The following is a 922,746-nucleotide window of genomic DNA, read 5'->3' as shown; positions in this document are numbered from 1 at the left end:
GCAGGGCGGCCTCCACGGCCAGGTGCCGCAGCACCCGCTCCGGCTCGATCGCGACGACCTCCGAGACGGTGCCCGGATAGTGGGCGAAGTTCAGGCCGTTGCCCGCCCCGATCTCGATCACCCGGCCGGAGAGTCCGGCGAGCAGCCGGTCGCGCAGGGCGCCCACACCCAGACCGGTCTCGGCGTTCACGCTGCAGCGGGCGTAGAAACGGGCGAACAGCGGGTGGTGCACGGCATCCCGCGGCACCTTGTCGGTGCCGGCGGACCGAAGCGGCATGGGAACCTCCCGGGACGGACGGGCCATATCCCGATTGTCCCCCGGACGCCCGCCGCGCACCCCCGCTGTGCGCCCTAGGTGCGCGGGTCAGGCGATGAAGTCGCGCACCTGTTCGTAGACGCCGTAGTCGTTGTTCATGTCGGTGTGCGAGACGCAGCCGACCTCGACGTTGGTCGCCCCGCTGAGGATCGCGGTGGTGTCCGGGGTGAGCGCGTCGTCGCAGTTGGACCAGTAGCTGGCGTACGAGACGCTGCCCGGGGTCTCGTCACCGGAGTTCAGCGCGGTGAGGAAGGAGCTGCCGGTGTACATCTCGGCGCACGAGGTGTACAGCCAGGAGCACCATCCGGCCGTGGTCGTGCCGTGGTTGGTGCCCGCGCTCGACACGAAGTCGTCGACGTACGACGTCCCGCTCAGGTTCTTCAGGTAGTAGCGGGAGCCGAGGGCGCCCATGGAGTGCACGACCAGGTCCACCTTCGCGGCGCCCGTCTGGGTGCGCACGGTGTTGACGTAGGTGGCGAGCTGACGGGCCGTGGTCGCGTTCGACTGGGACCAGTCGTAGGAGAAGGCGTACAGCTCGGAGGAGGTGTAGCCGTCCGCCTTGAAGTCGGCGATCCAGTCGTCCCAGCTGTCGGCGGAACTGCTCAGACCGTGTACGAAGACGACCGGGTTGTGGGTCGCCGCCCGGGCGGGTGTGGGGGAGAGGGCAAGGGCCAGAAGGAGCGAAGCGGCCGCGGTCGCGACGGCCGTGGCGATGCGACGCATGGGGCGCTGCATGGGGGCCTCCTGAGGCGTGTGGGGTTCGCCAGGAGTGTCGGGCCGGGTCTACGCGCGCCGCATCGGTGAAATCGCCGGTCTTTACTGGTCAATTAACTCGCCAGTAACGTCTTTTGTGTGGTGACCCCGGTGAACCCCCAGCCCCTCGACCGCACTTCGGCACCGCAGCTCACAGGCGCCGTACAGCATCCGGCCGCCCGGCCCGTGTCCGAGCCCGTGCGGGTGCGTGTGCTGCGTGCCGTATACGGCGATCCGCGCGCCGCCGCCGAAGCCGTGGGCAGGCTGACGGCGCGGCAGGCGGCGGGACTCGACCCGCTCCCCACGGAACCCGCCGAGCTGGCACCCGCGTGCCTCCACGCGCATCGAGCCGAGATCCGCGCCCTGCCCGACGACACCCGGCTGCTGTTGCTGCTGGCCGCGGCCGACCAGTACCCGGTCGCCACCCACGCCTTCCTGCGCGCCGTGACGGCCGCCCGCCTCGACACCCGCCCGCTGGAGGCCGCGGAGGCGTCCGGGGTGGCCCACTCCGGGGCGCGCGGGGTCGTGTTCCGGGACGCCTGGACCCGGATCGCCGCCTATGAGACGGGGAGTCCGGCGGACCGGCGGGACGCGCACCGGCTGCTGGCCCGGGTGCTGCACGGCGCCGGGGAGACACCTCGGCGCTCCTGGCACCGAGGCGCCGGCGCGCTCGGCCCGAGCGGGCGGCTCGCGGCGGAACTCGGCGACGCGGCACGCACGGCGGAGCAGACCGGACGCCTCACCCTGGCCCGCGCCCTCGCCGAACGCGCCGCCCAGCTCTGCCCCGACCCATCCGAGCAGACCCTGCTGCTCGCCCGCGCCGCCGACCACGCCTGGCAGTCCGGTGACAGCGACCGTGCCCGGCACCTCACCGTCGCCACCGCCGACCCCGCGCTGACCGGCGTCCTGGCCCTCAGAGCGGGCAACGCGACCGACGCCTTCGACACGCTGCTCGGGGAGGCGGGCCGGGAACAGGGCGGACGCGCGACCCACCTGCTCGCCCGGGCCACCGAAGCGGCCATCTACACCGGCGACGTACGGCGGCTGCGGGAGGCGGCCCGGGTCGCCGGGCGGCTCGGCGTCGAGGTGCCCGGCACGCTGGGCGGCCTGGTCGCGGCCTTCGAAGGACGGTACGGCGACGCACGGGAGCTGCTGGAGGCGGCGGCCGGGAGGTGCGGTCCCGGCGGTGACCCCACCCTCCTGATCCACGCCGGCATCGCCGCCCTGCTCCTCGGCGACCACACCCGCGCCGCCGGAGCCACCCTGCGCGCCGCCGAGTCCGCCCGCGCCCGGGGCACGACGGCCGCCGTGGCGCAGGCCATGGAGTTCCGGGTCTACGCCGACTTCTGGACCGGCCGCCCCCGTGCCGGAGAGGCCGCCGCCACCGACGCCCTGTGGCAGGCCCACACCACCGGCCAGGACAACGGGGCCTGCCATCTCCAGGCCGCCCTCGCCATGTTCGCGGCCCTCACCGGTGACGCCGAGGTCTGCCGGGAACGCGCCGCCACTGCTCGCTCGTACGCCTTGGCCCACGGTCTGGGACTGCCGGCGGCGCTCGCACAGTGGGCGCTCGCCTGTCTTGACCTGGGCACGGGGCGGTTCGCCGCGGCGGCGGCCCGGCTGCGCGCGCTCGCCGGGTTCGGCCCGGGGCACGGCCACCGCGCGGTCCGCCATCTGGCCACCCCGCACTATGTCGAGGCCGCCGTCCGCACCGGCGACACGCGCGTCGCCCGGGTCGCCCACGCCGACTACCACCGCTGGGCGAGCACCGTGGGCAGCGCCGACGACCTGGCCCTGAGCGCCCGCTGCCGCGCGCTGCTCGCGCCCGGCGCCGAGGCCGTGGAGCACTACCGCAGCGCGCTCGTCCTGCACGGGCGCGGCACCCGCGACCTCGAACGCGCCCGCACGGAGCTGCTGTTCGGCGGCGCGCTGCGCCGGCTGCGCAGCCGTACGGAAGCCCGAGACCGGCTGCACAGCGCGCTGGAGGCGTTCGAGTCCTTCGGCGCCCCGCACTGCGCCGCCCAGGCCCGAGCCGAACTCCGCGCCCTGGGCGCCCCCTCCGACCCCGCACCCTCCGGCCCCGACGACCCGACCGCCCGCCTCACCGCGCAACAGCTCCTGGTCGCCAGGATGGCCGCCGAAGGCGCGACGAACCGGGAGATCGCGTCCCGCCTGGCCCTGAGCCCGCGCACGATCGACCACCATCTACGGGGGGTGTTCACGAGGCTGGGCATCCGCTCCCGCATCGAACTCGTCCGATTGCTTGCAGAGAAGGACCCGGTGTAACCCACCCCGGGCTCAGCCGGCCACGCGCTCCCGGAAGGCCACCGCGTCCCACGTACCGCCCAGCTCCGCAGCCAGCCAACCCCCCGCCGCCGCACGGAAGTCCGCCGGTGCCAGCGCCCCCGCGCCAGCGGGCAGCGCCCCCAGCAGCGGTGCCCCGGATACCTCCGGCAGGTCCGCCACATTGCAACGGGATGCCAGATCAGGGGCGTCGGGCCAGCTGCCGATCACCACACCGCGGAAGTCCAGGCGCCGGGCACGGAGTTCGTGGGCCGTCAGCTCCGTGGAGTTGAGGGTGCCCAGGCCGGCCGGTGCGACCACCAGGACGGGAGCGGCCAGGAGTTCGGCGGCGTCCGCGAGCGTGCCGCCCGCCTCGTCGAAGCGGACCAGGAGCCCGCCCGCCCCTTCCACCAGCACCAGGTCGTGCTCGGTGGCCAGCTTCGCGGCCGCCTCGGCGATCGCCTGCGGGCGCACCGGCGGCAGTCCCGCCCGGCGCGCGGCCGTCCCCGGCGCCAACGGCTCCGGGAAACGGGCCAGTTCGGCCGTCGTCACCGCACCCGCGAGCCGAGCGCACTCGTCGGCGTCCCCGCGCTCGTCCGGTCCCACCCCGGTCTGGGCGGCCTTCAGCACGGCCACCGTGCGGCCGGCGGCGAGCGCCGTGGCGGCGACGGCGGCGGTGGTGATCGTCTTGCCGATCTCCGTGCCGGTGCCCGTGATCACCAGTACCGACATCTCAGCCCTCCCGCGCCGCCGCGCACACCGCGCGCGCGATCCGCGCCAGGTCCGCGTCGCCCGTGACGTACGGCGGCATCGTGTAGATCAGATCGCGGAACGGCCGCAGCCACACGCCCTCGCGTACGGCCGCTTCCGTGGCCGCCTTCATGTCCACCTGGTGATCCAGCTGGACGACGCCGATGGCGCCGAGGACCCGTACGTCCCGCACGCCCGGCAGATCCGCGGCCGGAGCCAGCCCCTCGCGCAGCCCCGCCTCGATCCGCTTGACCTCCGCCTGCCAATCCTGGCCCAGCAGCAGTTCGAGCGAGGCGCAGGCCACGGCGGCCGCCAGCGGATTGCCCATGAACGTCGGGCCGTGCGCCAGCACCGGCACCTCGCCCTGGGAGATCCCGTCGGCCACGCGCGAGGTGCACAAGGTGGCGGCCAGCGTCATATAGCCGCCGGTCAGAGCCTTGCCGACACACATCACATCCGGCGTCACGGCCGCGTGGTCCGCGGCGAACAGCGCGCCCGTGCGCCCGAAGGCGGTCGCGATCTCGTCGAAGACCAGCAGCACACCGTGCGCGTCGCACGCCTCGCGCAGCACCCGCAGATACGCGGGGGAGTGGAACCGCATCCCGCCCGCGCCCTGCACCACCGGCTCGACGATCACCGCGGCCAGTTCGTCGGCGTGCCGCTCGATCAGGGACCGCAGATGGTCGGCGTAGGACTCCTCGTACTCGACCGGCGGCGGGTCCGCGAAGACCTGGCGCTGGAGCACTCCGGTCCACAGGTCGTGCATCCCGCCCTGGGGGTCGCACACCGACATCGGCTGCCAGGTGTCCCCGTGGTAGCCGCCCCGCCAGGTCATCAGCCGCTGTTTGCCGGGCCGCCCCAGCGAGCGCCAGTACTGCAGGCACATCTTCACCGCGACCTCGACCGACACCGAGCCCGAGTCGGCGAGGAAGACATGCTCAAGCCCCTCGGGCGACATGTCGACAAGGTGCTTCGCCAGGCGTACGGCGGGCTCGTGGGTGAGCCCGCCGAACATCACATGGCTCATCCGGCCGAGCTGCTCGACGGCCGCCTCGTTGAGCACCGGGTGGTTGTAGCCGTGGATGGCCGACCACCAGGACGACATCCCGTCGACCAGCTCGCCCGAGCCGTCCGCCATCCGCAGCCGCACCCCGCTCGCCGACTCCACGACCAGCGGCTCCTGCCGGCCCGGCATCGGACCGTACGGATGCCACACGTGCTTCCGGTCGAGGTCCAGCAGCTCGGGCACGCTCAGGTCAGGCATTGGGCGCGACGTCCGTTCCGGCGCCCCGGCGGCGCACGGCGACGAGATCGCTGCGGACCTCACCGGGCTCGGCCTGTTCGGCCGGCGAGGCCGATGCGGCCGGAACGGAACCGCAGACTCCGCCGCCCTCGCGGGACCCGCAGCCGCCACAGTCGTGGCCTCCCGCGTGCGACCCGCAGCCACCCCCGGCCGCCCGGTGCTCCGGCAGCGTCACCTCGCCCGCGCCCTCCACCTCGAACCCGGCGTCGGCGATCATCTCCAGGTCGGCCTTGCCCGCCTGGCCCTCGGTCGTGAGGTAGTCACCGAGGAAGATCGAATTGGCCAGGTTCAGGGCGAGCGGCTGCATGGTGCGCAGATGGACCTCACGGCCACCGGCGATCCGTACCTCCACGTCCGGACAGACGAACCGCACCATCGCCAGAATCCTGAGGCACCGCTGCGGAGTGAGGTTCCACTCCTTGGCCAGCGGCGTGCCCTCGACCGGGATCAGGAAGTTGACCGGCACCGAGTCCGGGTCCAGCTCACGCAGCGAGTACACGACATCGACCAGGTCCTCGTCGCTCTCACCCATGCCGGCGATCAGACCGGAGCACGCGGAGAGACCGGCCCCGTGCGCCTTCTGCACGGTGTCGACGCGGTCGGCGTAGGTGTGCGTGGTCGTGATGTCCCCGTACGTCCCCTCGGACGTGTTGAGGTTGTGGTTGTAGGCGTCCGCGCCCGCCTCGCGCAGCCGCTCGGCCTGGCCGTCGGAGAGCAGCCCGAGACAGGCGCACACCTCGACGCCCTCGTTCTGGTCCTTGATCGCCCGGATGGTGTCCGAGACCCGGTCCACGTCACGGTCGGTCGGACCGCGTCCGCTGGCCACCAGACAGACGCGCTTGGCGCCGCCCGCGAGCCCCGCGGCGGCCGCCTGGGAGGCCTCGTCGGGCTTGAGCCAGGTGTACTTGAGGATCCCGGCGGTCGAGCCCAGCCGCTGCGAGCAGTAGGAGCAGTCCTCCGGGCACAAGCCGGACTTGAGGTTGACGAGGTAGTTCAGTTTCACCCGACGGCCGAACCAGTGCCGGCGCACCTTGCCGGCTGCGGCCACCACATCGAGCAGGTCGTCATCGGACGTCGCGAGGACGGCCAGGGCTTCCTCGCGGGTCGGCAGCTCGCGCCGCAGCCCCTTGTCCACCAGCGTGTTCAGCAGGTCCATGAGAGCTGATCCTGTCTTACGGAGGGGTTCCTGGCCAAGGAGAGTTCGTACAACTCGGGCGCTTCGAGGTGTGGGTATTGCCACACCCTGGGCGCCGGGTCGTCCCGCTAGTGTCTGTGCGCTGCCTACAAAATCCCCGGAGGACCCATGGCGTTCGGCTGGATCGACGACCAGGCGGAGCTGCGCCGCCGTGCCGGACTCGTCCGGACCCTGCGCCCCCGCCCCGCCGACTCGCCGCTGCTGGACCTCGCGAGCAACGACTACCTGGGCCTGGCCCACCATCCGGAGGTCACCGAGGGCGCGGCCGAGGCGGCGCGGACCTGGGGCGGCGGCGCCACCGGCTCCCGGCTCGTCACCGGTACGACGGAACTCCACACCGAGCTGGAGCGCGAGCTGGCGGACTTCTGCGGCTTCGAGGCGGCGCTGGTCTTCTCCTCCGGCTACGCGGCCAACCTCGCCGCGGTCACCGCGCTCGGGCCGCACGGCTCGCTGATCGTGTCCGACGCGGGCAACCACGCCTCACTCATCGACGGCTGCCAGCTGGCCCGCGGTACGACCCAGGTGGTCGCGCACGCCGAGCCGGACGCCGTGCGCAAGGCACTGCAGACCCATGACGGACCGGCCGTGGCGGTCTCCGACACCGTCTTCTCGGTCGACGGCGACGCGGCCCCGCTGGCCGGGCTCGCCGAGGCGTGCCGGGAGTACGGCGCGGGACTCGTGGTCGACGACGCGCACGGGCTCGGGGTGCTCGGCGACGGCGGCCGGGGTGCCCCGTACGCGGCGGGGCTCGCGGGCGCCGACGACGTCGTCGTCACGGTGACGCTGTCCAAGTCGCTGGGCAGTCAGGGCGGCGCCGTCCTGGGCCCGGCCCGGGTGATCGACCATCTGGTCAACGCGGCCCGGACGTTCATCTTCGACACCGGCCTGGCCCCCGCCGCGGCCGGTGCCGCCCTCGCGGCCCTCCGGCTGCTGCGCCGGGAGCCGGAGCGGGCGGCACGGGCGCGCGCGGTGGCCGGTGAACTGCACGCCCGCCTGACGGCCGAGGGCCATCAGGCGGTGCGTCCGGACGCCGCGGTCGTCTCGGTGCGCGCGCCCTCCCCGGAGGAGGCCGTGCGCTGGGCCGCGGACTGCCGTGCGGCGGGTCTCGCCGTGGGCTGTTTCCGTCCTCCTTCCGTGCCCGACGGCATCTCACGGCTGCGGCTGACCGCCCGTGCGGATCTCACGGACGGCCAGATCGAACGCGCTGTACGGGTCATCGGCGAGACACGACCATGAGTCGGCGTGACACGGCCCTGCCGCCGCGGCGAGAGAACTGATCGATGGATCGAGACGGAACTGATCGGAACTGATCGGTATGGATCGGGAACTGTCAGGACTGGTACGCGGCCGTGAAGTCCGCCCAGCTCTCGGGGGAGAAGAGCAGCGCGGGTCCGGCCGGGCTCTTGGAGTCCCGTACGGCGAGGAGTCCGGCCCCGGGACCGGTCCACGGCCGAGCCGTCTCCACGCAGTTGTTCGCACCCGTGCTGTAGCTGCTGCGCAACCAGTGCGCGGTATGCAGATCGGTACTTGAAGGTACGTGCCGAGGCAGTGCAGACATGGTGCCTCCTTACGCGCCGTCAGCTATCCCGGCGATGTAATCCAACGATTCCTCGGGCGAAAGGGCGTGGATCTGAAGGGTGGTGAAGGCCTCCGTGTACGCCTGGAGGTCTTCTTTCCGTTCGAGGTAGAGGCTACTCGTAAGGTGGTCGAGAACAACCACATCCAGATCAGAAGTGCGCGAAAATGAGAAGACAACGAAAGGCCCCGTGATACCGATGTGCGCCCCCGCGGTGAACGGCAGGACCTGCAAGCACACTTGAGGCAGCCGCCCCGCCTCCACCAGCCGCCACAGCTGTCGGGACATCACCCCGGGACCGCCGATGTCCCGGCGCAGCACCGCCTCGTCGAGCACCGCGCTCAGCTCCAGCGGTGGCATCCCGCGCAGCACGTCCTGCCGGGCCAGCCGCACCTCGACGAGCGCGTCCAGCCGTTCGTCCGTCTCGTCCAGCCCGCCCACCGCGGCCCGGGTCACCGCCCGCGCGTACTCCGGCGTCTGCAACAGCCCCGGGACCACGGAGGTCTCCAGCGTGCGCATCGCGCTCGCCTGGGACTCCAGGCTGATGAAGTCCCGGTAGGTCGGCGGCAGCACCCCGCGGTACGCGTGCCACCAGTGGTGACGTCCGGCCCCGTCGTCGGACCCCGCCAACACCAGCAGCAACTCCCGTAGTTGTGAGTCCCCGACCGCGTAGGCGTCCAGCAGTAACCGCACATCGGCCGGTTTCACCCCGCTGGCACCGGTCTCGATCCGGCTCACCTTCGACTGGTGCCAGCCCACCAGACGCGCCGCCTCACCGCTGGTGAGCCCCGCACCGGTGCGCAACGCACGCAGTTCGGCGCCCAGCTTTCGGCGGCGTACCGCCGGCCCGTGCTGCATGCGCTACTCCTTACTCCAACCGGGCCGCCCAAATACGGTCTCGCGTAGCAGAGTTCACCGCTTCGAGCGACAGATATATGCATATCTTGGTGGATCGCCACCGTGACCGGCGCGGTAATGGCAGTCTGGCGATGAAGCACCAGTCCGGGACCGTACTCGAACCATCCGCTCCGTGTCGGACTGCGGTCCCGTGGGAAAGGGACGACGTCGCCATGGCAGACCATCTGGAAGCATCCGTCACTCTGCCGAGCGATCCCGCCTCGGTCTCCGCGGCGCGTGGCTATGTGGTCAGCACTCTCGCGGAATGGGGATTGCCGGTCGAGACGGACGTGGCCGACACCATCAGGCTCATCGTCTCCGAACTCGCCACCAACGCCGTACAGCACACGCTCGGTCAGTCACCCACCTTCACGGTGGACATCGAGCTGCACCATGACGAACAACTGCGCATCGGGGTCACCGACAGTCATCCGCGGTTCCCCAAGCGCCTGCCCGCCGCCGTCCAGCAGGACAACGGCCGGGGACTGGTGATCATCCGCTGGCTGACCGCCGAGTGCGGCGGCCGCCTCAGAGTCCGGCCGACCCGCGAGGGCGGCAAGACGGTCTCCATCGAACTCCCCTGGACGGCCCCGGCCCGCCCGGTCACCACGGCGGGCCAGCAGGAGCCATAGGGCCATCACCGAATCCCCCCGGCCCGCGCCCGCAGGCCCCTTGTCCAGGCCCTGGCCCCGGTCCAGGCCCCGCAGGAGTCAGGCCCTGGCGAACGCACCCCGCAACAGCGCCCCGAAGGCGTCCACCGCGGGCGTCGCCCCCTCCGCCCGCCGCGCGACCGAGATCGTACGGCGCAGCTCGCCCCCTTCCAGCGCCCGGGTCCCGACCGGAGTGACCGCCGTCCGCGCCACCATCTCCGGCACCACACCGACCCCGAGCCCCGCACTGACGAGCGCGCACACCAGCGCGTACACCGGGGTCTCCACCAGCACCGACGCGGTGGCCCCGGCCCGGGCCAGCACCGCCTCCACCCCCTGCCGGGCCGGATGATCCGGCGCCATGCTGATCAGCGGCTGCCCGGCCAGCTCGCTCAGCGGCAGCCGTGAGGTCGCGTCGGCGAGGGCGTGCCCGGGCGCGGTCACCAGCACCAACTCCTCGACCAGAACCGGCTCCAGCACGACCGACGCGGGCACCGGCACCGGGTCCGCGGGCTCATAGGTGTGGGTCAGCGCCAGATCGATCTCCCCTGCGGCGACCGCGGCGACCCCGGCGGGCGGCTCGTAGTCGGCCACCGTCAGTTCCACGTCCGGGTGGGCCCGGCGGAACGCGCTCAGTACCGGCGGCAGCAGATGGACGCCCGCGGTCTGGAAGGTGCCGAGCCGGAGCGTGCCCCCGGACAGCCCGGTGAGCCGGGCCAGTTCATGCCGGGCGCGCTCCAGTTCGTCCAGCACCCGGCGGGCCCGCGCCACCAGCAGTTCGCCCGCGCCGGTGAGCCGGGCCCCGCGATGGTGCCGGACCAGCAGAGGTGTGCCCGCCTCCCGCTCCAGCTTCGCCAGCTGCTGGGAGAGCGCGGGCGGGGTGTAGCCGAGCCGCTCGGCGGCCCGGGTGATCGAACCGGCCTCGGCGACCGCCACGAGTGCGGCGAGCCGGGTGGGGTCGTACACGGGAGACTCCCTTGGGGCTCGGGCGCCGGGCCGGAGACTAAAGCATTGCTTAAGGCAGACCCAGAATATTCGAAGTACCTGCTGAAGGCTTCCGCACGGCACGCTGGCCGTATGGACGGACAGCTTCTCGCCTTCACCGGGGTCGCCGCCGGCATGGTCGCCATGCCCGGGGCCGACTTCACCGTGGTCGTACGCAACGCCCTGGTCTCGCGCCGGGCCGGGATCGCCTGCGCGCTCGGCATCACGGCCGGGCTGATGCTGCACACCGCGCTGGCGGTCGCTGGGGTGGCGGCCGTGCTGACCGCGGTCCCCGCACTGTTCCGAACGCTTCAACTGCTGGGCGGCGCCTATGTGCTGTACCTGGGCGCACGCACGCTCCGGGCCCTGCGCCGACCGCGCCCGGAAGCTCCCGAGGAGACCTCCGTCGCCGCGCGCCCGCTGCGGCAGGGCTTCGTCACCAACGCGCTCAATCCCAAGGCGCCGATCACGTTCCTCAGCCTGCTCCCGCAGTTCGTGCCGGCAGGCTCTCCCGCGCTGCCCCGGACCCTGCTGCTGGCACTGATCGTGGTGGTGCTCGCCCTGCTGTGGTTCCCGGCCGTGGCGCTGCTGGTGGACCGGCTCGGCCGGTGGCTGCGCAGGCCGCGGGCCGCCCGGCGCGTGGAAGCGGTCACCGGCGCCGCCCTGACCGCCCTGGGCACGGTCCTGCTCCTCGAAGCCGTCACCTGAGCGACCGTCAGGGGCGGCGGCGTGTCAGGACGCCGCCGCCCCCCTCGGGCCGCCGGTCAGCTCACCCGGCCGTACCAGACGCTCTTGGTCCAGATCTTCTGCAGCCTCACCACATCCCCGGTCTTCGGGGCGTGCCAGATCTTGCCCTTCCCGGCGTAGATGCCGACGTGGTAGATGTTCGACCCCGAGTGGAAGAACACGAGGTCGCCGGACTTGCGGCTCTTGGACGAGATGTGGCGCGTCTTGTTGTACTGCTGGGCCGCCGTACGAGGCAGCTTCTTGCCCGCCTTCTTGTACGAGTACAGCGTGAGCCCGGAGCAGTCGAAGCGGTGCGGCCCGACGGCGCCCCACTTGTAGGGGGAGCCCTTCTTGGAGGCCGCGACCTGGAGTGCCTTCGTCGCCGGAGTGGCCGCCTGGGCCTCGGCGGAGAGGCCGGGGGCCACGATCGAACCGCCCACGGCGGCGATGGTGAGCGCCGAAGCCGTACCGGCACGGGCCATCAGCGACGGGACACGATTGAGCGCAGTCATGCGCAACCCTTCGTCAGCCGCCTGTGAAGGATGACCTGTCGGATTCGGGCTGGCGAAGTTGCCCGGCCGCGAAAAGCGGCTTCACCCCAAGGGCTGCTCGGCGCGAACCTCCGTGCCGGCGACCCGTCGTGCCTGGGTCCTCCACTCCTGCCGATCCACTCCTGTCGACCGGTCGTCCGGGCGGCGGCAGGACTCGGCGTCCGCCCGGACCGCCCCGCCGCTGTGGCGGGGGCTTGTCGTCAGACAGGGATCTTGACTCACTGATGTCCGAAAATCCCAATGGAACCGGGGATTTGTGGTGTTACTCACCACTCACCCGTTCGGGTGGACACTGCTCCGTTCGAACGATCGTCGAGGGCCCGGGGGATGCCCGGACCAGGCACGGAACGTCCATTTCGGTCCTGGGGCTACGCGCGTTGCGCAACCCTGACGGGTCGGCAAAAGGAGGCGCGGCTACGCCAAAAGGGGGTACCTCGTTTGGTCCGTTTCAACTCCGGGCCGGACGAGTCGAGATGGCGGCGGGACGCCCGCACCGCGCTCACGTGCGTCAACTGTCCGAGCGCGGCGGCACCGTGACGCGAGCCGCGCGGCGCTGTCCGTCCAGGGCACGCGGCGCTCGCGCCGGCGCGTCCCGCAGTGCCTATGACACCGGGGCGAGTTCCCGCTCCGGTGTCGGCTGGCTCTGCGTACGGGACTTCAGCAGGGCGCCGAGCACCACCGCGCCCAGGCCCAGCGTCGCCCACCACGTCAGTGTCAGCACGGGGCCGGTGGCCGCGGCGCCGTCGAAGAACGCCGTGGAGCGCAGCGCCGTCGCGCCCGCGCCCGGCGGCAGCCACTGTCCGATCGCGCCGACCGGCTCGGGCAGCAGCTCCGGCGCCGAGGGCGCGCCGGAGAAGGGGTTGCCGAACAGCATGACCAGGCCCGCGGTGATCCCGATCCCGGCGGGGCCGATCAGGGCGGCCAGTCCGGCGACGGCGGCGCTCACCGCGAGGGTCGCCAGGCCGAACACCCCTGCCTCCGCCCACCAGTTGCCGTCGACGACCGCCAGCCAGCTGTGGGCCACGGCCGCCGCGGTGAGGCCCACCAGCGCGGCGGAAGCGGCCAGTGCGGCCACCGCCCGGCCGCCGCGCAGGCCGAGCAGGGTCACCACCGCGCCCGCCGCGATACCGGCCAGCGCGAGCGGCAGCACGCCGGCGTTGAAGGCCGCGCCCCGAGGGTCATTGGCGGGCGCGGGCACCACGTCGACGGTCCGGACCTCGCCGCCCGCGGCGGCGGCCTGCTGCTGGAGCAGCTGAGCCACGACCGGACTGCCCGCCGAGGCGGTGAGCAGCGAGGTGCCGTCCGGTGTCACGACGATCGCGCCGTATACGGACCGGTCCTCGACGGCGTCCCGGGCGGCGGCCTCGTCGGCGTAGTGGTGGAGCTCGAACGCCCCCTCGTGCCGGGTCAGTTGGCGTTCCACCTGGGCGGTGGCGGTGGCCGGGCCGGCCACCCCGAGCGGCAGGTCGCGGGGTGCGGTGCGGGCGGCGGGCCAGGCGAAGGCCCACAGGGCGAGGGCGGCGAGGACCGGGACTAGGACGACGACCGCGATCAGTCGGCGGCGGGTGGACATGGTTTCCCCTTGGGTGCGCGGTGGTGCTCACAGGGATCGTTCTTATAGAGAACGATCATTCGTTTTAGTGGAGCCATCAGCGTCTCGCCGCCCGGCGCACTTGTCAAGAAGGAACGTTCGTTTTAAATTGGGGGACCATGGCCCGCGTATCCCAGGAACACCTCGACGCCCGCCGCCGCCAGATCCTGGAAGGCGCCGCCCGCTGCTTCGCCCGCAACGGCTTCCACGCCACCTCCATGCAGGACGTGCTGAAGGAGGTCGACCTCTCGGCCGGCGCGGTCTACCGCTACTTCAGCGGCAAGGACGAGCTGATCGCCGCGATCGTCAAGGGCGTCCTCGCGGAGGTGCGTGCGGCCTTCGAGGAGCTCACCCGGCAGAGCCCACCCCCGCCGCCGGACGTGCTGGTGGGCGAGGTCCTCGGCCGCGCCGTCGGTATCTGGGGCACCCTGTCCGTCGACGACGAGCCCGTCTTCCCGCGGCTGATCATGCAGGTGTGGGCGGAGACCGCGCGCAACCCGGAGCTCGCGGTCGTCATGGACGAGGTGTACGGCGTGGTGACCACGGCCTGGGTCAGGGTGGCCGAGGCTTATCAGGAGGCAGGGATGATGCGGACGGACATCCCCGCCGAGCATGTCGCCCGCACCATGGTCGCCGTGGTCCAGGGCTTCATCGCCCAGCAGTCCCTGCTCGGGGCGGCCCCGGTAGAGGTCCTCCAGGACGGACTGCGCGCCGTGATGAGCATGGCCGAGCCGCGATCGGACGCCTGACCGGATCACAGCTCGGTTAACGTTCCCGAAACTCGGTCCAACTAGCCTCCCTCCACGCCACCAGGGACTTTGCCCGTGGCCGCGGCAACCGGGCCCCGCACGGTCCGGAGCGAGAGGTGAGGTGGGACGTGCAACTGACCCCGCACGAGCAGGAGAGGCTGCTGATCCATGTGGCGGCCGACGTCGCCGAGAAGCGCCGGGCCCGCGGACTCAGGCTCAACCACCCCGAGGCCATCGCCCTGATCACCTCCCACCTCCTCGAAGGCGCGCGCGACGGCCGTACGGTCGCCGAGCTGATGTCCTCCGGGCGCAAGCTGCTCACCCGGGACGACGTGATGGAGGGCGTCCCGGAGATGATCCACGACGTCCAGGTCGAGGCGACCTTCCCCGACGGCACCAAGCTCGTCACCGTGCACGAGCCGATCGTCTGAGGGAGGGCGCTGCGATGATTCCCGGAGAGGTCCTCTTCGCGGACGGGCCGGTCGTGTACAACGAAGGCCGTGAAGTCACCCGGCTGACCGTCCTCAACGCCGCCGACCGGCCCGTCCAGGTCGGCTCCCACTACCACTTCGCCGAGGCCAACCCCGGTCTGGACTTCGACCGCGCCGCCGCCCGCGGCAAGCGGCTCAACGTCGCCGCCGGCACCGCCGTGCGCTTCGAGCCCGGGATCCCCGCCGACGTCGAACTCGTCCCGCTGGCCGGCGCCCGTGTCGTGCCGGGACTGCGCGGGGAGACCGGAGGTGCCCTCGATGCCTGAGATCTCGCGTGCCGCGTACGCCGACCTGTTCGGCCCGACGACCGGCGACCGGATCCGGCTCGCCGACACCGATCTGCTCGTGGAGATCGAGGAGGACCGCTCCGGCGGTCCCGGACTCGCCGGTGACGAGGCCGTGTTCGGCGGCGGCAAGGTCATCCGCGAGTCCATGGGCCAGTCGCGTGCTACGCGCGCAGACGGCACCCCGGACACGGTCATCACCGGTGCCGTGGTGATCGACCACTGGGGTGTCGTCAAGGCCGACATCGGCATCCGGGACGGCCGGATCACCGGCATCGGCAAGGCCGGCAACCCCGACACCATGGACGGGGTGCACCCGGACCTCGTCATCGGCCCCGAGACTGAGGTCATCGCGGGCAACGGCAAGATCCTCACCGCCGGTGCCATCGACGCGCACGTCCACTTCATCTGCCCGCAGATCGCCGACGAGGCGCTCGCCTCGGGCATCACGACGCTCATCGGCGGCGGCACCGGACCGGCCGAGGGCTCCAAGGCGACCACCGTGACGCCGGGGCCCTGGCATCTGGCGCGCATGCTGGAGGCGATGGAGTCCTACCCGCTGAACATCGGCTTCCTCGGCAAGGGCAACACCGTCTCGCACGAGGCGATGCTGTCGCAGATCCGCGGCGGCGCGATGGGGCTGAAGCTGCACGAGGACTGGGGGTCGACGCCCGCCGTCATCGATGCCTCGCTCACCGTCGCCGACCGCACCGGCATCCAGGTCGCCATCCACACCGACACCCTGAACGAGGCCGGGTTCGTCGGGGACACCCTCGCCGCGATCGGGGGCCGCGGCATTCACGCGTACCACACCGAGGGCGCGGGCGGCGGGCACGCGCCGGACATCATGACCGTGGTCTCCGAGCCGCATGTGCTGCCCAGTTCCACCAACCCCACCCGGCCGTTCACCGTCAACACCGCCGAGGAACACCTCGACATGCTGATGGTGTGCCACCACCTCAACCCGGCGGTCCCGGAGGACCTGGCCTTCGCCGAGTCCCGGATCCGGCCGTCCACCATCGGCGCCGAGGACATACTGCACGACCTCGGCGCCATCTCGATCATCTCCTCCGACTCACAGGCCATGGGACGCGTCGGCGAGGTCGTGCTGCGCGCCTGGCAGACCGCGCATGTCATGAAGCGGCGCCGTGGGGCGCTGCCGGGGGACGGGCGCGCGGACAATCTCCGGGTACGGCGCTACGTGGCCAAGTACACGATCAACCCGGCCCTCGCCCAGGGCATCGCCGGGCAGGTCGGGTCCGTGGAGACCGGGAAGCTCGCCGACCTGGTGCTGTGGGACCCCGCGTTCTTCGGAGTGAAGCCGCAACTCGTCGTCAAGGGCGGGCAGATCGCGTACGCGCAGATGGGCGACGCCAACGCCTCGATCCCGACGCCGCAGCCGGTCCTGCCGCGGCCGATGTTCGGGGCGATCGGGCGGGGGCCGGCGACCAACTCCGTGAACTTCGTGGCGCCGTTGGCGATCGAGGACGGGCTGCCGGAGCGGCTCCAGCTCGGCAAGCGGTTCGTCGGGATCGACTCCACGCGCGGTGTCACCAAGGCCGACATGCGCGAGAACGACGCCCGGCCACGTGTCCAGGTCGACCCCGACAGCTTTGCCGTGCGCATCGACGGGGAGCTGGTCGAGGCCACTCCAGCCGCCGAACTGCCCATGGCCCAGCGCTACTTCCTCTTCTGATGTCCAGGGCAGCGCTTCTGGTCCTGGCCGACGGCCGCTTTCCCGCCGGGGGGCACGCGCACTCCGGCGGCGCGGAAGCGGCCGTCAAGGCCGGGCGGGTGACCGGGGCGGCGAGTCTGGAGGAGTTCTGCCGCGGGCGGCTGCACACCGTGGGCCGGGTCGCCGCGGCGATCGCGGCGGCGGCCTCGCTCGGGGTGGACCCGGTCGCGCTGGACGCGGCGGCGGACGCGCGGACGCCTTCCCCCGCGCTGCGGCTCGCCGCGCGGAAGCTGGGGCGACAGCTGATGCGGGCCGCCCGCGCGACCTGGCCCTGCGCTGAACTCGACGCTCTCGCCGGTTCGTTCCCCAAGGGTGCCCATCAGCCCGTGGTGCTCGGGGTGACGGCCCGCGCGGCCGGGCTCGGTCCCGTGGATGCCGCGTACTGCGCCGTGTACGAGAGTGTCAGTGGGCCTGCGTCCGCGACGGTGCGGTTGCTGAGTCTCGACCCGTTCGACGCCACGGCTGTGCTGGCTCGGCTGGCGCCCGAGCTGGACCTCGTCGTGGATCAGGCGGTGGAGGTGGCTCGGGGTGTGGTCGCGGCGGGGGTAGACGCCCTGCCCGCGTCCTCCTCACCTCTCCTGGAGATCGGGGCGGAGGTGCATGCGGCTTGGGGAGTGCGGTTGTTCGCGTCTTGAGATTCGGCCTCATCCCCGAACGCGGGACGGGCTGAAGTACACCTACCGTCAGTTGAGATGGAGCCGTTGCATGCACCTTGACCATTCCTCCCACGGGCCGTCCGCCGTCAGCGCCGACGCCCGTCGTCCCGATGGCGCCCGTCGTGCCCTTCGGATCGGGCTCGGTGGGCCCGTCGGGTCCGGGAAGACCGCTACCGTGGCCGCGCTGTGCCGTGCCCTGCGTGACGAGCTGTCGTTGGCCGTCGTCACCAATGACATCTACACGCGCGAGGACGCCGAGTTCCTGCTGCGGGAGGCCGTCCTGCCGCCCGAGCGGATCACCGCTGTCGAGACGGGCGCCTGTCCGCACACCGCCATCCGCGACGACATCTCCGCCAACCTCGAAGCCGTCGAGGACCTGGAGGACGAGGTCGGGCCCCTGCATCTCGTGCTCGTGGAGTCCGGCGGGGACAATCTGACCGCCACCTTCTCCAAGGGCCTCGTGGACGCGCAGATCTTCGTGATCGACGTCGCGGGCGGCGACGACATCCCGCGCAAGGGCGGGCCCGGCGTCACCACCGCCGACCTGCTGGTCGTCAACAAGACCGACCTCGCCCCGTACGTCGGCTCCGATCTCGCCCGGATGGCCGCCGACGCCAAGGCGCAGCGCGCCGAACTCCCCGTCGTCTTCCAGTCCTTGCGCGGCGAGGACGGTGTCCGGGACGTCGCCGACTGGGTGCGCGCGCAGCTCGCCGCGTGGACGGCGTGACCGCCACCGGGGTCACCGCCACCGCCCGCATCGGCGCACGCGGCGACGGCAGAGGCGGTACGGCGCTGCCCGTACTGGAGGGCGCCGGGCCGCTCGCGCTGCGGCGCACCCGGGCGAGCGGTGCCGAGGCGCGCGTCATGCTCGTCGGCGCCATGAGCGGACCCCTCGGCGGTGACCGGTTCACCGTCGAGGCAGAGGTGGCGGACGGGGCCCGGCTGCACGTCGGATCCGCCGCCGCGACGATCGCCCTGCCCGGCCAAGCCAAGGACGCGGCCCGCTACGACGTACGGCTCACCGTCGCCGACGGCGGCGAACTGCGCTGGCTGCCCGAGCAGTTGATCTCCGCCGCGGGCAGCGACCTGTACGTCACCACCCGGATCGACCTCGGCGCCGGCGCCCGGCTGGTCCTGCGCGAGGAGCAGGTCCTCGGGCGGGTGGGCGAAGAACCGGGACGGCTCACCAGCCGACTGACCCTCCGCGTCGCCGGGCGGACCGTCCTGGACCAGGAACTGGCCTGTGGTCCCGGCACCCCGGGCGGCTGGGACGGTCCCGCCGGGCTTGCCGGGCACCGCGCTGTCGGTCAACTCGTCATCGTACGAACCGAGTTCGAGAAGGCACCGGAGGCCGCTCGGGTGCTCGGCGAACAGGCCGTGCTCATGCCGCTGCCCGGGCCCGCGGTGCTGGTGACCGCCGTCGCGGCGGACGCGCGGGTGCTGCGCCGGATCCTGGACGAGGCGCTGACGTCCCTCACTCCTTGAGCGGCACTTCCTCCGCGCTCACCTCTCGAACCACGCGTCCTCCGCCGCGTAGTCGAACAGGTCCGGGTACACCTTCGCCAGCAACGGGAACGCCTCCCGCCAGTCCCGCTCGGCCAGTACCCGCTCCAGCCACTCCACCGTCTCGGGCAGCGCCTGCGCGTAGGTCGTCACCGGCCGGTAGCCCAACTCCCGTTCGGCGGCCGTCATGTCGCAGACCACCGGGCGCTCCGCCGACCACGGAGTCCGTCCCACGGCGGGGTTCGGGGGCGGGCCGTCCAGCAGGACCGTCTCCGGTTCCACGCCCATCACCGCGTCGACCGCCGCCCCGATCTCCGCAACCGTCGGCGCCTGCGGATCCCCCGCGTTGAGCACCCGCGAGCCCGGCCGGGCCGCAGCCAGCCGGATCAGCTCGGCGAGGTTGCGGGTCCCGGACGGATGGAAGCGGCTCTCCCCCAAGAAGGCGAGCGCCCTTCTGCGGCGGCCGTCCAGATTGCGTTTGACGAAGTACAGCTCGCGGGGGAGCGGGCTGTACGGGCCGTGGACCGCGCAGGCGCGGAGCAGTGTCGTGGGCAACACGTCTGCACAGGAACGGAGTTCGTGCTCCAGCGCCGCCTTGCCCGAACGGTAGGTGTCCCCGTCCGCCCGGACCGTCGGCTGGTCCTCGCGGATGGGCACAGGGTAGGCGGGGAAGCCGTCCGGCTCGGCCATCGTGGCGAAGCCCCGGCCCCGGTCGTCCTCGTACACCTCCGCGCTGGAGATCACCACCGCCGAGCCGATCCGTCCGGCCAGCGCGGTCAACTGGCGGGCGTGCGCGGCGCCGTAGGCCACCACGTCCACCACCGTGTCACAGCCGTCGCCGATCGCCGCGGCCAGCGCGGTGTCGTCGGCGCGGTCGGCCGCCACCACCCGCACCTCGTCCGGCCAGTCCTCGACCCGGGTGCCGCGCCGGGAGAGCGCCGTCACCTCCCAGCCGTCCCCGGCGAGGGCGGCCACCGCCGCACGACCGATCTGTCCCGTCGCCCCGATCACCACCACGCGTCCCATGCGGTGAGGGTACGGTCGTCAACTCGCCTTGATCCAGCGGGACATGCCCTCAGCCAAGCGGCATCTTCGGGAACCTGCGCGCCTTCTGCTCGCGCGCCGCGGCCTGCTCCGCCTTGGCGACGGCCGCGTACTGGTCGACGTACTCCTGCTCGGAGAGGGAGAGGATGGCGTACATGATCTCGTCGGTGATGGCGCGCAGGACGGCCTTCTCGTTCTCCATGCCCGCGTAGCGGGAGAAGTCCAGGGGCTTGCCGAAGCGGATCACCACGGGGTGGATGTTGGGGATGACCTTGCCGGGCGGCTGGGCCTCGAAGGTGCCGATCATCGCGCAGGGGATCACCGGCACGCCCGCCTTGAGCGCCATCACGGCGACGCCGACCTTGCCCTTGTACAGGCGGCCGTCGTGGGAGCGGGTGCCCTCCGGGTAGATGCCCAGCAGTTCGTCCTTGCGCAGGACGCCGAGGCCCTCGCGGATCGCGGCCTGGCCGGCCTCCTTGCCGGAGCGGTCGACCGGGATCTGGCCGGCGCTGCGGAAGAAGAAGGCGGTCAGTCTGCCCTTGAGGCCGGGCCCGGTGAAGTACTCGGCCTTGGCCAGGAAGGTGATGCGGCGCTTGAGGATCGCGGGCATCAGGAAGTGGTCCGAGAAGGAGAGGTGGTTGCCCGCGACGATCGCGGCCCCGGACGTCGGCACGTGTTCGAGGCCCTCGGTGCGCGGGCGGAAGACGAGTCTCAACAAGGGGCCCAGCAACACGTACTTGAGCAGGTAGTAGAACAAGGAGGCGCTCCTCTACTTGCAGGTCAACCGGCGTGTTGTGGGGGTGCCAGTGTAGGCACAGGCAGGTGGGGCCGGAACCGGCCCGGAGGCGACTGGCGCAGACCTTTCCGACGACCTTGACAGGGAACTCACAACCCGTCAGAGCCGGACCACCACCAGCGCCGTGTCGTCGGTGGCGCCACCGGGCGGCAGCAGGTCCAGCAGGACCGCGTCCGCGAGGGTCTCGGCGTCGTCGTGACAGTGCCGGACGAGGGAGTCGGCGAGCCGGGCCAGACCGGCGTAGATGTCCTCCCGTCTGCGTTCGACCAGGCCGTCGGTGTACAGCACGAGGGTGGCGCCCTCGGTGAACTCCGTCTCCGCCTGCGGTCGTTGGATGGGATCGGGGCGCGCGTCGAGCGGCGGATCGGTGGCCCGGTCGAGGAACTCCACCCGGCCGTCGGGGTGCAGCAGCGCGGGCGGCGGGTGCCCGGCGCTGCTGTAGGCGATGGTGCGCCGGTCGAGATCGACGAAAGTGGTGACCGCGGTGGCCGATTCCGCACCGTCGACGACATGCGCGTACCGGCCGAGGACGTCGAGCGCCTGCGCGGGTCCCTCGGCGACCCGCGAGGCGGCGCTCAGCGCGCTGCGCAGCTGGCCCATCACCCCGGCCGCCGCGAGGCCGTGCCCGACCACGTCCCCGACGGAGACGCCGATGCGGTTGCCACCGACCAGGTCGACCATGTCGTACCAGTCCCCGCACACGTTCAGCGCGCCGACCGCGGGCCGGTAGCGCACCGCCACGTCCTGGTGGCGGAGCTGGCGGCGGGCGGGCAGCATCGCCTCCTGGAGAGCGAGCGCGACCTCCCGTTCGCGGGCGTGGGCCTGGCGGAGCCGGTCGTTGAGCTCCTGGAGCTCCCGGGCCCTGGTGTACAGCTCGGCCTCCATCACCCGGGCCCGGCTGCCGGTGGGGCCGCCGCGGGCCCGGATCAGTTCCGTGACCTCCTCGACCCGGTGGACCAGCAGCACCACCTTGCCGTCGGGGCCGAGGACCGGGGCGTTGACCGGGCTCCAGTAGCGCTCCTCCCACTGCCCGGGACGCTCGACGGACTCCACGTCGTAGCGCTGGAGGGCCATCACGTCCCGCTCGCCGGTGGTGACCACCCGCTGGAGGGACGCGGCCAGATTGCGCATGCCGGTGGCGGCGGTGTCGTTGGGGTTGTCGGGGAAGGCGTCGAAGAGATAGCGGCCGACGAGGTCCTGGCGCCTGCGCCCGGTCATGTCCAGGAACTCTTCGTTGACATCCGCGTAGATCAGCTCGGGTGTCAGCAGTGCCACCATGCCGGGCAGGGCCTGGAAGACCGCCGCGTAGTCGATCGCCGTGTCGTTCATGAGTGCCGCCTCATCACCGAGATCACCCCAGTTTGGCATGTTGTGCGGCATATGCGCCGGGGTCGCGGATCACTCCTCCGGTTCCGTCAGCGACTGCTCAGCCCAGATGATCTTGCCCTCGGGTGCGAACCGCGTACCCCACCGCTGGGCGAACTGGGACACCAGCAACAGCCCCCGCCCGCCCTCGTCGGTGGCCCGCGGATGACGCAGATGCGGGGCGGAGGCGCCGCCGTCGAGGACCTCGCAGATCAGCGTGCGCTCCTTGAGCAGCCGTAGCCGGATGGGCCCGGTGGCGTGCCGGATGGCGTTGGTGACCAGCTCGCTGACGATCAGCTCGGTGGTGAAGGCCAGCGGTTCCAGACCCCATTCGGTGAGCTGGCGGGTGGCGCCCTTGCGGGCGTCGGCGACCACCGCGGGATCGCTCGGCAGGTCCCAGTCCGCGACCTGGTCGGTGCCGAGCAGCCGGGTGCGGGCCATCAGCAGCACCACGTCGTCCCGCGGCCGCACCGGGACCAGGGCGTCCACCACGGCCCGGGAGTGCAGCGCGAGGGAGGGCGCGGTCCGCTCCAGGGCCGGGCGCAGCCGGTCCCGGTCCGCGTCCCCGGCCCCGTTGTCGCCGCGGGCCAGCAGGCCGTCGGTGTACAGGGCGAGGGTGCTGCCCTCGGCCAGCACCAGCTCGACCGACTCGAAGGGCGGGCCGCCCACGCCGAGGGGCGGCCCCTGCGGCAGATCGACGAAGGTCACCTCGCCGTCGGGCAGCAGGACGGCCGGGGAGGGATGGCCGGCGGCGGCCATGGTGCACTGCCCGTCGACCGGGTCGTACACGGCGTACAAGCATCCCGCCCCCACGCCCCGCATGCTGTCGGCGCCCTCGGTGTCCGGCGCCGCGCCCTCGTCCCGGGCCGACCTGCCCACCAGGTCGTCGAGATGCGCCAGCACCTCCTCCGGCCGCAGATCCAGCGCGGCCAGCGTCCGTACGGCCGTACGGAGGCGGCCCATGGCCGCGGCGGCGTCGATGCCGTGCCCCGGCACCTCGCCCACCACCAGCGCGACCCGCGCCCCGGACAGCGGCACGAGGTCGTACCAGTCGCCGCCGAGGCCGGTGAGTTCGTCGGCGGGCCGGTAGCAGGCGGCGACCTCCACGGCGTCCTGGTCGCTCAGCCGGTGGGGGAGCAGACTGCGCTGGAGGACCAGGGCGGCGTCGCGCTCGCGGGTGTAGCGGCGGGCGTTGTCCACGCAGACCGCGGCCCGCGACACCAGGTCCTCGGCGAGCCGCAGATCGTCCTCGTCGAACGGCTCCTTGCGGCGGCGCCGGAAGAACGTGGTGATCCCCAGGGTGACGCCCCGCGCGCGGACCGGCACGATCATCACGCTGTGCAGTCCCAGCTCCCGGAAGGTGGCCTCCCGGCCCAGCACGTCCGTGGCCCACTCCCGGGCCAGCGGATCGAGCCGCTCGGCGCGCCAGGACCGGCCACTGGTCAGCGAGCGGATCGGCGGCGAGCCCGCCATGTAGGTGGCCACGGCACCTATGCCGACGGCCGCGTCCTCGTTCTCCGAGCGATGTCCGGCCCGGCGCAGCTGCACCGGCCCGGTGTGGCTCAGCGGCCCGGACGCGGGCTCCCCGCCGCTGAGCACCGAGTCCAGCAGATCCACCCAGACCAGGTCCGCGAAGCCCGGCACCGCCACGTCCGCCAGCTCCTGGGCGGTGTGCACCACGTCCAGGGTGCGTCCGATGTGCCGGCCCGCGCGGTCCAACAGGGCGAGCCGCCGGCGGGCCCGGTGCCGGTCACTGACGTCGACGACCGTGTAGTACACGCCCATCGCCCGGCCCTGGTCGTCCTCGAGCCGGGTGAACGACATCATGTGCGCCGTCTCCCGGTACGGCGCCGAGCGCAGCTGGCCCAGGTGCTCGTACCCGACGATCGGCACCCCGGTCTCCAGCACCCGCCGCATCTGCGTCTCCAGGGCCGCAGCGTCCAGGCCCGGCTGGATGTCCGCGAGCCGCCGCCCCAGTCGCTGGTACGGCGGTCCGCCGCCGTACTCCTCCAGCGCGGCGTTGGACCAGACGAACCTCAGATCGGTGTCCATGATCGCTATGCCGACGGGCGAGCGGGCCACCATCTGCTCCAGCACCGTCCGGCTCATGTCCCAGCCCGGTGCCTGCTCCATCTCCGACAGCAGCGCCAGCCAGCGGGCCGGGCCGTCCTGCTCCGGCGCCGCGACGACCCGCGTCATCACCGGCACCGGGGTGCCGTCCGCACGCCGCGCGGTCAGCAGCCCCGCCCAGCCGCCGTCCCGGCGGCACCGCTCGGCCAACTCGGGGACGCGCGCCGCGTCCTTGTCGGTCAGCAGCCCGGCCACCGGGCGGCCCACCACCTCGCCCGGCCCGTACGCCAGCAGCCGCTGGGCCGCGCTGGTCCAGCAGGTCACCAGGCCCCGGTCGTCGAGCAGCACGGGTACGGCATCGGCCACATCGAACCGATGCCGTGCTGCGGCGCGCTCCTCCTGTGAGCCCACGGCCGACCTCTCCGTCGCTGAGAGCCGCTGAGGGTGGTCCACGTCAGTGGTCTACCACCTCTGATCCCAGTGTTCACCCTCGCAGTGCGAGGGAGAGACGGCCACCGCGGGCGCTCTCCCGCCCTACTTCAGTACCTTCTCCAGCGCGGCCAGCGCACCCGTCAGCTCCTCGGCGGTGATGGTCAGCGGCGGAGCCAGCCGGATCGTGGAGCCGTGCGTGTCCTTGACCAGCACGCCCTCGCGCATCAGCCGCTCGCTGATCTCCCGGCCGGTGCCCACCGCGGGGTCGATGTCCACGCCCGCCCACAGGCCGCGGGCGCGGAAGCCGACCACGCCCTTGCCGACGAGTTCGGTCAGCCCGTCCCTGAGTCCGACGCCGAGGTCGGCCGCCCGGTGCTGGAACTCGCCGGTCTCCAGCAGCTCGACCACGGCCGTGCCGACCGCGGCGGCCAGCGGGTTTCCGCCGAACGTGGAGCCGTGCTCGCCCGGCCGCAGTACCGCGAGCACCTCGCGCTTGGCCACGACCGCGGACACCGGCACGATGCCGCCGCCCAGCGCCTTGCCGAGCAGCAGCATGTCGGGCACCACCGACTCGTGCTCGACGGCGAGGGTACGGCCGGTGCGGCCGAGGCCCGACTGGATCTCGTCCGCGATGAACAGGCAGCCCTTGCGGCTGGTCAGCTCCCGCACCCCGGCCAGATAGCCGTCGTCCGGGATGACCACACCGGCCTCGCCCTGGATGGGCTCGATGAGCACCGCCGCCGTGGTGTCGTCGACGGCCTCCTCCAGCGCGGCCAGGTCGTTGTAGGGGACGACCCGGAAGCCCGGGGTGAAGGGCCCGAAGCCGGAGCGGGCGGTCTCGTCGGTGGAGAAGCTGACGATGGTCGTCGTACGGCCGTGGAAGTTGTCCGCCGCGACCACGATGGTGGCCTGGCCGTCCGGGACGCCCTTGACGTCGTAGGCCCATTTGCGGGCCACCTTGACCGCGCTCTCCACGGCCTCGGCGCCCGTGTTCATGGGCAGCACCATGTCCAGGCCGGTCAGCGCGGCCAGGCGCTCGGCGAACTCGGCGAGTTTGTCGTTGTGGAAGGCCCGCGAGGTGAGCGTGAGCAGATCCAGCTGCCGGTGGGCGGCCTCGATCAGACCGGGGTGGCGGTGGCCGAAGTTGAGCGCCGAGTAGCCCGCCAGCATGTCCAGGTAGCGGTTGCCCTCGACGTCCTCCACCCAGGTGCCCTCGGCGCGCGCGACGACGACCGGCAGCGGGTGGTAGTTGTGCGCGAGGACGGGCTCCTCGGCGCGGATCAGGTCGGCGGAGGAACGGGTGTGCGCGGGTGCGGTCATGAGCGGATCTCCTGGGTGCAGCACTTGATGCCGCCGCCGGCCTTCAGCAGCTCGGACAGGTCGACGGGGACGGGGACGTAGCCACGCAGGGCCAGCTGGTCGGCGAGGGCGGTCGCCCCGGGCGCGATGAAGACGTGCAGTCCGTCGGAGACGGAGTTCAGACCGAACGCCATCGCGTCCTCACGGGTGGCCAGCACCGCCTCCGGGTAGAGCCGCCGGAGCACCTCGCGGCTGCCCGGCGAGAACGCCTCCGGGTAGTACGCGATGTTGTCGTCGTCGAGCACGAACAGCGCGGTGTCGAGGTGGTAGAAGTACGGGTCCACCAGCGTCAGGCTGATCACCGGGACGCCGAAGAACTCCTGCACCTCGCGATGGGCCTCACGGGTGGTCCGGAAACCGGTGCCGGCCAGCACATAGCGGCCCGTCGGGACCAGGTCGCCCTCGCCCTCGCACACCGACTCGGGGCGGTAGACGTCGAATCCGGACGCCTTGAACCACGTCTCGTAGTGGGTGGACTCGGGGCGCCGCTCGGGTGCGTGGAAGAGCGAGCCGAAGATCCGGCCGTCCACGCTGACCGCACAGTTCGCGGCGAAGACCATGTCGGGGAGTCCGGGGACCGGCTCCACGGTGTCGACGGCGTGCCCGTGGGAGCGGTAGGCGCGGATCAGCGACTGCCACTGATCCTGGGCGAGATCGACGTCGACCCGGGTGTCCGGCTGCATCCAGGGGTTGATCGCGTACTGCACGGCGAAATGTCTGGGTTCACAGACGAGGAAGCGCCGCCGGCGCGGCACACGGGATTCGAGCACAGAGGGGTTCCTCCGCTTCCTGCGGTGGGACTGGGTTGACACCAAGGTAGAAAGTGACCCAGACGCCCGACAAGGAACAAGGGCTGCGTGTTCACGCAGGAATGCTGCGTTGTATCCCTGCTCAACGCAGGTCTGCTGCGCCCTCTCCCGTGCCCTCCGGGGCCGGCTGGCTCGCGCCAGCCTCCGGACTGTCCGGGAGGAGATGGGACAGCACCATCACGCTGATCGTCTTCCGGATGAACGGCTCGACGCGGATCCGCTCCAGCACCTCCTCGAAGTGCTCCACATCCCGCGCCCGCACATGCAGCAGCGCGTCCGCGCCGCCCGTCACCGTCATCGCCGCGGTGATCTCCGGATGGTTGCGGACCACCTCCGCCAGCCGCCGCGGCGGGGCCGCGCCCTCGCAGTACACCTCGACATACGCCTCCGTGCGCCAGCCCAGCGCCGACGGCTTCACCGTGGCCGTGAACCCGGTGATCACCCCGGACTCCCGCAGCCGGTCCACCCGCCGCTTCACGGCCGTCGAGGACAGCCCGACGGCCGCGCCGATCTCGTTGAAACTGGTCCTTGCGTTCGCCATCAGGGCGGTGATGATCTTCCGGTCGAGCTCGTCGAACGGCGTGGTCCTGCTGTTCATGGCGGCACCCTACCCAGCGGAAACGTCCACACCTCGGCCCGTGTGCAGGCGTACGAATTGCTCCTACACTCCACGTTCATGCTGCGTGCCCTGGCTGTCGACGACGAACGCCCCTCGCTGGAGGAACTGCTGTACCTCCTGAACGCCGATCCCCGGATCGGCAGCGCGGCGGGCGCCGGGGACGCCACCGAGGCGCTGCGCCGGATCAACCGGGCGCTGGAGTCGGGGCCCGCCGGGCCCGAGGCGATCGACGTCGTCTTCCTCGACATCAACATGCCCGGTCTCGACGGCCTCGACCTGGCCCGGCTGCTCACCGGGTTCGCCAAGCCGCCGCTGGTCGTGTTCGTCACCGCGCACGAGGACTTCGCCGTGCAGGCGTTCGACCTCAAGGCCGTCGACTACGTCCTCAAGCCGGTCCGCAAGGAGCGCCTCGGCGAGGCCGTCCGGCGGGCCGCCGAACTGATCGGCGCCGGACCCCGGATACCCGTGCACGAGCCCGACCCGGACCACATACCCGTCGAACTCGGCGGCGTGACCCGCTTCGTGCCCGTCGAGGAGATCACCCATGTCGAGGCCCAGGGCGACTACGCCCGGCTGCACACCGACAAGGGCAGCCATCTGGTGCGCATCCCGCTGTCCACCCTGGAGGAGCGCTGGCGCTCCCGGGGCTTCGTCCGCATCCACCGCCGCCATCTGGTCGCCCTGCGCCACATAGGTGAACTCCGCCTGGACGCGGGCACGGTCAGCGTCCTGGTCGGCACCGAGGAACTCCAGGTCAGCCGACGCCACGCGCGCGAGCTGCGGGACCTGCTGATGCGGAGGCCGTGACGGTGCCGCACCAGGACCCCGCCGAACGCCGCGTCGTCGTCACCGGACCGCCCCGGCGCACCCGCCCCGCCTCCGGCTACTACCGCCCGCGCACCGAGATCGCCGAACAGACCACCCTCGGCCACACCTACGTCCGCTCCCTGATGCGCTCCCAACTGCGCGCCGCCCTCGCCGTCGTCGCCGTCCTCGGACTCCTGATCGGCCCGCTGCCCCTGCTCTTCGCCACCATCCCGGACTCCGAGCGCCTGGAATGGACCGTCCTCGGCTTCTGCCTCTACGCCCCGCTCGTGCTGCTCGCCCGCTGGTACGTGCGGCGCGCCGAGCGCAACGAACGCGACTTCGTCCGCCTCGTCGAGGACCAGGACCGCTGAGGGCTGTGGAAGGGAACTCCGAACGGCCGTGAACGAGAACTTCGCCGTCCCCGCCGTCGCGCTCGTCGTCCTCGCGACCGTCTTCGTCGGCGCCTTCGGCCTGCGCATCTCTCGCACCACCTCCGACTTCTACGTCGCCTCCCGCACCGTCGGCCCCCGCCTCAACGCCGCCGCCATCAGCGGTGAGTACCTCTCCGCCGCCTCCTTCCTCGGCATCGCCGGACTGGTCCTCGTCCAGGGCCCCGACATGCTCTGGTACCCGGTCGGCTACACCGCCGGCTACCTGGTCCTGCTCCTCTTCGTCGCCGCCCCGCTGCGCCGCTCCGGCGCCTACACGCTCCCCGACTTCGCCGAGGCCCGGCTCGCCTCCCAGGCGGTAAGGAGACTGGCCGGGGCATTCGTCGTCGGCGTCGGCTGGCTCTACCTGCTGCCCCAACTCCAGGGCGCCGGGCTGACGCTGACCGTGCTCACCGGCGCGCCCGACTGGCTCGGCGGAGTGATCGTGGCGGTCGTGGTGGTCGCCATCGTCGCCGCGGGCGGCATGCGCAGCATCACCTTCGTCCAGGCCTTCCAGTACTGGCTGAAGCTGACCGCCCTGCTGGTGCCCGCCCTGTTCCTGGTGCTCGCCTGGCAGAGCGACGGCGCGCCCCACCACGCCTTCGACGAACCCGCCGCCTTCCGCGAACAGCGCACCGTCCGCGTCGACGACAGCCTGGAGCTGCGCCTGGACCGACCGCTGACCGTCACGGTGAGCGGCACCGTCGACGGCCGCGCCCACGAGGAGCGGGAGCTGCGACTCCCCGCCGGCACCCACCGGATCGAGCGCGGCACCCGGCTGACGTTCGCCGAGGGCGCGGCCCTCCCCGAGGCCGAGCGTGACCGCGACGGCGGCCTGTCGCCGTCCCAGGCCGAGAGCCGCGGCGAACGCCCGCTGTACGCCACCTACGGACTGATCCTCGCCACCTTCCTCGGCACCATGGGCCTGCCCCATGTCGTCGTCCGCTTCTACACCAGCCCGCACGGCGTCGCCGCCCGCCGCACCACGGTCGCCGTCCTCGGCCTGATCGGCGCCTTCTACCTGCTGCCCCCGGTCTACGGCGCCCTCGGCCGCCTGTACGCCCCCGAACTCACCCTCACCGGCGACGCGGACGCCGCCGTCCTGCTGCTGCCCGAGCGCATGATCGGCGGAGTCGGTGGCGACCTGCTGGGCGCGCTGGTCGCCGGGGGCGCCTTCGCGGCGTTCCTGTCGACCGCCTCCGGTCTGACCATGGCCGTGGCGGGCGTCCTCACCCAGGACGTCCTCCCCTCCCGCGGCGTACGGCACTTCAGGCTCGGTACCGTCCTCGCCATGGCCGTGCCGCTCGCGGCGAGCGCCCTGGTGGGCGGGCTGCCGGTCGCCGACGCCGTCGGGCTGGCCTTCGCCGTGTCGGCGTCGTCCTTCTGCCCGTTGCTGGTGCTCGGCATCTGGTGGCACCGGCTCACCCCGCCCGGGGCGGCCGCCGGAATGCTGGTGGGCGGCGGCTCCGCCCTGCTCGCCGTGGCGGCGACGATGTCCGGCTACCCCGGCACCGGAGCCCTGCACGCCCTGCTGGCCTGGCCCGCCCTCTGGTCGGTACCGCTGGCCTTCCTCACGATGGTGCTGGTGTCCCTGGCCACCCCGAGCCGAGTACCGACCGGAACGGCGGCGATCCTGGCCCGGTTCCACTTGCCGGAGGAACTGGCGGAGGTGAAGTCATGAGCGGATTCATCGCCGGACTGTGCGTCGCGATCCTCCCTCTGCTGGCGGCCGGGTTCTGGCTCGGGCGGCGCACCGCCCGACCCGAGAGCCAGGGCGGTCTCGGTACCCCCGTCGAGCACGCCACCTTCGAGACCCTGCACACCGCCTCCCTCGCCGCGCCCCCGCTCCGGGCAGGGCTGACGGAGGAGACCGCGCGGAAGTCGGCCCGGCGGCTGCGCTCGCTGCTCGGCACGGACGCCCTGTGCCTGGTCGACCGGAAGGAGGTGCTGGCCTGGGACGGAGTCGGCGCCCATCACCGCGCCGAGATCATGGAACGCCTCTCCGGACCCCTGGACTCAGGCCGCGGCGAGGCCTTCCCGCTGATCTGCGAGACCCCCGAATGCCCCCTGCGCTGGGCGGTCGTCGCCCCCCTCACCGTCGACGACCGGGTCCACGGCGCCCTCGTCGCCTGCGCGCCCCGCGAGTCCGCCGTACTGGTCCGGGCCGCCGGAGAGGTCGCCCGCTGGGTCTCCGTCCAGTTGGAGTTGGCCGACCTGGACCAGTCCCGCACCCGGCTGATCGAGGCCGAGATCAAGGCACTTCGCGCCCAGATCTCCCCGCACTTCATCTTCAACTCGCTCGCGGTGATCGCCAGCTTCGTGCGCACCGATCCCGAACGAGCCCGTGAACTGCTGCTGGAGTTCGCCGACTTCACCCGCTACTCGTTCCGCAGGCACGGTGACTTCACCACCCTCGCCGACGAACTCCACGCCATCGACCACTACTTGGCGCTGGTCCGGGCGAGATTCGGCGACCGGCTTTCCGTCACCCTGCAGATCGCCCCCGAGGTGCTCCCGGTCGCCCTGCCCTTCCTCTGCCTCCAGCCGCTGGTGGAGAACGCCGTCAAGCACGGACTTGAGGGCAGAGCGGCCACCACCGCCGGGAAATGCCGGATCAGCATCACGGCCCAGGACGCGGGCGCGGAGGCCCTCGTCGTCATCGAGGACGACGGGGCCGGAATGGACCCCGCCGTACTGCGCCGCATCCTCGCCGGCGAGGTCAGCCCCTCCGGCGGCATCGGACTCTCCAACGTCGACGACCGGCTCCGTCAGGTCTACGGAGACGACTACGGCCTCGTCATCGAGACCGCCGTGGGAGCGGGGATGAAAGTGACCGCCCGGCTGCCCAAGTACCAGCCGGGCGTGCACTCCGCGGGCCGGCTGACCGGCGCCTGAGGGTCACGTACTGCGCGTGACCACCATGCCGAGAGTGATCAGCCCGAGCACGACCCAGCCGAACCACAGCCAGCCGTTGCTGCCGAGCGCCACCGTGTAGGCGGTCACCACGACCAGTCCGCCGACGGTGAGCACCCCCATCGTCCGCGTAGAGCCGTCCGTAGAACCGGGCATCGCAACACCCTCCTCATGGTTCGTCCCCCTCCATGGTGCCCCCGTTCTGCTTCCGCACGGTGCACACGACGAAATGTGTGCCCGATTTCCAGGGCCCCTGGCTGGTCCACGACCCGGCGGTATAGACGGAAGGGTCGAATCCGAAGTCCCGCGGCGGCACCTCACGGGCACAGGCCGCATCGGACTCGGTACGCGCCTCGGTGAGCGTCACGTCCTCGCCCAGCCGGGTGAACCCCAGCACCTGCTCGTCGTAGGCCCCGGCGCAGGACACCAGCCGCGCCTCCCGATTCGAACGTACGTCCACACAGTCCCGGCGCTGCATGGTCGCCGTGTCCGCGAAGGCCGTACCCGGCTCGCGGTACCCGCCCAGCGGCCCGTACACCGGCCCGTGCGCGCCGAGCACCAGACAGGCCGTACGCCGCCCGGCCGCCTCGAACCCGGCCTCCGTCGGCACCACCGCGAACGCCCGCACATCCGCCAGCCTGCCCCGCAGCTCCTGCGTCCGCTCCTCGCACCGCGCGGCCCCCTCCGCCCGCGCCTGCTCGGCCGACGCGGCCTTCACGAACGCCATCACCTGCCCGTCCGGTGCCTGGTCCGCGCAGCTGGGGTCCACGGTCAGCCGGGGCGTCCCCTGGAAGGCCGCGGCCCCCGGCCAGTCCGCGAGCACACAGTCCCCGCCCTCCAGCGCCCGGGCGAGCCCGACCCCCTCGCCGTACGGCCGCGGGGATCCCTCCTCGTCGTCCTGCCCGGCCACGGCATACCAGACCCCGCCCCCGGCCAGCGCAAGACCCAGCAGCCCGGCGAGCGCGGAGTGCAGGACCCGGCGGCGGGCGTGCCGGGGTCCGGGCGCGGCCGGCGGCGCCGCCCACTGTGGCTGGGAGCCCAGGTCGGTCTGCGTCCGGGAGTACGCCCCGGCCTGCGGCACCACGATCCGCGACAGCGCCGCCTCCGCCTCGGCCGCGGACGGCCGCGCCGCCGGATCCTTCGCGAGCAGTGCGTGCACGACCGGCCCCAGCGCACCGGCGCGCAGCGCGGGCCGCGGCTCCTCCGCCACCACGGCCGTCAGCTCCGCGAGATGCGACGCGCGGGCGAACGGGCCCTGCCCCTCGACCCCGAAGTAGAGCGTGCACCCCAGCGAGAACAGATCGGCGGCCGGCGTGGGCGCCCCGCCTGTGGCCCGCTCCGGCGCCAGATACCCGGAGGTCCCCACCAGCGCGGAGGCCATGGTCCACCTGGTCTCCCCGGTGGACGGCTGCACGGAGATGCCGTAGTCGGTGAGTAGGACCCGCCCGTACGGGGCGCCGGTGCGGTCCGGCGCGAGCAGGATGTTCGCCGGCTTCACATCCCGGTGCAGCACACCCCGCTGGTGTCCCGCGGTGAGCGCGTCCAGTACGGCGAGCCCGATGCGGGCGCACTCCGCCGGGGCGAGCGGGCCGCGCTGCTCGACCAGGTCGCGCAGGTCCACGGCGCCCGCCACGTACTCCATGACGATCCAGGGCAGTCCCTCGTGCTCCAGCACGTCGTGCACGGTCGCCACGTGCGGGTGGTCGCGCAGCCCGGCCGCGTGCCGGGCCTCGGCGCGGGCCCGCGCGACCCGGGCCTCCCGCTCGTGGTCCGCCTCGGCCGGGTCGCGGAACACGATCTCCTTGAGCGCGACCTCGCAGACGAGTCTCTGGTCGTGGGCGAGCCAGACATGCCCCATGCCGCCGCCCCCGAGCCGGTGCAGCAGCAGATAGCGGCCGGCGATGACCCGGCCCACTCCCGACGTCGATGATCCTGAAGGCATCCGGTGACTCCCGGGTCCGCGGGGTTCTACGTGGTCGCGCTGGAGGTGGGGGCGGTGCTGGTGGTGGTGCTCGGCGGGGTGCCGGGCGGGGGAGGGTCGCTGCTGGTGGTCGGGGGAGCGGTGGTGCTGGGCGGGGGCGCGCTGGTGATGGTCGGGGGTGGCGTCGACGTGGGCGGCGGCGAGGTGGTCGCCGGGTCCTTGGACGACGGAGGTGGCGTCGAGGACGGGGGCTCCTCCGAGGACGGCGGTGGCTCGCTCGGGGTCCCGGAAGAACCGGGCGGCCCGGGTGACGAGGGCGCTGTCGCGGACGACGAAGGCACCGGCAGGTCGGGCGGACCGGGCGTGGTCCTCGGAGACCCGGAGCGGGACTCCGCCACGGTCAGCGTCACGTACTCCCCGAACGCCAGCTGAGCCCCCGCCGCCGGATTCGACCCCGTGACCAGCGCACCGTCCGACGGCAGCCCCTCCCCGGCGTACCCGACGGCCAGGCCCTGACCGGTCAGCCGGCCCGCGGCCTGGCCGAACGTCGCCCCCACCACATCGGGCACCGCCCGCCGCCGCTCCGCGTCGAAGACCGTGTCGTCCTCGCCCGCCGTTCCGACGGGCCGGTTGATGCCCCGGGCCGGCTCCTCCACGTCCACCAGGGCGAGCCGCTCCACCTTCCGGGACGCGGGCCGCACGCTCACCACCGAGGCGCGGTCATATCCCTTCCACTTCTCGTTCCCGTCCTCGAACTCGACGGAAATGCGACTGGTGTCGCCCTCGAAAGGCCGCAGCGGATTGCCGCACGAACACTTCACGGCGGGCTGTCCCTGCGCATCGACGAGAAGGGCGATCCCGGCCTGGAGCAAGGAGTCGAAGGGGACGGCCTTTTCCTTTTTGTAGTCGTGGTTCTTCACGAGTGTGTCGTGACGCAGCAGAACCGGTGTGAGCCGGTCCAGATAAGCCGGAATCCCCTCCGTGGTGATCTCCAGCGCCCGCGCCCAGGCCGCGGCCTTCCGCTCGTTGGCGGGGTCCGTCAGAAACCGCTCCAGCTTTCCGACGTCGCAGATCGTCGGCTGCCTGGAGCCGCCGTAGAGCCCCGGAGTATCCCCCCGCTGGAGACCGGCACGCACATCCCGCGACCTGACCCGGGCATCACGCCCCAGCCCGTTGCTCTCGTCGAAGAAGGGCGCGAGCGACGGAACTCCCGCGGCGACCGCCTTCACCGTGAGCAAAGGCGCCGCTCTGTCACACGCGCTGAGCGCAAGAACACAAACCAGCAGAACCCGCACGAACAATCCACGCGTCATCACCGCTCCCCCCGGCGGTTCCCCCGACGCGTTTCATGCTACTGAACGAAAACCGATTCAGGCCGGTTAGTTTCCCCGTGCGTTCAATGAGGCCAAATAGGCGTTGTACGCCTCGAGTTCCTTGTCGCCGTCCCGGTCGGCGGCCCGGTCCTTGCGCTTGGCCTGCCGCTGCTCGGAGCCGTACCACTGGAACAGCAGCGCGATCAGCACCAGTACGGACGGGATCTCGCTGAACGCCCAGGCGATTCCGCCGGCCGCGTTCTGGTCGGAGAGCGCGTCGATGCCGAGCGAGGCGGGCGGGTTCTCGAACGTCTTGACCATGGGGGCGGACGCCATCATCAGCGCGATACCGAAGAAGGCGTGGAACGGCATGCCCGCGAACAGCTCCAGCATCCGCATCAGATAGCCCGGCCGGTGCGGCCCCGGGTCCACGCCGATGATCGGCCAGAAGAACACCACACCGACGGCGAAGAAGTGCACCATCATCGCGATGTGCCCGGTCCTGGAGCCCATCAGGAAGTCGAAGAGCGGGGTGAAGTACAGCGCGTACAGGCTCGCGATGAACATCGGAATGGTGAAGACAGGGTGCGTGATGATCCGCATGTAGCGGCTGTGCAGCAGCATCAGCAGCAGTTCACGCGGCCCCTTGCGGCCCCGGCCCGCGACCGGCAGCGCGCGCAGCGCCAGGGTCATCGGGGCGCCGAGCAGGATCAGGATCGGCGACAGCATGCTGATCACCATGTGCTGCACCATGTGCACGCTGAACATGACCATGCCGTAGTCGTTCAGCTTGGTGCACATCATCAGGGCGACGGACAGCACACCGAGGACGTACGACACCGTCCGCGCCACCGGCCAGGAGTCCCCGCGCCGCCGCAGCCGCACCACACCCCAGCCGTACAGGGCGAGCCCGGCCAGACAGGCGACGAGGAAGAAGGGATCCGCCGACCACTGAAGCCCTCGTCCCAGCGTGAACGGCGGCAGATCCATCATCATGCCGTGCCCGCTGTGATCCATGCGGCGGCTCCTGTTTCGTGGGGGTTGTGCAAGTCTGTCCGGCCCCCACATTAGAACGGCCCCCGGTCACGCCAGTGACCGGGGGCCGATTGTTCCCGTCCGGACTACAGCACGCACTCCGCCTCGGTGTACCGGTCCTCCGGCACCGTCTTCAGCGTCTCCACGGCCTCCGCCAGCGACACCATCACGATGTCGGTGCCGCGCAGCGCGGTCATCTTCCCGAACTCCCCGCGGTGCACGGCCTCCACCGCGTGCCACCCGAAGCGGGTGGCGAGGACCCGGTCGTACGCGGTCGGCGTGCCGCCCCGCTGCACATGCCCGAGGATCACCGGCCGCGCCTCCTTGCCGAGCCGGTGCTCCAGCTCGATGGAGAGCTGCCGCGCGATGCCCGCGAAGCGCTCGTGGCCGTAGACGTCCTTGCCGCCCTCGTCGAACTCCATGGACCCGGCCTTGGGCTTGGCGCCCTCCGCCGCGACAACGATGGCGAACCGCTTGCCCGCGTCGAACCGCTCGCCGACCTTGCGGGCCAACTCCTCGATGTCGAAGGGGCGCTCGGGCACGACGACCGCGTGCGCGCCGGCCGCCATACCGGAGTGCAGCGCGATCCAGCCGGTGTGGCGGCCCATGACCTCCACCACCAGCACCCGCTGATGCGACTCGGCGGTGGTCTTCAGCCGGTCGAGCGCCTCGGTCGCGACACCGACGGCCGTGTCGAAGCCGAAGGTGACATCCGTGACCGCGATGTCGTTGTCGATGGTCTTCGGCACGCCGACGATCGGCAGGCCGTTGTCCGACAGCAGCCGGGCCGCCTTCAGCGTGCCCTCACCGCCGATCGGGATGATCGCGTCGAGCCCGAGTTCCTGCACATGCCCCTTCGCCCGCTCCACACCGTCCCGCAGATGCGAGGGCTGGACCCGGGAGGAGCCGAGGATGGTGCCGCCGCGGGCGAGGATGCCGCCCACCGCGTCCAGGTCGAGCTTGAGGTAGTCGCACTCCAGGAGACCTTTCCAGCCGTCCCGGAAACCGATGACCTCGTCGCCGTGGTCGACGACGGCACGGTGCACGACGGACCGGATGACGGCGTTCAGGCCGGGGCAGTCGCCGCCGGACGTGAGGACACCAATGCGCATAGCCCGAAATACCTTCTCAACGTGGGCCGGGGACCGGACCACGTTGTCCGGCTTGATCCCGGCCACCCTACCGGCGTGAGGGGGTGGCACCGCACCGGGCGTCCGCCTGCTGGACGCGCCCGCACATGTGAGCGGACGTGCCGTCAGGCGGGCCCGATGAGCACGGTGGCAGGGCGCGCTGGAAAGCGGCTTCAGTACCTCTGGAACGCCCAGGTCACGCGGGCTGCTGGGCGGCCGAGATCCGCTCGCTGCGCAGCGCCTCGTACCAGCGGTCATCCGTCGGCGGCAGGGCGTTCACATCCAGCGCCAGCTTCAGCAGCAGATCGGCGATGAGCGGGTTCCGGGCGAGCACCGGGCCGTGCATGTACGTACCGAACACCGTGTCGTTGTACGCGCCCTCGGTGCCGTCGCCGGTGCCGTTGCCGTTGCCCAGGCGGACCTGGGCGAGCGGGCGGGCCGTCGGGCCGAGGTGGGTGACGCCCTGGTGGTTCTCGAAGCCGGTCAGCGGGGGCAGACCGAGCCGCGGGTCGATGTCGCCGAGTACGTCACCGACGCACCGCTCGCCCTCGCCGCGCACCGAGACCACGTCCAGCAGACCGAGGCCGGGCTCGCGCTGGCCGAGGTCGTTGATGAACTCGTGGCCGAGGATCTGGTAGCCCGCGCACACCGAGAACACGATCGCGCCGTTGCCGACGGCCCGGTGCAGGCCCCCGTCGCGGCGCAGCCGCTCGGCCGCGAGGCGCTGCGGCCGGTCCTCGCCGCCGCCGATCAGGTAGATGTCACCGGAGGTCGGGATCGGCTGGTCGCTGCGCACGTCGAGCCGGGCCACGTCCAGGCCGCGCTGCCGGGCCCGGCGCTCCACGACGAGGACGTTGCCCTGGTCGCCGTAAGTGCTCAGCAGGTCCGGATAGACCCAGACGACCCGCAGTTGGTTGTCACTCATGAAGTCACTGTCCTTACGGATACGTCAGTTGCCGACGCGGCGGCGCAGGTCCTGGAACGCGGTGTAGTTGGCGATGACCTCGATCCGGCCGGGCGGGCACAGCTGCACCGCCTGGTCGAGGTTCTCGCAGACCTGGAACTGCTGGTTCGCGACCTCCAGACGCACCGCGAGGTCCAGCTTGCGGTCGCCGATCACGCAGATCGGGTGCCCGGTCAGACGCGTGTAGTCGACGTCCCACAGCCAGGAGGTGTCGGTGCCGTCGGCGCCGCGCGCGTTCACCGAGAGGATCACCGGGGTGGGCGGCGGGTCGATCAGGGAGAACGTCTCGAGCCAGCCCGCCGGGTTCTTCGCGAGCAGCAGCCGGAGGTCGCGCTCCTGGAACTGGACGACGTCGTAGCGGCCGGCCACGGCCTGCACCTGGTACATGCGCTCCAGGGCCACCTGCGGAGGCACCCCGAACACGGCGGCGACGGCGGCCGAGGAGGCGGCGTTGGCCTTGTTGGCGCGGCCCGGCAGCTGGAGGTGGATGGGCCAGGCGGAGCCGTGCGGGTCGAGGACGTGGTCACCCGAGAGCGCCCAGCTCGGCGTCGGACGCCTGAAGCCGCAGTCGCCGCAGAACCAGTCGTCGCCGGGACGCTGCATCACACCGCCGCAGGACGGGCAGGACCAGGCGTCGTCCTTCCACATCTGCCCGGCGGCGACCCAGATCACATTGGCGGAGGAGGACGCGGCCCACACCACCAGCGGGTCGTCGGCGTTGGCCACGATCACGGCCTTCGACCCGGCGAGGCCCTCGCGCCAGTTCTCCGCGAGCATGCGGGTCTCCGCGGCGCGGTCGAGCTGGTCGCGGGAGAGGTTCAGCAGGGCGATGCACTTGGGGTCGGTGTCCCGGGCGACGCCCGCCAGGTACTTCTCATCGACCTCGATGACGCCGTAGCGCGCCTCGGAGCCGCCGGCCAGCGCGGAGGTGATGCCCGCGGGCATGTTGGCGCCGAGCGCGTTGGAGACGACCGGCCCCGCGGCGCGCAGCGCCTCCGCGATCAGCCGGGTGGTCGTGGTCTTGCCGTTGGTCGCCGACACCAGGACGACGTCCAGGTTCTGCGCCAGCCGTGCGAGGAGGTCGGGGTCGAGCTTCAGCGCCACCCGGCCGCCGATCACCGATCCGCTGCCGCGCCCCGCCGCGCGCGATGCCGCCGCGACCGCCTTGCCCGCGGTCACGGCGATCTTGGCCCGCGGAGTGAGCGGGTCCGAGTTGCCTGCCATCAGTCCTCGATCCTCCCAACGTCGTAGGTGGTCAGCCTATCGAGATCCATTCTCACTCCCGAATCGGCCGTAACCTTGCCGCCATGCGACAAGGCTCCATCCCGGGCGCCCACGGGCGTGTCCGGCCTCTCATCCTGCTCGGTGACCCGGTGCTGCACGCCCCCGCCAAGGACGTCACGGACTTCGGCCCCGAACTGGCGACGCTCGTCGAGGACATGTTCGCGACGATGTACGCGGCGCAGGGCGTGGGCCTCGCGGCGAGCCAAGTCGGCGAGCCGCTGCGGGTGTTCGTCTACGACTGCCCCGACGACGAGGACGTCCGGCACCTGGGCCATGTGGTGAACCCGCGCTTGGTGACGGCCGACGGAGTGGTGATCCGCGGCCCCGAGGGCTGCCTGTCCCTGCCGGGCCTGGAGGCCGGGACGGAACGTTTCGACCACGCGGTGGTCGAGGGTTTCACGGTGACCGGGGAGCCGGTGACGGTACATGGGACGGGTTTCTTCGCGAGGTGCTTGCAGCATGAGTGCGACCACGTGGAGGGGATGGTGTATGCGGACCGGGTGGAGGGTTGGCGGCACAAGAGGTTGATGCGCCAGGTGAGCAGAGCGTCTTGGCACAGGGCCAGGTGACTTTCCTAGGGGCGCGGGGAGCTGCGCGATCAGCCCCCACCGGCCCGCAGCGACTCAGAAACCTGGACCGCCCATCTTGTCCCCTGCCGCCGCAAGCCGACCCCACAACAGATCAGCCAGACTCCGAACCAACTCCGCCCGGGTGCAGGGCCGTTCACCCAGCCACCAGTCACCCGCCGCATGCATCATCCCGACGATCCCATGCCCCCACACCCGAGCCAGCTGCTGACTCCCGGGCCCGAGGTCCAGCCGATCCTCGATGACCTGCGCCAACTCCTCACCCATCCGCCGCAGCAGAGGAGCCGAGTGCTTACCGACGTCGAACCCCTGATCCCCGGTCTGTCCACCGTCCGCGGGGTGCATGAGGAACCGGTACACCTGAGGCCGGGCCTCAATAGCGGCGAGGTAGCAGTCCAACGTGGCCTCGACCCGCTCACGCCGCTCCGCCGGAGCATCCAGCGCCGCCCGCAGCGAATCCAGCAACGCGTCCGTGTGCCGCTTCGCCAAGGCCGCGTAAAGTCCACCCTTGTCGCCGAAGTGCCGGTACAGGATCGGCTTGGTGATACCGGCCTCCGCCGCGATGGCGTTCATCGACGCCTGCGGGCCGTCGCGCAGCACCACTCTGTCCGCGGCCTCCAGCAGCTCACGCCGACGGCGATCCGCCGACCGCTGCTGCTCGGTCCGCTGTGTGGTGTCCATGTGCTCTCCCCACCCGTGCTGTTTCGGTGCCGCCTGCGCAAACTAACACTCAATACGGCGCTGACATCGAACGGGCTGCCGACCGGTCATCAGGAGTTGACTTTTCCTACCCGCCGGTAACAGACTTCGGTTACCGCAAGTAACACGCACGTGCGCCGCCGCTGGAGGAGTCATGGCCGAGTTCACCATGGAGCTCAACGACGAACAGAAGGAGGTCCGGGACTGGCTGCACGGTTTCGCCGCCGACGTCATCCGCCCCGCGGCCGCCGAATGGGACGAGCGTGAGGAGACTCCCTGGCCGGTCATCCAGGAGGCCGCGAAGGTCGGCATCTACTCCCTCGACTTCTACGCCCAGCAGTACTTCGACCCCACCGGCCTCGGCATTCCGATGGCCATGGAGGAACTGTTCTGGGGCGACGCGGGCATCGCGCTGTCCATCGTCGGCACCGGCCTCGCCGCCGTGGGCGTCCTCGCCAACGGCACCGAGGAGCAGATCGGCACCTGGATCCCCCAGATGTACGGCGACACCAACGATGTCAAGGTCGCCGCGTTCTGCTCCTCCGAGCCCGACGCCGGTTCCGACGTCGCTTCCATGCGCACCCGGGCCGTGTACGACGAGGCCAAGGACGAGTGGGTCCTCAACGGCACGAAGACCTGGGCGACCAACGGCGGCATCGCCAACGTCCATGTCGTCGTCGCTGTCGTCGACGCCGAGCTGGGCTCCAAGGGGCACGCCTCCTTCATCGTCCCGCCGAACACGCCGGGCCTGTCCCAGGGCCAGAAGTTCAAGAAGCACGGCATCCGCGCCTCGCACACCGCCGAGGTCGTCCTGGAGAACGTCCGGGTGCCCGGCTCCTGCCTCCTCGGCGGCAAGGAGAAGCTGGACGAGCGCCTGGCGCGGGCCCGCGAGCGGGCCAAGGCCGGCGGCGGCGAGCGGGTGAAGAACGCGGCGATGGCCACGTTCGAGGCGTCGCGTCCGGCGGTGGGCGCCATGGCCGTGGGCACCGCCCGTGCCGCGTACGAGGTGGCTCTGGAGTACGCGACGACGCGTGAGCAGTTCGGCCGCCCGATCATCGACAACCAGGGTGTCGCCTTCCAGCTCGCCGACATGCGTACGTCGATCGACGCGGCGCGGCTGCTGGTGTGGCGCGCGTCGTGGATGGCGGTCAACGGGAAGCCGTTCACGGCGGCCGAGGGCTCGATGTCCAAGCTGTTCGCCAGCGAGACGGCGAAGAAGGTCACGGGTCAGGCGATCCAGATCCTCGGTGGCAACGGCTACACGCGGGAATATCCGGTGGAGCGGATGCACCGGGACGCGGCGATCTACACCATCTTCGAGGGCACGAGTGAGATCCAGCGGCTCGTGATCGCCCGGACGCTCTCGGGCATGCCGATCCGCTAACGATGTTTGAGTGGCGTCAGTTGCTCGATGTCATAACGGCTTCGCAGCTCCTCGATCGCCGCGAGATCCGGCGGCCCCCCGCCGCCCAGGATCTCCAGCAACTCCTCGAAGTACCGCTCGTGATCCGGAGGCGGGCTCGCCTGGAAGAACATCTTCGCGGGCTCGTCCGTCGGGTTGGCGAAGGCGTGGGGGCAGCCGGGGGGTACGGCGATGACCGTGCCCGGGGTGGCCCGTACCACCCGGTTGCCGGAACCGGACTGCCAGCGCTGCCAGTTGTCGGGGGTGCGCACCCTCGGCTCGAAGGCGAGGACGTCCAGCTCGCCTTCGAGTACGTAGAACAGCTCCTCGCTGCGGGTGTGCACATGGGCGCCCACGTCGAAGCCCGGGGGCACGATCACCTCGAACGTGGACGCCATGCGCGAGTGGGAGCCGGTGACCTTGAAGGTCACATGCTGGGCCGGGGTCTGCACGACCCGGCCGTGCCCCGGGGGCACCAGCAGCCCCTCCGTCGCCGTCATTGGCCGCTCACCACGTCACGGGCAGAGCCTCGGGCCCACGGATCAACGCGCCCTTCTTGAACGGCACCTTCTCCGGCGGCACCGCGAGCCGCAGTCCCGGCAGCCGGTCCAGCAGCGCGTCCACCAGGAGCTGCGACTCCATCCGCGCCAGCATCCCGCCGGGGCAGTAGTGCGGACCGAAGCCGAAGGAGACATGCGGGTTCGGCGAGCGCGCGAAGTCGATCGTCTCCGGGAACGGGAAGACGTCCGGGTCACGGTTGGCGGCCAGGTACGAGACGTAGATCGCGTCCCCGGCCCGGATCCGTACCCCCCGGATGCCCACGTCCTCGGTGGCGATCCGGGACAGGCCCACCGCGTTGCGGTGCGGGATGTAGCGCAGCAGCTCGTCGATGGCCTGCGGGCGGATCTCCGGCTCGGCGCGCAGCCGTTCGGCCAGATCGGGCCGGGTCAGCAGGATGTAGAACATCTGCCCGCTGTTGTTGGTGACCGCCTCGCCGCCGATCTGGAGGAGCACCGCGAGCCCCACGGCCTCCTCCGTCGTCACCTCGCCCCGGCCCACGGCGGCGCCGAGCAGGGAGGTGACGTCCTCGGCGGAGCTGTTCTCCCGGTCCCTGATGAGCGCGGCGAAGTACGCGCCCATCTCGTTCCTGGCCTTCTCGCTGACGTCGGCGCCGTGCGCGGACGAGAGGATCAGCTGGGTCCAGGTGTGCATGATGTGGCGGTCCGCCGCCGGTACGCCCATCAGCTCGCAGATCACCGCGATGGGGAACGGGGAGAGAACCGTCGCGCTGAGATCGGCGGGCGGCTCGTCCTGGAGGAGTTCGTCGACCAGGTCGTCCAGCATGCGGCGGGACATCTCCCGGATGCGCTCCACGCCCTTCGCGGTGAAGGCGGCGGCCACCGAGCGGCGCAGCCGGGTGTGGTCCGGCGGGTCGAGGAAGCCGACCGCGCCACGGGCCGGGATGAAGTGCGGGGCGAGCCGGGTGACCGGCCGGTCCATGACCGCCTCGCGGCTGAACCGGGGGTCGTTGGTCACCATGCGTACGTCGTCGTACCGGGTGACCAGCCAGGCCCAGCCCTCACCGTTGGGCAGCTGGATCCGGGTGATGGGGCCCTCCCGCATCAGCTCGGTCAGCACCGGGTCGAAGTCGACCCCGGACAGATCGAGCGCCGGCCAGTGCCGGATCGGGGGGAGGATCTCGGTGAGCGTCTCTTCGGTCATGCCGCCTCTTCGTCCATGCGCTGCCAGCGGCCGAGACTCATCTCGGCGGTGATACCGGGTCCGAACCCGGCGAGCAGCCCGCGCGCCCGGTGCCGGGCACCGCCCTCGTCGAACAGCCGGCGCAGCGCGTCCAGGACGACGGCGCTGGCGATGTTGCCGTACTCGGTGAGCGTGGCCCGGCTGAAGCGGAAGGCGTGCGGGTCGACCTGGAGGAACTTGCTGAGGTCGTCGAGTATTCGGGGCCCGCCCGCGTGGACGATGTAGAAGTCCAGGTCGGCCGCGTCCCAGCCGTGCAGCCCCGCGAGGTCCTGGAGCGCCGGGGCGAGCGGCTCCATGGTGGCGGGCACCCGCTTGTCCAGCAGGAAGTGGAAACCGGTGGCCCGGACGTCGTACATGATCCACTCTTCGGTCTTGGGGATCAGGTACGAGCCGTTGCGCTCCAGCTTGATGCCCTCGCCGCCCCGGCCGCGCACCACGGCGGCGGCGATCCCGTCGCCGAACAGTCCGTTGGAGAGCAGGGAGCCGATGCCGAGGTCGGTGGGCTGGTAGCACAGCGAGCAGAACTCGCAGGCCACGATGAGCGCGTTGCCCTCCGGGTAGGCCATGCAGAAGTCGTGCGCCCGGTTGATCGCCGCGCCGCCCGCCGCGCAGCCCAGCTGGGCTATGGGTATCTGGCGGGTGGTGGCGTCGAAGTCCATCTCGTTGATCAGCCAGGCCGTGAGCGAGGGCATCATGAAGCCCGTGCACGAGACGTAGATGATCACGTCGATGTCGCTGGTGAGCAGCTCCGCGTCGTCGAGCGCCCGCTGGACCACGGAGGGGACCCGGGCCTTGGCCTCGGCCACGTAGATCTTGTTGCGGTCCTCGAAGCCGGGGTGCTTCAGCGTCTCCTCGATGGGCTGCACGATGTGCCGGGTGCGTACACCCGTGTTCTCGATCAGCCGGAGCGCCAGCGGCAGTTGAGGGTGGTCGGAGTGCCGGGAGCGCGCCAGCTCCAGCGTCTCCTCCATCGTGATCACATGCTCTGGAACGGACACCGAGGGTCTGCACAAAGTCGCCATGAGCCGTGCCTGCTTTCGCCTCAGAGGGTGGTCCAGTCCACTCTCACCCGAGGCCGCGACGACTTCGCGCGGGACTACTCCGAACGCGGGATTGCCGTACGTACCCAAGGGGCGCGGGGAACTGCGCGACCCGCCACAACGAACCGGCACACGGCGACGTACGAACAACCCCTACGGCGCGCTGCCACTGCTATGAGCAATGCACGCAACATCAATACGATCCGCCAGCTTCGCCAGCTCGATCGTCAACGCGGCCACGGTGTCCTCGTCGAGATCCTCCCCGGCCTCCACAAGATGCAGCCACCGCCCACCCACGGTCCGCAACAGCTTGCTCACATCGGCGGCAGCCACCTGCAACGTCCCGCGGTCATCGACGATCAGAGGCAGAGTCACTTCGCGGTTCACAAACCGGATCGTAGCCGCGCAGCGCTTACGCACCGTGCCAAACAGTAGTGATGTTGCAGAACTCCCGGATTCCGTGCCCGGACAGCTCACGCCCGTAGCCCGACCGCTTGGCCCCGCCGAACGGGAACGCCGGATGGGAGGCGGTCATCCCGTTCACGTACACGCTGCCCGCCTCCAGATCCCGTACGAACCGGTCGACCTCCGTCTCGTCCCGCGTCCACACGTTGGAACTGAGCCCGAACGGCGAGTCGTTGGCGATCAGGACGGCCTCGTCGAGGTCGCCCGCGCGGTACAGCGTGGCGACCGGACCGAAGGCCTCCTCGCGATGGATGCGCATCTCACGGGTGATGTCGGCGAGGACCGTCGGCGGGTAGTACCAGCCGGGCAGCTCGGGCCGGCGCAGCCGGTGGCCGCCGCACAGCGCCGTCGCCCCGCTGCGCGTGGCGTCGTCGACGAGTTCCTCCACATCGGTCCGCCCCTGCTCGGTCGCGAGCGGCCCGACCTCGGTCTCCTCCGCCATCGGGTCGCCGACCTTCAGCGCCTTCATGCCGGCCACGAACCGCTCGGCGAAGGCGTCGTAGACATCGGTGTGCACGATGAACCGCTTGGCCGCGATGCACGACTGGCCGTTGTTCTGCACCCGCGCGGTCACCGCGATCTGCGCGGCCCGGTCGAGGTCGGCGGAGGGCATGACGACGTACGGGTCGCTGCCGCCGAGCTCCAGCACGGTCTTCTTGACCATGTCCCCGGCGACGGAGGCGACCGCGCGGCCGGCGGGCTCACTGCCGGTGAGGGTGGCCGCCTTGACGCGCTCGTCGCGCAGGATCTCCTCCACCGCGCCGGCGCCGATCAGCAGCGTCTGGAAGGCGCCCTCCGGGTAGCCCGCCCGGTGGAAGAGGTCCTCCAGATACAGCGCGGTCTGCGGCACGTTGGAGGCGTGCTTGAGCAGGCCGACGTTGCCCGCCATCAGCGCGGGCGCGGCGAACCGTACGACCTGCCAGAGCGGGAAGTTCCACGGCATCACCGCGAGCACCGGGCCGAGTGGCCGGTAGCGGACCCGGACCCGGGAGGCGCCGGAGTCCCGGACATCGGCGTCGGCGGGCTCCTCGTCGGCCAGGAGCTGCTCGGCGTGCCCGGCGTACCAGCGCATCGCCTTGGCGCACTTGGCGGCCTCGGCGCGGGCCTGCCGGATCGGCTTGCCCATCTCGATTGTCATCACCCGCGCGATGTCCTGCTGGTCCTCGTCCAGGAGGTCCGCGGCCCGGTTCAGCAGCCGGGCGCGCTCGGCGAACGCGGTCGTCCGGTACGTGCGGAACGTGGCCTCGGCGAGCTGGAGGCGGCGCTCGGTCTCCTCGGCGCCCATCGCCTCGTACGTCTTCAGTGTCTCGCCGTTCGCCGGGTTCACCGTTGCGATGGGCATGACTGACCTCCCGGGGAGCTGATGTGCTTCGACCTTCCCGCGCGTCGCCGGTGCCCGCAACGCGGCGTTCAGCCCGAGTGCTCCAGGAGGCGGTCGAGAAACGCGCCCTGGGCCTTGACGATCACCTCGCGCGCGCCGTCCAGGCCGAACCAGGCCACCCGGTCCAGCTCGGGGAACTCCTCCGTCAGCCCCGACTTCGGCGGCCACTCCATCCGGAAGGTCCCCGGGGTGACGCTGCCCGGATCGAGGTCGGCCTCGATGGCCCACACGGTGACGAGCTTGCCGCCCGACTGGCGGACCTCGCCGAGCGGTACGGCGTCACCGTCGGGCGGCGGCAGTCCCAGCTCCTCCTGGAACTCGCGCCGGGCAGCGTCCCAGGCGGTCTCCGACTCCGGTTCGTACTCGCCCTTCGGCACCGTCCACGCCCCCGCCCCGCGCCGGGCGAAGAAGGGGCCGCCCATATGGCCGAGCAGTACCTGGAGGCCCTCGCCGGTGCGGCGGTACAGCAGCAGGCCCGCGCTGTGCTTCACGGCTTCACCTCGGGGTGGGCGGCGAGCAGCGTCTCCACCGTGTCGGCCTCCTCGGAGCGCTTGTCCTCCCGGTAGCGGACCACGCGGGCGAAGCGCAGGGTGACTCCGGCCGGGTAGCGGGTGGACCGCTGGAGGCCGTCGTAGGCGATCTCGACGACGAGTTCGGGGCGTACGGTCACCACGTACTCGCTCTCCTTCACCGCCAGCTCCCTCAGGCGCTTCGTCTGCCAGGTCAGCATCGCGTCGGTCATGCCCTTGAAGGTCTTGCCGAGCATCGCGAAGGAGCCGTCGGCGGTGCGGGCGCCGAGGTGGAGGTTGGAGAGCTTGCCGGTGCGCCGGCCATGGCCCCATTCGGCGGCCAGGACCACCAGGTCGAGGGTGTGCACCGGCTTGACCTTCAGCCAGGAGGCGCCGCGCCGGCCCGCGCTGTAGGCGGCGTCCAGCGCCTTGACGACCACGCCCTCGTGCCCGCGCTCCAGGGTCCGGGCCAGGAAGTCCTCGGCCTGGCCGGCGTCCTGGGGCCCGGACACCAGGAGGCGCCGGACCCGCATCGGCTCCGGGACCAGGCGGGCCAGTTCCGCGTGGCGCTCGGCGAAGGGCAGGTCGAGGAGGTCGCGGTCGTCGACGGAGAGCGCGTCGAAGAAGACGGGGGAGACGGGCACGGCGCGCGCCGCCGTCGCCACATCCACCCGCTTGCCGACCCTCCCGGCGGTCTCCTGGAAGGAGCGGGGCCGCCCCTCCTCGTCGAACGCGATGACCTCGCCGTCCAGGATGAACCGCTCGCCTCTCAATTCCATGGCTGCCGAGGTGAGTTCGGGCAGCCGGTCGGTGATGTCGTCGAGGGTGCGGGTGTAGATCCGTACCGTGTCGCCGTCCCGGTGGAGCTGGACGCGGATGCCGTCCAGCTTCTCCTCGACCGCGCAGGCGCCGAGCTTGTCGACCGCCTCGGACACCGAGGAGGCGCTGTGCGCCAGCATTGGCAGGACCGGTCGCCCCACGGTGAGCCGGAACCTCTCCAGCGCGCCGGGGCCGTCGGCGAGCAGGGCCTCGGCGACGGTCTGGAGCGAGCCGGCCAGCATCACCGCCCGCCGTACGTGCGCCGCCGGGGCACCGGTCGCCTGGGCCAGCCCCTCCACGGCTACGGCGTCCAGGGCGCCTTGGCGGACCTCACCGGTGATCAGCCCGAACAGGAACCGCTGCTCGTCTTTTGTCGCCGAGCCCATCAACTCGCCTACCAGGCGGGCCCGTTCGGCTTGGGATCCGGCGCCCGACACCTTCGCCAGCGCGGAGAGCAGTGCGTCGACCTCGCCCACGGTAAGGGTGGCTTCGGCGGCCGGAGCGACGGGCTGACTGAGCACCTTCCACCCGACCCCGAGCCTGCCCTGCGGCAACCGCCCCGCCAGATACGGGATGACGATCGGCACGTCCGAGGCCGAGGAGTCCCGGAACAACTCCGCCAGCAGGGCAACCTTCCGGGAACGCGCAGAGGTAGCGGCGACCTCCTGGGACACCTGGGCGAGCCGGGTCAACAGCATGCAATCCATGGTGCCCCGGAACCCACGGTTCGGCAGCTCCCCAAGGGGCGCGGGGAACTGCGCGACCAGCCACGACGGCGCCGTACCCGAACCCTCTACGCGTCAAGGTCAGCCATCAACAACTCCCCGTTGATCGTGGCCCCGGCCCGATACCCACCGGCCGCCGCATTCACCACCTGCTCAGCGAACCCCATCGCATTCCCCGCCGCCCACACCCCAGCCACACTCGTCAGCCCCGTCGGCTCAACCACCGGATACGCACCGAACGGCGTCTCCGTCAGCTCCGCCCCCAGCCGCTGAAGCAGAGCCGTCTGCGGCACAGCCCGAGGCGCCACGAACAACGCCTCGCGCGCATGCTCCGAGCCGTCCGCAAGCCGCACACCGACCAGCCGGTCGTCCTCCACCAGCACCTCAGCTACGGCCCCCGGCACCACCTTCACCCCCGCCACTCCCAGCCTGCGCACATCGTCGGCGGACAGCTCGCTCTCGTCGACCTCGTGCAGGAACAGGGTCACGTCCTTGGACCACTGGGACACCATCAGCGCCTGGTGCACGCTCAGCGGGCTCGTCGCGAGGACGCCGAACGCCTGGTCACGGACCTCCCAGCCATGGCAGTACGGACAGTGCAGCGCGTCCCGCCCGAACCGCTCGGCGAGTCCGGGCACGTCCGGCAGCTCGTCCCTCAGGCCGGTGGCGATCACCAGGCGCCGGGCCCGCGCACTCCGCCCGCTCTCCAGGACCACGGTGAAGTCGGAGTCCTTCGTGACGTCCACCGCCCGGTCCCGGACCAGGTCGACGCCGTAGCGGGCGATCTCCTCGCGCCCGATCGCCAGGAACTCGGCCGGTGACATCCCGTCCCGGGACAGATAGCCCTGCATATGGGCGGAGGGGGCGTTGCGGGGTTCGCCCGCGTCGACCACCAGGGTCCGGCGCCGGGCGCGGCCCAGCACCAGGGCCGCGGAGAGGCCCGCCGCGCCGCCGCCGATCACGATCACTTCATAGGTCTCGGTCATGTCGCCACGGTCGCTCCACAGGCGCGGGATTGACAAACATCTTTGCCGATTCTGCAATATGTCCATGAGTACCGAAGACGTTCTCGCCGAGGTGGGCGCCCGGCTGCGGCGGCTCCGCAAGGAGCGCGAGGTGACCCTGGCGGCGCTGTCCGAGACGACCGGCATCTCCGTCAGCACGCTGTCGCGTCTGGAGTCCGGACTGCGCAAACCGAGCCTGGAGCTGCTGCTGCCGATCGCACAGGCGCACCAGGTGCCGCTGGACGAGCTGGTCGGGGCGCCGCCGGTGGGCGACCCGCGGGTGCGGGCCGAACCCCTGGTGCGCCACGGCCGTACCTTCTGGCCGCTCACCCGGCAGCCCGGCGGCCTCCAGGCCTTCAAGGTGCTGGTGCCGCAGAGCCAGGAGCAGCCCGATCCGCGCACCCATGAGGGCTACGAGTGGCTGTATGTGCTGTCCGGGCGGCTGCGGGTGGTCCTGGGCGAGCACGACGTGGTGATGACGGCCGGGGAGGCGGCCGAGTTCGACACCCGGGTGCCGCACTGGTTCGGCTCGACGGGGGAGGGTCCCGCGGAGTTCCTGAGCCTGTTCGGGCCGCAGGGGGAGCGGATGCACGTGCGAGCGAAGCCGACCCGGACGCGTGACCTTCCCTGATCGGCAAGCGACCGCTTAGTATGCGAACCGACCCCGGTCAGACGACGCAGTCCCGTGGAGGCACCGCATGCAGGCTTGGCAAGTGCACGAGAATGGCGAGCCGAGTGAGGTGATGCGGCTCGCGGACGTCGAGCGGCCCACGCCCGGTGACGGCCAGGTCCTGCTGAAGGTGCGCGCCGCGAACATCAACTTCCCGGACGTGCTGATGTGCCGGGGCCACTACCAGGTCCGCCCGCCGCTGCCGTTCACCCCGGGCGTGGAGATCTGCGGCGAGACCGAGGACGGCCGCCGCGTCCTCGCCAACCCTGCCCTGCCCTACGGCGGTTTCGCGGAGTACGCCGTCGCGGACGCCGCCGCCCTGCTGCCCGCGCCGGACTCACTGGACGACGCCGAGGCCGCCGCGCTGCACATCGGCTACCAGACGGGCTGGTTCGGACTGCACCGCCGGGCCGGGCTCGAAGCGGGGGAGACGCTGCTCGTCCACGCTGCCGCCGGAGGGGTCGGCAGCGCGGCCGTGCAGCTCGGCAAGGCCGCCGGCGCCACCGTCATCGGTGTCGTCGGCGGCGCCGAGAAGGCCGCCGTCGCCCGGGAGCTGGGCTGCGACGTGGTGATCGACCGGCGGGCCGAGGACGTCGTGGCCGCCGTGAAGGAGGCCACCGGCGGCCGGGGCGCCGATGTGATCTACGACCCCGTCGGCGGTGAGGCGTACACGCAGTCCACCAAGGTCGTCGCCTTCGAGGGCCGGATCGTCGTCGTCGGGTTCGCCAGCGGCACGATTCCCAGCCCGGGGCTCAACCACGCGCTGGTGAAGAACTACTCGATCCTCGGCCTGCACTGGGGTCTGTACAACACCAAGAACCCCAAGCTGGTCCAGCACTGCCACGAGCAGCTCACCGAGCTGGCCGCCCGGGGCGCGATCAAGCCGCTGATCAGCGAGCGCGTCCCGCTCGCCGAGGCCGCGGCGGCCGTGCAGCGCGTCGGCGACGGCGTCACCACCGGCCGGATCGCCGTCGTGGCCGAGGGAACGGAGGGAGCGGCATGACCGACGCCGCCGAACTGCGCCGCCGCACCCAGGAGTTCCTGGCCGCGCACCCGACCGCCAGCACCGACCGCCTGGACTTCCTCCGGGCCCGCTTCGACGCCGGACTCGCCTGGGTGCACTACCCCGAGGGCCTCGGCGGCCTCGGCGCGCCGCGCTCCCTCCAGGTCGTCGTGGACGCCGAGCTGGAGGCCGCGGGCGCCCCCGACAACGACCCGCGACGGATCGGCATCGGCCTCGGCATGGCCGCCCCGACGATCCTCGCCTTCGGCACGGAGGAGCAGAAGCGGACGTTCCTGCGTCCGCTGTGGACCGGTGAGGAGGTCTGGTGCCAGCTCTTCAGCGAGCCCGGCGCCGGGTCCGACCTGGCCGCGCTCGGCACCCGGGCCGTCCGTGAGGGCGACGACTGGGTCGTCAACGGGCAGAAGGTGTGGACGTCCAGCGCCCATCTCGCCCGCTGGGCGATCCTCATCGCGCGCACCGACCCGGACGTGCCCAAGCACGCCGGCATCACCTACTTCCTCTGCGACATGACCGACCCGGGCGTCGAGGTGCGGCCGCTGCGCCAGATCACCGGCGAGGCCGAGTTCAACGAGGTGTTCCTCACCGACGTCCGGATCCCGGACTCCCGCCGCCTCGGCGCGGTCGGCGACGGCTGGAAGGTCGCGCAGACCACGCTGAACAACGAACGCGTCGCCATCGGCGGGATGCGGCTGCCCCGCGAGGGCGGCATGATCGGCCCGGTCGCCAAGACCTGGCGCGAGCGCCCCGACCTGCGTACGCACGAACTGCACCAGCGGCTGCTGAAGTTGTGGGTCGAGGCGGAGGTCGCCCGGCTCACCGGCGAACGGCTGCGTCAGCAGCTCGTCGCGGGCCAGCCCGGCCCCGAGGGCGCCGGGATGAAGCTCGGCTTCGCGCGCCTCAACCAGGAGATCAGCGGCCTTGAGGTCGAACTCCTCGGTGAGGAGGGCCTGTTGTACGAGGACTGGACCATGCGCCGGCCCGAACTCGTGGACTTCACCGGACGCGACGCCGGATATCGCTACTTGCGCTCCAAGGGCAACAGCATCGAGGGCGGGACGAGTGAGGTCCTGCTGAACATCGTCGCCGAGCGGGTCCTCGGCCTGCCCGCCGAGCCGCGCACCGACAAGGACGTCGCATGGAAGGACCTGGCCCGATGAGCGCACAGCCCGATCTGCTGTACTCGGAGGAGGAAGAGGCGCTGCGCGCTGCCGTCCGCGACCTGCTCGCCGACCACTGCGACGCGCCCGGCGTCATCGCCCGCACCGAGTCGGACACCCCGCACGACCGCGAGGCGTGGAAGGCGCTCACCGACGGCATGGGCCTCGCGGGCCTCCTGGTCCCGGAGGAGCACGGCGGCCAGGGCGCCACGCACCGCGAAGCCGCCGTGGTGCTGGAGGAATTGGGCCGCGCGGTCGCGCCCGTCCCCTACCTCACCAGCGCCGTGGTCGCCACCGAGGCACTGCTGGCCTGTGACGCCCACGACCTCCTCGCCGACCTCGCGTCCGGCCGCAGCATCGGCGCCCTCGCGGTCGCCCTGAGCATCGCTCCGGGCGCCGCCTACCAGGTCGTACGGCATGAGGACGGCGCCCTGCACGGGGAGCTGACGGCGATCGCGGACGCGGCTGTCGCCGACGTCCTGCTCGTGCCCGCGGACGACGGCGGCCTGTACGCCGTGGACGCCGAGGCCGTCACGGTCACCCCGCAGGTGTCCCTGGACCTGACCCGGCCCGTGGCGACGGTGACCCTGGACGGAGCGGCCGGACGCCTGCTCGGCGACGCCGAACCGGCCGTACGGCGGGCTCTGCGCGCCGGTGCCGGACTGCTGGCCTCCGAGCAGCTCGGCCTCGCCGAATGGACGTTGACGGAGACCGTGCGCTACCTGAAGGAGCGCAAGCAGTTCAACCGGCCCGTCGGCGGCTTCCAGGCGCTCAAGCACCGGCTCGCCCAGCTGTGGCTGGAGGTCGTCAACCTCCGCGCCGCCGCCCGCAACGCGGCGGACGCCCTCGCACGTGGCGAGGACGCGGACCTGGCGGTCGCCGTGGCCCAGTCCTACGCGGCGCCCGTCGCCGTGCACACCGCCGAGGAGGCGCTGCAGCTGCACGCCGGAATCGGCATGACCTGGGAGCACCCGGTGCACCTGTACCTGAAGCGCGCCAAGGCGGATTCCCTCGCCTACGGCACCGCGGGTGCCCACCGCGCGGCCCTGGCTGAACTGGTCGACCTCCAGGCCCCCTGACGTAGCCGGGAGTTCACCCGGAAAAGCCCGCCCCGCCTGGGGCGGGCTTTTCCGTGCGGCCGCGCGGACGCAGTGAACGGGTGGCGGCAGTCCGGCCAACTCCTGGCATGTACCGGTTCGTTGAGCGCCTGACCGCCTCATACTCCCTGTGGTTCGGATCGACGTGGTTCGGATCGGCCCCACAGGGAGGCAGAACATGGCGCTCATCACTCGTCGCAGAGCCGTCACCACGGTCGGCGCCGCACTCGCGGGCGTGCTCGCCCCGCCCGTCGGCAGCGCGTTCGCCACCGAGAACAAGCACCGTCCCCGCCCGCTCCGGCGCGCCCACGCCCACAACGACTATGAGCACCCGCGCCCCCTCCTCGACGCGCTCGACCACCGCTTCGGCAGCCTGGAGGCCGACATCTTCCTGGTCGGCGACCAACTCCTGGTCGCCCACGACCCGGAGGACCTCGACCCGGCGCGCACCCTGGAGTCTCTCTACCTCGACCCGCTCGCCGCCCGCGTCAGGGCCAACCACGGCTCCGTCTACCGCGGTTACCGCAAGCCCCTGCAACTGCTCATCGACATCAAGACCGAGGGCTCCTCGACGTATCTCGAACTCGACCGCCATCTCAAGCGCTACAAGCACCTGTTCACGACCTACGCCCACGGCCGCGTCCACCCCGGCCCGGTCACCGCCGTGATCTCCGGTGACCGCGCGGCCCGGGTGCCGATGGAGGCGCAGCGGCTGCGCCGCGCCTTCTACGACGGCCGGCTCGCCGACCTCGGCAGCGCGGCCCCCGCCTCCTTCATCCCGCTGATCAGCGACAACTGGACCAACCACTTCACCTGGCGGGGTGCCGGCGCCTTCCCCGACGCCGAGCGGCAGAAGCTGAACACGATCATGCGGGCGGCCCACTCCCGAGGCCAGCGCGTGCGGTTCTGGGCCACCCCCGATCTCCCGGGCCCGGAGCGCGAGGCGCTGTGGACCGAACTCGTGGCCGCCGACGTCAACCACCTCAACACCGACGACCTCGCGGGCCTCGAAGCCTTCCTGGAGGCCAACGATCGGGGCTGAGAACCCGCGTGACACCACACGTTCGGCGGACAGGTCAGCCGCCCGGACGAACCCTCCGCTACGCCACACTTACGGCCGAACGCCGTGAACCGGACGTGTGCGGCGTGGCGGAGGAGGTTGACGATGGCCGTGTCCATCTCTGTGGTGCTGCTGCTTCTGATCCTGGCGGTGATCTTCCTGCGCAACGGCGGCCTGAAGGTCTCCCACGCGCTGGTGTGCGCGCTGCTCGGCTTCTACATGGCGAGCACGAGCATCGCGCCCACCATCCACAGCGGCCTCACCGCCACTGCCGACATCGTCAGCAGCCTGAGACCGTGAGACCGCCGCGGCGCCGCGTCACGGGGTGGTGAACACCCCGATGCCGTTCGGGACGGCGCGTTCCGCACCGCCCGAGGGATGATTGCGCACCGCGACCCCGGCGGCCCCGGGGGCGCGGGCGACCAGGGTCGAGGACCCGCCGCCGTCCAGGCTGAAGGCGTCGACCGAGCCCAACTCCCGCATGGTGTCAGCGATCTCGGCGATGGTCAGCCCCTTGTACGCTGGCCCGCCGTCGAGCGAGAACAGCAGCACCTGCCTTCCGCCGCCCCCGATGCCCACGGCGCTGCGCACCGCCGCCGTCCGGGCGTCGAGACCCGCGAGCGGCTGTCCGCCGGCCAGCACCGGATACCCGCCGAGCGCGAACCGGTAGGGGATCTTCGAGTCTGCCGCCACCAGCCGGTGCCGTACCTTCACCGGCTGCCCCGGGACGAGCTTGCGCAACTCCTGCGCCCCCGCCTCGCGGCCCACCAGCACCGTGGTCCCGGCCTCGATCGCGCCGCGGCCCGGCGTGTCGGCCGTGGCCACCACCCGGCCGCCCCTGACCGTCACCTCATGGGTGTCCGTGCTGCACGGCGCGGCCCGGTCGGTGTCGGTGCCGCAGGTCGCCCGCACCCGCGAGACCGAGCCCCAGTCGGCGGTGAACGCCCCGACGGAGTTGACCGGCAGCGCGTACTGGTTGAGCCCGCCGAGCCCGAAGTTCCCGATGGCCGTGCGGACCGAGCCGGTCAGCGTCAGGTCGTCCAGCCGGGCCCGCCGGTCCACGCCCATGCCGAGGACGTCCTCGGTGGAGGTGCCGGGCGGCAGCGCGGGCCCGAACCGCTGACCGTTCGGCACCGCCGCCTTGAGCGTACGGCCGCTCGCGACCGCCGGTCCCACGCTCGCGCCGGTCACCTCGACGCCCGGGTGCTGGGTCTCGGTGATGTTGAAGAAGTCGCCGTTCACCCCGGCCACCGCGCCCCGCGCGTCGGCCAGCCGGGACACGGTGTCCCGCGCGGCCACCTTCCCCGGGTACAGCAGATCCAGGGTGACGTGCGGGTTGGTCAGGTCGACGCGCAGCAGGTGGCCGTGGGCGGTGCCCTGGGTTCCCTGGATGTCGAACTGCTCGTAGACCACGCCCGGCGCGATCCGGCCGCCGGGAACGCCGCTGGCCGGTGCCGCCCCCACCAGGGCGGTACCGGCCAGCGAGCCGAGTGCGGTGAGAAGGGTGAGTGCCCTTCTGCCTGCCGTGAACCGTCTCTGACGCTCTGTCACAGTCCCCCCTGAGGGTTCGTCAACTGTCGCAGGACTCAGGGGAAGTGCATCAGATCGAGGCGGTCGGCGGGATGGCTATGCGCCGACGACGCGAGAACGGATGAGAAAACGCACCCCCTCGGGCGCCTCCAGCGAGAACCCGCTGCCCCGGCCCTCGACCACGTCGACGATCAGCCGGGTGTGGCTCCACGCCTGGAACTGGCTGCGCGACATCCAGAACGAGACCGGCTCCTCGATGCCGTCCACGTACAGGTCCGCGAGCAGCACGTCCGAGTCCCCGGTGCGGAACTCGCCGTCCGGGTAGCACATGGGGGCGCTGCCGTCGCAGCAGCCGCCGGACTGGTGGAACATCAGCGGGCCGTGCGCCTCGTGCAGCCGCCGTATCAGATCGGCGGCCGCGGGCGTGAGTTCGACGCGCGGGATCTCCTCGTACATGCCAACCATCCCCAGGGGAACCGGATCCGGATCGACCAGGGGACCACGGGGGAGGTTGCGAGAGCGTTGCAAGGCGACGGCCGTGCGGGCCTACGGCGTCGCGTAGCGCGTGAAGAGGGCCGGGGTGTGGTCGATGGGCAGACCGGGGCGCCAGGCGGTGAGGGCCTGGGCGCTGCACACGAACAGCTCCTGCGGCAGCCCGTCCAGGGCGTACCAGCGCCAGTCGCCGACCTTCTCGCCGGGCTGGTCCGCCGGCTCGCCCCGCCAGTCGGTGACCTCGGCGGCGACGGTGACCCGCACGACCCCGTCGACCTGGTCCAGGAGGGTGCCGAGGAGACGTACGTCCGCCGGGCGGGCGGTCAGACCGGTCTCCTCGGCCAGTTCGCGCACGACCGTCTCCTGGAGCGACTCCCCGGGTTCCACCATGCCGCCCGGCAGCTCCCAGGTGCCGTGCCGGTGACGGCCGAGCAGCAGGCCACGGGGGCCGTGCAGGACGGCGCCGACGCCGAGGGCGGTCTGGGGGAGCGGCGGGAGGGCGGTGCGGGGGCGCGAGGAGACGCGGGCGGGGGGTGTCATCGGGCTCCTGACGTGGTGGGCGCGAAACGGCTCGACGCCTCCGTGGCGGTGTGCCTAGGATGATCGTCGCGGCATCGCGTGTCGGTCACCGACAGGGTGAGGCATGGAGGCGCCGCGGAGATGCCCTTGGAGGCATTCACCTTGTCAGTCGAGTTCAATCACACGGTCGTCCCTTGCCGCGACCGGGAAGAGTCGGCTCGTTTCCTCGCCCGCATTCTCGGCCTCGAGGTCGGTGAACCCGCGGAGCCCTTCCTGCCCGTCGACACCGCGAACGGCGTCACGCTGGACTTCGCGACCGTCCCCGGTGACATCCCGACGCTGCATCTGGCGTTCCTCGTCTCGGAGGCCGAGTTCGACGGGATCCTCGCCCGGCTGGTCGCGGAACAGGTCCCCATCCAGGCCGACCCGCACGCCCGGCACCCGGGCCGTATCAACCGCAACGACGGTGGCCGGGGCGTGTACTTCCACGACCCGTCCGGACACGGCCTGGAGGCCCTCACCCGCCCCTACGGCTCCGACCCGGCCTCGGAGCTGAACGGCGTGACCGAAGAGGTACCCGGCGCGGCCGTGCGCTGAGCCCTGCTGCGAAGGAGGCGGAGATGAGCGAAGACTCCCGCGAGCCGTCCGGATTCTTCGAGGCGGAGACGTCCGCGGAGACCGTCGCCGCCTCCTTCGACGGCGCTCCCGACGAGCGCCTGCGCGAGATCCTCACCGCCCTGGTGCGGCACGCCCACGCCTTCGTGAAGGACGTGGGCCTGACCGCCGAGGAGTGGTCCGAGGGCATCCGCTTCCTCACCGGCACCGGCCAGAAGTGCGACGCCACCCGGCAGGAGTTCATCCTGCTCTCCGACGTCCTCGGGGTGTCGATGCTGGTGGAGTCGCTGAACAACCCGGCGGACGGCCGGTGCACCGAGGCGACCGTGGAGGGCCCCTTCCATCTGGTCGACTCGCCCGCGCGGGAGCTCGGCGACACCATCGACGAGACCGGCGGGAGCGGAGAGCCGTGTCTGGTCACCGGCCGGGTCACCGACACCTCCGGGCAGCCGGTGGCCGGCGCGCGGGTGGACGTGTGGCAGGCCGACGCGGACGGGTTCTACGACGTCCAGCGGCCCGGCGAGATCCCGGAGCGCAATCTGCGCGGCCTGTTCACCGCCGACGCCGACGGCCGGTTCTGGTTCCGGACCGTCGTGCCGCGCCACTACCCGATCCCCACCGACGGCCCCGTCGGCGCGCTGCTGAGGGCGACCGGCCGGCACGCCAACCGGGCCGCCCACATCCACCTCCAGGTCTCGGCGCCCGGGGTGCGTACGCTGACGACCCATCTGTTCGCCGACGATTCCCCCTACCTGGACTCCGACGCGGTCTTCGGCGTCAAGGCGAGCCTGATCCGCCCCTTCGCGCCCACCGACGACGCGGCCCGCGCCGCCGGGTACGGGCTGCCGAACCCGTTCCGGCACGTGGACTTCCCGATCACGGTGCGCCGTATGTAGTGTTCATGTCAGATCCACCTCTCGGCAATCGATGGACGCTCACCCTTCACGCACGCCGGACAGGCTGCGAGACGCATCCGATCATGAGTCGAAGGAGTGTTCGCGTGCCCGAGCCCCGTACCCGCCGACCGCACGTCTTCCTGATGACGGCCACGCTGGTGGCACTCGCCGTGACGCTGCCCGCCCAGGCCCAGGCATCCGCCGAACTGCCCGCGCTCACCCCCAGGTCGGAGACGGCGGCGCTCTACGACGACGAGGCGGGCGGCAACTCCGACGCGGACGACCCGGCGATCTGGCGCAACTCCGCCGACCCCGGCCGCAGCCTGGTCGTCGCCACCGCCAAGGAGGGCGGCCTGCGCGTCTACGACCTCGACGCACGCCTCGTCCAGTCCGTGCCCGCGCCGGCCGGTCCGACGCCCGACGACGCCCCCGGCCGCTTCAACAACGCCGACCTGGTGCACGGCCTGAAGCTGTCCACCGGCCGCGCCGACCTCGCCGTCACCAGCGACCGCGGCAACGACCGGCTCCGCTTCTACCGCATCGACCGCGACCGCGCCGGCGGCCCGCTCACCGACGTCACCGACCCGGCCGCGCCCCCCGTCTTCTCCGCCGACCAGGACGAGATCAACGACCAGACCACCGCCTACGGCCTCGCCACCTGGACCGACCGCGCCACCGGCCGGTCCTACGCCCTGGTCAGCCGCCGCGAGCGGACCGGCGTCGCCCTCCTCGAACTGCTCCCGAGCCGCTCCGGCACCGTCGGCTACCGCAAGATCCGCACCATCGACCTGCCCTCCGCCTTCCGCCTGCCCGACGGCACCTCCTGGACCCCGTGCGGGGAACCCGGCGAACTGCCCCAGGTCGAGGGCATGGTGGTGGACGCCGCCAACGGCATCCTCTACGCCGGACAGGAGGACATCGGCATCTGGCGGATCCGCGCCGACCTCACCGGCACCCCCCGGCTCATCGACAAGGTCCGCGAGTACGGCGTCCCCGGCACCTACGACGAGGCCACCGAGGAGTGCGTCCCGGGCACGGACCCCGGCTACGGCGGCAGCCATGTCTCCGCCGACGTCGAGGGCCTCACCCTGATCCACGAGGCCGACGGCGACGGCTACCTCCTAGCCTCCAGCCAGGGCGACAACACCTTCGCCGCATACGACCGGGAACTGGCCGACGGCAACGAGTACGAGGGCGGCTTCCGCGTCACGGCCGCCTCCGCGACCATCGACGGCTCCGAGGAGTGCGACGGGGCGGCGGCGCTCAACGCCCCGCTCGGGCGCCGCTACCCCGACGGCCTGCTGGTCGTGCAGGACGGCGACGAGACCCCGCAGCCCGACGACCGCACCGCGACGGGCTTCAAGTTCGTCGACCTCGGGGACGTGATGACAGCCCTCCACGACTGACCGGGCCCTATGCCCGGGCTTTGGCCAGCGGGACGAAGAGCGAGCGCAGATCGATCACGGTCCGGTCGGCGTCTCCCGCGGGCTCGACCTTGGCCAGCGGCGCGTAGTGGTACTCCACCCCGTGCGGCATCCGGGGCTCCCGCTTCCCCTGGGCGTCCTCCGGCCACAGCACGTCCCCGGTGACGACCCGGGCGGGGATCAGCCAGTAGTCTCCCGGCCGGTAGACCCGCCGTACGGGCTCGGCGTCCTCGGCGTCCTCCCCACCAGGGACCCCGGCGGGCGGCGGGGCGGGTTCGAACCGCACCTGGACGCCGTCCTCCAGCGTCAGCCATCTGCCCTCCTCGACGGGCAGCGCACCACTGTGCTCGGCGGACTCCGGAGGGCGGTGGTCCCAGCGGCGCAGCAGCGGCCGGAGTCCGGGCGCGGTGCCGAGCCCGAGCTGGTGGGGGTCGAACGCCGGGTCGTTGTCGAGGGTGACCCGGCGGGCGGCGTGATCGATCTCCACGATCCGGTACAGCCGGGTGGCGTCCCGCGGGACCACGTCCCAGGCCGCGCGGGCGACCGAGGCGTCGTCGACCACCTCGACGACATCGCCGAGATCGAGCCCGAGCTTGTCGTCCCGGCCGAGGGTGTCCAGTTCGAAGGTCGCGCCTGCGGCGGACCGCACGGGGAAGACGACCGAGCCGTTCTCCCGCGACCACTTGAACGTCGCCTGGCCGGCCGTTCCCCCGCGGTGCACCTCCACGCGGTACAGCTGGTTCTCCGGCCCCCGGAAGCCGGATTCGGGGGACAGATCGCAGGGGTCGGTCTCGTCCTCGGGGAGCTGGGCGCGGGCGGCGAGCATGCCGCGGGCACCGAACCGCCGGTCGAGCCCTTCCTTCAGGGCCGTGAGGGCGTTGTCGGCCTCGGGAAAGACCTCAAGACCCCCGGGGCCGAGGGACACCCAGTCCAGCTGCCACACGACACGGGTCCGCAGCGTGGTGTCCGGGCCGTGCAGGCCGAGCGCGAGCTCCCGGATCGACGGTTCCTCATGCGCCGTCACCAGGCGCTCCCACACCCGCAGATACACCATGAACGGATCGGCCGGCAGCTTCCGGCTCTCGTCGTGATTCTGGTCGAGATGCCCGTCGGGCTGGCTCCAGTACTCCGCGCCGTCGCACTCGCAGAGCATGCCGTCGACGTACATGTGCCCGGGTGACACCTTCAGCACCCCGTCGGTGAAGTCGACCCGGAAGCCTCCCGGGTCCTCCTCGCCGGCGACCGGACAGGCCGCGGGGCCGAGCACATCGGTGACGAGCCCGCGCAGGTAGTGCAGCAGGATCGCGGTCTGCTCGTTGATCTCGGAGTCGAGCTGGACCCGCCCCTGCTGGGACAGGACGGCCGAGAACCGATGGACCGGGTCGAACGTGACCCGGGAGAAGTCGCCTTGCATATGGATGCGCTCCCTGGCTGGAGAGGTGGATCGGCTCAGGTGACGAAGAACAGGCCGCTGTCGGAGCCCGCCGGGGTGTACTCGTCGAGCCGCGCGCGCAGATTGTCCTCGCGCTGCGGCTGGAAGAGGTCGTGCAACGCGCCGGGCTCCGAGCCGTCCTCGGCACCCCGGCGGACCTCATCGGGGCAGTCGTCGGCGAGCTGGACGTACCCCGGGGTGCCGTACCGGGTGCTGGTGAACCGCGGCACGACGCGCCCGGGGTCGCCGGAGTGCTCGGGCTCGCAGTGGAACCGGGCGGGCGTACGGGAGTCCGGCGGCAGCCAGCAGAACCGCACGCATCCCTCGCCGCGCCGGGACACCTGGACCTCTCCGCAGAGCAGCGAGTCCTCCAGCAGGTCCACGGCGTGGGCGCGCAGGGTCCCGATCACGGTCGTACGGCGGGCCGAGAGCACCGCGTACGCCGGGCGGCCCTCCGGACCGGTCAGCGCCGCAGACGTCCGGCCGGTGGCGTCGAGCACCGAGTCGGCGAGGTCGATCCGGTTCGGCTCGGCGGCCGACTCGTCGTGCCGGACGACCAGGGTGCCGACGACCGAGTGCTCGACGCGGAGGTGGGCCGGAGTGCCGATCAGCTCAAGGCCAGGCTCCTCGGGGTACTTCGGACCGCACTCCTCGTCCAGGTCCCAGCCGGGCACCAACGTGCAGTGCCGCAGCACCACTTCGCCCACCCGGCCGCGCACCTGCACACTGCGCCCGGTCACCATCAGCCCGTCCAGGGTGATCCGGGGCAGCGGGCCCGAGTTCTCCTCCGGTCCGGTGATCCGCAGGGCGTCCGGTCGGTTGCCGGACCAGTCGAGCAGTCGCAGCACCGGCCGTACGCCGTCGGCGGCCCGGAGCGTCAGCCGGTCCCCGGGGTCCAGATCGATGCCGATGATCTCCTGGTAGGTGTCGTTGCCGGTGATCTCGACGACGGCCTCGGCCGGCGCCGAGCCGGACAGCTTGTCGGCACGCCAGTGCTCCAGCGCCTCGGTGATCCGGCCGTGCGGCTTGCCCGGGCCCACCCGGTACGGCTCGGCCCCGGTGACCGTGGCGTGCGGGCGGGCGTACTCGCCGCCGCCGAACTCACCGGCGCAACCGTGGTGATACGTGACCAGGACACCCGTCTCCGGCGCCTCCCGGGACGGGAACGCGATCCGGCCGAGCACCGGATCGACCGCGACCTGACCGGGCCGCGCCCGGTACGTCCACCCCGACAGGTCCGCCGCCACGATCCGCTCCAGCGGCACCGGCTCGCGGTCGGAACCTGTCCACACGCACAGGCTCTTGCCGGGACCGTAGTAGTCGGCCGTCCGCTCCGTCAGGGCGCGCCGCCTGATCGGCGCGGGGACGTTCAGCTCGTCCGCGGTGTGGCAGGGGGACGGCTCCGGCACCGGCCTGGTGAACAACTGCGTGTCATTGCCCAGGATGCTGAAGGTGTAGCGGTACGGCGCCCGGTCGTCGCAGTACGCCGGGGCGCAGGTCACCGAACACGCCGTCAGCCGCCACACGTACAGGCCGACCCCGGTGACCCCGTACGAGCCGGAGCGGTACGGGGCCGCCGTGCGCGGCACCTCCGCCGTGCGCGACAACTCGTCGAACGGCCCGCCGACCCGGTCCAGGGCGTCGACGCGCCGCAGATCGGGCAGCCGGCCGTGGCGCAGCCGCCGCCGGGCGCCCCGGTCGTCGGCCGGGTAGCGGCGGACCGGCTGGGTGACCGCGAGCAACCGCCGGAACTCGACCGCGCGGGCGGGCCAGTTCGCCATGTCGGCGGCGAGGTCCTCCAGCAGCGCGAGGGTGCCCTTGCGGCGCCGGTTGGCGACGGTGTCGGCCACCTCACGGCGCGGCACGGCCGCCGCGAGCCGGCGCCGCGCCTGGGGTGTGCCGTCGCCCGGCGCGGTCGCCGCGCCCGGCAGCATGCGGTGGCCCACCAGGTCCCCGATGTACGGCACGGCCCAGTCCGCGCAGGTCTCGATGAACCAGCCGGCGTAGAGCCGCTCGATGTCGGCCTCCACGAGATCGGCCTGCTCGGCGACGACCGACAGCAGTGCGTGCAGCCGGCGGCCCGTCTGCTCGTCCCGCCGCTGGTGCACGGCGGGCAGCAGCCCGTACAGCTCATCGGGGGTCATGGGATCCTCCGCAGCACGAGGGTCTCGGGGGTCGAGGCGTCGAGCACGGCCAGCTGCGCGGGCCGCAGTCCGCGCCGGACGACCGGTGAGGGGAAGGTGGTCGAGAGGTCGCCCCTGAGCTCGGTGTGGCCGATGCCGGGGTTGAGCCGCAGGAGCTGGTCGACCGTGAGCCCGTTGCGGGTGGCGACCGAGGTGAGCGTGTCGCCGGGGACGGTGCTGTGCCGCAGGGTCCGGAACCCGGCGGGCCGCGCCGCGACACAGGGGCGCGCCGTGGTGAGTTCGCCCGCGAGCCCCGCCAGGCCCACCGGGTCGATGTCGTCGGGGATGCCCGCGAAGACGTCGACGTCGACATGGTCGACTCCGTCCACGGACTGCGCGGCGCGCACGGCCGTGCTCAGGTGGACGGAGCCCGCCAGTTCGGCACGCTCGAAACCCAGGGCGTCGTGGAGTGCGGCGCGGACCGCGGGCGCGACCCCCTCCCAGGTGCGTTCGGACTGCACCCGCACCCCGGCCGACAGGACGAGCAGCACCCGGTCCCGCACGGCCACGCGCACCGGCAGCCGCGGGTCCCCGTACCGGGCCAGCGCCGCCTGGAGCGCGGCCACCAGGGGCGAGGCCGCGGTCAGGGGCGCGTCGTCCGCTGCGGCGACCGTGACGAGCACGAACCGGCGGCGGCCGTCGGTGATGTGCTGGGCGGCCGCCTTGCCGATGCCGGTGAAGGCCCGCGCGAAGTCCTCGTAGTCGCGCAGCGAGACCAGCCGGTCCAGAGCCCGCAGCCGCAGGGGGACCCGGGAGCGGGTGCTCTCCACGCCGTCCGCGTCCGTCCCGCCGGTCGACGGCAGCGGGTTGGTCACGGCGCTCACCCCGAGCGGCCTGCTGACCACATGGTTGACCTGACCGGCGGGGAGGTTGCCCGCGCTGCCCGAGCCGATCCGGTAGCGGGCCGTGACGTTCTCCGTCCCCGTGGGCAGCCGGGCGCCGTGCCGGCCGTCGCCGAACTCCACGGCGGCCGAGCCGTCGGAGCCGGTGCGCAGCCGGTAACCGGGGTCCGTCGGGCCGAGGTCGGTCAGGTCGTCGGCGCGCTGCCAGGCCACGTCCCCGACCCGCACGGTCAGGGTGTCGGCCGCGCCGTCGGGGGTGACGGCCGGCAGGGAGGTCAGCGGCCCCTGCCGCAGCCGGAACGCCTGCCCGGCCTGTCCGGCGTCGCCGCTGCCGAGGACCTCGGTGCGGGTCTCGCCGACGGTGGCGGGAGTGACGTTGCCGTGGATGACCACCGTCTCCCGCAGGTAGCGGTAGGCGAGCCGGGTGGTCAGGACGAGCGTGGTGTGCACCCGGTCGCCCGGACGCAGCCGGTCATGGGTCTGGCGCACCCCGCCGAGCACGACCAGTTCGGTGCCGCGGACGCCGGTGACGAACGGGACGTCGGTGCGTTCGCCGGAGACGATCAGCCACTGGCCGGGGCGCAGCCCCTCGTACGCGCCGTCCAGCGTGATCTCCTGGCCGCCGACGTGGTCCGGGACCGGGACCTCGGCGACCGGCAGGGTCTCACCGGCCGCCCAGACCGTGATCTCGCGGCGTCCGTCGTCCGAGAAGTACTTGTCGGGCAGCCCGCGGGAGAGCACCACCTGGGTCGACTTGACGGCCACCTTGATGCCCATCGCGGCGGGCTGCCGCACTTCGGCCACCTGCCGGATGTGCGGCTTGCGGTCGCCCCGCTGCACCACGATCCAGCTGTGCGGGACGATGGTGTCGTAGACGGCATCGAGGGTGAGCTGGCGGCCCTCCGACGGAGCCGTCGAGCTGTTGCGTTCCGCGCTGTCCACCGCGATCAGGGGCCTGCCCCGGCGGCCGGTCTCCCGCAGCGTGGCACCTGCCGGGGCGGCCCGGACGCGGAGCCACTGGATCTCGACGAGTTCGGCGGGCGCGGACACGGACACGGCGTTCATGGCCCGGTAGAGCTCCCCGGCCAGCTGAGGGCGGGCGGCGGCGAGGATGCGGGGGAGCGCGTCGGACGTGGCGCTGTAGACGTCACCGACGCGGGTGGCGGCGGCACCGTCCGCGGCGAGCGGGCGGGACGGCGAACGACCCAGTGCGGCCAGGGCGGGGGCCAGCCCCAGCAGGGCGGGGCCGGCCTGGTCGCGGCTGCCGGAGGCGCCGGTCGGCACCCGCGGGTCGACGCCCTGGGGCGACCCGGTCATGGCGGCGACCGCGGCCGTGACCGCCCGGCCCCGCTTGACGAGCGGCGCGAGCCACTCCACGAGCGGGGTGTCCCCCTCGGCGCGGGCGACGGCCAGATGCTCGGTGAGCCGGCGCAGCGGCTCCGCGAGCCGCTCCTGGTACAGGTGGAGGTTCGGGGTGTCCGGCGACTCGTCGGGCTCGGGCTCGGGTTCCTTCAGCCGGTCCATCAGACGCTCGGCGAGATCCCTGGCGACCTGTGAGGGCGGCACGTCCGCCAGTGCCACCTCCAGCGTGCGGTGCATCCGCCGCACGGCCTCGACGTACCGCCGTTCGCCGCCCGGGGACTCGAAGAACACGGTGGTGCGGTCGTGGGCGGGGTCGGCCCGGATCTCCCACACCGTCCGAGCGACGTTCTCCCGGGGGTTCGCGAACAGGAACAGCAGCCGGTCGCCCGGACGGATCGAGGGATGCATGCCCGTCAGTTCGAGGCTGCGCATGTCCAGCGCGCGATTGGGTGTGATGCCGGGCGGTCCGGTCCTGCGGACCGGCAGCTCGTTCCATTCGGCGCGGGCGGTGAGGTCCTCGGACGTCTCGAACGTCTGGGGCAGACCACCGGGCAGCGGACTGCTCTTGGCCTGGGAACCGGCCGGGATCGTGGTGCTGTTGCCGGGGTCCAGCGTGTAGGCGAGATGGGCGGCGGCCGCGAGCGCGGGCCGGGGCCGGTGGCCGACGAGCCGCCCGAGCCGGGTCAGCGAGTCCTGCTCGGTGGCGGTGCGCAGATAGCCCTCGTTGGCGATGCGCTCCTGATAGAAGGTCAGGACGTCGGCGATCATCGCCCACCCGTCCAGCAGGGCGATCGCCGGGTCGTCCGGCTCGCGGGTGGTCAGCGCGGCCAGCTCGGGGTGGTCGGTGGCCGACAGCCGGGCCAGCATCGCGTCCAGGAACTCCCGGTGGGTGCCGATGCGGTGGTTCAGCGCGGGCAGCCCGGGGCGGTTCCACACCCCGTCCGGGGCCGGGGCCCGGGTCCCGGCGCAACAGCCGCAGCGGTGCGCGGAGCCGCTCATCGCCCTCCTCGCAGGTTCAGGGTGAGCCGGCCGTTTTCGGGCCGGGCCGGATCGTCGTCGAGCCGCGCGATCTCCAGGGGCCGTAGCCGCAACAGCCCGGAGGCGGGCACCGGTTCGGTCGTCTCCACCGCGGCGTGCAGCCGGCCCAGCCGGGTCACCTCGACATGCCGCACACCGGGCAGCCCCGCGACGGCGGCGACCAGCCGGCTCACCCGCACGGGCGTGCCGAACGTCAGGGTGTCGGGGTCGAAGAAGCCCAGCCGCCCGTCGGGAAGACGGCCCGGGCGCAGCTCCCGCCGTACGTCACGGCGTACGTGCCCGGCGATGTGCCCGGGTTCGACGGTGACGTCGAGGGCGACGTCCAGCGGGACGTGGACGGCCGGTCCGGTGACCACGTCGTGCCCGATGTGCCGGAACCGGTGCAGCTCCTGCCGTACCTCCTCCAGCAGCGGGCGCGGTACGTCGGCACTGCCCAGGGCGTCGAGCGCGATGTCCGCCTCGTACCAACTGCCGGTCCAGCGCAGGGTCGCGGCGGCGCGCTGCACGCCGGGGCGCAGGCCGGCGAGGGCGGCGTAGTCCTCGGCGGTGACGGCCCGGCGCAGCCGGCGGAAGGCCTCCCTCGGCGCGGCGATCCGTACGTCGGCCACCGGTTCGGGGTCGGTGCCGCCGGTGGCGGGGAGCGGATTGCTGACCCGGGTCACCGCCGACAGCTCGGCCGAGCCGGAGGAGACCAGGCAGATCGCCTCCCGGCCGACGTTGCCCGCACGGCCGTTCCCGGTCCGGTACTCGGCCAGGAGCGTCCTGCCCGGCGGCGGTTCGGCGCCCGCTCCGCCCGAGCCGAACCGGAGCGTGAGCACACCGTCGTCGTCGCTCTCCCCGACGAGGTGCCGGTCGCGCGGACCGCTGGAGAGCAGGTCCCGGCGCGGCGTCCAGGACTCGGTTTCTCTCCGGGCCGGACGCGAGTGCTGGGCTTCCGGGCCGCTCGACTCGTCCGGGGCCGTGGCCCACACGCGGACGGCGGGCAGGGCCTCGCGCGGATCCGGGCGCAGGGCGTCGCACGCCGGGCCGTGCAGGGCGCGGTTGCCGGGAGCGAGCAGCGGCCAGACGTCGGCGCCCCAGGTCTGGTCCAGTTCCCAGCCGATGTCGGCCCGGTGGAGGACGTAACCCGAACGGGCCTGCCGGGCCAGGGCCTCGATCCGGCGGATCTTCCCTTCGAGGAGTTCGTCGAACCGGGTCAGCAGGGTGGTCAGCGCGTACTTGGGGTGGTCGTCGAGCCGGACCCGGGCAAGGACGCGGGGCCCGAACAGCGTGTGCAGGAACGCCCGGTCGGCTTCCTCCAGGGTGGTGTCGGAGCCGCGGAGCTGCAGGAGCCGGTCGCGGACGGTCTCCGGCAGCCGGGCCAGCGCGCGGGCCTGGGCGGTGGCGATGTCGGCGGGGCGGGGGCATGGCGCGGACCGGCTGACGGGCAGGCCCCGGAGGGTGAGCGCGAGGCGTCCGGCGGACGGGGTGAGCTCCTCCGGGTCGCCATCGGCCCAGGTGTTGAGCAGACCGTGCTCCACGAGCACCGTGTTGCCGCGGACGACACCGACCTCCCGGTCCGCACCGTCGGGGCCGACGGTGCTGACGCAGAAGGGAAAGGTCAGGGCGTCGTCGGCGGCCCACGCGATGTCCAGGACCGGGATCCGGGACAGCGCGTCGAATCCCGGGGTGACCTCGGTCAGCCGGACGGCCTGCCTGTGGGTCGGGTCGGCGTCCGCGGGGGATCCGGTGCCCGCGCCCAGCACCTCCTCGAAGACGACGACATCGCCGGGGGAGAGCCGCAGAACGCGCCGTGGCTCCTCCTGGTCGGGCCCCGCCTCGTCGGGCCCCGCGTCGCGCAGGGTCGCGGTCGTCGCGCCGGAGGGCAGACAGCAGGCGCCGTCCCCCCAGGTCCACAGGGAGATCCGGTTGTGGGCCCGGCGCAGGACGATCTCCTCGTCCCCCACCGGCTGGAACACGGGGCGCCCGCCGGACCGGAGTTCCCCGGCGGCGACGACCGGCCCCGCGGGCCGCGGGCGCCGCCCCGGCGGCAGTACGGTGAAGGCCAGGTCCGCGCCCGGCAGGGTCACGGTCTCCTGCTCGGTCTCCAGGCAGACGAAGGCGCGGGCCGCGCAGCCGTCGTGCATCGGGTAGTCGACCAGCCGGGCATGCCGACGGACCGAGGTACGCAGCCGGGCGGTGTCGAGATACGCCTCGGAGGCGACGGCGTCCTGCTGGTAGCTCAGCCGGTCCCCGACGTAGGCGAGGAGCTCCACCAGGGTGACGGCCAGATCGGGCACATGCCGCTCGGTCCACTCCGGCATCGTCAGGGAGAACCGGTCCAGCAGCAGCCGACGGAAGCTGGCGTAGTCCTTGGCCAGATAGTCGATGGTCGGTTCCGGACCGCTCGGTCGCGGCGGACAGGCGTCGGCGGCGGGCGCGCAGTCCAGGCCGTCCGGAGCGGAGTGGAAGGTGAACTCCTTGGCGGCGTAGCGGGAATCGAAGCCCCTGACCAGCGCGACCAGCCGGTAGACGGAGGCGTCGCCGCACCGGTCCAGAGTCAGCCTCAGACAGTGCGCCTCCTCCTCGTCCTCCTCCTCGGCCTCGCCGTGCGGGACGACGTCGGTGACCTCGATGCCGGTGACGCGCCGGCCGCCCTCGACGCGGAAGGAGTGCCGGTCCAGACCCGACGGGAGCGTCCCGAAGTACGCCACGGTCAGCGTGCGCCGGTCGGCGCCGACGGTCACCGACTCAAGGCCCGCGAGCCCCTGCTCATGTACCGCGGCCCGCCGCCGCTCGCTGTCGCAGACCGGCATCCGCGCTCCCGCGCCGGGGCTGGCCGCCGCTGCCGTCATCGCGCGGTCCCTCCGTCGATCCGGACGCTGTGCTGGTCGCCGGTGGCGATCAGCCGGTAGGAGAGGGACACGCTCAAGGTGGCCTCCTCGACCGTGACCTCAAGGCGCTCGATCGTCAGCAGGTCCCCGAGCCAGCGCTGGAGGGCGGCTTGCGCGGTCATCTCCACGGTGGCGACCATCTCCGGTCCGGCCGGCTCGAAGACCAGGTCCAGCAGCCCACAGCCGAAGTCCGGCCGGTTCACCCGCTCGCCCGGAGTGGTGAACAGCACCTGCTCGACGAGGTTCTGCACATGGGCGGCGTGGTCCGCGGTCGCGGTCCGGCCGCGGCCGTCGAAGCGGAACGGGAAGTCGACGTTCAGCACGGTCATCGCGGTCACATCCCCCACACCCGGATCTGCATGGCCTGCACCAAGGGCGGCGCGGGCGGGGACGAGGTGCTCAACCCGGCCCCCGGGGAGGGCGGCGGCGCGGGCTGGAGCAGCGCGGGCACGCCGTTGACGAACACCCGGGCAGCGGGCTTGGTCCAGCGGATGGTGGCACAGGGTACGGCCCCCGTGGTGGCCAGCCCGCAGCCGGTGACCAGGAAGGTGTCCGCCGTGGTGGCCACCGGCTGGGCCAGCACCAGCACCCGCTGCTGGGTCGGCGCGGGCAGAGTGGCCAGGCCGGGCGGGTGCGCGCACGTCATGGTGGCGCCGAAGTGGAGCAGCAGCCCCGTCATCTCGTACTCCTCACTGCACCATCAGGGCGCCGCCGTTGACGATGACCTGGGTGCCCATGAGCTTGATGCTGGCCAGTCCCGGCCCGCAGGACAGTTCGATGCCCTTCTCGTCGATCTTGATGAACGGCCCCGCCGGACCGCGCAGTTGCAGCGTGATCCCGCCCAGCGGGGCGCTCTGGTCGCTGATCACCAGCGAGTTCTGGCCGGGGGTGGCGAGGACGATCTGCGGTACGCCGGGCGGGGTGGACTTCGCGGCCGGCGGCACCTCGCCCGCGCCGCCCCGCCAGAACCCCACCCACACCGCCCGGTTGGGATCACCTCCCAGGAACTGCACCCACACCCCGGAGCCCATTACCGGCACCACATACATGCCGCTGGCCGTGCCCGCGAGCGGCGAGAGCGGGGACGCCCAGATGCTGGGGTCGTCCCCGAGCACCTCGGGGACCCGCACCAGAAGCCGGCCCATCTGGGTGGTGTCCACGTTGGACACCACGACGCCTTGGTAGAGGCCTTCCCACTTCTTCGTGGCGGGAGCGGGCGCTGTCATGGGATCACCACCGGTGTCTGGGAGACGAGTCCGTCCCGGCTCAGGGTGAAGCTCTGCTTGTACTCGCCGCGCCGGATGTCGTGCGTGACGCTGCGGACGTAATAGACGCCGTCGTAGGCGAGTCCGGCGCCGCGGACGCCGACGAGGTGGCGGGCGCTGAGGACATGGCCGTAGCGCAGCACGTCGAGCCTGCCGCTGCCGGTCACGGCGTCCGTGGACACGGAGGTGCGGCTCAGTCCGAGCAGCAGCGCCTCGGGGACGGAGCGGTCGGTGAGGTCGGGCAGGGGCTCCTCGCGCAGCGCGGTGGCGGGACGGGCCGCGAGCGGCGGACGCAGCAGACTGATGTCGGGCACCGGAACCTGGAACGTGATCTTGGTGTTCGGTTCGGTGAGCGGGATCGTGTACTGGGTGCGGCGCAGTCCGTCGTAGCCGAAGGACAGCGATTCCACGTTGGTGGCGGCGCCCGAGTCGACGGTGAGCGCGGGCTGGAGGAGCCCGGCGCGGACCTCGGGGCCCCAGTAGGCGATGCTCATCCCGGGGGCCGGGCCCGGTTCGATGAAGAAGACGTAACCGACATCGCCCGCCATCGACTTGAGGTAGGCGAGATCGGTGCCGGACTGGACGGGGATGTCGACCGCCGGGTTCGGCAGGTCGCTGATCACCGGGGGTACCGCGATCGGGACGATGCCGTACTCGGCGTAGCGGGCGCACACCATCATCGCCCGCAGGTTGTGCGGCAGGCCGGGATAGCTGCGTTGAGCGTGCTTCAGGTCCATCAGCAGCGAGAGGTCCTCCCCGGTCACCGTCAGCTGCGAGGTGCCGGGGGAGGTTCCGGGGGTCAGCTCCTGGCGGGTGATGACACCGTCCATGAGCACATGCGGCATCCCCGAGACGACTGCGACGACGACCACCCTGCGCTTGGGGTCCAGGGCCCCCAGCGGCAGCATCACCTGCGACACCGGGGACCGCTTGCCCACGGCGAAGGTCAGCTGGAAGCCGCTCGCCGCGCCGCTGGAGCAGGTCACCTGGACGGACTGGAGGGCGTCCACCAGGGCGGCGGGGGCCGGGACGGGCAGCACATCCCCGGTGAGCAGCATCAGTTGCAGGCTTCGGGTCATGACGGAGCGGCCCCCATGGCAGGCGGCACCCCGGGCACTCCCGCGGGAAGCGTGATGCGCAGCCGTCTGCCCGGGGTCCAGGTCAGCTCGTCCGGCCGCAGCACCCGGTGGGCATCGGCGATCCGCCAGAACTGCTCCGGATCGCCGTAGTGCCGGCCGGCGATCAGATCGAGCCGCTCACCCTCCACCACGACATGCTCGCCCAGCGGGGCGAGCTCCTCGGGCCGCGGCAGGAAGCGCCGCCGGACGTAGGTGACGGTCCGCCCGTCCGGCGCCGTCCAGGTGGCGGTCTCGATGCCGTGGTAGCGGCTGGTGGGCTCGAACATCGTTCGCCTTCCTCGGGTTCGGTGTCGGTGTGTCAGATCGCGCGCAGTCCGACGGCGCCCAGCACCGGGCCGCCGACGAGCGTGGCGAACCGCTCCTTGCCCTGGTGGTAGCGCAGATACAGCGCGCCCGCCTTGTGCTCGAATCCGACGTCGTCGACGGTCAGCGTCCGCACCGACAGCCCGACCTTGGCCCGCACCGGGTTCAGTTCACCGTCGTACGCCTCCTCGGTGACCGTGAACTCGGTGATCCGGACCGGGACCACCCGGCGGGCGCCCAGCACCAGCACCGTCAGCGGGGCCTCGACGGGCGCGATCTCGATCATCCCGGCCGAGGCCATGCTCTCCTCGCGCAGCAACTGCGCGCTGTCCGGGTAGACCGCGCTCTCCAGCGCCGACAGCGCCCCGAACAGTCCGGTCCGGCCCGGCTCGGCGGACCGGCCGCCCGTGGGATCGAGCTGGTCGGCCGCGTCGAACTCGGCGTCGAACTTGAACGTCTCGCGCGGCGGCCCCTTCAGCCGGAGCGCCTCCAGCCGGTTTCCGGCCTCCTCACCGACCCCCTGCGGAGTGAGCGTGCGGGTGAGCGTGTCCGGGTTGTACTGGAACGGAACGACCCGCAGCACACGTCCCTGCTCGGGTTCGAGGAACACGATGCCGCCACGCAGGGCGGGGGTGGTGGGGGGCATGGGGCGGTCTCCGCTCTGGTCGGTGGGGGCTACTGCGGTGCCGGGAGGGTGGTGCCCGGGGGCCGGTCCTGCCCGGGCGCCTGCTCGGCATCCAGCTGGGCGTACCAGGCGTTGAGCAGCTTGACCTGCGTCATCAGCAGATCGTGGTCGACGGAGAGCCGGTCCCTGAGACCCCGCGCGTCCTGCAGGCCGTTGTCCGTGTGGTTCATCAGATGCTGGAGGTCCTCGCGGGTCTTCCACACATCGACGTCGGACGCCGTGCTCGGGTGGATGACTCTCGCGGCCGCGTTCACCTTGAGCAGCAGGTCCGCGGCGTCCCTCCGCTGCTCCGCACGCCCCCGGTACTTCTCCAGCCGGGTGATCTCGGCGGTCGTCTGCCCGAGCCGTGAGTCCAGGGTCGTGGCTGCCGAGAGGAGCCTCAGGGAAGCCCTTCCGATGCCGGCCAGGTCTCCCGACGCCACGATCGCCGGGAGCATCGCGGGCAGGTCGCGCAGGGTCGCGCCGTACGCCTCCTGCTCGACCCTGGCCTCCTTCAGGAAGGTGGCCGCGTCCTTCACCTGCTGTGTCTCGTCGAAGAGGATGAACGGCCGCTGCTTGCCGGCCTGTTCGGCCAGCCACATCCCGTCGACCGTGGCCCGGTAGACCTGGTAGGGACCGGTCATGTAGTCGAGCGCCTTGACCAGCTTGGTGAACGTCGTGAGGACGGCGAGGACGGCCGGGAGCCGCGCCGCCATGGACCCCGTGAACCGCACCCGGCCGAGCGCCGGGCCACGCGAGGGCGGGGGCGTGTCGACCACCAGAACCGTCAGTGGGATACGGCCGAAGCGGGCGCCCTTCCTGGCCAGGTTCGCCGCGTGCTGGATCTCCAACTGGTCGGAGGGTGGCAGTTTGGAGAAGCCCGGCACCTCCACATGCACGAGGAGCCGGTTGGGGTTGGTGAGAATCGTCTTGCTCCAGGTCCCGCTCTTGGGCTTCTTGTTCTCCCACTGCGCGTCGCCCATGGGTTGGAACTTGGCCTTCTCCGGTTCGGCGATCGCGCCGCCGAAACCGGCGACCCCATCGTTGACGTGATCGGTCACCCGCTTCTTGATCTTGTCGACGCTCAGTCCCTTCTCCGTGAGCCGCTTGATCTGGATCCAGGTGCCGCCCTTCACCCGCTCGGTGACCTCGACCCTGCCCGTCTTCGGATCGGTGGTCTGGGCGTACTCCGGTTCGCTGCCTCCCAGGACGAGGTCGATGCCGGGCTGAGCCTGCTGCGGCCGGAAGGCCGGCGGGTAGTAGTAGCCGTGGGTGTCCCCTTCGAGCATCTGGTGGTCCGGGGACCGGTGGACCCCGACCCCCGCACCGACCCGCACCGTCCCGGACGCCGAGCCGTCCCCGGCGAGAGTGCGGGCCTCGGCCTCAGCAGCGGCCGCGCCTGCGGCCCCGGCACGGCCTACGTCCTGCTGGACCACATGCGCCAGTTCGTGAGTGAGTAGCCGGGCCCCGTGCGAGGTGGCGGGCGCGAAACGGCTCGCGGCGAAGGCGATGTGATGCCCGACGGTGAAGGCCCGAGCACCCAGACTGGCGCTGGCGCGGGCCGCTTCGGGATCGGTGTGGACGCGTACGTGGCTGAAGTCGTGCCGGAAGCGCCGCTCCGCGTCCGCGCGCACCCCGGCCGGAAGCGGGGCCCCGGGGCGGCGGACCACATCCCGGGCCGCCTGCGGCAGTCCGTGCTCGGGCACCGGCTGGTCGCCACGGTGGCTGCGCACCAGGGCGAAGTCCCCCGGCCAGACGGAGGCCCGGGGCCGCTCGTCCGCCGCGTCCGGATCGGGCCGATGGGCAGCCGCGTGGGTCGGCACGGCCGCCGGGGCCGTGGTCGGGGTCGCGGGGGCGGCGCCGCGGCGTGACTTCTCGTTCACCGGCCGCCTCCCTGTGACGGCCGGAGGCTTCCGTGTACGGCCTGGGCGATCCCGCGGCCCAGCGCGGCCGGGTCGGACACCGGGGAGAGGGGAGCGGCCGCGGCACGGCGGACGCGGTGGGAGGCGGCCGGGGTGATCGGCGCCCGGGTCAGCAGCTCACCGAGTTCGGCCGTCAGGGCCGCCCGGACGCGCGCCGCGTCACGCGGGGACACCCCCTCCAGGACGACCCTGCCGATGTGCAGTTCGATCCTCATCCCACCGCCCCCCTGACCGTCGCGGCCGGGGCGGGCCAGGCGATGTCGTGCTCAGGCACCGGGGTCTCGGTCTTGTGGAGCTCCGCCCGCGCGGCCTGAAGCAGCGTCGGCATGTCGATGGCCGTCCCCGCGGCGGCCGCGGCGAAAGCCGCGTTGAGGGTGATGTTGCGGATCATGCCGCCGCTCAGCGGAAGCGTCGCGAGACGCTCCAGGTCCAGCTCGCCCACGGGCGCGCTCGACGGGAAGGCACGGGCCCACATCTCACGGCGCTCCGCGGTGCCGGGAAAGGCGAAGGGCACGATGAACCGCAGCCGCCGCAGGAACGCCGTGTCCAGCGCCCGGCGCAGATTGGTGGCCAGGACGGCCAGACCCCGGTACGCCTCCATCTGCTGGAGCAGATAGCTCACTTCGATGTTGGCGTACCGGTCGTGCGAGTCCTTCACCTCGCTGCGCTTGCCGAACAGCGCGTCCGCCTCGTCGAAGAAGAGCACGGCCCCACCCGGCTCGGCGGCGTCGAACAGCCGCCGCAGGTTCTTCTCCGTCTCGCCGATGTACTTGCTGACGGCGGCCGACAGATCGACCCGGTACAGGTCCAGCTCCAGGTGCCCGGCGAGGACTTCGGCGGCCATCGTCTTCCCGGTGCCACTGGGACCGGTGAACAGGGCTGTGATCCCCAGACCGCGGCTGACCCGCTCCGCGAAGCCCCACCGGTCGTGCACCGTGGCCCGCTGGGTCACCTGGTCGGCGATCTGCCGCAGCAGCGCCTTCTCGTGCTCGGGCAGTACGAGGTCGTCCCAGCCGACCCGCGAGTCGAGCCGCTGCGCCAGGGCACCGAGGCGCGGCCGGGTGCGGACCAGACAGCCGTGCCAGGCCAGGCGTGGATCGGTGCCGGCGGCGACGGCCACCTCGTGGATCGCGGAGAGGTCAAGCGTGAACTGGCCGGCCAGCCGGTCCGCCGCGGTGGGCGGGAAGACCTCGCCCCAGGCGGTGGCCCGTTCGGCGGCGGGCGGCGGCGCGATGTCCACGGGCGCCGTCGGGACGGGGAGGTCGGCACGCGCTTCCCGGGTGGCCACGAAACAGGGCCCGCCGCTGCGTTCGAGGAACCGGGCGACCGGCCCGGCCGACTCCTCCGGCTCGCTGTCCGCTTCCAGGTAGAGGGCGAGCGGCGAGAGCCGGGTCTCGCGGTGCCACAGCCGGGCCACGGCGTCGAGGTCCTCGGCGGAGCGGGGGAGCAGGGCGGTCGGCATCCCGTACAGCAGCAGACCCGAGGCCGCCGCGGACTGCCCGGCCACCGACCGCTTGCTCTCCCGGTCCGTGCCGAGCAGCTGGATCACCGGCGGACGGCCGTCCCCGGTGGGCCGGGGATCGAGCCAGTGCCCGAGCACCTCCGCGACGGCCGAGTGCCGGGTGGACAGCGCCGGGCTCTCGGCGGCGACCAGCGGCTGGACCGGCTGGAGCGGTGTCACCAGGGCGTGCAGCCGCTCGTCGAGGTGGTCAAGTCCCTTGAGATGGTTGACGATTCGCTCGTCGACCCGCAGCGGGCTGCTGACCAGCGGCTGCCCGGCCGACCGGTCGACGTCGACGAGCCGCCAGTAGCGCAGCGCCCCGAACGGGGAGAGGGCGTCCCAGGCCGGATCCGGCAGGAGCGAGAAGGCGAGCGCGAACGTGGGGTGTCCGGCGAGATGACCGCCCTGGGCCTCGGCGTAGAGCCCGGCCATGCGGGGGTCGAACTCCGGCGCGGCACAGAGCAGCAGCGTGTCGCGCTCGAACGGGGAGAGCCCGAGCAGTCGGCTCAGGCCTACGAGCGCCGGAGGCCGGGTCTCACCGTCGTCGGCCCACTCCACGTACCCCGTGCCGGTCAGGTCCGACGACTCGGCGGCCGTGATGTGTTCCTGGAGCAGGCGCCGCAGCCGGGCGAGAGCGGCGGCCAGGTACTCGTTGTTGTACGTCTCCCAGTCGCCGTCCGCTGGTTCCACCGCGGACGTCATGACACCACCACCGCCAGGTCGGTCGCGAACTGCGGCTGCTCCGCCGCCCCGTCGGTCAGTGGGCTCTCGACGCCGTCCACCCGCAACCGCAGCGCATGCCGTCCCGGGCGCGCTCCGGCCCACCGGAACCGCAGGGTGCTCGTCACGTTCGCGAACTCGTCGGCGGCCGCCAACGGCCGGTCCCCGACGATCAGTTGCACCCGCTGTCCGGGTCGCACCCGTGGCGTGCACTCCACTTCCAGCAGCGCCGCACCGCTCGCGTCACGGGTCACCTCGATCGGCAGCGTGCCGGTGATCCGCGGGACGATGGCGAACGGGACCTCCCGTGTGGCCCGTTGGGCGCCGTCGGCCGAGGTGAGCACCACTGCCGCGGTCCAGGTGCCCGCCGCGAGATCGGCCGGGAGCGCCGCCCGTACCTCCGTGGCGCCGGCCTGCCCGGCGGTGAGGTCGTCCGGCCCGGCGAGCACCGGATGGGCCAGCCGGACCGTGGGCACCCCACTGTCCAACAGGGTTCCCCCGAGGACCAGTTCGGGATCGGCCCCGGTCAGGTCCACGGTGACGGTGTCCAGCGTTGGCAGCAGCCCGGCGGTGCTCGCGGACGCCTCGGGCCCGCGGTCCTGATCGCCGCGCCCGAGCACGGGCAGGGGTGCGCGTCCGGGCACCGAGCTGTCGAGGAGCACGATGCGCGCCTCGTACGCCACCGATGCCCGGTACTGGCTCTGGAAGGCGGTCCAGAGCTTGGAGATGTCGTCGGTGGAGAAGGCCACCGGAGTGATCCGCACGGCCTCCGGCTGCTGGTGCAGATCGCTGAACGGAGCGGCCCGTCTGATCTCCTCGGCCGTCAGCTGGGCATGGTCGTGCAGGGCCGCCATGGCCGCCCCGAGGATGCGGTGGGCGGTCGAGTCCTGGGCGTCACCGCTCACATAGGGGGTGAGTACGTAGTGCAGGACGAGCGGCAGCGCCGGGCGCCCGGTCTCGCCGGGGCGGGTCCCGTCCGGGTCGAGGCTGCGCCAGGCGCCGTCGATCGTGGTCCGGTACAGGTAGACGTTCAGGGCGGCGGTGGGCCGTTCGGCGGCCACCTCGTCCGGCGGGCGGGCCATCACCACGGTGCCGGGCACCTGCCGGCCCAGCGCGCCCTGGAGGATCGAGCGCAGGGTGTCCGTGACGGCGGCCACGGCGAAGGTGTCGCTCATGACCGCCCCCGCAGATACTCGTCCAGCCCGAGCTGAGGACGGCGACGCGCGGGGCGCGCGGGCGCCTCGGGCTTCGCCTCGGCGGCACGGACTTCGAGCCGGTCGATGGTGATGCGCACGACCGGCTCGACGGCCTCCGGCACGGGGGCGGCCGTACGCGGCGCCTCGCCTCGCAGGGGAGGCCGCATCGGGCGCACGGGATGCGTGGGGCGCACGGGGTGCGCGGGAAGTCCGGGCGACGCGGGAGACCCGGCGGCACGGATCGCGGGCGCCGCCGCTGTGGGGCGCACCGGCTCGCGCGGGTGCTGGGTGGCGGAGCCCGATGCCGCGGATTCCGCTACGACGGACTGCGTTACGGCGGATTCCGGTGCGGCGGACACGGGCGCCGCGACCCCATGGGCGCGGGAGGGCGGGTCCGCAGGGCGGTCGGTCGGACCCTCAGGGGGCGACCCCGCGGCGGTGCTCTGCTGTGCGGTGGGCGGAAGCGGGGCGGGACCGCCGTGCAGCACGGGCGCCGGAGCCCACGGCGAGGCCGTGTCGGGGGCGGCCTCGATACGGTCCCGGGAGGCGGGTGACGCCTCAACGACGTACCCACCGGAGCGAGTTGAAGAGGCTGCACAGGGTGCAGCGATGGAGCCACCACCTGGCGTACGACGCTCCGCGGGCCGGCTCCCGTGCGCGGCGGGCGCCGACGGCAGGTCCTCCGCCACCGGAACGTGATCGCCGTCGTCGGCGCGCAGCCGAGGCGCCCCCGGATCGAACATCGTCGGCAGCTGCGGACGCAGCCTCGGGCCCGGCTCACCGAGCAGTCGGCCAAGGAAGTCGGTCATCCGGCCGCCGCCTCCAAGTAGTACTGCCGCCGCGTGGGACTCACCCCGAGCACCTCGGCCTCCGTCCACCCGTACTCGCGGGCGAGCTGGTGCACTTCGTGAAGCAGCCGGCGGGCGTACGCCTCGACCTCGGTCCACAGGTACCCGGCCAGATCGAACGCCGCGGACCAGGAGTGACGGCAGTACGGGCAGGCGAGCGCTACGGCGGTGTCCGCTCCGGGGTCCAGGGCGGCGAGCCGTTCCGCGACGGCCTCCAGCACCGCGTCGCCGGCCGCCCCGCCGCCGACGAGGCACCGGCGCACCAGCGCGGACCGGGCGTCGGGAGCGTCGGGATCGACGGCCAGGAGGTCCGCCGCGGTCAGCGCGCGGTACGCCACCTCACGTCCGTCCAGGTGCAGCGCGCCGACCGGGACCGGGGTGGAGGGACGGAGGGCGCGCAGTTCGGACGTCGTGACGATGACATCGAGCTGCTCCTCGCAGCGCGGGCAGTCGGTGGCGCAGGGCAGTGCCGTGCCGAAACAGCGCTCCCGCAGTTCGAGCAGCAGGGCGTTGAGCTCGCCCAGGGGGCGGTTCGCCAGCGGCACGGCCGGGTCCGGCCCGTCCGCCAGCGCGCCGAGCAGCAGGGCCCGGTCCGGCGGCCGCTGCCCGGCCCCGGCCTCCCAGATATCCAGGAGCCGCGCCTCCGTCAGCTCGGTCGTCACCGCCGTCATCCTGACGCGGTGTCGCTGAACTCGGTCGGCTGCGGCGGCTCGGTGCGCTCGCGGACCCAGCCGTGGTGTTCGAGCTTGATGTGCTCGAACGCGACGGCGTTGGCGTTGGCGTCCAGGTCCGGGAGCGCCTGGTACTCCGAGACCCAGCACTCGTGCACGGCGTACGACAGCACCTTCTGGCCGCCCTCGTCGAACACGTCGATGATGAGGTCCTGGCGGAAGTTCTTGAGCGAGGTCTCCAGCGAGCCCGTGGCGTTGCGGAAGCTCCAGACCCGGTTCGCCCATTCCTCGAAGACGGTGTCGGTCGTACAACCGCGCTCCAGGGTGACGGGTTCGTACTCGGTCCGGCCCGGGAGCTTTCGGCTGGTGCCGGGGCTGCCGCCGTCGCGATGCTTGATCACCTCGGTGGTCCGCTTCAGGCCGCTGACCTTGCTGACCCCGGCGATGTACTCGGTGGACCCGCTGAACTTCACCCGGAACCGGAAGTTCTTGAAGGGGTCCCTGCGCGCGATGTCCGGCATCGGACGTCCTCCTGCTAGGTCTGGATCTGGCCGGCGAGCTGTTCGATGTGGATGATCACGAACTCGGCGGGCTTGAGCGGTGCGAAGCCGACCTGGATGTTGACGATTCCGCGGTCGATGTCGTTCTGCGGGTTGTTCTCCCGGTCGCACTTGACGAGGTACGCCTCATCGGGCGTGCGGCCCTGGAAGGCGCCCTCGCGGAACAGGGAGTTCATGAAGGCGCCGACGTTCAGCCGGATCGACGACCAGAGGGGCTCGTCGTTGGGCTCGAACACCACCCACTGGGTGCCGCGGAAGAGGCTCTCCTCGATGAAGAGCGCGAGGCGGCGTACGGGGAGGTACTTCCACTCGTCGGAGAGATGATCGGCGCCGCGCAGGGTCCGTGCACCCCATGCCACCGGCCCCAGGCCGGGGAGCTGACGAAGACAGTTGATGCCGAGCGGGTTGAGAAGGCCGTTCTCGGCGTCGGTCATCGGCGTCCGGAGCCCGACGACTCCGGTGAGCGTGGCGTCGGTACCGGCGGGGGCCTTCCACACGCCCCGCTGGGCGTCGGTGCGGGCGAGCACGCCGGCCATCACGCCGCACGGCGGGAAGTTCCTGATCTCGCCGTCCCGCAGCCGGTCGGGGAGCATGACCTCGGGGAAGTAGAGGGCGGCGTTCTTCGCGGCTTCGTCCGGCAGGGGCGGAGTACTGAGTGCTGCCTGCGCGACGGCGTCGGGAGTCTTCTCGGCCCACTCCGATGGAGGATCCACGAGCAGAACGGCGCGCTGTTCGACGCACAGCCTCAGCGCGTCGGGCAGGACCGTCGGCGGACAGCCCGGCAGACACAGCAAGTTGAAGATGTCCGTCTTGCGCAGCTGGTGGATGCCCGACTTCTCCAACTCGCTACCGAGGTAGTCGGTTGCCGTGATCTCGACGGGCTCGTTCTCGGGCTTGCCCGGACGGCTGCTGAGTTGGTCCCCGTCCTCGTCCCCGTCAGCGTCTCCGTCGGGCACCCCGCCTTCAGCGGGCTGGCCTGTCCGCCCTGCCGGCGGACAGGCCAGGAGGTCGTCGGGGGCCGGGTCCGGTGTGTCATGGGCTTGGGGGCGTGCGGTGCCCTCGTCCTCGACCACGACCAGCCGGGAGCCGCTCAGGACCCTTCTCAAGCTGCGTGGGCTGTCCGGGTCGGCGCTGATGGTGCGGTAGCTCTCCTCGAACCCCGTGCCGCAGTCGCGGATGGTGAGGTTGTAGAACTCGTCCCCGGCAGGGAGTTTGTCGTAGTCCACACGAGCGCGGAGGCCCAGCGCCCAGGCCCCGGGACTTGTGGCCTTGAGAAGCGGGCGGTTCTCTCCTTGGGAGTCCTTGCCGACCCGGAACGTCAGTGCCTTGGCGCCGCGCGGCACAAGCCGCACGATCACCGCGTCGGCCCCGCCGTTCAGATAGAACTGTTGGACGGCGTAGCTCATATCGCTGCCCTCGGCGAGGCCGCCGAAGTGGGTCTCGTAGTCGGCCCAGCTCGTGATCCGCACGGGATCGTCGACCGGCCCCCGCGGAGCCGTCCCCACGAACGCCGCGATCGATGTCGGCACACCGGTGATGGTGCGGACCCGGCTCTTGACTTCGTTGATGTAGACACCGGGATACGTGGCGCGCACTGGCATGGGCAGCCCTTTCTCCACAATCGTGTTCGCACCGTAGACACAGCCGCACGCCGACCGCGCGCCGGAGCAGTAGTGCCTCCTTCGAACAGGTGAAGGAGGCGTGCCGATCAGCTCAGGGCGCAGGACGCGGTTAGGGGGAGTAGGGGCTACTGCGTGGCTGGGCCCGGCTCGTAGGGTGGGCGGGATCCGTCCGCATGTCCCGTCGCTCATCGACCGCTGGAGGTACGGCCCGTCATGTCGGCAGTGTCCGGTCAGTTCGACACCTGGTTCCGCCGCTACGAGCCGGTCTCGCCCGGCGCCGTGAAACTTCTCGCGCTGCCGCACGCCGGTGGATCGGCGCCCTACTTCCTGCCGCTGGCGCGGGCGCTCGCGCCGGGGCTGGATGTGCTGTGCGTGCAGTACCCGGGGCGTCTGGACCGGCACCGGGAACCCGCGCTCACCGATCTGCGCGAGCTCGCGGAGCGGGTGTACCGGGCGCTGGTCGCGGCTCCGGCGGGACCCGTGGTGCTCTTCGGGCACAGCATGGGCGCCGTACTCGCCTATGAGATCGCCCGTCGGCTGGAGTCGTCCGGCGGGGGCGAGCTGCTGGGCGTGATCGCCTCCGGGCGGCGGGCGCCGCACCGGTTCCGGGAGGAGACCGTGCATCTGCGGGACGACGACGGCATCGTCGCCGAGATCCGCGAGCTCAGCGGCACCGACCCGGGCGTCCTGGACGACGAGGAGCTGCTGCGGATGGTGCTGCCCGCGCTGCGCGCCGACTACCGGGCCGTGGAGACCTACCGGGAGACCCCCGGGGTGTCGCCGCTCAGCGCGCCGGTGACCGTGCTGACCGGGGAGAGCGACTCCCGGGTGAGCCTGGACGACGCCCGCGCCTGGGAGGAGCTGACGAGCGGGACCTTCCGCTTCCGGTCGTTCCCCGGCGGGCACTTCTATCTCAACGGCCGCCCGGGGGAGGTCACCGCGGCGATCCGGGAGAGCGTCGAGGCCTTCCGCTCCGCGGCCGCGCCGACCTCTTCCTAGCCCCGGCGGCTCACTTGCCGTGTGCGCCCACGGCGGCCAACCGGGTGGCCAGATCCGTGCGTTGCTTGACGTCCAGTTTCCGGTAGATCCGGGTCAGATGCTGTTCGACGGTGCTCACCGTGATGAACAGCTTGCTGGAGATCTGCCGGTTGGTGTGCCCCTGGGCGGCGAGCGCGGCGACCCTGCTCTCCGCCTCGCTGAGCCCACCGAGCGGCTCCGCGCGCTCCGCCTCGGATTCGCCCGCGCACAAGGGCGCCTCCGCCGAGGCCCGGGAGTGGGCCCGCCGCTCCGGCGCGGGGGTGGTGTCACGGCCCGCCGGCTCCGGTCCGGCGGGCCGTCGTAACGCCCGGGTCCGGTCGGTCAGGGCGCGGGCCAGTTCGCGCCGGTCCCCGCAGGACTCCAGGAGCTTCACCGACCGTGCCAGGAGCTGGCGGCCCTGCTCGGCGGGGACCAGCCCGGCCAGCAGCCGGAGCGCCGCGCCCCGGGTGCGCTCGTCGGCGGTGTGGGCGGGATCGAGCTGGTCCTCCAGCAGCCGTACGGCCTCCTGCTGCCGGCCGAGGGCGAGCTGTACCCGGGCCAGATCGAGCCGCCACGGCACCAGGGCCGCGGTGTCCATGCGCCAGGCCGCCATTTCGCGGCGGATCCAGCGCAGATCGTCGGTGGCCGCCCGGCGGGATCCGGCGGCGAGCTGGTAGCGGGCGCGCGCGGCCAGATAGTGCAGGCCCAGCGGGGTGCGGAAGGACTCCGCTGGGACCGGCCGGGCGAGCCAGCGGTCGGCGTCCTCGAAGTGGCCCGCCTCGGTGGCGGCGGCCACCAGCGTGCCGAGCGGCGCGGCCACCGCGGCACCCCACGCCCGCGGGGTGATCACGGTCAGCGCGGCCCGCGCCTGCTCCTCCGCCTCCTGCGGCGAGCCGAGCCGCAGCGCGGCCTCCGCCCGGATCGCGTGCAGCACCGCCTGCCAGGTCGGCGCGTACCGCATCGAGGGCCGGGCCAGCAGCATCCGGGTCCACTCGCAGACCAGGCCGGACCGGCCCGTGTACACCATCACCAGCAGCAGGGTCGCCAGCAGCCCCAGCGCGCCGTCGTCGGCGAGATACCGCTGGATCATCAACTCGGCCTCGGCCGCCGTGTCCCCGGAGGCCCGCGCGGGGTCGAGTGCGTCGGCGAGCAGGACCAGCGCGTCCAGACAGCGGCCGGTGACGGTGGTGGCGGTGCCGGAGTCCGTGAAGCGGCGGGCCTCGTCCCGCGCCTCCTCGCAGTGATCGGGACGGAACAGCGAGATCAGCAGCCGCGCCGCGGCGAGCCGGGCGCGCGTCATGGCGTCCGGGTCGGACATCTGGGCCACCGCCGCCACGATCGAGCGGGCCTTGTCGCTGTGTCCCTGCCACAGCAGCGCCGGAACACCGGTCAGCGCGGCGGGCGGACAGCCGTCGGGCCCGTCGGCGGCGGCCAGCGCCGCCAGGTCGGTGGCGGCGGACAGCGGATTGATCTGCCAGCGGGAGCGCAGCAGCAGACCGTCGTACGGGGTCCACGACCCGGAGTCCGCGCTCTGCCGCTGGGTCAGCCGCAGACAGGCGCTGGTGATGTCGGGACGGCCGGAGGCGGTCGCCTGGTCGGCCGCCCGGTACAGCGCGGGCCGCGCCCACTCCGCCTCTGCCCATTCGGCACCGACCAGATGACGGGCGATCACCTCCGGCTCGGCGCCGTACTCGTGCAGCACCTCGGCCGCCCTGCGGTGCAGCAGACGGCGCTCCTCGGCGGGCAGGTCCGTGAGGACCGCCGGGACGAGCGGCCGCCTGATCCGGTCACCGTCCACCAGCCCGGACTGGCCGAGCAGTTGCACCGCCTGCGCGGTCAGATCGGGGGTCAGGGCGAGCAGCCGGGCCAGCACCGGCAGCGGGGTGGGGTGGCCGAGCACGGCCAGGGTCCGGGCGGTGGCGCGCACCTCGGGCTCGTGCCGGTACAGCGAGCGGAGCACCGCCTGGGCCAGCGGCCCGTCGCTGCCGCCCACCGCCGGGGCGGTCTCGGGCCGCGGGGCGGTGCCGGTTGCGTCCGGGTCGTCCATGAGGGCGCGCATCAGTAAGGGGCTCCCGCCGGTCAGCGCGGGCGCGCGCCGGGCGATCCGGGCGCGGGCCGCGGGGACCGGGTGGGTCTCGGCGAGCAGGCCGAGCGCCTCGTCGGTGAGCGGGGCGAGGTCGATCCGGGAGAAGAAGGGCTGGCTCATCAGCTCGGCCCGGAAGTGCGGATGCGGCGTGCGCAGCTCCGACGACTCGGTCAGCACCACCATGATCCGCTTGTGCCGCAGCCTGCGGACCGCGTACAGCAGACACTGCAAGGACGCCTGATCGGCGTGGTGCACATCGTCGATGGTGATCACCAGGGGGGCCGGGCGGGCCATGTCGAGCAGCGAGGTGAGCATGCCGTGCACGGTGGAGGGCAGCGGCTGCTCGGCCGTCCCGGGCTCCGCCGGGGAAGCGCCGTCGGGCCGCCCGGCGGCCAGCCCCGCGAGATCGTCGGCGGGTGGCGCGATCGGTGCGGTGCGGGCGAGCAGCCGTACGGCGGTGGCGACTTGGCGCATCGAGGCCCGCCCGAGGCCGGAGCTGTCGATGAGCTGGTCCATCACGGCGAACTGGAGATCGCGCTCGGCCCGTGAGCCGACCGCGCGCAGCAGATGCGCCGAAGACTCGGTCACCTCATGGGCGAAGGCCTCCAGCAGCGCGGTCTTGCCACTGCCGACACCGCCCGTGATCAGGCACACCTGCCCGCCGTGCTGGTCGTCGCAGTTGCTCAGTGCCGTGCGGAGCCGGTCCAACTGTGCTGTCCGCTGTATCAGTACCACTCGCGTTGTCCCCCCTGAACGCGATGTCCTGGAGCGAGCTGGCGTATTCCCTGTGCATGTGCGCGGGTGCGCGTCATGGCTCTCCGATGCGGCTGAAACGGTAGTCCTCGCATGGTGGAGTCCGAGTCGAACGGGAGCGGACGGCGGGCTCGTTTACCTCTCGACCGGTGTCGTCGAATGGCGTCCGGGCTGCCACCTTACGACAGATCAAGGGCCGAATTCTTGCCGAATCTTTGCCGTCCCATGGCATCTCCTGGCATCCCCGGTGGGCAATGTCCCCTCGCTCCACCGGCATGACCTGTTCCGGATTTCCTGTGCGCGGCGGGAACCCCTGTTGTTGCGTATAGGGGTTGACGCCACATCACTCCAGCCCAGCGCCGCCGAGGCGACTTTAGGGGTTGGTCGGCCCCCCTCTGTCTCCCTACATTTCGAGACCTGGTCCGGTGCCGACGGAAGGGAAGCCCCAGTGTCGACGAAGCCCAGCCACGGTGCCGTCATCGGCGGCGGACTCGCCGGAATGCTCACGGCGCGGGCCCTGCGCAGGCACCTCGACCGGGTCACCGTCATCGACCGCGACGAACTCCCCGACGGCCCCGAACCCCGCAAGGGCGTACCCCAGGCCCGCCACGCCCATCTGCTCTGGTCGGGCGGCGCCCGGATCGTCGAGTCCCTGCTGCCGGGCACCGTGGAACGCCTGCGCGCCGCGGGCGCCCACCGCATCGGCGTCCAGTCCGACATGGTCAACATGTCCCCCTACGGCTGGCAACGGCGGTTCCCCGAGACCCAGTTCCTCATCGCGGTCGGCCGGCCCCTGCTCGACTGGACGGTCCGCGACCAGGTGCTCGCCGACCCGGCCATCACCGTGCTCGCCCGCACCGAGGTACACGAACTGCGCGGCACCGAAGGACACTTGGACGGCCTCTCGGTCCGCGGCCTCGACAGCGGCGCGGTCACCGAGCTGGACGCCGAACTCGTCGTCGACGCCGGCGGACGCGGCTCACGGCTGCGCCAATGGGTCGCCCCGCTCGGCGTCCCCGAGCCGGAGGAGGACGTGGTCGACTCCGGCATCACCTATTCCACCCGGATCTACCACGCACCCGAACGGGCCGCCGCCCGCTTCCCCATGGTCAGCGTCTACGCCGACTACCGCGCCGGGGAACCCGGCCGCAGCGGACTGATCCTGCCCATCGAGAACGGCCGGTGGATCGTCACCCTCTCCGGCACCCGTGGCGGCGAACCACCCACCGACGAGGCCGGGTTCACCGCCTTCGCCGAGTCGCTGCGCCACCCGCTGGTCGGCCAGGTGCTCGCCACCGCCGAACCGGCCGGGCCCGTCCGTGGCTCCCGCAGCACCGCCAACCGGCGCATCCACTACGACCGGCTGGACCGCTGGCCGGACAACCTGATCGTGCTCGGCGACGCCCTCGCCGCCTTCAACCCCATCTACGGCCACGGCATGAGCTCCGCCGCCCGCGCCGTCGCCGTACTCGACCGCACCCTGCGCCGCCACCGCGGCACACCCGGCCTGGCGGTCACCGCGATGCGCGCGATCGCCGCCGCCATCGACGACCCGTGGATCCTCGCGGCCTCGCAGGACGTCTTCTACCCCGACTGCCGCGTCGAGGCGAAGGACCCGCGGCTCTCCGAGGACCTCCACAGCCGCCAGGACTTCTCCGAACGGGTCGGCACCGTCGGCCTGTCCGACCCGGTGGTCAGCGCCGCCTCCGCCGGAGTGACCACACTCGCCGCGCCCGTCGCCAGCCTCCAGTCACCGGCCGTGCTCAACGCCCTGCGCACCGGACCGGCACAACCGCCGCTGAGCGACCCGCCGCTCACGGACGAGGAGTGGGCGCTGCTGCGCTGAGCCACCGACTACCCGGAGCCGTAGGTCAGTCGCCGGAGCTGGAGGTCAGTCGACGGGCGCCAGATCCGACCGCCCCGCGATGATCCGGGTCTCCGAGATCAGCCCCTCCTCGTTCACCCGCATCAGGCTGACCAGCCGGAAAGCCACCCGGCTGCCGTCCTCCGCACCCGGCACGCCCATCGTCCCGGACACCGCCAAGGTCACGCTCGTCCCGTCCAGGGCCGCCGTCGGCGTGCCCGGAGTCTCCTCGATGCCCGCGGCGATGGCCATGCCCAGATGTCGGCCCAGCGCCTCCCGCCCCACCAGCACCTCGGAGCCCACCGGATCCTCGAACCGTACATCGGGCGTGAACAGGGCCAGGACACCGTCCAGATCACCGGCATTCATCAACCGGCAGTACTCCAGCACCACTTCTTTACGCCTGGCCTCGTCCAGCATTGCGCCGCACCCGCCTTCCTCAGTTCAGAAAACGCACATCCGACCTGCCCCAATAGGCGCGCATCTCCTCGATCAGCCCGCTCGGGCCGACTTCGATGACGAGCATGCAGGTGAACTCCAGACGCGCCTTCTCCGGTTCCTCCGGAGATTCCAGAATTCCGTGCCGCACCATCAAAGGACCGTTCGGCAGGAAATTCATCGTGGAGATCACCGGAACCGCGGCATGCCTCCCGTCGGGCGCCGCCACCGGCTCCCCGTACGCGTCGTGCACGCCCGCGGCCACCGCCCCCGCGATGTGCGAACGCAGCGCGCCATGGCCGACCCGCGGCCCCGAACCCACCGGATCCTCGAACCGCACGGCAGGGGAGTACAGCGCCAGCAACCCCTCGACATCACCGGAGTTGATGCGCTCGCAATGGGCCACGGCCAGCGCCTTGCGCGTCGCTTCGTCGGGCACGGTCCCCGCCCCTCACCGCTCGGCAGCACACGGACCGCAGCAGTGTCACAGCCCGGCCGCGAGCGACGGTACCCCTACCCCTGCCGACCCCTATTCCACGCCTCCCACCGCGGCGAGCACGGCGGAAGCACAGATCAGGGGTTGGGTCACCCCGTCAGGGGTTCCTAGGGTTGAGGTCATCTTGGCCGGAGTTACGGGGTGACGACGCGCTGCTCCGTCGCCCGGACAATGGGGGACCTGGTGGCGAATACGGGAAGTTCTGTCGGACGCACGAACCCCGCGGACGCGCGCTCGGCACACGCGGCACCCCCCGAGCGGATCGCCGTGATCGGACTCGCCTGCCGGCTCCCCGGCGCCCCGGACCCGGCGGCCTTCTGGGAGCTGCTGCGCGAGGGCCGCGAGGCGGTGACCACCACCCCGGCCGAACGCTGGGACGCGGACGCCCACTTCGACCCCGACCTCACCGCCAAGGGCAAGATCAACACCCGGCGAGGCGGCTACCTCGACCACGTCGACCGCTTCGACCCCGCCTTCTTCGGCATCTCCCCCCGTGAAGCCACCGCCATGGACCCCCAGCAGCGCCTGATGCTGGAACTGGGCTGGGAGAGCCTGGAGGACGCCGGGATCGTCCCCGACACCCTCGCCGAGCACACCACCGGCGTCTTCGTCGGCGCCATCTGGGACGACTATGCCGCCCTCCTCCAACGCCAGGGCGCCACCGCCATCGGCGCGCACAGCGTCACCGGCCTGCACCGCAGCATCATCGCCAACCGCCTCTCCTACACGCTCCGGCTCAGCGGCCCGAGCATGACCGTCGACACCGGCCAGTCCTCCTCGCTCGTCGCCGTCCACCTCGCCTGCGAGAGCCTGCGCAGCGGCGAGAGCGACATCGCCCTCGCGGGCGGCGTCAACCTCAACCTGGTGCCCGAAAGCGCCATCGGCGCCGCCAAGTTCGGCGCCCTGTCCCCCGACGGCCGCTGCTACACCTTCGACGCCCGCGCCAACGGCTATGTACGAGGCGAGGGCGCCGGACTCGTCGTACTCAAGCCTCTCTCCCGCGCCCTGGCCGACGGCGACCATGTGCACTGCGTCATCGCGGGCAGCGCGACCGGCAACGACGGCGGCGGCGAGGGCCTGACCGTCCCCACCCCCGAGGGCCAGCACCGCGTCCTCACCCAGGCGTACCGCCGGGCCGGTGTCGACCCCGGCCGCCTCCAGTACGTCGAACTCCACGGCACCGGCACCCGCCGCGGCGACCCCGTCGAGGCCGCCGCACTCGGCGCCGCGGCCGGCACGGCCGCACGCGCCGCGGGCCACTCGGTCGCCGTCGGCTCGGTGAAGACCAACATCGGGCACCTCGAAGGCGCGGCGGGCATCGCGGGCCTGCTGAAGACGGTCCTCGCCCTACGGCACCGCCAGTTGCCCCCGAGCCTCAACTTCACGCAGGCCCATCCCGACATCCCCCTGGACGAACTCGGACTCCGCGTCCACACCACGCTGAGCGACTGGCCCCGCGCCGACGAGCAACTCCTCGCCGGTGTCAGCTCCTTCGGCATGGGCGGCACCAACTGCCATGTCGTGCTCGCCGAGGCACCGCACAGCGAGAACGGGCACACGCCCACCCGGACGGACGGCGCTTCCCCCGCATGGCCGCTGTCCGCCCGTACCGCGACCGCCCTGCGCGCGCAGGCCCGCAGGCTCCGCGAGCACGTCGACACCCACCCCGAACAGACCGCGGCGGACATCGGCCACTCCCTCGCCACCACCCGAACGGCCTTCGTCCACCGAGCAGTAGTCCTCGCCACCGACCGCGAGGACGCGGCCAAGGCGCTCACGGCCCTCGCCGCGGGCCGCCCCTCGCCGGACGTCGCACGCGGCACCGTCACCGAGGGCGGCACCGCCGTCCTCTTCTCCGGCCAGGGCAGCCAACGCCTCGGCATGGGACGCGAGTTGTACGCGACCCAGCCCGCCTTCGCCCGCGCCCTCGACGCGGTCTGCGACCACCTCGACCCCGAAGTACGCGCACTCCTGCTCACCGCTGAACCGACGGCCGCCAACGCCGCCCGCCTCGACCGCACCGCGCTCACCCAGCCCGCACTCTTCGCCGTCGAGGTCGCCCTCTACCGCCTGGCCGAATCCCACGGCCTGGTCGCCGACCATCTCCTCGGCCACTCCGTCGGCGAACTGGCCGCCGCCCATGTCGCCGGCGTCCTCTCCCTCCCCGACGCCTGCGCCCTCGTCACCGCGCGCGGCCGTCTGATGCAGGCCCAGCCCGAGGGCGGCGCCATGGTCGCCCTGGCGGCGACGGAGGCCGAGGTCACGGCCGAACTCGCCGACGGAGGTCTGCCCGTCGAGGGCCACATCACCATCGCCGCCGTCAACGGCCCCGGCTCCTGCGTCGTCTCCGGGGACGCGGACGCCGTCACCGCCTACGCCGCGACCTGGGCGGAACGCGGCCGCAAGACCCACGCCCTGCGGGTCAGCCACGCCTTCCACTCCGCCCATATGGACGGGATGCTGGAGGAGTTCCGCGCCGTCGCGCGCCAGCTCACCTTCCGGCCCCCCGCCATCCCCGTCGTCTCCAACGTCACCGGTCGCCCCGCCACCGCCGCGGAACTGTGCGATCCGGAGTACTGGGTGCGGCACGTCCGCCAGGCCGTGCGCTTCGCCGACGGTATCGACCGCCTGCTCGACCACGGCGTCAGCACATTCCTCGAACTCGGCCCCGACGGTGCCCTGGTGGCCATGGCCCGGGAGTGCCTCGCCGCCCGGCCGGAGGACGGTCGTCCCGCCGACGTCGCCTTCCTCGCGGCGCTGCGGCGCGACCGCGCCGAGGAGCAGACGCTGCGGAGGGCTGTTGCGGGACTGTACGTCCGGGGTGTGGTGCCGACGCCGGTCCCGGTTGGGGGGGTTGGTGGGCGGCGAGTGGCGCTGCCTACGTATGCCTTCCAGCGGAAGCGGTACTGGCTGGCCGGGGCGGAGGCCGAGGTGCCTCCGGCCGGGGACGGGCCCGCCGGAGACGGACACGTTGGGGACGGGCCCGCCGGTGGCTGGCGTGACCGGCTGGCCGGTCTGCCGGGCACGGCCGAACAGACCCGCGCCGTGCTCGACCAGGTCCGTGAGGACATCGCGATCGTCCTCGGCCATGCCACCGACGACGCCGAAGCCATCGACCCCACCTCGACCTTCAAAGACCTCGGCTTCGACTCGTTGACGGCCGTCGAACTCCGCGACCGCCTCGGCGCCGCCACCGGCCTGCGGCTGCCCACGGGACTCCTCTTCGACCACCCCACCCCCGCCGTACTCGCCGACCACCTCCGCGCCGAACTCCTCGGCGACACGGCCGCGCCCCGCACCCCCCACGCCACCACCGTCCACACCGGCGAGCCGATCGCCATCGTCGGCATGGCCTGCCGCTATCCCGGCGGCATCGCCTCCCCGGAAGACCTGTGGCACGTCGTCAGCGACGGACTCGACGTCGTCTCACCCTTCCCCGACGACCGCGGCTGGGACCTGGACGCCCTCTACCACCCCGACCCCGCCCACCACGGCACCAGCTACGCCCGAGAGGGTGGCTTCCTGAAGGACGCGGCCGGGTTCGACGCCGAGTTCTTCGGCATCTCGCCGCGCGAGGCACTGGCCATGGACCCGCAGCAGCGGCTGCTGCTGGAGACCAGCTGGGAGGCGATCGAACGCGCCGGAATCGCGCCCGGCTCCCTGCGCTCCAGTCTGACCGGCGTGTTCGCGGGCGCCATGTCCCAGGACTACGGCGACCGGCTCCACGAGGCCGCCGAACCCACCGAGGGCTTCACCCTGACCGGCAACGCGGCGAGCGTCGTCTCCGGCCGGCTCTCGTACGCCCTCGGCCTGGAGGGCCCGGCGGTCACCGTCGACACGGCCTGCTCGTCGTCTCTGGTGGCGCTGCATCTGGCGGTGCAGTCGCTGCGCAACGGCGAGTGCGACCTTGCCCTGGCCGGCGGTGTCACCGTCATGCCGACGCCCGGGATGTTCGTGGAGTTCAGCCGCCAGCGGGGACTGTCGGCGGACGGGCGCTGCAAGCCGTTCGCCGCGGCGGCCGACGGTACGGGCTGGGCGGAGGGCGTCGGTGTTCTCGTCGTGGAACGGCTCTCGGACGCCCGGGCGAAGGGCCACCGGATCCTGGCCGTCGTACGCGGGTCGGCGATCAACCAGGACGGTGCCTCCAACGGCCTCTCCGCACCCAACGGTCCCTCACAGCAGCGGGTGATTCGCGCCGGTCTCGCCAACTCCGGTCTCACGCCCGCCGAGGTGGACGCGGTGGAGGCGCACGGTACGGGGACGACGCTGGGTGATCCGATCGAGGCGGATGCTCTGTTGGCCACGTATGGGCAGGGGCGGTCGGCTGAGCGGCCGTTGTGGCTGGGGTCGGTGAAGTCGAACATCGGGCATACGCAGGCCGCGGCGGGTGTCGCTGGCGTCATCAAGATGGTGATGGCGATGCGGGCGGGTGTGCTGCCGCGCACGCTGCATGTCGATGAGCCGACACCACACGTCGACTGGGCGGCGGGCGGGGTCCGTTTGCTCACCGCGCCCGTGGAGCTGAGTCCTGAGGACCGTCCTGGGCGGGCCGCTGTGTCGGCGTTCGGGATCTCCGGGACGAACGCGCATGTCGTCTTGGAGGAGGCGCCGCCTGGGGGTTCGGGGCCGGTGGTGGTGTCGGGTCCGGAGGGGTTGTCGGGGTCGCCGGTGGTGCCGTGGCTGGTGTCGGGGCGCAGCGCTGAGGCTCTGACTGCGCAGGCGGGGCGGTTGGCGTCCGTCGCGGGTGATCCGGTGGATGTGGGGTGGAGTCTTTGGGCTTCGCGTACGGCGTTGGAGCATCGGGCGGTCGTATGGGGGCGGGAGGCTGCTGAGCTGACGGCGGGGCTTGCTGCTTTGAGCTCTGGTGGTGTGGCGGGGAACGCCGTGTCTGGTGTGGTGGGTTCGGACTCCGGGGTCGTCTTTGTGTTTCCGGGGCAGGGGTCGCAGTGGGTGGGGATGGGGCGGGGGTTGTTGGGGTCCTCGCCGGTGTTTGCGGCGCGGATTGCTGAGTGTTCTGTCGCTTTGTCGTCTTTCGTGGACTGGTCGTTGACCGAGGTGTTGTCCGGTGACGATGACGTGTGGATGCGGCGGGTGGACATGGTCCAGCCGGTGTTGTGGGCGGTCATGGTGTCGCTGGCCGCTGTGTGGGAGTCGCTGGGCGTCAAGCCCGCTGCGGTGATTGGTCATTCGCAGGGTGAGATTGCGGCTGCGGCGGTGGCAGGTGTGCTCAGTCTGGAGGATGCGGCTCGGGTCGTGGCGCTGAGGTCTGCTGCTATCCGGGATGAACTGGCCGGTCGTGGTGGGATGTTGTCGCTGGCGACGGGTGCTGAGCAGGCGTCGGGGTGGGTGTCGTCGTACGGGGGCCGGGTCTCGGTGGCGGTCTACAACGGTCCGGACGCCACGGTCGTAGCCGGTGATCCGGAAGCTCTGGACGAGATCGCGGCCACTGCTGAAGCCGCTGGTGTACGCGCACGCCGTGTCCCCGTGGATTACGCCTCGCACTCGACGCACGTGGAAGACATCCGGGAGCGTCTGCTGGAGGTCCTCGCACCGGTATCGGCGCGTGCATCCCGTGTTCCGGTCATTTCCACCGTCACCGGTGGGGTGTTGGACACGACCACGATGGACGCCTCGTACTGGTACGAGGGCCTGCGTCAGCCTGTCCGTTTCACCGAGGCGATCCAAGAGGCCCTGAACCAGGGTCACTTCCGCCTGATCGAGGTCAGCGCGCACCCCGTCCTGACCATGGGCGTGCAAGCCATCGCCGAGGCCGCAGAGCAGCCGGTCACCGTCGTCGGGACCCTCCGTCGCGACGAGGACGAGAGCACCCGCTTCATCGCCGGCGCCGCCGAGCTATGGGTTCGTGGCGTGGACATCGACTGGTCGGCCGCGTACGCGGGCCGCGCCGCACGCCGGGTCGACCTCCCCACCTATGCCTTTCAACACCAGCGCTACTGGCTGGAATCCACCACAGCTATTGCCGACGTCAGCGGTGCCGGACTCGCCGCCGCCGATCATCCGTTGCTGGGCGCGGCAGTCAGTCTTGCCGGCGGTGATGGTGCCGTTCTGACGGGGCGGCTTTCCTTGCGTACGCATCCCTGGCTCGCGGATCACGCCGTTGCCGGGACGGTTCTCTTCCCGGGCACCGGGTTTGTGGAGCTGGCCATCAGGGCCGGCGATGAGGTCGGCTGCGGGCAGGTCGGCGAACTCATGCTCCAGGCGCCGCTTCTCATACCCGAACAGGGTGCCGTTCAGCTCCAACTCGTCATCGGCGGACTGGAGTCCGCCGGTCACCGCTCGATCGCCGTCTACTCCCGCCCCGAAGACTCTGAGCCTGATCAGGAGTGGACGCTTCACGCGGAAGGGACCCTCGGCACCGATGAGCCGCAGGCGCCCTCGAACGACCTGGTGGCGTGGCCGCCCGTCGGAGCCGAGCCGGTGGACATCGGTGATCGGTATGCCCGACTGCACACCTCCGGATATCACTACGGACCGGTGTTCCAGGGGCTGCGTGCGATGTGGCGGCGCGGGGACGAGGTCTTCGCCGAGGTGGAGTTGGGGGAGTCGGAGCGGGCTGAGGCGGGTCGCTTCGGGATTCATCCGGCGTTGCTGGACGCGGCTCTGCACGCGGTGTTGCCGGTCGATGGCGGTGGGACCCGGTTGCCGTTCGTGTGGTCGGGTGTGTCGTTGTCGGCGGTGGGGGCGTCGGCGGTTCGGGTGCGGTTGGCTCCGGCTGGTGGGGATGCGGTGTCGGTGTTGGTGGCCGATGCCGGGGGTGCTCCGGTGGCGTTCGTGGAGTCGTTGGCGTTGCGCCCGGTGGCCGTCGAGGAGCTGGGGGCCGCCGTACGGGATGCCCTGTTCCGAGTGGACTGGACTCCTGTCGGGCCTGCTCCGGTGCGAGAGGAACCAGGTTGGGCGCTGCTCGGCGATGCCGATCCGTTCGGCTTCGGGCTTCCCTTCCTGCGGAGCCTGGACGAGTTGGCGGACGGCGCCGAGGTGCCCTCCGTGGTGGCCTTCCCTGTCGATGGCGGTGGCTCCGGGGGCGCCGAAGCCGTTCACCGGACGGTGTTGAAGACCTGGGAGGTGGTCCGGACTTGGCTGGCGGACGAGCGGTTCGCTGACGCGCGTCTGGTGGTTGTCACTCGCGGGGGCACGCAAGGCCCCACCGATCTCGCCGCCTCCGCCGTGTGGGGTCTGATCCGCTCCGCCGAGACCGAGAATCCCGGGCGCTTCGGGCTGCTCGACCTGGACCCGACGGGCGGCGACCTCCTCGCCGCCGCGAAGGGGCTGGCCTCCGTGTCGTCGGGGGAGTGGCAGGTGGCGGTGCGTGGGGGTGAGGTGCTGGCGCCGCGTCTGGTGCGTGCCTCCGGCTCGGAGGCCGCGACTGGGTTTGGTGATGGTGCGGTTCTGGTGACGGGTGGTACGGGGACGTTGGGTGGGTTGGTCGCTCGGCATCTCGTCACCGCGCACGGTGTGCGGGAGTTGGTGCTGATCAGCCGTCGTGGTGCTGAGGCGCCGGGGGCGGTGGAGTTGGTCGCGGAGCTTGCGGATGCGGGTGCGGTTGTTGAGGTGGTGGCTTGTGACGCTGCTGATCGGGAGGCGTTGGCGGCGCTGCTTGCCGAGCGTCCGGTCACCGGTGTCGTGCACCTCGCGGGCGTCCTCGACGACGCCGTCGTCACCGGACTCACCTCTGGGCACTTCGAACGCGTCCTGCGTCCCAAGGTGGACGCTGCCGTCAACCTGGACGAGTTGACCCGCGATCTCGACCTTTCCGCCTTCGTCCTCTTCTCCTCGGTCGTCGGCGTCCTCGGCGGCCCCGGTCAGGCCAACTACGCCGCCGCCAACACCTTCCTGGACGCCTTGGCCGAGCGGCGCCGGTCGGAAGGGCTGCCGGCGACCTCCCTCGCCTGGGGGCTGTGGGCCGACGCCAGCGGCATGACCGGCCATATGGACCGGACGGCCGTCGCCCGCATGGCTCGCGCCGGAATCGTCGGCCTCCCCTCCGACCAGGGTCTCGCCCTCCTGGACGCCGCCCTGGCCAGCGATGAGCCCCTGCTCGTCACCGCACGGCTCAACACCTCCGCTGTCCGAGCCCAGGCCGCCGACGCAGGCGTACCGCCACTCCTGCGCGGACTCGTCCGGAGCACCAACCGTCGTACGGCCAACAGCCTCCAGGGCGAGGCTGCCGCGGGCTCGCTCGGCCGCAGGCTGGCCGGGCTCTCCCGCGATGAGCAGCGGCACGAACTCCTTGCCGTGATCCGGTCCAGCGTGGCTCTCGTCCTGGGGCACGCCTCGGACCGCATGGTCGACACGGACCGGACGTTCAAGGAGTTGGGGTTCGATTCGCTGTTGGCGGTGGAGTTGCGGAATCGGTTGGGTGAGGCGGTGGGGTTGCGGCTGCCGGCGACGCTGGTCTTTGACTATCCGACGCCGGTTGCGGTGGCGGGGTTGTTGGTGGATGAGCTGGTGGGGGCTGTCGGGCCGGTGGGTGGGGCTGCGGTGGTGGTCGCCGGGGTGGATGACCCGGTGGCGATTGTGTCGGCTGCTTGTCGGTATCCGGGTGGTGTGAGGTCGCCGGAGGAGTTGTGGCGGCTGGTGGTGGAGGGTCGGGATGCGGTGGGGCCGTTCCCGGCTGATCGTGGCTGGGATCTGGAGGGGTTGTTCGATCCGGATCCGGGTGCGTTCGGCAAGTCGTATGCGAGTGAGGGCGGTTTCCTTTACGAGGCTGCTGAGTTCGATGCGGGGTTGTTCGGTATCTCGCCGCGTGAGGCGGTGGCGATGGATCCGCAGCAGCGGTTGCTGTTGGAGACGTCGTGGGAGGTCTTCGAGCGGGCGGGTATCGCGGTGGATTCGGTGCGGGGGAGCCGTACCGGGGTCTTCGCCGGGGTGATGTACCACGACTACGCGAGCCGACTGCACAACGTCCCCGAGGAGGTCGAGGGTTACCTCGGCACCGGCAGTTGGGCCAGCGTGCTGTCCGGCCGACTCGCCTACACCTTCGGTCTTGAGGGGCCTGCGGTCTCCGTCGATACGGCCTGCTCGTCCTCGCTGGTCGCGTTGCACATAGCCGTGCAGGCACTGCGGAACGGCGAGTGCGACATGGCGCTCGCCGGGGGCGTCACGGTGATGCCGACTCCGGGCACCTTCTTGGAGTTCAGCCGTCAGCGTGGGCTTGCCGCTGATGGTCGGTGCAAGTCGTTCGCGGCGGGGGCTGACGGTACCGGGTGGGCCGAGGGTGCGGGTGTGCTGCTCCTGGAGCGGCTGTCGGATGCTCGCTGTAACGGTCACCAGGTGCTCGCGGTGGTGCGGGGTTCGGCCGTGAACCAGGACGGGGCGTCCAATGGTCTTACGGCGCCCAACGGGCCCTCGCAGCAGCGTGTTATCCGTGCCGCTCTGGCCAGTGGTGGGCTGAACGCGGGCGATGTCGACGCGGTTGAGGCGCACGGCACGGGCACGACGCTGGGTGACCCGATCGAAGCGCAGGCGCTGCTGGCCACCTACGGTCAGGGCCGGGATGCGGAACGGCCGTTGTGGCTCGGGTCGGTCAAGTCGAATATCGGGCATGCGCAGGCCGCTGCTGGTGTCGCTGGCGTCATCAAGATGGTGATGGCCATGCGGGAGGGGGTCCTGCCCAGGACTCTCCACGTCGACGAGCCGTCTCCGCACGTCGACTGGACGTCCGGTGCAGTTGAGCTGCTCACAGAGGGCATCTCCTGGCCGCAGTCCGGGCGTCCGCGTCGGGCGGGTGTCTCGGCCTTCGGAATCGGTGGCACGAACGCGCACGTCATCCTGGAGGAGGCTCCGCACGCCCCGACTGAGGATTCGTCCGCTCCGGTGGGTGGGCTGCTGCCGTGGGTTCTGTCTGCTGGATCGGCGGAGGCGCTTCGGGCGCAGGCTGAGCGTTTGTCGGCTGTGGCTGGTGCGCTTGAACCGGTCGATGTGGGCTGGTCGTTGGCGGTCGGTCGGGCTGCCCTGGGGCATCGCGCGGTGGTCTGGGGTGCCGAGCGTGAGGAACTGACGGCCGGGCTTGCCTCGGTGGAGTCCTCCGGTGGTCTCGTGGAGGGCCGGCTCGCGGTGCTGTTCACGGGGCAGGGGTCGCAGCGGGTTCGGATGGGTGCGGAGCTGGCTGCTGAGTTCCCGCTGTTCGCACAGGTGTTGGGTGAGGTGTGTGCCGCCTTTGAGGGGTTGTTGCCCGAGCCGTTGGCGGAGGTGCTGGCGGGCGCGTCGGATCTGCTGGATCAGACGGTGTTCACGCAGGCCGGGCTGTTCGCCGTTGAGGTGGCTCTCTATCGGCTCGTGGAGTCGTGGGGTGTTCGCCCGGACTTCGTGATGGGGCATTCCATCGGGGAGTTGGTCGCCGCCTATGTGGCGGGGGTGTTCTCGTTGGAGGACGCCTGCCGTTTGGTGGCTGCGCGTGGTGGGCTGATGCAGGCGCTGCCCGAGGGCGGAGCCATGCTCGCCGTGCAGGCCGGGGTCTCCGACCTGGAGGAAGTCCTCGAATCGGTGGATCTGGCGGCGGTGAACGGGCCGTCATCGGTGGTGGTCTCGGGCCGTGAGGTCGACATCGAGGCCGTACGGCAGCGGTTGACGGGTGTGAAGACGCGGCGGCTGTCGGTCTCGCACGCCTTCCACTCCTCGCTGATGGAACCGATGCTCGCCGACTTCGAGCAGGTCGCCGCGGACATCGCCTACGCCGAACCCCGGATCCCTGTCGTGTCGAACCTCTCGGGTCAGGTCGCGGGCGAGGAGATCCGCACTCCCGCTTACTGGGTCCGGCATGTGCGGGAGGCTGTGCGTTTCGCCGACGGTGTAGGCGCGTTGGCCGAGGCCGGGGTGACTAAGTTCCTGGAGCTGGGGCCCGACGCGACGTTGACCGCGATGGGGGCCGAGTGCGCGGAGGGGCTGTTCGTCCCCGTGACCCGTCGTGGGCACGATGAGGTGGAGACCTTCACCGCGGCCGTTTCCCGTCTCTGGGCGAGCGGTGTCGACGTCGACTGGGCGGCGGTGTTCGCGGGCCGCGGCCCGCGCCGCGTCGACCTGCCGACATACGCCTTCCAGCGTGACCACTACTGGCTGATCGACGACGCCAGGACGGGTGACCCTGCTGGGCTCGGGCTCGGGGAGGCCGGGCATCCGTTGCTGGGCGCGGCGGTTCCGCTCGCGGCCGGGGACGGTGTGCTGCTGACGGGGCGGCTGTCGACCCGCACGCACCCCTGGCTCGCCGACCACGCGGTGGCGGGGGCGGTGTTGCTGCCGGGCACGGCCTTCGTGGAGCTGGCGGTGCGCGCCGGGGACGAGGTCGGCTGCGGGAGCGTACGGGAGTTGGCGCTTCAGGCGCCGTTGGTGCTGCCCGAGCGGGGTGGTGTTCAGGTTCAGGTCGTGGTGGGGCCGGTAGGCCAGGACGGGCAGCGATCCCTCGTCGTCTACTCCCGTCCAGAGGAGTCGGGACCGGACGCTCCCTGGACCGCGCACGCGGAAGGCGTCCTGGCCGAGGACTCGGTCACGCCCTCCGCTGACCTCGCGGTGTGGCCGCCTGCGGACGCGGAGCCGGTGGACGTGTCCGGCTTCTACGCGCAGGCCGAGGCCGCCGGATATGGCTACGGGCCCGCCTTCCAGGGCCTGATCGCGGTATGGCGCCGGGGCGAAGAGGTGTTCGCGGAGGTGGAGTTGGCCACGGAGGCGGGGGCCTTCGGGGTGCATCCGGCGCTGCTGGACTCCGCGCTGCACGCGGTGCTGGCGACCTCCGAGTGGGGTGCGGGGCTGCGGCTGCCGTTCCTCTGGGAGGGCGTCTCCCTCCTCGCGTCCGGTGCTACGGCCGCCCGGGTCCGTCTCGCGCCTCTCGGCCCGGACACGGTCTCCGTCGAGCTGGCGGACGCGAACGGCGCGCCGATTGCCGTCGCCGAGTCCCTGTTGCTGCGCCCGGTGGCCGCCGACCAACTGGCCGCAGCCGCCACGGGCAATGGTCCGGATTCCCTCTACCGGCTGGAGTGGACGGCCGCTCCCGCCACCGACGCCGGCACCGTGAACGCGACTCGGTACGCCGGGATCGACGCCGTACGCGCCGCTCTCGACGCGGGTGAGACGGCACCGGAGGCCGCGCTCGTCGAGGTCTCGGGGGCGGAGTTGGCCGCGCAGGCCACCGCCGAGGTGCTGGCGCTGGTGCAGGGCTGGTTGGGTGAGGAACGGCTGGCCGGGGCACGCCTGGTGGTGCTGACACGGGGCGCGGTGGCCACCGACGGCGGTGACGTCGTCGACCTGGCGGCCGCGCCCGTGTGGGGCCTGGTCCGGTCCGCGCAGTCGGAGAACCCCGGGCGCCTGGTGCTGCTCGACGCCGATCCGGCCGCCGAGGGCGATGACGAGGCTGTGCTGCGGGCCGCGTTGGCCTGCGGTGAGCCGCAGATGGCGGTGCGGGCGGGTCGGCTGCTGGTGCCGCGTCTCGTGCGGGCGGCCGGTACCGGCGAGGGCCTCGTGGTTCCGTCGGACGCTGCCGCCTGGCGTCTGGACACCCCTGGCACCGGCACGCTGGAGGGACTCGGGCTGGTCGCGGCGCCGGGAGCGTCCGCGCCGCTCACGGCCGGGCAGATACGGATCGGTGTCCGCGCGGCCGGGGTGAATTTCCGTGACGTCCTGATGAGCCTCGGGATGTACCCGGGCCGTCCGGTGCTGGGCAGCGAGGCCGCCGGTGTGGTGCTCGAAGTCGGGGACGGGGTCACCGACTTCGCTCCGGGAGACCGGGTCATGGGCCTGGTCCTGGAGAGCTTCGGCCCGGTGGCGGTCGCCGACGCCCGTGTGGTGGTGCCGGTGCCGGAGGGCTGGTCGTTCGAGCAGGCCGCGTGTATGCCGGTGGTGTTCCTGACGGCGTACTACGGACTCGTCGACCTCGGCGCTGTCCAGCACGGCGAGACGGTGCTGGTGCACGCGGGCGCCGGTGGTGTGGGCATGGCCGCGATCCAGCTCGCCCGCCATCTGGGGGCGCGAGTGCTGGCCACGGCCAGTCCGGGGAAGTGGGACACGCTGCGGGCCCTCGGACTCGACGATGCCTCGATCGCGTCCTCGCGGGATCTGACGTTCCGGGAGACCTTCGCGGGCGCGGGCGTGGACGTCGTACTCAACGCCCTGGCCGGTGAGTTCGTCGATGCCTCGCTCGACCTGCTGACCTCTGGTGGCCGGTTCCTGGAGATGGGGAAGACGGACGTCCGTGAGCCTGGGCTGCGGCCTGGGGTCGCATACACGGCCTTCGACATGCTCGACGCCGGCCCTGGGCGGATCGGCGAGATGCTCCGCGCGCTGATGGAGCTGTTCGCGGCCGGGGTGTTGGAGCCGTTGCCGGTGCGGGCGTGGGAGGTGCGCCGGGCGCGGGAGGCGTTCCGGTTCATGAGCCAGGCCAAGCATGTCGGCAAGGTCGCCCTGACGATGCCCGTGCCGGTGGACCCGGAGGGCACCGTCCTGATCACCGGCGGGACCGGGACCCTTGGTTCCCTCCTGGCCCGGCATCTCGTCACCGCCCATGGCGTACGGAAGCTGCTGCTGACCAGCCGCCAGGGGCCGGACGCGCCCGCGGCCCGGGAACTCGTAGCGCAGCTCGGTGAGTTGGGAGCCAGTGTCGAGGTCGCCGCCTGTGATGCGGCCGATCGTGATCAGCTCGCCTCGCTGCTCCATGGGCGGCGGCTGACGGGCGTCGTGCACGCGGCGGGCGTGCTGGCCGACGGGCTGGTCACCTCCCTCACTCCGGAGCAACTCGCCACGGTCTGGCGGCCGAAGGCCGAGGCCGCGATCAACCTGCACGAGCTGACCCACGATGCCGACCTCGCCTTCTTCGCGCTGTACTCGTCGGTGTCGGGGGTGCTGGGCGGCCCGGGACAGGCCAACTACGCCGCCGCGAACGCCTTCCTGGACGCCCTCGCGCATCGTCGGCGGGCCGAGGGTCTGACCGCGACCTCGCTGGCGTGGGGGCTGTGGGAGCAGGCAAGCGCGATGACCGGCGAGCTGGGCCGTGCTGACCGGCAGCGACTGAGCCGGACCGGTCTCGCACCGCTGCCGTCGGCGGAGGGACTTGCTTTGCTGGACCGGGCCTTGGCGACCGCCGAGCCCGCCCTGGTGCCCGCCCGACTCGACCTCGCGGGACTGCGGGGTGCCGAGACCGTGCCCGCCGTACTGAGCGGACTCGTCCGTACCGCGCCCAGCCGTCGTACGGCCGACACCTCGGCCGGAACCCGGGACGCGGGTTCTCTGGTCGAGAGGTTCGCCGGACTGAACCGTGCCGAGCGGGAACGGCGGCTCGTGGAGCTGGTGCGCGGCCATGTCGCCGCCGTGCTGGGGCATGCGTCCGAGCAGCCCGTCGACGTCGAGCGTTCCTTCAAGGAGCAGGGCTTCGACTCGCTGACGGCCGTGGAACTGCGCAACCGTCTCGGCACGGCGACCGGGCTCCGTCTCCCCACTGCCCTCGTCTTCGACCACCCGACGCCCGCCCGCGTCGCCGGCTACCTCCACGCCGAGCTGTGGGGCACGGACGAGAAGACGACCGCGCTCGCCCCGGTGGCGGCCCCGGACGAGCCGATCGCGATCGTCGGCATGGCCTGCCGCTACCCCGGCGGCGTGACCTCGCCCGAGGACCTGTGGCGACTGGTCACCGAAGGCACGGACGCGATCGGGGACTTCCCCGTCGACCGGGGCTGGGACCTGGACGGGCTCTACCACCCCGACCCCGCCCACCCCGGGACGACGTACACCCGTCAGGGCGGATTCCTCCACGACGCCGCCGAGTTCGACCCGCACGCCTTCGGGATCTCCCCGCGCGAGGCGCTCGCCATGGACCCGCAGCAGCGGCTGCTGCTGGAGACCACCTGGGAGGCGCTGGAGCGCGCGGGCATCGCGGCCGGCTCGCTGAAGGGGTCGAACAGCGGGGTCTTCGTCGGTGCCGGATACCCGAGCTACCTGGTCGACCTGGAGCGCACGCCGGACGTGGTGGAGGGCTTCTCCCTCACCGGCAACGCGGCGAGTGTGGTCTCCGGGCGGCTGTCGTACACCTTCGGCCTGGAGGGACCGGCGGTCACCGTCGACACGGCCTGCTCGTCGTCTCTGGTGGCGCTGCATCTGGCGGTGCAGTCGCTGCGCAACGGCGAGTGCGACATGGCGTTGGCGGGCGGCGTGACCGTCATGCCGAGCCCCGGCCTCTTCCTTGAGTTCAGTCGGCAGCGGGGGCTCTCGGCGGACGGGCGCTGCAAGCCGTTCGCCGCGGCGGCCGACGGCACCGGCTGGGCGGAGGGCGTCGGTGTCCTCGTGATCGAGCGCCTGTCGGACGCGGAGCGCAACGGCCATCAGGTGCTAGCCGTCGTGCGAGGGTCGGCGATCAATCAGGACGGCGCGTCGAACGGCCTCACCGCGCCGAACGGCCCCTCCCAGCAACGGGTGATCCGAGCCGCCCTCGCCAACTCCGGTCTCACGCCCGCCGAGGTGGACGCGGTGGAGGCGCACGGTACGGGGACGACGCTGGGTGATCCGATCGAGGCGGATGCTCTGTTGGCCACGTATGGGCAGGGGCGGTCGGCTGAGCGGCCGTTGTGGCTGGGGTCGGTGAAGTCGAACATCGGGCATACGCAGGCCGCGGCGGGTGTCGCTGGCGTCATCAAGATGGTGATGGCGATGCGGGCGGGTGTGCTGCCGCGCACGCTGCATGTCGATGAGCCGACACCACACGTCGACTGGGCGGCGGGCGGGGTCCGTTTGCTCACCGCGCCCGTGGAGCTGAGTCCTGAGGACCGTCCTGGGCGGGCCGCTGTGTCGGCGTTCGGGATCTCCGGGACGAACGCGCATGTCGTCCTGGAAGCGGCCTCTGCGGATGCGGACGCGGGTTCGGTGGTGGTCTCGGGTCCGGAGGGGTTGTCGGGGTCGCCGGTGGTGCCGTGGCTGGTGTCGGGGCGCAGCGCTGAGGCTCTGACTGCGCAGGCGGGGCGGTTGGCGTCCGTCGCGGGTGATCCGGTGGATGTGGGGTGGAGTCTTTGGGCTTCGCGTACGGCGTTGGAGCATCGGGCGGTCGTCTGGGGGCGGGAGGCTGCTGAGCTGACGGCGGGGCTTGCTGCTTTGAGCTCTGGTGGTGTGGCGGGGAACGCCGTGTCTGGTGTGGTGGGTTCGGACTCCGGGGTCGTCTTTGTGTTTCCGGGGCAGGGGTCGCAGTGGGTGGGGATGGGGCGGGGGTTGTTGGGGTCCTCGCCGGTGTTTGCGGCGCGGATCGCTGAGTGTTCTGTCGCTTTGTCGCCTTTCGTGGACTGGTCGTTGACCGAGGTGTTGTCGGGTGACGATGACGTGTGGATGCGGCGGGTGGACGTGGTCCAGCCGGTGTTGTGGGCGGTCATGGTGTCGCTGGCCGCGGTGTGGGAGTCGCTGGGTATCGAACCGGCTGCGGTGATTGGTCATTCGCAGGGTGAGATTGCGGCTGCGGCGGTGGTCGGGGCGCTGAGTCTGGAGGATGCGGCTCGGGTCGTGGCGCTGAGGTCTGCTGCTATCCGGGATGAACTGGCTGGTCGTGGTGGGATGTTGTCGCTGGCGACGGGTGCTGAGCAGGCGTCGGGGTGGGTGTCGTCGTACGGGGGCCGGGTCTCGGTGGCGGTCTACAACGGTCCGGACGCCACGGTCGTAGCCGGTGATCCGGAAGCTCTGGACGAGATCGCGGCCACTGCTGAAGCCGCTGGTGTGCGTGCCCGTCGTGTCCCCGTGGATTACGCCTCGCACTCGACGCAGGTGGAAGACATCCGGGAGCGGCTGCTGGAGGTCCTCGCCCCGGTATCGGCGCGTGCATCCCGTGTTCCGGTCATTTCCACTGTCACCGGTGGGGTGTTGGACACGACCACGATGGACGCCTCGTACTGGTACGAGGGCCTGCGCCGGCCCGTCCGCTTCACCGAGGCGATCACCGCCGCTCTCGGCGAGGGGCATGGCCGGGTCATCGAGGTCAGTGCGCATCCGGTGTTGACCATGGGCGTGCAGGCGATCGCGGAGGCCGTCGAGAAGCCGGTCGCTGTGGTGGGCACGTTGCGTCGGGACGAGGACGAGAACGCCCGCTTCATCGCCAGTGCGGCCGAGCTGTGGGTGCGGGGTGTGGACGTCGACTGGTCGGCCGTCTACTCCGGGCGTGCTGTCACGCGCGTCGACCTGCCTACGTACGCCTTCCAACACCAGCGCTACTGGCTGGAGTCCAGCTCGGCCATGGCCGACGTCAGCGGTGCCGGGCTCGCCGCCACCGATCACCCGCTGCTGGGCGCGGCGGTCAGCCTCGCCGCCGATGGGGGACTGGCGCTGACCGGTCGTCTCTCGCTGCGTACGCAACCGTGGCTGGCGGACCATGCCGTCGCGGGGACGGTTCTCTTCCCGGGTGCCGGGTTCGTGGAGTTGGCGATCCGGGCCGGGGACGAGGTCGGTTGCGGACACCTTGCCGAACTCACCCTCCAGGCACCGCTCGTGCTCGCCGCGGATGCCGCCGTACAGATTCAGGTCGCGCTCGCGGCGTCCGACCGCGCAGGGCGCCGGGCGTTGACGATCCACGCGCGGCCCGACGACGGTGGAATCGAGACGCCGTGGACCACCTACGCCGTGGGCGTGGTGTCGGCCGAGGCGGCAACGGTGGTCCCGGACGGGGAGTTCGTGGTGTGGCCCCCGCAGGGCGCCGAGGCCGTCGATGTCTCCGACTTCTACCCGGCCGTGGCTGCCTCCGGTTATCACTACGGGCCGGTGTTCCAGGGGCTGCGTGCGATGTGGCGGCGCGGGGACGAGGTCTTCGCCGAGGTCGTGTTGACGGAGGGCCAGGAGACGGAGGCCGCTCGGTTCGGGATTCATCCGGCGTTGCTGGACGCGGCTCTGCACGCGGTGTTGCCGGTCGATGGCGGTGGGACCCGGTTGCCGTTCGTGTGGTCGGGTGTGTCGTTGTCGGCGGTGGGGGCGTCTGCGGTTCGGGTGCGGTTGGCTCCGGCTGGTGGGGATGCGGTGTCGGTGTTGGTGGCCGATGCCGGGGGTGCTCCGGTGGCGTTCGTGGAGTCGTTGGCGTTGCGCCCGGTGGCCGTGCGGGAGTTGGGGGCAGGGGTACGGGACCAACTGTTCCGGATCGATTGGACCCCCATCGCGGCTCAGGGCGAGCCGGGTTGGGCGCTGCTCGGTGACGAGGACCGTTTCGGAACGGCGGCCCACCAGGGGCTGGCCGCGTTGGCCGAGGCCGGGGTGCCCCCGTTGGTGCTCTGGACGGCGCCGCCCGCGGCGGAGGGCGTCGGGCTGGCGTCGGCCACTGCAGCCGTGACGGGCGCGGTGCTTGCCATGGTGCAGGAGTGGCTGGCGGACGAGCGGTTCGCCGATGCGCGTCTGGTGGTTGCCACGAGCGGGGGCGCGAAAGCCCCTACGGATCTCGCCGCCTCCGCCGTGTGGGGTCTGATCCGCTCCGCCGAGGCGGAGAACCCCGGCCGGTTCGGACTGCTCGACCTCGACGTGGACACCGACGGACTCCTGCCCGCCCTCGCCGCGCTCGGTGCGGGGGAGTGGCAGGTGGCGGTGCGTGGGGGTGAGGTGCTGGCGCCGCGTCTGGTGCGTGCCTCCGGGGCGGGTGCCGCGACTGGGTTTGGTGATGGTGCGGTTCTGGTGACGGGTGGTACGGGGACGTTGGGTGGGTTGATCGCTCGGCATCTCGTCACCGCGCACGGTGTGCGGGAGTTGGTGCTGATCAGCCGTCGTGGTGCTGAGGCGCCGGGTGCGGTGGAGTTGGTCGCGGAGCTTGCGGATGCGGGTGCGGTTGTTGAGGTGGTGGCTTGTGACGCTGCTGATCGGGAGGCGTTGGCGGCGCTGCTTGCCGAGCGTCCGGTCACCGGTGTCGTGCACCTCGCGGGCGTCCTCGATGACGGCGTAGCAACATCGCTCACCCCCGACCGGCTGGCCACCGTTCTGCGTCCCAAGGTGGACGCGGCCGTCAACCTGGACGAGTTGACCCGCGATCTCGACCTCTCCGCCTTCGTTCTCTTCTCCTCCGCCGCCGGTGTCTTCGGCACGGTGGGTCAGGCCAACTACGCCGCCGCCAACACCTTCCTGGACGGCTTGGCCGAGCGGCGCCGGTCCGAGGGGCTGCCGGCGACCTCCCTCGCCTGGGGGCTGTGGGCCGACGCCAGCGGCATGACCGGCGCGATGACGGAGGCCGACCGGGCGCGTGTCACCCGCCAGGCGATGATTCCGCTTACCGCCACCGAGGGACTCGCCGCGCTCGACGCGGCCCTGGCGCACGACGACGCGCACCTCGTACCGGTCGCCTTCGACCGTGCCGCGCTGCGAACCCAGGCCGGCACGGGCGCACTGTCGCCACTGCTGCGCGCCCTCGTGCCCACGACCGTCCGTCGTGTCGTCCACGCCGACACCACCGAGTCCGGGGCGCCCACCCTGGCCCACCGACTGCTCACGCTCCCCGCAACGGAGCGCGAGCCGTTCGCCCTCGACGCCGTCCGCACCCAGGTCGCCTCCGTGCTCGGCCACGCGGGGACGGCCTTGATCGGGGCCGACCGGACGTTCAAGGAGTTGGGGTTCGATTCGCTGTTGGCGGTGGAGTTGCGGAATCGGTTGGGTGAGGCGGTGGGGTTGCGGCTGCCGGCGACGTTGGTTTTTGACTATCCGACGCCGGTTGCGGTGGCGGGGTTGTTGGTGGATGAGCTGGTGGGGGCTGTCGGGCCGGTGGGTGGGGCTGCGGTGGTGGTCGCCGGGGTGGATGATCCGGTGGCGATTGTGTCGGCTGCTTGTCGGTATCCGGGTGGTGTGAGGTCGCCGGAGGAGTTGTGGCGGCTGGTGGTGGAGGGTCGGGATGCGGTGGGGCCGTTCCCGGCTGATCGTGGCTGGGATCTGGAGGGGTTGTTCGATCCGGATCCGGGTGCGTTTGGCAAGTCGTATGCGAGTGAGGGCGGTTTCCTTTACGAGGCTGCTGAGTTCGATGCGGGGTTGTTCGGGATCTCGCCGCGTGAGGCGGTGGCGATGGATCCGCAGCAGCGGTTGCTGTTGGAGACGTCGTGGGAGGTCTTCGAGCGGGCGGGTATCGCGGTGGACTCGGTGCGGGGGAGCCGTACCGGGGTGTTCGCCGGGGTGATGTACCACGACTACGCCAGTCGGCTCCCGAACATCCCTGAGGACATCGAGGGCTACATCGGCACCGGAACCTCCGGAAGCGTGGTCTCCGGCCGACTCGCCTACACCTTCGGCCTCGAAGGGCCTGCCGTCTCCGTCGATACGGCCTGCTCGTCGTCGCTGGTCGCCCTCCACCTCGCGGCCCAGGCGCTGCGTCAGGGCGAGTGCGACCTCGCCCTCGCCGGCGGGGTCACGGTTATGCCTACTCCGGGCACCTTCATCGACTTCAGCCGTCAGCGTGGGCTTGCCGCTGATGGCCGGTGCAAGTCGTTCGCGGCGGGGGCTGACGGTACCGGGTGGGCCGAGGGTGCGGGTGTGCTGCTCCTGGAGCGGCTGTCGGATGCTCGTCGTAACGGTCATCAGGTGCTCGCGGTGGTGCGGGGTTCGGCCGTGAACCAGGACGGGGCGTCCAATGGTCTTACGGCGCCCAACGGGCCTTCGCAGCAGCGTGTTATCCGTGCCGCTCTGGCCAGTGGTGGGCTGAACGCGGGCGACGTGGACGTGGTTGAGGCGCACGGTACGGGCACGACGCTGGGTGACCCGATCGAAGCGCAGGCGCTGCTGGCCACTTACGGTCAGGGCCGGGAAGCGGAACGGCCGTTGTGGCTCGGGTCGGTCAAGTCGAACATCGGGCATGCGCAGGCCGCTGCCGGTGTCGCTGGCGTCATCAAGATGGTGATGGCCATGCGGGAGGGGGTCCTGCCCAGGACTCTCCACGTCGACGAGCCGTCCCCACACGTCGACTGGTCCGCGGGCCACGTGTCCCTGCTCACGGAGCAGCGGGACTGGGAATCTCCGGACCGCGTACGCCGAGTGGGAATCTCATCCTTCGGCGCCAGCGGGACGAATGCGCACGTCATCTTGGAGGAAGCGCCCGAAGAAGCGGCTCAGGCGCCGTCTGTTCCGGGGAGCGGAGTTCTCCCGTGGGTGCTGTCCGCCGGTTCCGAGGATGCGCTCCGGGCGCAGGCCGAGCAGTTGTCGCCGGTAGTCGGTGCGCTTGAACCGGTCGATGTGGGCTGGTCGTTGGCGGCCGGTCGGGCCGCGCTCGGGCACCGTGCCGTCGTCTGGGGTACGGATGCGCAGGAACTGCGGGCGGGGCTGGGGTCCGTGGAGTCCGCAGGTGGTCTGGTGGACGGCCGTCTCGCGGTGCTGTTTACCGGGCAGGGGGCGCAGCGCGTACGTATGGGTGCGGAGCTGGCCGCTGAATTCCCGCTGTTCGCCCAGGTGTTGGGCGAGGTGTGCGCCGCCTTTGAGGGGTTGTTGCCCGAGCCGTTGGCGGAGGTGCTGGCGGGCGGCTCCGACTTGCTGGATCAGACGGTCTTCACGCAGGCCGGGCTGTTCGCGGTGGAAGTGGCGCTCTATCGGCTCGTGGAGTCGTGGGGGGTCCGGCCGGACTTCGTGATGGGTCATTCCATCGGTGAGCTGGTCGCGGCCTACGTCGCGGGGGTGTTCTCGTTGGAGGACGCCTGCCGTTTGGTGGCTGCGCGTGGTGGGCTGATGCAGGCGCTGCCCGAGGGCGGAGCCATGCTCGCCGTGCAAGCGGGGCCGGATGAGATCGGAGACCTTCTCGGTTCAGTGGATCTGGCGGCGGTGAACGGGCCATCATCGGTGGTGGTCTCGGGTCGTGAGGCCGACATCGAGGCCGTACGGGAGCGGTTGACGGGTGTGAAGTCGCGGCGGCTGTCGGTCTCGCACGCCTTCCACTCCTCGCTGATGGAGCCGATGCTCGCCGACTTCGAGCAGGTCGCCGCGGGCATCGCCTACGCCGAACCCCGAATCCCCGTCGTATCGAACCTCTCGGGCCAGGTCGCGGGCGAGGAGATCCGCACTCCCGCTTACTGGGTCCGGCATGTGCGGGAGGCGGTGCGTTTCGCCGACGGTGTCGCCGCGCTGGCCGAGGCCGGGGTGACGAAGTTCCTGGAGCTGGGTCCGGACGCCACGCTGACCGCGATGGCGGCCGAGTCCGCCGAGGGTCTGTTCCTTCCCGCAACTCGCCGCGACCACAACGAAGTCGAGACCTTCACCACTGCCATCTCCCGCCTGTGGGCCAGCGGAGTCGACGTCAACTGGCGTGCCCTCTACGAAGGCCGCAACCCACACCGCGTAGACCTCCCCACCTACCCCTTCCAACGCGACCGCTACTGGCTGGAGGCCACCGCCTCCACCGGCGACCCCGCCGACCTGGGGCTCGGCGCCACGGAGCACCCGCTGCTCGGCGCGGCCGTGTCGCTCGCAGCTGACGGGGGAGTGGTCCTCACCGGCCGCCTCTCCCTCCGTACGCACCCTTGGCTCGCCGACCACACAGTCAGCGGCACCACTCTCTTCCCAGGGACCGGCTTTGTGGAGCTGGCGATTCGCGCCGGTGACGAGGTCGGCTGCGGCCACCTCGCCGAACTCACCCTCCAGACACCGCTGATCCTCCCCGAGCAGGGCGGAGTGCAGATCCAGGCAGTGGTCGGTGCCGCGGACGACGAGGGACGGCGTTCCCTCACCGTGTACTCGCGTCCGGAGACTGCCGAGGCATGGACCGCGCACGCGGAGGGAGTCCTCGCGGAGGCTGTCGGCACGGCCCCCGCCGACCTCGCCGCCTGGCCCCCGCCCGGCGCCGAACCCGTGGACGTCACCGGCTTCTACGCCGAGGCCGAAGCCGCCGGTTACGGCTACGGCCCCGCCTTCCAGGGCCTGACCGCCGTCTGGCGCCGAGGCGACGAGGTCTTCGCTGAGGTGGAATCGGCCGCCGAGGCGGGCGCGTTCGGGATGCACCCCGCCCTGCTCGACTCGGCGCTGCACGCGATGCTGGCCACCTCGGAACCGGGCGAAGAGCTGCGGCTGCCGTTCCTCTGGGAGGGCGTGACGCTCCTCGCCTCCGGCGCCACCGCTGCCCGGGTCCGCCTCGCCCCCCAGGGCGACGACACCCTCTCCGTGCATCTCGCCGACGGCACCGGCGCCCCCATCGCCGTAGCCGAATCGCTGGCCCTGCGCCCCGTTACGGCGGAGCAGTTGGCGTCGGCCCTCTCCAGTGGCACGGACTCGCTCCACCGACTGGCGTGGGAGCCCGCACCGTCGGCCGCCGAGGCGGTGCCGGATTGGGCGGTGCTCGGGGCGGACGAGGCGCTGCCCGCGCCGGGGGGCAGGTACGCCGACCTCGCCGCACTGCTGGAGGGCGCCGTGCCCGCGCTGGCCCTGTTCGCCCCCACCGCCGGCGGCGACCCTGAGCGCATCACCGCCGACGTGCTCGCACTCATACAGGCGTGGCTCTCCGACGAGCGGCTGTCCGACGCGCGACTGGCGATCGTGACGCGGGGGGCCGTGAGCACCGACGCCGGACATGCCTCCGACGCCGGACAGGCCTCCGACGACGGTCACGCCACCTACGCCGGACACGCCACCATCGCCCGTGACACCATCGACCTCGCGACCGCGCCCCTCTGGGGCCTCGTCCGGTCCGCCCAGTCCGAGCACCCCGAGCGCTTCCTCCTGCTCGACCTGGACCCGACCGCCGATGGTGACGATGAGGCCGTGGTGCGGGCTGCGTTGGCCAATGGTGAGCCGCAGATGGCGGTGCGCGAGGGCCGGCTGCTGGTGCCGCGTCTGGTGCGTGCGGCCGGTACCGGCGAGGGCCTCGTGGTTCCGTCGGACACGGCCGCCTGGCGACTGGACACCTCGGGCACCGGCACGCTGGACGGCCTCGCGCTGCGCCCTGCGCCGGATGCGTCCGCGCCGCTGGAGTCCGGACAGATCCGGATCGCCGTACGCGCCGCGGGCCTCAACTTCCGCGATGTCCTCATCGGCCTCGGCATGTACCCCGGCGAGGCGTCCATCGGCAGTGAGATCGCCGGTGTGGTCGTGGAGACGGCCGACGACGTCATCGAGTTCACCCGGGGCGACCGAGTCCTCGGTCTTGTGCCGCGCAGTTTCGGTCCACTGGCGGTGGCGGATGCCCGAGTGATGGTCCCGATGCCGGAGGGCTGGACCTTCGAGCAGGCGGCGACCGTCCCCGTCGTCTTCCTGACCGCCTACTACGGGCTCGCGGACCTCGGTCGACTCCGGGAGGGTGAGACGGTCCTCGTGCATGCGGGTGCGGGTGGTGTCGGGATGGCGGCGATCCAGCTCGCCCGGCACTTCGGCGCGAGGGTCCTTGCTACGGCCAGCCCCGGGAAGTGGGACGCGCTGCGCGGGCTCGGCCTTGACGACGGGCAGATCGCCTCCTCCCGCGATCTCGGCTTCCGCGAGACCTTCGCAGACCAGCGCATCGACGTCGTACTCAACGCCCTGGCCGGTGAGTTCGTCGATGCCTCGCTCGACCTGCTGACCTCCGGTGGCCGGTTCCTGGAGATGGGGAAGACGGACGTCCGTGAGCCTGGGCTGCGGCCTGGGGTCGCATACACGGCCTTCGACATGCTCGACGCCGGCCCCGTGCGGATCGGCGAGATGCTCCGCGCGCTGATGGAGCTGTTCGCGGCCGGGGTGTTGGAGCCGTTGCCGGTGCGGGCGTGGGAGGTGCGCCGGGCGCGGGAGGCGTTCCGGTTCATGAGCCAGGCCAAGCATGTCGGCAAGGTCGCCCTGACGATGCCCGTGCCGGTGGACCCGGAGGGCACCGTCCTGATCACCGGCGGGACCGGGACCCTTGGTTCCCTCCTGGCCCGGCATCTCGTCACCGCCCATGGCGTACGGAAGCTGCTGCTGACCAGCCGCCAGGGGCCGGACGCACCCGCAGCACAGGAACTCGTAGCGCAGCTCGGTGAGTTGGGGGCCACCGTCGAGGTCGCCGCCTGTGACGCGGCCGATCGTGATCAGCTCGCCTCGCTGCTCCATGGGCGGCGGCTGACGGGCGTCGTCCACGCGGCGGGCGTACTGGCCGACGGGCTGGTCACCTCCCTCACCCCCGAGCAGCTCAGTGCCGTCTGGCGGCCGAAGGTCCAAGCCGCCCTCAACCTCCATGAGTTGACCCAAGGCGCCGACCTGTCCTTCTTCGCGCTGTACTCTTCCGCCTCCGGCGTGTTCGGCGGGCCCGGCCAGGCCAACTACGCAGCCGCCAACACCTTCCTCGACGCCCTCGCCCACCACCGCCGCGACCGAGGACTCCCCGCCACCTCCCTCGCCTGGGGGCTGTGGGAGCAGGCCAGCGCGATGACGGGTGAACTGGACCGGGCGGACCGTCGGCGGATGCGCCGGATGGGCATGGCGCCGCTGCCGTCGGCGGAGGGGCTCGCGCTGTTGGACCGGGCCTTGGCGAGCGCCGAGGCCGCCCTCGTGCCCGCCCGTCTCGACCTCGCGGGACTGCGGGGCGCCGAGAGCGTGCCCGCCGTGCTCCGTGGGCTCGCCCGGACCCCGGTCCGGCGCACCGCCCGCGCCGCATCCGCCGCCGACGCGGGTACGGCGCTCGCGGAGCGACTGGCCGGGCTGAGCCGACCGGAGCGGGAACGGCGGCTCGTGGAGCTGGTGCGCGGCCATGTCGCCGCCGTGCTCGGGCATGCCACCGAGCAGTCCGTCGACGCCGACCGCTCCTTCAAGGAGCAGGGCTTCGACTCCCTGACGGCCGTGGAACTGCGCAACCGCCTGGGCACGGCGACCGGGCTCCGTCTCCCCACCGCCCTCGTCTTCGACCACCCGACGCCCACCGCGCTCGCGGGCCATCTCCACGCCGAGCTGTGGGGTGCGGACGAGCAGGAGACCGCTCCCGCCCCGGTGGCGGCCCCGGACGAGCCGATCGCCATCGTCGGCATGGCCTGCCGGTTCCCGGGCGGGGTCACGTCCCCGGAGGAGCTGTGGCGGCTGGTCGCCGGGGGAGTCGACACCATCGGGGCGTTCCCGGCCGACCGGGGCTGGGACCTGGAGGGGGTGTACCACCCGGACCCGGCGCACCCCGGGACGACGTACTCCCGGCAGGGCGGATTCCTGTACGACGCCGCCGAGTTCGACCCGGAGTTGTTCGGGATCTCGCCGCGCGAGGCACTCGCCATGGACCCGCAGCAGCGGCTGCTGCTGGAGACCACCTGGGAGGCCTTCGAGCGGGCGGGTCTGCCGCCGACGTCGTTGCGGGGCAGCCGTACCGGTGTGTTCGCCGGTGTCGTCGCCACCGACTACGCGGCGCGGCTGGACGAGGTGCCGGGTGACATCGAGGGCTATCTCGGCATCGGGAACACCTCCAGCGTCGCCTCCGGGCGGCTCGCCTACACCTTCGGTCTGGAGGGGCCGGCCGTCACCGTCGACACGGCCTGCTCCTCGGCGCTGGTGGCGCTGCACCTCGCGGCGCAGTCACTGCGGCAGGGCGAGTGCGAACTGGCGCTCGCCGGCGGTGTCGCGGTGATGCCGTCGCCGTACATGTTCGTGGAGTTCAGCCGGCAGCGCGGGCTCGCCGCCGACGGCCGCTGCAAGGCGTTCTCGGCCGCCGCGGACGGTACCGCCTGGTCCGAGGGTGTCGGCGTGCTGGTCGTCGAGCGGCTCTCGGACGCCCTCCGCAACGGGCATCAGGTCCTCGCGGTCATGCGCGGCTCCGCCATCAACCAGGACGGTGCCTCCAACGGGCTGACCGCGCCCAACGGCCCGTCCCAGCAGCGCGTCATACGGCAGGCCCTCGCGGGCGCCGGACTGACCGTGGCCGACGTCGACGCGCTGGAGGCGCACGGTACGGGTACGGCCCTGGGGGACCCGATCGAGGCCCAGGCGCTCCTCGCCACCTACGGCCAGGACCGTGACCCGGACCGGCCGCTCTGGCTCGGCTCGGTGAAGTCCAACATCGGGCACACCCAGGCCGCCGCCGGTGTCGCGGGCGTCATCAAGATGGTGATGGCGATGCGGGAGGGCGTCCTGCCCAGGACCCTCCACGCCGACGAGCCCACCCCGCACATCGAGTGGACGGCGGGCGGCGTACGGCTGTTGACCGAGGAGCGGGAGTGGACGGCGAACGGCCGCCCGCGGCGGGCCGGTGTCTCCTCCTTCGGCATCAGCGGGACCAACGCCCACGTCATCCTGGAGCAGGCGCCCGAGCCCGCTGATCCGGACGCCCCCGCCACCGAGGCGGACGCCCCCGCCGCCGCCCCGGACACCCCCGCCGCCGAGCCCGCTGTCCTCATACCGTGGGTGCTTTCCGGGCGTACCGAGGGCGCGCTGCGCGCCCAGGCCGAGCAGCTCGCCTCGTTCAGCGCCGACCGGCCCGGCATCCCCGCCGACGGCATCGCGCTGTCGCTCGCCTCGACCCGCGCGGCCCTTGACCACCGGGCCGTCGTCCTCCCCGATGCCGACGGGACCGCCGCGCTCGGCCGTGGGCTCGCCGCCATAGCCACTGGCGGCCGCGCCCCCGAGGCCGTCACCGGAGTCGCCGACTCCGACGGCCCCGTCGCCGTCCTCTTCACCGGGCAGGGCAGCCAACGGGTCGGCATGGGGCGGGAGTTGTATGCGGCGTACCCGGCCTTCGCGCGGGCGCTCGACGCGGTGTGCGAGGCGCTCGACGAGCACCTGGAACGCCCTTTGCGCGAGGTGCTGTTCGCGGAGCCGGGCAGTGCGGAGGCGGCCCTGCTGGACCGTACCGCCTGGGCCCAGCCCGCGCTCTTCGCCGTGGAAGTGGCCCTGTACCGGCTGGTCGAGCGGTGGGGCGTGCGGGCCGACTACGTCGCCGGGCACTCCATCGGTGAACTGGTCGCCGCCCATGTCGCCGGAGTGCTGTCGCTGGCCGACGCCGCCGTCCTGGTCACCGCGCGCGGACGGCTGATGCAGGCGATGCCGGAGGACGGGGCCATGCTCTCCGTGCGGGCGAGCGAGGAGGTGGTCCGGGAGACCCTCACCGGTCGGGAGACCGAGGTCGCCCTGGCAGCCGTCAACGGACCCGCGTCCGTGGTCGTCGCCGGGGACCGGGAGGCCCTCACCGCCCTGGACGAACTGTGGCGCGAGCGCGGCCACAAGACCCGGTTCCTGCGGGTCAGCCACGCCTTCCACTCCCCGCACATGGACCGGATGCTGACGGAGTTCGGCACCGTCGCCGCCGCGCTGGAGTACGCCGAGCCCCGCATCCCGGTCGTCTCCAACGTCACCGGCGCGGGCGCGGCACCCGGCGAACTGGGCAGCGCCGCGTACTGGGTACGCCATGTCCGCGAACCCGTCCGCTTCCACGACGGCGTGCGCTGGCTGCGCGACCAGGGCGTGACCACCTTCCTGGAACTGGGCCCCGACGGCGTGCTGACAGCCATGGCCGACGAAAGCCTGACCGACGCCGGATCCCCGCCGCTGCTGCTGTCCGCCCTCCGCAACGACCAGCCGGAACCGGCCGCCCTGCTACGCGCCCTCGCCACGCTCTACGTACGTGGCGGGACCGCCGACTGGGCCGCGCTGCACGACGGCGGCGGCGCCACCCGCCGGGTCGAACTGCCCACCTATCCCTTCCAGCGCTCCCGCTTCTGGCTGGAGTCCGCCCGCACCGCACCTGCCGGCGCGGACGCGGTGGAGGCCCGGTTCTGGGAGCTGGTCGAGAACCAGGACGCCTCCGCCCTCGCCGCCGTCCTCGACCTCGACGGCACCGATGACGGCACCGGCACCCCGGACCTCGGCACGCTGCTGCCCGCCCTCGCCACCTGGCGCCGCGGCGAGCGCGACCGCTCCACCCTGGACGCCTGGCGCTACCGCACGGTGTGGAAGCCCGTCGCCGCCCTCGACTCCGGCCGCCTCGACGGCACATGGCTCGCGGTCCTACCGGAATCCACTACGGATCCCGCGGCCGAGGCGCGACTGCTCGACGCCCTGCGCGCCCTCGGCGCCGACATCGTCGAACTCCGCCCGTCGTTCGACGAGCACCTGGCCACGGAGCTTCGCGAGGCCGCACCGCACGGCGTGTCCGGAGTGCTCTCCCTCGGCACCCACGTCGTCGCCGACTCGCTGACCCTGCTCCAGGCCCACGCCTCCGCCGGGCTCGACGCCCCCCTGTGGTGCGTCACTCGCGGCGCCGTCGCCGTCACCCCCGACGAGCGGATCGCCGACCCCGCCCTCGCCCGGATCTGGGGCCTCGGCCGGGTCTTCGGCCTGGAGCACGCCCCGCTCTGGGGCGGCCTGATCGACCTCCCGGCCGAGGGCGCCGACGACCGGGTCGCCGCCCGGCTCGCCGCGGTCCTGGCCGGAGAGGACGGCGAGGACGAGTGTGCCGTCCGCGCCTCCGGAACCTTCCTGCGCCGCCTCGCCCGAGCCGCCACGATCGGCACCCCGGCCCCCGCCGAGGAGTGGAGGCCCGGCGGCACGGTCCTGATCACCGGCGGTACCGGCGGACTCGGCGCGCACATCGCACGCCGGCTGGCCCGCGACGGCGCCGAGGACCTCGTACTCACCAGCCGGCGCGGCCCCGAGGCGCCCGGCGCGGCCGAACTCACCGCCGAGCTCACCGCCCTCGGCGCCCAGGTCTCCGTCGTCGCCTGCGACATCGCCGACCGGGACGCCGTGGCGGCCCTGCTCGACACGCTGCCCGGACGCCGTCCGCTCAGCAGCGTCATCCACGCGGCGGGCATCGCCCACTTCACCGCCATGCAGGAGCTGACCCGGGAGGAACTCGCGGACGTGCTCGCTGCCAAGGCGGACGGGGCGGATCATCTCGACGCGCTCCTCGGCGACCGGGAACTGGACGCCTTCGTGCTGTTCTCCTCCATCGCCGGGGTGTGGGGAAGCGGGCGGCAGGGCGGATACGCCGCCGCCAACGCGCACCTCGACGCGCTGGCCCAGGACCGGCGTGCCCGCGGCCTCGCCGCCACCGCGGTGGCCTGGGGCGCCTGGGCCGACGGAGGCATGGCCGACGGCGACATGACGGCGCACCTCGCACGGCGCGGCATCCGCGCGATGCGGCCCGAACTGGCCGTCGCCGCGCTCCAGCAGGCCCTGGACCGGGGCGACACGACCGTCACCGTCGCCGACGTCGACTGGGAACGCTTCGTCCCCGCCTACACCGCGGCCCGGCACCGCCCGCTCATCAGCGAACTCCCCGATGCCCAGCCGCACTTGACGGCCGCCGACGCTCCGCCGGCCGACAGCGACCCCGCCCGCACCCTCGCCGGACGCACCCCCGAGGAGCAGGAGAAGCTGCTCACACAGACCGTCCTCACCGAAGTGGCCGCCGTCCTCGGCCACAACGGCACCACGGGCCTCCAACCCGCGCGCGCCTTCAAGGACCTCGGCTTCGACTCGCTCACCGGCGTCGAACTGCGCAACCGGCTCACCACCGCCACCGGACTGCGCCTGCCCTCCACCCTGGTCTTCGACCACCCGACACCCACCGCCCTCGTCGCCCACCTGCGCGCCGAACTCCTGGGAGCGGCAACCGAGGTGCCCGCACCGCCCACCACCCGGGTACGCGCGGACGAACCCATCGCCATCGTCGGCATGGCCTGCCACTACCCCGGCGGGGTCACCTCACCGGAGGACCTGTGGCGGCTGGTCACCGAGGAAGGCGACGCCATCGGCGCCTTCCCCGCCGACCGCGGCTGGCACGTCGAGGCCCTCTACGACCCCGAGTCGCGCCGCCCCGGTACCTCGTACGTCCGCGAGGGCGGATTCCTCTACGACGTCGCCGGATTCGACGCCGAGTTCTTCGGGATCTCCCCGCGCGAGGCCCTCGCCATGGACCCCCAGCAACGACTCCTGCTGGAACTGTCCTGGCAGGCCCTGGAGCGCGCCGGACTGCCCCCGACCGGCCTGCACGGCTCCGCGACCGGACTCTTCGTCGGCTCCAACGGCCAGGACTACGCCACCCTTCTGGGCCGCGACCCCGACGCCGTCGCCGGATACCAGGCTACCGGCAGCGCCGCCGCCGTCGTCTCCGGCCGCATCGCCTACGCCCTCGGCCTGGAGGGTCCGGCGGTCACCGTCGACACGGCCTGCTCCTCCTCGCTCGTCGCCCTGCACATGGCCGTCCAGTCCCTGCGCAACAGCGAGTGCGAGCTGGCACTCGCGGCCGGCGTCACCATCATGTCCACGCCCGGTGCGTTCGTGGAGTTCAGCCGCCAGCGCGGACTCGCCGCCGACGCCCGCTGCAAGCCCTTCGCCGAGTCGGCGGACGGCACCGGCTGGTCCGAGGGCGCCGGTGTGCTCGTCGTCGAGCGGCTGTCGGACGCGGTCCGCAACGGCCACCAGGTCCTCGCGGTCGTACGGGGCTCGGCGATCAACCAGGACGGCGCGTCCAACGGGCTGACCGCGCCCAACGGTCCGTCCCAGCAGCGCGTCATCCGCTCCGCGCTCACCGCGGCCGGGCTCACCGCCGCCGACGTCGACGCCGTCGAGGCACACGGCACCGGCACCACCCTCGGCGACCCGATCGAGGCCCAGGCCCTGATCGCCACCTACGGCAGGGCCCGGAACGCCGAACAGCCCCTGTGGCTCGGCTCGGTGAAGTCCAACATCGGCCACACCCAGGCCGCCGCCGGAGTCGCGGGCGTCATCAAGATGGTCATGGCCCTGCGGGCGGGCGTGCTGCCGCCCTCCCTGCACGCCGCCGAACCCACCAGCCACGTCGACTGGTCCGACGGAACCGTCGCCCTGCTGGACCGGGCGGTGCCCTGGGAACAGGGCCGGACGGGACCGCGCCGCGCCGGTGTCTCCGCCTTCGGCATGTCGGGCACGAACGCCCACGTCATCCTGGAGGAGGCGCCGCCCGCGGTCGCGGGTTCGATGGTGGTCTCCGGTCCGGAGGGGTTGTCGGGGTCGCCGGTGGTGCCGTGGCTGGTGTCGGGGCGTACGGCGGAGGCCCTCGCCGGTCAGGCAGAACGACTCGCCGGAGTGCCGGGCGACCCGGCGGACGTCGGCTGGAGCCTGCTGACCACGCGGTCCCCGCTGGAGCATCGCGCGGTCGTATGGGGTTCCGCGTCGACCGAACTGACCGACGGACTGCGGGCATTGGCTGCCGGAACGGCCACGTCCCAGGCCGTCAGCGGCACGGCTCCCGAGACCGGCGGCGGGACCGTCTTCGTGTTCCCGGGGCAGGGGTCGCAGTGGTTGGGGATGGGGCGGGGGCTGTTGGGGTCCTCGCCGGTGTTCGCGGCGCGGATCGCTGAGTGTTCTGTCGCTTTGTCGCCTTTCGTGGACTGGTCGTTGACCGAGGTGTTGTCCGGTGACGATGACGCGTGGATGCGGCGGGTGGACATGGTCCAGCCGGTGTTGTGGGCGGTCATGGTGTCGCTGGCGGCCGTGTGGGAGTCGCTGGGCGTCAAGCCTGCTGCGGTGATTGGTCATTCGCAGGGTGAGATCGCGGCTGCGGCGGTGGTCGGGGCGCTGAGTCTGGAGGATGCGGCTCGGGTCGTTGCGCTTCGCTCGGCCGCCATCCGCGATGAACTGGCCGGTCGTGGTGGGATGTTGTCGCTGGCGACGGGCGCCGAACAGGCTGCGGGCTGGGTCGCGCCGTACGGGGACCGTGTCTCGGTGGCCGTCTACAACGGTCCGGACGCCACGGTCGTAGCCGGTGATCCGGAAGCCCTGGACGAGATCGCGGCCACCGCCGAAGCCAACGGTGTACGCGCTCGCCGTGTCCCCGTGGACTACGCCTCCCACTCCGCACAGGTGGAGGACATCCGCGAGCGGCTGCTGAGTGTGCTCGCACCGGTCACACCGCACGCATCCCGAGTTCCGGTCATCTCCACCGTCACCGGTGGGGTGTTGGACACGACCGAGATGGACGCCTCGTACTGGTACGAGGGCCTGCGCCAGCCCGTCCGGTTCACCGAGGCCGTCCAAGGGGCCCTGGGACAGGGGAACTTCAACCTCATCGAGGTCAGCGCCCACCCCGTCCTGACCATGGGCGTCCAGGCCATCGCCGAGGCTGCCGAGCAGCCGGTCACCGTCGTCGGGACCCTCCGCCGTGACGAGGACGAGAACGCCCGCTTCATCGCCGGCGCCGCCGAACTCTGGGTCCACGGGGCGGACATCGACTGGACGGCCGTCTACGCGGGCCGTCGCATCACCCACGTAGACCTGCCCACCTACGCCTTCCAACACCAGCGCTACTGGCTGGAGCCCGCCGACGAGGCCGCGCCTGCCGTCACCGAGGACGCCGCCTTCTGGGACGCCGTCGAGAGTCAGGACATGGAGGCTCTGTCCGGTGAGCTCGCGCTCGGCGGTGAGTGGGAGGCGTGGCGGGCGGTGCTGCCGGATCTGGCGTCGTGGCGGCGGCGTCGGCGGGAACTGTCGACCGTGGACGGCTGGCGGTACAAGGTCGGCTGGAAGCAGCAGCCGGACTCCGACGCGCCTGCCGCACTGTCCGGCCGCTGGCTCCACCTCACCGCCGAGGGGGCCGAGGGCGACTGGCGTACGAGCCTCATCGGGCTGCTCACCGAGCGCGGCGCCGAGGTGGTGACCCTGCCTGTGCCGTGGGGCGCCGACCGGGCCCTGATCGGAGGGCTGTTGAGCGAGGCGGCCGGGGAGCAGGGCGTGGCCGGGGTGCTGTCCACCTTGGCGTTGGCCGATGAGCGGCCCGCCCACGGGCACCCCATGGTCGCCGAGGGCGTCGCCGCCACGCTCGCGCTGATCCAGGCCGTCGGTGACACCGGACTCGCCGCCCGGGTCTGGTGCGTCACCCGGGGTGCCGTCGCCACCGGCTACGGCGATGAGATCGCCCATCCCGTCCAGGCCGAGATCTGGGGCATGGGCCGGGTTGCCGCGCTCGAACTGCCGCAGCAGTGGGGCGGCATCGTCGACCTGCCCGCCGACATCGAGGACGAGCGGGTCCGCCGCCGGATCGTGGCCGTGCTCGCCCAGCGCGAGACCGTCGAGCACGACCAGGTGGCCGTCCGGGCGGTCGGGCTGCTCGCCCGCCGGATGGTGCCCGCGCCGCTGCCGACCGACGGGCCGGTGCGGAACTGGAAGCCGCGCGGTACCGCCATCGTCACCGGCGGGACCGGGCTGCTCGGCGGCATCCTCGCCCATTGGCTCGCCCGCAACGGCGCCGAGCATCTCGTGCTCACCAGCAGGCGAGGCATGGACGCACCCGGCGCCGCCGAACTGCGAGCGGAACTGGAGGAGTTGGGGGCCCGGGTCACCGTCGCCGCCTGCGACGTCACCGACCGGACAGCGCTCGCCTCGCTCATCGACGGGCTCGACACGGCGGGCGACGACATCCGCGCCGTCTTCCACACCGCCGTCCGCTACGAACTGGGAGCCCTCGCGGACACCACCCTCGCCCAGTACGCCAACGTCATCGACGCCAAGATCACCGGTGCCCGGATGCTCGCCGAACTCCTCGGTGAGCGGGAGCTGGACGCCTTCGTGGTCTACTCCTCCGTCGCCGCCCTCTGGGGCAGCGGCGACCACGGCGCCTACTCCGCCGCCAACGCCCACCTCGACGCCTGGGCGCTCGGTCAGCGGGCCCGCGGAGTGCCGGTGACCGCTGTCGCCTGGGGTATCTGGGACGCCGTCAACGAGCGCGACAGCCGGGACGCCGCCGAACGGCCCGTCCTCAACCAGCGCGCCCAGCGCCAGGGCCTGCCGCTCATCGACCCCGAACTCGCCCTCACCGCCTTCCAACAGGTCCTCGACCACGACGAGATCACCGTGGCCGTCGCCGACGTCGAGTGGGAACGCTTCACCCAGCTCTTCACCTCCGCCCGGGACACCCACTTCCTGGACGACCTCCCGCAGGCCCGGCCGTACCTCCCCGTCACGGGCGGGACCACCGCCGTCCCCGAGGCGGGCACCTCCGAGCTCCGCACCCGCCTGCGCGGACTGCCCGGCAGCGAACAGGACCGGGAACTGCTGGAGTTGGTACGCGCCCAGGCCGCGGCCGTCCTCGGCCACAGCGGCGCCACGACCATCGAACCGGCCCGCGCCTTCAAGGACCTCGGCTTCGACTCGCTCACCGCCGTCGAACTGCGCAACCGGCTCGGCGCCGCCACCGGGCTCACCCTGCCCACCACCCTCGTGTTCGAGCACCCCACCCCCACCGCGCTGGTCGTCCTGCTCCGCGACGAACTGGCGCTCGACGCCGACACCCCGGGCGGCACCGGGGACGTCCTCACCGAACTCGGCCGCCTCGAAGCGGCGCTGGCCGGGTCCACCCCCGACACCGACACCCGCCTCAAACTCACCCGCCAGCTCCAGACCCTCCTGGTGCGGCTGAACGACGACGACGGAACCGGCGGCACGCAGGCCAGCACCGACAGCGCCGACGAGGACGACCTCGAAGCGGCCACCGCAGACGAGATGTTCGCCCTGATCGACCGCGAATTCGGTACCTCCTGACACCCCGCTCCGGACCCCGACCCCCAGCACAGTGGAGATGTCGACGATGGCGCAGAACGAAGCGAAGGCGCAGAACGAAGCGAAGCTCCTCGACTACCTCAAGCGGGTCACCACCGACCTGCGCCAGACGCAGAACCGCCTGGCCGCCGCGGAGGAGAAGGACCGCGAGCCGATCGCCATCATCGGCATGGCCTGCCGCTACCCCGGCGGCATCGGCTCGCCCGAGGAGCTGTGGCAGCTCGTCGCCGACGGCCGCGACGCCATCGGCGCACTCCCCGACAACCGCGACTGGGACCTGGACCACCTCTACGACCCGGACCCCGACCGGCACGGCAAGACCTACGTCCGCGAAGGCGGCTTCCTCCACGACGCCGACCGCTTCGACGCCGCGCTGTTCGGGATCTCCCCGCGCGAGGCGCTGGTGATGGACCCGCAGCAGCGGATCCTGCTGGAGGTCGTCTGGGAGGCCGTCGAACGCACCGGCATCCCCATCACCTCCCTGCGGTCCACCGCCACCGGCGTCTTCGTCGGCTGCAACCCGCTGGACTACCGCTCCGGAATCCACCAGGTCCCCGAGGGCTTCGAGGGCCACCTCGTCACCGGCAGCGCCAGCAGCATCGTCTCCGGCCGGATCGCCTACACCTTCGGCCTCGAAGGCCCCGCCGTCACCCTGGACACCGCCTGCTCCTCCTCGCTGACCGCCCTGCACCTCGCCGCACAGTCCCTGCGGCGCGAGGAATGCGGCCTCGCTGTCGCCGCGGGCGTCGCCATCATGTCCACCTCCGACGAGTTCACCGGCTGGAGCCGACAGCGCGGACTCGCCGCCGACGGCCGCTGCAAGGCGTTCGCCGCCGACGCCAACGGCATGGGACTCGCCGAGGGCGCCGGTGTACTGCTGCTGGAGCGCCTCTCCGACGCCCGCCGCAACGGCCACCGCGTCCTGGGCCTGCTCAAGGGCTCCGCCCTCAACCAGGACGGCGCCTCCAACGGCCTCACCGCCCCCAGCGGTACGGCACAGCAGCGCGTCATCCGGCAGGCGCTCCTCAACTGCCGCCTCAACCCCTCGGACGTGGACGCCGTGGAGGCGCACGGCACCGGGACCCCGCTCGGCGATCCCATCGAGGCCCGGGCCCTGCTCGCCACCTACGGTCAAGACCGGGAAGCCGAACGGCCGTTGTGGCTCGGCTCGATCAAGTCGAACATCGGGCACGCGCAGGCCGCCGCGGGGATGGCGGGCGTCATCAAGATGGTGATGGCCATGCGGGCCGGCGTCCTGCCCCGCACCCTGCACGTCAACGAGCCCACCCCGCACGTCGACTGGGACTCCGGTGCCATCTCCCTGCTCACCGAACCCACGCCATGGCCCGAGACGGGACGCCCGCGGCGCTCCGCCGTGTCCGCGTTCGGGATCAGCGGGACCAATGTGCATGTGGTGTTGGAGGGGGCGCCGGAGGAGGCGGCGGATCGGGAGCCCACCGGTTCGGGGAGCGGAGTGCTCCCGTGGGTGCTGTCGGCCGGTTCCGAGGACGCGCTCCGAGGGCAGGCCGAGCGGTTGGCGTCAGCGGTGGGGGCGCTCGATCCGGTGGATGTGGGCTGGTCGTTGGCGATGGGCCGGGCCGGGCTGGGGCATCGGGCGGTGGTCTGGGGCTCGGATCGCGAGCAGCTGACGGCGGGGCTGGGCTCCATGGGGTCCTCAGGTGGTCTCGTGGACGGTCGCCTCGCGGTGCTGTTCACCGGCCAGGGATCGCAGCGGCCAGGCATGGGCGCGGAACTGGCCGCGGAATTCCCCGTGTTCGCGCGGGCCTTCCAGGAGACGTGCGCCGCCTTCGAGGGCTTGCTGCCGGGATCGTTGGCGGAGGCGCTGTCGGCGGACACGACGGGACTGCTGGACCGGACGGTGTTCACGCAGGCAGGGCTGTTCGCGTTCGAGGTGGCGCTCTATCGACTGGCCGAATCCTGGGGTGTGCGACCGGACTTCGTGATGGGCCATTCGATCGGTGAGCTGGTTGCCGCGCATGTGGCGGGGGTGTTCTCGCTGGAGGACGCCTGCCGTCTGGTGGCGGCGCGCGGCGGGCTGATGCAGGCGCTCCCGGAGGGCGGGGCGATGCTCGCGGTGCGGGCCACCGCGCCCCAGGTCGAGGATGTCCTCGCCTCCCTCGGCGGCGCGGTGGAGATCGCCGCCGTCAACGGGCCCGCGGCACTGGTCGTCTCGGGGCCCGAGGGCGATGTCGAGGCGGTGCGGGAGCGCTTCGGGCTGGCGGGGATCAAGTGCCGACGGCTGCCCGTCTCGCACGCCTTCCACTCCTCGCTGATGGAGCCGATGCTCGCGGAGTTCGAGCGGGTCGCCGCCGATGTCTCCTACGGCGAGCCGCGGATCGCCGTGGTGTCGAACCTGTCGGGACAGGCCGCGGGTGAGGAGATACGCACCCCCGCCTACTGGGTGCGGCAGGTCCGGGAGGCGGTGCGCTTCGCGGACGGGATCGCCTGGCTGACCGAGAGCGGAGTGGGCAAGTTCCTTGAGCTGGGCCCGGACGCGACGCTCACCGCGATGGGCACGGAGTGCGCGGCGGGCCTGTTCGTGCCGGCCACGCGCCGGGGCCACGACGAGGTCGACACCTTCACCCGGGCCGTCTCCCGCCTGTGGGCGAGCGGCGTGGACGTCGACTGGGCCGCCCTCTTCGACGGACGCGATCCGCACCACGCCGACCTCCCCACCTACGCCTTCCAGCACGAGCGCTACTGGCTCCAGGTCCACGGAGGTTCCGGGGACCCGGCCGGGCTCGGACTGGATGAGGCCGCGCACCCCCTGCTCGGCGCGGCCGTGTCGCTCGCCGCCGACGGCGGAGTGGTTCTGACCGGCCGCCTTGCCACCCGCACGCACCCTTGGCTCGCGGACCACTCTGTCACGGGCACAACTCTCTTCCCCGGCACCGGATTTGTGGAGCTGGCGATCCGGGCGGGTGACGAGGTCGGCTGCGCCCACCTCGCCGAACTCACCCTCCAGGCACCGCTGATCCTCCCCGAGCAGGACGGAGTTCAGATCCAGGTCGTGGTCGAGGCCGCCGACGAGGAAGGGCAGCGCCCCCTCGGCATCTACTCCCGCGCGGAGAATTCGACCCCGGACACCCCCTGGACCGCACACGCCGAAGGCACCCTGACCGGCGCCCGCTCCACCACCCCCGCCGACCTCACCGCCTGGCCGCCGCCCGGCGCCGAAGCCGTGGACGTCACCGGCTTCTACGCTCGGGCCGAAGCCGCCGGCTACGGCTACGGCCCCGCTTTCCAGGGCATGACCGCCGCCTGGCGCCGAGGCGACGAGGTCTTCGCCGAGGTCACCCTCCCCGAGGCCGCCCGCACGGACGCCGACGCCTACGGCCTGCACCCGGCCCTCCTCGACGCGGCCCTGCACCCGCTCGGTGTCCTCGCCGACGCCGAGACCCACACCATCCGCGTCCCCTTCGCCTGGCGCGACGTCACCCTGCACGCCGCCGGAGCCGGACAGGTACGGGTCGCCCTCACCCCCGGTGGCGCGGACGGCGCGTCCCCGACGGTCACCGTCGCCGACGCGACCGGCCGACCGGTGCTCACCGCCGCTGCCCTCGCCCTGCGACCGCTGAGCGCCGAACAGCTCCCGGCCGCGTCCGTCCACGGCGACCGGCTCTTCCGCCTCGACTGGCGGCCCCTCGAAGCCACCGTGCCCGAGTCCCTCCACGACGAGCCCTGGGCTGTCCTCGGCGCCGATCCGTCGGCACTCGCGGCGGAGCTCCAGTACGCCGGTACGGCTGTCTCCGCCTACGACGACCTCGCCGCCCTCACCGCCGTACTCGACGCGGGCGTCCCCGCGCCCCCCGTGGTCCTGCTGCCCTGCGCCGCACCCGGTGGCCCCACCACGCACGACGCCGAGACCGCGCACGACGCCGTCCAGCGCACCCTCGTCACCCTGCGGGAGTGGCTCGCCGATCCCCGGCTGGCCGAGACCCGGCTCGTGGTCGTCACCGCGGGCGCCGTCGCCACCCGTACCGGCGAGGACGTCACCGATCTCGCGCACGCCCCGCTGTGGGGGCTCGTGCGCACCGCGCAGACCGAGCACCCGGACCGCTTCCTCCTGGTCGACACCGGGGACACCCCGGACGCCGAGCTGCTCACCGACGCCGTACGGGCCGCGATGGCCGCCGGTGAGCCGCAGGCCGCGCTCCGCGAGGAGCACGTCCTCGTACCGCGGCTCGCCCGCTGGACGCCGACCGGTGACGGGAACCGCGCGACCCCCTGGCGAGCCGACGGCACCGTGCTCATCACCGGCGGTCTGGGCACCCTCGGCACCCTGGTCGCCCGGCACCTGGCAGGGGAACACGGAGTACGGCGGCTCTACCTCACCAGCCGGTCCGGCGCCGACGCCCCCGGAGCGGCCGCGCTCGTGGCCGACCTCGCCCGGCTGGGCGCGGACGCCGAGCTCATCGCCTGCGATGTCGCCGACGCCGGAGAGCTGGCCGCCCTGTTCGACAAGATCCCCGCGGAGCACCCGCTGACAGCGGTGGTGCACGCCGCCGGAGTCATCGACGACGCCGTCCTGTCCGCACTCACCCCGCACCAGGTGGAGGACGTGCTGCGCCCCAAGCTGGACGCGGCCCTCACCCTGCACACCCTCACCCGCGGCATGGACCTCTCGGCCTTCGTCCTCTTCTCCTCCACCGCGAGCGTCTTCGGCGGCCCGGGACAGGCCAACTACGCGGCGGGGAACGCCTTCCTGGACGCCCTCGCCCACCACCGCCGGGCGCACGGACTGCCCGCCACCTCCGTCGCCTGGGGCCTGTGGGCCGAGAGCAGCGGGATGACCGGCCGCCTCGACCGGGCCGACCTGGACCGCATCACCCGCTCCGGACTCGCCCCGCTCTCCTCCCCGGCCGCCCTCGGCCTCCTCGACACGGCGAGCGCGAGCGACGACGCCCTGCTCGTCGCCGTCGAGATCGCCACGGCCGCCCTCCGACGCAACGCCCAGGCCGGCCTGGTGCCCCCGATCCTGGGCGGCATCGTCCCCACCCCGCAGCGCCGCGCCTCCGCCCGGCCGAGCGACGACGGACCCACGCTCGCCCAGCACCTCGCGGGCAAGAACCCCAAGGAACGCCTGGCCTTCCTCCAGGAACTGGTCCGCGGCCACGTGACCGAAGTGCTGGCACACGGCAGCTCCGTCGCCCTCGACGCCGACCGCGACTTCTCCGACCTCGGCTTCGACTCGCTCACCGCCGTCGAACTCCGCAACCGGCTCGCCGGAGTGACCGGCCTGCGCCTGCCCACCAGCCTTGTCTTCGACTACCCGAGCCCCCGCGCGCTCGCCGCCCACCTCGACAGCCGGCTCGCACCCGACGACACCGCGCGCACCACCGCCCTGGCCGAACTGGAACGCCTGGAGACCGCCCTCACCGCCCGACCCCCCACCCCCGAGGGCCGGACCGCGCTGCTCAAGCGGCTCCAGTCGCTGGTCTGGCGGCTGGAGTCGGACGGGGACGGCGACCGCGCCGAACCCGCCGACGGCACGGCGCGGGAGGCCAGCCCCGCACGCTCCCTCGACAGCGCCTCCGACGACGAGATGTTCGCCCTGATCAACAAGGAACTCGGTCTCGGCTGACGCCCCCGCCCCGCCCCCACCCGTCCCCCCGACCCACACCTCGCCTGGAGACGAAGGCAGATGTCCGGCAACGAAGCCAAGCTCCGTGAGTACCTCAAGTTGGTCACCGCCGACCTCCAGGAGACCCGTCAGCGCCTCCAGCGCACCGAGGCCAAGAGCCGTGAGCCGATCGCGATCGTCGGCATGGCCTGCCGCTTCCCCGGCGGAGTCGCCTCGGCCGAGGAACTGTGGCGGCTGGTCGCGGCGGGCGGCGACGGCATCACACCCTTCCCGGTCAACCGGGGCTGGGCCGAGGACCTGTACGACCCCGACCCGGACGCGTACGGCAAGAGCTACGTCGTCGAAGGCGGCTTCCTGCACGACGCCGACCGCTTCGACGCCGAGTTCTTCGGGATCTCGCCGCGCGAGGCGCTCGCCATGGACCCGCAGCAGCGGCTCCTCCTGGAGGCGGGCTGGGAGGCGTTCGAGCACGCCGGACTGGCCCCCGGCGCGCTGCGCGGCAGCCGTACGGGCGTCTTCGTCGGCGCCTCCGGCTTCGGCTACCTCACCGACATGCTCCACGTCCCCGAGCAGGTCAGCGGCTTCTCCCTGACCGGCAACGCGACCAGCGTGCTCACCGGCCGCCTCGCCTACACCCTCGGCCTGGAAGGCCCCGCCGTCACCGTCGACACCGCCTGCTCCTCGTCGCTGGTCGCGCTGCACCTGGCGGTCCAGTCGCTGCGGAACGGCGAGTGCGACCTGGCCCTGGCGGGCGGTGTGACCGTCATGCCGAGCCCCGGAGTGTTCGTGGAGTTCAGCCGCCAGCGCGGCCTGTCGGCGGACGGGCGCTGCAAGCCCTTCGCGGCGGCGGCCGACGGCACCGGGTGGTCGGAGGGCATCGGCGTCCTCGCCGTGGAGCGCCTCTCGGACGCACGGGCCAAGGGCCACCGCGTGCTGGCTGTGGTGCGCGGGTCGGCCGTCAACCAGGACGGCGCCTCCAACGGGCTGACCGCACCCAACGGACCCTCCCAACAGCGGGTCATCCAGCAGGCGTTGGAGAACGCGCGAGTAGCCGCCACCGAAGTGGACGCGGTGGAGGCACACGGCACGGGAACGACGCTCGGCGACCCGATCGAGGCGCAGGCGCTGCTGGCCATGTACGGCCTGGACCGCGCTGCCGAACGCCCGTTGTGGCTGGGCTCGGTGAAGTCGAACATCGGGCACACCCAGGCCGCGGCCGGCGCCGCGGGCGTCATCAAGATGGTGATGGCGCTACGGGCGGGCATCCTGCCCCCCACCCTTCACGTGGACGAGCCGACTCAGCACGTGGACTGGGCCTCCGGAGAGGTCCGGCTGCTGACCGAGGGGCGGGAGTGGGAGACCGACGACCATCCGCGCCGGGCCGCTGTCTCCTCCTTCGGCATCTCCGGGACCAACGCGCACGTGATCCTGGAGGAGGCCCCGTCCGAGGGCTCGGATCCGCTGGTGGTCCCCGGCCCGGAGGGACTCCCGGCGTCGCCGTTCGTGCCGTGGCTGATGTCCGGGCGTACCGCGGAGGCGTTGGCCGGTCAGGCGGGGCGGCTCGCCGGTGTGTCGGGCGATCCGGTCGATGTGGGGTGGAGTCTTTGGTCTTCGCGCACGGCGCTGGAGCATCGGGCGGTGGTGTGGGGGCGGGAGGCTGCTGAGCTGACGGCGGGGTTGTCGGCCTTGGCGGCCGGTGGTGTGGCGGGCAACTCGGTGTCCGGGGTGGTGGGTTCGGGTTCGGGTGTGGTGTTCGTGTTCCCGGGGCAGGGCGCGCAGTGGGTGGGGATGGGGCGGGGGCTGTTGGAGTCCTCGCCGGTGTTCGCGGCGCGGATCGCCGAGTGCTCCAGTGCTTTGTCGCCCTTTGTGGACTGGTCACTTGTCGAGGTGTTGAAGGGCGATGACGACGCCTGGATGCGGCGGGTGGATGTGGTCCAGCCCGTGCTGTGGGCCGTGATGGTCTCCCTTGCCGCGGTGTGGGAGTCCTTCGGGGTGACCCCGGCGGCCGTCATCGGTCACTCGCAGGGGGAGATCGCGGCTGCGGCGGTGGCAGGTGCGTTGAGTCTGGAGGACGCGGCTCGGGTCGTTGCTCTCCGGTCGGCTGCCATTCGGGATGAACTCGCTGGCCGCGGTGGGATGTTGTCGCTGGCGACGGGCGCCGAGCAGGCATCGGGGTGGGTCGATCCGTACGGGGACCGGGTGTCGGTGGCCGTGTACAACGGTCCGGACGCCACGGTTGTGGCCGGTGACCCGGAGGCTCTGGAGGAGATTGGCGCTAAGGCGGAGGCGGCTGGTGTTCGGGCCCGTCGGGTGCCGGTGGATTACGCCTCGCACTCGACGCAGGTGGAGGACATCAAGGCGAAGCTGCTGGACGTCCTCGCTCCGGTGGCGCCGAGGGTGTCCCGGGTTCCGTTGATCTCCACGGTCACCGGTGAGCCGTTGGACACGTCCACGATGGACGCCACGTACTGGTACGAGGGTCTGCGCCGGCCCGTCCGCTTCACCGAGGCGATCCAAGAGGCCCTGCGCCAGGGCCACTTCCGCCTGATCGAGGTCAGCGCCCACCCCGTGCTGACCATGGGCGTGCAGGCCATCGCGGAGGCGGCCGAGCAGCCGGTCACCGTCGTCGGCACTCTCCGCCGTGACGAGGACGAGAACGCCCGCTTCATCGCCAGTGCCGCCGAACTGTGGGTCCAGGGCACGGACATCGACTGGTCCGCCGTCTACGCGGGCCGCCCCGTCACCCACGTAGACCTGCCCACCTACGCCTTCCAACACCAGCGCTACTGGCTGGAGTCCGGCTCCACCGGCGGCGACCCCGCCGAACTCGGTCTCGGTGCCGCCGCGCACCCGATGCTCGGTGCGGCCGTGAGCCTCGCCGCCGACGGTGGCCTCGTTCTCACCGGCCGACTCTCCACCCGCACCCAACCCTGGCTCGCCGACCACGCCGTCGCGGGGACCGTCCTCTTCCCCGGCACGGGATTCGTGGAACTGGCGATCAGGGCCGGTGACGAGGTCGGATGCGGCCACCTCGCCGAACTCACCCTCCACGCACCGCTGATCGTCCCGGAGCAGGGAGCCGTACAACTCCAGGTCGTTGTCGCCCCCGAGACCGGCGGGCGGCGCGGGCTCGCCGTGTACTCGCGTCCCGAGGACTCCGGCCGGGAGTGGAGCCTTCACGCGGAGGGCGTGCTCAGCCCGGAGCAGGTCACCTCGCCCCATGCCGGTCTCATGGACTGGCCGCCTGTCGGTGCCGAAGCCGTCGACGTCTCCGCCTTCTACGCCGAGGCCGAGGCGGCCGGCTACGGCTACGGACCCGCCTTCCGTGGCCTGCGTGCGGCCTGGCGTCTCGGGGATGACGTCTACGCCGAGGTGGAGCTGCCGGAGGAGCAGCGGGCGGACGCCGCGCGCTTCGGGCTCCATCCGGCGCTGCTCGACTCGGCACTCCAGGCGATCGGCCTCGGCCGGTTCGGTGTGTGGGGCGGTCAGGGCGACGGCGAGCTGCGGCTGCCGTATGCCTGGTCCGATGTGGCGCTGACGGCTGTCGGTGCGGTGGCGGCGCGGGTGCGGCTGAGTCCGGCGGGGCCGGACGCGGTGGCGATCGATGTCGCCGATGGGGCGGGGCGTGCGGTGGCGCGGGTGGGGAGTCTGGCGCTGCGGCCCGTGCGCGCGGAGCAGTTGGTGGCGGCCGTCGGTGCGGTCAACGACGGTTTGTTCGCTCTCCGTTGGAACCCGGTCCCGGCCGCGTCGCCCGGCACGTCCGGTGCCTGGGCGGTGGTCGGCGAGGACACGTTCGGTCTTGCCGCCGCTGTGCAGGTCGCCGGGGTGGCGGTCGACTCGTACGCGGATCTCGCCGGGCTGCGGGCCGTGCTGGAGGCCGGGGTGCCCGCTCCGGGCACGGTGCTGTGCGTGCCGCCCGCCGCGTCCGGTGCGGGGACGGCCCGGGACGCGGAGAGGGTGACGGCCGCACTGCTGGCCCTGGCGCAGGAGTGGCTGGGCGAGGACGCCTTCGCGGAGTCACGGCTTGCCGTGGTCACCCGGGGCGCGGTGGCCACCCGGGTCGACGAGGACATCGACGATCTGGCCGGGGCCGCCCTGTGGGGGCTCGTCCGTACTGCCCAGACGGAGGCTCCTGGCCGGTTCCTGCTGATCGACCTCGACCCCGCCGAGCCGGCCGCCGACGAGGTCGTCGCCGCCGTCGCCGCCGCGCTGGCCGCGGACGAGTGGCAGGTCGCGGTGCGTTCCGGGGAGGTTCTGGCGCCTCGGTTGGCCCCCGCCGACGCGGGTGGCGCGCTGGTGCCACCGGCGGGGGAGCGGGCCTGGCGGCTGGACACGGCCGCGTCCGGCACCCTGGAGGGGCTGCGGCTCCTGCCCGCCCCGCGGTCGGCGGCCGAACTGGCGCCCGGTGAACTGCGGATCGCGGTCCGCGCGACGGGCGTCAACTTCCGGGATGTGCTCATCGGTCTGGGCATGGTGCCCGGTCAGACCGTCATGGGCAGCGAGTGCGCGGGCGTGGTGCTGGAGGTGGGCGCGGACGTCACCCGGTTCGCACCCGGAGACCGGGTCGTCGGGATCGTCGACGGTGGCTTCGGCCCGCTGGCCGTGGCGGACGCGCGGATGGTGGCCCCGGTGCCCGAGGGCTGGTCGTACGAGCAGGCCGCCTCCGTGCCGGTGGCCTATCTGACGGCGTACTACGGGCTGGTCGACCTCGCCTCGGTCCAGCCGGGTGACACCGTCCTGGTGCACGCGGGCGCCGGTGGGGTCGGGATCGCCGCGATCCAGCTCGCCCGGCACTTCGGCGCGACCGTCCTCGCCACGGCCAGTCCGGGCAAGTGGGACGTGCTGCGTGGACTCGGGCTGGCGGACGAACAGATTGCCTCTTCGCGCGATCTCGACTTCCGGGAGAAGTTCCGGGCGGCGGGGGTGGACGTCGTCCTCAACTCCCTCGCCCGCGAGTTCGTCGACGCCTCCCTCGAACTGCTGGCCGACGGCGGCCGGTTCCTGGAGATGGGGAAGACCGACAAGCGTGACCCCGAGCAGGTGGCGCGCGAGCACACGGGTGTCGTGTACCGGGCCTACGACCTGAAGGAGGCCGGAGCCGAGCGCTGCGGCGAACTGCTGGCCGAGGTGCTGGCGCTGTTCGAGCGGGGCGTGCTGCGGCACATGCCGATCACGACCTGGGACGTCCGGCGCGGGCCGGAGGCGTTTCGGCACATGAGCCAGGCCAAGCACACCGGCAAGGTGGTGCTCACCGCGCCGCCCACGCTCGACCCCGACGGCACGGTCCTGATCACCGGCGGTACGGGAACCCTCGGCTCGCTCCTCGCCCGCCACCTGGTCACCGGGTACGGGGTCCGGAACCTGCTCCTCACCAGCCGTCAGGGGACGGAGGCTCCGGGTGCCGCGGAACTGGTCGCGGAACTGGCGGAGTTGGGGGCCGCTGCCGAGGTGGTCGCCTGTGACGCGGCGGACCGGGAGCAGCTCGCCGCACTGCTGGACGGGCGACGGCTGACCGGTGTGGTGCACGCGGCGGGCGTCCTCGCCGACGGTGTACTGACCTCCCTCACCCCGGAGCAGCTCGGCGCGGTCTGGCGGCCCAAGGTCGAGGCCGCCGTCAACCTGCACGAGCTGACCCGCGACTCCGACCTGGCCCTGTTCGTCCTCTACTCCTCCGCCTCCGGCGTCTTCGGCGGACCCGGCCAGGCCAACTACGCCGCCGCGAACGTCTTCCTGGACGCGCTCGCCCAGCACCGCCGCGCCCATGGCCTGCCCGCCACCTCGCTGGCCTGGGGCCTGTGGGCGACGGCCAGCGCCATGACCGGACACCTCGCCGAGGGCGACATCGACCGGGTGGCGCGCAACGGCTTCGTCCCCCTCACCGACGAGACGGGCATCGCCCTCTTCGACGCGGCCGCCGCCCGCGACGGGGCCCACTTCGTCGCCGCCGAACTCGACACCGCCGCCCTGCGCGCCGCCGTCGCCGGAAAACCCGTCCCGCCGCTGCTGCGCGGCATCGTGCGCGGCACCACACGCCGTACCGTCGAGACCGGGGAAGCGGACCGCACCGACGCCCTCGCCGGACGGATCGCCGGACTGCCGCCCGCCGAACGGGAGCGGTTCCTGCTCGACCTGGTCCGCTCCCATGTCGCCGCCGTGCTCGGCCACGCCAACCCCCAATCCCTCGACGCGGAACGGCCGTTCAAGGACCTCGGCTTCGACTCGCTCACCGCCGTCGAACTGCGCAACCGCGTCAACGCGGCGACCGGACTCCGCCTCCCGGCGGCGCTCACCTTCGACCACCCCACCCCGGCCGCCGTGGCCCGGCTGGTCGCGGCGGAGCTGTCCGGCGTCCGGGACGAGGCCGTCACCGCGCACGCCCACGGCGGACCGGCGGACGAGCCCATCGCGATCGTCGCCATGGCCTGCCGCTTCCCCGGCGGAGTCGGCTCGCCCGAGGAGCTGTGGCGGCTCGTCGGCGACGGCCGTGACGCCGTCACCGCCTTCCCCGAGGACCGGGGCTGGGACATGGAGTCCCTCTACGATGCCGACCCCGACGCGCGCGGCAAGACCTACCTGCGCGGCGCCGGACTGCTGACCGACATCGCCGGATTCGACGCCGACTTCTTCGGGATCTCACCGCGCGAGGCCCTCGCCATGGACCCGCAGCAGCGACTCGCCCTGGAGGTGTCCTGGGAGGCCGTCGAACGGTCCGGTATCGACCCTGCCTCGCTGCGCCGCAGCCAGACCGGCGTTTTCGTCGGAGCGCTCAACTCCGAGTACCTCTCCCGGCTCGACTCGGTTCCCGACGAGGTCGAGGGCTTCCTCGGCACCGGCAACATGCTCAGTGTCACCTCCGGGCGCATCGCCTACCAACTGGGCCTGGAGGGACCGGCGGTCACCGTCGACACGGCCTGCTCCTCATCGCTGGTGGCCCTGCACATGGCCGTACAGTCGCTCCGGAGCGGCGAGTGCGACCTCGCCCTCGCCGGCGGTGTGACCGCCGTCTGCTCCCCGGCCGGGTTCGTGGAGATGAGCCGTCAGCGCGGACTGTCGGTGGACGGCCGCTGCCGTGCCTTCGCCGCCGACGCCGACGGTTTCGGCCCGGCGGAGGGCGTCGGCATGCTGCTCGTGGAGCGGCTGTCCGACGCACGCGCCAAGGGCCATCACGTACTGGCCCTCGTCCGTGGCTCCGCCGTGAACCAGGACGGTGCCTCCAACGGGCTGACCGCTCCCAACGGCCCCTCCCAGCAGCGCGTCATCCGACAGGCCCTCGCCAACGCCGGCGTCTCACCCGGCGAGGTGGACGCGATCGAGGCGCACGGCACGGGAACGACGCTCGGGGACCCGATCGAGGCCGCCGCCCTGGCGGCGACGTACGGCCTGGACCGGGACGCCGAACGCCCGTTGTGGCTGGGGTCGGTGAAGTCGAACATCGGGCACACCCAGGCCGCCGCCGGTGTCGCGGGCGTCATCAAGATGGTGATGGCGATGCGGGCGGGCGTGCTGCCGCGCACCCTGCACGTGGACCAACCCACCCCGCACGTCGACTGGACGGCGGGCGGCCTGCGACTGCTGGCCGAGGAGCGGGAGTGGACGGCGAACGGCCATCCGCGCCGGGCGGGTGTGTCGTCCTTCGGTATCTCCGGGACCAACGCGCACGTGATCGTCGAGGAGGGGCCTGAGGGTTCGGGGCCTGCGGTCGTCTCCGGTCCCGAAGGGCTGTCGGGGTCCCCGGTAGTGCCGTGGCCGCTCTCGGCCCGGGGCGCCGCGGGACTCGCCGCTCGGGCCGCGTCCCTCGCCGGGGCGCTCACACAGGCCGACGCCGTGGCCACGGGCTGGGCGCTCGCCGCCGGACGCTCCGCGTGGGAACACCGGGCGGTGGTGTGGGGGCGGGAGGCTGCTGAGCTGACGGCGGGGTTGTCGGCCTTGGCGGCCGGTGGTGTGGCGGGCAACTCGGTGTCCGGGGTGGTGGGTTCGGGTTCGGGTGTGGTGTTCGTGTTCCCGGGGCAGGGCGCGCAGTGGGTGGGGATGGGGCGGGGGCTGTTGGAGTCCTCGCCGGTGTTCGCGGCGCGGATCGCCGAGTGCTCCAGTGCTTTGTCGCCCTTTGTGGACTGGTCACTTGTCGAGGTGTTGAAGGGCGATGACGACGCCTGGATGCGGCGGGTGGATGTGGTCCAGCCCGTGCTGTGGGCCGTGATGGTCTCCCTTGCCGCGGTGTGGGAGTCCTTCGGGGTGACCCCGGCGGCCGTCATCGGTCACTCGCAGGGGGAGATCGCGGCTGCGGCGGTGGCAGGTGCGTTGAGTCTGGAGGACGCGGCTCGGGTCGTTGCTCTCCGGTCGGCTGCCATTCGGGATGAACTCGCCGGTCGCGGTGGGATGTTGTCGCTGGCGACGGGCGCCGAGCAGGCATCGGGGTGGGTCGATCCGTACGGGGACCGGGTGTCGGTGGCCGTGTACAACGGTCCGGACGCCACGGTTGTGGCCGGTGACCCGGAGGCTCTGGAGGAGATTGGCGCTAAGGCGGAGGCGGCTGGTGTTCGGGCCCGTCGGGTGCCGGTGGATTACGCCTCGCACTCGACGCAGGTGGAGGACATCAAGGCGAAGCTGCTGGACGTCCTCGCTCCGGTGGCGCCGAGGGTGTCCCGGGTTCCGTTGATCTCCACGGTCACCGGTGAGCCGTTGGACACGTCCACGATGGACGCCACGTACTGGTACGAGGGTCTGCGCCGGCCCGTCCGCTTCACCGAGGCGATCCAAGAGGCCCTGCGCCAGGGCCACTTCCGCCTGATCGAGGTCAGCGCCCACCCCGTGCTGACCATGGGCGTGCAGGCCATCGCGGAGGCGGCCGAGCAGCCGGTCACCGTCGTCGGCACTCTCCGCCGTGACGAGGACGAGAACGCCCGCTTCATCGCCAGTGCCGCCGAACTGTGGGTCCAGGGCACGGACATCGACTGGTCCGCCGTCTACGCGGGCCGCCCCGTCACCCACGTAGACCTGCCCACCTACGCCTTCCAACACCAGCGCTACTGGCTGGAGTCCACCACAGCCGCCCCCGACGTCACCGGCGCCGGGCTGGCCGCCACCGACCACCCCCTGCTGGGTGCCTCGGTCAGCCTCGCCGCCGACGGTGGGGCCATGCTGACCGGCCGGCTGTCGACCCGCCATCAGCCCTGGCTGGCCGATCACGCGGTCGCGGGCACCGTCCTGCTCCCCGGTACCGGATTCGTGGAGCTGGCGATCAGGGCCGGTGACGAGGTCGGCTGCGGCCACCTCGCCGAACTCACCCTGCACGCACCGCTCGCCGTCCCGGCGGACTCGGGAGCGCACATCCAGGTCGTCGTCGGCGCACTGGACGAGCGCGGGCTGCGTGAACTGGCCGTCTACTCCCGCCCCGAGGGAGCCGAGCACGACCATCTCTGGCTGCGGCACGCCGAAGGGCTGCTGAGCGCGGAACCGCCACGTGTCGAGTCGGGGTTCGACCTCACGTCCTGGCCGCCGCCCGGCGCCGAGCAGCTGGACACGTCCGAGTTCTACCCGACGGCCGCCGCCGCGGGGTACGGATACGGGCCCGTATTCCAGGGCCTGCGTGCCGTGTGGCGACGCGGTGCGGAGGTCTTCGCCGAGGTCGCGCTGCCGGAGGAGGAGCAGGCGGCCGCCGCCCGCTTCGGCATCCACCCGGCGCTTCTCGACGCCGCCCTGCACGCCATCGGCTTCGGCGCCTTCGGAGGCGATCCGACGGCCCTGCGGCTGCCGTTCGCCTGGACCGGCGTCACGCTCTTCGCGGCCGGTGCCGACCGGCTCCGGGTACGGATCGCCGCGGGCCCGGACGGCGACCTGAACGTTCAGGTCGCCGATGCGACCGGTGCCCCCGTCGCCGCCGTCGACGCGCTGGTCCTGCGCACCGTCACCGCCGACCAGCTCGCCGCCCCCGCACCGGACTCCGACTCCCTCTTCGTCCTGGACTGGACGCCGGTACCCGTCCCGGCCGCCGTACGGTCCGAGTGCTGGGTGGTCCTCGGTGCCAAGGTTCCCGTGCCACCCGGCGTGGCCGTCCACGCGGATCTCGCCGAGCTGCCCGAGCCCGCGCCCGAGGTGGTTCTCTGGGCGCCCCCGGCCGCCGGAGCGGGCGCACCCGCCGACGCGGCCCGGCAGGTCACCGAGCAGGTGCTGGCACGCGTACAGGAATGGATGGCCGACGAGCGGCTGGCGGAGTCGCGGCTGGTGGTCGTGACCCGCGGAGCCGTGTCCGCCGGGCGCGACACCGACCTCACCGATCTCGCCGCCGCGCCCTCCTGGGGCCTGATCCGCTCCGCCCAGTCGGAGAACCCGGGCCGCTTCCTGCTGCTGGACCTGGACCCGGCGGACGAGCCGACGCCCGACCAGGTCGCCGCCGCCCTCGCCGCCGCCCTGGAGGCCGACGAGAACCAGATCGCCGTCCGCGAGGGCACACCGCTCGCCCCACGCCTGGTACGTCCCGCCGACGCGAGCGCGCTCGTGCCGCCCCCGGGCGCCGCCTGGCGGCTGGACACGGCCGCCTCCGGCACCCTGGACGGGCTCACCCTGCTGCCGTACCCGGAGGCCGCCGAGCCGCTCGCCGCCGGTCAGGTCCGTGTCTCCGTGCGTGCCGCGGGCGTCAACTTCCGGGATGTGCTGATCGGTCTGGGCATGGTGCCCGGTCAGACCGTCATGGGCAGCGAGGGCGCCGGAGTGGTCACCGAGGTGGGGCCCGGGGTCACCCGGTTCGCCCCCGGCGACCGCGTCCTCGGCCTCATGGGCGGTGCCCTGGGTCCCCTCGCCGTCACCGACGAACGGGTCCTCGCCCCCGTGCCCGAGGGCTGGTCGTTCGAGCAGGCCGCCTCCGTGCCGGTGGTGTTCCTGACCGCCTACTACGGACTCGCGGACCTGGGTGGCGTGAAAGAGGGCGACACCGTCCTGGTGCACGCGGGCGCCGGGGGTGTCGGCATGGCCGCGATCCAGCTCGCCCGGCACTTCGGCGCGACCGTCCATGCCACGGCCAGTCCGGGCAAGTGGGACGTGCTGCGTGGACTCGGGTTGACCGACGAGCAGATTGCCTCTTCGCGCGATCTCGACTTCCGGGAGAAGTTCCGGGCGGCGGGGGTGGACGTCGTCCTCAACTCCCTCGCCCGCGAGTTCGTCGATGCCTCCCTCGAACTGCTCCCGGACGGCGGCCGGTTCCTGGAGCTGGGCAAGACCGACCAGCGCGACCCCGCCCAGGTCGCCGAGAACCACCCCGGCGTCTCCTACGCGGCCTACGACCTCGCCGACGCCGGAGCCGACCGTATCGGCGAGCTGCTCACCCAGATCCTGCGGCTGTTCGCCACCGGAGCGCTCCGGCCGCTTCCCGTGACCGCGTGGGACGTCCGCCGGGCCCCGGAGGCGTTCCGGTTCATCAGTCAGGCCAAGCACGTCGGCAAGGTCGTCCTCACCATGCCGCCCGTCCTCGACCCCGAGGGCACCGTCCTGATCACCGGCGGCACCGGAACCCTGGGCGCGCTCCTCGCCCGGCATCTGGTCACCCGGCACGGCGTACGGAAGCTGCTGCTCACCAGCCGACAGGGGCCCGACGCCCCCGGCGCCGGCGAACTCCACGCCGAACTGACCGAGTTGGGCGCCGAAGTCGAGATCGTCGCCTGCGACACCGCCGACCGCGAGCAACTGGCCCGCACCCTCGCCGCAGCGCACCCGCTCACCGGCGTCGTCCACGCGGCGGGCGCCCTGTCCGACGGCGTACTCGCCGCCCAGACGCCCGAGAAGCTCGCCCAGGTGTGGCGGCCCAAGGCGGAGGCGGCCACGCATCTGCACGAACTCACCCGCGACACGGACCTCGCCCTCTTCGCCCTCTACTCCTCGGCCGCCGGGGCGGGCGGCGGCGCCGGACAGGCCAACTACGCCGCCGCCAACACCTACTTGGACGCCCTCGCCCACCGGCGGCGCGCCCAGGGGCTGCCCGCCCTCTCCCTCATCTGGGGCCTGTGGGAGGAGGCCAGCGCCATGACCGGGCACCTCGACCGGTCGGCCGCCGGCCGGGCCCGCCAGGGTGGACTGGTCAAGCCGATGGACAGCGACACCGGCCTCGCCCTGTTCGACGCCGCCCGACGGCTGGACGAGACGCTGGTCGTACCGCTCCGGCTCGACCTGCCCCTGATGCGTGCACGCGCCCGCACCACCGCCGACATCCGGCCCCTCTTCCGTGCGCTGGTCAAGCCCGGCGGACGAGGCCGCGCCGCCGACGCCCGGCCGGGTGCCGACAGCGCCGCCACGCTCACCGCCGCCCTCGCCGGCCTCAGCGCGACCGAACGCGAACACCGGCTCCTGGACCTGGTCCGCACTCACGCGAGCGCCGTCCTCGGCCACACCGGCGCCCACTCCGTCGAGGCCGGCCGGCCCTTCAAGGACCTCGGCTTCGACTCCCTCACCGCGGTCGAACTGCGCAACCGGCTCGGCGCCGCCACCGGCGTCCGCCTCGCCACCACCGTGGTCTTCGACCAGCCCACCCCGCTCGCCCTCAGCAAACACCTCCTCGACAAGATCGCCCCCGACGGCGTCACCACCCCCGAGGCCGCCGCCGGAGACGCCGAACTGGCCCGCGCCCTGGCCGCCATCCCGCTCCACCGCCTCCGCGAGGCGGGCCTCGCCGAGACGCTGCTCCGCCTCGCCGGGGACGCAGCGGCACCGGACACCCCCAGCGACGACGACGGAACCACCGATGCCATTGCGGACATGGAGGTCGACGACCTCGTCCGGATGGCCCTCGGGGATGCCGACTCCGACTCCTGAGACGACAGACCCGAGAAGACGGAGGCGACATGACCACCTCGACCGGAAACGACCAGCACGACAAGGTCGTTGCCGCCCTGCGCGCCTCGCTGACCGAGGCGGAACGGCTGCGCAAGCAGAACCGGCAGCTCCGCGCGGCGGCCCGCGAGCCCATCGCGATCGTCGCCATGGCCTGCCGTTACCCCGGCGGCGTCCGCTCGCCCGAGGACCTGTGGCACCTGGTGGAGACCGGCACGGACGCCGTGTCCGCGTTCCCCGCGGACCGCGGCTGGGACCTGGACGCGCTCTACGACCCCGACCCCGACCGCCCCGGCACCTCCTACGTCCGCGAAGGCGGCTTCCTCTACGACGCCACCGACTTCGACGCCGACCTCTTCGGCATCTCCCCCCGCGAGGCACTGGCGATGGACCCGCAGCAGCGGCTCCTGCTGGAGGCATCCTGGGAACTGCTCGAACGCGCCGGGATCGACCCCGCCGACCTGCGGGGCAGGCCGGTCGGCACCTTCGTCGGCGGCGGCCACTCCGGCTACGGCACCACCGGTGCCCCCCTGCCCGAGGGCGCCGAGGGCTATGCCCTGACCGGCAGCACCTCCAGCGTCATGTCCGGCCGCGTCGCCTACACCTTCGGCTTCGAGGGCCCGGCCGTCACCGTCGACACGGCCTGCTCGTCCTCGCTGGTCGCCCTGCACATGGCCGTCCAGGCACTGCGCAACGGCGAGTGCGAGATGGCCCTCGCGGGCGGCTCCGCGGTCATGTCCACCCCGTTCGGCTTCATCGAGTTCAGCCGCCAGCGGGGGCTCGCCGCGGACGGCCGCTGCAAGGCGTTCGCGGCGGCGGCCGACGGTACGGGATGGGGCGAGGGCGTCGGCGTACTGCTGCTGGAACGGCTGTCGGACGCCCGCCGCAACGGCCACCAGGTCCTGGCGGTGGTGCGGGGTTCGGCCGTCAACCAGGACGGCGCGTCCAACGGCCTCACGGCACCCAACGGCCCGTCCCAGCAGCGCGTGATCCGCGCCGCGCTGACCAATGCCGGGCTCAACGCCACCGAGGTGGACGCCGTCGAGGCGCACGGCACCGGGACGGCACTGGGCGACCCGATCGAGGCCCACGCGCTGCTGGAGACCTACGGACAGGGCCGGTCGGCGGAACGGCCGCTGCGGCTGGGGTCGGTGAAGTCGAACATCGGGCACACGCAGTACGCGGCCGGAGTCGCGGGTGTCATCAAGATGGTGATGGCCATGCGGGCCGGCGTCCTGCCGCGCACCTTGCATGTCGACGCACCCACTCCGCACGTCGATTGGGCCTCCGGTGCGGTCGAGGTACTCACGCAAGCGCTGCCTTGGGAACGGCACGACCAGCCGCGGCGGAGCGCGGTGTCAGCCTTCGGGATCAGCGGGACGAACTCTCACGTGATCCTGGAGGAGGTGCCGGAAGAAGAGACTCAGGAGCGTTCCGCGCCGGGGAGCGGAGTGCTCCCGTGGGTGCTGTCCGCCGGCTCGGCGGAGGCGCTCCGGGCACAGGCCGAGCAGTTGTCGCCGGTTGCCGGTGCGCTTGAACCGGTGGACGTGGGCTGGTCGTTGGCGACCAGTCGGGCCGGGCTGGGTCATCGGGCCGTGGTCTGGGGTCCGGGGCGCGAGGACCTGACGGCGGGGCTCGCCGGGGTGGCTTCCCCGGGTGGTCTGGTGGAGGGCCGTCTCGCGGTGCTGTTCACGGGGCAGGGCGCGCAGCGCGTACGTATGGGTGCGGAGCTCGCCGCTGAATTCCCGCTGTTCGCACAGGTGTTGGGCGAGGTGTGCGCCGCCTTTGAGGGGTTGTTGCCCGAGCCGTTGGCGGAGGTGCTGGCGGGCGGCTCCGACTTGCTGGATCAGACGGTCTTCACGCAGGCCGGGCTGTTCGCGGTGGAAGTGGCGCTCTATCGGCTCGTGGAGTCGTGGGGGGTCCGGCCGGACTTCGTGATGGGTCATTCCATCGGTGAGCTGGTCGCCGCCTACGTCGCGGGGGTGTTCTCGTTGGAGGACGCCTGCCGACTGGTTGCCGCCCGTGGTGGGCTGATGCAGGCACTGCCCGAGGGCGGAGCCATGCTCGCCGTGCAGTCGGGGCCGGATGAGATCGGAGACCTTCTCGGTTCAGTGGATCTGGCGGCGGTGAACGGGCCCTCGTCGGTGGTGGTCTCGGGTCGTGAGGCCGACATCGAGGCCGTACGGCAGCGGTTGACGGGTGTGAAGACGCGGCGGCTGTCGGTCTCGCACGCCTTCCACTCCTCGCTGATGGAACCGATGCTCGCCGACTTCGAGCAGGTCGCCGCGACCATCACCTACGCCGAACCCCGGATCCCCGTCGTATCGAACCTGTCCGGACGAGTGGCGGGCAAGGAGATCCGCACCCCCGCTTACTGGGTCCGGCATGTGCGTGAGGCCGTGCGTTTCGCCGACGGTGTCGCCGCGCTGGCCGAGGCCGGGGTGACGAAGTTCCTGGAGCTGGGCCCGGACGCCACGCTGACCGCGATGGCGGCAGAGTCCGCCGAGGGCCTGTTCCTTCCCGCAACTCGCCGCGACCACAACGAAGTCGAGACCTTCACCACCGCCATCTCCCGCCTGTGGGCCAGCGGAGTCGACGTCAACTGGCGTGCCCTCTACGAAGGCCGCAACCCGCGCCGCGTAGACCTCCCCACCTACCCCTTCCAACGCGACCGCTACTGGCTCGACGGCCCCCGCACCCCCGCTGCCCACCCCACCGATGCCGAAGAGACCCGCTTCTGGGAAGCCGTGGAGCGTGAGGACGCCACCGCCCTCGCGAAGGCGTTGGACACCGATCACGACGGCGCTCTCCGCGACGCGCTCCCCGCACTGGCGGCCTGGCGTCGGCGCCGTCGCGAACAGCGCGTCGTGGACGAACTCCGTTACTCGGTCACCTGGAGGCCGCTGCCGCCCACGGAGGCGACAGCGACCGGCCGTTGGCTGGTAGCAGTGCCTGAGGACGCCGACAGTGCAGCCACCGCCGTTCTGGCCGCACTCACCGCGGCCGGGATCGAGCCGGTCACCCTTTCGATGCCGCTCTCCGGAGAGGGCCTCGAAGAGCGGCTGGCCGAGCCCGGGTACGCCACCGCCGCCTTCACCGGCGTGCTCTCCCTCCTGGCCTGCGACCCGGCAGCCACCACTCCCGATGCCGACGGGCTCGCCCCCGCCGTCACCGCCACCCTCGCCCTGCTACGGGCGCTCACCGCCGCCGGAACCGACGCCCCCCTGTGGTGTGCCACCCGGGGCGCCGTCACCGCGACGCCCTCCGACGCGGCACCCGACGCGGGGGGCGCCGCCATCTGGGGCCTCGGCAGGGTCGTAGGACTGGAACTGCCCGATCTGTGGGGCGGTCTCGTCGATCTGCCCGCGAGCCTGGACGAGCGCACCGGGCGGCTGCTGGCCAGCGCACTGCTCGGAGCCGGCGGTGAGGATCAAGTCGCCGTCAGGGCCGCCGGGTTGGTGGCCCGGCGATTCGTCCGGGCACCCGGGAGCGTGCGGGTGGAGGGTGCGTGGCCGCCGCGTGGCACCGTGCTCATCACGGGCGGCACGGGAGCGCTCGGCGCTCATGTCGCCCGTTCCCTCGCCGACGCGGGTGCCGAGCATCTGCTGCTGCTCAGCCGCCGGGGGCCCGAGGCGCCCGGTGCCGACGCGCTGGCCGGTGAACTGCGTGCCACCGGTGCCCGGGTCACGGTGACGGCGTGCGACGCCGCCGACCGGGACCGGCTGGCCGAGGTGCTGGCCGCTGTACCGGAGGAGCTGCCGCTCACCGCCGTGGTGCACACCGCCGGAATCGTCGAGGACGGGGTGGCGGCCTCGCTCACCGAGGAGTCGCTGCGTCGTGTGCTGCGGCCGAAGACCGCCGCCGCGCACCATCTACACGAACTGACCGCCGACCACGACCTCGCGGCTTTCGTCCTGTTCTCGTCCGTCTCCGGGACGGTCGGGACGCTCGGCCAGGCCGCGTACGCCGCCGCGAACGCCTCGCTCGACGCGCTGGCCGCGCGTCGGCGGGCCGCGGGACTGCCCGCCACGTCCGTGGCCTGGGGGCCGTGGGCCGGGGCGGGCATGGCGGGGGAGCGGATCGTGGAGAGCGGGGTCCGGCGGGCGGGGCTGGTGCCGTTGGATCCGGGGCGTGCGGTGGCCGCTCTGCGCCGGGCCGTGCTCGGGGGCACCGACCCCGCCGGGGCGGTCGCGGTGGTGGATGTGGAGTGGGCGCGCTTCGCCGCCGCCTTCACCGGCAACCGGCCCAGCCCGCTCCTGGCCGACCTCGCCGAGGTGCCCAAGGTCTCCGGCGGCGACCGTCCGGCCGGTGCCGAGGACCTCGCGGCCCGGCTCGCGGCGCTGCCCGCACGTGACCGGGAGCGGGCCGTGGTGGAGGTCGTACGCGGTCATGTGGCCGGAGCGCTCGGCCATGCCTCCGCCCAACGCGTCGATCCCGAACGGCCCTTCAAGGAGCTCGGCTTCGACTCGCTGACCGCCGTCGACCTGCGCAACCGGCTCATCGCCCACACCGGGCTGCGGTTGCCGACGACGCTCGTCTTCGACTACCCCAGCACCGGCGCGCTCGGCCGTCATCTCCTCACGCTGCTCGTCCCGGACGCGACGGAGGGGAACGCTGACGCCGTACCGGCGGGGGAGCAGGTCGCCGACGACGATCCGGTCGTCATCATCGGCATGAGCTGCCGGCTGCCCGGCGGGGTCGAATCCCCTGAGGCGCTGTGGGAGTTGCTCGCCGACGGCCGGGACGCCATCACTCCCTGCCCGGACGACCGCGGCTGGGACATCGAGGACTACTACGACCCCGATCCCGAGCGGCCCGGCAGCACCTACGGGCGTGAGGGCGGCTTCATGACCGGCGCGGACACCTTCGACGCCGCCTTCTTCGGGATCTCGCCGCGCGAGGCGCTGGCCATGGACCCGCAGCAGCGGCTCCTGCTGGAGACGAGCTGGGAGACCATCGAGCGGGCCGGGATCGATCCGCAGCGGCTCCGCGGCAGCAGGACCGGCGTCTTCGTCGGCCTCGTCGCCTTCGACTACGCCCACGCCTACGGCCCCGGCCAGGAAGATCTGGAGGGCTTCCTCGGCATCGGCAACTCCGCGAGCGTGGCCTCCGGCCGGGTCGCCTACGCGCTCGGCCTCGAAGGCCAGGCCATCACCGTCGATACGGCCTGTTCGTCGTCGCTGGTCACGCTGCATCTGGCGGCTCAGGCGCTGCGGAGCGGCGAGTGCACGCTCGCGCTCGCCGGCGGGGTCACCGTGCTGCCCTCGCCGTCCATCTTCCTGGAGTTCAGCCGCCAGCGCGGGCTCTCCGCCGACGGCCGGTGCCGTGCCTTCTCCTCCGACGCGAACGGGTTCGCCCCCGCCGAGGGCGTCGGCATGCTGCTCCTGGAGCGGCTCTCCGACGCCCGCCGCAACGGCCATCGCGTTCTCGCCGTCGTCAAGGGCACCGCGATCAACCAGGACGGCGCCTCCAACGGGCTGACCGCCCCCAACGGGCCCTCCCAGCAGCGCGTCATCCGTGCCGCGCTCACCGCGGCCGGGCTGGCCTCCGCCGACGTGGACGCCGTCGAGGCGCACGGCACCGGCACCACCCTCGGCGACCCCATCGAGGCGCAGGCGCTGCTGGCCACGTACGGACAGGGGCGATCGGCGGGACGGCCGCTGTGGCTGGGCTCGGTGAAGTCCAACCTCGGTCACACCCAGGCCGCCGCGGGGGTCACCGGAGTGATCAAGATGGTGCTGGCGATGCGGCAGGGCGTACTGCCGAAGACCCTGCACGTGGACACGCCGACCGCGCACGTCGACTGGGACAGCGGCGATGTCGCCCTGCTCACCGAGGCGACCCCCTGGCCGGAGACGGGACGGGCCCGTCGTGCGGGTGTCTCCTCGTTCGGGATCAGCGGCACCAATGCGCACGTCATCCTGGAGGCTCCGGAGGACGTCCCATCGGAGCCCGCACCCATCGCCGGTGAGCCGGTCTGGCGCGGCGGAACCCCGCCGTGGACGCTCTCCGCCCGTGACGCGGACGCGCTGCGCGCCCAGGCCGCCCGCCTCGCCGACCGGCTGTCCGGGACCGCCCGCCTGTCCGGGACCGACCAGCTGTCCGAGACCGGCCGACTCCCCGGCACCGACCCGGCCGATGTCTCCTTCGCCCTGCTGACCCGACGCGCCGCCCTGGAACACCGTGCGGTCCTCCTCGGCCCCGACCCCGTGGGCACGGCACGCTCCCTGGCGGAGGGCACGGACGCCCCCGCCGGGCTGGTCGTCACCGGGCGGGCCAAACCGGCCGCCGGCGTCACGTTCGTGTTCCCGGGGCAGGGCTCGCAGTGGCTCGGCATGGGACGCGAACTCCTCCTCGCCAGCCCGGTGTTCGCGGCCCGGATCGCCGAGTGCGAGGCGGCTCTGGCGCCCTTCGTGGAATGGCGGCTCACCGAGCTGCTCAACGGGCCCGAGACGGAGTCCCGTTGGACGGACTGGACCGAGCACGTCGAGATCATCCAGCCCGTGCTGTGGGCGGTGATGATCTCCCTGGCCGCCGTCTGGGAGGCGCTCGGTGTCACCCCGTCCGCCGTTGTCGGCCATTCCCAGGGGGAGTTGGCCGCAGCTGTGGTGGCCGGGGCGCTGAACCTGGAGGAGGCCGCCCGGATCATCACCGCCCGCGCCGCGCTCGGGGCGACGTTCCTCGGCCGCGGGAGTCTGGTCTCCGTGGCCGAGAGCGCCGAACGGCTGGCCGAGCGGCTGGCGGGCCGGCACGGCACGCTCTCCATCGGAGCCGTCAACAGTCCCACGTCCACCATCGTCGCCGGCAGCCACGAGGCCCTGGACGCCCTGGTCGCCGAACTGGCGGCGGACGGCGTCTGGCACCGCCGCATCGCCCACGCCTACGCCTCCCACTCCCCCCAGATGGACGAGGTCGAAGAGGCCCTGCTCACCGCCATCGGCACCATCAATCCCCGCCCCGGCCGCGCCGTCTTCCTGTCCACCGTCACCGGCGAACCCCACGACACCGCCGCCCTGGACGCCGCCTACTGGTACCGCAACCAGCGCGAACCGGTCTCCTTCCGCGCCGCCGTCGAGACCGCCGTAGCACTCGGCCACACCACCTTCATCGAGGTCAGCGCGCACCCCGTGCTCGTGGCCGCACTGGAGGACACCGCCGCCGATGCCACCGTCATCACCGGCACCCTCCGCCGTGACGAAGGCGGCCCCGACCGGTTCGCGACCTCCGCCGCCACCCTGTGGACCGCCGGAGTCGACATCGACTGGACCGCCCTCCACGCGGGCCGCACCCCCCACCCCGTCGACCTGCCCACCTACCCCTTCCAGCGCCGCCGCTACTGGCTCACCGCCCCCTCCGGCGCCGCGGGCGACCCGGCGGGCCTCGGCCTCACCGACACCGGCCACCCCCTGCTCGGCGCCGTGGTCCGCCCCGCCGACGACGAGGGCCTGCTGCTCACCGGGCGCCTCACCCCCCACGGCCACCCCTGGCTCGGCCAGCACCGGCTGCTCGGCACCGCCCTGCTCCCCGGCTCGGCCCTGACCGAACTGGCGATCCGCGCCGGTGACGAGGCGGGCTGCGGACGGCTGCGCGAACTGGTGCTGGGCAGCCCGCTGGTCCTGCCCGACCGGGGCGGCGTGCTCCTCCAGGTCGCCGTCGGCGCCCCGGCCACCGACGGCACCCGCACCGTCGCGATCCACTCCCGCCCCGAGCACGACGGCGACGACGAGCCCTGGACCTGCCACGCGGAGGGCGTCCTCGCGGCGGAGACCGGCACCGAGCCGGATGACGCCCTCACCAGCTGGCCCCCACTCGGCGCCGAACCCATCGACGTCTCCGGCTTCTACGCCGGCGCGGAGGCGGCCGGTTACGGCTACGGCCCCGCCTTCCACGGACTGCGCGCCGCATGGCGCCTCGGCGAGGACATCTACGCCGAGGTCGCCCTGCCCGACACCCTGCGCGCCGAGGCCCAGCGCTACGGCCTCCACCCCGCCCTGCTCGACGCCGCCCTGCACGCGAGCGCCCTGTCCCTGCCGACCGGACCCGGCACCACGGAACTGCGCCAGCCCTTCGCCTGGTCCGACGTACGGCTGTACGCCACCGGCGCCACCGAACTGCGCGTCCGTCTCACCCCCGACGGATCCGACGGCTCCGACGGCACCCGGATCCTGCTCGCGGACCCGGCGGGCCGGGCCGTCGCCGAGGTCGCCGCGCTGGTGCAGCGCACGGTCGACGCGGGACAGCTCACGGCCGCGGCGCCCGCCGACGCCCTGCTGCACACCGAGTGGACACCGCTGAAGGCGGACCAACCGGCCGAGGACGCGGACGCGTTCGCCACCTGGGCGGTCCTCGGGGACGACCTGCTCGACCTCACCGTCACCCTCCAGGAGGGCGGCCACGCCGTCGTCGGACACTCCGACCTCGACGGCCTGCTCGCGACCATGGAGGCGGGGGTACCGGCCCCGGAGTGGGTGCTGGTGCCGTGCGGCACCTCGGGGACCTCCTGGGCGGCGGCTCTGCTCGACCGCTGGCTCGCCGAAGAACGGGTGAGCGATGTGCGGCTGGCCGTCGTCACCCGCGACTGCGGCACCGACCCGGCGGGGATCGCCGTACAGCACCAAGTGCGCCTCATCCAGGCCGAACACCCCGGCCGCGTGGTCCATCTCGACCTGGACGCCGATCCGGAGCCGGACGTTCCCAGCGCCCTGCACGCCGCGCACGCCACCGGAGAGCCGACCCTCGCCCTGCGCGACGGCTCGCTCCTCGTGCCGCGCGCCCAGCGCGTGCCGGACAGCGGGGCGTACGCGTCCCTGTCCGGCGGCACCGTCCTGCTCACCGCCTCCGGCGACGGCGCCGCGGCCACCGCCCTGGTCCACCACCTGGTGACCGAACGCGCCGTCCGCTCGCTCCTGTTGGCCGCCCCCGCCACCGACCCCCTCACCGAGCTGACCACCGTCCTCGGTGAACTCCTCCGCACGAGCGGAGCGACCCTGGAACAGGTCACGGGCGACCTCTCCGACAGGAGTTGGCTCGCCACGCTCGTCGGGGACCGGCCGCTCACGGCGGTCGTGGACACGGCGGGAGACCCAATGGTCACCAGCCATCTGCACGAACTGACCCAGGCCGACAGCTCACTCACGGCCTTCGCCGTGCTTGCCGCCCGGCCCGATGCCCGCCTCACCGCCCTTGCCCACGAACGCCGAGCAGCCGAACTGCCGGTCGCACTCGCCACGGGAGCGCCCTGGGATGCTCGCTCCGACCTGTCCGAAGGAGCCGGAGCTGCCCTGGCCACCGTCCTGGACCGGAGCCTGCCCCCGCTCGTCGCCACCCGCCTCGACCCGACCGACCTGCGCCGCCGCGCCGCCACCGGCACCCTCCCGCCCGAGCTGCGCGACCTCGCCCCCGCGTCCCCGACCCGTCGCCGAGGCGCCGCCGGTGCGACGGAGGGCACCGACCCGGCCGCCGGAGACGCCCTCGTCCGCAAGCTCGCGGGCCTCGGCGCCGACGAACGCCTCCGGCACCTCACCGACCTGGTACGCCGACAGGCGGCCGCCGTCCTCGGCCACGACTCGGCCGAAGCCGTCGACGCCGAACGGCAGTTCAAGGACATCGGCTTCGACTCGATGATGGCCGTGCAGCTCCGCAACCGCCTGGGCGCGGAGACCGGGCTCACCTTCCCGCCGACCCTGGTCTTCACCTACCCCGCCCCGACCGCCCTCGCCGCCCACCTGGACGAGCGCCTGCGCCTCGCCGACGGCGACCCGGCGGCCCCCGACGACACCGACCGCGTCCTCGCCGAGATCGAACGCCTCGACACCGCCCTCGCCGCCGTGGAACCCGGCATCGACGACCACGCCGCCCGCGCCCGGGTCGTCAAACGGCTGGAGTCGGTCCTCTGGCGCTGGACCACCGGCACCGCACCCACGGGCGACGGACCCGACGAGGGCGTCCTCGACGGCACGGCCCTCGACTCCGTCACCGACGACGAGATGTTCGACCTGATCGACCGCGAGCTTGGAGCCTAGGAGCATCCGATGCCGAACAACGAAGACAAGCTCCGCGAATACCTCAAGCGCGTCACCGCCGACTACTCCCAAGTACGGCAGCGGCTGCGCGAACTGGAGGCCAAGGACCAGGACCCGGTCGCCGTCGTCGGCATGGCCTGCCGATTCCCCGGTGGCGTCACCACACCGGAGGACCTGTGGCGCATGGTCGCCGAGGGCACCGACGGCATCACCCCCTTCCCCACCGACCGGGGCTGGGACGAGGACCTCTACGACCCCGACCCCGACGCCTACGGCAAGAGCTACGTGGTCCAGGGCGGCTTCCTGCACGACGCCGCCGACTTCGACCCCGAGTTCTTCGGGATCTCGCCCCGCGAGGCCCTCGCCATGGACCCACAGCAGCGGCTCCTCCTCGAAACATCCTGGGAGGCGATCGAACGGGCCGGCATCGTCCCCGCCGCCCTGCGCGGCACCCGCACCGGCGTCTTCGCCGGAGCCGTCGCCTCCGACTACGCCGCGCGCCTCGACACCGTCCCCGAGGAGATCGAGGGCTTCCTCGTCACCGGCAACATGACCGCCGTGGTCTCCGGCCGGATCTCCTACGTCCTCGGCCTTGAGGGCCCCGCCGTCACCGTCGACACGGCCTGCTCCTCCTCCCTCGTCGCCACCCACCTCGGCGTCCAGGCCCTGCGCAACGGCGAGTGCGACCTCGCCCTCGCGGGCGGCGTCACCGTCATGCCCACCCCCTCCGGCTTCATCGGCTTCAGCCGCCAGCGCGGACTCGCCCGCGACGGCCGCTGCAAGGCCTTCGCGGCCGCCGCGGACGGCACCATCTGGTCCGAGGGCGTCGGCATCCTCCTCCTCGAACGCCTCTCCGACGCCCGCCGCAACGGCCACCACGTCCTCGCCGTCATCCGCGGCTCCGCCACCAACCAGGACGGCGCCAGCAACGGCCTCAGCGCACCCAGTGAACTGGCCCAACGCCGCGTCATCCAACAGGCCCTGGACAGCGCCCGCCTCACCGCGCGCGACGTGGACACGGTCGAGGCACACGGCACGGGTACGACACTCGGCGACCCGATCGAGGCCCAGGCGCTCCTCGCCACCTACGGTCAGGGGCGCGAGCCGGACCGGCCGCTCTGGCTCGGCTCGATCAAGTCCAACATCGGCCACTCCGGCGCCTGCGCCGGTGTCGCGGGCCTCATCAAGACGGTGATGTCCCTGCGGGCCGGCGTGCTGCCCCGCACCCTCCACGTGGACGAGCCCACGCCACACGTCGACTGGACCTCGGGCGATGTACGCCTGCTCACCGAGGCCCGTGAGTGGGCGGCGGGAGAGGGGCGACCGCGCCGGGCGGCCGTCTCCTCGTTCGGTGTCTCCGGCACCAACGCGCACATGATCCTGGAGGAGGCGCCGCCGACGGACGCGGGGCCGGTCGTGGTTTCGGGTCCGGAGGGGTTGTCGGGGTCTCCGGTGGTGCCGTGGCTGGTGTCGGGGCGTACGGCGCCTGCGCTGGCTGCGCAGGCGGGGCGGTTGTCGGGGGTGTCCTCGGCCTTGGGTGACCCGGTGGATGTGGGGTGGAGTCTTTGGGCTTCGCGTACGGCGCTGGAGCATCGGGCGGTGGTCTGGGGCCGGGAGGCTGCCGAGTTGACGGCGGGGCTTGTGGCCTTGGCGTCGGGTGAGGTGGTGGGACATGGGGTCTCGGGGACTGCTGTTGTCTCCGGGGCGCCGGTGTTCGTGTTTCCGGGGCAGGGCGCGCAGTGGTTGGGGATGGGGCGGGGGTTGTTGGGGTCCTCGCCGGTGTTCGCGGCGCGGATCGCTGAGTGTTCTGTCGCTTTGTCGCCTTTCGTGGATTGGTCGCTCACGGAGGTATTGAAGGGCGACGATGACGCGTGGATGCAGCGGGTGGACATGGTCCAGCCGGTGTTGTGGGCGGTCATGGTGTCGCTCGCTGCCGTCTGGGAGTCGCTGGGCGTCAAGCCCGCTGCGGTGATTGGTCATTCGCAGGGTGAGATCGCGGCTGCGGCCGTGGCAGGTGTGCTCAGCCTGGAGGATGCCGCCCGTGTGGTGGCGCTGAGGTCTGGCGCTATCCGGGATGAACTGGCTGGTCGTGGTGGGATGTTGTCGCTGGCGACGGGTGCTGAGCAGGCTGCCGGCTGGGTGTCGCCGTACGGTGATCGTGTTTCGGTGGCGGTCTACAACGGTCCGGACGCCACCGTCGTAGCCGGTGACCCGGAAGCCCTGGACGAGATTGCCGCTGTGGCGGAGGCCGCTGGTGTGCGGGCCCGTCGCGTCCCGGTGGACTACGCCTCCCACTCCGCGCATGTGGAGGACATCCGGGAGCGGCTGCTGGAGGACCTTGCCCCGGTGGCGCCGCAGGAGTCCCGAATCCCGGTCATCTCCACGGTCACCGGCGGGGTGTTGGACACGACCACGATGGACGCCTCGTACTGGTACGAGGGCCTGCGTCAGCCCGTCCGTTTCACCGAGGCGATCCAAGAGGCCCTGAACCAGGGTCACTTCCGCCTGATCGAGGTCAGCGCGCACCCCGTCCTGACCATGGGCGTCCAGGCCATCGCCGAAGCCGCAGAGCAGCCCGTCACTGTCGTCGGCACCCTCCGTCGCGACGAGGACGAGAGCACCCGCTTCATCGCCGGCGCCGCCGAACTCTGGGTTCGTGGCGTGGACATCGACTGGTCGGCCGTGTACGTGGGCCGCTCCGTCGACCGCCTCGACCTCCCCACCTATGCCTTCCAACACCAGCGCTACTGGCTGGAGTCCGGCACGAGTACCGCCGACGTCAGTGGGGCGGGGCTGGCCGCCGCCGACCATCCGCTGCTGGGTGCGGCCGTGAGCCTTGCCGCTGATGGGGGACTGGTCCTGACCGGCAGGCTGTCGCTGCGTACGCACCCCTGGCTGGCGGACCATGCCGTCGCGGGCGCGGTCCTGTTGCCGGGCACCGGATTCGTGGAGCTGGCGATCCGCGCCGGGGACGAGGTCGGTTGCGGCCATCTCACCGAACTCACCCTCCAGGCACCGCTGATCCTCCCCGAACAGGGCGCCGTCCACCTCCAGGTCGTTGTCGGCGCCCTCGACGCCCAGGGGCAGCGCGGCCTCGCCGTCTACTCCCGGGCCGAGGACTCCGCGCCCGACCAGGAGTGGACACTCCACGCGGAGGGAGTGCTCAGCCCGGAGCCCGTCACGCCGTCCGGCGCCGGACTCACGGACTGGCCCCCGACGGGCGCCGAGAGCGTCGACGTGTCCGGCTTCTACCCGGGCGTCGAGGCGGTCGGCTACGGCTACGGCCCCGCCTTCCAGGGCCTGCGCGCTGTATGGCGGCGCGGCGGCGAGGTCTTCGCCGAGGTGGAGTTGGGGGAGACGGCTCGGGCGGAGGCGGGCCGGTTCGGGATTCATCCGGCGCTGCTGGACGCGGCGTTGCACGCCAACGGATACGGCGAATTCGGTGGCGGCGGTGAGCTGCTGAGGCTGCCGTTCGCCTGGACCGGTGTGTCGTTGTTCGCGTCGGGTGCGGACCGGGTGCGGGTACGGATCTGCGCGGCGGGTGATGACGCCCTGACGGTGGAGGTGGCTGACGCTGCTGGCCAGCCGGTTGCCGAGGTGCGGTCGTTGGTGCTGAGGCCGGTGTCGGCCGGGGCGCTGAGCAGCAGCGAGGGCGAGGAACTGTTCCGTACGGAGTGGACGCCTCTCCCCGTACCTGAGGAGGCGACGGGCGCCGGGGTGTGGGCGGTGCTCGGCACGGCGGACCCGTACAACGTCGGCGCTGCCGTGCAGGGTGCCGGGCTTGCCGTGGATTCGTATCTGGATGTCGAGGGTCTACGGGTCGTGCTGGAGGCCGGTGTCCCGGCGCCTGCCTTGGTCTTCTGGACGCCACCCGTCGTCGAGGGTGATCTGGCCGGCGCCGCCCGTCAGATCACGCAGGCGGCCCTGCAGTTCGTACAGGAATGGCTGGCGGAAGAGGCGCTGAGCGACACCCGGTTGGTCGTTGTCACGCGGGGCGCTGTCGCCGCGCGCGACGGGGAGGACGTACGCGATCTGGTGGCCGCCCCGGTGTGGGGTCTGGTCCGGTCTGCGCAGTCCGAGAACCCTGGGCGGTTCCTGCTGCTGGACCTGGATCCGTGGTCGGAGTCGGGCGTTGACCTCGCTGCCGAGGGTGTCGCTGCCGCGTTGGAGGCGGGGGAGTGGCAGCTCGCGGTCCGGGGCGAGGACGTGCTGGTGCCGAGGCTGGCGCGTGCTTCTTCGGGTACGGCGCTGGTGCCTCCGGCCGGTGAGCGTGCCTGGCGGCTGGACACGGTCGCCTCCGGAACCCTCGACGGGCTGGCCCTGTTGCCGGTCCCGGAGGCCGACGCGCCACTCGAAGCCGGACAGGTCCGGATCTCCGTCCGGGCCGCGGGTCTCAACTTCCGTGATGTTCTGATCGGCCTGGGCATGGTCCCCGACCAGCAGGTCATGGGCAGCGAGGCCGCGGGTGTGGTGGCCGAGGTCGGACCCGGGGCCACCGGCTTCGCGCCCGGGGACCGTGTCATGGGCTTTGTGACGGGCGGCCTGGGCCCGCTCTCGGTCACCGATGCGCGCATGCTGGTGCCTGTTCCGGAGGGCTGGTCGTTCGAGCAGGCCGCTTCGGTTCCGGTGGTGTTCCTGACGGCCTACCACGGGCTCGTGGACCTTGGTCAGGTCCAGCGCGGCGAGACGGTGCTCGTCCACGCGGGTGCTGGCGGCGTCGGTATGGCGGCGATCCAGCTCGCCCGGCACCTCGGCGCGAAGGTCCTTGCCACGGCCGGCCCCGGGAAGTGGGACGCGCTGCGCGGTCTGGGACTGACGGACGACCAGATCGCCTCCTCCCGCGACCTCGACTTCCGGGAGAAGTTCCGAGCGGCGGGGGTGGACCTCGTCCTCAACTCCCTCGCCCGCGAGTTCGTCGACGCCTCCCTCGACCTCCTGCCGCACGGCGGTCGCTTCCTGGAGCTGGGCAAGACCGACATCCGGGATGCCGAAGAAGTCGCCGAGGAGCGGCCCGGGGTCGCCTATCGCGCCTACAGTCCCGGCGACGGCGGCCTGGACCGCGCGAGCGAGATTCTGCGCACGATCGTCGACCTCTTCGCGTCGGGCGCCCTGGAGCCGCTGCCGGTGCGGGCGTGGGATGTGCGCCGGGCGCGGGAGGCGTTCCGTTTCATGAGCCAGGCCAGGCATGTCGGCAAGGTGGTGCTGACGATGCCGCCCGTCCTGGATCCCGAGGGCACGGTGCTGGTCACGGGTGGCACGGGCACCTTGGGCGGACTCCTGGCCCGGCATCTGGTGACCGAGCACGGCGTACGTCACCTGCTGCTCACGAGCCGCTCGGGTCCGGAGGCGCCGGGCGCGGCGCAACTCGTGTCCGAGATAACCGAGTTGGGCGCATCGGTCGAGGTCGCCGCGTGCGACGCGGCCGACCGATCCCAGCTCGCCGCCCTCCTCGCCGGCCGGAATCTGACCGGTGTCGTCCACGCGGCCGGCGTCCTCGCCGACGGGCTGGTCACCTCCCTCACCCCGGAGCAACTCGCCACGGTCTGGAACCCGAAGGTCGAGGCCGCCGTCAACCTGCACGAGCTGACCCGGCACGCGGATCTGGCCTTGTTCGCGCTCTACTCCTCCGCCTCCGGTGTCTTCGGTGCCCCGGGCCAGGCCAACTACGCGTCCACGAACGTGTTCCTGGACGCCCTCGCCCAGCACCGCCGAGCCCAGGGCCTGCCCGGCACTTCCCTGGCCTGGGGTTACTGGGAGCAGGCCAGTGCCATGACCGGGCACATGGAAAGCCGCGACCGGGCGAGGGTGTCCCAGGGTGGCCTGGTCCCGCTGTCCGCCGAGCGCGGACTGGCCCTGTTCGACGCCGCGGTGCGCCTGGACGAAGGGCTGCTCCTGGCCAGCCCGTTGGACATGGCGGAACTGCGTTCGCACGCCGCGAAGGGAGTGCTGCCCACCTTGCTGAGGGGGCTGGTGCGCGCCCCGGCCGCGACGCGGCGAGCGGTGACCTCGGTGGCCACGGCGGACGGCGGTTCGCTGGAGGAGCGGCTGGCGGGGCTGAGCGAGCCGGATCGGGAGCGGTTCCTGCTGGACCTGGTGCGGTCGCACGTGGCCGCTGTACTCGGCCACGCGAATCCGCAGTCCGTCGATGCGGAGCGGCCGTTCAAGGACCTCGGCTTCGACTCGCTCACGGCCGTCGAACTCCGCAACCGCCTCAACACGGCGACCGGCCTCCGCCTCCCCGCGACCCTCGTCTTCGACCACCCCACCCCCACCGCCCTCACCCACCACATCCGCTCCCAGGTGTCCGGACTGCCCGACGCCGCCCGGCGGCAGGCCATCGACGTGCGCCCGGCGGGAGCCGACAGCGGCCGGGCGAACGAGCCGATCGCCATCGTCGGCATGGCCTGCCGCTACCCCGGCGGAATCGAGTCCCCCGAGGAGCTGTGGCGGCTGGTCCTGGCCGGAGAGGACGCCATCACGCCCTTCCCGCAGGATCGCGACTGGGACGATGACCTGTACGACCCCGACCCGGAGGCCCAGGGCAAGACCTACGTCCGGGGCGGCGGGTTCGTGACCGGAGCGGCGCGGTTCGACGCCCAGTTCTTCGGGATCTCACCGCGCGAGGCCCTCGCGATGGATCCCCAGCAGCGGCTGCTCCTCGAAGCGTCCTGGGAGGCCGTCGAGCGAGCGGGCATCGCCCCCGGCTCCCTGCGCGGCAGCCGGACCGGCGTCTTCGCGGGCGCCCTGGCCTCCGAGTACGTGGCCCGCCTCAACACGCTGCCGGACGGCATCGAGGGCTTCCTCGGCACCGGCAACATGTCCAGCGTCACCTCCGGCCGCATCGCCTACCAACTCGGCCTGGAGGGACCGGCGGTCACCGTCGACACGGCCTGCTCCTCGTCGCTGGTCGCGCTGCATCTGGCGGCGCAGTCGCTCCGGAACGGCGAGTGCGACATGGCGCTGGCCGGCGGTGTCACGGTGATGTGCACCCCGACCGGCTTCGTGGAGCTGAGTCGCCAGCGCGGGCTCTCGGCGGACGGCCGCTGCAAGGCGTTCGCGGACGCGGCCGACGGCTTCGGCCCCGGAGAGGGCGTCGGCGTCCTGGTGGTCGAGCGGCTGTCGGACGCCCGCGCGAAGGGCCATCGGGTCCTCGCCGTCGTGCGCGGGTCGGCGATCAATCAGGACGGCGCGTCGAATGGGCTCACTGCGCCCAACGGCCCCTCCCAGCAGCGCGTCATCCGGCAGGCCCTCGCCAACGCCGGAGTGGCGGCGGCCGAGGTGGACGTGGTGGAGGCGCACGGCACGGGTACGACGCTCGGGGACCCGATCGAGGCCCAGGCACTGCTGGCCACGTACGGGCAGGAGCGGGCGGACGACCGGCCGTTGTGGCTGGGCTCGGTGAAGTCGAACATCGGCCACGCTCAGGCGGCCGCCGGTGTCGCGGGCATCATCAAGATCGTGATGGCGCTGCGCGCGGGCGTCCTGCCCCGAACCCTGCACGTGAACGCGCCCACCCAGCACGTGGACTGGTCGGCAGGACTGGTCGAACTCCTCACCGAGGAACGGGACTGGCAGACCAACGGCCACCCCCGCCGGGCCGGCGTCTCCTCCTTCGGCATCTCCGGCACGAACGCGCACATCATCCTGGAGGAGGCGCCGCCTGAGGGTTCAGGGCCGGTGGTGGTCTCGGGTCCGGAGGGGTTGTCGGGGTCTCCGGTGGTGCCGTGGTTGGTGTCGGGGCGTACGGCGGCTGCGCTGGCTGCGCAGGCTGGGCGGTTGGCTTCTGTCGCGGGTGATCCGGTGGATGTGGGGTGGAGTCTTTGGGCTTCGCGTACGGCGTTGGAGCATCGGGCGGTGGTCTGGGGCCGGGAGTCTGCCGAGTTGACGGCGGGGCTTGCGGCGTTGGCGTCGGGTGAGGTGGCGGCACATGGGGTCTTAGGGGCTGCTGTTGTCTCTGGAGCGCCGGTGTTCGTGTTTCCGGGGCAGGGGTCGCAGTGGTTGGGGATGGGGCGGGGGTTGTTGGGGTCCTCGCCGGTGTTCGCGGCGCGGATCGCCGAGTGCTCCAGCGCTCTGTCGCCTTTCGTGGACTGGTCACTTGTCGAGGTGTTGAAGGGCGATGACGACGCCTGGATGCGGCGGGTGGATGTGGTCCAGCCGGTGTTGTGGGCCGTGATGGTCTCGCTGGCAGCCGTCTGGGAGTCGCTGGGCGTCAAGCCCGCTGCGGTGATTGGTCATTCCCAGGGTGAGATCGCGGGTGCGGCCGTGGCAGGTGTGCTCAGTCTGGAGGATGCGGCACGGGTCGTGGCGCTGAGGTCGGCTGCCATTCGGGATGAACTGGCTGGTCGTGGTGGGATGTTGTCGCTGGCGACGGGTGCTGAACAGGCTGCCGGCTGGGTGTCGCCGTACGGGGACCGTGTCTCGGTGGCGGTCTACAACGGTCCGGACGCCACCGTCGTAGCCGGTGACCCGGAAGCCCTGGACGAGATCGCGGCCACCGCCGAAGCCAGCGGTGTGCGGGCCCGTCGCGTCCCCGTGGACTACGCCTCGCACTCGACGCACGTGGAAGACATCCGGGAACGGCTGCTGGACGTGCTCGCGCCGGTCGCACCGCAGACCTCTCGCGTGCCGGTCATCTCCACGGTCACCGGCGCGGTGTTGGACACGACCACGATGGACGCCTCGTACTGGTACGAGGGCCTGCGTCAGCCCGTCCGTTTCACCGAGGCGATCCAAGAGGCCCTGAACCAGGATCACTTCCGCCTGATCGAGGTCAGCGCGCACCCCGTCCTGACCATGGGCGTCCAGGCCATCGCCGAAGCCGCAGAGCAGCCCGTCACTGTCGTCGGCACCCTCCGTCGCGACGAGGACGAGAGCACTCGCTTCATCGCCGGCGCCGCCGAACTCTGGGTTCGTGGCGTGGACATCGACTGGACCGCCGTATACACGGGCCGCCCCGTCACCCAAGTAGACCTGCCCACCTACGCCTTCCAGCGCGAACGCTTCTGGCTGGAGGCGCCGAATACGACCGGCGACCCCGCCGAGCTGGGCCTCGGCGCCGCCGACCACCCGCTGCTCGGCGCGGCCGTGAGCCTCGCCGCCGACGGTGGCCTCGTCCTGACCGGCCGACTCTCCACCCGCACCCAACCCTGGCTCGCCGACCACGCCGTCGCGGGCACCGTCCTCTTCCCCGGCACCGGATTCGTGGAACTGGCGATCAGGGCCGGTGACGAGGTCGGTTGCGGCCATCTCACCGAACTCACCCTCCACGCGCCGCTGATTGTCCCCGAACAGGCCGCCGTGCAAATCCAGGTGATCGTCGGTGCGCCCGACGGCAGCGGCGACCGGGAAGTCACCGTGCACTCCCGCCCCGAGGGCGTGGACGCCTCGTGGACCTGGCACGCCGAGGGCGTACTCGGCGCGGACACCGGGCAGCCGCCCACGACCGACCTCACCACCTGGCCCCCGAGGGACGCCGATCCCCTGGATGTCACCGGCTTCTACGAAGGCGCCGAGGCCGCCGGTTACGGCTACGGCCCCGCCTTCCAGGGACTGCGTGCGGCATGGCGGCGCGGGGGCGAGGTCTTCGCCGAGGTCGAACTCAGTGAGGCCGAGCGGGGGGAGGCGGGTCGGTTCGGGATTCATCCGGCGCTGCTGGACGCGGCGTTGCACGCCAACGGATACGGCGATTTCGGCGGTGACCCGGAGACGTTGCGCCTGCCGTTCGCGTGGACCGGCGTGTCGTTGTTCGCGTCGGGTGCGGACCGGGTGCGGGTGCGGATCTGCGCGGCGGGTGATGACGCCCTGACGGTGGAGGTGGCTGACGCTGCTGGCCAGCCGGTTGCCGAGGTGCGGTCGTTGGTGCTGCGGCCGGTGTCGGCCGGGGCGCTGAGCAGCACCGAGGGCGACGACTTGTTCCGTACGGAGTGGCTGCCGCTGTCTGTGCCTGAGGAGGCGACGGGCGCCGGGGTCTGGGCGGTGCTCGGCACGGCGGACCCTTACAACGTCGGCGCTGCCGTGCAGGGTGCCGGGCTTGCCGTGGATTCGTATCTGGACATCGAGGGTCTACGGGTCGTGCTGGAAGCCGGCGTCCCGGCGCCCGCCCTGGTCTTCTGGACGCCACCCGTCGTCGAGGGTGATCTGGCCGGCGCCGCCCGCCAGATCACGCAGACGGCCCTGCAGGTCGTACAGGAATGGCTGGCGGAGGAAGCCCTGAGCGACACCCGCCTGGTGATCGTGACGCGAGGCGCTCTCGCCGCCCGCGATGGGGAGGACGTACTCGATCTGGTGGCCGCCCCGGTGTGGGGTCTGATCCGGTCCGCGCAGTCCGAGAACCCGGACCGGTTCCTGCTGCTCGATCTGGACCCGGAGCCGGAGGCGGGCGCAGACCTCCTGGCGGAGGCCGTTTTGGCTGCGCTCGGGGCTGCGGAGGCGCAGCTGGTGTTGCGTGGCGAGGAAGCCTTCGTGCCGAGGCTGAGCCGGGCCGAAACGGGCAGCGCACTCGCTCCTCCGCCTGGCGAGCGGGCCTGGCGGCTGGACACCCTCGCCTCCGGCACGCTGGACGGACTGGCCCTGCTGCCCTTCCCGGAGGCCACCGCGCCACTCGAAGCCGGGCAGATCCGGATCTCCGTCCGAGCCGCGGGGATGAACTTCCGCGACGTCCTGATCAGCCTCGGGATGTACCCGGGCCGGCCCATCCTGGGCAGCGAGGGTGCGGGTGTGGTCGTCGAGGTCGGCCCCGGGGTCACCGGGTTCGCGCCCGGCGACCGGGTCATGGGGATCATCCCGCAGGCGTTCGCCCCACTGGTCGTCGCCGACGCCCGGGTCGTGGTGCCGATCCCGGAGGGCTGGTCGTTCGAGCAGGCGGCGTCGGTTCCGGTGGTGTTCCTGACCGCGTACTACGGGCTCGTGGACCTTGGTCAACTCCGGGAGGGTGAGACCGTCCTGGTGCACGCGGGTGCGGGTGGGGTCGGTATGGCGGCGATCCAGCTCGCCCGGCACTTCGGTGCGAAGGTTCTGGCCACGGCGAGTCCCGGGAAGTGGGACGTGCTGCGCGGGCTAGGGCTGACGGACGACCAGATCGCCTCCTCCCGCGACCTCGACTTCAAGGAGACCTTCGCCGGAGCCGGAGCCGGAGCCGGAGCCGGAGTCGATGTCGTCCTGAACTCCCTCGCCCGCGAGTTCGTGGACGCCTCCCTCGAACTCCTCTCCCCCCAGGGCCGCTTCGTGGAGATGGGCAAGACGGATCTGCGCGACCCCGAGCAGTTGGCGCGGGCCAACCCCGGAATGACGTATGCGCCGTTCGAACTCGGCGAAGCGGGACCGGAACGGATGGGCGAGATCCTCGCCGAGGTGATGGCTCTCTTCGCGTCGGGCGCCCTGGAGCCGCTGCCGGTGCGGGCGTGGGATGTGCGCCGGGCGCGGGAGGCGTTCCGTTTCATGAGCCAGGCCAGGCATGTCGGCAAGGTGGTGCTGACGATGCCACCGGTCCTGGATCCCGAGGGCACGGTGCTGGTCACGGGTGGCACGGGCACCTTGGGCGGACTCCTGGCCCGGCATCTGGTGACCGAGCACGGCGTACGTCACCTGCTGCTGACCAGTCGCTCCGGACCGGAGGCGCCGGGAGCGATCGAACTCAGGGACGAGCTTGCGGAGTTGGGTGCATCGGTCGAGGTCGCTGCCTGTGACGCGGCCGACCGATCCCAGCTCGCCGCCCTCCTCGACGGCCGGAATCTGACCGGTGTCGTCCACGCGGCCGGCGTCCTTGCCGACGGGCTGGTCACCTCCCTCACCCCGGAGCAGCTCGCCACGGTCTGGAACCCGAAGGTCGAGGCCGCCGTCAACCTGCACGAGCTGACCCGGGACGCGGATCTGGCCTTGTTCGCGCTCTACTCCTCCGCCTCCGGTGTCTTCGGTGCCCCGGGCCAGGCCAATTACGCGTCCACGAACGTGTTCCTGGACGCCCTCGCCCAGCACCGCCACGCCCAGGGCCTGCCCGGCACCTCCCTGGCCTGGGGCTATTGGGAGCAGGCCAGTGCCATGACCGGGCACATGGAAAGCCGCGACCGGGCCCGCCTCTCGCAAGGCGGCCTCAGGCCGATGTCCTCCGACCACGGACTCGCCCTCTTCGACCGGGCCGTGTCCCTGGACGAGGCGCTGTTCGTGGCCAGTCCGCTGGACCTGGCGGAGCTGCGTGCCCTCGCGAAGGGCGGGGCGTTGCCGGGGCTGCTGCGCGGACTGGTGCGCGCCCCCGCCGCCACGGCACGGCGTACGGCGGCCTCGGCGGGGACAGCCGGTGGGTCCGGCGGGCTGGAGGAGCGGCTGGCGGGGCTGAGCGAGCCCGAGCGGGGGCGGTTCCTGCTCGACCTGGTCCGCTCCCACGTGGCCGCCGTACTCGGCCACGCCAACCCCCAATCCCTCGACGCGGAGCGGCCGTTCAAGGACCTCGGCTTCGACTCGCTCACCGCCGTCGAGCTTCGCAACCGCCTCAACACGGCGACCGGACTCCGCCTCCCCGCGACCCTCGTCTTCGACCACCCCACCCCCACCGCCCTCACCCATCACATCCGCTCCCGGATCACCCTCGCCGAAGCGCCCGACACGGCCCCCGCGCTCGCCGCGGATCTGGAACGGCTGGAGCGGGTCATCGGCGCGGCCAGCACCGACGACGTCGTCAGTCACCGCATCACCGACCGGCTCCGGGCGCTGCTCACGGCCCTGGAAGGCGCGGCGCCCGACACCGGGACCGCCGCGGACGACGACCTCGACGACGCCACCGACGACGAACTGTTCGACCTCCTCGACAGCGAGTTGGGGACAGCGTGAACCGGCCCATCCGACTCGACGTGCCGACAGGAGCCCCTCGATGAACAACGAGCAGAAACTCCGCGATTACCTCAAGCGGGCTACTGCCGACCTCCGCCAGGCCCGCCGCCGGATCAAGCAACTGGAGGAGCAGCCGACGATCGCGATCGTCGGCATGGCCTGCCGCTACCCCGGCGGCGTCCGCTCCCCCGAGGACCTGTGGCGCCTCGTCCTCTCCGGCGAGGACGCCATCGGCCCCTTCCCCACGGACCGCGACTGGGACCTGGACGGCCTCTACGACCCCGACCCGGACGCCGAGGGCAAGACCTACGTCAAGGGCGGCGGCTTCCTGGAGGCCGTCGGCGACTTCGACGCCGAACTGTTCGAGATCTCGCCGCGCGAGGCGCTGGCGATGGATCCGCAGCAGCGGCTGCTCCTCGAAGCGTCCTGGGAGGCCGTCGAGCGCGCGGGCATCGATCCGCACACCCTGCGCTCCACTCCGACGGGTGTGTTCACCGGCGCCCCCTCCTCCGAGTACGTGTCGCGGCTCAACAGCGTCCCCGAAGGCATTGAGGGCTACATCAGCATCGGCAACGCCGTCAGCGTCGCCTCCGGCCGGGTCGCTTACACCCTCGGTCTCGAAGGCCCCGCCGTCTCCGTCGACACGGCATGCTCCTCCTCGCTCGTCGCCCTGCATCTGGCGATCCAGGCGCTGCGCAACGGCGAGTGCACGCTGGCGCTCGCGGGCGGAGTCACGGTCATGCCGACCCCCGCGACCTTCATCGAGTTCGGCCGCCAGCGCGGGCTGGCCGAGGACGGCCGCTGCAAGGCGTTCGCGGGCGCCGCCGACGGCTTCGGCCCGGCCGAGGGCGTCGGCATCCTCGTGGTCGAACGCCTCACCGACGCCGTCCGCAACGGCCACCCCGTCCTCGCGATCGTCCGCGGCTCCGCCGTCAACCAGGACGGCGCGTCCAACGGACTGACCGCGCCCAACGGCCCGTCCCAGCAGCGCGTCATCCGGCAGGCCCTGGCCGCCGCCGGACTCTCGACGGCCGACGTGGACGTGGTGGAGGCGCACGGCACGGGTACGACGCTCGGGGACCCGATCGAGGCGCAGGCGCTCCTCGCCACCTACGGCCAGGACCGTGACCCGGACCGGCCGCTCTGGCTCGGCTCGGTGAAGTCCAACATCGGGCACACCCAGGCCGCCGCCGGAGTGGCGGGCATCATCAAGATGGTGATGGCCCTGCGCGCGGGCGTCCTCCCCAAGACACTGCACGTGGACGAGCCGACCCCGCACGTCGACTGGACGTCGGGCGAGGTCAGACTGCTCACCGAGCCCCATGAGTGGACCACGGTCGAGGACCGCCCACGCCGGGCCGCCGTCTCCTCCTTCGGCATCTCCGGGACCAACGCCCACGTCGTCCTGGAACAGGCCCCCGCCGAGGAGCCCATGGCCCCGGAAGCCGCCCCGGGCGACGGCGGACTCGCCCGTTCCCCGATCCTCCCCTGGCTGGTCTCGGCCCGCACCGCCGAGGCCCTCACCACCCAGGCGGACCGCCTCGCGACCGCCGTGGCCGACACCGACCCGATCGACACCGGCTGGAGCCTGCTGACCACCCGAGCCATGCTCAGCCACCGCGCGGTGGTGTGGGGTTCGGAGTCGAAGGAACTGACCGCGGCCCTTCACGCGGTCGCCTCGGGCGGCATCGCACCCAACGTCGTGACCGGGGCGGCGGGCGGGGACTCCGGGGTCGTCTTTGTGTTTCCGGGGCAGGGGTCGCAGTGGGTGGGGATGGGGCGGGGGTTGTTGGGGTCCTCGCCGGTGTTTGCGGCGCGGATCGCTGAGTGTTCTGTCGCTTTGTCGCCTTTCGTGGACTGGTCGTTGACCGAGGTGTTGTCCGGTGACGATGACGTGTGGATGCGGCGGGTGGACATGGTCCAGCCGGTGTTGTGGGCGGTCATGGTGTCGCTGGCCGCGGTGTGGGAGTCGCTGGGTATCGAACCGGCTGCGGTGATTGGTCATTCGCAGGGTGAGATTGCGGCTGCGGCGGTGGTCGGTGCGCTGAGTCTGGAGGATGCGGCTCGGGTCGTGGCGCTGAGGTCTGCTGCTATCCGGGATGAACTTGCCGGTCGTGGTGGGATGTTGTCGCTGGCGACGGGTGCTGAGCAGGCGTCGGGGTGGGTGTCGTCGTACGGGGGCCGGGTCTCGGTGGCGGTCTACAACGGTCCGGACGCCACGGTCGTAGCCGGTGATCCGGAAGCCCTGGACGAGATCGCGGCCACCGCCGAAGCCGCTGGTGTACGCGCACGTCGTGTCCCCGTGGACTACGCCTCGCACTCCATCCACGTCGAGGACATAAAGGCGAAGCTGCTGGACGTCCTCGCCCCCGTCGCGCCGCAGGCATCCCAGGTCCCGCTGATCTCCACGGTCACCGGCGTACAACTGGACACGACCACGATGGACGCCACGTACTGGTACGAGGGCCTGCGCCAGCCCGTGCGCTTCACCGAGGCGATCCAAGAAGCCTTGAACCAGGGCCACTTGCGCCTGATCGAGGTCAGCGCCCACCCCGTACTCACCATGGGCGTCCAGGCCATCGCCGAAGCCGCCGAGGAGCCGGTCACCGTCGTCGGCACCCTTCGCCGCGACGAGGACGAGAACGCCCGTTTCATCGCCGGCGCAGCCGAGCTCTGGGTCCAGGGCACCGACATCGACTGGTCCGCGATATACGCGGGCCGCAACCCCCACCGGGTCGACCTCCCGACGTACCCCTTCCAACACCACCGCTACTGGCTGGAGTCCACGGCAGCCGCCGCCGCGAACGTCACCGGCGCCGGACTCACCGCCGCCGGCCACCCCCTGCTGGGCGCGGCCGTAAGCCTGGCCGTCGACGGCGGAGTCATCCTCACCGGCCGCCTCTCCACGCGCAGCCACCCCTGGCTCGCCGACCATGCCGTCGCGGGCACGATCCTCCTTCCCGGCACGGGCTTCGTGGAGCTGGCGATCAGGGCCGGGGACGAGGTCGGCTGTGGGCATCTCGCCGAACTCACCCTCCAGGCGCCGCTGGTCCTCCCCGAGCTGGGCGCCGTACAGGTGCAGGTGCTGGTAGAACTGCCCGACGACGACGGACGACGTGCCGTCTCCGTCCATTCCCGGGCCGCGGACGCGGAGGGGGACGCCGAGGAGTGGACGCTGCACGCCGAGGGCACCCTGCTGCCCGAGCGCCCGTCCGACCAGGAACGGTTCGCCGAGGCGTGGCCCCCGCCCGGAGCCGAGGCCGTCGACGTCTCCGGCTTCTACGAGGCCGCCGCCGAGGCGGGTTACGGCTATGGCCCCGCCTTCCAGGGCCTGCGTAGGGTCTGGCGGCGCGGCGCCGACATCTTCGCCGAGGTGGCGCTCCCCGAGGGGCAGCGGGGCGACGCCGCCCGCTACGGCCTGCACCCGGCTCTGCTGGACGCCGCCCTGCACGCCCACGGCTGCGCCCGGACCGAGCCCGCCGAGCCGGAACCGACGGCCACGCTACGGCTGCCCTTCGCCTGGACCGGCGTCACCCTCTTCGCCTCGGGCGCCGACAGGCTCCGGGTGCGGCTCCGGGCCGAGTCCGCCGACGCGGTCCGGATCGACCTCGCCGACGGCGCCGGAGCACCCGTGGCCTCCGTCGGCTCCCTTCTGGTCCGCCCGGTCACCGCGGCCCAGCTCGCGGCGGCCCGCGCGCCACGGACGTACGACATGTTCCGGATCCGGTGGACTCCGGTGCCCTGTGATCCCGAGGCCGTGCGGCACGCCACTTGGGCCGTGATCGGGGACGACCCGTATGGTCTGGGCGCTGCGGTGCAGGGCGCGGGGCTGGCCGCCGACGCCTATCTGGACGTGGCGGGTGTGCGCGGCGTGCTGGAGTGGGGAGTGCCCGCCCCACAGGTCGCGCTGCTCGCGGTGACCGCCACTGGAACGTCCGCCGCGGAGGAGACCACAGCCCGGATTCTCGCCGTGGTCCAGGACTGGCTGGCCGACGAGGGCCTCGCCGATTCCCGGCTCGTGTTCGTGACACGAGGCGCGGTCCCCGCAGGCGGCGACGACACGCTCACCGACCTGGCGGCCGCCCCGGTCTGGGGCCTGATCCGTTCCGCGCAGTCGGAACACCCGGGCCGCTTCCTGCTGGTCGACCTGGACCCGGCGGAGGAATCGGGGGGTGCGGACGCCGAGTTGCTCCCGGCGGCCGTCACGGCGGCCCTGGACTCCGGTGAGGGGCAGGTCGCGGTGCGCGGCGCGGCGACGCTCGTGCCCCGGCTGGTGCGGCCCGGTGCCGAGGGCTCGCTGGTTCCGCCCCCGGACACGGATGCCTGGCGGCTTGACGCCACGGCCAGTGGCACCCCGGAGGGGCTCACCCTGGTGCCCGCCCCCGAGGCGGACGCCCCACTCGCACCGGGCGAGATCCGGGTCGCCGTGCGCGCCGCGGGTGTCAACTTCCGTGACGTGCTGCTGACGCTGGGCATGTACCCCGGCCGCCCGATCCTGGGCAGCGAGGCGGCCGGTGTGGTCGTGGAGGTCGGCGCGGACGTCACCGACGTCGTCCCCGGCGACCGGGTCACGGGCCTGATGACCGAGGGCTTCGGCCCCCGAGCGGTGACGGACGCCCGGCTCGTCGTGCCGATTCCGGAGAGCTGGACCTTCGAGCAGGCGGCGACCGTCCCCGTGGCCTTCCTGACGGCTTACTACGCGCTCGTGGACCTTGGTCAACTCCGGGAGGGTGAGACGGTCCTCGTGCATGCGGGTGCGGGTGGTGTCGGGATGGCGGCGATCCAGCTGGCCCGGCACTTCGGCGCGAGGGTCCTTGCTACGGCCAGCCCCGGGAAATGGGACGCACTGCGTGCCCTCGGCCTTGACGACGGGCAGATCGCCTCCTCCCGCGACCTCGACTTCCGCGAGACCTTCGCCGACCAGCGCGTCGATGTCGTCCTGAACTCCCTCGCCCGCGAGTTCGTGGACGCCTCCCTCGAACTCCTTTCCCCCCAGGGCCGCTTCGTGGAGATGGGCAAGACCGACATCCGTGACCCCGACCAGCTCCCCGGAGTCCGGTACACCGCCTTCGAGTTGAGCGAGGCAGGAGCCGAGCGCATCCAGGAGACCCTGGCCGAGCTCATGCGCCTGTTCGCGTCGGGTGTGTTGGAGCCGTTGCCGGTGCGGGCGTGGGAGGTGCGCCGGGCGCGGGAGGCGTTCCGGTTCATGAGCCAGGCCCGGCATGTCGGCAAGGTCGCCCTGACGATGCCCGTGCCGGTGGACCCGGAGGGCACCGTCCTGATCACCGGCGGGACCGGGACCCTTGGTTCCCTCCTGGCCCGGCATCTCGTCACCGCCCATGGCGTACGGAAGCTGCTGCTGACCAGCCGCCAGGGGCCGGACGCGCCCGCGGCCCGGGAACTCGTAGCGCAGCTCGATGAGTTGGGAGCCAGTGTCGAGGTCGCCGCCTGTGACGCGGCCGATCGTGATCAGCTCGCCTCGCTGCTGCACGGGCGGCGGCTGACGGGCGTCGTCCACGCGGCGGGCGTACTGGCCGACGGGCTGGTCACCTCCCTCACCCCCGAGCAGCTCAGTGCCGTCTGGCGGCCGAAGGTCCAAGCCGCCCTCAACCTCCATGAGTTGACCCAAGGCGCCGACCTGTCCTTCTTCGCGCTGTACTCTTCCGCCTCCGGCGTGTTCGGCGGGCCCGGCCAGGCCAACTACGCAGCCGCCAACACCTTCCTCGACGCCCTCGCCCACCACCGCCGCGACCGAGGACTCCCCGCCACCTCCCTCGCCTGGGGTTACTGGGCGGAGACCAGCGCCCTCACCAGCGGTCTCGGGGAGCAGGACCAGGCGAGGATGGCGCAGGGCGGCATGCTGCCGCTGAGCTCGGAGCGCGGGCTCGCCCTCTTCGACTCGGCCGTAGGGGCGGATGACGCGGTGGCGGTGGCGGCCGTGCTCGACCCGGCCGGGCTGCGTGGCGGCGCGCATGTGCCGCCGTTCCTGCGGGAGTTGGTCACGAAGACGCGGAGACGCCGGGGCACCGCCGCCAACGACGCCGTCGAGTCGGCCTCGGGGCTGGTCAAGCGCCTCGCCGGGCTGGACCGGGCCGGGCGGGAGGAGGCGCTGCGTGAACTGGTCCGCGGCCATGTCGCCGCGGTCCTCGGGCACACCGACCCCGGCGCGCTCGACATGGCGCGCGAGTTCTCCGCCCTGGGCTTCGACTCGCTCACCGCGGTCGAACTGCGCAACCGGCTCGGCACCGTCACCGGACTCACCCTCCCCGCGACGCTGATCTTCGACCACCGCACACCGGAGGCGCTGGCCCGGTACTTCTCCGAGGAGCTGGCGGACGGCGGCACCCCGGTGGCGGTCGCCCCGGTGGAGTCGCGTCCCGCGGATCCGGACTCGCTCAGCGGGATCTTCGTCCGGGCCTGTCGCGAGGGCCGGTTCGCGGAGATCAGCACGGTGCTGCGGACGGCGGCCGACTTCCGGGACTCCTTCTCCGGCCCGGCCGAGCTGGCGAAGCTGCCGCAGCTCACCCCGTTGGCCCGGGGGATCCGGGCGCCCCAGCTGATCTGTCTGCCGACCTTCGCCTGGAAGCCCAGCGTCTATCAGTACCTGCCGTTCGCCTCCGCGCTCAGTGACAGCCGGACCGTCTCCGCGCTGTCCCTGCCGGGCTTCATGACGGGCGAGCCGCTCCCCGCCGACCTGGACGCGCTGGTGCGCACCCTGGCGGAGGCGATCAGGCAGAACGCCGGGGACGAGCCGTACGCCCTGCTCGGCTACTCCAGCGGCGGCCTGATCGCGAGCGCGGTCGCCCGGCAGTTGGAGGACACGGGCTCCGGTGCGGCGGCTGTGGTGCTGGTCGACACCCACTGGTGGGACACGGCCGGCGGGTTCGACCTCGACCCGTGGGCCAACAGTGTGCTCAGCGGGCTGCTGGAGCGGGTCGGGGAGGGCGAGCACCAGGGTGAGAGCTGGGGCGACGCCTGGGTCACCGCCCGCGCCCGCTACCTCTATCTCGCCTTCCGGCAGGCGGAGTTGGCGGCCCCCACGCTGCTGGTCCGCGCGGCCGACCCGATCGGTCCTGAGGGCAACCGGCGGCGGGCCGACTGGAGCTTCGAGCACACCGCCATAGAGGTGCCCGGTGACCACTTCACCCTGATGGAGGCCCACGCGGCGCAGACCGCTCACACCGTCGACGCCTGGCTGCGCGACCTCCCCGCACGGCAGCCGTGACCGCACCATCCGACTCAGCAGCACCGTCCCACCGAACCGCACCACTCCACCGAACCGCACCATCCCATCGACGCACAAGAATGGAGCCGTAGTGCTCGAACTCGCGGGACGGACCGCCTTCATCACCGGCGGCGCCCAAGGCATCGGACTGGGCCTGGCCCGGGCTTTCGCCAAGGAGGGCATGCGGCTCGCCGTCGCCGACATCGACGCGGAGGCGCTCGCCGAGGCCGGTGCCGAGCTGGCGGCCATGACCCAAGTGGCCACCTTCACCCTGGACGTCACCGACCGCGACGCCTACGCCCGCGTCGCGGACGAGGCCGAGCAGCGCCTCGGCCCGGTGTCGCTGCTCTGCAACAACGCGGGCGTGGGCGGCAGTTACCCGGTCAGCGCGATGAGCTACGCGCTGTGGGACCTGATCCTCGGCGTCAACATCGGCGGTGTGGTCAACGGCCTCCAGACCTTCCTGCCCCGCATGATCGCCCGCGGGGAGCCCTCCCACATCGTGAACACCGCCTCCACGGCGGGACTCGCGCCCCAGGGCGGCCAGGGCGGCTATATGTACGAGGGCACCAAGGCTGGGGTGATCGGTCTCTCCGAGGGGCTGGCCCGGCAGTTGGGCCACGAAGGCCATCCCATCGGGGTGACGGTGCTCTGCCCCGGCCTGGTCGCCACCAACCTGGTCGCCTCCAACCGCGCCGCCCGCGGCCGCATCACCGGCGACCTCGGCCTCACCGCCGAACAGGAGGAGGACCGCGAGAAACTCCTCACCGAGCAGGACTTCTATCTGCGCCAACTCGGGCTCTCCCCGGACGCGGTGGGCGAGATGCTGGTCGAGGGCGTACGGTCCGGGAAGCCGTACGTCATCACCGACCGGGGGGTCGCGGAGCCGCTGGCCGCCCGCTCTAAGGCCCTGTTCATGGCGCTGCCCCCGGAGACGGAGCACGACCGGCGCATCGCGCGCCATGTCGCGGCGCAGATGCGGGAGGCGGCCCGTTCGGGGGGCAGGACCCATTGATGCCCTGACACAGACTGTCGTACACGCGGAACGGGGCCACCACACGAGACGGGGGAGCCCGTGTGGTGGCCCCGACGCCGGTGCGGCCCCGGGGGATGTGGGCCGCAACGGCCGGGCCGCCCGGCGGTGTTCCGCGCGGGCGGAGTCGGGTCTCAGGCGATGTCGCGCCGCCTGAAGCCGCCCAGTCCCGCGGCGATGAGCGCGGCGGCGAGCAGCGCGAGCAACAGCAGCGGTGTCGCCTCGAAGTCCGCCGACGGCAGGTCGGGGACATGGGTGAAGGGGGACAGGTTCATGACGGCCTGGTCGAGCTTGAGCACCTCCCCGAACTGCCCGATGACCAGGGCGAGGGCCAGCACGACCCAGGCCACGGCCGTATAGCGGGGCAGCAGCCCGAAGAGCAGTGCGCACAGGCCGATCAGCGTCCATACGGCGGGGACCTGGGCCAGCGCGGCGCCCAGGACCCGGGGTACTTCTCCGGCGACGTCACCGCTGTTGAGTCCGTGGGCCAGGCCCGCCGAGAGCCCGGCCGCGGTGAGCATCACCACCGAGCCGACGGCGGCGACGGTCAGATGACTGCCCGCCCAGCTCACCCGGTTGACGGAGGTGGACAGCACCGGGTCGATCCGGTGGGCGGACTCCTCGCCGGACAGGCGCAGCGCCGACTGGACCGCGTAGGCGCCGACGATGACGGCGATCAGTGAGGTGATGGTGGCGAGGAAGACGTCCACGATGCTGCCGCTGCCGCCGAGGTCGCGCAGCAGCTCGTCGATGTTGGGATTGTCCTCGGCGACATCCACCATGCCGTCCGCCACCCCGCCGAAGGCGGCGCCGACGACCACGAAACCGAGCGCCCAGCCCAGCATCGAGCCCTTCTGGAGCCGCCAGGCGAGCGCGAGGGGCGAACGCAGCGCGGGGTGGGCCTCGACCGGCCCGAGGACGGGCGGGAGCACCCCGGCGCCGATGTCCCGCCGGCCGATGAGCACGACCACGGCCGCGCCGAGAATGATGACGGCGCCGACGAACAGCAGGCCGACCGCCCAGTCCTCCTCGGTGTACGGGCGCATCATCTCGGCCCAGCCGATGGGGGAGAGCCAGGTCAGCCACGTCAGGCCGCTGTCGGTGGCGCTGGCGGCGTCACCGGTGGCGCGCAGCAGATAGGCGAGTCCGAGGGTGGCGCAGGCGAGGCCGGAGGCCGAACGGGAGTGATCGGTGAGCTGGGCGGTGATCCCGGCGACGACGGCGAAGAAGACACCGACACCGGCACAGCCCAGCGCGAAGGCCCATGAGCCCTCGGCGGGCAGATCGGTGTTCTGCAGGCCGAGTCCGAGCAGCAGGGCGATGACCAGGTTCATCCCGGTGACCAGCAGCAGCGAGCTGGCGAGCCAGGCCTTGCGGCCGAGGACCGTGGAACCGGCCAGCTCGGCGCGGCCGCTCTCCTCCTCGGCGCGGGTGTGCCGGACGACCATCAGGATGCTCATCAGGCCGATGAACGTGGCCATGAAGGCGACCAGTTGATAGGCGTTGATCCCGCCGGTGGTGGTCAGGTCGAAGGCGCGTCCGCCGAGGGCGAGCATCGCCGGGTTGGTCTCGACGGTCTTGGCCAGCTCGGCCCGCTCCTCGGGCGTGCTGTAGAGGTCGTTGTTGCTCTGGGCGGACGCCGTGGTGAACAGGACGATGCCCAGGATCCAGGCGGTGGCCCGGACCCGGTCGAGACGGAGGGCGAGGCGCAGCAGCGTCCAGGTGCCCGCGTAGTCCTTCACCGCGCGGCCTCCGCCCGGTTGCCTTCCTTGTCCTGCGCGGTGGTGTAGTGCCGCATGAACAGGTCTTCCAGCGTGGGCGGTTGGCTGACCAGACTGCGCAGTCCGAGGGTCGTCAGATGCTGTACGGCGGTGTTGAGGTCGCCGGAGTCGACGTCGAAGGTGACCGTGCGCCGGTCCTCGCTGTCGATGCGCACGTTGTGCACACCGGGCAGCCGCGTCAGTCCCGCGACGCTCTCGGTCAGTTCGGCGTGGATCGAGGTGCGGGTGAGATGGCGCAGCTCGGCGAGGGTGCCGGACTCCACCGTACGGCCGTTGCGGATGATGCTGACGCGGTCGCAGAGCTGCTCCACCTCGGACAGGATGTGACTGGAGAGCAGCACGGTGCGGCCGCGGCTGCGCTCCTCGCCGATGCAGTCCTGGAAGACCGACTCCATCAGCGGGTCGAGGCCGGAGGTGGGCTCGTCGAGGATGAGCAGCTCCACATCGGAGGCGAGGGCCGCGACGAGGGCCACCTTCTGCCGGTTGCCCTTGGAGTAGGCGCGGCCCTTCTTCTTCGGGTCCAGCTCGAACCGCTCGATCAGCTCGTCCCGCCGCTTCCTGCTCGCTCCGCCGCGTAACCGGCCCAGCAGGTCGATGACCTCGCCGCCGGAAAGGGTCGGCCAGAGGGTCACGTCACCGGGGACGTAGGCGAGCCGCTTGTGCAGCTCCACGGCGTCCGCCCAGGGTTCACCGCCGAGCAGCGACACCGTGCCGCTGTCGTAGCGCAGCAGCCCCAACAGGACGCGGATGGTGGTCGTCTTGCCCGCGCCGTTGGGACCGAGGAATCCGTGCACCTCCCCGGCCTCCACGCTGAGGTCCAGTCCGTCAAGGGCTCGGGTGGGGCCGAACGTCTTGACCAGTGAGGAGATTGAGATCGGAGGAGTCATGATTTTAACAGTACTTGAATATTTTGAAATTTGCGAGAACTGGAAGAACCGTAGTTGGCTGGTTAGGGTGTGTGCAGGAGGTGCCGTACACGTGTCCACAGGCAGAGCAGAATCAGCGAACGAGACGTCCACCGACCCGCAGTGGGCGGCCGAGGGGGAGGCCCGAGCCGTGGAGCGGCTCGCGAGCCGGTTCGCCGAGACCGGACTGCCCCGCATGTCCGCACGCGTCTTCGCCGCTCTCCTCGTCTCCCCGAGCGGCGCCCTGACGGCCGCTGAAATAGGCGAGTTTCTTTCCATCAGCTCGGGTACCGTCTCCACGGCGCTGCAGAGCCTCGTCCGGATCGGCCTCATCAGCCGGGAGAACCAGCCCGGCTCCCGCCGTGACCTCTACCGCGTCCGCGAGGACCCCTGGCCCGACGTCTTCGCCATCCGCAGCCTGTGGCTGCGCGAGTTCGCCAAGGGCTCCATGGAGGACATCGAACTCCTCGCCGAGTCCAACACCGGCGGCCGCGCCCGGCTGATGGACATGCGCGACTTCGGACTCTTCGTCATGCCCAAGCTGGAACAGATCGTGGCCGACTGGCACGAGCACCGGGCCTCCGGTGCCGCGCCGGAGAGCGAGGCTTCCGGCGCCTGAGGTCCGGCGGTTGTCGCCTTCGTCTCGCGGGCGGCCCGGCGGGCCCATAGAGTCGCGACAGGCGGCGATTGAGGAGTGCTCATGTCCGGACAGTTCGAAGCGACGGTGGAGATCGACCGGCCCGCCGAGGCGGTGTTCGAGTACCTCTCCGACGGGCGCAACGATCCCCAGTTCAGCCCCCGGGTGCTCAGGATCGAGCGGGTGCCCGACGCCCCGACCGCGGTGGGCACGGTCTTCCGCAGCACCGTCAAGGACGCCGGCATGAAGACCGGCAGGGAGTTCCGCATCACCGAACTGCAGGCCCCGGCGCGGATCCGCTGGGCCGAGGTGTCGAAGAACATCGTGATGGCCCGCGAAGGCGGCTACGACCTTGAGTCCCTGCCCGACGGCAGGACCCGGGTGCGTATCTTCAACGTCCTGGAGGGCCACGGCCTCGGCAAGCTCCTCGTCGGCCTGGCGCTCACCGCCGCCCGCAAGGACGCCGACGCCTTCGGCGCCCGGATCAAGGCGGCGGCCGAGACGGCCATCGCCGCCCGCTGACCCGGGCGGCCGACGGCCGCGCCCCGCTACCGTTCGCCCGACGGCGACGTCAGCGGCACACCCGTGGCCACCGGCGTGCCGAAGTTCGGTGTGCCGTCCGCGTTCCAGGTGAACTTCTGGGCGCGGGTGCTGCGGTTCATGTCGCAGCCCCCGCTCGCGGAGCTGTTGGCGTGGTAGACCATCCAGTCCTCGGTCCCGTCCGGTGACTTGAAGAAGCCGCCGTGTCCGGGGCCGTACACCCCGCTCGCGTCGGACCGCTGGAAGACCGGGTTCGGGGACTTCACCCAGGACGCGGAGCTGAGCGGATCACCGCCGTTGTAAGTGAGCATGCCCATCTTGTAGTCGGGGGTGGAGCAGTGACTGGCGGAGTAGACGATGAACGTCCTGCCGCCCCGCTGAAGCACCTCCGGACCCTCGTTGACGGCGCCGCCCACGGTCTCCCAGCCGTAGGCCGGGGTCGACAGGACGCGGCGGGTGCCGCTCGCGGTCCAGGGGTTGGACAGCGGACGGATGAACATCGGCTGCGAGCCGTTGTAGAAGGTGCCCAACAGGTAAAGATTCCCGTCGAGTTGAAGGATGCTCGCGTCCAGTTCCCAGGTGTTGTCCTGGGCCGGGTCCAGCAGGTCGGCCTTGAAGGTGTAGGGGCCCATCGGGTCCGTGCCCGCGCTCTCCAGGACGTGGATCCGCTGGGTGCCCAGGTCGTACGGCTCACGCCCTGCCGTGTAGTAGAAGTACCAGCGCTTGCCGTTGGGGCCGTCGAGCAGATGGAACTCCGGCGCCCACATCGTGCCCGCCCCATTGGGCCGGGTGAGCCGGAAGATCACCTGGTCGGGGGCGGTGGCGAGCCCGGCGAGGGTGCTCGCCCTGCGCATGGTGACCGTTGAGTTCCAGGTCGTGGTGGCGAGGTAGTAGAAGCCCTCGTGATACGTCAGCCACGGGTCGGGGCCGTGCTGGGACAAGGGGTTGGTGAAGGTGTTCGCGGCGCCTTCGCTGAACCCGGGCAGCCGCCACACCCTGCCGTTGCCGGTCCCGCACGGCAGTTGGACCAGGCGCGTGTCGGACGCCGACGAACCCCCGCTCGGCGTCACGCACTTGCCGGAGCCGACGGAGACCAGGTGGAAGGTGTTGTCGGTGCCGCTCACCGACACCGGCACCAGCCGCCACCGCTGGTTCGTCCCGCCGTGGCACGGCCACTGGATGATCGCGGCGTTGTCCGCCGTGGAGGCACCGTGGACGTCGACGCACTGGCCGGACCGGGTGGTGATCGTGTACGTGTCGCTGGTCCCGGAGACGGGTGTGTGGGCGAAGTTCTGCTCGGCGGCCGAGGAGCAGGTGAGAGCGCGCAGTTGTGTGCCGACGGTCGTCGAACTGCCCGGCAGGTCCAGGCAGTTGCCGCCGTTCTGGTTCACGCCCGTTGAGGTGAAGGTGACGGCGGCGGACGCGGGCGGCGCCGACAGGAAGGCGGTCGCCAGGACGAGCGGGGCCAGCAGGGCCAGGAGGACTCTGGATCTGGTCACGGTCCGTACACCTTTGCTTCGAGGAGGCCGACGGAGTTCGTGCCGTTGCTCGTGAGCAGCACGCGTAGCCGGGTAGTGTTCGTGGCGGTGAAGGTGATGTTGTTGTACTGGTTCCTGGCGAGTGGGTAGCCGCCGGCACCGGGTACGTCGGCGTAGGTGCTGCCGTTCCAGTACTGGAGTTTCCAGGCGGAGGGCATGTCGATGCCCTGGTCGTCGTCGAAGAAGTACACCTCGGCCCGGTTCAAGCTCCGCGCCGACGGCCAGGTCAGTTCGGCCCACTGCTGGCCGCTCTCCGGCCAGGTGCCCCAGCGGGGGTTGACGGTGTCGTTGGACGACGGGGGATTGACGCCGTCGTTGATCGCGGCGACGCTCTCCCAGGGGGAGGTGTAGGAGGCGGACGGGGTCGCGGATCCGGCCTGGTTGGCGGGGGGTTGGACGCCGCCCCGGTTGAAGACCTTGATCTCGGTCAGGCCCGTCCTGGCGCCGGAGGCGTGGGTGGCCAGCACCCTGATGCGCTGGGCGCTGATCGCCGGGAACCTCGCCAGGTTGTAGTTGGCGCGCGGTGCCGCCGGGCTCTTGGTCTGGCTCGGCACGTCCACCCAGGAACTACCGTTGTGGTACTGGATGGTGTAGGCGGACGGCGCCCGATACGTGCCGCTGGCCGGGCGGCTGTCCTTGAAGTGCAGGCGTACCTCGTTCAGCGTGCGGGCCGTGCCGAGGTTGAGTTCGTACCAGTCCTGGCTGCTCGCGGATCCTCCCGCGCCCCAGAACGGCTCGTTGGTGGGGTAGCCGTCGACTGCTCCGTTCAGGGTGCTGCCGGAACCGGTGTGGGAGGCGGAGGCGGTCGCTCCGGCGGCGAGGTTGGTCAGGTCGGCGGTGAGGTCGACGCCCGCCTTCGCGAGCATGTCGGTCATCTGAGGGCTGTCCTGTACGACCTCGGTGGGCGCCTTCATGCCGGGAACTGCCGTGTGGTGAGTGACGGTTCCGGTCGTCGTGACGGTGCCGGTGGCCGGGTCCCAGGTGAACGGCACCAGGGTACTGACGGTGGCGACGCGGTTGCCGTTGACGTAGATCGAGTAGCCCTCCGGGATGCCCGGGTAGCGCACCACGCCGTCGGCCGGGTCGTCCCAGACGACGGACAGGTCCGCGCCCCGGTAGCGGAGGTTGTTGACGGTGAAGTGGCTCCAGCCGATGTCGATCGGGGAGAGCTCGACCTTCGCGTCATTGCGCGGCCGCAGCCCCGCGACGTCCTCGATCACGGTCCAGTTGCTGCTGCCCAGGATGTTGTGGTGGATCCAGGAACGGTAGTTGATCGAGCTGCCGTTCCAGTCGGCCCAGAACTCGTTGGCGTCCGGCCACTGGGTGTTGCCGCCGACGTACTGCGCCCAGGCGTTCCAGTAGAGGAGCTTCTTGTAGTCGGTCGCGCTCATCCAGGAGTTGGGGTAGTTGCGCAGCACCGAGGAGTAGAGCCGGAACTGGACGGTGGAGTTGATGGTGGAGAAGTTGTTGGAGCCCGGGTTTCCGGCGTCGGCCGCCGCCTGCTTGTCGACCTGGTTGGCCGTGTAGAACGGGAAGACCGGGTAGTGCGCCGGGTCGTCGTATAAGCGCAGCGCCTGCCGGTAGGCGGCGGTGTTGGGGACGGCACCCACGGCGAACGGGTAGTAGTTGTTGATCTCTTTCCAAGGCACCCACTCGTTCGTCGACTTGAGCCGGTGCTCGAACAACTGCCGGTTCGGGTTCCACAGGACGTTGACGATGGCGTCCTTGATCTGGTTCGCGAGCGTGCGCATCTCCGTCGCCTTGGCCGCGTTGCCGCTCGCCTCGTAGGCCTGCGCGGCGGCGAGCGCGCCGCTGTACTGGTAGGCGGACTCGGCCCGGTCCATGGTGCCGGGCTTCCAGTGGAAGGAGATCGCGTCGGCGTCGTTGCCGGTCAGGGCGCCCCAGTCGTACTCGATGAGCTTGTTGTTGTCGTGGTCGTAGTAGGAGAGCTGGCCTTTGACGTCGCCCTCGGCGTAGTGGGCCAGGCTGCGGGCGATGGCCGGCTGGCCGCCGTGGATCTGGTAGCTCTTCCAGGCCGCCTCGGCGATGTACTGGGTGTAGCTGTTGGACCAGTTCTCCGGGTCGCCCGGGTTGTCCAGGAATCGGCCGCCCTTGGAGGTCTGGCCGACGCTCAGCCAGTTCCCGTACGCGTAGGCCGGGTTGCGCAGGTACTTGAGATCGTCGATGTGCATCGGCTGGGTGAGCGCGATCGCGTTGTTGTAGCCGAGGACGCCCTCGGTCGAGGTGGGGAACTGGAAGGTCTGGCCGGGGATGTCGGCGTCGAGGTGGTTGAAGCGCATCAGCCACCAGCGGTAGTAGACGCTCTTCTTGATGGCGGGCTCGGGCACGTCGATGTAGGGCACGTTCTGCGCCCACCACAGGTTGTACGCCCTGACGTGGGTGGCGAAGGCCGTGGCGTTCGAGTAACCCGCGTAGGCGTCGTACTCCGTGCGGGAGGCGGGGATCTCGTCGGTGACGAAGCCCATGACGACCTTGGCGGTGACGGTGGCACCCGGCGCGACGGTCACGGAGCGGTTGAGGCCGCCGCCTGAGACCGTGAAACCGTCGCCGGTCAGGCGCGGCCGGATGGTGGTGAGGTTGTTGAAGGCGTTGACCTGGCCCGTCAGTTCGCTGCCGGTGCCCGTGGTGGCGTAGGGCGAAGTGGCCCGTAGTTGCAGGGTCGTCGAGCCGCTGCCGTTGTTCCTGATCGACAGGTTCGTCACCGCGACGTTGTTGTCGGTGATGAACTTGGTCTGCTCGACCGTGACCGATCCACCGGTGTGCACGCTCTTCCAGTGGCTGGGGGTCTGCCGGCGCTGGGCGACCTGCTCGGTGAAGGTGCCCGGGGTGATCGCCACCGTGTAGGCGCTGTTGTCGCTGATGCTCTCCCAGTACGCGGCTCGGCCGCCGAAGCCGAGAATCGCCGGGTCGTGGGTCTTCATGAACAGGGCCCGACCGCGGCTCATCAGCCAGGGCCCGGCCGGGTCGTTGCCGGAGCGGGCCAGCAGGCGGTCCATCCAGAAGTCGGTGCCCGAGCTCTCCGCGTCGTAGATGGCGCGCATCATGTCGCCGGAGGTGTGGGCGAGGCGGGGCGGGGACGGCGGGGCCGGTGAAGGTGGGGAACCCGATGGTCTGCGCGGCGTGGGCCGGGGGTGCGGCGACGAGGAGACCCAGGAGGAGTGCCAGGGCCACGAGGAGGCGCTGAAGGGCGGGTTCTGTTCGTCTTCGCATCGGAGGCTCCTCCTCGCGCGGAAAGACCTAAAAGGTTTTCGCAACGTAGGAGTGAGCTGATGGAGTGTCAAGAGAGGTGAATGGCGCCAGAGTTGGGCGACCGCATGGTTCAGGACAGGGGCACTGTCGAGCCCCTTCAGGACAGGGGAGCCGTGGATCCCCTGATGGCCAGGCGGCAGGGCAGCGCCTCGACGCCCGAGCGGGCCGCGCCGCCGATCGCGCCGAACAACGCCTGCGCGGCCGTGCGTCCCACCTGTTCCAGGTTCATGTCGACGCTCGTCAGCAGCGGCCGGGAGCCGGAGGTGAGGACCTGCCAGTTGTCGAAGCCCATGACCGCCACATCGTCCGGAACCCGGTGGCCGCGCTCCCGCAGCACCTCGATGACGCCGCGCGCGATCTGGTCGCTGCCGCACAACACGGCGTCCACATCAGGGTGTTGCTCCAGCAGCATGGCGGTCGCCGTCCGCCCCCAGCCCTCCGACCAGGACCCGAACCGGGGCACCCCGACGAGGTGCAGTCCCGCGGCTTCCAGCGCGGCCAGGGCGCCCTCGGCCCGTTCCCGCGCGGCGAGATAGCCGTGGTCGCCGGTGATGTGCGCGATCCGGGTACGGCCGCAGGCCAGCAGGTGCTCGACCGATATACGGCCCGCGTCCACGTTGTCGGGCACGATCGACAGATCCGCCGGATCGTCCGACGGGGCGTAGGCGTACACCACCGGGACCGGGAGTTCGCGGCCGAGGGAAGGGCGCGGGTCGGTGCGGCTGCCGACCACGATCAGACCGTCGACCCGCCGCCCCAACAGGGCGCGGACATGGTGCTGTTCGCGGATCGCGTCGCCGCGGGCATCGCACAGGAACACCGCCACCTCGCCCGCCCCGAACGCGTCCTCGGCGCCCATGAGGATCGGGATGCTGAACCGCCCCTCCAGGTCGCTGGTGAGCAGCCCGACCGTGCCCGTCCGCCCGGCGATCAGACCGCGGGCCAGCTGGTTGGGCCGGAACGACAGCCGCTCGGCCGCCTCGATCACCCGCTGCCGGGTCTCGGCGCGCACCTGGCTGCGGCCGTTGAGGGCCTTGGAAGCGGTGGCGATGGACACCCCCGCCAGCCGGGCGACGTCGCTGAGGGTCGCGGTGTGCGAACGGGAGGGGCCGGTGGCGGGGGTCATGGGTGTCTCCTGTCTCGCGTTCGCGTCCCTAAACCGTACGCGAGAAGTTTCGGCTCGAACCGGAAACTCCTTTTGTGCGCAGGGGATTGACGCTCCCTCAGCTCGCCTCTAGCTTGACGAAAGCCTTTTCGGCCCGTTTCTTCCCAGTGCTCGTCGCCAAGGGAGATCGTCATGGGGAGCCCGACCGGATCACCCGGACCCGTCCGCCGTCTCGTCACCGTCGCCGTCGTTCTGCTCGCCACCGCCGGGCTGACCACGTCCTGCGGATCGGGGGACGACTCCGACGACGCGGGAGGCAAGGGCTCGGCGGCGAGCGCGACCGGCGTCGACGACGGCGCCACCCTCACCATGTGGACCCGGGCCGCCACCCGGCCGCAGAGCGAGGCCCTGGTCAAGGCGTACAACGCGAGCCACGACAACAGGATCGAACTCACCGTCGTCCCCACCGACGACTACCAGGCCAAGGTCGGCTCCGCCGCCGGGTCGGGCGACCTGCCCGACCTCTTCGCCTCCGACGTGGTGTTCGTGCCCAACTACACCTCCAGCAGGCTCTTCGCCGACCTGACCGACCGCATCGCCTCCCTCCCGTTCGCCGACAAGCTGGCCCAGTCCCACATCAAGGCCGGTACGTACGAGGACAAGCAGTACGTCGTGCCGCACACCCTCGATCTGTCGGTGCTCTTCTACAACAAGGACCTCTACCGGGAGGCGAAGCTCGACCCCGCCGCACCGCCCACCACCCTCGCCGAGTGGGACGAGCAGGCGCGGGCCGTGGACGCCCTCGGCGGCGGTGTCGACGGCACCTTCTTCGGCGGAAACTGCGGCGGCTGCGGCGTCTTCACTTGGTGGCCGTCGATCTGGGCCGCCGACGAGGACGTGCTGAACGAGGACGGCACCGCCGCGACCCTCGACTCCGCCACCGCGCGGCAGGTCTACGACACCTACCGCGGCTGGGTGGACGACGGCATCGTCGCTCCCGGCGCCCGCGACGAGACCGGCACGACCTGGACCGGTGTCTTCCCGAAGGGGAAGGTCGGGGTGATGCCCATGCCGTCGACCACGCTCGGGCTGATGCCCAAGGACCTCGACCTCGGGGTCGCGCCGATCCCCGGCCCGGACGGCGGACAGTCCACTTTCGTCGGCGGCGACGCCATCGGCATCTCCGCCACCAGCGACAAGGCCGACCAGGCCTGGAACTTCCTCGCCTGGTCCCTCGGCGACGACGCGCAGGTCGATGTGGTCGCGGCCCACAAGGACGTCGTGGCGCGCACCGACCTGGCCTCCAACAAGCACTCCGACGCGGATCCCCGCCTGGTCACGATCAACGAGCTGGTGGCCAAGGGCCGTACCCCCTACGCGCTGAAGTTCGGCCAGACCTTCAACGACCCCAACGGGCCCTGGCTGACGCTGATGCGCAACGCCGTCTTCGGGGACGGGGCGTCCGTGGAGAAGGACAACGAGGCGGTCAGCGCGTCGCTCGCCGACTGAGCCGCCGACCCCCGCTCTACGACCGACAGGAGAGCCATGCACCCGAGGGCGCCCTTCTGGCGCTCCCGCACCGCCCAGGGGCTCGGCTACGCCGCTCCCACGGCCGTGTTCGTCGCCGTCTTCTTCCTGTGGCCGTTGCTGCTCGTCGGGCAGATGTCCCTCAACGACTGGCCGTTGCTCGCCGGGGACCAGGGCGGCAACGCCCCCGAGAACTTCACCGACGTCACCGACAGCCCCCTGTTCTGGCCGGCCGTCCGCTTCACCCTCCTCTACACCGGGATCGTCACGGTCGCGCTCCTCGGCCTGGCGCTGCTGCTCGCCCTGCTGGTCCAGGAGTCCCGCCCCGGCACCGGCTTCTACCGCACCGTCTACTTCCTGCCCGGCGCCCTGGGGTTGGCCTCCGCCTCCCTGCTGTTCTGGGGCCTGTACAGCCCGACCACCGGCCCGCTCAGCCGCACCCTGGAGAGACTCGGCCTGGTCGACGACCCGGTGTCCTTCCTCGGCTCGCCGACCTCCGCCCTGCTGTCGACGGTCTTCCTCGTGGTCTGGAAGTTCGCCGGGTTCTACATGCTCATCCTGCTCGTCGGACTCCAGCGCATCCCCCACGAGGTGTACGAGGCGGCGCGGATGGACGGGGCGAGCCGCGGCCAGATCTTCCGCCGTATCACCCTGCCGCTGCTGAAGCCGTCCCTCGCTCTGTCGTTGTTGCTGTGCGTGACCGGGTCGCTGCTCGCCTTCGACCAGTTCTTCGTCCTCACCAAGGGCGGACCGGACAACAGCACGGTCACCGTGGTGCAGTTGATCTACCGGGAGGCCTTCCAGCGGCTGAACCTCGGCACCGCGGCGGCCCTGTCGATCCTCGTGCTGGCCGCGCTGCTCCTGCTCAACGCCCTTCAGTTCCGCGGTCTGCGCCGCGTCGACGAGTCATGAGGAGGCGAGTCATGAGGAAGCGAGTCATGTGGGGAGACTCCGTCGTGCTCATCCGCGCCCTCGGCCGGACGCCGTACCACGTCGTCGCCGGAGGACTGGCCGTCATCTTCCTCTTCCCGCTGCTGTGGAACGCCTGGGCCTCAGTCAGTGCCCAGCCCGGCACCGCACAGGAGTCCGGCTACGGCCTCGGCAACTACCGCACGCTGCTGGACTACGACGCCGGACTGTGGCGCTACCTCCTCAACAGCACCGTCGTATCGGCGCTCACCGTCGCCCTGACCCTCGGAGTGTCACTGCTCGGCGGGTACGCGTTCGCCCGGTTCCGGTTCCCCGGCAAGGACCTGCTGTTCCTGCTGACCCTGGCGATCCTCATGGTCCCGTACGCCACCCTCCTCATCCCGCTCTACGTCCTGCTAGGCCGACTCCATCTCCAGAACTCGCTGGTCGGGCTGAGCCTGGTGCTCGCGGTGTTCCAACTCCCGTTCGCCACCTTCATGATGCGGATCTCCTTCGAGGCGGTGCCGCGCGAGCTGGAGGAGTCCGCGCTCGTGGACGGGTGCGGAACGGCGGGTGCGCTGCGCCGGGTGCTGCTCCCGGCGGTGCGACCCGGCCTGATCACCGTGGGGCTGTTCGCCTTCCTCGCGGCCTGGAACGACTTCGTCGCACCACTGATCCTCATCTCGGACAGCGAGAAGGCGCCGCTGCCGCTGGCCGTCGCGAATCTGCGCCAGCAGAGCATGGGCGCCGTCGACTACGGGGCCACCGAGGCGGGCGTGGTCGTCCTTGCCGTGCCCTGCCTGCTCGTCTTCCTGCTGCTGCAACGGCACTACGTACGGGGCTTCATGTCGGGCGCGCTGAAGGGATGATGCGGTGAAGGGCTTTTCCATGGTGCCGGTGGCACCGAGCCGGGGCCGGCTGCGGCCGCTCGGCCTCGACCAGGTACGGATCACCGGCGGCTTCTGGGCCGGGCGCCGGCACATCAACGCGACCGCCACCCTCGACCACTGCCACGACTGGATGGAACGCGTCGGCTGGACCGGCAACTTCCGCGCCGCCGTCGAGGGACGGATCGAACGGGACCGGGGCGGGCGCGAGTTCGCCGACTCCGACGTCTACAAACTCCTCGAAGCCATGGCCTGGGCGGGCGGCCACAGCGCGGCCCCGGCCCTCGTCGAGACCATCGCCGCCGCCCAGGAACCGGACGGCTACCTCAACACCGCCTACGGCCGCCCCGGTCAGCGGCCCCGCTACAGCGACCTCGAATGGGGCCACGAGCTGTACTGCTACGGGCACTTGATCCAGGCCGGCGTGGCCCAGGCGCGGGCCGGGGGCGAGGGCGAGCTGACGAAGGTCGCCCGGCGGGCCGCCGACCATGTGTGCGCCACCTTCGGACCGGACGGCATCGAAGGGATCTGCGGCCACCCGCAGATCGAGACGGCACTGGTCGAACTGGCCCGGCTGACAGGGGAGCAGCGCTATCTCGACCAGGCCGCGCTCTTCGTCGACCGCCGCGGCCACGGCACGCTGGCCGACATCGAGTTCGGCCGCGCCTACTACCAGGACGACATCCCCGTACGCGAGGCCACCGTCCTGCGCGGCCACGCCGTACGCGCCCTCTACCTCGCGGCCGGCGCCGTCGACGTGGCCGTGGAGACCGGCGACGAGTCCCTGCTCGCGGCGGTCGTACGGCAGTGGGAGGCAACCGTCGCCCGCCGGACGTATCTCACCGGCGGCATGGGCGCGCACCACCGCGACGAGTCCTTCGGCGAGGACTTCGTCCTGCCGCCCGACCGCGCCTATTCCGAGACCTGCGCCGGCGTCGCCTCGGTGATGCTGAGCTGGCGGCTCCTCCTCGCCACCGGCGACCCGCGCTTCGCCGACCAGGCGGAGCGGACCCTGTTCAACGTCGTCGCGACCAGCCCGTCCGCGGACGGCTGCTCCTTCTTCTACACCAACACCCTGCACCGCCGTAGCCCCGGCACCGTCCCCCCGGCCGACGCCGAGAGCCCCCGCGCCGAATCGAGCCTGCGCGCGCCCTGGTTCGAGGTGTCCTGCTGCCCGACCAACGTGGCCCGGACCCTCGCCCTGCTGCCCGCCTACCTGGCGACGACGGACGACGACGGCATCCAGCTCCACCAGTACGCGGACGCCGAGATCTCCGCCGACGGCATCGCCCTGCGGCTGCGTACCGACTACCCGGTGGACGGGCAGGTGACCGTACGGATCGACCGCACCCCGGACCACCCGTGGACCCTGTCGCTGCGGGTCCCCGCCTGGACGGAGGGCGCCCCCGCCCGGCTGGTCTCCCCGGACGGCGCCCGTCGGACGGTCGCCCCGGGCACGGCCGCGCTCACCCGCCGCTTCCGGCCCGGCGACGAGATCCGGCTCGAACTGCCCATGGCACCGCGCTGGATCGCCCCCGACCCGCGCATCGACGCCGTACGCGGCACGGTGGCCGTCCAGCGCGGGCCGGTGGTGTACTGCGCCGAGTCCGTGGACCTGCCGGACGGCCACGAGACGGACGCGCTACGGGTCGACCCGTCCACCCGGCCGGTGGACGGGCCGGACGCCACGGTCATCGCCCCCGGCGCACTCGTGACGCCGGACGGGCGGACGGAGCCGCCCTGGCCGTACGGGCCCCTGGACCGGCCCCGCCCGCCCGCCGCCGCGGCCGCCGGCCTCGTCCTGGTGCCCTACCACTCCTGGGCGAACCGGGGCCCGTCGACGATGCGGGTGTGGCTGCCGACGGGCGGTCGGTAGTACCGGGCGTGCGCTACGGCGTCGGCTTCCACCAGGCGCCGGACGCGTCGCGCAGGGTGTTGGTGCCGCAGTGGATCTCGCCCATGCCGAGGTGGTACGTGTACCAGTCATCGACGTACGAGACCTTCATACCGGCGCGGGTGTACGCGGCCGTGACGGCCTCGGTGAAGATGTCCTTGCCGCCGATGACGGGACCCCACTGGCGCGGGGCGAGGTAGCGGTCTCGGGAGAGCAGGATGCCGTTGACAGCGCCCGGGACGTAGGCGCTGGTCGCGACGGTGGGAGCCGGCGGTGCGGCGGAGGGCGCGCGCTCGGCGAGCTGCTGCTGGCCGTACTTCCGGGCGGCCTCCGGGTCGCCGCTGCCACCGAGGCGGCGGAGCAGCGGCATGCGCGTCGTCTCCTCGCTGTCGCCGACGATGCCCCGGGTGTAGAGGGCGGGCACCCGGACGATCTCCTCGTCGGTGACGCCGGTCTCCCGCTTGAGGATGTCCAGGTTGGCGGCGATCTTCTTGGCCGCCATCTCGTTGTCGGACACCAGGTATCGGGAGGCGAGGGCCTCGTCGATGGTCTCCGTGGGGGAGAGGGTGCCGTCGAAGCCGGGGACGGAGAACATCTTCTTCGCGCCGTTGCCGTCGCGCTGCGCGTCGCGCAGGAGCTGAAGTCCGGCCTGCGGGTCGGCGATCCCGATCCGCCAGCCGCGCGGAGTGTCGGCGGGCAGGAACTGCACGAACTCGTCGACGTGCCCCACATGCAGCCAGGAGGTGTCCAGCAGGAGCGGGTCCTGGAGTCCCTGGGACTTCAGCAGGGTGCGTATCTCCTTCGAGGGGCGCACACCGCTGCCGTCCTTGCGCTCGCCCATGATGTTCCGCCCGGCCGGGAACGAGCGGCCGTTGTGCGTGTAGGGCGGGATGGTCTCCAGGTTGCCGAAGGAGTTCAGGGTCTCCCAGCCCTGCATGTCCCGGCCCTTGGCCTGCACGACGCCGACGTTCGGGCCGCGCAGCTTCTCGTACAGCTCGCGGCCCGCCTCGCGGTCCTGGGCGGAGCGCAGCATCACGCGCATCGTCCGCTGGCGTCCGTCCGGACCGGTCATGTTGAGGTAGGCGGGCTCGACGAAGTCCTGGGCCCAGATGTCACCGTACTTCTCGAAGGTCACCAGCGGCTTGGTGATCCCTGCCGCCTTGCCCTCCTTCTCCAGGTTCTTGACGAACGCACGCTGCCGCTTGGCCCAGGGCTCGTTGCCGGGGACCTTGGTGACCAGCAGCTGCTGGGTGTTCTGCAGGGCGTGATGGGTGAGCAGCGGGGCGGCGCGCAGGGTGACGGTGTCGGAGGCGGTGCCGGAGGAGGAGGTCACCTTCAGCCGGATCGAGACGCGTCCGTCCCACTTCGCGCTGTCGCGGATCACGTCCTTGCCCTCGACGCCGAACTCGACCCCGGCGCGCAGCTCGGCCCGCGTCAGCCGGGTCTGGGCGGTGACCAGTTTCCAGGCGCCGTCCCGCTTGACGAAGACCCTGCTCTGCGCGGCCCCCTTGGTGACCTTGACGCTGCCCTTGGCGTCGGACGGCAGGTTCCGCATCGGCACGGAGCGGACCCGGGCCAGATCGGCGGCGTCGGCGCGGCCGTTGACCTTCTGGTCGGTGGCGTCGTTGCAGCCGATCAGCTTGGCGTCGGAGAGCGGGCGGCCGCCCGGACCCGTGGTCGCGCACCGCTTGCTGTCGTCGTCGATGTTGGGCAGGAAGACCGCTCCCCGCCCGACGGCCCAGGTGTCCTCACCGGCGGTGTCGGTGCCGCCGGTCAGGTCGACCCGGCCGTCGCGGTCGACGTCCGCTCTCAGGTCCACGCTCAGCGGCTCCTCCGCGGAGGCAGTGGCCGGAGGCGCCAGCACCGCTCCCGTCGCGGTGAGGGCCAGTACCGCCCGTGCGGCGTGTTTCGTACGCACATCGCGTCCTTTCGTTCCGTGCGGTTGTCCCCGCTGCTGGGGATGAGGCGGAACGGACGCTGTGCGTTGGCTGTACGGGACGAACTCATCCTTGATGATGACGAAGTGGGTGTCCGATTATCGCCGTTCCGCGTTAATTGCCTGGACTGAAACCGCCCTTGACGGGACACTTCCGACTTCCGACCGACGGGAGTGTCATGGGGACAACAGAGACGCGAGGGCCCACGCCGGGCAGGAGCGCGGTCGTTCTGGCGCTCCGCCGCTACGGCCGGGAACTGCTGCGACTACGACGGCTCGCCATCCCCGCGATGCTGCTGCCGGCCATCGGCAACATCGGCACCCGCTACGTCGCTCCCCTGCTGATCGCCAAACTGGCGGCACAGGCAGCCGGTGACGGCGGTGTCACCCTCAACTCGGCACTGCCCTACGTGCTGGGCTTCGCCGTGACGCTGCTGCTCGCGGAGATCGTGTGGCGGATCGGGCAGCACTGCCTGAACCGCGTGGACGCCCTCGGCATGGAGCACCTCTATGTGAGCGGGATGGATGAACTCCTTGCCCAGGACGCGGCGTTCTTCCACGACAACTTCGCCGGCTCGCTGACCAAACGGGTGCTCAGCTACGGCAAGCGCTTCGAGGACTTCGTCGACACGGTGACGTACCGGATCGTGGGCAGTCTCGTCCCGCTGGCGTTCGGTGCCGTGGTGCTGTGGAGCTATGAACCGATGCTCGTGGTCGGCCTCCTGGCGATGATCGCGCTGACCGTGGTGGCCGCGACGCCGCTGATCCGCCGTCGGCAGCGGCTCGTGAACGACCGTGAGGCGGCGATGGCCCGGGTCTCCGGCCATGTCGCCGACAGCCTCATGAACATGGAGACGATCCGCGCGTTCGCGGCCGAGCGACGGGAGGCCGACGAACACCGCAGCCGTGTCGCGGACTCCCGGCGCCTGACGCTGAGGTCGTGGGACTACGGCAATCTGCGCGTCGACACGTTGGTGGCCCCCATGTCCGTGCTGACCAACGTGCTGGGGCTGTTGGTCGCCATCGCCTTCGGCGGTTCGGGCCAGGGGGTCGAGGAGATCGTCGTCGCCTTCACCTACTACTCCAACGCCACGCAGATCATGTTCGAGTTCAACCAGATCTACCGGCGTCTGGAGAGCTCGATGACCGAGGCCGCGCAGTTCACGGAGTTGCTGCTGGATCCGCCCACCGTGCTCGACCCGGCGAAACCCGAACCGCTCGCACCGCGGGACACCGGCATCTGCTTCGAGGCGGTGACCTTCGCCCACGCGGGTGCGACCCCGATCTTCCAGGGGCTCGACCTGGACGTGCCCGCGGGCGCGCGGATCGGTCTGGTCGGCAGGTCCGGCGGCGGCAAGACCACGCTCACCCGGCTCCTGCTGCGCATGTCGGACATTCACGACGGGCGCATCCTGATCGGCGGTCAGGACATCAGCCGGCTGCGCCAGACCGTTCTGCGCTCACTGTTCGCCTACGTCCCGCAGGAACCCGCCATGTTCCACCGCAGCCTGCGGGACAACATCGCCTTCGCCCGGCCCGGCGCCACCGACGCGGAGATCCACGCGGCGGCCGCGGCCGCGCACGTCACGGAGTTCGCCGAACAACTCCCTGATGGCTTCGCCACCTTGGTGGGGGAGCGAGGAGTCAAACTCTCGGGCGGTCAGCGTCAACGCGTCGCCCTGGCCAGGGCGATCCTGCGTGATGCGCCGATCCTCCTGCTCGACGAGGCGACCAGCGCGCTGGACTCGGAGAGCGAACTCCTCGTCCAGGACGCCCTGTGGCGGCTGATGGAGGGACGCACGGCCCTCGTGGTCGCCCACCGCCTGAGCACCGTCGCCGGCATGGACAGTCTCGTCGTCCTCGACCGCGGCAACGTCGTCGAGCAGGGCACCCATGAGCAACTCCTCGCGGTGGAGGGCGCCTACGCGAAGCTGTGGCGGCACCAGTCGGGCGGCTTCCTCGGTGAGAGCACCGAGGAAGCCCTCGAAATCCCTGGACACACGGGACCACCCAGCCAGGACCGGCACTGGCTGGGCAACCTCGCGGAGCCCTAGACGGCCCGCTCCGGAACAGGATCCGGGGATTGCGGGTGCTCTGGATCATCGGCCCGGGAAGCGGCACGCAGCGCCGCTTCGACCCGGCGGTTGCTGGTCATGGTCGCGGTGACGGCGGTCATGGCCAGCAGGAGGCCGGCGGCGGCGTAGAGCGGGGTGCGGATGTCGTAGGCGGTGGCCAGCCAGCCGCCGAGGAAGGCGCCGATGGGGGCGGCGCACATGGCGAGCATGCGGGAGGTGGAGGCGACCCGGCCCATCAGGTGGGCGGGCACGATCGCCTGGCGGAGGGAGGGCCCGAGCACCATCGTGGCGCCCATACCGGCCCCGCAGACGGCGAGCGCGAGGCCGGCGACGTACGGGTTCGGGGCGGCGGCCAGCCCCAGGACGGCAAGCCCCTCGACTGCGGCCGTGCAGGTCAGCGCGGTGCCGGTGCCCAGTCGTCGGCCGAGGTGGGAGGCGATGGCCGCGCCGAGCAGACCGCCGGTGGCCTCCGCGGTGAGGAGCAGGCCGAAGCCGAAGGTGCCGATGCCGAGCCGCTCGTGCGCGAAGAGGGCCAGGACGGTCTCCACGGCGAGGAAGGCGATGTTCCCGACCGCCGGGCGCAGCGCGAGCCCGAGCAGCAACCGGTCCCCGAAGACGTACGAGGCCCCGGCCCGCGCTTGCCGCAGCAGTGACTCGCGGATCTCCGGCATGGGCCGGGGCATCGCGGGAAGCGACCGGACGAGCAGTGCGGACAGTGCGAACGAGACCGCGTCGGCGAGCAGCGGCACCGCCCGCCCGAGCGCGAGCAGGGCACTGCCCGCCGGCGGCCCCGCGAAGCCGGACATGGCTGTCTGGGCCCCGCGCAGGCGGGAGTTGGCGCGCTCCAGGAGGGCGGGGTCACGGCCGAGCAGGTCCGGCAGATAGGCCGTGGCGGCCGTGTCGAAGAAGAGCCCGCCAAGGCCCAGCAGGAAGGCGACAGCCGCGAGCAGCGGGATGCTCAGCACGTCGAGTCCGGCGGCGGCCGCCGGTATCGCGAGCAGCGCCGCACGCGCCGCGTCCGTGACCCACATGGTGCGCCGGCGGTCCCAGCGGTCCACCAGCGCGCCGCCGAGCACCCCGAAGAGCAGCCACGGGAGCGTTCCGGCGGCCGTGACGACGGCGAGCGCCATCGGATCGCGCGTCAGCGTCAACGCGAGCAGCGGCAGCGCGGCGTGCGATACGCCGTCACCGAGCGAGGACACCGTCTGCGCGGTCCACAGCCGTCCGAACCCGGTCGGCAACTTTCGTATGTCTGACGTCACTTGGTGTCCCCCTCGGCCCGCCCGCGCGATGCCGGGTGGAACAGGGCGAAGACCAGTGACGCGTCCGGCAGCGACGGATCGGACAGTGCCCGGTACTCGTCCGCCAGCGCCTCGAGCCGCGCCCCCAGCTGGGCGAACTGCTCCTCGGTGAGCCGCAGATGCGCCATCCGCACATGCCGCTCGCCATTCGCCGCCGACGCCTCCAGGTCGGCCACGGCATGCCGCATCAGCACATCCGGGCCTCCCTCACCCGGATCCGGCAGCACGATCGCCCGTGCGGCCATGGCGTAGTACCGCTCGGTGACCCCCCGCACCTTCCTCGTCCGCACCACCTTCACCAGACCGGCCCGTTCCAGCAGCCGCACGTGATAGCTCGAACTCCCCTTCGCCAGGCCCACCCGCTCGGCGACCTGCGTGATCGTCGCCGGCTCGAAGCGGAGCACGGCCATGATCCGGTGACGCGTGAGGTTGGAAACGGCGCGCAGCTGTTCGTCCGTGGTGACGTGAAACGTCTCTGGAAGATCATCGGTAGGCATGCGAGCAATGGTCAACGACTCTTGACCATTGTGCAAGGGGGTTTCGCGCAGGTCCTGAACCAAGATCGTTTCGGGGCGCGACCACCGCCCGGACTCCACAGGGTGGCGTCCGGGCGGTACGGGGGGTCTGTCACCGAAGTGGCGGCGGCTGCGCGGTTACTGCGTGGACTTGTAGTACACGGCCTGGTACGCCCGCACGACCGGCGCTGTCCGATCGGCATAGGACGACCACGAACCGGAGTTCTTGATTCGGGCGCGATAGGTGCCGTTCTTGTGGCTCTTCAGCGCGGTGTGGCTGATCTCCTTGTCTCCGCTGTCGTTGTACTGGAGCTTGTGCTGCGCACTGATCCACGTTCCGGAACTCGCGGAGACCGTCGAGTCGTCGTAGGACGAGACCGCTGTCCAGTCCGTTCCCATGGCCGACTTGCTGGGAGTCACGGGAAGATTGTCGAGGAAGTCGCTGCCTTGAGCCATTTGCTTGCACTGCGCCGGGAAACCGTAGGCCGCGTTGCACAGGGCGAGTTGACCACCGCTCGCCCCATTGTGCGGCGTGCCGAGTGTGACAACGTCCTCGATATAGAGGTACGGCGGAAAGCCGTCGGTGCCCTTCTTGACGTGGTACAGCGCGGCGCGGACCACGAGGCCGCCCATGGAATGAGCGACCACGTCGACCTTCTGGCCGCCGTACGGGGCGCTGGAGTAGGAGTTGTAGACGCGGTTGGCGAAACTCCTGGCTACCGCCGTGAGGGACGTGTCACGCGTCCCGTAACCACCTGAGTCCTTGTACCTCCAAGTGCAGCCGTCCGAACCCGACTTGTTCTTGTAGTAGCTGTACGTTTTCAGCTGGCTGTCCGTATACCTCTTCGACTTGAAGTAGTTGATCGCGCTCGACCAGTATTCCCGGCAGTTGGTCGCTGCCGTGCCGTCGGGATCGAATCCGTGCACAAAGATCACTGTGCCGCGGCCGTTCGACCGGGCCGGCGCGGCGTTTGCCGGGGCCGCCGCCACGAATGCGATCGCCATGGCGAGAAGTGCGCTGAGGAACAGCTTGGTTGAACTTCGGGCTCTTCGCATAGCCCTACCCCTCCAGGTAATCGGGTTGAATTCCACACTGGGGATTTCCCCGTCGGACGTCCCGGTTCTGGACACTAGGCGGCGGGACCCGTGATGGGCATGTCACGCGAACGCGTGACAACGGGGCGAGATGCCGCGCGCACCTCCCGTCGCCCGCGCTCGGTGACTTAGGTTGAGCGGCGGGTTCCATCGGGACCCGGGGGTAACGGGGGAGACACCATGAGGACTGCGGCCGAAGCCGTCATCTGGCCGGGCGGAGGCGGAAGTTCGCCCGATGGAGGGGGGAGTTCGCCCGATGGGGGCGGCGGGTTACCCCTGGGGGCCGCCCAGCACCAGCTTCAGCGCAAGTCCGCAAGGCTGTCCGCGGTCCTGAGGGCGACCAGCGCTGTCGGAGCGGCCCTGGTCGCCGTGGTCGGCTTCGCGCCGCCCGCACGCCCGGTCTGGGTGACGGTCGCTGTCGTCGGACTGCTGGTGTGGAGCGGCCTGTTCACCGTGGTGATGTTCAGGCCGGGACCGCACCCCTGGCTCTGCGCCGCTGACACCGTCGTCGTCGTGGTGCTCTGTCTGGCACACGGCAGGCTCGTCCCGGCCGAGGTCCTGGAAGCGTCAGCGGGCTCCGGATGGATCGACATGGTCGCCGGCACAGGCGTCTTCATCGCCCAGTTCACGCTGCGGCAGCCCTGGGCGATGGGCGCGGCACTCGCCATCGCGGCGGCCCACGCGATGGGCGCCGGGTTACGAGAGGCCTCCGTCGTCCTGGTGCTCCAGGGACTGCTCGCCGCCGCTGTCGCGGTGCTGCTGCGCCATGGAGCGCGCAGGGCGGATCTCGCACTCGCCGAGGAGGCGTCGGCGCGTGCGTCCGCGCGGGCCCGGTCCGCCGCCCGCGCTGATGAACTGGACCAGCAGCGACTGCTGCACGACACCGTGCTCGCCACGCTCACCATGGTGGGTACCGGCAGCATCACCCGTGACTCCGCCGCGCTGCCGGAACGGGCCGGGGCCGACCTGGCCGTCATCGAAGCCCTGCGGGCGCACCCCGGCGTGGCACGCGGCGTGGCGCACCATCCCGCACCGCTGGATGTCGCGCTGCGCACCGCCGTACTGACGCGCCACGTCGGCCTTCCACCACTGGACATCGAGTTCGACGTGCCGCCGCTGGACCTCCCCCACGAGGTCGTGGCCGCCTTCTCGCAGGGAGCCGCCGAGGCCCTGGCCAATGTGGCCCTGCACGGGGACACGCGCGCCGCCCGGGTCTCGGTCCGACGCGTCGGGCAGGGCGCCACCGTCGAAGTCCGCGACGGCGGAGCCGGGTTCGACCCGGCGGCTGTTCCTCCTCACCGGCGCGGTCTGCGGGAATCGGTCCACGGCCGGATGCGGGCCGTCGGCGGCAGCGCCCGAGTGGTTTCGTCCGCCGGGGCCGGAACCCGGGTCGTGCTGAGGTGGGAACCATGAGCGCCGGCGTCGTCAGAGACATGGTCGCCTCGCGCTTCGCCACAGCCGTCAATATCGGGGTAGTGGCGATCGTCGGCATCTGGCACCTGGGTCTGGACACGCTGCTGATCCTCAGGAACTGGCCGACGTACGAGCCGCAGGCCGCCGTCGCGGGCGCCTGGCTGGCCCTCGTGGTGATCCAGACCGCCGGTTCCGTCCTGCTGCTGCGCTCCGCGCTCGGCGCACGCACCGCGCGGCTGCTCGCGGGGGCGGCGCTGGCCGCCGGTGTCGTCGCGACCGCCACGTACGCGCCGGGTGAGGCGATCGGTGACGCGAGCTGGGCGTGGAACACCGTGGGCTGGTTCGGCGTACTGCTGCTGATGCAGCGCCCGCTGTGGGAGCTGATCACCCTGCTGGTCGCGAACACGGCTGTCACGGTGGGCTTCCTGGCCGCCGACGGCGCGCTCGGCCATGTCACCGTCTCCCGTCTGCTGGCAGCGGTGTACACCACCGCCGGTATCCAGCTCACTTTCGCGTACCTGGCCCGGCAGCTCAACAGCGGTGCCAGGGAAGCCACCGAGGCCGCCGCGGCACACGCGGAGCACCTCGCCCGGGCCGCCGCCGACGAGGCCGTGCACGCCGAACGCCGGCGTCGGTACGAGCATCTGCGCGGCCGAGTGGAACCGCTGCTGCGTGGTCTGACGGAACGCCGGCTGGACCCGGGCGACGCCGACGTACGCCAACGCGCCGCCGTGGAGGCGGCACGCCTGCGGAGGCTGTTCGCGGAGACGGACGACACCCCGCACCCGCTCCTGCACGAACTCCGCTCCTGCGCCGACATCGCCGAGCGGCGCGGCGTACGCGTCACCCTGCTGAGCTACGGTGACCTGCCCGAACTGCCGACACCCGTCCGCCGGGAACTCACGGAAGGTGCCCTGCTGGTCCTGGCCGCCGCGGCCACCGAGGCACGGCTCACCCTGCTGGCGACACCGGAGGAGGTCGCGGTGAGTGTGGTGGCCGACGCCGCGCCGGGGACGGTCGTGCAACCGCCGGGCCCGCTTGCCGTGTCCTTGCTCTACGACCAGGAGGGGGAGCAGCTGTGGTGGGAGACCCGATGTCCGGTGGGACCGGCTCGCTGACCGTTGCCATCACCGACGATCATCCGGTCGTCATCGAAGGCATCCAGACCTGGCTGTCCGAGGAACCGCGCATCTCGGTGGTGTACACGGGCGAAACGGCCGATGTGCCGTCCGGCGTCGCGGATGTCCTCATCCTCGATCTGAATCTGCACGGCAGAATCGTCATCGACACGGTCGCCGCGCTGGCCGCGGCGGGCCAGCGGGTCATCGTCTTCTCGCAGTTCACCGAGCAGCGCGTGGTGCTCGAATCGCTGGAGGTCGGAGCCTGCGAGTTCGTCGCGAAGAACGAGGGACGGGTGCACCTGGTGAACACGGTGCTGGCGGCGGCGGGAGACAGGCCCTACGTCACACCGACGGCCGCGGGTGTCCTGGTGGGTGATCGCGGCGCGAACCGGCCCCAGCTGTCCTCGCAGGAACGCACCGCGCTGCTGTGGTGGTTCCAGTCCATGTCCAAGGCCTCGGTCGCCCGCCGCATGGGTGTGTCGGTCCACACCGTGGACGTGTACATCCGTCGGGCAAGAGTCAAGTACGCGCAGGTCGGCAGAGAGGCGCCGACAAAGGCGGACATGCTGGCCCGCGCGATCGAGGACGGCTTGGTGAAGCCCGACGACATCACCGGCTACGAGTCGGCCGCGGCCGGCGGCTGATGGCCCGAAGACCACCCGTCCGATCCCCCGTCTCTACCGAGGTGCCTCGGTGTCAGGACCACAGTCACTGGCGGAATGGTTTGTCCAGGGATCCAGCGTCCTCGACGGTGCGCTTCCGGCCGGCGTCGGTGAGGGGCTTCGTGGCGGCGGTGGCGCTCGTCTCGTCGACGGGGCTACCGATGACGGTGTCCCATGCGCCGCCGTCGGCGAGGTGCAGCAGCAGGGTCTGGAGTACGGGAGTGGGGGTGGTGCCGGTCGCGGTGTGGTGCCACATGCGGTCGGAGACGGGTGCCTGGTAGGCGGCTCCTACGACCTGGCCGGGCGCCCCGAGTACGGCTCGTTCGCGGCCCCCGAGGACCTGTGACGGCATGCGGGTGGGCCCCCGCCGTGGCATCGGCGGGGGCCCGGGAGGATCAGCCGGCCTCGGTGGCGATCCAGGCGTCCAGCTGTTCGCGGGTCGTCGTGGGATCCGCGATCAGCTCTGCCAGTTCGTCATCGGCGCGGTGACGGGTCGAGACGGCCGGACAGCGCCGGCAGGCCTCGACGCCGCTCTGGCTCCACCACTGGCACCTCGTCCGCAGGTGGCACCGCGGGACGGTGGTTGCGCTCGCCTGGGGCTTCGCGAGCACCCGTTCGACCAGGGTGCAGTCGTCGCCCCGGCGGTTGACGCAGTTGGTGACGCAGTGCGAGGCGAACCGCAGGATTCGCCGCGGTTCCACTCCTTCGGGCACCTCGCCCAGCACCTGTGAGGCCGGCACCGGGTCGGCCAGGTAGACCACCCGGCCCTCCTGTCCGGACCGCACGCCCAGGACGACCGCCTCGGGCGCGTGCGCATCACCGCTCGGACACCAGCTCGCAGGGGACTCGTCCTTGTCCACGGTCCTCGGCCTCCTCGTCTCAGCAGGGGGCCTTGGCGGCCCGGCCGACGGTGTTGTCGCTCAGGGAAAGGCCACCGGCCTCCTGCTCCGCGGCCTGCTGGATGCTCGCCTTCAGCTGTTCCACCGAGGTGATGCGCTCGGCCTCGGCGGGGGCCGCGGTGGCCGTGGCCGAGCCCGCCACCAGGAATCCGGTGGCGAGGAGGGCCGCGGCGACGGTCGCCGCCGTGTGGGACGAGTTCTTCATAACGACTCCTTCTGCTGGGGACACACGGTCCGTGGTCGGACCTCGGATTAGCAGACGCTCACGAATGCAGCAGGCTATGTCCCGGGCCGTGCGGCGAGCGGCAGTTGCGGCGGTGGATGACCGGCAGTCGACCGGTCCCGCGGTTCGGTGGAATTCCGGGGTGGCCGGAATGGCCGAATTCTTTCCCGTCCCGGTGGAAACCCCGGGAGGGTTGCCGATCCGCTTGGTATCACGGTTCCGGCAGTTCCCGTCCGGCAGTTCCGCCACGACGGGCGGACCGCGCGTATTCCTCCCTCATTCGTCCCCCGTCAGCCATCCTCGTGCCACGGCACGGCAACCCGCCTGGAAGCGGCTGCGGGCACCCAGCAGCTCCATGAGGTCGGCCGCGATGCGCCGGGCCGTGCGCGGGGAGACGCCGAGCCGCTTGGCGACCACTTCGTCGGTCAGCCCACGGCTGAGCAGCCTCAGTGTCTCCGCCTCCTGGGGAGTCAGACCGCGCTCATTGCGATCACGGGTCGCCGTGCCGAGGGGCACGGCGTTCTCCCAGATGGTCTCGAAGAGGGCGTTCAGCGCGGTGAGGGTGCCGCTCGCGGTCACCACCAGTGCGCCGGCCCCGCTGTCCGCCTCGTCCGTCGGCACGATGGCCGTGCGATGGTCCAGGATCATGAGGCGGATGGGCAGCGACGGGGCGGTGCGCACCTCGCCGCCGAGGCCGGTCAGCCACTTCGCGTACGTGGTGGTCGCGGGGCTGTTGCGCACGCTGTCCAGATAGACGGTCCGCATCCGCACACCGCGTTCCAGCAGCTCCAGGTCCTGCGGATGGGCCGCGTCCATGTTCTCCGCGGTCTGGGCGCCGTCGGGCGCCAGCGTCATCACATCGGAGGCGACGTCCTTGACGAGGATGCTGATCCGGTCGCGGATCTCCTCGATGCCCTCGAGGTGTTCGACCGCCTCGGTGATGTGCCGCGGCCGCGCCAGCGAGAACTCCGCCGTCAGATGAGCGGCCGCCAGGCGGAGTTGTTCAATGCGCTGCTGCTCCGAGGCCAAACGTTCCTGCTGGCGGGCGATGAGCGCCTGGACACCGATCTCCGGGTCGACGGCGCGGAACGAGTGAGGAGCGTCGAACGACGTCCGGATCAGCGCCAGTTCGCTGAGCTTGTCGAGGGCTGTGCGCAGATCCGCGTCCGAAAGGCCGAGATCTTCCCTCAGTTCGGCCAGGCCCAGCTGTGGGCGGGCCAATAGCGCGCGATAGACGGATTCACAGGTGCGGTCAAGACCGAGCGCAGCCAAAACCATGCTCTCCCCCGGGCCGGTGGCTGTTCGACGACGGGGGCCATCCAAGCACGCATGCTCGGACGTCACCAGTTCCAGGGAAAGTCGTGACGGCTTCATTGCCCCCGCGAGTGGCCCTTTCAGGCCCTTGCAGAAACCGTCCACCTTTCCTGCTTGCTGGTCATCGATTGCTTCCCGAGGGTCGAAGGATGCATCTCATCCATGTGCGCCTGCACACGCCCCGTGACATCCGGGTGCCGGAAGATCTGGCCGCGCAATTCATCGCGCAGGCGACGTCCGCGGAGGGGGTTGAGCATGTGAGCGTCCACCCGGGCGTCGGACAGGTCCTGACCGTCGGGCTCTACGTCGTGGCCGAGTCGCTACTGATGGCGGAGCAGGCGGCGCTCGCGGTCTCGCGGCGCACCGTCGAGCGGGTGCCCGCCCTGCACCGGAGCCGGATCACCAGTTGCTCCGCGGCGATCGTAGGGGCGTACTTCGACCGCCTCCTGGAACGCCCAGGTGGGGATGGACGGACTATGCGGCTGCCGGATGAGGACACGGCCGAGAGCTGACATCTGCCCGCCGCCGGGCCGAGAGTGGTGGCACCGGCAGGCGCCGGACCCCGACCGGGGGGCACGCCACCGGAGGCCGGGGGAGCACAGCGCGGCTCCCGGCTCCAATCCACCGAAACGACACCCGCACTCTCTGTCAGGAGGCCGTTCAATGTCCGCTATGCCCAACATTGTCGCCAAGTTCGCCGCCACGCTCGCGCTGGTCGCGGTCCCCGCCGTCGGTGTCGCCACGGTGACGCTCTCCGCGTCCTCCGGCACCGGTGCCCAGGTCGTCGCCGACGAGGGCGCCGCCACCCCCACCGCCGACCCGACGGCCGGCAAGGACACCACCGGCTGGCAGTGACCGATCGCACCCATCACATCGAGACGGGGGACAGGAATCGTGACCACACTGACCAAGGCCGGCCCGTTCGGATCTCTGCTGCAGTTCCACCGGATCCGGGAGGGGTACACCCAGCAGCAGCTCGCCGACTTCTCGGCGCTGAGCGTCCGTGCCATCCGTGACCTCGAACACGGACGGGTGGAACGACCGCGGCAGGACACCGTGCGTCTGCTGGCGGACGCCCTGCGGCTGGACGAGGAGAGCCGCGACGCCTTCGCCAAGGCCGCCCGCGCCGTCCAGTCGGACCGTGCCGGCGCCGCAGAGTGGACCGCCGTCGCCTCGCGCACCGGGTACGAGTACGCGACCATGCTCCTCGCCTCCCTGTCTGCCGACGCCGGTGACGGCACCTGGGAGACCGCCCTCAACGACATGGCCAAGCAGTCCTGGCGACTCCTCGCCGTGGACCAGGGCGTGGCGTTCCTGGAACGCCGGCTCGACGCTTAATACTTCAGCAGCTTTTCACTATCTGTCCTGGTCAAAGGCGTCGTCGGGAATGTAGTTGGCTGATGGCCCATCAGGGGTGGTCTGACCGCACCGCCCCTCCAAGAAGTGACAGCCTCGCTCATCGCGTGGACGCGAAGTGGCGGGCGGGGCCGGTGTGCGGCGCCAGTTGCCAGGAACCGGCGGACTTCCGCCACGATGAGCGGAACCAGGGTGGAACCGTTTCCGCGTCCCCCTTTTGCCGCCGCCTGCGCCGCCGGCACCGCGAGAAAGGCGTGCGCGAGCAGGGCGCGGACGTAGTCGCGCATGCGGCGTCGCAGGTCGGCGCGGTCGGAACGGTGGCCGATGCGCAGGAAAGGGTCGTCGAGTTCACGGTCCCAGGTCGCGTCGCCAAGGTCGTCGATCACGCGGGGAGGCTGCCCCGGCACAGCTCGGGCCGTGCTCGGTGTCACTCCCTGGAGGGCCTGCCCGACATTCTCCGCGTACTTTGCCGCCCGCCGCGCATCCGTCCGGGGCCGGCCGCGTGTCCTCGGCGGACAGCCGAATGTGGCGTGCCCGCCGGGTAGCCCCGCCCCGCGCGAAGTTCCGCGAATCTGCCGTACGCAACTGCCGATTGTCCGAAAATCCGCGTACTAATCTCACGCTGAAATCAGCCGGAACCGCTGTCGGCCGGGCCCGATCGACCCGGTCGGCACGCCCTTTCAGAGAATCGAGACCTCACATGGCAACGGGCCTGAAGGAAACCGCGGCACTTCATCGGCAACGCCCGCCGGAATCCCCGCAGGCGCATCTCTCCGACCCGGTCACCCGTGATGTCCTGCGCATTCAGCACCGCATGCTGATGGCGATCCGCAGACATCTCGACGAGGCCGGTTTCGTGGAACTGAGCGCCCCGATCATCGGCCCCGTCACCGACCCCGGAGTGCGCGGCGCCAAACAGGTCGACATCGACTACTACGGCCGCCGCTACAAGCTGATGACGAGCGCGATCCTCTACAAGCAGGCCTCCCTGCACGCCTTCGACAAGATCTTCTGCATCGCGCCCAATGTCCGTCTGGAACCCCCGGAGACCGCCGACACCGGCCGTCATCTGGCCGAGTTCCACCAGATCGACGTCGAGGCCGCCGGGCACGGCCGCGAGGAGATCATGCGGGTCGCCCAGGGCATCGTGGTCACCGCGGTCCGCGAGGTCGCCGCCACCATGGGGGAGGAGCTGGCCCGGCTCGGCCGGGACGTGAACCGCTTCCAGGACGTGCTTTCAGGCCCCTTCGACGTGATGTCGCACGCTGACGCGGTCGCGCGGGTGAACGGCGACCCGCACGCCGAGATCGCCTGGGCCGACGAGGCGCGGCTGTCGCGCGAGACCACCCGCCCCTTCTTCGTCACCGACTACCCGAAGGGCTCCCGCGGGTTCTACGACCGCGAGAGCCGTGAGAACCCGGGTGTGCTGCGCAATTTCGATCTGCTGCTACCCGAGGGATACGGCGAGATAGCCAGCGGAAGCGAACGCGAACACGAATACCAGCGGATCGTAACCCGTATGCGGGAGACCGGGGAGAACCCCGCCAAGTACGGCTGGTATCTGGACATGGCCCGCGCCGGAATTCCGGCCAGTTCCGGATTCGGTATCGGCCTGGAACGGCTCACCCGCTATGTCACAGGCGTCGAATCCGTCTGGCAGGCCAGCGCCTACCCGAAACTCCCCGGAATCTACTCGGCCTGAGCCCACGGTCCGTCGGCCGGCCCCCGCAATTCCCGTTCGTGAGATCCGTCAACCCCAGACAAGGTGGAGTGGAAAGCTATGCCGACCCATCGTGACGCGGACATGCCCGACGACGGCATCTCGTCGACCGGAGCCGAGGCCCGGCAGGGCAGCGGCGCGGTGGGCGACGACAACGGCCGTACCGGCCCGGACCGCTTCGGCCACGTCGTGGCCGCGTTCACCGCACAGGTCCGACGGGCTCCCGACGCCGTGGCCCTGCGCGGCGACGGCACACTCCTCACCTACGGCGAACTCGACCGCGCGGCCAACCGGTTGGCGCACCGGCTGGCCGGGCTCGGCGTCGGAGACCGCCCCGAGACCGCCGTGGCCGTGCTGATGGAACGCTCCGCCGACCTGGTGGTGGCCCTGCTCGCCGTCCTCAAGGCGGGCGCCGCCTATGTGCCGCTGCACCCCTCCTACCCGGCCGCCCGCATGCGCGCGGTCATCGACCAGACCGGCGCCCCGGTCCTGCTCACCGACCGCGCCACCCACCCGGGCGACCTCTTCGACGACCTCGTGACCACGCTCGCCGTGGACGACGACCCCGCCCTCGCCGACTGCCCCGACATGGACCCCGGCACGGTCATCGACCCCCTCGGGCTCGCCTACGTCATGTTCACCTCCGGCTCCACGGGTGCCCCCAAGGGCGTCGCCGTGACCCACCGGGACATCCTCGCCCTCGCCGCCGACCACTGCTGGGACGGCGAGGCACAGCGCCGCGTCCTCGTGCACTCCTCGCACGCCTTCGACGCGGCCACCTACGAAGTGTGGGTGCCGCTCCTGGCCGGCCACCAGGCCGTGCTCGCCCCGCCCGGCCAGCTCGATCCGCGCACCCTGCGCCACCTCGCCGAACAGCACGGCGTCACCAGCCTGTTCCTGACCACCGCCCTGTTCAACCTGGTCGCCGAGGAGGACCCCGAGGTCTTCGACCTGGTCCGCCAGGTGTGGAGCGGCGGTGAGGCATGCTCGCCCGAGGCGATCCAGCGCGTCCTCGACCGCTGCCCGCACACCGAGTTCGTCCATGTCTACGGCCCCACCGAGACCACCACCTTCGCCACCTTCCTCGCGCTGCGCCCGCCCCACCGCGTCGGCGCGACCGTGCCCATCGGACGCGCCATGGACGGCATGGCCGCCTACGTCCTGGACGATTCCCTGCGCCAGGTGCCCGAAGGTGCGACGGGTGAGCTGTACCTCGCGGGCGCCGGCGTGGCCCGCGGCTACACGGCCCGGCCCGCGCTTACGGCGGAACGGTTCGTCGCCTGCCCGCACCGCCCCGGCGAGCGCATGTACCGCACGGGCGACCTGGTACGTCTGCTGCCCGATGGCGTGATCGAGTTCGTGGGCCGGGCCGACGCTCAGGTGAAGATCCGCGGCTTCCGCATCGAACTCGGCGAGATCGAGGCCGTACTGGGCCGCCTCCCGGGCGTCGGCCGGCGCATCGTCGTCGTCCGCGAGGACCGGCCGGGCGACAAACGCCTGGTCGCCTACGTCGTCCCGGGAGAGTCCGGCGCACCCGACCCCGACGACCTCGCCGAGCGGGCCGCCGAGGAACTGCCCCCGTACATGGTGCCTACCGCGTTCGTGGTGCTGGACTCGCTCCCGCTCAACTCCAACGGCAAGGTCGACCGCAGGGCCCTGCCCGCCCCCGCCGCCCACACGGAGGGCATACGGCCGCCCCGCACACCCGACGAGGAAGTCCTCTGCCAGCTCTTCGCCCAGATCCTGGGCCTCGAACGCGTCGGCGTCGACCAGAGCTTCTTCCGCCTCGGCGGCCACTCCCTGCTCGGCTCCCGGCTGATCAGCCGCATCCGCAGTGCCCTCGGCGCCGAGATCACCTTCCCCATGCTGTTCGCCGCGCCCACGGTCGCCGAACTCGCCGCCGTGCTGCGCGAGAGCGGCGAGCGCCGGCCCGAGCTCAAGGCCGCCGACGACCGCCCCGACCCGGTCCCGCTGTCCTTCGCCCAGCTGCGCCTGTGGTTCCTGCGGGAGTGGGAGGACGGCGGCTCGACGTACAACATCCCGCTCGCCGTCCGGCTGCGCGGCCCCCTCGACGGCACCGCCCTCGAAGCCGCCCTCAACGACGTGGCCCTGCGCCACGAAGCCCTGCGCACCCTCTTCCCGGCCGTCGACGGCGAGCCACGCCAGCACATCCTCACCAGGCCCGGCCTCACCCTGCGCGTCACCCCCGCGACCGAGGACCGGCTGCCCGCCCTGCTCGCCGACGCCGCCGGCCATGTCTTCGACCTCGCGACCGAACTCCTCCTGCGCGCTGAGCTGTTCGAGATCGGTCAGCAGGACCACGTGCTGATGCTGGTGCTGCATCACATCGCCGGTGACGGCTGGTCCATGGCCCCACTCACCCGCGATCTCGGCCGCGCCTACGAGGCACGTGTGGCCGGCCGTACGCCCGACTGGACCCCGTTGCCCGTGCAGTACGCCGACTACGTCCTTTGGCAGCGGGGCCTGCTCGGCGACGAACGCGACGAGGACAGCCTCGCGGCCCGCCAACTCGCCTACTGGCAGGCAGCGTTGGCCGACCTCCCCGAGGAGCTGGAGCTGCCGGTGGACCGGTCGCGTCCGCCGGTGGCGTCGCATCGGGGTGCGCTGGTGCGGGCGCGGTCCGATGCCGAACTGCATGCGGGTCTGGTGCGGTTGGCGCGGGAGAGCGGGACGACGCTGTTCATGGTGTTGCAGGCGGCGGTCGCGGCGCTGTTGAGCAGGCTGGGCGCGGGCAGCGACATTCCGCTGGGCACGGCGGTCGCGGGACGTTCCGACGACAGCCTCGACGACTTGGTGGGGTTCTTCGTCAATACGCTGGTGCTGCGGACGGATGTGTCGGGTGATCCGACGTTCCGTGAGCTGCTGGGGCGGGTGCGGTCGGCGGATCTGGAGGCGTACGCGCATCAGGATCTGCCGTTCGAGCGGGTGGTGGAGGCGGTCAACCCCGCCCGGTCCACCGCCCGGCACCCCCTCTTCCAGACCATGCTCGTCCTCCAGAACAACATCGACGGGGTCTACGAGTTCGCCGGCACCCAGGCCGCCACACAGCCCCTGGAGCACCGGGTGGCGAAGTTCGACCTGACGTTCTTCGTGGAGGAGGCCGCCGGGGACGACGGCCGTCCGGCCGGGCTGTGCTGGGACGTGGAGTACGCCACCGACCTCTACGACGAGAGCACCGTCGCCACCATGGTCGACCGGCTGACCCGGCTCATGGAGGCCGTCGTCGCCGACGCCGACACGCCCCTCACCTCGGTACCGCTGCTCGACATGGAGGAGCGGCGGGTTCTGGGGGAGTGGAGTGGTGTCGGGTCCGGGGTTGTGGACGGCCGGTCGGTGCCGGAGGTGTTCGAGGCGCGGGTGCGTGCTGTGCCGGATGCGGTGGCGTTGGTTCAGGGTGGTGTGGAGCTGACGTATGGGGAGGTGAACGGTAGGGCGAATCGGCTGGCCAGGCATCTGGTGGATGCGGGTGTTGCGCCGGGTGATGTGGTCGGGGTTCATCTTGAGCGTGGGCCTGAGCTGATCGTGTCGTTGCTGGCTGTGTTGAAGGCGGGGGCGGCGTACACGCTGCTGGATCCGGCGTTCCCGGCGGAGCGTCTGGCCACCGTCGTCACCGACGCCGGAGTCCGTGTCCTCGTCACCCGCGATGATCTGGCCCGCCCGCTGCCCGAGTCCGGGCTGCGCCGTGTCCTGCTCGACCGTGACGCCGAACTGATCGCGGCGCGTGACGACTCCGATCCGGCTGTGGTGTGTGGTGGGTGGGATGCGGCGTGTGTGATGTTCACGTCGGGTTCGACGGGGCGGCCGAAGGGTGTGGTGGCTCCGCATCGGGCGTTGGTGTCGACGTTCGTGGGTCCGGATTATCTGGAGTTCCGGGCGGATGACGTGTATTTGCAGTCCTCGCCGGTGTCGTGGGACGCGTTTGCGCTGGAGGTGTTCTCGGCGCTGTTCCATGGCGGTCGGACGGTGTTGCCGGTGGGGTCGCGGACGGATCTGGATGAGATCGCGGGGCTGGTGGCCGGGTGTGGTGTGACGGTGTTGCAGCTGTCGGCGAGTTTGTTCAACGTGCTGGTGGATGACTATCCGGGGTTGTTCGCCGGTTTGCGGACGGTGATGACGGCGGGTGAGGCCGCGTCGGTGTCGCATGTGGCGCGGGTGTGTGAGCGTCATCCGGGGCTTCGTGTCCTCAATGGGTACGGGCCGGTGGAGTCGATGGGCTTTACCACCAGTCATCTGGTGGCCGGGGTGGTGGGTGCGGCCTCGGTGCCGATCGGTGTGCCGCTGGCTGGTAAGCGGGTCTTTGTTCTGGATGAGCGGTTGCGGCCGGTTCCTGTCGGGGTGCCCGGGGAGCTGTATGTGGCGGGTTCGGGTCTGGCGCATGGCTATGTGGGGCGTGCGGGTCTGACGGGGGAGCGGTTTGTCGCGTGCCCGTTCGGTGGGCCTGGTGAGCGGATGTATCGGACCGGTGATCTGGGTCGTTGGCGTTCGGATGGTGCGTTGGAGTTTTTGCGCCGTGCGGATGACCAGGTGAAGGTGCGGGGGTTCCGGATCGAGCCGCGGGAGGTCGAGGCGGTGCTGACCCGGCATGAGCGGGTCGTGCAGTGCGCGGTCGTGGTGCGAGAGGACCGGCCGGGCGACAAACGCCTCGTCGCCTATGTCGTCCCTGCCGGGGGCAGTCGCCTCGACGCCGAGGAAGTGCGCCGGTTCGTCGGCGGGACACTGCCGGAGTACATGGTCCCGGCCGCGTTCGTGGTCCTGGACGCGCTGCCGCTGACGACCAACGGCAAACTCGACCGCAAGGCGCTGCCCGAACCCCTGGTCGGCGGGGACGCCGAAGGACGCGCACCCCGCACACCCGAAGAGGAAGTCCTCTGCGGACTCTTCGCCGAGGTACTGGGAGTCGACCACGTCACCATCGACGACAGCTTCTTCGGCCTGGGCGGGCACTCACTCCTCGTCACCCGGCTGATCAGCCGCATCCGCAGCACCCTCGGCGCCGAGGTCGGCGTCCGCACCCTCTTCGCCACCCCGACCCCGGCCGGCCTGGCCGCGGGGTTGCGCACCGACGACGCGCGCACACGCCCCGCGCTCACGCCCGCCGAGCCACGCCCCGAACGGATTCCGCTGTCGTACGCCCAGCAGCGGCTGTGGTTCCTGCGGGAGTGGGACGAGAGCGGAGTCACCTACAACGTGCCGGTCGCCGTACGGCTGCGCGGCTCCCTGCGCCACGACGCCCTGCGCGCGGCCCTCAACGACGTCGCCGTCCGCCACGAAGCCCTGCGCACGATCCTCCCCAACCCCGACGGCGAACCCCACCAGTACATCGTCCCGACCCCGGACGTGCCCTTCGAGGTCAAGCCCTGCGGTGCGGACGAGGTGACCGAAGCGGCACGGCATGCGGGCGAGCACGTCTTCGACCTGGCCGTCGAACTGCCCATCCGCGCCACCCTGTTCCAGGTCGCCGAGGACGACCACGTGCTGATGCTGGTCCTGCATCACATCGCCGGTGACGGCTGGTCCATGGCCCCACTCACCCGCGATCTCGGCCGCGCCTACGAGGCACGTGTGGCCGGCCGTACGCCCGACTGGGCCCCGCTGCCCGTGCAGTACGCCGACTACGCCCTGTGGCAGCGGTACCTGCTCGGCGACGAACGCGACCCCGACAGCCTCGCCCTGCGTCAGCTCCGCTACTGGACCGATGCCCTGTCCGGCATGCCGGAGGAGCTGGAGCTGCCGGTGGACCGGTCGCGTCCGCCGGTGGCGTCGCATCGGGGTGCGCTGGTGCGGGCGCGGTCCGATGCCGAACTGCATGCGGGTCTGGTGCGGTTGGCGCGGGAGAGCGGGACGACGCTGTTCATGGTGTTGCAGGCGGCGGTCGCGGCGCTGTTGAGCAGGCTGGGCGCGGGCACCGACATTCCGCTGGGCACGGCGGTCGCGGGACGTTCCGACGACAGCCTCGACGACTTGGTGGGGTTCTTCGTCAATACGCTGGTGCTGCGGACGGATGTGTCGGGTGATCCGACGTTCCGTGAGCTGCTGGGGCGGGTGCGGTCGGCGGATCTGGAGGCGTACGCGCATCAGGATCTGCCGTTCGAGCGGGTGGTGGAGGCGGTCAACCCCGCCCGGTCCACCGCCCGGCACCCCCTCTTCCAGACCATGCTCGTCCTCCAGAACAACGCCGCAGCCACGCCGGCTCTCCCGGGTGTCGACAGCGAACGGCTGCCCCTGGAGCACCGGGTGGCGAAGTTCGACCTGACGTTCTTCGTGGAGGAGGCCGCCGGGGACGACGGCCGTCCGGCCGGGCTGTGCTGGGACGTGGAGTACGCCACCGACCTCTACGACGAGAGCACCGTCGCCACCATGACCCGGCGGTTGCTGGACCTGCTGGAAGCCGTCGTCGCCGACCCGGATCTCCCCGTGGCCGCCATCGGGCTGCTGGGTGAGGGCGAGGAGCGGCGGGTTCTGGGGGAGTGGAGTGGTGTCGGGTCCGGGGTTGTGGACGGCCGGTCGGTGCCGGAGGTGTTCGAGGCGCGGGTGCGTGCTGTGCCGGATGCGGTGGCGTTGGTTCAGGGTGGTGTGGAGCTGACGTATGGGGAGGTGAACGGTAGGGCGAATCGGCTGGCCAGGCATCTGGTGGATGCGGGTGTTGTGCCGGGTGATGTGGTCGGGGTTCATCTTGAGCGTGGGCCTGAGCTGATCGTGTCGTTGCTGGCTGTGTTGAAGGCGGGGGCGGCGTACACGCTGCTGGATCCGGCGTTCCCGGCGGAGCGTCTGGCCACCGTCGTCACCGACGCCGACGTCGAGGTCGTGGTCTCCGACAGCCGGCTGGCCGAACGGCTGCACGCCGGGCCGCGCTTCGTCCTGCTCGACGTCGAGGCAGATGCCGTGGCTTGCCGTTCCACCGAGGACCTGGCTGTGGTGTGTGGTGGGTGGGATGCGGCGTGTGTGATGTTCACGTCGGGTTCGACGGGGCGGCCGAAGGGTGTGGTGGCTCCGCATCGGGCGTTGGTGTCGACGTTCGTGGGTCCGGATTATCTGGAGTTCCGGGCGGATGACGTGTATTTGCAGTCCTCGCCGGTGTCGTGGGACGCGTTTGCGCTGGAGGTGTTCTCGGCGCTGTTCCATGGCGGTCGGACGGTGTTGCCGGTGGGGTCGCGGACGGATCTGGATGAGATCGCGGGGCTGGTGGCCGGGTGTGGTGTGACGGTGTTGCAGCTGTCGGCGAGTTTGTTCAACGTGCTGGTGGATGACTATCCGGGGTTGTTCGCCGGTTTGCGGACGGTGATGACGGCGGGTGAGGCCGCGTCGGTGTCGCATGTGGCGCGGGTGTGTGAGCGTCATCCGGGGCTTCGTGTCCTCAATGGGTACGGGCCGGTGGAGTCGATGGGCTTTACCACCAGTCATCTGGTGGCCGGGGTGGTGGGTGCGGCCTCGGTGCCGATCGGTGTGCCGCTGGCTGGTAAGCGGGTCTTTGTTCTGGATGAGCGGTTGCGGCCGGTTCCTGTCGGGGTGCCCGGGGAGCTGTATGTGGCGGGTTCGGGTCTGGCGCATGGCTATGTGGGGCGTGCGGGTCTGACGGGGGAGCGGTTTGTCGCGTGCCCGTTCGGTGGGCCTGGTGAGCGGATGTATCGGACCGGTGATCTGGGTCGTTGGCGTTCGGATGGTGCGTTGGAGTTTTTGCGCCGTGCGGATGACCAGGTGAAGGTGCGGGGGTTCCGGATCGAGCCGCGGGAGGTCGAGGCGGTGCTGACCCGGCATGAGCGGGTCGTGCAGTGCGCGGTCGTGGTGCGAGAGGACCGGCCGGGCGACAAACGCCTCGTCGCCTATGTCGTCCCTGCCGGGGGCAGTCGCCTCGACGCCGAGGAAGTGCGCCGGTTCGTCGGCGGGACACTGCCGGAGTACATGGTCCCGGCCGCGTTCGTGGTCCTGGACGCGCTGCCGCTGACGACCAACGGCAAACTCGACCGCAAGGCGCTGCCCGAACCCCTGGTCGGCGGGGACGCCGAAGGACGCGCACCCCGCACACCCGAAGAGGAAGTCCTCTGCGGACTCTTCGCCGCCGTGCTCGGCATCTCCCGTGTCGGCGCCGACGAGAACTTCTTCACCATCGGCGGCCACTCCCTGACGGCCACCCGCCTGATCAGCCGCATCCGCAGCACCCTCGGCGCCGAACTGGGCATCGGCGACCTCTTCGCCGCCCCCACGCCCGCCGCGCTCACGGCCCATCTCGGCCATGGCACGTCCCGGCCGAGGCCGGCTGCGGTGGCGGTGCGGCCGGAGCCGCTGCCGTTGTCGTACGCCCAGCAGCGGTTGTGGTTCCTGCGGGAGTGGGAGGACGGCGGCTCGATGTACAACATTCCGCTGGCGGTGCGGTTGCGCGGGCCGGTCGACGAGGTCGCGCTCCAGGCGGCGCTGGACGATGTGGCGCTGCGGCACGAGTCGTTGCGCACGCTGTTCCCCGCCGTCGACGGGCAGCCGTACCAGCACATCACCGCCCGCGCCCGGGTCCCGCTCTCCACGAGCACCGTGACCGAGGCGGAACTGCCCTCCCGTCTGGCCGAGGAGGCCGCGTACGACTTCGACCTGGAGGGGGAGCTCCCCCTGCGGGCAGCCCTGTTCGAGATCGGTGAGCAGGAGCATGTGTTGGTGCTGGTCCTGCATCACATCGCCGGTGACGGCTGGTCGATGGCGCCCCTGGCCCGCGACCTGAGCACCGCCTACTCGGCGCGCGTGACCGGCGGAGCACCCGACTGGGCCCCGCTGCCGATCCAGTACGCCGACTACACGCTCTGGCAGCGGGATCTGCTCGGCGACGAGGATGCCCCCGACAGCCTTGCGTCCCGCCAACTCGGCTACTGGAACGAGGCGTTGGCCGACCTGCCCGACGAGCTCACGCTTCCGACGGACCGGCCCCGGCCCGCCGCACCCAGCCACCGGGCCGAGGCGATCGACCTCTTCGTGCCCGCCGAACTCCAGGCCCGCGTCGGCGGCCTGGCCCGCGAGAGCGGGACGACGCTGTTCATGGTGTTGCAGGCGGCGGTCGCGGCGCTGTTGAGCAGGCTGGGCGCGGGCACCGACATCCCGCTGGGCACGGCGGTCGCCGGGCGCACCGACGACGGTCTGGACGACTTGGTGGGGTTCTTCGTCAATACGCTGGTGCTGCGGACGGATGTGTCGGGTGATCCGACGTTCCGTGAGCTGCTGGGGCGGGTGCGGTCGGCGGATCTGGAGGCGTACGCGCATCAGGATCTGCCGTTCGAGCGGGTGGTGGAGGCGGTCAACCCCGCCCGGTCCACCGCCCGGCACCCCCTCTTCCAGACCATGCTCATCCTCCAGAACACCGACGACGGGGCCTACGACTTCGCCGGACTCGGCACCTCCGCCGAGCCCCTGAGCCACCGTGCCGCGAAGTTCGACCTGAGCATCGGCGTGGAGGAGACCTTCGACGAGGCCGGCAGGCAGGCCGGAATCAGGGCCGAGTTCGAGTACGCCACCGACCTGTTCGACCGTGCCACCGTGGACGACCTGGCGCGGCGCTTCCTCCGGCTGCTTGAGGCGGTCACCGCCGAGCCGGACATGCCCGTCAGCCAGGCGGAACTGCTCACGGCCGACGAACTGCATCGCGTCCTCGACGAGTGGAGCGCCACCGTCCCGGCTGAGGTGTGGCGCGAGCTGGCGGGCGTGTCCGCGCCCGACCGTGCCGCGGCCTACCTCCTCGACGACCAGCTGAGGCCGGTGCCGGCCGGAGTCAGCGGCGACCTCTACCTCACCGTGCCCGGCCCCTCCGCCCCCGCGGGCGACAGGGTCGTAGCCGACCCGCACGGCGGATCCGGAACCGTGATGTACCGAACCGGCAGGCAGGGCCGCTGGCTCATCGACGGGCGGCTGGACATCGGGTCGCCCGAGCGGCCGGAGCCCGCGGACCCGGACGAGCCCGCCCCCACCCGCCGCCCGCGCACCCCCGACGAGGAAGTCCTCTGCGCCCTCTTCGCCGAGACCCTGGGAGCGCCGCACGTCGGCGTCGACGACAACTTCTTCGCCCTCGGCGGCTACTCGCTCCTGGCCACCCGGCTGACCAGCCGCATCCGCACCGTCCTGGGCGTCGAGGTGGGCATCAGGGCCCTGTTCGGCAATCCGACGGTCGCACAGCTCGCGGCACACCTGCGCGCCGAGGACACCACCCGGCCGAGGCCGGCTGCGGTGGCGGTGCGGCCGGAGCCGCTGCCGTTGTCGTACGCCCAGCAGCGGTTGTGGTTCCTGCGGGAGTGGGAGGACGGCGGCTCGATGTACAACATTCCGCTGGCGGTGCGGTTGCGCGGGCCGGTCGACGAGGTCGCGCTCCAGGCGGCGCTGGACGATGTGGCGCTGCGGCACGAGTCGTTGCGCACGCTGTTCCCCGCCGTCGACGGGCAGCCGTACCAGCACATCACCGCCCGCGCCCGGGTCCCCCTGTCCACCTCCCTCTGCCCTCCGGTGGAGCTGGCCGGTCACGTCCGGCGCGCCGCTCGGCACGCCTTCGACCTGGCGACCGAACTGCCGCTGCGGGCCACGATGTTCACCATCGGCGTCGACGACCACGTGCTGATGCTGGTGCTGCACCACATCGCCGGCGACGGCTGGTCCATGGCCCCGCTCACCCGCGACCTGAGCACCGCCTACAGCGCGCGCCTGGCCGGGCGGGTCCCCGACTGGGCCCCGCTGCCGATCCAGTACGCGGACTACGCGCTGTGGCAGCGGGATCTGCTCGGGGACGAGGATGCCCCCGACAGCCTCGCCGCTCGCCAACTCGCTTACTGGCGAAAGGCGTTGGCCGGGCTGCCCGACGAGCTCACGCTGCCGGCCGACCGGCCCCGGCCACCCGTGCCGAGCCATGCCGCCGGGGCCGTCACGGCCGGCGTGCCCGCCGAACTGCATGCGGGTCTGGTGCGGTTGGCGCGGGAGAGCGGGACGACGCTGTTCATGGTGTTGCAGGCGGCGGTCGCGGCGCTGTTGAGCAGGCTGGGCGCGGGCACCGACATTCCGCTGGGCACGGCGGTCGCGGGACGTTCCGACGACAGCCTCGACGACTTGGTGGGGTTCTTCGTCAATACGCTGGTGCTGCGGACGGATGTGTCGGGTGATCCGACGTTCCGTGAGCTGCTGGGGCGGGTGCGGTCGGCGGATCTGGAGGCGTACGCGCATCAGGATCTGCCGTTCGAGCGGGTCGTGGAGGCGGTCAACCCCGCCCGGTCCACCGCCCGGCACCCCCTCTTCCAGACCATGCTGCTGCTGAAGAACGGATCGGGCGGCGGACTGGGACTGGCCGGCACCACGGCCTCGGAACACCACGTCGACGTCCACGTCGCCGAGTTCGACCTCCTGTTCGGCGTCGAGGAGGCCCACACCGACGACGGCGACCCGGCGGGGCTGCGCTGGACGGTCGAGTACGCCACCGAACTCTTCGACCACGGCACGGTGCGGACCCTGACGGACCGGCTGGTGAGGCTGCTCGCCGCGTTCGTCGGCGACCCGGACGCCCCCGTCGGGCAGGCCGACATGATGTCCCTCGCGGAACGGGACCTCGTGCTCGGCGCGTGGAGCGGCCGGAACCCGGCCGCACCGCCGGCCGAACGCCCCGTGCACTGGTACTTCGAGGAGCAGGCCGCCGCCCGGCCCGACGCCGCGGCGCTCGTCCTGAACGAGCGGACGCTGACGTTCGGCGAGCTCAACACGCACGCCAACAGGCTCGCGCACGAACTGATCCGGCGCGGCGCGGAACCCGAGGACCGGATCGCCGTCCTGCTCGACCGGTCCGTCGAGTCGGTCGTGGCCCTGCTCGCCGTGCTCAAGGCGGGAGCCGTGTATCTGCCGCTGGACACCGGGCATCCCGCCGAGCGCATCGCCCACGTCCTGAAGGACGCCGGGGCCCGCCTCGTGATCAGCACGGCCGGGCTCGCGGGCGCCCTCGCCCCCGACTCCGTGCCCGTGCTGCACGTCGACCGGTGCGCGCCGGACGGCGCCGGGCACGACCCGGACGTGCCCGCGCTGCACCCGGCGCACCCCGCCTATGTGCTGTACACCTCCGGGTCCACCGGGCGCCCCAAGGGCGTCGTCGTGGAGCACCGGGCCCTGGTCAACCTGCTGCACGGCCATGAGACAACCCTGTTCGCCGCGCATGTACGGGCCACCGGCCGGCCCGCCGCCCGGGTGGCCGTCACCGCGCCGCTCACCTTCGACGCCTCCTGGATGGGACTGCTCGCCCTGTTCGCCGGGCACGAGCTGCACCTCCTCGACGACGCCACCCGGCGCGACCCGGCGGCCATGGTCGGCTACGTCGGACGGCACGGCGTCGACTTCCTCGACACCACACCGACGTACGGCCTGGAGATGCTGGAGCACGGGCTGCTCGGCACCCCCGGACTCACCCCCCGCACCCTGACCTTCGGCGGCGAGGCCATCCCCGAGCCGCTGTGGCGCAGGCTGCTCGCCGAGCCGGACGTGACCGCCCACAACTTCTACGGCCCCACCGAGTGCACCGTCGAGACGCTGACGACACCCCTGCGCGGCACCTCGACGCCCATCGTGGGACGGCCCGTGGAAGGCGCCCGGGTGTACGTCCTCGACGAGGCGCTGCGGCCGCTGCCGCCCGGCGTCACCGGCGAGCTGTACATCGCCGGGCGGGGCCTCGCCCGGGGCTACGCCGGGCGGCCCGGCGCGACCGCGGAGCGGTTCGTGGCCTGTCCGTTCGCGGACGGGGCGCGCATGTACCGCTCGGGCGACCTGGCGCGCTGGCGGGCCGACGGCAGCCTGGAGTTCTGCGGGCGCGCCGACGACCAGGTGAAGGTGCGCGGCTTCCGGATCGAGCCCGGCGAGATCGAGGCCGCCCTCGCCCGGCACCCGGACATCGCGCACGGTGCCGTGGTGCTCCGCGAGGACCCGCCCGGCGACCGGCGGCTCGTGGCCTACGCCGTGCCCGTGCCCGGCCGCACGCCCGACCCCGCCGGGCTGCGCGCGTTCCTCGCCGGCACGCTCCCCGAGTACATGGTGCCCGCCGCGTTCGTCGTCCTCGACGCGCTGCCTGTCACCGCCAATGGCAAGCTCGACCGGCGCGCCCTGCCCGCGCCCGAGTACGGCGGACTCGGGCGGGCGCCCGAGAGCGAGCTGGAGCGGTCCCTGGCGGCCCTGTTCGAAGACGTCCTCGATGTGCGCGGCACCGGCGTGGACGACAGCTTCTTCGACCTCGGCGGGCACTCCTTCCTGGCCGCCCGGGTGGTCGCCCGCATCCGCGCCCTGCTGCCCGACGTCCTCGGGGACCTGACCCTGCCCGGGTTCTTCCGCACCCCCACCGTGGCCGCCCTCGCCGCCCGCGCCGACGGCCGGGACACCGCCGGATCCGATCTGCTGCTGCCGCTGAGCACGTCCGGTACCGGGGCACCACTGTTCTGCGTCCACCCCGTCACCGGGCTCGCCTGGTGCTACTCGGGACTGGCCGCCGCCCTGGACGACCGGCCGGTGTACGGCCTCCAGACGCGCAGGCCCGGCGCCGACGAACGGGCCCTGCCCGCCCGCTGGGACGCCCTGGTCGACGACTACCTGGGCCGCATCCGCGCGGTCCGGCCGCAGGGGCCGTACCACCTGCTCGGCTGGTCCCTCGGCGGGAACATCGCGCACGCCCTGGCCTGCCGGCTGCGCGCCGAGGGCGAGGAGGTGGCCCTGCTCGCCCTGATGGACTCCTACCCGCTGCGCGGCCCGGCCCTGGACACCCGGTTCGACCCCGACGACATCGCCGGGTTCCTGCGCCGGGAGGGCACCGCCGACGCCGGCCTTGACACCGCGTTCGACGAGCCGTTCGTGGCCTCACTGGCGGCCGCCGCCGCGCACACCGTCGCCCTGGCCGAGGCGGCCGAGCCGGGCGTCTTCGACGGCGATCTGCTCCATTTCACAGCCACCGAGGACCGCGACCCCGCCGCCCCCGTGGCGGACGACTGGCGGCCGCACGTCACCGGCCGGATCGACGGCCATGCCGTCGCCTGTGCCCATCTCGACATGACCCGCCCGCAGCCCCTTGCCGAGATCGCCGCCCTCCTGGTCCGCACCCTGCACCGGGACTGACACCGAGGAAAGAGCCGATCCATGATCGAAGAGACCGTCCTGCAGTACGAGTTGTCCGACGCCGAGGTGTCCCGGATACGCGAGGAGGCCGCCGGCCTGGCCGCCTCCCTGCCCGACCCGGCGGACCCGGCCCGCTACGACGACAACCGCTTCGCCGACGCCGGACTGCCACCGCGCCTGAAGAAGTTCCTGGAGACCTTCCGGCGCACCGAGCCGGCCGCCGGCCTGCTCATCCACGGCTTCCCCGTCGACGACGGCGCCGTCGGACCGACCCCCGGCCACTGGGATCAGCCCACGGACCCCGCGGCCACCCTGGAACAGGAGCTGTTCCTCGCCATGTGCGCCACCGCGCTCGGCGACCCCTTCACCTGGTCCACCCTGCAACTCGGCCGGATGATCCAGAACATCCTGCCGATCCGCGGCGACGAGGAGCGCCAGAGCGGCCACGGCAGCGCCACCCTGCTGGAGTTCCACACCGAGGACGGCTTCCACCCCGGCCGCTGCGACTATCTGCTGCTGTTCGGGATCCGCAACCACGACCGGGTGCCGACCATCCTCGCCTCCGTGCGGGACGTGAAGCTCAGTCGCGAGGACCTGGCCCTGCTGATGCGTCCGCTGTTCCACATCCTCCCCGACGACGAGCACATCCGGCAGCTGCAACTGCGGCACCCCGGCCACCCGGCGCTCGCCCGCATGGAGCAGATGCTGCACTCCCCGGATGCCGTGCCCGTCCTGTTCGGCGACCCCGACCGGCCCTATCTCCGTATCGACCTGCCCTTCATGCGCTGCGCCTCCGACGAGCCGGCGGCCGAACGGGCCGTGCACACCCTGATGGCCGAGCTGGAGCGGGTGCAGCACACGGTCGTCGTGGAGCAGGGCAGCCTGCTGATCGTCGACAACTACCTGGCGGTGCACGGCCGCAAGCCCTACCCCGTGCGCTACGACGGCAGCGACCGCTGGCTGAAGCGGATGATCGTCAGCCGCGATCTGCGCAAGGCGGCCCCCGTGAGCCGGACGACGCGCGGCCGGGTGCTGTTCTGACGCCGGCCGCCGCCCCCTTCTCCTTCCGACCCGCACGTGCCACCAAGGAGTCAGACATGCGCACCGTCGTCATCACCGGCGCGTCCAGCGGCATCGGCCGCGCCACCGCCCTGCGCTTCACCGAGGCGGGCGACCACGTGGTCAACCTGGACATCAAGGCACCCGAACCGGACGGCCACCCGGCCGGACACTGGATACGCGCCGACACCGCCGACTGGGACGCCGTACGGGACGCCCTCGCCGACGTTCACCGCGACACCGGACGCCTGGACGTGGTCATCGCCAACGCCGGCATCAGCGTCCGGCACGGTGTCCTCGACATCCAGGAGAAGGACGCCCGCCGCATCACCGACGTCAACCTCCTCGGCGTCCTGGGCGTCTGGCAGTCCGCCGCCCGCATCATGGCCGGGCAGGGCCACGGCGTCCTGCTCGCCACGGCGTCCGTCAACGGCCGCCGGGGTTACCCCTATTACGCCGACTACAACGCCACCAAGGCCGGCGTCTTCGCCCTCACCCAGACCTTCGCGCTGGAGCTCAGCCCGGTCGTGCGCACCGCCTGCGTCAGCCCCGGCGGTGTGCTCACGCCCATGCAACTCGCCGAGTACACCGACCAGATGCTCGCTGACACCAACGCGCGCATCCCCGCCGGACGGCACGCCGACCCCGCCGAGATCGCCGCGGCCTTCTTCTATCTGGCCTCGGCCGAGGCCGGCTTCCTCACCGGCCAGGAACTCGTGATCGACGGCGGGGAGACCGCCGGTGCCACGACGTCCGCGTACGGCACCGCCGTACGCGCCGGGCACTGACCGGACGGGGGAGCAGTCCGCATGCAGACCACCGCCCCCGGCGCCGCGGGCCCCACCCGGGGCGTCCCGGCCACCGGGCTTGACGTCGTGGTGACCGGCACCTCGTCCGACGCGCACACCTGGAACCTGATCTACCTCGAACTCCTCCTCACCGAGTGGGGCCACCGTGTGACCAACCTCGGGGCCTGTGTCCCCGAAGAACTCGTCGTCACCCGGGCGCTGGCCCAGAGCCCCGACCTCGTCGTGGTCAGCAGCGTCAACGGCCACGGAGCCGCCGACGGACTGCGGCTGATCGCACGGATCCGCGCCGAACCGCGATTCGCCGCGCTCCCCGTGGTGATCGGCGGCAAGCTCGGCACCGCCGAGGAGACCACCCGGGCCTGGCTGCCGCGGCTGCGGGCCGCCGGGTTCGCGGAGGTGTTCGAGGAGAGCGCCGGGACCGCGCCCTTTCGCCGCTACCTCGACACGCTCACGGCCGGGGTGTGCCGCTGATGGACGCCCCGACCACCACCGGGTTCGGCGCGTTCGTCCGCGGCGCGCGCGAACTCGTCGTCCAGCCCCGCATGGGCTTCGGCTCACCGGAGCGGATGCGCCGGGGCCTGCTCGCCACCCGCGACGCGGACGCCACCGCGGTCGGCACGCTCACCCTCGACAGCTACACCAGGGTCGGTGACCTCACCGCCGCCCGCCGTGCCGTCACCGAGGGCACCGACCTCAACGGCTACCCGCTGCTCACCCACGGCCCGGCCGCCACCCGCCGTATGCTCGACGGCATCGACGGCCCCGGATTCCCGGTCCAGGTACGGCACGGGTCCGCCGCCCCGCAGAACATCGTCCGCGGACTGCTCGCGGCCGGACTGCACGCCACCGAGGGCGGACCCGTCTCCTACTGCCTGCCGTACAGCCGCACCCCGCTCGCCGACGCGGTGGACAACTGGACCCGGGCCTGCGAACTGCTCGCCGAGGCCCGCCGGCCGGGCGTCGAACCGCATCTGGAGTCCTTCGGCGGCTGCATGATGGGCCAGCTGTGTCCGCCCGGACTGCTCGTCGCGCTGTCCCTGCTGGAAGGGATGTTCTTCGTCCACCACGGGCTGCGCAGCATCTCCCTGAGCTACGCCCAGCAGACCGATCCGCACCAGGACGAGGAGGCGGTACGGGCGTTGCGCGCGCTCGCCGCCGACCTGCTGCCCGGCGTGGACTGGCACATCGTCGTCTACACCTACATGGGCGTCTATCCACGCACCTCGTCCGGCGCCCGCGCCCTCCAGGACCGGGCGGTACGGCTCGCGGTGCGGGCCGGCGCGCAGCGGCTCATCGTGAAGACCGCTGTCGAGGCGCGCCGTATCCCCACCGTCGCCGAGAACGTCGCCGCCCTGGAGACCTCGGCGCACACGGCTCGCACCGTCCGCCCCGGCGGCCCGGGGGCGCCCGACGACGGCGACCGGGACACCCAGGTGTACGCCGAGGCCCGCGCCCTCGTCGAGGCGGTGCTCTGCCTCGGCCCCGACATCGGCCGGGGACTGCGCACGGCGTTCGGCCGGGGCTGGCTCGACGTGCCGTACTGCCTGCACCCCGACAACGCCGGCCGCAGCGCCGGCTACATCGACGAGCGCGGCCGGCTGGGCTGGAGCTCCGTCGGCGCCATGCCGATCGGGCATGTCGTCACGGCCCGCCCGGCCGCCGCCCTCACCAGCAGCGGCCTCCTCGACGCGCTGCACCACGTCGAGACCCGCCTCGACCTCGGGGAACTCACCGCGACCGGCCCGCACCGCGAGCCCGCGCGGCTCCGCTCATGAGAAACCGGCCGCTCGTGAGACCGGCCCGCGAGCCGTCGCGGCACAGCAGCCCACCCATGCGAGGGAGCGATACGACATGAGCGCACTGCACGCCTCCGGGTTCCCGGAGGACGAGATACGTGCCAGGGCCCGGCAGGGCGCGGCCCGCGTCTTCCCGCCCGCGTCCGCCTACGGCAGCGAACTGTTCGGCGCCGACGGGCGCGGCGGCGACGACGTCCTGGATCGGACCCGGCTGGTGCCGCCGGCCTTCGTGCCGCGCCGGCTGGAGAAGCTGATCGAGCTGGCCCGCGAACCCCTGTACCGGGACGTCGACACGGTCACCGACATCGGCGGCCTCCCGGCCGAACTGCCGGTGTACGTCTCCGCGTTCGGCTCCACCCAGGTCGCCAGCCGCGACCTGGGCGTGGCCGCCGCCCGGCAGGCCGCCCGGCTCGGCATCCCCATCGTCGTCGGAGAGAACATCGGCCCCGTCAACGGCACCGGACGGCTCGGCGAACGCGAGGGCCGCACCCTGCTCGGCCGTATCGCCGCCTACCAGGGCGCCCTGGAGGACTCCGGTGGCGTCGTCGTACAGCAGTCGACCGAGGACGCCGACGCCGAGATCTGGAACCTCGTCTACAGCGACACCTCCGTGCGGCCGCTGGTGGACGCCGGGCGGCTCGCCTTCGAACTGAAGGTGGGCCAGGGCGCCAAACCGGGGCTCGGCGGGATGACCGTCGTCGACGCCGCCGACGCCGAGCGGCTGCAGGAGCAGTACGCCGTCGAGCCCGTGCTCGGCGACGGCACCTCCCGCGTGCTGCGCAGCGGCAGCCCCGGCACCTTCACCGAGGAGATCCTCGCCCACCAGGTCCGTCTGATGCGCAACAACTTCCCCCGGGCCAGGATCTGGGTGAAGCTTCCTCCCGCCCGCGACGTGGGGGAGGCGGCCGCCACCGCCTGGGCGGCCGGCGCCGACTCGGTCACGGTCGACGGCGCCGAGGGCGGCTCCGGCTGGGCCCCGCTCGCCTTCCTCCACGACGTGGGCCTGCCGCTCGCGGAGTGCCTGCGCCGGGTGCGGCCGGGCCCCGAGGAGTGCCTGCTCGTCAGCGGCCGGATCTGGGAGGGCGCCCGAGCTGCCAAGGCACTGGCCGCCGGGGCGCGCGCCGTCGGCCTCGGCCGGGCCGCGCTGCTCGCCGTGGACGAGGACCCCGAGGCGGGACTCGACCGCCTGGTGGCCGCGCTCGCCCTCGAACTACGGCTGATCGTCAGCGCGTTGGGCAAGTACCACCCCCGCGACCTGGACTCCGAGGACCTGTGGCATCCGGACACCTCGTACGCGGCACCACGGTCCTCACTCACCACGACGGCCCGCGTGCCCTGACCGGCCGCGCGACCGCGACCGGCCGCGTGGCCCGGCCAACTCCTCGGCCGGAAGCGAAACTTCCCGCCACCTGCCTGGTCAACTGCCTCTTCGGCGGCCGGGCCGTTCCTACGATCGACGCAGTCCGGGCCGTCGGGCCCGGCACACCGCACCGACCAGCCGTCCGACCCACGACAGACGGGACAGCACCATGCCGAACCCCTTCGAGAACGAGAACGGACAGTACCTGGTCCTCGCCAACGACGAGGACCAGCACTCGCTGTGGCCCGCCCAGATCGCCGTACCGGCCGGCTGGCGCACCGTCCACGGTGTCGACAGCCGCGCCGCGTGCCTGGAGTACATCGAGACCCACTGGACCGACATCCGCCCGGCGAGCCTGCGCCGGGCCATGGACCGGATGGCCGGCTGACGATGACCGGCCAACTGCTCCAGGACACCACGGTGGTCCGGCCCGTACCCCGGCCGGACGCCACCCGCACCCTCGTGTGCCTCGGCTTCTGTGGTGGCGGTACCGGGTCCTACCGGGCCTGGCAGCCGTCGCTCGGCGAGGCCACCGACCTGGCCCTCGTCTGCTACCCGGGCCGCGAGGGCCGCTTCGCCGAGGAGTTCGCCCCGGACTGGGACGCCCTCGCCGAGGACGCCACCGACGCCGTGGTCCGCGCCGCGGCCGCCGCGCCGAACCGCCCCTACCGCCTGTTCGGCCACAGCATGGGCGGCTGGATGGCGTTCGACGTCACCGTGCGGCTCGCCGAGCGCGGCGCCCCGCTGCCCGAGCGCCTGATCGTCTCCTCCTGCAACGCGCCCGACCGCGGCGTCACCGAGCGCGACCGCTTCCCGCGCCTTGAGGACACCGAAGGACACCTCGTGGAGTGGATGCGGACCATCGGGCTGCTGCCCGACTACGCGCTCGACGACCCCGACCTGCGGGAGATGGCGATCGAGCTGATGCGCGCCGACATCACGGTCCGCGACTCCTACCGGCCCCGGCACGGCGTCACCACGTCCGTGCCCGTGCATGTGCTGTACGGCGAGGACGACGCGGTCATCGAACCGGCCGTCGCCGAGCAGTGGGCACGCTGCGCCACCGGTGGACTCCGCGTGGACGCCCTGCCCGGCGGCCACTTCTACACCCCGTCGGTGTGGCAGGCCCTGCCCGATCACTTCGCCGACGCCGACCTGGAGGAGGGTGTGCGATGACACCCCACTGGCTAGAGGAACCCGGTGCCCCGGTCACCGCCGTCGTCGACGGCCTGCCGGACGCGGTCGCCGCCGCGGACTGGATCGACACCCACCGGGACGCGCTGCGCGGCGTGCTCACCCGGCACGGGGCACTGTATCTACGCGGCCTTCCGGTGAGTGACGCCGCCGACTTCGCGCTCGTGCGGGACGCCCTGTTCGCCGAGCGCGCCAAGTACCAGGAGAAGGCCACCCCGCGCAGCGACTTCGGCGACGACGTGTTCTCCTCCACCGATCTGCCGCCCGCGCAGGCCATCCGGATGCACAACGAGAACAGCTACACCCTGACCTTCCCCGGCCTGCTGCTGTTCGGCTGTCTGACCGCTCCCACGGAGGGCGGTGCCACACCGGTCGCCGACGTCCGCCGGGTCCTCGACCGGCTCCCCGCCGACCTGGTCGACCGCTTCCGCCGGCACGGCTGGTCCCTGGTGCGCAACTACGCCGAGCACATCTCGCTGGACTGGCGGACCGCCTTTGCCACCGACTCCCGCGCCGACGTGGAGCGTTACTGCGCCGCCAACGCCATCGACGTCACCTGGGGCGACGACGACACCCTGCGCACCCGGCAGGTGCGCTCGGCGACCGTCCGCCACCCGCGCACCGGCGAGGAGGTCTGGTTCAACCACGTCGCGTTCTGGAGCGAGTGGGCGCTCGACCCCGACATCCGTGACGTGCTGGTCGGCGAATTCGGCGGGGACGGGCTGCCGTTCAACACGGCGTTCGGCGACGGCACCCCGCTGACCCCCGAGGACGTGGCCGTGCTCGACGCGGCCTACGAACACGCCACCGTACGGCGCGCCTGGCAGCCCGGCGACCTGCTCCTGGTCGACAACGTCCGCACCGCGCACGGCCGTGACCCCTTCCGCGGCGACCGGAAGATCGTCGTCGCGATGGGCGAACCGGTCGCCCTCGCCGACTGCACGCCCTCCCTGCCCGTCCCCGCACCCGCCCTGGCCGGCCGCGCCTAGGACCTGTCGTCAAATTCCCGTCTGCCCGGCGACGCCTGGCACGCACGCTCGCCGCGTTGCCGAAACGCCCACGTGACTCCGTCACGCGGACGCTCCGGCGCCTTGCGATCGCACGCACCAGACGCCGCCGGGCCCGCCCTCCGGGCGGACGACGGGAATTTGACGACAGGACCTAGGGCGTGGTGCGAAAGCCCCCGAGAGGAGCCCACCCCATGTCCGCAACACCGCCCGGCGGGTCGTCACCGGCCCGTGGCACGGCCACGGCGGCCGCACCACGGCCGTCGGCACCCGTCGCCGTCGGCATCCGCCCGTGGCCCGCGTCCGCCTCCACCCCCGCCCAGGACCTTCTGCACCGCTTCCAGGAGGCCGTAGCGCGCCACCCGTGGCGGGACGCCGTCGTGGCGGCCGACGGCACCACCGTCGGCTTCGGCACCCTCGACGGTCGGGCACGACGGCTGGCGGCGGCGCTCGTCGGAGCCGGCGTCGGGCCCGGACAGCAGGTCGGTGTCGCCCTGGGACGGGAGCCCGACCTGGTGGTGGCCCTGCTCGCCGTCTGGCGGGTCAGCGCCGCGTACGTGCCCCTCGATCCGGCCCACCCGCAGGCACGCCTCGACGACATGATCGAGGACGCCGGCATCCGGGTCGTCGTGTCCGCCGACCCGGCCCAGACCTGGCCGGACGGGGTGCGGACCGTCGCGCCCGACGCGAGCGCCCTGTTCCCCGTCCCCGACGTCCCGGTGCCCGCCGACGCCCCCGCCTACGTCATCTACACCTCCGGCTCGACCGGCCGGCCCAAGGGCGTCTGCGTCACCCGCGCCGCGGCCGCCCGACTCGTCGCCACCCTGGAGGAGAGCGGCTGCTACTCCGACCGGCCCGCCCGCGTGGCCTGGAACGCCAGCGTGTCCTTCGACGCCTCCGTGCAGCAGTGGGCCCGCGTCTGCCGTGGCGACACCCTGCTGCTGCTCTCCGAGGACCAGCGCGCCGACCCGGCCGCTCTCGCCGCGCACCTGCTCCGCGAGGGCGCCACCGACCTCGACGTCACCCCCTCCCACTGGTCCGTCCTGCGCGACCGGGTCGTCGAGACGGCCGGGCAACTGCCGGACGGACTGCGGCTGTTCGTCGGCGGCGAGGCGATTCCTGCGCCCATGTGGCAGGACCTGGCCGGCCTCGGCGCCCGGGGGGTCGTGCACGCCCTCAATCTGTACGGGCCCACCGAGTGCACCGTCGACTCCACCGCCGGCCGCGTCGAGGGCGCCGAACCCCACATCGGGCCGCCGCTGCCCGGCGTCGGCGCCCACGTCCTCGACGAGGCCCTGCACCCCGCCACCGAGGGTGAGCTGTACCTGACCGGCCCCGCCGTCGCGCTCGGCTATCTGCGCCGTACCGCCCTGACGGCCGAGCGGTTCACCGCCTCGCCCTTCGGGCCGCCCGGCAGCCGGATGTACCGCACCGGCGACCGGGTCCGCCGCCGCCCGGACGGCAGCCTCGCCTGTCTCGGCCGGGTCGACCACCAGGTCAAGGTGAACGGTCTGCGCATCGAACTCGGTGAGATCGAGGCCGTCCTGACGGACCATCCGTCCGTCAGCGCCGCGGTCGCCGTCGTACGGGAGGACGACCGGCTGGGCCGCGTCCTGGCCGCCTACTGGGTCCCCGCCCCCGGGGCGGACACCGACCCGGAGCCGCTGCGCCGCCACCTCGGCTCCCGGCTGCCCGCCCACATGGCCCAGCTGTCACTGACCGCCCTCGGCAGCCTCCCGCTGGGCGTCGGCGGCAAGGTCGACCGCACCGCCCTGCCCGCACCGGCCGAGCAGCAGCACGAGCCGGACGGTGCCGGCGCCGCGCCCGCGGGCGAACTGGAGACACTGATCGCCGGCGCCTGGCAGGACGTCCTGGGCCGGGAACGGGTGCTGGCCACCGACGACTTCTTCGCCCTCGGCGGGCACTCGCTGCTCGCGCTGCGCGTGATCGCCGACCTGAAGAAGCGACGCGGGGTGGTCATCCCCACCCGCATGGTCTACCAGCATCCACGGCTGCGTGATCTCGCCCGCGCGATAACGGACCGCAGCGACCGCTGATCGCCGCCGCCCCTTCCGCCCCTTCCGGAAAGGCCCCGCACCCATGCGGACATCCCCAGCCTCACGAGTCTCGCTGTACGGACTGCTGAGCGCCTACACGGTCTCGCTGTTCGGCACCCGGCTGACCATGATCGCCCTGCCCTGGCTGGTGCTCGTCACCTCCGGCAGCGCGTCGCAGACGGGACTCGTCGTCTTCGCCGAGGCGGTGCCGCTCGTCCTGGGCAAGGCGCTGGCGGGGCCCCTGATCGACCGGTTCGGAGCCCGCAGGTTCAGCGTCGTCGCCGACCTGGTCAGCGCCGCGGTGATCGCGATGGTCCCGCTCTGCCATTGGCTGGGCTTCCTGCCGTACGGGCTGCTGCTGGCGCTGGCGACCCTGCTGGGGCTGGCCCGCGGGCCCGGCGATGTGGCGAAGCGGACCCTCACCCCGGAGACCGCCGAGGCGGTCGGCATGCCACTGGAGCGGGTCAGCGGCATGGTCGGCACCCTGGAACGGCTCGCCGGCACCGCGGGGCCCGCCGCCGGCGGCGCCGTGGTCGCCTTCTTCGATCCGGTGTGGGCCCTGGCGGTCAACGCCGTCACCTTCCTGGTCTCGGCGCTGATCATCGCCGCGACCGGACCCCGTCGCGGCCCCGCGCCGACCGAACCGGCCGAAGCGGGACCCGCAGAGGAAGAGCGCTACCTCGACCGTCTGCGCGCAGGGCTGCGGTTCCTGCGCCAGGACCGGCTGCTGCGGTCCATCGCCGCCATGCTGTGCGTCACCAACCTCATCGACGCGGCGTACGGCTCCCTGCTCATCCCGGTGTGGGCGAAGGAGACCGGCGGCGGCCCGGCCGCGATCGGTGCCCTCGGCTCGGTGTTCGGCATCGCCGCGGTCTGCGGCTCCGCGCTCGCCACCGGGCTCGCGCACCGGCTGCGCCGCCGGCCGACGTACGTCATCGCCTTTCTCCTCGCCGGGCCGCCCCGCTTCCTGGTGATGGCCTTCGACCTGCCGCTGTGGACGGTTCTCGCGGTGGCCGTCGTGGACGGACTGGCCATCGGCTTCGTCAACCCGATCCTCAACGCCGTGATGATGGAGCGCATCCCGCGCCCCCTGCTGGGCCGGGTCTCCGCGCTCACCGACTCCGTCGGCTCCGCCGGTGTCCCTCTCGGGCCCATCCTCGCCGGCTTCCTCGTCACCCTGGCCGGCCTCGGCCCCGTCCTGATCGGCTGCGCCGCCCTCTACCTCGGCAGCACCGTGCTGCCCGCCCTGCGCCCGCACTGGCGCGAACTCGACGACCGGCCGCCGCCCGCGGTCATCCCCGAGCCCGACGACCACAAGGCCCCCGCACCCTGAGCCCGCCCCGCGCACACCCCCGTACCCGGCCGAAGAGCACACCTCCGAAGACACGAGAGGAAAGAGGCACATCATGAGCAGTGGCAACAACCTGAGCGCCGCACGCCTGAAGGGTGACTTCGACGTCGAGCGGCTGCTGGCCGAACTCGCCGTCCTGGAACGCACCCAGTGGGCGGCCCAGCGCACCTACGGCGAGGGCCTGGAACCCAGTGAGGACACCGTCCTCGACTGGCGGGTGCTGCCGCTGCGCAGCCCCGACGGCCGCGCCGACCGCACCGACCCCGGCGGTCTCGGCCTCGTCGAGTACGCGGCCACCCCCTGGCTGGAGAAGACCCCGTACATCCGGTCCATCCTGGACAGCCTGCCCACCGAACTGCGCGCGGTACGGCTGATGTCGCTCGGCGTCGGCGCCGAGGTCGACGAACACCGTGACCAGCCGTACGGGCTCGCGGCCGGCTGGGTCCGGCTGCACATACCGTTCGTCACCAACCCCGAAGCCGTCCTCACCCTCGACAGGCAGCCCCACACCTGGCAGCCGGGCACCTTCTGGTTCGGCGACTTCTCCCGCCCGCACTCGGTGCGCAACGGCGGCTCCGAGCGCCGCGTCCACCTCGTCATCGACGCCTATGTCAACGCCGAACTGCTGGAGCTGTTCCCGGCCGAGTTCCGCGACCGCGTCCGCTGGTCCGAGGTGCTGCTCAACCGTCCGGAGATCCAGCTGCCCGAGGACGAACTGAGCGAATTCCAGAGCACGTTCGCCATCCCCGACGCCTTCCTCTACGGTGAGCCCGAGGAACTGGCCGACGCCAGCGGGCCCGACCGGCCCGCACGGCTGCGGCTCGACGGCGGCCGGCTCGTCCTGGAGGTCGACGACGAGCCACGGGCGGCCCTGGTGCACCTGGGCGAGGGCGAGTTCCGCGCCCTCGGCTGGACCGCCGAACGCACCGTGAAGGCCGAGCGGACCGGCGACGGACTGCGGCTGCGCTTCCGGATGCGCCACGGCAGCCGTATGGAAGAGACCGTCCGCAGCGCCGCGACGGCTGCGGCCTGAGCCGTGCCGTACGCCACCGGCACGCTGCGTGACCCCACACAGGTCCGCGCGTTCGACCCGGCGGCGGTCACCGGCCGGCGGCTCACCCCGCCGGCGGCGGGCGGGCGCGCGCACATCTGGCTGCTGCACGCCGCACGGCACCGTGCGGCCGTGGTGCGCGCGGCGCCCGATGTGCTCGACGTGCAGGAACGCGCCAGAGCCGCGGCCCTGCGCGTGCCGACGGACCGGGAGTGCTATCTGGCCACTCACCTGGGGCTTCGCCTGCTGCTCGGAGCCTACCTGGGCACCGAGCCCGCGCGTGTGCCGCTGACCCGGTGGGCGTGCCCGCTGTGCGGCGGACCGCACGGGCGGCCCGGGGTGGTGGGGGACCCGCTGCACTACTCGCTCAGCCACAGCGGCGGTCTCGGACTGCTGGCCTTCGCGGCCGTCCCGGTCGGCGTGGACGTGGAGGCCGTCCCCTCACCGGCCGCGGTGGCCGAGGCCGCCGACGCCCTGCACCCGCGCGAACGCGACGAACTCGCGCTGCTTCCCCCGTCCGCCCGCCCGCGGGCCTTCGCCCGGGCCTGGGTCAGAAAGGAGGCCTATCTCAAAGGACTCGGTGTCGGCCTCGCCGAGTCCCCGGCCTCCTGCTACGTCGGCACCGGCACCGAACCCGCCGGCACCGACCGGGCCTGGCTCCTCACGGACGTCCCCGTCGGCCGGGGAGCGGCCGGCGCGGTGGCCGAGCTCGCGGTCCGGTGAGCGCGACCGGCCGACGGGACTTGGAGCACCTGACGGAGGACACGGACGTGGACACGGCCCGGCCGACGGCGCCCGTCCACGCCGGGTCCGCCCGGCAGCGGCACATCCGGACAGGACGGGAGGTGAACGACGCTCATGGAACCCACGGCAGAGACATCAAGGCGACCCGGCACCGGGAAGGTCGCGCAGACCGCGCAGCGGACCCGACAGCAGCGGAAGGACCGCCGCCACCAGGGCCCCGGCGACGATCCACATCGTCGGACGCGCTCCCACGGCGGAGTTCAGCGCCCCGGCCGCGACGGCGCCCAGCGGCACCGTACTGAAGTTGATCAGCAGCGCCGTCGAGGTGACACGGCCGAGCAGTTCCTCCGGGCAGTACGACTGACGGAAGCTCACGATGATCACGTTGCAGGCCACGAGCCCGGCCATCGTCACGGTCGAGCCGATCACGAACAGCGCGAGCCGCGGACCCGGCGCCGTGAGGGGGATCAGCAACCCGAAGAGCGAGGAACCGAGTTGGGCGGCCACCAGGGCGCGGGCCGTACCCAGCCGACGCGCGATCCGGCGCGCGCACAGCACCCCCAGTACCCCGCCGACCGCGCCGCAGGAGCCGAGCAGCCCCACCGTGCCCGCACCCAGCCCCACCGAGCGGACCAGGAACACGATGTAGGTCGCCTCATAACCGGCCAGCGCGAGATTGGCCGCCGCGCCGAAGCCGATGACGGCCCGCAGCAGCCGGTCCCGGCCGATGAAGCGCAGCCCCGCGGACATCTCCTCGCGCAGCCGCACCCGGCCGTCTGCGCGCCGCGGCTCGTCGGCCCGTATGCGGCGCAGACACCACGACGACACGACGAACGAGACGGAGTCCAGCAGCAGGCCCGGGACCATGCCGAGCAGCTGCGCGAGCAGCCCGCCCGCCCCCGGCCCGGCGATCCGCGCCAGGTGTTCACCGCCCTGCAACTTCGCGTTGCCCTCCATGAGTTCGGACTTGTCCACGAGGACCGGCAGATAGCTGGAGTACGCGGTCGAGAAGAACACCGAGGCCGTGCCCGTGAGGAAGGCCACCGCGAGCAGCTGCCAGACGGTCAGCACCCCCGACCACCAGGCGGCGGGGACGCTCAAGAACAGCGCCGCAGACACCAGGTTGCACACATGCATGACCTGGCGCCGCGGCCACCGGTCGACCCAGGCACCGGCCGGCAGACCGACCACCAGCCAGGGCAGCCAGGGCGCGGCCGTCAGCAGTCCGACCAAGGCGGGGGAGGCGTCCAGTGTCACGACCGCCGTGAGCGGGAGCAGCACCGACGTGACGCTCGTACCGAACCTGCTGGTGGTCTCGCCGATGAGCAGCAGCCGGAAGTTCCGATGCCCGAACAGGCCGTGCCCGGCCGTGCTCGGGGCCGCGGCGACGAGCGGTCTTCCCTCAGCGGTCATGGTATGCGGTACGCCCTCAACTGCGGTGGCCTACAGAGGAGTTCACGCTACACGAGCCATCCGGCCCACCCGGGCCGGACGCGACGCCCCCTGCCCACGCGAGGAATCCGATGACCGACGGCCCGCCCGACACGCTGACGCGCTTCCTGGACGGCGTCCGGCGCCACCCGAACCGTCCCGCGGTGCTCACCCCCACCGGCGGCCTGACGTTCGCCGGACTGCACGAGCGCGTGGAGGCGCTTGCCGCCGCTCTGCGGTTCGCGGGCGCGGGACCCGGCACGGTGACCGGCGTCGTCCTGCCCCGCTGCCCGGACCTCGTGGCGGCACCCCTCGCCGCCTGGCGCACGGGATCGGCCTTCGCCCTGCTGGATCCCGCCCACCCCGGCACGCGGCTGCGCGCCCTCGCCGAAGGGGCCGGTGTGTCGGTGGTCGTGGCGCCGGACGGCGACGACTGGGCACCGGGTGTGACGAGGGTCGACCCGGCGCTCCCGGCCGGGCGGGGGCCGCTGTCGGAGGCCGCCGTCCCGCGCGACACCACCGCCTACCTCGTCCACACCTCCGGCTCCACCGGCCCGCCCAAGCCGGTCCAGATCTCGCACGCCAACGTCGCCCACCTCGCCGGCGCGCTGGACAGCGCCGGCTGTCACTCCGCAGCCCCCGGCCGCGTGGCGTGGCTCGCCGGCCTGTCCTCCGACGCCTCCGTGCAGCAGTGGCTCAGGATCTGCCGGGGCGACACGCTCGTCCTGCCCGACGACGCGACCCGGCAGGACCCGCGGCGCCTCGCCGCCTTCCTGCGCACGGCGCGGATCACCGACCTCGACGCCACCCCGGCGCTGTGGGCGCTGCTGCGCCCCCATCTCGTACGGCGGACACCCGGTGAACTCCCGCTGCGGCTGCACCTGGGCGGTGAGCCCGTACCTCCCGCCATGTGGAACGACCTGGTGACGCTGGCCGCCGACGGATCGGTCACGGCCCTCAACCTGTACGGTCCCGCCGAGTGCACCGTCGACGCCACCGCCGCACCGGTCGCCGGCCCCGCCCCGGTGATCGGCGGCCCGCTGCCCGGCGTGCGCGCGCACGTCCTCGACGGGCGGTTGCGGCCCGTGCCCGACGGGGAGAGCGGCGAGCTGTACCTCGCGGGCGCACAGGTCGCCCTCGGCTACGCCCGCCTGCCCGCCCTGACCGCCGAGCGCTTCGTCGCGGAACCCGGCGGCCCGGCCGGCTCCCGCATGTACCGCACAGGGGACCGGGTGCGCCGCTCGGCGTCCGGCGCCCTGTCCTACCAGGGCCGCGTGGACGACCAGTTCAAACTGCACGGCGTCCGCATCGAGCCGGGCGAGATCGAGGGCGTCCTCACCGGCCGCGCGACAGTCGCCCGCGCCGTCGTCGTACCGCGCGAGGACCGGCCGGGCGACCGTCGCGTCGTCGCCTACGTCACCGGCCGCGCGGACGCCGGACCGCCCGACCCGGCGGACCTGCGCGCGTACTGCGCCGACCGGCTGCCGCCTGCGCTGGTGCCCTCGGCGATCGTGGTCCTCGACGCGTTCACCCCGGCGCCGGGCGGCAAGGTGGACCGGTCCGCCCTGCCCGCGCCCGACTACGCCCGCGCCGGCCGCGGCGGCGCCCCGGACGGCGACCGCGAACGTCGGCTGTGCCGGCTGTACGCGGACGTCCTCGGCGTGCCGCGTGTGGGCCCTCACGACGACTTCTTCGAGCTGGGCGGGCATTCGCTGCTGGCGATGCGGCTCATCGGCCGGGTCCGCGCCGCGCTGGGCACCGAGGTGGAGATGCGCGACCTGTTCACCGCCCCGACCCCGTCCGCGCTGGCCGGGCGGCTGAGCGCGGCCGCACCCTCCCGCCGGCCCGTCCCGCGCCGGCTCCCGCGGCCTCGGCGCCTGCCCCTGTCGTACGCCCAGCGCCGTCTGTGGTTCCTCGACCGGCTGCACGGGCCCGGCTCCGCCTACAACGAGCACATCGCCCTGCGCTTCCACGGCCCGCTGGACCGGCCGGCACTTCAGAGGGCCCTGCACGACGTCGTCGTACGGCACGAGGTGCTGCGCACCGTCTTCCCCCAGGACGCCGGTGGCGAGCCGTACCAGCACATCCTCGGTCCGGCCGAGTCCCGCCCCCAACTGCCCCTCCTGGCCGTCGGCGAGGACGGACTCGGCGACGCGCTGCGGGAGCGGGCGGGCGTTCCGTTCGACCTGGCCCGGCACGTCCCGCTGCGCGCGGCGCTGTTCCGCCCGGCGCCCGGCACCCATGTCCTGCTGCTGGTCACGCACCACATCGCCAGCGACGGCTGGTCCCTCGGCCCGCTCGCCCGGGACCTGGCCCACGCCTACCGGGCCCGATGCGCGGGCCGTGCCCCCGACTGGCCCGGCCTGCCCGTCCAGTACGCCGACTACACCCTGTGGCAGCGCGAGCTGCTGGGCGATCCGGACGACCCGGACAGTCTCCACGCCCGTCAACTGGCCTACTGGCGCAAGGAACTCGAAGGGCTGCCGGAACGGCTGCGGCTGCCCGGGGAGCGACCGGCGGGTGCTCGGCACGCCGGTGGCCGGAGTGGGAGCGGCCCGGTGGGGAGTGGCCCGGGCGGAACCGTCCCCTTCGTGTGCGGCCCCGAACTCCACAGCGCCCTACTGGAGTTGGCCCGCGAACAGCACTGCACCCTGTTCATGGTGATCCGCGCCGGGCTCGCCGTGCTGCTGACCCGGCTGGGCGCCGGGGACGACATCCCGCTCGGCGTCGCGAGCGCGGGCCGGGGCGACCCCGCCCTCGACGACCTCGTCGGCTTCTTCGTGAACACGCTCCTGCTGCGGACCGACACCTCCGGCGATCCCACGTTCCGGGCCCTGCTGGAGCAGGTCAGGGAGAGCGACCTGGCCGCCGCCGAACACCAGGATCTGCCCTTCGACCGGCTCGTCGAGGACCTCAACCCGCGGCGCGCGGGCCACCATCAGCCGCTCTTCCAGGTCATGCTGGCCTTCCAGAACACCGCACGGGCCGACTGGGGCTTCGGCGCCGGGCTGACGGTGACGCCGCAGGCCGTGGAGCGGGACAGGGCCCGGTTCGACCTGGCCCTGTCGGTCACCGAACTGCACACCGCCCACGGCGCACCCGATGGTCTGCGCGGTGACCTGGAGTACTCCCTCGACCTCTTCGAGGCGGCCTCCGCCCACCGGCTGGCCGCCAGGCTGACGACTGTCCTGCGCACCGCGGCCACGGACCCGGACCGCCGCATCGGCGGCTACGACCTGCTGACCGAGGACGAGCGCCCGCGGCCCGCGGCCCCCGCGCTCCCCGAACCCCGCGCGGCCCTTGACCTGTTCGAGGAACGGGCGCTCGGCGCGCCGGACGCGATCGCCGTGTGCTTCGAGGGACAGCGGGTGACCTACGGCGAACTCGACGCCCGCGCCGACCGGCTGGCCCACCGCCTCGCCGCGCGCGGGACCGGCCCCGACGACGTCGTCGCGGCTGTCCTGGACAGGTCCGTCGAGCTGATCGTCGCGGTGCTCGCGGTGTGGAAGACGGGAGCCGCGTTCCTGCCGGTCGACCCCCGATATCCCGCCGCCCGCATCGCCCACATCCTCACCGACGCCCGCCCGGCGCTGCTGCTGACCGCCGCCCGCACCGCCCTGCCGGACACACCTTCGGTGCCCCGGATGGACGTCCAGGACGGTGCGTGGGAAGCCCCCTCGCACTCCCTCACCGGCCCGCGCCTCACACGGCGCGCGCGCCCCGACCATCTCGCCTATGTGATCTACACGTCCGGCTCCACGGGCACCCCCAAACCGGTCGCCGTCACCCGGGCCGGGTACGCCAACCTCGTCGCCCACCAGGCGGCCACCCTGAACGTGGACACCGGCAGCCGGGTCCTGCAGTTCGCGTCGGCCGGCTTCGACGCCTTCTTCTGGGAACTGGGCATGACCCTCACCGCCGGTGCCGCCCTCGTCCTGGCGCCGGCCGCCCGGCTGCTGCCCGGCCCGGAGCTGGCCCGGCTCGCCGACGAGCACGCGATCAGCCATCTGACCGTGCCGCCCGCCGTCCTCGGCGCCCTGGCGCCCGACGCGCTGCCCGGCGTCACCACACTCGTCGTCGCGGGCGAGGCGTGCGGCGCGGAACTCGCCGCCCGCTGGTCGCGGGGCCGCACACTGATCAACGGCTACGGGCCCACCGAGACGACGGTCTGCGCCACCATGAGCGATGCACTGCGACCCCACGGGCACGTCCCGCCCATCGGCGACCCTGTGCGCGGGACGCGCGTGCACGTCTTGGACGAGCTGCTGCGCCCCGTCCCGGCGGGCGTGACCGGCGAGCTGTACATCGCCGGCGCCGGACTCGCGCGCGGCTACCGCGGCCGTCCCGGCCCCACCGCGGAACGCTTCGTCGCCAACCCCTTCGGCCCGCTCGGAACCCGCGCCTACCGCACCGGCGACCTGGTGCGCCAGACCTCGGACGGTCGGCTGGAGTTCGTCGGACGCGCCGACGACCAGGTCAAACTGCGCGGTCACCGCGTCGAGCTGGGCGAGGTCGAGGCCCGCGTCGCGGCCGCCGAGGGGGTGGCGCAGGCCGCGGTCGTGCTGCGGGAGGACCGGCGGGGCGAGCCCGCGATCGTGGCGTACGTGGTCCCGGAGGCCCCGGCCGGCCCGGACGGCGGCGAGAGCGGACGCGTCGAGGAGTGGCGCCAGGTCCATGACGCCGTCTACGCGGGGCCCGCCGTGGCGCCCGGCGAGGACGACTTCTCCGGCTGGCACGACAGCCGTGACGGCACCCCCATCCCGGTCGAGGACATGCGCGAGTGGCGGGATGCCACCGTCCGCCGCATCCGGGAGCTGCGCCCCACGCGCGTACTGGAGATCGGCGCAGGCAGCGGTCTGCTCCTCACCGAACTGGCGCCGTACACCGCCGAGTACTGGGGGCTCGACTTCTCCGCCGAGGCCATCCGCCGGCTGCGCACGCGGGTGGGCCGGCTCGGCCTGCCCGAGGGCCGGGTCGTGCTGCGGCGGCAGGCCGCGCACGACGCCACGGGCATCCCGGCCGGCCACTTCGACGCGGTCGTCCTCAACTCCGTGGTGCAGTACTTCCCGAGCGGCGCCTATCTGACCCGCGTGCTCGACCTCGCCGGACGGGCCCTGGCCCCCGGCGGGCGGGTCTTCGTCGGCGACATCAGGAACCTGCGGCTGCGCGACCGGGCCCGCCCGGGCGTGCAAGACGTACCGGAACTCCTCGTCGACCCCGACTACTTCACCGCCTATGCGGCCGGCTCCGGCCGGTTCACCACCTGTGACGTGCGGCTGAAACGGGGAGAGCGGATCAGCGAACTCACCGCTCTCCGGTACGACGTGGTCCTGGGCACGGGCGCGGCCCCGGAGGAACCCGAGCCCGGCCCCGTACTGCGCTGGGGCGCCGACGCCCGCACCCCGGACACCGTCGCGCGCTTCGCCGAAACCCGGCGGCCCGCGCGCTTCACGGTCACCGGCGTGCCCAACGCCCGGCTGACCGGCTTCCTCCACGACCCGGGCTGCCCGCGCCGCGCCGCCGTCGATCCCGAACGCCTCGCCCGGCTCGGCGAGAACCTCGGCTACGGCGTCACGCTGCGCTGGTCCGCCGACCCGGACGACACCTGCTTCGACGCCGAGTTCACCGCAGGCGGCACCACCCCCGACCGCCCGGTGCGCAACGCGGTCGGCGCCGGCCTCGCGCGGTACGTCGGCACACCGCGCACCGCGGCCGACGAGCACCGCCTCCGCGCGTCGGTGCGCCGCCAAGTCGCAGCCTTCCTGCCCGACTTCATGGTGCCATCAGCCGTGGTGGTCCTGGACCGCCTTCCCCTCACCCCGCACGGCAAGACCGACCGTGCGGCCCTGCCCGCCCCGCCCACCGCGCGGCCCGAGGGTCCGACGGCCCTGCCCCGCACGGACCGCGAGAAGGCCCTGTGCGCGATGTACGCGGATCTGCTCGGCCTCGACCAGGTCGGCACCGACGAGAGCTTCTTCGACCTCGGCGGCCACTCGCTGCTCGCCACCCGCCTGGTCAGCCGCATCCGCGCCGACCTCGGCCTCGACGTCCCGGTGGGCACGCTCTTCGACGCCCCGAGGGTGGCCGATCTCGCGCCGCGTCTGGACGGCGCGCCCACCTCCCGGCCACCACTGCGGCGCATGCGCCGACCCGACTGAGGCCCGCCCGGCGTGGACTGGACCGCAACCGACCGACAGGGGACCACAGCAATGGACTTCAGTCTCTTCTACTTCGCCGACGACAGCGCCGGAACGCCGGCCGGCGACCCCCGCGGACGGTACGAACTGCTGCTGGAGGGAGCCCGGTTCGCTGACCGCAACGGCTTCACGGCCGTGTGGACGCCTGAGCGCCACTTCCACCCCTTCGGCGGGCTTTACCCCAACCCGGCGGTGACGGGTGCCGCGCTCGCCACTACCACGGACCACATCGCCATCCGCGCCGGAAGCGTCGTCGCGCCCCTCCACCACCCCGCCCGCATCGCCGAGGAGTGGTCCGTGGTGGACAATCTCTCCGGCGGACGCGTGGGCGTCTCCTTCGCCTCCGGCTGGCACCCCACCGACTTCGCTCTCGGCCACACCGCGTACGCCGACCGTAAGACGGTGCTGCTCCAGCGCCTCGAAGAGGTACGACGGCTGTGGCGCGGCGAACCCCTCGACGTGACCGACGGCACCGGGGCGCCCACCACGGTCCGGGTCTTCCCCCCGCCCGTGCAGACGGAGCTGCCGGTCTGGGTGACCAGCGCGGGCGAGGCGGACACCTTCCGAGCCGCCGCCCGGTCCCGGGCCGGGGTGCTGACGCATCTGCTCCACCAGAGCCTCGACGAACTGACCGAGAAGATCGCCGAGTACCGCCGGACGGCCCGCCGCACCCACGACGGCTGGGACGGCCATGTCGTCCTGATGCTCCACACCTACCTCGCCGGGACCCGCGCCGAGGCCCGTGACACCGTACGCGAGCCCCTGCGCGACTACCTCAGGAGCTCCATCCACCTGGTGACCCGTTCGTTCACCGAGGCCGACCCCGACTTCGACGTGGACACCCTGGACGACGAGGACATCGACTTTCTCCTCACCCGCTCCTTCGAGACCTACTTCGACCAGCGGGGCCTGTTCGGATCCGTCGAGGACGCCCGCCGTACGGTCGAGGCCGTGCGCGCCGCGGGAGTCGACGAGATCGCCTGTCTGATCGACTTCGGCGTCGACACCAAGACCGTGCTTGCCGGCCTGCGTCGGATCGGCGAACTCCGCGCTCGCTCCAGCGCCGTCTAGTGCCAGCAACGGCACCAGCCACCCACCGAGCCCGGAGGTCGAGCTCAGCATGATCCCCCTGTCTTTCTCCCAGGCCCGATTCTGGTTCCAGGATCAGCACGGCGGCGACCGTCATGCGTCACCCGCAGCCCCCGTGCTGCTGCGCCTGTCCGGGGAACTGGACACGGCCGCGCTGGAAGCGGCCCTGCGGGACGTGGTGGCCCGGCACGAGAGCCTGCGCACCGTCTTCCCGGTGACCGACGCGGTGCCCCACCAGCGGGTGCTCGGCCCCGACCGGGCGTGCGACCTGGCACTGGCCCACGCGGACGTCACCCCGGAGGGGCTGCCGGACGCGATCGCCGCGGTGTGCGCGCGCCGCTTCGACCTGTCGGGCGAGCTGCCGGTGCGGGCGAAGCTGCTGGCCGTCGGCCCGTCCGAGCATGTGCTGGTGGCGGCGGTGCACCACATCGCCTTCGACGGCTGGTCGGTCGGCCCCTTCGTACGCGACCTGTCGACCGCCTACGCGGCACGCGTGCGCGGCACCGCCCCCGTCCACGACGAACTACCGGTCCAGTACGCCGACTTCACCCTGTGGCAACGGGAGCTGCTGGCCTCGGACGGCTTCGAGGAGCGGGAACTCGACCACTGGAGGAGCACGCTCGACGGCCTGCCCGAAGAGCTGCCCCTGCCCTTCGACCGCCCCCGTCAGGCATCCGGCACCCACCGAGCCGGGCTGATCGAGTTCACCGTCGGACGCCGGACGTCTCACGACCTGTCCGAGGTCGCCCGCCACAACCGGTCCAGCCTCTTCATGGTGCTGCATGCGGTGTTGGCGGGTGTGTTGTCGCGGGTGGGTGCAGGTGGGGATGTGGTGGTGGGCAGTCCGGTGGCGGGGCGGTCGGATGTGGGGTTGGAGGAGTTGGTCGGGTGTTTTGTGAATACGGTGGTGGTGCGGTCGGATGTGTCGGGAGATCCGTCGTTCGGTGCGTTGCTGGGGCGGGTGCGGTCGGGTGTGCTGCGGGCGTTGGAGCATCAGGATGTGCCGTTCGAGCGGGTGGTGGAGGCGGTCAATCCGGTGCGTTCGGCGGGGCGGCATCCGCTGTTCCAGGTGATGCTGAGCCTGCAGAACAACGCGGTGGCACAGGCCTCCTTCCCCGGCCTGGACACACGCTGGGAGTACCCCGCGCCCGCCGGCACCACCGACTTCGACCTGCTCTTCGACTTCCGCCAGGAGGGCGAACAGATCGAGGGACGGCTCCTGTTCGCGCAGGATCTCTTCGACGAGGAGACGGCACGAGCGCTGGCCCGCCGCTTCGTACGGTTCGCGGACCAGGTGGCCGTGGACCCGCAGCTTCGCCTGAACGCCGTCGATCTGCTGGGGCGGGCCGAGCGCGACACCGTCCTCGCCCGGGGCACCGGCACCGCGCCGGCCCCCCTGGACCGGTCGGTGGTGCACCGGTTCGCGGCACAGGTGGCCCGCACGCCCAACTCCCCGGCCGTGGTGGGCGGTACGCACGAGCTGTCGTACCGGGAACTCGACGACCGGGCGGACCGGTTGGCGCGTCACCTGCTGGCCGTCGGCGCCGGCCCGGAGCAGCTGGTCGCGATCGCGATGGAGCGGTCCGTCGACCTCGTCGTCGCGGTCCTGGCCGTTCTCAAGACCGGTGCCGCCTACCTCCCGCTCGACCTGCGCGGCCCCGACTCCCGGCTCGGCGCGGTGCTCAAGGAGTCGAAGCCTCGCGTCCTGGTGGTCGACGCGGCGACGCACACCCGCGCGGCCCTGCGTGACACGGCACCGACCCTGCCGGTGATCCGGGCCGATGAATCCCGGCCCGGCACGGCGGGTGACGCGCGGGAGACGTCGTGCGCCTCCCCTGTGGCCGGAGCCGACCAGATCGCGTACGTGATGTACACCTCCGGCTCCACCGGACGCCCCAAGGGCGTCGCCGTGACCCACGGCAACATCCTCGGCTTCGCGGCGGACACCTGCTGGACGAAGCAGGACCACTCCCGCGTCCTCGCGCACTCGGCGCACTCCTTCGACGCGTCGACCTACGAACTGTGGGTGCCGCTGCTCAACGGCGGCACGGTCGTCGTGGCGCCACAGGACACCTCGGCCGCGGCGCTGGAGCGCGCGGTCGCCACCCACGGGGTGACGGCGGCCTTCTTCACCACCTCACTCTTCAACTCCCTGGTCGCGGAGGGCAGTTCCGTGATCGGAGCCCTCAAGCATGTCTGGATCGGCGGCGAACAGGCCTCGGGCCCCATGGTGGCCGGGGCGCTGCGGCTCTTCCCGCACATCACCGTCACGAACGGCTACGGCCCGACGGAGAACACCACCTTCACGACGTACGAACACCTCACCACCGCCTCGTGCGGACAGGGCGAGAAGCCGTCCATCGGCGGCCCGCTCGACGGCTCCCGGATCTTCGTGCTGGACGAGGCACTGGAGCCGGTGCCGGTGGGTGTGGTGGGGGAGTTGTATGTGTCGGGGGTGGGGGTGGCGCGCGGTTATGTGGGGGCGCCGGGTGTGACGGCGGGTCGATTCGTGGCGTGTCCGTTCGGGGGCGTGGGAGAGCGGATGTATCGGACGGGGGATCTGGTGCGGTGGACGGCGGGCGGGGGGTTGGAGTTCGTCGGGCGCGTTGATCAGCAGGTGAAGGTGCGTGGGTTCCGGGTGGAACTGGGTGAGGTGGAGGGGGTGTTGTCGGGGTGTGAGGGTGTGGGTCAGGTGGTGGCCTCGGTGTGGGAGGGCCGTTTGGTGGCTCATGTGGTGCCGCGGTCGGGGGCGGGTGAGGGGCTGGCGGAGCGTGTGCGCGGGCATGCGGGGGATGCGCTGCCGGACTATATGGTTCCGTCGGTGGTGATGGTCGTCGAGGGCGGTCTGCCGTTGACGCCGAACGGCAAGCTGGACCGGGCCGCCCTGCCCGCGCCCCAGGCCGGGCCGGCCGACGTCACCCGTCGCGAACCCGCCAACGACGTCGAACGGGCCCTGTGCGAGATGTTCGCCGACATCCTGGGCGTGCCGGCGGTCGGAGTCGACGACTCCTTCTTCGACCTCGGCGGTCAGTCGATCCTCGCCGTACGCCTCGTCAGCCGTATCCGCGCGACGCTCGGTGCGGAGGTCGGCATGCACACGATGTTCGACGCACCCACGCCGGCCGGTCTGGCCGCCCGCTGCGGCGGCCCCGCCAAGACGCGCCCGCCGCTCACCCGGCGTCCCCGCTCCGAGCGGGCACCCCTGTCCCCCTCCCAGCGGCGCTTCTGGTTCCAGAGCCAGCTGGAAGAGGGTACGGGCGGCGCGGACACGCGCGTGATCACCACCGCGCTGCGGCTGTCCGGGGAGCTCGACGTGCCGGCGCTGCGGGCCGCCCTGCGGGACGTGGTGGACCGTCACGAGAGCCTGCGGACGGTCCTTCCGGTGACCGGCGGCGTGGCGCACCAGCGCGTTCTGGAAGCCGATGGCGCCGCCGCCATCGAGCTGGAACCCGTGTCGGCCGGTGAACTCAACGCCCATGTCGCCGAGTTGGCGGCCCCGGGCTTCGACCTTGCGCACGAGCCGCCGATGCGGGCGAAGCTGCTCGCGGTCGGACCGAGGGAGCATGTGCTGGCGGTGGCGGTGCACCACATCGCCTTCGACGGCTGGTCGGCCGCCCCCTTCGTACGGGACCTCGCCTACGCCTACGCGGTCCGTACCCGCGTCACCGCCCCGGAGCGGGCCGAACTGCCCGTCCAGTACCACGACTTCACGCTCTGGCAACGCGAACTCCTTCAGAAAGACGGACTGGAGAGGCGTCAACTCGACTTCTGGCGGGAGACGTTGAAGGACCTGCCCGAGGAGCTGACGCTGCCCCGGGACCGGCCCCGTCCCGCCCTGGCCTCCGGCCGCGCCGGCTCCGTACGCCTGCACGTCCCGCCCGAGGAGTGCGCCGGCCTCGCACGGCTCGCCCGTGACCACAGGGCGAGTCTGTTCATGGTGCTGCATGCGGTGTTGGCGGGTGTGTTGTCGCGGGTGGGTGCGGGTGGGGATGTGGTGGTGGGCAGTCCGGTGGCGGGGCGGTCGGATGTGGGGTTGGAGGAGTTGGTCGGGTGTTTTGTGAATACGGTGGTGGTGCGGTCGGATGTGTCGGGTGATCCGTCGTTCGGTGCGTTGCTGGGGCGGGTGCGGTCGGGTGTGCTGCGGGCGTTGGAGCATCAGGATGTGCCGTTCGAGCGGGTGGTGGAGGCGGTCAATCCGGTGCGTTCGGCGGGGCGGCATCCGCTGTTCCAGGTGATGCTGAGCCTGCAGAACAACGCGGTGGCACAGGCCTCCTTCCCCGGCCTGGACACGGAGCCTCTGGACGTCGAGGGCGACGACCGGATCGACTTCGACCTGCTCTTCGACTTCCAGGAGCGGGCGGGCGGCCTGGACGGGCGGCTGCTGTTCGCGCGTGACGTCTTCGAGGAGGCGACGGCGCAACGGCTCGCGCGCTGCCTGGAACACCTCGTCACCGAGGTGACCGCTACTCCACGGCGTCCGCTGAGCGCGACGGACCTGCTCGGGCCGGCCGAGCGCACGGCCCTCCTGACCCGCGGGACCGGGCGGGAAATCACGGCGCAGCCGACGTCCTTGACGGACCGGTTCGAGGCGTGGGCCGCCGCCACTCCGGAGGCCACGGCAGTCGTGTCCGGCGCCACCAGCCTGTCGTACCGGGAACTCGACGACCGGGCGGACCGGTTGGCGCGTCACCTGCTGGCCGTCGGCGCCGGCCCGGAGCAGCTGGTCGCGATCGCGATGGAGCGGTCCGTCGACCTCGTCGTCGCGGTCCTGGCCGTTCTCAAGACCGGTGCCGCCTACCTCCCGCTCGACCCCCGGCATCCGCGGTCCCGCACCGAGTCGATGCTCGCCGACACCTCACCGGTCACCGTCCTCACCGATGCCGGCTGCCCGCCGGGCCTGCCGTCGAACGCCCTGTCGGCCGCCGAACTCGCCCCGGCCGCACGCGCCGACGAGCGCCTGGCCTACGTCATCCACACCTCGGGCTCCACCGGCCGGCCCAAGGGGGTCGCGGTCACGCACGGCAATCTCGCCCGGCTGCTGACGGCCATGGAACGTCATCTGCCGCTGGGCCCGGACGACCGGCTGCTCGCCCCGACCACGGTCTCCTTCGACATCGCCCAGCTCGAACTGCTGCTCCCGCTGCTGCACGGCGCGGCGGTGGTCCTGGCCGGTCAGGAGGACGTACGCGATCCCCGGGCGCTGGCCCGCCTGATCCGGAGGCACCGCGTCACGGCCATGCAGGCGACCCCTGCCCTGTGGGCCGGGCTCGTGTCCGAAGTCCCCGAGGCCGTCGCGGGTCTGCGCGTCCTCGTCGGGGGCGAGGCGCTGCCCGCCGCCCTGGCAGGCCGGCTGCATGCGCTCGCCGCCGAGGTCACCAATGTGTACGGCCCCACGGAGACCACCGTCTGGTCACTCGCGGCCCGTATCGACGACGACAACCACGGGCGCCCGCCCATCGGCGGCCCGCTGGACGGATACCGCGCGTTCGTGCTGGATGCCGGTCTGCGGTTGGTGCCGGTGGGTGTGGTGGGGGAGTTGTATGTGTCGGGGGTGGGGGTGGGGCGCGGTTATGTGGGGGCGCCGGGTGTGACGGCGGGTCGATTTGTGGCGTGTCCGTTCGGGGGCGTGGGGGAGCGGATGTATCGGACGGGGGATCTGGTGCGGTGGACGGCGGGCGGGGGGTTGGAGTTCGTCGGGCGCGTTGATCAGCAGGTGAAGGTGCGTGGGTTCCGGGTGGAACTGGGTGAGGTGGAGGGGGTGTTGTCGGGGTGTGAGGGTGTGGGTCAGGTGGTGGCCTCGGTGTGGGAGGGCCGTTTGGTGGCTCATGTGGTGCCGCGGTCGGGGGCGGGTGAGGGGCTGGCGGAGCGTGTGCGCGGGCATGCGGGGGATGCGCTGCCGGACTATATGGTTCCGTCGGTGGTGATGGTCGTCGAGGGCGGTCTGCCGTTGACGCCGAACGGCAAGCTGGACCGGGCCGCCCTGCCCGCGCCCCAGGCCGGGCCGGCCGACGTCACCCGTCGCGAACCCGCCAACGACGTCGAACGGGCCCTGTGCGAGATGTTCGCCGACATCCTGGGCGTGCCGGCGGTCGGAGTCGACGACTCCTTCTTCGACCTCGGCGGGGACAGCATCCTCTCCATCCGGCTGGTCGCCGGAGCCCGCAAACGTGGCCTGACCGTGTCCGCCAGGGACGTCTTCCGGCACAAGACCGTCGCCGGACTCGCCCGGCACGCCCGCGAACGCGCGCCCGGTACGTCCGCACGTCCGGCGCCCGACGCGGCACCCCGAACGCAGGGCGGCGTCGACCGGCCCGGCACCGGCACGTCCCCGGCCTCCGTACCCCTCACTCCGATCATCCGGTGGCAGCGCGACCGGGGCGGCCCGGTCGACGCCTTCCACCAGTCCGTGCTGGTGCGGGTCCCCGCCGCACTGGAACTCCCCTTCGTGGCCGGGCTCGTACAGTCCCTGCTCGACCGGCACGACTCACTGCGCATCCGCCTCCGGCGCACACCGGAGTGGAGCCTCGAAGTCCTGCCCCGCGGGACCGTACGGGGCAGTGAGCGCGTCCGGCGCGTCGACGCCCGAGACCTCGGCGCCGATCGGCGCGAGGCCACCGTGACCCGTGCGGTGGAAGCGGCGGCGGGGCGCCTGGACCCCGGGAACGGGCACATGCTCGAAGCCGTCTGGTTCGACGCGGGGGACGCCCGGCCCGGCCACCTCCTCCTCGTCGTCAACCACCTCGTCGTGGACGGGATCTCCTGGCGCGTGCTGCTGCACGACCTGCGCGCCCTCGCCACCGGCACCCCCCTCGACGAGCCGACCGGCATCTCCTACGCCCGGTGGGGTGCCCTCCTCCAGGAGCAGGCCGCCCGGCGGACCGCCGAACTCCCCCTGTGGACCGGCGCCGCCCGGGACGCCGACGACGTGCTGCGCACCGCCGCGCTCGACCCGGCACGGGACGTGATGCGCGGCCGCGCCACCGTCACCCGCGTCCTGCCCGCCGACCGGACGGCCGCCGTGCTCACCCAGGCCCCCGCCGCGCTCGGCACGGGCGTCAACTCGGTGCTGCTCAGCACCCTCGGCCGGGCCCTGCGCACCTGGCGCACGGCGCTCTTCCGCGACGACCCAGCGACGGCGGCCGACGCCCCCTTCCTCATCGACGTCGAGGGCCACGGCCGTGAGGAGATCGCCGACGACCTCGATCTGTCGCACACGGTCGGCTGGTTCACCAGCCTCTTCCCCGTGCGGCTGGAGCCGGACGACACCCCCGGCGCCGTCCAGCGCCGACTCGACGCCATGCCGGACAAGGGCCTCGGCTTCGGCATTCTGCGCCACCTCCATCCCGAGACCGCGCCCGCCCTCGCGCGGCTGCCCCGTCGCCAGGTCATCTTCAACTACCTGGGCCGCTTCGATCGTTCGCCCGGCGCGGACTGGACACTGACCTCCGACGCCCCCGCCGTCGGAGGGGGCGGCGACCCGGAGATGCCGCTCACGCACCTGCTGGAGGTGTCGGCCGTGGCGCTCGACGGCAGTGCCGGGCCGGAACTCCATGTGACCTGGACCTTCCCGTGCCGTCTGCTGACCCGGGAGCAGGTGGAAGGGCTCGCCGACGCGTGGTTCGCCGCCCTGCGGGACCTGGAGGAGACAGCATGAGAGGGCACCCGGCCACCGGCACCCCGGACGAGCTCCCGCTGGCGCCACTCCAGCGGGGCCTGTACTTCCACACCGCGTACGACGCGGAGGGCCAGGACATCTACACCACCCAGCTCACGCTCGAAGTCGACGGCGAGCTCGACGCCGTACGACTGCGCGAGGCCTGTCGTGCGCTGCAACGCCGACACGACGGACTGCGCGCCGGGTTCCGCGCGGCGGCGTCCGGAGAGCCGGTGCAGTTCATCACCCCCGACCCGCCCCTGGACTGGCGGCTGTCCGACCTGACCGGACTACCGCCGGACGCGAGGGCGGGCGCGGCCGTGGACGCCGTGCACCAGGAGCGCGCCCGGCGCTTCGACCTCGCCCGCCCGCCCCTGATCCGGTTCCTGCTGCTGCGTCTCGACGAACGGCGCTGGCGCTTCGCGCTGACGAGCCATCACCTGATCCTGGACGGCTGGTCCACGTCACTCGTCGTGGACGAGCTGTGGCGGCTGTACGGGTGGGGAGATGCCGTATGCGAGCAACTGCCGCCGGCGCCCTCCTACACGTCCTACCTGGACTGGCTCGCCGACACCGGTTCCGAGGAGGCGCGGGAGGCGTGGGGGGCCGCGCTGGCGGGCGTCGACGGGCCGACCCTGGTCGCGCCGGAGGCGGCCGGACAGGCCGCGACGATCCCGGAGCGCGTCCTGCGCACCCTGCCCCCCGCCACATCGGCCGCCCTCACTGGTGTCGCCCGCGACTGCGGTGTCACCCTCAACACCGTGGTGCTGGTGGCCTGGGGCCTCGTCCTGCGCCGGCTGACCGGCCGGGACGACGTGCTGTTCGGTATGACCGTCTCCGGCCGCATGGCCGACGTCGAAGGCGTGGAAAGCCTCGTCGGACTGCTCGTCAACACGCTGCCGGCCAGAGTCGCCGTACGCGCCGGGGAGTTACTGTCGGAGCTGCTGGAACGGGTCCAGGACGACCAGATCGAGCTCTTCGAGCACCACCACCTCGGACTCTCCGAGATTCACCGGCTCACCGGCCGGCAGGCGCTGTTCGACACCACGACGGCCTTCGAGAACTATCCGGCGGGCGGCCGGGGCCACGACGCGGCACTCGACACCGGCCTGCGCTGCACCGTCGCGGACGGATACGACGCCACGCACTACCCGCTGTCCGTCGTCTGCACGCCGGGCGACACCCTCGGCGTGCGGCTGGAGTTTCAGCGCGCCCACTTCACCCGCGACCGCGCCGAGCGGATCGCGGACTGGTTCGTACGACTGCTCGCGGGCATCGCGCACGACCCGCACCGCGACGTCGACGCCCTCGCCGAGCAGGCGTTCCTTCCCGAGGACGAGCGCCACCGGCTGCTCGTCGAATGGAACGACACCGCCGCCCCCGTCCCCGCGACCGCGCTGCCTGCACTGATTGAGGCCCAGGCCGACCGGAACCCGCGAGCCCCGGCGGTCATCCACGCGGAACGCACCACGACGTACGCCGAACTCGACGCTCGGGCCAACCAGTTGGCGCGCCTCCTGCTCGACGCGGGAGCGGGCACCGAGACGACGGTCGCGCTGCTCCTGCCGCGCACCCCCGATGCCCTGATCGCCCTGTTCGCCGTGCTCAAGGCAGGGGCCGCCTACCTGCCCCTCGACCCCCGCCAGCCCGCCGACCGACTGGCCCGGGTGCTCTCCGAGGCGCGGCCCCGCCTCGTCGTGACCTCCGCCGCCGTACGGTCCCTGCTGCCGCCCGGCACCGCCCCGATCGTCGTCGACGACTCGGCCACCGTCAGCGACCTCGCGGCACGCGACCGGGCCCGGATCGCGGACCGTGAGCGGGGCGGGCCGATCCTCCCGCACCACGCGGCCTACGTCATCCACACCTCGGGCACCACCGGGACGCCCAAGGGCGTGGTTGTCGAGCACGCCGGTGTCGTGAATCTGATCGGCGCGTACCAGGCCGAGTTCGGCGCCGACTCGGTCGCCCGCGTCCTCGGGTCGATCTCCCTCGCCTTCGACGCACACATCGAGGACACCGTCCTGCCGCTCGCGCTCGGCGGCTGTGTGGAACTCGTGGACGACCTGCTGACGCTCGTCGAACGCGACGGCTGGCGCGGCAGCCTCCTGACCACGGTGCCCTCCGCCCTGACGAGCCTCCTTCCCGCCCTGACCGGCGAACTGGCCGTGCGGCGCGTCCACTTGGGCGGCGAACCGCTCTCCGACGCTCTGGTACGGGAGATCCGCCGCCGCATACCCGGCTGTGCTGTGACCAATGTGTACGGCCCGACCGAGACCACGGTCTTCGCCCTGACCTGGCAGGCCGGCGACACAGGTCCGGAGGGGAATCCTCCAGTCGGCCACCCGATCCGCAACACCAGGGCCTATGTGCTGGACGAGCGGCTGAGCCCGGTGCCCGTCGGCGTCCCGGGCGAACTGCACCTGGCCGGCGCAGGCGTCGCCCGCGGCTATGCGCGCCGGCCGGGCTGGACCGCGGAGCGCTTCGTGGCCTGCCCGTTCGGCGAGCCGGGCGAGCGCATGTACCGCACCGGCGACCTGGTGCGGTACCGGGCCGACGGCGCGATCGAGTTCCTGGGGCGGCTGGACGACCAGGTGAAGATCCGGGGGCACCGGGTGGAGCCCGCCGACGTGGAGGCCGTGCTGCTGCGCCATCCCCTGGTTGTGCGGGCCGTCGTGACGGCACGCGACGACCGCGCGGGGGGCCGCAGGCTGGTCGCCCACGTCGTGGCCGTACGGCCCGGACTCACCCTGGACCACGGGGACCTGCTGCGCCATGCGCGCGCCCTGCTGCCCGACTATCTGGTGCCGTCCGCGTTCGTGCAGACGGAGCGGATCCCGCTGACACCGAGCGGCAAGCTCGACCGTGCCGCCCTGCCCGCGCCGCCGCCTGCGCCCCGCGCCACGGCGGTGGCCCTCGGCCCCCGCGAGGAGATCCTGAGCCGGCTCTTCGCGGAGACGCTCGGGGTGGTCGCGCCGGACCCCGCCGCGTCCTTCTTCGACCTCGGCGGCGACTCCCTGCTCGCGACCCGGCTGATCGGCAGGATCCGGGCGGTGACGGGAGACGCGCTGTCCGTCCGCGCACTGTTCGAGGCACCGTCCGTGACGGCCCTGGCCCGCAGGCTCGGCGACGACCGTCCGGACGCCGGTCCAGGGCGTGGCACGCAAGCCGACCTGGCCCCGCTGCTGCCGCTGCGCGAGGGACCGGACCGGCGGCCGCTGTTCTGCGTGCACGCGGTGAGCGGGCTCGCCTGGCCGTACGCCCGCCTGCTCCCGCACCTCGACCCCGGCCTGCCGGTGTACGGCCTGCAGGCGGCCGACCTCGCGGAGCCCGGATCGGCGCCCCGCAAACCGGACGAGGTCGTGCGCCGGCATGTGGAGTCGATGCGCTCCGTCCAAAGGCACGGTCCCTACCGGCTGTTCGGCTGGTCGCTCGGCGGGCAGCTCGCCCACGCGATCGCCGCCCGGCTGACCGAGGAGGGCGAGCGGGTGGAACTCCTCGTCCTCCTCGACACCCATCTGCCGACGGACCGTCGCGGGCCGGCCGGCGAGGACGACGGCGAGGCGCTGCGGGCCCTGGGCTTCTCTGCCGCGGGGGAGTCTCCGGCCTCCCTCGCCGTGCTGGGTGACGCGGTCGTGACCGGTGTGCGCGCGGCGGCCGGGTCCGCGGCGGAGTTCCTGCGCGGAGGTCCGCCGCCCGTCCTCGGGGGCGGCACCGGAGTCTTGTTCTTCCGCGCAACGGGAGAAGAGGGCGGGGGCGCGGATCCCGCGGCCTGGCAGCCGTACTGCACCGGGCCGGTCGTCCCGTACGACATCGCGTGCGGCCACCATGAGCTGCTGGAAGCCGGCCCTCTGGGACGCATCACGGCCCTGCTGGGGCCGGGGCTGTCCGAGCGGCACCTACTGGGACGTGGCTGACAGCGTGGCCAACGAGGCCGCTTTCGGCCGTCCCGGAAACCCCCGCGGCCGCGACAAGTCCAGCTTTCCCCAGGTGCGGATGGCCTGTCTGATCGAGGTGGGCACCCACCTCGTCCTGGATGCCGAGCCGGCCGGCTGCCGCACCGGCGAAGTCACCCTGGTCAGCCGCCTGCCCCGCTCCTGCCAGCCCGGCGAACTGGTCCTGGCGGACCGGGAGTTCCTCGGCGTGCCGTTGTGGAGGGCGTTCACCGACAGCGGTGCCGATCTGCTGTGGCGGGTGCCCGCCAACCGCATCCTGCCCGTCGCCCGGATGCTGCGGGACGGGTCCTGGCTCTCGCGTATCCACGCCCGCACCGATCCCGATGCCCGTCCTTACCCACCCGACGACATCACCGGCTACGAGTCAGCCGCAGCCGGCGGCTGACCGCCACGGGGCCCGGCTCCTCACCGGCGAGAGCTGCTGACAGCTGCTACCGGGTCACGACGGTGTGCACGGGGTAGATCTTCGGCTCCACGTCAGGTGCCCCGAGCTCGCGCAGGATCGGGACGATGATCTCGCCGAACCGCTGGAAGGCCTCGTCCGACTCCCACACGTCGACGACGAGCCAGCCGTTCGGTGTGGGGGCGGAGGTGTGCGAGATGAGGCCAGGGACGGGCCAGTCGGCGGAGGCGGTCACGGCGCCGCGCCCGCCGGTGACCTTGTCCGCGCTCTGCTCGTACTGGTCACGGGTCATGCCCGGCACCTCGAAAACAGCGACGATCGCCATGATGATCTCCGGTCAGGTGGAAACGGTCACCCCAGTCGATCACTGTGGAAGGCAGGGCGCCCGTTGGCCTGGCCCGAACGGACGCGGCGTGGATACTCCGGTCACCATTGGCCGGACGCCGGTCCCTGGGGCCACGGTCCGTGTGAGCCGCGAAGGGCGCCTGACGGTCATCTGACCTGGTCAGGCGCCCTTCCCTTTGGCTAGAAGAAGCCCAGCTTCCTCGGCGAGTACGACACCAGCAGATTCTTGGTCTGCTGGTAGTGCTCCAGCATCATCTTGTGCGTCTCGCGGCCGATGCCCGAGCCCTTGTAGCCGCCGAACGCCGCGTGCGCGGGGTAGGCGTGGTAGCAGTTCGTCCAGACGCGGCCCGCCTGGATCGCGCGGCCCGCGCGGTAGGCGGTGTTGGCGTCGCGGGTCCACACGCCCGCGCCCAGGCCGTACAGCGTGTCATTGGCGATCTTGATGGCGTCGTCGAAGTCGTCGAACGACGTCACCGAGACGACGGGCCCGAAGATCTCCTCCTGGAAGATCCGCATCCGGTTGTTGCCCTCGAAGATGGTCGGCTGGACGTAGTAGCCGCCCTTGAGTTCGCCGTCGTGCTCGATGCGCTCCCCGCCGGTGAGGACCCGGGCGCCTTCCTGTCGGCCGATGTCCAGGTAGGAGAGGATCTTCTCCAGCTGGTCGTTGGAGGCCTGGGCGCCGATCATCGTGTCCGTGTCGAGCGGATGCCCGGTCTTGATCTGCTCGGTGCGGGCGACCGCCGCCTCCATGAACTCGGCGTAGTGGCCCCGCTGGACGAGCGCCCGCGACGGACAGGTGCACACCTCGCCCTGGTTCAGCGCGAACATGGTGAAGCCCTCAAGGGCCTTGTCGCGGAAGTCGTCGTCCGTCCGCCAGATGTCCTCGAAGAAGATGTTCGGGGACTTGCCGCCGAGTTCGAGGGTGACCGGGGTGATGTTCTCCGAGGCGTACTGCATGATCAGACGGCCGGTCGTGGTCTCACCGGTGAACGCCACTTTCGCCACCCGCGGGCTGGACGCCAGCGGCTTGCCCGCCTCCACGCCGAAGCCGTTCACCACGTTGACGACCCCCGGCGGCAGCAGATCGGCGATCACGCTCAGCCAGACGTGGATCGAGGCCGGGGTCTGCTCGGCCGGCTTCAGCACGACCGCGTTGCCCGCCGCCAGCGCCGGGGCCAGCTTCCATGTCGCCATCAGGATCGGGAAGTTCCACGGGATGATCTGCGCGACCACACCCAGCGGCTCATGGAAGTGGTACGCCACCGTGTCGTCGTCGATCTCGCCGAGCGAGCCCTCCTGCGCCCGGATCGCGCCGGCGAAGTAGCGGAAGTGGTCGATGGCGAGCGGGATGTCGGCCGCCAGCGTCTCCCGGACCGGCTTGCCGTTCTCCCAGCTCTCGGCGACCGCCAGTTGCTCCAGGTTCGCCTCCATCCGGTCGGCGATCTTCAGCAGGATGTCGGAGCGCTCGGTCACCGACGTGCGTCCCCAGGCCGGCGCGGCCGCGTGCGCCGCGTCCAGGGCCCGCTCCACGTCCTCCGCCGTGCCCCGCGCGATCTCCGTGAACGGCTGACCGTTCACCGGAGAGGGGTTCTCGAAGTACTGCCCCTTGAGCGGCGGCACGTACTCGCCACCGATGAAGTGGTCGTAGCGCGCCTGATAGGAGACGATCGCGCCCTCGGTCCCCGGTGCCGCGTAACGGGTCATACCGGCCAGCCTCCTTGCACCAGCGCTGCCCACCATTGGACAGCTCTCGCCGTGAGGCTAGGGACGGGGAGGTTGCAAGGACGTTGCGCGAGGCTCTTCCTGCCAGGGGCGATCGCCGGTCAGCGTGCCCCGCGCCCCGGTGGAGCCGCCAGCTCAGACTCCAGCGCGGTGAGGCGGGAGCGGACCGAGGCGGTCGGGCGTACGGCGGCCAGGGCGCGCCAGACGTCCAGGTCGTCCTCGCCCCAGGGCGCGTGGGCCCAGTCCGCCAGCAGGTCCGGGTCCCGGCGGGCGATCAGCGCCGTGCGGAGCCCGTCGGCGAGGCGTCGTCTGACCCTGGCCACCGCCGGCGCCTGGGAACCGGGCAGCAGGGGGCCGGAGTACGCCGTCGCCGCCGCGCTCACCGCCCCCGCCGCCAAGCGCCGCTCGACGACCGCGACGTCGGACTCGACCGGCGCGGTGAGCCGGTACGGCCGGGACGCCAGCAGACCGGGGCCGAGAATCCGCCGCAGCCGGGCGAGCTCGGCGCGCAGGGTCACTGGCGTGACCGACTCGTCCTCGTACAGCGCGCACAGCAGCTCGTCCCCGCTCAGCCCTTCCGGATGCCGGGCGAGCAGGACGAGGATCTCGCTGTGCCGCCGGCTGAGCCTGATCCGGCGGCCACCGGTGACCAGCTGGGCCTCGTCCCGTCCCAGCGCGGACAGCTGGTGCGTGTCCGCGGCCGGGCTCACCGGGGCGATCAGGGCCAGATGGGACTCCGCCGCCCGCGCGACCGCCTGCACGAAGCCCAGGCTGTGCGGATGCGCGAGCCCGTCGCCCCCGGTGATGTCCACGGCTCCCAGCACCCGCCCGGTGCGCGGATCGTGCACCGGTGCCGCCGCGCACGTCCACGGTTGCACCCGCCGGATGAAGTGCTCGGCCGCGAACACCTGCACCGGCCGGTCGACCGCCACCGCCGTACCCGGCGCGTTCGTCCCGACCGCCGTCTCCGACCAGCGGGCGCCGGGCACGAAGTTCATCTGCATCGCCTGCCGACGGGTCGTGGCGTGCCCCTCGACCCACAGCAGCCTGCCGTGCTCGTCGCACACCGCGAGCAGATGCTCTCCGTCCGCCGCGAACGAGCCCAGCAGCTCCCGGAACAGCGGCATCACCCGGGCCAGCGGATGCTCCGCGCGGTAGGCGCCGAGGTCGCCGTCCGCGAGTTCCACACTCGCCGTGCCGTCCGGCCCGACCCCCGCTCTCGCGGAACGCCGCCAGGAGTCGGCCACCACGGCGCGCACCGGTTTGGGCACGGTGCCCGCCGCGGTGAACGTCTCATGCGCGCGGCGCAGCATGCGTGCGTGCTCGGCAGGGTCGGCCCCCGGCTCCAGGGCCACCCACGGATCCGTCAACTCGGCCTCCCGGACGGCGATGCGGCTGGGGACATCGTCACTCCGGGTACGCGCGCGGACAACCTTTTCGGCAGCGGTCACTCGAACGACGTGCCCCTCATTGTCTCGTTCAGGCGGCCTTGACGAGTGTGAGGTAGCGTTCCCAGTCCCAGTGCGGCCCCGGGTCGGTGTGGTCGGTGCCCGGCACCTCGTGATGGCCGATGATGTGCCTCCTGTCTCTCGGGATGCCGTGTCTGGCGCAGATCGCCGCGGTCAGCGCCGCTGATCGCTCGTAGAGGGCGTCAGTGAAGTAGGCGGGCCGGTCCACCCAGCCCTCGTGCTCGATGCCGATACTGCGGGTGTTGTAGACCCAGTTCCCGGCGTGCCAGGCGATGTCCGACTCCCGGACGCACTGCGCCACGTGTCCGTCGGAGGAGCGGACGAGGTAGTGCGCGGACACCTTCTTCTTCGGGTTCCGGAAGACCCTCAGGGTGCCGGAGTAGTCGGTCTGCGTGACATGGACGATCACCAGGTCGACGGTGTACTCCACGGGCCGGCGGGCGGTGGTGAAGTTGGCGGTGTTCGCCTGCCGCCACGCGGCCGTCGGGTGGTCGGGAGCCTGGACCTGCGCCCCGGCGTGCGGTCCGGGCAACAGCCCGTACGGCACAGCGGCGAGCGCGGCGCCCTGCAACAGCCGTCGTCTGCTGGTCAGTGATCGTGCCCGTTCCATGCGGGGGAGTGGCCTCTCGGTCGTGTCGGGAGTCGAGGGTCGTGGGCCTGGAGTCGTGAGTCCGGAGTCGTGGGTCTGGAGTCGGGTGCAGGTCAGCGCGGCAGGGCCGCGGCCGTCTCGCGCAGGCGGGCGTGCACCCCGCGGTGCGTCTCTCGCTCGGGCAGCCACTGCTTGCGCAGCTTGGCCACGCATGTGTAGTTGGTATCGCACACATTGGCCAACGGGGACTCGACGGCCTGGGTCGCGAACTGGTAGGCGTCCGACTCGCTGAAGCCGTAGTCGCGCACCAGCCACTGCACCAGGTCGAGCTGCGATATCCGGAACGCGTCCTCCAGTGGGCGTGCCGAACCCGTCGAGATGATGTGGGTGTCCGACTCGATGCGCGGCCAGGGGGTGGCGATTCCCTTGAGCAGTTCGACGATCACCACCGTGTTCATCGCGCACTCGACGGCGACACCGCAGGTCTCTCCCTCGCCCTGGCGCGCGTGTCCGTCCCCGAGACTCAGCAGCGCGCCCTCGACGTTCACCCCGAGATAACAGGTGACGCCCGCCCGCATCTCGGGTGTGTCCATGTTCCCGCCGTGCGCGTCCGGCACCAGCGCGGAGCGGACCTCCAGGTTGGCGGGGGCCACACCCACGGTCCCGTGCATGGGATCCATCGGCAGCTCTGCCTCGAAGTCGTTGTCGTGCGCGCGGAAGAGGGCGGTGCGCCGGGTCCTGTCCAGCTGCCAGATCCAGACGGCCTCCGGGAGCGGGGGCTGGAGGGAGGCCGTGGTGTGGGTGGAGGTGAGGGCGCCGAACAGGGGGACAGTGGTGGACGCGGCCCAGTCGCGGGCGGGCTCGATCGAGACGAAGTGCACGGCGACGGTGTCCCCGGGCTCCGCGCCCTCGATGTGGAACGGACCGGTCTGCGGGTTGAGGAAGGGGAACTCGCAGACCTCGGAGACCAGGTCCTTCTCCGACCGCACCCGGCCGCCGAAACAGTCCTCCGTGAACAGGTCGAGCACCGTGCCGGGCGCGATCCGCGCCACGGGCGGCACACCGCCGAACGTCCAGGCGTACTCGCCGGGTTGGGGTCGGACGGTCAGGATCCGGGGGTCGCTCATCGCCGCACAGCTCCGTTCTGCCACAGGTCACGGGGTGGAGGGGCCGGAGAGCGCCCTCGCGTGAATCACGGTACGGCGCGGAGGGGTTGGGGCGGAGGAGACGCCCTGGATCCGTGGACAGGACGCGGGCTGTGGATAAGTCGGTCACCCGGGCAGGTGAAGTCCGTCCGGGGTTGGGGATGTTCCTCCCCGGTTCACGCCCGGCCGACGACTCCGGCCGGATCATCCAGCACTCCCCGCACCACCCAGTGCGCCGCACCCAGCAAGGGCCCCTCGGAACCCAGGCGCGACACGGATACCGGGCAGGCCGGCCCCGCGGTCCGCCCCTCCAGCTCCGCCTCCAGCGAGGGCAACAGCCAGGGCGCGAGCCCGGCCAGCGCCCCGCCGAGCACCACGCTCTCCGGGTCCAGCAGATTCACCGCCCCGGTCAGCGCGACGCCGAGCGCGGCTCCGGCGTCGTGCAGAGCACCTCGTACGGCCGTGTCCCCCTCGGCCGCCCGCCCGGCGAGCAGGCCGACGCGGTCTTCGCCCGGTTCCAGGCCGGCCGCTCGCAGCACGGCCTCCTCGCCCGCGTACTGCTCCAGGCAGCCGCGGCCCCCGCAGGGGCACGCGGGCCCCTCCGGGCGGACCGGCACATGCCCGAGTTCGCCCGCAAATCCTCGGGTCCCGCGCAGCAGTTGGCCGTCCACGACGACGGCCGCGCCGATGCCGATCTCCGCGGACACATGCAGGAAGTCGCGCGGTGTGCCCTCGCCGAGCCAGAGTTCGGCCAGGGCGCCGAAGTTCGCCTCGTTGTCCACGGTCAGCGGGACGTCTCCGGGCAGGAGTGCCCCGAGGTCGACGTCGTGCCATGCGAGGTTGGGGGCGCGGACGACCGTGCGTCCGTCACGCGCCACCAGACCGGGCACCGCCACCGCGAGCCCCGCGGGCCACAGCCCTTCGGCGTCCGCCTCCGCGACGACCCGGTGCACCAGCTCGGTCAGCTCACGGATCACCGGTTCGGCCGAACGCCCCCGGTTCGCGCCGTGCCGTACGGCCCTCGCTCGTATAGCCCCGCGCAGATCGACCGCGCACACCGCGAGGTGGTCGACACCGATCTCCGCGCCGATACCGGCCGGGCCGTGCGCGCTCACCGCGAGCGCGGAGCCCGGCCTGCCCACCCGGCCGGGCCGTTCCGGGCCCAGCTCCTCGATCAGGCCGGAGCGGATCAGCTCGTCCACGAGGGTCGAGATCGCGGCACGCGTCAGACCGATCCGCGAGGCGACGGCGGCACGCGAGAGGGGGCCCTCCGCGCTGACGGTGTGCATCACCCGGGCCAGATTGCGGCGGCGCATGCCCTGCTGGGTGTCGGGCAGCGCGCGCCCGGGACCGGCCGGGTGGGGCTCGTGCAGCGGTGCGGTCATGCCTCCGTCAGTCCTCGATCGGTGTGCGTACGGTCGCCGCGCGGCATCTCACCGGGCCTGCGATCCCCGCTCCAGCAGCGGGGCCGCGTCGGAGAGTACCCCGGCGATCCGGGCCAGGGTCGCCTCGTCCCGCTCCACGGCGTCCAGCACCGGGCCCGCCGCGGTGTTCCAGCGGCGGGCGACCGCGGCCGGATCCTCGCCGGTCAGCAGTCCGGCCGCCTGGGCCGCGGCGCCGAGCGCCACCAGCTCCTTGGCCTCGGGCACCTGCACCGGACGGCCCGACAGCCTGCGTACGGTCTGCTGCCAGGCCGTGCCGCGAGCGCCGCCGCCGATCAGCAGCAGCGGCGCCGAGCGGTCCGCGTCCGCGTCGAGGACCAGGTCCAACGCGCCGAGCAGGGAGTGCACGGCACCGTCGTAGGCGGCCTGGAGGAGCTGGCCGGCCGTCGTGTCGTGGCGCAGGCCCAGCAGCAGTCCGGAGGCGTTCGGCAGGTTCGGAGTGCGTTCGCCGTCCAGGTAGGGCAGGAGCGTGACGTCGGCGGTGGGCTCAACGGCCTCACGGTCCAGGCCGAGCAGAGCCGCCACGCGGTCGACGGCGAGCGTGCAGTTCAGGGTGCAGGCCAGCGGCAGCCAGTCGCCGTGCGCGTCGGCGAACCCCGCGACCGTGCCGGACGGGTCCGCCGGTCGGTGCCTGGACACCGCGTACACCGTCCCGGAGGTGCCGAGGCTGAGCACGGGGGTGCCGGGGCGCAGGCCGAGACCGAGCGCGGCGGCGGCGTTGTCGCCGGTGCCGGGGGCGACCAGGGTGCCCTTGGAGAACGGCAGCTCATGGTGGTCGCGCACGGTGCCCGCCACCTCGCCGGGCCGCACCACGCGCGGGAGCAGCGCGGGGTCGAGGCCGACATGCGCCAGGGTCTCCGCGTCGTACGACTCCGTCCCGGACGCCCACCAGCCGGTGCCGGAGGCGTCGCCGCGGTCGGTGGTGCCCTGGCCCGTGAGGCGCTCGGTGAGGTAGTCGTGCGGGAGTCGTACCGCCTTCGTCGCGCGGACGGCGTCCGGCTCGTGCTCGGCCAGCCAGGCCCACTTCGTCACCGTGAAGGAGGCGCCGGGGACGCTGCCGGTGCGCTCCGCCCAGGCCTTCGGTCCGCCCAGCTCCTCGACGAGACGGCGGGCCTGCGGAGCGGAGCGGACGTCGTTCCAGAGCATCGCCGGGCGGACCGGTTCGCCCCGCTCGTCCAGCGTGACCAGGCCGTGCTGCTGGCCGCCGATCGACACCGCCGCGGCCTCGTGGGCGGCGTCGCCGCACTGGTGCAGGGCCTCGCACAGGGCGTCCCACCACTGGCGGGGGTCGGACTCGCGGCCCGCCCCGGAAGACACCGTGTGCGGGGCCTGGCCGCTCGCGACGACCTCCCCGGTGGCCGCGTCGACGACGAGGGCCTTGGTGGACTGGGTGGACGTGTCCACGCCGACGACGAGCGGTCCTTCGGCTGCTGACATCGGGGCTCTCCTCTTGTGCGGCTCGGCTCCTGCGCTCGGCTCGTGTCTGTGTCCGAGCCAACTGTTCTCTTCCCAGAGATGCCTCGGCATACTAATTTGTAAATCGCCATGACGAAATAGTCGGCAGCAAGCAACTCGCAGCAGGCAAGGAGCCGCGGCATGAACTACCAGCCCACCCCCGAGGACAGGTTCACCTTCGGCCTGTGGACCGTCGGCTGGCAGGGACGGGACCCCTTCGGCGACGCCACCCGTCGCGCCCTCGACCCGGTCGAGACGGTGCAGCGCCTGGCCGAGCTCGGCGCCCACGGCGTCACGTTCCACGACGACGACCTGATCCCCTTCGGATCCTCCGACACCGAGCGCGAGGCGCACATCAAGCGCTTCCGGCAGGCCCTGGACGCCACCGGCATGGCCGTGCCGATGGCCACCACCAACCTCTTCACGCATCCCGTCTTCAAGGACGGCGCGTTCACCGCGAACGACCGTGACGTGCGCCGGTACGCCCTGCGCAAGACCATCCGCAACATCGACCTGGCGGTCGAGCTGGGCGCGAAGACCTACGTCGCCTGGGGCGGCCGCGAGGGCGCCGAGTCCGGTGCTGCCAAGGACGTGCGCGTCGCGCTGGACCGCATGAAGGAGGCCTTCGACCTGCTGGGCGAGTACGTCACCGCCCAGGGCTACGACCTGCGCTTCGCCATCGAGCCCAAGCCGAACGAGCCCCGCGGCGACATCCTGCTGCCCACGGTCGGCCACGCGCTGGCGTTCATCGAGCGCCTGGAGCGCCCCGAGCTGTACGGCGTCAACCCCGAGGTCGGCCACGAGCAGATGGCCGGGCTGAACTTCCCGCACGGCATCGCCCAGGCCCTGTGGGCGGACAAGCTCTTCCACATCGACCTCAACGGTCAGTCCGGCATCAAGTACGACCAGGACCTGCGCTTCGGCGCCGGTGACCTGCGCGCCGCCTTCTGGCTCGTCGACCTGCTGGAGAGCGCCGGGTACGCCGGACCGCGCCACTTCGACTTCAAGCCGCCGCGGACCGAGGACCTGGACGGTGTGTGGGCGTCCGCCGCGGGCTGCATGCGCAACTACCTGATCCTCAAGGAGCGCGCGGCCGCCTTCCGCGCGGACCCGGAGGTCCAGGAGGCGCTGCGGGCCTCGCGCCTGGACGAGCTGGCGCAGCGCACCGCCGCCGACGGCCTTGAGGCCCTGCTCGCCGACCGCACCGCCTTCGAGGACTTCGACGCCGAGGCGGCCGCCGCGCGCGGGATGGCCTTCGAGCAGCTCGACCAGCTGGCCATGGACCATCTGCTGGGGGCGCGTGGCTGAGCGGACACGCGCGCGTGGGGGCGCCGCCTTCGGGTGGCGCGCCCGCGCGGGGTGGTGTCCTCGGATGCTGGTGCCGCGGTCCATGGAATGCACCGGAATCGTGCGGTCCGTGGAATGGCCCGGTACCAACTTCCGCGAGTGGGTCGCGTGATCACCGCCGGAAGGTGACGCTGGGCGGTATGGCCATCCCGCCCGTACCGCCCCAGCCGCCCGGTCCGCCGGGTGACACGCCGCCCCCGGGCGGCGGTTACGGACCGCCGACCGACGGATTCGGGCCGCCGCCCTACGACGGATCGTCCTCCTACGACGGGCCGCCGCCCGATGGCCCGAGGCGGCGGCGCGGTCCGCTCCTGGCCCTGCTCGCCGTGATCCTGGTGGGCGCGGCCGTCGCCCTGGTGGTGCTGCTGGGCTCGGGGAGCGACGACTCACCGGGGGACGAGTCGCCCGCCGAGAGCAGCGCGAGCCCGTCGCCGCGGCCGTCGTTCAGCCTCCCCACCGAACTGCCCAGCAGACTGCCGAGCGACCTGCCCAGCGACATCGAATCGCTGCTGCCGTCCGGGTTCCCCAGTGATCTGCCCAGCGACCTCCCGAGCGATCTGGAGTCGCTGCTGCCGGACTTCGACGACGTGGATCTGCCCTGAGTCGATGGCTGTGGGGTGACAGCACGCGTGCGTGGCCGCTGTGCACGGCCACGCACGCGTGGATGTCCGACGACCGTCAGATGCCGCGCGGCAGACGGACGTAGGTCACCGTCGTCTCGATGCCGCTGTCGACCAGTCGGCCCTGCGCGTCGAACGCGCCCGTCCCGTCGGTCATCCCGAAGTCGTTGTCGTTGATCAGGGCCAGCGTGTCGTGGCCCACGCGCGCGACGCCCTCGATCTTGCCGGGCACCCCGTCGATGGTGCCGAGGTCGACGACCAGCTTCTTGGTGAGGACGGGCACACCGGCGGCGGCCGGGTCGTCGAGCTGCTCCAGCGACGGGGACGTGGTGTCGTCGTCCCAGGAGCCACCGAGGATGTTCGCGTCCTTGTCCAGCCGCACCAGGTGCAGCCGGGCGGCCTTGTCGGTGCGCTCCTGCACCAGCAGACGGTTGCCCCCGACGGCGACCAGCGAAGAGATCTTGAGCTCGGAGGTATCGTCCTCGCTCGGGTCCACCACGTTCACCGCGTCGAAGCGGTAGGCGTACTCGGCGGTGACCGCCTTGTTCTTCGGCGAGAAGCGCAGCAGACGGGTCGTGCGCGAGGCCTCCCCGGCATCCGCGTCCGGCAGCGAGAGCGGGCTCTGCACGGCCATCACGAGGTCACCGCCGGGCAGTTGGGCGAGCCCCTCGAAACCGCGGTTGATCTTGCGGTGCAGCAGCACCGAGGGCAGCGCCTCGACCACCGGGTAGTCGGCACCCGTGAGGTTCAGCCCTTCGGGCACGTACCGCGTGAGCACCTTCCCGCGCGCGGAGACGTGCACGAGCGAGGGCCCGTACTCGTCGACCAGCCAGAAGCTCCCGTCCTTGGCCCGCACGATGCCCTCGGTGTCGAGGCCGTTGGGGTTGTACGACCCCGGCGTGCTCGCGTTGTAGTTGTAGGGGGCCTCGTCACGGCTCGCCTGGTTGGGCAGGCCGGTGACGGGCTTGCCGGACGAGGTGGTGATCGGAATGGCGTCGATCACGCGTACGGTGCCGCCGGAGACACGGATCTTGACGATCGCCGGGTCGAAGCCGGGGACGGGGAAGGTGCGGCGCTTGGTGCCGTCCACCTTGATCTGGCCGTTGGGGCCGCGGTCGGTGACGGTCCAGTACTCGCCCTTGCGGCCGGTCGGGTAGATGTCGCTGCCGATGCCGCCGAGGTCGACACCCCGGTCGTCGGCCACCGTGCCGGGCAGCAGCGCGTTGCTGAACGCGGCCAGGGGTATGTCGCCCAGGGTGGCGGTGCCGATGACCCGGGCGTCGTCGGACGGGGTGCCCGCGGCGGGGCCGGTTGCCGCGAGGACGGCCATGACGGCGAGGGGTACGCCCGCCGCGACGGAACGGTGGACGCGGCGCCGGCCAGTGGCGTGCGGGGACATCAGGGCCTCCTGAGGACCAAGTTCGGTGACAGCGGCCAGATTTGGTCCCCGTGCGGAACGCCGTGAGACGAACACGTGAACGCAGGACGTCGGCCGCTCGTCGACCCGACGTCTCCCCGGTCCGGACGTCAGGACGGCGTCGGCGACAGGAAGACCACGATGTCCGTCCCGTCGCCGGGCGACGGCTCGGGCTCCTGCCAGCCGAGGTGGCGGTAGAACCGCACGGTGTCGTGCGCCTGGTCCCAGGTGAGCAGCCAGGCACGCCCGCCGGGCGCGGTGGAGACGAGCGCCGACAGCAGGCGCCGGCCGAGCCCGGTGCCCCGCGCGCGGGGCCGCACGCCCAACTCGTCCACCTCCGTGGTTCCCATCAGCAACTCGTCGATCCGGGCCGCGCCCAGGCGCCGGGTCACCTTTCCGTAGGCGCGGTCCGTGCGGAACGGTGCCCGGGTCGTCCACCCCGTGGCGAATCCGGCCATCTCGCCGTCGTCCGACCACTCGATGACCGCCCGGAATCCGGGACGTCGCGCATCGGTCTCCAGGCGCTCGCGGAACTTCGCGCGGGTCTCGTCGACGTCCCGCCCGTCCCAGGGCGGCGCCGTGAAGATCTCGACGTACGCTTGGGCGAGTTCGTCGGCGACAGTGAGCACGTCCGGGCCGTAGTTCCGCATGAACGTCAACCTACTGTCGCCGCCCCGCCCTTGGGATCACGCCTCCGGCCCGGTCTCCGCCGAGGCCAGTGCCGTGGCCGGGTCCTGTGCCGGGCCGCCGGCCGGCACCCAGCGGCCCCGCTCCTTCCGGTACGGCCACCAGCGGCCGTCCCGTCCCAGCCGCACCTGCCCGGAAGTGCCGACGGCCGTCCACCGGTTGCCCTTCGCCCTCAACTGCGGCCGTTCCTCCTCTTCCCAGGCCGCCTCCAGAGCCGCACGCGCGCGTACGAGCGTTTCCCCGTCCACGGCCCACTCCTCCTCCAGCACGGCCGTCCCGGCCGCCCCGCCGAACTCCCACGCCCGCACCGCCAGGGCCAACTGCTCCCCGGTACGCCCCGAACCGTCGGCGAGGCGCTCCGCCACGGTCGGCACGGGAGCGCCGAGGGCGAGCCGTACCGCGTCCTGGGCGAGCGGCAGTTCCACGTCCGGCACGGGATCCTGCGGGCCCGCGCGTAGCACGTCGACGAGCAGGTGGTGTGCCTCCGTTGCCGTGCGGGCGGCGAGGTACTCCAGGGACGCGGGATCGGTGCCGGGCGGGGGAGGGGTCTCGGTGTCGAGGGACGGCGGTTCCCCGGGCTCCGCGGGGAGTTCGGGGAGGTCCGGCAGCGGCGGCAGGATGTCCCCGGCCGCGAACGCCTCCGCCGCGTCCACGCCCTCGGGTTCGGGAGCGGTCTCCGCGGCCTCGGCGGGCGCGGTGCTGCGGGCCTGGAGGGCGTCCAGCAGGGCGCGTTCGGCCCGTCCGCGCATCAGCAGCAGCACGAAGGGGTCCTGGTCCAGCAGCCGCGCCACCTGGTAGCACAGGGCCGCCGTGTGCGCGCAGTGGTCCCATGCCCCGCAGTCGCACTCGGGTTCCAGGTCGCCCAAGCCCGGCAGCAGGTCGACGCCGGTGTCCGCCGCGTCCTCGACCAGGTGCGGCGGCATGTCACGGTCCAGCAGCGCCGCCACATGCCCGGCCCGCTCGACGGCCATGTCCAGGAACCGGTCCCACTGCTCCCCGGACAGCTCCTCCAGCAGGACGTCCGCGCGGTGGTGGGTACGGTCGCGGTCCTGGACCACGGCCGTGATGCGCCCCGGGCGCACAGACACCGCGCCCACCGCTCCCGCGCGGGCGAGCCTGCGGCCCGCCTTGAGCTGTGCGGAGTCCAGCGCCGTGTCCTCCAGCGCCTTCAGCCAGGCCTGGCCCCACCACGTCTGCGCGAAGCCTTTCCCGTGCGCGGGAGGCAGCGCCGCGAACGTGCGCTCCAGGTCCTGATCACCGTCGTAGCGACTCATCGCGCGCCCCCTCGCAGCTCCACCAGATCGGCCAGTTCCGCGTCCGTCAGCTCGGTCAACGCCGCCTCACCGGAGCCGAGCACCGCGTCGGCCAGCTCCTTCTTGCGGCTCAGCATGTCGGCGATACGGTCCTCGATGGTTCCCTCGGCGATCAGCCGGTGCACCTGAACGGGCCGCGTCTGACCGATCCGGTACGCGCGGTCCGTGGCCTGCGCCTCCACGGCCGGGTTCCACCAGCGGTCGTAGTGCACGACATGCTCGGCCCGCGTGAGATTCAGGCCCGTGCCGGCCGCCTTCAACGACAGCAGGAAGACGGGCACTTCACCGTCTTGGAACCGGCGCACCAGCCGCTCGCGCTCGGCGATCGGCGTACCGCCGTGCAGGAACTGCGAGTTCACCCCACGGGCCGCCAGATGCCGCTCGATGAGGCGCCCCATGCGCACGTACTGGGTGAAGACCAGAACCCCGGCCCCCTCGGAGAGGATCGTGTCCAGCAACTCGTCCAGCAGCTCCAGCTTCCCGGAGCGCCCGGCGATCCTCGGCCGCTCCTCCTTGAGGTACTGCGCCGGGTGGTTGCAGATCTGCTTCAGGCCCGTCAGCAGCTTCACGATCAGCCCGCGCCGCGCCATGCTGTCGGCCTCGGCGATCTCCGCGAGCGTCTCGCGCACCACCGCCTCGTACAGTCCCGCCTGCTCCTTGGAGAGCGACACCGCGCGGTCTGTCTCGGTCTTCGGCGGCAGCTCCGGCGCGATGCCCGGATCCGCCTTGCGGCGGCGCAGCAGGAACGGGCGGACCAGCCGGGCGAGCCGTTCGGCGGCGGCCGGGTCCTGGCCGCCCTCGATGGACTGCGCGTACCGCGTGCGGAACGTGCCGAGGCGGCCGAGCAGCCCGGGAGTCGTCCAGTCGAGAATCGCCCACAGCTCCGAGAGGTTGTTCTCCACCGGGGTGCCGGTCAGCGCCACACGCGCGCGTGCGCCGATGGAGCGCAGCTCCCGCGCGGTCGCCGAGTAGGGGTTCTTCACATGCTGGGCCTCGTCCGCCACCACCATGCCCCACCGCACCTCGCCGAGCCGGTGCGCGTCCAGGCGCATCGTGCCGTAGGTGGTGAGCACGAACTCCCCGTCGGCGAGGCTCTCCAGGTCGCGCCGGGAGCCGTGGAAGCGGCGCACGGGCGTGCCGGGGGCGAACTTCTCGATCTCGCGCTGCCAGTTGCCCATCAGCGACGTCGGACACACCACCAGCGTGGGACCCGCCGAGGAGTCGTCGGTCTGCCGGTGCAGATGCAGCGCGATCAGCGTGATGGTCTTGCCCAGTCCCATGTCGTCGGCGAGACAGCAGCCCAGACCGAGCGAGGTCATGCGGGCCAGCCAGTTCAGGCCCCGCCGCTGGTAGTCGCGCAGGGTGGCGGCAAGCGCGGCGGGCTGCGGGACCGACTCCTGTGTCTCGGGGTCGGCCAGACGCTCCCGCAGGGCCGCCAGCCACCCCGTGGGCCGCACCTCGACCCTGCGGCCGTCGACGTCCGTCGAACCCGTCAGGGCGGCGCTGAGCGCGTCGACGGGCGTCACCTTGCGGTCCTGCTGCCCGCGAGCCCGGCGCACTTCCTCGGGATCGATCAGGACCCACTGGTCGCGCAGCCGTACGAGGGGCCGGTGGGCCTCGGCCAGGCGGTCCAGATCCTCGCGGGTGAGCTGCTGATCCCCCAGCGCGAACCGCCAGTCGAAGGAGAGCAGCGCGTCGGCGGAGAGGAATGAGGGCGTGTCGGAGGCCAGGTCGGCGGGACCCTGTTCGTCCTCGGGCGGGCCGACCACCGCGCGGGCGGTGAGCTCGCGTGACAGTTCCTTGGGCCAGTGCACCTCGACGCCCGCCCCGGCCAGGGCCCGGGCGCCCGTGGAGAGCAGGTCGGTGACTTCCTCGTCGGCCAGTTCGACGGCGTCGGGAACCGTGGCTGACAGCAGAGGGGCGAGCGGCGGCCACGCGCGGGCCGCACGGCGCAGCGCCAGCAGGGCGTCCATCTGTGCGCGGGGACCGAAGGCGGAGGCCCCGGCCCAGACCTGAGCGGCGTCGGCGACGAGAGCCTGATCACTCACACCGTGCACCTGGAGGACCGCGCGGAAGACGGGCGCCGCGTCCTGCGTGGTGGCGTCGGTCAGGCCGGGGACCTCGATCCGCAGCGACAGGCGGACCCCGGCGTCATGGCCCGCGGCGACATCGGCCGCCCACGCGCGATGCCCGGGCACGTGCTGCGGCTCCGGCGCGGCGTAGGCGGCACCACCCGTCACCAAAGAGGCCGCCGGTGTGCGGGGCAGGGTGTCCGCGACGGCGTCCAGGAAGGCGCGCAGCAGCTGCTCCGGGTCGGGCAGCCGCAGCGCCCCAGTGGCCGTGAGCGGTACGGCATGCGCCTCGGGCGGCATCGCCGCGGCGAGCCGACGCACCCGCTCGATGTCCCCGGCGCCGAGAGGGCCCACGCGCCAGGCGTCGTGGTCCGCCGGTGACAGACCGGGCAACAGCAGCCCCCGCGCGGTCAGTTGCAGCGCCAGTACCGCCGCCGAGCCCCAGAAGGCGCCGGCTCGATGTGCCTCCGCGGAGGCACGCGCGCGGATCAGTACCGGCAACGCGGCGCGCACGGGCAGCAGGACGGCCGGAACGCTTACGCGCTCCACGCCGTCGTCGCCGGGCACGACCACGGTCAGGTGCTCGGCCGACTTCGCCTCCACGAGGGGAGAGGTGTTGGAGCCGGAGTGCCAGAAGGCGATCCTGCCGGTGCGCGCCGGATCACCGGGCACGAACACGGCACAACAGTGGGTCAGTTCGAAGATCTCGGAGGGGGTTGCCGGGGGGACCGTCTGCGCAGCGATGGCGTATTCCTCAAGTTTGACTACCGAGCGGAGTCGCCGAGGGTACAGCACCGCCTGGCCCGATCCGGCATGACAGGGCTGTGTTCCGCATCACTGCCATGGGAGGGTGAGAGGGCATGGAGGAGGACCAGTAGGGGGCACACCTCAGGGACGTCTCAGGGTCGCGGTCCGGAACCGCGGGAAGCGTGTGCCCGTTTTGAGAGCAGAGAGCGGCAGTGCGCCGCGGAGGAGGCGACACACATGACGAGGAACCACAAGATTGCCGCAGGAGGTGCGGCGGCCGGGATCATTCTGCTCATCTGGCTGCCCTGGTGGGCAGCGCTCCTGATCATCCTGGGCGTCCCGGCCGCCGCGTACCTCGCACTCGACCCCTCGCAGCGGCGCAAGCTGCGCCGCGCGACCCGCAAGGAACTCGGCCGCTGAGGCCGGTAGGCGCCGGGCGCCGGGACAGTTCCCGACGCCCGGACCGGTGACTCAGTGCCGGGCTCGATCCGACAGCGCGCAGGAGTTGACGACGTCGCCGTCCGCGGGCCTTTCGACGGCTCGGTCCGCGGGCGGCCGTACGCCCCCGTCAACCCAGGACACCAGCGCGTCGAACGCCGACCGGTAGCAGGGCAGGATCGGCCGCAGCCGGTCCGGGTGGCTGTCGTACAGCCCGTCCACGTGGGTGCCGCCCTCGATCGTGTAGTAGCGGTGCAGCGCACCCCGCCCGGCGGTTCCGACCATGCGCTCGTACACATCGGAGTCGGCCGCCTTCGGGAGCAGCGTGTCCAGATCGCCGTGCAGGGTGATCAGCGGCTTGCCGATCCGCCCGGTCAGCGCGACTCGGGCCACCGCGCGGTGGACGGAGGCGGGGCGGGACGCGTAGTCGTAGACGGCGTCCTCGGCGCAGGGCGCGAGGATCTGCTCCGCGGTGGTCCCGGCAGACGGGCCGGGGCAGGCCGGGGCGTACGAGGGATCGAACTCGGCGCGGTAGATCTTCTGCGTGACCCCCCAATAGGCCTTCTCGTGGTACGGCCACAGGAACTCCGACCCGCGCGCGAAGCCCACCGCGTACAGATCCTCGTCCCGCGCGGAACCGAGCATCCGGGCCACGGTCGTGGGCAGCGAGGTCAGCAGGTTGGGGCCGTGAGCGGTCCACAGCGCGCCCTCCCAGTCCACGCCTCCGTCGTAGAGCTCCGGATGGTTCTCCAGCTGCCAGCGGGTGAGGTAGCCGCCGTTGGAGATACCGGTCATGTACGTGCGACGCGGGGCGTGTCCGTAGCGCTGGGCCACCGCCTTGCGGGCCGCGCGGGTGAGTTGGGTGGTCCGGGTGTTCCACTCGGCCACCGCGTCGCCGGGCCGGGTACCGTCGCGGTAGAAGTCGGAGCCGTTGTTGCCCTTGTCGGTCGCCGCGTACGCGTAGCCCTGGGCGAGCACCTGGTCGGAGATCGCCTTGTCCGTCGCGTACTGCCGACGTGTGCCCGGGGCGCCCGTCACGACCAGGTCGCCGTTCCAGCGGTCCGGCAGGCGGATGACGAACTGGGCGTCGTGCTTCCAGCCGTGGGTGGCGTTGAAGCGCGAGGAGTCCGGGAAGTAGCCGTCGACCTGGATCCCTGGCACGCCGGACGGCACACGGGTACCGGCCGCCGTCAGCCCCGCCTGGTCGGCCAGGTCCGTGTACGGGGTGCCGGCGAGCCCCGTCGTGGTCAAGTCCGTGAGGCAGGCGCTCTGTTGGAAGGCCGCGCCGGGGACGCGTACCCGGTCCTGGCGATCGCAGTGTTCCTCCCCTGCCGACGCGGCTCCGGCGGGAGCCGGCCAGGTGAGCGCCGCCGCGATCAGCGTGGTGGCGACGAACGGAACACCTCGGGACAAGCGCATGGGTGGCCTCCAGGGCAGAAGGGGGGAGCCGGAGCTGCCCCATGGTGCGGTTCCTTCTGCGCCTCATCCATGGGTTGGGACCACATGGAACGGCGGCGTCGTATGGGGGCCAACCCAGATGTGGCGAGCGTGAGTTCAGGCGGCCGCCTCCGCACGCGTGAGGCTCTCGGTCCCCTGCCGCTGGATGCGCCGACGCCGGGACGGTATGCCCGCGGTCGGGTTGGCGACACCCCAGGCCGCGCCCTTGCAGATCAGTTCCTTGTAGCGGGCGGCCATACGGCCCGTCAGGGCGCGGTCGACCGCTTGGTCGTCGGCGGTGACGAACTGGATCAGGCCCTCCTTGCGGCCGAGGGAGATGCACTGCTGGACGTAGCGGATGGACCCCTTCGGGAGCTTGCCGCCGGTGAGTCGGGCGGCGATGGTGTCCGCGGCATGCCAGGCCATGGGGACACCCGAGGCGCAGGACATGCGCAGCGGCTTGTCACCGGGTCCCATGGCCAACGCGGCGTCGCCCACGGCGTACACGTCCGGATGGGAGACCGAGCGCATGGTGGAGTCGACGACGATCCGGCCCTGCTCATTGACGTCCAGGGCGGTCGCCTGGGCGAGCGGGTGGACGGCGAAGCCGGCGGTCCAGATCGTGACCGCGGCCGGAATGGCCGTACCGTCGGCGGTCTTGACGCTGTCGGCCGCCACCGCGGCGACCGCGGTGCGTTCGTGGACCGTGATACCGAGCTTGTCCACCACCGTGCGCAGGTGCGTGCGGCCCTTGTCCGAGAGCCAGTCGCCGAGCGTGCCTCGGGCGGCCAGGGCGACGTCGAGGTCGGGGCGGGACTCGGCGATCTCGGTCGCGGCCTCCAGACCGGTCAGACCACCGCCGACCACGACCACGCCCCGGCCCGCTTCGAGAGCGGCCAGGCGCTCGCGGAGGCGCAGGGCGCCGGGGCGGCTGGAGAGCTCGTGGGCGTGTTCGGCGGTGCCGGGCACGCCCTGGTCGTTCCAGCCGCTGCCGAGGGCGTAGACGAGCGTGTCGTACGCGACGAGTTCCTCGGCGCCGTCCGCGGTGGTGACGGTCACCGCCTTGGAGTCCACGTCCATGGCGGTGACCTTCGCGAGCTTCAGTTCCACGCCCGTGCCCGCGAACATCTCGCTGAACGGCCGGGGCCGGAGATCCTGGCCGGTCGCCAGCTGGTGCAGGCGGACGCGCTCCACCAGGTCGGGCTCGGCGTTGACGAGGGTGATGGTGACGTCCTCGCGGCGCAGTCGCTTGGCGAGGCGGCCGGCCGCGGTCGCTCCGGTGTAGCCGGCTCCGAGGACGACGATGCGGTGCTTCATCGGACTGCTCCTGTCTGCGTGGGCTCCGCCCTTGCCTTGCGCGGTTTCGCCCCTTGAACCGGACAGGCCGACGATTCCTGACAGGATCAGGATGTGAAGCACGTCACATCGCGTCAGAGGGTGTGGAGCGGGGGCTCCCGGTGGTCCGCTGCGGCCCACTGCCGGGTCGCGCGGGCGAGCTTGTCGGGGTTGACCTGGTTGCGGACCGCGGCGATGCCCTCCGCGGTGACCTCGAGGCAGGCGATCCCGACGATCCGGCCGTCCACGACCGCCACGATGGCGGGCCCTCCGTTGGCGGTCGTGGCATAGATGTCGGGAGCCCCGCCGACGTGCGCACGCTTGGCCTCGCCGGGCTTGAACATGCCGCGCAGGAACTTGGCGACCGCGAGCGCGCCCTCGAACGCCTTCGCGCGGGCCAGGACCTTCCCGCCGCCGTCACCGACCGACACGGCGTCCTGCGTGAGCAGGCGCACCAGGGGCTCGGTGCGGCCGCTGGTCGCCGCGGCCAGGAACTCCTCGACGATCCTCTTGGCGGCCGCCTCGTCGATCTCGGTGCGCGCCTTGCCCTCCGCGACGTGCTTCTTGGCCCGGTGGAAGATCTGCTGGCTGGCGGCCTCGGTGAGGTCCAGGATCTCGGCGATCTCGCGGTGCGCGTAGTCGAAGGCCTCGCGCAGCACGTACACCGCCCGCTCGTTGGGCGACAGCCGCTCCAGCAGGACGAGGACGGCGTACGACACCGACTCGCGCTGTTCGGCGGTGTCGGCCGGGCCGAGCATCGGGTCCCCGGCGAGCAGCGGCTCGGGGAGCCACCTGCCCACGTACGTCTCACGCCGCGCGCGTGCCGAAGTGAGCTGATTGAGGCAGAAGTTGGTGAGAACCTTCGTCAGCCAGGCCTCGGGCACCTCGATCCGCTCGATCTCGGCCGCCTGCCAGCGCAGGAACGTCTCCTGCACGGCGTCCTCCGCCTCGCTCGCCGAACCGAGCAGCCGGTAGGCAATGGCCTCCAACCGGGGCCTGGCTGCCTCGAACCGGTCCACATCACTCATGATCAGCGCCATACTCGCGATCATATTCGGCCCGGGGCGGACGGTCGCCGGGGCCGGCGAGCGCTGTGAACGCCGGTCCCCGCCCACGCGATGTGCGTCACCGCCCGCCCGGCGCCGCCTCAGCTCGGACGTACCGCCATCTTGTCGAGCGCCTCCAGCAGGCCCGGCAGTTCCGGACCGCGACCCACCGGGAGGACCTCTCCGGGTTCGTCGTCGAGCAGCACGAACGCGATGTCGTCCGTTCTCGCCACGAGGGACCAGCCGGGACCGTCGGCGCGCAGCGTGCGCGCGTCGCCCGAGGCGAAGGCGGACCGGACCCGGCCGAGCGGCGGCGGGGTGTCCACGTACGCGCGTGCCTCGGCGAGGACGCGACGGATCCCGCTGTGCCCCTTGGCCTTCTCCTCGCCCGCCGAGGCGCCGGAGGCGCCGGACGCTTCCGCGGCCTGCTCGGCGTTTGCGGCGTCCGCGGCGTCAGGAGAGTCCTGGTCGTCCTCCGAAGCCTCATCGGCGGCCGCGGAGGCCCCCTGAGCGGTCTCCGACGCGTCCTCGGCCGTCTCCGAGGCCCCCTGCGCCGTCTCCTGGCCCTCGGGGGCCTCCGAGTCGCCACCGGGCTTCGGGAAGTCCGCGTCGTCGATCTGCTCGCGCCAGATCGCCCATTGCAGGGCGATCTCGTCCGCGCCCAGCCTGCGCTGGGCCGGTCCCCAGGTCGAGGTGTCCGGGGGCGTCAGGGGCGGACCCTCGGCGACATCCGGGCCGGGGTCGTGCGGCGCGGGCACGTTGGGGGCCGCGACGGCGACAGCCAGCGGCCAGCCGGGGAGCGCGGCCACGACCGTGCGCTCGTCCGGTGACAGGTCGTACTCCATGCCGCAGTCCCAGGACGCGATGGCGACCGCGACCAGCGACACGTCGTCGATGACGACCGTCCAGCGGGCGCCGTCCCCGTCCTGGCCGATCACCAGCCCGTACCCGTCGGCGAGCGGCGCGAGGCCGAGCGCCGCGCATGCCTCGGGGTAGTCGTCGCCCAGCACGCTCGGGAACTTCGCAGGCGTCAGCAGTACCGCCGTGAGCACATAGAGTGCGTCGTCCTCGGCGGCGACGGCGTCCTCGTCCGTCCCGGCCATCCCAGCCTCCCCATCGGTTCGTCCAACGGCGCGCACCCTAGTGCGAGCGGAAGGCCCTTGTCACGACTCCCCACCCCACCCGGAGCTGCTGTTTTCCGGCTGGAGGGGGCGAAACCGGCCTTCCTCGGCGGCGCCGGTCAGGCCGCCGGGAGCCCCAGGAGGTCCCGCGCGACGGTCCCAGGGGACTCGTCGCGCTCCCGCGCGAGGGCGATGACGGCCCGGCACGCCAGCTCGTTCACCCCGAACGACAGGGCCTCCGGCGAGACCCACCCCGCGGCTTCGTCGATGCGCTCCTGGTCGTCCTCCGCGCAGGCCGAGACGTATGCCGCGGCGGCTTCGAACAGATTGTGCGTGCGCCTGTCCCCATCGGCGTTCGGATCCCTGTGCCATACATCCAGAACCCTGCCCCAGGACTGTCGGACCCAGCCGAACATGCTGACCACCTTCCCCCAGTGCGGTTGCCATTGTCGATCGCCCATGTCCTGCTGTTCAACGTAGAGTTGGAGCCACGGCGACAGAAGGGCAACGGCGCGGTCAACACGGGTACCCGTCCGGGTCCCCGCACTCCGTCAGCCGTCGAGGGCGGTGATCGTCTCCCGCAGCCAGCCGAGTTCGGCCCGCGAGGTGGCGCGCGCGATGGTGAGGATGCCGCGCCGGAAGGGGTCCTCGAGCTCCTCGGCGCTCAGCGGCCGGTCGCCGTCGTAGAAGAAGCTGGCGGGCTCCTCCAGGAACGCGAGACGGCGCCGCAGTACGGCTGTCTGGGCGGCCGGGTCGTCCAGGTGCCGCAGGAAGGCCAGCACCGTGAACCAGCGGTTCTCGTCGGTGATGTCGCGCTGGACCGGCTCGGCGAGCCGCCGCCGCAGTTCCGTCCTGCCCTCCTCGGTGAGCGTCAGGACGTGGCGGGGGGCGGCGACCGCGCCGGGCTCCGTGGCGCGTTCCAGCAGGCCCGCCTTCTCCAGGCGCTTGATCGCCGGATAGAGCGTGCTCTCGGCGATCGGGCGGACGTGCCCGGTGAGCGCGGTGATCCGCTTGCGCAGCTCATAGCCGTGCAGGGGGGCGTCGTAGAGGAAGCCGAGGATGGCGAGTTCCAGCATGGCCACATCTTCGCGCAATCGCGCGGTGCATGCATCGTTATGGGAATACATTGTCATGGGAGTACATCGGAGGCGATGTATCCTCCTGGGAGGTGATGTCGGAGGGGGAAGGGTGACGCGATGAGGCAGGCCGAGTTCGATGGCAAGGGGAGTCACATCAGGTGGACGGAGGCGCCGGGTGAGGAACCCGTGCGTGTGTATGTGCACGGCCTGGGGTCGATGTCGTCCGTGTATCACGCGCACATCGCGGCAAGGCCCGAACTCGCGGGCCGACGCAGTCTGTTCGTCGACCTGCCGGGGCACGGCATCAGCGACCGGCCCGAGCGCTTCGGCTATTCGCTTGAGGAGAACGCCGATGCCATGGCCGCCGTACTGGACACGGCGGGGCTGACCGGTGCCGAGCTGATCGCGCACAGCATGGGCGGTGCCGTCGCCCTCGTGCTCGCGCACCGCCGCCCCGACCTGGTCTCCCGGCTGGTCCTGACGGAGGCCAACCTCGACGCCTTCCCGCCGCCCGCCGCGGGCAGCAGCGGAATCGCCTCCTATGCGGAGGACGACTTCGTCGACGGCGGCCACGCCCGCGTGCTGGAGCACGTCGGACCACTGTGGGCGGCCACGATGCGGCTGGCGGACCCGCGCGCCCTGCACCGCAGCGCCGTCGGGCTGATCCGTGGATCGCGGCCCATGATGCGCGAGATCCTTGAGAGCCTGCCGGTCGACCGGGTTTATCTCCAGGGCGAACTCAGTGGCGAACTGGCGGGAAGGCAGGCGCTGGAGGCGGCGGGCGTGCGCGTGGTGACGGTGCCGGGCGCCGGCCACAACGTCATGTTCGACAACACGGACGCCTTCGTGGCCGCGGTCGCCGGGTGAGGGCTCAGCCCTCCCGTACGGCCAGCGCCAGGAAGCGGGCGTCCTCGTCGACGTACGACGTCATGCGCCAGCCGGAACCGGCCAGCAGCGGGCGGAGGTTGGGCTCCGCCCGCAGATCCTCCGGCGTGATCCGGCGCCCTTGACGCGCCGCGAGTGCCGCCCTGCCGATCGGGTGGAACAGCGCCAGTGTGCCGCCGGGGCGCACCACACGGGCCAACTCCCGCAGATTCCGACCGGGTTCGGGCAGATGGGCGATGAGGCCCGCACCGAACACCGCGTCGAGCGACTCCGACCGCAGCGGCAGCTCGGCCACGTCGGCGAGCAGCAACTGCCCCTCCCGGTGCCGTCCCGCCCGTACGGCGGCCTCCAGCATGGCCGGGGTCAGATCGGCCCCGAAGACCACTCCCGAGGAGCCCACGGCGGCACGCAGGGGCGGCAGGGCCCGCCCGGTGCCGCAGCCGGCGTCGAGCACCCGGTCACCCTCGCGCAGCCCGAGATCGGCGACCGCGGCCGCGTAGGCGGGACCGTCGTCGGGGAAGCGGGCGTCCCAGTCGGCGGCGCGAGTGGTGAAGAACTCCTGGACATCTGTGTGGTCGTCGCTCATGTTCGGCATGATCTCGCACCTGCGGGAGTGACGCGCTCACCGACAGGGGGGACGCCGCTGCGCGCATGTTCGCGCGGGAGGCGATCGTTCAGGGAGTCATCCGTGTCATATTCCAACACCTTTCGAAATGCGCCCCCGTTGTGCGCCCCTGCCCCGACTAGCGTCCCGGGGTCATGGGACACCTGGACCACGCAGCCCTGGGGTGGCTGACCCCCGCGCTGTCGTACGTGATGGCCTGTATCGGCGCCGCACTGGGTCTGCGCTGCACCGTCCGCGCGCTCGCCGCCACCGGCCGCTCGCGCCGCAACTGGCTCGTCACCGCCGCCTCGGCCATCGGAACCGGCATCTGGACCATGCACTTCGTGGCCATGCTGGGCTTCAGCGTCAGCGGCACCGACATCCGCTATGACGTGCCGCTCACCATCGCCAGCCTGCTCGTCGCGATGGCCGTCGTCTGCGCCGGGGTCTTCGCCGTCGGGTACGGCCGCGACCGCACCCGCGCGCTCTTCCTGGGCGGACTCACCACCGGGCTCGGCGTGGCCAGCATGCACTACCTGGGCATGGCGGCCGTGCGCCTGCACGGCCAGGTGGACTACGACCCGGTCCGCGTCGGACTCTCGGTGCTGATCGCCGTCGTCGCCGCGACGGCGGCACTCTGGGCGGCGCTCAACATCAGGTCGCCCGTCGCTGTCACCGTCGCCTCCCTGATCATGGGCGCGGCCGTGAGCAGCATGCACTACACCGGGATGTTCGCGGTCAGTGTGCGGGTCGCACCGGGCGGCGACGTCCTGCCCGGGGCCACGGCGATGCAGTTCATCTTCCCCCTCGCCGTCGGCCTCGGGTCCTATCTCTTCCTGACCTCGGCCTTCGTCGCCCTGTCCCCGACGACGGGCGAGCGCGAGGCCTCCGCCTCCGCACAGCGGCCGGTCGAGAGCGCCGCCCGCTAGCCGCGGGCCCGCCCCGGCGAACCACTTCCGAGCGAGGAGGCCATGCGTACACCCCGTAGGACCACCGCCCCCGGCGCTGAGACGGCGCCCGCACCGCCCGTGCGCGGCCGCCGCGCGCACGCCGGACCGCCCGCCGACGAAGGCCGGGACGAGCCCGCGAGCGCCGGGCCGGAGGACCCGCCCGCGCGGGCAGGACACTGGCGGATACGCCCGCGCACCGTCCGCGCCAAGATCGTCTGTCTGCTGATGGTGCCGGTGGTCTCCCTGCTGGCACTGTGGGCCTACGCCACCGTCACCACCGCGCAGGACGTCTCCCGGCTCCGGCAGGTGCAGCGCGTCGACGCCGAGATCCGGGGCCCTGTCGCGAACGCCGTCGCCGCCCTCCAGGCCGAGCGCGCGACCGCGATCCGGCTCGCCACCGACCCCTCCGCCGCACCCGGCGCCGACTACAAGAAGCTGACCGAACGCACCGACGCGGCCGTGGCCGAACTCCGGCTCGGCGACCGCAGCACCGTCGCCGACGCCGAGGAACTGCCGGCCGGAGTGGCGAGGCGGCTGGAGGTGTTCGTCTCCGGCGCCGAGCGGCTCGGCTCGCTCCGGTCGGCCGTGCTCGACCACAGGGCGGGCTGGGACCAGACCTACGAGCGGTACACGAAGACCATTGCGGCGGCCTTCTCCGTGGGCGGCGCGCTCACCGGCATCCAGGACGCAGACCTCGGCTCCGACGCGCGCGTGCTGCTCGAGTTCTCCCGCGCGGAGGAGGCGTTGGCCCAGGAGGACGCCGTGCTGGTCGGCGCCCGCCTGGCCGGGCGGCTCGACGGCGAGCGGCTGCGGCTGTTCACCGGAGCCGTCGAGACCCGCCGTGCGCTCACCGAAGGGGCCGTCGCCGACCTGCGCGGCCCCGAGCGCACCGCCTGGCACAAGCTCGCCGCAGGCGGCGACTACGCGGCCGTCGGCGCTGCGGAGGACGCGGTGCTGGCCGCGGCACCGGGGGCGCGCGCCGTGCACGCGGCACCGCAGGCCGTCTGGGACCGGTCCTTCGCGCGCGTGCAGGACGAGATGCGCACCATCGAGGCCGACGCGGGACGCGGCGTCGCCGACCGCGCCGACCCGTTCACCCGCGGACTGCTCACCCCGGCGGGCGCCGCCGTCCTGTTCGGCCTCGCCGCCGTCGCCGCCTCGCTGGTGATCTCCGTCCGCATCGGCCGCGGCCTCGTCGTCGAACTGGTCAGCCTGCGCAACAGCGCGCTGGAGATCGCCCGCCGCAAACTCCCCGAGGCGATGCGGAAACTGCGCGCCGGGGAGGAGATCGACATCCGCGCGGAGGCGCCGCCCGGCGAGCCCGCGGAGGACGAGGCCGGACAGGTGGCCGAAGCGCTGGGCACCGTGCACCGCGCCGCCCTGCGCGCCGCCGTGGAGCGCGCCGAGCTCGCCAGCGGCATCTCCGGGGTCTTCGTCAACCTCGCCCGCCGCAGCCAGGTCCTGGTGCACCGTCAGCTCAGCCTGCTGGACAGCATGGAGCGCCGTTCCGACGATCCGAACGAGCTGAGTGACCTGTTCCGGCTCGACCACCTCACCACCCGGATGCGCCGCCACGCGGAGAGCCTGATCATCCTCTCCGGCGCGGCGCCGGGACGCGCCTGGCGGATGCCGGTCTCCCTGACCAATGTGGTCCGCGCGGCCGTCTCCGAGGTCGAGGACTACGCGCGCGTGGAGGTGCGGCAGCTGCCCGAGGCGGCCGTCATCGGCACCGCCGTCGCCGACCTCACCCACCTGCTGGCCGAACTCGTCGAGAACGCCGCTCAGTTCTCACCGCCCCACACGCGCGTGCGCATCACCGGCGAACCCGTCGGCAACGGCTACGCCGTCGAGGTCGAGGACCGGGGGCTCGGCATGGGCAAGGAGACCCTCGCCGAGGCCAACCGCCGTATCGAACAGTCCGAGGCGCTCGACCTGTTCGACAGCGACCGGCTCGGGCTGTTCGTGGTCAGCAGGCTCGCCGCCCGGCACGGCATCAAGGTGCACCTGCGCACCTCGCCCTACGGCGGCACGACCGCGGTCGTCCTGCTGCCCACGGCCCTGCTGCACGGAGGCGCGGCGGAACGTTCCCCCCGCAAGGCCGCCGAGGCACCCCAGCCCACCGAACGCGCGTACGCGCGCGTGCCCGGCGGCGCCGCGCACCAGGAGCCGGTCGAGGCACCGGCCGACCGGCCCGCGCTGGCCGCCTCCGCGTCCGTGGCCGCGCAGACCACCACCGATCCACCGCCCCCCGGAGTCACCGCCTTGCGCCTGCACCGCCCCCCGGAAGACTCCGACGGCTCCGACGACCTCCCGCGCCGCGTCCGACAGGCGAACCTCGCTCCCCAACTGCGCCAGCCGCAGGGCGAGGAGCCCACGCCGACGTCATCCACCGGGGGCGACGACCGGCGCACACCCGAACTCGTACGGGACCGCATGGCGGCCTACCGCGACGGCTGGGCGCGGGGCGGCGGGCGGCAACCCGGGCGCGGTGCCGCCCCGGATTCCACAGTGCGCAGCGACAGCAGCGAAGGAGACCCCGAATGATCCAGGACCCCGGCATGAGGGCCGCCCAGCGGTCCGGCGAACTCGACTGGCTGCTGGACGATCTGGTGCTGCGCGTGCACGAGGTGCGCCACGCGGTGGTGCTCTCCAACGACGGGCTGGCCGTGGGCGCGTCGAGCGACCTCCGCCGCGAGGACGCCGAGCACCTCGCGGCGGTCGCCTCCGGCTTCCACAGCCTGGCCAAGGGTGCGGGCCGTCACTTCGGCGCCGGTGGGGTGCGCCAGACCATGGTGGAGATGGACGACGGCTTCCTGTTCGTGGCCGCCGCGGGCGACGGCTCCTGCCTCGCCGTACTCACCGCCGTCACCGCCGACATCGGCCTCGTGGCGTACGAGATGGCGCGTCTGGTGAAACGTGTCGGCGAGCACCTCTACGCCGCGCCGCGCGTCGCAGCGCGGCCGCCCGCCGCGGGCTGAGGCGAGAAGGCGGTCCCCACACATGACCGAAGACCAGAAGGGCGGCCCGCGCGAGCAGGGCAGCCAGTGGTACGACCACGAGGCCGGACCGCTCGTCCGCCCGTACGCCATGACGGGTGGCCGCACCAAGCCGGGTCCCACCGGAGTCCGGTTCGATCTGATCGCGCTCGTCACCCTGGACGCGGGCGCTCCGGGCGTCGACGACGACACCGCGCTCGGACCGGAACACCGTGCGCTGATCGAACTGTGCAGGCCGGAGACCCAGTCGGTCGCGGAACTCGCCGCGGGCGCCGACCTGCCGGTCGGTGTCGTCCGGGTGCTCCTCGGTGACCTGCTGGAGCTGGGCTGCGTCACCGTCAGCCGCCCGGTGCCGCCCGCGCAGCTCCCTGACGAACGCATTCTGCGCGAAGTGATCGAAGGGTTGCGGGCGTTGTAGATGACAGTTCAGAACCAGGCAAAAAGCGGTCGAACCCTTCGGGAAGAGGGCGGAGTTGTCATGATGCTGACTTCGCACACACGCACCGAAGCCGCACACACACGTTCCGTGAGCAGGCGGCACACTCCTGACGACGTCGACCGTTGCCGGCACTCCCGAGAGAAGTGATCGATGGTCTCCGAGCACTCCGACGACCCGGGCGGCGAGACGGCCGCCCTGGCGTTGAAGATCCTTGTCGCCGGCGGTTTCGGCGTGGGCAAGACCACCCTGGTGGGCGCGGTCAGTGAGATCAGGCCGCTGCGCACCGAGGAGCTGCTCAGCGAGGCCGGTCAGTGGGTGGACGACACCGACGGCGTGGACCAGAAGGTCACCACGACCGTGGCCATGGACTTCGGGCGGATCACCATCCGCTCCGGCCTCTCGCTCTATCTGTTCGGCACGCCAGGCCAGGACCGCTTCTGGTTCCTGTGGGACGAGCTCTCCCAAGGCGCCCTGGGCGCGGTCGTCCTCGCCGACACCCGGCGCCTGGAGGACTGCTTCCCCGCCGTGGACTACTTCGAGCACCGGCACATCCCCTTCGTGGTGGCCGTCAACTGCTTCCCGGGCGCCCGCTCCTACGGCGCCCATGACGTCTCACGCGCCCTCGATCTCGACCAGGGAACGCCCGTGGTGCTCTGCGACGCCCGCGACCGCGACTCGGGAAAGGAGGTGCTCATCCGGCTCGTCGAGTACGCCGGGCGGATGCACACCGCCCGGCTCCTCGACTCGGTGAGCTGAACCGGCCTGGGCCACGACACCTTGACGCGCCACGGCCTCGCCGGAGGCGGGCTTCCGCCGTTCCGTGTCGGTCATCTTCCGTGCCGTGCCCCCAGCCTCCTTGCCCCGGGCCCGACTTGTCCGGAAGGCTGGCGAGCGGATACTCCCTCGGCCAGGGGGAGGCGCGTCGTACGGGGAGACGGGACATGACGCAGAATCAGGGACTTGGCTGGCTGTTGGACGATCTGACCGAGCGGGTGGAGCATGTGCGGCATGCGCTGGTCCTGTCCAACGACGGGCTGGTGACGGGCGCGAGCACAGGACTGCGCCGGGAGGACGCGGAACACCTGGCCGCGGTCTCCTCCGGGCTGCACAGCCTCGCCAAGGGCTCGGGGCACCACTTCGGCGCGGGCAGAGTGCGCCAGACGATGGTCGAGTTCGACGACGCCGTCCTGTTCGTGACCGCCGCGGGCACCGGCAGCTGCCTGTGCGTCCTCAGCGGTGCGGAGGCCGACATCGGCCAGATCGCCTACGAGATGACCCTGCTCGTCAACCGGGTCGGCGAGCACCTCGCGGTGGATGCGCGCAAACCCGAGCGGGATTCGATCACGGACCTCTGACCTGCGTCTTCTCGCTTCCCCGTGGAGTTATCCACAGGCTCCCCGCGATCTTCGCCGGATTGGCTACCGTTCTGTCACGGCGAACGCACACAGCGTGAGCATCCGACTCCACGGGGGAGACCATGACAGGCGACACCATCACCCAGCCACGCGGCGCCTCCTGCACACCCGGCCACGCCGCGCGGGAACTGGGTCTGAAACGGCGCGAGTTCGACCTCGCCGTCCACCTCGGGCACATCCGGACCGTGCCCGACGAAGGAGGAGGCGGCCACCGCCGCGTCACTCGCCTGGAGATCGAGCGGGTGCGGGCCTCGAAGGGCTTCCCCGACACACTGCTCGAACGCGTGCGGACCGTCGGCACCACCGAAGGAGCGGCCGTGATGGAGGTGCCGCCCGGCCGCTTCACCCGTCTCGCCCGCCTGGGCCTGGTGGTGCCCGTGGCCTTCTACCTCAACCGCTACCGGGCCGTGGTCTGGATGTACCTGGCCGAGGAGCTACGGCAGTTCGCGTCCGACGAGAAGAACACCCCTCTGCTGAAGGCGCGCACCCCCGAGGGAATGCGCGATCAGCTCGACGCCGGCCTGGACCTGCGGCCCCGCAACTGGCGCGGACGCCGGCTGGGGTTCCTGCTGCGCCAGAGCGACGATCCGTGGCAGCAGGCCGGAGCCCTGGCTGCCTTCCTCGACCCGGTGCAGATCGCGGAGATCGTCCCCGACCCCTACGAACGCTCCCACTTGAACCGCTTCCGGCCCGGACCGCCCGTGCACGGAGCGCCGGGCTCGCCGGCCGCCCGCCGGTGCGAGCAGATCATGACGGCGGACGACGCGGACGAGACCGGCTGGCTGCGGGCCGACCTCACGCGGGCGGTCGAGGAGGCACGCGCACACCGGCCCGCACCACGCCCCGCCACCCATGCGCATCCCACTGCGCCGGTTCACCCCGCCACCCCGGCGCCGCCCGCCGCGCCGACCCCGGAATCCGACGAACACCGGCCATCGCACCGCCTGTTCGGCTGGCTGCGCCGCAGAAGCGGCTGATCTACAGCGCCCGGAACAGCCCCTCCTGGACCACGGACACCAGCAGTCGTCCCTGGAGGTCGTAGATCCGCCCACGGGCCAGCCCACGCCCACCCGTGGCGATCGGAGACTCCTGGTCGTACAGGAACCACTCGTCCGCGCGGAACGGCCGGTGGAACCACATCGCGTGGTCCAGCGACGCCATGTCGAAGCCCCGCGGACCCCACAGGGGCTCGACGGGGATACGCACGGCGTCCAGGAGGGTCATGTCACTGGCGTAGGTCAGCGCGCAGGTGTGCACCCACGGGTCGTCACCGAGCGGCCCGACCGCGCGCATCCACACCGCGCTGCGCGGCTCGGCGTCCTTGATCTCGGCGGGTGTCCAGCGCAACCGGTCCACATAGCGGATGTCGAAGGGCTGGCGGCGCGCCATACGCTCCAACTGCTCAGGCAGCGCGCCCAGATGCTCCCGGATCTCGTCGGTGACCGTCGGCAGCGACTCCGGGTCCGGCACCTCACGGGCGGGCGGCAGCTGGTGCTCGAAGCTCCCTTGCTCAGGTTTGTGAAAGGAGGCGGTGAGATTGAAGATCGTGCGGCCCTGCTGCACCGCGGTGACCCGGCGAGTCGTGAACGACCGCCCGTCCCGCACCCGTTCGACCTGGTACACGATCGGCACGCCCGGGCGGCCCGGGCGCAGGAAGTACGCGTGCAGCGAGTGCACCGGGCGCTCGCCGTCCGTGGTGCGGCCCGCGGCGACCAGGGCCTGGCCGGCCACCTGGCCGCCGAAGACCCTTTGCAGGGACTCGTGCGGGCTGCGCCCGCGGAAGATGTTGACCTCGATCTGCTCCAGGTCGAGCAGGTCGACGAGCCTCTCGGCCGGATTCGTCGTCATGGGTGGGATTCTCCAGTGCTCACAGCTGGCCGACGTCGGTGACCCGGACGACCGCGCGGCCCTCCGCGTCGGAGGCGGCGAGGTCGATCTCCGCGCTGATGCCCCAGTCGTGGTCGCCGTTGGGGTCGTCGAAGATCTGCCGGACGCGCCACAGCCGGTTCGCGGGCTCCTCCTCGATCACCAACAGCTTCGGGCCGCGGGCGTTGGGACCGGTGCCGAGGTCGTCGTACTCGTCCCAGTACTTGTCCATGGCCTCACCCCAGGCGTCCGCGTCCCAGCCGGCGTCGGCGTCCATCTCGCCCAGTTCCCCGACCTGGTCGAGGGCGGCGAGCTCGACCCGGCGGAAGAGGGCGTTGCGGACCAGGACGCGGAAGGCGCGCGCGTTGGTGGTGACCGGCTTGACCTCGTCGGCCTTCTCCTGGGCCTCCTCGGCGGTCATCTCCTCCGGGTTGGCGAGCTGCTCCCACTCGTCCAGCAGACTGGAGTCGACCTGGCGGACCATCTCGCCCAGCCACTCGATCAGATCCTGGAGATCCTCGGACTTCAGATCGTCCGGGATGTTGTGGTCCAGGGTCTTGTAGGCGCTGGCCAGGTAGCGCAGCACAATGCCCTCGGTGCGGGCCAGCTCGTAGAACGACACCAACTCCGTGAAGGACATCGCCCGTTCGTACATGTCCCGGATCACGGACTTCGGCGACAGCGGATGGTCGCCGACCCAGGGGTGGCTCTTGCGGTAGGTGTTGTACGCGCCGAAGAGCAGCTCCTCCAGCGGCTTGGGGTAGGAGATGTCCTGGAGGCGCTCCATGCGCTCCTCGTACTCCACCCCGTCCGCCTTCATCGCGGCGACGGCCTCGCCCTTGGCCTTGTTCAGCTGGGCGACGAGGATCTGCCGCGGATCGTCCAGAGTGGACTCCACGACGGACACCATGTCCAGGGCGTAGGACGGCGATTCCGGGTCCAGCAGCTCGAACGCGGCCAGCGCGAAGGTGGACAGCGGCTGGTTCAGGGCGAAGTCCTGCTGGAGGTCGACGGTGAGCCGTACGATCCGGCCCTCGGCGTCCGGCTGGTCGAGCTTCTCGACGATGCCGCCGTCCAGCAGCGAGCGGTAGATGGCGATGGCTCGCCGGATGTGCCGCAGCTGCTGCTTGCGCGGCTCGTGGTTGTCCTCCAGCAGATGCCGCATCGCCTCGAAGGCGTTGCCGGGCCGGGCGATCACCGACAGCAGCATGGTGTGCGTGACCCGGAAACGGGACGTCAGCGGCTCCGGCTCGGAGGCGATGAGCTTCTCGAAGGTGTTCTCCGTCCACCCGACGAAGCCCTCGGGCGCCTTCTTCCGGACGACCTTGCGCCGCTTCTTGGGGTCGTCGCCCGCCTTCGCGAGCGCCTTCTCGTTCTCGATGACGTGCTCGGGCCCCTGCGCGACGACGAAGCCCGCCGTGTCGAACCCCGCCCGCCCGGCGCGGCCCGCGATCTGGTGGAACTCACGGGCCCGCAGCGTGCGGACCCGGCTGCCGTCGTACTTGGTCAGCGCCGTGAACAGCACCGTGCGGATGGGGACGTTGACGCCCACGCCCAGGGTGTCGGTGCCGCAGATGACCTTCAGCAGACCGGCCTGCGCGAGCTTCTCCACCAGGCGGCGGTACTTGGGCAGCATGCCCGCGTGATGGACGCCGATGCCGTGCCGCACGTAGCGGGAGAGGTTGCGGCCGAACTTGGTGGTGAAACGGAAGTTGCCGATCAGCTCGGCGATCTGGTCCTTCTCCTCGCGCGAGCACATGTTGATGCTCATCAGCGCCTGCGCCCGCTCCACGGCCTGCGCCTGCGTGAAGTGCACGATGTACACCGGCGCCTGCTTGGTCTCCAGCAGCTCGGTCAGCGTCTCGGTGAGCGGGGTGAGGCGGTACTCGTAGGAGAGCGGCACCGGGCGGGTCGCCGAGCGGACCACGGCCGTCGGGCGGCCGGTACGCCGGGTCAGGTCCTGCTCGAACATCGAGACATCGCCGAGCGTCGCCGACATCAGCACGAACTGCGCCTGGGGCAGTTCGAGGATCGGGATCTGCCAGGCCCAGCCGCGGTCCCCCTCCGCGTAGAAGTGGAACTCGTCCATGACGACCTGGCCGACGTCGGCGTGCTTGCCGTCGCGCAGCGCGATCGAGGCGAGGACCTCGGCGGTGCAGCAGATGACGGGGGCGTCCGCGTTGACGGAGGCGTCGCCGGTGAGCATGCCGACGTTCTCGGTGCCGAACAGCTTGCACAGTTCGAAGAACTTCTCCGACACCAGTGCCTTGATCGGAGCGGTGTAGAAGGTGACCTCGTCACGGGCAAGCGCGGCGAAGTGCGCACCCGCGGCGATCATGCTCTTGCCGGACCCGGTGGGCGTCGACACGATCACGTTCGCGCCGGAGACCACCTCGATCAGCGCCTCCTCCTGGTGGGGGTAGAGAGTCAGACCGCGTTCCTCGGCCCACGACTCGAAGGCTTCGTAGAGGGCGTCTGGGTCGGCGGTCGGCGGCAGCTGATCGATGAGGGTCACCCACCCATCTTGCCTGCCGACCGGCCTGACAGGGGAATCGGCTGCCGGTCAGAAGATCGCGAACGCTACGCTGTGTCGCCGACAACACGTCAGCGCACACCGTCAACTGGACAGCGGCACACGAGGAATAGGGCGGGCAACGGCCATGATGGGACCAGCACACTCACTGTCGGGCGCCGCGGCCTGGCTCGGCGTCGGGGCGGCGGCCGCAGCGGCCGGACGTCCGATGCCCTGGCCCGTCGTCCTGGTCGGCGCGCTGATCTGCGCCGGAGCGGCACTGGCCCCGGACCTCGACCACAAGGCCGCCACCATCTCGCGGGCCTTCGGACCGCTTTCGCGCGGGCTGTGCGAGATCGTCGACAAGCTCTCCTACGCCGTCTACAAGGCCACCAAGAAGCAGGGCGACCCGCGCCGCTCCGGCGGTCACCGAACGCTCACGCACACCTGGCTGTGGGCCGTCCTGATCGGGGCGGGCGCCTCGGTACTGGCGATCACCGGGGGCCGCTGGGCAGTACTGGGCATCCTCTTCGCGCACATGGTGCTGGCCATCGAGGGCCTGCTGTGGCGGGCGGCGCGCGGGTCCAGCAGCGACGTCCTGGTCTGGCTGCTGGCAGCGACCAGCGCCTGGATCCTGGCCGGGGTGCTGGACAAGCCGGGCAACGGTGCGGACTGGCTGTTCACGGAGCCGGGCCAGGAGTACCTGTGGCTGGGGCTGCCGATCGTGCTGGGCGCGCTGGTGCACGACATAGGGGACTCGCTGACGGTGTCGGGCTGCCCGATCCTGTGGCCCATCCCGGTGGGCCGCAAGCGCTGGTACCCGATCGGCCCGCCGAAGGCCATGCGGTTCCGGGCCGGCAGCTGGGTGGAGCTGAAGGTGCTCATGCCGGTGTTCATGCTGCTCGGCGGAGTGGGCTGCGCGGCGGCGCTCAACGTCATCTGAGCGGCAGCGGCAACGGCGGCGTCAGCGCCAGCGGCGGGACCAGGGTCCGGTCATGTTCCCTCGGCGTCCGCCCCGCCGTAGCGGCGCTCGAAGCGGGCGACGCGGCCTTCCGAGTCCACCGTGCGGGCCTTGCCGGTGAAGAAGGGGTGGCTCTCGGAGGAGATCTCCACGTCCACCACCGGGTACGTCTCGCCGTCGTCCCACTCGATGGTCTCGCCGCTGGTAGCGGTGGACCGGGTGAGGAAGGCGTATCCGGCGGCGCGGTCCCGGAAGACGACCGGACGGTAGTCGGGGTGCTTGTCCTGCTGCATCAGGGCTCCTCGGGGGCCGGTGCGGCGGCGGGATCAGCCGGACAGGGCGTCCTCGTCGACGATGTGCATGGCGGCCTCCTCGGCCGAGGCCGCGGCACCGTCGATCCCGACGTCCGTGGCGACCAGCGCACTCTCCTCGTCCTCGTGCGCGCCCTCGTCGGGGGCGACGAGGCGGCCGGAGCGTGCGGCGCCGACCTCGTTGTCCAGGAGTTCTCCGTCGGTGCCTTCGCAGTCGCCGAGGCCGTCGCTGTCGGGGGTGGCGAGGTCCGGCAGCTCCTCGGCGAGTCGCTGGTCAAGCGTCTCGCCCTCGTGGCCCTCCGCGGCCGTCACACCGGAGCGCTCCACCGCCCACGGACGGTCCGGCGGGGACCAGCCGCGGTCGAGGGGGTCGCCGACGCCGTCGTTGACCAGGGTGTCCTCGGCGTCGAGCAGCCCCGCGTCGTCCTGGATCTCGGACGCGTCGGGCTGGTAGACGTCGTCCCCCCATCCGTCGGCGCTGTTCACGGGTACCTCCAGGTGCTGGGGACGGGCCCGCCGACACCACGATCGGCGACGGGCCGGCGCGCGGGGCACAGGCTGCGCCCGACACGTACCGCAGGCTTCCCGGGCGCTCCCCGAACCGGTGCCGCTATCCAGCCTTCCACCCCTTTTCCCACCCGCGCAACGCCACGGGTCCGGGGCGGGGACGGGAGCCCGGTAGGACCGGGCCGTGGGCTGGGAGAACGGGAGTCTCCGGTACGCGTGCACGCGGCCGTCGGGCCACCGGATCGGTGCGGGGCGCGCTGCCCCGGGGCGACCTGGGCCGGGCGAGCCGACTTGCCCGGCGAACATCAGGGGCACCCCGAGCCACGCCCGATCATCCCTGACACCCCCAGTACCCCTGGCTCCCGGACCTCACCCGTGCCAGGACCGCCAAAGCGCCGCGTACGCCCCCTTCGCCGCGACCAGCTCGTCATGGCTGCCCAGCTCACTGATCCGGCCGTTCTCGACGACGGCGATGACGTCGGCGTCGTGAGCGGTATGGAGGCGGTGGGCGATGGCGACCACCGTGCGGCCGTCCAGGACGCGGGCCAGGGAACGCTCCAGATGGCGCGCGGCCCGTGGGTCGAGCAGGGACGTCGCCTCGTCCAGGACCAGCGTGTGCGGGTCGGCCAGCACGAGCCGGGCCAGCGCGATCTGCTGCGCCTGCGCCGGGGTCAGCGCGAAGCCGCCCGAGCCGACCTCGGTGTCGAGGCCCTCGTCGAGAGCGCGTGCCCAGTCGTCCGCGTCGACCGCCGCGAGCGCCGCCCACAGCTCCGCGTCGGCGGAGTCCTCCGATGCCCCCGCGTTCGACGGGAGGCGGGAGTGGGGCAGGGCGAGCAGCAGGTTGTCGCGCAGGGAGCCCACGAAGACGTGGTGCTCCTGGTTGACGAGGGCCACGTGCTCGCGGACCCGTTCCGCGGGCATCCGGGAGAGTTCGGCGCCGCCGAGGGCGATCCGGCCCTCCCGGGGCGCGTAGATGCCGGCGAGGAGCCTGCCGAGGGTGGACTTGCCCGCGCCGGAGGGGCCGACCAGCGCCAGCCGGGTGCCGGGGGCCACCTCCAGGGACACCTTGCGCAGGACGTCCACGCCCTCGAGGTAGCCGAAGTGCACCCGGTCGGCGTGCACATCGCGTCCGTCGGGGGTCAGCTCGGCGTCCCCGGCATCCGGCTCGATGTCCCGGACCCCGACCAGCCGGGCCAGCGACACCTGGGCGACCTGGAGCTCGTCGTACCAGCGCAGGATCAGGCCCACCGGGTCGACGAGCATCTGGGCGATGAGCGCGCCCGTGGTCAGCTGGCCGACGTCGATCCAGCCCTGGAGGACGAAGACCCCGCCGAGCATCAGGACCGAGCCGAGGACGGTGACGTGGGTGATGTTGATGACCGGGAAGAGCACCGAACGCAGCCAGAGCGTGTAGTTCTCCCAGGCCGTCCACTCCTTGACCCGCTGCTTGGACAGGTCGATACGGCGGCCCGCGAGCCGGTGGGCCTCGACCGTACGGCCCGCGTCCACGGTCTCGGCGAGCGCGGCGGCGACGGCGGCGTACCCGGCGGACTCCGAGCGGTAGGCGGAGGGCGCCCGCTTGAAGTACCAGCGGCAGCCGACCACCAGCAGCGGCACGGCGACCAGCACCGCGGCGCCCAGCGGCGGCGCGGTGATCACGAGGCCGCCCAGCAGCAGCGCCGCCCAGACGATGCCGATCGCCAGCTGGGGCACGGCTTCGCGCATGGCGTTGGCGAGCCGGTCGATGTCGGTGGTGATCCGGGACAGCAGGTCGCCGGTCCCGGCACGCTCCAGCACGCCGGGCGGCAGCCCGACGGACCGGATGAGGAAGTCCTCGCGCAGGTCGGCCAGCATCCGCTCGCCGAGTATCGCGCCGCGCAGCCGCACCTCCCGGACGAACACCGCCTGGATGAGGAGCGCGACGACGAACAGCGAGACGGTGAGCCCCAGATGAAGCTCCTCGGCGCCCTCGGACACCCGCTCGACCAGGTCGCCGAGCAGCCAAGGACCGGCCATGGAGGCCAGGACCGCGGCCGTGTTGACGCCGACCAGGACCAGGAAGGCCCGGCGGTGCCGCTGGAACAGTTCGGTCACGTAGGCGCGTACGGTGGCCGGGGCGCCGACGGGCAGGGTGTTCGCCGTCGTCGGAGCGGCCGGGTCGTAGGCCGGTGGCGCTACGCCGATCATGCGCTTTCCTCGATTTCTTCCAGTGCGTCGATCTGTTCCAGCGCGTCCACCGGTGAGGCCGGCCCGGTGTCCCGGCCCTCCCGGGCCGCGTCTCGCAGCGCCGCCTCCTCGTCCGTCTCCCGCGTCACCACGGCCCGGTACAGCGGCTCCTTGTGGAGAAGCTCCCGGTGTACGCCCACCGCCGTGACGTCGCCCTCGTGGACGAGGACGACCCGGTCGGCGCGGTCCAGGAGCAGCGGCGAGGAGGTGAACACCACGGTCGTGCGGCCGGCGCGCAGATCCTTCAGGCCGCCCGCGATCCGTGCCTCGGTGTGGGAGTCGACGGCGGAGGTGGGTTCGTCCAGGACGAGCACCTCCGGGTCGGTGACGAGCGAGCGGGCGAGGGCCAGCCGCTGGCGCTGGCCGCCGGAAAGGGAGCGGCCCCGTTCGGTGATGAGGGCGTCCATCGGGTCCGCGGCGTCGAGCGAGCCCTGGGCCAGGGCGGCGAGTACGTCGTCGCACTGCGCCGCCGCCAGCGCCTCCGCGGAGCCGACCGCGCCGGAATGGGGCACGTCGAGCAGTTCGCGGAGGGTGCCGGAGAGCAGTACCGGGTCCTTGTCCTGGACGAGGACGGCCGTGCGGGCGGTGTCGAGCGGCAGCTCGTCCAGCGGAACCCCGCCCAGTCGCACCGAGGTGCCCGGCTGCGAGGGGTGGCCGCCCAGCCGTTCGGCCAGCCGTCCGGCCGCGTCCGGGTCGCCGCACACCACGGCGGTGAACCGGCCCGCGGGCGCGAGCAGTCCGGTGGCCGGGTCGTACAGATCGCCGGAGGGCACCTCAGCGGCGCGGGACCCGTCGGTGTCGGTGGGCCGCTCCAGCGACAGCACCCCCGCGGCCCGGCGGGCCGAGGGGCGGGAGAAGGAGTAGGCCATGGCGATTTCCTCGAAGTGCCGCAGTGGGTAGGTGAGCAGCATGATCGAGCTGTAGGCGGTGACCAGTTCGCCGACGGTGATGCGGCCGTCGCGGGCCAGGTGGACGCCGTACCAGACGACCGTGATCAGCAGCAGGCCCGGGAGGAGGACCTGGATGGCGGCGATGAGGGCCCACATCCGGGCGCTGCGGACGGCGGCGTGCCGGACCTCCTGGGAGGCGCGGCGGTATCGGTCGAGGAAGAGCTCCTCGCCGCCGATGCCGCGCAGTACGCGGAGGCCGGCGACGGTGTCCGAGGCCAGTTCGGTGGCGCGGCCCGCCTTCTCGCGCTGGAAGTCGGCGCGCCGGGTGGCCCGGGGCAGCAGCGGCAGGACCGCGACCGCCAGGACGGGCAGGCCGACCGCGACGACGACGCCGAGCGCGGGCTGGTAGAGCACCAGGCCGACGCAGACCAGCACGATGGTGACCGCGGCCGCGGTGAACCGGGAGACGGCCTCCACGAACCAGCCGATCTTCTCGACGTCACCGGTGGAGACGGCCACCACCTCACCGGCCGCGACGCGCCGGGTCAGCGCGGAGCCGAGCAGGGCCGCCTTGCGGGCCAGCAGTTGCTGGACGCGGGCCGCGGCGGTGATCCAGTTGGTGACGGCGGAGCGGTGCAGGAAGGTGTCGCCGAGGGCGATGCCCGTACCGGCGAGCGCCATCAGCCCGCCCGCGAGGGCGAGTCGGCCACCGGAGCGGTCCACCACGGCCTGGATGGCGAGTCCGACACAGAACGGCAGGGAGGAGACGGAGGTGAAGTGCACCAGGCCCCAGGCCAGGGCCTTGAACTGGCCGCCGAGCTGGTTCCGGAAGAGCCACCACAGGAAGCGGGGCCCCGAGCGGGCGTCCGGGACGCCCGGGTCGGGATACGGAAGGTCTTGAATCTGCATGACGTCCCAGTGGCTCGCGTCGGGGGCGGAAGGTCGGATGGCCATCGCGCGCCTCGAACCGATGTCCACGCGACGGCAGCAAACCGTGACAGGTTCGCGTCGTAGCGTGGTCGGTGGCAAGCGGTTTTCTCCCCAAGGGGAAACGATTCGGCTGCCCTCAGGAGCCACACCGGACCCACGGACTCCGCCACCCCCACCCAAGCCGCATCGCGCCACCCCGGCCGACGCCCCATTGCGCCGCCCCCGGGCACCCCCGTAGAACACGCCCATGAAGAGACGGATCGTCATGTCCATGTTCGCCGGAGCGACCCTCCTGGCAAGCGCGTTCCTCGGGGCGAACCCCGCGTCCGCCCAACAGGTCGACGTCCCCGCCGAGTTCGGCTCGGACTGGCACAACCCGGTCACCGCCGCGCCACCCGTCACCGTCCCGGACACGGGATCCTGCGAAGTGACGCTCGCCGAGGCACAGTTCCGCGACTTCACGCCCTACCGGGGCACGTACACGCCGCCCGACGGCTGCGGCGACCGCTGGAGCAAGGTGGTCCTGCGCCTCGACGGCAAGGTCAAGGGCCGCCAGTACGACCGCCTCGGCCACGTCAGCGTGGGCGGCGTCGAGATCTTCCGTACGTCCACCCCGCAGCCCTCGCCCGACGGCATCGAATGGTCCGTCGAGAAGGACGTCACGCGCTACAGCGACACCCTCCGAGACCGCGGCGCCGTCGAGATGCTCATCGGGAACGTCGTCGATGACACCTACACCGGCATCATCGACGTAAAGGTGACCCTGACCTTCTACACCGGCAGACCCGCAAGCACCCCCGACCAGGTCCTCCCCCTGACCGACGGCACCCTCACCACCCCGCGCAACAGCGAACGCGTCGTCGCCGAGGTGTACGCCACCGGATCCGGCGGCGGCTGCGAGGAGTACTGGTACCTCACGGTGCCCGACTCCGCGCCGTACTCCTGCAGGGCGACCGACGGCCCCAACCGTGAGGTGCGGATCAAGGTCGACGGCCAACTGGCGGGCGTCGCCGCGCCGTTCCCGCACGTCTGGACGGGGGGCTGGTCCAATCCCTTCCTCTGGTACGTCGTTCCGGGGCCGCGCGCCTTCGACGTCCGGCCGATCGAATACGACCTGACGCCGTTCGCGGGCCTCCTCAACGACGGCCGGCCGCACGACATCGAGGTCTCCGTGGCCGGCCTGCCGGAGGGCCGCCCCGGCTGGAGCGCCCCCGTGAACATCCTCGTCTGGCAGGACGAGGGCCGCGCCCACGTTACCGGCGCGCTCACCGCGCACCGCGACCAGGGACTCGCCAACTCCTCGACGTACACGCCCGGTTCGGAGCACCGGCTGGACACCGAGAGCGCGCACGCGCTGACCGTGGCCGGATACGTCGAAACCTCGCACGGCCGGGTGAGCACCACCGTCCGCCGCTCGCTGGCGCACACCTCCGTCCATCGCTGGACCGACGGCGAGACCATGGACGCACTCGACGCCACCTGGCGCGACGACGAGTCGGTCACGGTTGACGGACGCGGACCGGCCAGAACGACGCGCACCCAACGCACGTACACCATGGACGGCACCACCACGCTCGGCACGGACGACCGGCTGCGCACGGTGCTCACCCTCGGCGACCGCGCCTCGGCGGTGACGACACGCGACGGCCGGCGCACCGGCTGGTCCAGGCTCGACGACACCTATACCGGCGACGCCACCTGGACCGTCAACGTGCCCCGGGACCAGCGGCACGCGGTCGGCACGTCGAGCGAGCGCTACCGGCTGTACGGCTCGGACGTCCCCGGCGGCTGCCACGACCGCTCACTGGCCACCGCCCAGGGCGTGCTGACGGAGGATCACCAGCGTTGCTGATCGTGGCCGTTGAGGGAAGGCGTCGTTCGATGGCGCACGTCGCTCAGCTGTCCTGAGGCCGGCAGGCGCTGAGGCTCAGCACCCCCGCCCTCCGTCCACCAGCGTGTCGAGCAACCCCCCGAGCACCTCGCGCTGTTCGGCCGTCAGCGGCGCCAGGATCTCCTGGGCCGCGGACCGTCGTGCCCCGTGCAGGGCGCGCAGCGCCTTCAGCCCGTCCTCGGTGAGTTCGATGCGGATCACCCGCCGGTTCGTGGGATCCGGCACCCGGCGGACCTTGCCGCTCGCCTCCAGCCCGTCGACCAGCGAGGTGACGGCGCGCGGGACCACTTCCAGGCGCTCGGCGAGGTCGGCCATCCGGGGCGGTGCGGAGTAGTGCGCGAGGGTGCGCAGCAGCCGGGACTGGGCCGGGGTGACGCCCAGGCCGGAGAGCTCGATGTGCCGCTTCTGGATCCGGTGCACTCGCCGGGTGAACCGCAGCAGCTGCTCGGCGAGCGCGCCGTCGGGGTCGGGGTGGGGCACGGGATCAGGGCTGGTCATGCGGGAACAATATCAGGACCAGGTTCATTGTGAGTATAGGTAACAATGAGCTAAGCTCCGTCAGTCCCGTCCTCACCCCTCCGTAGGAGCCCATGCATCCCGATCACGAACCCGCCTGGACACCGCCTGCCGACGCCAAGCAAGAGCCCCGGCAGGTGCGCCGCATCCTGCGTCTGTTCCGCCCCTACCGCGGGCGCCTCGCGATCGTCGGCCTCCTGGTCGGCGCCGCGTCCCTGGTCTCCGTGGCGACTCCCTTCCTGCTGAAGGCGATCCTCGACGTCGCCATTCCCGAGGGCCGCACCGGCCTGCTCAGCCTGCTCGCGCTCGGCATGATCCTCAGCGCGGTCCTGACCAGCGTCTTCGGCGTCCTCCAGACCCTGATCTCGACGACCGTCGGCCAGCGCGTCATGCACGACCTGCGCACCGCCGTCTACGGCCGCCTCCAGCGCATGTCGCTCGCCTTCTTCACCCGGACCCGCACCGGCGAGGTGCAGTCCCGCATCGCGAACGACATCGGCGGCATGCAGGCCACCGTCACCTCCACGGCCACCTCCCTGGTCGCCAACTTCACCAGCGTGGTCGCCACGATCGTCGCGATGCTCGTCCTCGACTGGCGGCTGACAGTCGTCTCCCTGCTGCTGCTCCCCGTGTTCGTGTGGATCAGCCGCCGGGTCGGCAACGAGCGCAAGAAGATCACCACCCAGCGCCAGAAGCAGATGGCCGTCATGGCCGCCACGGTCACCGAGTCGCTCTCCGTCAGCGGCATCCTCCTGGGCCGCACGATGGGCCGCTCCGATTCGCTGACGAAGTCCTTCGCCACGGAGTCCGAGGGCCTGGTCGACCTGGAAGTGCGCTCGAACATGGCCGGCCGCTGGCGCATGGCCGTCATCACGATCGTCATGGCCGCGATGCCCGCCGTCATCTACTGGACCGCGGGCCTGGCCCTCCAGTACGGCGGCCCCGAGGTCTCGATCGGCACGATCGTCGCCTTCGTCTCGCTCCAGCAGGGCCTGTTCCGCCCGGCCGTCAGCCTGCTCAGCACCGGCGTCCAGATCCAGGCCTCGCTCGCCCTCTTCCAGCGCATCTTCGAGTACCTCGACCTGCCCATCGACATCACCGAACCCGAACGCCCGGTCCACCTCGACAAGATCAAGGGCGAGCTCCGCTTCGAGAGCGTCGAGTTCCGCTACGACGACCAGGGCGCCCCCATCCTCGACGGCGTCGACATCACGGTCCCCGCGGGCGGCTCTCTCGCGGTCGTCGGCCCGACCGGCGCGGGCAAGTCCACGCTCGGCCACCTGGTGCCGCGGCTGTACGACGTCACCGGCGGCCGGGTCACCCTCGACGGCGTCGATGTGCGCGACCTGGACTTCGACACTCTGGCCCGCGCGGTCGGCGTCGTCTCGCAGGAGACGTACCTCTTCCACGCCTCGGTCGCCGACAACCTGCGCTTCGCCAAGCCCGACGCCACCGACGAGGAGCTGCACGCGGCGGCGAAGGCGGCGCAGATCCACGACCACATCGCCGCCCTGCCCGAGGGCTACGACACGGTCGTCGGTGAGCGCGGCTACCGCTTCTCCGGCGGTGAGAAGCAGCGCCTGGCCATCGCCCGCACGATCCTGCGCGATCCGCCGGTGCTGGTCCTCGACGAGGCGACCAGTGCCCTGGACACCCGTACCGAGCACGCCGTGCAGGAGGCCATCGACGCGCTCTCGGCCGACCGCACCACGCTCACCATCGCGCACCGGCTGTCCACCATCCGGGGCGCCGACCAGATCGTGGTCCTGGACTCCGGGCGGACCGCCGAACGAGGCACGCACGAGGAACTGCTGGCGCGGGACGGGCGCTACGCGGAGCTGGTCCGCCGGGACGCCCGACTGGAGCCGACAAGATGAAGATATGCCGGGTTTGTGGGCTTTAGCGGGTTACCGTGCCCGCATGCACATGAACACTCCGTCACGGAGCGCGATCCGACTGACGCGCCGGGGCCGACTCGTCCTCATCGCGACCGGGGCCGTCGTGGCCGGCACCGCCGTGGCGGTGCCGCTGCTGAGCCTGGGCGGTGAGGAGGAGAAGAAGCCCACCACCCTGGTGATCCCGGAGGGCTGGCGGTCCGGGCAGATCTACGAGGCCGTCGACAAGGCGCTCGAACTGCCCGCAGGCACCGCCAAGAAGTCCCTGGCGAAGGCGAATCTGAAGCTGCCGAGCGACGCCGACGGCAACCCCGAGGGCTACCTCTTCCCGGCGACGTACCCCCTGGAACAGAACGGCAAGAGGGCGACGCCCGAGGCGCTGCTGTCGTTCATGGTCGACACCGCCAACAAGAAGTTCAACGGCGCCCCGATCGCCGCGGGCGCCCAGCGCAACGCGATGAACGTGTACCAGGCGGTCACCATCGCCAGCATCATCCAGGCCGAGGCGGCCACCAAGACCGACATGGGCAAGGTGGCCCGGGTCGTCTTCAACCGCCTGGAGCGCGGCATGCCGTTGCAGATGGACTCCACCATCAACTACGCCCTCAACCGTTCGACGCTGAAGACCACTCCGGCCGACACCCGGATCGAGAGCCCCTACAACTCGTACCAGCGCATGGGCCTGCCCCCGACCCCGATCGACAACCCGGGCGAGGACGCGGTGCGCGCCGCGATCAGCCCCGCCCCGGGTGACTGGCTGTACTTCGTCACCGTCAAGCCGGGCGACACCCGCTTCACCGCCGACTACGCCGAGCACCAGCGCAATGTCGCGGAGTTCAACCGCAACCAGAAGAGCTCGCCGAGGGCGAAGTGAGGGGAGTGGTCAGGCGGCCGCCGACCGCTCCTCGGCCAGCAGTCGCCTGATGTCCCGTACGGCCGCGCGGCCCGCCCGGTTGGCGCCGATGGTGCTCGCCGAGGGGCCGTAGCCGACGAGGTGGATGCGGGGGTCGGCGACCGCCCGGGTCCCGTCGATCCGGATGCCGCCGCCCGGCTCGCGCAGTCTGAGCGGGGTCAGATGGTCGATGGCGGCCCGGAACCCGGTCGCCCACAGGATGACGTCGGCGTCCACGCGGCGGCCGTCGTCCCACTCGACGCCGTCCGGAGTGATGCGGTCGAACATGGACTGTCGGTCCAGCACCCCGTCCGCGAGCCCCTGCCGGATCGCGTCGTTGAGCGGCAGCCCGGTCACCGAGACCACACTCCTCGGCGGCAGCCCCTGCCGCACCCGCTCCTCGACCAGCGCCACCGCCGCCCGCCCCGCGTTCTCGTCGAACGGACCCTCGCGGAACACGGGCGGCCGCCGCGTGACCCAGGTGGTGGCGGCCGCGTACGGAGCGATCTCCAGCAGATGCTGCGTACCCGACGCACCCCCGCCCACCACGATCACCCGCAGCCCCGCGAACTCCTCGGGCCCCGGGTACTGCGCGGTGTGCAACTGCCGCCCGCGGAAGCTCTCCTGGCCTGGGTACCGGGGCCAGAACGGCCGGTCCCAGGTGCCGGTGGCATTGATCAGCGCCCGGGTCGACCAGTCCCCGGCCGTGGTCTCGACGAGCAGCCGCCCGCCGTCCCCCTCGCGCACGGCCCGCACGTCCACCGGCCGCAGCACCCGCAGATCGAAGGCGCGCTCGTAATTCTCGAAGTACTCGGCGATCACCTCGGCGGACGGCCGCGCCGGATCGGCCCCGGTCAGCTCCATCCCGGGCAGCGCGTGCATCCCGTGCACCTTGCCGTACGTCAGCGAGGGCCACCGGAACTGCCAGGCACCGCCCGGGCCGGGGGAGTGGTCCAGGACGACGAAGTCACGGCCCGGCTCGAATCCGCTGCGCCGCAGGTGATAGGCGCCGGCCAGCCCTGCCTGCCCGGCGCCTATGACGACTGCCTCGGTATTGTTCACGCTTCTACCAACTTCACCGGGGCCGGAGATCTTCCCGGGCCGCCGCCAGGTCTCCGTCGAGGCGCCGGAGGAGCCCGGCCCGCAGCCCGGCGAACCGGGGTTCGGTGAGGTCGCGCGGCCGGTCGAGCCCGATCCGCTGCTCATGGGCGATGACACCGCCCTCCATCACGAGCACACGGTCGGCCAGCGACACGGCCTCCTCGACGTCGTCCGTGACGAGCAGCACCGCGCACCCACGCCGCCGCCACACCTCCCCGACCACTTGCCGGGCCGCGATCCTGGTCGGCGCGTCCAGTGCCGCGAACGGGTCGTCGAGCAGCAGCAGATCGGGGTCGCGCGCCAACGCCCTTGCCAGGAAGGCGCGTTGCACCTCGCCGTCGGAGAGGGTCCTGGAGCGGGCGGTCGTACGGTGCCCGAGACCGGCCTCGTCGAGGACGCGCTCGGCGAGGGCGCGGTCGGGTTCGCCGGGCAGGCCGAGGAGGACGTCGCGCCAGACCCGCGTCCATGGCGTGGGACGGGGGGATGGGGAGGTGACGGCCCTGCGGCGCGGCACGAGGACGGTGCCCTCGATGTCGCGGTCGAGTCCGGCGAGGATGCGCAGCAGGGCGGACTTGCCGCAACCGGCGCGACCGAGCAGAGCGACGAACTCCCCGTGTTCGATGTCGAGTCGGAGCCGGTCGATGACTCGTCGGCCGTCGAAGGAGCGGACGAGGCCGTCGACATGAACGGAGTGCGGGGCCCTGACGGTCCGGTGGGTCCTGGGGTGCACCGGCCGGTGAAGGTCGGTCGCCATGGCAGCGGCAGCCTTTCGCGGGTACGGACGACGCGGTCGGCGAGGAGGCCGAGGCCCCGGCGGCGGCACGCTCAGCGCGCGGAGGGATCGGGGCGGGGCCTCAGCGGCCGCGACGACACGCGGCGGAGGCCACCCGCAGCAGGTCGATGTGACCGCGCGTGGTGAGAAGGGCGGTACGCGCCATGCGGCTGACCGTATTGAGGCCGGGTCGCGCAGGTCAACGGGGGTCCGGTGAACTTCATGCCGGTGTCACACTCGGGACGCCACCTGGCCGGTGGCGGCGGTCGGATACAGGTCGGATACAGGAGGATGGACGCCATGTCAGACACCTTCACCACCCGAGTCCTGAACGTGGCGTCCGGCTCCTCGGAGACGGTCGTCGACCTGACCCTCGACTGCGAGGCCTTCCTGAGGGAGGCGGCCCAGGGCCGGGACGGTCTGCTGAACATCTTCGTCCCCCACGCCACGGCAGGCATCGCCGTCATCGAAACCGGCGCCGGCAGCGACGACGACCTCCTGACCGCCCTGCACACCCTCCTGCCCGCCGACGACCGCTGGCAGCACCGCCACGGCAGCCCCGGCCACGGCCGCGACCACGTACTCCCCGCGATCGTTCCCCCGCACGCCACGCTCCCCGTCGTCAACGGCCGCCTGGAACTGGGCACCTGGCAGTCCGTCTGCCTCGTCGACACCAACAAGGACAACCCGAACCGGCAGGTGCGGCTGAGCTTCCTGGGCTGAGTGGGGTCCGGTCGGCTGCCTGGTCGTGAGCGTGCGGTCCAGGCTGGCTGAAGCGAGCGGTCCGGATAAATTCGCCAGGGTTCGCCACCCCTTCCGAGCAGCGCGTTTATCTACCAGGATGAATGTCCCAGGTCCGGCGGTCCCGGCGGCGAGGGGGACGTATGTCCTGTCCACGGGCTGACGGAACCTGGAGATGCGCCATGCGAGGAACCACACGGCGGGCCACGGAATGGCTGTCCGCCGCCGCTACCGACCCGCGAGCCTGCAAGCGGCAGTGGCACGGAGAGGGCGGGGTGGCGGCGCTGGCCTGTGGGCGGTTCTGGGACGTGCTGAGCGTGCCCGTCGAACTCGGCGTGCTGGCCCTCGACGCCCTGCTGTGCATCCCGCAGCCGCCCGGTCCGGCACTGGCCGACACCGTCGCCGGACGGGTGGGCTTCTTCCTGCCGCCCGATCCGGCCGGCCACTGGATCGGCTCGGACGTCCGCTATCTGGGCAAGGGCTCGTGGATCACGGTGCCCGCGCCGCACCAGGCCGTAGGACGCCTGCGGTGGCTGATCCCACCGGACGGGGCCGGCGCGCTGTTCCTCCCCGCCGCCGTGGAGTTGGCCCTACAGCAGGCACTCGGTGTCCTCACCGCGCAGGCCGACGCGCGAGGGCGCTGCCCCATGTGCGGGGCACCGAGCAGCAGACCCCGATTCCAGGGCGACGACTGACCCCGCCGAGGGGAGCCAGGCATCCGACGCCAGGCCGGACGGGACCAGGGCCGCGGCCCACTGGGCATCCCGGGCGCCAGGGACCATCCGGCCCCGGGCCTGCCACTCGGTGACCAGGGCCGCATAGATGGGCGGGTTCCGCTGCGCTGACGAGGAGAGTCCGGCAGGGTGCGCTCGCCGGTCCTCGCTCGCCGGGAGAGCCCCTGGGGTGACTGTGCGATCCATGTCGCTGTCAACGCGTCGGCGCGCGCCGAGGGTGCGCGCCGCTGCCCAGGATCGCCCGCATCAGGGGAAACACGGTCCCTCGATCGGGGCCATGCGGTTATCCGACAGCCATACGCCGGCACCGGGCAACCCGCGCCCACCACGGTGCACCGCTTACCTGACCGGCCTCCGCGTCGCATGAGCGCGCTCCGCCGCCGTCGGCAGCAACAGGGGGCCCGCCCGCTTGGCGCGGCGTTGCACGAGGGCGGTTTCCAGACGGGCGATCCCCGGGAGGGCGGCCAGGTCGTCGGCGAGGTAGTCGTACAGGGCGCCGGTGTCAGGGCACTGGATCATGGCGAAGACCGAGGTGCGGCCCGTGGTGACGGCGGCGAAGGCGACCGCCGGGTGCCGTGACAGCGCCTCGGCCACCTCGCCCAGCGCGGCCGGTGCCACCTCCAGCCACAACAGCGCCTCCAGCGGGAAGCCGAAGTGGGCCGGGCTCACGTCCACCTCGAAGTGCAGCACCCCGGCGGCCCGCAGTCCGGCGACGCGGCGCCGCACGGTCGAGGCCGACCACGCGGTGGCGGCGGCCAGATGTGCCACGTCCGCCCGTCCGTCCAGGGCCAGTTCGCCCGCCAGCCGAGCCTCCCCCTCGCCCCAGCCGGACGCCTCGGCGAGGTCCTCCGGGCCGTCCGGTGACTCCGGAGCGGAGTCGAGGAGGGCCGCCTGCTCGGACGCGTCCAACGCGTTCGTCCGGCCCGCCCAGCCACCGACCCCGGCGACCGGACGCAGCACACAACACGCCTCTACATCACGGATCCCCGGGGTCCGGAGGAGGTGGTCGAACAGCGGACGCCCTGCCTCCGCGCTCTCGATCGGAGTGCGAACCATGCAGGTCAGCCGGGTCCCACCGACGACCGGGGCGATCCACGAGGTGTCGTCGCGCTGCGCCAGGGCGGCGGTCAGCGCCTCGGCGGTGTCCGGCGCGCAGTCGATGCGGACGAACCAGTCGAGCATGCCGATCCGCCGACTGTCGACGAGCCCGACGACCCGGACCACCAGCGCCGATCGCAGCCGGTGATAGCGACGCGCGACCATGCGCTCGGGCGCCCCCAGCACGGCGGCGATACGACTGAAAGAGGCCCGCCCGTCGATCTGGAGCGCATGGATCAGACGGCGGTCCAGCGCGTCGAGCGTGACGGATTGCGTCACCGGATCCCCCTGAAACGTCCGAATGCGTCGATCCCGGAGACACTACAGCGCGCGACGGAGCACGGGGCAGGACGCTGGCGCCGACCACCCCAGAAAGGCAGAGCCATGTTGACCGTCCTCCCCATCAGATACGTCGCCGACGTCGAGGCGTCCCGCACCTTCTACGCCGGGCTCGGTCTCGGCGTACGGCAGGATCCCGGCGCTGCTGTCTGGGTCCGCCTGGACGCCCCCGCGGGCGCCCTCGGTGTGCATGCCGCCTCCGTCTCGCAGGGCCGTGTCCCCGGCACCACGGAACTGGGCTTCGCCACGGAGGAGCCGTTGGAGGAGATCGCGCGGAGGCTCGAACGCGACGGCTACCCCTACGAACTCGTCGAGGAGAACTTCGGCCGCAGCATCCGGGTCACCGACCCGGACGGGGTCGTCGTGCAGATCCAGTACATCGACTCCGAGACCGTGCGCAGGTCGGCGGCGGCGGTGGCGGAGGACTCCGCCTGACCGACCGGGAAGTGCGCGCCGCTGACGTCAGCCACCACGCTCATCACGGCAGGAAGATCCGGACATGGAACCGCTCGCCACGCTCGTCGCCGTCACCGGCCTGCTGCTGCTCGCCGGGGCGCTCGGGGCCGTACGGCTCCGTCGGCCGACCACCGCGCTGCGGGGCGGCCTGGCGGCCATGTTCACCGTCACCGGGGGCGCGCACTTCATCGGGATGCGGGAGGAGATCGTCGACATGGTGCCGTCGGCCCTGCCGGCCCCGGGTCTGCTCGTCACGCTGACCGGCATCGCCGAAATCGCCTGCGCGCTCGGGCTGTTGTGGTCGCGGAGCACTCGGGTCGCGGCGGCCGTGCTCAGCGCGATGCTGGTCGTGATGTTCCCCGCCAATGTGTACGCCGCCGACGGTGACGTGCCCTGGTGGGACCAGCTCGGTCCTCGGACGGCCATGCAGGCCGTCTTCCTCGCGGCCACGGTCACGGTGCTGGTCCGCCATGGACGGGCGGTCGCGGAGCCCTCCTTGCGGTAGGGGAGAATGCCCGGCATGACGACTTGAAGAGCACCGGCCGGACGCCGACGATGGATCAAGGTCGGGACCTGGGACACCGTCCTCGACGGGGACCAACGGACCTGCGCCGCCTGCGGAACGCCCGTCCGCTCGTACCAACACCGGTTCCACCCACCCGGGTCCGCCCTGTTCGAGCGCTGCCTGGGTGTCGCGTGGTGCTCCGGCTGCCGGATCTACTCCGCCGACATGGTCCATGTCCCGCGCTCGCGCGTACTCGTCGACGCCCTGTCCTCCCTGGCTCCTGAGCACCGGGAACGGCTGGTGCGTTCGGAGACAGGGCTGATCGATTTCCTGCACACACACGGCCCTTCGGGGCCACCGGCGTAGGTCCGGAGCCCTCCTCCCCGAGTCTCCAAGATCATCCGGAAGTCCGATGCCTCCGTGCCGGGAGGGGAGCAGGCTTTCCGGTGAAGGACGAGTTCAGAAGGAGAGCACGCCATGTCGTATCCCGAGGACCTGACCTACCCGGAACCCCGCTACCACGGTGACAAGGGAGAGGTGAACGCGGTCTTCCGCCCCGCGGACACCCCACCGGACCTCTCCTCGCCCGGCGGCTCGACCAGCTACCTCGCCACCAACGACTCCACGGGCGGCGAATTCGGCCTGTACAAGGTGGAGTTGGCCGCCCGCGCTGCCGGAGCGAAGGTCCACTTCCACAAGGCCATGTCGGAGTCCTTCTACATCCTCTCCGGTGAACTGGAGCTCTACAACGGCGAGAAGTGGGTCAAGGGCCGTACCGGCGATTTCCTCTACGTCCCGGTCGGCGGCCTGCACGGCTTCCGCAACGCCACGGACGAACCGATGTCCATGCTCATGCTCTTCTCCCCGGGCGCCCCTCGCGAGGAGTACTTCGAACGCGTCGCGGAAATGTCCCAGCGCGGCAGCGAGGAGCTGAAGCGGTTCAGGGTGCGCCATGACAGCTACTTCGTGGAGGACTTCGACAACGGGGCGGAGCAGGCGGGGTAGCGCTGCTCACGCAGTCGTCGCCCACGTGGTCAGGCCTATGAGGGGGCAGGGCTGATCCGGGCGGGTGCTCGGCTCAGGGGAGCACGTGGTACGTCAGGTGCGTGACCTGGGTCGCCGATCGCGAACTCAGCTGCTCCAGCTTCAGTGGCGGGACGCCGTCGAACAGGCGCGTGCCCGAGCCGAACGTCACCGGCACGATGTGGAGGCGTAGTTCCTCGATCAGGCCGGCGGCGAGGTACTGGTTGATCGTGGTCGCGCCGCCGTGGACCAGGATGTCACCGTCACCCGCTGCCTCGCGTGCCTGCGCGAGTGCCGAAGCGATGCCGTCGGTGACGAAGTGGAACGTCGTGCCGCCGTCCATCGGCTGGGGCTCGCGCGCGTGGTGGGTGAGCACGAACACCGGTGCGTGGAACGGCGGGTTGTCGCCCCACCAGCCGTTCCATTCCCGGTCCCACGCGCCCCGCACGGGGCCGAACATGTTGCGCCCCATGATGAACGCCTTGGCCGCGCCCAACTGCTCGATCTCGGCCCGGTTCTCGTCGGCCCTGTCGAACATCCACGCGTGCAGCCGCGTTCCCGTGCCGTCGCCGCCGTCCTCGCCGAACGGGCGTTCCTCGGTCTGGTTGTGCCCGGCCGAGTAGCCGTCGACCGAGATCGTGATGTCGCAGATCACCCTGGCACTGACGCTTCTCTCGGGCATCGGTCCCACCTCCTCGGGGACACCCTCCCATGGGCAGGGACTCCCCGCCGCCCTGTCGCCGAGTTGTTCGAGAATGTGAACCAGATTCTGCCGGTGGGCTTGTCAGCCCCTGGGGTCACCCCTATCGTCTGCGGCCAGAAAGCGCTTTCTCGTTGTCGGAGCCGCTCCAGGAGAGCCGTATCGCGCAGCCGTTAGCACCGGACGAAGGACCACGCGTCGAACGGACCAAGAACACCTCAGGAGACAACCATGAGAAGACCACTCGCCCTACGTCTGTCCGCCGCCTCGGCCACGTTGGCCCTGGCGGCCGCGGCCGGTGTGGCGGCGCTGTCGATGCCCGCGGCGTCGGCCGCGACCGGCGGAGTCACCGGGTACGCGACGCAGAACGGGGGCACCACCGGCGGAGCCGGTGGGCAGACGGTCAAGGCCACCACCGGAACCCAGATCCACGCGGCGCTCTGCGGCCGGGCCAGCAGCAGCACGCCGATCGTCATCCAGGTCGAGGGCACCATCAACCACGGCAACACCGCGAAGGTCTCGGGCGACAGCTGCAACACCGCCGCCGGTGTGATCGAGCTGAAGCAGATCAGCAATGTGACCATCGTCGGAGTCGGCGGCGGGGCCGTCTTCGATCAACTGGGCATCCACATCCGTGAATCCAGCAACATCATCATCCAGAACGTCACGGTCCGGAACGTGAAGAAGTCGGGCTCACCGACATCCAACGGCGGCGACGCGATCGGCATGGAGGGCGACGTCCGCAACGTGTGGGTCGACCACGCCACCCTGGAGGCGTCGGGAGGCGAGTCGGAGGGTTACGACGGCCTCTTCGACATGAAGGACAACACCCAGTACGTGACGCTGTCCTACAGCATTCTGCGCAACTCGGGCCGGGGCGGCCTCATCGGGTCCAGCGAGAGCGATCTCTCCAACGGGTACGTCACCTTCCACCACAACCTGTACTCGAACATCGACTCCCGCGCCCCCCTGCTGCGCGGCGGCACCGCCCACGCCTACAACAACCACTACGTGAGCCTGAACGAGTCCGGCATCAACTCCCGCGCCGGCGCCAAGGCCAAGGTGGACAACAATTACTTCGAGGACTCCAAGGACGTCCTCGGCACCTTCTACACCGACCAGCGCGGCTCCTGGCAGGTCAGCGGCAATGTCTTCGACAACGTGACCTGGTCCTCCCCGGGTTCCGACAACTACCCCGCCGGGCCCAACCCGACGTCCAACACCACGGTCAGCATTCCGTACGCCTTCACGCTCGACGCCGCCACCTGCGTGCCCGACGTCGTGAGCCGCACGGCGGGCGCGGGCACCGGGCTCAAGGTGTCCGACGGCAACTGCACCCCCCAGACGCCGAACCCGACCCCGACCACGCCGACCCCGACACCCACCCCCACCCCAACGCCGACGCCGACTCCGACCCAGCCGACCGGGACCAACCTCAGCATCGGTGCCGGTGCCGACGGCTCCAGCAAGGCCGACGGCACGAGCTACGGCAACGTCCGGGACGGCGACATGGGCACCTATTGGTCGCCCAGCGGCTCCACCGGGTCCGTCTCCGTCAAGTGGGGCTCCGCCACCACCGTGGCCAAGGTCAACATCCGTGAGGCGGCCGGTTCCACCGGCGCCATCGGCTCCTGGCGGCTCCTCAACGCCGACACGGGCGCCGTACTGACCTCCGGAACCGGCGCGGGCGTGATCACCGTCCCGCAGACCTCGCTGAAGAAGATCACCTTCGAGATCACCGGTTCCTCGGCCACCCCGAAGGTGGCCGAGTTCGAGACCTACGGCGCGTAGCGGCACCACGGTTCCCGCTGTCCCGCCCAGGTGGGGCAGCGGGAATGGCCGAGGCGCTACGCCGCCAGGTCCCGCTCCAGCGCCCGAGCCGTCGCGTTCAGCGCCGCCACCAGCGCCTGGAGACGATGGGCGTCGTAGCGCACACTCGGCATGGACACCGAAAGGCCGGCCAACGCCGTGCCGTCCCGGTCGCGGACGGGCACGCCGATGGCGACCAGGCCCCGTTCGGAGCGCTCCTGGTTCACGGCGAAGCCGTTGCGGCGCAGGCGCTTCAGCTCGGTGCGCAGACGGGGCAGGTCGGGCCGGTCGCCGGGCCGGTCGTGATAGCGGGCGGGGGAGTAGACCTCGTCCAGTTCCTCGTCCGTCAGCTCGGCCAGCAGGAGCAGACCCGCCGTGGTGCGGTGCGCCGGGAAGACCATGCCCTCCCGGGAGCCGACCCGCAGTGCCTGGTGGCATTCGACGCTCGCGATGAAGCGGGCCGTGTCGCCCGTGCGGATGATCAGGTTCGCCGTCTCGTCCAGGACGTCCACCACCCTGTGCAGGTGCGGCAGCGCCGTCGCCCGCAGGCGTGAGACCAGGGACTGGGAGTGGGCCGCCAGCTCCAGGACCGGACCCGCCCGGTACACCCGGTCCTCGTCCTGCACCGCGAAGTCCCGGTACACCAGCATCGCCAGCAGCCGGTGCGCCGTCGATCGCGCGACGCCCAGGCGCTCGGCGATCCGGGAGACCGTCGCGCCACCCTCCAGCTGGAGGATCGTCGCCGCGCGCAGGGCGTGGTCCACGCTGGCGATGGGGTAGGGCGGGGGCGTCTTGAGGGGCTTGTCCATGGGGCGACCGTCTCCGAGCTCGATTCTGCTGTGCAGAATCTACCTGTTCTCCTGACGGACACGACGCACGCTGTCGTACGTGACCCAGTCCACCCGAACCACGCCATCCACCCAGCCGTCCCTCGCATCCCCGGTCCGCCTCCAGGCCGTCTCCGCGCAGGGGCAGCCCGAGGTCACCCCGGCGCTCGAAGAGCTGTACCGGGGCCTCGAACAGGAGCTGCTCGTCCCGCTGTGGACCGAGATCGGCGATCTGATGCCGGCCCACCCGCGCTCGCGCGCCGTGCCCCATCTCTGGCGCTGGGAGCGGCTGCGAGGGCTCGCGGAGCAGGCCGGGGATCTCGTTCCCGTCGGGCGCGGCGGGGAGCGTCGGGCCATCGCGCTGGCCAATCCCGCCCTCGGCGGCAGGCCCTTCGCCACGCCGACGCTGTGGGCCGCCATCCAGTACCTCATGCCCGGCGAGGACGCCCCCGAGCACCGCCACACCCAGCACGCCTTCCGCTTCGTCGTCGAGGGCGAGGGCGTGTGGACGGTCGTCGGGCGCGACCCGGTGGCCATGCGGCGCGGGGACTTCCTGCCGCAGGCCGGCTGGAACTGGCACGCCCACCACAACGCCACCGCCGCCCCCATGGCCTGGATCGACGGACTCGACATCCCCTTCCAGTACGCCGTCGAGGCGCAGTTCTTCGAGTTCGGACGCGAGGAGATCGGCGACGCCGAGCGCATCACCCCGGCCCGGTCCCGCTCCGAGCGGCTGTGGGGGCACCCCGGCCTCAGGCCCGTAGCGGCCGGTGCGACCGCCCCCGGCACCCCCCTCCTCGCCTACCGCTGGGAGCACACCGACCGGGCCCTCACCGACCAACTCGCCCTGGAATCCGAGGGATACGGCGGCACCGTCGAGCCAGGCCACGCCGCCGTACGGTTCACCGACCCCACCACCGGCGCCGACGTCCTGCCCACCCTGCGGGCCGAGATGCACCGCCTGGCACGCGGCACCGAGACCGCTCCGGTGCGCGCGACCGGATCGTCCGTCTACCAGGTCTTCGACGGATCCGGCACCGTGACCGTCGGGGACCGCACCTGGTCCGTCACCCGTGGCGACCTGTTCGTCGTCCCGTCCTGGCAGCCGCTGAGCGTCCGCTCCGAGGCCAGTGCCGGCGACTCCGACTCCGGCGCCATGGACCTGTTCCGGTTCAGCGACGCCCCCGTCTTCGAAGCCCTGCGCCTCGACCGTACGCAGGTGGAAGGAACCATCCGATGAAGCTCGCCACGCTCCGCACCGACGGCACCACCCGGGCCGTACGTCTCGAGGGCGATGTCCTCGTCGACCTCGGCGTCCCCGACGTGGGTGCGCTGCTCGCCGAGGAAGGGTGGGCCGCGCGCGCCGCCACAGCGACCGGGATCGCGTACCCGGTCGAGGGCGCCGACTTCGCGCCCGTTGTTCCGGTTCCCTCGAAGGTTGTGTGCGTCGGCCTCAACTACCGCAACCACATTAAGGAGATGGGGCGCGATCTGCCCGAACACCCCACCCTCTTCGCCAAGTTCGCGGACTGTCTGATCGGCGCGGGCGACGACATCGTCCGGCCCGACGAGACCGTGAAGTTCGACTGGGAGGTCGAACTCGCCGTCGTCGTGGGCGCACCCGCGCGTCGCGTCCGGGGCGCCGAGGCGGAGGCGGCCATCGCCGGGTTCACCGTGCTGAACGACATCACCTGCCGTGACTGGCAGTTCCGGACCCGGGAATGGCTCCAGGGCAAGATGTGGGACTCCACCACGCCCGTCGGCCCCTTCCTCGTCACTCCCGACGAACTGCCCGGCGGGGTGCGCCCCTCGCTCGACGTGCGGCTGCTCGTCGACGGTGAGGTCATGCAGGCGGACTCCACCGGCGACTTGCTCTTCGACCCGGTCGACCTGGTCGAGTACGTCTCCACCGTCGTGCGCCTCAACCCGGGCGACATCATCGCCACCGGCACCCCCGGCGGCGTCGGCCACGCCCGTAGGCCGGAGCGCTATCTCGTCGGCGGGGAGACCGTCGTCACCGAGATCGAGGGCATCGGCCGGCTGGAGAACCGGGTCGTCAAGGAGAAGCTCGTCTGATGCGCCGCACCTTCGAGGACGCCCGCCGCTGGGCCCGGCTCGGTACCGAACTGTTCCTGGGGGCGGCGGAGTCCGGGTTCGACGAGCCCAGCGCCCTGCCCGGCTGGACCCGCGCCCATCTCGTCGCCCATGTGGCGGCCAACGCCGACGCGCTCGGCAACCTCGTGCACTGGGCCGCCACCGGCGAACGCACGCCCATGTACGCCTCGCCCGAGGAGCGCGCCCAGGGCATCGAGCGGGGCCGCACCCTCCCCGGCGCCGAACTCGCCGCCTGGCTGTGTGACTCCGCGGCGGAGTTGGAGAAGGGGATGGCCGGGCTCGGGGACGAGCAGTGGCGAGCGCTGGTCGTCACCGCGCAGGGCCGGACCGTGCCGGCCACCGAGGTGCCCTGGATGCGGGCCCGCGAAGTCTGCGTGCACGCCGTCGACCTGGCCGGTCCCGTCACCTTCGCCGACCTTCCGGCCGACTTCCTGACCGCCCTGTGCGACGACGTCGTGGACAAGCGGTCCGCGGCGCCGGGACCGGCCGTATTCCTGCGGGCGCCGTCCGCCACCTGGGAACTGCCCGGAGAGGGCGAACCCGCCCTGGTAGCAGGTGAGTTGCACGACCTCGCCGCCTATCTGACCGGACGGGACACCGGCACCTCCGCCCCCGTGCTGGGCGCCTGGCTCTGAGGGCGGCCCGCCATGCTTCCGAAGGAAAGACCATGAACCCTGAATCCAGCCCCGACGTCCTGGTCGTCGGCGGCGGCATCGGCGGCCTCAGCTCCGCCTACGCCCTGGCCCGCCAGGGACTGCGCGTCCGCGTCCTGGAACGCGCCAAGGAGTTCGGCGAAGTCGGCGCGGGCCTCCAGATCGCCCCCAACTGCACCCGCATCCTCGCCGAGTACGGCCTGCTGGACGAAGCCCGGTCGCTCGGCGTGCTCCCCGAGAACATGGTCATGCGCGACGCGCTCGACTCCCGGGAGCTGACCCGTCTCGACCTGCGCGACCTCGAACGGCGCTACGGCTACCCGTACATGGTGATCCACCGCAGCGATCTGCACGGCATCTTCCTGCGCGCCTGCGAGCGCGCCGGGGTCGAGCTGCTGACCGACCGGACCGTCATCGGCTACGAGAACACCGCCGACGGTGCCCGGGTCCTCCTGGCGGACGGGCGCGTCGAGTCCGCTCCGATGGTCGTGGCGGCCGACGGGCTGAACTCCGTCGCCCGCCGCCTGCTCGTCGGCGACGACGTGGTCAGCTCCGACTACGTCGCCTACCGCGCCGCCGTCCCCATCGAGCAGGTCCGGGACAACGGCGTCGCGGCGAAGGACGTCACCGTCTACATCGGCCCGCGCTGCCACTTCGTCCAGTACGCCCTGCGCGGCGGCGACATGTTCAACCAGGTCGCCGTGTTCGAGTCGCCCAAGGCCCTGGCCGGGCAGGCCGACTGGGGGACGCCCGACGAGCTGGACGCGGCCTTCGAGGCCACGTGCGACACCGTGCGCAAGGGCATTCCGCTGATGTGGCGGGACCGTTGGTGGCAGATGCTCGACCGGGACCCCGTGGAGAACTGGGTGCACGGCCGCGTCGCCCTGCTCGGGGACGCGGCGCATCCGCCGCTCCAGTACATGGCGCAGGGCGCGATCATGGCCATCGAGGACGGCTGGGTGCTGGCGCGGCACTATGCCGGGCAACGGGACTGGGACGCGGCCCTCGCGGCCTATGAGGCGGTGCGCGTCGAGCACTGCCGCCGGGTGCAGAGCACCGCCCGCGAGTGGGGCAAGCTGTGGCACCTCGACGGGACGCCCCGGCTCCAGCGCAACGAGATCATGCGGGCGCGGGACACCTACGACTACGGCTTCACGGACTGGGTGTACGGCCCGACCGCGCTCACCCCGGACGAGGAGCCGGCCATGTTCACGCCGGTCCCGCTGAGCACTGTCAGTGGTGCGCCGTAGCCTTCGGATCATGGCGACACTCGACGACATCGAAGCACTGCTGGGAGAACCCCGTTTCCACTGGTCCGACCCCGCTCCCTGGGATCGGCTCGAACGGGAACTCGGGGTCTCCTTCCCCGCCGACTTCCGGGAGATAGCCGACGCCTACGGTCCGGTCCTGATCAACGATCAGGTGCGCTTGGACCACCCTGGCCACGCGACCAGGAACCTGGGCGAGACGATCAAGGAGGAGATCGAGTTCTGGCTGGAGGAGGACGAGGACCAGGAGAACATCCCGCGCAAGGCAGGGGCGCTGCCTGGGGAGTTGTTGCCGGTGGCGACCTGCTCGCAAGGGGAGACGGTCTTCCTGCGTGTGCCGGAGAGTCCGTCGGAGCCCTGGGCCGTGGGCGTCCACGAATGGGACAGCTTCAGCTTCGTGCTCCACGAAAAGCCGTTCAGCGACTGGCTGCTGGCGTACCTCAGGAACGAGGACACCACGATGTACTCCTCCGAGTCCGACCCAGGTCGCCCGTTCTACGAGCCTATGAAGTGACGACGCTGGGGCCCACCTCGGCCGGGTAGGCCCGTGCCGCGGCCGTGCGTGGTCGCGGCAGTTGGGGCAGGTGCGGGCGGCCGGGGACCCCCGCCTCGATGTCCGCGATCAGCGCGCGCAGCGCCTCGTGGCCGTGCGGGACGGCCGGCGCGCCGTCGAGTGCCGTCAGCGTGCGCCGGGCGCGATGGAGGGCGCGGGTGTCGCGGCCCTGGCGGTGGTCGACGTAGGCGGTGGCGTAGCGGGCGAGCAGCGTGGCCCAGTCGTCGTCGCGGACGTCCGGCCGGGCCAGTGCGCGCCGGGCCGTCCGGCGGGCGGCGCCGGGCGCGAACGTGGCCTGGGCGACGGCCTGGGCGGCCAGACTGACGGCGGGGGAGGGGCCGTACTCCGGCCGGGAGGGGACCGTGCGCGCGGACTCGGCGAAGTGCTCGACGGCGCCGCGCGGATCGTTCTCGTGCAGGGCGATCAGCCCCTGTACGTGCGCGATATGACCGACAGCGGTGTCGTCGCCGGCCAGGACCGCCTGCGGCCAGGCCCGCCCCAGCAGCGCGCGAGCGGCCTGCGGATCGCGGCCCGCGGTGAGCCAGGCGGCCAGCCACCGCCCGCGCACGTTCACCGGGTTGTCCGCCGGGCACAGCGGCAGCAGCCGCAGCAGATAGTCCCGTCCCTCCTCGGCATGGCCGTACACCACCCACCAGAACCACAGGCCGACCACCGTCTCCAGGGCGGTGACACTCCGGTCGGGCCGGTGCACCGCCTGGTTCAGTACGGCGGTCAGCTCCTCGCGCTCCTCGTGCACGAGCGCCACGGCCTGGCTCTGGAGGCCCGTCGCCCACAGGTGCCGCGCCGTGTCGGCGATCCGGCGGGAGTGCGTCGCCCGGCGTTCCTGGGCCGTCTCGCACTCGCCCGCCGCCCGCAGCCGCTCGGTGCCGAAGTCCCGCGCGGCCCGCGTCATCCGGTAGCGCGGCGGCCGTGGTCCACCGGGGTCGCGGACCGGTTCGAGGACGTTGATGGCCGCCAGCCGGGCCAGCAGGGACGGCACCTGCCGGGGCGCCACGCCACCGCCGCCGCACAGGAAGGACGCGGTGGACTCGTCGAACGCCCCGGTAAACACGCTGGCCCTGCCCCAGACGATCCGCGCGGCACGCTCGCACAGTGCGTAGCTCGCCCCGACGGTGGCCCGCAGCGAACGGTGCCGGCGCAGCGCGGGGCCCTCGCCGTGCAGCCAGCACTGGTGCACCTCCAGGACGGCGGCGAGGTCGTGCACCTGCTGGAACGCGAGCTGCTCGGCGGCCAGTTCGAGGGCGAGCGGGACCCCTTCGAGCGAGCGGCAGATCCGCTCCACCGCCCGCTGATCGGCGCCCTCGGCACGGAAACCGTCCACCGCGGCCCGGGCCCGGCGCAGGAAGAGTTCCACCCCGGGACCTGCGGCGAGCGGCGGCAGCCTCAGCACCTGTTCCTCGCCCAGCCCCAGCGCCTGTCGCGAGGTCACCAGCACCCGCAGTCCGGGCACGGCCGCCAGCAGCCGCTGCACCAGCCCCATGGCCGCCCGCTGGACCGGGTCCACGTCATCGAGGAGGAGCAGGACGCCCGTCGCGGGCAACTCCCGCACCAGGTCGGCGAAGTCACCCTGCGGGCGCTGGCCGGTGAGCGCCCGGCGCACGGCCCGCGCCAGTGTCCCCGGGGCGCCCGAACACTCACCCTGCCCGTGCACATGGACGATCTGCCGCCATGGCCCCCGTGCTCCCACGGCCGCCGCCAGCCGGCTCTTGCCGACGCCCGCCCGCCCGGTCACGGTCACCAGCCGGTGCTCCGTCAGCAGCCGCTCCAGCCGGGCCGACTCCTGTGCTCGCCCCACCAGGTCATCGGTGGCTCCGGCGCCGCACACCCCTGGCGCCGCCGAGCCGCCGACGCACTTCCACACGTTCATGATTTCCCGCACTCTCCGGACACCAGGGTTCGGTGACACCGGTCCGGGGTCGGCGACCCGGAACGCAGAACCGTCACTGCTGCGGTGTCACGGCATTCCAACGCGGGATTCGCGCCCAAGGTGGCGACCGGTTCGGCGGGACCACACGCCGCAGCGATCGCTCGAACTGGTGTTTGGTCAATGGAGGCGGGTGGGGGCGTGCGCTCCGGCGTACGGAATCGGACGAGGGGAAGGTGCCGGATACCCTGGCGCAATGATCGAGAATCTTCCGCCCTGTCCGAAGTGCTCCTGCGAGTACACCTACGAAATGAACGCCCTGGTGGTCTGTCCCGAGTGCGGCCACGAGTGGGTGCCCGCCGACAGTGAGGGCGAAGCCGCAGGTGAGCGGGTCGTGAAGGACGCCGTGGGCAATGTGCTGCGGGACGGCGACTCCGTGGTAGTCGTCAAGGCGCTCAAGGTCAAGGGCAGCCCCTCGGGGATCAAGGCCGGGACCAAGGTGCGCAACATCCGTCTCGTCGACGGGGTCGACGGGCATGACATCGACTGCAAGGTCGAGGGGTTCGGGGCGATGCAGCTGAAGTCCAGTGTGGTCAAGAAGGCCTGACCTCACCCCCCGTGTCGGGCGGGTCGCGACGGGAGTCGCACGCTGCGGAATTGCAAAATTTCGCAATTGACTAGATGCTGTGCTGGCTGTACTCGCAGGGGAGACCGAGGCCCGTACGGAGGCATGACCCATGACCACCGGGCTCGAAGCCCTGCCCTGGCGGCATGTGCTCACCCTGCCCACCGAGCCGGCCGCCGTCCGGATCGCCCGCGAGACGGCCGAGCAGGTCCTGGTCGAGTGGGGCATCGGGGTACGTCACTCCGCGGCGGACCCCTCCCTGCTGATCCTCAGTGAACTGGTGACCAACAGCGTCCGGCACGCCGCCGCCGTCTCCCCGACGGTGACCGTGATCTACGGCGCGGGCCCGGACTGCCTGGTCCTCGCCGTCCACGACCGCCACCCCTACCGGCCCGAGCTGTGCGGGCCGCTCGCCGGTGGCGGCGGCGGTCTGGCCACCGTCATGGAACTCGTCCGCGCGCTGGGCGGTACGGCCGTGGTCCGCGCGGACGGCGACGGCCGGGGCAAGAGCGTCTGGGTCACCCTTCCGCTGTGACCGAGCGGCAGGTGGCCGGGGGTCCGGTCTCCTCGGCTGACCTCGGTGAATTGCTAAAGTTGGCAACTCCTGAGGTCATCACCGCCGGTGCCGCAGGCGAGGATCGGAGGGGCGCCACGGTGAGCACGCCGCTGTATCAACTGAAGGCCGAGTTCTTCAAGACCCTCGGTCATCCGGCCCGTATCCGGGTGCTGGAGCTGCTCAGCGAGCGCGAGCACGCCGTCGCCGAGATGCTGCCGGAAGTGGGCATCGAACCCGCGCACCTCTCCCAGCAGCTGGCCGTGCTGCGGCGGGCCAACCTCGTGGTCACGCGCAAGGAGGGCTCGACCGTGTACTACTCGCTGACCAGTCCGCATGTCGCCGAGCTGCTCCGGGTCGCCCGCACCATCCTCTCCGGCGTCCTGGCCGGCCAGGCCGAACTGCTCGCCGACCTCAAGGCCGCGCAGGAGGAGGCGAAGCCGTCGTCCTAGCGACGGCCGTTTTTGCGCATTGGCTGGTCTTCGCCTTGTGGATGATGCGTCCACCCCCTCACAAGTTCGGTTTAGGTTAGGCTAACCTTGCCGCGTGCGATCAGAAGAAGAGAGCTCCGCGGCCCCGCGCCCCCGTGGCCATGAACTGTCGGCCACCGCCGTCACCGTGGCCTACGACGGCGTGGACGTCGTGCATGACGCGTCGGTGGCGCTGCGGCCCGGTGAAGTGACCGTGCTGGTGGGGCCGAACGGCAGCGGGAAGTCCACGCTGCTGCGAACGATCGCGCGGCTGCAGCGGGCGAGGACCGCCACGCTCGTCATCGACGGTGCCGACGGCCTGACCCTGACGCCCCGTGAGTTCTCGCGCCTGGTCGCCCTGTTGACCCAGGGCCGGCCCACACCCAGCGGGCTGACGGTGCGGGACGTCGTCGAGTTCGGCCGCTACCCCTACCGGGGCCGCTGGGGCCGCGCGGATCCGGACGGCCGGGCCGCGGTGGACCGCGCGCTGGCCATGACCGGCGTCGCGGAACTCGCCGAGCGCGGCGCCGAGCACCTCTCCGGCGGCCAGCTCCAGCGGGTCTGGCTCGCGAGCTGCCTCGCCCAGCAGACCGGCGTAGTGCTGCTGGACGAGCCGACGACCTACCTCGATCTGCGCTATCAGATCGAACTCCTCGACCTCGTCAGGGATCTGGCGGACGACCACGGGATCGCGGTCGGCGCCGTCCTGCACGACCTGGACCAGGCCGCGGCCCTCGCCGACCGGATCGTGCTGCTGCACCAGGGACGGATCATCGCCGACGGCCTCCCCGAGGACGTCCTGACCGCCCAGCGGCTGACCGACACCTACGGCATCCGCATCGAAGTCGGCACCGACCCCCTCACGGGCCGGCTGCGCACCCGCGCGATCGGCCGGCACCACACGCGAAGCGAAAGGCTCAGCACACCCTCATGAGACGCCTCCTGATGACCGCGGCGGCCGCCACCGCCGCGGCGCTCACCCTGGCCGCCTGCGGTACGACCGAGCCCGCCGCCGACAGCGACGACGCCAAGAAGACCAGCGAGCGCATCACCCTCACCGACGCCTCCGGGGCGAAGGTCGAACTCGACGGACCGGCCACCAAGGTCGTCGGCACCGAGTGGCACGAGGTCGAGCTGCTGGTCTCGCTCGGCGTGGACCCGGTCGGCGTCGCCGACGTCAAGGGCTACAGCACCTGGGACCAGGCCGTCCCGCTGAAGAACGAGCCCAAGGACATCGGCACGCGCGGCGAGCCGAGCATGGACACCATCGCCGCCCTCAAGCCGGACCTCATCGTCGCCAGCACCGACCTGCCGCCCGCCGCGGTGAAGCAACTGCGCGAGGTCGCCCCGGTGGTGGAGGTCCGTTCCGCCGACGCCGCCGACCCGATCGGGCAGGTGACGGAGAACCTCGACCTGCTCGCGAAGGCCACCGGCACCACCGAGCAGGCCGACCAGATCAAGGAAGACTTCGACGCGAAGCTCGCCGAGGGCAAGAAGGCCCTCGCCGACGCCGGTCTCGACGGCGCCCAGTACGCCTTCGCGGACGGCTACGACATCTCCAACCAGGTCTCGATCCGCCCCTTCACCAGCGGCTCGCTCATCGGCGCCGTCAACGAGAAGCTCGGCCTGAAGAACGACTGGACGGTCAAGGGGGACGAGAGCTACGGCCTCGGCTCCACCGACGTCGAGGGGCTCACCAAGCTGAGCGACGACGTGCACTTCGCCTACATCGGCAACGACGGCGACAAGAGCAGCACCCCGTTCACCGACGCCCTCGCCAAGGACAAGGTGTGGACGTCGCTGCCGTTCGTGAAGAAGGGCAATGTCCACCGACTGCCCGACGGCATCTGGATGTTCGGCGGTCCCGAGTCGATGAACCAGTACATCGACTCCGTCGTCGCCGCGCTGACGAAGTAGCGCCATGGCCGTCACCGCGACAACTCCCGCCACCCGTCCGCCGGTCACCACGTCCCGGACGGGAGCGGCCGCGGTGACGGCCGCACTGGTCCTGCTGGTCGCCGCCCTCGCGGTCGTCGACATCACGCAGGGCACGGCCGCCGTCGGCGCGGCCGAGGTGTGGAAGGCGTTCACCGGGCAGGCGGACGCCGCCGACTCCTCCGTCGTCATCGCCTCCCGGCTGCCCAGGATGACCGCCGGGCTCCTCGTCGGCGCCATGCTCGGCATGGCGGGCGCCGCCCTCCAGGCCGTCAGCCGCAACGTCCTCGCGTCCCCCGATACCCTCGCCGTCAACGCCGGTTCCTACCTGGCCCTCGGTCTGGTCGCCGTCACCGGTGTCTCGCTGCCGCTGCTCGCCTCCTCCGGCGTCGCGCTGCTCGGCAGCCTCGCCGCGGCGGCCGTCGTGCTCGGCCTGTCCGGCCTCGGCGCGGGCACGGTACGGCTGGTGCTCGCGGGCACCGCCCTCATGCTCGGCCTCAACGCCGTCACCGAAGGGCTGCTCCTGCTGTTCCCCGAGGAGACCCACGGGCTCTACCAGTGGAACCAGGGCAGCATCGGCCAGAACGGCTTCGACGGCGTGATCCGGATGGCGCCGCTCGGCCTCGTCGGGCTCCTCGGGCTGCTGCTGGTCGCCCGCAGGGTCGACGCGCTGGCGCTCGGCGACGACGCCGCCCGGGGTCTCGGCGTGCCGGTGCGCGCCACCCGCGTCACGGCGGTCGTGCTCGCGGCCCTGCTGTCCGCCGCGTCCGTCACCCTCGCCGGACCCATCGGCTTCGTCGGCCTGTGCGCCCCCGCCCTCGTCCGCCCCCTCGCCCGCAGGTACCGGGAGTTCACCCGGACCCGCGCGGGCCTTCCGGTCACCGCGCTGACCGGCGCCGCGCTGGTCCTCGGCTCGGACGTGCTGCTGAGGTCCCTGGTCCCGGCGGACCTCGCGGTCGCCGTGCCCACGGGTGTCGTCACCAGCCTCGTCGGCGCCGTCTTCCTGATCGTCATGGCCGTACGGCTGAAGGACACCGCGGCCTCGGCCGCACCCGACCGGCTGCGCATCAGAAGCCGCGCCGTCTTCGTCTCGGTGACGGCCGTTCTGGTGCTCGTGCTCGTCGGGGTCACGATCGCCGCCGTACTCCTGGGCGACGCCAAGCTGTTGCTCGGCGATGTCGTCAACTGGGCGCAGGGCAGGTCGGGTCAGACCGTCTCCTTCGTGCTCGACACCCGAATGCCCCGGGTCCTCGCCGCGCTGCTGGCCGGAGCGGCCCTCGCCCTGGCCGGGACGCTCATCCAGGCCGTGACCCGCAACCCCCTCGCCGAGCCCGCCGTGCTCGGTGTCTCCGGCGGGGCCGCGCTGGGTGCCGTACTGCTGGTGACGACCGTGCCGCTGGCCGGGAGCTGGGGCCTGGCGGGTGCGGCGTTCGCGGGCGCGGCGGTCAGTTCCGTCATCGTCTTCGGGCTCGCCGCGCGGGGCGGGTTCCAGCAGAACCGCCTCGTCCTCGTCGGCATCGGCGTCGCCACCGCCGCGACCGCGCTGATCAGCCTGCTGATCGTTCTCACCGACCCGTTCAGCGCGGTCAAGGCCCTCACCTGGCTGTCCGGTTCGACGTACGGCCGGACCCTGCCGGACATCGTGCCGCTCGCCGTGGTCGTCGCGCTGGGTCTGGTCGTGGCGGTGCTGCGGCGCGCGGAGCTCGACCTGGTCTCGCTCGACGAGGACACCCCGCGGCTGCTGGGCATGGACCTGGCGCGGGGACGCCTCGGTTTCCTCGTCCTGGGCGTGCTGCTGAGCGCCACCGCGGTCGCCGCCGCGGGCACCATCGGATTCGTGGGACTCGTCGCCCCGCACGCGGCCCGCGCCCTGGTGGGCCGCCCGCACGCCCGGGTCGTCCCGGTGGCGGTCCTGCTCGGTGCGATCCTGGTGTGCACGGCGGATCTGCTGGGCCGGACCGTGATCGCGCCGGCGCAGCTCGGCGCGGGGATGGTGACCGCGGTGATCGGTACGCCGTACTTCCTGTATCTGCTGGTGCGCAGCCGCCGTTGAGGGTTCTGTTGGTGGAGCCCGCCGTCACGGGTCCTGTCGGTTCAGCCTGCGGCGGGCGACGAGTTCGACGGTCAGGGCCACCGACAGGGCCTCCACCGCCAGCAGGGCGATGAGTACGAAGACCTGGACCGTGCCCGCGAGTACGGGGGAGGCGCCGGCCAGGAGCATGCCGACGAAGGCGCCCGGCAGCGTGACCAGGCCGACCGTGCGGGTCTGGTCCAGGGCGGGCAGCAGGGCGTCCGAGGCGGCGCCGCGGGCCACTTCGAGGTGGGCGTCGCGGTCCGGGAAGCCCAGTGACAGCGCCGCCTCGACCTCCCCGAAGCGCCCGGCGACCTCGTCCAGCGCGCGTCGGCCGGCCAGCACGGTCGCGGTCAGCGCGCCGCCGATGAGGATGCCGGTCACCGGGACGACGGCGATACCGGGCACGGTCAGCAGCCCGGCCAGCACCAGGGCGGCGACGACCGGCGCCACCGGGACCGCGATCGGCAGCGCCGCCCACCACCAGGTGCCGTTCGTGGTGATCCGGCGTCCCGCGGTACGGGTCGCCACGGCGAACATCAGGAACAGGAAGCCGATCAGGGCCGCGGTGTGGTGCACGGCCCAGCCGATCACCAGGGACACCGCGGCCAGTTGCAGCGCCGCCCGCACGCCCGCCGTCACGACCTCACGGGCCCGTCCGTACGACTCGTCCGGCGCGAGCCGGAAGACGGCGGCCACCGCGGTGGCCACGAGCAGCAGGACGACGAGGGCGACGGCGAGCGTGGCGTTGACGGGCAGCAGGGTGTCGGCGGCGAGGGGACGCACGGGTGGTGTCTACTCCCGGGAACTGCCCGCATTCTGCGCCAGGAGGGAGCCGCAGATCTCCCCGGCGCGGACCGCGGTCGTGGACAGCAGGGTCGAGGTGAGGCCGTGGGTGTGCTCGGTGCCGCCCTGGAGGTAGATCTCCGCCCGCACATGCGCGGCGGTCTCCACCCGGTGGTCGCGTCCGACCCGGAGCTGGTCCTCCTCGTCCCGCAGACAGAGCTTGGCGATCTCCCCGAGATGGTCGCCGATGCCCCGGGGCTGATAGCCGGTGGCATAGACGATCACATCGCAGGCAAGTTCCTGGCGCTGCCCGGTCGGCAGGAACTCCACCGTCACCCGCAGCCCGTCGGCGCCGCTCGCGACCTCGCGGATGCGGGAGACGTTCAGCATCCGCAGCCGCTGTCTGCCCTGGACCTTCTCCTGGTACATCGTGCGCGACAGCGACTCGATCAACTCCATGTCGACCACGGAGTAGTTGGTGGAACGGTGGTAGTCGTGCAGCGACTGCTTCACCTCCGGCGGCGCACCGAAGTACAGGTCCACCGCCTCGGGGTCGAAGATCCGGTTGGCGAAGGGGCTGTCGTCCGCTGGTGTGTAGCCGTACTTGGCGAACACCGAGCAGATCTCGGCATCGGGGAAGGTGCGGTGGAGGTAGTCGACGGCCTCGGCGGCGCTCTGTCCGGCACCGAGGACGACGGCACGGCGAACGGGTGTGCCAGAGCGGGTGAGTTGGTCCACGCGTGGCAGTAACTCGCTGTTGTGCCAGACCCGTTCGGACCGCGCGGCGCCGGGCGGCAGATGCGGTTCCAGCCCGGTGGCCACGCACAGGGTGCGGGTCCGGCGTACGGTCAGCCGCTCCGGGGCGGCGGGATCGCGGCTGGCCACGTCGAACCAGCGGACCTCGCCGTCCTCGGTGACCGGCTTCACGGAGACCACCTCGGCGGCGTACTCGACGAGGTGCTCGACCCGGCCGGCGGCCCACTCCAGGTAGTCGTGGAACTCGATGCGCAGCGGGAACAGGGTCTTCTGGTTGAGGAAGTCGACCAGCCTGCCGCGCTCGCGCAGATAGCACAGGAAGCTGAAGTCGCTGGTGGGGTCACGCATCGTCACCAGGTCCTTGAGGAAGGACACCTGCATGGTGGCGTCGTCGATCAGCATGCCGCGGTGCCAGCCGAACCGCGGTTGCCGTTCCAGGAATCCGACGCGGAATCCGGCTCCCTGATGTGGGCTCACGCCGTGCTCGTGGAGCGCGATCGCGAGTGCGAGATGGGACGGGCCGAAGCCGAGGCCCAGTACGTCGTAGATGGAGTCCGGATCACTGTGCAGCGTCGTCACCGCGTCATCGCCTCCTGTAGGGGGAGTTCACAGTGTTCTCAGATCAGGGACACAGTCTCCCCCGAGCAGGCACATGCTAGATAAGGTTAGCCTTACCTAGCAATGGCTGAGGAGGGCTTATATGCGGGTCGTCATGTTCGGGTACCAGACCTGGGGGCACCGGACGCTACAGGCTCTGCTGGACTCCGAGCACGAAGTGGTCCTGGTCGTCACCCACCCCAAGAGCGAGCACGTCTACGAGCGGATCTGGAGCGACTCCGTCGCCGACCTGGCCGAAAAGCACGGCGTACCCGTGCTGTTGCGCAACCGGCCGGGCGACGAGGAACTCCTCCGGGCGCTCAAGGACGCCGAGCCGGACATCATCGTCGCGAACAACTGGCGCACCTGGCTGCCCGCGGAGATCTTCGACCTGCCGCCGCACGGCACGCTCAACATCCACGACTCGCTGCTGCCCTCCTACGCCGGCTTCTCGCCGCTGATCTGGGCGCTCATCAACGGCGAGCAGCAGGTCGGGGTCACCGCCCACCGCATGGACGCCGAGCTCGACATGGGCGACATCCTGCTCCAGCGCGCGGTGCCCGTCGGGCCCGCCGACACCGCGACCGACCTGTTCCACCGCACGGTCGACCTGATCGGCCCGGTCGTCCGCGAGTCCCTGGACCTCATCGCCTCCGGCCGGGCCGAGTGGATCGCGCAGGACCGCTCCCGGTCGAGCTTCTTCCACAAGCGGTCCCTGGAGGACAGCCGGATCGACTGGACCTGGCCCGCCGAGGACCTGGAGCGCCTGGTGCGGGCCCAGTCGGACCCGTACCCGAGCGCCTTCACCCACCACCGCGGCGAGCGCCTCAGGATCGTCAAGGCAGCGGTGTCCCAAGGCCGTTACGGCGGCACCCCGGGCCGGATCTTCATCCGCGAGGGGGACGGCATCGTCATCGTGGCCGGGGCCGGGGCGCGTTCGGGGCGGCTGCCCGGTCTGCTGGTCCAGCGGGTGCGGACCGAGGACGGCACCGAACACGCGGCAACCGACTACTTCCGCACGATGGGGGGCTACTTGACGGCACGTCCGTAACCGCCGAGGGCGCCGGTCCGACCGGCCTCAGCCGGCCGCGACCGGCGCCGCGTCCTCGATTCCCTCGTGGTGGCGCCCCATCGGGATCACCATCGGTGTCCCGCTCACCGGGTCCGTGCCCACGACACAGCGCAGCCCGAAGACGTCCTGCACCATCGCCGCGGTCACCACCTCGGCCGGAGCGCCCTCGCCCGCGATCCGGCCCCCCTTCATCGCGACGATGTGATCGGCGTACCGGCAGGCCTGGTTGAGGTCGTGCAGCACCATCACCACCGTGCGGCCCTGATGCCGGTTGAGGTCGGTGACCAGGTCCAGGACGTCGATCTGATGCGCGAGGTCGAGATAGGTCGTCGGCTCGTCCAGCAGCATCACCGGGGTGCCCTGGGCGACGGCCATGGCGATCCAGGCCCGCTGCCGCTGCCCGCCGGACAGCTCGTCCACCGCCCGGTGCGCCAGGTCGGCCATGTCGGTGGCGCGCAGCGCCTCGTGCACGGCCTCCTCGTCGGCCGACGACCACTGCCGCCACCAGGTCTGATGCGGTGAACGGCCGCGTCCCACCAGGTCGATGACGGTCAGCCCCTCGGGCGCGACGGGGGACTGCGGCAGGATGCCGAGCCGCTGCGCGAGGGTCCGGGTGGGGATCGAGTGGATCGAGCGCCCGTCCAACGCGACCGCCCCGGCCTTGGGGTTCAGCAGCCGGGCCAGGGCCCGCAGCAGCGTGGACTTGCCGCACGCGTTGGCCCCGACGATCACGGTGACCCGGCCGGTCGGCACCACCAGGTCGAGATCCTCGACCACCACCCGGTCGTCGTACGCCAGTTTCAGTGCCTCTGCGCGCAGTTCGGGGCCGCGGGCCTCGGCGGAGTCGGTCTTCGACACTTGTCAGCCTCCTGAACCGGCGCGGTTGGCGCGGATGAGCAGCCACAGCAGGATGGGCGCGCCGAGCACACCCGTGACGATCCCGACCGGAAGCTCCGTGTCCGACAGGAGCTTTCGGGCGACGAGATCGGAACCCAGCACCATCACGGCACCGGTCAGTCCCGCGGCCACCGGTGGCGGGAAGGCCGTACCGGCGAGGCGCTGGGCGACCTGGGGCGCGGCGAGCGCCACGAACGCCACGGGTCCCGCGGTGGCGGTGCCGAAGGCCACCAGGCCGACGGCGGCGAGGAGCACGGCCACCCGGACCGTCTGCACGCGTGTCCCGAGGCCCCGGGCGACGTCGTCGCCGAGTTCCAGCGTCCGCGTCAGCCGGCCGAGGAGCAGCGCGGGTGGGAGCAGCAGGGCCATCGCCCAGGCGAGCGGGGTGATCTGGTCCCAGGTACGGCCGTTGAGGTTGCCGACCAGCCAGCCCAGCGCGGCCTGCGCCTGGAAGCGCTGCCCCCGGGCCATCAGATAGTCGGTGGCGCTGGTGCAGATCCAGGCGACGCCGACGCCGACGAGCACGATCCGGTAGCCGCTGGTGCCCCGCTTCCAGGCCAGCGCGTACACGAGCAGCGCGGCGGTCAGCGCGCCGAGCAGACCGAGCGCCTGGGTGCCGAGGCCCCCGTCCCAGCCGAGGACGATGCCGGCCACCACGGCCGTACCGGCGCCCTGGGTGATGCCCATCATGTCGGGGCTGGCGAGCGGATTGCGCGTCAGGGTCTGGAGCAGGGCGCCGGAGACACCGAACGCGATCCCGACGAGCAGGCCGGCGAGGGCCCGGGGCAGGCGCAACTCATGGACGATCAGCTCGGTGGCGGGATCGCTCGCGCCCACCAGCGCCCGCATGACGTCGCCGAGCGGCAGCGCGATGTCCCCGACCGAGGTCTCCACGGCGAACAGCAGGAAGGCGGCGGCCGCGAGCACCAGGCACACGACCAGCAGCCGGGGACGCAGCAGCCCGGAGACGGGCGGCACGGCGAGGCGGAAGGGGACGCGTCCGGCGGTGCGGCGGGGTGCGGCCGGGGCCGCGGCGCCTTCGGGGCCCGGTGCGGGGGCGAGGTCGGCGGTCATGGGTCACCAACTCCGCGAGCCGGGGGCGCTGTGCTTCACGGCGTGCCCGTTCCGCGAACCGGAGGCGGCGTACGGGCGCGGCGGAGGCGCGAGGTCGGTCGGCATGGCTCACAGCTCCGCGAGTCGTCGGCGGCGCACCAGGGCGATGAAGAACGGGCCGCCGAGGAAGGCGACCAGGATGCCGGCCTGGATCTCGACCGGCTTGGCGATCAGCCGTCCGGCGATGTCGGCGGCCAGCAGCAGACAGGGCGCGAGGACGGCCGAGAGCGGCAGCAGCCAGCGGTGGTCCGGGCCGATCCCGGCGTACTGCGCGAGCACGCGGGCGATGTGCGGCACGACCAGGCCGACGAAGACGACCGGCCCGATGACGGCGACGGCGCCGCCGGTGAGCAGGGTGACGGCCAGCACGCCCTGGACCCGGACCACGCCGACCCGGAGCCCGAGCGACCGGGCGACGTCGTCGCCGAGCGCGAGGCGGTTGAGGGCGGGCGCGCAGGCCAGGGCGAGTACGGCGCCGACCCCGAGGAACGGCAGGACGCGCAGCAGGACTTCCTCGCTCTGGTTGGCCAGAGAGCCCGCCGACCAGAACCGGTAGCGGTTCAGGGCGTCCGGGTCGGTCAGTGCGATGGCACTGGTCAGCGAGAACAGCAGCGAGGTGACCGCGACACCGGCCAGCGCCAGCTTCACCGGGGTCGAGCCCGAACGTCCGAGTCCGCCCAGCAGATAGACCAGCACGCTGGCGGCCATCGCCCCGGCGAACGCGAACCAGATGAAGCCGTACACCGAGCCGATGCCGAGGACCCCGACGGACACCACGACGGCGAAGGCGGCGCCCGCGCTCACGCCGAGGATGCCGGGGTCGGCCAGCGGATTGCGGGTCAGCGCCTGCATCAGCGCGCCCGAGAGGCCGAGCGCGGCGCCGGTGGCGAGACCGAGGGCGGTACGGGGCAGTCGTACCGACCAGATCACGTTGTCGATACGGGAGTTGGGCGCATCGCCGAGGAGGGTGTGCCAGACCTGGTCGAGGGGGACGCCGAGCGCGCCGTACGTCATCGACAGGCCGCACAGGACCAGCAGTGCCGCGCCCGAGAGCGCGAGCAGGAGTACCGCGCGGGGGCCTTTTGCCGCCCGGACCGCCGAGGTCCCCAACGTCACTTCCTTCGGTCAGCCTTGCCTTAACTGGACGGACTTTAGGCCGAGTTCGGCCATCGTCCCATGCCCTTGGACAAATCTGTGTGCGGCCTATTAATTAGGTAACCCTTACCTTACTATGGCGCCGATCCCCGGCCCAGGCCGGGAACGACCCCTGGGGAGGACGCGCTGCTGTGTGCGGTTCCGAGGAAGTCCTGGCCTATTGGCAGCGGTTGCTCGCACCGCTTCCGCTGGAGATCTCACTGCCCGCCGACCGGCCTCATCCCCCCGAGCCGGACCCCGGCCGGGAGTTCCGCACCCTGACCGGCCTCCCGGCCGCCGCCCACGCCGAACTGCTCACCGCCTTCGTCGCCCTGCTGCACCGCTACAGCCAGGCTGTGGACATCACCGTGGGCCACGACGGGCTGCCGTTACGCGTCTCGGCCGACCACGCGCCCACCTTCCAGGGGCTGTTGAGACGAGTGGAGCAGGCGTGGGAGGAAGCCGAGACCCATCGGCTGCCCCTTCGCATGCTGGTCGAGGAGCTGCGCCCGCGGCCGACACGCGGCGGCGGATTCCTCTTCAACACCGCGCTCGCCACCCCGGGCCGGCCTGCCGGAGAGGAGCCGGTCGACCTGCTGCTGGAGGTGGACCAGGGCGAGACCAGGGCGACTTACGACCCGCGGCTGTTCGACGGCCCGACCGTCGAGCGGCTGCTCGGCCACTACCGGACCCTGCTCACCGACGCCCTCGACCGCCCGGACACCCCCGTCGCACGGCTGGAGTTGATGGGCGAGGAGGAGTACCGCCAGGTCGTCGTCGACTGGAACGCCACCGAGCACACGGTCCCCGCGGGCACCTGGCCCGCGATGTTCGCCGAGCAGGTCAGCACCCGCCCCGACGCCGTGGCCCTGGTCTTCGAGGACGAAGAACTGACCTACGCCGAACTGGACGAGCGCGCCAACCGGCTCGCCCACGCCCTGCGCGCCCGCGGCGCCGGGCCCGAGCGCATCGTCGCCCTCGCCCTGCCGCGCTCCACCGACCTGATCGTCGCCGAGGTCGCCGTCCTCAAGTCCGGCGCCGCCTATCTGCCCATCGACCACGACTATCCGGCCGACCGCATCGCCTACATGCTCGGCGACGCCGCCCCCGTCTGCATGGTCACCACCAAGGAGACCGCTCAAGACCTGCCCGGACGCGAGGGCATGGCCCTGCTGGCGCTCGACGCGCCCGAGACGGCCGAAGAACTCGCGGCGCGCCCGGCCCACGACCCCGCCCCGCCGATCACCGTGCACAGCGCCGCCTACGTCATCTACACCTCCGGCTCGACCGGCCGCCCCAAGGGCGTCGTCCTCGCGCACAGCGGGGTCGCGAAACTCGTCGCCACCCAGAGCGAACGGTTCGGCATCGGACCGCACAGCAGGGTCCTCCAGTTCGCCTCGCCCAGCTTCGACGTCGCCTTCTGGGACCTGTGCCTCGGACTGCTCTCCGGTGGCCGTCTGGTCGTCGTACCGGCCGAGCGCCGGGTGCCGGGCGCACCGCTCGCCGACTACGCCCATGCGCACGGCATCACCTTCATGATCCTGCCGCCCGCGCTGCTCGCCGCCCTGCCCGACGACGTCCGACTGCCGCCCACCGCGACCTTGTTGGCGGGCACCGAGCGGGTCTCCCCGGAACTGGTGGGCCGTTACGCACGCGGGCGGATGATGTTCAACGCCTACGGCCCGACCGAGGCGACCACCAACTCCACGCTCGGACGGTGCGATCCGGACATCCCGGCCGGATCGATCGTGCCGATCGGCGTGCCCGACCCGGGCACCCGTGCCTACGTCCTCGACGCCTGGCTGCGACCGGTCCCCGCCGGACTCACCGGTGAGCTGTACCTCGGCGGCGCGGGCCTCGCGCGCGGCTATCTGGGCCGGCCGGACCTGACCGCCGAACGGTTCGTCGCCGACCCCTTCGGCGCGCCCGGCGAGCGCCTCTACCGCACCGGCGACCTGGTGCGCCTGCGGGCCGACGGACGCCTGGAGTTCCTCGGCCGCGCCGACGCCCAGATCAAGATCCGCGGCTTCCGGATCGAGCCCGGCGAGATCGAGTCGGTGCTGCGCGGCCACCCGGCCGTCGACCAGGTCACCGTCGTCGCCCGCGAGGACCGGCCCGGCGACCGGCGGCTCGTCGGCTACGTCGTGCCCGCCCTCGACGGCTCGGACACCCACGTGGAGGAGTGGAAGCAGGTCCACGAACTCCTCTACAGCGCGGCCGGTTCGGAAGGCTCCCAGGAGAACTTCGCGGGCTGGAACAGCATGTACGACGGACTCCCCATCCCCGTCGAACAGATGCGGGAGTGGCGGGAGGCGACCGTCGAGCGCATCCGTCGGCTCGGCCCGGCCGGGCGGGTGCTGGAGATCGGCGTCGGCAGCGGACTGATCCTCTCCCGCATCGCGCCCGACTGCGAGACCTACTGGGGCACCGACCTCTCCGCCGAGGCGATCGCCGCGCTGCGCGCCCGGAACGACATCCCCGGGGTCGAACTGCGGGCCCAGCCCGCGCACGACACCACCGGACTGCCCGCGCACTTCTTCGACACGGTGATCCTCAACTCCGTGGCCCAGTACTTCCCGAGCGCCGACTACCTCACCGACGTCCTGCGCGCCGTGTCCGGGCTGCTCGCCCCCGGCGGGCGGATCTTCGTCGGCGACGTCCGCAACCTGCGGCTGCTGCCCACCCTGCGCGCGGCCGTCGAGACCCGGCGAACCACCACCGACGACAAGAGCGCCCTGCGCGCCGCCGTCGAGCAGTCGGTGCGCTGGGAGGGCGAACTGCTGCTGGACCCCGACTACTTCGCGGCCCTCGACGGGTTCGACGCCGAGATCCGGATCAAGCGGGGCGCCCATCACAACGAGCTGAGCCGCTACCGGTACGACGTCGTGCTGCGCCCCGGACCGCGCGCGGCCGAACCCGACGAGCGCGAGATCCCGTGGGCGGCGGCAGGGCGGCTGGACGCACTGCTCGCCGAGCGGCCCCCACGCCTGCGGATCACCGGCATCCCCAACGCCCGCCTCGCCGACGATCTCGCGGACCTGTGGCGGCTGGAGGGAAGCAGCGGGCGGACCGCCGCCGGCGCCGACCCGGAGGACCTCCACGCCCTCGCCGCCCGCCACGGTTACCAGGCCGCCCTCACCTGGAACGGCACGGCCGACGACGGTGCCTTCGACGCCGTACTCGCGCTCGACGAACCCCGTACCGGCCTGTATCGCACCGGCGCCGCTCACCCGCACGCCAACCGCCCCGCGCCCTTCCGCGACGTGGCCGCGCTGATGCGTACCCTGCGCGCCCACGCCGCCGAATGGCTCCCCGACTACATGGTCCCCTCGGCCCTGGTCCCGCTGCACACCCTCCCGGTCACCCCCAGCGGCAAGATCGACACCAGAGCGCTGCCCGCCCCCGACTACGGCGCGCTGAGCGCGGGACGCGCACCCGGAACGCCGCGCGAACGACTGCTCTGCGCCCTGTTCGGCGAGGTGCTCGGGCTGGACTCGGTCACGGCCGAGGACGACTTCCTCGCGGTCGGCGGCGACAGCATCACCGCCATCCAACTCCTCATCCGCGCCCGCGAGTCCGGGCTCGCCCTGACCACCCGCGACGTCTTCCGGCACCGCACCGCCGAGGCCCTCGCCCAGGCTGCCGTCGAGCGCGTCGAGGAGCGGAACGGGCCGACGGAGCCGTACCCGGCCCTGAGCCCCGGTGAACTGGCCGAGGTCCAGGGCGACCACCCCCTCGACATCGCCGAACTCCTCCCGCTCACCCCCCTGCAGCAGGGCTTCTTCTTCCACTCCCTGACCAGTGGCACCCGGGACGACGTCTACGTCGTCCAGCAGGTGCTCGATCTGTCCGGACCGGTCGACGGCCCCGCCCTGCGCCGCGCCGCCCAGCACCTGCTGGACCGGCACGCGCCCCTGCGTGCCGCCTTCCGCCAGGGCGCCGACGGCACCCCCGTGCAGATCATCACCCGACACGCCGAACTGCCCTGGCGCGAGGTCGACCTGTCCACACAGGACGGCGAGGTCCGCGAGTCGCTGGGCGAGGCGGTCGCCGCCGACGAACGCACGGCGGGCTTCGACCTGGCGGCACCACCCCTGCTGCGCTGCGCCCTGATCCGCCTGGGCGGACACCGCAGCCGACTCGTCCTGACCTTCCATCACATCGTCGCCGACGGCTGGTCGCTGCCCGTCCTGCACCGCGAACTGATGGCCTGCTACGGCACCGACAGCCCCCGGCTCCCGGACGTCGCCCCCTACCGCGCCTTCCTGACCCGGCTCGCCGGACAGGACCGCGAAGCGGCGCGCGTCGCCTGGCGCACGGCACTCGAAGGGCTCGACGAGCCGACCCGGCTGGTCGACTCCCCGGCCACCGGAGCGCCCGTGCGGCCCGGACACGTCCGGGTGGAGCTGTCCGAGCGGACCACCGCACGGCTCGTGGAGCGCGCCCGCGAGCACGGCGTCACCCTCGGCACCGTCGTCCAGGCGGCGTGGGGTCTGCTCCTCGGCGGGCTCACCGGCCGCGACGACGTCGTGTTCGGCACCACCGTCTCCGGCCGCGACAGCCAGGTCGACGGCATCGCCGCCATGGTCGGCCTGTTCATCAACACCCTGCCGACCCGGCTGCGCTGGTCGCCGGGCGAGCCGCTCGGCGATCTGCTGACCCGGCTCCAGGAGGAGCAGGCGCGGCTGCTGGACCACCAGCACGTCGGCCTCGCGGAGATCCAGCGGCTCGCCGGGCACGCGGGCGAGGGCGAACTCTTCGACACCCTGGTGGTGTTCGAGAACTACCCCGCCGAGCCGGACCTGCGCGACGCCTCGGGCCGGGTGCGTATCACCGGCGACACCTTCCACGACGCCGTGCACTATCCGCTCGCCCTCGTGGTCAAGCCGGGGGAGCGGCTCGACCTGCGGCTCAAGCACCACACGGAGCGGCTGGACGCCGAGCGCGTCCGGGTCCTCGGCGACCGGCTGGCTCGCGTACTGGAGGCGCTGGCCGCCGATCCCGCGCGGCTCGCCGCCTCCGTCGACCTGCTCTCCCCGGACGAGGCCCTGCGCGCCCACCCGACCGGCGAGGAACGCACCGTCCCGGCCACCACCCTGGCCGAGGCGTTCACCGACCGGGTCGCCCGGACCCCGCACGCCACGGCCGTGGTGTACGCGGGGGAGCGGCTGACCTACTCCGAACTCGACGCGCGCGCCGAGGCGTTGGCCGGACGACTGCGCGCCCGGGGCGCGGGTCCCGGGGCGTTCGTCGCGGTGGCCGTGCCCCGGTCGGCGGAGCTGATGGTGGCACTGCTCGGCGTACTGAAGTCGGGAGCCGCCTATCTGCCGCTGGACCTGGACTATCCGGCGGACCGTGTCGAGCACATGCTCGCGGACTCCGGGGCGACGACGGTCGTCACGCTGTCCACGACGGCCGACCGGCTGCCCGACAGCGCTGTCGTCCTGCTGGATGCCGAAGAGGCCCCGGCCGGCCCCGCTCCGGTGCGCTCCGCCCACCCCGACGATCCCGCCTACCTGATCTACACCTCCGGCTCCACCGGACTGCCCAAGGGCGTCGTCGTCACCCACCGCGCCATCGTCAACCGGCTCGCGTGGATGCAGGGCGCCTACGGGCTCACGGCCGACGACCGGGTTCTCCAGAAGACGCCGTCCAGCTTCGACGTCTCCGTGTGGGAGTTCTTCTGGCCCCTCCTCGAAGGCGCCGCGGTCGTCCTCGCCAAGCCGGACGGCCACCGCGACCCGGCCTATCTGGCCGCCCTGGTGCGCGAGGAGCGCGTCACCACCCTGCACTTCGTGCCGTCCATGCTGGAGGCGTTCCTCCAGTCCGAGGAGGTGACCGCCGACCCCGCCTGGGCGACTTCCCTGCGTCGCGTGTTCAGCAGCGGCGAGGCACTCCCGGCCGTCGCGGCGCACCACTGGCGGGAGCTGACCGGCGTACCGCTGCACAACCTCTACGGCCCCACCGAGGCCGCCGTGGACGTCACCCACCACCCCTACGACGGCACCGACGAGGGAACCTCCGTACCCATCGGCCGCCCCGTGTGGAACACCGGCCTGCGCGTACTCGACACCTGCCTGCGCCCCGTCCCCGACGGTGTCCCCGGCGAGCTGTACCTGACCGGCGTGCAACTCGCCCGCGGCTACCACGCCCGCCCGGCGCTGACCGCCGAACGCTTCACCGCCGACCCCTACGGGCCGCCCGGCAGCCGCATGTACCGCACCGGCGACCTCGTCCAGCGCCGCCCCGACGGCGTGACCGTGTACCTCGGCCGCACCGACCGCCAGGTCAAACTGCGCGGCAACCGCATCGAGCTGGGCGAGATCGAGGCCGCGCTGACCCGACTGCCCGCCGTGGCCCGGTCCGCGGTGACGGTACGGGACAACGCGCTCGTGGCCTACGTCGTACCCGCCGACGGTGTCCCCGTCGACCCCGCCGGACTCCGCGAGGCCCTGGCCGGCACCCTGCCCGCGCCCATGGTCCCGACCGCCTACGTCGCCCTCGACGCGCTGCCGCTGACCCCCAGCGGCAAGCTCGACCGCACCGCGCTGCCCGCCCCGCACGCCGTACGGGCCGAGTCGCGGGCCCCGGGCAACCCCCGCGAACAGCTCCTCACGGAGATCTTCGCCGCCGTGCTGAAACTGCCCGACGCCGGAGTCGACGACGACTTCTTCCTGCTCGGCGGCGACAGCATCAGCTCCATCGCCGTCGCCAGCCGGGCCCGCCGCGCAGGTCTGGCACTCGGCCCGCGTGACGTCTTCGAGCACCGCACGCCGGCCGCGCTCGCGGACGCGGCGGCGGTCCTGGAGGACGCGACCGGCACACCGGCCGAATCTGCCTTCACCCTCACCGACGAGGAGCGGGCGCACGTCGAGCGGCTCGCCCCGGGCCGGATCGAGGACATCTGGCCGCTGGCCCCGCTCCAGGAGGGCCTGTTCTTCCACTCCACCTACGACGACGGCGCCCTCGACGTCTACACCGTCCACGAGTCCTTCGACCTCGCCGAGCGCGTGGACGCCGAACGGCTGCGGGCCGCCACCCGCACCCTGCTCGCCCGCAACCCCTCCCTGCGCGCCGGGTTCACCAGCGACGGGCTGCGCCAGCCGGTGCAGTTCATCGTCCGGGACGCCGACAGTCCGCTCACCGAGATCGACCTGTCCGGACTGGCCACGGCCGAACAGGACCGGCGGATGGGCGAGTTGCTGGACGAGGAGCGCGCCCGCCGCTTCGATCTGACCCGCCCACTGCTCTTCCGGATGCTGCTGGTCCGGCTCGGCGAGCAGCGCGGTGACCGGCTCGTCATCGGCCGCCATCTGATCCTGTGGGACGGCTGGTCGGCCTGGCTCCTCCTGGACCAGCTGTTCGCCCTGTACGAGAGCGGCGGCGACCCGGCCGGGCTCGCCCGCCCCGGCTCGTACCGCGACTACCTGACCTGGCTGGAGCGCCAGGACGACTCCGGCGCGACCCGCGCCTGGCGGGCCGCGCTCGCCGGGTTGGACGAGCCGACGCTGCTGGCCCCGGCCGTCGGCGACCGCGGCCCGGAACCGGTGATCCCGCGCCACCTGGACGCCGTCCTCGACGCGGACACCGCCGAGCGGCTGCGGGACACCGCCCGCCGCCACGGCCTGACGCTCAACACCGTGCTCAACGCCGCCTGGGGCCTGGTCCTCGCGGGCGCGTCCGGCCGCACCGACGTCGTCTTCGGCACGACGGTCGCCGGGCGGCCCAGCGAGGTGCCGGACGTCGAGAACGTCATCGGCATGTTCCTCAACACCGTGCCCGCCCGGATCGCCTTCGACCCGCGCGAACCGGTGCTGGACCTGCTGCGCCGCATCCAGCGCGAGCGCCTTGAGGTCATGCCGTACGAATACCTCGGCCTCGGGGTCCTCCAGGCCGAGACCGGGCACCGCCGGCTGTTCGACACCCTGTTCGTGCTGCGCAACGCCGACACCGACGAGCGGCTCGCCGAGCTGCGCGACCGGCACGGCGCGACCGCGGTGGCCAACGTGGACGCCACCCACTACCCGGCCAACCTCGTGGTCACCCCCGGCGAGTGCGTCCGCGTCACCCTCGCCTACCGCCCGGACCTGCTGGACGACGCCTACGCGCGCAGCCTCGTCGACCGGTTCGTGCTGCTGGTCACCCGGCTCGTCACCGATCCGTCCGCCGCCGTCGGCTCCCTGTCCGCCCTGCTGCCCGCCGAGGCCACGGCGCTGACCCGCGAGGAGGACGCGGGCCGACAGCCCGTGCCGCACGAGACCGTCGCGGACATGCTCGCCGCCCAGGCCACCCGCACCCCCGACGCCACCGCCCTCGTCTTCGGCACCCGGACCGTCACCTACGCCGAACTCGACGCCCGCTGCGACCGCATGGCCCGACTGCTCATCGCCCGCGGCGCCGGGCCCGAGAAGGTCGTCGCGCTCGGCCTGCCGCGCTCGATCGACACCGTGGTGGCGCTGTTCGCGGTGCTGCGCACCGGTGCCGCCTATCTGCCGCTGGAACTGGACCACCCGGCCGAGCGGCTCTCCCTGATGCTCGCCGACGCCCGCCCGCTGCTCCTGCTGTCCACCCGCGCCGTGTCGGAGACCCTTACGGGCGACACCCCGCGCCTCCTCCTCGACGACCCGGAGACGGCCGCCGAACTCGCCGCCCTGCCCGCCGAACCCGTACGTGTGTCCTTCAGCCTGGACCACCCCGCGTACGTGATCTACACCTCCGGCTCCACCGGCCGCCCCAAGGGCGTGGTCACCCCGTACATCGGCCTGACCAACATGCAGCTCAACCACCAGAAGGAGATCTTCGCCCCGGCCATCGCCGCCGCGGGCGGACGACGGCTGCGCATCGCGCACACCGTGTCCTTCGCCTTCGACATGTCCTGGGAGGAGCTGCTCTGGCTGGTCGAGGGCCATGAAGTGCACATCTGCGACGAGGAGTTGCGCCGGGACGCCATCGCGCTGGTGGCGTACTGCGAGGAACACCGCGTCGACGTGGTGAACGTGACCCCGACCTACGCCCATCTCCTCATCGAGGAGGGCCTGCTGGAGGGGCACCGGCCGCCACTGGTGCTGCTGGGCGGCGAGGCGGTCACCGAGACGGTGTGGAACACCCTCCGGGACACCGAGGGCACCTACGGCTACAACCTGTACGGGCCCACCGAGTACACCATCAACACCCTCGGCGGCGGCACCCACGACAGCGCGACCCCGACCGTGGGCCGCCCCATCCGGGCCACCCACGCCCGCATCCTCGACACCTGGCTGCGACCGGTGCCGGACGGCGTGGCCGGCGAGCTGTACATCGCGGGCGTGGGCCTGGCCCGCGGCTACCTCGACCGGCCCGGTCTGACCGCCGAACGGTTCGTGGCCGACCCCTACGGGCGGCCCGGAGAGCGCGTCTACCGCACGGGCGACCTCGTGCGCCGCCGCCCGGACGGCAACCTCGACTTCCTCGGCCGCACCGACGACCAGGTCAAGATCCGCGGCCACCGCGTCGAACTCGGCGAGATCGAGACCGCGCTCGCCCAGCACCCCGACGTCTCCCAGGCCGCGGTCATCGCCCGCGACGACACCTCCGCACCCGGCACGAAACGCCTCGTCGGCTACGTCGTCCCGGCCGAACCCGACCCCGAGGCGCGCCAGGAGGCCGAGCGGGAGCAGATCGGGGAGTGGCGGGAGATCTACTCCGCCGAGTACACCGAGATCGGCACCGCCGTCTTCACCGAGGACTTCGCGGGCTGGGACAGCTCCTACGACGGCACGCCCATCCCTCGGGACCACATGCGCGAGTGGCGTGAGGCGACCGTCGAGCGCATCCGGGAGTTGAACCCGAGGCGCGTCCTGGAGATCGGCGTCGGCTCCGGCCTGCTGCTCTCGCGGCTCGCCCCGGACGCCGAGGCGTACTGGGCGACGGACTTCGCGGCCCCCGTCATCCGCAAGCTGGGCGAAGACCTCAAGGCCGACCCGGAGCTGGCCCGCAAGGTCCAACTGCGCTGCCAAGCGGCCGAGGTGACTGACGGACTGCCGACGGGGTATTTCGACACCGTCGTCATCAACTCCGTCATCCAGTACTTCCCGAGCCTGGACCATCTGCGCCAGGTGATCAGGGGCGCCATGGCACTGCTCGCGCCGGGCGGCGCCCTGTTCCTCGGTGACGTCCGGGACCTGCGGCAGGCGCGCGTCTTCCAGACCGGCATCCAGGCCGCCCGCGGCGCCGTTCCCCTGCGCCAGGCGGTGGACCGCGGACTCGCCCTGGAGAAGGAACTCCTCGTCGACCCGGACTGGTTCAGCACCCTCGGCGTCGGCGTCGAACTGCGCACCAAGGCGGGACGGCACCACAACGAGCTGACGCGCTACCGGTACGACGTCGTCCTGTACGCCGACACGGCAGCAGCCGTGCGGTTGGACGACGCCCCGGAACTGACCTGGGGCGCCGACCTCCTCGGCCACCTCGACGGCACCGAGCCCCTGAGGGTGCGGCGCATCCCGGACGCGCGTACGGCCGATGATCTGGCGGCGATGCGCGCGATGGACTCGGCGCCGCCATTGCTGGACACCGGCCAGGAACCCGAGGACCTGAGGGAGTTGGGGGCCGCGCACGGCTGTCGCCTCCTGACCACCTGGTCCGACGAACCCGGCTTCTTCGACGCCGTCTTCGTCCCCGCCACGCGCCCCGGCCGCACCCTCGGCCTGTACCGCCCCCGCGCCGACCGCGGCACCGACCCCTACGCCAACACCCCGACCGCCACCCGGGGACAGGGCGCGCTCGTCCGGCGGCTCAGGGACGACCTGGGACGACGCCTGCCCGGCTACATGGTCCCGGCCGCCTTCGTGGTGCTGCCCCGGCTGCCGATGAACGACAACGGCAAGCTCGATGTGCGGGCGCTGCCGGACGCCGAGCCCGCGGTCGCCCTGTCGGCGGGGCGCGGGCCCCGCACTCCCGTCGAGGAGGTGCTGTGCCGGCTCTTCGCCGAGGTGCTGGGGCTGCCCCGCACCGGCGCGGAGGACGACTTCTTCGACCTGGGCGGCCACTCACTGCTCGCCACCCGGCTGATCAGCCGTGCGCGGACCGAACTGGGCGCGGAACTGGCGATCCGGGACCTGTTCGAGGCCCCGACGCCCGAGGCGCTGGCGCTGCGCGCACAGGCCGGGCGGCCGGCCCGCCCGGTGCTGGAGCCGGTCGCGGAACGGCCCGAGCGGATTCCGCTGTCGGCCGCCCAGCGGCGGCTCTGGCTGGTCGAGCGGATCACCGGGGGCGTCGCCTACAACTTCCCGCTCGTCTTCCGGCTTCGGGGTTCACTGGATCTCGACGCGCTGCGGGCCGCCCTCGGTGACGTGACGGAGCGTCATGAGGCGTTGCGGACCCGCTTCCTGGAGGAGGACGGCGAGCCGTACCAGTGGATCGCGGCGCCAGGGGAGGCCGAGCCGTCCTTCGTCGTCGCGGACTGCGCCGAGCACGAGCTGGCCGCGCGGATCACCGGCGCCCAGCGCCGCCCCTTCGACCTGAGCACGGAACTCCCCGTGCGCGCCGAGGTGTTGCGGCTTGGGCCCGCCGAACACGTGGTGGCCCTGATGCTGCACCACAGCACCACCGACGAGTGGTCCGACCGGCCCTTCCTCACCGATCTCGGCACCGCCTACCGGGCCCGCAGCGAGGGCCGCGCCCCCGGCTGGGCGCCGCTGCCGGTCCAGTACGCCGACTACACACTGTGGCAGGACACCCTGCTCGGTGAGGTGGGCGCCGGACAGCTCGCCTACTGGACCGAGGCCCTGCGCGACCTCCCGGACGAACTGGCCCTGCCCCTCGACCGGCCCCGCCCGGACGAGCCCACCGGACGCGGCGGCAAGGTCCGACTGGAGCTGGACCCCGACACCGGCCGAGCCCTGCGCGACCTCTCCCGGGCCACCGGCACCAGCATGTTCATGCTGTTCCAGGCCGCCACCGCCGCACTGCTGAACCGACTGGGCGCGGGGGAGGACATCCCGCTGGGCGCACCCGTCGCGGGCCGCACCGACGAGGCTCTCCATGACCTGGTCGGCTTCTTCGTCAACACCCTCGTCCTGCGTACCGACCTCTCCGGCCCCGGCCTCACCTTCCGGGAGCTGCTGGCCCGCGTCCGGGAGTCGTCCCTGGCCGCCTTCGAGCACCAGGACCTGCCGTTCGACCAGGTCGTCGAGGCCCTCAACCCGCCCCGGGTCACCGGCCGCAACCCGCTCTTCCAGGTCATGCTCGGTTACCACTACCGGCCCGACGGCGACCCCGACGTGCTCGCGCTGCCCACCGAGTGGTTCGACATGGACACCGGCACGGCCAAGTTCGACCTCCACTTCACCTTCGTGGACGAGACGGGGCCGGGCCGGCTGGTGCTGCTCCTGGAGCACGCGCTCGACCTGTGCGACGAGTCGACGGCTCGGCGGCTGGCCCGCCAACTGGCCGGGCTGCTGGAACAGGTGGCCGGCGACCCGGACCGCCTGGTGCGCGACCTCCAGGTCCTGGACACCGACGAGCGCGAGCTGGTCGTCGAGCGGTGGAACGACACCGCGCACACCGTCACCGCCACGACGCTGCCGGAGCTCTTCCGCGCCCAGGCCGCCCGGACACCGGACGCCCTCGCCCTGGTCTTCGGCGAACAGCGGCTCACCTACGCCGAGTTGGACGCCCGCGTCGAGCACACCGCACGCGTCCTGGCCGGGCTGGGCGTCGGGCCGGAGAGCACGGTGGGAGTGGCGCTGCCCCGGTCGGCCGAGCTGATCGTGGCCCTGCTCGCGGTGCACCGGGCGGGCGGCGCGTATCTTCCGCTGGACCCCGACCTGCCGCCGGAGCGCCTCTCGTTCACCCTGGACGACGCGCGACCGGTGTGCGTCATCCGGGACGCGCTCCCGGACGGACCGGAAGGCGAACTCCCCACCTCCTACGACCCCTTGAGCCCCGCCTACGTCATCTACACCTCGGGATCCACCGGCCGCCCCAAGGGAGTCGTCGTCCCGCACACGGGCATCGTCAACCGTCTGCTGTGGATGCAGGACACCTACCGGCTCACGCACGAGGACCGGGTGCTCCAGAAGACGCCCGCCGGGTTCGACGTCTCCGTGTGGGAGTTCTTCTGGCCGCTGATCACCGGCGCCACGCTGGTCGTCGCGCGGCCGGAGGGCCACCGGGACCCGGCGTATCTGGCCGCGCTCATCCAGGAACGCGGCATCACGACGGCGCACTTCGTGCCTTCGATGCTCCAGGCCTTCCTGGAGGATCCGGCCGCCGCGCACTGCACCGGACTGCGCCAGGTGATGTGCAGCGGCGAGGCACTGCCGCCGTCGGTCGCCGAGCGCTTCCACCGGTTGCTGCCCGCACGGCTGCACAACCTGTACGGGCCCACCGAGGCGTCCGTCGACGTCACCGCCGTCGAGGTACCCGCCGGGGCCGAGCAGGTGGTGATCGGCCGTCCGGTGTGGAACACCCGCGCTTATGTCCTGGACCCCGCCCTGCGCCCGGTCCCGCCAGGCGTCGCGGGGGAGCTGTATCTGGCGGGCGTCCAACTGGCCCGCGGCTACCTGGACCGCCCCGGCCTCACCGCCGAGCGCTTCGTCGCGGACCCCTTCGGCGAGCCCGGCTCCCGGCTGTACCGCACGGGAGACGTGGCCCGGTGGACCGCCGACGGCACGCTCGCCTTTCTCGGCCGCACCGACGACCAGGTCAAGATCCGCGGCATGCGCGTCGAACCCGGCGAGGTGGAGTCCGCGCTCACCCGGCACCCGTCCGTCGGGCACGCGGTCGTCGTCGCCCACGACCAGCGGCTCCTGGCGTACGTCGTACCGGCCGAGGGGCACCGGGCCGAAGCGGCCGAGCTCCACCGCCACAGCGCCGCCGCCCTGCCCGAGCACATGGTCCCCGCCGCCTTCGTCACCCTCGACGCCCTGCCGCTCACACCCAACGGCAAGCTGGACCGCCGGGCGCTGCCCGCGCCCGACTTCGCGGCGGAGGCCGGCTTGGGCGGACGGCCGCGCACACCTCGCGAAGAGATCCTCTGCGGTCTGTTCGCGGACGCGCTCGGCCTGCCCGGAGTCGGCGTCGACGACGACTTCTTCGCGCTGGGCGGCCACTCCCTGCTGGCGATGCGGCTGACCGCACGGATCCGCGCCGCCCTCGGCGTCGAGGTGTCCCTGCGCACGGTGTTCGACGCGCGGACGGTGACGCGGCTCGCCGAGCGGCTCGCGACGGACGGCACCACGGCGGCCGCCGCCCGCCCGGCGCTCACGGTGCAGCCGCGCCCCGGGCGCCTGCCGTTGTCCTCCGCCCAGCAGCGGCTGTGGGTGCTGTACCAGGTGGAAGGCCCCAGCGCGACGTACAACATCCCCTCGGCCTGGCGGCTGACCGGGGCGCTGGACGTCGGGGCGCTGCGGGCCGCCGTGGGCGATCTCGTCGTCCGGCACGAGACGCTGCGCACGGTGTTCCCCGACGAGGAGGGCCGGGCCTTCCAGCGGGTGCTGGACCCGGACGAGGCGCACGTTCCCTTCGAGGTGGAGGACATCGGCGAGGAGCAACTCGCCGACCGGCTGACGCAGGCGGGGACGTACGGCTTCGAGCTGGACCGTGAACTCCCGCTGCGCGTCCATGTGTTCCGCACCGGTGAGGAGCGGTGGACGCTGCTGCTCCTGCTGCACCACATCGCCGGTGACGAGTGGTCGCAGGCGCCCCTGAACCGGGATCTGGCCCTCGCCTACGCCGCCCGGACCGAGGGGCGGGTGCCGGAGTGGGCGCCGCTGCCCGTGCAGTACGCCGACTACACGCTGTGGCAGGGGCGGCTGCTCGCCGAGGTCGGGGACCGTCAGATCGCCTATTGGCACGGCGCGTTGGCGGGCCTGCTCGAGGAACTGACGCTGCCCGTCGACCGGCCCCGGCCGCTGGAGGCCACCTACCGGGGCGGCTCCGCGGACCTGTCGCTCGACGCCGAACTCGCCGCGGATCTGCACCGGTTGGCCCGAGACCACGGCGTCAGCGTGTTCATGGTGCTCCAGGCCGCCGTGGCCGCCCTTCTCACCCGGCTGGGCGCCGGTGCGGACATCCCGATCGGCAGTCCGATCTCCGGGCGCACCGACGCGGCCCTGGAGGACCTGGTCGGCTTCTTCCTCAACACCCTGGTGCTGCGCACCGACACCTCCGGCGACCCCACCTTCCGCGAGCTGCTGGCCCGGGTGCGGGAGGCCGACCTCGCGGCCTTCGACCACCAGGACGTGCCGTTCGAGCGGCTGGTGGAAGTGCTCAACCCGGCCCGGTCACTGGCCCGGCACCCGCTGTTCCAGGTGATGGTCGTGTACCTCGCCGCGGGCGAGGAGGAGCCGGGGCTGCCCGGTCTGATCGCCGGGCGGGACGACGTGGCGCAGACCACCGCCAAGTTCGACCTGTCCTTCGACTTCGTGGAGCGGCCCGACGGCAGCGGCGTCGACGGGGTCCTGGAGTACAGCGCCGACCTGTTCGACCACACCACCGCGCAGTCCTTCGCGAACCGGCTCCGGCGCGTCCTGCGCGCGGTGGCCGCCGACCCCGAGGTCACCGTGGGGCGGGTGGACATCCTCGACGCGGAGGAGCGGGGGCGCCTGGAGTCGGGCTGGCACAGCCGCCCCGTGCTCGGCGCCCCGACCACCGTGCCCGCCCTGTTCGAGGCACGCGTGCGGGAGCACCCGGGGCTGCCCGCGGTGGCCTCCGAGGGTGTGGAGCTGACCTTCGCCGAGCTGAACGCCGAGGCCAACCGGCTCGCGCGGCAGCTGGTCGAACTCGGCGCGGGCCCAGAGCGGTTCGTGGCGCTGGCCCTGCCGCGCACCGCCCGGTTCCTGGTGGCTGTCCTCGCCGTGCACAAGGCGGGCGCGGCGTACGTACCGCTCGATCCCGAGGCTCCGCGGGACCGCACGGCCGACGTCATCGCCGACGCCCGGCCGGTGGTGACGCTGACCACCGGCGAGTTCACCAGCCTCCTGCCCGAAGACGCCGAACGGCTGGTCCTGGACGAGCCCACCACGGCCGAGCGGATCGCCCGGCACATGGCCACCGACCTGCGGGTCGCCCTGGCCCCCCGTCACCCCGCCTACGTCATTTACACCTCCGGTTCCACCGGCCGCCCCAAGGGCGTCGTCATCACCCACGAGACCCTCGGCAACCTCTTCCACAGCCACCGCGAGACGCTGTACGCACCGGCGATCGAGGCCACCGGACGGCGGCATCTGCGCGCCGGGCACGCCTGGTCGTTCTTCTTCGACGCGTCCTGGCAGCCCCAGCTGTGGCTGCTGGACGGCCACTGCGTCCACATCGTGTCCGAAGAAGAACAGCGCGACCCCGAACTGCTCGCTGCGGCCGTGCGCGCGCACCGCTTCGACTTCCTCGAAGTGACCCCGTCCTTCTTCGCGCAGATGGCCGACAGCGGTCTGCTGCGCGGCACCGACTGCCCCCTCGCGGTCGTCGGCGTCGGCGGCGAGGCCGTGCCGGTCGCGCAGTGGCGCCGGCTGGCGGAACTCGACGGCACCCAGGCGTTCAACCTCTACGGGCCGACCGAATCCACCGTGGACGCCCTGGTGGCACGCGTCGGAGACAGCGAACGCCCGCTGGTGGGGCGGCCGGTGGCGGGAACCCGGGCGTACGTCCTGGACGGGCGGCTGCGACCGGTGCCGCCGGGCGTCACCGGCGAGCTGTATCTCGCGGGTGGCGGACTCGCGCGCGGCTATCTGGGCGCGCCCGCCCTGACGGCCGAGCGGTTCGTGGCCGACCCCTTCGGCGAGCCCGGCGCCCGGCTGTACCGCACCGGCGACCTGGCCCGCTGGACGGTCGACGGGCGCCTGGACTACCTCGGCCGCGCCGACGACCAGGTCAAGATCCGCGGCTTCCGCATCGAACCGGCCGAGATCGAGTCCGCCCTCACCGCCCATCCCGCCGTCGGACAGGCTCTGGTGACGGTACGTCAGGAAAACCCCCGCAAGCTGCTGGTGGCCTACGTGATCGCCGCGGACGCCGACCCCGCCGAGCTGCGCGCCCATGTCGCCGCCCGGCTGCCCGACCACATGGTCCCGGCCGCCGTCGTCCCCCTCGACCGGTTCCCGCACCTGGCCAACGGCAAGCTGGACCGGGCCGCCCTGCCCGCCCCCGACTTCGCCGCCCTCTCCTCCGGACGCGCCCCAGCCACTCCCGTCGAAGCGGCGCTCTGCGCGGTCTTCGCCGACGTGCTCGGGCTCGAACAGGTCGGCGTGGACGACGACTTCTTCGCCCTCGGCGGCGACAGCATCGTCGCGATGCAACTGGTCGGCCGGGCCCGCACGGCCGGGGTACGGATCACCCCACGTCTCGTCTTCCGCCATCGCACGGCCGCCGCGCTCGGCGCGGTCGCCGAGTCCGTCGACAGCGCCGCCGCGCGCCCAGGGGACGACGGCACCGGAACCGTGCCGCTCACCCCCGTGATGCACTGGCTGCGCGAACTCGGCGGCCCCTTCGCGACGTACCACCAGGGCGCCCTCGTCCGCACACCCGCCGACCTGGACCTGCCCGGCCTGACCGCCGTGCTCCAGGCCCTCGCCGACCGGCATGACCTCCTGCGGGCACGGCTGGTGCGCTCCTCGGCGGAGGAGTGGTCGCTGTATGTGCCGCCCGTCGGCGAGGTCGACGCCGCCGGCTGGCTGGACCGGGTGGACGTGGCAGGTCTGGACGGTGCGGCGTTGACCGAGGCCGTACGTGAACACGCACACGCGGTACGGGCGTTGCTGGATCCGGACGTGGGCGCCGTGGTGCGTGCGGTGTGGTTCGACGCGGGTGACGCCCCCGGACGGCTGCTGCTGATGGCCCACCATCTCGTCGTCGACGGGGTGTCCTGGCGGGTGCTGCTGCCCGACCTGGCGTCGGCCTGGGAGGACGTCGGCGCGGGGCGCTCGGCACGGCTCGATCCGGTCGGGACCTCCTTCGCCCGCTGGGCACGGCTGCTCACGGAACGGGCCCTGGAACCGGCCTTGGAGGCCCAACTGCCGCTGTGGAGCAGCGTCCTGGACGGCGGCGGCACCCAGCCGTTCCCGCTCGCCCGGGACCTCGACCCGGACCGTGACACCGCCGCCACCCAGCGGGAGGTCGTCCTGCGGCTGCCCGCCGAACACACCGGGCCGCTGCTGTCCGCCGTCCCCGCGGCGTTCGGCGCCACCGCCAACGACGTCCTGCTCGCCGGACTCGCCCTGGCCTTCGCCGACCGGCGGCGCCGGGACGGCTCCACCGACACCTCGGTCCTCGTCGACCTGGAGAGCCACGGGCGCGCCGAGGAACTCGCCGGGGACGACGCCGACTTGTCCCGTACGGTCGGCTGGTTCACCAGCGTCTACCCGGTACGCCTCGACCCGGGCCGGGCCGACCCCGACGACGCCTTCGCGGGCGGCCCGGCCGCCGAGGAAGCCGTCCGGCGGGTGCGCGAGCATCTGGCGTCGCTGCCCGCCAATGGCGTCGGATACGGCATGCTGCGCCACCTCAACCCCCGCACCCGCGAGGAGTTGGCGGCCCACGAGCCCGCCCGCATCGAGTTCAACTACCTGGGCCGCTTCGGCGTCCCCGAGGAGACGGACTGGTCCTACGCGCCCGAGGAGGACGCGGCCGACATCGGGCCCGGGGCCGCGATGCGTCAGGGCCACGCGCTGACGGTCAACGTGGTGACCGAGGACCGGGCGGACGGGCCGGTGCTGACCGCCCACTGGTCGTACCTGGAAGGGCTGTTGTCGGGCGAGACGGTGCGGGATCTGGCCGAGACCTGGTTCCGGGCGTTGCAGGGGCTCGTCGCACGGGCAGAGCGCACAAGTCGACAGTGAAGCCGTGAAGCCGTGAGGAGAGGAACAGCATGAGCAACCCGTTCGAGGACCCCGAGGGCGTCTACCTGGTGCTCGTCAACGACGAGAACCAGCACAGCCTCTGGCCGGACTTCGCCGACGTCCCGGCCGGCTGGCGGGTGGTCCACGGCCCGGCGGCGCGGCAGTCCTGCCTGGAGTACGTCGAGACCCACTGGACCGACATGCGGCCCCGCAGCCTGGCCGAGGCCATGGACAACTGACCGAGCACGGGAAGGGGGGCGGCCGTCCGGCCGCCCCCCTTCCCGTGCTCCCCGCGTCAGGACGCGGGCTGCTCCACCTTCGTGTCCGCCTTGCCGTCGACGGCCGCCGCCAGCTGCGGCACCAGCCGCTCGACGACGTACGGCAGGCTCAGGACCGTGCCCATGGACAGCGCGTTGCCGTAGTCACTGGTCTCGTTGACGTACACCTCGCGGCCCTCGCCGACCACCTTCAGGTCCTTGTACGAGGCGTCCTTGTGCAGCTTGTCGGCGTCCTTGACGACATCGCCGACCTGCCACACCAGCGCGTCCTGGTCCAGCAGATCGGTGCGCTCCTTGCTGATGTTCGCGCCGAACTGGTCACCGATCGCCTTGTCCAGGTCCTTCGGCAGCTCGAAGCCGAGGTCGGTGAGGAGATGCGAACGCGGGTCCTGGCTGCCGAAGACGAACATGCCCTCGTACGGGGTGGCCATCACGGCCGTCTTCCCCGCGAACTCGGGATGCTCCTTCACCGCCGCCGCGATGGCCTCCTCGGTCTCCTTGACCGCGGCCGTGGCCTCGTCCGGCTTGCCCAGCGCCTTGCCGATCGTCGCCGTCTGCTCCTGCCAGGGCACGCCGTAGTCGTTGTACTCCTTGGGCTGCGCGACCACGGGGGCGAACTTCGACAGCGACTCGTACTGCTCCTTGGTGAGCCCGCCGTACACGGCCAGGATCAGGTCCGGCTTGAGCGCGGCGATCTTCTCCACCTGCGGTCCGGTGCCGGTGTCCTTGAGCACCGTCGGGGCCTCGGCCCCGGCCAGCTTGTCCTCGGCCCACGGGCCGACGGCGCCCTGGTAGCCACCGAGCCACTCCGTGGTGCCGACCGGGACCGAGCCGAGGGCGAGGACCGAGTCCTGGTCGGTGAGACCCACGGTGACGATCCGCTTCGGCTCGGCCTCGATCGTCGTACTGCCGTACTTGTGGGCGAGGGTGACCGGGAAGGCGGTGGCGCCGGAGCCGCTCGCCTTCGGGTCGGATTCCGGCGTACCGGAGTCCGAGTCGTCGTCACCGCAGGCCGTGGCGGCGGTGAGGAGCAGGAGGGAGGAGGCGAGCGCGGCGGCGAGCCGTGGAGCTCTGCGGGAGCGGAACATCGCTGATCCTTCGGTTCGGTGTCCTGTGGAGCGGGGTGCGTGGAACGGCCGTGATCTAGGAGCCGGTGTCCTGGGTGTCTCTGGTGTCCGACCAGGCCGCCCAGAGGGCGGCGTACCGTCCGCCGGCGGCCCGCAGTTCGTCGTGCGTGCCGGTCTCGACGACACGCCCGGCGTCCATGACGACGATCCGGTCGGCGGTCGCCGCCTGGCTGAGCCGGTGCGCCACGATCAGCGCGGTACGGCCGTCCACCGCGCGGGCGACCGCCTTCTCCAGCGCGCGTGCCCCCGCGCTGCCCGCCTCGGCGGTGGCCTCGTCGAGGATCACCAGGGGTGGGTCGGCGAGGATCAGCCGGGCCAGCGCGAGGGCCTGGGTCCGGTCGCCGGTGAGCCGGTGGCCGCCGTCGCCGACGACCGTGGCCAGTCCGTCGGGCAGCGCTTCGGCCCAGGCCAGCGCGTCGACACGGTCGAGCGCGGCGCGCAGTTCGTCGTCGGTGGCGTCGGGCTTGGCCAGCCGGAGGTCGTCGGCGAGCGGGCCGGCGAAGACATGGGTCTCCTGGGTGACCAGGGCCACCGTGCGGCGTGCGGCCGCCCCGCTCAGCTCGGTCGGCGGGATGCCGTCGACCAGCACGGTTCCGGCGGTGGGCGGCTGGATGCCCGCGACGAGCCGGGCCAGGGTCGTCTTCCCGGCCCCGCTGGCGCCGACCAGGGCCACCCGCTCGCCGTGGTGGATCGTCAGGTCGATGTCGTGCAGCACGGGATGGCCGGGCCGGTAGGCGTGCCGAAGCCCGCGCACGGTGACCTCGAACCGGCCCGTGCCCGCCGCGTGGGCCGTCTGCGCCGCGGCCGCCTGGTCGGTGACGCCGACCAGGCGCGCCAGACCCGCGGTCGCCGACTGGGCGTCGTCGAGGAGGACCAGGGCGGCGTTGACCGGGGTGAACAGACTGTGGAAGTACAGGGCGGCGGCGGTCGCCGTGCCCACGGACGCCGAGCCCTGGCGCACCAGCCAGTACCCCGTGAGCAGGACGGCGGCGAGCCCGAGGTACTCGGCGATGTGCAGGCGGCTGTAGAAGCCCAGCACCAGCCGGACCCCGCGCATGGTCAGCGCCACCACTGACGAGGACCGCTGCGCCACCCGCTCGCCGTGCTCCCGCTCCAGCCGGAACGCCCGCACAGTGGCGCGTCCCGCGACGGTGTCCAGAAGCTGCTGCTGCTGGGCACCCGCGGCCACCCGCTGCTCGGCGTACAGCGGCACCGCACGGGCCACGTACCAGCGGGCGGTCGCCACCTGCACCGGCACCGCGAGCAGCGCGGCGAGCAGGAACCGCCAGTCCAGCAGGGCCATCGCGCCGAGCGTGAGGAAGATGGTCAGCAGCGAACGGGCCAGCTCCGGCAGGGCGTTGCGCACCGCCTCGGCGACCAGGGACACATCGGCGGTGACCCGGGCGGTCAGATCTCCGGCACCGGCCCGCTCCACCCGCTCCAGCGGCAGCCCGAGGGCCCGTTCGACGAACTTCTCGCGCAGCCGGGCCAGCGTGGTCTCGCCCAGCCGGGAGATCAGCGACAGGCCGAACCCGGCGGAGAGGCCCTGGGCGACGGCGACGGCCACCAGCAACGCCGCCGTGGTGGTGATGGCGTCGACGGACCCGCGGTCGGCGGCCAGGTCCACGATCCGCCCCAGCAGCGGCTGGGTGAGCAGTGCGACGGCGGTGGATCCGACCATCACGGCGAACGCGGTGAGGGCCAGCCTCCGCTGCGGACGCAGCAGTTCGGCGATGGCCGCACGGGTGCGGGCGGGGGTCGCGACGGGCAGCAGGTGGCCGGACTCGCTCATGCCAGCACCGCCGTACGGTAGACGACGTGTTGATGGACGAGCCGCTCGTGCGTGTCGGCCGCCACGACCGAGCCCCGGTCGAGCAGCACGACCCGGTCGGTGACGGCGAGCAGCGCGGGGCTGTTGGTCACCAGCACCGTCGTACGACCACGGCGCAGCTCCTTCAGCCCGTCCGCCATCCGCACCTCGGTGACGGCGTCCACCGCGGTCGCGGGCTCGTGCAGGACCAGGACCGGGGCGTCGGCGGCCAGCGCCCGGGCCAGCGCGACCCGCTGTCGCTGGCCCCCGGACAGCGACCGCCCTCGCGCGGTGACCACGGTGTCGGCGCCCTCGGGCAGGGTGCCCACGACCTCGTCGGTGCCGGAGGAGGTGATCGCCGCCTCGACCGGCGCCCGCGGACCGGCGGCGGCCATCACGTTCTCCCGCAGCGTCCCCTCGAACAGGTCCGCGTCATGCTCGGCGACCAGCAGCGCGGCCCGCAGCTCCGCCAGACCCAGCTCGGTCAGCTCGGTCCCGTCCAGCTCCACGGCCCCTTCGTCGGGGTCGGCGTGGCGGGCGAGACAGTGCAGCAGCGCGGAGGCGTCGGCGGGGTCGACGCTGACCACGCCGACCGTCTCGCCGGGGGAGACGTCCAGGTCCACGCCGCGCAGGGAGCCGTACGACAGGCCGCGCAGCCGCAGCCTTCCCTCGACGCGGCTCAGCGTGCCCGGTCCCTGGGTCACGGCGTGTCCGGCGCGGAGTACGTCCGCGATCCGCGCGGCCGAGGCCCGGCCCTGCGCCAACTCCGCGTTGACCCAGGAGAACTCGGAGAGCGGTCCGATCAGGAAGAGGGCGAGCGCGACCGCCGAGACCAGCTCGCCGAGGCTGATGTCCCCGCGCGCCGCGAGCCGTCCGCCGACCAGGGCGACCAGCGCCAGGAAGGCGCCGGTGAGCATGGTCACCACGCCGTTCTGCCAGGCCTCGGCGCGGGCCGCGCGCAGGGTGGCGGTGAGCGAGTCCTGGCTGATCCGGCGGTAGCGGGCGACGGCGGCCGATTCGGCGCCGATGCCCTTGAGCACCCGCAGTCCGGCCACCAGATCGGCGGCGACGCCCGACGCCTGGGCCGCCCGCTCCTGTTCGGTCTCGCTGCGCCGCTCCAGGGGCTTGCTCAGCAGATGCCCGAGCCACAGCAGCAGCGGCGTGCCCAACAGGACGAGGAGGCCGAGCGGCACGGACATCCGTAACAGCACGACAGCGCCGACCGCGAGCCCGGTCGAGGCGGAGATCGCGACGACGAGGGCCATCGTGACGGCGCCGACCCGCTTGGCGTCCTCGGTGGCGGTGTTGGCCAGCTCCCCGGGCAACCGTCCCTCGGCCGCCCCGCCCTCGGGCGCGAGGACCCGGTCCACCAGCTGGATCCTGAGACGGTGCGCGGCGGTCACCGAGGCGCGCTCACCGGCGCGGGCGGCGAAGCGGAAGCTGTAGGAGAGCCCGACGTAGACGACGGCAAGCACGACGAGCCATCGCACCAGTGCGCCCGCGTCGCCGTCCACGACACCGCGCTCGATCGCGAGTCCGATGAGGACCGGCACCAGCGCCTCGCCGGTCTGGTGGCCCATGCCCAGCACCGCACCGACGGCGACATCCCGGCGCTGTCCGCCCACCGCACGCCGCAGGACGTCCCGTCCCGGCGGGTCCGCTTTCCTCACGCATCCTCCGGACCGGATCCACAGCGTCCTGAAGCCGTGCCGACAACTTAGGTAAGGCTAACTATATCTGTCGGTCGCGGCTACCCCTTTGACAGAGCGTCATCGAATGCCTCGGCTCGCACGGTGTGACATCTGTGGCACGCTCCGCGCTCTATCTGATGGGTCGTGCGAGGGCGGCTCCCGTGGGACCCGTGACAAGCCTCGGGGTAAGGATGGATGTGCACGTGCTCGTCGCCGATCGCTACCGGCTCGACGAATCCCTGGGCCGCGGTTCGATGGGTGAGGTCTGGCGGGCCACCGACCAGGTCCTGGGCCGGCCGGTCGCCGTGAAGCTCCTCCACACCGACGTCCCCGACCGGGTCGGGGAGACCGAGGCCGAGCGCTTTCGGATGGAGGGCCGTACCGCCGCCCGCCTCAACCACGCGAACGTGGTCGCCGTCTACGACTTCGGCGCCAGGGACGGGATGCTCCACCTGGTGATGGAACTCGTCGAGGGCTGGAGCCTGGCCCAGGAGCGCGCCGGGCGCGGCATCCTGCACCCGTGGGAGGCGGCCGGTATCGCGGCGCAGATGGCCGCGGGGCTCGCCGCCGCACACCGCGAGGGCGTGATCCACCGGGACATCAAGCCCGCCAATGTGATGCTCACCGCGGAACGCACCGCGAAGATCACCGACTTCGGGCTCGCCAAGTTCGCGCACGAGGCCGCAATGGCCCTGACCGGCACCGGCAAGGTCGTCGGCTCCGCCGCGTATCTGGCCCCCGAGCGCGCCCTGAGCCGTCCCGCCCAGCCCGCCTCGGACGTCTACTCGCTGGGCTGCGTGCTCTACGAACTCCTCACCGGCCGCCCTCCCTTCCTGGGCCCGACCGCGCTGTCCGTGGTCCAGCAGCATGTCGACGCCGCGCCCGTGCCGCCCGCCGCCCTGCGCGTCGAGATCCCGGTCCCGCTCAGCGACTACGTCCTGCGCCTGCTGGCCAAGGACCCGGCACTGCGGCCCACCGCCGAGGAGGCCGCGGAGTGGCTGGCGAACCCGGCCGAACCGACCGGCGTGCCCGCGCCCCTGCCCCTCCCCGATCAGGCCCCCGCGACGGCCGTGCTGCCGGCGGTGCAGCCGCTCGGGACGCAGGCTCTGCCCGGGACGGAGGGTCTGCCCACCACGACCAGGTCGCATGCCGCCCGGCGCCGCGGCGTGTCCCCGAAGGTCCTGCTGGCGCTCGGCGGCGCTCTGGTCTTCGCGGCCTCGGCGGCCATCGGCGTGGCCCTGTCCTCGGGTGACGGCGACGACGCCGCACCGGGCACCACACCCCTGCCCCCGGCAGCCACCTCCGCACAGCCCTCCACCGACCCTCCGACGCCCTCCGCCACCCCGTCCTCGGACGACGGCCGCCACGGGAAGGACCGAGGGAAGAACGAGGACGGCGACTACGGCGACGAGAAGAAGGACGAGAAAAGGCGGGAGAAGGAGCGGGACAAGGACGAGGACGACTGAACCGGCGACGGCCGACTCGCCGACGCCGCCTGCGAGATCGTGTCCGTCGTGTGCCGACGCTCAACGGCGCAGTTCCGTCTCCCGTTCCATCCGGGACAGCTTGTCCGGGTTGCGTACCGCGTACAGGCCCGTGATGAGGCCCTCGTCGATGCGGAGCGCCAGCACCGTGTCGACCTCGCCCGCGAGCCGGAGGACCAGTGCCGGGCCGCCGTTGACGTGGACGGTCTGCAGCGGCGAGTCGGCCGTGAAGCGGGATGCCGAGAGCAGGGCCGCCACCCGGCGGGCGCCCACGATCGGGGTGAGCGTGGCCTGGGCGATCCCACCGCCGTCGCCCAGGAAGACGACGTCCGGGGCGAGGACGTCGAGCAGGGTCTGCAAGTCGCCCGTTTCGACGGCCCGTTGGAAGGCGTCCAGCGCGGCGCGGGTCTCGGCCGCCGAGACGTCTCCGCGGGGGCGGCGTTCGGCGACGTGGGAGCGTGCGCGGTGGGCGAGTTGGCGTACCGCCGCCGGGGACTTGTCGACTGCCTCGGCGATCTCGTCGTAGTCCAGGGCGAAGACCTCCCGCAGCACGAACACCGCCCGCTCCGTCGGCGTGAGCGTCTCCAGGACCAGCAGCATCGCCATCGAGACGCTGTCGGCCAGCTCCACGTCCTCCGCCACGTCCGGCGCCGTCAGCAGCGGCTCGGGCAGCCAGGGGCCGACGTAGGTCTCCTTGCGGCGGTCGAGGGTGCGCAGGCGCATCAGGGCCTGCCGGGTCACCACGCGGACCAGGTAAGCGCGGTGGTTCCGTACGGCGTTCAGGTCCACGCCCGCCCAGCGCAGCCAGGTCTCCTGGAGCACGTCCTCGGCGTCGGCGGCCGAGCCGAGCAATTCGTAGGCCACCGTGAAGAGCAGATTCCGGTGGGTGACGAAGGCGCTGGTGGCGGGGTCGCCCGTATCGGTGTGCGCGGTGCCTGCCATATGTGGTCCCTCCTCGTTCTCTCGACGGTTTCGCCCAACAGACATGCCGACACGGCCGACTTGTGACATCGCCGGGATGTGCCGCTCGTCACTGTCACAGCCACCGGGGCGCCGGCATCCCATGACCGACAGCGCTTCGCACCACTGACGAGGAGCACCCGATGGAACCCCGTTTCGACCTGCTCACCAACGACCTCGGCACCAAGATCGTCAAGCGGACCTACCACGTGAACCGGCTCATCGAGCAGTCCTCGCTGCCCAGGACCACCCATGAGCTGGTCAGCCTGCGCGCCAGCCAGATCAACGGCTGCGGCTTCTGCGTCGACATCCACATCAAGGAGGCAGCAGCGGCCGGGGAGACCCCGGACCGCACCGGCCTGGTCGCCGCCTGGCGGCACTCCACCGTGTTCAGCGAGGCCGAGCGGGCCGCGCTGGCGCTCGCGGAGGAGGGCACCCGCCTCGCCGACGCGCACCAGGGCGTCTCCGACGAGACCTGGGCCCTGGTGCGCAAGCACTACGACGACGACCAGACCGTCGCGCTGGTCGCGCTGATCGCCATGATCAACGCCTCCAACCGGTTCGCGGTGATGCTGAACAACCTGGGCGGCTCCTACCGGCCCGGCATGTTCGACGGCATCGCGGACTGATCCGCGGTACGCGCGCCGGGGCCGGGCACCTGACATCGGATGCTCAGGCCCTGGCGCGCAGCTTCCGCAGCAGCGGCCACGCCAGCAGCACGGCCACCACCCCGTAAACCGTCACCGAGAACGGCGTGTTCACCAGGCCCGAGACACTGCCGTCACTGATCTGAAGGGCCCGGCGCAATTGTTGCTCGGCGTTCGGGCCGAGGATGACGCCGATGACGGCGGGCAGGACCGGCAGCCCGTAGCGCCGCATGCCGAATCCGATCAGGCCGATGACCAGCAGGATCACCAGGTCGATCACCTCACCGCCGACCGCGTAGGCGCCGACCGCCGCGAAGAACAGGATCCCCGCGTACAGATACGGCCGCGGGATCCGCAGCAGCTTCGCCCACACCGGCGCCAGCGGCAGGTTCAGGGCGAGCAGCAGCACCATGCCGACGAACAGGGACGCGATCAGGCCCCAGACCAAGTCGGGTTCACGCTCGAACAGCAGGGGTCCGGGCTGGATGCCGTACTGCTGGAAGGCGGCGAGCATGACCGCTGCGACCGCCGTGGTCGGCAGGCCCAGGGTGAGCATGGAGACCAGGGTGCCCGCCGCCGAGGCGGACGCCGCTGACTCCGGTCCCGCGACACCTTCGATCGCGCCCTTGCCCCACTCGTCCTTGTGCTTCGACAGACGCTTCTCCGTGACGTAGGAGAGGAAGGTGGGGATCTCCGCGCCGCCCGCCGGGATCGCGCCGAACGGGAAGCCGATGAACGGGCCGCGCGCCCAGGACTTCCAGGTGCGCCGGACGTCGTCCTTGCCCAGCCACGGACGCCCGACCGGGATCGCCTCACCCGGGCTGCGCCGCAGATGCGCCGCGACCCACAGCGCCTCGCCGATCGCGAAGAGACCCACCGCCACGATCACCACGTCGACACCGTCGGCGAGTTGGAGCGAACCGAAGGTCAGCCGCTGCTGGCCGGTCATCTGGTCCAGGCCCACCAGACCGATGGTGAGACCGATCAGCAAGGAGGCGAGCCCTCTGATCCGGGAGGAGCCCAGCACCGACGTCACGGCGATGAACGCCAGCACCATGATGGCGAAGTAGTCCGGCGCGCCGATGTCCACGGCCAGTTCGGCGACCGTCGGCGCCAGCACCACCAGCAGGATCGTGCCGACCATCCCGCCCGCGAAGTGCCCGATGGCCGCCGCCGCGAGAGCCTGCGCGCCCCGCCCCGACTTGGCCATGGGGTTGCCCTCCATGGCCGCGACCACCGCGGCACTCTCACCCGGTGTGTTGAGCAGGATCGAGGTGGTCGAACCGCCGAACATCGCGCCGTAGTAGATGCCCGCGAACATGATGAACGCGCCGATCGGATCTAGCCCGTACGTCACCGGCAGCAGCAGCGCCACCGCCATCGCGGGACCGATGCCCGGCAGCACGCCGATCGCGGTGCCCAGCAGCACACCGAGCGCCGCCCACAGCAGGTTGACCGGCGTGAGGGCCGTACCGAAGCCGTCCATGAGGGAGTTGAGGGCGTTCATGTCACAGCGCTCCCATCAGCGGACCGCCGGGCAGCGGCACTCCGAGCAGGTTGTTGAAGACGACATAGGTGAGCAGGGAGAGCACGGCCGCGATGAGCGGATCGCGGTCGATCCGGCGGCTGCCCAGCGCGTAGGCCGCGCCCCAGAACAGCAGGGCACCGGCGGCCGGGAAGCCCAGCGGCTCGATGAGGACGGCCGCGCCGAGGAACACCCCGGCCAGCAGCGACACCGTGCGCCAGTCGGCGGGCTCGGACAGGTCGATGTCCTCACCGGTCTCCGCCTGCCCGCGACCGCCGCGCAGCACGTCCACGGCGAGCAGCGCGGCGATGACCAGCAGCCCGATCCCGACCACGACCGGCACGGCCCTCGGACCGACCGGACCGCGCTGCGCGATGTCCACGTCCATGGTCAGCGCGTCGGTGAGCACCAGCACCCCGAGCGCCAACAGCAGGACGCACACGCCGAGTTCGGAGTGCTCGCGCAGCCACGATCGCCGTTCGCCCGCCGACGTGGCGGGAAGTTCCGTCTGCGTCGTCACAGTCCCAGCTCCTTCAGCACCGACACCACGCGCTTGTCCTGGGCGTCCAGGAAGTCGCCGAATCTCTCGCCGGTGAGGAAGGCGTCCTCCCAGCCGTTCTGCTCCAGGGACTTCTGCCACTCGGGCGAGTCGTGCAGCGCCTCCACGAACCCGGTGAGCTTGTCCCGTTCGGCGTCGGTCAGCCCGGGCGGTGCGACGATGCCGCGCCAGTTGGTGAAGTTCACGTCGTACCCGGACTCCTTCAGCGTCGGCGCGTCCTTCAGCCCGGCCACCCGCTCCGGACCGGTGACCGCGAGCACCCGCAGCTCACCCGCCTTGATCTGGTCCAGGTACTCACCGACCCCGGACACCCCGAAGGCGACCTTGTTGCCGAGGATCGAGGCGAGCAGTTCGCCACCGCCGTCGAAGGGGATGTAGTTGACCTCCTTCGGCGCGATCCCGGCCGCCCTCGCCATCAGCATCGGCGCCAGATGGTCGGGCCCGCCGGGCGAGGAACCGCCGCCGACCGGCAGCTTGCCCGGATCGTCCTTCCACGCCTCGATCAGCTCGTCGATCGTCCGGTACGGCGACTCGTCGGCCACGACCACCACGTCCTGCTCCTCGGTGAGCCGGGCGATGGGCGTGGTGTCGGCCAGGGTCTTGGGCGCGTGGTTGGAGCGGGCCGCGCCCACCACACCGAGCCCCATCGACATCGCGAGCTTGCCGTTGCCGTGCTCGCTCACCAGCCGGGTCAGCCCCACGGTGCCGCCGGCGCCGGGGAGGTTGAACACCTCGATGTTGTGGGTGAGTCCGGCGTCCTCGGCGTTCTTCGCGGCAGTGCGGGCCGTGATGTCGTAGCCGCCGCCGGGCGTGTTGGGAACCATCAGCCGCAGGCCCGGGATCTGCGTGCCGGTCTCGGCGCCGCTGCCGGTGGTCAGCAGCGGCGGTCCCACGAGGACCAGTACGGCGGCCCCGAACGGGGCGAGAGGAGTGCGCAGGCGCACGAATGCCACCACCTGTCGGTATGGAGGGGTGAGGTGGGCCACATCGTGCAGCGAGGCCGACGGCCTGTCTCGCTTGCGGAACCAACGGAGGTTTTGGTCTTTGTGTCAGCGGTGGACGTCTTTTCCCGGCCACCGCCAGAAGCCATGATGGGGCGACCCGGCACCCGGAAACCACCAGGTCGGAGATCGAGGACGTCGTGGTCACCCCCTTCCGCCGCCAGACCCTCGCGGGCGAGATGCTGCTGCTCCAGCTCGCTATCGTGGTGATGGTGCTGCTCGCGGTCGCGGCGGTCTCGCTCGCCCAGTCCGAGGCGACCTTCGACCGGGTCGAGGGCCGCCGGGTGGGCGCGCTGGCCGAACAACTGGCCGCGACGCCCCTCGTCCGCAGCGAACTCGCCCGCCCCGTACCGCACGAGGCGCTCGCGCCCCTGGTGAACTCGATGCAGACCCAGTCCGGGGTGACCTCGGTGACCATCGCCGACGCCGACGGCCGGATCGTCACCTCGACCGACCCCACCGTGATCGGCGACCGGCTGCCCCTCGGGGCGGGCGCGGCGGCGGGCCGCGGCTGGTCGGGGCCGCTCACCCTGGACGGCAGCCGGGAACTCGTCGCCCAGGTCCCCGTTCTCGGCGCCACCCGCGACAACCTCGGCCGCCACCTCGGCACCGTGATGATCGGCGAGGCCGACCCGACGGTGTGGCAGCGCCTGAGCGGCGCCTCCTCCTACCTCCTGGCCTACCTCGGCATCGCCAGCGGCCTCGGCGTGGCCGGGTCCTGGCTGCTCGCCCGGCGCGTCAAACGCCAGACCCTCGGCCTGGAACCACGCGAGATCGCAGGCCTCGCCGAACACCGCGAGGCCATGCTGTACGGCATCGCCGAGGGCGTGATCGCCCTGGACCCGGCGGGCCGGCTGACCCTCGCCAACGAGATGGGCCGCGCGCTGCTCGGCCTCCCCGAGGAGTGCGTGGGCCGCGGCCTCGCCCACCTGGGCATCGAGGGACGGCTGCGGGACGTCCTCTGCGGCACCGGGACCACCGCCGACCAGCGCGACCAGGTCGTGGTCCGCGGGGGCCGGGTCCTGGTGATGAACCGGATGACGGTCACCAAGGACGGCCGCCCCCTCGGCTCGGTCACCACCCTGCGCGACCGGACCGAACTGGCCCGTCTTGAACGGGAGATCGGCTCCTTCCGCAGCTCCACGGAGCTGCTGCGCGCCCAGGCCCATGAGTTCGCCAACCAGCTGCACACCATCTCCGGGCTCATCCAGATCGGCGAGCAGGACGAGGTGGTGCGCTACATCCGCGGCCTCAACCAGCGCCGCCAGTCCCTCGACGTCACCCTCAGCCGGCGCGTCCGGGACACGGCCGTGGCCGCCCTGCTGATGGCGAAGGCGTCCCTGGCCGCCGAACGCCGGGTCACCCTGCGGATCTCCGACCGCACCGCCCTGGACCGGCTCGCCCCGGAGGACGCCGCCGATGTGGCGACCGTGGTCGGCAACCTCGTCGACAACGCCGTCGACGCCGCCGCGCACGACGGCTGGGTAGAGGTCGAACTGCGCCAGGACGCCTCCAGCGTGGAGATCGTGGTCCGTGACTCGGGCCCCGGGGTGGCGCCGGAACTCGCCCGCGAGGTGTTCTCCCACGGCTTCACCACCAAGGCCGCCCAGGAAGGCGAGCGCGGTATGGGCCTGGCGCTCACCCGGCTGGTCTGCGAACGTCACGGCGGTGAGATCTCGGTGACCAACACCCCGGAGGGGGCCATGTTCACCGCGCGCATGAGCGTCAGCCACCTCACCGACGCGGTGGCGGAAGGAGCGACATGACCGACGTGTCTGACGAACAGCACGGGCTGGGCGTCCTCGTGGTGGACGACGACTTCATGGTCGCGAGGGTGCACCGCGCCTACGTCGAGCGCGTCCCGCCCTTCAAGGTCGTCGGCGTCGCCAGCACCGGCGAGCAGGCCATCGCCGCGGTCGACGAACTGCGCCCGGACGTGGTCCTGCTGGACCTGTACCTCCCCGACATCTTCGGCCTGGACGTCATTCCCCGACTGCGCACCGCGGGCCACAACTGCGATGTCATGGTCATCAGCGCCGCGCGTGAGGCGGACACGGTGCGCGGGGCGGTCCGCCACGGAGTGGTCGACTACCTCCTCAAACCCTTCGACTTCCAGGACCTGCGGCTGCGCCTGGAGCGCTACGCCGAGCAGCGCGGCAAGCTGCGCGGCACGGTCGTCCGCAGCCAGGCCGACGTCGACCGCGTTCTGGCCGGCGCCGCCACCCCCGCGCCGCTCCCCGCCGCGCTCCCGAAGGGCATGAGCGTGGAGACCGCCGAACTCATCCAGCGCACCCTCCGCGACTGCCCCGGCACCCTCTCCGCCACGGAGTGCGCCACCCTCACCGGCATCTCCCGCGTCAGCGCCCGCCGCTACCTGGAACACTTCCACACCATCGGCCAGGCCCAGGTGACCCTGCGCTACGGCACCACGGGCCGCCCGGAGCGGCGGTACAGCGTGAACGGGCGGGGGAGCAGGGTGTCGGTGGAGGACTCGGCGAGGGCCTAGGACCGCTCCAGTGGCTCCCCGTATGACGGGAGTGACGCTTCGGAGGCGCTGTGCGCTTCGTTCACTGATGAGCATCTACTTCCATTTACGCGCGGTCCCGCCACCGGCCCTGCGCAACAGCTCGGCCTGGCTCCAACGCTTGTTCGAGGACGACTGGGACGCCGTCCGGGACCGGGTCGGTCGGCACCGCGAGGCAGTGCTGGGCGGCGCCTACCTCGACCACGAACTCCTCTACGCCGGTGGGCCACCGCACGACGTGAGACGCGGTCCGCGGGCCCAGGTCGTCCTCGGCGGACGGCCGGTCTGGCACCCCGATCCGCTCCAGCCGCCGTTCCTGCTGCTGTCCCCGGCGTGCACGGCGCGCGTCGCGGCCCATCTGACGGCGACGGACTTCGACGCCCTGTGGGAACGGGCCTGCGCCCCCCTCACCCTGGGCACCGAACACCCCGAGGCCCAGACCCGAGCGACACTCGCCCAGACCCACGGAACCCTGACGGCCTTCTACACCACAGCCGCCCGGCACGGCGACGCCGTGGTCAAGTGGCTGGTGCCGGAGCGGGCGGCCCGCCCCGGGGCCGCGCTCACGCCGGAGCGAGATGCGCGATCCCGCTTCTTCGGGACAAGCGATGGAAGGAGTGCCTGAGGGCAGCGAAGGGAGCCGTCATGGCCGTGTCCAGTACGCCGATGGACCTGACCCGGGCCGCGCACGTCGGGATCTCGGTCGCGGACCTGGATGTGTCGAACAGCGTGCCCTTCGGTGTCTCGCAGGGACTGCCCGTCGCGAAACTGCGCTACGCCACCTGTGCTTCCGGGTCGACGACTTCGGTGCGGTGTACCGGCGCATGAAGGGGCGGGCTACGACTTCCTCGGCGACGACTACACCTTCATCGCGGGCGAGGTCCGCCCCGACGAGGCACTGGGTACCCAGGTCGCCTACTTCAACGACCCCGACGGCACCAATCTGGAGATCATCCATCCCAAGGGCGGATTCGCCAACTAGCGCCCGGAATCCCGGTTGTCGGCCCGTCCGCACCGGCCTACCGTCGAGCAGTGGATCTCTTCGCACGCTCCTGGACCGCCCTGCGCACCGCGATCGCCGGCACTCCCGACGAGGAGTTCGACAGGCCCTGTGGATGTGCCGGGTGGCTGGTGCGGGATCTGGTGTGTCATCTGGTGATCGGGGCCCAGGACATCCTGATCACGCTGGTCACGCCCGCCGACGCGGAGCCGACCGTGAACGCGGTCAGTTACTGGCACCTCGTCGAGCCGCCGACGGGTGAGGACCCGCTCGACGCGCTGATTCCCCGGCTCGCCGCGGCGTACGGCGAGCCGCGGTGGCTGAAGTTCCACTTCGACGACGTCGGCTCCGCCGCCGGACGCGCCGCCGAGCCGGCCGATCGGGCCGCCCGTGTCCGTACCCGCGACGAGGTCCTGACCGTGGCCGACTACCTCCACGCCTACGTCCTCGAACAAACCCTGCACCACCTCGACCTGATCGCCCACCTCCCGTCGGCCCCGAACCGCCCGCCGAAACCCTCGCCGCCACCCGAGACCTGCTGGAGCGGCTCGCGGGGACGCCGTTCCCGGCCGCCCTCTCCGACCGGGACGCCCTGCTGATCGCCACGGGCCGCCGTACACCGACCGACGCGGAGCCCGCCGAGCTGGGCGACCTCGCGAAGCGACTGCCGCTGGCCGTGGGGTGAGGAGCGGCTGCTGTTCCATGCGCCCCGATCGCTGTGCTACGCGCCGACGAAGCGCACCGTCTCCGCCAGGTTCGCCCGCCCGGTCCGCACCGGCGGCATGCCCTCCTTCTCGAACCCCACGGCGACACCGCAGAACAGCACGAGCCCCTCACCGGCTTCGGTGACCTCGCCGACCGTCTCGCGGTACATCGTCCACATCACCTGCGGACAACTGTGCAGGCCCTCCGCCCGCAACAGCAGCATGACGGTCTGGAGATACATCCCCGCGTCCCCCCACTGTCCGGGCCCCATCTCCCCGTCCAGGTAGCAGAAGAGCACGACCGGCGCCCCGAACGCCGCCGAGTTCAACGCGGCGATCTTCCTGGGCCGTTCGACGTCGTCACGCTCGATCCCCAGCGCCGCGTACCGCTGCGCGGCGGCGGCCGAGAATCGGTCCAGATACGGCGAGTTCAGCTCGGCCGGGTACATCGGGTACTCCCGTTCGTCACCCGGGTCTCCCGCCAGTGCCCGGGCCGTGGCACGCCGCTTCAGCGCCGTCAGCGGCTCGCCGGTCACGACGTACAGGTGCCAGGGCTGGAGGTTGCCGCTCGACGGTGCCCGCCTCGCCGCGGTCAGCACGCGTTCGAGCACCTCCCTGGGCACCGGCTCGTCGCTGAACGCCCGCACCGCCCGCCGACTGTCCACGGCCTCGTACACATCCACGGCCCGACACCCTCCCGTCGACCACGACCCGTCGTCCCGGGCCGCTCCGCATGTGGTTCAACCCCCACCCAAGCGCACATCAACCGGTCGGCCCAACGGCAAATCGATACGCCGGGTGAAGGCGCCCGGCGCTTGATCAACTCGGGGACGGGCGGCGGTGATCCTGGGTCGGCAATGATCAACGGACCGGTCGGCACCCTGACGCCGGATCAGGTCCCCTCAGCCGCATGGAGTTCCCCTTGCGTGTTCGTCGTATCGTGACTGGCGCCCTCGGCGCCGCCGCCCTTGTCCTGACCTCGCTCGGCACGGTCACCACGTCCGCCGTTCCCGCCGCCGCCGACCCGTGCGGCTTCTTCGAGACCGGCTCGGACGCCTTCTACAACCACTGCACCTCGGACGGCTCCAGCATCGTCATCAAGGTCGAGGTCTCCCTGGCCCCCGACTACGAGCGGTGTGTCGGTCCCGGCAAGTCCTGGCTGGGTTCCGCCTCCAAGATCCAGGGTGCGTACTACACCGGCCGCACCTGCTGACCGGGGAACACGCGTGAGGGGCGGACGGACCGCGCGGCCCGTCCGCCCCTTTCGACTGCCCGCTAGCAGATCGTCTGCCGACTGTTGACCAGCGTGTTGTTGCGGAACGTGGTGTTGGTTCCGCACGGGTTCTCGGTGATGGCCGAGTTGGTGACCGTGAGGTTCTGGATGGTGATGTCGGAGTTGTTGGGGAACTCCGAGCGCGCCGCCAGCCGGATCTCACCGCCGCCGGTGACGCTGCCGCCCTCGGCGGCGATGTTCACGTTTTGACTTGCTCCTTGGGCCGAAGCCCGGGGATTGTGGCCTTCTCTCCCGAATCCCGTCCCGCTACGCGGTATCGGGTTCGGGAGAGAATCCGTGGCTTCCTGCTTCGTCGCGCGGTGCCTGAACAGGTTCGGGTCTTACCGGCGCTCCACAGGCTGTTACCGCCAGTCCGGCGGCCGTCTTCACGTTCTTCGCGGCGTTGTGGTCCCGGTCGTGGAGTGTGCCGCAGGCTTCACAGGTCCATGACCGCACCTGCAAGGGCTTGGGCCCGTCCTTGGCCCCGCAGGCGGAGCAGACCTGACTCGTCGGCTCGAACCGGCCGATTTTCACCAGGGTCCGCCCGTAGCGAACCGCTTTGTACTCCAGCATGTGCACGAACGCCGTCCAGCCCGCATCCTGCACACTCTTGGCCAGCCTCGTGCGCGCCAGTGCCTTGACCGCCAGGTCCTCCACGCCGATCGCTTGGTTCTCGCGGATCAGCCGGGTGGAGAACTGGTGGTGGAACTCGCGGCGCGCGTCAGTGACCTTGGCGTGGGCACGGGTGAACTTCAAGCGCGCCTTGTCTCGGTTCTTCGATCCCTTCTGTTTACGGGACAGCTTCCGCTGGGCCTTCTTCAGCCTCTTCTCCGCCCGGCGCAGGAACCGAGGCGAGTCGATCTTCGTGCCGTCGGACAAGACGGCGAAGTGGGTCAGGCCGAGATCCACACCGATAGTGCAGTCGGCTGCGGGCATCCGCGCTGCGTCGGCGGCGGCGTCGGTGTCGATGACGAAGGAGGCAAAGTACCGCCCTGCCGCGTCCTTGATCACGGTGACCGAGCTGGGGGTGGTGGGCAGTGGACGGGACCATCTCACCTTCACCGCACCGATCTTCGGCAGGTCCAGACGGCCGCCACCCGTGATCTTCCACCGGGCGTTGGTCGTGAACCGGATCGCCTGTCGGGCGTCCTTGCGGGACTTGAAACGGGGCGCGCCCCGTTTCGGTCCCTTGCAGGTGCCCTTGAGAGAGGTGAAGAAGTTGCGGTACGCGGTCTCGGCGTCGCGCAGGGACTGTTGCAGGACGACCGCGGAGACCTCTCCCAGCCAGGACCGTTCCGCTGTCCGCTTGGCCTCGGTGATCAGGCGAGTGGACAGCTCTCCGGCCTTCGGAAACGGCATGCCCTGTGCGCGGGCATCCTCACGCGCGCGCACCGCGTCGTTGAACACGACACGGGCGCACCCGAACGCCCTCGCCAACGCGGTCTGCTGGTCGGCATCCGGGTACAGGCGAAACGCGTACCGGAGCTGTATGACGATCACACCAGCCACTCCGAACATCCAGCGTCACTGGGAACGTGTGAGCTAGCCGTCACCATGGTGGGACGCAGTCCTGCTCCGCCGGAACGGCACCGCGACATTTGCTTCACTTCCGGCCTGAAGGCTGGAGAGCGACTGGAACCCGGTAGCTGGGCAGCGAGACACGGGATCCGGCGCTGATCGACCCCGAGCCGCGGACGACCACCCGCTCCTTCGAAGTGCGGCCCGCCGTCAGGCTGTTGACGGCCGCCTGCATCGCGGCCCGCATGTCCGTGCCGGTGTACACGACGGAACTGCCGCGGCGGGAGGTCCAGGTGCTGCCGCTGAGCACGGCCTCCGCCTGGTGGCCGCCCTCACCGCAGGCCGCCGCGAGCCGCGGTGCGGCCGCGCTCGCGGGCTCGGTGAGTAACGCGGCGCCGGTCAGCAGCGCGGTGGCACAGGCCGCGGCGGCGACGGCGCGGCTTCGGTGATTCATATCGGCTCCCGTGGGGGGTGAAGTGAGGTGAATCGATTCAATGGTGAATCCGTGACGCGTCTGCGCGTGATCCGGAGGGGTGCGGCTCAAGAGATCGCGGAGCGGCGTAGCAAGCGTTTTCTGCGGCGGTCCGCGAGTGTGCCAACGCCCTCGCGGCGCGTCAAGGGGTGCTGTTGATCGAGTGGTGACGGCAGGGGCCGGGGCGTACCGTCGAACGGTGGACCGACGGTGGACGCATCCGTTCACCGACCCCTCGCGAGGGCACCAGCCCCGAGAGTGCGACGCGACATGAGCAGCAGACCGCAGCCCACCACACCGCAGACCACCGCCCAGCAGAACGGCGGTGGCGGTAGCGCGATGGCCCTGTTGGTCATCGCTTCGTGCCAGTTGATGGTGGTCCTGGACATCACCATCGTGAACATCGCGCTGCCGGAGATCCAGCGCTCCCTGGACTTCTCCACCACCAGCCTGTCCTGGGTGGTCAACGCCTACACCCTGACCTTCGGCGGACTCCTGCTGCTCGGCGGCCGGGCGGGCGACATTCTGGGCCGGCGGCGGGTGTTCATCTTCGGCGTGCTGCTCTTCGTCCTCGCCTCCCTGCTCGGCGGGCTGGCCCAGAACGAGGCCCAACTCCTCGCCGCACGCGCCCTGCAGGGCGTCGGCGGCGCCATCGCCTCGCCGACTTCCCTCGCCCTGATCAGCACCACCTTCCGCGAAGGCCCGGAACGCAACCGGGCGTTCGGTGTGTTCGCCGCGGTCTCGGCGGGCGGCGGCGCGATCGGTCTGCTCGCCGGCGGCATCCTCGTCGAGTACCTGAACTGGCGCTGGGTGTTCTTCGTCAACGTCCCCATCGGCCTGCTCATCGCGCTCGCCACGCCCCGCTGGATCCGTGAGTCCGAACGCCACCCCGGCCACTTCGACATCACCGGTGCACTGATGTCCACCGCGGGCATGGTGCTCCTGGTGTACGGCTTCATCCGGGCCGCGCAGGACGGCTGGCGGGATCCGCTCACCCTGGCCTCGTTCGGTGCGGCCGTCGTGATCCTCGTCCTGTTCGTCTTCGTGGAGCGGCGCTCCAGCCAACCCATCACACCGCTGCACATGTTCGCCGACCGCAACCGCGCCGGCACCTACGGCATCATGCTGTGCCTGGCCGCCGCGATCTTCGGCATGTTCTTCTTCCTGACCCTCTTCGTGCAGAACGTGCTGGGCTTCAGCCCCTTGCAGGCCGGGCTCGCCTTCCTGCCGGTCAGCGCGGTCATCGCGATCGGCGCCGGGCTGGCTTCGAAGTTCCTGCCCGTCTACGGGCCCAAACCCTTCATGGTGGTCGGCGCCATCCTCGCGGCGGCCGGTCTGAGCTGGCTGACCCTGACCGACATCCACTCCACCTACGCGGGCAGCGTGCTCGGGCCGATGCTCGTCTTCAGCCTCGGCATGGGCATGGAGTTCGTCTCGCTGACCCTGATGGCGCTCTCCAACGTCCAGGTCCGGGAGACCGGCGCCGCCTCCGGGCTCCTCAACGCCACCCAACAGGTGGGCGGTTCACTGGGTCTGTCCATCCTGGTCACGATGTACGGCACGGCCAGCAGGAACGAGGCCGAGGAACAGGTCCCCGACTTCCTGTCCCAGGCGACCCCGGCGCAGAGACTGGAGTACGAGCGCACCGGCGAGCTGCCACCACCCTGGTCGCACGAGGTCCTCACCGCCGGCGTCTCCTCGGCGTTCATCATGGCCGCGATCTTCACGGTGGTCGCCGCGCTGATCGCCATCCTGGCCATCCAGGTCCGACCGTCCGACCTGGAACGGCTGAAGGGCGGGGAGGCACCGGGGCCGGTGTGACGTCCTCGGCGATCGAGCGGGGATCAGCGCGTCGTCGGCTCCGCTCCCCACGCCGCCGCGCACAGGGAGCGGTCGATCTCCCTGGTGTAGTGGGCCGCCGCCAGCCAGGCGCGGCCGAAGCGGTCGAGGTCGGCCGGGACCAGCCGGCCGAAGGAGTCGCGGGTCCGACCGGCCGCCGCCGCGTGCAGTTCGTCGAGCAGGACACCCGCGGTGGGAAAGCCCGTTGCGCGCAGGCGTCGGCCGTCGGTGGCACTGCCGCCCGGGAAGGCTAGCACCCGACGGCCTCCGGAGGCGGCCTGGTGGACCCGGCGGCGCAGCAGGTGCAGGGGCGCCTCGTCGGGGGCGGAGTGCCCGAGCACAGGTGCGGCTGTCCCCCCTCGGGGCAGGTCCGCGTGCTGGAGGCGGTCGACTCCCAGGTCCAGTCGGGCCTCGGGGTCCGTGGGGTGGGTCGTTGCCAGGAGCAGGGCGCGGGCGTGCGGCGCGGCGGTCAGCCGGGCCACGACCCGCAGCCGGGTGCCGGGGACGGTGGCGAGCAGCCGGAGGTTGTCGCGGTCGGGCAGCGCCGGATGGTCATGGGCCGCGGCGAAACGGACCGTCAGACCGCCGCAGTCGGCCAGCAGACAGTCGCCCGCCGCCTCACGGACCGTGCCGATCAGCGTGACGTCGAGGAACAGCAGACCGGGCCCGTCGGCCGCCAGCGCCCGCACCGCCTGCTCGGCGACCGGCACCGCCCACAGCCGGTCCAGCGGCTCGCCGTCCCAGGCCGCGCCGGACGCGCGCACCGCCCGTACGCCCTTGCCCGCGCCCAGCCGGCCCGTCGGCGAGACGGTCGCCCCGGACACCGCGAGACCGGCCCGGGACAGCTCACGGTGCGACAGCGCCGTATCGCCGATCCGTACGGCGCGTTCGGCCGCCCCCACGGCCCGGTTCGCCCCGCCCGGCGCCACGTGTGACACCGTGTACAGGCGGCCCTCGGCGTCGGCGGTCCAGGTCACGGCGCCCGCGTAGCCGGTCGCGGTGAGGACGGGTTCCGAGAACAGGCCGTACAGCCGCAGGGAGCCGTCCGGCGTGTACGGCTGCCGCACGCTGCCGCGCAGCGCGGTCAACTCCGGGCCCGTGGCCCGCGGGAGACGATGCGCCGCGCCCAGGACGGCGTGCAGTCCGGCGACGAGATCGGTGAGCCGGTACGACGGGTCCGCGCCGCGGGCCGCCCGCAGCGCGGTGACCACGGCGACCGCCGAGGCGGCGGCCCGGGGCAGCCCCGCGAGGCGTGCCGTGTGCGCGGCGCGGAGCAGTTCCGCCTGGAGCACCGCCCCGGCACCGTCCGTACCGGCATCGAGCATGGCGGCCGCGGCGTCGCGCAGGGCGCGGGCGGCGTCGACCTGTTCGGGGGTCGGCGACTGGTCCGCGTCCGGGACTTCGGGCTCCGCCGCCTCAGGCTCCTCCTCCGGTGCGGCGGCATCGGCCGCCGAGGCCACGGGCGCCATCGAAGCCACCGCCGCGCGGTGCAGACAGTCGGGCGCCAGCAGGCAACCGCAGCGGATCGCGTCCCCACTGGTCACCACCCCGCCCGGGGCGTGCAGTTCGAGGTCGGTGTCGTCGTCCACGGCCAGACGTACGGTGTCGCCGTCCACGACGACCGGGCGGCCCGCCAGTTTGGCGACCCCCGCGTCCAGGCGTTTGCGCAGCCGGGGCGACAGCGCTCCGACCAGTTCTGCGGTCACCTCGGGGGCGACCGGCGGAAGGCCCGGGCTCATGCGATCTTCTCTCCTACCCAGCGGGCGAGTTCGAGCGGACTGAGGGCGGCCACCGGCATGCCCGCGGCGACGAGCTGTCCCGCGACGCCGGTGGAATAGCGCGGGCGGCCCGCGTCGTCGAGACTCGCGCAGCCCAGCACATGGCAGCCCGCCCCGACCAGGGCGCGCACCTCGCCGAGGAGCCCGCCGAGCGGATAGCCCTCCTCGAAGTCGCTGACCACCACCACGAGCGTCCGGGACGGCACCGTGACCAGTTCACGCGCGTGCCGCAGCCCCGCGGCGATGTGCGTACCGCCGCCCACGCTGACCTCCAGCAGCAGGGACAACGGATCCTCGACATGACCGGTGAGGTCGATGACCTCGGTGGAGAAGGCGAGGAAGTGCGTGGACAGCGTGGGCACCCCGGCCAGTACCGAGGCGGTGAGCGCGGCCCAGACCGTGGACGCCTCCATCGACCCGGACACGTCCGTCACCAGGATCAGCCGCCAGTCGGCGGCCCGTTTCGCCCGGGTGCGGAACACCGGTCGCTCCGGGATCACCACGACCCGGCCGTCCGGCTCGCGTCGTGCGGTCGCCAGGTTGGCGCGCAGGGTGCGCGGCAGGTCCAGGCCGCCGCCCGGACGCCGGCTCGGGCGCGGCAGAGCCGTGCCGTGCAGGGCGGGGCGCAGTCGCGTGGCCAGCTCCCGGGTCAGGGCGTCCACCAGCCGCCGTACGAGGGGCCGCAGCGCGGCCAGCCGTGCCTCCGGGAGTCCGCCGGCATGCCGCAGCACGGTCCGCAGCAGATCCACGGACGGCCGCACGCGGTCCGGATCGAGCTCGGCCAGCACATCGGTACGGCCCTCCGCCGCCGCGGCGGCCAGCACCTCCTCCCGGATCCCCGGCCCGAACAACGCGGCCAGCTCCTCCGACCACTCCCGAACCCCCGGATACGGCGCCTCCCGGCCGCCGCCCGCTCCCGGCAGCCCGCCCCGGCTGCCCTCGCCGCGCCCGGAGCCGTACAGCTCGTCCAGCGCGGTGGCCAACCCGGCCGCGGAACGCGGGAGTTGATCGGAGCGCCGCCCCAGCACCAGCCGCCAGCGGTCGGCGGGGGAGAGCTGCCGGTCCGCCAAGTCCGTGGCGGGTCCCGGGGTTTCGGGCTCCCGCGTTTCCGCCGCCCGGGGTGACAGCAGCAGCCCGAGCCGCTCCAGGTCCGCCCTGGCCGCGAGGTCGGCTCGTGTCCAGGTGGCCAGCGCGACGGGGTCGACGCCGCCGGTGTCGGTCACCGCTCGTCCGGCGCCGAGGCGGTCCTCCACGGCGGCGAGCAGGCGCTCGCGAGCCGCCGGGCTGAGCGTGTCGAAGCCGCCGCGCAACGCGGGCAGCCGATCCAGGAACGCCCGGTCCGACAGCTCCGCCACCCGGCCGAGCAGCGGCTCCAGCGCGGCCGGCGCCGACTCCAGCAGTGGTCCGGCCGCGGTCAGCACGCCCGTGAGCCGGGCGGTCAGCGCCGACCGGGACTCCCCGGTGGTGGCCGAGTCGACCCACGAGGCGATACGGCCGCCCAGGGCGTCCGGCGCCTCGTGCCCGAGCAGGACGCGTACCGCCCCGGCGGCGCCCCGCATCAACGGCGAGCCGTCGGCCGCGAGCCGGGTGAGCGCGTCGGTGAGGCGGATACCGCCCGACTGATCGGCGCGGTGGGCGAGTTCGAGCAGGGCATGGGCGTCGGCCGGGTCCTCGGATCCGGTCAGCCCGTCCACCTGGCGCACCGCGGCGGACGTCAGCGCCTCGGCCACGGCGACGGCCCGTTCCGTACGGTGCTCGTCGGCGGCGAGGCCCGGGATGTGACCGGCGCGCAGCCGGTCCAACAGGGCGAGTCCGTCGAGGAGTTCGGGCAGCGTGCCGGAGTACGGCAGCACCTCGGCGACATCCGCGAGCCGTTCGTCCGCGAGCGCGGGCAGTCCGCACTCCGCCGACTCCCGCAGACCCCGCAGTGCCTGCTCGGCCGTACTCCCGCCCTCGTCCCGCTCCGTCCGGCGCCGCTCGCGCAGCACTCCCTCGGCGGCCTGGGCCGCGGTCACCCCGCGCACTCCGGCCGCCGTCAGCATCGCCGCCGTCGCCGGGGTCCAGCGCGCCTCCCAGCGCGAGGTCAGCGCCTCGGCGCCGCCCGCACCGGTCACCTCCTGGGCCTCCGCGTAGGGCACCCGGCACACGGTCAGGCGGCGCAGCAGCAGTTCGCGCCGACGGTCCAGATCCGAACGGAGCGGATCCAGCCGGAGCTCACGTGCGGCGCCGGCGGCTCCCGGTCCCGGCAGGCCCAGTTCCGCGAGCTCCGACTCCACCGCCGGGGCCAGACCGCTGCGGGGCGCGCCGGGCGCGGGCCGCCCGACGCGGGTGCCGACGAGCACCCGCTCCATCGCCCGCGCCACCGCCCGCCCCCGGCCGTACGGTTCGCCCTGCGCGAGCACCGTCTGAACGGCCTCGACCAGCTCACCACGCCCCGCGGCGGGCAGTCCCCGCAGCCTCGCCAGATCACCGGCGAGGCGCGTGATCTCCCGGGCGTCGGCGGGCCCCGACGGATGCCCGAGCGAGCGCAGTTCGGCGCACACCCGCACGGCCGCCCGCGTCAGCGCCTCCTCCAGCGCGGTCGGCTCCCCGGCCGCCGCCCACACCAGGTGCTGCCACTCCGGATCCCGGATGCCGGCCGGGTATCCGGAGCGCTCGTCGAGCAGGGCGTAGGTGTAGGGGATGAGGGAGGTGGTCCAACTCCCGCCCACTGTGGGTGAGTCGACCTCCGAGGCGGCATCGGGCTCGGCCGCCACCAGCGCCGGAGCGTGAAACGCGCCGATGACCAACGCCGCCCGTTCCCCCTTCGCCGTGGCCTCCGCCAGCCGCGCCCGCATCCACCGCTCGCGCCGCAGATCCAGCTCGGGCACGCCCACCGACGCCGCCGCGTCCTCGCGCAGGGCCCAGCCCGTGAGCAGAGCGGCCCGGCGCAGCGCCTCCGGCGGGGAGCCCGGAGCGGTGGCCTCCACCAGACGGTCCCACAGATCGTCCCCCGGGCGCCCGGTCAGCCGGGCCCGCAGCACCTCGGCGATACCGGGACCGGCTGACCCCGACCCGCCCGCGCTCCGCCCCTCACCCCACGCCCGGTCGGCCAACGGCAGATCACACGCGACGACCGGCACCCCGCGCCGCGCCGCCCAGCGGGCAGCGGCCAGCTCGGGCGAGAACTCGGCGAACGGGTAGAACGCCGGACCACCCCCGTCGCCACCCGTGGGCGCGGCCGCGAGCGCAACCGGTGCCTGTGTCTCCTCATGGGCCAGCCACGGCAGCCATTCCTGCATTTCCGCCGGGAGTTCGACGAGCAGCACATCGGGCTCGGCCGCGTCCAGGAGAGCGGACATGGCGGCGGCCAGGGACGGGGCGTGATGGCGAACGCCGATGAGGTAGGGGGCCGCCGGGTCGGTGAGGGCGGTCATCGCCTCGTCGGGGGAGAGGGGCATGGCCGTCAGCCCTCCAGGACCGTGCGCAGGTCCCACAGGGTGCGCCAGGTGGCGGAGCCCTGCTCGGCGCGGCGCCGGACCGGGCCGTCCCAGTAGCCGCGCAGGCGGGCCGCGTCGGCCGGGTCGTCCTTGCGGACCACGCCGAGCAGATGGCCCGGCAGCAGCCCGAGCACATCCTGGTCGCCCGGGAAGTACGCCGCGGCCAGGCCCAGCGCGCCCGCCACGGACACCGCCTCCGCCGTGCTCATCACCGTGGACGGCCGCTCCACCTCCCAGCCCTCGGCGGACCGCCCCTCCCGCAGATCACGGAACGCGGTCACCAACGCCTCCAGCACCGCGTCGTCGACCTGGAAGGCGGCCCCCGCCCGCTCCACCGAGGCCCGCGCCTGGCTGCGGACCAGCGCGGTCTCGGCGTCGAGGTCCGCGATCGGGCCGACCGTCTCGAAGTTGAAGCGGCGCTTGAGCGCGGCGGACATCTCCGAGACGCCCTTGTCCCGCAGGTTGGCCGTGGCGATGAGGTTGAAGCCGGGCGCGGCATGCGCCAACGAGTCCTCGCCGCCCGCCAGTTCGGGCACCGCGATCCGCCGCTCGGAGAGCAGCGAGACCAGCGAGTCCTGCACCTCGGGCAGACAGCGGGTGACCTCCTCGACCCGGGCGATGCCGCCCCGGGACATGGCGGTGAGCACGGGCGACGGCACCAGGGCCTGCCGGCTGGGGCCCTGGGCCAGTAGCAGGGCGTAGTTCCAGCCGTACTTGAGCTGGTCCTCGGTGGTGCCCGCGGTGCCCTGCACGACCAGTCCGCTGGTACCGCACACCGCCGCCGACAGCAGCTCCGACAGCATGGACTTGGCGGTGCCGGGCTCACCGACCAGCAGCAGTCCGCGTTCGCCGGCGAGCGTGACGACACAGCGCTCGACCAGCGCCCGGTCGCCGACGAACTTCGCCGACACCTCCAGCCGCCGCGGCACCCCGTCCGGTGCTTCGGCCGTGTCGGGCAGCTTCAGCGCCCGGCCGCCGCTGCCCATGACGAAGGTGACGACGGCACGGGGCGTGAGCCGCCAGGCGGGCGGTCGCGGACCGTCGTCGTACGCGGCGAGGAAGGCCAGTTCGGCGGCGTACAGATCCTCGGGCGGGACGATCTGGCGGGTGGCGAGGGCGGTGGTCATGGGCTGCGGGTCTTCCGGTCGGTCGGACGGGGCTGGGGCGGGGGCGGTCGTCATCGGCGGCGTCCCTTCCGGGTGGCCCGCGTGGTGAGTTCCTCGTAGGCCGGGGTGTCGCCGCCGCGGACGCGTTCCCACGCGCGGGCGAACAGTTCGGTCAGCGGCCGTTGCGGGACGGTCCGCACATGCTCGCCGATCGGGTACAGGCCCTCCTTCCACGCCTCCACCGGCAGCGCGGAGCCCTTCAGGTCCCGCCAGGCGCCCGGCAGGAACAGGGTGCGCCCCGCGCGGGTCCGCTTCGCCTCGACGACCAGGTCGGTCGCCGCCAGTTCGGCGCGGGACTTCTTCAGCCGGGCGGGCTTCCAGCCGGTCCAGCGGGCGCAATTGCGGTCCGTCGGATCGGGCAGCGTGAGCAGCTGGAGGTACAGCGCCGCCGCGTCCTCGCTCAGACCCTGGGCTTCGGCGACCTCCTTGACCAGCTCCGGCACGCTGACCGTGGGGTCCTGGGCGTGGCCGACGGGCCCCGTGGGGTCGGTGCCCGCCGCGACGGCTCGGGCGAGGTCGTCGGACAGGAGCGCCCGCAGCGAGCGCAGCCCGGCACCGCGGTGCGGGCCCACCAGCCCTTCGAGGAGCCCGAGTACGGCGTCGTCCGGGCCGGTGAGGCCGGCCGTGCGGACCAGGGGCTGCTCCAGGTCGCGGTGCCACGGCCGCAGCACCAGAGCCTCGGCCACCCGGGTCCGGCCGTGCGCGTCGGCCCCGCCGGTCTCCGGGAGGCCGTACGCCTTGCGCAGCTCCACGGCGGTCGAGCTGCCCTTCTCCGTCCACTCGACGTCGAGCGGGAGCAGGAGTTCCGGGTCGGCGATCCGGCGGCGCAGCGCGGCGAGCCCTTCCGGCAGCGCGGCCCGCAGCGGGTGGCCGTAGGGCAGGGCATAGGCGAGGGAGGCCAGCGTCAGGACCGCACTCGACAGGTCGTGCCGGCCGGGCTCGGCCGCCGGGTCCTGCGGGACCAGGTTGCCGTCCTTGTCGGGGCGCAGCACCGTGGTCCCCTTGATCCAGGGGGTACGCCCGGGGTTGAGCACCGTCTCGGCGGACCCGGCGGGCAGCCCCGCGAGGTCGGCCGACAGCTCCTCGGGCAGCCGGACGACCGAGCCGAGACGCTCGGCCCACACCGTGCCCGCGGCGGCCAGATCCGGGCCGGTCCGCCACAGGTCGGCGGGGTCGGCGGGCAGCAGCGCCGAGAGCAGCGCCGTGCGGTCCGTCTTCCCGAGCGAGCCGAGCATGCCCTTCGCCTGGTCCATCTGCCGTGGCTTCAGGCCCAGGAGGGCGAGCGCCTCGGGGTCGCGTTCGTGCGGCAGACCGGCCAGCAGCACACCCGCCTGGAGCGGGCCGAGCCCGCCCCGGGTGACGGCGGCGAACGCCTCGACCGCCTCGGGCCGCCAGGGCGCGGCGCCCTTGTCCCGGACCAGCCGGGCCACGGCGGCGAGCCCGTCGGCGGGGAACGCCTGCGGGTGCCGGGTCTCGCTCTCCAGGGTGAAGTGGGCGACGGCACCGAACGCGCCGGTCGGATCGTGGTCCAGCGCGAGCCAGTTGGTCCGGCCGCGGGCCGTGTCGACGTTCTGGCAGCCGAGCACGACGACCGTACGGCCGTCCCGGCGCAGGACCTGGCCGAGCCGCTGCTGCTTCTCCGTCGGCTCGCCCAGGACGACCACGCGCACCCCCTCCCCGGTGGCGAGGGGGCCTTCGGCGAGCGCCTCGAACAGCAGGAGCAGCGCCTCCCGTTGGGCCGTGGGCACCGTCGCCAGCGCGGCCCGGTAGGCGAGCGGGCGGACCACGCCGAGCAGGTCCGGCCAGATCATGCCGATCCGCGGGATCGTGTACTCGTCGCTGACCCAGCCGTCGCTCAGCGGCGCCGGACGCGTGTTGTCCGTGGACAGTGGCGTGCCGTCGGCGGGGCGGCCGGACAGCACGTGGTTCGCCGCGCGGATCTGCCGCAGCATGCTCCACTGCTCCGTGCTGCCCCAGCCGCCCCACATGCTGGTCAGGCCGGCGGTGGCGTCGCGCAGGGTGCGGTCGTCGCCGTGCTCGGGGCTGTAGTCCGCGAACATGCCCTCCGTGCGCCGCTTGTTCACCGGTGGCCGCTCGACCGGGGGCGCCGCGAGGGTCATGGCCGACTCGATGACGCTGCGGGCCGCCCGCACCAGGGAGGTGACACCGATCAGCAGCCGCTCGTCGGTCAGTTCGGTCAGGGTCGACCGGACGGCCCGCAGTACGAACTCGTCGGCGCTGGGGATCTTGGCGCGGTCCTCCGGGGTCGTGGCCGCGGCGAACTGCGCACGGTATTCCGCCGTGGCGGCGGCGGACGCCCGCAGCAGTGCCGCCGCCCGCTCGTCGCCCAGGCCGCGCAGCACGGCCGAGCCCTTCTCGTCACGAGGACGCAGGGCGTGCCAGAAGGCCACCGGTGGTACGTACCGGCTGCCCGCAGCGAACCGATGGCCCCGCTCACCCAGGGTCACCTGGCCGAGCATGCCGCCCGCGGAGGTGTCCTCGGCCGCGAACAGGGCGATGCGCGAGCCGTCCCGCGCGACGACCGGCTCGGCGCCCCCGGGCAGCCGCAGCGAACCCAGCGGAATGCCCACCGTCCGGCGCAGGGTGACCGTACGGCCGTCCGGAGTGCCGACGGTCGTCAGCCTCTCGCCGTCCTCCGTCCCGGTGCGCACCCAGCGTCCGAGGACTGTGCCGTCGGTGCCGAACGGGCTGTGCTCCAGGCCGGGTTGCAGGGGCAGCACCTCGCACTGGTGCTGGTCGAGGGTGGCGTCCTCGTGGATGCCGGACCGCAGGAAGGCGGGCAGCGAGGCACGGCTGTGCGTGCCGGTGGCCGGGTCGTACTCCAGCCACAGCTGCTGCCGCCCCTGGTGGCCCTGGCGCCAGCAGGTGATGCCGTCGCTGAGGACCGGGCGGTTCGGGGGCAGCACGGTGTCACCCGCGTGCAGGGTGCGGCCACCGGTGGCCCGGCCGCCGCCGGGTAGCGGGATCGACGGGGAGGCGAGGTTGTGGCCGTGGTAGTAGCCGAGCTGCTCGCCGGTGAGCGTGAACACCTCCGACGGCCGCGCCGACCAGTAGCCGCACTGCTTTGCGTCCTGCCGCCACATCACCAGCAACTCGCCGTCGGTGTAACGGAACTGGGGGCGGCTCCAGCGGTCCAGCTCGACGGGCAGGCGCAGTTCGTGTTCGAGCAGCACCTCCTGCGGGCCGACGACGACCGCCTTGTGCCCCCGTGACAGGATCAGCGCGGGCCATGCCTCGCTGACCATCAGGTCGTTGAGGTGGCTCTTGGGGCGGATCTCGGAGTCGAGCAGCCGGAGCGCCTCGTCGAGGGCGGGCCAGCCCAGCTCGTCGATGATGCCCGCGCGCAGCGTACGGCCCAGCAGCGGCGCGACCTCATGGGCGGCGACCAGGGCCACGGCCTCGGGTTCGACCAGCCTGGCCACCGACTGGAAGGTCCGCAGCCGGTCCAGCGCCTCCCGCGCGCCGGGCAGCCCGGTCGCCCGGGTGAACTCGTCGGCCCGGTCGGCGATCCAATCCCGCAGCACCTCGCCCAGCACCGGGTGCGCGGCGACCGACTCCAGCAGCTTGTCGGAGCCACGGTCCCGGCCGAGGGTGCCCAGCGCCTCGTAGAGCAGGCGCCGCAGCCGTGGGTCGGCGGCGGTGGCCACCAGGTCACGGCGGCCGGGGCGCTCGTCGCGCAGCCAGCGGTCGAGTGCCACGTGGACGGGGGTGTCCACCTCGGGCACCGACAGCGGGACGCCCTCCGCCGCGCACAGGTCGAGCAGATCCAGGTCGGCGCCCGCGTGCCAGCGGCCGGTGAACAGATCGACCGCCCGCCCCTCGGCACGCAGCCGCGGAGCCATCCGCTCGGCCAGCGCGAGCGTGGCGGGGGACCGTCCGGAGACGGCGGAGCCGTGCTTGCGGTAGGTCGCCCACCGGCCGAGCCACTCCGCCGGGTCCACCTCGCCCGCGTCCTCGCCGGTCAGCAGCCGGTCGGCGCTCGTCTCCGCGAGGATCCCGAGCCAGAACTCGTCGTCCTCGACGGACCTGCCCAGACCGCCCGGCATGATCTCCAGCAGCCGGACCCGCGCCTGCGGGCGCTCCTTGGCGAGCACGGTCAGCGTGGCGCGGTAGGTGTTCCAGAAGGAGGCCGGAGCGCGCACCGCGGCCGGGGAGGCGATCAGGTCGGCGACCAGGGCGCACTCCTCCGTCACCCGGGCCAGTCCGGCCGCCTTGATCAGGCTCCGGGCGTCCTGCGGCAGCGAGGCGTACGGCGGCATGCCCGCCGCGCAGCGCTCCACGGTCAGCTGCCGGTACTGCGCCCACGCCTCGCCGGGGTCGAGCCGCCGGGCCAGATCCTTCACATGCTCCTTGAGCGCCTTGACCGTCAGCGCCCCGGCGAAGGCGAACTCCAGGAACACCGCGCGCTGCCGGTCCTCGTCCACGGCCAGCGCGTGCACCCGCTCGGCCTCGCGCGCCTTGCCGAAGAAGGCCGCCGCGTACGTCGTGTTCTCGTGCTGGAGGAAGATCCGCGCGGCCTGCTCGTAGAACGTCGGCAGGAAGTGCGGGACGGCCCGGCCGAGCCGCTCGCCCAGTGCCTCGAAGCCGTCCTTGGCGGTGCCTGGCCGGGACTTGGCCTGCCGGGCGAGCCGCTCGACGTCCTTGACCAGGGCCAGCGCGTGGTGGCCGTTGGCCGGGTCGTAGACCAGCGCCCAGGCGGGGAAGCCGAGTGTCTCGCGGCGCACCTGCCCGACCTCGGGCGTCCGAGGCTCGCGGGCCAGGCCCAGGAACTCCAGGGCGAGATCCTCCGCCTCGCCCAGTGTGCCCGGCACCAGCCGGACGACGCGCCGGTCGTCCAGGGCGGGGTGGGTATAGGTGCGGACGGTGAGGGTGTCGGCGTCCTCGCGGTCGGTGCTGCCCGGCGGAAGGACGGCGCCCGCCTCCAGCAGCGCGGCCGCGGTGGTCTCGTCGTACGTGCTCATGCGGCCTTCTCCTCGTCCTCGATGTCGCGTCCCGCGTACAGCGCGGCCGCCATGCGCATGCCCTCCGACCAGGCCACCGGCCCGACCTGACCGAGCCTCAGCGCCTTTCCGGCACTGTCCGTCCAGGTGAGCGGGCCGGTCTCGGTCTCCATATAGGTCTCGTAGTCGCCGATCCAGACCCGGGCCTCGATCGCGCGGCCGTCCTCGCGCAGCGAGCAGACGGCGTCGCCGCCGCGGACGCGGTAGCCGAGCTGGGTGGCCCGGCCGGCCAGGAACCGCAGCTCCTTGAACACCCCGCCCGCGTACTCCTCGACGGACCGGGACTCGGTGTCGAGGTTCTCCGGGCGGTGCCACACCTCGCGGAAGAGCTGCTGGGCGCGCTGCTCGACGCCGAGTTCGACGGCGAACTCCCGCAGCTCCTCCAGGTCCTCCAGGAGCACCGGGTGCGGGAGGCGCACGAGTTCGGGGCTGATGCGCACGGTGTCGCCGTCCAGGTCGACGAGACCGAGGCCGCGGTCGACGTCGGCGTCCCGCAGGAACCCGGCGACCTCGCCGTCCGGTCCGCTGACGACCAGGTCGCGCAGGGCCGCCTGCCAGGCCGGGTCCGGCCACACCCGGGCGATGACCGGGAGCGGCACCGCGAGGGAGCGCACCATCCACCGCTCCACGTCGGTCAGGCACTGCCGTTCGTGCCGCTGAAGCCACTCGGCGAGCTGACGCAGCTCCACCACCGCGGGATCGTCCGCGAGTTTGGCCGGTACCGACTTCAGCCGCCGCCCGGCCGCGTTGCGGCACACGACCTTCCCCGCGTCCAGCGCGACCTCGTAGTCGCCCGCCGTCACCCACCCCACAGGTGCCTCCCCGCACTTCGTCGATCAAGTGACGGGAACTCTAGGGGAGACCACTGACAACGCGCCGCCGGGGTACCTGACCTGCGTGGCAGCCGCTCAAGTGAGCGTCAGGGAACCATCGTCGGCCGTCTCGATCCGCACTCCGGCGCTGATCCGCCCGACCGTCTCCCGCAGCCACTCCCGGTCCGCCGCCCCGGCCCGCTCAAGACGCATCCGCCGGGCCCGCAACGGCACCATCCGAAGCCCCGTCAGCCGCCCGCTGTCCGCCGCCACCGAGACGAGGAACATCAGCCGCAACTCGTCGCGGTACTCCTGGTATCCGGAGATTCCCTCGTAGTCGTCGACGAAGTCGCCGCAGCCGTACAGGATCAGCCGGTCGCGGTACACCTCCACCGGGCGCGGATGGTGCGAGGAGTGTCCGTGGACGACGTCGACACCGCCGTCCACCAGGGCGTGCGCGAAGCCGACTTGGTCCCGGGGGACGCGGTAGCCCCAGTTGGAGCCCCAGTGCACCGAGACCACCACGAGGTCACCGGGGCGCCGGAACCGCCGTACGCGCTCCAGGACGGTGTCCGGGACCGGAGCGGGCAGGTACGCGACGCCCGGGCGGTCCTCGGTCGCCGCCCACGACGAAGGGATCCCGCTGGACTCCAGGCCCAGGCCGAACACCAGCACCCGGCCCCCGCCACCCAGCGCGACCGCCGCCGGTGCGTGCGCCTCGTCCGCGTCCCGTCCCGCGCCCGCCGTGCGCAGCCCCGCGCGGGACAGGGAAGCGAGGGTCTGCGTCAGACCGGCGGGGCCGAAGTCCAGGACGTGGTTGTTGGCGAGGACGCACACGTCGGGGCGGGCCGCGGACAGCGCGGGGAGGTTGCCAGGATGCATCCGGTAGTGGATCTCCTTGCCGGGTGCGAAGGCGCCGTCGTCGGTCACCGCGGTCTCCAGGTTCACGATCCGCGCGTCCGGCGCGCTCGCGTCGAGCGCGCGCAGCGCCTCGCCCCACGGCCACGTCGGCGGCACCGGGGCCGGGACCGGGCCGTTCACCGACTCCGCGAGGCGGACGTAGTCGCGGGCGTCCGTCACATACGGCTCGCGCAGGGCCGGATCGCCGGGGTGCGCGAGGATCTGGTCGACGCCACGCCCGAGCATCACATCGCCGCACAGGAACAGCGTCACGACACCGTCGCCCACAACTCCACGGTAGGCCGGTTACCGCGCGGGATCGGAGGAACTCGGGGAGCGCAGCGATCGCGGGAAGCCGGGAAGCAGCGGGAAGCAAGCGATCGTGGGAAGCAGGCGATGCTGATGAACTCCCACTCGGTCGTCGTGCCCGCGGGCCCGGGTGCCGACCTGGCCGGTGATCTGGTCGTGCCCCCGTCGGCGCGGGCCGTGGTGCTGTTCGCGCACGGCAGCGGCAGCTCCCGGCACAGCCCCCGCAACCGCCAGGTCGCCGCGGCCCTGCGCACCGCCGGTCTCGGCACACTGCTGATGGACCTGCTCACCGAGGAGGAGGAACGCGAGGACGCGGTCACCCGTGAGCACCGCTTCGACATCGGGCTGCTGGGCGGGCGGCTGGTGGCCGCCATCGACTGGCTGGCGGAGCGGGACGCCACCGCGGACCTGCTCGTCGCCCTGTTCGGCGCCAGCACCGGTGCGGCCGCCGCGCTGGTGGCCGCAGCCGAGCGTCCCGCGCGGGTGCTCACCGTGGTCTCCCGGGGCGGTCGGCCCGATCTGGCCGGGGACGCCCTGGAGGCCGTACGGGCGCCGGTGCTGCTGATCGTGGGCGGGCGGGACCGGGAGGTGATGCGGCTCAACGAGGACGCGGCGCTGCGGCTGCGGGTGCCCTGCACCATGCATGTCGTGCCCGGGGCCACCCACCTCTTCGAGGAGCCCGGCGCCCTCGACGACGTCGCCGACGCGGCCCGGCAGTGGTGCGCGGACCATGTCCGGGCCGCCTCGGGGGATTGAAACCGCCCCGCGTGCCTACCCTGAACATGTGGCTCGTGCCAACGACGAGATCGCCGCGCTCTTCCGGGAGTACGCGGACCTCATCTCGATCACCGGAGGAGACGCGTTCAGGGCGCGTGTCTACGAGAAGGCCGCCCGCGCGATCGGCGGCCACCACACCGATGTCTCCACCCTCGACGCCAAAGGCCTCAAGGAGATCCCCGGAGTCGGCAGGTCGATCGCCGAGAAGGTCGAGGAGTACCTGGCCAGTGGCGGTGTCGCCGCCGTGGAGGAGCTGCGGGCCAGGATCCCGGCCGGAGTGCGTCGGCTGACGGCGATCCCCTCCCTCGGGCCCCGGAAGGCCCTGATGCTCTACGAGGAGCTCGGCATCTCCTCCGTCGACGAGCTGGCCGACGCCATCCACGAGGAGCGGCTGCGCGATCTGAAGGGCTTCGGGCCGCGCACCGAGGAGAACCTGCTGCACGGCATCGACCTGCTGCGGTCCGCCGGAGGCCGGGTCCACATCGACGTCGCCGCCGAACTGGCCGAGGAGGTCGTCGCCGCGCTGTCCGAGGTCGGCGGCGTGCAGCGGTGCGCCTACGCGGGGTCGCTGCGCCGCGGCCGGGAGACCATCGGCGACATCGACGTCCTGGTAGCGGCCCGCACCTCGGGCCCGGTGACGAAGGCGTTCACCGAACTGCCGTACGTCACCGAGGTGATCGGCAGCGGCGAGAAGAAGACGTCCGTGCGCACCGACCGGGGGCTCTCCGTCGACCTGCGCGTCGTCCCGAAGGACTCCTGGGGCGCCGCGATGCTGTACTTCACCGGGTCCAAGGCGCACAACATCAAGATCCGCGAACGGGCCGTCCACCAGAAGCTGAAGCTCTCCGAGTACGGCCTGTTCGACGCCGAGAGCGGAAAGAAGATCGTCTCCCGCACCGAGGAGGACGTCTACGCGCGGCTCGGGCTGCCCTGGATCGCGCCCACGCTGCGCGAGGACCGCGGGGAGATCGAGGCCGGGCTGGACGGCGGGCTGCCCGAGCCGGTCACGGAGGCGGACCTGCGCGGCGATCTGCACACGCACACCGACCTCACGGACGGTCTCGCCGCCCTGGAGGACATGGTCGCCGCCGCCACCGAGCGCGGCTACGCCTACTACGCGATCACCGACCACGCCCCCGACCTGTACATGCAGCGCATGACCGACGAGAGAATGCTGGCCCAGCGCGAGCAGGTGCGGGCACTCAAACCCTCGCGCGGGATGCGCCTGCTGCACGGGGTCGAGCTGAACATCGGCCCGGACGGCGGCGTCGACTGGCCCGACGACTTCCTCGCCGACTTCGACCTGTGCGTGGCCTCGGTGCACTCGCACTTCACCCAGGACCGGGAGACCCTCACCCGGCGGCTCGTACGGGCCTGCGAGAACCCCTACGTCAACATCATCGGCCACCCCACGACCCGGCTGATCGGCAAGCGGCCCGGCATCGACGCCGACCTCGACGAGGTCTTCGCCGCCTGCGCCCGCACCGGCACCGCCCTGGAGATCAACGCCCACCCGGACCGGCTCGACCTCGGCGACGAGCACATCCTGCGAGCCAGGCGGCACGGGGTGCGGTTCGCGATCGACAGCGACGCCCACGCCGTACCCCACCTGGCCCATATGCGCTACGGCGTGGCGACGGCCCAGCGCGGCTGGCTGACCAAGGACGACGTGATCAACACCTGGACCCTGACCCGGCTCAAGCGCTTCCTGCGCAAGGGGAGGGCGTAGCCGGACAGGCCGATACGGACGGGAGGTGCCCCCATGACTCATCGGATACGTGACGTGATGTCGCCCGGAGCGGTGGCCGTGGAGCCGATGACCACGGTGGAGAAGGCGGCCCGCGTGATGAGCGAGCAGAACGTCGGAGATGTGCTCGTGGCCTACGACTGCGACCTCTTCGGTGTGCTCACGGACCGGGACATCGTGGTCCGGGCCGTCGCCGAGGGGGCCGACCCGCACACCGCGGCCGTCGGCTCGGTGTGCAGCAGACCGCCGGTCGTCACCGTGACCCCCGACGACACCACCGACCGCGCGATCGAGCTGATGCGCCAGTACGCGGTACGGCGGCTGCCGGTGGTGGAGCGCGGTGGCTGCCCCGTCGGCATGGTCAGCCTCGGCGACCTCGCCGTCACCGAGGACCCGGACACCCCGCTCGCCGAGATCAGCCGGGCCCGACCGACCCACTGACGGCGCCGCCGCGTGGCCGCTCAGGCGGGGTACGCGTGGGTCTCGGCCGCCTTCACCGTCGCCCAGACCGTGGCGCCCGGGTGCAGGTCGAGTTCGGCGGCGGCGACCGTGGTCAGGTCCGCGGCGAGGGGGAGTTCGCCGGTGAGCGCGGCGCGGATCTGATCGCCGTGGGTCTCCAGGCCGGCCACCTCGCAGCGCCAGAGGTTGCGGGCGCTGGAGCCGGTCGGCCGGTCGCGGTGCAGGGTGACCGCGCTCGGCGGGAAGGCCACGAAGGCCGGACCGGACAGCAGCTCCGTGGTGGTGAGGGACGGGCCGGTGGTGAGGCGGACGGTGTGGCCGTCGGCCTCGCCCCGGTAGAGGTTCAGGCCGACCAGCTGGGCGATGTAGTCGGTCCGCGGGTGACGGGCGATGTGGGACGGCGCGCCCTCCTGGACGACCCGTCCGTGCTCGACGACCACCAGCCGGTCGGCCAGCACCATGGCGTCCAGCGGATCGTGCGTGACCAGCACCGCGACCGCCTCGAACTCGTCCAGGTGGCGGCGGAGTTGGGCGCGGACTTCCAGCCGGGTGCGGGCGTCCAGGGCGGCGAGGGGCTCGTCGAGCAGGAGCAGTCGGGGGTTCGTGGCCAGGGCGCGGGCCAGCGCCACGCGCTGGGCCTGGCCGCCGGAGAGCTTGCGGGGCTTGGCGCCGGCGTGATCGGCGAGGCCCATACGGTCCAGCCACCGGGCGGCCAGCGCCCGGGACCCGGCCTTGGACGCGCCTTGGCAGCGGGGCCCGAAGGCCACGTTGTCGAGGGCCGTCAGGTGCGGGAAGAGCAGATAGTCCTGGAACACCACTCCGACCGGGCGGGACTCGGGCGGCGTACGGTCCAGCTCCGTGCCGTCGAGCCGCAGATGGCCGTCGGTGAGCGGGGTCAGTCCGGCCAGGGCCCGCAGGGCGGTGGACTTTCCGGCGCCGTTCGGGCCGAGCAGCGCGACCACTTCGCCCGCGGCGACGCGCAGGGCCACGTCGAGGCGGAACGCGCCGTGGTCCACCACCAGGCGGGCGTCGAGCCCGTCCGGGGCGGTGCCGACGGGGACGTCGGGGGTCTTGGTCATGAGGCGGTCATCCAGCGGTCGCGCAGCCCGGCCAGGACCGCGATGGACACGGCGAGCAGGACCAGGCTCAGCGCGATCGCCGCCTCCGGGTCGCTCTGCAGGGCCAGGTACACGGCCAGCGGCATGGTCTGGGTGCGGCCCGGGAAGTTGCCCGCGAAGGTGATCGTCGCGCCGAACTCGCCCAGCGCCCGCGCCCACGCCAGGACGGCACCGGCCGCGATGCCGGGTGCGATCAGGGGCAGCGTGACCCGGCGGAACGCGGTGAAGCGGGAGGCGCCCAGAGTGGCCGCGGCCTCCTCGAAGCGCGGGTCGGCGGCGCGCAGGGTGCCCTCGACACTGATGACGAGGAACGGCATCGCCACGAACGCCTCCGCGACCACGACTCCCGCCGTGGTGAACGGCAGCGTGATGCCGAACCAGGAGTCCAGCCACTGGCCGACGACGCCGTTGCGGCCCAGGGCCATCAGCAGGGCGACACCGCCCACCACCGGAGGGAGGACGAGGGGGAGGGTGACCAGGGCGCGGACCAGGCCCCGGCCGGGGAACTCGACCCTCGCCAGCAGCCAGGCCAGCGGTACGCCGAGGACCAGGCTCACCGCGGTCGCGGCGGTGGCGCACACCAGGGAGAGCTGGAGCGCCTGCCACACCTCGGCGCTGGTCAGCTGCTCGGGCAGGCTGTGCCAGGGGGTCCGGACGAGCAGCGCGATCAGCGGCACGACCAGGAACGCCAGGCCCAGCAGCGCGGGGACCATCAGGGGCAGCGGGATGCCGCTCCGGACGTGCCGACGCCGCGGCCCGGCTCCGAGGGTGTCGGCCTTGTCGATCGGGGTCACGGCTTGAGGAATCCGGCCTCGGTCAGGACTCGCTGCCCTTCCGCGGACTGGACGAGGGTGATGAACGCCTTGGCGGCGTCGGTGTTCTGCGCGTCCTTGAGCAGGGCGATCGGGTAGTCGTTGATGGCGTCGGCCGACTCGGGGAAGTCCACGCCCTCCACCTTGTCACCGGCGGCCTTCACATCGGTCTTGTAGACGACCGCGGCGTCCGCCTCCTTGAGCTCGACCTTGGTCAGCGCGGCCTTGACGTCCTGCTCGTAGGAGACCGGCGTGAGCTTGAGGTCACTGGCTTCCAGGGCCTTCTGCGCGGCGGCGCCGCAGGGCACTTCCTCGTCGCAGAGCACGACCTTCAGGGAGGACTTCGTGAGGTCCTTCAGGGAGGCGATCTCGTCCGGGTTGCCCGGCAGGGTGGCGATCTCCAGCTGGTTGCGTACGAACGTCGCGGGCGTCCCCGAGGCGTCCCCGGCATCCGTGACGATCTTCATCGTCTTGGGGCTGGCGGAGGCGAAGACATCCGCCGGGGCGCCCCCGGTGATGCTCGCGGCCAGCGAGTCGCTGCCACCGAAGCTGAAGACGACCTTCGTGCCCGGGTTCTCCTGCTCGAACTGCTTGCCCAGCTTCTCGAAGCTCTCCTTCAAGGAGGCGGCGGCGAACACGGTCACCGTGCCGGAGAGCTTGCCCTTGTCGGAGGCGGAGGAGTCGGACGCCGCCGACGAGGAGTCGTCGGACGAGGAGCAGGCGCTCAAGGCCAGCAGGGTGGCGGCTCCCAGAGCGGCCACTCGCACGGGGCGGCGGGTCCGGCTCACGGTACGGGTCGACACGGTTGTACTCCCTCTGGTCCTCATCATCTGCGGTTCTGATGGCTCGATCATGCCGCAGATGCGAGGGGGAAGTCTCCTGTGGCTTCGCATGAGCCAGAACTGTGACCGTACGGCCTGGCATGTGCGTTCCTCTGAGGCCTCAGGTGCGGTCGATGTGTACGTTTGTCGACTTCACCCGGGCCGTCGCCTCCATGCCGACCTCCAGGCCCAGCTCCTCCACGGCCTCCCTGGTCAGCAGGGACACCAGCCGGTGCGGGCCGGCCTGGATCTCCACCTGGGCCGCCACGTCGCCGAGCTTGATCGCGGTCACGATGCCGGGGAAGGCGTTGCGGACGGACGTGTACGAGGTGTCCCCCTCGACCCCGCCACTCTTGGCCAGCTCCACGGAGAACGCGGCCAGATCCTTCCCGTCGACGAGCCGTCGCCCGGTCTCGTCCCGGCGTGTCGCCACGCGTCCGGCGTCCGCCCATCGCCGTGCGGTGTCCGGACTTACCCCGAGGAGCCGTGCGGCCTGGCCGATTGTGTAGGACTGCATGCCGATCACGATAGACGCCGCCATGCGCCCGCCCAGGCTCCGAAAAATACCCCCAGGGGTACCCGTGCTACATTCGATGTATACCCCAGGGGGTAATTATTCGACCGGAAAGGAGCGCCCGACGTGTTCTTCATCGACACCGTCGACGTGGCAGGACTCGGCAACCGCGGCTATCTGGCGGGCGGTGAGCGGACGGCCGTGGCGGTCGACCCGCCGCGCGACGTGGACCAGGTGCTGGCGGCGGCCGCGCGGCGGAACGTGCGCATCACGCACGTCGTCGAGACGCACCTGCACAACGACTACGTCTCCGGCGGTCTGGAACTCGCCCGGCTGACCGGCGCCACCTACCTGGTGCCCGCCGACGCCCGGGTCTCCTTCGCCCGGACCCCCGTGCACGACGGGGACCGCGCGGTCGTCGACGCCGACGCGGGCCTCGCCCTGCGCGCCCTGGCGACGCCCGGCCACACCCCGCACCACACCTCCTACGTCCTGGAGGAGCACGGCACCGCGCTCGCCGCCTTCACCGGCGGCTCCCTGCTCATCGGCACCGTCGGCCGCCCCGACCTGGTCGAACCGCGCCTGACCGAGGAGCTGGCCCGCGCCCAGCACGCCTCGGCGAACCGGCTGGCCGCCGAACTCCCCGACGAGACCCCGGTGCTGCCCACCCACGGCTTCGGCAGCTTCTGCTCCTCGGCCCAGGCGGCGGGCGACGCCACCACGATCGGCAAGGAGAAGGCGCAGAACGACGCGCTGACCCGGGACGTCGACACCTTCGTCGCCGATCTGCTGGCCGGTCTCGACGACATCCCCGCCTACTACACCCACATGGGCCCCCTCAACGCCGACGGGCCGCGGCAGGTCGACCTCACCCCGCCTGCCGTGGCCGACGCCGAGGAGATCGCCGCCCGGCTGGCCGCGGGGGAGTGGGTGGTGGACCTGCGCAGCCGGGTCGCGTTCGCCGAGGGCCATGTCGCGGGCTCGTTCAACTTCGAGGCGGGCGGACAGCTCGCCACCTATCTCGCCTGGCTGATCCCCTGGGGCAAGCCGGTGACCCTGCTCGCCGAGTCGGCGGAGCAACTCGCCGACGCCCAGCGCGAACTGGTGCGCGTCGGCATCGACCGGCCCGCCGCGGCGGCCACCGGCGGACCCGCCGACTGGGTCGGCGCGGACGGGACCCCGGCCGCCTTCCCCCGGGCCGATTTCGCCGACCTCGCGGGCCGGATCCCGGCCGGGGGTGTCGTCGTACTCGATGTGCGGCGCGACTCCGAACGCTCCGGCGGACACATCGACGGCTCGCTCCACATCCCCCTGCACACCCTGCACCGCCGGATCGACGAGGTCCCCGAGGGCCAGGTCTGGGTGCACTGCGCGGGCGGGATGCGGGCCGCCATCGCCGCGTCCCTGCTCGACGCGGCCGGGCGGGACGTCGTCGCGGTGGACGACTCGTTCGACTCCGCGGAGCGCGCCGGTCTCGTCGTCCGGGGTGGCTGACATGGAGCGCCGGATCACCGTCCAGGAGGCGGCCGAGCGAACGAGGCGCGACGGCACGGCCCTGCTGGTGGACGTACGGGAAGCCGATGAGTGGCGGGAAGGGCACGTGCCCTGGGCGGTCCACCTGCCGATGTCGGCGCTGACCGAGCTGCCGGCCGAGGCGGACGGCCGCCCGCTGGTGCTGGTGTGCCGCTCGGGCAACCGCTCCCGGCTGGCGGTCGAGATCCTGGCCGCCCGAGGCGTCGAGGCGGTCGACGTGATCGGCGGGATGTCGGAGTGGGCGCTGGCCGGACTGCCGGTGGTGCGCGGCGGTGCCGGCCTGTGACCCCTCTGCTGCTCGCGCTGGTCGCCGGTGCCGTCGTAGGACTGGCGCTCGGCGCGCTCGGGGGCGGCGGCAGCGTGCTCGCCGTACCCGCGCTGATCTATCTGCTCGGCTTCAGCCCGGCCGCGGCCACCACCGCGTCCCTCGTCATCGTGGTCCTCACCTCCGCCACGGCCCTGTTCGCCCACGCCCGCGACGGCTGGGTCCGCTGGCGCACGGGGCTCGCGTTCGCGGCGGCGGGCATCGGACCGGCGCTGCTCGGCGGAGCCGTCGCCGGACGGATCTCCCAGGCGGTGCTCACCGCGGCGTTCGGCGTCCTCGCGGCCGCGGTCGCGGCGCGCATGCTCACCGGGCGCGCCGGACCGACCGTGGGGGACGGTCCGCTACGGCCCCGCCGGGCGGCCGGGGTCGGTGCCGGGCTCGGCGCCGTGACCGGGGTCCTCGGGGTGGGCGGCGGCTTTCTCGCCGTACCGGCGCTGGTCACGGGAGTGGGGCTGCGGATGCGGGCCGCCGTGGGCACCAGCCTGCTGGTCATCACCGTCAACTCGCTGGCCGCGCTCACCCTGCGCGCCGGGACCGCCGAGGGCCTCGACTGGTCGATCGTGGCGCCCTTCGCCGGGGCGGCGGTGCTGGGCGCCTGGGACGGTCGGCGGCTGGCGGCGAAGGCGTCCGCGCGGGCCCTTCAGCAGACCTTCGCGCTGGCACTGCTCGCGGTGGCGGTCTTCATGCTGGGGGACGCGATGCTGTGAGACCCCGAAGCGCTGCCGCCGGAGACCTTCAGGCCAGCGACAGGAAGAGCTTCTCCAGACGCGCCCGCATCTGCTCGGCGTCCTCACCGGAGCTGCGGCCGGCCTCGATGTCGGCCACGCACTGCTGCAAGCCGGTCGCGATGATCGCGAAGCCGGCCCGGTCCAGGGCGCGTGACGCGGCGGCGAGCTGCATCACGACCTCCTCGCAGTCCCGGCCCTCCTCGATCATCCGGATCACACCGGAGATCTGGCCCTGCGCCCGGCGCAGCCGGTTCAGCACGGCCTTGAGCTCGGCACCCGCGAGGTCCAGTTCCACGATCACTCCTCCAGAAATACCCCTAGGGGTACTGTACGTCCCACTTCGGGCCGACGTCGAACACCAAGGATCACATCTGCCATGACCGCTCCTCTCGCCCCCGTCGTCCTCACCCCCGGCCAGGCCCTTGCCCGGCTGCACGAGTTCACCGTCATCGACGTGCGGACCCCCGGTGAATACGACTCGGGCCATCTGCCCGGCGCCCTCAACCTCCCGCTGGACCACGTCCGCAGGGCCCTGCCCGAACTGCGCGAGACCACCGGGCTCCTCCTGGTGTGCGCCTCGGGCGCCCGCTCCGAGAACGCCTGCGCCGTGCTGATCACCGAGGGCATCCCCGCCGCCACGCTCGCCGGGGGCACCAACGCCTGGGCCGCCGAAGGCAACGACCTCCGGCGGCCCGATTCCGGCCCTGCCCGCACCGTCTGGGGCATGGAGCGCCAGGTGCGCTTCACGGCGGGCACGCTGGTGCTGCTGGGTCTCCTCCTCGGTGTCCTCCTCCACCCCGCCTGGCAGTTGCTGTCGGCGGGTGTCGCGGGCGGCCTGGTCTTCTCCGCCCTCACCAACACCTGCGGCATGGCGGCCGTGCTCGCCCGCCTCCCGCACAACCGGCCGCGCGGTGCCGACGTACAGGCCACGCTGGCGGCACTGCGCGCGGGTCAGGGCGCGGGCGGCGCGTAACGGTAGCCCTCGGTGTCGAGGGTCTCGGTGTCCAGGACGTCCGCCACGGTGACCGGGCCCATGCCGGAGAAGTCCGGCAGGAGTTGCTTCACCTGGGCGTCGATGAGGGTGTCGTAGCCGTTGGTGGTGCCCACCCAGGGCCACATCCGGTCGTCGAGGCGGTGTCCGGGCGGCGCGGGTTCCAGGTTGAACGGGGAGAGCTCCGTCGGCGGCGGATAGTGGTCCCGCGGCTTGGAACCGGCCACCGCGGCGAGCCGCCGGTTCTGCCAGTTCGCCCAGATCCGGTCCACGTTGGCGTGATGGAGCCAGAAGGCGGGGTCGTTGGGCGAGAAGGCCTGGGACATGTGGCCGCCGATGAAGTTGTGCCCGCTGTTGTGCGCGGGCACGAAAACTGCTGAGCCACCCGGGCCCTGGGCGAGGAAGCCCTCTTCCAGCGCCGTCCAGAAGTACCAGAAGGGATGGACGCCCGGCTGCTGGACCACGTGCTGCTCCAGCGCCGCGATGTGCGCGCGGCCGGGCGGCCACTGCTCGCCCGAGTCCGCCCTGGCCAGCGTGGTGCCGAAGCCCTCCTCCAGGAGGGGGTGCACGGGGAATCCGGTGACTCCCGGAGGGCTCGTCGGCCACCAGGCCGGCCGGTCGGCCGGGGGGACCGGATTGCGGAGCACGCTGTCGGTGACGTCCGCGGGGGCGCCGGTGCCCAGCGAGGCGAGGAAGCCGTCGGTGAACAGCTTTGCGACGGCGCCCGGATGGTCGGTCCAATCCCAGTAGGGGACGGTGACGCCGGGGACCTCGGTCTGGAGCGCCTTCTCGAACTGCCGGACGTACTGCCGGTGCCAGGCGCAGAACCCGATGTTCCAGTGCGCGAAGTTCACGGTCTCACCGACCGGGTGCCCCGGTGGGTGGACCGCCATCACCGCGCTGTGCAGGGCGACGAACTGGTCGTAGACGCTTGTCCCCGCGGGGCCGGCGGGTGCCGGGCGGTTCTTGAGGCGGATGACCGCTTCCAGGAACTTGTCGCGCTCCTGAGCGGTGAGGTCCACGGCGCTCTTACGGATGTCCATGACCGCCCCCTCCGTGATCGTGGTGGGGATGGCCGCCCGCACCGGGCTGTGCGCCACCGCCGGGCTGTGCGCCCCCGCCGTGGGGGTGGCCGTGTTCGAGGTGGCCGTCGGCCGGGACGCCGTGCAGGCCGGCGAAGAAGTACCGGCCGGGGTCGTCCGTGAGGAGCCTGGTGAGCAGTTCCCGGAAGGTCTCTCCCGTCCGGGTGCGCAGGACCAGCGCGCTCTGGTACATGTTCGCCGGTCCGAGCCCGACCTGGAGCAGGACACCGGCCCGGTACGGCTTCACCTCGATCTCCGCCGGGTGTACCCCGATCGTGCCGCAGTGGATCGTCCCCTCAAGGGCGTCGGCGAGTTCCTTGACGCGGTGCGCGTTGCAGCCGTCGGCGGGGGCGAGGGTGGTCAGCAGGTTCAGGTGGTCGTAGAGCATGCGTGGCCCGGTGACGACGACCCGGACCTCCGGGACGTCGACCAGCAGATCCACGAGCGAGGCGCCCCCTTTGCTGAGGGCCAGCGTCGTGCTCTGGGAAGTGGCTGTTGTCATATGCCCAGCGTCCGGCCGGCCCCCAGGGGCCGCGAGCCCGGAGCGCCCGAAAGGGGCCATGCCCGTCACAGCAGGCCGAGGTCCCTGGCCCGTAGGGCGGCCTGGGTGCGGTCGCGCAGGCCGAGGCGGGTGAGGATGCGCGAGATGTGGTTCTTGACCGTGCCCTCGCTGAGGTAGAGGTGCGCGGCGATCTCACGGTTGGTGTGGCCGTGCGCCACCAGCCGCAGGATGTCGATCTCGCGCGGGGTCAGTTCCGTCGTGGCCGTGACGGAGGGCTCCGGGGCGGTCAGGGCCTCGGCGAGCCGGCGGGCCACGGAGGACTCCAGCTGGGTGACGCCCGCGTGGGCCAGCCGGACCGCGTGCGCGAGCTCGTCGGCGGGGAGGTCCTTGAGGAGGTAGCCGCTGGCCCCGGCCCGCAGCGCCTGGACGACGTACTCCTCATCGTCGAAGGTCGTCAGCATCACCACCCGGCACTCCGGCGCCCGGTCGCGGAGCACGGCGACCGCCTCGACGCCGTCCAGCTCCGGCATCCGCACGTCCATCAGCACCACGTCCGGCCGCAGTTCCAGCGCCCGCGCCACCGCTTCCCGGCCGTCGGCCGCCGTACCGACCACCGCGATGCCCGCCCGCAGGGACAGCAGGGAGGCGATGCCGTCGCGGATGAGCCGCTGGTCGTCCACCACCAGCACCCGTACGGTGGGCTCCGGCTCCTGGCTCATGCCGCCCCACCTCTCCCGCGCGGCACCGTCACCGTCAGCCGGGTGCCCGCCCCCGGACCGCTGTCGATCAGCACGCTCCCCGCCACCAGCTGCACCCGCTCCCTCATCCCGAGCAGTCCGAATCCGCCCGTCGCCCCGTCCGGCGCGAATCCGCAGCCGTCGTCGGCCACCACCAGCCGGGCCTCGTCCGCCGCGAGCCGCAGCGTCACCGTCACCTCGGAGGCCCCGGCGTGGCGGCGCGCGTTGGTCAGCGCCTCCTGCGCGGCACGGTACAGAGCCGTCAACTCCGCCGTCCCGTAGGCGCTCTCCTCACCGCTCACCTCGACGGTGACCCTGGGCCGGGCCCCGCCGTCGCCCGCCAGGCCGGCCAGCGCGGACGTCAGCGCGGGCCGCGCCGGCGCGTCGCGCAGCACCCGGACCGACCGCCGTACGTCGCCCAGGGCGAGCTTCGCCGAGCGCCGCGCCTCCGCCATGGCCCGCCCGGCCGCCTCGGGATCCAGCGTCCGGAACTCCGAGGCCATCTCCAACTGCACGGAGATGGCGGTGAGATGGTGCCCGAGGCTGTCATGGAGGTCGCGCGCCAGCCGGTTGCGCTCGGCGGCGGCGGACAGCTCCGCGACCCGTGCCGCGTACTCCTGCACGGCGAGGCGGGCGCGCTGCTCACCGACGGCGACGGCGGCCATCGACAGCGCCAGCACCAGACCCACACAGAGCATGAGCAGGTCGGAGATGTGCTCCTGGTCGCGGTACCAGCCGGGGGAGCCGAGGGCGAGTCCCGCGATCAGCCCGGCGGGGCACAGCGCCGCCAGGGCGAGCGCGACGGTGCGGCCGTACGCGAAGTAGGCGGTGAACGGCAGCAGGACGAAGAGCACTTGGGCGAGTTCGGAGGCGTCCAGGACGACCACCGCGCCGATCAGGGCGAGGCGGGCGAGCAGGAGCGGCAGCCGGGGGACGGAGCCCGCGACGGCCTCCAGGGCGAACAGCGCGCCGATCGCGGTGCCGAAGCCGGCCGTACGCCAGCCGGACGGTCCGCCGCCGGGGGCGACCGTCGCGTGGTAGAGACCGCCGACGAGCACCGCCCCGTACAGCAGCGGTGCCACCCATCGGACCGGTGTGTACGCCGACATGATCCCCCCTCGCCCGTTGCCGCCAGGGTAGGCCGCCGCGGGCCCGATCGGACGAGGTGGGAAGACACCTGCCGAACGGCTGTGCGCGGTACGGCAGATGGTGACTTCCGGCGCCCGGGTGTCGCCGCTCCGCACCTCCCGGCGTGACCCGCCCGCGCCCTAGCGTTGCCGCCCCGACCTGCCGTTTCGAACACCAGGAGTGGCCCTCATGTCCACAGCGACCACCTCGGCGACCTCGTCAGCGCCACGCCTTCGACCGGCCGCGCTGTGCGGGGCCTTCGCCGGACTGCTCATCGCCCTGTCCGCACTGGTCGAGGCGTTCACCGGGGAGACCTCGGCGACCAGCTGCCTGCTCGCGGTCTCGCCCGCGTTCGCGCTGCCGCTGCTCACCGCGCTGCATCTGGCGCAGGGCGCCGTCACCGGCCGGTACGCGGACACCGCCCACACCCTGAACGTCATCGGGCTCGGCCTGTTCGGCGGCGGGGCGTTCGCCGCGAACCTGGTCCTGTTCTACTTCGACGAGGAGGTCATCGAGGAGACGCTGACCGGACCCACCGTCCCGGTGCTCATCGGCTCGGCGGCCGTCTTCGCGGTGGGCTGTGCCGCCTTCGGCGCGGCGATGATCCGGGCCCGCGTCTTCCCGAGGGTGCCGGCGTGGGGATACGCCGTCGTCCTGCCGGCGTTCGCGTTCCTGACCGCGCTGCCCGACTCACCGCTCACCATCGCCCTGCACGTGATGGTCGGCACGATTCTGGTGTGGCTGTCGGCAGCGCTGTCAGGAACCCGGAGGCTCGCCGTGCGTGACTAGGCGGCTGGTGTCCTGTCCTCCTCGGCCCGCAGGACCCGGCGCCGGTGCTCGCCCTTGGGCCAGTGGTGCGCACCGGGCTTGCGGGCCTCCTTGACCAGGTGCTTGACGCTGAACGCGCAGGACATCTCCTTGAGCTTCGCGCCCGCGCGACCGCCGACGTAGAGGCCCATCGCGGTGTCGTCCTTGCGCGCGAACTGGAAGATGCCCATACCGCGCCCCAGGCTGAGGCACATGGCCGGGAAGGACAGGTCGACGGGCTCGGCGGGCCGGTCCGCGAGCCGGTTGAGCACCGTGTCGGCGGCGTGCGCGCCCAGGCATCCGGCGGCGTAGGCGCTCATCCGGAACGGCAGGTCCGAGGGGGCCGCCGAGTCCCCGGCCGCGATGATGCGCTCGTCGTCGACGCTGGTCAGGGTCTCGTCCGTGAGCAGGCGCCCCGCCGAGTCGGTGGTCAGCCCGCTGTGCGCGGCCAGCTCGGGCACCCCGAACCCGGCGGTCCAGACGGTGACCTCGCTCGGCAGTTCGCGCCCGTCGGCGAGGCGTACGGCATCGCGGGTCACGGACGTCACCTTGGAGCCGGGGCCGTCGAGGACGGTCACCCCCAGCGCGGCGAACCGCTTGACGGCGGTACGCCGGGCCCGGGGATGGAGGTACGGGCCGAGCACGCCGCCGCAGGCCAGGGTCACCCGGCGCCCCTGCTGGGCGAGTTCGGCGGCGGTCTCGATGCCGGTCGGGCCGCCTCCCACCACTGTGACCGGCGCCGTGGCGGGGGTGCCGTTGAGGACCGACCGCAGCTTCCGGGCCGCCTCGAGGGTGGCGACGGGGTGGGCGAACTCGGCCTCCCCGGGCACGCGCGGTGCGGCGCCGACGCTGCCCACCGCGTAGATCAGGTAGTCGTAGCCGAGGACGCTGCCGTCCGACAGCTCGACCCCGCGCCCGGCCTGGTCGATCCGGGTCACGTGGTCCACGACCAGCCGGACCCGGCCGGCCAGGATCTCGCGGTAGTCGACGACCGCCTCGTGGGTCCCGCCCACCAGCTGGTGCAGACGGAGCCGCGGGACGAAGGTGGGGCGGGGGTTGATCACGGTCACGGTCACGTCGGCGCGCTGCGTCAGCCGGTTCGCGGCCATGACGCCCGCGTAACCTCCACCGATCACGACCACGTGGGAGTGCTGGCTCATGGTGTCTTCTCCGCTTCAGTGGTTCGGCTCCGTTTTCACGGGTTCGGCCTCAAGACACCGCACGGCCGATCCCTGTGACAGCTCGTGACCCAGATCACCCGACCGGCGACTGAGTACGCTTCGAGCATGCGGATCTCGGTCTCCTCCGACATGGACGAACCCCTCGCCCGTCTCCTCCTCGCGGAGCTGGAGCGGCGCGGTCACGAGACCGTGCCGTACGGAGCGCTGCGGCCCGGTGCCGACCCCCAGTGGGCGGTCTGCTCCGAGGCGGCCGCGCGTGAGGTCGCCGCCGGGACCGCCGACCAGGCCGTGGTCTGCTGCTGGACCGGCACCGGCGCCTCCATCGCCGCCAACAAGGTGCCCGGGGTCCGCGCGGCCCTGTGCACGGACGCCTATACGGCGGACGGCGCGCGCCGCTGGAACGACGCCAATGTGCTCGCCCTCAGCCTGCGGCTGACCTCCGAGCCACTGCTGAAGGAGATCCTCGACGCCTGGTTCGCGGCGGCGGCCAGCGACGACGCCGAGGACCGCGCGAACGTGGCCCACCTCGGGCGGCTGGAGCGGTAGGGCCTGTCCGGCGATTCCCGCCTGCCGCGCGACGCCCGGCACGCACTCCCCCAGAGGGGGGACCCCCAGCCGTGCTCGAAGCCGGCTTCGTCCGGCTCGCGCGGGGGCACCCCCATCGCCGCCGCGCGGCCCGCCCTCCGGGCGGACGACGGGAATTGTCGGACGGGCCCTGGCTCAGCACTGGGTGTGGACCCAGGGTGCCTCCGTGGCCGACAGGCGGTGGATGGTCACTGAGGTGGCCGTCAGCAGGGCCAGCGCCAGGGCCAGCGGTGGGACCAGGTGGTCGTGCACCAGGAACGCCGCCCCGATCAGGGCGCCGAGCAGCACGGCGAGGACGGAGAGCAGGCGCCGGCCGGGGTGCGCCGCCTCGCCGCCGCCCGCGGTGGAGTCCGCGGCCAGGCCCGCGAGGGTCCGGGTCATCACCGTGGTCGTCATGTCCGGCACGCCCAGACGCAGGGCCGCCGCATTCTGCAGGCCCATCGCCAGCGCCAGGAACACGATCAGCGTGTAGCGGACGCCGGTGGTGACGTCCCCGTCCGCCACCGCGGCCACCACCACGGCCACCGCGACCAGGACCGACTCCACGGCCGTCGCCGCCCTCAGCAGGCGCCCGCGATGCGTCGAGTGCCGGGCGGCGACCCGGCCCCCGGCCACCGCGCCGGTCAGGAACGAGGCCATCGCCACGACGGTCGCGAGCGCGGACAGGTCCTCGGCCCCCGCGAGCGCGAACCCCAGGAAGATCACGTTGCCCGTCATGTTCGCCACGAAGACATGACCGAGGGCGAGAAAGCTGACGGCGTCGACCATGCCGGTGACCAGCGTCAGGGTCAGCATCAGGGGCGGCAGCGGGCCCTGCGGGTCGCCGCCGCGCGGAACGAGCGTACGGGCCGCGTCAGCGAGCAGCCTGCGCATACCGGGTCCCCTTTCGTCGCGGCCGAGCCGGAAGCGCTCCATCCGTACCCCGGGTCCGGTGGCGACGATTCCTGCCGTGCGCCGGAGGAGCGACAGGGCCGGTCCGGCAGGGCATGCGTGTTCGAGTCACCCCGGTGTAATCGGCCACGCCGGATTGTGTACGACTCTGGGAGGCCGCATGTGCGTGTCACCGGGGACGGGGCGCGGGCAAGGGCTTTCTGTGCCCCTGCCCGCCGTGGCGCGGCACGGCGCTGTGAAAGGTCTGTGAACCACCTGGCCGGGGCGCGCAGGCGCGGTGTGCGGATGCCGCGTCGGCGTCTTCACCAAACCCTCTCCCCGGGTGGCCTGAAGGTGCCTTGTTGCGTCAACTCGAAACGCACCAGGGTGGATTGAGCACTTGAGCATCAGGAGTCACAAGCGCGCTGCTTGACCGGGCGGACCGATACGTCCGGGCACTGACGGGGGAACTTGATGCGGTGCGCGCGGCCACCACCGACCAGGTTTCGGGCCCCTGTGCGCACCGCCTTCGGAACGTACGCCTCCGCCTTCTCTTGGTGCCTTCGTCCCGGTGCCCGAGACAGGGATTAGGAGGGGGAATGCCGATGAGCGCGGTGAGCGCCGCCAAGCCGACGTATCCCGGCGTCTACGTCGAGGAGCTTCCCAGCAGCACCCGTACGATCTCGACCCTGACCACGTCCGTGACCGCCTTTGTGGGCCACACCCGGCGCGGTCCGCTCAACGAGCCCGTGCGCGTCACGAGCTTCACGGAGTTCGAGCGCCGCTTCGGCGGCCTGAGCGCGCAGAGCGCCGTCGGTCACGCGGTCCACCAGTTCTTCGGCAACGGCGGCACTATCGCCGTCATCGTCCGCGTCGCCAAGTCCGGCAGCGGCAAGGCCGCCTGCGTCACCCTGGAGTCCACCGAGGGCCACAGCGAGAGCCGGGCCCTGGAGGTGCATGCCAAGGAGCCCGGAGTCTGGGGCAACGGCCTCAGGGTCGCCGTTGACCACGCCACGCCCTGCCCCGACGACACGTTCAATCTGCGCGTGTACGACGCCCGGGGCGAGGCCCGCGAGAGCTTCACCGGCCTGTCCATGGACTCCTCGGAGGGCCGCTACGCCCCCACCGTGATCAACGCCGGGTCCCGGCTGATCCGCGTCGAGGTCGTCGGCGAGGGCCGCCCCGACCCGTCCGGCACCGTCTCCAAGCCCTTCGGCGACGAACTGCCCGACCTCGCCGTCGACTTGACGGTCAAGATCGGTGACGTGGAGCGCGAGTTCACGCTCTACGACCCCGACTGCGACGGCGAAGCCCCGTGTACTGTCGCCGAGTTGGCGCTGCTGCTGGAGCGCAAACTGCGCGCCCTGCCCGACGCCCCCGGCAAGCACGCCTTCGCGGGCGCCGAGGTCACCGCCTTCGGCCGCCGGATCCAGGTGGTCGCGGGCTCCACCGACCCCGAGGACATCGTCCGCTTCCTCGGCGAGTGCGCCAACGACCTGGGCCTGGAGGCCTCCGTCAACCCGCCGGTGTTCCCGCTGGAGGGCGGCGAGGACGGTGCCGCGCCCGGACCGCGCGACCTCATCGGCTCCGAGGCGGGCAAGACCGGCATCCAGGCGCTGCGCGGCGTCGCCGATGTCAACCTGCTGGCGCTGCCGGAGATCTCGGCGTACGAGAAGACCGAGGACATGCTCACCGTCGTCTCGGCCGCGCAGCGGCTGTGCGAGGAGCGCCGGATCTTCCTGCTCGTCGACGCGCCGAGCACCTGGGTCAGCGTGGACACCGCGCGCGCCGGGCTCGCCGCCTTCGACGCCGTCCGCGGCAACCACGCGGGCCTGTACTTCCCGCACATCCAGCTCACCGACCCGCTCACCGGGCGGCTGCGCGCCTTCCCGCCGTCCGGCGCGGTCGCCGGTGTCATCGCCCGCACCGACTCCGAGCGCGGCGTGTGGAAGGCACCGGCCGGAACCGAGGCCCGCCTCATCGGCGTGCGCTCGCTCTCCGTCGACCTCACCGACCGGGAGACCGGACTGCTCAACCCGCTCGGCGTCAACTGCCTGCGCACCTTCCCCGTCACCGGGCCCACGGTGTGGGGCGCGCGCACGCTCCAGGGCTCGGACGCCCTGGACAGCGAGTGGAAGTACGTGCCGGTGCGCCGGCTCGCCCTGCATGTCGAGGAGAGCCTCCAACGCGGCCTGCAATGGGTGGTGTTCGAGCCCAACGACGAGAACCTGTGGCAGCAGATCCGCCTCAGCGCCTCCTCCTATCTGCACACCCTCTTCCGTCAGGGCGCCTTCAAGGGCGGCACCCCGCGCGAGGCGTACTTCGTCAAGTGCGACAGCGACACCACCACGGACGAGGACATCGCGAACGGCGTCGTGAACGTCCTGGTCGGCATCGCGCCCGTGCGGCCCGCCGAGTTCGTGATCGTCAAGATCCAGCAGACGTCCGGGCAGTTCGAGCTCTAAGGATCCCGAGGACATTTTCGATGGCTGAGTTCACGGTCAACGCCCATCGCTTCGACCCCTACAAGAACTTCAAGTTCCTGGTCCTGTGGGACGGTCGGACGGTCGCGGGCATCAGCAAGATCTCCCCGCTGAAGCGGACCACGGAGGTAGTCAAGCACCGGCACGGCGGTGACCCCTCCTCGCCGCGCAAGTCCCCGGGCCGCTCGGAGTTCGAGGGCATCACCCTGGAGCGCGGGGTCACCCACGACCCCGAGTTCGACCGCTGGGCCAACAAGGTCTGGCAGGTCGGCGCGGGCCTCGGCTCCGAGGTCTCGCTCGCCGACTTCCGCAAGGACATCGTCATCCAGGTCCTCAACGAGGCAGGCCAGGTCGCCGTCTCGCACAAGCTGTACCGGACCTGGCCGAGCGAGTACCAGGTCCTCGGCGAACTGGACGCCAACGCCAACGCGGTGGCCATCCAGACGCTGAAGCTGGAGTGCGAGGGCTGGGAGCGGGACTACGAGGTGCCCGAGCCGGAGGAGCCCTCGTTCCTCAACCCGGCCTGAGACACGGGGAGTCGGGGGACATGACGGACACGGGGGCGGCCGTACTGCTGGCCACCTGGGAGGCCGGACTCGCCGAGGCGCCGGCCGGGCGCGCGCTGCTGCTGCACCGCACCGCCCGGCCGGACCTCGACGGCACCGCACTGCCGGCCCTGCCGGTGGGCCGGCGCGAATCGGACCTGTTCGCGCTGCGCCGGGCGCTGTTCGGGGACCGGATGCAGGTACGCCTGGACTGCGCGGCCTGCGCCGCGGACATGGAGTTCGACCTGGACGCCGGGCAGTTCGCGCCGCGTACGGACGGCCAGGAGGTGACGATCTCCGAGAACGGCTGGGAGGTGGCCTTCCGGCTGCCCGGCGTCGCCGACCTCACGGCGGCGGCCCGGGCCGCCGACCCGCGTGCGGCCCTGCTCGCACGGTGCCTGGTCACGGCGACGCACCACGGGACGGCGGCCCCGGCCTCTTCACTGCCCGCTCCGGTCCAGCGGCGGATCGCCGACGCGGTCGAGGCCGCCGATCCCGGCGCCGACGTGACGATCGACGTGGCCTGCCCCGACTGCGGGCAGGCCACCCGGGCGGAACTCGACATCGCCTCCTACCTCTGGACCGAACTGGACGCCTGGGCACGGGACGTACTGCTCGACGTCCATCTGCTCGCCACCGCGTACGGCTGGAGCGAGCCGCAGATCCTGGCGCTCAGCCCGCTGCGCCGCCGCTACTACCTGGAGCTGTGTGCGGATGTCTGACGCCGAGGGGACGCCGGTCCCCGACTTCCTCGACCGGCTGCTCGCCCGGCACGCACCGGCGGCGCCACCCCGCCCGGACGTGGCCCGGCTACGGCCCAGGCTCCCGGGCCCGTTCGAACGCGTCGAGGCGGTACGGGGCACCGCCCCGGAACCGGACGGGGCCACGCCCGCCGCTGCCCTGTGGCCGACGGCCGCACCACACCGCGACGCGCCGGGGCGGACCGAGGTCCGGCTCCGGACGGAGCGGGAGCAGACTGTCGTGCGCACGGAACGCACCGTGGAAGAGCGGGAGTTGAGCCCCACTCCAGTTCCGCTCACGCCCCCGCGGCTGCGCCCCGTGACGCCGGTCGCGCCCCGGGCCGTTCCCGAGCCGACGCGGCGCGGCCCGGCGGCCCGGGGACGGCAGGAGCGGAGTCCCGACCGGGGTCCGGCCACCGTCCCGGCAGGCAGGGACGCCCCGTCAACCACCCCCCTGCCCACCCCCTTGCGGCCCACCGCCGCGGACACGGCGACGGCCCGCGACGCCGTACGGCAGGCCGCTGCCCGGCGCCCCGCGCGCCGGCCCGAACAGGTGGTGCAGGTGCAGATCGGACGGCTGGAGGTGACGGCCGGACCGGCTCCGAGCGACGGCAACCGGCAGCGGTCGCCCGAACACAGCCGTCCCGGTGCGACGTTGAGCCTCGCCGACTACCTGACGCGCGGGCGGGAGTGACATGCGGCACGAGAACCACGAGGGAACCGAGGAACGGACGTCATGAGCAACGCACTCGTCATCGCGCATGTCACCCAGGCCCTCGCCCTGCTCATCGAGTCGAACCTGGGGCCGGAGTTCGGCGCGGCCGTCAAGGTGGAGCCCCGCAAGCCGCCCGCCGACCCGCCCGCCGAGCCGACCGTGACCGTGTTCCTGTACCAGGTCACGCCCAACACCTCGCAGCGCAACAACGACCTGCCGACCCGGGCCTCCGACGGCACGCTGGTCAAGCGCCCCGCCGCCGCCCTCGACCTGAACTTCCTGATCAGCGCGTACGGCGAGGAGACCGAACTGGTCGGCCAGCGGCTGATCGGCGCCGTCGTGCGCGCCCTGCACGAGATGCCGGTGCTGCCCAAGGACGTCATCGAACAGGCCGGTGAGCGGCCGTATTTGGCGGGCAGCGACCTCGCCGACGCCGTGCAGCGGGTGCGCTTCACACCGGCCGTGATGGACATCGACGAGGCGTCGAAGCTGTGGGGGATGCTCCACCAGACGCCCTACTCGCTGTCCGTGGTCTACCAGGCGTCCCTGGTCTTCGTCGACGGCCGTGAATCGCCGGTGCCCGGGAAGCCGGTGCAGCGGTCGGTGGTGCGGGTGCTGCCGTTCGGGGCGCCGGGGGCACCGGTGCCGCCGGGCGCGGGCCTGCGGGTCGAGGAGCCTTCGGATTCGGCCTCGGCTTCAGCAGGTGAAGACGAGGCGGCACCTGCCACCACGCCCGCCAAGAAGGCCGCTAGGCCCCCCGCCAAGACCCCGGCCCGGACTCGCAGGAAGAGTACGGCGCCTCGCCCGCGTAAGGGCGACGGCGAGCGGAACTGAGACGACGGACCGACGAGCGGGGGCAGGTGAGAACATGACGACGGACACACGGGCCGAGAGCTCGTCGCTGACCACGGAGATCCGGCGCGTACTGGCCCGTGTCGACGCCCACGCGGCAGGCACGACGGGCTCGGAGACGCCGGAGACCGCCCCCGCGCCCAATGGCCCCGTCCCTCTGGACGCACTCGTCACCTGCTTCGGGCTCACCTCCTTCGAACGGGACGTCGTACTCCTCGCCGCCGCCCAGGAGTTGGAGCCCACGACATCGGCCCGCTGCGCAGCCGCCGGCGGCGACCCCGATCGGACGTACCCCACCTTCTCCCTCGCCCTGGCCGCGCTGGCCGAACCGCACTGGAGCGCCCTCACTCCGGTCGCCCCGCTGCGCCGTTGGCGAATCGTCGAACTCGACGACGCGGCCCGCCTGACCACCACCCGGCTGCGCCTCGACGAACGCATCCTGCACTTCCTGCTGGGCTCCCCCTACTTGGATGCCCGCCTGCACGGCCTACTGCGCCGCACCCCCGCCCCGGACCGACTGCCTCCCTCCTACGACCTGGCCGCGAGCCGCGTCGCCGAGGGCTGGACCACCGTCGGCGGACCGGACACCCCACCGGTCGTCGAGATCACCGGCGGTGATCCGCGCAGCCGGGCCGACATTGCGGCCGCCGCAGCCGCCCGCGCCGGGCTCGGCCTGTACACCGCCGCCGCCGAGGACATCCCGGCCGACCCGGCCGAACGCGACGCCCTCGCCCGCCTCTGGCAGCGCGAGGCGATCCTGCTGCCCGCCGCGCTCCTGGTGGCGGCCGGAGACCTGGACCGCGACCAGCGGGCGGCCACCGAGGCGTTCCTGGCCGCGGCCGCCGTACCCGTCGCGGTGTCCAGCGAGGACCCGCTGCGCACCGACCGCGCCCACGCGGCCCGGGTGACCGTGCCGCGCCTGGACGACGACGAGCAACTCACCCTCTGGGCGGACGCGTTCCAGCCGGTCGCAGACCTCGACGACACCGAACTGCGCTCCCTGATCGCCCAGTTCCAGCTCCCCCCGCACGTCGTACGCTCGGCCGCCGCCACCGTGCGCCGCCGACTGCCCTTCGAGGACCGCCTCGACGCCGCCCAACTCGCCTGGCGCGCCGGGCTCGAAGAGGCCCGCGTCGGCATGGACGAGCTCGGCCGCCGGATCGAACCGCAGGCCGGCTGGGACGACCTGGTCCTGCACGAACGCCAGACCGGTGTGCTGCGGGAGATCGTCGCGCACGTCCGGCAGCGGGCGACCGTCCACCAGGAGTGGGGATTCGCCGCCACCCTGCGCCGCGGCCTCGGCGTCACCGCGATGTTCGCGGGCGGCTCCGGCACCGGCAAGACCCTGGCCGCCGAGGTGATGGCCAGGGAACTCGGCCTGGATCTCTTCGTGATCGACCTCTCCCAGGTGGTCAGCAAATACATCGGCGAGACCGAGAAGAACCTCCGCCGCGTCTTCGACGCCGCCGAACGCGGGGGCGCGCTGCTGCTGTTCGACGAGGCCGACGCGCTGTTCGGCAAGCGCAGCGAGGTCAAGGACAGCCATGACCGGTACGCCAACCTGGAGGTCAGCTATCTGCTGATGCGGATGGAGGCGTACCGCGGCCTGGCCATCCTGACCACCAACATGAAGAAGGCCCTGGACACGGCCTTCATGCGCCGGATCCGCTTCGTAGTGGACTTCCCCTTCCCGGCGGAGGACGAGCGCGCCGAGATCTGGCGACGAGTGATCCCGGCCCAGGCCCCGGTGAAGGACCTGGACCCCACCCTCCTCGCCCAACTCACCGTCGCGGGCGGCTCGATCCGCAATATCGCCCTGTCCGGGGCCTTCCTCGCCGCCGAGGAGGACGACCGGCTCCAGATGCGGCACATGCTCGCCGCCGCCCGCACCGAGTACCTGAAGCTGGAGCGCTCCCTGACGCCGGCGGAGGTGCGCGGATGGGTGTGAAGCCGAGTGAGATCCGGGTGAACGTGGGGGAGTTGGCCGTGACCGGCTTCCGGGTGGACCCCGAGCGGGTCTCCGCCGCCTTCGAGAGCGAGCTGTCCCGGCTGATCCGCGCGCACGGCGTCCCCCTGGCGGCGGACGGCACCGTGAGCGTCGACGCGCTGAGCGGACTGCCGCCGCTGCCCGCCGGCCTCTCCGCCCGGCGCCTGGGCCAGGAACTCGCCCGCGCGGTGCACCAAGGGCTCAGCGGCCACGGGGAGGTGACCCGATGAGCAACTCCCGTGCCCAGGAAGCCGGTTCCGAGCAGACGGCAGAACAGCGCCGCCGCAAGCGCAAGGAACGGTCCGCCAAGTCCCGTACTCCCGAACCCAAGAACATCGTCAGCGGCGCCGGACAGCCCCTCGACCCCGGGGTCCGCCGGGAGCTGGAGGAACGCCTCGGCCACGACCTGAGCCGAGTCCGCCTCCACACCGGCCGTGACGCCGGGCAGCTGACCGACCTGCTCGGCGCGGACGCGGTCGCGGTCGGCCAGGAGGTCTTCTTCCGCGAGAGCGCCTTCAAGCCCGGCACCGACGAAGGCATGCGCCTGCTCGCCCACGAACTCCTGCACACGGTCCAGAACCCGCACGGCCTCGGTACCCTGCGCGCGGGCCGCGACCTGGGCGCGGTGAGCCTCCCGCAACAGGCCATCGAGCGGGAGGCGGAATCGGCGGCCCAGGATCTCGTACGGCAGACCGACGCGGCCGGTCCGACGGAGGTCTCGGAGGGTCAGGCGACCCCGGGCTGGCTCCGGTACGCCACCGTCGACGCCGACCGGCGCCGCATGGAGCAGCTGGACCCCGCGACCCTGGTGGACCGGCTGGCGAATGGGCTGCTGCGGTCGCTGCGGGGGGATCCGGAGGATCGGTCGGGCCGGGTGCGGTTGCAGTTGGCGCAACTGGCGCCGGAAGTGCAGGACGTCGTACTGGACCGGCTTGAGGTACGGCTGCCCACGCCTGTCGTCGACCGGTTGGTGGGCCTCATCGAGGAGACGGAACAGGGGCCGCTGCCGTTGGACGCGGCTCCGGCGCCTGGGGCTGTGCCGGGCGGGGCTGAGGAGGTCGAGGGCGAGCGGGAGAGGCCTGAGGCGGAGCCGGGGGCGCGGGACCAAAAGGAGGGCCAGGAGGGCGAGGAGGGCCAGGAGGGCGAGCAGGCGGAGTCAGGGGCCTCCGAAGACGCGGCACGGGTGCCTCAGCAGGCCGGCGCAGGTGCGCGGCAGGAGGAACAGCCGTCAGCGCGGGACGAGGCAGGCGCGCAGAAGGACCTGCAGGGCAAGGCCGAGGGAGAGCAGACCGAGGCTGAGGAGGCGTCGAGCGAGGCAGAGGAGGCGCAGGAGGACTCCCAGGCCGTCGAGGAGCAGCCCACGCAGCAGGTTGCGGCCGAGCCCGCCCCGGCCCCGGAGCCCGCACGCGCCGCCGCCCCCGCCACGGTGGACCGCAGCGGTGCGGAGCCGGGGGAGCGGTCCAGGGTGGGTGGTGAGACGCGGCGGTTCCGGAGTGTGGGAGATCCGTCGAACGAAGAGGACGTCGACGACGAGCCGTTGGGTCTGGAACCGGAGCCCACGGACGAGGCCGAGGCGGAGTCCGACGGCGACGACGAGGAGCAGGGCGCGGGCGGCTCCGGCGAGGCCGTCGACCTCGCCGGAGAGCGGGACGACCCGAAGAACATGACGCCCGCCGAGCGACGCCGGAAGAAGGGCGCGCCGTCGCCGGTCGTCGTGGCGTCGCCCGACGGCGAACCGATTCCGGACCTCGCCATCGAGGAGCCCGGGGCGGACACCGCGCCGCGCACCGAGGAGGACGGAGCCGAGGACCAGGAACTCGAGCAACTCCTCGGCGCCGCTTCGGCGGAGCAGGATCTGGGGGCGGAGGACGCGCCCGGTACCGCCGCTACCTCGGAGGGGCCGGGTCGGGAGTCCGCCGGACCGTCGGGCCAGAACTCGGCCGGGCGGGACGCGGACAGGCAGCGGTCCGAGGACGCCGAAGCACGCCGTCGCGATGAGGAGGCACGAAACGCGGACGAGGCGGGGAGCTCCGCCGTGCCCGCGACCGGGGAGACAGCCGCTCCGGCGCAGCTGGACAAGGCGGGCGAGGACGCCCGGCGCCAGGAGACGGGCAGCGCGACGTCCGGTTCAGGTCCGGCAGCGTCGGGCGGTACGGCCCGCGACGGCGGATCCGGCGCGCCTGAGAAGAGTGGCGGCTCCGCCGCGTCGGAGAGCCGGTCGAAAACCGATGCTGCACCGGGTGGCCGGGACACCAAGACGGATCACGAAACAGCGGAAAGCCCCGCTGACAAGGAGACCCAGACTCCGGCAGAGACCCCCAGTGGCCAGGAGACCCCCGCGCCCGCCGGATCTGACGTCACCGAAGGCAAAGGCCCCGCCACCACCCCGTCCCCGCAGACCGGCCCCGAGCGTGTCTCCACACCCGGCCCCGCTGCCGCGCCCGAACTCGCGGCGGGCAACGGCCCAGCCCCCAGATCCGCGGGCCCCGAGCCCAGGACCAACACCCCGAAGGCCGTCGAGTCCCCGAGCCCGGCGGCCCGGCCGAAACCGACGGGAGCCAAGCGGCAGGCGGCCAAGGCGGCGGCCCGGCGCGGCGGGGGCGGCGGCAGCCGTACGCCCTCCGCCCCGGCTCCCGTGCGCCGCGGCGGCGGTGGACGGGGCGCCGTGTCCGGTCCCGGCAAGGCGAGGAAGGAGGCCCCGGCCCCGGACGTATCGAACGCCACTCCCGAGGCGGGACTGTCCACCGCGGCCGGCTTGAAGCCGCACCAGGCCCTGGAGACCCTCAAGGGCGTGGACGGCGCCGTCGGCCGCTCGGTCGACAAGGAACGCACGGCCCTGCGCAAGGCCCCGCCCGAGACGCAGCGCCCCTCCGGCTCCCCGAGGACGGTGCCCGGCGGTCCGACGGCGGCGGCTCCGGGCACGTACACCAACGCCAAGGTCGCCCGCACCGAGGCGGCCCGTGGCAGCACGCCCGAGATCGCAGGCGAGCAGAGGCCGGAAGGGGAGGTGCCGGGCGCGAACGTGCCGGAGCCCAGCTGGTGGGACATCGCGGTGACCATCGGCGCCCAGCTCTTCGGCAAGCTCCTGAAGGAGATCCTGCCGCTCGACGACCTCATCGACTCCATCCTCGGCCTGCCCACCCAGGACGAGGGACTCCGCAACGCCCGCGTCGGCGACGCACCGAGGCTGCCGCTGGAGGACGACTCCGACCCCCGGCGCACCGACGAGCAGGGGCAGAAGCTCGACGAGCGCAAGGGCGAACTCCAGCGCGCCGGCCGGGACGACGCCGCCCGCCCGATGGGCGAGGACCAGATCTACCCGGACGTCCCCAGGGAGACGCTGACCGGCAAGGTGCCCGGCGGGAAGGGCGGCGCCAAGGCGAGCGGCCCCCGGTCGGTGTCCGGCGGGGTGCCCATCGAATCCGCCTCCGCCGTCGCCGAGCACGACCGCGGACCGCAGATCCGCGCCGGGTTCGCCCAGGGCGGCCAGAAGATGACGCAGGAGCGCCGGGCCAAGGACAAGAAGGCCGCTGACGACCGCGGACAGTACGACCAGGACCTCCAGCGCGAGGTCACCGCCAGCGGCAAGAAGCAGGCGGACGCCCGCGCCAAGGGCCGCGACGACGTCGCCAACTCCCGCGACCGCTGGCGAAAGGAGCAGGACGACAAGGTCGCGGAGATCGACGGCAAGAAGGGCAAGAGGTACGACCAGGTCCGCAAGGACATCACGAAGAAGGAGGAGGACACCGACAAGGACGTAGACAAGCGCACCGAGGACGACAACAAGCAGATCGAGACCGAGCAGACCAACGCCGAACGGGATGCGGAGAAGAAGCAGGACGAGGGCAAGGACGACGCCGACAACTGGCTCGAAGAGGCGATCGAGAAGCTCAAGGAGTTCTTCGAGGGCCTGAAGAACGCCATCAAGGGCATCTTCGAGAAAGCCCGCCAGGCCGTCACCGAGCTCATCGACAAGTTCAAGCAGCACGTCTTCAAGCTCATCGACGACGCCCGCAACTGGGTCATCGACCAGATCAACACCTTTGCCGACGCGCTGATCGCCCTCGGTGACGAACTCCTCGCCGACTACCCGGCGATGCGCGACAAGTGGCGCAACACCATCGACGGCGCGCGCGACTGGGCCGTGGAGAAGGTCAACCAGTTCGCCGATGCCCTCAAGGAGGTCGCCGGGAAGCTGCTCGACGGGCTGTGCGGGGCGCTGCTCGCCGGGCTCGACCTGCTGGAGACCGGGCTGCTCGCGGCCGTCGACATCGCCGAGACCGTCACCGTCGGCGCGCTGGAGTTCGGTGCCGCCGCCGTCGCGGCGCTCGGCGAGTGGGCGGCCATCTTCAACGACATCGTCTCCGACCCCGGCGACTGGATCAGCAAGGCCGGGGCGGCCGCCGAGACCGGTGCCAGGGACCATCTCTTCGACGAGATCAAGACGGCGGTCAAGGCCTGGTTCAACCAGAAGGTCCAGGAGATCATCGGCATCCCGATGGAGGACTTCCAGGCCCTGATCGACGGCGGTGTGACGGTCGATCAGATGGCGCAGATGGCCTGGGACGAGGCGGTGCCCCAACTCCCGGTCATCATCGGGGTCCTGGTGCTCGAGAAGGTCGTCGCAAAGCTCATTCCGGGTGCCGGCTGGGTCATGGCGATCATCGACGCGCTCCAGACCGCCTGGGGTGCGCTCAGTGAGATCCTCGCCGCCTTCGGCCTGTTCATGGACTTCCTGAAGTCGGTCAAGAGCGGCAACGGCGCCCTGCCCTTCGCCAAGGCGGTCGCCGCGGGTGTCGTGGCCCTGCTGGAGCTGGTGTACACGTTCCTGATCGAGGGCGTCGGCCGGTTCATGGGCAAGGTTGCCGACCGGCTCGGCGACATGCTGAAGAACATCCGCCGGAAGAAGGGCAATCCCGGCAAGCCGGGGGAGCCCAGCCCACCGAACAAGCCGAAGGACCAAAAGCCCAAGGACGGCGACCGGCCGAAGGACGACGAGCCCGCCGCCCCGACCCGTCCCGCCGACCGCCCCGCCCCGCGCAAGCCGTCCCCGGACAAGACCTCACGCCCCCCGTCCAAGCCCCGGCCGGGCAAGCGCTCCTCGGCGGAGAAGAAGCCCCGCACCTCCCAGACCACCCGCCCCAAAAAGCGCCGCGACGACGCCGAACGCCGCGAGGAGGGCCGGGACGTCAACGCCGCCCGCCGCCGCGCCCGCGACGCCGAACGCCGCACCCGCGACGACGACATGAAGGAGCGGACCACCCGCCCCGAGCGCCGCGGCCCGGCCCGGGACACTCTGCGCACCGACCGGCGCCGCCCGGACACCGACCGCAAGGACACCAAGGACCGCACGGACGACCGCTCCACGCGCAAGGACGACCGGCGACCGGACGACGACCGGCGGACCCGTGACCGCGGCCCCGGCCGGGTCCGGCGCGCCCGCCAGACCGTCAAGTCGGCGGTGAACCGCGCCCGTCGCGCGGGCCGCAAGCTGTACGGCAAGGCCCGCCGCAAGCTCGGCAACCGGCTGAACGACCGGCTGCGCAGGCTGCGCAACCAATGGCGCCGCCGCAAGGACCGGCTGCGCGACAACCGCACCCGCAAGCGTGAGCGCGACCGTCGGGAGCGCCGTGACGAGCGGAACACCCGCGATCTGACGCTGCCGAAGGCACGGTTCCGCGACGACACCGATTCGGTTCACACGCTGATGTTCCACGGCAAGGGACCCCGGGCTGACCTCCAGGTGCACAGCGCGCCCAGCCGGGTGCCCGCCTTCCTCGACGCCTGGGAGAGCGAGCTCGCCCAGGTCGACGACGCGGCGGACCGGGCGGCCCAGAAGTCCGCGATCCAGGCCGCGCGGGCCAGTTACCAGCGGGCGGAGGCGCTCCAGGACACGCTGCCGGCGAAGGTGATGCGCGAGGAGCAGGAGAAGCTCCGCGCCGACTGGCGGCCGGCCTATGTGAGGCTGCGGGGGGAACTGGACGTCCTGGCCGGGTATCTGAAGCAGCGACCGCACCCCGTGCCGCTCCCGGAGCCGCGGATCCCGCCCTTCCCGAACGCGTCCACGCCCGCGGACCCGTTCACCGCCGAGTACCTGAACAAGGGGAGCAAGGGCACACCAGCCAGCGCCGCACCGGACGACCAGCCCATCGGCTGGCAGTACATCGAGGACAACGACCTCAACGACGATCCCAGTGACCGCTGGGTGAAGATGCATCTGCTGCCCGACGCCATCGGGGGCCCGGCCCGCGGCAAGAACCTCGTGCCCGCCAGTGGCCCGGGTGTGAACACCCCCTTCCTGCACGGGGTGGAGCAGCATGCCAAGGACGCGCTGCACCTTGCCCACACCGGCGAGGAGCAGATGATCTGGTACGAGTCGAAGGTCAGCTATCACGGTGCGCCGGTGCCGCGGGGCTTCCCTGACTTCATCGAATCGTCCTGGGGCGTGTACTGGGAGAACCGGCCCAAGCAGAGGTGGGAGAAGGACGACTCACCGCGCACCGATCCGTACTCCAAGACACCGGACCCCCCGTCGAAGGAACGCCGGCTGTTCCTGAACAAGGCCCCCGCCGACAAGATCCGGCGCATGCTGCGGGAAACGGATGAGTTCGTGGACGTCCTGGTCAAGGCGCGCCCGTTCCACACCACCCTGGACATCGCGAAGGCCGTCGCCCGGCACGAGCGGAGCAAGCGGCGCGGCGGGCGCCTGCGCGACAAGGAGCGCCGGCTCGCGAACATCCTCAACGGCATCAAAGAGGGCCGCATCACCCTGGAAGAAGAGGTCTGACCATGACGCCCCCCGAGGGGACCATCGCATCCCCGAACCATTACGAACGACTGCTCCTGTCGGCCCTGGACGAACTCGGTACGTGCCCGCAGATCGCCGTCTCGCGCCAGGAAGCGACGGTGGAGAGCGAGGCCGAGGGCCCGGACGGCATCACCCCCGCCGAACTCGCCGCCGAGGCCATGGAGGCGGCGCAACTCCTCCCCGAACTGGCGGACATCACCGTGGACCCGCGGATCACCGAGGAGGCGCCGCGGCTGCGCCGGATCGCCGCCCACTGGCGCGGCACCGACGCCGCGCCGGACCTCACCGGCGAGTTCCGGGTCCCGCAGTTCCACCGCGCGATCTTCGATCCGGCGCCACCGCTGGCCTGGGAGGGTTCCACGCCCGACGAGCGGGAACTGCTCGCGCAGTTCCGGCAGATCGACGGTCACCCGCACTCCGGCACCGGTCAGGTCGCCCTGGTCAGACTGATGCCGCACACCGCTCCGTTGGAGATCTGGATGTGGGACGACCGCCTCGGCGCCCAGCGGATGGACCTGGACTACCTCGGCTACCTGGAAGCACTCGCGGTCACCAAGGGCACCCACGGCTGGCAGTACCTGTTCACCGGCCTGTCGCTCAGGGGCGTCGACCTCCGGCATACGGCCGACCAGATGCGGGCCATGCTGGACCACTTCCCGGAGCTGTTCCCGCAGCACGACTACACGCGGCTGCGTGAACGCCTGGAGGAGCGCCTGTGACCCGCTACGTCGACATCCCCGAACCAACCCTTCGTCAAGGCGCGCAGCCAGCTGTTGGCCCGATGGATGAGAACGAAGTGAGCTGGACGGTGTCATGACTGCGAACAACGAGGAAGAATTCCGGTACCCGTTCGAGGCGCGCTGCGCCGAACTCCTCCGGGAGATCGGGAAGGCCCCTGAACTCGATGTGCACGTCGCGCAGTTGGAAGAGATCATCGCTCTGTTCGAGGACGCCGAGTCGGTCTTCGAGGAACTCGCGGAGGACGACGGACTGCCGCTGAGCCGCCAGATCCAGGACTGCTTCTTCCGCTACGGCAGCGTCGATGCCGCCTGGCGCTACCGGCGCCCCGAAACGGCACTCGTCGGGGAGTTCAAGATCCGCCACATCCTGAGCGCCATCGGCAATATGCGGATGACGAGGTTCTGGAAGGGCGAGGACGACGTCGAGCGCGCCCTCTACAAGGATCTCCGGATCATCGACGACAACCCCCAGACCGGCTCCGGCCGTATGTCCCTGCTGCGGGCCACCCCAGGTGCCGCCAACCCTGAGATCTGGTTCTTCGACATGCGGCAGGGCGCCATCCCCATGGAGCTGGACTACCCCGCCTATCTGGAGACCGTGATGGTCACCAAGGGCGTGATCGGCTGGCAGTACCTCTACTGCGCACCGGAATTGTGCGGCGAGGGCTTCTTCCCGCTGGTGGAAGGGCTCACGGAAATGCTCGACGTCTTTCCCAGCCTCTTCCCCGCCCACGACTACACAGACCTCCGCGCCCGCCTGGAGGAGCGCCTGTGACCCGCTACGCCGACATCCCCAAGCCGATCCGCTCCGGCATCGTCGTCGTCGACCCCGACACCGGCGCCCCGCAACGCGTCATCGTGCTGCAGTTCAACCCGGACACCCTGGAGCGCAGCGTCGCGCCCCAGTCCGCGGGGGACGGCGCCGACGCCGGAGGCGGCGGTACCGGGAGCGGGGACCGCAACGAGGCCCTGCGGCTGAAGGGCCCCGCGCAGGAGACCTGGAAGTTCACCGCCGAGATCGACGCCACCGACCAGTTCGAGATCGCCGCGCCCGACGGGATCCATCCCCAGCTCGCCACGCTGGAGATGCTGGTGCAGCCGACCACCGCCCAACTGCGCGCCGCGAGCAGGCTGTCGCAGAAGGGCGCCATCGAGATCAGCCCGATCGAGATGCCACTCACCCTGTTCACCTGGGGCAGCAAGCGGGTGATGCCGGTACGGCTCACCGAACTCTCCGTCAACGAGTCCGCGTTCGACGTGAACCTCAACCCGATCCGTGCCTCCCTCTCCGTCGGCCTGAAGATCCTCACCGTCAGTGATCTCCCGGCCGGCCATCGGGGCGCGGACCTCTACCTCGCCCACCTCGCGCAGAAGGAGCGGCTTGCCGCCGCTGCGCGAGGTGGCAGCACGGGCGGGCTCGGGCTCGCCGGAACCAACGCCTTCACGGGAAGGGGCTGAGTCGCACCCATGGCCGACACCGAGCCGTACGAGAACGCCTTCGACGCGATACCCGGCGCCCACCCCTACCCCCGCACCAGCCGCTACCACGATGCCGAGATCGGCATCCACCGGCGGCCCGACGGCACCGAAGTCCGGTACACCAAGCGCCGGTTGCTCCCACCGCTCGACCAGGACGAGGGCGAGACCGTGGGTCACACCGTCGCCGCCGGTGAGCGCCCCGATCTGCTCGGGCAGCGCTACTTCGGCGACCCCGCCCAGTGGTGGCAGATCGCCGACGCCAACCCCGTACTCGATCCGGAGGAGCTGACGGACGAGCCCGGACGTGTCATCGGCATCCCGCTGACCGGCGGATTCCCCCGCGGAGACCGGCGTGTCTGAGCAGCCCGTGGGGCAGGGCCCCGTCCATCTCACCCTCCTCATGGGACCCAAGCTCGCCCGGCCCGTCCCCGCCGAGGTCACCGAGGCGCTGCTCACCGCCCAGATCACCGCCACCGCGGGCGAACGCAGCGGCTTCCAGCTGGCCTTCGACCTCACCAAGAACGGCATCATCAGCCGGCGCCTGCTGCCCGAGGGGTTCTTCGACCCGAAGACGCGGATCATCGTCACGGTCAGTGTGAAAGGCACCGCGGAGGTGCTCTTCGATGGGCTGATCGTCCGCCACGAGGTCGGTGCCAGCAACCGTCCGGGACACTCCACCCTCACCGTCACCGGCGAGGACCTGACGCTCCTGATGGACCTGGAGGAGCGCACCGCCTCCTACCCCAACCTGCCGCCCTCCGAGCGGGCCCTGGCCATCCTGCGCCGCTACTCCGACTACGGCGTCCGGCCCGACGTCTACACCGAGAAGGTCGCCCAGCCCCCGCACCAGGACCTGCGCGTCCACTACCAGACGGGCACCGATCTCCAGTACGTCACCGAACTCGCCCGCGCCAACGGCTACACCTTCTATCTGGAGCCCGGCCCCAACCCCGGCCAGTCCTCGGCCCGTTGGGGACCCGAGGTCCGCCTCGGCATCCGCCAGCACGCCCTCAACGTCAACATGGACGCCCACTCCACCGTGGACCAGCTGACGTTCGCCTACGACGGCACCGCCCGCGAGGAACCGCAGGCTCGCTGGCAGAACCCCGAGACCCGGCAGTCCGCGCTGCTCCCGCAGCCGTCGATCAGCCCCCTGCGCCCGCCCCTCGGCAGGCGGCCCACCCCGGCCCTGAAGCGCAGGACGCTGTCCGGCACTGCCAAGCAGCAACGCGAGCAGGCCGAGGCCGAGTTGCTGGCCCGCGCCGCGGTCTCCGCCGACGTCGTCTCCGGTTCCGGCTCCCTCGACGTCAACCGTTACGGCTATCTCCTCCAGCCCCGCCAGCTCGTCGGTGTGCGCGGCGCCGGGCGCGCCTATGACGGCGACTACTACGTCAAGTCCGTCACCCACAACCTCCGTCCGGGCTCGTACCAGCAGAACTTCACGCTCTCCCGCGAGGGCCTGGAGGCCCGCAGCGACTACGTACGGCCGTAACACCCTCGATTCACCCCTCAGGAGCTCACCACCATGGCGGCACCCAGCAATCGCTACCTCGGCAAGTTCCGCGGCCGGGTCGTCGACAACGACGATCCGCTGCGCATCGGCCGGATCACCGTCGAGGTCCCGGACGTGCTCGGCGACGAGCCGTCCACCTGGGCGCTGCCCTGTCTGCCGTTCACCGGACCCGAGGCCGGCCAGTTCGTGGTGCCGCCGCCCGGCACCGGCGTCTGGGTCGAGTTCGAGCAGGGCGACCCCAGCTTCCCGGTGTGGACCGGCTGTTGGTACGGCGCCGCCGAGGAGCTGCCGCCCGACGCGCGCCGCGAGCTCCAGGCGAACTCACCCAGCAAGCCGGTCGTCGTGCAGACACCGGGGAACCACAAGCTCGTCATGAACGACACGCCCGGCGCCGAGCAGGGGATCCTCCTCCAGGCCCAGGGTGGCGCGTACATCCGTATCACCCAGGAAGCCGTGGTCATCGCGACCGGCGCGGGCGCCGAGGTCATCCTGCGCGGCCGTGAAGTGACCATCAACGAGGGCCAGTTGACCGTGCTCTCGAAGCGATAGAAGACGGGGGACGAACCAAGTTGTCCGGGAGTCTGCTCGACGCGGGAGCCGTGATCGGCTGCCCGCACGGCGGCCGCGCCAGCGCCGCCACCTCACCGACCGCCGCTGTGCTCGTCGACGGCCTGGCCGCCGTCACGGCCGCGCACCACTACCTCGTCACCGGCTGCCCGCACACCGTGGACGGCGTGCCCACGCCCTGCGTCGCGGTGCGCTTCAGCCCCGACGGCGGCACCGGCGTCACGGTAGCCGGCGCGCCCGTGCTGCTGGACACCTCCGCGGCCCAGTGCCTGAGCGCGGCCCTCGTCCCGCAGGGACCGCCCGTCGTCCAGGCCGCGCAGCGAAAGGTCACCGTCCGATGAGCCCACGCACCCGCAGCGATATCGCCTTCCCCTTCCGGCCCGACCGCCGAGGACGCACCGCGCACGCCACCCACGGCGAACACGTCCACGACCTCATCGAGCAACTCCTCTTCACCAGCCCCGGCGAGCGCGTCATGCGCCCCGACTTCGGCTGCGGACTGCTCGACCTGGTCTTCGCGCCCACCAGCCCGGAACTGGTCAGCACCCTCGAACTGTCCGTGCACGCCGCGCTCCAGCGCTGGCTCGGCGACCTCATCGACGTCGAGGCCCTCGACGTGATCGGCGACGACCACACCGTCCGCGTCCACCTGTCCTACGCGCTGCGCGCCACCGGCGCCCGCCGCGACGACGTCTTCGAAGGGAGGGCCGCCGCATGAGCCGCCGTACCAAGGTGCGCGCCGCCCAACTGGGCGGAGTCGACGCCGTCGAGGTCAGCGACGACGGGCTGCTGCTCACCGTCACCTTCCTCGGCAAGGCCCCGCACGGCCTCGGCCCGGAGAACGTCCGCGTCGACGGCGGCCGCCGCATCACCGGCATCACCGCCGTCGACCTCAGCGTCGAACGGGAGGAGGACCCCGAACTCGACGACCGGCTCCATGTCACCCTCGACCGCGCCGGGGACACCTCCCGCTACCGGCTCTCCCTCGTTGAGGCCGACCCCTACGGCCGCCCCGGCACGGACCCCTTCCGTGGCTTCGATCAGCGCTATCACAGCGCTGAGTTCACCTTCCTGCCCGACTGCCCGACCCCCTTCGACTGCAAGGAGGAGGAGCACGGCGACGGGGCCTTCCCGGCGGCGCCCGTCATCGACTACACGGCCCGCGACTACGACACCATCCGCAAGCTCCTGCTGGACCGGCTCGCGCTCACCACCCCCGACTGGGTCGAACGCAACCCGGCCGACCTCGGCATGACCCTGGTCGAACTGCTCGCCCACACCGGCGACCTGATCAGCTATCAGCAGGACGCGGTCGCCACCGAGGCCTACCTCGACACCGCGCGCCGCCGGGTCTCCGTACGCCGCCATGTCCGGCTCATCGACTACGCGATGCACGACGGCTGCGCGGCCCGCGCCTACGTCGCCGTGGAGACCGCGGGCGACCACACCCTCGCCCCCGGCACCTACCGCTTCGCCTCCGTCGACGTACGCACCCTCGACCCGCACGACCGCCCCGAGCCCGGCACCGTCGTCGACGAGAGCGACCTCGGCGACCTCGAGGAGCGCGGCTCGGTGGAGGTCTTCGAACCGGTCGTCACCGCCGACCCGCTCGACCTGCGCGTCGCCCACAACGCGATCCGCCTGTGGACCTGGGGAGGGGAGACGTGTTCGCTCCCCAAGGGCGCCACCGCCGCCACCCTGCGCGACGACTGGGTCGACCCGGAGACCTGCCGGGACCGCCGGCTCGACCTCCGGCCCGGGGACGTACTGATCCTGGAGGAGGTCAAGGGCCCGCGCACCGGCACTCCCGGCGACGCCGACCCCGCCCACCGCCAGGCCGTCCGCCTGGTCTCCGTCACCCCCGCCGTCGACCGCATCGAGGACCAGCCCGTGCTGGAGGTCACCTGGGCCGCCGAGGACGCCCTGCGCTTCCCGCTCTGCCTGACCACCCGCGGCGGACGTGGCTGCCTGCCCGTCGAGGACGTGACCCTGGCCCGCGGCAATGTCGTCCTCGTCGACCACGGCCGCACCCTGACCGGCCTGCCCGAGACCTTCACCGTGCCGCAGGACCCCGCCGTGGTCGCCCCCTGCGACCGGCCCGCCTTCGGCTGCTGGGACCCCGAGGAGGGCAACGCGCCCGCCCGGCTCATCAGCTCCCTGACGGAACAGACGGAATCCGGTGCGCTGTTGCGCCCGGACGACATCCGCGAGCTGTTCACCGTCGTCGGCGAACGGCCCACGACCCGGGCCGGACTCGGCCTCCAGCGCGCCGGACAGCGCCACGAACAGGTTGTCCCCGGCACCGCCTACGCCCAGGCCGCAGCCCTGCGCCGACTGCTCGCCCAGTCCGTCTACCCGGGGATCCGGCCCCGCTTCCGGCCCCTCCTCGGCCGTACCCCCGTCGCCCAGGCCGTGCCCTTCCCCGACCCCGGCACGATCGCCGCCGGACAGGCCGAGCGGATCGCCGCCATCCCCGGCCGGATCCGGCAGCGGCTGGTCGAGCTGTGGCGCAGCGCCCGCGACCGGGACGGCCTCGGCGAGGAGGAGATCACCGAACTCACCGTCGTCTACGGCCTGAAGATCCTGGAACGCCTCGAACTGCGCCGCCACCCCGAGCGCGCCCTGCGCGAACTCCTGCACCGCAGCGACCGGTTGCTCGACACCAAGCTCCGCCGCGTCAAGGTCCTCACCGCCCGCGCCCGCGCCGGAACCGTGCTCGACGCCCACATCGCCTGGGAGATCGCGCACAGTTGGGGTCCGTCGTACGCGGCCGGACTCCACCCCGGCGAGCCCGTGCTGCGCGGCTCCGCGACCGCCGCGCTCGCCCAGGACCCGCGCCAGGCCCTGCCCGCCGTACGGCTGCACGAGGAGGACCTGGTGTGGCGGCCGCGCCGTGACCTGCTCGACTGCGGGTCCCGTGACCGGTACTTCGTCGGGGAGTTGGAGGACGACGGCCGGCTCGCCCTGCGCTTCGGTGACGGGCGGCACGGCGCGCGGCCCACTCCGGGCGCCCGGCTCACCGCGGTGTACCGGCTCGGCGGCGGCACCGCGGGCAATGTCGGCGCCGAGGCCATCAACCACCTCGTCGTCGCCCGCGACTGCGAGCACCCGCCCGCCGCCGTGGTCCGCAACCCGCTGCCCGCCACCGGCGGCAGCGACCCCGAACCCCTGGAGCAGGTGCGCCAGTTGGCCCCGCTCGACCTGCGCCGCACCCGGCTGCGCGCGGTCACCGCCGAGGACTACGCGACCCTCGCCGGCGCCCTGCCCGGCGTCCAGCGCGCCGCCGCCGAACTCCGCTGGACCGGCAGCGTCCAGGAGGCGCACATCGCCGTCGACGCCCTCGGCAGCGGCGCGCCGACACCGGAACTGCTCGACGCGGTCACCCAGGCCCTGGAGGCGTACCGGCGCATCGGCCACGACCTCGTCGTCGGCCCCGCCCGGCTCGTCCCGCTGGACATCGCGCTCACCGTGTGCGCGCTGCCCGGTCACCAGCACGGGCAGATCCTGGCCGAGCTGTACCGCGTGCTCGGCGCGGGCCGGGGCGGCTTCTTCCACCCGGACACCCAGACCTTCGGCGAGCCCGTCCGGCTCAGCCGACTGGTCGCCGTCGCGGCGGCCGTGCCCGGCGTGGAGAGCGTCCAAGTGACCCGGCTGCAAAGGCTGTTCGAGCAGGACCGTGGAGAGAGGGAGGACGGTGTGCTGCGGCTCGGCCCGCTGGAGATCGCCACCTGTGACAACAACCCCGACTGGCCCGAGAACGGCCGACTGGCGATATCCCTGGGAGGCGCCCGATGAGCCAGGCCTGTTCCTGCGGCGGCGCGTGCGGCGGCCACGACGAGCGCCTTGCCCCCGCCCCGCTCCACAACCCGCCCGGCCGCACCGCGCTCGACTACCGCGTCGGCGACTACGGCTCCTTCCTGACCGCCCTCCTCGACCGCCTTGCCTCACCGGCGTACCCCGCGCTCGACGGGCTCACCGTGCGCACCCCCGATGACCCGGCGATCGGCCTGCTCGACGCCACCGCGGTCCTCGGTGACCTGCTCACCTTCCACTCCGAGCGGATCGCCGACGAGGCGTATCTCCGTACGGCGAACGAGCACCGTTCGCTGGCGCTGCTCGGGCGGCTCGTCGGGCACCGGGCGCGGCCCGGGGTGGCCGCGGACACGTATCTGGCGTACACGCTGGAACGAGACGCTCGTGCCGAGGCGCTGCCGGTTGTCATTCCGCGCGGGGCCCGGAGCCACAGTGTTCCCGCGTCCGCCGACGAGCAGTCCCAGACCTTCGAGACCAGCCGTGACCTCACGGCTCGCTGGGACTTCAACGAGCTGAAGGTGCGTCGCCGTCGGCCGTCGCCGCTGTCGCCCTCTGATCTGGAGCGGCGGTCCGAGATCTTCGTCGAGGGGACCGCGAACTCCCTGCAGGCCGGGGATCAGTTGCTCTTCGTCTTCGGGGAGCAGGCGGGCGGGGAGCGGGTGTTGCTTCCGGTCGCGAAGGCGCGGGTGGACCGGGACGACGAGATCACGGCGATCTCTCTGCCGAAGTCTCCTCCGCCTACCTTGAAGGAACTCGTCGATGAAGTGCGGCGGCGGATCGCGGATGAGGGGCGTCCGGTCAGTCGGCTGATCGAGGACTTCGAGGATCAGGTGCTGGCGCCCCTGCGGGGTGACCTGGACGGGGTCACCAGTCCTGAGGGGCTTGCGGCTCGGCTTGTCGAGCCTGTTGCACGGTTGGGTGAGGCTCAGGTGTTGGCGGCTCCTCATGAGGAGGTGGCCGCCTGGTTCGAGCAGTTGGAAGCGGTGCTTGCGGAACTCGGTGAGCGGGCGCTTGAGTTGGCGCCTGCGCAGAGTGATTCGTCTGCGGCGCCGCGGGGGCTGGTCGCGCCCGCGCGGCGGAGCCGCACAATGTCACGCCCCGCGCACCTGGAGGGAGATTCGCGGGCCGCTGCCTATCAGGCGCTCAGCGCCCTTCTCCCCGCCCTTCGTGCTACCCCTGGTTCCTCCAGCCCCGCCCGTCCCGGTGCCGACCCCGTCGGGCTCCTCGCTGCGCTGCACCCCACGCTGCACGCCGCCCTGCGCAAGGCCGCCTCCCCCACCACCCCCAACCTCCTCCGCGAACTCCTCGCCCTGCGTGTCACCGCCGCCCCCTTCGGGGCCACGGCGCCGCTCAAGCCCGTTCAGGACGAGCGGGGGCGGGTCATCCGTACCGCCGACTGGCCGCTCACCGGGGCCGTGTTGGCGAGCATGCGCGTCGTGTTCGATCCGGCGGGCAAGGTGCCGGTGCGGGCCGAATTCCAGTACGTCGAGGGCAGCGGATCGGACCAGCGCAGCGAGAATCTGCCGGTTGCCCAGCCGGTGCGGTTCCCGCTCGGCGCCGGGCAGGTCGAGCTGTCCGTTCGCTCCGGGCAGGACCGGGATCTGAACTGGCTGAACCGCAGGCCCGCCGACTCCCAGGAGCCGGGGGTCACGGCCCGCTTCCACTCGGGGCTGCCCGAGCGGACCTTGTTCGTGTCCCGTCCCGGTGAGGACGGGGTGATCCAGGTCGGTATCCACAACGGCACCGCCCAGCAGATCCCCGTACGCCCTGGCGCCGACGAGCAGTTCACGCACGGCGACTACGAGGTCAGCGTTCGGTACACGGTGGGCAGCACCGAGCCCAACGTCGAGGTCGTCATCGCCTCCAAGCCGGAACCCGTCAACCGCCGGATCCTCCAGCTCGACACCGTGCACGCCGGGATCACCGTCGGTAGCTGGGTGGCGATCCAGCGCCCGGCGAAGGGCAAGGGCGTACCCGGTGACGCCAAGCTGGCCTTCGTCACCACGCAGGTGGTCGCGGCCCGTACGGCGGCGTACACCAACTACGGCATCACCGGCCGGGGCACCGAACTCACCCTCGCCGACCCGTGGCTGGACGAGTTCGACGCGCTGCTCTCGCACATCCGGGACACGACCGTGCACGCGGCGGGGGAGGCGCTTCGCCTGGCCGACGAACCCCTCGGCGAGGACGTGCACGGCGACGAGATCGAACTCGCCGAACTGTACGACGGGTTGCGGCCCGGCCGCACGCTGATCGTCACCGGTGAGCGGAGCGACATCCCCGGCACGGCAGGTGTCGCGGCCACCGAGGCCGTCACCGTCGCCACGGCCGACCCGGCCGTCGATCCCCAACTCCCCGGCGACCGGCTGCACACCCGGCTCACCCTCACCACCCGCCTCGCCCACCGCTACCGCCGGGACAGCGTGCGGATCCTCGGCAACGTCGTCGAGGCCACCCACGGCGAGAGCCGCGAGGAGGCCATCGGCAGCGGCGACTCCGACCGCGTGAACCAGACCTTCGCGCTGTGGCAGTCCCCGCTCACCTGGCTCGCCGCCGACAACCCCCTCGGCGCCACCGCGGTGCTGGAGATCCGGGTCGACGGCGTCCGCTGGCACGAGGTCGACAGCCTCGCCGGACGCGGTCCCACCGAGCGTGTGTACATCACCGGCTCCACCGCTGACGGCCGTACGACGGTGACCTTCGGCGACGGTGTGCACGGCGCGCGGCTGCCCTCCGGGCACGAGAACGTGCGCGCCCGCTACCGCTTCGGCACCGGCAAGGCCGCCAACGTCGCCGCCGACCGGATCACCCAGCCGCTCACCCGGCCGCTCGGCGTCACCCGGGTCACCAACCCCCTGCCCGCGAAGGGCGGTTCGGACGCGGACGGACCCGGGCTCACCCGGCGCACGATCCCGCTCGCCGTGTCCGCCCTGGACCGGCTGGTGTCGCCCGCCGACTACGAGGACTTCGCCCGTTCCCGCGCCGGAATCGGCCGGGCCACCGCGCGCGAACTCTTCGACGGCCGGCGCCGCGTCCTGCACGTCACGGTGGCCGGTGCCGACGACGTACCGCTGGACGGCTCGGACACCCTGGACGCCCTGCGCGGCGCGCTCACCGAGTACGGCGACCCGGGCCTCCCGGTGCGCGTGGACGCCCGCGAGCTGGTGCTGCTGCTCCTTGACGCCCGGGTGAAGGTGGCCCCGGACCATGCCTGGGAGACCGTCGAACCCCGGCTGCGCCAGGCGCTGTTGCGCCGACTCGGTTACGAGGGACGCGAGTTGGGGCGGCCCGCCCGGCTCTCCGAGGTGCTGGCCACGGCGCACTCCGTGCCCGGCGTCGACTATGTGGACGTCGACGTCTTCACCGGCGTCCCCGCCTCCGCAACCCCCGAGGAACTCACCGGCATCCTCACCGACCCCGGCCCGCCCAGGGCCTCGGTCCCGGCGCACCCGGCGACGTACGAGGAGAAGGTCCACACCGTCCGCGCCGAGGGCGGCGAGACGCTGTCGGAGATCTCCGGCCGCTACGGCCTCCCGCTCGCCGAACTCCTGCGCCTCAACCCCGACATCACCGTCACCCGGCGCCTGCCCCAGGGCCGCACGGTGTTCGTCTTCCGCGGTATCCGCCCCGCCCAGCTCGCCCTGCTGGCGCCGAAGGCCGCGGACACCCTGATCCTGACGGAGGTCAAGTGATACCCCGCGACGTCCAGTCCGAGCCGGCGGTGTCCGCGGAGCCCGACGCCCTGGCCGCGCTGCTGCCCCGCTGGCACCTGCTGCGGGACGCCGAGGAGGGCGGCGCGCTGCGCGAGCTGCTCGCGGTCATGGCCGAACAGCTCGACCGGGTCCGCGACGGGGTCGAGCAGGGCTACGAGGACCTGTTCGTGGAGACCGCGGCGCCCTGGGTGCTGCCGTACCTGGGCGATCTGGTCGGCTACCGCACCCTGCCCGGGTACGAGCGCGTCCTGACCACCGGCCTGCACGACGGCGGCCGCGCCGCGCTCGCCCAGGCCGTCGCCCCGCGCGCGGACGTGGCGGCGACCGTCGGCAACCGGCGCCGCAAGGGGACCCCGCATCTGCTGGAGGAGATCTCCGAGCAGGTCGCCGGCTGGCCCGCCCGCGCCGTGGAGCTGTCCCGGCTGGTCGCCCACCACCAGTCGGTGAAGCTCCACCGGGACACCGGCCGGGGCCGCCTCCTCGACCTGCGCGACAACTCCGCCCTCGATCTCGCGGGCGGCCCCTTCGGCACGACGGCCCGCACGGTCGACGTCCGCCGGGCCGACTCCGCCCAGCGGCAAGGCGGGTTGACTCCGGCCGGAGTGGCGCTGTTCGTCTGGCGGCTCAAGGCGCACTCGCTGACCTCGTCCCCGGCGTACTGCATCGACCGCGCCCGCAACCTCTACACCTTCTCGATCCTCGGCAACGACACCCCGCTGGTCACCAAGCCCTTCCCGGAACCGTCGCCCACCCACATCGCGACGATCGACAACGTCCCGGCGTTCGTCCGCCGCCGCCGGCTCCACGACCGGCTGCTGGACTACTACGGCCCCGGCAAGAGCTTCGTCATCCGGCGCGACGGCGAGGACCAGCCCGTACCGCCCGCCGACATCGTGGTCACCGACCTCTCGGACTGGCGCTACCGGCCCAAGCGCGGACAGGTGGCCGTCGACCCCGAGCTGGGCCGCATCGCCTTCGGCTCGCGGACCGCGCCCCGGCAGGGAGTCTGGGTGGACTACCACTACGCGTCCGCCGCCGACATGGGCGGCGGCGAGTACGACCGCCACGACCGCGTGCCGCGTCCCGACGCCGACGTCTACCGGGTCGGGCCGGGACAGCCGTACCGGCAGATCATGGACGCCTACCGGGCCTGGCAGAGCGAACGCGGGCCGGACCGGGCGGGCGTCATCGAGATCACCCACAGCGGCGCCTACCAGGAACAGCTCGACTTCGACCTCGACCCGGGCGACCGCCTCGAACTGCGGGCGGCGGAGGGCACCCGGCCGGTGATCCGCCTGCTCGACTGGTACAGCAACCGGCCCGATGCCCTCAACATCCGTGCGGTGGACGACAGTTGTGCCCCGCACGAGCGGCCGCGGATCACCCTCGACGGACTCCTCGTCGCCGGGCGCGGCATCAACGTCACCGGGCCCATGGGCGCCGTCGTCCTACGGCACTCCACTCTCGTCCCCGGCTGGTCGCTGGAACCGGAGTGCGACCCGCACTCGCCGGAGGAGCCCAGCATCGTCCTGGAGCGCACCACCGCCTGCCTCCAGGTCGAGCACAGCGTCCTCGGCACCATCGAGGTCATCGGCGACGAGGTGAGCGAGGACCCCCTCGACATCCATCTGCGCGACAGCGTCCTCGACGCCACCGGCCACGACCGCGAGGCCCTCTCCGCCCCGGACTGCCGCCACGCCCATGCGGTCCTCCATCTGCACCGCACCACCGTCATCGGCGAGATCCACACCCACGCCGTGCGGATCGCCGAGAACTCGATCCTCACCGGCCGCCTCCACGTCGCCCGCCGCGGCATCGGCTGCCTGCGCCACTCCTACGTCCCCGCCGGTTCCCGTACGCCGCGCAGGTTCCGCTGCGTCACGGACGTACGGCCGCTGTTCGCGTCCGAGCGCTACGGCACGCCCTGGTACGGGCTGCTCGCGGACCGGTGCCCGCAGGAGATCCGGCGCGGCGCGGACGACGGGGCCGAGCTGGGCTCCTTCCACGATCTGTACCGGCCGCAGCGTGAGGACGGACTGCGGGCCAGGCTCGCCGAGTACACCCCGGCCGGCGCGGACGCCGGGATCTACTTCGCGACGTGAGCCGCACCGCCACCGACTTGAACCGCACCTTCCCGAACCAGGGGGACCCCCTTCATGCACGCTGACCTCTCCCGTCTCACGTTCCGGCCGGAACGGCACTACTCGGCGGTCATCGCCCAGCAGGGCCGCGTCCAGCTCGACGCCGACACCAACGAGCAGACCGCGATCCAGCTCCACCAGGCCCGCACCCTCGCCGCCGACCTGATCGGACGGCACGGCGGCCCGCGCGACGCCACCGGGTTCCGCATCGAGTACGTGGGCGGACGGCACGAGATCGACACCCTGTTCGTCCACGGCGGCCGCTACTACGTCGACGGCATCCTGTGCGACGCCGACCGCCCGGCGCCCGGGATCCCGGTGCCCGACGAGGACACCGACGTGCAGGACAGCACCGAGCCGCCCGCGCACTGGACGTACTGGGACCAGCCCGACGCCCACCTCGACCCCGAGCGCCCCGGCGACCGGCTGCCCTCGCCCGCCCAGGCCCCCTTCGTCGTCTACCTGAAGGTGTGGGAGCGCGCGGTGAGCGCCGCCGAGGACCCGGCGCTGCGCGAGGTCGCGCTCGGCGCCTCGCTGCCGGACACCGCCGCCCGCGTCAAGGTCGTCTGGCAGGTGCTGCCGCTGTCGCTGACCGCGCTGGGAATCGAGGACGCCGAACCGTCCAAGGAGGTCGTGCGCGCCGCGTTCGACCGGTGGGCCGCACGGCAGGCCGCCCCCTCGGCCCGGCTCGCCGCCCGCAGCGAACGGCCCGACCACGCCGACGAGGACCCGTGCCTGGTCAAGCCGGACGCCCGCTACCGCGGCCCGGAGAACCAGCTCTACCGCGTCGAGATCCACGCGGGCGGCGCGGCCGAGGAGGCCACCTTCAAGTGGTCCAGGGAGAACGGCTCGGTGGTCTTCCCCGTCGACGAACTCGACGGCACCTGGGTGCAGTTGGCGTCCCTCGGGCACGACACCAAGCTGGACCTCGACGTCGGTGACCTCGTCGAGCTCACGGACACCGCCCACGCCTCCCGGCTCGCGGCCCGGCCGCTCCTGCGTGTCGAGGAACTGGACCTGCCGGGCCGTCGTGTCCGCCTCTCCGCCGAACCGGATCCCGGCGTCGGCAGGTTGCCCCACCTGAACCCGTTCCTGCGCCGCTGGGACCATCACGAGGGGCCGAAGCGCAAGGGCCGTACGACCGCACTGCGCGGCGGCGCCGTGCCCGTCGCGGAGGGGGAGTGGCTGCCGCTGGAGGACGGCGTGGAGGTCTACTTCGCCAAGGACGGCGCCTACCGCACCGGCGACCACTGGATCATCCCCGCCCGCACTGCCACCGGCAGCGTCGAGTGGCCCGTCGACCCGGCCCGCCGCCCGCTGCTCCGGGCGCCCGCCGGCATCGCCCGCCACTTCGCGCCCCTCGCCCTGGTCAAGGGCGAGTACGGCGCCGTCGATCTGCGGCTCGCCTTCGGCCCGCTGGCCAGCAGCGTCCCCGCGGCGGACGAGGCCACGCTCGTGGCGGAGGAACAGGCACGCCGTGAGGAACAGGCCGCCGAGGACCCCTCCGGCGGACGGTCCGACACGACGGCCGACGCCGAGGCCGCGGCGGAAGGAGACAAGTGATGGCCAAGCCGCTGAGCGCGTCCAAGCTGGTGGAGATCCTGCGCGCCGAGGGCCTGACGGTCCACGAGGTGCGCAGCTGGCGCTCCCACAACCGCAACAGCAAGGGCCCCTGGGGCCCGGTGAACGGCGTGATGATCCACCACACCGTCACCTCCGGCACCAACGCCTCGGTCGATATCTGCTACGACGGCTACTCCGGCCTGCCCGGACCGCTGTGCCACGGCGTCATCGACAAGAAGGGCCATGTCCACCTCGTCGGCAACGGCCGCGCCAACCACGCTGGGCTCGGCGACAGCGACGTACTGCGCGCCGTGGTCAACGAATCGCGGCTGCCCGCCGACAACGAGGCCGACACCGACGGCAACCGGCACTTCTACGGCTTCGAGTGCGTCAACCTCGGTGACGGCAGGGACCCTTGGCCCGACGCGCAGAAGGAGGCCATCGAGAAGGCGGCCGCCGCGATCTGCCGCCACCACGGCTGGAGCGAGCGGTCCGTCATCGGGCACAAGGAGTGGCAGCCGGGCAAGCAGGACCCGCGCGGCTTCACGATGGACGGCATGCGCAAGCGGATCGCCCAGCGCCTGGGCGGCAAGGTCCCGACTCCGTCTCCCGATCCCAAGCCCGCGCCGCCCAAGCCGTCGTTCGAGCCCTTCCCCGGCAGCGGCTTCTTCCACATCGGGCAGAAGTCGCAGGTGATCACGGCGATGGGGCGCCGACTCGTCGCCGAGGGGTGCGGCCGGTACGAGGAGGGCCCCGGTCCGGAGTGGACCGAGGCCGACCGTCGCTCCTACGCCGTCTGGCAGCAGAAGCAGGGCTTCAAGGGCAAGGACGCCGACGGCATCCCGGGGCGGGTGACCTGGGAGCGGCTGAAGGTGCCCAACGGCCCCAACTGAGCCTATTTCTGCCGGAGATCCTTGACGCGCTTGAGCTTGCCGAGGGAGCGCTCCAGGGTCTCCGGCTCGACGATCTCCACCTCGACGCTGACCCCGACGCCGTCCTTCACGCCCTGCGCGATGGCCCGTGCCGCCTCCTGCCGCTGCTCGGGCCCCGCGTCGGGGCGGGACTCCACCCGGACGGTGAGGTGGTCCATGCGGCCGCGCCGGGTGAGCTGGATCTGGAAGTGCGGGGCGACGGCGGGCGTGCGCAGCACGATCTCCTCGATCTGGGTCGGGAAGACGTTCACCCCACGCAGGATGATCATGTCGTCGCAGCGTCCGGTGACCTTCCGCATCCGGCGGAAGGCGGGCCGCGCGGTGCCCGGCAGCAGCCGGGTCAGATCACGGGTACGGTACCGGATGATCGGCAGCGCCTCCTTGGTGAGCGAGGTGAACACCACCTCGCCCTCCTCGCCCTCGGCGATGATCTCGTCGGTGATCGGGTCGACGACCTCCGGGTAGAAGTGGTCCTCCCAGATGTGCAGCCCGTCCTTGGTCTCCACGCACTCCTGCGCCACCCCGGGGCCGATCACCTCGGACAGGCCGTATATGTCCACGGCGTGGATCGCGGTGCGCTCCTCGATCTCGCGCCGCATCTCCTCCGTCCACGGTTCGGCCCCGAAGATGCCCACCTCCAGCGAGGTCTCCCGCGGATCGACGCCCTGCTTCTCGAACTCGTCGAGCAGGGTGAGCATGTAGGACGGCGTGACCATGATGATCTCGGGCCGGAAGTCCTGGATGATCTGCACCTGGCGTGCGGTCATCCCGCCGGACGCGGGGATCACCGTGCACCCCGCCCGCTCGGCGCCGTAGTGCGCGCCGAGTCCGCCGGTGAACAGGCCGTAGCCGTAGGAGATGTGCACCTTGTGGCCGGGGCGGCCGCCGGCGGCGCGGATCGAGCGGGCGACCACGTCCGACCACATCGAGATGTCGTTGTCGGTGTACCCGACGACCGTGGGGCGGCCGGTGGTGCCGCTGGAGGCGTGCACGCGCCGCACCTCGGACATCGGGACCGCGAACATGCCGAAGGGGTAGGTGTCCCGCAGGTCGGCCTTGGTGGTGAAGGGGAACCGGGCGAGGTCCTCCAGCGTGCGGCAGTCGTCCGGGCCGACACCGGCCGCGTCGAACTTCCTGCGGTACAGCTCCACGTTCTCGTAGGCGTGCCGGAGCGTGTGCCGCAGCCGGTCGAGCTGGAGCTCCCTGAGGTGCTCGCGGGTCAGCCGCTCCGCGTCGTCCAGCAGATCACGCGGGAGGGGCTCGGCCAGGTTGCTCATCGCGACTCCTTCGGCGCTTCACCGGTCCTGCGTCCGACGCTGCGGCTGCGGCCGCGGAACTCCGCCATGACCTCGTCGCCGCGCGTGACGCTCACGTCGTAGATACCACTGCGGCCGAACCGGGTCCGCTCCTCGGCGCGCGCCACCAGCACGTCGCCCTCGTGGGCCGGGGCGACGAAGGTGATGTCGGCGCCCGCCGCGACGGTCATCGAGCCATGGCTTTGGCAGGCACAGGCGAAGGCGGAGTCCGCCAGCAGGAACACATAGCCGCCATGGGCGATGCCGTGGCCGTTCACCATGGCCGGGGTCACGGTCATGCGGAGCACCGCCATGCCCTCACCGTGCTCCAGCAGCTCGATCCCGAGATTCCGGGAGGCCTCGTCCGCGGCGAACATCGCCTCCGCGGGGTGTGCCGTGGTCATCTCCACCACCAGTCCCTACCGACCATTCGGTTTGCATCCGCCTCCGGCCAAACAATCAGCCGGGCCGCCGCCTGTCAAGGGTGGTCCCGTGGCCGTGCGGGTCTTGCCGGAGGCGCGAAAACGCGTCACACTGATACCGAACGAATGGTCGGTTGGGAAGCTGGTGCTGATGACCACGACACACCTCGCCGAGGACTCGCCCCCGGAGCCCTCGCAGGCGCTCCAGGAGCACTTCGATGCGACGATCGCGCACGACCAGCGCATCGAGCCGCGTGACTGGATGCCCGAGGGCTACCGCAAGACGCTCGTGCGTCAGATCGCGCAGCACGCCCACTCGGAGATCATCGGGATGCAGCCCGAGGGCGAGTGGATCACCCGTGCGCCGTCGCTGCGGCGCAAGGCCATCCTGTTCGCCAAGGTGCAGGACGAGGCCGGGCACGGGCTGTACCTGTACTCGGCGGCGGAGACCCTCGGCGCGGACCGCGCGGACCTCACCGACCGGCTGATCGAGGGCCGCCAGAAGTACTCGTCGATCTTCAACTACCCGACGCTGAGCTTCGCCGACGTCGGCGTGATCGGCTGGTTCGTGGACGGCGCCGCGATCTGCAACCAGGTCCCGCTGTGCCGCAGCTCCTACGGCCCCTACGCGCGGGCGATGGTGCGGATCTGCAAGGAGGAGTCCTTCCACCAGCGGCAGGGCTACGAACTGCTGATGACCATGATGCGCGGCACCGAATCCCAGCGCGAGATGGTGCAGGACGCGGTGAACCGCTGGTGGTGGCCGTCGCTGATGATGTTCGGCCCGCCCGACGACGCCTCCCCCAACTCGGCGCAGTCGATGGCCTGGAAGATCAAGCGGCACAGCAACGACGAACTGCGCCAGCGCTTCGTCGACATGACCGTCCCGCAGGCCGAGAAGCTCGGCGTCACGCTGCCCGACCCGGACCTGGAGTGGAACGCCGAGCGCGGCCGGCACGACTTCGGCACCCCCGACTGGGACGAGCTGATGCAGGTCATCAAGGGCGGCGGCCCCTGCAACGCCCAGCGGATGGAACGGCGCAGAAGCGCCCACGAGGATGGCGCCTGGGTGCGCGAGGCGGCCACCGCCCACGCGGCCAAGCGGGCCCGGAAGGAACCGTCGGCATGAGCAACACCGAGAGCTGGCCCCTGTACGAGGTCTTCGTACGCGGCAAGCGCGGCCTGAACCACGTCCACGTGGGCTCGCTGCACGCCGCCGACGACACGATGGCCCTCACCCACGCCCGCGACCTGTACACCCGGCGCAACGAGGGCGTGTCGATCTGGGTCGTCCGCTCCGAGCACATCGCCGCCTCCACCCGGGACGAGAAGGACCCCTTCTTCGCCCCCAGCGCGGACAAGGTCTACCGCCACCCGACGTTCTACGACATCCCCGACGATGTCCCGCACATTTAGGAGCCGGGGATGAGTGAGGACCACGTCTACATGACCCTCGCCGAGGGCCACGAGGACGACACCCGCTGGGCCTACGGCACCGGCTTCGAGGACCCCCTGCACGGCGTCGACACCACCGTGCCCGAGGGCATCGACGCCGCCGGCCTCGCCGCGACCTGCGTCGCCCTGGCCGACGACGCGCTCGTCTCCGCCCAGCGCCTCGCCGAGTGGATCACCCGCGCCCCCGAGCTGGAGGAGGAGGTCGCGCTCGCCAACATCGGCCTCGACCTGCTCGGCCAGGCCCGCCTGCTGTACTCCCGAGCCGGCCAGGCCGACGGCACCGGCCGCGACGAGGACGCCTACGCCTACTTCCGCGACGCCGCCGACTTCCGCAACGTCCGGCTCGCCGAACTCCCCGGCGGCGACTTCGCGTTCTCCATCGTGCGGCTGCTGGTCCTGTCCAGCTGGCGGCTCGCCCACTTCGAGCGGCTGGTCTCCCACCCCGACCCGGTGCTCTCCGCGGTCGCCGCCAAGGGCGTGAAGGAACTGACCTACCACCGGCAGTACGCCGCCGAGTGGGCGGTCCGCCTGGGCGACGGCACCGAGGAGTCGCACCGCCGGATGCGCAAGGCCATGGAGCAGATCGCGCCGTACCTCGGCGAGCTGTTCACCGCCTGCGACGTACGCGACGAGGTCGTCGCCGTACTGCGCCAGGTGACCGAGGAGGCCGGACTGCCCATGCCGGCGTACCGGCCGTCCCCCGGCTCCGGCCGCGACGGTGAGCACACCGAGCATCTCGCCCCGCTGCTGGCGGAGCTGCAGAGCGTGGCCCGCGCCCATCCGGGGGCGACATGGTGACCCTGGCGCTCGACGCACGGCACGCCCGGGAGATCGCCGAGCGGGTGCCGGACCCCGAGCTGCCCATGCTGACCCTCGCCGACCTGGGCGTCCTGCGCGAGGTGAGGCTCACCGAGAACGGCACGGTCGTCGCCGAACTCACCCCCACCTACTCCGGCTGCCCCGCCATGGCCGAGATGCGGGCCGACGTCGCCGCCCGGCTCCGGGACGCCGGATACGCGCGCGTGGAGATCCGTACCGTCCTGAACCCGCCGTGGACCAGCGACTGGATCACCCCGGAGGGCCGCCGCAAGCTCACCGAGCACGGCATCGCCCCGCCCGCCGCCGCCCCCAGCGGCCCGGTGCCGCTCACGCTGTCGCCCACCCGGCACACGGTGCCCTGCCCGTGCTGCGGATCCGCGGACACCGAGGAGACCTCCCGGTTCGCCGCCACCTCCTGCAAGGCGCTCTGGCGCTGCCGCGCCTGCCGCGAGCCGTTCGAGTACGTCAAGGAGATCTGATGGCCCCGACCGCCCCCGCCGAGGCCGTGAAGCCACGCCCGCGCCGCCGCCCGGTCTTCCACCCGCTGCGGGTCGCCGCGGTGCAGCCGCTGTGCGAGGACGCCGCCGCCGTCGGCTTCGAGATCCCGGCCGAGCTGGCCGAGGAGTTCGCCTTCGCGCCCGGCCAGTCGCTGACCCTGCGGCGCGAGATCGACGGCCGCGACGAGCGTCGCTCCTACTCGATCTGCACGCCCGCCGGAGCGGCCCCGCGCATCGGCGTCCGGGTGGTCCCCGGCGGCCTGTTCTCCTCCTGGCTGGTCAACGACCTGCGCCCCGGCGACACCGTCGAGGTGATGGCCCCCACCGGCAACTTCACCCCGGACCTGACCACCCCCGGCCACCATGTGCTGCTCGCGGCGGGCTCCGGGATCACCCCGATGCTCTCCATCGCCGAGTCCGTCCTGGCCGCCGATTCCCGCTCGACGGTCACCCTGTTCTACGGCAACCGGCGCTCGGGCACGGTGATGTTCGCCGACGAGCTGGCCGACCTGAAGGACTTGTACCCGAGCCGCTTCCAGCTCGCGCACGTCCTGTCCCGTGAACCCCGGGAGGCCGAGGTGCTCTCCGGCCGCCTCGACGCCGACCGGCTCTCCGCGCTGATCGACGGCCTCGTCGAGGTGGCGACGGCCGACCACTGGTGGCTGTGCGGACCGCACGGCATGGTCCGGGACGCCCAGCGCGTCCTCGGTGAACTCGGCGTCCCCGCCGACCGGGTCCACCAGGAGCTGTTCTACGCCGACGACGAGCCGGTGCGCGAGGTGCACCACGAGGAGTCCGGGCCCACCGGCCCCGTCAGCCAGGTCACCCTGGTCCTGGACGGCCGCACCACCACGTCCGCCCTGCCCCGGGAGCGGACCATCCTGGACGGTGCCCAACGCAACCGCCCCGACCTGCCGTTCGCCTGCAAGGGCGGCGTCTGCGGCACCTGCCGCGCCCTGGTCACCGACGGCAAGGCCGACATGCGCCGCAACTTCGCTCTCGAAGAGGCCGAGGTCGAGGCGGGCTATGTGCTCACCTGCCAGTCGTACCCGGTCTCCGAGACGCTGACGGTGGACTACGACAGCTGAAAAGGTTCCGGCCGTCCCGCGCGAGGGCGGGACGGCCGGAACCTTGAGCCGAGGGCGAGGAAAGCGAGGGGACTAGATCAGTGAATCCGCTTTGCGGCGGTGAGAAGGAAGCCCCCTACATGGCCTCGCCACGGCTCACGCTACCAGTCACTCCGGGATCAGGTCGCGGAGATTTTCCGGCGTCACGATCCGCGAGTCCGGGTGCAGTCCCTCGGGGCGCTGGAGCCCGACGTAGGTGACCGGACCGTCCGGGACCTTCTCCCCGTCCCACACCGTCACGGCATCGTCGCCCATCAGCTCGGTGAGGTAACGCACCGTCAACTGCCGCCGCTCGACGATCCCGCGCAGCAGGGTGGCCACCGACACCCGGTTCCCCTCGACCGTGTTGGCCGCCGGCGCACCGCTCAGATACAGGTGCAGCCACTTCGCGCGCCACCGCCCGTCGTCGCCGCGCAGGAACACCAGCGGCAGCGCCACCCGGCCCGCACCCCGCAGCTCCGACTTCGTCCGCACGGTCCGGGGCTCGAACGGACGCCCCTTCTGCTCGCCCTCCCGCAGCATGAACCCGAAGAACGACTCCGCGGCCTCCTCGAAGCCCTCCCCGGAGTAGATGTGGACCTGAGGCACGACGAACGTGCCCCGCACGGCCCCCAGCCGCAGGTTGATGAACTCCGAGGCGCCCCGCGGCGCTTCGGTGACATCGCCGGAGTGCTCGCCCTCCACCTCCGTGAGGTTGGTCCACGAGAGCCAGCACAGGGTCTTGTAGTTGTCGTTCAGCATCAGCGCCGACAGGTCGTAGTCGGTGTCCCGGCGGGACTGCCGCCAGTACACGAAGAACCGCAGCAGCTCGCCCTCCACCGGCGAGAGAGAACCGCGCGGCAGGACTCCGAGTCCGGCCGCGGTCGCCCGCCCGCTCAGCGGCAGCGCCACATCGAGGACGTCCGGGTCGACCAGCAGCCGCCCCGTCTCCGGCAGCCGCCGCAGGATCTCGTCGTCCAACGCGGCCAGCAGCCGCACCCGTTCGGCCCTCGGCACCGCGGCCCGCGCGTCCTCGGTGACCCACGCACGCCCGCGCCGGTTGATGAACACGCGGCGTCGGTCACCGCGGTCGACCCGGTTGTGCAGATGCTCCCGCACCGACAGCACCACCCGGCCGGACACCCGCGGTGCCGCCTCCACGACGGCGCCCACGACGAGGTCCCGCTCCTGCTGCGTACGGCACCCGCGCAGCAGCCGGTCCACCGACCGGAACAGCCGTCCCGGCGCGTCCTTGAGCAGCTCCACGGCGCCGACGAGATCGTCCGCGCCGAGCCGCTCCTCCACCCCGCGGTCGAGGGACGGCGCCCTGCGCTCACCCCGCGCCACCGCGAACACCTCGGCGGCGTGCGGCCATTGCGGGTACTCGTGCGGGTGCAGCCGCTCCCCGAGCCGCTTGAACTCCTCACGGTGCGCGGCCACGTCGGCCAGCTTGCCGGGCGCGGCCGCGACGACGGAGTCCAGGCCCGCGAGCAGCGCGCGCCGCACCGGGCGGGACAGCCCCCGGAACCGGGTCCGCTCCTGGAGCGTGACATCGCCGTCGGACAGCGCACAGGCCAGCCGCAGCACATCCGTCACCGTGTCCAGCAGCAGCCCGGCACCCACGGCCAGCCGGGCCCGGTTGACCACGGCCCGGTTCTCCCGCACCGGAATCGCCTCCGGCTGCGGCCCGTCGGCGCACACCCCGGCCAGCACCGCGAGGTCGGCGAGCCGCTCGTCGCCCAGCGGGGTGGTGGACCCCGCGAGCGCCAGATACAGCGCGCCGATCTCGTCGTCGAGTGCGCCGCCCAGATGCAGCACGGTCACCCGGTCACCGACGGAGGCGATCAACTCCTCGTGCGCGGCCAGCAGATCGGCGTACGAGTGCTGGTAGCGGCCGTACGACGGCAGGGTCAGCAGGTTCACCGTGCTGGTGCTCAACTGGTCGAGGATCCCGGGCCGGACGGACTCGTCGGCGAGGGCGCGGACCAGGCAGTCCCGCCAGAAGTCCACGGTATCCGGGACGTTCGCCGGGAAGTCGATGAAGTACGCGTTGTACCGGACGTGGTCGCCGACCAGCTCGCGGACGGTGGGCAGGGTGCGCGTGGCGGTGTCCACGACCGTCGCCTCGGACAACTCCGAGAGCCGCGCCAGCAGTTCCGCCGAGAGCTTGAAGCCCACCTGCATCAGCGCGGCGTCGAACTGCCGTGCGGCCACAGCGCCTTGCCCCGCGACACCGGTGGGCGCGGGGAGACGAAGAGTGTGGCGGACGACCAGGGATTCCAAGCTGTGCGACATGCCAGGGATGATCCCAGGGTCGTACGCGTGTGCGCATGCGGGTTTTGTGCGGCCACCGGCGGCGGGCCTTGCTCCCGACGCGGCCGCGACCGGCGCCCGGGCGGCGGCCCGTACAGTCGGGCGGTCATGTCGGGCAGGGCGGGAGGGGTCCCATGCCGTCGTCGATACGTCCGCAGCCGGTGGTGGGCCCACCGGCCCCCAGTGCGGTGTTCCTGGTCGCGACCGTCGAGCCGGGCGGCGAGTCCGCGGTACGCGAACTGCTGCACGGGCTCTCCGGATTGGTCCGCGCCCTCGGGTTCCCGCACCCCGGCGGCGGGCTGACCTGCGTCGCCGGAGTCGGATCGGCCGCCTGGGACCGGCTCTTCGGCCACCCGCGACCAGCCGGGCTGCACCCCTTCCGGGAGCTCACGGGTGCCCGGCACCGTGCCGTGTCCACCCCGGGCGATCTGCTCTTCCACATCCGGGCCGCCCGCCAGGACCTGTGCTTCGCGCTCAGCACGGAGATCCTCAAGACCCTGCGCGGCGCGATCACCGTCCAGGACGAGGTGCAGGCGTTCTCCTGGTTCGACGCCCGCAATCTCCTCGGCTTCGTCGACGGCACCGAGAACCCGGTCGGCCCGGACGCCTCGCTCGCGGCGCTGGTCGACGAGGAGGACTCCGGGTTCCGCGGTGGCGGCTACGTGGTCGTGCAGAAGTACCTGCACGACCTGGACGCCTGGGAGGCGCTCACGGTCGAGGCGCAGGAGCGGGTCATCGGCCGTTCCAAGCAGGACAACCTGGAACTCGACGTCCCCGGCTCCCACGTCGACATCAACACCGTCACGGGCCCGGACGGCGAGCCCCTGGAGATCCTGCGCGCCGCGCTGCCGTTCGGCAGGCCGGGGCACGGCGAGTTCGGTACGTACTTCCTCGCCTACGCCCGTACGCCCGACGTCATCGAGACGATGCTCGGCCGGATGTTCCTGGGCTCACCGCACAGCGGCCCCGACCCGATCCTCGACTACTCCCGGGCCGTCACCGGCACCCTGTTCTTCGCGCCGTCCGCGGACTTCCTGGCGGCCCTGAAGAGCTGAGGTCAGCCGTCCTGCCGGGCCGCCCGCTCGGCCTGCTGCTTGATGCGGGCCGACTCCTTGCGGACCTCGGCCTGGGTGGCGCGCTCCTTGCGGAGCCACTCGGGCTCCTCCTGCTTCAGCGCCTCGATCTGGTCCGTGGTGAGCGCCTCGCTGATCCCGCCCCGGGCCAGGCCCGCGATGGACACGCCGAGCTTCGCCGCGACCACCGGACGGGGGTGCGGGCCGGTGCGGCGCAGCTCGCGCAGCCACTCCGGCGGGTCGGCCTGGAGCGCGTTCAGCTCGGCGCGCGAGACGGCACCCTCGCGGAAGTCGGCGGGGGTGGCGTCGAGGTACACACCCAGCTTCTTGGCCGCTGTCGCGGGCTTCATCGTCTGGGCGGAATGGTGCTGCGTCATGTCTCAAGGGTATCGACCGGTGGAACACTCGCCGACCACGGCCGGTAACCTGGCCAGGTGACAGGCTCGGAAGCACCCCTGACGTTCCGGCTCGCGTACGTACCCGGAGTGACACCCTCGAAGTGGGTGCGGATCTGGCACGAGCGCTATCCCGACGTCCCCCTCGACCTCCTCTCGGTCACCACGGCCGAGGCCCCCGAGGTGCTCCGGGAGGGCCGCGCGGACGCCGCGTTCGTCCGGCTGCCGGTCGACCGGACGTTCTTCAGCGCGATCCCGCTCTACACCGAGACCACCGTCGTCGTGGTCCCGAAGGAGCACGCGATCGCGGCCGTCGACGAGGTCACCACGGAGGATCTGGCCGACGAGGTCGTCTTCCACCCCCTGGACGACGTCCTCGGCTGGGAGCGGCCGCCGGGCGAGCCGGGCTTCGAGCGGCCCGCGACCACCGCGGACGCGATCGAGCTGGTCGCGGCGAACGTCGGCCTGCTTGTCGTGCCCCAGTCACTCGCCCGGCTCCACCACCGCAAGGACCTCACCTACCGCACCCTGGTGGACGCCCCCCAGTCGGGCATCGCCCTGTCCTGGCCGGAGGAGGCCACGACGGACCTGGTCGAGGACTTCATCGGAGTCGTCCGCGGCCGCACGGTCAACAGCACCCGGGGCCGCGCGACGGCCCAGGAGCAGCCGAAGGCGAAGGCCCAGGAGCAGCCCAGGCGCAAGCGCCCCGACACCACGGCCGCGCGCCGCAAGCCCGCTCCCGCCAAGAAGGCCACCCCCGGCCGCCGCGGAAAGCCCCGCCGCCGGTCCTAGGTCACGCCGCGTACGTGGCCCGCTGCGCCGTGCTCACCACCGCCCGCCCGTCGGCCGCGCTCAGCAGCCCCGCCGCCACCCACGCGTCCACCGTCGACCGCACCCGCGTCACCAGCGCGCCCTTGCCGCCGAACGGCGCCGCGGCCCAGACCTCGTCCAGCAGCGTCGTGCCGTCTGCCTTCGCCGGGTTCGCGACCCCGGAGTCGGTCCCCCCGAACACCACCCTGGGCTCGGAACGCCGGAGGTAGGCGTGGATGGGATCCTCGGTGCCCTCGTGGAAGGGGGCGAACTCCGTGCCGTCCAGGGTGAAGTGGAGCGGCTTCCCGGTGACCGGGGTGAGTGACGGCAGCAGGTCGCCGGAGAGCCCGACGTTGCGGTACAGGCCCAACGGGAGGTACGCGGTCGAGGAGTTGCGCCCGACCAGGTTCACCGGGCCGTAGCACAGGGTCTGGAGGGATGGGTCGTCCAGCGCCTTCTCCGCCCGGAGCCGGAAGGGCATGGAGATCCGCACGGTGTCCCCGCTCCGCCAGGTCCGTGACACCGTGAAGTAGCTCCCCGGTGCCGGAGTGCCGCTCACCGCACGCCCGTTGACCGTCACCCGGAATCCCGCGGTCGCCCAGGACGGCACCCGCAGTCGCAGCTCGAACGTGGCGCCGCCGCCCCCGATCGTGAGCGTGGTGCCCTGCTCCCGGGGGAAGGCGGTGGTCTGAGTGACCGTCACTCCCTTGTCCGCCCAGGTCAGTCGGGACGGACTGTAGAGGTTGACGTACAGGGCGCTGCCGTCGGCCTTGGTGAAGTACACCGAGTCCTGGTACTTGGTGGCGCTCTCCATGCCGGTGCCCTCGCAACAGGTGGTGCCCTGCTTCGGGGTGTAGTCCCGCACATGGCCGGGCGTCAGCCCGATGAAGTAGGTGACGAGCGGCTTCTCCGCGTCGGGCTTGTCCTGCTTGGAGCCGAGCACCTGGTTGTAGAGGGCCCGTTCGTAGTAGTCCATGTACTTGGGAGACTGCTCGTGGAAGAAGAGCGTCCGGCTCAGCTTGAGCAGGTTGTACGCGCAGCAGGTCTCGGCCGTCGTGGCGCTGATCGTGCCCGCGATGACGTCCCGCGCCTTCCAGAACTCGCCCGTGCTGGTGCCGCCGATGCCGTACATGCGGTGCGGGACGACCATGCCCCAGAAGTTGCGGGCGGCGTCGAGGTAACGCTGCTCTCCGGTGGCGTCGTACAGCCTCAGGTACCCGGTGAAGATCGGTATGTGCTGGTTGGCGTGCAGGCCGTCCAGGATGTCGGTGCCGGCGGAGCAGGAGTCGATCAGCCGGTCGAGGTCGAACAACCGGGCCAGCGCGAGGTGTTCGGCCTTGCCGGTGATCGCGTGCAGATCGCAGATCGCCTCGACGATGCCGCCGAACTCACCGCTGGAGAACAGGCCCCACATGCGTTGCAGGGTCGCCTCCGGCAGCTTGGACAGTCGCCAATACATCCAGTCGGCCATGCCGGACGCGAGGTCGAGGGCGCGTGCGTCCTCCGTCGCGAGGTAGGCGTCCAGCACACCGCGGAGGATCTTGTGCGCGGTGTAGTACGGCGCCCACACCTGCGTGTAGTCGCTGCTGGTCCTGGACTCCAGGTCGATGAACTGCGTCTCCGGGTAGGCCGCCAGGAACCCCGGGTGGCTCGGCCCGCCCCAGGTGCGGCGCAGGGTGGCGGTCGGTCCGCGTCCCGAGCCGTCCGCGAAGGTGCCGCCGGAGGTCTCGTCGAAGGCGTACGACGCCAGGTCGCCGCGTCCGGCCGCGCTGTCGGCGGCCCGGCTGCCCTGCAACCCGGTGATCTCGGCGGCGGTCAGGGCCCGTGACCAGACGTTGAACTCGTCGAAGGCGCCCGCGAAGACGGGGTCGGCGGGGTAGTTGGAGCGGCCGAGCCAGTTGTTCACGGGGGTGCCGAGCGCGGCCGGGGTGAGGGTCATCGCGGTGTTGCGGGCGGCCTCGGTGCCGTTGACGTAGAGGATGCCGGTGCCGCCCGCGAGGGTGGCGGCGAGGTGGCTCCACTGGTTCAGCGGCAGCGCGGCGGTGCCGTTCAGGCCCTGCTCGGCGCCGGGGCCGCCGGTGGTGATGGCGAAGCGCGGGACGCCGTCGGCGTTGCGGGCGGCGAGGTACAGATAGCGCGTGGTGTTGTCGCCGAAGTCGAGGACCCGGGCCCAGTTGCCGTCGTGGGTGGGCTTGACCCAGGCCGACAGGGTGACCGCGGAGGCGGCGCCGAGCGTGCCGGAGGGCAGGTCGACGTACTGGTAGGAGCCGCGCTCGTTCTCGACCGCCGTACCGAACTTCCCCGCGGTGCCCAGCACTTCGGGGTCCTTGCGCAGCGCCGCGCGTACCTCGGTCAGCGCGCCGATCATCGTGCGCAGCCGGTCGGCGAAGACCTGTTCGCCGGTGCCGGCCCAGGCCTGGGCGAGCATCGTCATGAAGTGGCCGGTGTAGTGGCCGCGGAGGTTGCCGTTGGCCTCGCCGTCGAGGCCCTCCCAGCCGCCGGGGGCGACCGCGTCTCCCGTGGGGAGACCGGCGTTGGCGCGGAAGACCTGGAGCAGCCGGTCGACGTCGTAGCCACGGGCGTGGTCGAGCATCAGCTCGCGCTTGTCGGTGAAGAGGCCTTGGCCGAGGGCGACTTGGTCGAGGGCGAAGGGCCTGACCGTCCAGGCGGCGGGTGCGGGGAGCGCCGCCGAGGCGGTGGGCGGTGCGGCAACGGCCGCCGCGGCGCGGGTCGTTGGGGCGAGGGAGGTCGCGGGCACGGCAGCGGCGAGGGCCGCGGCCTGGAAGAGGGATCGTCTGGAGAGGGGCGGTGCCATGGGTGCTCCTCTTGATTGGTCGGCATATCGAACGATGTGCGAACAGTCGACCAGACGATAGGAACGGGGCGCGTGAGGGTCAACGGGCCTGGAGCGGTCAATTCCGGCCGCTCAGTCCGAGGAGACACTCGCAAGCTCCTTGGCGACCTTGCTCAGCGGCGCGATGAGCAGCCACAACGCGGCCAGGCAGACGAGCGCGCCTGCCCAGGTCTCGTGCAGTCCCGACAGCCACGGCACCACCAGTGCGAACGGCAGCCCGTAGACCGTCAGCCAGCCCACGGCCCCGCGCACGGTCCAGCAGTCCTCCTCCGAGGCGCCGAGGCCGACGGAGAGTCCGCCGATGATCCCGCCCATGAGCCCGGTCAGCAGGAGAGCGCCACCGGTGGCCGGCCACCGCCCCACCCGCAGCCACTCCTCGAAGTCCTCCGGCGCGGACGCGGCGCCAAGAGCCAGCACCAGCCCGGCGATCGGGACGCACATCAGCACCAGATTCACGATGCGCAGCGTGTCCCACAGCCACTCGGGCTCGCCCCAGTCGTCGGGCATCAGACCGGCCACCCGCGGCGGCTCGCTGCCCGTGTCGGCGACCATGCCACGCCGCAGCCAGCGTACCGCCCACCCCAGCAGTACGGCCCACAGCACCCCGCAGCCCAGCGCCGCCCCGCCGACCGCCAGCGCCGTCCGTGCCCCCGCCCGGTCGGGGTGCCACCACAGCAGAACCCCGGACAACCACCCGAGGGACACCGCGGCGCCCGCGGCCAGTCGTGCGGCCACGGTGAACAACCGGCCGGTCCGCTCCGCGCGTTCGCGGCTCGTGTGCAGTCGGTAGAGCTCGAACACGCAGACCAACTCGCCGCGCTGTCGCCGCCGCAGCCTCAGCACGGCTGCCCGTTGATCATCTCGGTCATGCCATCAAGACCACCGGGTCGGTCCGATGGTTGCCCCGCTGCACACGACGCGGTTCCGGCCACGCCGCGTCATGCCGCACGGCTACTGACCGCGCTGCTGCAGGCCCCGCCGCTCAAGACCGCTCCGCTCAAGACCGCTCCGCTCCGGACCTCACCGCTTCAGGCCGCTCCCGCGAGCCATTCGTACGCCGCCCGCGCCGTGAACTCCTCCTGTCCGCCGTGCAGCAGGAGCCCGGCCGTCGCGAACTCGGGGGCGTCGGCCTGGGCGGCGACGTACGGGATCGCGATGCAGCGCATCCCGGCCGCGTGCGCGGCGACGGCACCCGGGGCCGCGTCCTCCAGGACCACGCAGTTCGCGGGCTCGGCGCCCAGACGGCGGGCGGCTTCCAGGAAGACGTCCGGGGCGGGCTTGCCGTGGTCGACCTCGTCGGCGGAGACCAGGGTGCGCAGCTGGGCGTCCAGGCCGGTGCCGGCCAGCACCGCCTCGATCGCCTCCCGCGAGGAGCCCGACGCCACGGCCATCGGGACGCCCTCGCCGGCCAGTAGCTCCACGAACTTCCGCATCTGCGGGTACGCGCGCGTGCCGGCCCGGGCGAGCGCGAGGTAACGGCGGTTCTTCGCGGCGAGCAACTCCTCCACCGAGGCCTGGAGTCCGTAGCGGGCCTTCCAGTCCGTGACCGTCTCCAGGGTGCTGATGCCGACGTAGGCCTCGTGCTCGGCCCAGGAGAAGTCCGGGACGCCGTGCTCGGCGAGGGTCAGGCGACCCGCTTCGTAGTAGTTCGGCTCGCTGTCCACGAGCGTTCCGTCGAGATCGAAGATGACCGAGATGCCGCCGAGCTTGCTCATGGGGTCCAGCATGCCAAGGATCATTTGCGGGCCGCGCGGCCCACCGACTCCACCAGCGGCAGCATCCGGTGCGCCACCCGCTCGCGCAGGGCGACCTCGGTCCGGGTGCGCACCACGCCCGGCAGGCTGATCAGCTTCTGGATCACGTCCTCCAGGTGCGCGTTGTCCCGCGCCACCACCCGGGTCAGCAGATCCCCACCGCCCGTGATCGAGAACGCCTCCACGATCTCCGGTACGGCCGCCAGCGCGTCGCCCACGTCGTCGAGGTGGCCCTGGGTGACCTCGATGTGCACGAACGCGAGCACCGGATGGCCGAGCGCGCCGGGGGAGAGGGCGGGTCCGCTGCCGGTGATCACACCGTCCCGCTCCAGCCGGTCGAGCCGGGCCTGGAGGGTGCCGCGGGCGATCCCGAGGATGCGGGCGTACTCGCGCACGCTGGTGCGCGGCTGCTCCAGCAGCAGTCGCAGGATGCGGGTGTCCAGCTCGTCCACGGCCATGGGGCCGGCCTCCTCGCGCGTGGTCCGTTGGCCCGCCGGTGGGCGGGACCGGACCGGTATGTCTGTGCCAATGGCCCAGCATATTCGAGCCGACTTGAGCCAGCAGCCGGGCGGATGCTGCAATGAACGAGTCGATGGCGCTGCGGACCTCCGCGGCGCCTTTTTCATGCCAATTCCGAGCAGGGGGCCGAAAGCAGTGCTGAAGAGGGTGTTCATGGCGCCGGACCCGGGGCGGGCGCGGTTGCGCTTCGCCGCGCGGGCCGTCGTCGGCATCGGTCTCGCGGTCGTCGTCTGCGGACTCGCCGGGCATTCCCTCGTCGGCGCCGTCACCGGCGGCCTCGCCGCGCTGCTCGCCCTGTTCACCGTCACCGACGCCACCGTGCGCGGCCAGGCGGTCACCACCGCGCTGCTGCCGCTCGTCGGCCTGCCCGTGCTCGCCGCGGCGGCCGAACTGCACGACCAGCCGCTCGCCCGCGACCTCACCTTCCTCGCGGTCGTCGGCGTGGGCGTGTACGCCCGCCGCTGGGGCCCGCGCGGCCACAGCCTCGGCGTCTTCGCGTTCATGACGTACTTCGTGGCGCAGTTCCTCCAGGCGACCCCGCGCCACCTCCCCGAGCTCTATGCCGCCGTGCTCCTGTCCCTGCTCGTCGCGGGCGGGGTGCGCTTCGGCCTGTGGTGCTACGAGCGTCGGCTGCCCCCGGCCCCCGTGCCCGCCGGACCGGGCGGCACCGGACTCGCCCGGGTGACCACGCGCCAGGCCGTCCAGGCGACCGCCGGCGCGGGCTTCGCCCTCGTGGTGGGCCAGCTGGTCTCCGGCGAGCGCTGGTACTGGGCCGTCGGCGCCACCTGGTGGGTCTTCGTCAACACCACCTCGCGCGGCGAGACCCTGGTCCGCGGCTTCCGCCGGGTCCTCGGCACGGTGATCGGCATCGGCCTCGGCCTCGCCGTCGCGGTCCCGGTGGACGGCGCGCCGCTCCCCACCGCCGCGATCCTCGCCGTCTGCGTCTTCGGCATCTTCTACACGGCCGCGGTCTCGTACACCTGGATGATGCTCTGCGTCACCCTCCTCGCCGAACTCCTCTACGGCCTGCTCGGCGTCCTCGACCCCGCGCTGCTGGCGCTGCGGCTCGCGGAGACCGGCGTCGGCGCGCTCGGCGCCGTCCTCGCTGTGCTGTTCGTCCTGCCCGTCACCACCCACGCCGTCACCGACGCCTGGATCCAGCGCGCCCTGCGCTGCGTCCATGCCGCCACCGCCGAGGCCGCCGCCCGCCTCGCGGGCTCCACCACCGCCGACCCGGCCTCGCGGGTGGCGGAGCTGGAGCAGCTGCTCGGCCGGGTGCGCCTCTCGGTCGCCCCGCTGGTCCACCCGCTCAACCCGATGCTGGGCCGCAAGCGCCGGGCCCGCCGGGTGCTCGCCCTGCTCGACGACTGCGCCCGCGAGATCCGCGGCCTGGTCGCGGTGGCCGCCGACCCGGTGGCCTCGCACGACGCCCGTCTGGCCGCGGCCTGCTGGCGCGTGGAGTCGGCGGTGGAGGCCCTCACCGGCGACGGCACCGTCGGGCCCGCACGGCCCGCCACGTCCCCGGCCGCGACGGAACCGGCCCTCGCCCACCTGCACGGCCTGGAGTGGGCCCTGGCGGAGCTGGCGACCCCCCTTCGGACTCCGTCGGGGTCGCCACTGGTCGGGGCGTGAGACGCGGCCGATGTGTGCGGTCGAGCTTGGTCTAGACCGCGCATGATCGACTGCTACCGTCACCCCCGGACGCACCCGACCGAGAGGGGACAGTGGTGGCAGACGGTGGCAGGCGGGCTTACATCGGGTCGTTCACGGCGGCCGGCGGGCCGGGAATCGTCGTCGCGGCCGTGGACGCCGACAACGGGGCGCTGACCCTCCTCTCCGGCGCGGACGACCTGCCCGACCCCGCCTATCTGGCCCTCTCGCCCGACGGCGGCACGCTCTACGCGGTCAGCGAGACGGCCCAGGGCGCGGTGGCCGCGTACCGCCTGACCGGTGACCGGCCCGAGCCGGCCGGCCCGCCCACGCCCGTGGCGGGCAGCGGCCCCACCCACCTCGGCCTGTACGCGGGGCACGTCCTGACCGCGAACTACGGCTCCGGCAGCATCAGCGCCGTCCCCCTGCGCCCCGACGGCTCGCTCGCGCCCGCCCCCTGTGATGTCCTCCCGCACACCGGCTCCGGCCCGCACACGCCCCGCCAGCAGGCCCCGCACGCCCACCAGGTGCAGGCCGACCCCAGCGGCCGCTGGGCCGTCAGCGTGGATCTCGGCACCGACTCGGTGCGGGTCTGCACCCTGGCCGACGGCCGCCTCGACGTCCACGGCGAGTACGCGCTCCGCCCCGGATCGGGGCCCCGCCACCTGGCCTTCCACCCCGACGGCGCGCACGCGTACGTGGTCAACGAACTGACCCCCACGGTCACCGTCTGCCGCTGGGACGCCGCCGACGGCTCCCTGAAGCCGCTGGCCGAGACCCCGGTCCTGCCGGGCGCCCCGGCGGGCGACGCCTACCCGTCGGGCATCGTCGTGGCACCCGACGGCCGCTTCGTGTGGACCGCGACCCGCGGCGAGGACGTCCTGTCGGCGTTCGCCGTCGAGGGCGGGGGGCTCCGGCTGCTCGCCACCGTGCCCTGCCGCGGCCACTGGCCGCGGGCTCTCACCGAGGCGGGCGGGTTCCTGTACGCCGCCAACGAGCGCTCCGGCGACGTGGCCTGGTTCACCGTGGACCCGGCCTCGGGCCTGCCGCGCTACGGCGGCTCCGTCGAGGTCCCGGCGGCGTCCTGCGTGGTCATCGGCTGACCCGGCCGCTGATCGGCTCAATCACGACGAAGGGCCCGCTCCGATGCGTGGAGCGGGCCCTTTCCGTCGTGCCGTGTGCGTGCCCCCGGTCGCGCCAGGGGCGTGCCGCGGGCGCTGCCGGGCGTCAGCGGACCGGCGTGCCCTGCGCCTGCGGGGGCGCGATGCCGAGCGCGGTCGTGTACTTGGCCAGCGCAAGCTTGCCGATCGCCGGGTAGGCGCCCAGCGCCTCGGCGGCGGCGCAGCCCGCCTCCTTGGCCGCCTCCTCGATCAGCGCCGGGTCGATCTCCGGCCCTATCAGGTACGGCGCCAGCGCGAGCTGCTGCGAACCGGAACCGCGCAGCTGCTCGGCGACGGAGGCGATCGAGCCCTCCTGGTCCAGGGCCGCCGCCATCACCGGCACGGCGAGGCGCGCGGCGAGCAGCATGCCGGTGATCCCGGCCGCCTGCACGGCCTCGTCGCCACCCACGGAGGCCAGGATGATGCCGTCGGCGGCCGTGGCCACGGTGAACAGGCGGGCGCGGTCGGCGCGGGCCAGACCGGCCTCCGAAAGCCGCACGTGCAGCGCCTCGGCGAGCAGCGGGTGCGGGCCGAGCGCGTCGGTCAGATCGGCGGCGATCCGGCTCTCCATCACGGCCTGGCGGACCTGGCGCAGCAGCGCGCCGTCCGGACCGGCGAGCAGCGGGACCACGACGGCCACCGTGCCCTCGGGCGCCTTGACCTCCACACCCGCGGCGATCGCCTGCTCGTAACGTGCGGTGCGCTCCTGAGCGGTGTGCGCGAGGACGGCCTGGAGGGTGGGGAACTCCGCGTCGTCCCCGTCGAGGTACCCGATCCGGGCGTCGAGGCCCGGCAGCTCGGAGCGGGCGATGCTCACGACCTCCTCGGCGAGGCTGCGCGTGGCGGCGCCCGGCGTCCCCGGAACCGCGAGGACGAGCGCGGGCGCGCCCTCGGGCGCGGCCAGCGGCTCGGGTCGGCGGTGCCGCCCGGGCTGGCGGGGGCGCGGCATTCGTACTGGCAGGCCGGCGGGCCCAGTGGGGGAGCTCATGGCGCCGCATGTTACTGGTTTCCGGTGCTCCCCTGTTCGGGGAGGGTGCAGGTGAGCGGTATCCGTCCGGTTTTGTCTGATGAGTTACGCGCGTTGCGGAACCGGACCGGCGCAGGCGATCAGTCCTCCTTGTCGGTCACCACGGAGAGCATCGACCCATCACTCGGCAGAGTGAGCGCCCCGGCCGCCAGTTCGGTCGCGATCCGCACCGCCCCCAACAACGGGTCCCCGGCGGCCGCCACCCGCCGTGCGTGCGGCAGCCGCGCCGACAACTCCTCTTCCAGGGGTACGATCAGGGCGTCCCCGATCTTGAACAGTCCGCCGGTGAGCGCGACTTGAGGCGTGCCCTCGGCCGGGCAGACGGCCGCCGCCGACTCCGCCATGGACCGGGCGGCCGCCCGCAGGATGCCGACGGCGACCGGGTCGCTCCCGGCGCAGGCGGCCACCTCGGGAGCGAAGGAGGCGAGCACGGCGGGCCGGTCCGGCCGTGGGTAGAGCTGCCCCGGCAGCCCCGGCATCGGCCCGAACAACCCCTCGGCACGCGACAGCAGAGCGGCCGATCCACCGGGCCGCCCGTCGTGGGCGCGCAACGCCGCCTCAAGGCCCGCCCGCCCGATCCACGCGCCCCCGCCGCAGTCGCCGAGCAGATGCCCCCAGCCGTCCGCCCGACGCCAGCACGTCAAGTCCGTGCCGACGGCGATCAGTCCTGTTCCGGCCGCGACGACGGCACCCGGCCGGGACCCCAGCGCCCCGGTGTAGGCGGTGACCGCGTCGGCGGCCAGCGCGACCCGGCGCACCCCGAACTCCCGCGCCAGCGCGCCCGGCAGCTCCGCACGCAGGGCGTCCCCCAGGGTGGCGAGCCCCGCGGCCCCCACCGCGGCGGTGTCCACCCGGTCCAGTCCGGCCTCGGCGGTCAGTTCCCGCACCAGCGGCACCAGTTGATCCAGCAGATGCCCGGCGTCGATGCCGCCCGCCCCCGTGCGCACCGGCACCCGGGACTCCCGCTGCCCCAGCACGCCCCGCTCGGCGGTGCCGACGACCACCCGCAGCCCGGAGCCCCCGGAGTCGACGGCGAGGAGTCCGCGGGCAGCGATCACGGCAGGCGCCAGTCCACCGGCTGACCGCCCTGCCCGATCAGCAGGTCATTGGCCCTGCTGAACGGCCGGGAACCGAAGAAGCCGCGGTCCGCCGACATGGGGGAGGGGTGAGCGGACTCCACCGAGGGCAACGAGCCGAGCAGCGGGCGCAGATTGCGGGCGTCCCGGCCCCACAGGATGGACACCAGCGGCTTGCCGCGCGCCGCGAGGGCCCGGATCGCCTGCTCGGTGACCTCCTCCCACCCCTTGCCGCGGTGCGCCGCCGGCTTGCGCGGGGCCGTGGTGAGCGCCCTGTTCAGCAGCAGCACGCCCTGCTGGGTCCAGGGCGTCAGATCGCCGTTGGACGGCTGCGGCAGCCCGAGGTCGGTGTGCAGTTCGCGGTAGATGTTGAGGAGACTGCCGGGCAGCGGACGCACCTCGGGCGCGACCGAGAACGACAGTCCCACCGCGTGTCCCGGTGTCGGATAGGGGTCCTGTCCGACGATCAGGACGCGTACCTCGTCGAAGGGCTGCTGGAAGGCCCGCAGCACATTCGGTCCGGCGGGGAGGTAGGTGCGTCCCGCGGCGATCTCCGCGCGCAGGAAGTCGCCCATCTCGGCGATCCGTCCGGCGACGGGTTCCAGGGCCTTCGCCCAGCCCGGTTCGACGATTTCATGCAAGGGTCGTGGTGCCACGGGCGTCACCCTACTGCCGTACACACGGCGGAGATCAACCGGTGGCCAAGGCCGGTGGATAACCCGCCGCGGCTCATCCGACCACCGCCGCGCGCACGCACAGCACATCCGGCAGATGGGCGGCCAACTGCCGCCAGCTGTCGCCGTCGTCGGCGGAGGCGTACACCTCGCCGTTGCGATTGCCGAAGTACACGCCCGCCGGGTCGGCGTCGTCGGTGCACAGGGCGTCGCGCAGCACCGTGCCGAAGTGGTCGCCCTGCGGCAGCCCGGCCGACAGCGGCTCCCAGGTCTTGCCCGCGTCCGCCGTGCGGTAGACCCGGCAGCGGCGGCCCGCGGGCACCCGGTCGGCGTCGGCGGTGATCGGGAACACGTATGCCGTGTCACCGCGGTGCGGATGGGCGGCCGCCGCGAACCCGAAGGTGGACGGCAGCCCGTCGCCGATGTCCGTCCAGGTCGTCGCCGCGTCGTCGCTGCGGTACACGCCCCAGTGGTTCTGGAGATACAGCCGGTCCGGGTTCACCGCGTCCCGCGTCACCTTGTGCACGCACTGCCCGAACTCCGGGTTGGGGTCGGGCAGGAACACCGCGGAGACACCGGAGTTGGCGGGCGCCCAGCTCGCGCCGCCGTCCCTGGTGCGGAAGACGCCCGCGGTGGACACGGCCACCGTCACCGACTGTGGGTCCCGCTCGTCGGTGAGGACGGTGTGCAGTCCCTCTCCGCCGCCGCCCGGCACCCACTGGGAGCGGGTGGGGTGCTCCCAGAGCGGGCGGACCAGTTCGAAGCTCTCGCCGCGGTCCTCCGAGCGGTACAGCGCCGCCGGTTCCGTGCCCGCGTAGACGACGTCCGGTTCGGCCGCGGCCGGGTGCAGCTGCCAGACCCGCTCCAGCGAAGCCTCTGTGTCCTTGGGGAACTTGACGGCCGGCTGCGCCGGTTCGGTCCAGGTGCGGCCCAGGTCGTCGGAGTGGAACACCGACGGGCCCCAGTGCGCGCTGTCCCCGCCGGCCAGCAGCCGCGGCCGGTCACCCCGGGTGTCGATGGCGACCGAGTACACCGCCTGCGCGTTGAAGTACGGGCTCTCGTCGAACTCCCAGGTGTCACCTCGCCTCCGGCCGATGAACAGACCCTTGCGGGTTCCTACGGCGAGCAGTACCTCGGTCATGCCGAACACCTCCGCGACGTCTTTGTCCCAGACACCGGCCAGTCTGCACCCCACCACTGACAGTCACCTCTGGAAACGGCTTCGTCGCAGGTCAAGGCGGCGATGGCAGGCCGATGGCCGGACCGGCGGGGCGACTGCCGCAGGTCGCCGACGGCGCCATGGGGCCGGTGTCACGGCCGGTGCCATGAGCATCGGGCGGCCGTCCGCCGTATGGGAGGGCGGTCGGGCAGTTCGGTGTGCGCATGAGGAGGAGCCCCGCGATGGCGCTGCGAGGTCCGAGGGCGTGGCTGTGGCGCTGGCGGCGCAATCCGCTCAAGCGCCGTGCCGACGCGGTGGAGTCCTGGGTGCTGCTCGGGGCCTGGGCGGTCACCGTCCTCGTGGGCGTGGCGGTGGGCCTGGCGACCGCGGTTTCCGTCGAGCACGGCATGGCCCGTGAGCGCGCCGAGTGGCGCCCCGTGCAGGCCCGGCTGACCGACGGCACGCCCGGGGTGTCGAACGGCGAGCAGATGTGGGCGAAGGTGCGCTGGGCGGCCCCGGACGGCTCCTACCGCAGCGGCCAGGCCCGGGTCAGTCCCGGCAGCGAGGCCGGAACGGCGGTCACCGTCTGGACGGACCGCACGGGCCGCCTGGTCACCGAGCCCGCCACCGCCACCCAGGCCCGCCTGCGCGCCGCCCTCGCCGGCGGTCTGGTCGGGGCGGGCGCGGCGATGGTCCCCTTCACCACCGGCCGCATGCTGCGCGGCCGCCTGGAACGGCAGCGCATCGACCACTGGGACACCGAGTGGGCCCGCTTCGGCCCACTGTGGGGGCGGACGACGGGCTGAGGACCCATCGACGCATGGGCTGCGCGGCAGGGGCCGGGCGCTTGCCGCCGGGGCCGCGCCCAGGGGGCGAGTGCCCGCCGACGCGTGAGCTGTGTCCTGGCGGGTCGAGCGCCCCCGGGTTGCCCTGCAGCAGGCCCCCACCCCCGCGGCCGCCCTCCAGCGGCCCGCGCGCCTGCCCCCTGGCGACCCGATCGCCCGCCCCTAGCAACCCTCCACTACGCCCCGGCACACCCTCAGCAACTCCTCGTCGTGCGCGATGTCATGGCTGCCGAAGCCGTCCGCTCGGCCGGTGTGCCGGCGCGGGAGAGTCAATTCCGTTTCCGCCAGGTCCCGCAGGGGCGCGCTCGCGGGGCCCATGGTGAGCAGGCAGTGGGCGATCGCGCGGCGCAGGTGCGGTTGTTCCGCCCATGCGGCGCGCAGTACCGGGGCGACCGTCTCCGCCTCGCCGCCGATCCGCCACTCGGCGATCGCCGCCGTCATCCGCCGCTCCGGCGACGCCGCTGACCCGGCCACCCGGCGCAGCACCGGCAGGGCTGCTCCGGCTGCCGCCCCGGTCCGCCCCAGCGTCTCCGCGGCCACGCCCCAGCGCCGGGCCCTCGGATCCGTCAACTCGCCCAGCAGGACGGGCAGAACGGCGGCGGGGTCGTCCTCGACCGCCCACAGCGCGGCCGCCGCCGGGACGGCGTGCTCCGTGTCCAGCAGTCCCCGGAGCACAGGTATCGCGTCGCGCGCACCGGACCCCCACGCACCGAAGGCCAGGACCGCGTACTCGACGAGGGTGTCCCAGGAGCGGTCTCCGGGGACTCGGCCCGCCATCAGCCGCAGCGTCTCCGGCACTGCCGTCGCATCGCCCAGTACCGTGAGCGCCCGCAGCAGTGGCGCCGCCCGCCCAGGTGTCACCGGATCGTCGACGGCGAGGGAGCCGAGACGGCGGCGCAGCGCCGGGGCGAGGGGCGCGGCGGCAGGGCCCAGTCCGGCGAGCTCATGGCCCAGGTCGTCCGGTACCACCGCCCCGCCCAGTACCTCGCTCAGCACCGGCACGGCCCGTGGATCCCCGCACCGGACCAGGGCCCGCAGCGGGTCACCCAGGGTCGGCGCGCCGCGCTCCCACTGCCGTACCCACAGGTCGGGACGGGCCGTCACCAGCGCGTGCAGCCCGTCGGCCGCCGGTGCGGCCAGCCCGAACAGCGGCTTGAGCGCGGACACCGCCGCGTCCCGCAACCGGTCCTCCCGCTCGGCCAGTTGCGCCCCGATCAGCGCCACCGGCGCACCGAAGTCGGCCCGCCACTCGCGGAACAGCCCGCCGGACATCCACACCGCGTTGCACCGGTCCGCCCAGTCCGGACTGCTCAACTGCCCCACCAGCAGGGCGATCCGGTCCTCGACCCGGTCGTCCAGCGCGTGGTGCAGGGTGCGCAGCAGATGGGAGCCCTCCTCGTCCGACGGCCGCAGCAGGCGCAGCCGTCCGACGAGGGTGTCGGAGTGCGGGCGAGCGCACAACACCGTCCGGCGGGCCCGCCGTTCGGACCGCTCCCGCAGCAGTTCCACGGCGGTGGGGACCAGATCGGCGGGGGCGCGGTCGGGTGCGCAGCCGGCGAGCTGGCCCAGCGCCGCGAGCCGTAGCTCCGGCGCGTACGGCAGGGCGGTCTGCGCGTCCAGGAGGTCCACCGCGGCGTCGGCGTGCGCGGGGTGCCTCCGGGCGTACAGGCCTACGCTCTCGGTGAGGGCGAGCAGGACCCGGTCGTCGCGTTCGACCGTGACCCGCTCCCGTAACAGGTCCAGCACGCGGGCTGGTTCGTCCAGGAACCGCACCAGTGCGCCGGGTGCCGTCCGGCGCACTGAGGGGTCCCGGTCCCCGGCGAGCCGGACGAAGGCCCCGGCGCCCGCCCGGACGGCGGACGCACCGTCGCCCGGACCGCCGGCGCCCTCCCCGCCGATGCTGACGAGCAGCTCCACGATGGCGCCCCGGTCCGGCAGGTCCGGGCGCGCCGCGAGCGCGAACAGAAACGGAACGCAGGCGAGCGTCGAGTCGTACACGTCGCCCTGGTGGTGCACGGCGCCATACATGCCGTCGAGCGCGGTCTCCCGCTCGGCGGGGTCCGCCGAGGCCAGTCCCCGCAGCAGTGCGGGCACGTCCTCGGCGCTGCCGTACGCATGTCGCATCGAGGCCCAGTCGACCTCGTCGATCCCCGTGAACACGTAGTCCTCCCCAGGCAAGTGCCACCTGGTTCGGAGTCTGCACCACGGCACTGACAACGGGGTGGAATCGGGACGTGACCGAACGCGATCCGGTCAGTGCGTGCCGGGCAGTGCCCGCTCCAGGACGCCCTCCAGGTCCGCGCCGTCGGGCAGGGTGCCGAAGGCGTGGCCCCAGTCGCCGCCGAGGCGGGTCGCGCAGAAGGCGTCGGCGATCGCGGGCGGGGCGTGCCGGACCAGCAGGGACGCCTGGAGCGCCAGCGCCATCAGCTCCACTAGGCGCCGGGCGCCGGTCTGCGAGGCTTTGGGGAGGTCGTCCTTCAGCCGGGTCACGGCGGCGTCGAGCCGGGCGTCCGCGCCCTGGGCCAGGGCGAGTTCGTCGAAGAGCGCCTGCGCGGCGCCGGGTTCCCGGCCGAGCGCACGCAGCACGTCGAGGGCGTTGACGTTGCCGGAGCCCTCCCAGATCGACAGCAGCGGGGCCTCGCGGTAGTGGCGGGGCATGCCCGAGTCCTCGACGTAGCCGTTGCCGCCGAGGCACTCCAGGGCCTCCGCGGTGAAGGCCGGACCGCGTTTGGTGACCCAGTACTTGCCTACCGCGGTGGCGATCCGGCGGAACGCGGCCTCCCCGGCGTCACCGCGCACGGCCCGGTCGGCGGCGCCCGCCAGCCGCAGGGTGAGCGTGGTGGCGGCCTCCGACTCCAGGGCGAGGTCGGCCAGAACATTGCGCATCAGCGGCTGGTCGAGCAGCCGTGCCCCGAACGCGCTGCGGTGCCGGGCGTGGTGACCGGCCTCGACCAGCGTCTTGCGCATCAGCGCCGCCGACATCATCACGCAGTCCAGGCGGGTGCAGTTGACCATCTCGATGATGGTCTTCACGCCCCGCCCCTCGGGCCCGACCAGCCAGGCCACGGTCCCGTCGAACTCCGGCTCGCAGGAGGCGTTGGAGCGGTTGCCCAGCTTCTCCTTCAGACGCTGGACGCGGAAGGTGTTGCGGGTGCCGTCGGGCAGGATCCGCGGCACCAGGAAGCAGGACAGGCCGCCCGGCGCCTGCGCCAGCACGAGGAAGACGTCGCACATGGGCGCCGAGGTGAACCACTTGTGGCCGCGCAGGGTGTACACACCGGGCTCGGCGGTGGGCCAGGCCGCGGTGGTGTTGGTGCGGACGTCGGAGCCGCCCTGCTTCTCGGTCATCCCCATGCCCGCGAGCAGACCCCGCTTCTCGGTGGGCACGCGCAGCCCCGGGTCGTACTCGCGGCTGGTCAGCAGAGGCTCGTACACCTTGGCGAGATCCGGCTGGGCGCGCAGCGCGGGGACGGCCGCGTACGTCATCGACGTCGGGCAGCCGTGTCCGGCGTCGGTGTGCCCCCACACCAGTCCGCCCGCGGAGCGCGCGACGTGGGCGCCCGCCCGCTCCTCGGCCCAGGGCGCGGCGGCCAGGCCCTCGGTCACCGCGACCCGCATCAGCTCGTGCCAGCTCGGGTGGAAGTCGACCTCGTCGACCCGGTGGCCGTACCGGTCGTGGGTGCGCAGCTCCGGCTCGTGCCGGTTGGCCAGGTCGCTCCACTCCTGGGCCGCGGTGCCCCCGGCGAGGAGGCCGAGCCGCCGGATGTCCTCCTCGGCCCATCCGGCGCCCTCCCGCCGCAGCCCTTCGAACAGGGCGGTGTCCTCGGAGGCGTCGTAGGGGGCCAGCGGCGGGGGCTGGTTGGTGACCTCGTGCGTGGCGTACGGCTCGTGCTCGGATGTCGCGACCATGCCGTGAGTGTTGCACTTCCGCTGCGATCGCAGCAAGAGTGCAATATGAAGATCGGCGCCGTACAGTACGTGCTCATGCGGACGAACGAGACGGCGGAGGCGGAAGGGCTTGACCTGCGGCCCCTGTCGGCGCGCTCGGTCGTGCTGAGCCTGCTGCTCGGCAGTCATCCGCCCGAGCTGCCGGTGAAGGACCTGGTGCGCGGCGTGGAGCCGTTCGGGGTGGGCGGGTCCACCGTGCGGGCCGCGCTCAGCCGGATGGTGGCCGCAGGCGACCTGCATCGCGAGGACACCGTCTACCGGCTCAGCGACCGGCTGCTGGAGCGCCAGCGCCGCCAGGACGAGTCCGTGCGCCCCCGCACGCGCGCGTGGGACGGCGACTGGGAGATGGTGGTGATCACCGCCACGGGCCGAGGTCCCGCCGAACGTGCCGAACTGCGCACCCGGCTCACCGCCCTGCGACTGGCCGAACTCCGCGAGGGTGTCTGGCTGCGCCCCGCCAACCTCACCCGCCCCCTCCCGGCGGACCTCGGCCCCGTGGTCCAGCACTACACCGCACGCCCGGACGCCCCCGCGCGTGAGCTGGCCGAGTCCCTGTGGCCCCTGGACGCCTGGGCGGGGACGGCACGGGCGCTGCTCGCCCGGATCGCCGGGGCGGACGGCCCCGCCGACCGGTTCACGGCCTTCGCCGCCGCCGTACGGCATCTGCTGGCCGATCCCGTGCTCCCGCCCGAGCTGCTGCCCGCCGACTGGCCGGGGGCGCGGCTGCGGACCGCCTACACCGGGTACCAGGGCGAGCTGACCGAGCGGGTACGCGCGCGTGCCGGGCGGGAATGACACGACGGCCGCACGAAGCCCCGCGCGGGGCTTCGTGCGGCCGCCTTCACCGCGCGGGGGCTAGCGGTAGGTGATGTCCGAGCTGGAGTACAGGCAGTTGGTGCTGTCCGGGCCGGTGCCGACCGCGGTGTTGTTGTTGTACTTCTGGCAGGGGATGACCTTGCGGCCGGAGTCGTTGAGGATCGTGATGCCGCGCAGCGTCGCCACATCGTTGCGGTTGACGTTGATGCCGACGAGGCGGGCGGTGGAACCGGTGCCGGTCACCTCGATGTTGCTGAGGTTGACCTTGCGGGTGTACTGCGTGGAGCAGTCGCCGCACGAGCGGTACAGCGTCTTGAACTCGCTGACGGCGAAGTTGGAGATGTTCAGCGTGCCCGGACCGTTGTGCTGGAAGACCTTGTCGGCGGCCTTCTTGGCGCCGCCGCCGGTGACCGTGTAGGTCGAGCCGCCCCGGAAGGTGGCGGCGTCCTCGCCGACGTCCTCCCACCAGACGTTCTGGAGCGTGCAGTTGCCCTCGCAGTGGATGCCGTCGGCGCCGGGCGCGCCGATGATGACGTTCTTCAGCGTCGCGCCGGCCGCGAGCTTGAAGATCGGGTCCTGGCCCTCCTCCTGGCCGTCACCGGCCAGGTCTCCGCTGCCGTAGTACCGCTTCATCCCGCCGTCCACCGTGCCGGACACGGGGATGGTGGCGCTCACCGGCTGGCTGCTCGTGGGTGTCGGCCAGGTGGCGGCGTGTGCCGCCGGAGCTGTTCCTGTCGTGATCATGCCAACCGTGACGCCGAGTGAGGCGAGTCCGCCGATCAGCGCGCGGCGGCCGGTCCTTCGTGAAGTCATGTCCCGATGCCTTCTTCTGAGTGGGGGTCAGATCTTTCGGCTCTCGTTCGCGAACGGAGTTCGTGATGCTGAACGCTCGTCACGAACTGTGCGACAGTTTGCGCCCGTTGGGGTGCGGGCCGGTCACACTGTTGAACGGAACGTAGAGGGTAAGCGCTTTCTGGTCAACGCTTTGCGCACGATCGTCTCGGCCGTCCCGTCCGGCGTGGAGGGCGAATTCTTTCGAAGCGTGGGAGCGCTTCCATGGCGGCCATGTGCATGCCACGATGCCTCACCCGACGACCTGCCTCATCCGGCGACCAGAAGGGACCAGGACGTGCCGACCCCCACGAACCGACGCGCCGTTCTCCTCTCAGCGCTGTTAACGCTGCTCGCGGCGCTGCTCGTCACCGCGCCCGCCGCCCGCGCACAGACCACCGACGTCGTCCCCGCCGCCACCCTCACCGAGGTCACCGGCTTCGGCGCCAACCCCAGCAACCTCCAGATGTACCTGTACGTCCCGGACAGCGTGACCGACGACCCCGCGGTCCTCGTGGCCGTGCACTACTGCACCGGATCCGGCCCGGCGATGTACTCCGGCACCGAGTACGCCTCGCTCGCCGACCGCTACGGGTTCATCGTGATCTACCCCTCGGTCACCCGCGCCAGCAAGTGCTTCGACGTCTCCTCGCCGCAGGCCCTCACGCGGGGCGGCGGCAGCGACCCGGTCGGCATCAAGTCCATGGTCGACTGGGTGACCGCCGCCTACGACGCCGACACCGCGCGGATCTACGCCACCGGCATCTCCTCCGGCGCCATGGTGACCAACGTCCTGCTCGGCGTGTACCCCGACGTCTTCAAGGCGGGCGCCGCCTTCGCGGGCGTTCCGTTCGGCTGCTTCGCCACCACCGACGGCTCCGAGTGGAACAGCGCCTGCTCTGGCGGCACCATCACCCGCACTCCGCAGGCCTGGGGCGACCTGGTCCGCGCCGCGTACCCCGGTTACACCGGCCCCCGGCCACGCATGCAGCTCTGGCACGGCACTGAGGACGACGTGCTGCGCTACCCCAACTTCGGGGAGGAGATCAAGCAGTGGACCAATGTGCAGGGCCTCGGCCAGACTCCGGCGGCCACCGACTCGCCCCAGTCCGGCTGGACCCGCACCCGCTACGGCGGCACCGGTGACCAGGCCCCCGTCGAGGCGATCAGCCTCCAGGGCGTCGGCCACAACCTCTACAGCTACGGCGTCATGGGCCCGCTCGCCATCGCCTTCTTCGGCCTGGACGACGACGGCCCCGCACCCCAGCCCCCGGCCGGACCCTGCAAGGTCAGCGTCACCACCAACGCCTGGAACACCGGCCTGACCGCGGCCGTGACGATCACCAACACCGGCACGACCACGGTCAACGGCTGGCAGCTCGGCTTCACCCTGCCCTCGGGCCAGACGATCACCAACGGCTGGAACGCCACGTACACCCCGGCCTCCGGGGCGGTCACGGCGACGAACGCCTCGTACAACGGCACGCTCGCGCCGAACGCGAGCGTGAGTATCGGCTATCAGGCCACCCATACGGGCAACAGTGCGGCCCCGGGCGCCTACACCCTGAACGGGACCGCCTGCACCGTCGGTTGATCCACCGTCCGGTTCACCCCGGGTACGGCTCCTGGGCCGTCTGCCCGGGGTGTCGGCCGGCCTCCGCCCGGGGCCCGGCCGGGGCCGGGGGCGAACCCGCCTTCGAGGGCAGGTGGTTGAAGAGCAGGTTCAGCGCGATCGCGGTCAGACAGCCGGCGCTGATCCCGCTGTGCATCACCGTCTGGAACCAGTCCGGGAACTCGTCGTAGATCGTCGGCACTCCCACCGGCAGCACGCCCATCGCGACCGAAACGGCCACCACCGTCAGGTTGTTGTTGCCCTTGAAGTCGACCTCCGCGAGGGTCCTCAGCCCGCTCGCGGCCACCGTCCCGAACATCACCAGTCCGGCCCCGCCCAGCACCGGAGCCGGTATCGCCGCCACCACCGCGCCCAGCTTGGGCAGCAGACCGAGCAGGACCAGGATGCCGCCCGCCGCAGCCACCACCCAGCGGCTGCGCACCCGGGTCATGCCGACGAGGCCGACGTTCTGCGCGTACGCCGTGTAGGGAAAGGTGTTGAAGACGCCGCCGAGCACGGTCGACAGGCCGTCCGCGCGCAGTCCGTCGGACAGGGACCGCGCGTCGACCTTGCGGTCCGTCATCTCACCGACCGCGATGAAGTCACCGGTCGTCTCGGTCATCGTCACCAGGGCCACGACCAGCATGGCGACGATCGCCGACACCTCGAAGGCCGGCGCGCCGAAGTGGAACGGCGTGCTGATCCCCACCCAGTCCGCGTCGGAGACCCCGCCGAAGTCCGTGAACCCGAACGGCACGGCGACGGCGAGCCCCACGACGATGCCGACCAGTACCGCGATCCGGCTCAGGAAGGCCGGAGCGAACCGCTGCACGCCGACCACCACCGCGAGCACGAACGCGGCCAGTGCCAGGTTCCTCGGCGCCCCGAAGCCCTCCGAACCGGCGCCGCCCGCGGCCCAGTTGCCCGCGACCGGCAGCAGGGAGACACCGATGATCAGGATCACCGTGCCGGTGACGAGCGGCGGGAAGAAGCGCAGCAGCTTCCCGAACACCGGCGCCAGCAGCATGATGGCGAGCCCCGCGACGATCACCGAGCCGTAGATCGCGGGCAGTCCGCCGCCGCCCGTACCGATGATCACCATCGGCGACACGGCGGCGAAGGTGCAGCCCTGCATGATCGGCAGCCGGACACCGAAGCGCCAGAAGCCGACGCACTGGATGAGGGTGGCGATGCCGCACACCAGCAGGTCGGCGGTGATGAGGTACGCCAGGTCCGCGGGCGGGAGGTTCATCGCGCCGCCCACGATCAGGGGGACGGCGACCGCGCCCGCGTACATCGCGAGGACGTGCTGCAGGCCGAACGCGGCCAGATGGCGGGCTGGCGGGACTTCGTCTACGGGGTGCGTGGAGGTCATGGGCGAGACCGTAAGCGCCTTGAACAGTTTGTTGATTTCCGGAGCGTTTCCGGTGCGTGTCCCGCCCCGGGGGCGCTACGGCCGGTGCGCGGCGTCCATCAGGGACTGCCAGTCCGCCAGCTTCACCACGCGTCGGCCCAGGCTTTCCCCCAGCTCGGCCTCCGCCCGCTCGATGGACCGCCAGCCCTCCCAGCGCACCGGCTCGACGCCCTCGGCCCGCAGCGCCGTCAGGGGATCCTCGGGGACGCCCTTGGTCACGAGCGCGGCGGCGTCCTCGATGAGCGACGTCACCGTCTCCTTGGCGCAGGGCCGGTTGGTGCCGATGACGCCGGTCGGGCCGCGCTTGATCCAGCCGGCCACGTACTCGCCGGGGGAGACCGCGCCCTCGCGCAGGACCCGGCCCGCCAGGTGCGGGACGGTGCCGTGCGCCGCGTCGAACGGCAGGCCCTCCAGGGGGACTCCGCGATAGCCCACCGAGCGCAGCACCAACTGCGCCTCGATCTCTTCGAATTGGCCGGTTCCGGTCACCCCGCCCCGGCCGTCGGGCGCCGTGCGCTCGAAGCGGACCGCACCCACCCGGCCCGCCTCGGCGAGGAGTTCGACGGGACGCAGGAAGAAGCGCATCCGGATCCGGCGGGGGGCGCCGTTCGGCGAGGTGCCGGACCAGGTGCGCAGGACGTCGACGTTGCGGCGCTGGGCCCCGGGCAGGGCCGAGGCGTCGGCCCAGGCCGGGTCGAGGGCGGCCTCCGCGGGGTCGACGGTGACGTCGGTGCCGGGCAGGGAGCCCAGTTCGCGCAGTTCCTTGGTGGTGAAACGGGCCTGGGAGGGGCCGCGTCGGCCCACCATGGCGATGTCGGTGACCCGGCTCGCGGCGAGCGCCGTCAGTGCCGCCTGCGGCACGTCCGTCGGGCTCAGTTCCGCCGTACCGCGGGCCAGCATCCGCGCGACGTCCACCGCGACATTGCCCACGCCGATCACCACGGCCGACCGCGCCCCGCGGACGAATCCGTCGTCGACGGCGTCCGGATGGGCGCTGTACCAGGACACGAACTGGGTCGCCGACCAGCTGCCCGGCAGATCCTCGCCCGGGATCCCGAGGTGCCGGTCGGTGGCGGCGCCCACGCAGTACACGACCGCGTGGTACAGCTCCCGCAGCCGGGCCGCCGGCACCCCGCCGGGCCCGATCTGCACCCCGCCGAGGAACCGCACCCGCTCGTGCTCCAGCACGGCCCGCAGGTTGTTCTGGAGGGACTTGATCTTCTCGTGGTCCGGCGCCACGCCGTAGCGGACCAGGCCGTAGGGGCACGGCAGCCGGTCCAGGACGTCGACGAGGACGGTCGGATCCTGCTGTACGAGACTCTGCGCGGTGTAACACCCGCTCGGCCCTGAGCCGACGACGGCGACATGCAGCACGGCGGAACTCCTCACCCGTGGGATCGCAGGAGGGTGCTGTTGCTTCCAGCATCGCACCCCAGGTGCTGCGCTGACAGGGTGCCGACACCGAGTGGTCTCGCGTGTCCGTTCGTATGGAATGTGATGATGCGGTTACGTTCCGTGTGTGCTAGAAGCATCCTTTCTTAATCTTTCTGATCGTTGTCCGACGGACGGCCAGGTGTCCGTGTGGCCCGCGTGGGAAGTGCGGGAGAGCGCGGGCGCGACCGCGTGGTTCCAGGTCAGGCTCGCGTTCACCGACGGCGCCCGGGTCGACGCGCTCGCGGTGGTGTCCGCGGACGGCGTCTCCATCGAGGACGTACGGGCCCAGCCGGCGCTGTCCCTGCACGATCTGGCGGTGCTCGCCGACTGGATCGAGGACCCCCTGTTCGAGGCCTGCGGAATGACGCGGGAGGACGAAGCCGCCGACGGCGAGGAGTACGCCGGCGCCCGGCGGGCCCGGCCCGCGTGGCCGCGGGGGAGCGAGGGGCGGTGGCTGATCGCCCAGGAGTACCGGGCGGCCCAGGAGGAGGGCTTCGACCCCGTGCTGGCGGTCATGTGCGCCACCGGTCACAGCCGCCGCAAGTCGCTCAAGCTGATCTCCCAGGCCCGTGACGCGGGGTACCTGACACCCCGGCACGCCCGCCGCTGAACCTCAGTGGGGCTCCTCCCCGGTGGCGAAGAAGCGGGAGAGGTCGGTGTCGTCCGGCGTGGTGTCCGCGTCGGGTGGGGTCCCCATCTCCCAGTCGAGCCGGTAGCGCTTGAACAGCTCCGCCCGCAGCACCGGCACGGACATCGGCACCCCCGGGACCAGCGCCGCGTAGACCGCGCCCATGAGCAGGGCCCGCAGCATCGGATAGTCGGCCTCGACGTCGAGCGAGCCGTGCCGGGCGCAGGTCTCCCGCAGGAGTTCGGCGAGGCGGCGCTGCTCCGGGCACTGCACGAAGCCCTCGGCCTGGAGGATCCCGGCCATGTGCTGGCGCATCAGCACGGGACGGTCCCGGGCGAGCCCCAGGATCGCGTCGATGGCCCGGGCCATCCGCTCCCGGCCGTCCTCGGTGCGCGGATCGCGCTCCAGCGCCTCCTGGAGCGTGCAGCACATCAGCCGGTGCACCGCGGACTGGACGAGCTGGCGTTTTCCGGGGAAGTAGTACGAGACCAGACCGCGCGCCGAACCGGCCCGGTCGGCGATGTCGCCCAAGGTCGTGGCCTCGTAGCCGTGCTCACCGACCAGTTCGACCGCCGCCTGGAGGAGCCGCTCGCGAGAACGCCGCCGCAGTTCTTCATTGACCGAGGCGCTGCGCGGGGACATGCTTACTCCTGCGTTGACTGGCTGCCAGCCAACTATACTCGGCGCACCCGGTCGGACTCCGGTCCGGCCTGTTCGGGTTGCCGCCTGCCTTGGGCGACACGGGGGATCGCCTAAGGCAGGCGCGCGACTCCCCGATGGTGGCCCGGGGCGACTTCTCAGGCGCCGACGCCGAAGTCCTCGGGGCGACGGCGCGCCACCAGATCCAGCACCGGTCGCAGGCCGTCGGGCCGCTCGGCGACCGGCAGATGGTCGACGAAGTGCACCTCGCAGCCCAGCGTCGCGGCGCCGCCGTCCGCCCTGCGGTCGTCGCCGACCATCAGGACCTCGCGCGGATCGGCGGCGAGCTCGGCACAGGCGGCACGGAACAGCCGCGGGTCCGGTTTCTGGATGCCGTGCTCGAAGGACAGGACGTAGGCGTCCACATACCGGTCGAGGCCGTGCTCGCGGAAGACCGGGCGCAGGTCCCAGCCGATGTTGCTGACCACGCCGACACCGACGCCGCGTTCCCGCAGCGCGCCCAGCACCTCGGCCGCGTCGGGGTACGGATCCCAGGCGGCGGGCGTCATATGGCGGTCGTAGAGCGCCTCGTGCAGGCCCTCGTCAGGGAGCGCCACATGCCGGGACAGCCCGGTGTACGCGGCGCGGTGCAGCTCCTGGCTCTTGTCCCGGACGCCCCACACGCTCGCCACGTCCTCCGGCAGCCACGCCGGGTTCGCCCCGCCCGGCAGCGCCCCCATCCGCTCCAGCGCCTCGGCGGCCCCGGCCAACTCCGGCTCGGGCAGCTCCACTTCCCGCTCGGCCAGCGCCCCGCGCAGCCAGGACTCGGTGGACTCGACGCGGAAGAGGGTGCCGGAGAAGTCGAACAGGACTGCGGTCATGTTCGAAGCCTACGGAACGTCGATCGCCCGCGCGGGAAGATCAGTCCGTTGCGTCGGCCGGTCGCCCGGGGGCGCGCCGGCGGTGCAGGGCCACCGCCAGGGCGACCACCGCGGCGCCCATGAGCCAGCCGCCGATGACGTCCGAGGCCCAGTGGACGCCCAGCCACACCCGGGTCAGACCGACGCCGACGACGGAGACGACGGCCACGGACAATGCCGTACGCCACAGCGCGCGGCCGACGCCGTAGTGGTGCAGCAGGTACAGCAGGACGCCGCAGACCACGGTGGCGGTCATCGCGTGGCCGGAGGGGAAGGCCGAGTACTGGGCGGAGTCGACGGGGTCGGTCCAGACGGGGCGGGAGCGGTCCACGGCGGCCTTCAGGGCCTGCTGGAGCAGGGTGGCCAGGGTGGTGGTGAGCGCCAGCCAGAAGGCCGTCCAGCGCGCCGCGTGCCGCCGGAGCAGCCACAGCACCACCACCGCGCAGAGGATACGCATCGTCCAGGGGTCCCAGACCCAGTCCGTCAGGATCCGGAACGCCCGCGTCAGCCCGGACTCGGCGACCGCCCAGCGGTGGGTGGTCTCGGCGATGTCGCCGTCGAAGGTGATCAGGGGATGCCAGCGGACCGCGACCAGCGCCAGCAGCAGGGCCGAGCACAGCGCGAGCGCACCGGCCCAGCGGAGGGCGGGCCCGCGGAGCGGCGTCCGGGGCGGGGAGTCGACGGACTGGGTGTGCATACTGCGATCCTCGCCGACTCCTGGGGCAGGAGGCCAATGCCGGGCGGGTGGATCCACCCGAACCGGACTATCCCAGCGCCCGCAGCCCCGGTACGAAGGCCACCAGCACCGGCACCACGGGCACCAGCGCCGCGGCGGCCGTCAGCCGCAGCCGGCGGGCCGGGCTGAGCCGGTCCGGGGCGGTGAGCAGCCGGCTCACCCGCTGCGGCACCTGCGCCCGGGTCGGGCAGGGGCCGAACACACCCCGGCCCTCGTTGAGTTCCACCAGCGCCAGCGCGGTGGTCAGGCGGCCGAACCGGCGGGAGGCCATGTCGTCGGCGGCGAGTTCGACCAGCCGGTGCATCTCGTCCCGGAACGCGGCGAACACCGGCACCTGCGGAAACCCGGCGGCCAGCGCGGCCGAGCAGTGCAGCAGCCAGTCGTGCCGGGCCCGCGCGTGCCCCTGCTCATGAGCGAGTACGGCGTCCAGCTGCCGCCCCTTCAGGCGGCGCAGCGCGGCCGTGGTCACCACCAGCCGCGGTTCCGCGCCGGCCAGCCACCAGGCGTCGGGCCGCTCGCTCTCCAGGACCACCAGACGCCGGTCGGGCCGGGGCTCCTCACCGGGCAACAGCGGTGCGCGTACGAGGAGTTCGGCCCGTCGGCGGTGGCGCCGGGCCCGGGCCCGCGCGACTTCGCGGACCAGCATCACCGCGGTCCACACCCCGCCGCAGGCCAGTGCCACCGCGGTCGCCGCGGCCCAGGATCCGGCCACCCCGAGGGCGTAGGCCTCCACGACGTTCGGCGGCGCGGGCGCGAACACGTGGCCGCGCACCGCCTGCCAGGCCGCGGCGGCGCTCAGCGTCATCGACAGGGCGCAGCACAGCAGGACGGCCGCCACCACGCACTGCCACACCCACAGGGCGACCACCGGTTCCCGGTCGGGCCAGTCGGCCCGGGCGATCACGCGCGGGGCGGCCACGGCGGTCAGGGCGCCGAGCAGCAGCAGAGCCGCGGGGACCATCATGACTCCAGCCTATGAGCGCCGTACCGCCCAGGGGTACGGGCGGTGGCGGCAAAGTGACACAGGCCACTGTGGTCACATGGTCAGCAGCATGGCGACCATCGCGATGCCCATCGCCAGCCGGCAGGCCCTCGCCAACTCCGGCCGGTCACCGAGGCGTACGGCTCCCGGGCCGCCCGCGGTGACGGGGACCAGTCGGACGCCGGTCAGCAGCACGTACCCCGTGAAGTAGAGCAGGAGCATCCCGGTCACGAACGGGACGCCGGAGGCACCGTGGCTCGGGGAGGCGGCCATCGCGACCGCCATGTAGACCATGGCCGCGGTGCCCACCAGATGGTGCAGGTGGTGCGCGCTCGCCCGGGCCGCCCACAGGGCGCGCAGCGCCGCCGCGCCGAACACCGCCGCGTAGACCGGCCAGGTCCATGACGGCGGGGTGAACACCGCGGCGGGCACGGCCATCGCGGCCATGCCGAAGCCCATCAGCGCCTCGCCGCCCGCGGCCCGGCGCTGTTCCTCGACGTGGCTGCGCATCCGCAGCATGCAGTAGGCGCCGGTGGCCGCGCACAGCGCGACCAACAGCCAGCCGGGCGAAGCCGGAAGATGCACACGCCCTCCCCGCTCGACGGTGCCGGGCAGTCGCCCGCGGTCGGCTGGAGACTGCCCGGACCATGCGGCGCGCACGCGAGCGCAAGGGTGTACACGGGGAGCACTGGCGGGAGCACGGCAGGTCAGGGCAGATGTTCCACGGGGGAACTCGCGGCGTGGTTCAGTCTGCGTCGTCCGGAGAGCGGTAGACGCCGAACACCGCGCCCTGCGGGTCCCGCAGCAGCGCGATCCGGCGGCCCCCGGGCAGCGAGGTCGGGTCCATCAGGACGCTGCCGTCCGCGTGGACCGTGTTGGTGGCGACGGCGTCGACGTCTGTCACTGCGAAGTACGGCAGCCAGTGCGAGGGCACCTCGGGCGGGAACTTCTCGTCCATCGCCACCATGCCGCCGAAGTCGGCGCCGTCGATGCCCCACTGGGTGTAGTGCTCGGAGGCGTTGACGCTCCAGCCGAACAGCGCGCGGTAGAAGGCCACCGCCCGGTCGGGGGCCCGGGTCATCAGCTCCACCCAGCCGAGCGTGCCGGGCGCGTTGAACAGGCCCGCGCCCGGGAAGGCGCGGGCCTGCCACAGCTGGAAGGCGGCCCCGGCCGGATCGAGGACCACGGCGAACCGGCCCACGTCGAACACGTCCATCGGGCCGACCAGCACCGTCGCGCCCGACGCCTCGGCCTGAGCGGCGGTGGCATCGACGTCGGCCACCCGGAAGGACACGTTCCAGGCGACCGGCTGGGACTCCTGGTACAGCGGGGAAAGCGCCGCGACCGCCGCGTCGCCGAGGTGGGCCACGGTGTAGCCGCCCGCCTCCTGGCGGGGGTCGGTCTCGGTACGCCAGCCGAAGAGCCGGGTGTAGAAGCTCTTGGCGGCCTCCACGTCACTGGTCCCCAGCTCGGTCCAGCAGGGGCCGCCGATCACCGGCTTGTCGAGGTTCATGGCGTTCCTTCCGAGCGCGCGACCCCCTGAAGCACGCTAAGCCCCGCACGGCACCCGGGCCATCGGAGAAGAGCCGGGGCTAGATCCCCGGCCGGTACCGCAGCGGATGGTCCTTCGGGGTCTCCACCAGCGCGATCCGCGTACCGTCCGGATCCGCGATCCACATCTCGATCAGGCCCCATGGCTCGCGCACCGGCGGCCGGACGATCTCCACGCCCTTGGCCCGCAGCTCCTCGTGCGCCGCCTCCGCGCTCTCGACCTGGAGCCAGAGCTGGAGCGCGGGGGAGGGCGGGGCCTCGGAGCGGCCGGAGACCTCCAGGAAGCCGCCGCCGAGGAAGTAGACGGTGCCACGCTCGGGGCCGGTGCCGAACTCGCGCTGGATGGCCAGGCCCAGCTGGTCGCCGTAGAAGGCGCGGGAGCGGTCGGGGTCGACGGGATGGAGCAGGATTCTGCTGCTGAGTACATGCACCATGATCCCGGAGGGTAGCGGCCGCGCGTTACTCTCGTCCCTGCCCGTGCAGTGCCGAGAAGTGGAGACGCGCCCCATGGAGACCGCCGCCGCACTGACCTTCCGCGACGCCACCGACGCCGATGTCGACGCGCTCGTCGCGCTGATCGAGTCGGCCTACCGCGGTGACTCCAGCAGGGTCGGCTGGACCACCGAGGCGGACATCCTTCAGGGCCAGCGCACCGATCCGCAGGGCGTGCTGGAGGTTGTCAAGGCGACCGACAGCCGGCTGCTGACGGTCGAGCGGGACGGCCGTATCGTCGCCTGCTGCCAGCTCGAACACCGCGGCGCCCACGCCTACTTCGGCATGTTCGCGGTCAGCCCGACCCTCCAGGGCGCGGGCCTCGGCAAGGTCGTCATCGCGGCGGCCGAGCGCGCCGCCCGCGAGAGCTGGGGCGTCACCGAGATGCACATGACGGTGATCTCGGTGCGCGAGGACCTCATCGCCTGGTACGAGCGCCGCGGTTACCGCCGTACGGGAAAGATGACCCCCTTCCCGTACGGCGACGAGCGCTTCGGCATCCCGCAGCGCGACGACCTCCAGTTCGAGCTGCTGACCAAGGAACTCGGCTGAGCCTCAGGCCGTGAAGCGGCCCGTGCGTTTGATCTCCGGGTAGTCGGTGGTGGCGCCGTCCAGCTCCAGGGCGCGTACGAGACGCAGATGGTCCTGGGTGTTCACCACCCAGCCGACGATCCTGAGGTCGGCCTCGCGGGCCGCCTCCACGACTTCGAGGGTGATCCGGCGGATGTTCAGGCAGACCGTGCCCGCGCCCGCCGCCACGGCCCGCTCCACGATGTCGGTGCCGTAGCGGCTGCCGATCAGCGCGGTCCGCACCCCCGGGACCAGCCGGGCGATCTCGGTGATCGCCTCGTCGTGGAACGAGGACACCTCCACCCGGGAGACCAGGTCCCGCCGGTCCATCACCCCGGCCAGCGCCCGAGCCGCGGCCACGTCCTTGATCTCGGCCTGGAGCGGCGCCGCCACGGCGTCCAGCACCTCCTCGAAGACCGGCACCCGCTCGCCCTTGCCCGCGTCCAGGGCGCGCAGCTCCGCGAGGGTCTTCTCGGCGATGGGGCCGTTTCCGTCGGTCGTGCGGTCCACGTCGGCGTCGTGCATGACGACGAGGTGGCCGTCCTTGCTCAGGTGCAGATCGAGTTCGATGACGTCGAGGCCGGCCTGCTGGGCGGCGACGAAGGAACGGAGGGTGTTCTCGGGTTCGATACCCATCACTCCGCGGTGACCGATGGTAAGGAAGTTCAAGGTTCGACTCGCTTCCGTCGACGGCGGCTCGGCACGCGCACGACCGGAACGGGGCGTTCGCGTGGCAGGGCCGCAGCCTAACCGCCGGGGCCCCGGATGAAACCCGTGCGTACACCGGGGATCGGCCCCGTGGACGCAAGGATCCGGCCAGTACCTGGACTGTGCTCGCGCGTGGCCCGCCCGGGCCGTCACCCGGCCGTGGGCGAGTCCGACGGGCATTGACCGGCCGAATCGTTGCGCCTACCCCGCACGAGTGCCCTTACCCCGTCCCGCAGGAAAAAATTCGGTGACGATAGGGGTTGCGCAGGATAATTTCCTGAGGTGCCACTTGCTGAGAGAAACCTCGTATGCCTACGGTGTCCTTACGCGAGGTTCTCCCGTGGAGGATGGGACATGACGGAAATTCTTGTGCAGTCGGGTATGGGGGAGCAGGTTCCTCCTGCGGCCAGGGTGGTGGAGCACCCGGCATGGCCCGTGCTCAAGGATGCCGTGGAGCAGATTCGGCCATGGCAGTCCACTGACGGGTCGATCGACCTCCGGGCCGAGGGCGCCCCGGCCGCCGCCGACGCCGAGGCCGCGGTGGCCCGGATCGTGACGGCCGTCGAGGAGCTCTCGCCGCTGCTGCCGCACGATGCGGCCTACCACGAGGCCCTGATGAAGGACCTGACCCGGTGGGCCGAGAGCGGCTTCGAGGTGCCGGACTTCCTGGACTCGCTGCTGGCCTTCCAGCCCGCCGCGAACCGTGCGGACGGCCTCCAGCACCTGGTGCTCTTCCCGATGTACACGCAGAACGGCAACCCGGACCGCAATCTGGAAGCCGTCGTGCTGCGCATGGTCTGGCCCGAGTGGCTGTCCGAACTGGAGCGCACCCGCTACGACAACCCGCTGTTCTGCGGCATCAAGTTCGAGGACTTCACGGCCGGTTACGACACCAACTCGGCCGTGCTCTTCCCCGAGACGATCGCCGTGCGCGAGGCGCCGGAGCGCTTCACCTGGGGCGGGATCTTCTGCGACCGCGAGGCCGCCCGCTTCCGCCGGGTCACCGAGGCCGCCGTCGAGACCCTGGGTCTTGAGCTGCCCGAGGACATCGCCGCGATGGTCCACGACCAGACGCGCTGCGAGGAGGCGTTCGTCCTGTGGGACATGGTCCACGACCGTACCCACAGCCACGGCGACCTGCCCTTCGACCCCTTCATGATCAAGCAGCGCCAGCCGTTCTGGATGTACGGCCTGGAGGAGCTGCGCTGCGACCTCACCGCCTTCAAGGAGGCCGTGAAGCTGGAGGCCGAAGGCGTCCCGCAGGCCCGTGACGTGCAGTACGCCGTGCTCTTCGACCGGATGTTCCGCTTCCCGCTCACCGGCGACCGCAACCGCAACTACGACGGCCTCGGCGGCCAGCTGCTCTTCGCCTACCTGCACAAGCACGACGTGGTGCGGTGGACCGACAACAAGCTGTTCATCGACTGGCAGCGCGCCCCGCAGGTCACCAACGAGCTGTGCGCCGAGATCGAGACGCTCTACCGGGACGGCATCGACCGGCCGAAGCTCGTCCACTGGTTCGCCGGGTACGAGCTGGTCTCCGGATTCCTCTCCCCGCACCCCGGCTCCAAGTGGGCCAAGGGTCCGGACGCCCTGGACCTGACCCTGCCGCCGCGCAAGCTCGTCGATGACGTGCTTCCGGACGAGTTTCCGCTGAGCATGTTCTATGAGGCCCTGTCCAAGAAGCTCAAGAACGTGATCGCCTCCACCAAGGGCATCACGGCGGACAGTGCCGAGCGGGTCGCCGCGTGAGCGACCTTTCTCAGGACGTGGCTCAGGAGGGCAACATGGCGAACGGGAACGGGCCGCTCAGCGGCGCGGTGATCGCGGTGGCCGGGGCGGGCGGACCGGCCGGACGGGCGGCTCTGCTCAAGCTGGCCGAGGCGGGTGCCACCGTCGTGGGCGCCGACAATGACCCCGAGCGGCTGGCGGAGGCCGTCGACGCGGCCCGCTACGCCGCGGGCGGCGCCACCGTCATCGGTGAGCCCGTCGATCTGCTCGACCTGGACTCCACCCGTGACTGGGCGACCAGGATCGAGAAGGAGTTCGGCCGGGTGGACGGCCTGGTCCACCTCGTCGGCGGCTGGCGGGGCAGCGAGACCTTCGTGAAGACCAGCCTCGACGACTGGGACTTCCTGGAGCTGCTGCTGATCCGCACCGTGCAGCACACCTCGCTGGCCTTCTACGAGGGCCTCCAGCGCAGCGAGCACGGCCGCTACCTGCTGATCAGCGCCGCCGGTGCCTCCAAGCCCACGGCCGGCAACGCCGCGTACGCCGCCGCCAAGGCCGCGGCCGAGGCCTGGACGCTCGCGCTGGGCGACGCCTTCCGCAAGGCCGGGGGCGCCGAGGGCCCGACGTCGGCGGCTGCGATCCTGGTGGTGAAGGCGTTGGTGCACGAGGCGATGCGCGCCGAGCGGCCCAACGCGAAGTTCGCGGGCTTCACCGATGTCACGGACCTCGCCGAGGCCATCGTCGGCGTCTGGGACAAGCCCGCCGCGGAAGTGAACGGACAGCGTCTGTGGCTCACCGAGAAGCCGTGAACCCCCCGAAGACCGATGCGCGTCGCCACCACGACCCGGAGCTCCGCGGTTTCGCCAGCGACAACTACGCCGGCGCCCACCCGGAGGTGATGGCCGCCCTGGCCGTGGCCAACGGCGGCCACCAGGTCGCCTACGGCGAGGACGCGTACACGGAGAACCTCCAGGGGATCATCCGCAGCCACTTCGGTCCTACGGCGGAGGCCTTCCCGGTCTTCAACGGCACCGGCGCCAACGTCGTCGCGCTCCAGGCGGTCACCGACCGCTGGGGCGCGGTGATCTGCGCCGAGAGCGCGCACATCAACGTCGACGAGGGCGGCGCCCCCGAGCGCATGGGCGGCCTGAAGCTGCTCACGGTGCCCACGCCGGACGGCAAGCTCACCCCTGAGCTGATCGACAGGCAGGCCTGGGGCTGGGAGGACGAGCACCGGGCGATGCCGCAGGTCGTCTCGATCACCCAGAGCACGGAGCTGGGCACGCTGTACACGCCCGAGGAGATCCGCGCCATCTGCGAGCACGCCCACGCGCACGGCATGAAGGTGCACCTGGACGGCTCCCGGATAGCCAACGCGGCGGCCTCGCTGAACGTCCCGATGCGGACCTTCACCAACGCCGTCGGCGTCGACATCCTCTCCCTGGGCGGCACCAAGAACGGCGCCCTGTTCGGCGAGGCGGTCGTGGTGATCAACCAGGATGCCGTCCGCCGGATGAAGCATCTGCGCAAGCTGTCCATGCAGCTCGCCTCCAAGATGCGCTTCGTGTCGGTGCAGTTGGAGGCGCTGCTCGCCAAGGACCTCTGGCTGCGCAACGCCCGGCACGCCAACGAGATGGCGCAGCGGCTCGCCGAGGGCGTCCGCGCGGTGCACGGCGTCGAGATCCTCTACCCGGTGCAGTCCAACGGCATCTTCGCCCAGCTCCCGCACGACGTGAGCGAGCGCCTCCAGAAGCGGTTCCGGTTCTACTTCTGGGACGAGGCCGCCGGTGTCGTGCGCTGGATGTGCGGCTTCGACACCACCGAGGAGGACGTGGACGCCTTCTTGGCGGCACTGAAGGAGGAGATGGCGCGCTAGCCACCTCCCACTCTGCATAGGTATGCGGTCACCCGAAAAAGAATTGACGATCGGGTGATCGCATTCCTATGCTCTGCCGCCATGGAGCTCATCCAGGAAACCCCCGACCTCTCCGCCTACTTGACCCCTGACGAGGTCATCGACCACGAGCATCCCGTGGTGCGGCGGACCGCCGCCCGGATCGCTGGGCAGGCCGAGGACTCGTATGCCTATGCGCGACTGGCCTTCGAGTTCGTACGGGACGCCATCCCGCACTCCCAGGACTCCGGAGACCTCCGTGTCACCTGGCGCGCCTCCGACGTGCTGGAGTCCGGCACGGGCACCTGTTACGCCAAGTCCCATGCGCTGGCGGCCCTGTTGCGGGCCGAGGACATCCCGACGGCGCTGTGCTACCAGAAGTTCGACGTGGTCCACGGTCTGGTGGCGGTCCGGTTCAACGGTGCCTGGCACCGGCAGGATCCGCGGGGCAACAAGCCCGGCGTGGACGCCCAGTTCTCCCTGGATGGCGAGCGGCTGGCCTTCCCGGTGGACCCGGAGTCCAATGAACTGGACTATCCAGTCCTGTATGCTAAACCACACCCGGCCGTCCTGAGTGCCCTGACGGGCGCGACCGACCGGCCGCACCTGTGGCAGATGCTCCCGACCGCACTCTGAGGCAAGGCGGACCATGACCCTCACGCTGACCGTGTCCGACGAGGTGCGCGCCCTCGCGCCCGGCTTCACTCACGTCGCCATCGAGGCCCACGGACTCGTCAACGGCCCGAGCACCGACGCCGGTTCGGCGCTCCTCGACGAGGCGGCCCGCCGTCTGGCCGTACGTCTGGACGGCCGCGCCCCGCACGAGGATCCGCACATGGTGGCGTGGCGGCAGACGTACACGGCCTTCGGGTCCAAGCCGTCGCGCACTCGCAACTCCGCGGAGGCGCTGGCGAAGAGGGCCCTGTCGGGTGCCGGGCTGCCCCGGATCAACCTGCTCGTCGACCTCTACAACGCGATCAGCGTGGCGCATCTCATCCCGGTCGGCGGGGAGGACCTCGACTGCGTCCAGGGCGGTATGCGGCTCGTCCGCGCCACGGGCGAGGAGTCCTTCGTGACCGTCGCCGACGGCGCCGAGGCGGTCGAGCACCCCGACGCCGGTGAAGTGGTGTGGTGCGACGACACCGGCGTGACCTGCCGCCGCTGGAACTGGCGCCAGGGCCCACGCACCCGCCTGACCGAGGAGTCGGTCTCGGCGATCTTCCTGCTGGAGGGCATGGCCCCGATGCCGGTGGCGGAGGTGGAGCGGGCGGCGGCCGAACTGGCGGAGTCGCTAGAGAAGTTCAGCCCAGGAGCCCGGCTCAGCGTTCGTACCTAGGGGCCCGAACAGCTACCGCGCTTCGGCCTCGCGCACCTGCTCAGGAGTGGGCGCCGTACCGCCGAGATGCGCCGGCATCCACCACGTGTCGCTCGCGTCCTTGGGCCGCACCGGATACGCCCGCTGCGCGGCCTCCAGCAGCTCCTGCACCCGCTCCCGCAACTGCCGGGTAATCGCGCCCGCGTACTTGTCCTTGGACGCCTCGAGCGCCTCGCCGACCCGGATCGTCACCGGGGTGTGGCTGCGCTTGAAGTTCTTCGGGTGCCCCTTGGTCCACAGCCGCTGGGTTCCCCACACGGCCATCGGGATCAGCGGGACACCGGCCTCCTGGGCGAGCCGCGCCGCACCCGACTTGAAGCTCTTCAGCGTGAACGACTGGGAGATCGTCGCCTCCGGGAAGACGCCGATGATCTCGCCGGACCGCAGTGACTCCAGCGCGTGCTGGTAGGCGGCCTCACCCTGCTTGCGGTCCACCGGGATGTGCTTCATGCCGCGCATCAGCGGACCGGAGATCCTGTGCCGGAACACCGACTCCTTCGCCATGAAGCGCACCAGTCGCTTCTGGGGGAGCGCCGCCAGGCCGTTGAAGATGAAGTCCAGGTAGCTGATGTGATTGCTCACCAGCACGGCACCGCCCGAGCGCGGGATGTTCTCCGAACCCTTGCAGTCGATCTTGAGGTCCCACGCCTTGAACATCGTGAGGGCGAGACCGACGACGGGACGGTAGACAAGCTCTGCCATGGACGGGGTGGACCCTTCCTTCTCTGCCCGGGAAGGTTGCTCCCGGCGGGAAAGTTACGCAGCCGTAGGTTTACGGCATGTCGCAGATCGTGCCCCAAGAACGAGCGGGGAGCCAGCCCTGGTGCCGGTGTACGGCGAGATCCTCGTCACGTACCCCCTTGATCCACCTCGTGCTTTTGCGGCGGCTTTACTCCGCGCGGACGGTGACGCGCCGCACCAGGAGGTACAACTCGCAGCCGAGGCAGTACCCGAAGGCGGCGTTGAGGAACGCCGCAGCCAGCGCCGCCCCGGTGGCCGCGAGACCCAGCCACTCCGGCCCGAGGGTGAGGCCGACCAGTCCGAGACCGGCGAAGAGCAGCCCCACCGCCTGCGCGAACCGCGGCGGCTCCGGCGCCTCGAAGTCGGTCGGCGGCCCGAGCCGCGGCCGTACGACGGCGCGAAACAGCCATCCGTACGGCGACTTGGCGACCCCGCCCGCCGCGCCCAGCGCGAACGCCAGCGTCTGCCAGGCCAGCAGCCAGGCGCTCCCGGTGACCAGTACCACCGCCAGCACGGCGGTCGTCACGGCGGCCCCGAAGCGCGGACCCCTTGCGTCGATGTCCATGAATCAAGCATTCCGCATGGCGAAGACCTGACGGAAGGCGGGAATCTTTGCAGTCTCATGAACGCTTCAGCAGTCGATGACCGGACTGGTGGTGTGCGTGGCGGTGCTCGCGGCGGCGAGCGTCCTCGGAGTGCTGCAACGGCGGCGGAGCGGGAGAGTGCGGGTGCGCGGGCGGGACGAGGGCAAGCGGCTGGGGCCGGCGGAACTGGGCGGGCAACTCGGCGAGCGGGCCACGCTCGTGCAGTTCTCCAGCGCCTTCTGCGCCCCCTGCCGGGCGACGCGGCGCATCCTGGGCGAGGTGGCCGGGATGGTGCCCGGGGTCGCCCATGTCGAGATCGACGCCGAGGCCCGGCTCGAGCTGGTGCGGGAGCTGGGGATCCTCAAGACGCCCACCGTGCTGGTGCTCGACGCCGACGGGCGGGTGGTGCGCCGGGCCACCGGACAGCCGCGCCGCGCGGACGTCATCGCGGCCCTCGGTGAAGCGGTGTGACCGGCGCGGATCCGACAGTGAGTCATCTCCCACATCGCCGCCCGCACTTGACTGTACGCGCCAACTATCGTCAGTCTGACGGGATGTCCCCCGCGCTCGCCCTCCCCAGGTGTCCATGACCGCCACGCCCGATGTCGACGCCTCCCGGCTCGCCTCGTCCGACCTGCTGCGTTCCGTCTTCCGGCGGCACGCGGCCGGAGTCGCGGCGATCACCGCCCGCGGCGAGCACGGCCCCGTCGGCTTCACCGCCACCTCGCTCACCTCGGTCTCCGCCGAACCCCCGATGCTCTCCTTCGGCATCGGCACCGGTTCCTCCTGTTGGCCCACGCTGTCCGGGGCGGCGTATGTCGGTGTGCATCTGCTCGGCGAGCACCAGCGGGAACTGGCGGCCACCTTCGCCCGCAGCGGCGCCGACCGCTTCGGACCGCCCACCGCCTGGCGCGAGGGTCCCGAGGGCGTCCCCGTCCTCGACGACGTCCCCGCCTGGCTGATCTGCCGGATCACCGCGCGCGTGCCCGCCGGGGATCACCGCATCGTGCTGGCGGAAGTCCTGCGCGGCCATCACGCGGGCCCGGGGCGCCCCCTGCTGTACCACCAGGGCCGGTTCACCGGCCTGCGCGACTGATCCAGGAACGGACAGTTCTGCGAAGTCGTCCAGTTCCGATTACGCTGCGTTGCGAAGGTCACAGTTCAAAGCGCTTGCTTAGCGGGAACGAACTGGGTGTACTGACGAGTAATATTTCGTTCGGAGCGCAGGTCGCCCCGAGCGGGAACGGCCGCTTCAGGCGCCTATGCTGCCTGCAAGAAGGCAGCAGAGAAATGACGATGCAGTAGGAGAGCCGGCGTGAGCTTGAGGATCGTTGTCACTGTGAAGTACGTGCCCGACGCCACTGGCGACCGGCACTTCGCCGATGACCTGACCGTCGACCGGGACGACGTGGACGGTCTGCTCTCCGAGCTCGACGAGTACGCGGTCGAGCAGGCGCTGCAGATCTCCGAGAACTCGGACGACGACGTCGAGGTCACCGTCCTGACCGTGGGCCCGGAGGACGCCAAGGACGCGCTCCGCAAGGCCCTTTCGATGGGTGCCGACAAGGCGATCCACGTCGAGGACGACGACCTCCACGGCACCGACGCCATCGGCACCTCCCTGGTGCTGGCGAAGGCGATCGAGAAGGCCGGCTACGACCTGGTCATCTCCGGAATGGCCTCCACCGACGGCACCATGGGCGTCGTGCCCGCGCTGCTCGCCGAGCGGCTGGGCGTCCCGCAGGTCACCCTGCTCTCCGAGGTCTCGGTCGAGGACGGCACGGTCAAGGGCCGCCGCGACGGCGACGCCGCCTCCGAGCAGCTGGAGGCTTCGCTGCCGGCCGTCGTGTCGGTCACCGACCAGTCGGGCGAGGCGCGTTACCCCTCCTTCAAGGGCATCATGGCGGCCAAGAAGAAGCCGGTGGAGTCCTGGGACCTGGAGGACCTGGAGATCGAGGCCGAGGAGGTCGGTCTGGAGGGCTCCTACACCGTGGTCGACGCCGCGGCCGAGCGTCCGGCCCGTACCGCCGGCACGATCGTCAAGGACGAGGGCGAGGGCGGCAAGCAGCTCGCTGAGTTCCTCGCGGGCCAGAAGTTCATCTAAGGCCCAACCCCCTTACCGCCCCTCAGACTTCGCATTCGCAGGAGAGCAATCCCATGGCTGAAGTTCTCGTCTACGTCGACCACGTGGACGGTGCCGTCCGCAAGCCCACCCTGGAGCTGCTGACGCTGGCCCGCCGCATCGGCGAGCCGGTCGCCGTCGCGCTGGGCAACGGCGCCGCCGACACCGCCGCCGCCCTCGCCGAGCACGGCGCGGTGAAGGTCCTCACCCACGAGGCCGCCGAGTACGCCGACTACCTGGTCGTCCCGAAGGTCGACGCCCTCCAGGCCGCCTACGACGCCGTCTCCCCGGCCGCCGTGCTGGTCCCGTCCTCCGCCGAGGGCAAGGAGATCGCCGCCCGTCTGGCGCTGCGCATCGGCTCCGGCATCATCACCGACGCCATCGACCTGGAGGCCGGTGACGAGGGTCCGGTGGCCACCCAGTCGGTGTTCGCCGCCGCCTTCACCACCAAGTCCCGGGTCGCCAAGGGCACCCCGGTCATCACGGTCAAGCCGAACTCGGCCGCCGTGGAGGCCGCCCCGGCCGCCGGTGCGGTCGAGGCGCTCGCGGTCACCTTCTCCGCGCAGGCCACCGGCACCAAGGTCACCGCGCGCACGCCGCGTGAGTCGACCGGCCGCCCCGAGCTGACCGAGGCCGCGATCGTGGTCTCCGGCGGCCGCGGTGTGAACGGCGCGGAGAACTTCGCGATCATCGAGGCGCTCGCCGACTCCCTCGGCGCGGCCGTCGGTGCCTCGCGTGCCGCCGTCGACGCCGGCTGGTACCCGCACACCAACCAGGTGGGCCAGACCGGTAAGTCGGTCTCGCCGCAGCTGTACATCGCCAACGGCATCTCCGGCGCGATCCAGCACCGTGCCGGTATGCAAACCTCGAAGACGATCGTGGCGGTCAACAAGGACGCCGAGGCCCCGATCTTCGACCTGGTCGACTACGGCGTGGTCGGCGACCTCTTCGACGTCGTCCCCCAGCTCACCGAGGAGATCAAGACCCGCAAGGGCTGATCACCGCCGGGCTGTACGAGGCCCCCGCGACCGCTCCGGCGGTGGCGGGGGCCTCGGCGTGTCCGGGCCCGGGCCGGGTCAGCCCAGGGTCAGGGACGCCTGCACGGGCAGATGGTCGCTCGGGAACTGGCCGTCCACGGCGAAGGTGTTGATGGTGGCCCGGTGCACGACGCCCGGTGTGGTGAGGATCCAGTCGATGCGGTCGCCGTTCGGGACCAGCGGACGGTAGCCGTGGAAGGTCGCGTAGAGGTCGGAGCGTTCCGCGGCCGTGTCCCAGGTGTCGAGCAGGCCTGCGCCCAGCAGGGTGCCGTAGACGACGTTCTTGTGGGCGGCGACGTTGAAGTCGCCGGTCACCACGACCGGCAGGGCCGGGTCGAAGCCGCTGATCCGCTCGCCGATCAGGGCCGCGCCGCGTTCGCGTGCGTACTGGCCCCGGTGGTCGAAGTGGGTGTTCATGACGTAGAACTCCCGGTCGCCGTCGCGCAGATCACGGAAGCGGATCCAGGTCACCATGCGGGGGAAGGCGGCGCCCCAGGTGTTCGAGCCGATGGCGTAGGGGGTGTCCGAGAGCCAGAAGTGGTCGTACTCCAGCGGGCGGACGCGCCGGGTGTCGTAGAAGATCGCCATGGATTCGTCGGCGCTGCCGTGCAGCCGTCCGGTGCCCAGCCAGTCGTAGTGCCGGCCGAGGTCTGCGTCGATGTCGAGCAGTTGCGGGAACAGGCCCTCCTGGGTGCCGATGACGTGCGGGGCCTCGCGGCGCAGCAGCTCGCGCATCACCGGTCTGCGCACCGCCCAGCTGTGCGGTTCGGCGGTGCTCGCGAAGCGCAGGTTGAAGGACATGACCTCCAGGCGGCGGCGCGGCCGTTCCTCCGCCGCGGCGGACTCGGCGGGCAGTGCTGTACTGGAGAGGGGCGTGGTGACCGCGGCGGCCAACGCGGCCTTCAGGCCCAGACGGCGCGTGACTCGGCTGTGGTTCGGCACTCGGGCTCCTTCGGTGGGAACTGCCGGACGAGTCGTGCGGACGTGCCCAATGAGTGTCATAGCGTGCCATGAGGTGGACGTGAACATGGCGAGATGGCGGAGTGGCTCCCCGTGGACATGGTGTTGACCATCGGGAAGGTCCCCGGATAACTTCATTCAACGGATTGTTGATTCCGTACTGCGGAAAACAGGAGGGTCTGGGAATGGGTCAGGGCCAGCAGGAGAAGGTGGCGACGAGCCTCGCGGGCGCCGTCAGCGAGGAGATCAGCGCCTCCCTCGCGCCGGTCGACGCCGAACTGGAGCGCCGCTATCCCGGAGACCCCGGCACCCGCCAGCCCGTCCACACCGTCTACGTCCCCGGTGACGCCTTCGCCGCCGACACGATCCGCTCCTGGGGCGACCGGGCCCTCGCCGCGCTCGACGAACACGCCCCCGACGCCGCCTCCTTCGCGGCCGTCCTCGGTCTGAGCGACGCACTCGCCGAGCCGGTCCACGCGCGCGTGCGCGCCAAGCTGGAGCGCGAGCCCGTCGAAGACCTGCGCGTCGACTTCGAGGACGGCTACCAGGGCCGCGACGAGGACGGCGACGCCGCCCGCGCGGCCCGGCTGATCGCCGAGGCGTACGCGAACGGCACCGCGGCCCCGTACATGGGCATCCGCATGAAGTGCATGGAGGCCCCCGTCCGCGACCGCGGCATCCGCACCCTCGACATCTTCCTCACCGGCCTGATGGAGGCCGGGGGCCTGCCCGACGGGCTGGTCCTGACGCTGCCCAAGGTGACCTACCCCGAGCAGGTCACCGCGATGGTCCGGCTGCTGGAGGCGTTCGAGAAGGCGCGCGGTCTGGAGCCCGGCCGGCTCGGCTTCGAGATCCAGATCGAGACCAGCCAGTCCATCCTCGCCGCCGACGGCACCGCCACCGTCGCCCGGCTGATCCAGGCCGCCGAGGGCCGCGCCACCGGACTGCACTACGGCACCTTCGACTACAGCGCCTGCCTCGGCGTCTCCGCCGCCTACCAGGCCAGCGACCACCCCGCCGCCGACCACGCCAAGGCGATCATGCAGGTCGCGGCGGCCGGCACCGGGGTACGCGTCTCCGACGGCTCCACCAACGTCCTCCCGGTCGGTACGACCGAGAAGGTCCACGACGCCTGGCGGCTGCACTACGGCCTGACCCGCCGCGCCCTCGCCCGCGCCTACTACCAGGGCTGGGACATGCACCCCGGCCACATCCCCACCCGGTACGCGGCCGTCTTCGCCTTCTACCGCGAGGGCTTCGAGCAGGCCGCCGCACGCCTCGCCCGCTACGCCAACCACGCGGGCGGCGACGTGATGGACGAGCCCGCCACCGCCAAGGCCCTCAGCGGCTATCTGCTGCGCGGCCTGGACTGCGGCGCCCTGGACACCGCCGAGGTCGCCCGGCTCACCGGCCTGACCCGCGCCGACCTGGAGGGCTTCGCCGCGCCCCGCCGAGGCGACCTGACGGTCTCCGGGGTGTAGTCCGGCGGCGTCACCGCCGCCCCTTAGGCTGTACGCCACACACGGAGGCTGACAGGACGGGGCGGCGGTGTCTTCGGGGGACTACGGAGGGACGGACGGGGCCGGGCGGCTGCTCGCCGGGCGCTACCGGGTCCTGGCCCAGCTGGGCCGCGGCGGCATGGGCGTGGTCTGGCGGGCCGCCGACGAGGTCCTCGGCCGCGAGGTCGCCGTCAAGGAACTGCGCACCTACGTCGACGCCGACGGCCCCGAACTCGAGGGCCTGCGGGTGCGGATGCAGCGCGAGGCCCGCGCGGCCGCCCGGGTCCGGCACCCCGGAGTCGTGGCCGTGCACGACGTCACCGAGGTCGACGGACGCCCGCTGATCGTCATGGAACTGGTCGACGGCCCCTCCCTGGACGACGTGCTGCGCGAGCGCGGCACCCTCGACCCGTACGAGGTGGCCGACATCGGCGCCAAGGTCATGGACGCGCTGGCCGCCGCCCACCGCGCGGGCGTGCTGCACCGCGACGTCAAGCCGGGCAACATCCTCCTGGACCGCTCGGGCCGGGTCGTCCTGACCGACTTCGGCATAGCCACCGTGGAGGACCCGGGCGACGGCTCGGCCACCCATCTCACCCGCAGCGGCGAACTGGTCGGCTCCCTGGACTACTTGGCGCCCGAGCGCGCCCAGGGCGCCGACCCCGGCCCGGCCTCCGACGTCTGGGCCCTCGGCGCCACGCTCTACGCCGCCGTGGAGGGCTCCTCGCCGTTCCGCCGGACGTCGACCTTCTCCACGCTCACCGCGATCGTCAGCGAGCCCCTGCCCGAACCGCACCGCGCAGGCCCCCTCGCCCCGGTCCTCCAACGCCTCCTGGACAAGCGCCCCGAGGGGCGTCCGGAGGCCGAGGAGGCCCGCGAACTCCTCCGGGCCGTCGCCGACCGGGAGAGCGGCGACACCCCTACGACGACCCTGCGCGCCACCCCGCCGGAACGCACCCTGACCGAGCGCGCCGTCCCGACGGTCCCGCAGGGGTTCGGGCCACCGGCACCACCCCAAGGCCCGTCCGACGAAGCCACACCGCAGACCGCCACCGCGCGCCTCTCCCGCGGCAAGAACCGCGTCCTGCTCGCCGCCGCTGCCGTCGCCCTCGTCCTCGCCTCGGCCGGCGCCACGGTCGCCCTGCTGAACAACAGCGGCGAAACCGAGGCGTCGGGGAAACCCACCCGGACCGTCGGCACCGCCGACTCGGCCACCTCGGACACCGGCGGCGGGGCGAGCCCCGACGGCTCGGCCGACGCCGAGCCCACCGACAAGTCCCCGACTCCCAGCCGCAGTACCGAGACCGAGCCGTCCGCGAAGCCCAGCCCCACTCCCACGCCGAGCAAGACCTCCGGGGCCTCCTGCCATGCCATCGGCGGCGGCAAGTACAACTGCGACGTGTGGCGTACCGCGACGTCCTACACCGCCGACGGCACCGAGGTCGGCGTCCTGGGCTCGGGCACCAACTACTTCTACTGCCAGCAGAACTTGGGCCGCCGCGAGACGTACGGCGAGTGGACCAACGTCTGGTGGGCGAAGACTGACGACGACAGCGGCAACGCGGACGTCTGGGTCAGCGACGTCTACGTCAGGGGCGGCGACAACGACGGGCCGGTGCCCGGACTGCCGGTCTGCTGAGCGACGTACCGCTCCAGACCGTGGACGGTCACCAGCTTCTCCTGCGCGAACAGCCGGGTACCGCGCTCGCACAGCAGATGGTCGGCGCGGGCCCGCCTGACGAAGTCCTCCGGAGTGACCCCGAACAGCTCCCTCAACCCGGCCGAACCCAGGAGCAGTTCGGTGAGCAGCGCGCGCTGGCCGGGATGGGTGCGCGGCGCCCCGGCGCCCTCGTGCAGTACGCCGCGCCGATTCACGTACGAGAAGACGCCCGGCAGTGTGGTGCCGTCCGCGAGGTCGACGCGCACCTCGGGTGAAGGCAGCCAGGCCCGCCGGTAGTTGCCGAGCGGGAGGGGCACGCCCTCGCTGGCGTCGATCACCGTGAGCTGCTCGGCGTCGAGCCACAGGACGAACAACTCCCGTACGGTGCCCGGCGCGTGGAAGGGGGATGCAGACACATAGCCCAGGCGGCTCACATGTGCCGACACGCCGATCTCCACGCCCGTCACGCGGGCCTTGACCATGGGGATCGGGGAGACGATGCCGAACTCGGCCATCTTGTACCGCAGTTGGCCGGGGCAGGCGTTGGAGCCGACGGCGAGGACCGGTGTCCGGTCGGCGTGGACAAGACGCTCCAGGGGCAGGAACCGCTCGCCGTCCAGGAGCCCGGAGTCCGCGGGCCAGCAGCCGGGGTAGAGCAGCGGATGGTCGCGGGGCGCCTCGGCGAGCCCCAGTGTCCGGAGTGTGGGTCCGTCCATGGGGCGCTCAGTCCGCCGGGGGCAGTTCACCCGAGCCGCGGGTGATCAGCCGGGTCGGCAGCTCGATGCGCTCGGGGGTGACGAGCGTGCCGTCGAGCTGGCGGAAGAGGCGCTCGGCCGCGGTCCGGCCGAGGGCGGCCGCGTCCTGCGCGACGACGGTGACGCCGGGCTGGAGCAGATCGGCCAGCTCGATGTCGTCGAAGCCGACCAGCGCGACCCGGCGGGACTGCTCGGCCAGGACGCGGATGACGGTGACGGTGACCCGGTTGTTGCCCGTGAAGATCGCGGTGACCGGCTGCGGGCCGGACAGCATGTCCTCGGCGGCCCTGCGCACCCGCTCGGGGTCCGTGACGCCCAGGGACATCCAGGCGTCCGCCACGGGTATCTCCGCGTCCTCCATGGCCGCCCGGTAGCCGCGCAGCCGCTCGGCGGAGGTGTGGATACGGGGCATGTCGCCGATGAAGCCGATCCGGCGGTGGCCGTGGGCGATGAGGTGCGCGACGCCGTCCCGGGCGCCGCCGAAGTTGTCCGACAGCACGACATCGGCGTCGATCTTCCCGGCCGGACGGTCCACGAACACGGTGGCCACGCCCGCCCGGATCTCCGGCTCCAGATACCGGTGGTCGTCGCCGGCCGGAATCACCACCAGACCGTCCACCCGTCGCGCGCACAACGCCAGCGCCAGCTCCTGCTCGCGGTCCGCGTCCTCGGCGCTGGAACCGTTGATCAGCAGCGCCCCGTGCGCCCGCGCCACCTCCTCGACCGCGCGGCTCAGCGGGCCGTAGAACGGGTCCGCGAGGTCCTCCAGGACCAGCCCGATGCTCGCGGTACGGCCCTTGCGCAGCACCCGGGCGCTGTCGTTGCGGCGGAAGCCGAGCGCCTCGATGGCCTCCTGGACGCGGCGCTCCGTCTCCGGCGTGACCCCGGGCTCGCCGTTGACGACCCGCGAGACCGTCTTCAGGCCCACTCCGGCCCGAGCGGCCACGTCCTTCATCGTCGGCCGGTTGCCGTAGCGGTTCTGAGCGGTGCGGTCGGCGCGGCGGATGGTCTCGGGCACGATGCGGGTCCTGTCCTGTTCGTCCACGGGGAGACGGCTTCGTCCACGGGGATGCGTCGATCCATGGTTTGTATGAGGATGTGGCGTCGAGCATAGAGCCTGGACAACGTTGTCAGATGCAGGGGACACTGTCCACCGCACTCTCCGGCCTGCGCCCCACCGCGTGTCCGGCCGCCCTTTCCGCATGGTTGACCGGGAGATCTGACTCTGATGCACACCGACCTCGTGGCCGCACTGGACATCGGCGGAACGAAGATCGCCGGAGGTCTCGTGGACGGCCGCGGCCGGATTCTGGCGCGCGCCCAGCGCCCGACCCCGGCACGCGAGAACGGTGACACGGTGATGGGCGCCGTCGAGGCGGTGCTCGGCGAGCTGACCGCCTCACCGCTGTGGGCCCGCGTGGGCGCCCTCGGGATCGGCAGCGCGGGGCCGGTGGACGCCTCCGCGGGCACCGTCAGCCCGGTGAACGTGCCCGGCTGGCGGGACTATCCGCTGGTCCGCCGGGTCCGCGAGGCGACCGGCGGACTGCCCGTCGAGCTGATCGGCGACGGTGTGGCCATCACGGCGGCCGAGCACTGGCAGGGCGCCGCCCGGGGCCATGACAACGCCCTGTGCATGGTGGTGTCCACGGGCGTCGGCGGCGGTCTGGTCCTGAACGGCCGGTTGCACCCGGGCCCCACCGGCAACGCCGGTCACATCGGCCACATCAGCGTCGACCTCGACGGCGACCCCTGCCCCTGCGGTGCGCGCGGATGTGTGGAGCGCATCGCGAGCGGTCCCAACATCGCCCGGCGCGCCCTGGACAACGGCTGGCTGCCCGGCCCCGACGGTGACACCTCCGCCGCCGCGGTGGCCGCGGCCGCCCGCGCGGGCGACAAGGTCGCCGTGGCCTCCTTCGAGCGGGCGGCGCAGGCCCTGGCCGCCGGGATCGCGGCCACCGCGACCCTGGTCGAGATCGACATCGCCGTCATCGGCGGCGGCGTGGGCAAGGCGGGCGAGGTGCTGCTCGCTCCCCTGCGCAGGGCCCTCGGCGACTACGCCACGCTCTCCTTCGTGCAGCGGCTGACCGTGACACCGGCCCAGATGGGCACGGACGCGGGCCTGGTGGGCGCGGCCGCGGCGGCCCTGACCCGGCGGGCGGACGCGGCGACGGTGTGACGCGAGTGGCCGAGGGGGCGGCAGGAACGTTCCGGCGGCCACTCTGCCGTCCGGCCGCCCCTTCCGGCCGATGCGCCGTCGCTTTCCGTGACGGACGCCGTGACCCCCGCCCCGCCCGCGCAGTTGAACCCGCCATGAAGAAGCGCAGCATGCTCGCCATCGCCTCCCTGGCCACCGGATTCGTCGTCGCGGCCATCACGCCCTCGCACTCCCTCGGGAGCGATCTGACCGACCTCGACGTGGGCGACACCCTCAGCACCGTCGAGGACACGGTCGCCAGCGACAGCCTGGCCGTCGAGGACAACGCCCTCGGCCAGAACGACTGACCCGCTCCACGGCACGGGCACGGCGCCGGTGTCCCCGCACCCGGGGGCACCGGCGCCGCCGTACGCGCGCCCTCAACTGGAACTGGTTTCCGTGGCAGGGTGGAGCGGGCAAGCCACAGGGGGCCAACAGAAGAGGGGGAGTCCGTGATCGTCTGGATCAACGGCGCGTTCGGTGCGGGGAAGACCACCACCGCACGGGAACTGATCGAACTGATCCCGAACAGCACGCTCTTCGACCCCGAGGTCATCGGCGGAGCACTGCCGTACCTGCTCCCGCCCAAGCGCCTCGCCGAGGTCGGCGACTTCCAGGATCTGCCGATCTGGCGACGACTCGTGATCGACACCGCGGCCGCGATGCTCGCCGAACTGGGCGGGACGCTCGTGGTCCCCATGACCCTGCTGCGCCAGGAGTACCGCGACGAGATCTTCGGCGGCCTCGCCGCCCGCCGGATCGCCGTACGGCATGTCCTCCTGGCCCCGGCGGAAACGATCCTGCGGGAGCGCATAGCCCAACGGGAGGTCCCCGACGTCCCCGATGGCGAACTACGGACCCGACAGTGGTCGTACGACCAGATCGAGCCCTACCGTTCCGCGCTCGCCTCCTGGCTCACCGCCGACGCCCACCCCGTCGACAACGGCCGGCTCACCCCGCGCCAGACGGCCGCCCGGATCGCCGAGGCGGTCGCCACGGGGACCGTGCCGGTCTGCGACATCGTGCAGACCCCCGAGCCGACGGCCGAGACGCTGGCCGCCGGAGTCCTCCTCTTCGACGAACAGGACCGCGTCCTCCTCGTCGATCCCACCTACAAGGCCGGCTGGGAGTTCCCCGGCGGCGTCGTCGAACCCGGCGAGGCGCCCGCGCGCGCCGGCATGCGCGAGGTCGCCGAGGAGACCGGGATCCGGCTGACGGACGTACCCCGGCTCCTCGTCGTCGACTGGGAACCGCCCACGCCACCCGGATACGGCGGACTGCGCCTCCTCTTCGACGGCGGACGGCTCGGCGCCGCACAGGCCGGACGGCTGCTGCTGCCCGGCCCGGAACTGCGCGACTGGCGCTTCGTCACCGAGGAGGAGGCAGCCGAACTGCTGCCCCCGGTCCGCTACGAGCGACTGCGCTGGGCCCTCAGGGCCCGGGAACGCGGGGCCGCGCTGTACCTGGAGGCGGGCGTTCCCACCCCGTGACCCGGGGCCCGTCGCTCAGCTCGCCGCGTAGTTGCGCAGGAACAGCGCCTCCGCCACGGACAGCCGCTCCAGCTCCTCGGGCGACACGCTCTCGTTCACGGCGTGGATCTGGGCCTCCGGCTCGCTCAGACCGATGAGGAGGATCTCGGCGTCCGGGTAGAGCGCCGCGAGGGTGTTGCACAGCGGGATGGAGCCGCCCTGACCGGCGTACTGCATCTCCTGGCCCGGGTAGGCCACCGCCATCGCCCGGGCCATCGCCGCGTACGCCGGGCTGGTGGTGTCGGCGCTGAACGCCTGGCCCTGCCCGACCTGCTCGGTGTGCACCCGCGCGCCCCACGGCGTGTGCGCCTCCAGATGGGCCTGGAGCAGCTTGGTCGCCTCGGCCGCGTCCACGCCCGGCGGCACCCGCAGACTGATCAGCGCGCGGGCGCTCGACTGCACGGACGGGGTCGCGCCGACCACCGGCGGGCAGTCGATGCCCATGACCGTGACGGCCGGACGCGACCAGATACGGTCCGCGACCGCGCCGGAGCCGATCAGCTCCACCCCGTCCAGCACCTTGGCGTCCGCGCGGAACTGCTGCTCGTCGTACTGGAGCCCCTCCCACGCGGACCCCGGGGCCAGCCCGTCGACCGTCGTCGAGCCGTCCTCGGCCCGCAGCGAGTCCAGTACGCGGATCAGCGCGCCCAGCGCGTCCGGGGCGGCGCCGCCGAACTGGCCGGAGTGCAGATTGCCCACCAGGGTGTCGATCTGCACCCGGACCATGGTCATCCCGCGCAGCGTCGTGGTGACCGTCGGCAGACCCACCCGGAAGTTGCCCGCGTCACCGATGACGATGGTGTCGGCCGCCAGGAGCTCCGGGTGCGCCTCGGCGTACCGCTCCAGACCGCCCGTGGCCATCTCCTCGGATCCCTCGGCGATCACCTTGACATGCACCGGCACGCCGCCGTTGGCCTGCAGCGCGCGCAGCGCCAGCAGGTGCATGACCAGCCCGCCCTTGCAGTCGGCGGTCCCGCGGCCGTACCAGCGGCCGTCGCGCTCGGTCAGCTCGAACGGCGGGGTCAGCCAGGCCGATTCGTCCAGCGGCGGCTGCACGTCGTAGTGGGCGTAGAGCAGGACCGTCCTCGCGCCCGCCGGGCCGGGCAGGTAGCCGTACACCGACTGGGTGCCGTCCGGCGTGTCCAGGAACGCGATGTCCTCGAAGCCCTCGGCGCGCAGCGCGTCCGCGACCCAGCGCGCGGCGCCCTCGCTCTCGCTGCGCGGGAACTGGTCGAAGTCCGCCACCGACTTGAACGCCACCAGCTCGGTGAGCTCTTCCTTCGCCCTCGGCATCAGCGAGGCGACGGTCTCGGCGACCGGATTCGACGACATGGGCACGCTCCTCGTGGGTGCGACGTTGTAGATGTGCGTACTTCTGTGTACGGCTGATCGGGCGAGCGTAGGCCCCACCGGGTGTGGTGGGCACCTACATCGCCGATCCTCCCACAGCGGCCTGCGGCAACCGCCGCCGTAGGATGCGGGAGACAGCAGCGGCAGGCGGCTTGATCGGGAGCAGTAGACCATCGTGAGCAGCGAGAACTCTTCGGCGGACGACGTGCGGCAGGTGTGGGACGTCGTCGTGGTCGGCGCGGGGCCCGCGGGGGCCTCCGCCGCTTATGCGGCAGCGGTCGCGGGGCGGCGTGTGCTGTTGCTGGAGAAAGCCGAGCTGCCGCGCTACAAGACGTGCGGCGGCGGCATCATCGGCCCCTCGCGCGACGCGCTCCCGCCCGGCTTCGAACTGCCGCTGCGGGACCGGGTGCACGCGGTGACCTTCTCGAACAACGGCCGTTTCAGCCGTACCCGCCGCTCCAAGAAGATGCTCTTCGGGCTCATCAACCGGCCCGAGTTCGACCAGCAGCTCGTGGAGCACGCGCAGAAGGCGGGCGCCGAGCTGCGCACCGGCGTCACCGTCCAGCGGGTCGAGCAGCACGGCTCGGCGGTCCCCGACCGGCGTTCGGTCGCCGTCGTCCTCCAGAGCGGCGAGACGATCCTCGCCCGGGCGGTCGTCGGCGCGGACGGCAGCGCCAGCCGGATAGGAGCGCATGTCGGGGTGAAGCTCGACCAGGTGGACCTGGGTCTTGAGGCCGAGATCCCGGTGCCGGAGACCGTCGCCGAGGACTGGCAGGGGCGGGTGCTCATCGACTGGGGGCCGATTCCCGGCAGTTACGGCTGGGTCTTCCCCAAGGGCGACACGCTGACGGTCGGGGTGATCTCGGCGCGGGGCGAGGGCGCGGCCACCAAGCGGTATCTGGAGGAGTTCATCGGCCGGCTCGGGCTCGCCGGGTTCGAACCGGCCGTCTCCTCCGGTCATCTGACGCGCTGCCGTGCCGACGACTCTCCGCTGTCGCGGGGTCGGGTGCTGGTGTGCGGGGACGCGGCGGGGCTGCTGGAGCCGTGGACCCGTGAGGGCATCTCCTTCGCGCTGCGCTCGGGGCGGCTCGCGGGGGAGTGGGCGGTGCGGATCGCCGAAGCGCACGACGCCGTGGACACCCGACGCCAGGCCCTGAACTACGCGTTCGCGGTCAAGGCCGGGCTCGGCGTCGAGATGAGCGTCGGCAAGCGGCTGCTGGCGATGTTCGAGCGGCGTCCGGGGCTGTTCCACGCCGCGCTGACCGGGTTCCGGCCCGCGTGGCGCTCGTTCGTGGACATCACGCGCGGGTCGACGACGCTGGGGGAGCTGGTGCGCAGCCATCCGATGGCCCAGCGCGCGCTGACGGCCATGGACCGTCGGCAGGGGCAGGTCGGTCCCGTGGGTTCCGTGGGTCCGGTGGGTTCCGTGGGCGAGGAGTCCGGCGCCGGTTCCTAGTTCGTGAGGGTGATCCGGAACACCGGGTGATCCGGGGCGATACGGCGCAGGTCGGCGTCGGGGGAGTCGGGGCCGACTCCGTTGAAGAAGACGCCGACCTCGGCCTTCCAGCGCTTGAGGTAGGCGCGCAGCAGGGGCACCTTGTCGTCGTCGGCGACCTCGGTCGCGGTGAACACGTCCACGTGCTTGCCGAGGTGCAGCTCACCGCCGCCTGCCGCGCGCATGTTGTGCGTCCACTGGACATGGCCGCGCGGGGCGACGAGGTACTGCTCGCCGTCGACGGTCAGCAGGTTCACGGGGGTGGTCCGCCACTGGCCGCTCTTTCGGCCGCGGACGGCGAGGACGCGGGAGCCCCAGACGCTGAGGCCGCGGCGGGTCAGCCAGGCCACGGTGCGGTTGAAGACGTTGACGGTGAACCAGCCGGGCTTCTTGACGTGCGTGGACGTGGCCATGAGGGACCCCCTTGAGTGACGGAGCGGTGCTCTCTTTTGTGAGCACTGCTCTCGCTTCCTGCTCGTACAGCATGGACGAGATCGGTGCTCCAATGCAAGAGCACTGCTCTCTTTTTAGTTCGATGCTCTCGTTTTGGTTCACTGCTCTCGATTGTGTGCAGTGCTCTCGCTTTCGTGGGACACTTCCCCGCATGACCACCGCACACGGCAGCACCCCACAGGGAGCCCGCGCCCGGGCCAGGATCGAGGTCACCGCCGCCATCAAGGACGAGGCGCGCAGACAGCTCGCCGCCGACGGCGCCGCCAAGCTCTCGCTGCGCGCCGTGGCCCGCGAACTCGGCATGGTCTCCTCCGCGCTCTACCGCTACTTCCCGAGCCGCGACGACCTGCTGACGGCACTGATCATCGACGCCTACAACTCGGTCGGAGGGAGCGCCGAGGCCGCGTGCGACGAGTTCGCCGACGCCGGTCCGGCGCACCGCTGGATCGCGGTGTGCGAGGCGGTACGCCGCTGGGGGCTCGCGCATCCGCACGAGTACGCGCTCATCTACGGTTCTCCGGTGCCCGGCTACAGCGCCCCCGACACCACGATCCCGGCCGCCGCCCGGGTCGGCGAGGTCCTGATCGGCATCGTGCGCGACGCCCACCGGGGACTCGGTCTCGCCAAGACCCCGCTCCCCGGGGAACTGCGCCCCGAGGCCGAGCGGATGGCCGCCGACTTCGCCCCCGACCTCCCCCCGGAGACGATGGCGGCGCTCATCGCGACCTGGGCGCAGCTCTTCGGCCTCGTCGGCTTCGAGCTGTTCGGCCAGTTCCACCGGGTGGTCGAGGACCGCGAGCGGTTCTTCCGGCATGCTGCGGGCCAACTCGCCCAGGCTGTGGGCCTGGTGTTCCCGCAGACGGGACCGGCGTACGCCGGGGAGTGAGCGCCCGCTCCGATGTTCAGCGCAGGTCGAGGAGCATCGCGTCGTGCGGGTCCGCGTCCTCCCAGGGGTGGGCCCGGCCGATGCTGCGGTAACCCCAGGCGCGGTAGGCGGCCGACGCCGCCGCGCTCTCCGGGTGGACGTTGAGCAGCACCCGCTCGGCGCCGACGCCGTCCAGCAGCCTCTCGTGCAGACGCCGCGCGACACCCTGCCCTCGCCACCGCTCCAGCACCGCGAGTTCCATCAGCCCGAAGGAGCGGTGTCCGTCCTCCCGGCGTATGCCGTCGGGCACGCGCTCGGTCAGCCGGTCCCACCAGCCGGTGTCGGGTGCGAACAGGGAGCCGTACGCCATGCCGGCCGGTTCGCCGTCCTCGGTGCGGGCCAGGGCGGCGCGGAAACCGGTTCTGGCGGTCAGGGAGGGAAAGTGCCGGAAGGCGTCGGTGACGTCGGCGGCGGTCACCCGGTACGGCGGTCCGGCGAACGCCTCGGCGTAGATCAGCCGGAACGCCTCCTCGTACCGCGCCGCGGCCGGTCCCTCCACCAGCTCGACCTCGACCGTCACTTGCCGCCCCATGCGCTGCTCCCTCCGCCGCGTACTTCCCTGGGAGTATCCGTGATCACCACGCGCGGGTGACGCGGCCCGGCGGCGTCGGCGTCTAGCGTGGCGGACATGGAGGAGCAGCGTGCGCCCGCGGCCGGTCCGCCGCACTGGTGGCGGAGCGGGCCGCCGTGGTGGCGGCAGGAGCGGCGGGCGCGGTGGCCCTGGCGGTCGACGGCACTCGTCACCGCCTTCGTGCTGATCGGGTCGAACTACGCCGCGAAAGGGCAGGTGGACGAGCGGGTCGCCCTCGATCCCTTCGCCCGGGTGCTGTTGCTCGTGGCCGGTCTGATGCTGCTGTGGCGGCACCGGTATCCGGTCGCGGTCGTCTGCGGTACGGCCGGTGCGGTCATGGTCTATCTCGGCGCCGGGTATCCGTACGGGCCGGTCTTCCTGACCGTGGCGATCAGCTGCTTCAGCGCGATCGTCGCGGGGCATCGCCGGGCCGCCTGGTCGGCCCTGGGCGCCCTGTGGGCCGGACATGTGCTGGTCGGCCACTGGCTCTACCAGTGGCTGCCGCCCGCCGGGGACTCGGCCGCGCCCTGGGGGCAGGAAGGCGCGATCGCCGCCTGGGTGCTGGCCGTGGTGGCGCTGTCGGAACTGGTGCGCACCCGTCGGGAGCAGTGGGTCAAGGAGCAGGCCGAGCGGGCGCAGGCGGCCAGGCGGCGGGCGGACGAGGAGCGGCTGCGGATCGCCCGGGAGCTGCACGACGTACTGGCGCACAGCATCTCCGTCATCAACGTCCAGGCAGGTGTGGGCCTCGCGCTCCTCGACTCCGATCCCGAGCAGGCCCGGACCGCCCTGAGCACCATCAAGGCGCAGAGCAAGGAGGCGCTCGGCGAGGTGCGGCAGGTACTCGACACGCTCCGGGCGCCCGGTGACGCGCCGCGCACGCCCGCGCCCGGACTCGACCGGCTGCCCGAACTGGTGGAGCAGGCGGGCCGGGCCGGACTGTCCGTCGAGGCGCACGGCGCACCGCCCCCGCTGCCGCCCGGCACCGACCTCGCGGCCTTCCGGATCGTCCAGGAGGCCCTCACCAATGTCGTACGGCACTCCGGATCCCGGCGCGCGCGCGTGCACCTCGACCAGGAGGGCGGCACCCTCCGGATCCGGGTCGACGACGACGGCCCCGCCACCGGCGCCGACGCGGGCGGCAGCGGCAACGGTCTGGCCGGAATGCGGGAGCGGGCCGCGGCCCTGGGTGGCACGATCGAGGCGGGCCCGCGGGCCGACGGAGGCTTCCGGGTGCTCGCCGTACTGCCCCTCACCGCGAAGGAGGACGACCGGTGATCCGCGTACTGCTCGCCGACGACCAGTCACTGGTGCGGGCCGGCTTCCGGGCGCTGCTCGACGCGCAGCCCGACATCGAGGTGGCCGGTGAGGCGGCCGACGGCGAGGAGGCGCTGCGCGCGGTCCGTGAACTCGCCCCGGACGTCGTCCTAATGGACATTCGCATGCCCGTCCTGGACGGGCTGGCCGCGACCCGGCGGATCACCGAGGACGACCGGCTGAAGGACGTGCGGGTGGTGATGCTCACGACCTTCGAGCTCGACGAGTACGTCTTCGAGGCCATCCGCTCCGGGGCCTCGGGCTTTCTGGTGAAGGACACCGAACCGGAGGAACTCCTGCGCGCCGTACGGGCGGTGGTCGGCGGGGACGCGCTGCTCTCGCCCGGGGTGACCCGGCGGCTGATCGCGGAGTTCGCCGCCCGTTCCAAGGAGCCCGCGGCGGCCGACGCCCTCGCCGAACTCACCGAGCGGGAGCGGGAGGTGATGGCCCTGGTCGGCATCGGGCTGTCCAACGAGGAGATCGCCCGCCGTCTGGTGGTCAGTCCGCTCACCGCGAAGACCCATGTGAGCCGCACGATGGTCAAGCTGGGCGCCCGGGACCGGGCCCAACTGGTCGTGCTCGCCTACGAGTCGGGGTTGGTGCGGCCGGGCTGGCTGGGCTGACGCGCATGCCGGTGGCGCACCAGCACGCTGATCACCCGTACGCCGAAGACGACCACGGCGAGCCACTTGCCGCCCTGCCACAGCAGCGACTCCGCCGTCCACGGCAGATCGAACAGCAGCGCCGGACCGGCGACGGCCCCGAACACCACTCCCGCCGCGAACACGGCGCTGACCAGCGCGTATCCCACCTCGACGACAAATGCGTCCTGCTCGGCCTTGTTGCGCCGGCCCCCGTACTGACTCATACGAGGAGTCAAACAGGCAGGTGCCCGGCGGGGCAAGCGACCCCCGCCGGGCACCTGATGTGGAGACGGTCCCCCTAGTCGCGGACCGGAACCCGGTCCTTCTCCGTCTCCCGCACAGTGGACTTGGCGACCACGACGGACGGCTGGGCGGGACGCCGCCCGCGCAGGCCGGTGAGCGTGATCAGCAGGCCCGCGACGGCGACGCAGGCCACCACCACGAAGCCGGGACGGTAGCTGTCGAGGACCGCCTGCGGGGTGGGCCGGTCGGGTGCGCCGGCGGTCACCACCGCGGTCACCACGGCGAGGAAGATCGCGCCGCCCACCTGCACCGAGGTGTTGAGCAGACCGGAGACCATGCCCTGCTCGTGGTCGTCGACGCCGTTGGTGGCCTGGATGTTGAGCGAGGGGAAGACCAGCGCGCAGGCCGCGCCGATCAGCAGCATCGACGGCAGGATGGTCGCGGCGTAGACCGGATCGAGGTCGATCCGGAGGAACAGCGCGTAGCCGGCGACCATGAGCGCGAAGCCCGCCGCGATCAGCTTCTGGGTGCCGAAGCGGTCCACGATCGAGCCGACCTTCGTCGAGGACAGCGCCACCAGCGCGCCGGCCGGCAGGAAGGCGAGCGCGGTGTGCAGGGCGGACCAGCCGAGCAGCGACTGCATGTAGAGGGTGGTCAGGAACTGGAATCCGACGTACGAGCCGAAGAAGGCGACGGCGCCGAGCTGGGCGCGGATCTGGTTGCCTGAGCGCAGCACGCCGAGCCGGACCAGCGGTCCGGGGGAGCGGCGCTCGACCAGGACGAAGGCGCTCAGCAGGACGGCGACGGCGAGGAAGGACAGCAGGGTACGGGCGGAGGCCCAGCCGACCTCCGGGGCCTGGACGACGGTGAACACCAGCAGCAGCATCGAGGCGGTGCCGAGGACGGCGCCGGGGATGTCGTAGCCGTTGTGGTTCTTCTCGCGGGGGCTGCGCGGCAGCAGCTTCAGGCCCGCCACCAGGGCGATCAGGGCGATCGGCGCGGGCAGCAGCATGGTCAGGCGCCAACTGGCCTCGGTGAGCAGTCCGGAGAGCACCAGGCCCATGGAGAAGCCGGTGGCGGCGCAGGTGGTGTAGATCGCGAGGGCGCGGTTGCGCAGCGGGCCCTCGGCGAAGGTCGTGGTGATGATGGACAGTCCGGCGGGCGCGGTGAAGGCGGCGCTCAGTCCCTTGATGAACCGGCTGGCGATGAGCAGCGGGCCGGAGTCGACGAGCCCGCCGAGCAGCGAGGCGAGCGCGAAGACACCGAGGGCCACCAGGAAGACCTGGCGTCGGCCCAGCAGGTCCGCCGCGCGTCCGCCGAGGAGCAGCAGTCCGCCGTAGCCAAGGATGTAGCCGCTGACGATCCACTGCAGTGTGGAGGTGGAAAGGCCCAGGTCGGAGCCGATGGAAGGCAGGGCGACGCCGACCATCGAGACGTCGAGGGCGTCGAGGAACATCGCGGCGCAGAGCACCAGCAGGGTGCCCCAGAGGCGGGGTGTCCAGCGCCCGTCGGACGTGGGGGCGGAGAGCGGAGAGGTCATGCCGCAGACACTACATGCGCATGCATCGAATGCAAATGCATTTAATTCCAATGCAATAATTCCGGATCTCTGCTACGGTGCGCCCATGGCGGCGAACAAGGCCGAGCAGGCGCTCGTGGACCAGTGGCGGGACATCCTCGCGCTGCACGCTCGCACACAATGCGAACTCGACCGCGCGCTGCACCAACACGGCCTGTGCGGAAGCGACTTCGAGGTGCTGGACGTGCTGGCGGGCGGTGCCTGCGCGCAGCGCGTGCAGGAGATCTCCGAGCATGTCCATCTGAGCCAGAGCGCGCTCTCGCGGCTGATCGCCCGGCTGGAGAAGGACGGACTCGTCGAGCGCCATATGTGCCCCGAGGACCGGCGAGGGGTGAAGGTCGCCCTCACCGAGCGGGGGCGCGAACTGCACGGTGCGGTACTGCCCGTGCAGCGCGCGGTGCTGACGAGGATGCTGGCGGACTGACCACCTCGGCCCTTCGGCTACGGGACGCGGCGCGGTCTCACGTGACCGCCGACTTCTCCTGCCACAGCGCCGCCACCGAGGCGTCGCCGTGCACCGTCGGGAACGGCTGCCGGTTCCACAGCGCCGGGTAGAGCACGGCGACCGGCCCGGCCACCTCGCAGTCCGCCTCCCCGGCCCCGCCCCGCGCGGCGGCGGGCGGCTCCTCGGAGAGCCGTACGGTCCACACCGCGTCGTCCGCGTCGGTCGCCCGCACCCGCAGGACCCGGGGTTGGGGACTGCGGGCCCGGCTCCTGGCGCGGTCGTGGAAGCCGAGGAGGAGTTCGTCGATGCCGTCGGCCGCGAAGACGGGGTCGATCCCGGTGGGCGTACCGCCGCGGGCCGCCTCGGCGTCGAGCCGGTGGATCGTGGTCTCGTGCGCCTGGCGGCGGGTCCAGAAGGCGAGCGGTGAGGGCGCGGGGAGGAAGTGCCAGCACCGCACGTCCGGTTCGGCGGCGGTGAGGGTGTCCACCAACTGCCGGTGTCCCTCGCGGAACCAGGTCGTCAGCGCGGCGCCGTCGAGCGCGGGCGGTTCCTCGGTGGGCCGGAACGAGAGGTGTCCCTCGGCGACGAAAGCGGCGGCCCAGCGGTGCACCACGCCCGTGTGCCGCAGCAGGTCGGCCACCTGCCAGCCCGGACATGTCGGCACCTTGGCGTCGGTCCCGGCCAACTCGGCCGCCTCGGCCAGCAGTCGGCCCTCCCGGTCCAGGACACGGAGGAAGTCGGCAGTCTTCATGAGGGCGAGTGTGCCTGATGAAGTGCGGTCGAAGGGAAGCGCCGTAAGGGTTTCGTCATGGGTTCAGGACTCCCGTACGCGCCGGTGACCCGATGGAATGGGTGCAGGTGACGACGCTCGGAAATCGGGGGAAGCTCATGGGACGCGTACGGAAGTCGCTGATCGTCGGGGTGCTGGTGGTGGCCTTCGCCGGGGCCGGGTTCGGGCTGTACTGGTTCCAGCCGTGGAAGCTGTGGCAGGACGAGACGGTGGAGGAGGCGCTGCCCGTCGCGGTGGACACGTCCGCCCCCGCCACCGAGAAGGAACCCGTCCCGCTGACCCTCGCCCGCGGCGAGCTGATCAGCCACGAGCACGACACCTCCGGCAGTGTGCGGCTCGTGCGGCTGACCGACGGGACCCATGTCGTCCGGCTGGAGAACCTCGACACCAGCAACGGCCCCGACCTGCGCGTCCTGCTCACCGACGCCCCCGTGAAGGAGGGCACGGCCGGCTGGCGGGTCTTCGACGACGGACGGCACATCAGCCTCGGCAAGCTCAAGGGGAACAAGGGCAGCCAGAACTACGCCGTACCGGCCGACCTCGACCTGACGCGGTACAGCAGCGTCAGCATCTGGTGCGACCGGTTCGACGTGTCCTTCGGGGCGGCGGAACTGCGGGAGGCCTGAGGGCTCGGGCAGGCCTGGGCGGAGGCTTCGGGGACGACAGGCCCTAGAGCGCTCTGTTGAAGCGCCGGGTGGTGAACCCGATGGTCGCGGCGACGGCGGCCAGGACGGCGACGCTGGTCAGGGCGGCGGGCAGGGAGAACCACTCGGCCATGAAGCCGATGGCGGGCGGCCCGAGGAGCATGCCGCCGTAGCCGAGGGTGGACGCGGTCGCGACGCCGCTGGGCCCGGCCAGCGCGCCCGCCCGCTCGATGGCGATGGGGAAGAGGTTGGCGAGCCCGAGTCCGGTGACGGCGAAGCCGACGAGGGCGAGCCACACGGACGGGGTGAGCGCGCCGAGCAGCATCCCGGCGGCGGCGGTGGCACCGCCGAGGACGACGGTACGGGTGCGGCCGAGCCGCTGGAGCAGCGTGGAGCCGGTGAGCCGCCCGAGGGTCATGGCGAGCGCGAAGCAGGAGAACCCCGCGGCGGCGAGACCGGGCGAAGCGCCCAGGTCCTGCTCAAGATGGAGGGCGCCCCAGTCGGCCATGGCGCCCTCGCCGTACGCCGTGCACAGCGCGATCAGCCCGAAGACGGTGACGAGCCCGCGGGTACGGCGGTCAAGGCGCCGTGGACCGTCGCTGCGCCCAGGCGTCCGGGGCGCCCGGGGCGGCTCGATGCGCAGCAGGACGCGTCCCGCGAAGAGGGTGACGGTGAGCCCCACAAAGGTGAGTCCGAGCAGGTGCCAGGCGGGGGACAGGCTCCCGGCGACGAGTCCGCCCAGCCCCGCGCCGACCATTCCGCCCAGGCTGAAGGCCGCGTGGAAGCTGGGCATGATCGGCCGCTGGAGGGCGGTGACGAGATCGACGGCGGCGCTGTTGAAGGCGACGTTGATTCCGCCGTACGCGGCCCCGAAGAGCAGCAGGACGGCGGTGAGGGCCGGGACGGAGTGGGTGAGCGGGGGCAGGGCGACGCTGAGGGAGAGCAGGACGGCGCAGACGACGGTGACCGGGTGGCTGCCGTGCCGACGGCACAGCCGCCCGGTCAGTGTCATGGTGACCACGGCACCGGCGGAGACGCCGAGCAGGGCCAGCCCCAGGGCTCCCGCGGAGGCGTTGACCTGCTCCTTGATCGCGGGGATCCGCACGACCCAGCCGGCGAAGACGAAGCCGTCGAGGGCGAAGAAGACGGTGAGGGCGGCACGGAGGCGGGTGAGGTCGGTCCTGGTACCCGGCACGACATTGTGCGAGCGGGGTTTGTTTATTTGCGGCACAAAGTCAGGGTAGGGAGGGTTGGGGGGGAGGGCAAGGTCGGGTCCGGCGGAGGTAAGTCATTTGTCGGAAGAGCGGAGCGCCGTTAGCTTCGCCGTCCATGAACCCGACTCTGCGCACCGAGCGCCTGCTGCTGGAGCCGTACACGCCCGACGACGAGGAGGACTTCGTCGCTCTGTTCCAGGATCGGAGGGTTTCGCAGTGGATGGGCGACGGGCCTGCCACCGAGGCGGAGGACCGGGCCCTGTTCGGGCGGATCTTCACCAAGGTCTATGCCCAGGAACTGTTCGACGTCTGGGCCGTTCGCCGGGACGGCCGCTTGATCGGGCACGCGGAGATCAAGCCGACCGACATGGCCCAGGGGCACGAGATCGTTTACGCGCTGACCCCTGAGGTGTGGGGATCGGGCCTGGGGAGAGAACTGGCCCGGGCGATCGTCGCCCACGGGTTCGAAACCCTCGGGCTCACGGAGGTGCACGCCACCGTGGCGGCCTCGAACAGCGCCTCGCTCGCCCTGCTGGAGCGCATCGGCTTCGAGCACGTCCGCGATGTGACGGAGGACGACGGCAGCACCACTCACGTCCTGACACGCCGACAGGGGTGAAGAGACTGTCGGTACCTCCCTGGATCACGCGTTCTCGCGACCCCTCGGACATGTGTGTCGTGGCGTACGGCGGTGCCGTGGCGGGCAAGAACAGCGCGCGGCGCTTCGGCGCCGGGTTGGGAAGGGAGGGCAGACCATGGCCACGCCGCTCAGTGCCGGCCGGCTGGTTGCAGCACTGCGTGCCGAAGGGTGCGACGTCCACGAGGTCAGCGGATGGCGTACCAACAACAGGAATCACAAAGGGCCTTGGGGGCCGGTGAACGGCGTGATGGTGCATCACACCGTCACCGGGCCCGGGACGGATGTGGTCAGCCTCATCTACCACGGCCACAGCGCCCTGCCCGGCCCGCTGGCCACCGGCTGCATCACCAAGGACGGCATGATCCACCTGACCGGCAACGGCCGCGCGAACCACGCCGGGGGCGGCGACCCCGATGTGCTCGCCGCCGTCGTCAACGAGTCGTACGGCAGCTACCCGCCGCCCACCCGCGAGCACGAGGGCAGTCCCGGCGCCGTCGACGGCAACGCTCGGTTCTACGGCTGGGAGTGCGAGAACGAGGGTGACGGGCGGGATCCGTGGCCACGTGCTCAGTACCTCGCCATGGTCAAGGCCACCGCCGGGATCTGCCGGGCGCACGGCTGGAGCGCGAAGAGCGCCGTCGGCCACCTGGAGTGGTCGGACTGGAAGCCGGACCCCCGCGGCTTCGACATGAAGGAATTCCGCAGCGACCTCGCCGCATGCCTGGGCCTCCCGGCCGGGGTGTGGGAAGGAGACGACGAGCCCATGCCCCAGTACGTCAACCTCGGCATCGCGGACCCCTACGAACTGGCGCCCGGCGTCTGGGACTCGATCGAGCTCACCGCCGAGTGGACCGACGAGACCGGCGACCACGCCACCGAGGGCAGCGTCTTCGCCCGCGGCCCCGCCCGCTTCACCGGCTCCGTCAGCCTGCGCTTCGACGGCCTGCCCGCCGGGTGCGCCGTCCAGGCCCGCATGTCCGAGTTCCAGGGCACCGAGCACCGGGTGGACCACCCGATCCACGAGATCGTCGCCACCGACGGCGACACCTTCGCCGTCGTCCCGCTCACCAAGCGCCTCACGTCGGGACGGAGCATGCGCGTACGGCTGCTGAACCAGGCGGATGTGCCGATCACGGTGACGAGCGTGGTGCTCACGGCCCTGGTGTGGAAGGAGGGGTGAGCGGCTCGGATCCCGGGGAGCGGTCCTCGTCCCCGTACAGCGCTGCCCAACTTATTCGTTTGCCGCCGGTTCGGCCGGTCGGATAGGAAGCTCGCATGCTTAGGGGTAGCAAGGTCGGGCTCAGGGCCCGGCATCAGGACGACATCCCGGTCCTGCGGGCCGAACTCCACGACGACGTGGCCAATCACGCGCGGGTCCAGGCCGTACCGTGGCGGCCGATCACGCCCGACGCGGAGGCCGCGCCGTTCAAGGTGGACGACACGGAGGAGGGGCACATCCCCTTCTCCGTGGTGGAGTTGGACGGCGGCACGCTGATCGGTGCCGCGACGCTGTGGGGCATCGACGACCACAACCGGTTGGCACACATCGGGCTGAGTCTGCTGCCGTCCGCGCGCGGCAAGGGCTACGGCACCGACGTGGTCGCGGTGTTGTGCCACTACGGCTTCGTGGTGCGCGGACTGCGGCGAATGTCGATCGAGACGCTCGCGGACAACGCCGCGATGCTCCGCGCCGCCGAGCGCAACGGCTTCGTCCGCGAGGGCGTGCTGCGCTCCTCGGCCTGGGTGATGGGCGAGTTCCTCGACGAGGTGCTGCTCGGCCTCCTCGTGCACGAGTGGAAGGCGGACCGGCCCTAGCGGTCCGGTCAGGTGCCTCATCGGCATCCTGGGGCGCCCGGACGCGCCGCCGCTTCGATTACCTGCGCTGCGGTAATCCAGGCCCGGTGGTGCGAGGGCGGGCGCACTCTGCGTACGGCGGTGCCTGCCGCTCTCGACGCCGTACCCACGGAGGCCCCATGACCCGCACCGAGCTGCCCACGTTGCACGCGCTGGCCGTCGAACTCGGCGCGCTGCGGACCCGGATGGAGGCCGTGAGCCTCGACGTCCACGCCCGACCGGAGCTGAAGTTCGCCGAGCACCACGCCCACCAGGTCCTGACGCGATGGCTCGCGGAAGCCGGATTCGCGGTGACGGACCAAGTCCGGGGGATGGACACCGCGTTCGTCGCCGTACACGAAGGCATGCGACCGGGGCCGTATGTCGCCCTGCTCGCCGAGTACGACGCCCTGCCCGGGGTCGGGCACGGCTGCGGGCACAACCTCATCGCCGCCGGAGCCGTCGCGGCCGCGCTGGCCGTCGTACGGGCGCTGCCCGCGCATCCCGGCACTGTCGCCGTCATCGGCACACCCGGTGAGGAGATGGGCGGCGCCGGGAAGGTGCGGCTGGCCGAGGCAGGGGTGTTCGAGGGCGTGGACGCGGCCCTGATGTTCCATCCGAGCGACCGGTCCGTCACCACGCAGCGCGCGCTCGCCGCCGCGCATCTGCGGATCGACTTCACCGGAGTCAGCGCGCACGCCGCGAAGTCGCCCTGGGACGGCCGCAGCGCCCTCGCCGCCGCCCAGCTCTTCCTCAACGCCCTCGACTCGCTACGGCAGTTCGTCCCGCCCACCGCCCGGCTGCACGGCATCGTCGCGGACGGCGGACAGGCGCCCAACGTCGTACCGGCCCATGCGGCGGTCGAGTTGTACGTACGGGACCGTACGACCGCCGCCGCCGAGGCGCTGGTCGAGCGGGTCCGCGCGGCAGCCGAGGGCGCGGCCCTGGCCACCGGTACGGCCGTGGCCGTGTCGGAGACCGGGCCGATGTACGCCGAGCGCCGGGACAGCGCGGTGCTCGCCGAGCGGTTCGGGCGGGCCGTGCGCGAACTGGGGCTGGACATCGCCCCCGGGGAGCCGGACGAGCCCGCGGGCTCCTCCGACATCGGCAACCTCTCCCAGCTCCTGCCGGTGATCCATCCGTACATCCGGATCGCCCCACCCGGCACGCCCGCCCACTCCGAGGCGATGCGCGAGGCGGCGGCCGGACCCTTCGCCCACGACCGCACCGAGATCGCGGCGACCGGGCTGGCCCGGGTGGCCGCCGAACTCCTCCTGGACGGCGGCCTGTTGGCGGCCGCGCGGGCGGAGTTCGCCGCGGGCCGGGCGCCGGCGTGACCTACACTGCCCGCCATGCCGGTCGTGATCGTCCTGGAAGGGGCCGCCCCCGACCGCCTCACCGTCGCCGTGTCCCCGCTCGCCGAACTCGCCGCGAGCCTGCACGTCCTGACCGAACACACCCACCACACCGAACACGCCCCCTGGGCCGAGGAGATCACCCGCGCCGCCCCCGCCGCGTTCCGGGCCGGGCTGCGCCGGTTTGCCCCGCTGTGGACCGCGCTGCGCTGGCGCGGGTTCTACCCGGGGCTGAACACGCCCCTGGCGCGGCTGCCCATGGACCGGTTCGCCGAACTCACCGCCTACGCCTGCGTCAGCGGCTACCGGGGCTTCGACTTCGGCCGGCTGCCGCACGACCCGGCGCAGGCCGCCGCCCTGCGCCGGGCGGCCTCCGCCCTGCCCGCACCGCACCCGGCGCTCGCGGAGGACCTGCTGCGCGACCCCGAGCGGCTGCGCGACGACCTCCTCGCCTTCCTCGACCTGTGCCGGAGCGTCTACTTCGCCGACCTGTGGGCGGCGACCGAACCCTTCCTCACCCGCGCCGCCCACCTGGTCAGACAACGGCTCGCGGACGAGGGCGCCGAGGCCGCGCTGCTCTCGCTCAGCCCGTCCAGCGCCCGCCCCGACGGTCCGTCGCGGGTCGTCTTCGACAAGGTGCACCACGCGGTGATCAGTCCGGCCCGCACCCCGCTCCTGCTCATCCCCACCCGCTACGGCGCCCCGCATCTGCTGGTCAAGGACGAACCGGGGCTGCCGCCGGTCGTCCACTTCCCGGTGGACGCCCCCGAGATCGGCGTCACCCTGGCCCGCAGCCGCATGCTGGCGCTCACCGATCCGCGCCGCGTGCGGCTGTGCCGGCTCATCGCCCGGCAGGCCATGACCACGGCCGACCTCGCCGACCGGCTGTCGATGACCCGCCCCCAGGTCTCCCGCCATCTGCGGGCCCTGCGCGACCTCGGCCTGGTCCGCGTGGAGCGCAATGGCCGGTACGTGCACTATGGCCTCGACACCGCTGCCGTCGAGCGGATCGGGCGGGACGTGGTGACGGCCCTCCAGTACTGACGGGGTGGTGACGGCACGGCTCGCTCACGGTGCGAGACCGGGCTTGTCGGTGTGTCGCCGGGTCTGGCACGATCGCTGCTCCTGTCAATCACGGCAGCGCACAGCGGCCGTCAAGGAGGTCCGGTGCACAGACGGTGGCTGTGGATATCGGCGGCCGCGGCGCTCATCGTGGCCTCCCTGACCCTGGTACTGCTCTCCGACGGGCAGGCCGACGCGGACCGGGCCGCGACCACGCCCACCGCCACGGTGAACGTGCCGGACACGACGCCGAGTCCGTCACCCCGTACGACCGGCCCGACGGCGAAACCGTCCCCTTCGCGCAAGCCGTCCCCCTCCGCGACCACCGCCAAGCCGAGGCCTTCGGCGACCCGCACGCCTCAAAAGGCCTCGGCCACGGGGGCGTTGGCCGGGCGGATACGGCCCGGCGTCAGCTACCGGGGCCTCGCCACCTTCTACGACTCCGACGGCACGGGCGCCTGCATGTACGACGCGAGCAAAGACGTCATGACCGCCGCGATGAACCACACCGACTACGAGACGGCCAAGGCCTGCGGGGCGTACGTGACCGTCCGCGCGGCCGACGGGGCCTCCGTCACGGTTCGGGTCACCAACGAGTGCCCCGAGTGCGCGCCCGGCCATATCGACCTCAGCGCCGAGGCCTTCGCCCGTCTCGCCGCGCCCTCGGCCGGACAGATCCCGGTCACCTGGGAGCTGGCGAGCCCGGCCGACGTGGGCACGCTGTCCGTCCGGTACAAGACGGGGTCCAGCAGTTACTGGTGCGCGATCCAGGTGATCGGCCACCGCAACCCGGTGGCGCGGCTGGAGGTCGGCACCGGCGGCGGCTGGCGTCAGTTGCCGCGCGCCGAGTACAACTACTTCCTCGCCGAGGACGGGGGCGGGTGCGGCGGCCCGATCAGGATCACCGACATCCACGGGCAACGGCTCACCGTCGAGGGGATCGGGATCAGGGCGAACGTCGTGCAGCCCACCCGGGTCCAGTTCCCCGGGCCCGCGTAGTCAGCGTGCCTGGGCGCCGACCACCCAACAGGCGGCGGTGAAACGGACTTCCGTGCCGTGCACGAACGGCTCGAAGGCGGCGCGGACCGTCGTCACGATCCGCTCCCGGGTCCGCTCGTCCACGTCCGGAAGGAGCTGGCCGAGCGGACCGAGCCGGGTGAAGTAGCGGACCAGATCCGCGGTGGGCAGGGTGCAGTCCACCTCGAACGGCTGGATGTCCACGTCGGCCCACCCGCCGGGCGTGAGCACGTCCCGGACCAGGGCCGGGTCCGCGAACGCGAACTGTCCCGGTCCGTCCGGCCGACGGGCGGGCAGCTCGGGGAGCAGCGGGGCCGCGGCGCGTTCGGCCGTCGTCATGAACGGGTTCTCCTCCGCGCCACGCCAGACGACGACCCGGAGCCGGGCGCCGTCCTCGGCCGCGCGCCGGAGGTTGGCGAAGGCGCGCACGGAGTCGTCGAAGAACATCACGCCGAGGCGCGAGACGACGGTGTCGAAGGCGGCCGTCTCGAAGGCGTACCCCCCGGCGTCGGCCCGGACGAAGGACGCCGGAACCCCCTCCCGCTCGGCGCGGGCCCGCGCGGCCGCGATCATCGGCTCGGAGATGTCGACGCCGACACAGCGCCCCGCCGGACCGAGGCGCCGGGCGAGCGCCACCGTGGTGCCCCCGGTGCCGCAGCCGACATCGAGGACACGACCCTCGTGCCCCGCGGGCACCGCCTCCACGAGCAGCTCCTCCAGGGGCCGGAGCAGCCCGTCCAGCAACGCCTGTTCCTCCACCCAGATGTGTCCGGTCCGACCGTTCCAGCGGGCCGCCTGGCTGTCATCGGTGCTGTGCGTCATGTTCATCATCGTCTCCCGTGCTTGCCGTCGTCGGGCGGAGATGACAGCGTGCTACTTCAAGCCGACTTGAGGTCAACACCATGACGGACCTGGACATCGCCGAAGTGTCACGCCGCGCCGGGCTGCCCGCCTCGACCCTGCGGTACTACGAGGAGAGGGGGCTGATCGCCTCTTCCGGCAGGCGTGGCCTGCGCCGCCAGTACGACCCCGGGGTGCTCCAGCGTCTGGCGCTGATCGCCCTGGGGCGCTCCGCCGGGTTCTCCCTCGACGAGATCGCCCGTACGTTCGCCCCTGACGGGCCGCCGGACATCGACCGCGGGATGCTCGCCGCCAAGGCGGACGAACTGGAGGCGAGAATCAAGGAGTTGGGCGTCCTGCGCGACTCCCTCCGGCACGCCGCCGCCTGCCCGGCGCCGAGCCACATGGAGTGCCCCACGTTCCGTCGCATCCTCCGGGCCGCCGGGGCGGGCGAATCCCGTACGTGGGCCGACGGACCTGGGTAGCTTGTCAGCACGGAGCTCACGCGACCGAGGAGCAGGAGTTGGGGGAAGCCTGGCTGGGAGTCGTGCTCGTGCACGGGTTCAACTCCGCCGCGACCATGTGGGAGCCGCTGCGCCGGCTGATCGGCTCGGACGACGACCTCGCCTTCGTCGACACCCTGCCCTTCGCCTACGCCACCGGCCTGTGGGCCGTGGACCCGCGTCGCCGCTTACCCGGCATCGACACGATCGCGGACAGTCTCAAGGAGTTCCTCGACACCGAGGCGGGCCCGTACCGCCGCCTGCTGCTGATCTCGCACAGCCAGGGCGGCCTCGTCGTGCAGCGGCACCTGGCCCGGATGACGGCCGAAGGGCGCGGCGCCGATCTGCGCCGTATCGACCGCGTAGTGATGCTGGCCTGCCCGAACAACGGTTCGGAGATCGCCCTGTCGCTGCGCCGCCCGCTGTTACGGGGCAACCTGCAGGAGCGTGAACTGCGCCCGCTGCACGAGCGGGTGGCCGAGACCCAGCGCGCCGTCCTGCGCGACATCGTCCACGCGCGCGAGGTGACCGAGCGCACCTGCCCGATTCCCTTCTCGGTGTACGCGGGGGAGAGCGACAACATCGTCACCCCGGCCTCCGCGCGCGGCACCTTTCCCGACGCCGCCGTCCTCCCGGGCGACCATCCCGGCATCGCCCGCCCCGACAGCCGTGACCATCGCACGTACACCACGCTGAAACGCCTGATCCTGCTCGCGTCTCCCGACGCCGGGCGGCCGGACCTGCGCCCTTCTCAGGATCTGCGCCCCTTCCCGGACACCTTCGCCGTCGTCGCCCTCGCCGAGCGGATCCCGGACATGGACGACCCCGCCTTCCGCCGCACGGTCGTCAGCCAGATGCGGCGTTCCCTCGCGCCCGACAGCGGCTTCTCGGCCGCGTACAAGGAGCACCCGCGAGACCACCTGGTGGAGATCGTCGAGCGCTGCCGTTCGCACCGCGACGCCCGCCGCGCCCTGCTGACTTTCCGGGACGTGATCACCGCGCTGCGCCCCGACGAGGCCGCCACCGCCGAACTGCGCGCGCTCATCGGCGAGCACCGGTGAAGACGCGCACGGGAGTCTCCGGAGACAGCGGCCCCTGGGAGGAGCCGTCCGGCTGGAGCGCGTATGACATGGAACGGCTGAGCGCGAGCCTGGCGGCCTTCTCCGATCTGGACGACCCCCACTTCTTCCGCCAGGTCTGCTCCATGACGGGCCGACGGCTGGGGCGGTTCACGGTGCAGTATCACGCCGATCCACGCAGCCAGATCCTCGCACTGGTCGAGACGATCGACCGGTTCCAGGAGCGGGGCAGGGCGCTGCGGGCACTCGCCGACACCCTGCGCTGGCTCCGGGGTGAGGAGGCCGCCATGACGGAACTGGAGGCCCTCGTAGCGGAGTTGGCGCCAGAGGGCCGTCTGTCGGGCACCCGGCTCCAGACGATCGTCGAGTGCCTCGACGCGATGCGGACCACGGTGTCGCTCGTCGTGGCGCACGACGCGCTGCGCAGGGCCCTGCTGCCGGGCGAGCCCTCGGGCCTGCGGGGTACCGAGGACGTCTGCTCCATGGTGCGCAGGCTGAACGACGCCAAGGAGCCCGCGACCGGGGCCGGCACGCGGGAGCCGCTCGTTCTGCGCTTCCTGGCCGAACTGGCCGCCTCCGTGCCCAAGGAGGCGGCGGAGATCCTGCGCAGCCACCTGCTGCTCGCGGCCCATGACCTGGACCTCCCCTCGCCCGTCCGCGACGCGCTCCTGGGCCGCCCCGACGCCGCGGCGGCGCACGTGGAACGCCGCGTGCTGCAGATCCGCCTCGACGAACTGGCGCCCGGCTCACAGCAGTACACGGTGGAGGCGGCCCTGTTCGACTGGACGGAGGACGGCCTCTGCCAGCTCTTCAGACGGGAGTGCGATCGGGTCTACACCGTGCGCGAACTCCAGCAGTGCGGCAGGACCTGTCTGGTCGACTGGGAGGACCTGGTCATCGGACTGGACGCGGCGGACCACGCGCACGCGGAGTTCCTGCTGCCGTGGTCACTGCTCGCCCACCCCGTCGAGCGCTGGCTGACCGACGACCAGGGCTATCTGCTCGGCCACAAGTACCCGGTGATCGTGCGCTCATTGGACCGCATACGACGACGCTCATGGCACCGCGACTGGAGACGCCGGTGGACCGTGCTCCGGGGATCCGGGGCGCCGTGCGAACCCCAGGGCCTGCTCGGCTGGCTGGCCCTGGACGCCGCCGCGACCCTGGAGGAGCACGGGGAGGTGCTGTACCTGCGGGGACGCGACGGCGAGGTGCGGGCCTGGCTCGACGACCACCCGGACAGCGCGGGCATCGCCCTTGCCTTCCCCTACGACCACGGCGACCCCCGGGGTGCGCTCGCGCTCCAGGAGGCCGTGTGCGAGGGCGTGCCGTTCATGGTGTGGCGGCGTGACGAAGGCGACCCCGCCGAACTCGCCGCACGGCTGCACGAGCCCGCACGGGACCGGTTCGCCGATCTGCCCACCCGTATGCGGCAGTGGCGGCGCGGCGTCCCCCGTGACGACGAGACGGACATGCACAACCACCTGACGCTGTTCTGGGACGACCCGGACTGCGTCCAGCGGGAGGGCCCGCTGAGCGTGCCCGGACGGACGAGGGAGTCACAGACATGACCACGGAGGGCACCACCGCCCGTGTCGCGCCGCCGGCTCCGCCCGGGGAACCCGAGCCCGGCTGGTGGATCTACCGCGGCACCGCCGAGCCCCATGACGGCATCCACCGCCTGCCACCACCCCCGCCGTGGCGCTCCTTCAGCGGGGAAGCGGACGACGACTGCCTGCTGGACCCGCCGCAGGGCACGGCGGCACCCGGCGTACGCGCCCGCACCCGTGGCGCCGCCCACTACCAGGCGGAGCGGGAGGAGATCCACCTCGTCAACATGGCGCTCCTGCTGCGCCGACCGCTCCTGGTGACCGGCCCCCCGGGCGTGGGCAAGACGACGCTGGCCTACAGCATCGCCAGGGAGCTGCGACTCGGTCCCGTGCTGCGCTGGTCCGTGAGCAGCCGGACCACGCTCAGGGAGGGGCAGTACGAGTACGACGCCATCGGACGCCTTCAGGACGTCGGCCTCAGCGGCCGGTTCGCGGACACGCAACCACGGCGCGAGGAAGCTCCGTTGGCCGGTGAAGCGCCCGAACCGCTCGACGTCGGGCACTACTTGCGCCTCGGCCCCTTGGGTACCGCCCTGCTGCCCTGGCGCCGTCCCCGGGTGCTGCTCATCGACGAGATCGACAAGAGCGACGTCGACTTCCCCAACGACCTCCTCCATGTCTTCGAGGAGGGCGAGTTCACCGTTCTCGAACTCGCCCGACTGCACCAGAACACCGCGTCGGTCATGACCGCCGACCCGGGCGGATGGGCGGAGCTGACGCACGGCCAGGTGCGCTGCCACGACTTCCCCTTCGTGGTGATGACCAGCAACGGCGAACGCGAGTTCCCGCCCGCCTTCCTGCGGCGCTGCATCCGCCTGGAGATCCGCCGCCCGGACCGGGCCAAGCTCGCCCGGCTGCTCGCCGCCCACCTGCCCGAACCCGACGGCCCCGAGTCCCCGGCGCGGGCCGCCCTGATCGACGAGTTCCTGCGCAGGCAGGAGCGGGACGGCTCCGAACTCGCGGGCGACCAGCTCCTCAACGCGGTCCGCGTGGCACAACAGGTCTGGAACGACCCGGAGGAACGCGCACTCGTCGTCGATCACCTCCTGCGCCCCCTCAACGAAGGCTGACCGGTGGACGAGGACCTGGCCGCGGGCTTGAGACGACTCATCGGGGGCGAATCCGACGCGTCCGATGTGTCCGCCGTCTCTGCCGTCTCCGCCGAAGACCTGGCCGACGCGTTGTGGGTCGCGCGGTTCGCGGGGCGGGGGGAGTGGGCTGACGAATCCTCCGGTGCGGAGGCCACGTCGGCCGATGGCGAGGATCGTCGGCCCCCGACGCCCACGGCCCGTCCTGTACCCGGATCCGGCACCGGTCCGCACGACACTCCTTTGCACGCCGCTGTGCATCCTCGGCGGGACGACGCTGCACCGGGCATGCGCCACCCGGGACCTGGACTCGCGGCCGCCCCAGTGCGGTTGGGGCGCGAGCGGTCCCTGGCCGAGATGCGTGCGCTCGGCCGGGCCCTGCGCCCGCTCAAGCGCGTACGAGGGTCGGCGGAACGGCAGTTGGACGAGGAGGCGACGGCACGGGCCATGGGTGAGACGGCGCTGCTGCTCCCGGCTTGGCGGGCGGGGCCGGAGCGCCGGTTCGAGGTCGACCTGGTGATCGACATCGGGCCTTCCATGGTGATCTGGCGCCAACTGGCCTCGGACGTACAGGGGTTGTTCGAAGGGCATGGCGCGTTCCGGGTGGTGCGCACCCTGTGTCTGGACACCGTGGACGGTTCGATGAGGCTTTCCTGGTCCCGGCGCGCGGGGCGCGGAGCAGCGCCCCGAAGCGTCGCTCCGGAACGGCTCGCCGATCCGACGGGCCGCAGACTGATCCTGCTGCTGACCGACGGCATGGGCCCCCTCTGGGACAGCCCCGCACTCGACGCGGCGCTCCGGCGCTGGTCGCGCACCCAGCCGGTCGCCGTCCTCCAGGTCCTGCCGCACCGACTCTGGCATCGCACCCGCCTCACCACGGAAGCCGTGTCCGCCCGCGCGATCGCACCGGGCGCCACCACCCCGGCCTTCAAGGCACGACGAAATGGCGGTCGAACTCAGAGCTGGGTGCCCGTACTTGAGCTGGCCCCCGACTGGATCGAGCCCTGGGCGAAGGTGATCGCGGGGACGGCCGCCGGATGGACGCCACTGTGGGCGCTACCGGTCGGGCGGGGCCCGAGCGGACGACCGCCCCGCCGACGCCCCAAGTCCGCCGACACCGCCGAGGAGTTGGTCGAGCGTTTCCGGGGAGAGGCATCCGTCAGCGCCTTCGAACTGGCCGGGTATCTCGCCGCCGCGCCCCTCGTACCGCCCGTGATGCACCTCGTGCAGCGCACGATGATGCCGCGGTCGAACTCCGCGCACCTGGCCGAGGTTTTCCTGTCCGGGCTGATCGCCCCGGCGGACGACGACCTCCGCCCCGGCGACGATCCCGACCTGCTGCTCTACGACTTCCTGCCCGGAGTGCGCGAGGTGCTGCTCGCCACCCTGACGCGGCGGGAGTCCATGAGCGTGCTCGACGTCATCGGCCGAGTCTCCGGGAAGGTCGCGGGGCGGTTCGGCGGGAGCTTGAGCTTTCGGGCGCTCGTGCCGACGGTCGAGGCGGGTGGGGAGTGGCGGATCCCGGCAGGCAGCGCGCCGTTCGCGCGGGTGGCGGCGGGGGTGCTGGCGAGCTTCGGGTCGGAGCATCGGGCTGTCGCGGAGGCTCTGACCGGTGCGGCGGAGGAGCCGCCGATGCGGGCGGGCGGTTCAGACGCTCCTGCCCGGGCGATGAGGAGCGCCGCCCTGGCCCGCGCGGCAACGGTTAGCCTCCACCAGGCGTCGGCCGGAGCCCCGTTGCTGGGCAGCGGCTTCTTCGTCGCGCCGGGATGGGTGCTCACGTCTGCCGAGGTCGTGCCGGGCGGACGAGGGTCCGTGGTCCAGATTGATCACGACGGTCGATTGATCCACGGGACCGTGGAGTGGCGACAGTCTTCAGCCAGGTACGGCAGCGAATCCGTCTCCGGTCTGGCGCTCATCCGGCTGTGGGACGCTCCTGACCACGCCTGTGTCTGGCTGACCGAGCGCACGATCGACTCCCTCTTGGAAGAGGTGGCCTACTCGGGGCGCCACCGCCACCGAGCTGAAGTGGTGGGAGTGAGCAGACGCTGCCCTGTCCGTGGTCGAGTCGGCGATGGCGGCGTGCTGGTCCTGGAACCGGAGGCCGCTCCGGCCCGGAGTGCCGCCGGAGGTCCTGTCGTCGATCCGGTCAGGGGCGAGGTGATCGGCGTGCTGACCGCCCGCCGTGGGGGCGAGAAGGCGGACTTGATGGTGCCCGTCACGGAACTGCGGCGTGACGCAGGGGACGTGTACCACGGTGTTGTGCGCGCCCATGACACCCACCACGCGGAGAATCCTGCGGGCTGGCGCTACGTACTCAGCGACGTCGGGACCGGCTCCTGGGCTCTCACTCCCGACTGGCGCATCGCACTCCTGCGCCTGCTGGCTGAGCTCCAGCCGCCCGCGAGCACCGCGAGCCTGGAGCGCCTGGTCCGGAGACTGGACGGGCCTCGCCGGTACACATTGCCACCCCGGGCATGGCGGGACGGGCTCGGCCTGCTCTACGACCTTCCCGGGCTCGGCGGCCTCGAAGCCGTGCTCCGCTACGTTGTCCGCGCGGCGACCGCGGAACCCGGGACCGACGCCGCGCTGCAACTGTGGGCCTGGGTACAAAGCATGTCCGCCCGAGCCGGACTGCTAGGGGACTTTCAGCAGATGCTGACCGAGGAGTTCGGCAGGCACTCGGATGCACGCGGGCCCGGTCGGACCGTCCTGCTGGAGATCGTCCAACGTGGCTGGGAGCCGGAACACTGCGACTGGTCGGTGTCGATCAGCAGGGGCGAGGACTGGACTCGGTTGGAGTCGGGCGAACGCTCGACCCTGGCCGAACTGAGCATCTCCCTCCGGGCTCCGCTGGCGGAGGCGATGCGTCGGTGCGACGGACCCGACCAGCCGGCCGTCCTGGAAGTCGCCCTCCCGGCGAATCTGCTGTCGTTGGACGTGGACACCTGGCCTCTGGACCGCGCCGGGGGACTGGCGCTGGGTGCCACCCGCCCTGTCGTCATCCGGTGCGCGGACCGGGACCTGGCCCCCGGCTGGGACGAGGAACGCATGCGGCGCTGGTCCACCCTGCATCACCGGCCGCCGGTCCCCACGGTCCTGGATGCGTCCGTGACCGGCGAGAACCTGCTGCGCTCGCTGCCGCCGGACGCGCTGCCCGTGCTGTCCGGAAGCAGGGACGCAGCCCTTCGCGCACTCCTCGAAGCAGGCCTCCCGATCGCCCTGTGGCGGCGCGACCATGACGTTCCCAAGGCGCCGACCAGTGAGTTCCGCCAACGTGTCCAGCACGCGGTGGAGGGCCTGACGAGCGCCGCTGAACTCCCTGACAGGTTGCTCTCCCTGCGCAAGGAGCTGGCCGCACACAGTCCGGACGCCTCCTGGGCCGACGGACTGACGCTCTTGTACGACGACCCGACCTCGCCGCTGCCCGACGACGGCGACCTGTTGGAAGCCCCTTGAGCCGGGCCCCGCCCGCTACGTTGCTCCCATCCTGCACCTGCCCGCCCGGGTGTACGGAGCGGACGCGGATCTCGGCACCCTGGAGGAGAGCAAACTCGCCGATCTCATGGTGGTGGACGGGGATCCGTTCAGTGACTTCGACAGTCTGATCCGGACCGTGGCGGTGCTGCGCGGAGGTCTGCACATCGAGCAGTCGGCGCTGGTGGGCGCCTTCGAGGAGACGTCGCTCACGGGGGACTGGCAGGCCGTCAGCCGCCAGTTGCGGCGTGACGGTTGCTGCGATCCCGCATCAGGTCACTTGTCCCGGACTCTTGACTCGGTTTGAGCCAGTCGCCATCCTCGACCCACACATTGGGCTGGCCATGACAATTCCGTCAGGCGGTTCCAGGAGGGGTGATCCATGGCTCGTATCCCGTACCGCAGACGCAAGGACGTCACCGTCGCCTCACTGCTCCTCCTGGTCCTGGCCCTGCTGCTGGGCCCCGCGCCGAGCTCGGCGGCCGGGACCGACTGGTGGCTGCCGAGCGCACGGCCCACGCCCGACTCACAGATCAACGTCACCGGCGAGCCGTTCACCGGCACCAATGCGCAGGGCGAGGTGCGGGGCTTCGCCGACATCCACAACCACCTGTTCTCCAACGAGGCGTTCGGCGGCCGGCTCATCTGCGGCAAGACCTTCTCCGAGGCCGGTATCGCCGACGCGTTGAAGGACTGTCCCGAGCACTATCCCGACGGCTCGCTCGCCATCTTCGACTTCATCACCAACGGCGGCGACGGCAAGCACGACCCGGTCGGCTACCCCACTTTCAAGGACTGGCCCGCCCATGACTCGCTGACCCACCAGCAGAACTACTACGCCTGGGTGGAGCGGGCCTGGCGCGGCGGCCAGCGGGTCATGGTCAACGACCTGGTCACCAACGGCGTGATCTGCTCGGTGTACTTCTTCAAGGACCGCTCCTGCGACGAGATGACCTCGATCCGCCTTCAGGCGAAGCTGAGTTACGACCTCCAGGCCTACGTCGACAAGATGTATGGCGGCACCGGAAAGGGCTGGTTCCGGATCGTCACCGACAGCGCTCAGGCCCGCCAGGTCATCGAGCAGGGCAAGCTGGCGGTCATCCTCGGCGTGGAGACCTCCGAGCCGTTCGGCTGCAAGATGATTCTCGACATCGCGCAGTGCAGCAAGGCGGACATCGACAAGGGCCTGGACGAGCTTTACGACTTGGGCGTGCGCAGCATGTTCCTGTGCCACAAGTTCGACAACGCGCTCTGCGGCGTCCGCTTCGACTCCGGCGCGCTCGGCACCGCCATCAACGTCGGCCAGTTCCTGTCGACCGGCACCTTCTGGAAGACCGAGGAGTGCACCGGCCCGCAGCACGACAACCCCATCGGCAACGCCGCGGCCGCCGATGCCGAGGCCAAGCTCCCGGCGGGCGTGGACGTGCCCTCGTACGCCGCCGGCGCGCAATGCAACGTGCGCGGGCTGACCGACCTCGGTGAGTACGCGGTGCGGGGCATGATGAAACGCAAGATGATGCTGGAGATCGACCATATGAGCGTCAAGGCCACCGGCCGGGTGCTCGACATCTTCGAGGCCGAGTCCTACCCCGGCGTGCTCTCCTCGCACAGCTGGATGGACATGGACTGGACCGAGCGGGTCTACGGCCTCGGCGGCTTCATCGGCCAGTACATGCACGGCTCCGAGGGCTTCATCGCGGAGGCCGACCGCACGGAGGCGCTGCGCGACAGGTACGGCGTGGGCTACGGCTACGGCACCGACATGAACGGCGTCGGCGGCTGGCCGGGACCGCGCGGAGCGGACGCCCCGAACAAGGTGACGTACCCCTTCAAGAGCGTCGACGGCGGGTCCGTCATCGACAGGCAGACCACCGGGCAGCGCACCTGGGACCTGAACACCGACGGCGCCGCCCACTACGGCCTGGTCCCGGACTGGATCGAGGACATCCGCCGGGTCGGTGGCCAGGAGGTCGTGGACGATCTGTTCCGGGGTGCCGAGTCCTACCTGGACACCTGGGGCGACTCCGAACGGCACCAGTCCGCGGTGAACCTCGCCAACAAGGTGCCCGCCGCCGCCAGTTCGGCGGAGTGGAACCCGTTCACCAGCTACGCGCCCGGCCGGGCCGTCGACGGTGACCGGGGCACCCGGTGGGCCAGCGACTGGAGCGACGACCAGTGGCTGCGCGTCGACCTCGGCGCGACCCACCGGGTCGGCAGGGTCACCCTCGACTGGGAGCGCGCCTACGCCAAGTCGTATCGCATCGAGCTCTCCACCGACGGCACGAGCTGGCGGACCGCCTGGTCCACCGCCTCCGGTGACGGCGGCCTGGACACCGCCCGGTTCACCGGCACACCCGCCCGCTACGTCCGCGTCCTCGGCCTGGAACGCGGCACCCAATGGGGGTACTCACTGCACGAGGTGAGCGTCCACAGCAACTGAGCGCCGGTACGCACACGAGGGACTCGAGGGACACGCACATGGCACGCAGGCCGTCGGCAGAACGGCGTCAGCAGCTGACGGAAGCGGCGATCAGGGCGATGGCCCGGGACGGCGTCGCCAGGACGACGACCCGGTCCATCGCCGCCGAGGCCGGCGTGTCCCTCAGCGTCTTCCACTACTGCTTCGACTCCAAGCAGGCCCTGATCGAGTCCGTCATCACCACCATCACCGACCACTACGTCACCCTGGTGAAGGACGCCCTCCGGCCGCGGGCCACCCTCCAGGAGACCGTCGGCGCCGGACTCCAGGCCTACTGGGACCACGTCCGCGCCCACCCCGACGAGCACATGCTCACCTACGAACTCACCCAGTACGCCCTGCGCCAGCCAGGGTTCGAGCATCTCGCCCGACGCCAGCACGAGCTGTACCGCGACACCTATGCCGAACTCATCGAGGACCTGCGCCCCGCCATGGGGCTGCGGCTGAAGGTGCCCGTACCGGTGCTGGCGCGCTATCTGGCCGCCATGACGGACGGGTTGACCCTCAACTACCTGGTCCTGGGCGACGAGGAGGCGTGGGCGGGGGTCCTGGACACGGTCACCGCCCACATCGCCCATCTGGTGGACCCTGAAGGGCCCGAGGGGTCATGACGGGTCGCTGTCGCCGATCCACTTCAGCATCAGCGCCTCCCGCTCCTCGCGGCCGGGAGCCGCGGCACCGGCACGGTCACGGTGCCACAGGAGCAGCTCGTCGACAGGAGTGCGGCCGTCGACGAGCCGGTTGAGGAGGGTGCGGGAGAGCTCGTACTCCACCGGGCCGTAGATGCCACCGGCGACGGCGCTCAGCACGCTCACCTCGACCGGCTCGCCCGGCTCCTCCGCGGTGTCGATCCGCACGGTGAAGGCGGGCGGCAGCTCCCCGTCGCCGGTCAGCGCGACGACCGCGGCGTCGAAGGCCTGCGAGACCCAGCGCCGGGAGGCGGGCCGTACGGCCACGTCGGCGACCTCGATCCGCCGCACCTCGTCCCAGCTCCAGGTGCCGGTGTGCTCGATCCCCAGGGTCTCGACACCGTCCTTGGACAGCCGGACTCCGGCCGCCGTGCCCGCGGGCTCGGCACCGATGTACACCGAGTCCTCGGTGATCCAGAACAGGCCGACCATGGCCATGGGGTCCTCCTCGTGTTCGTCTCGGTGACTGAGACGGCGGGCGCGACGGTTCGGTTGCGCGCCAGGTCAGGCGGCTATTTCGGCAGCCATTCGGCGAGCGCGTCGATGAGCCGGTCCAGGGCGGGCTCCGTGACGGTGCGGTCGGTGACGACCGTGCGGCCGTCGATGCGCAGCGTGTACTGGAACATGTCCCGCGCGTCCATGTCCACGGTGAGGCCGGGGACTTCGGCGAGCGCCGGATCGCCGAGCAGGGTGCGCAGTTCGGTGAACTGGGCCTCGGTGGTGCGCCGGACGGTCGGCTCGCCCTTGTCGCTGGTGTACACGGTGCCGTCGGCACGCAGGATCACCGTCCGGTGCACGCCCGCGAAGCCGCCGGTGACGGTCATGACGACGAGCTTGGCGTCGGAGCGGCCCGTGGTGGGGACGGGAGTCGGGGGCGCGGACGACGAGGGGGCGCTCGTGGCCGGAGCAGGCATGCGGGAGGCCGTCGCCGTGGGGGCCTTCGCCGGACCGTCTCCGCCGTCGGAGGCGCAGCCGGTCAGGGCCGCGAGGCCCAGCGCCGCCGTCACGGCCGTACGTCTTCCGATCACCGGTTTCCCCCATCGGCCGATCGCCGCCGCCACATGGTGAATACCACGGAATCGATCCATCCTGGGAGTTCCGCGTGCTGTCCGGAGGCGTCTGGAGGCCCCCATGCCCGAACCGTCCGTCCTCGCGTCACTGGTGTCCGCGCTGCGCGAGGGGGCGATCGAGGTCGTCGACCTGACCGCGCCGCTGTCGGCGGCGACCCCGCTGATCCAGCTGCCGTCCGAGTTCGGGCAGACGGCGGCCTTCGAGCTCCAGCAGATCAGCCGCTACGACGGCCGGGGGCCGGCCTGGTACTGGAACAACTTCCGTACCGGCGAACACACCGGCACCCACTTCGACGCCCCGAACCACTGGGTGACCGGCCGGGACCTCGACGACGTGGCCTCGGTGCCCGTCCGCCGCCTCATCGCCCCGGCCGCCGTACTGGACTTCAGCGCCGAGGCGGAGCGGGACCCCGACTTCCTGCTCGAAGTCGACCATGTCAAGGCGTGGGAGGGGGACAACGGCCCCCTGCCCGACGGCGGTTGGCTGCTGCTGCGCACCGGATGGGACGAACGAGCCCAGTCGCAGGAGGAGTTCCTGAACGCGGACGAGAACGGCCCGCACACACCCGGTCTGTCCCCGCAGTGCGCGCGCTGGCTGGCCGAGGAGTCCGCGGTGATCGGGCTGGGGGTGGAGACCGTGGGGACGGACGCCGGGCGCGGGCACTCCTTCGAACCGGCCTTCCCCTGCCACTCCTATCTGATGGGCAACGACAAGTACGGGCTGACCCAGCTCCAGAACCTGGCGCTGCTGCCGCCGACGGGCGCCGTCGTGCTCGCTGGACCGCTGCCCATCGTCACCGGGTCCGGATCACCCGCGCGGGTGCTGGCGCTGGTGGAGCGCTGATGAAGGTCGCCGAGGCGGTCGGACGGGCGCTGGTGGGAGCCGGCGTCGCGCAGGTCTTCGGGGTGGTCGGATCGGGGAACTTCCATCTGACCAACGCGATGGTGGCGGCGGGCGCGCGGTTCGTGGCCGCCCGGCACGAGGGCGGCGCGGCGACGATGGCCGACGCCTACGCACGGACGAGCGGCACCGTGACGGTGCTCAGCGTGCATCAGGGCCCCGGTCTGACAAACGCCCTGACCGGGATCACGGAGGCCGCCAAGAGCGGTACCCCGCTGGTCGTCGCGGCGGCCGAGGTGATGGAGCCGCGGTCCAACTTCCATGTGGACCAGGAGGCGTTGGGGCGGGCCGTGGGCGCGGTCCCGATGCGGGTCGCCGCACCGGAGGACGCGGTGGGACAGGCGTGCGAGGCGGTACGGCGTGCCCTGCACGAGCGGCGAACCGTGCTGCTCAACCTGCCCTTGGAGACGCAGACTTCGGACGTCCCGGCCGACACGCTGGCGCAGGCCCTGTGGCCACTGCCGAGGGCGGCGGTTGAACCTTCGGCGGCCGATGTCGAAGCCCTCACGCAGGTGCTCGACGGTTCCCGGCGGCCGGTGTTCGTGGCCGGACGCGGAGCGCGCTCGCCCGGTGCGCGGGACGCCCTCGAAGCCCTTGCCGAGCACTGCGGGGCACTGCTGGCCACGTCGGCCGTGGCGCGGGGCCTGTTCCGCGGCGGTCCCTGGACGCTGGACGTCGCCGGCGGCTTCTCCTCGCCGCTCGCCGCCGAGCTGATCACCGGCGCCGACACGATCGTGGCGTGGGGCTGCTCCCTCACCGCGTGGACGACCCGGCACGGCCGCCTGATCAGGCCCGGGACGACGGTCGTACGGGTCGACGACGATCCGTCCGCGCTCGGGGACGTGATGGGCGATGTGGAGCTCACCGCGAGGCGGGTTCTGGAGGCGGCGAGCGGTGGCGGACGGGAGGGCTACCGCACCCCCGGGAACGCCGAGGCCCTGGCCGCCCGGGTGCGCTGGCGGGACGTGCCGTACGAGGACACGAGCACCCGGGAGCGGATCGACCCCCGCACGCTGAGCGTCGCGCTCGACGATCTGCTGCCCGCCGAGCGCGTCGTGGCGGTCGACTCCGGCAACTTCATGGGCTACCCGACCATGTACCTCTCGGTCCCGGACGAACAGGGCCTGTGCTTCACCCAGGCGTTCCAGTCGATCGGGCTGGGCCTGGCGACCGCGATCGGCGCGGCCCTGGCCCGCCCGGACCGCCTGCCGGTGGCGGCCCTGGGGGACGGCGGGGCGCTGATGGGGGCGGCGGAACTGGACACGGTCCGTCGCCTCGGCCTGCCGATGGTGGTCGTGGTCTACAACGACGATGCCTATGGGGCGGAGGTCCACCATTTCGGCGGGCACCCGCTCGACATCGTCCGCTTCCCCGAGACGGACATCGCCGCCGTGGCCCGCGGGTACGGCTTCGAGGCGGTGACCGTGCGCACGCGAGCCGATCTCAAGGCGGTGGCGGACTGGCTCGCGGGACCGCGCACGGCACCGCTGCTAGTCGATGCCAAGGTGGTGGCCGAGCGGGGGAGCTGGTGGCTGGAGGAGGCCTTCCGCGGCCACTGAGCCACCAGCCCCGGGTTCCCTGTCAGGCGGCGAGGCGCTCGGCCAGGCTCTTCGCCTTGGTGTCGGCCGCCTGGAGGGCCTGCTCACGGGAGGACTCGAAGAGCGGGATCAGCTCGGTCATGGCCGGGTTGTGCGGGGCCATGGTCAGCTCCGGCACGATGAAGTCGAGGTCGAGCCCCATCGAGTCGGCGAAGACCGCGCGCAGGTAGTTCTGCACGTACTCGAAGCCCTCCCGCGGCGTGCCCGGCGCGTAGGAGCCGCCGCGGCTGGCCACGACGGTGATGGGGGTGCCCTTGGCGGAAGGGGTCTCGCCCGCTGTGCGCCCGAAGAGGATCACATTGTCGAGCCACGCCTTGAGCGTGGACGGGATCGTGAAGTTGTACATCGGCGCGCCGATCAGCACGGCGTCCGCGCCCTCAAACTCCTCGATCAGCCGCAGGCGCGCGGTGAAGGCGGCCGACTGCTCGGGCGTGTGGTCCGCGGGATCGGCGAACCCGGCCGTGTGGGCGTCGGCGGTGAGGTGCGGCACCGGGTCCGCGGACAGATCGCGGTAGATCACCGTGCCCTCGGGGTGCTGCTCCTGCCAGGCGGCCCGGAACGCCTCGGTCACGGCCCGCGAGGAGGAGCCCGCGGCGGGGAACACGGAGGAGTCGATGTGCAGAAGGGTGGCCATGGGGGTCTCCAAAGAGTGAGCTGCTTGAAATACGTACTCAACTATGGATACCACATGGACTTACTTTTTTTCATCCCCTGGGGGCGGCGCAGGTACCCTTGGGGTATGGCGGTAGAGGAGATGCACGACGCATCGGCATGCAAACAGGTGGACGGCGGCATCAGCCGCGTCTTCCAGCTGCTCGGGAAGCGGTGGACCGGCCCGATCGTGGCCGTGCTGGTGGGGCAGCCCGCGCACTTCACCGAGCTGCGCCGGGCGATCCCGGGCATCAGCGAACGCATGCTCTCCGACCGGCTGACCGAGCTGGGCGCCGCGGGGCTGGTGCTGCGCGAGGTCGACGAGGGGCCGCCGCTGCGGGTCTCGTACCGGCTGACGGAGGCCGGGGCCGCCCTGGAGCCCGCGCTGAAGGAACTCGGCACCTGGGCGAAGAAGTATCTGCCGGAGCGGAGGCCCTGCTAGGAGGCCGCCGAGGTGGTGCGCCCGGCCCGGAGCCAGGCGCACCCGCCCGGACGGCTACGGCCGGCCGACGACGCGGCCCAGCTCGATCCGGTCGATGTTCGGCGCCCAGGCGCTCTTGTTGCCGAAGGTCACCTTGCTGGCGCCCGACTCCAGGTCCACGGGGACGGCGACCGTCCAGTAGTCGTCCCAGCTCCAGGTGTTCTTGAAGGTCACCTTGCGCGGCGCGGCGGAGCCCACCGTGATGTCCGCCGTACGGGACATGATGTCCGTGTTGTAGGCGTGGCCGTTGTCGCGGCGGTCGTTGTGGGCGTAGTGGACGACCAGCAGGTAGCGGCCCGCCTCGGGGGCATCCACCGTGAAGGCGGCCGTGCTGGACGCGCCGTTGCCGAGCCATCCGACGTAGGAACCGGCTGAGGCGTAGGAGGAGTTGACCAACTCGGCGCCGCCCGCGAGAGCCGCCGACGCGGCCTCGTAGGAGAGCACGCCCGTCGTCGAGCCGTCACCCGACACGTCCAGGGAACGGACCGAGGCGTGCGGGGCCGTCATCGCCACGCGGTTGTTGCCCGCCGCGAGGTACAGGCGCAGGGCACGCCCCGGAGCCGCCGTCACCGACTCCCCGTGCACTGCCAGCCGCACCGCGGCCGACGCCCGCGACACCACCGTGTAGTAACCGTCCCTCGGCGCGTAGACGTCGAACACCGCCTTGTCGCCCGGGCGCAGGACGAGCGCGCCCGTCCCCACCCCGGCCGACGAGGAATAGTCGTACGACGGCCTGCCGCCGATGTCCGCCAGCGTGGCCTCGTACGACGCGGCCGGCGGGCCGGAGCGCGCGGTCAGGTCGACCCGGTCCAGGGTGACCTGCGCGTCGCCCTTCGCCAGGGTCAACAGATGGGTGCCCGCCGTCAGTTCGACGGTGACGTCCCTCTTGGCGCGGTAGGTCCAGTTCTCGGTGGACGGATACGTCACCGCGACCGGGGCGCCGCCGTCCACCGACAGCTTCTGCGTCGCGGGCACGCCGGACTGGTTGCCGTAGAGGATCGCCAGGTCGTAGGTGCCGTCCCGGGGGACCGTCACCGTGAAGTCGACCTTGCTGCCGGCCTGGTCGAGGGAGCCGACGTCCTTCGTCCCGGAGGCCGCGTAGCCGTTGGCGTTGCTCACCGTGCCCTGGGTGTAGACCTTGCCGTCGGTGATCGCCGCCTCCTCGGCCTCGTACGACGCCGTCCAGGGCGTGGCGACGGCCGCCGGGGTGCCGGTGCCGCCCGGGGTGAGGACGATCCGGTACGCGGACATCTTGCGCAGGCCGCGCAGCGGGACGGTCACCGAGCCGTCCTCGGCCACCCGCACCTTCGTCCGCGCCACCACCCGGGGCGCCGCGTGCTGCCCCTCGTACCCCGACCAGCCCGCCTCGGCGACGGTCGCGGTGACCTGGCAGCCGAACACCGAGCGGGGGACGTGCCGGACGACGACGTCCGCGTCGCCGGCCGAGCCGCCCAGCAGCACCTGCGCCTGACGCCGGGAGGTGTCCAGGGCGGCCAGGCCCTGAAGGGTGTCAATGGTGTTCGGCTGCGGCGGGGTCACCCGTACGGTGTCGCCGGTCAGGCCCGCGTACCAACGGAAGAACCACCAGCCGCCGTTGGGGATACTGGAACGGACCACATTGCCGTCCATGTTCCCGGCGGCGTCCCAGTACGCCTGGTTGGCGTACACCTTGTTCCTCTCGAACATCGAGACCCACTGCACGAGTTGGCCCGGCACCGACAGATCGCGGCGGTTGGCGTACTCGTTGATGTTGATCTTCAGCGGGCCGATGCCCAGCTCGCGTTCCAGGGCACGGTAGTTGTCGTAGTGGCCCTGGAAGTCGCGCAGTGAGCCGGAGCTCAGCTCGTGCCAGGTCATGATCTGGGGCAGGACGTTCTCGCGCTCGGCGAAGGTGAGGAAGTCCCGCAGGAAGCGCGGGTAGTAGCCGGTCTCGTTGGGCCCGGCTATCACCGCGTCCGGGTCGATCGCGCGGATCCGCTGGCACACCGTCTTCCAGTGCGCGAGGAACCGGTCCCGCTCGGCCTCGTACTCCGCCTGGTCCGAGCCGTTGAGCTTGTACCAGATGAAGTCCGGCTCATTGAACGGGATGTAGACGAAGCGGTCGCTGTTCGGGTCCGCCGAGATCTCCTTGACGATCTTGTCGACCCTGGGGAGGTAGTCGTCGATACCGAGGTTCTCGTACGGCCACTTCGCGTAGACGTCCTGCATCATCACGTTGATCTCGCCGCCGCCGTTGCGGAAGAACGACCTGGAGACCGTCAGCGCGTCGCCGTTGGGATGCTGGGCGCCGCCGTCCGGCTTCTGGGAGATGCTGGTGAGCTTCAGGGGCTCCAGTACGGCGTCGCTCGGCACCCCGTCGTCGCTGAGCCCGTACAGCGCGCCGTTGGCGCCGAGCATCACCGGCCCCTCGGGGGCGGCGAGATCGACGGTGAGGCGCTGCGGGTCGGCGGCGGCCGCCGGTCCGGACGCGGGCAGGGTGACTGCCATGGCGGTGACTCCCAGTGCGGCGACGAGCAGGGCGGTTCTGAAGCGGGATCTCGTGCGGGTGGGGGTGATCACACTGGACCTCCGGTCATTTGACGGCTCCACTGGTGATTCCGGACACGATCTTTCGCTGGCCGACGAGGAACACGGCCACCATGGGCAGGCTCATCACCACGACGTACGCGAAGACGAGATGCCAGTTGTTGAGGTAGAGCTGGGCGCTGGCCACCTGGTAGAGGTTGAGGGGGAGAGTGGCCCGGTCGCCGCCGCCCAGGACGAAGAAGGCGTAGAAGACATCGCTCCAGGCGTAGAGCATCACCATGATCGTCGCGGTCGCGATCACCGGTCTGAGCAGCGGCAGGACGATCCGTACGAAGATCCGCGCCGGGGAGGCCCCGTCCATCCGGGCCGCCTCCTCCAGCTCCAGCGGGATCGCGCGGATGAAGCCGGTCATGAAGAAGATCGACGTCGACAGATACATGCCGGTGTAGACGGCGATCATCCCGGGCCGGGAGTTCGCCAGACCCAGTTGCCTCAGCTCCATCACGATGGTGATCACCGCTGGGGGTAGCAGCAGTCCGCTGACGCACAGCGCGTACGCCGCCGAGACCAGCCGTGACTTCCTCCGGGCGAACACCCAGGCCGCGCCCGCCCCGAGCAGCAGCACCAGCAGCACCGAAGGCACCACCACCAGCAGGGAGTTGAGGAGGCCGCGCAGCATCTCGCCCTCGCTGACGGCGTCCGCGTAGTTGCTGCCGGGCTGCCATCGTTCGGGCAGGTCGAGGTTCGGCTTGATGGACTCCGCCTGGGACTTGGCCGAGGTGACCGCGACCAGCCACAGCGGCACGCCGACCGCGAGCCCGGCCAGCAGCAGGACGATGACCGGGCGGCCGTAGCGCCACAGCACCGGGGTCACAGCAGCTGCTCCCTTCGTCGGAGGCCGACGACCAGCGGAATCGCCACGGCGACCACGACCAGGAAGAGGACCAGGCTCATCGCGGAGGCCTGCGCGTACAGGCCCTGGCCGAAGATCCGGAACATGTAGATGTTGAAGACCTCGGTGGAGGCCGCGGGGCCGCCGCCCGTCGTCGCCTGCACGATGTCGAAGGTGTTCATCGAACCGATCAGTGCCGTGGTGACGTTGAAGGTGACCGCCGGCGCGAGCATCGGCCAGCGCACCGACCGGAACGTCCGCCAGGGCCCCGCGCCGTCCATCCGGGCGGCTTCGAGCAGGTCGCCGGGGATGCCCTTGAGCCCGGCCAGATAGATCAGCATGGACAGGCCCATCCACTTCCAGCCGTGGATGAGGGTGACGACGACCAGGGTCCAGGTCGTCGAGCCCAGCCAGGGAACGTCCGTCCCCAGCAGGGAGTTGACCGCGCCGTCCTGATCGAGCAGGGCCTGGAAGACGTAGCCCGTGGCCAGCGCCGAGATCAGCACCGGAAGGAAGAACACGGCGCGGAAGAACCGGTTGCAGCGGCTGTCGGCCTCCAGCAGCAGCGCGAGACCGAGCCCGAAGGCGTTCTGGAAGAGCGCCGCCAGCAGCGCGTACAGCAGGGTCGTCCGGATCGCGCGGAGCAGTGAGCCGTCGTCGGCGATCGTCCGGAAGTTGTCGAGGCCGGTGAAGGCGATGTCCGCGTGGTAGGAGGACCAGTTCGTGAACGGGTAGTAGAAGTTCAGCAGGTTCGGCACCAGGAGGAAGCCCGCGAAGACGGCGATCGCGGGGAGCGCGAACCACCAGGGGTGGTGCACGGCGGCGCGCGGCAGCCGCCCCGTATTCCCGGGCGGGTCCGCCGTCGGCGTGGGCTTGGCGCGTACGACCGTGTGAGTCATCGTCAGAACCCGGACGCGCCCTGGGCCTTGGCCACCTGCGCGAACTGGTCCTGGATCGCCTGGGCGACCTGTTCCGGGTCCTTCTTGTCGAAGATCATGTCGGCGAGGTAGAGATGAGTGTCGGGCGCGACGATCGCCTTGGCCTGGAAGACGCCGATGGCCTTGGGCAGCGCCGCCACCTGGTCCTTGGACGTCTGCGGCAGCCCCTCGGGAGTCGGCACGGACGGCCGCACGGACGGGATCTTCATCGCCTTGATGTAGTCGGCGTAATCCGGCCCCAGCCAGAAGGCGAGGAACTGCCGGGCCGTGTTCTGCCGTTTCTCGTCGCCCGTCCTGAAGGCGACGACCCCGTTGGTCTGGTCGGGGGAGTACAGACCCGTGGCCGAGGAGTTGGCGATCGGGAACCAGCCGATGCGCTCGTCGATCTCGGCCGTGGAGTACTTGGCCTGCAACTGGCTCTGGAAGGAGGTGACGTTGAGGACCATCCCGGCCTCGCCCTTCCACAGTGCGTCGGCCTGACCGGTGAAGGTGCCGGTGCGGTAGTTCTTCTGTGCCAGCCCCGCGTCGAGGAGCTTCTCCTTGTACTTCTTGATCGCGCGGACGACGACCGGGTCGGTCCACTTCTCCCGGTTCCTGTTGAGCCCGTCCCACCACCCCGCGTCGAGATCGGTCAGCTGCACCTGCATCTGCCACTGGAGCGGCCACTTGTCGCCCCCGGCCTCGTAGAAGGCGGTGGCGTCCGTCTTGTCGACGACCTGGTGGCCGAGGGCGAGCAACTCGTCGTAGGTCTGCGGGAAGTCCCGTTCACTCAGTCCGGCCCGCTCGAAGACGTCCTTGTTGTAGTAGACGCCGAGCATGGCGGGGCTGGTGACGATCGCCGCGTAGCGCTTGCCGTCGATGACGCCGAGCGACTTCTCGGTCTCGCCCAGCTCACCCACCCACTCCTCCCCGTCGAGGGTGAGGAGGTTCTGCTGTGGCTGCACGAACGGCAGCGTGGAGATGGACGGTTGCCAGAACATCAGGTCCGGGCGGTCGCCGGAGGCCAGCTTGGTCGGCACGTTCTGCTCGTAGAGGTCCGGGATCGCCTGGGTCTCCACCTCGGCGCCGGTGGCCTTCTCGAAAGCGTCGATGACCTGTCGGGGCGCGTTGACCGTGTTCTGCGCGGTCCACATGGTCAGCTTCACGCCGTCCAGCCGGGCCGTCGGATCGACCGGCGCGCCCTGCCCGGTGTCCGTGCCGGAGCCCTCGGCACTGGGGTCGCTGCACGCGGTGGCGGCCAGGCCCAGGGCGCAGATGAGGGCCAGGGCGGGAAGAGCGCTTGTCTTCATCACGTGCCTTTCGAACGGGAGTTCAGGGGCAGGACGTGGAACGGCTCTGCTCACTCACGGGGCTACCGGCGGGACGGGCCCGAGCTTTCGCGGATCACCAGCTCCGGTACGGACACCGGGTGCGGTGCGACCTGCGCGGACTCCTCCATCGCCCCGTGCAGCAGGGCGAACGCGGCCCGGCCGAGACCGGTGAAGTCCAGGCGTACGGTCGTCAGGGAGGGCGTCAGATACGCGGCGTGCGGGGCGTCGTCGAACCCGGCGACGCTCACCTCGTCCGGTACCGAGCGGCCCGCCTCGTGCAGCGCGCGCAGGACGCCGAGCGCGAGATCGTCGTTGCCGCACAGGATCGCGGTGACGGCCGGGTCCTTGGCGAGCCTGCGCCCGGCGGTGTGGCCGCCCGCCGGGCCCCAACTCCCTTGCAAGGGACGGGGTTCCGGGGCACCGGCCGCCCTGAGTGCCTCACGCCAGCCGCTGGTGCGGGCGCTGGTGCGGCGGGTGCTGGAGGGGATGGCGACGTAGTGCACGGTCTCGTGGCCGAGGGAGAGGAGGTGGCGGGTGACCTCGTAGGCGGCCTCGCGGTCGTCCGTCCACACCCAGGGGCGGTCCTCGCCCGGCGGGCTCGCGGGGGTCTCCACCACGCCGACGACCGGGAGTTCGGCGGGGACGGCGGCCAACGCCCGTACCCCGGCGGGATCGTAGGCGATCACGATCAGTCCGCCGCCCGCGTCCGCCGCGCGCTGCACCTCGGCGGCGACGGCGGCCTCCTCCGCCGACTCCAACACGCCGATCCCGACCGCGTAGGACGCGGCACGGGCGGCCTCCTCCACGCCCTGGAGGATCGAGGCGTAGCCGTAGTGGGTGGTGTTGGCGGTGAGCACGGTCACGGCCCGGCTGCGCCCGCTGGCCAGCGCGAGCGCGGTGGCGTTGCGGCGGAAGCCCAGCTCGTCGATGGCGGCGAGCACCCGGTCCCGGGTGGCCGGCTTGACGCTGGGGTGGCCGTTGATGACCCGGGAGACGGTCTGGTACGAGACGCCGGCGGCGGTCGCGACGTCCCGGATGCTCGCCGGGCGCCTTGTGCGACCGGTCACATTCATGCCAGGATTGTGACCGGTCACATAGGGGCCGTCAAGGGACCGTAGCGAGGGATTCACCAGGGGGAGCACCTTGACCGGTACGGCGGACGCGGCCCTCAACAGCTGTCAGAGCACGCTGACTTGGGGGCATCCGGCCCTTCGTGCCGAGTTCGCCGTCGCCGCCGACGGAACACTGCGGCTGATCCGGCTCGGGGACTCCGCAGGCGCCGACCCGGAGGCCGCGCTCCCCCTCGTCGAACTCACCGCCTTCGGCCACGGCAGCGGCTGGTCAGGACCCCGCTTCACCGGCACCGCCCTCGGGGCCCGCCTGCGCTACCGGGGGCACCGCACCGCACGGCAGGGCGCCTGGGAGTCGCTCACCGTCGAACTCCACGACCCGGCAACCGGATTGACCGCCTTCGCCGAACTGTCCTCCCCGCACGGCACCCCCGTCCTGCGCTCCCGGGTACGCCTGCGCAACGACGGCCACGAACCCCTCGTCATCCAGTCCGTCACCAGCCTCCTGCTCGGCGCCCTTCCCTCCCCGGACGCCCTCGACGTGCACCGCGCCCGCAATGACTGGCTCGCGGAATGCCGTTGGTACACCGAACCTCTGCGCGACACCGTGGCCGACATCCACGTCAGCGCCCATCAGCACGACAGCCGGGCCGCGCTCAGGCTCACCGGCCGCGGGAGCTGGCCCACCGACGGGCACCTGGCGATGGGCGCGGTCACCGACCGGGGGAGCGGGCGGGCCTGGGCTTGGCAGATCGAGTCACCGGCGGGGTGGCGCTGGGACCTGGGCGAGTGGGCGCACGGCAGCCATCTCGCGCTCAACGGCCCCACGGACGCCGAACATCAATGGCGGGTCCGGCTCGGGCCCGGCGAGGAGTTCACCACCGTCCCGGTGGCGCTGGCCGTCGGCGCCGGGTTCGACGAGGCGCTCGGCGCGCTCACCGCGTACCGGCGCGCGATCCGTCGCCCGCACCCCGACCACATCCGGCTGCCCGTCGTCTTCAACGACTACATGAACACGCTGATGGGCGACCCGACGACGGAGAAACTGCTGCCGCTGATCGACGCCGCCGCCGCGGCCGGGGTGGAGTACTTCTGCATCGACTCCGGCTGGTACGACGACAACGAGGGCTGGTGGGACAGCGTCGGGGAGTGGCTGCCGTCAGCGCGCCGGTTCCCCGGAGGCGGCATTCGGGCCGTCCTCGACCGGATCCGGGAGCGTGGCATGGTGCCGGGGCTGTGGCTGGAGCCGGAGGTCGTCGGGGTGCGCAGCCCGGTCGCGGACACGCTGCCGCCGGAGGCGTTCTTCCGGCGCGACGGCATCCGGCTCGTGGAACAGGGGCGGCACCAGCTCGACCTACGGCATCCCGCGGCCCGCGCGCACCTGGACCGCACGGTGGACCGCCTGGTCGGCGACTGGGGCGTCGGCTATCTCAAGCTGGACTACAACATCGCCGTCGACCCCGGCACCTGCGGCCCCGGCGACCTCGCCCCCGGCGCCGGACTGCTCGGCCACGCCCAGGCCCACCTGGACTGGCTGACCGGCGTCCTCGACCGCCACCCCGGTCTGGTCGTCGAGAACTGCGCCTCGGGCGGCATGCGCATGGACGGCGCCACCCTTGCCGTCGCCCAACTCCAGTCCACCAGCGACCAACAGGACCCTCTGCGCTACCCGCCGATCGCCGCCGCCGCCCCGACGGCGGTACCGCCGGAACAGGGCGCGGTGTGGGCTTACCCCCAGCCCGAGTACGACGACGACCTGATCGCCTTCACGCTCGGCGGAGCACTCCTGGGCCGCATCCACCTCTCCGGGCACCTGGACCGGATGGCGGAGCGTCAACTGGCCCTGGTCCGGGACGCAGTGGACACGTACAAGGCGATCCGTGCCGATCTGGCGCGGGCGGTGCCGTTCTGGCCGCTCGGGCTGCCCGGCTGGACGGACGAGTGGCTGGCGCTGGGTCTGCGCACCAAGGACGCCGCCTACGTCTCGGTCTGGCGGCGCGGCGGACCATCCGAACTGCGCCTGCCCATCGCCCACTTGGCAAGGCGTGCGGTACGGCCGGACATCCTGCACCCGTCCCGCCCCGGCGCCGGCTCGGCCGACTGGGACGGGACGGGGCTGCGGGTGTCCGTACCGCACACGCCCGGGGTGCTGCTCATCCGGCTGACTGTCTGACTCAGCTGACCTTCAGCTCGTAGAAGCCCCGCCCGAAGGTCGCCGCCACCAGCCTCTGGTGCCCGGCGTCGTACTCGATGTCATCCACCGGCACCGCGGGCATACCGCGCCCCAGCCGCAGCCACTTGCCGCCGCCCTTGAAGCTCGCGAACACGCCCTGGTCGGTGCCGATGTAGAGGGCGCCGCCCCGGGCGACCACGAGGTCGTTGACGGGCGCCGAGGGGAGGTTCCCGGAGAGGTTCCGCCAGTGCGCGCCGCCGTCGGTGCTGCCGTAGACGTGGGGGAGCGGGGAGCCGGAGCGGTAGCCGGAGTGGGTGGTGAAGACGCGGTCGGGGTTCTTCGGGTCGACGACCACCCGGGTCACCCAGGGGCGGCCCTCGGCGAGCTTCGTCCAGGTCGCCCCGAGGTCCCTGGTCACCCAGACCCGGCCGTCGTCCGTGCCGACGTAGACCGTGCGGCCGTCGGAGGCGGGGGCGACGGAGGTGATGGTGCCGAAGTTGGTGTAGATCGGGTCCGCGCCCGGTCCGCCGGTCAGGTCCGGGCTGATGGGCTGCCAGGTGACGCCGCCGTCCGTGGAGCGGTTGAGCACCTCGGAGCCGTAGTAGAGGACCTTCGGGTCGCTCGGGTCGTGGACGACCGGCGTGAACCAGTTGCGGCGCTTGAAGGTCGTGGCGTCCGCGAAGTACGTGAGGGTGTCGCCGCCGTCCGTGGAGCGGAAGCAATTGCCGTACTGGTAGCAGGCGATGACCTTGTTCACGTCGGTCGGGTCGATGAGGTTCTCCTCGCCGTCACCGCCGAGGTACTCGTTGAAGCCGTCCCCGCCCCAGGAGCGCAGCGAGCCGTTGTCCTGGGCGCCGCCCGAGATCCGGGTCACGTCCTGCGGGCTGATCGCGGCGCTGTAGAGCTGGGTGTACGGCTCGTGCCGGGCCTTGACCCAGCCGCCGTCGCCGTCGGAGTCGGAGCGGTAGACGCCGCCGTCGTTGCCCAGGTAGACCCGGCCCGGACGACGCGGGTCCCACACCATCGCGTGATGGTCGACATGGATGCTGGTGCCGTCCGCGGACCAGGTGTCACCGCCGTCCTTGGTGGTGAGCAGGGCGACACCGGCCACATGCGCGTGCTCGGAGTTCCTCGGGTCGATCCACACCTTGCCGAACCACCAGCCGAAACTGGACTGGGAGTTGGCCAGGTCGGCGTTGGCCGGAGTGCGGTTCCAGGAGTCGCCGCCGTCGGCGGAGGCGTAGAAGCCCTCGAAGGGGCCGCTCGCCTTGTTGACGATCGCGTAGAGCTTCTCGCCCGCCACCGCGAGCCCGATCCGGCCCACGTCCGGTCCCTCGGCGGGCAGTCCGCCGCCCAGGCGCTCCCAGGTCGCGCCGTCGTCGTCGCTGCGGAAGACGCCCGAGCCGACCCCGCCGTACGTCCTCAGGTCGGGGCGTCTGCGGTGGTCCCACAGGACCGCGTAGAGCCGGTTGCCGTCCTTGATGATCTCGGTGGCGCCGGTGAACTCGTTCGCGCCCGCGAGGATCCGCTGCCAGGTGGCGCCGCCGTCCTCGGAGCGGTAGACGCCCCGGTCGCCGCCGCCGTTGTAGAGCGAACCGGCCGCCGCGACATACAGGCGGCGCGGGTTCGCCGGGTCGACGGTGATGGCGCTGATCGCGCCCGAGTCGCGCAGCCCGAGCGGCTGCCAGCTCCGGCCGCCGTCCTTGCTGCGGTACAGGCCCGTCCCCTCGTACGTGATGCTGCCGCCGCCCGGGTTGGGCTCGCCGGTGCCCACGTACAGCGTGCCGTCGGGGGCGGTCGCCACCGCGCCCATGGCTTGGGTCCAGCTGTCCGGCCACACCGAGTGGAAGGTCTGCCCGGCGTCGGTGCTGCGCCACAGACCACCGCTCGCGGCGGCCGCGTACAGCGTGTCCGCGCGCTTCGGGTCGAGTGCGAGGGAGACGATCCGGCCGCCGATGTTGGTCGGGCCGACGCTCTTCCAGCGCCCGCCGACGGTGGGCAGTTCACGGGCCTCGGCCGTGGCGAGGTCATGGGCGTGCCGGGGTATCGACTCGCCCGGCAGGGTCTTCTGGAGGTAGCGGTACTCCGCCGGCGCGGCCGGACCCCGGACCGGCCGGTAGACGTCGGTGGGCGGGGGCGGTGGTGCCGCCGACGCCGGCGCCGCGAGCAGGGCGGCTCCGGTGAGGGTGGCGAGCACGAGCGACAGCAGACCTCTGCCCATGAAAACCCCTTCGTAGTCATGGCCGTGACAAACCTGAACGACGTTACGGGAGAGGTGAGTTGAGCAGAAGGGTGCCGTCGGACAGTCCCGGGGCGGGCGACTGGGAGCCATCCGAAACATGCCGTTCCTTTACGAGCGACACTCTTGACAGTCTGCGTGCGGTTTCGCCACGTTTGATCCCTGTCGGACTGTTCCGATCTCGGTCGGACGGTCCGGCGCCGGAGGGGCCTGACGCGGACCACGCGTCACCGGGGGGAAAGTGGGGGGAGCGGTCGCCCATGCGATCCACGAGCAGCACCGATACGGACATAACCGTTCACAGACCCGGCGAGCTGAGCGCCCCGCTGCGCGCGGCCTGGCACCGGTCCATGGACGAGTCGCCGGAGTACGCCAACCCGTTCCTGTCACCGGAGTTCGCCGCCGGAGTCGGCCGGCACCGGGGCGGGGTCCAGATAGGCGTGCTGCACGAAAGCGGCGAGCCCGTCGGCTTTTTACCGCACGAGCGCAATCTCCTGGGCGTCGGCCGGGCGATCGGCCTCGGGCTCTCCGACCGCCAGGCCCTGGTGCACCGGCCCGGGATCCTCTGGGACACCGAGGAACTGCTGCGCGGCTGCGGGCTCGCCAGCTTCGAGTTCGACCATCTCGTGGAGGAACAGAAGCCGTTCGGACGCCACGTCACCGGGATGTTCGCCTCGCCGGTGATTGACCTGGAGCCGGGCGACGGCGACTATCCGGCCTGGCTGCGGGCCACTTACCCGGGTCAGGCCAAGACGACGCTGAAGAAGGAGCGGCGCCTGGCGCGCGATATCGGCGAGGTGCGGTTCGTCTTCGATGAGCGGGACCCGCAGATGCTGCACCGGCTCATGGAGTGGAAGTCCGCCCAGTACCGCAGGACCGGACGCATGGACCGGTTCGCCCGGCCCTGGATAGTGGCCCTGGTGGACGATCTGTTCCGGCTGCGCGAGGAGCACTTCACCGGAGTGCTCAGCGTGTTGTACGCCGGGGAGCGTCCCGTGGCCGCGCACTTCGGGCCGCGCTCGCGGACCGTCCTCGCGGCCTGGTTCACCGCCTACGACCCGGAGTTCCACTACTACTCGCCGGGCCTGATGATGCACCTGCGGACCGCCGAGGCGGCGGCCCGGCACGCGGTGCGGCTGATCGACCTCGGGCGGGGTGACAAGGAGTACAAGGACTGGCTCAAGACGCGTGAACTGCGGGTGGGGGAGGGCTTCGCGACCCGGCCCCATCCCGTGGCGGCGGCCCACCGGATGTGGCGCAGGCCCGTACGCGGGCTGCGCAACACCGTCCTCGCCCACCCCGGGCTGCGGGAACCGGCCGACCGGCTGCTGAAGACGGTCGGCTCGCTGCGCGCCGCGCGCAGCCACTGAACCGGCCCTTCCCTTCCCTCGCGTCCTCGTCGTGCCACCCATGACGGCGACGGCCCACCGGGCCACCAGGCCCACGGCTCCGATCGGCGCGCGCCCCGTGCCGCGTCCGTCCCACCCTCGACGGAAGAAGTGACGATGCCGTACGGATCGCGGCTCGCCGCGACGATGACGCGGCGGCTCGGACGCGAATGCGTCTACACGCCCTCGGCGCGGCTGGCCCTCTACCTGGCGCTCCGGCGCTGGTGCAGGCCCGGCGCCCGGGTGCTGATGTCGCCGGTGAACGACGACGTGATCCTCTTCGTGGTCCTGGCGGCCGGCTGCCGGCCCGTGCAGGCCCCCGTCTCCCCGTGGGACGGCAACATCGACGTGACCGCCGTACCCGAGTCGACCTGGCGGAACATCGACGCCGTCCTGACCACCAACCTCTACGGACTGCCCGACCGGGTCCCGGAACTGCGCCGCCGCTGCGACCAGTTGGGGATCCCGCTGATCGAGGACGCGGCCCACGCCATCGGCAGCCACGTCGACGGGCGGCCGATCGGGACCTTCGGGACCGCCGCCGCCTTCAGCCTCTCCAAGCACGTCGCCGCGACGGCCGGCGGATTCCTCGCCGTCGAGGACGCCCGCACCCGGCGCGAGCTGGAACTGCTGCGCGACGACCTCCTCACCCCGCGCCGACTGCGCGACGACCTGAACGTGACCCTGCGCCCGCTGGCCCGTTCCACCGTCCGCACCCTGCGTCTGGTGCGTCCGGTGTGGCGCACCCTGCAACACCTCGGGCTGCTGGAGCGCGACGAGTTCCGGATGGACCTGCACGCCCCCCTGCTGACCGCCTCCGCCCGCTCGGCGCCCAGCCTGACCGCCTACGAGCCCTGGGTCCGCGTCGACCTGCACGGCTTCCGCGTCCGCCACGGCGCCTTGGTCCGCGGCCAGTTGGGGCTGCGCCTGTCCCGCCTGGAGGAGGACCTCGTCCGGCGCCGGGCCGGAGTCGCCCTGCTCTCCGGCACCGCCTGGGTCTCCGCCGCCCTGCGTGAACGGGCCCTGCACGACGGGCCGTTGCCGCTGTTCCGGGTCCCGCTCCTGGTGAACGACCGCGACGCCCTCCTGGAACGCATGGTCGACCACGGCATGGTCTGCGGCTACGTCTACGACCCACCGCTCGACGACTACGCCGGCGCCGAGTTCGTCGAACCCTCCCCCGACCCCCGGGCGGCCCGCTGGTTCGCCTCCCATGTCCTGCCCGCCGACCCCCTCCTGGCCCGCCGGATGACCGGCGCCCTCACCCGGGAGCGGGCGACGACCGCGCGGCCCTCCTTCCCCAAGGCGGTCAAGGACGCCAATCCGCCGGCGCCGCTGGGGCAGTAGAGCCGTGATCACGCCTCGGCGGGGACGGCGCTGTCCGACGGTTCGGCGGCGACGATCAGCACGCCCTGCTCCTCGCCGGAGGGCAGCGAGGCGCGCCGGACGAGGGACTCCCAGTTCCCCGGCCACACGGTCGTGGCGTCCCACAGGATCCCCTCCAGCAGCACGCCGTCGAGCTTGGCGCCGCTGAGGTCCGCCCCGACGAAGTCACTGCTCGCCCGCTCGACTTCGGCGACGGCCCTGGCCAGCGCGTCCGCCTGGTCGCAGCCCTGGGTCAGATCGTCGATCAGGTCCTGGGTGACGGTGTCGATGCCGAACAGGCAGGCGGGGGAGGAGGATTCGAGGGTGGCGATCGCCGGTTCCAGCTCCTCGTCCAGCAGTTGCCGCACCCGGTACAGATCGTGCAGCAGCCGCTCGGCGGGCTCGGCGAGGGCCGCCTCGACCGCCGTGAGGTAGTCGAGTCCGGTGAGCGTGACCGGGGGCCGCCGCGGCTTGGGCAGGGCGGTCATCGAACGCAGCCGCTCCCTGAGCTGTCCCACCACGAGGCCCGCGTGGCCGACGGGCCGGAGGGTGTCCTCCAGGAGGTCACTGAGGTTCTGCACCAGGCGTACGGCGGCCCGCATGCCCTCCGCCAGGTCGGCGGGCCAGTAGCTGTGGGCGAGACGCAGGGCCTCCTGACGGTACTTGACCCGTACCTGCGAGGGCCGGTTGGACAGCGGGCCCCGTTCCGCCAGGCGCGCTTCCAGCGCCGCGTTCCGCCGGCTCAGGGCGGCGCGGGCCTCCCGGGAGCGGCGGCGGGTGACGGCGGTCCCGAGGGAGCGGTGGGTGGCCGCCAGGAGGCGGTCCAGCGCGAGGTCCGGCGGCCGCAGTTCGGGAGTCCCGCCCTGCGCGGCGATCCGGTCGGTGACGGCGATGCCCAACTGGTGATGGGCCCTGGACAGCAGCGCGTCGAGCGTGTCCGCGGGGCCGGAGGTACCGAGATCACGGTCCGTCATGTCGCCCTCCTGTCTCCGTCGAGGCCGCTGTCGAAGCCGTTGCCGGAGCGGCCTTCCAGACCCAGGCCCTGCCTGAGGGCCGCCCTGGCGCGGGCCAGGTTCTGGCGTACGGCCGCCTGCGTGGTGCCCATCGCGCGGGCGCTCTCCTGCGTGGTGAAGCCGTCCAGATGCCAGGCCAGGGCCGCGCGTTGCTTGGCGGGCAGGCACAGCAGCAGGGAGATCACCCGGCGCTCCTCCTCACCCAGCTCGGCCGCGTGGGCGGGTGTCTGCCAGCGGAGCGAGGCCCGGGGCTCGGGCATCTCGGCACAGGCGTCCTCGGGTTTGACCTGCTGACTCACCCAGGACCGCCAGGCGACGGTGCGCAGCCAGGCCCGCGGGTGGGTCAACGACACTCCGGGCGCGCACATCTGGGTGAACGCGTCCTGCGCCGCGTCCTGCGCCTCCGCCCATGACGCGCCGTGCAGCAGCAGGAAGCGGACCAGCGCCGGGTACTGCTCGTGGTGCAGCGCCTCGGCGAGTTCGATGCCGGGTAAGGGCGCCGTGGTGGTCTCGACGTCCTCGGCGAGATCGACGTCAGTACTGAGCGCGTCCTCCACGGCGGGCACCCCCGATCCCGTGGGTTGGTGCTGGTCGGGCGGCGCAGCGGATCCGGTCGGTCTGTCCGGTCTCGGTGATGCGTGCTATCTCCACCTCGGCGGTCAGCCGCCGCTGGGCCACCTTCACCACGCCGTTGACGACGCTGACGGCCACGGTCACCACCGCTGCGACGATCACAGGATCCATTCCGCACGTTCCCCTTCCGGATGGCTTGCTCGGGTACACCCTTGTCTCGCGGGCACCACAACAGTGCGGATTCCTCCGGGAGTTGTGACATCTGCCAGGTCACGGCGTTGGCGGCGGCAGGGGTTGCGCCGCACCGAAAACGGTTCGACGCCCGCCGCCCGTCCTGACACAGTGGCGCACTATGCCGAACCACGAGCTGCTCACCGCCGCGGACATACAGCTCATGCAGGGACTGGCGCAGCACGTCACCGCCGTCCGCCCGGACCTGGTGAACAGCGACGCCTCGTTCGGCGAGCTGGCCTGGAACTGGGGCAAGGGCCACACCGCCCACGGCGCGACCTGGCCCCGTCGGCTGTGGTTCTCCGGCGGGGACCTCGTGGCGTGGGCCTGGGGCCGGCTGCCGCATCAGGTGCGGCGCGGCGACGGGACGGTGAAGGACGTCACCGGCGCCTACCTGGCGTATCAGGTCCGCCCCGACCACGCCGGACTGGTCGACGAGGTGATCGACTGGTACGACGGCACGGCCGCGGGCCTCGACCGTACGGTGGTGCCGAGTGCCGTCGACGAGTTCGGGCTGGAGCGCTGGGCGGCGCACGGCTACCGGACCGACCCCGACGCGCTCGGCGACACCGGCTCCTGGACCCAGCTCAACCAGCGGGACCTCATCGACCTGGAACAGCCGGAGCTCCCGGACGGATACCGGTTCCGCACCGCCGCCGAGGCCGGGCCCGAGGCCGCGGTCCAGGCCCATACGAGCGCCTGGGCGCCCACGGCGTACACGGCCGAGAGCTACGAGGGCGTACGGCGGACGACGGCGTACCGCGGCGACCTCCACCTCCTGGTGGAGGCGCCGAACGGGACGATGGCGGCCTCGACGATCATGTGGCTGGACGAGGCGAACCGGACCGCCGAGTTCGAGCCGGTCGGCACGCACCGGGACTACCGGCGTCTCGGGCTGGCCAGGGCGATGCTGCTGCACGGCATGCACCTGGCACGGGCGGCTGGGGCCACGCACATGACGGTCGCCTGCCTGGGCGCGCCGGGGCATCCCTCGGCGCGGGGGCTGTACTACAGCGTCGGGTTCCGGAAGTTCACGCGGGACGCCCCGCTCCTCAAGACGCCGTGACCGGTGTGACCTGAGAAAAAGCCTCGTCGATGTCCCAGTAGAGGGGTTGTCCGGACAAGGCTTCGGCGCCTAGGGTCTGCCTTCGAGAGCAAGCGCTTTCTGCGCAGGCATGCCCGTCGGCCGTTCGAGGAGCGCCGTATGTCCTTGTCCCCCGCGCCCCCCGTGCGCCGTCGCGTCGCCGTCGTCGGCACCGGTGCCATCGTCAGCGGCAGCCATCTGTCCGCTCTCGCGGCGCACGCCGAACGGACGGAGCTGGTCGCCGCCGTGGACGTGGACCAGGGCAGGCTCGACGCCTTCCGGGACCTCGCGGGCGGGACCGTCACCGGCTACACCTCGATGGCCGCCATGCTGGACGCCGAACGCCCCGACCTGGTGCTCATCGGCACCCCGCCCGCCCTGCACCGGGAGCAGACGATCGCCGCGCTCAGGACCGGCGCCTGGGTGCTGTGCGAGAAGCCGCTCACCCTCTCCCTCGCCGAGTACGACGAGATCGCCGCGGCCGAGGACGAGTCCGGCGCCTATGCCGCCGTGATCTTCCAGCACCGCTACGGCTCCGGCGCGGCGCACGCCCGCGAGCTGATCACCAGCGGCGAGCTGGGCGCCCCGCGGGTCGCCCACTGCCAGACCACCTGGCACCGGGACGCGGCCTACTACGCGGTGCCCTGGCGCGGCCGCTGGGCCAGCGAGGGCGGCGGCCCGACCATGGGTCACGGCATCCACCAGTACGACCTGCTGCTGCATCTGCTCGGCGAGTGGGACGAGATCCGCGCCATGGCCGCGCGGCTGGTCCACGACACCGAGAGCGAGGACGTCTCCACCGCCCTGGTCCGCTTCCACAGCGGCGCCTTGGCCACCGTCGTCAACAGCGTGCTCTCCCCGCACGAGGTCAGCCGGATCCGCGTCGACTGCGCCGACGCCACGGTCGAGCTGACCCATCTCTACGGGCACCGCAACGAGGACTGGGTCTACACCCCGGCACCCCACGTCGCCGCCGACCGCGCCGCGGCCTGGCGCACCCCGGCCGCCGACGTGCCCAGCTCCCACACGGCCCAGCTCGGCGGCCTGCTCGACGCGTACGACGCGGGCGTACGGCCGCCGGGGAGCGGTCCGGAGGCGCGGGCCACGCTCGAATTCGCCGCCGCCCTGTACAAGTCGGCGTTCACCGGCCTGCCGGTCCGCTCCGGCGAGATCGTCCCGGGTGATCCTTTCTATGCGGCGATGCACGGCGATCACCCCGTCTGGGCCCCGAAGGAGCGCGCATGAGCATGCGAGTCAGCCACGCGAACGGCGAGCACATCGCGGTCGCGGCGGCGAACGGCACGGAGATTCTCCGCTACGTGTACCGCCCCGACCCCGACGCCTTCGAGTCCCCCAAGCCGTACGCGCACCCGCTGCGGACCCTCGCCGGTCACACGGTGACCGGGTACCGGCCCCATGACCACCGCTGGCACAAGGGCCTGCAGATGACCGCGAGCCATCTGTCGGGGCAGAACTTCTGGGGCGGCAACAGCTATGTCCACGGCGAGGGTTACCAGCGCCTGCCCGAGCGGGTCGGCTCGATGCGGCACGACGGCTTCTCCCCATTCGCCCTGACCGACGACCGGTTCGCCTGCACCGAGGACCTGACCTGGGTGGAGCACGGCGGTGCGGAATGGGCCCGTGAGACACGCGGGCTCACCGTCCACTCCGTAGACGAGGAGTCCGGTTCCTGGGCCCTTGACTGGTCGATCCGCCTCACCAACGTACGCGACGAAGCACTGAAGTTCGGGTCGCCGACCACCGCCGGACGCGAGCTGGCCGGTTACACCGGACTCCAGTGGCGCGGACCGCGGGACTTCACCGGCGGAGCGGTCTTCGCCCCCGGTACCGACGCCGAGAAGCTGATGGGCTCCCAGGGCCCCTGGCTGGCCTTCACCGCCGAGCACGACGACGTCGACGCGCACTCCACGCTCGTCTTCGCGCACGCGCCGGAGAACCTGGATGCCCTTCATGAGTCGCACTGGTTCGTGCGCTCCGAGCCGTTCCCCACGGTCGCGTTCTCCTGGGCGTTCTTCGAGGAGTTCGAGCTGGCACCGGGCGAGTCCTTCGGCTACCGCTACCGGGTGGTGATCGCCGACGGGGCCTGGGACACCGAGCGCGTCACCGCGCACCTGGACGGCCTGCCATGGTGATGGCCGCCCCCCTGCCCGGCGCCGTGGGACTGTCCCATCTCAGCGCCTACGACTGGGAGGCCGCCGACGGCGCCTGCGGCGGCAGCCCGCATCTGCACCTGGTGTGCACCGAGGCGTACGTCGTCACCGGCGGCCGGGGCGCCGTGCAGACCCTGAGCCCCGACGGCTACCGCGACATCCCGCTGGAGCCCGGCTCGGTCGCCTGGTTCACCCCCGGCACCGTGCACCGCATGGTCCAGGGCGGGGAGCTGCGCATCACCGTGCTGATGCAGAACAGCGGGCTGCCCGAGGCCGGGGACGCGGTCTTCACTTTCCCGCCCGAAGTGCTCGCCGACCCCGGGAGGTACGCGGCGGCGGCCACGCTCCCGCCCGGCACGGGAACCGACACGGCCGCGGCGGCCCGGCGCCGCAGGGACCTCGCCGTCGAGGGCTACCTCGTCCTGCGCGAGGCCCTCGTCGCGGGCGACACCGGCCCGTACCGGGAGTTCCAGCGCACCGCCGCCCGCCTGGTCCGCGAGCAGGTCCCGGCCTGCGTGAGCTGTGGCGGTCAGGGGCTCTGGCCACGGCCGAGCGCACCGGCGCCCAGCTCGACGCGTTGGCCGCCGGGGAGCCCGGCTACCTCGACGGGGCGACCGCGTACCAGGCAGCGCCCACCCGGCTCGGCGGCTTCGGCATGTGCGGCCGACGGGACGAGTACACGCTGCCGTAGTGCGCCAACGGGCCTGGCCGGTCAGCGTGCCTGGTACGCCTTCGGCAGGCGCATACCGCGGTCGGCCATGATCTGCCGTACCCGGTCGGGGTAGTTGGTGATGATGCCGTCCACCCCGGCGTCCATCAGCGCCTCCACCGTGGCCGGGTCGTCGCAGGTCCACGGGACGACCTTCAGACCGCGTGCGTGCGCCGCCTCGACCATGGCGGCGTCGGCGTAGAAGCGGAAGCCGGGGTCGCCGACCTTGCCGCTCTGCGGGAAGCCGTAGTTGGGGGAGAGGGTGGTGACACCGGGGAGGGTGTCGGCGGCCTTCACGAAGTCGCCGTCGTAGTCGTCGGCGTCGATACCGCCCAGCCAGGGTGAGGCGCCCTCCTTGCCGACCTGGAGGAAGTCGTAGTTGGTGAGCGCCACCAGCGGCCACCGGGGCGCGAGCTTGTGCATCGCCTTGAGCGCGCCCCAGTCGAAGGACTGGATGGTGACCTGCCGCTCGATGCCGGACCGGTGGATCTCCTGGTAGACCCGGCGCACGAACAGCTCGCGGGGCGCGGTCTGTTCGGGGGCGCCCGCCTCCACCTTCGTCTCGACGTTGAGGGTGACCTGCCGCGCCTTGTACCGCTTGACCAGGTGCAGGACGTCCTTCAGCTCGACCATCCGCAGCCCGTCGACCTGCTCCTGGCCGGGGTGGCCGGGCAGTTGCTGGTAACCGCAGTTCATCGTCCTGATCTGGGCCAGCGTCAGATCCTTGATGTACTTGCCGACGTACGGATACATCGGGTCGCCCGGCACCAGGGGCCCGGTGTCCCGGCACTTGGTGGCGCTGACCTGCCGGTCGTGGGTGACGACGACCTTCTCGTCCTTGGTGATCTGGGTGTCCAGCTCCAGGGTGGACACCCCGAGGCGCAGGGCCTTGGCGAAGCCCTCCAGCGAGGACTCGGTCGTCATACCGAGACCGCCGCGGTGGGCTTGGAGGTCGAAGGACGGCCGGTGCCGGGCGTCCGGTTCGGAAGCCACCGCCGGGACGGTGAACACCGGCACCAGCGCCAGGCCGGCGAGGACATGTCTTGCGGACATCGCAACCTCGATCATGTGGGTTCGGACGACCGGACGACGCTAGTTCGGCGGCGGATGCGCCCAACTGCCCCTGCGTGAGGGAGCCGTGAACGATGGGCGAACGCCTCGCGGCGCACTCAGCGTGCCTTACGTTGGCGCGTATGACTACTGCAGATGCGCGCGGCAGGATTCTCGTCATCGGCGGCTACGGCGCCGTCGGCACCGCGGTCGCCGCCCGGCTGGCGGAGTTCCTTCCCGGGCGGGTGGTTCCGGCGGGCCGGGACGAGATGCGGGCCCGGCGGCTCGGTGGGGTCCGGGTCGACGTCGGTGATCCGGCCGGGTTCCGGCGGGTGCTGGACAAGCTGGGCGATGTGCGCGCCGTGGTGCTCTGCGTCGAGCCCGAGGACGCCTCGCTCGCCCGGATCTGCCTGGAACGCGGGATCCACCTGGTGGACGTGGGCGCCTCACGGGACCTCCTCGACGCCGTGGCCGACATGGACGGCCTCGCGACCGGTGCCGGGGCCACGGCCGTGCTGAGCGTCGGGGTCGCGCCCGGACTGACGAATCTCCTTGCCCAGCGGGCCCACGAGGCGGTCGGCGGGGCGCAGCGGCTCGATCTGACGGTGCTGCTGGGCTCCGGCGAGCGGCACGGCACCGACGCCGTGCGCTGGACCGTCGAGGGCCTGGCCGCGCCGGTGACCGCCGTACCGCGCCAGGTGTTCCTGCCGGGCCACGGCACGCACCGCGCACATCCGTTCCCGTTCTCCGACCAGCACACCCTGCGCCGCACCCTCGGCGTCCCGGAGGCGACGACCCGTCTCTGCCTGGACTCCCGCCCCCTGACCGCGGCGCTCTTCGCGCTGCGCCGGACGGGACTCCTGCGCGGTGCCCGACGGGCACCGGTGCGGCACGCACTGACCGGCGCCTTCAGCCGCGTGCACCTCGGCGGCGACGCCTTCGCCCTCCGTGCCGACGCCGTGCGAGCCGGCCGACGCGCCGCGTTCGCCCTCACCGGGCGGGAGCAGAGCCGGGTGACCGGCCTCGTCGCCGCCGAGGTCACCCGCGAACTGCTGACGGGGGACCTGCCGACCGGGGTGCGCCACATCGAGCAACTGCCCGCACTGTCCGACCTGCCGGAGCGGCTGGCCTGGGACGGCGTGGTGGTGTCGCGTCGCGACCACCTCTGAACAGGTCTGTGCCCGGCCGCTCGGGGGAGAGCGGCCGGGCACAGGGGGTTGGTGTCGCCGTCAGCCGGCCGCCCGGAACGACCGCAGTCGCAGTGAGTTGCCGACCACGAAGACCGAGGAGAAGGCCATGGCCGCTCCGGCGATCATCGGGTAGAGCAGGCCCGCTGCGGCCAGCGGCAGCGCGGCCACGTTGTAGGCGAAGGCCCAGAACAGGTTGGAGCGGATCGTGCCGAGGGTGCGGCGGGCCAGCCGGATGGCGTCCGCCGCGGCCCGCAGGTCACCGCGGACCAGGGTCAGGTCACCGGCCTCGATCGCCGCGTCCGTGCCGGTGCCCATCGCCAGACCGAGGTCGGCCTGGGCCAGCGCGGCCGCGTCGTTGACGCCGTCGCCGACCATTGCCACCGAACGCCCCTCGCCCTGGAGCCGCTTGACGACGTCCACCTTGTCCTGCGGCAGCACCTCGGCGATGACATGCTCGGGCGCGATCCCGACCTGTCGTGCCACCGACTCGGCGACGGCCCGGTTGTCACCGGTGAGCAGCATCGGCGTCAGACCGAGCGCCCGCAGCCGGGTGATCGCCTCGGCGCTGGTCTCCTTCACGGCGTCGGCGACCTCCAGGACCGCCCGCGCCTCCCCGTCCCAGGCGACGGCGATGGCGGTACGCCCGGCTGACTCCGCCTCGGACTTGGCCGCAGCCAGCCGCGGCGGAAGCTCCATCGCCCACTCCTCCAGCAGCCGTTCCCGGCCCACCAGGACCGCATGGCCGTCGACGATGCCCTGCACCCCGAGCCCCGGTACGTTCGCGAAGTCCTCCGGGGTGGGCAGCGAACCCAGCTTGGCCAGGGCGCCGTCGGCGACGGCACGGGCGATCGGGTGCTCGGAGGAGTGCTCCAAGGCGCCCGCCAGCCGCAGTACTTCGGCCTCGTCGACGCGGTCGGCGGTGTGCACGGCCAGCAGGGTCATCTTGCCGGTGGTGACGGTGCCGGTCTTGTCGAGGACGACGGTGTCGACCTTGCGGGTGGACTCCAACACCTCCGGGCCCTTGATCAGGATGCCGAGCTGGGCGCCGCGCCCGGTGCCGACCATGAGCGCGGTCGGGGTGGCGAGGCCCAGGGCGCAGGGGCAGGCGATGATCAGTACGGCGACCGCGGCGGTGAAGGCGGTGGCCGGGCCCGCGCCGCTGCCCAGCCAGAAGCCGAGGGTGCCCAGCGCCAGGGCGATCACGATCGGTACGAACACGGCCGAGATCCGGTCGGCGAGGCGCTGCGCCGCGGCCTTGCCGTTCTGCGCGTCCTCCACCAGCTTGGCCATCCGGGACAGCTGGGTGTCGGCGCCGACCCGGGTGGCCTCAACGACGAGGCGTCCGCCCGCGTTGATGGTGGCACCGGTGACCGGGTCACCCGCGCTCACCTCGACCGGCACGGACTCGCCGGTGAGCATCGAGGCGTCCACCGCGGACGAGCCCTCGACGACGGTACCGTCGGTGGCGATCTTCTCGCCGGGGCGGACGAGGAAGCGGTCGCCGACCTTCAACTCACCCACCGGCACGGTCCATTCGGTGCCGTCGGCGCCTATCAAGGTGACGTCCTTCGCACCCAGCTCCAGCAGCGCCTTCAGCGCCGCGCCCGCCTTCCGCTTGGAACGGGCCTCGAAGTACCGTCCGGCCAGGATGAACGCGGTGACCCCGGCGGCCGCCTCCAGATAGATGTTCGCGGAGCCGTCACCGCGGGAGATGGTCAGCTCGAAGGGGTGCGTCATGCCGGGCTCGCCGGCGGTGCCGAGGAACAGCGCCCACAGCGACCACAGGAACGCGGCCGAGGTGCCGACCGAGATCAGCGTGTCCATGGTGGCCGCGCCGTGCCGGGCGTTGGTGAACGCGGCCTTGTGGAACGGCCAGGCGGCGTACGTCACGACCGGCGCCGCCAGGGTCAGGGAGAGCCACTGCCAGTACTCGAACTGGAGAGCCGGGATCATCGCCATCGCGATGACCGGGACGGCCAGCACGACCGCGGTGGTCAACCGCTCCCGCAGGGGCCGGAGTTCATCGCTCTCGGGGGCCTGCTCCGGTTCCGGTGTGGGTAGTTGGGCGGAGTACCCGGTCGCCTCGACGGTCGCGATCAGATCGTCGACGGACACGCCACCGCCGTAGGAGACCTTCGCCTTCTCCGTGGCGTAGTTGACGGTGGCGGTCACGCCGTCCATGCGGTTCAGCTTCTTCTCGATGCGCGCCGCACACGAGGCGCAGGTCATGCCGCCGATGGTGAGTTCGGTGTCGAGCGTGGTGGTCACTTCTCTGCTCCTCGTGCGGTGCGGGCGGGATCAGGCGCGGCCGGTGACTTCGTAGCCGGCCTCGTCGACTACCTCGGCGATCAGCGTGTCGTTCGGTTCGGCGCTGCTGCTGACGCTGACCTGACCGGCCTCCAGGTCGACCTGTACGCCGGTCACGCCGTCCAGCTCGCCGATGACCTTGGTGAGCGTGGCCTTGCAGTGGCCGCAGGACATACCGGAGACGGCGTACGTGGTGATCGTCTGCGTGGACATGGGTGCCTCCCGAGCAATCTCTTCGTATACCTGGCGGGGGTATCCCGACCGGTGAGAACATGTATACCCCTGGGGGGTAGTCGAGGCAAGTAGATCCAGAGGTTGACTTTATACCCCCCAGGGGTATCGTGAGCGGCATAGAGAGCTGAGGCAGAGGAGATCGACATGCATGCCGGACTGAAGATCACCGCGTTCGCCGCGGGCCTGGCCGCCACCTTCGGCACCGCCTACGGCGTGGGCAAGGGCGTCGGACCGGTCGACGAGGACCCGGCGCCGGCCCGCCACGAGAGCCACAGCGAGGCGTCCTCGGACCCGGAGGGAGGCGGCGGCACCGAGCAGGCCGCGGCCGGCGGACTCCAGATCTCCGAGGGCGGCTACACCCTCGACCTGAAGACCCCGGCCGTCACCGCACGCGAGCGGGACGACCTGCGCTTCGTCATACGGGACAGCGGCGGCCGCGCGGTCACCGCCTTCCAGCGCGAGCACGACAAGGAACTCCACCTCATCGTGGCCTCCCGCGACCTGGTCACCTACCGCCATCTGCACCCGACGCGCGCCGCCGACGGCACCTGGAGCACCCCCGTCGACCTGCCCCGCGCGGGCGGCTACCGAGTCTTCGCCGACTTCACCCCGGCGAAGAAGGGCGCCGAGAACCTCACCCTCGGCACCGACCTCGGAGCATCCGGCCCGTACGACCCGCAGCCCCTCCCGGCCGTCAAGGCGACCGCCGAGGTCGACGGCTACAAGGTCCGGCTGGACGGCGGTCTGCGCCCCGGCGCTTCGAGCGAGCTGAAGCTGAACGTCTCACGCGACGGCAAGCCCGTCACCGACCTCCAGCCCTACCTGGGCGCCTACGGCCACCTGGTGGCGCTGCGCTCCGGAGACCTCGCCTATCTGCACGTCCACCCCAACGGCGAGCCCGGCGACGGCAAGACCGAGCCCGGCCCCGGCATCTCCTTCTCCGCGACGGCGCCGAGCACCGGCACCTACCGCCTCTTCCTCGACTTCAAGCACGAGGGGAAGGTCCGCACCGCCGAGTTCACGGTCCGGGCCGGTGGAGCGGCGGCGGCGCCCGAAGAGGAGTCCGCCCACGACGAGGCTCCCTCACACGGTCACTGATGTCAGCCGAGCGCCTTGTCGAGGTTGAAAGCCGCGCTGATCAGCGCGAGGTGAGTGAACGCCTGCGGGAAGTTCCCCTGTTGCTCACCGGTGTGGCTGATCTCCTCGGCGTACAGGCCCAGATGGTTCGCGTAGGTGAGCATCTTCTCGAAGGCCAGCCGGGCCTCGTCGACCCGGCCGGCGTGCACCATGGCCTCGACGTACCAGAAGGAGCAGATCGAGAACGTGCCCTCGTCGCCGCGCAGTCCGTCGGGGCTGGCCATCGGGTCGTAGCGGTAGACCAGGGAGTCGGAGACCAGGTCGTGGGTGAGGGCGTCGAGGGTGGACAGCCACTTCGGGTCGGTCGGCGCGATGAACTTCGTCAGCGGCATCATCAGGACCGCCGCGTCCAGCACGTCGTCGTCCTCGTGCTGGACGAACGCCTGGCGGGACTCGGACCAGCCGTGGCTCATGATGCGCCGGTAGATGGTGTCCCGGGTGGTGCGCCAGCTGACGATGTCGGCGGGCAGACCGCGCCGGTTGGCCATGCGGATCGCCCGCTCTATCGCCACCCAGCACATCAGCCGTGAGTACAGGAACTTCTTGCGGCCGCCCCGGGTCTCCCAGATGCCCTCGTCCGGCTGGTCCCAGTGCTCGCACACCCAGTCCACCAGCGCGGTGACATCGTCCCACTGGTCGCTGGAGATGGGCTTGGCCCATTTGTCGTAGAGATAGATCGAGTCGATCAGGGCGCCGTAGATGTCCAGTTGGAGCTGTTCGGCGGCGGCGTTGCCGATGCGGACCGGCGCGGAGGCCCGGTGGCCCTCCAGATGGTCGAGTTCGCGCTCGGCGAGGTCGGTACGGCCGTCGATGCCGTACATGATCTGAAGCGGCCCCGAGGGTTTGCCGTCGCCCGGACTGATGTGCCGGGTCACGAAGTTCATGAACGCCTCGGCCTCACCGGTGAAGCCGAGCCGCAGCAGCGCGTACACACAGAACGCCGCGTCGCGCACCCACACATAGCGGTAGTCCCAGTTGCGTTCGCCGCCGAGCTGCTCGGGCAGGCTCGTGGTCGGCGCGGCGACGATGGCGCCGGTGGGCGCGTAGGTGAGGAGCTTGAGGGTGAGCGCCGAGCGGTGCACCATCTCCCGCCAGCGGCCCCGGTACTTGGACGCGGACAGCCAGTGCCGCCAGTACGCGACCGTGGTGCTGAACTGCTCCTCCGCCTCGGTCCTGGCGCACCGGCGCGGGGTCACCTCGCCGCCGACCTGGTCGAGCGCGAACACCGCCGACTCACCCTCGGCGAGCTTGAAGTCGGCCCGCACATCCGGGCCTTCGGGCTCCAGCGGCACCGTCGCGGTCAGCCCGAGGGACAGCTTCGCGGACTCGAACACCGCCACGTCGCCCACCATCCGCACGGTGTGCGGCTGGCTGCCGTAGTCGAACCGCGGGGCGACCCGGGTGCGGAACGGGATGGAGCCGCGCACGCACAGCACCCGCCGGATCAGCCGGTGCCGCTCGGTCTCCACCGAGTCGCCGTCCACCGGCATGAAGTCCTGCACCTCACCGACGCCGTCCTCGGTGAAGAAGCGGGTGATCAGGACGTTGGTGTCCGGGAAGTAGAACTGCTTGGTCCGCGCCGGTACGGCCGCCGCCAGCTCGAAGGCGCCGCCGCGCTCGGCGTCCAGGATCGCGGCGAAGACACTCGGCGCGTCGAACGACGGGCAGCAGTACCAGTCGATCGTGCCGTCGGTCCCCACCAGGGCCACGCTGCGCAGATCGCCGATCAGGCCGTGCTCGGCGATCGGCAGATAGCGCGAAGCCCCGGGGGGCTCCTGGTCGCTCGGTGCAGTTCCGCTCATCGCAGCCTCCCTGTTCCCCCGACACCGCCTCGGCACCAGCCTAGGTGGAAAGAAGGGGCCCGTGGGCGCACAACGGCGTCAGACCGTGACGACCTCGATACCCGCCTCCGTGAAGCGCCGCACGGTGTCGTCCCCGGCCGCCGAGTCGGTGACCAGGGTGTCCACGGCGTCGGCGGCGCAGATCCGGGCGAACGCCCGGCGGCCCAGCTTGCTGGAGTCCGCGGCCACGATCACCCGCCCGGCCCGCTCGCACAGAAGCCGGTTGATCGCGGCCTCCGCCTCGTCATTGGCGGCCGCCCCGTGCGCGACGTCGAAGGCGACCACGCCGAGCACCGCCACATCGAGGGTGATCTGCCCGAGCACCCCGTCCGCGAGCGGCCCGATCAGCTCGTACGACTGTGCCCGCGCGACCCCGCCGGTCACCACGATCTTGAACTGGGGCCGCACGGCGAGTTCGTTGGCGATGTTCAGCGCGTTGGTGACCACGGTCAGCGCGGGTGAACCGGAGGCCAGATCGCCGCGCACGGCCAGCGCGCGGGCCACCTCGGTCGTCGTCGTGCCGCCGGTCAGCCCGACGGCCTCGCCGGGGGAGACCAGCGCGGCCACCGCCTTGGCGATGCGCTCCTTCTCCGAGGCGTGCCGGGCGGTCTTGTAGCGCAGCGGCAGCTCGTAGGAGACGCCGTGCACGACCGCGCCGCCCCGGGTGCGCACCAGCATCTGCTGCTCGGCCAGCTGGTCGAAGTCACGCCGGATGGTGGCGGCGGAGACCGACAGCTCGGCGGCGGCCTGCTCGACGTCGAGACGGCCGCGCTCGACGAGCAGTTCCAGCAGGGCCTTCCAGCGGGCGTCGCGCGACATCCGCGCCTCCGTTCTTCGATCTCCCGGCGACCCTAGCGCACCCACGTTGAGCTCGAATGCTTGATTCTGCTCGAAAGCTCGCTATATCTTGCAAGAAAAAGCAAACCCAGGGTTGAGCGATCAGGGGAGGGGTGGGCATGACCCATGTCGAGGAGGAGCTGGCGAGCCAGCCCGAGTGCTGGACCCGGGCCGCGCTCCAGGCGCCGGCGCACGGCGGAGCCCTGCCGGCGCCGGGGGAGCGGGTCGCGATCGTCGGCTGCGGCACCTCGTACTTCATGGCGCAGTCCGCCGCCGCGCTGCGCGAGGGCGCGGGCCAGGGCGAGACGGACGCCTTCGCCGCCTCGGAGTTCCCGCGCGCCCGCGCCTACGACCGGGTCATCGCCCTGAGCCGCTCCGGCACCACGACCGAAGTGCTGCAACTCCTGGGGGAGTTGACGGGCGGCCGCACCCGCACCACCGCGATCACCGCCGACCCGGAGACGCCCGTCATGACGGCCGCCGATCACCTCCTCGTCCTCGACTACGCCGACGAACGCTCCGTGGTGCAGACCCGGTTCGCCACCACCGCGCTCACCCTGCTCCGCGCCCACCTCGGACTGCACACCGAGTCGGTCGTCACCGACGCCCGTGCCGCGCTGGCCGCCCCGCTGTCCCAAGGGCTCGTCGACAGCGCGCAGTTCACCTTCCTCGGCCGCGGCTGGACCGTAGGGCTCGCCCATGAGGCCGCGCTGAAGATGCGCGAGGCCGCGCAGGCGTGGACCGAGTCCTACCCGGCGATGGAGTACCGGCACGGCCCCATCAGCATCACCACGGAGGGCACCGCCACCTGGATGCTCGGCGAGCCCCCCGAGGGCCTCGCGGAACAGGTCCGCGCCACCGGCGGCACCTGGGTGGCGAGCACCCTCGACCCGCTCGCCGAACTGGTCCGTGCCCAGCGTCTCGCGGTCGCCGTCGCCCAGGCCCGCGGTCTCGACCCGGACCAGCCGCGCCACCTCACCCGCTCGGTGATCCTCGCCCCCTGACGCGGCCGAAGTCCCCCGCGCCCCCGACGCTCACGGAAGGACCAGCCGTGCCCCTCGTCACCACCGGCGAACTCGTCACCGGCGCCGCCGCGCGGCACCGGGCCGTGGCCGCCTTCAACATCATCACCCTCGAACACATCGAGGCCGTCATCGCGGGCGCCGAATCCGCCGGGGCCCCCGTGGTCCTCCAAGTCAGCGAGAACGCCGTCAAGTTCCGCTACGGCAGACTCCTCCCGCTCGCCCGCGCCGCCGTGGCCGCCGCCGAACGGGCCGCCGTACCCGTCGCGTTGCACCTGGACCACGTGCAGAGCGACGACCTGCTGCGCCAGGCGCCCGGCGCCGGATTCAGCTCCGTGATGTACGACGCGGCCCGGCTGCCCTACGCCGACAACCTCGCCGCGACCCGGGCCGCCGCCGACTGGGCCCACGCCCAAGGGCTGTGGATCGAGGCCGAGTTGGGCCAGATCGGCGGCAAGGCGGGACAGCCCGCCCTCGATGCCCACGCCCCCGGCGCCCGCACCGACCCCGCCGAGGCCCGCGCCTTCGTCACCGACTCCGGTGTCGACGCGCTGGCCGTGGCGATCGGCAGCAGCCACGCCATGACGACCCGCACCGCCGCCCTCGACCACGAGCGTCTCAAACGCCTCGCCGCCATCCTGGACGTGCCGCTCGTCCTGCACGGCTCCTCCGGCGTCCCCGACCCCGAACTGAGGTCGGCCGTCGCCGGGGGCATCGCCAAGGTCAACATCGGCACCGCCCTCAATCTCGCCATGACCGGCGCGATCCGCACCTACCTCGCGGCGAACCCGGAGGCGGTGGACTCCCGCACGTACCTGAGCGTCGGGAGGGAGGCGATGGTGATGGCGGTGGCCGGGATCATCGGCACCCTGACTAGCGCTTGACCGCCTTCAGGATCACGAACTTCGGGTCGCCGGACACCAGTTGGCAGTTGCCGAACAGGCGGCGCAGCTTGACGTGGTAGCCGAGATGGCGGTTGCCGACCACCCACATCTCGCCGCCGGGCTTCAGTGCCCGCTTCGCCCCCGTGAACATCCGCCACGCCGTGGCGTCGGTCGTCGCCTGGTGGGAGTGGAACGGCGGGTTGTTCAGCACCAGGTCGACACTTCCGGCGGGCACCCCGGCCAGCCCGTCGCCCACCCGGAACTCGGCGTGCCCCGGCACCCCGTTCGCCTTGTACGTCGCCTCCGCGGAGGCCACCGCCTGGAAGGACTCGTCGACGAACAGCACCTCGGCCGCCGGATCGGCCAGCGCCACCGCTGTACCGACCACGCCGTTGCCGCAGCCGAGGTCCACCACCCGCCCGCCCCGGCTGTCCGGCAGGTGCCCGAGGAAGAACCGGGTGCCGATGTCGAGCCGGTCCGCGCAGAACACGCCCGCGTGATTGACGACCGTACGGCCGGAGACCGCGCCGATGTCGTCCGGTAGCGCGTAGCCGTACGGCCACGGGTTGGCGGCGCGCTCCAGCGCCGGATCCGGGGTGCTGAAGATCAGCCGGGCCTTCTTTTCCGCCAGCGAGGTCCGGGTCGGTCCGATGATCCGCTCGAACAGCTTCAGCGTCGAGGTGTGGATCTCCTTCACCATGCCGGTGCCGACCACGACCGTGCCCGCGTGCAGGGCGGGCGCCAGCCGGAACAGCTGGTCCTCCAGCAGCGCGAGGCTCTTGGGGATCCGCACCAGCAGCACGTCGATCCGCTCGGGCGGCGGGTCCTGGGTGGTGAGCAGCCGCACCGCGCCGGGCTCGACCCCGGCCCCGGCCAGGTTCGCCCGGGTCGCCTCCTGGGCGAGGTGGGAGTCGGTGATCTGCACCGGCCGGTGCGCCGCCAGCGCCGTCACCAGTGCGCCCCAGCGGTCCCCGACCACCACGACCGTGCCGGACAGCGGGATCCGCTGCTCCCCCTCCCGCTCCTGCTCCGCGAGATGCCTGAGGAGGTACTCGTCGGAGGCGTCCCAGGCCCGCAGCCGGTCGCGCGGGTCCTCGGGGAAACGGGTCAGGGCGATCTGGCCCCAGGGCGTCGTCATACGGTCGTTCATCGTGCGTCAAGGCTAGCCGAGCCGGCCGAGCCCCAGCTCAGGGAGGATGGGCCCATGGACGCCGAGCTGTTCCCCAGGTCCAGGACGACGATCGCGCCGGGTGCGGTGCATGTGCCGGACTGGCTGGACGCGGACCGGCAGCGCGAGCTGCTCGCGGCCTGCCGGGAGTGGTCCCGCCCGCCCGCGGGACTGCGCACGGTGCGCACCCCGGGCGGCGGCACCATGACCGCACGCCAGGTCTGCCTCGGCTGGCACTGGTACCCGTACGGCTACGCCCGCACCGTCGTCGACGGCGACGGCGCCCCGGTGAAACCGTTCCCGGACTGGCTGGGGGAGCTGGCACGGCGAGCGGTCCGGGACGCGCTGGGCACCGGAACACCGCCGTACGACATCGCGCTGATCAACTTCTACGACGCCGACGCCCGCATGGGCATGCACCGCGACAGCGACGAGGAGGCGGACGCGCCCGTGGTGTCGCTGAGCCTCGGCGACACCTGTGTCTTCCGGTTCGGGAACACCGGGACGCGGGCCCGTCCGTACACGGATGTGGAGCTGCGCAGCGGCGACCTGTTCGTGTTCGGGGGAGCGTCCCGGCTCGCCTATCACGGCGTCCCCCGGGTGCACCCGGGCACCGGGCCGCCCGAGTTGGGACTGGCCGGGCGGTTGAACGTCACGCTCAGAGTCAGTGGCCGGTAGGTCATCGCACCTGCGGATCATGGGAGACTCGCCCTCATGAGCGGCAAGGCTGACCCCCGGCCGGCGGGGGAAGGGACCACCTCAAGGACGCGGTTGGACCGGGGGCGCGGTGCGCTCGGGCCCGCACTGGAGCTCGTGCACACCGGTCGCGCCCCGACCCGGGCCGTGCTCACCGCGGAACTGGGTGTGACCCGGGCCACGGCGGGCGCTGTCGCCGCCGAGCTGGAGGCGCTGGGGCTGATCCGGGTCGACGCCCGGCCCGGCGCGGCGGCCGGATCGCAGGGCCGTCCCTCGCACCGCCTCGAAGTCGCCGGGGACGGGCCCGTGGTCCTCGCCGCCCAGGTGCACGCCGACGGCTTCCGGGCCGCGCTGGTCGGGCTCGGCGGGCGGATCGCCGCGACCGCCGCGGGCCGTGAGACCGTCGACGCCGACCCGGCGAAGGTCCTCGGATCGGTCGTGGAGGCGGGCGCCGAGCTGCTGCGCACGACCGGCCGGCGCTGTGTGGGCGCGGGACTCGCCGTGCCCTCTGCGGTCGCCGAACCCGACGGGCTCGCCCTGAACCCCCTGCACCTGGCATGGCCCGTGGGCGCACCGGTGCGCCCGATCTTCGCCGAGTGCGTGCGGGCCGCGGGTATCACCGGCCCGGCGTTCGCCGCCAACGACGTCAACCTCGCCGCGCTCGCCGAGCACCGGCACGGCGCGGGCCGCGGCTCCCGGGACCTGCTGTGCGTGGCCACCGGGCACCGGGGCGTCGGCGGCGCGCTGGTCCTCGACGGGCGGCTGCACACCGGGAGTTCGGGGCTCGCCCTGGAGGTCGGCCACCTCACCGTGAACCCCGAGGGCCGCCCCTGCCACTGCGGCAGCCGCGGCTGCCTGGACGTCGAGGCCGACCCGCTGGCCCTGCTCACCGCAGCGGGCCGCGACCCGGGCCCCGAGGTGTCGCTGTTGCAACAGGCCAACGACCTGATCCGGCACCACTACGACGACCCGACCGTCCGCACGGCCGCCGAGGAACTCATCGACCGGCTCGGCCTGGGACTGGCCGGTCTGGTGAACATCCTCAACCCGGACCGCATCATCCTCGGCGGACTCCACCGCACCCTCCTGGACGCCGACCCCGGACGACTGCGCGCGGTGGTCGCCGACCGCAGCCTGTGGGGCCAGAGCGGCGGCGTACCGATCCTGGCCTGCACCCTGGACCACAACAGCCTGGTGGGCGCCGCCGAACTGGCCTGGCAGCCGGTCCTGGACGACCCGCTGCGCGCGCTAACCCACCAGTGACTGCGTGCCGAGGACCCCGAGCAGCGCGAGCCGTTCGGCGTCCTCGGTGCCCGGCTCCGCCGTATAGACCATGATCCGCAGATCGCTGCCGGTCACCGTGAGGATGTCGCAGTCCAGCGTCAACGGCCCCACCTGCGGATGCTCGATCGTCTTGTGCCCGCCCGGCTGCGCGCCCACCGCGCCGCTGTCCCACAGCTCGGCGAACAGCCCGCTGTTCGTGCGCAACTCCTCGACCAGGCGCAGCAGTCGGCGGTCCGCCGGATACCGGGCCACCGTCGTGCGCAGATCGCCGACCAGCGCGGCCAGGAACTCCCGCCGCTCCTGAGGCGTCTGGCGCACCCGGCTGCCCGAACCGAGGAAGTTGCGCCACACACCGTTGCGTTCGAAGCCCCGCAGCCCGGACGGGTCGCCCATCAGCGCCGCGTACAACGGGTTGGCCAGCAGCAGGTCCCACATGGCGTCGTACACCCCGACGGGAACGCCCACGAGCCGGTCCAGCAGCCGCTGCACGCTGGGCGTGAGATACCCGGGCACCGACTCCGGCCCCGGCGGCACCAGACCGGCCAGCCGGAACAGATACGCCCGCTCGTCCGTCGATAGCCGCAGCGCACGGGCGAGCGCCTCCACCACCTGCGCCGACGGATGGACCGCCCGGCCCTGTTCGAGGCGGGTCACATAGTCCACGGAGATCCCCGCGAGCAGTGCCAGCTCCTCGCGGCGCAGCCCGGCCGCCCGCCGCTGACCCCCGGCCGGCAGCCCGGCCGTACCGGGCGCGACCCGGTCCCGCCACCGCCGCAGCGCCCGTCCGAACTCCGTCGCCGTCATGGTCCTCAGTGAACACCGTCCGCCGGACGCCTGCCTGGTACCGGCAGTCCCAGGAAGCGGGGACTGCTGGCTGTCCGCACCCCCGCGCCGCAGCCTTGAGGCCATGACCACCACACTCATCACCGGAGCCAACAAGGGCCTGGGCCACGAGACCGCACGCCGACTCCTCGCGACGGGCCACACCGTCTACGTCGGCAGCCGCGACGAGAAGCGCGGCCGCCGGGCCGCCGAGGAACTGGGCGCACGCTTCGTGCGGCTCGACGTCACCGACGACACGTCCGTCGCCGAGGCGGCCAGGACGATCGAGGCCGAGGGCGGCCTCGACGTCCTGATCAACAACGCGGGCATCGAGGGAAGGGCCGAGAACAACAGCGTCCTCGGCCCCGCGGACACCACAGCCGACGTCCTGCGCACGGTGTTCGACACGAACGTCCTCGGCGTCGTCCGCGTCACCCACGCCTTCCTGCCGCTGCTCCAGCGGTCCGCCGCCCCCGTCCTGGTCAACGTCAGCAGCGGCCTGGCCTCGCTGACCCATCTGTCCCACCCGGACCTGCCGCCGGAGTTCTACCCGGGCGTGGCCTACCCGGCCTCGAAAACGGCCGTCAACATGATCACCGTGCAGTACGCGCGGGCGTTCCCGCGGATGCGGATCAACGCCGTCGAGCCCGGCTTCACCGCGACGGACCTCAACGGACGCACGGGCACCCAGACGGTCGAGGAGGGCGCCGAGATCATCGTCCGGATGGCCCAGGCGGGCCCGGACGGGCCGACCGGCGGCTACTTCTCGGCGGAGGGCCCGCTGCCCTGGTGAGCCGCCGCCGGGGCGGTGAGGCTCCACAACGCCGCGACCAGCGGCCGCCGCAGATCCGCCCGCCGCACGCACAACCCGATCGGGAAGTCCTCGGGCGACGGATCCGCGGGAACCACGGCCAGCCGGTCGCGCACCGCGCTGTGCTCCAGTACGAGGCGGGGGACGACGCCCGTGCCACAGCCCAGTGCGACCAGCGTCAGCAGCCCATGTGGTCCGTCGGCGCCGGGGTGCGCGCCCGGCGTGCCGAACGCGCCGTGCCCGTGGAGCCGTTCACCGCCGGGGTGTTCATCGCCACCATGACGGCCGAAATCGACGAGTTCGCCGAACACGGTCACCCCTGGTCGGAGATCGTCAACGAGTAGGTCATCGAGGCGGTCGACTCGCTGCTGCCGTACATGCACGCCCGGGACGTCGCGCACATGGTCGACAACTGCTCCCGCACGGCCCGTCTGGGCGCCCGCCGCTGGGGCCCGCGCTTCCAGGCCGCCTACGAGCAGATCGCCTACCCGGCCGCCCAAGGCCCTGCCGACACGGCCCTGTTGACCGCCTTCGACACCCACCCCGTGCACCCGGCGCTGGCCGCGGCGGCGAAGCTCAGGCCGGCCGTGGACATCGCCGTGGAGCCCGCTACGGGCGGGCGTAGGGCCGGGTCATGATCTCCATGTTGTGGCCGTCCGGGTCGTCGAAGTAGGCGCCACGACCGCCGAACAGACGGTTGATCCGGCCGGGTTCGGTATGGCTCGGGTCGGCGTAGTAGGTGACCCCGACGGCCTCCAGACGGTCGATCATTGTGTCGAACTGCTCCTCGGGTACGAGGAAGGCGTAGTGCTGCGACTGGATCGGCTCGTCCGTCATCTCGTAGTAGTCGAGCGTCACGCCGTTGCCGAGGTCGACAGGCAGGAACGGCCCGAACGGGGCGCCCACCTCCAGCCCCAGGATCGCCGCGATGAACTCTGCGGACAGACTCCGGTCGCTGGCGAGGACGGCGGTGTGGTTGAGGTGAACGGCGTTGGCCGAGGGCTGCTGGTCTTTGGACATGGGTGAGGTATCTCCGGTCTTGGGATCCGCTGGTAGCGGGAAGCTGGAAGAAGTGCGCCCCGTACGGGCGCGGGCAGCGAAGACACGGAGAAATGGGCGGGCCCCTGACCCGCCTCGGGCTCACGCCGAGGCCGGGACCCCAACTCGTGCATGGCTCAAGGCCGACCCGGCAGTCACCCGGCCGATCTTACACAGGGGCGGGCAAGGGCCCCGCCCCTTTTCCGGGCCTAACCCGCGGAGGCGACCCGACGGGGCCTCGGAACCAACTCACCACCGCAGTTGGGGCACACCCCGGCCATAGCCTCACCGCACGGCACGCAGAACGTGCACTCGTAGGAGCAGATGAGGGCGGCACCGTCGGCGGACAGAGCGGCCGTCTCACACCGCTCGCAGCGGTCACGCATTTCCAGGGCCATGATCGAGTGCCTCTCCTCAAGTGATCGTGTTTCGTGTTCCATCCTCCGCGCCCCGGGCGTGGCCGAAAGTGATCGGCGGGACAAAGATCAACACGATCGGGCCAGGCCCAGGGTGCTCACCTGTCTAGGCCTGCGCTGCCCTGACCCTGTCCAGCACCGGTGCTGTGGCGGCCTGGACGGCGTACGCGTACTCCGCATCGCGGTCGAAGCGTGCGAGACGCGGGGCGGCTTCGATCACGTGGGGGAGACCGCCCACGACCCCAAGCTGTTGCACCGAGCCCAGACAGAACCGCACCTTGGGAGCAGCCACCGTCACCCCGCGTACTCCCCGGGAGGTACGCGCACTGCCGCTGCCCGTACGACGACCAGGACCCACCCCGCGAGCCACTGTCGAAGCATCACCGGAAGTCCCTATGGACCGACCGGCCGACTCGACTCGGAGATGACTCACGATGCAGACCCTGGCGCACTTCGCGGACGGCGGCCCCGGCCCGTGGATCCTGTTCTTCCCGCTCATCTGGGCCGTCGTGATCATCGGCGGCATCACGCTCCTGCGCCGCACCGTCTGGCGCGGCCGCGGCCGCGGTGGCCCCCGCAGGACGGCCGTCGACGACCACTCACCCATCACCGTGCTCGGCCACCGCTTCGCCTCCGGTGAGATCGACGAGGACGAGTACTGGCGCCGACTGTCCGTCCTGGACGAGCAGTTCGGCCGCACCGGCAAGGGCGGTGCGGCATGACCGCCACAGCCGCCACGACCCTCGCCCGGACGGCCGCCCGCGTCGTCGACGCCGTGAAGGTGTACGGCAGCGGCGACACGGCCGTCCGGGCCCTGGACGGAGTGAGCGTCGACTTCCCGGCCGGACGCTTCACCGCGATCATGGGCCCCTCGGGCTCCGGCAAGTCCACCCTCATGCACTGCGCCGCCGGCCTCGACACCCTCACCTCGGGCGCCGCCCACATCGGCGACACCGACCTGGGCGCCCTCGACGACCGGCGGCTGACCCTCCTGCGCCGAGACCGCGTCGGCTTCGTGTTCCAGGCGTTCAACCTGGTGCCGACGCTCACCGTCGCCGAGAACATCACCCTGCCCCTGGACCTGGCGGGCCACCGGGGCGACCCGGAGTGGATCGACGCGCTCATCGATGTCGTCGGCCTGCGCGACCGACTCCACCACCGCCCCGCCGAGCTCTCCGGCGGCCAGCAGCAACGCGTCGCCGTGGCCCGGGCCTTCGCCGGACAGCCGGACGTGGTGTTCGCCGACGAGCCGACCGGAAACCTCGACTCCCGCTCCGGCGAGGAGGTCCTCGGCCTGCTCGGGCGCGCGGCCCGCGACACCGAGCGCACGGTCGTCATGGTCACGCACGACCCGGTCGCCGCCGCCCATGCCGACGAGGTCGTCTTCCTCGCCGACGGCCGGCTGGTCGACCGTATGTCCGCACCGACCGCCGAGAAGGTCCTGGACCGGATGAAAGCCTTCGAGGTGCCCTCATGAACGCCTCCGTCCGCCTCAGCGCGTCCTCCCTGCGCGCCCACAAGCGCCGCTTCGCGGGTACGTTCGTCGCGGTCTTCCTCGGCGTGGCCTTCCTGGCCGGAACCCTCGTCATGGGCGACACCCTGCGCGCCGGCTTCGACACCATGTTCGGCAACGCGACCAGCGGCACCGACGCCGTCGTGCGCAGCGCCGACGCCATCACCACACCCGGCGAGAGCGAGGGCGTACGGGAACCGGTCGCCACCGATCTCGCCGAGACCATCGAGGACATCCCGGGCGTGGCCGCCGCCGAGCCCAGCATCGAGGGCGCGGGGCAGCTCGTCGGCCGCGACGGCGACCCCATCGGCGGCCAGGGCCCGCCCACCCTCGCCGGGAACTGGATCACCGACCGCGAGCTCAACTCCTACCAACTCGCCGAGGGCCGCGCCCCGCAGAAGTCCGGCGAGGTCGTCGTCAACCGCGGAACCGCCGAGCGCGGCGACCTGAAGCTCGGCGACCGGACCACCCTGAGCACCCCGGACCCGGTCGAGGTCACGATCGTCGGCCTGGCGACCTTCGGCGGCGAGGACGGCATGGCCCAGGTGACCTACACCGGCATGACCCGCTCCGACGCCGAGAAGTACCTCACCGCCCGCCCCGGCGAGGCGGCGACGATCCTGGTACGGGCAGGGCCCGGCGTGAGCCAGCAGCAACTGGTGGACCGCCTGACCCCCGCCCTCCCGCAGGGAGTCGAGGCCATCACCGGCCAGGAGTCGGCCGAGGAGAACACAGAGATGATCTCCAGCCAGTTCCTGACCGTCTTCACCACCTTCCTCCTGGTCTTCTCCGGCGTAGCCCTCCTCGTGGCGACCTTCTCCATTCACAACACCTTCGCGATCGTCGTGGCCCAACGCACCCGCGAGAACGCCCTGTTGCGAGCCCTCGGCGCGTCCCGCCGCCAAGTCACGACCGCCACCCTCATCGAGGCGACCGCAGTGGCCGTCACCGCCTCCCTGGCGGGCCTGGCCGGCGGCGCAGGCATCGCGGCCGGACTCCAGGCCCTCTTCCCGGCGATGGGATTCCCTTTCCCGGAAGGTGAGTTGGTGATCAGCGCCGTCTCCATGACCCTGCCGTTCGCCGTCGGCGTGGCGGTCTGTCTGGGCTCCGCGCTCCTGCCCGCGGTCCGCGCGGGCCGCACCGCCCCCTTGGCCGCACTGCGTGAGACGGCGGTCGACACCTCCGGAGCCTCCCGCGCCCGAGCGGTCACCGGCCTGGCCCTCGCGGCCGGGGCGATCGCCGCAACCCTGACCGGAGTCCTGGCGACCCCGAACGTCTGGCTGGCGGGCACCGGAGCAGCCGTGTCCCTGGCGGCCTTCGTGGTCCTGGGCCCCGTAGCCTCCACCACAGCCATCCGCGTTCTCGCAGGCCCCCTCGCCCGCCTTCGCGGAGTCACCGGCGGACTGGCCCGCCGAAACGCCCTGCGCACCCCGAAGCGCACGGCCGCCACCGCAAGCGCGCTGATGATCGGCGTGGCCGTGGTCTCTCTCTTCACCGTCTTCGGAGCCTCTCTCAAGGCAACCATGGACCAGACCGTCTCCCGCTCCTTCGCGGGCGACGTCGCCGTGAGCGCGCCCTCGTTCGGTGCGGGCGGCAGCGGCCTGAGCCCCCGGCTCGCCGACGCGGTCCAGCGGCTGCCCGAGGTCGACACGGCGGTGGGCCTGGGCCGGGGTGCCGCCGAGGTCGACGGCAAGGGCCGGGCACTGACCGTCACGGACCCCGTAGCCCTGCAACGCACCTTCGACCTGGGCGAGATCAGCGGCTCACTGCGCGCCCTGGGCACCGACGGCATAGCGATCACCGAGAACGAGGCGGACAAGCACCACCTCACCACCGGCGACAAGACGGACCTGACCTTCACCGACGGCGACACGGAGACCTTCACCGTCCGAGCGGTCTACGGCCAGTCCGAACTCGCGGGCGACTACGTCATCACCCGAGCCGCCTGGGCCCCGCACCGCACCCAGGACGCGGACACCCTGATCGCGGTGACCTTCGCGGACGGAGTGAGCACGGCCGAGGGCAGTGCAGCCGTGGAGAACGCGGCCATGGCCTACGGCAGCCCCGACGTCCAGACCCGTGACGAATACGCCCAGTCGGCAGCCGGAGCCATCGACATGATGCTGACCCTGGTCTACGCGCTACTGGCGCTGGCGGTCCTGATAGCACTCCTGGGCATAGCCAACACCCTCACCCTGGCAACCCACGAACGCACCCGCGAGCTGGGCCTGCTGAGGGCTGTCGGCCAGACCCGATCCCAACTCCGGGCCATGGTCCGCTGGGAGTCGATCCTGGTGGCGGCCTTCGGCACGACGGGCGGTCTGGCGCTGGGCGCGTTCCTGGGCTGGGTCCTGGTGGAGGCCTCGGACGGAGCGAGCGACAGCGCCTTCGCGTTCGCCGTACCACCGCTCCAACTGCTCGTGGTGGCCCTGGTAGGCGTCACAGCGGGAGCCGTGGCGGGTCTGCGCCCGGCAAGCCGCGCGGCAAGGCTGAACGTACTGCGGGCGATAGCGACCGAGTAGCGGCCCTAAGGGCTGAACAACCCCCCTCACCGCCCGGTCAGCCGACAACGGCCGACCGGGCGGGAGCATGCTCGGGCCGGCGCAGGTCGACCCGCGGCCCGATGTCCGTGAACCGAGGGGTGGGCTTGTCCAGCACCGCCCGCCGTGGCGGACGCGCCGCCGCTCGGGTGGACGTCGGCGTGGGCAGGGAGAACCACACGACCTTCCCCGACTCTCCGTCCGGCCGTACGCCCCAGCTCTCGCTGACCGCGGCGACCATCGCGAGGCCCCGGCCACACGTGGCGAGGGGGGCGACGTCCTCGATGTCCTCCACGACCGGCAGACGCGGGTCGTGGTCGCGCACGGAGACGGTGAGCCGGTCAAGCAGCAGCTCGATCTCCACGGTGCACGTCTTGTCGGGCTGTGCGTGCTGGTGGACGTTGGTCAACAGCTCTGTCACACCGAGCGCCGCCCGGTCTATCAAGGGGTCAAGATGCCAGTAGCGCAACTGCGCAGATACGATTCTGCGGACCTGGCCGATCCGCGACGGCAGGGCTTGGAGCTCCACCGTGCAGTGCCTGCTTGGGTGACTGATCACGGCTGCGACTCCCCGACTTGAGGTCCGGAAGAACACGGGATTCGGATCGATCCAGCAGGGAGTCCGCGTACAACGGCCGCCTGCTGACATGACCGGCGGCTGGTTCGCAGCGTTATCGCCGGTAAACCCTGAGTGACGTGAGACCAGAGTGACGCAGGGGTTGCGGTACCGCAACTCGCCGTCGCCGAGAGCCTCTCAGCGGTTGCGCCCCGCCGCCTTCCGAACCGCCTCGATGAACCGCCGCGCCGCGGGCGGGCCGGGCTCACCGGGCGCCGGGTCGTGGTCGCCCAGGGTCAGCAGGTACCGCTTGCCGTTGAGGTCCGCGAGCGCCCGGTCCTCCGGGGCGAACCAGGGCCTGGACGCGCGGACGGCCTGCACCGGCGCGCTGTCGATCTCGCTGCCGTAGCTGGTGAGCAACTCAAGCCGGCCGTCGTTGATCCGGACCTGTCCGGCCCGGGTGAGCGAGCGCAGCCGCTTCCCGATCCGCACGCCCGTGGCCGTGAACTCCGGCTCCGCCATGCCGTCCCGCCCCCTTGTGCGTGTCGGTCTGCCGGACCGTAGGGCCTGCGTGGGCGAGGTCCGGCTGGTGTCGTGATCCAGTGTGCGCCTTCGGTGCAGTCTGCCCGCACCCGGCGTCGAGCACCAGTGCGTACGGCGAGGTGGCCGCCCAGGCCGGAGCACTCGTCCGAATGCGCCCCCACCCCGGCACCCATGCCGTGCTCCACCCCGTCCCCAGGGTGGCCTTTGAGGCGCTCAAAGGTGTGTTTATGCAGGTGAGAAGCGTGCGTAAGGTGTCTATGATCGGGGCGTCGGCCGCGCCGGACACCCTCGGCGCGCAGCGTAAGGAGCCCGCCGTGAGCACCCCCCACCTGACCCGCACCGGCGAAACCCTCGATGTCGACCACAGCGACGTCGCCTATCGGAGCTGGCTGAAAGAGGCCGTCCGTAAAGTGCAGGCCGACGCGAACCGTTCGGCCGACACGCATCTGCTGCGCTTCCCGCTGCCGGAGAAGTGGGGCATCGACCTGTACCTGAAGGACGAGTCGACCCACCCGACCGGCAGCCTCAAGCACCGCCTCGCCCGCTCGCTCTTCCTCTACGGACTGTGCAATGGCTGGATCCGGCCTGGCCGCCCGGTGATCGAGGCGTCCAGCGGTTCGACGGCGGTCTCCGAGGCGTACTTCGCGAAGCTGATCGGTGTGCCCTTCATCGCCGTCATGCCCCGCGCGACGAGCGCCGAGAAGTGCCGACTGATCGAATTCCACGGCGGGCGGTCCCACTTCGTGGACGACCCGCGCACCATGTACGAGGAGTCCGCCCGTCTCGCGGTGGAGACCGGCGGCCACTACATGGACCAGTTCACCTACGCGGAACGGGCCACGGACTGGCGCGGCAACAACAACATCGCCGAATCCATCTTCCGCCAGCTGGAGTTGGAGCGTTTTCCGGAGCCCGCGTGGATCGTCGCCACGGCCGGCACCGGCGGCACCTCCGCGACCATCGCCCGGTACGTCCACTACACGCAGCACGACACCCGGATCTGTGTCGCCGATCCCGAGAACTCCTGTTTCTTCGAGGGCTGGACTACCGGCGATCCGGACGTCACCTGCGACTGCGGTTCACGAATCGAGGGCATCGGGCGACCCCGGATGGAACCGAGTTTCGTGCCCGGCGCGATCGACCGCATGATGAAGGTGCCGGACGCGGCGAGTGTCGCGGCCGTGCGGGCGCTGGAGAAGGCCATCGGCCGCAGGGCGGGCGGCTCCACCGGCACCGGGCTGTGGAGCGCGCTGAAGATCGTCGCCGAGATGGTGGCCGAGGGCCGTCAGGGCAGTGTGGTCACCCTGCTGTGCGACCCGGGCGACCGCTACCTGGACAAGTACTACTCCGACGCCTGGCTCGCCGAGCAGGGCCTGGACATCCAGCCGTACACGGAGGCCATCGAGGCGCTGCTCAAGACGGGCGTCTGGCCCTCCTGACTCACCGCGCGGCCAGCAGCCGGTCCAGCGAGGTGACCGCGTCCCGGAAGGACCGGCCGAGACCGGGACGCGCCGCCCTCAGCAGCATTCGGAAGGGTGCCGGGCCGTCCGCCGCGAACGTCCAGCGGACGCGCGTGCCCGTCCCGGCCGGTGCCAGGCGCCACTCCTCGACCAGGGCGCGCGGGCCCGGTGCGTTGGTCGCGTCCACCCGGTAGGCGTACACCTCGGGCCGCTCCGCCACCAGGACGCTCTCCTCGAAGCGGACGCCACCGCGCAGGTGGATCCGGCGTCCCGGCCAGGGCTCCTCGACCGGCTCGGCACGCGTCACCGCGGCGAACCACCGGGTCCAGCCGGGCACATCCTCGGCGAGGGCGTGGAAGACGGCGTCGGGCGGGGCGGAGAGTTCGCGGGTGAAGACCAGTCGTACCGGAGCGGTCTCGACGAAGTCGAGCCCCTCGTGCCGCAGTCGGCGGAGCATGGACGCAACCCCCTTGGCAATGGCCGGAAACGCCACCCTAGTTGACGTCGCGTCAGCTGTCTGCGGCGTCGTCCTCGGGCTCACCCGCCACGACCAGCCGCCGCAGCTGCTCCGACACCTGCGCACGGGCCTCGGCCGGGAGCCCGCGGTCCGTCACCAGCGTGTCCACCTGGTGCAGCGCCGCGAACGAACTCAGCCCCACCACACCCCACTTGGTGTGGTCGGCGACCACCACGACCCGGCGCGCCGACTGCACCAGCCGGCGGTTGGTCTCCGCCTCGGCGAGGTTCGGCGTGGACAGACCGGCCTCCAGCGATATCCCGTGCACGCCGAGGAAGAGCACGTCGAAGTGGAGTGCCGCGATGGCCTGGTCGGCGACCGGGCCGACGAGCGAGTCGGAGGGGGTGCGCACCCCGCCGGTCAGTACGACCGTGGCCGCGCCCTGCCGGGGGCCCGAGGTGCGCTGCGCGACATGGAAGACATCGGCCACCCGCACCGAGTTGGTGACGACGGTCAGGTCGGGCACGTCCACCAGCTGATGCGCCAGCGCGTACGTTGTCGTACCGCCCGACAGCGCGATGGCCGCGCCCGGCGCCACCAACTGCGCCGCGGACCGCGCGATGTCCTCCTTGGCCGTCAGCTCCAGGCCCGACTTGGCCTCGAAGCCCGGCTCATGGGTGCTCGCCTCGACCACCGGGACGGCGCCGCCGTGCACCTTCTCCAGCACGCCCTGCCGGGCCAGCGCGTCGAGATCACGGCGCACGGTCATGTCCGACACGCCGAGCTTGCGGGTGAGCTCATTGACCCGAACCCCGCCACGCCGCCGGACCTCGTCCAGGATCAGGGCGCGGCGCTGCTCCGCGAGGAGGTTCTGATTCTCACTCACGTACGCTCCGGTTCCTTTCGCCTCAAGCCGTCCCGCCCGCGCCGCGTACCCGCTCCGACAAGGAAGTTCTGCTGGTTCGGGGGCGCGGACGTCCCATCCTCGCACGCCGTGCCGCGGCATGCGCCACCGACCGGCACGACGCGCGCATGTCACCCTCGCATCATCCGTTCCCCGCATGTCACCCGGATCGGGGAGATTCCGTGACGAGGGGTGTGAGCCGCCCGTTCAGCGGCGATCCTGGTGCCCGCACGGACACAAGCCGACGGCTCGTCACGGGGGAAGTGCGAAACAGTGGAGCGCGCGCCAGAACATGCCGCGGCCGCCGAGCGGCGGCCCGGTGAAGCGGACATCGCCCTGGAGCTCCTGGTCCACGGCGTGGGCGGGACCACGCCCGAGGACATGCTCGGTGATCCCCGCACCGAGCGGATCACCGGTGACGACACCGCGGCCGTCTTCCGGCGCGCCGACGACACCGACGCCGAGTCCCGCCCGGACGACTACCGGGACCGGCCGGTCCCGGAGGCGTACGTCTGGTGCAACCTCACCTCCGGCAACGGCGCCCGCGCCCTGTGGCTGTTGCTGCTGCCGTTCATGGTGGTCAACCTCGCCCACTGGATGCGCCCCAGCGCCCGCGGCCGGGTCCGCACGGTCCGCCTGTACGGCCTGCTCGTCCGGCTCGCCGGGCTCTCGCTGACCGTCCTGCTCGTCGCCGCCGCGTGCGAGGTCGCCCTCGACCTCACCGCCTGGCAGTGCGCGGGCACCCGCGCGTGCGCCGACCGGCACTCCTGGCTGGGCTTCCTGTCGCCCGAGGTGTCGAACAACGGCTGGTGGAGCCCGCCCGGCCGCCGTCTCGCCCTCGCCGCCCTGGTGCCCCTCGCCCTCACCGGACTGCTCTGGTACCTCTCCCACCGCACCTGGAGCGCGTACGAGTCCCAGGAGCCCCGCGTCGGCGGAGAGCGACCCGACGAGGAGACCGACCGCACCGCCCTCGGCCGCCCCGGCTTCTGGTACGGCCGCCGTCTGGTGGCCCGGCTGCGTGCCGCGCACACCGCTGCGGGCCTGTTGACGGTCGCCGCCGCGGTGGGCCTGCCCGCGGCCCGCTTCGACCACCGCTCCGGCGGCCCCATCGCCCTCGACGCGCTCGGCCGCCTCCTGGAGGCGGCCCTCCTGGCCGCGGCGGCCGTGGTGATCTGGGTGGTCTGCCGCCGGGGCCGCAGCGAGAACCGCCTCGACCAGCACCTCGACGACCGTCTCGTACGCCGTCTCCCGCTCGGCTGTCTCGCCCTGCTGGCCCTCACCCTCGGCTACGCCGCCTGGGCGCGCCCGGGGTGGGTGTCGAGCGGCCGGCTCCCCGGCGACGCCACCTTCGGCGCCCTCGCCTTCGTCCAGGGCCTGCTCGTCATCGTCCTGGGCGTGATCGCCCACGCCCTGCACCGTACCCACCCCGACGCACGGGCCGCGATCCGGGGCCTCGGCGGGCCCGCCGTCGCGATGCTGGCCTGCGCCCTCGGAGGGGTGATGTCGGGCGGTGTCGCCCAGCGCGTCGCCGACTGGCTCGACGGCACGCATGTGTCGATCCCCGGCCCGCCCGTCCTGCTGACCTGGCAGGCGTCCGTGATCCCGCCCCTGCTGCTGCTCGTGCTCCTGCTGTGCGGGGGGCTCGGCCGGCGGACCTGGCGCCTGGCCCGCGCCGAACGGGCCGCCGTGGAGCGTGACCACCGGGGCGAGCCCGAGGACAGCACGCGCAGCCGCCGTATCGCCCGCACCCGTGCGATGGCCACGCTCACCGACCGGGGACCGCTGCTCGTCGCGGTCGTCTCCACCACGACCCTGCTCCTCGGCGCGGGAGCGCTGGTAGGTGCCCTGGCCACCGACAGGACACCGGCCGCGGCCACCGAACCGGCGCCCGCCTTCGTCCAGGGCGCCGCCGAGACCGCCCAGGCCCTCGGGTCCTGGCTGATCGGCCTCGGCTTCATACTGTTCGTCACCTGGGGCCGACGCGCCTACAAGGACGCCTCTGCCCGCCGCACCATCGGCATCCTCTGGGACGTCGGCACCTTCTGGCCGCGCGCCGCCCACCCCTTCGCCCCGCCCTGCTACGCAGAACGCGCGGTACCCGACCTGACCTGGCGGATGGCCACCTGGACCGAGGCCACCGGCGGACGGCTCGTCCTGTCCGGCCACTCCCAGGGCAGTGTCCTGGCCGCGGCCGCCGCCTGGCAGCTGAAACCGTCCGTCCGCAAACGCGTCGCCCTGCTGACCTACGGCTCACCCCTGGAGCGCCTCTACGGCCGCTGGTTCCCGGCCCACTTCGGCCCGGCCGCGCTCAGCGCCCTGCACCACGACGTCGACTGCTGGCGCAATCTGCACCGGCCCACCGACCCCATCGGCGGCCCGGTGCTGCTCCCCGGCGAATGCGGCCCCGAAGTGGACCGCGACGCCCTCAAGGACCCGCTGGCCTACGGGCGCACCGAAGCGCACCCCCTGCCCGCGCCGATCCTCGGGCACTCCGACTACCAGGCGGACCCCGCCTTCGCCGAGGAACGCGAACGCCTCCTGGCCCGGCTGCGCGCTACATCGATCCCGACAGCACGGACAGAACGTTCCCCGCGGGATCCTTGAACCAGGCGATGTCCGGCCCCTGCATCTGGTCCTGTCCTGCGCTGCGGGCGATGTTCTTGTCGTCCTGCCCGAAGCCCTCGTACCTCTCGAACGTCACTCCACGGGCGACCAGCTCGGTGACGGCCTTGTCGATGTCGTCCACGGGGAAGTTGAGGATCGTGAACGAGGCCGGCGTGTGGTTGTCCTTCGGGTACACGAACACATCGGTGTCCCCGCCGAGGTGCAGGGTCAGCATCCCGCCCGTCTCGGACACCCGCAGGCCGAGGGTGGTGCCGTAGAACTCCTTGGCCCTGCCGATGTCGTCCACCGAGAAGCCGCTGAATGCCTTGCTCTCTCCCAGCATGACCGTCGCCTTTCCGCGTGCGCGCTCTGCGTCACGTCGTCACGGCAGCCATGCTCCCCGGCCGACGCGGTCACGGCGACTCGGGCAGATCCTCCGCGTAGAGCAGCGTCAGATCGTCCGTGCTGGGCTCCTCCAGCTGGGCGACCCGGCTCGCATGCCGCTCCACCATCGCCTCGAAGGTCTGCCGCGCGGTGCGGCCGTTGCCGAACGCGGGTCCCTTGGGCATCGCCGTGAAGTAGGTGAGCAGCGCCTCGGCGGCGCCCGGCGCCAGCCGGTACTCGTGCTCCTCGGCCTGCTGCTCGACGATCCGCAGCAGTTCCTCGGCGTTGTAGTCGCAGAAGGTGATGGTTCGCGAGAAGCGGGACGCCACACCGGGGTTGACGGAGAGGAACCGCTCCATCTCCGCCGTGTAGCCCGCGACGATCACCACCACCGCGTCGCGGTGGTCCTCCATCAGCTTGACCAGGGTGTCGATGGCCTCCTTGCCGAAGTCCCGGCCGGAGTCCTCCGGTGAGAGCGCATAGGCCTCGTCGATGAACAGCACACCGCCGCGCGCCTTGTCGAAGGCCTCCTGGGTGCGGATCGCGGTGGAGCCGATGTGCTCGCCGACCAGGTCGACCCGGGACACCTCGACGAGATGGCCCTTCTCCAGGACCCCGAGCGAGGCGAGGATCTCGCCGTAGAGCCGGGCGACCGTCGTCTTTCCGGTGCCGGGGGAGCCGGTGAAGACCAGGTGCCGCTTGACGGAGGCGGCCTTCAGACCGGCCTGCTGGCGGCGCCGGCCGACCTCGATCATGTCGGTCAGCGCCCGTACCTCGCGCTTGACGCTGTCCAGGCCCACCAGCGCGTCCAGTTCACCGAGGACGGCCTTGGAGGTGCGGGCCGGCTGCTCCGGCGCCTCGGGCGTGATCAGCGGCTCCTGTTCGGTGGTGCGCTGACCGGGGATCGCGCCCAGCAGGCCCGGCGACTGACTCGCCGTCTGCACGGCCGTCTCCCGGGGAGCGGTGGGCGGGCGCACCCCCGCGCTCTCGTCGCTGGTGCAGTCCTCGACGACGGGACCGGTGCCGGCGCCCGCGTCGGGGCCGCTGTCGGCGAACTCGTAACCCCCGCGCGCGCACCGCTCCGTCCGGCACTTCCGCAGCGTCGTACGGCAGCCGTCGATCACATGGAAGCCGTATCCGGCGCTGCCGGTGACCCGGCAGTTCAGGAAGGAGCCGCGGCCGCCCGCCGACACGTAGAAGCCCGCTTCCGCGGGGGAGTCGACGGTGCACCGCTCGATGGTGGGGTCGGCGCCCTTGGTGACGATCACTCCGGTCTGCACGCCGTCCAGCGTGCAGTTGGCGAGGGTGCCGCCGCTGCCGTGGTCGCGGAACCAGGCGCCGGTCGCCGCGTCCCGGATACGGCAGTCGTCGAGTTGGGCGGTGGCGCCGTCGCTGACCGACACGGCCGTGTTGCGGACCTGGGTGAGATCGCTGTCGACGACATCCGCGCGGGAGCCCCGGTCCAGGACGAACAGGGCGTCCGGCACGTCGTGCACCCGGCAGGAGTCGAGTACGGCGGTGGCGCCGTCGCTGACCCAGACGGCCGGGTAGTCGCCGGTCGAGTCGAAGATCTCGCACTGGTTGGCGTCCACGCGGGTGCCCGGGTCCCACACCGACAGTCCGTTGCGCCCGAACTGCCGCACGCTGGTACGGGTCAGCGTCAGCACGGAGCGGGAGCGCAGGTCGACCGCGTTCTCCGGGATGTCGTGGATACGGCAGTCGGCGAGGGTGAGGACCGCGTCCGTGTCGAGCGTGACGCCGTCCGCGGTGGTGCGGTGCACATCGCAGTCGGTGAGGTGGGCGGTGGCGCGGCCGGAGATCTGCACCCCGCTGCCCCGGACCTCGTAGATCTCGCAACCGACCGCTTCCAGCGCGGAGTTCTCCCCGGTCGCGGAGAGTCCCGAGCCGGAGGTGTGGTGCACCCGGCAGCGTTCGAGACGGGGGTGGGCCCCGCCGCGCACCGCGACCCCGGACTGCCCGGCCGAGACGACCTCGCACTCCTCGAACACCCCGCCCCCGCCGTCCACCACGGCGATGCCGATGCCCGCGGGGTTGTCGACGGTGCAGCGCCGCACGGCCGGCCGGGCTCCGCCGCGCACCTCGATCCCGGCCGCGGAGCGGGTGACGACCCGCAGGTCCACCAGCTCGGGCGCGCCCTCCTCGACGAGGACGGCGGGCGCGGCCGCGTCCTGGCCCTCCACATGCAGGTCCTGGACGACCGCCGAGGCCCGCACGGTCAGCGGCACACCGTCCAGGGGAGCGATCCGCACCGAGCCGGGGGAGCCCTCGGGGCCGCGCAGGGTCACCGGCCGCTGGACGACGAGGTTCTCCCGGTAGGTGCCGGGCGCGATGGTGAGGACGTCACCGTCGGCGGCGGCCTGAAGCGCTGCGGCGAGCGACGCGTACTCACCCGTGCGGCGCCGCCACCGCGAAGCGCCGGTGTGTGTCACCTGGACCGTGCCCTGTGCCATGGCGTTGTTGTGCCCCCACCTCGGTCGTACTGATGGCTCGTCGCCTCCGGGGCGCTCCAGTCACCCAGGAGGCCGGCTCGCTCGGGTCCTCGCCGAAGAGTCGGCGCGGTCCACCGTAGCGTGTGCGCAGGTCCCTGGTTGACCAGAGGCGGAAGGCGGTCAGCTGCCGGTCCCGGTGCGGCCCCAGTCCGGTCCCGCCCGGTCCCATGCCTGGTCCCAACGGGCGTACCGGCGGCGGACCATGCGCCAGACGATCAGCCTTCTGGCCGATTCGATCATGCCGATCGCCAGCAGGGCAGCGCCGAATCCGGCCAGCACGGCATGGGTGGTGGCGGTCGCCGAGTCCAGCGGGCGGGCGGCGATGCGGCCCTGACGGTCCGTCCAGATCGTGAAGTGCTCCCCGGGCTGCGGGTCGTCGATCCGCGCGGTGACCTGGCCGTGGTGCGGGGTGCCGTCCGGGGCGGTCCAGTCGGCCAGCACGCGGGTGCGGACCTCCCGTCCGGTGGCGGCGGTCTCCGGGTCGGAGTTGAGCGGGGAGTCGCCGAGGACCTCGGTCACGGTCGCGGTCACCAGGTGGCGGGAGGCGTGCTGTTGGCGCACGGACTCCTGGAGGGCGTCCTGCGCGACGGCGCCGACCGTCGCTCCCGTCACGGGGGCCAGGACGAGGAGGAGCAGCAGGGCGCCGAACGCCACCCATGCCTCGGCCAGATCGGTCGCCCGGCGCAGCGGGTTGTGCCGCCAGCGCCAGAGCCCACTGATCGCTCGCACCCTCCCGCACCCCCTTCCCGCTCCGTGATAACCCCCCGCGGAGCCGCTCACGCGCGATCCCGGTCGAGAGAGAGCGAAATCACCTACGCCGGAGCCTCTCATGAACCGCTCGCGAAAGACTCAACGCACGGACCGGCGCCCCCGGTTCCCACTCGTTCGTCAGGGCCTACGCGAGGACCCTGACCGGATCGCCGACCCGGATCGTGCCGCCGGTCAGCGGGACCAGGTTCTGCCCGAAGACGAGCTTGCCGCCGATGCGCCGGTGCCGGGCGAGGGAGAGCAGGGGCTCCTTGCCCCGCGCGGCGGTGCCCTGGTCGGTGGTGGTCACCACGCACCGTCCGCACATCTTGGCGACCCGGAAGGTGACGTCGCCGATGGCGAGGCGCGACCAGTCGTCCTCGGCCCAGGCGTCGGTGCCGTCGACGACGACATTCGGCCGGAAGCGGTTCATCGGCAGCGGGCCCTCGTCCGCGTGATCGCCCGTGGCGATCAGCGAGTTGAGGGCGTCCAGCGAGGCGGTCGAGGTGAGCAGCAGCGGGTAGCCGTCGGCGAAGCCGACGGTCTCGCCGGGGAGCGCGAACTCCGGGTCGACGGGCCGGCGCGTGGCGGGGTCGTCCAGGTGTACCAGCCGTGCCGGGGCGCCGAGGTAGGCGCTGCACCAGGTGTGCACGGCGTCGTCCTCGGCGGGGACGGCCTCGACCTTGTCGCGGAAGATCTCCACCGGGACGGTCGCGACCGGCTTCGGCACCGGGACGGTCAGCGGCTCCATCCCGGGCGCGGACAGCCGAAGGCCGCCGCCGGGCAGTAGCTCGGCGGCGGCCAGGGCGAGGCGAGGCTGCTGGCGTTGCGTGACGACCTTTCCCCCGTCGTCGATCAGCGTCCAGCGACGGTCACCGGTCAGCCCCCAGGGCTCCACGACGGCTTCCCGGGGCGCGAAGCCCCGGAACGCCTTGACCGGATGAACGTGTATCGCGTGCAGTTGAGCGTTCCCCATGGGGTCATCGTGCCAGGTGGCACCGACCGGCCGGGGAACGGCTCAGTAGCCGCGGTACTGCTGGTTGTTGTACGGGTCCTGGTACGACGGGGCCGCGGGCCGGGGCGCCGCGGGACGCATCGCCTCGTAGCCCATGGGCGCCGCGGGGCGCGGCTGCTGGGGCTGCGGACCGGGATAGCCGCGAGGCGCTGCCGCCTGCTGCGGGATGTACGCCGCGGGGGCCTGTTGCAGCGGTGCGGGCTGCTGCGCCTGCGGGTAGCCGTAGGAGGGCTGGGACGGAGCGGCCGGCAGGGCCGGGAGCGCCGACGGCAGCGCGGGCAGGTAGCTGCCCGGGGTGTCGTAGGCCGCGGGGACCCGGATCGGGGCGATCTGCGGGGTGCCCCGCTCGGCCACGAGCGAGTCGTAGATCGGGGTGTCCGGGAAGGAGGCGCTGTAGTAGCCGCCGCCATAGGTGGAGCGGGGGGAGGTCATGGCACATAAGTTAAGCCCACGATGTGCTGGTTGGGGAGACCGATAAGAGGGTTGTTTTCCGTGTCGGCGGTGACGTGGGATCGCCAATGCGAGCGAACTTGGCAAAAAAGGGCATCGAACGGCGCTCGGATCCTGTAAAGGCCGAGTTCCGAGGGGGTTACCGGGGGTTGGCCAGCGATCTTCGCCGACGCCTTGTAGGTGTTCCGCGCGCGTGGGGAATAGGTTGGCCCCCTGCGGGACCGAAGAACGGAACCGAATGGATCTGCCGGGGCTGACCTGGCGCGCTGACACGTGATGGGGGCGGACATGTCAATGCCGAAAGGGTCGAATGTTCCGGTGCCGACGACGGCACTTCGCGTCGAATTGGGGTGGCGTTCCGGGCCGGGCGTGCCCGACGCGGACGCCTCGGCGCTGTTGCTGGTCGGCGGGAAGGTCCGGTCCGACGCGGACTTCGTCTTCTACAACCAGCCGGTGCACTCCTCGAACGCGGTCCGGCACGAGGGCAAGCGGGACGCCGGCGGCCGGGTGACCGACACCGTTCTCGTGGACCTCGCGCGCGTGGAGCCCGCGATCGAGACCGTCATCCTCGCCGCCTCCTCCGACGGCGGTTCCTTCGGCCAGGTCCCCGAGCTCGCCATCGAGGTCAAGGACGCTGCCCAGGGCACCTCGGTCGCCCGCTTCGACAGCACCGGCGCCACCGTCGAAACCGCCTTCGTGCTGGGCGAGTTCTACCGCCGCCAGGGCGCCTGGAAGTTCCGCGCCGTCGGCCAGGGCTACAGCAGCGGCCTGGAGGGGCTGGCCACCGACTACGGCATCACGGTCGACGAGCCCCAGCCGGCCGCCCCGGCCCCCGCGCCCGTCGCCCCGACGCCGACCATGCCGCAGGTTCCCGTGACCCCGGCGGCCACCATGCCGCCCCCGCCCGCGATGCCCCCCACCGCTCCGCCCCCGCCGTCGACGGCCCCGGTCAGCCTCAGCAAGGTGACGCTCACCAAGGCCGCCCCGGCGGTCTCGCTGACCAAGCAGGGCGGTACCTCGGGCGCCCTGCGCGTGAACCTCAACTGGGAGGTGCGCAAGCAGTTCTCGGGCTGGGCGAGCAAGCTGGGCCGCCCGGTCGCCATGCACAGCGACCTCGACCTCGACCTGTGCGCCCTGTACGAGCTCGCCGACGGCAGCAAGGGCGTCGTCCAGGCCCTCGGCAACGCCTTCGGCGCCCTGAACCAGCCACCGTTCATCCTGCTCGACGGCGACGACCGCACCGGCGCCATGGCCAGCGGCGAGAACCTGACCGTCAACCTCGACTTCCAGCAGGCCTTCCGGCGCATCCTGGTCTTCGTCACCATCTACGAAGGCGCCCGCTCCTTCGCCGACCTGCACGCCACGGTCACCCTCACCCCGCAGTTCGGCGCCCCGGTGGACTTCTCGCTCGACGAGTGCACGGTCCCCTCGACGGTGTGCGCGCTGGCCCTGATCACCAACACCGGCAGTGACCTCGTCGTCCAGCGCGAGGCCCGCTACCTGGTGCCCGATCGCGGGGTGAGCCCGCAGCGGACGGTCGATTACGCCTACGGCTGGGGCATGAACTGGACGCCCGGCCGCAAGTAGTCAGCCCTCGTCGGGCACCGCGTCCGGACGTGTGTAGGTGCGGCCCTTCCAGGCCGCACCGCGCCCCCGGTAGTGCTGCACGGCGGAGTCGAGCGTCATCAGCAGATAGAGGAACGCGGTGAACGGCAGCAGGGGAGCGAGCCACAGCGGCTGGCGGTAGTAGCGGAGCATCGGCAGGTAGGTCCCGGTCATCACCAGCCACGCCAGCCCGCCGACGGCCTTGGCCACCGGATCCCCGACGGCCAGTGCCACCGGCGGTACCAGATACACGAGCGCGAGCCCGGCGACCGTACCGGCGAGCAGCAGCGGGTTGTGCCGCAGTTGCGCGTAGGCGCTGCGGGAGACCATCCGCCACAGGTCGTGCAGCCGTGGATACGGCCGCACACTGTCCACCCGGTCGGCCAGGCCCAGCCAGATGTGCCCGCCGCCGCCCTTCACCGCGCGGGCCAGCGCCACGTCGTCGATGACGGCGTGCCGGATCGCGTCCGGGATCCGGGCCCGCTCCGCCGTGTCCGCGCGCAACAGGACACAGCCGCCCGCCGCGGCCGCCGTACGCGTCCCCTTCTTACCGATCCGGCGGAACGGATACAGCTGCGCGAAGAAGTAGACGAAGGCCGGGACGACCAGCCGCTCCCAGCGGCTCTCCACGCGCAGCCGCGCCATCAGCGAGACGGCGTCGAAACCGCCGGTGCCGGCCGCGGCCACGAGCCGGCGGAGGCTGTCCGGCGCATGGGCGATGTCGGCGTCCGTGAGCAGCAGGTACTCCGGCTCACGCGCGCGTGCCAGAGCGATGCCGTGGCGCACCGCCCACAGCTTTCCGGTCCAGCCGGCGGGCGGTTCACCGGGCGAGCCCACGGTCAGCGGGAGGCCGCCGTACCGGGCGGCGAGTTCGCGCGCCAGCTCGCCGGTGCCGTCGGAGCTGCCGTCGTCGACCAGGAAGACCTCGGCCCGGCCCGGATAGTCCTGCGCCAGCAGCGTGGGCAGGCTGTCGGGGAGCACCGCCGCCTCGTCGCGGGCCGGGACGACCACGCACACCGGTGGCCACGCGCGCGGTTCGCGCCGGGCGGGCAGCCGGATGTCCGTGCGCCAGAAGAAGCCCTGACAGAGCAGCAGCCACAGCCAGGCGGCGAGTGATCCGACGGCGATCCACACGAAGGCGCTCACCCGCGCAGTCTGCCCCACGCCACCGGCCCGCAAGGGGCCATCGTCTATCGTGGCCGGGTGAAGATCGCGCTGATGGACTCCGGAATCGGCTTGCTCGCGGCCACCGCCGCGGTACGACGGCTGCGGCCCGACGCAGATCTCGTCCTCTCCCTCGACCCGGACGGCATGCCCTGGGGACCGCGCACGCCGGAGGACCTCACCCGGCGGGCCGTCGCCGTAGCCGAGGCCGCCGCGGCCCACCGCCCCGAGGCCCTGATCGTCGGCTGCAACACCGCGACCGTGCACGCCCTGCCCGCCCTGCGGGCCCGTCTGGAACCGGGCATCCCGGTGATCGGCACGGTCCCCGCGATCAAGCCCGCGGCGGCCGGCGGCGGACCCGTCGCGATCTGGGCCACGCCCGCCACCACCGGCAGCGCCTACCAGCGAGGCCTCATCGAGGACCACGCGGACGGAGTACGGGTCACCGAGGTGCCCTGCCACGGGCTCGCCGAGGCCGTGGAGCGCGCCGACGAGGCGGCGATCACCGCCGCCGTGGCCGCGGCCGCCAGCCTGACCCCCGACAACGTGACCACCGTCGTCCTCGGCTGCACCCACTACGAGCTGGTCGCCGAGCGCATCCGCGCCGCCGTGCAGCGTCCCGGGCTTCCGCCACTCGTCCTGCACGGCTCCGCCGGAGCGGTCGCCGCCCAGGCGCTGCGCCGGATCGGCGAGCAGCCCGCGCCCGCTGCGGACCCCGTCGGCACCCTCACGGTGCTGCTCAGCGGACGCGCGGGCACCCTGCCCGAGCCCGCCCTGGCCTACGCCGAGGGACGCCTTCTGCAGGCGGTCACCCCGGCCGGATGACGCGGACCGGCAGGAACGCCCACGTGGCCCAGTCACCCTGCGCAACGAGGTACCCGCGCAGCGAAACCTGAGTAACCTCATTGCCATGAGGGACCACCCCCACGGCGAGCACGCGCCGCACCCCGACGTCTGGACCGGACGGGCCACCAACCGCGTCCAGTGGCTGCTGGCGCTGGTGGGGGCGGCCTGCATGGCGCTCGGCGTCGAGCTGGCCGTCGACTCGGCGTGGACCTCCGGCGTCGCCCCGCTCGCGATGGCCGTCGTCGGCTGTATCGCGGCCGGTCTGCTCGTTCTCTTCGGCACCCTGGCGTTCGTGCACGTCGCCCTGAAGGTCGACAAGGAGTGCCTCGAAGTGCGCTGCGGCCACATGGGCGTGCCGCGCCGCCGGATCCCGCTGTCCGATGTCGTCGGCGCCGACTTCGCGCCGCTGGTCACCCCCCGCCACTGGGGCGGCTGGGGCTACCGCTGGCGGCCCGAGAAGGGCACCGCCGTCGTCGTACGGCGTGGTGAGGGCATCGTGCTGCGGCTCTGGGACGGCCACACGTTCACGATCACGGTGGACGACGCCGAGGCGGCCGTACGGGTGATCAGGGCCCGGTTGCGCGCGGGCACCCCGGGCACCGCGCACTGACCTCAGACCGTCCGGCGGGGGCGGGCCTCCGGCACGGTGGAGGGTGACGTCTCGGGCATCGGACGGGCCGTGGCCAGTCCGGCCAGCAGTCCCGCGCCCACCGACACCGTGGTGAAGCTGAGCGCGTTGCCGACCGTGGCGATCGCCGCGAGCCCCGTCAGCGCCGCCCCTGCGGTGAGCACGACGGGTGTCGGCCGCGGAGCGCGCCAGAGCGCGAAGAGCACCCAGCAGAACGCGGCGGCCAGCAGCACCAACCCGACGACGCCCTGTTCGGCGGCCTGCTGCAAGGGCGCCGAGTGCGGTTTGCCGTCGGAGAGCAGGGTGCCGGTGGCCGTGGAGCTCAGCTCCCCGAAGCGTCCGGGGCCCACGCCCAGGGCGGCGTCCTGCTCCGCGAGACTCAGGGCGTCGTGCCACAGGTCGAGGCGGTGCCCGGTGAGCTGGCCCTCCAGCGAGGCGGAGAGCCCGTCCGGCACCGCTCTCCCGGCGACGGCCCAGGTCACACCGGTCACCAGGGCCGTGGTCAGGGCCAGTCCGGCGATGCCGAGGCCCCGGTTCGGCATCTTGCCGGCGGCGAGGGAGCACAGTAGTACGGCGGAACAGACGACGAGTCCCGAGGTGGAGCCGAGGACGGCCGCGGTCACCGCGATCCCGGCGGCCAGCAGGCGCAGGGCGAGCCGCAGGGCGGGCGCCTTGGCGGCCCAGGCGGCGCAGCAGGCGGCGCCCGCGGAGAGGGTCAGCAGGGCGGCCGTGGCACCGGCCTGGCCGAGCGGCGTGACGATGTCGGGGTCCGGGCCGAGCCGGGGGAGGGTGACCGTCAGGGCCACTCCGACGAGCGCCGCGGCACCGGGCGCGGCGACCGGCAGCAGCGCGCCGCCGATCCGGCCCGCGGCGTAACCGGCGGCGACGGCGAGGATCGCGAGCAGCACACCCTCGGGGCGGCCGTCCTGCACGGTGGCCGTGACCAGGGACCAGGTGGCGCAGGCGCCGAGCACCACGACACCCGCCGCGTCAGAAACGTTTCGTCTCTCTCCGACGTCATCGGCACCGGCCGCAGACGTCATCCCCGTGGCACCCACCCCGACCGACCCCCGCAACCCGGTCGCCCCCCGACCGGTGGCGAAACGCTCCGCCACGGCCCTGACCGGCTCGTACGACACTTGCTCCGGCACACCGTAACGGTAGATGGACGATTTGTGGACGTCTTGGGAGGGAGCGATGTGGCACAGCGGCCGCCGCCCCCTCACCGACCGCGCTGTCGGTGCCGAGGCCGACCGCCGTACACTCCCACAGTGACCGTCACCGCAACCTCCGTGGACGAGTCGGACCAGGTGAAGCCGCTCTCGCCCGCCCCGCGCCGGGTGTGGCTCGAACGCCTGCTGCCGGCTCTCGCAGCCGCGCTCTTCGGAGTGCTGCTCTACGTCAGCTTCCCGCCGCGCACCCTGTGGTGGCTGGCGGTGCCCGCCTTCGCCGGGTTCGGCTGGCTGCTGCGCGGCCGCAGCTGGAAGGCGGGTCTCGGTCTCGGTTACCTCTTCGGTCTGGGCTTCCTGCTGCCACTGCTGGTGTGGACGGGCGTGGAGGTGGGCCCCGGGCCCTGGATCGCGCTCGTGGTCATCGAGGCGGTCTTCGTGGCGCTGGTCGGCGCCGGCGTCGCCGTGGTCTCCCGGCTGCCGGGCTGGCCCGTGTGGGCCGCCGCGCTGTGGATCGCCGGGGAGGCGGCACGCGCGCGTGCGCCGTTCAGCGGCTTCCCCTGGGGCAAGATCGCCTTCGGCCAGGCCGACGGTGTCTTCCTGCCGCTCGCCGCGGTCGGCGGCACCCCCGTGCTCGGCTTCGCGGTCGTCCTGTGCGGCTTCGGCCTGTACGAGGTGGTCCGGCTCGCCGTGGAACGGCAGCGCACCCGGGCCGTCCAGCGGTCCGCCGCGGCCGTGGCCCTGCTGAGCGTCGCGGTCCCCGTCGCCGGGGCGCTGTCCGCCCGGCCGCTGGTCAGCGACAAGGCCGAGAACGGCACCGTCACCGTGGCGGTCATCCAGGGCAACGTCCCCCGCGCGGGACTGGACTTCAACTCCCAGCGCCGGGCCGTGCTCGACTACCACGCGCGGGAGACCGAGCGGCTCGCCGCCCAGGTCAAGGCGGGCAAGGTCGACCGGCCCGACTTCGTGCTCTGGCCGGAGAACTCCTCCGACATCGACCCCTTCGCCAACGCCGACGCCCGCGAGGTCATCGACACCGCGGCGAAGGCCATCGGCGCGCCGATCTCCGTCGGCGGCGTGGTGGAGCGGGACGGCAAGCTGCTCAACGAACAGATCCTGTGGGACCCGGCCAAGGGCCCGCTGCAGACGTACGACAAGCGGCAGATCCAGCCGTTCGGCGAGTACCTTCCGCTGCGGTCCATGATCGGGGCGATCAACTCCGAGTGGACGTCGATGGTCCGCCAGGACTTCAGCCGGGGCAGCGAGCCGGGCGTGTTCGACATCGACGGCACCAAGGTCGGCCTCGCCACCTGCTACGAGGCCGCCTTCGACTGGGCCGTGCGGGACACCGTCACCGACGGCGCGCAGATGATCTCGGTGCCGAGCAACAACGCCACCTTCGACCGCAGTGAGATGACCTACCAGCAGCTCGCCATGTCGCGGGTGCGCGCCGTCGAGCACAGCCGGACCGTCACGGTCCCGGTGACCAGCGGGGTCAGCGCGATCATCATGCCGGACGGGACGATCACCCAGAAGACCGGCATGTTCGTCGCCGACTCGCTGGTGCAGGAGGTGCCGCTGCGCTCCTCCGAGACGCCCGCCACCAAGCTGGGCATCCTGCCGGAGATGGCCCTGGTGCTCATCGCCGCGGGCGGGCTGGGCTGGGCGATCGGCGCCGGAGTGCGCAGGAGGCAGGACGCACCGGCCCGTTAGGGTCGGTTGCATGCCTACTCCTGACTTCATCCGTACGATCCGGGCGTCCGCCGGGAAGCAGCTCCTGTGGCTGCCCGGCGTGAGCGCCGTCGTCTTCGACGACGAGGGCAGAGTGCTCCTCGGGCAGCGCGCCGACAACCACAAGTGGGCGGTGATCTCCGGCATCCCCGACCCGGGCGAGCAGCCCGCGGAGTGCGCGGTGCGGGAGGTGTACGAGGAGACCGGTGTGCACTGCGTGCCCGAGCGGATCGTGCTGGTGAAGTCTGGGCAGGAAGTCACCTTTGACAATGGCGACATCTGCCAGTTCATGGACGTCTGCCTCCGCTGCCGGGCGGTCGGCGGCGAGGCCCGGGTCAACGACGACGAGTCGATCGCGGTCGGCTGGTTCGCGGTGGACGCGCTGCCCCCGCTGAGCGAGTACCAGCTGTTCCGGATCAAGCAGGCGCTGTCGGACGAACCCACATGGTTCCAACCCATGACCAGCGACTGAAGTATGGGCTCTGACCACATGGGATGGGGCAGGGGCGCTGCCTAGGGTCGGGTGCATGACCCCGTCCAAGGCCCTCCCGGCACCCCCCGCCCCCTCGCTCGACCTCGGCGGCCGTACCGCCCTCGTCACCGGCGCCGCCGGAGGCATCGGCCGCGCCTGCGCGCTGCGGCTCGCGGCCGCCGGGGCCAAAGTCAGAGCGGTCGACCGGGACGCCGAGGGCCTGGAGGCGCTCGCCGAGCAGTGCCGGGGCCTCGCGGGCACCATCGAGGCCCACCCCCTCGACCTCACCGACCTGGACGCCGCCGAACTGGCCGCGGCCGGCACCGACGTCCTCGTCAACAACGCCGGACTGCAGCTGGTGCGGCCCCTGGAGGAGTTCCCGCCGGACGTCTTCCACACGGTGCTCACCGTCATGCTGGAGGCGCCGTTCCGGCTGATCCGCGGCGCGCTGCCGCACATGTACGGGCAGGGCTGGGGCCGGATCGTCAACGTGTCCTCCGTGCACGGCCTGCGCGCCTCCGCCTACAAGGCGGCCTACGTCTCCGCCAAGCACGGTCTGGAGGGCCTCTCCAAGACCGCCGCCCTGGAAGGCGCCCCCCATGGCGTCACCTCGAACTGTGTGTGCCCCGCCTATGTGCGCACCCCGCTGGTCGAGAAGCAGGTCGCCGATCAGGCGCGGGCGCACGGCATCCCCGAGGAACGCGTCCTGAGAGAGGTGATGCTCCAGGACATGGCGCTCAAGCGGCTCATCGAGCCGGACGAGGTCGCCGAGGCCGTTGCCTATCTGTGCAGTCCGCAGGCATCCTTCGTGACCGGTACGTCGCTCGTCCTGGACGGCGGCTGGACCGCGCACTGAGCGGTCGTCGCCCTCGGGTTGTCCACAGGGCCGACCCGGCGACCGTGCGATGGGGAATCCTGTGAGCATGTCCCGCGATCACGTGCAGTCCGCAGAGCCGCGGTCCGCAGAGCCGCAGTCCGCAGAGCGCTCCACCGGCCAGGTGCCGGGCGGCGGCGCCGAGGCGCCGTTCCTCGAACTGCTGGCCCGAGGCGCCTCGGCCGACGCCTACGAGCAGCTGCTGCTGCTCGCCCGCGCCGAGGGACGGCCCGCCGAGCGGATCGCCGCGCTGGAAGCGGCCAAGCTGCTCGCCCTGCGCGTCCGCTCCGAACTGGAAGGACGGCGCAGGCGCGAGGCCGAGCTGTCCGCGCTCTTCGAGACGGCCCACGACCTGGCGGGCCTGAGGGACCTGGACGCCGTGCTCCAGGCGATCGTGCAGCGCGCCCGTTCACTGCTCGGCACCGATGTCGCCTACCTCAGCCTGAACGACCCCAAGCGCGGCGACACCTACATGCGGGTCACCGAGGGCTCGGTCGCCGCCCGCTTCCAGCAACTGCGCATCGGCATGGGGGAGGGGCTCGGCGGACTCGTCGCGCAGACCGCCCGTCCCTACGTCACCGACGACTACTTCGAGGACGAGCGGTTCCGGCACACCGTGAGCATCGACTCCGGGGTGCGCGAGGAAGGACTGGTGGCGATCTGCGGGGTGCCGCTGATGCTGGGGCACCACGTCATCGGCGTGCTCTTCGCGGCGGACCGGCGGGCCCGGGTCTTCGAGCGGGAGCAGATCGCCCTGCTCGGCTCCTTCGCCGCCCTGGCCGCGGCCGCCATCGACACCGCCAACCTGCTCACCGAGACCCGCTCGGCCCTCGCCGACCTGGAGCGCGCCAACGAGATCATCCGCGACCGCAGCGGAGTCATCGAGCGCGCCTCCGACGTCCATGACCGGCTCGCCGAGCTGGTGCTGCGCGGCGGCGGGGTGCACGACGTGGCCGCGGCCGTCGCCGAAGTCCTCGACGGCACCGTCGAGTTCACCGAGACCGCCCCCGGCACGGCCCTGGAGACCTCCCGCGCGGAAGGGCACGCCGTACGGCACGAGGACGACTGGATCGCCGCCGTGGCCGCGGGCGGTGAACTGCTGGGCGCGCTCGTCCTGCGGGGCCATCCCGGGCTCGACCCCGTCGACCAGCGCACCCTGGAGCGCGCCGCGATGGTCACCTCGCTGCTGCTGCTCGCCCGGCGCTCGGCCGCCGAGGCCGAACAGCGGGTCCGCGGCGAACTGCTGGACGACCTGCTGAACGGCCGCGACCGCGACCCGCGCCTGCTGCGCGAGCGCGCCGCCCGGCTCGACGCCGATCTCGACGCCACCCATGTCGTGCTCGCCGCCCGGCTCGACGGGCCCGCCGTCGGCGCCGACGAGGAGGCCGCCGCCCGGCGCCGCCTGTGGTCCGCCGCCTCCCATCTGGCCGCGACCCGGCACGGCCTGGCCGCCGCCCGGGACGGCGGCACGGTCCTGCTGCTGCCCCTGGAAGGGACCGACTCGGCCACCGCACTGGCCCGCCGCACCGCCCGCCAGCTGGGCACCGCCGTCCACGAGGCGGTCACCGTGGGCGCCTCCGCCCCGGTCGAGGACCTCGCCACCTACCCCGACACCGTGGCCGCCGCCTACGAGGAGGGCCGCCGCTGCCTGGACGCCCTGCGCCTGCTCGGCCGCCGCGGTGACGGCGCCGCCGCGGAGGACTTCGGCTTCGTCGGACTGCTGCTGGCCGGCGAACGGGACATCACCGGCTTCGTCGAGCGCACCATCGGCCCGGTCGTCACCTACGACGAACGACGCGGCACCGACCTGGTGCGCACCCTCGACGCCTACTTCGCCAGCGGGATGAGCCCCGCCCGCACCAAGGACGATCTACACGTCCATGTGAACACGGTCGCCCAGCGCCTGGAGCGCGTCGGGCGCCTGCTGGGCGACGACTGGCAGAGCCCGGCCCGCGCCCTGGAGATCCAGCTCGCCCTGCGGCTGCACCGCTTGTCGGCACCGACCACGCACTGACCCCCGTACGCCGGGGGCGTACGGGGGCCGGGTTCGGGACGGGATCAGCGGGTGTGCGCGTCCGCCGCCGTACGGACGGCGGCGGAGGCCTCGTCCTCCGGGGAGGGCTCGATGTCGGCCAGGTCCCGGTGGCGGGTCTCCTTGGCCACGCCGACCGCGATCAGCGTCAGGACGACCGCGGCGATGACGTACAGGGCGATCGGCGTGGAGCTGTCGTAGTCGGCCAGCAGCGCGGTGGCGATCAGCGGGGCCGGGGCGCCCGCCGCGACCGAGGCGAACTGGGCGCCGATCGAGGCGCCGGAGTAGCGCATCCGGGTCGCGAACATCTCGGAGAAGAAGGCGGCCTGGGGCGCGTACATCGCGCCGTGCAGCACCAGGCCCACCGTCACGGCGAGGACCAGGTTGCCGAAGCCTCCGGTGTCGATGAGGGCGAAGAACGGGAACATCCACAGGCCAATTCCGGCCGCGCCGATCAGATAGACAGGACGGCGCCCGATCCGGTCGGAGAGGGCGCCCCAGACCGGGATGACCGCGAAGTGCACGGCCGAGGCGATCAGGACCGCGTTGAGCGCGGTTTGCTTGGAGACGTCGGCGGCGGTGGTGGCGTAGACGAGGATGAAGGCGGTGATGACGTAGTAGCTGATGTTCTCCGCCATGCGCGCGCCCATCGCGATGAGCACGTCGCGCCAGTGGTGGCGCAGCACCGAGACGAGCGGCGGCTTCTCCGCGCTGTCGGACTTGCGGGCCTCCGCCTGGGCCAGCGCCTGCTTGAAGACCGGCGATTCATCGACAGACAGACGAATCCACAAACCGACGATGACGAGAACGCCGGAGAGCAGGAACGGGATGCGCCAGCCCCAGCTGGTGAAGGCGCTGTCCGAGAGCGTGGCGGTGAGCAGCGAGAGCACACCGGTGGCGAGCAACTGTCCCGCGGGCGCGCCCGTTTGCGGCCAGGAGGCCCAGAAGCCGCGCCGTCGCGCGTCCCCGTGCTCGGAGACCAGCAGGACGGCCCCGCCCCACTCGCCACCGAGCGCGAAGCCCTGCACCAGCCGCAGCACGGTCAGCAGCACGGGAGCGGCCGAGCCGATCGTCGCGTGCGTCGGCAGCAGACCGATCGCGAAGGTCGCCCCGCCCATCAGCAGCAGGCTGAGCACCAGCAGCTTCTTGCGTCCGAGCCGGTCACCGTAGTGCCCGAAGACCAGGGCGCCGATCGGACGGGCGGCGAACCCGACCGCGTAGGTCAGGAAGGACAGCAGGGTGCCGACGAGCGGGTCGGAGTCGGGGAAGAACAGTTTGTTGAAGACGAGGGCTGCGGCGGAGCCGTAGAGGAAGAAGTCGTACCACTCGATGGTGGTGCCGATGAGGCTGGCGGCGACGATGCGCTTGAGGTTGCCGGGCGTTGGTGGAGCGGTTGCTGCGGAGGCCATGTGCGCCACTTCCTCGTGTGCGGTGGGGACGGGTATGCGTGTCGGCACACCGTAGGAAGCGGCAGGTCAGGCTCACATGTGGTGGGACAACATAGTTCGGGGCGCGGCTATGCGTCAGGCCCCTACATCCCCTCACTGAGCGGCCAGTTAGTGGCTTGAAGAGGGTCGAGATTGCCGTGTCCGGGAAGCGCAGTTGGAGGCGATTTGACGGTGGCGTGCTGGCTTCCGTGCTGGTTTGGTGCTGACTACGCTCCGTAGAACTCGGGAAATAGGAGCGGACCGGTTCTGAGTTGCGCCGCAACTGGTGGCTGGATTGGTCAGGCCAGGCAGACTGCAGGCGCGAACTCTGTGCCGGTAGGCGCGACGCCGGAAGTACGCGTTGTGCTCGCAAATGGGAACTGTGCGAAGTCGGCAGCAGGAGCGGCCCGTTGGTCGTTGCCTGGTCCGGATCTTGTCGGAGGCCTGACCTGACGGCGTCGCGCCCGACCCGGTGAGACCGTCACCTCGGCGGCGACGGCGCGTACGCACGGCAGGAGATCTCGTCGTCGGGCGTGCTGGCAGTGACCATGCAACTGTTCGTCGCGTGGGTGAGGTAGGCCGGGATTCGAGCGTGTTGCGTGCTGTGTCCGAGTCGGCCTCGCGCGTAGAGCAGGTGTGAGCACCGGTCGCCGTGCTGGCGGCGATCGACGCCGTGTCGGAGCCGCGGCAGTGCTCCTGTCGTGGCCGAGTCAGCGGGAAATCGAGCCGGGCGGCTCGTTCCCTACTGTGGTGGGTCGGCTCGATCGAGCATCGGCGCCTTGACGCATCCTGGTGTTCATGACCCGGCTGCAGATGGTCCAGTTGTTCTGGAATCGTCGATGGGCGGACATCCCGCGGTACAGCCGTCCGCCAGCTTGAGGCTGGCGGCACGAGGTCCGTCACGCAGCAACATGGCTATGCCATCAAGAGGCGGGCCCCGTCCCCACCTGGGGCTGATCGCTGCTCTTCGGCAGTTCGATGGTCCGGGACACCTCACGGGCTCGGTCGGACCACGGCGTGGGCCGCAGCGTGGTGCTGTCGACACGAACGACGGTGCGAGTACCGTGCGCGTGCGTGGTCCTGCCCTCGTCTGAACACACCCGATAGCCTGCGGTGGCTGAAGCGCTCCCCATATGCTCCATCCACAGGTGCACCGCGCACTGACCAAGGCCCATCACCGGGACGTCGTAGGTGATGGTGAACGCCTTCACCACCTGGAAGCCGTCCTCTTCGATGCCTGACGCGCCGCCGAGGCCCTGCCCCCCGGCCGAACTCCACCCCACGGTCGCTCGACCCAGATCTGACAACGGCTGTTGTGCAGCATGCCCATCGGGTCCAGATCGTTGAAGTGGAAATCCACCGGGACCAGGACCCCAACGTCGGTGCCCGGCAGATGGTTCATGTTTCTCTCCTGACGATTCGCCAAACTGGCGAGTTGACGGGGTGGATACGGGTGCGGACCAGGCCGACGACGTCCGGGAAATCGCGCGGTGACGGCGGTTCGCGTTGCGGACGTCTGCCGCGTCGGGGCCGAGGGTGATCACTCGGAAGGTTTCCAGTCTCCGTTTTGCCTCGGGCAGGTTGGAGGATTGGTGGCCGCGTGGGTGGAGACCAGAGACACGGACAAGGTCACCAGCCGGTGGTACCACTCGGGGATGAGCTCCTCGGGCACCCCGGCGTCGTTGAGGGCCTGCAGGGTCTTGCAGTGGCGCTGCGTGAGCTCCACTGCCGTGGCCCTCTGGCCTGCCCGGGATCAAGAGGGTGCTGTAGATCTTGCGTTTCAGTGTCAGCCGAGCCGCATCGGGACGCAGCCGTAGGCCAGGCGCTTGGCTATTCAGCCCTGGAATGCCTGAGCAGTCAGGTCCGGGACTTCTGCCCGAGGCGCAACTTGATCCACGAGCCTTTGGTAGCAAGCCTCTTGCCTCAGGCCCAGGTGGTGTATTCGGTCGGAACCGCTTCCAGTTCGGGCGCATTGAGCTCGTTCAGGGTGTGGGTGTATTTCGCCGCCGCCTGTTGGAGTTCGGCGATCACGGGGCCATTGTCAGTACGATTTTTCCTTGGATGTGGCCCTGTGCGGCTCGGGTGTGTGCGTTGGCCGCTTCGGGCAGCGGGTAGGTACTGTCCACCCCGACCTGCAGCTTGCCCTCGTCGAACAGGCGCCCGATCTCGGCGAGCTGGGGGCCGTTGGAACGCACCTGAATGTTCGAGACCGTGATGCCCAGACTCGCCGTCTCTTGGGGGTCGTACTGGGCGAAGAACACCGGAAGCATGGTGCCGCCGCGCTTGAGCACAGTCAGGAAGCGTGAGCTGTCCGGGCCACCGACGGTGTCGATCACCAGGTCGACGCCGCTGACCACATCCGCCGCCCGCGTCCTGGTGTAGTCGATGAACTCGTCGGCGCCGAGCTTGCGCAGGAACTGTTCGTGCCGGCCCGAGGCCACCGCGATGACGTGTGCCCCTTTCCATTTCGCCAGCTGCACCGCGAAGTGGCCCACTCCACCGGCGGCCCCGTTGACGAGCACGGTCATCCCTGGCGTGATCGGCACCGGCTGGTGCACCTGGCCGGTGAAAGGAGATGGCACGTCGTGGCCGAGATCAACCAGGTACTGCCAGGCCGTCAGCACGGCCATCGGCGCCCCGGCCGCCTGCACGTGGTCGATACCGGCCGGCTTGTGCGCCAGGTCAGAAGCCGGCGCGGCCACGTACTCGGCGTACGTCCGGCCGTCGAATCCGGGGAACCGCAGCATGCCGAAGACCTCGTCACCGACGGCGAACCCGCGGACGTCCGGAGCGACCGCCTTCACCACGCCCGACATGTCCGTTCCGGGGGTCAGGGGGAGCTCCAGCGCCGGCCTCATCTCGGCCGGCATGACCTTCATCCCCTCACGCAGGTACCAGTCCGGCGGGTTGATGCCCGCCGCGTGCACCCGGACGAGCACCTCGCCCGGGCCGATCTCGGGAACCGGCACCTCGTCGTACTGCAGAACTTCCGGCCCGCCCGCTTCGTGGAACTGGATCGCCTTCATCGCGCCTGTCGCTTTCTCGGGGAAACGTTGCTCCTTCAGTCAAGGCCCAGGACGGCATGGCCGTCCAAGACCGGTCCGGCAACCTGATCATTCCGAAACAGCATGACGCGTACCCTGCAAGGGTGAACGATCTCGGACAGGACCTGGAACTGCGGCTCGTGCGCTACTTCACCGTGGTGGCGGCGCACCAGCACTTCGGCCGGGCCGCCGCCGACCTGCACGTAGCCCAGCCGGCGCTGAGCCGCCAGATCCAACGGCTCGAGAAGTATCTCGGCACACGACTCCTGGACCGCACCGCCCAGGGCACCCGGCTCACTCCGGCCGGCCAGACGTTCCTCCCCCGGGCCCAAGACCTGCTGCAGGCCGCCCGCCAGGCTGAGCTGGCCGTGCGTGAACAAGCCGAGACCGAACGAATCGCCATCGGCTACGTCGAAGACCTGGTGATCACTGCCGCCGTGCGGGAACTGCGCCGCCGTTACCCCGACGCCGAGATCGCCACCAGGCATCTGAGCTGCCGCGACGTCGGAGCGCTGTCCGACAGGCGCGTCGACGCCCTGATCGCGCGGGCCCCGCTGCCGCTCGTTGCCGACGACGTGTTCACCACCCCGCTGTACGAGGAGCCTCGGATGCTCGTGGTCCCGCGCAGCCATCCCTTGGCCGGCCGCGCGTCGGTGACCGCGGAAGAACTGGCCGGCGAAGAGGCGGCGCCGTGCGCGTTCGAGACCGCAGACTGGGCTTCCTACCGGATCCTCGGGGCCGGCGTGCCGCCGATCGAGAGCTACGAGGACAAGCTCGAACTCGTCGCGAGTGGCAGGGCGATCGCCGTGCTACCGGTCGGCGATCGGCGTAGCTCACTGCGCCCCGACCTCGTCACCGTCCCGGTCGAGGGAGCTCCATCCAGCCGGGTCGTCCTGGTCAGCCGCAAGGGCGACCCGAATCCGATGATCAGGAATCTCCGGCTGGCGGCCAAGGCGGTTCTGACCGCCCCGGCAGCCTGACCAGGCTCGCCTTCTCCTACGGTAAGGCGATGCGCAAGGCCAGGGGCTGCGCATCCTGCGCAAGGACCTGGCCCATCCGGTGCCGTGGATGCCGTCGCTGGAGCAGACCGTCGCCGACTTCCCCAAGGACGGCACGCACTGGGACTTCACGGTGTTCCAGCCCAGGGCCGATGGCATGGTCATCGCCAAGGCGGCGTTGTCGACGGAGCGGCCCGCTTGGTCGAAGAAGCAGGCCCGCGCCGCCGGTTGGTCTGCACGGTGTGGGACTACGACGGGCGATAGTTCAAGGACGAAACCGGATGCCGTTTAACTTCCGGCTGCCCGAGCGGCCCAAGGCCCCGGCGGCTGGTATGCGGTGCTGCACCGACGGCGTGGACGAGATGGAGCGCCTGGCCTCGCTCGCCGGAACGTCAACGTGACGCCCTTCGATCCGGGATCGCCTCCAATCGCGGCCAGAGCCGAGGTGTCCAAGCGCACCGTGTACGACTACTTCGTCGACAAGCGGCGGCTCTTCCTGGCCATCCTCTCCGCCGCTGCCCAATTCGATGCTTGCCACGAGCCGCCGGGTGCTAGACGAGCGCCCCCCACGAACGCGCAGATCACGACAATGCGCAACTGGAGCAGGCCTCACGGCGTTCGCGATCGACCTGGGCACGTCGATCGTCGGCTCCGCCCTCGTCGCCCAGCAGCGCTTACAGACGCCGACGAGCACGGACGATCTCGCGACGGACTCGGCGTCGCAGGACCTGGCGGACCGCATCGCCCACTTCGCCTGGCTCGGGCTCCTGGACACGGACAACTCACGCCAGCTGCCGACCACTTCAGCGCCCTGACGATCCTGCTGGCTACGAACGGTAACCGATCCCCGCCACCGCCGACCCGAGGAAGGTCCGCCAGAGCCTGGCCGACGGAGATGCAGCCCACGCGTTCATCCCGCGCGTACGCCACGCGCTAGGAACGGGCTCCGTACCCGCGTGAGGACGGAGCCGGGAACGTGCTGGGCGGGACGCCGCTACCACGTGCCCGGAATTGAGGGTGTGCACTTCGGAGCCTGTCAGTGCGGCACCTGAACGGGCCGCGATGTCGGTGGCCCCGTGGCCGGGGCGGATGGTGGTGGCCACCGCGGTCAGGATGCTGAGGCTCAGCGCGCTGCCGATCTGGTGCACGGTGTTGATCAGGCCCGAGACGGCGCCCGCGTCCGCGGGGGCGACGCCGTCGCCGCCGCTGGAGGTCAGCGGGGCCAGGGCCAGACCCTGCCCGGCGCCGACGAGCAGCATCGGCAACGCCACGCCCGTCAGGTAGGGGTGTGCAGGTCGAGGAGGCTGAGCCACACCATGCCCGCCGTGGTCAGGACAACCCCGATCAGCAACACTCTCGGCCTGCTCACCCGCCCCAGCAACCGCGGTACCTGGACGGCGAGAACGAAGTTGACGAGCCCGGCCTGCAGCGGCGTCCAGTGGTAGCGCTCTGCACGAACTGCGTGGTGAAAAGAAGAGCTGGAGCGGTCCGAGGACGGGGCTCATCTGCTGGCGTGTACCCGGCACGCAGACAGCCGGGCGGCACCCTGAAGGAGATATGCGCGGTGGCGCCTCGGGATGCCCCAGGCGCCACCGCGCATATCTCCTCCCAAGACCTACTTGGATTCGACCCGTCCGAGCGGGTCGGGGCGGGAGGCCAGCGCGTCACGCGCGGTCTGCCAGGCGGAATCCTCGGGGCAAGGTGCCCTCTGGTCCGTTCACTGCGGCACACACGGCGGCTGCCACGTCCGCCAGCCCCATCAGCGCGCCGCCGTGCAGGCCGCCGCCCAGCGTGGACAGAGCCGACACGTAGTCGAGCCGCGCGCGAACCTCCGACGCATTGATCGCGGCAAAGCGCACTCCGAGCGTTTCCGCGAACGGTGCGACGGCGTAGATCTCCTCAGCGGTGACAGTCATCGGCTATCCTTGGTTTATAGAGTTAAGTTAACGCCGACAAGTTACATGCGACGGCCCTGATCCACAACACGGAGACGAGTGACGTGATGACACCCACCACCTCTCGCGGCAGCGGCATCGGCTCCGGGGCGGCCGACTCTTCCGCCTCGCAGGGCAGGTGGTGACGATGGACCCGCTCGACTCCGAGCCCTCCACCCCGCCCGTCGCTGCGCCGCGGCGGCGACGGGCGCAACGCGGGGACGGTGCGCGACTGCGTGACGAACTTGTCGAGGCGGCCGAGCGGCTGCTCGACAAGGCTGGTGAGGACGCGGTCACCATCCGGGCCGTGGCGCAGGCGGTGGGGGTCAGCCTTCCGGCGGTCTACCTGCACTTCGGTAGTCGTCTCGAACTGCTGCACACCGTGTGCCTACGCGTTTGGGGTGAGCTGGGCGACTGGATGGGCGATGCCTCTGCCGACGCCGGTTCGCACGACCCGTTCAATGCGCTCCACCAACGTTCGGTCGCCTATGTGCGGTTCGGGCTGGCTCATCCCGTCCGCTACCGTCTCGTGATGACCGGCCCAGCCACCGAAGCCAGCGGTCAAGTAGCCTCGGCCTGTTTCCGGTTCCTGCGTGGAACGGTCCAGGAGTGTGTGAAGGCAGGCGCGCTCCGCGGTGATGCGACAGCGCTCACCAGAGCCATCGCGGCCGCCTTGCACGGTGCTGTCGCCCTGCTCATCTTCCAGCCGCCCGAGAGTTGGCCTGAGGACGTGGAAGGCTTCGCCCGCGACATCGCAACCCTTGCCACACGAGGCGCGGCAGCGATCGAACCCTGATAGCCGGACGGCAGCGTAATGACGAGAGCCGCGTGGCTGCGATGCTGACGAGTGCGGCAACCAATCCGGCCAGGGCTAAACCTGCGGAGGCTTGGTGAACCACGTTGGCTGGCACGGCCCGTCCCAGGGGCCTTGCTTGCAGGCGGCCATGCCTGGGAGAGAATGCGCCGGTGGGCAGAGGCGGGACCGTCAGTCTGCCGCGCGGTAGGCCGCGCCGACCCTGTTGGCCCTGGCGCCGTTGTACGGGCCGCTGCCGTTGCCGCGGGTCCGTGGCGAGCGTGAACCAGGCATAGCGTTGGACGTACGGCAATCTCTGGAGCGTTGATGTCGACTTCGCCACGAACGCCGCCTGTTGAGCCTTGGTCGGATAGCGCGGGGTGCCGTTCGTGAAGTCGATGAGCGCGTATACGGTGAGCCAGATCGGCTAGTCGTGGCGCTGGTGCACGGCCTGGAGGTAACTGCGCAACTGGGCTGTCGCACGTCTGGCGTCAAAGTCCGCGCCATACCAGTGCAAGGGGATGAAATCGACCTTGTAGTCACGGGCGGCGGCACCCTTCATGAACCGGTCGAGCCAGCCACCGGCGACATCACCACCGGTCGCGACCGCTGGAGCGCCGAGCCGCATTCCGGTCGACTCCAGCCGGGGCCAAAGGCCGCGCGCCTCCTTCACAGTCATGTGCGCCTGGTCCAACCGGTCGGGCTCGTTGAAGCCGAGCAGGATTCTGCCCTGCTCTCCGGCCCGGTGCAGCTCCGCGGGGTCGCCGATCCCGCGTGGTGCATCATCGGCACGAACTCCACGCCGGCCGGAGCCTTGATCCCGCCCCGGCCGGAGGACCAGGTGTGGAACCAGCCGACCCTCGCGTCGGAGAGAGCCCTGGTGACACCGTCGAACTTCCAAGCACCGACGCCGTTTTCTGCACCGCAGTCACGGACCGGCCGATGTCTTCGCCCGACGCCGGCACCGTGGAGGCTCCGCCCTGTCCGCCGACTAGGAGCACGGCCGATAGTGCGAGCGGCAGGGCGAGAATGCACATCTTTCGCATGTGATTTCCTAACTCTCCATCTTTCATGGCGACTTGTCGGTGAACGTATACAGCAGCGACTGATGACTTCGGTCAGAAATTGCTCGGTGAACGGCAGTTATTGCGGTGCCCTAGGAGATCCGTCCGTGTGTGCCGAGTGGCGGCTGGTCCGAAGGCTAGGGTCAGCGCATGCGACCTCTGATCGACCGGACGGGTCATGACTTCGAAACCGAGGCCCTCGTTGTGCGCACGGATTTCTCGGACGATGGAGCGTGGCGAGTGGTCGTCGAGCAGCTCGCCGAGGGCTGCGCCGAGTACGAGAGGGACACTCACGTGGTGGACGACCGGGCCTTCGAGGGAGCGAGCCCGGAAGTGGTGGTGCTGTCCACTCTGCTGGGCGATCCGCGTCTGGAGGTCGTGTTCCTCGCCGATGCCGCTTCGATGAGGGGCGAGTACGCCCTGCTCGCGGTCTCGACCAGGGATGAGGAACTGGACGAGGACGATGACGAGGAACTGGGCTGTGTGTTCCGCCTGCTGCCCGCGCTGGTCAATGAGATGCACGTGAACCTGGCCATCGGACACCTCGATTTCTGGGAGTACGCCCATGCGGCGGCCCAGGACCCGGAGCACATCCTCCGAACCTGATGGTGCGAGCGGAGAACACCGAACCGTGAAGATCGAAAAGCTCACCGAACTCCAGATTCGTGCGATGTCCGAGGTCGCGGACGAGTGGCTGGCCGGCGGGAGCCGTCGGCTCTTGGGCTGTGGCGGAAGCGAAGGCCGAGGTCAGGGATCAGGTGGGGGCCGATCTCTGGGACGGGGTCGAGACGCAGGTCCGGGATCAAGTCGGGGGCCGCGCCGGACATCAGGCGGGTGATCAGGTCCGCGCCCGGGTTTGTAGTGAGGTCTTTGCCGAAGTCGGTGCGCCGGTCCGGGCCCGGGTGGACGACCACGTGTGGGCCCGGATCTGGGAAGGCATGAGGGGTTCGGACCTCAAGCAGGTCACGTCGGTACGCAATCTGCTCCGGACCGAGGTCGGGGAACGGCTCCGCGACCGGGTCTGGGTCGGCGTACGGGACCGTGTCGAGCCCTCGCTGCGGGACCGGGTGACGGACGACGCCTGGGCCCAGGCCGAGGATCGGGTCCGGGACATGATCCTCCGCGAGTGCGCCGGGGCTCGGGCCTCAAGTCCGTGCCCGGCCAGCATGACGCCGAACAGCTTGGCTTCTACGACTACTTCCGAGGCCCGTGCTCCCTCGCCGAGGCGGAGCGGCTGGCCGGGCTCATGCGCGTCGCGCGTTCCGCCGGGCGGTGGTGGCCTTTCGAGAGCGTTGCCGTCCTCACCGAGCGTCCCACGGTGCTGCACCACGACGAACGGAGCCGGCTGCGTGGCGAGACCGGCCACGCCATCGTTTATCCCGATGGGTTCGCCGTCCGGGCACGGCACGGAGGGCGGGTCTGCCACGGCTCGAGCGGCGACTCTTCCTGATCGTCACAGGATTTCCACAAGGTCGGTCCCTACGGTGCGGGCGCGTTGTCAACACCCCCTTCTGAAGTCATGTGGAAGGACCGACGTGATGTCCGATCTTGTTCTGCCGCGCCGTGTACGGCTGGCGGAGCGTCTGGCCGAGAGCCGGGCGTCCATGTTCGTCGGACTCGACCCAGCCCGCGGGATGCTGCAGGGCGACGTTGCCGTCCGCGCCCCGGACGGCCTTGAACTTCAGCTTGTGGCCCAGCGCCACATAGGTGCGGCCGGACATGTACGGCAGCCGGAGCTCGGTGTTGCCCCGGGCGGCCAGCGGGATGGCGTAGTCCGTGAAGCCGTTGTCGCGGTTGTCGGAGAGCTTGACGCGCTCCACGGTGCCGCGCCGTGTCACCCTGACCTGCCGGTCTCCCTTGGTGCCCACGATGTACAGATGGACGGAGCGGTTGGCGAACTCACCGCTGTGGTTGACGACGGTCAGCGGCAGCCTGCGAGCCGCCGCGGCGGCCGGCTCGTCGTCCGCGGCGAGGGTGCGTGGGGTGGTGAAGACGATCGCTGATCCGGCCATGGCGGCGCCGGCCATCGCGGTGAGCGTTCTCCGGCGGGTGAGCACATAGGGGTTGGGCGAGGTGGTCATCAGGGTTCCTCTCTCCTCGCGCCGTGCGGGACGGAAAGCGGGTGAGGAAGGCGCACCTACGGCGCCTGACCGGACTCGGCAGGAAACGGGGCCGTTACGGCACGTCGGTGACGTCCTGGGTATGGCGCAGGAGGGCTCTCAAGCCGGTTGCTGCCGACGGGAGTAGACGCTACGCAGCGTGAATTTTTCCGCCAAGAAGTGACAGAAATGACATGCCGAATATCGGTGAGGCCCGCGTCACTTCGGGCCGAGACGGCCGTCGAAGGTCTTCCGGCGGCTCACAGAGTTCCCACAAGAACGCTCTCTACCTTCCTGACGCCACGTGCGCGAAGGACTCGCCGTTCCGGCGCAGTCGTGATCGAAGAGGGGAATGCGTCTTCCGCCATGCCGAACATGACGACACGACACGGACCTCGGGTCCTGCACCTGTTACGCAAGCACGGTCCGCTGACTCGGGGCCGGTTGGGGGCCCTGAGCGGTCTGTCCCGGACCACGCTCTATGACGTCGTCGCCACGCTCCTGGACGAGGGCGCCGTCCTCGCCTCGGTACCACAGGCGATCCTGCGCAAGCGGGGTCGCCCGGCGGAGGTCCTGGCCCTGAATCCCGAGGCCGGCCATGTGCTGGGCATCGAATTCGCGCGTGATGCGGTGCGGGTGGCCGCGATGGACGCGTCGCACGAGATCGTCGGTACGGCGCACGAGCCGCATGGCGTCGACGTGGCGTGGCCGGTCCGGGTCGATCTCGCATGGCGGCTGGCGGACGCCCTGACCGGCGGGACGCTGCGATCGGATGGCGTCAACGGCATCGGCGTGGGGATGGCCGGACCGCCGGAACGCAGCTCCCTCCTGACCGTCCGGCACGGCGGCGTGGCAGAGCTGGTTCGCGAACGCTTCGGAACCCGGGCTCCGGTCGACCACGCCGCACGGCTCGCAGCGCTGGCGGAGACCGTCTGGGGTGCGGCCACGGGGGCGCAGGACGTGCTGTACCTGCGGCTGTCGCACGACGTCGGCGGCGGTCTCGTGGTGGCTGGCCGGCTGCACCGCGGTGCTCACGGGACCGCCGGGCAGTTCGGCCACATCACCGTGGATGCGGACGGTGCGCCCTGCGAGTGCGGCAAGACGGGGTGCCTGGAGACGGTGGCCTCGGTCGGAGCCGTGCTGAACGCCTGCCGCAGCGTGGGCGGCCCTGCCATGGATCTACCAGAGCTGGAGGCCGCGTTGGGCTCGGGCGACCGCACGGCACATTCGGTCGTAGCGCGAGCCGGCGCCCAGGTCGGCCGGGTGCTGGCCGATCTGTGCCATGCCGTCGGACCCGATGTGATCGTCGTGGGCGGCGAACTGGTCGCTGCCTGTCCGGCGGTCATGGAGTCGATCGCACACGAGCTGGCCTCCCATGCCGTACGAGGTCCGGGTCCGCAGCCTGAGGTGCGTTCGTCCGGACTGGGCTCCTTCGCAGCCGCGCTCGGCGCCGTCGCCCTGCACCGACAGCGGACCTCGCCGACATCGCTCCGTCGCTTGGTCGAGGCGGGCGTCGTGGCCTAGGCACGAGCCGACCAGGCGCTCGGTGAACCACTGCGCTTCGCGCCGGAACGGACCGAGGCCCGGGCCGAGGGGGACGGCCTGGGCATCGGAGCCCAATTTCGCCGGCGTGGATCGGAAGGCTTACGGGTGTCCGGCACTCCAGCAGCCGTCGCCGTCGCACTGCTTCAGGCGGGTCAGCGCATCGTGGAGTTCCGCACGCCGGGCGCCGCTCAACTGACTCACGACGTTGCGCAATTGATAGGGGTCGGTTCGGAGGTCGTAGTACTCCATCGCTCCGTTGCCGTACTCGACGTAGGTGTACGCGTTGGTGCGCAGGGCGTGATAGTCGGGCGGGCTGATGCTCTCCCCGCCGTTGTTGTCGGGGTCTCCCGGCGACCTCTTGGCGTGGCGGTGCTCGATGAGGTTGGCCTGGCGCGAGTTGGCGTCCCATCCGCCGTCCAGCAGCGGAAGCAGGCTGTGCCCGTCCACCCGGGGCGACACCGGGGCGCCACCGATGCGCTGGAAGGTGGGTGCGAGGTCGATGTTCGATACCTGGGCGTCACTCGTCCGCCCAGCCGCGACCCCGGGGCCGGCGATCACCAGCGGTACGCGGACGTCGGTGTCGAACGCGGTCTGCTTACCCGCCTTGAGCCTGTACTCGCCGAGGTGGAAGCCGTTGTCGGAGCTGAAGACGAAGTAGGTTTTGTCGGCTTCGCCGGCCCGGGCCACAGTGGCGCGGAGTTTGCCGATCATCCGGTCGATCGACTGGAGCGACTGCGCCCGCTTGCGGAACTTCTCATCGATCTTGTTCTTCTCGTGTGGGCTCAGCCGGTCCTGGCGGGCCAGCCATCGCGGCGCGTCGGTCGGCAGGGTGTCGAACGCGGGGCTGCGCGGCGCTGTCAGTCCGGGGAAGGCGTCCTCGTCCCGAGGCGCGGGCGTGGACGGACCGTGCGGCGTGAAGAGTGCGACCTCCAGAAGGAAAGGCTTGCTCGCTGCCGCGGACTTCTTGACGAAGGCGTTGCTCTTCTTGCTGAGCACGTCGGTCAGGTAGTCCTTGGGCCTGTCGCCGTGCGACTGGACACTGTGGTTGTGGGCGAGGTCGTATTTGTAGCCCTTGTAGCCGCCGCCGACGACATCCCACTGGCTCCAGCCCGGTGGCACGTACGGCCGTTGACCGTCAACGGTGTCCCCGGGGCTGTAGCCGTTGAGGTACTTGCCCATCATCGCGGTCCGGTAGCCCTTGGCCTTCAGGGCCGTGGCGAAGGTGTCCCGTTCCTGTCCCCCGTCGTGGAAGGCGTTGAAGCCGCCGTTCGGTCCTTCGTTGCTGAGGACTCCGGTGTTGTGGGGGTACCGGCCGGTGAAGATGGACGAACGGGACGGGCAGCAGAGCGAGTTGCTGACCACGTAGTCGCCGAACGTCGTGCCCTGGGACTGGAGCTTGCGGACCTCCGGCATGTACTGGAGGAGGTTCGAGGACATGTCGTCGGTGAGGACGAAGACGATATTCGGCCGTTCCGCCGCGACAGTGGCCTGTCCAGCGCCGGCGGGGGAGGCTCGGGATGCCGCCCCGCTCACCCCGCTCTGGACCGCGAGTGCCAACGGCACCACGCCGGCTATCAATGGGAGAAGTTGACGAGTGCGAATCATGTCCGGCAGCGTGTCATCGTGAATCGGAGCCGGTCAATACAAATTAGTCTAGTTCGAATTATTCCGGCCTCAAGGAGAATTAATCCGGCATCGATCGCTTTACGATCACCTAGAACTGCCCGCATTCTTTACCTAGTGCCTGCGCAGTGCCAGGACAATCGGGAGAGGGGGCACTGGAGGTTGGAGGCGATCAGCGGGGCGGGCGGTGGAACGTGGCACGCCCTGCAGGTGCGAAGGGCGGCGCTACGGAAAAGCGTCCGCACCCTCTATATTCCGTCGTCGTCGGGAATCACGCTGTATGCTCAGCTGAGCGGACTGGTGGAACTTTACGGGACGCGTGAACGGCCTTCCCAGGAAGAGGCGTTCCGACTGGCGGACGACGTGTACATCATCCCTCCGGGGCCGAGCCGGACCCTGTTCGTGGCAGCGAAAGGAGACGTTCCTGCGACGGTCGCCTCCCTCACCGTCCCGCAGGAGACGCTGCACCGGTTCGTCGACGAGGAGGACTTACCGTCCCGCCTCACCCAGCTGCGAGACATGTTTCCGGCCGTGCGATTCGACCCGGTCCTGGCGCTGACCGTAAGAGCGTTGGTGGTCGCGAGCGAGGCAGGCGCGGACGAACTGTACGCGCAGGCGGCGACGCAGTTCATCGCCGCCCACCTCCTGGCCGCGCACACGGACGGTGCCGTGCGGTCGGCCGGTGCGCTGAGTTCGCTCCAACTGGAGACGGTCCTCTCCTACATGCGAGAAAATCTCGGGCGACCGGTCTCACTTGACGATCTGGCTTCCCTCGTCTCTTTCAGTCGATTTCATTTCGTACGCCGTTTCAAAGCCGCTACCGGATCCACCCCGTATCGATATCTCACCGAGCTCCGGATCGACATGTCACGCAAGTACCTGGAGAGCGGGAACGACACGATCACCCGCATCGGCCAGCGCTGCGGATTCTCCGGACCGGAACACTTCTCCCGCAGCTTCCGCCGCGTCATGGGCTGTACGCCGTCGCAGTATCGGGCGATGCGAACATGACGCAGCAAGGATGACGTACTGCAAATGTCTGACCGCGGCGAGGCCCGCAGTGGAGACGCCGGCCGCTCCGATGCTTTGATCGGTGTCCTATGGACGGCCGCGGAACCGAGGTGTGCATGGCAGGCAGAGCTGGGCGGGTGCTGGTGGTCGACGACGACGCGGCCATACGCCGGTCGCTCGAACGGGGACTACGGCTCAGCGGCTTCTCGGTCGCCCTGGCCGACGGTGGTCACGCCGCTCTGGCCGGCGCGCGTGCCGAACGCCCCGACATCATCGTCCTCGACATCTCCATGCCGGACCTCAGCGGCATCGACGTATGCCGGAGCCTGCGCGGCGAAGGCGACGACGTACCCGTGCTGATGCTCTCCGCACTGGACGACGTCGACGACAGAGTCGCCGGACTGCAGGCGGGCGGGGACGACTACCTTGTCAAGCCGTTTGCCCTCCAGGAGTTGGTCCTGCGGCTGCACGCCTTGCTACGGCGGCGCCCGCCCGCCGCCACGGACCGGGTCCGGGTCGCGGGCCTGGTCCTTGAACCGGCCGCGCACGAGGCGTCTTTGGACGGTCGGCCGCTGAAGCTGACGAGGCGTGAGTTCGCGGTCCTCGAGGTCCTGGCCCGCAACGCCGGGGTCGTGCTCACCCGCGAGCTGCTGCTCGATCGCGTGTGGGGCTACGACTTCGAGGTACGCAGCGACGCCGTGGACACCTTCGTCAGCTATCTCCGACGCAAGCTGGAGGCAGGCGGCCGGCCCCGGATCCTGCACACCGTTCGCGGTGTCGGCTTCGTACTGCGGCCGGGCGTCGAGGGCGCGCCATGAGACTGTCCACCCGTGTCGCCCTCGCCGTCGGCGCGAGCGTGCCCCTGCTGGTCCTGGCGTCTGGTTGGCTGCTGCTGCACCTTGTCAGCAATGACCTCCGGGCCCACCGGGACGCCCAGCTGCGCGCCCGCGCGACGGTGGTGGCCAAGAACGCCAAGGCGTACCTGGATGTCGTCGGCACCGACCACCCGATCATGGAAGAGGCCCGGCACCGACGCCTGGTCAACTCCGCACGCGACGTGGGCGTATGGCTGACCGTCCCACAGGGCAGGGTCTCGGCCGGCCCGCAGCCCGACCCGCCCCCCGTTCTGCCTGCCGCCGCCCCCGACCCCGTCACCGTGACCTCCGGCGACAAGGACTGGCTCGTACTGTCGCTGCGCATCGGCACCGCGAAACAGGGCGGCACACCGAATCTGTGGCTGTTCTCGCCCGACACCGCCGACGATGAGCTGACTCTGGTGCGGCAGCGAGTGCTGACCGGGGCTCTGCTGGCCGCGCCACTGGCCGGAGCAGCCGCCTGGGCGATCACGGCGCGAGCCGTCCGTCCGCTACGGCGACTCCAGCGCCGTACCAGCGGGCTGGACCCGAGGACCAGCGCGGCGCGACTGGACCACACCCCGACGCGTATCGCCGAGGTCGACGACTTGGCGCAGACCCTTCAGACGGTGCTGAACCGCTACGACGAACAGGTGGCCCGCACCGGGGAGGCGCTGGCCACCGCCCGCGCGTTTGCCGCTACCGCATCCCATGAGCTGCGCACTCCGCTGATGAGTATGCGCACCAATCTCGACATCCTGACCGACCACCCCGACCTGGACTCTGCCGACCGCGCGGAGGTCTTGGACGACCTGGGGCGTGAGCAGGCCCGTCTGCTCGGTTTGCTGGTGATGTTGAGGGCACTCGCGCAGGGCGATCTGGTCGAGGCGGAAGCGTTCGCGACGCAGAACCTCGCGGAGCTGGTGGACGCGTCGGTGGCTGACCTGCGGCGCACGCACCCTGACGCGAGGGTCTCCGTGCACACCGCCGCGGAGCTGTGGGTGCACGGCTGGGAGCAGGGGCTGCGCTCGGCGGTGGACAACCTGCTGACCAACGCGTCGACACACGGCCGCGCCGAGGACGGAGTCGCCCGCATCGAGGTCACCCTGCGCCTGTCACGCGACCCGCGTGATCAGACCGTGGTGCTCAGCGTGGACGACCACGGTCCCGGCATCATCACCGAACGCCGCGAGGAGGTCTTCCAGCGCTTCCGCCGGGGCCCGTCCAGCCCCGGTTCCGGCCTTGGCCTGACGCTGGTCGCCCAGCAGGTGGCCCTGCACAGAGGCCGGATCGCGGTACTGGACCGCCCCGACGGGCGGCCCGGCATCCGATTCGAACTGCGCCTGCCGGCCACCGGTGTCCGGGACGCGCAGACCACTCTGTCCTTGCTGCCACGGGACTGGCTGACCGGGGCGACCGGTCAATGAAGCCCCGCCAGAGCGGCAACGCCTCGATCGAAGGCGCTCAGGCCGTCTTGGGGACCTTGGCGGGGGCATCGGGCTCCGGCGCTAGAGGTGCGATGCCGAGCTGCTCCAGGCACTCGCGCTGCCCGTCCATCAGCCCCTGCCACACGGTGTGCTGGCGCTGGTTGGCGAGCACTTGCCGATGTCCATACCGTGGACGGTGAGGCCCGGTTCCACGTGCGCGGCCCCGCTCTCCTTCTCGAGCATCTCCCGCACCGCCGCGTAGTGCCGCTGCCAGTCGGCCGGCAAGGCGGGTACCAGTCCGGGGCGATCTCCCGCAGCGCCGCTTCCCACCAGGGGTGTCCCTCCAGTGCGCCGGCCCGGCGCTGGTTGGACAGTCATTGCCCGACCGGCCGGTCCAACGCGGTCGCCCCACGAGGAGCGCACAGTGTCCAGTGGTCGTCGTAGTACGTGTGGGCGGCTTCGAGGTCCTCCTGGAAGCGTTCGTCCGCGACGGACCAGACCATGCCGAGCTTCTCCAGCCGGCGGGCACGCGCGCCGGTCATCTGGCCGGCCCCATACGCCCGCCGCTGTTCGGCGATCCACTGCCCGAGCGGGTACGCGCCTTCCTCGTGGCCGATCGGGTCCCGGGCGTGGCCCTCTCGTTCCGTGAGCTGCTTCAGTGCTGCCCAGCTTGTCGCTCGGTGTCGATGACATTGAAGGACACCCAGTCCGCGATCAGCTTCGGGTCGGGCGGGCCCGCGAAGCGGAGCAGCAGGCGGCGCTCCTCCTCGCCGTTCTCGGAGGGGTGCCGATGGACTGGGACGGCTGTGCCTGGTCCTTCTGCGGTTCCTGGGGGATGGCGAGGAGCTCGACGGTTTGTTCGTTGTGGGCCCGCAGGCCCTGGAGAACCTTGACCAAGGGCCGGTGCGAGGCAGAGGTGAACATGTCCTGAGCCGTTCCTGAGACGACCGGCCTGAGACAGGGAAGCGCGATTTATTCCGGGAGTCGGCAGCTTTATTCCGGCCCAGATGGTCTTGTGACATCTCCTTGCGGAGGTCACTGTCAGAGGGCCGATGAGGTCGTCTTTCCAGCAGGCAGCTGCGTGCACGCCCCTGGCAGCGAACTGTCCGTGGGGAGCCCACATAGCAGAGGAGTTGAGGTCATGGAGCATCTCACGAGCTGCGCACACGAGCCTCAAGAGAGGCACATAGCGAAGCTGACCATTCATATTTCGGGAAAATGATGACCGTTGTTTTCGTTCACGGAGTACCCGAGACCGGGCGCCTTTGGGATCCACTCCGGCGCCACCTCAAAGCTGAATCTCTCGCCCTGAACCTGCCAGGTTTTTCGACACCCCGGCCAGCCGGGTTCGGTGCGACGATGGACGACTACGTCCGCTGGCTGTCAGGCGAGTTGAGGGGCATCTCAGGACCTGTCGACCTGGTGGGGCACGACTGGGGCGCACTTCTTGTGGCACGCGTCGCCATGCTGGACTTCCTGCCGCTGCGAAGCTGGGCGATGGACGTCGCGTCCATCCTTCACCCCGACTATGTCTGGCACGATCCGGCCCAACGATGGCAGACCTCGGGGGCAGGAGAACAGTGGGCGCAGACCATGCGGGGGAATACAACCGTCGCCACTGCCGCGCTTACGGCCGCAGGTGTTCCCGCCGAGGACGCCTCGGGCATGGGTGCACAATTCGATGCCCATATGGCTGGCTGCATCCTGGACCTTTACCGCTCCGCGACGCCCAACCCATACGCTCATTGGGGCGCAGACCTGACTCGGACAGCAGCCCCTGGCCTAGTGATCCAGCCCCTGAGCGACCCCTACGACGACCAGATCAACTCCCAGAAGGTTGCTGAGCGTCTCGGAGCGCATGTGGAATGCCTGCCGGGCCAAAGTCACTGGTGGATGCTGAGCGCTCCCGAAGAGAGTGCCGCTGCCTTGCTGCGGTTCTGGAAGACGGTGGGCATGGACTCGTGAGTACGGCTCGGCGCCCAGTAGCGCCGAACCAGCTCTGGCGTGTGGTACCGCCGAACTTGATCGGACACAGAAGGGATAAACGCAGCCGTGTCGGACGCATTGATCCTGGGCAGCGGCCCGGCAGGGTTGATGACTGCAATCTTGTTAGCGGCAGAAGGCAGGCAGGTCACCCTCGTCGACCGCGATCCACCACCTCCCAAGGGCGGCGGAGACGACCTGTATGCCGGTTGGAAGCGCCCCGGCGTGCGTCAGTTTTCACAGGCGCACCTCCTATTGCCAGGAGGATTTCACCTACTGGCCAAGGAGTCTCCCGAGTCGGTGGACCGCATGCTCGACGTGGGCGCCGTCAGTCACAACCTCATCGCAGGAGCATGGCATGTCGGGGCGATAGACGGCCCGCGCGAGGATGACGGCCGGTTCGAGACAGTGGCCGTACGGCGTCCTGTACTTGAGGCCTCCTTGTTTGCCGTGGCGGAGGGACACCCCGGAATTACCGTGCGACGTGGCCTCCAGGTCAACCGGCTGAGTACAAAGGAGCCCCGCGCAGGCCAATGCTCGCGGGTCACAGGGGTAGCCTGTGAGGGGGGCGAGGAGATCAACGCCGAATTGGTCATTGACGCCTCAGGCCGGGGTGCGAGCGGGGCAGCAATGCTCAGGGATGTGGGACTCGCACCGTACGAGCAGCGGGCGGAGGCGGGTTTCCGCTACTACACGCGGTTCTTCCGTTCCGAAAACCTAGCCTCCCGACTGCCGCCATGGGCGGGGTTTCAGCACGACAGCGTCAGCATCCTTGTCCTGCCCGGTGACTCCGGAACCTGGTCGGTGACGTTCGTGACGTCCGACCGTGATCAGGAGCTCCGGGGTCTGAGCAACCGCGATGCCTGGCACCGAGCGATACAGCTCTACCCAACCGAAGCACATTGGGCTGAAGGGAAGCCTGTCACGGGTGTGATCGCCACCGGTGGTCTACGCAGCGCGCACCGTCGCCTCGTCGTAGCTGGAGCGCCTGTGGTCACCGGGATCGTGGCAGTGGGAGACGCATGGGCCTCCACCAACCCGTTCTTCGGCGCCGGCATGACCACGGCGTTCCGGCACGCTGCACTGCTCCGGGACACGATGCGCCTTGTTGACACGAAGGACGCCACTGCATTTTCAATGACGTTCGCCGCCGCGACAGAGCGTCACCTGCTGCCACTCTGGCATGGTTTTGACGACTGGGACCGGCACCGCCTGGCCGAGGTGGATCACGAGATGATGGGCCAGCGCTACACGACGGACGATCCGTTCTGGCAGAAGCGCGTAGGACTCGAAGCGGCACGCGCGAAGGACCCCGATGTCCTGCGTGCCGTCGCCGACGTGACCGGCCTCCTCGCGGGCCCGGAGGTGTTGGCAAGGCCCGGTCTCAAAGAGCGGATAGCCGAATTGAGCGCCGGGGCTTCTCGTTATCACTATCCCGGCCCAGTGCGCCGCGAGTTGCTTGCAGCAGTCACCGCCGAATGACCCAGGTAGGTACTGCTGTAGGAGGACGCCGCGCACGTGCCGGCGTCCCCTGCGGCTGAGGTTGGCCGACTGCGTCCGGCACCCGCCCGCGAGCACCTGCCGCCGCTATGAACCGCTCCTAGGCCACGCGGCTCCCGTGATCAACTCGCCAGCGCGATAGCCATGGTCAGTTGCTCCCAGCTCATCACTCGCCGTCGTTGTAGTGGCCTGACGGCTTGCCGGGAGCCGCGCCCGGACGCCGTGACGCGGGCCTTTGACTAGAGCGCAATGGGTGCAGCCATTGCACGTACCACAACGTGAGAATAGTGGTCGGGCGTATGCCGTCCCCACGCCCTCTTCGCCGGAGCAGTTCAAGACGTCGCGGCCTTCAACGGTTCGCACGCTTACCAGCCTTCAGGGAGACCTGGCCTATGCCGATCGAGGAACTGAGCGGTGCTGTCCAGTACGTGATGGATCTGATAGGTATCTTCGCCTTCGCTCTCTCAGGGGCGTTCCTCGCGGTACGCAAGGACTTCGATATCTTCGGGACGGTCATCCTCAGTGAGGCGGCGGGCCTTGGCGGCGGTCTTTTCCGTGACCTGGTGCTCGGGATCACCCCGGTCGCTTTCACCGACCTCGGCTACTTCTTCACGCCCTGCGTCGCTGCGCTGATCGTTTACTTTGGCTACCGGCTCCGCCATGACGAAAAAGTGTACGAGGGCAAGCCATTCGACATCTCCGACGCGGCGGCGCTGGGACTCTTCAGCGTCACCGGCACGATCAAGGCGCTCTCCCACGGCCTCAACAGTCCCGCCGCCGTCACGCTCGGCAGTGCCAGCGCCGTCGGTGGCGGCGTCCTCGCGTATCTCCTCGCTCTCGAACAGCCGGCGCTGCTCCGCTGGAACCGTGATCTGTACGCACTGCCCGCGTTCGTCGGCGCGACCTCGGTCGCCATGCTGTACAACTCGGCGCTGCTGAACGTTGGTACCGCCATCGGTGCCTCAATGTTCGCCTTCGGGCTGCGGCTCCTCGCGCTGCGTTACAGCTGGCGAACTCCGCGTTCGCAGTTCTGGCGCAATCCGTTCGCAGGCATGCGGCAACAGCCGCCGCCGGTCAATCCGGTCCCGGACCTGGCGCCGTCCATGCAAGCCGACATGGCCACATTGCCCTCCGTCAATGATGGCAGGAGCACGCCACCCTCCTCGGCAACCGACACAGTCACACTGCGGCGCATCGATATGGGGCCGCTATCCCGACGCGGTGACGGCGTCCAGCCAACGACTCCAACGCCGGGCCCCGACCGAGACCCGCGGTTCCTTCTCCACTGGCCGGCGCGACGAGACCACGATGGTCAGGACCATGCCTCACCAGGCAGGTAGATCGGGCAGAACACGCCTCACCCGCTATCTTGCACCCACTCGTAAGCTTGACTCCGTCAGGGATCTTGGAGGTGCCTAGGTCAGGTTCCCGGGGTTCGCCAGGACTTCGGTCGGGTTATCTCGCGCTGGTCGAGGTAGTTCTGGAAGGCAGTCGGCCGACGGGCCGTGGGTGCTTCTTGGGTCGGTGGCAGTGCGCTGAGGCGCTCGATGTTGACGGATCTTGCCGTCAGGACGTGCTGGATGTGGGCCCTTCTCTGGCCTCGGTAGCGGCAGCGTCGCATGCCGTGTCCAACGGCGAACTCGTTGACGGTCCCCTCCACTCCGGAGCGAACCGCGTAGCGGGTCCTCCACTCAGGCGTCTGTTGCTCGGCGCGGAGACGGACTTCCAGGTCGCGGAGTTCTCGTGGAGGAAAGCCCACGGTGCGGGTGCTTTCGCGGGAGGTGGTGCACTGTGTGCGGGCCGGGCAGGGCCGACACTGACTCTTGGCGAACCTGGCCGCGATCAGCGGGGCTGCGGTGAGTGAGGAGGTCGGGTAAGGGCCGTGCCAACTCTGGCTGACCTGGCCCTGGAGGCAGGTGAGCTGCTGCCGGTCGTGTTCGATGTGGAAGTCGTCCCGGGCGAAGCCCTCGTTGTGGCGTTGTTGGCGGGTGGGGTTGCTTCGCAGTGGCCCTGAGACGGTGACCCGGTGTTCACGGGTGGCTTGTTCCAGGTGGGGCAGGGTGGTGTAGCCGGCGTCGACCAAGTGCTCGGCGGGCAGGAGCCCGCGGCGTGACAGGCGGGCGTGGATGCCGGGCAGGACCTGGCTGTCGTGGGTGGTGGCCGCGGTGGTGGCCACGTCCGTGATCACGTCAGGGCCGTCAGGAGCGCAGGTCTCGGTCAGATGAGCGGCGAATCCCTTCCAGCTGATGATGTGTCCGTGCCGTGCGTAGCGGGCCGAGGGGTCGTAGGGAGGGACGATCGCCCAGGACGAGGACGGCAGCCCAGGCCCGCCTTCAGTCTCGGCGGTGCGCCAGCGCAGGTGCCCTGCGGCGTTGCGGGGGTAGTTCTGCACCATGATCTGCCGCAGGGCCTGGATGCGAGGGCCGGACGTGTGGTCTGCCCCGCGCCGGTAGAGGTGTTCCAGGAGCCGGACGGCGTCGTTTCCGGTGTCAAGGGGGCCTGGTCTTGGGCTTGGTGGGGTTCTTGCCCCGGCGGACCGGTCGGCCGTAGCGGCGCCCCCAGTCCGCGTCGACCAGTTCCTCCAGCAGGTCAGATCCCGCCGCGGCCAGGACATGCGTGGAGTCTGTGCGCTGCGTGGTGCGTTCCCGTACTGGGCCGCCTCCTTGAGGCGGCCCAGTACGAGGTCGGGGAGGCAGTCGGCGCGGTCGCCTTCGGTGAGATCGTCTCGGACGTCGGCCAGCACGTGGTGGAAGCCGGGGTCGTCCAGCATGGCCATGGCGTGCTTGAATTCGATGCGGCAGCGGACCGCCTCGGCGGCCTGCCGGTCCGACAGACTGAGCAGGAACTGCAGGACACAGACGGTGCCAGTTGAGCAGGCGAGAGACCCGGACGCCCATCACACGGGTACCCGTCGGCGAAGTCCTTGTCGCACACAGTCCATCCAGCCGGTCGCGCACCCATATCGCCGTCGTGCCACCCGGGTTACTCGCCCGCGCGACCTGCACGGTCAGAGGCGGGACATGCTCATCGGAACGCGGGCGCAGGGACAATGGGCACCGCGACAACTGCATCGCTCGTCGGAACTACCCGAGCACGCCCGTTGACCATGCTGCCGCACTGCGAAACTCCAAGATCCCCGACAGGATCAAGCTCAGTTGCCAATGGTGTTGTGGGTCAGGTGGCCAGCAGGCCGCCGTCGATGTACAGGTCGTGGGCGTTGATGCCGGTGTTGCGGAGCAGGAAATCGGTGGCGTCGGCGATCTCGGCCATCGTCACCAGTCGTCCGATCGGTGTCTGGGCCGAATGCGGTGGGTTGGGAACGTCGCGCCATTTGGGGCTGTCGCCGATCAGGCCCGGATGCAGGGCGTTGACGCGGTGCGGAGCCATCTCCACCGCGAGGGTCTTCACCAGGCCGGTGATTCCGGCGTTGAAGGTGGTGACGACGGTCGAGCCTGGATACGGGCGTTCCTTGGCGAGCCCGCCGAAAAGAACGACGGAAGCGCCTGGGCTCAACCTGTCGCGCAGCACACGGACGGTCTCGGCGTAGCCGACGAGCTTCATGGTCACGGCCGTCACGGCATCAGTGATGTTGAACTGCGCCAGGGTGTTCGCGGCCTGCCCGACCGCGGTGATGACAAGATTGTCGACCTCGGCCACGTCGGCCAACGAGGCGCTGATCGTTTCGGGTTGGGCAAGGTCGAGGGCAAGCCCCCGGACGCCGACGCCGATCCCGGCGGCAATGGTCTCGGCCCGTGCCTTGTCCCTGCTGGTGATGATGACGTCGTCACCGCGGTCCGCGAAGTACTGGGCGATCACTCCGCCCAGGCCGCCGCTGCCGCCGACGATGAGTGTGCTGGTCACGCGATGACCGTCCTTACGTTGTCGGTTGTGTGAAGGCTGTTCAGGGTGGCTTTGGCCTGCTCACGCATGGCCGGCACGATGGGAAGAACGGCTTGAGGCAGGTTCGCTGTGACCAGGGCGAGCTCGGTGGGAGTGCCCACCTGTTCGAAGAAGCCAAGGTTGAGGTGGGTCCCTACGGGCGGGGCCGAGGCGATCACCGCGCGGGAGAATTCGGCCCAGGCTTCATCTGACATATGCGCTGCCAACGCGGGAAACAGCACCGGTTCCTCGTGCTCAAGGTGCTGGTGCACCAGGTCGCGCACACTGGCTGCCGCGGCGGCCACCGCTGCCCGGTCCGCATCGTCCTGCACGGGAGCGACGGCGAGCGCGTCCAATGCCGCGTCAAGCGCATCGTGTTCTGTGCTGAGTTCGCTCAGCGCGGCGCCGGCCACCGGGTCGGCGGCGATCAACTGCGGCCAGAGCACATCGTCTTCGCTTTCGTGGTGGTGCCGCAGCGCCGCCACCAGGAAGTCACGCAGTTCGGCCAGTGCGGCCGACGGGGCGTTGTCGCGCTGTGCGGCGTCGGCCAGCAGGGACGTCGCGGCCCGGTGCATCTTGTGCAGCAGCCGCGTCTCGACGATCCCCGCGGACTCCGGCGGATTCGTGCTCACAGCAGGCTCCAATCTCAATGACCCTTAATATCCACTTGGATATTAAGGGTACCAGCGGTCAGCGAGGACCCCGGTGGCCGGCACTACAGTGATCGGATGAAGGAGTCGCCATGAACGGCCAGGAAGCGTCCGAGAAGCCACTGCGCACGCGCCGACGGGACCCGGAGGGACACCGAGCAGCCATTCTGGAGGCGGCCCGTCACACCTTCGCCGAGCGTGGTTACGCCCGCACGACCCTCCGCGAAATCGCGCGCCGAGCCGGTGTCACCCACGGACTGATCACGCGTCAGTTCCAGTCCAAAGAGCGGCTCTTCCTCGCGGCTGTGCCCGGTAACAGCGACCTGGAACGGGTAGTTGCCGGAGACCCGGCGACACTGCCCGACCGGATCGCCCACGCCTTCGTCCAGCGGATGGAGACCGACGCCGTCAACGACCCACTCGTCACCCTGGTGCGCAGTGCCGCGTCCGACGAGCGTGCAGCCGCTCACCTCCTGGTCGCGATGCAGGAGCGCAGTGCCGCTGCGTACCGGTCCGTGCTCTCCCCCAACGCACCGGCAGCGCTCGGCGATGACTTGGACACCCGCGTAGCACTCGTGGGGTCACACATGATCGGAGTGGTCTTCAGCCGGTACATCGCACGAACCGAGCCACTTGCCTCGATGCCACCCGAGCAGCTCACCGAACACCTCACCCGGATACTGCGGCACATCCTCTTCGATGATGCCCCCGCACCTCGGAATCCGCCCCAGTGAACAGGGGCTTCGTCCACCCGGAGGTCCGCGTCGGGGACTACGAGGGCATCGCCCTCTGCAGGCGCGCTGCATCACTTGGAGGAAGAAAACACATACGCCCACCCGGCCGGGACAATCCTTGCGCGCCATCACATGCGATCAACGTTCCGTTACCAGCGCCCAGAGGGCCACTGGGACATCCCAGGCGACCGGGCCCGGGGAAGGCGACCAGCCAGCAACAGGCGCGGTACACCCGTGGCGCTACCAGCGTCATCGATCACATCGACGAAGACGACCGCTTCAGCGTCCACCTGCTGAAGGGGTCCGGCTTTAGCTGTCTCGACACGCTGACCATCCACCACCACCCTTACAAGCCATCTCGTTTGGCGGAGTAGGCTGCCGACCGTGGTGGAGATCGTTGAGCGGCTGGTGCCAGACGAGTCGGGAGCTGTTCCAGCGAGTGGTTCACGAGGCCCCGACTCGACCTCAAGGCGGCGGCCGACGTCGGCAGGGTGACCGCGAGGTGCTGGCCGCGATCGTGTTCCTGTCGACGTCGGGCTGCACATGGCAACATCTCACCGCCGCTTCACCGAATGGACCCGTGCCAGGGTGTGGGCCAAGCTGCACCGTTTGGTCCTCGACGACCTCGGCTCACGCCGACCCGCCGCACGGCGGCACGCCCCGGTGCGAAATACTCTCCTGATGAGTTCACGCACTTCCCCGATCAGCCAGCCGATCACGATACGGAGGGCCGTTGCGCGGGATGCCAAACGGCTCACTCGGCTCGTGCGTGGCTCAGGTGCCTACGCGGGTAAGTACGCGGCTGCAGTCGCGGGCTACCGAGTCGGGCCTGATTACATCGAGGCCCACCGCGCCTTTGCGGCCGTCGGCGCCGACGAGCAGGGAGGCCGGGTTCTGGGGTTCTACTCGCTCGTCCTCGCTCCACCGGAGCTCGACCTGCTGTTCGTCGCCGACGAAGCGCAAGGACGGGGGATTGGACGGCTGCTCGTCGCGCACATGCAATCCGAGGCCCGTGCCGCCGGGCTCGACCGTGTCAAGGTCGTGTCGCATCTTCCCGCCGAGGGCTTCTACCACCGCGCGGGTGCAGTGCGGATCGGGACCGCGCTCGCGAACCCGCCCGCCGTGCCGTGGGACCGTCCCGAATTCGAGTTTCGCATTTCTTCGGAATGACGCGGTTTTGCCGGTTTGCGGTGTCGATTCCCCGCAGGGCGACGTCACCAAGTGGAGTGCTGTCCAGTTCTCCTCGTAGCGTGTGGCACAGGAATTCCACCATGCCGCACTCGTAACGAAGCCACTCGTGGGCGAGAGCCCACCGGGAAGGACGTCACGGGCTCTGGATCCCAACGCTTACGTCAGGGGTTCACTGTGTTTCGTTCGCGCCTGCCGGCATGGCGGCGGGTGATGGTGACGGCGAGGGCTGCGACTACGCCCACGGCGGTCGTTGCCACGCCCGCCCACACCCACGGGTGGCTGGGGGCGGGGACATTTGCCGGGTCCACCGCGATGCCGACGACTGCGGACCGGGGGACGGTGATCTCCGTGGGAGGGGTGAAATAGGGGCCGCTGTCGAACAGGTACGGCTCGCGCAAGATCTTGCTGTTGATACTCACCCTGCCGGGCTCATCGATGACGACGTGATCGCCGCCGACGCCTGTCACCCGCATCATGAAGGTGCTGTCGGCGCCCCACTCGCGGGCGGAGAACAGAACCACGTCACCGCGCCGGACGCGGCCCCGTCCACGGACCCCACCGCGACGTCGCTGTCTTCGGGATATGTCGGTTCCATCGCCCCGCTGTCCGCTCGCCATGTGCGGTAACCCGTAGCCTCACCCCCGGACACCAACAGGCTCACGGTTGCGAGGACCACGCCAACCGCTGCGACCGCCAGTGCCGCTACCACTCCGTCAGCAGGTCATCCACGCGGGTCTCGTTGGGGCAGAGGTGGTCGGTGATCTCGCCCTCCAGGCCGACTCCAGCAGCCGCTCGGCCAACTGCTGCAGCAGACCACCCTCGCCGGTCAGCTGCAGGCCCTCGGTCTGGGCCCGGCCCGCCCAGGCGCGCACGACGCGGTGGGAGCGCCGTTCGGTCGGTTTGTCTGTGACTCCTCTGCCGGGGCCGGATTTTGCGACTTCACGCGCGCACCTGCCGGGACTGTCACCGGGTGGGCGTACGAAGCGGGCGGCTGAGGTTGAGTAGTTTCCGCAGATTGCCTTATACGAGGCGCGGAGGCGCGGGATGATCCGGGGGAGGTTGGGCCGGGGTGATCCTGGCGCGGGGGAATGAGGGGGCGTGGGCGGTGCGGGACCAGCTGTTGGGGGGCCGTTACCGGCTCGTGGAGCCGCTCGGCGAAGGCGGTATGGGGACGGTGTGGGAGGCCCGGGACGAGAAGCTGGACCGGCCCGTCGCGGTCAAGCTCATTTCCTTGCTCTCCGGCGGTGGCAGCCATGCCACCGAAGCCCGCGCCCGCTTCTTGCGCGAGGCGCGGCTCACTGCCCGGCTGCAGCATCCCCACATCGTGACCCTGCACGATGTGGGAGAGGCGGTCGTCGAGGGACAGGCGACGCCCTTTCTCGTCATGGAACTGCTGCGCGGCCAGGGCCTGGACGTCCTGCTGCGCCGCGGCGACGTCACCCCGAGGGACACAGCGCGGTGGGGCTCTCAGGTGGCCGGCGCGCTGGCCGAGGCACACGGAGCGGGGGTCATGCACCGGGACGTCAAGCCCTCGAACATCATGGTCACCGCCTCCGGCGACGTGAAGGTCCTGGACTTCGGCATCGCGCGGGCGGCAGACCCGTACGCCACCGCGGACCGGCTGACGCAGACCGGCTTCATCGTCGGCACCCCGGCTTACATGGCCCCCGAGCAGGCCCGTGGCCGCCCCGAACCCCGCAGCGACCTTTACGCCTTGGGCTGCGTGATCTTCGAACTTCTCACGGGCCGACGGCCCTTCGAGGCGCCTGACACCATGGGCTACCTCAGCGCCCACCTCACCGACGACCCACCCGCGCCCGGCTCCCTCGTTCCAGGCGTGTCGGCCGACTGGGACGGGCTGGTTCTGCGGCTCCTGGAGAAGGATCCCGACCGGCGGCACGCCAGCGCTGTGGAACTCGAAGCGGTCCTGCGGCAACTGGCCCGCCCTGCGCCGATCGCCTCCGCGAGCGCATCGACCGAGCGGCGTCAGGCCGACCTGTCGACCGTCCGAGCCACGACCCACGGGCCGGGCGGGGCCGACCTCGACGCGCGCCTGACCGCGACCGTCACCACGGCCGCGACGCTGACCTGCCTGCCGCTTCTGGTGTACCTGCTCTCCCAGATCGCCGCCTACCTCTCGGACAGCAGCGCGCCGACCGGGCTGCTTGTCGCGAACCTGCTGCTGGGCGTGCCCGAGGCGGCCGCCCTCGGGATCGGCGTGGGGCTGCTGCTGCGCCGCAGGCAGGCCGGCCGTCGCACGATCGCGGTGGCGGGCGTCGCGACCGCGCTGCACGGGCTGAGCGCCAGCCTCCAGTACCTGGTGGCGGACGGGCCCCACACCATCGCATTGATCGCCTACGTCGTCGGCCCGGTGATGGCCGTGGCAGCGGCGACGGCAGCAGTCGCGGCCAGCCGCCCGTCCACGGCCCGGTGGTGCCGCGACATGCAGGTGGTGCCGGAGCCGCTCGTCCGGGCGGGGACCGTCGCACCCGCCCTGCTCACCCTGTTCGCAGCGCCCGTCATCCCCGTCTCCGCCAGCCGGGCCGTCGACGCGGGTGTGGCGACGAACACGGCGCAGACGCTACTGACGGTGCTCTTCTCCGTCTTCACACCGGTGCTCGCGATCGGCATGGCCCTGGTCTTCGTCCGGAATCCGGTCGGCCGCGTGCTCGTCGCCGCGGGCGGGCTCGGCCTCGCCCTCGTAGCACTGAACGGTCCGCTGTACGCAAACGCCCTCGGCTTCGCGTTCCGCATCATGCTGTTCCTGCTGGCGATCACGGCTGTCGTTACCACGCTCCGCGCCGCCCTTCCGCCCCGCGCCGGCCGTCCACGCAGTGCCCTGCGACGACGCTTCCGATCCGTTACGGGCCCGCGGTCACCAAGGTAGGTTTCAGGCTGCGAGTTGGGCATTTCTCTTGCAGGCGTGGGGTGTTGAGGCTGAGCCTGTCCGGGTGGAGACTTTACCGACGCTGCCGACAGCGAAGGGGCGCGGTCCGAGGCATCAGGGGCCAAGGCTCCGGCTTGCATTCGCTCGAACGACTCAACCTCAGCGGCCCTTCCGGCGTGTGGCTACGGTCAACGTGGTGTGGAGAAAAGGCCGTTGATCTCGGGGAAGGGGATGGCGTCGGCAAGCGTGTGGTAGCTACCGGTCCCGTACAGCTGTTGCGCCGCGTGGCGGGCAGCGGTGTAGGCGCTCTGGGCGACACCCGCGCCGAGGCTGACGCGGGCGACGCCGAGGGCGCCCAGTTCGGCGACGTCCGGTGCTTCGGGGCCGGCCATGATGTTCAGCGGTACGGAGATGCCCGCCGAGAGTTCTGCGATGGTGGCGGGGTCGGTGACGCCAGGGACGAAGATGCCCTCGGCACCGGCGTCCACGTACCCGCGCGCCCGCTCCAGGGTGTCCTTCAGCCGGGTGGCAGGATCGCCGAGGCCGAACAGGTACGTGTCGGTGCGGGCGTTGAGGAAGAGGGGCACGCCCGCTCGTTCGGCCGCAGCCCGGGCCGCTGTCAGCCGTGCCCTGAGTTCGGCCGGAGGCCGGGTGCCGTCCTCGATGTTGACGCCGACGGCACCTGCTTCCAGCACCCGCGTGACGGTCTCGGCGACGCCGGCCGCGTCCTGTCCGTACCCGCCCTCGATGTCGGCGGTGACCGGTACGTCGACCACCGTGACGATACGGGCGATCAGTTCCACCACCTGGTCGGCAGAGAGGTTTTCCCCGTCGGGGTGACCGTGCGCCCAGGAGATCCCGGAGCTGGTGGTGGCGATTGCGGGTGCCCCTGCGGCCTCGATGACACGGGCACTGGCTACGTCCCAGGCGTTGGCGAGCGCGAGCGGGCTCGCGGAGCTGTGGAGGGAGCGGAAGAGCAGAGCCCTGTCCCTGTGCGCTGTGGTCATGGCGTCAGCCAACCAGCGACCCAAGTCCCCCGTCTGGCAGGAATCCGACACCAACGTCACCCGGTCCGTCCCGTTTGTCGCAGGACGTGTCTGTTGTGGTCGTGGCGCTGGTCTTGAGGCGGGCCACGAGACAGGGTTTCAGGGGCGGCGCCCCCAGGCCATGAGCAGGCCCGGACCGAGTTCGGCCAGCCGGGGCGAGGAGAGATAGCCGAGGGCCTCCTCGACGGTGGCCGCGTCCACCCGGCCGGTCGCCGTCAGCTCGGGGCGCATCCGCTGCCAGGTCTGGGACCAGAACCGGGCCAGTGGGCTGTCGGGGAGCAGGGGCGGGCAGTACAGCTCCGCGGCTACGTCCGCCAGGCCCTCCTCGCGCAGGTGGTGCGGGTAGGCCGGTACGCCGGTGATGTCGGTGCCGATCGTCGTGCGCAGGGCCTCCCACATGGCGTCCATGGTTTGGCGGTAGGCGGAGGACGTGCTGTGGCCGTCGGGCAGCTCCGCGGCGTCGCCGAGCAGGATTCGGCCGCCCGGGTTCAGCATGCCCGCCAGCCGTGACACCAGGCGGCGCCGTTCGCGCAGGTGCATCAGCACGAACCGGGCGTGGATCAGGTCGAAACCGCCCAGGTCGAGGGTCTCGTCGGTGACGTCCGCGGTCACCACCCGCAGACGGGGCTCGGCCGCTGCCGCCAGCGCGCCGGTGTCCCGGTCCACAGCGACCACCTCCGCGACGCCCGCCTCGCGCAGCAGCCAGCGCGCCACCGTGCCGGTCCCGGCCCCCACCTCCAGGCAGCGCAGGCCAGGTCCGGCGCCCAGGGCCCGGAGCCGGTGCGTGGTGACGGGGTCGTAGACCACCGCGGCATCGTCGATCCGCTCCGCCTCGCGCGGGTGCCCCGAGTCGAACAGGTCCTGCCCGTAGTGGCCGTGACCGGCGTCAGCGCGGGGGTCCGTCGGTTCCATGATCCGACGCTAGAGCCGTCGTCGGCGCGCGGCCATCGCAGAAGTGGTCGGCACCCGGCCGCAGGGACCCGCCGCCGGGCACGCGACGGCCGCTCCAGCGACCCTGCGTGGCTCCGATCGAGTGGACTCGCCTGATCAGGGGCTGGAGCGGGTCCTTGGCCAGGTACCCGAATAGGGATCGCTCTCCTCACTCACCCCTTGATCCGGAAGAGGTGCCCCGTCGTGCGCCGAACCCCCTCCCGCCGCCTGTGGGCCGCGGCCCTGCTCGTGGCGTCCGTGCTCACCCCCCTGGCGGTGCCACCCGCCGCAGCCGTCACCGCGAGCGTCGACCGGCACGACGCGGACGACTGCCCCTCGCACGGTCTCGGGCCCGAGCTCACCGCCAAGCTGGACAAGGCCATCGAGGACGTCCGCCGACAGGCGAACATCCCCGGCATCGTCGCCGGGCTGTGGATGCCGGGCAAGGGACGCTACGTCCGCGCGACCGGCGTCGCCGACACCGCGAGCGGCCGGCCGATGACCGACGACATGTTCGTGCGGATCGGCAGCGAGACCAAGACCTTCACCGTCACCGCGCTGCTCAAGCTCGTCGACGACGGCCGGATCGGCCTGGACGACCCGATCGCGAAGTACGTCAAGGGCGTGCCGAAGGGCCACAAGATCACCCTGCGGCACCTCGCCGAGATGCGCAGCGGTCTGTTCCCCTACAGCTCCGACCCCGGCTTCGTGCACGATCTGCTCAGCGACCCGAGCCGCACGTTCACCCCCCGGCAGCTGCTGGCCTACGGCTTCAAGCACAAGAACACCTTCGCCCCGGGGAAGCAGTTCGAGTACAACAACAGCAACCTCATCCTCCTCGGCCTGGTCATCGAGAAGGTCACCGGTCAGCGGCTCGCCGACGTCATCGACCGGCGGGTGCTCCGCCCGGCGCACCTGCGCCACACCCTGTTCCCGGACAACTCCGAGATCCCCCGGCCCCATCCGCAGGGCTACACCAACCAGACCCTGAGCGGCGAGGTAGCCGACGCCACCCACTGGAACCCCAGTTGGGCCTGGGCGGCCGGAGCCATGATCTCCGACCTGGAGGATCTGCGGCGCTGGGCGAAGATCGTCGCCACCGGCACCCTGCTGAGCCCGCAGACCCAGGCCCAGCGTCTGAAGATGCTGCCGACGGGCTTCCCCGGCACCAGCTACGGCCTGGGCATCTTCGAGAGCGGCGGATGGATCGGCCACAACGGCTCCATCCCGGGCTACGAGACCGTGACCGTCTACCTGCCCTCGAAGAAGGCCACGCTGGTGCTGATGCTGAACACGGACATCACCTACCAGGGCCAGGAGCCGTCCTCCCTGGTCGCCCGCGCGATCACCGAGATCGTCACGCCGGACAACGTGTACGACCGCCCGGTTCCGCCTCGGTAGACAAGCCCCTGTCCGCAACGCTCCGGAGGCCCTCATGCGGCTGTTCGACGACGCGCTGTTCCAGATGTTCGCCGAGCGCGCCCTGATGACGATGACCGGCGGCGGCGCGGAGTGGGGCGAGTGCGCGCTGACCGCCCGGCGCATCACCGAGGGCGACGCCGACAGCTGGTTCGAGCAGTGGACGGCGACCGCGGCGACGGTGCGCGGCTGGGCGGAGGAGAGCGCCGGCTCCGGCCGCCCTGTCAGCGCCCGCGAGGCGTACCTGAGGGCCTCCACGTACTTCCGCATCGCCTACTACCCGCTGTACGGCGCGCCCGTGGACCCCAGGCTGACCGACGCGGCGAAGCGGGAGCGGGACTGCTTCGCCCGCTTCGCCGAGCTGTGCGATCCGCCGCTCCAGCCGGTCAGGGTGCCCTACGAGGGGACGTACCTGGACGGCTATCTGTGCCCCGCGCGGGGACCGGAGGCGGAGCGGGGACCCCGCCCGACCGTCGTCGCGGTCAACGGCTACGACTCCAACGTGCACGAGATGTACTGGGCCCACGCCCGCCCGGCGACTCGGCGTGGTTACCACTGTCTGCTGGTGGACGGCCCGGGCCAGGGACTGGCCTTGGTCGGACAGGGCCTGACGATGCGTCCGGACTGGGAGAACGTCCTGCGTCCGGTGATCGACCACGCGGTGACGCTGCCCGGCGTCGACGCCGGCCGGCTGGCCGTGATCGGCTGGAGCTTCGGCGGCTTCCTCGCCCCGCGCGGGGTGAGTGGGGACTCGCGGGTGGCCGCCCTGGTCGCCGACCCGGGACAGTGGGACCAGATGGAGAACCTGCGCAGAATCCTGCCGCTGCCCCAGGACCTGAAGGACCGTCTCCCCGACGTGGCGCCCTCGGAGTTGGATCCCCACCTCACGCCGCTGGCCCAATCCCCGGACCTGCACTGGCGGTTGGTCCAGCGCGGGCTGTGGGTGCACGGACTGAAGAGCCTCGGCGAGTACGTCCTGGAGATGGACCGCTTCCGCCTCTCCGACGTCGTCGCGAACATCTCCTGCCCCACCCTCATCGCCCTCAACTCCGACGAACCGGGCGCCGCCCAGGCCGAGACGCTGTACGAGGCACTGGACTGCCCCAAGACCCTCGTGCGGTTCTCCGCCGCGGACGGCACGCCCGGGCACTGCGAGGGCTGGAACCGCTCGCGCTACAGCCAGCGGGTCTTCGACTGGCTGGACGACGTGCTGTCCTGACGTACAGTCAATAGGCCTACGGTAAAAGCCTGATGGGTGATCTTTGCGCGAGTCGGCAGCGCCCGGTCCGCCGCGCGGGGGCTCCCGGCGAATACTCCGGCCATGAGACGAGCCCGTACCCCTTCGCGGTCGCGCGTTGTCGCGGTCACCGCACTCACCGCCCTCCTCGCCCTCGGCACCCCGGTCACGGCCGTGGGCAGTGCGACGGGCGACGGCGGCCGCCACGGCCGGCCCTGTGTCGCCTCCCGGCTGCCCGGCCACGGACCGGCACGCGATGTCCTGCGGATCGCCCAGCGCGCCAAGGCGGAACTGGGCCTGAAGTCCGTGATCCTGCGGGTGAGCGTCGACGGGCACGACGTCGTCACCACCGCGCTCGGCGAGTCGATGACCGGGGTACCGGCCGAGCCCGCCATGCACTTCCGGAACGGCAACATCGCCATCAGCTATCTGGGCACGGCGCTGCTGCGACTGGTCGACCAGGGCAAGGTCGGCCTGGACGACCCCGTCGGCCGCTGGCTGCCGGGCCTGAAGGACGGCGACAGGATCACCCTGCGGATGCTCGCCGCCTCCACGACCGGACTCCGTGACTACGTCACCACGCCCGGCTTCCCCGAGGACGTCGCCGCGAACCCGTTCCGGCAGTGGACGGCCAAGGAGCTCGTGTCCATCTCGACCCGCCAGGAGCGGTGGTACGCGCCGGGCACCAACTGGAGCTACTCCCACGCCAACTTCGTCCTGCTCGGCGCGGCCCTGGAGAAGATCACCCGGACCAGGCTGGACGTCCTGCTGCAGCGCGAGATCATGGGCCCGCTCGGTCTGCGCGAGACCCGTAACAGCTTCACGCCGGACATCCCGACGCCGGTCCTGCACGCCTTCACGGCCGTCCGCGGGACGTACGAGGAGTCCACCTTCTGGAACCCGTCGTGGACCACGGCGCCCGGCGCGGTGCAGACCACCGACATCTGCGACCTGGCCCGCTCGGCCGCCGCGATCGGCTCGGGCGAGCTGATCTCCCCGTCCGCCTACGAGGAGTTGCTGAACCCGGGGACGGTGGGCCTCGGCCACGCGACCGCCACGTGCCCGGCCAAGGTCTGCATCGCCCAGACCGAGAAGATCCACTACGGCATGGGCGTGCTCGTTCTCGGCGACTGGATCGCGCAGCACCCGCTCTTCTTCGGCTACTCCGCGTCCATGGCCTACCTCCCCTCCGAGCGCCTGTCGATCGCGGTCTCCACCACGGAGGGCCCCGACGCCGAGGACGGTCACACGGCGCACACGATCGCCCAGCGCATCGCCGCCGCGCTCGCTCCGGAGCACCCGATCCCCGACTTCGGCTGACGTTCGGTCGGCTGAGGCCCCGGGCGCGTTCGGCCCGGGGCCTGCTGTCTTGTGGGACTACACCTTCCGTGGCGCGGCTATGTGCGCGGCCCCCATGCCCGGGTGCGTGGTGGTGCCTGGGCGACCAGGCGGGAGGACGCGGGGGCGCTCGGTGGGCGCAGGCCCACGACCAGGCCGACGATCACCACGGCGATGCCCAGCCAGACCCACGCCCCCGGTATGCCGGTGCCCGACAGCGCGCCCACCGCGGCAGCGGCGAGCGGAGCGATACCGGTGAGCAGTCCGGCCCGGCCGGCCCCCGCGGAACGCACGGTCGAGTACCACAGGACGAAGGCGACGGCCGTCACCATCAGCGCCAGGTAGGCGGCGGCCGCCCACTGGGACGCGGACACCTCCCGCACGGCCGACGGCCCTTCCAGCGTCACGCCGAGGACCGTCAGCAGCACACAGCCCAGCCAGGTCGTGTGCAGGGAGACTCCCCAGGGGCCGTGCCGCCGGAGCACCGGCACCGCGAGCAACGTGAACCCGGCCTCGCACGCCAGAGCCAGCGCCGCCCAGGCCACCCCCACGGCATCGGTCCGGCCGGTCCCCTGCACCAGGACCGCACCCACCATGACCACCGGCGCCGCCAGCAGGACCTGACGACTGGGCCCGCGCCGCTCCAGCAGGGGCCCCACCACCCCCAGCACCAGCGGTACGCACGCCACCGCGACGGCGATCACCGCGGGCTCGGCATGGGCGACGCCCCGGACCACGGCGACGTTGAACAGCACCAGACCGGTCACCGCGATCCCGGCCAGCCACAGCCACTCCCGCCCGCGCGGCCGGACCGGACGAACACCGGCGAGCCTGGCCATGACCAGCAGGATCGCGGTCGCGGCCAGGTACCGGACGGCCTGCGTGGAGAACAGCGGGGCGTCGACGAGCGCGTGCGAGACGGTGACGCTGCTGCCGACCAGCACCATGCCGATCATGCCGGGAACGAGCGGGACGACCGAAGGGGAAGGGGCGGCGGAAGGTGTGTCCATACCGTCCACCCTGGCCGCACAATGGACGCCATGGGCAGGTCCACGGAGCACCCCGTCAAGGGGTCCAAAAACCCGCACCCGGGAGCGGAGACGGCGGCCGTCGGCTCGGACTTCCTCCAGCTGGACATCGGCGAGGCACCGCCCGGCGGGCGTACCGCCTGGCTCGCCGAACGGCTGCGGTTGGCCATCGCCGACGGCCGGCTGCCCGTGGGCGCACGGCTCCCCGCCAGCCGCGTACTCGCCGACGAGCTGCGCGTCACCCGGGGCGTGGTGACCGAGGCGTACCGGCGGCTCGCCGAGTCCGGCCAGATCGCCGGGCGCGGGCGACGCGGCACCGTGGTGGTGGCGGCTCCCGCCGCCCCCGACCACCCGCCCGGCGGCGCGGCCGAGGCGGGGCCCGCGCTCTTCGGCCCGGCTCCGGGCGAGGGTGTCGTCGACGTACTGCGCGCCCTGCCCTGCCGGATCGACCTCTCGCCCGGCGTGCCCGACCTTGCCGCCTTCCCCCGCACCGCCTGGCTGCGCGCCGAGCGCGCCGTCCTCTCCGGCGTCACCCCGGCCGAATTCGGATACGGCGACCCGCGGGGCGCGCTCGCGCTGCGCCGGGCCGTCGTCGGCTGGCTGGCCCGCAACCGCGGCATCCGGGCCGACCCGGACGAGGTGGTCGTGGTCGCGGGGGTCGCGCAGGGCCTGGGCCTGCTCGGGCGGCTGCTGCGACGGGACGGGATCCGCCGTATCGCCGTAGAGGACCCCGGATCCCTCGGCGCGCGCCAGCAGTTGGAGTACGGCGGCCACACGATCGTCCCCGTGCCCGTCGACGAGGGAGGACTCGACGTCGGTGCGCTGCGTGCCAGTGGCGCGCGTGCGGTGCTGCTGACCCCGGCGCATCAATTCCCCACCGGGGTCGTGCTCGACGGGGAACGCCGTCGTGAACTGCTGAGCTGGGCCGCCGAGGGCGGGGTGGTCATCGAGGACGACTACGACGCCGAGCACCGCTACGACCGTCCGCCGGTGCCCGCCCTGCGCTCACTGCTGCCCGAGGGCGTCTGCTACGCGGGCAGCGTCTCCAAACTCCTCGCGCCCGCGCTGCGGGTGGGCTGGCTCCTCGTACCGTCGGCCCGGCGGGACGCCCTGGTGACCGCCAAACGGTATGCCGACCTCGGCAACGGCATCCTCACCCAACTGGTCCTCGCCCACCTCATGGAATCGGGCGAGCTGGAACGGCATTTGCGCCATGTACGGCAGCGCCACCGGCGGCGCCGGGACGTGATGCTGCGCGCCATCGGGACGCATCTGCCCGGTGCTCGGGTGCATGGGGCCGCCGCCGGACTGCACTTGACGGTCACCTTCGACGACCGGCGGGGCGGCCTTCCTGACACCGACCTCGCCGCGGCCGCGCTCGCCCGCGGAGTCAAGGTCCACCCCTTGTCCTGGCATCGGATCAGCCCCGGGCCGCCCGGACTTGTCCTCGGCTACGCGGCGAGTGCGGCCCATGAGATCGACGAGGGGATCGCCGTCCTCGGTGAGGCTCTGCGGTCCGGGAAGTGACCGGTCAGCGCAGGGCGCGGCCGATGGGTCCCGCCACCGTCGCGTGGCCGAGGTACTCGGCGATGTCGTGCGCCCGGTCCCTGCCGTTGACGACCTCCGGCTGGTCGAGGCTGCCCCAGCGGGGGTCGCGCAGCGGGCAGCCGATGGAGACCGCGTCCGCGGGGCACCAGGCGTTCACCCAGCTGCGGACGTTCCTCGGCCGGTGCGGCCCGCCCGCCACGAGCCCTCGGTTGACCGCGTCCATGCCCAGCGGGCTGCCCACGGTGACCAGCGCGACCCGCTCGATCCCGGACGGCAGCCGTCCCAGGAGGTCCATGCCGACGACGGTGCCCAGACTGTGGGTCACGAAGACGAGTTCGCCGCGGTCCGGCAGGGTCGCGGCCACGGTGTCCAGCACCCCGTCCCGGACGGGCGGCTCGCTCAGGTATCTCGCCACGTCCCGGAAGACGGTGTCGATGGTCCACTCGTCGAGATCCGATCGGGCGGCCACCCAGCCGAGGGCGCGGCGCAGCTTGCGGACGGCGCTGTCGAGACCTTCCTCGGCCGAGTACACGTCGTCCGGCATGCCGGCCCTGGTCGCCGCCTCCAGGAGCAACCGCTCGTACGCCTCGGCGTCGTCGGCGGGCGGGGTGCCGACGACGGACTCCTCCCTGCCGATCAACTCGGCCAACCGGTCGCCGTAGTACGGGAACCAGGTGTCGGCCGGGTTGACCGTGGGCAGGCCCGCGCGGGTGAGGCCCTGGTTGAGTCCGGCGGCCCATTCGCGGCGCAGCGCCTCGGGGTCCTTGCCCTGCTGGCTTCTGCCGTGCAGGAACACCAGATGACGTTCGCCGCCGAAGGCGCCGTCGCGGGCGCGCACGCCGGCCGCCGCGGTGCGTTCGGCCCTGCCGAGGCCGGACGGGCGGGGGGTGCCCGTGCCTGCGGCCGCTTCGTCGGACGGGTGTCCGCCGAGTCCGGACTCGGGCCCCATCTCCGCCAGTAGGGCGCGTTGCGCGGGCGTCGGCTGCAAGGACGCCAGGTGGCGCAGGACGGAGCTGACGCGTACGCCCTCGTTGGCCACCCAGGAGAGTGTGTCCTCGCCGTCGCTCTGCTGCCATGCCGTGCCGTCCTTGCGCAGTGGCCGCCCGGTCGCGTCCGTCTCCGGGACGCCCAGGTGATGGAGGGCGACCACCTCCCACTGGTCGTTGAAGACCGGGGAGCCCGAATTGCCCGGCTCGGTGTCGGTCCGGTAGTGGAGGAAGTCGTCCAGCCGCGTGACCAGTTTGTTGTCGCGCAGGGCGATTTCCTTCAGCCTGCCGCTGGGATGGCCGATGACGTTCACCAGCTCACCGAGGACGAGCTTGCCGGTGCGGACGCTGAGCCGGTTCCAACCGAAGATCTCGCCGGGCGGGAGGCTGTTGGCGGCCGGGGCGAGCGCCACGAGGGCGAAGTCCAACGGTTCGTGGGCCAGGAAGAGTTCGGCGGGGGTGAACTCCACCCGGGCGATGTCGTCGGGGGAGTTGTCGATGCCGATCTGCGCCTCGAACTCCGCGAAGCAGGTCGCGGCGAAGTCGGCGTCCGACAGCACGTGATGATTGGTCATCAGGAGCCGCGGGGACACGAGGAAGCCTGTTCCGAGGGGCAGTTCGCGTCCTTCGCGGCGCAGGCTGATACGGGCGACCGTGCGGGCCGCGCGGGCGCCCCGGGACAGGAAGTTCGCCGCCTGGAGGTCGTTGGACAGGCCGATGATCCGTTCGTGGGCCTGTGGGAGGTCCAGTGGTTCGGCGTGGATCCGGTCGACGACGGCCGTGGCGGGCACGCCGCCCCGGCTGAGGATCCGCTCGGCCCGTGCGGCCAGCGCCTGCTGGGTGTCGGGGAACGGCACGCCCTGCGCCGTCCGCGCCTCGACCCGCTCCCGCGCCTCTGCCGACTCCCGGTAACGCCGGGCCGCGTCGGCTACTTGGCGGCGCCGTTCCTCGTGGGACTTCTCGACTGCCGGCATGTCGACGGTGGGCATGGATTCCCTCCTCCGGAGGCTTGCGGGAGCACGGCGGCGGCACGAGGCCGGGGATACGGCGCCGTGCCTGCCGCCTGGATCTGTCGGCCGCCTAGACGATGCCGGCCCACACGCAGGTGCCGGCGGACGGGCAGCTCCAGCCGCGTCCGTCGCGACCGGCGGGCGGCCCGGGGTCGCCCGGAACGTGACCGGTCCGGGACTGCGGGCCGGGCTGCTCCACGTACTGCCCTATGGTTCCCGGTGGTTCGCCGACGGGTTCGTACGTCCCCACCACCTCCAGATGGGGCTGATAGAAGTCCCACCGTCGCTCGATGGTCGTGCCCAGGACGGGCAGGTCGAGACGTACGCCCGCCACGCCCGCGGCGGTGACCTCGGCCGTGTCACGGCCGCGCGGGGGGCGGCTGCCGCCCCGGGCGGCGCGTGCGGATGCCGCGCGTCGCTTCGCGGGCTTCTTCCGGTTCGGCTCTGCGTTCATCCTGATGTCCTTTCAGCCGCGGTACCGGCGGCGGGCCGCGAGGCGGCCGCGCCGCCGGGCACGGAACTCAGTCGAACAGGGAGCCGATCGCCGAACCGGCCAGGCCCAGCAGGGGCAGGATGGGCAGGTTGGGCTCGACGCCGTCGGTGTCGTCCCGCTGTCCGCGGTTGCCTGCGGAGGTCCGGTCCACAGCGGGCGTCTGGAAAGGCGTCCGGAGCGCGGTGACCGGCCCGGGGCCGGGGCGCTGTGGTGTGAACTCGTTGTTCATGGCGCTGTCCTCTCGGTGTGTCCTGCCGGACGGTCCGGGCTAGAGCACGGCGTCCAGGGCACCCCGAGCGGCCTTGCCGATGGAGTGCCACGGGATGTCGGACCAGCCCCAATCGGCCGTGACGCCGTCCGTGTCACCGCCGCGGCCGGCGGAGCCCGCCGGGGTGCGGTCGACGGCGGGCGTCTGGAAAGGCGTGCGCAGGGGGGCGGCCGTCGAGGCGGGGTCCCCTCGCCACCTGTCGATCTCGGTCATGTCGCTGTCCTTTCGGATCCGGATGCGGCCCGGGCGCCCGGCCCCGCTCACTGACGAGACCGGGGCCCGCCGCAGGGCTTCAGAGCAGGACGTTCGCCACCGTCTTCAGGAGGCCGCCGAAGTCGAAGTCGGCCGTGACACCGTCCGCGTCGCCGACGTCGGCGCCCCTGGCGACGGTGGGGGTGCGGTCGATCGCGGGCGTCTGGAAGGGCGCCCGGAGTGCCGCGGGCCGGGCAGGCCTCTCCTCGTGGGTGAACGTGGTGTCGTTCATCGTTGTCTCCTTTCACCTGTGGGGTGGGCCGACGGCAGACAGCCGCCGGACGTCTCTCGGCACTAGCCCTGCAGCACCCGGCACATGTCACGGCCGGAGCCGGTCAGATTGCCGCAGGCCGACCTGGCCGCCTCCACGCCCCGGTCCGCGGTCCGGCCATCCGCCTTCCACGGGTCGCGGTGCACCGCGGGGGTCTGAAGGGGGGCGTTGAGCTGTGGGCGCGTCGCTGTCTCGTACATGAGGTCTCCCTGGGGCGATGTGTCGTACGGGGGTCAGAAGCCGCCGATGAAGTGGTGGGGCGGCGCGAGGCTGACCGGGAGTTCGTCGCTCACGTCGTAGGTGAACAGGATGGAGCGCTTCGCCCTGCGGTCGTTCTCCGGGTCGAAGAAGGTCATGACGACGTCCTGACAGTCGGAACCAGGGCGGCAGAACGGGCTCTTGGTGGCCCGTATGGAGTCCAGGGCGTAGGGGCGGTCCGGCTCACTCTTGTTGGTGCCCCGGCCCGGGACGTCCTGGGCCGCCATCGCCGCCACGATCTCCTTGCCGACTTCGAAGGCATTGGTGCCGGCGAAGTTCATCGCCCGGTCGGCGGAGCTCTGCCCGAGGTTGCGGTACTGCCAGTAGATCTTGTCCAGGAAGTTGCGGATCGTCATGACGAGATGGGCCTCCGCCTGGTCGATCGAGTCCATGTGGCGCAGGGCGTCCACCACGCTCCGGACGAAGGCGTGCTCGTTCCAGGTGTAGAGACCGCGGCTCTTCACCTCGACGACCGGGACGACCTGGCCCGAGAACAGGCGGACCGTACGGTCGGTCAGCACACCTGGGACGGACACCCGTGAGACGTACGCCGGGTCCTCCTGCTTCAGGATCTGGCCCACGATGGCGTCCCGGAGCGTCCGGTAGACGGTGGAGACCGGGGGGTACGACAGGGTGTCGACGATCTCCGCCAGCTGCGCGGTGTTGTCGTTCACGGCCGCCGTGGCGTTGACCCGGACCGCGTCCGCCGTGGCGGCACGGTCAGTGATGATCGGCCGGGTCCAGTCCATCCCCACCGGGCTCTCCGCCTCCAGGGCGTAGATCGGCGTGGCGTCCATGTTCAGGGTCCAGGTGAGCTTGTCGCAGGCCCACGGGTTCTTCGCCAGATAGGCGTGCACCTGCCTGGGGTCGTAGACGTTCGGCTGGACTTCTTGCTCGGGGGTCTCGCCAGTGGCCGGCCTGAATTCCACCGGCATCTGTTGCCGGAAGCTGTCCCGGCGGGCCTCGGTCCGGTAGTCGAAGCCGATTGTGCCGATCGCGAAGATGAGCTGGCGCGCCTCGCCGTTCGCGACTGCGCCCATGTTCGCCGTCGTGCCGCCGCCGGAACGTCCTCCGCAGGTGCCGCCGCAGTCCGGGCAGGACGGGCGGACGCCTTGCTCCGCCGGGGCGGGCGGGGCGGGCTGTGCGGTGAGGGAGTCGGCCTGGGCGGTCGGCTGAACTCCGGCCTGTGGCACGGGCTGCTGGAAGGCCGGCGGCGCGACCTGCTGGGGCGCCTGCGCAGCCGTCGCGGGCCAGGAGGGCGGCGCCGGGCTCGGGGCCTGCACCTGCGGTGGTGCCACGGGCTGGGTGGGCGCCGGGGTCTGGGCGGCGGTCGGGGCCGTCTGGGGGAGGGGCGGGAGAGCCGGGGCCTGCGGTGGGGTGGCAGGCGCTGTGTCCGGTGCGGCGGGCGGCGGGGCCGCGGCCGCGGACAGACCCTCGGCCGACTCCCCGGTGTGCGCGTGTACGGCGTTCGTGTCCATGACGATGGCTCTTCCTTTCGGTTCGGCGTGCGTCGGCGGGGGTGAGGAGGGGCCGCCGATGGTGATCACCGGCTCGCCCCGCACTCCGTCGGGGACGACCGAGCCTCCCTCCCTGATCAGGTCGAAGGCCCGCGCGGCGGTGAGATGGCCACCGAGGAGGCGTCGGCATCGCGGTGCGTCGTCCGGGGCACACGGTGGGCGGCTCGCGGAGGCGAGGATCGCCCGGCCCGCGGCGAGCGGGTCCGGTTCACGGCCCTCGGCGATCTGCTGGGCGACGAGCAGTGCCGCGACCCCGGTGACCGCCGGAGTGGCGAAACTGCTGCCGGTCAGGGACGCGAGTCCGCCACCGGGGGCGGCGCCCTCGATGCCCCGGCCGGGGGCGAGGACGCCGTTCGACCGGTAGGCGGGGCCCCAGTTGTTGATGTCCAGGGGCGCGCCGGTGGCATCCGTCGCCCCCACGGCGAGCACAGAAGGCGTGGCGGCCGGAGCCTGGAGGCAGTCGCAGCCGTCGTTGCCGACCGCCGCGACCACGAGCACTCCGTTCTCCGCGCACCGTCGCAGCGCCCGCTCCAGCATGGCCTCGGCCCTGCCGTCCGCACTGCGCTCGCCGCCGCTGATGTTGATCACATGGGCACCCGCCTCCACGGCCTGCTCCACCGCGCGGGCGAGGTCGAGCTGTGGCACACGAGCCACGCCTCCGTCCGGGGACTCACGGAACACGGGCACGACGAGGCCCTGGCACCGCGGCACAAGTCCCGCCACCGGGGACCCGGGCTGTCCGAACAGAAGGCTCGCCACATGCGTGCCGTGCAGGGACATCAGCCCGGCACCGGCGGCATCCGCCACCAGCGTGGGCAGGCGCGCGAGATCCGCTCCCGCGAAACACGGATGCGCGAAGTCGACGGGGCCGTCGAGCACGGCGACCCGGACCGCGGGAGTGCCCAGAAGCCCGGCTTCCCCGGGGACCGCGCGCAGTACCGACCGGACGTCCATCCGCTCCTCCGTTCCCGGACCCTGTGGTCCTTTCGGCTTCCAGACTGGTTTCCCACAAAGATGTTCCGCAGATATTCGGAGAAATATGGAACATTTATTGATGAGGCATTGAAGATGCGTTCGTGGAGCGTTCTGAATGCGTTCTCGGTGTGTCGCGAAATTATTTTCGGCGTGCCGGAAAGAAGATTCCAAAAACGCCCATCAGGGCGTGCGTGCCTGGTCCGACGGGGTCACAGCGGTTGCAGCCGAAAAACGCGTCGAGCACAGTGTTAGCTGTGATGAACGCAGTACGTCTCGAAATCCTGGGGCCATTTGAATTAATCCGGGCCGGGCGTTCGGTCGCCGTCCCGGTGGGGGCTCAGCGGCTGCTCGCCCTGCTTGCGGTGCGCAGTGAAGGGATTCACCGGCGGGCCGCCGCCGAGCAGCTCTGGCCGGAGTGCCCGCCGTGTCGGGCGGCCGCCAACCTCCGGTCGGCCCTGTGTCAGAGCCGGAAGCTCGGGCCGCGGACCGTCGTGGTCTGCGACGGCCACCGGCTCGCGTTGTCGCCGTCTGTCTCCGTGGACCACGGGGAGGTCTGCGCCGCTGCCCGGCAGCTCCTGGAGGGCGGGGTGCGCACCGCGCCGAGCGACCTCGACCGGCTGGTCGAGGATCTCGGCCGGCCGCTGCTCCCGGGGTGGGACGACGAGTGGCTGATGATCGAACGTGAACGCTGGGACCAGATGCGGCTGTACGCCCTGGAAGGGCTGGCGCAGCACTTTCTCGCCCTGGACCGGTACCTGGCGGCGCATCAGGCCGCCCTCGCTGCGACCGTCGTCGATCCCTTCCGGGAGACCGCCCACCGGATCGCCATCGAGGTCCACGCGGCGGAGGGCAATGTTGCCTGCGCGGTCAAGCACTATCTGGAGTACCGCAGACTCCTCCAGCAGGAGCTGCGGGTCTCGCCTTCCCCGCGGATGACGGAACTGATCCGGGAGCTGACCACGGCGTAGTCCGCACCGGCAACGCCCTTTGTTGCACGGGTTGTTGGGCGAAGACGTCGGCGTCTCTCCCGTATCACGATTTCCGCACGCCTTCCCTGCCCGAAAACAGCCCCTGGCCGGCTGTCTGGTCCGAGCAGCTGAAGTCCCCTTCGCCTGAAGGACAGGCTCAACCCGCCGTCAGCGTGCTGTGGCTGACGGGCCGTTCCACATCCCGCCTCCTCCCGTAGCAACCGGGAGTTCGGGCTGCCCGCCTGCCTCCCGGCGGGTCGATCTGCCTTCAGCGCGACGCTCCACTGCCCTAGCTGTCGAGACTCTGAGGAAGTGGATCCCAGATATGCCGAGGCTCTGCATGCCGGCGATGAATGCTCCCGAACATGTCACCACCCTCGAAGAGACCCTGGAGTTCGCCGCCCAGGCGCATGCCGGCAAGCCGCAACTCGCCCTGGCGCTCCGGCTGATCCGGAACACCGGTGTCAAGAAGCGGCACATCGTCCAGCCCATCGAGAAGACGCTCCATCACCCGGGCTTCGAGGCGCGCAACCGCACCTACGAGACCGAGTCCAAGAAGCGCACCCCCCGGGTCATCCAAGAGGCCCTGGCCAACGCCGAGTTGAGGGCCCGGGACATCGACGCGATCATCTATGTGTCGTGCACCGGGTTCCTGATGCCGTCGCTGACGGCGTGGCTCATCAACACCCTGGGCTTCCGCTCCGAGACCCGGCAGATCCCCATCGCCCAACTCGGCTGCGCGGCAGGCGGAGCGGCGATCAACCGCGGCCACGACTTCTGCACCGCCCACCCCGGCAGCAACGTCCTGATCGTCTCCTGCGAAGTGTGCTCGCTGTGCTACCAGCCCGACGCGGACGACATCGGCTCGCTGCTCTCGGACGGCCTGTTCGGCGACGCTTTCGCCGCCGCCGTCCGCGGTGAGGGCGGCGTCGGCATCGACCTGGAGCGCAACGCCTCCTACCTCATCCCGGGCACCGAGGACTGGATCTCCTACGCGGTCAAGGACACCGGCTTCCACTTCCAGCTCGACCGCCGGGTCCCCGGCACCATGGAGCCGCTCGCCCCGGTCCTGCGCGTACTGGCCAAGGACCATAGCTGGGACGCGGGCAAGCTCGACTTCTACATCATCCACGCGGGCGGTCCGCGCATCCTCGACGACCTCGCGAAGTACCTGGAGGTCGACCGCAGGCTGTTCGACGAGGAGACCCCGGCCCCCGGCGCGTCCGGCATGATCGCGGGGTTCGGCCCCGGCATCACCGCCGAGATGGCCCTCGCTACCTGGGCGGCCGACGGTGCCCCGCGGACGTTCGCCTGAACCTCGGAACGCCTGCACGCCTGAGCGCGTGAACCCCCGCGCGACCCCACAGGAAGCGGAGTTATGACCGACCTCATGGTCCCGGCCGGCGCCTGGCGCAAGCTGGTCACCCCGGCGCAGTCGGTGACCTTCAGGGCCACCAAGGAGATGGGCTCCTCCGTCTCGGTCTTCGAGGTGATCGTGCCGCCCGGATTCGATGTCGGAGCCCATGTCCATCAGCACTCCCAGGAGTTCTTCTATGTCCTGGACGGCGAGCTGGACCTCCTGTGCTTCGAGCCGGTCAAGCGCACCGGCGACACCTGGCACCACTGGGAGTCCGCCAAGGGCGACCGGGTCGTCCGTGCCGCCGCGGGCAGCTGCATGTTCGTCCCGCCCGGCACCCCGCACGCGTTCCGCAACGCCACCGACAAGCCGGTGAAGATGCTCTTCGAGAGCTTCCCCTCACCCGCGTGGAACGCCATATCGCGGGCCTCGTCGAACACGGTCGCAAAGCCATCGCCGACGCGCCCCGTCGACCAGGTCTGGCGCACGGAACTGGCCGACGTGGCCGAGCGGGTCGCGTACCGCACCGCCTGAGAGGCCGTGCGCGGCGGCCCGAACAGGGCCGATGGCTGAAGCTCCGTCCCGGGAGATACGGTGGCCCCCACTAGCGGTCGGTGGGGACGAAGGGACAGGGCACGTGGCCTATAGGGCGCTTCGCGCGGCATTGGAGGCCGTGTACGTCAAGCGACTGGCGCGCAAGCTGGACGGCAAGCCACGCCCACGGCACGTCGCCATCATGCTCGACGGCAACCGCCGTTGGGCCCGCGGTGCCGGACACGACGACGTACGCGAGGGCTACCGGGTCGGCGGTGCGAAGGTCGGCGACTTCCTGCGCTGGTGCGACGCCGCGGACATCGAGCACGTCACGCTGTGGATGCTCTCCGACGACAACCTCCACCGGCCCCCGGCCGAACTCGGCCCGCTGCTCGAAATCATCGAGGAGACCGTGGCCAGTATCTGCGCGGCCGACGAGGACTGGCGGATCGAGGTCATCGGCGCCCTCGACCTGCTGCCGGGCGAGACCTCGCGCTCGCTGAAGGACGCCGTGGCGCCCACCACCGGCCGCAACGGGCTCAAGGTCGACGTGGCGGTCGGCTACGGCGGTCGGCGCGAGATCATCGACGCGGTGCGGTCCGCCTTCGACAAGCACATCTCCTCCGGCGGCGACCCCCGCGAGCTGGCCGAGAACTTCGACCTCCAGCACATCTCCGACAACCTCTACTCCCCGGCGGGCCCCGACACCGACTTCATCATCCGCACCTCCGGCGAGCAGCGCCTGTCCGGTTTCCTGCTCTGGCAGTCCGCGTACGCGGAGGTGCACTTCGTGGAAGTCCTGTGGCCCGCCTTCCGGCAGATAGACCTCCTGCGCGCACTGCGTTCCTACGCGGTCCGGGACCGGCGTTACGGCAGGTGACAGCGGCGGTCCGGAAGTCCTGACGGTCAGCCCGCAGTTACGGTCAACCTTCCCTCCACAGCCGGAGCTTGTCGGGGTTGAGCACCGACCAGATCTGCTGGATCCGCTCGCCCGTCACCTCGAACGCCAGCACCGAGACGGGCACCCCGTCCACCTGCGCGACCAGACCGGGCTGACCGTTGACCGTGGTCTCCAGCAGCTCCAGGTCGGGCACCACGTCCATCCGCCCGGCGAAGAAGCGGGCGATCTCCTCGGCGCCCTCGATCGGACGGAGCACGGCCCGCACCAGACCGCCACCGTCGCCGGTCGCCGTGGCGCCGGGCGCCAGCAGCCCGATCAGGGCGTCGATGTCCTTCGCCGCCCAGGCCCGCTTGAACGCCCGCACGGTGTCGGCGCGCCCGGCCGCGGGAACCGCGGCGGGCTGCGCGGCGCGGATCCGGCGGCGGGCCGACGAGGCGAGCTGCCGACAGGCGGGCTCACTGCGGCCGACGATCGAGGCCACCTCGGCGAACGAGTACCGGAAGACGTCGTGCAGGATGAACGCGACCCGCTCGGCGGGCGTCATCAGCTCCAGTACGACGAGGAAGGCCATGTTGATCGACTCGTCGAGGGTGACCCGGTCGGCCGGGTCGATCGCGGTGCCGCCGCCCCACCGCCCGCTGACCCAGTCCGTGCTCGCGGGCAGCGGCTCCGGCACCCACTCGCCCACATAGCGTTCCCGCCTGGCCCGCGCCGAGCCGAGCTGGTCGAGACAGATCCGGCTGGCCACGGTGGTCAGCCAGGCGCCGGGCGACTCGATCGCCTCCCGCTGCGCCGCGGACATGGCGTACCAGCGGGTGTAGGTCTCCTGGACGACGTCCTCGGCCTCGGTCAGTGAGCCGAGCAGCCGGTAGGTGAGGCCGAGCAGCTGCTGCCGCTCGTTCATGATCGCGCTCAGGCCCGGATCGGGCCGGCTGTGCTCGGCCCCGGATGCGTAGGTCATGGTGTCGCCGACTCCCTCGGTCGTCTCGTCCCCCGTCAAGTCCGACGAGACATCGGCTGCATCTGTGAGGCGGACGCCCGTGGCCCCGCATTCTGCGCGGTCGGCCTCACATTTCGCGGGGCTGCGTCGTCGTACCTGATGAACGGAAACACTAGCCAGGTGACGAAGGAAGGGAACCGATGTCGGATTCCGTCAATGTCTCGATCATCTACTACAGCGCCACGGGCACCGTGCACGCTCTGGCGCAGGCGGCGGTCGAGGGTGCGGAGAAGGCCGGTGCTCAGGTACGACTGCGCAAGGTCCCGGAGACGACTCCGCAGGAGGTGATCAACCTCCGGCAGGAGTGGGTCCAGCACCTCGCGGACACCGCCGATGTCGAACTCGCGAGCCATGACGACCTGGAGTGGGCCGACGTGGTGCTGTTCGGCACCCCTACCCGCTTCGGCAACCCGGCCAGCCAGCTACGGGTGTTCATGGAGAGCACCGGGCCACTGTGGTTCCAGGGCAAGCTCGCGGGCAAGGTGTACTCGGCCTTCACCGCCTCCAACACCGCCCACGGCGGCCAGGAGTCCACCCTGCTGGCGTTGGGCAACACCTTCTACCACTGGGGCGGCATCATCGTCCCGCCCGGCTACACCGACCCCATCCAGCTCATCCAGTTCCAGTCCGGCAACCCCTACGGCAGCTCCCATGTGGCCGGCGCCGGCGCCCCCGGCGAGGTTCAGCTCCAGGCGGCCCGCCACCAGGCGCGCCGGACCGTCGAGATCGCGGGCGCCCTCAAGGCGGGCCGTGCCGCGGCCTGAGCCGGGGCGACGGCGGCGCCACGCCCGCTGACCCCTGACAGACTGCGGGCATGCCGACTCCGTTGCGCCAGCTGTCCGGCCGGGTCTGGATCCACGCAGGGGATCCGGACCCGGACGCCGTCATGCCCTGCGTCGCGGTGGTCGCCGACGACGCGGGCAGCACGGTGATCGACGCCGGCCAGAGCCCCGGCCACGCCCGGCTCGTGCAGTCGGCCATGGCCGGGGCCGGTCTGCCCGCTGCCCGTCGCCTGGTGTACACGCACCACCACTGGGACCACACCTGGGGCGCCTGCGCCTGGGAGGTGGAGGAGATCGTCGGCCATCGGGCGGGCGCCGAACTCCTGGCGGCCGAGTCCCGCCGCCCCTGGAGCCATGAGTACCTGCAAGGGGAGATGGCCGCCGACCCCCGCCTCGGCCCGAGCTTCCGGGCCCGGGCACGGGCCATGACGACCTGGGACGACTTCGCGGTACGTCCGCCCACCCGCACCTTCACCGACGGGCTCACGCTCCCCGGCGGCATCGAGGTCCGGCACGTGGGCGGTGGCCACGCGCCGGACTCCACGGTCGTCGCGGTCCCCGACTCCGGGGTACTGCTGCTCGGTGACTGCTTCTACCCGCCGCCCTTCCATCTGCGCGAGCCCGGCCCCGCCGGTGAGGAGATCGATCTGCCGCTGATCACCGCGCTGGTGGCCGAGGGCTTCGACTGGTACGTCGACAGCCACAGCCCGCCCTGGCGCCCGCCGTCACCGTGAGGTGAGCGCCCGCCAGGCGGCGGGATCGCCGGGCCCCGAGGGCGGGCGGCAGCGCAGGGCGGCCGTGCCCGAGTCGAGGTCCAACAGCCAGGCGCCCTCCGCTTCTTCGCCGGGGCGCGGCGCCTCCTCCAGGGCCACGCTGCCACCCGGTGCGCACAGGTCGCGGTCCGCCGACGGCTGCCAGGCGAAGCGCCGTACGTCCGGCTCGGCCGACCAGAGCGGACGGGCCGCCGCCCAGAAGTCCGTCAGCGGTGTCGGCGGCGCCGCCCACAAGGCGTCCCGGTTACCGATGTCCCGCCACAGCCAGTACACGCACAGCCGGGTGTCGTCGCCGGCCCGGGCCAGGACCTGGAAGCGCAGCAGACCGTCGGCGACGAGGGTCTCGCCGAGCCGCAGGTTCAGCTCGGCGAGTCGATCGCCCGCTCCCGGTAGCGCGGTCTGGAAGCCCAGGATTGCGCAAGCGCGTAAGTCGGCAGCCATGTCAGCCCGAGAAGCGTTCGAGGCGGCCGATGGGCTCCGCCGGCGTCCAGGACAGCAGCGGGATGTGGTAGTTGACGGTCTGTCCGTTCTTCAGCTGTCCCGAGCTGGGGTGGTACAGGTGCAGCATGCGGTCGTCGTACTGGTCGAAGGCGGTGGCCAGTTGGACCCGGAGCACGAAGTCGATGTCCTCCCGGCCCCAGCCTTCGAACCGCTCGTCCATGCCGTTGACCGAGTCGAAGACATCACGTCGCAGCCAGACGCACAGCCCCGGCGAACGCTGCACCGCGAACCAGCGCAGCCGGTCGGCGTCGGCCTCGGGCTTCCCTTCGACGCAGCGCTCGCGCACGGCGGCCGCCGACGCGGGCGCGTCCAGGTAGAGCAGGTCCCGGAAGCACATGAACGCCCCCGACCCGGCCCGCCGGAACCGCTCGGTGTTGCGCCGTACGAAGTCCCGGTCGACGAGGGCGTCGGCGTCCAGCAGACACAGGTACGGTGCCCGGCGCGCGGAGCGCAGCACACCGCAGTTGGTGCCCCAGGACTTGTTGAACGGACGGTCGGAGAACGCGAACAGCCACTCGTCCGCGTACTTCAGGACCGTCTCGCGCCAGCGCGGAGTGGTGTCCGACTCCACCACGGTCACCTGGTACTGCTCGCGGGGCATCGTCTGGTCGGCGAGGGCGGCCAGACAGGCCACCAGGTTCCGGGCGCGCACCCCGTCCTCGCTCTGGTCCCGGAACGTGATCACGATCTGGGTGACCGGGGCGTCGTCGGGGGCGGGCGCGGGGGGATTCGGCGGCCAGGAGCGCCAGTCGGGGTCGGCGGTCGCGGTGCGGTCGTAGGCGTCGCCGAGGTGGTAGCCGAAGCGGGACCGGTCCTTGATGTCGCAGGCGATGTCGACGAAGGGGGCCCGCGCCTTTGGCGTCACCCGGTCCCGGACCCGGCGCCAGGCTTCCGTGCTCCCCGGGTCGGCGACCAACTCATCTGCGGCCAGGACGAGTTCGGTGTCGCCGTGGGACTGGATCTCCTTCAGCAGGTCGGCTGTCCGCTCCTGGACGCGGTGCCAGTAGTAGGGGTTCGCCTCGCGGGCGCCGTGGTCCGCGTGGATGACGAGGGCGTCGGCCACGGCGCTCGCGCGGGTGGCGGGCTCTTGGGGGAGTCGGGACATCATCGGCGTACGGTCCTCACGTGGATGGCTGGGTCTTGGTGTCGACATGCGCGGGGAAACGGGTGCGCAGCGCGGCGAAGACGAGGGCGGCGGCGAGCATCAGCGCGATGAACGCCCCCCAGAGCACGGGCAGTGACGTGCTGAGCAGATAGCCCACCAGCGCCGGTCCGGAGACGGACGACAGGGTCCAGGAGAGCTGGAACACCGAGACGTACCGCCCCTGGGAGCCCTCGGGGGCGGCGGCGACGGCCAGGCTGGTGGTGGCGGGCGCGGCGAGCATCTCGCCGAGGGCCAGGAACACGACGCCGGCGATGACCACCGTCATCGCGAGGACGTCGGACGACGGACCGGCGGCGCAGGCCAGCAGCAGGACGGCGACGACGAAGCACGCGGTGCCCGCGAGCGCGGTCGAGGTCCTGCGCAGGTGGTACAGGCGGGCGGCGACGGTGGTCTGGAACAGCATGGTGAGCGACATCTTGAGCATCAGCGCGAAGGCCGCCGTCCAGCTTGCCAGGTGCACGGAGCGGACCAGGTAGACCGGCAGTACGAGCGTGGAGATCAGCCAGCCGTAGGTCAGCAGCGTGTTGCCCAGGGTGAGGGTCAGATACGGACGGTCCGACCTGAGGGCACGCCAGCCGCCCACGGGTGCCGCCTCCTTGGGGACGGGTGGCGCGGGCGGGGTGCGCAGCGAGACGAACAGCACTCCGGCGGTGACGGAGGTGGCGACGTTGAGCGCCAGCATGGCCTGGAGTCCACTGTCGCCGCCCACCGCGAGCGCCACCGAGGCGATGCCCGAACCGGCCGCCAGACTGGCGCTCTTGGCCGCGTTGACGATGGCGTACCAGCGATCGAGGCTGTCGCCGTCGGCGACCTGCTCGCTGACGAAGACCGGCCAGGCGGCCCAGTAGGTGCGGTCCGCCACCGTGACGACGACGATGCCGAGCAGCAGCGGCCACAGGGACTGCACCCAGAAGTACAGGGTGTACCCGGCCGCCGCCGCCACGGTCTGCGCGATCAGGACCGGCCGCGCGCCAAGCCGGTCCACGACATGTCCCACGAACAGCGGAACCGGCAGCCCGGCCAGGCTCGCCACCGTGATGATGACGCCGAGTTCCGCGACCGGGATGTCGGTGGCGGTGGACAGATACAGAAAGGTCAGCGGGATGAACGCCCCATAGCCGACGGTGTCCACCACGACGGCGACCACCAGGCGCCGGTGCACCGAGCGGCGGTCGACGGACCAGGCCCGCCGCCGCAGCCCCGAGGGAATGCTCACGCGCCTCAGTATGGTCAATCACGACCAACCGGTCGGCGCAGTACCGTGAACACGCTGGCGTGCACCAGCTCGATCTCCCCGTCCGGCCCGCCCAGCGCGCCCTGGAGCAGTTCCACCGCCCGCTCCCGCCGGGGCGGATCCTCCTGCCAGGGCCCGCCGCTCGCCAGCCACCAGGTGACATACGCCGGGACGGACACCGCGGCGCGGCGCTCGACCAGGAAGACATCCTCCACCGCCAGAGCGTTCCGCCCGGCGACCACGGTGAGTTCGTCGCAGCTCAGGCGGCGCCGGGTGAAGTCGTCGGCGGTGTCCTGGCCCAGCAGTCGCCGCACCCGCGCGCCCACCCGCCGGTCGAAGTCGTCGGTGGCCGCGCTGCGTCCGGCCGTCGCGGCGCAGAGCAGACCGTCCGGCGCCAGGAGGTGCCGCAACCGGGCGAAGCAGTCGTCGTAGCGCGGATACATCCAGTGCAGGGCGGCGTTGCTGAACACCGCGTCGAAGGCGCCCGTCACGGCCTCGGGATCGAGCAGGGAGCCGTGCCGGAACTCCAGTCGTCCCGCGGCCTGTTCACCGGTGCGGGCGCGGGCGTGGTGGAGCATGTCGGCGGAGACGTCGAGCCCGGTGATGTGTGCGGCCGTGGGCAGCCGGGTCAGTAACTCCTCGGTGAGCGCGCCAGTTCCGCATCCCACGTCCAGCGCGTTCCGCACCGCGCCGGGGTCCGGGTGCAGTCCGGCCACCAGGGCGGCGTTACGGCGTTGCAGGCGGCCGGTGGCCTCGTCGTAGGAGTCGGCCGCGTGCCAGCGGTGCCGGCGGACGGTGGCGATGTCCTGCGTCATTCGCGGGTCACCGGCTTCAGCCCGATGATCGCCCGGGTCTCCTCCGGGGTGGCCGGCTCGCGGCCCAGCTCCCGGCCGATGCGGACGGCGCGCTCCACCAACCGGGCGTTGGCGGCGGGGGACTTGTGCGACCAGTCCTCGTACGGGTTGTCCTCCAGGCCGACCCGCACATGTCCGCCGAGCGCGGTGGCGAGGGTGTTGGCCCGGGTCTGGTAGCGGCCGATGCCGGCCAGTGCCCAGGTGGCGCCCTGCGGCAGCGCGGCCAGCACCGCGGCCAGGTTCGCGGCGCTGACCGCGGCCGTGCCGAGGGAGCCGAGCAGGATGTTGGCGTAGAACGGCGATTGCAGGATGCCCTTTTCGGCGAGGAAGGACGCGTAGTCCGCCATGCCGACGTCGAAGATCTCCAGTTCCGGGACGACCTCGTGCTCCCGCATGGCGGTGGCCAACCCCTGGATGGTCTGCGGGGAGTTGACCGAGGGGCCGGTCGGGAAGTTCATCGAGCCGAGGGTGAGCGAAGCCATCTCGGGCCGGCCGGGCCCGGTGACGGTGAGCGAGGCCGCCCGCTTGTCGGTCTCGGACCAGTTGCGGCCGCTGGTGGTGACCACGACGACGATGTCGGGCGCCGCGGAGACGACCGCGTCGCAGATCTCCTGGAACCGCTCGGGCCGCCAGGTGGGTTCCTCGTCGGCGTCACGGGCGTGCAGATGGACCATGGAGGCACCGGCGTCACGGCAGCGGCGGACGTCCGCCGCGATCTCGGCCGGTTCCACCGGCACGGCGGGGACCTTGGCGCGGCGCGGGATCATTCCGGTGGGGCAGAGGTTGACGATGAGCTTGTCGGCTAAACCCATGCGGAGCCTGCTTTCGAGGGATGAGCTGCGAGAACCGGGAGTGCGGTCGTGCTCCGTCAGCTGCGCGGCTTGCTGGGTTCCGTCATGGGCCCGAGGCTCCCCAGATGGCCGAGCACATAGTCCTTGGTCTCCAGGTAGCCGGAGTTGTGCGGGGTGACGAATCCGCCCCAGGGGACGCGCTGGACCTCCAGGCCCGCGGTCTCCAACGCCGCAATCTTCAAGGGGTTGTTGGTGGCGAGCCTGAGGCGCGCGACACCGAACTCGCGGAGCACGGCGGCGGCGTCGGTGTAGTCGCGATCGTCCACCGGCAGGCCGAGCGCCAGATTGGCCTCGGCGGTGTTCAGACCCTGCTCCTGGAGGGCGTAGGCCCTGATCTTGTTGGCGAGGCCGATCCCGCGGCCCTCATGGCCGAGCAGATACAGCAGGATGCCGTGGTCGCTCTCCAGCACGGCGTCGAGCGCGGCGGACAACTGGCTGCCGCAGTCGCAGCGCAGCGAGCCGAGGATGTCGCCGGTCGCGCACGCGCTGTGCAGCCGGACGAGGGGCGCGCACTCCTCGGCGCGCTCGGTCCGGTGCACCGCCGCAATGACACTCTCGGGACCATTTCTCTCCCTGCCGAAAACGTGCAACCTCACCTCTCCGCCGGAAATCGGCAATGTGCAGCTGGCCTGGCTGACGATATGCGGCATGGGATTCCCTTGACGGCGCGCTAAAGGTCACGGCGTACTGATCCTTTTCCCCATCCAGGTTACAAGCGGTTTCCGGTAAAAGAATACGACTTGGATTTCTGACGTGAAACCGCTCTCCGATGCGGGCGATAAGGCGGACATACCGGGTCAGTTCTGGCGGGGTGCGTTCAACTGCCCCAGGTGAGGGGGCGTGTTGTTCGGCCAATCCCCAACAAGCGCTTACTCGAAGGGGTGATGACAGCCCTGGTGTTCCTCCATAAGGTCGGGCGGGTGGACGTGACTGTCATTCTTCTCCGCCCCGCAAGAGAATCAGGTCATCCGGTTTTCCGGACCGCCGATCCCACTTCGGTGGTGTGGCCATGCGGGTGATTCTCCGTGATCGCCAACAGTGGGGGAGCCGGGGCATCGTCTCGGCCGGCTCCTCGGCCGCCGCACTCGCCGCACTGAGCGTCCTGGACGAGGGCGGCACGGCCTTCGACGCGGCGATCACCGCCTCGGCGCTCCTCACCGTGGCCATGCCGATGGCCTCGGGGCCCGGCGGCGACGCCACCGCCGTGCTGCACCCGCGCGGGGAGAGCACCCCGCTCGCCCTGCTCGGCCTCGGCCGGGCCCCGCTCGCCGCCGGTCCGCGGGCCTTCGAGGAGCGCGGCCTGGACGGCGTGCCCCGCACCGGCATCCTCTCGGTCACCACCCCCGGCCTGCTGGACGCCTGGTACGCGGTCCATGAGCGCTTCGGCACCCTCCCGCTCGCCCGGCTGCTGCGCCCCGCGGCCCGCGCCGCCGCGGACGGCGCTGTGATCACCGGCCAGTTCCAGCGCTGGACCAGGGAGAACCTCCAGGTACTGGAGCAGCCGGAGTTCCACGAGACCTACCGGCGCGCCGCCGAACGGGAGTCCGTGGGCAGCCGCCTGCCCCAGCCCGGCCTCGCCCGGCTGTACGACAGAGCGGGCCGCTCCGGCCGGACCGAGCTGCGGGACTGGATCGCCGTACTGACCGACGAGTCGAGCGAGCGCCTCGGCGGTCTGGTGCGCGGCGAGGATGTGCGCGCCACCACCGCCCGACTGGTCCCCGCCCTGGTCAGGGAGGTGGCAGGACGCCGCGTCGCGGTACCGCCCGCCCCCACCCAGGGGCCGCTGATGCTCCAGAACCTGCTGCTCTACGAGGCGTTGCGGACCGAGGGCGAGCGCAGTGACTCGGCCGCCGGAATCCATCTCCTCGCCGAGGCCGTCCACCAGACCTTCGGCTGGCGCCTGGACCACCTGAGCGACGCTGACGCCGACGGACCGCCCCGGCCCGACCCCCTCGACGAGCGGACCCTGGCCGGGCTCCGGGGCGGCATCGACCCCGACAAGCGCAGTCCCTGCCGCTACGCCGGTCACTACTCGCACGGCGACACCACCCACTTCGTCATCGCCGACGGCTCCGGCAACGCCGTGACCTGGGTGCAGAGCCTCGGCCTCGGCTTCGGCGCGGGGGTCGGCCCCGCCGAGGCGGGACTGCTGCTCTGCAACCGCCTCGGCCGCAGTACGACGCTGGATCCGCGCCACGCCAACCAGGTCAGGCCCGGCGCGCGGCCCGTCAACACCATCTTCCCCTGGACGATCAGCGAGGGGCCGCAGGTCCGCTGGCTGGGCGGAACGCCCGGCGGAGACGGCCAGTGCCAGTGGAACACCCAGGTCGCCGCTGCCCTCCTGTTCGACGACAGCACCCCGCTGCGCGCCCTGTCGGGGCCGCGCTGGACCTACTTCCCCGGCAGCGACCGCATCGAGGCCGGACGTCCCGAGCAGCTCCACGTCGACGAGACGATGCCGGAGGAGACCGCGGCGGAGCTGGCACGCCGGGGCCACGAGGTGGTGCGCAAGGCGAGTGTCGGCGGGGTCAACCGCGTGGTCAGCGGTCACGGCGGCGCGCTGTACGGACTGGACGACGGGCGGCAGGAGGGGCTCACGGCGGCCCTGTGAGCGCCGTACGGAAGCAACGTGACCGAGGAACGAAGGAGGAGACGTCATGGATCGCATCGGAGTCGTCGACACCATGTTCGCGCGCGTCGACATGGGGTCGATCGCCGAGCGCAAGCTCGCCGGGATGGAGGGGTTCGGCGCCCGTTTCAAGGTCGTCCGGCGCACGGTGCCGGGCTTCAAGGACCTCGCGGTGGCCGCCCGCCAGCTGATCGAGCGGGAGAACTGCGAGGTCGTCATCGCCTGCGGGATGCCGGGCGGCGCCGAGCTGGACCAGGTCTGTGCTCATGAGGCGGCCCAAGGGATCATGCTCGCCCAGGTGCTGACGGGCAAACACATCCTCGAAGTCTTCGTACACGCCCAGGAGGAGCCGGATCCGGCCAGGCTCACCGAGTTGTGCCGCCACCGCGTCGGCTCGCACGCGGTGAACGCGTACTGGCTGCTGTACGCGCCCGAGGAGCTGCGCAAGCGGGCCGGCCAGGGCATCCGACAGGGCGGCCCGGACGCCGGACCCCTTCCGGCCTGATCTCGGATTGTCGAATTCCGGTTCGATGCGGGAGATATGTCGGACAGGCCCGTGACGGAATCTCGCTCATTGTCGGTGAAGCGGGTTGCATGACCGGTTTATTTCTTACCTGGATATTCGTTGCGAGTATCCCTCCGAGTGGACTAGCTTGCGTGGAGCGCTACTTGATCCGTATTCGCCAGGGACGGTTGAGTGTTCCCACGAGGTGCCACGCGCGACACGCCGCGATCCGAAGCAGACAACCGAGAGAGTGTCATAGCCAACGAGTCCGCAGACGCTCGATCGATCAGCCGGGAGAAAAGCACCGAGAGCCGAAAGTCACGGCGGCCCCTATATGGCCGCGGTATCGGCCTTCTGGCGCCACTCCTGCTCGGATTGCTCCTGGTCGCACTCTGGGATGCCGTAACCCGATTCGGGGCCGTCTCCACATTCTTCCTGCCCACTCCCTATTCCATTGCGAAGGAGCTGGTAAGCCAATCGCAGGACGGTTTCCTGCTCGACTACCTCGCACAGACCGTGACCGAGAGCGTCGCGGGCAGTGCGCTGGGTCTGGCCGTCGCTCTCCCGCTCGCCTACCTCATCGCCCGCAACCGTGTGGCCGCCGCCGCCCTGCAGCCCTACGTGGCCGCCTCCCAGGCGGTGCCCGCGGTCGCGCTCGCCCCGCTGCTCGCCCTCTGGTTCGGCTACGGGCTGCTGCCCATCGCCGTCCTGTGCGCCCTGCTGGTCTTCTTCCCGATCCTGGTCAGCACGGTCGTGGGGCTGCGGCAGATCGACCCGGACGTCATGAACGCCGCCCGGGTCGACGGGGTGGGCCGGGTGCAGATGCTGCGGTACATCGAGTGGCCGCTCGCCCTGCCGAGCACCCTCGCGGGCATCCGGGCCGGCCTCACCCTCTCCGTCACCGGAGCCGTCGTCGGCGAGTTCGTGGTCGGCGGCGACGGCCTCGGCCAGCTCCTGACCGTCCAGCGCAGTGAGGCGGACACCGTCGGCCTGTTCGCCACGCTGTTCGTCCTGACCCTCCTCGCCGCCTGCTTCTACGGCCTGATGCTGCTGCTGGAGCGCTGGGCCCGCTGGTGACCCACCGCCGCGGCGGCGCGGCACACCTTCCCGACCCCTGCCCGAGAACCGGATCGACGTGCCATCAGAAAGAGCGCTGTCCATGAGAGTTGTCCCCGGATCCGCCGTCCCGCGCCGCACCGCCAAGGCGGCCGTCGCCGTCGCCCTGCTGGCGACGACCCTCGCGTCCTGCGCCGAGGAACCGAACGCGAGCGACAAGAGCGACGAGGGCGGCACCACCTCGCTCACGCTCGGCCTCACCTACATCCCGAACATCCAGTTCGCCCCCTTCTACGTGGCCGAGGAAAAGGGCTACTACAAGGACGCCGGACTCGATGTGACGCTGCATCACCACAGCGCCAGCGAGGACCTGTTCGGCGGACTGAAGGCGGGCAAGGAGGACCTCCTCATCGCCGGCGGCGACGAGATCGTCCAGGGCCGGGCCGGGGACATCCCCGTCGTCAACGTCATGACGCTCTACAAGAACTACCCGGTGGCCCTGCTGGTCCGGGACGACTCCGCCATCAACGACGCCGCCGGCCTCAAGGGCAAGACCATCGGGGTCCCGGGACCGTACGGCGAGACCTACTTCGGACTGCTCGCCCTGCTGGCCGAGGGCGGGCTCACCACCGACGACGTCAACGTGAAGTCCATCGGCTACACCCAGCAGGCGGCCCTCACCGCCAAGCGGGTCGACGGAGTGATGGGCTTCGTCAACAACGACCAGGTCCAGTTCGAGCAAGCGGGCCTGGACGTACGCGCCGTCCGGCTGGCGGAGGGCACCGACGGCGCCCCCCTGATCTCGTCGGGCATCGGAACCTCCGACAGCTTCCTGAAGAAGCGGCCCGACGACGTGCGGAAGTTCGTGGCGGCCACCCTGCGCGGTGTCGAGTTCACCCTGGCCAACCCCGAGGAAGCGATCGAGCTGAGCCGCGCCCACATCCCCACGCTCAAGGACGCCAAGAGCGAGGCCTCGGCGCTGGCGGTGCTGAAGGCGTCGGCGCCCCTCATCCGCGGCACCGGCGGACGGCTCGGGGAGAGCGACCCGCGGACCTGGAGCCGCATGGCGGACTTCATGAAGGAGAAGGGCCTGATCAAGAAGGAGATCCCGGCGGACCAGGCCTACACCAACGACTACCTGCCCAAGGAGTGAGGGCGAGCAACGCCCGCACTCCCGTGAAAGTCGAACCAGTCGCTACGGGAAGGAACGAGAAGAATGGCTCTCAAGGCTCTCATTCTCAACACCACTCTGCGCCGCTCACCCAGCCGCTCGCAGACCCAGGGACTCATCGACAAGGCGGTCCCCCTCTACGAGAAGGAGGGGATCGAGACCGAGGTCATCCGTGTCATCGACCATGACATCGAGCAGGAGTACTGGGACGACTACGACGACTGGAACGCCGGCGAGAAGGCGCGCCGCGAGGACGAGTGGCCCTGGCTGCTCGAGAAGATCAGGGAGGCGGACATCCTGGTGATCGCCACCCCGATCACCCTCAACATGTGCACCTCCGCCGCCCACGTCATCCTCGAGAAGCTCAACCTCATGGACGAGCTGAACGGCGACACCAAGCAGTTCCCGCTGTACAACAAGGTCGCCGGGTTACTGATGTGCGGCAACGAGGACGGCGCCCACCATGTCGCCGGCACCGTGCTGAACAACCTCGGACGGCTCGGCTACAGCGTGCCGCCCAACGCCGCGGCGTACTGGCTCGGCCCGGCCGGTACCGGCCCTGGCTACATCGAGGGCAAGGGCGACCGGCACTTCCACACCAACAAGCTGATCCGCTTCATGGTGGCCAACACCTCCCACCTGGCCCGCATGCTCCACGAGACGCCGTACACCACGGACCTGGAGGCCTGCGCCCAGGCGGCCCGGGAGGAGAGCGACGACGTGTTCGCGATCCGGGTCAACGTGAACACCCCGGCCATCCGCTACAAGCGGTTCCAGAAGCTCGGTGAGGTCAAGGTCGAGGAGAGCCAGCTCGGCTGAACCCGAGGGCCGGGCGCCCCCGGGCGCCCGGCCTCAGGACCCGTGGGGACCGGGGGAGGGGCATGAGGATCATCGAGGTGCGCGAGCTCCGCAAGGAGTACCGCGTCCCGGAGAAGGACCCCGGTCTCGCGGGCACCCTGCGCTCACTGGTGCGCCCCCGCCACCGGACCAAGGTGGCGCTGGACGGAGTCGGCTTCGCTGTCGAGGCCGGGGAGTCGGTCGGCTACCTCGGCTCCAACGGCGCGGGCAAGTCCACCACCATCAAGATCCTCACCGGAGTGATGTCCCCGACCGGCGGACGGGTCCGGGTGAACGGCCTCGAACCCCACCGCGACCGCAAGCGGCACGTACGGGAACTCGGCGCCGTCTTCGGACACCGCACCGGACTCTGGTGGGACCTGCCCGTCCGCGACTCCTTCCGGGCCCTCGCCGCCCTGTACGAGATCCCACGGCCCCTCTACCGGGCCAACCTGGAGGTCTTCACCGAGCTGCTCGAACTCCAGGACATCCTCCCCGTACCGGTCCGCCAGCTCTCCCTCGGCCAGCGCATGCGCGCCGATCTCGCGGGCGCCCTGCTGCACAACCCACGGCTGGTCTTCCTGGACGAGCCGACGGCAGGGCTCGACCTCAACTCCAAGGCGGCGGTACGGCAGTTCGTGCGCCACCTCAACCAACAGCAGAGCATGACCGTGTTTCTGACGAGCCATGACATGGCCGACATCGAGGGGATCTGCGACCGGCTGATCATCCTGGACCGGGGCCGGAAGATCCTGGATGACGGCATCGACCGGGTGAGGCACCGGCTCACGACGAGCAGGCAGCTGATCGTGACGGTGCCCGAGGCCGCGGACGTGGACGACGTGGTCCGTACCGTCCACGATGGCACGGCCGCTTCCTGCACGGTGCTGGGCCGCCGACGGGTCCGCTGCGAGTTCGACCGGGCGTCCGTCGCGGTTCCGGATCTCGTCGGCGTGATCATGCGGCACCACGAGATCGTCGACTTCGAACTCCGGGAACCCGCACTGGAGGACATCGTCCAGCGCATTTTCCAATGGGGCTCCGTTTGAGGACTTTCGGCGCGCTCGTCGGAACGGCCGTCCAGGAAGCCTTCATGTACCGCGGCCGCTATGTGGTGGGCGTGCTCATCAGCCTGCTCCAGATCGTGGTGCCTTTCTCCGTCTGGCGTGCCGTCACGGCGGGCGGCGAGAATCCGGCGGGATACACCTGGCCGGAAATGCGGACGTATTTACTGCTGTCCTTTCTGCTGTCGCTCCTGCTGTCCTTCGGCACGGAGGACAGGGTGTCGGCAAGCATCCGGGACGGCAGTGTCTCCATGGAACTGCTCAAACCCGTGCACTTGCGCGATGTTCCCCTTGCAGATGCTCCCCGACCGGCTGCGCGCCGTGGCCTATGCCCTGCCGTTCCAGGGCACCTTCCACACCCCCGTCCAGCTCTACTTCGGCCGGGTCGGCGCCGGCGAGGCAGCCGCGCTCATCGCGGTCCAGGTGCTGTGGCTCGGCATCCTGTGCACCGCGGCCACACTGCTCCTGCACCGCGGCTTCCGGCGGCTGGACACCTATGGCGGCTGACCGGCGCACCCACTTCCCGCTGCTCCTCGCCCTCCAGTACCGGGCCAGGGCCGCCCACCGCGCGGACCTGCTGCTCCAGATCGTCGCCGCGCTCCTGCGCCAGGGCACCTGGCTGGCCTTCCTGTTGGTGCTGCTGCGCCGCGTACCGCAGATCGAGGGCTGGAGCACGTGGAAGCTGATCCTGCTGTACGGCCTCGCGACCGCGCCCCTCGGCCTGAACGTCCTGCTGTTCAACGGCGTCTGGAAACTCGGCGAACTCATCCGCAAGGGCGAGCTGGACACCCTGCTGCTGCGCCCCGTCGATCCCGTGCTGCACCTGTACACCCGGGACGTGAGCCTGCACGGACTCGGCGACCTCACCATCGGTGTCACCGCGATCACCCTCGCCGCGGGCCACCTCCCGCTGCCCCACGGCATCTGGACCGTGCCCCTGCTGCTGGTCTTCGTGCTGTCCGGCAGCCTGATCCACGGATCGATCAACCTGGCGTCGGCCTCCCTCGGGTTCTGGTTCCGGGAGCTGCACAACATCCCGTTCCTGGTCCACCAGTTCACCGACCTCGCCCGGTGCCCACTGACCCTGTACCCGCGCGCGCTGTTCCTGGTCTTCCTCTTCCCGCTGCCGCTCGCCTTCGTCGCCTACCTCCCGGCCGACCTCCTGACGGAAGGCGGCTCCTTGTGGGCGGTCCTGGCCGCGCCCGCCGCGGCGCTCCTCACCCACGCCCTGGCCAGGACAGTCTTCCGGCACGGGCTGCGCCGCTACGAGAGCGCCGGAAACCAGCCACCACCGAGGAGAAGTCACCGGATGAAGTTCACCGACGGCTACTGGCGGCTCCGCGAGGGCATCGAGGCCCACTGCCCCGCCGAGGCGTACCGGATCCTCCCGGAGGCGGACTCCCTGACCGTGTACGCGCCCGTGCGCCGGATCGAGCGCAGGGGAGACCTGACCGACGGGACGGTCCTCACCGTCCGCTGCTCCAGCCCGCTGCCCGGCGTCATCGGCGTGGAGATCACCCACTTCGACGGCGGTCCCGCGCGCGGTCCGGAACTCGCGCTGTGCGCCGACACCGCCACCGACGTCCAGGTCCGCGTGGACGACGAGTCGGCGACGCTGACCAGCGGCTCCCTGTCGGTCCGGTTCGCCCGCGGGGACACCTGGCGGATGGACTTCCTCGCCGACGGCCGGGTCCTGACCGGCAGCGGAGCCAACGCGATGGCGTACATCGTGGCCGACGGCCGGTCCTATGTGCGCGAACAGCTGGACCTCGACGTGGGCCACCACGTCTACGGGCTCGGCGAGCGCTTCGGCCCGCTGGTCCGCAACGGCCAGAGCGTCGACGTCTGGAACGAGGACGGCGGCACCTCCACCGAACAGGCCTACAAGAACGTGCCGTTCTGCCTCACGGACGCCGGTTACGGCGTCTTCGTGCACCACAGCGGACGGGTCTCCTTCGAGGTGGGCTCGGAAGCCGTCGCCCGGACCCAGTTCAGCGTCGAGGGCCAGAAACTGACGTACTACGTCATCCACGGCCCGACCCCGAAGGAGATCCTGCGCCGCCTCACCGCCCTGACCGGCCGCCCGGCCCGGCTGCCCGCCTGGTCCTACGGGCTGTGGCTGTCGACGTCCTTCACCACCTCCTACGACGAGGAGACGGTCACCTCCTTCATCGACGGCATGGCTCAACGGGAACTGCCCCTGTCGGTGTTCCACTTCGACTGCTTCTGGATGCGGGAGTGGCAGTGGTGCGACTTCGCCTGGGATCCCCGCACCTTCCCCGACCCCGACGGCATGCTGGCCCGGCTGAAGGCGCGCGGGCTGCGGATCTGCCTGTGGATCAACCCGTACATCGCCCAGCGGTCGCCCCTGTTCGCCGAGGGCAGGGAACGCGGCTTTCTGCTGCGCCGGCCGAACGGCGACGTCTGGCAGTGGGACCGCTGGCAACCCGGCCTCGCGGTGGTGGACTTCACCGATCCGGCCGCCCGCGACTGGTTCGCCGGACACCTCGGCGCGCTGCTCGACCAGGGCGTGGACTGCTTCAAGACGGACTTCGGGGAGCGGATCCCGCTGGAGGTGGAGTACTTCGACGGCTCCGACCCCGAGCGCATGCACAACCACTACGCCTACCTCTACAACCAGGTCGTCTTCGAGCTGCTGGAGAAGCGCCGCGGCCGAGGCGAGGCCGTGCTGTTCGCCCGCGCGGCGAGCGCCGGCGCCCAGCGCTTCCCCGTGCACTGGAGCGGCGACTGCGAGGCGTCCTTCGCCGGTATGGCGCAGAGCCTGCGCGGCGGACTCTCCCTCGGGCTGTGCGGATTCGGCTACTGGAGCCATGACATCGGCGGTTTCATCGGCCGCCCCGACCCGGCGGTGTTCAAGCGCTGGATCGCCTTCGGCCTGCTGTCCTCGCACAGCCGGCTGCACGGCGGCTGGTCCTACCGGGTCCCTTGGGAGTTCGACGAGGAGGCCGTGGACGTCCTGCGCGCCTTCACCCGGCTGAAGATGCGGCTGATGCCCTACCTCGGCCGGATCGCCGAGGAGGCGCACACCGAGGGGCTGCCGATGATGCGGCCGATGGTCCTGGAGTTCCCCGACGACCCCGCCTGCGCCCACCTGGACACCCAGTACATGCTCGGCGACTCCCTTCTGGTCGCGCCGGTGTTCTCGGCCGACGGACGGGTCCGCTACTACGTGCCCGAGGGCCGCTGGACCAGCCTGCTGACCTCGACGACGGTCGAGGGCCCCCGCTGGGTCGAGGAGCGGCACGGCTTCGACAGCCTGCCGGTGCTGGTCAGGCCGGGGGCGGTGGTTCCGCTGGGCGCCGTCGACGACCGGCCGGACTACGACCACGCCGCAGGAGACACCCTGCGGATCCACCCCGGGTCCGGGTCCACCGTCACCAGGATCATCTCCGCCGACGGCCGCCCGGCCGCGGTGTTCACCGTCGACCGGAGCGAGAGCCGCACGCGGGTCACCGCGGACCGGCCGGTGGACGGCTGGTCCGTGCTGCTCGTGGGCGCGGCCCTGCCGTCCACCGTGCGGGGCGCCGAGGCGGAGGCCGTCGCGGACGGGGTCCTGCTGCGGGCCAGGACCGGTACGGTCACCGTGGAGGCCGTCGGATGAGACCTCAGGGACAGGTCCGGCCGATCGCGTAGAGCGCGGCCTGGGTGCGGTCCGTGGCGCCGATCTTGGTGTAGATCGCGCTGAGATGGTTCTTCACGGTCTTCTCGGAGATGGCGAGATTCTGCGCGATCTTGCGGTTGCTCATCCCCTCGGTGATCAGCCGCAGTACGTCCGTCTCCCGGGACGTCAGCCGCCGTACACCGCCCTCCGGGGGCCGGACGGGGACGGCCGCGACCTGGTCCGCTCGCATCGCGTACAGCGCGGCCTGGGTACGGCCGGTGGCGCCGATCTTCGCGTAGATGGTGGAGAGATGGTTCTTGACGGTCTTTTCGGAGATCCCGAGAATTCTGGAGATCTTTCGGTTGCTCATCCCTTTGGGCACAAGCCGTAAAATGTCCAGCTCGCGGCGCGTCAGATTGCTCGTGGATAAGTCCAATTCTTCTCCTCGGGGCCTTCGTGGCCTTCGGGCGAGATGAGAAGCGGGCACTTTTACACAACGACGGGATTGTCACGCAAGCTACCCCGATATCTCAAGGCAAGTCAACGCCAGGAGAGTTGGCGGGAATTCGATCTCGGTGCTCTTGTCGCCGCATTGTGTTCCTGGGACGGTCGGGCCCGTGACCTCAGAGCCGCGCGTTCCGATTCTCGTGCTGAGCTGCGACTGGCGCTCCCGCGAGGCGCCCGAGGAACTGCTGGGGCGCCAGGAGCGCGCCCAGGCCGCCGCGCTGCCGGGACCCGGGCGCCGCAGGGAGTGGGTGCGCTCCAGACTGACCGGGAAGGCGGCGCTGCGGCTGGTCACCGGCGAACGGGGCACGCAGATCCTCACCGCACCGGACGGCGCCCCCAGCCCGACGGGACGCGGTGTGACCGTCTCCCTCTCCCACACCGGGTCCGTGGCCGTGTGCGCGGCGATGCCGGGATGCCGGCCGCTCGGCGTCGACGTCGAGCCGGTGGACCCCCGTAACGACGTCTTCCTGCGGCGGGTGATGCTCCCCCAGGAGGAGCTCGCGGTGCCCTGTGGGCGGCCAGGGCTGCGCTCGACGGCGTGCATCAGCTGCAAGGAGGCCGCGGTGAAGGCGTTCCGCCGGCCCTCCGTCCGGCTGCGCGACTACCGGCTGCGCCGAGGGGCGCAGGGCAGCGTCTGGGTCGCCGTGGACGGCACCGACCTGCCCGGGCTGCGGGTGTGGCGGGAGTGCAGCAGAGGTCTGCTGACCGCCGTCTGCGCGCCCGCCGGCGCACGGCCCGTGTACCGCAGGCTGAGCCCGCGACGCGTCCTCGACGTGCTGACCGCCGGGTGAACGCCCGCCGGGGACCGGGACGTTGGTCCTATTTACCGGCGCCGGAAGGCGATGCAAAGCTCAACCACCATGCAAGCGGCGGCTCACCGGGACGACGGAAGGGATCGCCTTGAGGCCCGCACTGCTTTCCGGGGACACACTCACCGCCTGTTTCGCCGCCCACGTCCGGACGTCTCCGTCGGCGACGGTCGCCTTCCCCGGCACCGACGAGCGGATGACCGCGCGGGAGCTGGACGAGGCGTCGCTGCGCAGCGCGCGGGGACTCCTGGCGCACGGGGTCGGACCCGGCTGTGTCGTCGGCCTGTTGATGCCCACCGACGCCACCTTCCTCAGCGTCTTCTTCGGCGTCCAGCGCGCCGGAGCGGCCGTCAGCATCCTGCCGGTGCCGGCCGGTTTCGGCGACGAGGCGGGCATGGCCCGCAGACTCGCCCGGATCATGAGCACCGCCGGACTCCGGCACCTGGTGCTCGACCCGGCCTTCCGCAACGTCGGCAAACTGCTCACCGACCAACTCCCCGACCTGGTCCTCATCGACCCGAAGGTCACCGGCACCGGCGGCGCGCGCACGCTGCCCGCGACCGACCCGGACGCCCTGTCCGTGGTCCAGTTCACCTCCGGCAGCACCAGCGCCCCGAAGGGCGTCCAGCTCACCCAGGCCGCCATGGCCGCGGGGCTGCACGCCTCGGTGGTCTCCGGCCACTTCAGTCCCGACGATGTGTTCATGCAGTGGGTGCCCGTCTTCCACGACATGGGACTCATCGGACTGGTCTCCCACCTCCTCAACGGCGCCGAGGTGCACGTCTTCAACCCCATCGCCTTCCTGCGCCGCCCCGCCGCCCTGCTGAGCCACTTCGCCGAACACCGCGGCACGGTGATCACCGGCCCCAACTTCTCCTACGACCAGATGCTGGACGCCGCCCCACCGGAACTCATCGCCGAACTCGACCTGTCCGCCTGGCGCCTGGCCTTCAACGGCGCCGAACCGGTCAGCGCCGCCACCACCCGCCGGTTCGCCCGCGCCCTGGCACCGGCCGGAGTGGGGGACGGCGTGATGTACCCGGCGTACGGCATGGCCGAGGCGACGCTGGCGATCACCTTCCCGGTGCCGGGCAGCCCGGTCCGGGTGCTGACGGTCGACCGCGGCGCGCTGGCGACGGGCCGCCGCGCGGTGCCGGTGCCCGCCGACGCCCCCGGCGCCAAGGACCTGGTGTCGGTGGGCCATCCGGTGCACGGCATCGAGCTGCGGCTGATGACCGAGGACGGACGGCGCTGCGCCCCCGGGGAGGCGGGCGAGATCCAGATCGCCGGCCCGCCCGTCACCCACGGCTATCTGAACCACCCCGAGGCCACCGCCGCCGCGTTCGACGGACGCTGGTTCAGAACCGGGGACCTCGGCTTCCAGCTGGACGGCCACCTCTATGTCACCGGCCGCCGCAAGGACATGGTCATCGTCCGGGGCCAGAACTACTTCCCCGACGACGTCGAGGCCGCCGCCCAGCAGGTGCCCGGGGTGTATCGACAGCGCTGTGTCGCCTTCTCCGACGTCGAGGACGACGGCCGCGAAGTCGTCCGGGTGGTGGTGGAGGCCGTGCCCGAGGCCGACCGGGCCGAACTCGCCGCGCTGATCAGGGCCCGCGTGGAGAGCGAGATGGACTTCACCGACGTACGCGTCCACCTCGTCAAACCCCGCTGGCTCACCCGTACCAGCAGCGGCAAGTGGCAGCGCGCCCTCACCCGTGAGCGGATCGCGGAGCAGACCGGGGCGACCGACTCCTCAGCGCACCGAACCCCACGGAGGACACCGCGATGACCACCCCGCAACGGATCGACCAGGCCCGCGACCCGTCGGCGGAGCCCCTGCACAGCTACGACGTCTTCCCGGCCTACCAGCAGGCGTCGTGGGAACTGAAGGACATCCCCTGGGACGACTTCCGGCCCGATCTGGTCCGTCCCGACCACATCGCCTTCGCCAAGGGCGCGGTCATGGGGGAGTCCAACTCGGTCGCCGCCCAGCACGGCTTCTTCAACGAGTTCGTCGACGACTACGACTTCTCCGCCTTCGTCTGTCTGTGGGGCTATCAGGAGCTCCAGCACCACCTCGCCTTCAAGAAGTGGCTGCGGCTCGCGGGCGAGGACGTCGGCTACGAACAGATCAACGCGATGCGCGCCCCCTACCCGCCCGGGGTCACCCCGTCGGCGACCCTCGCCACCAACGTGATCTCCGAGATCGCCACCAACCACATGTACAAGTGCGTCAGCCGGGTCACCCCGGAACCCGTACTGGCGAAGATCATGAAGCGGGCGAGCGGCGACGAGGCCCGGCACGCGCGGGAGTTCATCCACTACACCGCCCGCCGGCTCGGCGACCGCCCCGAGGAACTCCCCTCGGTGCTGGAGGTGTTCTACGTCTACCTCGCCGACGTCAAGGGCAAGTACCAGCACCCGGTGAGCAAGTTCAAGGGCGACCTCCCCGAACTCGTCGGACACGTCACCATCGACGAGGTCTTCCGGTACTTCGCGGAGGTCGACGACGGCAGCGAGTGGGACCGCATCCACAGTCAGCTCTTCGCCACGCTCGCCGAGCTGTCCGGCCGCCCGATCACCAGACTCCGCGACATCAGGCGGGTGCTGGCCGACCTGACCGCCCCCACGGACGCGGGCTGATGGGCGAGCGGGTCGAGCTGCCCTGGCTCGACGAACCCACGTTCCGCTGTTTCGGCTGCTCCCCGCGCAACCGCATCGGGCTCGCCCTGGAGATGTTCCGTACCGATGACGGAGGGCTCGCCACCGACGTCACGTTCACCGACGAGTACGCCTCCTACCCCGGTGTGGTGCACGGCGGCATCGTGAGCGCGCTCGTGGACGAGGTGATGGGCGACCTGATCGCCCTCGACCGGGGCATGCTGGCGTTCTCCGTCACCCTGCGCACCAAGTTCCTGCGGCCGCTGCGGACCCGGCTCCCCTATCGCGCGGTCGCCCGGATCGGCCGGGAGGGCAACGGCGTGCTGCACACCGAGGCCGACGTCCTCGCCCCGGACGGCGAACCGCATGTCATGGCGAGCGCCGCCTACCAGCCCATCAGCTCCCGGCAGGCCGCCGACCACATGGGCCTGCCCGCCGAGGACCGCGAGCGCCTCGCCCACTACTTCGACCACGCGATTGGATGACGATGTCCCAGCAGGCCGCCGACCCCACCCCCCTGCCCACCATCAGCGCCGTCGTCGACGAGATCCGCGCGCAGGTCGGCCGGGAACTCCGCCTGGAGACCGAGAAGGTGGAGGCCGAAACCGTCCTGAAGAACCTCCCCGGCGCCGACTCGGTACGGCTGCTGCGGGTGGTCGCGCAGGTCGAGCGCGTCTACGACGTGGAGTTCGAGGACGAGGACGTCTTCCGGGTACGCACGCCGCGGGAACTCGCCGAACTCGTCGTCCGCGACCTCACCTCCGGGGACCGGGCGTGACCGGCGCCGTCGACATCGGGCCCGACCAGGCCCGGCAGGCCACCAACCAGCACTACGAGCTGCCCCCGGCCGTGTTCGAGGCGTTCCTCGACGCACGACTGAAGTACAGCTCCGCCCTCTACCGCAGCCCGGACGCCACCCTGGAGGAGGCCCAGACCGCCAAGCTGCGCTTCGTCGCCGAACGGCTCGCGCTCACCGGCGGCGAGCGACTGCTGGACATCGGCTGCGGCTGGGGCAGCCTCGCCCTGTTCATGGCCCAGGAGTACGGCTGCCGGGTCACCGCGGTCACCCCGTCCGCCCCGCAGGCCGACTACATCGGCGACCTCGCCGAGCGCCGCGGACTGACCGCGCTGATGGACGTCCGCGTCGGCTCGTTCACCGACCAGGAACTGACCGGACGCTACGACGCCGTCACCCTGCTCGGCTCCATCGTCCACATGCCCAACCGGGAAGCGGTGCTGCGCAGGACGTACGACCTGATGGCCCGGCGCGGCAGGCTCTACCTGTCCGAGAGCTGTTTCCGCAACGCGGAGGCCTACCAGGAGTTCGACCGCCGGCCGGGCACCCGGCACGTCACCCGGACCGTGTTCGGCTTCGCCGACATGGTCCCGCTCTCCGAGCTGGTACGGGCCACCGAGGCCGCCGGATTCAGCCTGACCTCGCTCGACGACCTCACCGCGCACTACCGCCGCACCATCGAGGAGTGGGAGCGCCGCGCCCTCGCCCACCGCGACCGCATCGAGGCCGCCGCCCCCGGGATGACGGAACCCCTGCTGCGCTATCTGCGCACCGCGCACGCCGGCTGGGGCTACACCACCAAGCACTACGCCTTCACCGCGCTGAAGTCACGGCTGGGTCCGGAGGGGGCGCCACGATGACGGAGCTGCTCCCGCCCGGCACCATGCACGACCTGGTGGACCAGGCGGTGTCCCGGGCCGCGGGCCGGTCCTGGACCCTCCAGGACCTGGACTGGACGGGGCTGCGGCCCGAGGCGCTCACCGACGTCGACCGCTCGGCGGTGCGGTTCATCACCCTCGTCGAGGACCACATCCCGGGCTATCTCGCCCACTTCCTCCAGGCGTTCCCCATGGCGGGCGCCGAACTGGAGCTGGAGCGCTTCGGGTTCAACCGGGAGTACTTCCGCTTCCTCGTCGCCTGGGCGTCCGACGAGGAACGGCACGCGGCCGCGCTCACCCGCTACCAGGTCGAGACGGCGATGGCCACCCGCGAGGAGCTGTGGCGGGAGCTGGCCGAGGAGGGCCGCAAGGAGTTCACCATCCCCTACGCCCACCCGTTGCAGTCCTTCACCTACACCCTCGTCCAGGAGAAGGCCACGCAACTGTTCTACCAGCGGTTCCGGGAGACCGTCAGCGAGCCCTTCCTGCGTGACCTGCTGGGCAGGCTGGCCCGCGACGAGGCCCGCCACTTCGCCTTCTACAGCTCCCTCGTGGGCGCCTACCTCGCCCGCGACGGCGCCAAGGCCGTGCCCGGCCTCAAGGACGTGATCGCGTCATTCCGCATGCCGCTGGCCGACACCATGACCGGCTACTGGCGCTGGTCGCTGAAGGTCGCCGACGCCGCCTCCTACGACCACACCGAGGCCTACGAGGCGCTGGTCCGCCTGGTCCGCGGCTTCGTCGACGAGCCCGGCGAACCCTCGGTGGCCGACCTCGGCGACTTCGTGCACGCGATCCGGTCAGTGCGCTGAGCGAGGCGGCCGCGGCGAACGCCCGGCCGATACCGTACGAACGACCCGTCCACCAGCTGGGAGTGAGGAACAGGCATGGCGCAGACCGAGGACGACCGCCCGATCGACGTGGACAGCCTCAAGGTCGGCAGCTGCTTCAGCGAGACCCGGCACATCACCGAGGCGGACATCGCGGCGTTCGCCGTCCTGGTCGGGGACACCGGGCGCCACCACATGGCCGGACAGGCCGAACGCGTCATGGCACACGGGCTGTTGACGGCGTCCCTGGCGACCAAGGTCGGCGGCCGGCTGCACTTCATCGCCCGGCGCATGGACTGGGAGTTCCTCAAGCCGGTCTGGGCGGGCGACACCATCGAGGCGAAGGTCACCGTGATCTCGCTCGGCGAGGCCAGATCCGGCGTGGCGGTGGAGTTCGAGCTGGTCATCGAGAACCAGCACGGCGAACCGGTGCTCCGGGGCGGCAGCAACGGCGTGATCCGCCGCTGACGGGGCATCAATCCGCTGACGGGCCCTCGATCCGTCCTTGCCAGGCCGACTGCCGTCGATCCGCTCACGGGCCGTCACAGAGGGCCGTCGTCGATCCCTCCGGCGACGGCCGCCCGGGCCGCGTTCGCCACCGTGTCCCCGTCCAGCAGGATGTCCGCGACGAGATCGTCGTCGGAGTCCAGGCCGAGCCGCTCGGCGATGAGGAACGAGATCTCCACGGCGGCCAGTGAATCGCCGCCCAGTTGGTGGAAGTCGTCGCACCGGCCGACCTCGTCGAGGTCCAGCACATGCGCCCAGACCCCCGCGATCAGCATCTCCAGCCTGGTCACCGGCTCCTCGAACGCGGTCGCCAGCCGCGGCCGCCCACGACCGGGCCCCGGCAGCGCGCCCCGGTCCGCCTTCCCGTGCCTGCCGACCGGCAGCTCCTCGACCACGCTGATCCGGGCCGGCACCGACCGGCTCGGGATCCGGTCCGCCAGATGGCCCATGAGCGCCCCCAGCGGATCCAGCAGTTCGTGATCGGGCCGCAGCACCACATGGGCGGCGAGGGACCAGCGGCCCGAGCCGCTCCGGTAGGGCACCACACCGGCGTCCACGACCGCCGGATGCTCCCGCAGCGCGCCCTCCGCCTCCGCGGGCTCGACGCGCTGCCCCCTGATCTTCACCTGGGCGTCCAGCCGTCCGCAGAACTCGATCTGCCCGTCGGGGGTGCACCGGCCGAGGTCACCGGTGCGGAACGTGCGCCAGCCCGCGGGAGGTTCGGGCCCCAGCGGGGAGAAACGGCCCTGGTCGCCGCCGAGATAGCCGGCGGCGACACCGATGCCCTGGAGACAGATCTCGCCCACCTCCCCGACCGGGCAGATCATGCCGTCCCGGTCGAGGACGTACACCCGCGTGTTGTCGATGGGACGCCCGATCGGGACCGGGTCGCGGGGCGCCAGGTCCGCCCGCGCGTGGGTCACGTCGATGGACGCCTCCGTCGGGCCGTACAGATTGTGCAGCTCGGCGTCCGACTGCCGGGCGAACTCCTTGGCCAGGTCGGCCGTCAGCGCCTCGCCGCTGCAGAACACCAGCCGCAGGTCGGGGCAGCGCCGGGCACCGTCCGCCCGCAGCCACAGCCGCAGCATCGACGGCACGAAATGGGCGACCGTCACCCGGTGTTCGGTGAACCGGGCGATCAGCGCCTCCGGCGAGGTGTGTTCCACGGGCGGGATCACCACCCCGCGCGCGCCCGCGTACTGGGGCCAGAACAGCTCCCACCCGGCCACGTCGAAGGTGACCGGGGTCTTGAGAGCCACCCGGTCGTCCTCGGTGAGCGGAAAGGCCCGCTGCATCCACCGGATCCGGTTGGCGAACCCCTGGTGGGTGCAGACGACCCCCTTGGGCCGCCCGGTGGAACCGGAGGTGAAGATGACCTGGGCCACGGCATCGGCGTCCGGCGTCACCGGCTCACCCCCGGGGGACACGGCACGACTCGGCCGTACGTCGAAACCCGCGGCGAAGTCCTGGCTCTCGTCGGCCACCAACACCGCTGCGGCGCCCGCGACTTCGGCCGCCGAGCGGCGCCAGGCGGGCGGATCGGCCGTCCCCAGCGGGCAGTAGGCACCGCCGGACAGCGCCACGGCGTGGACCGCCGCGACGAGTTCGGCCGAGCGGTCGATCGCCACGCCGAAGACCCCGGCGCCGAACCGCTCCACCAGCGCCGCGCGCAGGCCGAACACCCATCGCCCCAACTCGTCGTAGGACCAGTCCCGTTCACCGTCGGTCAGCGCGACGCGCGAGCCGCCCTCGGTGTACCGGCGGTGCAGCTCCCGGAGCACCCCGTCGGGCCGGACCGGCGTCGACTCGCCCTGGAGGCCGTCGATCACCGCCCGGTCGGCGGGTGTGCAGCGGGCCCACGGATCGCGCTCCGGTGGCATGGTCACACCTTTCTGACGCCATTTTCGGAAATCGGGAGGACGCCCGGTTTTCTTTGGCCGGAAGAAATTCGGCGGCGACTTGCGGAAAACCGTGAGAATCGCGGGGGATTGGCGGAGCGTAACCCGCCTCCATCGGCGTGACAAGGCGCGATCTGGGCCAACTCCTGGCGTGTGGTACGCCGTTCACCTGGATCGCACCTGGATGACGGGGGCAGTTTCGGACAACCTGGCCGGTGTTCATTGAGGAAGATCCGGCAGGGATTTAGGGTCGCTGTGGAATTGCTGGGTCCCTCTTCCCGTCCGATGGCCGTAATCCGCTGGCCGTAAGAGGTGCGAATGCAGGCTTCCGAATCAGCGTCCGCCATCGCCGTGGACGACCTCACCCGAACCTTCCGAGGCCCCCAGGGCCGGGTGAAGCGCGCGGTCGACGGTCTGTCGCTCCATGTGGAGCGCGGCGAGATGGTCGGGCTGCTCGGGCCCAACGGAGCCGGCAAGACCAGCACCGTCAAGATCCTCATGACCGTACTGCTGCCGACCTCGGGGCGGGCCCGGGTGCTCGGCCACGACGTGGTGGCTCAGGCGCAGACCGTGCGCCGTCTGACCGGCGTCATCCTCGGCGGCGACCAGGGCCTGTACGCCCGGCTCTCGGCCCGGGACAACCTCCTCCTCTTCGCCGACCTGTACGGGCTGCCGTACCGGGAGCAGAAGCGGCGGGTGCCCGAACTCCTCGACATGGTCGGCCTGTCGGGCGAGGCGCGCAAACGCGTCGAGTCCTACTCCCGAGGCATGAAACAGCGGCTGCACATCGCGCGCGGACTGCTGCACGACCCGGACGTGGTCATCCTGGACGAGCCCAGCAACGGCATCGACCCGGTCGGCGCCCGCGAACTGCGCGCCCTCGTCCGCGAACAGGTGCACCGCGGCCGGACCGTACTGCTCACCACCCACTACATGTTCGAGGCCGACGAGCTGTGCGACCGCGTCGTGGTGATGCGGGACGGCCAAAAGATCGCCGAGGGCACCCCCGAGTCCCTGAAGAAGCAGACCGACGGCCAGGTCGTGCTGACCGTGCACCTCAACGGCGCCGGGGAGGACGACGTGGCCCGGGTGCGCGCGCTGCCCGGCATCCAGTCGGTGAGCCTGTCCGACCGCGACGCCGGCCAGGTCCTCGACGTCCACAGCGGCCAGCAGACGGATGTGACCGCCGCCGTACTGGCCGAACTGCGCGGGGTCTCCGTCCTCCAGGTCTTCAAGCGTGAACCCACCCTGGAGGACGCCTACGTCTCCCTCATCTCGGGAGCGGCCCGGTGACGGCGTCCCCGACGAACCCCGGCCCCCGCGCGACCGCCGGGTACCTGCTGCGTGCCTGGCGCCTCGAACTGCGCCAGCTCGTCCGCACCCGCCTGTACGTCTTCCTCGCCGTCTTCCTGCCGCTGATCTGCGCCTCGCTGGCCTTCTACATGCTCGACGGCTCCGACCGCGACATCGCCCCCGTCTCGGTCGCGCTGAGCGCCGGGCTCATGGGCATGTGGTCCTCCACACTGCTCGGCTCCGGCAACGCCATCAACCGGCTGCGCTGGATGCAGGTCCTCGAACCCCTGGTCGCCAGCCCCCGCTCCACCTTCCTCATCACCCTGCCGTTCGCCCTCGCCACTGCCACCCTCGGCGTGTACGGCCTGGCGGCCACCCTCGCGTGGAGCGCCCTGCTGTTCGACATGCCCCTGCACCTGGCCGACCCGGCACTGTTCCTGCTGGCACTACCCGCCACCGTGCTCGCGCTGGGCATGCTCGGCCTGCTGCTCTCCTCGGCGTTCATCCTGTACCCGACCGCCCAGTCGCTGGCCAATTTCTTCGAGTACCCGGTGTGGATGCTCAGCGGCATGCTCGCCCCCGTCTCCACCCTCCCCGAGCCCGTCCGGGTCATCTCCTGGTGTCTGTCGCCCACTTGGGGAGTCAAGGCGCTGGAGGGCGCGGCGCTCGGCACCTCCGGGGCCGCCCGCGCGGTCGGCATGTGCGTGCTGCTCTCGGCCGTCTACGGCGCCCTCACCCTGCTGCTGCAGAGGAGGTTCGAGTGGATGGCGCGCTCCAGCGGCACGCTGGCCCTGCAGTGACCCTCCGGCTGTTCCTCGTCGCGGGCTGGCGCTCCCACCTCGCCCTCTTCCGCTGGCTGCGGCCTTCCGCCTTCATCCCGACCGTCATCGGCGTCCCCGTGGTGCAGCTCATCTGGTTCGCCCACCTCGGCCGCTATCTGGGCACCCACCCGGTCGCCTACTACGTCGTGGGCAACGCCCTCATCTCCTGTGCCATGGCGGGCCTGTTCGCGCCGTCGATGTCCATCCAGGGCGAACGCCACAGCGGCACGCTGAACGCGCTGCTCGCCAGCCCGGCCAACCGCGCCGTCATGTTCAGCGGCCGGATCGTCCCGGCCGTCCTGATCGGCGCCTCCACCTCCACCCTCATGCTCGCCTTCGGCGTGGCCCTCGGCTGGGTGGTCGTCCCGGCCGCCGCCCTGCCCGGCCTGACCGCCGCCGTCCTGGTCACCGCCCTGTCGTGCGGCGCCTGCGGACTGGTCATCGGCGCGATCGGGCTGCGCACCCGTGAGGCGACCTTCGTCTCCAACGTGGTGCTGTACGCCCTGCTCCTGCTCTGCGGAGTGAACATCCCCCTCGACCGGCTGCCCGGCTGGCTCGCCCTCGTCGGCCACGCGATGCCCATGACCCAGGGCATCGAGGCGGCCCGCCGGGCCCTCGCCGAACAGAGCGGGGTGGCGGGACTGCTCGGCTGGGAACTGTCCAAGGCCGCCGGCTACCTCCTGCTGGGACTGCTTCTGCTCCGGCTCCTGGAACGGATGAGCCGGGCCTCCGCCACCCTCGACGACGTATGAGGAAAGGGACATGACCACCACGTCGGCCGTCGACCGCGCCCCTCTGACGTACGGCCAGCTCTCGGTCTGGCGGGTCATGACCCACTGGCCGCCGGAGCGCTGGCCCGAGACCTATCTGAGCACCGTGATTCCCGTGCCGCCCGACCGCACGCTCACCTCGGTGACGGCGGCGCTGCACACCCTGTGCGCCCGCCACGAGTCACTGCGCACGCGGTTCGTCGACCAGGAACAGCACGTGCTGCCGGTCCCGGACCGGGTGGACCCGGCGGTCGTCGAGCGGCCCGGCGCCGCCCCGGCAGACGCCGAGGCGGCCGGCCGGGAGCAGGCGAGCCGGCCCATCGACCGGGCGCGGGAGTTCGCCCGCCGCTTCACCGTGGTGACCGACGAGGGGCGTCCGGCGTACGCGGTCATCGTCGTCGACCACATCGTCGCCGACGGCTACGGACTGGCCCGGCTGCGCGCCGAGACCGCCGCCCTGCTGGGCGGCGACGACCCGGACGGCAAGCGGCTGCTCGACGAAACCCCGGCCCAGCCCCGGGACCTGGCCCGCCACCAGCGCTCCGCCGCCCAGCGCCCCCGCCGCGAGGCGGCCCTCGGCCACTGGCGCGACCTGCTGCGCACCCTGCCCGACGAGCTGTTCCCGGTGCCGGACGAGGCCGGTCACCACCCCGGCCGCATCGAGGCCGTCCTGCACTCACCCGGCGCCCGGTCCGCACTCGGCGCGGCCGCCGGGCGGCTCGGCGTACCGCCCCAGGCCGTCCTGCTCGCCCTCACCTCCCTCGCCACGGCGGCCTTGACCGGAACCGAACGGGTCGTCCACACCCTCCAGTCGAGCAACCGGTTCACCGCGCCCTGGCGCACCATCGTCAGTTCCATGAACCAGTACGTGCCCCTGGCGCTGGAACCCGGCGCCGCCCCCTTCGAGCGGTACGCCCGGCGCGTCCACGGCGCGGCCCTGAAGGCGTACCGCTTCGGCACCTACGACCTCGACGCGGTGACCGAACTCGTCCGCGCCGAGCGGGGGATCGCGCTCGGCTTCGACCACTTCTTCAACTTCATGGCCCATGACGTCCCCACCGATCCACCGGACGCCGCGCCCGGACCCCGCCGGATCGAGCCGACCACCCCGTACCGCCAGATCGGCCCGCGCCTGGACGTCAAGGTCCGCGGCGGCCCCGACATGCCGCTCGTCGTACGCGCCGACCCCGGACTCCTCCCGCGGCCCGGCCTGCACGCGCTGCTCGCCTGGTACGACGACGAACTGCACCGCCTGGCGGCCGACGGCGCGAAATCCACCACGACCGACGAGCTGCTCGGCCGGTGCCGGTCCACGCTCCCGTCCGGGGCCCGGTCATGACGGCACTGCCCTTGTCCCACGCCCAGCGGCGGCTGTGGTTCCTGGAGCACATCGGCGCCGGGGGAGCGGCCTACCACCTGGCGGCGGGCGTACGGCTGACCGGACCCGTCAGCGCGGGCGCGCTCGGCGCGGCCCTGGCGGACGTGGCCGGACGGCACGAACCGCTGCGCACGGTGTACAGCGAGGAGCCACGTCAGATCATCCTCGAACCGGCCCTCGCCCGCCCCGAGTTGACGGTCACCGCCGTCCCCGCGGACGAGCTGGACGCGGCCGTGCGGGCCGCGACCTCGGCGCCCTTCCGGATCGACGAACGGCCACCCTTCCGCGCCGGGCTGTTCCAAACCGGCCCGCAGGACCACCTGCTCGTCCTGACGGCCCATCACATAGCCGTCGACGGCTGGTCGATCCCCCTCCTCCTGCGTGACCTCGGAACGGCCTACCGCGCACGCGCCGCCGGACTGCCCGGCCCGGACTGGCCCGAACTCCCCGTCAGCTACGGCGACTACACCCTTTGGCAGCGCGAACTGCTGGGCGACCCGGCCGATCCGCAGAGCCTGCGGACCCGCCAGACGGAGTTCTGGACCCGCGCTCTCGCAGGTCTCCCGGACCCGCCCGCCCTGCTGCCCACCGACCGGCCGCGCCCGGCCACCGCCCGCCACCACGGCGCCCGGGCCACCGTGACCTGCGACCCGGAGCGCTACCGGGACCTGGTCCGCCTGGCCCACGAACACCGCTGCACGTCCTTCATGGCGGTGCACGCCCTCCTCGCCGTGCTGCTCGGCCGACTCGGAGCGGACGACGACAGCGTGCTCGGCGCGGCGGTCTCCGGGCGCACCGAGGAACCCATGGCCGACCTGGTCGGCTTCTTCGTCAACACCCTGGTCCTGCGCACCGACCTCTCCGGCGCCCCGACCTTCCGCCAGGTGCTCGACCGGGTCCGCCAGGTCGACCTGGACGCCTACGCCCACCAGGACCTGCCGTTCGACCTCCTGGTCGAGGCCCTCAACCCCAGCCGCTCCCTCGCCCGCCATCCGCTGTTCCAGGTCCTGCTCGCCTTCGAGAGCCAGGGCTCCGCGCAGCCGGACTTCGGTGCCACCCGGGCGTCCCGGCAGCCGGTGGACGGTCCACCTGCCGCGAAGGTGGACCTGACGTTCCAGCTCACCGAACACCCGGAGCCGCTCCGGCTGACCGGCTACCTCGAATACGACACCGACCTCTTCGAACCGGACACGGCCGAGGCGATCCTGGCCCGGCTGAACCTCCTGCTCGACGCAGTCGTCACCGACCCGGACCGGCCGGTCGCGGACATCGACCTGCGCACCCCGGACGAGCGCGAACTGATCGCCGCAGGACGGGCCGACGACCGCGGCCCGGTCACCACCCTCCCGCAATCCCTCGCCGACCAGGCCGCCCGCACCCCGGACGCGCCCGCCGTCGTCTGCGGCGCCACGACGCTGACCTACGCCGAACTGCACACGCGAGCGGACGCACTCGCCGCACGGCTGGCCGAGGAGGGCGCGGCCCCCGGCGGCATCGTCGCGGTCGCCATGCCCCGCTCCCCGGACTTCGTCGTCGCGATCCTCGCCGTCCTCAAGACGGGCTGCGCCTACCTCCCCGTGGACCCCGAACTGCCCGCCGCGCGCGTCGAGGACATGCTGGCCGAGGCGAGGCCCGTCTGCGTGCTGACCGAGCAGGGCATACGCGCGGGGGGCCCGGACCGGACCGGCGGACCGGCCGGTGCGCCGCGCCCCGAATACCCCGCGTACGTCATCCACACCTCCGGATCCACCGGGCGCCCCAAGGGAGTTGTCGTCCCGCACGCTGCGATCGACAACCGGCTGCGGTGGATGCAGGACGCGTATCCCCTCAAGGCGGGCGACCGGGTGCTGCACAAGACGCCCGCCGGATTCGACGTATCGGTGTGGGAGCTGTTCTGGCCGCTGCGCGAGGGCGCCGTGATGGTCGTGGCCGGACCCGATGAGCACCGCGATCCGGCGCGGCTGGCCCGCACGATCCGCGAACAGGGCGTGACGATCGCGCACTTCGTGCCGTCGGTGCTCGACCTGTTCCTCGGCGAGCCGGAGGCGGCCGACTGCACCGGGCTGCGGCGGGTGTTCGCCAGCGGTGAGGCGCTGCCCGCGGAAACGGCCCGCCGATTCCACCGGACGCTGCCCGAGGTCTCGCTGGTGAACCTGTACGGGCCCACCGAGGCGGCCGTGGACGTCACCCACCACCCCTGCGACCCCGGCGACGACGGACCTGTGCCGATCGGACTGCCCGTCGCCCGCACCCGGACCTATGTGCTGGACAAGTCCCTGCGCCCCTGCCCGCCCGGCGCCCCGGGAGAGCTGTATCTCGCCGGCGTCCAGCTCGCCGACGGCTATCTGCGCCGCCCGGCCCTGTCCGCCACCCGTTTCGTCGCCGACCCGTATGGCTCGCCCGGCTCCCGGATGTACCGCACCGGCGACATCGTCCGCCAGCGGCGCGACGGCGTGCTGTTCTACCTGGGCCGAACGGACCAGCAGGTCAAGCTCCACGGGCGGCGGCTGGAGCTGGGCGAGATCGAGAGCCTGCTGCGCGCCGACGACAGCGTGGGCGGCTGCTGCGCCGTCCTGCACGCGGCCGAACAGCGGCTGATCGCGTACGTCACCCCTGGAACGCAGACACCGCCCGATCCCGCGCGGCTGCGCGCGAGACTGGCCGAGCGACTGCCCGCGGCGGCGGTACCGGGCGCCATCGTCGTGCTCGACCGGCTGCCTCTCACCCCGAACGGCAAGCTCGACCGCGCGGCCCTGCCGCTCCCCGCACCCCCGACCCGCTCGACGGACCCGGACAGCGCGCCCCGGACGCCGCGGGAGAAGGCCGTCGCCCGTGCCTTCGCCGCCGTCCTCGGGCTGCCCGACCCGGACCGGGACACCGACTTCTTCCGCAGCGGCGGGCACTCCCTGCTCGCGGTGCGGCTGGCACGCGGGCTGCGTGCGGAGTTCGGCACCGACGTACCGGTACAGGCCGTGTTCCGGTGGCCCACGGTGGCGGGGCTGGCCCGCAACCTCGCCGAGGTCTCCTCCGACGGGACCGAGCCCCTGCTGACCCTCCGCTTCGAGGGGAAGGGCGCCCCGCTGTTCTTCGTCCACCCGGGCACCGGTCTGAGCTGGAGCTATCACCGGCTCCTGGAACACCTGGACACGGACCGTCCCGCCTACGCGCTCCAGGCGCCCGGACTGTCGGGGCTGGAACTCCCCAGCAGTATCGAGGAGTTGACCGACGACTACCTCGACCGCGTGCGGCAGGTCCAGCCCATGGGCCCCTACCACCTCCTCGGCTGGTCCATGGGCGGCCAGCTGGCCCACGCCATGGCGGTCCGGCTGCGCGAGGCGGGCCAACGGGTCCGCCTTCTCGCGCTGTTCGACAGCTACCCGACGAGCGACCCGGCCGACGAGGACGAACTCACCCGCCAAGCCATGGCCAACCTGTGCGACGGCCACGACGCCGGCTTCACGGAGATCCGCGCCCGCGTCCCCCTCCTGGCCGACGCGGAACCCGACCGCATCCGGTCCGTCCTCCGCGTCGGCGTCAACAACCTGCGCCTGACCCAGGACTTCGTCCCGGACCGCTTCGACGGCGACCTCGTCCTGCTGACGGCCCGCGAGGCCGAACCGCCGGACCTCGGCTGGAGCCGGTTCGTCACCGGCCGCGTGACCGTCGTACCCGTCGACTGCGGCCACTACGACATGTTCACCACGGCCGTCGAGCGGACCGGCCGGCTGCTGGACCCGTTCCTGGCCGTCCCCGCACCGGAGGAGCTCTCGTGACCGCCGCACCGCACTTCGCGCAGCTCTGCGAGGAACAGGCCACGCGCACTCCGCACGCCATCGCCCTCCAGTGCGGCGAGGAGACCCTGACCCACGCCGAACTCCACGCCCGCGCCGACGGCCTGGCCCAACGGCTGCGCCGGCAAGGGGTCGGCCCCGAGAACCTCGTGGCCGTCTCCCTGCGACGCTCCCCCCAACTGGTCGTAGCCCTCCTGGCCGTGGCCAAGACAGGCGCCGCCTATCTGCCGCTCGACCCCGACCACCCGGCCCCGCGCACCGCCCGCATCCTCGAAGACGCCTCCCCGGCCGTGCTGCTGACCGAGTCCAGCGTCCGCAATCCCGAGCACGAGGTGCCCTCCGCCGGCACCCCGGCCGTGCACGCCGACAACACGGCGTACGTCATCTACACCTCCGGCTCCACCGGCCGGCCCAAGGGCGTGGCGGTCACCTTCGGCAACATCACCCATCTGCTGCGCACTTTCGCCGAGCGCCTGAAGCCGACCCCCGAGGACCGACTGCTCGCCGTCACCACGGTCGCCTTCGACATCGCCGCCCTGGAGATCTTCCTCCCGCTGATGACCGGCGCCCGCCTGGTCCTGGCCACCGACGACGAACACCGCGACCCCGTACGCCTGTCCCGAGCCGTCGCCGGACACGGCATCACCCTGCTCCAGGCCACCCCGGCGCTCTGGCAGTCCCTGCTGGAGGCCGGTCCCGTGGACCTGTCCGGGGTGCGCGCCCTCGTCGGCGGCGAGGCCCTGCACAGCGGCCTCGCCCGCGAACTGCACGCCCGCGCCCGCGAGGTGACCAACGTCTACGGCCCCACCGAGACGACCGTCTGGTCCACCGCGGCGACCCTCGACCGCGAGGACCGGCTGAACCGCCCGCCGATCGGTGAGCCCCTGGGCGACACCCGGCTGTATGTGCTGGACGGGCGGCTGCGGCCCGTTCCGCTCGGCGTATGGGGGGAGTTGTATGTCGCCGGGGCCGGAGTCGGGCGGGGGTACCGAGGGCGTAGGGGTCTGACGGCGGGGCGGTTCGTGGCCGATCCGTTCGGGGGCGGCGGGCGGATGTACCGGACGGGCGATGTCGTGCGCTGGGCCGCCGACGGCGGTCTGGAGTACTCCGGGCGCTCGGACTTCCAGGTGAAGGTCCGGGGATTCCGGGTCGAGTTGGGCGAGGTCGAGGCGGTCGTGGGCGGCGTCGAGGGGGTGGGCCGGGTGGTGGCGGCGGTCCGCGGTGGCGGGCGGTTGGCGGCGTACGTGGTGCCGTTGCCGGGCCGTCCGGTCGTGGGCGCCGACGTACGCCGGGCGGTGGCGCAGGTGTTGCCGGACTACATGGTGCCGTCGGCGGTCGTGGTGCTGGACGACGGGCTTCCGCTCACGCCCAACGGGAAGGTCGACCGGGCCCGGCTGCCGGAACCCGACTACGCGGCGGGGGCGTCCGGCGGCGCCCCGGCCGATGAGCGGGAGGCGGCCCTGTGCCGTCTGTTCGGCACGGTGCTCGGCGTCGACGGAGTGGGCCCCGAGGACGGGTTCTTCGACCTGGGCGGGCACTCCCTGCTCGCCGTGCGCCTGGTGGCCCGGATCCGTGCCGAGCTGGACCGCGAGGTGTCCGTGCGGGACGTCTTCGACCAGCCCACCGCCCGCGAACTCGCCGGATGCCTGCACCGCCCCGCCACCCCACGCCCCGCCCTGCTCCCCGTCCCGCGCCCCTCGCGGCTCCCGCTCTCCCACGCCCAGCGCCGACTGTGGTTCCTGGGCCGCCTGGAAGGCCCGACGGCCACCTACAACATGCCCCTCGCCCTCCACCTGCGCGGCCCGCTCGACACCACCGCCCTCCAAGCCGCCCTGGCCGACGTGGTGGCCCGGCACGAGGCGCTGCGGACCGTCTTCCCGGAGACCGACGGAGAACCGAGCCAGGAGATCGTCGACACCCGCCCGGGGCTTCCCGTCGTAGGCCCCGACGAGCCCGACGACTTCCTGCACCGGGGCTTCGACCTGACCGTCGAACCCCCCTTCCGCGCCCGTCTGTTACGCCTGGCCGCGCAAGAGCACGTCCTCCAACTCGTCGTCCACCACATCGCCTGCGACGGCTGGTCCCTGGCCCCCCTCGCCCGCGACATCCTCACCGCCTACGACACCCGAAGCCCGGCCGCCGCACCCCTGCCGGTCCAGTACGCCGACTACACCCTCTGGCAGCACCGCCTGCTCGGCGACCCGAAGGACCCCGAGTCCCGTCACGCCAGCCAACTGGCCTACTGGCGCACGGCATTGACCGGACTCCCCGAGCAACTGGAACTCCCCTTCGACCACCCCCGCCCGCCACGCGCCTCCTACCGGGGCGCGGCCACCGGGCTGATGGTCGACGCCCAGCGGCACCGCGCCCTGCACCGGCTCGCCAGGGCGTCCGGCGCCACCGTCTTCATGGCGGTACGGGCCCTGATCGCCGCCCTTCTCACCCGTCTCGGCGCCGGGACCGACATCCCCCTGGGCGTCCCCGTGGCCGGCCGCACGGATCCGGCGCTGGACGACCTGGTCGGCTTCTTCGTCAACACACTGGTGCTGCGCACCGACACCTCGGGCCGCCCGACCTTCCGGGAGCTGCTGGCCCGCGTCCGTCACACCGACCTCGACGGTCTGGCCCACCAGGACCTTCCCTTCGAGTGTCTCGTCGAGGACCTGGCACCGCCGCGCTCCACGGCCCGGCACCCGCTTTTCCAGGTGCTGGTGGTGAGCCAGAACAACGACCGGCCGCGGTTCCGGCTGCCCGGCCTGGGCATCGAGGCCGAGGAACCCCCGCTGGGCGTCGCCAAGTTCGACCTCTCCTTCAGCCTCGACGAGCGGCACACCCCCGACGCGGAACCCGACGGCATCGAGATCACCGTCGAGTACGCCACCGACCTCTTCGACGCGGCCACGGTCGAGCGGATGAAGGGGTGTCTGGGACGCCTGCTGGACGCGGTCCTCGCCGACCCCGCGGCGCGGCTCGGCAGCCTCGACATCCTGTCCGCGCGGGAGCGGAACCGGATGCTCGTGGACTGGAACGCCACCGACCGGCACATCCCCTCGCTCAGCCTGCCCCGGATGCTGGAGGCCCAGGTCGCCCGGACCCCCGAGGCCGTCGCCCTGGTCCACGAGGGCGCGTCCCTCAGCTACGCGGAGCTCAACTCCCGTGTGAACCGCATGGCCCGACTGCTCGCCGCCCTGGGCGTGGGACCGGAGGAGACGGTCGCGCTGTTCCTGCCGCGCTCGGTCGAGCTGCTGGTGGGCCTGCTGGGCGTGGTGAAGGCCGGCGCCGCCTATCTGCCGCTCGACCCGGACTATCCGGCCGAGCGCATCGCGTACATGCTCGACGACGCGCGCCCCCTGTGCACGCTCACGGCCACCGGCATGGCCCAGCGGATTCCGGCCACCGACGCGACCCGGACCGTCGTACTCGACGACCCCGCGGTGCGCGAGGCCCTGGCCGGTCAGCCGGACTCCGACCTCACCGACGCCGAACGCACCTCACCCCTGCGCCCCGACCACCCGGTGTACGTCATCTACACGTCCGGCTCGACCGGGCGGCCCAAGGGCGTGGTGTTCCCCTCGGGCGCACTGGCCAACCTCATGGACTGGCACGCCGACACCGTCGGCGGCGGAGTCGGCACCACCACGGCGCAGTTCGCGTCACTGAGCTTCGACGCGGCCGCCCACGAGATCTTCTCCGCCCTCACCTCGGGCAAGACCCTCGCCGTCCCCCGGGACGAGGTCCGCAAGGACACCCCCGAGCTGGTCCGCTGGCTCGCCCGCCACGACGTCAACGAACTGTTCGCGCCGACCCCGGTGGTCGAGACCGTCGTCGACACGGCACGCGAACTCGGCCTGCAGCTCCCGGCCTTGACCGACATCGTCCAGGCCGGCGAGGCCCTCACCCTGCGACCGGCACTCCGCGACTTCTGCACCGCCGTCCCCGGCCGCCGCCTGCACAACTTCTACGGCCCCACCGAGACCCACGTCGTCACCGCGCACACCGTCACCCGGGACGAACTGCGCTCGGGCACCTTGAGCGTCCCCATCGGAGGGCCCGTGTGGAACACCCGCACGTATGTGCTCGACGCGGGCCTGCGCCCGGTGCCGCTCGGCGTGTGGGGGGAGTTGTACGTGGCGGGGGACTGTGTGGCGCGCGGGTACGGGGGCCGCGGAGGGCTCACCGCGGCCCGGTTCGTCGCCGACCCGTTCGGGAGGGGCGGGCGGATGTACCGGACGGGCGATGTGGTGCGGTGGCGGGCGGACGGCACCCTGGACTTCTCGGGGCGCTCCGACTTCCAGGTGAAGGTGCGCGGCTTCCGCGTCGAGCTCGGCGAGGTCGAGGCCGTCGTCGGCGCGGTCGACGGGGTGAGCCGGGCCGTGGCGGTGGTGCGCGAGGACCGGCCGGGCGACCGGCGGCTCGTGGCTTACGTCGTCCCACCGGCCGGACGCCGCGTCGTCGGAGCCGACGTCAGACGTGCCGTGGCCGAGGTGCTGCCCGAGTACATGGTGCCCTCGGTCGTGGTCCTGGCCGACGGGCTGCCGCTGACCGTGAACGGCAAGGTCGACCGCGCCCGGCTGCCCGTCCCCGACTACGGCGGCACGACCGGCGGCACCCCGCGCGACGACCGGGAGGAGGCGCTGTGCCGGCTGTTCGGCGAGGTGCTCGGCGCGGAGCAGGTCGGCCCCGAGGACGGGTTCTTCGAACTGGGCGGCCACTCCCTGCTCGCCGTACGCCTGGTGGCGCGGATCCGCGCCGAACTGGGCCGCGAACTGGCCGTCCGGGACGTCTTCGACCATCCGACCGTACGGGGGGTGGCCGGGCGCCTCGACCGGCCCGCCGCCGCACGGCCCGTACTCCGGCGCCGGGCGGGCACATGATCAAACGAATGATCGGCCGAGAACCGGTGTTTATGGGTGTGCGGTGCATGGAAGAGCCTGGCGCCGCACATAGGCCTGTGGCAACATGTAGCTGCCAAATTCAATCCACACAACGCAAGCGGGGTTCGGTGCAATTCCGAACCGGCGGTGAAAGCCCGCGACCCGGTCGAAGCCATCGACCGGTTGACCCGATGGAATTTCGGGGCCGACGGTTAAAGTCCGGAAGGGAGTTTGCGTGTAGTGGCATTCTGGCGTACACCGGCGCGTTCACCCGACCGGTGCGCCCTGGGCTGTCGCGCTCTTCCGCTCCTGACCTCGCTCGCGCCTGGTGCAAGGCCATGTCGGAAGAGGAGATGGGGATGTTCCCACTCGAAAGCGTCGAGGAAGCCATCGACACCGTACGGGCCGGAAGGCCGGTCGTGGTGGCGGACGACAATGACCGGGAGAACGAGGGCGATCTGATCTTCGCCGCCCAGCACGCCACCCCGGAACTGCTCGCTTTCATGGTGCGCCACACCTCGGGATATGTGTGTGCGCCATTGACCCCGCAGGACTGTGACCGCCTCGAACTGCCGCCGATGCACTCCATCAATCAGGACCGGCGCGGCACGGCATATACCGTGACCGTGGATGCCCGCGAAGGCGTCACTACCGGAATTTCGGCCGCCGACCGTGCCCACACCATCCGGCTGCTTGCCGACCCGGCCACCTCGGCCGGAGACCTGTGCCGGCCGGGCCACGTGGTCCCGCTGCGCGGCGTCCCCGGCGGCGTGCTGCGCCGGACCGGGCACACCGAGGCGACCCTCGATCTGGTACGCCTGGCCGGGTGCCGCCCGGCGGGTGTGCTGTGCGAGCTGGTCAACGACGACGGGACCATGAAGCGCCTGCCCGATCTGCGCCGCTTCGCAGACGAGTTCGAACTCCCGCTGATCACCGTCGCCCAGTTGGTCCAATACCGCCGCAGGATCGGCGACACACACGACGAACGCGACCTGGCCATGGGCGCCGCGAGGTGACCCGGCCCGCCCGCTGAGCCAAGAACCCATCCGCAGCATCGGAGGTACCGTGGAGCTTCACCGCCGTGACGCCGGCCCCGACCGGCCGCAGCGCATCGCCGAGGGCGACGGCCTGCACATCGCCCTGATGGGCATCGACGGAGCGGGCAAGAGCACGATCGCCGTCGAACTGGCCGATTCCCTGCGGGCGGGCGGCCACGAGGTGGAGATCGTCAACTTCAAGCGGGCCATGGCGGGAGCGGAACCGGCCACCTCCGGTGTGCTGTCCCATGTGGCGTTCGCCGCCCTGCGCGCCCAGTACGCCGAAGCCGTACCGGCGGACCCCCTGAACGACCTCGGCGCGCTGCTGGCCGGTGACGACGACGCCGCCAAGTTCTCCGAGATCGAGGACGGGCTGCGTGCGGTGGACGTCGCCTCCAACAGCGCGCGGCCACTGCTCTCCTCGGCCGTCCTGGAGATCGTCGGCGGCTTCTGGGTGCACAGCTATGTGCAGTCGCGGCTGCGGGACGGGGTCGTGGTCGTCAACGACAGCTTCGGGTACAAACACGTCCTGAAGAACGTGCTGTTGGCCCAGCGCCTGTCCGGCCCCGGCTCCCCCGAGCACACCGAGGCGCAGCGCGTCCTGGACACCGCCAGAGGGCTCTTCCACGCGCTGTTCGGGCCGACGTACGGCTACTGGGTCGACACCGACCCACGGCTGGCCGTGCGCTGGCGGGCCGTCACCGGCGATGTCACCACCCCGTTCGAGAGCTACGGCCTGGCCGGGGAGCACGGCGACGACTCGTTCCTCGCGATGCAGGACCACTGCCGCGACGCCTTCCGGCAGGCCGCCGACCAGTGGCGCTGGCAGACCGTCGCCCTGGCGGACGTACCGAAGGACCAGAACATCTCCGGTGCCGTCCGGCGGATCGAGCAGGACGCCCTGGGCCACCTCGAACGGGCCCGGGCAGCGCGGTAGATGCGGAGCGGATACGCCACCGGGAGCAGAGGACTCGCCTGGCTCCACCAGAGCCTCGCCGAGGAGCGGGCCGAGTCCGGGCTGGCCTTCAACCCCCTTCGCGACGCCTTCCAACGGGCCCCCGAGGAGGTCTACGCGGAGTTACGGCAGCGCAGTCCGGTCCACCACAGCCGCCTGCTGGACTGCTGGGTCGTCACCCGGTACGCCGACGTCGCCCGGGTCCTGCGCGACCACACCGTCTTCCGCAGCAGCCCGGACGCCACCACCCAGGACCTCGTCGATCCCTATGTCACGCTCGACCCGGGCCGCCCGTCCCTGTTCATGCTCGACCCGCCCGACCACACCCGGCTGCGCGGCGCCGTCCACGAGGCGTTCACCCCCGAGGCGCTGCGGCGGCTGACCCCGCGCCTGGAGGAATGCGTCCGCCAAGTGGTGGGGGCGTTGGGCCGGCCGGGCGAGCGGGTCGATCTGGTCCCGCGGTTCGCCGCCCTGCTGCCGCTGCGCGTCTTCGACCTCATCACCGGACTCGACCTGCACACCGAGGACCGGGTCACGGGCTGGGTGTCCGACGTCGTCCGCGGACTCGAACCCATAGCGACCGCGCGGACCGCCGAACAGGCCCTGACGGCCTATCAGGCACTCGGCGCCTGTCTCGACGAACGGCGCGCCGGACCGGCCCGGCCGGGGACTCTGCACTTCACCCTGGCCCGCGATGTCGAGGCGGGACGGCTGAGCGACGCCGAGGCCCGGCAGCTGCTGATGTTCCTGATCCTCGCCGGGACCAAGACCGTCTCCGACTTCCTCGCCTGCGCCGCCGAGGAGCTGACCGCGCTGCCGCCCGGTGCCCCCGGAAGGCAGCGGGTCGACGACGCCCTGGTGGACGACCTGATCGCGCGCACCTCGCCCGTTCAGATCGTCGCCCGGACGGCCGCCGCCCCGACCGTGCTGGGGGGCCGGAGCATCGGCGTGGGGGACCGCGTCCTGCTCGTGCTCGCCTCCGCCAACCGCGACGTCGGCCGGGCCGGACGGGATGTGGCCTTCGGCGGCGGCATCCACCGCTGCGTGGGCGCTCGACTGGCCCGGCTGGAGGGCCGGTCGGCGCTGTCCTGCCTGCTGGAGACGTACCCCGAGGTCCGGCTGGCCGAGGCGACGCCCTCGCGCCGGTGCGTCACCCTGCGCAGTTGGGACCGCGTCATCGTGCACTTATGAGTCAACCCCGGGAGGGATCGTGCTGGATCAGTCACAGGAACTGGAGATCGCGCGGACCGTGGCCGCCCAACTGCGGCAGCGGGGCCGGTTCGCGGACGACGACTGCGTCATGTTGATCGGCTCCTCGGTGTCCGGCTTCGGCCACGCCCGCTCCGACCTCGACCTGCTCGTCTCGGGCAGCACGGACGGCCGGCTGCCGATGCACTCCTTCCACGAAGGACGGCGGGTCGACGTCGACTTCCTCTATCCCAGCGCGTGGGAGGAGACCAAGGGCTGGGTCAACACCTGGGCCCGCTCGGTCGGCGAGCCGTACCAGGGCCGCACACCACCGGCCGTGGACGACCGTGAATGGTGGGCCGACCACCTGTGGCTGTACGACCGGGTGGTGAACAGCGTCCCGATCACCGAGGACACCACCGCCGAGTTCCTCAAGGACAGTTCGGCGGACCTCCTGTCGGCCGCGATCCACAACTACTCGCGCGCCCTGTGCCTCCGGATGGCCCGGCGCGGCGGAGCGCATCTGCGCTCGGGCAACCTCTCGGCCGGGTCCCAGTACCTGTGCGAGGCCCTGCTCGCCGCCGTCGAAGGCGTCGCGGCCGCACGCGGGATCACCTTCGTCAGCGACCGGACCGTACTGGAGAAGGGCCGCCGGGTACGGACCCCGGAGGACCCGTGGGACGCCGCCGGCATCGAGCGGCTCTTCAACGACCTGACGCGCCGCGCCTGGGGCACCGGACCCGACCGGAGCGCCGAGGTCCCCGCCGTACTGGAGGCCCTGCTCGGCGCGGAGTTCGGGGCGGAGCTCAAGGCCTCCGCCGGGGACCTTCCGGCGGACGGGCAGCTGCGGCTCCATCTGGTCGAGGGCTGGAAGGCACAGGTCGCGGGCGGTGAGGGCTTCCTGCTGCGGCCCGACCGCTCGCTGTACGCCACCAGTCCCGCCGTCGCCCGCTTCGTGATGGACCTCGGCGCGGTCCGGACGCTCGCCCGGCCCGTCGCCGCCGAGCTCCTCGCCAGTGGGGCCGTCGTGGTCGACCCGGACGGCGCCGCCGCACCGACCGTCCACCGCACCGCGGAGCACCCGCCCCTGTCCGAGGCGTGCACGGCCCCGGTCGCGCCCAGCCCCGAAGCCTGGGTGTCGTGCCGCATCGCCGCCAACTGGTACGCGATGACGGTGTGGAGCCTCTCGGACGATCTGTACGGCGCCGTGGAGAGCGGCCACCGCAACCGCGTCCTGCCCATCCTGCGGAAGGCCGAGATCTACCTGCGGATGATGACGATCGCCCTGCGCGGCGTGCGCAGCGAGGTGGGCCGCAATGTGGCCATGGACCTCCAGGGCAGCGCTCTCGGCGAGGGCTTCGGCGACCTGCTGGACCTCGTGGGCAGCGAACGGCCCGAGGACCTCCAGCGGGTGCCGGACGGGGCGGTCGCCGTGTTTGGTGCGGTGATGGAGGCGTGCGGGATGCCCGCGCGGGCCGACATGTTCGAGACCAACCGCGGCTTCATGAAGCAAGTCGCTGACGTACGCGTGTGGTTCAGGGTCTCCGAAGGGCTCGGCATCCCCGTCGAGGCGCCCGCCACACTCCTGGCCAAGGGCGGCGACGCCGCGCCGGGCAGCTCCTCCGTCATAGCGGAACCGTCATGACCATCCTGAGCAGAGGGAGACACAGTGTGACTACCGTTCTCGACCGGGTGACCCAGATCCTCGTCTCCCATCTCGGCGTGGACGAAGGGCAGGTGACACCCGACACGAGCTTCAAGGAGCTCGGCATGGACTCGCTGGACCTGGTGGAGATCGTCATCCGCTTCGAGGAGGAGTTCGCCTCGGAGGCCGACAGCGGCGACGAGTTGGAGATCACCGACGACCAGGCACGGAAGATCGCGACCGTGGACGACGCGGTCACCTACCTCAAGTCCCGTGGCATACAGGACCGCTAGCCCCGGAAGGAGTGCGCACATGACAAGCCCGAGCGACACGGCGGAGCTGACGGAGTTCTTCACCAGGGTGCTGGGCGGGGAGTGGCACCTGTACTCCTCGCACATCCTCGGCCATGCGACGGAGACGGAGAACCAACAGGCCAAACTGGACTTGATCGCGGAACAGCTGGACCTGCGCCCCGGCGCCCGGGTGCTCGACGTCGGCTGCGGCTGGGGCGGCTCGCTCACCTACCTCGCCACCCGGTACGGCGTCTCCGGCGTCGGGATCTCCCTGGTCCCGCAGCAGTGCGCCTACGCCAACCGGCGGGCTGAACGGCACGGCGTGCCGCTGGAGTTCCGGCCGAGCCACTGGCAGGACTTCGAGCCGGACGAGCCGTTCGACGCGGTGATGACGACCGGTGTCGTCGTCCATTTCCCCAGCCTCCTCGACTACTTCGTCCGCGCCCGGCAGTGGCTGCGGCCCGGCGGGATCCTGCTCAACGAGGAGATGCACCTGCTGTCGGAGGACGCCTCGGCGTCCCGCGCGAGCCGGGCGCTGGCCGCCCTGGACGACGTACGCAAGAAGGGCCGCGAGGCCGGGGGACGCCTGGTCGTGGACGAGGAGGGCAACTACGTCACCCTCGACCGGGAGACCGAGCTGCTGCGCGAGGCGGGCTTCGAGGGCGAGCGGGTGGTGCCGCTGTCCATGGCGGACTACCAGAAGACGGTGGAAGGGTGGGTGGACAACTGCGAGCGCCTGGAGGCGGAACTGACCGAGCTGACCGGCCGGGATGTCTACCGCTGGTACCGCCTGTACTTCCGGCTCTTCCGCCGACTGATCGACGACCGCACGATGCGCCTCGACGTGGTGACCGCGCGGGTGCCGCACGACGGGCCGTGACCCCCGGCCTCCCGGATCCGGTCCGGGCCGCCCTCGCGACCACCTTCCGGCTGGACCGCGTCCTGCGCGTCGAGCCGGTGGCGCGGCCCGGCCGGATGGCGGAGAGCGCCCGGGTATGGATCCGGGAGACCGACGGCACCGGGCGCACGGTCTTCGCCAAGTGGCCGTCCCGGCATGCCCGGATCCGCCGGATGGCCCGCCAGTCCGGCGCCTACCAGCGGGAGGTCATGTTCTACCGGGACCTCGCGGGGGACTGCGGGCCGAGCGTGCCGAGGATGCACCACGCCTCCCACGACCCCGGCACCGATGCCTTCGTGCTGCTCCTGGAGGACCTCGGCGGGGCCCGCCCCGGCGACGACGCCCACAGCACGGTCACGGACGTACGGCGGGCCCTGCGCACCGTCGCGGGACTGCACGCGCGCTGGGCGGCCGGCGTCGACGGGGTGCCCTGGCTGCCCGACTGGCACGGCCCCCGGGTCCGGCGTTACGCGCGGTTCGAGCTGGACCGGATCGCCCGTGCCGCCGCCCGGGGGCGCCTGATGCAGGGGCACCGGCTGCTGCCCCTGCTCGCCGAACTGAGCGAGGGGCTCGACGAGTTCTTCGCACGGGCGGCCAGGGGCGCCGGCACCGTGGTCCATGGCGACCTGCACATGGACCAGGTGCTGCTGCCCGCGTCCCCGGACGCCGTACTCGTCGACTGGCAGTTGGTGCAGCGCGGGAACGCGGGCCTGGACGTGGCGCGGCTCATCGTCATGGGCCTGCCGCCCGAGGAACGGCGCCTGCACGAGGCGGAGTTGCTGGAGGTCTACCGCGATTCGGGCGGCGGCTCCGGCCTGCTCGACGAGTACCGCGCGGGGATCGTCTGGACGGCGTTCATGAACACCTCGTACGCCCTGTCCCGTGGGCCGGAGACCGGAACGAGCGCCTTGGGGGAGGTGTTGTTCGGGAGGGTCGCCGCGGCGGCCGCCGACCATGGCCTTCTGAACGGGCAGGGAGTCATGCGATGAGCGAGCGGCCGGTGGGCGCCAGCCGGAGTTGCTGGGGCGCCGCCGACTGTTCCCGCTCGATGCCCGGGAGGATCTCGTCCCGGACGCGGGCGTGAGACCGCACCTCGGCAAGGTGCTTGTCGTGCGCCTCCTCGTCGGGGTACGAGGTGAAGACCGCGGCGACGTTCTCGCCGGTGCGGACCGGCAGCCTGGTGAAGGTGTTGGGCGCGTCCTCGGTGGTCAGGAAGGCGAAGGGCGCGGGACCCGACTCCGCGAGCGCGGGCAGGAGGCCGTCCCGGAGCAGGGCGACGCCGTCCGGCCGGCCGGGCGGGAAGGACCACACGGTCGCCGACACGAATCGCCCCGGCGGCGGGGCCCCGACCGCGGGCCGCGCGGCGGGGTCGTAGGAGAAGCCGGTCGCCTCGGGGCGCAGCAGGAGGACGTTGTCGGAGTCGATCATGGTGTCGTTGGCCTGCGGTCCGTGCTCGGCCCAGACGGGGCCGCCGTAGAAGTCGGTGAGCCCCTGGTGGCGGGCCGTCATGTCCGGGAAGCCGCGCAGCCAGACGAAGCGGTCCGGGTCGTCGAGGTCACGGAACTGGCCGAGCACCCGCATCCCCACGTCTTCCTGGGACTCGACGAACTCCCGGTCGAACAGCTCGATGAGTTCGTCGCGCCGGCCGGGGCGCAGCGTGTACTGGCGAAGCTCGATCACGGCGGACAGGCCGACGAGGTCGGTCGGTGGCACGGCGGGACTCCTGTTCGGTGCTCTCCTGGGTGGCGATCACGGCTCGCGCGCGCTGCGCCGGGCCGCGGATCGACGGTAGGGGAGCCTTGTGACAGGACCTGTCAGGGTTTCCGGGGAGAATGCGTCCATGTCCGCCAGCCGACTGCTGTCCGTGCTGCTGATGCTCCAGTCCCGGGGCCGTCTGTCCGCGCAGACGATCGCCGAGGAGCTGGGGGTCTCGGTGCGTACCGCGTACCGCGACCTGACCCGCCTCCAGGCCGCCGGGGTGCCCGTCTACGCGGAGCCGGGCCGCGGGGGCGGCTACCAGCTCCTCGACGGCTACCGCACCCGGCTGACCGGGATGAGCGAGGGCGAGGCGCGGGCCCTGTGCTTCGCCGGACTGCCCGGCCCCGCAGCCGAGTTGGGCCTCGCGGACGAGGTGACCGCGGCCCGGCTGAAGCTCCTCGCGGCGCTGCCGAACGGACTGCGCGAGGAGGCGGCGGAGACCGCGGCCGTCTTCCACCTGGACGCCCCCGGCTGGTACCGCGAACCCGAGCGGGCACCGCATCTGCCGCTCCTTGTCGAGGCGGTGCTCACCCGGCGCGCGGTGGACGTGCGCTACCGCCGCTGGCGCGCCCCGCAGGAGGTGAACCGCCGGGTGCGCCCGTACGGACTGGTCCTCAAGTCGGGCACCTGGTACCTCGTGGCCGCCTCGGAGAAGGGCGTGGCGACCTACCGTGCCGCCACGGTCCTCGACGCGGCCCTGAGCGACGAACTGTTCGACCGGCCGGGCGACTTCGACCTGGGCGCCTACTGGGCGTCCTACCTCGACGACTTCCGGTCCCGCCGCTACACCGGCACCGCCACTGTCCGGCTGTCCCCTCGGGGCCGCGAACGTCTGCCGGACAACGTGGCCCCGGAGGTGGTGCGGGCGGTCGACGCCACCGCGACCGCCGTGGGCGACGACGGCTGGTGCGAGGCGGTCATCCCGACGGAGAGCACTCAGCACGCCTGCGGTGAGCTGCTGCGGCTCGGCGTAGACGTGGAGGTGGTGGCGCCCGCCGAACTGCGGCGGGCCATGGCCGACACCGTGCGGGTACTGGCCCGCGCCTACGGGCTGATGTCCCGTGAAGTCAGCAGCTCCGACAGGGGAATCGACCAGTCGACGGCCCCCGGCCGGTAGAGCTCGACCCGGGGGCCACCGGTCCCGACCAGGAGCCCGTTCCCCGCCCCGGGGCCGCACAGCCAGCTGATCGCCGCCACGTTGTTCTCGGGGTCCTGCTCCGGCGCGGCCCGGTAGGCGACCGGGTCCGCGATGCCGTGGTGGCGGGCGCGCATCAGCTCGATCCGCCGGCGGCGGGCGCCCGGAGCCTGAGGCGCCGAGGCCCGGGTCCGGCCGCTGGGCAGCACGACGTTGACATGGACTCCGCTGCCCGCCGTCCGGTCGGCGAGCGCCCGCCCGTACGCGAGCACCGCCCCCTTCGCCGTCGAGTACGTGCTCAGGCCGGGCGAGCCCGTGACCGAGCGCGAGGAGAACAGGACGACGCGGCCGTGGCCCCGCTCGCTCATGGGGCCCAGGCATGCCTCGACCAGGTGCCGCGCGCCCGCGACATGGACGCTCAGTACGGCGTCCCAGTCCTCGTCCGTGGCCTCCTGGACGAGCGCCTGACGGACCACTCCGGCAGCGTGGCACAGCGCGTCGACGCGGCCGAAGGCGCCCAGGGTCTGCGCCACCAGGTCCCGGCACTCGTCCGGCCGCGAGACGTCCGTGCAGACCGCGACGGCGCGGCCACCCCGCCGGGTGATCTCGTACGCGGTGTCCTGGGCGAAGCCGGGGTCCCGGCCCCGCCCGTCCGCGTCACAGCCGAGGTCGGCCACGACGACGGTGGCGCCCTCCTCGGCGAGCCCGACCGCGACGGCGCGCCCGATCCCGCCGCCACCGCCGGTCACGATCACCACCCGGCCCGCGGTCCCGTGCCCGCCCGCGGTCCCCGGCCCGCCCGCCGCCCCGAACGCCTCCGCCACCTGCGCCGAGCTCGGTCGCCCCGCGGCGCGCAGGAGTTCACGCTCCACCGCCGGCGCCGCGACCCGGGCGACCTCCCCGCCGCCGACCAGGAACACCTGGCCCGCCGCGACCGAGGGCCGCTCCGTCAGCATCCGGACCAGGCGCGGGTCGCCCCCCTCGCTCAGCAGCACACCGCAGACCGAAACGCCGTAGAACGACTGCTCCGCCGCCGCTGACCGCACGAATCCGGACAATGACTCGCAAGGTGGTCGACCGGTTTTGACGGCCTTCTCCGGCAGTAACAGGACACAGACGAGAACCCCGCCACGCTGAGCGGCCAGCACCCGGGTGGCCTCCCGGGCGCGCCGCGCGGCCGCCGCGACACAGCGCAGCTCATCGCCGTCAGCCGTGGTCAGGGCGGCCCCCACCACGACGGCCCGCACCGGGCCCCGCTCGGGCAGCGTGGTGCGGACCTCGCCGTCGAACGCGGCGGACAGAGGCTGGATGAGGGGTTCGTCGGCCAGGACCGAAACGATTCCGTCGCCCTCGCGGGGCTGATCGGCTTGTTTCATGGCCGCACCATGAATGTGACCCTATGGTTGGGCAGCACGACGGTGAACCGAGGCATAAGGACGATTCCATGAGTGAATCCGACTGGCTCGACCACATATCGATCGACTGGGACGACTTCGACAGCGCGAGCCGGATCTCCGGTGAGATCGTGCGACATCTGGCTGCCGACCGGGCCTTGTTACGGCGGATGGTGAGGGAGGCTCAACAGGACGAACACCTGCGCCCGCTCGCCGAAAAGCACTACGAACTCACGTACATCGTACTGTACGACGCCCTGGACCGAGGGCTGCGGATCCGCCTCCACCGCTTCACCAAGGGCCTGGAGGACATCCCGCACAACCACCGGTTCTCCTTCTCCTCCGCGCTGTTGGCGGGCTCCTACGTCCACACCATCTTCGACCTGGAGCGCCCCGAGGACGCCGAACCGGGGCGCCCGCTGTGGACCCTGGACCAGCCGGAAGGCACCCACGAGGGAGCCTCCGTACGGGAGTTGGCGACAACCGGACTGCGCCCCGCGCTGGCGACCGTGCAGAGCGCCGGAAGCTCCTACACGCTCCACCACTCCACCATCCACAAGACGGCCATGCCCGACGAGACCGCCTTCTCGGTCTTCTGCCGCGGCCCCGCCCAGAAGCCCTGCGCGCTCCAACTCCAGCCGGACAGCCAGAGTTACCTGTGGAAGTTCGGTCGGGCCAACGAGACACCCGACGTGCTCGCCTCCCGCGGGCTCACCGATGACGAGTACCGCGCCTTCGTCGCCATGCTCGAAGAGACGGACGTCATCTGAAGCGCCCGATTCCCGGTTCCCCCGACTGGCGAGTAATGAGCCAACGGGGTTGATGGCACTGGACAGTTGATTCAGGATGCATCGCCCGCGCTCGTAACGACCGTAAGCAACGTCAGCCACGAGGAGGAGACAGCCGATGCCACTGGGACACGGGACGCTGGACTTACGTGAGGACCCCGACGGAACACTCGCCGTCGCGGTGACACGCCAGGACACGTACCCGGTGATCATCGGCCCGGGCAAGCTCGACACCCTGCCGGCGCTGACCGAACGGCTGGGTCTGACCGACTCCACGTTCGTCATCACCGACACCGATGTCGCCGACGTACTGCTCCAGCGCACCCTCGACGTCTTCCGCGACAGCGGCGTCCGGGCGGAGCCGATCATCATCCCCTCCGGGGAGGCATCCAAGTCCTGGCCCGTGCTCCAGAGCGTGATCGAGGCGCTGCTCAGCCGGGGCGTGAAGCGGCGCTCGGTGCTGGTGGCGCTGGGCGGGGGTGTGGTGGTCGACTCCGTCGGGTTCGTGGCGTCGGTCGTCATGCGAGGGCTGCCGTACATCAATGTCCCGACCTCGCTGGTGGCCCAGCTGGACGCGGCCATCGGCGGCAAGACGGGCATCGACCACAACGGCTCCAAGAACCTCCTCGGCGGCTTCTACCACCCGGCGGCCGTCCTGATCGACCCCGAACTGCTGCGCACCCTGCCCCCACGCGAGATCCGGGGCGGACTGGCCGAGGCGGTGAAGGTGGGCATCCTCCACCAACCGCTCTTCAACAAACTGGAGAAGCTCGACCAGAGCACCCCCTACGACATCGACGCGCTCACCGCCATCACCCGCGACGCCGCCACCTACAAGATGCACCTGCTCAAGGACGACCCCTTCGAGCGGTCCCTGGTACGGCTGCTCAACCTGGGCCACTCCTTCGGGCACGCGCTGGAGGCGGCGACCCGGTTCGAGGTGTACCGCCACGGCGAGGCGATAGCCGTGGGCATAGCCCTGGCCACGATGATGAGCCGGCACCGCGGACTGTGCGACGCGCAGACCAAGGACCGCATCCTCGCCTGCCTCGACCACTGCGGTCTCCAGGTCGCCCTGCCCTCCTCCCAGACGGCCGCCACCTGGGCGGAGATCGACGTCATCCGCCGGATCCGCAACGGCGTGCTCAACGAAGTGCTCCCCGTCTCGATCGGGGAGTGCGTGGTCGTCGACGAGGTCTCGCACGAGGAGTTCAGGGCGGCCACCGACGCGCTGGCCGTCGAGGCGAGGACCTTTCCCCCGCGAGCCACCGCCGGCCAGCGGTGAGCGCCGCCCGGCTCCTGGTCGACGGCGGTGGCACCACGACCCGCGTCGCCCTGTGGCGCGACGGGGACGACACGCCGTGCGTGCAGTGCGAAGGACCCAGCTGCAACCCCCGCAGCGTGGGACGGGACCGCGCCCTGGCCCACCTCGACGACCTGATGCGGACGGCCTGGCAGCGGCGGCCCGCGGACGTCGACTCCCTGGACTCGGCCTGGCTGTGCCTGTCCACGGCCTCCACCCGCACCGCCCTCGACGACTTCGCCACCGGACTGCTGGACCTGCCCTCCTCCCTGCTCCACCAGGCCGCCGACGTCTGGGTCACCAATGACATCGGCCCCCTGCTGGTGCACGACGGACACGCCACCGACCGGGTCGTCGTCATCTGCGGCACCGGCACCGGATTCAGCGCCGTGAACATCGCCAAGGGCCTCACCGCCCGCGCCTCCGGCAAGGACTACCTCCTCGCCGACGAGGGCGGCGGCTTCGACATCGGCCTGCAAGGGCTGCGCGCCGCCGTCCGGGACACCGACGGACGCGGTCCGCGCACCCGGCTGACCCAGGCGGTACGGCAGTGGCGGGACGTCGGCCAGGACGAGCTGTTCGATCTTGTCTACGGCTCCGACGAACCCAAGGTGCTCGTCGGCTCCTTCGCCCCCTTCGTGCTGCGCGCCGCCGAGGAGGGCGACGCGTGCGCCCGGGGCATCGTGGAGCACGCGGCCCAGGAACTGGTCGCCGGGGCACGCGCCGTGGCCGAACGCGCCGAACTGACCGGCCCCCACGAGGTGTTGCTCGTCGGCTCCAACCTGCTCGGCGAACAGACCCTGCTGCGGCGCGAGTTCGAGCAGCGGCTCGCCGAAACCCTCCCGGAGGCCACGGTCCGGCCCCTGCACGGCACCACGCTGACCGCCGTACGGCACATGGCCGCACTGCTGCCCGGCGACGAACGGCTCCAGCAACTGCTCAAGGAATGCGTCCCGTTGCGGAGATTCGAGGCGAGCGGGGCCGAGGTCGCCGTGGAACGGGGCAACAGCCGCTACGAGCTCGCGCCGATCCTGACGCCCGTGCTCGCCGAGATGGAGAGCGTGCTGCTGTCCGGCGAGGCCATCCTCTCCCCGGAGGTACGGCGGTTCGAGGAATCCTTCGCCCAGTACATCGGTACGCGGCACGCGCTCGGCGTGAACAGCGGGACCGACGCCCTGACGCTCGCCCTGGAGGCGCTCGACATCGGCCCCGGCGACGAAGTGATCACCGTGGCCAACACGTTCCACGCGACCGCGCTCGCGATCACCCGCGCCGGTGCCACCCCCGTGCTGGTCGACGCACGCCCCGACGACTACCTGATGGACACCGACGCCCTCGAAGCGGCCGTGACTCCACGCACCAGAGCCGTCGTGGCCGTCCACCTCTTCGGGCTGTCGCTCGACCTGGCGCCGGTCGCCGAGGTGTGCGAGCGGTACGGGATCCCCCTGGTGGAGGACTGCGCGCAGGCCGTCGGGGCCCGCGTCGACGGCCGACGGGTGGGTTCCATCGGCGCGATCGGCTGCTTCAGCTTCCACCCGAGCAAGAACCTCGGCGCGGCCGGTGACGCCGGACTGGTCACGACCGACAGCACCGAACTGGCCGAACGGATACGCGGCCTGCGCTACTTCGGCCAGCGGCAGCGCAAGGTGCACAGCGAGCGGGGGCACAACTCCAAACTGGACGCCCTGCAAGCCATCGTCCTGCACCACAAACTCCCCTACCTCGACGGCTGGAACGCGGCACGCGCGGAGCGGGCGGCGAGATACCGGGAGGCCCTCAGGGGACTGCCCGTCGGCTTCCAGACACCCGGCGAGGAGCACACGTACCACCTGTTCCAGATGCACACGGACGAGCGTGACGGGCTGCTGGCGCACCTGAAGGGCCGGGGCATCGACGCCGTGGTCCGCTATCCGCGCCCGATCCATCTGCAACCCGCCTTCGCCGGACTCGGCCAGGGCGAGGGCGCCTTCCCGGTCGCCGAACACCTCGCCGACCATCTGCTCTGCCTGCCGCTGCGCCCCGATCTGGGGGAGCGGGAGACGGACGCGGTGGTGTCGGCGGTGCGGGAGTTCTTCGGGCGGGACGGGCGGCGTACCGGATGACCTGGAGCGATGCCCCGCAACTGCCCTTCGGGCCGAGCCAGGGACCCGGCCGGCTGATCACCATCGACGGTCTGGACGGCTCCGGCAAGACCACCCTGACCGCGTCCCTGCGCGACCACCTGACGGCCACCGGCGTACCCGTGCTCACGACCCGGCTGCCGACGACGCAGATGCGCGAGACCTCCTTCTTCCGGCTGCTGCGCGACCAGGGCCGCACGGATCTGGTGGACCCCGTGGCCTTCGAGGTCGCGTACATGGTCGACCGCATCCAGCACTGCCGTGGCGTCATCGCGCCCGCCCTCCGCGAGGGCCGCACCGTGATCACGGACCGCTACGCACTGTCGTCCATCGGCACCCTGCTGCTCCGCCTGCCGGAGTTGCGCAGGACCGTTCTGGACGCGCTCTTCAGCGATGCCTGGTTCATCGACCTGTGCCGCCGGCTGATCCAGCCGGACGTCGCCTTCGTCCTGTGGACCGAGCCGGAGACCGGGGCGCGGCGGCTGCGCTCACGCCCCGGTGAGGCGGACGCGGGGTTCGACCCGCTGGAGTACGCGGAACTGCAACGGCTGCTGCTGGAGCTGGCCGCGGCGAACGGCATGGTGCCGGTCGACTCCGGGGGCTCGCCCGAGGAGGTGCTCGCCGCCTGCCTGGGCCACCTGGAAGGGAGCCGTCGGCCGGCCGGACACCGGGGCGGTCGCCGGTGACCCCTGGAGCGATCCTCACCACCGGTGGGTCCAGGGGCATCGGTGCCGCCATCGCCGCGACGATCGCCTCGTCCGGACGCCGGGTCGGAGTGCTGTCGAGACGGCGGCCGTCCGCCGACGACCCAACCTGGGCGGAGCTGACCCGACGGCCGCTCGTCGACCGCGTCGAGGCCGACCTCGCGGACGCCACCGCCACCGGCGCCGCCATCCGCGCCTGGCGCGAGGCCCTCTCCGAACCTCTCGACGGACTGGTCCTCAGCGCCGTGTCGTACGGCCACGGCCCCAGACACCCCGTGCTCGCGACAGCACTGGAGGAATGGGACGACGTGATGGCGGTCAACCTCCGCGGGCAGTTCGTCGCGGTCTCCGCCGTACTCACCGAACTCCTCGCCAGACCAAGGGCGTTGATCCTCTCGGTCAGCTCGGTCGCGGCACTCGAACCCGCGCCGGGCCGCGCCCACTACGCGGCGTCGAAGGCGGGCGCGCTGGCCTTCTTCCGTGCTCTGACACAGGAGTTGAGGGACACCAACGTGTCCGTCGTGCAGGTGATGCCCCGCAACCAGGTCGCCACCCCGGGCCTCGCGGCACGTCGGCCAGCGGGCTACGCGTTCGAGGGCTACGATCCGCCGACCGTGTTCGACCCGTTCGTCCGGACGGCTCTGACCGACTTGGGCGAGCGGTTCGACGGCACGCTCGTCACCGTCGACAGCGACGGCCGCTGGGAGGCGGCCCCCGCGTGAGGCCCGGGCACCGCCCGCCTTGCCACTGGCCTGTCCCACCACCGCCCGTCCCACCTACGACAAGGAGGCTCCGGCGATGCGTATCGCCCGCTACTACGACAACCGCACGGTCCGCGTGGAGTCGCTGCCGAGCCCGGCCATCGAGGACGGGGAGGTCCTCGTCCGGGTGATGGCCGCCGGGATCTGCGGCAGCGACGTCATGGAGTGGTTCCGGGTGCCCAAGAGCCCGCGGATCCTCGGCCATGAGATCAGCGGAGTCGTCGCCGAGTCACGGACGGAGGCGTTCGCGGCAGGGGACCGCGTCGTGGTCCGCAACCAGATCCCCTGCGGCATCTGCCACGCCTGTCGGCACGGCGGCCACGCGGTCTGCGAACACCAGGTGGAGATCGAACCGGGCGGCATGGCCGAATACATCCGCATACCGCGGGAGTTGGCCCGGCGCGGGCTCACCCCCTTGCCGTCCGGCCTGTCCTTCCAGGCGGGCACGCTGGCCGAACCGCTCGCCTGCACCCTGCACTCCCAGGCCCTCGCCCGGATCGAACCCCACCACTGCGTCCTGGTCCTGGGCTGCGGAGTCTTCGGCCTGCTGCACATCCAGACGGCGCTCGCGGCGGGCGTGGACCGGGTCATCGCCGTGGACAAGGTGGGCTTCCGCAGGCAGGCGGCCGCGCGCGCCGGGGCGAGCCTGGTCCTCGACACCGACGCCGACCTCGCGAGCGAGGTCCGCCGCGTGAACGACGGCCGGGCGGCGGACGTCGCGGTCCTGGCCACCGCCGCCCCCGAAGCCCTGGTGGCGGCCTCGGGCGCCCTCACCCGCCACGGCACCGTCCTCCTCTTCGGCGCCCCCGACCCGGCCACCCCGATGCCGCTCACGCTCAACCAGCTCTTCTGGCGGCGGGAGCTGACCATGGTGAGCAGCTACGGCGCCGGGGACGTCGACCTCGCCCGCGGTCTGGAGCTGATGGAGAAGGGCGCCGTCGACGCCGAGCCGCTGATCACGCACAACGTGCCGCTCACGGAGGTGCAGCGGGCCTTCGCGACGGTGACGGACGCCCGCGACTCGCTGAAGGTCGTGCTGGACATGACCCAGTGAGGGTGCGTCAGATCAGGTCGCCGGTGAGCGACTCGTAGGTCTCGATCAGGCCCTTGGCGCGGTCCTCGGCCAAGGGCAGCGCCACGCCGTCCAGATGCGACACGGCGGCGATGCCCCGCGAGTTCGCCACGAACGCGCCCTCGAACGACGCCGCATCGGCCACCCGCACCGGCCGCCGCTCCGACACCGGACCGTGCGCGACGAGCAGTTGCATGGTGATCCCGGCGAGCAGCGGAGCCGTTGGCCACACGACCGTCGGCCCGTCGAAGAAGCCGATGTTGGCGGTCGCCGTCTCCGACACCGTGCCGTCGGCGGCCACCAGCAGGGCGTCGTCATGACCGCCACGCCGGGCCAGCCGCTGGTAGTAGGTCTGCCCGAAGTCGCCGATGTGCTTCACCTCGGCGACCGACCGCTGGTAGGGGACGGACACCAGACGCCGGGCGGAACCCGGCCCGGCCTTCGGCGGCCGTACGGCGACCAGGACCGTCGTGGCGTCGCCGCCGCCCGCCGCGTACACCTGCACCCGCACCGAGGCGTCCCGCACGTCGTCCCCGAGCGCGTGCCGGACGCGGTCGCGGATCAGCTCGCCGTCGAGACCGGCGCCGAACAGGTCGCGGTTGGCGGCGTCCAGACGCGCCAGATGCAGCGCCAGCCCCCGCACCCGCCCGGCCCGGACCTGCATCGCGGTGAAGTGTCCGTATGCCCGCAGCGCCGGCCCGAACAGGTCCTCGGCCGTGGCCCTGCGGCCGTCGATCTCGAAGCGCGGTAAGTCGGTGGGGGTCATGATCCCAGGGTAACGAGACGTGGTGGCACCGACCAGCACGCAACCGGTTCCGGTAGCGTCTGCCCGGTGACCTTCCCTCCCATCATCGCGGTCCTCGGTGTGCCGGGCGCGGGCAAGAGCACGCAGGCGAAGGCGGTAGCGCGCGGCCTCGGCGGGGTCTCGGTGTCCGTCGGCGACTGGCTGCGGGCGCTCGCGGCGGCCGGGGACGAGGACGCCGCCTCGACCGTGGCCGCCGGTTCCCCGATCACCCCGGCACAGTACGAGCGGTTCCTGCGCCACGTACGCGACGAGGTACCGGCGAGCGTGCTCGTCCTCGACGGATCCCCGCGCGACGAGCGGCACGTCCCGGTGCTCGCCGACGCCCTCGCCGACGACGCCCCTGTCTTCGGCGTGCTCCTCCAACTGCCCACCGGCGTCGCCGAGTCACGTATCGAGGTCCGCAGGAGCAACGCACCCACGGACCGGCCCGACGACGCGGCCGGGGCGGCGGCCCGCCGGATCGCCGATCAGACGGCGGCCCTGACCCGCCTCGCGGAGAGCTTCGAGGCGCGCTGGCCACTGGTGACCATCGACGCCACCGACGAAGAGTCCCTGGTGACCCGACGGATTCTGGAGTCGCTGCCCGACGGCTGGTCCTAGTACGGACGGACCGTGAGCTGATCGCCCGGCCCGCCGTGCGGCCCCAACTCGGCCATGACACCCACGTCGAGGAAGGCCGGAAGGCAGTCGCCCAAGTTCATCAGCGGCGCCGTCGTGCCGCGGACGCTCTCCGGGTCGGGCAGCTCGGGGGCGTCGATCCCGCAGATCTGCCCGGCCGCCCGCAGCGCGTAGTACAGGCTCGGCGCGAGATAGGGGAACCGCTGTGCGTCCTCGCGGAGCCGACCGGTGTCCAACCGGCCCTGTTCCCACAGCAGTTTGAGATGGCACAGCGCCTTGATGTTCGGGTCGTTCAGCAGCATGCAGTCGGCGTAGAGGCGGTGCAGCAGGGTCCAGGTCAGGACCCGGTCGCTCAGCGTCTCCACGTCCAGGTTTGCGACCCGGATCGGCTGGGTGTCGGCCCACCAGTCGTCCTCGGACGGCTTGACGCGGGTGCCGACGTCGTCGGTGAGCATGTTGAGCGTGTAGTGCAGATCGACCGACAGCTTGAAGTGCAGCCGCCCGTCGACGAACAGGAAGCGGTGCGGCATCAGCGCCCGCAACCGGTCCCCGTACGGCGCCAGTGCGGGCATCGGGACGACCTTCTCGTACGGCATCAACTGCCCGAAGGAGTAGAGGGATTCCTCGGTCATCCGGGTGATCCGGGCCGGCATGCGCCGCACTGTGCCGCTGTCGACCCGCAGATCGGGCTCGTAGCCGAGCGAGATCAGCGCGTCCCGGGCCTCCGCGAGGCCCTTCTGCCGGACGAGGAGGTCGATGTCACTGCTCAGCGAGGGCGCGGCCGTGTTGTCCAGCAGCAGATCCAGGGCCAGGCCCTTGTAGGCGATCACCGGGATCCCCCGGCCGTGCAGCAGACCCGCGATCCGCGCCAGCTCGGCCCGGTGCAGCTCACGCATCGCCAGACCGGCCTCCCGGAAGAGCCAGAAGGGTCCGTCCGGGTCCCGCACCGCCGGATGCCAGGCATGACTCACCAACGCGGCGTTGACGATCCGTCGCCGCTTCAGGGCGTCGAAGACCTTCAGTGGACCGTAGGTGTCGACGATCCGCGAAAAGCAGTCACGCTGGTGCCCCACCGAAACACCGGGAAACGGAATCAGGGTCGCCCGAACGAGATCGATCCGATCGACAACGGACAGCGCCGGTAATTCAGCCATTCGATCACCCTAGGGTCGCCCGAGCGCCCGGCGCAAGAGTCGGCCGAAACGGGCCGCTGCCCGAGGAGAAGGGGTTCCGCGGCGTGCTGATTCAGCGACCGTGCAATAGCCTGGACACGGTCCTTGTGTGCTCCACCGAGTCCGAGGAAGGTGATCCGTGGTGTCCGAGAGGCTGGAATTCAGCGCAGCGTCGCCCGTTTCCGTGAGCTTGTCGCTCGGCGACCCCGCCGATGTCTCCAAACTGGTGAAGGTGATCCGCGGCACTCTCGCGGAGGTCGCCGATTCCGTAGCCCTGTCGGTCAGGGGCTCGAAATCCGTGGTCGTCGGCCTTCTGTCGGACCTGGAGGACAACACCGTGGCCGTCTCGGCCAGGATTTCCCTGCGGGCGGACCGCCCCGTGAAGGAGTAGCCGGGTTGCCGAACGCCCACGCCGCATTCCGCCTGCTTCGATGGTGCGCCGACCGCACCCGTGACCCCGGACTCGGACCCTGCGACGACGGGGTCCGCTCGTTCCTGCGGTCACGGAACATCGACTCGCTCCTCGCCCTGTCCTCGGGAGTCACCGACGCGCGGCAGATCGCCTACGACACGGTGTGGCGGCACCAGCTCCGGGCGCTGCACCAAGTCGTCGAAGCCCTGACGAGCACCGGAGTGCGCACGCTCACCTTCAAGGGCGGCGAACTGATCCCGCGGCACTTCCCCGGACATTCCCTCGGCTTCATGGGGGACGGGGACATCCTGGTGGGGCGCGAGCAGATCGAGACGGTCAAGTCGGTCCTGTACGGCCTCGGATTCCGCCACGCCGTCTTCGACGCGGCCCGGGGAACCGTACGGGACCGCGATCTGCGTGAGGTCGCGGAGACCGAACTGCACCACTACGAGCTCGCCTCCTTCGTGAGAACCGTCGAGGTGAGCGACCCGGAGGTGGTGGAGGCGGCGCGCGCCCACCACGCGCACCCGCTGTACGCCCTCGCGGACCGCGCGGTGATCCTCACCGCGATCGACGTGCACCACAACGTCGCCCTGGACGCCGACCCCACCCCCCTCTTCGACCGGGCGGTGCCCAGCGGCCTGGGCGTGGGGGAGACGCTGTCACCCGCCGACCACGTCTGGCTCAACCTCAGCCGGTACTACAACGAGGTGGCCATTCACGGCGGCTGTTCGCTGCGCCCGTTCGCCTACACGCTCCCCGAGATCGCCGCCGGCCAGGTGGCCTGGGACGTGGTCGAGCAGGTCGCCGAGGAACTCGCGCTCGGCCCCACGCTCTCGTACTTCCTGCGGTTCTGCGATCAGCTGGCGCCGGGACGGATTCCCGCCGACACCCTCGCCGTCGTGCACCGGTCGGCCAACAGCCGGGTCCGCGACTGGGGTTGGCAGCTCGCGAAGCTCTTCGACTTCCAAGAGGCCTTCCCCGCCGACGCCTTCGCGCCCGCGGCCGCGCACGTCCACCCGACGAAACAGGCCACGCACCCCAGTTGACCAAGGCATTCAGGCGACCGATCCGGCCATAGGGTCGGACGCCGAATCCGGTGCGGGGATTCGGGCTATCTCCTGCTGAAGCACAGGTGCGCGTCCTCGTGATCGAGCGCACCCGCCGCTGAGCGGGTGGCGTGAATTTGGCGGCCGTCATGGCCGGAGTGCCGCTCGCGGGTTGACTCCCCAGTTGGCGCGAACCTAGGGTCAAAAACTCGGAGCACTCCCGAAATCGAAGTCTTTTACCGATGCTATTGCGCGGCACGACGTATTCGAAGCGAAGGGGACGCGATGAAGAAAGTGCTCCTGGCGACGGCTCCTAAAGAAGCGTTAGTCGAGCCCGACGGCGTGGGCGGAAACTGGTACGACCGCACCGACACGTATATGGCGTGGACCTGTGCGGTCGACCTCGAAGACCGGCTTTCCGTGTCCTGTCCGCCGACCGGGCTCCGCTTCATCAAGCACAATGTGCCGGACGTCGAGATCCTGGAGTACCCGACCTGGCAGGAGTACCTCGACGCGCTGCACGCCGAGGACTGGGACATGGTCGGCCTCAGCTTCTACACCTGGTCCACGCCGGTCGCCATCGAGATGGCCAAGTGCGCCCGCGAAGCCGGGGTGCAGGAGATCTGGGCGGGCAACTACGGAGTCCTCTCGCCCGGTATCGACGAGTACTTCACCCGGCTGGTGAAGGGCGCCGGCGAGGCCCCCATCCATCAGTACGTCTACGACAAGCCGCTGCCGCGCGTACGCCACCCCGCGATGCTCGGGGAGAGCGGCTTCCGTGGCATGAGTTCGCCGGTCGGTTACCTCTACTCCAAGCGCGGCTGCAACATCGGCTGCACCTTTTGCTCGACCCCGATCTTCAATCCCAAAGAAGAAGCCATCTTCATGGAGGACACGTACGCGGCACTCGACGCGTACCGGGATGCCAAGGTCGCGCACGTCATCATCTACGACGAGAGCTTCTTCCTCACCAACCAGCTGGCCGAACAGGTGGTGGACGCCCTCGCCGAGCGCGAACTGCCCTGGATCTGCCTCACCCGCGCCGACCTGATCCGGGGCCGGATCCCCGAACTCACCGACCGGTACATGGACGGCGCCATCGTCGGCATCGAGTCCTACCGGGACAAGAACATCGCCGACGTGAAGAAGCGGGACGACGTCTACAACGTACGGCAGACCGTGCGCGAACTGATCGACAACGGCCGCCGGGCGCTCGGCACCTTCATGGTGGGCTTCGCCGAGGACACCATCGAGGACATGCAGTACGACATCGAACAGCTCAGCGAGGAAGGGCTGTTCGCCTGCCAGCTGACGCTGCTCACCCCCTTCCACGGCACCCGGCTCTACCGCCAGATGGAGCATCTGATCGACGAGCCGGACCTCAGCAAGCACGACCTGTACAACCTGGTGTGGAAGCACCCGAACATGGACCGCACCGAAGCGCGCGACCTGCTCGCCTGGGCGCAGCGCCGGGTCAACGACCCCGATCGCATCGCCGCCCGGCTGAAGCAGGAGATGAAGACGAAGGTCCGTCAGGAACTCGCGCGCCGGCACGCCGGGCGGCAGGTCAGCCCCTCGGGATCGCCGTCATGAGGAAACTGAACATCCTCTGCGTCCAACTTGGTTTCCACGAGGCCTATCCCGACGCCTCCACCCTGGCGACGACCTACAACGACGGCATCTATTACGTCGCGTCCTTCGTACAGCAGGAATTCCCGGACGCCCGCGTCGAGATGTGCCAGATGTTCTGGGGCGAGAAGCCGGACGACTTCCCGCTGGCCGCCTACGACTACATCCTGATCTCCGCGCTGGCCACGCACTTCTGGTCCAACATCGAGGCGCTGGAGCTGATCAAGCGGGAGAAGCGCTCCGACTGCGTGGTCATCATGGGCGGACCGCACGCCGCGTTCGCGCCCTACGAGGCCCTGCGCTACGCCGACTACGCGGTGATCGCCGAGGGCGAGATCCCCACCGTCCAGCTGATCCGGGCGCTGGAGGAAGGCGACCCGGTCACCGGCGTCGACAACCTCGCCTACATCGCCGCCGACGGCCGGATGGTCGTGGGCCAGGTCGCCCGGTACGGCAACATCGCCAACGCGATCAACCCCGGCCTCCTCGCCCGCGCGCCCAAACTGCACTGGGCCACGGTCTCCATGTCCCGCGGCTGCCCCTTCGACTGCTCGTTCTGCTACGCCATCCGCCTGCTGGGCCGGAAGTTCCGCACCAAGACGGCCGAGGACGTGCGCGGCGAACTGGACGCCATCTACGAACAGACCGGCTGCAACCGCTTCTACGTCACCGACCTCAACTTCACGACCCGCAAGAACTACTGCCGGGAGATCGCGGAGACCTTCCGGGACCGCAACTACAAGTTCATCGCCATGAGCCGGGTCAACCACGCCGACGACATGGACCTCGTCCTCGACCTCAAGCGCTCGGGATTCGAGGAGTACTGCCTGGGCGTGGAGTCGGAGGACCCGAGCGTCCTCAAGGCGTTCAACAAGCGCGTCGACCCCTCGGAACAGACCCGCCGGCTGATCCGCTTCGCCGAGAACGACATCGCCATCCACTCGGCGATCATCTTCGGCCTCGACGTCCAGGACCGCCCGGCCATCGAGGCCACCGCCCAGTGGTGCGCCGAGGCCCGCATCATGCACCCGGTCTTCGTGTGCCTGGCCGAATACCCCTTCCAGGACCTGCTCTACGGCGCCCGGCAGGACGTCGAGGACCACCGGATCATCATGGAGGTGCCGACCTACCAGCACTACTCCTTCGTCGGCATCTTCCCGCGCCGGATGCGCCCCAGCGAACTCCAGCGGGGCATCCTCGACAGCTACGACATCTTCTTCGAGCGGGCCTTCGAGATCGAGCAACGCCCGCAGCGGCGGGCCCGGCTGAAGTCGTACTCCCGCAGTGTGGACCGCGGACGCGCCGGCATGGAGCAGCACATCCGGTTCCTGGAGGACCTGGAGAAGCCGTACTACACCGCCTCCGGGGAGCTGAAGGAGGACCGGCTGAAGGCCGACTTCGACTCCCGGCACGGCGAACTGCGCGACTGGCTGGCGAAGTCGTCCAAGCGCACCGACGTCGAGTTCGTGAAGCGATACGCGCGATGACCGGGACCGTCGTCGACACCCTCCTCGACAGCGCCCGGCACACTCCGGACCGCCTCGCCTTCCGGGTGATCGAGCGCAACGACGAGGAGTTCGCCCTCAGTTGCGCGGACGTGGCCCGCCTCATCGGCGAGACCGCGACCGGACTGAGGGAGCAGGGGCTCACCGAGGGCGACCACGTCCTGCTCGTCCTGCCCACCTCCCGCGACTTCCTGGCGCTCTACCTCGGCTGCCTGTACGCCGGAGTCGTCCCGGTCGTCGCGGCGGAACCGGCCGGAGGCAGCACCGAGCGCTACACCGCGAGCCTGCGCGCGCTCGCCGAGCAGGCGCGCGCCCGCCGGATCGTCGCGGCCCCGGAGCTGACCGACACCCTCGCCTCCGCACTGCCCGTCCCGGTCAGCACACCGGACGCCCTGCGCGGCGCCTACGCACCGCCCGACGCACCCCGCGCCCGGCCGCATTCCCTCGCCCACCTCCAGGCCACCTCCGGCTCCACCGGCGTCCCCAAGCTCGCCATGGTCCGGCACCGCAACATCGTCGCCAACGTCGGCGCCATCGCCGAGGCGATCCACGCCAGACCGGACGACTCCCTGGTGAGCTGGCTGCCCCTCTTCCACGACATGGGCCTCATCGGGATCTCCTACGCCCTCCAGGCCCGCATCCCGATGATCCTCGCGGACCCCGTCACCTTCCTGCGCAACCCCCTGTCCTGGCTGCGCTGGATCAGCCGCTACGGCGGCACCCTCTCGCCCGCTCCCAGCTCGGCGTTCCACATCTGCGCGCGCGTCGCGCGGCGCCGGCCGCCGGGCGAACTCGACCTGTCGACCTGGCGGGTCGCCCTGTGCGGCGCGGAACCCGTGCACGAGCACACCATGCGCGAGTTCCAGGACGCCTTCGGCCCGTTCGGGCTGCCCGGCACCACCCTGCTGCCCGTGTACGGGCTGGCGGAGGCCACGCTCGCGGTGACCATCTCCGATGTCGACCGCCCCTGTGCGGTGGACCGCGTGGACGCCGAGGCCGTGGCGGCGAAGGGGTACGCCGAACCGCGCCCGGGCGACGACCCGCGCAGCGTCGGCATGATGTGCGTCGGCCCGGTGCTGCCCGGCCACCGGCTGCGGGTGGTCGACGAGGGCGGTTCACCGGTACCGGAGCGGGCGGTCGGCGAGATCGAGGTGGCCGGGCCGAGCATCATCGACGGCTATCTGCCGGGGCAGGAACAGGCCCTGGACGAGCAGGCGTTCAGGACCGCGGACGGCTATCTGCGGACCGGCGATCTCGGCTATCTGCTGGACGGCGAGGTCTTCGTCACGGGCCGCCGCAAGGACATCGTCATCATCGCCGGCCGCAACTACGTCCCGGACCAGCTGGAGCGGTTCGTGGAAGCCGTCACCGAGTCCCCGCGCACCCCGGCGGTCGTCGCCGTCGGCGTCCCGGACCAGGACCTGCTCACCGAGCAGCTCCATCTGCTGCTCGACGAGAGGCTCGCCGAGGAGGGCGAGCGGCAGAAGGTCGCCGACCGGGTGAGCCGAGCCCTCGCCGAGGCGTTCGGGATCTCCGGCGTCGCCTTCCACTGGATCGCCCGAGCCCGGCTGCCGCGCACCACCAGCGGCAAGATCCAGCGCCATCTGTGCCGCAAGTTGATCGAGGAACAGACCAGTTGACGATGGGGGAGGCCCACACGATGCAGGACGAGAAGCAGGACCTGGAGCTGTTCGACAAACTCGTCGGGCACATCGGCGAGTTCGTGGAACGGGACGTCTCCCATCTGACGCCGCAGTCGCACCTCAGCAACTCCATCGAGGGCATGAGCTCGCTCAAGATGATCGAGCTGCTGCTCTATCTGGAGGACTGCTTCGGCGTCGACTTCGAGGAGTCCGCGATGGACAAGCTGGAGACGATGCGGGACCTGGAGGACTACATAAGGCAGACCCAGGACGCGGCCCGGCAGCAGGCGTGACCGGGTGACGAGGTGCCGCGCAGCGTGGTGGTCACCGGGATCGGGATCGTCTGCTCCCTCGGCGCGGACGTCGACGAACTGTGGAAGGGACTGCTCTCCGGACGGTCCGGGATCGGCCCGGTGACCCGCTTCGACCCCGAACGGTTCCGCTCCCGGCTGGCCGCCGAGATCGACGACTCCCGGGTGACCTTCGCCGAGGGCCCGCTCCGCTTCGAGATCAAGCGCATGAGCGGCTTCGTGCGTTACGCGCTGTTCGCCGCCGAACAGGCGCTCACGAACAGCGGGCTCACCGAACGCGAGGGCGGCGGGGTGTATCTGGGGGTGGCCATGGGCGGACTGCCCAGCATCGAGGCCGGAGTGCTCCGGCAGGAACAGGAGGGGACCCGCAGGACCAGTCCCTTTCTGATCCCCTCCCTGATCCCCAACATGGCCGCGAGCATGATCGCGCTGCGCCAGGGCATCGAGGGGGAGCAGGTGACCGTCGCCGGTGCCTGCGCGAGCGGCTGTCAGGCGGTGGGGCAGGCGATGCGGGCCATCCGCTCCGGGGCCCGTACCTGGGCCCTCGCGGGCGGTGCGGAGGCGGTTACCACGCCCGTCACCTACTCCGGCTTCGAGGCGATGAGGGCGCTCAGCCGCCGCGAGGACCCGGAACTGACACCCCGTCCGTTCGACCAGGACAGGGACGGCATGATCGTCGGCGAGGCGGCCGCCGTCTTCGTACTGGAGGAGCGGGAGCACGCCGAGGCGCGGGGCGCGATGATCCACGGGGAGCTGACCGGGTTCGCCGCCAACAGCGGCGGACAGGGCATCACCGGACTGTCGGCGCCGCACATCGCGCGGTGCATGACGGACGCGCTCACCGACGCCGCCTCGCGGGCGGACGCGGTGGACTGCGTGTTCGCGCAGGCTTCCGGCATGGTGCAGGGCGACGCGGCCGAGCTGGCGGCGGTCCGGGCCGCGACGGCGGGCGCCGCACGGCGGCCCGTGGTCACCTCGATCAAGGGGCACACGGGCTACGCGTTCGCCGCCAACGGCCCGCTGAACCTCGCCGCCGCCCTGATGGCGCTGCGCCACCGGACCGTGCCGCCGACCCTCAAACTGGACCGCGCCGAACCGCCGTTCGCCGACGTCGACATCGCCCGTGAGCCGCGCGAGCGAGTGATCCGACGTTGTCTGATCAACGCGTTCGGATTCGGTGGGATCAATGCCAGCCTGGTGGTGTCCCGCGCCTAGCCGTGCCACCGCACTCACAAGGAGCACCCCGTTGAGTTCCGCGTCGACGCACTTCGAGAAGCTCACCCGCTGCTGCATGCGCTGCAGGATCTCCCGGTACCTGAACAAGACCATCGAGATCGAGAAGGCCGGGGTGGCACGGGTGGCCATCCCGTTCCAGCCGGACCTCACGCAGAACGCGGACTTCCTGCACGCGGCCATGCTCTTCGAGGTCGGCGACACCGCCGGGTTCATGGCCGCCAACTCCCTGGAGGAGACCTACAGCGTCCTGACCGTCGACTACCACATCAACCTGATCCGGCCGGTGCGCAAGGAGGGCGTCTACGCCCTCGGCGAGGTGGTGACCGCCGGGAAGACCATCTACGTCGCCCGCAGCGACGTCTACTCCGACAGCGGAAAGCTCGTGGCGGCGGGACAGGGCACCTACACGGTGTCGAAGATCCTCCTCGCCGACCTCGACGGCTACAACGACTGAACAGGCCCGTACCGAGAGAGGACTTATGCGGCCGGAAACGACCGAGAACCCCGAACGCACCGCGGCACAACGCCTCTACCAGTACAACGTCGACCTCAAGGTCGCCTTCGTGCTGTACGCCGTGGCCAAGCTGAACATCCCCGACCTCCTCGCCGACGGCCCGCGCACCACCGCGGACCTGGCGGCTGCGACCGGCTCCGACACACCCCGGCTGCGCCGCCTGCTGCGCGCGGCGGCCGGCGCCGACGCGCTGCGCGAGGTGCCCGCGGACAGCTTCGAACTGGCCCCGATGGGCGACCTGCTGCGCTCCGGCCACCCCCGCTCCATGCGCGGCATGACGACGTTCTTCGCCGAACCGGACGTCCTCGCCGCCTACGGCGACCTGGTGGAGTCCGTCCGCACCGGAGTCCCGGCCTTCCAACTGCGCCACCGGGAACCGCTCTACGACTTCCTTGCCCGGCCGCAACAGAAGGAAGTCCGCGACGAGTTCGACGCGGCGATGGTCGAGTTCGGCCAGTACTTCGCCGACGACTTCCTGACCTCGTTCGACTTCGGGCGCTTCACCCGCTTCGCCGACATCGGCGGCGGCCGCGGCCAGTTCCTCGCCGGAGTGCTGACGGCCGTCCCGTCGTCGACCGGGGTCCTCGTGGACGGGCCCGCGGTGGCCGAGAGCGCCCACAAGTTCCTCGCCTCGCAGCACCTGACCGAGCGGGTCGAGGTACGGATCGGGGACTTCTTCGACGTCCTGCCCACCGGCTGCGACGCCTACGTCCTGCGGGGAGTGCTGGAGGACTGGGCGGACGCCGACGCCGTACGCCTGCTCGTCCGCATCCGCCAGGCCATGGGCGACGCCCCTGAGGCCCGGCTGCTCATCCTGGACTCGGTGATCGGCGAGACCGGGGAGCTGGGCAAGGTGCTGGACCTCGACATGCTGGTGCTGGTCGAGGGCGAGCACCGGACCCGCGCCCAGTGGGACGACCTGCTGACCCGCGCGGGCTTCGACATCGCCGCCGTCCACCCGGCCGGGGACGTGTGGGCCGTCATCGAATGCCGCGGCACCGCGGGCTGACCCGCCGGTGGGCCCCCGGTGAACCGCTGAAGCACGGATACGGAGAACGTGGTGAGTGACGGACGCGAGAGCTTTCTCGAGGTCATGCGCTCGGTGTACGAGCGCTATCTGGTGGGGGTCCCCGGAGTCAGCGAGGTCTGGCTGATCCGGCACGCCGACTCCTACACCGGCCTTGAGGACTACGACGGAGACCCGCGCGACCCCGCCCTGTCCGAGAAGGGCAGAGCACAGGCACGACTGCTGGCGGCCCGGCTGGCCGGGGTCCCGCTGCACGGGGTGTGGGCCAGCGGAGCGAACCGCGCCCAGCAGACGGCGTCGGCCGTCGCCGCCGAGCACGGACTGCGCGTCCGGACCGACGCACGGCTGCGGGAGGTGCGCACCAACTGGGACGACGGACGGCCCAGCGAGCTGAAGCCGCCCGGCGTGTACCCCTTCCCCGAGCCGGAGAAGGAGGTCGCCGAGCGCATGCGGACCGCGGTCACGGCGGCCGTCGCCGCCACCCCGGCCGCGCCCGAGGGGACGACCCGGGTGGCGGTGGTCGGCCATGACTCCGCCCTGGTCATCCTGATGGGCAGCCTGATGAACCTCGGCTGGGGCCAGCTGGACATGATCCTCCCGTTGACCAGCGTCTCCGTCCTCGCCGTCAAGGACGAGCGGATGGTCGTCCGGTCCATCGGTGACGCGACCCATCTGGCCGCGGCCCCGTCCGACGTGGTCTGAGAGCGAGGCGCCGATGAGCAGCGAGGAACAGCGCATCGCCTACGCCGACCAGGGCTGGTGCCGGGCACCACGGGAGCTCGGCCCGGACGCGCTCGCCAAGGTGCGGTCGAGCGTCAGGGCCATCGCCGCGACGGAACGCCCCGAGGTGGTGTACGAGGAGGGCACCCGCACGGTCCGCGCCCTGCACGGGTGCCACCGCTACGACGAGGTGTGCGCCGAACTGGTCCGCCACCCGGTGCTGCTGGACCTGGCCGAGGCGCTGATCGGCGGGCCGGTCTACCTCTACCAGTTCAAGGTCAACATCAAGTCCCCACGCCAGGGCCGGAAGTGGCCCTGGCACCAGGACTACGCCTTCTGGGCCCACGAGGACGGCATGCCCGAGCCCGACGCGGTGAACATCGCCCTGCACCTCGACGATGTGCACGAGTCCAACGGGCCGCTCACCGTGCTCGACGGCTCGCACACGCTCGGCCTGGTGGCGACGGGCGAGGCCGCCAGCGGACGGGGCTGGCACGACCATGTCTCGGCCAGGCTCACGTACACGATCCCGGAGGACGAGATCCCCGGCCTGACCGCGAAGTTCCCGCCGCGTTCCCTGCTGGGCCCGGCGGGCACGGTCGCCGCCTTCCACCCCTCGATCGTCCACTCCTCCACCGACAACATCTCCGCGGACCGCAGGGCCGTCCTCCTGCTCACCTACAACTCCGTAAGTAACATCCCGACCCGGCTGACCCGCCCCGCCTTCCTGGTCGACCCCGACACCACCCCGGTGCGACGGCTGGCGAACGCGCTCGCCTGACCGCGCACCGGCCGGTGGCGCGCTAGGTTCGGGGCATGCACACCACACGGGTCTCCTGGCGGGTGAACGCGCGGCGCGCGGAGGTGTACCGGGCACTGCTGGACGCGGACGCGGTCGAGCGGTGGCGGGTGCCCGACGGGATGTCGGCGCGGGTGCATGTCTTCGAGGCCCGGGCGGGCGGTGCCTTCCGGGTCTCGCTCAGCTATGAGGTGCCGACCGGCGCCGGGAAGACGGAGGCGAACACCGACACCTACCACGGGCACTTCACCGAGCTGGTGCCCGACGAGCGGGTGGTGGAGGTGCTGGAGTTCGAGACCCCGGACCCGGCGCTGCGCGGCACGATGACGATGACCACCACCCTCAGCGACGCGGACGGCGGTGGCACGGACGTCCTCGTGGTGCACGAGGGACTTCCGGACGCGGTGCCCGCCGCGGACAACGAGACGGGCACGCGTATGGCCCTGGCCCGGCTGGCCGGGCTCGTGGAGAGCGGTCAGGGCCCCCGCTGAGGGGCCGGGCCGCTCAGCGGGCGCCGGTCCAGTTGTGGGCGACGTCCACGACGATCCGGTCGGTGAGCACCAGCACCCGGAACGGCAGCCGCGCGCGGACCCCGAGCCCGACGAGCGTCTCCCCTTCGAAGCTGCCGCCGAACCGGGTGTCCCGGAAGGTGCGGTAACCGGTCAGGTCGACCCCCGGTAGGGGCCTGCCCACCCGACCCGGATAGGTGGGTGCACCGGTCTCGTGGTCGTAGGCGGGCGCCGCGACCCGGACCTCCAGGACGGCACCGCCGGCGACGGGAATCGGACGGCCGGAGCCGTCCTGGTACAGCTTGGCCACGTACCGGACCGAGTAGCCGAGCCCGGCGCGGCCCGCGCCCGGCAGATCGACGACCATACGGTCGTAGCAGGCGTTCCGGCCGGTCCTGATGTTCTTGAGCGGTGTCGTCGTGGCGGTGGACCGGACCTCGGCCAGGCTGCCCCAGCCGGTCGGGCACGCCGTGGCGGCCGAGGCGGTGGCGGCGGGCAGGGCCGGCAGCGCCAGGGCGGCGACGGCGGCGAGGGCCACCCCTGTTGTTCTGATTCTTCGCATTGCGTCCCCCGAAGGGTGAGTGGTTCTGATATCAGGGGAGACAACCGTCCTGCCTCAATGGTTGCGGTACATCACGAAAAGCGGTTCCCCGGGATTCGTCGATGAATGCCCCGCTCCGGATCGGGTACGCGGCCCGCAGGACTGCCGCCGCTACCAGGGGATCTGTGATGGAGACACCCGAGAACCGCCAGACCGACACACCGGCCCGACAGGCACTGGACGCGCTCGTCGACAACCATGAGGACACCATGGCGCTGAACACCCTCGCCGGCAGCGAGGTGCTGGTGCCGGTGCCGGACGACGCCGGCGAGGAGGAAGCGACCGACCCGGGCACCGTCGCGCTGCCCGTGCTGGAGCAGCCGGGCGGTGAGCCCATGGTGCCCGTGTTCACCTCGGAGCCCGCGATGGCCGAGCTGCTGCCCTTCGTGGGCCGCTACCGGTTGGTGCCGCTGGGCGCGCTCGCCGCGCAGTGGCCCGCCGACGATCTGTCCCTGACCATCGACGCGGGCTCCGCGCATCCGCTCACGCTCACCTCCGAGGGCGTGCGCACGCTGCTGGCCCGGCCCTGAGGGGGTGGCCGGGCCGGGCCCGGCCACCAAGGGCTTGGAGGGGGAGCGGCCGGGCCCTCCGGGCGATGCTTCGCGCAGGGCCGAATGGCACCGACTCCGCTCGGTCCGCGCGGCTACCATCGCCGTCCCCCGACGATAGATCCGTCCCGCGGTCCCGTCGCTCCCTCTTGCGCGGCCCCTGTCCGCAAAACGCGGCGGACCCGGGCGGCCGGGCTCAGCGGAAGGTGCGCAGCGTCTGCGAGGGGGTCTCCCCGTACCGCTCCCGGTAGCGCCGCGCGAACCGGCCGAGGTGGGCGAAGCCCCACTGGTAGGCCACCTCCGCCACGGTCGTCGATCCGGGGGCGGCCGCCCTGAGCTGCCCGTGCACCCGCTCCAGACGCACCTCGCTGACGTACGCCATCGGCGGCATCCCGACATGCTTGCGGAACGCCTCCTGCAGGGTGCGCACACTGACCTGGGCGATCGCCGCGAGCCGCGCCGCGTCGTACGGCTCGGCGGGCAGTTCCTGTACGGCGTCCATGACCCGTTTCACCGCGGCGGGCCGCATCGGTGGGTGCGGGCCCTCCAGCTCGGCCCGGTAGGAGTGGTCCGAGGCGAGCAACAGCCCTTCGAGCAGGGTCTGTTCCAGGCGGCCGCGGATCAGGGGGCGGCGCAGCAGTCCCTGGGTGATCTCGTTGTCCAGCAGGAACCACTGGACGAGCCCGGCCCAGCTGCGGCCGGGGCCCCGGGTGACGTCGATGAACGGCTCGAAGCGCGGCGGGCGGCGCACCGGCCTGCCCAGCAGGGACTCGAGTCCGTGCAGCACGGCCTCTTTGTCGATCTTCACGGTCAGGCAGTGACAGTCGGGCGACCAGTCGTCGATGAGGATGTCGTAGCCGGGATCGAAGAAGACGGCCTGCCGCGTGGTGGCGAACCGGGCGTCGTCGCGGCCCTGTTGGATGGCGAACGCGCCGTGCAGCGGCACGGCCACGTGATAGACGCCCGGTTCGCCGAAGCCCATCCGCATCCCGGTGCCGAAGCTGACGTCGCCCACGACCAGCGTGTCGAGGTCGACGACGTTGAGGCTGGTGCAGAACTCCGCCGCGGTGCCCGTCACTTCGAGGCGCAGATCGTAGTAGTGAGCCGCTATCGCGTCGTGGCTCTCCTCCACTGAGCGCGTCGTGTAGGTGATGAACTCGGCGCTGACGTCGTCATCCACGGGCATGATGATGCCCAGGGGCCGGGATTTCGAACGGCCTACTGTCCGAATGTTCAGTCGTGCAGCATCCGGGCCAGCACGTTCCGCTGGAGCGGCAGCGCTTTGGCGTGCCGCTCCCGGCCCTTGTCGGTGAGGGCGACCCAGACGCCGCGCCGGTCCTCCAGGCAGACCGAGCGCTGCACCAGGCCCTCCTTCTCCAGCCGGCCGATGAGGCGGGACAGGGCGCTCTGGCTCAGATGCACCCTGCCGACGAGGTTCTGCACCCGGCAGTGCCCGTGCTCCTCGGGCGGGGCGGTGGCCAGGATGTCGAGCACTTCGAAGTCGCTCGCGCCCAGTCCGTGCGGATGCAGTGCGCGGTCGATCTCGCTCATCGTGCGGGCGTGCACCGAGAGGATGTCCCGCCACCGTTCCGCAAGCCCCGCACTGGCCGTTTTCGCTGCCATACGAGCACGGTAGCACCGATCCGGCCAATTATTGCCCGTGCAAATATTGCATATGCAAGGGGCATGGGCCGCCTACTCGGACGTGTCCTGGACCAGCCCGATCAGGTTCCCGTCCGCGCCCTTCACGGAGGCGATCAGCCGGCCGCCGCCGACGTCCTGCACGTCCTGAAGTGACTCCGCCCCGGCCTCCAGCAGGGCCGCGAGGGTCGACCGGATGTCGTCGACGTGCCAGTAGGGAACCGGCCCTGTCATGCCCTTCGCGTGGCCGTTGGGGTCCAGGCCGACATCCTGCCCGGCGTCCTTGTAGCCCACGTAGTACGGCTCGTCCGCGTACGGCTCCACGCCCAGCAGGGCGCCGAACACGGCCTTCGCCCGGTCGAGGTCCTTGACGGGGTAGATGATCGTCTGCACACCGGCGGTCATGAGGTACTCCTCGAGAGGATCGGCTCCGACGGCTGTCGTCGGTGCTTTCACGCTAGGACGGGGGACACCCTCGCGGCTTCTCGAAAACTGACCGCTTGCTCCAGCCGGGCGCTCCGCCGCCCCGGAGTGCGGGGCGACGGCGACCGCCGGGTCAGGTCGACTCGCGCTTGACCAGCTCCGTGGGCAGGATCACCGCGGCCGGGTCCTCGCCGCCGATCTGGGCCAGCAGCACCCGGACCATCTCGGCGCTGATCCGGTCCCAGGGCTGGCGGATGGTGGTCAGCTCGGGACGGGCGGCGAGGGCCGCGGGGGAGTCGTCGAAGCCGCCCACCGCGACATCCTGCGGCACCCGGCGCCCGGCCCGCTCCAGCGCCGTCAGCACCCCCTGGGCCATCAGGTCGGAGGCGACGAACACCGCGTCCACGTCCGGCGCCTGCGCCAGCAGCCGCTCGGCGCCCGCCTCACCGCTGGCCCGGGTGTAGTCGCCGGACACGATCAGCCGCTCGTCGAGCTCGACGCCCGCCTCGGCGAGGATCTCCTGGTAACCGGCGAGGCGCTCGACACCGCCGGGGGTGTCCAGCGGACCGGTCACCACGCCGATCCGGCGCCGGCCGAGCGAGAGCAGATGGCGCACCATGTCCCGGGCGCCGTCCCGGTCGTCCGCCGCCACATAGCTGACCTTGGAACCGAGCCCGATCGGCTTTCCGCAGGCCACCAGCGGCACCCCGGCGTCCCGCAGCTCCTGGGCGACCGGGTCGCCGGAGTGGCTGGAGACCAGCAGCACCCCGTCGACATGGCCGGCGGTGATGTAGCGCGTTATGCGCCGCCGTTCGTCCTCGGTGCCGGCCAGCATCAGCAGCAGCGGGATGTCGTGCGCGGCCAGTGCCTGGGTGCAACCACGCAGCAGGACATTGAAGTTGGGGTCCTCGAAGAACCGCTCCTGGGGCTCGGTCAGCAGGAAGCCGACCGAGTCCGAGCGGCCGGTGATCAGTGAACGGGCGTGCCGGTTCACGACGTAACCCGTCTTGCGGATCGCGGCGTTGACCGCCTCCGCGGCTGCGGGGCTGACGTAGTGGCCGCCGTTGAGGACCCGCGAGACGGTGCCGCGTGAGACTCCGGCCTCACGCGCCACGTCGTGGATCGTCGGCGGTCTGCGGCGGCCCCCCGTGTTGCTCATGGTCATGACTTTACGGCCCCGGACAGCAGATCAAGGCTCCAGAACCGCTGGATGACCAGGAAGAGGGCGATGAGCGGGACCACCGCGAGCAGCGCGCCGGTGATCACCAGGGTGTAGAGCGCGGGGGTGTTGGCGCCCTGTTCCAGGAGCGTGTGCAGACCGACCGTGATCGGGAACTTCTCGTCGTCGCTGAGCATGATGTACGGCAGCAGGAAGTTGTTCCACACGGCCACGAACTGGAAGAGGAACACCGTCACCAGACCGGGCACCATCATCGGCAGCGCGACCCGGGTGAAGATCCGCCACTCGCTGGCGCCGTCCATCCGCCCTGCCTCGATCACGTCGGAGGGTACGGCGGCGGCCGCGTAGATACGCGCCAGATACACGCCGTAGGGGGAGAGGATCAGCGGCATCAGCACCGACAGATAGGAGTCGGTGAGGTCGGCCTCGGCCAGCAGCAGGTACTGCGGGACGGCGAGGATGACCGGCGGCATCAGTACGCCCGCCAGCAGCACGTTGAAGATCGCCTCCCGGCCGCGGAAGCGGTAGACCGCCAGGGCGTAGCCGCTGAACGCGGAGACGACCGTGGAGAGCAGGGCGCCGAGACCGGCGTAGAGGGCGGAGTTGCCCATCCACTTCCAGTACACGCCATCGCGGTAGGCGTTGAGATCGCTGAGGTTCTCGGTGAAACCGGAGCCCGGCAGGAAGGTGAAGGTGGAGAACAGTTCGCTGCCGGACTTGGTGGCCGCGATCACCACCCAGGCGACCGGGAGCAGACAGTAGATCGCGCCGATCAGCAGTGTGATCGTGGGCAGCGGCGCGATCCGGCTGCGCCACGGCGGCCCCTGGGCGGTACCGGGCGTGGTGCCCGCCGCCGGCTCGGCCTTGCGGACGGCAAGAGAACTCATCGTGCTGCCTCCTGCTTCTGACGACGGTTCGCGGCGCGCAGGAAGCTGAAGGAGAGCACCAGCGTGGCGATGGCGATGATCACGGCCTGGGCCGCGGCCGCGTAGATGTCACCCTTGCCGAAGGCGTCCTGGTACACCTTCATCAGCGGACTCCAGGTCGTGGACACGGAGTTGGTGAGCGGCTTGAGAGTGGTGGGCTCGGTGAACACCTGGAGCGTGGCGATGATCGAGAAGAAGAAGGTCAGCACCAGCGAGGGCGCCACCATCGGGATCTTGATCTTCAGCGCGATCTGTGTCGGGGTGGCGCCGTCCAGCTTGGCCGCCTCGTACACCTCGGCCGGGATGGACTGGAGCGAGGTGTAGATGACGATCATGTTGAAGCCGGTGCCGCCCCAGACCGCGATGTTCGACAGGGCGAGATACAGCGGACCGCCGTCCAGCAGATCCGGCTGCGGCAGGCCCAGCCTGTCGAGCACGAAGTAGAAGGGGCTGACGTCCGGCAGGTAGAGGAAGCCCCACAGCAGCGCCGCGACCACACCGGGGATGGCGTACGGCAGGAAGATCGCCAGCCGGGTGAAAGGGGCCAGGCGCACCTTGTCGGCGTCGAGCATCAGCGCGAACAGCAGGGCGAGGCCCAGCATCACCGGCACCACGATGCAGCCGTAGCCGAGGACGCGCAGCGCGCCGTCGACCAGCTCGCTGTCGCCGAGGGCGTCGGTGTAGTTCTGGAACCCGGCCCAGACCTCCGTGCGGGCGCCGGCGCCGAGGCCGAGCCCGGAGACCTGCACCTTGCGGAAGCTGAGATGGACCGCGTAGCCGATGGGCAGTGCGAAGAAGAGCAGGAAGAGGATCGTTGCGGGGAGGAGGAAGGCGTACGGGGCCCCCTTGACCCCGTACGACCTCCGGCGTGCGGTGGTCACTCCGCGACCTCGAAGCCCTGCTTCTCCATGTCGGCGACGGTGTCGTCCTGCATGGTGTTCAGGGCGGCCACGAAGTCCGACTTGTTCTTGGCGGCGGCGCCGAACGCGTCCTTGAAGGTCGTGTAGGCGACGTTCACGTTCGGGCCCCAGGCGGACGGAGCGGTGCTCTTGGCGATCTCGGCGGCCTGGGTGTAGAAGTCGACCTGGTTCGAGAAGTACTCCGGCGGGCTGGTGAACGCGCCGGAGGTCTGGGCGTTGGTGGCGGCGGGGTAGATGCCGCTCTCCTTGGCCAGCGCCTGCAGGGCCGCGCCGTCGGTGTTCAGCCAGGCGGCGAACTTGGCGGCGGCCGCCTGGTGGTCGGAGTCCGTGGTGACGGCGGTGGAGGAGCCACCCCAGCTGCCGGTGACGTTCTCGCCCTCGGACCACTGGGGGAGCGGGGCCATGGCCCACTTGCCCTTGGTGTCGGGCGCGGCCGTGGTCAGCGTGCCCGGGGCCCACACCGCGGAGACCCAGGCGATCTGCTTGCCGGTGTTGAGCGCCTTGTTCCAGGCCGGGGTGTACATCGGCTGGTTGTCGATGGCGCCCTCCTTGACGAGGTCGCCCCAGAACTTGGCGACCTTCTGGGTCGCCGCGTCGTTGATGCCGACCTTCCACTGCTCGCCCTCGGTGGTCCACCACTGGGCGCCGGCCTGCTGGGCCAGGCCCGCGAAGAGACCGGAGTCGTTGGCGGAGAACGTGGTGAGGTCGGTGTCCGGGGACTCCTTCTTCAGCTTCCCCGCGGTCTCGGCGAACTCCTCCCAGGTCTTGGGGACTTCGAGGCCGTACTTCTTGAAGAGGTCCGCGCGGTAGTAGAACATCATCGGGCCGATGTCCTGCGGGACCGCGTAGACCGCGTCCGTGCCGAGCGTGGTCTGCTGCCACACGCCGTCGGCGAACTTGCTCTTCGCGTCGCCGGTGTCCTTGGCTATGTCGGCCAGCGCGTCATTGCTGACCAGGGTCGGCAGCGCCTGGTACTCGGCCTGCACCAGGTCCGGGGCCTTGCCGGCCTTGTGCGCGGTGAGGATCTTGGTGACCAGCGTGTCGCCGGACGCCTGCTTCTTCACCGTGACCTTGATCTGGTCCTTCTTGCCCGGGCCGTTGTTCCAGAGGTCGACGACCTTGTCCATGCCGGGCGTCCAGGTCCAGTACGTCAGCGAGACCGGTCCCGACGCGGCCTCGGTCTCGTCGTCGGACGAGCCGCACGCGGCGAGCGTGGTGGCTCCGAGGACGACGGCGATGGTGGATGCCACGAGGCGGCTGCGCCTGGTGTTGGGCATGGATCTCTCCCCTGACCTGGGGTTCCCGCCTGCTGCGAGAACCTGCCATGCTTCTGTGAGCGTTCACAGTAGAGAAACATCCCGGACACTTGTCAATGGTTGTTGCTGTGCGGTTATGTTGGGCTCGCGCCACGGATGATGTGTGTGCACGTTCCCAAATGATCGATTACCCGGGAGAGATTCCATGCCGGAGACCACCCCCAAGGGCCTCACCAGGCTCGCCTTCGGTGGGGACTACAACCCCGAGCAGTGGCCGGAAAGCGTCTGGCAGGAGGACGTCCGGCTGATGCGCGAGGCCGGCGTCACGATGGTGAGCGCCGGGATCTTCTCCTGGGCGCTGCTGGAGCCCGCGCGCGGCGCGTACGACTTCGGCTGGCTGGACCGCCTGCTCGACCTGCTGCACGACAACGGCATCCGGGTCGACCTCGGCACCCCCACCGTGGTCCCGCCGGTCTGGTTCTACCGGGAGCACCCCGAGGCCCTGCCGCTGGCCGCCGACGGCACGCGCTACGAGTTCGGCTCCCGCGGCGCCATCTGCCACAGCAACGCCGACTACCGCGCCGCCGCCGCCGACATCACCACCAGGCTCGCCGAGCGCTACGCCGACCACCCGGCGCTGGCCATGTGGCACGTGCACAACGAGTACGGCGTCCCCGTCTCCGCCTGCTACTGCGACTCCTGCGCCGCCCACTTCCGCCGCTGGCTGGCCACCACCTACGGCACCGTCGAGGCGGTGAACGAGGCCTGGGGCACCGCCTTCTGGGGCCAGCGCTACACCGGCTTCGACCAGATCAACCCGCCGCGCACCACACCGACCGTCGGCAACCCGGCCCAGGCGCTGGACTACAAGCGGTTCGCCGACGCCACCATGCGCGAGAACTTCGTCATGGAGCGGGACATCCTGCACCGCCTCACGCCCGGCGTCCCGGTGACGACCAACTTCATGACCGCCCTCAGCCAGTGCGACTCGGTCGACTACTGGGCCTGGGGCCGTGCGGTCGACATCGTCACCAACGACCACTACCTGATCACCGACGGCCGCCGCACCCACGTCAACCTCGCCATGGCCGCCGACCTCACCCGCTCGGTGGCCGGGGGAGCGCCCTGGATCCTGCTGGAGCACTCCACCTCGGGCGTCAACTGGCAGCCCCGCAACCCCGCCAAGGCCCCCGGTCAGATGGCCCGCAACTCCCTGGCCCATGTGGCGCGCGGCTCCGAGGGCGCCATGTTCTTCCAGTGGCGGCAGTCCCGGCGCGGCGCCGAGAAGTTCCACTCGGCGATGGTCCCGCACGGCGGCACCGACACCCGCGTGTGGCGCGAGGTCGTCGAGCTCGGCGCGTCCCTGGACTCGTTGAGCACGATCCGCGGCACCCGCACCCGGGCGGATGTGGCCGTCCTGTGGGACTGGCACTCCTGGTGGGCGCAGACCCTCGACTGGCGCCCCAGCGAGGACCACGACCCGCGCGAGCGCGCGGACGCCTTCTACGAGGCCCTCTACGACCGCCACCTCACGGTCGACTTCGCCCACCCCGAGGCCGACCTGTCGGCCTACCCCCTGGTCGTCGTCCCCGCCCTCTACCTGATGACGGAGGCGGCCGGGAACAACCTCAGGGAGTACGCCGAGAACGGCGGCACCCTCGTCGTGTCGTACTTCTCCGGCATCGTCGACGAGCACGACGCCGTGCACGAGGGCGCCTACCCCGGCGCGCTGCGGGACGTCCTGGGCCTGACCGTCGAGGAGTTCTCCCCGCTGCTCAAGGGCGACACGGTCCGGATCACCGGCCCCGACGGCGCCGAGCTCACCGGCGACGTCTGGACCGAGTTCGTGGTGCCCGGCGAGGCCGAGACGGTGTGGACCTACGCCGACGGACTCACCACGGGCCGCCCCGCCGTCACCCGGCACAAGCTCGGCGCGGGCACCGCCTGGTACGTCTCCACCCGCCTCGACGCGCACGGCCTGGAGGCCCTGCTCGGCCGGGCCGCCGAGGACGCCCGGATCGCCCCGCGCGCCGATCTGCCGCACGACGTCGAGGTGGTCCGCCGGGCCGGCGAGTCCGGCGACTACCTCTTCGCGATCAACCACAGCCCGTCGGACGCCAAGGTGCCGCTGGAAGCGCCCGGCACCGAACTGCTCACGGGCGAACGAGCCGCGGGCCGCCTCGAAGTGCCCGCCGGAGCCGTCCGGGTCGTCCGGCTCGACGGCTGAACCGACTCCCCTCCGCCCGCGCGTGCCACGAGAGCCGCGGGCGGAGGGGCGCCCCGCACCGGCCGCTCGATGCGGGGCACCCCCAACCCCATTCACGTCGAAGGGACGACGGACGCCGATGTTCCATCCCAGACGCACCCTCAAGGCCCTGCTGCCGCCGCTCGCGGCCGGGCTCGCCCTCACCGCCCTGCCCGCGCAGACCGCCCAGGCGGCCAGCACCCTCACCAACGGCGGTTTCGAGTCCGACGGCGCGGGCGCCGCCGCTCCGGCCGGCTGGTCCGAGTACGGCACGACTGCCGCCTCGTTCTCCGAGTCCGGCGGCCACGGCGGGAGTTATCGCCTCAGCCACTGGTCGTCGTCCGCCTACAAGGTGGAGACGTACCAGTACCTCTCCGGGCTGACCAACGGCAATTACAGGCTCACCGCCTGGGTCCGCTCCGGCGGCGGGCAGAACTCCGCCTACATAGCCCTGAAGAACTGCGGCGGCACCGAGCAGCGCACCAACCTCCCGGTCTCCAGCAGCGGTTGGATCCGGATCGTGGTGCCGGTCAGCGTCACCAACAACCAGTGCACCATCAGCATCAACAGCGACGCCAACGCGGGCAACTGGCTCAACGTCGACGACCTGACCTTCGCCTCGGGCACCGGCGGCACCTCGATCAAGGGCTCCGACGTCTCCTCCCTCGCCAAGAGCGAGGCCCTCGGCGGCAGTTACAAGAACAGCTCCGGCACGACCGGCGACGCGCTCGCCATCCTGAAGTCCGCCGGGCAGAACTACGCCCGCGTCAAGGTCTGGGTGAACGCGGCCGACGGCTACAACGGCAAGGCGGAGGTCCTGGCGCTGGCCAAGCGCATCAAAGCCCAGGGCATGAAGCTCCTGGTGGACTTCCACTACTCGGACACCTGGGCCGACCCAGGCGCCCAGAGCAAGCCCGCCGCCTGGTCCGGCCACTCCTACAGCCAGCTGAAGACGGACGTGTACAACCACACGTACGACGTGCTCAACGCGCTGAAGGCGCAGGGCACCACCGCCGACATGGTCCAGGTCGGCAATGAGATCAACGGCGGCATGCTGTGGTCGGAGGGCTCCACCGACAACTGGTCGCAGCTGGCCGGACTGCTCAACAGCGGCTACGACGCCGTCAAGGCGGTCAACTCGTCCACGACCGTCGCCCTGCACCTCGCCAAGGGCGGTGACCTCTCCGGCACCCGCTGGTGGTTCGACAGCGCGGTCGCGGGCGGCGTGAAGTTCGACGTCATCGGCCTGTCGTACTACGGCTACTGGCACGGCACGCTCTACGACTTCCAGACCACCCTGGACGACGCCGCGACCCGCTACGGCAAGCCGGTCTTCGTCGCCGAGACGGCCTACCCCTTCCGGCTCGACAGCGAGGACACGCACGAGAACATCATCGACCTCGACAGCGAGCTCGTCTCCGGCTACCCGGCCACCACCGCCGGCCAGACCCGCTGGATGAACGACATCGCGAGCATCGTGGAGGCCGTCCCGAACGGCCGTGGACTGGGTGTCTTCTACTGGGAGTCGACCTGGACCGCGGTCTCCGGCAACGGCTGGGACCCGACCGATGCCTCCTCCGGCAATGGCTGGGAGAACCAGGCCCTGTTCGGCTACGACGACAAGGCGCTCCCCGCGATGACGTGGTTCAGCCACCGCTGACCCATCACGGGCACCGGGGCCCGGCCGCGGGAACGCGCGGCCGGGCCCATTCCTCGGACCAGGGACGAACTGCCGTCTCTCGTACGGCAGTTCGGTACCGGCCAAGACGTGGAGAGTGCCGGACATGTCGGCATCGTCTGCGGGACAGTGGGAACACGCGCTTCGAGGAGGACCGGACGGAGGGGACGCGATGTTGAGGACACCTGTGAACGAGAGGCGTCTGGACATCCTGGAGTGGCTGAAGGATCCGGCCGCGCACTTTCCGGCCCAGCGGCACGGCGATCCCGTGGAGGACGGCGTCACCTCCGACAGTGTCGCCGCCAAGCTCGGGGTCGACCGCCCGGTCGCCGACAGTCATCTGAACCTGCTCGCCGGGATCGGCCTGCTGCGCACACGCAGGATCCGGCGGCGCGTCTACTACCGGCGCGACGAGGTCCGTATCGCCGAGGTCGCCCGGATGTTCGAGAAGGGCTGGTAGGAGGAGCGCATGAACCATCCCCGCACGCTGGTCCCGCACCGGTATCTCGCCATCGGCGGCCGCGGCCCCGAGGACGTGGTGGCCGACACCCGCGGCCGGGTCGTCACCGGAGTCGAGGACGGCCGCATCCTGCGGCTCGACCGCCTGGCCGACCCCGTCCGCGCCCGTGTCACCGTGCTCGCCGAGACCGGCGGCCGCCCCCTCGGCCTCGAACTGCTCACCGACGACTCCCTGTTGGTCTGCGACGCCGAGCGAGGACTGCTCCGCGTCGACCTCACCGACGGCACCGTCCGCATCCTCGCCGACTCGGTGGCGGGGGAGCCGCTCCGGTTCGCCAGCAACGTCGTCGCCCTGTCCGACGGCAGCATCTGCTTCACCGTCTCCAGCCGCCGCTACGGCCTGGAGCAGTGGATCGGCGAGCTGACCGAACACACCGGCACGGGCCGCCTGCTGCGCCTCGCGCCCGGCGCGGACAGCCCCGAAGTCCTCCTGGAGGGACTGGAGTTCGCCAACGGCCTCGCGCCGAGCGCCGACGAGTCCTTCCTCGTCGTCGCCGAGACCGGCGCCTGCCGCCTCACCCGCTACTGGCTCACCGGCCCGAAGGCGGGCCGGGCCGAACCCTTCGTCGAGGGCCTGCCCGGCATGCCCGACAACCTGTGGCGCGGCGCCCCCGACGGCCCCCTCTGGGTCGCCCTCGCGGGTCCCCGGGTCCCGCCCCTGGACCTGCTGCACCGTGCCTCGCCGGCGGTCCGCCGGGCCGCCGCCCGCGTCGCCGTGCGCGCCCCCTTCCGCCCCACCGGCACGATCGGCGTCCTGGCCGTCGACGACACCGGCACGACCGTCCACCACCTGACCCGCCACCGCTCCCGCTTCCGCATGGTCACCAGCGTCTGCGAGGCCGCCGGCCACCTCGTCCTGGGCAGCGTCTGGGAAAGCGGCATCGCCCTGTGCGAGCCGCCCGCCCCGAAGTGACCTGCCCGAACACCCCGCGTTACGCTGGTTCCCGGCCGCGCTGATCCTCGCGGCGCGGCGGTGGGGCCCGCCGTACCCGAACCGCGGCACAGTCGCCGCCAACGGTCCCTACTTGCACTGGCGCGTGCCCGCAGTCCCGGGCCCCGGCGAGTAGGAGACCCACGACCATGACAGCCCCCGGCACCGAGAGCCCGCCGGCCCGGACCCGCCCCGCGCGAGCGCCCCTCCTGCGCGGTCAGGGCCCGGTGGTCGCCGTGGTCGCGGCGGGCGGCGCCCTCGGGGCCACGGCCCGCTACGCGCTGACCCTGGGGTGGCCCCTCCAGCCGGGCGGATTCCCCTGGGTGACCTTCTGGACCAATGTCGCCGGCTGCGCCGTGATCGGCGTCTTCATGGTCCTCATCACGGAGGCGTGGCCCGCCCACCGCCTGGTCCGCCACTTCCTCGGCACCGGAGTGCTCGGCGGCTTCACCACCTTCTCGACGTACGCCGTCGACATCCGGGGACTGATCGACTCCGGTCACCCGGAGACGGGCCTGGCCTACCTGGCCGCGACCCCTCTCGCGGCTCTCACGGCGGTGTGGCTCGCCGCGACGGCGACCCGCCGCGTCCTGAAGCGGAGGCAGCCATGACGCGACTGACCGGCCGCGCGCTGCGCGTGACCGTCTTCGTCGGCGAGCACGACACCTGGCACCACCGGCCCCTGTACAGCGAGATCGTGCACCGCGCCCACGCCGCGGGGCTGGCCGGAGCCAGCGTCTTCCGCGGCATCGAGGGATTCGGCGCCTCGTCCCTGATCCACACCTCACGGCTGCTGTCCCTGAGCGAGGACCTTCCGGTGGCGATCGTGATCGTCGACACCGAGGAGCGGGTGCGGGCCTTTCTGCCGCGGCTCGACGAACTCGTCACCGAGGGGCTGGTGATCCTCGACGACTGCGAGGTCATCCGGTACGCCGGCCGCGGCGAAGGTGAGAACCCGACGTGAACTGGCTGCTGGTCGTCGCGGGCGCCGTGGTCGGTGCCCCGCTGCGCTATCTCACCGACCGTGCGGTGCAGTCCCGGCACGACTCGGTGTTCCCCTGGGGCACCTTCGCGGTCAACATCACCGGCTGTCTGATCCTCGGCCTGGTCACCGGAGCCGCGAGCACCGACGTCCAGCTGCTGCTCGGCACCGGACTGTGCGGGGCGCTGACGACGTACTCGACCTTCTCCTACGAGACCCTCCGGCTGGCCGAGACCGGCGCCGGGCGCTACGCCGTGGCGAACGTCGTCGGCAGCGTGACCCTCGGCCTGGGCGCGGCCTTCGCGGGGGTGTGGCTCGCCGGGGCGATGTGGGGATGAGGCATTCATGGACCACGGCCCGCTGAAACTTTCCTTTCACCCGCCTTGACAGCACCCTCCCGGCCCCCGGAGTATCACTCCCGTGAACCTGTCAGACAGCCGGACAGCCGGACAGCCTCCCCGACGCATCAGCGCCATGGAAGCGGTGCTCGCCCACCTGCGCGCCGCCATCGAGCGCGGCGAGTACGCCGTGGGGGACAAACTCCCCTCCGAGGCGGAGCTGTGCCGCACCCTGGAGGTCAGCCGCCCGGTGCTGCGCGAGGCCCTCAGGGCCCTGCAGACCATGGGCCTGACCGTCTCCAAGACCGGCAAGGGCACCTTCGTCGTCGCCAACACGGTCGAGGACCCGACCTTCGGCGACTACGCGGCCAGCGATCTGCTGGAGGTGCGCCGGCACGTCGAGATCCCGGTCGCCGGGTACGCGGCGGTGCGCCGCACCCCCGAGAACCTCGACCACCTGGCGCATCTGCTCGACCGTATGGAACGCGAGACGGACACCACCGCCTGGGTCGCGATGGACACCCTCTTCCATCTCGCCGTGGCCGAGGCCGCCCAGAACCCGGTCTTCCGCCGGGTGATCGAGGAGATCCGGGACGCACTGGCGCGTCAGTCGGCCTTCCTGAACGAACTGGGCGGCCGCCGGGAGCAGTCCAACCGCGAGCACCGGGCGATCGTCGAGGCGCTGATCGACGGTTCCGAACTCGACGCCACCGATGCCATGGCGCATCACCTGGACCGCGTCGAGACCACCCTCACCGACATCGTGCGCCCCGGGCACACGAGCACCACCACGGAAGGCGGACCCGAGCGTTGAGCGAGCAGTCCTTGCACAACGAGGTGCAGACCACGCACGACGGCGTGCAGAAACGTTCCGGCCATGTGGACGCCGGAGACGCGGGCTACAGCAAGTCCCTGAAATCCCGGCACGTCAACATGATCGCCATCGGCGGCGCCATAGGCACCGGCCTCTTCCTCGGCGCCGGCGGCCGCCTCGCCGACGCGGGCCCCTCCCTCTTCATCGCCTACGCGGTCTGCGGAGCATTCGCCTTCCTCGTCGTGCGCGCCCTCGGCGAACTCGTGCTGTACCGGCCCTCGTCCGGCGCCTTCGTGTCGTACGCCCGTGAGTTCATGGGGGAGAAGGGCGCGTACACCGCGGGCTGGATGTACTTCCTCAACTGGGCCACCACCGGCATCGCCGACATCACCGCGGTCGCCACCTACACCCACTACTGGGGCATGTTCTCCGACATCCCGCAGTGGGTGATCGCGCTCATCGCCCTCGCCGTCGTGCTCACCGTGAACCTGATCTCGGTGAAGATCTTCGGCGAACTGGAGTTCTGGTTCGCCATCGTCAAGGTCGGCGCGCTCGTCGTCTTCATGTGCATCGGCATCTTCCTGCTGGTCACCCAGCACCCCGTCGACGGCACCACCCCCGGCCCCTCCCTCATCACCGACAACGGCGGAATCTTCCCGAGCGGCCTGCTGCCGATGCTGCTGATCATCCAGGGCGTCGTCTTCGCCTACGCCTCCGTCGAGTTGGTGGGCGTCGCCGCGGGCGAGACCGAGAACCCCGAGAAGATCATGCCGAAGGCGATCAACTCGATCATGTGGCGCGTCGGCCTGTTCTACGTCGGCTCCGTCGTCCTGCTCTCGATGCTGCTGCCCTGGACCTCCTACACCGCGGGCGAGAGCCCCTTCGTCACCGTGCTGTCCAACATCGGCATCCCCGCGGCCGGCGGCGTCATGAACCTGGTCGTGCTCACCGCCGCCATGTCCTCGCTCAACTCCGGCCTGTACTCCACCGGCCGCATCCTGCGCTCCATGGCGATGTCCGGCTCCGCCCCGAAGTTCACCGGCGTGATGAGCCGCAGCCAGGTCCCGTACGGCGGCATCCTGCTCACCAGCGGTATCTGTGTCCTCGGCGTGGGCCTCAACTTCGTGGTCCCCGCCGACGCGTTCGAGATCGTCCTCAACTTCGCGGCGATCGGCATCCTCGCCACCTGGGGCATGATCATGCTCTGTCACCTGCTCTTCTGGCAGAAGACCCAGAAGGGCGAACTCACCCGCCCCGGCTACCGACTGCCGGGCTCCCCCTGGACCGAACTCGTGACGCTGGCCTTCCTTGCCTCCGTCCTGGTCCTCATGTACGCCGACGGAGGCGCCGGCCGCACCACCGTGCTGTGCCTGCCACTGATCGTCGGTGCACTGGTCGCGGGCTGGTACGGCATCCGCCGCCGGACCGCGACCGCCGCAACCCCCAAGGCCGACGCGTGACCCGCGCCCCGGCCGTCACCCACTCATGAATCAGGCAGTCATGTTCAGCAGTTCCCTCGCGGACCCACCCCTTGTCCGTGAACCCCTCCACGCCCCCGTCGCCCACCTGATCCGCGGCGGGGTCGTGGAGGGGATCCACTACGGCTCGGTCGTCGTCCTCGGTCCCGAGGGCGACGTCCGGCTCCAACTCGGCGACATCGAGGCCGCGTTCTATCCGCGCTCGGCCCTCAAGCCCGTCCAGGCTGTCGCCATGGTCCGGGCCGGACTGCCCCTCGACAGCGAACTCCTCTCCCTCGCCGCGGCCAGCCACTCCGGTGAGGAGCGGCACCTGGCCGGTACCCGGCGGATCCTGGAACTCGCCGGTGTCTCCGAGAGCGATCTGCGCAACGTCGCGGACATGCCGTTCGGCCCGGACGTGCGCGACGCGTGGGTCCGGGAAGGGCGTCAGCCGTCCCAGCTCGCCCAGAACTGCTCCGGCAAGCACGCGGCGATGCTGTACACCTGCCGGTTGAACGGGTGGCCGCTGGAGGGGTATCTCGACCCCGGGCACCCGCTTCAGCAGGCGATCGCCGAGATCGTCGAGGACCTCACGGGGCAGCGCGTCGCGCAGGTGACCGTCGATGGGTGCGGGGCGCCGTTGTTCTCCGTCTCGCTGCACGGGCTTGCCCGGGCCGCGGCTCGGATCACCACCGCGGTGCCCGGTACGCCCGAGGCTCGGGTCGCGGATGCGATGCGGGACCACGCGGAGATGGCGTCCGGGGCGGGGCGGGACGTGGCCGCGCTGATGCGGGCCGTGCCGGGGCTGCTCGCGAAGGACGGCTTCGAGGGTGTGCAGGTCGCCGCGCTGCCTGATGGGCGGGCTGTTGCCGTGAAGATTTCCGACGGGGCGAATCGGGCGCGGATTCCTGTGGGGGCGGCGGCGCTTGCTTGGGCCGGTGTTGATCCCTCGTTGCTCACCGAGTTCCAGGGTGAGGCGCTTCTTGGGGGAGGGCGAGCGGTTGGGTTTGTGCGGCCCGTTCGTTCGCTGGAGCCGGTTGCTGTTGCGCCCTGCGCCTAATCAGGTGCCTCGCCTGTTGTTTTGCGGCTGCGGGGCCGTTGTGGCTGGTCGCGCAGTTCCCCGCGCCCCTAGGTAGCTTGCTCATCCCTTCTTGGAAAGAGGACCCTCTCCCTCATGAACGCCGTCACTCGCCGCGAGCACGATCTGCTCGGCGATCGGGACATTCCCGCCGACGCCTACTGGGGTGTTCACACCCTGCGCGCCACCGAGAACTTCCCCATCACCGGTACGCCGATTTCCGCCTATGCCCACCTCATCGATGCGCTGGCCGCCGTCAAGGAGGCTGCCGCTCTCGCCAATGAGGAGTTGGGGCTGCTGGAGCCCGCGAAGGCGGACGCCATTGTCGCGGCCTGTCGGGAGATCCGGGCCGGGAAGCTGCACGACCAGTTCGTCGTCGATGTCGTCCAGGGCGGCGCGGGCACCTCGACCAACATGAATGCCAACGAGGTTGTTGCCAACCGGGCGTTGGAGCTGCTGGGACACGCCAAGGGCGAGTACCGGTACCTGCACCCGAACGAGGACGTCAACCTCAGCCAGTCGACCAACGACGTCTATCCGACCGCCGTGAAGATCGCGACCGTGTTCGCGGTGCGCGGGCTGCTCAAGGCGATGGCCGTGCTCCAGGACTCCTTCGCCCGTAAGGCCGTTGAGTTCCGTGATGTGCTGAAGATGGGCCGTACGCAGCTCCAGGACGCGGTGCCGATGACCCTCGGGCAGGAGTTCTCCGCGTACGCCGTCATGGTCGACGAGGACCGGTCCCGGCTCGCCGAGGCCGTCGAGCTGATTCATGAGATCAACCTCGGCGCCACGGCCATCGGTACGGGGCTCAACGCGCCCGCCGGGTACGCGGAATCGGCCCGCCGGCACCTCTCCGAGATCACCGGGCTGCCGCTGGTGACCGCCGCCAACCTGGTCGAAGCCACCCAGGACTGCGGTGCGTTCGTCCAGATGTCCGGCGTGCTGAAGCGGATCGCGGTCAAGCTCTCCAAGAGCTGCAACGACCTGCGGCTGCTGTCGTCCGGGCCGCGCGCGGGGCTCGGCGAGATCAACCTGCCGCCGGTGCAGGCCGGTTCGTCGATCATGCCGGGCAAGGTGAACCCGGTGATCCCCGAGGTCGTCAATCAGGTCGCCTTCGAGGTGATCGGCAACGACGTCACCATCACCATGGCCGCCGAGGCCGGACAGCTCCAGCTGAACGCCTTCGAGCCGATCATCCTGCACTCCCTGTCGGAGTCCCTCACCCATCTGCGGGCCGCCTGTCTCACCCTTGCCGAGCGCTGCGTGGACGGCATCACCGCCAACACCGAGGAGCTGCGCCGGACCGTGGAGAACTCCATCGGCCTGGTCACCGCCCTCAACCCGCACATCGGGTACACGGCCGCCACCGACATCGCCAAGGAGGCCCTCGCCACCGGTCGCGGGGTCGCCGAACTCGTCCTGGAGAAGGGCCTGTTGCCCGCCGGCACGCTCGCTGGTCTGCTGCGCCCCGAGGTGCTCGCGGGCAGCGGCTCGCCCGTCGTCTGAGCTGCGAAAGCGCGCCAGGACCGGCCCGGAGGCACAATGGCGATCATGAGTGTTCCGTCGTCCACCCAGACCTTCCAGCCGGTCCTGGAGCGCATCGCCGACGAGATCGGGCGCACCCCCGGCCGGGGCCGCGCCGCCGACTACATCCCGGCGCTCGCGGCCTGCGACCCGCGCAGCTTCGGCATGGCCGTCGCCGAGCTGGACGGCACGGTGTACGGGGTGGGGGAGTGGCGCGAGCCCTTCTCCACCCAGTCCATCACCAAGGTCTTCACCCTCGCCCTCGACCTGGCCCGCGAGGGCGATGAACTGTGGGAGCACGTGGGCCGCGAGCCCTCCGGCAACCCCTTCAACTCGCTGGTCCAGCTGGAGTACGAGAACGGCATCCCGCGCAATCCGTTCATCAACGCCGGTGCCCTGGTGGTCACCGACCGGCTGCAGACCCGTACCGGCGACGCGGCGGGTGAACTCCTCGCCTTCCTGCGCGCGGAGAGCGGCGAGGCGGGCCTGGACTTCGACCACGAGATCGCCGCCTCCGAGTCCGCGCACGGCGACCGCAACGCGGCTCTGGCCCACTTCATGGCGTCCTACGGCAATATCGACAACCCGGTGCCGGACCTGCTCGACCAGTACTTCCGCCAGTGCTCGATCCGCGCCTCCTGCGCCGACCTGGCCCTGGCCACCGGCTTCCTGGCCCGCCACGGAGTGCGCGCCGACGGCTCCCGGCTGCTCACCCGCAGCCAGGCCAAGCAGGTCAACGCGGTCATGCTGACCTGCGGGACGTACGACGCGGCCGGTGACTTCGCCTACCGCGTGGGCCTGCCCGGGAAGAGCGGTGTGGGCGGCGGCATCATCGCGGTCGTCCCGGGCCGCTGCACCCTGTGCGTCTGGAGCCCGGGCCTGGACGAGCGCGGCAACTCGGTGGCGGGCGTGGCGGCCCTGGACCGGTTCACGACGCTCACGGGTCTGTCGGTGTTCTGACGCCCCGGCCTCACGACCCGTGACACTCGCTGTTGTCGCCACCCGACAGACACGGTGACCGGGGCCCGCTGTACCCCGGTTCGGGCGCGGGCGAACGGTCCTCGCCGTACTGCCCGAGCTGGCCCAGCCCGGCGATCAGCAACAGCACGAGCCCGGCCAGGAGTTGCAGGGCGGCGGTGTTGGGAGCCCGGTAGCGGTGAGCCAGCCACGCCGTCGCCACCACGAGGCCGCCCACGACGCCGAGAGCGATGGCGACGGGGGTGAAGTCTATGGGCGTACCGGTGTCGGGGCCGAGGAAGGCGTACCCGGCCGCGTCGAGCCCCCGCAGGGACGCGATCAAAGCGGCCATGCCGTCCGCCACCAGCAGGGTGAGCGCGAGAAACAGATCGGCCGCGGGGTGCGGACGGCCGGTTCGCGGCGCCGGTGTCGTGGTCATGGCCCCAGCTTCACCGCGGAGCACCGGGCGTGTCCTGAATATGCGTACTCAGGTCTGATGTGTCCCTGCCGAACAATCCGGTTGAGCCGGTCTCCGTTCGCGGGTGAAGATCGTCCCCATGTTCTCGCGCAAGCCCCGTCGCCCCAAGTCCCCCGAACTCCTCGAGGCCTGGGAGTCCCTGGACTCCGGAGACATACCCGGTGCCCTTCGGCTGTTGCGGTCCGGGACGGACGGTCTGCCGTTGGGTGAGACCGCTCTGGTGGTGGGCCGGGCGGCCGGCGCCGCCGGGTTCGACGACCTCCAGCAGGCCGCCGAGGCCGTCGTCGCGCACCCTGACAGGGCACAGGAGCTCTATGACTACGGGTTCGCCTGTGTGGAACGCGGTGTGGCCTATCTGGCGATCCCCGCGCTGCGGGAGGCGTCGCGCCAGGTGCCGGGCGCCAAGGCGGTGCTGCGTGAACTCGTCTCCGCGTACGAGCGCGAGGGGCGGCACGGTGAGGCCGTGGAATTGCTGGGCGCGAACGAGGGTGACCTCGCCGACTGGCCGGACCGCTATCTGCTGGTCTACAACGCCCTCATGGCGGGCGACCTGCCGCTGGCCCGGCGTCAGCACGCATTGCTGCCCGACCCGGAGGACCCGCAGTGGCTCGGGGCGCAGGCACGGCAGAGCCGCATGCTGGCGCGGGCGGCGGAGGCGGAGCGGGCCGGTTCGCTGGACCTCACCGATCTGCGGGGCTGGCAGTACGTCCTGGGCGGCACCGTCCTCGGCACCCTGTCCCCGTACGGCTTCGGCGCGGGCATGACCGGCCGGTACGCCTGGCTCCAGGACACCCACGACCAGTGTCTGCGCGGACTGCTGCGACTGAAGACGGTGCTGGCGGCGGCCGGGGCGCGGCCGACGTCGGTGTCCCTGCTGCCCGACCGCGGCAGCCGCATCCTGGGCCTGGCCGCGGCCGAGGTGCTCGGACTTCCGGCGCTGCCCTTCGCGGCCGAGCGGGCGGACACCGTGGTCGTGGCGTACGACCTGAACGACGTGGACCCCGAGATCATCGGTGACCTCTTCGAGCGGGCGCCCGGCCAGGTGCTGCACGAGCACGCGAGCTGCTGGACCGACGCCCCGGCCGTCACCGCCGACAGCATCACCCTGCTCCACCAGCAGGCGACAGCACCCTGGGCGGGCGTACTGCGTCAGTCGGACGACGGCGGCGTGGAGCGCTCGGCCCCCGACGACCGTCCCGAGGCCGAGATCGCCGCGGACATCGTCGGTGCCGACCCGACCCCGGACGAGGGCGACGACGAGGCCCCGGCGGACCCGGACGGGCGGCTGACGGAGTTCGTCACGGCGATCCGCGGCAGCTGGCTCCAGGGGGACCGCGCCCAGCTGTCCTCCTGGGGACCCGTGCCGAGTTCCCGGTTCGTGTGACGGCTACCGTTCGGCCTCGCCCCACTCGTCCACGACGACCTGGTCGCCGACGGACAGCTTCCCCGGCCGCAGCACGGAGAACTTGGTGCCGAACACCACGCCTCCGCTCGCCGCGCGCCGGTATCCGGCGAGCGTCCGCAGCGGTTCCTTCCCGCTCCGGGCCCCCGCCTCCTGGTCGACCAGCGTGACCGCGCAGCGCACCGCGAGCTTGGCGTAGCCCAGTTCCGTCCCGCCGATCCGCACGCGGCGCGCCCGGTCCTCGGCGTGCGGCTCGGCCGCCCAGTCGGCGCCGTCGACGACGATGTTGGGGCGGAAGCGGCTCATCGGCAGAGGCGGGGCCCCGCGTTCGGCCATCCGCCGGTTCAGGAGGGCGAGCGACCCGCGGGACAGCAGGTGCACGGCGCTGCTGTCGGCGTAGCCGGAGGGGCCGGGGATCCAGCCGTCGGCGATCCGGCCGTGCTCCGGCGGCACCCGGACCAGACGGCTGGGGGAGCCGAGCACCTCCGACAGCCAGCCGGCGACCTCGTCGCCCTGGTCGATCCCCTGGAAGGCGTCGCCGAACAGATCGACGGCGCGGCGCGGGGCCTCGGAGGTGACCTCGATGCTCACCGTCGTGCCCTCGGCGTCGAGCCTGAGGCCGGTGCCGTCCGCGCTCACCGTGGGCCGGATCAGGGCGAGGCGGGGATGGCGGCGCTGGGTGCGGTAGACGCCGTCCTCGCCGGTGACCATGAAGGTGCGGTCGTGCGCGAGGCCCGCCTCGGTGAGCAGGGCGTCGCTCACCGACGTACCTCCGCAGCCCTTGACGGGGTAGTGGACGAGATCCACGACTTCGGCCATGTGCCGCCTCCTCGGGTCGGTGCCCAGGCTAGAACATCTGTGCAACTCCCTTGGGGGCAGCGGGTGTCAGCGCCGCGACCGGCCTCATCCGCGATCAGCCACGCACCGGACATGCCTCGGCTTCCCGCCGGAGGTCCCCGCGTCGATTTCCGGCCACCCGGCGTTGACACGCTGACTGAGTGTTGGCCATGGCTTTTCCCGTCGATCTCCGCCGCTGCCAGGTGCTCGGACTGGCCGGTACCGCCGTTCTCGCGGCGGGTGGCGGAACCGCAGGAGCGCTCCCGGTCCGGGACCTCCTCGCCCCGTCCTCCGCCGAGGCCGCCCTCGGCCTGATCGGCGTCTACTTCGGCGTCGTCCTGCTGATAGCGGCCTGGGCGCTGCTGGGCCGCCTGCTGCTCACCGCCGAGCCGCCGGCACCCCGGGCCCTGCTCGTCACACTCGCCGTCTGGGCCGCCCCGCTGCTGCTCGCGCCGCCCCTGTTCAGCCGGGACGTCTACAGCTACCTCGCGCAGGGCGCCATGGTGGACGCCCACATCGACGTCTACGCCTACGGCCCGTCCCACCTGGGCGGACCGCTCGCCGAGGAGGTCGCCCCGCTCTGGCAGCACACCGGTGCGCCGTACGGGCCGGTCTTCCTCGCCCTGGCCTCCGGCCTCTCCGCGCTCACCAGCGGCGAAGTCCCCGCGGGCCTGTTCGGGATGCGGCTCGTCGCGCTGCTCGGGGTCGCCCTGATGGCGGCCGCCCTGCCCCGGCTGGCCCGGCACAGCGGCGCCGACCCGGCCGCCGCGCTCTGGCTCGGCGCCCTCAATCCGCTGGTCCTGCTGCACCTGGTCGCGGGTGCCCACAACGACGCCGTGATGCTCGGCCTGCTCGGCCTCGGCCTGGTGGCCGCGCTCGGCCGGTGGCCGGTCGTGGGCGCCGTACTCGTCACGCTGGCCGCGCTGGTCAAGGCGCCCGCGGTGCTCGGCCTGGCCGCGGTGGTGGTACTCCAAGTGCGGGCGGGCCACCGCCCGGCCCGCGCCGTGCTGACGACCACGGCCGCAGCCACCGCCACCACGGTCGCCGCGACCGCCGTCGCCGGCACCGGCTACGGCTGGATAGGCGCCCTCAACACCCCGGTCTCCCCGCACAACTGGGCTCTCACCAGCCTCCTCGGCCGGGCCACCCGCGCCCTCCTGGAGTGGCTCGGCAGCGACTTGGCCCCCCTTGCCGTACCCGCTTGGCACGCCGTCGGTGTCGTCGCCGCCGTCGTCGCGATCGCCCTGATATGGCTTCGGTTCAGGCCGCGCCCGGTGTACGCGCTCGGCCTGAGCCTCGCCGCCGTGGCCGCCTTCGGCCCCGCGATCCGCCCCTGGTACGCCCTGTGGGGCCTGTTCCTCATCGCCGCCGCGGCGCCCAGCACCTCGGTGCGGCACCGGGTGGCGGCCGTGACGGGCGTCCTGGCGCTCGCCACCCTGCCCAGCGGCGGCCAGGCGGACGCCGGGCAACTGGTGCTGGCGGTCTCCGGCGGGGTGCTCGCGGTGGTCGTGCTGTGGCAGGCCCATCAGGCGGAGTTGGCACCGGCTTGGGGGCGTACCGCATGAGACTGCCCCGCACTGACCAAGGGCGACTGCTCCTGGTGTTCGCCCTGCTGGCCGCCGTGACCGCGTTCACCGCGACCGTGCCCCTGCTGCGCGACTGGTTCGACCTGCGCGTCTACCACGGCACCGTGGACAGCTGGGTGCACCACGGCGGCCGGATCTACGACTACCTGGTCCCCGGTACGACGTACGGCTTCACCTACCCGCCGTTCGCCGCGGTCGCCATGCTCCCCATGGCCCTGCTGAACCTGCCCGCCGCCATCGTCGTCGCCCTGCTGCTCAACCTGGCGGCCCTGGGGGTGGTCCTGCGCATCCTCGTCGGACGGGACTGGCGGCGCTACGGCTGGTTCGGCTGCGCCCTTGCCGCCTGCGCGCTCGCCCTGTTCGAACCGCTGCGCGACACCGTCAGCTTCGGCCAGGTGAACGTCCTGCTGCTCGCCCTGGTGCTGACGGACGCGTGGCTGCTGGCCACCGGCCGGGAACGCTGGGCGGGGATCGGGATCGGCCTGGCGGCCGCGGTGAAGCTGACCCCCGCGCTCTTCATCGGACTGCTCCTGCTGTCCCGCAAGTGGCGCGCGGCCGGCGTCGCTACCGCCGTGGCGGTCGGCGCCACGGCCTTCGCGGCCTGGGTGACCCCGGACGCGTCTCGCTTCTACTGGACGCGGGCCCTGTGGGACACGACCCGGGTGGGCCGCCTGGACTACGTCTCGAACCAGTCCCTGCAAGGAGTCCTGGCCCGGCTGGGCGAACACGGGCGTCCGGTCTGGGCGATCGTCGTGCTGCTGGTGCTCTGCGTCTGGGTGTGGCGGGCGAGCCGGGCGGTCGCCGCGGGGGAGTGGATCGCCGCTTTCTCCCTGACCGGTCTCGCGGCCTGTCTGGTCAGCCCCATCACCTGGGTGCACCACCTGGTGTGGCTGCTGCCGGCCTTCGTGGTGCTGGTCCGCGCCGGGCACCCGCGGATCGCGGGCGCCCTGTACGCGGTGCTGTGCACGAGCGTGGTGTGGCTGTGGTTCGACGACGCCTCCGGCATCGACGGCTTCCTCGGCTCCAACACCTACGTCTGGATCACGCTCGGTCTGCTGCTGTGGCTGCCGGTCGGTCAGCTCCCCGCCGGACGGCCCTTCCTGGGGCGCGTCGTCACCGCGACGGCACCGGCGCCGACCCCGGCGGCGCCCGCGACCATCCCGGCCTCGGCCCAGCCGGGCCCCTCGTCCACCGGCCTCGCCACGACCGCGACCGCGGCCGCGGACACCGGCTCCGGACCGGGACGCGGCCTGGCCCGCAACTCGTCCAGCGAACCCACGGGATCGACCCGCCCGCCTGCCTCGAAGCCCCAGTCCAACAGCTCCCGAGCCTCCTCGTAGACGGCGAGGCCACCGCCGTACTGCGGGTTCATCACCGTGACGACGAGGGTCCGTTCGCCCTTGCGTGCGGCGCTCACCAGGGTGTGCCCGGCCTTGCTGGTGTAGCCGTTCTTGACGCCGATCAGGCCGGGATACGGCTCAACCCCGTCGGCGCCGGACAGCAGCCGGTTGGTGTTGCGGATGGCGTACGACGATCCGCCGCGGCCCGGGAACCTGGCCTCGACCGTGCCGCAGTACCGTGCGAACTCCTTGCTGCGCAGCCCCGCCCGGCCGAACACGGCGAGGTCGTACGCCGAGGAGACCTGGCCCGGGGTGTCGTACCCGTCCGGGGACAGCACGCGCGTGTCGCGGGCGCCGAGGGCACGCGCCTTGGCCTGCATCCGCGCGGCCGTGGTGCGCCAGCCGCCGTTGAGGTGGGCCAGGACGTGCACGGCGTCGTTGCCGGAGTTCAGGAACACCCCGTTCCACAGGTCGGACACCCGGTACGTGTGCCCCTCAGCGACCCCGACCCGGCTGCTGCCCGCACCGACGTCCGACAGCTCCTCCTCGTCGACCGTGTGCCGGATCCCGCCGGGCAGGACGGGCAGCACGGTCAGGGCGAACAGCGTCTTGAGGGTGCTCGCGGGCGGCAGTTTGCGGTGCGCGTCCTTCGCGGCGAGCACCTCGCCGGTGTCGGCGTCGGCGACCACCCAGGACAGCGCGGAGACCCGCGGCACCCGGGGTGCCCCGTCCCGCGGCCGCACTTGTGTACCGGACCGCCCCAGCAACGACGGCAACGGCCCGGCCGCCGCGCCTGTACGCTCCGGCCCGCCGGACCGCGCGCCACCCTCACCGGCCACCGCGGCGGGTCCGATCGCCAGCAGGCCCGCCACACAGACCACACAGGCCGACACGGCCATCCGGGATGAGAATCTGATCGTCATATGATCAACGTAGAAACTGCGCGCCACCACACCACGCTCCCCTGACGGAGCGTCGCCCGCGAGCACCCGGATGCCGCATCCGCCGAGGCGCCCCACCACCTGAGGCGACCCGGGGGCAACGGCGGTCGCCGAGCACTAAACTGGCTGCCCATCAACTGTGGCGGGGCACGGGGGCGGCATGGGCGAGCGTGAGGCGGGCCGGATCGGCATCGTGCTGGAGGGCACGGACGACTGCGACCCGGAGGAGCTGGACCTGCTCACCCGTCGGCTGCGGGAGCGGATCCTCGAACTCGACGTGGAACGCGTGGAGTTGACACGCACGGCGGCCGTCCCGGAGGGCGCCAAGCCGGGCGAGACCTTCGCGTTGGGCGCCCTGGCCGTGACACTGGCGCCCATCGCGCTGAGTCAGGTCCTGGCGCTCGTGCGGTCCTGGATCGAGAACCGTCCGGTGCGCTCGGTCAGCATCGAGATCGGCGAGGACCGACTGGAGGTCCAGGCGGTCTCCACCGCGGACCAACAGAAACTGATCGACACCTTCCTCCGGGCCCACGCACCCACCGACCCCGCCCCGGAACCCACCGCCGAGGACGCCTGAGGCCCCCGTCGTGGCCGGCGACCGCTACGCCCTGCTGATTGCCACGGGCCAGTACGACAGCGCCGACCTGCGACGCCTGCGCTCGCCCGGACGGGACGTGGAGGGGCTGGCCGAGGTGCTGGCGGACCCGGGCATCGGGGACTTCCGGGTCGAGACCGTGGTGGACGCCCGGCACCACGAGGTGAAGCGGGCCATCGAGCGGTTCTTCCGCGACCGCAGCAGAAGCGACGTCCTGCTGCTGCACATCTCCTGCCACGGCATCAAGGACGACGACGGCGACCTGTACTTCGCGGCCCGCGACACGGACCGGAACCTGCTCGGTTCCTCCGCCGTCGAGGCCGCCTTCCTGCACGCGCAGATGCGCCGCTGCCGGGCCCTGTCCATCGTCCTGCTGCTGGACTGCTGCTACAGCGGCGCCTTTCTGCCCGGGACCAAGGGCGACACCGGCGTGCACCTCAAGGACGCGCTGGACGGTCACGGCCGGGCGGTCCTCACCGCGACGAACCGCACCGAGTACGCCTGGGAGGGCAGCCACCTCAGCGAGCTCGAGCCCGAGCCGTCCCGGTTCACCGGCGCGGTGATCGACGGACTGCGTTCGGGGGAGGCGGACGGCAACCACGACGGATGGGTGAGCCACACCGACCTCTACGAGTACGTCTGCGAGCACATGCACGCCGCGGGCCTCAGACAGCGGCCCCTGCTCTGGGCCGAGGTGCAGTTCCGCGTGGTCATCGCGCGCGCCCGCGTCGAGCTCGCACCGGGGCCGTATCTCCTCGGCGGCCGGTACGAGCTCGGCGGGGGTCTGGGACGCGGACACATCGCGCAGGTCCGCCTTGCTCGGGACATCCGTAGCGGCCTGACGGTGGTGGTGAAGTCACCGCGTGAGGACCATGTGGATCCCTCTTCCGTCGGCTGGTTCGGCCGTGAGGTCGTCGAGTCGGCGGCCGCGCTCGACCACCCCGGGATCGTCGCGGTGCACGGGCGTGGTGAGGACAGTGTCGACGGGGTCGTGGTCCCCTACCTGGTGACGGAGTACGTCGACGGGTCCTCGCTCCGCCAGATTCTCGACCGGGACGGCAGGCTGTCACCGACGCGGGCGAGGGACGTGACGTGCGGCATCCTCCGGAGCCTGGAGTTCGCCCACCGCAAAAGCGTGCTCCATGGCGACATCAAGGCGACGAACGTCTTGGTGACACGCGACGGCCAGGTCAAGGTGAAGGACTTCGGTGTCCGGGCACCCGGCCATGAGCGGGTTCCCCTCTCCCCGGTTCAGTATCTGGCGCCGGAGCGGATCACCGGCCGTCCGCCCGACGCCCGCTCCGATCTCTACGCGACCGGCTGTCTGCTGTACGAACTGCTCACGGGCGAGGCGCCGTTCACCGGGGACACGACGCTGTCGGTGCTGTCCGGGCACACGCTGGACGACCCCGAGCCGCCGAGCCGCGTCGTGCCCGCGATCCCGGCTGAGTTGGACGCGATTGTCCTCAGAGCGCTCGCCAAGGACCCGGACCAGCGCTTCGTGTCGGCCAAGATGATGCGCACCGCCCTCGAGTCCCGCTCAGACAGAACTGCCGGGCAGCACGACACCTCTGACCTGGCCACGGTGACCACGGGTGCGTTGCTGCTGACCATCTCCGCCACCGGCACCACTCAGGTGGCCCGCCTCCCGGCGGGAGCGGAGAAGGAGCCCCGCAAGGGCGCCGAGCCGGAACAGCCGGCGGCGCCCGCGGGCTGGTCCCCGCAACCGGGGCCGTTCCTTCGCGAGGCGGAACGGGCGACCGTGGTGCAGGCCCTCACCCGAGGCCGGTGCGTACGGCTCCTCGGCCCCTCTGGCAGCGGCCGTACCACCCTTCTGGACCGGGTCGCGGCAGACTGCGCCGACGTCGCACCGGACGGCGTCATCCGACTGTCCGGCTACCGGTACCGGTGGCACGGCGAACTGCTGCACGACCTGTTCGCCGCCGTGTACGACGCTCCCCGGTACCGGCCCGACCAGCGCACTCTGCTCAAGCTCAGTCGTGACATCGGCGCGATCGTGTTGATCGACGAGGTGAACACCGAACTTGTGGACCTGGCCCGCCTCCTGGACGCCCTCCCGGAGTGCGCTGTCCTCGTCTGCCCCGATCCCCGGGTCGCACCGCCCCCGCTCGAAGGAGCCGAGGACGTCATGCTGCGCGGCCTGCGCCAGACCCACTGGCTGGGCACGGTGGAGGCCACCGCGGGCCGGGAGTTGACCGCCGCCGAGCGATCCTGGGCGGAGGACCTGGGAACGGAGTCGTTCCATCTGCCGCTGCGGGCCTTCCAGGCCGGGGCGCTGCTGCGGCGGCGGACGGATCGGATGTTACCGCCCGCGCGGAGTTCCGACCTGATGCGACAGCTCGTGGCCGGGCTGAGCGACACCGCCCGTGACGCCTTTCAGTACGCCGTCGCCCTCGGCGGCGATCTGCCGGCACTGCCGCATCTGCCCGCGTTGCTCGGCGACTCCCACGGAGATCGGGCGGCGGCCGAACTCGGCTCCCGTGGGCTGATCACAGCCACGGGCTCGCACCTCCGGCTGGCCGGAAGGCAGGCTCATGTGCTGTCGGAACCTCCCTACTTGATCGGCGACCCGGCGCGTGCCCGGGCCGTGGCAGAGCACTACGCCTGGTTCTCGAGCCATCCGCAGGTGCCCCCGGAAAGCATTGTTGCGGAGGCCGACGCGGTGCTGGGTGCGCTCGGCGCGTGGGTGCCCGAGAACCGAGCGGCCGATCAGGACGCGTCGTCCGCGCGGGAGGGGCACTTGCGGGCGGTGGTGTCGCTCGCGCGTGCCGTTGCCCCCGTCTTCGCGGCGGGCCTGCGCTGGAACGCCTGGGAACTGGCGCTCCGCTACGGCGGGCGAGCCGCACGGTGGCTCGGCGAAGACGATGAGTATTTCGACCACGAGTTGCAGGTGCTGGGCCGGACCATCTCACCCTGACGCGATCACGCCGCCTTCGGCAGCGTCGGCTGGATCCGCCTCAGGAACGTCGCGTTGTCCGGCGTCTCGCGCATCCGTTCCAGCAGGGTCTCCAGGCCGTCCTTGGCCTGGAGGACCCGGCGCAGGCCGTGTACGGCGGTCAACTCGGGGGTGGTCAGGAGGAGTTCCTCGCGGCGGGTGCCGGAGGGGGTGATGTCGATGGCGGGGAAGACGCGGCGGGAGGCCAGGTCGCGGTTCAGGCGGAGCTCCATGTTGCCGGTGCTCTTGAGCTCCTCGAAGAAGTAGTCGTCGGCGCGGGAGCCGGTCTCCACCAGGGCGGTGGCGAGGATCGTGAGCGAGCCGCCCTCCTCGGCGGCCCGCGCGGCGCCGAAGAACCGCTTGGGGCCGATGAGCGCGGAGGCGTCGACACCGCCGCTGAGGGTGCGGCCACCCGCGGCGGCCGCGTTGTTGTGGGCCCGGCAGAGCCGGGTCAGCGAGTCGAGCAGGATCACCACGTCCTCGCCCGCCTCGACGAGCCGCTTGGCCCGTTCGATGACGAGTTCGGCGAGCGCGATGTGCTGCTTGGGCGCCCGGTCGAACGTCGAGGCGTACACCTCGCCGCGCACGGAGCGCCGCATCTCGGTGACTTCCTCGGGGCGTTCGTCGAGCAGTACCACCATCAGGCGGCACTCGGGGTGATTGCCGGCCACGGCCGCGGCGATCTGCTGGAGCAGCACCGTCTTGCCGGTCTTGGGCGGGGCCACGATCAGTCCCCGCTGGCCCTTGCCGACCGGGGCGATCAGGTCGGTGACGCGTCCGGTCAGGCCTGCTGCCGGGTGTTCGAGGCGAATGCGCTCGCTCGGGTGAAGGGGTGTCAGGTCGGCGAAGCGGCGTCGGTCGCGTTCGGGGGCTCGGCTGTTGACGCGGGCGATCCCGGTCAGGGTCCGCCGGTCGCCTCGTACACCTTCGACGAGGTCGCCCTTGCGCAGGCCGTGGCGGCGGATCAGGGCGGCGGGGACCTGGAGGTCGGAGGAGGTGGGCAGCAGGCTGTCGGCGGCCCGCAGGTGCCCCTTCCCGCTCGCGTCGATGTCGAGCACGCCGATGACGGTCGCGGGCACGGAGTTTTGGACTGGGGGTTCGAGTGTGGTGGTCATGGGAGTGGGTCCTTTCACGGACTTACGGCATGGGACATGCGCAGGGAGGGGGAAGGCCGCGGAAACGAGGCGGACAGAGCGCCTTCGTGCGGCGGGAACGACACCTCGGGGTACGGCGGAACCGCAGGTCACGAGGTGGAGAGAGAGCCGGTGAGAACCGGCTGACTGAAGGAGAACTGGCACCGGCGCCCAGGACCGGGCGTACACAAGTGCTGGTGGGACCGTACCACGCGGGCTCAGCGGGTGGCGAGGAGTCCGTACAGGAGGGGGATTCGCGGCTCGGGCAGGCGCCACCAGCCGGACGGGGTGCGGACCAAGTGCGGCCAGCGCTGCCACGGCAGCTCGTCGCTCTCGCGGAGCCGCCGGACGGTCAGTCCTGCCTGGCTCAACGCGGTGACGACCTCTCCTATTCCGTGCATCCACTCGAAGCTGTCGGTGGCACCCTCGACGGCCGGGCCGTTGAGCAGCGGATGGAACTCGACCAGGTACAACATCCCGCCGGGGCACAGCAGTTCGGCCACCACACCGGCCCAGCGCGGCAGGTCCGGCAGGTAGCACAGGGCGCCCTTGCCGGTGCACACGACATCGAACCGCTCCGGTCCGAGGGCCACCACGGCGTCCTACGCGTTCGCCGGCACGTAGGTGATCTCGGCGCCCGCCTCCTCGGCGAAGGCGATCGTCTCGGTGCCGAGATGGCACTGGAGGTGGAGCACGTCACGTCCGGCCAGGCCACCCAGGTCCTGGTCGAGCCCGTAGCAGCGGCTGGCGAGGTGGACGGGGGTGCGGGCGTCCCAGTTCGCCTGGTTGGCCCGCATCAGCCCTGCGTGCTCGTCGATGCCCATGAGGACATCCAACCGCGAACGGCCGCGGAAGGGGCCGAGTCACGCCGAACGCTTCTGCGCCTCCTCCGCGATCCGGTCGAACTGCGCGCCCATGGCGGCCGCCAGCGCCTGCGCGGCCGACAGCGGGCGGACCATCACCGTGAACTCGTCGATCAGGCCGTCGTCGTTGACGTGGATGAAGTCGCAGCCCTGGATCTCCCGGTCGCCCACCCGGGCCTTGAAGACCAGCGCGTGGTCGCGGCCGCCCACGTCGTTGATCTCACGGACGTACCGGAAGTCCTCGAAGACCCGCGCCACCCCGTGCAGGATCGCCGCGGTCATCGCCTTGCCGGGGTACGGCTTGAACACGGCCGGGCTGGTGAAGACGACGTCCTCGGCCAGCAGCGCCTCGGCGGCGTCGAGGTCCCACTTCTCGATGGCCTCACGGAAAGCCCGCATCACAGCCTCCACAGTCCTGGTGATAGTCAATTTGTTGAGTAGGTGCAGAAGAGATTAATCACATCCTGCTAGCGTGTCCATATGTCTCTGAAGCACGCCGTTCTCGCCGCCCTCCTGGAGGGGGAGGCCTCGGGCTACGAGCTGTCCAAGCTGTTCGACGTGTCGCTCGCGAACTTCTGGGCGGCGACCCCGCAGCAGCTCTACCGCGAGCTGGAGCGACTGGCACAGGACGGCCTGGTCCAGGCCCGGGTGGTGCAGCAGGAGCGCCGGCCCAACAAGCGGATGTTCACGCTGACCGAGACCGGCCGCGAGGAGCTGCGCGCGTTCGCGGTCGAGCCGGTCCGGCGGCCCGCCGCGATGCGGGACGAACTGCTGATCAAGATCCAGGCCATGGACGAGTCGGACCCTGCGGCGACCCGCGCCCTCGTCGAGGAGCGGATGTCCTGGGCGCGGGGCAAACTCGCCCGCTACGAGCGGGTCCGGGACCGGCTCCTGGCCGGGCGGACCGAGGAGGAGTACCTGCGCGAGACCGACCGCGTCGGGCCGTATCTCACCCTCCAGGCCGGTCTCGCCTACGAGCGGGAGATCCTGCGCTGGTGCGAACGCGTCCGTACGGTCGTCGAGCAGCGGGCACCCCTGAGCTGACCCGTCCTCTAAGCTGACGCGGATGTTCAGCCCCGAAGGCCCCTCCCTGCGCGAACTCGCCGTCCAGGCACTGTCGTCCGTCGAGCGCGGCTACGACCTGCTGGCCCCGAAGTTCGACCACACCCCCTTCCGCACCCCGGACTCGGTGCTCGACGCCGTCGCCGCGGCACTGGAACGGATGGGCCCCTTCGGTACCGGACTCGATCTGTGCTGCGGCACGGGCGCCGGGATCGACGTCCTCGCGCGGGTGTGCCGAGACGGCGTCACCGGGGTCGACTTCAGCGCGGGCATGCTCGCGATCGCGCGCGAGCGCCGCCGGAAGCCCACGCCGACCGTCTCCTACGTCCGGGCCGACGCCCGCGCCCTGCCCTTCGCCCCGGCCTTCGACCTGGTGGTGAGCTTCGGGGCGTTCGGGCACTTCCTGCCGCGCGAACTGCCGGGCCTGTTCGCCCAGGTGCACTCCGTCCTGCGACCCGGCGGCGCCTTCGTCTTCCCGGTCGTCGCCCCGCCCAGGCCCACCTCGTGCGCGTACTGGATGCTGTTCGGCTTCGACGCGGTGATGCGGGTGCGCAATGCTGTCTGGCGCCCGCCGTTCGTGATGTACTACCGCGCCTTCCGGCTCGGCGAGGTGCGCCGGGAGCTGGAACGTGCCGGTCTGGCGGTGGAGTTGACGGCGCTGCCCGAGTTCGGGCAGCGCCGCGACGGCAGTCCGCGGGTCCGGATGGTGATCGCCCGGCGCGCGCTGGATCAGCCGGCCGCCGGGAGCGTGAACTCGTAGACCAGCGCGTCCTGCCGGGCGTCCACCAGCAGGTCGGTGATCTCCAGCGGGCGGGCGTACTGGTCGTGCACGCGCCGGGTGACCCGGACCGAGGAGGCGCCCGCGAGCGGGGTGATGGCGTCCCGGTGGTGCAGGGTCAGGCCCGCCTTGCGCATCCAGTCGTAGGCGCGGCACAACTGGGCCGAGGTCGAGCCGTCGGCGCGCTCCTTGTAGCGGCCCAGCTCCTCGACCTCGGCGAGCGCCACGGCCGAGAACGAGGTCACGGCCGTCCGGCGGCCCTGTCCGCCGGCGCCCGCGGACTCGTAGCGGTGCACCAGGGTCGGGCGGTGCGGGGCGAGGCCCAGCGCCTGGGCGTGGCCCGGCGGAGGGGCCTCCCAGGTGACCGTCGCCCGGTCCACGGCGCCCGGATCGGCCGCCCGGGCGCCGACCGGGAAGGTCAGCGCCGCGGGGTTCTCCACCGGCTGGCCGGGCAGCGTGGCGTGGCTGCCGCGCCGGTCGGTGGCGACCAGGCCGTCGTGCCGCAGCACTTCCAGGGCCTGCCGTACGGTCTCCCTGCTGACCCCGTAGTGTTGCGCCAAGTGCCGTTCGCCCGGCAGGCGTTCGCCGGGCGGGATCGTCCCGTCGCGCAGTTCGTCGAGCAACTGCGTCGCGATGCGCCAGTAGAGGGGCTGCCCCTCGGTGAGCGGGTGGTCGTGCGGGGTGGTGCGGGCCATGCCGCGCCCTCCTGTTGATGACGTGCCGTAGTCGTGCCGACTCATTGCGCCACCAGATCTAGCATTGGTCTAAACCACCAGGGAAGGGCATCGGGCCGGTTCGGCCGAAACCGGCCCGCCGGGCCCCGCTTTCGTCAGGTGTACGACCGCAGCCAGCGGAGCTTGGCCGCGTCGTGGTAAGGGCCGCCGCCCTCATGGTCGTTGAACTCGTACACCTCGATCGTCTTGTCCTCGTGGGCCCAGGCGTTGAAGGCCGCGAAGACGGTGGAGGGCGGGCAGGTCTGGTCCTCCAGGGCGGCCGAGAACAGGGCCGGGGCCCGGCCGCGGGCGGCGAAGTGGACACCGTCGAAGTAGGAGAGCGTGCGCAGCGCGTCCTCGGTGCGGCCGCGGTGCGTCTTGAGGTAGAGGCCGATCTCACGGTAGGGGTGACGGTCCGTCAGTGTGGTCGCGCGCGGGTAGTCGCACAGGAACGGCACATCCGGAGCGACAGCCTTCAGATCCGGCACCAGGCCGCCCACGGCGATCGTGATCCCGCCACCCTGGCTGGAGCCCAGCGCCACGGTGCGCGAGGCGTCGGTCAGCGGATGCGAACGGGCCGCCTCCACCGCCCGTACCGCGTCCGTGAACACCCGCCGGTAGTAGTAGTTCTCGGGCGCGTCGATCCCGCGCGTCATGAACCCGGGGAACGCGGGCGCCCCGCCTACCGGGTCCGCCGTACCGCCGCCACCGCCCCACGCGCTGCCCTGGCCGCGGGTGTCCATCACGAAGTGGGCCCGCCCCGAGGACGCCCACAGCAGATGCTCGTGCGGCAGTCCGCGCCCGCCGCCGTAGCCGATGAACTCCACCACCAGCGGCAGCGGCTCCTCCGCCGCCGCGGGCAGCGTCAGCCAGCCCTTCACCGGGTGGCCGCCGAACCCGGCGAACGTCACGTCGTACACCGTCACCGTGGACAGTCCCGTGTCGACCGGCTCGAAGCGGGCGTCCAGATCGTGCTCACGGGCCTCCTGGAGGGTCTTGGACCAGAAGGAGTCGAAGTCCTCGGGAGCGACGGACTCACTGACGTACTCGCGCAGTTCGTCGAGCGGAAGGTCGAACAGGGCCATGGATGACCGCCTTTGCGAAGAGGAGGCACGGATGATCACAAGGTACGTCGGTGATCGGACCTTTCGCCAGGTCGGTGCCCCGGGTGTGGGCGCGACGGTGTCGAGCCGTCTCCGGTGGTCGGACCATTGCCGCGGCCCCGGGGCGTCAGCCGAAGCGTTCGATCCGGATCCGGTCGACCGGCTGGCCGGCGGCGACGAGCAGGCGTGAGGCGTGCTCGGCGAAGCCGTTGGAGCCGCAGACGTAGGCCTCCCAGCCGCCGGGCGGCTGCGCGGCCAGGAGCGGCGCCACATGCGTGGCAGACATCCGTCCGACCGGTACACCCTCCGGGGCGCTCCGGGTGAACACCGGCGTCGTCTCCGTGCCGTACTCCCGCGCGTAGATCAGCTCCTCGGGGCTGCGCGCGGATACCAGCAGCCGTAGCGGCACGTCCAGGGCGCGGGCGCGGTGGTGGCGGACCATCGACATCAGCGGTACGACGCCGGATCCGGCGCCGATCAGCAGCGCGGGCCGGTCCCCGGGCCAGGCGAAGAAGCCGCTCACCGGGCCACGCACCTCGACCCGGTCGCCGGGCCGGGCCTGGCCGTGGAACCAGCCGGAGACCTCGCCGCCCTCGACATGGTCGAGGGTCAGCTCGATGTGCCCGGATTCGTCGGGGGCCGACGCGATCGAGTAGTGACGCTGGGCCGCGTAGCCGTCCTCGGCGGTCAGCCGGAGCATCAGGTGCTGGCCGGGCACATGCCCCGTCCAGGCGGGCACCGCGAGCCGCACGGTGGCCGCGCGCGGGGTCTCGCGCCGGATCTCGGCGATGGTGGCGGGCTGCCACAGCGTCGCCGTCTGGTTGCTGACCGCGATACGCCCGGGTACGGCGAAGCGGGTCGGGGGAGTGAAGGTCTCAGTCACCGGTGTACCGCTGCTCTTCCCAGGGGTTGCCCCGCTCGTGATAGCCGTTCCGCTCCCAGAAGCCCGGCTCGTCGTGGTCGAGGACGCGCAGACCGGCGATCCACTTCGCGCTCTTCCAGAAGTACAGATGCGGCACCAGCAGCCGTGCCGGGCCACCGTGCTCCGGGGCCAGCGGCTGCCCGTCGTACTCCCAGGCGATCCACGCCCGCCCGCCGGTCAGGTCCGCGAGCGGGAGGTTCGTGGTGTAGCCGGTGTGTGAGTACGCCACGACATGGGTGGCCGACTCATGGGGCCGGACCACATCCAGGAAGGCGTCCAGGGAGACACCCCCGAACCGCACCCCGAACTTCGACCAGCTCGTCACGCAGTGGATGTCACCCTCGTACGCCGACCCGGGCAGCGCGTGGGCCTCGTCCCAGGTCCAGGTACGGGGCTCCGCGACGAGGCCGTCGACGCGGAACGTCCACGCGTCGGGCGCCAGCTCGGGGGTGACCTCGGCGGACAGGACGGGCCAGTCGTCGCCCGCGTCGTACTGGCCCGGTGGCAGGCCGGGGTTATGGACGCGGGGGCGCCCGGTGAAGCCTCGGGTGACATGCATACGGGGAGTGCCTCCAGACCGCCGCGCGCGACGGCCGTGATCAGTACGTTCCGCATCCAACGGTACTGGTCCGACCGGGTGGGAATAGCCACCGGCCGATCTTGCTTGGCTTCTGTGGCAGCGAAGGAGTGAGGGAACCCATGTCCAAGGCGTACGACCGAGTGCTCGACAATCCGGCGCTGGCCGCGCTGACCGGCCCGCACACCCGGTTCGCCGAGCGGCGTGGCCGGGTCCTGCGCTACCCCGTCGAGGTGTCGCCCTGGGTCGCCCTCCCCGATGAGCCGGACGCCACGGACTGGGCGGACGTCGCCGCGCTCGCCGGTCCGGGCGGCGAGGCCCTGCTGATCGGGTTCGGGGGCCGGGCCCCCGAGGGCTGGGAGACCTTCTTCCGCGTCGAGGGCGTGCAGCTGGTCGGCGAGGACGTGATCGGCGCGATCGACCCGGAGGCGGTCCGCCTCGGTCCCGCCGACGTGCCCGAGATGCTCGACCTGGTCGCCCGCACCCGCCCCGGACCGTTCCTGCCCCGCACCCTGGACATGGGCACCTACCTGGGCATACGCCGGGGCGGCGCGCTCGTCGCGATGGCCGGGGAGCGGCTGCGGCCGCCCGGCTGGACGGAGATCAGCGCGGTCTGCACCGACCCCGCCGTCCGGGGCCAGGGTCTTGCCGGACGGCTGGTGCGTGCCGTCGCCCAGGGCATCCAGGAGCGCGGCGAGACGCCCTTCCTGCACACCGGCGCCGACAACGCCGGCGCGATCCGCCTGTACGAGGCCCTGGGCTTCCGCCTGCGCCGTAGCACTGTCTTCCTCGGCACGCGCGTCCCGGGCGATCTGCTGGAGCCGGTGGCCTAACCGGCGTTATAGCGCACGAGATACCCGGCGAACCGTTCCAGGTCCTCCTCCGCCCAGTCCGCGAGCCGCTCCCGTACGACTTCCCGCCGCCGCTCGGTGACCTGCCCGAGCAGCCGTCGCCCGGCGTCCGTCAGATGCAGCAGCTGCACCCGGTGGTCGTCCGGGTCCGGGCTCCGCCCGATCAGCCGATCGCGCTCCAGCGCGGCCACCTGGCGGCTCACCGTGGACTTGTCCAGGGCGTAGTGCGCGGCCAGGTCGGTGGCCCGGCAGCCGCCGCTCTCCTCCAGATGACTGAGCAGGGTGTACGACACCAGCGACAGCTCCGGGTGCATGCGCCCGGCCGAGGCGCGGGCGCGGCGGGCGAAGGCCGTCATCTCGCGCTGGACGACCTCCACGGCCGTGTCCGAAACATCCCTTGCGGTCATGGTTGCAGCGTACGACTCGGAGCCGGGACCTGATCACTGGGGTACGCTGACCGCCCGTTCGTGGATCGTCCCGGACGTGTGGAGCCGAGGGGGTGAGACCCATTACCGCTGTGTCAGGTCGGGTGCTCATCCCGCGAGTCGGTGCGGTCGCCGGTCGTCGGTGACCGTGGGAGCGCCCTTCGAATCGCGAGAGGCTCCCTTTGTCTTCCCCTTCCCTTTCCAGTGACGCCGTCGTGGACGCGCTGCGTGCCGCGGGCTGTGTCTTCGCCGAGGACGAGGCCCGGTTGCTGGTGACCGCGGCTTCCTCGCCGGCGGAGCTGGCTGCCATGGTGGACCGGCGCTCGGCCGGTCACCCCCTTGAACTCGTCCTCGGCTGGGCCGAGTTCCGGGGCCTGCGGATCGCCGTGGAACCCGGCGTCTTCGTGCCCCGCCGCCGTACCGAGTTCCTCGTCGAGCAGGCACTCGCCCAAGTCCCCGACGCCTCCGTGGTGGTGGACCTGTGCTGCGGCTCGGGAGCCGTCGGCGCCGCCCTCGCCGCCGCGCTCGGCCAGGTCGAACTGCACGCCGCCGACATCGACCCGGCCGCGGTGCGCTGCGCCCGCCGCAACGTCGCCGCCCACGGCGGACGGGTGTACGCGGGCGACCTGTTCCAGGCGCTGCCCGCCGGTCTGCGCGGGCGGGTCGACATCCTCGCCGCCAACGTCCCCTACGTGCCCAGCGGAGAGGTCCCGCTCCTGCCCGCCGAGGCCCGCGACCACGAACCGCTGAGCGCGCTCGACGGCGGCGCCGACGGACTCGATCTGCTGCGCCGGGTTGCCGCCGAGGCCGGCAACTGGCTGGCACCGGGCGGCTGTCTGCTGGTCGAGACGAGCGAACGGCAGACCCCGGCGGCCGTCGAGGCGTTCCGCCGGGTCGGATTGACACCCCGTCAGGTGACGTGCGAGGAGCGGTACGCGCAGGTCCTGCTGGGGACGGTGCCGTAGGTTCAGGCCGCCGTGTGGTGCCAGGGCGGGGCGGGTCGCGGCCCGTCCTCGCCGTCGCGCCAGGGCAGTTCGTCGCGCCGCTCGCCGGGCTCCCTCTTCTCCCAGGTGCCCGCGAGGACATGGTCGGCGGTCCGCTCGCCGCCGTCGGAGCGGGTACCGGCCAGATACACCTCGTCCCCCTCCTTCAGGCCGTCGGAGTCGCCCTTCTCATGGACCCGGGTGTCGTCGTCGACCGTCCAGGTCCACTCGGCGCCGTCCTCGCTGCGCACGGTGACCTGCTCGCCGTCCACCTCCTGGACGGTGCCGCGCTGCCAGACGCGGACGATCCAGTCGTCGCCATCCCCGTCCCGCACCGTGGACTCGCCGTGCACACCGGCACCGCCCGGGCCGAACCACGGGCCGCGGTGGTGTCGTTCACCGGGCCGGTCGGGTGCGTCCGGCGACGCCGACGCGGCGGGCGTCGCAGCGCTTTCGCCGCCGTCCGAGCCGGCGGCGTAGGCGACGGTGCCTCCGAGGGCGAGGACGGCGATCGTGGTCGCCGCGGTGATGGTGCGGGTCCGGGTGGACAGCCGCCGCCACGGCCCGCGCGGTGGCCGGTCCCCGTCCGGCCCGTTCGCGAGGACCTCCGCGGGGGCGGCGGTGGGTTCCTGGTCCGGATCGTGAGTCATGGCTCGCTCCCTCGGCCACGGCGGCCCGGCCGTCCGGGGCCACGCCTTGCTGTGATTGTGCGAGGAGGGCGGTAAGAAGCCGGTAACGGTTAGCTGTGAATGTCCTGACCCGGTTCCAGGGCTCGCGCGATGAGCAGCGCGACGTCGTCGGAGTTGTCGGGCTGGTGCAGGGTGCGCAGCAGGAGGTCGCAGACCTCCTCCAGCGGGCGGTCGGGGCCGTCGAGGAGGTCCAGGAGGGCGTCGAGGCGTTCGTCCAGCGGGTGTTGACGGGTCTCGACCAGGCCGTCGGTGTAGAACACCAGCCGGTCCCCGGGCTCCAGCGCCACGGTCGTGGTGGAGAAGGCCACCCCGCCCACGCCGAGCGGTGCCCCGGTGGGCAGTTCGAGGAGTTCCGGGGCGTGCCCCTCGCGGACCCGGACCGGCGGCAGATGCCCGGCGTTGGCGATCCGGCACTCGCGCGCGTGCGGGTCGTGGACGGCGTAGACACAGGTGGCGATGGAGTGGTCCAGGCCCTCGGTCGTCCGGTCCAGGTGCTCCAGCAGCCGGGCCGGATCGAGGTCGAGGGAGGCCAGGGTGTTGGACGCGGTCCGCAGCCGGCCCATCGTCGCGGCGGCGTTCACCCCGCTGCCCATGACATCGCCGACGACCAGCGCGGTCTTGCCGCCGTCGAGGGGGATGACGTCGAACCAGTCGCCGCCCACCTCCGCGGTGGCGCCCGCGGGCTGGTAGCGGGAGGCGACCTCCAGGCTGCCGGTGACGGCCGGATGGCTGGGCAGCAGGCTGCGCTGGAGGGTGAGGGCGGTGTCGCGGGCGTTCTGGTACCAGCGGGCGTTGTCGATCTGGACGGCCGCGCGCGCCGCCAGCTCGCGGGCCAGCAGCAGGTCGTCGTCCCCGAACGGCAGCGGGTTGGAGATCCGCTTCAGATCCAGGGCGCCCAGCACCTCACCGCGCGCGATGAGCGGGACCGCCAGATAGGAGTGCACGCCCGCGCGGCTCAGCGCCTCGGCCGCCTCGGCGGAACGGGCGATGCTGGGCAGGTCCGCGGGTTCGACCTCGGCGACCATGACGGGACTGCCGGTGCGCACGCACCGGGTGACCAGCCGGTCGGGCTCGTACCGGGCGATCTGGCCGGGAGGGTCGGCGGCGTCCAGCGCCTCCGACGGCCGCTCGGCCTGTACGGCCAGGGCGCGGATCACAGCGGGTTCCGCCGGACCGAGGCTGCTGCGTCTGCCCCCCACCACCGCGTCCAGCAGATCGACGGCGGCGATGTCGGCGAGCTCGGGGACGGCCACGTCGGCGAGTTCACGCGCCGTGCGCTCCAGTTCCAGGGTCGTGCCGATCCGGGCGGAGGCGTCGGCGATGACGGCGAGGCGCCGGCGCGCGGCCTCCGCCTCGATCTGGGCCCGGTGCTGCTCGGTGATGTCCACGACCGAGCAGGCCACGCCCAGCACCGTCCCGATCGCGTCCTCCAGCCGGTACATCGACACCGACCAGGCGTGGTCCTCCTCCGGATCGGCCGGGGTGCGTCCCATGGTCGCCTGGTCGACCAGCGGCACCCCGGTCTCCAGCACCCGCCGTACCGCGGATTCCAGGGCGGGCGTGTCCAGTCCCGGCAGGACCTCGGGGACGGTACGGCCCACATGGTCGCCGGCGGGGACGCCGTTGATCCGCTCCATCGTCGGATTGATGGAGACGTACCGCAGATCGGTGTCGAGCACGGCGAGGCCGATCGGTGACTGCTCGACGACGCGCGTGGACAGCGCCACGTCCCGTTCGAGACGGCGCACCGTCGACTGGTCGGCGGCCAGGCCGAGCGCGTACACATGTCCCCGGTCGTCGAGGAGGCGCTGGTTGCGGAACTCCACCAGTCGGGTGCTGCCGTCCTTGTGCCGGATCGGGAAGGCGCCGGCCCAGCTCTCGCCGGTCTCCATGACATCGGCGAACAACTTGACGACCAGGTCGAAGTGCTGTTCGTGGATCATCAGCCGGACGGCCGGGTGGCCCAGGGCCTCCCGCGCGCTGTAGCCGAAGAGCTCCTCGGCCTGCGGACTCCACAGGACGATCCGGCCCTCGGCGTCCAGCACCACGGAGGCCACGCCCAGCACGTCGAGCAGTCCGCTGGGGCGCACGGGACCGCGCACCGGCCCGTCGACCGGCGCCGACGCGGGCACCGCCTCGCGGCCCGGCACCGGTCCGTCGCCCCGGGCCAGGGGCGATCCGGCTGAAGTCATCCCACGCACCGCCTTCGCCTTCTTCGCGCGGCACGCCGTCCCCCGTGCCGACTCCCCTTGTTCTACCGCGTTCAACCGTTTCTGCGACCTCTCGCGTCGCTCACCTCCACCATCTCTCAACGCGGCGGTGGGCGTCCGGGGAAGCGCCATCAGGACGACCACCGACATTCCGCTATTGGTCTGTACATGACCATCCAGGAGCGCCAGACTGTCGGCCGGACACCGCATCCCACCCCCCAACCGAGGAGTCGGCCCATGCCCTCGCGCGCCCGGCAACGTTGTCACGCCCTGCTGACCGGACTCGTCGCCCTCGCCAGTGCCGCCGTCCTGGCCGGCGCACCGCCCGCCGTCGCCGCCGACACCTGGACCGAGGTCGGCTCCGACCGCGCCGACCCGCTGACCGAGAGCCAGGGCCTGACCTCGGTGGAGGTCCCGGCGAACAGCCCCAACCGCTACACCGGCATCGGCACCATCCCGGTCGGTGTGTCCAGTCGCGGATGGAACCACGTCGGTGACCCGGACGCCTCCTACAACGGCTACTACATCGAGCCCTACCAGGCCGACTCCGGCACCGCGAAGATGTTCCGGGTGCAGGCGCCGGGCGGTGCCTGGTCGGAGTACGTGCACACGCTCAGCGGCGGTGAGGCGCTGAACAACTCCTGGGTCGCCGTCACGCCAGGCGGCCAGTGGATGCTGGCGGGGGAGTGGGGCACCATGAACCGCCTGCTGGTCTTCCCGACACCGGGCGTCAACCCGGGCACCTCGCCGTCGGCGAACCTCCCGCAGGCGTCCACCGTCCGCCTGGACCGCCCGGTGCGCGACGTGCAGGGCTGCGACTTCTCCGGCCCGACCACCCTGCTGTGCTCCTCGGACGACCCCGCCGGAACCCTCTTCGGCATGACCAAGCCGCTGCTCCGGATCGACCTGTCCGCCGAGCCCGGCTCCGCCGACGTGACCGGCCGGGTCACCGCCCTGCGGCAGCTCCCGCTGCGCAGCGGCTGCTCGGGCAACTTCGAGACCGAGGGCGTCGACTACGACCGCCGTACCGGCACCCTGCGCGTGATCGTCCTGTCCCCGGGCTTCTGCGTCCTGACCGACAGCAAGACCTATCGCTTCACCCGAAGCTGACCCGGCGCTCCTCTCGGGGCTGTACATCCCGGAATGTAGTGGTTTTCTGGGAGTGCGACACGGTGTCGCGGGGGAACCCGTCGCCGTGCCGCGGCGCGGCCCTGAGAGGAGCGATCACGATGGACAGTGAGCGACTGCACCCGGAATCCGTCTCCGTGGAGATCAGCGGATGCAGCAAGGAGGACGCCCGGATCGTGTTCGACGCCCTGTGCGCGTCCTTCACCTCGGACCGGGGCGCCGAGGACGTCCCGCAGGACTGGCACGAGACCCGGCCGACGGTGTGGCTGGGCACCTTCGACGTCTCCCACCCCCACCCGGGCGTGCACCCCGGCGGACGGCTCGCGGCGTCCGTCGAGGCCGATGTGCAGGGTGGCTACTGGGCCATCGACCGCTTCCGCAACACCCTGCACGACCTGTTCACGGTGCATGACCTGAGCACCGCCTCCGGCGACCAGGAGCGTGAACTGCACGTACGGCTGGAGAGCCGGTGACCTGGGTCTCTCCTGTTGTGCAACTAGTTGCATAAACCGTGCGCGGTCCTCTACAACAGGGAGGACGACACCGCGCACGGAGGGGCCCGATGAGCCGTTACCCGCACCTGCTGAGCCCGCTGGACCTGGGCTTCACCACCCTGCCCAACCGCGTCCTGATGGGTTCCATGCACGTGGGCCTGGAGGAGGCCGAGCGCGGCTTCGAGCGCATGGCCGCCTTCTACGCCGAGCGCGCACGCGGCGGCGTCGGCCTGATCGTCACCGGCGGCATCGCCCCCAACGACGAGGGACGGCCCTACGAGGGCGGCGCCAAGCTCACCACCGACGCCGAGGCCGAGCGGCACCGGGTCGTCACCGACGCCGTGCACGCCGAGGGCGGCAAGATCGCCATGCAGATCCTGCACTTCGGCCGCTACGCCTACCACCAGGACCTGGTCGCGCCGAGCCCGATCCAGGCGCCGATCAGCCCCTTCCCGCCGCGCGAGCTCACCGACGCCGACGTCGAGCGGACCATCGAGGACTACGCCCGCGCCGCCCGCCTCGCCCGGCAGGCCGGCTACGACGGCGTGGAGATCATGGGCTCCGAGGGCTACCTCATCAACGAGTTCATCGTCGCCCAGACCAACCACCGCACCGACCGCTGGGGCGGCTCGTACGAGAACCGGATGCGCTTCCCGGTGGAGATCGTGCGCCGGGTGCGCGAGGCCGTCGGCGAGGACTTCATCATCGTCTACCGGCTGTCCATGCTGGACCTGGTCCCGGGCGGCTCCACGCTGGACGAGGTCATCACCCTCGCGAAGGCGGTCGAGGAGGCCGGGGCGACCATCATCAACACCGGCATCGGCTGGCACGAGGCCCGCATCCCCACCATCGCCACCTCCGTGCCGCGCGGCGCCTACACCTGGGTGACCAAGCGGCTGATGGGCGAGGTGTCCGTCCCGCTCGTCACCACCAACCGCATCAACACCCCCGAACTCGCCGAGGAACTGCTCGCCGACGGGTACGCGGACATGGTCTCCATGGCCCGCCCGATGCTCGCCGACCCCGCGTTCGTCAACAAGGCCGCCGAGGGCCGCCCCGAGGCCATCAACACCTGCATCGGCTGCAACCAGGCATGCCTGGACCACACCTTCAGCCTGAAGATCACCTCCTGTCTGGTGAACCCGCGCGCCTGCCACGAGACCGAGCTGGTGCTGTCCCCGACCCGGCTCGCCAAGCGCGTCGCGGTCGTCGGCGCCGGCCCGGCCGGACTCGCCTGCGCGGTCTCGGCCGCCGAACGCGGCCACCAGGTCACCCTGTTCGACGCCGCGAGCGAGATCGGCGGCCAGCTCAACGTGGCCCGCCAGGTCCCCGGCAAGCAGGAGTTCGACGAGACGCTGCGCTACTTCCGCCACCAGCTCGACGCCCACGGCGTGGACGTACGCCTCAACACCCCCGTCTCGGCAGCGGACTTGGACGGCTACGACGAGGTCGTCGTGGCCACCGGTGTCAGCCCGCGCACCCCGGACATCCCCGGCGTCGACCACCCGAGCGTCGTCGGCTACCTCGACGTGCTGCGCGACAAGGTGACGGTCGGCGAGCGGGTCGCCATCCTCGGCGCCGGAGGCATCGGCTTCGACGTCGCCGAGTACCTCACCGACGGCGGCGACAAGGCCAACGAGGACCCCGAGACGTACTTCCGCCTCTGGGGCGTGGACATGGCCTACGAGGGTCCCGGCGGCCTCGCCGCGCCCGAGCGGCCCGACCCGCCGCGCACCGTCCACCTCCTCCAGCGCAAGACCACCAAGGTCGGCGCGGGCCTCGGCAAGACCACCGGCTGGATCCACCGCACCGAGCTCAAGCACCGCGGCGTCACCATGGTCCCGGGCGTGCGCTACGACCGGATCGACGACGCCGGACTGCATGTCACCGTCGGCGAGGAGAGCACGGTCCTGCCGGTCGACACCATCGTCCTGTGCACCGGCCAGGAGCCGCGCCGCGACCTGTACGAGGAGCTGGTGGCCGCCGGCCGCAGCGTCCATCTGATCGGCGGCGCCGACGTGGCCGCCGAACTCGACGCCAAGCGCGCCATCCAGCAGGGCACGGAGGTCGCGGCGGCGCTCTGAGCGGCGTCCCTAGGATGACGACATGTCCCTCCCGCACGCGATCCTCACCGCCCTGCTCGAGAAGCCGTCCTCGGGCCTGGAGCTGACCCGCCGCTTCGACAAGTCGATCGGGTACTTCTGGTCCGCGACCCATCAGCAGATCTATCGCGAGCTGGGAAAACTGGAGGCCGACGGGCTGATCCGCACCCTCCCCTCCGAGCAGCCGGCCCGCGGGCAGAAGAAGAGTTACGAGGTCCTGCCCGCGGGCCGCGCCGAACTGGCCCGCTGGACCGGCGAGTCCCAGGACCCCAAGCCGCTGCGGGACACGCTGCTGCTGCGGCTGCGCGCGGCGGCCGTGGTGGGCACCGAGGGCATCGAGGCCGATCTGCGCCGCCATCTCGACCTGCACCGACGGCAGCTGGCCGAGTACCGGGAGATCGAGCGGCGCGACTTCCCGCCCGGCAAGGGCGAACCGGAGGACCGGCTGCGGCACCTGGTGCTGCGGGCGGGCATCGATCTGGAGACCTTCTGGACGGGGTGGCTCACCCACGCGCTGGAGGAGTTCAGCGAGCTGCCACCGGCGTGACGGCGCGCAGGGCGCGCTCGACGGTCTCCTCGTTCTCGCCGACCGGGGCCACGTAGTCGAGGACGCCGCGCGCGGCGTCCTCACCGGCCAGCCGGGTGATCACCCAGGTGGCGAGGTACTGGGACGCCAGACAGCCGCCCGCCGTGGCGATGTTCCCCTCGGCGTGGAACGGCGCGTCCAGCACCGTGACACCGCGGGCCTCCACGAAGGGCCTGGTCTTCTTGTCCGTGCAGGCGGGCATGGACTCCAGCAGGCCGAGCCGGGCGAGCACCAGCGCGCCGGAGCACTGCGCGCCGATCAGCTGTCGCCCGGGGTCGAGCCGCAGCGTGGAGATCAGCCGGTCGTCGGCGACCACGTCCCGGGTCCGCACTCCGCTGCCGATAAGCACCGCGTCGGCCTCGGTCACGAACTCCAGCGGGCGCTGCCCGGTCACCTCGACGCCGTTCATCGACGTGACCACCGGCGTCGGCGTCGTGACGTACGCCTCCAGGCCGTCCTTGCGGCACCGGTTGATCAGCGCGGAGGCGATGAAGCTGTCGAGTTCGTTGAACCCGTCGAAGGTGACCACGGCGATCTGCATCTCGACTCCCGCGAGGACGGCATGGGATGACGGCATGGGATCAGCCAGTCTTCCCATCTCGCCCGGGCGGGGTCGAGTGCCAATCGGCGGCCGGTGGCCCTCGTCAGAGGCGGTACGGCTTCGAACGGCGGCGCAGGAACCACACCGTGGCCCCGGCACCGGCCAGCAGCAGACCGCCGCCCGCGGCGAGCGTCAGCGTGCCGTAGTCCTTGGCGGCGCCGCCGATGCCGCCCATGACACCGCGTGAGGGCGAGGCCGTGGCGGAGACGGTGGGCGTGGCGGCCGCGGAGACGACGACGGCCTGAGTGCCCGCGGTCTGGTTGTTGAACGCACACTGCACGATGACGGTGTATGTGCCCGGGCTGACGTTGGTCCAGGCGGCGGACTGCTGGCTGGTCGTGCCCGCCAAAGCCACCTGGCGGCCCTGGGCGAAGCTCGTCTGGCTGCTGGTGAGCAGTGAGGCGGTGCCCCAACTGCCGTTGGAGCTGGTCTGGCTGCACGCGCTGGTGGTGACCGAGACCGTGGAGCCGCTGGTGCTCACCGAGATCCCGGACTGCGCGGAGGCGGCCTGGGCGGTCAGGGCGAGCGGAAGCGCGGCGACGGCCGCCACGGTCAGCCCCGAGCGGAGGAGTGGCGATGAGTTGCGCATGTGGACTGCCCTCCGGCGGCACGGTCGGCGGTACGTCCCTTGCGCCGCCGAGGGTCGGGAAAGGCCGTGCTGCCTCAGGGGCAGCCAACGTCCCCCGGGCCCGTCCCGCACCCGGACCGCCCCCGGGCAGGTGAACGATTCCCACGTCCGGCCCACTCCGGTGGCCGTGCCCGTCTCACCTGCCCGCGTCGCCCGTCGTGACCGTCCGCTCCGCGGAGAACCCGCCCCAGGTCCCGTCGGGCAGCAGGGCGCGCAGCCGCACCCGGTGCCGCACGCCCGCCTCGGTGCCCGCGTAGAAGCTGTACGTGGCCCGCTCGCGCGGCGCGTCACCGCCGTAGACGACCGAGGTGGCGGCCTTTCCGTCGAGGTGGACCTGGTACTCCGTGACCACGCCGTCCGCGCGCGGCGGGACCCAGCGCAGGTCGATGTAGTAGGCCCCGTCCGTGGCATCGCGGTGGGTCGTGGCACGGAAGTCGGTGGGTGCCGTGCCGCGGCCGTCGTCGGTGCCCGGAGTGGTGAGCCGGACCGGGGCCCCGGCGGGCGAGACGTTGTCGGCGGCGTCCCGCGCCCGGACCGTGAAGGAGTAACGGGTCCCCGGCCGCAGCCCCGTGACCACGGTCGCCGTCTGGTTCCCGCCCACACTGTGGATCTTCGTACCGCCCTGATGGATGTCGTACGACACCACACCCCGGTCGTCCTTCGCCGCGGACCAGGACAACTGCACCGACCGGCTGCCGACCGCGCGCCCTTGTGCGGCGCCGGGTGCGGTCGGGGCGGACCGGTCCTCCGGGCCCGCCGCGGGAGTCGTGGCGCGGACCTCCTGGCTGGGCGGCCCGAGGCGGCCGTCGGTGTCGCGGGCCCGCACGGTGAAGACGTAGGTCGTGGAGGGGCGGAGCCTGATGACGTCCACCATGTGCTCGGCGCCTGGGACGTCCTTGACCTTGGTGGTGCCGCGGTACACCTCGTAGCCGGCGATGTCGGGGCCCGTCACCGCGTTCCACATCACATGGACGCTGGTCGCGCTGCCCGCCTCGGCGGTGACGCCCCGCGGTATGCCGGGCAGCGGGCCCTCGTCGGCCTGGCCCTGCCAGCCGCAGGACGCGACGAGGGCGAGCGCGCCGCAGAGCACGGCGAGCCGGTACGGGCGGGGTACGGGAACGCGTCGCACGGGTCGGCCTCCCGGGAGAGGGCGCCGCGGCGGAGTCCACCCCACCGGCGCGGCAATGGTCCGGACCAATATGACGCGGGTGACGCGATCACATCAAGAGGGCGGTCGTTGGTGACCGTTCCCGCGCGTTACGTATGCTGACCCCCTCACGGCTGAACTCCCCATGAGGGTGTGGGAGTTCGAGCCGGTGGCGCGGACCGCTGTCGTCGCTGATCCCGCGCCGGCCGTGCGCGGCCGGGAGAACGGGCCGACACCGGCTCCGAACTCCCGGCCGCTGCCGGAAGTTCGGAGCCGCGCCGCCGTACTGCGGGTGTGTGCACCGTCTGGCCCCCGAACGGTGGCCGCATGATCGACCAGACACCAGATTGGGCTGAGTGTCCGTCAGTGCCCCCGTCGAGAGGGTCCCTCATCGTGCGTGTCCGCTCGCTCACGCTGGTCGCGGCAAGCGCCGTCCTGCTCGCCCCGACCGCGCTGCCCACCGCCGAGCCGCAGTACGGGGAGTGGCCCGCGGTCCGGCCCCTGGGCGACGTCCGCGCCGCCGACCTCCTTGCCAGGGTGCGCGATTGCCCCCAGATCTCCCGCGGGCGCTTTCGCACCGACAGCGGCGAGGCGGCGACGATCCCGGTCTGCGGCACCCGGGACGCCGTCTACTGGAAGGCGGACCTGGACATCGACTGCGACGGGCGGCCGGGCCCCCGCTGCAACAGCCGCACTGACCCGTACTTCAGCGACGCCACTGCCTTCCAGCAGTCCGACGGCGGCTATCTGGACGCCGAACGCCTCCCGTATGTCGTCGTGCCCGCTCCGAGCGGCCTGTGGGACTACCGGGACCACGGCATCCGCGGCGGCTCGGTGGTCGCCCTGGTCCACGAGGACCGGGTGCGGTACGCGGTCGTCGGTGACGTGGGCCCGCACGACATCATCGGCGAGGCCTCCTACGCCGCCGCCGAGGAACTCGGGATCCATCCCGACCCGCACGGCGGCGGCACCGACTCCGGCGTCACCTACATCGTCTTCAAGGACACCCGGGTGGAGCCGATCGAGGACACCGAGGCCGCGGGCGTGATGGGGGAGCGGCTGGCCCGCAAGCTCCTGAGCTCCCGCTGAGAGCCCGCGTCCCGGTCAGACCGCCGACCAGCCGTCGTCCACCGGCAGTACCACACCGTTGACGTTGCTCGCCGCGTCCGAGGCCAGGAACACGATGGCCGCGGCCTGCTCCTCCGGCTGGGCCAGCCGGCCGACGTTGACGAAGTGCGGGCCGAGCGCCGTCGGACCGTGCGCGCCCTGCTCGGCGTCGACGACGATGCCGGTCAGGGTGCCGCCGGGCGCGATGGCGTTGGCGCGGATGCCCTGCCCTCGGTACATCACCGCGAGGTTCTTCGTCAGGCCCACGATGCCGTGCTTGGAGGCGGTGTACGCGGCGCCCGCGGCGCTGCCCCGGAGACCGGCCTCGGAGGCGGTGTTGACGATCACGCCCTTGCCCGCGGCCAGCATGTGCGGCAGTACGGCCCGGGTGAGCCGGAAGGGGGCGGTGAGGTTGACCCGTATGACCCGCTCCCACTCCGCGTCGCTCACATCCGCGAGCGCCGACATCCGGTCCATGATCCCGGCGTTGTTGACCAGCACGTCCACGCCGCCGAAGCGCTCCACGGCGGTGGCCACGACCGCGTCGACGACCGACTGCTCGCTCAGATCGCCGGTGACCGCGACCGCTATGCCGCCCGCCTCCTTGATCTCCTCGACCACGGCCCGCACGCCCTCGGCGTTGAGGTCCGCCGCCACCACCCGGTCGCCCTGGGCGGCGAAGGTCAGCGCGGTCGCCCGGCCGATGCCCGAGCCCGCTCCGGTGACGATGACGCCGCGTCCGTCGAGTCCGTCGGCCATGAACCGCTCCTCACACGTGTGCCAGGGCCGAGTGCCCTGGGTCGCTCACTCTAGCGACTTAATGTCTGTGAGTGACATAAAGTCGGTCGCGGAGGTGACCGTCCGGTCGCGGGTGTGATGGAGAATTCCGGAAGAGCGATCACCGGACCGGAGGACGAGATGACCGCAGCCCGCCCCCGCACGGGCCGACCGCCGCTGACCGAGCAGCGCAAGGCCGAGATCCGGCTGGAGATCGCCCGGGCCGCGGTCGACCTGTTCGTCGAGCAGGGCGTGACGGCGACTACGGGCGAGCAGATCGGGCAGGCGGTCGGCGTCTCGGCGCGGACCGTGTGGCGCTACTTCCCGAGCAAGGAGAGCTGCGTGCAGCCGCTGTTCTCGGCGGGCATCGACGTGATCGCCGAGTGCCTGCGCCACTGGCGGCCGGGCGAGCCCCTCGAAGAGATCTTCGACGACGGCCTCCTGGCCGACCACGGTCCCGCCCAGGGCCCCGAGCACACCACGGTCGACGCACTGGTCCGCCTCACCCGCACCGAACCCGGCCTGCGCGCCGTCTGGCTCCAGACCTACGACGAAGCCGAACCGGCCTTCGCCCGCGCCCTCGCCGAACGTGCCGGACTCCCCGTCGACGACCTGCGGCCGGTGATCGAGGCCGCCATGTTCAACGCGGCCCTGCGCGCGGCGGTCGAGCACCACGCCTGGCACACCACCGACCCGGCCCCCGACGCGACGGCAACGAGGGCCGGACTGCAGAGCGCGCTGCGCACGGCCCTGGAGGTGGTGGCGCGGGGGCTCGCCTAGACCTTGCGGTAGGTGTAGGCCTCCATCGCCGCCGCCTCAACAGCCGCGAGGTCGGCTCCGGTTGACGCCGTGACGACCGCGGCCACCGCGCCCTCGACGAAGGGGGCGTCCAGCAGGCGGGTGTTGTCGGGGAGTTCGTCGCCCTCGGCCAGCAGGGCCTTCACGGTGAGGACCGCGCTGCCCAGGTCGGTGAGGACGGCCACCCCGGCGCCCCGGTCGACGGCCGCCGCGGCGGCGGCGATCAGCTCGGAGCTGGTGCCGACGCCGCCGCCCTCGGTGCCGCCCGCCGCCGCCACCGGCACCGAAGCCCCGCCGCCCGCAAGGCTCTTGGCCAGCTCGGCGACCGAGTCGGCCACCTGGGCGCTGTGCGACACCAGCACGATCCCGACCGGCTTGTCGTCACTCACCGTTCGCCTCCGCCAGTGCCGCGATGAGCAGGGCCGCCGAGGTCGCCCCCGGATCCTGGTGCCCGATGCTGCGCTCGCCGAGATAGCTCGCCCGCCCCTTGCGCGCCTGGAGCGGCGTCGTGGCCAGCGCTCCCTCCTCCGCGGCGGCCCGCGCCGCGCCGAAACCCGCGTCGAGCGCGTCCACGGCCGGCAACAGCGCGTCGATCATGGTCTTGTCGCCCGGCGCCGCGCCGCCCAGCGTCATCACCGCCTCCACCCCGGTACGGAACGCCGTCGCGAACCGCGCCTCGTCGACCTCGGCGGCCTCCCCGAGCGCCTTGCCGGTACGCCGCAGCAGCGTCCCGTACAGCGGTCCCGAGGCGCCGCCCACCGTCGAGATCAACTGACGTCCGGACAGCACGAGAACCGCTCCGGGAGTGTCCGGCGGCTCCTTGTCCAGGACGGCGCTCACGGCACGGAAGCCGCGCAGCAGGTTACTGCCGTGGTCGGCGTCCCCGATCGGCGAGTCGAGGGCGGTGAGCCGGTCCGCCTCACGTTCCACGGACGCGGCGGTCACGGTCATCCAACGGCGGAAGAAGTCGGCGTCGAGCACGGAATCTCCTTGCGTGGTAGGTACGTTGACACCCGGGCGCCGCCCGCTCACACGCCCCAGCGCAGCCCGGCCGTCCGCACCGGCGCGTTCCACAGGCGCAGCAGCTCCTCGTCGATCTCGCACAGGGTGACCGAGGCGCCGGCCATGTCGAGCGAGGTGACGTAGTTGCCGACGAGGGTGTGGGCGACGGCCACGCCACGGTCGCCGAGTACCCGCTGCACCTCGGCGTTGAAGCCGTACAGCTCCAACAGCGGGGTCGCGCCCATGCCGTTGACCAGGACCAGCACCGGATTGCGCGGGAGCCTGTCCTCCAGGAGCGCGTTCACCGCGAAGTCGGCGATCTCGCCCGAGGTCATCATGGCCCGCCGCTCACGGCCGGGCTCGCCGTGGATGCCGATGCCCAACTCCAGTTCGCCGGAGGGCAGATCGAAGGTGGGGCTGCCCTTCGCGTACGTGGTGCACGCGCTGAGCGCCACGCCGAAGCTGCGGGAGTTCTCGTTGACCTGACGGGCGATCGCCTCCACCCGCTCCAGCGGCATGCCCTCGTCGGCCGCCGCGCCCGCGATCTTCTCCACGAAGAGGGTCGCGCCCGTGCCCCGGCGCCCGGCCGTGTACAGACTGTCGGTGACCGCCACATCGTCGTCGACGAGGACCTTCGCCACCTGGATGCCCTCGTCCTCGGCCAGTTCGGCGGCCATGTCGAAGTTGAGCACGTCACCGGTGTAGTTCTTCACGATGAACAGCACGCCCGCGCCGCTGTCCACGGCCGCCGCGGCACGCACCATCTGGTCCGGTACCGGAGAGGTGAACACCTCGCCCGGACAGGCCGCCGAGAGCATCCCGGGCCCCACGAAACCGCCGTGCAGCGGTTCGTGCCCCGAACCGCCGCCGGAGACCAGGGCGACCTTCCCGGCGACGGGCGCGTCCCGCCGTACGATCACCCGGTTCTCCACGTCCACCGTGAGCTCGGGGTGGGCGGCCGCCAGACCGCGCAGCGCGTCCGCGACGACGGTCTCCGGCACGTTGATGAGCATCCTCATGGGTACCTCCTGGTGAGCTGGGCAGACAGCTTCCGGACCGCTGTCGGCAGTATCTGCCCTCGGACGGGGAAGGTCACGTGCGCGGAGGCTCCTGGAGCACATCGGAGGGCCTTGCCGTTGATAATGGGAACTGTCTCCCGGCGGAGCACACGCGACGTGCCCGGCCGAACGAGGAGTGCCATGAGCGGTTCCAGCGACGACGTCGGCCCCGGCTCGGTCGCCTTCGACGCCCTCGTCACCGCCGTACTGGACGAACAGGGCACGGTGGTGCGGTGGTCCCGGGCGGCGGCGGAGCTGCTCGGGTACGACGCGACGGAGGTCTGCGGGCACCCGGTGCGGCATCTGCTCGCCGACGGGTCCGGCGGGGCGTGCCCGCCTACGAGCGGCAGCGTGCGGCTGAACCGACGCCAGGGCGGCACCGTCGAGGTCGCCTACCGGGCTTTCCGGCTGGCGGAATCCGCCGAGTCGCTGGTGGTGGCCGCACCGGACCTGCGGTTCGGCGACCGGGACCTGGGCGCCTCGCTGCTGCGCGCGCTCTTCTCCCAGGACGCGATCGGCGTCGTCGTGCACGGCCCGGACCTGGCCCTTCTGCACACCAAGGGCGTTCCGGTGGTGCCCGACGGCACTCCGGTACCGCCCGGCGCCAGGCTGCGGGACTTCCTCGTACCGGAGGACGCCGACGACATCGAGACCTCGCTGCGCCAGGTGCTGGAGTCCGGTGCCCCGCTGGTCGGCGGCGAGAAGCGGATGCGGTCGCCGCTGGCCCCCGGCCGGGAGCGGCATCTGCGGATGTCCGCCGTGCGGCTGGAGGACGAGGACGGGCGCCCGACGGGCGTCGCCGCGTTCTTCACCTACGCGACCGGGCCGCAGCGGGCCCGTTCGAACCTTGACCTCCTCCGGGAGGCCGCGATCCGCGTCGGTGGCTCGCTGGACGTCGCGCGCACCGCGCAGGAACTGGCCGAGACGGTCGTGCCCGGCATCGGGGACATGGGGATCGTCGATCTGGCGGAGGCGGTGCTGACCGGCGACGAACCCGCGCACCGGTCCGGCGGCGGGGACCTGCATCTGCGTGCCGTGGGTTCCGCCACCGGGGAGTGGCCGGGCCGGATCCGCAAGGGGGACGCCCTCCCGCCGCTCCCCGATCACCCGTCCCTGCGCACGCTCCAGCGCGGCAAGACGATCGTCATGACCCGCGACGAACTCCTGGCCGTCCTGGGCGACCGGTCGGCGGCCATCGCCCTGCTGCCCGACGCGTGGCACTCGCTGATGATCGCGCCGCTGTACGCGCGCGGGACGATGCTCGGCGACCTCCAGGTCTGGCGGGTGGAGGATCCGGAACCGTTCACCCGGGAGGACACCGACCTGGTGACCCAGATCGCCTCCCGAGGCGCCCTCGCCATCGACAACGCCCGCCGCTACACCCGGGAGCACCGCGCGGCCGTCGCCCTCCAGCAGAGCCTGCTGCCCCGGGCGACCACCGACACCCCGGCGGCCGAGACCGCGGGGCTCTACCGGCCCGCGGGCGGCGGAGCCGAGATCGGCGGCGACTGGTTCGACGCCATCCCGCTGCCCTCCCTGCGGCTGGCGCTCGTCGTCGGCGATGTCTCGGGCCGCGGCCTGCGCGCGACGGCAGCGATGGGACGCCTGCGCGCCGCCATTCACACGCTCGCCGACCTCGAACCGGACCCCGGCGAACTGCTCACCCGCCTCGACGGACTCGTCCAGCGCCTGGCGGCCGAGGCACCGGCGGAACTTCGGGACACCGTCACCGCGGCCTGTCTGTACGTCGTCTACGACCCGGTGACCTGCCAGTGCATGATCGCCAGCGCCGGCCAGCTGCCGCCGGTCGTCGTCCGCCCCGACGGCACCGAGCAGGAGATCCGGATCTCGCCCGGACCTCCGCTCGGGGTGGGCGGGATGCCGTTCGAGGTCACCACGGTCGAGGTCGAGCCCGGCAGCCTCATCGCCCTGCACACCAAGGGCCTGGTCATCGGCGGGAACCGCGACCTCGAAGCGGGCCTGCGCCGGCTGACGGACAGCCTCCGCGCGCACAGCCGCACCCCGCTGCGCGAGACGGGCCGCGCCGTCCTCGACGACCTCGGTGAGCTGCCGGGAGGGGAGGACGTCACCCTGCTGCTGACGCGCACGCGTGCCGTGCAGGGAGACCACATCGCCAGCTGGGACTTCCCGGCCGATCTGAGGATCGTGGCCGAGGCCCGGGAGAAGATCACCCGCCAGCTGGCCGACTGGGGGCTCGACGACCTCTCCTTCACCACCGAACTCGTGGTCAGCGAACTGGTCACCAACGCCGTCCGCTACGCCGGTGGCCCGGTGGGGCTGCGCCTGATCCGGGAGGACGTCCTGGTCTGCGAGGTCACCGACCCCGGCAACACCCAGCCCCGGCTGCGGCAGGCGGGCAGTACCGACGAGGGCGGACGAGGTCTCTTCCTGGTGGCTCAGCTCACCTCGCGGTGGGGCTGCCGGTACGGGCAGACGGGCAAGACCATCTGGACGGAACAGCCGCTGGACGGCTCGGAACCGGCCGACAGCTAGATGATCCGTCAACTTTGCATACACTTTCCCGTATGGCAGACAAGGAGCGGTGGCTGACGCCCGAGGAGCAGCACGCCTGGCGGAACTTCGTCCGGCTCCAGGAGCGGCTCGGCGGCCGGTTGGGGCGCTTGTTGCAGTCGGAGTCGAATGTGTCGGCGGCCGACTTCGCGGTCCTGGTCCATCTGACGGATGTGCCCGAAGGGCGCCAGCGCTACCAGGACCTGAGCCGGGCGCTCGAATGGGAGAAGAGCCGGATGTCCCATCACATCGCCCGGATGGTCTCCCGGGGGATGGTGGTCCGCCAGGAGTGCCCGGAGGACGGGCGCGGGGCCTTCGTGGCCATCACGGACGCGGGCCGCGCGGCGATCGAGGCGGCCGCCCCGCTCCATGTGGAGGCGGTGCGCTCGCTGTTCCTCGACCATGTCACCCCGGCGGAGCTGCGGACACTGGCCGAGATCTCCGAGCGGGTGGTCGCCAAGCTGGACGAGGACTGAGGAAGCGCCCGGTCACTCCGCCACCCGCAGCACCAGCTTCCCCGTCGACGCCCGCCCGCCCAGCAGCCGGTGCGCCCCGGCCGCGTCCGACAGCGGGAACTCCGCGGTGACCGGCAGGCGTACGGTCCCGTCGGTCACCGTACGGAAGGCCCGCTCGGCGAGCGCCCGCAGGGCGTCCGGTGCCGTCCGGGCCAGGGCCAGGACGGAGAAGCCCGCGACGGACCGGCCCTCGGGGTAGAGCTCGGGCTGCCCGACGCGCCACGGCTCGGCCCCGCCCGCGTTGCCGAACGACACCAGGCGCCCGAAGACGGCCAGTGTGTCGAGGCCGCGGCGCAGGGTGTCGCCGCCCACCGGGTCCAGGACGAGGTCGGCGCCCCGGCCGCCGGTCGCGCGCCGGACCTCCTCGGGGAAGGTGTCGGCGGTGAACACCTCGTCGTAGCCGTGCTTGAGTGCGTACTCGGCCTTGCCCGCCGACGAGGCGACCCCGTACACCGCCCCGGCGCCCGCCGCCCGGGCCAGCTGCCCGGCCACCGTGCCGATGCCGCCCGCGGCGCCGTGCACCAGGACGGTCTCCCCGGCGCGCAGCCGCCCGACCTCGTGCAGCAGGGCGTGCACGGTCGGCACGACGGTGGGCAGCGTGGCCGCCGTACGCAGGTCCAGGCCCTCGGGGAGCGGGAAGACCGTGGCGGCATCGGCGAGGACCACCTCGGCGTACGCGCCGCCGCCGACGAGGGCCGCGACCTCCTGACCCGGACGCAGGCCCGTCACGCCTTCGCCCACCGCGCGGATCCGCCCGGAGACCTCAAGGCCCGGCCGGTACGGCAGCGAGTCGACCCGGTACCCCTCCGCGCGGGCCTTGACGTCCGCGAAGTTCACGCCTGCATACGCGGCGTCGATGGTCACCTGCCCCGGCCCCGGCTCGGGGACCTCGGCCGCGACGACCTTCAGCACCTCGGGATCGCCGTACTCCTGGAATTCGACTGCGCGCATGGGTGACCGCATCCTTCGGCTCGATGAGTGTTCGGCTCGGTGAGTGTTCAATGGCAAGCGAACACTCGGACTGTAAGATACAGATCGAACACTCGGCAAGCGGCCAGGGAGCGGGCATGGCGAACCAGGCGGTCGGCGGCAGTCATCGCGCCGCACCCGTGCACACGGATCCCGAGGACGTCTCCGTCCAGACCGCGCTGTCCGCGGTCGCCGACCCGGTGCGGATGACACTCATCCGGGAGCTGGCGGGCTCCGCCGACTGGACGCGCAGCTGCGGCAGCTTCGACGTGCCGGTCGGCAAGGCCGCGCTCAGCCACCATTTCTCGGTGCTGCGGGGCGCCGGCCTGGTCGAGCAGCGCGACGAGGGCCCCAAACGGGTGAACCGGCTGCGACGCGAGGAGTTCGAGGCGCGCTTTCCCGGCCTGCTGGACCTGGTCCTGCGCGGCGACGCCGCCGACTGACCGGCGGACGCCGGTTTCGCGGAGCAAGGCGGCGCCCCGGCGGAGCGGTGCCCGAGGGCGATAACAGGAAGGTGGACGTGATGACCGACAAGCTCACCGTCGCGGTGCTGGGCACCGGGATTATGGGGGCCGCGATGGCCCGCAACCTCGCCCGCGCCGGACACGCGGTGCGCGCCTGGAACCGCACCCGCGCCAAGGCCGAACCGCTCACCGCCGACGGCGCGCTCGTCGCCGGGAGCCCCGCCGAGGCGGTGCGGGACGCCGATGTCGTACTCACCGTCCTGCACGACGGTCCCGCCGCCCTGGACGTCATGCGCCGGGCCGCCCCCGACCTGCGTCCCGGCACCGCGTGGGTGCAGTCGACCACCGCGGGCATCGACGCCCTCCCCGGCCTCGCCGACTTCGCCCGTGAGCATCGACTCGCCTTCTACGACGCCCCCGTGCTCGGCACCCGGCAGCCCGCCGAGGCCGGTCAGCTCACCGTGCTGGCCGCCGGTCCCGCAGAGGGGAGGGAGAAGGTCACGCCCGTGTTCGACGCCGTCGGCGCCCGCACCGTCTGGACCGGCGACGACGGGGCCGCGGGCACCGCCACCCGGCTCAAGCTGGTCGCCAACAGCTGGGTCATCGCGGCCACGGCCGCGGCGGGGGAGACCCTCGCCCTCTCGGGTGCCCTCGGTGTCGATCCATGGCACTTCTTCGACCTCATCGCGGGCGGCCCGCTCGACATGGGATATCTGCGCGCCAAGTCCGGGCTGATCCTCGAAGAGCGGCTCTCCCCTGCCCAGTTCGCGGTCTCCACCGCCGCCAAGGACGCCCGGCTGATCGTCGAGGCGGGCGAGCGGGGCGGGGTCCGCCTCGACGTGGCCGCCGCGGGCGCCGCCCGGCTGGAGCGGGCCGCCGCCCAGGGGCACGGCGACGAGGACATGGCCGCCGCGTATTTCGCCAGCTTCGACGAGGGCAAGGGATGACCGGCCGTAGGTGAGGATGCCCTGCCCCGTGCGGTGGCCCGGTCGTCGTTCCACGATGGAAGGGGCGTGGGCCGCGGGTGCGGCACCGCATCCGGCGGCCGTCGCGGTCGAGACGAGGAGGACACGATGTCCCACATCGCGGAATGGACGGTTCACCTCTACCTCGTCGAGGAGGAGGGAACCACCAAGGCACAGGTCGTCCTGGACACCGGGAGCACATCGCTCACCGGCAGGGGGACCGCACACCGCAATCCCACCGACGCGGACGTGCCGGAGATCGGCGACGAGTTGGCGGCCGGCCGCGCTCTGCACGACATCGCGGGGCAACTGGTGCGCGCCGCGACGCGGGACCTCGCGTCCAGGGACGTGTCCGAGCCCGAGGTTGTGTACCGGCCGACGGTCGGCTGGTCGATCTGACGGCTCAGTCGGCGTGGCGTACCTCGAACGCCTCGGCGTCATGGCAGGTCGGACACGTCACACGCCGGGCCGGGCGCGGCCCGTAGGTCTGGCCGAGGCCGACATCGTGGTGCACGAGCCGTTCGGCGACCTTGGCATGGTTCAGACACACCGCGCAGCCACAGCGCACGCACACCGCGATCGCGGGTGTGGCTGTGTCATCGAGTGCGCATTCGTAGCAGTGCACGACGCACCCCTTTCACACCTCTCCGATTCCATCCTCCGACGCCCGGTGCCGAAGGGCGAGCGCATTGGCCGCGACGATCGCCCCGATGCCGGCCCACTCCGCCCTGCCCAGGCCCTGGCCCAGGCCGACCAGGCCGACGAGCGCGGCGAGGACCGGGTTGACACTCATGAAGAGCCCGAAGGCCCGCGCCGGGACGTGGCGCAAGGTGAAGACGTCCGCGAGGTACGGGACGGCGGAGGAGAGGACTCCGGCAGCGGCGGCGCAGGCGACGGCCCCGACCGTCGGCGGCTGCCGTACCGCGAGCACGACGCCGACCGGGAGGAACAGCAGGGCGGACAGCGCCGCCGCGGCCCCCGACCCCTGTGCGCCCGGGACACGCTGTCCGACGGTCCGGTTCAGCAGGATGTACGACGACCAGCAGGCGGCGGCCAGCAGCCCCAGGGCCATGCCGACGTAGTCCGCGGAGGGCTGCGGCCGCATCAGGACCACGACGCCCGCGGCGGCGATCAGCGCGCACAGGGCGTCCACCCGGCGCCGTGAGCCGGCCAGCGCGATGGCGAGCGGGCCGAGGAACTCCAGGGTCACCGCGAGACCGAGGCCGATCCGGTCGATCGCGGTGTACAGCGACAGGTTCATGGTGCCGAACACGACGGCCAGCAGCATGACCGGCCACCACTGCCGCCAGGTGAAGGCGCCCAGCCGCGGCCTGCCGACGGACAGCAGGACGACGGCGGCCACGTACTGGCGCACCGCGACGACACCGACCGGGCCGAGCACCGGGAAGGCGAGCGATCCGATCGCGGCACCGGTCTGGTTGGCCAGGCCGCTGCCGAGCATGGTGGCCACCCCGGCGAGGCCGATGTGCGAGGGCTCGGGCTGTACGGCGAGGGCTTCGGGGGCGGCTGCGGGAGCGGTTCGGGCGCGCATGCCAGCATGGTGAGGTTCCGTCATGCATACGCAAAATGCACCGGCCGCGTTATCTATACGCTTGAGTCATGGATGTGGAGCTCCGACAGCTGCGCTGCCTGGTCGCGATCGTCGACGAGGGCGGCTTCACCGACGCGGCCATCGCGCTCGGCGTCTCCCAGGCCGCCGTCTCGCGCACCCTCGCCTCGCTCGAACGCGCCCTGGGCGTACGCCTGTTGCGCCGGACTTCCCGGGAGGTGACCCCGACGGGGACCGGGCAGCGGGTGCTGGCCCACGCCCGGCGGGTGCTCGGCGAGGTGGACGACCTGGTCCGCGAGGCCACCTCCGGCCATGAGCGGCTGCGCATCGGATACGCCTGGGCCGCGCTCGGCCGGCACACCTCGGCCTTCCAGCGCCGCTGGGCCGCGGCACACGCCGGGACCGATCTCCAGCTGGTCCGCGTCAACTCGCCCACCGCGGGCCTCGCGGAGGGTGCCTGCGATCTGTCCGTTGTCCGACGCCCACCGGACGACCGCCGGTTCGACTCGGCCCTCGTCGGCCTGGAGCGGCGGCTGTGCGCGGTTGCCGACGACGACCCGCTGGCCCGGCGACGCTCGGTGCGGCTCGCCGATCTCGCCGGACGGACCCTGCTCGTCGACCGCCGTACCGGCACCACCACCGCCGAGCTGTGGCCGCCGGGAGCCAGGCCGGCCACTGAGGAGACCCACGACGTCGACGACTGGCTCACCGTGATCGCCACCGGACGGTGCGTCGGCATGACCGCGGAGGCGACCGCTCACCAGTACCCGCGCCCCGGAGTGGTCTACCGGCCGGTGCGGGACACCGAGCCCATCGCGGTACGGCTCGCCTGGTGGCGGGACGATCCGCACCCCGCCACCCAGGCGGCGGTGGAACTGCTCACGGCCCTGTACCGGGGCGACTGACAGGCGGCCCCGTCAGCCGGTCTTGCGCCGCCACTCGGGCTCCACCACCTCCCACTCCGGACCCCAGCGCGCCACGCGCCGCCGGTCCAGCCGCCAGCGGGCCACCGTGCCCACGCCGAACACCACGCCCGTGAAGGCCAGCGCGGCGGCCGAGCCGAGGGCGGCTGACTCCACCGCGGCCTCGGTACGACTCATCGGCTCGATGGCCAGCGCGCCTCGGCCGTCCAGCCACACGACGATCTCGGCACCGGCCTTCTGGCCCCTGGCCACCAGGGTCTCGTCCGTCCGCGCGGTGCCGTCGTCGGCCGTCCAGCGGACCTCGGCCACGGCGTGTCCGCTCGCCGGTCCGACCGAATTCGCCGCCTTGGGGACGTCGGCCAGCAGCACGGCCTTGGTCGCATGGCGGTCGCCGCGCTGCTGGGCGAAGACCTGCTCGGCGGCGTGGGCCGTCACCAGCCCGGCCAGGGTGCCGCCCACGAGCACGGCCACCCAGACGGCCAGCACGATCCACGCCTCGACGATGTCCTCGCGGCGCCGCAACGGATTGCTCCGCCAGCGCCACAGCCGCACCTTCGCGCATCGCGTGCCGTCCATCGGTCCGCACCTCCTCGTCGTCCTCGCCGCATCGAACGTGCCATGGGCGGCCCGGCGGACGGCAGGGGCCGAGGGGGCGCCACCGGTGGTCCTGTCGGGCCCAACCGGGCGGTGCGAAGGGGCCGTTCAGCCCTTCCGCCGGCCCGGACCCGTTGCCGCGCGCCGCCGGAGACATGCGGACTGTCGGACCCCGGCCGGGGACCAACGGCCTCTCACGCGCCGGGGCACGGGTGCCCACTCTCGAAGGACAGCACCACTTCTGCGGGCGGAGGGCACCATGAGCAGCGCGATCCTTGACGCCACGGTCCTGGAGACCTGTGTCGCGGCGGCCGTCGCCGCCCCCTCGCTGTACAACTCCCAGCCCTGGCGCTTCCGTCTGGACCCCGAGACCGTCACCTTCCACGTCCGCGCCGCTCCCTCCCAGGGACTGCGGTTCACCGACCCGGACGCACGCGCCCTGCACGTGTCGGTCGGAGCGTGCGTGCTCAACCTCCGGGTCGCGATGGCGCACTTCGGCTGGACAGCCGACACCCGGCTGCTGCCCTCGCCCCGGGATCCGGGGCTGCTGGCCACCGTGCGGCCCACCGGGACCCGCACCGGGGACCCGCAGGCGGCGGAGGACGAGCTGTACCCGGCCGTCTGGCGCAGGCGCAGCAGCCGTCTGCCGTTCTCGGGCGGACCGCTGCCGCCCCTGCGCGCCGAACTCGCGACGACGGCCGCGATGGAGGGCGCGTCCCTGGTCTTCCCCGACCCGGCACGGACGGCCAGGCTGCTGGCGCTCACCGCGCTGGGCGAGCGGCGCAATCGCGCCGACCCGGACCGGGCCCGGGAGAGCCGCCGCTGGGTGCGCGAGGACCCGTACGACCTCTCCGACACCGGCCTGCCCCTGGCGGCGCTCGGCCCGCAGGACGCCCGGGAACAACTGCCGCTGCGTGACTTCACCGCGCAGCGGCACAGCGAGCGGCTGCCCGCCCGTCTCTTCGAGCCGGCCCCGGTCATGGCTCTCCTGGTCACCGAACACGACCGCCGTACCGACTGGCTGCGCGCCGGACAGGCCCTGGAGCGCGTGCTGCTGGTCGCCACCGCCCGCGGCCTGCGGATGTCGCTGCTGCACCAGGCGCTGGAGTGGCCGGACCTGAGGCAGTCCTTGAGCCCCGCACCCGGCCACGCCCAGATGCTCGTCCGCCTCGGCTACGGCCCACAGGGCCCGGCCACCCCACGGCGTACGGTCCGTGGCGCGATCGACTGACACGGTGGACGGATCAGTTTCCCGGCGTCGAGTTCGGCCTGGTGACTGCGTCGGGCAGGCTTGGGTACAGCTCGAAAACGCCGCTCAGACCGGTCAGGTGAAGCAGCCGCAGCAGGCGTGGGTCGTCCGTGACCAGCCGTATCCGGCCGTGCCGGGTGAGGGCGCGCGCTCTGGTCCGGCACAGCGCGTTCAGCCCGCTGCAGTCGACGAAGGACACATCCCGCAGATCGAGGACCACGTCGGGGCGCGGGCCGGCGGTCAGCGCATCGAGCCCGGCGGTCAGCAGCAGCGTCGACTGGAGGTCGAGTTCACCGCGTAACACCACAACGGTGGCCTCCGCCTCGACGTGCTCCGAGAGCGACGGCTTCGACCGGGTGAGGTTGTCGGACATGGTCAGAGGCAATCGGACGCCCTTGGCGTGGCGGAAGGGCCGACCGGCCCTTTCGGCGGGTGACCCCGACCGGCGCGCAGACCTGGGCCGACCGGCCCATGCGGGATCCGTCCCGCCCGCACACGCTTGAGGGGGTGGGGAGTTCATCCACCCGGGGGCCAACAGGAGGAGGCGACGGGCCATGACCGAACCGACCCCGTCGACCGCGGCCGGGCCCCTGCCCGTGGGCGACCTCGGACGGCGCCTCACGCTGCGGCGCACCCGCCTCGGGCTCTCCCGTGCGGAGACGGCCGCACGGGCCGGCATGGCGACCAGCTATCTCCGCTATCTGGAGGAGCAGCCGGTCGCGGCACCGGGTATCGGGGCGCTGATGCGCCTGGCCGGGGCCTTGCGGACCACGGTTTCGGAGCTGACGGGGGGCGATGCCGAACAGCCGCCCGGACCGGGCCGGGCCGCTCGGCACGCGGAGTTCACCGAGCTCACGGAGACCGAGTGCCGCGCCCTGCTCGCCACTCACGGCGTGGGGCACCTGGCGGTGCCCACCGGGACCGGACCCGTCGTCGTACCCGTCAACTACACGGTCGTGGACGGCGCGATCGCCTTCCGGACCGCCCCGGGAACGACACCCGCGCGGTCGGCGGGCCGCCAGGTGGCTGTCGAGGTCGACCGTATCGACGACGCCTTCAGCAGCGGCTGGAGCGTCCTGGTCCGCGGGCCCGCCCGGGTGGTGACCGACCCGGACGAAGCGCGGCGCCTCGACGAACGGGCGTACAGCGCGCCCTGGGCGGGCGGCCCGCGCGAGCTGTGGATCCGGATCGAGCCCCGCACCGTCAGCGGGCGCCGTATCAAGGTGTGACAAGGGCTGTTGTCGGGCCGCCCCGGGACTGATGGCCCTGAGCACGGCGTGGCGCGGTGACGAAGCATGACGGAGCAGAGCGTACGGACGCGATCAGCCGAGAGACGGGCAGGCCCATGAACCGCAACGATGGATTCCGCGAACTCGACCGGCAGGAGTGCCTGCGCCTGCTGGCCAAGGCGCCGGTCGGCCGGATCGTCCACACCCGCCGCGCGCTGCCGGCCGTCCTGCCCGTCAACTTCCGTCTGGCGGACGACGGCGCGGTGCTGCTGTGCACGGCCGCCGACTCGGAGCTGGTGCGGGCCGTCGACGGTGCCGTGGTCGCCTTCGAGGCCGACGAGGTGGACCCGGCCACGCAGTCCGGCTGGAGCGTGGTCGTCACCGGCTGCGCCGCCGTGGTCACCGACCCCGCGGAGACCGCACGCCTCAAGGGTGTCGGGCCTCGCTCCTGGGTGCCCTCGCCGGACGAGGTCTTCGTCCGCATCGAGCCGGAGCTGGTGACCGGGCGAGAACTGGTCGCCGGGCGCACGCTGTACGGCGTGCGCCTCCCCTTCTGAGCCGGGCGGGCCGGACGGTCCCGTCGGTCATGGGCCGGACGGCGGCCGCCGGGTTCCCTCGGCCCCTGCCGCGGGCTCCCGCACGCGAGAAGGATCGGGAGCACGAAGAGGAAGGGAGGAGCCATGACTCCCCAGTACGTCGTCGTCGGAGTGGACGGATCCCTGGTCGCCGTACGGGCGCTGGACTGGGCGTCGGACGAGGCGGCACGGCGGGAGACCGCGCTGCGGATCGTCTACGCCGTACCCGACCGGGACGAGGCCGGTCCCGTTCTCGGGGCCGCCGTCGCCCGTGTCCGCGCACGCCATCCCGGTCTGCGCGTGACGTCGACGCCCGTGACCGGTGGCGCCGTGGGCGAGCTGGTGCGGGCGAGCGCGGGCGCCGCCCTCACCGTTGTCGGCACCAGAGGCCTCGGATCGGTCCCCGGGGTGCTCGCCCGCTCGGTGAGCCTCGGCCTCGCCGCCCATGTGGCAGGCCCCCTGCTGGTCGTCCGTGGTGACCACCCGTGCGACGGCGCGCGCCGGGTGCTGCTCGGGCTGGAGAGCGACGCGGACACCGAGGCCGCCGCCTACGCCTTCGCGGAGGCCGAACGCCGTGGCGTCGGGCTGGACGTCGTGCACTGCTGGACCCATCGGTTCATCGCCCCCGAACTGCCCTCACTGATCCCGGCGACCAGCCCGGGGCAACGGGAGATCGCGGCGACCGGGCGGTCCGAGGGCGCCGTACCGCGCTTCAGCCTCGCCGGTCTTCAGGAGCGGCATCCGGCGGTCTCCGTCGAGGCCCGCACGGTCCGCGGCGGCCCCGCCCGCACCCTGCTGGAGGCCACGGGCGAAGCGGCCGTCGTGGTGATCGGCGCCCACCGCCGCCGCGGTCGCCTCGGCCCTGTCGCGCACACGCTGCTGCACCGCTCGCACTGCCCCGTCGTCCTGGTTCCCACACCCTGACGCCGACGCGCCGGGGTCAGGCCGCCGCGAGCCGGACCCCGGTGACCAGGTCCGGGCGGATACGCACCGCGTAGTTCATCATCTGCTGCGACCACGGGTGCAGCAAGGTCGCGTAGCGGGCCAACTCGTCGGCGTCGGTGACCAGATGGGCGTAGCCCGTGACGACGACGCTCCAGCCGAGGTGCGTGAGGGGATCGATGACATCGGCCTCGTAGGCCACGACCACGCCGGGCGACCCGGACTGTCGCGTCCTGGAGGTCAGCGCGGCGCCGTCGTGGGTGCGGATGACGATGTCGCCGCCGTCCAGGACATGGTTGACCGGGCGGATCGTCGGCAGCGCGTGCTGGGTGAAGACGATCCGGCCGAAGGACACGCTGCCCAGCAGCCGCAGCGCCTCGGCACTGTCGAGCTCGATGCTCCGGCGTGGTCCTGCGGCTGTCGGGAGGCCGTGGTCGTGGGGCATGGTGGGCTTCCGTACGGGTCGTTAGGGAGGGAACGGGAACCGTCGTAGGGTCTGGGTGTGGTTCGAACAGATGGCTCGATCAGATCATTCGACTCGCATCGAGGCCGGTACGGCTAGGGCCGTTCGGCCCCGGCCTGCGTCCGAGAGGCCCTGGCCTCGTGCCCCGTGGCCGGACGAAGATCGCAGCAGCACTGACCACCGACCCGTGGACCGCCATCCGGCACCACGACGCGACAGGACGAGGAGCATTCGATGGCGGACGGCGGACGGCCGGGCCCCGACGACCCGATCCGGGTCTTCCTGCTGGACGACCACGAGGTCGTCCGGCGGGGCGTGCGCGACCTGCTGAACGACGAGCCCGACATCACCGTTGTCGGTGAGGCCGCCACCGTGGAGCAGGCACTCGTCCGGGTGCCCGCGCTGCGCCCGCAGGTCGCGGTGCTCGACGTCCGCCTGCCGGACGGCGACGGCGTGACCGTCTGCCGAGAACTGCGGTCCCGCATGCCCGAGTTGGCCTGTCTGATGCTGACCTCGTTCGACGACGAGGACGCTCTGCTCGACTCGATCATGGCGGGCGCGTCCGGCTATGTGCTGAAGCAGATCCAGGGCTCGGACCTGGTGTCCGCCGTGCGCACGGTCGCCGCCGGGCAGTCCTTGCTCGACCCGAGTGCCACCACCCGGCTGATGGCGCGGCTGCGCCACGACCAGCGTCAGGAGGAGGAGCCGGACCCGCTGCCCGGGCTCACCGACCGCGAGCGGGAGATCCTCGCCCTGATCGGCGAGGGCCTGACCAACCGCCAGATCGGCCAGCGGCTCTACCTCGCGGAGAAGACCGTGAAGAACCACATCTCCCGCCTGTTGGCCAAGCTGGGCGTGGAACGCCGGATCCAGGCCGCCGTCATCGCGACCCAGACCCAGGACCGGCTGCGGCGCCAGGAGGGACGCTAGCCCTGGGGCCGTCCCGTCCGGCATCGGACGTACCTGCCCGAGCCCAGCCGCCCACGCGGCCGACCCGTGCCATCCCGTGCCACACCATTCCCCATACCGATAGCGTGGCCCTGACCGCACTGGTCGGAGGGGACGTGGAGGAACGGTGGAGAGCCAGGAGCAGGCCGGGCAGGCCCGCGTACGGCTGCCGCAGCTGAAGCTTGACGAGCTGCTGGAGGAATTGCAGGCCCGACTCGACGCTGCCCGGGGCACGCGCGACCGGGTGCACAGCCTGCTGGAGGCAGTGCTCTCGGTCGGTCGGGAGCTGGACCTGGAACAGGCCCTGCACAGCATCGTCGAGGCGGCTGCGGCGCTGGTGGACGCGCGGTACGCCGCGCTCGGGGTGATCGGGGCGGACGGAAAGCGTCTGTCGGCCTTCCACACCGTCGGCGTCAGCGAGGAGCAGATCGCCGAGATCGGCCCCTACCCGGAGGGCCACGGCATCCTCGGCGAGCTGATCCGCCACCCCGAGTCGCTGCGCCTGGCGAAGCTCTCCGAGCACCCCGCCTCCTACGGCTTCCCGCCCCACCACCCGCCGATGCACACCTTCCTGGGCGTCCCGATCCGGGTCCGCGACCAGGTCTTCGGCAATCTGTACCTGACCGAGAAGGCGGGCGGGGCGCAGTTCGACGAGGAGGACGAGTCGGTTCTGTCGACCCTGGCCGTCGCGGCCGGTGTGGCCATCGACAACGCCCGGCTGTACGAGGAGTCCCGGCTGCGGGAGCGATGGCTCCAGGCCAACGCCGAGATCACCCACAGCCTGATGTCCGGAGCCGAGCGCGGTGAGGCGCTCGGACTGATCGCCCGGCGGGCCAAGGAGATCACCGGCGCGGTCCTCGCCGTCGTGGCCATGCCGGTGGAGGACACCGACGCGCTGCGGGTGGACCTCGCGGTCGGCAAGGGCGCCGAGGCCCATCAGGGGCTGGTGCTGCCGGTGGACGAGAGCCTCATCGGCCGGGCCTTCTCCACCGCCGAGTCCGTCACCAGCACGGACGTCACCCGCGACGAGGAGGCTACGGACCCGGACTCCCGGTTCGCTGGACTGGGGCCCGCCGTGGCCGTGCCCATCGGGACCGCCGACGGTGTGCGCGGCGTGGTGCTGCTGGTGCGTGAGGCGGGCCGGCCGGTGTTCTCCGACAAGGAGACCGTGCCGTTGCAGAGCTTCGCCGCGCAGGCCGCGATCGCGATGGAGCTGGCCGAGCGGCGCCGGGACGCCGAGGAGATCGCGGTGCTTAAGGACCGCGACCGGATCGCCCGCGACCTGCACGACCTCGCCATCCAACGGCTGTTCGCGACCGGGATGACCCTGCAGAGCGCGGGACGCTTCATCGAGCACCAGGAGGCCGGGGACCGCGTGGCGCGGGCCGTGGACGACCTGGACGAGACCATCAAGATCATCCGGTCGACGATCTTCGGACTGCGGGCGCGCGAGGACGGCGCCGGGACCGGGCTGCGGGCCCGGGTCGTCCGGGCGGCCGGTGAGGCGGCCCCGGTCCTGGGATTCGCCCCCAGCGTGCGGATGGAGGGGCTGGTCGACACGGACGTGCCCCGGGAGATCGCCGACCATGTGGTCGCCGTGCTCTCCGAGGCCCTGACCAACGTCGCCCGCCACGCCCGCGCGGGGCGCGCCGAGGTGGTGCTGGAGACCGACGGCCGCGAGGTGTGGCTGGCGGTCACCGACAACGGCGTGGGCACACCGGCCGAGGGCCGGCGCAGCGGACTGCGGAACATGGCCGAGCGGGCCCAGCAGTTCGGCGGGGAACTGGAGTTGAGCACCCCGGAGGGCGGGGGGACCCGGCTGGTGTGGCGGGTTCCGGTGCCGGGTGGTCAGTAGCGGGGCGGGCTGACCCGGCGGATCAGCCGAGGCACAGCACGAGCAGGCACAGTTCCGACGGCGCCGTCGCCGAGGGCGATGGCGCGGGGGTGGCCGGGGCTGTGGCCGTCGGCTCCGGGATCGTGCCGGGCGCGACGGAGGCGGCCTGCGACTGGGCGGCCGACGTCACCGAGGGCAGGGGAGCGACCGGATCGCGCGGCCGGTCCGCGGTCGGCGTGGCCGTGGGTACGACCGCGACGGACTGCTCGCGCGGGGCGCTGGGCGCCGACGGCCGGGCGGTCGGCGTACCGGGCCGCGCACCGGGCGTGCCCGGCGGTGTCGAGGCAGGGGCGGTGGGCTCGGTGTGCCGCTCCTCGGCGGTGCCCATGGCCGTGTTGTCCGGTGCCGTGGCCGCCTGGGCCCGGTCCCCGGACTGCCGGTCCATCGAGGCGACGGTGAGGCCGCCACCGACCAGCGCGACCGCGGTGGCCACCACGGCCCGGCGCTGGTTCTTCTTCCAGCGGGCCCGTTGCCGTCGCCGAGCCGCCCGGCCCGCCGGGGCGGTAGTCACGGCAGCCGGGTCCTCGGCCGGTGGTTCGACGGCGGGGTCCGCGTCGTGCCAGGTGTCGTCGGGGCCGACTGCCCTGGGCGCCATCGCCATGGGGGGAGCGATGTCCGGGGCGTAGGCGCCGCAGCCGGGGCACACCAGGGCACCGTTGAGATGCCGACGGCACGAGGAGCAGTAGTCCATCCGGGGTCTTCCTGACTCGGCTTTCGCACGGGGGATCGATCGGCCAGAACCGTAGCGAGCCATTGGACAGGCCGTGTGCAGCCTGTGTGCCGCTCCTGCACAGAACTCGTGCGGCAGTTCAGCAGTGAGGAAGTTCACCCGTGCGGCACGACGGCGACCGGGCAGTGCACGTGGTGCATCACCGCGTGCGCCACGGGTCCGGTGTGCGCGCCGATCCTGGCCGGGCGAATCCTGCGGCCGACGATCAGCAGACCGGCGTCCCGCGCGGTGTCGAGCAACCGCTGAGCCGGGCGCCCCTCCTCGACCACCGTGACGACCTCCACCGTGGGGTGCTTCCTCCGCCACGGCGCGAGCACGGCCTCCAGCGCCTGCTCGGCCCGCTGCCGCACCTCCCTGTGCGCTTTCGCCTCCAGCGCGGGCGGTACGTACGGCAGCCGCCAGGCGTGCACCACGCGCAGCGGCGCGGCCCGCAGCGTCGCGGCCTCGAAGGCGAACGCGAGCAGGTCGTCGCACTGCTGCGCCGGGTCCACACCGACCACGAGCGGGCGATACGGCGTGTGCGCGGACCGTCGTCCCGCCTCGTCCGGCTCGTGCTCGTCCTCGAGCGCCTGATCGGCCCGGACCAGCACGACCGGCCGGGTCACGTGCGCCACCGTCGCCAGCGCCACGGAACCCGCCATGAGACCGCCGAGACCGCTGAACGCCCGGCTGCCGAGGACCAGCAGTTCGGACTCGTCGCCCGCCGCGACCATGGCGTCGGGCGCGGGCCGGGGAATCTGCTCGGCACTCAGGTACACCTGCGGATAGCGCTCGTTGAGCCGGTCCAGGCCGGCACGCAGGATCCGCCGCGCCCAGTGACGAGGCGCCTCCAGCTCGGGCAGATCCGACTCGCCGGGCGGGACACCGCCTTCCCAGGCGTGCACCAGCCGCAACGGCAGCCCGCGCCGGAGCGCCTCCCGGGCCGCCCAGTCGGCGGCGGCGAGGCTCTCGCGGGATCCGTCCAGTCCTACGACGATGGGGCGAAGCATGACCGACACCTCCCGGAGCGGCACCCTCGCGTGCCTACGTGGGGTTCCCGCACCCTCAGGATCCGTCCGAGGGCAGGGTGTCCGACAGAGGCCGGGGGACCGGGCCGGAGGGCCGAACGGCCCCTTATGCCGCCGGTCAGTGGCGCTGGGTGGCCGGAACCCGCCGGGTCGCCGCGTGGCGTACCGCGGTCTCCGTGAAGACCAGGGCGGCCAGCGCCACCGCGGCGAGCAGCAGCAGGCCCAGCGCGTACGAGCCGTAGGCACCGTAGAGGGAGCCCATCACCAGGGGCGGTACGAAGCCGCCGAGGCCGCCCGCGGCTCCGACCACGCCGGTCACCGAGCCGGTGCGCTCCGGCGGGGCGAGCAGCGCCACGAACGCGAACGTCGCCCCGCTGCCGGAGCCCAGCGCGGCCGCCATCGCCAGGAAGGCGATCGTGCCCACCGGGGCCAGGGACGGTGTGAAGGACTGCGCGAGCGCGCTCACGACGACCACGGCCAGGGAGCCGGACAGCACCCGCACTGGACCGATCCGGTCCGACAGCCAGCCGCCGACCGGCCGCATCGCCACCGCCAGCAGCACGAATCCGGCCATGCGGTTCGCCGCGTCCGTCTGGGTGAGCCCGTAGGCCGTCTTGAGGTAGGTCGGCAGGTACACGGAGAAGGCGACATAGCCGCCGAACGCCACCGCGTACAGCGCCGACGCCTGCCAGGTGAGGGGCAGCCGCAGGGTGTCCGCCAGGCGCCGCAGCAGCGGTTCGGTCGGCGCCGCGCGTCCCGGGGCGTCCCGCAGGACGAGCGCGGCCACCACCGCGTAGACCACCAGGACGGCGGTGCAGACGAGGAACGGGTTGGCGGTGCCGTACGCGTCCACGAGCTTCACCGTGGTCAGCGCGCTGATCGCCGTACCGCCCATGCCCATGCCGAAGACGCCGATGGCGAGACCGCGCCGCTCGGGCGGGAACCAGGCGCTGACGAATGGCACCCCGACCGCGAACGCCGTCCCGCCGATGCCGAGGAAGAAGCCGCCGACCAGCAGCGCGGTGAGTGAGTCGTGCCCGGCGAGCCCGACGTACAGCACCGGGACGACCGTGGCCGCCGAGACCAGGGGGAACATCACCCGTCCGCCGTAGCGGTCGGTCAGCGCGCCCACCGGGATCCGGCCGAGCGACCCGACCACGACCGGGACGGCCACCAGCAGCGACTGCTCGAAGGACGACAGGTCCAGGTCGTCCTTGAAGCGCGGTCCGAGCGGGCTGAGCAGTGCCCACGCCCAGAAGTTCACGGCGAACCCGACGGTGGCCAGGGCCAGCATCAGCCAGGCGCTCGGGGACACCGTCGGGCTCGGGCGCTCGGGGGACGGGGACTGCGCCATCTCGGGATCCCTTCGGACTGCGGGCGGATATGTGATCAGGTTCGCCGAACACCACCGGTCCCGCCCCTGGGCCGAAGAGCCCCGCAAGGCGCCGGGCCCGGTCCGGTCCACCGGGACCCCTGGGGCCGGAGCCGTGCCCATTGAGCCCAGCGGGTAGGGCCGGTTGGCTCATGTGCCGTGGGCGCCCGGCGTCGAGGCTGGGAGGAGGCGGCGTACGAGGAGGCGCGAGATGACCACCGCGACGACACCCCGGCCGGACAGGACGCTCGCCACGGAGCACCGCGGCCGGCTCATGGGCCTGGCCCGCGAGGCCCTCTTCCCCGCGGGCATCCGCCTGTTCCACGAAGGCGGCCGGGCCGACCACTTCTGGATCATCCGGTCCGGCACCGTGTCGCTCGACATGCGTGTGCCGGGCCACCGCCCGGTCGAGCTGGAGACCCTCGGCCCCGGCGATCTGCTGGGCTGGTCCTGGCTCTTCCCGCCGTACCGGTGGCGGTTCGGCGCCCGGACGGTCGGGCCGGTGCGCGCACAGGAATTCGACGCGCACGTCGTACGCCGGATGTGCGCGGACGATCCCGCCATGGGCCACACCGTGGCGCTGTGGGCCGGGGCGGTCGCCACCCGCCGCCTCCAGGCCGCCCGCACCCGCCTCCTCGACCTGTACGCGCCCTACGGCAGCGGCAGCCGGGGCTGACCTGGACGACACCATGGACGGCACCCCGAGCATCGTGAATGACGTGATGACCCGCGACGTCGTGGCCGTGCGGCGCGACGACGCGTTCAAGGACCTGGTCAAGGCCATGCGCCGGTATCAGGTCAGCGGTCTGCCGGTGGTGGACGACGAGCAGCGGGTCCTGGGCGTGGTCTCCCAGACGGATCTGCTGGTGAAGGAGGAGCTCCACGGAGCCGACCCGCTCCGGACAGCCCGGCCAGTCGACCTGGCCAAGGCGGAGGCGCGCACGGCCGCCGAGCTGATGACGGCGCCAGCGGTCACCATCGACCCCTACGACACGCTGGCGCAGGCCGCCCGGACCATGGCGCGCTACGGGGTCCACCGGCTGCCGGTGGTCGGTGAGGACGGTGTGCTGAAGGGCATCGTCAGCCGCTCCGACGTGCTCAAAGTGTTCCTGCGGGACGACGAGTCCATCGCCCGGGAGGTGCGCTCGGACGTCGTGGAGTTCCTCTTCCCCGAAGCTCCGGACGCCGTGCGGGTCGACGTCCGCGCAGGCGTCGTACGGCTCACCGGCCGTGTGCACGGCACCGCCCTCGTACCCGTCGCGGTGCGGCTGGCGCGTGCCGTCGAGGGAGTGGTCGGCGTGGACTGCGAGCTGCTGGGCCCATGGCGTCGGCCCGCCCTCGAACCCGACCTCGCCGACGGCCGAGCCCAGGACGGTTGAGGAGCGGCCCGATCCCGGACGGGCGAGGGGGTGTCGACGATGCGGAGAACGTCCGGTCCCCGCGTACGGAGAGTGTGGTGGTGGCGCTGGCGGCGCAACGACCTGCGGCGCCGCAGCGACCGCGTGGAAGCCTGGATCGTGCTGATCGGCTGGATCCTCGCCCTCGTGGGCGGCCTGTGTGCGGCGCTGGTGACCCGGGCCGCCGTCGCGGACGGCCTCGCCGAACGACGCGCGCAGGCGGATCCGGTCGCCGCCGTGATCACCGAGAACGCGCCGAGGACGCCGTCCGCGGACGACCTCAGCGACGGCTCGGTGTGGGCCGAGGTCCGCTGGACCGACTCCAGCGGTGACACCCGTACCGGTCTGGCGAAGGTCGAGCCCGGCCGCGAGGCGGGTTCCTCCGTCACCGTCTGGACCAGGGACGGGGATGAACTGGTCGCTGCGCCTCCCTCCACCACGCAAGCGCGGTTCGAGTCGGCGCTGCTGGGCGCGTGGGCCGGGCTGGCCGCCGCCGGCGCGGCGGTCGGCTGCGGCCGGCTGGCCCGCAAGGGCCTGGACCGGCGACGCGTGCAGGACTGGGAGACGGAGTGGGCCTCGGTCGGCCCGCGGTGGCGCCGCAGGATGAACGGCTGACAGGGCACGGCAGGCACCCGGAAGGCGGCACGAGAGGCGGGAAGGACCTACCCGCTTCTCGCGGATCCGGATTGCGCGGTGCACGGCCCGAAGCCGCTTCTCCGCGTCTCGAGTCAGGGTCCTTCCCGTCACCTCCAGCACACCACACCCGCCCGGGAACCACCAGGGCCGCTCCGGCCCTCCCTTCGGGCCGCACGGCTCATGCGCTCCGAGCCCTGACGGAGTTCGCTGGCAGGTGAGGAGGAATCACATCGACCCGAGGGGGAGAGGACCGTGGGCACGAGTCTCACACCGGAGTTCTGGGAGCGGTTCACGCTCCTGCTGTTCGCGGCGATGGGCGTGACCTTCGTCCTCACCGCACTCTTCGACGCGCTGGCGCTGCGCCGCACGATCCGCCGGACGCGGAAGATCCCGGTCATGCCCGTGCAGAACAGGAACGCGGTGGTCAGGCCAGCGTCTCCGACCCGGCGCCGCGCTGGTCGAGCCGGAGCGCCGTACGCGTAGTACCCCACCCGCCAGGACGACGAGGACGACGACGTGGGGCAGCGGCCCCTCATCCCGTGCGGCTCTCCGGGCGCCCGTGCGACCGTGGACGGGAGCACCGGGGCCGTGTACCGCGGCCGGACGGAAGGCGGTGGGCCATGGAGGAGCTGCCCCTGGTCGCGGGCGTCGACGGATCACCCGGCAGCCTTCAGGCGGTCGACTGGGCCGTGGACGAGGCCCGGCGGCACAGTCGGGAGCTGCGTCTGGTGCACGCGTCCTTGTGGGAGCGCTACGAGGGTGTGGTGTCCTCGGACGATCCCGACCGCCCGTCCGAGCAGACGGCGGCCGAGGAGGTCGTCGCCACCGCCGTGGAGCGCGCCCGCCGCCGCGACCCCGGTGTGCGGGTTTCCTCCGATGTGATCCCCGACGAGGCGACGCACGTTCTGCTCGGCGAGGCGCATCGTGCCTTCGCGGTGGTGACCGGAGCGCGCGGCCGCGGCGGGCTCGCCGGACTGCTCCTCGGCTCGGTCGCGCTGACCGTCGCGGCTCGCGCGCACGGACCGGTGATCGTGGTCCGCGGGGACAAGGCGGGCCTTGCCGGCACCCACGAGCGGATCCTGCTCGGCGCCGCCGACCCGGAGATCGCCCGAGAGGCGACCCGGTTCGCCTTCCGCGAGGCCGAGGCCCGCGGCTGCGTCCTGGACGTCGTACGGGCCTGGCGCCGGCCCGCGCGCCCGGCGGCGGAGGACCACGACGAGCGGGCCTCGGCCCTGCTCGACGCCCTCGTGCACGAGGCGACGGCCGATCACCCGGACGTGCGGGTGCGCTCCGCCACGGTGGAGGGCCCGGCCCGCACGGTGCTGCTGGACCGGTCGGCCGCCGCGGATCTGGTGATCATCGGGACCCGGCAGCGGTCGGGCCGCTTCGGCCTCCAGTTCGGCCGGGTCGGACACACTCTGCTCCACCACGCGCACTGCCCCGTCGCCGTCGTCCCGCAGCTGGAGTGACCATGGAGCAGCCCGGTACCCCCTTGAGCGAGGTCCGCGCCGTCGTGTTCGACACGGACGGAGTGATCACCGACTCGGCCCGTGTGCACGCGGCCGCGTGGAAGGAGGCGTTCGACGCCTTCCTGCGGGCGCATCCGCCCGCTGATCCCGAGCAGCGGCGGCCGTTCGACGTCCGGGACGACTACCTGCGCCACGTCGACGGCAAGTCCCGCCTCGACGGCGCCGCCGCCTTCCTCGCCTCGCGTGGCGTGGACACATCCGACACGACCGTGCGGGCCGTCGCCGCCGACAAGGAGGAACGCTTCACGCGGCGGCTGCGCGAGCAGGGCGTGGAGGCCTTCCCCGGCACGGTCCGGCTCGTGCGCGCGCTGCGCGTCGCCGGGACACCCCTGGCGGCGGCCTCGGCCTCCCGGCACGCGGGAGAGCTGCTCACCCGGGCGGGGGTACGCGACCTGTTCGACGTCCTCGTGGACGGTGCCGAAGCGGCCCGGCTCGGTCTGCCGGGCAAGCCGCATCCCGACCTGTTCCTCACCGCCGCCGACCGGCTCGGCGTCCCCGCCGACCGCGCCGCCGTCGTGGAGGACGCCCTCGCCGGCGTGGAGGCGGGCCGACGCGGAGGCTTCGCTCTGGTGGTGGGCGTGGACCGGGCCGCCACGGGGGACTCGGCGGACAGACTGCGCCGCCACGGCGCCGACATCGTCGTACGAGATCTGGCGGAACTGCTGGGTGAGGAGCCGACGTGACGGGATGGACCTGGGAGTACGAGGGCTATGAGCCCGCGGACCAACGGTTGCGCGAGTCCCTGTGCACGCTGGGCAACGGCTACTTCGCCACGCGGGGAGCACTCCCGGAGTGCGTGGCCGACGACATCCACTATCCGGGCACCTACGTCGCGGGCTGCTACAACCGGCTGACCTCCGACGTGGCGGGGCGGCAGGTCGAGAACGAGGACATGGTCAACGTCCCCAACTGGCTGCCGCTGCGGTTCCGTCCGGTCGGCGGATCCTGGCTCACCCCGGACACCGCGACGGTGCTGGAGCACCGGATGGACCTGCTGCTGGCCTCCGGCGTGCTGGAGCGCCGCACCCGCTTCGACCTCGGCGAGGGAGGAGTTCTGTCGGTGCTCCAGCGGCGGATCGTGCACATGGCCGATCCGCATCTGGCCGCCCTGCGCACCGAGTTCACCGCCGAGGGCTTCTCCGGCGAGCTGGAGGTGGAGGCCCTGCTGGACGGCTCCGTCACCAACGCCGGTGTACCGCGCTACCGCGACCTCGACGGGCGCCATCTGACCCATGTGCACGCGGGCACCGCCGTGCCGGAGACGGTGTGGCTGCGCTGCCGCACCCGCACCTCCGACATCCGGATCGGCATGGCCGCCAGGCTGGTCTCCGAGGCGCCGGTCGTCGTCCGGAACAAGAGCCCGCGCACCACCCAGCACACCGTCCTGAGCCTGGCCGAGGGCAGAACGGTCACCGTCGACAAGATCGTCGCCCTGCACACCTCGCGCGACCCGGCCATCAGTGACCCGCTGTACGCCGCGATCGACCGGGTCGGCCGTGTGCCCGGCTTCGACGACCTGCTGGTGTCCCACCGCACGGCCTGGAACCAGCTCTGGCGCCGGGCCGCCCTGGACGTCGCGGGCGAGGCGGGGCGCATTCTGCGGCTGCACCTCTTCCACGTGCTCCAGACCCTCTCCCCGCACACCGCCGACCTGGACGTGGGCGTGCCCGCCCGGGGCTTGCACGGCGAGGCCTACCGCGGCCATGTGTTCTGGGACGAGCTGTTCGTGCTGCCCTTCCTCAACCTGCACTTCCCCGAGGTCTCCCGGGCCCTGCTGCGCTACCGCCACCGGCGCCTGGAACAGGCCTGCACATCCGCCCTTGTGGTCGGCCGCAGAGGCGCCCTGTACCCCTGGCAGAGCGGCAGCGACGGGCGCGAGGAGACCCAGCAGCTCCACCTCAACCCGCGCTCGGGGCGCTGGCTGCCGGACAACTCCCGGCTCCAGTACCACGTCGGCTCGGCCATCGCGTACAACGTGTGGCAGTACTACGAGGCCAGCGGCGACATGGAGTTCCTGCACACCAAGGGTGCGGAGATGCTGCTGCGGATCGCCCGGTTCTGGGCGGACGCGGCCGTCCACGACGACACGCTCGGACGGCACCGCATCAAGGGCGTGGTGGGCCCGGACGAGTACCACGACGCCTATCCCGAAGCGAGCGCGCCCGGCCTCGACGACAACGCCTATACGAACGTCACCGCGGCCTGGGTGCTCGCCCGCACCCTGGAGCTGATCGACGCCCTGCCGGAGCCCAGGCGCCGCGAGCTCACCGAACGCACGGGCCTCGACGGGAGCGAGCTGGAGCGGTGGGAGGAGGTCTCCCGCACGCTCCACGTGCCCTTCCACCGCGGGGTGATCAGCCAGTTCGACGGCTACGGCGAGCTCGCCGAGCTTCCTTGGGCGGAGTACCGGCAGCGCTACGGCGACATCCGCCGTCTGGACCGGATCCTGGAGGCGGAGGGTGACACCGTCAACCGCTACCAGGCATCCAAACAGGCCGACGTCCTGATGCTCGGCTACCTCTTCGCCCCGGCCGAACTGCGGGACCTGTTCAGCAGGTTGGGGGTGCGGTTCGACGACGACATCTGGCACCGCACGGTCGACTACTACCTGCACCGCACCAGCCACGGCTCCACCCTCAGCGGACTGGTCCACGGCTGGGTGCTCGCCCGTGCCCGGCGCGCGGAGGCGTGGAAGTTCTGCCAGGAGGCCCTCCAGGGCGACATCGCGGACGTCCAGGGCGGCACCACCGGCGAGGGCATCCACCTCGGCGCCATGGCGGGCACCCTCGACCTCGTCCAGCGCGGGCTGACCGGCCTGGAGACCCGCGGGGGAGCGCTGTGGCTCGACCCGGTACCGCTGCCGGAGCTCTCCTCCTACGGTTTCGCCCTGCGCTACCAAGGCAATTGGGGTGTGCGGGTGCACCTGGAGCGCCGCGAGCTGGACATCGCCGTGCCGTCCTCCGACCAGTCCCCGATCGAGGTGCGGCTGCCGGACCGCACGGTCGTCGTCGAGCCGGGGGAGACGGTACGGCTGAAGCTGCCGGACTGAGAGGTCTCCGCGTACCGCGCTCAGCCGGTCGGGACCACGGCGACCGGGCACGGCACGTGGTGCAGGGCCGCGTGGGCGACCGGCCCGAGCTTCCAGGTCAGGTGCGAGGTCTGGTGCTTGCGCCCCACGACGGTGAGGCGGGCGTGGGCGGACGCGGTCAGCAGCACCTGCGTGGCCGGGCCCATGGCGATGTGCTGGACCACGGGCACGTCGGGGAACTTCTCCCGCCACGGTGCCAGCGTCTCCGCCAGGCGCGCCCCCGCCATCTCCTCGACCTCGTCCGCTCCCGGCTGCGCCAGCAGCGTGGTGGACAGGGGCAGCGCCGTCACCGCCCGTACCCGGCATCCGTGTGCCGCGGCCGTGGTGAACGCGAACTCCAGCAGGGCGTCGGCCGCACGGTCCTCGGGTCGGCCGACCCCGACGACGATCTCGTCCTTCTCCGCCGCCGCGGGCTGCTCCCAGCCCGCTTCCACGGCGGGGTCGTCCGCCCGCACGGCGACGGCCGGACACGGCGCGAGGCCCAGGACGTGCAGGCTGATGGAGCCGAGCAGGAAGCTCGCCACCGAGCCGTGTCCGCGCGAGCCCAGGACGAGCAGCTCCGCGTTCTCGGCCCGGTCCAGCAGCGCCCGCGCCGCGGGAGCGGAGACCAGCTCCGTGGTCAGGTCCAGGTCGGCGTACCGGTGCAGCAGCGCGGCCGAGGTTTGTTGCAGGACCTCCTGGCCGTACAGCCGCTTGTGGTGCGCCTCCTGGGCGATCGGCACGTCGAGCGGCTGGGTGGTCCAGGAGTGCAGGAGCAGGACGGGCAGGCGCCGGTTCACGGCTTCGCGTGCGGCCCACCATGCGGCCGTCACACTCTCGGGCGAACCGTCGAGCCCGACGACGACGGGTCCGGTCATGACGCACCTCCGGTGTCGGCGCGGCGGCCCGGTGGCGGCCCTGCCGCGCGGGTACTCCCCCTCTTCCAGGCTCGGCTCCCGCGGCCCTTCCGGGGAGGGCCGACCGGGGCGCTCCGCGGGCCCGGACGGCCCTGTGCGGGACGCGCCGGATGGGGAGAGCCTGGAAGCCCGGCTCTCCGGAAACCCGGATCCCGTCAGAGCCCGGAGAAGGGAGACCGGCGATGAACGGTCCTGTGGTCGTGGGAGTGGACGGATCGGAGTCGAGCCTGACCGCGGTGGAGGTCGCCGCCCGGGAGGCCACTCTGCGGGGCGTCGGCCTGCGGCTGGTGCACGCCTTCGGGTGGCCGTCGCTGCACGTGCCGTCCCGGGTGCCGCCCTGGAGCCCGGCGAGCGCCGGGGTGCGCGAGCTGATCGACGGCACCCTCACCGAGGCCGAACGGCGGGCGCACACGATCGCACCGCACCTGGACATCGCGCGCGAAGTCGTCGTCGGCGAGCCGCTGATGGTGCTGGAACTCGAGACGCGGACCGCCTCCCTGGCCGTCGTCGGCAGCCGGGGCCTGAGCCGCTTCGGCAGCCTGCTGCTCGGCTCCACCGCCGGGCACCTCGCCGCCCACGGCCGCTGTCCCGTCCTGATCGTGCGGGGCAGGCCCGAACCGGCCGGACCGGTCCTGCTGGCGGTGGACGGTTCGCCCCGCTCCGAGGCCGCCGTCGAGTTCGCCTTCGCGTACGCCTCGCTGCACGGCACGGGACTGCGGGCCCTGCACGCCTGGAACACCCGCACCGAACGGGTCTACGAGTCCCCTGGTGACCCGCCCTTCGTCACCTACGACGAGGGTCGGCTGCACGACGAGGAGGAGCGGCTGCTCGCCGAAGCGCTCGGCGGGCTGGGCGAGAAGTACCCGGACGTCGAGGTGGAGCGCCGGCTGGTGCGCGGCCGGATCCGGCACACGTTGATCGAGGCCACCGCCGAAGCCGGTCTCGTCGTGGTCGGGGCCCGTGGCCGCGGCGGCTTCACCGGGCTCCTGCTCGGCTCGGTCAGCCAGGCGGTGCTGCACCACGCCCAGTGCCCGGTCGCCGTCGTCCGCGCCGAAGGGGAGTAGTCATGGACGGGCGGGCGACCACGGCGGTCGCGGGGGAGGGCGCCCATGAACTGGCCGCCGAGGTCGTGGCGGCCCGCCTGGAAGTCGACCCGGCGACCGGACTCAGCGGCGCCGAGGCCGCCGTACGCGCGATGGAACACGGGCCCAACCGGCTGGCTGAACCGGCCCGCCGCCCGGAGTGGCTGAAGTTCCTCGACCAGTTCCGCAACTGGCTGATCGGCATTCTGCTGATCGCCGCCGTGGTGGCCGCCGTGATCGGCGACATCAAGGACGCGGTGGTGATCACCGTCGTCCTCCAGATCAACGCCGTGCTGGGCTACCTCCAGGAGCGGCGCGCCGAGCGCAGCTTGGAGGCCCTGCGCCGGATGCTCGTCCCCACCGCCCGGGTCCGTCGCGACGGCGCCGAACGCGAGATCGAGGCACTGGCGCTGGTCCCCGGGGACGTGGTCCTGCTGGAGGCGGGCGACCGGGTACCGGCGGACGGACGGCTGACCGTCGCGGAGTCGGTGGAGGTCGCCGAGGCCGCCCTGACCGGCGAGTCCCAGCCGGTCGCCAAGAACGTCGGGCCGACCGGTCCGGTGCCGCTCGCCGAGCGCACCGGCATGCTGTTCATGAACACCGCGCTCACCCGGGGCCGCGCCGAGATGATCGTCACGGCCACCGGGATGCGGACCGAACTCGGCGCCATCGCCGAGGCGTTGCGCACCGGCGCGGAACCGCCGAGCCCGCTCCAGATCCAGCTGGACAGCCTCGGCCGCCGCCTGGCCCTGCTCAGCGGCGTCGCCGTCGCCGCGTACGCGCTGGTGGCGCTGGTGCGCGGGGAGGGACTCGGGGACCTCGCCCTGCGCGCCGTGGCACTGGCCGTCGCCGCCATCCCCGAGGGCCTGCCGGCCGTCCTCGCCCTCACCCTGGCACTCGGCGTCCACCGCATGGCCCGCCGCGGCGCCATCGTCAAGCGCCTGGCCTCGGTGGAGTCCCTCGGCTCGGCGACGGTGGTGTGCAGCGACAAGACCGGCACCCTGACCCTGAACGAGATGACCGTCCGCTCCCTGTGGACCGCCGGACGCCTCTACGACGTCACGGGCGAGGGCTACGACACCCGGGGCGCCGTCCGCGACAGCGCGGGCACCGACCGCTCCGAGGAACTGCGGGACGCCGTCCTGCCGTTCGCGCTCTGCAACGACGCCCGCCTCACCGACGACGGCTTCGTCGGCGACCCGACGGAGGCGGCCCTGGTCGTCCTCGCCGCCAAGACCGGCATGGACGCCGACGGACTGCGCGCCGAGCAGCCGCGGGCCGCCGAGCTGCCCTTCGACGCCGCGACGAAGTACATGGCCACCTTCCACACCGAGCCCGGCGGACGCACCCGCGTCCACGTCAAGGGCGCGGTGGACGTCCTGCTGGAGCACTGCGCCGAGGCGCTCACCGACGAGGGCGCGACGGAACTCGACGACGGCCGCCGAGGCGAGATCCTCGCCGTGACCTCACGGCTGGGCGGCGCGGGCCTGCGGGTCCTGGGCGCCGCCACCGCCGTACTCGACGGGCCGCCCGACCCCTCCGCGCTGCCCGCCCTCACCCTGGTGTCGGTCGCGGGGATCGCCGATCCGCCGCGTCCGCAGGCCCGGGACGCGATGGCCCTGTGCCGGTCGGCCGGTGTCGAGGTGAAGATGATCACCGGTGACCATGCGGACACCGCGGCCGCCATCGCCCGCGAGCTCGACATCCGCGGCGCGGTGGTGACCGGCGCCGAGCTGGAGGGGATGACCGAGGAGGAACTGGCCGAACGCATCGAGGGCGTCGGGGTGTTCGCCCGGGTCGCCCCCGAGCACAAGGTCACCATCGTGCGGGCGCTGACCGGCCGCGGGCACGTCGTCGCCATGACAGGCGACGGCGTGAACGACGCGGCGGCGCTGCGGGCGGCGCACATCGGCGTGGCGATGGGCCGCACCGGCACGGACGTGGCCAAGGAGGCCGCCGACGTGGTCCTGACCGACGACGACTTCTCCACGATCGTGCGGGCCGTGCGCGAAGGCCGGGCCATCTACGACAACATCGTCAAGTTCGTGCGCTTCCAGCTGTCCACCAACGTCGGCGCCATCCTGACCCTGCTCGGCGCGTCCCTGGCCGGACTGCCCGCCCCGCTGAGCGCGGCCCAGCTCCTGTGGATCAACATCATCATGGACGGGCCGCCCGCGATGGCCCTGGCCGTCGACCCGGCCCGCGACGACGTGATGCGGCACCCGCCGCGCGATCCCGAGGAGCGGATCCTGGACGCCCGCCGCCTTGTGGCCATCACCCGGGCCGGCGCGGTGATGGCCCTGGGCACCGTGTGCCTGCTGGCCCTGGCCCGCGGACGGGTCGCCACGGATACCGCGCTGACCATGGCGTTCACCACGTTCGTGCTGTTCCAGCTCTTCAACTCGCTCAGCGTGCGAGCGGACGACGGCCCGCTGCTGGGCCGCCACCAACTGCGCAACCGCACCCTGTGGCTGTGCCTGGCGGGCGTCCTGGCCGTGCAGGTCGCCGCCGTCCATGTGCCCTGGATGCGCAGCGTGTTCGGCACGGTCCCGCTCGACGCGGTGCAGTGGGCGGTGTGTGCGGCGACGGCCTCCACGGTGCTGCTGGTGGAGTTGGCCGTGCGCGGGACGCGGCGTGGTGCGCGCTAGGCGGAGGGGCGCCCGGACTGCTCCGGCTGCTCCAGGTGCGTGGCCAGCACCGCCGCCTGCACCCGCCGATGGACGCCCAGCTTGGCCAGCAGCCGGGAGATGTGGTTCTTGACGGTCTTCTCCGACAGGTACAGCCGTTTGCCGATCTCGCGGTTGGTCAGCCCGTCCCCGATCAGCGCCAGGATCTCCCGCTCGCGCGGCGACAGACCGGCCAGCTCGGGCGCCTCGGCCGGTTCCGCCGCGGGTTCGGTGCGCAGGGACTTCATCAGCCGGGCCGTCGTGGCGGGGTCCAGCATCGACTGGCCGGAGGCGACCGTGCGCACCGCGGCGACCAGGTCGGAGCCGCGGATCTGCTTCAGGACATAACCCGACGCCCCGGCCATGATCGCGTCGAGCAGGGCGTCCTCGTCGTCGAAGGAGGTCAGCATCAGGACGGCCAGTTCCGGCATCCGGCTGCGCAGCTCGCGGCAGACGGTGATGCCGTCGCCGTCGGGCAGCCGCACGTCCAGGACGGCCACGTGCGGCCGTACGGCGGGGGCGCGGATCAGGGCGTGCTCGGCGTTCGCGGCGTCGCCGACCACGGAGATGTCGGCCTCGGCGTCCAGCAGGTCGGACACACCGCGCCGAACGACCTCGTGATCGTCCAGCAGGAAGACGCGGATCGGATCCTGCGGCGTGAAGGTACGTGACTCGGGCATCTCGACCCCTTGGTCCCCGGGCTGTGGACGGACTGCGGGCCGTCCATACGACGATCGTCACCCGCTGGGGCCGAAGCTACCAGGGCCGACCGGCCCTAATTGCCGAACGCCCCGTCCGGCTCCGCGTGACCGTCCAGGGCGAACAGCACGTCCACGACCCCCTCGACCGCCCGCGCCAGCCGCGCCGCCACCGGCACCAGGGAGGTGTCCCGGACCCGCCCGCCCAGCCGTACGACGCCCTCGTGGACCGAGACCCGCACCGCCGAGGCCGGAGCCGGGAAGAGGTGGGCCACCACCTCGCGGCGGACCTCCTCGGCGATCTCCTCGTCGTCCCGCAGGAACACCTTCAGCAGGTCGGAACGGCTGACCACGCCCTCCAGGCGGTCCGTGTCCCCGACCACGGGCAGCCGCTTGACGCGCGCCCTCGCCATGATCCGGGCGGCCTGTGCCAGCGTCGTGTCCGCCCGGACGGTCAGGGCGGGCGCGGTCATCAGCTCGCCGGCCGTCACCGAACCGGCCTTGGCCAGGTCGGACAGCCGACGCAGCTGGGTGTAGCGGTCCGGGTCGCTGTCGCGGAACTCCTCCTTGGGCAGCAGATCCGCCTCGGAGACGACTCCGAGGACCCGCCGTGCGCCGTCCACCACCGGAAGGGCGCTGACCTTCCGGTCGTGCAGCGTGCGCACGATGTCCTTGAAGGCGGCGTCCCGGCGGACGACGGCGACGTCGCGGGTCATCACATCACTGACCACGTGCGGGTATCCGTGCACGGTGACTCCTTGGTCCGGTGCGGTCCGGGGGCGAGCGGAGAGCGCCGCTCACCGGTACAGGTCGAGCAGCCGGGTGCGGGCCGCCTGGAGCCGGTGGGACACCACCTCGCCCACCCAGCAGGCGAGGCTGCGGCCGAACTCGGGGTCGTCCCGGGTCATGGACCGGACGACCTCGGCGTCGAACTCGTACGCGCGCAACGGCGTCGCCGCTTCGGCTCCGAGGTGCCAGACGTGCGGGGTGAGCAGCCAGGACCAGCCGACGAGGTCGTTGTGCCCGAGCGACTCGATGACGGCGGCCCGACGGCCGGGGACCCGCATGTCGAGCTCGACCGTGCCGGTACGGATGATCCAGAAGCGGTCGGCGCGACCGCCCTCCTCGAACAGCCGCGCCCCGGCGGGGAACGACACCTCGCGGGCGATCGCCATCAGCCGCTGCCGGTGCTCGGCGGGCAGCGCCCTCGGCAGGCTCTGGGTGACAGGGACGTTCATGGCGGGCCTCCACTCGGGCGTACCGGAGTTACCACCTCCAGCGTGTGCGGGCGGGGAGCCGCGAACCATGGGCCACTCGGCCCCGCCGTGAAGCCCTTCGGCACTGGGCGTGCCGGGAAGGTCCCGTGCGTCACCGCGGCCCGGCCGACGCGGTCCAACAGGGCCTTTCTTAGGGGCCGTTCAGCCCTCCGGCGGCCGACCTTCGGCACCGGGCGGCGGAGTTGGCAGTGGCACGACAGTTGCTTCGTCAGCACAACGAATCCGCATTGAAGGGACCAGATCATGGCCGTGCACGAGCACCCTCACCGGACCCACGGGTTCCATCTGCCCGCGCTCCGCAGGAACCGTACGGCGTCCCCCACCGCGGACACCGCACAGGACACCGCCGTCACCGTCACCGGAGTGGCCGCCTACGCGCTGGCCTCCCTCCGGCTGCTGACCGGGTTCGTCTTCCTGTGGGCCTTCCTCGACAAGACGTTCGGGTTCGGCTACGCCACCCAGTCCGGCAACGGCTGGATCGACGGCGGATCGCCGACCGAGGGCTTCCTCGGCCACGTGGCCGTCGGGCCCATGGAGTCCACCTTCCACGACTGGGCCGGGGACGCCTGGGCGGACTGGCTGTTCATGCTCGGTCTGCTCGGCATCGGCGTCGCGCTGATCGCGGGCATCGGTCTGCGCCTGGCCGCCGTCGCCGGCACCGCCATGATGGCGCTGATGTGGATCGCCGAATGGCCGCCGGCCAAGCACCTCTCGGACGGCTCGCCCAGCATGTCGACGAACCCCTTCGTCGACTACCACCTGATCTACGCCGTCGTCCTGATCGCCCTCGCGGCGACCGGCGCGGGCGCCGTCTGGGGGCTCGGGAAGATGTGGGCCAAGCTCCCCTTCGTCAGCCGCAACCCCTGGCTGCGGTGACCCCGGCGAGCACGGCGGGCCCCCGCCCCGGGGCCCGTCGTGTAGGCCGGTCGGTCCCGGCCGGGGACCTGCGGCCCCTGCCCGCCCGCACCTTTCCGGCCGAGGCTTGAAACAGATCCACCGATCAGGAGGCATCACCATGGTCCGCACTGTTGTCGCAGGTCTCGACGGATCGCCCGAGAGCCGGGCCGCCGCGGAATGGGCGGCACGCGAGGCGAAGCTGCTCGGCCTGCCGCTGAAGATCGTCCAGGTCTGGGAACCGGTGCCGGCCCACCTCGCCCAGGCCCCGCTGCTCGGTACGGAGACGCACCAGCACTGGAGTGAGCGGATCCCGCGCGAGACCGCGGAGGGACTGCGCCTGCGTCACCCGGGTGTCGAGGTGACCACGGCACAGCTCCACGGCACCCCCGCCGAGGCCCTCACCAAGGCCGCCGAGGACGCGGAGCTGATCGTCCTCGGGTCCCGCGGAATGAGCGGCATCGGAGGGTTCATGGTCGGCTCCGTCGGGCTCTCCGTCGTCGCCCACACCGCGCGCCCCGTCGTGCTGGTCCGCGCCGGTGAACAGGCCGCCGACGAGCACGTGGCCGACCCGGCGGGCATCCCGTCCGCCGCCACGCCCTACCGGCCCGTCCTCCTCGGCCTCGACGCCGCCCACCCGGACGACGCCGTACTCGAGTTCGCCTTCGAGGCGGCCGCGCGGCGAGGCACCGGCCTGCGTGTTCTCTACGGCTGGAACCTTCCGCCGTACTACGTCTACGGCCTCACCGCCGACGCGGAACTGCACGACGAGATCGCCGGGCAGCACGCCGTCGAACTCGCCCGGGCGCTGCGCCCCTGGCGGGAGAAGTACCCCGCCGTGGAGGTCACGGAGCAGGTTCCGTCCGGCAGCCCCGGCGTGCGTCTGGTCGACGCGGCGCAGGAGGCATCCCTGGTCGTGATCGGCCGCCGGGTCCGGCGCAGCCCGTTCGGCGCCCACATCGGCCCGGTCGCCCACGCCGTCCTGCACCACTCCACCGCCCCCGTCGCAGTCGTCGCCCACGACTGACCCACCCCCAAGGCCCTAGGAGCAGCAACCATGAAGGCAGCGGTCGTACGAGCCTTCGGCGAGCCCCTCGTCATCGAGGAGCGCCCCGACCCCGAGCCGGGCCCCGGACAGGTCCGGATCAGGGTCGAGGCGTCCGGGCTGTGCCACACCGACATCCACGCCGCCCACGGCGACTGGCCCGTCAAGCCGAACCCGCCGTTCGTGCCCGGCCACGAGGGCGTCGGCCTCGTCGAGCAGCTCGGCGACGGCGTCACCCACCTGACCGTGGGCCAGCGGGTCGCCGTGCCGTGGCTCGGCCGGGCCTGCGGCCGCTGCGAGCACTGCCTGTCCGGCTGGGAGACGCTGTGCGAGCAGCAGATCAACACCGGCTACGGCTGTGACGGCGGCTACGCCGAGAAGATGCTCGCCTGGGCCGACTTCGCCCAGCCCGTCCCGCAGGGCGTCGACCCCTTCGACGCCGCCCCGCTGACCTGCGCCGGAGTCACCACGTACAAGGCCCTGAAGGTCGCCGACGTGCGGCCCGCCCAGCTCGTGGCGGTCTCCGGCGTCGGCGGGCTCGGCCATCTGGCCGTGCAGTACGCGAAGATCGCCGGGGCGACCGTGGCGGCCGTCGACGTCACCGACGAGAAGCTGGAACTCGCCGCTGAGCTGGGCGCGGACCTCGTCATCGACGCCCGCAAGCACGACGTGGGAGAGGTCCTCAAGCGGTACGGCGGCGCCCACGCGGCCATCGCCCTCGCCGTCAACGAGGACGCCTTCGCCGCCGTCAACTCCGGGCTGCGGCGCGGCGGAAAGCTCGTCATGGTCGCGCTGCCGGCGCACGGGACCATCCAGGTCCCGATCTTCGACACCGTCCTGAACGGCACCTCGGTGATCGGCTCCATCGTCGGCACCCGGCAGGACCTCGCCGAGGTCTTCCAGCTCCACGCGGCCGGACGCACCAAGGTCATCCGCGAGACCCGCCCGCTGGACTCCGTCAACGACTCCATCGACGAGGTCCTGCGCGGCCAGGTCCCCGCCCGGATCGTCTTCGACCTCGGTGCGGGACGGTGAGCGCCGTGGACCGCCCCCTGGTCGTGGGCGTCGACGGCTCCGAACCGAGCCTGCGCGCGGTGGACTGGGCCGCCGACGAGGCCGTCCTGCGCGGCATCCCGCTGCGGCTGGTCTACGCCTGCCTGTGGGAGCGCTACGAGGGCGCCGCCCTCGCCGCGGAGCTCGGCAGACCCGGCGAGCAGCCCACACCGCACGACGTCGTCAGCGCCGCCACCCGACGTGCCCACGCCCGGCAGCCCCACCTGAAGGTGACCGCCACCGTGGTGTTCGAGGAGCCTGAGTACGCGCTGGTGCACGCGGGTCGCGAGGCCGCCGCGCTGGTCGTCGGCACCCGCGGCCGCGGCGGCATCGCCGAACTGCTGCTCGGCTCGGTCAGTCTCGCGGTGGCCGCGCACGCCGACTGCCCGGTGATCGTGCTGCGCGGCAGCCACGACAACCAGGCCACCCCTCCGGTGCGCGGCCGGGTCGTCGTCGGGGTGGGGGAGCACGCCGAGCCGTCGCCGGCCGTGCGCTTCGCCTACGCCGAGGCCCTGCGCCGCGGGGTTCCGCTGGAGGCCGTACGAGCCTGGCGGTGCCCCGCGCACGAGAGCACCGACCACCCCCTGCCGGCCGACGCGCCCGCCCGGCTGCACGAGGAGCACGCCGAGAAGGCGCTCGACGAGGCCCTGCGCGACGCCCCGCCCGACCTGGAACTGATCCGCCGCACCGTCGAGGGCCACGCCCGCCGGGTGCTGGTGGACGCCTCGCACCACGCCGATCTGCTGGTCGTCGGGGTCAGGCGACGGGAGGGGCGCTTCGGGCTCCAGCTCGGCCGGGTCGCACACGCGGCGCTGCACCACTCCGCCTGCCCGATCGCCGTCGTACCCCAGCCGGAGTGAGCGGGTTACAGGCTCGCCGCGTGGTCCGGGACGTAGTTCTGCAGATCACGCGGCGGGCGTTCGTACCCGGTCGGCGCCGGACGGTCCGGGAGTTCCAGGACCGGCGGGGGCACGTCCTGGTACGGCACCGAGCCCAGCAGGTGGGCGATCATGTTCAGCCGGGCCCGGCGCTTGTCGTCGCTCTCCACGACATACCAGGGCGCCTCGGTGATGTCGGTGTGGACCAGCATCTCGTCCTTCGCCCTGGAGTAGCTCTCCCAGCGGGTGATCGACTCCAGGTCCATCGGCGACAGCTTCCAGCGCCGCACCGGATCCTCCAGGCGGCGCCGGAAGCGGTCCTGCTGCTCGGCGTCGCTGACCGAGAACCAGTACTTGCGCAACAGGATCCCGTCCTCCACGAGCATCCGCTCGAACAGGGGGCATTGGCGCAGGAAGAGCTGGTACTCGGCCTTGGTGCAGAAGCCCATCACATGCTCCACACCGGCCCGGTTGTACCAGCTGCGGTCGAACAGCACGATCTCCCCGGCGGCCGGCAGATGCTCCACGTACCGCTGGAAGTACCACTGGCTGCGCTCCCGCTCGGTCGGCTTGGGCAGGGCCGCGATCCGTGCCACGCGCGGGTTGAGGTGCTCGGTGACCCGTTTGATGGTGCCGCCCTTGCCCGCCGCGTCCCGCCCCTCGAAGATGACGACGAGACGGGCGCCCTCGGCGCGCACCCACTCCTGCAACCGCACCAGCTCCGTCTGAAGGCGCAGCAGTTCACTCTCGTACGTCTTGCGCGGCAGCTTCTCCGCCTTGTTGCCGGCCATGCCGTCTCCCACCGCCCGTCGACCCTGTCGATGACTCAGGAGCCTTTCCATGTCCAAGGTCGAACACCAGAACAGCACCGTACTGACCGACGACGAGCTGCGCACCCTGGACGCCCACTGGCGCGCGGCCAACTACCTGGCCGCCGGACAGATCTATCTCCTCGCCAACCCGCTGCTGCGTGAGCCGCTGCGGGCCGAACACATCAAGCCGAGGTTGCTCGGCCACTGGGGCACCTCGCCCGGCCTCAACCTCGTGTACACCCACCTCAACCGGGTGATCAAGGCCCGCGGCCTGGACGCGCTGTGCGTGTGGGGCCCCGGGCACGGCGGGCCGTCGGTGGTCGCCAACTCCTGGCTGGAGGGCAGCTACAGCGAGACGTATCCGGACGTTTCCCGGGACGGGGACGGCATGGGGCGGCTGTTCCGGCAGTTCTCCTTCCCCGGCGGGGTGCCTTCCCATGTGGCGCCCGAGACGCCCGGCTCCATCCATGAGGGCGGCGAGCTGGGCTACGCGCTCTCGCACGCCTACGGCGCCGCCTTCGACAACCCCGGCCTCGTCGTCGCCTGCGTGGTCGGCGACGGCGAGGCGGAGACCGGTCCGCTGGCCGCCTCCTGGCACTCCAACAAGTTCCTCGACCCGGTCCACGACGGCGCCGTCCTGCCGATCCTGCACCTCAACGGCTACAAGATCGCCAACCCGACCGTGCTCGCCCGGCTGCCCGAGGCCGAACTCGACGAACTCCTGCGCGGCTACGGTCATGAGCCGCTGCATGTCTCCGGCGACGACCCGGCCAAGGTGCACCGCGCCATGGCCGAGGCGTTCGACACCGCCCTGGACCGCATCGCCGGGATCCAGCGCGGCGCCCGGGAGGAGGGCGCGACCGAGCGCTCGCCCTGGCCCGTCATCGTGCTGCGCACCCCCAAGGGCTGGACCGGCCCCGCCGAAGTCGACGGCGTGCCCGTCGAGGGCACCTGGCGGGCCCACCAGGTCCCGCTCGCCGGGGTCCGGGAGAACCCGGAGCACCTGCGGCAACTGGAGCGGTGGCTGCGCTCGTACCGGCCCGAGGAGCTGTTCGACGCCGACGGGCGGCCGGTTCCGGACGTTCTCGACTGTCTGCCGGAGGGCGTCCGGCGCCTCGGCTCCACCCCGCGCGCCAACGGCGGCCTCCTCGTACGTGAGTTGCCGATCGACTCCCTCGACCGGTTCGCCGTACCCGTCGACAAGCCCGGCACCTCCCTGCACGAACCGACCCGGGTCCTCGGTGACCTGCTCGCCCAGGTCATGAAGGACACCCAGGAACGCAGGGACTTCCGGGTCGTCGGCCCCGACGAGACAGCCTCCAACCGGCTCCAGGCCGTCTTCGACGGCAGCGGCAAGGCGTGGCAGGCCGAGGTCCTGCCCGTCGACGAACACCTCGACCGGCACGGCCGGGTCCTGGAGATCCTCTCCGAACACACCTGCCAGGGCTGGCTGGAGGGCTATCTCCTCACCGGCCGGCACGGACTGTTCTCCTGCTACGAGGCGTTCGTGCACATCGTCGACTCCATGGTCAACCAGCACATCAAGTGGCTGAAGACATCGAGGGAGTTGCCGTGGCGGGCCCCCATCGCCTCCCTCAACTACCTGCTCACCTCGCATGTGTGGCGCCAGGACCACAACGGCTTCTCCCACCAGGACCCCGGCTTCGTCGACCACGTCATGAACAAGAGCCCCGAGGTCGTCCGGGTCTATCTCCCGCCGGACGCCAACACCCTGCTGTCGGTGGCCGATCACGCGCTGCGCAGCCGGGACTACGTCAATGTGATCGTGGCCGGGAAGCAGCCCTGCTTCGACTGGCTGTCCATGGACGCCGCCCGCGCCCACTGCGCCCGCGGCGCCGGGATCTGGGACTGGGCGGGCAGCGAGAACGGCGGCGAACCGGACGCCGTGCTCGGCTGCGCCGGTGACGTCCCGACCCAGGAGGTGCTGGCGGCCGCGCAGTTGCTCCGCCGGCACCTTCCTCATCTCGCCGTCCGCGTGGTCAACGTCGTCGACATCGCCCGGCTGATGCCGCGCGAGGAACACCCGCACGGCATGACGGACTTCGAGTACGACGGCCTGTTCACCGCCGACAAGCCGGTGATCTTCGCGTACCACGGCTATCCGTGGCTGATCCACCGGCTCGCCTACCGGCGCAACGGGCACCGGAACCTGCATGTGCGCGGCTACAAGGAGTCCGGCACCACGACCACCCCGTTCGACATGGTCGTCCGCAACGACCTCGACCGGTACCGGCTGGTCATGGACGTCATCGACCGCGTTCCGGGGCTCGCGGTGCGGGCCGCGGCGGTGCGGCAGGAGATGGCCGACGCCCGTACTCGGCATCACGCGTGGATCCGGGAGCACGGGACGGACATGCCGGAGATCGCGGAGTGGAGCTGGACCGTCTGAGAACCGGCCTTCCAGGCAGGGCCGACCGGCCCACCCGCTACGCCCGGACAGCCCCTGGGGGCGTCGTCCGTTTCGCTGGATCCTCGAAGTGACGAGAAGACGCGAAGGAGATCCGTGATGACGGACGACGCGCTCAGCCGGCCCACGGTCCACGCACTGCTCGCGGACGGCACCACGGTGTGCATCCGCCCCGTGCGGCGGTCCGACCGCGAGCAGGTGCTCGGCCTGTACGAGGAGATGTCCCCCGAGAACCTGCGTCTGCGGTTCTTCGTCGCAAGCCGTCGCTCCGCGGGCCTGGCCGCCGATCGGGCCTGCGGACCGGGCCGTCCCGGCCATCAGACGCTGATGGCCGAGACGGCGGGGCGTCTGATCGGGCTCGCCGAGTACGACTCCGGCGGCTCCGGAAGCTCCGCCGAGATCTCCATCGCGGTCGCCGACGGACTGCACCACCGCGGCGTCGGCACCCTTCTCATCGAGCACCTGGTCTCGGCGGCCCGTGCCGAGGGCATCACCACCTTCACCGCGGACGCCCTCAGCGAGAACCGGGACGTGCTGCGGCTCTTCGCCGACCTCGGCCTGCGCACCGCGCGCCGGTTCGAGGGCCCCGAGGTGCGCTGCACCATCGCCCTCGACCAGAGCGACAGCTACCTGTCGGCCGTGGAGGAACGCGGCCGCGCCGCCGACGTCGCGAGCCTTCAGCCGTTGCTGCGGCCCCGCACCGTCGCCGTCGTCGGTGCCGGACGCAAGCCGGGCTCCGTCGGCCGGGCGATCCTGCGCCAGCTGCGCGCGGGCGGCTACACCGGCCGCCTGTTCGCGGTGAACCCCGCCGCGCACGCGATCCTCGGCGTGCCGTCCCACTCCTCCGTCAGCGCCCTGCCCGTCACCCCCGACCTCGCGGTCCTCGCGGTGCCCGCCGCCGCGGTCCCGGACACCGCCGAGGAATGCGGCAAGGCAGGTGTCCGCGCCCTGCTGGTCGTCACCGCCGGGCTCGGCCCGGACCAGGCGGCGGCCCTGCTCACCGCCTGCCGCAGCCACGGCATGCGCCTGGTCGGCCCGAACTGCCTCGGCCTCAGCAACACCGACCCCGCCCTGAGTCTCGACGCCACCTTCGCCGCAGGCCACCCGCACCCTGGCACCGCCGGCGTCGCCGTCCAGTCCGGCGGCGTCGGCATCGCCCTGCTCGACGGACTGTCCCGGCTCGGCATCGGCGTCTCCTCCTTCGCCTCCCTCGGCGACAAGTACGACGTCAGCGGCAACGACCTGCTCCAGTGGTGGGAGAGCGACGGCCGTACCGAACTGGCCCTGCTGCACCTGGAGTCCTTCGGCAACCCGCGCGCCTTCTCCCGCACCGCCCGCCGCGTCACCCGTCGCATGCCGGTGCTCACCGTCGACGCCGGGCGCACCGACGCGGGCCGCCGGGCCGCCGCCTCGCACACCGCGGCCGCCGCCACCCGCACCATGACCCGCGGCGCGCTGTTCACCCAGGCCGGCATCACCGCCACGCACTCGTGCGGCGAACTCCTCGAAGCCGCCGCCCTGATGCACTCCCAGCCGCTCCCCGCCGGACCCCGCGTCGCCATCGTCACCAACGCGGGCGGAGCCGGTGTCCTCGCAGCCGACGCCTGCGCCGAGGCCGGTCTCGTCCTCCCCGCGCCGACCCCCGAACTCGTCGACGACCTGCTCGCCGTACTCCCCGAGGGCGCCGCCGTCGGCAACCCCGTCGACGCGACCGCCGCCGTCTCGGAGGAGCAGCTCACGGCGTGCGTGGACCGGATCGTGCGGTACGGCGGCGTCGACGCCGTCCTGGTGGCCCTGGTGCCGACCGCGGTCGCCGTGGCGACCGGCGACGACCTGGTGCGGGCCCTGACCCGCGCCGGGACCCGCCCGAAGCCGGTCGTCGCGGTACGCCTCGAACAGGGCCTGCCCGTCGAGCTGTTGCCCACCGAGGGTGGCGGCACCGTACCGGCCTACGCCGAACCCCAGGCGGCGGCCCGCGCCCTGGCCCACGCCGCCCACCGCGCGGCCTGGCTGGCCCGGCCCGCCGGAACCGTCCCCGATCTCGACGGCATCGACACCGCGCGGGCCCAGGCCGTGGTCGACACCTACCTCGACGCCCACCCGGACGGCGGCTGGCTCGACCCCCGGGTGTGCGCCGCACTGCTCGACTGCTACGGCATCCCCCAACTGCCCTGGGCCTGGGCCGAGACCGAGGACGAGGCAGTCCTCGCCGCCGACCGGCTGCGCGGCGCCGACGGCCGGGTCGTCATGAAGGGGCACTGGCCGGGTCTGCTGCACAAGAGCGCCCAGCGCGCCGTCCACCTCGACCTCCGGGGCGACCACCAGGTGCGCGCCGCCTTCCGTGATCTGGAGACCCGGTTCGCCGGACTGCTGACCGGTGTGGTCGTGCAGCCGCTCGCCGCGCGCGGCACCGAACTGTTCGCCGGAGTCGTCCAGGACGAGGTCTTCGGGCCCCTGGTCCTGTTCGGACTCGGCGGCACCGCCACCGAGGTGCTCGCCGACCACGCCGCCCGGCTGGCCCCGCTCACCGACCACGACGTGCACGACCTGATCACGGCCCCGCGCTGCGCCCCGCTGCTGTTCGGCGCGCAGGGCGGCGGACCCGTCGACCTCGCCGGCCTGGAGCGGCTGCTGCTGCGGCTGTCCCGGATGGCGAGCGATCTGCCGCAGCTCGCCGAGGCCGACTTCAACCCCGTTCTCGCGACGCCGGGCGGAGTCTCCGTCCTCGACGCGCGCGTGCGCCTGCTGCCCCGCAGGCTCCAGGACCCCTATCTGCGCAGGCTCCGCTAGGGAGGGAAAGCCATGAGGCACAACAAGGTCGGCTCCGTCATGACCACGGAGGTCGTCCGCGCCGAGTACGGCACGCCGTTCAAGGAAGTGGCCCGGCTGCTCGGTGAGCACCGCATCAGCGGACTGCCGGTGGTGGACCAGGACGAACAGGTCATCGGCGTCATCTCCGAGACCGACCTGCTCGTCCGGCAGGCCGAGACGCCCGACCCCTACGAGCCGCGGAAGCGTCCGTGGTTCGCGGGCCTGACCCGGCAGGGCCGGTCCCGGGCCGCCAAGGCCAGGGCCCGCACCGCCGGCGGGCTGATGACCGAACCGCCGATCACCGTGCACGCCGACGACACCATCGTCGAGGCCGCCCGGACCATGGCCCAGCACCGTGTGGAGCGGCTGCCCGTCCTCGACGAGGAGAACCGGCTCGTCGGCATCGTCACCCGCCGCGACCTGCTGAAGGTCTTTCTGCGGCCGGACGGGGAAATCCGCGCCGAGGTCATCGACGAGGTGCTGGTGCGGACCCTGTGGCTCACCCCGCGCGCCGTGGACGTCGCGGTCACCGAGGGCGTGGTCACGCTCTCCGGGCAGTTGGAACGCAAGAGCGAGACGGAGATCGCCGTCTCGATGACCCGTCAGACGGACGGCGTGGTCGCCGTCGTCGACCGGCTCACCCACCGGCTGGACGACTCCCGGCTCCAGCCCGACGAGCAGGCCCTGCACGGCGTCGCCGACGACTGGCTGCGCAGGCTGTAAGGAACCGAGAAGCAGGCTGTAGGGAACCGAGAACAGGGAACCGAGAAGAGGTGCCCGCCATGACCGCCAACGTGCTGGTCGCCTACGGGACGACCAACGGATCGACCGCCGAGATCGCCGAGACCGTGGCCGCGGTCCTGCGCAAGGAGGGCTGCACCGCGGAGGCGCTGCCCGCCACGAGCGTGGCCCGGGTGACGGACTACGACGCCGTCGTCGTCGGCGGCGGACTGTACGCGGGACGCTGGCACAAGGACGCCCGCCGCTTCCTGCGCCGCCACCGCACGGCCCTGGCCGACCGCCCGCTGTGGCTGTTCAGCAGCGGACCGCTCGACCCCTCCGCCTCCGATCGGGACATCCCGCCCGTCCCCGGGCTCCGCCGAGCCATGACCCGCCTGGACGCCCGCGCCCACGTCACCTTCGGCGGATGCCTCCGAGAGGGAGCCAAGGGCCGTATCGCGAAGATGATCGTCCGCAACGGCAAGGGCGGCGACTTCCGCGACTTCGGCCGGATCGAGGAGTGGGCGGCGGGCGTCGCCCACGAACTCGACCGGGGCTGAACCGGTCAGCAGATACGGGGCAGTTGCTCGCCCAGCGGCATCTCCACGATGCGGCGGGCGCCGACCAGGGTCCGCAGGGTCACCCGGCCCTGCGGACCCTGCGGCAGCACCGCGCCGATCCGTACGGCGGCCTCGCCCTCGGGACGTGACCGCAGGGCCGCCAGCGCCTCCTCGGTCGCCTCCGGCGCGACGAAGGCGACCAGACAGCCCTCGTTGGCGACGACCAGCGGGTCCAGCCCGAGCAGGTCGCAGGCGGAGGCGACCGCCTGCGGCACGGGCACCCCGCTCTCCTCGATCTCGACGGCCACCGAGGAGTCGCGGGCGATCTCGTTGAGGGCCGCCGCCAGTCCGCCCCGGGTGGGGTCGCGCAGCACGTGCACGGCCTCGCCGAGCCGAGTCAGGGCCTGCACCAGCCGGTGCAGGGGCCGGGAGTCCGAGGCGATGTCGGCCTCGAAGCCGAGGCCCTCGCGGGTGCTGAGCACGGTCGTGCCGTGCAGCCCGATCGGACCGGACAGCAGCACCGCGTCCCCGGGGCGGGCCAACGCGGCGGAGGGGCGCAGGAGTTCGTGCCGCCGCCCGATGCCCGTGGTGTTCACGAACAGCCGGTCGGCCGCGCCCCGCCCGACCACCTTGGTGTCCCCGGTGACCACCGGCACCCCCGCCTCCTCGGCCGCCTTCCCCAACGACTCCATCACGGCCCGGAGTTCGGCCAGCGGCAGCCCCTCCTCCACGATCAGGGAGACGGACAGCGCCAGCGGCCACGCACCGCGCATCGCGAGGTCGTTGACCGTGCCGTGCACGGCCAGCGAACCGATGTCGCCGCCGGGGAAGAACAGCGGGCTGACCACGAAACTGTCGGTGCTGATCACCAGATCCGGACGCCCCGGCAGCAGCGCGGCGTCCTCCAGCGGGCCGCCGTCGCCGCCGAGGGCGGGCAGCACCAGCCGGTCGAGCAGCTCCGCGGTCAGCCGGCCGCCGGCACCGTGGCCGAGCAGGACGACCTCGTCCTCGTGGTACGGCGTGGGGCAGTCGATGGTCATGGCGTGCTCCTCGTCGGGACGCGCCCGGCCGCGTGGAAGGCGGCGCAGGTGCCCTCGGACGACACCATCGGCGCGCCGAGGGGATGGCGGGGCGTGCAGCGGGTGCCGTACGCCGGGCAGTCGGTGGGCAGCCGGGCCCCGGTGAGGATCGCGCCCGCGATGCACTCCGGGTCCTCGACCGGGCTGAGCCCGCCCACGTCGAAGCGGCGGGCCGCGTCGAACTTCTCGTACTTCTCGGCGAGTTCGAGGCCGCTGCCGGGCAGCGCCCCGATCCCGCGCCAGGACCGGTCGGTCACCTCGAACACCTCACGGACCGCGTCCTGCGCCTCGGTGTTCCCCGAGCGGCGCACGGCCCGCACGTACTGGTTCTCGACCTCGTGCCGGCCCGCCTCCAGCTGCCGTACCGCCATGAGGATGCCCTCCAGCAGGTCCAGTGGCTCGAATCCGGTGACCACGATCGGCACCCGGTAGCGGGCCGCGATCGGCTCGTACTCGCGCCAGCCCATCACCGCGCACACATGCCCGGCCGCGAGGAAGGCCTGCACCTCGCAGTCCGGGTCCTCCAGCAGCGCCGTCATGGCCGGCGGCACCAGGACATGGCTGACCAGCATCGAGAAGTTGGTGAGGCCGAGCCGGGCCGCGTGCAGGACCGCGGTCGCGTTCGCGGGGGCGGTCGTCTCGAAGCCGACGGCGAGGAAGACGACCTCGCGGTCGGGGTGGGCGACGGCCAGGCGTACGGCGTCCATCGGGGCGTAGACCACCCGGACGTCGGCGCCGCGCGCCCGCAGCGACAGCAGATCGGTGTCCGTGCCGGGCACCCGCAGCATGTCGCCGAAGCTGGTGAGAATCACTCCGGGGCGGGCGGCGACCGCCATGGCCCGGTCCAGGGTCTCCAGCGGGGTCACGCACACCGGGCAGCCCGGCCCGTGGATCATCCGCATCCCGGCCGGCAACAGCTCGTCGATGCCCTGCCGGACCAGGGTGTGGGTCTGGCCGCCGCACACCTCCATGATCCGCCAGGGGCGGGTGGCGGTCCGCCGCAGCTCGTCCAGCAGCCGCCGGGCGAGCACGGGATCGCGGTACTCGTCGAGGTACTTCATCGGTGCGTCAGATCCAGCCGGATGTCCACGACCCCCTCCACGGCCCGCACCGCCCGCGTCAGCACGGGCACGAGCGTACGGTCGGGCAGGGCGCCGCCCAGGGTGACCACGCCCTCGGTCACCGAGACCGTCAGGGGCGAGGTGAACGGGAGCTGACCGAGCACGCTGCCGCGGATCTCCTCGGCGATCTCCTCGTCGGAGCGCAGGAAGACCTTCAGCAGATCGCTGCGGCTGACCACGCCCTGCAACAGGCCGACCCCGTCCACCACCGGCAGCCGCTTGACGTGCCGGCGGGCCATGATGCGGGCCGCCTCGGCGAGGGACGCGTCCGCGTGCACGGTCACCGCGGGGGTGCTCATCAGCTCGCCCGCGGTCACCGCGCCCGCCTTGACCCGGTCCGCGAGGTCGCCCTGCTCGGTGTCCCGGAACTCCTCCTTGAGCAGCAGGTCCGCCTCGGAGACCACTCCGACGACCCGCCCCTCACCGGCCAGCACCGGCAGGGCGCTGACCTTCCACTCGTCGAGCAGTGCGACGATCTCCTTGAAGGGCGCCGCGCTGCCGACGGCGACGACGGTGTGCGTCATCACATCGCTGACTTTGTAAGGCGATTCAGGCATCTCCGCCTCCTGTGGTGCGGCCCGAGGTCCGGACGACCGTCAGGTCGAGGAAATGGGTGGAGCACGAGATGCACGGATCGTGGTTGCGGATCGCCCGCTCGCACAGGTCCGTCAGCTCGGCGTCGTCCGGGTCGTGTTCGCTGATCGCCCGCTGGGCGAGCCGTCGCAGGTCGGCCTCGATCGCGCCCTGGTTCTGCGCGGTGGGCGGCACCAGCTCGGCGCTGAGCACCGTCCCGTCCGCGGCGAGTTCGTAGCGGTGATAGAGCACCCCGCGCGGCGCCTCGGTGGCGCCATGGCCGACGCCCGCGACCGGCGGGACCTCCGTGTACGGGCGCTCGGGCGGCTCGTACGCCTCGATGATCCGCAGCGCCTCGGTCACCGCGTACACCGTCTCCACGGCCCGCACCAGGATGGAGCGGAACGGATTGCGGCACACGGCACCGTCCCGCGGGTCGCCCAGCCCGGCCGCCACCGCGGCCTGGCGGGCGACCTCCGACAGGCGCGCCCCGCCGATCGCGAACCGGGCGAGGGAACCGGTGAGATGGACCCGCCCGTCGAGCCGGGAGTGCAGCGCGGTCGAGTGCGGCACATGCGTCTCGGTGACCCGGTGGGTGAAGTCCCGCACCGGGAAGGAGTCCTTGCTCCCGTCGGCGCGGAGCACAGTCGGGGTGCCGCCCTCGATGGCGTACGTGTCCGGCTCGGCCAGCGCCAGCAGGTCGGCCTCGACCCGGGCGTCCGGGAACTCGAAGCCGGACACCCAGCGCACGGTGTCCCACGCGTCGTCCAGCGCCTGCCGCAAGTCCTCAGCCAGAGCGAGCAGTTCGGCGCGGGCCGGGGCCCGGTGGAAGCCGCCGAGGCGGACGTTCACCGGATGCACGGCCCGTCCGCCGAGCAGCTCCATCAGTGCGTTGCCCGCCTTCTTCAGCCTGAGCCCCCGCTCCACCTCCGCGCGATGCGTGCGGGCCAGCTCGATGGCGCTCGCGCGGCCAAGGAAGTCCGGGGCGTGCAGCAGATAGATGTGCAGAGCCTGGCTCTCGATCCACTCGCCGCAGTACAGCAGCCTGCGCAGATCCCGGATCACCGGGTCCACGACGACCCCGCACGCGTCCTCGATCGCCGCGCACGCGCTCATCTGGTAGGCCACCGGGCAGATCCCGCACACCCGGGCGGTGATGTCGGGCGGCTCGGTGTACGAGCGCCCGCGCAGCAGCGCCTCGAAGAACCGCGGCGGTTCGTAGATGTCCAGCCGCGCCTCGGTGACCGTGCCGTCGTGCACGCCGAGGTACAGCGCTCCCTCGCCCTCGACCCGGGACAGCGAGCCGACGTGCAGCACACGGGATCCACGGTGCGTCACCGTTCCAACTCCTTCTCGAAAGCGGTCGCGTTGAAGGTGTGCAGGAACCGCTCGACGGCGTCCTCGTCCATGCCGTCACGGCGCAGCAGCGGGATCAGCGCGGGCAGGTTCACGGACCCGGACGGGCCGAAGCAGCCGTAGCAGCCGCGGTGGTACGCCGGGCACAGCGCCCCGCAGCCCGCGTGGGTCACGGGGCCGAGGCAGGGGGTGCCGTGGGCGACGGTGACGCAGACCGTGCCGCGCCGCTTGCACTCGAAGCAGACGCTGTGGTTCGGCACATCGGGCTTGCGGCCGGCCAGGAACGCGGTGATCACCTCGATGAGCTGCCGCCGGTCCACGGGGCAGCCGCGCAGCTCGAAGTCGACGTCCACATGGGCGGATACGGGGGTGGAGGTGGCGAGCGTCGAGACGTACTCGGGGCGGGCGTAGACCACCCGCCGGTACTCGTCGACGTCGGCGTGGTTGCGCAGCGCCTGGATGCCGCCCGCGGTCGCACAGGCCCCGATCGTGACCAGGTGGCGGGAGGCGGCCCGGATCGCGCGGATCCGTCCGGCGTCGTCGGCGGTGGTGACCGAACCCTCGACCAGCGACAGGTCGTAGGGGCCGGGTCGGACGGCGCTGGACGCCTCCAGGAAGTGGGCGATCTCCACCTCGCCCGCGAGCGCGAGGAGTTCGTCCTCGCAGTCCAGCAGGGTGAGCTGGCAGCCGTCGCAGGAGGCCAGCTTGAACACGGCGAGCGTGGGTGCCATCACAACTCCCTCACCGACAGCAGGGGTTCGGCCCGCTCCCAGTCCACGACCGGGCCGTCCCGGCACAGCAGCAGCGGCCCGAGCTGGCAGTGCCCGCAATGGCCGGTCGCGCAGCGCATGTTGCGTTCCAGCGAGACGCGGATCCGGTCACCGGGCAGGCCACGGGCGGCGAGTTCGCGGGCGGTGGCGCGGATCATTGGTTCCGGACCGCACACGAACGCCACGGTCTCGGCGGGCCTGAAGTCCGCCCGGTCGAGCAGGTCGGTGACCAGACCGACGTCGCCGCGCCAGGTGTCGTCGGGCCGGTCCACGGTCACACCGGTGTACGCGGTCCGCCAGCCCTCGATCTCCTCGCGGGCGATCAGATCGGCGGGAGTGCGCGCCCCGATCAGCACGTTGACCGTGCCGTACGCCGTCGGTTCGGCCAGCGCGCGCAGGATCAGCGGCCGCAGCGGGGCGAGCCCGATGCCGCCCGCGACCACGACCACGTCCCGTCCGCGGGCCCGTTCCAGCTCCCAGCCGGTCCCGTACGGCCCGCGGACACCGAGCACATCGGCGGCCCGTGCCTCGCACAGCCCCGCGGAGACGGCACCCACGGCCCGGACGGTGTGCGCGAGACCGCCGGTGGCCTGCACGGAACTCACCGAGACCGGGATCTCGCCGCGCCCGAAGCAGTGCACCATCGCGAACTGCCCCGGGGCGAAGTCGCCGAGCGGCACGCCGACCGGCTCCAGACGCAGCGTCACCGTGTCGCCGGTCTCCGCCGTACGGGCGACCACGCGGTACGGGACGGGTACGTCCGTCATGGCGCACCCCCGGTGCCCGAGGGGCCGTACAGATCGAGGAGCCGGGTCCGCGCCGCGCGCAGGCGGTGGGACAGCACGCGGCCGACCCAGTGCTCGACGGTGCGCCCGAACTCGGCGTCGTTCAGGCACATCAGGCGGACGGCGACGGCGTCGAACTCGTAGGCGCTCAGGGGCGTCACGGTCTCGGCGCCGAACTGCCAGACGTACGGCTCGTACAGCCAGGACCAGCCGACCAGGTCGCCGACGCCGAGGGTCTCGACGACCGGCGCCCGGCGGCCGGGCACATGCAGGTCGAGGGCGAGGGTGCCGTCCCGCACGATCCAGAAGCGGTCGGCCGTCCCGCCCTCGTCGAACAGCCGGGCGCCCTGCGGGAAGCGCACCTCGCGGCCGACCCGGAGCAGCCGGTCGCGGTGCTCGCCGGGCAGGGCGTGGTTCATGCGCAGGGCGATCGAGGGAGGCATCTCATGTCTCCGTTCCGGAGTCGGTGGACGTGGCTTCGGCGGACGAGGCGGCTTCGGCCGCCAGCGCGGTGACTTCCTCCGTGATGTCGATGCCGGCCGGACACCAGGCGACGCAGCGCCCGCAGCCGACGCACCCGGAGGTGTCGAACTGGTCGTGCCAGGTGGAGAGTTTGTGGGTGAGCCACTGCCGGTAGCGGCTGTGCCCCGAGGCCCGCACCGGGCCGCCGTGCAGATACGAGAAGTCCAGGTCGAAACAGGAGTCCCAGCGCTGCCAGCGCTCGGTGTGGTCGCCGGTGAGGTCGGTGACCTCCTCCGTGGTCGTGCAGAAGCACGTCGGACAGACCATCGTGCAGTTCCCGCAGGTCAGACAGCGGGCGGCGACATCGTCCCAGCGGTCGGCGGCCAGGCTCGCGCCGAGCAGCGCCCGTACGTCGACCGGGGGCAGGGCGCGTCCCATGCGGTCGCGGGCCGCGTCCACGGCGGCACGTGCGGCGTCCTCGGTGTCCGGATCCGCGGCACGGTGGGGCACCTGCGCCAGGAGGGCGGCGCCCTCGTCGCTGCCGACGCGCACCAGGAACCGGCCGTCCGTCTCGGTGAGCGCCAGGTCGTAGCCGGGGTCCACCGCCGGTCCGCCACCGGTCGAGACGCAGAAGCAGGTCGCGCCGGGCTCGGTGCACTCGGCGGCGATCAGGAAGGCCCCGCCGCGCCGCCGCGCGTACCCGGTGTCCTCATACCGCCCCCCGCTCAGCACCCGGTCCTGGATCGCGATGGCCCGCAGATCACAGGGCCGGACCCCGAGGAAGGCGTACGACGGGGTCCTGGGCTCCTCCGGGGTGAAGTCGACGCCGCCCGACGGCGTGCGGTCGGCGCTCCACAGCCGTTCCCGCGCGGGGTGCAGGAAGTTCTTCCAGGACTGCGGGCCCGCGCTGTGCGCGAAGGCGGCCCCGTCCTCGCGGGGGACCAGCCGGTAGCGTCCGGCGTCCAGTTCGACGCCCCAGCCGAAGGGGAGTTCGTCCGCCGACGCCAGCTCGGCGAGCACGATCGCGCCGTCCCGCACGGTCGGCCCGACGACGGTCCGCCCCTGCGCCACCAACGCCGCGACCAGGGCGTTGAGGCCATCGCGGTCGAGTACGGCCGGGCCTTGAGCGACGGTCATGACAGACCTCCTCGGGCGTGGGCGCCTCCACTCTCAGCTTCCGGCTCGGCGGCCCCCGGACGGCAGGGGCTGACCGGCCCTCTTGACGGGCCGACCGGGTCACCTCCCGCAGTTTCAGGGCAACGGTTCGCCCAGCTCGCCCTCGACGGCGTCGGCCATCGCCCGGAGCACCTCCAGCGTCCGGTGCGCCTCCACCTCGTCGACCTCGGTGATCGCGAACCCGACATGCACGATGACGTACGAGCCGACGCCCGCGTCCGGCGTGCAGTCGAGGCACACCTCGCGCCGGATGCCGCCGAAATCGACCGTGGCCATCCGCAGCCCCGCGTCGTCGTGGACCTCCAGGACCCGCCCCGGGATACCCAGGCACATCCGCGCTCACCTCTCCCCGGCCAGCCGGGCGGCGGCGACCGCGGCCTGGCCGTAGCTGATACCGCCGTCGCCGACCGGGACCTGGCCGCCCACCAGGACGCGCAGCCCCTGGGCGCGCAGCCGGCGCCGCACCTCGGTCAGCAGCCGCCGGTTGACGAAGCAGCCGCCGCCCAGGCACACCGTCCGTGGCGCGCCCTCGGCCACGGCCCGCGCGACCAGCTCCGCCGTGACGATCGCCAGCGTCAGATGGAAGGCCGCGGCCAGTTGTCCCACCGGCTCCCCGGCCAGCCGGCGCGCCAGCAGATCGGCCAGCGTGGGCGCGGAGTCGTACACCCACAGCCCCCGCGCCCGCACGACGCGACGGTCGAGCGGTACGGCGTGCGTGTCGCCCGCCGCCGCCTCCACCAGGACGGCCGCCTCACCCTCGTAGCTCACCCGGTCGGCGATGCCGAGCAGCGCGGCCACCGTGTCGAAGAGGCGTCCGGCGCTGGAGGCTCGCGGGCAGTTGACGTTCTGGGCGACCATGGCGCGTACGGTGTCGACCTCGCTCCGGTCGAGCCGGTCGAGGAAGGGCTGGACGAGCCAGGGGTAGGGGCGCGGGGAGCCCAGTGGCTCGCCGCCCAGCAGCTGGCCGAGGGCGGTGCGGGAGGGATGGCGTACCGCCGCGTCCCCTCCGGGCAGGGGCGCGGTCGCGAACCTGCCCACGCGGCGGTAGCCCGTCAGATCGGCGACGAGGATCTCGCCGCCCCACAGGGTGCCGTCGTCACCGAGCCCCAGACCGTCGTAGGCGACGCCCACGAAAGGGCCCCGCACTTTGTGCTCGGCCGCGCAGGCGGCCACGTGCGCGTGGTGATGCTGCACGGGGATCAGGCGCACCGGCTGTTCCTTCGCCCACTGCGTGGACAGATAGCCGGGGTGCAGATCGTGGGCCAGGGCCACCGGTTCGATCCCGCTGAGCCGCTTCAGGTGCGTGTACGAGGCCAGGAACGCGTCGTAGGCCGACTGGTCGGACAGGTCGCCGGTGTGCGGCCCGATCACGGCCTGTCCGTCGGCGGCCAGCGTGAAGGTGTGCTTGAGCTGTGCCCCGGCCCCGGCGACCGGCTCACCGGCGGCGAGCGGCAGCGGGGCGGGGGCCAGACCCCGGGCCCGGCGGACCGTGATCCGGGTGCGCCCGGCGAACTGCACCACGGAGTCGTCGTAGCGGTTGCGGATGGGCCGGTCGTGCGTCAGGAAGCCGTCCGCGATGCCGCCCAGCGAGCGCCGGGCCTCGGTGTCGTCGACGGCGATGGGCTCGTCGCTGAGGTTGCCGCTGGTCACCACGAGCGGCCGGGCGAGACTGTCGAGGAGGAGCTGATGCAGTCCCGTGGTGGGCAGGAAGAGGCCGACCCGGGACAGCCCCGGATGCACCTCCGGCGCGAGCACGGACGTCGCGTGCCGCCGGTGACGGGTGAGCAGGACCACCGGGCGCTCGGGGGAGAGCAGGGCCTGGCGTTCGGCGGTGCCGATCATGGCCGGCCGGGTGGCCGCCGCGAGGTCGGGGACCATGACGGCGAAGGGCTTCGTCGGTCGCCGCTTGCGGCGGCGCAGCTCCGCCACGGCCCGTGGATCGCCCGCGTCGCACACCAACTGGTAGCCGCCCAGCCCCTTCAGCGCGACGATGCCGCCGTCGGCGACCGCCGTCACCGCCGCCCGCAGCGCCTCCTCGCCGCGCAGGTCCGCCCAGGCGAGCCGGGGCCCGCAGGCCGGGCAGGCGACGGGTTCGGCGTGGAAGCGCCGGTCGGCGGGGTCGGCGTACTCGGCCGCGCACCGCCGGCAGAGCGGGAAGCGGCACATGGTGGTGCGGCCGCGGTCGTAGGGGAGGCCCTCGATGATCGTGGCGCGCGGTCCGCAGTCGGTGCAGTTGATGAACGGGTAGCGGTAGCGGCGGTCACGGGGGTCGCGCAGTTCGCGCAGACAGGCCTCGCACAGGGCGGCGTCGGGCGGGATCTCGCGCGCGGCCGGGTCCGCGGCGCCGGGGGTGCTGGGGCGGACCACGAAGCCGCTGTCGTACGCCGGATGCGCCGAACCCGCGGTGAGGCGGACGTGGCGCACCCGGGCCAGGGGCGGTGCGTCGGCGCGCAGCCGGGCGGCGAACTCCTCGATCCTGGCGGGCGGCCCGGCGACCTCGCCCTCGACGTGGCCGTTGACGTTGGCCACCCAGCCGTCCAGGCCGAGGGCGCACGCGGTGCGGTGGACGAAGGGCCGGAAGCCGACGCCCTGGACGATGCCGTCCACCCGGAAGTAGCGCGTGCTCATGACCGCTCCTCGGCGGCGATCTCGTGCGCGACGGCCTCCACCAGCTCGGGCACGGCCGCGGCCACGGCGGGCGTCAGACCGGTCCCGAACTCGCTGTCGGCGCCTTCCACGGCGTAGACGACCAGCCGCTCGGGCAGCAGGCCGAGGACCCGGGCGAGCTCGACGGCCTCGCCGAGCCCCAGCCCGTGGGAGCTGGTCGCCGAGGGCCGTGGCAGCACTCCGGAGTCGAGGGCCAGGCGATGCACCCGGCCCGGGGTCCCGGGGTGTGCGTGGGCCGCGTCCACGACCACGGCCAGTCGGGCACCCTCCCACAGTCCGATCAGCCGGCCGGGGTCACCGTCGCAGGTGGCCAGCACCGTGTCCGGCGTGAGTGGCCGCTCCCGCATCCGGGCGATCACCGCCCAGCCCACACCGTCGTCGCGCCGGAAGTCGTTCCCGACGCCGATCACGGCGATCCGCGCACCTCCGCTCATGCCATCCACCCTGACCCGGGGCCGCCCGCTCCCACAGGGGCCGAACGGACCCGCTCCCGGGGCCGGTACGGCCCTTCACGGCACCACCACGACCGGGCAGTGCGCCTGCCGCAATAGCGCGAGCACGGCGTCCTCGGAGCTCCGGCCGACCACGACCAGTGCCGCGTGCGCGGACGCGTGGGCGAGTGCGTCGGCCGTGGGGAGCAGGACGACGTCCGCCAGGACCTCGACGCCGGGGTACTTCTCCCGCCAGGGCCGCAGCGCGTCCGACAGCAGCTGGACCTCGTGGTCCTCCCAGGTCGCGCGGGTCTCCTCCGGCACCGGCCAGGGCAGGCAGACGCTGCCCTCCGGAAGCCGCCAGGTGTGCACGGCGTGCAGGAGGGTGCCCTTCTGCCGAGCCGCGGAGAAGGCGAAGTCGAGCGCCCCGCCCGCTGGATCGCGCGCATCGACGCCGACGACGACCCGGTCGGCACCGGTGATGATCTCTCGCTCCATGGTCTGCCGCCTTCCGGCCGGGGAACCCGGGGGTTCCGGCACGTCCAGACTCGTCGCGCCGCCAGCCCCGGGGCAGGGGCCGAACGGACCAAGGCCGGTGCCCTGCGGCCCATGCGGGGCGGCGCGGGCCGGGGCGAGGCTGGTGATGAGGACCAAGGCCGAGCACAGGAGGTGCGCGCCATGCTGTTGCCCGTCGTCGCCGGAGTCGACGGTTCCGCCGAGAGTCTCGCAGCCGCCGAGTGGGCCGCCCGTGAGGCGGTACGCCGGGGGCGGCCACTGCATCTCGTCCACGCCCGGAGCTGGCATCCCGGCCAGGAGGACGGCCATCTGGCCACCGCCGCTCAGCGCCACCTCGCCCGGCGCGCCCTGCGCCAGGCCGAGGAACGCATCGGCCGCACCACCCCCGCCGTCACGCTCACCGACGAACAGGTCGACGGCCCCGCGACCGCCGCCCTGCTGAGCGCCGCGGACCGGGCCGACCTGCTCGTCCTCGGCTCCCGGGGCCTGAGCGGCTTCACCGGATTCCTGCTCGGCTCGGTGGCCCTCGGCGTGGTGGCCCGCGCCACCCGGCCGGTCGTCCTGGTCCGGGCGGGCGAGGAGGCCGCGGACGAACACCTGCCGGCGGAGGACGGCGGCGCCTCCGTCCGCACCGGCTACCGCGACGTCGTCCTGGGCCTCGACCTCGGCGACCCCTGCGACGACGTGCTCGCCTTCGGATTCGAGGCGGCCCAGCTGCGCGGCGCCCGACTGCACGTCGTCCACGCCTGGCAGCCCCCGTCCCCGCTCGGCCTCGGCCCCGGCGAGATCGGCCTGGCCGAAGGGCCCCAACAGGCCGAGGAGTGGCTGGGGTTCATGACGGCCGTGCTCCAGGTGTGGCGCGAGAAGTTCCCGGAGGTCGAGGTCGTGGAGACGGTCACCGCCGGGCGCGCCCGGTCCGCGCTGGTGCGGGCCGCGTCCGGAGCGAGCCTGCTCGTCGTGGGCCGCCGCGTCACGGAACGCCCGGTGGGACCGCGCACCGGTCCCGTCACCCACGCCGCCATCCAGCACGTCGGCTGCCCCGTGGCCGTCGTACCCCATCTGTGAAGGGCCGACCGACGATGACCGCGCCGATCAAGTTCGTGTACGCATTCGCCGAGGGCAGCCGGGACATGGCCGATCTGCTCGGGGGCAAGGGAGCCGGTCTCGCCGAGATGACGAGGATCGGTCTGCCGGTCCCGCCCGGCTTCACCGTCACCACCGAGGCCTGCAAGGTCTATCTGGCCACCGGGGAGGAGCCCGCCGAACTCGGCGTCGAGGCCGCCCGCGCCCTGGCCGGCCTGGAGCGCGCCATGGGCCGTGAACTCGGCGCCGCCGAGGACCCGCTGCTGGTCTCCGTGCGCTCCGGTGCCCGCAACTCCATGCCCGGCATGATGGAGACCATCCTCGACATCGGCCTCAACGACCGCTCCGTCACCGGCCTCGCCAAGGCCTCCGGACAGGAGCGGTTCGCCTGGGACTCCTACCGCAGGCTCATCCAGATGTTCGGCCACACCGTGATGGGCGTGGACGGCGACCTGTTCGAGCACGCCATCGCCGAGCACAAGCGGCAGCGCGCGGTCGCCGCCGACCACGACCTGGACACCGGTGAACTCGTCAAGCTCACCGACGAGTTCAAGGCCCTCATCCGCAAGGAGACCGGCGAGGACTTCCCGCAGGACCCCGCCGACCAGCTCGCCCGCGCCATCCGCGCCGTCTTCGACTCCTGGAACGGCGAACGCGCCCGCGTCTACCGTCGCCGCGAACACATCCCCGAGGACCTCGGCACCGCCGTCAACGTCCAGGCCATGGTCTTCGGCAACCTCGGCCCCGACTCCGGCACCGGAGTCGCCTTCACCCGCGACCCCGCCACCGGCGAACGCGGCGTATACGGCGACTACCTGCCCGACGCCCAGGGCGAGGACGTCGTCTCCGGAGTCCGCGACGCGCTGCCGCTGTCCGAACTGAGGGCGATCGACCCGCGCGCGTACGTCGAACTCGGCGACCACCTGCGCACGTTGGAGGACCACTACCGCGATCTGTGCGACGTCGAGTTCACCGTCGAGCGCGGCCGGCTGTGGATCCTGCAGACCCGCGTCGGCAAGCGCACCGCCGAGGCCGCCTTCCGCATCGCCCACGATCTCGGCGAGGAAGGCACCATCGGCGCCGACGAGGCCCTGATCCGCGTCGACGGCGCCGAACTGACCCGGCTGATGTTCCCCCGCTTCGACACCACCGAGGACCGTGTGCCTCTGGCCCACGGCGTGCCCGCCTCGCCCGGCGCGGCCGTCGGCGTCGCCGTGTTCGACTCCGCGGAGGCGGTACGGCGGGCCGCGGCCGGTGAGCACACCGTCCTGGTCCGCCGCGAGACCACCCCCGACGACCTGCCCGGCATGATCGCCGCCGAGGCCGTGCTCACCAGCCGTGGCGGCAAGACCAGCCACGCCGCCGTGGTCGCCCGCGGCATGGGCAAGGTGTGCGTGTGCGGCGCCGAGGCGCTCGCGGTCGACCCGACCGCCCGCCGCTTCACCGCACCGGACGGGACCGTCGTCAACGAGGGCGACACCGTCTCCGTCGACGGCACCGCGGGCACCGTGCACCTCGGCGAGCTGCCGCTCACCGCCTCCGACGTCGGCCGTGCCCTGGAGACCGGCACGTCCACCGGCCCGCTCACCGACGCCGTCCTGGGCGCCCTCGCCCACGCCGACTCCGTACGCCGCCTGGAGGTGCGCGCCAACGCCGACACCCCCGAGGACGCCGCACGCGCGCGTGCGCTCGGCGCCCAGGGCATCGGCCTGTGCCGTACCGAGCACATGTTCCTCGGGGAGCGCAGGGCGCTGGTGGAGGCGATGATCCTGGCCCGCGACGACGACGCGCGCGAGCGGGCGCTGGCCGCGCTGCTGCCGCTCCAGCGGGCGGACTTCACCCGGATCCTGGCGGCGATGGACGGGCTGCCGGTGACGATCCGGCTGCTCGACCCGCCCCTGCACGAGTTCCTGCCCGACCGCACCGACCTGGCCGTCCGCCTCGCCGCCACCGCGCACCCGGACCCGCACGACCGGGAACTGCTCGCGGCCGTCGAGCGGATGGACGAGCAGAACCCGATGCTCGGCCTGCGCGGCGTCCGTCTCGGCCTGGCCGTGCCCGGTCTCACCGCGATGCAGGTGCGGGCCGTCGCCGAAGCGGTGACCGAGCGGCTGCGGGCCGGCGGAGATCCGCGCGCGGAGATCATGATCCCGCTCGTCGGCACCGTCGAGGAACTCCGGCTGGCCCGCGCCGAGGCGGAAGAGGTCCTCGCCCGGGTCGCCGCCGAGTCCGGTACGCGCTTCGACTGCCCGATCGGCACGATGATCGAGCTGCCCCGCGCCGCGCTCACCGCGGGACGCATCGCCGAGGCCGCCGACTTCTTCTCCTTCGGCACCAACGACCTCACCCAGACCACCTGGGGCCTGTCCCGGGACGACGCCGAGGCGTCGTTCTTCCCGCTGTACCTGGACAAGGGCGTCTTCGAGGTGTCGCCGTTCGAGACCATCGACCAGGAAGGCGTCGGGCGGCTGGTGGAGATCGCCACCGAGGCCGGACGCGCGGTCAACCCCCGCCTGGGGACCGGCGTCTGCGGCGAGCACGGCGGCGACCCGGAGTCGATCCACTTCTTCCACGGGGTGGGCCTGGACTACGTCTCCTGCTCCCCGTTCCGGATCCCGGCGGCCCGTCTGGAGGCGGGCCGGGCGGCACTCACCGAATCGGGTTTGGCCCCCGGCGCCGTGGCTACCCGCTCCTCGTGACCTCGACTACGACCCAGCAGCAGCTCTTCCAGTACCTGGAGGACCGCTTCTCGTGCGCGCAGGCGTGCGCCACATGTGCGCGTGCCTGCGCGCTGCGCGCGAGCCTGGCGGTGCCGGACGGGACGGCGGAGGAGGAACTCGTCCGGCGCAAGGGCATCATGTGCGCGGAGGTGTGCGACGCCACCTGCCGGGTGCTGTCCGAGCAGGTGCCGGCGGACGAGGCCGGAGTCCGCGTCCAGCTGGAGTGGTGCCGCACGGTGTGCCTGGAGTGCGCCCACGCCTTCGACGGGCAGCCCGGCGCAGAGGACGGCGCGAAGGCCTGCCGCGAGTGCGCACAGTTCTGCGTGGACTTCCTGGCCTCACTGACGTAGGACCTCGTCCCCAGACGTGCGGCGGCCCTGGGCATTCCCAATTTCTGTAACACGTTCTACGGTGTGCGCCGTCAGGACCGGCCGAGGGAGACCTGGAGGCGCCGTGCATCTCGACCACACCCCCGAGCAACAGCGGTTGCGCACCGAACTGCGCGCCTACTTCGCCGAGCTGGTGCCGGACGACGCCCACGCCCGCCACACCGAACCCGCCGCCCAGAAACGCTTCTACCGCGAGACGATCCGGCGCCTCGGCGCGGACCACTGGCTCGGCATGGGCTGGCCCAAGGAGTACGGCGGACGCGGCCTGACCGCGATGGAGCAGTTCATCTTCTTCGACGAGGCCGCCCAGGCGGGCGTACCGCTGCCGCTGATGGCGCTGAACACCGTCGGCCCGACGATCATGCGGTACGGCACCGACGAGCAGAAGGCGTACTTCCTGCCGCGGATCCTCTCCGGCGAGATCGACTTCGCGATCGGCTACAGCGAGCCCGACGCGGGCACCGACCTCGCCTCCCTGCGCACCCGCGCGGTGCGCGACGGCGACGAGTACGTCGTGAACGGGCAGAAGATCTGGACCACCAACGGCGACACCGCCGACTGGGTCTGGCTCGCCGTGCGCACCGACCCGGCCGCCCCGGCCCACAAGGGCATCACCATGCTCCTCGTCCCGACCGGCGATCCCGGCTACTCCTGCACCCTGATCAACACCCTCGCCGGGCACGACACCACCGCCAGCTACTACGAGAACGTCCGGGTCCCCGTCTCCCGCCGCGTCGGCGCCGAGAACCAGGGCTGGCGGCTGATCACCAACCAGCTCAACCACGAGCGGGTCACCCTCGCCGCCCACGGCACCATGGCGATCCGCGCCCTGCACGACGTGCAGCGCTGGGCGCGCGGGACCAAACTCGCCGACGGCCGCCGCGTCATCGACCTGCCCTGGGTCCGCCGCCTCCTCGCCCGCACCCACACCCGCCTCGACGCCCTGAAACTCCTCAACTGGCAGATGGTGCAAGCCGTCCAGGACGGCACCCTCACCCCGCAGGACGCCTCCGCGGTGAAGGTCTACGGCTCCGAGGCCCGCCGCGACGCCTACGCCTGGCTCATGGAGATCGTGGCCGCGCCGGGGGCGCTGAAGGAGGGCTCCGCGGGCGCGATCCTCCACGGCGAGCTGGAACGCGGCTACCGCTCCGCCGTCATCTTCACCTTCGGCGGCGGCAACAACGAGATCCAGCGCGAGATCATCTCCTGGATCGGACTGGGGATGCCGCGCGTCCGGCGTTAGCCTGCCGACATGGGCGATCCCGGGCTGTTCACGCCGAACTCCGTCACCTGGCAGATGCACGGCGATCCCATGATGTGGATCGCCGGTGTCCGCGCGCTGTACCTGCAGGCCCTGCACCCAAGGGCGGTGCGCGGAGTCATCCAGAACTCCGACTTCCGGCACGACGCCTGGGGCCGCCTGCTGCGCACCGCCAACTTCGTCGGCACCATCACCTACGGCACCACCGAGTCCGCCGAGCGGGCCGGCGCCCGGGTCCGGAAGATCCACTCCAGGCTGAGCGCCACCGACCCCGGCAACGGCGAGGAGTACCCGGTCGACGAACCCGAGCTGTTGCTGTGGGTCCACTGCGCCGAGATCGACTCCTACCTGAGCGTCATGCGCCGCTCGGGCTTCCGGCTCACCGACGCCGAGGCCGACCGGTACGTCCGCGAACACCTCGTCAGCGCCCGCCTGGTCGGCCTCGACCCCGACGCCGTACCCGCCGACCGGGCCGAACTGGCGGCGTACTTCGAGAAGGTGCGCCCCGAACTCGCCGCCGGAGCCGAGGCACGCGAAGTGGACGACTTCCTGCTCCGCCCGCCGACGCATCCGCTCCTGGTCCCGGCGCGTGCACTGGTGTGGCGCCACGTGGCGCACCTGGCGTACGCCGCGCTGCCCCCGTACGCCCACGAGCTGTACGGCAGAACGGCACCCGAACCCGCCGTGGTGGACCGCCGGTTGCGGACCGCGGGGCATGTGCTGAGGGCGATTCCGGAACGGTTGCGGTGGCAACTGCCGCCCAAACACATCCTGCGGGCGATGGCGAGACTCGGTCCCGGCACGCGCCCGGCACCGTACAAACTCGGACGATAGCTCGCCATACTGGACGAGCCAGGGGAGGGCCGGGGACCCAAGCGACGGGGGCGAGCGCGGGTGGGGGAGAGCAGGCTGATCCAGGGGCGGTACCGGCTGCTGGACCTGATCGGGCGCGGCGGCATGGGCGAGGTGTGGCGGGCGCGCGACGAGTCGCTCGGCCGGCAGGTCGCCGTGAAATGCCTCAAGCCGCTGGGCCCGCATCACGACCACTCCTTCACCAGAGTGCTCAGGGAGCGGTTCCGCCGCGAGGCCCGGGTCGCCGCCGCGCTCCAGCATCGCGGCGTCACCGTCGTCCATGACTTCGGCGAGTCGGACGGCGTCCTGTTCCTCGTCATGGAGCTGCTGGAGGGCCGCAACCTCAGCCAGCTGCTGGAGGACAACAGGCACCATCCGCTGCCCGTGCCCGCCGTCGTCGACATCGCCGACCAGGTCACCGCCGCCCTCGCCTACACCCACGAGCAGGGCATCGTGCACCGCGACCTGAAGCCCGCGAACATCGTGCGGCTGACCGACGGCACCGTGAAGATCTGCGACTTCGGCATCGCCCGCCTCGGCGCCGACATCGGCTTCACCTCCCGGCTGACCGGCACCGGCATCGCCATGGGCACCCCGCACTACATGTCCCCGGAACAGATCGGCGGCTCCGAGGTCGACCAGCGCAGCGACCTGTACTCGCTGGGCTGCGTGCTCTACGAGATCGCCACCGGCGTACCGCCCTTCGACCTCGACGACGCCTGGGCCGTGCTCGTCGGACACCGGGACACCCCGCCGCGCCCGCCCCGCGAACACCGCTCGGCGATCCCCGAGTTCCTGGAGAAGGTCATCCTGGACCTGCTCGCCAAACGCCCCGAGGACCGGCCGCGCGACGCCCGCGAGGTGGGCCGCCGGATCGGCCTCGGCCGCGGCACCGCGACCTATGTGCCGACCGTGCTCACCCCGCGCCCGGAGCCACGCCCGCCCGAGCCGGCCGGCCGCGAGGCCCGGCTGCCGTCCTGGACCCAGGGCATGACCACCGGCCACAAGGCCACCGGCGCTGGGCTGCCCGGCACACCCCCCGACGCCGGGGCCGCGCTCACCGGCGAATGGATCCCCCGCCCGGCCGCCGGCCGGCCCGCGGAACCGGTGTCCCAGGAGCCGTCCGCCCCCGACCCGGCGGCGCTCACCGCGCTGGCCGGCCGGCACAACGCCGGACTCAGCCTCGGACGGCTCGGCCGCTGGGCGGAAGCGGGGGAGGTGCACCGGGCGGTCGCCGCCGAACGCGAGCACCTGCTCGGAGCCGAGCACCCCGACACCCTCGCCAGCCGCTACGAGGTCGCCTTCACCCTCAGCCGCACCGGCCGCGCGGCCGACGCCCTGCGCGAGTACAAGCACGTCGCCCGCGCCAGGAGCCTCGCGCTCGGCCCCGACCACCCGGAAACCCTCGCCGCCCGCCAGGAGATGGCCTACGTGCTGGGCCAGCTGGGCCGCCACTTCGACGCCCACCAGGTGTACCTCTCGGTGCTCGCGGCCCGCGAGCGCACCATGGGCGCCGAGCACCCCGACACCCTGCGCTGCCGCCACAACCTGGCCTTCAACCTCTCCAGGCTCGGGCGCCTGGAGGACTCGTACCGCATGGCCTGCGAGGTCGCCGCCGCGCGCGGCCGGGTGCTCGGCCCCGACCACCCGGAAACCCTCGTCACCCGCTACGAAGTCGCCTACGCGCTCGGCCAGTTGGGCCGCTGGGAGGAGGCCCTGCACACCTACCACGAGGTCGCCGCCGCCCGCGCCCAGGCGCTCGGCCCCGACCACGCCGACACGCTCGCCGCCCGTTACGAGGTCGGCATCAGTCTGGGCCGCCTCGGCCGCAGCGCGGAGGCGTACCAGCTGTACCGCGAGCTGATCGAGGACCGCACCCGGGTGCACGGCCCCGCCCACCCCGAGACCCTGCGCGCCCGCCACGGCCTCGGCGTCAACCTGGGGCGCCTCGGCCGCTGGGAGCAGGCGCTCGCCGAGTCCCGCGATGTCTGCGCCATCCGTGACCGGGTCCTCGGCCCCGACCATCCGGACACCCTCGTCAGCCGCCGCGAGGTCGCGGTCGGCCTCGGCTGGCTGGGCCGCTGGCCCGACGCGCTCGCCGAGTACCGCAGGGTGGCCGCCGCCCGCGAACGCGTCCTCGGCCCCGCCCACCCCGACACCCTGGCCAGCCGCAACGACGAGGCGCACTGCCTGGAACAACTCGGCCGCTCGGCCGAGGCGGTCGAGCTGTACCGCAGGGTCGCGGCGCTACGGCAGCAGGGCACGTCGGGCGGGCGCTGACGGCACCCGCCCGGCCGCGCCCCTCAGACGGTGCCCGGGGGATCGGCCGGTCCCTGCCCGGGCCCGAGGGCGCCCGGGTCGGCGGGCGTGCCGCCGCCCTGGCCGAGGATGCGCTGGTACAGATCGGCGAGCTGCATCAGCGTCGACCCCTTCGTCGCCTCCTTGGTCAGCTCGAAACTGACCTTGCCCTTGGAGGTCTTGCGCTCCATCTTCACGCTGACCTTGGTCTGGAGGAAGGCGACCAGCGCGACCAGCACCACCACCCCGGCCGACACCTCGACGACGGCCAGCTGATCGTCCACGGGCGGTTCGGCCAGCAGCGGCTCCGCCAGCGGGCGGGTCCCCGGGTCCTCGGCCAGCGCGTCCAGGAGGCGTCGCCCGGCGTCGAGGGCCTGTCCCTCGTCGTCCAGCAGCCCGGCCGCCGAGGCCGCCGCCGGTGAGCCGGCGTGTGCGAGCAGCGCCTCGACGATCTGCAACGCTTCCTCGTCGTTCTCCGCCTCCAGCGCCTGTTCGGCGGCGAGATCCTCGGTGATCTCCTGAAGCGCCAGCACCACGGAACGGCGGGCCATCGGCGGGGAGGTGGTCATACGGGCTCCTTGTGACGTCGTACGGCGGGATGGTGCGGGGCGGCGGGGGTCAGCGCCAGTCCCCGGTGAGGGCGAAGGCGCCCCAGTGGAAGACATGGCCGAGCCAGGGACGGCCCGGGTCCTGGGCGAGTTCGCGCTGCGCCTCCCACAGGGCCCGCCAGGCGGGTGTGCCGCGACCCAGGCGCCGGTAGAAGGCGGCGAGCAGTTCACGTGAACTCTCCTGGTTCACATCCCAGCGCGGAGCGATCACACTGCGGCTGCCCGAACGCAGGAACGCCCAGGTCAGCCCGGTCAGATCGGCGCCGGGATGATCTGCTTCACCCCAGCCCGCCGAGCAGGCGCGCAGCACCAGCCGCCGCGGCGCGGCATCCGCGACCGTCACGTCCCGCACCCGCAGCAGATAGCGGGCCTGGGCGGGGACGTTGTGCGGCTCCCAGTTCCGGCTGGGGCGGGAACGGCCGTCGGAGAACAGCAGCGCCGCCTCCAACGGGTCGTCGGTGTCGGTGAAGCCATGGCAGGTCACATGGGCGAGATCGGCCTCGGCGAGGGCGGTGCGCACGGCGCCCGGGGTCGCGGCGAGCCCGGCCACCCGGGACACGGAGCTCCAGGGACCCTCGCTCAGCAGCGCGTCGTCCTCCTCGAACAGCGCGGTGTCGTCCTCCCGGCCCGCGCAGCCCACCGCGACCGCGGTGCGGGGCGGAGCGGCGGGCCGCGCCAGGAGATAGCGCAGACTGCTCACGCCGGGCACGCTGACCACGGCGTTCGACTCCCCGAGCCGACCGCCGGACGGGAGGGGGAGCGCGGCGAACGGCACCCCGGTGAGGGGTCCGTGTCCCGAGACGGCCACCAGGCGCCGGTCGGCGAGGAGGTCGGCGAAGGGCTCCAGCAGGGGAGTCAGCTCGGCGAGGAACGAGGTGTCGCGCTTGTCGGGCCGCCGGGCGGGCAGCGGGCGGAGCAGGACACCGGACTCCGGGTCCCGGCCGCCGTTGAAGACGGTGCGCAGGCGGCGCACGAGTGCCTTGATCCGGTCCCGCCCGAGCGGGACGCGGCGCACGCGCAGCGGCTCGCCGTCGGACGTCAGCACGAAGCAGTAGGTGTGGCGGTCCCCGCAGAAGTAGGAGGCGAGGACCATGCCCTCGGGCGGGGCGTGCCGGGTGAGCAGGGTGCGGATCTCGTCCAGCCGGGCCGGGGCGCCCTCGCGCAGCCGGGCGTACTCCGGGGCGTGGTCGCCGATCGCCGTGTGCACCTCGGACAGTTGGGAGGTGAGCCGGTCGGCCTCGTCCTCGGATGCCGGGCCCAGCGAGCCCAGCGCCGACCGGTTCATCTCGCGCCGCAGGGCCGTCAGGAGGCGACGCTCCGTGGAGATCAACCGCTCGGGTGCCGCCGGGGGTTCGGGCAGCGGCCCGAGGGCCAGGTCGGCCAGCAGGTCCCGGGCCTTCACCTCCTCATGGAGGTCGAAGCACCGCTCGGGCACGGATCGCTCGTCGGGCGCGGGCAGTTCGTCGCCGTGGTCGTGGAGCAGGGTCAGCAACGGCTCGTAGTCGTGCAGTGCCTGTCCACCGGCCTCGGCGCGCAGCACGGGCCACGGGGCGTGCTCGATCCTGCGCAGCGCCGCGTCCCGGCACCACTGGAGGAGCGTGAGGCACTCACCGCGCAGTTCGGGCCGCTCGCCCAGCTTGTCGACGAAGGCCAGGCGCTCCTTGACGCTGTCGGCGTCCGCGCTGTCGACACCGCCGTCGGCGGGCGGGGCGGCGCGCTGGTCGGCCTCGGCGATCAGCCGCCGGGACAGCTCCGCGGCCTCGGGCCACCGGTCCAGCCGGACCAGGCACGTCATCAGCGCCCGTCCGGTCACGAACTCGCCCACGGAGGTGCCCCGTTCGCGGGCCTCGGCGTGGAGTTCGGTGAGCCGGGGGAGCAGTTCCCGCGCCGTCGCGGGGCGCTCGTCGCGCTCGATGCGGCGAGTGAGGGCGTTGGCCAGGATCACGGCGCCGTCGATCGTACGGCGGAACTCCAGGGACGTCCGGTGGCTCTCCTCGTACCAGGCCAGGGCCCGGTCGTCGTCGCCGCGCTCCTCGGCGATCTCTCCGAGCCCGGCCAGGCAGGCGACCTCGTTCACACTCCGGGTGCTCGGGTCCTGGCGCATCTCCGCCAGCGCCGTGCGGTACTCCTCCTCCGCCTCGTCGAGATACCCCATGCCGCGCAGGTGCTGGGCCAGCGCGCAGCGGAAGGTGTGGGACATCAGGGTCCCGCCGCGCAGCGCCGTGGCGAGGTTCTCCTGGAAGACGCGCAGTGCCTCCCTGCTGCGGCCCCTGCTGTGCAGCGAGTTGGCCCACAGCGCACGCGCCCGCAGCACCATCGGGGTGTGGTGCAGTGCCTCGGCGGTCTCGACGGCCTGCCGGAAGTCCGCCGACGCGGCTTCCAGGGTGCCGTGATGCAGATGGGTCTTCCCGCGTTCGACCAGCAGATCGAGGTAGAGCGGATGGGGGCGGCCGGGGGCGACGTCACCGGCGATGTCACGGGCGCTCTCCAGGGCCCGGTCGAAGTGGTGCAGAGCGCCGCGGTGCAGGCCCTGCGCGGACATCTCGATCGCCACGATCCGGTCGAACTCCAGCCAGCGCTGCCGGTCGTCGTCCAGATGGCGCAGCTCGCGCTGACAGTCCAGCAGGACTTTCAGCCCCTGCCGGAGGTCGCCCAGACTGCGGTGCGCCTGCGCCAGCATCGAGTACGCCCAGTAGGTGACCTCCGGGTTCTCCGCGATCCGGCCGCTGCCGTGCAGCGCGACGACGGCCCGGCCGGCGTGGAAGCGGGCGTGCCGGCGGTCACGCATCGTGTCCAGGTCGGCCATTCCGGCCCGCTCCGCCCGGCGGGCGCGCTCCATCAGGCCGAACGCCCACCAGGTGCGGGCCCGTACCTTGGCCAGCGGCGAGTCCGGGGCGGCCATGGCGACCGCCGCGAGCACGCCCGAGCGCTGAAAGTCATGCAGACCCCGGTAGTGGCCGAGCAGTTGCTGGGCGACCGGCACCGGATCGTCGGGCAGGGCCTCCGGCCGGCCACGGAAGACGAGGAAGGCCTCCAGCAGGTCGAGCCGGGCCGCGCGGTCCAGCAGTGCCGCGAAATCGGGGTGGCCCCGGTCGTCCACCTTGAGCCGCCACCGCTCGCGGGCCTGTCCGGCCAGGAACTCCAGCAGCTCGGCCTCGGCCGCCCGCCCCGCGTCCACCGCGGCGGCGGCCTGCGCCCGCAGCGAGGCCAGCACGAGCGGCCGTACGGACTCGGACAGCCGGTCCAGGTTGCCGACCATGGTGGGGTAGTCCGTCGAGCGGGTCACGAGGAAGTCCACGAGCGACTCCCCGGCGCCGGGGATGGTCATCCCGCCTCCTTGCGCGCGGGTGCGGACGGGGGGACCGTCAGCCCGAGGGCGGTGAGTCCCGCGCGGTCGCGGTCGCCGAGCGGACCGTCCGTGCAGTCGAGTGCCTGCTGGGCCCTCGTGTGCTCGCCCTTGCCCACATGGATCAGGGCCGCGGCCACGGCGCAGTGCGGCTGATCGGGGTGGGCGCGCGCCATGAGGAACAGCCGGTCGAGGAAGGTTCGGGCCTGGACGGGGTCCTTGGCCGCCTCGGCCAGGAAACCCAGGACACCCGCGGTGTGTTGGGTTTCCAGGCCGCGCAGCATACGGCTGCCGTCGTCGGCGTCCGCTCCCTCGCGCAGTACCGCCGAGTGCGGGCGCACCCGGTGGAGTTTGCGGCGGGACCGCTCCCGCAGCTCCCGGTCGCGGGTGCCCGCCCGCAGATGCATGCCGACCAGCAGCTCCAGGGCGACGTCGCCCACCTCCGCATCCTCACCCAGGGGGACCAACACGTCCTCGGCGGCGTCGAAGTCGTCGATCGAGTGGTCCAGGTCGCCGAGCGCGAGCAGGGATTTGGCGAGCTCCAGCCGGTGCAGGGAGCCCGCCTCTCCCCGCTCGGACAGTTCTGCGAAGTAGGCGGACCGTAATCGGTGCAGCGAACGCTCGGGGCTCCGCTTGTTGAGGGCGGTGGTCAGCTCCTCGCCCCGCTGCATCAGCTCCACCCATTCCCCGTCCGGACCCTGGAGGCACTTGGACGCCTCCAGGAGCTGGTTCACGGCGAGGTCCCCCAGACCGCAGCGGGCGGCGGCGGTGGCGAGGTCGGCCCGCAGCGCGCGCACCGTGGGGTCGTCGTCGGCGCCCTCCGGCAGCAGGCCCTCGCTCTTGCCGCCCGCCGCCTGGGACGCCTCGTACTCGGCTTCCCTGAGCTCTTTCCACGCCGTGAAGGGCAGCCCCGCGGTGAGCAGTGCCACGCCGTACAGATGCCGCTGCTCGGGCCCGGCCGCGGCCTGCTGCTCGGCCGCTCGCACCGCGCGCCACGCCTCATGCCGGTTCCGGGTGATCCACTGCGCCACGGCCGCGCTCTCCGGGAACGCCCGCGCGGAGAACGGCACGCGCCACGCCGACGACGGATCCTGCATGCGCGCCCCCTTGCGCCCGGTGACCGAGTGACCTCAGAAACAAGAACGGGATCCGAGGGGCCGTCGGTTCCCGGTTCCGCCGGACGACCGGACCTGATCGACCGTAACCGGACCTGATCGATCCACTGTCGGACCTGATCGCTCCGCAGCCCTGGCCGACCTAGATCATCCCGTGTTACCAAGAACCATGCCTGCACACGAGGGACACCCGGGACATCGCGCCTACGACGCCGTCATCGTCGGCGGTGGCCACAACGGCCTGGTCGCCGCCGCCTATCTGGCCCGGGCCGGCCGGTCCGTGCTGGTGCTGGAGCGCCTGGACCACACCGGCGGCGCCGCCATCTCCACCCGCCCGTTCGCGGGCGTCGACGCCCGGCTGTCCCGCTACTCCTACCTGGTCAGCCTGCTGCCCAAGAAGATCGTGCGGGACCTGGGCCTCACCTTCCGCGTCCGCGCCCGCACCATCTCCTCGTACACCCCCGTCGAGCGGGCCGGAGAGGCCACCGGCCTGCTGGTGGGCGGCGGCGAGCGGCGCACCCGGGAGGCGTTCGCGCGACTCACCGGCGGCGAGCGCGAGTACGCCGCCTGGCAGCGCTTCTACGGACTGACCGGGGAGGTCGCGAAGCGGGTTTTCCCCACGCTCACCGAACCGCTGCCCAGCCGCGAGGAGCTGCGCCGCCGCGTCGACGACGAAGAGGCCTGGCGACTGCTGTTCGAGGAGCCGATCGGCGTCGCCGTCGAGGACCGCTTCGCGGACGACCTGGTGCGCGGCGTCGTCCTCACCGACGCCCTCATCGGCACCTTCGCCGACGCCCACGACGCCTCCCTCAAGCAGAACCGCTGCTTCCTCTACCACGTCATCGGCGGCGGCACCGGCGACTGGGACGTGCCCGTCGGCGGCATGGGCGCCCTCACCGACGCCCTCGCGGCGGCGGCCCGCACGGCCGGGGCCGACATCGCCACCGGCCACGAGGCCGTACGCATCGAAACCGACGGCACGACCGCCGAGGTCACCTACCGCACCGCCGACGGCGAGGGCGTCGCCACCGCCCGGCACGTCCTGGTCAACGCCTCCCCCCAGGAGTTGGCCGCGCTGACCGGTGGCACCGCGCCAGAGCCCGCCGAGGGCGCCCAGCTCAAGGTGAACATGCTGCTCAAGCGGCTGCCCCGGCTCAAGGACACCTCGGTCGACCCCCGCGAGGCGTTCTCCGGCACCTTCCACATCGCCGAGGGCTACGAACAGCTCGCCACCGCCCACGCCCAGGCCGCCGCCGGTGAACTGCCCGCCGCCCCGCCCTCGGAGATCTACTGCCACTCCCTCACCGACCCGACGATCCTCGGCCCGGACCTCGTCGAGCGCGGCTACCAGACCCTCACCCTCTTCGGGCTGCACACGCCGGCCCGGCTCTTCGCGCGGGACAACGACGCCGTTCGCGAGGAACTGCTGAAGTCGACGCTCGCGCAGCTCGACGCCCACCTGGCGGAACCGCTCGCCGACGTTCTGGCGACGGACGCCGAGGGGCGGCCGTGCATCGAGGCGAAGAGCCCGCTGGACCTGGAGCGCGATCTGCGGCTGCCCGGCGGCAACATCTTCCACCGCGACCTGTCCTGGCCCCACACCCAGGAGGGCACCGGCCGCTGGGGCGTCGCCACGGAACACCCGAACGTCCTGCTGTGCGGGGCGGGCGCGGTGCGCGGCGGGGGAGTGAGCGGCGTGCCCGGGCACAACGCGGCGATGGCCGTGCTGGAGCGGGACGACGCCTGAGCGGACCGGAGGTCGGCGACGCCTGAGCGGTCAGGCCAGCATGCCGCCGTCGACCCGCAGGACCGTGCCGGTGACATAGGAGGCGCGGTCGCTCAGCAGCCAGGCGGCCGCCTCGGCGACCTCCTCCGGGGCGGCGGCACGGCCGAGCGGCGTCCGGGCGTTGAACTGGTCGATGGTGCCGGGCGCCGTCGCGTCCCACTCGTACAGCATCTCGGTGAGCGTGGTGCCCGGCGCGATCGCGTTGACCCGGATGCCCTCCGGGCCGTACGTGGCGGCGGCGGACGCGGTGAGGCTGTCGACCGCCCGCTTCATGGCGCCGTACGCGGGCAGCCAGGGGTTGGCCATCAGGCTGCCGACGCTGGAGGTGTTCACGATCGCCCCCTGCCCCGCGGTGGCCCGGATGGCGGTGATCTCGGCCTTCATGGCGAGCCAGACGCCCTTGAGGTTGACCGTGTAGACATGATCGAAGTCGGGCTCGGGCAACTGGTCCATGGGGCCCGGCTGTTGGGCGGTCGCGGCGTTGTTGAAGGCGATGTCGAGCCTGCCGTACAGCTCTACGGCCCGGTCCACGGCGGCGCGCAGACTGTCCGGGTCCGCGAGGTCGCAGCGGATGTGGTCGGCGGTGCCCCCGGCGGCCCGGATCTCCTCGGTGACCGCCTTGAGCTGGTCCTCGGTGCGGGAGGCGAGCAGGACCCGGGCGCCCTCGCGGGCGAACAGCCGGGCGGCCGCGGCGCCGATGCCCCGTCCGGCACCGGTGACGAAGGCGACCTTGTCGGCGAGCAGGAATGTGCTGGTGGTGTGAGTCATGCCGTAGAGCCTGCGACCGGGCCCGATGCGCATCCAGGCATCGCCAGGACCTGGCTGCGTTCTCCGGCGCCCCCGCACACTGGGAGTGTGGACCGACGAGAACTGGCCGACTTCCTGCGCAGCCGGCGCGAGCGCATCACCCCCGCCGACATGGGCCTGCCCGCCGGGCCGCGCCGCCGCACCCCCGGGCTGCGCCGCGAGGAGGTGGCCCAGCTGGCGTACATCTCCACCGAGTACTACACCCGCCTGGAACAGGCGCGGGGCCCGCACCCGTCCCGCGAGGTGCTGGGCCAGCTCGCCCGCGCGCTGCGCCTGTCCGACCCCGAGCGCGATCACCTCCACCACCTCGCCGGGACCCCGCCAGGACCACCGCCCGGACCCTCCCGGGAGGTACGGCAGAGCATCGTCGACCTGCTGGCCCGGCTGCCGCAGGCCGCGGCGATCGTGCTCTCGGCGACCTACGAGGTCATCGCCTGGAACGAGCTGGCCGCCGCGCTCATGGAGGACTTCTCCGCGCTCTCCCGCCGCGACCGCAATCTGATCCGCCGCTGCTTCCTCGGCCCCTACCGCGACGGACGCCCGCTGTACGGCATCTCCGACGCGGGTGACTTCGGCGCCGCGGCCACCAACGACCTGCGCGCCGCGGCGGCCCGCTACCCGAACGACCCCGACGTGACCGGTCTGGTCGCCGAACTGGTCGCGGGCAGCGAGGAGTTCGCCGCGCTCTGGAACCGGCACTGTGTGATCAGCAGGCCCGCCCTGCGCAAGACCTTCGAACACCCGCTGGTCGGAACGGTCGCGGTCAACTGCGATGTGCTGGACATCACCGACCTCGACCAGCGCGTCGTGATCTACACCGCCGAGCCGGGCTCACGCTCCGAGGAGGCACTGCGCCTGCTCTCGGTCCTCGGCACCCAGCGCATGGACGTACCCGGCTGACCTCTCCCGCCCTCAGGCGGCGTGGAGTTGGCGACCGTGGCCGGTGACGGCGCGCACCTCGGCGATGAGACGCGTGATCAGCGGCTCGGGGGCGTGGTCCGGCCACACCACCGCGAGGTCGTGGGGCTCCGCGTCCGTGACCGGGATCCAGCGCACGTTGCCGTCGGGCAGCAGCGCGTGCAGCGGTTGCGGGGCGAACCAGACACCGCGACCGCGGCTGACTTCGAGCAGGCAGTCCTCCACGGCGGGCACGACCGGGCCGTACGGTGCCGGGCGGCCGTCGGGCCGCGGGTCCGCGAGCCAGAACCGTTCGGCTTCCGGTGAGGTGAGAACGTCGGGACGCAGCACCGGATCGTTCGCGAGGTCGGCGAGCGTCAGGCTGGGACGGTCGGCCAGGGGATGGCGGGTGGAGAGCGCCACGGCTCGGGGATCGCTGCGGACGACCGCGGTGTGCACCCCGACGTCACCGACCGGCAGCCACATGAAGGCAGCGTCCGCCTGTCCGTCGGTGAGGAGACCGAGCTCCTGCCGGGGGGTCCGAGCCCCTTTCAGCGACACCCGCAGACCGGGGACCGCCGCCTCCAGCGCGTCGGCCACATCGACGGCGAACAGCGTGGTGGCGGCGGGGCAGCAGGCCAGACGAAGGGTGCCGGTCTGGGCGTTCGCCGCGGCGCGCACTCGTGCCGCGAGACGGGCGACGTCGTCGATGACGGTCCCGCCCCCGGCGACGAGTTCCGCTCCGGCGGCGGTCAGCAGCACTCCGCGCGAGGTGCGCACCAACAGGTCGACGCCCAGGGAGCGTTCCAACTGCCGTACGTGCGTCGAGACCGCCTGCTGGGTCAGATGGAGCGTGGCCCCGGCGCCGGTGATGGACCGCTGCCGGGCCACGACCAGAAACGAACGCAGATGGCGCAGGTCGATGTCGCTCACGTCCAACACCGCAACCGCCACAGCGATTTGCGGTGCCCGGCACAAGATTTCACTGTTTCCTCCGGCACCGCCGCCACCTCCAGAATCTCCTTGTCCGGGCAAGCCGCCGAAGCCAAGACAGGGAGACCCAGTGCGTACGAGCGACCGTCCCACCCTCGACGCGGACGTGCGCCGCCTCGCGGACCGCCAGGCCGTGGTCGAGGTCTGCACGCGCATGGCGTGGCACTCCGACCAGCGCGAGTGGGAGGCGCTGAAGTCCGTGTTCGCCGACGAGGTGCGGCTCGACTACACGAGCATGAACGGCGGCGAACCGGCCCTGTTGTCGCCGGAACAGATCGTGGACGCGTGGTCCCAGTCGCTGGGCCGACTCGACGCGACCCAGCACATGATCACCAACCAGCTGGTCACGCTGGCCGGCGACACCGCGGTGTGCACCGCGTCATTCCAGGCCACCCACCGGCTGGCGGCCCCGTTCGGGGCACCGTTGTGGACGCTCGGCGGCACCTACCGCTTCGCCCTGGTCCGCGTCGGCGGGGACTGGAAGATCAGCGGCGTGGTGATGAACGCGGTGTGGGCCGACGGCAACAAGGACCTGGTGGCGGCGAGGGCCCCCGAATGATCCGCCGGCCCGGCGCCGCCCTGCTGGCCGCCCTGTTCCTCGCGTCCGCCTGCGCGTCGAAGGACTCCGGGTCCGACGGCCCCTCGACCTCGACATCGGCCACTCCCCGTTCAGCCGTGCCGAGGAGCGACGTACTGAAACCGGTCACCGCCTATGTCCAAGCCGTCAACCGCAAGGATCGCGACGCCTTGGTGGCCTCGTTCGCCGTCGATGCCGAGGTGATCGACGTCGGCCGCGTCTTCGCCGGCCGTGACGCCATCCGCGGCTGGGCCGACCGCGAGGTCATCGGCGGCGCGCTGACGGTCGACGCCGTCGTGGAGAGCCGCCCCGGCTACCAGAAGCTGCTGGTGACCTTCGCGCCGGGCGGCAGCAACGGGTTCGCCGCCCACTACGCCTTCACGGTGTCCGGCGCCGCCATCACCCGCGCCGAACTCACCTACGCCGACTGACCACCCTGAGAGGACTGTTCGTGACGACCCAGCACAAGGTCACCTTCCCCGGCGCCGAAGCCACCCTGACCGGCAACCTGTTCCTGCCCGACGGCGGGACCACGGCGCCCGGGGTCGTGGTGGCCGGGACCTGGACCAGCGTCAAGGAGCTGATGGCCGACCGGTACGCCGAAGCACTGGCCGACCGCGGATATGCCGCCCTGTCCTTCGACTTCACCGGCTTCGGCGAGTCCGGCGGCGAACCACGGGATGTGGAGAATCCGGCCCGCAAGGTCCTGGACATCCATGACGCGGTGACGTTCCTTGCCTCCCACCCGTCGGTCGACGCCGACCGGCTGGGCGCCCTGGGCATCTGCGCGGCCGCGATGTACATGGCCGACAACGCGGCCCACGACCCCCGGATCGGCTCCCTCGCCCTGGTCGCCCCCTGGTTGCACGACGCCGCCATCTGCGCGGACGCCTACGGCGGCGCGGACGAGGTGGCCCAGAAGATCAAGCTCGCCCGCGAGGCCCGCGCGCGGTTCGCGCGGACCGGCGCGATCGACTACGTGCCCGTGGTCAGCGCCACCGACGAACGCGCTGCCATGCCCTACGACATCGACTTCTACCTCAACCCCGAACGCGGCGCCGTCCCGTCCTGGCCCAACCGCTTCGCCGTGATGGCCTGGGAGGACTGGCTCACCTACGACTCCATCGCCCTGGCACCCCGGATCACCCGGCCCACCCAGCTGGTCCACAGCGTGGACGCCGCCATCCCCGACGGCGCCCGGCGCTTCTACGCGGGGCTGGCCGGCCCCAGGGAGATCCTCTGGACGGAGGGCACCCAGTTCGACTTCTACGACCAGGACCCGCAGGTCACCCTCGCCGCCGACACGGTGGCCGCGCACTTCGGCAGGTCCCTGCGATGATCCTCGTCACCGGAGCCACCGGCCAGGTCGGCGGCGAAGTCGTCCAGGCCCTCGTCCGCGCCGGGCACCCCGCCCGCGCACTGGTCCGCAGGACCGTCGAACTGCCGGTCGCGCAGGCCGTCGGCGATCTGAACGATCCGGATTCGCTCGCCCCGGCGCTCGACGGCGTCCAAGGGGTGTTCCTGCTGCCCGGTTACGACGACATGCCGGGCCTGCTCGCCAGGATGCGGCGGGCGGGAGTGGCACGGGTGGTGCTGCTGTCCAGCCTGGCCGCCGTCGCCACCGACACTCGCAACGCCGTGTCGGAGTACATGATCCGCTCCGAGACGGCGGTCCGTGAGTCCGGACTGCCCTGGACGTTCCTGCGTCCCAACGCCTTCATGTCCAACGCCTTGCGCTGGCTGCCCCAACTGCGCGCGGGCGACGTCGTCAAGGACGCCTTCGGCGACGTTCCCATCGCCTCCGTCGACCCCTACGACATCGCCGCCGTCGCCGTCCGGTCGCTGCTGGACCCCGGTCACGAGGAGCGCGTCCACGAGCTGAGCGGGCCGGAACGGCTGCTCCCCGCCCAGCGCCTGGCCGTTCTGGCCGAGGTGCTCGACCGCGATCTGCGCTTCCACGCCCTCACGGACGAGGAGGCCCGGAAGGACATGACCGGGCGCATCCCGCAGGAGTACATCGACGCCTTCTTCAGCTTCTACGCCGAAGGGACCATCGACGAGTCCCGGATCTATCCCACGGTGCAGCAGGTGACCGGCAGTCCGCCCCGCTCCTTCCGCCACTGGGCCCTCGCCCACCGCGACGGCTTCGCCGCTCCCTAGCCCCCTCGACGCGACGAAGGCTCCTGATGATCCGAAGACTGGATGGAGCGTGCCTGTCCCGGCCACCCGCCGGTAGCGGACCTGGTGACCATCGTGCAGGAGAACAGCAAGGCCGTCGGGCGGGAGCCGACCGCCGAGGGCGCCGCCCGCCACGACCGCTGCCGAGCGTCGTCCATGCGAGTGGAGCACCCCGCCGTGCGCGCCGTCCACCCGACCGGCACGCTGGCCTCATGGTCACCGATCACCCAGTCGCGGTCCTGCCGCCTGCCGCGGACGGCGGTCGGCGCGTCCGCATCGGCGGCCGGTACGTCGGCATCGCCTACGGCCTGCTCGACGTCGCGGCGTTCGTCCAGGAGGCCGGGTTGCAGGACTGGGACGAGATGGACGTCGTGCAGTCCCCGCTGATCGACTGGCAGGGCGGCGGACCGGAGGCGTGGGGGCCCTGAAAGGTCCCACGGTGGTCCGCCACCACCCGCCGGGCCGTCAGTCGGTGGCCGCCGTCCAGCCGGACGCCGAGATCCGGGCCGCGTCCGCCGGGCGGGCCTCGTCGAACAGGACGCGGTCGGCGTCCTCGACGCGCAGTCCGTCGACGTACGCGCCCCGGCCCACGTACAGCCGGTCCGTGGCGTAGCGCCAGCGCACCGCGAGCCGAGGGGCGGGCGGGAGCTGCGCGGTCAGCCGGTGCCAGACGCGGCCCGACCAGCCGGTGACCGACCCCGACGGACGTTCCTCGGGCCGTCCGCCCGGACGGAGGGTGGTGAACGGCACCGGCTGCCAGCTCGCCCCGCCGTCCGCAGAGGTCTCCAGGACCAGGGCGTCCGCCTGCGGTTCGGTGTCCCACCACAGCGAGCAGCGCAGCCGCGCCCCGCTCTCCGAGGTGTCCAGCGCGGGGAGGGCGAGCGTGGCCGCGGCGGCATTCGCCATGCCGGAGAACCAGGCGGTACGGCCATGGCGCGGGCGGACCGGTACGGCCCGGGCCAGATGGTTGGCGGCGGCGACCCGGGGTGCGGAGCCGGACCGCCAACTGCGCACCGGATGGACCGAGTTGCCGAGCACCACCAGGAAGGAGTCGGTCGTCGGGTCGAGGACCAGCGAGGTGCCGGTGAACCCGGTGTGGCCCGCGCTGCGCGGGGTGGCCATGGCGCCCATGTACCAGTGCTGGTAGAGCTCGAAGCCGAGACCGTGCTCGTCGCCGGGGAAGTCGGTGTTGAAGTCGGTGAACATCAGCTCCACCGACTCCGGTTCCAGGACGCGGGTGCGGCCGTACGCGCCACCGTTGAGCAGGGTCCGGCCGAGCACCGCCAGGTCCCAGGCGCAGGAGAAGACACCCGCATGGCCGGCGACGCCGCCGAGGCTGAAGGCGTTCTCGTCGTGCACCTCGCCCCGCACGAGCCCCCGGTCGAGGCCCGACCAGGGCTTGCGGGCGTCCTCGGTGGCCGCGATCCGTGGTCTCCAGTCGGCGGGCGGGTTGTAGCGGGTGCGGTCCATGCCGAGCGGGCCGGTGATCTCCTCGTGGAGCAGGGCGTCCAGCGGACGGCCGGTGATCTTCTCCAGCACCAGCTGGAGCGAGATCAGGTTCAGGTCGGAGTAGAGGTAGCGGGTGCCCGGTGGGTTGAGCGGGGCCTCGTTCCAGATCAGCCGGAGCTTCTCCTCGTGGGTGGGAGCGTTGTACAGCGGGATCCAGGCGCGGAACCCCGAGGTGTGGGTGAGCAGTTGGCGGACCGTCATGTCCTGCTTGCCCGCCGCCCCGAACTCCGGCAGATAGGCGGCGACCTTCTCCTCCAGGTCCAGCGTGCCCCGCTCGATCTGCTGCACGGCCAGCAGGGAGGTGAACAGCTTGGAGACCGAGGCGAGGTCGAAGACGGTGTCCCTCGCCATCGGGATCCGCTCGTCGGCGGGGAGTTCGACGCCGGTGTCGGTCTTCTCGTCGTACGCCGAGTAGCGCACCGCCATCCCGATCGGCTCGTGCAGCGCCACGGTGCCACCCCGCCCGGCGAGCAGGACGGCGCCCGCGTACCAGGGGTGCTTGGGGGAGGCGCCGAGGAACGCCTCGGCGTCGGTGACGAGTTGCCGCAGATGGGCCGGGAGCAGTCCGGCCCGCTCCGGCGAGCCGTACCTCAGGGTGCCGCGGCTGGTGGCGGCTGCCGCCGGGCCTGCCGGGAAGAGGGCGAGGGCCAGGGCGCCGCCCAGGGCCAGGGCTCCTCCGGTCAGTTGACGCCGAGTCAGGCCGCGTCTGCTGTCGGTCATCGAGGTTCCTCCCGCGAGTCCGCCTGAAAGTATCTTTCCGGGATCACCTTGCGCGCTGAAACTTTCCTGTCAGACGGGGGCCGTGTCAACCAGGCGCCCGGAACCTGAATCTGACGGACCATCAGAGAACCCCTTCCGTCCTCCGCAGGACTCCGGCATCCTGCGCCCATGCAGACGGAGCTGAGCAAGCAACTGGGAATCGAGCACGCCGTCTTCGGCTTCACCCCGTTCCCCGCCGTCGCCGCGGCCATCAGCCGGGCCGGGGGTTTCGGAGTGCTCGGCGCGGTCCGCTACACCGCCCCCGACGACCTCAAACGCGACCTCGACTGGGTGGAGGCCCATGTCGACGGCAAGCCCTACGGGCTGGACGTCGTGATGCCGGCGAAGAAGGTGGAAGGCGTCAGCGAGGCCGACGTCGAGGCGATGATCCCCGAACAGCACCGGGCCTTCGTCCAGGACACCCTCGCCAAGTACGGCGTGCCCGAACTCGCCGAGGGCGAGGCGTCCGGCTGGCGGATCACCGGCTGGATGGAGCAGGTCGCCCGCACCCAGCTCGACGTCGCCTTCGACTACCCGATCGGACTGCTCGCCAACGCCCTCGGCTCACCGCCCGCCGACGTCGTGGACCGCGCTCACGACCAGGACGTCCTGGTCGCCGCCCTCGCGGGCAGCGCCCGCCACGCCCGTAAGCACCAGGAGGCGGGCATCGACATCGTCGTCGCCCAGGGCTACGAGGCGGGCGGCCACACCGGCGAGATCGCCTCCATGGTGCTCACGCCCGAGGTCGTCGACGCCGTCGACCCGCTCCCCGTCCTGGCCGCGGGCGGCATCGGCAGCGGACGACAGGTGGCGGCGGCGCTGGCGCTCGGCGCCCAGGGAGTGTGGCTGGGCTCTCTCTGGCTGACCACCACCGAGGCCGACCTCCACTCGCCGGCCCTCACCCGCAAGCTCCTCGCCGCGGGCTCCGGCGACACGGTCCGCTCCCGCTCCCTGACCGGCAAGCCCGCCCGCCAGTTGCGCACCGAGTGGACCGACGCCTGGGATGACCCGGCCGGACCCGGCACCCTCCCCATGCCCCTCCAGGGGCTCCTCGTCGCCGAGGCCGTCTCCCGCATCCAGCGCTACGAGGTCGAGCCGCTGCTCGGCACACCCGTCGGCCAGATCGTCGGCCGGATGACCAGCGAACGCAGTGTCCAGGCCGTCTTCGACGACCTCACCCGGGGTTTCGAACGGGCCGTGGACCGCGTCAACCGCATCGCCGGAAGGAGCGGCCAGTGACCAGCGCACCCCCCATCGGCTTCTGGGCCCAGGCGGCCCGCGCACCCCACCGCACGGTCCTCGTCGCCCCGGACGGCGAGGAGTGGACCGCCGGCCGACTGCATTCGACCGCCAACCGACTCGTCCACGGACTGCGCGCGGCGGGCCTGGAACGCGGCGACGCCTTCGCCGTCGTCCTCCCGAACAGCACCGAGTTCCTCACCGCCTATCTCGCCGCCAGCCAGGCCGGGTTCTACCTCGTGCCCGTCAACCACCACTTCGTCGCCCCCGAGATCGCCTGGATCGTCGCCGACTCCGGCGCCAAGGTGCTCATCGCCCACGAGCGGTTCGCCGAGCCCGCCCGCCGGGCCGCCGACGAGGCCGGGCTCCCGGCCACCCACCGCTACGCCGTCGGCGCCGTCGAGGGATTCCGGCCGTACGCCGAACTCCTCTACGGACAACCGGAGTCGGCGCCCGAGGACCGCACCCTCGGCTGGGTCATGAACTACACCTCGGGCACCACCGGCCGCCCCCGCGGCATCCGCCGCCCACTGCCCGGAAAGCTCCCCGAGGAGGCCTATCTCGGCGGTTTCCTGGGCATCTTCGGCATCAAGCCGTACGACGACAACGTGCACCTCGTCTGCTCGCCGCTCTACCACACGGCCGTGCTCCAGTTCGCGGGCGCCTCCCTGCACATCGGGCACCGGCTGGTGCTGATGGACAGGTGGGTGCCCGAGGAGATGCTCCGCCTCATCGACACCCACCGGTGCACCCACACCCACATGGTCCCGACCCAGTTCCACCGGCTGCTGGCCCTCCCACGGGAGGTGCGCGACCGCTACGACGTGTCCGCCATGCGGCACGCCATCCACGGTGCCGCGCCCTGCCCCGACCATGTGAAGCGGGCGATGATCGACTGGTGGGGGAGCTGCGTGGAGGAGTACTACGCGGCCAGCGAGGGCGGCGGTGCCTTCGCGACCGCCGAGGACTGGCTGAAGAAGCCCGGCACGGTCGGCAAGGCGTGGCCCATCAGCGAGCTCGCGGTCTTCGACGACGACGGCAACCGGCTGCCGCCCGGTGAACTCGGCACCGTCTACATGAAGATGAGCACCGGCGGCTTCGCCTACCACAAGGACGACGCCAAGACCCGCAAGAACCGCATCGGCGACTTCTTCACCGTCGGCGACCTCGGCCTGCTCGACGAGGACGGCTATCTCTTCCTGCGCGACCGCAAGATCGACATGATCATCTCGGGCGGGGTGAACATCTACCCCGCCGAGATCGAGTCGGTCCTGCTCGCCCACCCGGCCGTCGCCGACGCCGCCGCGTTCGGCATCCCGCACGACGACTGGGGCGAGGAGGTCAAGGCCGTCGTGGAAGTCGTCCCCGGCCGCACCCCGGGCCCCGACCTCGCCGCCGACCTCCTCGCCCACTGCGCTGCACGGCTCGCCGGGTTCAAGTGCCCGAAGAGCGTCGACTTCGTCGCGGAGATGCCCCGCGACCCCAACGGCAAGCTCTACAAGCGACGGCTGCGGGACCCGTACTGGGAGGGACGCGCCCGGACGATGTGACCACCCGCAATTCGTCGTAGGCATCGGCCCGGACGTCACCCTTTGGCCGGCCCGCGGTCGCCCTGCTGCCGCTCACCTCCGCCGAACCCGTCGTATCGGCGCTGCTGCGGGGCGAGTCGGGCACCCTGGGCGACGCGGGCGCGGAGCCCGGCTTCAAGGCGTACGCACCGGACCAGGAGAGGCCGCCGGACTCGGCTACGTCGCCGTCTTCGCCCACTGGCTGGTCACCGTGGTGGGCGCGTACGCCCTGGAACGAACGGGCCGCCGCGGCCCCGCCGAAGCGGTGCCGCGGCGGCTCATGTACGGCCGTACCCGCTAGGAGGGTTCAGCGGCGCTCACGCACCATGACCACCCGGAGCGCGGGCGACTTGCGGATGTCCTTCTCGCAGAACCGGGACGTCACCCACTTCTCGCCGGAGAACAGCCGGGTCTGGTCGCTGTAGTGGGCCGAGTTCGCGTTCGAGGACTGGGAGTACGACAGCAGCGTGCGCGCCACCGGGCAGCGGCTGCCGTCCCAGCCGACGGCCTGAATGTAGCTGGAGCCGGTCGTCACCTCGGTGTAGCCGCCCTTCGCCGCGTCCCACACCGGCTCGACCTTGTTCCACACACCCAGGCTCTCGGTGCCGCCCGGCACCGGGATCCGCTGACCGTTGCGGACGACGAACTGGTGCTGCCCGAGCGGGGAGTCCAGCGCGATGCCCGCCGCCCGCAGCTCGGTGACCGCGTCCGCGAGGGCGGAACCGAAGCCCGGCGCACCCGTGTTCAGGGTGTTGGGGGTGCCCACCGGGTCGGCCGCAGAGAAGGGCACCTTCCACAGCTGGGCCGCCGGAACCGAGGCCGTCAGCTTCCGCCAGAACCGGTCGAAGAGCAGCGCGCCCCGGCTCCCGGTGTCCGTCGTACGGTCCCACGCGGCCAGCACCGCACAGGCGCCCGAGACGTCAACGGCCTTGCCGTCGCCGCCCGTCGCCGTGCCGCCCGGCAGCGCGGCACAGGCCGCCGCCGCGTCCTTCGCAGCCAGGTCGCCCGCGGGCACCCGGTTGGCGAACTGCTGCGCCTGAAGGTCCCGCACGGTCAGCTCACCGCGCCCCGCCAGCGCCGCCACGTCCTCGATCGCTCCGCGCGTCCGCATCGAGCGCTGCGTCCCGATCGTGCCGAAGACCCGCTCGTACCCGGTCAGCGGACGGTCCGCGTTGGACAGCCAGGCGCTGTCGTTGGAGTTCTCCGCGTACGGCGCGTCCTTCAGCGTCGGCAGCTTCGCGGGCCCGAAGATGCCCGGCTGCACCGCGTCGGGATCGGAGCCCAGAGCGCAGGCACCCCGCGAGCCGTCGAGGATCGCGAGCCCCGCGGAGGGGTAGGTGACCCGGCCGAGCGGGGTCGAGCAGGACTGGGCCAGCTCGTCGGTGATCCGGGGGAGCACCTGGGACTGGGTGAACAGGGTGTGGCCGGTGGAGTCCGCGGCGATGGTGTTCACCCACGGCAGGCCCTGGGTGCGCTGGAGCGAGCCGAGCACCTCCGCGGTGCTGTGGGCCTTGCTGAAGCCGAGCGCGGTGTCGGAGGCGCGCAGGTTGAGGGAGTTGGGGTCGTTGACCGCGTACGCCGTCGTGGCCGTCCACGGCAGCGGCAGGGATGCGCCGAGCGAGGTGACCACCGGGCCGTACCGGGTCCACCACTGCGTCCTGGACACCGGTGCGCCGTCCCGCACGTCCACGGTGACCGTGCGCTTCGTCATCCGCTCCGGCTTGCCGTCGACCAGGTACACCGTCGGATCCGCCGGGTCCAGCGTCAGCTGGTGGAGGTTGAGGGTGACGCCCGTCGCGACGGTGTGGCTCCAGGCGACATGGGCGTTGTGGCCTATGGACACGGTGGCGCTGCCGAGCAGCGAACCGCCCGCGACGTTCAGCTCGCCGGGGATGGTCTGCTGCGACTGCCAGAAGCGGCGGCCGCCCTGCCACGGGTAGTGCGGATTGCCCAGCAGCAGCCCGCGGCCGTTGGCCGTGGTCGTCCCGCTGAAGGCCACGGCGTTGGAGCCCATGTCGGCCGTGTCGGCGGCGAGCAGCTCCCGCGCGGCGCGGGCGGTGTCCTGGGCGTCGGGCGCCGCGGCGGCCGTGGCCGTCGTCGGCGGTTGCGCGGCCGTGATGCCGTCCACCGCGCGGCCCTCGCCGCCCAGCACCGCCAGCGCGTAGGCGCGGGTGGCGACGTCGAGGGTGGTGACCGGGCGCACCCAGGCGGCTCCCTTGCACGCCGGGTCGGTGATCCGGTTCTGCTTCAGCCAGGCGTTGTACCCCGCCGTGAAGCCCCGGATCAGTTCCTTCGACTGGCGGCTCGGCCCGCGCGGCGCCGGCTCCGCGAGCAGCTTCTCCACCGTCCCCGCCTCCCGTACGCCACGGAAGTACAGATCGCTGGAGAGGTTGCGGCTCGCCGAGGACAGCGAGAAGTCGGTGGCCGCGTCGGGCCCGAAGAACCGGGAACGGTCGCCGCGCACGGTCAGGAAACCGTCGGCGAGCGTGCACACCTGATCGGCGGCCTGCGCCCAGCCGGTGCCGAAGCCCAGGTTCGCGTAGTCCTTGGCGACGATGTGCGGAATGCCGTACTCGGTGTAGCGGATCACGGCCGACAGGCCGCCGTGCGAGGGGTGTTCGCCGCGGTCCGGGCGCTCGGCCGCGGCCGCCGGCAGGGTGGCGCCGGCGGTGAGCAGGGCGACGGCCGCGACGACGAGCCGTCTGAGGCGGATGCGCATCAAGCCTCCCAACGTCCTTGGGGGAAGGGGCGGTTGAGCGTACCAACGGGTATGTGCCCGTGGAACGTGTCGTTCGCCGGTGCTTGACCTCCCTTCGGCGGGGGCCGAGGATCAACTGTCATGACGCCTGGACACGGCAGCACGGTTGACGGGGTGCTGCGGCGCAGCGCCCGGCGCACCCCGGCACGCGTCGCGGTGGAGTACCGCGACCGGACCTGGACGTACGAGGAGTTCGACGAGGCCGTCTCCCGCGCGGCGAGCGTCCTGCTCGGCCAGGGGCTCTCCCCCGGCGACCGGGTCGGCTCCTACGGCCACAACTCCGACGCCTATCTGATCGGCTTCCTCGCCTGCGCCCGCGCCGGCCTGGTGCATGTGCCGGTCAACCAGAACCTCACCGGCGACGATCTGGCTTACCTGGTCGGCCAGTCCGGCAGCTCCCTCGTCCTCACCGACCCCGGCCTGGCGAACCGGCTCCCCGACGGCGTACGGGCGCTGCCGCTGCACGACGCCGACGGCTCGCTGCTGGAACTGCTGGCCTCGGCGCCCGCGTACGACGGCCCGGAGGCGCGCGGCGAGGACCTCGTGCAGCTGCTGTACACCTCGGGCACGACGGCCCTGCCGAAGGGCGCGATGATGACGCACCGCGCGCTGGTGCACGAGTACCTGAGCGCGATCACGGCCCTCGACCTGAGCGCCGGCGACCGGCCCGTGCACTCGCTGCCGCTGTACCACTCCGCGCAGATGCACGTCTTCCTGCTGCCGTATCTCGCGGTCGGCGCGACCAACATCATCCTCGACGCCCCCGACGGCGACCGGCTCTTCGAGCTGATCGAGGCCGGCCGCGTGGACAGCCTGTTCGCCCCGCCCACGGTGTGGATCGGCCTGGCCAACCGCCCCGACTTCACCACCCGCGACCTCGGCGCGCTGCGCAAGGCGTACTACGGCGCCTCGATCATGCCGGTGCCCGTGCTGGAGCGGCTCCGTGAACGGCTGCCGGAGCTGGGCTTCTACAACTGCTTCGGGCAGAGCGAGATCGGCCCGCTCGCCACCGTCCTCGCCCCCGACGAGCACAAGGGCCGCATGGACTCCTGCGGCCGCCCGGTGCTGTTCGTCGACGCGCGCGTGGTCGACGAGGACGGCAAGGACGTGCCCGACGGCACACCCGGCGAGATCGTCTACCGTTCCCCGCAGTTGTGCGAGGGCTACTGGGACAAGCCCGAGGAGACGGCCGAGGCCTTCCGCGACGGCTGGTTCCGCTCCGGCGACCTCGCCGTGCGGGACGCCCATGGCTACTTCACGATCGTCGACCGGGTCAAGGACGTCATCAACTCCGGCGGTGTGCTGGTCGCCTCACGCCAGGTCGAGGACGCGCTGTACACCCACGACGGCGTCGCCGAGGTCGCGGTGGTCGGACTGCCGGACGAGCGCTGGATCGAGGCGGTCACCGCGGTCGTCGTCCCGCGTGGAGAGGTCACCGAGGCCGAACTGATCGACCACGCGCGGGAGAAGCTCGCCCACTTCAAGGCGCCCAAGCGGATCGTCTTCGTCGACGCGCTGCCCCGCAACGCCAGCGGCAAGATCCTCAAAAGGGAGCTGCGGGACCGGTTCGCCGACTCCTAGGATCACGGTCGTGCCGACCTTCAACGCAGCTGACCAGACCCCGCTCGCCTACCACCAGCACGGCCGGGGTGAACCCCTGCTCGTCGTGCCCGGCGGTCCGATGCGCGCCTCCTCCTACCTGGGGAGCCTGGGCGGACTGGACGCCGGGCGCCGGGTGATCCGGCTCGATCTGCGCGGCACGGGTGACTCCGGCGTGCCGGCGGATCCGGCGACCTACCGCTGCGACCGCCTCGTGGCCGATGTGGAGGCGCTCCGGGCCCACCTGGGCCTGGACCGGATCGACCTGCTGGCCCACTCCGCGGGCGGCAGCCTCGCCCTGCTCTACGCCGCCCGGTACCCGGAACGCATCCGGCGCCTGGTCCTGGTCACCGCCAACCCATGGGCGCTGGGCATCCCCGCGACCCCCGAGGACCGCCTGGCCGCCGCCCGGCTCCGCAAGGACGAGCCCTGGTTCGACGAGGCGTTCCCGGCGCTGGAGTCCTGGCTCGCGGGCATCGGCGACGCGGGGCCCGAGATCGCCCCCTTCTTCTACGGCCGCTGGGACACCGCGGCCCAACAGCACGACGCCCTCGCGGACGAGGAGTTCAACGAGCGGGCCGCGGGCGTGTACGGCTCCGAGGGCGCCTACGACCCACCCGCGACCCAGGCCGCCCTGGCCCGGCTGGCCGCCCCCGTCCTGGTCCTCGCGGGCGAGGCCGACGGCGCCCCGAACCCCGAACTGGCCCGCCGCATCACGGAGTTCCTCCCGCACGCCGAACTCGCGGTCCAGCCCGGGGCCGGTCACTTCCCCTGGCTGGACGACCCGGAGTGGTTCGTGCGCCGGGTGGCCGGGTTCCTCGACGCGGACCTCAGCCGCCGTCCGGACCGTACGCCGTCATGAACCGGTCCCGGAACTTGTCCATCGGCCACTGAGGCGCGTCCTTGGCCGGCTTGAGGCCGTCCGTCCAGCCCCAGTCGTCGACGCGCTCCAGGACCTTCGGGTCGCGGGCGACGATGGTGACGGGGACGTCCTTGCTCCGGCTGCCCGCGGTCACCGTCGGCACCGGCTGGTGGTCGCCGAGGAAGACCAGGACCGTGTCGTCGTCGCCGTAGCGCTCGACGTACTCGACGAGGCTGCGCAGCGAGTACTCGATGGCGTTGGCGTACTCGGCGCGGACGTCGTCGGGGTTCTTCCAGACCTCCTTGGGGTCCTTGCCCTCCTCCTTGATCTTGTGGAAGACCTTGCCGTCGCCGAGGTCCTCCCAGTCGATCATGCGGGCGACCGGTGCCCAGGGGTTGTGGCTGGAGGCCAGGATGATCTCGGCCATGATCGGCTCGCGGTCCTTCTTGCCGTGCTCAAGGCGTTCGAAGGCCTCCAGGCTGAACTGGTCCGGCACGGGAGTCCAGCTGAAGTAGGGGCCGTGGTAGCCGAGATGCTCGGAGTCGTAGATGTGGTCCAGCGCGAAGAACTTCCCCTCCGGCCAGGCCCGGCGGACCCCGGGCACGACGCCGACCGTGCGCCAGGCGCCGGTCTTGCGGAAGTAGCTGTTCAGCGTGGCCCGGTCGCTGGTGGTCAGACTCCGGTACCGCTGCTGGTTCTTGATCCACAGTCCGGACAGGAACGTGGAGTGGGCGAGCCAGCTGCCCGCGCCCGTCACCGGCGATTTGAGCCAGCCGCTGCGCGAGGCGAACCCGGCCGCCTTCAGCCTGCCGGTGCCCTCGTCGAGCACCGAGTCGATCTGCCCGGACATCGCCGGATCGTCGATCGCGACCCGGCCGTAGCTCTCGATGAAGGTGAACAGCACGTCCTTGCCGCGCAGTCCGGTGAGCAGCTGGTCGGGCGGGGTGTCGGCGAAGGCGTCGACGGCCGCCTGCTTCTGGAAGACCTCCGCGTCCCGCAGCCCGGCCCGCACCTGCTCGACGCGATTGTCGACATAGTCCGCGTTGATCTTCGAGGCGACCGGCACCTCGGTGAACTGCACGCCCAGCGTGACACAGGTGATCCACGCGGTGCCGAGGATCAGCGTGGTCCGGGTGGCCACCGGCCGGTGCCGGACCATGAGTTCGGTCAGCCGCACGGTCGCCAGCGTCGTCGCCACGAGGACGACCACCAGCAGCACCAGCACCCCCGCCACGGCGAGGACCTGTCCGGTCCGCCCGAACGACTCACGCACGAACTCCGCCGCGTCGTCCAGCAGGATCCAGTCCAGGACCAGGTCGAAGGGGCGGGCCAGCACCTGGTAGAAGCCCATGTCCAGGAACTTCAGGACGGAGATCAGGCCCAGCAGAACTCCGGTCGCCACCGCGATGATCCGCCGCGGCCGAGGGGGCAGCGAGAGCAGCAGGCCCGCCAGCAGGACACCCTCGGCGGGGATCCGGAAGAACGCGCCGAACGACAGCCTCTCGACGCGGTTCGGCAGCAGCAGCGCGGACAGCACCAGGACGGCGGCCAGCACGGTCGTCGCCACGGTGACGCCCCGGGCCGCCCGGGGATGGCGTAGCCGCCAGCCGAGCAGTCCGGGGCGCTTCGGCGCGTCCTCGGCCCGTTTCTCCTCCTCCGTCTCCTCCGCCTCGGTGTCCGGCAGTTGGCCCGTGACTTGCGACACCCGTGGTCCCTTTCCTTGCGTCCCGTCAATCATGCGTACGGTCGGCCGTCGGCCTGCGTTCATCCGCCGAGCCGGTCGAAACGCACACGGTACGCGCGCAAGGGGCAGGTCACCGCGGGACACCGCGGTCGTGTCGGCTCAGTCGCGGTAGCCGGGGCTGCGGTGCACGCACAGGGCCCAGATGATCAGCGCCGACATCGCGATCAGCACGATCGACCACACCGGGTAGTACGGCATGGACAGGAAGTTGGCGATGATCACGAGGGCGGCGAGCACCACCCCGGACACGCGCGCCCAGGTCGCCTCGCTGAACAGGCCGAGGGAGACCAGGACGGCGACCGCGCCCAGGATCAGATGGATCCAGCCCCAACTGGTCAGATCGAACTCGAAGACGTAGTTGGGGGTGCTGACGAAGACATCGTCCTCGGCGATCGCCATGATGCCCCGCGTGATGTCGAGTACGCCGGCGATCATCAGCATCACGGCGGCGAAGACCGTCAGGCCCTCGGCCCAGCCCTGCTTCGCCGTGCCTTGGGGAGGTGCGCTGTGTGTCGCAGTCATGCCGGTGCCTCATCTCATCTCGTGGGCCGGCCTCAGCGGCCGGTGGACGGACCGGCGGCCTGGGGTTCCTTGCGGGCGCCCGCCGGGCCGTAGTCGGTGAAGATCAGGGCCTTGGCCCGCTGGAACTCGTCCTCCGTGATGTGGCCGCTCTCCTTGAGCTGCGACAGCTTGGTCAGCTCGTCGGCGCTGCTGGGACGGCCGCCGGCGGCCGTCTCACGGACGTAGGAGTCGAAGGCCGCCTGCTGCTCGCGAGCCTGCGCGATCTCTCGGCGTCCCATGTTCTTGCCCCGTGCGATGACGTAGACGAACACACCGAGGAAGGGCAGCACGACGACGAAGACCAGCCAGCCCGCCTTGGCCCATCCGCTCATCGCGTCGTCGCGGAAGATGTCCACGATGATCCTGAACAGCAGGACGAACCACAGGATCCACAGGAAGAACCAGAGCATCGCCCAGAAGGTGCTCAGCAGCGGGAAGTCGTACGCGAGGTACATCGCTGTGCTCATGTTTTCGCCTCCGTCCGGGCCCATGCCCGACTGTCGTTGTCCGTTTTGAGCGTGCCCACGGCAAGGTGGGGGCGGCCTCACCCACGGGGGGTGATCTGGTGTCTCAGGCGGTGATCCGGCGGATCGCCGACCGCCATGCGAAGGCCACCGCGATTTCCATCAGCCCGAGCAGCACCAGCCACAGGCCGAGCAGCCGGGTCAGGGCCACCGCCGACTCGCTCGGCAGGGCCAGCACCACGATCCCCGCGACGATGCCGAGGAGCGCCGCGCCGAGCAGCACGCCCCGGTGCGGCAGATCTTTCGCGGCGAGGGCCGCGTAGGCGGTCAGCAGTCCGGAGACCAGCCACACCACACCGACGATCACCGACAGGGCGGCGATGGTCTGCAAGGGGTTCCGCATGCACAGCACCCCGGCCAGCACGTACAGCACCGCGATCAGCAGGCCCGGGACCCGCTCGCCCCGCTCCTGGCCGAAGACCGCCACGAACCGGAACGCGCCCGTGACGAGCAGATACAGCCCGAAGAGCACGGCGACCACCTGGAGGGTGGCGTCCGGCCAGACCAGCAGCAGGACGCCCGGCACCAGGGTGGCGAGGGCCGATCCCAGCATCCAGGTCCAGGAGCCGCCGAGACGGCCGAGGACGTCCTCGGGGTCCTCGCGGGCCGTCCCGCCGGGGGACTGCCGGGACCCGGCCGCCGGCCGTGCCGAGGCATGCGATTCGGTCATGGCTCCTCCTCGCCCCGACGGGACGCGCCGCCGCCGGGACCGGCGGGGCGGTGTGTGGAGTTCCCACGAGGCCAGCGTCACCCGCCCCGAACCGCGCCGGATCACCCGTCACGGGTGATCCTCCACGCCGGGCGGGCGACGAGGGTGGACTCGGAAGTGCCCCGGCAATCGCAGCCGACGAGGAGGCGGGCCATGACCCAACGGAGCGCGTTCTCCGTAGCCCTGACACCGGTCGAACGGAAGACCCACGGCCGACAGGCACGCAGCCGCGTGCCCCGCTCCGCCCAGGGACGGTTCGAGCCCGGCCCCGGACGCTTCGATCCGGTCGACGTGATCGAGGCCCAGTCGGCGACCCGGCTGCAGGAGCTGGTGCCCATCCGCTACGGCCGCATGCTGGAGTCGCCGTTCCGCTTCTACCGCGGCGCGGCCGCGATCATGGCGGCGGACCTGGGCGCGTCCCCGGACACCGGGCTCACGGTCCAGCTCTGCGGCGACGCCCATCTGCTGAATTTCCGGCTGCTGGCCTCGCCGGAGCGGCATCTCGTCTTCGACATCAACGACTTCGACGAGACCCTGGCCGGCCCGTTCGAGTGGGACGTCAAGCGGCTGGCCGCCAGCTTCGCCATATCCGGCCGGGCCAGCGGCTTCCCGACCGCGGAGCAGGACGAGGCCGTGCGGGAGTGCGTACGGGCCTACCGGCTGCGGATGCGGGAGCTCGCCGGGATGCGCGCGCTGGACATCTGGTACGCCCAGGACGACGCCGACTCCATGCAGACGCTGATGGCCTCGTCCATGAACAAAAGGGCCAAGCGGCGCACCGCACAGGCCACGGCGAAGGCCCGCACCCGCACCCATATGCAGGCCTTCGACAAGCTCACCATGGACACCCCCCAGGGACGGCGCATCGCCCCCGACCCACCGCTGATCACCCCGCTCGCCGACCTGACCGACACCGGTGCCGCCGAGACGGAGAAGGAACTGGCGACCGTCCTGGAGCAGTACGCGCACAGCCTGTCCGCCGAGCGGCGGCACCTGCTGCGCCACTACCGGCTCGTCGACGTGGCCCGCAAGGTCGTGGGCGTCGGCAGCGTCGGCACCCGCTGCTGGATCCTGCTCCTGCTCGGCCGGGACGACGACGATCCTCTCCTGCTCCAGGCCAAGGAGGCCCAGCAGTCCGTGCTCGCCCCGCACACGGGCGGCGACGACTACGACAACCAGGGCCGCCGGGTGGTCGACGGGCAGCGGCTCATCCAGACGACCAGCGACATCCTCCTGGGCTGGACCCATGTCGTGGGCCTCGACGGCCGCGAGCGGGACTTCTACGTACGGCAGCTGCGGGACTGGAAGGGCATCGCCCGCCCCGACACCATGGACCCGCCGATGCTGAACCTCTTCGCCCAGGTGTGCGGTGCCTCCCTGGCCCGCGCGCACGCCCGGTCCGGCGACCCCGTCGCCATCGACGCGTATCTCGGCGGCAGCGACCGCTTCGACCGTGCGCTGACCGAGTTCGCGCAGCTGTACGCCGATCGCAATGAGCGGGACTTCGAGGCGCTGGCCGAGGCGGTCCGCTCCGGAAGGGTCACCGCCCGCACCGCGTGAGCCGCGCCCGCGCCGTGTGAGATGCGGTGCCGCGACCGTCCGGCCCGGGTTTCACTCGGGCCGGCGGCGCATCTCCACGATGCGCAGCCCGAGGGACTGGCAGCGGGCCACGAGTCCGTAGATATGGGCCTCGTCTACCACCGGACCGAACAGGATGGTCTGACCGGCCATCACCACGTGGCTCAGTTCCGGGAAGGACTTGGCGAGTGTCTCCGACATCTGCCCGTCGACACGGATCTCGTAGCGCATGAGAGTTCTCCCGCGGAAGGTGGTGCGCGGGCGGAGGAGGGAAGCTGTGCGGCGGACCACACGCCGCACTTCGATACTCGGACAAGCGGGTGCACGGGGCCTCACCCGGCACAGGTGAATGTGCGACGAAGAAGATGGAGGTGGGGGCCGGGCGCCGGACGTCAGTGCTTCACGAACAGCTTGACGCCGACGATCAGCAGACCGAGGAGCAGATTCACCGAGGCGCTGATGACCACCAGTCGCCAGGACGCGCCCACCCGCTGCGCCGCCCGCACCGACCAGCTCACCTGCCCCACCACGGCGACACACAGCGCCAGCCAGACGGCGCCCTGCACATCCAGGCCCAGCAGCGGGCTGATGGCGATGGCGAGCGCCGGAGGCAGGGCGGCCCGCAGGATCGGCCACTCCTCACGGCACACCAGCAGCACCGTCCGCCGGTCCAGGGCGTGGCGCGCCAGCCGCTCACCGAACAGCTTGGCGTGCACATGCGCGAGCCAGAACACGATGCCGGTCAGCAACAGCAGCACGACCAGCTCCACCCGGGGAAAGTTGCCGAGCGAACCGGCGCCGAGCACCACGGAGGCGGCGAGCAGAGATCCGTAGACACCCCCGGTGAAGTCGGCGTGGGCCCGCCGCTCGGCGCGGCGCGCGGCACGGGCCGCCTTGGCCTCAGGGGTCCTCACGGCACCGTCCCGGGATCGCCGTCACCGGGGCCGCGGGGGCCGGTGGGCGTCCCGGTGCCGGTGCGCGCGGGCAGCCGGGTGGTGACCAGGAAAGTCGCCAGGGTGACGCCGCCGGCCGCCAGGATGGCCGCCTTGAGGCCCTTCAGCTGGGCCGAGGCGTAGTCCTCCACGAGGGCGTCCACCTCGGCGGGCGGCAGCCCGGCCTGCTCGGCGGCCGAGCGCACCTGGTCGGTGGGGACGAAGGAGATCCCTGCCTCCAGGGCGACGCTCGTCTTCTCCCGGGCCTCCTGCGACAGCCGTGGATCGTCCTCGACATGCGTGGTGAGGGCCTGGGCGAGCGCGCCGATGAGCAGGGAGCCGATCAGCGCGGTGCCGAGGGCCGAGCCCAGGTTCTGGGCGGTGTACTGAAGCCCGCCGACCTCGCTGCGCTCCTCCTCGGTGGCGCTGGACTGCACGACATTGCCCAGTTGCGAGACGAGCAGGCCCATACCGAGGCCCAGCAGCGCCATGGCCCCGGCGAACTGGGCGTCGTCGATCTCCGGGTCGATGGTGGCCAGCAGCCACACGACGGCCCCGGCCAGGGTCACCAGGGAGACCCTGACCAGCCTGCGCGGCGGCACATTGCGCGCGAACCGGGAGGCACCCAGGGAGGCGACGAGCATGGTGACCGAGACCGGCAGCAGCCGTAGTCCGGTCTGGAACGCGTCGAAGCCCTGGACGACCTGAAGGTAGAGCGGGATGGCGAAGAACAGGCCCAGGAGGATGAGGTTCTGGCTGATCATCGTCAGCAGCCCGGCGCGCAGGGCCGGTCGCTCCAGCAGGGACAGATGCACCAGCGGATCCGTGCGCCTGGCGACCCGGCGGCGCTCCCAGGAGACGAAGGCGTACAGCACGAGTGCCGAGGCGGCGATCACGAACAGGGTCGGGGCGAAGCCGAACACCGTGAACGGCGGGTTCCGCGGCTGGACCCAGCCCCAGGTCCCGCTCTGGAGCACACCGAGGACCCCGAGGCCGAGACCGGTCGCGGACAGCGTGGCTCCGACGCCGTCCAACCGGGGTCGGGGACCCGTCCGCGGAACCTCCTTGATCGCCCGGTTGGCCATCAGCATCGCCACCACGACCACGACCTCGCCGGCGAACACCAGCCGCCAGGTGAGATACGTCGTCACCCAGCCGCCGAGCAGCGGCCCGACCGCGATGCCCGCACCGGCGAGTCCGCCGATGACGCCGTAGGCCACGGCCCGGTCGCGGCCCCGGTAGGACTCCGCGACCAGCGCGGCCATGGCCGGCAGCACCAGCGCCGCGCCGAGCCCCTCGATGACCGACCAGCCGATCGCCAGCACCCACACCGTCGGTGCCACCGAGGTCAGCGCCGATCCGGTGGCGTAGACGACCAGACCGATCAGGAAGAGCCGGCGGCGGCCCAGGATGTCGCCGAGCTTGGCGCCGACGGCCATGAACGCGGCCATCATCAGCGCATACAACGTGATGACGGCCTGGATGGCGGTGACCTCGGTGTCGAAGTCCTCGACCAGCTGGCTGATCGACACGTTCATCACGGAGGTGTCCAGCACCATCAGGAACTGGGCCGCCCCGAGCACGATCAGAGCCCGCCAGTGCGCCACGTTCACCTCACCGGATCGGCCCGGGGCGCTCGTGAGGGCCGCCGGGCGGCGGCCTCGTGCGTACGGTCGCCACCGCCCATGTCACCCCGCGCGGCCGCCGGGCGCCTCACCCACCGCGGGGGAGGCTCCGCCGCCCGCCACGGCCCCGCTTCACAGCAGGCCCAGCTCCCGCGCCCGCCGTACCGCGTCGGTGCGCCGGTTCACACCCAGCTTGCGGAAGACACCCTTGAGATGGGTCTTCACCGTGTTCACGGAGACATAGAGATCGGCCGCGATCTCCTCGGTGGACATCAGCTGCGCGAGCCGCATCAGCACATCGCGCTCCCGGGCGCTCAGCTCCTCCACCACGAGCGGCCCCGTAGCGCCCTGCCCGGAGTTCCGCAGCAGCCAGTCCTCGGCGAGCGGCTCCCGGGCCCCGGTGCCCAGCATCCGCAGGACCCAGGGTCCGGCCTCCAGGAAGGGCCTGCGCAGCCGTTCCCGGCGGGCCTCCAGGAGCGCCCGGTTGAGGATCCGCCGGGCGGCCGCCGGGTCCCCGGCCTGGCTGTGCGCCTGCGCGCGCACCAGCAGGGCGGGCACGGTGACGGCGGGACCGGCCTCGCCGTCGGGCGGTACGGATTCGAGTAGTTCGAGGGCCGCGTCCGGGTGGCCCACGGCGAGCAGGGCCCGCGCCGCCTGCACCACGCAGGCGGCCTGGTCGTCGGGGGCCGCGAGCAGGGCCCGGGCCGCGGCCTCGGGGCGGCCCTCGGCCAGGTGTGCGGCGCAGGTGAGGGCGGCGGCCCGGCCCCGCTCCCAGGGGGAGACCACGTCGGCGGTGATGGTGGCCCCGGTCGCGGCGAGCGCGGCGGCGGTGTCCCCCTGGGCCAGCCGCAGCCGGGCCGTGGTGAGCGCCCGGGCCCCCGCGGTCACCGGGTCCTCGTGGCCCGCGGGACCGAACGGGGCCGCCTCGTCGAGCAGGCGCTGGGCCTCGTCGAGTTCGTCGCGCTCCACGGCCACGGCCGCCCGGACCAGATGGCCCACGCCCGACCCCGAGGACGGCGGCAGCCCGTACCGCTCGGTCTCGGTGAGCGCGGCCAGCGCCTTGTGCTCGGCCCGGTCCAGCCAGCCGTCGAGGTAGTCCATCAGCGCGAGATGGCTGAGGCTCTCCTGGCGGGGCAGCGCCGTCGCGGCGCCGGCGGGGGAGGCGACCACAGTGCCGAGGGCGTCGCGCGCCTCCTGGAACCGCCCGGCCCACAGCAGGACCGTGCCCAGATCGGTCAGCAGCAGGGCGTTCAGCTCGGGATGCCGCTCCAGCAGCCCGGCGGGCACGTCGTCCTGGAGCTGCCGGGCCGACCGGGCCGCCTTCTCCGCCCGTCCCGGGGCGCCGGTCAGCCGGGCGGCGTGGGCCTCCAGGAGCGCACAGCTGAGCTGGGCCGCCGTGGGATCGGACGCCTCGGTGGCCAGGGTCTGCTCGGCGTGGTGCAGATGGGCCAGTCCGCGGCCGACGTCGTGGCGGTTGAGCGCGCGGGCCGCGCGGATCAGCTCGGCGGCGGGGCCGGTGGTCTCGGCGGGCATCCGGGAGAACAGCCCGGCCAGCGCTTCGGCGCGCAGTCCGGTGAAGAGCTGCCCGATGGCCAGGTCGTCGACCACGGCGGCTGCGGTGAACTCCCAGTCGCCCGCCGCGGCGCCGTGCCCGAGAGCCTCCGGGAGGTACCCGCAGCGGTGCAGCCAGTGAGCCGCCCGGCGGTGCAGCCGGGGGCGCAGTCCCGGCCGGGTCACCTCCAGATGGGACCGGAGGATCTCCCGGAGCAGGGGGTGCAGCCGGTACCGGGAGTGCCCGAGCGACTCCACGAAGGCGTTGCGGCGGCGCAGCCCCTCCAGGATCGGCTCGGCGTCGCGCCGGCCGGTGAGCGTGTTCGCCAGGCCCGGGGAGAACCGGTCCAGGACGCTGACCCGCAGCAGCAGGTCCTGGGTCTCGGAGGACTGCCTCGTGAGCACCTCGCCCAGCAGATAGTCGGCGACCGTGCTCTGTCCGGCCTCGAACTCCTTGAGGTAGATCTCGGCGTCGTCGGCGTCCTGCGCGGCCAGGGCGCACAGCCTCAGGCCCGCGGCCCAGCCCTCGGTCCGCTCCACCAGTGCCCGGGAGGCGTCCAGGGACAGCTCCAGACCGTGCAGGGCGAGCAGGCCCATCGTCTCCTTCGGGGTGAAGGCCAGCTCGGCGTTGCGGACCTCCGTGAGGGTGCCGGCCGCGCGGTAGCGGTGCAGCGGCAGCAGGGGCTCGGTGCGGGTGACCAGGACCAGGCGCAGTCCGGGCCCGGCGTGCTGGAGGACGAACTCCACCTGCTCGCTGATGGCGGGGTCGGTCACCCGGTGGTACTCGTCCAGGACGACCACCACGGGCCGCTCACGGGCGGCGAGGCCGACCGCCAGCCGGGCCAGCAGCTTGTCGTCCACCTGCTGCGCGTCCGCCGGGGAGCCGACCTCGGCGGGTGTGAGCACCCCCTGGCCCCGCAGAGCCTGCAGCAGATAGGCCCAGAACAGCCCGGGCGTCAGCTCGGAGTCGGCCGTGAGCCAGGCGACGGGCCCGTCGAGGCCGTCGGCCCAGTCGGCGACCAGCAGGGTCTTGCCCGCCCCCGCGGCCCCGTTCACCATGGTCAGCGGGGTCGTCAGGCCGAGGTCGAGGTGGTCGTGCAGCCGTTTTCGGCGCAGAAAGGTGGGGGGCCTGGCCGGGACCGTGAACCGTCCCGGCAGGTACGGGGCGCCCAGCGGATCGACCTCCGAGGCCGCCACGCCGGGCCCACCCGGTTCGATCGCGACCACACCGACCACCACCGTCGTCCGCCAGGTTCTGGTGACTGTTCAATCTCCAGAATCCCAGCTTCGGCACGACGCGGCCCGTCGAGAGCTAGGGCCTGTCGTTTGGATCAGGCCGGCTGCAAGAAGCGGTGCTGCCCGGCCCGAGTCGAGCGGGGGCGATGGGGGAGCGTGCAGCGACAACGAGGCAGAGGGGCGGGCCAGACCCCGCGACGCCGGACTGATCCAAACGTCAGGCCCTAGGCGTCCGCGGCCGCGGCCACCTCCCGGGCCCACCGGTAGTCGGCCTTGCCGCTCGGCGAGCGGCGGACGGTTTCGGTGAGTATCAGCTGGCGGGGGATCTTGTACCCCGCCAGGTGCGTACGGCAGTGCGCCTGGATGTCGTCCAGGGAAGGCGGGGCCGCGCCCTCGCGGAGCTGCACCACGGCCGCCACATGGTGGCCCCACTTCACGTCCGGCACACCGGCGACCAGCGCGTCGTACACATCGGGGTGGGACTTCAGGGCCTGCTCGACCTCCTCCGGGTACACCTTCTCGCCGCCGGTGTTGATGCACTGCGAACCGCGGCCGAGGACGGTCACCACGCCCTGTTCGTCGACGGTCGCCATGTCGCCGAGCAGCACCCAACGCTGTCCGTCCTTCTCAAAGAAGGTCTCGGCGGTCTTGGCCGGGTCGTTGTAGTAGCCGAGCGGCACGTGCCCGCACTGCGCGACCCGGCCGACCTCGCCGACCCCGACCGGCTCACGGGTGGTCGGATCGACCACCTGGGTACGGGAGTTGACCCGGATCCGGAACCCGCTCCGGGGCCCGGAGTCATCGGTGGCCGTGCCGTTGAAGCCGGACTCGGAGGAGCCGAAGTTGTTGAGCAGCATCACGTGCGGCATGAGTTCCAGGAACTGCCGCCGCACGGTCTCCGACATGATCGCCCCGGACGACGACACGGAGAACACCGACGAGCAGTCCGTGCCCTTCATGGGCCCGCCGAGGGCGTCGATGAGCGGCCGCAGCATCGCGTCGCCGACCAGGGAGATGCTGGAGACCTTCTCCCTCTCGATCGTGTGCAGCACTTCCTCGGGCACGAACTTGCGGTGCAGCACGACGCGTTGGCCGAAGTTGAAGCCGATGAACGCGGTGAGGGTGGAGGTGCCGTGCATCAGCGGGGGAGCGGGGAAGAAGGTGATCCCGGACCCGCCCGCGGCGACCCGCTCGGCCAGCTCCTCGGGCTGCTTCACCGGCTCACCGGTCGGCGCCCCGCCCCCGAGCCCCGCGAAGAACAGGTCCTCCTGGCGCCACATGACGCCCTTGGGCATCCCGGTCGTGCCGCCGGTGTAGATGATGAACTGGTCGTCGCCCGAGCGCGCCGGGAACCCCCGCTCCGGCGAACCGGCCGCCTCGGCCTGCGCGAACGGCAGACCGGGCGGCCCGTCCGCCCCCACCCGGACCAGATGCCGAAGCCGCTCGGCCCGTGGCCGCGCCGCCGACACCCGGTCCGCGAACTCGGCGTCGAAGACCACCGCCGCCAGATCGGCGTCCCGGTAGAGGTAGACCAACTCCTCTTCCACATAGCGGTAGTTGACGTTCACCGGCACGATGCGCGCCTTCAGGCAGCCCAGTACGGTCTGGAGGTACTCGACGCCGTTGTACAGATGCAGCCCGAGGTGCTCGCCGGGACGGATCCCGCTGTCCAGCAGATGGTGGCCGATCCGGTTCGCGGCCGCGTCCAGCTCGGCGTACGTCAGCCTGCGCTCCGCGCCCGTGCCGGGGTGGTCGAGATAGACCAGCGCCTCCCGGTCCGGCACCGCGTCCACGACCGACTCGAACAGGTCGGCAAGGTTGTACTCCACCGCTCCTCCTGACCTAGGGCCTGTCGTTTGGATCAGTCCGGCGTCGCGGGGTCTGGCACGCCCATCTGCGGCGTTGTCGTCGGTTGCCGACGCTCCGCGTCGCCGCCCTCCTCCGCCTTGCAGCTGCACGCACCAGACCCCGCTCGGCTCCGTTGCCATGCACCGCTTCTTACAGCCGGCCTGATCCAAACGACAGGCCCTGGCTGCCCTCGGTTGCCGGTCATCAGAGCAAAGGGCGGCTCGGCTGTGAAGACTCCGCGCACAAGAAATCTGACTGTCTGTCAGAAAACCCTTGAAGTGCTCGGGCGCCTCCTGCAACCTGTTCTCGTTCTCAAGAGGGGAGACGGGCGATGGGTGGAACCGAACACCTCACCGTGCGGCGCGAGGGCGCCACACTCGTGCTCACACTCAACCGGCCCGAGGCCAAGAACGCGCTCTCGCTGCCCATGCTCGTCGGCCTGTACGACGGCTGGACCGAGGCCGACGAGGACGACTCGGTCCGCTCGATCGTGCTGACCGGCGCGGGCGGCGCGTTCTGCGCGGGCATGGACCTCAAGGCCCTGGCGGGCCAGGGCATGGCGGGCGAGCAGTACCGCGACCGGCTCACCGCCGACCCGGACCTGCACTGGAAGGCCATGCTCCGCCATCACCGCCCCCGCAAACCGGTGATCGCCGCCGTCGAGGGGTACTGCGTGGCGGGCGGCACCGAGATCCTCCAGGGCACCGACATCCGCGTCGCCGGACAGAGCGCCACCTTCGGCCTCTTCGAGGTCCGGCGCGGACTGTTCCCCATCGGCGGCTCCACGGTCCGGCTGCAACGCCAGATCCCGCGCACCCACGCCCTGGAGATGCTCCTCACCGGCCGCCCCTACAGCGCCCGCGAGGCCGCCGACATCGGCCTGATCGGCCATGTCGTGCCCGACGGCACCGCCCTCGCCAAGGCCCTGGAGATCGCCGAGCGGATCAACGCCTGCGGCCCGCTGGCCGTCGAGGCCGTCAAGGCGTCGGTGTACGAGACCGCCGAGCTCACCGAGACCGAGGGCCTCGCGGCCGAACTCAAGCGCGGCTGGCCCATCTTCGACACCGCCGACGCCAAGGAAGGCGCCCGCGCCTTCGCCGAGAAGCGCCCGCCCGACTACCGGCGCCACTGAAGGAGACCGGCATGCCCGAAGTCCTCAAAGCCTCCCTGGTGGTCGAGTTCCCCTTCACCCGCTCCCTCGGCCCCGTCCAGAGCGCCTTCCTCACCGGCCTGCGCGACCGCGTCCTGCTCGGCGTGCGTACCACCGACGGCCGCACCCTCGTCCCACCCGTCGAGTACGACCCGGTCACCGCCGAGGAGATCCGCGACCTCGTCGAGGTGGCCCCCACCGGCACCGTCACCACCTGGGCCTGGAACCACGAACCCCGCCGCGGCCAGCCCCTGGACACCCCCTTCGCCTGGGTCCTGGTCCGCCTCGACGGCGCCGACACCGCCCTCCTGCACGCCCTCGCCGCCCCCGGCCCCGACGCCGTCCACACCGGCCTGCGCGTCCGCGTCCGCTGGGCCGGGGAACGCACCGGCGCCATCACCGACATCGCCTGCTTCGAGCCGTACGACGGCGAGGCCGCCCAACCAGGCGGCCACCCGGGCGAGTTCGAGAACCCGGTCACCGGCATCGTCGCCCACGCCCGGCTCGACTACACCTATTCACCCGGCCGCGCCCAGACCGCCTACCTCAACGCCCTCGCCGGCCGCCGCAACGTCGGCGAACGCTGCCCGTCCTGCCGCAAGGTCTACGTCCCACCCCGGGGCGCCTGCCCCACCTGCGGCGTCGCCACCACGGAACAGGTCGAGGTCGGCCCGAACGGCACGGTCACCACATTCTGCATCGTCAACATCAAAGCGAAGAACCTGGACATCGAAGTCCCCTACGTCTACGCCCACATCGCCCTGGACGGCGCCGGTCTCGCCCTGCACGGCCGGATCGCGGGCCTCCCCTACGACCAGGTCCGCATGGGCCTCAGGGTGGAACCGGTGTGGACCGAGGGCGCCCGATACCCCGACCACTACCGGCCCACCGGTGAACCGGACGCGGACTACGACACCTACCGGGAGCTGCTGTGACCCGCGACATCGCCGTCGTCGCCTTCGCCCAGACCGACCACCGGCGCACCACCGAGGACCTCTCCGAGGTCGAGCTGCTGATGCCGGTCCTGCACGACGTCCTGGACCGCACCGGCCTGAAGACCACCGACATCGGCTTCACCTGCTCCGGCTCCAGCGACTACCTCGCCGGCCGCGCCTTCTCCTTCACCCTCGCCCTCGACGGCGTCGGCGCCTGGCCCCCGATCTCCGAGTCACACGTCGAGATGGACGGCGCCTGGGCCCTGTACGAGGCCTGGACCAAGCTCCTCACCGGCGACGCCGACACCGCCCTCGTCTACTCCTACGGCAAGTCCTCACCCGGATCGCTGCGCGACGTGCTGACCCGCCAGCTGGACCCGTACTACGTGGCGCCCCTGTGGCCCGACTCCGTCGCCCTGGCCGCCCTCCAGGCGCAGGCGCTCATCGACGCCCACGAGACGGACGAGCGGGAACTGGCGACGATCGCCGCCCGCAGCCGTACCACCGACAACCCGCACGCCCAGCTCCGAGGCCCGGTACCGCAAGGCGACTACCTCGTACGGCCCCTGCGTACCGGCGACTGCCCGCCGATCGGTGACGGCGCCGCCGCGGTGATCCTCGCCGCCGGGGAGCGCGCCCGGGACCTGTGCGCCCGGCCCGCCTGGATCCGCGGTATCGACCACCGCATCGAGGCCCACTCCCTCGGCGTCCGCGACCTCACCGACTCGCCCTCGACCCGCCTCGCCGCCGAGCGGGCCGGTGTCTTCGAGCGGCCCGTCGACACCGCCGAACTGCACGCGCCCTTCACCGCCCAGGAGGTCGTCCTGCGCAAGGCGCTCCGCCTCGACGACAGTGTGCGCGTCAACCCCTCGGGCGGCGCCCTCGCCGCCAACCCCGTCATGGCCGCCGGACTGATCCGCATCGGCGAGGCCGCCGCCGGTATCCACCGCGGCGACTGCGACCGGGCCCTCGGCCACGCCACCTCCGGCCCCTGTCTGCAACAGAACCTGGTCGCCGTACTGGAAGGGGACCCGCGATGAGCAAGGAACCCGTGGCCGTCGTCGGCATCGGCCAGACCAAGCACGTGGCGGCGCGCCGGGACGTGTCCATCGCCGGGCTGGTGCGCGAGGCGTCCCGGCGGGCCCTCGACGACGCCGAGCTGACCTGGGCCGACATCGACGCCGTCGTCATCGGCAAGGCACCCGACTTCTTCGAGGGCGTCATGATGCCCGAGCTGTACCTGGCCGACGCGCTCGGCGCGGTCGGCAAACCCATGCTCCGGGTCCACACGGCGGGCTCCGTCGGCGGTTCCACCGCGCTCGTCGCCGCCGGGCTTGTCGCCTCCCGCGTCCACGGCACCGTGCTGACCTGCGCCTTCGAGAAGCAGTCAGAGTCCAACGCGATGTGGGGCCTGTCCCTGCCGATCCCCTTCCAGCAGCCCCTGCTCGCCGGAGCGGGCGGCTTCTTCGCCCCGCACGTCCGCGCGTACATGCGGCGCAGCGGCGCCCCCGACACCGTCGGCTCCCTCGTCGCCTTCAAGGACCGGCGCAACGCCCTGAAGAACCCCTACGCCCACATCCACGAGCACGACATCACCCTGGAGAAGGTCCAGTCCTCGCCCATGCTGTGGGACCCCATCCGCTACTCCGAGACCTGCCCGTCCTCCGACGGCGCCTGCGCGATGGTCCTCACCGACCGCGCCGGTGCCGCCCGCGCCCCCCGCCCGCCCGCCTGGATGCACGGCGGCGCGATGCGCAGCGAGCCGACCCTCTTCGCGGGCAAGGACGCGGTCTCCCCGCAGGCCGGCAAGGACTGCGCCGCCGACGTCTACCGGCAGGCCGGCATCGCCGACCCGCGCCGGGACATCGACGCCGTCGAGATGTACGTGCCGTTCTCCTGGTACGAGCCCATGTGGCTGGAGAACCTCGGCTTCGCCGCCGAGGGCGAGGGCTGGAAGCTCACCGAGTCCGGGGTGACCGAACTCGACGGCGACCTGCCCGTGAACATGTCGGGCGGGGTCCTGTCGTCCAACCCCATCGGCGCCTCCGGCATGATCCGGTTCGCCGAGGCCGCCCTCCAGGTGCGCGGCCAGGCCGGGGAACACCAGGTGGCGGGCGCCCGCCGGGCCCTCGGCCACGCCTACGGCGGCGGATCGCAGTTCTTCTCCATGTGGCTCGTCGGCGCCGAGCCCCCCGACTCCTGAAAGCGCTCCGCAAAGGTCCCCCTCACGTGGCCTGTCGGCGCCCCGGACCGAAAGCTAGGCTGGCCGCGGACGACGAACCGGGAGGAGCACGGACGTGGCCGAGAGCACCATCCAGCAGCAGCCGCTCATGGGTTGGGACAAGCCGGAGCTGGACCTCAGCAGCGCCGAGTGGCACTCAAGCAGCCGCGGTCTGGGGGACGTCCAGATCGCCTTTGTCGAGGGATTCATCGCGATGCGCAACAGCGACCGCCCGGAGAGCCCTTCCCTGATCTTCACACCCGCCGAATGGGGCGCCTTCGTCTCCGGCGCCCGCGAGGGGGAGTTCGACCTGACCTGAACCGCGCCCGCCGGAGCCGGTCCGGCGGGCCGAACCGGGGGTGTTCCGACCGTATTTCCGGACACGCGACCTCCAGCACCCTCCCGGAACCGGGGCCTGAGCCAGGCTGACCCCGGGAGGGCGACGGTCGTCCACGGGAAGCGAGGAACCCATGAGCACCCTGCCGGTGATCGCGGCGGTCGACGGCTCGGAGGACAGCCTGCGGGCCCTGGACTGGGCCCTCAACACCGCCCGCCTACGCGAGGCGCCCCTGCGGGTCGTCCATGTACGGCAGTACGCCGCCTGGATGCAGCCCGATGTGCTGGTGGCGGGGCCACCGGAAGGGGCCGAGGACGCGGTGCTGGACCAGGCCCGCACCCACCTCGACAAGGTGCCGGACCGGCCCGAGACGGAGTTCGTCCCGCTGGACGGCTCCCCGACCCCCGTACTCCCTCAACTGGGCTCCGCCGCCCAGTTGCTGGTGCTCGGCTCCCGCGGCCGGGGCGGTTTCGCCAGCCTCCTGCTGGGCTCCAACAGCCTGGCCGCCGCACGCGACGCCGAGTGCCCCGTCGTGGTCGTGCCCCGGCCGGGACGCGAGGTCCACGACGCGCCGCCGACCGCACCCGGCTCCAGAGTCGTGGTCGGCCTTCAGGTCGACAGCCCCGACGACGCCACCCTGGACTTCGCCTTCGCCGAGGCCGCCCGCCGCGGCGCCCGCCTCCAGGTCGTGGCCGCCTACGCCTGGCCGGTCCACGTATGGGCGGCCGCCCCTGCCCCGATCCTGCCCCCACCCATCGAACAGGAGCCCATCGAGAACGAGACCCGAGCCCTGACCGAGGGCTTTCTCGCCCCCCACCAGTCCCGCCACCCGGACGTCACCACCGAGCCCTACGTGGCCCCCGGCGACGCGGCCGGCCACTTGGTGGCCGCCTCCAAGAACGCCGACCTGGTGGTCGTGGGCCGCTACCGCCGCCGCCTGCTGGCACCCACCCGCACGCTGGGTTCGGTCAGCCACGCAGTACTGCTGCACGCGGCAAGCCCGATCGCGGTGGTACCACCGACGTCAGGCGACGAGTAGGGGGCACTGGTCCCACCTTCAGGGGCGCGGGGACTGCGCGCCGAGCCACGACGATGCGGCAGCCGCCAGACGGCACTGGGCGGCACGCCAGTTACGCGCACGGCCAAGTAGCATGGCGACATGTCGTTCCTCCGCCGCCGCAGCGCCACGCCCGCCGGGCCCGACTTCGACGTTCTGGCCATGGACCCGGGCGACTGGCCAGGCAATCTGGGCGCCGGTCTCCTGCCCGCCCCCGACGGCACCTGCCAGGGCGTCTTCCTGCGCTACGACCTCTTCGGCGGCCGCGGCCCCGCGATGATCATCGGCAACCTGCCCGAGGGATCCCCGGCCCGCGAGGTCGCCGAGGGCGAGATCCCCTTCGAGGTCGCCCAACTGCTGCTGGCCCTGGAGAACGACGAGGAGATCACCGTCGTCGGCACCGAGGACGTGCCGGTGATGCAGGGCGACAACCTCCTGATCGTGCGCCGGCTGAAGCTCTCCGAGGGCCGCATCTCCTGCGTGCAGTTCGACCGCAGCGACAACGTCCTGGTGACCATCGCCGCCTGGGACCGCCCCATCACCGATGACCTGTACGCCCTGCTGAAGCCGCTCCCCGCGGAGCTGTTCCAGCAGGGCTGAGGCGGCTACCCGGCCGCGGGCACGACTGTCACGTCGGCGGCCCGGACGAACGCCACCCGGTGGCCGTACTGGATCTCGTAGTACAGATCCTTTCCGGTCACCACCCGGTGCGAGGCCGTATCGAAGGTCACCGCGTAGTAGTACTGGCCGGGCACCTTGTCCCCGACCACGTACTTCTGCCCCTGCGGCAGCCGGTACGGCAGCGGCGACACCGGCTGTGCGGGCACCCCCGCCGGATAGGCGGACGCCTCCGGGTAGGCCCGCCCGTACACCGGGACACTCTCCAGGCCGTCCTTCGCCGTCACCACCAGCCCGGTCGCGTTCACGGCCGTCGGCTGCTTCGCCGGGTTGTGGAACCAGGCCTTCTGGCCCAGGTACCAGATCGCCGTCCAGTCCCCGTCGCGCCCGGCGACCGCGTACTGCTGCCCGGTGGACACCCGCGACGACAGGTCGTTCACGCCGGTGGACGGGGTCGTCCCCAGACCGACGTCCTTGATCAGGGGGTACGACGGCCCGGGCCCCGAGTGCAGCCGGACCGCGCTCGACCCGTGCGCCGGGCAGGGCTGACCCGCGGTCGTGCAGCCCGTGTACTGCGGCTGGTGCTCGGCGTAGTCCGGGCGGATCGTCACCACACCGCCCTTCTTCCCGGCGGTCGCCTCGAACGGGCGGCCGAGCAGTTCGAAGTAGTGACGCCAGTCCCAGTACGGGCCCGGGTCGGTGTGCATGCCCCGGATCGTCGCGGTGGTCGGGCCCGGCACCGTGTCATGGCCGAGGATGTGCTGCCGGTCCAGCGGGATGCCGTAGGCGCGCGCCAGGTACTTCACCAGCCGGGCCGAGGAGCGGTACATCGCCTCCGTGTACCAGGCGTCCGGGTTCGCCAGGAACCCCTCGTGCTCCAGACCGATCGACTTGGCGTTGACGTACCAGTTGCCCGCGTGCCAGCCCACGTCCTTCGCCTTCAGATGCTGGGCGATGTGGCCGTCGGTGGAGCGCAGGGAGTAGTTCCAGGACACGTACGTCGGGTCCTGCACGAGGTCGAGGACACCCTCCCAGGCGCCCTCGGTGTCGTGCACGACGATGTACTCGATGCTCTGGGACTCCGGCCGGTTGCCCAGGTCGTGGTTGCCGTAGTCGCCCTCCCCGAACTCCTCGTACGGCGCCGGGATCCACTCGCAGGACACCGACGCGGGGCACTCCGTCTCCCCGGCGGCGGCAGCACGCAGGCCCGCACCCGCCAGGGTGCCCGTGTCGGCCGTCAGTTCCGGCTGCGCCGCGAGGACGACCCGCTGCCCGGCGTCGGTGAACCGCTCGCCGCCGGTCCGCATGACCCCGTAGACATCGTTGGCGTACGCCGCCGCCGTCGCCCGGTCCTCGGCGCCCGAGAACAGCGCCACCGCGCCGTACCAGTCCGCGGGATCCGCGCTCACCGGCTCGCCCAGCTCCCGCTGCGCGGCCGCGAGCAGCGCGGCACCGCCCGCCACATTGGCCGCCGGGTCGCTACGCAGCCGCTGCGGGCTCAGCCCGGTCAGCTCGGCGGCCCTCGGCAGCGTCCGCAGCCGGGCCGGCAGGTCCTCGGCGTCCGGGATCCGCTCCTCGGGGACGAGGGCCGCGCGGGCCTGGTCACCGCGGGCGTCCTCCGCGCCCTCGCTGTGATGGGCCGCCCCGGCGAGCGCGGTGCGGGCGTCGGTCAGATGCATCGGACCGTAGCCGCCGGTCACGCTCGGCGCTCCGGCGTGCGTGTCCCAGCGGGACTGGAGATAGGAGACACCCAGCAGCACACTGCGCGGCACGCCGTACTCGGCGGCGGCCGAGGAGAAGGCCGACTGGAGGGCCTGTGCGGACGATTGGGCCGGGGAAGAAGGGGCCGCGCCGAGCAGCGGGAGCATCAGGGCGGCGCAGGCCACCGGACCGGCGGCTCTCTTCGCTGCTCTCTTCGGGGCGGTGACGGATCGTCGCAAAGCAGCCTCCTGGGACGGTCGGGCGCGATGAGCCGTGCGGGGCCGGGCAATGCGTCCGTGGTACCGGCCTGCCGACGATCCGTCAATCATGCCCAGGGGCAAGGGAGGAGCCGCGCATACGAAGATCCGCGGTGCGCCGCCGTTCAGGGCGCACCGCGGACCACCGTCCCCGTCAGCGAGTACCGACCGCGGCGCGCACGGCCCGGCGGGCCAGCTGGCAGTCGTCGTGCAGCCGCCTGAGCAGCAGCCGCTGTTCCTCGCCGGACGGCGCAGCACCCAGGTGGGCCGTGCCCGGTGCCGCCGGGGCCGTTTCGTGCATCGAACGCTGCACGGCCGTCTCGTAGGTACGGATCTCCCGGGTCAGCACGAGCATCAGGTTCACCAGGAACGCGTCCCGTGCGGCCGGACCCGCCGACTGGGCGATCTGGCTGATCTGCCGACGCGCGACTGGTGCGTCCCCGAGGACCGACCACAGGGTGGCCAGGTCGTAGCCCGGGAGGTACCAGCCCGCGTGCTCCCAGTCCACCAGCACTGGACCGGCCGGTGAGAGCAGGATGTTCGACAGCAGTGCCTCGCCGTGGCAGAACTGGCCCATGCCCTGCCGGCCCGCCGAGTGCGCGATGCCGTGCAGCAGCTTCTGGAGATCGCCCATGTCCCGGTCGGTGAGCAGCCCCAGCTCGTGATAGCGGGAGATGCGCGCCGGATAGTCCAGCGGGGCGTCGAAGGTGCCCGCCGGCGGCCGCCAGGCGTTCAGCCGGCAGATCGCCGCCAGCGCCGCCCTGACGTCCGCGCGGGGTGGGGCCTCGGACGGGTGCCGCTGAAGGGCCGCGACCCGTCCCGGCATCCGCTCGATCACCAGTGTGCAGTTGTCCGGATCCGCCGCGATCAGCCGGGGCACCCGCACTGGAGGGCGGTGCCGGACGAACGAGCGGTATGCAGCTATTTCGTGCCGGATCCGCTCCGCCCAGACGGGGGAGTGGTCCAGTAAACACTTGGCGACCGCCGTGCTGCGCCCGGTCGTCCCCACGAGGAGCACGGACCGCCCGCTGCGCCGCAGCACCTGGACCGGGGCGAACTCCGGGCAGATCCGGTGCACCGACGCGATGGCCGTACGCAGCTGGGCGCCCTGAGGGCCGGACAAGTCGAGTCTCCCGCTGAGCGGTTGGGTGCCGATCCCCGGGGCACGCCGCGGCCGGCCCGCTCCGAGGGCGGGGGCCGCCGAGCGGGCGGGGTCGAGGTAGGGGCCGCTGCCCGCCGGGCGGGGGTGCAGCGTCCGGGGCGGGGCGGACACGGAGGACGATGCTGCGTACATGGGCGAAACAGATCCCTTCGTGTGCCTGCAATACCTGCTCAAGCGCAAACGCCTACCCGGCCCGGTCGCCCGGGTGCACCCTGGGGAATGCGCCCTTGTGGAGAGCGGCGACCGGGTCGGGGTGGCGCGTTCCTACCTGACACCCGATGCCCAGTGGCACACCATCTGGCGCACCCTGGCGAACCCTGGCGAATAGTCGCCCGGCAACTCTCACCGGGCTACTGTCAACTCAGCCGAGAACCTGGGGGCTTGACGTGAACGGACAACCCAACTCCCGCCTCGCGGACCTGTTCGGCCTGGCCGGCTGGTCCAAGGGCGAACTCGCGCGGCTGGTCAACCGGCAGGCGGCGGCCATGGGCCACCCTCAGCTGTCGACCGACACCTCGCGGGTGCGGCGTTGGATCGACATGGGAGAGATCCCGCGCGATCCGGTGCCGCGGGTGCTGGCGGCTCTGTTCACCGAGCGACTCGGCCGTGTCGTGACCATCGAGGACCTCGGTCTGGTCCGGCACGGGCGTGCGGGGAAACGGCAGGGCGGCGGGAGTGTGGAACATCCCGACGGCGTGCCGTGGGCGCCCGAACGGACAGCTGCGGTCCTCACCGAATTCACGGGAATGGACCTCATGCTCAACCGACGCGGCTTGGTGGGCGCGGGTGCCGCGCTCGCCGCGGGATCCGCACTCAGCAGCGCCATGCACGACTGGCTGCACACCGATCCGACTCTGAAGGCCGACGCTCCCCGACTCGACGATCCCCTGCACGCCGACCCCGCTGGGTTCGACCGCTATGAGGCCGCCCCCATCGGGTCGCAGGAGATCGAGGAACTGGAGCGCTCGGTGGAGGTGTTCCGCGCCTGGGACGCGGCCCGCGGTGGCGGGCTGCAACGCAAGGCGGTAGTGGGACAGCTCAACGAAGTGGGCGGCATGCTCGCCTACCGGCACCCCGAACACCTCCAGCGGCGCCTGTGGGGCGTCGCCGCCAATCTCGCCGTACTCGCGGGCTGGATGTCGCACGACGTCGGCCTGGAGCCCACGGCCCAGAAGTACTTCGTCATCGCCGCCCACGCGGCCCGTGAGGGTGGCGACCGGCCCCGCGCCGGGGAGGCGCTCTCCCGAGCGGCTCGCCAGATGGTGCACCTCGGCCGGCCCGACGACGCACTGGACCTGATGAAGCTCGCCCAGTCCGGCTCCGGCGCCGAAGTGCTGCCGCGGACCCGGGCGATGCTCTACACCATCGAGGCCTGGGCGCAGGCTTCCATGGGCAAGGGCCAGGCGATGCGCCGCACCCTCGGACAGGCGGAGGACCTGTTCGTCTCCGACAAGGGCGATGTACCGCCCCCGAGCTGGATGCAGACCTTCAAGGAGGAGGACCTGTACGGCATGCAGGCCCTGGCCTACCGCACGCTGGCGGAGTTCGAGCCCACCGCGGCCGCGCACGCCCAGCACTATGCGGATAAGGCCCTGTCCCTGCGGGTCGACGGGCGGCAGCGGTCGAAGATCTTCGACTTCCTGTCGATGGCCTCCGCCTGCTTCATCGCCGACGACCCCGAACAGGCCGACCGCTACGCGCGACTGGCGCTGGTGTCGATGGGATCCAACTCCTCCCACCGCACCTGGGACCGGCTGCGCCAGATGTACCGGCTGACCGCCGAGTACTCCAGCTACCCGAGGATCCTCGAACTGCGGGAGGAGATCAAGCTGGCCCTGCCGAAGCAGGCAAAGGGCGGGAGCACCGCACGGGCATAGGGGGCCTGTGCGCTGGAACCCGCACCACGATCAGGACGTCACCCTGGCGATCAGCACGCAGGCGTCGTGCTCGCGCCCGGTCGCGCCGAACTCCTCCACGACCATCCGCACGCAGTCCTGTGCGGTCTCCGCCGCGTCGAACCGCGGGGCCAGGTCGAGGAGACGGTTCACCGGGTCGGTGCCGCTGTTCCCGGACACCAGTGCGTCGGTGTGCAGGAGGAGCAGGTCTCCGGTCTCCAGGGTCACTTCGGCCTGGTCGTAGGCGGCACCGGTCGTCGCGCCCAGCAGGACGCCGTTCGGTGACCGCAACCGGCACCCCGTCCCGCCGCGGAACAGCAGCGGGGCGGGGTGTCCTGCCTGGGCCCAGACCAGGGTGCGGGTCTCGGGCCGGTAGCGGCAGCAGACCGCGCTGCCGAGGGCGGGTTGCACGGTGGCGTCGAGCAGTTGGTTGAGCCAGGACATCAGCTGGCCCGGCTCGGTGCCGGCCATCGCCATCCCGCGTACGGCGCCCAGCAGTGTCGCCATGCCCGAGGCCACGGCGACGCCCTGGCCGGTGAGGTCGCCGACGCTGAGCAGCGTCTCGCCGCCGGGGAGTTCGAGGGCGTCGTACCAGTCGGCGCCGATCAGGGAGCCGATCGCGGAGGGCAGGTGGTGGGCGGCCAGGTCCAGGGTCTGCGGGCCCTGGTGCGGGAGCCGCAGGGAGCCACGCCACGGCGGCAGCACGGCCTCCTGCAGTTCGACCGCCAGCCGGTGCTCGGTCTGCGCCCGGTGCCGCTGGCGCTGGAGCGAGTCACGGGTCTCGCTCAACGCGCGCTGGCTGCGGCGCAGTTCGCTGACGTCCCGCAGCACGGCCCACATCGCGGCGGTGCTTCCGTCGGCGCCGAGCACCGGCTCGCCCATCATGTGGACGGTCCGCACCGCACCGCCCGGGCGGACGACACGGAACTCCCCGTCGATCGGCTTGGCGTCGACGAGACAGTCGGTGACCATCGCGGTCAGCCTCGGCCGGTCCTCGTCGTGTACCAGGGAGGGCAGTTCATCGAGGGTGAGCGGGGGAGTGGCGGCGTCCCGGCCCAGGATCTGGTAGAGCTCGCCGGACCAACTCGCCTCGTCCGTGAGGAGGTTCCACTCCGCGCTGCCGACCCTGCTGAGCAGTGAGCCGCCCGGGGCGGGCGGCACGGATTCCGCGGCGGGTGTCGCCGGTGCGGCGGGCACCGGCGGCGGTCCCTCCCGCAGCTGGGCCAAGTGGGTGTCGAGGTCGTCGAGTTGGGTCAGCGCGAGGTCGTACAGCGCGCGCTGCCAGCGCTCCTGCGGGTCCGAACCGTCACTCGGCGTGTCCCGCCGTACGGCGTCCATGTCGCCCTTGAGCCGGCGCGCCTGCGATATCAGGGCGTCGACCGAGCCGCGTCCGGGTGGCTGGGCGGCCGGGCGGTCCGCGGAGAGATGGGACGGCATGACGCACTCCGGTGAAGGGGACGGTACGACCAAAGATGGGACGGAGGGACCGTTACGACTGTTGCACAGCCCGCGACGCGCTGTAAGGGATTTGGCAACACACGATACGGTGGTGCTTCTGGCATATGCCACAGTCTTCACGGGCGGGTCACGCCGGTCGATCGGTGTATGTCGTCAGGTGGTCAAGTCGTAGGCGGCGTACGTGATCTGACGGTACGTCCGGGCGACGATCAGGGGGCCAGCCCTGTGTTCGACGGCAGCGTGTTCGGATTCTCTCGCGTGCGCCGTGGAGACTTCGGACGGGTTCGCTCGAATGAGAGGCGAAATACCCCTTCTGGTCGTGACGCAGGTCACGTCGGAAATTCCGGCTCCGGTGTAATGCGAGCGGGGTCTGGGAGGTCCTTAAAGACGTGTCGGCCATTCCTGGCCGGCCGCGGCACCGACCACGGGGGAGACAGTTATGGACATCACCTTGGAGCAGCCAGCCCGTGCGCGTCTGATCACCGCCGATGAGCAGGAACTGCCCGCGTCCGCCACGCTCCGCTACAGCTCGGCGGATCCGCTGGCCGTGCACATCGACTTCCCGGCCGAGGTCTCCCTGGACGGGGAGTGCGTCACCTGGACCTTCGCCCGCTCGCTGCTGGCGGAGGGGCTGCGCGGCCCGGCCGGGGACGGGGACGTGCACATCTGGCCGTGCGGCGGGGCCCGTACGGTGCTGGAGTTCCACTCGCCGTACGGGCTCGCCCTGTTGCGGTTCGACAGCTCCGCCCTGCGCCGCTTCCTGATGCGCAGCCATGCCGTCGTCGCGGTCGGCCGGGAGGATGTCGGCTCGGCCGTCGACGAGGGGCTGAGCGCGCTCTTCGGAAGCGTCTGACGGGCTCGGCTCAGTACCGCAGGATGCCCGCGATACCGGTCGCGTCGCCCAGCGTGCCGTCCGGGACGAAGCGGACGTCGGCGCCGGTCTCCAAGCACTGCTCGACGATCTCGTCCACGATGTCCTCGCGGGCGTCGAGATCACCGCTCATCGCCGGGACCAGATGGTCGCCGGCGTTGTCGCGGACGGTCGCGCGGTAGTTCTCCTCGACTGCCAGCAGCCGCACCCGGCCATCGCGGGCGTTCTGCCAGACCTCGTCGAGACCGGCCGCGTACGACCGACGGCCCCGGGCCGTCTCCAGCTCCCGGGCCACGGTGTCGGCGGTCTTGCGCCCGTCGGCCGCGACCATGGGCCGGACCGCCTGCCACACCGCCTCCGGACTGGCGTCCGACAGGCCGCCATGGCGGACGTGGACGGCGTCGTTGGTGACGCTGCCGACCTCGTCGAGGAGGGACAGTGCCGCCGTCTCACCGGTGACGTACAGCGGGCGCGGATTCTCGCGCAGCAGTTTGCCGATCGCGGTGTCGGCCTCCCGCAGGAAGTGCCGGGTGGCCTCGTCGCGGAAAGTGCTCGGCCGGTCGCCGATCCGCTCCTGGTGCTCGGCGTCGAAGTTGTCCAGGGTCCGGGTGAGCGGGAAGCCGCCGGCCTGCTCCTCGGTGACCCGGTCGCCGCCGCCGTTCCACAGCGTGACGCGGTCGGCGGAGACGGAGAGCACCCAGAACGGACGCTCGGCGGCCTGCGCCGAGACCAGGTTGCGGGTGAGGAAGGTGTCCGAGAGGACCACGCGTTCGGGCACCGTGCGGGCCAGGGACCACACCTGGTGCTCACCCGGCGCGGCGAAGATCACCAGGCCGTCCTCGGCGTGCGCCAGGTCCACCTCGGTGAGCGCTTCCTCCAGATGCCGGACGACATCGATCCGGCGCTCCCGGCTGACCGCGGGATCCGCCTCCAGTTGCTTCTTGGCGTCGGCCACGACATTGCGCAGCCGGACCGGGTCCTGGGAGTTCTCGGGCTCCCTGCGGTGCGTCGGGGTCAGGACGGACACCGCGGGATACGGGCGCGGGCGGCGCAGCTCGGCGAGCGTGGCGGGACTCAGTGCATGCTCCATGACAGCACGATAGGACTGTTTCGCCGATCGGGCATCGGGGGCGAATCGGACGGGCATTGAGGACATTCCGCTGATAATCTTGCTCGGGTTGCCGGATGGCGTCTCCGCGTCGCCGACCTGCGGCGGCGCCTGACCCGCCAAGGACGTCCATGGCCGAGGCCGAGGCCGCGATCCGGTGTCTTCTCCCTGCCTCGCCGGGAACCTGATGGTGGCCGGGGTGGCGACTACTGCACGACCTGCCCGATCGTCCGGCGCCCGGTCGACTTCTGACGGACGGACGGACGGACGGACGAACGGTCGGCTCAGGCCGCCTGCTGGACCGCGATGCTGCCCTGGGCCACCGCGCACAGGGTCGCGTCGCCGTCGCCGGTGACGGTGGTGAGGTCGCAGCGGACGACGACCCGGGTGCGGCCCGCCCGGACGACCTGAGCATGTGCCCGCAGGACGTCGCCCTTGGCCGGGCGCAGATAGTCGATGGTGAACCCGGCCGTGATCAGGTGGGCGCCGGCCACGGTGCCCGCGGCGAAGGTCAGCGCGTTGTCCGCCGCGTAGCCGAGGACACCGCCGTGCACGGTGCCGTGCTGCTGGAGCAGCTCCTCGCGGATGTCCAGTTCGAGGACGGCCTCGCCGTCGCCGAAGGCGGTCAGCCGGGTGCCGAGCAGCGCGCTGAAGGGCTGCGCCGCCAGAACCCGCCGGGCCTGGTCCAGATCCGGGGTCTTGTTCACGTCCAACCTCACTTCACTAGTGAACTGAGAGTGGCGCGAGCCTGCCGCCTCTGTCAAGATCGGCCCATGCCCGAGCCCGATCAACGCCTGTACTTCCTGTTGCAGCGGGCGGCGCACCAATTGCGCACCGCCGCCGACCGGCGCTGTGTGGCGGCGGCCGGGATCACCACCGTCCAGCTCGGCGCGCTGTTCGCCGTCGAGGACCGGCCGGGCGTCACCCAGCAGCAGCTCGCCCGCACCCTCGGCCTGCGCGAGTCGGCCGTCACCGGCCTGGTGACCCGGCTGACCACGGCAGGGCTCCTCGCCAAGGGTGCGCACCCGAGCGAACACCGGGCCGTGGTCCTGGAGTTGACCGACGCCGGAGCCACCGCCCTGGACGCGGCCCGCCCCGAGATCGACCGCTTCAACACCGAGCTGCGCGAGCTGCTCGGTGACGACGGATTCAGCCGGACGGCCGCCGCCCTGCACCGGATCGTGCACGGCGAGGAGTGACGTCGGCGGCGCTCATGCCTCGATGGAACCCGAGACGCGCAGCGCACCGCCGGTGTCCAGGCCGAGGCGGGCGGCCAGGGCGAGGGCGTCGTCGAGGGTGACGTCCTCGCCGGCCAGGCGGGCGGCCACCAGGGCGGGAGGCGCTCCGGCCTTGTCCAGGAGGACCGTCCACTGGTCCGCGGTGAGGGCGAGGTAGCGCAGGCCCGACAGCTCGGCGAGGACGGCCACGTCCGCTCTCCCGGCCCCGGAGAGGTCGAGGCCGTGCAGATGGGGCACCGTGCGCAGGGGCGCGAGGTCGACCGGGGCGGTGGTGGTGAGGCCGAGCGAGGCCAGGTGGGCGTGGCCGGTGAGCGGGCTCAGGTCGCCGCCGTCGAGGCTGACCCGCAAGGACTCGACGGGCAGCTCCCGCACCGGCGTGAGGTCGGCGGTGGTGGCGCGGTTGAGGTGCAGTTTGCGCAGGCGCGGAGCGGCCGTGAGCGGGGCCAGGTCGACCTGTCCGGTGACGTTGTTGACATGCAGGGCCTGGAGGGTCGGCGGGACCTCCTCGGGCACATCGCCGCCGATGATCTCCTGGGTCTCGGAGTCGGCGCCGGGCTCCTCCAGATACAGATGCTCGCCGTGCACCGAGTACGCGCCCTGCTCCAGCAGTTCCAGACAGCGGCCGAGCAGTGAGGTGACCGAGTCGGTGACGTGGACGGGACCCTCGTCGTAGTCCCGGCCGGTCCGGATGACCTGGCCGGGGCGGCCGTCGTGGGCCGGAGCCACGTCGACGGCCAGGAAGTTGCCGTCCTCGCCGCTGCCGAACCGCAGCCACCCGGGGTGGCCGCCGCAGCGCCGCACGGTGTCGGCCGGCACGGTGTCGAGGACGACCGCTGCCCACTCCAGGTCCCAGCCGTACCAGGGCCGTTGGTCCGCGCCCCACTCCAGGTGCTCACTCGCCATGCTCGCCACCGACAGCCAGGCGTTGCCCGGGAAGAGGTAGTGGTCGCGGTCTCCGTCCGCGAGCAGATAGAGCGCGCGCAGATCGGCGGGGATGCGCCGGCCGAGCTTCTGTTCGGCCGCCTGGATCGCGGCCTCGGTGGCGGGCGGGGGCAGTTGCTCGGGTCGTCCCAGGATCTCGGCGCGCCGCTCCAGGTATGCGTGAAAGCGGGCCACGGCCAACTCCGGGTCTCCTGCCGGGGCGGCGGTGCCGGGCTCCTGGCGCAGTCCGGGCTGCGGAAGTTCGTATCCGGGATCGAGGACCACTTGGAAGCCGCCGTCCCCGGTCACCTGGGTGACGGCGTCGTGGAAGGCGACGAGCCGGTACTCGCCGGTGGGCCGGCACCGGATCTCCAGGGAGGCGGGCTCCCAGCCGTGCTGCTCGCGCAGGAGCTTCCCGAGCGCCATGAGCTCCGCGTGCGGGCTCGGCAGGCCCACGTGCCAGCCGCTCCGGCGCGGGCTGTAGCCACCGGTGATCGAACTGCCGTGGTGCCCGGCCCGGGCGTACATCACCGCCTCGGTCCAGCCGCTCGGGATGTGCGACAACATCGCCTCGACGATCGGCCGTACCGCCTGCTCCACCATGACCCGCTCCCCGCTCTCGACGTTCGCGGGAATCATGGCAGCGACCACTGACAACGCGGCGGCGGCCCTGCACGAGCGGCTCGCCCGGGTCGTGACGGTTCAACGGCCCGCCGCCCGCGCGGAGATGCCTCAGCCGTTCTCGTCCGGGCCGCATGAACTGCCGTTCGCGGGCAGTGAGCCGTAGAGCAGGAACGCGTCCACCTTGCCCTGCACACAGCGCGAGGAGGCGTATCCGGTGTGGCCGCTGTCGCGGTTGTCGAGGACCACCGCGGAGGAGCCGAGCCGGTTCGCCGTCTGCACGGTCCAGCGGTACGGCGTCGCCGGGTCGCCGCGGGTGCCGACCAGGAGCATCTTCGGCGTGTCCACGTCCTTGACCTGCTCGCGGATGAAGTCGGTGCCCTTGGGGCGGCCGTAGCACATCAGGACCTCGGTGAGCCGGTAGCGGCCGAAGACCGGGGAGGCGCGCTCGTACTCGGCGCGCAGCCGGCCGAGGTCGCGGGTGATGCGCTCGGCGGTGGGCCGGTCCGGGTCGTCCGCGCAGTTGATCGCCATCAGCGCGGCGGGAAGGTTGTCCAGCGGGACGTCCTCAGGATCGGCGAGGCCGCCGTCCCCGTCGCCGTTGCGCGCGGGCACGGAGAGGCCGCCGTAGGCGAGGCTCATCACGCCCCGGGTGTCGCCGTCCTCGATCAGCGAGGTCAGGGCGCGCTGCAGCGACGGCCACATGTCCTCGCTGTACAGCGCCTGTCCGATGGCGCCCACCAGGTCCTGCCCGGTGAACACGTCCCCGAAGTCCGTCGGCACGGGATCCTCGTCCAGCGACTCCACCAGCCGTACGACCTCCTCCCGCGCGGTGCGTGAATCCTGGCCGAACGGACAGGCGATGTCCTCGGTGCAGAAGTCGATGAAGTCGTCCAGCGCCGCCTGCTGGCCCTCGGCGCCCGCCACGCCCTGCTCGGTCAGCGGCTCGGTGAGGGTGTCGACGCCGTCCAGGACCATGCGGCCCACCTTGTCCGGGAACTGCTTCGCGTACACCGCGCCGAGCCGGGTGCCGTAGGAGAAGCCGAGGTAGTTGAGCTTCTTGTCGCCGAGGGCCTGACGCATCACGTCCATGTCGCGCGAGGCGTTCACCGTGCCGATGTACGGCAGCACGGGGCCGGAGTGCTTCGTGCAGGCCGCGGCGGTGCGGCGGATCTCCTCCAGCACCGCCTGTGGATCGGAGCCGAGTTCGGTGCTGTCGTCCGTGGAGTCGGCGATCTCCTCGGTGCCGTCGCCGCAGCTGACCGGCGAGGAGCGGCCGACCCCGCGCGGGTCGAAGGTCACCACGTCGTAGCCGTCGGTCAGGCTCATGAAGTCCTTGCCGCCGTAGGCCAGTTGGTCCACCCCCGCGCCGCCGGGGCCGCCGAAGTTGAGCAGTACCGAACCCCGGGAGTCGCCGGTGGCCCGGTAGCGGGCCAGCGCCAGGTCGAGCGTCCCGGCCGCGGGGTCGGTGTAGTCGAGCGGGACCGTGACCTTGCCGCACTGGAAGTCCTTGGGCGCGTCGACGCCCTCGCACTTCCCCCACGACACCTTCTGCCGGTAGAACCGCGTCAGATCGGGCTCGTCGTCCGCCGTGGGCAGTCCCGGTCCCAGCAGCGGCAGCGCCATCGCCGCGACGATCGCGCAGCGCCGCAGGGCGGGCCGCTTCGACTGCTTGACCGGCATGCAGGCCTCCAAGGCGCCCGTCGGCGGACCGGGATCCGGCGCCCTCGATCACGATATGCGGCCCCCGGAACGTCCGCCTCCGGGCGAGCGGGGCGGGCTGGCCGGGGTTACGATCCGCAGCCGCCCGCTGCATGTGCATACCGGCGTCTGCATCCGCATACGGGGCACTTTGCCGCCAGTTCGATAACAGTGCCGCTCGATGGGGTGAAAGGCCGATTAGCCATAACTCTGATGGTTCGCCCGCGTTCTATCCGGTGCGGGCGAGTGCCCGCGTCCATGTCTGGAAGGCAGGGAACCTATGCGAAGGGTTACCCGAAACGGTGTGATCGCCGTCGCCGCCGCATCCGGCGCGATGGCCGTGACGATGCCCGCGCACGCCGACTCCGGGGCGGACGGCGCCGCGGCCGGCTCGCCCGGGGTGATCTCCGGCAACACCGTCCAGCTCCCGGTGCATGTACCGGTGAACGTGTGCGGGAACACCGTGAACGTGGTGGGGCTGCTCAACCCGGCCGCGGGCAACACCTGCGCCAATGAGAGCGCGGGCGAGGAGCGGGGCGCACCGGCCGGGGCGTCCGCCGAGGGCGGCGGAAAGGATTCGCCCGGTGTGCTCTCCGGTAACGGCGTGCAGTTGCCGGTCGATGTCCCGGTGAACGTCAGCGGGAACAGCGTGAACGTGGTCGGCATCGGCAACCCGGCCGTCGGCAACGAGTCGGTGAATGCCCCGGAGGAGCGTCCGGTCCGACCCGGGCGTCCCGGGAAGCCGGCACCCCGGCCGCCCCGCGCCGAGCCCGACCCGAAGCCCACGGCGCCCGTCCCGCACACCCCCGGGCCCTCGCTCGCCCACACCGGAGCGGACCACACCCTGCCCGCCGTCGCGGGCGGCGCGGCCCTCATCGTCGGCGGCGCCGCCCTCTACCGGCGCTTCCGCCCCCGCGCCACCCGCTGACCCCAGGACAGAAGGCCCCACCGGACGCACCACCGGTGGGGCCTTCGCCGTGCCCGGGGTTCACCGGGCCACGCCCGTCAGCAGCACCATCCCCGAGTCGCCGTAGTCGGGGAGCGTCGGGTCGGAGTCGATATGGGTCACCGACAGCTTCTGGGTCAGCGGCGTGAACACTTCGGTGACCCGGTCCGGGTCGATCGGGCAGCCCGGCCAGCGCGAGGCCGGTCCGATCCGGTAGGTCGGCATGTTCTCCATGAAGGCCGCCACCAGGTGGCCGCCCGGCTCGACACAGCGCACGAAGGCCCGGCAGAACGCGGCGAACTCCGCGAAGTCCTCGGTGGCGCCCTCCGCGACGAAGTGCATCGACGCCAGTCCGTAGGAGTCGGGCAGCAGCTCCCGGACGTCCGCGTGCACCACGTACACCTGCGCCAGCGCCTGCGCGGGCGTGGCCGGGACCTCGGGATTGAGCTGTCGGCACAGTTCGTGGAACGGCAGCCAGCTCGCCTCGGGGCCGCACAGGATCTGCCGCTCCAGGTAGGCGACGTTCCCGGCGCCCGCCTCCACGGCCTCGATACGGCGGCTCACCGCGGCGGCGAGCATCAGCGGATACAGGTTCGGGCCCGCCCCGAACTCCACCGAACGGGCCACCGAATGAGGAGCCAGCCGCCGGTAGAACGCCGCGTGGTGCGCGATGACCGCGGCGTCCGAGGGATGCACGTCCCGGTAGTTCTCGGCGAGGTAGTCCGCGACCGGCCAGCGGTCCCAGTCCACGTCGTCGTTGTGCGTCGTCATGAGCGTCCCGCCCCTCCCGCTCCGGCCCCGGACACGGCGTGCCGCGTTCCCCGGCGGCGCAGTGGGTAACGCGCGGCGACCCGGGTCAGTGTGTCGTTCAGCCGCTCGATGTCCTCGTCGGAGTTGAGCGCCGTGATCTGGACCCGGAACCCCACCCGGTCGCGCGGTACCAGCGGATACGCGGCGAGCGTCACATAGATGCCGTCGTCCCACAGCAGCTGCGCGACCCCGTTCAGGTCGTCCGCGTCGGCCAGCGGGACCTCCAGGATCGGCAGCCCGTCCCGGTTCAGGGTGTACACGTCCAGCTCGGCCAGGTGGTCGAGCACCCGGGCCGTCTTGCGGTGCAGATCTGCGCGTACGGCGTCGCCGCGCCGTTCGTTGACATCCAGTCCGGCCAGCGCGGTGGCCAGCGACGCCGTCGGTGACGGCCCGGAGTACAGATAGGGCGCCGCGGCCGTCTTGAGCCGGTTCTTCAGCCCGGTCGGCAGCGCGAGGAAGGCCAGCAGCGACGAGTACGCCTTGGAGAACCCGGCGACCAGCACGATCCCGTCGTAGGACTCACCGGTGTGCCGCACCACGCTGTTGCCGCGCGAACCGTACGGGCACGGCTCGCCCGGACCGCGCTCCCCGATCACGCCGAAGCCGTGCGCGTCGTCGACATAGAGCAGGGCGCCCCGCTCGCGGCACACGGCGGCCAGCGCCGGCAGGTCGCAGATGTTGCCGCTCATGCTGTTGACGCCGTCCAGGCACACCAGCCGGGGCGCGCCCGTCGGCGCGGCGGCCAGCAGCGCGTCCAGCTCCTCGGGCCGTTCGGCGTGGAAGCGGCGCAGCGTGGCGCCCTGGCCGCGGGCCACCAGACAGCCGTCGTAGACCGTGCGGTGGGCGGTGGCCTCGATGAAGACATGGCCCTGCTCGGCGAGGACGGGGATGACCGAGGCGTGGATGAGGGTGAGCGTCGGCAGCAGCAGGGTGTCCGGCGCGCCGAGCAGGCCCGCGAGCCGCTCCTCGATCTCGGGGTACAGCCGTGGACTGCCCAGCAGCCGGGACCAGCTCGGATGCGTGCCCCAGCGCCGTACGGCGGGCTCGACCCGCGCGAGGATCTCCGGGTCCCAGTCGAAGCCGAGGTAGTTGCAGGAGGCGTAGTCGATCAGCCAGTGGTCCCGGCAGCGGATGTGCCGGCCGCGCACCTCGTCCAGGACCGCGTCGCTCATCGGGCTGGTGCGCCGCAGCCGGTCCAGGTCGCGCGAGCGGTCGCGCCGGGCGGGCGGAGTGCCGGGTGTGGCCAGCCGAGGGGCGGCCTGCGGCGGTGGCGTCCTCCGGCCGTTGCCGCGCCGCCGCAGCACCCGCTCCGTCTGGTCGACCGTCATCGGCCGGGCGAACAGGTACCCCTGCCCGAGCCGGCAGCCCATGCCCGCCAGCAGGTCCCGCTGCGCCGGGTCCTCGATTCCCTCCGCGATCACCTGGAGTCCCAGGGTGTCGGCGAGCCGCACGATGCCCTCGACCAGGGCCACCTGCTGGGTGTCCCGGGCGATGTCCTCGATGAACGACTTGTCGATCTTCAGCACGTCGATGGGGAAGTCCCGCAGATACCGCAGCGAGGAGAACCCGGTGCCGAAGTCGTCGACCGCGATCCGCACCCCCAGCTCCTTGAGCGCGTGCAGCACCGTCTGGATCTGGGTGTCCCGGCGCAGCAGCACCGTCTCGGTCAGCTCCAGCTGGAGCGAGCCGGGCGCGAGCCCGGGGGTGGCCAGGGCCCGGCCGACGTGGTCCAGGAAGGTGCTCTCCCGGAACTGCCGGGCGGAGACGTTGACGCTGATGAACGACGGCCCGTCACGCGTCGGTGCGAGCGGCTGGAGTCCCGTGAAGTCCCGCACGGCGTTCTCCAGCACCCACGCGCCGAGCGCGGCGATGTGCCCGGTCTCCTCGGCCAGGCCGATGAACTGCTCCGGCAGCACGGGCGGGCGCGGGGCGCCGGGCCAGCGCACCAGTGCCTCGAAGCCGACGACCTGCCCTGCGGTGATGTCCACCACCGGCTGGTAGCGCAGGGCGAACTCCTTGTCGGCCACGGCCTGCGCGAGCCGGCTCTGGAGGTCGTGCCGTTCGACCATCCGTGTGTGCAGCAACTGCTGGAAGCGCCGCCACTGCCGCTTCCCGGCCGCCTTCGCCGCGTAGAGCGCGAGGTCGGCGTGGCGCAGCAGTTCCTCCGCGTCCGTGCTGTCCCGGGCGGTGGCCACCCCGACGCTGGCGGAGACCGTCACCGTCTCCTCGGGCAGCATGAACGGCCGCGACAGCGCCTGGATGACCTGCGCCGCGAGCAGTTCCGCGTCCAGCGGCTCCCGGGCGTCCTCCATCAGGACGGCGAACTCGTCGCCGCCGAGCCGGGCCGCGGTGTCGCTGCGGCGCAGGGTGCGGGAGAGCCGGGTGCCGACGGCGCCCAGCAGCTGGTCGCCGGTGGAGTGTCCGAGGGTGTCGTTGACCTGCTTGAAGTCGTCCAGGTCGATGAAGAGCAGACAGGTCAGCGCGGACTCCCGGCGGCCCCGGAGCAGGGCCCGTTCGATCCGCTCCAGCAGCAGTGTCCGGTTCGGCAGTCCGGTCAGCGGGTCGTGGAAGGCCCGCTGGGTGAGCTCCTGCTGGAGCCGCCGCTGCTCGGTGACGTCCCGCAGGGTGACGACCAGGCCGCCGACGGTCGGTTCGGCGCGGAAGTTGGTGCAGCGCACCTCGACCTCGACATGGCCGTCGCGGCGGCGCACCCACCAGTGGTCGTGCCCGGCACGGGACTCCTCGTCCCGCACGGACGCCAGCGCCCGGGCCGCCCGGGAGCGGTCCCGAGGGTCCACCAGCTCGGGCAGGGCGCTGCCCGCCAGGTCCGCGGTGCCGAACACGGCGGAGGCGGACGGGCTGGCGTACCGGACGGTGTCGTCGTCCTCCACGATCAGGATGACGTCGGAGGTGTTGCGCACCAGAGTGCGGAAGTACGCCTCGCTCTCCCGGCGGATCACCTCCTGGCGCAGCATCACCCGTTCCACGGCGAGCCCCGCGTGCGAGGCGAGGATCTCCAGGGAGCCGCGGGTCTCGGCGAGCGGCCGGGCGGGCCCGGCGACCAGCAGCGCACCGGCGACTCCGCCGGGCGGACGGTCGGGCGGCGTCATGGGGCACACCAGCACCGACGGCAGTGAGCCGAACTCGGCGGCCAGGGCGGGCCCGAGCGAGGCGGGCTCGGTCAGATGGGCCTTGCGCAGGGCCGGATCGGTGGCCTCCTCGGCGGAGAGCACCAGGGTCCGATGGCGTACGGCGGGCCCCAGCAGGGTGTCCGCGGCGTCCGCGCAGGAGCGGGCCACGTCGGTCAGCCGGAACGCCGAGACCAGCGAGGCCGCCGCGCCGCGCAGCGCCAGTTCCCGGGAGACCGCCTGGCGGTGGGCCACCACCATGACCGCCAGGCGCAGGATGACCAGCAGGAACAGCGCGGCCGAGAAGGTGGCGATGGCGGCGGCGTCATGGGTGGTGCCGCGCGCCGCCGCGTGCAGCAGGACCGCGGGTGCGATCAGCGTCGCCAGGGCCAGCAGGAAGATCCGTCGGGCCGGCGGGAGCAGGGACTCCCGGGTGGGCACGGACGCGGTGAGCTCGACCATGGACGGGTGCAGCGCGGCGAGCCCCCAGGCCGTGTAGAAGACGATCCAGCCGGCGTCGAGCAGGGTGCCGGTCTCCCAGGTCGCGTTGAGCTGGAGGATGCCGTAGGCGATATCGAAGCAGAGCAGTGTCAGGGTGCCGACGACCAGCAGCTGGACCGACCGGTTGGGCCCCTTCAGGGGGTTCGGGGCCAGCAGCCGGACCAGTAGGGCCAGGACGAGGACGTCGCCCAGCGGATAGGCGATGCTGACCGCGCGCTGCTGCCAGGTCAGCCCCTCCACCTCGGTGAGCGGCTCCACCAGGTAGATCCACACGGGCAGGGCCAGGCCGGCGGTGAAGATCAGCGCGTCGAGCAGGCTTGGCAGGTCACGGCCCGCCCAGCGGTAGTGGATCAGACCGGACAGGCCGATCGCGAAGAGTACGTAGTTCGCCAGGTAGAAGGCGTCCGCGGGGGAGGGGAACGGATTGGAGGCGTTGAAGTACTCCTCCATCACGTTGTAGTACGTGTCCCCGGTGATGAAGGTGAGCAGTCCGGCCGCGAGCACCCACCACGGCCAGCGATGGGCCGGACGGTGCAGTTCGGTGCCGGTCAGGACGGCGGCGACTCCCAGCAGACCGATCACCGCCCACACCGGAGCGAGCGCCGGTGGGACCGCCAGATATACGGCGGTGGCGATCGCGACCAGTGTCACCAGTGCGATCGTCAGCCGCTGTGCCGGTTGCAAGGGCATCGCCTCCCCCCGAGGGAGAGGCCCGGCCGTCTGCCTGGCCGGGGCCTTTTCCGATCCTAGGCAGCGCGGACCGGCCGCTGCATCTCGGCGGGAGGGCGGCTCCGGTCAGCCGCGCTGCCGGTGAAAGCGGACGTGCAGCGCGTGCACCTCGTCCGCCAGTTCGGCCACCGGGCCCTCCACCAGCACGCCCGGGGCGACGTCGTGGACCGGCAGCGCCCGCACCGGCGCGGCGGGCACGCCCAGGTCGGTCAGCCAGGCGGCGAGCTGCGCGGAGGAGGCCACGTACACGATGCGGCCGAGGCCCACCCAGGCGTGGGCGGCCGCGCACATCGGGCAGTGCTCGCCGGAGGTGTAGACGGTGGCGGCGGCCCGCTGCTCGGGCGTGAGATGCGCCGCCGACCAGCGGGCCAGCTCGAACTCGGGGTGGCGGGTGCGGTCGCCGGAGGCCACCCGGTTGTGGTCCTCGGCGAGTACGGCGCCCTCCGCGCCCACCAGCACCGAGCCGAACGGCTCGTCCCCGGCTTCCAGCGCCTCGGCCGCCAGCTCCACGCAGCGGCGCAGGTAGGGCAGTTCGGAGTCCTTCACGGCCATGGCGTACGACCCTTCTCGCTCGGACGATCTTCCCTCGCACCCTACGCTCGCGCCCATTGCCAGACCTGTTCGTGAGAGTTATAGTCTCTAACAGAAACGACAGCACATAACTTTTCTTGGAAGGGGTCAGCCATGACCGCTACCGCACGCTCCCTGCACGTCGTCCTCGGTTCCGGTCCGGCCGGGACCGCGCTCGCCCGCGAACTGGTGCGCCGGGGCCACCCGGTGCGGCTCGTCGACCGCAAGGGCGAGGGGCCGGCGCCGGAGGGCGTCGAGCGGTTCGCCGCCGATGTCGCCACCGCCGAGGGCGCGCGGGCCGCCGTGGACTCGGCCACCGTCGTCTATCACTGCGTCAACGTCGGCTATCACCTCCAGGTCGAGGTGATGCCCCGGATCCAGGAGGCGGTCCTGGCCGCCGTCGAGTCCGTCGGCGCCCGCCTGGTGGTGCTGGACACGCTCTACCCGTACGGCGAGACCGGCGGAGCGGTGATGACCGAGGACTCCCCGTGGCAGGCGACCACCCGAAAGGGCCGGATGCGGGCCGAGCTGGACGGGAAGTACCTCGCCGCCCACCGCGAGGGGCGCGCCCGGGTCGTCCTCGGCCGCTCCGCCGACTTCGTCGGTCCCGGAGTCGTCAACTCCACTCTGGGCGGCGCGGTGTTCCCGGCCGCGCTGACCGGCGGGGAGGTGCCGGGGCTCGGTGACATCGACCTGCCGCACAGCTACACCAACATCGAGGACGTCGCCGCGGGCCTCGCGACTCTGGGTGAGCGCCCGGAGGGTGACGGCCGGGTCTGGCACCTGCCGACGGCGCCCGCCGTCAGCACCCGAGAGATCCTCGCCATGATCGAGAAGCGGGCCGGTCGGCCGCTGACCGTGGTGCCCGTGCCCGAGGCCCGCCCCTTCGGCCCGTTCGACGAGCAGTTCATGGCCGAGTACGCCGAGATGTTCTACCAGCACACCGAGCCCCAGATCATGGACTCGTCGGCCTTCGAACGCGCCTTCGCCGCGGCGCCGGTCCCGCTCGCCGAGACGATCGACGCCACGGTGGCCTGGTATGCGGAGTGGCTCGGCGGTCAGTGACTCCGGGGTGACTCCGGCGGCGCCTTGACATGCAAGAAATTGCCTGCATAACGTTGAGTGTGCGATCAGAGAGTGACTCCGGGATGGACCAGGTCTTCAGGGCCCTGGCCGACGACACGCGCAGGCGGCTGTTGGACCGGCTGCACGAGGAGAACGGCCAGACGCTCGGTGAGCTGTGCGCGCGCATCGCGATGACGCGGCAGGCGGTGACCCAGCATCTCGCCGTGCTGGAGGCGGCCCGGCTGATCAGCACTGTGCGGCGGGGGAGGGAAAAGCTGCACTACCTCAACCCGGTCCCGCTCCACGAGATCCAGGAGCGGTGGATCGACAAGTTCGAGCGCCCGCGCCTGCGGGTGCTCGGCGCCGTGAAGCGACAAGCCGAGGAAGCCATGACCGACAAGCCCACCTACGTCTACGTCACCTACATCGAGAGCACCCCCGAGAAGGTCTGGGACGCGCTCACCGACGCCGACCTCACCGCCGCCTACTGGGGTCACAGCAACGTCTCCGACTGGGAGCGGGGCTCCCGTTGGGAGCATGTCCGCACCGACGGCTCCGGCATCGCCGATGTCGTCGGCACCGTGGTGGTGAGCGAGCGCCCGACCCGGCTCGTCACCACCTGGGCCGAGCCCGGCCAGGAGGACCGGACCGACACGCACTCCCGGGTCACCTTCGACATCCAGCCGCACGGCGGCATCGTGCGACTGACCGTCACCCATGAGGACCTGCCGAGCGAGCGCGACCTCGCCGATGTCTCGCAGGGCTGGCCGGCCGTGATGTCCAACCTCAAGTCCCTGCTGGAGACCGGCCGTACGCTCTCGCAGGAGCCGTGGCTGGTGCCGGGGGCCTGACCGGGGACATGTGGCGTCGGCCGGCCCACGGGTGCCCGGACCGGCCGACGCGTCCTCCTTCTGTCTCTAGTTACCGATCACTTCGTCGCTCTCATGCCTTCGGGGCGCTCTTCGCCGCCGTACCGGCGCACATCAGGCCGAGCAGCACGGCGAGGGCGCCGATGATGACGTTGTTCCACACGACGCCCGCGTCCGGGCTGTCGCCGACGATCCACGGCGAGACGATCATCCACGCACCCAGCGCGCACATGGCCCAGCTCAGGCCGTACATGCGCTCGGGAGCCCGGGTGAACCCCAGGGCGAGCAGGGCGATCGCGATCCCGATGACCAGGTTGTGCGGTACGAGGTCCGGCTGGCTGGTCGTGTAGTGGACGATCCACGGGGACACGGCGCAGTACAGACCGAGCAGGAACACCGGTCCGTCCACGAGCGCCACATCACGACCGCCGAGCATGCGGGCGTACCGTTCCCGCATTTCCATGGCATCCGGGTGGCTCGTTATGTCACCTCTGGTGGGCGAGACGTTGGCCATGACTCGTCTCCTTTGACTAGCAGGCCTGACCGCGTCTGGTGCGGTATGCGGATAAGCGCCGCTTCTCTACATTCTGCACTTATTCAGCCCTTATGTGTAGAGGTCAGAGGGGTGGGTGGCGGGCAGGGAATGGATCCCTCCGCCGGATGGTTGGCTTATACACCGAAACATCGAAACCGTACTCACCAGCGAGGCACCGTGAACCACTCCGCCGACACCGTGGCGCGACTGCGCGCCGCCTTCCGTTCCGGCCGCACCAAGCCCGTCGAGTGGCGCGTCGCGCAACTGCGCCGGCTGCGCGCGATGCTCACCGAGAACGCCCCCGAGCTGGCCGCCGCCCTCCACGCCGACCTGGGCAAGAGCGCCACGGAGGCCCAGCGCACCGAGATCGGGTTCACCGTCCGCGAGATCGACCACACCCTCGACCACCTCGACGACTGGCTGCGTCCCGAACCCGCCCCCGTCCCGGCCCACCTCGGCACCGACGCGCGCGCCTGGACGCAGTACGACCCGCTGGGCGTCGTCCTCGTCATCGCTCCCTGGAACTATCCCGCCCAGCTCCTGCTGACCCCGGTCGTCGGCGCCCTCGCCGCGGGCAACGCGGTCCTCGCCAAGCCCAGCGAACTGGCCCCGGCCACCTCGGCGGTGCTGGCCCGGCTGCTGCGGACGTATCTGGACCCGGAGGCGGTGGCGGTCGTCGAGGGCGGTGTCCCGGAGACCACCGCCCTGCTGGCCGAGCGGTTCGACCACATCTTCTACACCGGCAACGGCACGGTCGGCCGGATCGTGATGCGCGCCGCCGCCGAGCACCTGACCCCGGTCACCCTCGAACTCGGCGGCAAGTCACCGGCGTTCGTCGACCGCGACGCCGACCTCAAGGTGGTCGCCGACCGCCTGGCCGCGGGCAAGTTCCTCAACGCCGGACAGACCTGCGTGGCCCCCGACTACGTCCTGACCGACCCCGGCACCGCCGCTGCGCTGGAGACGGAGTTCGTCCGCGCGGTGGAGTCGCTGTACGGCACCGACCCAGCGGCCTCGCCCGAGTACGGCCGGATCGTCGACGAGCGCCACTTCGACCGGCTGACCGGGCTGCTCGACTCGGGGCGCGCGGTCGTTGGCGGCGAGAGCGACCGTGCGTCGAAGTACCTCGCGCCGACCGTGCTGGCCGATGTCGACCCGTCCTCGCCGGTCATGCGCGAGGAGATCTTCGGCCCGATCCTGCCGATCGTCACCGTCCCCGGCCTGGACGAGGCGATCGACTTCATCAACGACCGTGACAAGCCCCTCGCGCTGTACGTCTTCTCCGAGTCGGACGACACGAGGGCCCGCATCGCCGCCGAGACGTCCTCGGGCGGCCTGGGCTACGGGCTTCCGCTCGCCCATCTCACCGTCTCCGACCTGCCGTTCGGCGGAGTGGGGGAGAGCGGCATGGGCAACTACCACGGCCGCTATTCCATCGAGACGTTCAGTCACCGCAAGGCGCTGCTGGAGAAGCCGCTCGGCTGAGCCGGGCCGCGGCCTCGTACACCATCCGCGCGTGCATCTCGAACAGCGCGACCAGGTCCACGTCGTCGCCGGCGACCTCCCGCTGGACGAACAGTCCGTCGGCGCCGGCGACGGTGTACGTGGTGAGGGTGGCGAGATCCGGTGCGTCCAGGTCGGGGAAGAGGCCCTGGAGCAGTTCCGCGATCCGTCGGCGGGAGATGTCCCGGACCTGGAGGAAGACGGTTCTGCCGCGTGGTTCGGTGGGGCGTCGTTCGAGGGCGAGCATGAGGCCGAGGCGGAGGAAGTCGGGCGCGTCCACGAGGGACTTGGCGATGTTGGCGGCCATCGCGGTCATCCGCTCCAGCGGCGCCCCCGCGCCCTCGCCCGGCAGTTCCACCGCCGTCAGCCAGGTCTCGAAGCTGCGCTCGATGACCGCGGCGATGAGGTCGTCCTTGTCCTTGAAGTGCCAGTAGATCGAGCTGGCGGGCAGTCCGCACTTGGCGCTGACGGCCGCGATGGAGGTGCCGTCGTAGCCGCGTTCCCCGGCGATCTCCACGGTGGCGTCGAGGATCCGCTGCCGCGACTCCACCCCGTTCGCGCGCTTCCTGCGCGGGGCCTGCGTCATGGGTGTCTCCAGCTCGTACGGGCACTGAAGATCCCACTCTAATTGGAGCGCCCCCTACAGCAGTCGCTCCAGGCCTTCACGGCAGTCGCCCTAAGCCCTCTCGAAGGGCTCCGCGAGGTCCAGGTCCGGCAGCTCAAGCGAGCAGATCCGCTCGGCCTCCTCGGGCGGGATGCCGAACTGCCGCAGCAGACCCCGGGCGACCAGGTCTGCGGAGGTCGCCGCGTCCCGCTCGGGCTGTTCGTGCAGCAGCGCGCCCAGGGACAGCACGGCGCCCGCCGTCACCGCCAGCGCCAGATCCATGTCCTCCACCTCGAACCGGCCCGCGTCCACCGCGGCCCTGATGTCCTGCAGGGCGCGGGGCGCCAGACCGCGGTCGTAGCGGACGAGTTCGAGCCCCTGGCGCAGGAGGAGCCTGCTCAGCTCGGGGTGGCGGCGGTGCAGGCGGCCGGTCATCCGGAAGCTCTGGGCGTAGGCGACCGCGGGGTCCTCCAGGCCAGCGGTGAGCCGGTCCATGAGTGTGCCCCACCACTCCAGTGCCTCCTCCACGGCGACGCGGAACAGCTCGTCCTTGCTGTCGAAGTGGTTGTAGAACGAGCCGACGCCGATGTCTGCCAGCTCGGTGATCTCCTGGATGGGGACGTCGGTGCGGCCCTCGGCCAGCAGCCGCTGCGCCGCGTACACCAGCGCGCTGCGGGTCCGCGCCTTGCGCCGGTCCGTCCGCCGCGGCGCGGCCTTCTCAGCCGCCGTGCTCTCGGCCATCGCACTCTCCGTCCCACCCGTACCTGGTCATCCGCACTCTAGCCGCCTCTCCAGGTTTCCTGAAGATTTCTTCAGTTCTCTTGACTGAACTCATCTTCGAGACTGAATATTCCTTCAGGAGGTGATGGCCGTGTCCGGCACACACAACGACCTGCACTCCGAGCAGGGCGCCCGGCCCGGGGAGCATCCCGGCCGGGCCGCGAACCCGGTGATCAAGGTCCACGACATCGCGTGGCTGGAGTTCGTGAAGCCCGATCTGGACCGCGCCGAGTCCTTCGCGCGGGCCTTCGGCTTCGTGACGTCCCACCGGGACGCCCGGGAACTGCACCTGCGGGGAACCCTGGCGGGCACGCCCTGCGTGATCGTCCGCAAGGGGAGCGCCGCCCGCTTCCTCGGCCCGGCCTTCCGCGCCGCCGAGACCCGCGACCTGCTCCGGCTGGCCGACGCCACCGGCACTCGGGTGCGCGCACTGCCCCCGACCCTCGGCGGGTCCGTCGTGGACCTGCTCGACCCCGGCGGACTGCGGGTCCGGGTCGTCGCCGACGCCGACGACCTGCCCGCGCTGCCCGGACAGCGGCCGCTGCGCCTCAACCTCGGCGACGGCCTCGACCGCGCCAACGCCACCCAGCGACCGCCCCGGGAACCGGCCGGCGTACGGCGCCTCGGGCACGTGGTTCTCCAGTCCACCACCTACCGGCGCACCCTCGACTGGTACCTGGACCAACTCGGCCTGATCGTCAGCGACTTCCTCTATTACGAGGGCCAGCGCGAGCGGGGTCCCACCATGAGCTTCATCCGCTGCGACCGTGGCGGCACGCTCACCGACCACCACACCCTGGCGCTCACCCTGGGCCCCTCCAACCGGTATGTGCACTCGGCGTACGAGGTGACCGACCTCGACGCGCTCGCCGCGGGCGGGGAACACCTGCGCAGGGCGGGATACCGGCGCTCCTGGGGGATCGGCCGGCACATCCAGGGCAGCCAGATCTTCGACTACTGGCGTGACCCCGACGGCTTCCTGGTCGAGCACTTCACCGACGGCGACCGGTTCGACTGCACCCTGGAGCCCGGCTGGGCGCCCATGACCGCGACCGGTCTCGCACAGTGGGGCCCGCCGGCCACCAGGGACTTCCTGGGCATCGCCCCAGGCCGGGAGTCGCTGGCCGAGCTGCGCTCGATCCTCACCGCCCTCCGGGCACACGACAACGAGTTCGACCTCGCACGCCTGCGCGGCCTGCTGAAAGTGGCTTCCTCATGAGCATCTCCGTCCTCCGTACCTCCGACGCGTGGTGGGTCGCGCTCGACGCGCACCGCGCCGTGCCGGTCCAGACCTCGGCCACCACGACCGCCGAACTCCTCGACGACGTGGTCACCGTTCACATGGCGCTGGCCGAGGCCCGCTCCGCCAACTCGGCCGCCGCGTCCCGCGAGATCGCGGACCTCCCGCTGCTCTCCCCGGTCACCGCCCCGTGCCGGGTCGTCGCGCAGATGACCAACTACGTCTCCCATGTGCGAGATTCGGGCATGAACCCGCGGACGGTCCCGCTGACCTTCTTCCGCAAGACCTCGGGCTCCATCAGCGGCCCCTTCGACGAGATCGTGCGCCCTGGCCATGTCCGCTTCCTGGACTACGAGATCGAGCTCGGCCTGGTCGTCGGACGCCCCCTCGACGTCGGCGCGACCGTGACCGCCGCCAGCTGGAAGGACCACATCGCCGGTCTCGTCATCACCAACGACATCTCGGCGCGGGACGTCCAACTGCCCAAGACCCAGTTCTACGAGGCCAAGTCCTACCCCGGGTTCACTCCGGTCGGCCCCGCCCTGGTCCTGCTGGAAGCGGACGAACTCGACCGGCTCGCCGAACTGAGGCTCGTCCTCAAGGTCAACGGCGAGATCCGGCAGAGCAGCGACCTCACGGACATGATCTACAGCCCGCTCCAGGCACTCCAGGAACTCTCCCGCTTCCAGGCCCTGTCGAGCGGCGACCTCATCCTCACCGGCACACCCGGCGGCACCGCGCTCAAAGCCCCGCCCAAGCCGGTGGAGATCATCGGCGCCCTGCTGCCGCCCGCGATGAAGTGGAAGGCGTTCTTCAACTCCCAGGCCAGAAACGACAAGTACCTCCGCGACGGGGACGTCGTGGAGCTGACCATCCGCACCCCCGACGGGGCCATCGACCTGGGCAAGCAGCAGAACAAGGTGAGGTTCGCATGACCGACACCGACTGGCCGCGCTACGACCACCCCGACGACCTGCCCGTCATCGAGGCCACGCCGCTGTCCGCACGCGGACTGCCCGGCACCTCCTACGACCTGCTGCGCCGCGCGGCCGAGCAGTGGCCCGAGCGGACCGCGCTCACCGTCCTTCCGGACGCGCAGTCCTGGCGCTCACCGAGCACCCGGACGCACGCGGACCTCCTCGCAGATGTGCATCAGGTCGCCAACGCCCTGCACCGGCTCGGGGTCCGCCGGGGCGACAGCGTCGCACTGCTCTCCCCGAACTGCGACGAGCTCGTCACCGCGCTGCTGGGCGCACAGCTCGCCGGGATCGTCACCCCCATCAACCCGGCGCTCTCCCACGACCATGTCGCCGAACTCCTCCGCCGCTCCGGTGCCCGGATCCTGATCACCGCGTCGCCCGAACTGGACGGCGCGGCCTTCGAGGCCGGGGCCCGGCTGGTCCGCGACGGCCTGGTCGACCACGTCCTTGTCCTGCGCCCCCCGGGCGCCGAGTCGGACGCCGCCGAGCCCGTCGCCGATGTGACCTACCTCGCCGAGCTGGCCGCAGACTGCCCACGCGACCACTTCCTCGGCACGCCCCCCGCCGCCACCGACCTCGCCGCCTTCTTCCACACCGGCGGCACGACGGGCGCGCCCGGACTCGCCGCGCACACGCACGCCAACGAGATCAGCGACGCCTGGATGATCGCGGCCAACTCCGTGCTGGACGAACAGTCGGTCGTTTTCGCCGCACTGCCGCTGTTCCACGTCAACGCACTCGTGGTCACCCTCCTCGCGCCGCTGTTCCGGGGCCAGCAGGTGGTGTGGGCGGGCCCGTTGGGCTACCGCGACGTGGCGCTGTACGCGGAGTTCTGGCGCATCGTCGAGCACTACCGGATCGCCACCATGAGCGCCGTGCCGACCGTGTACTCCGTCCTGGCCGGCTGTCCGGTCGACGGCGCGGACATCGGGTCGATGCGCTGCGCGATGGTCGGCGCCTCCGCCCTGCCCGAGGGCGTGCGGACCTCCTTCGAGAAGGCGACGGGCATACCGCTGCTGGAGGGATACGGCCTCACCGAGGCGACCTGCGCCAGCGTCCGCGGCTTCCTGGACATCTCCCGCCCCGGCTCGGTCGGGCAGCGGCTGCCGTACCAGCGCATCCGGATCGGCGACGGGCTACCGCCCGGTGAGATCGGCGTCGTGCACATCAGCGGGCCCACCGTCTTCCCCGGCTATGTCGAGGGCCGGGACGGCGACGGGCACCGGATCAGCACCCAGGGCAAGGTGGTCGACGGCTGGCTGAACACCGGTGACCTGGGCTGCCTCGACGAGGACGGCTTCCTCCATCTCACCGGCCGGGCGAAGGACCTCATCATCCGGGGCGGCCACAACATCGATCCCCGGGTGATCGAGGACGCGCTGCTGTCGCATCCCGCGGTCACCGGCGCCCAGGCCGTCGGTCAGCCGGACCGGCGGGCGGGCGAGGTGCCGGTGGCGTACGTGACGCTGGCCGACGGCACGGTCGGGGAGGACGAGCTGCGCGAGTGGGCCGCCGCGCACATCGCGGAGCGCGCCGCCGCGCCCAAGGCCGTCCGCGTCCTCGACGCCCTGCCCGTCACCGCGGTCGGCAAGCCGTACAAGCTGCCCCTGCGTGCCGACGCCACGCGCAGGGTCCTCGCCGAGGCGCTGGCAGGACTCGCCGAGGTCGAGGTCGACCTGGAGACCGTGAGCGCCACGGTGACCTCGCACCCCGGCGCGGACCTCGCCGAAGTGGAGCGCAGAGTCGGCGAGTTCGCGGTGCGCTGCCGGGTCGTCGGCGGGCAGCCGGGGGACGGCTGAGCGGGTGCCGGTCCGGTCAGGAGGGCTGGACCAGTCTGAAGACCAGGCGGGCGGCGGCTCGTTGCACGGCGTGACGCAGCCGCCTCGGGGGAGTGGGGGCCGGGGTTGCGCCGAGGCGGGGGAAGAGGGCCTCGGCGTTGGAGCGGTTCACCGCCGGGGCATCCGCCGCGTCCAGGCCGCAGGCGAAGTACTGGCCTGCCGCCGAGGGCGCGAAGGGCCAGTCGGAGCCGAACAGCACATGCCCCGGGCGCGCGAACGCCAGCAGGGTGGGGAGCGCGGCCGGGCTGGAGGTCAGGGCGGTGTCGAAGTAGAAGGTGCGGAAGTCGTCCAGTACGTCCAGCGGGCTGCGGCCGGTGTCGGCCGCGATGGTGACGCCCATGCGGTGGGAGGCGTACGGGACGAAGCCGCCGCCGTGGCTCAGGATGAACCGGATGTCCGGGTACCGCCGCACGACGCCGTTGCGGACGAGGAGATAGGCGGCCCGGGTGGTGTCGAGGAGGAAGTCGGCGGCGAAGGGCGGGATGTTCTCCACGGCGGGTGCCGGGAGTTCGGCCGGGTGCACGAAGACGACGGCACCACGGTCGTTCAGCGCCCGCCACAACTCGTCCTGGCCGTCGGCGCCGAGATAGGTGCCCCGGTTGTTGGCGAGCAGGGTGACCCCGTCCGCGCCCAGCGTGTCCAGGGCTCTGGCGGCCTCTGCTGCGGAGGCGGGCGCGTCGGGCATCGGCAGAGTGGCGAAGTAGCCGAAACGGGCCGGGTGTTCGGCGACCAGGTCGGTGCAGTGGTCGTTCAGCCGCCGGGCGAGGTCGGCGGCCTCGGCCGGGTCGGTGAGGAAGGCGGTGCCCGGGGTGGAGACGGACAGCAGGGCCGTTGCGGTGCCCAGCAGGTCCATCGCCTCGATGGCCGTCTCCGGGCTCCAGGCGGGCAGGGCCCGGCCACCCGCCTCGGCGATGCCCGCCTTGGCGAGCAGATCGCGGTAGAAGGCGGGGACGAGATGCTGATGCACGTCCACACGTCGCGGCGGTGCGGTGGCCCTTGCGCGCTGTCCTTCGGTGAGGGTCATGCCTCGCTCCTTGCTGCCATGCGGTTCGCCGCGTCGTGGATGAGCTGTGCGTGCAGTTGGAAGACCGCCACCAGATCGACGTCGTCGCCGCTGATCTCCCGCTGGATGAAGAGTCCGTCGGCGCCCGCGACGGCGTAGGTGGTGAGGGTGCGGACGGCGGCCTCGTCCAGTTCCGGGTAGAGGGTGCGGACGGTGTCCGCGATCCGCTGTCTGGAGATGTCCCGGACCTGGAGGAAGACGGTTCTGCCGCGTGGTTCGGTGGGGCGTCGTTCGAGGGCGAGCATGAGGCCGAGGCGGAGGAAGTCGGGGGCGTCGAGGAGGGACCGGGCGATGTTGGCGGCCATCACCGTGACCCGGTCCAGCGAGGTCCCTTCCGTCTCGTCCGGGAGTTCCACGGCCGTCAGCCAGGTCTCGAAGCTGCGCTCGATGACCGCGGCGATGAGGTCGTCCTTGTCCTTGAAGTGCCAGTAGATCGAGCTGGCGGGCAGTCCGCACTTGGCGCTGACGGCCGCGATGGAGGTGCCGTCGTAGCCGCGTTCCCCGGCGATCTCCACGGTGGCGTCGAGGATCCGCTGCCGCGACTCCACCCCGTTCGCCCGCTTTCTGCGCGGAGCCTCCGACCTGGTCATCGCGGCTGCCCTCTCTTGACCGACTTCGCCATCACTCTTACCGTAGCGTTCATTCCAATTGGAGTAAACGCTACAGCAAGAGCCGTAGGCAGGACAGTGAGGTAGCCCCATGAGCGAGATCAGAGCCGGTGACGGTGCCTATGACGCGGCGGTGATCGGCTACGGGCCGACCGGTGTGACCGCCGCGAATCTGCTGGGTGCGATGGGCCTCAGGGTGGTCGTGCTGGAGCGCGACGCCGATGTCTACGCCCGAGCGCGCGCGATCTCCACGGACGAGGAGGTCATGCGGATCTGGCAGCGCACCGGCCTGGCCGAGCGGCTGAAGGAGGACATGCTGGCCGAGCGCCCGCTGGACTTCGTGGACGCCGTGGGCCGCCCCTTCATCAGCGCCCACCCAAGCCCGCGCGGACACGGCCATCCGCCGCAGATGTTCCTGTACCAGCCCGCGCTGGAGCGGGTCCTGCGTGACGGCGTCACGCGATACCCGAACGTCGAGGTGCTGCTCCGGCACGAGTGCCTGCGGCTGAGCCAGGACGCCGAGGGCGTTGAGCTGACCGTCACCGGCGCCGACGACACGGTACGGCGGCTGCGGGCGTCGTACGTCATCGCCGCCGACGGCGGCTCCAGCCTCACCCGGGCGCAGCTCAACGTGGGGTACGAGGGACGGACGTACGAGGACCGCTGGGTCGTCATCGACACCGAGATGCGCAAACCCTGGCCGGACCACGACCGGCTGCGCTTCCGCTGTGACCCGGCGCGCCCGGCGGTGGACTGCCCGACCCCGCTCGGCCACCACCGCTGGGAGTTCCCGATCCTGCCGGGCGACGACGAGGGGTATCTGACCACCGACGAGGCCGTGTACGAGCTGGTGTCCCGCTACGGGATCAGCCGGGACAGCGTCAGGATCCTGCGGGCCACCGTCTACAGCCACCACGTCCGCTTCGCCTCCCGGTTCCGGGTGGGCCGGGTCTTCCTGGCCGGGGACGCCGCTCACGCCATGCCGCCGTGGATCGGACAGGGCATGGCCGCCGGGGTGCGGGACGCGGCCAACCTGTGCTGGAAGCTGGCCGCCGTGCTGCGCGGCGAGCTGCCGGAGTCGGCGCTCGACAGCTACGAGGCCGAACGCAAACCACATGTGCGGGAAGTGACCAGGCGGGCGGTGTTCGTCGGCCGGATCATCACCGAGCGGCGCACGGCGGTGGCGACGGCGCGGAACGTCGCACTGCGCGCCTTCGATCACCTCCCGGGCTTCAGCCAGTGGGTGCAGGACGCCAACTGGATCCCCCGCGCCCACTACCGGGCCGGGCTCCAGGCCCGCTCGCGCGCCAAGGCCGCCGGGCACCAGATCCCCCAGCCCTGGGTGACCGGCCCCGACGGCAGACGCGTACGGCTGGACGACGCGCTCGGCGGCCGCTGGCTGCTGCTGCACGCCGGCACGGCCGTCCCGCAGCCCGCGTGGGACCACCTCGGCGTCCCCTCGCTCACCGTCACACCGGCCGGCTCCACCCCTGCCGAGGGCACGCTCGTCGACCGCGACGCGGTGCTGCTGCCCTGGCTGCGCACGCATCGCGCGACCACCCTCGCGCTGCGCCCCGACGGCTACGTCTACGCGGCAGCTCCGGCCGCCACCCAACTCCCTCCGCCGCCCGGCGGATTCGCGCCCGCACCCACCCCTGCGAGGACCCGATGACCACACACACCGAACTCCCCCCGATGCGGGAGCGCCTGCTGGACGTGGCAGGCCGGAAGATCTTCGTCGCGGAGACCGGCGACGGCCCACCCGTCCTGCTGCTCCACGGCGGCGGCCCCGGAGCCTCCGGAGTCTCCAACTACGCCCGCAACATCGGCGCGTTGGCCAATGAGCACCGGGTCATCGTCCCCGACCTGCCCGGCTACGGCCGCAGCAGCAAGGGCGTCGACGGCACCGACCCGTTCGGGTTCCTGGCCGACGGGATCAGGGGGTTGCTCGACCGACTCGGCCTCGCCAAGGCGCACTTGGTGGGGAATTCCTACGGCGGTGCCTGTGCCCTGCGGCTCGCGCTGGACACGCCCGACCGGGTCGACCGGATGGTGCTGATGGGCCCCGGCGGTATCGGCACCACTCGAGCGCTGCCCACGCGCGGACTGAACAGCCTGCTCAACTACTACTCCGGGGACGGCCCTTCACGGCAGAAGCTGGAGAAGTTCATCCGGAACCACCTCGTCTTCAACGCCGCCGACGTCCCGGAATCGGTGATCGAGGCCCGCTACCGGGACAGCATCGACCCCGAGGTGGTCGCGGCCCCGCCGCTGCGCAGGCCGTCCGGTCCGAACGCGCTGCGCACCCTGTGGAAGATGGACTTCACCCGCGACGCCCGGCTGGCCCGGCTCCCCGTGCCGACCCTGGTGTTGTGGGGCGCCGCCGACCAGGTCAACCGGCCGAGCGGCGGCCGGATGCTCGCCGAGCGCCTGCCGAACGGCGATCTGTATCTCGTGGCCAACACCGGCCACTGGGTGCAGTTCGAGCGCGCCGAGCTGTTCAACCGGCTGTGCGCCGACTTCCTGGCGGGCCGACGATGAACACCTCCGTCTTCGGCGCCGTCCATCTCGGCTACCTCGTCATCGAGACCCGGCGCTTCACCGACTGGGCCCGCTTCGGCACCGACGCCATCGGCATGCACCGCGACGACCTGGACTCCGGCCTGATGCGCTTCCGCCTCGACGAGCAGGAGTGCCGCTTCCTGCTGCGGCGCGGCCCGGCCGAGGACGTCGTGACCACGGGCTGGCACATCGACGACCACGACGCCTTCGAACGGATCGAGGCCCGCGTCCGCGCCCATGGCGTCCCCGTGGTGCGGGGTACGGCCGAGGAGGCAGCCCTGCGCGGTGTTGAGCGACTGTCGCGCTTCCCCGGCCCCAAGGGCATCACGCAGGAGATCTACACGACACCGGTCAGGGCGGCAGAGCCCCTGCGGATGCTGGCCTCCGGGTTCGTGACCGGCGACGCCGGCATGGGCCACGTCGCGATCACCTCCACGAAGCCGACGCGGCTGCGCGGCTACTTCGACACGGTCTTCGACGCCCGGCTCACCGACTACATCGACGAGACCATCAGCGGCGTCAAACTCAAGATCCGCTTCCTGCGGGTCAACGAACGCCACCACTCCATCGCCGTCGCCGCCACCCGCGGCCTGCCCGTAGACCCTGTCCGCACCCGCGTCCAGCATCTGAACATCCAGGCCGCGAGCCTGGACGATCTGGCGCGCAGCTATGAGCGGGTGCACGAACTCGGCTTCGAGATGGCCCTGTCCGTGGGACAGCACACCAACGACAAGGAGCTGTCGTACTACGCCCGCACCCCCTCCGGCTTCGAATGGGAGGTGGGCTGGAACCCCCTGGTCATCGACGAGTCGACCTGGGAGCCCAGCACCCACCAGGGCATCAGCGTCTGGGGTCACCTCCCGATTGGCCAGACGATCGTCGACACCCTGGAGCAGTTCCGCCTCGGCGCCCGCTCCCTGATACAGCGCGAGGACACCGTTCCCGCGCTGAGCGGAAGCGGTGTCCCCGACGACTGAGCGGTCCCTCAGCTCTTGACCAGCAGGCCGCGGCTGCGCAGGACCCGGCGCTCCAGCGGGCTGAAGATCAGCAGGTCGATGGCGATGCCGACGAGGAGGATGAGGAAGATGGCGAGGAAGACCTGGGACATGCTGGCGTTGTTGCGGCCGTTCTCCAGCAACTGGCCCAGGCCGACGCCGAGATCGGGGGAGGAGGCGATGATCTCGGCGGCCATCAGCGAACGCCAGGAGAACGCCCAGCCCTGCTTCAGACCCGCCAGATAGCCTGGAAGCGCGCCCGGCATCACGATGTGCCAGGCACCCTTGAGACCGGTGGCGCCGAGGGTGCGTCCGGCGCGCAGGAACAGCGGGGGGATCTGGTCGATGCCCGCGACCAGGCCGTTGGCGATGGAGGGGACCGCGCCGAGCAGGATGACGGCGTACATCATCGAGTTGTTCAGCCCCAGCCACAGCACGGCCGGAGGAACCCAGGCCACCGAGGGGAGGGACTGGAGGCCGGAGAGGATCGGGCCGATGGCGGCCCGGATGAACTTCACCCGGGCGACGAGCAGGCCGAGCGGGGTGCCGATGGCGAGGGCGAACAGGAAGCCGAGCAGGCCGCGCGAGACGCTGGTCCAGATGTAGTCCAGCAGGGTGCCCTGGAGCCAGGCCGCCTGGACCTCGTCCCATACGGCGGAAGGTGCGGGGAGTTTGTAGGCGGGGGCTATCTCGGCCCAGACCAGCAGCTGCCACACCACCAGCACCAGGGCCACGGCGGTGATCGGCGGCAGCACCTTGCGGAGGAGGGTCTCGCGCAGGGGGGTGCGGGTGGTCTGGACGGTGTCGAGGGCGTCGAGGCCGGCTTCGAGTCCGGCGAGGTCGTTGCCGTCCTTGGCGGTGGTGTCAGTGCTGGCCATGGCGGCGGATCTCCCCACGCAGTTCTTCGGTGATCTCGACGGACAGTTCGGCGACCTCGCTGTCCTCGATGCGGCGCGGGTGCGGGATGGAGACGGTCCATTCCCGGGCGATGCGTCCGGGGCGGGAGGACAGCAGCACCACCCGCTGGGCCAGGCGTACGGCCTCGCGGACGTTGTGGGTGACGAAGAGGACGGACAGGCCCGTCTCGCGCCAGATCCGGGTCAGTTCGTCGTGCAGGACGTCGCGGGTGATGGCGTCCAGCGCGGCGAACGGCTCGTCCATCAGGAGGAGTTTGCTGTCCTGGGCCAGGGCGCGGGCCAGGGCGACGCGCTGGCGCATACCGCCGGACAGTTCGTGCACCCGCTTGCCGTAGGCCCCGCCCAGGCGGACCAGGTCCAGCAGTTCCTCGGCCCGCGCGCGCCGCTCGGGCTTGGGGATGCCGCGGAGTTTGAGGGCGAGTTCGATGTTCTTGCCCGCGGTGAGCCAGGGGAAGAGGGCGTGTTCCTGGAACATCAGGGCCGGGCGGCCGTCAGTGGTGATGTCGCCCGCGCTGGGGCGGTCGAGTCCGGCGACGAGGTTGAGCAGGGTGGACTTGCCGCAGCCGGAGGCTCCCAGGAGGGTGACGAACTCGCCGGGTGCGACATCGAGGGTGATGTCGTCCAGGACGAGCTGCTGCCCGGCGGGGCCGCCGAAGGACTTCGAGACGTGGGTGATACGCGCGGCGTGCTCCACGGACGTGTCCGTGCCGACAGCCTTGGCGAGGGCGGTTGCCATGGTCGTCACCTCCTGGGAAATCGTCGGATCCGTTACTTGACGCCGAGACCGGCGTCGTCGACCGCGTCCTTGCCCTCGGCCTTGAGGACCTTGTTGAGCAGGGTGAGGTCGTAGATGCCGTTGAGATCGGGCTGTTCGAGCAGACCGGCCTTCACGGCGTGCTCGGCCTCGGTGCCGAGCGTCGCGGCCAGCGGGTCGTCGAGGAAGGCGATCGACTTCCAGGCCGGGTCGATGACCTCGGCGGGCAGGGCCTTGCCGGACTCTCCCTCCAGAGCCTTGTTGGCGGACGCCTTGGCCTGGTCCGGGTTGGCGTTGATCCACTCGTTGGTCTTCACCGAGCCGCGCAGTACGGCCTCGACGACGTCCGGGTGCTCCTTGAGGAACTTCTGGGACACGATGATGTTCGTGATCACGAACTTCTTGTCGGGCCACAGGTCGGCCTCGTCCAGCAGCACCTCGGCGCCCTCGGCGACCAGCTTCGAGGCGGTCGGCTCCGGCACCCAGGCGCCGTCGACGGAGCCGGACTTGTAGGCGTCCGGGGTCACCTTGTTGTCGGTGCGGACGACGGAGACGTCACCCTTGCCGCTCTGCGCGTCGACCTTCCAGCCCTGCTCGGCGATCCAGTTGAGGAACGCCACGTCCTGGGTGTTGCCGAGCTGAGGGGTGGCGATCTTCTTGCCCTTGAGGTCCTTGAGGGACTTGATCTTCTCCGGGTTCACCACCAGCTTCACGCCGCCGGAGGCGGATCCGGAGATGATCCGCAGGTTGGAGCCGTCGGCCTTGGTGTAGCCGTTGATGGCGGGGGAGGGGCCGATCCACCCGATGTCGATGGACCCCGAGTTCAGCGCCTCGATCTCGGAGGGGCCGGCGTTGAAGGTCGAGGGCTCGATCGTGGTGCCGCCGAGTTCCTTCTGGAAGATGCCCTCCTCGACGCCGACCAGGGCGGTGGCGTGCGTGAGGTTCGGGAAGTAGCCGATGCGCACCTCGTCGGCGGAGAGCTTCTTGGCGTCCGCGGCGACCTTGGCCTGCGTGCCGTCGTCGTCGGACTCGGAACCGTAGCCGCAAGCGGTGAGCAGGAGGGGGAGCGCCGCTATGGCGGCAAGGGTGCGCAGAGCGGTGAGCGGTCGTGCGGCAGACACGGAGGTGTCCTCTCAGGGTGAGGTGGATTGGTCGTACGGGTGTCGAGGGGCCTCAGAAGGGCCGACAGATGGCGCTCGACGTACGACGGAAATCGATGTGACGACGAGAGGTCAGAAGGGGCGACGACAGCGCTGCGCGAACGAGCGTGCTCATGCCCACCCCCATCGATTCCTAGTTTTCCTACCTGGTTGCTAGGGATCGTGGCAGAAGGTGGCCGTGACCCCAAGAGGGCTTTCATATGCTGGACAACCTGATCTTGCACAATGAGATGCGCAGCTGGGAGTGGCGGATGGTTCGAACAGACTGACGAATCGTCATCCTCCGTTCACCCAGCGGACTTTGGGGGCGATCTACGATCCTCCGGTGCACGGCGATCAAGGACGCCGTGCCGTTTGCTGACCGGAGGTGCACCCATGAGGAGACTCCCGAGACGTCGTCTGACGATGGCGGTGGCGATCGGCGGCCTGTTCGCCGCGCTGGCCCAGCCGACCGCGAGCGCGGCCCCGGCCCCCCTCACCGACCCCGCGAAGGCGAGGGCACTGGCCACAGAGTTCGGCCAGGACCGCAGCGGTGGCGTCTACTACGACAAGGCGGGGCAGCTCGTCGTCGCCGTCACCGACGAGGCCGCCGCACGGGAGGTGCGGGCCGAGGGCGGCGTCGCCAAGGTCGTGAAGCACAGCGCCGCGACCCTGAACTCGGTCCGCGCCACGCTGGACCGGCGCATAGCCGACGTGGACCCGATCCCGAACACCTCCTGGGGCGTCGACCCGAGCACCAACACGGTGACCGTCGACATCTTCGATGCCGCGACGACGGCCGACGAGAAGCGGCTCATGCGTCTTGTCACCCGGTACGGGGATGCCGTGCGCGTCAACCGGTTGCCCGGAAAGATCGACGCGACCGCCTACGAGACCCTCGGCGGCATCGGAATCGAGTCCACGGACGTGGCCGCGGGACGCTACTCGGCCTGCACCCTCGGGTTCAACGTCCGCGACGCTTCCGGCCAGAAGTACTTCGTCACCGCCGGACACTGCGCGGACTCTCCGTCCTTCCAGTGGTGGGACCGGGAGGCCGGGAGCATCTACCTCGGCAAGCGCATCTGGTATGACTACGGCGGCATCGAGAAGGACTACGCCGTCATGGAGTACCGGGGCGAGAACCTCGCCGCCTACGGGGCCGTCCGTGCGGCGGGCGTCGATTACGAGATCACCGACTCCCGCTATCCCAATGACGGTGAGTCGGTGAAGCGCGCCGGTGCCGTCACCAGTGACCTCGTGGGTGCCGTGCTGTCTCCCAGCGAGACGGTCACCTTCTCGGACGGCACGCTCCTGAAGAACATGATCAAGACGTCGAACTGTTCCCACCAGGGAGACAGCGGCGGTCCGCTGTGGGCGGGGACGGATGCGCTCGGTGTCCTCTCCGGCACCAACACGCCGCAGAGCGAACCGTGCAACAGTGCGCAGGGTCAGTACCGGTCCTGGTTCCAGCCGGTGCACTGGGTGCTCGCCCACCACGGGCTGCACGCGTTCTGACAGTGGCCGTCGGCGCGCCCTCCGCTCACACCGGCAAGGTGAACGGAGGGTGCGCGCCGTTGAGGAAGTAGTCGCCGATGTCACGCAGCCGGTGGGCGACGGGTTCGTACAGGGTGTGGGTCCGGGCGTTGCGCCAGAAGCGGTCCAGACCCAGGCGGGCGGAGGCCGAGCGGGCCCCGACGATGTCGAGGGCGCGGGCCGTGGACTCGTGGGCGGCCCGGGAGGCGGCGGCCTCGGCGACGGCGACCAGGATCGAGATCTCGGCGCATTCGTCGTAGGTGAGGTCCGCGCCCCGGCGCAGTCCGCCCTCCAGGGCCGTCAGCGCTTCGGCCGCCAGTGCGGATGCCGAGCGCGTGAGGACGGTGAGTTCGCCGTAGGCGGCCAGCGTCTGCGGGTCCTGCGGGGAACCGGCGGGCCACTCCGTTTGCCAGGGGGCGTGGCCCGCCCTGCTGTACTCCCGGGCCTCGCCCAGCACCCCCTCGGCGATCCCGAGGCGGAGCTGGACCGAGACGAGCCGCCCGAGCGGGGCGGCCAGGGATGCCGCGGGGGACAGGACGTCCTCGTCGGCGGAGAGCGAGCCGAGCACTTCGTCGACGCCCAGCCGTACCCCGTCGAACTCCACGCTTCCCCCGGCGGCGAGCCGCTGGCCGAAGGGGTCGGCGTCGTCGTCGATCCGTACGCCCCGGCCGGAGGTGTCGGCGATGACCGCGAGGGGTTCACCGGTGTCGGCGCGCACGGCCCGTACCGCCAGCCGGTCGGCGACGAGCACGCCGGTGACATAGCTCTGCCGGCCGTTCAGGACGTACCCGTCGCCGGACGGCACGAGTGTCAGCCGGGGCTCCTGGCGGGCGACGCCCCCGCCCCAGCACCACAGCTCGGCCGCCGACCGGCGCTCCACCCGCGCGGCGAGCCCCGGCTCGGCGAAGAGCCGGGCGCCGTACGCCATGACGTAGTGACAGCCCAGGAGTTGGCCGATGGCCGCGTCGGCGGCGGCGATCTCCCGGAGGACGGCGCAGGCCGTGGCCCAGTCGGCACCGCCACCGCCGTGCTCGGCCGGGATCAGCAGGGTCAGCAGTCCGGCCTCGCGGAGCCGGGACACCTCGTCGAAGGGCGCCTTGCCCGCCTGTTCCCTGGCCACCGCGTCCGTGGCCAGGTCGTCCGCCGTCTCCCGGGCGACGCGCAGCCAGTGCGTACGGTCGGGTCCGGGCGGGCCGGACTGTGCGGCGGTGCGGGACGGGGCAGGGGCGACGCCCATGGAAGTGCTCTCCTCAAGGTCGGCCGTGGAGCGCGGCGTCGGGGCTCACGCGCGGCCCGGCACGTACTTGTAGCCCACGCTGCGTACGGTGACGATCCGGTCCCGGTGGGCCTTGCCGAGCTTGCGGCGCAGCCGGGCGATGTGGACGTCCACGGTGCGGCCGTCACCGACGTGGTCGTAGCCCCAGATCTCCGCCATCAGCCGCTCGCGCGAGTGCACGTGGTGGGGGTGCCGGACGAGGTGCGCCAGCAGCGCGAACTCCAGATAGGTGAGGTCGAGTTCGACTCCGTCGACCTCGGCGACATGGCGTGCGGGATCGATGCGTACAGCCGCGCCGTCCGGCTGCCGTACCGGGGGCGCGGCCGGGCGGACTCCGGCCCGGCCGAAGAGTTCGGTGGGGTCGGTGCCCTCGGGCACCAGGACGAGATAGCCGACGAGCGGCGGGGAGCCGGGGTCCCCGGCGGCGTCCTGCGGAAGGTCGTCGACCAGACGCAGATGGCGGACGTCGGACAGTGCGGTGGTGGGAAGTGCCGTGGTCATGGCGTTCGTCCTTCAGAAGCGGAGAGGGGGGCGCACCCCCCGGGGGAAGGAGCGGAGCGGCAGCGCGGGAGGCGTGCCTTACGCGTGACAGCAGGCGGCACTGACGACGTGACCAAAGTCGACATACCGACGACGTACGAGTCGTTGCTGCGTGTGGGGCATGGTCCCATCCTGCGCAGCGGGGACGAGCCCCGTCAATGCTTTCCTAGTAACTCGATAGGAAAAGTAGAGAAAGGGCTCGCGGGCGACGGCCGGTGAGGCGGTGTCAGTCATGCCTCGCTCGCCCCGCCGCACCGGTCCGCCATCCGGGCGCCGCTTGACGGACAGGTAAATTGCCTGCTCAATTGGTCGCATGAAGCCCCAGCCGCACCTGGTCTCACGCGACCACATCGACTTCGGTCGGGTGTGGTCCGCCGCGTGTTGCGCCTGACGCGGCAGCGGGCCGGACGGCCGGCCCTTCCCCTTCTCGGTGACCCCGTCGTGGGCCGAGCTCTCTTCTCACGCGCGCTGCCGCGGCACTGACGTCCCCGTATTGCTGACGGGCTGTCACCCACGCCCGCATGCAGGGCCCTTGGACCATGCCCGCGTGCGCTCGTCCCCGAAAGGCCACCTCCATGCCCGTGGAATTCCTCGGCATCGCCGCCACCAACAACGGTTCCGAAACCACCCCTCGCTCCGGCGCCGCCTTTGACAAGGAGTACACACTCCGGCTCGCCCGCGCCCATGAGGAGCACGGCTGGGACCGGGTGCTGTTCGCCTACGGCTCCGGATCACCGGACCCCGCCCCGGCCGCCGCGTACATCGCGAGCAAGCTGGACCGGCTCCAGATCCTGCTCGCCCACCGGCCCAACGTCTCCTACCCCACCTTCGCTGCCAAGACCTTCGCCACCCTCGACCGGATCAGTGACGGCCGGCTGACCGTGCACTTCATCACCGGCGGCAACGATCACGAGCAGGGCCGTGAGGGCGACACCCTCACCAAGGACGAGCGCTATGCCCGCACCCGCGAGTACATCCGCATCGTCAAGAAGATCTGGACCACCCACGAGCCCTTCGACCACGAGGGCGACCACTACCGCTTCCACGACTTCGTCAGCGATGTCTTCCCCGTCCAACAACGGCGCCCGAACGTCTCGTTCGGCGGTTCGTCGCCCGCCGCGTACGCCGCCGGCGGCGCCGAGGCCGACATCTACTGCCTGTGGGGCGAGCCGCTGGAGCGGACGGCGGAGCAGATCGAGGCGGTGAAAGCCGCCGCGCGGGCCGCGGGCCGCACCGACACCCCCCGGATCCAGGTCGCCTTCCGCCCGATCATCGCGCCCACCGAGGAACTGGCCTGGGAGAAGGCCCACCGCACGGTCGGCGCCATCCGGGACCTGGGCGCGGCCGGCCTCAAACGCCGCCACCGCACCGGCGCCCCACAGAACACCGGCTCGCAGCGACTTCTCGCCATCGCCGAGGCGGGGGAGCGCTACGACCGCGCACTGTGGACCCCGACCGCGGCCGCCACGGGCGGCGCTGGCAACTCCAACGCCCTGGTCGGCACCCCGGAGACGGTCGCGCGGGCGCTGCTGGACTACTACGACCTCGGCGTCGACATCCTCTCCGCCCGTGGCTACGACCTGCTCGGCGACGCGATCGACTTCGGCCGGTACGTGATCCCCCTGGTCCGCGAGGAAGTCGCCAAGCGCGACGCGGCCCGCGGCCCGAAGCACCTCGCGACGGCCAACCGATGACCTCCGCACCCGAACTGACGGTCCCTCACCTCCCGGCCCCCGACCCGCGGGTGAGACCACTCATCCGTGAACTCGGCGAGGAGTACTCCCGCCGCAGCGGCAGGGACGCGCACGCCGAACTCGCCCGCTGCGTCCAGACCGTGGGCAAGTCGGAGATCCACCCTCCCGGCCCGCCCGAGAACGCCTCCTGAACCCACTCCTCCGAAGGGACCCCCATGGCCACCGTCCTCTCCGTCTCCGGCAGCCCCTCCGCCACCTCCCGCACCGCACGACTGCTCCGCCACCTCGACGACCGCCTCAGGGCCCAGGGGCACGAGGTGATACCGCTCGACGTCCGCACCCTGCCCGCCGAGGCGCTCCTCGGCGCCGACTTCCGGCACCCGGCGATCATCGAGACCACCGCCCTCTTCGACCGCGTGGACGGAGTGGTGATCGGCACCCCCGTCTACAAGGCCGCCTACTCCGGGCTGCTGAAGGCGCTGCTCGACCTGCTCCCGCAGTACGCCCTCGCGGGCAAGATCGTCCTGCCGCTGGCCACCGGCGGCACCACCGCCCATGTCCTCGCCATCGACTACGCCCTGCGCCCCGTCCTGAACTCCATGGGCCCCGCCCACATCACCCCGGGCTGGTTCACTCTGGACAAGGACATCACCGTCGCCGACGACGGCACGCTCTCCGTGGCCCCGGGCTCCGCCGAGGCCCTGGCCCAGGTCACCGACCAGTTCTCCCTCGCCCTCGGCGGCCGCCCCGCCGTGCTCGCCGCCGCCGGCTGAGCAGGGCCGAACACGGCTCCCACACGCCCCGTCCAAGATCCCCTTCGAGGTGTGCGGACGCCCTCTTGACGTCGGCCTGCGCCGGACGGACACTCCGAAGCGGGAATCCTAGTGAACGGGTAGGGAAACATGGGGCGCCGTGAGCCGGTCACCAGCCGTGCCTCCTCGGCCTGCCCTCTTCTGACCTCCCGCCGTCACATCGATCTGCTGCGCGTCTGCAGCGCCATCGGTCCCCTCGGGTAACCGGGCCACCTCCGCGCCCCACCACCGACCGGCGTCGCCCACCGGCACCGCCCGCGTCGGCGCGCGCGAACCGGCCCCCGCCACCCGTCCCTTGCCGCTTCCGCCCCGGGGAGAGTCATGTCCGTAACACCGCTGGCCGGCCATCCTTCCGCCGCCGACTTCCACGGCCGTATCGGCCAGGACGCCCGCAGCGGCCACTACGCCGTGCCGCGCCGCTACCGGCTCCACCTGTCGACCGCCTGCCCGGACGGCCTCCGGATCGCCGTCACCCACAGCCTGCTGGGGCTGGACGACACCTGTCCGGCGGTCGTCCTGCCCGCCGTCCCCGACTGTCGTGACGGTGGCTACGCCGCACTGCGCCCGCTCTACGACGCGAGCACCCACCGCTACACCGGCCCGGCCCGCGCCCCCGTCCTCAGCGACGCCTGGTCGGGCCGGATCGTGAGCACCCACGCCCCCGGCATCGCCCGCGACCTGGCCCGGCACTTCGGGACGGGAGGTCCTCAACTCCGCCCGTGCGGAGCGGAGTCGGAGATCGAGGCCGTCGAGCGGATGTGCGCCAAAGGCATCGCGCAGGCGGCGCAGCTCGCCGGATCGGCGGGCGGCGACGAGCCGGAACGGGCCGCCGCTGCCGACCGGCTGGCCCAGACCCTGGACGCCCTGGAGCGGTGGCTCCTCGGCCGGGAGTTCATGATCCGCGATCAGATCACCGCCGCCGACGTCGAGTTGTGGGTCACCCTCGTGGAACTCGACACCGTCCACCGCAACCACCTGGACGCGGCGGCGGTACGGCGCATCGCCGAGCACCCCGCGCTGTGGGCCTACGCCCGCCGCCTCGCCGCCCACCCGGCCTTCGGCACCCACCTCGACCTCGACGGCATCGCCCGCCGCCATCACGCCCACTGCCAGGGCCTCGAAGCCGCGGGAGCGGCCGTCCAGATCCTGGACTGGGCCGGCCACGCGGGCCGATGACCCACACGGCCGCCGCCCGGACGAACGGCTCATCCTGCGCAACCACCTGGGCCTCACCCACCCGGACCGGGCGCACACCGCACAGGCCGCCCCGTGACGCCCCCGAACCCGCGCCCGCCCGCCGACCGTGAGGAGACCACCAACGTGTCAGCCATCCCCCTCGGCGTCCTGGACCTGGTGCCGATCCCGTCCGGCGCGACCCCCGCCGAGGCCCTGCGCAACTCCATCGACCTCGCCCGGCAGGCCGAACGCCTCGGATACACCCGCCACTGGTTCGCCGAACACCATCTCAACCCCGGGGTGGCGGGCACGTCCCCGGCGGTCGTCCTGGCCCTGACGGCCGCCGCCACCTCCACCATCCGGCTCGGCTCCGGCGCCGTGCAGCTCGGCCACCGCACCGCCCTGTCCACGGTCGAGGAGTTCGGCCTCATCGACGCCCTCCACCCCGGCCGCCTCGACCTGGGCCTCGGCCGCTCCGGCGGCCGCCCGCGGGCAGCGTCGGCGGCCGAGCCGCGCCGCCCGGCGAACGGCCTGCTGATCCCGCCCCGGTTCAACCCCGAGCACCTGCTCGGCTCACCCCGGATCGCCCTCCAGCGCAAGCTGCTGACGCTGCCGAACGCCGAGTCCCAGGAGTACGCCGGGCAGATCGACGACCTGCTCGCCCTGCTCGGGGGCACCTACCGGTCCCCGGAGGGCATCGAGGCGCACGCCGTACCGGGCGAGGGCGCCGAGGTCGAGGTATGGATCCTCGGCAGCGGCGGCGGCCCGAGCGCCGAGACGGCCGGCGCCCGGGGTCTGCGATTCGCCGCGAACTACCACGTCAGCCCCGCCACCGTCCTGGAGGCCGTGGACGGCTACCGGTCCTTCTTCCGCCCGTCGGAGTTCCTCGACACCCCGTATGTCGCCGTCTCCGCGGACGTCGTCGTCGCCGAGGACGACGAGACGGCCCGCGAGCTCGCCGAGGGGTACGGCCCCTGGGTCCGCAGCATCCGCAGCGCCGAGGGCGCCATCGAGTACCCGACCCTGAAGGAGGCCCGCGCCCACGAGTGGACGGACGCGGACCGCGCCCTCGTCCAGGACCGCGTCGACACCCAGTTCGTCGGCTCACCGGCCCGCGTCGCCGACCGGCTGGAACAACTCCAGGAAGCCACCGGCGCCGACGAACTCCTCATCACGACGATGACCCACGACCACACGGACCGGGTGCGGTCCTACCAACTGCTGGCCGGGGAGTGGGCACGGCGCTGAACCACCACACCCCGGCCGGCCGTCAGCCCGCCGAGCCGGTCACCGGATAGTGGTCCGACAGGTTGGTGTACGTGTAGTCCGTGCCCCAGCTCGACACCGTCCAGGGCGCGCTCTGCTCCTTGACGACGTCGTTCTTCCACACGGCCGGACGGGCGTGGCCCGCTCGGTGCAGGACGTAGTCCAGGTCCTCGCGCGGGTCGTCCGGGTAGCGGTCGCGGGCTATGGAGTTGTCCCGCGTGTCGAACGAGTAGGGGTGCCCGGTGCGCGCGTCGGCGCCGACGAGGCCCGCGTCGGCGAGCATCGTGCCGTACTCCGCGGTGCGGGAGTCGACGTTCAGGTCACCGGCGACCAGCACCTGCTCGTTCGCCGGGATGTTCTTGGCGTCCAGGAAGGCGTCGATCGCCTTGAACTGGCGGCTGCGCATCGCGGCGGCCTCACCGGCGTCGCAGCCCGGGTCCGTGGACTGGGCGTGCGTACCGATCACATGCACCTTGGCGCCGTTCACGTTCAGCACGACGTACGCGAAGCCCTTGTTCGACCACCAGTCCGCGCCGCACGCGTCCTTGTAGACGTACTGCTCCTTGCGCAGGATCGGCCACTTGCTGAGGATCGTGACCCCGCCGTCCTCCGGCGTCGTCGCCGAGTACGCGCCACCGGTCGCGTCCCAGCCGGACTTGCTGCGGCCCACAACGGGCGTCTGGTACGGATAGGCGCCCGCCGCCGAGGACTTCAGCGCGTCCGAGGAGGAGTTGTCGAACGCCTCCTGGAGCACCACCACGTCATTGCCCTGGAAGAACGGCGTCTTCACGATCTCGGCGGCGCGATGGTCCTGGCCCCAGTTCGGGTACAGGCTCTTGCTGAAGAGGAAGACGTTGTAGGACAACACCTTCAGCCCCGGTGCCGACTCGGCGGCCGCCGCGGTGGGCGTCGCGCCGGCCAGTCCGGCGGCGGCGAGCGAGAGGGCGAGCACGGCCGAGCCCTGTGCACGGCGCTGTGCGAAAAGCGTCACTGGTTCTCCCTGTGTCGGAAGGGGTCTTGAGTGGCGTCGCACATCAAACCATCTGGGATTACTCCTGGGTAACACCTTTGGGGGAATCGGATGTCCTACGGCGGTACGGGTGCCGAACCTGTCTAGACAAGCCAGCGCCCATCCTTCATGAGATGCCGCTGCGGCAACTCCCGAACCCCGTGCCACGCCTGCACCGCCCGCGGGCGCACCCGGAAGAACGCGTAGGCGGCCCGCTCCGTGCGCGGGTCCCACCCGGTCTTCGCCCGGAACGCCTCGGCCGCCGCGTCCGGAACCTCGCTCGCCGTGAAGGACTCCGCCTCGCCGTCGATGAGCACCACGTCCTGGGTGTCGCCGAACGCCAGCCGGGTGCGTCCGCCCTCCCGCAGGTTCCGGCCCGTCGGATTGGTGCCCCGCGTCGACACCCACAGCGCCTGCCCGTCCCAGACGAACCACAGCGCCACCATGCAGGGCACCCCCTCGGGGTCCGCCGTGGCGACCCAGACGTCGAGTTCGCGTTCCAGTCGCTCCAGTACGTCGCGTCTGCGCTGGTCGGGGGTGCGGGGCAGGCCGGTGTTCGTCATGGCCGGGACGCTACCGATCATGGCGCTCCGACACCTCGGGCAACGGTCCTAGGTCCGCCGGACGAGCCGCCCGCGGATTCGCTCGACGCGGACTGGCGCGCGCCGGGTTTTACGTATAACGTCTCCCGTCAATCGCACGTCCCGAAAGGCACCGATGAGCCGCATCGCCCTGGTCACCCTCGTCGTCGACGACTACGACGAGGCGATCCGCTTCTACACCGAGGCCCTCGGCTTCCGTCTCGTGGAGGACGCCCCGCGCCCCGACGGCTCCCGCTGGGTCGTCGTGCGGCCGGGCGACGAAGGCACCGACCTGCTGCTGGCCCGCGCCAAGGGCGACGCGCAGAGTGCCCGGGTCGGCGACCAGACCGGCGGGCGGGTCGGGTTCTTCCTGCATACCGACGACTTCGCCCGCGACCATGCCCGGATGCTCGCCGCGGGTGTGACCTTCCTGGAGGAGCCGCGCCACGAGCCCTACGGCTCGGTCGCCGTCTTCCAGGACCTGTACGGCAACCGCTGGGACCTGCTCCAGCCCGTCGGCTGACTTCCGCCGCCGCTTCGAACCACCCCGCTCCGCTCAAGGCCCAAGGAAAGACCGCCATGACCGCTACGCGTGTAGACCTCGATGTGATCCGCCGCCTCCCCAAGGCCGTCCTGCACGACCACCTCGACGGCGGCCTGCGCCCCGCCACCGTGATCGAGCTGGCGGCCGAGGTCGGCCACACCCTGCCCACCACCGACCCCGACGAGCTCGCCGCCTGGTACTTCGAGGCCGCGAACTCCGGTGACCTGGTCCGCTACATCGCCACCTTCGAGCACACCCTCGCCGTGATGCAGACCCGCGAGGGCCTGCTGCGCACCGCCGAGGAGTACGTCCTGGACCTGGCCGCCGACGGCGTCGTCTACGGCGAGGTGCGCTACGCCCCCGAGCTGAACACCCGGGGCGGGCTCGCCCTCGCCGAGGTCGTGGAGACCGTCCAGGAGGGCCTCGCCGCCGGTATGGCGAAGGCCGCCGCGGCCGGTACCCCGGTGCGGGTCGGCACCCTGCTGTGCGGCATGCGGATGTTCGACCGGGTGCGCGAGGCCGCCGACCTGGCCGTCGCCTTCCGGGACGCCGGAGTCGTCGGCTTCGACATCGCCGGTGCCGAGGCCGGATTCCCGGCCGCCGACCACCTCGCCGCCTTCGAGCACCTGCGCCGCGAGAGCGTGCCGTTCACCATCCACGCCGGTGAGGCCGACGGTCTGTCCAGCATCCACCAGGCGCTCCAGATCTGCGGCGCCCAGCGCATCGGGCACGGCGTGCGGATCACCGACGACATCGTGGACGGCAAGCTCGGCCGGCTCGCCGCGTGGGTCCGCGACCGCCGTATCGCCCTGGAGATGTGCCCGACCTCCAACCTCCAGACCGGCGCCGCCACCTCCATAGCCGAGCACCCCGTCACCGCACTGAAGGACCTCGGCTTCCGGGTCACCCTCAACACCGACAACCGGCTGGTGTCGGGCACCACGATGACCCGCGAGATGTCCCTGCTGGTCGAGCAGGCCGGCTGGACCGTCGAGGACCTGCGCACGGTCACGGTGAACGCCCTGAAGAGCGCCTTCATCCCGTTCGACGAGCGCAAGGCCCTCATCGAGGACGTCGTCCTGCCCGGTTACGCGGCCTGAAGCAGCCCGCGGACGTAGGCGGCCTGTCCGATGTGCTGAAGATCGTCGGACAGGACGCTGACCAGCCGTACCCCCAGGGTGACCGGCGGGTCCCAGCGCTCGTCGACGACCCGCTCCAGATCCTTGGCGGCCAGCTCCCGCAGCGCGCCGAGGGTCTGGGCGTGGACGGCGTCGTAGTACCCGGTCAGCAGCTCGCCGGAGTCGACCCGGACCTTGTCGACCTTCGCTGAGGTGTGCCCGTACCCGGTGTCATGGCGGGGCAGGTCGAGTCCGAAGGTCTTCTGGAAGTCCTGGGTGAGCCAGACCTGGTCCAAGCCGAAGGCGTCGGCGATGTGGTCGTCCTGGACCCGGGTGAGATGCCAGACCAGCCAGGCGATGGAGTTGGCTCCCGGGCCGGGCCGGGCGTGCAGGTCGTCGGGGCCGAGGCCCTCGACGGTGGCGTGGACTTCTTCCTGGATGCGGCTGTAACCGTCGATGAGGATGTCCTTGGCATGCATGGCTCCACCATCGCGCACAGCAGGCCGTCACGCGCCCTCTGTCTCCAGAAGTTCCATCAGGGCGCGCGCCGCCGGGCTCGTGGCCTGCGGGTGCGGCAGCAGGGCGACGGTCTCGTACACCCGCTCGCCGGTGCCCTTGACCGGCAGGGCGGTCAGTGACTCCCGCTTGTGCCGGAAATGGCGCGGTACGACGGCGATCCCGAGGTTCTCGTCCACGAGGTCCAGCAGGCTGTGCACGTCGTTGACCTCCAGGGCGACCGCCCGCCGGACCCCCGCGGCGGCGAACGCCGCGTCGGTGGTGCGGCGCGGCCCCCAGTCCGGGTGGAAGTCGACGAACACCTCGCCGCCCAGCTCCTCGGGAGTGACCGCGGCCCCGGCGGCGGCGAGCCTGTGGCTCGGGTGGCACAGCACGGTCATCGGCTCACTGGTCAGCGGTACGGCGCGCAGCTGGTCGGTGTCCTCCCGCGTCGTACGCACCGCGAAGGCCAGATCGAGGCGGCCGGCCGCGACCTCCTCCGCGAGCGCCCCCGACCCCGCCTGCCGCAGGCAGATCTCCACGTCCGGATGGCGCCGCCGGAACGCGGCGAGCAGCCCCGCCACATGCACCCCGGCGATGCACTGCTCGGAGCCCAGCGCCAGCATCCCGCGCAGCACACCCTGCACCGCCGCCACCGCCTCGTGCGCCGACCGCACCTGTGCCAGGATCCGCTCCGCCTCGCCCAGCAGCGCCCGCCCGGCCGGGGTGAGCGTCACACTGCGTGTCGTCCGGACGAACAGCGGCGTCTGGAGCTCCCGTTCCAGTGAGCGGATCGATGCCGAGAGCCCCGACTGGGACACCATGAGCCGTTCGGCGGCCCGGGTGAAGTGCTGGTCCTCGGCGACCGCGACGAAGTGCTGGAGATGGCGCAGTTCCATGACTGAGAAGCGTATCTGCTGAATTCCATCGGATTCTTCTGTTGGACCAATGCCCACAGGTCACGAAAGAGTGGACACCGGTCTTAAGGGAGCCTCGTGATGAGCTCGGTTCCCCTCGTGCCCACCCCTCTGGAGTCGCGTTGTACACCGCACACCCCGACCGCTACGCGGACATGCCCTACCGGCGCACCGGACGCAGCGGCCTGAAGCTCCCGGCCCTGTCCCTCGGCCTGTGGCACAACTTCGGTCCGGACCGCCCGGTCGAGACGCAGCGCGCGATCCTGCGCCGCGCCTTCGACCTCGGTGTCACCCACTTCGACCTCGCCAACAACTACGGCCCGCCGCCCGGGTCCGCCGAGGAGGCGCTGGGCGAGGCGCTGAAGGCGGACTTCGCGCCGTACCGCGACGAACTCGTCATCTCCACCAAGGCCGGATACCTGATGTGGCCCGGCCCGTACGGCGAGTGGGGCTCGCGCAAGTACGTGCTGTCCTCGCTGGACCAGAGCCTGCAGCGGATGGGCCTGGACTACGTGGACATCTTCTACTCGCATCGCCCGGACCCGGAGACTCCGCTGGAGGAGACGATGGGCGCGCTGCACTCGGCCGTCCAGCAGGGCAAGGCGCTCTACGTCGGCGTCTCCAACTACTCCCCGGAGCAGACCCGGGAGGCCGCCCGCATCCTCGGTGAGCTGGGCACGCCGCTGCTGATCCATCAGCCGCGCTACTCGATGCTCGACCGGCGCCCCGAGGACGAGGGCCTGCTGGACGCCCTGGACGAGCTCCAGGTCGGCTCGATCGTCTTCTCCCCGCTGGAGCAGGGACTGCTGACCTCCCGCTACCTCGACGGCATCCCCGAGGGCTCGCGGGCCGCGAGCGACAGCCCCTTCCTGAACTCCGAAGCGGTCACCGAGGACCTGGTGGGCAAGCTCCGAGCCCTCGACGAGATCGCCAAGTCCCGCGGCCAGTCCCTGGCCCAGCTGGCGCTGGCCTGGGTGCTGCGCGGGGGCCGGGTGACCTCCGCCCTCGTCGGCGCGAGCAGCGCGCGGCAGATCGAGGACAGCGTGGCGGCCATCGGCAATCTGGACTTCGACGCGGAGGAACTGGCCCGCATCGACGCGGTCATCAAGGCGTAGGTGCCTGGCCGGATGCCCCTGACCGCGAGGGTCGGGGGCATCGGTATGCCGGTCAGCCGTCGACGAAGGTGAGGCTGGTGGCGTCGTAGCGGTCGCCCGCGATGCGCTCGGGCGTCGCGGCGGACTCGATCGCGGCGAGCTCCTCGTCGGACAGCTCCAGATCGAGCGCCGCGAGGTTCTCCTCCAGGTTCAGCTGCCGCCGGGTGCCGGGGATCGGGACCACGTCGTCGCCGCGGGACTGCACCCAGGCCAGGGCGAGTTGACCGGCGGTGACGCCCTTCGCGCCGGCCAGCTCCGCAAGCCGGGCCACGATCGCCGGGTTCCGTTCGAGATTGCCGTCGGCGAACCGCGGCTGGCCGCGGCGTACGTCGTTGTCGGCCATGGTCTCGACCGAGCTGTACCGGTCGGTGAGGAAGCCGCGGCCGAGCGGGGAGAACGGGACCAGGCCGATGCCCAACTCGCGGCAGACCGGCGCGATCCGGGCCTCCAGGTCCCGGGTCCACAGCGACCACTCGCTCTGGAGCGCGGCGATCGGGTGCACGGCGTGGGCGCGCCGGAGGGTGGAGGCGCTCGCCTCGGACAGTCCGAGGTGGCGGACCTTCCCGGCGCGCACGAGCTCGGCCATCGCGCCGACGGTCTCCTCGATGCGGACCTCGGGGTCGACACGGTGCTGGTAGTAGAGATCGATGTGGTCGACGCCGAGCCGGCGCAGCGACGCCTCGCAGGCCTGGCGCACATAGGCGGCCTCCCCGCGGACCTCGGTGGGCTCGCCGAGCCGGTTGGCGAAGCCGAACCTGGTCGCCGGACGAGCTGCCGTACCCATGGCTCATGCCCATGCATCCCAGCCCCTGCGCGGACACGGTGAGTTCGCCCAGACTCCGGGTGGGAAAGTCGCCACCTTTCGGCCAGTGATCTCCGGGAATATGCCAGGAGACTGGCCGGAAAGTCATGGTGACAGTGTTTCAGTAGTGAACATACTCATCTGAAGAGGGACCTTCACGCGGAGCGAAGACTTGATCACGCACCGCACCTGAGCCGCACGGAAAGCGAGGCCCTGCCGAGAGGCGATCAGCTCACGGGGGAGTGAGACGTGCACGACGAATTCCTGTGCCATGTCACCGCGTACGGCACCTGCGGCGGCCGGCGCATCGGTGTACCGCTCGGCACCTACCGGGCGCCCACCCTGGCCCTCGCCCTGTGGTGGTTACGGGACCGCGCCTCCTGGATCGCCGAGCGGCTCGACCCCCGGCCCGAGGCCGACTACATCCCGCCGAGCGCCCTCGTGCCGGTCGCCTCGACCACGCCCGACGTGCCCACCGTGCTCCGCGTCTGGTGCGGGGACACCCGTCAACAGGAGCTGGTGGCCGAGCAGTTGGCCGCCGGACGGCTGATCCGGATCGCCACCAGCGACGACACCACCGAGTACGAACTGCTCGCCGAGTCGATCGACGCGATGCGCATGCAGCGCACCAGCCCCACCCTGGTCGTCCCCGTCGCCTGATCGTCCGCGCCGGGCGCGCGAACGGGCTAATCGGTAGAATTCTGGCATGGCGGAGCGACCGCTCGCACCGACTGCGCCCGTACTCGTCCTGGAGACCGAGTCGGGCTCCACGGTGATGACCCCGAGCCGCGACTACCACGTCGGACGCGACCCGCTGAGCGACGTCGTCATCGACGACGCCCGGGTCTCCTGGCACCACGCGGTCCTGCACCCCGAGACCGACCACTGGACGCTCCAGGACGAGCACAGCACCAACGGCACCTACACCGAGGGCCGGCGCGTCCACGAGCGGGACGTCGGCCCCGGTACCGTGATCCGCTTCGGCAACCCCGCCGACGGCCCCCGCGCCGTCCTCCTCGGCCGCCCGGCACCCGGCCCGGAACGCCCCTCGGCCGTCTCCATGCCCGCCCAGACCGGCACCTTCCGGCAGCCGACCAGCGTCCGGCCGCTGCCCACCACCCGTACCGTCCGCATCGGCCGGGCCCCCGACAACGACCTCGTCATCGACGACCTCATCGTCTCCCGGCACCACGCCGAGCTGCGCGGCCTGCCGGACGGCGGCCACGAGATCACCGACCTGGGCAGTCACAACGGCACTTACGTCAACGGCGCCCCCGTCACCACCGCCCCGGTCCGCCCCGGCGATGTGATCGGCATCGGACACTCGGCGTTCTGCCTGGTCGGCGACGAGCTCCAGGAGTACGTCGACACCGGCGAGGTCTCCCTGGAGGTGCAGGACCTCACCGTCGCCGTCGACCGCGGCCGCAAGACCCTCCTCGACGACGTCTCCTTCCCGGTGGGGGAGAAGTGCCTGCTGGCCGTCGTCGGACCGAGCGGCGCCGGAAAGTCCACGCTGCTCAACGCCCTCACCGGACAGCGGCCCGCCGACCACGGCACCGTCGTCTACGACGGCCGTGACCTCTACCGCGACTACGCCGAGCTGCGCCAGCGCATCGGCCTGGTTCCGCAGGACGACATCCTGCACGCCCAGCTCACCGTCCGCGCCGCCCTGTCCTACGCCGCCGAACTGCGCTTCCCGCAGGACACCGCCAAGGCCGAACGCCAGGCCCGGGTCGACGAGGTGATCCGCGAACTCGGCCTGGAACAGCGCGCCGGACAGCCCGTGCACAGCCTCTCCGGCGGCCAGCGCAAGCGCGTGAGCGTGGCCCTGGAACTGCTCACCAAGCCCTCCCTGCTCTTCCTCGACGAACCGACCTCGGGACTCGACCCCGGCATGGACCGCTCGGTGATGCACATGCTGCGCGGCCTCGCGGACGACGGCCGCACCGTCATCGTCGTCACCCACAGCGTCCTCAGCCTCGACGTCTGCGACCGCCTCCTGGTCCTCGCGCCCGGCGGCCGGATCGCCTACTACGGGCCGCCCGAGGACGCCCTCCCGTTCTTCGGCTTCGACGAGTGGCCGGAGGCCTTCGAGGCCTTCGAACGCGACCAGGACCGCAACTGGGCCGGCGGCTACACCAGCTCACCGCTGCACCGCCGGTACGTCATCGACGCCACCGCACAGCCCCGGCTGACCCGCACCGGACCGGTCGTCATCACCCCGCCGCGCCGGCCGCGCAGCCGCGGCGCCCAGCTCGGCACCCTGATCCGCCGCTACACCGCGGCGCTCAGCGCCGACCGCACCTTCCTCGCCATCATGATCGCCCTGCCGTTCGTGATGGGCGCCATGGCCCGCGCCCTGGCGGGCAGCGCCCTGACCCGGGACACCGCGATGAACGCACTGCTCATCCTGTGCGTCGGCGCGGTCCTCACCGGCGCGGCCAACGCCGTGCGCGAACTGGTCAAGGAACGCGTGATCTACCGGCGCGAACGCGCCGTCGGCCTGTCCAGATCGGCCTACCTGATGTCGAAGGTCGTGGTCCTCGGCACGGTCACCGTGCTCCAGGCCGTGGTGCTGACCCTGGTCGCCCTGCTCGGCGTCGATCTCAACGCGCCCGGCGGCGAGGGCGTGCTGATGCCACCGCTGATCGAGATCACCATCGCCGTGGCGCTGCTGGCCTTCACCGCGATGATGCTCGGCCTGCTGGTCTCCGCGCTGGTGCGCAAGGAAGAGGTGACGATGCCGCTGCTGGTCCTGCTCGCCATCGTCCAGGTCGTCTTCTGCGGCGCCCTGCTCAAGCTCGACGGGGTGCCCGGCCTGGAGCAGCTCTCCTGGCTGGTGCCCTCGCGCTGGGCACTCGGCGCGATGGCCGGGACCGTGGACCTGGCGCGGATCGTGCCCGGCGAGCTGACCGGTGACCCGCTGTTCGGCCACTCGACGGGCGTGTGGCTGCTCAACATCGGCATGCTGCTGGTCCTGTCGGTGGTCTTCGGCTACGTGGTCTCCTGGCTGCTCCGGCGCCAGGAACCCGTCGTGATGCGGAAGTAGGCGCATGCCATGGCGACTCCAGGCTTCCGGCCCACCCATGTCGTCCCCGGCCGCGGAATGCCCGCCTGGGAGGTCCCCGACCCGGCCCGGCCCACGGTTCCGCTGGACGCGCTGCTGCCCGTACAGCTCCTGGAACGGCGCGGCGACTGGGGCCGTGTGCTGTGCGCCAACGGCTGGTCGGCCTGGGTCGACGCCCGCCACCTGGTCGCCGTACCCCAGGAACCGCCCGTGCCCGACGCGGCCCTGGCGCGCACCGCCGACCCGCGCCCGCATCTCGCCCGCGCCGAGCAGACCCTGTCCCGGTACCGGTCAGCGGTGGAGGACCTGGCGGCCGGCGGCCTGGACGGCGAGTCCTTCCGGGACCGCACGCACGGTCTGCGGATCGGGGTGGTCGTGGAGGGCGAGCACGCGTGGCTGTACGACTCCGAGCACGGGCGCTGGGTGTACGCGGACGGACTGCGCCTGGGCACCTTCACCACCGACGAGGCGCCCCGCACCGACACCGGGGACCCCGGCCTCACCGCGACCCGGGTGGTGACCCCGGATGGCCCGTGAGACCAGCCTGTTCTCCGGCCGCCCCTCCGAGCTGATCGGCCGGCAGGTCGCCGGGTACCGCATCGAGGAGGAGATCGGCCGCGGTGGCATGGCCGTCGTCTACCGCGCCCGTGACCTGCGCCTGGACCGTCCGGTCGCGCTGAAGCTGCTCGCCCCCGAACTCGCCCGCAACGACACCTTCCGCCGCCGCTTCAGCCATGAGTCCCGAGCCGCCGCCGCGATCGACCATCCGCACATCGTGCCGGTCTTCGAAGCAGGCGAGACGGACGGCGTCCTGTTCATCGCCATGCGCTACGTCGACGGCAGCGATCTGCGCCATCTGCTGGACCGCCAGGGCCCGTTGCCGTCCGCGACGGCCGTACGGATCGCCGCGCAGGTGGCCTCCGCGCTGGACGCCGCCCATGAGCACGGTCTGGTCCACCGGGACGTGAAGCCCGGCAACATCCTGGTCGCCCGCGGCACGGACAGCGACCACCCGGAGCACGCCTATCTGACCGACTTCGGACTGACGAAGAAGTCCCTGTCGCTGACCGGGGTCACGACCGTCGGCCAGTTCGTCGGCACCCTCGACTACGTGGCGCCGGAACAGATCTCCGGCAAGCCGGTCGACGCCCGCTGCGACGTGTACGGCTTCGCCTGTGTCGTCCACGAGTGCCTGGCCGGACAGCCGCCCTTCCGGCGCGACGACGACATGGCGCTGCTGTGGGCCCACCAGTACGACCAGCCGCCGCCGCTGACGTCCCTGCGGCCCGACCTCCCGGCCCCGGTCGACGCCGTGTTCGCCAAGGGCCTGGCCAAGAGCCCCGATGCCCGGTACGAGTCCTGCCTCGCCTTCGTCGCCGCACTGCGCACCGCCCTGCGCGGTGATGAGCCGGAGGTGGTGACGGAGGTGGTGGCGCATCCGCCGACCCGGGTGGATCTGAGGGTCGCGGAGGAGCAGGGGGAGCCAGAAGGGCTGGTGGAGCCGGTGGAGCCGATGGAGCCGGTGACGGAACCGAAGCCGCCGCCCCGTTGGGCCGAGCCGTTCTTCGGTGCACGGCGCTGACGAGCGGTCGGCTGGCGCCCTGAAGGGGCGACCTACCGTCCCACTCGCCGCCGCAGCACCTGCGCGAGCAGCCCTCCGAGGAAGCCCCCGACCAGCCCCCACAGCGCCGCGAAGCCCAGCGCCCCCCACACCTGCGGCTCCAGCACCAGCTCCCCGCCCAGATCGCCCCCGAGATCCCCGATGCCCAGCACCGACAGCCCGTAGTGCGCGGAGATCCGCCCGACGAGGCAGATCATCAGCACCGTGAGGACGAGCGCCACGCCCAGATGAACGGCGTGCTGCCAAGCACGCACCCGCCGCGGGGAACGGGCCGCCATCACGAACGCCGCCGCCAGGACCAGCACCGCGTCCACGGCCACCAGCCACCACACCCGGCTGTCGTAGTCGGCGAGCGTACTGAGGTTGAGCGTCGCGGTCTCCTTCCCGCGCAGCACCTCGTCCAGCACATGCGGCATCGGCAGCCCGAACGGCCCGTCCACCCGGCCCTCCCAGGTGGCGCCGAAGCCGATGGTGAGCGCCAGCCACACCAGGTTCGGCAGCCCGAGCAGAATGACCGCGAGGGTCTCCCGCGCATGCCCCCGGGCCACGGCCACGACCAGCCCGATCACCACCCCCAGGGCGACGCAGGCGAGCAGCAGCACGACCATCGCGTACGCGGCCGGGCGCACCGACTCCTGGAAGCGCAGCAGCCGGGGCGGCAACGGAGCGCCCGGGGACACCAGCAGGGCGAGGATCATGACGCCCACGAGCCACAGCAGTCCGAAGAACAGCGTCGGCGGGACGTCGGTGCGAAAGCCGACCTTCGGCGAGATCCCGAAGAGCTCGCCCAGGTCGCTCAGGGCGTCGTCGCCGAGCGCGATGGTGAAGTCCTGGCGGGCGGCGAGGGCCAGACCGAGCAGCGCCAGCAGCCACAGCAGGGCGACCCGGCCGGCCCAGCCCGCCAGTTCCGTCGCACCGGTCACCGCCCGGTGCCGCAGCGGCCGCAGGAACGCGGCGGCGGTCACCAGGGCACCGGCGAGCGTGACGGAGAGCGGCATCACGGTGAGACCGGCCGCGGACTCGGCGAGGCCACCGGCGTCGCCGGACATCTCGACCGTGCCGCCGACGGCCGTGACCACGGTCGCGGCGACGACCCGGGGGAAGGCGTTGTCCGGGAGCCCCGTCGCCCCCGCCGCCCAGAGGCCCAGGGCGGCGACGACCCCCATGGAGATCAGCCCGGCCAGCACGGCGACGAGGGCCTGAAGCCAGCCGTGGTGGGCAACTGCCTGGTCGGAGGGGGTGCGCACGCTCACCCTGCCACGCTAAGCAGCACCGGCGCGGCCCGCCCGCCGGGAGGTCCGTCCGCGTCGGCTTGCGCACCGCGCGGGGCAGGAGCACACAATGGTCACGATGTGGAAACGCGGCTGATGTGATGAATTGCCGCGGATGTCCCGCATCGGGAAGAAGGGATCGTGAGCGTCGAACCTCCGTCGTCCGGACGCCCCTCGGGACCCCCCTCGGGCCCCCTGTCCGGTCCCTCGCAACCGCCTTCCGGGCCGCCCTCCGGCAGCGGCGGGGTCCCGCCCTCCCAGCCCCCGGGCAGCAGCGGCGGAATGCCCCCCGGCCCGCCCACCGGCGGCGGCAGCACTGGTGGCGGCATCCCCCCGGAGCCGGAACCCCAGCGGCCCTGGTGGCGGTCCGTACCGCGGATCGCCATGGTGGCCACGGCGGTGGTGGCCGCCGTGGTGATCGCGGTCGTCTTCAGCCGCGGTGACGGCGGCTCCGGCTCCGGCGGCGAGGTCTTCCTCCAGGCCGCGAGCAAGACCGGCCCCGACCCCTTCACCGAGTCCACCGCCACGGACAGCTCCGCCCCGCCGGTCACCCCGGCCCCGGCCACCGAGTCCGCCGAAGCCAACGCCGTCCAGGGTGTCGACGGCGGCGCCCCCGGCCTGTACGGCGGCACCCGCAACGTCGCGAGCTGCGATGTGGAGAAGCAGATCAAGGCGCTCCAGACGGCCCCGGCGAAGAACACGGCGTTCGCCTCCGTGGCCGGCGTCGACCCGTCCGGCGTCCCGGCCTATCTGCGCGACCTGACCCCCGTGCAACTGCGCATGGACACCCGGGTCACCAACCACGGCTACCGCGACGGCAGCGCCACCAGCTACCAGGCCGTCCTCCAGACCGGCACCGCCGTCCTCGTCGACGACCGCGGCGAGCCCCGGGTGCGCTGCGCCTGCGGCAACCCGCTGACCCCGCCGGTCGCCCAGCAGTCCGCGCCGAAGCCCACCGGCGACTCCTGGCCGTCGTACAACTCCTCGAACGTGGTGGTGGTCCAGCCCTCCACGGTCGTCATCAACGTCTTCGTGGTCTACGACCCCGAGCACGACGACTGGTTCCACCGGCAGCACGGCGACACCGGGGGCAAGGACCAGAAGACGGACCCGCCCGCCCACCAGCCCAAGCCGTCGACGATCACCCCGCCCTCGACGTCCCCCGGCACCACGACGGCCTGCCCGCCGCCGACGGGAGCCACCGGTGAGGCGACCGACTGCCCGTCGACCCCGACGTCGCCGTCCGCGCCGACCTCGCCCTCCGAGCCGACCTCGCCGTCCGAATCGACGAGCCCGCCGACCTCGCAGCCCCCGTCGGAACCGGAGTCACCCGACGTCTCCAGTCCCTCGGTGCCCCTCGCCTCCACCACGACCGCCCCGGCGAGCAGCTCGCTCGCCACGAGCGGAAGTCCCTCTCTCTCGCCCTCGGTGTGACGCACCCGGCTTCCGGCACGGGGACTGCCCGGCGCGGCACTGGGTAAGAGGCCTGGTGCAGCAGCGTCCGGCCGAGGCCGGCTTCCGAGAGAGACACGCATGATCGAACACGACGGGGCAGTGATTCCGACCGGCTTCGACGTGCCCGTGGAACCGCTCCGGCAGGCGGCCCACTACAGCGGGGAGCCGGGGTGCATCGCCGAGGCACGCTCCTTCGCCGCCTTCTTCCTCGGCCGGCTGCGCACGGAATGGTGCGCCGACATCGGCGACCGGACCCACGAGGAGGTCCTCCTGGTCGTCAGCGAGCTGGTCACCAACGCCGACCGGCACAGCAACGGCCCGTACATCCTGGACCTGGAGGGCACCGACGCCCAGGTCGCGGTCTGTGTCTACGACAGCAGCGCCGCACCGCCCCGCCGTTTCCCCCGCGACCCCGAGCGGGTCGGACGGCACGGTCTGGAGATAGTGCACGCGCTGGCGACGGACGTCGCCGTCGAACGCGTCCCGGTCGGCAAGCGGGTCCGCGCGGTGGTGCGGCTGACCGGCCGGTGACCGAAGGCCGGTCAACTCCCTGTTCGCGCAGGGCGATTCTCCCCAGGGCAGAACGCCGAACCCTTCCCCGCGCGGCCACGGCTCCTAGGCTGGGAAGGTGACCAACCAAGCGCCGAACCAAGCCCGCGTCATCCCGCTGCGCCCGCCGACACGCCAGGAACCCCCGCGCCCCGGCTCCGGACCCGCCCCCAAAGAACCCCTGTGGCGGCACCTGGTCGGTGACGTGCTGCGGCGCGAGCGCCTCGCCCAGGAGCGCACCCTCAAGGACGTGGCCGACGCCGCCCGGATCTCGATGCCCTACCTCTCCGAGGTGGAGCGAGGCCGCAAGGAGGCCTCCTCGGAGGTCCTCGCGGCCGCCGCCCACGCCCTCGGCCTCGGCCTCGGCGACCTGCTGTCCCGGGCCCAGGGCGAGCTGATCCGCCTGACCAGCCGGCACGGTGCGGTCAGGGGACGCGGCACGGCCGGTTCGTCGTACGACGGACTCTGCCTGGCAGCCTGACAGCGCCCGCCCGGCGCCTCACACCCCGGCGAGGCGCCGGCTCACCACCTGGTCGGCGAGGCCGTACGCCACGGCCTCCTCGGCGGTGAAGACCTTGTCGCGGTCCATGTCGGCGCGCAGCGTCGCCACCTCGTGATGGGTGTGCCGGGCCAGCACCTCCTCGACCTGCGCGCGGATCCGGACCATCTCCTTGGCCTGGAGCGCCAGATCGGAGACCGTGCCCTGGCGCCCGCCGCTGGCCGGCTGGCCGAGCAGCACCCGGGAGTGCTCCAGCACCGACCGCCGCCCGGGATCCCCGCCCGCCAGCAGCACCGCCGCCGTGGACGCCGCCTGTCCCACGCAGAAGGTGGAGATCGGCGCCTGGACGTAGGTCATCGTGTCGTAGATCGCCATCAGCGAAGTGAAGGATCCGCCGGGCGAGTTGATGTAGATCGCGATCTCGTTCTCGGGTGCCGCCGACTCCAGATGGAGGAGTTGCGCGATGACGACATTGGCCACCCCGTCGTCGATCTCGGTGCCCAGAAAGATGATCCGCTCGTTCAGCAGCCGACTGAACACATCGAAGGACCGCTCACCCTGGGGGGTGCGCTCGATGACGTTCGGAATCGTGTAACTCCCCATGACTACAGCCCCATCCGTCGTTTCCCGGCCGCCGGGCTGACATCCGTGAAGGACTCCACCACCCGGTCGACCATGCCGTACTCGAGGGCCTCCTCGGCCGTGAACCAGCGGTCCCGGTCGCCGTCCCGGGAGATCGTCTCCGGGCTCTGGCCGGTGTGCTCGGCGGTGATCCGCTCGATGGTGCGCTTGGTGTGCTCCAGGTTCTCCGCCTGGATCTCGATGTCCGCCGTGGTGCCGCCGATCCCGGCCGACGGCTGGTGCATCATGATCCGCGCGTTCGGCAGGGAGTAGCGCTTGCCCGCGGCGCCGACGCTCAGCAGGAACTGGCCCATGCTGGCGGCGAAGCCCATCGCGAGCGTCGCGACGTCGTTCGGGATCAGCCGCATCGTGTCGTAGACGGCGAGGCCCGCGTGGACCGAGCCGCCCGGGCTGTTGATGAACAGGCTGATGTCGGTGCGCGGGTCCTCCGCGGACAGGATCAGCAACTGCGCGCAGACCCGGTTCGCCGAGACCTCGTCGACCTGTGTGCCCAGCAGCACGATCCGCTGCCCGAGCAGCTGGGCCGCCAGCTGGTCGTCGAACCGGGTGGGCGTGGTGTCGCCCTCCTCCGCCCGCGGAGCGAGCATGGTGAGTGGAGTCATGGGACCTCCTCGTCGTGGCGTGGATGCCGTCGACTCCACTGTCGACCGCGGACCCCCGCCGCCGGGGATTTCTCTGCCCGCGGCAGATTCGCCGAGGGCAGAGCGATGAGTTCCGGCGTGCGGAGCGGTCGATACAGATGACCGCTTTCCACGCCCCAGGAGGTACTCATGGCCCGCAACGGATTCACCACGTGTCTCTGGTTCGACACCCAGGCGGAGGAAGCCGCCGACTTCTATGTCTCCGTCTTCAAGAACTCCAGCATCGGCAGGACGGCCCGCTACCCCGAGGGCTCCATGCGGCCCGCCGGAACCGTGATGACGGTGGAGTTCACCGCCAACGGCCACCCGTTCCTCGCGCTCAACGGCGGCCCCGAGTTCAAGTTCAACGAGGCGATCTCCCTGATGATCTACTGCGAGAACCAGGAGGAGATCGACTACTACTGGTCCAAGCTCATCGAGGACGGCGGCGAGCCCGGCCCCTGCGGCTGGCTCAAGGACCGGTACGGCGTGTCCTGGCAGGTCATCCCCGACAGCCTCGACGCCATGACCAGCGACCCGGACCCGGCGAAGGCGTCCCGCGCGACCCAGGCGATGCTCGGCATGGGCAAGCTCGACATCGCCGCCCTGCAGAAGGCGCACGCGGGCGAGTGACCCGGTGCCCCGCTAGGCGCCGCGGATCACCCGGGTGACCTCCCGCGCCATCCGCAGGATGCCGGGCGACCGGACCGGGCACGGCTTCGGGGTGGACGTTGTGGGCGCCAGACAGAAGTGCAGATAGTCGTCGTCGCGGTGCAGGGCGGTGCGGTCGCGGCCCGGTGCGGTGCAGTAGTCCGGGTGCGCGCGCTCGTAGTCCGTGCACGGCAGCTCCCGCACCCAGGTGTAGCGGGCCCCGCCGGCGCTCACCGTCCGCCCGGCGTCCGCGACGAGATCACCCGAGGCGTCGGCCCGCTCCTCGTACAGCGCGTTCACCCGCCGGACCCGGTCGGGAGTGATCGGGTCCGGGCCCTGGAGCACCCAGATAATCCGCGGGCGCCGCTCCCCGCCCGCGGCGGCGATCTGCCCGGTGAGCTTCTCCAGGTCCGCCGCGTACCGGTCGAAGTACGTCCGGGGATCGGCGTCGTGGGTGATGCCGTCCATGCAGGGCGTGTAGCCCCAGGCGTTGCCCCAGAACTGGAGCACCACGAAGTCCGGGCGCAGCGAGCGCACCAGCGTGGCTGCCTTGTCGGCGTCCGGGACCAGCGAGCGCTCGCCGGTGCCCTCCAGATAGTCGCAAGGGGTCGTGCCCGAGTACGGGGCGCTGGTGTACTCGGCGCGCAGCTCCCGGCGCAGCTCGCTGCCGAGCACCTTCTGCGCCTCCATCGCGAGCGAGTCGCCGAGGTAGAGCACGGTCGGCGCCTCGACCGAGGCGGTCGGTGAGGCGGGCGCCCGCTGCTGGGTCGTGGCCGACGCCCTCGGCACCTCGGGGGCGGGCGCGGACTCCGCTCCCGACGTCGGATCCCCGCAGCCGCCGAGCAGTGCCACGCCGAGCAGTAACCCCGCCATCCACGCCTTGCGCATGCGGCAACTCCCGCCCCGGAAACCGAAAAACGGCTCCCCAGGCAAGCACAGCCGCGCCGCCGGTGGAAGACCCGCGTCGACCACAGTCCGCGGGGCACCCCCACGATCGAGTGGTACGCGCCAACTGCCGTGAGCGTGCCCGCCGTTGATGCCTGGCTCGCTGGGCTCCGCGCCCTGGTCCGGCCGGGCGCGGAGCTGAGCGGTCTCACACCCGGTCGGCCGCGATCATCAGGTACTGGAAGCTGCCGTTGCGGTAGGCGTCGAGGAAGGTGTCCTCGATTCCGGTCACCAGATGCCCGGCCTGGCGGCGCAACTCCCAGTAGGGGATGGTCGCCTCGGTGAGGTCCTGCACATGGACCGGTACCAGCCGGTTGCGGGCCATCGCCCGGAAGTACGCCGAGCGCGGATGGATGTCGCAGATGTAGTGCGCGTTGATCAGGGACACCTCGCGCGAGGCCCGGCCGTAGGTGTCGTTGTAGCAGCCGGTGATCACCACATAGCGTCCGCCGCGGCGCAGCAGCCGGGAGTGCTCGGCGAACAGCAGGTCCAGCTCGACGTACATGGTGGACTCGTTGTTCCACGAGGCCGAGAACGCGCCGGTCGGGAAGCCGGTGTCGAGCATGTCCCGGCAGTGGTAGCGCACGCTGTGGTCGATGCCCCGCTTACGGGCCTGCTCGTTGGCGAACTCGGCCTGCTTCTCCGAGAGAGTGACACCGTCGGCCTCGCAGCCGGAGCGCAGATGCGCCACCACACTGCCGCCGCCGCGACCGCAGCCGGCGTCGAAGACCCGGTCGGCGGCGGAGAGCGGGCCGAGCCGGCCGGCGAGCAGCTCGGCCTGGGCGTGTTCGAGCCGGTGC

At 72.0% G+C, this 922,746-nt stretch carries 741 protein-coding genes, 15 pseudogenes and 2 riboswitches (2 of these 758 cut by a window edge); of the genes and pseudogenes, 410 read left to right on the top strand and 346 right to left on the bottom strand.

Annotation, left to right across the window (positions count from 1 at the left end; all coding sequences use genetic code 11):
* Positions 1-277 carry the beginning of a class I SAM-dependent methyltransferase gene (locus STRCI_RS05860; RefSeq protein WP_269657768.1) on the bottom strand. Its footprint begins 410 nt before the window's first position, so 277 of the gene's 687 nt are visible here — the first part of the coding sequence; it begins with the start codon at positions 275-277; its stop codon lies off the left edge, out of view.
* An 87-nt stretch (positions 278-364) separates the two neighbouring features.
* Entirely contained in the window at positions 365-1,051 is a 687-nt protein-coding gene (locus STRCI_RS05855) for an esterase/lipase family protein (protein WP_269657767.1), read from the bottom strand.
* A gap of 120 nt (positions 1,052-1,171) precedes the next feature.
* Between STRCI_RS05855 and STRCI_RS05850 the strand changes: the two genes are divergently transcribed.
* The gene (locus STRCI_RS05850) at positions 1,172-3,355 is read left to right on the top strand and encodes a LuxR family transcriptional regulator (RefSeq protein WP_269664495.1); all 2,184 of its coding nucleotides are present in this window, start codon (positions 1,172-1,174) and stop codon (positions 3,353-3,355) included.
* 12 nt (positions 3,356-3,367) lie between these two features.
* Here the strand turns inward: STRCI_RS05850 and bioD are convergent, their stop codons facing one another.
* The 3 genes from bioD to bioB are packed head-to-tail and all read right to left on the bottom strand — an operon-like array spanning position 3,368 to position 6,561.
* Positions 3,368-4,084: a dethiobiotin synthase gene (bioD, locus tag STRCI_RS05845; RefSeq protein ID WP_269657766.1), complete on the bottom strand. Its 717-nt coding sequence runs from the start codon at positions 4,082-4,084 to the stop codon at positions 3,368-3,370.
* Position 4,085: 1 nt separating this feature from the next.
* Positions 4,086-5,366 carry an adenosylmethionine--8-amino-7-oxononanoate transaminase gene (locus tag STRCI_RS05840; RefSeq protein ID WP_269657765.1) on the bottom strand — a complete coding sequence of 427 codons (1,281 nt, stop codon included), beginning with the start codon at positions 5,364-5,366 and terminating at the stop codon, positions 4,086-4,088.
* Positions 5,359-6,561, bottom strand: a complete 1,203-nt coding sequence (gene bioB / locus STRCI_RS05835) for a biotin synthase BioB (protein WP_269657764.1) — start codon at positions 6,559-6,561, stop codon at positions 5,359-5,361. The genes STRCI_RS05840 and bioB overlap by 8 nt, the downstream gene beginning before the upstream one ends.
* A 147-nt stretch (positions 6,562-6,708) precedes the next feature.
* On the opposite strand from bioB, the gene STRCI_RS05830 reads away from it, so the two are divergent.
* A complete protein-coding gene (locus STRCI_RS05830; protein WP_269657763.1) occupies positions 6,709-7,836 on the top strand; it encodes an 8-amino-7-oxononanoate synthase in 1,128 nt (375 codons plus the stop codon).
* 94 nt (positions 7,837-7,930) lie between these two features.
* On the opposite strand, the gene STRCI_RS05825 is transcribed toward STRCI_RS05830, so the two are convergent.
* Together STRCI_RS05825 and STRCI_RS05820 are read right to left on the bottom strand one after the other, a co-directional pair.
* Entirely contained in the window at positions 7,931-8,158 is a 228-nt protein-coding gene (locus STRCI_RS05825; protein ID WP_269657762.1) for a DUF397 domain-containing protein, read from the bottom strand.
* A 9-nt stretch (positions 8,159-8,167) separates the two neighbouring features.
* Positions 8,168-9,034, bottom strand: coding sequence for a helix-turn-helix domain-containing protein (locus STRCI_RS05820; protein ID WP_269657761.1), 867 nt, complete (start codon positions 9,032-9,034; stop codon positions 8,168-8,170).
* A gap of 212 nt (positions 9,035-9,246) precedes the next feature.
* Between STRCI_RS05820 and STRCI_RS05815 the strand changes: the two genes are divergently transcribed.
* Positions 9,247-9,705, top strand: coding sequence for an ATP-binding protein (locus STRCI_RS05815; RefSeq protein WP_269657760.1), 459 nt, complete (start codon positions 9,247-9,249; stop codon positions 9,703-9,705).
* A 78-nt stretch (positions 9,706-9,783) separates the two neighbouring features.
* On the opposite strand, the gene STRCI_RS05810 is transcribed toward STRCI_RS05815, so the two are convergent.
* The gene (locus STRCI_RS05810; RefSeq protein WP_269657759.1) at positions 9,784-10,689 is read right to left on the bottom strand and encodes a LysR family transcriptional regulator; all 906 of its coding nucleotides are present in this window, start codon (positions 10,687-10,689) and stop codon (positions 9,784-9,786) included.
* Positions 10,690-10,800: 111 nt separating this feature from the next.
* On the opposite strand from STRCI_RS05810, the gene STRCI_RS05805 reads away from it, so the two are divergent.
* Complete coding sequence (locus STRCI_RS05805; RefSeq protein ID WP_269657758.1) at positions 10,801-11,415, top strand: LysE family translocator; 615 nt, start codon at positions 10,801-10,803, stop codon at positions 11,413-11,415.
* A gap of 56 nt (positions 11,416-11,471) precedes the next feature.
* On the opposite strand, the gene STRCI_RS05800 is transcribed toward STRCI_RS05805, so the two are convergent.
* Entirely contained in the window at positions 11,472-11,945 is a 474-nt protein-coding gene (locus STRCI_RS05800) for a C40 family peptidase (protein ID WP_269657757.1), read from the bottom strand.
* Positions 11,946-11,948: 3 nt separating this feature from the next.
* Positions 11,949-12,076: riboswitch (cyclic di-AMP (ydaO/yuaA leader) on the bottom strand.
* Between the two features lie 509 nt (positions 12,077-12,585).
* Positions 12,586-13,557 (bottom strand): ABC transporter permease, encoded by a 972-nt coding sequence (locus tag STRCI_RS05795; protein ID WP_269657756.1) that lies wholly within the window; start codon positions 13,555-13,557, stop codon positions 12,586-12,588.
* 137 nt (positions 13,558-13,694) lie between these two features.
* Here STRCI_RS05795 and STRCI_RS05790 point away from each other — a divergent pair, with 137 nt between their 5' ends.
* The 7 genes from STRCI_RS05790 to STRCI_RS05760 all read left to right on the top strand — a co-directional run bounded on the left by STRCI_RS05790 (position 13,695) and on the right by STRCI_RS05760 (position 18,975).
* The gene (locus STRCI_RS05790; protein WP_269657755.1) at positions 13,695-14,324 is read left to right on the top strand and encodes a TetR/AcrR family transcriptional regulator; all 630 of its coding nucleotides are present in this window, start codon (positions 13,695-13,697) and stop codon (positions 14,322-14,324) included.
* A 128-nt stretch (positions 14,325-14,452) separates the two neighbouring features.
* Positions 14,453-14,755, top strand: coding sequence for an urease subunit gamma (locus tag STRCI_RS05785; protein ID WP_269657754.1), 303 nt, complete (start codon positions 14,453-14,455; stop codon positions 14,753-14,755).
* 14 nt (positions 14,756-14,769) lie between these two features.
* Positions 14,770-15,081, top strand: a complete 312-nt coding sequence (locus STRCI_RS05780; protein WP_269657753.1) for an urease subunit beta — start codon at positions 14,770-14,772, stop codon at positions 15,079-15,081.
* Positions 15,074-16,795 carry an urease subunit alpha gene (locus tag STRCI_RS05775; RefSeq protein ID WP_269657752.1) on the top strand — a complete coding sequence of 574 codons (1,722 nt, stop codon included), beginning with the start codon at positions 15,074-15,076 and terminating at the stop codon, positions 16,793-16,795. The genes STRCI_RS05780 and STRCI_RS05775 overlap by 8 nt, the downstream gene beginning before the upstream one ends.
* Positions 16,795-17,469 carry an urease accessory protein UreF gene (locus STRCI_RS05770; RefSeq protein ID WP_269657751.1) on the top strand — a complete coding sequence of 225 codons (675 nt, stop codon included), beginning with the start codon at positions 16,795-16,797 and terminating at the stop codon, positions 17,467-17,469. Before STRCI_RS05775 ends, STRCI_RS05770 begins: the two co-directional genes overlap by 1 nt.
* Before the next feature lie 70 nt (positions 17,470-17,539).
* Positions 17,540-18,217, top strand: coding sequence for an urease accessory protein UreG (ureG, locus tag STRCI_RS05765; RefSeq protein ID WP_269657750.1), 678 nt, complete (start codon positions 17,540-17,542; stop codon positions 18,215-18,217).
* The gene (locus tag STRCI_RS05760) at positions 18,214-18,975 is read left to right on the top strand and encodes an urease accessory protein UreD (protein ID WP_418953311.1); all 762 of its coding nucleotides are present in this window, start codon (positions 18,214-18,216) and stop codon (positions 18,973-18,975) included. Before ureG ends, STRCI_RS05760 begins: the two co-directional genes overlap by 4 nt.
* Positions 18,976-18,993: 18 nt before the next feature.
* Here the strand turns inward: STRCI_RS05760 and STRCI_RS05755 are convergent, their stop codons facing one another.
* The 7 genes from STRCI_RS05755 to STRCI_RS05725 form a co-directional block, all read right to left on the bottom strand.
* Entirely contained in the window at positions 18,994-20,019 is a 1,026-nt protein-coding gene (locus STRCI_RS05755; protein ID WP_269657748.1) for an NAD-dependent epimerase/dehydratase family protein, read from the bottom strand.
* A 49-nt stretch (positions 20,020-20,068) separates the two neighbouring features.
* Entirely contained in the window at positions 20,069-20,794 is a 726-nt protein-coding gene (locus STRCI_RS05750; RefSeq protein WP_269657747.1) for a lysophospholipid acyltransferase family protein, read from the bottom strand.
* 138 nt (positions 20,795-20,932) lie between these two features.
* Positions 20,933-22,162 carry a PP2C family protein-serine/threonine phosphatase gene (locus STRCI_RS05745; RefSeq protein WP_269657746.1) on the bottom strand — a complete coding sequence of 410 codons (1,230 nt, stop codon included), beginning with the start codon at positions 22,160-22,162 and terminating at the stop codon, positions 20,933-20,935.
* 69 nt (positions 22,163-22,231) lie between these two features.
* Positions 22,232-24,679, bottom strand: a complete 2,448-nt coding sequence (locus STRCI_RS05740; RefSeq protein ID WP_269657745.1) for a SpoIIE family protein phosphatase — start codon at positions 24,677-24,679, stop codon at positions 22,232-22,234.
* 123 nt (positions 24,680-24,802) lie between these two features.
* On the bottom strand, positions 24,803-26,020 hold the full coding sequence (gene rocD / locus STRCI_RS05735; protein ID WP_269657744.1) for an ornithine--oxo-acid transaminase: 1,218 nt from the start codon (positions 26,018-26,020) through the stop codon (positions 24,803-24,805).
* Entirely contained in the window at positions 26,017-26,829 is an 813-nt protein-coding gene (gene ddaH / locus STRCI_RS05730) for a dimethylargininase (RefSeq protein ID WP_269657743.1), read from the bottom strand. The genes rocD and ddaH overlap by 4 nt, the downstream gene beginning before the upstream one ends.
* 121 nt (positions 26,830-26,950) lie before the next feature.
* Entirely contained in the window at positions 26,951-27,466 is a 516-nt protein-coding gene (locus STRCI_RS05725; protein ID WP_269657742.1) for an Lrp/AsnC family transcriptional regulator, read from the bottom strand.
* A gap of 78 nt (positions 27,467-27,544) precedes the next feature.
* On the opposite strand from STRCI_RS05725, the gene STRCI_RS05720 reads away from it, so the two are divergent.
* Genes STRCI_RS05720 through STRCI_RS05705 form a run of 4 tightly spaced genes read left to right on the top strand, consistent with a single transcriptional unit; the run spans position 27,545 to position 31,617 of the window.
* Positions 27,545-28,294: a LytR/AlgR family response regulator transcription factor gene (locus STRCI_RS05720; protein ID WP_269657741.1), complete on the top strand. Its 750-nt coding sequence runs from the start codon at positions 27,545-27,547 to the stop codon at positions 28,292-28,294.
* A complete protein-coding gene (locus STRCI_RS05715) occupies positions 28,291-28,665 on the top strand; it encodes a hypothetical protein (RefSeq protein WP_418953310.1) in 375 nt (124 codons plus the stop codon). Before STRCI_RS05720 ends, STRCI_RS05715 begins: the two co-directional genes overlap by 4 nt.
* Before the next feature lie 28 nt (positions 28,666-28,693).
* Complete coding sequence (locus STRCI_RS05710; RefSeq protein WP_269657740.1) at positions 28,694-30,403, top strand: sodium/solute symporter; 1,710 nt, start codon at positions 28,694-28,696, stop codon at positions 30,401-30,403.
* Complete coding sequence (locus STRCI_RS05705; RefSeq protein WP_269657739.1) at positions 30,400-31,617, top strand: sensor histidine kinase; 1,218 nt, start codon at positions 30,400-30,402, stop codon at positions 31,615-31,617. The genes STRCI_RS05710 and STRCI_RS05705 overlap by 4 nt, the downstream gene beginning before the upstream one ends.
* 3 nt (positions 31,618-31,620) lie before the next feature.
* Here STRCI_RS05705 and STRCI_RS05700 read toward each other — a convergent pair whose 3' ends face one another.
* The 7 genes from STRCI_RS05700 to STRCI_RS05670 all read right to left on the bottom strand — a co-directional run bounded on the left by STRCI_RS05700 (position 31,621) and on the right by STRCI_RS05670 (position 39,222).
* Complete coding sequence (locus STRCI_RS05700; RefSeq protein ID WP_015662072.1) at positions 31,621-31,791, bottom strand: hypothetical protein; 171 nt, start codon at positions 31,789-31,791, stop codon at positions 31,621-31,623.
* Between the two features lie 13 nt (positions 31,792-31,804).
* Positions 31,805-33,577, bottom strand: coding sequence for a serine/threonine-protein kinase (locus tag STRCI_RS05695; RefSeq protein WP_269657738.1), 1,773 nt, complete (start codon positions 33,575-33,577; stop codon positions 31,805-31,807).
* Positions 33,578-33,603: 26 nt separating this feature from the next.
* Positions 33,604-34,785 carry a PASTA domain-containing protein gene (locus tag STRCI_RS05690; protein ID WP_336298848.1) on the bottom strand — a complete coding sequence of 394 codons (1,182 nt, stop codon included), beginning with the start codon at positions 34,783-34,785 and terminating at the stop codon, positions 33,604-33,606.
* Between the two features lie 150 nt (positions 34,786-34,935).
* Positions 34,936-35,886 carry a cytochrome c oxidase assembly protein gene (locus STRCI_RS05685; protein ID WP_269657736.1) on the bottom strand — a complete coding sequence of 317 codons (951 nt, stop codon included), beginning with the start codon at positions 35,884-35,886 and terminating at the stop codon, positions 34,936-34,938.
* Between the two features lie 104 nt (positions 35,887-35,990).
* On the bottom strand, positions 35,991-37,016 hold the full coding sequence (locus tag STRCI_RS05680; protein ID WP_269657735.1) for a 6-phosphofructokinase: 1,026 nt from the start codon (positions 37,014-37,016) through the stop codon (positions 35,991-35,993).
* Between the two features lie 214 nt (positions 37,017-37,230).
* The gene (locus STRCI_RS05675; RefSeq protein ID WP_269657734.1) at positions 37,231-37,959 is read right to left on the bottom strand and encodes a type 1 glutamine amidotransferase; all 729 of its coding nucleotides are present in this window, start codon (positions 37,957-37,959) and stop codon (positions 37,231-37,233) included.
* Positions 37,960-37,983: 24 nt separating this feature from the next.
* Positions 37,984-39,222 (bottom strand): MurT ligase domain-containing protein, encoded by a 1,239-nt coding sequence (locus STRCI_RS05670; RefSeq protein WP_269657733.1) that lies wholly within the window; start codon positions 39,220-39,222, stop codon positions 37,984-37,986.
* A gap of 83 nt (positions 39,223-39,305) precedes the next feature.
* On the opposite strand from STRCI_RS05670, the gene def reads away from it, so the two are divergent.
* Positions 39,306-39,851 carry a peptide deformylase gene (gene def, locus STRCI_RS05665; RefSeq protein WP_269657732.1) on the top strand — a complete coding sequence of 182 codons (546 nt, stop codon included), beginning with the start codon at positions 39,306-39,308 and terminating at the stop codon, positions 39,849-39,851.
* Between the two features lie 54 nt (positions 39,852-39,905).
* Here def and STRCI_RS05660 read toward each other — a convergent pair whose 3' ends face one another.
* Positions 39,906-40,550, bottom strand: coding sequence for a TetR/AcrR family transcriptional regulator (locus tag STRCI_RS05660; protein WP_269657731.1), 645 nt, complete (start codon positions 40,548-40,550; stop codon positions 39,906-39,908).
* Between the two features lie 172 nt (positions 40,551-40,722).
* Here STRCI_RS05660 and STRCI_RS05655 point away from each other — a divergent pair, with 172 nt between their 5' ends.
* A complete protein-coding gene (locus STRCI_RS05655) occupies positions 40,723-41,952 on the top strand; it encodes an acyl-CoA dehydrogenase family protein (protein ID WP_269657730.1) in 1,230 nt (409 codons plus the stop codon).
* On the opposite strand, the gene STRCI_RS05650 is transcribed toward STRCI_RS05655, so the two are convergent.
* The 8 genes from STRCI_RS05650 to STRCI_RS05615 all read right to left on the bottom strand — a co-directional run bounded on the left by STRCI_RS05650 (position 41,949) and on the right by STRCI_RS05615 (position 49,656).
* Positions 41,949-42,470, bottom strand: coding sequence for a cupin domain-containing protein (locus STRCI_RS05650; RefSeq protein ID WP_269657729.1), 522 nt, complete (start codon positions 42,468-42,470; stop codon positions 41,949-41,951). The genes STRCI_RS05655 and STRCI_RS05650 overlap by 4 nt on opposite strands.
* 7 nt (positions 42,471-42,477) lie before the next feature.
* Positions 42,478-43,692, bottom strand: coding sequence for a cytochrome P450 (locus STRCI_RS05645; RefSeq protein WP_269657728.1), 1,215 nt, complete (start codon positions 43,690-43,692; stop codon positions 42,478-42,480).
* Complete coding sequence (locus STRCI_RS05640; protein ID WP_418953452.1) at positions 43,689-44,777, bottom strand: type III polyketide synthase; 1,089 nt, start codon at positions 44,775-44,777, stop codon at positions 43,689-43,691. Before STRCI_RS05640 ends, STRCI_RS05645 begins: the two co-directional genes overlap by 4 nt.
* A 147-nt stretch (positions 44,778-44,924) precedes the next feature.
* Positions 44,925-45,158 carry a DUF6213 family protein gene (locus STRCI_RS05635; protein ID WP_250074178.1) on the bottom strand — a complete coding sequence of 78 codons (234 nt, stop codon included), beginning with the start codon at positions 45,156-45,158 and terminating at the stop codon, positions 44,925-44,927.
* Between the two features lie 25 nt (positions 45,159-45,183).
* Complete coding sequence (locus STRCI_RS05630) at positions 45,184-46,578, bottom strand: NADP-dependent succinic semialdehyde dehydrogenase (RefSeq protein WP_269657726.1); 1,395 nt, start codon at positions 46,576-46,578, stop codon at positions 45,184-45,186.
* A 68-nt stretch (positions 46,579-46,646) separates the two neighbouring features.
* The gene (locus STRCI_RS05625; RefSeq protein ID WP_269657725.1) at positions 46,647-47,108 is read right to left on the bottom strand and encodes an NUDIX hydrolase; all 462 of its coding nucleotides are present in this window, start codon (positions 47,106-47,108) and stop codon (positions 46,647-46,649) included.
* Positions 47,105-48,643, bottom strand: coding sequence for an ATP-dependent DNA ligase (locus STRCI_RS05620; RefSeq protein ID WP_269657724.1), 1,539 nt, complete (start codon positions 48,641-48,643; stop codon positions 47,105-47,107). Before STRCI_RS05620 ends, STRCI_RS05625 begins: the two co-directional genes overlap by 4 nt.
* A 95-nt stretch (positions 48,644-48,738) precedes the next feature.
* The gene (locus STRCI_RS05615; protein ID WP_269657723.1) at positions 48,739-49,656 is read right to left on the bottom strand and encodes an NAD(P)/FAD-dependent oxidoreductase; all 918 of its coding nucleotides are present in this window, start codon (positions 49,654-49,656) and stop codon (positions 48,739-48,741) included.
* Between the two features lie 64 nt (positions 49,657-49,720).
* Between STRCI_RS05615 and STRCI_RS05610 the strand changes: the two genes are divergently transcribed.
* The 6 genes from STRCI_RS05610 (at position 49,721) to STRCI_RS05585 (ending at position 54,982) form a co-directional block, all read left to right on the top strand.
* Positions 49,721-50,305, top strand: coding sequence for an XRE family transcriptional regulator (locus STRCI_RS05610; RefSeq protein ID WP_269657722.1), 585 nt, complete (start codon positions 49,721-49,723; stop codon positions 50,303-50,305).
* Between the two features lie 67 nt (positions 50,306-50,372).
* The gene (locus STRCI_RS05605; RefSeq protein ID WP_269657721.1) at positions 50,373-51,347 is read left to right on the top strand and encodes an NADPH:quinone oxidoreductase family protein; all 975 of its coding nucleotides are present in this window, start codon (positions 50,373-50,375) and stop codon (positions 51,345-51,347) included.
* On the top strand, positions 51,344-52,525 hold the full coding sequence (locus STRCI_RS05600; protein ID WP_269657720.1) for an acyl-CoA dehydrogenase family protein: 1,182 nt from the start codon (positions 51,344-51,346) through the stop codon (positions 52,523-52,525). The genes STRCI_RS05605 and STRCI_RS05600 overlap by 4 nt, the downstream gene beginning before the upstream one ends.
* Complete coding sequence (locus tag STRCI_RS05595; RefSeq protein WP_269657719.1) at positions 52,522-53,604, top strand: acyl-CoA dehydrogenase family protein; 1,083 nt, start codon at positions 52,522-52,524, stop codon at positions 53,602-53,604. Before STRCI_RS05600 ends, STRCI_RS05595 begins: the two co-directional genes overlap by 4 nt.
* 196 nt (positions 53,605-53,800) lie before the next feature.
* Positions 53,801-54,664, top strand: a complete 864-nt coding sequence (locus STRCI_RS05590; RefSeq protein WP_269657718.1) for a phosphatidylinositol-specific phospholipase C/glycerophosphodiester phosphodiesterase family protein — start codon at positions 53,801-53,803, stop codon at positions 54,662-54,664.
* Positions 54,665-54,787: 123 nt separating this feature from the next.
* The gene (locus tag STRCI_RS05585) at positions 54,788-54,982 is read left to right on the top strand and encodes a hypothetical protein (protein WP_015662095.1); all 195 of its coding nucleotides are present in this window, start codon (positions 54,788-54,790) and stop codon (positions 54,980-54,982) included.
* 18 nt (positions 54,983-55,000) lie between these two features.
* Here the strand turns inward: STRCI_RS05585 and STRCI_RS05580 are convergent, their stop codons facing one another.
* The 3 genes and pseudogenes from STRCI_RS05580 to STRCI_RS05570 form a co-directional block, all read right to left on the bottom strand.
* Positions 55,001-56,233: a phosphodiester glycosidase family protein gene (locus tag STRCI_RS05580; RefSeq protein WP_269657716.1), complete on the bottom strand. Its 1,233-nt coding sequence runs from the start codon at positions 56,231-56,233 to the stop codon at positions 55,001-55,003.
* 75 nt (positions 56,234-56,308) lie between these two features.
* Positions 56,309-56,668 (bottom strand): DUF779 domain-containing protein, encoded by a 360-nt coding sequence (locus STRCI_RS05575; protein WP_269657715.1) that lies wholly within the window; start codon positions 56,666-56,668, stop codon positions 56,309-56,311.
* Positions 56,669-56,758: 90 nt separating this feature from the next.
* Positions 56,759-57,244: pseudogene (locus tag STRCI_RS05570) on the bottom strand (nucleotide triphosphate diphosphatase NUDT15); the annotation flags it as partial.
* Between the two features lie 141 nt (positions 57,245-57,385).
* Here STRCI_RS05570 and STRCI_RS05565 point away from each other — a divergent pair.
* From STRCI_RS05565 to STRCI_RS05555, 3 genes are all read left to right on the top strand, one after another.
* Positions 57,386-57,820 (top strand): VOC family protein, encoded by a 435-nt coding sequence (locus STRCI_RS05565; RefSeq protein WP_269664493.1) that lies wholly within the window; start codon positions 57,386-57,388, stop codon positions 57,818-57,820.
* A 23-nt stretch (positions 57,821-57,843) separates the two neighbouring features.
* The gene (locus tag STRCI_RS05560) at positions 57,844-58,734 is read left to right on the top strand and encodes a dioxygenase family protein (protein ID WP_269657714.1); all 891 of its coding nucleotides are present in this window, start codon (positions 57,844-57,846) and stop codon (positions 58,732-58,734) included.
* 143 nt (positions 58,735-58,877) lie between these two features.
* Positions 58,878-60,140, top strand: coding sequence for a phytase (locus tag STRCI_RS05555; protein WP_269664492.1), 1,263 nt, complete (start codon positions 58,878-58,880; stop codon positions 60,138-60,140).
* Between the two features lie 7 nt (positions 60,141-60,147).
* Here the strand turns inward: STRCI_RS05555 and STRCI_RS05550 are convergent, their stop codons facing one another.
* The 18 genes from STRCI_RS05550 to STRCI_RS05465 are packed head-to-tail and all read right to left on the bottom strand — an operon-like array spanning position 60,148 to position 82,278.
* Positions 60,148-61,572, bottom strand: a complete 1,425-nt coding sequence (locus STRCI_RS05550; RefSeq protein ID WP_269657713.1) for a DUF6519 domain-containing protein — start codon at positions 61,570-61,572, stop codon at positions 60,148-60,150.
* Between the two features lie 35 nt (positions 61,573-61,607).
* Positions 61,608-63,734, bottom strand: coding sequence for a hypothetical protein (locus tag STRCI_RS05545; RefSeq protein ID WP_269657712.1), 2,127 nt, complete (start codon positions 63,732-63,734; stop codon positions 61,608-61,610).
* Positions 63,731-66,976, bottom strand: coding sequence for a putative baseplate assembly protein (locus tag STRCI_RS05540; protein WP_269657711.1), 3,246 nt, complete (start codon positions 66,974-66,976; stop codon positions 63,731-63,733). Before STRCI_RS05540 ends, STRCI_RS05545 begins: the two co-directional genes overlap by 4 nt.
* Positions 66,973-69,849, bottom strand: coding sequence for a putative baseplate assembly protein (locus STRCI_RS05535; RefSeq protein WP_269657710.1), 2,877 nt, complete (start codon positions 69,847-69,849; stop codon positions 66,973-66,975). The genes STRCI_RS05540 and STRCI_RS05535 overlap by 4 nt, the downstream gene beginning before the upstream one ends.
* On the bottom strand, positions 69,846-70,217 hold the full coding sequence (locus STRCI_RS05530) for a GPW/gp25 family protein (RefSeq protein ID WP_269657709.1): 372 nt from the start codon (positions 70,215-70,217) through the stop codon (positions 69,846-69,848). Before STRCI_RS05530 ends, STRCI_RS05535 begins: the two co-directional genes overlap by 4 nt.
* Positions 70,218-70,222: 5 nt before the next feature.
* Complete coding sequence (locus STRCI_RS05525; RefSeq protein ID WP_269657708.1) at positions 70,223-70,567, bottom strand: hypothetical protein; 345 nt, start codon at positions 70,565-70,567, stop codon at positions 70,223-70,225.
* A gap of 10 nt (positions 70,568-70,577) precedes the next feature.
* Entirely contained in the window at positions 70,578-71,114 is a 537-nt protein-coding gene (locus STRCI_RS05520; protein WP_269657707.1) for a phage baseplate assembly protein V, read from the bottom strand.
* The gene (locus tag STRCI_RS05515; protein ID WP_269657706.1) at positions 71,111-72,232 is read right to left on the bottom strand and encodes a hypothetical protein; all 1,122 of its coding nucleotides are present in this window, start codon (positions 72,230-72,232) and stop codon (positions 71,111-71,113) included. Before STRCI_RS05515 ends, STRCI_RS05520 begins: the two co-directional genes overlap by 4 nt.
* Positions 72,229-72,558, bottom strand: coding sequence for a LysM peptidoglycan-binding domain-containing protein (locus STRCI_RS05510; protein ID WP_269657705.1), 330 nt, complete (start codon positions 72,556-72,558; stop codon positions 72,229-72,231). The genes STRCI_RS05515 and STRCI_RS05510 overlap by 4 nt, the downstream gene beginning before the upstream one ends.
* A 32-nt stretch (positions 72,559-72,590) precedes the next feature.
* A complete protein-coding gene (locus STRCI_RS05505) occupies positions 72,591-73,241 on the bottom strand; it encodes a hypothetical protein (RefSeq protein ID WP_269657704.1) in 651 nt (216 codons plus the stop codon).
* Positions 73,242-73,270: 29 nt separating this feature from the next.
* Positions 73,271-75,142 carry an eCIS core domain-containing protein gene (locus STRCI_RS05500; RefSeq protein ID WP_269657703.1) on the bottom strand — a complete coding sequence of 624 codons (1,872 nt, stop codon included), beginning with the start codon at positions 75,140-75,142 and terminating at the stop codon, positions 73,271-73,273.
* The gene (locus STRCI_RS05495) at positions 75,139-75,396 is read right to left on the bottom strand and encodes a hypothetical protein (protein WP_269657702.1); all 258 of its coding nucleotides are present in this window, start codon (positions 75,394-75,396) and stop codon (positions 75,139-75,141) included. Before STRCI_RS05495 ends, STRCI_RS05500 begins: the two co-directional genes overlap by 4 nt.
* Positions 75,393-77,384: an ATP-binding protein gene (locus tag STRCI_RS05490; RefSeq protein ID WP_269657701.1), complete on the bottom strand. Its 1,992-nt coding sequence runs from the start codon at positions 77,382-77,384 to the stop codon at positions 75,393-75,395. The genes STRCI_RS05495 and STRCI_RS05490 overlap by 4 nt, the downstream gene beginning before the upstream one ends.
* The gene (locus STRCI_RS05485) at positions 77,381-78,577 is read right to left on the bottom strand and encodes a Pvc16 family protein (protein WP_269657700.1); all 1,197 of its coding nucleotides are present in this window, start codon (positions 78,575-78,577) and stop codon (positions 77,381-77,383) included. The genes STRCI_RS05490 and STRCI_RS05485 overlap by 4 nt, the downstream gene beginning before the upstream one ends.
* Positions 78,574-79,407, bottom strand: coding sequence for a hypothetical protein (locus STRCI_RS05480; protein WP_269657699.1), 834 nt, complete (start codon positions 79,405-79,407; stop codon positions 78,574-78,576). Before STRCI_RS05480 ends, STRCI_RS05485 begins: the two co-directional genes overlap by 4 nt.
* Positions 79,404-80,108, bottom strand: a complete 705-nt coding sequence (locus tag STRCI_RS05475; protein ID WP_269657698.1) for a hypothetical protein — start codon at positions 80,106-80,108, stop codon at positions 79,404-79,406. The genes STRCI_RS05480 and STRCI_RS05475 overlap by 4 nt, the downstream gene beginning before the upstream one ends.
* 5 nt (positions 80,109-80,113) lie before the next feature.
* Entirely contained in the window at positions 80,114-80,638 is a 525-nt protein-coding gene (locus tag STRCI_RS05470) for a phage tail protein (RefSeq protein ID WP_269657697.1), read from the bottom strand.
* A gap of 14 nt (positions 80,639-80,652) precedes the next feature.
* Positions 80,653-82,278 carry a phage tail sheath family protein gene (locus STRCI_RS05465; RefSeq protein ID WP_269657696.1) on the bottom strand — a complete coding sequence of 542 codons (1,626 nt, stop codon included), beginning with the start codon at positions 82,276-82,278 and terminating at the stop codon, positions 80,653-80,655.
* A gap of 234 nt (positions 82,279-82,512) precedes the next feature.
* Between STRCI_RS05465 and STRCI_RS05460 the strand changes: the two genes are divergently transcribed.
* Positions 82,513-83,298 carry a thioesterase II family protein gene (locus tag STRCI_RS05460; RefSeq protein ID WP_269657695.1) on the top strand — a complete coding sequence of 262 codons (786 nt, stop codon included), beginning with the start codon at positions 82,513-82,515 and terminating at the stop codon, positions 83,296-83,298.
* A gap of 10 nt (positions 83,299-83,308) precedes the next feature.
* Here the strand turns inward: STRCI_RS05460 and STRCI_RS05455 are convergent, their stop codons facing one another.
* Positions 83,309-86,137: a helix-turn-helix transcriptional regulator gene (locus STRCI_RS05455; protein WP_269657694.1), complete on the bottom strand. Its 2,829-nt coding sequence runs from the start codon at positions 86,135-86,137 to the stop codon at positions 83,309-83,311.
* Between the two features lie 466 nt (positions 86,138-86,603).
* On the opposite strand from STRCI_RS05455, the gene STRCI_RS05450 reads away from it, so the two are divergent.
* Positions 86,604-88,001, top strand: a complete 1,398-nt coding sequence (locus STRCI_RS05450; protein ID WP_269657693.1) for an FAD-dependent oxidoreductase — start codon at positions 86,604-86,606, stop codon at positions 87,999-88,001.
* A gap of 45 nt (positions 88,002-88,046) precedes the next feature.
* Here STRCI_RS05450 and STRCI_RS05445 read toward each other — a convergent pair whose 3' ends face one another.
* A complete protein-coding gene (locus STRCI_RS05445) occupies positions 88,047-88,439 on the bottom strand; it encodes a nuclear transport factor 2 family protein (RefSeq protein WP_269657692.1) in 393 nt (130 codons plus the stop codon).
* Between the two features lie 19 nt (positions 88,440-88,458).
* On the bottom strand, positions 88,459-88,896 hold the full coding sequence (locus STRCI_RS05440) for a nuclear transport factor 2 family protein (RefSeq protein ID WP_269657691.1): 438 nt from the start codon (positions 88,894-88,896) through the stop codon (positions 88,459-88,461).
* 240 nt (positions 88,897-89,136) lie between these two features.
* Between STRCI_RS05440 and STRCI_RS05435 the strand changes: the two genes are divergently transcribed.
* From STRCI_RS05435 to STRCI_RS05405, 7 genes and pseudogenes are all read left to right on the top strand, one after another.
* Positions 89,137-124,284 carry a type I polyketide synthase gene (locus tag STRCI_RS05435; protein ID WP_269657690.1) on the top strand — a complete coding sequence of 11,716 codons (35,148 nt, stop codon included), beginning with the start codon at positions 89,137-89,139 and terminating at the stop codon, positions 124,282-124,284.
* Between the two features lie 31 nt (positions 124,285-124,315).
* A complete protein-coding gene (locus tag STRCI_RS05430; protein ID WP_418953309.1) occupies positions 124,316-129,907 on the top strand; it encodes a type I polyketide synthase in 5,592 nt (1,863 codons plus the stop codon).
* Positions 129,908-130,006: 99 nt separating this feature from the next.
* Entirely contained in the window at positions 130,007-142,705 is a 12,699-nt protein-coding gene (locus tag STRCI_RS05425; RefSeq protein ID WP_418953451.1) for a type I polyketide synthase, read from the top strand.
* A gap of 29 nt (positions 142,706-142,734) precedes the next feature.
* Positions 142,735-152,745 carry a type I polyketide synthase gene (locus STRCI_RS05420; RefSeq protein ID WP_269657687.1) on the top strand — a complete coding sequence of 3,337 codons (10,011 nt, stop codon included), beginning with the start codon at positions 142,735-142,737 and terminating at the stop codon, positions 152,743-152,745.
* A gap of 9 nt (positions 152,746-152,754) precedes the next feature.
* On the top strand, positions 152,755-165,567 hold the full coding sequence (locus STRCI_RS05415) for a type I polyketide synthase (protein WP_269657686.1): 12,813 nt from the start codon (positions 152,755-152,757) through the stop codon (positions 165,565-165,567).
* Between the two features lie 40 nt (positions 165,568-165,607).
* A pseudogene (locus STRCI_RS05410) lies at positions 165,608-172,792 on the top strand (type I polyketide synthase); the annotation flags it as partial.
* Positions 172,793-172,883: 91 nt separating this feature from the next.
* Positions 172,884-173,807, top strand: coding sequence for an SDR family NAD(P)-dependent oxidoreductase (locus STRCI_RS05405; protein WP_269657684.1), 924 nt, complete (start codon positions 172,884-172,886; stop codon positions 173,805-173,807).
* Between the two features lie 152 nt (positions 173,808-173,959).
* Here the strand turns inward: STRCI_RS05405 and STRCI_RS05400 are convergent, their stop codons facing one another.
* Together STRCI_RS05400 and STRCI_RS05395 are read right to left on the bottom strand one after the other, a co-directional pair.
* Complete coding sequence (locus STRCI_RS05400) at positions 173,960-175,567, bottom strand: ABC transporter permease (protein ID WP_269657683.1); 1,608 nt, start codon at positions 175,565-175,567, stop codon at positions 173,960-173,962.
* The gene (locus tag STRCI_RS05395) at positions 175,564-176,493 is read right to left on the bottom strand and encodes an ABC transporter ATP-binding protein (RefSeq protein ID WP_269657682.1); all 930 of its coding nucleotides are present in this window, start codon (positions 176,491-176,493) and stop codon (positions 175,564-175,566) included. Before STRCI_RS05395 ends, STRCI_RS05400 begins: the two co-directional genes overlap by 4 nt.
* Positions 176,494-176,584: 91 nt before the next feature.
* Between STRCI_RS05395 and STRCI_RS05390 the strand changes: the two genes are divergently transcribed.
* Together STRCI_RS05390 and STRCI_RS05385 are read left to right on the top strand one after the other, a co-directional pair.
* Entirely contained in the window at positions 176,585-177,130 is a 546-nt protein-coding gene (locus STRCI_RS05390) for a GbsR/MarR family transcriptional regulator (RefSeq protein WP_269657681.1), read from the top strand.
* A gap of 81 nt (positions 177,131-177,211) precedes the next feature.
* On the top strand, positions 177,212-177,670 hold the full coding sequence (locus STRCI_RS05385) for an SRPBCC family protein (protein WP_269657680.1): 459 nt from the start codon (positions 177,212-177,214) through the stop codon (positions 177,668-177,670).
* A 26-nt stretch (positions 177,671-177,696) separates the two neighbouring features.
* Here STRCI_RS05385 and STRCI_RS05380 read toward each other — a convergent pair whose 3' ends face one another.
* The 3 genes from STRCI_RS05380 to STRCI_RS05370 form a co-directional block, all read right to left on the bottom strand.
* Entirely contained in the window at positions 177,697-179,187 is a 1,491-nt protein-coding gene (locus STRCI_RS05380) for a family 43 glycosylhydrolase (RefSeq protein WP_269657679.1), read from the bottom strand.
* On the bottom strand, positions 179,184-182,291 hold the full coding sequence (locus STRCI_RS05375) for a discoidin domain-containing protein (RefSeq protein ID WP_269657678.1): 3,108 nt from the start codon (positions 182,289-182,291) through the stop codon (positions 179,184-179,186). Before STRCI_RS05375 ends, STRCI_RS05380 begins: the two co-directional genes overlap by 4 nt.
* 302 nt (positions 182,292-182,593) lie before the next feature.
* Positions 182,594-183,622 carry a LacI family DNA-binding transcriptional regulator gene (locus STRCI_RS05370; RefSeq protein WP_269657677.1) on the bottom strand — a complete coding sequence of 343 codons (1,029 nt, stop codon included), beginning with the start codon at positions 183,620-183,622 and terminating at the stop codon, positions 182,594-182,596.
* Positions 183,623-183,793: 171 nt separating this feature from the next.
* Here STRCI_RS05370 and STRCI_RS05365 point away from each other — a divergent pair, with 171 nt between their 5' ends.
* Genes STRCI_RS05365 through STRCI_RS05350 form a run of 4 tightly spaced genes read left to right on the top strand, consistent with a single transcriptional unit; the run spans position 183,794 to position 188,800 of the window.
* Positions 183,794-185,110 carry an ABC transporter substrate-binding protein gene (locus STRCI_RS05365; RefSeq protein WP_269657676.1) on the top strand — a complete coding sequence of 439 codons (1,317 nt, stop codon included), beginning with the start codon at positions 183,794-183,796 and terminating at the stop codon, positions 185,108-185,110.
* A 36-nt stretch (positions 185,111-185,146) separates the two neighbouring features.
* Positions 185,147-186,040, top strand: a complete 894-nt coding sequence (locus tag STRCI_RS05360; RefSeq protein ID WP_269657675.1) for a carbohydrate ABC transporter permease — start codon at positions 185,147-185,149, stop codon at positions 186,038-186,040.
* A 44-nt stretch (positions 186,041-186,084) separates the two neighbouring features.
* Positions 186,085-186,906, top strand: coding sequence for a carbohydrate ABC transporter permease (locus tag STRCI_RS05355; RefSeq protein ID WP_336298847.1), 822 nt, complete (start codon positions 186,085-186,087; stop codon positions 186,904-186,906).
* 19 nt (positions 186,907-186,925) lie between these two features.
* Positions 186,926-188,800: a glycoside hydrolase family 127 protein gene (locus tag STRCI_RS05350; protein WP_269664491.1), complete on the top strand. Its 1,875-nt coding sequence runs from the start codon at positions 186,926-186,928 to the stop codon at positions 188,798-188,800.
* Positions 188,801-188,813: 13 nt separating this feature from the next.
* On the opposite strand, the gene STRCI_RS05345 is transcribed toward STRCI_RS05350, so the two are convergent.
* Complete coding sequence (locus tag STRCI_RS05345; protein ID WP_269657673.1) at positions 188,814-190,736, bottom strand: protein-arginine deiminase domain-containing protein; 1,923 nt, start codon at positions 190,734-190,736, stop codon at positions 188,814-188,816.
* 197 nt (positions 190,737-190,933) lie between these two features.
* Here STRCI_RS05345 and STRCI_RS05340 point away from each other — a divergent pair, with 197 nt between their 5' ends.
* Positions 190,934-192,808, top strand: coding sequence for an ABC transporter ATP-binding protein (locus STRCI_RS05340; protein ID WP_269657672.1), 1,875 nt, complete (start codon positions 190,934-190,936; stop codon positions 192,806-192,808).
* Here STRCI_RS05340 and STRCI_RS05335 read toward each other — a convergent pair.
* The 3 genes from STRCI_RS05335 to STRCI_RS05325 form a co-directional block, all read right to left on the bottom strand.
* The gene (locus STRCI_RS05335) at positions 192,805-194,091 is read right to left on the bottom strand and encodes an MFS transporter (RefSeq protein ID WP_269657671.1); all 1,287 of its coding nucleotides are present in this window, start codon (positions 194,089-194,091) and stop codon (positions 192,805-192,807) included. The two genes, STRCI_RS05340 and STRCI_RS05335, sit on opposite strands and share 4 nt — an antisense overlap.
* On the bottom strand, positions 194,088-194,627 hold the full coding sequence (locus STRCI_RS05330; RefSeq protein ID WP_269657670.1) for an ArsR/SmtB family transcription factor: 540 nt from the start codon (positions 194,625-194,627) through the stop codon (positions 194,088-194,090). Before STRCI_RS05330 ends, STRCI_RS05335 begins: the two co-directional genes overlap by 4 nt.
* A 156-nt stretch (positions 194,628-194,783) precedes the next feature.
* Complete coding sequence (locus tag STRCI_RS05325; protein WP_269657669.1) at positions 194,784-195,650, bottom strand: alpha/beta hydrolase; 867 nt, start codon at positions 195,648-195,650, stop codon at positions 194,784-194,786.
* 270 nt (positions 195,651-195,920) lie between these two features.
* Between STRCI_RS05325 and STRCI_RS05320 the strand changes: the two genes are divergently transcribed.
* From STRCI_RS05320 to STRCI_RS05310, 3 genes are read left to right on the top strand one after another with little or no spacing between them, the layout of a single operon-like run.
* Positions 195,921-197,153 carry a sensor histidine kinase gene (locus tag STRCI_RS05320; protein WP_269657668.1) on the top strand — a complete coding sequence of 411 codons (1,233 nt, stop codon included), beginning with the start codon at positions 195,921-195,923 and terminating at the stop codon, positions 197,151-197,153.
* On the top strand, positions 197,150-198,271 hold the full coding sequence (locus STRCI_RS05315; protein ID WP_269657667.1) for a hypothetical protein: 1,122 nt from the start codon (positions 197,150-197,152) through the stop codon (positions 198,269-198,271). The genes STRCI_RS05320 and STRCI_RS05315 overlap by 4 nt, the downstream gene beginning before the upstream one ends.
* Complete coding sequence (locus STRCI_RS05310; RefSeq protein WP_269657666.1) at positions 198,247-198,918, top strand: response regulator transcription factor; 672 nt, start codon at positions 198,247-198,249, stop codon at positions 198,916-198,918. The genes STRCI_RS05315 and STRCI_RS05310 overlap by 25 nt, the downstream gene beginning before the upstream one ends.
* A 64-nt stretch (positions 198,919-198,982) precedes the next feature.
* On the opposite strand, the gene STRCI_RS05305 is transcribed toward STRCI_RS05310, so the two are convergent.
* From STRCI_RS05305 to STRCI_RS05290, 4 genes are all read right to left on the bottom strand, one after another.
* Positions 198,983-199,288 (bottom strand): hypothetical protein, encoded by a 306-nt coding sequence (locus STRCI_RS05305; protein WP_269657665.1) that lies wholly within the window; start codon positions 199,286-199,288, stop codon positions 198,983-198,985.
* Between the two features lie 43 nt (positions 199,289-199,331).
* Positions 199,332-199,796, bottom strand: coding sequence for a hypothetical protein (locus tag STRCI_RS05300; RefSeq protein WP_269657664.1), 465 nt, complete (start codon positions 199,794-199,796; stop codon positions 199,332-199,334).
* A gap of 19 nt (positions 199,797-199,815) precedes the next feature.
* On the bottom strand, positions 199,816-200,040 hold the full coding sequence (locus STRCI_RS05295) for a hypothetical protein (RefSeq protein ID WP_269657663.1): 225 nt from the start codon (positions 200,038-200,040) through the stop codon (positions 199,816-199,818).
* Positions 200,041-200,334: 294 nt separating this feature from the next.
* Positions 200,335-201,336, bottom strand: a complete 1,002-nt coding sequence (locus STRCI_RS05290; protein ID WP_269657662.1) for a helix-turn-helix transcriptional regulator — start codon at positions 201,334-201,336, stop codon at positions 200,335-200,337.
* Between the two features lie 185 nt (positions 201,337-201,521).
* Here STRCI_RS05290 and STRCI_RS05285 point away from each other — a divergent pair, with 185 nt between their 5' ends.
* The 3 genes from STRCI_RS05285 to STRCI_RS43535 all read left to right on the top strand — a co-directional run bounded on the left by STRCI_RS05285 (position 201,522) and on the right by STRCI_RS43535 (position 202,710).
* Positions 201,522-201,884, top strand: a complete 363-nt coding sequence (locus STRCI_RS05285) for a hypothetical protein (protein ID WP_269657661.1) — start codon at positions 201,522-201,524, stop codon at positions 201,882-201,884.
* A 160-nt stretch (positions 201,885-202,044) separates the two neighbouring features.
* Positions 202,045-202,227: a hypothetical protein gene (locus STRCI_RS05280; RefSeq protein WP_269657660.1), complete on the top strand. Its 183-nt coding sequence runs from the start codon at positions 202,045-202,047 to the stop codon at positions 202,225-202,227.
* A gap of 39 nt (positions 202,228-202,266) precedes the next feature.
* A complete protein-coding gene (locus tag STRCI_RS43535; protein ID WP_418953308.1) occupies positions 202,267-202,710 on the top strand; it encodes a helix-turn-helix domain-containing protein in 444 nt (147 codons plus the stop codon).
* Here STRCI_RS43535 and STRCI_RS05270 read toward each other — a convergent pair.
* Complete coding sequence (locus tag STRCI_RS05270) at positions 202,707-203,114, bottom strand: hypothetical protein (protein ID WP_269657659.1); 408 nt, start codon at positions 203,112-203,114, stop codon at positions 202,707-202,709. The two genes, STRCI_RS43535 and STRCI_RS05270, sit on opposite strands and share 4 nt — an antisense overlap.
* Before the next feature lie 314 nt (positions 203,115-203,428).
* Between STRCI_RS05270 and STRCI_RS05265 the strand changes: the two genes are divergently transcribed.
* From STRCI_RS05265 to STRCI_RS05200, 14 genes are all read left to right on the top strand, one after another.
* Complete coding sequence (locus STRCI_RS05265) at positions 203,429-204,430, top strand: asparagine synthetase A (protein ID WP_269657658.1); 1,002 nt, start codon at positions 203,429-203,431, stop codon at positions 204,428-204,430.
* A gap of 78 nt (positions 204,431-204,508) precedes the next feature.
* On the top strand, positions 204,509-218,557 hold the full coding sequence (locus tag STRCI_RS05260) for a non-ribosomal peptide synthetase (RefSeq protein ID WP_269657657.1): 14,049 nt from the start codon (positions 204,509-204,511) through the stop codon (positions 218,555-218,557).
* A 21-nt stretch (positions 218,558-218,578) separates the two neighbouring features.
* A complete protein-coding gene (gene gntD / locus STRCI_RS05255) occupies positions 218,579-219,598 on the top strand; it encodes a guanitoxin biosynthesis L-enduracididine beta-hydroxylase GntD (protein ID WP_269657656.1) in 1,020 nt (339 codons plus the stop codon).
* Positions 219,599-219,654: 56 nt separating this feature from the next.
* Positions 219,655-220,404, top strand: a complete 750-nt coding sequence (locus tag STRCI_RS05250) for an SDR family NAD(P)-dependent oxidoreductase (protein WP_269657655.1) — start codon at positions 219,655-219,657, stop codon at positions 220,402-220,404.
* Between the two features lie 21 nt (positions 220,405-220,425).
* Positions 220,426-220,896: a cobalamin B12-binding domain-containing protein gene (locus STRCI_RS05245; RefSeq protein ID WP_269657654.1), complete on the top strand. Its 471-nt coding sequence runs from the start codon at positions 220,426-220,428 to the stop codon at positions 220,894-220,896.
* Positions 220,896-222,200, top strand: a complete 1,305-nt coding sequence (locus STRCI_RS05240; RefSeq protein ID WP_269657653.1) for a methylaspartate mutase — start codon at positions 220,896-220,898, stop codon at positions 222,198-222,200. The genes STRCI_RS05245 and STRCI_RS05240 overlap by 1 nt, the downstream gene beginning before the upstream one ends.
* A 76-nt stretch (positions 222,201-222,276) precedes the next feature.
* Positions 222,277-223,560 (top strand): glutamate synthase-related protein, encoded by a 1,284-nt coding sequence (locus STRCI_RS05235; protein ID WP_269657652.1) that lies wholly within the window; start codon positions 222,277-222,279, stop codon positions 223,558-223,560.
* A gap of 190 nt (positions 223,561-223,750) precedes the next feature.
* Positions 223,751-223,969: an MbtH family protein gene (locus STRCI_RS05230; protein WP_269657651.1), complete on the top strand. Its 219-nt coding sequence runs from the start codon at positions 223,751-223,753 to the stop codon at positions 223,967-223,969.
* A 2-nt stretch (positions 223,970-223,971) separates the two neighbouring features.
* The gene (locus STRCI_RS05225) at positions 223,972-224,757 is read left to right on the top strand and encodes a thioesterase II family protein (protein WP_269657650.1); all 786 of its coding nucleotides are present in this window, start codon (positions 223,972-223,974) and stop codon (positions 224,755-224,757) included.
* Positions 224,754-225,764 (top strand): TauD/TfdA family dioxygenase, encoded by a 1,011-nt coding sequence (locus STRCI_RS05220; protein WP_269657649.1) that lies wholly within the window; start codon positions 224,754-224,756, stop codon positions 225,762-225,764. The genes STRCI_RS05225 and STRCI_RS05220 overlap by 4 nt, the downstream gene beginning before the upstream one ends.
* Before the next feature lie 212 nt (positions 225,765-225,976).
* Positions 225,977-227,839, top strand: a complete 1,863-nt coding sequence (locus tag STRCI_RS05215; protein ID WP_269657648.1) for a non-ribosomal peptide synthetase — start codon at positions 225,977-225,979, stop codon at positions 227,837-227,839.
* A 43-nt stretch (positions 227,840-227,882) separates the two neighbouring features.
* On the top strand, positions 227,883-229,172 hold the full coding sequence (locus STRCI_RS05210; RefSeq protein ID WP_269657647.1) for an MFS transporter: 1,290 nt from the start codon (positions 227,883-227,885) through the stop codon (positions 229,170-229,172).
* Between the two features lie 73 nt (positions 229,173-229,245).
* Entirely contained in the window at positions 229,246-230,223 is a 978-nt protein-coding gene (locus tag STRCI_RS05205; protein ID WP_269657646.1) for an aspartyl/asparaginyl beta-hydroxylase domain-containing protein, read from the top strand.
* Between the two features lie 3 nt (positions 230,224-230,226).
* Positions 230,227-230,964: a 4'-phosphopantetheinyl transferase family protein gene (locus tag STRCI_RS05200; protein ID WP_269657645.1), complete on the top strand. Its 738-nt coding sequence runs from the start codon at positions 230,227-230,229 to the stop codon at positions 230,962-230,964.
* 156 nt (positions 230,965-231,120) lie between these two features.
* Here STRCI_RS05200 and STRCI_RS05195 read toward each other — a convergent pair whose 3' ends face one another.
* Positions 231,121-232,398, bottom strand: coding sequence for an MFS transporter (locus STRCI_RS05195; protein WP_269657644.1), 1,278 nt, complete (start codon positions 232,396-232,398; stop codon positions 231,121-231,123).
* A gap of 110 nt (positions 232,399-232,508) precedes the next feature.
* On the opposite strand from STRCI_RS05195, the gene STRCI_RS05190 reads away from it, so the two are divergent.
* The 5 genes from STRCI_RS05190 to STRCI_RS05170 are packed head-to-tail and all read left to right on the top strand — an operon-like array spanning position 232,509 to position 251,694.
* Positions 232,509-238,574 carry a non-ribosomal peptide synthetase gene (locus STRCI_RS05190; RefSeq protein WP_269657643.1) on the top strand — a complete coding sequence of 2,022 codons (6,066 nt, stop codon included), beginning with the start codon at positions 232,509-232,511 and terminating at the stop codon, positions 238,572-238,574.
* 51 nt (positions 238,575-238,625) lie between these two features.
* Positions 238,626-239,684, top strand: coding sequence for a MupA/Atu3671 family FMN-dependent luciferase-like monooxygenase (locus STRCI_RS05185; RefSeq protein ID WP_269657642.1), 1,059 nt, complete (start codon positions 238,626-238,628; stop codon positions 239,682-239,684).
* 49 nt (positions 239,685-239,733) lie between these two features.
* Positions 239,734-247,356 carry a non-ribosomal peptide synthetase gene (locus STRCI_RS05180; RefSeq protein ID WP_269657641.1) on the top strand — a complete coding sequence of 2,541 codons (7,623 nt, stop codon included), beginning with the start codon at positions 239,734-239,736 and terminating at the stop codon, positions 247,354-247,356.
* On the top strand, positions 247,353-251,270 hold the full coding sequence (locus STRCI_RS05175; protein ID WP_269657640.1) for an amino acid adenylation domain-containing protein: 3,918 nt from the start codon (positions 247,353-247,355) through the stop codon (positions 251,268-251,270). The genes STRCI_RS05180 and STRCI_RS05175 overlap by 4 nt, the downstream gene beginning before the upstream one ends.
* The gene (locus STRCI_RS05170; RefSeq protein ID WP_269657639.1) at positions 251,263-251,694 is read left to right on the top strand and encodes a transposase; all 432 of its coding nucleotides are present in this window, start codon (positions 251,263-251,265) and stop codon (positions 251,692-251,694) included. The genes STRCI_RS05175 and STRCI_RS05170 overlap by 8 nt, the downstream gene beginning before the upstream one ends.
* A 46-nt stretch (positions 251,695-251,740) precedes the next feature.
* Here the strand turns inward: STRCI_RS05170 and STRCI_RS05165 are convergent, their stop codons facing one another.
* The 7 genes from STRCI_RS05165 to xylB form a co-directional block, all read right to left on the bottom strand.
* Positions 251,741-252,037 (bottom strand): antibiotic biosynthesis monooxygenase family protein, encoded by a 297-nt coding sequence (locus tag STRCI_RS05165; RefSeq protein WP_269657638.1) that lies wholly within the window; start codon positions 252,035-252,037, stop codon positions 251,741-251,743.
* 200 nt (positions 252,038-252,237) lie between these two features.
* Positions 252,238-253,761, bottom strand: coding sequence for an aldehyde dehydrogenase (gene adh / locus STRCI_RS05160; protein WP_269657637.1), 1,524 nt, complete (start codon positions 253,759-253,761; stop codon positions 252,238-252,240).
* Between the two features lie 119 nt (positions 253,762-253,880).
* Positions 253,881-255,149 (bottom strand): GAF domain-containing protein, encoded by a 1,269-nt coding sequence (locus STRCI_RS05155; protein WP_269664490.1) that lies wholly within the window; start codon positions 255,147-255,149, stop codon positions 253,881-253,883.
* A 109-nt stretch (positions 255,150-255,258) separates the two neighbouring features.
* A complete protein-coding gene (locus STRCI_RS05150) occupies positions 255,259-255,858 on the bottom strand; it encodes an N-acetylmuramoyl-L-alanine amidase (protein ID WP_269657636.1) in 600 nt (199 codons plus the stop codon).
* Positions 255,859-255,950: 92 nt separating this feature from the next.
* Complete coding sequence (locus STRCI_RS05145) at positions 255,951-256,964, bottom strand: acetamidase/formamidase family protein (protein WP_269657635.1); 1,014 nt, start codon at positions 256,962-256,964, stop codon at positions 255,951-255,953.
* Between the two features lie 194 nt (positions 256,965-257,158).
* A complete protein-coding gene (locus tag STRCI_RS05140; RefSeq protein ID WP_269657634.1) occupies positions 257,159-258,367 on the bottom strand; it encodes an ROK family transcriptional regulator in 1,209 nt (402 codons plus the stop codon).
* Positions 258,368-258,415: 48 nt separating this feature from the next.
* Positions 258,416-259,861: a xylulokinase gene (gene xylB / locus STRCI_RS05135; protein WP_269657633.1), complete on the bottom strand. Its 1,446-nt coding sequence runs from the start codon at positions 259,859-259,861 to the stop codon at positions 258,416-258,418.
* Between the two features lie 159 nt (positions 259,862-260,020).
* Here xylB and xylA point away from each other — a divergent pair, with 159 nt between their 5' ends.
* Positions 260,021-261,187 (top strand): xylose isomerase, encoded by a 1,167-nt coding sequence (gene xylA, locus STRCI_RS05130; protein WP_269657632.1) that lies wholly within the window; start codon positions 260,021-260,023, stop codon positions 261,185-261,187.
* Between the two features lie 179 nt (positions 261,188-261,366).
* Positions 261,367-261,828 carry a hypothetical protein gene (locus STRCI_RS05125; RefSeq protein WP_269657631.1) on the top strand — a complete coding sequence of 154 codons (462 nt, stop codon included), beginning with the start codon at positions 261,367-261,369 and terminating at the stop codon, positions 261,826-261,828.
* Positions 261,829-261,904: 76 nt separating this feature from the next.
* On the opposite strand, the gene STRCI_RS05120 is transcribed toward STRCI_RS05125, so the two are convergent.
* The 4 genes from STRCI_RS05120 to STRCI_RS05105 all read right to left on the bottom strand — a co-directional run bounded on the left by STRCI_RS05120 (position 261,905) and on the right by STRCI_RS05105 (position 268,079).
* Positions 261,905-263,245 carry an esterase-like activity of phytase family protein gene (locus STRCI_RS05120; RefSeq protein ID WP_269657630.1) on the bottom strand — a complete coding sequence of 447 codons (1,341 nt, stop codon included), beginning with the start codon at positions 263,243-263,245 and terminating at the stop codon, positions 261,905-261,907.
* Between the two features lie 128 nt (positions 263,246-263,373).
* A complete protein-coding gene (locus STRCI_RS05115) occupies positions 263,374-263,913 on the bottom strand; it encodes a GNAT family N-acetyltransferase (protein WP_269657629.1) in 540 nt (179 codons plus the stop codon).
* Between the two features lie 36 nt (positions 263,914-263,949).
* On the bottom strand, positions 263,950-265,224 hold the full coding sequence (locus STRCI_RS05110; RefSeq protein WP_269657628.1) for an SWIM zinc finger family protein: 1,275 nt from the start codon (positions 265,222-265,224) through the stop codon (positions 263,950-263,952).
* Entirely contained in the window at positions 265,221-268,079 is a 2,859-nt protein-coding gene (locus STRCI_RS05105) for a DEAD/DEAH box helicase (protein WP_269664489.1), read from the bottom strand. The genes STRCI_RS05110 and STRCI_RS05105 overlap by 4 nt, the downstream gene beginning before the upstream one ends.
* 240 nt (positions 268,080-268,319) lie before the next feature.
* On the opposite strand from STRCI_RS05105, the gene STRCI_RS05100 reads away from it, so the two are divergent.
* Positions 268,320-268,502 (top strand): hypothetical protein, encoded by a 183-nt coding sequence (locus tag STRCI_RS05100; protein ID WP_269657627.1) that lies wholly within the window; start codon positions 268,320-268,322, stop codon positions 268,500-268,502.
* A gap of 51 nt (positions 268,503-268,553) precedes the next feature.
* On the opposite strand, the gene STRCI_RS05095 is transcribed toward STRCI_RS05100, so the two are convergent.
* The 6 genes from STRCI_RS05095 to STRCI_RS05070 form a co-directional block, all read right to left on the bottom strand.
* Entirely contained in the window at positions 268,554-269,939 is a 1,386-nt protein-coding gene (locus STRCI_RS05095) for a tannase/feruloyl esterase family alpha/beta hydrolase (RefSeq protein WP_269657626.1), read from the bottom strand.
* Positions 269,940-270,074: 135 nt separating this feature from the next.
* Complete coding sequence (locus tag STRCI_RS05090; protein WP_269657625.1) at positions 270,075-271,274, bottom strand: NAD(P)/FAD-dependent oxidoreductase; 1,200 nt, start codon at positions 271,272-271,274, stop codon at positions 270,075-270,077.
* 113 nt (positions 271,275-271,387) lie between these two features.
* Positions 271,388-272,332, bottom strand: coding sequence for an RNA polymerase sigma factor SigJ (gene sigJ, locus STRCI_RS05085; RefSeq protein WP_269657624.1), 945 nt, complete (start codon positions 272,330-272,332; stop codon positions 271,388-271,390).
* Between the two features lie 107 nt (positions 272,333-272,439).
* Entirely contained in the window at positions 272,440-273,441 is a 1,002-nt protein-coding gene (locus tag STRCI_RS05080; RefSeq protein WP_269657623.1) for a hypothetical protein, read from the bottom strand.
* Between the two features lie 137 nt (positions 273,442-273,578).
* Complete coding sequence (locus STRCI_RS05075; RefSeq protein ID WP_269657622.1) at positions 273,579-273,875, bottom strand: hypothetical protein; 297 nt, start codon at positions 273,873-273,875, stop codon at positions 273,579-273,581.
* A gap of 135 nt (positions 273,876-274,010) precedes the next feature.
* Positions 274,011-274,535 carry a PadR family transcriptional regulator gene (locus STRCI_RS05070; protein ID WP_269657621.1) on the bottom strand — a complete coding sequence of 175 codons (525 nt, stop codon included), beginning with the start codon at positions 274,533-274,535 and terminating at the stop codon, positions 274,011-274,013.
* A gap of 120 nt (positions 274,536-274,655) precedes the next feature.
* On the opposite strand from STRCI_RS05070, the gene STRCI_RS05065 reads away from it, so the two are divergent.
* Positions 274,656-275,405 (top strand): alpha/beta fold hydrolase, encoded by a 750-nt coding sequence (locus tag STRCI_RS05065; protein WP_269657620.1) that lies wholly within the window; start codon positions 274,656-274,658, stop codon positions 275,403-275,405.
* A 4-nt stretch (positions 275,406-275,409) separates the two neighbouring features.
* On the opposite strand, the gene STRCI_RS05060 is transcribed toward STRCI_RS05065, so the two are convergent.
* A complete protein-coding gene (locus STRCI_RS05060) occupies positions 275,410-276,009 on the bottom strand; it encodes a class I SAM-dependent methyltransferase (RefSeq protein ID WP_269657619.1) in 600 nt (199 codons plus the stop codon).
* A gap of 173 nt (positions 276,010-276,182) precedes the next feature.
* Between STRCI_RS05060 and STRCI_RS05055 the strand changes: the two genes are divergently transcribed.
* The 7 genes from STRCI_RS05055 to STRCI_RS05025 all read left to right on the top strand — a co-directional run bounded on the left by STRCI_RS05055 (position 276,183) and on the right by STRCI_RS05025 (position 282,804).
* Positions 276,183-276,956, top strand: a complete 774-nt coding sequence (locus tag STRCI_RS05055) for an MHYT domain-containing protein (protein WP_269657618.1) — start codon at positions 276,183-276,185, stop codon at positions 276,954-276,956.
* Between the two features lie 42 nt (positions 276,957-276,998).
* On the top strand, positions 276,999-279,521 hold the full coding sequence (locus tag STRCI_RS05050; RefSeq protein WP_269657617.1) for a sensor histidine kinase: 2,523 nt from the start codon (positions 276,999-277,001) through the stop codon (positions 279,519-279,521).
* Complete coding sequence (locus STRCI_RS05045) at positions 279,518-279,955, top strand: roadblock/LC7 domain-containing protein (protein ID WP_269657616.1); 438 nt, start codon at positions 279,518-279,520, stop codon at positions 279,953-279,955. Before STRCI_RS05050 ends, STRCI_RS05045 begins: the two co-directional genes overlap by 4 nt.
* Positions 279,956-279,977: 22 nt before the next feature.
* Entirely contained in the window at positions 279,978-280,391 is a 414-nt protein-coding gene (locus STRCI_RS05040; protein WP_269657615.1) for a DUF742 domain-containing protein, read from the top strand.
* Between the two features lie 171 nt (positions 280,392-280,562).
* A complete protein-coding gene (locus STRCI_RS05035) occupies positions 280,563-281,168 on the top strand; it encodes a GTP-binding protein (RefSeq protein WP_269657614.1) in 606 nt (201 codons plus the stop codon).
* 185 nt (positions 281,169-281,353) lie between these two features.
* Entirely contained in the window at positions 281,354-281,767 is a 414-nt protein-coding gene (locus STRCI_RS05030) for a roadblock/LC7 domain-containing protein (protein WP_269657613.1), read from the top strand.
* A gap of 122 nt (positions 281,768-281,889) precedes the next feature.
* Positions 281,890-282,804 (top strand): DUF6397 family protein, encoded by a 915-nt coding sequence (locus tag STRCI_RS05025; RefSeq protein ID WP_269657612.1) that lies wholly within the window; start codon positions 281,890-281,892, stop codon positions 282,802-282,804.
* Between the two features lies 1 nt (position 282,805).
* Here the strand turns inward: STRCI_RS05025 and STRCI_RS05020 are convergent, their stop codons facing one another.
* Together STRCI_RS05020 and STRCI_RS05015 are read right to left on the bottom strand one after the other, a co-directional pair.
* Positions 282,806-283,675 carry an acyl-CoA thioesterase gene (locus STRCI_RS05020; RefSeq protein WP_269657611.1) on the bottom strand — a complete coding sequence of 290 codons (870 nt, stop codon included), beginning with the start codon at positions 283,673-283,675 and terminating at the stop codon, positions 282,806-282,808.
* A gap of 19 nt (positions 283,676-283,694) precedes the next feature.
* Positions 283,695-286,208 carry a DEAD/DEAH box helicase gene (locus STRCI_RS05015; RefSeq protein WP_269657610.1) on the bottom strand — a complete coding sequence of 838 codons (2,514 nt, stop codon included), beginning with the start codon at positions 286,206-286,208 and terminating at the stop codon, positions 283,695-283,697.
* Positions 286,209-286,353: 145 nt separating this feature from the next.
* Between STRCI_RS05015 and STRCI_RS05010 the strand changes: the two genes are divergently transcribed.
* Entirely contained in the window at positions 286,354-287,148 is a 795-nt protein-coding gene (locus STRCI_RS05010) for a metal-dependent hydrolase (protein WP_269657609.1), read from the top strand.
* 50 nt (positions 287,149-287,198) lie between these two features.
* Here the strand turns inward: STRCI_RS05010 and STRCI_RS05005 are convergent, their stop codons facing one another.
* From STRCI_RS05005 to STRCI_RS04990, 4 genes are all read right to left on the bottom strand, one after another.
* The gene (locus STRCI_RS05005) at positions 287,199-287,459 is read right to left on the bottom strand and encodes a type B 50S ribosomal protein L31 (protein WP_269657608.1); all 261 of its coding nucleotides are present in this window, start codon (positions 287,457-287,459) and stop codon (positions 287,199-287,201) included.
* 33 nt (positions 287,460-287,492) lie between these two features.
* The gene (locus STRCI_RS05000; protein WP_269657607.1) at positions 287,493-287,963 is read right to left on the bottom strand and encodes a DUF5709 domain-containing protein; all 471 of its coding nucleotides are present in this window, start codon (positions 287,961-287,963) and stop codon (positions 287,493-287,495) included.
* Between the two features lie 390 nt (positions 287,964-288,353).
* On the bottom strand, positions 288,354-290,171 hold the full coding sequence (locus STRCI_RS04995; protein WP_269657606.1) for an ABC transporter ATP-binding protein: 1,818 nt from the start codon (positions 290,169-290,171) through the stop codon (positions 288,354-288,356).
* A complete protein-coding gene (locus STRCI_RS04990) occupies positions 290,168-292,009 on the bottom strand; it encodes an ABC transporter ATP-binding protein (RefSeq protein WP_269657605.1) in 1,842 nt (613 codons plus the stop codon). Before STRCI_RS04990 ends, STRCI_RS04995 begins: the two co-directional genes overlap by 4 nt.
* Before the next feature lie 268 nt (positions 292,010-292,277).
* Here STRCI_RS04990 and STRCI_RS04985 point away from each other — a divergent pair, with 268 nt between their 5' ends.
* Positions 292,278-293,882: a peptide-N4-asparagine amidase gene (locus STRCI_RS04985; RefSeq protein WP_269657604.1), complete on the top strand. Its 1,605-nt coding sequence runs from the start codon at positions 292,278-292,280 to the stop codon at positions 293,880-293,882.
* Positions 293,883-293,957: 75 nt separating this feature from the next.
* Here the strand turns inward: STRCI_RS04985 and STRCI_RS04980 are convergent, their stop codons facing one another.
* The gene (locus STRCI_RS04980; RefSeq protein ID WP_269664488.1) at positions 293,958-294,401 is read right to left on the bottom strand and encodes a MarR family winged helix-turn-helix transcriptional regulator; all 444 of its coding nucleotides are present in this window, start codon (positions 294,399-294,401) and stop codon (positions 293,958-293,960) included.
* Between the two features lie 110 nt (positions 294,402-294,511).
* On the opposite strand from STRCI_RS04980, the gene STRCI_RS04975 reads away from it, so the two are divergent.
* Positions 294,512-296,314, top strand: a complete 1,803-nt coding sequence (locus STRCI_RS04975) for an ABC transporter ATP-binding protein (protein ID WP_269657603.1) — start codon at positions 294,512-294,514, stop codon at positions 296,312-296,314.
* 43 nt (positions 296,315-296,357) lie between these two features.
* The gene (gene mltG, locus STRCI_RS04970; RefSeq protein WP_269657602.1) at positions 296,358-297,206 is read left to right on the top strand and encodes an endolytic transglycosylase MltG; all 849 of its coding nucleotides are present in this window, start codon (positions 296,358-296,360) and stop codon (positions 297,204-297,206) included.
* Positions 297,207-297,215: 9 nt separating this feature from the next.
* Here the strand turns inward: mltG and STRCI_RS04965 are convergent, their stop codons facing one another.
* From STRCI_RS04965 to STRCI_RS43530, 3 genes are all read right to left on the bottom strand, one after another.
* Positions 297,216-298,286 carry an NAD(P)-binding domain-containing protein gene (locus STRCI_RS04965; RefSeq protein ID WP_269657601.1) on the bottom strand — a complete coding sequence of 357 codons (1,071 nt, stop codon included), beginning with the start codon at positions 298,284-298,286 and terminating at the stop codon, positions 297,216-297,218.
* Positions 298,287-298,299: 13 nt separating this feature from the next.
* Positions 298,300-299,079 carry an ATP-binding cassette domain-containing protein gene (locus STRCI_RS04960; RefSeq protein WP_269657600.1) on the bottom strand — a complete coding sequence of 260 codons (780 nt, stop codon included), beginning with the start codon at positions 299,077-299,079 and terminating at the stop codon, positions 298,300-298,302.
* Positions 299,080-299,179: 100 nt separating this feature from the next.
* Positions 299,180-299,263 carry a putative leader peptide gene (locus STRCI_RS43530; protein WP_418953450.1) on the bottom strand — a complete coding sequence of 28 codons (84 nt, stop codon included), beginning with the start codon at positions 299,261-299,263 and terminating at the stop codon, positions 299,180-299,182.
* 134 nt (positions 299,264-299,397) lie between these two features.
* On the opposite strand from STRCI_RS43530, the gene STRCI_RS04955 reads away from it, so the two are divergent.
* Together STRCI_RS04955 and STRCI_RS04950 are read left to right on the top strand one after the other, a co-directional pair.
* Complete coding sequence (locus STRCI_RS04955) at positions 299,398-299,820, top strand: secondary thiamine-phosphate synthase enzyme YjbQ (protein WP_269657599.1); 423 nt, start codon at positions 299,398-299,400, stop codon at positions 299,818-299,820.
* A 200-nt stretch (positions 299,821-300,020) separates the two neighbouring features.
* Positions 300,021-300,533, top strand: coding sequence for a hypothetical protein (locus STRCI_RS04950; RefSeq protein ID WP_269657598.1), 513 nt, complete (start codon positions 300,021-300,023; stop codon positions 300,531-300,533).
* Between the two features lie 378 nt (positions 300,534-300,911).
* Here STRCI_RS04950 and STRCI_RS04945 read toward each other — a convergent pair whose 3' ends face one another.
* Positions 300,912-301,949: an Lrp/AsnC family transcriptional regulator gene (locus tag STRCI_RS04945; RefSeq protein ID WP_269657597.1), complete on the bottom strand. Its 1,038-nt coding sequence runs from the start codon at positions 301,947-301,949 to the stop codon at positions 300,912-300,914.
* Positions 301,950-302,054: 105 nt separating this feature from the next.
* Here STRCI_RS04945 and STRCI_RS04940 point away from each other — a divergent pair, with 105 nt between their 5' ends.
* The 3 genes from STRCI_RS04940 (at position 302,055) to STRCI_RS04930 (ending at position 303,975) form a co-directional block, all read left to right on the top strand.
* On the top strand, positions 302,055-302,444 hold the full coding sequence (locus tag STRCI_RS04940; RefSeq protein WP_269657596.1) for a VOC family protein: 390 nt from the start codon (positions 302,055-302,057) through the stop codon (positions 302,442-302,444).
* A gap of 64 nt (positions 302,445-302,508) precedes the next feature.
* Positions 302,509-302,970 carry a DoxX family protein gene (locus tag STRCI_RS04935; protein ID WP_269657595.1) on the top strand — a complete coding sequence of 154 codons (462 nt, stop codon included), beginning with the start codon at positions 302,509-302,511 and terminating at the stop codon, positions 302,968-302,970.
* Between the two features lie 477 nt (positions 302,971-303,447).
* Positions 303,448-303,975 carry a cupin domain-containing protein gene (locus STRCI_RS04930; protein WP_269657594.1) on the top strand — a complete coding sequence of 176 codons (528 nt, stop codon included), beginning with the start codon at positions 303,448-303,450 and terminating at the stop codon, positions 303,973-303,975.
* Between the two features lie 73 nt (positions 303,976-304,048).
* Here the strand turns inward: STRCI_RS04930 and STRCI_RS04925 are convergent, their stop codons facing one another.
* Complete coding sequence (locus STRCI_RS04925) at positions 304,049-304,675, bottom strand: dihydrofolate reductase family protein (protein ID WP_269657593.1); 627 nt, start codon at positions 304,673-304,675, stop codon at positions 304,049-304,051.
* 249 nt (positions 304,676-304,924) lie between these two features.
* On the opposite strand from STRCI_RS04925, the gene STRCI_RS04920 reads away from it, so the two are divergent.
* Positions 304,925-306,484, top strand: a complete 1,560-nt coding sequence (locus STRCI_RS04920) for a pectate lyase family protein (protein ID WP_269657592.1) — start codon at positions 304,925-304,927, stop codon at positions 306,482-306,484.
* Positions 306,485-306,540: 56 nt separating this feature from the next.
* Here STRCI_RS04920 and STRCI_RS04915 read toward each other — a convergent pair whose 3' ends face one another.
* Positions 306,541-307,311, bottom strand: a complete 771-nt coding sequence (locus tag STRCI_RS04915; RefSeq protein ID WP_269657591.1) for an IclR family transcriptional regulator — start codon at positions 307,309-307,311, stop codon at positions 306,541-306,543.
* 79 nt (positions 307,312-307,390) lie between these two features.
* Here STRCI_RS04915 and STRCI_RS04910 point away from each other — a divergent pair, with 79 nt between their 5' ends.
* The 5 genes from STRCI_RS04910 to STRCI_RS04890 are packed head-to-tail and all read left to right on the top strand — an operon-like array spanning position 307,391 to position 311,879.
* On the top strand, positions 307,391-308,569 hold the full coding sequence (locus STRCI_RS04910; protein WP_418953307.1) for a cupin domain-containing protein: 1,179 nt from the start codon (positions 307,391-307,393) through the stop codon (positions 308,567-308,569).
* Complete coding sequence (locus STRCI_RS04905; protein ID WP_269657590.1) at positions 308,566-309,405, top strand: fumarylacetoacetate hydrolase family protein; 840 nt, start codon at positions 308,566-308,568, stop codon at positions 309,403-309,405. Before STRCI_RS04910 ends, STRCI_RS04905 begins: the two co-directional genes overlap by 4 nt.
* Positions 309,405-310,079: a maleylpyruvate isomerase family mycothiol-dependent enzyme gene (locus STRCI_RS04900; protein WP_269657589.1), complete on the top strand. Its 675-nt coding sequence runs from the start codon at positions 309,405-309,407 to the stop codon at positions 310,077-310,079. The genes STRCI_RS04905 and STRCI_RS04900 overlap by 1 nt, the downstream gene beginning before the upstream one ends.
* Before the next feature lie 32 nt (positions 310,080-310,111).
* Positions 310,112-311,347 (top strand): FAD-dependent oxidoreductase, encoded by a 1,236-nt coding sequence (locus STRCI_RS04895; protein ID WP_269657588.1) that lies wholly within the window; start codon positions 310,112-310,114, stop codon positions 311,345-311,347.
* Positions 311,348-311,357: 10 nt separating this feature from the next.
* Positions 311,358-311,879, top strand: a complete 522-nt coding sequence (locus STRCI_RS04890) for an SMI1/KNR4 family protein (protein ID WP_269657587.1) — start codon at positions 311,358-311,360, stop codon at positions 311,877-311,879.
* On the opposite strand, the gene STRCI_RS04885 is transcribed toward STRCI_RS04890, so the two are convergent.
* On the bottom strand, positions 311,869-313,806 hold the full coding sequence (locus STRCI_RS04885; RefSeq protein WP_269657586.1) for an ATP-binding protein: 1,938 nt from the start codon (positions 313,804-313,806) through the stop codon (positions 311,869-311,871). The two genes, STRCI_RS04890 and STRCI_RS04885, sit on opposite strands and share 11 nt — an antisense overlap.
* Positions 313,807-314,059: 253 nt before the next feature.
* Here STRCI_RS04885 and STRCI_RS04880 point away from each other — a divergent pair, with 253 nt between their 5' ends.
* From STRCI_RS04880 to STRCI_RS04855, 6 genes are all read left to right on the top strand, one after another.
* Complete coding sequence (locus STRCI_RS04880; protein WP_269657585.1) at positions 314,060-314,410, top strand: zinc ribbon domain-containing protein YjdM; 351 nt, start codon at positions 314,060-314,062, stop codon at positions 314,408-314,410.
* Between the two features lie 130 nt (positions 314,411-314,540).
* On the top strand, positions 314,541-314,963 hold the full coding sequence (locus tag STRCI_RS04875) for an ATP-binding protein (protein WP_269657584.1): 423 nt from the start codon (positions 314,541-314,543) through the stop codon (positions 314,961-314,963).
* 119 nt (positions 314,964-315,082) lie between these two features.
* Entirely contained in the window at positions 315,083-315,433 is a 351-nt protein-coding gene (locus tag STRCI_RS04870; protein ID WP_269657583.1) for an ArsR/SmtB family transcription factor, read from the top strand.
* Between the two features lie 94 nt (positions 315,434-315,527).
* Positions 315,528-316,385 carry an ABC transporter ATP-binding protein gene (locus tag STRCI_RS04865; RefSeq protein WP_269657582.1) on the top strand — a complete coding sequence of 286 codons (858 nt, stop codon included), beginning with the start codon at positions 315,528-315,530 and terminating at the stop codon, positions 316,383-316,385.
* Positions 316,382-317,368: an ABC transporter substrate-binding protein gene (locus STRCI_RS04860; protein WP_269657581.1), complete on the top strand. Its 987-nt coding sequence runs from the start codon at positions 316,382-316,384 to the stop codon at positions 317,366-317,368. The genes STRCI_RS04865 and STRCI_RS04860 overlap by 4 nt, the downstream gene beginning before the upstream one ends.
* Before the next feature lie 4 nt (positions 317,369-317,372).
* Positions 317,373-319,439, top strand: coding sequence for an iron ABC transporter permease (locus STRCI_RS04855; protein ID WP_269657580.1), 2,067 nt, complete (start codon positions 317,373-317,375; stop codon positions 319,437-319,439).
* A 24-nt stretch (positions 319,440-319,463) separates the two neighbouring features.
* Here the strand turns inward: STRCI_RS04855 and STRCI_RS04850 are convergent, their stop codons facing one another.
* A complete protein-coding gene (locus STRCI_RS04850; protein WP_269657579.1) occupies positions 319,464-320,243 on the bottom strand; it encodes an ABC transporter permease in 780 nt (259 codons plus the stop codon).
* Positions 320,244-320,252: 9 nt separating this feature from the next.
* The gene (locus STRCI_RS04845) at positions 320,253-321,578 is read right to left on the bottom strand and encodes a lysine N(6)-hydroxylase/L-ornithine N(5)-oxygenase family protein (RefSeq protein ID WP_269657578.1); all 1,326 of its coding nucleotides are present in this window, start codon (positions 321,576-321,578) and stop codon (positions 320,253-320,255) included.
* Between the two features lie 121 nt (positions 321,579-321,699).
* Between STRCI_RS04845 and STRCI_RS04840 the strand changes: the two genes are divergently transcribed.
* Positions 321,700-322,647 carry a methionyl-tRNA formyltransferase gene (locus tag STRCI_RS04840; protein ID WP_269657577.1) on the top strand — a complete coding sequence of 316 codons (948 nt, stop codon included), beginning with the start codon at positions 321,700-321,702 and terminating at the stop codon, positions 322,645-322,647.
* A gap of 27 nt (positions 322,648-322,674) precedes the next feature.
* On the opposite strand, the gene STRCI_RS04835 is transcribed toward STRCI_RS04840, so the two are convergent.
* The 3 genes from STRCI_RS04835 to STRCI_RS04825 all read right to left on the bottom strand — a co-directional run bounded on the left by STRCI_RS04835 (position 322,675) and on the right by STRCI_RS04825 (position 325,788).
* Positions 322,675-323,526 carry an ABC transporter ATP-binding protein gene (locus STRCI_RS04835; RefSeq protein WP_269657576.1) on the bottom strand — a complete coding sequence of 284 codons (852 nt, stop codon included), beginning with the start codon at positions 323,524-323,526 and terminating at the stop codon, positions 322,675-322,677.
* Between the two features lie 3 nt (positions 323,527-323,529).
* The gene (locus STRCI_RS04830) at positions 323,530-324,639 is read right to left on the bottom strand and encodes a FecCD family ABC transporter permease (protein WP_269657575.1); all 1,110 of its coding nucleotides are present in this window, start codon (positions 324,637-324,639) and stop codon (positions 323,530-323,532) included.
* Between the two features lie 108 nt (positions 324,640-324,747).
* Positions 324,748-325,788 carry a FecCD family ABC transporter permease gene (locus tag STRCI_RS04825; RefSeq protein WP_269657574.1) on the bottom strand — a complete coding sequence of 347 codons (1,041 nt, stop codon included), beginning with the start codon at positions 325,786-325,788 and terminating at the stop codon, positions 324,748-324,750.
* A gap of 176 nt (positions 325,789-325,964) precedes the next feature.
* Here STRCI_RS04825 and STRCI_RS04820 point away from each other — a divergent pair, with 176 nt between their 5' ends.
* Positions 325,965-344,624 (top strand): non-ribosomal peptide synthetase, encoded by an 18,660-nt coding sequence (locus STRCI_RS04820; RefSeq protein WP_269657573.1) that lies wholly within the window; start codon positions 325,965-325,967, stop codon positions 344,622-344,624.
* Positions 344,625-344,653: 29 nt separating this feature from the next.
* The gene (locus tag STRCI_RS04815) at positions 344,654-344,863 is read left to right on the top strand and encodes an MbtH family protein (RefSeq protein ID WP_269657572.1); all 210 of its coding nucleotides are present in this window, start codon (positions 344,654-344,656) and stop codon (positions 344,861-344,863) included.
* Between the two features lie 56 nt (positions 344,864-344,919).
* Here the strand turns inward: STRCI_RS04815 and STRCI_RS04810 are convergent, their stop codons facing one another.
* The 3 genes from STRCI_RS04810 to STRCI_RS04800 are packed head-to-tail and all read right to left on the bottom strand — an operon-like array spanning position 344,920 to position 349,509.
* Entirely contained in the window at positions 344,920-345,990 is a 1,071-nt protein-coding gene (locus tag STRCI_RS04810) for an iron-siderophore ABC transporter substrate-binding protein (RefSeq protein WP_269657571.1), read from the bottom strand.
* Positions 345,991-346,045: 55 nt separating this feature from the next.
* Entirely contained in the window at positions 346,046-347,821 is a 1,776-nt protein-coding gene (locus STRCI_RS04805) for an ABC transporter ATP-binding protein (protein WP_269657570.1), read from the bottom strand.
* Positions 347,818-349,509 carry an ABC transporter ATP-binding protein gene (locus tag STRCI_RS04800; protein ID WP_269657569.1) on the bottom strand — a complete coding sequence of 564 codons (1,692 nt, stop codon included), beginning with the start codon at positions 349,507-349,509 and terminating at the stop codon, positions 347,818-347,820. The genes STRCI_RS04805 and STRCI_RS04800 overlap by 4 nt, the downstream gene beginning before the upstream one ends.
* A gap of 224 nt (positions 349,510-349,733) precedes the next feature.
* Between STRCI_RS04800 and STRCI_RS04795 the strand changes: the two genes are divergently transcribed.
* Positions 349,734-350,996: a protein kinase domain-containing protein gene (locus STRCI_RS04795; RefSeq protein WP_269657568.1), complete on the top strand. Its 1,263-nt coding sequence runs from the start codon at positions 349,734-349,736 to the stop codon at positions 350,994-350,996.
* A 60-nt stretch (positions 350,997-351,056) separates the two neighbouring features.
* On the opposite strand, the gene STRCI_RS04790 is transcribed toward STRCI_RS04795, so the two are convergent.
* The gene (locus STRCI_RS04790) at positions 351,057-351,956 is read right to left on the bottom strand and encodes an RNA polymerase sigma-70 factor (RefSeq protein ID WP_269657567.1); all 900 of its coding nucleotides are present in this window, start codon (positions 351,954-351,956) and stop codon (positions 351,057-351,059) included.
* A gap of 161 nt (positions 351,957-352,117) precedes the next feature.
* On the opposite strand from STRCI_RS04790, the gene STRCI_RS04785 reads away from it, so the two are divergent.
* Entirely contained in the window at positions 352,118-352,603 is a 486-nt protein-coding gene (locus STRCI_RS04785; RefSeq protein WP_269657566.1) for a carboxymuconolactone decarboxylase family protein, read from the top strand.
* Positions 352,604-352,646: 43 nt separating this feature from the next.
* Here STRCI_RS04785 and STRCI_RS04780 read toward each other — a convergent pair whose 3' ends face one another.
* Genes STRCI_RS04780 through STRCI_RS04770 form a run of 3 tightly spaced genes read right to left on the bottom strand, consistent with a single transcriptional unit; the run spans position 352,647 to position 355,649 of the window.
* On the bottom strand, positions 352,647-354,128 hold the full coding sequence (locus STRCI_RS04780; protein ID WP_269657565.1) for a tripartite tricarboxylate transporter permease: 1,482 nt from the start codon (positions 354,126-354,128) through the stop codon (positions 352,647-352,649).
* 1 nt (position 354,129) lies between these two features.
* A complete protein-coding gene (locus STRCI_RS04775; RefSeq protein WP_269657564.1) occupies positions 354,130-354,666 on the bottom strand; it encodes a tripartite tricarboxylate transporter TctB family protein in 537 nt (178 codons plus the stop codon).
* The gene (locus STRCI_RS04770; RefSeq protein WP_269664486.1) at positions 354,663-355,649 is read right to left on the bottom strand and encodes a Bug family tripartite tricarboxylate transporter substrate binding protein; all 987 of its coding nucleotides are present in this window, start codon (positions 355,647-355,649) and stop codon (positions 354,663-354,665) included. Before STRCI_RS04770 ends, STRCI_RS04775 begins: the two co-directional genes overlap by 4 nt.
* A gap of 197 nt (positions 355,650-355,846) precedes the next feature.
* Between STRCI_RS04770 and STRCI_RS04765 the strand changes: the two genes are divergently transcribed.
* The 6 genes and pseudogenes from STRCI_RS04765 to STRCI_RS04740 all read left to right on the top strand — a co-directional run bounded on the left by STRCI_RS04765 (position 355,847) and on the right by STRCI_RS04740 (position 359,915).
* Positions 355,847-357,472: a sensor histidine kinase gene (locus STRCI_RS04765; protein WP_269657563.1), complete on the top strand. Its 1,626-nt coding sequence runs from the start codon at positions 355,847-355,849 to the stop codon at positions 357,470-357,472.
* On the top strand, positions 357,469-358,212 hold the full coding sequence (locus tag STRCI_RS04760; RefSeq protein ID WP_269657562.1) for a response regulator: 744 nt from the start codon (positions 357,469-357,471) through the stop codon (positions 358,210-358,212). The genes STRCI_RS04765 and STRCI_RS04760 overlap by 4 nt, the downstream gene beginning before the upstream one ends.
* A 67-nt stretch (positions 358,213-358,279) precedes the next feature.
* Positions 358,280-358,855, top strand: a complete 576-nt coding sequence (locus STRCI_RS04755) for a DUF1877 family protein (protein ID WP_269657561.1) — start codon at positions 358,280-358,282, stop codon at positions 358,853-358,855.
* Positions 358,856-358,875: 20 nt separating this feature from the next.
* Positions 358,876-359,058, top strand: a complete 183-nt coding sequence (locus STRCI_RS04750) for a hypothetical protein (RefSeq protein ID WP_269657560.1) — start codon at positions 358,876-358,878, stop codon at positions 359,056-359,058.
* Positions 359,015-359,212, top strand: a complete 198-nt coding sequence (locus tag STRCI_RS04745; RefSeq protein ID WP_269657559.1) for a VOC family protein — start codon at positions 359,015-359,017, stop codon at positions 359,210-359,212. The genes STRCI_RS04750 and STRCI_RS04745 overlap by 44 nt, the downstream gene beginning before the upstream one ends.
* Before the next feature lie 50 nt (positions 359,213-359,262).
* Positions 359,263-359,915, top strand: a pseudogene (locus tag STRCI_RS04740) (maleylpyruvate isomerase N-terminal domain-containing protein).
* A 36-nt stretch (positions 359,916-359,951) separates the two neighbouring features.
* Here the strand turns inward: STRCI_RS04740 and STRCI_RS04735 are convergent.
* Positions 359,952-360,617: a nitroreductase gene (locus STRCI_RS04735; protein WP_269657558.1), complete on the bottom strand. Its 666-nt coding sequence runs from the start codon at positions 360,615-360,617 to the stop codon at positions 359,952-359,954.
* 227 nt (positions 360,618-360,844) lie between these two features.
* On the opposite strand from STRCI_RS04735, the gene STRCI_RS04730 reads away from it, so the two are divergent.
* The gene (locus STRCI_RS04730) at positions 360,845-361,147 is read left to right on the top strand and encodes a DUF6355 family natural product biosynthesis protein (RefSeq protein ID WP_269657557.1); all 303 of its coding nucleotides are present in this window, start codon (positions 360,845-360,847) and stop codon (positions 361,145-361,147) included.
* A gap of 62 nt (positions 361,148-361,209) precedes the next feature.
* Here the strand turns inward: STRCI_RS04730 and STRCI_RS04725 are convergent.
* The 3 genes and pseudogenes from STRCI_RS04725 to STRCI_RS04715 form a co-directional block, all read right to left on the bottom strand.
* A pseudogene (locus tag STRCI_RS04725) lies at positions 361,210-361,413 on the bottom strand (hypothetical protein); the annotation flags it as partial.
* Between the two features lie 61 nt (positions 361,414-361,474).
* Positions 361,475-362,698: an RNA-guided endonuclease InsQ/TnpB family protein gene (locus STRCI_RS04720; RefSeq protein WP_269664485.1), complete on the bottom strand. Its 1,224-nt coding sequence runs from the start codon at positions 362,696-362,698 to the stop codon at positions 361,475-361,477.
* A gap of 145 nt (positions 362,699-362,843) precedes the next feature.
* Positions 362,844-363,221, bottom strand: a pseudogene (locus STRCI_RS04715) (hypothetical protein); the annotation flags it as partial.
* Positions 363,222-363,467: 246 nt separating this feature from the next.
* Here STRCI_RS04715 and STRCI_RS04710 point away from each other — a divergent pair.
* Positions 363,468-365,018: an MFS transporter gene (locus STRCI_RS04710; protein ID WP_269657556.1), complete on the top strand. Its 1,551-nt coding sequence runs from the start codon at positions 363,468-363,470 to the stop codon at positions 365,016-365,018.
* A 23-nt stretch (positions 365,019-365,041) separates the two neighbouring features.
* Here STRCI_RS04710 and STRCI_RS04705 read toward each other — a convergent pair whose 3' ends face one another.
* The 6 genes from STRCI_RS04705 to STRCI_RS04680 form a co-directional block, all read right to left on the bottom strand.
* Positions 365,042-366,775: a hypothetical protein gene (locus tag STRCI_RS04705; protein ID WP_269657555.1), complete on the bottom strand. Its 1,734-nt coding sequence runs from the start codon at positions 366,773-366,775 to the stop codon at positions 365,042-365,044.
* Positions 366,772-370,254, bottom strand: a complete 3,483-nt coding sequence (locus STRCI_RS04700) for a vWA domain-containing protein (protein ID WP_269657554.1) — start codon at positions 370,252-370,254, stop codon at positions 366,772-366,774. The genes STRCI_RS04705 and STRCI_RS04700 overlap by 4 nt, the downstream gene beginning before the upstream one ends.
* A gap of 5 nt (positions 370,255-370,259) precedes the next feature.
* Positions 370,260-371,420 carry an ATP-binding protein gene (locus tag STRCI_RS04695; RefSeq protein WP_269657553.1) on the bottom strand — a complete coding sequence of 387 codons (1,161 nt, stop codon included), beginning with the start codon at positions 371,418-371,420 and terminating at the stop codon, positions 370,260-370,262.
* Between the two features lie 50 nt (positions 371,421-371,470).
* The gene (locus STRCI_RS04690; protein WP_269657552.1) at positions 371,471-376,441 is read right to left on the bottom strand and encodes a hypothetical protein; all 4,971 of its coding nucleotides are present in this window, start codon (positions 376,439-376,441) and stop codon (positions 371,471-371,473) included.
* Complete coding sequence (locus STRCI_RS04685) at positions 376,438-377,292, bottom strand: DUF4132 domain-containing protein (protein WP_269657551.1); 855 nt, start codon at positions 377,290-377,292, stop codon at positions 376,438-376,440. The genes STRCI_RS04690 and STRCI_RS04685 overlap by 4 nt, the downstream gene beginning before the upstream one ends.
* 96 nt (positions 377,293-377,388) lie before the next feature.
* The gene (locus STRCI_RS04680) at positions 377,389-378,480 is read right to left on the bottom strand and encodes a CapA family protein (protein WP_269657550.1); all 1,092 of its coding nucleotides are present in this window, start codon (positions 378,478-378,480) and stop codon (positions 377,389-377,391) included.
* 114 nt (positions 378,481-378,594) lie between these two features.
* Between STRCI_RS04680 and STRCI_RS04675 the strand changes: the two genes are divergently transcribed.
* Genes STRCI_RS04675 through STRCI_RS04665 form a run of 3 tightly spaced genes read left to right on the top strand, consistent with a single transcriptional unit; the run spans position 378,595 to position 381,466 of the window.
* A complete protein-coding gene (locus STRCI_RS04675) occupies positions 378,595-379,257 on the top strand; it encodes a dienelactone hydrolase family protein (protein ID WP_269657549.1) in 663 nt (220 codons plus the stop codon).
* Positions 379,258-379,285: 28 nt separating this feature from the next.
* Positions 379,286-381,007: a DNA polymerase/3'-5' exonuclease PolX gene (polX, locus tag STRCI_RS04670; RefSeq protein ID WP_269657548.1), complete on the top strand. Its 1,722-nt coding sequence runs from the start codon at positions 379,286-379,288 to the stop codon at positions 381,005-381,007.
* A gap of 33 nt (positions 381,008-381,040) precedes the next feature.
* A complete protein-coding gene (locus STRCI_RS04665) occupies positions 381,041-381,466 on the top strand; it encodes a CBS domain-containing protein (RefSeq protein WP_269657547.1) in 426 nt (141 codons plus the stop codon).
* Positions 381,467-381,486: 20 nt separating this feature from the next.
* Here the strand turns inward: STRCI_RS04665 and STRCI_RS04660 are convergent, their stop codons facing one another.
* The 4 genes from STRCI_RS04660 to STRCI_RS04645 form a co-directional block, all read right to left on the bottom strand.
* Positions 381,487-382,563, bottom strand: a complete 1,077-nt coding sequence (locus tag STRCI_RS04660; RefSeq protein WP_269657546.1) for an ABC transporter ATP-binding protein — start codon at positions 382,561-382,563, stop codon at positions 381,487-381,489.
* Complete coding sequence (gene modB, locus STRCI_RS04655) at positions 382,560-383,396, bottom strand: molybdate ABC transporter permease subunit (protein WP_269657545.1); 837 nt, start codon at positions 383,394-383,396, stop codon at positions 382,560-382,562. Before modB ends, STRCI_RS04660 begins: the two co-directional genes overlap by 4 nt.
* Entirely contained in the window at positions 383,393-384,241 is an 849-nt protein-coding gene (gene modA / locus STRCI_RS04650) for a molybdate ABC transporter substrate-binding protein (protein ID WP_269664484.1), read from the bottom strand. The genes modB and modA overlap by 4 nt, the downstream gene beginning before the upstream one ends.
* Positions 384,242-384,356: 115 nt before the next feature.
* Positions 384,357-384,752, bottom strand: a complete 396-nt coding sequence (locus tag STRCI_RS04645) for a TOBE domain-containing protein (protein ID WP_269657544.1) — start codon at positions 384,750-384,752, stop codon at positions 384,357-384,359.
* 123 nt (positions 384,753-384,875) lie between these two features.
* Here STRCI_RS04645 and STRCI_RS04640 point away from each other — a divergent pair, with 123 nt between their 5' ends.
* The 3 genes from STRCI_RS04640 to STRCI_RS04630 are packed head-to-tail and all read left to right on the top strand — an operon-like array spanning position 384,876 to position 387,314.
* Positions 384,876-386,243: an MBL fold metallo-hydrolase gene (locus STRCI_RS04640; protein ID WP_269657543.1), complete on the top strand. Its 1,368-nt coding sequence runs from the start codon at positions 384,876-384,878 to the stop codon at positions 386,241-386,243.
* 1 nt (position 386,244) lies between these two features.
* Entirely contained in the window at positions 386,245-386,568 is a 324-nt protein-coding gene (locus STRCI_RS04635) for a rhodanese-like domain-containing protein (RefSeq protein ID WP_269657542.1), read from the top strand.
* Positions 386,565-387,314 (top strand): sulfite exporter TauE/SafE family protein, encoded by a 750-nt coding sequence (locus STRCI_RS04630; RefSeq protein ID WP_269657541.1) that lies wholly within the window; start codon positions 386,565-386,567, stop codon positions 387,312-387,314. Before STRCI_RS04635 ends, STRCI_RS04630 begins: the two co-directional genes overlap by 4 nt.
* A 28-nt stretch (positions 387,315-387,342) precedes the next feature.
* Here STRCI_RS04630 and STRCI_RS04625 read toward each other — a convergent pair whose 3' ends face one another.
* Positions 387,343-387,630, bottom strand: a complete 288-nt coding sequence (locus STRCI_RS04625) for a metal-sensitive transcriptional regulator (protein WP_269657540.1) — start codon at positions 387,628-387,630, stop codon at positions 387,343-387,345.
* An 81-nt stretch (positions 387,631-387,711) separates the two neighbouring features.
* Between STRCI_RS04625 and STRCI_RS04620 the strand changes: the two genes are divergently transcribed.
* A complete protein-coding gene (locus STRCI_RS04620; RefSeq protein WP_269657539.1) occupies positions 387,712-388,308 on the top strand; it encodes a rhodanese-like domain-containing protein in 597 nt (198 codons plus the stop codon).
* Here STRCI_RS04620 and STRCI_RS04615 read toward each other — a convergent pair.
* The 4 genes from STRCI_RS04615 to STRCI_RS04600 form a co-directional block, all read right to left on the bottom strand.
* Positions 388,287-389,369 carry a tyrosinase family protein gene (locus tag STRCI_RS04615; protein ID WP_269657538.1) on the bottom strand — a complete coding sequence of 361 codons (1,083 nt, stop codon included), beginning with the start codon at positions 389,367-389,369 and terminating at the stop codon, positions 388,287-388,289. The genes STRCI_RS04620 and STRCI_RS04615 overlap by 22 nt on opposite strands.
* On the bottom strand, positions 389,356-389,910 hold the full coding sequence (locus STRCI_RS04610; protein ID WP_269657537.1) for a hypothetical protein: 555 nt from the start codon (positions 389,908-389,910) through the stop codon (positions 389,356-389,358). The genes STRCI_RS04615 and STRCI_RS04610 overlap by 14 nt, the downstream gene beginning before the upstream one ends.
* A 65-nt stretch (positions 389,911-389,975) precedes the next feature.
* Positions 389,976-390,629 carry a response regulator gene (locus tag STRCI_RS04605; protein WP_269657536.1) on the bottom strand — a complete coding sequence of 218 codons (654 nt, stop codon included), beginning with the start codon at positions 390,627-390,629 and terminating at the stop codon, positions 389,976-389,978.
* Positions 390,626-391,756: a sensor histidine kinase gene (locus tag STRCI_RS04600; RefSeq protein ID WP_269657535.1), complete on the bottom strand. Its 1,131-nt coding sequence runs from the start codon at positions 391,754-391,756 to the stop codon at positions 390,626-390,628. The genes STRCI_RS04605 and STRCI_RS04600 overlap by 4 nt, the downstream gene beginning before the upstream one ends.
* 208 nt (positions 391,757-391,964) lie before the next feature.
* Between STRCI_RS04600 and STRCI_RS04595 the strand changes: the two genes are divergently transcribed.
* A complete protein-coding gene (locus STRCI_RS04595) occupies positions 391,965-392,564 on the top strand; it encodes a hypothetical protein (protein ID WP_269657534.1) in 600 nt (199 codons plus the stop codon).
* On the opposite strand, the gene STRCI_RS04590 is transcribed toward STRCI_RS04595, so the two are convergent.
* The gene (locus STRCI_RS04590; RefSeq protein ID WP_269657533.1) at positions 392,561-393,742 is read right to left on the bottom strand and encodes an NAD(P)/FAD-dependent oxidoreductase; all 1,182 of its coding nucleotides are present in this window, start codon (positions 393,740-393,742) and stop codon (positions 392,561-392,563) included. The two genes, STRCI_RS04595 and STRCI_RS04590, sit on opposite strands and share 4 nt — an antisense overlap.
* Before the next feature lie 126 nt (positions 393,743-393,868).
* Between STRCI_RS04590 and STRCI_RS04585 the strand changes: the two genes are divergently transcribed.
* Positions 393,869-394,309, top strand: coding sequence for an RpiB/LacA/LacB family sugar-phosphate isomerase (locus STRCI_RS04585; protein WP_269657532.1), 441 nt, complete (start codon positions 393,869-393,871; stop codon positions 394,307-394,309).
* 174 nt (positions 394,310-394,483) lie between these two features.
* Here the strand turns inward: STRCI_RS04585 and STRCI_RS04580 are convergent, their stop codons facing one another.
* Positions 394,484-395,221, bottom strand: a complete 738-nt coding sequence (locus STRCI_RS04580) for a YoaK family protein (RefSeq protein ID WP_269657531.1) — start codon at positions 395,219-395,221, stop codon at positions 394,484-394,486.
* Positions 395,222-395,817: 596 nt separating this feature from the next.
* On the opposite strand from STRCI_RS04580, the gene STRCI_RS04575 reads away from it, so the two are divergent.
* The 21 genes from STRCI_RS04575 to STRCI_RS04475 all read left to right on the top strand — a co-directional run bounded on the left by STRCI_RS04575 (position 395,818) and on the right by STRCI_RS04475 (position 425,770).
* Positions 395,818-397,683 carry a phage tail sheath subtilisin-like domain-containing protein gene (locus STRCI_RS04575; protein WP_269657530.1) on the top strand — a complete coding sequence of 622 codons (1,866 nt, stop codon included), beginning with the start codon at positions 395,818-395,820 and terminating at the stop codon, positions 397,681-397,683.
* Positions 397,684-397,703: 20 nt separating this feature from the next.
* The gene (locus STRCI_RS04570; RefSeq protein ID WP_015662275.1) at positions 397,704-398,228 is read left to right on the top strand and encodes a phage tail protein; all 525 of its coding nucleotides are present in this window, start codon (positions 397,704-397,706) and stop codon (positions 398,226-398,228) included.
* Positions 398,229-398,248: 20 nt separating this feature from the next.
* Positions 398,249-398,968 carry a T4 family baseplate hub assembly chaperone gene (locus tag STRCI_RS04565; RefSeq protein ID WP_269657529.1) on the top strand — a complete coding sequence of 240 codons (720 nt, stop codon included), beginning with the start codon at positions 398,249-398,251 and terminating at the stop codon, positions 398,966-398,968.
* Positions 398,961-399,680 (top strand): hypothetical protein, encoded by a 720-nt coding sequence (locus STRCI_RS04560; RefSeq protein ID WP_269657528.1) that lies wholly within the window; start codon positions 398,961-398,963, stop codon positions 399,678-399,680. The genes STRCI_RS04565 and STRCI_RS04560 overlap by 8 nt, the downstream gene beginning before the upstream one ends.
* 42 nt (positions 399,681-399,722) lie before the next feature.
* Entirely contained in the window at positions 399,723-400,535 is an 813-nt protein-coding gene (locus tag STRCI_RS04555) for a Pvc16 family protein (RefSeq protein ID WP_269657527.1), read from the top strand.
* On the top strand, positions 400,423-402,501 hold the full coding sequence (locus tag STRCI_RS04550; RefSeq protein WP_418953449.1) for an ATP-binding protein: 2,079 nt from the start codon (positions 400,423-400,425) through the stop codon (positions 402,499-402,501). The genes STRCI_RS04555 and STRCI_RS04550 overlap by 113 nt, the downstream gene beginning before the upstream one ends.
* Entirely contained in the window at positions 402,492-402,770 is a 279-nt protein-coding gene (locus STRCI_RS04545; RefSeq protein ID WP_269657525.1) for a hypothetical protein, read from the top strand. Before STRCI_RS04550 ends, STRCI_RS04545 begins: the two co-directional genes overlap by 10 nt.
* Positions 402,767-409,327, top strand: a complete 6,561-nt coding sequence (locus STRCI_RS04540) for an eCIS core domain-containing protein (protein ID WP_269657524.1) — start codon at positions 402,767-402,769, stop codon at positions 409,325-409,327. Before STRCI_RS04545 ends, STRCI_RS04540 begins: the two co-directional genes overlap by 4 nt.
* A 2-nt stretch (positions 409,328-409,329) precedes the next feature.
* Positions 409,330-410,067: a hypothetical protein gene (locus STRCI_RS04535; RefSeq protein ID WP_269657523.1), complete on the top strand. Its 738-nt coding sequence runs from the start codon at positions 409,330-409,332 to the stop codon at positions 410,065-410,067.
* 94 nt (positions 410,068-410,161) lie between these two features.
* Positions 410,162-410,863: a hypothetical protein gene (locus tag STRCI_RS04530; RefSeq protein ID WP_269657522.1), complete on the top strand. Its 702-nt coding sequence runs from the start codon at positions 410,162-410,164 to the stop codon at positions 410,861-410,863.
* On the top strand, positions 410,860-411,546 hold the full coding sequence (locus STRCI_RS04525) for a hypothetical protein (protein WP_269657521.1): 687 nt from the start codon (positions 410,860-410,862) through the stop codon (positions 411,544-411,546). The genes STRCI_RS04530 and STRCI_RS04525 overlap by 4 nt, the downstream gene beginning before the upstream one ends.
* 9 nt (positions 411,547-411,555) lie before the next feature.
* Entirely contained in the window at positions 411,556-411,927 is a 372-nt protein-coding gene (locus STRCI_RS04520) for a LysM peptidoglycan-binding domain-containing protein (protein ID WP_269657520.1), read from the top strand.
* Positions 411,920-413,059 carry a hypothetical protein gene (locus tag STRCI_RS04515; RefSeq protein ID WP_269657519.1) on the top strand — a complete coding sequence of 380 codons (1,140 nt, stop codon included), beginning with the start codon at positions 411,920-411,922 and terminating at the stop codon, positions 413,057-413,059. The genes STRCI_RS04520 and STRCI_RS04515 overlap by 8 nt, the downstream gene beginning before the upstream one ends.
* A gap of 33 nt (positions 413,060-413,092) precedes the next feature.
* The gene (locus STRCI_RS04510) at positions 413,093-413,629 is read left to right on the top strand and encodes a phage baseplate assembly protein V (RefSeq protein WP_269657518.1); all 537 of its coding nucleotides are present in this window, start codon (positions 413,093-413,095) and stop codon (positions 413,627-413,629) included.
* A gap of 20 nt (positions 413,630-413,649) precedes the next feature.
* On the top strand, positions 413,650-413,988 hold the full coding sequence (locus STRCI_RS04505; RefSeq protein ID WP_269657517.1) for a hypothetical protein: 339 nt from the start codon (positions 413,650-413,652) through the stop codon (positions 413,986-413,988).
* The gene (locus STRCI_RS04500; protein ID WP_269657516.1) at positions 413,985-414,365 is read left to right on the top strand and encodes a GPW/gp25 family protein; all 381 of its coding nucleotides are present in this window, start codon (positions 413,985-413,987) and stop codon (positions 414,363-414,365) included. Before STRCI_RS04505 ends, STRCI_RS04500 begins: the two co-directional genes overlap by 4 nt.
* Positions 414,362-417,442, top strand: coding sequence for a putative baseplate assembly protein (locus STRCI_RS04495; protein WP_269657515.1), 3,081 nt, complete (start codon positions 414,362-414,364; stop codon positions 417,440-417,442). Before STRCI_RS04500 ends, STRCI_RS04495 begins: the two co-directional genes overlap by 4 nt.
* A complete protein-coding gene (locus STRCI_RS04490; protein ID WP_269657514.1) occupies positions 417,439-421,152 on the top strand; it encodes a putative baseplate assembly protein in 3,714 nt (1,237 codons plus the stop codon). The genes STRCI_RS04495 and STRCI_RS04490 overlap by 4 nt, the downstream gene beginning before the upstream one ends.
* Complete coding sequence (locus STRCI_RS04485) at positions 421,149-423,275, top strand: hypothetical protein (RefSeq protein WP_269657513.1); 2,127 nt, start codon at positions 421,149-421,151, stop codon at positions 423,273-423,275. The genes STRCI_RS04490 and STRCI_RS04485 overlap by 4 nt, the downstream gene beginning before the upstream one ends.
* 54 nt (positions 423,276-423,329) lie before the next feature.
* A complete protein-coding gene (locus tag STRCI_RS04480) occupies positions 423,330-424,877 on the top strand; it encodes a DUF6519 domain-containing protein (RefSeq protein WP_269657512.1) in 1,548 nt (515 codons plus the stop codon).
* Positions 424,877-425,770 carry a peptidoglycan-binding protein gene (locus tag STRCI_RS04475; RefSeq protein WP_269657511.1) on the top strand — a complete coding sequence of 298 codons (894 nt, stop codon included), beginning with the start codon at positions 424,877-424,879 and terminating at the stop codon, positions 425,768-425,770. The genes STRCI_RS04480 and STRCI_RS04475 overlap by 1 nt, the downstream gene beginning before the upstream one ends.
* Before the next feature lie 2 nt (positions 425,771-425,772).
* Here the strand turns inward: STRCI_RS04475 and paaK are convergent, their stop codons facing one another.
* Both paaK and paaI read right to left on the bottom strand, forming a co-directional pair.
* Positions 425,773-427,086: a phenylacetate--CoA ligase PaaK gene (gene paaK / locus STRCI_RS04470; RefSeq protein WP_269657510.1), complete on the bottom strand. Its 1,314-nt coding sequence runs from the start codon at positions 427,084-427,086 to the stop codon at positions 425,773-425,775.
* Positions 427,083-427,508, bottom strand: coding sequence for a hydroxyphenylacetyl-CoA thioesterase PaaI (gene paaI / locus STRCI_RS04465; protein WP_269657509.1), 426 nt, complete (start codon positions 427,506-427,508; stop codon positions 427,083-427,085). Before paaI ends, paaK begins: the two co-directional genes overlap by 4 nt.
* 169 nt (positions 427,509-427,677) lie before the next feature.
* Between paaI and paaA the strand changes: the two genes are divergently transcribed.
* Genes paaA through paaE form a run of 5 tightly spaced genes read left to right on the top strand, consistent with a single transcriptional unit; the run spans position 427,678 to position 431,385 of the window.
* Positions 427,678-428,655 (top strand): 1,2-phenylacetyl-CoA epoxidase subunit PaaA, encoded by a 978-nt coding sequence (gene paaA / locus STRCI_RS04460; RefSeq protein ID WP_269657508.1) that lies wholly within the window; start codon positions 427,678-427,680, stop codon positions 428,653-428,655.
* Positions 428,652-428,942 carry a 1,2-phenylacetyl-CoA epoxidase subunit PaaB gene (gene paaB / locus STRCI_RS04455; protein WP_015662297.1) on the top strand — a complete coding sequence of 97 codons (291 nt, stop codon included), beginning with the start codon at positions 428,652-428,654 and terminating at the stop codon, positions 428,940-428,942. The genes paaA and paaB overlap by 4 nt, the downstream gene beginning before the upstream one ends.
* Positions 428,943-428,951: 9 nt before the next feature.
* Complete coding sequence (gene paaC / locus STRCI_RS04450) at positions 428,952-429,779, top strand: 1,2-phenylacetyl-CoA epoxidase subunit PaaC (RefSeq protein ID WP_269657507.1); 828 nt, start codon at positions 428,952-428,954, stop codon at positions 429,777-429,779.
* Complete coding sequence (gene paaD / locus STRCI_RS04445) at positions 429,773-430,279, top strand: 1,2-phenylacetyl-CoA epoxidase subunit PaaD (protein ID WP_269657506.1); 507 nt, start codon at positions 429,773-429,775, stop codon at positions 430,277-430,279. The genes paaC and paaD overlap by 7 nt, the downstream gene beginning before the upstream one ends.
* On the top strand, positions 430,279-431,385 hold the full coding sequence (gene paaE, locus STRCI_RS04440; RefSeq protein WP_269657505.1) for a 1,2-phenylacetyl-CoA epoxidase subunit PaaE: 1,107 nt from the start codon (positions 430,279-430,281) through the stop codon (positions 431,383-431,385). The genes paaD and paaE overlap by 1 nt, the downstream gene beginning before the upstream one ends.
* Positions 431,386-431,532: 147 nt before the next feature.
* Here paaE and STRCI_RS04435 read toward each other — a convergent pair whose 3' ends face one another.
* Positions 431,533-433,698 (bottom strand): TerD family protein, encoded by a 2,166-nt coding sequence (locus STRCI_RS04435; protein WP_269657504.1) that lies wholly within the window; start codon positions 433,696-433,698, stop codon positions 431,533-431,535.
* A 152-nt stretch (positions 433,699-433,850) separates the two neighbouring features.
* Here STRCI_RS04435 and STRCI_RS04430 point away from each other — a divergent pair, with 152 nt between their 5' ends.
* Positions 433,851-434,771 carry a Dyp-type peroxidase gene (locus tag STRCI_RS04430; protein WP_269657503.1) on the top strand — a complete coding sequence of 307 codons (921 nt, stop codon included), beginning with the start codon at positions 433,851-433,853 and terminating at the stop codon, positions 434,769-434,771.
* A 2-nt stretch (positions 434,772-434,773) separates the two neighbouring features.
* On the opposite strand, the gene STRCI_RS04425 is transcribed toward STRCI_RS04430, so the two are convergent.
* Positions 434,774-435,166: a DUF5997 family protein gene (locus STRCI_RS04425; RefSeq protein ID WP_269657502.1), complete on the bottom strand. Its 393-nt coding sequence runs from the start codon at positions 435,164-435,166 to the stop codon at positions 434,774-434,776.
* Positions 435,167-435,223: 57 nt separating this feature from the next.
* Between STRCI_RS04425 and STRCI_RS04420 the strand changes: the two genes are divergently transcribed.
* Positions 435,224-435,976, top strand: coding sequence for a LysR family substrate-binding domain-containing protein (locus STRCI_RS04420; protein ID WP_269657501.1), 753 nt, complete (start codon positions 435,224-435,226; stop codon positions 435,974-435,976).
* 1 nt (position 435,977) lies between these two features.
* Here the strand turns inward: STRCI_RS04420 and STRCI_RS04415 are convergent, their stop codons facing one another.
* The 4 genes from STRCI_RS04415 to STRCI_RS04400 form a co-directional block, all read right to left on the bottom strand.
* Positions 435,978-438,809, bottom strand: a complete 2,832-nt coding sequence (locus tag STRCI_RS04415) for a beta-L-arabinofuranosidase domain-containing protein (protein WP_269657500.1) — start codon at positions 438,807-438,809, stop codon at positions 435,978-435,980.
* Between the two features lie 111 nt (positions 438,810-438,920).
* A complete protein-coding gene (locus tag STRCI_RS04410; RefSeq protein WP_269657499.1) occupies positions 438,921-439,649 on the bottom strand; it encodes a hypothetical protein in 729 nt (242 codons plus the stop codon).
* A gap of 227 nt (positions 439,650-439,876) precedes the next feature.
* Complete coding sequence (locus tag STRCI_RS04405) at positions 439,877-440,563, bottom strand: HAD family hydrolase (RefSeq protein ID WP_269657498.1); 687 nt, start codon at positions 440,561-440,563, stop codon at positions 439,877-439,879.
* 20 nt (positions 440,564-440,583) lie between these two features.
* The gene (locus STRCI_RS04400) at positions 440,584-441,060 is read right to left on the bottom strand and encodes an Lrp/AsnC family transcriptional regulator (RefSeq protein WP_269657497.1); all 477 of its coding nucleotides are present in this window, start codon (positions 441,058-441,060) and stop codon (positions 440,584-440,586) included.
* A gap of 196 nt (positions 441,061-441,256) precedes the next feature.
* On the opposite strand from STRCI_RS04400, the gene STRCI_RS04395 reads away from it, so the two are divergent.
* Both STRCI_RS04395 and STRCI_RS04390 read left to right on the top strand, forming a co-directional pair.
* Positions 441,257-442,753 (top strand): FUSC family protein, encoded by a 1,497-nt coding sequence (locus STRCI_RS04395; protein WP_269657496.1) that lies wholly within the window; start codon positions 441,257-441,259, stop codon positions 442,751-442,753.
* A gap of 95 nt (positions 442,754-442,848) precedes the next feature.
* Entirely contained in the window at positions 442,849-443,874 is a 1,026-nt protein-coding gene (locus tag STRCI_RS04390; RefSeq protein WP_269657495.1) for a lactonase family protein, read from the top strand.
* Between the two features lie 124 nt (positions 443,875-443,998).
* Here the strand turns inward: STRCI_RS04390 and STRCI_RS04385 are convergent, their stop codons facing one another.
* From STRCI_RS04385 to STRCI_RS04370, 4 genes are all read right to left on the bottom strand, one after another.
* Positions 443,999-444,919, bottom strand: a complete 921-nt coding sequence (locus tag STRCI_RS04385; RefSeq protein ID WP_269657494.1) for a sirohydrochlorin chelatase — start codon at positions 444,917-444,919, stop codon at positions 443,999-444,001.
* Between the two features lie 119 nt (positions 444,920-445,038).
* A complete protein-coding gene (locus STRCI_RS04380; protein ID WP_269657493.1) occupies positions 445,039-446,016 on the bottom strand; it encodes an N-acetylglucosamine kinase in 978 nt (325 codons plus the stop codon).
* Entirely contained in the window at positions 446,013-446,690 is a 678-nt protein-coding gene (locus STRCI_RS04375) for a uracil-DNA glycosylase (RefSeq protein WP_269657492.1), read from the bottom strand. Before STRCI_RS04375 ends, STRCI_RS04380 begins: the two co-directional genes overlap by 4 nt.
* A 73-nt stretch (positions 446,691-446,763) precedes the next feature.
* Positions 446,764-447,849 (bottom strand): WD40/YVTN/BNR-like repeat-containing protein, encoded by a 1,086-nt coding sequence (locus STRCI_RS04370; RefSeq protein ID WP_269657491.1) that lies wholly within the window; start codon positions 447,847-447,849, stop codon positions 446,764-446,766.
* 260 nt (positions 447,850-448,109) lie between these two features.
* On the opposite strand from STRCI_RS04370, the gene STRCI_RS04365 reads away from it, so the two are divergent.
* A complete protein-coding gene (locus STRCI_RS04365; protein WP_269657490.1) occupies positions 448,110-448,673 on the top strand; it encodes an Rv1733c family protein in 564 nt (187 codons plus the stop codon).
* Between the two features lie 201 nt (positions 448,674-448,874).
* Here STRCI_RS04365 and STRCI_RS04360 read toward each other — a convergent pair whose 3' ends face one another.
* Both STRCI_RS04360 and STRCI_RS04355 read right to left on the bottom strand, forming a co-directional pair.
* Positions 448,875-450,872: a HEAT repeat domain-containing protein gene (locus STRCI_RS04360; protein ID WP_269657489.1), complete on the bottom strand. Its 1,998-nt coding sequence runs from the start codon at positions 450,870-450,872 to the stop codon at positions 448,875-448,877.
* Positions 450,873-450,965: 93 nt separating this feature from the next.
* On the bottom strand, positions 450,966-452,621 hold the full coding sequence (locus STRCI_RS04355; protein ID WP_269657488.1) for an acyl-CoA dehydrogenase family protein: 1,656 nt from the start codon (positions 452,619-452,621) through the stop codon (positions 450,966-450,968).
* Between the two features lie 75 nt (positions 452,622-452,696).
* On the opposite strand from STRCI_RS04355, the gene STRCI_RS04350 reads away from it, so the two are divergent.
* Entirely contained in the window at positions 452,697-453,455 is a 759-nt protein-coding gene (locus tag STRCI_RS04350; protein ID WP_269657487.1) for a PaaX family transcriptional regulator C-terminal domain-containing protein, read from the top strand.
* Positions 453,456-453,515: 60 nt separating this feature from the next.
* On the opposite strand, the gene STRCI_RS04345 is transcribed toward STRCI_RS04350, so the two are convergent.
* Positions 453,516-454,289, bottom strand: a complete 774-nt coding sequence (locus STRCI_RS04345; protein WP_269657486.1) for a pectate lyase — start codon at positions 454,287-454,289, stop codon at positions 453,516-453,518.
* 316 nt (positions 454,290-454,605) lie between these two features.
* On the opposite strand from STRCI_RS04345, the gene STRCI_RS04340 reads away from it, so the two are divergent.
* Positions 454,606-455,901 carry an extracellular catalytic domain type 1 short-chain-length polyhydroxyalkanoate depolymerase gene (locus tag STRCI_RS04340; RefSeq protein ID WP_269657485.1) on the top strand — a complete coding sequence of 432 codons (1,296 nt, stop codon included), beginning with the start codon at positions 454,606-454,608 and terminating at the stop codon, positions 455,899-455,901.
* Between the two features lie 13 nt (positions 455,902-455,914).
* On the opposite strand, the gene STRCI_RS04335 is transcribed toward STRCI_RS04340, so the two are convergent.
* Both STRCI_RS04335 and STRCI_RS04330 read right to left on the bottom strand, forming a co-directional pair.
* Positions 455,915-457,294 carry a nucleobase:cation symporter-2 family protein gene (locus STRCI_RS04335; protein WP_269657484.1) on the bottom strand — a complete coding sequence of 460 codons (1,380 nt, stop codon included), beginning with the start codon at positions 457,292-457,294 and terminating at the stop codon, positions 455,915-455,917.
* 75 nt (positions 457,295-457,369) lie between these two features.
* Positions 457,370-458,707 (bottom strand): FAD-dependent oxidoreductase, encoded by a 1,338-nt coding sequence (locus STRCI_RS04330; protein ID WP_269657483.1) that lies wholly within the window; start codon positions 458,705-458,707, stop codon positions 457,370-457,372.
* Between the two features lie 199 nt (positions 458,708-458,906).
* Between STRCI_RS04330 and STRCI_RS04325 the strand changes: the two genes are divergently transcribed.
* The gene (locus STRCI_RS04325; RefSeq protein WP_269657482.1) at positions 458,907-459,377 is read left to right on the top strand and encodes a DUF6214 family protein; all 471 of its coding nucleotides are present in this window, start codon (positions 458,907-458,909) and stop codon (positions 459,375-459,377) included.
* Positions 459,378-459,380: 3 nt separating this feature from the next.
* Here the strand turns inward: STRCI_RS04325 and STRCI_RS04320 are convergent, their stop codons facing one another.
* The 7 genes from STRCI_RS04320 to STRCI_RS04290 all read right to left on the bottom strand — a co-directional run bounded on the left by STRCI_RS04320 (position 459,381) and on the right by STRCI_RS04290 (position 464,657).
* The gene (locus tag STRCI_RS04320) at positions 459,381-460,037 is read right to left on the bottom strand and encodes a TetR/AcrR family transcriptional regulator (protein ID WP_269657481.1); all 657 of its coding nucleotides are present in this window, start codon (positions 460,035-460,037) and stop codon (positions 459,381-459,383) included.
* A 155-nt stretch (positions 460,038-460,192) separates the two neighbouring features.
* Positions 460,193-460,915, bottom strand: coding sequence for an HAD family hydrolase (locus tag STRCI_RS04315; protein WP_269657480.1), 723 nt, complete (start codon positions 460,913-460,915; stop codon positions 460,193-460,195).
* 40 nt (positions 460,916-460,955) lie between these two features.
* Complete coding sequence (locus STRCI_RS04310) at positions 460,956-461,651, bottom strand: phosphatase PAP2 family protein (protein WP_269657479.1); 696 nt, start codon at positions 461,649-461,651, stop codon at positions 460,956-460,958.
* 67 nt (positions 461,652-461,718) lie between these two features.
* Positions 461,719-462,654: a M56 family metallopeptidase gene (locus STRCI_RS04305; RefSeq protein WP_269657478.1), complete on the bottom strand. Its 936-nt coding sequence runs from the start codon at positions 462,652-462,654 to the stop codon at positions 461,719-461,721.
* 72 nt (positions 462,655-462,726) lie between these two features.
* Positions 462,727-463,257 carry a DUF5134 domain-containing protein gene (locus STRCI_RS04300; protein WP_269657477.1) on the bottom strand — a complete coding sequence of 177 codons (531 nt, stop codon included), beginning with the start codon at positions 463,255-463,257 and terminating at the stop codon, positions 462,727-462,729.
* A gap of 160 nt (positions 463,258-463,417) precedes the next feature.
* Positions 463,418-464,185: a VOC family protein gene (locus tag STRCI_RS04295; RefSeq protein WP_269657476.1), complete on the bottom strand. Its 768-nt coding sequence runs from the start codon at positions 464,183-464,185 to the stop codon at positions 463,418-463,420.
* Positions 464,186-464,264: 79 nt separating this feature from the next.
* Positions 464,265-464,657 (bottom strand): VOC family protein, encoded by a 393-nt coding sequence (locus tag STRCI_RS04290; protein ID WP_269657475.1) that lies wholly within the window; start codon positions 464,655-464,657, stop codon positions 464,265-464,267.
* A 73-nt stretch (positions 464,658-464,730) separates the two neighbouring features.
* Here STRCI_RS04290 and STRCI_RS04285 point away from each other — a divergent pair, with 73 nt between their 5' ends.
* A complete protein-coding gene (locus STRCI_RS04285; protein ID WP_269657474.1) occupies positions 464,731-465,267 on the top strand; it encodes a GNAT family N-acetyltransferase in 537 nt (178 codons plus the stop codon).
* 3 nt (positions 465,268-465,270) lie between these two features.
* Here the strand turns inward: STRCI_RS04285 and STRCI_RS04280 are convergent, their stop codons facing one another.
* Positions 465,271-465,954 (bottom strand): glycerophosphodiester phosphodiesterase, encoded by a 684-nt coding sequence (locus STRCI_RS04280; protein WP_269657473.1) that lies wholly within the window; start codon positions 465,952-465,954, stop codon positions 465,271-465,273.
* Between the two features lie 393 nt (positions 465,955-466,347).
* On the opposite strand from STRCI_RS04280, the gene STRCI_RS04275 reads away from it, so the two are divergent.
* The 5 genes from STRCI_RS04275 (at position 466,348) to STRCI_RS04255 (ending at position 470,954) form a co-directional block, all read left to right on the top strand.
* Entirely contained in the window at positions 466,348-467,745 is a 1,398-nt protein-coding gene (locus STRCI_RS04275) for a DUF6421 family protein (RefSeq protein ID WP_269657472.1), read from the top strand.
* 35 nt (positions 467,746-467,780) lie between these two features.
* Positions 467,781-468,533, top strand: a complete 753-nt coding sequence (locus tag STRCI_RS04270; RefSeq protein WP_269657471.1) for an SDR family oxidoreductase — start codon at positions 467,781-467,783, stop codon at positions 468,531-468,533.
* Positions 468,530-469,600 carry a threonine aldolase family protein gene (locus STRCI_RS04265; protein WP_269657470.1) on the top strand — a complete coding sequence of 357 codons (1,071 nt, stop codon included), beginning with the start codon at positions 468,530-468,532 and terminating at the stop codon, positions 469,598-469,600. Before STRCI_RS04270 ends, STRCI_RS04265 begins: the two co-directional genes overlap by 4 nt.
* A gap of 81 nt (positions 469,601-469,681) precedes the next feature.
* Positions 469,682-470,254: a transglutaminase-like domain-containing protein gene (locus STRCI_RS04260; protein ID WP_269657469.1), complete on the top strand. Its 573-nt coding sequence runs from the start codon at positions 469,682-469,684 to the stop codon at positions 470,252-470,254.
* 13 nt (positions 470,255-470,267) lie between these two features.
* Positions 470,268-470,954, top strand: coding sequence for a B3/B4 domain-containing protein (locus tag STRCI_RS04255; RefSeq protein ID WP_269657468.1), 687 nt, complete (start codon positions 470,268-470,270; stop codon positions 470,952-470,954).
* 12 nt (positions 470,955-470,966) lie between these two features.
* On the opposite strand, the gene STRCI_RS04250 is transcribed toward STRCI_RS04255, so the two are convergent.
* Entirely contained in the window at positions 470,967-471,695 is a 729-nt protein-coding gene (locus STRCI_RS04250; RefSeq protein WP_269657467.1) for a lysophospholipid acyltransferase family protein, read from the bottom strand.
* Between the two features lie 187 nt (positions 471,696-471,882).
* Positions 471,883-472,299: a DUF4395 domain-containing protein gene (locus STRCI_RS04245; RefSeq protein ID WP_269657466.1), complete on the bottom strand. Its 417-nt coding sequence runs from the start codon at positions 472,297-472,299 to the stop codon at positions 471,883-471,885.
* Between the two features lie 76 nt (positions 472,300-472,375).
* On the opposite strand from STRCI_RS04245, the gene STRCI_RS04240 reads away from it, so the two are divergent.
* From STRCI_RS04240 to STRCI_RS04225, 4 genes are all read left to right on the top strand, one after another.
* Complete coding sequence (locus STRCI_RS04240) at positions 472,376-472,789, top strand: TlpA family protein disulfide reductase (protein ID WP_269657465.1); 414 nt, start codon at positions 472,376-472,378, stop codon at positions 472,787-472,789.
* A gap of 115 nt (positions 472,790-472,904) precedes the next feature.
* Entirely contained in the window at positions 472,905-473,414 is a 510-nt protein-coding gene (locus STRCI_RS04235) for a flavin reductase family protein (RefSeq protein WP_269657464.1), read from the top strand.
* Between the two features lie 219 nt (positions 473,415-473,633).
* Positions 473,634-474,422, top strand: coding sequence for an electron transfer flavoprotein subunit beta/FixA family protein (locus STRCI_RS04230; RefSeq protein ID WP_269657463.1), 789 nt, complete (start codon positions 473,634-473,636; stop codon positions 474,420-474,422).
* A gap of 53 nt (positions 474,423-474,475) precedes the next feature.
* The gene (locus tag STRCI_RS04225; protein ID WP_269657462.1) at positions 474,476-475,438 is read left to right on the top strand and encodes an electron transfer flavoprotein subunit alpha/FixB family protein; all 963 of its coding nucleotides are present in this window, start codon (positions 474,476-474,478) and stop codon (positions 475,436-475,438) included.
* Positions 475,439-475,516: 78 nt separating this feature from the next.
* On the opposite strand, the gene STRCI_RS04220 is transcribed toward STRCI_RS04225, so the two are convergent.
* Positions 475,517-476,419, bottom strand: a complete 903-nt coding sequence (locus STRCI_RS04220; RefSeq protein WP_269657461.1) for an endonuclease/exonuclease/phosphatase family protein — start codon at positions 476,417-476,419, stop codon at positions 475,517-475,519.
* Between the two features lie 203 nt (positions 476,420-476,622).
* Here STRCI_RS04220 and STRCI_RS04215 point away from each other — a divergent pair, with 203 nt between their 5' ends.
* A complete protein-coding gene (locus STRCI_RS04215) occupies positions 476,623-477,918 on the top strand; it encodes a DUF6986 family protein (protein WP_269657460.1) in 1,296 nt (431 codons plus the stop codon).
* Positions 477,919-477,985: 67 nt separating this feature from the next.
* Positions 477,986-479,575, top strand: coding sequence for a serine/threonine-protein kinase (locus tag STRCI_RS04210; RefSeq protein WP_269657459.1), 1,590 nt, complete (start codon positions 477,986-477,988; stop codon positions 479,573-479,575).
* On the opposite strand, the gene STRCI_RS04205 is transcribed toward STRCI_RS04210, so the two are convergent.
* The gene (locus STRCI_RS04205) at positions 479,521-480,312 is read right to left on the bottom strand and encodes a hypothetical protein (RefSeq protein ID WP_269657458.1); all 792 of its coding nucleotides are present in this window, start codon (positions 480,310-480,312) and stop codon (positions 479,521-479,523) included. The two genes, STRCI_RS04210 and STRCI_RS04205, sit on opposite strands and share 55 nt — an antisense overlap.
* Positions 480,313-480,319: 7 nt before the next feature.
* Positions 480,320-481,369: a LacI family DNA-binding transcriptional regulator gene (locus tag STRCI_RS04200; protein ID WP_269657457.1), complete on the bottom strand. Its 1,050-nt coding sequence runs from the start codon at positions 481,367-481,369 to the stop codon at positions 480,320-480,322.
* 210 nt (positions 481,370-481,579) lie between these two features.
* Between STRCI_RS04200 and STRCI_RS04195 the strand changes: the two genes are divergently transcribed.
* From STRCI_RS04195 to STRCI_RS04185, 3 genes are all read left to right on the top strand, one after another.
* A complete protein-coding gene (locus tag STRCI_RS04195) occupies positions 481,580-482,527 on the top strand; it encodes an ROK family protein (protein WP_269657456.1) in 948 nt (315 codons plus the stop codon).
* A 134-nt stretch (positions 482,528-482,661) separates the two neighbouring features.
* The gene (locus STRCI_RS04190) at positions 482,662-482,853 is read left to right on the top strand and encodes a hypothetical protein (RefSeq protein WP_269657455.1); all 192 of its coding nucleotides are present in this window, start codon (positions 482,662-482,664) and stop codon (positions 482,851-482,853) included.
* A gap of 144 nt (positions 482,854-482,997) precedes the next feature.
* Entirely contained in the window at positions 482,998-484,035 is a 1,038-nt protein-coding gene (locus STRCI_RS04185) for an NUDIX hydrolase (RefSeq protein WP_269657454.1), read from the top strand.
* 15 nt (positions 484,036-484,050) lie between these two features.
* Here STRCI_RS04185 and STRCI_RS04180 read toward each other — a convergent pair whose 3' ends face one another.
* Entirely contained in the window at positions 484,051-485,406 is a 1,356-nt protein-coding gene (locus STRCI_RS04180; protein WP_269657453.1) for a dipeptidase, read from the bottom strand.
* Positions 485,407-485,599: 193 nt separating this feature from the next.
* Between STRCI_RS04180 and STRCI_RS04175 the strand changes: the two genes are divergently transcribed.
* Positions 485,600-486,880, top strand: a complete 1,281-nt coding sequence (locus STRCI_RS04175) for a geranylgeranyl reductase family protein (RefSeq protein ID WP_269657452.1) — start codon at positions 485,600-485,602, stop codon at positions 486,878-486,880.
* Here the strand turns inward: STRCI_RS04175 and STRCI_RS04170 are convergent.
* Positions 486,877-487,332 carry a nitroreductase family deazaflavin-dependent oxidoreductase gene (locus STRCI_RS04170; RefSeq protein WP_269657451.1) on the bottom strand — a complete coding sequence of 152 codons (456 nt, stop codon included), beginning with the start codon at positions 487,330-487,332 and terminating at the stop codon, positions 486,877-486,879. The genes STRCI_RS04175 and STRCI_RS04170 overlap by 4 nt on opposite strands.
* 191 nt (positions 487,333-487,523) lie before the next feature.
* On the opposite strand from STRCI_RS04170, the gene STRCI_RS04165 reads away from it, so the two are divergent.
* The gene (locus STRCI_RS04165) at positions 487,524-488,258 is read left to right on the top strand and encodes a TetR/AcrR family transcriptional regulator (RefSeq protein WP_269657450.1); all 735 of its coding nucleotides are present in this window, start codon (positions 487,524-487,526) and stop codon (positions 488,256-488,258) included.
* A 16-nt stretch (positions 488,259-488,274) separates the two neighbouring features.
* Here the strand turns inward: STRCI_RS04165 and STRCI_RS04160 are convergent, their stop codons facing one another.
* On the bottom strand, positions 488,275-488,829 hold the full coding sequence (locus tag STRCI_RS04160; protein WP_269657449.1) for a GNAT family N-acetyltransferase: 555 nt from the start codon (positions 488,827-488,829) through the stop codon (positions 488,275-488,277).
* Positions 488,830-488,925: 96 nt separating this feature from the next.
* Here STRCI_RS04160 and STRCI_RS04155 point away from each other — a divergent pair, with 96 nt between their 5' ends.
* Both STRCI_RS04155 and STRCI_RS04150 read left to right on the top strand, forming a co-directional pair.
* Positions 488,926-490,143, top strand: a complete 1,218-nt coding sequence (locus STRCI_RS04155) for a sensor histidine kinase (RefSeq protein WP_269657448.1) — start codon at positions 488,926-488,928, stop codon at positions 490,141-490,143.
* Complete coding sequence (locus STRCI_RS04150; RefSeq protein WP_269657447.1) at positions 490,140-490,805, top strand: response regulator transcription factor; 666 nt, start codon at positions 490,140-490,142, stop codon at positions 490,803-490,805. The genes STRCI_RS04155 and STRCI_RS04150 overlap by 4 nt, the downstream gene beginning before the upstream one ends.
* Here the strand turns inward: STRCI_RS04150 and STRCI_RS04145 are convergent.
* Together STRCI_RS04145 and STRCI_RS04140 are read right to left on the bottom strand one after the other, a co-directional pair.
* A complete protein-coding gene (locus tag STRCI_RS04145) occupies positions 490,766-491,050 on the bottom strand; it encodes a DUF6332 family protein (RefSeq protein WP_269657446.1) in 285 nt (94 codons plus the stop codon). The two genes, STRCI_RS04150 and STRCI_RS04145, sit on opposite strands and share 40 nt — an antisense overlap.
* Positions 491,051-491,124: 74 nt before the next feature.
* Positions 491,125-492,609: an MFS transporter gene (locus STRCI_RS04140; RefSeq protein ID WP_269657445.1), complete on the bottom strand. Its 1,485-nt coding sequence runs from the start codon at positions 492,607-492,609 to the stop codon at positions 491,125-491,127.
* An 85-nt stretch (positions 492,610-492,694) separates the two neighbouring features.
* Here STRCI_RS04140 and STRCI_RS04135 point away from each other — a divergent pair, with 85 nt between their 5' ends.
* Positions 492,695-493,072 carry a MarR family winged helix-turn-helix transcriptional regulator gene (locus STRCI_RS04135; protein WP_269657444.1) on the top strand — a complete coding sequence of 126 codons (378 nt, stop codon included), beginning with the start codon at positions 492,695-492,697 and terminating at the stop codon, positions 493,070-493,072.
* Positions 493,073-493,109: 37 nt separating this feature from the next.
* Here the strand turns inward: STRCI_RS04135 and STRCI_RS04130 are convergent, their stop codons facing one another.
* Positions 493,110-493,844 carry a maleylpyruvate isomerase family mycothiol-dependent enzyme gene (locus STRCI_RS04130; RefSeq protein WP_269657443.1) on the bottom strand — a complete coding sequence of 245 codons (735 nt, stop codon included), beginning with the start codon at positions 493,842-493,844 and terminating at the stop codon, positions 493,110-493,112.
* 137 nt (positions 493,845-493,981) lie between these two features.
* Here STRCI_RS04130 and STRCI_RS04125 point away from each other — a divergent pair, with 137 nt between their 5' ends.
* On the top strand, positions 493,982-494,509 hold the full coding sequence (locus STRCI_RS04125) for a DM13 domain-containing protein (RefSeq protein ID WP_269657442.1): 528 nt from the start codon (positions 493,982-493,984) through the stop codon (positions 494,507-494,509).
* A gap of 43 nt (positions 494,510-494,552) precedes the next feature.
* Here the strand turns inward: STRCI_RS04125 and STRCI_RS04120 are convergent, their stop codons facing one another.
* Positions 494,553-495,722, bottom strand: a complete 1,170-nt coding sequence (locus STRCI_RS04120; RefSeq protein WP_269657441.1) for an MFS transporter — start codon at positions 495,720-495,722, stop codon at positions 494,553-494,555.
* A 134-nt stretch (positions 495,723-495,856) separates the two neighbouring features.
* Here STRCI_RS04120 and STRCI_RS04115 point away from each other — a divergent pair, with 134 nt between their 5' ends.
* From STRCI_RS04115 to STRCI_RS04090, 6 genes are all read left to right on the top strand, one after another.
* Positions 495,857-496,360: a GNAT family N-acetyltransferase gene (locus tag STRCI_RS04115; RefSeq protein ID WP_269657440.1), complete on the top strand. Its 504-nt coding sequence runs from the start codon at positions 495,857-495,859 to the stop codon at positions 496,358-496,360.
* Between the two features lie 136 nt (positions 496,361-496,496).
* Positions 496,497-497,561 carry a peptidoglycan recognition protein family protein gene (locus STRCI_RS04110; RefSeq protein ID WP_269657439.1) on the top strand — a complete coding sequence of 355 codons (1,065 nt, stop codon included), beginning with the start codon at positions 496,497-496,499 and terminating at the stop codon, positions 497,559-497,561.
* A gap of 95 nt (positions 497,562-497,656) precedes the next feature.
* On the top strand, positions 497,657-498,196 hold the full coding sequence (locus STRCI_RS04105; RefSeq protein WP_269657438.1) for a GNAT family N-acetyltransferase: 540 nt from the start codon (positions 497,657-497,659) through the stop codon (positions 498,194-498,196).
* A 158-nt stretch (positions 498,197-498,354) separates the two neighbouring features.
* Positions 498,355-499,551, top strand: a complete 1,197-nt coding sequence (locus STRCI_RS04100; RefSeq protein ID WP_269657437.1) for an amidohydrolase — start codon at positions 498,355-498,357, stop codon at positions 499,549-499,551.
* 15 nt (positions 499,552-499,566) lie between these two features.
* Complete coding sequence (locus tag STRCI_RS04095; RefSeq protein WP_269657436.1) at positions 499,567-500,613, top strand: ArsR/SmtB family transcription factor; 1,047 nt, start codon at positions 499,567-499,569, stop codon at positions 500,611-500,613.
* 123 nt (positions 500,614-500,736) lie between these two features.
* Positions 500,737-501,630, top strand: a complete 894-nt coding sequence (locus STRCI_RS04090; protein ID WP_269657435.1) for an expansin EXLX1 family cellulose-binding protein — start codon at positions 500,737-500,739, stop codon at positions 501,628-501,630.
* Here STRCI_RS04090 and STRCI_RS04085 read toward each other — a convergent pair whose 3' ends face one another.
* Positions 501,631-502,470, bottom strand: coding sequence for a class I SAM-dependent methyltransferase (locus tag STRCI_RS04085; protein ID WP_336298789.1), 840 nt, complete (start codon positions 502,468-502,470; stop codon positions 501,631-501,633).
* Positions 502,471-502,550: 80 nt separating this feature from the next.
* On the opposite strand from STRCI_RS04085, the gene STRCI_RS04080 reads away from it, so the two are divergent.
* The 8 genes from STRCI_RS04080 (at position 502,551) to STRCI_RS04045 (ending at position 513,332) form a co-directional block, all read left to right on the top strand.
* Entirely contained in the window at positions 502,551-502,973 is a 423-nt protein-coding gene (locus STRCI_RS04080; RefSeq protein WP_269657433.1) for a helix-turn-helix domain-containing protein, read from the top strand.
* 38 nt (positions 502,974-503,011) lie between these two features.
* Positions 503,012-504,052: an alpha/beta fold hydrolase gene (locus tag STRCI_RS04075; RefSeq protein WP_269657432.1), complete on the top strand. Its 1,041-nt coding sequence runs from the start codon at positions 503,012-503,014 to the stop codon at positions 504,050-504,052.
* Positions 504,049-505,641 carry a VMAP-C domain-containing protein gene (locus tag STRCI_RS04070; protein ID WP_269657431.1) on the top strand — a complete coding sequence of 531 codons (1,593 nt, stop codon included), beginning with the start codon at positions 504,049-504,051 and terminating at the stop codon, positions 505,639-505,641. The genes STRCI_RS04075 and STRCI_RS04070 overlap by 4 nt, the downstream gene beginning before the upstream one ends.
* Positions 505,638-506,750: an AAA family ATPase gene (locus STRCI_RS04065; protein WP_269657430.1), complete on the top strand. Its 1,113-nt coding sequence runs from the start codon at positions 505,638-505,640 to the stop codon at positions 506,748-506,750. The genes STRCI_RS04070 and STRCI_RS04065 overlap by 4 nt, the downstream gene beginning before the upstream one ends.
* Positions 506,751-506,753: 3 nt before the next feature.
* Positions 506,754-510,224 carry an SAV_2336 N-terminal domain-related protein gene (locus STRCI_RS04060; RefSeq protein ID WP_336298788.1) on the top strand — a complete coding sequence of 1,157 codons (3,471 nt, stop codon included), beginning with the start codon at positions 506,754-506,756 and terminating at the stop codon, positions 510,222-510,224.
* Positions 510,225-510,273: 49 nt separating this feature from the next.
* Positions 510,274-510,549, top strand: a complete 276-nt coding sequence (locus STRCI_RS04055; RefSeq protein ID WP_336298787.1) for a hypothetical protein — start codon at positions 510,274-510,276, stop codon at positions 510,547-510,549.
* Positions 510,550-510,624: 75 nt separating this feature from the next.
* Entirely contained in the window at positions 510,625-512,682 is a 2,058-nt protein-coding gene (locus STRCI_RS04050; RefSeq protein WP_269657429.1) for a galactose-binding domain-containing protein, read from the top strand.
* 38 nt (positions 512,683-512,720) lie between these two features.
* On the top strand, positions 512,721-513,332 hold the full coding sequence (locus tag STRCI_RS04045) for a TetR/AcrR family transcriptional regulator (RefSeq protein ID WP_269657428.1): 612 nt from the start codon (positions 512,721-512,723) through the stop codon (positions 513,330-513,332).
* Here the strand turns inward: STRCI_RS04045 and STRCI_RS04040 are convergent.
* Together STRCI_RS04040 and STRCI_RS04035 are read right to left on the bottom strand one after the other, a co-directional pair.
* Positions 513,327-513,848, bottom strand: a complete 522-nt coding sequence (locus tag STRCI_RS04040) for a hypothetical protein (protein ID WP_269657427.1) — start codon at positions 513,846-513,848, stop codon at positions 513,327-513,329. The genes STRCI_RS04045 and STRCI_RS04040 overlap by 6 nt on opposite strands.
* A 74-nt stretch (positions 513,849-513,922) precedes the next feature.
* The gene (locus STRCI_RS04035) at positions 513,923-514,438 is read right to left on the bottom strand and encodes a hypothetical protein (protein WP_269657426.1); all 516 of its coding nucleotides are present in this window, start codon (positions 514,436-514,438) and stop codon (positions 513,923-513,925) included.
* A gap of 103 nt (positions 514,439-514,541) precedes the next feature.
* On the opposite strand from STRCI_RS04035, the gene STRCI_RS04030 reads away from it, so the two are divergent.
* Both STRCI_RS04030 and STRCI_RS04025 read left to right on the top strand, forming a co-directional pair.
* Positions 514,542-515,324: a cyclase family protein gene (locus tag STRCI_RS04030; RefSeq protein ID WP_269657425.1), complete on the top strand. Its 783-nt coding sequence runs from the start codon at positions 514,542-514,544 to the stop codon at positions 515,322-515,324.
* Entirely contained in the window at positions 515,324-516,940 is a 1,617-nt protein-coding gene (locus tag STRCI_RS04025) for a thiamine pyrophosphate-binding protein (protein ID WP_269657424.1), read from the top strand. The genes STRCI_RS04030 and STRCI_RS04025 overlap by 1 nt, the downstream gene beginning before the upstream one ends.
* Before the next feature lie 22 nt (positions 516,941-516,962).
* On the opposite strand, the gene STRCI_RS04020 is transcribed toward STRCI_RS04025, so the two are convergent.
* Positions 516,963-517,613, bottom strand: coding sequence for an FMN-dependent NADH-azoreductase (locus tag STRCI_RS04020; RefSeq protein WP_269657423.1), 651 nt, complete (start codon positions 517,611-517,613; stop codon positions 516,963-516,965).
* Between the two features lie 105 nt (positions 517,614-517,718).
* Between STRCI_RS04020 and STRCI_RS04015 the strand changes: the two genes are divergently transcribed.
* On the top strand, positions 517,719-518,072 hold the full coding sequence (locus STRCI_RS04015) for a winged helix-turn-helix transcriptional regulator (protein WP_269657422.1): 354 nt from the start codon (positions 517,719-517,721) through the stop codon (positions 518,070-518,072).
* A 54-nt stretch (positions 518,073-518,126) separates the two neighbouring features.
* On the opposite strand, the gene STRCI_RS04010 is transcribed toward STRCI_RS04015, so the two are convergent.
* The 5 genes from STRCI_RS04010 to STRCI_RS03990 all read right to left on the bottom strand — a co-directional run bounded on the left by STRCI_RS04010 (position 518,127) and on the right by STRCI_RS03990 (position 524,850).
* Positions 518,127-520,598 carry a CBM35 domain-containing protein gene (locus STRCI_RS04010; protein ID WP_269657421.1) on the bottom strand — a complete coding sequence of 824 codons (2,472 nt, stop codon included), beginning with the start codon at positions 520,596-520,598 and terminating at the stop codon, positions 518,127-518,129.
* A gap of 85 nt (positions 520,599-520,683) precedes the next feature.
* The gene (locus tag STRCI_RS04005; RefSeq protein ID WP_269657420.1) at positions 520,684-521,511 is read right to left on the bottom strand and encodes a carbohydrate ABC transporter permease; all 828 of its coding nucleotides are present in this window, start codon (positions 521,509-521,511) and stop codon (positions 520,684-520,686) included.
* Entirely contained in the window at positions 521,508-522,428 is a 921-nt protein-coding gene (locus tag STRCI_RS04000) for a carbohydrate ABC transporter permease (protein ID WP_269657419.1), read from the bottom strand. Before STRCI_RS04000 ends, STRCI_RS04005 begins: the two co-directional genes overlap by 4 nt.
* A 2-nt stretch (positions 522,429-522,430) precedes the next feature.
* Positions 522,431-523,756 carry an ABC transporter substrate-binding protein gene (locus tag STRCI_RS03995; RefSeq protein WP_269657418.1) on the bottom strand — a complete coding sequence of 442 codons (1,326 nt, stop codon included), beginning with the start codon at positions 523,754-523,756 and terminating at the stop codon, positions 522,431-522,433.
* Positions 523,757-523,818: 62 nt separating this feature from the next.
* Complete coding sequence (locus tag STRCI_RS03990; RefSeq protein WP_269657417.1) at positions 523,819-524,850, bottom strand: LacI family DNA-binding transcriptional regulator; 1,032 nt, start codon at positions 524,848-524,850, stop codon at positions 523,819-523,821.
* A gap of 70 nt (positions 524,851-524,920) precedes the next feature.
* Here STRCI_RS03990 and STRCI_RS03985 point away from each other — a divergent pair, with 70 nt between their 5' ends.
* Positions 524,921-527,020 (top strand): glycoside hydrolase family 36 protein, encoded by a 2,100-nt coding sequence (locus STRCI_RS03985; RefSeq protein ID WP_269657416.1) that lies wholly within the window; start codon positions 524,921-524,923, stop codon positions 527,018-527,020.
* Between the two features lies 1 nt (position 527,021).
* Here the strand turns inward: STRCI_RS03985 and STRCI_RS03980 are convergent, their stop codons facing one another.
* Positions 527,022-529,241, bottom strand: a complete 2,220-nt coding sequence (locus tag STRCI_RS03980) for a WD40/YVTN/BNR-like repeat-containing protein (protein ID WP_269657415.1) — start codon at positions 529,239-529,241, stop codon at positions 527,022-527,024.
* A 278-nt stretch (positions 529,242-529,519) separates the two neighbouring features.
* Here STRCI_RS03980 and STRCI_RS03975 point away from each other — a divergent pair, with 278 nt between their 5' ends.
* Both STRCI_RS03975 and STRCI_RS03970 read left to right on the top strand, forming a co-directional pair.
* A complete protein-coding gene (locus tag STRCI_RS03975; protein WP_269657414.1) occupies positions 529,520-530,629 on the top strand; it encodes a GNAT family N-acetyltransferase in 1,110 nt (369 codons plus the stop codon).
* 135 nt (positions 530,630-530,764) lie between these two features.
* Positions 530,765-531,994: a DegT/DnrJ/EryC1/StrS family aminotransferase gene (locus STRCI_RS03970; RefSeq protein WP_269657413.1), complete on the top strand. Its 1,230-nt coding sequence runs from the start codon at positions 530,765-530,767 to the stop codon at positions 531,992-531,994.
* 8 nt (positions 531,995-532,002) lie between these two features.
* Here STRCI_RS03970 and STRCI_RS03965 read toward each other — a convergent pair whose 3' ends face one another.
* Genes STRCI_RS03965 through STRCI_RS03955 form a run of 3 tightly spaced genes read right to left on the bottom strand, consistent with a single transcriptional unit; the run spans position 532,003 to position 533,769 of the window.
* Positions 532,003-532,986 carry a hypothetical protein gene (locus STRCI_RS03965; protein ID WP_269657412.1) on the bottom strand — a complete coding sequence of 328 codons (984 nt, stop codon included), beginning with the start codon at positions 532,984-532,986 and terminating at the stop codon, positions 532,003-532,005.
* Positions 532,983-533,582: an RNA polymerase sigma factor gene (locus STRCI_RS03960; RefSeq protein WP_269657411.1), complete on the bottom strand. Its 600-nt coding sequence runs from the start codon at positions 533,580-533,582 to the stop codon at positions 532,983-532,985. Before STRCI_RS03960 ends, STRCI_RS03965 begins: the two co-directional genes overlap by 4 nt.
* Positions 533,560-533,769 (bottom strand): hypothetical protein, encoded by a 210-nt coding sequence (locus STRCI_RS03955; protein ID WP_269657410.1) that lies wholly within the window; start codon positions 533,767-533,769, stop codon positions 533,560-533,562. Before STRCI_RS03955 ends, STRCI_RS03960 begins: the two co-directional genes overlap by 23 nt.
* A 181-nt stretch (positions 533,770-533,950) precedes the next feature.
* Between STRCI_RS03955 and STRCI_RS03950 the strand changes: the two genes are divergently transcribed.
* The 4 genes and pseudogenes from STRCI_RS03950 to STRCI_RS03935 all read left to right on the top strand — a co-directional run bounded on the left by STRCI_RS03950 (position 533,951) and on the right by STRCI_RS03935 (position 537,775).
* Positions 533,951-534,895: a GNAT family N-acetyltransferase gene (locus tag STRCI_RS03950; protein ID WP_269657409.1), complete on the top strand. Its 945-nt coding sequence runs from the start codon at positions 533,951-533,953 to the stop codon at positions 534,893-534,895.
* 138 nt (positions 534,896-535,033) lie between these two features.
* Positions 535,034-536,158 carry a Gfo/Idh/MocA family protein gene (locus tag STRCI_RS03945; protein WP_269657408.1) on the top strand — a complete coding sequence of 375 codons (1,125 nt, stop codon included), beginning with the start codon at positions 535,034-535,036 and terminating at the stop codon, positions 536,156-536,158.
* Positions 536,155-537,066, top strand: coding sequence for a DUF6807 domain-containing protein (locus STRCI_RS03940; protein WP_269657407.1), 912 nt, complete (start codon positions 536,155-536,157; stop codon positions 537,064-537,066). The genes STRCI_RS03945 and STRCI_RS03940 overlap by 4 nt, the downstream gene beginning before the upstream one ends.
* Positions 537,060-537,775: pseudogene (locus tag STRCI_RS03935) on the top strand (cupin domain-containing protein). Before STRCI_RS03940 ends, STRCI_RS03935 begins: the two are co-directional and overlap by 7 nt.
* A 21-nt stretch (positions 537,776-537,796) precedes the next feature.
* On the opposite strand, the gene STRCI_RS03930 reads toward STRCI_RS03935, so the two are convergent.
* Positions 537,797-538,846, bottom strand: coding sequence for a glycerophosphodiester phosphodiesterase family protein (locus STRCI_RS03930; RefSeq protein ID WP_269657406.1), 1,050 nt, complete (start codon positions 538,844-538,846; stop codon positions 537,797-537,799).
* Between the two features lie 140 nt (positions 538,847-538,986).
* On the opposite strand from STRCI_RS03930, the gene STRCI_RS03925 reads away from it, so the two are divergent.
* The gene (locus tag STRCI_RS03925; protein ID WP_269657405.1) at positions 538,987-540,012 is read left to right on the top strand and encodes a saccharopine dehydrogenase NADP-binding domain-containing protein; all 1,026 of its coding nucleotides are present in this window, start codon (positions 538,987-538,989) and stop codon (positions 540,010-540,012) included.
* Between the two features lie 60 nt (positions 540,013-540,072).
* Here STRCI_RS03925 and STRCI_RS03920 read toward each other — a convergent pair whose 3' ends face one another.
* A complete protein-coding gene (locus STRCI_RS03920) occupies positions 540,073-542,301 on the bottom strand; it encodes a heavy metal translocating P-type ATPase (RefSeq protein WP_269657404.1) in 2,229 nt (742 codons plus the stop codon).
* 30 nt (positions 542,302-542,331) lie between these two features.
* On the bottom strand, positions 542,332-542,553 hold the full coding sequence (locus tag STRCI_RS03915) for a heavy-metal-associated domain-containing protein (protein ID WP_269657403.1): 222 nt from the start codon (positions 542,551-542,553) through the stop codon (positions 542,332-542,334).
* 165 nt (positions 542,554-542,718) lie between these two features.
* On the opposite strand from STRCI_RS03915, the gene STRCI_RS03910 reads away from it, so the two are divergent.
* Positions 542,719-543,672, top strand: a complete 954-nt coding sequence (locus STRCI_RS03910; RefSeq protein WP_269657402.1) for a hypothetical protein — start codon at positions 542,719-542,721, stop codon at positions 543,670-543,672.
* Between the two features lie 2 nt (positions 543,673-543,674).
* On the opposite strand, the gene STRCI_RS03905 is transcribed toward STRCI_RS03910, so the two are convergent.
* A complete protein-coding gene (locus STRCI_RS03905; protein WP_269657401.1) occupies positions 543,675-545,513 on the bottom strand; it encodes a glycoside hydrolase family 15 protein in 1,839 nt (612 codons plus the stop codon).
* Between the two features lie 78 nt (positions 545,514-545,591).
* The gene (locus STRCI_RS03900) at positions 545,592-546,371 is read right to left on the bottom strand and encodes a DeoR/GlpR family DNA-binding transcription regulator (RefSeq protein WP_269657400.1); all 780 of its coding nucleotides are present in this window, start codon (positions 546,369-546,371) and stop codon (positions 545,592-545,594) included.
* A 137-nt stretch (positions 546,372-546,508) separates the two neighbouring features.
* Between STRCI_RS03900 and STRCI_RS03895 the strand changes: the two genes are divergently transcribed.
* Both STRCI_RS03895 and STRCI_RS03890 read left to right on the top strand, forming a co-directional pair.
* On the top strand, positions 546,509-547,393 hold the full coding sequence (locus tag STRCI_RS03895) for an SIS domain-containing protein (RefSeq protein ID WP_269657399.1): 885 nt from the start codon (positions 546,509-546,511) through the stop codon (positions 547,391-547,393).
* A 47-nt stretch (positions 547,394-547,440) separates the two neighbouring features.
* A complete protein-coding gene (locus STRCI_RS03890) occupies positions 547,441-548,295 on the top strand; it encodes a class II fructose-bisphosphate aldolase (RefSeq protein WP_269657398.1) in 855 nt (284 codons plus the stop codon).
* Here the strand turns inward: STRCI_RS03890 and STRCI_RS03885 are convergent.
* Positions 548,285-549,445 (bottom strand): methyltransferase, encoded by a 1,161-nt coding sequence (locus STRCI_RS03885; protein WP_269657397.1) that lies wholly within the window; start codon positions 549,443-549,445, stop codon positions 548,285-548,287. The two genes, STRCI_RS03890 and STRCI_RS03885, sit on opposite strands and share 11 nt — an antisense overlap.
* 54 nt (positions 549,446-549,499) lie before the next feature.
* On the opposite strand from STRCI_RS03885, the gene STRCI_RS03880 reads away from it, so the two are divergent.
* Positions 549,500-550,141: an alpha-ketoglutarate-dependent dioxygenase AlkB family protein gene (locus tag STRCI_RS03880; protein WP_269657396.1), complete on the top strand. Its 642-nt coding sequence runs from the start codon at positions 549,500-549,502 to the stop codon at positions 550,139-550,141.
* Positions 550,142-550,177: 36 nt separating this feature from the next.
* Positions 550,178-551,422 (top strand): ROK family protein, encoded by a 1,245-nt coding sequence (locus STRCI_RS03875; RefSeq protein ID WP_269657395.1) that lies wholly within the window; start codon positions 550,178-550,180, stop codon positions 551,420-551,422.
* On the opposite strand, the gene STRCI_RS03870 is transcribed toward STRCI_RS03875, so the two are convergent.
* Positions 551,408-552,247 carry a helix-turn-helix transcriptional regulator gene (locus STRCI_RS03870; protein ID WP_269657394.1) on the bottom strand — a complete coding sequence of 280 codons (840 nt, stop codon included), beginning with the start codon at positions 552,245-552,247 and terminating at the stop codon, positions 551,408-551,410. The two genes, STRCI_RS03875 and STRCI_RS03870, sit on opposite strands and share 15 nt — an antisense overlap.
* 103 nt (positions 552,248-552,350) lie before the next feature.
* Here STRCI_RS03870 and STRCI_RS03865 point away from each other — a divergent pair, with 103 nt between their 5' ends.
* Positions 552,351-553,058 (top strand): SDR family NAD(P)-dependent oxidoreductase, encoded by a 708-nt coding sequence (locus tag STRCI_RS03865; RefSeq protein WP_269657393.1) that lies wholly within the window; start codon positions 552,351-552,353, stop codon positions 553,056-553,058.
* Here STRCI_RS03865 and STRCI_RS03860 read toward each other — a convergent pair.
* Positions 553,025-553,276, bottom strand: a pseudogene (locus tag STRCI_RS03860) (LysR substrate-binding domain-containing protein); the annotation flags it as partial. The gene STRCI_RS03865 and the pseudogene STRCI_RS03860 overlap by 34 nt on opposite strands.
* Between STRCI_RS03860 and STRCI_RS43375 the strand changes: the two are divergent.
* Positions 553,262-553,714 (top strand): annotated as a pseudogene (locus STRCI_RS43375) (ketol-acid reductoisomerase); the annotation flags it as partial. The pseudogenes STRCI_RS03860 and STRCI_RS43375 overlap by 15 nt on opposite strands.
* Here the strand turns inward: STRCI_RS43375 and STRCI_RS03845 are convergent.
* Both STRCI_RS03845 and STRCI_RS03840 read right to left on the bottom strand, forming a co-directional pair.
* Positions 553,686-554,096 carry a VOC family protein gene (locus STRCI_RS03845; RefSeq protein WP_269657391.1) on the bottom strand — a complete coding sequence of 137 codons (411 nt, stop codon included), beginning with the start codon at positions 554,094-554,096 and terminating at the stop codon, positions 553,686-553,688. The pseudogene STRCI_RS43375 and the gene STRCI_RS03845 overlap by 29 nt on opposite strands.
* Before the next feature lie 227 nt (positions 554,097-554,323).
* Positions 554,324-554,512 carry a DUF1272 domain-containing protein gene (locus tag STRCI_RS03840; RefSeq protein ID WP_269657390.1) on the bottom strand — a complete coding sequence of 63 codons (189 nt, stop codon included), beginning with the start codon at positions 554,510-554,512 and terminating at the stop codon, positions 554,324-554,326.
* Positions 554,513-554,964: 452 nt separating this feature from the next.
* On the opposite strand from STRCI_RS03840, the gene STRCI_RS03835 reads away from it, so the two are divergent.
* Genes STRCI_RS03835 through STRCI_RS03825 form a run of 3 tightly spaced genes read left to right on the top strand, consistent with a single transcriptional unit; the run spans position 554,965 to position 558,565 of the window.
* Positions 554,965-555,252 (top strand): SHOCT domain-containing protein, encoded by a 288-nt coding sequence (locus STRCI_RS03835; protein ID WP_269657389.1) that lies wholly within the window; start codon positions 554,965-554,967, stop codon positions 555,250-555,252.
* Entirely contained in the window at positions 555,249-556,007 is a 759-nt protein-coding gene (locus STRCI_RS03830; protein ID WP_269657388.1) for an ABC transporter ATP-binding protein, read from the top strand. Before STRCI_RS03835 ends, STRCI_RS03830 begins: the two co-directional genes overlap by 4 nt.
* Positions 556,004-558,565, top strand: a complete 2,562-nt coding sequence (locus STRCI_RS03825; protein ID WP_269657387.1) for an ABC transporter permease — start codon at positions 556,004-556,006, stop codon at positions 558,563-558,565. Before STRCI_RS03830 ends, STRCI_RS03825 begins: the two co-directional genes overlap by 4 nt.
* Positions 558,566-558,602: 37 nt before the next feature.
* Here STRCI_RS03825 and STRCI_RS03820 read toward each other — a convergent pair whose 3' ends face one another.
* Both STRCI_RS03820 and STRCI_RS03815 read right to left on the bottom strand, forming a co-directional pair.
* Entirely contained in the window at positions 558,603-559,142 is a 540-nt protein-coding gene (locus tag STRCI_RS03820; protein WP_269657386.1) for an ATP-binding protein, read from the bottom strand.
* Between the two features lie 195 nt (positions 559,143-559,337).
* Entirely contained in the window at positions 559,338-559,661 is a 324-nt protein-coding gene (locus tag STRCI_RS03815) for a hypothetical protein (RefSeq protein ID WP_269657385.1), read from the bottom strand.
* Between the two features lie 335 nt (positions 559,662-559,996).
* Here STRCI_RS03815 and cds1 point away from each other — a divergent pair, with 335 nt between their 5' ends.
* On the top strand, positions 559,997-561,121 hold the full coding sequence (cds1, locus tag STRCI_RS03810; protein WP_269657384.1) for an L-cysteine desulfhydrase Cds1: 1,125 nt from the start codon (positions 559,997-559,999) through the stop codon (positions 561,119-561,121).
* 1 nt (position 561,122) lies between these two features.
* Here cds1 and STRCI_RS03805 read toward each other — a convergent pair whose 3' ends face one another.
* Positions 561,123-561,599 (bottom strand): SRPBCC family protein, encoded by a 477-nt coding sequence (locus STRCI_RS03805; RefSeq protein WP_269657383.1) that lies wholly within the window; start codon positions 561,597-561,599, stop codon positions 561,123-561,125.
* A 52-nt stretch (positions 561,600-561,651) separates the two neighbouring features.
* Entirely contained in the window at positions 561,652-562,485 is an 834-nt protein-coding gene (locus STRCI_RS03800) for a DeoR/GlpR family DNA-binding transcription regulator (RefSeq protein WP_269657382.1), read from the bottom strand.
* A gap of 291 nt (positions 562,486-562,776) precedes the next feature.
* On the opposite strand from STRCI_RS03800, the gene STRCI_RS03795 reads away from it, so the two are divergent.
* A complete protein-coding gene (locus STRCI_RS03795; protein WP_269657381.1) occupies positions 562,777-565,107 on the top strand; it encodes a hypothetical protein in 2,331 nt (776 codons plus the stop codon).
* Here the strand turns inward: STRCI_RS03795 and STRCI_RS03790 are convergent.
* The 5 genes from STRCI_RS03790 to STRCI_RS03770 all read right to left on the bottom strand — a co-directional run bounded on the left by STRCI_RS03790 (position 565,058) and on the right by STRCI_RS03770 (position 570,195).
* On the bottom strand, positions 565,058-565,450 hold the full coding sequence (locus STRCI_RS03790; RefSeq protein WP_269657380.1) for a VOC family protein: 393 nt from the start codon (positions 565,448-565,450) through the stop codon (positions 565,058-565,060). The two genes, STRCI_RS03795 and STRCI_RS03790, sit on opposite strands and share 50 nt — an antisense overlap.
* A gap of 70 nt (positions 565,451-565,520) precedes the next feature.
* Positions 565,521-567,962, bottom strand: coding sequence for a right-handed parallel beta-helix repeat-containing protein (locus tag STRCI_RS03785; protein ID WP_269657379.1), 2,442 nt, complete (start codon positions 567,960-567,962; stop codon positions 565,521-565,523).
* A 159-nt stretch (positions 567,963-568,121) separates the two neighbouring features.
* A complete protein-coding gene (locus STRCI_RS03780; RefSeq protein WP_269657378.1) occupies positions 568,122-568,730 on the bottom strand; it encodes an Rv1733c family protein in 609 nt (202 codons plus the stop codon).
* Between the two features lie 166 nt (positions 568,731-568,896).
* The gene (locus STRCI_RS03775; protein WP_269657377.1) at positions 568,897-569,724 is read right to left on the bottom strand and encodes an MOSC domain-containing protein; all 828 of its coding nucleotides are present in this window, start codon (positions 569,722-569,724) and stop codon (positions 568,897-568,899) included.
* 42 nt (positions 569,725-569,766) lie between these two features.
* On the bottom strand, positions 569,767-570,195 hold the full coding sequence (locus STRCI_RS03770) for a DUF6643 family protein (protein ID WP_269657376.1): 429 nt from the start codon (positions 570,193-570,195) through the stop codon (positions 569,767-569,769).
* 312 nt (positions 570,196-570,507) lie between these two features.
* Here STRCI_RS03770 and STRCI_RS03765 point away from each other — a divergent pair, with 312 nt between their 5' ends.
* Positions 570,508-571,800, top strand: a complete 1,293-nt coding sequence (locus tag STRCI_RS03765) for a TerD family protein (RefSeq protein ID WP_269664482.1) — start codon at positions 570,508-570,510, stop codon at positions 571,798-571,800.
* On the opposite strand, the gene STRCI_RS03760 is transcribed toward STRCI_RS03765, so the two are convergent.
* Positions 571,801-572,982, bottom strand: a complete 1,182-nt coding sequence (locus tag STRCI_RS03760; RefSeq protein ID WP_269657375.1) for a glycosyltransferase — start codon at positions 572,980-572,982, stop codon at positions 571,801-571,803.
* Between the two features lie 39 nt (positions 572,983-573,021).
* On the opposite strand from STRCI_RS03760, the gene STRCI_RS03755 reads away from it, so the two are divergent.
* Positions 573,022-573,807 (top strand): glutamate racemase, encoded by a 786-nt coding sequence (locus STRCI_RS03755; protein ID WP_269657374.1) that lies wholly within the window; start codon positions 573,022-573,024, stop codon positions 573,805-573,807.
* An 85-nt stretch (positions 573,808-573,892) separates the two neighbouring features.
* Positions 573,893-574,438, top strand: coding sequence for a hypothetical protein (locus STRCI_RS03750; RefSeq protein ID WP_269657373.1), 546 nt, complete (start codon positions 573,893-573,895; stop codon positions 574,436-574,438).
* 2 nt (positions 574,439-574,440) lie between these two features.
* Here the strand turns inward: STRCI_RS03750 and STRCI_RS03745 are convergent, their stop codons facing one another.
* Entirely contained in the window at positions 574,441-575,499 is a 1,059-nt protein-coding gene (locus STRCI_RS03745; protein ID WP_269664481.1) for an O-antigen ligase family protein, read from the bottom strand.
* 228 nt (positions 575,500-575,727) lie between these two features.
* On the opposite strand from STRCI_RS03745, the gene lnt reads away from it, so the two are divergent.
* The 4 genes from lnt (at position 575,728) to STRCI_RS03725 (ending at position 580,716) form a co-directional block, all read left to right on the top strand.
* Entirely contained in the window at positions 575,728-577,338 is a 1,611-nt protein-coding gene (gene lnt, locus STRCI_RS03740) for an apolipoprotein N-acyltransferase (RefSeq protein ID WP_269657372.1), read from the top strand.
* Positions 577,339-577,348: 10 nt separating this feature from the next.
* Positions 577,349-577,828 carry an NUDIX hydrolase gene (locus tag STRCI_RS03735; protein WP_269657371.1) on the top strand — a complete coding sequence of 160 codons (480 nt, stop codon included), beginning with the start codon at positions 577,349-577,351 and terminating at the stop codon, positions 577,826-577,828.
* Positions 577,829-577,883: 55 nt separating this feature from the next.
* Positions 577,884-578,684: a 3-hydroxybutyrate dehydrogenase gene (locus tag STRCI_RS03730; RefSeq protein WP_269657370.1), complete on the top strand. Its 801-nt coding sequence runs from the start codon at positions 577,884-577,886 to the stop codon at positions 578,682-578,684.
* A gap of 67 nt (positions 578,685-578,751) precedes the next feature.
* A complete protein-coding gene (locus STRCI_RS03725; protein ID WP_269657369.1) occupies positions 578,752-580,716 on the top strand; it encodes a helix-turn-helix domain-containing protein in 1,965 nt (654 codons plus the stop codon).
* Between the two features lie 44 nt (positions 580,717-580,760).
* Here the strand turns inward: STRCI_RS03725 and STRCI_RS03720 are convergent, their stop codons facing one another.
* Positions 580,761-582,143 (bottom strand): MFS transporter, encoded by a 1,383-nt coding sequence (locus tag STRCI_RS03720; RefSeq protein ID WP_269657368.1) that lies wholly within the window; start codon positions 582,141-582,143, stop codon positions 580,761-580,763.
* A gap of 2,045 nt (positions 582,144-584,188) precedes the next feature.
* Positions 584,189-585,187, bottom strand: a complete 999-nt coding sequence (locus tag STRCI_RS03715) for an NADP-dependent oxidoreductase (protein WP_269657367.1) — start codon at positions 585,185-585,187, stop codon at positions 584,189-584,191.
* Between the two features lie 56 nt (positions 585,188-585,243).
* Between STRCI_RS03715 and STRCI_RS03710 the strand changes: the two genes are divergently transcribed.
* Both STRCI_RS03710 and STRCI_RS03705 read left to right on the top strand, forming a co-directional pair.
* On the top strand, positions 585,244-586,185 hold the full coding sequence (locus STRCI_RS03710) for a LysR family transcriptional regulator (RefSeq protein ID WP_269657366.1): 942 nt from the start codon (positions 585,244-585,246) through the stop codon (positions 586,183-586,185).
* Positions 586,186-586,600: 415 nt separating this feature from the next.
* Positions 586,601-587,140, top strand: coding sequence for a helix-turn-helix domain-containing protein (locus STRCI_RS03705; RefSeq protein ID WP_336298786.1), 540 nt, complete (start codon positions 586,601-586,603; stop codon positions 587,138-587,140).
* On the opposite strand, the gene STRCI_RS03700 is transcribed toward STRCI_RS03705, so the two are convergent.
* The gene (locus STRCI_RS03700) at positions 587,031-587,474 is read right to left on the bottom strand and encodes an MFS transporter (RefSeq protein WP_269664804.1); all 444 of its coding nucleotides are present in this window, start codon (positions 587,472-587,474) and stop codon (positions 587,031-587,033) included. The genes STRCI_RS03705 and STRCI_RS03700 overlap by 110 nt on opposite strands.
* A gap of 393 nt (positions 587,475-587,867) precedes the next feature.
* On the bottom strand, positions 587,868-588,119 hold the full coding sequence (locus tag STRCI_RS03695; protein ID WP_418953306.1) for a hypothetical protein: 252 nt from the start codon (positions 588,117-588,119) through the stop codon (positions 587,868-587,870).
* Positions 588,120-588,285: 166 nt separating this feature from the next.
* Here STRCI_RS03695 and STRCI_RS03690 point away from each other — a divergent pair, with 166 nt between their 5' ends.
* Entirely contained in the window at positions 588,286-588,933 is a 648-nt protein-coding gene (locus STRCI_RS03690) for a TetR/AcrR family transcriptional regulator (RefSeq protein WP_269657364.1), read from the top strand.
* Here STRCI_RS03690 and STRCI_RS03685 read toward each other — a convergent pair.
* Positions 588,833-589,624 (bottom strand): annotated as a pseudogene (locus tag STRCI_RS03685) (glycosyl hydrolase). The gene STRCI_RS03690 and the pseudogene STRCI_RS03685 overlap by 101 nt on opposite strands.
* Positions 589,625-590,144: 520 nt before the next feature.
* Between STRCI_RS03685 and STRCI_RS03680 the strand changes: the two are divergent.
* Both STRCI_RS03680 and STRCI_RS43525 read left to right on the top strand, forming a co-directional pair.
* Entirely contained in the window at positions 590,145-590,600 is a 456-nt protein-coding gene (locus tag STRCI_RS03680) for a DUF6924 domain-containing protein (RefSeq protein WP_269657363.1), read from the top strand.
* Between the two features lie 547 nt (positions 590,601-591,147).
* Entirely contained in the window at positions 591,148-591,444 is a 297-nt protein-coding gene (locus STRCI_RS43525) for a DUF6745 domain-containing protein (protein WP_269657362.1), read from the top strand.
* Between the two features lie 67 nt (positions 591,445-591,511).
* On the opposite strand, the gene STRCI_RS03670 is transcribed toward STRCI_RS43525, so the two are convergent.
* Positions 591,512-592,075 (bottom strand): beta-1,3-glucanase family protein, encoded by a 564-nt coding sequence (locus tag STRCI_RS03670; RefSeq protein WP_269657361.1) that lies wholly within the window; start codon positions 592,073-592,075, stop codon positions 591,512-591,514.
* A gap of 393 nt (positions 592,076-592,468) precedes the next feature.
* Here STRCI_RS03670 and STRCI_RS03665 point away from each other — a divergent pair, with 393 nt between their 5' ends.
* On the top strand, positions 592,469-593,617 hold the full coding sequence (locus STRCI_RS03665) for an ROK family protein (RefSeq protein ID WP_269657360.1): 1,149 nt from the start codon (positions 592,469-592,471) through the stop codon (positions 593,615-593,617).
* A gap of 120 nt (positions 593,618-593,737) precedes the next feature.
* On the opposite strand, the gene STRCI_RS03660 is transcribed toward STRCI_RS03665, so the two are convergent.
* Positions 593,738-595,243, bottom strand: a complete 1,506-nt coding sequence (locus tag STRCI_RS03660) for a sulfatase family protein (RefSeq protein ID WP_269657359.1) — start codon at positions 595,241-595,243, stop codon at positions 593,738-593,740.
* Between the two features lie 180 nt (positions 595,244-595,423).
* Between STRCI_RS03660 and STRCI_RS03655 the strand changes: the two genes are divergently transcribed.
* The 3 genes from STRCI_RS03655 to STRCI_RS03645 all read left to right on the top strand — a co-directional run bounded on the left by STRCI_RS03655 (position 595,424) and on the right by STRCI_RS03645 (position 598,553).
* A complete protein-coding gene (locus STRCI_RS03655; RefSeq protein ID WP_269657358.1) occupies positions 595,424-596,272 on the top strand; it encodes an AraC family transcriptional regulator in 849 nt (282 codons plus the stop codon).
* A 116-nt stretch (positions 596,273-596,388) separates the two neighbouring features.
* Positions 596,389-597,090 carry a response regulator transcription factor gene (locus tag STRCI_RS03650; RefSeq protein WP_269657357.1) on the top strand — a complete coding sequence of 234 codons (702 nt, stop codon included), beginning with the start codon at positions 596,389-596,391 and terminating at the stop codon, positions 597,088-597,090.
* Positions 597,087-598,553, top strand: a complete 1,467-nt coding sequence (locus STRCI_RS03645) for a sensor histidine kinase (protein WP_269657356.1) — start codon at positions 597,087-597,089, stop codon at positions 598,551-598,553. Before STRCI_RS03650 ends, STRCI_RS03645 begins: the two co-directional genes overlap by 4 nt.
* Positions 598,554-598,590: 37 nt before the next feature.
* Here STRCI_RS03645 and STRCI_RS43520 read toward each other — a convergent pair whose 3' ends face one another.
* The 3 genes and pseudogenes from STRCI_RS43520 to STRCI_RS43510 form a co-directional block, all read right to left on the bottom strand.
* Positions 598,591-598,725, bottom strand: coding sequence for a hypothetical protein (locus STRCI_RS43520; protein WP_418953305.1), 135 nt, complete (start codon positions 598,723-598,725; stop codon positions 598,591-598,593).
* Between the two features lie 202 nt (positions 598,726-598,927).
* Complete coding sequence (locus STRCI_RS43515) at positions 598,928-599,095, bottom strand: hypothetical protein (RefSeq protein WP_418953494.1); 168 nt, start codon at positions 599,093-599,095, stop codon at positions 598,928-598,930.
* A gap of 18 nt (positions 599,096-599,113) precedes the next feature.
* A pseudogene (locus STRCI_RS43510) lies at positions 599,114-599,575 on the bottom strand (helicase associated domain-containing protein); the annotation flags it as partial.
* Positions 599,576-599,771: 196 nt separating this feature from the next.
* Here STRCI_RS43510 and STRCI_RS03635 point away from each other — a divergent pair.
* The 3 genes from STRCI_RS03635 to STRCI_RS03625 all read left to right on the top strand — a co-directional run bounded on the left by STRCI_RS03635 (position 599,772) and on the right by STRCI_RS03625 (position 603,376).
* Positions 599,772-600,518, top strand: coding sequence for an alpha/beta fold hydrolase (locus STRCI_RS03635; protein ID WP_336298784.1), 747 nt, complete (start codon positions 599,772-599,774; stop codon positions 600,516-600,518).
* A gap of 87 nt (positions 600,519-600,605) precedes the next feature.
* Positions 600,606-602,018: an NAD(P)/FAD-dependent oxidoreductase gene (locus STRCI_RS03630; RefSeq protein ID WP_269657355.1), complete on the top strand. Its 1,413-nt coding sequence runs from the start codon at positions 600,606-600,608 to the stop codon at positions 602,016-602,018.
* A gap of 410 nt (positions 602,019-602,428) precedes the next feature.
* A complete protein-coding gene (locus tag STRCI_RS03625; RefSeq protein ID WP_269657354.1) occupies positions 602,429-603,376 on the top strand; it encodes a trimeric intracellular cation channel family protein in 948 nt (315 codons plus the stop codon).
* Between the two features lie 80 nt (positions 603,377-603,456).
* Here the strand turns inward: STRCI_RS03625 and STRCI_RS03620 are convergent, their stop codons facing one another.
* From STRCI_RS03620 to STRCI_RS03610, 3 genes are all read right to left on the bottom strand, one after another.
* Positions 603,457-604,812 carry a transposase gene (locus STRCI_RS03620; RefSeq protein ID WP_269657353.1) on the bottom strand — a complete coding sequence of 452 codons (1,356 nt, stop codon included), beginning with the start codon at positions 604,810-604,812 and terminating at the stop codon, positions 603,457-603,459.
* 398 nt (positions 604,813-605,210) lie between these two features.
* Complete coding sequence (locus tag STRCI_RS03615; protein ID WP_269657352.1) at positions 605,211-605,897, bottom strand: SDR family oxidoreductase; 687 nt, start codon at positions 605,895-605,897, stop codon at positions 605,211-605,213.
* Positions 605,894-606,547: a hemerythrin domain-containing protein gene (locus tag STRCI_RS03610; RefSeq protein ID WP_269657351.1), complete on the bottom strand. Its 654-nt coding sequence runs from the start codon at positions 606,545-606,547 to the stop codon at positions 605,894-605,896. Before STRCI_RS03610 ends, STRCI_RS03615 begins: the two co-directional genes overlap by 4 nt.
* A 110-nt stretch (positions 606,548-606,657) precedes the next feature.
* Here STRCI_RS03610 and STRCI_RS03605 point away from each other — a divergent pair, with 110 nt between their 5' ends.
* Together STRCI_RS03605 and STRCI_RS03595 are read left to right on the top strand one after the other, a co-directional pair.
* On the top strand, positions 606,658-607,299 hold the full coding sequence (locus STRCI_RS03605; protein ID WP_269657350.1) for a TetR/AcrR family transcriptional regulator: 642 nt from the start codon (positions 606,658-606,660) through the stop codon (positions 607,297-607,299).
* Between the two features lie 681 nt (positions 607,300-607,980).
* Positions 607,981-608,469, top strand: a complete 489-nt coding sequence (locus STRCI_RS03595) for a GNAT family N-acetyltransferase (protein WP_269664479.1) — start codon at positions 607,981-607,983, stop codon at positions 608,467-608,469.
* 182 nt (positions 608,470-608,651) lie between these two features.
* On the opposite strand, the gene STRCI_RS03590 is transcribed toward STRCI_RS03595, so the two are convergent.
* A complete protein-coding gene (locus STRCI_RS03590) occupies positions 608,652-609,107 on the bottom strand; it encodes a S26 family signal peptidase (protein WP_418953304.1) in 456 nt (151 codons plus the stop codon).
* A gap of 488 nt (positions 609,108-609,595) precedes the next feature.
* On the opposite strand from STRCI_RS03590, the gene STRCI_RS03585 reads away from it, so the two are divergent.
* Positions 609,596-611,377, top strand: coding sequence for a serine/threonine-protein kinase (locus tag STRCI_RS03585; protein WP_269657348.1), 1,782 nt, complete (start codon positions 609,596-609,598; stop codon positions 611,375-611,377).
* 188 nt (positions 611,378-611,565) lie between these two features.
* Here the strand turns inward: STRCI_RS03585 and STRCI_RS03580 are convergent, their stop codons facing one another.
* Positions 611,566-612,384, bottom strand: a complete 819-nt coding sequence (locus tag STRCI_RS03580; protein WP_269657347.1) for an isocitrate lyase/PEP mutase family protein — start codon at positions 612,382-612,384, stop codon at positions 611,566-611,568.
* A gap of 138 nt (positions 612,385-612,522) precedes the next feature.
* The gene (locus tag STRCI_RS03575) at positions 612,523-613,335 is read right to left on the bottom strand and encodes a class I SAM-dependent methyltransferase (protein WP_269657346.1); all 813 of its coding nucleotides are present in this window, start codon (positions 613,333-613,335) and stop codon (positions 612,523-612,525) included.
* Between the two features lie 222 nt (positions 613,336-613,557).
* Between STRCI_RS03575 and STRCI_RS03570 the strand changes: the two genes are divergently transcribed.
* From STRCI_RS03570 to STRCI_RS03560, 3 genes are all read left to right on the top strand, one after another.
* Entirely contained in the window at positions 613,558-614,754 is a 1,197-nt protein-coding gene (locus STRCI_RS03570) for a serine hydrolase domain-containing protein (RefSeq protein ID WP_269657345.1), read from the top strand.
* Between the two features lie 34 nt (positions 614,755-614,788).
* Positions 614,789-615,991: an alpha/beta hydrolase family protein gene (locus tag STRCI_RS03565; protein WP_269657344.1), complete on the top strand. Its 1,203-nt coding sequence runs from the start codon at positions 614,789-614,791 to the stop codon at positions 615,989-615,991.
* Between the two features lie 102 nt (positions 615,992-616,093).
* The gene (locus STRCI_RS03560) at positions 616,094-617,329 is read left to right on the top strand and encodes a serine hydrolase domain-containing protein (RefSeq protein ID WP_269657343.1); all 1,236 of its coding nucleotides are present in this window, start codon (positions 616,094-616,096) and stop codon (positions 617,327-617,329) included.
* Between the two features lie 77 nt (positions 617,330-617,406).
* Here STRCI_RS03560 and STRCI_RS03555 read toward each other — a convergent pair whose 3' ends face one another.
* Complete coding sequence (locus STRCI_RS03555; protein ID WP_269657342.1) at positions 617,407-618,357, bottom strand: DMT family transporter; 951 nt, start codon at positions 618,355-618,357, stop codon at positions 617,407-617,409.
* Between the two features lie 21 nt (positions 618,358-618,378).
* Between STRCI_RS03555 and pdxR the strand changes: the two genes are divergently transcribed.
* Positions 618,379-619,902, top strand: coding sequence for a MocR-like pyridoxine biosynthesis transcription factor PdxR (gene pdxR, locus STRCI_RS03550; RefSeq protein ID WP_269657341.1), 1,524 nt, complete (start codon positions 618,379-618,381; stop codon positions 619,900-619,902).
* Between the two features lie 4 nt (positions 619,903-619,906).
* Here the strand turns inward: pdxR and STRCI_RS03545 are convergent, their stop codons facing one another.
* The 7 genes from STRCI_RS03545 to STRCI_RS03515 form a co-directional block, all read right to left on the bottom strand.
* Positions 619,907-621,898: a trypsin-like peptidase domain-containing protein gene (locus STRCI_RS03545; RefSeq protein WP_269657340.1), complete on the bottom strand. Its 1,992-nt coding sequence runs from the start codon at positions 621,896-621,898 to the stop codon at positions 619,907-619,909.
* Positions 621,899-621,989: 91 nt separating this feature from the next.
* Positions 621,990-622,373, bottom strand: coding sequence for a hypothetical protein (locus tag STRCI_RS03540; protein WP_269657339.1), 384 nt, complete (start codon positions 622,371-622,373; stop codon positions 621,990-621,992).
* Positions 622,374-622,440: 67 nt separating this feature from the next.
* Positions 622,441-622,641, bottom strand: coding sequence for a hypothetical protein (locus tag STRCI_RS03535; RefSeq protein WP_269657338.1), 201 nt, complete (start codon positions 622,639-622,641; stop codon positions 622,441-622,443).
* Between the two features lie 39 nt (positions 622,642-622,680).
* Positions 622,681-622,893, bottom strand: a complete 213-nt coding sequence (locus STRCI_RS03530; RefSeq protein WP_269657337.1) for a hypothetical protein — start codon at positions 622,891-622,893, stop codon at positions 622,681-622,683.
* Between the two features lie 79 nt (positions 622,894-622,972).
* Complete coding sequence (locus STRCI_RS03525) at positions 622,973-623,164, bottom strand: hypothetical protein (RefSeq protein WP_269657336.1); 192 nt, start codon at positions 623,162-623,164, stop codon at positions 622,973-622,975.
* Between the two features lie 62 nt (positions 623,165-623,226).
* Positions 623,227-623,403, bottom strand: a complete 177-nt coding sequence (locus tag STRCI_RS03520) for a hypothetical protein (RefSeq protein WP_269657335.1) — start codon at positions 623,401-623,403, stop codon at positions 623,227-623,229.
* 33 nt (positions 623,404-623,436) lie between these two features.
* Positions 623,437-625,932, bottom strand: a complete 2,496-nt coding sequence (locus tag STRCI_RS03515; RefSeq protein ID WP_269657334.1) for a cyanobactin maturation protease PatG family protein — start codon at positions 625,930-625,932, stop codon at positions 623,437-623,439.
* Between the two features lie 278 nt (positions 625,933-626,210).
* On the opposite strand from STRCI_RS03515, the gene STRCI_RS03510 reads away from it, so the two are divergent.
* The 4 genes from STRCI_RS03510 (at position 626,211) to STRCI_RS03495 (ending at position 629,692) form a co-directional block, all read left to right on the top strand.
* Positions 626,211-626,921 carry an AfsR/SARP family transcriptional regulator gene (locus STRCI_RS03510; protein ID WP_269657333.1) on the top strand — a complete coding sequence of 237 codons (711 nt, stop codon included), beginning with the start codon at positions 626,211-626,213 and terminating at the stop codon, positions 626,919-626,921.
* Positions 626,922-627,246: 325 nt separating this feature from the next.
* A complete protein-coding gene (locus tag STRCI_RS03505; protein WP_269657332.1) occupies positions 627,247-628,236 on the top strand; it encodes a type III polyketide synthase in 990 nt (329 codons plus the stop codon).
* Positions 628,237-628,299: 63 nt separating this feature from the next.
* On the top strand, positions 628,300-628,812 hold the full coding sequence (locus tag STRCI_RS03500) for a cupin domain-containing protein (protein ID WP_269657331.1): 513 nt from the start codon (positions 628,300-628,302) through the stop codon (positions 628,810-628,812).
* Between the two features lie 103 nt (positions 628,813-628,915).
* Positions 628,916-629,692, top strand: a complete 777-nt coding sequence (locus STRCI_RS03495; protein ID WP_269657330.1) for an isoprenyl transferase — start codon at positions 628,916-628,918, stop codon at positions 629,690-629,692.
* A gap of 43 nt (positions 629,693-629,735) precedes the next feature.
* Here STRCI_RS03495 and sigJ (STRCI_RS03490) read toward each other — a convergent pair whose 3' ends face one another.
* Positions 629,736-630,674, bottom strand: coding sequence for an RNA polymerase sigma factor SigJ (gene sigJ / locus STRCI_RS03490; protein WP_269657329.1), 939 nt, complete (start codon positions 630,672-630,674; stop codon positions 629,736-629,738).
* A gap of 179 nt (positions 630,675-630,853) precedes the next feature.
* Here sigJ (STRCI_RS03490) and wrbA point away from each other — a divergent pair, with 179 nt between their 5' ends.
* Both wrbA and STRCI_RS03480 read left to right on the top strand, forming a co-directional pair.
* Positions 630,854-631,477 (top strand): NAD(P)H:quinone oxidoreductase, encoded by a 624-nt coding sequence (gene wrbA / locus STRCI_RS03485; RefSeq protein WP_269657328.1) that lies wholly within the window; start codon positions 630,854-630,856, stop codon positions 631,475-631,477.
* A gap of 50 nt (positions 631,478-631,527) precedes the next feature.
* Positions 631,528-632,229, top strand: a complete 702-nt coding sequence (locus tag STRCI_RS03480; protein WP_269657327.1) for an MBL fold metallo-hydrolase — start codon at positions 631,528-631,530, stop codon at positions 632,227-632,229.
* Here the strand turns inward: STRCI_RS03480 and STRCI_RS03475 are convergent.
* Genes STRCI_RS03475 through STRCI_RS03450 form a run of 6 tightly spaced genes read right to left on the bottom strand, consistent with a single transcriptional unit; the run spans position 632,221 to position 637,523 of the window.
* A complete protein-coding gene (locus STRCI_RS03475; RefSeq protein WP_269657326.1) occupies positions 632,221-632,709 on the bottom strand; it encodes a hypothetical protein in 489 nt (162 codons plus the stop codon). The genes STRCI_RS03480 and STRCI_RS03475 overlap by 9 nt on opposite strands.
* Position 632,710: 1 nt before the next feature.
* On the bottom strand, positions 632,711-633,877 hold the full coding sequence (locus STRCI_RS03470) for a galactosyltransferase-related protein (protein WP_269657325.1): 1,167 nt from the start codon (positions 633,875-633,877) through the stop codon (positions 632,711-632,713).
* A gap of 13 nt (positions 633,878-633,890) precedes the next feature.
* Entirely contained in the window at positions 633,891-635,150 is a 1,260-nt protein-coding gene (locus tag STRCI_RS03465) for an MFS transporter (RefSeq protein ID WP_269657324.1), read from the bottom strand.
* A gap of 14 nt (positions 635,151-635,164) precedes the next feature.
* Positions 635,165-635,983, bottom strand: coding sequence for a class I SAM-dependent methyltransferase (locus STRCI_RS03460; protein WP_269657323.1), 819 nt, complete (start codon positions 635,981-635,983; stop codon positions 635,165-635,167).
* Positions 635,980-636,834 (bottom strand): beta-keto acid cleavage family enzyme, encoded by an 855-nt coding sequence (locus tag STRCI_RS03455; RefSeq protein WP_269657322.1) that lies wholly within the window; start codon positions 636,832-636,834, stop codon positions 635,980-635,982. Before STRCI_RS03455 ends, STRCI_RS03460 begins: the two co-directional genes overlap by 4 nt.
* Before the next feature lie 56 nt (positions 636,835-636,890).
* A complete protein-coding gene (locus tag STRCI_RS03450; protein WP_269657321.1) occupies positions 636,891-637,523 on the bottom strand; it encodes a GTP cyclohydrolase II in 633 nt (210 codons plus the stop codon).
* Positions 637,524-637,882: 359 nt separating this feature from the next.
* Between STRCI_RS03450 and STRCI_RS03445 the strand changes: the two genes are divergently transcribed.
* The 10 genes and pseudogenes from STRCI_RS03445 (at position 637,883) to yicI (ending at position 647,757) form a co-directional block, all read left to right on the top strand.
* Positions 637,883-639,484: a gamma-glutamyltransferase gene (locus STRCI_RS03445; protein WP_269657320.1), complete on the top strand. Its 1,602-nt coding sequence runs from the start codon at positions 637,883-637,885 to the stop codon at positions 639,482-639,484.
* A gap of 46 nt (positions 639,485-639,530) precedes the next feature.
* Positions 639,531-640,007: a riboflavin synthase gene (gene ribC, locus STRCI_RS03440; RefSeq protein ID WP_269657319.1), complete on the top strand. Its 477-nt coding sequence runs from the start codon at positions 639,531-639,533 to the stop codon at positions 640,005-640,007.
* 516 nt (positions 640,008-640,523) lie between these two features.
* Positions 640,524-641,084 carry a riboflavin ABC transporter permease RibX gene (ribX, locus tag STRCI_RS03435; protein WP_269657318.1) on the top strand — a complete coding sequence of 187 codons (561 nt, stop codon included), beginning with the start codon at positions 640,524-640,526 and terminating at the stop codon, positions 641,082-641,084.
* A gap of 82 nt (positions 641,085-641,166) precedes the next feature.
* Entirely contained in the window at positions 641,167-642,216 is a 1,050-nt protein-coding gene (ribY, locus tag STRCI_RS03430) for a riboflavin ABC transporter substrate-binding protein RibY (RefSeq protein WP_269657317.1), read from the top strand.
* 63 nt (positions 642,217-642,279) lie between these two features.
* The gene (gene rosB, locus STRCI_RS03425; protein ID WP_269657316.1) at positions 642,280-643,053 is read left to right on the top strand and encodes an 8-demethyl-8-aminoriboflavin-5'-phosphate synthase RosB; all 774 of its coding nucleotides are present in this window, start codon (positions 642,280-642,282) and stop codon (positions 643,051-643,053) included.
* Between the two features lie 62 nt (positions 643,054-643,115).
* A complete protein-coding gene (locus STRCI_RS03420) occupies positions 643,116-644,120 on the top strand; it encodes an ABC transporter ATP-binding protein (protein WP_269657315.1) in 1,005 nt (334 codons plus the stop codon).
* Positions 644,105-644,353 (top strand): annotated as a pseudogene (locus STRCI_RS43505) (hypothetical protein); the annotation flags it as partial. The gene STRCI_RS03420 and the pseudogene STRCI_RS43505, both read left to right, overlap by 16 nt.
* A gap of 64 nt (positions 644,354-644,417) precedes the next feature.
* The gene (locus STRCI_RS03410) at positions 644,418-644,642 is read left to right on the top strand and encodes an ABC-2 family transporter protein (RefSeq protein ID WP_269657313.1); all 225 of its coding nucleotides are present in this window, start codon (positions 644,418-644,420) and stop codon (positions 644,640-644,642) included.
* Positions 644,632-645,402, top strand: a pseudogene (locus STRCI_RS03405) (ABC transporter permease); the annotation flags it as partial. The gene STRCI_RS03410 and the pseudogene STRCI_RS03405, both read left to right, overlap by 11 nt.
* Before the next feature lie 42 nt (positions 645,403-645,444).
* Positions 645,445-647,757 (top strand): alpha-xylosidase, encoded by a 2,313-nt coding sequence (gene yicI / locus STRCI_RS03400; protein ID WP_269664478.1) that lies wholly within the window; start codon positions 645,445-645,447, stop codon positions 647,755-647,757.
* A 4-nt stretch (positions 647,758-647,761) separates the two neighbouring features.
* On the opposite strand, the gene STRCI_RS03395 is transcribed toward yicI, so the two are convergent.
* Entirely contained in the window at positions 647,762-648,244 is a 483-nt protein-coding gene (locus STRCI_RS03395; RefSeq protein ID WP_269657312.1) for a response regulator transcription factor, read from the bottom strand.
* Positions 648,245-648,374: 130 nt separating this feature from the next.
* Here STRCI_RS03395 and STRCI_RS03390 point away from each other — a divergent pair, with 130 nt between their 5' ends.
* The 8 genes from STRCI_RS03390 (at position 648,375) to STRCI_RS03355 (ending at position 654,709) form a co-directional block, all read left to right on the top strand.
* Positions 648,375-649,055, top strand: a complete 681-nt coding sequence (locus tag STRCI_RS03390) for a 4'-phosphopantetheinyl transferase family protein (protein ID WP_269657311.1) — start codon at positions 648,375-648,377, stop codon at positions 649,053-649,055.
* A 109-nt stretch (positions 649,056-649,164) separates the two neighbouring features.
* Complete coding sequence (locus tag STRCI_RS03385; RefSeq protein ID WP_269657310.1) at positions 649,165-650,865, top strand: AMP-binding protein; 1,701 nt, start codon at positions 649,165-649,167, stop codon at positions 650,863-650,865.
* Entirely contained in the window at positions 650,862-651,719 is an 858-nt protein-coding gene (locus STRCI_RS03380) for a ferritin-like domain-containing protein (RefSeq protein WP_269657309.1), read from the top strand. The genes STRCI_RS03385 and STRCI_RS03380 overlap by 4 nt, the downstream gene beginning before the upstream one ends.
* Positions 651,719-652,222, top strand: coding sequence for a PaaI family thioesterase (locus tag STRCI_RS03375; RefSeq protein ID WP_269657308.1), 504 nt, complete (start codon positions 651,719-651,721; stop codon positions 652,220-652,222). Before STRCI_RS03380 ends, STRCI_RS03375 begins: the two co-directional genes overlap by 1 nt.
* Complete coding sequence (locus STRCI_RS03370) at positions 652,219-652,515, top strand: acyl carrier protein (RefSeq protein ID WP_269657307.1); 297 nt, start codon at positions 652,219-652,221, stop codon at positions 652,513-652,515. Before STRCI_RS03375 ends, STRCI_RS03370 begins: the two co-directional genes overlap by 4 nt.
* Entirely contained in the window at positions 652,512-653,393 is an 882-nt protein-coding gene (locus STRCI_RS03365) for a class I SAM-dependent methyltransferase (protein ID WP_269657306.1), read from the top strand. The genes STRCI_RS03370 and STRCI_RS03365 overlap by 4 nt, the downstream gene beginning before the upstream one ends.
* A complete protein-coding gene (locus STRCI_RS03360) occupies positions 653,390-654,223 on the top strand; it encodes an acyl-ACP desaturase (protein WP_269657305.1) in 834 nt (277 codons plus the stop codon). Before STRCI_RS03365 ends, STRCI_RS03360 begins: the two co-directional genes overlap by 4 nt.
* 75 nt (positions 654,224-654,298) lie before the next feature.
* A complete protein-coding gene (locus tag STRCI_RS03355) occupies positions 654,299-654,709 on the top strand; it encodes a hotdog family protein (RefSeq protein WP_269657304.1) in 411 nt (136 codons plus the stop codon).
* A gap of 74 nt (positions 654,710-654,783) precedes the next feature.
* On the opposite strand, the gene STRCI_RS03350 is transcribed toward STRCI_RS03355, so the two are convergent.
* Positions 654,784-656,628: a non-ribosomal peptide synthetase gene (locus tag STRCI_RS03350; protein WP_269657303.1), complete on the bottom strand. Its 1,845-nt coding sequence runs from the start codon at positions 656,626-656,628 to the stop codon at positions 654,784-654,786.
* A 336-nt stretch (positions 656,629-656,964) separates the two neighbouring features.
* On the opposite strand from STRCI_RS03350, the gene STRCI_RS03345 reads away from it, so the two are divergent.
* The 13 genes from STRCI_RS03345 (at position 656,965) to STRCI_RS03285 (ending at position 676,578) form a co-directional block, all read left to right on the top strand.
* Positions 656,965-657,939 carry an ABC transporter ATP-binding protein gene (locus STRCI_RS03345; RefSeq protein ID WP_269657302.1) on the top strand — a complete coding sequence of 325 codons (975 nt, stop codon included), beginning with the start codon at positions 656,965-656,967 and terminating at the stop codon, positions 657,937-657,939.
* Positions 657,936-658,739 carry an ABC transporter permease gene (locus tag STRCI_RS03340; protein WP_269657301.1) on the top strand — a complete coding sequence of 268 codons (804 nt, stop codon included), beginning with the start codon at positions 657,936-657,938 and terminating at the stop codon, positions 658,737-658,739. The genes STRCI_RS03345 and STRCI_RS03340 overlap by 4 nt, the downstream gene beginning before the upstream one ends.
* Positions 658,736-659,512 carry an ABC transporter permease gene (locus STRCI_RS03335; protein ID WP_269657299.1) on the top strand — a complete coding sequence of 259 codons (777 nt, stop codon included), beginning with the start codon at positions 658,736-658,738 and terminating at the stop codon, positions 659,510-659,512. The genes STRCI_RS03340 and STRCI_RS03335 overlap by 4 nt, the downstream gene beginning before the upstream one ends.
* A 10-nt stretch (positions 659,513-659,522) precedes the next feature.
* The gene (locus STRCI_RS03330; RefSeq protein WP_269657298.1) at positions 659,523-660,869 is read left to right on the top strand and encodes a condensation domain-containing protein; all 1,347 of its coding nucleotides are present in this window, start codon (positions 659,523-659,525) and stop codon (positions 660,867-660,869) included.
* Entirely contained in the window at positions 660,866-664,681 is a 3,816-nt protein-coding gene (locus tag STRCI_RS03325) for an amino acid adenylation domain-containing protein (RefSeq protein WP_269657297.1), read from the top strand. The genes STRCI_RS03330 and STRCI_RS03325 overlap by 4 nt, the downstream gene beginning before the upstream one ends.
* Entirely contained in the window at positions 664,678-669,573 is a 4,896-nt protein-coding gene (locus STRCI_RS03320; RefSeq protein ID WP_269657296.1) for a non-ribosomal peptide synthetase, read from the top strand. Before STRCI_RS03325 ends, STRCI_RS03320 begins: the two co-directional genes overlap by 4 nt.
* A gap of 110 nt (positions 669,574-669,683) precedes the next feature.
* A riboswitch (FMN riboswitch) is annotated at positions 669,684-669,812 on the top strand.
* Between the two features lie 120 nt (positions 669,813-669,932).
* On the top strand, positions 669,933-670,589 hold the full coding sequence (ribB, locus tag STRCI_RS03315; RefSeq protein ID WP_269657295.1) for a 3,4-dihydroxy-2-butanone-4-phosphate synthase: 657 nt from the start codon (positions 669,933-669,935) through the stop codon (positions 670,587-670,589).
* Between the two features lie 49 nt (positions 670,590-670,638).
* On the top strand, positions 670,639-671,547 hold the full coding sequence (locus STRCI_RS03310; RefSeq protein ID WP_269657294.1) for a hypothetical protein: 909 nt from the start codon (positions 670,639-670,641) through the stop codon (positions 671,545-671,547).
* A complete protein-coding gene (locus STRCI_RS03305) occupies positions 671,548-672,756 on the top strand; it encodes a cytochrome P450 (protein ID WP_269657293.1) in 1,209 nt (402 codons plus the stop codon).
* Between the two features lie 19 nt (positions 672,757-672,775).
* Positions 672,776-674,398: a hypothetical protein gene (locus STRCI_RS03300; RefSeq protein WP_269657292.1), complete on the top strand. Its 1,623-nt coding sequence runs from the start codon at positions 672,776-672,778 to the stop codon at positions 674,396-674,398.
* A gap of 26 nt (positions 674,399-674,424) precedes the next feature.
* Positions 674,425-674,691, top strand: coding sequence for an acyl carrier protein (gene acpP / locus STRCI_RS03295; protein WP_269657291.1), 267 nt, complete (start codon positions 674,425-674,427; stop codon positions 674,689-674,691).
* 19 nt (positions 674,692-674,710) lie between these two features.
* Positions 674,711-675,571, top strand: a complete 861-nt coding sequence (locus STRCI_RS03290) for an SAM-dependent methyltransferase (RefSeq protein ID WP_269657289.1) — start codon at positions 674,711-674,713, stop codon at positions 675,569-675,571.
* Positions 675,568-676,578 (top strand): phosphotransferase, encoded by a 1,011-nt coding sequence (locus STRCI_RS03285; protein WP_269657288.1) that lies wholly within the window; start codon positions 675,568-675,570, stop codon positions 676,576-676,578. The genes STRCI_RS03290 and STRCI_RS03285 overlap by 4 nt, the downstream gene beginning before the upstream one ends.
* Here the strand turns inward: STRCI_RS03285 and STRCI_RS03280 are convergent.
* Positions 676,568-677,302, bottom strand: coding sequence for an NIPSNAP family protein (locus tag STRCI_RS03280; RefSeq protein WP_269657287.1), 735 nt, complete (start codon positions 677,300-677,302; stop codon positions 676,568-676,570). The two genes, STRCI_RS03285 and STRCI_RS03280, sit on opposite strands and share 11 nt — an antisense overlap.
* 127 nt (positions 677,303-677,429) lie before the next feature.
* Between STRCI_RS03280 and STRCI_RS03275 the strand changes: the two genes are divergently transcribed.
* A complete protein-coding gene (locus tag STRCI_RS03275) occupies positions 677,430-678,464 on the top strand; it encodes a helix-turn-helix transcriptional regulator (RefSeq protein WP_269657286.1) in 1,035 nt (344 codons plus the stop codon).
* Here the strand turns inward: STRCI_RS03275 and STRCI_RS03270 are convergent.
* On the bottom strand, positions 678,392-679,858 hold the full coding sequence (locus tag STRCI_RS03270) for an SDR family NAD(P)-dependent oxidoreductase (protein ID WP_269657285.1): 1,467 nt from the start codon (positions 679,856-679,858) through the stop codon (positions 678,392-678,394). The two genes, STRCI_RS03275 and STRCI_RS03270, sit on opposite strands and share 73 nt — an antisense overlap.
* 68 nt (positions 679,859-679,926) lie before the next feature.
* On the opposite strand from STRCI_RS03270, the gene STRCI_RS03265 reads away from it, so the two are divergent.
* The 6 genes from STRCI_RS03265 to STRCI_RS03240 all read left to right on the top strand — a co-directional run bounded on the left by STRCI_RS03265 (position 679,927) and on the right by STRCI_RS03240 (position 686,606).
* Positions 679,927-680,646, top strand: coding sequence for a hypothetical protein (locus STRCI_RS03265; protein ID WP_269657284.1), 720 nt, complete (start codon positions 679,927-679,929; stop codon positions 680,644-680,646).
* A gap of 136 nt (positions 680,647-680,782) precedes the next feature.
* Positions 680,783-681,949: a 3-dehydroquinate synthase gene (locus STRCI_RS03260; RefSeq protein ID WP_269657283.1), complete on the top strand. Its 1,167-nt coding sequence runs from the start codon at positions 680,783-680,785 to the stop codon at positions 681,947-681,949.
* Positions 681,946-684,069, top strand: a complete 2,124-nt coding sequence (locus tag STRCI_RS03255; RefSeq protein ID WP_269657282.1) for an aminotransferase class V-fold PLP-dependent enzyme — start codon at positions 681,946-681,948, stop codon at positions 684,067-684,069. Before STRCI_RS03260 ends, STRCI_RS03255 begins: the two co-directional genes overlap by 4 nt.
* A complete protein-coding gene (locus STRCI_RS03250) occupies positions 684,066-684,773 on the top strand; it encodes a dTMP kinase (protein ID WP_269657281.1) in 708 nt (235 codons plus the stop codon). The genes STRCI_RS03255 and STRCI_RS03250 overlap by 4 nt, the downstream gene beginning before the upstream one ends.
* Positions 684,770-685,513 carry an SDR family NAD(P)-dependent oxidoreductase gene (locus tag STRCI_RS03245; protein ID WP_269657280.1) on the top strand — a complete coding sequence of 248 codons (744 nt, stop codon included), beginning with the start codon at positions 684,770-684,772 and terminating at the stop codon, positions 685,511-685,513. The genes STRCI_RS03250 and STRCI_RS03245 overlap by 4 nt, the downstream gene beginning before the upstream one ends.
* A 76-nt stretch (positions 685,514-685,589) precedes the next feature.
* Entirely contained in the window at positions 685,590-686,606 is a 1,017-nt protein-coding gene (locus STRCI_RS03240) for an alcohol dehydrogenase catalytic domain-containing protein (protein ID WP_269657279.1), read from the top strand.
* Between the two features lie 7 nt (positions 686,607-686,613).
* Here the strand turns inward: STRCI_RS03240 and STRCI_RS03235 are convergent, their stop codons facing one another.
* Positions 686,614-687,390, bottom strand: a complete 777-nt coding sequence (locus STRCI_RS03235; protein ID WP_269657278.1) for an aminotransferase class IV — start codon at positions 687,388-687,390, stop codon at positions 686,614-686,616.
* 66 nt (positions 687,391-687,456) lie between these two features.
* Here STRCI_RS03235 and STRCI_RS03230 point away from each other — a divergent pair, with 66 nt between their 5' ends.
* Positions 687,457-688,029: a nucleoside monophosphate kinase gene (locus tag STRCI_RS03230; protein WP_269657277.1), complete on the top strand. Its 573-nt coding sequence runs from the start codon at positions 687,457-687,459 to the stop codon at positions 688,027-688,029.
* Here the strand turns inward: STRCI_RS03230 and STRCI_RS03225 are convergent.
* Positions 688,026-689,120 (bottom strand): nucleotidyltransferase family protein, encoded by a 1,095-nt coding sequence (locus tag STRCI_RS03225; RefSeq protein WP_269657276.1) that lies wholly within the window; start codon positions 689,118-689,120, stop codon positions 688,026-688,028. The genes STRCI_RS03230 and STRCI_RS03225 overlap by 4 nt on opposite strands.
* 241 nt (positions 689,121-689,361) lie before the next feature.
* On the opposite strand from STRCI_RS03225, the gene STRCI_RS03220 reads away from it, so the two are divergent.
* The 12 genes from STRCI_RS03220 (at position 689,362) to STRCI_RS03165 (ending at position 700,555) form a co-directional block, all read left to right on the top strand.
* Entirely contained in the window at positions 689,362-689,610 is a 249-nt protein-coding gene (locus STRCI_RS03220) for a hypothetical protein (protein ID WP_269657275.1), read from the top strand.
* A gap of 5 nt (positions 689,611-689,615) precedes the next feature.
* Entirely contained in the window at positions 689,616-690,680 is a 1,065-nt protein-coding gene (locus STRCI_RS03215; RefSeq protein ID WP_269657274.1) for a nucleotidyltransferase family protein, read from the top strand.
* Between the two features lie 285 nt (positions 690,681-690,965).
* Complete coding sequence (locus tag STRCI_RS03210; RefSeq protein ID WP_269657273.1) at positions 690,966-692,273, top strand: B12-binding domain-containing radical SAM protein; 1,308 nt, start codon at positions 690,966-690,968, stop codon at positions 692,271-692,273.
* Positions 692,270-693,796 carry a B12-binding domain-containing radical SAM protein gene (locus STRCI_RS03205; protein ID WP_269657272.1) on the top strand — a complete coding sequence of 509 codons (1,527 nt, stop codon included), beginning with the start codon at positions 692,270-692,272 and terminating at the stop codon, positions 693,794-693,796. The genes STRCI_RS03210 and STRCI_RS03205 overlap by 4 nt, the downstream gene beginning before the upstream one ends.
* A complete protein-coding gene (locus STRCI_RS03200; protein WP_269657271.1) occupies positions 693,793-695,454 on the top strand; it encodes an AMP-binding protein in 1,662 nt (553 codons plus the stop codon). The genes STRCI_RS03205 and STRCI_RS03200 overlap by 4 nt, the downstream gene beginning before the upstream one ends.
* Before the next feature lie 2 nt (positions 695,455-695,456).
* Positions 695,457-695,750, top strand: a complete 294-nt coding sequence (locus tag STRCI_RS03195) for an acyl carrier protein (RefSeq protein WP_269664477.1) — start codon at positions 695,457-695,459, stop codon at positions 695,748-695,750.
* A gap of 12 nt (positions 695,751-695,762) precedes the next feature.
* Positions 695,763-696,983 carry a beta-ketoacyl-[acyl-carrier-protein] synthase family protein gene (locus tag STRCI_RS03190; protein ID WP_269657270.1) on the top strand — a complete coding sequence of 407 codons (1,221 nt, stop codon included), beginning with the start codon at positions 695,763-695,765 and terminating at the stop codon, positions 696,981-696,983.
* 31 nt (positions 696,984-697,014) lie between these two features.
* Positions 697,015-697,458, top strand: a complete 444-nt coding sequence (locus STRCI_RS03185) for a PaaI family thioesterase (RefSeq protein ID WP_269657269.1) — start codon at positions 697,015-697,017, stop codon at positions 697,456-697,458.
* Between the two features lie 25 nt (positions 697,459-697,483).
* The gene (gene rosA, locus STRCI_RS03180; protein ID WP_269657268.1) at positions 697,484-698,527 is read left to right on the top strand and encodes a N,N-8-amino-8-demethyl-D-riboflavin dimethyltransferase RosA; all 1,044 of its coding nucleotides are present in this window, start codon (positions 697,484-697,486) and stop codon (positions 698,525-698,527) included.
* Positions 698,528-698,578: 51 nt separating this feature from the next.
* Positions 698,579-699,247, top strand: a complete 669-nt coding sequence (rosC, locus tag STRCI_RS03175; protein ID WP_269657267.1) for an 8-demethyl-8-aminoriboflavin-5'-phosphate phosphatase — start codon at positions 698,579-698,581, stop codon at positions 699,245-699,247.
* Between the two features lie 13 nt (positions 699,248-699,260).
* Positions 699,261-700,046, top strand: coding sequence for a phytanoyl-CoA dioxygenase family protein (locus STRCI_RS03170; RefSeq protein ID WP_269657266.1), 786 nt, complete (start codon positions 699,261-699,263; stop codon positions 700,044-700,046).
* 35 nt (positions 700,047-700,081) lie between these two features.
* Positions 700,082-700,555 carry an SRPBCC domain-containing protein gene (locus STRCI_RS03165; RefSeq protein ID WP_269657265.1) on the top strand — a complete coding sequence of 158 codons (474 nt, stop codon included), beginning with the start codon at positions 700,082-700,084 and terminating at the stop codon, positions 700,553-700,555.
* A 13-nt stretch (positions 700,556-700,568) separates the two neighbouring features.
* On the opposite strand, the gene STRCI_RS03160 is transcribed toward STRCI_RS03165, so the two are convergent.
* Entirely contained in the window at positions 700,569-701,135 is a 567-nt protein-coding gene (locus STRCI_RS03160) for an AMIN-like domain-containing (lipo)protein (protein WP_269657264.1), read from the bottom strand.
* Between the two features lie 167 nt (positions 701,136-701,302).
* Between STRCI_RS03160 and STRCI_RS03155 the strand changes: the two genes are divergently transcribed.
* Positions 701,303-701,704 carry an SseB family protein gene (locus STRCI_RS03155; RefSeq protein WP_269657263.1) on the top strand — a complete coding sequence of 134 codons (402 nt, stop codon included), beginning with the start codon at positions 701,303-701,305 and terminating at the stop codon, positions 701,702-701,704.
* Between the two features lie 214 nt (positions 701,705-701,918).
* Here the strand turns inward: STRCI_RS03155 and STRCI_RS03150 are convergent, their stop codons facing one another.
* The 7 genes from STRCI_RS03150 to STRCI_RS03120 form a co-directional block, all read right to left on the bottom strand.
* Complete coding sequence (locus STRCI_RS03150; RefSeq protein WP_269657262.1) at positions 701,919-702,908, bottom strand: AraC family transcriptional regulator; 990 nt, start codon at positions 702,906-702,908, stop codon at positions 701,919-701,921.
* Between the two features lie 47 nt (positions 702,909-702,955).
* Complete coding sequence (locus tag STRCI_RS03145) at positions 702,956-703,345, bottom strand: MarR family winged helix-turn-helix transcriptional regulator (protein ID WP_269657261.1); 390 nt, start codon at positions 703,343-703,345, stop codon at positions 702,956-702,958.
* A gap of 72 nt (positions 703,346-703,417) precedes the next feature.
* Complete coding sequence (locus tag STRCI_RS03140; protein WP_269657260.1) at positions 703,418-703,768, bottom strand: VOC family protein; 351 nt, start codon at positions 703,766-703,768, stop codon at positions 703,418-703,420.
* 151 nt (positions 703,769-703,919) lie between these two features.
* Entirely contained in the window at positions 703,920-704,951 is a 1,032-nt protein-coding gene (locus tag STRCI_RS03135) for a LacI family DNA-binding transcriptional regulator (protein WP_269657259.1), read from the bottom strand.
* A complete protein-coding gene (locus tag STRCI_RS03130) occupies positions 704,948-705,853 on the bottom strand; it encodes a carbohydrate ABC transporter permease (RefSeq protein WP_269657258.1) in 906 nt (301 codons plus the stop codon). The genes STRCI_RS03135 and STRCI_RS03130 overlap by 4 nt, the downstream gene beginning before the upstream one ends.
* A complete protein-coding gene (locus tag STRCI_RS03125; protein WP_269657257.1) occupies positions 705,850-706,773 on the bottom strand; it encodes a carbohydrate ABC transporter permease in 924 nt (307 codons plus the stop codon). The genes STRCI_RS03130 and STRCI_RS03125 overlap by 4 nt, the downstream gene beginning before the upstream one ends.
* On the bottom strand, positions 706,770-708,089 hold the full coding sequence (locus tag STRCI_RS03120) for an ABC transporter substrate-binding protein (protein ID WP_269657256.1): 1,320 nt from the start codon (positions 708,087-708,089) through the stop codon (positions 706,770-706,772). The genes STRCI_RS03125 and STRCI_RS03120 overlap by 4 nt, the downstream gene beginning before the upstream one ends.
* 184 nt (positions 708,090-708,273) lie before the next feature.
* On the opposite strand from STRCI_RS03120, the gene STRCI_RS03115 reads away from it, so the two are divergent.
* The 12 genes from STRCI_RS03115 to STRCI_RS03060 all read left to right on the top strand — a co-directional run bounded on the left by STRCI_RS03115 (position 708,274) and on the right by STRCI_RS03060 (position 720,594).
* Positions 708,274-710,295 (top strand): beta-galactosidase, encoded by a 2,022-nt coding sequence (locus STRCI_RS03115; RefSeq protein ID WP_269657255.1) that lies wholly within the window; start codon positions 708,274-708,276, stop codon positions 710,293-710,295.
* Between the two features lie 118 nt (positions 710,296-710,413).
* Entirely contained in the window at positions 710,414-711,973 is a 1,560-nt protein-coding gene (locus STRCI_RS03110) for a glycoside hydrolase family 53 protein (RefSeq protein WP_269657254.1), read from the top strand.
* A 190-nt stretch (positions 711,974-712,163) separates the two neighbouring features.
* Positions 712,164-712,451, top strand: coding sequence for a helix-turn-helix domain-containing protein (locus tag STRCI_RS03105; RefSeq protein ID WP_269657253.1), 288 nt, complete (start codon positions 712,164-712,166; stop codon positions 712,449-712,451).
* Positions 712,452-712,460: 9 nt separating this feature from the next.
* Positions 712,461-713,423: an SMP-30/gluconolactonase/LRE family protein gene (locus STRCI_RS03100; protein WP_269657252.1), complete on the top strand. Its 963-nt coding sequence runs from the start codon at positions 712,461-712,463 to the stop codon at positions 713,421-713,423.
* A 167-nt stretch (positions 713,424-713,590) separates the two neighbouring features.
* A complete protein-coding gene (locus tag STRCI_RS03095) occupies positions 713,591-714,052 on the top strand; it encodes a fluoride efflux transporter FluC (RefSeq protein WP_269657251.1) in 462 nt (153 codons plus the stop codon).
* Positions 714,049-714,405, top strand: a complete 357-nt coding sequence (locus STRCI_RS03090) for a DUF190 domain-containing protein (protein ID WP_269657250.1) — start codon at positions 714,049-714,051, stop codon at positions 714,403-714,405. The genes STRCI_RS03095 and STRCI_RS03090 overlap by 4 nt, the downstream gene beginning before the upstream one ends.
* Entirely contained in the window at positions 714,402-714,761 is a 360-nt protein-coding gene (gene crcB / locus STRCI_RS03085) for a fluoride efflux transporter CrcB (RefSeq protein ID WP_269657249.1), read from the top strand. Before STRCI_RS03090 ends, crcB begins: the two co-directional genes overlap by 4 nt.
* Before the next feature lie 136 nt (positions 714,762-714,897).
* Positions 714,898-715,575, top strand: a complete 678-nt coding sequence (locus tag STRCI_RS03080; protein WP_269664476.1) for a FadR/GntR family transcriptional regulator — start codon at positions 714,898-714,900, stop codon at positions 715,573-715,575.
* Positions 715,572-717,035: an amino acid permease gene (locus STRCI_RS03075; RefSeq protein ID WP_269657248.1), complete on the top strand. Its 1,464-nt coding sequence runs from the start codon at positions 715,572-715,574 to the stop codon at positions 717,033-717,035. The genes STRCI_RS03080 and STRCI_RS03075 overlap by 4 nt, the downstream gene beginning before the upstream one ends.
* A gap of 40 nt (positions 717,036-717,075) precedes the next feature.
* Complete coding sequence (locus STRCI_RS03070; protein ID WP_269657247.1) at positions 717,076-718,092, top strand: asparaginase; 1,017 nt, start codon at positions 717,076-717,078, stop codon at positions 718,090-718,092.
* Between the two features lie 114 nt (positions 718,093-718,206).
* Positions 718,207-719,616 (top strand): aspartate ammonia-lyase, encoded by a 1,410-nt coding sequence (aspA, locus tag STRCI_RS03065; RefSeq protein WP_269657246.1) that lies wholly within the window; start codon positions 718,207-718,209, stop codon positions 719,614-719,616.
* 36 nt (positions 719,617-719,652) lie between these two features.
* Positions 719,653-720,594 (top strand): glutaminase, encoded by a 942-nt coding sequence (locus STRCI_RS03060; RefSeq protein WP_269657245.1) that lies wholly within the window; start codon positions 719,653-719,655, stop codon positions 720,592-720,594.
* A 10-nt stretch (positions 720,595-720,604) separates the two neighbouring features.
* Here the strand turns inward: STRCI_RS03060 and STRCI_RS03055 are convergent, their stop codons facing one another.
* A complete protein-coding gene (locus STRCI_RS03055; protein ID WP_269657244.1) occupies positions 720,605-721,030 on the bottom strand; it encodes a DUF6234 family protein in 426 nt (141 codons plus the stop codon).
* A gap of 118 nt (positions 721,031-721,148) precedes the next feature.
* Between STRCI_RS03055 and STRCI_RS03050 the strand changes: the two genes are divergently transcribed.
* Entirely contained in the window at positions 721,149-722,453 is a 1,305-nt protein-coding gene (locus tag STRCI_RS03050; protein ID WP_269657243.1) for a tetratricopeptide repeat protein, read from the top strand.
* Positions 722,454-722,456: 3 nt separating this feature from the next.
* Here STRCI_RS03050 and STRCI_RS03045 read toward each other — a convergent pair whose 3' ends face one another.
* Positions 722,457-723,290: an MOSC domain-containing protein gene (locus tag STRCI_RS03045; protein WP_269657242.1), complete on the bottom strand. Its 834-nt coding sequence runs from the start codon at positions 723,288-723,290 to the stop codon at positions 722,457-722,459.
* A 188-nt stretch (positions 723,291-723,478) separates the two neighbouring features.
* Here STRCI_RS03045 and mptB point away from each other — a divergent pair, with 188 nt between their 5' ends.
* The gene (gene mptB / locus STRCI_RS03040) at positions 723,479-724,873 is read left to right on the top strand and encodes a polyprenol phosphomannose-dependent alpha 1,6 mannosyltransferase MptB (protein ID WP_269657241.1); all 1,395 of its coding nucleotides are present in this window, start codon (positions 723,479-723,481) and stop codon (positions 724,871-724,873) included.
* Complete coding sequence (locus STRCI_RS43365; protein ID WP_336298783.1) at positions 724,870-726,234, top strand: glycosyltransferase 87 family protein; 1,365 nt, start codon at positions 724,870-724,872, stop codon at positions 726,232-726,234. Before mptB ends, STRCI_RS43365 begins: the two co-directional genes overlap by 4 nt.
* 86 nt (positions 726,235-726,320) lie before the next feature.
* On the opposite strand, the pseudogene STRCI_RS03030 reads toward STRCI_RS43365, so the two are convergent.
* Positions 726,321-727,133, bottom strand: a pseudogene (locus STRCI_RS03030) (D-alanyl-D-alanine carboxypeptidase family protein); the annotation flags it as partial.
* A gap of 202 nt (positions 727,134-727,335) precedes the next feature.
* On the opposite strand from STRCI_RS03030, the gene STRCI_RS03025 reads away from it, so the two are divergent.
* Entirely contained in the window at positions 727,336-727,752 is a 417-nt protein-coding gene (locus STRCI_RS03025; protein WP_269657239.1) for a hypothetical protein, read from the top strand.
* 10 nt (positions 727,753-727,762) lie between these two features.
* On the top strand, positions 727,763-730,708 hold the full coding sequence (locus tag STRCI_RS03020) for a caspase, EACC1-associated type (protein ID WP_269657238.1): 2,946 nt from the start codon (positions 727,763-727,765) through the stop codon (positions 730,706-730,708).
* Positions 730,709-730,713: 5 nt separating this feature from the next.
* Here the strand turns inward: STRCI_RS03020 and rho are convergent, their stop codons facing one another.
* From rho to STRCI_RS03005, 3 genes and pseudogenes are all read right to left on the bottom strand, one after another.
* Positions 730,714-731,841, bottom strand: coding sequence for a transcription termination factor Rho (gene rho, locus STRCI_RS03015; protein WP_269657237.1), 1,128 nt, complete (start codon positions 731,839-731,841; stop codon positions 730,714-730,716).
* Between the two features lie 236 nt (positions 731,842-732,077).
* Positions 732,078-732,683: pseudogene (locus tag STRCI_RS03010) on the bottom strand (methyltransferase domain-containing protein).
* Between the two features lie 39 nt (positions 732,684-732,722).
* Positions 732,723-733,121 carry a nuclear transport factor 2 family protein gene (locus tag STRCI_RS03005; protein WP_269657236.1) on the bottom strand — a complete coding sequence of 133 codons (399 nt, stop codon included), beginning with the start codon at positions 733,119-733,121 and terminating at the stop codon, positions 732,723-732,725.
* Between the two features lie 81 nt (positions 733,122-733,202).
* Between STRCI_RS03005 and STRCI_RS03000 the strand changes: the two genes are divergently transcribed.
* Positions 733,203-733,766: a PadR family transcriptional regulator gene (locus STRCI_RS03000; RefSeq protein ID WP_269657235.1), complete on the top strand. Its 564-nt coding sequence runs from the start codon at positions 733,203-733,205 to the stop codon at positions 733,764-733,766.
* A gap of 22 nt (positions 733,767-733,788) precedes the next feature.
* The gene (locus STRCI_RS02995; protein WP_269657234.1) at positions 733,789-734,544 is read left to right on the top strand and encodes a class I SAM-dependent methyltransferase; all 756 of its coding nucleotides are present in this window, start codon (positions 733,789-733,791) and stop codon (positions 734,542-734,544) included.
* On the opposite strand, the gene STRCI_RS02990 is transcribed toward STRCI_RS02995, so the two are convergent.
* From STRCI_RS02990 to STRCI_RS02975, 4 genes are all read right to left on the bottom strand, one after another.
* Positions 734,514-735,257, bottom strand: coding sequence for a GntR family transcriptional regulator (locus STRCI_RS02990; protein ID WP_269657233.1), 744 nt, complete (start codon positions 735,255-735,257; stop codon positions 734,514-734,516). The genes STRCI_RS02995 and STRCI_RS02990 overlap by 31 nt on opposite strands.
* Positions 735,258-735,391: 134 nt before the next feature.
* Positions 735,392-736,360 (bottom strand): acetylxylan esterase, encoded by a 969-nt coding sequence (locus STRCI_RS02985; protein WP_269657232.1) that lies wholly within the window; start codon positions 736,358-736,360, stop codon positions 735,392-735,394.
* Between the two features lie 145 nt (positions 736,361-736,505).
* Positions 736,506-737,261, bottom strand: a complete 756-nt coding sequence (locus STRCI_RS02980) for a ferredoxin reductase (protein WP_269657231.1) — start codon at positions 737,259-737,261, stop codon at positions 736,506-736,508.
* The gene (locus tag STRCI_RS02975) at positions 737,254-737,859 is read right to left on the bottom strand and encodes a sulfite oxidase-like oxidoreductase (protein WP_269657230.1); all 606 of its coding nucleotides are present in this window, start codon (positions 737,857-737,859) and stop codon (positions 737,254-737,256) included. Before STRCI_RS02975 ends, STRCI_RS02980 begins: the two co-directional genes overlap by 8 nt.
* A gap of 140 nt (positions 737,860-737,999) precedes the next feature.
* On the opposite strand from STRCI_RS02975, the gene STRCI_RS02970 reads away from it, so the two are divergent.
* The gene (locus STRCI_RS02970) at positions 738,000-738,710 is read left to right on the top strand and encodes a GNAT family N-acetyltransferase (RefSeq protein ID WP_269657229.1); all 711 of its coding nucleotides are present in this window, start codon (positions 738,000-738,002) and stop codon (positions 738,708-738,710) included.
* On the opposite strand, the gene STRCI_RS02965 is transcribed toward STRCI_RS02970, so the two are convergent.
* Positions 738,707-739,135 (bottom strand): MarR family winged helix-turn-helix transcriptional regulator, encoded by a 429-nt coding sequence (locus STRCI_RS02965; RefSeq protein ID WP_269657228.1) that lies wholly within the window; start codon positions 739,133-739,135, stop codon positions 738,707-738,709. The two genes, STRCI_RS02970 and STRCI_RS02965, sit on opposite strands and share 4 nt — an antisense overlap.
* A gap of 233 nt (positions 739,136-739,368) precedes the next feature.
* Here STRCI_RS02965 and STRCI_RS02960 point away from each other — a divergent pair, with 233 nt between their 5' ends.
* Positions 739,369-740,118: a putative protein N(5)-glutamine methyltransferase gene (locus STRCI_RS02960; RefSeq protein WP_269657227.1), complete on the top strand. Its 750-nt coding sequence runs from the start codon at positions 739,369-739,371 to the stop codon at positions 740,116-740,118.
* Positions 740,119-740,120: 2 nt separating this feature from the next.
* On the opposite strand, the gene STRCI_RS02955 is transcribed toward STRCI_RS02960, so the two are convergent.
* Positions 740,121-740,786 (bottom strand): DUF5666 domain-containing protein, encoded by a 666-nt coding sequence (locus tag STRCI_RS02955; RefSeq protein ID WP_269657226.1) that lies wholly within the window; start codon positions 740,784-740,786, stop codon positions 740,121-740,123.
* A gap of 89 nt (positions 740,787-740,875) precedes the next feature.
* Positions 740,876-743,017 (bottom strand): SpoIIE family protein phosphatase, encoded by a 2,142-nt coding sequence (locus STRCI_RS02950; protein ID WP_269657225.1) that lies wholly within the window; start codon positions 743,015-743,017, stop codon positions 740,876-740,878.
* A gap of 255 nt (positions 743,018-743,272) precedes the next feature.
* Here STRCI_RS02950 and STRCI_RS02945 point away from each other — a divergent pair, with 255 nt between their 5' ends.
* The 4 genes from STRCI_RS02945 to STRCI_RS02930 all read left to right on the top strand — a co-directional run bounded on the left by STRCI_RS02945 (position 743,273) and on the right by STRCI_RS02930 (position 747,306).
* Complete coding sequence (locus tag STRCI_RS02945; RefSeq protein WP_269657224.1) at positions 743,273-744,145, top strand: hypothetical protein; 873 nt, start codon at positions 743,273-743,275, stop codon at positions 744,143-744,145.
* A 119-nt stretch (positions 744,146-744,264) separates the two neighbouring features.
* Positions 744,265-744,636, top strand: coding sequence for a hypothetical protein (locus tag STRCI_RS02940; RefSeq protein WP_269657223.1), 372 nt, complete (start codon positions 744,265-744,267; stop codon positions 744,634-744,636).
* A gap of 89 nt (positions 744,637-744,725) precedes the next feature.
* Positions 744,726-746,741 carry an NADPH-dependent 2,4-dienoyl-CoA reductase gene (locus STRCI_RS02935; RefSeq protein WP_269657222.1) on the top strand — a complete coding sequence of 672 codons (2,016 nt, stop codon included), beginning with the start codon at positions 744,726-744,728 and terminating at the stop codon, positions 746,739-746,741.
* Between the two features lie 22 nt (positions 746,742-746,763).
* Complete coding sequence (locus tag STRCI_RS02930; protein WP_269657221.1) at positions 746,764-747,306, top strand: PadR family transcriptional regulator; 543 nt, start codon at positions 746,764-746,766, stop codon at positions 747,304-747,306.
* Here the strand turns inward: STRCI_RS02930 and STRCI_RS02925 are convergent.
* From STRCI_RS02925 to STRCI_RS02915, 3 genes are all read right to left on the bottom strand, one after another.
* Complete coding sequence (locus tag STRCI_RS02925) at positions 747,284-747,886, bottom strand: DJ-1/PfpI family protein (RefSeq protein ID WP_269664475.1); 603 nt, start codon at positions 747,884-747,886, stop codon at positions 747,284-747,286. The two genes, STRCI_RS02930 and STRCI_RS02925, sit on opposite strands and share 23 nt — an antisense overlap.
* A 103-nt stretch (positions 747,887-747,989) precedes the next feature.
* Positions 747,990-748,535 (bottom strand): hypothetical protein, encoded by a 546-nt coding sequence (locus tag STRCI_RS02920; protein WP_269657220.1) that lies wholly within the window; start codon positions 748,533-748,535, stop codon positions 747,990-747,992.
* A gap of 175 nt (positions 748,536-748,710) precedes the next feature.
* The gene (locus tag STRCI_RS02915; protein ID WP_269657219.1) at positions 748,711-749,703 is read right to left on the bottom strand and encodes a fibronectin type III domain-containing protein; all 993 of its coding nucleotides are present in this window, start codon (positions 749,701-749,703) and stop codon (positions 748,711-748,713) included.
* Between the two features lie 411 nt (positions 749,704-750,114).
* On the opposite strand from STRCI_RS02915, the gene STRCI_RS02910 reads away from it, so the two are divergent.
* Positions 750,115-750,810, top strand: a complete 696-nt coding sequence (locus tag STRCI_RS02910) for a glycoside hydrolase family 75 protein (protein WP_269657218.1) — start codon at positions 750,115-750,117, stop codon at positions 750,808-750,810.
* A 15-nt stretch (positions 750,811-750,825) separates the two neighbouring features.
* Here the strand turns inward: STRCI_RS02910 and STRCI_RS02905 are convergent, their stop codons facing one another.
* Positions 750,826-751,587: an SDR family NAD(P)-dependent oxidoreductase gene (locus STRCI_RS02905; protein WP_269657217.1), complete on the bottom strand. Its 762-nt coding sequence runs from the start codon at positions 751,585-751,587 to the stop codon at positions 750,826-750,828.
* Between the two features lie 159 nt (positions 751,588-751,746).
* Here STRCI_RS02905 and STRCI_RS02900 point away from each other — a divergent pair, with 159 nt between their 5' ends.
* A complete protein-coding gene (locus tag STRCI_RS02900; RefSeq protein ID WP_269657216.1) occupies positions 751,747-752,385 on the top strand; it encodes a TetR/AcrR family transcriptional regulator in 639 nt (212 codons plus the stop codon).
* On the opposite strand, the gene STRCI_RS02895 is transcribed toward STRCI_RS02900, so the two are convergent.
* From STRCI_RS02895 to dhaK, 3 genes are read right to left on the bottom strand one after another with little or no spacing between them, the layout of a single operon-like run.
* Positions 752,382-752,792 (bottom strand): PTS-dependent dihydroxyacetone kinase phosphotransferase subunit DhaM, encoded by a 411-nt coding sequence (locus tag STRCI_RS02895; protein WP_269657215.1) that lies wholly within the window; start codon positions 752,790-752,792, stop codon positions 752,382-752,384. The two genes, STRCI_RS02900 and STRCI_RS02895, sit on opposite strands and share 4 nt — an antisense overlap.
* A complete protein-coding gene (dhaL, locus tag STRCI_RS02890) occupies positions 752,785-753,384 on the bottom strand; it encodes a dihydroxyacetone kinase subunit DhaL (RefSeq protein WP_269657214.1) in 600 nt (199 codons plus the stop codon). The genes STRCI_RS02895 and dhaL overlap by 8 nt, the downstream gene beginning before the upstream one ends.
* Before the next feature lie 47 nt (positions 753,385-753,431).
* Positions 753,432-754,424, bottom strand: a complete 993-nt coding sequence (gene dhaK / locus STRCI_RS02885; RefSeq protein ID WP_269657213.1) for a dihydroxyacetone kinase subunit DhaK — start codon at positions 754,422-754,424, stop codon at positions 753,432-753,434.
* Positions 754,425-754,604: 180 nt separating this feature from the next.
* Here dhaK and STRCI_RS02880 point away from each other — a divergent pair, with 180 nt between their 5' ends.
* Together STRCI_RS02880 and STRCI_RS02875 are read left to right on the top strand one after the other, a co-directional pair.
* Positions 754,605-756,977: a SpoIIE family protein phosphatase gene (locus STRCI_RS02880; RefSeq protein ID WP_269657212.1), complete on the top strand. Its 2,373-nt coding sequence runs from the start codon at positions 754,605-754,607 to the stop codon at positions 756,975-756,977.
* Positions 756,978-757,009: 32 nt separating this feature from the next.
* Complete coding sequence (locus STRCI_RS02875) at positions 757,010-757,471, top strand: MarR family winged helix-turn-helix transcriptional regulator (RefSeq protein ID WP_269657211.1); 462 nt, start codon at positions 757,010-757,012, stop codon at positions 757,469-757,471.
* Positions 757,472-757,483: 12 nt separating this feature from the next.
* Here the strand turns inward: STRCI_RS02875 and STRCI_RS02870 are convergent, their stop codons facing one another.
* Positions 757,484-758,461, bottom strand: a complete 978-nt coding sequence (locus STRCI_RS02870; protein ID WP_269657209.1) for a quinone oxidoreductase family protein — start codon at positions 758,459-758,461, stop codon at positions 757,484-757,486.
* 116 nt (positions 758,462-758,577) lie between these two features.
* Between STRCI_RS02870 and STRCI_RS02865 the strand changes: the two genes are divergently transcribed.
* The 3 genes from STRCI_RS02865 (at position 758,578) to STRCI_RS02855 (ending at position 760,307) form a co-directional block, all read left to right on the top strand.
* The gene (locus tag STRCI_RS02865; protein ID WP_269657208.1) at positions 758,578-758,922 is read left to right on the top strand and encodes an ArsR/SmtB family transcription factor; all 345 of its coding nucleotides are present in this window, start codon (positions 758,578-758,580) and stop codon (positions 758,920-758,922) included.
* An 80-nt stretch (positions 758,923-759,002) separates the two neighbouring features.
* Positions 759,003-759,890 (top strand): NAD(P)-dependent oxidoreductase, encoded by an 888-nt coding sequence (locus STRCI_RS02860; protein WP_269657207.1) that lies wholly within the window; start codon positions 759,003-759,005, stop codon positions 759,888-759,890.
* 126 nt (positions 759,891-760,016) lie between these two features.
* Complete coding sequence (locus STRCI_RS02855; protein WP_269657206.1) at positions 760,017-760,307, top strand: DUF1876 domain-containing protein; 291 nt, start codon at positions 760,017-760,019, stop codon at positions 760,305-760,307.
* A 4-nt stretch (positions 760,308-760,311) separates the two neighbouring features.
* Here the strand turns inward: STRCI_RS02855 and STRCI_RS02850 are convergent, their stop codons facing one another.
* Positions 760,312-760,533 carry a DUF2180 family protein gene (locus tag STRCI_RS02850; RefSeq protein WP_269657205.1) on the bottom strand — a complete coding sequence of 74 codons (222 nt, stop codon included), beginning with the start codon at positions 760,531-760,533 and terminating at the stop codon, positions 760,312-760,314.
* A gap of 12 nt (positions 760,534-760,545) precedes the next feature.
* Positions 760,546-761,460 carry an EamA family transporter gene (locus STRCI_RS02845; RefSeq protein WP_269657204.1) on the bottom strand — a complete coding sequence of 305 codons (915 nt, stop codon included), beginning with the start codon at positions 761,458-761,460 and terminating at the stop codon, positions 760,546-760,548.
* Positions 761,461-761,528: 68 nt separating this feature from the next.
* Here STRCI_RS02845 and STRCI_RS02840 point away from each other — a divergent pair, with 68 nt between their 5' ends.
* Positions 761,529-762,383, top strand: a complete 855-nt coding sequence (locus STRCI_RS02840; protein WP_269657203.1) for a LysR family transcriptional regulator — start codon at positions 761,529-761,531, stop codon at positions 762,381-762,383.
* A gap of 12 nt (positions 762,384-762,395) precedes the next feature.
* On the opposite strand, the gene STRCI_RS02835 is transcribed toward STRCI_RS02840, so the two are convergent.
* Positions 762,396-762,977: an Rv1733c family protein gene (locus tag STRCI_RS02835; RefSeq protein WP_269657202.1), complete on the bottom strand. Its 582-nt coding sequence runs from the start codon at positions 762,975-762,977 to the stop codon at positions 762,396-762,398.
* A 277-nt stretch (positions 762,978-763,254) separates the two neighbouring features.
* Here STRCI_RS02835 and STRCI_RS02830 point away from each other — a divergent pair, with 277 nt between their 5' ends.
* Entirely contained in the window at positions 763,255-764,226 is a 972-nt protein-coding gene (locus STRCI_RS02830; protein ID WP_269657201.1) for an Acg family FMN-binding oxidoreductase, read from the top strand.
* Between the two features lie 13 nt (positions 764,227-764,239).
* Here the strand turns inward: STRCI_RS02830 and STRCI_RS02825 are convergent, their stop codons facing one another.
* Positions 764,240-764,617 carry an STAS domain-containing protein gene (locus STRCI_RS02825; RefSeq protein WP_269657200.1) on the bottom strand — a complete coding sequence of 126 codons (378 nt, stop codon included), beginning with the start codon at positions 764,615-764,617 and terminating at the stop codon, positions 764,240-764,242.
* 181 nt (positions 764,618-764,798) lie between these two features.
* On the opposite strand from STRCI_RS02825, the gene STRCI_RS02820 reads away from it, so the two are divergent.
* From STRCI_RS02820 to STRCI_RS02810, 3 genes are all read left to right on the top strand, one after another.
* Positions 764,799-765,473 (top strand): helix-turn-helix domain-containing protein, encoded by a 675-nt coding sequence (locus tag STRCI_RS02820; protein WP_269657199.1) that lies wholly within the window; start codon positions 764,799-764,801, stop codon positions 765,471-765,473.
* Between the two features lie 116 nt (positions 765,474-765,589).
* Entirely contained in the window at positions 765,590-766,030 is a 441-nt protein-coding gene (locus tag STRCI_RS02815; protein ID WP_269657198.1) for a pyridoxamine 5'-phosphate oxidase family protein, read from the top strand.
* 123 nt (positions 766,031-766,153) lie between these two features.
* Entirely contained in the window at positions 766,154-766,972 is an 819-nt protein-coding gene (locus STRCI_RS02810) for a universal stress protein (protein WP_269657197.1), read from the top strand.
* Positions 766,973-766,988: 16 nt separating this feature from the next.
* On the opposite strand, the gene STRCI_RS02805 is transcribed toward STRCI_RS02810, so the two are convergent.
* Positions 766,989-767,435: a pyridoxamine 5'-phosphate oxidase family protein gene (locus STRCI_RS02805; RefSeq protein ID WP_269657196.1), complete on the bottom strand. Its 447-nt coding sequence runs from the start codon at positions 767,433-767,435 to the stop codon at positions 766,989-766,991.
* Between the two features lie 252 nt (positions 767,436-767,687).
* Here STRCI_RS02805 and STRCI_RS02800 point away from each other — a divergent pair, with 252 nt between their 5' ends.
* A complete protein-coding gene (locus STRCI_RS02800; RefSeq protein WP_269657195.1) occupies positions 767,688-768,383 on the top strand; it encodes a response regulator in 696 nt (231 codons plus the stop codon).
* Positions 768,384-768,528: 145 nt separating this feature from the next.
* Entirely contained in the window at positions 768,529-770,256 is a 1,728-nt protein-coding gene (locus tag STRCI_RS02795; protein WP_269657194.1) for a sensor histidine kinase, read from the top strand.
* A gap of 22 nt (positions 770,257-770,278) precedes the next feature.
* On the opposite strand, the gene STRCI_RS02790 is transcribed toward STRCI_RS02795, so the two are convergent.
* From STRCI_RS02790 to STRCI_RS02780, 3 genes are all read right to left on the bottom strand, one after another.
* Positions 770,279-770,986, bottom strand: a complete 708-nt coding sequence (locus tag STRCI_RS02790; RefSeq protein ID WP_269657193.1) for an SCO2400 family protein — start codon at positions 770,984-770,986, stop codon at positions 770,279-770,281.
* A 134-nt stretch (positions 770,987-771,120) separates the two neighbouring features.
* On the bottom strand, positions 771,121-772,014 hold the full coding sequence (locus STRCI_RS02785) for a universal stress protein (RefSeq protein ID WP_269657192.1): 894 nt from the start codon (positions 772,012-772,014) through the stop codon (positions 771,121-771,123).
* 136 nt (positions 772,015-772,150) lie between these two features.
* On the bottom strand, positions 772,151-773,386 hold the full coding sequence (locus STRCI_RS02780) for a nitrate/nitrite transporter (protein WP_269657191.1): 1,236 nt from the start codon (positions 773,384-773,386) through the stop codon (positions 772,151-772,153).
* Positions 773,387-773,615: 229 nt separating this feature from the next.
* On the opposite strand from STRCI_RS02780, the gene STRCI_RS02775 reads away from it, so the two are divergent.
* The 7 genes from STRCI_RS02775 (at position 773,616) to STRCI_RS02745 (ending at position 780,015) form a co-directional block, all read left to right on the top strand.
* Positions 773,616-774,080 (top strand): cyclic nucleotide-binding domain-containing protein, encoded by a 465-nt coding sequence (locus tag STRCI_RS02775; protein WP_269657190.1) that lies wholly within the window; start codon positions 773,616-773,618, stop codon positions 774,078-774,080.
* A 13-nt stretch (positions 774,081-774,093) separates the two neighbouring features.
* Entirely contained in the window at positions 774,094-774,783 is a 690-nt protein-coding gene (locus STRCI_RS02770; RefSeq protein ID WP_269657189.1) for a CBS domain-containing protein, read from the top strand.
* Between the two features lie 39 nt (positions 774,784-774,822).
* The gene (locus STRCI_RS02765) at positions 774,823-775,416 is read left to right on the top strand and encodes an Rv1733c family protein (protein ID WP_269657188.1); all 594 of its coding nucleotides are present in this window, start codon (positions 774,823-774,825) and stop codon (positions 775,414-775,416) included.
* Between the two features lie 273 nt (positions 775,417-775,689).
* A complete protein-coding gene (locus STRCI_RS02760) occupies positions 775,690-775,920 on the top strand; it encodes a hypothetical protein (protein ID WP_269657187.1) in 231 nt (76 codons plus the stop codon).
* 137 nt (positions 775,921-776,057) lie between these two features.
* Positions 776,058-776,906 carry a universal stress protein gene (locus tag STRCI_RS02755; RefSeq protein WP_269657186.1) on the top strand — a complete coding sequence of 283 codons (849 nt, stop codon included), beginning with the start codon at positions 776,058-776,060 and terminating at the stop codon, positions 776,904-776,906.
* Positions 776,907-776,908: 2 nt separating this feature from the next.
* Complete coding sequence (locus tag STRCI_RS02750; protein ID WP_269657185.1) at positions 776,909-777,649, top strand: HAD family hydrolase; 741 nt, start codon at positions 776,909-776,911, stop codon at positions 777,647-777,649.
* Complete coding sequence (locus STRCI_RS02745; protein ID WP_269657184.1) at positions 777,646-780,015, top strand: glycoside hydrolase family 65 protein; 2,370 nt, start codon at positions 777,646-777,648, stop codon at positions 780,013-780,015. Before STRCI_RS02750 ends, STRCI_RS02745 begins: the two co-directional genes overlap by 4 nt.
* Before the next feature lie 20 nt (positions 780,016-780,035).
* Here the strand turns inward: STRCI_RS02745 and STRCI_RS02740 are convergent, their stop codons facing one another.
* Positions 780,036-780,911, bottom strand: coding sequence for a universal stress protein (locus STRCI_RS02740; RefSeq protein WP_269657183.1), 876 nt, complete (start codon positions 780,909-780,911; stop codon positions 780,036-780,038).
* Positions 780,912-781,132: 221 nt separating this feature from the next.
* Here STRCI_RS02740 and STRCI_RS02735 point away from each other — a divergent pair, with 221 nt between their 5' ends.
* Positions 781,133-782,014: a universal stress protein gene (locus tag STRCI_RS02735; protein WP_269657182.1), complete on the top strand. Its 882-nt coding sequence runs from the start codon at positions 781,133-781,135 to the stop codon at positions 782,012-782,014.
* Between the two features lie 2 nt (positions 782,015-782,016).
* Positions 782,017-784,680, top strand: a complete 2,664-nt coding sequence (locus STRCI_RS02730; RefSeq protein ID WP_269657181.1) for a cation-translocating P-type ATPase — start codon at positions 782,017-782,019, stop codon at positions 784,678-784,680.
* On the opposite strand, the gene STRCI_RS02725 is transcribed toward STRCI_RS02730, so the two are convergent.
* The 3 genes from STRCI_RS02725 to STRCI_RS02715 all read right to left on the bottom strand — a co-directional run bounded on the left by STRCI_RS02725 (position 784,677) and on the right by STRCI_RS02715 (position 786,634).
* Entirely contained in the window at positions 784,677-785,378 is a 702-nt protein-coding gene (locus STRCI_RS02725; protein ID WP_269657180.1) for a response regulator, read from the bottom strand. The genes STRCI_RS02730 and STRCI_RS02725 overlap by 4 nt on opposite strands.
* A gap of 95 nt (positions 785,379-785,473) precedes the next feature.
* Positions 785,474-786,145, bottom strand: coding sequence for a CBS domain-containing protein (locus STRCI_RS02720; protein WP_269657179.1), 672 nt, complete (start codon positions 786,143-786,145; stop codon positions 785,474-785,476).
* 48 nt (positions 786,146-786,193) lie between these two features.
* Positions 786,194-786,634 (bottom strand): cyclic nucleotide-binding domain-containing protein, encoded by a 441-nt coding sequence (locus tag STRCI_RS02715; RefSeq protein WP_269657178.1) that lies wholly within the window; start codon positions 786,632-786,634, stop codon positions 786,194-786,196.
* Between the two features lie 282 nt (positions 786,635-786,916).
* Here STRCI_RS02715 and STRCI_RS02710 point away from each other — a divergent pair, with 282 nt between their 5' ends.
* The 4 genes from STRCI_RS02710 to STRCI_RS02695 all read left to right on the top strand — a co-directional run bounded on the left by STRCI_RS02710 (position 786,917) and on the right by STRCI_RS02695 (position 790,525).
* On the top strand, positions 786,917-787,549 hold the full coding sequence (locus tag STRCI_RS02710; protein WP_269657177.1) for a DoxX family protein: 633 nt from the start codon (positions 786,917-786,919) through the stop codon (positions 787,547-787,549).
* Positions 787,550-787,688: 139 nt separating this feature from the next.
* Entirely contained in the window at positions 787,689-788,594 is a 906-nt protein-coding gene (locus STRCI_RS02705) for a universal stress protein (RefSeq protein ID WP_269657176.1), read from the top strand.
* A gap of 30 nt (positions 788,595-788,624) precedes the next feature.
* Positions 788,625-789,647 (top strand): zinc-dependent alcohol dehydrogenase, encoded by a 1,023-nt coding sequence (locus tag STRCI_RS02700; RefSeq protein WP_269657175.1) that lies wholly within the window; start codon positions 788,625-788,627, stop codon positions 789,645-789,647.
* Complete coding sequence (locus tag STRCI_RS02695) at positions 789,644-790,525, top strand: universal stress protein (protein ID WP_269657174.1); 882 nt, start codon at positions 789,644-789,646, stop codon at positions 790,523-790,525. Before STRCI_RS02700 ends, STRCI_RS02695 begins: the two co-directional genes overlap by 4 nt.
* Before the next feature lie 5 nt (positions 790,526-790,530).
* On the opposite strand, the gene ppk2 is transcribed toward STRCI_RS02695, so the two are convergent.
* On the bottom strand, positions 790,531-791,334 hold the full coding sequence (ppk2, locus tag STRCI_RS02690) for a polyphosphate kinase 2 (protein ID WP_269657173.1): 804 nt from the start codon (positions 791,332-791,334) through the stop codon (positions 790,531-790,533).
* A 49-nt stretch (positions 791,335-791,383) separates the two neighbouring features.
* Between ppk2 and STRCI_RS02685 the strand changes: the two genes are divergently transcribed.
* The 4 genes from STRCI_RS02685 (at position 791,384) to STRCI_RS02670 (ending at position 797,874) form a co-directional block, all read left to right on the top strand.
* Entirely contained in the window at positions 791,384-793,765 is a 2,382-nt protein-coding gene (locus STRCI_RS02685) for a phosphoketolase family protein (RefSeq protein WP_269657172.1), read from the top strand.
* Positions 793,766-793,882: 117 nt separating this feature from the next.
* Entirely contained in the window at positions 793,883-796,573 is a 2,691-nt protein-coding gene (locus STRCI_RS02680) for a bifunctional acetate--CoA ligase family protein/GNAT family N-acetyltransferase (protein WP_269657171.1), read from the top strand.
* A 12-nt stretch (positions 796,574-796,585) separates the two neighbouring features.
* Positions 796,586-797,317, top strand: coding sequence for a CBS domain-containing protein (locus STRCI_RS02675; RefSeq protein WP_269657170.1), 732 nt, complete (start codon positions 796,586-796,588; stop codon positions 797,315-797,317).
* 59 nt (positions 797,318-797,376) lie between these two features.
* A complete protein-coding gene (locus STRCI_RS02670) occupies positions 797,377-797,874 on the top strand; it encodes a flavodoxin domain-containing protein (RefSeq protein ID WP_269657169.1) in 498 nt (165 codons plus the stop codon).
* A gap of 5 nt (positions 797,875-797,879) precedes the next feature.
* Here STRCI_RS02670 and hypE read toward each other — a convergent pair whose 3' ends face one another.
* The 12 genes from hypE to STRCI_RS02610 form a co-directional block, all read right to left on the bottom strand.
* Positions 797,880-798,914 (bottom strand): hydrogenase expression/formation protein HypE, encoded by a 1,035-nt coding sequence (gene hypE / locus STRCI_RS02665; RefSeq protein ID WP_269657168.1) that lies wholly within the window; start codon positions 798,912-798,914, stop codon positions 797,880-797,882.
* On the bottom strand, positions 798,911-800,014 hold the full coding sequence (gene hypD, locus STRCI_RS02660) for a hydrogenase formation protein HypD (protein WP_269657167.1): 1,104 nt from the start codon (positions 800,012-800,014) through the stop codon (positions 798,911-798,913). Before hypD ends, hypE begins: the two co-directional genes overlap by 4 nt.
* On the bottom strand, positions 800,011-800,631 hold the full coding sequence (locus STRCI_RS02655) for a CBS domain-containing protein (RefSeq protein WP_269657166.1): 621 nt from the start codon (positions 800,629-800,631) through the stop codon (positions 800,011-800,013). The genes hypD and STRCI_RS02655 overlap by 4 nt, the downstream gene beginning before the upstream one ends.
* Positions 800,624-801,985 (bottom strand): Ni/Fe hydrogenase subunit alpha, encoded by a 1,362-nt coding sequence (locus tag STRCI_RS02650; protein ID WP_269657165.1) that lies wholly within the window; start codon positions 801,983-801,985, stop codon positions 800,624-800,626. Before STRCI_RS02650 ends, STRCI_RS02655 begins: the two co-directional genes overlap by 8 nt.
* On the bottom strand, positions 801,982-802,734 hold the full coding sequence (locus STRCI_RS02645) for an NADH-quinone oxidoreductase subunit B family protein (RefSeq protein ID WP_269657164.1): 753 nt from the start codon (positions 802,732-802,734) through the stop codon (positions 801,982-801,984). The genes STRCI_RS02650 and STRCI_RS02645 overlap by 4 nt, the downstream gene beginning before the upstream one ends.
* On the bottom strand, positions 802,734-803,540 hold the full coding sequence (locus tag STRCI_RS02640) for an FAD/NAD(P)-binding protein (RefSeq protein ID WP_269657163.1): 807 nt from the start codon (positions 803,538-803,540) through the stop codon (positions 802,734-802,736). The genes STRCI_RS02645 and STRCI_RS02640 overlap by 1 nt, the downstream gene beginning before the upstream one ends.
* Positions 803,537-804,001 (bottom strand): Crp/Fnr family transcriptional regulator, encoded by a 465-nt coding sequence (locus STRCI_RS02635; protein ID WP_269657162.1) that lies wholly within the window; start codon positions 803,999-804,001, stop codon positions 803,537-803,539. The genes STRCI_RS02640 and STRCI_RS02635 overlap by 4 nt, the downstream gene beginning before the upstream one ends.
* A gap of 1 nt (position 804,002) precedes the next feature.
* Positions 804,003-805,157, bottom strand: a complete 1,155-nt coding sequence (locus STRCI_RS02630) for a 4Fe-4S dicluster domain-containing protein (protein WP_269657161.1) — start codon at positions 805,155-805,157, stop codon at positions 804,003-804,005.
* A 114-nt stretch (positions 805,158-805,271) separates the two neighbouring features.
* The gene (locus STRCI_RS02625) at positions 805,272-805,529 is read right to left on the bottom strand and encodes a HypC/HybG/HupF family hydrogenase formation chaperone (RefSeq protein WP_015662846.1); all 258 of its coding nucleotides are present in this window, start codon (positions 805,527-805,529) and stop codon (positions 805,272-805,274) included.
* 6 nt (positions 805,530-805,535) lie between these two features.
* Positions 805,536-807,824 carry a carbamoyltransferase HypF gene (hypF, locus tag STRCI_RS02620; RefSeq protein WP_269657160.1) on the bottom strand — a complete coding sequence of 763 codons (2,289 nt, stop codon included), beginning with the start codon at positions 807,822-807,824 and terminating at the stop codon, positions 805,536-805,538.
* Positions 807,821-808,297: a hydrogenase maturation protease gene (locus STRCI_RS02615; protein WP_269657159.1), complete on the bottom strand. Its 477-nt coding sequence runs from the start codon at positions 808,295-808,297 to the stop codon at positions 807,821-807,823. The genes hypF and STRCI_RS02615 overlap by 4 nt, the downstream gene beginning before the upstream one ends.
* 75 nt (positions 808,298-808,372) lie before the next feature.
* The gene (locus STRCI_RS02610) at positions 808,373-808,792 is read right to left on the bottom strand and encodes a universal stress protein (protein ID WP_269657158.1); all 420 of its coding nucleotides are present in this window, start codon (positions 808,790-808,792) and stop codon (positions 808,373-808,375) included.
* 180 nt (positions 808,793-808,972) lie between these two features.
* On the opposite strand from STRCI_RS02610, the gene STRCI_RS02605 reads away from it, so the two are divergent.
* From STRCI_RS02605 to STRCI_RS02580, 6 genes are all read left to right on the top strand, one after another.
* Complete coding sequence (locus tag STRCI_RS02605; RefSeq protein WP_269657157.1) at positions 808,973-809,875, top strand: universal stress protein; 903 nt, start codon at positions 808,973-808,975, stop codon at positions 809,873-809,875.
* Between the two features lie 14 nt (positions 809,876-809,889).
* Positions 809,890-812,592 (top strand): pyruvate, phosphate dikinase, encoded by a 2,703-nt coding sequence (gene ppdK / locus STRCI_RS02600; protein WP_269657156.1) that lies wholly within the window; start codon positions 809,890-809,892, stop codon positions 812,590-812,592.
* Positions 812,589-812,963, top strand: coding sequence for a four-helix bundle copper-binding protein (locus STRCI_RS02595; RefSeq protein ID WP_269657155.1), 375 nt, complete (start codon positions 812,589-812,591; stop codon positions 812,961-812,963). Before ppdK ends, STRCI_RS02595 begins: the two co-directional genes overlap by 4 nt.
* A 103-nt stretch (positions 812,964-813,066) precedes the next feature.
* Positions 813,067-814,245 carry an acyl-CoA dehydrogenase family protein gene (locus STRCI_RS02590; protein ID WP_269657154.1) on the top strand — a complete coding sequence of 393 codons (1,179 nt, stop codon included), beginning with the start codon at positions 813,067-813,069 and terminating at the stop codon, positions 814,243-814,245.
* 9 nt (positions 814,246-814,254) lie between these two features.
* Complete coding sequence (locus STRCI_RS02585) at positions 814,255-815,097, top strand: oxygenase MpaB family protein (protein WP_269657153.1); 843 nt, start codon at positions 814,255-814,257, stop codon at positions 815,095-815,097.
* A gap of 60 nt (positions 815,098-815,157) precedes the next feature.
* On the top strand, positions 815,158-817,395 hold the full coding sequence (locus STRCI_RS02580) for a serine/threonine-protein kinase (RefSeq protein WP_269657152.1): 2,238 nt from the start codon (positions 815,158-815,160) through the stop codon (positions 817,393-817,395).
* Between the two features lie 23 nt (positions 817,396-817,418).
* Here the strand turns inward: STRCI_RS02580 and STRCI_RS02575 are convergent, their stop codons facing one another.
* The 3 genes from STRCI_RS02575 to STRCI_RS02565 are packed head-to-tail and all read right to left on the bottom strand — an operon-like array spanning position 817,419 to position 822,464.
* Positions 817,419-817,982 carry a hypothetical protein gene (locus STRCI_RS02575; protein ID WP_269657151.1) on the bottom strand — a complete coding sequence of 188 codons (564 nt, stop codon included), beginning with the start codon at positions 817,980-817,982 and terminating at the stop codon, positions 817,419-817,421.
* 49 nt (positions 817,983-818,031) lie between these two features.
* Positions 818,032-821,349, bottom strand: a complete 3,318-nt coding sequence (locus STRCI_RS02570; RefSeq protein WP_269657150.1) for a CHAT domain-containing tetratricopeptide repeat protein — start codon at positions 821,347-821,349, stop codon at positions 818,032-818,034.
* Positions 821,346-822,464 carry a hypothetical protein gene (locus tag STRCI_RS02565; RefSeq protein ID WP_269657149.1) on the bottom strand — a complete coding sequence of 373 codons (1,119 nt, stop codon included), beginning with the start codon at positions 822,462-822,464 and terminating at the stop codon, positions 821,346-821,348. The genes STRCI_RS02570 and STRCI_RS02565 overlap by 4 nt, the downstream gene beginning before the upstream one ends.
* A gap of 187 nt (positions 822,465-822,651) precedes the next feature.
* Between STRCI_RS02565 and STRCI_RS02560 the strand changes: the two genes are divergently transcribed.
* Positions 822,652-824,229 carry a phytoene desaturase family protein gene (locus STRCI_RS02560; RefSeq protein WP_269657148.1) on the top strand — a complete coding sequence of 526 codons (1,578 nt, stop codon included), beginning with the start codon at positions 822,652-822,654 and terminating at the stop codon, positions 824,227-824,229.
* Between the two features lie 30 nt (positions 824,230-824,259).
* Here STRCI_RS02560 and STRCI_RS02555 read toward each other — a convergent pair whose 3' ends face one another.
* Positions 824,260-825,069 (bottom strand): SDR family NAD(P)-dependent oxidoreductase, encoded by an 810-nt coding sequence (locus tag STRCI_RS02555; RefSeq protein ID WP_418953303.1) that lies wholly within the window; start codon positions 825,067-825,069, stop codon positions 824,260-824,262.
* Between the two features lie 54 nt (positions 825,070-825,123).
* Between STRCI_RS02555 and STRCI_RS02550 the strand changes: the two genes are divergently transcribed.
* On the top strand, positions 825,124-825,975 hold the full coding sequence (locus STRCI_RS02550) for a helix-turn-helix transcriptional regulator (RefSeq protein WP_269657146.1): 852 nt from the start codon (positions 825,124-825,126) through the stop codon (positions 825,973-825,975).
* A 12-nt stretch (positions 825,976-825,987) separates the two neighbouring features.
* On the opposite strand, the gene STRCI_RS02545 is transcribed toward STRCI_RS02550, so the two are convergent.
* Positions 825,988-826,905, bottom strand: coding sequence for a LysR family transcriptional regulator (locus tag STRCI_RS02545; RefSeq protein WP_269657145.1), 918 nt, complete (start codon positions 826,903-826,905; stop codon positions 825,988-825,990).
* A gap of 130 nt (positions 826,906-827,035) precedes the next feature.
* On the opposite strand from STRCI_RS02545, the gene STRCI_RS02540 reads away from it, so the two are divergent.
* From STRCI_RS02540 to STRCI_RS02520, 5 genes are all read left to right on the top strand, one after another.
* Positions 827,036-827,524: a nuclear transport factor 2 family protein gene (locus STRCI_RS02540; protein WP_269657144.1), complete on the top strand. Its 489-nt coding sequence runs from the start codon at positions 827,036-827,038 to the stop codon at positions 827,522-827,524.
* Positions 827,521-827,973, top strand: coding sequence for a nuclear transport factor 2 family protein (locus STRCI_RS02535; protein WP_269657143.1), 453 nt, complete (start codon positions 827,521-827,523; stop codon positions 827,971-827,973). The genes STRCI_RS02540 and STRCI_RS02535 overlap by 4 nt, the downstream gene beginning before the upstream one ends.
* A gap of 20 nt (positions 827,974-827,993) precedes the next feature.
* Positions 827,994-828,881 (top strand): alpha/beta hydrolase, encoded by an 888-nt coding sequence (locus STRCI_RS02530; protein ID WP_269657142.1) that lies wholly within the window; start codon positions 827,994-827,996, stop codon positions 828,879-828,881.
* Positions 828,878-829,702 (top strand): NAD(P)H-binding protein, encoded by an 825-nt coding sequence (locus tag STRCI_RS02525; RefSeq protein WP_269657141.1) that lies wholly within the window; start codon positions 828,878-828,880, stop codon positions 829,700-829,702. The genes STRCI_RS02530 and STRCI_RS02525 overlap by 4 nt, the downstream gene beginning before the upstream one ends.
* A 230-nt stretch (positions 829,703-829,932) precedes the next feature.
* Positions 829,933-830,148, top strand: a complete 216-nt coding sequence (locus tag STRCI_RS02520) for a hypothetical protein (RefSeq protein WP_269657140.1) — start codon at positions 829,933-829,935, stop codon at positions 830,146-830,148.
* Positions 830,149-830,185: 37 nt separating this feature from the next.
* Here the strand turns inward: STRCI_RS02520 and STRCI_RS02515 are convergent, their stop codons facing one another.
* Positions 830,186-831,949 carry a serine hydrolase domain-containing protein gene (locus tag STRCI_RS02515; protein ID WP_269657139.1) on the bottom strand — a complete coding sequence of 588 codons (1,764 nt, stop codon included), beginning with the start codon at positions 831,947-831,949 and terminating at the stop codon, positions 830,186-830,188.
* A 168-nt stretch (positions 831,950-832,117) separates the two neighbouring features.
* Here STRCI_RS02515 and STRCI_RS02510 point away from each other — a divergent pair, with 168 nt between their 5' ends.
* The gene (locus STRCI_RS02510; protein ID WP_269657138.1) at positions 832,118-833,227 is read left to right on the top strand and encodes an NAD(P)H-dependent flavin oxidoreductase; all 1,110 of its coding nucleotides are present in this window, start codon (positions 832,118-832,120) and stop codon (positions 833,225-833,227) included.
* Positions 833,224-834,777, top strand: coding sequence for an acyl-CoA synthetase (locus STRCI_RS02505; RefSeq protein WP_269657137.1), 1,554 nt, complete (start codon positions 833,224-833,226; stop codon positions 834,775-834,777). The genes STRCI_RS02510 and STRCI_RS02505 overlap by 4 nt, the downstream gene beginning before the upstream one ends.
* 325 nt (positions 834,778-835,102) lie before the next feature.
* Here STRCI_RS02505 and STRCI_RS02500 read toward each other — a convergent pair whose 3' ends face one another.
* Positions 835,103-837,514 (bottom strand): penicillin acylase family protein, encoded by a 2,412-nt coding sequence (locus tag STRCI_RS02500; RefSeq protein WP_269657136.1) that lies wholly within the window; start codon positions 837,512-837,514, stop codon positions 835,103-835,105.
* 120 nt (positions 837,515-837,634) lie between these two features.
* Here STRCI_RS02500 and STRCI_RS02495 point away from each other — a divergent pair, with 120 nt between their 5' ends.
* Both STRCI_RS02495 and STRCI_RS02490 read left to right on the top strand, forming a co-directional pair.
* A complete protein-coding gene (locus STRCI_RS02495) occupies positions 837,635-839,134 on the top strand; it encodes an acyl-CoA synthetase (protein ID WP_269657135.1) in 1,500 nt (499 codons plus the stop codon).
* A gap of 10 nt (positions 839,135-839,144) precedes the next feature.
* The gene (locus tag STRCI_RS02490) at positions 839,145-840,014 is read left to right on the top strand and encodes an alpha/beta fold hydrolase (protein ID WP_269657134.1); all 870 of its coding nucleotides are present in this window, start codon (positions 839,145-839,147) and stop codon (positions 840,012-840,014) included.
* Here STRCI_RS02490 and STRCI_RS02485 read toward each other — a convergent pair.
* The 4 genes from STRCI_RS02485 to STRCI_RS02470 form a co-directional block, all read right to left on the bottom strand.
* The gene (locus STRCI_RS02485; protein ID WP_269657133.1) at positions 839,983-841,719 is read right to left on the bottom strand and encodes an alkaline phosphatase family protein; all 1,737 of its coding nucleotides are present in this window, start codon (positions 841,717-841,719) and stop codon (positions 839,983-839,985) included. The two genes, STRCI_RS02490 and STRCI_RS02485, sit on opposite strands and share 32 nt — an antisense overlap.
* Before the next feature lie 138 nt (positions 841,720-841,857).
* On the bottom strand, positions 841,858-842,280 hold the full coding sequence (locus STRCI_RS02480) for a DUF7144 family membrane protein (RefSeq protein ID WP_269657132.1): 423 nt from the start codon (positions 842,278-842,280) through the stop codon (positions 841,858-841,860).
* A gap of 32 nt (positions 842,281-842,312) precedes the next feature.
* Positions 842,313-842,786 (bottom strand): SHOCT domain-containing protein, encoded by a 474-nt coding sequence (locus tag STRCI_RS02475; RefSeq protein WP_269657131.1) that lies wholly within the window; start codon positions 842,784-842,786, stop codon positions 842,313-842,315.
* Between the two features lie 103 nt (positions 842,787-842,889).
* Entirely contained in the window at positions 842,890-843,513 is a 624-nt protein-coding gene (locus tag STRCI_RS02470; protein ID WP_269657130.1) for an HdeD family acid-resistance protein, read from the bottom strand.
* A gap of 192 nt (positions 843,514-843,705) precedes the next feature.
* Between STRCI_RS02470 and STRCI_RS02465 the strand changes: the two genes are divergently transcribed.
* The gene (locus STRCI_RS02465) at positions 843,706-845,112 is read left to right on the top strand and encodes a DUF2252 domain-containing protein (RefSeq protein ID WP_269657129.1); all 1,407 of its coding nucleotides are present in this window, start codon (positions 843,706-843,708) and stop codon (positions 845,110-845,112) included.
* Positions 845,113-845,163: 51 nt separating this feature from the next.
* Here STRCI_RS02465 and STRCI_RS02460 read toward each other — a convergent pair whose 3' ends face one another.
* From STRCI_RS02460 to STRCI_RS02440, 5 genes are all read right to left on the bottom strand, one after another.
* Entirely contained in the window at positions 845,164-845,361 is a 198-nt protein-coding gene (locus STRCI_RS02460; RefSeq protein ID WP_093720780.1) for a hypothetical protein, read from the bottom strand.
* 161 nt (positions 845,362-845,522) lie between these two features.
* Positions 845,523-846,044: a hypothetical protein gene (locus STRCI_RS02455; RefSeq protein WP_269657128.1), complete on the bottom strand. Its 522-nt coding sequence runs from the start codon at positions 846,042-846,044 to the stop codon at positions 845,523-845,525.
* Positions 846,041-847,669, bottom strand: a complete 1,629-nt coding sequence (locus STRCI_RS02450) for an MFS transporter (protein WP_269657127.1) — start codon at positions 847,667-847,669, stop codon at positions 846,041-846,043. Before STRCI_RS02450 ends, STRCI_RS02455 begins: the two co-directional genes overlap by 4 nt.
* A gap of 150 nt (positions 847,670-847,819) precedes the next feature.
* Entirely contained in the window at positions 847,820-850,474 is a 2,655-nt protein-coding gene (locus tag STRCI_RS02445; RefSeq protein WP_418953302.1) for a winged helix-turn-helix domain-containing protein, read from the bottom strand.
* Between the two features lie 224 nt (positions 850,475-850,698).
* A complete protein-coding gene (locus tag STRCI_RS02440; protein WP_269657125.1) occupies positions 850,699-852,303 on the bottom strand; it encodes an acyl-CoA synthetase in 1,605 nt (534 codons plus the stop codon).
* Positions 852,304-852,653: 350 nt separating this feature from the next.
* On the opposite strand from STRCI_RS02440, the gene STRCI_RS02435 reads away from it, so the two are divergent.
* From STRCI_RS02435 to STRCI_RS02405, 7 genes are all read left to right on the top strand, one after another.
* Positions 852,654-853,454, top strand: a complete 801-nt coding sequence (locus STRCI_RS02435; RefSeq protein ID WP_269657124.1) for a crotonase/enoyl-CoA hydratase family protein — start codon at positions 852,654-852,656, stop codon at positions 853,452-853,454.
* A gap of 11 nt (positions 853,455-853,465) precedes the next feature.
* Positions 853,466-854,407, top strand: a complete 942-nt coding sequence (locus STRCI_RS02430) for a Zn-ribbon domain-containing OB-fold protein (protein ID WP_269657123.1) — start codon at positions 853,466-853,468, stop codon at positions 854,405-854,407.
* Complete coding sequence (locus STRCI_RS02425; RefSeq protein ID WP_269657122.1) at positions 854,404-855,447, top strand: thiolase domain-containing protein; 1,044 nt, start codon at positions 854,404-854,406, stop codon at positions 855,445-855,447. The genes STRCI_RS02430 and STRCI_RS02425 overlap by 4 nt, the downstream gene beginning before the upstream one ends.
* Positions 855,444-856,610 carry a thiolase domain-containing protein gene (locus STRCI_RS02420; RefSeq protein WP_269657121.1) on the top strand — a complete coding sequence of 389 codons (1,167 nt, stop codon included), beginning with the start codon at positions 855,444-855,446 and terminating at the stop codon, positions 856,608-856,610. Before STRCI_RS02425 ends, STRCI_RS02420 begins: the two co-directional genes overlap by 4 nt.
* A 94-nt stretch (positions 856,611-856,704) precedes the next feature.
* Positions 856,705-856,947: a DUF397 domain-containing protein gene (locus tag STRCI_RS02415; RefSeq protein ID WP_269657120.1), complete on the top strand. Its 243-nt coding sequence runs from the start codon at positions 856,705-856,707 to the stop codon at positions 856,945-856,947.
* Between the two features lie 151 nt (positions 856,948-857,098).
* Positions 857,099-858,004 carry a universal stress protein gene (locus STRCI_RS02410; RefSeq protein WP_269657119.1) on the top strand — a complete coding sequence of 302 codons (906 nt, stop codon included), beginning with the start codon at positions 857,099-857,101 and terminating at the stop codon, positions 858,002-858,004.
* Positions 858,005-858,124: 120 nt separating this feature from the next.
* A complete protein-coding gene (locus STRCI_RS02405; protein WP_269657118.1) occupies positions 858,125-858,622 on the top strand; it encodes a hypothetical protein in 498 nt (165 codons plus the stop codon).
* Positions 858,623-858,627: 5 nt separating this feature from the next.
* On the opposite strand, the gene STRCI_RS02400 is transcribed toward STRCI_RS02405, so the two are convergent.
* Together STRCI_RS02400 and STRCI_RS02395 are read right to left on the bottom strand one after the other, a co-directional pair.
* On the bottom strand, positions 858,628-860,580 hold the full coding sequence (locus STRCI_RS02400; protein WP_418953301.1) for an N-acetylmuramoyl-L-alanine amidase: 1,953 nt from the start codon (positions 860,578-860,580) through the stop codon (positions 858,628-858,630).
* 172 nt (positions 860,581-860,752) lie between these two features.
* Entirely contained in the window at positions 860,753-861,892 is a 1,140-nt protein-coding gene (locus STRCI_RS02395) for an aminoglycoside phosphotransferase family protein (RefSeq protein WP_269657117.1), read from the bottom strand.
* Here STRCI_RS02395 and STRCI_RS02390 point away from each other — a divergent pair.
* On the top strand, positions 861,891-862,088 hold the full coding sequence (locus STRCI_RS02390) for a hypothetical protein (RefSeq protein ID WP_269657116.1): 198 nt from the start codon (positions 861,891-861,893) through the stop codon (positions 862,086-862,088). The genes STRCI_RS02395 and STRCI_RS02390 overlap by 2 nt on opposite strands.
* Before the next feature lie 58 nt (positions 862,089-862,146).
* Complete coding sequence (locus STRCI_RS02385; RefSeq protein ID WP_269657115.1) at positions 862,147-863,637, top strand: DNA-binding protein NsdB; 1,491 nt, start codon at positions 862,147-862,149, stop codon at positions 863,635-863,637.
* A 30-nt stretch (positions 863,638-863,667) separates the two neighbouring features.
* On the opposite strand, the gene STRCI_RS02380 is transcribed toward STRCI_RS02385, so the two are convergent.
* Positions 863,668-865,092 (bottom strand): PP2C family protein-serine/threonine phosphatase, encoded by a 1,425-nt coding sequence (locus tag STRCI_RS02380; RefSeq protein WP_269657114.1) that lies wholly within the window; start codon positions 865,090-865,092, stop codon positions 863,668-863,670.
* A 460-nt stretch (positions 865,093-865,552) separates the two neighbouring features.
* Here STRCI_RS02380 and STRCI_RS02375 point away from each other — a divergent pair, with 460 nt between their 5' ends.
* Positions 865,553-865,966, top strand: a complete 414-nt coding sequence (locus tag STRCI_RS02375; RefSeq protein WP_269657113.1) for an SsgA family sporulation/cell division regulator — start codon at positions 865,553-865,555, stop codon at positions 865,964-865,966.
* A gap of 10 nt (positions 865,967-865,976) precedes the next feature.
* Here STRCI_RS02375 and STRCI_RS02370 read toward each other — a convergent pair whose 3' ends face one another.
* Both STRCI_RS02370 and STRCI_RS02365 read right to left on the bottom strand, forming a co-directional pair.
* Positions 865,977-867,074, bottom strand: coding sequence for a baeRF3 domain-containing protein (locus STRCI_RS02370; RefSeq protein WP_269657112.1), 1,098 nt, complete (start codon positions 867,072-867,074; stop codon positions 865,977-865,979).
* A 302-nt stretch (positions 867,075-867,376) separates the two neighbouring features.
* Complete coding sequence (locus tag STRCI_RS02365) at positions 867,377-867,799, bottom strand: PaaI family thioesterase (protein ID WP_418953300.1); 423 nt, start codon at positions 867,797-867,799, stop codon at positions 867,377-867,379.
* 66 nt (positions 867,800-867,865) lie between these two features.
* Here STRCI_RS02365 and STRCI_RS02360 point away from each other — a divergent pair, with 66 nt between their 5' ends.
* Positions 867,866-868,291 (top strand): MarR family winged helix-turn-helix transcriptional regulator, encoded by a 426-nt coding sequence (locus STRCI_RS02360; RefSeq protein ID WP_269657111.1) that lies wholly within the window; start codon positions 867,866-867,868, stop codon positions 868,289-868,291.
* Positions 868,292-868,303: 12 nt separating this feature from the next.
* Here the strand turns inward: STRCI_RS02360 and STRCI_RS02355 are convergent, their stop codons facing one another.
* Both STRCI_RS02355 and STRCI_RS02350 read right to left on the bottom strand, forming a co-directional pair.
* Positions 868,304-869,890: an SMI1/KNR4 family protein gene (locus tag STRCI_RS02355; protein WP_269657110.1), complete on the bottom strand. Its 1,587-nt coding sequence runs from the start codon at positions 869,888-869,890 to the stop codon at positions 868,304-868,306.
* Positions 869,891-869,983: 93 nt separating this feature from the next.
* Positions 869,984-871,555 carry an alpha/beta hydrolase gene (locus tag STRCI_RS02350; RefSeq protein ID WP_269657109.1) on the bottom strand — a complete coding sequence of 524 codons (1,572 nt, stop codon included), beginning with the start codon at positions 871,553-871,555 and terminating at the stop codon, positions 869,984-869,986.
* A 298-nt stretch (positions 871,556-871,853) separates the two neighbouring features.
* On the opposite strand from STRCI_RS02350, the gene STRCI_RS02345 reads away from it, so the two are divergent.
* Positions 871,854-872,501 carry a chaplin gene (locus tag STRCI_RS02345; RefSeq protein ID WP_269657108.1) on the top strand — a complete coding sequence of 216 codons (648 nt, stop codon included), beginning with the start codon at positions 871,854-871,856 and terminating at the stop codon, positions 872,499-872,501.
* Positions 872,502-872,561: 60 nt separating this feature from the next.
* Here the strand turns inward: STRCI_RS02345 and STRCI_RS02340 are convergent, their stop codons facing one another.
* The 3 genes from STRCI_RS02340 to STRCI_RS02330 form a co-directional block, all read right to left on the bottom strand.
* Positions 872,562-873,290 carry a class I SAM-dependent methyltransferase gene (locus STRCI_RS02340; protein WP_269657107.1) on the bottom strand — a complete coding sequence of 243 codons (729 nt, stop codon included), beginning with the start codon at positions 873,288-873,290 and terminating at the stop codon, positions 872,562-872,564.
* Positions 873,287-877,648 (bottom strand): aminotransferase class I/II-fold pyridoxal phosphate-dependent enzyme, encoded by a 4,362-nt coding sequence (locus STRCI_RS02335; RefSeq protein WP_269657106.1) that lies wholly within the window; start codon positions 877,646-877,648, stop codon positions 873,287-873,289. The genes STRCI_RS02340 and STRCI_RS02335 overlap by 4 nt, the downstream gene beginning before the upstream one ends.
* Positions 877,649-877,753: 105 nt before the next feature.
* The gene (locus tag STRCI_RS02330) at positions 877,754-878,239 is read right to left on the bottom strand and encodes a nucleoside deaminase (protein ID WP_269657105.1); all 486 of its coding nucleotides are present in this window, start codon (positions 878,237-878,239) and stop codon (positions 877,754-877,756) included.
* 132 nt (positions 878,240-878,371) lie between these two features.
* On the opposite strand from STRCI_RS02330, the gene STRCI_RS02325 reads away from it, so the two are divergent.
* Both STRCI_RS02325 and STRCI_RS02320 read left to right on the top strand, forming a co-directional pair.
* Positions 878,372-879,322, top strand: coding sequence for an NAD-dependent epimerase/dehydratase family protein (locus tag STRCI_RS02325; protein ID WP_269657104.1), 951 nt, complete (start codon positions 878,372-878,374; stop codon positions 879,320-879,322).
* A gap of 83 nt (positions 879,323-879,405) precedes the next feature.
* Positions 879,406-880,173, top strand: coding sequence for an ArsR/SmtB family transcription factor (locus tag STRCI_RS02320; protein WP_269664472.1), 768 nt, complete (start codon positions 879,406-879,408; stop codon positions 880,171-880,173).
* Between the two features lie 91 nt (positions 880,174-880,264).
* Here the strand turns inward: STRCI_RS02320 and STRCI_RS02315 are convergent, their stop codons facing one another.
* Complete coding sequence (locus tag STRCI_RS02315; RefSeq protein WP_269657103.1) at positions 880,265-880,705, bottom strand: SPW repeat protein; 441 nt, start codon at positions 880,703-880,705, stop codon at positions 880,265-880,267.
* 198 nt (positions 880,706-880,903) lie between these two features.
* On the opposite strand from STRCI_RS02315, the gene STRCI_RS02310 reads away from it, so the two are divergent.
* Positions 880,904-882,211 carry an aldehyde dehydrogenase family protein gene (locus STRCI_RS02310; RefSeq protein WP_269657102.1) on the top strand — a complete coding sequence of 436 codons (1,308 nt, stop codon included), beginning with the start codon at positions 880,904-880,906 and terminating at the stop codon, positions 882,209-882,211.
* Here STRCI_RS02310 and STRCI_RS02305 read toward each other — a convergent pair.
* Together STRCI_RS02305 and STRCI_RS02300 are read right to left on the bottom strand one after the other, a co-directional pair.
* A complete protein-coding gene (locus STRCI_RS02305; protein WP_269657101.1) occupies positions 882,171-882,815 on the bottom strand; it encodes a TetR/AcrR family transcriptional regulator in 645 nt (214 codons plus the stop codon). The genes STRCI_RS02310 and STRCI_RS02305 overlap by 41 nt on opposite strands.
* Before the next feature lie 90 nt (positions 882,816-882,905).
* A complete protein-coding gene (locus tag STRCI_RS02300; protein WP_269657100.1) occupies positions 882,906-883,574 on the bottom strand; it encodes a TetR/AcrR family transcriptional regulator in 669 nt (222 codons plus the stop codon).
* Positions 883,575-883,698: 124 nt separating this feature from the next.
* Between STRCI_RS02300 and STRCI_RS02295 the strand changes: the two genes are divergently transcribed.
* From STRCI_RS02295 to STRCI_RS02285, 3 genes are read left to right on the top strand one after another with little or no spacing between them, the layout of a single operon-like run.
* Positions 883,699-884,832 (top strand): VOC family protein, encoded by a 1,134-nt coding sequence (locus tag STRCI_RS02295; protein WP_269657099.1) that lies wholly within the window; start codon positions 883,699-883,701, stop codon positions 884,830-884,832.
* Positions 884,829-885,788, top strand: coding sequence for a fumarylacetoacetate hydrolase family protein (locus STRCI_RS02290; protein WP_269657098.1), 960 nt, complete (start codon positions 884,829-884,831; stop codon positions 885,786-885,788). The genes STRCI_RS02295 and STRCI_RS02290 overlap by 4 nt, the downstream gene beginning before the upstream one ends.
* On the top strand, positions 885,785-887,632 hold the full coding sequence (locus tag STRCI_RS02285) for an acyl-CoA synthetase (RefSeq protein WP_269657097.1): 1,848 nt from the start codon (positions 885,785-885,787) through the stop codon (positions 887,630-887,632). Before STRCI_RS02290 ends, STRCI_RS02285 begins: the two co-directional genes overlap by 4 nt.
* Before the next feature lie 16 nt (positions 887,633-887,648).
* Here the strand turns inward: STRCI_RS02285 and STRCI_RS02280 are convergent, their stop codons facing one another.
* Positions 887,649-888,695: an amidohydrolase family protein gene (locus tag STRCI_RS02280; RefSeq protein ID WP_269657096.1), complete on the bottom strand. Its 1,047-nt coding sequence runs from the start codon at positions 888,693-888,695 to the stop codon at positions 887,649-887,651.
* Complete coding sequence (locus tag STRCI_RS02275) at positions 888,692-889,324, bottom strand: TetR/AcrR family transcriptional regulator (protein ID WP_269657095.1); 633 nt, start codon at positions 889,322-889,324, stop codon at positions 888,692-888,694. Before STRCI_RS02275 ends, STRCI_RS02280 begins: the two co-directional genes overlap by 4 nt.
* A gap of 109 nt (positions 889,325-889,433) precedes the next feature.
* Here STRCI_RS02275 and STRCI_RS02270 point away from each other — a divergent pair, with 109 nt between their 5' ends.
* Genes STRCI_RS02270 through STRCI_RS02260 form a run of 3 tightly spaced genes read left to right on the top strand, consistent with a single transcriptional unit; the run spans position 889,434 to position 892,881 of the window.
* Complete coding sequence (locus STRCI_RS02270) at positions 889,434-891,014, top strand: bifunctional 3-(3-hydroxy-phenyl)propionate/3-hydroxycinnamic acid hydroxylase (RefSeq protein ID WP_269657094.1); 1,581 nt, start codon at positions 889,434-889,436, stop codon at positions 891,012-891,014.
* Positions 891,011-891,883, top strand: coding sequence for an alpha/beta fold hydrolase (locus STRCI_RS02265; RefSeq protein ID WP_269657093.1), 873 nt, complete (start codon positions 891,011-891,013; stop codon positions 891,881-891,883). Before STRCI_RS02270 ends, STRCI_RS02265 begins: the two co-directional genes overlap by 4 nt.
* Positions 891,880-892,881 (top strand): VOC family protein, encoded by a 1,002-nt coding sequence (locus tag STRCI_RS02260; protein ID WP_269657092.1) that lies wholly within the window; start codon positions 891,880-891,882, stop codon positions 892,879-892,881. Before STRCI_RS02265 ends, STRCI_RS02260 begins: the two co-directional genes overlap by 4 nt.
* A gap of 8 nt (positions 892,882-892,889) precedes the next feature.
* On the opposite strand, the gene STRCI_RS02255 is transcribed toward STRCI_RS02260, so the two are convergent.
* The 4 genes from STRCI_RS02255 to STRCI_RS43360 are packed head-to-tail and all read right to left on the bottom strand — an operon-like array spanning position 892,890 to position 895,845.
* Positions 892,890-893,777 carry an ABC transporter permease gene (locus tag STRCI_RS02255; RefSeq protein WP_269657091.1) on the bottom strand — a complete coding sequence of 296 codons (888 nt, stop codon included), beginning with the start codon at positions 893,775-893,777 and terminating at the stop codon, positions 892,890-892,892.
* On the bottom strand, positions 893,764-894,552 hold the full coding sequence (locus STRCI_RS02250; protein WP_269657090.1) for an ABC transporter ATP-binding protein: 789 nt from the start codon (positions 894,550-894,552) through the stop codon (positions 893,764-893,766). Before STRCI_RS02250 ends, STRCI_RS02255 begins: the two co-directional genes overlap by 14 nt.
* Positions 894,553-894,584: 32 nt before the next feature.
* Positions 894,585-895,691, bottom strand: a complete 1,107-nt coding sequence (locus STRCI_RS02245; RefSeq protein ID WP_269657089.1) for an ABC transporter substrate-binding protein — start codon at positions 895,689-895,691, stop codon at positions 894,585-894,587.
* Positions 895,692-895,743: 52 nt separating this feature from the next.
* Positions 895,744-895,845, bottom strand: coding sequence for a putative leader peptide (locus STRCI_RS43360; protein WP_336298782.1), 102 nt, complete (start codon positions 895,843-895,845; stop codon positions 895,744-895,746).
* A 260-nt stretch (positions 895,846-896,105) separates the two neighbouring features.
* Between STRCI_RS43360 and STRCI_RS02240 the strand changes: the two genes are divergently transcribed.
* Positions 896,106-897,224 (top strand): S1 family peptidase, encoded by a 1,119-nt coding sequence (locus STRCI_RS02240; protein WP_269657088.1) that lies wholly within the window; start codon positions 896,106-896,108, stop codon positions 897,222-897,224.
* Between the two features lie 25 nt (positions 897,225-897,249).
* Here STRCI_RS02240 and STRCI_RS02235 read toward each other — a convergent pair whose 3' ends face one another.
* Complete coding sequence (locus STRCI_RS02235; RefSeq protein ID WP_269657087.1) at positions 897,250-898,479, bottom strand: acyl-CoA dehydrogenase family protein; 1,230 nt, start codon at positions 898,477-898,479, stop codon at positions 897,250-897,252.
* 45 nt (positions 898,480-898,524) lie between these two features.
* Complete coding sequence (locus STRCI_RS02230; RefSeq protein ID WP_269657086.1) at positions 898,525-899,019, bottom strand: winged helix-turn-helix domain-containing protein; 495 nt, start codon at positions 899,017-899,019, stop codon at positions 898,525-898,527.
* Positions 899,020-899,633: 614 nt separating this feature from the next.
* On the opposite strand from STRCI_RS02230, the gene STRCI_RS02225 reads away from it, so the two are divergent.
* The 6 genes from STRCI_RS02225 (at position 899,634) to STRCI_RS02205 (ending at position 903,988) form a co-directional block, all read left to right on the top strand.
* Positions 899,634-900,752, top strand: coding sequence for an LLM class flavin-dependent oxidoreductase (locus STRCI_RS02225; RefSeq protein ID WP_269657085.1), 1,119 nt, complete (start codon positions 899,634-899,636; stop codon positions 900,750-900,752).
* Positions 900,749-900,943, top strand: a complete 195-nt coding sequence (locus STRCI_RS02220) for a hypothetical protein (protein WP_269657084.1) — start codon at positions 900,749-900,751, stop codon at positions 900,941-900,943. Before STRCI_RS02225 ends, STRCI_RS02220 begins: the two co-directional genes overlap by 4 nt.
* 24 nt (positions 900,944-900,967) lie before the next feature.
* Positions 900,968-901,525, top strand: a complete 558-nt coding sequence (gene ssuE / locus STRCI_RS02215) for an NADPH-dependent FMN reductase (protein ID WP_269657083.1) — start codon at positions 900,968-900,970, stop codon at positions 901,523-901,525.
* A 129-nt stretch (positions 901,526-901,654) separates the two neighbouring features.
* A complete protein-coding gene (locus tag STRCI_RS43355; RefSeq protein WP_336298781.1) occupies positions 901,655-901,768 on the top strand; it encodes a putative leader peptide in 114 nt (37 codons plus the stop codon).
* Positions 901,769-901,885: 117 nt separating this feature from the next.
* On the top strand, positions 901,886-902,740 hold the full coding sequence (locus tag STRCI_RS02210; RefSeq protein ID WP_269657082.1) for a glutathione S-transferase C-terminal domain-containing protein: 855 nt from the start codon (positions 901,886-901,888) through the stop codon (positions 902,738-902,740).
* Positions 902,741-902,884: 144 nt separating this feature from the next.
* Positions 902,885-903,988, top strand: coding sequence for an LLM class flavin-dependent oxidoreductase (locus STRCI_RS02205; RefSeq protein ID WP_269657081.1), 1,104 nt, complete (start codon positions 902,885-902,887; stop codon positions 903,986-903,988).
* A gap of 22 nt (positions 903,989-904,010) precedes the next feature.
* Here STRCI_RS02205 and sph read toward each other — a convergent pair whose 3' ends face one another.
* Together sph and STRCI_RS02195 are read right to left on the bottom strand one after the other, a co-directional pair.
* Positions 904,011-904,997, bottom strand: a complete 987-nt coding sequence (gene sph, locus STRCI_RS02200) for a sphingomyelin phosphodiesterase (RefSeq protein WP_269657080.1) — start codon at positions 904,995-904,997, stop codon at positions 904,011-904,013.
* 122 nt (positions 904,998-905,119) lie between these two features.
* Positions 905,120-905,578 (bottom strand): pyridoxamine 5'-phosphate oxidase family protein, encoded by a 459-nt coding sequence (locus STRCI_RS02195; RefSeq protein ID WP_269657079.1) that lies wholly within the window; start codon positions 905,576-905,578, stop codon positions 905,120-905,122.
* Positions 905,579-905,732: 154 nt separating this feature from the next.
* On the opposite strand from STRCI_RS02195, the gene STRCI_RS02190 reads away from it, so the two are divergent.
* Together STRCI_RS02190 and STRCI_RS02185 are read left to right on the top strand one after the other, a co-directional pair.
* Positions 905,733-906,119: a VOC family protein gene (locus tag STRCI_RS02190; protein WP_269657078.1), complete on the top strand. Its 387-nt coding sequence runs from the start codon at positions 905,733-905,735 to the stop codon at positions 906,117-906,119.
* Positions 906,120-906,175: 56 nt separating this feature from the next.
* Positions 906,176-907,240 (top strand): adenosine deaminase, encoded by a 1,065-nt coding sequence (locus STRCI_RS02185; RefSeq protein WP_269657077.1) that lies wholly within the window; start codon positions 906,176-906,178, stop codon positions 907,238-907,240.
* Here the strand turns inward: STRCI_RS02185 and STRCI_RS02180 are convergent.
* On the bottom strand, positions 907,228-907,737 hold the full coding sequence (locus STRCI_RS02180; protein WP_269657076.1) for a mycothiol transferase: 510 nt from the start codon (positions 907,735-907,737) through the stop codon (positions 907,228-907,230). The two genes, STRCI_RS02185 and STRCI_RS02180, sit on opposite strands and share 13 nt — an antisense overlap.
* A 27-nt stretch (positions 907,738-907,764) precedes the next feature.
* Positions 907,765-908,652 (bottom strand): LysR family transcriptional regulator, encoded by an 888-nt coding sequence (locus STRCI_RS02175; RefSeq protein WP_269657075.1) that lies wholly within the window; start codon positions 908,650-908,652, stop codon positions 907,765-907,767.
* A 140-nt stretch (positions 908,653-908,792) separates the two neighbouring features.
* Here STRCI_RS02175 and mgrA point away from each other — a divergent pair, with 140 nt between their 5' ends.
* On the top strand, positions 908,793-909,785 hold the full coding sequence (mgrA, locus tag STRCI_RS02170; protein WP_269657074.1) for an L-glyceraldehyde 3-phosphate reductase: 993 nt from the start codon (positions 908,793-908,795) through the stop codon (positions 909,783-909,785).
* 52 nt (positions 909,786-909,837) lie between these two features.
* Here mgrA and STRCI_RS02165 read toward each other — a convergent pair.
* Positions 909,838-910,621, bottom strand: a pseudogene (locus tag STRCI_RS02165) (aldo/keto reductase).
* 254 nt (positions 910,622-910,875) lie between these two features.
* On the opposite strand from STRCI_RS02165, the gene STRCI_RS02160 reads away from it, so the two are divergent.
* Genes STRCI_RS02160 through STRCI_RS02145 form a run of 4 tightly spaced genes read left to right on the top strand, consistent with a single transcriptional unit; the run spans position 910,876 to position 915,275 of the window.
* Positions 910,876-911,286, top strand: coding sequence for a hypothetical protein (locus STRCI_RS02160; protein WP_269657073.1), 411 nt, complete (start codon positions 910,876-910,878; stop codon positions 911,284-911,286).
* A 46-nt stretch (positions 911,287-911,332) separates the two neighbouring features.
* Positions 911,333-913,675, top strand: a complete 2,343-nt coding sequence (locus tag STRCI_RS02155) for an ABC transporter ATP-binding protein/permease (protein WP_269657072.1) — start codon at positions 911,333-911,335, stop codon at positions 913,673-913,675.
* Between the two features lie 9 nt (positions 913,676-913,684).
* On the top strand, positions 913,685-914,230 hold the full coding sequence (locus tag STRCI_RS02150) for an SH3 domain-containing protein (protein WP_269657071.1): 546 nt from the start codon (positions 913,685-913,687) through the stop codon (positions 914,228-914,230).
* On the top strand, positions 914,220-915,275 hold the full coding sequence (locus STRCI_RS02145) for a serine/threonine-protein kinase (protein ID WP_269657070.1): 1,056 nt from the start codon (positions 914,220-914,222) through the stop codon (positions 915,273-915,275). The genes STRCI_RS02150 and STRCI_RS02145 overlap by 11 nt, the downstream gene beginning before the upstream one ends.
* Before the next feature lie 32 nt (positions 915,276-915,307).
* Here the strand turns inward: STRCI_RS02145 and STRCI_RS02140 are convergent, their stop codons facing one another.
* Complete coding sequence (locus tag STRCI_RS02140; protein ID WP_269657069.1) at positions 915,308-916,567, bottom strand: streptophobe family protein; 1,260 nt, start codon at positions 916,565-916,567, stop codon at positions 915,308-915,310.
* A gap of 159 nt (positions 916,568-916,726) precedes the next feature.
* On the opposite strand from STRCI_RS02140, the gene STRCI_RS02135 reads away from it, so the two are divergent.
* From STRCI_RS02135 to STRCI_RS02125, 3 genes are all read left to right on the top strand, one after another.
* Complete coding sequence (locus STRCI_RS02135; protein WP_269657068.1) at positions 916,727-918,019, top strand: DUF6777 domain-containing protein; 1,293 nt, start codon at positions 916,727-916,729, stop codon at positions 918,017-918,019.
* Positions 918,020-918,118: 99 nt separating this feature from the next.
* On the top strand, positions 918,119-918,571 hold the full coding sequence (locus STRCI_RS02130) for an ATP-binding protein (protein WP_269657067.1): 453 nt from the start codon (positions 918,119-918,121) through the stop codon (positions 918,569-918,571).
* A gap of 97 nt (positions 918,572-918,668) precedes the next feature.
* Positions 918,669-919,070, top strand: coding sequence for a helix-turn-helix domain-containing protein (locus tag STRCI_RS02125; protein WP_269657066.1), 402 nt, complete (start codon positions 918,669-918,671; stop codon positions 919,068-919,070).
* 18 nt (positions 919,071-919,088) lie between these two features.
* Here the strand turns inward: STRCI_RS02125 and STRCI_RS02120 are convergent, their stop codons facing one another.
* Positions 919,089-919,691: a ClpP family protease gene (locus STRCI_RS02120; RefSeq protein WP_269657065.1), complete on the bottom strand. Its 603-nt coding sequence runs from the start codon at positions 919,689-919,691 to the stop codon at positions 919,089-919,091.
* Positions 919,692-919,693: 2 nt separating this feature from the next.
* On the bottom strand, positions 919,694-920,332 hold the full coding sequence (locus STRCI_RS02115) for an ATP-dependent Clp protease proteolytic subunit (protein WP_269657064.1): 639 nt from the start codon (positions 920,330-920,332) through the stop codon (positions 919,694-919,696).
* A 168-nt stretch (positions 920,333-920,500) separates the two neighbouring features.
* Here STRCI_RS02115 and STRCI_RS02110 point away from each other — a divergent pair, with 168 nt between their 5' ends.
* Positions 920,501-920,983: a VOC family protein gene (locus tag STRCI_RS02110; protein ID WP_269657063.1), complete on the top strand. Its 483-nt coding sequence runs from the start codon at positions 920,501-920,503 to the stop codon at positions 920,981-920,983.
* A 12-nt stretch (positions 920,984-920,995) separates the two neighbouring features.
* On the opposite strand, the gene STRCI_RS02105 is transcribed toward STRCI_RS02110, so the two are convergent.
* Together STRCI_RS02105 and STRCI_RS02100 are read right to left on the bottom strand one after the other, a co-directional pair.
* The gene (locus STRCI_RS02105; protein ID WP_269657062.1) at positions 920,996-921,889 is read right to left on the bottom strand and encodes an SGNH/GDSL hydrolase family protein; all 894 of its coding nucleotides are present in this window, start codon (positions 921,887-921,889) and stop codon (positions 920,996-920,998) included.
* 205 nt (positions 921,890-922,094) lie between these two features.
* A protein-coding gene (locus STRCI_RS02100; protein WP_269657061.1) for a geranyl diphosphate 2-C-methyltransferase crosses the window boundary here: on the bottom strand, positions 922,095-922,746 show its 3' portion. The gene runs 224 nt beyond the window's last position; the window shows 652 of its 876 coding nt (coding positions 225-876); the start codon falls outside the window, past its right edge; it ends in the stop codon at positions 922,095-922,097.

This window comes from Streptomyces cinnabarinus, from assembly GCF_027270315.1.
GTDB lineage: Bacteria > Actinomycetota > Actinomycetes > Streptomycetales > Streptomycetaceae > Streptomyces > Streptomyces cinnabarinus.
The sequence above is the reverse complement of the archived record's forward strand: the minus strand, read 5'-3'. Positions and strand labels throughout refer to the sequence as shown.

Bases quoted from the DNA above. Each gene is read 5' to 3' on its own strand.
- STRCI_RS04730 (WP_269657557.1), top strand. From the start codon at position 360,845: ATGGAGTTCCCCTTGCGTGTTCGTCGTATCGTGACTGGCGCCCTCGGC.
- mptB (WP_269657241.1), top strand. From the start codon at position 723,479: ATGGCTTTTCCCGTCGATCTCCGCCGCTGCCAGGTGCTCGGACTGGCC.
- STRCI_RS03940 (WP_269657407.1), top strand. From the start codon at position 536,155: ATGAGCATGCGAGTCAGCCACGCGAACGGCGAGCACATCGCGGTCGCG.
- STRCI_RS05540 (WP_269657711.1), bottom strand. From the start codon at position 66,976: ATGAGCGGCTCCGCGCACCGCTGCGGCTGTTGCGCCGGGACCCGGGCC.
- STRCI_RS02805 (WP_269657196.1), bottom strand. From the start codon at position 767,435: ATGCCCCACGACCACGGCCTCCCGACAGCCGCAGGACCACGCCGGAGC.
- STRCI_RS04355 (WP_269657488.1), bottom strand. From the start codon at position 452,621: ATGGTCGCGACATCCGAGCACGAGCCGTACGCCACGCACGAGGTCACC.
- STRCI_RS05660 (WP_269657731.1), bottom strand. From the start codon at position 40,550: ATGGACACCACACAGCGGACCGAGCAGCAGCGGTCGGCGGATCGCCGT.
- STRCI_RS03885 (WP_269657397.1), bottom strand. From the start codon at position 549,445: ATGAACGACCGTATGACGACGCCCTGGGGCCAGATCGCCCTGACCCGT.
- adh (WP_269657637.1), bottom strand. From the start codon at position 253,761: ATGACCCGTTACGCGGCACCGGGGACCGAGGGCGCGATCGTCTCCTAT.
- STRCI_RS05320 (WP_269657668.1), top strand. From the start codon at position 195,921: ATGAGGACTGCGGCCGAAGCCGTCATCTGGCCGGGCGGAGGCGGAAGT.
- STRCI_RS03265 (WP_269657284.1), top strand. From the start codon at position 679,927: ATGAGTGAATCCGACTGGCTCGACCACATATCGATCGACTGGGACGAC.
- STRCI_RS03785 (WP_269657379.1), bottom strand. From the start codon at position 567,962: ATGGCACAGGGCACGGTCCAGGTGACACACACCGGCGCTTCGCGGTGG.
- STRCI_RS05280 (WP_269657660.1), top strand. From the start codon at position 202,045: ATGCCCAACATTGTCGCCAAGTTCGCCGCCACGCTCGCGCTGGTCGCG.
- STRCI_RS04620 (WP_269657539.1), top strand. From the start codon at position 387,712: ATGACCGCTCCTCTCGCCCCCGTCGTCCTCACCCCCGGCCAGGCCCTT.
- STRCI_RS03525 (WP_269657336.1), bottom strand. From the start codon at position 623,164: ATGAACGACACCACGTTCACCCACGAGGAGAGGCCTGCCCGGCCCGCG.
- STRCI_RS02420 (WP_269657121.1), top strand. From the start codon at position 855,444: ATGAGCAAGGAACCCGTGGCCGTCGTCGGCATCGGCCAGACCAAGCAC.
- STRCI_RS03665 (WP_269657360.1), top strand. From the start codon at position 592,469: ATGACGACACGACACGGACCTCGGGTCCTGCACCTGTTACGCAAGCAC.
- STRCI_RS04065 (WP_269657430.1), top strand. From the start codon at position 505,638: ATGACCACGGAGGGCACCACCGCCCGTGTCGCGCCGCCGGCTCCGCCC.
- STRCI_RS04475 (WP_269657511.1), top strand. From the start codon at position 424,877: ATGGCCAAGCCGCTGAGCGCGTCCAAGCTGGTGGAGATCCTGCGCGCC.
- STRCI_RS04140 (WP_269657445.1), bottom strand. From the start codon at position 492,609: ATGACCTCTCCGCTCTCCGCCCCCACGTCCGACGGGCGCTGGACACCC.
- STRCI_RS02630 (WP_269657161.1), bottom strand. From the start codon at position 805,157: ATGACCGTCGCTCAAGGCCCGGCCGTACTCGACCGCGATGGCCTCAAC.
- STRCI_RS03170 (WP_269657266.1), top strand. From the start codon at position 699,261: ATGAGCAGCGAGGAACAGCGCATCGCCTACGCCGACCAGGGCTGGTGC.
- STRCI_RS02340 (WP_269657107.1), bottom strand. From the start codon at position 873,290: ATGACGACGCACAACGACGACGTGGACTGGGACCGCTGGCCGGTCGCG.
- STRCI_RS05555 (WP_269664492.1), top strand. From the start codon at position 58,878: ATGACGGCCACGCTGGTGGCACTCGCCGTGACGCTGCCCGCCCAGGCC.
- STRCI_RS03905 (WP_269657401.1), bottom strand. From the start codon at position 545,513: ATGAGCGGAACTGCACCGAGCGACCAGGAGCCCCCCGGGGCTTCGCGC.
- STRCI_RS03710 (WP_269657366.1), top strand. From the start codon at position 585,244: ATGGCCGTCCAAGACCGGTCCGGCAACCTGATCATTCCGAAACAGCAT.
- STRCI_RS04615 (WP_269657538.1), bottom strand. From the start codon at position 389,369: ATGGACATCCGTAAGAGCGCCGTGGACCTCACCGCTCAGGAGCGCGAC.
- STRCI_RS05350 (WP_269664491.1), top strand. From the start codon at position 186,926: ATGGTGCCGGTGGCACCGAGCCGGGGCCGGCTGCGGCCGCTCGGCCTC.
- STRCI_RS05685 (WP_269657736.1), bottom strand. From the start codon at position 35,886: ATGGATCACAGCGGGCACGGCATGATGATGGATCTGCCGCCGTTCACG.
- STRCI_RS03635 (WP_336298784.1), top strand. From the start codon at position 599,772: ATGATGACCGTTGTTTTCGTTCACGGAGTACCCGAGACCGGGCGCCTT.
- paaK (WP_269657510.1), bottom strand. From the start codon at position 427,086: ATGAGCAACCTGGCCGAGCCCCTCCCGCGTGATCTGCTGGACGACGCG.
- STRCI_RS03045 (WP_269657242.1), bottom strand. From the start codon at position 723,290: ATGGCCGAAGTCGTGGATCTCGTCCACTACCCCGTCAAGGGCTGCGGA.
- hypD (WP_269657167.1), bottom strand. From the start codon at position 800,014: ATGAAGTACCTCGACGAGTACCGCGATCCCGTGCTCGCCCGGCGGCTG.
- STRCI_RS04805 (WP_269657570.1), bottom strand. From the start codon at position 347,821: ATGAGCGAGTCCGGCCACCTGCTGCCCGTCGCGACCCCCGCCCGCACC.
- STRCI_RS02360 (WP_269657111.1), top strand. From the start codon at position 867,866: ATGCCCGAGCCCGATCAACGCCTGTACTTCCTGTTGCAGCGGGCGGCG.
- STRCI_RS02945 (WP_269657224.1), top strand. From the start codon at position 743,273: ATGCCCTCGCGCGCCCGGCAACGTTGTCACGCCCTGCTGACCGGACTC.
- STRCI_RS02985 (WP_269657232.1), bottom strand. From the start codon at position 736,360: ATGGCCCTGTTCGACCTTCCGCTCGACGAACTGCGCGAGTACGTCAGT.
- STRCI_RS04145 (WP_269657446.1), bottom strand. From the start codon at position 491,050: ATGAGTCAGTACGGGGGCCGGCGCAACAAGGCCGAGCAGGACGCATTT.
- STRCI_RS03055 (WP_269657244.1), bottom strand. From the start codon at position 721,030: ATGACCACGACACCGGCGCCGCGAACCGGCCGTCCGCACCCCGCGGCC.
- STRCI_RS04295 (WP_269657476.1), bottom strand. From the start codon at position 464,185: ATGAACCTCGACAAGCCGGTGATCGGCGGCCCCTGCTGGACCGAGCTG.
- STRCI_RS03290 (WP_269657289.1), top strand. From the start codon at position 674,711: ATGACAAGCCCGAGCGACACGGCGGAGCTGACGGAGTTCTTCACCAGG.
- STRCI_RS05295 (WP_269657663.1), bottom strand. From the start codon at position 200,040: ATGAAGAACTCGTCCCACACGGCGGCGACCGTCGCCGCGGCCCTCCTC.
- STRCI_RS43360 (WP_336298782.1), bottom strand. From the start codon at position 895,845: ATGAGCACGCTCGTTCGCGCAGCGCTGTCGTCGCCCCTTCTGACCTCT.
- STRCI_RS03200 (WP_269657271.1), top strand. From the start codon at position 693,793: ATGACCGGGACCGTCGTCGACACCCTCCTCGACAGCGCCCGGCACACT.
- STRCI_RS03535 (WP_269657338.1), bottom strand. From the start codon at position 622,641: ATGAACAACGAGTTCACACCACAGCGCCCCGGCCCCGGGCCGGTCACC.
- STRCI_RS02730 (WP_269657181.1), top strand. From the start codon at position 782,017: ATGGACGGGCGGGCGACCACGGCGGTCGCGGGGGAGGGCGCCCATGAA.
- STRCI_RS02700 (WP_269657175.1), top strand. From the start codon at position 788,625: ATGAAGGCAGCGGTCGTACGAGCCTTCGGCGAGCCCCTCGTCATCGAG.
- STRCI_RS03565 (WP_269657344.1), top strand. From the start codon at position 614,789: ATGCGGCTGTTCGACGACGCGCTGTTCCAGATGTTCGCCGAGCGCGCC.
- STRCI_RS05285 (WP_269657661.1), top strand. From the start codon at position 201,522: ATGCATCTCATCCATGTGCGCCTGCACACGCCCCGTGACATCCGGGTG.
- STRCI_RS03605 (WP_269657350.1), top strand. From the start codon at position 606,658: ATGAACGGCCAGGAAGCGTCCGAGAAGCCACTGCGCACGCGCCGACGG.
- STRCI_RS04645 (WP_269657544.1), bottom strand. From the start codon at position 384,752: ATGCAGTCCTACACAATCGGCCAGGCCGCACGGCTCCTCGGGGTAAGT.
- STRCI_RS03520 (WP_269657335.1), bottom strand. From the start codon at position 623,403: ATGTACGAGACAGCGACGCGCCCACAGCTCAACGCCCCCCTTCAGACC.
- STRCI_RS05460 (WP_269657695.1), top strand. From the start codon at position 82,513: ATGTCGGCAGTGTCCGGTCAGTTCGACACCTGGTTCCGCCGCTACGAG.
- STRCI_RS04425 (WP_269657502.1), bottom strand. From the start codon at position 435,166: ATGACGCAGCACCATTCCGCCCAGACGATGAAGCCCGCGACAGCGGCC.
- STRCI_RS04855 (WP_269657580.1), top strand. From the start codon at position 317,373: ATGGCCGTCACCGCGACAACTCCCGCCACCCGTCCGCCGGTCACCACG.
- STRCI_RS05220 (WP_269657649.1), top strand. From the start codon at position 224,754: ATGACACCCCACTGGCTAGAGGAACCCGGTGCCCCGGTCACCGCCGTC.
- STRCI_RS02300 (WP_269657100.1), bottom strand. From the start codon at position 883,574: ATGGCCGAGAGCACGGCGGCTGAGAAGGCCGCGCCGCGGCGGACGGAC.
- STRCI_RS03575 (WP_269657346.1), bottom strand. From the start codon at position 613,335: ATGGAACCGACGGACCCCCGCGCTGACGCCGGTCACGGCCACTACGGG.
- STRCI_RS04115 (WP_269657440.1), top strand. From the start codon at position 495,857: ATGAACCCGACTCTGCGCACCGAGCGCCTGCTGCTGGAGCCGTACACG.
- STRCI_RS03875 (WP_269657395.1), top strand. From the start codon at position 550,178: ATGAGCGGCAAGGCTGACCCCCGGCCGGCGGGGGAAGGGACCACCTCA.
- STRCI_RS02225 (WP_269657085.1), top strand. From the start codon at position 899,634: ATGCCCGTGGAATTCCTCGGCATCGCCGCCACCAACAACGGTTCCGAA.
- STRCI_RS02175 (WP_269657075.1), bottom strand. From the start codon at position 908,652: ATGGAACTGCGCCATCTCCAGCACTTCGTCGCGGTCGCCGAGGACCAG.
- STRCI_RS05240 (WP_269657653.1), top strand. From the start codon at position 220,896: ATGGACGCCCCGACCACCACCGGGTTCGGCGCGTTCGTCCGCGGCGCG.
- STRCI_RS04830 (WP_269657575.1), bottom strand. From the start codon at position 324,639: ATGACCGCCGACCTCGCCCCCGCACCGGGCCCCGAAGGCGCCGCGGCC.
- STRCI_RS05025 (WP_269657612.1), top strand. From the start codon at position 281,890: ATGACAGGCGACACCATCACCCAGCCACGCGGCGCCTCCTGCACACCC.
- STRCI_RS04875 (WP_269657584.1), top strand. From the start codon at position 314,541: ATGACCACCGGGCTCGAAGCCCTGCCCTGGCGGCATGTGCTCACCCTG.
- STRCI_RS03460 (WP_269657323.1), bottom strand. From the start codon at position 635,983: ATGACGCAGGACATCGCCACCGTCCGCCGGCACCGCTGGCACGCGGCC.
- STRCI_RS04510 (WP_269657518.1), top strand. From the start codon at position 413,093: ATGGCGGCACCCAGCAATCGCTACCTCGGCAAGTTCCGCGGCCGGGTC.
- STRCI_RS02500 (WP_269657136.1), bottom strand. From the start codon at position 837,514: ATGCGCATCCGCCTCAGACGGCTCGTCGTCGCGGCCGTCGCCCTGCTC.
- STRCI_RS03845 (WP_269657391.1), bottom strand. From the start codon at position 554,096: ATGTCCAAAGACCAGCAGCCCTCGGCCAACGCCGTTCACCTCAACCAC.
- STRCI_RS02110 (WP_269657063.1), top strand. From the start codon at position 920,501: ATGGCCCGCAACGGATTCACCACGTGTCTCTGGTTCGACACCCAGGCG.
- STRCI_RS03155 (WP_269657263.1), top strand. From the start codon at position 701,303: ATGGAGACACCCGAGAACCGCCAGACCGACACACCGGCCCGACAGGCA.
- pdxR (WP_269657341.1), top strand. From the start codon at position 618,379: ATGGACGCCATGGGCAGGTCCACGGAGCACCCCGTCAAGGGGTCCAAA.
- STRCI_RS05670 (WP_269657733.1), bottom strand. From the start codon at position 39,222: ATGGCAGGCAACTCGGACCCGCTCACTCCGCGGGCCAAGATCGCCGTG.
- STRCI_RS05370 (WP_269657677.1), bottom strand. From the start codon at position 183,622: ATGACCCCCGCCACCGGCCCCTCCCGTTCGCACACCGCGACCCTCAGC.
- STRCI_RS05745 (WP_269657746.1), bottom strand. From the start codon at position 22,162: ATGAACGACACGGCGATCGACTACGCGGCGGTCTTCCAGGCCCTGCCC.
- STRCI_RS02285 (WP_269657097.1), top strand. From the start codon at position 885,785: ATGACCGACACCGACTGGCCGCGCTACGACCACCCCGACGACCTGCCC.
- STRCI_RS05010 (WP_269657609.1), top strand. From the start codon at position 286,354: ATGATGGGACCAGCACACTCACTGTCGGGCGCCGCGGCCTGGCTCGGC.
- STRCI_RS03130 (WP_269657258.1), bottom strand. From the start codon at position 705,853: ATGAGTTCTCTTGCCGTCCGCAAGGCCGAGCCGGCGGCGGGCACCACG.
- STRCI_RS02120 (WP_269657065.1), bottom strand. From the start codon at position 919,691: ATGGGGAGTTACACGATTCCGAACGTCATCGAGCGCACCCCCCAGGGT.
- STRCI_RS05055 (WP_269657618.1), top strand. From the start codon at position 276,183: ATGGGACACCTGGACCACGCAGCCCTGGGGTGGCTGACCCCCGCGCTG.
- STRCI_RS05800 (WP_269657757.1), bottom strand. From the start codon at position 11,945: ATGACTGCGCTCAATCGTGTCCCGTCGCTGATGGCCCGTGCCGGTACG.
- STRCI_RS05770 (WP_269657751.1), top strand. From the start codon at position 16,795: ATGTCCAGGGCAGCGCTTCTGGTCCTGGCCGACGGCCGCTTTCCCGCC.
- STRCI_RS05115 (WP_269657629.1), bottom strand. From the start codon at position 263,913: ATGCGGAACTACGGCCCGGACGTGCTCACTGTCGCCGACGAACTCGCC.
- STRCI_RS05395 (WP_269657682.1), bottom strand. From the start codon at position 176,493: ATGACTCCTCCGATCTCAATCTCCTCACTGGTCAAGACGTTCGGCCCC.
- STRCI_RS04110 (WP_269657439.1), top strand. From the start codon at position 496,497: ATGGCCACGCCGCTCAGTGCCGGCCGGCTGGTTGCAGCACTGCGTGCC.
- STRCI_RS02325 (WP_269657104.1), top strand. From the start codon at position 878,372: ATGACCGCTACCGCACGCTCCCTGCACGTCGTCCTCGGTTCCGGTCCG.
- STRCI_RS03595 (WP_269664479.1), top strand. From the start codon at position 607,981: ATGAGTTCACGCACTTCCCCGATCAGCCAGCCGATCACGATACGGAGG.
- STRCI_RS02130 (WP_269657067.1), top strand. From the start codon at position 918,119: ATGATCGAACACGACGGGGCAGTGATTCCGACCGGCTTCGACGTGCCC.
- STRCI_RS03765 (WP_269664482.1), top strand. From the start codon at position 570,508: ATGCCGAAAGGGTCGAATGTTCCGGTGCCGACGACGGCACTTCGCGTC.
- STRCI_RS02810 (WP_269657197.1), top strand. From the start codon at position 766,154: ATGACTCCCCAGTACGTCGTCGTCGGAGTGGACGGATCCCTGGTCGCC.
- STRCI_RS04695 (WP_269657553.1), bottom strand. From the start codon at position 371,420: ATGACCACCGCCCTCGCCACCCGCCAGATCGTCCCGCCCGAGGATCTG.
- STRCI_RS05195 (WP_269657644.1), bottom strand. From the start codon at position 232,398: ATGACCGCTGAGGGAAGACCGCTCGTCGCCGCGGCCCCGAGCACGGCC.
- STRCI_RS02560 (WP_269657148.1), top strand. From the start codon at position 822,652: ATGCCTGCACACGAGGGACACCCGGGACATCGCGCCTACGACGCCGTC.
- STRCI_RS02235 (WP_269657087.1), bottom strand. From the start codon at position 898,479: ATGGGCGTCGCCCCTGCCCCGTCCCGCACCGCCGCACAGTCCGGCCCG.
- STRCI_RS03150 (WP_269657262.1), bottom strand. From the start codon at position 702,908: ATGCCCGTGGATGACGACGTCAGCGCCGAGTTCATCACCTACACGACG.
- STRCI_RS02295 (WP_269657099.1), top strand. From the start codon at position 883,699: ATGGCCGTGTCCGGCACACACAACGACCTGCACTCCGAGCAGGGCGCC.
- STRCI_RS05005 (WP_269657608.1), bottom strand. From the start codon at position 287,459: ATGCAGCAGGACAAGCACCCCGACTACCGTCCGGTCGTCTTCCGGGAC.
- rosA (WP_269657268.1), top strand. From the start codon at position 697,484: ATGCGGCCGGAAACGACCGAGAACCCCGAACGCACCGCGGCACAACGC.
- STRCI_RS05150 (WP_269657636.1), bottom strand. From the start codon at position 255,858: ATGGAACGGGCACGATCACTGACCAGCAGACGACGGCTGTTGCAGGGC.
- STRCI_RS03650 (WP_269657357.1), top strand. From the start codon at position 596,389: ATGGCAGGCAGAGCTGGGCGGGTGCTGGTGGTCGACGACGACGCGGCC.
- STRCI_RS04605 (WP_269657536.1), bottom strand. From the start codon at position 390,629: ATGAGCCAGGAGCCGGAGCCCACCGTACGGGTGCTGGTGGTGGACGAC.
- bioD (WP_269657766.1), bottom strand. From the start codon at position 4,084: ATGTCGGTACTGGTGATCACGGGCACCGGCACGGAGATCGGCAAGACG.
- STRCI_RS05230 (WP_269657651.1), top strand. From the start codon at position 223,751: ATGCCGAACCCCTTCGAGAACGAGAACGGACAGTACCTGGTCCTCGCC.
- STRCI_RS04580 (WP_269657531.1), bottom strand. From the start codon at position 395,221: ATGCGCAGGCTGCTCGCTGACGCGGCCCGTACGCTCGTTCCGCGCGGC.
- STRCI_RS02820 (WP_269657199.1), top strand. From the start codon at position 764,799: ATGACCGAACCGACCCCGTCGACCGCGGCCGGGCCCCTGCCCGTGGGC.
- STRCI_RS04915 (WP_269657591.1), bottom strand. From the start codon at position 307,311: ATGGACAAGCCCCTCAAGACGCCCCCGCCCTACCCCATCGCCAGCGTG.
- STRCI_RS05045 (WP_269657616.1), top strand. From the start codon at position 279,518: ATGATCCAGGACCCCGGCATGAGGGCCGCCCAGCGGTCCGGCGAACTC.
- STRCI_RS04760 (WP_269657562.1), top strand. From the start codon at position 357,469: ATGACCGACGTGTCTGACGAACAGCACGGGCTGGGCGTCCTCGTGGTG.
- STRCI_RS04000 (WP_269657419.1), bottom strand. From the start codon at position 522,428: ATGACTCACACGGTCGTACGCGCCAAGCCCACGCCGACGGCGGACCCG.
- STRCI_RS03540 (WP_269657339.1), bottom strand. From the start codon at position 622,373: ATGAACGCAGAGCCGAACCGGAAGAAGCCCGCGAAGCGACGCGCGGCA.
- STRCI_RS05140 (WP_269657634.1), bottom strand. From the start codon at position 258,367: ATGACCGCACCGCTGCACGAGCCCCACCCGGCCGGTCCCGGGCGCGCG.
- STRCI_RS02155 (WP_269657072.1), top strand. From the start codon at position 911,333: ATGGCGGAGCGACCGCTCGCACCGACTGCGCCCGTACTCGTCCTGGAG.
- STRCI_RS43355 (WP_336298781.1), top strand. From the start codon at position 901,655: ATGGGGCGCCGTGAGCCGGTCACCAGCCGTGCCTCCTCGGCCTGCCCT.
- STRCI_RS04255 (WP_269657468.1), top strand. From the start codon at position 470,268: ATGACCCTCACGCTGACCGTGTCCGACGAGGTGCGCGCCCTCGCGCCC.
- STRCI_RS05855 (WP_269657767.1), bottom strand. From the start codon at position 1,051: ATGCAGCGCCCCATGCGTCGCATCGCCACGGCCGTCGCGACCGCGGCC.
- STRCI_RS02790 (WP_269657193.1), bottom strand. From the start codon at position 770,986: ATGGACTACTGCTCCTCGTGCCGTCGGCATCTCAACGGTGCCCTGGTG.
- rho (WP_269657237.1), bottom strand. From the start codon at position 731,841: ATGACCACCACACTCGAACCCCCAGTCCAAAACTCCGTGCCCGCGACC.
- STRCI_RS04315 (WP_269657480.1), bottom strand. From the start codon at position 460,915: ATGACCGCAGTCCTGTTCGACTTCTCCGGCACCCTCTTCCGCGTCGAG.
- STRCI_RS03250 (WP_269657281.1), top strand. From the start codon at position 684,066: ATGACCTGGAGCGATGCCCCGCAACTGCCCTTCGGGCCGAGCCAGGGA.
- STRCI_RS05550 (WP_269657713.1), bottom strand. From the start codon at position 61,572: ATGCAAGGCGACTTCTCCCGGGTCACGTTCGACCCGGTCCATCGGTTC.
- STRCI_RS04840 (WP_269657577.1), top strand. From the start codon at position 321,700: ATGCGGGTCGTCATGTTCGGGTACCAGACCTGGGGGCACCGGACGCTA.
- STRCI_RS03505 (WP_269657332.1), top strand. From the start codon at position 627,247: ATGCCGAGGCTCTGCATGCCGGCGATGAATGCTCCCGAACATGTCACC.
- STRCI_RS03980 (WP_269657415.1), bottom strand. From the start codon at position 529,241: ATGGGCAGAGGTCTGCTGTCGCTCGTGCTCGCCACCCTCACCGGAGCC.
- STRCI_RS03880 (WP_269657396.1), top strand. From the start codon at position 549,500: ATGGACGCCGAGCTGTTCCCCAGGTCCAGGACGACGATCGCGCCGGGT.
- ribB (WP_269657295.1), top strand. From the start codon at position 669,933: ATGTTCCCACTCGAAAGCGTCGAGGAAGCCATCGACACCGTACGGGCC.
- STRCI_RS02950 (WP_269657225.1), bottom strand. From the start codon at position 743,017: ATGACTTCAGCCGGATCGCCCCTGGCCCGGGGCGACGGACCGGTGCCG.
- STRCI_RS02115 (WP_269657064.1), bottom strand. From the start codon at position 920,332: ATGACTCCACTCACCATGCTCGCTCCGCGGGCGGAGGAGGGCGACACC.
- STRCI_RS05515 (WP_269657706.1), bottom strand. From the start codon at position 72,232: ATGACCCGAAGCCTGCAACTGATGCTGCTCACCGGGGATGTGCTGCCC.
- hypE (WP_269657168.1), bottom strand. From the start codon at position 798,914: ATGACCATCGACTGCCCCACGCCGTACCACGAGGACGAGGTCGTCCTG.
- STRCI_RS02640 (WP_269657163.1), bottom strand. From the start codon at position 803,540: ATGACGGACGTACCCGTCCCGTACCGCGTGGTCGCCCGTACGGCGGAG.
- STRCI_RS04585 (WP_269657532.1), top strand. From the start codon at position 393,869: ATGCGGATCTCGGTCTCCTCCGACATGGACGAACCCCTCGCCCGTCTC.
- STRCI_RS04045 (WP_269657428.1), top strand. From the start codon at position 512,721: ATGGCACGCAGGCCGTCGGCAGAACGGCGTCAGCAGCTGACGGAAGCG.
- STRCI_RS02900 (WP_269657216.1), top strand. From the start codon at position 751,747: ATGACCGCAGCCCGCCCCCGCACGGGCCGACCGCCGCTGACCGAGCAG.
- STRCI_RS04660 (WP_269657546.1), bottom strand. From the start codon at position 382,563: ATGACCAAGACCCCCGACGTCCCCGTCGGCACCGCCCCGGACGGGCTC.
- STRCI_RS02105 (WP_269657062.1), bottom strand. From the start codon at position 921,889: ATGCGCAAGGCGTGGATGGCGGGGTTACTGCTCGGCGTGGCACTGCTC.
- STRCI_RS04250 (WP_269657467.1), bottom strand. From the start codon at position 471,695: ATGGCAGAGCTTGTCTACCGTCCCGTCGTCGGTCTCGCCCTCACGATG.
- STRCI_RS02460 (WP_093720780.1), bottom strand. From the start codon at position 845,361: ATGCGCTACGAGATCCGTGTCGACGGGCAGATGTCGGAGACACTCGCC.
- STRCI_RS02750 (WP_269657185.1), top strand. From the start codon at position 776,909: ATGGAGCAGCCCGGTACCCCCTTGAGCGAGGTCCGCGCCGTCGTGTTC.
- STRCI_RS02345 (WP_269657108.1), top strand. From the start codon at position 871,854: ATGCGAAGGGTTACCCGAAACGGTGTGATCGCCGTCGCCGCCGCATCC.
- STRCI_RS05755 (WP_269657748.1), bottom strand. From the start codon at position 20,019: ATGGGACGCGTGGTGGTGATCGGGGCGACGGGACAGATCGGTCGTGCG.
- STRCI_RS03590 (WP_418953304.1), bottom strand. From the start codon at position 609,107: ATGGCGAGCGGACAGCGGGGCGATGGAACCGACATATCCCGAAGACAG.
- STRCI_RS04215 (WP_269657460.1), top strand. From the start codon at position 476,623: ATGGGTCAGGGCCAGCAGGAGAAGGTGGCGACGAGCCTCGCGGGCGCC.
- STRCI_RS02570 (WP_269657150.1), bottom strand. From the start codon at position 821,349: ATGACCATCCCCGGCGCCGGGGAGTCGCTCGTGGACTTCCTCGTGACC.
- STRCI_RS05385 (WP_269657680.1), top strand. From the start codon at position 177,212: ATGTCCGGACAGTTCGAAGCGACGGTGGAGATCGACCGGCCCGCCGAG.
- STRCI_RS04240 (WP_269657465.1), top strand. From the start codon at position 472,376: ATGACCGGACTGGTGGTGTGCGTGGCGGTGCTCGCGGCGGCGAGCGTC.
- STRCI_RS03950 (WP_269657409.1), top strand. From the start codon at position 533,951: ATGCCGAACCACGAGCTGCTCACCGCCGCGGACATACAGCTCATGCAG.
- STRCI_RS04370 (WP_269657491.1), bottom strand. From the start codon at position 447,849: ATGACCGAGGTACTGCTCGCCGTAGGAACCCGCAAGGGTCTGTTCATC.
- STRCI_RS05315 (WP_269657667.1), top strand. From the start codon at position 197,150: ATGAGCGCCGGCGTCGTCAGAGACATGGTCGCCTCGCGCTTCGCCACA.
- STRCI_RS02370 (WP_269657112.1), bottom strand. From the start codon at position 867,074: ATGGAGCATGCACTGAGTCCCGCCACGCTCGCCGAGCTGCGCCGCCCG.
- STRCI_RS03720 (WP_269657368.1), bottom strand. From the start codon at position 582,143: ATGGCCTCCGCAGCAACCGCTCCACCAACGCCCGGCAACCTCAAGCGC.
- STRCI_RS03135 (WP_269657259.1), bottom strand. From the start codon at position 704,951: ATGACCATGAGCAACACGGGGGGCCGCCGCAGACCGCCGACGATCCAC.
- STRCI_RS03475 (WP_269657326.1), bottom strand. From the start codon at position 632,709: ATGGCTGCCGACTTACGCGCTTGCGCAATCCTGGGCTTCCAGACCGCG.
- STRCI_RS04690 (WP_269657552.1), bottom strand. From the start codon at position 376,441: ATGAGCACGTACGACGAGACCACCGCGGCCGCGCTGCTGGAGGCGGGC.
- STRCI_RS02515 (WP_269657139.1), bottom strand. From the start codon at position 831,949: ATGACCGACAGCAGACGCGGCCTGACTCGGCGTCAACTGACCGGAGGA.
- STRCI_RS03560 (WP_269657343.1), top strand. From the start codon at position 616,094: ATGAGACGAGCCCGTACCCCTTCGCGGTCGCGCGTTGTCGCGGTCACC.
- STRCI_RS03115 (WP_269657255.1), top strand. From the start codon at position 708,274: ATGCCGGAGACCACCCCCAAGGGCCTCACCAGGCTCGCCTTCGGTGGG.
- STRCI_RS05360 (WP_269657675.1), top strand. From the start codon at position 185,147: ATGCACCCGAGGGCGCCCTTCTGGCGCTCCCGCACCGCCCAGGGGCTC.
- STRCI_RS03680 (WP_269657363.1), top strand. From the start codon at position 590,145: ATGCGACCTCTGATCGACCGGACGGGTCATGACTTCGAAACCGAGGCC.
- STRCI_RS03160 (WP_269657264.1), bottom strand. From the start codon at position 701,135: ATGCGAAGAATCAGAACAACAGGGGTGGCCCTCGCCGCCGTCGCCGCC.
- STRCI_RS04160 (WP_269657449.1), bottom strand. From the start codon at position 488,829: ATGGGGCGGCAAGTGACGGTCGAGGTCGAGCTGGTGGAGGGACCGGCC.
- STRCI_RS04565 (WP_269657529.1), top strand. From the start codon at position 398,249: ATGACGGACACGGGGGCGGCCGTACTGCTGGCCACCTGGGAGGCCGGA.
- STRCI_RS03455 (WP_269657322.1), bottom strand. From the start codon at position 636,834: ATGGGTTTAGCCGACAAGCTCATCGTCAACCTCTGCCCCACCGGAATG.
- STRCI_RS03420 (WP_269657315.1), top strand. From the start codon at position 643,116: ATGAGGATCATCGAGGTGCGCGAGCTCCGCAAGGAGTACCGCGTCCCG.
- STRCI_RS04890 (WP_269657587.1), top strand. From the start codon at position 311,358: ATGGCGACACTCGACGACATCGAAGCACTGCTGGGAGAACCCCGTTTC.
- STRCI_RS04125 (WP_269657442.1), top strand. From the start codon at position 493,982: ATGGGACGCGTACGGAAGTCGCTGATCGTCGGGGTGCTGGTGGTGGCC.
- STRCI_RS03915 (WP_269657403.1), bottom strand. From the start codon at position 542,553: ATGTCCACGCAGACGATCACCACGTACGCCGTCTCCGGTATGTCCTGC.
- STRCI_RS05585 (WP_015662095.1), top strand. From the start codon at position 54,788: ATGGCCGTGTCCATCTCTGTGGTGCTGCTGCTTCTGATCCTGGCGGTG.
- STRCI_RS03830 (WP_269657388.1), top strand. From the start codon at position 555,249: ATGACCGCCACAGCCGCCACGACCCTCGCCCGGACGGCCGCCCGCGTC.
- STRCI_RS04180 (WP_269657453.1), bottom strand. From the start codon at position 485,406: ATGTCGTCGAATCCGGTCGCCGAGACCGTCGCCTCGCTGATGCCGAGG.
- STRCI_RS05650 (WP_269657729.1), bottom strand. From the start codon at position 42,470: ATGACGGCGACGGAGGGGCTGCTGGTGCCCCCGGGGCACGGCCGGGTC.
- gntD (WP_269657656.1), top strand. From the start codon at position 218,579: ATGATCGAAGAGACCGTCCTGCAGTACGAGTTGTCCGACGCCGAGGTG.
- STRCI_RS02335 (WP_269657106.1), bottom strand. From the start codon at position 877,648: ATGCCCTTGCAACCGGCACAGCGGCTGACGATCGCACTGGTGACACTG.
- STRCI_RS04205 (WP_269657458.1), bottom strand. From the start codon at position 480,312: ATGGACGGACCCACACTCCGGACACTGGGGCTCGCCGAGGCGCCCCGC.
- STRCI_RS04495 (WP_269657515.1), top strand. From the start codon at position 414,362: ATGAGCCGCCGTACCAAGGTGCGCGCCGCCCAACTGGGCGGAGTCGAC.
- STRCI_RS43365 (WP_336298783.1), top strand. From the start codon at position 724,870: ATGAGACTGCCCCGCACTGACCAAGGGCGACTGCTCCTGGTGTTCGCC.
- STRCI_RS05610 (WP_269657722.1), top strand. From the start codon at position 49,721: ATGAGTACCGAAGACGTTCTCGCCGAGGTGGGCGCCCGGCTGCGGCGG.
- STRCI_RS02710 (WP_269657177.1), top strand. From the start codon at position 786,917: ATGGCCGTGCACGAGCACCCTCACCGGACCCACGGGTTCCATCTGCCC.
- STRCI_RS03805 (WP_269657383.1), bottom strand. From the start codon at position 561,599: ATGCTCCGCCGACTGCGGCACGAGGGGCTCGACTTCGTCGAGACCGCT.
- STRCI_RS02860 (WP_269657207.1), top strand. From the start codon at position 759,003: ATGACCGACAAGCTCACCGTCGCGGTGCTGGGCACCGGGATTATGGGG.
- STRCI_RS02835 (WP_269657202.1), bottom strand. From the start codon at position 762,977: ATGGACGGCACGCGATGCGCGAAGGTGCGGCTGTGGCGCTGGCGGAGC.
- STRCI_RS05020 (WP_269657611.1), bottom strand. From the start codon at position 283,675: ATGACGACGAATCCGGCCGAGAGGCTCGTCGACCTGCTCGACCTGGAG.
- STRCI_RS02685 (WP_269657172.1), top strand. From the start codon at position 791,384: ATGTCCAAGGTCGAACACCAGAACAGCACCGTACTGACCGACGACGAG.
- STRCI_RS02785 (WP_269657192.1), bottom strand. From the start codon at position 772,014: ATGCTTCGCCCCATCGTCGTAGGACTGGACGGATCCCGCGAGAGCCTC.
- STRCI_RS02610 (WP_269657158.1), bottom strand. From the start codon at position 808,792: ATGGAGCGAGAGATCATCACCGGTGCCGACCGGGTCGTCGTCGGCGTC.
- STRCI_RS03260 (WP_269657283.1), top strand. From the start codon at position 680,783: ATGCCACTGGGACACGGGACGCTGGACTTACGTGAGGACCCCGACGGA.
- STRCI_RS02830 (WP_269657201.1), top strand. From the start codon at position 763,255: ATGAGCAGCGCGATCCTTGACGCCACGGTCCTGGAGACCTGTGTCGCG.
- STRCI_RS04985 (WP_269657604.1), top strand. From the start codon at position 292,278: ATGAAGAGACGGATCGTCATGTCCATGTTCGCCGGAGCGACCCTCCTG.
- STRCI_RS02780 (WP_269657191.1), bottom strand. From the start codon at position 773,386: ATGGCGCAGTCCCCGTCCCCCGAGCGCCCGAGCCCGACGGTGTCCCCG.
- STRCI_RS04540 (WP_269657524.1), top strand. From the start codon at position 402,767: ATGAGCAACTCCCGTGCCCAGGAAGCCGGTTCCGAGCAGACGGCAGAA.
- STRCI_RS04320 (WP_269657481.1), bottom strand. From the start codon at position 460,037: ATGTCCCCGCGCAGCGCCTCGGTCAATGAAGAACTGCGGCGGCGTTCT.
- STRCI_RS04235 (WP_269657464.1), top strand. From the start codon at position 472,905: ATGACCGCCACGCCCGATGTCGACGCCTCCCGGCTCGCCTCGTCCGAC.
- STRCI_RS03305 (WP_269657293.1), top strand. From the start codon at position 671,548: ATGCGGAGCGGATACGCCACCGGGAGCAGAGGACTCGCCTGGCTCCAC.
- STRCI_RS05630 (WP_269657726.1), bottom strand. From the start codon at position 46,578: ATGCCCATCGCAACGGTGAACCCGGCGAACGGCGAGACACTGAAGACG.
- STRCI_RS04955 (WP_269657599.1), top strand. From the start codon at position 299,398: ATGTCAGACACCTTCACCACCCGAGTCCTGAACGTGGCGTCCGGCTCC.
- STRCI_RS03205 (WP_269657272.1), top strand. From the start codon at position 692,270: ATGAGGAAACTGAACATCCTCTGCGTCCAACTTGGTTTCCACGAGGCC.
- STRCI_RS05245 (WP_269657654.1), top strand. From the start codon at position 220,426: ATGCAGACCACCGCCCCCGGCGCCGCGGGCCCCACCCGGGGCGTCCCG.
- STRCI_RS05190 (WP_269657643.1), top strand. From the start codon at position 232,509: ATGACCGACGGCCCGCCCGACACGCTGACGCGCTTCCTGGACGGCGTC.
- STRCI_RS03750 (WP_269657373.1), top strand. From the start codon at position 573,893: ATGAGGGACCACCCCCACGGCGAGCACGCGCCGCACCCCGACGTCTGG.
- STRCI_RS02870 (WP_269657209.1), bottom strand. From the start codon at position 758,461: ATGCGCGCAGTCGAATTCCAGGAGTACGGCGATCCCGAGGTGCTGAAG.
- STRCI_RS05420 (WP_269657687.1), top strand. From the start codon at position 142,735: ATGACCACCTCGACCGGAAACGACCAGCACGACAAGGTCGTTGCCGCC.
- STRCI_RS03275 (WP_269657286.1), top strand. From the start codon at position 677,430: ATGTCCGCCAGCCGACTGCTGTCCGTGCTGCTGATGCTCCAGTCCCGG.
- STRCI_RS04500 (WP_269657516.1), top strand. From the start codon at position 413,985: ATGAGCCCACGCACCCGCAGCGATATCGCCTTCCCCTTCCGGCCCGAC.
- STRCI_RS02480 (WP_269657132.1), bottom strand. From the start codon at position 842,280: ATGACTGCGACACACAGCGCACCTCCCCAAGGCACGGCGAAGCAGGGC.
- STRCI_RS02520 (WP_269657140.1), top strand. From the start codon at position 829,933: ATGGTCACCGATCACCCAGTCGCGGTCCTGCCGCCTGCCGCGGACGGC.
- STRCI_RS02275 (WP_269657095.1), bottom strand. From the start codon at position 889,324: ATGACCAGGTCGGAGGCTCCGCGCAGAAAGCGGGCGAACGGGGTGGAG.
- STRCI_RS04595 (WP_269657534.1), top strand. From the start codon at position 391,965: ATGTCCACAGCGACCACCTCGGCGACCTCGTCAGCGCCACGCCTTCGA.
- STRCI_RS04190 (WP_269657455.1), top strand. From the start codon at position 482,662: ATGAAGAAGCGCAGCATGCTCGCCATCGCCTCCCTGGCCACCGGATTC.
- STRCI_RS04635 (WP_269657542.1), top strand. From the start codon at position 386,245: ATGGAGCGCCGGATCACCGTCCAGGAGGCGGCCGAGCGAACGAGGCGC.
- STRCI_RS04905 (WP_269657590.1), top strand. From the start codon at position 308,566: ATGAAGCTCGCCACGCTCCGCACCGACGGCACCACCCGGGCCGTACGT.
- STRCI_RS04010 (WP_269657421.1), bottom strand. From the start codon at position 520,598: ATGGCAGTCACCCTGCCCGCGTCCGGACCGGCGGCCGCCGCCGACCCG.
- STRCI_RS04950 (WP_269657598.1), top strand. From the start codon at position 300,021: ATGCGAGGAACCACACGGCGGGCCACGGAATGGCTGTCCGCCGCCGCT.
- STRCI_RS05700 (WP_015662072.1), bottom strand. From the start codon at position 31,791: ATGCCCGGTTCTACGGACGGCTCTACGCGGACGATGGGGGTGCTCACC.
- STRCI_RS04790 (WP_269657567.1), bottom strand. From the start codon at position 351,956: ATGGCAGGCACCGCGCACACCGATACGGGCGACCCCGCCACCAGCGCC.
- STRCI_RS02995 (WP_269657234.1), top strand. From the start codon at position 733,789: ATGTTCAGCCCCGAAGGCCCCTCCCTGCGCGAACTCGCCGTCCAGGCA.
- STRCI_RS02670 (WP_269657169.1), top strand. From the start codon at position 797,377: ATGACCGCCAACGTGCTGGTCGCCTACGGGACGACCAACGGATCGACC.
- STRCI_RS03895 (WP_269657399.1), top strand. From the start codon at position 546,509: ATGACCCATGTCGAGGAGGAGCTGGCGAGCCAGCCCGAGTGCTGGACC.
- STRCI_RS05795 (WP_269657756.1), bottom strand. From the start codon at position 13,557: ATGTCCACCCGCCGCCGACTGATCGCGGTCGTCGTCCTAGTCCCGGTC.
- STRCI_RS05525 (WP_269657708.1), bottom strand. From the start codon at position 70,567: ATGACGGGGCTGCTGCTCCACTTCGGCGCCACCATGACGTGCGCGCAC.
- STRCI_RS04925 (WP_269657593.1), bottom strand. From the start codon at position 304,675: ATGCCCGAGAGAAGCGTCAGTGCCAGGGTGATCTGCGACATCACGATC.
- STRCI_RS02865 (WP_269657208.1), top strand. From the start codon at position 758,578: ATGGCGAACCAGGCGGTCGGCGGCAGTCATCGCGCCGCACCCGTGCAC.
- STRCI_RS04310 (WP_269657479.1), bottom strand. From the start codon at position 461,651: ATGCACACCCAGTCCGTCGACTCCCCGCCCCGGACGCCGCTCCGCGGG.
- STRCI_RS05655 (WP_269657730.1), top strand. From the start codon at position 40,723: ATGGCCGAGTTCACCATGGAGCTCAACGACGAACAGAAGGAGGTCCGG.
- STRCI_RS02390 (WP_269657116.1), top strand. From the start codon at position 861,891: ATGGGCGAAACAGATCCCTTCGTGTGCCTGCAATACCTGCTCAAGCGC.
- STRCI_RS03925 (WP_269657405.1), top strand. From the start codon at position 538,987: ATGACTACTGCAGATGCGCGCGGCAGGATTCTCGTCATCGGCGGCTAC.
- STRCI_RS04350 (WP_269657487.1), top strand. From the start codon at position 452,697: ATGCGGACGAACGAGACGGCGGAGGCGGAAGGGCTTGACCTGCGGCCC.
- STRCI_RS04750 (WP_269657560.1), top strand. From the start codon at position 358,876: ATGGCCGTGTCCAGTACGCCGATGGACCTGACCCGGGCCGCGCACGTC.
- hypF (WP_269657160.1), bottom strand. From the start codon at position 807,824: ATGAGCACGCGCTACTTCCGGGTGGACGGCATCGTCCAGGGCGTCGGC.
- STRCI_RS02905 (WP_269657217.1), bottom strand. From the start codon at position 751,587: ATGGCCGACGGACTCGACGGACGCGGCGTCATCGTCACCGGAGCGGGC.
- STRCI_RS03235 (WP_269657278.1), bottom strand. From the start codon at position 687,390: ATGACCCCCACCGACTTACCGCGCTTCGAGATCGACGGCCGCAGGGCC.
- STRCI_RS04345 (WP_269657486.1), bottom strand. From the start codon at position 454,289: ATGACTTCACGAAGGACCGGCCGCCGCGCGCTGATCGGCGGACTCGCC.
- STRCI_RS02815 (WP_269657198.1), top strand. From the start codon at position 765,590: ATGAACCGCAACGATGGATTCCGCGAACTCGACCGGCAGGAGTGCCTG.
- STRCI_RS05330 (WP_269657670.1), bottom strand. From the start codon at position 194,627: ATGCCTACCGATGATCTTCCAGAGACGTTTCACGTCACCACGGACGAA.
- STRCI_RS02875 (WP_269657211.1), top strand. From the start codon at position 757,010: ATGGCAGACAAGGAGCGGTGGCTGACGCCCGAGGAGCAGCACGCCTGG.
- STRCI_RS03240 (WP_269657279.1), top strand. From the start codon at position 685,590: ATGCGTATCGCCCGCTACTACGACAACCGCACGGTCCGCGTGGAGTCG.
- STRCI_RS04975 (WP_269657603.1), top strand. From the start codon at position 294,512: ATGCATCCCGATCACGAACCCGCCTGGACACCGCCTGCCGACGCCAAG.
- STRCI_RS04935 (WP_269657595.1), top strand. From the start codon at position 302,509: ATGGAACCGCTCGCCACGCTCGTCGCCGTCACCGGCCTGCTGCTGCTC.
- ppk2 (WP_269657173.1), bottom strand. From the start codon at position 791,334: ATGGCCGGCAACAAGGCGGAGAAGCTGCCGCGCAAGACGTACGAGAGT.
- STRCI_RS03995 (WP_269657418.1), bottom strand. From the start codon at position 523,756: ATGAAGACAAGCGCTCTTCCCGCCCTGGCCCTCATCTGCGCCCTGGGC.
- STRCI_RS02990 (WP_269657233.1), bottom strand. From the start codon at position 735,257: ATGGCCCGCACCACCCCGCACGACCACCCGCTCACCGAGGGGCAGCCC.
- STRCI_RS02725 (WP_269657180.1), bottom strand. From the start codon at position 785,378: ATGCCCGAGTCACGTACCTTCACGCCGCAGGATCCGATCCGCGTCTTC.
- STRCI_RS04415 (WP_269657500.1), bottom strand. From the start codon at position 438,809: ATGGCACCGCCCCTCTCCAGACGATCCCTCTTCCAGGCCGCGGCCCTC.
- STRCI_RS02495 (WP_269657135.1), top strand. From the start codon at position 837,635: ATGACGCCTGGACACGGCAGCACGGTTGACGGGGTGCTGCGGCGCAGC.
- STRCI_RS02605 (WP_269657157.1), top strand. From the start codon at position 808,973: ATGCTGTTGCCCGTCGTCGCCGGAGTCGACGGTTCCGCCGAGAGTCTC.
- STRCI_RS02715 (WP_269657178.1), bottom strand. From the start codon at position 786,634: ATGAACGTCCCTGTCACCCAGAGCCTGCCGAGGGCGCTGCCCGCCGAG.
- STRCI_RS05545 (WP_269657712.1), bottom strand. From the start codon at position 63,734: ATGACCCCCGATGAGCTGTACGGGCTGCTGCCCGCCGTGCACCAGCGG.
- STRCI_RS03910 (WP_269657402.1), top strand. From the start codon at position 542,719: ATGCATGCCGGACTGAAGATCACCGCGTTCGCCGCGGGCCTGGCCGCC.
- STRCI_RS03350 (WP_269657303.1), bottom strand. From the start codon at position 656,628: ATGCCACCGGAGCGCGATCCGTGGGCCCGCTGCACACCCGCCGACCGG.
- paaD (WP_269657506.1), top strand. From the start codon at position 429,773: ATGGTGACCCTGGCGCTCGACGCACGGCACGCCCGGGAGATCGCCGAG.
- STRCI_RS02555 (WP_418953303.1), bottom strand. From the start codon at position 825,069: ATGCGCATCGGGCCCGGTCGCAGGCTCTACGGCATGACTCACACCACC.
- paaC (WP_269657507.1), top strand. From the start codon at position 428,952: ATGAGTGAGGACCACGTCTACATGACCCTCGCCGAGGGCCACGAGGAC.
- STRCI_RS04260 (WP_269657469.1), top strand. From the start codon at position 469,682: ATGGAGCTCATCCAGGAAACCCCCGACCTCTCCGCCTACTTGACCCCT.
- STRCI_RS05120 (WP_269657630.1), bottom strand. From the start codon at position 263,245: ATGTCCCCGCACGCCACTGGCCGGCGCCGCGTCCACCGTTCCGTCGCG.
- STRCI_RS03510 (WP_269657333.1), top strand. From the start codon at position 626,211: ATGAACGCAGTACGTCTCGAAATCCTGGGGCCATTTGAATTAATCCGG.
- STRCI_RS04520 (WP_269657520.1), top strand. From the start codon at position 411,556: ATGGCCGACACCGAGCCGTACGAGAACGCCTTCGACGCGATACCCGGC.
- STRCI_RS03095 (WP_269657251.1), top strand. From the start codon at position 713,591: ATGACAGCCCCCGGCACCGAGAGCCCGCCGGCCCGGACCCGCCCCGCG.
- STRCI_RS04665 (WP_269657547.1), top strand. From the start codon at position 381,041: ATGACTCATCGGATACGTGACGTGATGTCGCCCGGAGCGGTGGCCGTG.
- STRCI_RS02315 (WP_269657103.1), bottom strand. From the start codon at position 880,705: ATGGCCAACGTCTCGCCCACCAGAGGTGACATAACGAGCCACCCGGAT.
- STRCI_RS03050 (WP_269657243.1), top strand. From the start codon at position 721,149: ATGTTCTCGCGCAAGCCCCGTCGCCCCAAGTCCCCCGAACTCCTCGAG.
- STRCI_RS05600 (WP_269657720.1), top strand. From the start codon at position 51,344: ATGACCGACGCCGCCGAACTGCGCCGCCGCACCCAGGAGTTCCTGGCC.
- STRCI_RS03645 (WP_269657356.1), top strand. From the start codon at position 597,087: ATGAGACTGTCCACCCGTGTCGCCCTCGCCGTCGGCGCGAGCGTGCCC.
- sigJ (WP_269657624.1), bottom strand. From the start codon at position 272,332: ATGGCGCTGATCATGAGTGATGTGGACCGGTTCGAGGCAGCCAGGCCC.
- STRCI_RS03900 (WP_269657400.1), bottom strand. From the start codon at position 546,371: ATGTCGCGCGACGCCCGCTGGAAGGCCCTGCTGGAACTGCTCGTCGAG.
- STRCI_RS04995 (WP_269657606.1), bottom strand. From the start codon at position 290,171: ATGATCGGCGTAGCGCCACCGGCCTACGACCCGGCCGCTCCGACGACG.
- STRCI_RS03990 (WP_269657417.1), bottom strand. From the start codon at position 524,850: ATGAATGTGACCGGTCGCACAAGGCGCCCGGCGAGCATCCGGGACGTC.
- STRCI_RS03370 (WP_269657307.1), top strand. From the start codon at position 652,219: ATGACGATGTCCCAGCAGGCCGCCGACCCCACCCCCCTGCCCACCATC.
- STRCI_RS05125 (WP_269657631.1), top strand. From the start codon at position 261,367: ATGGCCATCCCGCCCGTACCGCCCCAGCCGCCCGGTCCGCCGGGTGAC.
- STRCI_RS04940 (WP_269657596.1), top strand. From the start codon at position 302,055: ATGTTGACCGTCCTCCCCATCAGATACGTCGCCGACGTCGAGGCGTCC.
- STRCI_RS03480 (WP_269657327.1), top strand. From the start codon at position 631,528: ATGCCGACTCCGTTGCGCCAGCTGTCCGGCCGGGTCTGGATCCACGCA.
- def (WP_269657732.1), top strand. From the start codon at position 39,306: ATGCGACAAGGCTCCATCCCGGGCGCCCACGGGCGTGTCCGGCCTCTC.
- dhaK (WP_269657213.1), bottom strand. From the start codon at position 754,424: ATGAGGATGCTCATCAACGTGCCGGAGACCGTCGTCGCGGACGCGCTG.
- STRCI_RS02935 (WP_269657222.1), top strand. From the start codon at position 744,726: ATGAGCCGTTACCCGCACCTGCTGAGCCCGCTGGACCTGGGCTTCACC.
- STRCI_RS02430 (WP_269657123.1), top strand. From the start codon at position 853,466: ATGCCCGAAGTCCTCAAAGCCTCCCTGGTGGTCGAGTTCCCCTTCACC.
- STRCI_RS04165 (WP_269657450.1), top strand. From the start codon at position 487,524: ATGACCACCGCACACGGCAGCACCCCACAGGGAGCCCGCGCCCGGGCC.
- STRCI_RS05615 (WP_269657723.1), bottom strand. From the start codon at position 49,656: ATGACCGAGACCTATGAAGTGATCGTGATCGGCGGCGGCGCGGCGGGC.
- STRCI_RS04675 (WP_269657549.1), top strand. From the start codon at position 378,595: ATGAACTCCCACTCGGTCGTCGTGCCCGCGGGCCCGGGTGCCGACCTG.
- STRCI_RS02180 (WP_269657076.1), bottom strand. From the start codon at position 907,737: ATGCATGCCAAGGACATCCTCATCGACGGTTACAGCCGCATCCAGGAA.
- STRCI_RS03725 (WP_269657369.1), top strand. From the start codon at position 578,752: ATGTCCCGCGATCACGTGCAGTCCGCAGAGCCGCGGTCCGCAGAGCCG.
- STRCI_RS02755 (WP_269657186.1), top strand. From the start codon at position 776,058: ATGGAGGAGCTGCCCCTGGTCGCGGGCGTCGACGGATCACCCGGCAGC.
- xylA (WP_269657632.1), top strand. From the start codon at position 260,021: ATGAACTACCAGCCCACCCCCGAGGACAGGTTCACCTTCGGCCTGTGG.
- STRCI_RS03145 (WP_269657261.1), bottom strand. From the start codon at position 703,345: ATGGCAGCGAAAACGGCCAGTGCGGGGCTTGCGGAACGGTGGCGGGAC.
- STRCI_RS05820 (WP_269657761.1), bottom strand. From the start codon at position 9,034: ATGCAGCACGGGCCGGCGGTACGCCGCCGAAAGCTGGGCGCCGAACTG.
- STRCI_RS05325 (WP_269657669.1), bottom strand. From the start codon at position 195,650: ATGGCGATCGCATTCGTGGCGGCGGCCCCGGCAAACGCCGCGCCGGCC.
- sigJ (WP_269657329.1), bottom strand. From the start codon at position 630,674: ATGACCTACGCATCCGGGGCCGAGCACAGCCGGCCCGATCCGGGCCTG.
- paaB (WP_015662297.1), top strand. From the start codon at position 428,652: ATGAGCAACACCGAGAGCTGGCCCCTGTACGAGGTCTTCGTACGCGGC.
- STRCI_RS03090 (WP_269657250.1), top strand. From the start codon at position 714,049: ATGACGCGACTGACCGGCCGCGCGCTGCGCGTGACCGTCTTCGTCGGC.
- STRCI_RS43515 (WP_418953494.1), bottom strand. From the start codon at position 599,095: ATGACCGGCGCGCGTGCCCGCCGGCTGGAGAAGCTCGGCATGGTCTGG.
- STRCI_RS03620 (WP_269657353.1), bottom strand. From the start codon at position 604,812: ATGGCCATGCTGGACGACCCCGGCTTCCACCACGTGCTGGCCGACGTC.
- STRCI_RS04960 (WP_269657600.1), bottom strand. From the start codon at position 299,079: ATGGCGACCGACCTTCACCGGCCGGTGCACCCCAGGACCCACCGGACC.
- STRCI_RS03690 (WP_269657364.1), top strand. From the start codon at position 588,286: ATGGACCCGCTCGACTCCGAGCCCTCCACCCCGCCCGTCGCTGCGCCG.
- STRCI_RS02185 (WP_269657077.1), top strand. From the start codon at position 906,176: ATGACCGCTACGCGTGTAGACCTCGATGTGATCCGCCGCCTCCCCAAG.
- STRCI_RS04135 (WP_269657444.1), top strand. From the start codon at position 492,695: ATGGCGGCGAACAAGGCCGAGCAGGCGCTCGTGGACCAGTGGCGGGAC.
- STRCI_RS04570 (WP_015662275.1), top strand. From the start codon at position 397,704: ATGGCTGAGTTCACGGTCAACGCCCATCGCTTCGACCCCTACAAGAAC.
- STRCI_RS05110 (WP_269657628.1), bottom strand. From the start codon at position 265,224: ATGAGTCGCTACGACGGTGATCAGGACCTGGAGCGCACGTTCGCGGCG.
- STRCI_RS03745 (WP_269664481.1), bottom strand. From the start codon at position 575,499: ATGACGTCTGCGGCCGGTGCCGATGACGTCGGAGAGAGACGAAACGTT.
- STRCI_RS02410 (WP_269657119.1), top strand. From the start codon at position 857,099: ATGAGCACCCTGCCGGTGATCGCGGCGGTCGACGGCTCGGAGGACAGC.
- STRCI_RS04815 (WP_269657572.1), top strand. From the start codon at position 344,654: ATGAGCAACCCGTTCGAGGACCCCGAGGGCGTCTACCTGGTGCTCGTC.
- STRCI_RS04600 (WP_269657535.1), bottom strand. From the start codon at position 391,756: ATGTCGGCGTACACACCGGTCCGATGGGTGGCACCGCTGCTGTACGGG.
- STRCI_RS05840 (WP_269657765.1), bottom strand. From the start codon at position 5,366: ATGCCTGACCTGAGCGTGCCCGAGCTGCTGGACCTCGACCGGAAGCAC.
- STRCI_RS05720 (WP_269657741.1), top strand. From the start codon at position 27,545: ATGCTGCGTGCCCTGGCTGTCGACGACGAACGCCCCTCGCTGGAGGAA.
- STRCI_RS03870 (WP_269657394.1), bottom strand. From the start codon at position 552,247: ATGACGGCGACGGAGTTCGGACGGGCGCTGCGGCGGTGGCGGGACCGG.
- STRCI_RS03100 (WP_269657252.1), top strand. From the start codon at position 712,461: ATGAACCATCCCCGCACGCTGGTCCCGCACCGGTATCTCGCCATCGGC.
- STRCI_RS04050 (WP_269657429.1), top strand. From the start codon at position 510,625: ATGGCTCGTATCCCGTACCGCAGACGCAAGGACGTCACCGTCGCCTCA.
- STRCI_RS04365 (WP_269657490.1), top strand. From the start codon at position 448,110: ATGGCGCTGCGAGGTCCGAGGGCGTGGCTGTGGCGCTGGCGGCGCAAT.
- STRCI_RS02150 (WP_269657071.1), top strand. From the start codon at position 913,685: ATGGCGACTCCAGGCTTCCGGCCCACCCATGTCGTCCCCGGCCGCGGA.
- paaI (WP_269657509.1), bottom strand. From the start codon at position 427,508: ATGACCACGGCACACCCCGCGGAGGCGATGTTCGCCGCGGACGAGGCC.
- STRCI_RS04900 (WP_269657589.1), top strand. From the start codon at position 309,405: ATGCGCCGCACCTTCGAGGACGCCCGCCGCTGGGCCCGGCTCGGTACC.
- STRCI_RS05470 (WP_269657697.1), bottom strand. From the start codon at position 80,638: ATGCCGGACATCGCGCGCAGGGACCCCTTCAAGAACTTCCGGTTCCGG.
- STRCI_RS05260 (WP_269657657.1), top strand. From the start codon at position 204,509: ATGCCGACCCATCGTGACGCGGACATGCCCGACGACGGCATCTCGTCG.
- STRCI_RS05465 (WP_269657696.1), bottom strand. From the start codon at position 82,278: ATGCCAGTGCGCGCCACGTATCCCGGTGTCTACATCAACGAAGTCAAG.
- STRCI_RS04780 (WP_269657565.1), bottom strand. From the start codon at position 354,128: ATGAACGCCCTCAACTCCCTCATGGACGGCTTCGGTACGGCCCTCACG.
- STRCI_RS43530 (WP_418953450.1), bottom strand. From the start codon at position 299,263: ATGGCGCGTACCGCCCTTCTCACCACGCGCGGTCACATCGACCTGCTG.
- STRCI_RS04430 (WP_269657503.1), top strand. From the start codon at position 433,851: ATGCCGTCGTCGATACGTCCGCAGCCGGTGGTGGGCCCACCGGCCCCC.
- STRCI_RS05780 (WP_269657753.1), top strand. From the start codon at position 14,770: ATGATTCCCGGAGAGGTCCTCTTCGCGGACGGGCCGGTCGTGTACAAC.
- STRCI_RS03060 (WP_269657245.1), top strand. From the start codon at position 719,653: ATGGCGATCATGAGTGTTCCGTCGTCCACCCAGACCTTCCAGCCGGTC.
- STRCI_RS02565 (WP_269657149.1), bottom strand. From the start codon at position 822,464: ATGCAGGATCCGTCGTCGGCGTGGCGCGTGCCGTTCTCCGCGCGGGCG.
- STRCI_RS04710 (WP_269657556.1), top strand. From the start codon at position 363,468: ATGAGCAGCAGACCGCAGCCCACCACACCGCAGACCACCGCCCAGCAG.
- STRCI_RS04080 (WP_269657433.1), top strand. From the start codon at position 502,551: ATGACGGACCTGGACATCGCCGAAGTGTCACGCCGCGCCGGGCTGCCC.
- STRCI_RS04555 (WP_269657527.1), top strand. From the start codon at position 399,723: ATGAGCAACGCACTCGTCATCGCGCATGTCACCCAGGCCCTCGCCCTG.
- STRCI_RS05210 (WP_269657647.1), top strand. From the start codon at position 227,883: ATGCGGACATCCCCAGCCTCACGAGTCTCGCTGTACGGACTGCTGAGC.
- STRCI_RS04195 (WP_269657456.1), top strand. From the start codon at position 481,580: ATGCACACCGACCTCGTGGCCGCACTGGACATCGGCGGAACGAAGATC.
- STRCI_RS02625 (WP_015662846.1), bottom strand. From the start codon at position 805,529: ATGTGCCTGGGTATCCCGGGGCGGGTCCTGGAGGTCCACGACGACGCG.
- STRCI_RS02465 (WP_269657129.1), top strand. From the start codon at position 843,706: ATGACCCAACGGAGCGCGTTCTCCGTAGCCCTGACACCGGTCGAACGG.
- STRCI_RS05535 (WP_269657710.1), bottom strand. From the start codon at position 69,849: ATGACGGCAGCGGCGGCCAGCCCCGGCGCGGGAGCGCGGATGCCGGTC.
- STRCI_RS03070 (WP_269657247.1), top strand. From the start codon at position 717,076: ATGTTCAGCAGTTCCCTCGCGGACCCACCCCTTGTCCGTGAACCCCTC.
- STRCI_RS05520 (WP_269657707.1), bottom strand. From the start codon at position 71,114: ATGACAGCGCCCGCTCCCGCCACGAAGAAGTGGGAAGGCCTCTACCAA.
- STRCI_RS05480 (WP_269657699.1), bottom strand. From the start codon at position 79,407: ATGACCGACTTCCTTGGCCGACTGCTCGGTGAGCCGGGCCCGAGGCTG.
- STRCI_RS05250 (WP_269657655.1), top strand. From the start codon at position 219,655: ATGCGCACCGTCGTCATCACCGGCGCGTCCAGCGGCATCGGCCGCGCC.
- STRCI_RS02190 (WP_269657078.1), top strand. From the start codon at position 905,733: ATGAGCCGCATCGCCCTGGTCACCCTCGTCGTCGACGACTACGACGAG.
- STRCI_RS05035 (WP_269657614.1), top strand. From the start codon at position 280,563: ATGGTCTCCGAGCACTCCGACGACCCGGGCGGCGAGACGGCCGCCCTG.
- STRCI_RS03770 (WP_269657376.1), bottom strand. From the start codon at position 570,195: ATGACCTCCCCCCGCTCCACCTATGGCGGCGGCTACTACAGCGCCTCC.
- STRCI_RS05165 (WP_269657638.1), bottom strand. From the start codon at position 252,037: ATGGCGATCGTCGCTGTTTTCGAGGTGCCGGGCATGACCCGTGACCAG.
- STRCI_RS02320 (WP_269664472.1), top strand. From the start codon at position 879,406: ATGGACCAGGTCTTCAGGGCCCTGGCCGACGACACGCGCAGGCGGCTG.
- STRCI_RS04530 (WP_269657522.1), top strand. From the start codon at position 410,162: ATGACTGCGAACAACGAGGAAGAATTCCGGTACCCGTTCGAGGCGCGC.
- STRCI_RS02475 (WP_269657131.1), bottom strand. From the start codon at position 842,786: ATGAGCACAGCGATGTACCTCGCGTACGACTTCCCGCTGCTGAGCACC.
- STRCI_RS02680 (WP_269657171.1), top strand. From the start codon at position 793,883: ATGACGGACGACGCGCTCAGCCGGCCCACGGTCCACGCACTGCTCGCG.
- STRCI_RS03110 (WP_269657254.1), top strand. From the start codon at position 710,414: ATGTTCCATCCCAGACGCACCCTCAAGGCCCTGCTGCCGCCGCTCGCG.
- STRCI_RS05695 (WP_269657738.1), bottom strand. From the start codon at position 33,577: ATGCCTTCAGGATCATCGACGTCGGGAGTGGGCCGGGTCATCGCCGGC.
- STRCI_RS02435 (WP_269657124.1), top strand. From the start codon at position 852,654: ATGGGTGGAACCGAACACCTCACCGTGCGGCGCGAGGGCGCCACACTC.
- STRCI_RS03500 (WP_269657331.1), top strand. From the start codon at position 628,300: ATGACCGACCTCATGGTCCCGGCCGGCGCCTGGCGCAAGCTGGTCACC.
- STRCI_RS03865 (WP_269657393.1), top strand. From the start codon at position 552,351: ATGACCACCACACTCATCACCGGAGCCAACAAGGGCCTGGGCCACGAG.
- STRCI_RS05830 (WP_269657763.1), top strand. From the start codon at position 6,709: ATGGCGTTCGGCTGGATCGACGACCAGGCGGAGCTGCGCCGCCGTGCC.
- STRCI_RS04275 (WP_269657472.1), top strand. From the start codon at position 466,348: ATGACGGAAATTCTTGTGCAGTCGGGTATGGGGGAGCAGGTTCCTCCT.
- STRCI_RS02635 (WP_269657162.1), bottom strand. From the start codon at position 804,001: ATGCCTCCCTCGATCGCCCTGCGCATGAACCACGCCCTGCCCGGCGAG.
- STRCI_RS04575 (WP_269657530.1), top strand. From the start codon at position 395,818: ATGCCGATGAGCGCGGTGAGCGCCGCCAAGCCGACGTATCCCGGCGTC.
- STRCI_RS02675 (WP_269657170.1), top strand. From the start codon at position 796,586: ATGAGGCACAACAAGGTCGGCTCCGTCATGACCACGGAGGTCGTCCGC.
- STRCI_RS02825 (WP_269657200.1), bottom strand. From the start codon at position 764,617: ATGTCCGACAACCTCACCCGGTCGAAGCCGTCGCTCTCGGAGCACGTC.
- STRCI_RS02615 (WP_269657159.1), bottom strand. From the start codon at position 808,297: ATGAGCGGAGGTGCGCGGATCGCCGTGATCGGCGTCGGGAACGACTTC.
- STRCI_RS04095 (WP_269657436.1), top strand. From the start codon at position 499,567: ATGCCGGTCGTGATCGTCCTGGAAGGGGCCGCCCCCGACCGCCTCACC.
- STRCI_RS04040 (WP_269657427.1), bottom strand. From the start codon at position 513,848: ATGGCCATGGTCGGCCTGTTCTGGATCACCGAGGACTCGGTGTACATC.
- xylB (WP_269657633.1), bottom strand. From the start codon at position 259,861: ATGTCAGCAGCCGAAGGACCGCTCGTCGTCGGCGTGGACACGTCCACC.
- STRCI_RS04085 (WP_336298789.1), bottom strand. From the start codon at position 502,470: ATGACGCACAGCACCGATGACAGCCAGGCGGCCCGCTGGAACGGTCGG.
- STRCI_RS05620 (WP_269657724.1), bottom strand. From the start codon at position 48,643: ATGCTGTTGACCCGGCTCGCCCAGGTGTCCCAGGAGGTCGCCGCTACC.
- wrbA (WP_269657328.1), top strand. From the start codon at position 630,854: ATGTCGGATTCCGTCAATGTCTCGATCATCTACTACAGCGCCACGGGC.
- STRCI_RS05530 (WP_269657709.1), bottom strand. From the start codon at position 70,217: ATGACCGTGCTGAACGTCGACTTCCCGTTCCGCTTCGACGGCCGCGGC.
- STRCI_RS05340 (WP_269657672.1), top strand. From the start codon at position 190,934: ATGGGGACAACAGAGACGCGAGGGCCCACGCCGGGCAGGAGCGCGGTC.
- STRCI_RS02735 (WP_269657182.1), top strand. From the start codon at position 781,133: ATGAACGGTCCTGTGGTCGTGGGAGTGGACGGATCGGAGTCGAGCCTG.
- STRCI_RS03325 (WP_269657297.1), top strand. From the start codon at position 660,866: ATGACGGCACTGCCCTTGTCCCACGCCCAGCGGCGGCTGTGGTTCCTG.
- STRCI_RS05790 (WP_269657755.1), top strand. From the start codon at position 13,695: ATGGCCCGCGTATCCCAGGAACACCTCGACGCCCGCCGCCGCCAGATC.
- STRCI_RS02855 (WP_269657206.1), top strand. From the start codon at position 760,017: ATGTCCCACATCGCGGAATGGACGGTTCACCTCTACCTCGTCGAGGAG.
- STRCI_RS05775 (WP_269657752.1), top strand. From the start codon at position 15,074: ATGCCTGAGATCTCGCGTGCCGCGTACGCCGACCTGTTCGGCCCGACG.
- STRCI_RS04480 (WP_269657512.1), top strand. From the start codon at position 423,330: ATGCACGCTGACCTCTCCCGTCTCACGTTCCGGCCGGAACGGCACTAC.
- STRCI_RS03730 (WP_269657370.1), top strand. From the start codon at position 577,884: ATGACCCCGTCCAAGGCCCTCCCGGCACCCCCCGCCCCCTCGCTCGAC.
- STRCI_RS03815 (WP_269657385.1), bottom strand. From the start codon at position 559,661: ATGGCGGAGCCGGAGTTCACGGCCACGGGCGTGCGGATCGGGAAGCGG.
- STRCI_RS04385 (WP_269657494.1), bottom strand. From the start codon at position 444,919: ATGAGCTCCCCCACTGGGCCCGCCGGCCTGCCAGTACGAATGCCGCGC.
- STRCI_RS03330 (WP_269657298.1), top strand. From the start codon at position 659,523: ATGACCACCACGTCGGCCGTCGACCGCGCCCCTCTGACGTACGGCCAG.
- STRCI_RS05225 (WP_269657650.1), top strand. From the start codon at position 223,972: ATGACCGGCCAACTGCTCCAGGACACCACGGTGGTCCGGCCCGTACCC.
- STRCI_RS02305 (WP_269657101.1), bottom strand. From the start codon at position 882,815: ATGACGCAGGCCCCGCGCAGGAAGCGCGCGAACGGGGTGGAGTCGCGG.
- STRCI_RS05095 (WP_269657626.1), bottom strand. From the start codon at position 269,939: ATGCGCTTGTCCCGAGGTGTTCCGTTCGTCGCCACCACGCTGATCGCG.
- ppdK (WP_269657156.1), top strand. From the start codon at position 809,890: ATGACCGCGCCGATCAAGTTCGTGTACGCATTCGCCGAGGGCAGCCGG.
- STRCI_RS03660 (WP_269657359.1), bottom strand. From the start codon at position 595,243: ATGATTCGCACTCGTCAACTTCTCCCATTGATAGCCGGCGTGGTGCCG.
- STRCI_RS05445 (WP_269657692.1), bottom strand. From the start codon at position 88,439: ATGCTGGACGAGGCCAGGCGTAAAGAAGTGGTGCTGGAGTACTGCCGG.
- STRCI_RS05725 (WP_269657742.1), bottom strand. From the start codon at position 27,466: ATGAACAGCAGGACCACGCCGTTCGACGAGCTCGACCGGAAGATCATC.
- STRCI_RS03270 (WP_269657285.1), bottom strand. From the start codon at position 679,858: ATGAAACAAGCCGATCAGCCCCGCGAGGGCGACGGAATCGTTTCGGTC.
- STRCI_RS05290 (WP_269657662.1), bottom strand. From the start codon at position 201,336: ATGGTTTTGGCTGCGCTCGGTCTTGACCGCACCTGTGAATCCGTCTAT.
- STRCI_RS05145 (WP_269657635.1), bottom strand. From the start codon at position 256,964: ATGAGCGACCCCCGGATCCTGACCGTCCGACCCCAACCCGGCGAGTAC.
- STRCI_RS05060 (WP_269657619.1), bottom strand. From the start codon at position 276,009: ATGAGCGACGACCACACAGATGTCCAGGAGTTCTTCACCACTCGCGCC.
- STRCI_RS03735 (WP_269657371.1), top strand. From the start codon at position 577,349: ATGCCTACTCCTGACTTCATCCGTACGATCCGGGCGTCCGCCGGGAAG.
- STRCI_RS03695 (WP_418953306.1), bottom strand. From the start codon at position 588,119: ATGACTGTCACCGCTGAGGAGATCTACGCCGTCGCACCGTTCGCGGAA.
- STRCI_RS04285 (WP_269657474.1), top strand. From the start codon at position 464,731: ATGGAGACCGCCGCCGCACTGACCTTCCGCGACGCCACCGACGCCGAT.
- STRCI_RS02525 (WP_269657141.1), top strand. From the start codon at position 828,878: ATGATCCTCGTCACCGGAGCCACCGGCCAGGTCGGCGGCGAAGTCGTC.
- STRCI_RS04225 (WP_269657462.1), top strand. From the start codon at position 474,476: ATGGCTGAAGTTCTCGTCTACGTCGACCACGTGGACGGTGCCGTCCGC.
- STRCI_RS05490 (WP_269657701.1), bottom strand. From the start codon at position 77,384: ATGACGTCCGCGGTGGAACCAGCGGACGGCGACTGGGAGACGTACAAC.
- STRCI_RS03080 (WP_269664476.1), top strand. From the start codon at position 714,898: ATGGAAGCGGTGCTCGCCCACCTGCGCGCCGCCATCGAGCGCGGCGAG.
- STRCI_RS05375 (WP_269657678.1), bottom strand. From the start codon at position 182,291: ATGATGCGCGCCATCTACGACGCGGAGAGCTCGGGCACCGACTTCTGG.
- STRCI_RS04545 (WP_269657525.1), top strand. From the start codon at position 402,492: ATGGGTGTGAAGCCGAGTGAGATCCGGGTGAACGTGGGGGAGTTGGCC.
- STRCI_RS03005 (WP_269657236.1), bottom strand. From the start codon at position 733,121: ATGCGGGCTTTCCGTGAGGCCATCGAGAAGTGGGACCTCGACGCCGCC.
- STRCI_RS05595 (WP_269657719.1), top strand. From the start codon at position 52,522: ATGAGCGCACAGCCCGATCTGCTGTACTCGGAGGAGGAAGAGGCGCTG.
- STRCI_RS02955 (WP_269657226.1), bottom strand. From the start codon at position 740,786: ATGACTCACGATCCGGACCAGGAACCCACCGCCGCCCCCGCGGAGGTC.
- STRCI_RS02970 (WP_269657229.1), top strand. From the start codon at position 738,000: ATGTCCAAGGCGTACGACCGAGTGCTCGACAATCCGGCGCTGGCCGCG.
- STRCI_RS02705 (WP_269657176.1), top strand. From the start codon at position 787,689: ATGGTCCGCACTGTTGTCGCAGGTCTCGACGGATCGCCCGAGAGCCGG.
- STRCI_RS02195 (WP_269657079.1), bottom strand. From the start codon at position 905,578: ATGACGAACACCGGCCTGCCCCGCACCCCCGACCAGCGCAGACGCGAC.
- STRCI_RS05415 (WP_269657686.1), top strand. From the start codon at position 152,755: ATGCCGAACAACGAAGACAAGCTCCGCGAATACCTCAAGCGCGTCACC.
- STRCI_RS04100 (WP_269657437.1), top strand. From the start codon at position 498,355: ATGACCCGCACCGAGCTGCCCACGTTGCACGCGCTGGCCGTCGAACTC.
- STRCI_RS05040 (WP_269657615.1), top strand. From the start codon at position 279,978: ATGACCGAAGACCAGAAGGGCGGCCCGCGCGAGCAGGGCAGCCAGTGG.
- STRCI_RS04920 (WP_269657592.1), top strand. From the start codon at position 304,925: ATGAGAAGACCACTCGCCCTACGTCTGTCCGCCGCCTCGGCCACGTTG.
- STRCI_RS05825 (WP_269657762.1), bottom strand. From the start codon at position 8,158: ATGTCTGCACTGCCTCGGCACGTACCTTCAAGTACCGATCTGCATACC.
- STRCI_RS03210 (WP_269657273.1), top strand. From the start codon at position 690,966: ATGAAGAAAGTGCTCCTGGCGACGGCTCCTAAAGAAGCGTTAGTCGAG.
- STRCI_RS05675 (WP_269657734.1), bottom strand. From the start codon at position 37,959: ATGAGTGACAACCAACTGCGGGTCGTCTGGGTCTATCCGGACCTGCTG.
- STRCI_RS02880 (WP_269657212.1), top strand. From the start codon at position 754,605: ATGAGCGGTTCCAGCGACGACGTCGGCCCCGGCTCGGTCGCCTTCGAC.
- STRCI_RS05205 (WP_269657646.1), top strand. From the start codon at position 229,246: ATGAGCAGTGGCAACAACCTGAGCGCCGCACGCCTGAAGGGTGACTTC.
- ribY (WP_269657317.1), top strand. From the start codon at position 641,167: ATGAGAGTTGTCCCCGGATCCGCCGTCCCGCGCCGCACCGCCAAGGCG.
- STRCI_RS03930 (WP_269657406.1), bottom strand. From the start codon at position 538,846: ATGTCCGCAAGACATGTCCTCGCCGGCCTGGCGCTGGTGCCGGTGTTC.
- STRCI_RS02800 (WP_269657195.1), top strand. From the start codon at position 767,688: ATGGCGGACGGCGGACGGCCGGGCCCCGACGACCCGATCCGGGTCTTC.
- STRCI_RS02145 (WP_269657070.1), top strand. From the start codon at position 914,220: ATGGCCCGTGAGACCAGCCTGTTCTCCGGCCGCCCCTCCGAGCTGATC.
- STRCI_RS05645 (WP_269657728.1), bottom strand. From the start codon at position 43,692: ATGACCGAAGAGACGCTCACCGAGATCCTCCCCCCGATCCGGCACTGG.
- STRCI_RS04860 (WP_269657581.1), top strand. From the start codon at position 316,382: ATGAGACGCCTCCTGATGACCGCGGCGGCCGCCACCGCCGCGGCGCTC.
- STRCI_RS04490 (WP_269657514.1), top strand. From the start codon at position 417,439: ATGAGCCAGGCCTGTTCCTGCGGCGGCGCGTGCGGCGGCCACGACGAG.
- paaA (WP_269657508.1), top strand. From the start codon at position 427,678: ATGACCACGACACACCTCGCCGAGGACTCGCCCCCGGAGCCCTCGCAG.
- STRCI_RS04535 (WP_269657523.1), top strand. From the start codon at position 409,330: ATGACGCCCCCCGAGGGGACCATCGCATCCCCGAACCATTACGAACGA.
- STRCI_RS02380 (WP_269657114.1), bottom strand. From the start codon at position 865,092: ATGCCGTCCCATCTCTCCGCGGACCGCCCGGCCGCCCAGCCACCCGGA.
- STRCI_RS02740 (WP_269657183.1), bottom strand. From the start codon at position 780,911: ATGACCGGACCCGTCGTCGTCGGGCTCGACGGTTCGCCCGAGAGTGTG.
- mltG (WP_269657602.1), top strand. From the start codon at position 296,358: ATGCACATGAACACTCCGTCACGGAGCGCGATCCGACTGACGCGCCGG.
- STRCI_RS02395 (WP_269657117.1), bottom strand. From the start codon at position 861,892: ATGTACGCAGCATCGTCCTCCGTGTCCGCCCCGCCCCGGACGCTGCAC.
- STRCI_RS03945 (WP_269657408.1), top strand. From the start codon at position 535,034: ATGTCCTTGTCCCCCGCGCCCCCCGTGCGCCGTCGCGTCGCCGTCGTC.
- STRCI_RS03975 (WP_269657414.1), top strand. From the start codon at position 529,520: ATGCGATCCACGAGCAGCACCGATACGGACATAACCGTTCACAGACCC.
- STRCI_RS04700 (WP_269657554.1), bottom strand. From the start codon at position 370,254: ATGCCCCTCTCCCCCGACGAGGCGATGACCGCCCTCACCGACCCGGCG.
- STRCI_RS02975 (WP_269657230.1), bottom strand. From the start codon at position 737,859: ATGCATGTCACCCGAGGCTTCACCGGGCGCCCCCGCGTCCATAACCCC.
- STRCI_RS05505 (WP_269657704.1), bottom strand. From the start codon at position 73,241: ATGCCCCCCACCACCCCCGCCCTGCGTGGCGGCATCGTGTTCCTCGAA.
- STRCI_RS04405 (WP_269657498.1), bottom strand. From the start codon at position 440,563: ATGAGCAAGCTCGGCGGCATCTCGGTCATCTTCGATCTCGACGGAACG.
- STRCI_RS04015 (WP_269657422.1), top strand. From the start codon at position 517,719: ATGGCGGTAGAGGAGATGCACGACGCATCGGCATGCAAACAGGTGGAC.
- STRCI_RS02280 (WP_269657096.1), bottom strand. From the start codon at position 888,695: ATGACCCTCACCGAAGGACAGCGCGCAAGGGCCACCGCACCGCCGCGA.
- STRCI_RS03840 (WP_269657390.1), bottom strand. From the start codon at position 554,512: ATGGCCCTGGAAATGCGTGACCGCTGCGAGCGGTGTGAGACGGCCGCT.
- STRCI_RS02260 (WP_269657092.1), top strand. From the start codon at position 891,880: ATGAACACCTCCGTCTTCGGCGCCGTCCATCTCGGCTACCTCGTCATC.
- STRCI_RS02845 (WP_269657204.1), bottom strand. From the start codon at position 761,460: ATGCGCGCCCGAACCGCTCCCGCAGCCGCCCCCGAAGCCCTCGCCGTA.
- STRCI_RS02930 (WP_269657221.1), top strand. From the start codon at position 746,764: ATGTCCCTCCCGCACGCGATCCTCACCGCCCTGCTCGAGAAGCCGTCC.
- STRCI_RS05680 (WP_269657735.1), bottom strand. From the start codon at position 37,016: ATGCGCATTGGTGTCCTCACGTCCGGCGGCGACTGCCCCGGCCTGAAC.
- STRCI_RS03625 (WP_269657354.1), top strand. From the start codon at position 602,429: ATGCCGATCGAGGAACTGAGCGGTGCTGTCCAGTACGTGATGGATCTG.
- STRCI_RS02210 (WP_269657082.1), top strand. From the start codon at position 901,886: ATGTCCGTAACACCGCTGGCCGGCCATCCTTCCGCCGCCGACTTCCAC.
- STRCI_RS03545 (WP_269657340.1), bottom strand. From the start codon at position 621,898: ATGCCCACCGTCGACATGCCGGCAGTCGAGAAGTCCCACGAGGAACGG.
- STRCI_RS03445 (WP_269657320.1), top strand. From the start codon at position 637,883: ATGCGGGTGATTCTCCGTGATCGCCAACAGTGGGGGAGCCGGGGCATC.
- STRCI_RS05090 (WP_269657625.1), bottom strand. From the start codon at position 271,274: ATGAAGCACCGCATCGTCGTCCTCGGAGCCGGCTACACCGGAGCGACC.
- STRCI_RS03380 (WP_269657309.1), top strand. From the start codon at position 650,862: ATGACCACCCCGCAACGGATCGACCAGGCCCGCGACCCGTCGGCGGAG.
- STRCI_RS05495 (WP_269657702.1), bottom strand. From the start codon at position 75,396: ATGAGGATCGAACTGCACATCGGCAGGGTCGTCCTGGAGGGGGTGTCC.
- STRCI_RS05075 (WP_269657622.1), bottom strand. From the start codon at position 273,875: ATGTTCGGCTGGGTCCGACAGTCCTGGGGCAGGGTTCTGGATGTATGG.
- STRCI_RS02355 (WP_269657110.1), bottom strand. From the start codon at position 869,890: ATGATTCCCGCGAACGTCGAGAGCGGGGAGCGGGTCATGGTGGAGCAG.
- STRCI_RS02645 (WP_269657164.1), bottom strand. From the start codon at position 802,734: ATGGCACCCACGCTCGCCGTGTTCAAGCTGGCCTCCTGCGACGGCTGC.
- STRCI_RS04895 (WP_269657588.1), top strand. From the start codon at position 310,112: ATGAACCCTGAATCCAGCCCCGACGTCCTGGTCGTCGGCGGCGGCATC.
- STRCI_RS05815 (WP_269657760.1), top strand. From the start codon at position 9,247: ATGGCAGACCATCTGGAAGCATCCGTCACTCTGCCGAGCGATCCCGCC.
- STRCI_RS04105 (WP_269657438.1), top strand. From the start codon at position 497,657: ATGCTTAGGGGTAGCAAGGTCGGGCTCAGGGCCCGGCATCAGGACGAC.
- STRCI_RS04305 (WP_269657478.1), bottom strand. From the start codon at position 462,654: ATGATGGTCCCCGCGGCTCTGCTGCTGCTCGGCGCCCTGACCGCCGTG.
- STRCI_RS03965 (WP_269657412.1), bottom strand. From the start codon at position 532,986: ATGACGGACCGTGATCTCGGTACCTCCGGCCCCGCGGACACGCTCGAC.
- STRCI_RS03375 (WP_269657308.1), top strand. From the start codon at position 651,719: ATGGGCGAGCGGGTCGAGCTGCCCTGGCTCGACGAACCCACGTTCCGC.
- STRCI_RS03580 (WP_269657347.1), bottom strand. From the start codon at position 612,384: ATGACCACAGCGCACAGGGACAGGGCTCTGCTCTTCCGCTCCCTCCAC.
- rosB (WP_269657316.1), top strand. From the start codon at position 642,280: ATGGCTCTCAAGGCTCTCATTCTCAACACCACTCTGCGCCGCTCACCC.
- STRCI_RS04155 (WP_269657448.1), top strand. From the start codon at position 488,926: ATGGAGGAGCAGCGTGCGCCCGCGGCCGGTCCGCCGCACTGGTGGCGG.
- STRCI_RS02350 (WP_269657109.1), bottom strand. From the start codon at position 871,555: ATGCCGGTCAAGCAGTCGAAGCGGCCCGCCCTGCGGCGCTGCGCGATC.
- STRCI_RS05030 (WP_269657613.1), top strand. From the start codon at position 281,354: ATGACGCAGAATCAGGGACTTGGCTGGCTGTTGGACGATCTGACCGAG.
- STRCI_RS02470 (WP_269657130.1), bottom strand. From the start codon at position 843,513: ATGACCGAATCGCATGCCTCGGCACGGCCGGCGGCCGGGTCCCGGCAG.
- STRCI_RS04025 (WP_269657424.1), top strand. From the start codon at position 515,324: ATGAAGGTCGCCGAGGCGGTCGGACGGGCGCTGGTGGGAGCCGGCGTC.
- STRCI_RS02405 (WP_269657118.1), top strand. From the start codon at position 858,125: ATGTCGTTCCTCCGCCGCCGCAGCGCCACGCCCGCCGGGCCCGACTTC.
- STRCI_RS05805 (WP_269657758.1), top strand. From the start codon at position 10,801: ATGGACGGACAGCTTCTCGCCTTCACCGGGGTCGCCGCCGGCATGGTC.
- paaE (WP_269657505.1), top strand. From the start codon at position 430,279: ATGGCCCCGACCGCCCCCGCCGAGGCCGTGAAGCCACGCCCGCGCCGC.
- STRCI_RS03105 (WP_269657253.1), top strand. From the start codon at position 712,164: ATGTTGAGGACACCTGTGAACGAGAGGCGTCTGGACATCCTGGAGTGG.
- STRCI_RS03670 (WP_269657361.1), bottom strand. From the start codon at position 592,075: ATGACCACCTCGCCCAACCCCTATGTGCTCACCCGCCGGAGAACGCTC.
- STRCI_RS03355 (WP_269657304.1), top strand. From the start codon at position 654,299: ATGGCGCAGACCGAGGACGACCGCCCGATCGACGTGGACAGCCTCAAG.
- STRCI_RS05175 (WP_269657640.1), top strand. From the start codon at position 247,353: ATGAGAGGGCACCCGGCCACCGGCACCCCGGACGAGCTCCCGCTGGCG.
- STRCI_RS03000 (WP_269657235.1), top strand. From the start codon at position 733,203: ATGTCTCTGAAGCACGCCGTTCTCGCCGCCCTCCTGGAGGGGGAGGCC.
- STRCI_RS02940 (WP_269657223.1), top strand. From the start codon at position 744,265: ATGGACAGTGAGCGACTGCACCCGGAATCCGTCTCCGTGGAGATCAGC.
- STRCI_RS03360 (WP_269657305.1), top strand. From the start codon at position 653,390: ATGACGGAGCTGCTCCCGCCCGGCACCATGCACGACCTGGTGGACCAG.
- STRCI_RS02575 (WP_269657151.1), bottom strand. From the start codon at position 817,982: ATGACCACCTCCCCGCCGATGGCCCGCCGTTCCGTGGTGCTGGCGCTT.
- STRCI_RS05080 (WP_269657623.1), bottom strand. From the start codon at position 273,441: ATGGCCGGGACGGACGAGGACGCCGTCGCCGCCGAGGACGACGCACTC.
- STRCI_RS03025 (WP_269657239.1), top strand. From the start codon at position 727,336: ATGGGCGAGCGTGAGGCGGGCCGGATCGGCATCGTGCTGGAGGGCACG.
- STRCI_RS05575 (WP_269657715.1), bottom strand. From the start codon at position 56,668: ATGTACGAGGAGATCCCGCGCGTCGAACTCACGCCCGCGGCCGCCGAT.
- STRCI_RS04610 (WP_269657537.1), bottom strand. From the start codon at position 389,910: ATGACAACAGCCACTTCCCAGAGCACGACGCTGGCCCTCAGCAAAGGG.
- STRCI_RS03555 (WP_269657342.1), bottom strand. From the start codon at position 618,357: ATGGACACACCTTCCGCCGCCCCTTCCCCTTCGGTCGTCCCGCTCGTT.
- aspA (WP_269657246.1), top strand. From the start codon at position 718,207: ATGAACGCCGTCACTCGCCGCGAGCACGATCTGCTCGGCGATCGGGAC.
- STRCI_RS03970 (WP_269657413.1), top strand. From the start codon at position 530,765: ATGCCGTACGGATCGCGGCTCGCCGCGACGATGACGCGGCGGCTCGGA.
- STRCI_RS02840 (WP_269657203.1), top strand. From the start codon at position 761,529: ATGGATGTGGAGCTCCGACAGCTGCGCTGCCTGGTCGCGATCGTCGAC.
- STRCI_RS03410 (WP_269657313.1), top strand. From the start codon at position 644,418: ATGTTCCCCTTGCAGATGCTCCCCGACCGGCTGCGCGCCGTGGCCTAT.
- STRCI_RS04930 (WP_269657594.1), top strand. From the start codon at position 303,448: ATGTCGTATCCCGAGGACCTGACCTACCCGGAACCCCGCTACCACGGT.
- STRCI_RS05590 (WP_269657718.1), top strand. From the start codon at position 53,801: ATGGCGCTCATCACTCGTCGCAGAGCCGTCACCACGGTCGGCGCCGCA.
- STRCI_RS03120 (WP_269657256.1), bottom strand. From the start codon at position 708,089: ATGCCCAACACCAGGCGCAGCCGCCTCGTGGCATCCACCATCGCCGTC.
- STRCI_RS02330 (WP_269657105.1), bottom strand. From the start codon at position 878,239: ATGGCCGTGAAGGACTCCGAACTGCCCTACCTGCGCCGCTGCGTGGAG.
- STRCI_RS04885 (WP_269657586.1), bottom strand. From the start codon at position 313,806: ATGAACGTGTGGAAGTGCGTCGGCGGCTCGGCGGCGCCAGGGGTGTGC.
- STRCI_RS03775 (WP_269657377.1), bottom strand. From the start codon at position 569,724: ATGGGGAACGCTCAACTGCACGCGATACACGTTCATCCGGTCAAGGCG.
- STRCI_RS02240 (WP_269657088.1), top strand. From the start codon at position 896,106: ATGAGGAGACTCCCGAGACGTCGTCTGACGATGGCGGTGGCGATCGGC.
- STRCI_RS02535 (WP_269657143.1), top strand. From the start codon at position 827,521: ATGATCCGCCGGCCCGGCGCCGCCCTGCTGGCCGCCCTGTTCCTCGCG.
- STRCI_RS05560 (WP_269657714.1), top strand. From the start codon at position 57,844: ATGAGCGAAGACTCCCGCGAGCCGTCCGGATTCTTCGAGGCGGAGACG.
- STRCI_RS04130 (WP_269657443.1), bottom strand. From the start codon at position 493,844: ATGAAGACTGCCGACTTCCTCCGTGTCCTGGACCGGGAGGGCCGACTG.
- STRCI_RS05185 (WP_269657642.1), top strand. From the start codon at position 238,626: ATGGACTTCAGTCTCTTCTACTTCGCCGACGACAGCGCCGGAACGCCG.
- STRCI_RS05050 (WP_269657617.1), top strand. From the start codon at position 276,999: ATGCGTACACCCCGTAGGACCACCGCCCCCGGCGCTGAGACGGCGCCC.
- STRCI_RS05265 (WP_269657658.1), top strand. From the start codon at position 203,429: ATGGCAACGGGCCTGAAGGAAACCGCGGCACTTCATCGGCAACGCCCG.
- STRCI_RS04785 (WP_269657566.1), top strand. From the start codon at position 352,118: ATGGAACCCCGTTTCGACCTGCTCACCAACGACCTCGGCACCAAGATC.
- STRCI_RS04030 (WP_269657425.1), top strand. From the start codon at position 514,542: ATGCCCGAACCGTCCGTCCTCGCGTCACTGGTGTCCGCGCTGCGCGAG.
- STRCI_RS05705 (WP_269657739.1), top strand. From the start codon at position 30,400: ATGAGCGGATTCATCGCCGGACTGTGCGTCGCGATCCTCCCTCTGCTG.
- STRCI_RS02270 (WP_269657094.1), top strand. From the start codon at position 889,434: ATGAGCGAGATCAGAGCCGGTGACGGTGCCTATGACGCGGCGGTGATC.
- ssuE (WP_269657083.1), top strand. From the start codon at position 900,968: ATGGCCACCGTCCTCTCCGTCTCCGGCAGCCCCTCCGCCACCTCCCGC.
- bioB (WP_269657764.1), bottom strand. From the start codon at position 6,561: ATGGACCTGCTGAACACGCTGGTGGACAAGGGGCTGCGGCGCGAGCTG.
- STRCI_RS05180 (WP_269657641.1), top strand. From the start codon at position 239,734: ATGATCCCCCTGTCTTTCTCCCAGGCCCGATTCTGGTTCCAGGATCAG.
- STRCI_RS04270 (WP_269657471.1), top strand. From the start codon at position 467,781: ATGGCGAACGGGAACGGGCCGCTCAGCGGCGCGGTGATCGCGGTGGCC.
- STRCI_RS03195 (WP_269664477.1), top strand. From the start codon at position 695,457: ATGGGGGAGGCCCACACGATGCAGGACGAGAAGCAGGACCTGGAGCTG.
- STRCI_RS03835 (WP_269657389.1), top strand. From the start codon at position 554,965: ATGCAGACCCTGGCGCACTTCGCGGACGGCGGCCCCGGCCCGTGGATC.
- STRCI_RS02585 (WP_269657153.1), top strand. From the start codon at position 814,255: ATGGGCGATCCCGGGCTGTTCACGCCGAACTCCGTCACCTGGCAGATG.
- STRCI_RS03825 (WP_269657387.1), top strand. From the start codon at position 556,004: ATGAACGCCTCCGTCCGCCTCAGCGCGTCCTCCCTGCGCGCCCACAAG.
- STRCI_RS03450 (WP_269657321.1), bottom strand. From the start codon at position 637,523: ATGCCGCATATCGTCAGCCAGGCCAGCTGCACATTGCCGATTTCCGGC.
- STRCI_RS04170 (WP_269657451.1), bottom strand. From the start codon at position 487,332: ATGGCCACGTCCACGCACGTCAAGAAGCCCGGCTGGTTCACCGTCAAC.
- STRCI_RS05485 (WP_269657700.1), bottom strand. From the start codon at position 78,577: ATGAGCGACACCTTCGCCGTGGCCGCCGTCACGGACACCCTGCGCTCG.
- STRCI_RS04400 (WP_269657497.1), bottom strand. From the start codon at position 441,060: ATGGCCGTGGACGAGCTGGACACCCGCATCCTGCGACTGCTGCTGGAG.
- rocD (WP_269657744.1), bottom strand. From the start codon at position 26,020: ATGACCGCACCCGCGCACACCCGTTCCTCCGCCGACCTGATCCGCGCC.
- STRCI_RS02265 (WP_269657093.1), top strand. From the start codon at position 891,011: ATGACCACACACACCGAACTCCCCCCGATGCGGGAGCGCCTGCTGGAC.
- STRCI_RS02290 (WP_269657098.1), top strand. From the start codon at position 884,829: ATGAGCATCTCCGTCCTCCGTACCTCCGACGCGTGGTGGGTCGCGCTC.
- STRCI_RS05305 (WP_269657665.1), bottom strand. From the start codon at position 199,288: ATGCCGTCACAGGTCCTCGGGGGCCGCGAACGAGCCGTACTCGGGGCG.
- STRCI_RS02770 (WP_269657189.1), top strand. From the start codon at position 774,094: ATGGACGGCACCCCGAGCATCGTGAATGACGTGATGACCCGCGACGTC.
- STRCI_RS02655 (WP_269657166.1), bottom strand. From the start codon at position 800,631: ATGCCTGAATCGCCTTACAAAGTCAGCGATGTGATGACGCACACCGTC.
- STRCI_RS02965 (WP_269657228.1), bottom strand. From the start codon at position 739,135: ATGACCGCAAGGGATGTTTCGGACACGGCCGTGGAGGTCGTCCAGCGC.
- STRCI_RS04290 (WP_269657475.1), bottom strand. From the start codon at position 464,657: ATGGTGCATGTACTCAGCAGCAGAATCCTGCTCCATCCCGTCGACCCC.
- STRCI_RS03345 (WP_269657302.1), top strand. From the start codon at position 656,965: ATGCAGGCTTCCGAATCAGCGTCCGCCATCGCCGTGGACGACCTCACC.
- STRCI_RS04705 (WP_269657555.1), bottom strand. From the start codon at position 366,775: ATGAGCCCGGGCCTTCCGCCGGTCGCCCCCGAGGTGACCGCAGAACTG.
- STRCI_RS05605 (WP_269657721.1), top strand. From the start codon at position 50,373: ATGCAGGCTTGGCAAGTGCACGAGAATGGCGAGCCGAGTGAGGTGATG.
- STRCI_RS03955 (WP_269657410.1), bottom strand. From the start codon at position 533,769: ATGGATCCTGTGATCGTCGCAGCGGTGGTGACCGTGGCCGTCAGCGTC.
- STRCI_RS02775 (WP_269657190.1), top strand. From the start codon at position 773,616: ATGACCACCGCGACGACACCCCGGCCGGACAGGACGCTCGCCACGGAG.
- STRCI_RS02250 (WP_269657090.1), bottom strand. From the start codon at position 894,552: ATGGCAACCGCCCTCGCCAAGGCTGTCGGCACGGACACGTCCGTGGAG.
- STRCI_RS02510 (WP_269657138.1), top strand. From the start codon at position 832,118: ATGCAGACGGAGCTGAGCAAGCAACTGGGAATCGAGCACGCCGTCTTC.
- STRCI_RS05510 (WP_269657705.1), bottom strand. From the start codon at position 72,558: ATGTTCGAGCCCACCAGCCGCTACCACGGCATCGAGACCGCCACCTGG.
- STRCI_RS03165 (WP_269657265.1), top strand. From the start codon at position 700,082: ATGCACACCACACGGGTCTCCTGGCGGGTGAACGCGCGGCGCGCGGAG.
- STRCI_RS02925 (WP_269664475.1), bottom strand. From the start codon at position 747,886: ATGCAGATCGCCGTGGTCACCTTCGACGGGTTCAACGAACTCGACAGC.
- ureG (WP_269657750.1), top strand. From the start codon at position 17,540: ATGCACCTTGACCATTCCTCCCACGGGCCGTCCGCCGTCAGCGCCGAC.
- STRCI_RS04245 (WP_269657466.1), bottom strand. From the start codon at position 472,299: ATGGACATCGACGCAAGGGGTCCGCGCTTCGGGGCCGCCGTGACGACC.
- STRCI_RS04590 (WP_269657533.1), bottom strand. From the start codon at position 393,742: ATGAGCCAGCACTCCCACGTGGTCGTGATCGGTGGAGGTTACGCGGGC.
- STRCI_RS04880 (WP_269657585.1), top strand. From the start codon at position 314,060: ATGATCGAGAATCTTCCGCCCTGTCCGAAGTGCTCCTGCGAGTACACC.
- STRCI_RS05235 (WP_269657652.1), top strand. From the start codon at position 222,277: ATGAGCGCACTGCACGCCTCCGGGTTCCCGGAGGACGAGATACGTGCC.
- STRCI_RS05070 (WP_269657621.1), bottom strand. From the start codon at position 274,535: ATGCTGGAACTCGCCATCCTCGGCTTCCTCTACGACGCCCCCCTGCAC.
- STRCI_RS02255 (WP_269657091.1), bottom strand. From the start codon at position 893,777: ATGGCCAGCACTGACACCACCGCCAAGGACGGCAACGACCTCGCCGGA.
- STRCI_RS04755 (WP_269657561.1), top strand. From the start codon at position 358,280: ATGAGCATCTACTTCCATTTACGCGCGGTCCCGCCACCGGCCCTGCGC.
- STRCI_RS05365 (WP_269657676.1), top strand. From the start codon at position 183,794: ATGGGGAGCCCGACCGGATCACCCGGACCCGTCCGCCGTCTCGTCACC.
- STRCI_RS04810 (WP_269657571.1), bottom strand. From the start codon at position 345,990: ATGTTCCGCTCCCGCAGAGCTCCACGGCTCGCCGCCGCGCTCGCCTCC.
- STRCI_RS02920 (WP_269657220.1), bottom strand. From the start codon at position 748,535: ATGCGCAACTCATCGCCACTCCTCCGCTCGGGGCTGACCGTGGCGGCC.
- STRCI_RS05215 (WP_269657648.1), top strand. From the start codon at position 225,977: ATGTCCGCAACACCGCCCGGCGGGTCGTCACCGGCCCGTGGCACGGCC.
- STRCI_RS03530 (WP_269657337.1), bottom strand. From the start codon at position 622,893: ATGACCGAGATCGACAGGTGGCGAGGGGACCCCGCCTCGACGGCCGCC.
- STRCI_RS02220 (WP_269657084.1), top strand. From the start codon at position 900,749: ATGACCTCCGCACCCGAACTGACGGTCCCTCACCTCCCGGCCCCCGAC.
- modA (WP_269664484.1), bottom strand. From the start codon at position 384,241: ATGAGGACCAGAGGGAGTACAACCGTGTCGACCCGTACCGTGAGCCGG.
- STRCI_RS03715 (WP_269657367.1), bottom strand. From the start codon at position 585,187: ATGAAGGCGATCCAGTTCCACGAAGCGGGCGGGCCGGAAGTTCTGCAG.
- STRCI_RS03515 (WP_269657334.1), bottom strand. From the start codon at position 625,932: ATGGACGTCCGGTCGGTACTGCGCGCGGTCCCCGGGGAAGCCGGGCTT.
- STRCI_RS05310 (WP_269657666.1), top strand. From the start codon at position 198,247: ATGTCCGGTGGGACCGGCTCGCTGACCGTTGCCATCACCGACGATCAT.
- STRCI_RS04335 (WP_269657484.1), bottom strand. From the start codon at position 457,294: ATGACCTCCACGCACCCCGTAGACGAAGTCCCGCCAGCCCGCCATCTG.
- STRCI_RS03470 (WP_269657325.1), bottom strand. From the start codon at position 633,877: ATGATGTCCCGACTCCCCCAAGAGCCCGCCACCCGCGCGAGCGCCGTG.
- STRCI_RS04435 (WP_269657504.1), bottom strand. From the start codon at position 433,698: ATGTCGCACAGCTTGGAATCCCTGGTCGTCCGCCACACTCTTCGTCTC.
- STRCI_RS04020 (WP_269657423.1), bottom strand. From the start codon at position 517,613: ATGGCCACCCTTCTGCACATCGACTCCTCCGTGTTCCCCGCCGCGGGC.
- STRCI_RS04990 (WP_269657605.1), bottom strand. From the start codon at position 292,009: ATGCAGATTCAAGACCTTCCGTATCCCGACCCGGGCGTCCCGGACGCC.
- STRCI_RS02230 (WP_269657086.1), bottom strand. From the start codon at position 899,019: ATGACCACGGCACTTCCCACCACCGCACTGTCCGACGTCCGCCATCTG.
- yicI (WP_269664478.1), top strand. From the start codon at position 645,445: ATGAAGTTCACCGACGGCTACTGGCGGCTCCGCGAGGGCATCGAGGCC.
- STRCI_RS04560 (WP_269657528.1), top strand. From the start codon at position 398,961: ATGTCTGACGCCGAGGGGACGCCGGTCCCCGACTTCCTCGACCGGCTG.
- STRCI_RS02765 (WP_269657188.1), top strand. From the start codon at position 774,823: ATGCGGAGAACGTCCGGTCCCCGCGTACGGAGAGTGTGGTGGTGGCGC.
- STRCI_RS03790 (WP_269657380.1), bottom strand. From the start codon at position 565,450: ATGCTGGGAGAGAGCAAGGCATTCAGCGGCTTCTCGGTGGACGACATC.
- ribC (WP_269657319.1), top strand. From the start codon at position 639,531: ATGGATCGCATCGGAGTCGTCGACACCATGTTCGCGCGCGTCGACATG.
- STRCI_RS03140 (WP_269657260.1), bottom strand. From the start codon at position 703,768: ATGACCGCCGGTGTGCAGACGATCATCTACCCCGTCAAGGACCTCGAC.
- STRCI_RS05065 (WP_269657620.1), top strand. From the start codon at position 274,656: ATGAGGCAGGCCGAGTTCGATGGCAAGGGGAGTCACATCAGGTGGACG.
- STRCI_RS02375 (WP_269657113.1), top strand. From the start codon at position 865,553: ATGGACATCACCTTGGAGCAGCCAGCCCGTGCGCGTCTGATCACCGCC.
- STRCI_RS05100 (WP_269657627.1), top strand. From the start codon at position 268,320: ATGACGAGGAACCACAAGATTGCCGCAGGAGGTGCGGCGGCCGGGATC.